The 922,746-nt window shown below is 55.5% G+C and carries 811 protein-coding genes, 7 tRNA genes, 1 other RNA gene and 4 pseudogenes (2 of these 823 cut by a window edge); 337 read left to right on the forward strand and 486 right to left on the reverse strand.

The features are described from left to right. From ACXADJ_RS10735 to ACXADJ_RS10755, 5 genes are all read left to right on the forward strand, one after another. Window positions 1-752, forward strand: partial view of a hypothetical protein gene (locus ACXADJ_RS10735; RefSeq protein ID WP_475065646.1) — the 3' portion only. 538 nt of this gene lie to the left of the window's left edge; 752 of the gene's 1,290 nt are visible here — the last part of the coding sequence; the start codon falls outside the window, past its left edge; it ends in the stop codon at window positions 750-752. Next, entirely contained in the window at window positions 752-1,240 is a 489-nt protein-coding gene (locus tag ACXADJ_RS10740) for a hypothetical protein (protein ID WP_475065649.1), read from the forward strand. Before ACXADJ_RS10735 ends, ACXADJ_RS10740 begins: the two co-directional genes overlap by 1 nt. Before the next feature lie 374 nt (window positions 1,241-1,614). Further along, on the forward strand, window positions 1,615-2,088 hold the full coding sequence (locus ACXADJ_RS10745) for a Dps family protein (RefSeq protein WP_051219547.1): 474 nt from the start codon (window positions 1,615-1,617) through the stop codon (window positions 2,086-2,088). A 679-nt stretch (window positions 2,089-2,767) separates the two neighbouring features. Next, on the forward strand, window positions 2,768-3,163 hold the full coding sequence (locus ACXADJ_RS10750; protein WP_475065654.1) for a globin: 396 nt from the start codon (window positions 2,768-2,770) through the stop codon (window positions 3,161-3,163). 114 nt (window positions 3,164-3,277) lie between these two features. Further along, window positions 3,278-3,619 carry a PilZ domain-containing protein gene (locus ACXADJ_RS10755; RefSeq protein ID WP_028294620.1) on the forward strand — a complete coding sequence of 114 codons (342 nt, stop codon included), beginning with the start codon at window positions 3,278-3,280 and terminating at the stop codon, window positions 3,617-3,619. Window positions 3,620-3,688: 69 nt separating this feature from the next. On the opposite strand, the gene ampE is transcribed toward ACXADJ_RS10755, so the two are convergent. Beyond that, on the reverse strand, window positions 3,689-4,756 hold the full coding sequence (gene ampE, locus ACXADJ_RS10760; protein WP_475065657.1) for a regulatory signaling modulator protein AmpE: 1,068 nt from the start codon (window positions 4,754-4,756) through the stop codon (window positions 3,689-3,691). Then, window positions 4,756-5,319 carry a 1,6-anhydro-N-acetylmuramyl-L-alanine amidase AmpD gene (gene ampD, locus ACXADJ_RS10765; RefSeq protein ID WP_475065659.1) on the reverse strand — a complete coding sequence of 188 codons (564 nt, stop codon included), beginning with the start codon at window positions 5,317-5,319 and terminating at the stop codon, window positions 4,756-4,758. The genes ampE and ampD overlap by 1 nt, the downstream gene beginning before the upstream one ends. Before the next feature lie 164 nt (window positions 5,320-5,483). Between ampD and nadC the strand changes: the two genes are divergently transcribed. From nadC to ACXADJ_RS10780, 3 genes are all read left to right on the forward strand, one after another. Next, entirely contained in the window at window positions 5,484-6,350 is an 867-nt protein-coding gene (gene nadC / locus ACXADJ_RS10770; protein WP_475065660.1) for a carboxylating nicotinate-nucleotide diphosphorylase, read from the forward strand. Window positions 6,351-6,419: 69 nt separating this feature from the next. Continuing rightward, the gene (locus ACXADJ_RS10775) at window positions 6,420-7,088 is read left to right on the forward strand and encodes a hypothetical protein (protein WP_475065663.1); all 669 of its coding nucleotides are present in this window, start codon (window positions 6,420-6,422) and stop codon (window positions 7,086-7,088) included. Between the two features lie 369 nt (window positions 7,089-7,457). Further along, on the forward strand, window positions 7,458-9,476 hold the full coding sequence (locus ACXADJ_RS10780) for a methyl-accepting chemotaxis protein (RefSeq protein ID WP_475065665.1): 2,019 nt from the start codon (window positions 7,458-7,460) through the stop codon (window positions 9,474-9,476). A 45-nt stretch (window positions 9,477-9,521) separates the two neighbouring features. On the opposite strand, the gene cmoB is transcribed toward ACXADJ_RS10780, so the two are convergent. From cmoB to ACXADJ_RS10800, 4 genes are all read right to left on the reverse strand, one after another. Beyond that, a complete protein-coding gene (gene cmoB, locus ACXADJ_RS10785; RefSeq protein WP_475065669.1) occupies window positions 9,522-10,565 on the reverse strand; it encodes a tRNA 5-methoxyuridine(34)/uridine 5-oxyacetic acid(34) synthase CmoB in 1,044 nt (347 codons plus the stop codon). Between the two features lie 55 nt (window positions 10,566-10,620). After that, window positions 10,621-11,361 (reverse strand): carboxy-S-adenosyl-L-methionine synthase CmoA, encoded by a 741-nt coding sequence (gene cmoA, locus ACXADJ_RS10790; RefSeq protein WP_475065682.1) that lies wholly within the window; start codon window positions 11,359-11,361, stop codon window positions 10,621-10,623. A gap of 93 nt (window positions 11,362-11,454) precedes the next feature. Next, on the reverse strand, window positions 11,455-11,883 hold the full coding sequence (locus ACXADJ_RS10795; protein ID WP_475065684.1) for a hypothetical protein: 429 nt from the start codon (window positions 11,881-11,883) through the stop codon (window positions 11,455-11,457). 106 nt (window positions 11,884-11,989) lie between these two features. Further along, entirely contained in the window at window positions 11,990-12,415 is a 426-nt protein-coding gene (locus ACXADJ_RS10800; protein WP_475065688.1) for a GlcG/HbpS family heme-binding protein, read from the reverse strand. 182 nt (window positions 12,416-12,597) lie between these two features. Between ACXADJ_RS10800 and ACXADJ_RS10805 the strand changes: the two genes are divergently transcribed. The 3 genes from ACXADJ_RS10805 (at window position 12,598) to ACXADJ_RS10815 (ending at window position 15,490) form a co-directional block, all read left to right on the forward strand. Further along, the gene (locus tag ACXADJ_RS10805; protein WP_475065691.1) at window positions 12,598-13,254 is read left to right on the forward strand and encodes a LysE family translocator; all 657 of its coding nucleotides are present in this window, start codon (window positions 12,598-12,600) and stop codon (window positions 13,252-13,254) included. An 81-nt stretch (window positions 13,255-13,335) separates the two neighbouring features. Then, window positions 13,336-14,322: a DUF808 domain-containing protein gene (locus tag ACXADJ_RS10810; protein WP_475065692.1), complete on the forward strand. Its 987-nt coding sequence runs from the start codon at window positions 13,336-13,338 to the stop codon at window positions 14,320-14,322. Between the two features lie 124 nt (window positions 14,323-14,446). Beyond that, window positions 14,447-15,490, forward strand: coding sequence for a CobW family GTP-binding protein (locus ACXADJ_RS10815; protein ID WP_475065696.1), 1,044 nt, complete (start codon window positions 14,447-14,449; stop codon window positions 15,488-15,490). A 95-nt stretch (window positions 15,491-15,585) separates the two neighbouring features. Here ACXADJ_RS10815 and ACXADJ_RS10820 read toward each other — a convergent pair whose 3' ends face one another. Next, window positions 15,586-16,230: a hypothetical protein gene (locus ACXADJ_RS10820; RefSeq protein WP_475065699.1), complete on the reverse strand. Its 645-nt coding sequence runs from the start codon at window positions 16,228-16,230 to the stop codon at window positions 15,586-15,588. A 491-nt stretch (window positions 16,231-16,721) separates the two neighbouring features. Here ACXADJ_RS10820 and ACXADJ_RS10825 point away from each other — a divergent pair, with 491 nt between their 5' ends. Beyond that, window positions 16,722-18,923 (forward strand): OsmC domain/YcaO domain-containing protein, encoded by a 2,202-nt coding sequence (locus ACXADJ_RS10825; protein WP_475065702.1) that lies wholly within the window; start codon window positions 16,722-16,724, stop codon window positions 18,921-18,923. Window positions 18,924-18,947: 24 nt separating this feature from the next. Continuing rightward, window positions 18,948-19,538 carry a hypothetical protein gene (locus tag ACXADJ_RS10830; RefSeq protein WP_475065705.1) on the forward strand — a complete coding sequence of 197 codons (591 nt, stop codon included), beginning with the start codon at window positions 18,948-18,950 and terminating at the stop codon, window positions 19,536-19,538. Here ACXADJ_RS10830 and ACXADJ_RS10835 read toward each other — a convergent pair. The 6 genes from ACXADJ_RS10835 to rpe form a co-directional block, all read right to left on the reverse strand. Continuing rightward, the gene (locus tag ACXADJ_RS10835; protein WP_475065707.1) at window positions 19,535-19,762 is read right to left on the reverse strand and encodes a DUF2256 domain-containing protein; all 228 of its coding nucleotides are present in this window, start codon (window positions 19,760-19,762) and stop codon (window positions 19,535-19,537) included. The genes ACXADJ_RS10830 and ACXADJ_RS10835 overlap by 4 nt on opposite strands. Before the next feature lie 12 nt (window positions 19,763-19,774). Further along, window positions 19,775-21,331, reverse strand: coding sequence for a cryptochrome/photolyase family protein (locus ACXADJ_RS10840; protein WP_475065709.1), 1,557 nt, complete (start codon window positions 21,329-21,331; stop codon window positions 19,775-19,777). 113 nt (window positions 21,332-21,444) lie between these two features. Beyond that, window positions 21,445-22,884, reverse strand: coding sequence for a DNA recombination protein RmuC (locus ACXADJ_RS10845; protein WP_475065711.1), 1,440 nt, complete (start codon window positions 22,882-22,884; stop codon window positions 21,445-21,447). Further along, window positions 22,884-23,558, reverse strand: coding sequence for a hypothetical protein (locus ACXADJ_RS10850; RefSeq protein WP_475065713.1), 675 nt, complete (start codon window positions 23,556-23,558; stop codon window positions 22,884-22,886). The genes ACXADJ_RS10845 and ACXADJ_RS10850 overlap by 1 nt, the downstream gene beginning before the upstream one ends. 49 nt (window positions 23,559-23,607) lie before the next feature. Next, complete coding sequence (locus ACXADJ_RS10855; RefSeq protein ID WP_475065715.1) at window positions 23,608-24,336, reverse strand: phosphoglycolate phosphatase; 729 nt, start codon at window positions 24,334-24,336, stop codon at window positions 23,608-23,610. Window positions 24,337-24,423: 87 nt separating this feature from the next. Continuing rightward, complete coding sequence (gene rpe, locus ACXADJ_RS10860) at window positions 24,424-25,107, reverse strand: ribulose-phosphate 3-epimerase (RefSeq protein ID WP_475065718.1); 684 nt, start codon at window positions 25,105-25,107, stop codon at window positions 24,424-24,426. A 273-nt stretch (window positions 25,108-25,380) separates the two neighbouring features. Between rpe and ACXADJ_RS10865 the strand changes: the two genes are divergently transcribed. The 5 genes from ACXADJ_RS10865 (at window position 25,381) to ACXADJ_RS10885 (ending at window position 30,920) form a co-directional block, all read left to right on the forward strand. Then, complete coding sequence (locus tag ACXADJ_RS10865; protein WP_475065721.1) at window positions 25,381-26,637, forward strand: DUF3530 family protein; 1,257 nt, start codon at window positions 25,381-25,383, stop codon at window positions 26,635-26,637. A gap of 397 nt (window positions 26,638-27,034) precedes the next feature. Then, entirely contained in the window at window positions 27,035-27,625 is a 591-nt protein-coding gene (locus tag ACXADJ_RS10870; RefSeq protein WP_028294603.1) for a hypothetical protein, read from the forward strand. 104 nt (window positions 27,626-27,729) lie between these two features. Further along, window positions 27,730-28,464: an oxygen-binding di-iron domain-containing protein gene (locus ACXADJ_RS10875; protein WP_475065725.1), complete on the forward strand. Its 735-nt coding sequence runs from the start codon at window positions 27,730-27,732 to the stop codon at window positions 28,462-28,464. A gap of 133 nt (window positions 28,465-28,597) precedes the next feature. After that, a complete protein-coding gene (locus ACXADJ_RS10880) occupies window positions 28,598-29,788 on the forward strand; it encodes an MFS transporter (protein WP_475065728.1) in 1,191 nt (396 codons plus the stop codon). Between the two features lie 235 nt (window positions 29,789-30,023). Beyond that, a complete protein-coding gene (locus tag ACXADJ_RS10885; RefSeq protein WP_475065730.1) occupies window positions 30,024-30,920 on the forward strand; it encodes a methylated-DNA--[protein]-cysteine S-methyltransferase in 897 nt (298 codons plus the stop codon). Here ACXADJ_RS10885 and ACXADJ_RS10890 read toward each other — a convergent pair. Together ACXADJ_RS10890 and ACXADJ_RS10895 are read right to left on the reverse strand one after the other, a co-directional pair. Continuing rightward, the gene (locus ACXADJ_RS10890) at window positions 30,909-31,457 is read right to left on the reverse strand and encodes a DUF924 family protein (RefSeq protein ID WP_475065732.1); all 549 of its coding nucleotides are present in this window, start codon (window positions 31,455-31,457) and stop codon (window positions 30,909-30,911) included. The genes ACXADJ_RS10885 and ACXADJ_RS10890 overlap by 12 nt on opposite strands. Further along, window positions 31,450-32,658, reverse strand: a complete 1,209-nt coding sequence (locus tag ACXADJ_RS10895) for a zinc-binding metallopeptidase family protein (RefSeq protein WP_475065734.1) — start codon at window positions 32,656-32,658, stop codon at window positions 31,450-31,452. The genes ACXADJ_RS10890 and ACXADJ_RS10895 overlap by 8 nt, the downstream gene beginning before the upstream one ends. Before the next feature lie 264 nt (window positions 32,659-32,922). Here ACXADJ_RS10895 and ACXADJ_RS10900 point away from each other — a divergent pair, with 264 nt between their 5' ends. After that, entirely contained in the window at window positions 32,923-33,546 is a 624-nt protein-coding gene (locus ACXADJ_RS10900; RefSeq protein WP_475065738.1) for a cyclic nucleotide-binding domain-containing protein, read from the forward strand. Between the two features lie 281 nt (window positions 33,547-33,827). Beyond that, complete coding sequence (nhaD, locus tag ACXADJ_RS10905) at window positions 33,828-35,084, forward strand: sodium:proton antiporter NhaD (RefSeq protein ID WP_475065742.1); 1,257 nt, start codon at window positions 33,828-33,830, stop codon at window positions 35,082-35,084. A 433-nt stretch (window positions 35,085-35,517) separates the two neighbouring features. Here nhaD and ACXADJ_RS10910 read toward each other — a convergent pair whose 3' ends face one another. The 4 genes from ACXADJ_RS10910 to ACXADJ_RS10925 all read right to left on the reverse strand — a co-directional run bounded on the left by ACXADJ_RS10910 (window position 35,518) and on the right by ACXADJ_RS10925 (window position 43,701). Further along, on the reverse strand, window positions 35,518-36,294 hold the full coding sequence (locus ACXADJ_RS10910; RefSeq protein ID WP_475065745.1) for a hypothetical protein: 777 nt from the start codon (window positions 36,292-36,294) through the stop codon (window positions 35,518-35,520). A gap of 180 nt (window positions 36,295-36,474) precedes the next feature. After that, entirely contained in the window at window positions 36,475-37,914 is a 1,440-nt protein-coding gene (tilS, locus tag ACXADJ_RS10915; protein ID WP_475065749.1) for a tRNA lysidine(34) synthetase TilS, read from the reverse strand. Next, window positions 37,914-41,426 (reverse strand): DNA polymerase III subunit alpha, encoded by a 3,513-nt coding sequence (gene dnaE, locus ACXADJ_RS10920; RefSeq protein ID WP_475065751.1) that lies wholly within the window; start codon window positions 41,424-41,426, stop codon window positions 37,914-37,916. Before dnaE ends, tilS begins: the two co-directional genes overlap by 1 nt. 112 nt (window positions 41,427-41,538) lie before the next feature. Next, window positions 41,539-43,701, reverse strand: coding sequence for a TonB-dependent receptor domain-containing protein (locus ACXADJ_RS10925; RefSeq protein WP_475065752.1), 2,163 nt, complete (start codon window positions 43,699-43,701; stop codon window positions 41,539-41,541). A gap of 256 nt (window positions 43,702-43,957) precedes the next feature. On the opposite strand from ACXADJ_RS10925, the gene ACXADJ_RS10930 reads away from it, so the two are divergent. From ACXADJ_RS10930 to ACXADJ_RS10950, 5 genes are all read left to right on the forward strand, one after another. Further along, a complete protein-coding gene (locus tag ACXADJ_RS10930) occupies window positions 43,958-44,482 on the forward strand; it encodes a lamin tail domain-containing protein (protein WP_475065754.1) in 525 nt (174 codons plus the stop codon). Between the two features lie 2 nt (window positions 44,483-44,484). After that, window positions 44,485-45,195 (forward strand): polyphosphate polymerase domain-containing protein, encoded by a 711-nt coding sequence (locus tag ACXADJ_RS10935; RefSeq protein WP_475065757.1) that lies wholly within the window; start codon window positions 44,485-44,487, stop codon window positions 45,193-45,195. Between the two features lie 67 nt (window positions 45,196-45,262). Next, window positions 45,263-45,952: a DUF4956 domain-containing protein gene (locus ACXADJ_RS10940; RefSeq protein ID WP_475065760.1), complete on the forward strand. Its 690-nt coding sequence runs from the start codon at window positions 45,263-45,265 to the stop codon at window positions 45,950-45,952. Further along, window positions 45,949-47,484, forward strand: coding sequence for a carbohydrate-binding domain-containing protein (locus ACXADJ_RS10945; protein WP_475065762.1), 1,536 nt, complete (start codon window positions 45,949-45,951; stop codon window positions 47,482-47,484). The genes ACXADJ_RS10940 and ACXADJ_RS10945 overlap by 4 nt, the downstream gene beginning before the upstream one ends. Window positions 47,485-47,607: 123 nt before the next feature. Further along, window positions 47,608-48,681, forward strand: a complete 1,074-nt coding sequence (locus tag ACXADJ_RS10950) for a hypothetical protein (RefSeq protein WP_475065764.1) — start codon at window positions 47,608-47,610, stop codon at window positions 48,679-48,681. Window positions 48,682-49,001: 320 nt separating this feature from the next. Here the strand turns inward: ACXADJ_RS10950 and ACXADJ_RS10955 are convergent, their stop codons facing one another. From ACXADJ_RS10955 to ACXADJ_RS10975, 5 genes are all read right to left on the reverse strand, one after another. After that, window positions 49,002-49,493: a DUF3106 domain-containing protein gene (locus ACXADJ_RS10955; RefSeq protein WP_475065766.1), complete on the reverse strand. Its 492-nt coding sequence runs from the start codon at window positions 49,491-49,493 to the stop codon at window positions 49,002-49,004. Continuing rightward, entirely contained in the window at window positions 49,483-49,773 is a 291-nt protein-coding gene (locus ACXADJ_RS10960; protein ID WP_475065768.1) for a hypothetical protein, read from the reverse strand. The genes ACXADJ_RS10955 and ACXADJ_RS10960 overlap by 11 nt, the downstream gene beginning before the upstream one ends. Next, a complete protein-coding gene (locus ACXADJ_RS10965) occupies window positions 49,739-50,266 on the reverse strand; it encodes a hypothetical protein (RefSeq protein WP_475065772.1) in 528 nt (175 codons plus the stop codon). Before ACXADJ_RS10965 ends, ACXADJ_RS10960 begins: the two co-directional genes overlap by 35 nt. Further along, window positions 50,256-50,810, reverse strand: coding sequence for an RNA polymerase sigma factor (locus ACXADJ_RS10970; protein ID WP_475065776.1), 555 nt, complete (start codon window positions 50,808-50,810; stop codon window positions 50,256-50,258). The genes ACXADJ_RS10965 and ACXADJ_RS10970 overlap by 11 nt, the downstream gene beginning before the upstream one ends. A 64-nt stretch (window positions 50,811-50,874) precedes the next feature. Continuing rightward, window positions 50,875-52,836: a DUF4382 domain-containing protein gene (locus ACXADJ_RS10975; RefSeq protein WP_475065780.1), complete on the reverse strand. Its 1,962-nt coding sequence runs from the start codon at window positions 52,834-52,836 to the stop codon at window positions 50,875-50,877. Window positions 52,837-53,429: 593 nt separating this feature from the next. Here ACXADJ_RS10975 and ACXADJ_RS10980 point away from each other — a divergent pair. The 3 genes from ACXADJ_RS10980 to ACXADJ_RS10990 all read left to right on the forward strand — a co-directional run bounded on the left by ACXADJ_RS10980 (window position 53,430) and on the right by ACXADJ_RS10990 (window position 55,669). Further along, window positions 53,430-54,482 carry a succinylglutamate desuccinylase/aspartoacylase family protein gene (locus ACXADJ_RS10980; protein ID WP_475065785.1) on the forward strand — a complete coding sequence of 351 codons (1,053 nt, stop codon included), beginning with the start codon at window positions 53,430-53,432 and terminating at the stop codon, window positions 54,480-54,482. A 69-nt stretch (window positions 54,483-54,551) separates the two neighbouring features. After that, window positions 54,552-55,109 (forward strand): mechanosensitive ion channel domain-containing protein, encoded by a 558-nt coding sequence (locus ACXADJ_RS10985; RefSeq protein ID WP_475065788.1) that lies wholly within the window; start codon window positions 54,552-54,554, stop codon window positions 55,107-55,109. Between the two features lie 125 nt (window positions 55,110-55,234). After that, window positions 55,235-55,669, forward strand: coding sequence for a hypothetical protein (locus tag ACXADJ_RS10990; protein WP_475065790.1), 435 nt, complete (start codon window positions 55,235-55,237; stop codon window positions 55,667-55,669). A gap of 11 nt (window positions 55,670-55,680) precedes the next feature. On the opposite strand, the gene ACXADJ_RS10995 is transcribed toward ACXADJ_RS10990, so the two are convergent. Beyond that, on the reverse strand, window positions 55,681-56,598 hold the full coding sequence (locus tag ACXADJ_RS10995) for a LysR family transcriptional regulator (protein ID WP_475065792.1): 918 nt from the start codon (window positions 56,596-56,598) through the stop codon (window positions 55,681-55,683). 177 nt (window positions 56,599-56,775) lie between these two features. Between ACXADJ_RS10995 and ACXADJ_RS11000 the strand changes: the two genes are divergently transcribed. Further along, complete coding sequence (locus ACXADJ_RS11000; RefSeq protein WP_475065794.1) at window positions 56,776-57,381, forward strand: nitroreductase family protein; 606 nt, start codon at window positions 56,776-56,778, stop codon at window positions 57,379-57,381. Window positions 57,382-57,451: 70 nt separating this feature from the next. On the opposite strand, the gene ACXADJ_RS11005 is transcribed toward ACXADJ_RS11000, so the two are convergent. The 3 genes from ACXADJ_RS11005 to ACXADJ_RS11015 form a co-directional block, all read right to left on the reverse strand. Continuing rightward, window positions 57,452-57,805, reverse strand: coding sequence for a DoxX family protein (locus tag ACXADJ_RS11005; protein ID WP_475065796.1), 354 nt, complete (start codon window positions 57,803-57,805; stop codon window positions 57,452-57,454). Between the two features lie 160 nt (window positions 57,806-57,965). After that, window positions 57,966-58,790: a DUF5718 family protein gene (locus ACXADJ_RS11010; protein ID WP_475065799.1), complete on the reverse strand. Its 825-nt coding sequence runs from the start codon at window positions 58,788-58,790 to the stop codon at window positions 57,966-57,968. A 303-nt stretch (window positions 58,791-59,093) separates the two neighbouring features. Further along, a complete protein-coding gene (locus ACXADJ_RS11015; RefSeq protein WP_475065801.1) occupies window positions 59,094-59,567 on the reverse strand; it encodes an NADAR family protein in 474 nt (157 codons plus the stop codon). Between the two features lie 287 nt (window positions 59,568-59,854). Between ACXADJ_RS11015 and ACXADJ_RS11020 the strand changes: the two genes are divergently transcribed. Then, window positions 59,855-62,413 carry a hypothetical protein gene (locus ACXADJ_RS11020; protein WP_475065802.1) on the forward strand — a complete coding sequence of 853 codons (2,559 nt, stop codon included), beginning with the start codon at window positions 59,855-59,857 and terminating at the stop codon, window positions 62,411-62,413. Between the two features lie 128 nt (window positions 62,414-62,541). Here the strand turns inward: ACXADJ_RS11020 and ACXADJ_RS11025 are convergent, their stop codons facing one another. Genes ACXADJ_RS11025 through ACXADJ_RS11035 form a run of 3 tightly spaced genes read right to left on the reverse strand, consistent with a single transcriptional unit; the run spans window position 62,542 to window position 64,014 of the window. Then, window positions 62,542-62,991 carry a GNAT family N-acetyltransferase gene (locus tag ACXADJ_RS11025; protein WP_475065803.1) on the reverse strand — a complete coding sequence of 150 codons (450 nt, stop codon included), beginning with the start codon at window positions 62,989-62,991 and terminating at the stop codon, window positions 62,542-62,544. Window positions 62,992-63,051: 60 nt separating this feature from the next. Next, on the reverse strand, window positions 63,052-63,645 hold the full coding sequence (locus tag ACXADJ_RS11030) for a Crp/Fnr family transcriptional regulator (RefSeq protein WP_475065804.1): 594 nt from the start codon (window positions 63,643-63,645) through the stop codon (window positions 63,052-63,054). After that, complete coding sequence (locus ACXADJ_RS11035) at window positions 63,646-64,014, reverse strand: hypothetical protein (RefSeq protein ID WP_475065807.1); 369 nt, start codon at window positions 64,012-64,014, stop codon at window positions 63,646-63,648. Window positions 64,015-64,449: 435 nt separating this feature from the next. On the opposite strand from ACXADJ_RS11035, the gene ACXADJ_RS11040 reads away from it, so the two are divergent. After that, a protein-coding gene (locus ACXADJ_RS11040) for an IS3 family transposase (RefSeq protein ID WP_475065810.1) occupies window positions 64,450-65,612 on the forward strand; the annotation gives its coding sequence in 2 pieces (ribosomal slippage) (window positions 64,450-64,705 and window positions 64,705-65,612; 1,164 coding nt in all). A gap of 250 nt (window positions 65,613-65,862) precedes the next feature. Here ACXADJ_RS11040 and ACXADJ_RS11045 read toward each other — a convergent pair. The 4 genes from ACXADJ_RS11045 to bktB form a co-directional block, all read right to left on the reverse strand. Then, entirely contained in the window at window positions 65,863-67,584 is a 1,722-nt protein-coding gene (locus ACXADJ_RS11045; RefSeq protein WP_475065812.1) for an electron transfer flavoprotein-ubiquinone oxidoreductase, read from the reverse strand. 371 nt (window positions 67,585-67,955) lie between these two features. After that, window positions 67,956-69,728 (reverse strand): acyl-CoA dehydrogenase, encoded by a 1,773-nt coding sequence (locus ACXADJ_RS11050; protein ID WP_475065814.1) that lies wholly within the window; start codon window positions 69,726-69,728, stop codon window positions 67,956-67,958. 66 nt (window positions 69,729-69,794) lie between these two features. Then, window positions 69,795-71,933 (reverse strand): fatty acid oxidation complex subunit alpha FadB, encoded by a 2,139-nt coding sequence (fadB, locus tag ACXADJ_RS11055; RefSeq protein ID WP_475065817.1) that lies wholly within the window; start codon window positions 71,931-71,933, stop codon window positions 69,795-69,797. 248 nt (window positions 71,934-72,181) lie between these two features. Next, window positions 72,182-73,360, reverse strand: coding sequence for a beta-ketothiolase BktB (gene bktB, locus ACXADJ_RS11060; RefSeq protein ID WP_475065820.1), 1,179 nt, complete (start codon window positions 73,358-73,360; stop codon window positions 72,182-72,184). Between the two features lie 442 nt (window positions 73,361-73,802). On the opposite strand from bktB, the gene ACXADJ_RS11065 reads away from it, so the two are divergent. Then, window positions 73,803-74,819, forward strand: coding sequence for an AraC family transcriptional regulator (locus ACXADJ_RS11065; RefSeq protein WP_475065823.1), 1,017 nt, complete (start codon window positions 73,803-73,805; stop codon window positions 74,817-74,819). Between the two features lie 280 nt (window positions 74,820-75,099). Here the strand turns inward: ACXADJ_RS11065 and ACXADJ_RS11070 are convergent, their stop codons facing one another. The 3 genes from ACXADJ_RS11070 to ACXADJ_RS11080 form a co-directional block, all read right to left on the reverse strand. Next, window positions 75,100-75,768 carry an outer membrane beta-barrel protein gene (locus ACXADJ_RS11070; RefSeq protein WP_475065825.1) on the reverse strand — a complete coding sequence of 223 codons (669 nt, stop codon included), beginning with the start codon at window positions 75,766-75,768 and terminating at the stop codon, window positions 75,100-75,102. After that, window positions 75,765-83,681: a beta strand repeat-containing protein gene (locus ACXADJ_RS11075; protein WP_475065828.1), complete on the reverse strand. Its 7,917-nt coding sequence runs from the start codon at window positions 83,679-83,681 to the stop codon at window positions 75,765-75,767. The genes ACXADJ_RS11070 and ACXADJ_RS11075 overlap by 4 nt, the downstream gene beginning before the upstream one ends. Window positions 83,682-83,970: 289 nt before the next feature. Beyond that, window positions 83,971-84,987, reverse strand: coding sequence for an OmpA family protein (locus ACXADJ_RS11080; protein ID WP_475065830.1), 1,017 nt, complete (start codon window positions 84,985-84,987; stop codon window positions 83,971-83,973). 196 nt (window positions 84,988-85,183) lie between these two features. Here ACXADJ_RS11080 and ACXADJ_RS11085 point away from each other — a divergent pair, with 196 nt between their 5' ends. Beyond that, window positions 85,184-86,443 (forward strand): uroporphyrinogen decarboxylase/cobalamine-independent methonine synthase family protein, encoded by a 1,260-nt coding sequence (locus ACXADJ_RS11085; RefSeq protein WP_475065832.1) that lies wholly within the window; start codon window positions 85,184-85,186, stop codon window positions 86,441-86,443. Window positions 86,444-86,501: 58 nt separating this feature from the next. Here ACXADJ_RS11085 and ACXADJ_RS11090 read toward each other — a convergent pair whose 3' ends face one another. Further along, on the reverse strand, window positions 86,502-87,362 hold the full coding sequence (locus tag ACXADJ_RS11090) for an LEA/WHy family protein (protein ID WP_475065834.1): 861 nt from the start codon (window positions 87,360-87,362) through the stop codon (window positions 86,502-86,504). Between the two features lie 448 nt (window positions 87,363-87,810). Then, window positions 87,811-88,437, reverse strand: coding sequence for a LysE family translocator (locus tag ACXADJ_RS11095; RefSeq protein WP_475065836.1), 627 nt, complete (start codon window positions 88,435-88,437; stop codon window positions 87,811-87,813). 287 nt (window positions 88,438-88,724) lie between these two features. On the opposite strand from ACXADJ_RS11095, the gene ACXADJ_RS11100 reads away from it, so the two are divergent. After that, window positions 88,725-89,303: a hypothetical protein gene (locus ACXADJ_RS11100; RefSeq protein WP_475065838.1), complete on the forward strand. Its 579-nt coding sequence runs from the start codon at window positions 88,725-88,727 to the stop codon at window positions 89,301-89,303. A 96-nt stretch (window positions 89,304-89,399) separates the two neighbouring features. Here ACXADJ_RS11100 and ACXADJ_RS11105 read toward each other — a convergent pair whose 3' ends face one another. The 5 genes from ACXADJ_RS11105 to ACXADJ_RS11125 form a co-directional block, all read right to left on the reverse strand. After that, on the reverse strand, window positions 89,400-91,514 hold the full coding sequence (locus tag ACXADJ_RS11105) for a PEP/pyruvate-binding domain-containing protein (RefSeq protein ID WP_475065840.1): 2,115 nt from the start codon (window positions 91,512-91,514) through the stop codon (window positions 89,400-89,402). A gap of 140 nt (window positions 91,515-91,654) precedes the next feature. Continuing rightward, window positions 91,655-93,802, reverse strand: a complete 2,148-nt coding sequence (locus ACXADJ_RS11110) for a TonB-dependent receptor domain-containing protein (protein WP_475065842.1) — start codon at window positions 93,800-93,802, stop codon at window positions 91,655-91,657. Window positions 93,803-93,991: 189 nt separating this feature from the next. Continuing rightward, window positions 93,992-94,786 carry a 2,5-didehydrogluconate reductase DkgB gene (dkgB, locus tag ACXADJ_RS11115; RefSeq protein WP_475065844.1) on the reverse strand — a complete coding sequence of 265 codons (795 nt, stop codon included), beginning with the start codon at window positions 94,784-94,786 and terminating at the stop codon, window positions 93,992-93,994. Between the two features lie 20 nt (window positions 94,787-94,806). Next, on the reverse strand, window positions 94,807-95,433 hold the full coding sequence (locus ACXADJ_RS11120) for a YigZ family protein (RefSeq protein WP_475065846.1): 627 nt from the start codon (window positions 95,431-95,433) through the stop codon (window positions 94,807-94,809). Window positions 95,434-95,503: 70 nt separating this feature from the next. Further along, window positions 95,504-96,226, reverse strand: coding sequence for a P-loop NTPase family protein (locus tag ACXADJ_RS11125; protein ID WP_475065847.1), 723 nt, complete (start codon window positions 96,224-96,226; stop codon window positions 95,504-95,506). Between the two features lie 197 nt (window positions 96,227-96,423). Here ACXADJ_RS11125 and ACXADJ_RS11130 point away from each other — a divergent pair, with 197 nt between their 5' ends. From ACXADJ_RS11130 to ACXADJ_RS11145, 4 genes are all read left to right on the forward strand, one after another. Beyond that, window positions 96,424-97,254, forward strand: coding sequence for a TatD family hydrolase (locus ACXADJ_RS11130; RefSeq protein WP_475065849.1), 831 nt, complete (start codon window positions 96,424-96,426; stop codon window positions 97,252-97,254). Window positions 97,255-97,301: 47 nt separating this feature from the next. Continuing rightward, window positions 97,302-98,327, forward strand: a complete 1,026-nt coding sequence (locus tag ACXADJ_RS11135) for a patatin-like phospholipase family protein (protein WP_475065851.1) — start codon at window positions 97,302-97,304, stop codon at window positions 98,325-98,327. Between the two features lie 139 nt (window positions 98,328-98,466). After that, a complete protein-coding gene (locus ACXADJ_RS11140) occupies window positions 98,467-98,796 on the forward strand; it encodes a hypothetical protein (protein ID WP_475065853.1) in 330 nt (109 codons plus the stop codon). 50 nt (window positions 98,797-98,846) lie between these two features. Then, complete coding sequence (locus ACXADJ_RS11145) at window positions 98,847-100,046, forward strand: cation:proton antiporter (RefSeq protein WP_475065855.1); 1,200 nt, start codon at window positions 98,847-98,849, stop codon at window positions 100,044-100,046. Between the two features lie 18 nt (window positions 100,047-100,064). Here the strand turns inward: ACXADJ_RS11145 and ACXADJ_RS11150 are convergent, their stop codons facing one another. From ACXADJ_RS11150 to carA, 7 genes are all read right to left on the reverse strand, one after another. Then, window positions 100,065-101,450, reverse strand: coding sequence for a glycosyltransferase (locus tag ACXADJ_RS11150; RefSeq protein WP_475065857.1), 1,386 nt, complete (start codon window positions 101,448-101,450; stop codon window positions 100,065-100,067). Between the two features lie 145 nt (window positions 101,451-101,595). Further along, window positions 101,596-103,302, reverse strand: coding sequence for a glycerol-3-phosphate dehydrogenase/oxidase (locus tag ACXADJ_RS11155; protein WP_475065859.1), 1,707 nt, complete (start codon window positions 103,300-103,302; stop codon window positions 101,596-101,598). Between the two features lie 48 nt (window positions 103,303-103,350). Next, a complete protein-coding gene (gene glpK / locus ACXADJ_RS11160; protein ID WP_475065861.1) occupies window positions 103,351-104,865 on the reverse strand; it encodes a glycerol kinase GlpK in 1,515 nt (504 codons plus the stop codon). A 563-nt stretch (window positions 104,866-105,428) separates the two neighbouring features. After that, on the reverse strand, window positions 105,429-105,908 hold the full coding sequence (locus ACXADJ_RS11165; RefSeq protein WP_028294837.1) for a DUF4124 domain-containing protein: 480 nt from the start codon (window positions 105,906-105,908) through the stop codon (window positions 105,429-105,431). A 193-nt stretch (window positions 105,909-106,101) separates the two neighbouring features. Further along, the gene (gene greA / locus ACXADJ_RS11170; RefSeq protein ID WP_028294838.1) at window positions 106,102-106,578 is read right to left on the reverse strand and encodes a transcription elongation factor GreA; all 477 of its coding nucleotides are present in this window, start codon (window positions 106,576-106,578) and stop codon (window positions 106,102-106,104) included. Window positions 106,579-106,617: 39 nt separating this feature from the next. After that, complete coding sequence (gene carB, locus ACXADJ_RS11175; protein ID WP_475065864.1) at window positions 106,618-109,833, reverse strand: carbamoyl-phosphate synthase large subunit; 3,216 nt, start codon at window positions 109,831-109,833, stop codon at window positions 106,618-106,620. A 17-nt stretch (window positions 109,834-109,850) separates the two neighbouring features. Beyond that, window positions 109,851-110,993 carry a glutamine-hydrolyzing carbamoyl-phosphate synthase small subunit gene (gene carA / locus ACXADJ_RS11180; protein WP_028294840.1) on the reverse strand — a complete coding sequence of 381 codons (1,143 nt, stop codon included), beginning with the start codon at window positions 110,991-110,993 and terminating at the stop codon, window positions 109,851-109,853. Between the two features lie 719 nt (window positions 110,994-111,712). On the opposite strand from carA, the gene ACXADJ_RS11185 reads away from it, so the two are divergent. Then, window positions 111,713-112,291 carry a TetR/AcrR family transcriptional regulator gene (locus ACXADJ_RS11185; protein WP_475065867.1) on the forward strand — a complete coding sequence of 193 codons (579 nt, stop codon included), beginning with the start codon at window positions 111,713-111,715 and terminating at the stop codon, window positions 112,289-112,291. Window positions 112,292-112,403: 112 nt separating this feature from the next. Here the strand turns inward: ACXADJ_RS11185 and dapB are convergent, their stop codons facing one another. The 4 genes from dapB to grpE form a co-directional block, all read right to left on the reverse strand. Then, the gene (gene dapB / locus ACXADJ_RS11190; protein WP_028294842.1) at window positions 112,404-113,207 is read right to left on the reverse strand and encodes a 4-hydroxy-tetrahydrodipicolinate reductase; all 804 of its coding nucleotides are present in this window, start codon (window positions 113,205-113,207) and stop codon (window positions 112,404-112,406) included. 76 nt (window positions 113,208-113,283) lie between these two features. Beyond that, window positions 113,284-114,408 (reverse strand): molecular chaperone DnaJ, encoded by a 1,125-nt coding sequence (dnaJ, locus tag ACXADJ_RS11195; RefSeq protein WP_475065870.1) that lies wholly within the window; start codon window positions 114,406-114,408, stop codon window positions 113,284-113,286. 130 nt (window positions 114,409-114,538) lie between these two features. After that, the gene (gene dnaK, locus ACXADJ_RS11200) at window positions 114,539-116,464 is read right to left on the reverse strand and encodes a molecular chaperone DnaK (protein WP_475065872.1); all 1,926 of its coding nucleotides are present in this window, start codon (window positions 116,462-116,464) and stop codon (window positions 114,539-114,541) included. 186 nt (window positions 116,465-116,650) lie between these two features. After that, window positions 116,651-117,238, reverse strand: a complete 588-nt coding sequence (grpE, locus tag ACXADJ_RS11205; RefSeq protein WP_475065874.1) for a nucleotide exchange factor GrpE — start codon at window positions 117,236-117,238, stop codon at window positions 116,651-116,653. Between the two features lie 167 nt (window positions 117,239-117,405). Here grpE and recN point away from each other — a divergent pair, with 167 nt between their 5' ends. After that, on the forward strand, window positions 117,406-119,094 hold the full coding sequence (gene recN / locus ACXADJ_RS11210; RefSeq protein WP_028294846.1) for a DNA repair protein RecN: 1,689 nt from the start codon (window positions 117,406-117,408) through the stop codon (window positions 119,092-119,094). Window positions 119,095-119,197: 103 nt separating this feature from the next. Here recN and fur read toward each other — a convergent pair whose 3' ends face one another. Continuing rightward, window positions 119,198-119,605: a ferric iron uptake transcriptional regulator gene (fur, locus tag ACXADJ_RS11215; RefSeq protein ID WP_028294847.1), complete on the reverse strand. Its 408-nt coding sequence runs from the start codon at window positions 119,603-119,605 to the stop codon at window positions 119,198-119,200. A 93-nt stretch (window positions 119,606-119,698) separates the two neighbouring features. Here fur and ACXADJ_RS11220 point away from each other — a divergent pair, with 93 nt between their 5' ends. Continuing rightward, on the forward strand, window positions 119,699-120,106 hold the full coding sequence (locus ACXADJ_RS11220; protein WP_475065877.1) for an outer membrane protein assembly factor BamE: 408 nt from the start codon (window positions 119,699-119,701) through the stop codon (window positions 120,104-120,106). A 148-nt stretch (window positions 120,107-120,254) separates the two neighbouring features. On the opposite strand, the gene ACXADJ_RS11225 is transcribed toward ACXADJ_RS11220, so the two are convergent. The 3 genes from ACXADJ_RS11225 to ACXADJ_RS11235 all read right to left on the reverse strand — a co-directional run bounded on the left by ACXADJ_RS11225 (window position 120,255) and on the right by ACXADJ_RS11235 (window position 122,408). Next, the gene (locus tag ACXADJ_RS11225; RefSeq protein ID WP_028294848.1) at window positions 120,255-120,545 is read right to left on the reverse strand and encodes an RnfH family protein; all 291 of its coding nucleotides are present in this window, start codon (window positions 120,543-120,545) and stop codon (window positions 120,255-120,257) included. Further along, complete coding sequence (locus ACXADJ_RS11230; protein WP_028294849.1) at window positions 120,538-120,969, reverse strand: type II toxin-antitoxin system RatA family toxin; 432 nt, start codon at window positions 120,967-120,969, stop codon at window positions 120,538-120,540. Before ACXADJ_RS11230 ends, ACXADJ_RS11225 begins: the two co-directional genes overlap by 8 nt. 80 nt (window positions 120,970-121,049) lie before the next feature. Continuing rightward, the gene (locus ACXADJ_RS11235; RefSeq protein WP_475065879.1) at window positions 121,050-122,408 is read right to left on the reverse strand and encodes a sodium-dependent transporter; all 1,359 of its coding nucleotides are present in this window, start codon (window positions 122,406-122,408) and stop codon (window positions 121,050-121,052) included. Window positions 122,409-122,561: 153 nt separating this feature from the next. Here ACXADJ_RS11235 and smpB point away from each other — a divergent pair, with 153 nt between their 5' ends. From smpB to ACXADJ_RS11265, 6 genes are all read left to right on the forward strand, one after another. Continuing rightward, window positions 122,562-123,044, forward strand: coding sequence for an SsrA-binding protein SmpB (smpB, locus tag ACXADJ_RS11240; RefSeq protein WP_028294851.1), 483 nt, complete (start codon window positions 122,562-122,564; stop codon window positions 123,042-123,044). Between the two features lie 179 nt (window positions 123,045-123,223). Next, window positions 123,224-123,583, forward strand: a transfer-messenger RNA (tmRNA) gene (gene ssrA / locus ACXADJ_RS11245). A 276-nt stretch (window positions 123,584-123,859) separates the two neighbouring features. Then, window positions 123,860-123,991 (forward strand): hypothetical protein, encoded by a 132-nt coding sequence (locus ACXADJ_RS11250; protein ID WP_475065880.1) that lies wholly within the window; start codon window positions 123,860-123,862, stop codon window positions 123,989-123,991. A 405-nt stretch (window positions 123,992-124,396) separates the two neighbouring features. Then, on the forward strand, window positions 124,397-125,065 hold the full coding sequence (locus ACXADJ_RS11255; protein ID WP_475065882.1) for a TetR/AcrR family transcriptional regulator: 669 nt from the start codon (window positions 124,397-124,399) through the stop codon (window positions 125,063-125,065). Window positions 125,066-125,211: 146 nt separating this feature from the next. Further along, window positions 125,212-126,123: an acrylyl-CoA reductase (NADPH) gene (acuI, locus tag ACXADJ_RS11260; protein ID WP_475065884.1), complete on the forward strand. Its 912-nt coding sequence runs from the start codon at window positions 125,212-125,214 to the stop codon at window positions 126,121-126,123. A gap of 227 nt (window positions 126,124-126,350) precedes the next feature. Further along, window positions 126,351-127,447, forward strand: a protein-coding gene (locus tag ACXADJ_RS11265; RefSeq protein WP_475065886.1) for an IS3 family transposase whose coding sequence is annotated in 2 segments (ribosomal slippage) — window positions 126,351-126,612 and window positions 126,612-127,447 — 1,098 coding nt in all. Because the reading frame shifts where the segments join, the coding sequence is not laid out codon by codon here. Window positions 127,448-127,591: 144 nt separating this feature from the next. Here ACXADJ_RS11265 and ACXADJ_RS11270 read toward each other — a convergent pair. From ACXADJ_RS11270 to ACXADJ_RS11290, 5 genes and pseudogenes are all read right to left on the reverse strand, one after another. After that, complete coding sequence (locus ACXADJ_RS11270; RefSeq protein WP_475065888.1) at window positions 127,592-128,017, reverse strand: SMI1/KNR4 family protein; 426 nt, start codon at window positions 128,015-128,017, stop codon at window positions 127,592-127,594. Window positions 128,018-128,020: 3 nt separating this feature from the next. Further along, window positions 128,021-129,853, reverse strand: coding sequence for an RHS repeat-associated core domain-containing protein (locus tag ACXADJ_RS11275; protein WP_475065890.1), 1,833 nt, complete (start codon window positions 129,851-129,853; stop codon window positions 128,021-128,023). Window positions 129,854-129,920: 67 nt separating this feature from the next. After that, a pseudogene (locus ACXADJ_RS11280) lies at window positions 129,921-130,775 on the reverse strand (RHS repeat-associated core domain-containing protein); the annotation flags it as partial. Window positions 130,776-130,850: 75 nt separating this feature from the next. Further along, window positions 130,851-131,234: a hypothetical protein gene (locus tag ACXADJ_RS11285; protein ID WP_475065892.1), complete on the reverse strand. Its 384-nt coding sequence runs from the start codon at window positions 131,232-131,234 to the stop codon at window positions 130,851-130,853. Then, window positions 131,234-132,937 carry a DNA/RNA non-specific endonuclease gene (locus ACXADJ_RS11290; RefSeq protein ID WP_475065894.1) on the reverse strand — a complete coding sequence of 568 codons (1,704 nt, stop codon included), beginning with the start codon at window positions 132,935-132,937 and terminating at the stop codon, window positions 131,234-131,236. The genes ACXADJ_RS11285 and ACXADJ_RS11290 overlap by 1 nt, the downstream gene beginning before the upstream one ends. 409 nt (window positions 132,938-133,346) lie before the next feature. Here ACXADJ_RS11290 and ACXADJ_RS11295 point away from each other — a divergent pair, with 409 nt between their 5' ends. The 4 genes from ACXADJ_RS11295 to ACXADJ_RS11310 are packed head-to-tail and all read left to right on the forward strand — an operon-like array spanning window position 133,347 to window position 136,769. Beyond that, window positions 133,347-135,194, forward strand: a complete 1,848-nt coding sequence (locus ACXADJ_RS11295) for a type VI secretion system Vgr family protein (protein WP_475065897.1) — start codon at window positions 133,347-133,349, stop codon at window positions 135,192-135,194. A gap of 15 nt (window positions 135,195-135,209) precedes the next feature. Then, window positions 135,210-135,503, forward strand: a complete 294-nt coding sequence (locus tag ACXADJ_RS11300) for a PAAR domain-containing protein (protein ID WP_475065900.1) — start codon at window positions 135,210-135,212, stop codon at window positions 135,501-135,503. Next, window positions 135,493-136,275 carry a hypothetical protein gene (locus ACXADJ_RS11305; RefSeq protein ID WP_475065902.1) on the forward strand — a complete coding sequence of 261 codons (783 nt, stop codon included), beginning with the start codon at window positions 135,493-135,495 and terminating at the stop codon, window positions 136,273-136,275. The genes ACXADJ_RS11300 and ACXADJ_RS11305 overlap by 11 nt, the downstream gene beginning before the upstream one ends. A 44-nt stretch (window positions 136,276-136,319) precedes the next feature. Further along, window positions 136,320-136,769 carry a hypothetical protein gene (locus tag ACXADJ_RS11310; RefSeq protein WP_475065904.1) on the forward strand — a complete coding sequence of 150 codons (450 nt, stop codon included), beginning with the start codon at window positions 136,320-136,322 and terminating at the stop codon, window positions 136,767-136,769. Window positions 136,770-136,811: 42 nt separating this feature from the next. Here the strand turns inward: ACXADJ_RS11310 and ACXADJ_RS11315 are convergent, their stop codons facing one another. From ACXADJ_RS11315 to ACXADJ_RS11385, 15 genes are all read right to left on the reverse strand, one after another. Then, entirely contained in the window at window positions 136,812-137,477 is a 666-nt protein-coding gene (locus ACXADJ_RS11315) for a PP2C family protein-serine/threonine phosphatase (RefSeq protein ID WP_036537469.1), read from the reverse strand. An 8-nt stretch (window positions 137,478-137,485) separates the two neighbouring features. After that, window positions 137,486-138,214, reverse strand: coding sequence for a type VI secretion system-associated protein TagF (gene tagF, locus ACXADJ_RS11320; protein WP_028294861.1), 729 nt, complete (start codon window positions 138,212-138,214; stop codon window positions 137,486-137,488). Further along, on the reverse strand, window positions 138,211-141,759 hold the full coding sequence (gene tssM, locus ACXADJ_RS11325; protein ID WP_475065906.1) for a type VI secretion system membrane subunit TssM: 3,549 nt from the start codon (window positions 141,757-141,759) through the stop codon (window positions 138,211-138,213). The genes tagF and tssM overlap by 4 nt, the downstream gene beginning before the upstream one ends. Next, on the reverse strand, window positions 141,756-143,228 hold the full coding sequence (gene tssL, locus ACXADJ_RS11330) for a type VI secretion system protein TssL, long form (RefSeq protein ID WP_028294863.1): 1,473 nt from the start codon (window positions 143,226-143,228) through the stop codon (window positions 141,756-141,758). Before tssL ends, tssM begins: the two co-directional genes overlap by 4 nt. Window positions 143,229-143,499: 271 nt before the next feature. Next, on the reverse strand, window positions 143,500-143,988 hold the full coding sequence (locus ACXADJ_RS11335; protein ID WP_028294864.1) for an Hcp family type VI secretion system effector: 489 nt from the start codon (window positions 143,986-143,988) through the stop codon (window positions 143,500-143,502). Window positions 143,989-144,136: 148 nt separating this feature from the next. Beyond that, window positions 144,137-146,815, reverse strand: coding sequence for a type VI secretion system ATPase TssH (tssH, locus tag ACXADJ_RS11340; RefSeq protein WP_475065909.1), 2,679 nt, complete (start codon window positions 146,813-146,815; stop codon window positions 144,137-144,139). A gap of 142 nt (window positions 146,816-146,957) precedes the next feature. Beyond that, complete coding sequence (gene tssG / locus ACXADJ_RS11345) at window positions 146,958-147,956, reverse strand: type VI secretion system baseplate subunit TssG (protein ID WP_475065911.1); 999 nt, start codon at window positions 147,954-147,956, stop codon at window positions 146,958-146,960. Further along, window positions 147,953-149,782 carry a type VI secretion system baseplate subunit TssF gene (gene tssF / locus ACXADJ_RS11350; protein WP_475065913.1) on the reverse strand — a complete coding sequence of 610 codons (1,830 nt, stop codon included), beginning with the start codon at window positions 149,780-149,782 and terminating at the stop codon, window positions 147,953-147,955. Before tssF ends, tssG begins: the two co-directional genes overlap by 4 nt. Continuing rightward, complete coding sequence (tssE, locus tag ACXADJ_RS11355) at window positions 149,775-150,272, reverse strand: type VI secretion system baseplate subunit TssE (protein ID WP_475065916.1); 498 nt, start codon at window positions 150,270-150,272, stop codon at window positions 149,775-149,777. The genes tssF and tssE overlap by 8 nt, the downstream gene beginning before the upstream one ends. Continuing rightward, window positions 150,272-151,117, reverse strand: coding sequence for a type VI secretion system accessory protein TagJ (locus ACXADJ_RS11360; RefSeq protein WP_475065918.1), 846 nt, complete (start codon window positions 151,115-151,117; stop codon window positions 150,272-150,274). Before ACXADJ_RS11360 ends, tssE begins: the two co-directional genes overlap by 1 nt. A gap of 102 nt (window positions 151,118-151,219) precedes the next feature. Next, complete coding sequence (tssC, locus tag ACXADJ_RS11365) at window positions 151,220-152,740, reverse strand: type VI secretion system contractile sheath large subunit (RefSeq protein WP_475065922.1); 1,521 nt, start codon at window positions 152,738-152,740, stop codon at window positions 151,220-151,222. 109 nt (window positions 152,741-152,849) lie between these two features. Next, on the reverse strand, window positions 152,850-154,319 hold the full coding sequence (gene tssC / locus ACXADJ_RS11370) for a type VI secretion system contractile sheath large subunit (protein ID WP_475065924.1): 1,470 nt from the start codon (window positions 154,317-154,319) through the stop codon (window positions 152,850-152,852). A 3-nt stretch (window positions 154,320-154,322) separates the two neighbouring features. After that, window positions 154,323-154,826: a type VI secretion system contractile sheath small subunit gene (gene tssB, locus ACXADJ_RS11375; RefSeq protein ID WP_028294870.1), complete on the reverse strand. Its 504-nt coding sequence runs from the start codon at window positions 154,824-154,826 to the stop codon at window positions 154,323-154,325. Between the two features lie 56 nt (window positions 154,827-154,882). Further along, window positions 154,883-156,004 carry a type VI secretion system protein TssA gene (gene tssA, locus ACXADJ_RS11380; protein ID WP_475065926.1) on the reverse strand — a complete coding sequence of 374 codons (1,122 nt, stop codon included), beginning with the start codon at window positions 156,002-156,004 and terminating at the stop codon, window positions 154,883-154,885. Next, window positions 156,004-158,001 (reverse strand): serine/threonine-protein kinase, encoded by a 1,998-nt coding sequence (locus ACXADJ_RS11385; protein WP_475065929.1) that lies wholly within the window; start codon window positions 157,999-158,001, stop codon window positions 156,004-156,006. Before ACXADJ_RS11385 ends, tssA begins: the two co-directional genes overlap by 1 nt. Before the next feature lie 392 nt (window positions 158,002-158,393). Between ACXADJ_RS11385 and ACXADJ_RS11390 the strand changes: the two genes are divergently transcribed. From ACXADJ_RS11390 to tssK, 3 genes are all read left to right on the forward strand, one after another. After that, window positions 158,394-159,758, forward strand: coding sequence for an FHA domain-containing protein (locus ACXADJ_RS11390; protein WP_475065931.1), 1,365 nt, complete (start codon window positions 158,394-158,396; stop codon window positions 159,756-159,758). Window positions 159,759-159,768: 10 nt separating this feature from the next. After that, entirely contained in the window at window positions 159,769-160,290 is a 522-nt protein-coding gene (gene tssJ, locus ACXADJ_RS11395; protein WP_475065933.1) for a type VI secretion system lipoprotein TssJ, read from the forward strand. Window positions 160,291-160,353: 63 nt separating this feature from the next. Next, window positions 160,354-161,691: a type VI secretion system baseplate subunit TssK gene (gene tssK, locus ACXADJ_RS11400; RefSeq protein ID WP_028294875.1), complete on the forward strand. Its 1,338-nt coding sequence runs from the start codon at window positions 160,354-160,356 to the stop codon at window positions 161,689-161,691. 77 nt (window positions 161,692-161,768) lie between these two features. On the opposite strand, the gene ACXADJ_RS11405 is transcribed toward tssK, so the two are convergent. Both ACXADJ_RS11405 and ACXADJ_RS11410 read right to left on the reverse strand, forming a co-directional pair. Continuing rightward, the gene (locus tag ACXADJ_RS11405; protein ID WP_475065936.1) at window positions 161,769-162,167 is read right to left on the reverse strand and encodes a hypothetical protein; all 399 of its coding nucleotides are present in this window, start codon (window positions 162,165-162,167) and stop codon (window positions 161,769-161,771) included. 12 nt (window positions 162,168-162,179) lie between these two features. Beyond that, window positions 162,180-162,866 carry a hypothetical protein gene (locus ACXADJ_RS11410; RefSeq protein WP_475065938.1) on the reverse strand — a complete coding sequence of 229 codons (687 nt, stop codon included), beginning with the start codon at window positions 162,864-162,866 and terminating at the stop codon, window positions 162,180-162,182. Between the two features lie 326 nt (window positions 162,867-163,192). Here ACXADJ_RS11410 and ACXADJ_RS11415 point away from each other — a divergent pair, with 326 nt between their 5' ends. Then, window positions 163,193-163,420 carry a DUF2798 domain-containing protein gene (locus ACXADJ_RS11415; protein ID WP_028294876.1) on the forward strand — a complete coding sequence of 76 codons (228 nt, stop codon included), beginning with the start codon at window positions 163,193-163,195 and terminating at the stop codon, window positions 163,418-163,420. Between the two features lie 42 nt (window positions 163,421-163,462). Here ACXADJ_RS11415 and ACXADJ_RS11420 read toward each other — a convergent pair whose 3' ends face one another. Beyond that, window positions 163,463-163,879, reverse strand: a complete 417-nt coding sequence (locus ACXADJ_RS11420; RefSeq protein WP_475065939.1) for a helix-turn-helix domain-containing protein — start codon at window positions 163,877-163,879, stop codon at window positions 163,463-163,465. 1 nt (window position 163,880) lies between these two features. Further along, window positions 163,881-164,864: a hypothetical protein gene (locus ACXADJ_RS11425; protein WP_475065941.1), complete on the reverse strand. Its 984-nt coding sequence runs from the start codon at window positions 164,862-164,864 to the stop codon at window positions 163,881-163,883. Between ACXADJ_RS11425 and ACXADJ_RS11430 the strand changes: the two genes are divergently transcribed. The 6 genes from ACXADJ_RS11430 to ACXADJ_RS11455 all read left to right on the forward strand — a co-directional run bounded on the left by ACXADJ_RS11430 (window position 164,863) and on the right by ACXADJ_RS11455 (window position 172,083). After that, a complete protein-coding gene (locus tag ACXADJ_RS11430) occupies window positions 164,863-165,204 on the forward strand; it encodes a hypothetical protein (protein ID WP_475065943.1) in 342 nt (113 codons plus the stop codon). The two genes, ACXADJ_RS11425 and ACXADJ_RS11430, sit on opposite strands and share 2 nt — an antisense overlap. 148 nt (window positions 165,205-165,352) lie before the next feature. Further along, the gene (potA, locus tag ACXADJ_RS11435) at window positions 165,353-166,450 is read left to right on the forward strand and encodes a spermidine/putrescine ABC transporter ATP-binding protein PotA (protein ID WP_475065945.1); all 1,098 of its coding nucleotides are present in this window, start codon (window positions 165,353-165,355) and stop codon (window positions 166,448-166,450) included. Window position 166,451: 1 nt separating this feature from the next. Next, window positions 166,452-167,330 (forward strand): spermidine/putrescine ABC transporter permease PotB, encoded by an 879-nt coding sequence (gene potB / locus ACXADJ_RS11440; protein ID WP_475065947.1) that lies wholly within the window; start codon window positions 166,452-166,454, stop codon window positions 167,328-167,330. Next, window positions 167,314-168,114: a spermidine/putrescine ABC transporter permease PotC gene (gene potC / locus ACXADJ_RS11445; protein WP_475065949.1), complete on the forward strand. Its 801-nt coding sequence runs from the start codon at window positions 167,314-167,316 to the stop codon at window positions 168,112-168,114. The genes potB and potC overlap by 17 nt, the downstream gene beginning before the upstream one ends. After that, window positions 168,111-169,160: an extracellular solute-binding protein gene (locus ACXADJ_RS11450; RefSeq protein ID WP_475065952.1), complete on the forward strand. Its 1,050-nt coding sequence runs from the start codon at window positions 168,111-168,113 to the stop codon at window positions 169,158-169,160. The genes potC and ACXADJ_RS11450 overlap by 4 nt, the downstream gene beginning before the upstream one ends. Window positions 169,161-169,746: 586 nt before the next feature. Next, window positions 169,747-172,083: a glucose/quinate/shikimate family membrane-bound PQQ-dependent dehydrogenase gene (locus ACXADJ_RS11455; protein ID WP_475065954.1), complete on the forward strand. Its 2,337-nt coding sequence runs from the start codon at window positions 169,747-169,749 to the stop codon at window positions 172,081-172,083. A 135-nt stretch (window positions 172,084-172,218) separates the two neighbouring features. On the opposite strand, the gene ACXADJ_RS11460 is transcribed toward ACXADJ_RS11455, so the two are convergent. Then, a complete protein-coding gene (locus tag ACXADJ_RS11460; RefSeq protein ID WP_028294885.1) occupies window positions 172,219-173,511 on the reverse strand; it encodes an NCS2 family permease in 1,293 nt (430 codons plus the stop codon). A 210-nt stretch (window positions 173,512-173,721) separates the two neighbouring features. On the opposite strand from ACXADJ_RS11460, the gene ACXADJ_RS11465 reads away from it, so the two are divergent. After that, entirely contained in the window at window positions 173,722-174,264 is a 543-nt protein-coding gene (locus tag ACXADJ_RS11465; RefSeq protein ID WP_028294886.1) for an adenine phosphoribosyltransferase, read from the forward strand. Window positions 174,265-174,346: 82 nt separating this feature from the next. Here ACXADJ_RS11465 and ACXADJ_RS11470 read toward each other — a convergent pair whose 3' ends face one another. The 13 genes from ACXADJ_RS11470 to ACXADJ_RS11530 form a co-directional block, all read right to left on the reverse strand. Next, window positions 174,347-174,616 carry a CPXCG motif-containing cysteine-rich protein gene (locus tag ACXADJ_RS11470; protein WP_475065958.1) on the reverse strand — a complete coding sequence of 90 codons (270 nt, stop codon included), beginning with the start codon at window positions 174,614-174,616 and terminating at the stop codon, window positions 174,347-174,349. 34 nt (window positions 174,617-174,650) lie between these two features. Continuing rightward, window positions 174,651-175,043, reverse strand: a complete 393-nt coding sequence (locus ACXADJ_RS11475; RefSeq protein WP_475065960.1) for a DUF6482 family protein — start codon at window positions 175,041-175,043, stop codon at window positions 174,651-174,653. 160 nt (window positions 175,044-175,203) lie between these two features. Then, on the reverse strand, window positions 175,204-176,085 hold the full coding sequence (locus ACXADJ_RS11480) for a transglutaminase family protein (RefSeq protein WP_475065963.1): 882 nt from the start codon (window positions 176,083-176,085) through the stop codon (window positions 175,204-175,206). Then, a complete protein-coding gene (locus ACXADJ_RS11485; protein ID WP_475065965.1) occupies window positions 176,085-178,628 on the reverse strand; it encodes a circularly permuted type 2 ATP-grasp protein in 2,544 nt (847 codons plus the stop codon). The genes ACXADJ_RS11480 and ACXADJ_RS11485 overlap by 1 nt, the downstream gene beginning before the upstream one ends. Before the next feature lie 245 nt (window positions 178,629-178,873). After that, complete coding sequence (locus ACXADJ_RS11490; protein ID WP_475065969.1) at window positions 178,874-182,284, reverse strand: transglutaminase family protein; 3,411 nt, start codon at window positions 182,282-182,284, stop codon at window positions 178,874-178,876. A gap of 129 nt (window positions 182,285-182,413) precedes the next feature. Then, window positions 182,414-183,349, reverse strand: coding sequence for an alpha-E domain-containing protein (locus ACXADJ_RS11495; RefSeq protein WP_475065970.1), 936 nt, complete (start codon window positions 183,347-183,349; stop codon window positions 182,414-182,416). Then, window positions 183,349-184,809: a circularly permuted type 2 ATP-grasp protein gene (locus ACXADJ_RS11500; protein WP_475065973.1), complete on the reverse strand. Its 1,461-nt coding sequence runs from the start codon at window positions 184,807-184,809 to the stop codon at window positions 183,349-183,351. Before ACXADJ_RS11500 ends, ACXADJ_RS11495 begins: the two co-directional genes overlap by 1 nt. A 317-nt stretch (window positions 184,810-185,126) precedes the next feature. Next, a complete protein-coding gene (locus ACXADJ_RS11505; protein WP_475065975.1) occupies window positions 185,127-187,352 on the reverse strand; it encodes a putative bifunctional diguanylate cyclase/phosphodiesterase in 2,226 nt (741 codons plus the stop codon). Window positions 187,353-187,367: 15 nt separating this feature from the next. Then, window positions 187,368-187,997, reverse strand: a complete 630-nt coding sequence (locus tag ACXADJ_RS11510; RefSeq protein ID WP_028294893.1) for a hypothetical protein — start codon at window positions 187,995-187,997, stop codon at window positions 187,368-187,370. Window positions 187,998-187,999: 2 nt separating this feature from the next. Beyond that, window positions 188,000-188,386: a response regulator transcription factor gene (locus ACXADJ_RS11515; protein ID WP_036537433.1), complete on the reverse strand. Its 387-nt coding sequence runs from the start codon at window positions 188,384-188,386 to the stop codon at window positions 188,000-188,002. Window positions 188,387-188,705: 319 nt separating this feature from the next. Continuing rightward, complete coding sequence (locus ACXADJ_RS11520; protein ID WP_475065979.1) at window positions 188,706-190,226, reverse strand: FMN-binding glutamate synthase family protein; 1,521 nt, start codon at window positions 190,224-190,226, stop codon at window positions 188,706-188,708. 272 nt (window positions 190,227-190,498) lie between these two features. Beyond that, window positions 190,499-190,828, reverse strand: a complete 330-nt coding sequence (locus ACXADJ_RS11525) for a hypothetical protein (protein WP_475065982.1) — start codon at window positions 190,826-190,828, stop codon at window positions 190,499-190,501. Window positions 190,829-191,099: 271 nt separating this feature from the next. Continuing rightward, complete coding sequence (locus ACXADJ_RS11530) at window positions 191,100-192,011, reverse strand: TIGR01777 family oxidoreductase (RefSeq protein ID WP_475065984.1); 912 nt, start codon at window positions 192,009-192,011, stop codon at window positions 191,100-191,102. Window positions 192,012-192,121: 110 nt separating this feature from the next. Between ACXADJ_RS11530 and ACXADJ_RS11535 the strand changes: the two genes are divergently transcribed. From ACXADJ_RS11535 to ACXADJ_RS11600, 14 genes are all read left to right on the forward strand, one after another. Next, window positions 192,122-193,138, forward strand: a complete 1,017-nt coding sequence (locus ACXADJ_RS11535; RefSeq protein WP_475065985.1) for an NAD(P)/FAD-dependent oxidoreductase — start codon at window positions 192,122-192,124, stop codon at window positions 193,136-193,138. 17 nt (window positions 193,139-193,155) lie between these two features. Beyond that, entirely contained in the window at window positions 193,156-193,554 is a 399-nt protein-coding gene (locus ACXADJ_RS11540) for a sirohydrochlorin chelatase (protein ID WP_475065987.1), read from the forward strand. Window positions 193,555-194,139: 585 nt separating this feature from the next. Then, window positions 194,140-195,114, forward strand: a complete 975-nt coding sequence (locus ACXADJ_RS11545) for a YbgA family protein (protein ID WP_475065990.1) — start codon at window positions 194,140-194,142, stop codon at window positions 195,112-195,114. Next, window positions 195,111-196,001, forward strand: coding sequence for a MerR family transcriptional regulator (locus ACXADJ_RS11550; protein ID WP_475065991.1), 891 nt, complete (start codon window positions 195,111-195,113; stop codon window positions 195,999-196,001). Before ACXADJ_RS11545 ends, ACXADJ_RS11550 begins: the two co-directional genes overlap by 4 nt. Continuing rightward, on the forward strand, window positions 195,991-197,445 hold the full coding sequence (gene phrB / locus ACXADJ_RS11555; RefSeq protein ID WP_475065994.1) for a deoxyribodipyrimidine photo-lyase: 1,455 nt from the start codon (window positions 195,991-195,993) through the stop codon (window positions 197,443-197,445). Before ACXADJ_RS11550 ends, phrB begins: the two co-directional genes overlap by 11 nt. A gap of 41 nt (window positions 197,446-197,486) precedes the next feature. Then, window positions 197,487-197,954 (forward strand): nuclear transport factor 2 family protein, encoded by a 468-nt coding sequence (locus ACXADJ_RS11560; protein WP_475065997.1) that lies wholly within the window; start codon window positions 197,487-197,489, stop codon window positions 197,952-197,954. Then, window positions 197,951-198,751 carry an SDR family NAD(P)-dependent oxidoreductase gene (locus ACXADJ_RS11565; protein WP_475065999.1) on the forward strand — a complete coding sequence of 267 codons (801 nt, stop codon included), beginning with the start codon at window positions 197,951-197,953 and terminating at the stop codon, window positions 198,749-198,751. The genes ACXADJ_RS11560 and ACXADJ_RS11565 overlap by 4 nt, the downstream gene beginning before the upstream one ends. Continuing rightward, window positions 198,741-200,006, forward strand: coding sequence for an NAD(P)/FAD-dependent oxidoreductase (locus ACXADJ_RS11570; protein WP_475066001.1), 1,266 nt, complete (start codon window positions 198,741-198,743; stop codon window positions 200,004-200,006). Before ACXADJ_RS11565 ends, ACXADJ_RS11570 begins: the two co-directional genes overlap by 11 nt. Further along, the gene (locus ACXADJ_RS11575) at window positions 200,006-200,488 is read left to right on the forward strand and encodes a DUF1365 family protein (RefSeq protein ID WP_475066003.1); all 483 of its coding nucleotides are present in this window, start codon (window positions 200,006-200,008) and stop codon (window positions 200,486-200,488) included. The genes ACXADJ_RS11570 and ACXADJ_RS11575 overlap by 1 nt, the downstream gene beginning before the upstream one ends. Then, window positions 200,488-201,072: a DUF1365 family protein gene (locus tag ACXADJ_RS11580; protein ID WP_475066005.1), complete on the forward strand. Its 585-nt coding sequence runs from the start codon at window positions 200,488-200,490 to the stop codon at window positions 201,070-201,072. The genes ACXADJ_RS11575 and ACXADJ_RS11580 overlap by 1 nt, the downstream gene beginning before the upstream one ends. Then, window positions 201,072-202,529 carry a class I SAM-dependent methyltransferase gene (locus ACXADJ_RS11585; RefSeq protein WP_475066007.1) on the forward strand — a complete coding sequence of 486 codons (1,458 nt, stop codon included), beginning with the start codon at window positions 201,072-201,074 and terminating at the stop codon, window positions 202,527-202,529. The genes ACXADJ_RS11580 and ACXADJ_RS11585 overlap by 1 nt, the downstream gene beginning before the upstream one ends. A 56-nt stretch (window positions 202,530-202,585) precedes the next feature. Beyond that, entirely contained in the window at window positions 202,586-203,116 is a 531-nt protein-coding gene (locus ACXADJ_RS11590) for a DUF2878 domain-containing protein (protein WP_475066009.1), read from the forward strand. 181 nt (window positions 203,117-203,297) lie between these two features. Next, window positions 203,298-205,355: a TonB-dependent receptor plug domain-containing protein gene (locus tag ACXADJ_RS11595; protein WP_475066012.1), complete on the forward strand. Its 2,058-nt coding sequence runs from the start codon at window positions 203,298-203,300 to the stop codon at window positions 205,353-205,355. A 273-nt stretch (window positions 205,356-205,628) separates the two neighbouring features. After that, window positions 205,629-206,588, forward strand: a complete 960-nt coding sequence (locus ACXADJ_RS11600; protein ID WP_475066015.1) for a LysR family transcriptional regulator — start codon at window positions 205,629-205,631, stop codon at window positions 206,586-206,588. Between the two features lie 82 nt (window positions 206,589-206,670). On the opposite strand, the gene ACXADJ_RS11605 is transcribed toward ACXADJ_RS11600, so the two are convergent. Both ACXADJ_RS11605 and ACXADJ_RS11610 read right to left on the reverse strand, forming a co-directional pair. Beyond that, window positions 206,671-207,864, reverse strand: a complete 1,194-nt coding sequence (locus ACXADJ_RS11605; RefSeq protein ID WP_475066017.1) for a response regulator — start codon at window positions 207,862-207,864, stop codon at window positions 206,671-206,673. A 128-nt stretch (window positions 207,865-207,992) separates the two neighbouring features. After that, window positions 207,993-210,590, reverse strand: coding sequence for a helix-turn-helix transcriptional regulator (locus tag ACXADJ_RS11610; protein WP_475066020.1), 2,598 nt, complete (start codon window positions 210,588-210,590; stop codon window positions 207,993-207,995). On the opposite strand from ACXADJ_RS11610, the gene ACXADJ_RS11615 reads away from it, so the two are divergent. Beyond that, complete coding sequence (locus tag ACXADJ_RS11615; RefSeq protein WP_475066022.1) at window positions 210,589-210,894, forward strand: hypothetical protein; 306 nt, start codon at window positions 210,589-210,591, stop codon at window positions 210,892-210,894. The two genes, ACXADJ_RS11610 and ACXADJ_RS11615, sit on opposite strands and share 2 nt — an antisense overlap. 8 nt (window positions 210,895-210,902) lie before the next feature. Here ACXADJ_RS11615 and grxD read toward each other — a convergent pair whose 3' ends face one another. The 3 genes from grxD to ACXADJ_RS11630 all read right to left on the reverse strand — a co-directional run bounded on the left by grxD (window position 210,903) and on the right by ACXADJ_RS11630 (window position 212,371). Further along, on the reverse strand, window positions 210,903-211,223 hold the full coding sequence (gene grxD, locus ACXADJ_RS11620) for a Grx4 family monothiol glutaredoxin (protein ID WP_475066024.1): 321 nt from the start codon (window positions 211,221-211,223) through the stop codon (window positions 210,903-210,905). A gap of 164 nt (window positions 211,224-211,387) precedes the next feature. After that, entirely contained in the window at window positions 211,388-211,597 is a 210-nt protein-coding gene (locus ACXADJ_RS11625) for a hypothetical protein (RefSeq protein WP_475066025.1), read from the reverse strand. A gap of 129 nt (window positions 211,598-211,726) precedes the next feature. Beyond that, on the reverse strand, window positions 211,727-212,371 hold the full coding sequence (locus tag ACXADJ_RS11630) for a c-type cytochrome (protein ID WP_475066027.1): 645 nt from the start codon (window positions 212,369-212,371) through the stop codon (window positions 211,727-211,729). A gap of 300 nt (window positions 212,372-212,671) precedes the next feature. Here ACXADJ_RS11630 and leuS point away from each other — a divergent pair, with 300 nt between their 5' ends. From leuS to ACXADJ_RS11650, 4 genes are all read left to right on the forward strand, one after another. Continuing rightward, window positions 212,672-215,251, forward strand: coding sequence for a leucine--tRNA ligase (gene leuS / locus ACXADJ_RS11635; RefSeq protein WP_475068192.1), 2,580 nt, complete (start codon window positions 212,672-212,674; stop codon window positions 215,249-215,251). A gap of 12 nt (window positions 215,252-215,263) precedes the next feature. Continuing rightward, window positions 215,264-215,773, forward strand: a complete 510-nt coding sequence (locus tag ACXADJ_RS11640; RefSeq protein ID WP_475066029.1) for an LPS-assembly lipoprotein LptE — start codon at window positions 215,264-215,266, stop codon at window positions 215,771-215,773. Between the two features lies 1 nt (window position 215,774). Further along, on the forward strand, window positions 215,775-216,809 hold the full coding sequence (gene holA, locus ACXADJ_RS11645) for a DNA polymerase III subunit delta (RefSeq protein ID WP_028294914.1): 1,035 nt from the start codon (window positions 215,775-215,777) through the stop codon (window positions 216,807-216,809). A gap of 217 nt (window positions 216,810-217,026) precedes the next feature. Further along, window positions 217,027-217,623: a hypothetical protein gene (locus ACXADJ_RS11650; RefSeq protein WP_028294915.1), complete on the forward strand. Its 597-nt coding sequence runs from the start codon at window positions 217,027-217,029 to the stop codon at window positions 217,621-217,623. 83 nt (window positions 217,624-217,706) lie between these two features. Here the strand turns inward: ACXADJ_RS11650 and ACXADJ_RS11655 are convergent, their stop codons facing one another. The 6 genes from ACXADJ_RS11655 to mpl form a co-directional block, all read right to left on the reverse strand. Beyond that, entirely contained in the window at window positions 217,707-218,531 is an 825-nt protein-coding gene (locus ACXADJ_RS11655) for a sugar nucleotide-binding protein (RefSeq protein ID WP_475066034.1), read from the reverse strand. A 21-nt stretch (window positions 218,532-218,552) separates the two neighbouring features. Next, window positions 218,553-218,930: a hypothetical protein gene (locus tag ACXADJ_RS11660; protein ID WP_475066037.1), complete on the reverse strand. Its 378-nt coding sequence runs from the start codon at window positions 218,928-218,930 to the stop codon at window positions 218,553-218,555. 70 nt (window positions 218,931-219,000) lie between these two features. Beyond that, window positions 219,001-219,297, reverse strand: a complete 297-nt coding sequence (locus tag ACXADJ_RS11665; RefSeq protein ID WP_475066041.1) for a DUF2175 domain-containing protein — start codon at window positions 219,295-219,297, stop codon at window positions 219,001-219,003. 56 nt (window positions 219,298-219,353) lie between these two features. Continuing rightward, on the reverse strand, window positions 219,354-219,719 hold the full coding sequence (locus ACXADJ_RS11670) for a hypothetical protein (RefSeq protein WP_475066044.1): 366 nt from the start codon (window positions 219,717-219,719) through the stop codon (window positions 219,354-219,356). After that, on the reverse strand, window positions 219,712-220,365 hold the full coding sequence (locus ACXADJ_RS11675; RefSeq protein WP_475068194.1) for a flavin prenyltransferase UbiX: 654 nt from the start codon (window positions 220,363-220,365) through the stop codon (window positions 219,712-219,714). Before ACXADJ_RS11675 ends, ACXADJ_RS11670 begins: the two co-directional genes overlap by 8 nt. Next, window positions 220,365-221,759, reverse strand: coding sequence for a UDP-N-acetylmuramate:L-alanyl-gamma-D-glutamyl-meso-diaminopimelate ligase (gene mpl / locus ACXADJ_RS11680; RefSeq protein WP_475066046.1), 1,395 nt, complete (start codon window positions 221,757-221,759; stop codon window positions 220,365-220,367). The genes ACXADJ_RS11675 and mpl overlap by 1 nt, the downstream gene beginning before the upstream one ends. A 175-nt stretch (window positions 221,760-221,934) precedes the next feature. Between mpl and ACXADJ_RS11685 the strand changes: the two genes are divergently transcribed. Beyond that, window positions 221,935-222,903: a class 1 fructose-bisphosphatase gene (locus ACXADJ_RS11685; protein ID WP_028294921.1), complete on the forward strand. Its 969-nt coding sequence runs from the start codon at window positions 221,935-221,937 to the stop codon at window positions 222,901-222,903. 83 nt (window positions 222,904-222,986) lie between these two features. Here ACXADJ_RS11685 and ACXADJ_RS11690 read toward each other — a convergent pair whose 3' ends face one another. Genes ACXADJ_RS11690 through ACXADJ_RS11700 form a run of 3 tightly spaced genes read right to left on the reverse strand, consistent with a single transcriptional unit; the run spans window position 222,987 to window position 227,990 of the window. After that, a complete protein-coding gene (locus tag ACXADJ_RS11690) occupies window positions 222,987-224,882 on the reverse strand; it encodes a response regulator (protein ID WP_475066049.1) in 1,896 nt (631 codons plus the stop codon). Then, a complete protein-coding gene (locus tag ACXADJ_RS11695; protein ID WP_475066051.1) occupies window positions 224,879-225,784 on the reverse strand; it encodes a hypothetical protein in 906 nt (301 codons plus the stop codon). Before ACXADJ_RS11695 ends, ACXADJ_RS11690 begins: the two co-directional genes overlap by 4 nt. 16 nt (window positions 225,785-225,800) lie before the next feature. Then, on the reverse strand, window positions 225,801-227,990 hold the full coding sequence (locus ACXADJ_RS11700) for a TonB-dependent receptor plug domain-containing protein (RefSeq protein ID WP_475066053.1): 2,190 nt from the start codon (window positions 227,988-227,990) through the stop codon (window positions 225,801-225,803). 237 nt (window positions 227,991-228,227) lie between these two features. Here ACXADJ_RS11700 and ppa point away from each other — a divergent pair, with 237 nt between their 5' ends. After that, the gene (ppa, locus tag ACXADJ_RS11705) at window positions 228,228-228,755 is read left to right on the forward strand and encodes an inorganic diphosphatase (RefSeq protein ID WP_028294925.1); all 528 of its coding nucleotides are present in this window, start codon (window positions 228,228-228,230) and stop codon (window positions 228,753-228,755) included. A 76-nt stretch (window positions 228,756-228,831) separates the two neighbouring features. Here the strand turns inward: ppa and ACXADJ_RS11710 are convergent, their stop codons facing one another. Next, window positions 228,832-229,275, reverse strand: coding sequence for a PAS domain-containing protein (locus tag ACXADJ_RS11710; protein ID WP_475066055.1), 444 nt, complete (start codon window positions 229,273-229,275; stop codon window positions 228,832-228,834). A 205-nt stretch (window positions 229,276-229,480) separates the two neighbouring features. On the opposite strand from ACXADJ_RS11710, the gene ACXADJ_RS11715 reads away from it, so the two are divergent. The 3 genes from ACXADJ_RS11715 (at window position 229,481) to ACXADJ_RS11725 (ending at window position 233,507) form a co-directional block, all read left to right on the forward strand. Next, complete coding sequence (locus ACXADJ_RS11715) at window positions 229,481-230,398, forward strand: MerR family transcriptional regulator (RefSeq protein ID WP_475066057.1); 918 nt, start codon at window positions 229,481-229,483, stop codon at window positions 230,396-230,398. Next, complete coding sequence (locus ACXADJ_RS11720; protein ID WP_475066059.1) at window positions 230,395-231,405, forward strand: methyltransferase; 1,011 nt, start codon at window positions 230,395-230,397, stop codon at window positions 231,403-231,405. Before ACXADJ_RS11715 ends, ACXADJ_RS11720 begins: the two co-directional genes overlap by 4 nt. 65 nt (window positions 231,406-231,470) lie before the next feature. Beyond that, a complete protein-coding gene (locus ACXADJ_RS11725) occupies window positions 231,471-233,507 on the forward strand; it encodes a TonB-dependent receptor plug domain-containing protein (RefSeq protein ID WP_475066062.1) in 2,037 nt (678 codons plus the stop codon). A 106-nt stretch (window positions 233,508-233,613) separates the two neighbouring features. On the opposite strand, the gene speD is transcribed toward ACXADJ_RS11725, so the two are convergent. Further along, window positions 233,614-234,408: an adenosylmethionine decarboxylase gene (gene speD / locus ACXADJ_RS11730; RefSeq protein WP_475066064.1), complete on the reverse strand. Its 795-nt coding sequence runs from the start codon at window positions 234,406-234,408 to the stop codon at window positions 233,614-233,616. A gap of 98 nt (window positions 234,409-234,506) precedes the next feature. Beyond that, window positions 234,507-234,926, reverse strand: a complete 420-nt coding sequence (locus ACXADJ_RS11735; protein WP_028294930.1) for an OsmC family protein — start codon at window positions 234,924-234,926, stop codon at window positions 234,507-234,509. Between the two features lie 391 nt (window positions 234,927-235,317). On the opposite strand from ACXADJ_RS11735, the gene crp reads away from it, so the two are divergent. Next, on the forward strand, window positions 235,318-235,956 hold the full coding sequence (crp, locus tag ACXADJ_RS11740; RefSeq protein ID WP_036537441.1) for a cAMP-activated global transcriptional regulator CRP: 639 nt from the start codon (window positions 235,318-235,320) through the stop codon (window positions 235,954-235,956). A gap of 131 nt (window positions 235,957-236,087) precedes the next feature. Here crp and trpC read toward each other — a convergent pair whose 3' ends face one another. From trpC to ACXADJ_RS11765, 5 genes are all read right to left on the reverse strand, one after another. Further along, complete coding sequence (gene trpC / locus ACXADJ_RS11745; RefSeq protein ID WP_475066070.1) at window positions 236,088-236,894, reverse strand: indole-3-glycerol phosphate synthase TrpC; 807 nt, start codon at window positions 236,892-236,894, stop codon at window positions 236,088-236,090. A 21-nt stretch (window positions 236,895-236,915) separates the two neighbouring features. Further along, complete coding sequence (gene trpD, locus ACXADJ_RS11750) at window positions 236,916-237,962, reverse strand: anthranilate phosphoribosyltransferase (RefSeq protein WP_475066074.1); 1,047 nt, start codon at window positions 237,960-237,962, stop codon at window positions 236,916-236,918. A gap of 13 nt (window positions 237,963-237,975) precedes the next feature. Beyond that, window positions 237,976-238,563 carry an anthranilate synthase component II gene (locus ACXADJ_RS11755; RefSeq protein WP_475066078.1) on the reverse strand — a complete coding sequence of 196 codons (588 nt, stop codon included), beginning with the start codon at window positions 238,561-238,563 and terminating at the stop codon, window positions 237,976-237,978. Window positions 238,564-238,637: 74 nt separating this feature from the next. Further along, entirely contained in the window at window positions 238,638-240,122 is a 1,485-nt protein-coding gene (trpE, locus tag ACXADJ_RS11760) for an anthranilate synthase component I (RefSeq protein ID WP_475066082.1), read from the reverse strand. A 247-nt stretch (window positions 240,123-240,369) separates the two neighbouring features. Further along, entirely contained in the window at window positions 240,370-241,038 is a 669-nt protein-coding gene (locus ACXADJ_RS11765; protein WP_475066084.1) for an HAD family hydrolase, read from the reverse strand. A gap of 754 nt (window positions 241,039-241,792) precedes the next feature. On the opposite strand from ACXADJ_RS11765, the gene ACXADJ_RS11770 reads away from it, so the two are divergent. Then, window positions 241,793-242,152, forward strand: coding sequence for an HPF/RaiA family ribosome-associated protein (locus tag ACXADJ_RS11770; RefSeq protein ID WP_036537444.1), 360 nt, complete (start codon window positions 241,793-241,795; stop codon window positions 242,150-242,152). A 225-nt stretch (window positions 242,153-242,377) separates the two neighbouring features. On the opposite strand, the gene ACXADJ_RS11775 is transcribed toward ACXADJ_RS11770, so the two are convergent. The 3 genes from ACXADJ_RS11775 to ACXADJ_RS11785 form a co-directional block, all read right to left on the reverse strand. Further along, on the reverse strand, window positions 242,378-244,189 hold the full coding sequence (locus ACXADJ_RS11775; RefSeq protein WP_475066090.1) for an acyl-CoA dehydrogenase C-terminal domain-containing protein: 1,812 nt from the start codon (window positions 244,187-244,189) through the stop codon (window positions 242,378-242,380). A 317-nt stretch (window positions 244,190-244,506) separates the two neighbouring features. Continuing rightward, complete coding sequence (locus ACXADJ_RS11780) at window positions 244,507-245,115, reverse strand: hypothetical protein (RefSeq protein ID WP_475066095.1); 609 nt, start codon at window positions 245,113-245,115, stop codon at window positions 244,507-244,509. Window positions 245,116-245,168: 53 nt separating this feature from the next. Continuing rightward, the gene (locus ACXADJ_RS11785; protein ID WP_028294939.1) at window positions 245,169-245,432 is read right to left on the reverse strand and encodes a hypothetical protein; all 264 of its coding nucleotides are present in this window, start codon (window positions 245,430-245,432) and stop codon (window positions 245,169-245,171) included. A 153-nt stretch (window positions 245,433-245,585) separates the two neighbouring features. Between ACXADJ_RS11785 and ACXADJ_RS11790 the strand changes: the two genes are divergently transcribed. The 3 genes from ACXADJ_RS11790 to ACXADJ_RS11800 are packed head-to-tail and all read left to right on the forward strand — an operon-like array spanning window position 245,586 to window position 248,031. Next, window positions 245,586-246,449 (forward strand): ComF family protein, encoded by an 864-nt coding sequence (locus ACXADJ_RS11790; protein WP_475066099.1) that lies wholly within the window; start codon window positions 245,586-245,588, stop codon window positions 246,447-246,449. 60 nt (window positions 246,450-246,509) lie between these two features. Beyond that, entirely contained in the window at window positions 246,510-247,496 is a 987-nt protein-coding gene (locus ACXADJ_RS11795) for a serine/threonine protein kinase (RefSeq protein ID WP_475066104.1), read from the forward strand. A 37-nt stretch (window positions 247,497-247,533) separates the two neighbouring features. Beyond that, the gene (locus tag ACXADJ_RS11800; protein WP_475066106.1) at window positions 247,534-248,031 is read left to right on the forward strand and encodes an outer membrane beta-barrel protein; all 498 of its coding nucleotides are present in this window, start codon (window positions 247,534-247,536) and stop codon (window positions 248,029-248,031) included. 131 nt (window positions 248,032-248,162) lie between these two features. Here the strand turns inward: ACXADJ_RS11800 and ACXADJ_RS11805 are convergent, their stop codons facing one another. The 3 genes from ACXADJ_RS11805 to ACXADJ_RS11815 are packed head-to-tail and all read right to left on the reverse strand — an operon-like array spanning window position 248,163 to window position 254,337. Beyond that, a complete protein-coding gene (locus ACXADJ_RS11805) occupies window positions 248,163-249,524 on the reverse strand; it encodes a DUF1329 domain-containing protein (protein WP_475066108.1) in 1,362 nt (453 codons plus the stop codon). 31 nt (window positions 249,525-249,555) lie between these two features. After that, the gene (locus ACXADJ_RS11810; RefSeq protein WP_475066111.1) at window positions 249,556-251,445 is read right to left on the reverse strand and encodes a DUF1302 domain-containing protein; all 1,890 of its coding nucleotides are present in this window, start codon (window positions 251,443-251,445) and stop codon (window positions 249,556-249,558) included. 21 nt (window positions 251,446-251,466) lie between these two features. Then, window positions 251,467-254,337: a hypothetical protein gene (locus tag ACXADJ_RS11815; RefSeq protein ID WP_475066114.1), complete on the reverse strand. Its 2,871-nt coding sequence runs from the start codon at window positions 254,335-254,337 to the stop codon at window positions 251,467-251,469. Between the two features lie 359 nt (window positions 254,338-254,696). On the opposite strand from ACXADJ_RS11815, the gene ACXADJ_RS11820 reads away from it, so the two are divergent. Then, window positions 254,697-255,380, forward strand: a complete 684-nt coding sequence (locus tag ACXADJ_RS11820; protein ID WP_475066116.1) for a CBS domain-containing protein — start codon at window positions 254,697-254,699, stop codon at window positions 255,378-255,380. Window positions 255,381-255,851: 471 nt separating this feature from the next. After that, complete coding sequence (ppnN, locus tag ACXADJ_RS11825) at window positions 255,852-257,213, forward strand: nucleotide 5'-monophosphate nucleosidase PpnN (RefSeq protein WP_475066119.1); 1,362 nt, start codon at window positions 255,852-255,854, stop codon at window positions 257,211-257,213. Window positions 257,214-257,394: 181 nt separating this feature from the next. Here ppnN and ACXADJ_RS11830 read toward each other — a convergent pair whose 3' ends face one another. From ACXADJ_RS11830 to ACXADJ_RS11840, 3 genes are all read right to left on the reverse strand, one after another. Next, window positions 257,395-258,177, reverse strand: a complete 783-nt coding sequence (locus ACXADJ_RS11830; protein ID WP_475066122.1) for a hypothetical protein — start codon at window positions 258,175-258,177, stop codon at window positions 257,395-257,397. A gap of 112 nt (window positions 258,178-258,289) precedes the next feature. Next, the gene (locus tag ACXADJ_RS11835) at window positions 258,290-260,170 is read right to left on the reverse strand and encodes an alkaline phosphatase (RefSeq protein ID WP_475066124.1); all 1,881 of its coding nucleotides are present in this window, start codon (window positions 260,168-260,170) and stop codon (window positions 258,290-258,292) included. A gap of 13 nt (window positions 260,171-260,183) precedes the next feature. Then, on the reverse strand, window positions 260,184-261,773 hold the full coding sequence (locus ACXADJ_RS11840; protein WP_475066126.1) for an alkaline phosphatase: 1,590 nt from the start codon (window positions 261,771-261,773) through the stop codon (window positions 260,184-260,186). Window positions 261,774-261,989: 216 nt separating this feature from the next. Here ACXADJ_RS11840 and ACXADJ_RS11845 point away from each other — a divergent pair, with 216 nt between their 5' ends. Continuing rightward, entirely contained in the window at window positions 261,990-262,160 is a 171-nt protein-coding gene (locus tag ACXADJ_RS11845) for a hypothetical protein (RefSeq protein WP_475066129.1), read from the forward strand. A 4-nt stretch (window positions 262,161-262,164) separates the two neighbouring features. On the opposite strand, the gene ACXADJ_RS11850 is transcribed toward ACXADJ_RS11845, so the two are convergent. From ACXADJ_RS11850 to ACXADJ_RS11865, 4 genes are all read right to left on the reverse strand, one after another. Beyond that, a complete protein-coding gene (locus ACXADJ_RS11850) occupies window positions 262,165-263,883 on the reverse strand; it encodes a hypothetical protein (RefSeq protein ID WP_475066132.1) in 1,719 nt (572 codons plus the stop codon). Between the two features lie 87 nt (window positions 263,884-263,970). Beyond that, window positions 263,971-265,863 carry an alkaline phosphatase PhoX gene (locus ACXADJ_RS11855; protein WP_475066135.1) on the reverse strand — a complete coding sequence of 631 codons (1,893 nt, stop codon included), beginning with the start codon at window positions 265,861-265,863 and terminating at the stop codon, window positions 263,971-263,973. A gap of 427 nt (window positions 265,864-266,290) precedes the next feature. Beyond that, window positions 266,291-267,805 (reverse strand): fumarate hydratase, encoded by a 1,515-nt coding sequence (locus ACXADJ_RS11860; RefSeq protein ID WP_475066140.1) that lies wholly within the window; start codon window positions 267,803-267,805, stop codon window positions 266,291-266,293. 335 nt (window positions 267,806-268,140) lie between these two features. Further along, window positions 268,141-268,968: a hypothetical protein gene (locus tag ACXADJ_RS11865; RefSeq protein ID WP_475066142.1), complete on the reverse strand. Its 828-nt coding sequence runs from the start codon at window positions 268,966-268,968 to the stop codon at window positions 268,141-268,143. Between the two features lie 357 nt (window positions 268,969-269,325). Here ACXADJ_RS11865 and ACXADJ_RS11870 point away from each other — a divergent pair, with 357 nt between their 5' ends. Further along, window positions 269,326-269,907 (forward strand): Fe-Mn family superoxide dismutase, encoded by a 582-nt coding sequence (locus tag ACXADJ_RS11870; RefSeq protein WP_475066145.1) that lies wholly within the window; start codon window positions 269,326-269,328, stop codon window positions 269,905-269,907. Window positions 269,908-270,343: 436 nt separating this feature from the next. Further along, window positions 270,344-271,324 carry an IS110 family RNA-guided transposase gene (locus ACXADJ_RS11875; RefSeq protein ID WP_475066147.1) on the forward strand — a complete coding sequence of 327 codons (981 nt, stop codon included), beginning with the start codon at window positions 270,344-270,346 and terminating at the stop codon, window positions 271,322-271,324. 53 nt (window positions 271,325-271,377) lie between these two features. Here ACXADJ_RS11875 and moeA read toward each other — a convergent pair whose 3' ends face one another. The 3 genes from moeA to ACXADJ_RS11890 form a co-directional block, all read right to left on the reverse strand. Further along, window positions 271,378-272,616 carry a molybdopterin molybdotransferase MoeA gene (gene moeA / locus ACXADJ_RS11880; RefSeq protein ID WP_475066152.1) on the reverse strand — a complete coding sequence of 413 codons (1,239 nt, stop codon included), beginning with the start codon at window positions 272,614-272,616 and terminating at the stop codon, window positions 271,378-271,380. A 9-nt stretch (window positions 272,617-272,625) separates the two neighbouring features. Further along, window positions 272,626-273,291: a fumarylacetoacetate hydrolase family protein gene (locus tag ACXADJ_RS11885; protein WP_475066155.1), complete on the reverse strand. Its 666-nt coding sequence runs from the start codon at window positions 273,289-273,291 to the stop codon at window positions 272,626-272,628. Between the two features lie 126 nt (window positions 273,292-273,417). After that, window positions 273,418-273,792, reverse strand: coding sequence for a PilZ domain-containing protein (locus ACXADJ_RS11890; protein ID WP_028294955.1), 375 nt, complete (start codon window positions 273,790-273,792; stop codon window positions 273,418-273,420). Window positions 273,793-274,004: 212 nt separating this feature from the next. On the opposite strand from ACXADJ_RS11890, the gene ACXADJ_RS11895 reads away from it, so the two are divergent. The 5 genes from ACXADJ_RS11895 to ACXADJ_RS11915 all read left to right on the forward strand — a co-directional run bounded on the left by ACXADJ_RS11895 (window position 274,005) and on the right by ACXADJ_RS11915 (window position 280,516). After that, window positions 274,005-276,101, forward strand: a complete 2,097-nt coding sequence (locus ACXADJ_RS11895) for a TonB-dependent receptor plug domain-containing protein (protein ID WP_475066162.1) — start codon at window positions 274,005-274,007, stop codon at window positions 276,099-276,101. Window positions 276,102-276,229: 128 nt separating this feature from the next. Then, window positions 276,230-277,294 carry a biotin synthase BioB gene (gene bioB, locus ACXADJ_RS11900; protein WP_475066167.1) on the forward strand — a complete coding sequence of 355 codons (1,065 nt, stop codon included), beginning with the start codon at window positions 276,230-276,232 and terminating at the stop codon, window positions 277,292-277,294. A 594-nt stretch (window positions 277,295-277,888) separates the two neighbouring features. Next, entirely contained in the window at window positions 277,889-278,404 is a 516-nt protein-coding gene (locus tag ACXADJ_RS11905; protein WP_475066170.1) for a Crp/Fnr family transcriptional regulator, read from the forward strand. Between the two features lie 220 nt (window positions 278,405-278,624). Next, a complete protein-coding gene (gene zigA / locus ACXADJ_RS11910; RefSeq protein WP_475066172.1) occupies window positions 278,625-279,836 on the forward strand; it encodes a zinc metallochaperone GTPase ZigA in 1,212 nt (403 codons plus the stop codon). 2 nt (window positions 279,837-279,838) lie between these two features. Next, the gene (locus tag ACXADJ_RS11915; RefSeq protein ID WP_475066174.1) at window positions 279,839-280,516 is read left to right on the forward strand and encodes a DUF1826 domain-containing protein; all 678 of its coding nucleotides are present in this window, start codon (window positions 279,839-279,841) and stop codon (window positions 280,514-280,516) included. Between the two features lie 121 nt (window positions 280,517-280,637). On the opposite strand, the gene ACXADJ_RS11920 is transcribed toward ACXADJ_RS11915, so the two are convergent. From ACXADJ_RS11920 to ACXADJ_RS11940, 5 genes are all read right to left on the reverse strand, one after another. Next, window positions 280,638-281,987 carry a hypothetical protein gene (locus ACXADJ_RS11920; RefSeq protein ID WP_475066177.1) on the reverse strand — a complete coding sequence of 450 codons (1,350 nt, stop codon included), beginning with the start codon at window positions 281,985-281,987 and terminating at the stop codon, window positions 280,638-280,640. After that, window positions 281,972-283,597, reverse strand: coding sequence for a VPA1262 family N-terminal domain-containing protein (locus ACXADJ_RS11925; protein WP_475066179.1), 1,626 nt, complete (start codon window positions 283,595-283,597; stop codon window positions 281,972-281,974). The genes ACXADJ_RS11920 and ACXADJ_RS11925 overlap by 16 nt, the downstream gene beginning before the upstream one ends. A gap of 119 nt (window positions 283,598-283,716) precedes the next feature. After that, the gene (locus ACXADJ_RS11930) at window positions 283,717-285,279 is read right to left on the reverse strand and encodes a transposase (RefSeq protein WP_475066181.1); all 1,563 of its coding nucleotides are present in this window, start codon (window positions 285,277-285,279) and stop codon (window positions 283,717-283,719) included. Between the two features lie 144 nt (window positions 285,280-285,423). Beyond that, window positions 285,424-285,981, reverse strand: coding sequence for a hypothetical protein (locus ACXADJ_RS11935; protein ID WP_027855621.1), 558 nt, complete (start codon window positions 285,979-285,981; stop codon window positions 285,424-285,426). 349 nt (window positions 285,982-286,330) lie between these two features. After that, a complete protein-coding gene (locus tag ACXADJ_RS11940; RefSeq protein WP_475066183.1) occupies window positions 286,331-287,251 on the reverse strand; it encodes a LysR family transcriptional regulator in 921 nt (306 codons plus the stop codon). A gap of 127 nt (window positions 287,252-287,378) precedes the next feature. Here ACXADJ_RS11940 and ACXADJ_RS11945 point away from each other — a divergent pair, with 127 nt between their 5' ends. Continuing rightward, the gene (locus ACXADJ_RS11945; protein WP_475066185.1) at window positions 287,379-288,227 is read left to right on the forward strand and encodes an SDR family oxidoreductase; all 849 of its coding nucleotides are present in this window, start codon (window positions 287,379-287,381) and stop codon (window positions 288,225-288,227) included. A 62-nt stretch (window positions 288,228-288,289) separates the two neighbouring features. On the opposite strand, the gene ACXADJ_RS11950 is transcribed toward ACXADJ_RS11945, so the two are convergent. Together ACXADJ_RS11950 and ettA are read right to left on the reverse strand one after the other, a co-directional pair. After that, window positions 288,290-288,505, reverse strand: coding sequence for a hypothetical protein (locus ACXADJ_RS11950; RefSeq protein ID WP_475066186.1), 216 nt, complete (start codon window positions 288,503-288,505; stop codon window positions 288,290-288,292). Between the two features lie 239 nt (window positions 288,506-288,744). Then, window positions 288,745-290,409 carry an energy-dependent translational throttle protein EttA gene (gene ettA, locus ACXADJ_RS11955; RefSeq protein ID WP_028293311.1) on the reverse strand — a complete coding sequence of 555 codons (1,665 nt, stop codon included), beginning with the start codon at window positions 290,407-290,409 and terminating at the stop codon, window positions 288,745-288,747. Window positions 290,410-290,954: 545 nt separating this feature from the next. Between ettA and ACXADJ_RS11960 the strand changes: the two genes are divergently transcribed. The 13 genes from ACXADJ_RS11960 to ybaK all read left to right on the forward strand — a co-directional run bounded on the left by ACXADJ_RS11960 (window position 290,955) and on the right by ybaK (window position 304,841). Next, entirely contained in the window at window positions 290,955-295,154 is a 4,200-nt protein-coding gene (locus ACXADJ_RS11960; RefSeq protein WP_475066188.1) for a sensor domain-containing protein, read from the forward strand. A gap of 118 nt (window positions 295,155-295,272) precedes the next feature. Then, complete coding sequence (gene glyA / locus ACXADJ_RS11965; RefSeq protein WP_475066190.1) at window positions 295,273-296,535, forward strand: serine hydroxymethyltransferase; 1,263 nt, start codon at window positions 295,273-295,275, stop codon at window positions 296,533-296,535. Between the two features lie 584 nt (window positions 296,536-297,119). Further along, window positions 297,120-297,479 (forward strand): hypothetical protein, encoded by a 360-nt coding sequence (locus tag ACXADJ_RS11970; RefSeq protein ID WP_475066192.1) that lies wholly within the window; start codon window positions 297,120-297,122, stop codon window positions 297,477-297,479. 74 nt (window positions 297,480-297,553) lie between these two features. Then, entirely contained in the window at window positions 297,554-298,078 is a 525-nt protein-coding gene (gene nrdR, locus ACXADJ_RS11975) for a transcriptional regulator NrdR (RefSeq protein WP_475066194.1), read from the forward strand. Continuing rightward, complete coding sequence (gene ribD / locus ACXADJ_RS11980) at window positions 298,075-299,229, forward strand: bifunctional diaminohydroxyphosphoribosylaminopyrimidine deaminase/5-amino-6-(5-phosphoribosylamino)uracil reductase RibD (protein ID WP_475066196.1); 1,155 nt, start codon at window positions 298,075-298,077, stop codon at window positions 299,227-299,229. Before nrdR ends, ribD begins: the two co-directional genes overlap by 4 nt. Beyond that, complete coding sequence (locus ACXADJ_RS11985; RefSeq protein WP_475066198.1) at window positions 299,229-299,891, forward strand: riboflavin synthase; 663 nt, start codon at window positions 299,229-299,231, stop codon at window positions 299,889-299,891. Before ribD ends, ACXADJ_RS11985 begins: the two co-directional genes overlap by 1 nt. A 131-nt stretch (window positions 299,892-300,022) precedes the next feature. Continuing rightward, window positions 300,023-301,141, forward strand: coding sequence for a bifunctional 3,4-dihydroxy-2-butanone-4-phosphate synthase/GTP cyclohydrolase II (gene ribBA / locus ACXADJ_RS11990; protein ID WP_475066199.1), 1,119 nt, complete (start codon window positions 300,023-300,025; stop codon window positions 301,139-301,141). Between the two features lie 30 nt (window positions 301,142-301,171). Beyond that, entirely contained in the window at window positions 301,172-301,648 is a 477-nt protein-coding gene (gene ribH / locus ACXADJ_RS11995) for a 6,7-dimethyl-8-ribityllumazine synthase (protein ID WP_475066201.1), read from the forward strand. Window positions 301,649-301,653: 5 nt separating this feature from the next. Continuing rightward, window positions 301,654-302,154: a transcription antitermination factor NusB gene (nusB, locus tag ACXADJ_RS12000; protein ID WP_051219109.1), complete on the forward strand. Its 501-nt coding sequence runs from the start codon at window positions 301,654-301,656 to the stop codon at window positions 302,152-302,154. A gap of 17 nt (window positions 302,155-302,171) precedes the next feature. Next, window positions 302,172-303,188: a thiamine-phosphate kinase gene (thiL, locus tag ACXADJ_RS12005; RefSeq protein ID WP_475066202.1), complete on the forward strand. Its 1,017-nt coding sequence runs from the start codon at window positions 302,172-302,174 to the stop codon at window positions 303,186-303,188. A gap of 103 nt (window positions 303,189-303,291) precedes the next feature. Next, window positions 303,292-304,023 carry an SIMPL domain-containing protein gene (locus ACXADJ_RS12010; RefSeq protein WP_475066204.1) on the forward strand — a complete coding sequence of 244 codons (732 nt, stop codon included), beginning with the start codon at window positions 303,292-303,294 and terminating at the stop codon, window positions 304,021-304,023. An 81-nt stretch (window positions 304,024-304,104) separates the two neighbouring features. Beyond that, entirely contained in the window at window positions 304,105-304,368 is a 264-nt protein-coding gene (locus ACXADJ_RS12015) for a DUF1653 domain-containing protein (RefSeq protein ID WP_475066206.1), read from the forward strand. Further along, window positions 304,368-304,841: a Cys-tRNA(Pro) deacylase gene (gene ybaK, locus ACXADJ_RS12020; RefSeq protein WP_475066207.1), complete on the forward strand. Its 474-nt coding sequence runs from the start codon at window positions 304,368-304,370 to the stop codon at window positions 304,839-304,841. The genes ACXADJ_RS12015 and ybaK overlap by 1 nt, the downstream gene beginning before the upstream one ends. A 29-nt stretch (window positions 304,842-304,870) precedes the next feature. Here the strand turns inward: ybaK and ACXADJ_RS12025 are convergent, their stop codons facing one another. The 7 genes from ACXADJ_RS12025 to ACXADJ_RS12055 form a co-directional block, all read right to left on the reverse strand. After that, entirely contained in the window at window positions 304,871-305,419 is a 549-nt protein-coding gene (locus tag ACXADJ_RS12025; RefSeq protein ID WP_475066209.1) for a BLUF domain-containing protein, read from the reverse strand. 132 nt (window positions 305,420-305,551) lie between these two features. Beyond that, a complete protein-coding gene (locus tag ACXADJ_RS12030; RefSeq protein WP_475066210.1) occupies window positions 305,552-305,842 on the reverse strand; it encodes a DUF3861 domain-containing protein in 291 nt (96 codons plus the stop codon). Continuing rightward, the gene (locus ACXADJ_RS12035) at window positions 305,839-306,165 is read right to left on the reverse strand and encodes a DUF190 domain-containing protein (protein WP_475066212.1); all 327 of its coding nucleotides are present in this window, start codon (window positions 306,163-306,165) and stop codon (window positions 305,839-305,841) included. The genes ACXADJ_RS12030 and ACXADJ_RS12035 overlap by 4 nt, the downstream gene beginning before the upstream one ends. Before the next feature lies 1 nt (window position 306,166). Continuing rightward, window positions 306,167-306,898: an SDR family oxidoreductase gene (locus ACXADJ_RS12040; protein ID WP_475066214.1), complete on the reverse strand. Its 732-nt coding sequence runs from the start codon at window positions 306,896-306,898 to the stop codon at window positions 306,167-306,169. Window positions 306,899-306,908: 10 nt separating this feature from the next. After that, window positions 306,909-307,433 carry a GlcG/HbpS family heme-binding protein gene (locus ACXADJ_RS12045; RefSeq protein WP_475066217.1) on the reverse strand — a complete coding sequence of 175 codons (525 nt, stop codon included), beginning with the start codon at window positions 307,431-307,433 and terminating at the stop codon, window positions 306,909-306,911. A 20-nt stretch (window positions 307,434-307,453) separates the two neighbouring features. Then, entirely contained in the window at window positions 307,454-308,509 is a 1,056-nt protein-coding gene (locus ACXADJ_RS12050; protein ID WP_475066218.1) for an HlyD family secretion protein, read from the reverse strand. 54 nt (window positions 308,510-308,563) lie between these two features. After that, window positions 308,564-310,189, reverse strand: coding sequence for an MFS transporter (locus ACXADJ_RS12055; RefSeq protein WP_475066220.1), 1,626 nt, complete (start codon window positions 310,187-310,189; stop codon window positions 308,564-308,566). A gap of 153 nt (window positions 310,190-310,342) precedes the next feature. Here ACXADJ_RS12055 and ACXADJ_RS12060 point away from each other — a divergent pair, with 153 nt between their 5' ends. Continuing rightward, window positions 310,343-310,984 carry a TetR/AcrR family transcriptional regulator gene (locus ACXADJ_RS12060; RefSeq protein ID WP_475066222.1) on the forward strand — a complete coding sequence of 214 codons (642 nt, stop codon included), beginning with the start codon at window positions 310,343-310,345 and terminating at the stop codon, window positions 310,982-310,984. A gap of 21 nt (window positions 310,985-311,005) precedes the next feature. Here the strand turns inward: ACXADJ_RS12060 and ACXADJ_RS12065 are convergent, their stop codons facing one another. The 3 genes from ACXADJ_RS12065 to ACXADJ_RS12075 form a co-directional block, all read right to left on the reverse strand. Beyond that, window positions 311,006-314,176: an efflux RND transporter permease subunit gene (locus ACXADJ_RS12065; RefSeq protein WP_475066224.1), complete on the reverse strand. Its 3,171-nt coding sequence runs from the start codon at window positions 314,174-314,176 to the stop codon at window positions 311,006-311,008. Beyond that, complete coding sequence (locus tag ACXADJ_RS12070) at window positions 314,176-315,327, reverse strand: efflux RND transporter periplasmic adaptor subunit (RefSeq protein WP_475066226.1); 1,152 nt, start codon at window positions 315,325-315,327, stop codon at window positions 314,176-314,178. The genes ACXADJ_RS12065 and ACXADJ_RS12070 overlap by 1 nt, the downstream gene beginning before the upstream one ends. An 80-nt stretch (window positions 315,328-315,407) precedes the next feature. Then, on the reverse strand, window positions 315,408-316,745 hold the full coding sequence (locus ACXADJ_RS12075) for a TolC family protein (RefSeq protein WP_475066228.1): 1,338 nt from the start codon (window positions 316,743-316,745) through the stop codon (window positions 315,408-315,410). 52 nt (window positions 316,746-316,797) lie between these two features. On the opposite strand from ACXADJ_RS12075, the gene ACXADJ_RS12080 reads away from it, so the two are divergent. Next, a complete protein-coding gene (locus ACXADJ_RS12080; RefSeq protein WP_475066229.1) occupies window positions 316,798-317,085 on the forward strand; it encodes a hypothetical protein in 288 nt (95 codons plus the stop codon). 315 nt (window positions 317,086-317,400) lie between these two features. On the opposite strand, the gene ACXADJ_RS12085 is transcribed toward ACXADJ_RS12080, so the two are convergent. Both ACXADJ_RS12085 and ACXADJ_RS12090 read right to left on the reverse strand, forming a co-directional pair. Then, on the reverse strand, window positions 317,401-318,729 hold the full coding sequence (locus ACXADJ_RS12085; protein WP_475066230.1) for an ATP-binding protein: 1,329 nt from the start codon (window positions 318,727-318,729) through the stop codon (window positions 317,401-317,403). 110 nt (window positions 318,730-318,839) lie between these two features. After that, on the reverse strand, window positions 318,840-319,685 hold the full coding sequence (locus ACXADJ_RS12090; protein ID WP_475066231.1) for a response regulator: 846 nt from the start codon (window positions 319,683-319,685) through the stop codon (window positions 318,840-318,842). Between the two features lie 222 nt (window positions 319,686-319,907). On the opposite strand from ACXADJ_RS12090, the gene ACXADJ_RS12095 reads away from it, so the two are divergent. Beyond that, the gene (locus ACXADJ_RS12095) at window positions 319,908-321,503 is read left to right on the forward strand and encodes a S41 family peptidase (protein ID WP_475066232.1); all 1,596 of its coding nucleotides are present in this window, start codon (window positions 319,908-319,910) and stop codon (window positions 321,501-321,503) included. Window positions 321,504-321,557: 54 nt separating this feature from the next. On the opposite strand, the gene ACXADJ_RS12100 is transcribed toward ACXADJ_RS12095, so the two are convergent. From ACXADJ_RS12100 to gtfA, 3 genes are all read right to left on the reverse strand, one after another. Continuing rightward, window positions 321,558-322,490 carry a bestrophin family protein gene (locus tag ACXADJ_RS12100; RefSeq protein ID WP_475066233.1) on the reverse strand — a complete coding sequence of 311 codons (933 nt, stop codon included), beginning with the start codon at window positions 322,488-322,490 and terminating at the stop codon, window positions 321,558-321,560. Window positions 322,491-322,606: 116 nt separating this feature from the next. Next, window positions 322,607-323,032: a secondary thiamine-phosphate synthase enzyme YjbQ gene (locus ACXADJ_RS12105; protein WP_475066235.1), complete on the reverse strand. Its 426-nt coding sequence runs from the start codon at window positions 323,030-323,032 to the stop codon at window positions 322,607-322,609. Between the two features lie 63 nt (window positions 323,033-323,095). After that, window positions 323,096-324,556 carry a sucrose phosphorylase gene (gene gtfA, locus ACXADJ_RS12110; RefSeq protein WP_475066236.1) on the reverse strand — a complete coding sequence of 487 codons (1,461 nt, stop codon included), beginning with the start codon at window positions 324,554-324,556 and terminating at the stop codon, window positions 323,096-323,098. A 493-nt stretch (window positions 324,557-325,049) separates the two neighbouring features. On the opposite strand from gtfA, the gene ACXADJ_RS12115 reads away from it, so the two are divergent. Further along, complete coding sequence (locus ACXADJ_RS12115) at window positions 325,050-325,793, forward strand: TrmH family RNA methyltransferase (protein WP_475066241.1); 744 nt, start codon at window positions 325,050-325,052, stop codon at window positions 325,791-325,793. Window positions 325,794-325,862: 69 nt separating this feature from the next. On the opposite strand, the gene ACXADJ_RS12120 is transcribed toward ACXADJ_RS12115, so the two are convergent. The 3 genes from ACXADJ_RS12120 to ACXADJ_RS12130 all read right to left on the reverse strand — a co-directional run bounded on the left by ACXADJ_RS12120 (window position 325,863) and on the right by ACXADJ_RS12130 (window position 329,157). Next, window positions 325,863-327,101: a serine hydrolase domain-containing protein gene (locus ACXADJ_RS12120; protein WP_475066243.1), complete on the reverse strand. Its 1,239-nt coding sequence runs from the start codon at window positions 327,099-327,101 to the stop codon at window positions 325,863-325,865. Window positions 327,102-327,285: 184 nt separating this feature from the next. Next, entirely contained in the window at window positions 327,286-328,410 is a 1,125-nt protein-coding gene (locus ACXADJ_RS12125) for a helix-turn-helix transcriptional regulator (RefSeq protein WP_475066245.1), read from the reverse strand. A gap of 39 nt (window positions 328,411-328,449) precedes the next feature. After that, window positions 328,450-329,157, reverse strand: a complete 708-nt coding sequence (locus tag ACXADJ_RS12130; protein WP_475066247.1) for a TetR/AcrR family transcriptional regulator — start codon at window positions 329,155-329,157, stop codon at window positions 328,450-328,452. Window positions 329,158-329,266: 109 nt separating this feature from the next. Here ACXADJ_RS12130 and ACXADJ_RS12135 point away from each other — a divergent pair, with 109 nt between their 5' ends. From ACXADJ_RS12135 to ACXADJ_RS12170, 8 genes are all read left to right on the forward strand, one after another. After that, on the forward strand, window positions 329,267-329,755 hold the full coding sequence (locus ACXADJ_RS12135; RefSeq protein WP_475066250.1) for a DUF3237 family protein: 489 nt from the start codon (window positions 329,267-329,269) through the stop codon (window positions 329,753-329,755). A 34-nt stretch (window positions 329,756-329,789) separates the two neighbouring features. Then, a complete protein-coding gene (locus ACXADJ_RS12140) occupies window positions 329,790-330,890 on the forward strand; it encodes an extracellular solute-binding protein (protein WP_475066253.1) in 1,101 nt (366 codons plus the stop codon). 152 nt (window positions 330,891-331,042) lie between these two features. Next, window positions 331,043-332,671: a carboxylesterase/lipase family protein gene (locus tag ACXADJ_RS12145; protein WP_475066255.1), complete on the forward strand. Its 1,629-nt coding sequence runs from the start codon at window positions 331,043-331,045 to the stop codon at window positions 332,669-332,671. Between the two features lie 287 nt (window positions 332,672-332,958). Next, complete coding sequence (locus ACXADJ_RS12150) at window positions 332,959-333,729, forward strand: TorF family putative porin (protein WP_475066256.1); 771 nt, start codon at window positions 332,959-332,961, stop codon at window positions 333,727-333,729. Window positions 333,730-334,298: 569 nt separating this feature from the next. Further along, on the forward strand, window positions 334,299-335,453 hold the full coding sequence (locus tag ACXADJ_RS12155) for an ABC transporter ATP-binding protein (protein WP_475066260.1): 1,155 nt from the start codon (window positions 334,299-334,301) through the stop codon (window positions 335,451-335,453). A gap of 13 nt (window positions 335,454-335,466) precedes the next feature. Beyond that, window positions 335,467-336,366, forward strand: a complete 900-nt coding sequence (locus tag ACXADJ_RS12160; protein WP_475066262.1) for an ABC transporter permease — start codon at window positions 335,467-335,469, stop codon at window positions 336,364-336,366. A gap of 1 nt (window position 336,367) precedes the next feature. Next, a complete protein-coding gene (locus ACXADJ_RS12165) occupies window positions 336,368-337,204 on the forward strand; it encodes an ABC transporter permease (protein WP_475066264.1) in 837 nt (278 codons plus the stop codon). Beyond that, complete coding sequence (locus tag ACXADJ_RS12170) at window positions 337,201-338,670, forward strand: MATE family efflux transporter (RefSeq protein ID WP_475066266.1); 1,470 nt, start codon at window positions 337,201-337,203, stop codon at window positions 338,668-338,670. The genes ACXADJ_RS12165 and ACXADJ_RS12170 overlap by 4 nt, the downstream gene beginning before the upstream one ends. A 17-nt stretch (window positions 338,671-338,687) precedes the next feature. On the opposite strand, the gene ACXADJ_RS12175 is transcribed toward ACXADJ_RS12170, so the two are convergent. Then, window positions 338,688-339,812, reverse strand: coding sequence for a PleD family two-component system response regulator (locus tag ACXADJ_RS12175; RefSeq protein ID WP_475066267.1), 1,125 nt, complete (start codon window positions 339,810-339,812; stop codon window positions 338,688-338,690). Next, a complete protein-coding gene (locus ACXADJ_RS12180; protein ID WP_475066270.1) occupies window positions 339,805-341,376 on the reverse strand; it encodes an ATP-binding protein in 1,572 nt (523 codons plus the stop codon). The genes ACXADJ_RS12175 and ACXADJ_RS12180 overlap by 8 nt, the downstream gene beginning before the upstream one ends. Before the next feature lie 345 nt (window positions 341,377-341,721). Between ACXADJ_RS12180 and tkt the strand changes: the two genes are divergently transcribed. From tkt to ACXADJ_RS12195, 3 genes are all read left to right on the forward strand, one after another. Then, the gene (gene tkt / locus ACXADJ_RS12185; RefSeq protein WP_475066274.1) at window positions 341,722-343,710 is read left to right on the forward strand and encodes a transketolase; all 1,989 of its coding nucleotides are present in this window, start codon (window positions 341,722-341,724) and stop codon (window positions 343,708-343,710) included. 710 nt (window positions 343,711-344,420) lie between these two features. After that, window positions 344,421-344,837 carry a hypothetical protein gene (locus ACXADJ_RS12190; RefSeq protein WP_475066276.1) on the forward strand — a complete coding sequence of 139 codons (417 nt, stop codon included), beginning with the start codon at window positions 344,421-344,423 and terminating at the stop codon, window positions 344,835-344,837. Window positions 344,838-345,307: 470 nt separating this feature from the next. Continuing rightward, the gene (locus ACXADJ_RS12195) at window positions 345,308-345,724 is read left to right on the forward strand and encodes a hypothetical protein (RefSeq protein ID WP_028293279.1); all 417 of its coding nucleotides are present in this window, start codon (window positions 345,308-345,310) and stop codon (window positions 345,722-345,724) included. A gap of 161 nt (window positions 345,725-345,885) precedes the next feature. Here the strand turns inward: ACXADJ_RS12195 and ACXADJ_RS12200 are convergent, their stop codons facing one another. Continuing rightward, window positions 345,886-346,458, reverse strand: coding sequence for a PaaI family thioesterase (locus tag ACXADJ_RS12200; RefSeq protein ID WP_475066278.1), 573 nt, complete (start codon window positions 346,456-346,458; stop codon window positions 345,886-345,888). Between the two features lie 214 nt (window positions 346,459-346,672). On the opposite strand from ACXADJ_RS12200, the gene ACXADJ_RS12205 reads away from it, so the two are divergent. Together ACXADJ_RS12205 and ACXADJ_RS12210 are read left to right on the forward strand one after the other, a co-directional pair. Continuing rightward, window positions 346,673-347,950, forward strand: a complete 1,278-nt coding sequence (locus ACXADJ_RS12205; RefSeq protein WP_475066280.1) for a DnaT-like ssDNA-binding domain-containing protein — start codon at window positions 346,673-346,675, stop codon at window positions 347,948-347,950. Continuing rightward, window positions 347,862-348,527, forward strand: coding sequence for a replication protein P (locus tag ACXADJ_RS12210; protein ID WP_475066282.1), 666 nt, complete (start codon window positions 347,862-347,864; stop codon window positions 348,525-348,527). Before ACXADJ_RS12205 ends, ACXADJ_RS12210 begins: the two co-directional genes overlap by 89 nt. A 55-nt stretch (window positions 348,528-348,582) precedes the next feature. Here ACXADJ_RS12210 and ACXADJ_RS12215 read toward each other — a convergent pair whose 3' ends face one another. The 19 genes from ACXADJ_RS12215 to ACXADJ_RS12305 form a co-directional block, all read right to left on the reverse strand. Continuing rightward, on the reverse strand, window positions 348,583-349,737 hold the full coding sequence (locus tag ACXADJ_RS12215) for a FecR family protein (protein ID WP_475066283.1): 1,155 nt from the start codon (window positions 349,735-349,737) through the stop codon (window positions 348,583-348,585). A gap of 39 nt (window positions 349,738-349,776) precedes the next feature. After that, on the reverse strand, window positions 349,777-350,334 hold the full coding sequence (locus tag ACXADJ_RS12220) for an RNA polymerase sigma factor (protein ID WP_475066284.1): 558 nt from the start codon (window positions 350,332-350,334) through the stop codon (window positions 349,777-349,779). Window positions 350,335-350,830: 496 nt separating this feature from the next. Beyond that, window positions 350,831-351,439: an HvfX family Cu-binding RiPP maturation protein gene (locus ACXADJ_RS12225; RefSeq protein ID WP_475066286.1), complete on the reverse strand. Its 609-nt coding sequence runs from the start codon at window positions 351,437-351,439 to the stop codon at window positions 350,831-350,833. Window positions 351,440-351,527: 88 nt separating this feature from the next. After that, a complete protein-coding gene (gene hypE, locus ACXADJ_RS12230) occupies window positions 351,528-352,559 on the reverse strand; it encodes a hydrogenase expression/formation protein HypE (RefSeq protein ID WP_475066289.1) in 1,032 nt (343 codons plus the stop codon). Window positions 352,560-353,127: 568 nt separating this feature from the next. Beyond that, entirely contained in the window at window positions 353,128-354,270 is a 1,143-nt protein-coding gene (gene hypD, locus ACXADJ_RS12235; RefSeq protein WP_475066291.1) for a hydrogenase formation protein HypD, read from the reverse strand. Next, the gene (locus ACXADJ_RS12240; RefSeq protein ID WP_475066293.1) at window positions 354,267-354,548 is read right to left on the reverse strand and encodes a HypC/HybG/HupF family hydrogenase formation chaperone; all 282 of its coding nucleotides are present in this window, start codon (window positions 354,546-354,548) and stop codon (window positions 354,267-354,269) included. Before ACXADJ_RS12240 ends, hypD begins: the two co-directional genes overlap by 4 nt. Before the next feature lie 53 nt (window positions 354,549-354,601). Further along, on the reverse strand, window positions 354,602-357,139 hold the full coding sequence (gene hypF, locus ACXADJ_RS12245) for a carbamoyltransferase HypF (protein ID WP_475066295.1): 2,538 nt from the start codon (window positions 357,137-357,139) through the stop codon (window positions 354,602-354,604). Further along, entirely contained in the window at window positions 357,139-358,614 is a 1,476-nt protein-coding gene (locus tag ACXADJ_RS12250) for a sigma-54-dependent transcriptional regulator (RefSeq protein ID WP_028293269.1), read from the reverse strand. Before ACXADJ_RS12250 ends, hypF begins: the two co-directional genes overlap by 1 nt. Continuing rightward, window positions 358,614-359,624 carry a hydrogenase nickel incorporation protein HypB gene (gene hypB / locus ACXADJ_RS12255; protein ID WP_475066299.1) on the reverse strand — a complete coding sequence of 337 codons (1,011 nt, stop codon included), beginning with the start codon at window positions 359,622-359,624 and terminating at the stop codon, window positions 358,614-358,616. The genes ACXADJ_RS12250 and hypB overlap by 1 nt, the downstream gene beginning before the upstream one ends. Beyond that, window positions 359,625-359,966, reverse strand: a complete 342-nt coding sequence (hypA, locus tag ACXADJ_RS12260) for a hydrogenase maturation nickel metallochaperone HypA (RefSeq protein ID WP_028293267.1) — start codon at window positions 359,964-359,966, stop codon at window positions 359,625-359,627. Then, entirely contained in the window at window positions 359,959-361,119 is a 1,161-nt protein-coding gene (locus ACXADJ_RS12265) for a hypothetical protein (RefSeq protein ID WP_475066301.1), read from the reverse strand. Before ACXADJ_RS12265 ends, hypA begins: the two co-directional genes overlap by 8 nt. A 62-nt stretch (window positions 361,120-361,181) precedes the next feature. Then, window positions 361,182-361,880, reverse strand: a complete 699-nt coding sequence (hybE, locus tag ACXADJ_RS12270; RefSeq protein WP_475066303.1) for a [NiFe]-hydrogenase assembly chaperone HybE — start codon at window positions 361,878-361,880, stop codon at window positions 361,182-361,184. 30 nt (window positions 361,881-361,910) lie between these two features. Continuing rightward, window positions 361,911-362,174, reverse strand: coding sequence for a rubredoxin (locus ACXADJ_RS12275; protein ID WP_475066305.1), 264 nt, complete (start codon window positions 362,172-362,174; stop codon window positions 361,911-361,913). Window positions 362,175-362,176: 2 nt separating this feature from the next. After that, window positions 362,177-363,208, reverse strand: a complete 1,032-nt coding sequence (locus tag ACXADJ_RS12280) for a hydrogenase expression/formation protein (RefSeq protein WP_475066308.1) — start codon at window positions 363,206-363,208, stop codon at window positions 362,177-362,179. A gap of 16 nt (window positions 363,209-363,224) precedes the next feature. Then, a complete protein-coding gene (locus ACXADJ_RS12285; protein ID WP_475066311.1) occupies window positions 363,225-363,629 on the reverse strand; it encodes a hypothetical protein in 405 nt (134 codons plus the stop codon). Further along, entirely contained in the window at window positions 363,629-363,985 is a 357-nt protein-coding gene (locus ACXADJ_RS12290) for a HypC/HybG/HupF family hydrogenase formation chaperone (RefSeq protein WP_475066313.1), read from the reverse strand. Before ACXADJ_RS12290 ends, ACXADJ_RS12285 begins: the two co-directional genes overlap by 1 nt. Beyond that, window positions 363,985-364,614 (reverse strand): HyaD/HybD family hydrogenase maturation endopeptidase, encoded by a 630-nt coding sequence (locus ACXADJ_RS12295; RefSeq protein WP_475066315.1) that lies wholly within the window; start codon window positions 364,612-364,614, stop codon window positions 363,985-363,987. Before ACXADJ_RS12295 ends, ACXADJ_RS12290 begins: the two co-directional genes overlap by 1 nt. 374 nt (window positions 364,615-364,988) lie before the next feature. Further along, the gene (locus ACXADJ_RS12300; protein ID WP_028293261.1) at window positions 364,989-365,504 is read right to left on the reverse strand and encodes a cytochrome b/b6 domain-containing protein; all 516 of its coding nucleotides are present in this window, start codon (window positions 365,502-365,504) and stop codon (window positions 364,989-364,991) included. Between the two features lie 2 nt (window positions 365,505-365,506). Then, window positions 365,507-365,788, reverse strand: coding sequence for a PepSY domain-containing protein (locus tag ACXADJ_RS12305; RefSeq protein ID WP_475066320.1), 282 nt, complete (start codon window positions 365,786-365,788; stop codon window positions 365,507-365,509). Window positions 365,789-366,278: 490 nt separating this feature from the next. Here ACXADJ_RS12305 and ACXADJ_RS12310 point away from each other — a divergent pair, with 490 nt between their 5' ends. From ACXADJ_RS12310 to ACXADJ_RS12320, 3 genes are all read left to right on the forward strand, one after another. Beyond that, entirely contained in the window at window positions 366,279-367,850 is a 1,572-nt protein-coding gene (locus ACXADJ_RS12310) for an AAA family ATPase (RefSeq protein ID WP_475066323.1), read from the forward strand. Continuing rightward, window positions 367,847-369,430: a VWA domain-containing protein gene (locus ACXADJ_RS12315; RefSeq protein WP_475066325.1), complete on the forward strand. Its 1,584-nt coding sequence runs from the start codon at window positions 367,847-367,849 to the stop codon at window positions 369,428-369,430. Before ACXADJ_RS12310 ends, ACXADJ_RS12315 begins: the two co-directional genes overlap by 4 nt. 203 nt (window positions 369,431-369,633) lie before the next feature. Beyond that, complete coding sequence (locus ACXADJ_RS12320) at window positions 369,634-370,245, forward strand: REP-associated tyrosine transposase (RefSeq protein WP_475066327.1); 612 nt, start codon at window positions 369,634-369,636, stop codon at window positions 370,243-370,245. An 83-nt stretch (window positions 370,246-370,328) separates the two neighbouring features. Here ACXADJ_RS12320 and ACXADJ_RS12325 read toward each other — a convergent pair whose 3' ends face one another. The 10 genes from ACXADJ_RS12325 to ACXADJ_RS12370 all read right to left on the reverse strand — a co-directional run bounded on the left by ACXADJ_RS12325 (window position 370,329) and on the right by ACXADJ_RS12370 (window position 382,047). Beyond that, on the reverse strand, window positions 370,329-371,057 hold the full coding sequence (locus ACXADJ_RS12325; RefSeq protein WP_475066330.1) for an ABC transporter ATP-binding protein: 729 nt from the start codon (window positions 371,055-371,057) through the stop codon (window positions 370,329-370,331). Then, window positions 371,044-371,823, reverse strand: a complete 780-nt coding sequence (locus ACXADJ_RS12330; RefSeq protein ID WP_475066333.1) for an ABC transporter permease — start codon at window positions 371,821-371,823, stop codon at window positions 371,044-371,046. The genes ACXADJ_RS12325 and ACXADJ_RS12330 overlap by 14 nt, the downstream gene beginning before the upstream one ends. After that, window positions 371,820-372,833, reverse strand: coding sequence for an ABC transporter substrate-binding protein (locus ACXADJ_RS12335; RefSeq protein WP_475066335.1), 1,014 nt, complete (start codon window positions 372,831-372,833; stop codon window positions 371,820-371,822). The genes ACXADJ_RS12330 and ACXADJ_RS12335 overlap by 4 nt, the downstream gene beginning before the upstream one ends. 566 nt (window positions 372,834-373,399) lie before the next feature. After that, a complete protein-coding gene (locus ACXADJ_RS12340; protein ID WP_475066337.1) occupies window positions 373,400-373,744 on the reverse strand; it encodes a HigA family addiction module antitoxin in 345 nt (114 codons plus the stop codon). Window positions 373,745-373,930: 186 nt separating this feature from the next. Beyond that, window positions 373,931-374,707, reverse strand: a complete 777-nt coding sequence (gene cybH / locus ACXADJ_RS12345; RefSeq protein WP_475066339.1) for a Ni/Fe-hydrogenase, b-type cytochrome subunit — start codon at window positions 374,705-374,707, stop codon at window positions 373,931-373,933. A gap of 64 nt (window positions 374,708-374,771) precedes the next feature. Further along, the gene (locus ACXADJ_RS12350) at window positions 374,772-376,583 is read right to left on the reverse strand and encodes a nickel-dependent hydrogenase large subunit (protein WP_475066341.1); all 1,812 of its coding nucleotides are present in this window, start codon (window positions 376,581-376,583) and stop codon (window positions 374,772-374,774) included. After that, the gene (locus ACXADJ_RS12355; protein ID WP_475066343.1) at window positions 376,580-377,692 is read right to left on the reverse strand and encodes a hydrogenase small subunit; all 1,113 of its coding nucleotides are present in this window, start codon (window positions 377,690-377,692) and stop codon (window positions 376,580-376,582) included. Before ACXADJ_RS12355 ends, ACXADJ_RS12350 begins: the two co-directional genes overlap by 4 nt. 446 nt (window positions 377,693-378,138) lie before the next feature. Next, a complete protein-coding gene (locus ACXADJ_RS12360; RefSeq protein ID WP_475066345.1) occupies window positions 378,139-379,674 on the reverse strand; it encodes a nickel-dependent hydrogenase large subunit in 1,536 nt (511 codons plus the stop codon). Then, complete coding sequence (locus ACXADJ_RS12365) at window positions 379,671-380,675, reverse strand: NADH-quinone oxidoreductase subunit B family protein (protein WP_475066348.1); 1,005 nt, start codon at window positions 380,673-380,675, stop codon at window positions 379,671-379,673. The genes ACXADJ_RS12360 and ACXADJ_RS12365 overlap by 4 nt, the downstream gene beginning before the upstream one ends. Next, entirely contained in the window at window positions 380,662-382,047 is a 1,386-nt protein-coding gene (locus tag ACXADJ_RS12370) for a PAS domain-containing sensor histidine kinase (RefSeq protein ID WP_475066350.1), read from the reverse strand. Before ACXADJ_RS12370 ends, ACXADJ_RS12365 begins: the two co-directional genes overlap by 14 nt. A 568-nt stretch (window positions 382,048-382,615) precedes the next feature. On the opposite strand from ACXADJ_RS12370, the gene ACXADJ_RS12375 reads away from it, so the two are divergent. Further along, window positions 382,616-383,188 carry a HupE/UreJ family protein gene (locus ACXADJ_RS12375; protein ID WP_475066353.1) on the forward strand — a complete coding sequence of 191 codons (573 nt, stop codon included), beginning with the start codon at window positions 382,616-382,618 and terminating at the stop codon, window positions 383,186-383,188. Window positions 383,189-383,315: 127 nt separating this feature from the next. Here the strand turns inward: ACXADJ_RS12375 and ACXADJ_RS12380 are convergent, their stop codons facing one another. The 3 genes from ACXADJ_RS12380 to ACXADJ_RS12390 all read right to left on the reverse strand — a co-directional run bounded on the left by ACXADJ_RS12380 (window position 383,316) and on the right by ACXADJ_RS12390 (window position 384,534). After that, entirely contained in the window at window positions 383,316-383,543 is a 228-nt protein-coding gene (locus ACXADJ_RS12380) for a zf-HC2 domain-containing protein (protein ID WP_028293250.1), read from the reverse strand. Next, window positions 383,540-384,169, reverse strand: a complete 630-nt coding sequence (locus tag ACXADJ_RS12385) for a sigma-70 family RNA polymerase sigma factor (protein WP_245582636.1) — start codon at window positions 384,167-384,169, stop codon at window positions 383,540-383,542. The genes ACXADJ_RS12380 and ACXADJ_RS12385 overlap by 4 nt, the downstream gene beginning before the upstream one ends. A 161-nt stretch (window positions 384,170-384,330) precedes the next feature. Further along, entirely contained in the window at window positions 384,331-384,534 is a 204-nt protein-coding gene (locus ACXADJ_RS12390; protein WP_475066356.1) for a hypothetical protein, read from the reverse strand. Between the two features lie 41 nt (window positions 384,535-384,575). On the opposite strand from ACXADJ_RS12390, the gene ACXADJ_RS12395 reads away from it, so the two are divergent. Next, a complete protein-coding gene (locus ACXADJ_RS12395; protein WP_028293247.1) occupies window positions 384,576-384,941 on the forward strand; it encodes a diacylglycerol kinase in 366 nt (121 codons plus the stop codon). Window positions 384,942-384,986: 45 nt separating this feature from the next. On the opposite strand, the gene ACXADJ_RS12400 is transcribed toward ACXADJ_RS12395, so the two are convergent. The 7 genes from ACXADJ_RS12400 to rpsF form a co-directional block, all read right to left on the reverse strand. Beyond that, window positions 384,987-385,532 (reverse strand): GNAT family N-acetyltransferase, encoded by a 546-nt coding sequence (locus ACXADJ_RS12400; protein WP_028293246.1) that lies wholly within the window; start codon window positions 385,530-385,532, stop codon window positions 384,987-384,989. Then, entirely contained in the window at window positions 385,529-386,095 is a 567-nt protein-coding gene (locus tag ACXADJ_RS12405; RefSeq protein WP_475066360.1) for a GNAT family N-acetyltransferase, read from the reverse strand. Before ACXADJ_RS12405 ends, ACXADJ_RS12400 begins: the two co-directional genes overlap by 4 nt. Before the next feature lie 141 nt (window positions 386,096-386,236). Next, window positions 386,237-387,619, reverse strand: coding sequence for a replicative DNA helicase (dnaB, locus tag ACXADJ_RS12410; protein WP_475066362.1), 1,383 nt, complete (start codon window positions 387,617-387,619; stop codon window positions 386,237-386,239). Window positions 387,620-387,767: 148 nt separating this feature from the next. After that, window positions 387,768-388,214, reverse strand: coding sequence for a 50S ribosomal protein L9 (gene rplI, locus ACXADJ_RS12415; protein ID WP_475066364.1), 447 nt, complete (start codon window positions 388,212-388,214; stop codon window positions 387,768-387,770). A gap of 25 nt (window positions 388,215-388,239) precedes the next feature. Beyond that, a complete protein-coding gene (locus ACXADJ_RS12420) occupies window positions 388,240-389,097 on the reverse strand; it encodes a hypothetical protein (protein WP_475066366.1) in 858 nt (285 codons plus the stop codon). A 57-nt stretch (window positions 389,098-389,154) separates the two neighbouring features. Then, a complete protein-coding gene (gene rpsR, locus ACXADJ_RS12425) occupies window positions 389,155-389,385 on the reverse strand; it encodes a 30S ribosomal protein S18 (RefSeq protein ID WP_028293241.1) in 231 nt (76 codons plus the stop codon). A 14-nt stretch (window positions 389,386-389,399) separates the two neighbouring features. Further along, on the reverse strand, window positions 389,400-389,828 hold the full coding sequence (gene rpsF / locus ACXADJ_RS12430; RefSeq protein WP_028293240.1) for a 30S ribosomal protein S6: 429 nt from the start codon (window positions 389,826-389,828) through the stop codon (window positions 389,400-389,402). Window positions 389,829-390,435: 607 nt separating this feature from the next. On the opposite strand from rpsF, the gene ACXADJ_RS12435 reads away from it, so the two are divergent. The 4 genes from ACXADJ_RS12435 to ACXADJ_RS12450 all read left to right on the forward strand — a co-directional run bounded on the left by ACXADJ_RS12435 (window position 390,436) and on the right by ACXADJ_RS12450 (window position 392,302). Next, on the forward strand, window positions 390,436-390,705 hold the full coding sequence (locus ACXADJ_RS12435; protein WP_036535289.1) for a hypothetical protein: 270 nt from the start codon (window positions 390,436-390,438) through the stop codon (window positions 390,703-390,705). Beyond that, window positions 390,695-391,063 carry a hypothetical protein gene (locus tag ACXADJ_RS12440; RefSeq protein ID WP_475066368.1) on the forward strand — a complete coding sequence of 123 codons (369 nt, stop codon included), beginning with the start codon at window positions 390,695-390,697 and terminating at the stop codon, window positions 391,061-391,063. The genes ACXADJ_RS12435 and ACXADJ_RS12440 overlap by 11 nt, the downstream gene beginning before the upstream one ends. A gap of 201 nt (window positions 391,064-391,264) precedes the next feature. Continuing rightward, the gene (locus tag ACXADJ_RS12445) at window positions 391,265-391,702 is read left to right on the forward strand and encodes a hypothetical protein (RefSeq protein WP_475066370.1); all 438 of its coding nucleotides are present in this window, start codon (window positions 391,265-391,267) and stop codon (window positions 391,700-391,702) included. Between the two features lie 15 nt (window positions 391,703-391,717). Then, window positions 391,718-392,302 carry a flavodoxin family protein gene (locus ACXADJ_RS12450; RefSeq protein WP_475066373.1) on the forward strand — a complete coding sequence of 195 codons (585 nt, stop codon included), beginning with the start codon at window positions 391,718-391,720 and terminating at the stop codon, window positions 392,300-392,302. Window positions 392,303-392,381: 79 nt separating this feature from the next. Here the strand turns inward: ACXADJ_RS12450 and ACXADJ_RS12455 are convergent, their stop codons facing one another. The 6 genes from ACXADJ_RS12455 to ACXADJ_RS12480 all read right to left on the reverse strand — a co-directional run bounded on the left by ACXADJ_RS12455 (window position 392,382) and on the right by ACXADJ_RS12480 (window position 399,014). Further along, window positions 392,382-394,556 (reverse strand): ExeM/NucH family extracellular endonuclease, encoded by a 2,175-nt coding sequence (locus ACXADJ_RS12455; RefSeq protein ID WP_475066375.1) that lies wholly within the window; start codon window positions 394,554-394,556, stop codon window positions 392,382-392,384. A 27-nt stretch (window positions 394,557-394,583) separates the two neighbouring features. Then, on the reverse strand, window positions 394,584-395,648 hold the full coding sequence (locus tag ACXADJ_RS12460; RefSeq protein ID WP_475066379.1) for a CobW family GTP-binding protein: 1,065 nt from the start codon (window positions 395,646-395,648) through the stop codon (window positions 394,584-394,586). 63 nt (window positions 395,649-395,711) lie between these two features. Continuing rightward, on the reverse strand, window positions 395,712-396,338 hold the full coding sequence (locus tag ACXADJ_RS12465) for a histidine phosphatase family protein (RefSeq protein WP_475066381.1): 627 nt from the start codon (window positions 396,336-396,338) through the stop codon (window positions 395,712-395,714). A gap of 38 nt (window positions 396,339-396,376) precedes the next feature. Then, window positions 396,377-397,438, reverse strand: a complete 1,062-nt coding sequence (locus tag ACXADJ_RS12470; protein WP_475066383.1) for a DUF2955 domain-containing protein — start codon at window positions 397,436-397,438, stop codon at window positions 396,377-396,379. Then, window positions 397,428-398,495, reverse strand: coding sequence for an HlyD family secretion protein (locus tag ACXADJ_RS12475; protein ID WP_475066387.1), 1,068 nt, complete (start codon window positions 398,493-398,495; stop codon window positions 397,428-397,430). The genes ACXADJ_RS12470 and ACXADJ_RS12475 overlap by 11 nt, the downstream gene beginning before the upstream one ends. Window positions 398,496-398,504: 9 nt before the next feature. Further along, entirely contained in the window at window positions 398,505-399,014 is a 510-nt protein-coding gene (locus ACXADJ_RS12480) for a MarR family transcriptional regulator (protein ID WP_475066389.1), read from the reverse strand. 452 nt (window positions 399,015-399,466) lie between these two features. Here ACXADJ_RS12480 and ACXADJ_RS12485 point away from each other — a divergent pair, with 452 nt between their 5' ends. From ACXADJ_RS12485 to ACXADJ_RS12500, 4 genes are all read left to right on the forward strand, one after another. Continuing rightward, window positions 399,467-399,874 (forward strand): DUF6795 domain-containing protein, encoded by a 408-nt coding sequence (locus ACXADJ_RS12485; protein WP_475066391.1) that lies wholly within the window; start codon window positions 399,467-399,469, stop codon window positions 399,872-399,874. Between the two features lie 31 nt (window positions 399,875-399,905). Continuing rightward, entirely contained in the window at window positions 399,906-401,030 is a 1,125-nt protein-coding gene (locus ACXADJ_RS12490) for a lipase family protein (RefSeq protein WP_475066394.1), read from the forward strand. A 354-nt stretch (window positions 401,031-401,384) separates the two neighbouring features. Further along, window positions 401,385-402,563: a DKNYY domain-containing protein gene (locus ACXADJ_RS12495; protein WP_475066397.1), complete on the forward strand. Its 1,179-nt coding sequence runs from the start codon at window positions 401,385-401,387 to the stop codon at window positions 402,561-402,563. Window positions 402,564-402,700: 137 nt separating this feature from the next. Then, the gene (locus ACXADJ_RS12500; protein WP_475066399.1) at window positions 402,701-403,477 is read left to right on the forward strand and encodes a hypothetical protein; all 777 of its coding nucleotides are present in this window, start codon (window positions 402,701-402,703) and stop codon (window positions 403,475-403,477) included. 194 nt (window positions 403,478-403,671) lie between these two features. Here the strand turns inward: ACXADJ_RS12500 and ACXADJ_RS12505 are convergent, their stop codons facing one another. Further along, window positions 403,672-406,206, reverse strand: a complete 2,535-nt coding sequence (locus tag ACXADJ_RS12505) for an ABC transporter permease (protein WP_475066401.1) — start codon at window positions 406,204-406,206, stop codon at window positions 403,672-403,674. Next, window positions 406,203-407,036 carry an ABC transporter ATP-binding protein gene (locus ACXADJ_RS12510; protein WP_475066405.1) on the reverse strand — a complete coding sequence of 278 codons (834 nt, stop codon included), beginning with the start codon at window positions 407,034-407,036 and terminating at the stop codon, window positions 406,203-406,205. Before ACXADJ_RS12510 ends, ACXADJ_RS12505 begins: the two co-directional genes overlap by 4 nt. On the opposite strand from ACXADJ_RS12510, the gene ACXADJ_RS12515 reads away from it, so the two are divergent. Together ACXADJ_RS12515 and ACXADJ_RS12520 are read left to right on the forward strand one after the other, a co-directional pair. Beyond that, complete coding sequence (locus ACXADJ_RS12515; protein ID WP_475066407.1) at window positions 407,035-407,682, forward strand: arylesterase; 648 nt, start codon at window positions 407,035-407,037, stop codon at window positions 407,680-407,682. The genes ACXADJ_RS12510 and ACXADJ_RS12515 overlap by 2 nt on opposite strands. 32 nt (window positions 407,683-407,714) lie before the next feature. Further along, on the forward strand, window positions 407,715-408,515 hold the full coding sequence (locus ACXADJ_RS12520; protein WP_475066409.1) for an inositol monophosphatase family protein: 801 nt from the start codon (window positions 407,715-407,717) through the stop codon (window positions 408,513-408,515). Window positions 408,516-408,536: 21 nt separating this feature from the next. On the opposite strand, the gene ACXADJ_RS12525 is transcribed toward ACXADJ_RS12520, so the two are convergent. After that, window positions 408,537-409,658, reverse strand: a complete 1,122-nt coding sequence (locus ACXADJ_RS12525) for a lipase secretion chaperone (RefSeq protein WP_475066411.1) — start codon at window positions 409,656-409,658, stop codon at window positions 408,537-408,539. Beyond that, complete coding sequence (locus tag ACXADJ_RS12530) at window positions 409,659-410,597, reverse strand: esterase/lipase family protein (RefSeq protein WP_475066413.1); 939 nt, start codon at window positions 410,595-410,597, stop codon at window positions 409,659-409,661. Between the two features lie 343 nt (window positions 410,598-410,940). Here ACXADJ_RS12530 and ACXADJ_RS12535 point away from each other — a divergent pair, with 343 nt between their 5' ends. Next, window positions 410,941-411,360, forward strand: a complete 420-nt coding sequence (locus tag ACXADJ_RS12535; RefSeq protein ID WP_051219067.1) for a CBS domain-containing protein — start codon at window positions 410,941-410,943, stop codon at window positions 411,358-411,360. A gap of 55 nt (window positions 411,361-411,415) precedes the next feature. Here the strand turns inward: ACXADJ_RS12535 and ACXADJ_RS12540 are convergent, their stop codons facing one another. Beyond that, window positions 411,416-411,925, reverse strand: coding sequence for a GAF domain-containing protein (locus ACXADJ_RS12540; RefSeq protein WP_475066417.1), 510 nt, complete (start codon window positions 411,923-411,925; stop codon window positions 411,416-411,418). Between the two features lie 424 nt (window positions 411,926-412,349). Here ACXADJ_RS12540 and ACXADJ_RS12545 point away from each other — a divergent pair, with 424 nt between their 5' ends. Then, complete coding sequence (locus tag ACXADJ_RS12545) at window positions 412,350-412,685, forward strand: TraR/DksA family transcriptional regulator (protein WP_475066418.1); 336 nt, start codon at window positions 412,350-412,352, stop codon at window positions 412,683-412,685. Between the two features lie 29 nt (window positions 412,686-412,714). Here ACXADJ_RS12545 and ACXADJ_RS12550 read toward each other — a convergent pair whose 3' ends face one another. From ACXADJ_RS12550 to ACXADJ_RS12580, 7 genes are all read right to left on the reverse strand, one after another. Then, window positions 412,715-413,161, reverse strand: coding sequence for an OsmC family protein (locus ACXADJ_RS12550; RefSeq protein ID WP_475066421.1), 447 nt, complete (start codon window positions 413,159-413,161; stop codon window positions 412,715-412,717). Window positions 413,162-413,187: 26 nt separating this feature from the next. Continuing rightward, window positions 413,188-413,568, reverse strand: coding sequence for a rhodanese-like domain-containing protein (locus ACXADJ_RS12555; protein WP_028293218.1), 381 nt, complete (start codon window positions 413,566-413,568; stop codon window positions 413,188-413,190). Between the two features lie 155 nt (window positions 413,569-413,723). Further along, the gene (locus ACXADJ_RS12560; protein WP_475066423.1) at window positions 413,724-414,872 is read right to left on the reverse strand and encodes a M48 family metallopeptidase; all 1,149 of its coding nucleotides are present in this window, start codon (window positions 414,870-414,872) and stop codon (window positions 413,724-413,726) included. After that, a complete protein-coding gene (locus tag ACXADJ_RS12565; protein WP_475066425.1) occupies window positions 414,872-415,960 on the reverse strand; it encodes a YjgN family protein in 1,089 nt (362 codons plus the stop codon). Before ACXADJ_RS12565 ends, ACXADJ_RS12560 begins: the two co-directional genes overlap by 1 nt. A gap of 175 nt (window positions 415,961-416,135) precedes the next feature. Further along, window positions 416,136-416,246 (reverse strand): cytochrome bd-I oxidase subunit CydX, encoded by a 111-nt coding sequence (gene cydX / locus ACXADJ_RS12570; protein ID WP_028293216.1) that lies wholly within the window; start codon window positions 416,244-416,246, stop codon window positions 416,136-416,138. A gap of 63 nt (window positions 416,247-416,309) precedes the next feature. Then, the gene (cydB, locus tag ACXADJ_RS12575) at window positions 416,310-417,449 is read right to left on the reverse strand and encodes a cytochrome d ubiquinol oxidase subunit II (protein ID WP_475066427.1); all 1,140 of its coding nucleotides are present in this window, start codon (window positions 417,447-417,449) and stop codon (window positions 416,310-416,312) included. 15 nt (window positions 417,450-417,464) lie between these two features. Then, window positions 417,465-419,093 (reverse strand): cytochrome ubiquinol oxidase subunit I, encoded by a 1,629-nt coding sequence (locus ACXADJ_RS12580; RefSeq protein WP_475066429.1) that lies wholly within the window; start codon window positions 419,091-419,093, stop codon window positions 417,465-417,467. A 468-nt stretch (window positions 419,094-419,561) separates the two neighbouring features. Here ACXADJ_RS12580 and ACXADJ_RS12585 point away from each other — a divergent pair, with 468 nt between their 5' ends. The 8 genes and pseudogenes from ACXADJ_RS12585 to ACXADJ_RS12620 form a co-directional block, all read left to right on the forward strand. After that, window positions 419,562-420,998: a sigma-54 interaction domain-containing protein gene (locus ACXADJ_RS12585; protein WP_475066431.1), complete on the forward strand. Its 1,437-nt coding sequence runs from the start codon at window positions 419,562-419,564 to the stop codon at window positions 420,996-420,998. Between the two features lie 385 nt (window positions 420,999-421,383). Next, a complete protein-coding gene (locus ACXADJ_RS12590; RefSeq protein WP_475066433.1) occupies window positions 421,384-422,217 on the forward strand; it encodes a TRAP transporter TatT component family protein in 834 nt (277 codons plus the stop codon). 30 nt (window positions 422,218-422,247) lie between these two features. Next, complete coding sequence (locus ACXADJ_RS12595; RefSeq protein ID WP_475066435.1) at window positions 422,248-423,243, forward strand: TRAP transporter substrate-binding protein; 996 nt, start codon at window positions 422,248-422,250, stop codon at window positions 423,241-423,243. Between the two features lie 68 nt (window positions 423,244-423,311). After that, window positions 423,312-423,842: a TRAP transporter small permease gene (locus ACXADJ_RS12600; RefSeq protein ID WP_475066437.1), complete on the forward strand. Its 531-nt coding sequence runs from the start codon at window positions 423,312-423,314 to the stop codon at window positions 423,840-423,842. Continuing rightward, a complete protein-coding gene (locus ACXADJ_RS12605; RefSeq protein WP_475066438.1) occupies window positions 423,839-425,128 on the forward strand; it encodes a TRAP transporter large permease in 1,290 nt (429 codons plus the stop codon). Before ACXADJ_RS12600 ends, ACXADJ_RS12605 begins: the two co-directional genes overlap by 4 nt. A gap of 891 nt (window positions 425,129-426,019) precedes the next feature. Further along, a complete protein-coding gene (katG, locus tag ACXADJ_RS12610) occupies window positions 426,020-428,212 on the forward strand; it encodes a catalase/peroxidase HPI (protein ID WP_475066441.1) in 2,193 nt (730 codons plus the stop codon). 1,002 nt (window positions 428,213-429,214) lie between these two features. After that, complete coding sequence (locus ACXADJ_RS12615) at window positions 429,215-430,774, forward strand: hypothetical protein (protein ID WP_475066443.1); 1,560 nt, start codon at window positions 429,215-429,217, stop codon at window positions 430,772-430,774. A gap of 151 nt (window positions 430,775-430,925) precedes the next feature. Beyond that, a pseudogene (locus ACXADJ_RS12620) lies at window positions 430,926-431,120 on the forward strand (hypothetical protein); the annotation flags it as partial. Window positions 431,121-431,465: 345 nt separating this feature from the next. Here the strand turns inward: ACXADJ_RS12620 and ACXADJ_RS12625 are convergent. Both ACXADJ_RS12625 and ACXADJ_RS12630 read right to left on the reverse strand, forming a co-directional pair. Continuing rightward, window positions 431,466-431,888, reverse strand: a complete 423-nt coding sequence (locus tag ACXADJ_RS12625) for a DUF6795 domain-containing protein (RefSeq protein WP_475066445.1) — start codon at window positions 431,886-431,888, stop codon at window positions 431,466-431,468. 381 nt (window positions 431,889-432,269) lie between these two features. Next, window positions 432,270-432,485 (reverse strand): PspC domain-containing protein, encoded by a 216-nt coding sequence (locus ACXADJ_RS12630; protein WP_475066446.1) that lies wholly within the window; start codon window positions 432,483-432,485, stop codon window positions 432,270-432,272. Window positions 432,486-432,959: 474 nt separating this feature from the next. Here ACXADJ_RS12630 and ACXADJ_RS12635 point away from each other — a divergent pair, with 474 nt between their 5' ends. The 4 genes from ACXADJ_RS12635 (at window position 432,960) to ACXADJ_RS12650 (ending at window position 438,124) form a co-directional block, all read left to right on the forward strand. After that, window positions 432,960-433,754 carry a TSUP family transporter gene (locus ACXADJ_RS12635; protein WP_475066448.1) on the forward strand — a complete coding sequence of 265 codons (795 nt, stop codon included), beginning with the start codon at window positions 432,960-432,962 and terminating at the stop codon, window positions 433,752-433,754. Window positions 433,755-434,018: 264 nt separating this feature from the next. Next, complete coding sequence (locus tag ACXADJ_RS12640; RefSeq protein WP_475066449.1) at window positions 434,019-435,272, forward strand: hypothetical protein; 1,254 nt, start codon at window positions 434,019-434,021, stop codon at window positions 435,270-435,272. 318 nt (window positions 435,273-435,590) lie between these two features. Further along, entirely contained in the window at window positions 435,591-437,606 is a 2,016-nt protein-coding gene (locus ACXADJ_RS12645; protein WP_475066451.1) for a TonB-dependent receptor, read from the forward strand. A 149-nt stretch (window positions 437,607-437,755) separates the two neighbouring features. Then, the gene (locus ACXADJ_RS12650) at window positions 437,756-438,124 is read left to right on the forward strand and encodes a cupin domain-containing protein (protein ID WP_475066453.1); all 369 of its coding nucleotides are present in this window, start codon (window positions 437,756-437,758) and stop codon (window positions 438,122-438,124) included. Window positions 438,125-438,255: 131 nt separating this feature from the next. Here ACXADJ_RS12650 and ACXADJ_RS12655 read toward each other — a convergent pair whose 3' ends face one another. From ACXADJ_RS12655 to ACXADJ_RS12700, 10 genes are all read right to left on the reverse strand, one after another. Next, the gene (locus ACXADJ_RS12655; protein WP_475066454.1) at window positions 438,256-438,591 is read right to left on the reverse strand and encodes a zinc ribbon domain-containing protein YjdM; all 336 of its coding nucleotides are present in this window, start codon (window positions 438,589-438,591) and stop codon (window positions 438,256-438,258) included. A 244-nt stretch (window positions 438,592-438,835) separates the two neighbouring features. After that, window positions 438,836-440,140 (reverse strand): histidinol dehydrogenase, encoded by a 1,305-nt coding sequence (gene hisD / locus ACXADJ_RS12660; RefSeq protein WP_475066456.1) that lies wholly within the window; start codon window positions 440,138-440,140, stop codon window positions 438,836-438,838. A 12-nt stretch (window positions 440,141-440,152) separates the two neighbouring features. Then, window positions 440,153-440,800, reverse strand: coding sequence for an ATP phosphoribosyltransferase (gene hisG, locus ACXADJ_RS12665; RefSeq protein WP_028293201.1), 648 nt, complete (start codon window positions 440,798-440,800; stop codon window positions 440,153-440,155). Between the two features lie 27 nt (window positions 440,801-440,827). Continuing rightward, complete coding sequence (murA, locus tag ACXADJ_RS12670) at window positions 440,828-442,090, reverse strand: UDP-N-acetylglucosamine 1-carboxyvinyltransferase (RefSeq protein WP_475066458.1); 1,263 nt, start codon at window positions 442,088-442,090, stop codon at window positions 440,828-440,830. 13 nt (window positions 442,091-442,103) lie between these two features. Continuing rightward, on the reverse strand, window positions 442,104-442,352 hold the full coding sequence (locus ACXADJ_RS12675) for a BolA family protein (protein WP_028293199.1): 249 nt from the start codon (window positions 442,350-442,352) through the stop codon (window positions 442,104-442,106). A gap of 125 nt (window positions 442,353-442,477) precedes the next feature. After that, window positions 442,478-442,786, reverse strand: coding sequence for an STAS domain-containing protein (locus ACXADJ_RS12680; RefSeq protein WP_475066460.1), 309 nt, complete (start codon window positions 442,784-442,786; stop codon window positions 442,478-442,480). 2 nt (window positions 442,787-442,788) lie between these two features. Next, window positions 442,789-443,466 carry an MlaC/ttg2D family ABC transporter substrate-binding protein gene (locus ACXADJ_RS12685; protein ID WP_475066461.1) on the reverse strand — a complete coding sequence of 226 codons (678 nt, stop codon included), beginning with the start codon at window positions 443,464-443,466 and terminating at the stop codon, window positions 442,789-442,791. A gap of 232 nt (window positions 443,467-443,698) precedes the next feature. After that, entirely contained in the window at window positions 443,699-444,160 is a 462-nt protein-coding gene (gene mlaD / locus ACXADJ_RS12690; RefSeq protein WP_028293197.1) for an outer membrane lipid asymmetry maintenance protein MlaD, read from the reverse strand. A gap of 2 nt (window positions 444,161-444,162) precedes the next feature. After that, entirely contained in the window at window positions 444,163-444,945 is a 783-nt protein-coding gene (mlaE, locus tag ACXADJ_RS12695) for a lipid asymmetry maintenance ABC transporter permease subunit MlaE (RefSeq protein ID WP_475066463.1), read from the reverse strand. Then, window positions 444,945-445,760 (reverse strand): ATP-binding cassette domain-containing protein, encoded by an 816-nt coding sequence (locus ACXADJ_RS12700; RefSeq protein ID WP_475066465.1) that lies wholly within the window; start codon window positions 445,758-445,760, stop codon window positions 444,945-444,947. Before ACXADJ_RS12700 ends, mlaE begins: the two co-directional genes overlap by 1 nt. Window positions 445,761-446,216: 456 nt before the next feature. On the opposite strand from ACXADJ_RS12700, the gene ACXADJ_RS12705 reads away from it, so the two are divergent. From ACXADJ_RS12705 to yjgA, 12 genes are all read left to right on the forward strand, one after another. Then, window positions 446,217-447,182, forward strand: coding sequence for a calcium/sodium antiporter (locus tag ACXADJ_RS12705; protein WP_475066467.1), 966 nt, complete (start codon window positions 446,217-446,219; stop codon window positions 447,180-447,182). 2 nt (window positions 447,183-447,184) lie between these two features. Next, window positions 447,185-448,156: a KpsF/GutQ family sugar-phosphate isomerase gene (locus tag ACXADJ_RS12710; protein ID WP_036535267.1), complete on the forward strand. Its 972-nt coding sequence runs from the start codon at window positions 447,185-447,187 to the stop codon at window positions 448,154-448,156. Beyond that, complete coding sequence (lptC, locus tag ACXADJ_RS12715) at window positions 448,156-448,710, forward strand: LPS export ABC transporter periplasmic protein LptC (RefSeq protein ID WP_475066468.1); 555 nt, start codon at window positions 448,156-448,158, stop codon at window positions 448,708-448,710. The genes ACXADJ_RS12710 and lptC overlap by 1 nt, the downstream gene beginning before the upstream one ends. Further along, complete coding sequence (gene lptA / locus ACXADJ_RS12720) at window positions 448,697-449,296, forward strand: lipopolysaccharide transport periplasmic protein LptA (RefSeq protein WP_475066470.1); 600 nt, start codon at window positions 448,697-448,699, stop codon at window positions 449,294-449,296. The genes lptC and lptA overlap by 14 nt, the downstream gene beginning before the upstream one ends. Continuing rightward, entirely contained in the window at window positions 449,293-450,018 is a 726-nt protein-coding gene (gene lptB / locus ACXADJ_RS12725) for an LPS export ABC transporter ATP-binding protein (RefSeq protein WP_028293191.1), read from the forward strand. Before lptA ends, lptB begins: the two co-directional genes overlap by 4 nt. A gap of 127 nt (window positions 450,019-450,145) precedes the next feature. Then, on the forward strand, window positions 450,146-451,633 hold the full coding sequence (locus tag ACXADJ_RS12730) for an RNA polymerase factor sigma-54 (protein WP_475066475.1): 1,488 nt from the start codon (window positions 450,146-450,148) through the stop codon (window positions 451,631-451,633). 53 nt (window positions 451,634-451,686) lie between these two features. After that, window positions 451,687-451,986 (forward strand): ribosome hibernation-promoting factor, HPF/YfiA family, encoded by a 300-nt coding sequence (gene hpf / locus ACXADJ_RS12735; protein WP_475066479.1) that lies wholly within the window; start codon window positions 451,687-451,689, stop codon window positions 451,984-451,986. Between the two features lie 3 nt (window positions 451,987-451,989). Continuing rightward, window positions 451,990-452,442: a PTS IIA-like nitrogen regulatory protein PtsN gene (ptsN, locus tag ACXADJ_RS12740; protein WP_475066483.1), complete on the forward strand. Its 453-nt coding sequence runs from the start codon at window positions 451,990-451,992 to the stop codon at window positions 452,440-452,442. 50 nt (window positions 452,443-452,492) lie between these two features. Beyond that, on the forward strand, window positions 452,493-453,359 hold the full coding sequence (gene rapZ / locus ACXADJ_RS12745; RefSeq protein WP_028293187.1) for an RNase adapter RapZ: 867 nt from the start codon (window positions 452,493-452,495) through the stop codon (window positions 453,357-453,359). A gap of 24 nt (window positions 453,360-453,383) precedes the next feature. Beyond that, window positions 453,384-453,653 carry an HPr family phosphocarrier protein gene (locus ACXADJ_RS12750; protein ID WP_028293186.1) on the forward strand — a complete coding sequence of 90 codons (270 nt, stop codon included), beginning with the start codon at window positions 453,384-453,386 and terminating at the stop codon, window positions 453,651-453,653. Between the two features lie 155 nt (window positions 453,654-453,808). Next, window positions 453,809-455,164, forward strand: coding sequence for a magnesium transporter (gene mgtE / locus ACXADJ_RS12755; RefSeq protein WP_475066489.1), 1,356 nt, complete (start codon window positions 453,809-453,811; stop codon window positions 455,162-455,164). Window positions 455,165-455,239: 75 nt separating this feature from the next. After that, window positions 455,240-455,764 carry a ribosome biogenesis factor YjgA gene (gene yjgA, locus ACXADJ_RS12760; protein WP_475066491.1) on the forward strand — a complete coding sequence of 175 codons (525 nt, stop codon included), beginning with the start codon at window positions 455,240-455,242 and terminating at the stop codon, window positions 455,762-455,764. Window positions 455,765-456,093: 329 nt separating this feature from the next. Here yjgA and ACXADJ_RS12765 read toward each other — a convergent pair whose 3' ends face one another. After that, a complete protein-coding gene (locus ACXADJ_RS12765; protein WP_475066493.1) occupies window positions 456,094-456,939 on the reverse strand; it encodes a class III extradiol dioxygenase family protein in 846 nt (281 codons plus the stop codon). Further along, complete coding sequence (locus ACXADJ_RS12770; RefSeq protein WP_475066494.1) at window positions 456,932-457,333, reverse strand: protocatechuate 3,4-dioxygenase; 402 nt, start codon at window positions 457,331-457,333, stop codon at window positions 456,932-456,934. Before ACXADJ_RS12770 ends, ACXADJ_RS12765 begins: the two co-directional genes overlap by 8 nt. 169 nt (window positions 457,334-457,502) lie before the next feature. On the opposite strand from ACXADJ_RS12770, the gene ACXADJ_RS12775 reads away from it, so the two are divergent. After that, window positions 457,503-458,399, forward strand: a complete 897-nt coding sequence (locus ACXADJ_RS12775) for a helix-turn-helix domain-containing protein (protein ID WP_475066498.1) — start codon at window positions 457,503-457,505, stop codon at window positions 458,397-458,399. Between the two features lie 137 nt (window positions 458,400-458,536). Here the strand turns inward: ACXADJ_RS12775 and ACXADJ_RS12780 are convergent, their stop codons facing one another. The 7 genes from ACXADJ_RS12780 to ACXADJ_RS12810 form a co-directional block, all read right to left on the reverse strand. Beyond that, window positions 458,537-459,337, reverse strand: a complete 801-nt coding sequence (locus ACXADJ_RS12780) for a carbon-nitrogen hydrolase family protein (RefSeq protein WP_475066500.1) — start codon at window positions 459,335-459,337, stop codon at window positions 458,537-458,539. Next, a complete protein-coding gene (locus tag ACXADJ_RS12785) occupies window positions 459,334-463,428 on the reverse strand; it encodes a YhdP family protein (RefSeq protein WP_475066501.1) in 4,095 nt (1,364 codons plus the stop codon). The genes ACXADJ_RS12780 and ACXADJ_RS12785 overlap by 4 nt, the downstream gene beginning before the upstream one ends. Before the next feature lie 9 nt (window positions 463,429-463,437). Beyond that, a complete protein-coding gene (gene rng / locus ACXADJ_RS12790) occupies window positions 463,438-464,889 on the reverse strand; it encodes a ribonuclease G (RefSeq protein ID WP_475066503.1) in 1,452 nt (483 codons plus the stop codon). 123 nt (window positions 464,890-465,012) lie between these two features. Further along, window positions 465,013-465,582 carry a Maf family protein gene (locus ACXADJ_RS12795; protein ID WP_475066504.1) on the reverse strand — a complete coding sequence of 190 codons (570 nt, stop codon included), beginning with the start codon at window positions 465,580-465,582 and terminating at the stop codon, window positions 465,013-465,015. Beyond that, window positions 465,579-466,055, reverse strand: a complete 477-nt coding sequence (gene mreD / locus ACXADJ_RS12800) for a rod shape-determining protein MreD (protein ID WP_475066506.1) — start codon at window positions 466,053-466,055, stop codon at window positions 465,579-465,581. The genes ACXADJ_RS12795 and mreD overlap by 4 nt, the downstream gene beginning before the upstream one ends. Beyond that, a complete protein-coding gene (gene mreC / locus ACXADJ_RS12805; protein WP_036535254.1) occupies window positions 466,055-466,900 on the reverse strand; it encodes a rod shape-determining protein MreC in 846 nt (281 codons plus the stop codon). Before mreC ends, mreD begins: the two co-directional genes overlap by 1 nt. Window positions 466,901-467,002: 102 nt before the next feature. After that, window positions 467,003-468,040, reverse strand: coding sequence for a rod shape-determining protein (locus ACXADJ_RS12810; RefSeq protein ID WP_475066508.1), 1,038 nt, complete (start codon window positions 468,038-468,040; stop codon window positions 467,003-467,005). Between the two features lie 130 nt (window positions 468,041-468,170). Here ACXADJ_RS12810 and gatC point away from each other — a divergent pair, with 130 nt between their 5' ends. The 4 genes from gatC (at window position 468,171) to ACXADJ_RS12830 (ending at window position 472,817) form a co-directional block, all read left to right on the forward strand. Further along, window positions 468,171-468,458 carry an Asp-tRNA(Asn)/Glu-tRNA(Gln) amidotransferase subunit GatC gene (gene gatC, locus ACXADJ_RS12815; RefSeq protein WP_028293174.1) on the forward strand — a complete coding sequence of 96 codons (288 nt, stop codon included), beginning with the start codon at window positions 468,171-468,173 and terminating at the stop codon, window positions 468,456-468,458. Between the two features lie 182 nt (window positions 468,459-468,640). After that, window positions 468,641-470,095, forward strand: a complete 1,455-nt coding sequence (gatA, locus tag ACXADJ_RS12820; protein WP_475066510.1) for an Asp-tRNA(Asn)/Glu-tRNA(Gln) amidotransferase subunit GatA — start codon at window positions 468,641-468,643, stop codon at window positions 470,093-470,095. An 11-nt stretch (window positions 470,096-470,106) separates the two neighbouring features. After that, window positions 470,107-471,570, forward strand: a complete 1,464-nt coding sequence (gene gatB / locus ACXADJ_RS12825; RefSeq protein WP_475066512.1) for an Asp-tRNA(Asn)/Glu-tRNA(Gln) amidotransferase subunit GatB — start codon at window positions 470,107-470,109, stop codon at window positions 471,568-471,570. Between the two features lie 236 nt (window positions 471,571-471,806). Beyond that, window positions 471,807-472,817: a hypothetical protein gene (locus tag ACXADJ_RS12830; RefSeq protein ID WP_475066514.1), complete on the forward strand. Its 1,011-nt coding sequence runs from the start codon at window positions 471,807-471,809 to the stop codon at window positions 472,815-472,817. 43 nt (window positions 472,818-472,860) lie between these two features. On the opposite strand, the pseudogene ACXADJ_RS12835 reads toward ACXADJ_RS12830, so the two are convergent. The 6 genes and pseudogenes from ACXADJ_RS12835 to ACXADJ_RS12860 form a co-directional block, all read right to left on the reverse strand. Beyond that, window positions 472,861-473,013 (reverse strand): annotated as a pseudogene (locus tag ACXADJ_RS12835) (type II toxin-antitoxin system RelE/ParE family toxin); the annotation flags it as partial. Between the two features lie 42 nt (window positions 473,014-473,055). Next, entirely contained in the window at window positions 473,056-473,571 is a 516-nt protein-coding gene (locus ACXADJ_RS12840; RefSeq protein ID WP_475066516.1) for a hypothetical protein, read from the reverse strand. Between the two features lie 154 nt (window positions 473,572-473,725). After that, complete coding sequence (locus tag ACXADJ_RS12845) at window positions 473,726-474,274, reverse strand: hypothetical protein (RefSeq protein ID WP_475066518.1); 549 nt, start codon at window positions 474,272-474,274, stop codon at window positions 473,726-473,728. Window positions 474,275-474,476: 202 nt separating this feature from the next. After that, the gene (locus ACXADJ_RS12850) at window positions 474,477-474,614 is read right to left on the reverse strand and encodes a ribbon-helix-helix domain-containing protein (protein ID WP_475066520.1); all 138 of its coding nucleotides are present in this window, start codon (window positions 474,612-474,614) and stop codon (window positions 474,477-474,479) included. Window positions 474,615-474,735: 121 nt separating this feature from the next. After that, window positions 474,736-475,056: a nucleotidyltransferase family protein gene (locus ACXADJ_RS12855; protein ID WP_475066522.1), complete on the reverse strand. Its 321-nt coding sequence runs from the start codon at window positions 475,054-475,056 to the stop codon at window positions 474,736-474,738. Window positions 475,057-475,075: 19 nt separating this feature from the next. Next, a complete protein-coding gene (locus tag ACXADJ_RS12860) occupies window positions 475,076-475,615 on the reverse strand; it encodes a nucleotidyltransferase substrate binding protein (RefSeq protein ID WP_475066523.1) in 540 nt (179 codons plus the stop codon). 161 nt (window positions 475,616-475,776) lie between these two features. Between ACXADJ_RS12860 and ACXADJ_RS12865 the strand changes: the two genes are divergently transcribed. Further along, entirely contained in the window at window positions 475,777-476,148 is a 372-nt protein-coding gene (locus tag ACXADJ_RS12865; protein WP_475066527.1) for an MbcA/ParS/Xre antitoxin family protein, read from the forward strand. A 2-nt stretch (window positions 476,149-476,150) separates the two neighbouring features. Next, complete coding sequence (locus ACXADJ_RS12870; RefSeq protein WP_475066529.1) at window positions 476,151-476,930, forward strand: RES family NAD+ phosphorylase; 780 nt, start codon at window positions 476,151-476,153, stop codon at window positions 476,928-476,930. A 40-nt stretch (window positions 476,931-476,970) separates the two neighbouring features. Here ACXADJ_RS12870 and ACXADJ_RS12875 read toward each other — a convergent pair whose 3' ends face one another. From ACXADJ_RS12875 to ACXADJ_RS12885, 3 genes are all read right to left on the reverse strand, one after another. After that, window positions 476,971-478,677: a SulP family inorganic anion transporter gene (locus ACXADJ_RS12875; protein ID WP_475066531.1), complete on the reverse strand. Its 1,707-nt coding sequence runs from the start codon at window positions 478,675-478,677 to the stop codon at window positions 476,971-476,973. Between the two features lie 163 nt (window positions 478,678-478,840). Further along, complete coding sequence (locus tag ACXADJ_RS12880; RefSeq protein WP_475066533.1) at window positions 478,841-480,574, reverse strand: bifunctional protein tyrosine phosphatase family protein/NAD(P)/FAD-dependent oxidoreductase; 1,734 nt, start codon at window positions 480,572-480,574, stop codon at window positions 478,841-478,843. Window positions 480,575-480,624: 50 nt separating this feature from the next. After that, window positions 480,625-481,488 carry an MBL fold metallo-hydrolase gene (locus ACXADJ_RS12885; protein WP_475066535.1) on the reverse strand — a complete coding sequence of 288 codons (864 nt, stop codon included), beginning with the start codon at window positions 481,486-481,488 and terminating at the stop codon, window positions 480,625-480,627. 521 nt (window positions 481,489-482,009) lie between these two features. On the opposite strand from ACXADJ_RS12885, the gene ACXADJ_RS12890 reads away from it, so the two are divergent. The 3 genes from ACXADJ_RS12890 to ACXADJ_RS12900 all read left to right on the forward strand — a co-directional run bounded on the left by ACXADJ_RS12890 (window position 482,010) and on the right by ACXADJ_RS12900 (window position 483,612). Next, window positions 482,010-482,246 carry a ParD-like family protein gene (locus tag ACXADJ_RS12890; protein ID WP_028293164.1) on the forward strand — a complete coding sequence of 79 codons (237 nt, stop codon included), beginning with the start codon at window positions 482,010-482,012 and terminating at the stop codon, window positions 482,244-482,246. Beyond that, window positions 482,246-483,037, forward strand: a complete 792-nt coding sequence (gene map, locus ACXADJ_RS12895) for a type I methionyl aminopeptidase (RefSeq protein ID WP_475066537.1) — start codon at window positions 482,246-482,248, stop codon at window positions 483,035-483,037. The genes ACXADJ_RS12890 and map overlap by 1 nt, the downstream gene beginning before the upstream one ends. Before the next feature lie 416 nt (window positions 483,038-483,453). Beyond that, window positions 483,454-483,612 carry a hypothetical protein gene (locus ACXADJ_RS12900; protein WP_475066538.1) on the forward strand — a complete coding sequence of 53 codons (159 nt, stop codon included), beginning with the start codon at window positions 483,454-483,456 and terminating at the stop codon, window positions 483,610-483,612. 20 nt (window positions 483,613-483,632) lie between these two features. Here the strand turns inward: ACXADJ_RS12900 and ACXADJ_RS12905 are convergent, their stop codons facing one another. Then, a complete protein-coding gene (locus tag ACXADJ_RS12905; protein WP_475066540.1) occupies window positions 483,633-483,989 on the reverse strand; it encodes a hypothetical protein in 357 nt (118 codons plus the stop codon). Between the two features lie 14 nt (window positions 483,990-484,003). After that, window positions 484,004-484,480, reverse strand: coding sequence for a Panacea domain-containing protein (locus tag ACXADJ_RS12910; RefSeq protein ID WP_475066543.1), 477 nt, complete (start codon window positions 484,478-484,480; stop codon window positions 484,004-484,006). A 583-nt stretch (window positions 484,481-485,063) separates the two neighbouring features. Here ACXADJ_RS12910 and ACXADJ_RS12915 point away from each other — a divergent pair. The 4 genes from ACXADJ_RS12915 (at window position 485,064) to ACXADJ_RS12930 (ending at window position 489,843) form a co-directional block, all read left to right on the forward strand. Continuing rightward, window positions 485,064-485,651 (forward strand): YrbL family protein, encoded by a 588-nt coding sequence (locus tag ACXADJ_RS12915; protein ID WP_475066545.1) that lies wholly within the window; start codon window positions 485,064-485,066, stop codon window positions 485,649-485,651. A gap of 530 nt (window positions 485,652-486,181) precedes the next feature. Next, window positions 486,182-487,036 carry a formate/nitrite transporter family protein gene (locus ACXADJ_RS12920; RefSeq protein ID WP_475066547.1) on the forward strand — a complete coding sequence of 285 codons (855 nt, stop codon included), beginning with the start codon at window positions 486,182-486,184 and terminating at the stop codon, window positions 487,034-487,036. 214 nt (window positions 487,037-487,250) lie between these two features. Beyond that, on the forward strand, window positions 487,251-488,987 hold the full coding sequence (locus ACXADJ_RS12925) for a bifunctional protein-serine/threonine kinase/phosphatase (RefSeq protein ID WP_475066551.1): 1,737 nt from the start codon (window positions 487,251-487,253) through the stop codon (window positions 488,985-488,987). A 367-nt stretch (window positions 488,988-489,354) separates the two neighbouring features. After that, window positions 489,355-489,843, forward strand: a complete 489-nt coding sequence (locus ACXADJ_RS12930; RefSeq protein ID WP_475066553.1) for a CreA family protein — start codon at window positions 489,355-489,357, stop codon at window positions 489,841-489,843. A 52-nt stretch (window positions 489,844-489,895) separates the two neighbouring features. On the opposite strand, the gene ACXADJ_RS12935 is transcribed toward ACXADJ_RS12930, so the two are convergent. From ACXADJ_RS12935 to ACXADJ_RS12955, 5 genes are all read right to left on the reverse strand, one after another. After that, window positions 489,896-490,075 (reverse strand): hypothetical protein, encoded by a 180-nt coding sequence (locus tag ACXADJ_RS12935; protein WP_475066555.1) that lies wholly within the window; start codon window positions 490,073-490,075, stop codon window positions 489,896-489,898. A gap of 190 nt (window positions 490,076-490,265) precedes the next feature. Beyond that, window positions 490,266-491,921 (reverse strand): PepSY-associated TM helix domain-containing protein, encoded by a 1,656-nt coding sequence (locus ACXADJ_RS12940; protein ID WP_475066557.1) that lies wholly within the window; start codon window positions 491,919-491,921, stop codon window positions 490,266-490,268. Then, window positions 491,921-492,232 (reverse strand): hypothetical protein, encoded by a 312-nt coding sequence (locus ACXADJ_RS12945; protein ID WP_028293157.1) that lies wholly within the window; start codon window positions 492,230-492,232, stop codon window positions 491,921-491,923. The genes ACXADJ_RS12940 and ACXADJ_RS12945 overlap by 1 nt, the downstream gene beginning before the upstream one ends. After that, a complete protein-coding gene (locus ACXADJ_RS12950; RefSeq protein WP_475066559.1) occupies window positions 492,229-492,399 on the reverse strand; it encodes a hypothetical protein in 171 nt (56 codons plus the stop codon). Before ACXADJ_RS12950 ends, ACXADJ_RS12945 begins: the two co-directional genes overlap by 4 nt. A gap of 193 nt (window positions 492,400-492,592) precedes the next feature. Then, window positions 492,593-494,596 (reverse strand): TonB-dependent receptor plug domain-containing protein, encoded by a 2,004-nt coding sequence (locus ACXADJ_RS12955; protein ID WP_475066561.1) that lies wholly within the window; start codon window positions 494,594-494,596, stop codon window positions 492,593-492,595. Window positions 494,597-494,868: 272 nt separating this feature from the next. Here ACXADJ_RS12955 and ACXADJ_RS12960 point away from each other — a divergent pair, with 272 nt between their 5' ends. The 4 genes from ACXADJ_RS12960 (at window position 494,869) to ACXADJ_RS12975 (ending at window position 499,115) form a co-directional block, all read left to right on the forward strand. Beyond that, window positions 494,869-496,239 carry a DASS family sodium-coupled anion symporter gene (locus ACXADJ_RS12960; RefSeq protein ID WP_475066563.1) on the forward strand — a complete coding sequence of 457 codons (1,371 nt, stop codon included), beginning with the start codon at window positions 494,869-494,871 and terminating at the stop codon, window positions 496,237-496,239. Window positions 496,240-496,414: 175 nt separating this feature from the next. Beyond that, complete coding sequence (locus ACXADJ_RS12965) at window positions 496,415-497,308, forward strand: Tim44 domain-containing protein (protein ID WP_475066565.1); 894 nt, start codon at window positions 496,415-496,417, stop codon at window positions 497,306-497,308. Between the two features lie 150 nt (window positions 497,309-497,458). Next, the gene (dapC, locus tag ACXADJ_RS12970) at window positions 497,459-498,673 is read left to right on the forward strand and encodes a succinyldiaminopimelate transaminase (protein WP_475066566.1); all 1,215 of its coding nucleotides are present in this window, start codon (window positions 497,459-497,461) and stop codon (window positions 498,671-498,673) included. A 10-nt stretch (window positions 498,674-498,683) separates the two neighbouring features. After that, complete coding sequence (locus ACXADJ_RS12975; protein ID WP_475066568.1) at window positions 498,684-499,115, forward strand: SufE family protein; 432 nt, start codon at window positions 498,684-498,686, stop codon at window positions 499,113-499,115. 82 nt (window positions 499,116-499,197) lie between these two features. Here the strand turns inward: ACXADJ_RS12975 and fba are convergent, their stop codons facing one another. After that, window positions 499,198-500,262, reverse strand: coding sequence for a class II fructose-bisphosphate aldolase (gene fba / locus ACXADJ_RS12980; RefSeq protein WP_028293150.1), 1,065 nt, complete (start codon window positions 500,260-500,262; stop codon window positions 499,198-499,200). A 265-nt stretch (window positions 500,263-500,527) separates the two neighbouring features. Here fba and ACXADJ_RS12985 point away from each other — a divergent pair, with 265 nt between their 5' ends. After that, on the forward strand, window positions 500,528-501,427 hold the full coding sequence (locus ACXADJ_RS12985) for a fructose bisphosphate aldolase (protein ID WP_475066569.1): 900 nt from the start codon (window positions 500,528-500,530) through the stop codon (window positions 501,425-501,427). A 96-nt stretch (window positions 501,428-501,523) separates the two neighbouring features. On the opposite strand, the gene ACXADJ_RS12990 is transcribed toward ACXADJ_RS12985, so the two are convergent. Together ACXADJ_RS12990 and ACXADJ_RS12995 are read right to left on the reverse strand one after the other, a co-directional pair. Beyond that, window positions 501,524-502,687: a phosphoglycerate kinase gene (locus ACXADJ_RS12990; protein WP_475066570.1), complete on the reverse strand. Its 1,164-nt coding sequence runs from the start codon at window positions 502,685-502,687 to the stop codon at window positions 501,524-501,526. Between the two features lie 155 nt (window positions 502,688-502,842). Further along, the gene (locus ACXADJ_RS12995) at window positions 502,843-503,871 is read right to left on the reverse strand and encodes a type I glyceraldehyde-3-phosphate dehydrogenase (RefSeq protein WP_475066572.1); all 1,029 of its coding nucleotides are present in this window, start codon (window positions 503,869-503,871) and stop codon (window positions 502,843-502,845) included. Between the two features lie 395 nt (window positions 503,872-504,266). Between ACXADJ_RS12995 and exaC the strand changes: the two genes are divergently transcribed. After that, window positions 504,267-505,790 (forward strand): acetaldehyde dehydrogenase ExaC, encoded by a 1,524-nt coding sequence (gene exaC / locus ACXADJ_RS13000; protein ID WP_028293146.1) that lies wholly within the window; start codon window positions 504,267-504,269, stop codon window positions 505,788-505,790. 373 nt (window positions 505,791-506,163) lie between these two features. Continuing rightward, window positions 506,164-507,153 (forward strand): glutathione S-transferase family protein, encoded by a 990-nt coding sequence (locus ACXADJ_RS13005; protein ID WP_475066575.1) that lies wholly within the window; start codon window positions 506,164-506,166, stop codon window positions 507,151-507,153. An 83-nt stretch (window positions 507,154-507,236) separates the two neighbouring features. Here the strand turns inward: ACXADJ_RS13005 and ACXADJ_RS13010 are convergent, their stop codons facing one another. From ACXADJ_RS13010 to ACXADJ_RS13025, 4 genes are all read right to left on the reverse strand, one after another. Then, window positions 507,237-508,058 (reverse strand): ComEA family DNA-binding protein, encoded by an 822-nt coding sequence (locus ACXADJ_RS13010; protein ID WP_475066577.1) that lies wholly within the window; start codon window positions 508,056-508,058, stop codon window positions 507,237-507,239. 114 nt (window positions 508,059-508,172) lie between these two features. Continuing rightward, window positions 508,173-509,186: an RluA family pseudouridine synthase gene (locus ACXADJ_RS13015; RefSeq protein WP_475066579.1), complete on the reverse strand. Its 1,014-nt coding sequence runs from the start codon at window positions 509,184-509,186 to the stop codon at window positions 508,173-508,175. Beyond that, window positions 509,176-509,634: an NfeD family protein gene (locus ACXADJ_RS13020; RefSeq protein ID WP_028293143.1), complete on the reverse strand. Its 459-nt coding sequence runs from the start codon at window positions 509,632-509,634 to the stop codon at window positions 509,176-509,178. Before ACXADJ_RS13020 ends, ACXADJ_RS13015 begins: the two co-directional genes overlap by 11 nt. Before the next feature lie 114 nt (window positions 509,635-509,748). Beyond that, complete coding sequence (locus tag ACXADJ_RS13025; RefSeq protein WP_475066582.1) at window positions 509,749-510,696, reverse strand: SPFH domain-containing protein; 948 nt, start codon at window positions 510,694-510,696, stop codon at window positions 509,749-509,751. A gap of 116 nt (window positions 510,697-510,812) precedes the next feature. Here ACXADJ_RS13025 and ACXADJ_RS13030 point away from each other — a divergent pair, with 116 nt between their 5' ends. Further along, a complete protein-coding gene (locus tag ACXADJ_RS13030) occupies window positions 510,813-511,775 on the forward strand; it encodes an alpha/beta fold hydrolase (RefSeq protein ID WP_475066584.1) in 963 nt (320 codons plus the stop codon). 296 nt (window positions 511,776-512,071) lie between these two features. On the opposite strand, the gene ACXADJ_RS13035 is transcribed toward ACXADJ_RS13030, so the two are convergent. From ACXADJ_RS13035 to ACXADJ_RS13045, 3 genes are all read right to left on the reverse strand, one after another. Next, complete coding sequence (locus ACXADJ_RS13035) at window positions 512,072-513,727, reverse strand: alkaline phosphatase D family protein (RefSeq protein WP_475066586.1); 1,656 nt, start codon at window positions 513,725-513,727, stop codon at window positions 512,072-512,074. 219 nt (window positions 513,728-513,946) lie between these two features. Beyond that, on the reverse strand, window positions 513,947-514,414 hold the full coding sequence (locus ACXADJ_RS13040; RefSeq protein WP_475066588.1) for a DUF6691 family protein: 468 nt from the start codon (window positions 514,412-514,414) through the stop codon (window positions 513,947-513,949). Then, window positions 514,411-514,845, reverse strand: coding sequence for a YeeE/YedE family protein (locus tag ACXADJ_RS13045; RefSeq protein ID WP_475066590.1), 435 nt, complete (start codon window positions 514,843-514,845; stop codon window positions 514,411-514,413). The genes ACXADJ_RS13040 and ACXADJ_RS13045 overlap by 4 nt, the downstream gene beginning before the upstream one ends. Before the next feature lie 253 nt (window positions 514,846-515,098). On the opposite strand from ACXADJ_RS13045, the gene ACXADJ_RS13050 reads away from it, so the two are divergent. Next, window positions 515,099-516,460 carry a leucyl aminopeptidase family protein gene (locus tag ACXADJ_RS13050; protein ID WP_475066592.1) on the forward strand — a complete coding sequence of 454 codons (1,362 nt, stop codon included), beginning with the start codon at window positions 515,099-515,101 and terminating at the stop codon, window positions 516,458-516,460. 319 nt (window positions 516,461-516,779) lie between these two features. Here ACXADJ_RS13050 and rplQ read toward each other — a convergent pair whose 3' ends face one another. The 41 genes from rplQ to ACXADJ_RS13255 form a co-directional block, all read right to left on the reverse strand. Then, window positions 516,780-517,190, reverse strand: coding sequence for a 50S ribosomal protein L17 (gene rplQ, locus ACXADJ_RS13055; protein ID WP_028293137.1), 411 nt, complete (start codon window positions 517,188-517,190; stop codon window positions 516,780-516,782). 32 nt (window positions 517,191-517,222) lie between these two features. Continuing rightward, on the reverse strand, window positions 517,223-518,224 hold the full coding sequence (locus ACXADJ_RS13060) for a DNA-directed RNA polymerase subunit alpha (RefSeq protein WP_028293136.1): 1,002 nt from the start codon (window positions 518,222-518,224) through the stop codon (window positions 517,223-517,225). A 21-nt stretch (window positions 518,225-518,245) separates the two neighbouring features. Beyond that, a complete protein-coding gene (rpsD, locus tag ACXADJ_RS13065) occupies window positions 518,246-518,866 on the reverse strand; it encodes a 30S ribosomal protein S4 (protein ID WP_028293135.1) in 621 nt (206 codons plus the stop codon). Between the two features lie 13 nt (window positions 518,867-518,879). Beyond that, window positions 518,880-519,269, reverse strand: coding sequence for a 30S ribosomal protein S11 (rpsK, locus tag ACXADJ_RS13070; protein ID WP_028293134.1), 390 nt, complete (start codon window positions 519,267-519,269; stop codon window positions 518,880-518,882). Window positions 519,270-519,340: 71 nt separating this feature from the next. Next, window positions 519,341-519,697: a 30S ribosomal protein S13 gene (gene rpsM / locus ACXADJ_RS13075; protein WP_028293133.1), complete on the reverse strand. Its 357-nt coding sequence runs from the start codon at window positions 519,695-519,697 to the stop codon at window positions 519,341-519,343. A gap of 102 nt (window positions 519,698-519,799) precedes the next feature. Then, window positions 519,800-519,913 (reverse strand): 50S ribosomal protein L36, encoded by a 114-nt coding sequence (gene rpmJ / locus ACXADJ_RS13080; RefSeq protein WP_084644941.1) that lies wholly within the window; start codon window positions 519,911-519,913, stop codon window positions 519,800-519,802. A 20-nt stretch (window positions 519,914-519,933) separates the two neighbouring features. Beyond that, window positions 519,934-521,259: a preprotein translocase subunit SecY gene (gene secY / locus ACXADJ_RS13085; protein WP_475066602.1), complete on the reverse strand. Its 1,326-nt coding sequence runs from the start codon at window positions 521,257-521,259 to the stop codon at window positions 519,934-519,936. Beyond that, entirely contained in the window at window positions 521,259-521,693 is a 435-nt protein-coding gene (rplO, locus tag ACXADJ_RS13090) for a 50S ribosomal protein L15 (protein ID WP_475066604.1), read from the reverse strand. Before rplO ends, secY begins: the two co-directional genes overlap by 1 nt. Before the next feature lies 1 nt (window position 521,694). Then, the gene (rpmD, locus tag ACXADJ_RS13095; protein WP_028293130.1) at window positions 521,695-521,880 is read right to left on the reverse strand and encodes a 50S ribosomal protein L30; all 186 of its coding nucleotides are present in this window, start codon (window positions 521,878-521,880) and stop codon (window positions 521,695-521,697) included. A 5-nt stretch (window positions 521,881-521,885) separates the two neighbouring features. After that, complete coding sequence (rpsE, locus tag ACXADJ_RS13100) at window positions 521,886-522,410, reverse strand: 30S ribosomal protein S5 (RefSeq protein WP_028293129.1); 525 nt, start codon at window positions 522,408-522,410, stop codon at window positions 521,886-521,888. 11 nt (window positions 522,411-522,421) lie between these two features. Then, window positions 522,422-522,772: a 50S ribosomal protein L18 gene (gene rplR, locus ACXADJ_RS13105; protein ID WP_028293128.1), complete on the reverse strand. Its 351-nt coding sequence runs from the start codon at window positions 522,770-522,772 to the stop codon at window positions 522,422-522,424. A gap of 10 nt (window positions 522,773-522,782) precedes the next feature. After that, window positions 522,783-523,319 carry a 50S ribosomal protein L6 gene (gene rplF / locus ACXADJ_RS13110; protein WP_475066608.1) on the reverse strand — a complete coding sequence of 179 codons (537 nt, stop codon included), beginning with the start codon at window positions 523,317-523,319 and terminating at the stop codon, window positions 522,783-522,785. A gap of 11 nt (window positions 523,320-523,330) precedes the next feature. Then, on the reverse strand, window positions 523,331-523,723 hold the full coding sequence (gene rpsH / locus ACXADJ_RS13115; RefSeq protein ID WP_028293126.1) for a 30S ribosomal protein S8: 393 nt from the start codon (window positions 523,721-523,723) through the stop codon (window positions 523,331-523,333). Between the two features lie 79 nt (window positions 523,724-523,802). Further along, window positions 523,803-524,108, reverse strand: a complete 306-nt coding sequence (gene rpsN, locus ACXADJ_RS13120) for a 30S ribosomal protein S14 (protein WP_028293125.1) — start codon at window positions 524,106-524,108, stop codon at window positions 523,803-523,805. 12 nt (window positions 524,109-524,120) lie between these two features. Continuing rightward, the gene (gene rplE / locus ACXADJ_RS13125; RefSeq protein ID WP_475066611.1) at window positions 524,121-524,657 is read right to left on the reverse strand and encodes a 50S ribosomal protein L5; all 537 of its coding nucleotides are present in this window, start codon (window positions 524,655-524,657) and stop codon (window positions 524,121-524,123) included. Window positions 524,658-524,675: 18 nt separating this feature from the next. Then, entirely contained in the window at window positions 524,676-524,990 is a 315-nt protein-coding gene (gene rplX, locus ACXADJ_RS13130; RefSeq protein WP_028293123.1) for a 50S ribosomal protein L24, read from the reverse strand. A 16-nt stretch (window positions 524,991-525,006) separates the two neighbouring features. Further along, complete coding sequence (rplN, locus tag ACXADJ_RS13135) at window positions 525,007-525,375, reverse strand: 50S ribosomal protein L14 (protein WP_028293122.1); 369 nt, start codon at window positions 525,373-525,375, stop codon at window positions 525,007-525,009. A gap of 31 nt (window positions 525,376-525,406) precedes the next feature. After that, on the reverse strand, window positions 525,407-525,673 hold the full coding sequence (gene rpsQ, locus ACXADJ_RS13140) for a 30S ribosomal protein S17 (protein WP_028293121.1): 267 nt from the start codon (window positions 525,671-525,673) through the stop codon (window positions 525,407-525,409). A 2-nt stretch (window positions 525,674-525,675) separates the two neighbouring features. Next, a complete protein-coding gene (gene rpmC, locus ACXADJ_RS13145; protein WP_028293120.1) occupies window positions 525,676-525,867 on the reverse strand; it encodes a 50S ribosomal protein L29 in 192 nt (63 codons plus the stop codon). Then, complete coding sequence (gene rplP / locus ACXADJ_RS13150) at window positions 525,867-526,280, reverse strand: 50S ribosomal protein L16 (protein WP_028293119.1); 414 nt, start codon at window positions 526,278-526,280, stop codon at window positions 525,867-525,869. Before rplP ends, rpmC begins: the two co-directional genes overlap by 1 nt. 12 nt (window positions 526,281-526,292) lie before the next feature. Continuing rightward, window positions 526,293-526,985, reverse strand: coding sequence for a 30S ribosomal protein S3 (gene rpsC / locus ACXADJ_RS13155; RefSeq protein ID WP_475066618.1), 693 nt, complete (start codon window positions 526,983-526,985; stop codon window positions 526,293-526,295). Between the two features lie 11 nt (window positions 526,986-526,996). Continuing rightward, window positions 526,997-527,335 carry a 50S ribosomal protein L22 gene (rplV, locus tag ACXADJ_RS13160; protein WP_456090130.1) on the reverse strand — a complete coding sequence of 113 codons (339 nt, stop codon included), beginning with the start codon at window positions 527,333-527,335 and terminating at the stop codon, window positions 526,997-526,999. An 11-nt stretch (window positions 527,336-527,346) separates the two neighbouring features. Continuing rightward, window positions 527,347-527,622 carry a 30S ribosomal protein S19 gene (gene rpsS, locus ACXADJ_RS13165; protein ID WP_028293116.1) on the reverse strand — a complete coding sequence of 92 codons (276 nt, stop codon included), beginning with the start codon at window positions 527,620-527,622 and terminating at the stop codon, window positions 527,347-527,349. Window positions 527,623-527,640: 18 nt separating this feature from the next. Then, window positions 527,641-528,468 (reverse strand): 50S ribosomal protein L2, encoded by an 828-nt coding sequence (rplB, locus tag ACXADJ_RS13170; RefSeq protein ID WP_028293115.1) that lies wholly within the window; start codon window positions 528,466-528,468, stop codon window positions 527,641-527,643. An 11-nt stretch (window positions 528,469-528,479) separates the two neighbouring features. After that, entirely contained in the window at window positions 528,480-528,776 is a 297-nt protein-coding gene (rplW, locus tag ACXADJ_RS13175; RefSeq protein ID WP_028293114.1) for a 50S ribosomal protein L23, read from the reverse strand. Next, a complete protein-coding gene (rplD, locus tag ACXADJ_RS13180; protein WP_028293113.1) occupies window positions 528,773-529,375 on the reverse strand; it encodes a 50S ribosomal protein L4 in 603 nt (200 codons plus the stop codon). The genes rplW and rplD overlap by 4 nt, the downstream gene beginning before the upstream one ends. A gap of 3 nt (window positions 529,376-529,378) precedes the next feature. Then, window positions 529,379-530,005: a 50S ribosomal protein L3 gene (rplC, locus tag ACXADJ_RS13185; protein WP_475066627.1), complete on the reverse strand. Its 627-nt coding sequence runs from the start codon at window positions 530,003-530,005 to the stop codon at window positions 529,379-529,381. A 100-nt stretch (window positions 530,006-530,105) separates the two neighbouring features. Next, window positions 530,106-530,414 (reverse strand): 30S ribosomal protein S10, encoded by a 309-nt coding sequence (rpsJ, locus tag ACXADJ_RS13190; protein ID WP_036535225.1) that lies wholly within the window; start codon window positions 530,412-530,414, stop codon window positions 530,106-530,108. Between the two features lie 220 nt (window positions 530,415-530,634). Further along, window positions 530,635-531,858, reverse strand: coding sequence for an elongation factor Tu (gene tuf, locus ACXADJ_RS13195; RefSeq protein WP_475066631.1), 1,224 nt, complete (start codon window positions 531,856-531,858; stop codon window positions 530,635-530,637). 29 nt (window positions 531,859-531,887) lie between these two features. Next, window positions 531,888-533,990, reverse strand: a complete 2,103-nt coding sequence (gene fusA, locus ACXADJ_RS13200; protein ID WP_475066634.1) for an elongation factor G — start codon at window positions 533,988-533,990, stop codon at window positions 531,888-531,890. A gap of 19 nt (window positions 533,991-534,009) precedes the next feature. Next, complete coding sequence (rpsG, locus tag ACXADJ_RS13205; protein WP_028293992.1) at window positions 534,010-534,480, reverse strand: 30S ribosomal protein S7; 471 nt, start codon at window positions 534,478-534,480, stop codon at window positions 534,010-534,012. 112 nt (window positions 534,481-534,592) lie between these two features. After that, entirely contained in the window at window positions 534,593-534,964 is a 372-nt protein-coding gene (gene rpsL / locus ACXADJ_RS13210) for a 30S ribosomal protein S12 (protein ID WP_028293993.1), read from the reverse strand. Window positions 534,965-535,136: 172 nt separating this feature from the next. Then, the gene (rpoC, locus tag ACXADJ_RS13215; RefSeq protein WP_475066637.1) at window positions 535,137-539,357 is read right to left on the reverse strand and encodes a DNA-directed RNA polymerase subunit beta'; all 4,221 of its coding nucleotides are present in this window, start codon (window positions 539,355-539,357) and stop codon (window positions 535,137-535,139) included. A gap of 76 nt (window positions 539,358-539,433) precedes the next feature. Then, complete coding sequence (rpoB, locus tag ACXADJ_RS13220; protein WP_475066639.1) at window positions 539,434-543,507, reverse strand: DNA-directed RNA polymerase subunit beta; 4,074 nt, start codon at window positions 543,505-543,507, stop codon at window positions 539,434-539,436. 195 nt (window positions 543,508-543,702) lie between these two features. After that, window positions 543,703-544,074 (reverse strand): 50S ribosomal protein L7/L12, encoded by a 372-nt coding sequence (gene rplL / locus ACXADJ_RS13225; protein WP_028293996.1) that lies wholly within the window; start codon window positions 544,072-544,074, stop codon window positions 543,703-543,705. Between the two features lie 67 nt (window positions 544,075-544,141). Beyond that, window positions 544,142-544,636: a 50S ribosomal protein L10 gene (gene rplJ, locus ACXADJ_RS13230; RefSeq protein ID WP_475066641.1), complete on the reverse strand. Its 495-nt coding sequence runs from the start codon at window positions 544,634-544,636 to the stop codon at window positions 544,142-544,144. A gap of 209 nt (window positions 544,637-544,845) precedes the next feature. Beyond that, window positions 544,846-545,541 carry a 50S ribosomal protein L1 gene (rplA, locus tag ACXADJ_RS13235; RefSeq protein WP_475066643.1) on the reverse strand — a complete coding sequence of 232 codons (696 nt, stop codon included), beginning with the start codon at window positions 545,539-545,541 and terminating at the stop codon, window positions 544,846-544,848. Then, complete coding sequence (gene rplK / locus ACXADJ_RS13240) at window positions 545,541-545,975, reverse strand: 50S ribosomal protein L11 (protein WP_028293999.1); 435 nt, start codon at window positions 545,973-545,975, stop codon at window positions 545,541-545,543. The genes rplA and rplK overlap by 1 nt, the downstream gene beginning before the upstream one ends. A gap of 70 nt (window positions 545,976-546,045) precedes the next feature. Further along, complete coding sequence (nusG, locus tag ACXADJ_RS13245; RefSeq protein WP_028294000.1) at window positions 546,046-546,582, reverse strand: transcription termination/antitermination protein NusG; 537 nt, start codon at window positions 546,580-546,582, stop codon at window positions 546,046-546,048. Window positions 546,583-546,590: 8 nt separating this feature from the next. Continuing rightward, on the reverse strand, window positions 546,591-546,959 hold the full coding sequence (gene secE / locus ACXADJ_RS13250) for a preprotein translocase subunit SecE (RefSeq protein ID WP_028294001.1): 369 nt from the start codon (window positions 546,957-546,959) through the stop codon (window positions 546,591-546,593). Window positions 546,960-547,011: 52 nt separating this feature from the next. After that, window positions 547,012-547,087, reverse strand: a tRNA-Trp gene (locus ACXADJ_RS13255). 356 nt (window positions 547,088-547,443) lie between these two features. Between ACXADJ_RS13255 and fusA (ACXADJ_RS13260) the strand changes: the two genes are divergently transcribed. Then, a complete protein-coding gene (gene fusA, locus ACXADJ_RS13260) occupies window positions 547,444-549,531 on the forward strand; it encodes an elongation factor G (RefSeq protein ID WP_475066654.1) in 2,088 nt (695 codons plus the stop codon). Between the two features lie 103 nt (window positions 549,532-549,634). On the opposite strand, the gene ACXADJ_RS13265 is transcribed toward fusA (ACXADJ_RS13260), so the two are convergent. From ACXADJ_RS13265 to ACXADJ_RS13310, 10 genes are all read right to left on the reverse strand, one after another. Continuing rightward, window positions 549,635-551,200 carry a lipid A-modifier LpxR family protein gene (locus ACXADJ_RS13265; protein ID WP_475066658.1) on the reverse strand — a complete coding sequence of 522 codons (1,566 nt, stop codon included), beginning with the start codon at window positions 551,198-551,200 and terminating at the stop codon, window positions 549,635-549,637. A 249-nt stretch (window positions 551,201-551,449) separates the two neighbouring features. Then, complete coding sequence (tuf, locus tag ACXADJ_RS13270) at window positions 551,450-552,673, reverse strand: elongation factor Tu (protein WP_475066631.1); 1,224 nt, start codon at window positions 552,671-552,673, stop codon at window positions 551,450-551,452. Window positions 552,674-552,763: 90 nt separating this feature from the next. Next, window positions 552,764-552,839, reverse strand: a tRNA-Thr gene (locus ACXADJ_RS13275). Between the two features lie 47 nt (window positions 552,840-552,886). After that, window positions 552,887-552,960, reverse strand: a tRNA-Gly gene (locus ACXADJ_RS13280). Window positions 552,961-553,037: 77 nt separating this feature from the next. Continuing rightward, window positions 553,038-553,121: transfer RNA gene (locus tag ACXADJ_RS13285), tRNA-Tyr, on the reverse strand. A gap of 215 nt (window positions 553,122-553,336) precedes the next feature. Beyond that, complete coding sequence (locus ACXADJ_RS13290; protein WP_475066661.1) at window positions 553,337-553,996, reverse strand: hypothetical protein; 660 nt, start codon at window positions 553,994-553,996, stop codon at window positions 553,337-553,339. Further along, window positions 553,969-554,682, reverse strand: coding sequence for a type III pantothenate kinase (locus tag ACXADJ_RS13295; RefSeq protein WP_475066665.1), 714 nt, complete (start codon window positions 554,680-554,682; stop codon window positions 553,969-553,971). The genes ACXADJ_RS13290 and ACXADJ_RS13295 overlap by 28 nt, the downstream gene beginning before the upstream one ends. Continuing rightward, on the reverse strand, window positions 554,663-555,619 hold the full coding sequence (gene birA / locus ACXADJ_RS13300; protein ID WP_475066667.1) for a bifunctional biotin--[acetyl-CoA-carboxylase] ligase/biotin operon repressor BirA: 957 nt from the start codon (window positions 555,617-555,619) through the stop codon (window positions 554,663-554,665). The genes ACXADJ_RS13295 and birA overlap by 20 nt, the downstream gene beginning before the upstream one ends. Window positions 555,620-555,780: 161 nt before the next feature. Next, entirely contained in the window at window positions 555,781-556,059 is a 279-nt protein-coding gene (locus ACXADJ_RS13305; protein ID WP_475066669.1) for a hypothetical protein, read from the reverse strand. Between the two features lie 50 nt (window positions 556,060-556,109). Further along, a complete protein-coding gene (locus ACXADJ_RS13310) occupies window positions 556,110-557,237 on the reverse strand; it encodes an ion channel (RefSeq protein WP_475066671.1) in 1,128 nt (375 codons plus the stop codon). A gap of 112 nt (window positions 557,238-557,349) precedes the next feature. On the opposite strand from ACXADJ_RS13310, the gene ACXADJ_RS13315 reads away from it, so the two are divergent. The 4 genes from ACXADJ_RS13315 (at window position 557,350) to ACXADJ_RS13330 (ending at window position 561,796) form a co-directional block, all read left to right on the forward strand. Beyond that, window positions 557,350-558,342: an adenosine kinase gene (locus tag ACXADJ_RS13315; protein WP_475066673.1), complete on the forward strand. Its 993-nt coding sequence runs from the start codon at window positions 557,350-557,352 to the stop codon at window positions 558,340-558,342. A 590-nt stretch (window positions 558,343-558,932) separates the two neighbouring features. Further along, window positions 558,933-559,802: a molybdate ABC transporter substrate-binding protein gene (gene modA, locus ACXADJ_RS13320; RefSeq protein ID WP_475066675.1), complete on the forward strand. Its 870-nt coding sequence runs from the start codon at window positions 558,933-558,935 to the stop codon at window positions 559,800-559,802. Window positions 559,803-559,955: 153 nt separating this feature from the next. Next, on the forward strand, window positions 559,956-560,654 hold the full coding sequence (gene modB, locus ACXADJ_RS13325) for a molybdate ABC transporter permease subunit (RefSeq protein WP_475066678.1): 699 nt from the start codon (window positions 559,956-559,958) through the stop codon (window positions 560,652-560,654). Then, the gene (locus ACXADJ_RS13330) at window positions 560,651-561,796 is read left to right on the forward strand and encodes a molybdenum ABC transporter ATP-binding protein (RefSeq protein WP_475066681.1); all 1,146 of its coding nucleotides are present in this window, start codon (window positions 560,651-560,653) and stop codon (window positions 561,794-561,796) included. Before modB ends, ACXADJ_RS13330 begins: the two co-directional genes overlap by 4 nt. Window positions 561,797-561,987: 191 nt before the next feature. On the opposite strand, the gene ACXADJ_RS13335 is transcribed toward ACXADJ_RS13330, so the two are convergent. Both ACXADJ_RS13335 and ACXADJ_RS13340 read right to left on the reverse strand, forming a co-directional pair. Further along, window positions 561,988-562,983, reverse strand: a complete 996-nt coding sequence (locus tag ACXADJ_RS13335; RefSeq protein ID WP_028295205.1) for a branched-chain amino acid aminotransferase — start codon at window positions 562,981-562,983, stop codon at window positions 561,988-561,990. A 173-nt stretch (window positions 562,984-563,156) separates the two neighbouring features. Further along, entirely contained in the window at window positions 563,157-563,750 is a 594-nt protein-coding gene (locus ACXADJ_RS13340; RefSeq protein WP_084645281.1) for a helix-turn-helix domain-containing protein, read from the reverse strand. A 319-nt stretch (window positions 563,751-564,069) separates the two neighbouring features. On the opposite strand from ACXADJ_RS13340, the gene glnT reads away from it, so the two are divergent. From glnT to ACXADJ_RS13390, 10 genes are all read left to right on the forward strand, one after another. Next, window positions 564,070-565,419, forward strand: a complete 1,350-nt coding sequence (glnT, locus tag ACXADJ_RS13345; RefSeq protein WP_475066687.1) for a type III glutamate--ammonia ligase — start codon at window positions 564,070-564,072, stop codon at window positions 565,417-565,419. Window positions 565,420-565,677: 258 nt separating this feature from the next. Then, complete coding sequence (locus tag ACXADJ_RS13350) at window positions 565,678-566,574, forward strand: class II glutamine amidotransferase (protein WP_475066689.1); 897 nt, start codon at window positions 565,678-565,680, stop codon at window positions 566,572-566,574. Window positions 566,575-566,599: 25 nt separating this feature from the next. Continuing rightward, complete coding sequence (locus ACXADJ_RS13355; RefSeq protein ID WP_475066692.1) at window positions 566,600-567,283, forward strand: protein glxC; 684 nt, start codon at window positions 566,600-566,602, stop codon at window positions 567,281-567,283. Between the two features lie 163 nt (window positions 567,284-567,446). Then, a complete protein-coding gene (locus ACXADJ_RS13360; RefSeq protein ID WP_028295199.1) occupies window positions 567,447-568,778 on the forward strand; it encodes an FMN-binding glutamate synthase family protein in 1,332 nt (443 codons plus the stop codon). 712 nt (window positions 568,779-569,490) lie between these two features. After that, window positions 569,491-570,357 (forward strand): formyltetrahydrofolate deformylase, encoded by an 867-nt coding sequence (gene purU / locus ACXADJ_RS13365; RefSeq protein ID WP_028295198.1) that lies wholly within the window; start codon window positions 569,491-569,493, stop codon window positions 570,355-570,357. Window positions 570,358-570,367: 10 nt separating this feature from the next. Then, on the forward strand, window positions 570,368-571,246 hold the full coding sequence (gene folD, locus ACXADJ_RS13370) for a bifunctional methylenetetrahydrofolate dehydrogenase/methenyltetrahydrofolate cyclohydrolase FolD (RefSeq protein WP_475066694.1): 879 nt from the start codon (window positions 570,368-570,370) through the stop codon (window positions 571,244-571,246). A 35-nt stretch (window positions 571,247-571,281) separates the two neighbouring features. Further along, window positions 571,282-572,538, forward strand: a complete 1,257-nt coding sequence (locus tag ACXADJ_RS13375; protein WP_475066696.1) for an FAD-dependent oxidoreductase — start codon at window positions 571,282-571,284, stop codon at window positions 572,536-572,538. A gap of 88 nt (window positions 572,539-572,626) precedes the next feature. Further along, window positions 572,627-573,007, forward strand: coding sequence for a sarcosine oxidase subunit delta (locus ACXADJ_RS13380; RefSeq protein WP_475066698.1), 381 nt, complete (start codon window positions 572,627-572,629; stop codon window positions 573,005-573,007). Continuing rightward, window positions 573,004-576,063 carry an FAD-dependent oxidoreductase gene (locus tag ACXADJ_RS13385; RefSeq protein WP_475066700.1) on the forward strand — a complete coding sequence of 1,020 codons (3,060 nt, stop codon included), beginning with the start codon at window positions 573,004-573,006 and terminating at the stop codon, window positions 576,061-576,063. Before ACXADJ_RS13380 ends, ACXADJ_RS13385 begins: the two co-directional genes overlap by 4 nt. Window positions 576,064-576,454: 391 nt before the next feature. Then, window positions 576,455-577,171 carry a sarcosine oxidase subunit gamma family protein gene (locus ACXADJ_RS13390; RefSeq protein ID WP_475066702.1) on the forward strand — a complete coding sequence of 239 codons (717 nt, stop codon included), beginning with the start codon at window positions 576,455-576,457 and terminating at the stop codon, window positions 577,169-577,171. A gap of 26 nt (window positions 577,172-577,197) precedes the next feature. On the opposite strand, the gene ACXADJ_RS13395 is transcribed toward ACXADJ_RS13390, so the two are convergent. Together ACXADJ_RS13395 and ACXADJ_RS13400 are read right to left on the reverse strand one after the other, a co-directional pair. Beyond that, the gene (locus tag ACXADJ_RS13395; RefSeq protein WP_475066704.1) at window positions 577,198-577,644 is read right to left on the reverse strand and encodes a response regulator; all 447 of its coding nucleotides are present in this window, start codon (window positions 577,642-577,644) and stop codon (window positions 577,198-577,200) included. A 34-nt stretch (window positions 577,645-577,678) separates the two neighbouring features. Further along, the gene (locus ACXADJ_RS13400; protein ID WP_475066705.1) at window positions 577,679-579,706 is read right to left on the reverse strand and encodes a sensor histidine kinase; all 2,028 of its coding nucleotides are present in this window, start codon (window positions 579,704-579,706) and stop codon (window positions 577,679-577,681) included. A 138-nt stretch (window positions 579,707-579,844) separates the two neighbouring features. Between ACXADJ_RS13400 and ACXADJ_RS13405 the strand changes: the two genes are divergently transcribed. Then, on the forward strand, window positions 579,845-580,786 hold the full coding sequence (locus tag ACXADJ_RS13405) for a phosphorothioated DNA-binding restriction endonuclease (protein ID WP_475066708.1): 942 nt from the start codon (window positions 579,845-579,847) through the stop codon (window positions 580,784-580,786). 331 nt (window positions 580,787-581,117) lie between these two features. Here ACXADJ_RS13405 and ACXADJ_RS13410 read toward each other — a convergent pair. Further along, window positions 581,118-581,194 (reverse strand) — tRNA-Arg (locus ACXADJ_RS13410). A gap of 345 nt (window positions 581,195-581,539) precedes the next feature. Here ACXADJ_RS13410 and ACXADJ_RS13415 point away from each other — a divergent pair. The 7 genes from ACXADJ_RS13415 (at window position 581,540) to ACXADJ_RS13445 (ending at window position 585,984) form a co-directional block, all read left to right on the forward strand. After that, complete coding sequence (locus ACXADJ_RS13415; RefSeq protein WP_475066710.1) at window positions 581,540-581,776, forward strand: alcohol dehydrogenase catalytic domain-containing protein; 237 nt, start codon at window positions 581,540-581,542, stop codon at window positions 581,774-581,776. 67 nt (window positions 581,777-581,843) lie between these two features. Continuing rightward, window positions 581,844-582,002 carry a hypothetical protein gene (locus ACXADJ_RS13420; RefSeq protein WP_475066712.1) on the forward strand — a complete coding sequence of 53 codons (159 nt, stop codon included), beginning with the start codon at window positions 581,844-581,846 and terminating at the stop codon, window positions 582,000-582,002. Between the two features lie 11 nt (window positions 582,003-582,013). Then, window positions 582,014-582,241, forward strand: coding sequence for a hypothetical protein (locus ACXADJ_RS13425; RefSeq protein WP_475066714.1), 228 nt, complete (start codon window positions 582,014-582,016; stop codon window positions 582,239-582,241). Window positions 582,242-582,284: 43 nt separating this feature from the next. Next, complete coding sequence (locus ACXADJ_RS13430) at window positions 582,285-582,800, forward strand: M48 metallopeptidase family protein (protein ID WP_475066716.1); 516 nt, start codon at window positions 582,285-582,287, stop codon at window positions 582,798-582,800. Window positions 582,801-582,917: 117 nt separating this feature from the next. Beyond that, complete coding sequence (locus tag ACXADJ_RS13435; protein ID WP_475066718.1) at window positions 582,918-584,216, forward strand: MFS transporter; 1,299 nt, start codon at window positions 582,918-582,920, stop codon at window positions 584,214-584,216. Between the two features lie 160 nt (window positions 584,217-584,376). Next, window positions 584,377-584,622 (forward strand): hypothetical protein, encoded by a 246-nt coding sequence (locus ACXADJ_RS13440; protein ID WP_475066720.1) that lies wholly within the window; start codon window positions 584,377-584,379, stop codon window positions 584,620-584,622. A 198-nt stretch (window positions 584,623-584,820) separates the two neighbouring features. Continuing rightward, window positions 584,821-585,984 carry an MBL fold metallo-hydrolase gene (locus ACXADJ_RS13445; RefSeq protein WP_475066722.1) on the forward strand — a complete coding sequence of 388 codons (1,164 nt, stop codon included), beginning with the start codon at window positions 584,821-584,823 and terminating at the stop codon, window positions 585,982-585,984. 68 nt (window positions 585,985-586,052) lie between these two features. Here ACXADJ_RS13445 and dmeF read toward each other — a convergent pair whose 3' ends face one another. Next, entirely contained in the window at window positions 586,053-587,096 is a 1,044-nt protein-coding gene (gene dmeF, locus ACXADJ_RS13450) for a CDF family Co(II)/Ni(II) efflux transporter DmeF (RefSeq protein WP_475066725.1), read from the reverse strand. A gap of 62 nt (window positions 587,097-587,158) precedes the next feature. On the opposite strand from dmeF, the gene ACXADJ_RS13455 reads away from it, so the two are divergent. After that, window positions 587,159-587,434, forward strand: a complete 276-nt coding sequence (locus ACXADJ_RS13455; protein ID WP_475066728.1) for a metal/formaldehyde-sensitive transcriptional repressor — start codon at window positions 587,159-587,161, stop codon at window positions 587,432-587,434. Window positions 587,435-587,526: 92 nt separating this feature from the next. Here ACXADJ_RS13455 and ACXADJ_RS13460 read toward each other — a convergent pair whose 3' ends face one another. The 9 genes from ACXADJ_RS13460 to ACXADJ_RS13500 all read right to left on the reverse strand — a co-directional run bounded on the left by ACXADJ_RS13460 (window position 587,527) and on the right by ACXADJ_RS13500 (window position 597,991). Beyond that, window positions 587,527-588,921, reverse strand: a complete 1,395-nt coding sequence (locus ACXADJ_RS13460) for an ABC transporter substrate-binding protein (protein ID WP_475066729.1) — start codon at window positions 588,919-588,921, stop codon at window positions 587,527-587,529. Between the two features lie 147 nt (window positions 588,922-589,068). Further along, window positions 589,069-589,827, reverse strand: a complete 759-nt coding sequence (locus tag ACXADJ_RS13465) for an SDR family oxidoreductase (protein ID WP_475066732.1) — start codon at window positions 589,825-589,827, stop codon at window positions 589,069-589,071. A gap of 89 nt (window positions 589,828-589,916) precedes the next feature. Then, window positions 589,917-591,110, reverse strand: coding sequence for a DUF748 domain-containing protein (locus ACXADJ_RS13470; RefSeq protein WP_475066735.1), 1,194 nt, complete (start codon window positions 591,108-591,110; stop codon window positions 589,917-589,919). Window positions 591,111-591,179: 69 nt separating this feature from the next. Continuing rightward, entirely contained in the window at window positions 591,180-591,755 is a 576-nt protein-coding gene (locus ACXADJ_RS13475) for a nucleoside 2-deoxyribosyltransferase (protein ID WP_475066736.1), read from the reverse strand. Window positions 591,756-591,815: 60 nt separating this feature from the next. Then, window positions 591,816-593,603: a diguanylate cyclase gene (locus ACXADJ_RS13480; RefSeq protein ID WP_475066738.1), complete on the reverse strand. Its 1,788-nt coding sequence runs from the start codon at window positions 593,601-593,603 to the stop codon at window positions 591,816-591,818. Window positions 593,604-594,230: 627 nt separating this feature from the next. After that, the gene (locus ACXADJ_RS13485) at window positions 594,231-594,662 is read right to left on the reverse strand and encodes a universal stress protein (RefSeq protein WP_475066739.1); all 432 of its coding nucleotides are present in this window, start codon (window positions 594,660-594,662) and stop codon (window positions 594,231-594,233) included. Between the two features lie 21 nt (window positions 594,663-594,683). Then, window positions 594,684-596,006, reverse strand: coding sequence for a TRAP transporter large permease (locus tag ACXADJ_RS13490; protein ID WP_475066741.1), 1,323 nt, complete (start codon window positions 596,004-596,006; stop codon window positions 594,684-594,686). A gap of 11 nt (window positions 596,007-596,017) precedes the next feature. Continuing rightward, complete coding sequence (locus ACXADJ_RS13495) at window positions 596,018-596,617, reverse strand: TRAP transporter small permease subunit (protein WP_475066743.1); 600 nt, start codon at window positions 596,615-596,617, stop codon at window positions 596,018-596,020. A gap of 399 nt (window positions 596,618-597,016) precedes the next feature. Next, the gene (locus tag ACXADJ_RS13500) at window positions 597,017-597,991 is read right to left on the reverse strand and encodes a TRAP transporter substrate-binding protein (RefSeq protein WP_475068197.1); all 975 of its coding nucleotides are present in this window, start codon (window positions 597,989-597,991) and stop codon (window positions 597,017-597,019) included. Between the two features lie 311 nt (window positions 597,992-598,302). Here ACXADJ_RS13500 and ACXADJ_RS13505 point away from each other — a divergent pair, with 311 nt between their 5' ends. Next, the gene (locus tag ACXADJ_RS13505) at window positions 598,303-599,244 is read left to right on the forward strand and encodes a LysR family transcriptional regulator (RefSeq protein ID WP_475066747.1); all 942 of its coding nucleotides are present in this window, start codon (window positions 598,303-598,305) and stop codon (window positions 599,242-599,244) included. A 348-nt stretch (window positions 599,245-599,592) separates the two neighbouring features. Then, a complete protein-coding gene (locus ACXADJ_RS13510) occupies window positions 599,593-601,092 on the forward strand; it encodes an aldehyde dehydrogenase (RefSeq protein WP_475066751.1) in 1,500 nt (499 codons plus the stop codon). Window positions 601,093-601,096: 4 nt separating this feature from the next. Here the strand turns inward: ACXADJ_RS13510 and ACXADJ_RS13515 are convergent, their stop codons facing one another. After that, complete coding sequence (locus tag ACXADJ_RS13515; RefSeq protein WP_475066756.1) at window positions 601,097-601,651, reverse strand: TetR/AcrR family transcriptional regulator; 555 nt, start codon at window positions 601,649-601,651, stop codon at window positions 601,097-601,099. A 125-nt stretch (window positions 601,652-601,776) separates the two neighbouring features. Between ACXADJ_RS13515 and ACXADJ_RS13520 the strand changes: the two genes are divergently transcribed. The 3 genes from ACXADJ_RS13520 (at window position 601,777) to ACXADJ_RS13530 (ending at window position 606,562) form a co-directional block, all read left to right on the forward strand. Continuing rightward, window positions 601,777-602,253 (forward strand): HPP family protein, encoded by a 477-nt coding sequence (locus tag ACXADJ_RS13520; RefSeq protein ID WP_475066758.1) that lies wholly within the window; start codon window positions 601,777-601,779, stop codon window positions 602,251-602,253. Window positions 602,254-602,336: 83 nt separating this feature from the next. Then, window positions 602,337-602,771, forward strand: a complete 435-nt coding sequence (locus ACXADJ_RS13525) for a hypothetical protein (RefSeq protein WP_475066759.1) — start codon at window positions 602,337-602,339, stop codon at window positions 602,769-602,771. Window positions 602,772-603,286: 515 nt separating this feature from the next. Further along, a complete protein-coding gene (locus tag ACXADJ_RS13530; RefSeq protein WP_475066761.1) occupies window positions 603,287-606,562 on the forward strand; it encodes an AAA family ATPase in 3,276 nt (1,091 codons plus the stop codon). A gap of 127 nt (window positions 606,563-606,689) precedes the next feature. On the opposite strand, the gene ACXADJ_RS13535 is transcribed toward ACXADJ_RS13530, so the two are convergent. From ACXADJ_RS13535 to ACXADJ_RS13550, 4 genes are all read right to left on the reverse strand, one after another. Continuing rightward, window positions 606,690-608,147 (reverse strand): hypothetical protein, encoded by a 1,458-nt coding sequence (locus tag ACXADJ_RS13535; protein WP_475066764.1) that lies wholly within the window; start codon window positions 608,145-608,147, stop codon window positions 606,690-606,692. Between the two features lie 225 nt (window positions 608,148-608,372). Continuing rightward, window positions 608,373-608,510, reverse strand: coding sequence for a hypothetical protein (locus ACXADJ_RS13540; RefSeq protein ID WP_475066766.1), 138 nt, complete (start codon window positions 608,508-608,510; stop codon window positions 608,373-608,375). 107 nt (window positions 608,511-608,617) lie between these two features. Continuing rightward, window positions 608,618-610,414, reverse strand: coding sequence for an alpha-keto acid decarboxylase family protein (locus ACXADJ_RS13545; protein WP_475066769.1), 1,797 nt, complete (start codon window positions 610,412-610,414; stop codon window positions 608,618-608,620). Continuing rightward, on the reverse strand, window positions 610,401-612,212 hold the full coding sequence (locus ACXADJ_RS13550; protein ID WP_475066772.1) for a flavin monoamine oxidase family protein: 1,812 nt from the start codon (window positions 612,210-612,212) through the stop codon (window positions 610,401-610,403). The genes ACXADJ_RS13545 and ACXADJ_RS13550 overlap by 14 nt, the downstream gene beginning before the upstream one ends. Before the next feature lie 193 nt (window positions 612,213-612,405). Between ACXADJ_RS13550 and ACXADJ_RS13555 the strand changes: the two genes are divergently transcribed. Beyond that, the gene (locus tag ACXADJ_RS13555) at window positions 612,406-614,211 is read left to right on the forward strand and encodes an FAD-binding oxidoreductase (protein ID WP_475066774.1); all 1,806 of its coding nucleotides are present in this window, start codon (window positions 612,406-612,408) and stop codon (window positions 614,209-614,211) included. A gap of 59 nt (window positions 614,212-614,270) precedes the next feature. On the opposite strand, the gene ACXADJ_RS13560 is transcribed toward ACXADJ_RS13555, so the two are convergent. The 7 genes from ACXADJ_RS13560 to ACXADJ_RS13590 all read right to left on the reverse strand — a co-directional run bounded on the left by ACXADJ_RS13560 (window position 614,271) and on the right by ACXADJ_RS13590 (window position 622,268). After that, complete coding sequence (locus ACXADJ_RS13560; RefSeq protein ID WP_475066776.1) at window positions 614,271-615,545, reverse strand: NAD(P)/FAD-dependent oxidoreductase; 1,275 nt, start codon at window positions 615,543-615,545, stop codon at window positions 614,271-614,273. A gap of 28 nt (window positions 615,546-615,573) precedes the next feature. Then, complete coding sequence (locus tag ACXADJ_RS13565) at window positions 615,574-616,290, reverse strand: type 1 glutamine amidotransferase (protein ID WP_475066779.1); 717 nt, start codon at window positions 616,288-616,290, stop codon at window positions 615,574-615,576. Window positions 616,291-616,351: 61 nt separating this feature from the next. Further along, window positions 616,352-617,158, reverse strand: coding sequence for an ABC transporter permease subunit (locus ACXADJ_RS13570; protein ID WP_475066783.1), 807 nt, complete (start codon window positions 617,156-617,158; stop codon window positions 616,352-616,354). Beyond that, window positions 617,155-618,069, reverse strand: a complete 915-nt coding sequence (locus ACXADJ_RS13575) for an ABC transporter permease subunit (RefSeq protein ID WP_475068199.1) — start codon at window positions 618,067-618,069, stop codon at window positions 617,155-617,157. Before ACXADJ_RS13575 ends, ACXADJ_RS13570 begins: the two co-directional genes overlap by 4 nt. 76 nt (window positions 618,070-618,145) lie before the next feature. Continuing rightward, entirely contained in the window at window positions 618,146-619,339 is a 1,194-nt protein-coding gene (locus ACXADJ_RS13580; protein ID WP_475066784.1) for an ABC transporter ATP-binding protein, read from the reverse strand. Window positions 619,340-619,454: 115 nt separating this feature from the next. Further along, the gene (locus ACXADJ_RS13585; protein ID WP_475066786.1) at window positions 619,455-620,564 is read right to left on the reverse strand and encodes a polyamine ABC transporter substrate-binding protein; all 1,110 of its coding nucleotides are present in this window, start codon (window positions 620,562-620,564) and stop codon (window positions 619,455-619,457) included. A gap of 378 nt (window positions 620,565-620,942) precedes the next feature. Beyond that, the gene (locus ACXADJ_RS13590; protein WP_475066787.1) at window positions 620,943-622,268 is read right to left on the reverse strand and encodes a glutamine synthetase family protein; all 1,326 of its coding nucleotides are present in this window, start codon (window positions 622,266-622,268) and stop codon (window positions 620,943-620,945) included. 180 nt (window positions 622,269-622,448) lie between these two features. Here ACXADJ_RS13590 and ACXADJ_RS13595 point away from each other — a divergent pair, with 180 nt between their 5' ends. The 3 genes from ACXADJ_RS13595 to ACXADJ_RS13605 all read left to right on the forward strand — a co-directional run bounded on the left by ACXADJ_RS13595 (window position 622,449) and on the right by ACXADJ_RS13605 (window position 625,721). Then, window positions 622,449-623,147 (forward strand): GntR family transcriptional regulator, encoded by a 699-nt coding sequence (locus ACXADJ_RS13595; protein ID WP_475066790.1) that lies wholly within the window; start codon window positions 622,449-622,451, stop codon window positions 623,145-623,147. Between the two features lie 406 nt (window positions 623,148-623,553). Beyond that, the gene (locus tag ACXADJ_RS13600) at window positions 623,554-624,924 is read left to right on the forward strand and encodes an aspartate aminotransferase family protein (protein WP_475066792.1); all 1,371 of its coding nucleotides are present in this window, start codon (window positions 623,554-623,556) and stop codon (window positions 624,922-624,924) included. Continuing rightward, window positions 624,921-625,721, forward strand: a complete 801-nt coding sequence (locus ACXADJ_RS13605) for a helix-turn-helix transcriptional regulator (protein WP_475066794.1) — start codon at window positions 624,921-624,923, stop codon at window positions 625,719-625,721. Before ACXADJ_RS13600 ends, ACXADJ_RS13605 begins: the two co-directional genes overlap by 4 nt. A gap of 90 nt (window positions 625,722-625,811) precedes the next feature. Here ACXADJ_RS13605 and ACXADJ_RS13610 read toward each other — a convergent pair whose 3' ends face one another. The 5 genes from ACXADJ_RS13610 to ACXADJ_RS13630 all read right to left on the reverse strand — a co-directional run bounded on the left by ACXADJ_RS13610 (window position 625,812) and on the right by ACXADJ_RS13630 (window position 630,600). Beyond that, window positions 625,812-626,882 (reverse strand): TRAP transporter substrate-binding protein, encoded by a 1,071-nt coding sequence (locus ACXADJ_RS13610; RefSeq protein WP_475066798.1) that lies wholly within the window; start codon window positions 626,880-626,882, stop codon window positions 625,812-625,814. 80 nt (window positions 626,883-626,962) lie between these two features. After that, entirely contained in the window at window positions 626,963-628,060 is a 1,098-nt protein-coding gene (locus tag ACXADJ_RS13615) for a Rieske 2Fe-2S domain-containing protein (protein WP_475066800.1), read from the reverse strand. A gap of 45 nt (window positions 628,061-628,105) precedes the next feature. Further along, the gene (locus ACXADJ_RS13620; RefSeq protein ID WP_475066802.1) at window positions 628,106-629,041 is read right to left on the reverse strand and encodes a PDR/VanB family oxidoreductase; all 936 of its coding nucleotides are present in this window, start codon (window positions 629,039-629,041) and stop codon (window positions 628,106-628,108) included. A 261-nt stretch (window positions 629,042-629,302) separates the two neighbouring features. Then, entirely contained in the window at window positions 629,303-629,782 is a 480-nt protein-coding gene (locus tag ACXADJ_RS13625) for a MarR family winged helix-turn-helix transcriptional regulator (protein ID WP_475066804.1), read from the reverse strand. A 281-nt stretch (window positions 629,783-630,063) separates the two neighbouring features. Then, complete coding sequence (locus ACXADJ_RS13630; RefSeq protein WP_475066806.1) at window positions 630,064-630,600, reverse strand: NADPH-dependent FMN reductase; 537 nt, start codon at window positions 630,598-630,600, stop codon at window positions 630,064-630,066. Between the two features lie 186 nt (window positions 630,601-630,786). Between ACXADJ_RS13630 and ACXADJ_RS13635 the strand changes: the two genes are divergently transcribed. Beyond that, a complete protein-coding gene (locus tag ACXADJ_RS13635) occupies window positions 630,787-631,692 on the forward strand; it encodes a LysR family transcriptional regulator (RefSeq protein WP_475066808.1) in 906 nt (301 codons plus the stop codon). Window positions 631,693-631,817: 125 nt separating this feature from the next. Here ACXADJ_RS13635 and speB read toward each other — a convergent pair whose 3' ends face one another. Continuing rightward, window positions 631,818-632,792, reverse strand: a complete 975-nt coding sequence (speB, locus tag ACXADJ_RS13640; RefSeq protein WP_475066810.1) for an agmatinase — start codon at window positions 632,790-632,792, stop codon at window positions 631,818-631,820. 130 nt (window positions 632,793-632,922) lie between these two features. On the opposite strand from speB, the gene ACXADJ_RS13645 reads away from it, so the two are divergent. The 3 genes from ACXADJ_RS13645 to ACXADJ_RS13655 all read left to right on the forward strand — a co-directional run bounded on the left by ACXADJ_RS13645 (window position 632,923) and on the right by ACXADJ_RS13655 (window position 635,730). Beyond that, window positions 632,923-633,855 carry a LysR family transcriptional regulator gene (locus tag ACXADJ_RS13645; RefSeq protein WP_475066813.1) on the forward strand — a complete coding sequence of 311 codons (933 nt, stop codon included), beginning with the start codon at window positions 632,923-632,925 and terminating at the stop codon, window positions 633,853-633,855. A 135-nt stretch (window positions 633,856-633,990) separates the two neighbouring features. Next, window positions 633,991-634,530, forward strand: coding sequence for a ferritin family protein (locus ACXADJ_RS13650; protein WP_028295126.1), 540 nt, complete (start codon window positions 633,991-633,993; stop codon window positions 634,528-634,530). A gap of 3 nt (window positions 634,531-634,533) precedes the next feature. Continuing rightward, window positions 634,534-635,730, forward strand: a complete 1,197-nt coding sequence (locus ACXADJ_RS13655; protein WP_475066816.1) for a putative manganese transporter — start codon at window positions 634,534-634,536, stop codon at window positions 635,728-635,730. A 612-nt stretch (window positions 635,731-636,342) separates the two neighbouring features. Here the strand turns inward: ACXADJ_RS13655 and ACXADJ_RS13660 are convergent. Then, window positions 636,343-637,677, reverse strand: coding sequence for an aminotransferase (locus ACXADJ_RS13660; RefSeq protein WP_475066820.1), 1,335 nt, complete (start codon window positions 637,675-637,677; stop codon window positions 636,343-636,345). 250 nt (window positions 637,678-637,927) lie between these two features. Further along, window positions 637,928-639,388 carry an NAD-dependent succinate-semialdehyde dehydrogenase gene (locus ACXADJ_RS13665; RefSeq protein WP_475066823.1) on the reverse strand — a complete coding sequence of 487 codons (1,461 nt, stop codon included), beginning with the start codon at window positions 639,386-639,388 and terminating at the stop codon, window positions 637,928-637,930. A 479-nt stretch (window positions 639,389-639,867) separates the two neighbouring features. On the opposite strand from ACXADJ_RS13665, the gene ACXADJ_RS13670 reads away from it, so the two are divergent. Beyond that, window positions 639,868-641,148: an NAD(P)/FAD-dependent oxidoreductase gene (locus tag ACXADJ_RS13670; protein ID WP_475066825.1), complete on the forward strand. Its 1,281-nt coding sequence runs from the start codon at window positions 639,868-639,870 to the stop codon at window positions 641,146-641,148. Window positions 641,149-641,479: 331 nt separating this feature from the next. On the opposite strand, the gene ACXADJ_RS13675 is transcribed toward ACXADJ_RS13670, so the two are convergent. Both ACXADJ_RS13675 and ACXADJ_RS13680 read right to left on the reverse strand, forming a co-directional pair. After that, complete coding sequence (locus ACXADJ_RS13675; RefSeq protein ID WP_475066827.1) at window positions 641,480-642,184, reverse strand: TetR/AcrR family transcriptional regulator; 705 nt, start codon at window positions 642,182-642,184, stop codon at window positions 641,480-641,482. A gap of 132 nt (window positions 642,185-642,316) precedes the next feature. Next, window positions 642,317-643,600 carry an NAD(P)/FAD-dependent oxidoreductase gene (locus ACXADJ_RS13680; protein WP_475066829.1) on the reverse strand — a complete coding sequence of 428 codons (1,284 nt, stop codon included), beginning with the start codon at window positions 643,598-643,600 and terminating at the stop codon, window positions 642,317-642,319. A 311-nt stretch (window positions 643,601-643,911) separates the two neighbouring features. Between ACXADJ_RS13680 and ACXADJ_RS13685 the strand changes: the two genes are divergently transcribed. Next, complete coding sequence (locus ACXADJ_RS13685; RefSeq protein ID WP_475066831.1) at window positions 643,912-645,258, forward strand: glutamine synthetase family protein; 1,347 nt, start codon at window positions 643,912-643,914, stop codon at window positions 645,256-645,258. 183 nt (window positions 645,259-645,441) lie between these two features. Continuing rightward, on the forward strand, window positions 645,442-646,560 hold the full coding sequence (locus ACXADJ_RS13690; protein WP_475066833.1) for a polyamine ABC transporter substrate-binding protein: 1,119 nt from the start codon (window positions 645,442-645,444) through the stop codon (window positions 646,558-646,560). A gap of 758 nt (window positions 646,561-647,318) precedes the next feature. Here the strand turns inward: ACXADJ_RS13690 and ACXADJ_RS13695 are convergent. The 4 genes from ACXADJ_RS13695 to ACXADJ_RS13710 form a co-directional block, all read right to left on the reverse strand. Next, on the reverse strand, window positions 647,319-648,449 hold the full coding sequence (locus ACXADJ_RS13695; RefSeq protein WP_475066836.1) for an extracellular solute-binding protein: 1,131 nt from the start codon (window positions 648,447-648,449) through the stop codon (window positions 647,319-647,321). Between the two features lie 322 nt (window positions 648,450-648,771). Next, window positions 648,772-649,155, reverse strand: a complete 384-nt coding sequence (locus ACXADJ_RS13700; RefSeq protein WP_028295116.1) for a RidA family protein — start codon at window positions 649,153-649,155, stop codon at window positions 648,772-648,774. Window positions 649,156-649,362: 207 nt separating this feature from the next. Beyond that, window positions 649,363-650,679, reverse strand: coding sequence for a D-amino acid dehydrogenase (locus ACXADJ_RS13705; protein ID WP_475066838.1), 1,317 nt, complete (start codon window positions 650,677-650,679; stop codon window positions 649,363-649,365). Window positions 650,680-651,070: 391 nt separating this feature from the next. Further along, window positions 651,071-651,790: a response regulator gene (locus ACXADJ_RS13710; RefSeq protein ID WP_475066840.1), complete on the reverse strand. Its 720-nt coding sequence runs from the start codon at window positions 651,788-651,790 to the stop codon at window positions 651,071-651,073. Window positions 651,791-651,949: 159 nt separating this feature from the next. Between ACXADJ_RS13710 and ACXADJ_RS13715 the strand changes: the two genes are divergently transcribed. Further along, the gene (locus ACXADJ_RS13715) at window positions 651,950-652,348 is read left to right on the forward strand and encodes a PKD domain-containing protein (RefSeq protein WP_475066842.1); all 399 of its coding nucleotides are present in this window, start codon (window positions 651,950-651,952) and stop codon (window positions 652,346-652,348) included. 46 nt (window positions 652,349-652,394) lie between these two features. Continuing rightward, entirely contained in the window at window positions 652,395-653,015 is a 621-nt protein-coding gene (locus ACXADJ_RS13720; RefSeq protein ID WP_475066844.1) for a hypothetical protein, read from the forward strand. A 77-nt stretch (window positions 653,016-653,092) separates the two neighbouring features. Here ACXADJ_RS13720 and ACXADJ_RS13725 read toward each other — a convergent pair whose 3' ends face one another. The 15 genes from ACXADJ_RS13725 to ACXADJ_RS13795 all read right to left on the reverse strand — a co-directional run bounded on the left by ACXADJ_RS13725 (window position 653,093) and on the right by ACXADJ_RS13795 (window position 685,578). Continuing rightward, entirely contained in the window at window positions 653,093-655,324 is a 2,232-nt protein-coding gene (locus ACXADJ_RS13725) for a FepA family TonB-dependent siderophore receptor (protein WP_475066847.1), read from the reverse strand. 286 nt (window positions 655,325-655,610) lie between these two features. Continuing rightward, entirely contained in the window at window positions 655,611-657,836 is a 2,226-nt protein-coding gene (locus ACXADJ_RS13730; RefSeq protein ID WP_475066851.1) for a FepA family TonB-dependent siderophore receptor, read from the reverse strand. 562 nt (window positions 657,837-658,398) lie between these two features. Next, the gene (locus tag ACXADJ_RS13735; RefSeq protein ID WP_475066853.1) at window positions 658,399-658,728 is read right to left on the reverse strand and encodes a DUF3325 domain-containing protein; all 330 of its coding nucleotides are present in this window, start codon (window positions 658,726-658,728) and stop codon (window positions 658,399-658,401) included. After that, window positions 658,725-660,665 carry a PepSY-associated TM helix domain-containing protein gene (locus ACXADJ_RS13740; protein ID WP_475066855.1) on the reverse strand — a complete coding sequence of 647 codons (1,941 nt, stop codon included), beginning with the start codon at window positions 660,663-660,665 and terminating at the stop codon, window positions 658,725-658,727. Before ACXADJ_RS13740 ends, ACXADJ_RS13735 begins: the two co-directional genes overlap by 4 nt. Beyond that, on the reverse strand, window positions 660,662-660,943 hold the full coding sequence (locus tag ACXADJ_RS13745; protein WP_475066857.1) for a hypothetical protein: 282 nt from the start codon (window positions 660,941-660,943) through the stop codon (window positions 660,662-660,664). The genes ACXADJ_RS13740 and ACXADJ_RS13745 overlap by 4 nt, the downstream gene beginning before the upstream one ends. Window positions 660,944-661,256: 313 nt before the next feature. After that, a complete protein-coding gene (locus ACXADJ_RS13750) occupies window positions 661,257-662,297 on the reverse strand; it encodes a tripartite tricarboxylate transporter substrate-binding protein (protein ID WP_475066859.1) in 1,041 nt (346 codons plus the stop codon). Window positions 662,298-662,301: 4 nt separating this feature from the next. Beyond that, window positions 662,302-664,428 carry a site-2 protease family protein gene (locus tag ACXADJ_RS13755; protein WP_475066861.1) on the reverse strand — a complete coding sequence of 709 codons (2,127 nt, stop codon included), beginning with the start codon at window positions 664,426-664,428 and terminating at the stop codon, window positions 662,302-662,304. A 3-nt stretch (window positions 664,429-664,431) separates the two neighbouring features. Beyond that, the gene (locus ACXADJ_RS13760; RefSeq protein ID WP_475066863.1) at window positions 664,432-665,835 is read right to left on the reverse strand and encodes an efflux RND transporter periplasmic adaptor subunit; all 1,404 of its coding nucleotides are present in this window, start codon (window positions 665,833-665,835) and stop codon (window positions 664,432-664,434) included. Between the two features lie 3 nt (window positions 665,836-665,838). Continuing rightward, entirely contained in the window at window positions 665,839-666,678 is an 840-nt protein-coding gene (locus ACXADJ_RS13765) for an efflux RND transporter periplasmic adaptor subunit (protein WP_475066865.1), read from the reverse strand. Further along, window positions 666,678-668,387: a TolC family protein gene (locus tag ACXADJ_RS13770; RefSeq protein ID WP_475066867.1), complete on the reverse strand. Its 1,710-nt coding sequence runs from the start codon at window positions 668,385-668,387 to the stop codon at window positions 666,678-666,680. Before ACXADJ_RS13770 ends, ACXADJ_RS13765 begins: the two co-directional genes overlap by 1 nt. 93 nt (window positions 668,388-668,480) lie before the next feature. After that, the gene (locus ACXADJ_RS13775; protein ID WP_475066869.1) at window positions 668,481-680,507 is read right to left on the reverse strand and encodes an Ig-like domain-containing protein; all 12,027 of its coding nucleotides are present in this window, start codon (window positions 680,505-680,507) and stop codon (window positions 668,481-668,483) included. A gap of 213 nt (window positions 680,508-680,720) precedes the next feature. Further along, window positions 680,721-682,391: a sensor histidine kinase gene (locus ACXADJ_RS13780; RefSeq protein WP_475066871.1), complete on the reverse strand. Its 1,671-nt coding sequence runs from the start codon at window positions 682,389-682,391 to the stop codon at window positions 680,721-680,723. Beyond that, window positions 682,384-682,983, reverse strand: coding sequence for a hypothetical protein (locus tag ACXADJ_RS13785; RefSeq protein WP_475066873.1), 600 nt, complete (start codon window positions 682,981-682,983; stop codon window positions 682,384-682,386). The genes ACXADJ_RS13780 and ACXADJ_RS13785 overlap by 8 nt, the downstream gene beginning before the upstream one ends. Before the next feature lie 18 nt (window positions 682,984-683,001). Next, entirely contained in the window at window positions 683,002-685,020 is a 2,019-nt protein-coding gene (locus tag ACXADJ_RS13790; RefSeq protein ID WP_475066875.1) for a TonB-dependent receptor plug domain-containing protein, read from the reverse strand. Window positions 685,021-685,179: 159 nt separating this feature from the next. Further along, complete coding sequence (locus ACXADJ_RS13795) at window positions 685,180-685,578, reverse strand: response regulator (RefSeq protein WP_475066878.1); 399 nt, start codon at window positions 685,576-685,578, stop codon at window positions 685,180-685,182. Between the two features lie 242 nt (window positions 685,579-685,820). Between ACXADJ_RS13795 and ACXADJ_RS13800 the strand changes: the two genes are divergently transcribed. After that, window positions 685,821-687,485, forward strand: a complete 1,665-nt coding sequence (locus ACXADJ_RS13800) for a sigma-54-dependent transcriptional regulator (protein ID WP_475066880.1) — start codon at window positions 685,821-685,823, stop codon at window positions 687,483-687,485. Window positions 687,486-687,496: 11 nt separating this feature from the next. Here the strand turns inward: ACXADJ_RS13800 and ACXADJ_RS13805 are convergent, their stop codons facing one another. Next, the gene (locus tag ACXADJ_RS13805) at window positions 687,497-689,506 is read right to left on the reverse strand and encodes a DNA topoisomerase III (RefSeq protein WP_475066882.1); all 2,010 of its coding nucleotides are present in this window, start codon (window positions 689,504-689,506) and stop codon (window positions 687,497-687,499) included. 225 nt (window positions 689,507-689,731) lie between these two features. Here ACXADJ_RS13805 and ACXADJ_RS13810 point away from each other — a divergent pair. The 3 genes from ACXADJ_RS13810 (at window position 689,732) to ACXADJ_RS13820 (ending at window position 691,469) form a co-directional block, all read left to right on the forward strand. Further along, window positions 689,732-689,806 (forward strand) — tRNA-Gln (locus ACXADJ_RS13810). 212 nt (window positions 689,807-690,018) lie between these two features. Further along, window positions 690,019-690,306 carry a hypothetical protein gene (locus ACXADJ_RS13815; protein WP_475066884.1) on the forward strand — a complete coding sequence of 96 codons (288 nt, stop codon included), beginning with the start codon at window positions 690,019-690,021 and terminating at the stop codon, window positions 690,304-690,306. 104 nt (window positions 690,307-690,410) lie between these two features. After that, window positions 690,411-691,469, forward strand: a complete 1,059-nt coding sequence (locus ACXADJ_RS13820; protein ID WP_475066888.1) for a helix-turn-helix transcriptional regulator — start codon at window positions 690,411-690,413, stop codon at window positions 691,467-691,469. Between the two features lie 349 nt (window positions 691,470-691,818). Here ACXADJ_RS13820 and ACXADJ_RS13825 read toward each other — a convergent pair whose 3' ends face one another. From ACXADJ_RS13825 to ACXADJ_RS13865, 9 genes are all read right to left on the reverse strand, one after another. Beyond that, the gene (locus tag ACXADJ_RS13825; protein ID WP_028293803.1) at window positions 691,819-692,379 is read right to left on the reverse strand and encodes a CBS domain-containing protein; all 561 of its coding nucleotides are present in this window, start codon (window positions 692,377-692,379) and stop codon (window positions 691,819-691,821) included. 106 nt (window positions 692,380-692,485) lie between these two features. Further along, window positions 692,486-692,764, reverse strand: a complete 279-nt coding sequence (locus ACXADJ_RS13830) for a hypothetical protein (RefSeq protein WP_156879026.1) — start codon at window positions 692,762-692,764, stop codon at window positions 692,486-692,488. A 251-nt stretch (window positions 692,765-693,015) separates the two neighbouring features. After that, a complete protein-coding gene (locus ACXADJ_RS13835; protein WP_475066896.1) occupies window positions 693,016-693,978 on the reverse strand; it encodes a glycine betaine ABC transporter substrate-binding protein in 963 nt (320 codons plus the stop codon). A gap of 359 nt (window positions 693,979-694,337) precedes the next feature. Then, the gene (gene choX / locus ACXADJ_RS13840; protein ID WP_475066898.1) at window positions 694,338-695,297 is read right to left on the reverse strand and encodes a choline ABC transporter substrate-binding protein; all 960 of its coding nucleotides are present in this window, start codon (window positions 695,295-695,297) and stop codon (window positions 694,338-694,340) included. Between the two features lie 109 nt (window positions 695,298-695,406). Then, complete coding sequence (locus tag ACXADJ_RS13845; RefSeq protein WP_245582662.1) at window positions 695,407-696,237, reverse strand: adenine nucleotide alpha hydrolase family protein; 831 nt, start codon at window positions 696,235-696,237, stop codon at window positions 695,407-695,409. Then, window positions 696,224-697,516: an electron transfer flavoprotein subunit alpha gene (etfA, locus tag ACXADJ_RS13850; protein WP_475066901.1), complete on the reverse strand. Its 1,293-nt coding sequence runs from the start codon at window positions 697,514-697,516 to the stop codon at window positions 696,224-696,226. Before etfA ends, ACXADJ_RS13845 begins: the two co-directional genes overlap by 14 nt. Continuing rightward, entirely contained in the window at window positions 697,516-699,474 is a 1,959-nt protein-coding gene (locus ACXADJ_RS13855; RefSeq protein ID WP_475066906.1) for a (Fe-S)-binding protein, read from the reverse strand. Before ACXADJ_RS13855 ends, etfA begins: the two co-directional genes overlap by 1 nt. Before the next feature lie 24 nt (window positions 699,475-699,498). After that, entirely contained in the window at window positions 699,499-701,571 is a 2,073-nt protein-coding gene (dgcA, locus tag ACXADJ_RS13860) for a dimethylglycine demethylation protein DgcA (RefSeq protein ID WP_028293811.1), read from the reverse strand. A gap of 176 nt (window positions 701,572-701,747) precedes the next feature. Then, the gene (locus ACXADJ_RS13865) at window positions 701,748-702,326 is read right to left on the reverse strand and encodes a DUF5943 domain-containing protein (protein WP_475066914.1); all 579 of its coding nucleotides are present in this window, start codon (window positions 702,324-702,326) and stop codon (window positions 701,748-701,750) included. 412 nt (window positions 702,327-702,738) lie between these two features. Between ACXADJ_RS13865 and ACXADJ_RS13870 the strand changes: the two genes are divergently transcribed. After that, window positions 702,739-704,022: an ABC transporter substrate-binding protein gene (locus ACXADJ_RS13870; RefSeq protein WP_475066916.1), complete on the forward strand. Its 1,284-nt coding sequence runs from the start codon at window positions 702,739-702,741 to the stop codon at window positions 704,020-704,022. Here the strand turns inward: ACXADJ_RS13870 and ACXADJ_RS13875 are convergent. Together ACXADJ_RS13875 and ACXADJ_RS13880 are read right to left on the reverse strand one after the other, a co-directional pair. Beyond that, window positions 704,013-704,519 (reverse strand): MaoC family dehydratase, encoded by a 507-nt coding sequence (locus ACXADJ_RS13875; protein WP_475066921.1) that lies wholly within the window; start codon window positions 704,517-704,519, stop codon window positions 704,013-704,015. The two genes, ACXADJ_RS13870 and ACXADJ_RS13875, sit on opposite strands and share 10 nt — an antisense overlap. A gap of 108 nt (window positions 704,520-704,627) precedes the next feature. Further along, the gene (locus ACXADJ_RS13880; protein WP_475066925.1) at window positions 704,628-705,452 is read right to left on the reverse strand and encodes a sulfite exporter TauE/SafE family protein; all 825 of its coding nucleotides are present in this window, start codon (window positions 705,450-705,452) and stop codon (window positions 704,628-704,630) included. Between the two features lie 502 nt (window positions 705,453-705,954). On the opposite strand from ACXADJ_RS13880, the gene ACXADJ_RS13885 reads away from it, so the two are divergent. The 8 genes from ACXADJ_RS13885 to ACXADJ_RS13920 all read left to right on the forward strand — a co-directional run bounded on the left by ACXADJ_RS13885 (window position 705,955) and on the right by ACXADJ_RS13920 (window position 715,612). Continuing rightward, window positions 705,955-706,857: a dihydrodipicolinate synthase family protein gene (locus ACXADJ_RS13885; protein ID WP_475066927.1), complete on the forward strand. Its 903-nt coding sequence runs from the start codon at window positions 705,955-705,957 to the stop codon at window positions 706,855-706,857. Window positions 706,858-706,999: 142 nt separating this feature from the next. After that, on the forward strand, window positions 707,000-708,496 hold the full coding sequence (locus ACXADJ_RS13890) for an aldehyde dehydrogenase (protein ID WP_475066930.1): 1,497 nt from the start codon (window positions 707,000-707,002) through the stop codon (window positions 708,494-708,496). A gap of 89 nt (window positions 708,497-708,585) precedes the next feature. Next, window positions 708,586-709,947: an NAD(P)/FAD-dependent oxidoreductase gene (locus ACXADJ_RS13895; RefSeq protein ID WP_475066933.1), complete on the forward strand. Its 1,362-nt coding sequence runs from the start codon at window positions 708,586-708,588 to the stop codon at window positions 709,945-709,947. A gap of 374 nt (window positions 709,948-710,321) precedes the next feature. Further along, on the forward strand, window positions 710,322-711,353 hold the full coding sequence (dctP, locus tag ACXADJ_RS13900; protein WP_475066935.1) for a TRAP transporter substrate-binding protein DctP: 1,032 nt from the start codon (window positions 710,322-710,324) through the stop codon (window positions 711,351-711,353). Between the two features lie 139 nt (window positions 711,354-711,492). Continuing rightward, a complete protein-coding gene (locus ACXADJ_RS13905) occupies window positions 711,493-712,044 on the forward strand; it encodes a TRAP transporter small permease (RefSeq protein WP_475066937.1) in 552 nt (183 codons plus the stop codon). Between the two features lie 3 nt (window positions 712,045-712,047). Continuing rightward, window positions 712,048-713,346: a TRAP transporter large permease gene (locus tag ACXADJ_RS13910; RefSeq protein WP_028293819.1), complete on the forward strand. Its 1,299-nt coding sequence runs from the start codon at window positions 712,048-712,050 to the stop codon at window positions 713,344-713,346. Window positions 713,347-713,474: 128 nt separating this feature from the next. Next, entirely contained in the window at window positions 713,475-714,548 is a 1,074-nt protein-coding gene (locus tag ACXADJ_RS13915; RefSeq protein WP_475066941.1) for a GlxA family transcriptional regulator, read from the forward strand. Further along, window positions 714,545-715,612 (forward strand): LysR family transcriptional regulator, encoded by a 1,068-nt coding sequence (locus ACXADJ_RS13920; protein ID WP_475066943.1) that lies wholly within the window; start codon window positions 714,545-714,547, stop codon window positions 715,610-715,612. Before ACXADJ_RS13915 ends, ACXADJ_RS13920 begins: the two co-directional genes overlap by 4 nt. 52 nt (window positions 715,613-715,664) lie before the next feature. On the opposite strand, the gene ACXADJ_RS13925 is transcribed toward ACXADJ_RS13920, so the two are convergent. Beyond that, the gene (locus tag ACXADJ_RS13925; protein WP_475066945.1) at window positions 715,665-716,597 is read right to left on the reverse strand and encodes a nucleoside recognition family protein; all 933 of its coding nucleotides are present in this window, start codon (window positions 716,595-716,597) and stop codon (window positions 715,665-715,667) included. A gap of 221 nt (window positions 716,598-716,818) precedes the next feature. Between ACXADJ_RS13925 and ACXADJ_RS13930 the strand changes: the two genes are divergently transcribed. Next, window positions 716,819-717,625, forward strand: a complete 807-nt coding sequence (locus ACXADJ_RS13930) for a substrate-binding periplasmic protein (RefSeq protein ID WP_475066947.1) — start codon at window positions 716,819-716,821, stop codon at window positions 717,623-717,625. 78 nt (window positions 717,626-717,703) lie between these two features. Here the strand turns inward: ACXADJ_RS13930 and ACXADJ_RS13935 are convergent, their stop codons facing one another. Further along, window positions 717,704-718,684, reverse strand: coding sequence for a dipeptidase (locus ACXADJ_RS13935; protein ID WP_475066948.1), 981 nt, complete (start codon window positions 718,682-718,684; stop codon window positions 717,704-717,706). Window positions 718,685-719,343: 659 nt separating this feature from the next. Further along, window positions 719,344-720,486, reverse strand: a complete 1,143-nt coding sequence (gbdR, locus tag ACXADJ_RS13940) for a choline metabolism transcriptional regulator GbdR (RefSeq protein ID WP_028293830.1) — start codon at window positions 720,484-720,486, stop codon at window positions 719,344-719,346. Between the two features lie 417 nt (window positions 720,487-720,903). Here gbdR and ACXADJ_RS13945 point away from each other — a divergent pair, with 417 nt between their 5' ends. Then, window positions 720,904-721,848 carry a homoserine kinase gene (locus ACXADJ_RS13945; RefSeq protein ID WP_028293831.1) on the forward strand — a complete coding sequence of 315 codons (945 nt, stop codon included), beginning with the start codon at window positions 720,904-720,906 and terminating at the stop codon, window positions 721,846-721,848. A gap of 392 nt (window positions 721,849-722,240) precedes the next feature. On the opposite strand, the gene choV is transcribed toward ACXADJ_RS13945, so the two are convergent. The 7 genes from choV to ACXADJ_RS13980 all read right to left on the reverse strand — a co-directional run bounded on the left by choV (window position 722,241) and on the right by ACXADJ_RS13980 (window position 731,141). After that, window positions 722,241-723,434 carry a choline ABC transporter ATP-binding protein gene (gene choV / locus ACXADJ_RS13950; RefSeq protein ID WP_475066952.1) on the reverse strand — a complete coding sequence of 398 codons (1,194 nt, stop codon included), beginning with the start codon at window positions 723,432-723,434 and terminating at the stop codon, window positions 722,241-722,243. Between the two features lie 2 nt (window positions 723,435-723,436). Further along, on the reverse strand, window positions 723,437-724,279 hold the full coding sequence (gene choW, locus ACXADJ_RS13955; protein WP_028293833.1) for a choline ABC transporter permease subunit: 843 nt from the start codon (window positions 724,277-724,279) through the stop codon (window positions 723,437-723,439). A gap of 167 nt (window positions 724,280-724,446) precedes the next feature. Next, the gene (locus tag ACXADJ_RS13960; protein WP_475066955.1) at window positions 724,447-725,379 is read right to left on the reverse strand and encodes a choline ABC transporter substrate-binding protein; all 933 of its coding nucleotides are present in this window, start codon (window positions 725,377-725,379) and stop codon (window positions 724,447-724,449) included. A 115-nt stretch (window positions 725,380-725,494) separates the two neighbouring features. Next, the gene (gene betA, locus ACXADJ_RS13965; protein ID WP_475066957.1) at window positions 725,495-727,234 is read right to left on the reverse strand and encodes a choline dehydrogenase; all 1,740 of its coding nucleotides are present in this window, start codon (window positions 727,232-727,234) and stop codon (window positions 725,495-725,497) included. Beyond that, window positions 727,231-728,691 (reverse strand): betaine-aldehyde dehydrogenase, encoded by a 1,461-nt coding sequence (gene betB / locus ACXADJ_RS13970; protein WP_475066959.1) that lies wholly within the window; start codon window positions 728,689-728,691, stop codon window positions 727,231-727,233. Before betB ends, betA begins: the two co-directional genes overlap by 4 nt. An 8-nt stretch (window positions 728,692-728,699) precedes the next feature. Beyond that, the gene (gene betI, locus ACXADJ_RS13975) at window positions 728,700-729,344 is read right to left on the reverse strand and encodes a transcriptional regulator BetI (protein ID WP_475066961.1); all 645 of its coding nucleotides are present in this window, start codon (window positions 729,342-729,344) and stop codon (window positions 728,700-728,702) included. A 597-nt stretch (window positions 729,345-729,941) separates the two neighbouring features. Continuing rightward, window positions 729,942-731,141 (reverse strand): multidrug effflux MFS transporter, encoded by a 1,200-nt coding sequence (locus ACXADJ_RS13980; protein WP_475066963.1) that lies wholly within the window; start codon window positions 731,139-731,141, stop codon window positions 729,942-729,944. Between the two features lie 538 nt (window positions 731,142-731,679). On the opposite strand from ACXADJ_RS13980, the gene ACXADJ_RS13985 reads away from it, so the two are divergent. Next, entirely contained in the window at window positions 731,680-733,884 is a 2,205-nt protein-coding gene (locus tag ACXADJ_RS13985; RefSeq protein WP_475066965.1) for a phosphatase PAP2 family protein, read from the forward strand. A 202-nt stretch (window positions 733,885-734,086) separates the two neighbouring features. On the opposite strand, the gene ACXADJ_RS13990 is transcribed toward ACXADJ_RS13985, so the two are convergent. The 3 genes from ACXADJ_RS13990 to ACXADJ_RS14000 form a co-directional block, all read right to left on the reverse strand. Then, window positions 734,087-735,055 carry a carbon-nitrogen hydrolase family protein gene (locus tag ACXADJ_RS13990; RefSeq protein ID WP_475066968.1) on the reverse strand — a complete coding sequence of 323 codons (969 nt, stop codon included), beginning with the start codon at window positions 735,053-735,055 and terminating at the stop codon, window positions 734,087-734,089. A 42-nt stretch (window positions 735,056-735,097) separates the two neighbouring features. Next, window positions 735,098-735,703 carry a GNAT family N-acetyltransferase gene (locus tag ACXADJ_RS13995; protein WP_475066971.1) on the reverse strand — a complete coding sequence of 202 codons (606 nt, stop codon included), beginning with the start codon at window positions 735,701-735,703 and terminating at the stop codon, window positions 735,098-735,100. A gap of 163 nt (window positions 735,704-735,866) precedes the next feature. After that, entirely contained in the window at window positions 735,867-737,138 is a 1,272-nt protein-coding gene (locus ACXADJ_RS14000; RefSeq protein WP_475066975.1) for an aromatic ring-hydroxylating oxygenase subunit alpha, read from the reverse strand. A gap of 427 nt (window positions 737,139-737,565) precedes the next feature. Here ACXADJ_RS14000 and ACXADJ_RS14005 point away from each other — a divergent pair, with 427 nt between their 5' ends. Continuing rightward, window positions 737,566-738,693 carry an FAD-binding oxidoreductase gene (locus ACXADJ_RS14005; protein WP_475066978.1) on the forward strand — a complete coding sequence of 376 codons (1,128 nt, stop codon included), beginning with the start codon at window positions 737,566-737,568 and terminating at the stop codon, window positions 738,691-738,693. 108 nt (window positions 738,694-738,801) lie between these two features. Here the strand turns inward: ACXADJ_RS14005 and ACXADJ_RS14010 are convergent, their stop codons facing one another. The 17 genes from ACXADJ_RS14010 to ACXADJ_RS14090 form a co-directional block, all read right to left on the reverse strand. Next, on the reverse strand, window positions 738,802-738,993 hold the full coding sequence (locus ACXADJ_RS14010; RefSeq protein ID WP_475066980.1) for a tautomerase family protein: 192 nt from the start codon (window positions 738,991-738,993) through the stop codon (window positions 738,802-738,804). 23 nt (window positions 738,994-739,016) lie between these two features. Beyond that, on the reverse strand, window positions 739,017-739,772 hold the full coding sequence (locus ACXADJ_RS14015; protein WP_475066984.1) for a VOC family protein: 756 nt from the start codon (window positions 739,770-739,772) through the stop codon (window positions 739,017-739,019). A 2-nt stretch (window positions 739,773-739,774) separates the two neighbouring features. Continuing rightward, entirely contained in the window at window positions 739,775-739,942 is a 168-nt protein-coding gene (locus ACXADJ_RS14020; protein WP_475066986.1) for a VOC family protein, read from the reverse strand. Window positions 739,943-740,206: 264 nt separating this feature from the next. Then, complete coding sequence (locus ACXADJ_RS14025; protein ID WP_475066987.1) at window positions 740,207-740,533, reverse strand: 2Fe-2S iron-sulfur cluster-binding protein; 327 nt, start codon at window positions 740,531-740,533, stop codon at window positions 740,207-740,209. A 147-nt stretch (window positions 740,534-740,680) separates the two neighbouring features. Next, on the reverse strand, window positions 740,681-741,637 hold the full coding sequence (locus ACXADJ_RS14030; RefSeq protein ID WP_475066990.1) for a ketopantoate reductase family protein: 957 nt from the start codon (window positions 741,635-741,637) through the stop codon (window positions 740,681-740,683). A gap of 31 nt (window positions 741,638-741,668) precedes the next feature. Beyond that, window positions 741,669-742,460, reverse strand: coding sequence for an SDR family NAD(P)-dependent oxidoreductase (locus ACXADJ_RS14035; RefSeq protein ID WP_475066992.1), 792 nt, complete (start codon window positions 742,458-742,460; stop codon window positions 741,669-741,671). 117 nt (window positions 742,461-742,577) lie between these two features. Next, on the reverse strand, window positions 742,578-743,381 hold the full coding sequence (gene dmpH / locus ACXADJ_RS14040) for a 2-oxo-3-hexenedioate decarboxylase (RefSeq protein ID WP_475066996.1): 804 nt from the start codon (window positions 743,379-743,381) through the stop codon (window positions 742,578-742,580). A 172-nt stretch (window positions 743,382-743,553) separates the two neighbouring features. Further along, window positions 743,554-744,576 (reverse strand): 4-hydroxy-2-oxovalerate aldolase, encoded by a 1,023-nt coding sequence (gene dmpG / locus ACXADJ_RS14045; protein WP_475066999.1) that lies wholly within the window; start codon window positions 744,574-744,576, stop codon window positions 743,554-743,556. A 97-nt stretch (window positions 744,577-744,673) separates the two neighbouring features. Beyond that, a complete protein-coding gene (locus ACXADJ_RS14050) occupies window positions 744,674-745,585 on the reverse strand; it encodes an acetaldehyde dehydrogenase (acetylating) (RefSeq protein ID WP_475067001.1) in 912 nt (303 codons plus the stop codon). Between the two features lie 28 nt (window positions 745,586-745,613). Then, entirely contained in the window at window positions 745,614-746,399 is a 786-nt protein-coding gene (gene dmpE, locus ACXADJ_RS14055; protein WP_475067003.1) for a 2-oxopent-4-enoate hydratase, read from the reverse strand. Window positions 746,400-746,600: 201 nt separating this feature from the next. Further along, window positions 746,601-747,503 (reverse strand): LysR family transcriptional regulator, encoded by a 903-nt coding sequence (locus ACXADJ_RS14060; RefSeq protein ID WP_475067005.1) that lies wholly within the window; start codon window positions 747,501-747,503, stop codon window positions 746,601-746,603. A gap of 26 nt (window positions 747,504-747,529) precedes the next feature. Beyond that, complete coding sequence (locus tag ACXADJ_RS14065; RefSeq protein ID WP_475067007.1) at window positions 747,530-748,552, reverse strand: branched-chain amino acid ABC transporter permease; 1,023 nt, start codon at window positions 748,550-748,552, stop codon at window positions 747,530-747,532. Window positions 748,553-748,584: 32 nt separating this feature from the next. Next, window positions 748,585-749,442, reverse strand: a complete 858-nt coding sequence (locus ACXADJ_RS14070) for a branched-chain amino acid ABC transporter permease (RefSeq protein ID WP_475067010.1) — start codon at window positions 749,440-749,442, stop codon at window positions 748,585-748,587. A gap of 2 nt (window positions 749,443-749,444) precedes the next feature. Next, window positions 749,445-750,245 carry an ABC transporter ATP-binding protein gene (locus ACXADJ_RS14075; protein ID WP_475067012.1) on the reverse strand — a complete coding sequence of 267 codons (801 nt, stop codon included), beginning with the start codon at window positions 750,243-750,245 and terminating at the stop codon, window positions 749,445-749,447. A 10-nt stretch (window positions 750,246-750,255) separates the two neighbouring features. Continuing rightward, complete coding sequence (locus tag ACXADJ_RS14080; RefSeq protein ID WP_475067015.1) at window positions 750,256-750,972, reverse strand: ABC transporter ATP-binding protein; 717 nt, start codon at window positions 750,970-750,972, stop codon at window positions 750,256-750,258. 13 nt (window positions 750,973-750,985) lie between these two features. Continuing rightward, window positions 750,986-751,876 carry a SphA family protein gene (locus ACXADJ_RS14085; protein ID WP_475067018.1) on the reverse strand — a complete coding sequence of 297 codons (891 nt, stop codon included), beginning with the start codon at window positions 751,874-751,876 and terminating at the stop codon, window positions 750,986-750,988. Between the two features lie 87 nt (window positions 751,877-751,963). Continuing rightward, complete coding sequence (locus tag ACXADJ_RS14090) at window positions 751,964-753,241, reverse strand: ABC transporter substrate-binding protein (RefSeq protein ID WP_475067020.1); 1,278 nt, start codon at window positions 753,239-753,241, stop codon at window positions 751,964-751,966. 140 nt (window positions 753,242-753,381) lie between these two features. Here ACXADJ_RS14090 and ACXADJ_RS14095 point away from each other — a divergent pair, with 140 nt between their 5' ends. From ACXADJ_RS14095 to ACXADJ_RS14160, 14 genes are all read left to right on the forward strand, one after another. Next, window positions 753,382-754,275 carry a LysR family transcriptional regulator gene (locus tag ACXADJ_RS14095; RefSeq protein ID WP_475067022.1) on the forward strand — a complete coding sequence of 298 codons (894 nt, stop codon included), beginning with the start codon at window positions 753,382-753,384 and terminating at the stop codon, window positions 754,273-754,275. Window positions 754,276-754,667: 392 nt separating this feature from the next. Further along, window positions 754,668-755,933, forward strand: a complete 1,266-nt coding sequence (glyA, locus tag ACXADJ_RS14100) for a serine hydroxymethyltransferase (RefSeq protein WP_475067024.1) — start codon at window positions 754,668-754,670, stop codon at window positions 755,931-755,933. Window positions 755,934-756,309: 376 nt separating this feature from the next. Further along, complete coding sequence (locus ACXADJ_RS14105; protein ID WP_475067026.1) at window positions 756,310-757,737, forward strand: L-serine ammonia-lyase; 1,428 nt, start codon at window positions 756,310-756,312, stop codon at window positions 757,735-757,737. 139 nt (window positions 757,738-757,876) lie between these two features. Next, window positions 757,877-758,800: a LysR substrate-binding domain-containing protein gene (locus tag ACXADJ_RS14110; protein WP_475067029.1), complete on the forward strand. Its 924-nt coding sequence runs from the start codon at window positions 757,877-757,879 to the stop codon at window positions 758,798-758,800. 464 nt (window positions 758,801-759,264) lie between these two features. Beyond that, window positions 759,265-760,056 (forward strand): class II aldolase/adducin family protein, encoded by a 792-nt coding sequence (locus ACXADJ_RS14115; RefSeq protein WP_475067031.1) that lies wholly within the window; start codon window positions 759,265-759,267, stop codon window positions 760,054-760,056. A 24-nt stretch (window positions 760,057-760,080) separates the two neighbouring features. After that, window positions 760,081-761,640 (forward strand): ABC transporter substrate-binding protein, encoded by a 1,560-nt coding sequence (locus tag ACXADJ_RS14120; protein ID WP_475067033.1) that lies wholly within the window; start codon window positions 760,081-760,083, stop codon window positions 761,638-761,640. A 62-nt stretch (window positions 761,641-761,702) separates the two neighbouring features. Next, window positions 761,703-762,686 carry an ABC transporter permease gene (locus ACXADJ_RS14125; protein WP_475067035.1) on the forward strand — a complete coding sequence of 328 codons (984 nt, stop codon included), beginning with the start codon at window positions 761,703-761,705 and terminating at the stop codon, window positions 762,684-762,686. Next, window positions 762,683-763,522 carry an ABC transporter permease gene (locus ACXADJ_RS14130; RefSeq protein ID WP_475067037.1) on the forward strand — a complete coding sequence of 280 codons (840 nt, stop codon included), beginning with the start codon at window positions 762,683-762,685 and terminating at the stop codon, window positions 763,520-763,522. Before ACXADJ_RS14125 ends, ACXADJ_RS14130 begins: the two co-directional genes overlap by 4 nt. Before the next feature lies 1 nt (window position 763,523). Further along, entirely contained in the window at window positions 763,524-765,167 is a 1,644-nt protein-coding gene (locus ACXADJ_RS14135) for an ABC transporter ATP-binding protein (RefSeq protein ID WP_475067039.1), read from the forward strand. Next, window positions 765,167-766,105: a 2-hydroxyacid dehydrogenase gene (locus ACXADJ_RS14140; RefSeq protein ID WP_475067041.1), complete on the forward strand. Its 939-nt coding sequence runs from the start codon at window positions 765,167-765,169 to the stop codon at window positions 766,103-766,105. Before ACXADJ_RS14135 ends, ACXADJ_RS14140 begins: the two co-directional genes overlap by 1 nt. A gap of 10 nt (window positions 766,106-766,115) precedes the next feature. Next, on the forward strand, window positions 766,116-767,378 hold the full coding sequence (locus tag ACXADJ_RS14145; protein WP_475067043.1) for an allantoate amidohydrolase: 1,263 nt from the start codon (window positions 766,116-766,118) through the stop codon (window positions 767,376-767,378). A 35-nt stretch (window positions 767,379-767,413) separates the two neighbouring features. Then, entirely contained in the window at window positions 767,414-768,433 is a 1,020-nt protein-coding gene (locus ACXADJ_RS14150; protein WP_475067046.1) for a histone deacetylase family protein, read from the forward strand. A gap of 167 nt (window positions 768,434-768,600) precedes the next feature. Then, a complete protein-coding gene (locus ACXADJ_RS14155; RefSeq protein WP_475067049.1) occupies window positions 768,601-768,900 on the forward strand; it encodes a cupin domain-containing protein in 300 nt (99 codons plus the stop codon). Between the two features lie 16 nt (window positions 768,901-768,916). After that, the gene (locus tag ACXADJ_RS14160) at window positions 768,917-770,329 is read left to right on the forward strand and encodes an amidase (protein ID WP_475067051.1); all 1,413 of its coding nucleotides are present in this window, start codon (window positions 768,917-768,919) and stop codon (window positions 770,327-770,329) included. Between the two features lie 23 nt (window positions 770,330-770,352). On the opposite strand, the gene ACXADJ_RS14165 is transcribed toward ACXADJ_RS14160, so the two are convergent. After that, the gene (locus ACXADJ_RS14165; RefSeq protein WP_475067053.1) at window positions 770,353-771,276 is read right to left on the reverse strand and encodes a LysR family transcriptional regulator; all 924 of its coding nucleotides are present in this window, start codon (window positions 771,274-771,276) and stop codon (window positions 770,353-770,355) included. Window positions 771,277-771,413: 137 nt separating this feature from the next. On the opposite strand from ACXADJ_RS14165, the gene ACXADJ_RS14170 reads away from it, so the two are divergent. Next, window positions 771,414-772,865: an NAD-dependent succinate-semialdehyde dehydrogenase gene (locus ACXADJ_RS14170; RefSeq protein WP_475067056.1), complete on the forward strand. Its 1,452-nt coding sequence runs from the start codon at window positions 771,414-771,416 to the stop codon at window positions 772,863-772,865. Between the two features lie 93 nt (window positions 772,866-772,958). After that, window positions 772,959-774,296, forward strand: coding sequence for an aminotransferase (locus tag ACXADJ_RS14175; protein ID WP_475067058.1), 1,338 nt, complete (start codon window positions 772,959-772,961; stop codon window positions 774,294-774,296). Window positions 774,297-774,426: 130 nt separating this feature from the next. On the opposite strand, the gene ACXADJ_RS14180 is transcribed toward ACXADJ_RS14175, so the two are convergent. Beyond that, window positions 774,427-774,792: a MerR family transcriptional regulator gene (locus ACXADJ_RS14180; protein WP_475067062.1), complete on the reverse strand. Its 366-nt coding sequence runs from the start codon at window positions 774,790-774,792 to the stop codon at window positions 774,427-774,429. A gap of 97 nt (window positions 774,793-774,889) precedes the next feature. Here ACXADJ_RS14180 and ACXADJ_RS14185 point away from each other — a divergent pair, with 97 nt between their 5' ends. Continuing rightward, a complete protein-coding gene (locus ACXADJ_RS14185) occupies window positions 774,890-775,789 on the forward strand; it encodes an alpha/beta hydrolase family protein (RefSeq protein ID WP_475067064.1) in 900 nt (299 codons plus the stop codon). A gap of 166 nt (window positions 775,790-775,955) precedes the next feature. On the opposite strand, the gene ACXADJ_RS14190 is transcribed toward ACXADJ_RS14185, so the two are convergent. After that, on the reverse strand, window positions 775,956-776,504 hold the full coding sequence (locus ACXADJ_RS14190) for a Spy/CpxP family protein refolding chaperone (RefSeq protein ID WP_475067067.1): 549 nt from the start codon (window positions 776,502-776,504) through the stop codon (window positions 775,956-775,958). A gap of 505 nt (window positions 776,505-777,009) precedes the next feature. On the opposite strand from ACXADJ_RS14190, the gene ACXADJ_RS14195 reads away from it, so the two are divergent. From ACXADJ_RS14195 to ACXADJ_RS14215, 5 genes are all read left to right on the forward strand, one after another. Beyond that, window positions 777,010-778,266 (forward strand): sarcosine oxidase subunit beta family protein, encoded by a 1,257-nt coding sequence (locus tag ACXADJ_RS14195; protein ID WP_028292380.1) that lies wholly within the window; start codon window positions 777,010-777,012, stop codon window positions 778,264-778,266. Between the two features lie 22 nt (window positions 778,267-778,288). Continuing rightward, window positions 778,289-778,594, forward strand: coding sequence for a sarcosine oxidase subunit delta (locus ACXADJ_RS14200; protein WP_028292379.1), 306 nt, complete (start codon window positions 778,289-778,291; stop codon window positions 778,592-778,594). After that, on the forward strand, window positions 778,594-781,632 hold the full coding sequence (locus tag ACXADJ_RS14205) for a sarcosine oxidase subunit alpha family protein (protein ID WP_475067074.1): 3,039 nt from the start codon (window positions 778,594-778,596) through the stop codon (window positions 781,630-781,632). The genes ACXADJ_RS14200 and ACXADJ_RS14205 overlap by 1 nt, the downstream gene beginning before the upstream one ends. After that, a complete protein-coding gene (locus ACXADJ_RS14210; RefSeq protein ID WP_475067076.1) occupies window positions 781,625-782,266 on the forward strand; it encodes a sarcosine oxidase subunit gamma in 642 nt (213 codons plus the stop codon). The genes ACXADJ_RS14205 and ACXADJ_RS14210 overlap by 8 nt, the downstream gene beginning before the upstream one ends. Window positions 782,267-782,425: 159 nt before the next feature. Then, window positions 782,426-783,952, forward strand: a complete 1,527-nt coding sequence (locus ACXADJ_RS14215) for a hypothetical protein (protein ID WP_475067078.1) — start codon at window positions 782,426-782,428, stop codon at window positions 783,950-783,952. Window positions 783,953-784,079: 127 nt separating this feature from the next. On the opposite strand, the gene ACXADJ_RS14220 is transcribed toward ACXADJ_RS14215, so the two are convergent. The 3 genes from ACXADJ_RS14220 to edd form a co-directional block, all read right to left on the reverse strand. Continuing rightward, a complete protein-coding gene (locus tag ACXADJ_RS14220) occupies window positions 784,080-784,484 on the reverse strand; it encodes a hypothetical protein (RefSeq protein WP_475067080.1) in 405 nt (134 codons plus the stop codon). A 527-nt stretch (window positions 784,485-785,011) separates the two neighbouring features. Beyond that, window positions 785,012-785,995 carry a glucokinase gene (locus tag ACXADJ_RS14225; RefSeq protein ID WP_051218855.1) on the reverse strand — a complete coding sequence of 328 codons (984 nt, stop codon included), beginning with the start codon at window positions 785,993-785,995 and terminating at the stop codon, window positions 785,012-785,014. Next, window positions 785,995-787,887: a phosphogluconate dehydratase gene (gene edd, locus ACXADJ_RS14230; protein ID WP_475067083.1), complete on the reverse strand. Its 1,893-nt coding sequence runs from the start codon at window positions 787,885-787,887 to the stop codon at window positions 785,995-785,997. The genes ACXADJ_RS14225 and edd overlap by 1 nt, the downstream gene beginning before the upstream one ends. Before the next feature lie 576 nt (window positions 787,888-788,463). On the opposite strand from edd, the gene gap reads away from it, so the two are divergent. The 10 genes from gap to ACXADJ_RS14280 all read left to right on the forward strand — a co-directional run bounded on the left by gap (window position 788,464) and on the right by ACXADJ_RS14280 (window position 801,020). Further along, window positions 788,464-789,465 carry a type I glyceraldehyde-3-phosphate dehydrogenase gene (gene gap / locus ACXADJ_RS14235; RefSeq protein WP_475067084.1) on the forward strand — a complete coding sequence of 334 codons (1,002 nt, stop codon included), beginning with the start codon at window positions 788,464-788,466 and terminating at the stop codon, window positions 789,463-789,465. 9 nt (window positions 789,466-789,474) lie between these two features. Continuing rightward, window positions 789,475-790,911, forward strand: coding sequence for a pyruvate kinase (gene pyk, locus ACXADJ_RS14240; protein WP_475067086.1), 1,437 nt, complete (start codon window positions 789,475-789,477; stop codon window positions 790,909-790,911). A 201-nt stretch (window positions 790,912-791,112) separates the two neighbouring features. After that, window positions 791,113-791,646: a heme NO-binding domain-containing protein gene (locus ACXADJ_RS14245; RefSeq protein WP_475067088.1), complete on the forward strand. Its 534-nt coding sequence runs from the start codon at window positions 791,113-791,115 to the stop codon at window positions 791,644-791,646. Continuing rightward, entirely contained in the window at window positions 791,633-794,038 is a 2,406-nt protein-coding gene (locus ACXADJ_RS14250) for a putative bifunctional diguanylate cyclase/phosphodiesterase (RefSeq protein ID WP_475067090.1), read from the forward strand. Before ACXADJ_RS14245 ends, ACXADJ_RS14250 begins: the two co-directional genes overlap by 14 nt. A 327-nt stretch (window positions 794,039-794,365) precedes the next feature. After that, entirely contained in the window at window positions 794,366-795,334 is a 969-nt protein-coding gene (locus ACXADJ_RS14255) for an ArsR/SmtB family transcription factor (protein ID WP_475067092.1), read from the forward strand. A 135-nt stretch (window positions 795,335-795,469) separates the two neighbouring features. Continuing rightward, window positions 795,470-796,681, forward strand: a complete 1,212-nt coding sequence (gene metK / locus ACXADJ_RS14260; protein ID WP_475067094.1) for a methionine adenosyltransferase — start codon at window positions 795,470-795,472, stop codon at window positions 796,679-796,681. 79 nt (window positions 796,682-796,760) lie between these two features. Then, window positions 796,761-797,120, forward strand: coding sequence for a four helix bundle protein (locus ACXADJ_RS14265; protein WP_475067098.1), 360 nt, complete (start codon window positions 796,761-796,763; stop codon window positions 797,118-797,120). Window positions 797,121-797,176: 56 nt separating this feature from the next. Then, window positions 797,177-798,556: an adenosylhomocysteinase gene (gene ahcY / locus ACXADJ_RS14270; protein WP_475067102.1), complete on the forward strand. Its 1,380-nt coding sequence runs from the start codon at window positions 797,177-797,179 to the stop codon at window positions 798,554-798,556. Between the two features lie 308 nt (window positions 798,557-798,864). Then, on the forward strand, window positions 798,865-800,016 hold the full coding sequence (locus ACXADJ_RS14275; protein ID WP_475067104.1) for a capsular polysaccharide export protein, LipB/KpsS family: 1,152 nt from the start codon (window positions 798,865-798,867) through the stop codon (window positions 800,014-800,016). After that, on the forward strand, window positions 800,016-801,020 hold the full coding sequence (locus ACXADJ_RS14280; RefSeq protein ID WP_475067107.1) for a polysialyltransferase family glycosyltransferase: 1,005 nt from the start codon (window positions 800,016-800,018) through the stop codon (window positions 801,018-801,020). The genes ACXADJ_RS14275 and ACXADJ_RS14280 overlap by 1 nt, the downstream gene beginning before the upstream one ends. Here the strand turns inward: ACXADJ_RS14280 and ACXADJ_RS14285 are convergent. Together ACXADJ_RS14285 and ACXADJ_RS14290 are read right to left on the reverse strand one after the other, a co-directional pair. Beyond that, on the reverse strand, window positions 801,001-801,999 hold the full coding sequence (locus ACXADJ_RS14285; protein ID WP_475067112.1) for a phosphotransferase: 999 nt from the start codon (window positions 801,997-801,999) through the stop codon (window positions 801,001-801,003). The genes ACXADJ_RS14280 and ACXADJ_RS14285 overlap by 20 nt on opposite strands. Continuing rightward, window positions 801,999-803,018: a polysaccharide pyruvyl transferase family protein gene (locus ACXADJ_RS14290; protein WP_475067116.1), complete on the reverse strand. Its 1,020-nt coding sequence runs from the start codon at window positions 803,016-803,018 to the stop codon at window positions 801,999-802,001. The genes ACXADJ_RS14285 and ACXADJ_RS14290 overlap by 1 nt, the downstream gene beginning before the upstream one ends. A 366-nt stretch (window positions 803,019-803,384) precedes the next feature. Here ACXADJ_RS14290 and ACXADJ_RS14295 point away from each other — a divergent pair, with 366 nt between their 5' ends. From ACXADJ_RS14295 to ACXADJ_RS14310, 4 genes are all read left to right on the forward strand, one after another. Beyond that, entirely contained in the window at window positions 803,385-804,227 is an 843-nt protein-coding gene (locus ACXADJ_RS14295) for a putative nucleotide-diphospho-sugar transferase (RefSeq protein ID WP_475067118.1), read from the forward strand. 13 nt (window positions 804,228-804,240) lie between these two features. After that, window positions 804,241-805,212, forward strand: coding sequence for an ATP-grasp fold amidoligase family protein (locus ACXADJ_RS14300; protein ID WP_475067121.1), 972 nt, complete (start codon window positions 804,241-804,243; stop codon window positions 805,210-805,212). Window positions 805,213-805,379: 167 nt separating this feature from the next. After that, window positions 805,380-806,522: a capsular polysaccharide export protein, LipB/KpsS family gene (locus ACXADJ_RS14305; protein ID WP_475067122.1), complete on the forward strand. Its 1,143-nt coding sequence runs from the start codon at window positions 805,380-805,382 to the stop codon at window positions 806,520-806,522. Beyond that, the gene (locus ACXADJ_RS14310) at window positions 806,519-807,616 is read left to right on the forward strand and encodes a polysialyltransferase family glycosyltransferase (protein ID WP_475067124.1); all 1,098 of its coding nucleotides are present in this window, start codon (window positions 806,519-806,521) and stop codon (window positions 807,614-807,616) included. Before ACXADJ_RS14305 ends, ACXADJ_RS14310 begins: the two co-directional genes overlap by 4 nt. A 281-nt stretch (window positions 807,617-807,897) precedes the next feature. Here ACXADJ_RS14310 and ACXADJ_RS14315 read toward each other — a convergent pair whose 3' ends face one another. The 8 genes from ACXADJ_RS14315 to pilG form a co-directional block, all read right to left on the reverse strand. Next, window positions 807,898-808,374: a chemotaxis protein CheW gene (locus ACXADJ_RS14315; RefSeq protein ID WP_475067126.1), complete on the reverse strand. Its 477-nt coding sequence runs from the start codon at window positions 808,372-808,374 to the stop codon at window positions 807,898-807,900. Continuing rightward, complete coding sequence (locus ACXADJ_RS14320; RefSeq protein WP_475067128.1) at window positions 808,349-809,401, reverse strand: chemotaxis protein CheB; 1,053 nt, start codon at window positions 809,399-809,401, stop codon at window positions 808,349-808,351. Before ACXADJ_RS14320 ends, ACXADJ_RS14315 begins: the two co-directional genes overlap by 26 nt. Next, a complete protein-coding gene (locus tag ACXADJ_RS14325; protein WP_475067130.1) occupies window positions 809,398-817,482 on the reverse strand; it encodes an Hpt domain-containing protein in 8,085 nt (2,694 codons plus the stop codon). Before ACXADJ_RS14325 ends, ACXADJ_RS14320 begins: the two co-directional genes overlap by 4 nt. Next, the gene (locus tag ACXADJ_RS14330) at window positions 817,479-818,369 is read right to left on the reverse strand and encodes a CheR family methyltransferase (protein WP_475067131.1); all 891 of its coding nucleotides are present in this window, start codon (window positions 818,367-818,369) and stop codon (window positions 817,479-817,481) included. Before ACXADJ_RS14330 ends, ACXADJ_RS14325 begins: the two co-directional genes overlap by 4 nt. A gap of 19 nt (window positions 818,370-818,388) precedes the next feature. Then, window positions 818,389-820,446 carry a methyl-accepting chemotaxis protein gene (locus tag ACXADJ_RS14335; RefSeq protein ID WP_475067132.1) on the reverse strand — a complete coding sequence of 686 codons (2,058 nt, stop codon included), beginning with the start codon at window positions 820,444-820,446 and terminating at the stop codon, window positions 818,389-818,391. Between the two features lie 63 nt (window positions 820,447-820,509). Then, a complete protein-coding gene (locus ACXADJ_RS14340) occupies window positions 820,510-821,034 on the reverse strand; it encodes a chemotaxis protein CheW (RefSeq protein WP_036533865.1) in 525 nt (174 codons plus the stop codon). A 5-nt stretch (window positions 821,035-821,039) separates the two neighbouring features. Next, complete coding sequence (gene pilH, locus ACXADJ_RS14345; protein WP_028292355.1) at window positions 821,040-821,405, reverse strand: twitching motility response regulator PilH; 366 nt, start codon at window positions 821,403-821,405, stop codon at window positions 821,040-821,042. A 33-nt stretch (window positions 821,406-821,438) separates the two neighbouring features. Beyond that, the gene (gene pilG / locus ACXADJ_RS14350; RefSeq protein WP_028292354.1) at window positions 821,439-821,822 is read right to left on the reverse strand and encodes a twitching motility response regulator PilG; all 384 of its coding nucleotides are present in this window, start codon (window positions 821,820-821,822) and stop codon (window positions 821,439-821,441) included. A 202-nt stretch (window positions 821,823-822,024) separates the two neighbouring features. Between pilG and gshB the strand changes: the two genes are divergently transcribed. The 13 genes from gshB to ACXADJ_RS14415 all read left to right on the forward strand — a co-directional run bounded on the left by gshB (window position 822,025) and on the right by ACXADJ_RS14415 (window position 834,624). Then, window positions 822,025-822,984 (forward strand): glutathione synthase, encoded by a 960-nt coding sequence (gshB, locus tag ACXADJ_RS14355; protein WP_475067133.1) that lies wholly within the window; start codon window positions 822,025-822,027, stop codon window positions 822,982-822,984. Window positions 822,985-823,159: 175 nt separating this feature from the next. After that, the gene (locus tag ACXADJ_RS14360) at window positions 823,160-824,038 is read left to right on the forward strand and encodes an energy transducer TonB (protein ID WP_475067134.1); all 879 of its coding nucleotides are present in this window, start codon (window positions 823,160-823,162) and stop codon (window positions 824,036-824,038) included. Then, window positions 824,038-824,595 carry a YqgE/AlgH family protein gene (locus tag ACXADJ_RS14365; protein WP_475067135.1) on the forward strand — a complete coding sequence of 186 codons (558 nt, stop codon included), beginning with the start codon at window positions 824,038-824,040 and terminating at the stop codon, window positions 824,593-824,595. Before ACXADJ_RS14360 ends, ACXADJ_RS14365 begins: the two co-directional genes overlap by 1 nt. Then, window positions 824,595-825,047: a Holliday junction resolvase RuvX gene (ruvX, locus tag ACXADJ_RS14370; protein ID WP_475067136.1), complete on the forward strand. Its 453-nt coding sequence runs from the start codon at window positions 824,595-824,597 to the stop codon at window positions 825,045-825,047. Before ACXADJ_RS14365 ends, ruvX begins: the two co-directional genes overlap by 1 nt. A 10-nt stretch (window positions 825,048-825,057) precedes the next feature. Next, on the forward strand, window positions 825,058-825,552 hold the full coding sequence (gene pyrR / locus ACXADJ_RS14375; RefSeq protein WP_028292349.1) for a bifunctional pyr operon transcriptional regulator/uracil phosphoribosyltransferase PyrR: 495 nt from the start codon (window positions 825,058-825,060) through the stop codon (window positions 825,550-825,552). Window positions 825,553-825,682: 130 nt separating this feature from the next. Next, window positions 825,683-826,693: an aspartate carbamoyltransferase catalytic subunit gene (locus ACXADJ_RS14380; protein WP_028292348.1), complete on the forward strand. Its 1,011-nt coding sequence runs from the start codon at window positions 825,683-825,685 to the stop codon at window positions 826,691-826,693. After that, complete coding sequence (locus ACXADJ_RS14385; protein WP_475067139.1) at window positions 826,690-827,910, forward strand: dihydroorotase; 1,221 nt, start codon at window positions 826,690-826,692, stop codon at window positions 827,908-827,910. Before ACXADJ_RS14380 ends, ACXADJ_RS14385 begins: the two co-directional genes overlap by 4 nt. A gap of 103 nt (window positions 827,911-828,013) precedes the next feature. Then, entirely contained in the window at window positions 828,014-830,803 is a 2,790-nt protein-coding gene (locus ACXADJ_RS14390; protein WP_475067141.1) for a class I adenylate cyclase, read from the forward strand. A gap of 153 nt (window positions 830,804-830,956) precedes the next feature. Then, complete coding sequence (gene lptM / locus ACXADJ_RS14395; protein WP_475067143.1) at window positions 830,957-831,088, forward strand: LPS translocon maturation chaperone LptM; 132 nt, start codon at window positions 830,957-830,959, stop codon at window positions 831,086-831,088. A gap of 1 nt (window position 831,089) precedes the next feature. After that, window positions 831,090-832,346: a diaminopimelate decarboxylase gene (gene lysA, locus ACXADJ_RS14400; protein ID WP_475067145.1), complete on the forward strand. Its 1,257-nt coding sequence runs from the start codon at window positions 831,090-831,092 to the stop codon at window positions 832,344-832,346. After that, window positions 832,343-833,173: a diaminopimelate epimerase gene (dapF, locus tag ACXADJ_RS14405; protein WP_028292345.1), complete on the forward strand. Its 831-nt coding sequence runs from the start codon at window positions 832,343-832,345 to the stop codon at window positions 833,171-833,173. Before lysA ends, dapF begins: the two co-directional genes overlap by 4 nt. A gap of 34 nt (window positions 833,174-833,207) precedes the next feature. Beyond that, window positions 833,208-833,882 carry a DUF484 family protein gene (locus ACXADJ_RS14410; RefSeq protein ID WP_028292344.1) on the forward strand — a complete coding sequence of 225 codons (675 nt, stop codon included), beginning with the start codon at window positions 833,208-833,210 and terminating at the stop codon, window positions 833,880-833,882. A 28-nt stretch (window positions 833,883-833,910) separates the two neighbouring features. Then, on the forward strand, window positions 833,911-834,624 hold the full coding sequence (locus ACXADJ_RS14415; RefSeq protein WP_475067147.1) for an HAD family hydrolase: 714 nt from the start codon (window positions 833,911-833,913) through the stop codon (window positions 834,622-834,624). A gap of 84 nt (window positions 834,625-834,708) precedes the next feature. On the opposite strand, the gene ACXADJ_RS14420 is transcribed toward ACXADJ_RS14415, so the two are convergent. Next, a complete protein-coding gene (locus tag ACXADJ_RS14420) occupies window positions 834,709-835,002 on the reverse strand; it encodes a hypothetical protein (protein WP_475067148.1) in 294 nt (97 codons plus the stop codon). Window positions 835,003-835,107: 105 nt separating this feature from the next. Next, window positions 835,108-837,090, reverse strand: coding sequence for a sigma-54-dependent Fis family transcriptional regulator (locus ACXADJ_RS14425; RefSeq protein ID WP_475067150.1), 1,983 nt, complete (start codon window positions 837,088-837,090; stop codon window positions 835,108-835,110). A 378-nt stretch (window positions 837,091-837,468) separates the two neighbouring features. Here ACXADJ_RS14425 and ACXADJ_RS14430 point away from each other — a divergent pair, with 378 nt between their 5' ends. Continuing rightward, window positions 837,469-839,274 (forward strand): flavin-containing monooxygenase, encoded by a 1,806-nt coding sequence (locus ACXADJ_RS14430; RefSeq protein WP_475067153.1) that lies wholly within the window; start codon window positions 837,469-837,471, stop codon window positions 839,272-839,274. Between the two features lie 74 nt (window positions 839,275-839,348). Here the strand turns inward: ACXADJ_RS14430 and speA are convergent, their stop codons facing one another. Continuing rightward, a complete protein-coding gene (gene speA / locus ACXADJ_RS14435) occupies window positions 839,349-841,250 on the reverse strand; it encodes a biosynthetic arginine decarboxylase (protein WP_475067156.1) in 1,902 nt (633 codons plus the stop codon). 157 nt (window positions 841,251-841,407) lie between these two features. Between speA and speE the strand changes: the two genes are divergently transcribed. After that, window positions 841,408-842,277: a polyamine aminopropyltransferase gene (gene speE, locus ACXADJ_RS14440; RefSeq protein ID WP_475067157.1), complete on the forward strand. Its 870-nt coding sequence runs from the start codon at window positions 841,408-841,410 to the stop codon at window positions 842,275-842,277. Between the two features lie 162 nt (window positions 842,278-842,439). Here the strand turns inward: speE and ACXADJ_RS14445 are convergent, their stop codons facing one another. Further along, a complete protein-coding gene (locus ACXADJ_RS14445) occupies window positions 842,440-842,847 on the reverse strand; it encodes a c-type cytochrome (RefSeq protein WP_475067160.1) in 408 nt (135 codons plus the stop codon). A gap of 386 nt (window positions 842,848-843,233) precedes the next feature. Here ACXADJ_RS14445 and ACXADJ_RS14450 point away from each other — a divergent pair, with 386 nt between their 5' ends. The 4 genes from ACXADJ_RS14450 (at window position 843,234) to ACXADJ_RS14465 (ending at window position 846,497) form a co-directional block, all read left to right on the forward strand. Beyond that, window positions 843,234-843,437 carry a YnbE family lipoprotein gene (locus ACXADJ_RS14450; RefSeq protein WP_051218848.1) on the forward strand — a complete coding sequence of 68 codons (204 nt, stop codon included), beginning with the start codon at window positions 843,234-843,236 and terminating at the stop codon, window positions 843,435-843,437. A gap of 16 nt (window positions 843,438-843,453) precedes the next feature. Beyond that, a complete protein-coding gene (locus tag ACXADJ_RS14455) occupies window positions 843,454-843,774 on the forward strand; it encodes a YdbL family probable chaperone protein (protein WP_475067162.1) in 321 nt (106 codons plus the stop codon). A 30-nt stretch (window positions 843,775-843,804) separates the two neighbouring features. Further along, entirely contained in the window at window positions 843,805-844,401 is a 597-nt protein-coding gene (locus ACXADJ_RS14460) for a LemA family protein (protein ID WP_028292334.1), read from the forward strand. Window positions 844,402-844,490: 89 nt separating this feature from the next. Continuing rightward, window positions 844,491-846,497 (forward strand): M48 family metallopeptidase, encoded by a 2,007-nt coding sequence (locus ACXADJ_RS14465; protein WP_475067164.1) that lies wholly within the window; start codon window positions 844,491-844,493, stop codon window positions 846,495-846,497. A gap of 40 nt (window positions 846,498-846,537) precedes the next feature. On the opposite strand, the gene ACXADJ_RS14470 is transcribed toward ACXADJ_RS14465, so the two are convergent. Beyond that, window positions 846,538-847,686, reverse strand: coding sequence for a DUF3080 family protein (locus tag ACXADJ_RS14470; protein ID WP_475067166.1), 1,149 nt, complete (start codon window positions 847,684-847,686; stop codon window positions 846,538-846,540). A gap of 119 nt (window positions 847,687-847,805) precedes the next feature. On the opposite strand from ACXADJ_RS14470, the gene coaD reads away from it, so the two are divergent. The 3 genes from coaD to ggt all read left to right on the forward strand — a co-directional run bounded on the left by coaD (window position 847,806) and on the right by ggt (window position 850,604). Further along, the gene (coaD, locus tag ACXADJ_RS14475; protein WP_028292331.1) at window positions 847,806-848,291 is read left to right on the forward strand and encodes a pantetheine-phosphate adenylyltransferase; all 486 of its coding nucleotides are present in this window, start codon (window positions 847,806-847,808) and stop codon (window positions 848,289-848,291) included. Window positions 848,292-848,447: 156 nt separating this feature from the next. Then, window positions 848,448-848,705, forward strand: a complete 258-nt coding sequence (locus ACXADJ_RS14480) for a YfhL family 4Fe-4S dicluster ferredoxin (RefSeq protein WP_475067168.1) — start codon at window positions 848,448-848,450, stop codon at window positions 848,703-848,705. Window positions 848,706-848,807: 102 nt separating this feature from the next. After that, window positions 848,808-850,604 carry a gamma-glutamyltransferase gene (gene ggt / locus ACXADJ_RS14485; RefSeq protein WP_475067170.1) on the forward strand — a complete coding sequence of 599 codons (1,797 nt, stop codon included), beginning with the start codon at window positions 848,808-848,810 and terminating at the stop codon, window positions 850,602-850,604. Window positions 850,605-850,673: 69 nt separating this feature from the next. Here ggt and mutM read toward each other — a convergent pair whose 3' ends face one another. The 5 genes from mutM to ACXADJ_RS14510 form a co-directional block, all read right to left on the reverse strand. Continuing rightward, window positions 850,674-851,498 carry a bifunctional DNA-formamidopyrimidine glycosylase/DNA-(apurinic or apyrimidinic site) lyase gene (mutM, locus tag ACXADJ_RS14490; RefSeq protein WP_475067172.1) on the reverse strand — a complete coding sequence of 275 codons (825 nt, stop codon included), beginning with the start codon at window positions 851,496-851,498 and terminating at the stop codon, window positions 850,674-850,676. 254 nt (window positions 851,499-851,752) lie between these two features. Beyond that, window positions 851,753-851,911: a 50S ribosomal protein L33 gene (rpmG, locus tag ACXADJ_RS14495; protein ID WP_036533854.1), complete on the reverse strand. Its 159-nt coding sequence runs from the start codon at window positions 851,909-851,911 to the stop codon at window positions 851,753-851,755. Between the two features lie 11 nt (window positions 851,912-851,922). Continuing rightward, window positions 851,923-852,159 carry a 50S ribosomal protein L28 gene (rpmB, locus tag ACXADJ_RS14500; RefSeq protein ID WP_028292326.1) on the reverse strand — a complete coding sequence of 79 codons (237 nt, stop codon included), beginning with the start codon at window positions 852,157-852,159 and terminating at the stop codon, window positions 851,923-851,925. A 215-nt stretch (window positions 852,160-852,374) separates the two neighbouring features. Continuing rightward, window positions 852,375-853,049 (reverse strand): RadC family protein, encoded by a 675-nt coding sequence (radC, locus tag ACXADJ_RS14505; protein WP_028292325.1) that lies wholly within the window; start codon window positions 853,047-853,049, stop codon window positions 852,375-852,377. A 71-nt stretch (window positions 853,050-853,120) separates the two neighbouring features. After that, on the reverse strand, window positions 853,121-853,246 hold the full coding sequence (locus tag ACXADJ_RS14510; RefSeq protein WP_475067174.1) for a hypothetical protein: 126 nt from the start codon (window positions 853,244-853,246) through the stop codon (window positions 853,121-853,123). Between ACXADJ_RS14510 and coaBC the strand changes: the two genes are divergently transcribed. The 4 genes from coaBC (at window position 853,245) to slmA (ending at window position 857,448) form a co-directional block, all read left to right on the forward strand. Further along, window positions 853,245-854,495: a bifunctional phosphopantothenoylcysteine decarboxylase/phosphopantothenate--cysteine ligase CoaBC gene (coaBC, locus tag ACXADJ_RS14515; protein ID WP_475067176.1), complete on the forward strand. Its 1,251-nt coding sequence runs from the start codon at window positions 853,245-853,247 to the stop codon at window positions 854,493-854,495. The genes ACXADJ_RS14510 and coaBC overlap by 2 nt on opposite strands. Before the next feature lie 32 nt (window positions 854,496-854,527). Beyond that, complete coding sequence (gene dut / locus ACXADJ_RS14520) at window positions 854,528-854,977, forward strand: dUTP diphosphatase (RefSeq protein ID WP_475068201.1); 450 nt, start codon at window positions 854,528-854,530, stop codon at window positions 854,975-854,977. 936 nt (window positions 854,978-855,913) lie between these two features. Further along, entirely contained in the window at window positions 855,914-856,816 is a 903-nt protein-coding gene (argB, locus tag ACXADJ_RS14525) for an acetylglutamate kinase (RefSeq protein WP_475067179.1), read from the forward strand. Between the two features lie 26 nt (window positions 856,817-856,842). Beyond that, window positions 856,843-857,448 carry a nucleoid occlusion factor SlmA gene (slmA, locus tag ACXADJ_RS14530; RefSeq protein WP_028292320.1) on the forward strand — a complete coding sequence of 202 codons (606 nt, stop codon included), beginning with the start codon at window positions 856,843-856,845 and terminating at the stop codon, window positions 857,446-857,448. A 111-nt stretch (window positions 857,449-857,559) separates the two neighbouring features. Here slmA and ACXADJ_RS14535 read toward each other — a convergent pair whose 3' ends face one another. Together ACXADJ_RS14535 and pyrE are read right to left on the reverse strand one after the other, a co-directional pair. Further along, a complete protein-coding gene (locus ACXADJ_RS14535; protein ID WP_475067184.1) occupies window positions 857,560-858,198 on the reverse strand; it encodes a hypothetical protein in 639 nt (212 codons plus the stop codon). A gap of 38 nt (window positions 858,199-858,236) precedes the next feature. Next, window positions 858,237-858,884: an orotate phosphoribosyltransferase gene (pyrE, locus tag ACXADJ_RS14540; protein WP_475067187.1), complete on the reverse strand. Its 648-nt coding sequence runs from the start codon at window positions 858,882-858,884 to the stop codon at window positions 858,237-858,239. Window positions 858,885-859,100: 216 nt separating this feature from the next. Between pyrE and ACXADJ_RS14545 the strand changes: the two genes are divergently transcribed. Continuing rightward, window positions 859,101-859,874, forward strand: coding sequence for an exodeoxyribonuclease III (locus tag ACXADJ_RS14545; protein WP_028292317.1), 774 nt, complete (start codon window positions 859,101-859,103; stop codon window positions 859,872-859,874). 109 nt (window positions 859,875-859,983) lie between these two features. On the opposite strand, the gene rph is transcribed toward ACXADJ_RS14545, so the two are convergent. After that, window positions 859,984-860,700, reverse strand: a complete 717-nt coding sequence (gene rph, locus ACXADJ_RS14550) for a ribonuclease PH (RefSeq protein WP_028292316.1) — start codon at window positions 860,698-860,700, stop codon at window positions 859,984-859,986. Between the two features lie 130 nt (window positions 860,701-860,830). Here rph and ACXADJ_RS14555 point away from each other — a divergent pair, with 130 nt between their 5' ends. Then, complete coding sequence (locus ACXADJ_RS14555; RefSeq protein WP_475067194.1) at window positions 860,831-861,697, forward strand: YicC/YloC family endoribonuclease; 867 nt, start codon at window positions 860,831-860,833, stop codon at window positions 861,695-861,697. A 19-nt stretch (window positions 861,698-861,716) separates the two neighbouring features. On the opposite strand, the gene ACXADJ_RS14560 is transcribed toward ACXADJ_RS14555, so the two are convergent. From ACXADJ_RS14560 to ACXADJ_RS14635, 16 genes are all read right to left on the reverse strand, one after another. Further along, entirely contained in the window at window positions 861,717-862,256 is a 540-nt protein-coding gene (locus ACXADJ_RS14560; protein ID WP_475067199.1) for an NADPH-dependent FMN reductase, read from the reverse strand. 100 nt (window positions 862,257-862,356) lie between these two features. Further along, complete coding sequence (locus ACXADJ_RS14565; protein ID WP_036533845.1) at window positions 862,357-862,563, reverse strand: HupE/UreJ family protein; 207 nt, start codon at window positions 862,561-862,563, stop codon at window positions 862,357-862,359. A 21-nt stretch (window positions 862,564-862,584) separates the two neighbouring features. Further along, on the reverse strand, window positions 862,585-863,232 hold the full coding sequence (gene ureG, locus ACXADJ_RS14570; protein ID WP_475067204.1) for an urease accessory protein UreG: 648 nt from the start codon (window positions 863,230-863,232) through the stop codon (window positions 862,585-862,587). A gap of 152 nt (window positions 863,233-863,384) precedes the next feature. Beyond that, window positions 863,385-864,119: an urease accessory protein UreF gene (locus tag ACXADJ_RS14575; protein ID WP_475067208.1), complete on the reverse strand. Its 735-nt coding sequence runs from the start codon at window positions 864,117-864,119 to the stop codon at window positions 863,385-863,387. After that, window positions 864,109-864,687, reverse strand: coding sequence for an urease accessory protein UreE (locus tag ACXADJ_RS14580; RefSeq protein WP_475067212.1), 579 nt, complete (start codon window positions 864,685-864,687; stop codon window positions 864,109-864,111). Before ACXADJ_RS14580 ends, ACXADJ_RS14575 begins: the two co-directional genes overlap by 11 nt. Before the next feature lie 356 nt (window positions 864,688-865,043). Continuing rightward, window positions 865,044-867,107, reverse strand: coding sequence for an urease subunit alpha (ureC, locus tag ACXADJ_RS14585; RefSeq protein WP_475067215.1), 2,064 nt, complete (start codon window positions 867,105-867,107; stop codon window positions 865,044-865,046). 245 nt (window positions 867,108-867,352) lie between these two features. Further along, window positions 867,353-867,655: an urease subunit gamma gene (locus ACXADJ_RS14590; RefSeq protein ID WP_475067216.1), complete on the reverse strand. Its 303-nt coding sequence runs from the start codon at window positions 867,653-867,655 to the stop codon at window positions 867,353-867,355. Window positions 867,656-867,755: 100 nt separating this feature from the next. Continuing rightward, window positions 867,756-868,700: an urease accessory protein UreD gene (locus ACXADJ_RS14595; RefSeq protein WP_475067218.1), complete on the reverse strand. Its 945-nt coding sequence runs from the start codon at window positions 868,698-868,700 to the stop codon at window positions 867,756-867,758. A 74-nt stretch (window positions 868,701-868,774) separates the two neighbouring features. Next, the gene (gene urtE, locus ACXADJ_RS14600) at window positions 868,775-869,497 is read right to left on the reverse strand and encodes an urea ABC transporter ATP-binding subunit UrtE (protein ID WP_475067223.1); all 723 of its coding nucleotides are present in this window, start codon (window positions 869,495-869,497) and stop codon (window positions 868,775-868,777) included. Further along, window positions 869,494-870,354 carry an urea ABC transporter ATP-binding protein UrtD gene (gene urtD, locus ACXADJ_RS14605; RefSeq protein WP_475067227.1) on the reverse strand — a complete coding sequence of 287 codons (861 nt, stop codon included), beginning with the start codon at window positions 870,352-870,354 and terminating at the stop codon, window positions 869,494-869,496. The genes urtE and urtD overlap by 4 nt, the downstream gene beginning before the upstream one ends. Further along, the gene (urtC, locus tag ACXADJ_RS14610) at window positions 870,351-871,544 is read right to left on the reverse strand and encodes an urea ABC transporter permease subunit UrtC (RefSeq protein ID WP_475067231.1); all 1,194 of its coding nucleotides are present in this window, start codon (window positions 871,542-871,544) and stop codon (window positions 870,351-870,353) included. The genes urtD and urtC overlap by 4 nt, the downstream gene beginning before the upstream one ends. Beyond that, on the reverse strand, window positions 871,541-873,169 hold the full coding sequence (gene urtB, locus ACXADJ_RS14615) for an urea ABC transporter permease subunit UrtB (protein WP_475068205.1): 1,629 nt from the start codon (window positions 873,167-873,169) through the stop codon (window positions 871,541-871,543). The genes urtC and urtB overlap by 4 nt, the downstream gene beginning before the upstream one ends. A gap of 310 nt (window positions 873,170-873,479) precedes the next feature. Next, entirely contained in the window at window positions 873,480-874,724 is a 1,245-nt protein-coding gene (urtA, locus tag ACXADJ_RS14620; protein WP_407635447.1) for an urea ABC transporter substrate-binding protein, read from the reverse strand. Window positions 874,725-875,122: 398 nt separating this feature from the next. Beyond that, complete coding sequence (locus tag ACXADJ_RS14625; RefSeq protein ID WP_028292303.1) at window positions 875,123-875,908, reverse strand: type IV pili methyl-accepting chemotaxis transducer N-terminal domain-containing protein; 786 nt, start codon at window positions 875,906-875,908, stop codon at window positions 875,123-875,125. A 311-nt stretch (window positions 875,909-876,219) separates the two neighbouring features. Next, window positions 876,220-877,164, reverse strand: a complete 945-nt coding sequence (locus tag ACXADJ_RS14630; protein ID WP_475067239.1) for a response regulator — start codon at window positions 877,162-877,164, stop codon at window positions 876,220-876,222. 142 nt (window positions 877,165-877,306) lie between these two features. Next, entirely contained in the window at window positions 877,307-880,894 is a 3,588-nt protein-coding gene (locus ACXADJ_RS14635) for a hybrid sensor histidine kinase/response regulator (RefSeq protein WP_475067242.1), read from the reverse strand. Window positions 880,895-881,253: 359 nt separating this feature from the next. On the opposite strand from ACXADJ_RS14635, the gene ACXADJ_RS14640 reads away from it, so the two are divergent. From ACXADJ_RS14640 to gmk, 4 genes are all read left to right on the forward strand, one after another. After that, entirely contained in the window at window positions 881,254-881,940 is a 687-nt protein-coding gene (locus ACXADJ_RS14640; protein WP_475067245.1) for a glutathione binding-like protein, read from the forward strand. Beyond that, a complete protein-coding gene (locus ACXADJ_RS14645; protein WP_475067249.1) occupies window positions 881,898-882,668 on the forward strand; it encodes a glutathione S-transferase family protein in 771 nt (256 codons plus the stop codon). Before ACXADJ_RS14640 ends, ACXADJ_RS14645 begins: the two co-directional genes overlap by 43 nt. A gap of 199 nt (window positions 882,669-882,867) precedes the next feature. Continuing rightward, window positions 882,868-883,755: an AEC family transporter gene (locus ACXADJ_RS14650; protein WP_475067253.1), complete on the forward strand. Its 888-nt coding sequence runs from the start codon at window positions 882,868-882,870 to the stop codon at window positions 883,753-883,755. Between the two features lie 77 nt (window positions 883,756-883,832). Next, a complete protein-coding gene (gene gmk, locus ACXADJ_RS14655) occupies window positions 883,833-884,447 on the forward strand; it encodes a guanylate kinase (protein WP_475067255.1) in 615 nt (204 codons plus the stop codon). Window positions 884,448-884,555: 108 nt separating this feature from the next. Here gmk and ACXADJ_RS14660 read toward each other — a convergent pair whose 3' ends face one another. The 7 genes from ACXADJ_RS14660 to ACXADJ_RS14690 form a co-directional block, all read right to left on the reverse strand. Beyond that, on the reverse strand, window positions 884,556-885,554 hold the full coding sequence (locus tag ACXADJ_RS14660; RefSeq protein ID WP_475067257.1) for a dioxygenase family protein: 999 nt from the start codon (window positions 885,552-885,554) through the stop codon (window positions 884,556-884,558). Between the two features lie 194 nt (window positions 885,555-885,748). Further along, entirely contained in the window at window positions 885,749-886,681 is a 933-nt protein-coding gene (locus ACXADJ_RS14665) for an FAD:protein FMN transferase (protein WP_475067259.1), read from the reverse strand. Between the two features lie 7 nt (window positions 886,682-886,688). After that, complete coding sequence (locus ACXADJ_RS14670) at window positions 886,689-887,882, reverse strand: DUF3570 domain-containing protein (protein WP_475067261.1); 1,194 nt, start codon at window positions 887,880-887,882, stop codon at window positions 886,689-886,691. After that, window positions 887,879-888,109, reverse strand: coding sequence for a DUF4266 domain-containing protein (locus tag ACXADJ_RS14675; RefSeq protein ID WP_475067263.1), 231 nt, complete (start codon window positions 888,107-888,109; stop codon window positions 887,879-887,881). The genes ACXADJ_RS14670 and ACXADJ_RS14675 overlap by 4 nt, the downstream gene beginning before the upstream one ends. Then, window positions 888,106-888,678, reverse strand: coding sequence for a TlpA family protein disulfide reductase (locus ACXADJ_RS14680; protein WP_475067264.1), 573 nt, complete (start codon window positions 888,676-888,678; stop codon window positions 888,106-888,108). Before ACXADJ_RS14680 ends, ACXADJ_RS14675 begins: the two co-directional genes overlap by 4 nt. Window positions 888,679-888,694: 16 nt before the next feature. Then, window positions 888,695-890,047 carry a DUF1501 domain-containing protein gene (locus tag ACXADJ_RS14685; RefSeq protein ID WP_475067265.1) on the reverse strand — a complete coding sequence of 451 codons (1,353 nt, stop codon included), beginning with the start codon at window positions 890,045-890,047 and terminating at the stop codon, window positions 888,695-888,697. An 11-nt stretch (window positions 890,048-890,058) separates the two neighbouring features. Then, entirely contained in the window at window positions 890,059-892,566 is a 2,508-nt protein-coding gene (locus tag ACXADJ_RS14690; RefSeq protein ID WP_475067267.1) for a c-type cytochrome, read from the reverse strand. A 449-nt stretch (window positions 892,567-893,015) separates the two neighbouring features. Here ACXADJ_RS14690 and rpoZ point away from each other — a divergent pair, with 449 nt between their 5' ends. Further along, window positions 893,016-893,249: a DNA-directed RNA polymerase subunit omega gene (gene rpoZ / locus ACXADJ_RS14695; RefSeq protein ID WP_028292293.1), complete on the forward strand. Its 234-nt coding sequence runs from the start codon at window positions 893,016-893,018 to the stop codon at window positions 893,247-893,249. Window positions 893,250-893,283: 34 nt separating this feature from the next. Continuing rightward, window positions 893,284-895,401 carry a bifunctional GTP diphosphokinase/guanosine-3',5'-bis pyrophosphate 3'-pyrophosphohydrolase gene (gene spoT / locus ACXADJ_RS14700; RefSeq protein WP_028292292.1) on the forward strand — a complete coding sequence of 706 codons (2,118 nt, stop codon included), beginning with the start codon at window positions 893,284-893,286 and terminating at the stop codon, window positions 895,399-895,401. 118 nt (window positions 895,402-895,519) lie between these two features. Here spoT and ACXADJ_RS14705 read toward each other — a convergent pair whose 3' ends face one another. Further along, complete coding sequence (locus ACXADJ_RS14705; protein WP_028292291.1) at window positions 895,520-896,374, reverse strand: NAD(P)H-binding protein; 855 nt, start codon at window positions 896,372-896,374, stop codon at window positions 895,520-895,522. A 178-nt stretch (window positions 896,375-896,552) separates the two neighbouring features. On the opposite strand from ACXADJ_RS14705, the gene ACXADJ_RS14710 reads away from it, so the two are divergent. From ACXADJ_RS14710 to ACXADJ_RS14720, 3 genes and pseudogenes are all read left to right on the forward strand, one after another. Next, window positions 896,553-897,452: a hydrogen peroxide-inducible genes activator gene (locus ACXADJ_RS14710; protein ID WP_475067272.1), complete on the forward strand. Its 900-nt coding sequence runs from the start codon at window positions 896,553-896,555 to the stop codon at window positions 897,450-897,452. Window positions 897,453-897,483: 31 nt separating this feature from the next. Beyond that, window positions 897,484-899,561: pseudogene (gene recG, locus ACXADJ_RS14715) on the forward strand (ATP-dependent DNA helicase RecG). A 256-nt stretch (window positions 899,562-899,817) separates the two neighbouring features. After that, on the forward strand, window positions 899,818-901,212 hold the full coding sequence (locus ACXADJ_RS14720; RefSeq protein WP_475067274.1) for an HDOD domain-containing protein: 1,395 nt from the start codon (window positions 899,818-899,820) through the stop codon (window positions 901,210-901,212). A 53-nt stretch (window positions 901,213-901,265) separates the two neighbouring features. Here the strand turns inward: ACXADJ_RS14720 and ACXADJ_RS14725 are convergent, their stop codons facing one another. Continuing rightward, complete coding sequence (locus tag ACXADJ_RS14725) at window positions 901,266-901,817, reverse strand: DUF1415 domain-containing protein (RefSeq protein WP_475067276.1); 552 nt, start codon at window positions 901,815-901,817, stop codon at window positions 901,266-901,268. 9 nt (window positions 901,818-901,826) lie between these two features. Next, window positions 901,827-902,099 carry an HU family DNA-binding protein gene (locus ACXADJ_RS14730; protein ID WP_028292287.1) on the reverse strand — a complete coding sequence of 91 codons (273 nt, stop codon included), beginning with the start codon at window positions 902,097-902,099 and terminating at the stop codon, window positions 901,827-901,829. A 382-nt stretch (window positions 902,100-902,481) separates the two neighbouring features. On the opposite strand from ACXADJ_RS14730, the gene ACXADJ_RS14735 reads away from it, so the two are divergent. The 4 genes from ACXADJ_RS14735 (at window position 902,482) to phoR (ending at window position 906,166) form a co-directional block, all read left to right on the forward strand. Then, window positions 902,482-903,057: a chorismate--pyruvate lyase family protein gene (locus tag ACXADJ_RS14735; RefSeq protein ID WP_475067278.1), complete on the forward strand. Its 576-nt coding sequence runs from the start codon at window positions 902,482-902,484 to the stop codon at window positions 903,055-903,057. Between the two features lie 50 nt (window positions 903,058-903,107). Then, on the forward strand, window positions 903,108-903,995 hold the full coding sequence (gene ubiA, locus ACXADJ_RS14740; RefSeq protein WP_475067280.1) for a 4-hydroxybenzoate octaprenyltransferase: 888 nt from the start codon (window positions 903,108-903,110) through the stop codon (window positions 903,993-903,995). 146 nt (window positions 903,996-904,141) lie between these two features. Continuing rightward, the gene (gene phoB / locus ACXADJ_RS14745) at window positions 904,142-904,840 is read left to right on the forward strand and encodes a phosphate regulon transcriptional regulator PhoB (RefSeq protein WP_028292285.1); all 699 of its coding nucleotides are present in this window, start codon (window positions 904,142-904,144) and stop codon (window positions 904,838-904,840) included. 6 nt (window positions 904,841-904,846) lie between these two features. Next, window positions 904,847-906,166: a phosphate regulon sensor histidine kinase PhoR gene (gene phoR / locus ACXADJ_RS14750; RefSeq protein WP_475067282.1), complete on the forward strand. Its 1,320-nt coding sequence runs from the start codon at window positions 904,847-904,849 to the stop codon at window positions 906,164-906,166. Here the strand turns inward: phoR and ACXADJ_RS14755 are convergent. Beyond that, window positions 906,147-907,031, reverse strand: a complete 885-nt coding sequence (locus ACXADJ_RS14755; protein WP_475067284.1) for a response regulator — start codon at window positions 907,029-907,031, stop codon at window positions 906,147-906,149. The genes phoR and ACXADJ_RS14755 overlap by 20 nt on opposite strands. Window positions 907,032-907,077: 46 nt before the next feature. Then, window positions 907,078-907,800, reverse strand: a complete 723-nt coding sequence (gene cysZ / locus ACXADJ_RS14760; protein ID WP_475067286.1) for a sulfate transporter CysZ — start codon at window positions 907,798-907,800, stop codon at window positions 907,078-907,080. A gap of 70 nt (window positions 907,801-907,870) precedes the next feature. Here cysZ and trmH point away from each other — a divergent pair, with 70 nt between their 5' ends. Continuing rightward, window positions 907,871-908,572, forward strand: a complete 702-nt coding sequence (gene trmH / locus ACXADJ_RS14765) for a tRNA (guanosine(18)-2'-O)-methyltransferase TrmH (protein ID WP_475067288.1) — start codon at window positions 907,871-907,873, stop codon at window positions 908,570-908,572. 304 nt (window positions 908,573-908,876) lie between these two features. Then, entirely contained in the window at window positions 908,877-908,999 is a 123-nt protein-coding gene (locus tag ACXADJ_RS14770) for a hypothetical protein (protein ID WP_475067291.1), read from the forward strand. A gap of 408 nt (window positions 909,000-909,407) precedes the next feature. Here ACXADJ_RS14770 and ACXADJ_RS14775 read toward each other — a convergent pair whose 3' ends face one another. The 7 genes from ACXADJ_RS14775 to ACXADJ_RS14805 form a co-directional block, all read right to left on the reverse strand. Beyond that, the gene (locus ACXADJ_RS14775) at window positions 909,408-909,731 is read right to left on the reverse strand and encodes a DUF3392 domain-containing protein (RefSeq protein WP_475067293.1); all 324 of its coding nucleotides are present in this window, start codon (window positions 909,729-909,731) and stop codon (window positions 909,408-909,410) included. Window positions 909,732-909,842: 111 nt separating this feature from the next. After that, a tRNA-Thr gene (locus ACXADJ_RS14780) sits at window positions 909,843-909,918 on the reverse strand. A gap of 81 nt (window positions 909,919-909,999) precedes the next feature. Next, window positions 910,000-910,755: a phosphate signaling complex protein PhoU gene (gene phoU / locus ACXADJ_RS14785; RefSeq protein WP_322785967.1), complete on the reverse strand. Its 756-nt coding sequence runs from the start codon at window positions 910,753-910,755 to the stop codon at window positions 910,000-910,002. Between the two features lie 12 nt (window positions 910,756-910,767). Further along, entirely contained in the window at window positions 910,768-911,571 is an 804-nt protein-coding gene (gene pstB / locus ACXADJ_RS14790; protein ID WP_028292278.1) for a phosphate ABC transporter ATP-binding protein PstB, read from the reverse strand. Between the two features lie 21 nt (window positions 911,572-911,592). Next, window positions 911,593-912,870, reverse strand: a complete 1,278-nt coding sequence (gene pstA, locus ACXADJ_RS14795; protein ID WP_475067296.1) for a phosphate ABC transporter permease PstA — start codon at window positions 912,868-912,870, stop codon at window positions 911,593-911,595. Further along, window positions 912,863-914,236: a phosphate ABC transporter permease subunit PstC gene (pstC, locus tag ACXADJ_RS14800; protein ID WP_028292276.1), complete on the reverse strand. Its 1,374-nt coding sequence runs from the start codon at window positions 914,234-914,236 to the stop codon at window positions 912,863-912,865. Before pstC ends, pstA begins: the two co-directional genes overlap by 8 nt. A gap of 99 nt (window positions 914,237-914,335) precedes the next feature. After that, complete coding sequence (locus tag ACXADJ_RS14805) at window positions 914,336-915,370, reverse strand: PstS family phosphate ABC transporter substrate-binding protein (RefSeq protein WP_028292275.1); 1,035 nt, start codon at window positions 915,368-915,370, stop codon at window positions 914,336-914,338. Between the two features lie 254 nt (window positions 915,371-915,624). Between ACXADJ_RS14805 and ACXADJ_RS14810 the strand changes: the two genes are divergently transcribed. Beyond that, window positions 915,625-916,032, forward strand: coding sequence for an acyl-CoA thioesterase (locus tag ACXADJ_RS14810; RefSeq protein WP_028292274.1), 408 nt, complete (start codon window positions 915,625-915,627; stop codon window positions 916,030-916,032). Between the two features lie 35 nt (window positions 916,033-916,067). On the opposite strand, the gene uvrD is transcribed toward ACXADJ_RS14810, so the two are convergent. Next, window positions 916,068-918,236 (reverse strand): DNA helicase II, encoded by a 2,169-nt coding sequence (gene uvrD / locus ACXADJ_RS14815; RefSeq protein ID WP_028292273.1) that lies wholly within the window; start codon window positions 918,234-918,236, stop codon window positions 916,068-916,070. Between the two features lie 146 nt (window positions 918,237-918,382). On the opposite strand from uvrD, the gene ACXADJ_RS14820 reads away from it, so the two are divergent. Further along, window positions 918,383-919,270 carry a MurR/RpiR family transcriptional regulator gene (locus tag ACXADJ_RS14820; protein WP_475067305.1) on the forward strand — a complete coding sequence of 296 codons (888 nt, stop codon included), beginning with the start codon at window positions 918,383-918,385 and terminating at the stop codon, window positions 919,268-919,270. 198 nt (window positions 919,271-919,468) lie between these two features. Next, window positions 919,469-919,657 carry a PA3496 family putative envelope integrity protein gene (locus ACXADJ_RS14825; protein WP_028292271.1) on the forward strand — a complete coding sequence of 63 codons (189 nt, stop codon included), beginning with the start codon at window positions 919,469-919,471 and terminating at the stop codon, window positions 919,655-919,657. Window positions 919,658-919,733: 76 nt separating this feature from the next. On the opposite strand, the gene ACXADJ_RS14830 is transcribed toward ACXADJ_RS14825, so the two are convergent. The 4 genes from ACXADJ_RS14830 to ACXADJ_RS14845 form a co-directional block, all read right to left on the reverse strand. Further along, on the reverse strand, window positions 919,734-920,210 hold the full coding sequence (locus tag ACXADJ_RS14830) for an Mpo1 family 2-hydroxy fatty acid dioxygenase (RefSeq protein WP_475067307.1): 477 nt from the start codon (window positions 920,208-920,210) through the stop codon (window positions 919,734-919,736). A 234-nt stretch (window positions 920,211-920,444) separates the two neighbouring features. Continuing rightward, window positions 920,445-921,722, reverse strand: coding sequence for an ammonium transporter (locus ACXADJ_RS14835; RefSeq protein ID WP_475067310.1), 1,278 nt, complete (start codon window positions 921,720-921,722; stop codon window positions 920,445-920,447). A 59-nt stretch (window positions 921,723-921,781) separates the two neighbouring features. Beyond that, window positions 921,782-922,120: a P-II family nitrogen regulator gene (glnK, locus tag ACXADJ_RS14840; RefSeq protein ID WP_028292268.1), complete on the reverse strand. Its 339-nt coding sequence runs from the start codon at window positions 922,118-922,120 to the stop codon at window positions 921,782-921,784. 69 nt (window positions 922,121-922,189) lie between these two features. After that, on the reverse strand, window positions 922,190-922,746 hold the 3' portion of the coding sequence (locus ACXADJ_RS14845) for a TorF family putative porin (protein ID WP_028292267.1). It continues 91 nt past the right edge of the window; 557 of the gene's 648 nt are visible here — the last part of the coding sequence; the start codon falls outside the window, past its right edge; the stop codon is at window positions 922,190-922,192.

The raw sequence follows: 922,746 nt of genomic DNA on the forward strand, positions 1-922,746 counted from the left end.
TTGCCGGTGAAAGCTTCGCCGTTCGCGTTGAGGGGCTATACGGTTACTACCACAGTGACAGCGTCATGATTGCAGGTTCGCGACTGGGCGCCGATGCCAAGGTCGACAACATGTATGGCGCCAACGCCGAATTACGCCGTGGACACTGGGGCTTGCGACTGGCTTACCACACCGGCGATTCTCAAACCCGGATGGAATTTTTAACGCCACTGATGACGGCGTTACAGCAAGCCGGATTTGACGATGCCTCGTCCACGCTCAAAGCAGAGGGGCCAGTGAACGTGTACAGCATTGGCGCCGACTACGAGGACTTCACCAGTTTTTACCGGGCCGAATGGGTTCGAACCGTTACCGATCTGGACTTCTCGCCGACGCAAACCAGTTATTACCTCAGCGCCGGGCGCTACATTCAGGACTGGACCCTGCACCTGACATTCGCCAGCTCCGCTAATACACGCACCGAGCCATCCAATGAGTTACAGCCGTTTCTGGCCGACCCGACCACCCCGCTGTATCCATTGGCAGCGGGCTATTACACCGCTTACCAGCGCATTCCTACCGGAGGCATGAACAGCGTTACCCTGGGAGCCCGTTGGGATTTCCGCCTGAATATGGCGTTAAAAACCGACATCAGCTACCTGAAAGAAACCAGCGCCTACAGCGGCTTTTTCGTCAACGAAGGGGATTCGTCCCAGGACGTTGAAGCCCAGACAGGCACTCTCTACCAAATCGGCTGGGAGTGGATTTTCTGATGAACGCATTGATGACCTGGGTATCGACCCTATCGACTCTTTTGAACCGCCGCATTGGCATTTGCCAACCACATTTACTGGCCACCGTGCTGATGATGTTCAGCCTAAGTGCTGCTGAGGCCAAGGCCGAGCATTCCCTGTTGGTGGTTGCCAACAATCAGGATGGCTCGATTCAGCTGACCCGTTCCCAGGTGCGCAACCTGTTTATGGGCGTATCCGTCGGCAAAGGCCTTGAGCCGGTTGCCCTGCAACCCGGCAACCAGCTGAGAACCCGCTTCAACACCGAAGTAATTGGCATGGCCGAAAACCGCATTCAGTCTTACTGGGCGCAAATGAAATTCACCGGCCGTCAAACGCCGCCGGAAGAGTTCAGCAGCGAGCAGGAATTGATTGAATACCTGTCCAAACACCCGGGCAGCGTCGGCTACGTTTCCAGCGAAGCAAGCCTGCCCGAAGGTTTGCAAGTGGTATACGCCGACGACCTGTAATCAAGCGCTCCTGAGCTAACCAAGCCCAAACCCAAGCCCAAGCCACTGGGCTTGGGCCAGGACCCTTGCCCCGCCAAGCCAGCCTCACCACGCTCCCTCGATCCCTTTGCAAACACGCTTTTGCCCGCCAACGGTCGCTCCTTGAGTTGCATCACAAAGCAGGACAGCTATGGGGATTTGAAACTCCATAGCTAAAAACTATAAAATCAATCCAGACAATCAGTTTCAAAAATAACATAGCCAATCGCTATTATTACTTCATCGACAGCGGCACAGAGACACAGCGCCGATCGCAACCGTATTTGGCTAAAAGCGGAACAAATTCGCTCACAGCCATCCAACATAAGCGTGAAACAACGCAACAGGAGATCATTATGAGCATTAACATTGGTATCAGTGACAGCCACCGCGAACAGATTTCCAACGGTCTTGGACGCCTGCTGGCAGACAGCTACACCCTCTACCTGACCACCCACAACTTCCACTGGAACGTGACAGGCCCGATGTTCAACAGCCTGCACACCATGTTTGAAGAGCAGTACACCGAGCTGTGGAACTCACTCGACACCATCGCTGAGCGTATTCGCTCGCTGGGCCACTACGCACCGGGTTCTTACGCCCAGTTTGTTGAGCTGACTTCGTTGCCAGATGTGCCAACCAAGCCACCGAAAGCGCTGGATATGGTAGCCACTCTGGCTCAAGGCCACGAAACCGCCGCTCGAACCGCTCGGGATTTGTTTGAACTGGCCGACGTCGCCAACGACGAAGCAACTGCCGACTTGCTGACCCAACGCCTGGCCGTCCACGAACAAACCGCCTGGATGCTGCGCGCTCTGCTGGAAGAGTAAGCACCAGCTAAAACACAAGTCCCCTGAGTAGCAAACAGCCGACTTAGTCGGCTGTTTGCCTTTGCGATCAGCCTGCAACCCAATCCTCTGGGGACGACATTCGTTCCTTCCGCTTCCCTCCTATTCCCTCAGCACCGCAACCGGAATGCTATGGAGTCACCGGTTTTCGTTCACAGAACACATATTTCTGCAATCCGACCTTTTATCTGACGTTTTGGATATCTTCTTCCCTGCAACATTTTGGTAATATCCGCGCGAATTTGCCATTTCCATACTGAACATATGGTTAATAAACGAACCAGCATGGAAAATTGTCTGGCAAACCTACAAAATACCCACTGAGCATATCGATTGGATTATGCCTGCCTTGGCGTCAGCCGCCAGCGCAGTCATCGAACTCGAAATGACACGCTCTTTTCAAATTTGCCATAACCACCCGTGCAGGCAGAAGCATCATTAAGGGAGCTGCCACGCAAGCATGCAGTCTCGGGCCACGCCCTGAGTTGCACCGCTCCGAATGCCCGGGAAGACAATGGATCGAATGGATGTGCTCTGAAGGAAACAGGGTCAATCGGGTAACCCGGTACGGCAAACAACCAGGCCACAGAGCCCAGGTTGCAACAACGACTCCAGAGAGAGCCGCGCCGACCAACACCCAGCGCAGAAATCAGGAGAGTTTATGAACAACGATGCCGACATCGTTTTCCAGAGTTATGGTCGTAGTTGCAACAACATCATCTTCTTTGAAGACTTCTACGATATCTTCATGTCCAAGTCGCAAGATGTGCGGGATATGTTCGTGAATACCAACATGGAAGCCCAGCGGGCACTGTTGCGTAGCGGTATTCTTTGGCTGGTGATGCGTGCTCGTGGCATGCCAGACACCAAAATCCGTGCCCTCGGCGAAAGCCACAGCCGTAGCAGAATGAACATCAACCCATCGTTTTATGGGTTGTGGCTGGATGCCCTGATAGAAACCCTGTACCGCCATGATCCCGAATTTTCCCCCGAAATGGAAAAGATCTGGCGACGCACCCTTAGCCCCAGCATCGACTTGATCAAAAGCATGTATTGATCAATTTGGCCAATTTAATGCCGAAAAAGTCTTATTGAGACAGTCATTGCCGATTGACCTCCTACACTGAAACAAAGCAGTCTGTTTAAAACGCATCCAGTGAAGGAGGTCGCCATGACCAAACAGCATGAACTGCGAGAAGAACCGCGTAATGAGCTGACGACCAACGTCAGTGTGTTTCGAGCCGATGATTTGTCGTACGTTGGCTTGCTGTTGAATTGCTCAGACAAGGGAATGATGTTTTCGAGCTACGAATCAATAGAACCCGGTACCGAACTGGGTTTGGAATTGGTCGACGTAAGACCTGCCAGTGAGCTGCACCGCACCGGCTTTTGCAAAATTGAAGTGGTCTGGAGCAAGCCTCTGACCCCAAGCCTGTACAGTGTTGGCTGCCGCCTGCACTCCCCTTGCCCGACCATGCACACCATGATTCGCAGCTACCGTCAGGCATCCTGATCCAGCGTGCTTATCGCCATAAAAAACGGGCCAACTCAGGCCCGTTTTTTATGCTCGGCTGATCAACCCTTAAATCAACCAACCGCCGATGGTCGCCACGGCAATCATCACCAGCCAGACAGACTCACTGCGTAAATGCAGCTGATGCCATTCGTCCAGCTCTGCGGACGCCGCTTCGGCATCGTCTGAGAAATCATGCCAGCTGCTGCCTTGGGGTTGTTTGCCCAGTGCCGCACGGGCAACGTCTCCCAGCACGTTTTGGCTGGACGCTCCGGTGTTCCATAACAACGAACGCCACACTGGCAGCGCCATCATCATATTACCTGCCAGGCAGTAGGTCAGACCCAGCAGCCGGGCTGGAGCCCATTCCAGCCAATACAAACAGGTCGTCGCCAGCCGGCTGGGGACGCCCTCACGGCTGCTGCCTGTTTCAGTTTCCGGGCTGGCTGATGCGTTATGTTCCGGTTCAGTCTGATCCGCCAACAAAGCGTCAGTTTCTTCAGGCTCTGCCACCGCACAATCGGATACCGTGTCCTGGCTTTGGTCACTAACAGAATCAGCGACCGCGTCATCCATGCAACGAAACTGCGGCAGATTTTGCTGGTAACGAGCCAGATTAAGCGTCAGCCACGCCAACACGACACCAGCGACATCCGCCAGCACGTACCAGAACACCATCAAAAAGAAGAACTCAAACCAGCGGTAAACCACCGCTTTCAGCACCTGCTGGTTCATGGTTTCGGCGTCAGACGTTGCTTCCAGCCCCGGCACCGTGATGGTTTGTCGGGCGCACAAATAAGCCGCTTCAAGGTCACCGTTGGCCAAACACTCGCGATAATGCCGCAACGGCCTGCCAATATTGGCCTGCGCCAACAGCAGCAATAACAACACGATTTCGGCCAGCAATGCGGGCAGCCCCCAGGCCACCGAATCCAGCCACCAGAACAAGGCACCGACCAGGATGGTCGGAATCACCACCACCAGCGCAAACTGCCCTACCGCACCCAAACGCTGAAACCCGCTCCAACGCTCAAACAGTCCGATAAAGCGGTCAAACCCCAACCGCTGGTTCAAGCGGCTGGCAGCAGGCACCTGCTGCTGCAACAGCACAGCGATGAACAACACCAGAAATTTCATCAACAAACCTCCTGAACAGACGCCGAATCAAGCTGGCGATGGTAACGGTCCCAATCAAAGCATGGGCCGGGGTCGGTCTTGCGGCCCGGGGCAATATGTTCGTGGCCGGTAATGCGTCGGCCAATCGCCGGGAAAGCCTGGGTAATGGCAAGACTCGCTTGCGCCAGTGCGGCGTATTGCGCATCGGTAAACAGCGTATGGTCGTCACCTTCCATTTCGATGCCGATGGAGTAGTCGTTGCAGTTATCGCGGCCTTCGTAGCAAGAAACTCCGGCGTGCCAGGCGCGGTCTCGCAAATCTACAAATTGGGTGATGGAACCATCACGCTCAATCAGCAAATGCGCCGATACCTGCAGCTGATGGATTTCTTCAAAGTAGGGATGTAACGACGGGTCGAGCTGATTGCTGAAAAACGCCTGCACATGGCCGCCACCAAACTGGCCGGGAGGCAAGCTGATGTTATGTATCACCAGCAGCGACACATCGGCGTTGTCTGGCCGAGGACCAAAATTGGGCGAGGGAAGCCAGTGGGCTGCATCCAGCTTGCCGTCAATCACTTTCATGTAGTACCTGCGATGCCTGACAGTTGTTAGCAGTATCACTGTAAGCCCGCGGGAATGCAAAATGCTGCCTGCTGGCAAACCTCGCAAAAAAAGCGCCGGTACCATGCGTTTCTGCCGCTCTGGGTGTACTATTCGGCCCCGGAATTTACTTGCAAAACGAGCCCATGATGAACCTGAACGCATTCCAGAACGATATCGCCCAAGCCGTTGCCTTTGCTCTTCAGGAAGACGTTGGCAGCGGCGACATTACTGCCATGCTGATTCCGGCAGAGCGCCAGTCGAAAGCCCGCGTGATCAGTCGTGACCGCGCCATTATTGCTGGCAAGGCATGGGTTAATGAAGTATTTCGTCAGGTAGACCCGTCAGTACAGGTGATCTGGAAAGTCAGCGAAGGCGAATGGGTGCGCCCGGATCAGGAGCTGTTTGAATTGGTTGGCCCGGCTCGCGCCCTGCTGACCGGCGAACGCTGTGCATTGAACTTCCTGCAAACCCTGTCTGGCACCGCAACCCGCTGTCGTTTTTATGCCGACAAAGTCGCCAGCACCCAGGTACAACTGCTGGATACCCGCAAAACCATCCCCGGCCTGCGCATTGCCCAGAAATATGCGGTCAGCGTTGGCGGTTGCTACAACCACCGCGTCGGTTTGTACGATGCCTTCCTGATCAAGGAAAACCACATCATGGCCTGTGGCGGCATTGCCGAAGCCATTGCCGAAGCCCATCGCATTGCCCCGGGCAAAGCCGTTGAAGTTGAAGTCGAAACCATGGCGCAGCTGGATGAAGCCATTGCCGCCGATGCCGATATCATCATGCTCGACAACTTCACGCCGGAAGAAATGGTGGTTGCCGTACAGCACACCCGCAGTAAAACCGCCAACCGCGCCAAGGGCCCAATCAAGCTGGAAGCGTCTGGTAACATTACCGACAAAACCCTGCTGCCTTACGCCCAGACCGGCGTCGATTACATTTCCATTGGCGCCTTGACCAAAGACTGCAAGGCCGTCGACCTGTCCATGCGCGTTTCCATGTAAAAAGACACTGGTCCATGTAAAAAGACTGTCGCTCAATGCCACCGCTACATTGTTGAAGGAGTAACCCAAATGCACTTGTCGTCCTGGAACCGTTATCAGGCCTTTGCCGCCCACTTTGGCATCAGTCTGGTGATATTTCTGGTATTGGTTCTGTTGGTGTTCACCGTCTGGTACCCCGGCCTGCTGATGCAAGCCGACAACAGTTGGGAACAGGCCCTGATGATGATTGCCGGGGTCGATCTGGTGCTCGGCCCCTTGCTGACCCTGATCGTCTTTAACCCGAAAAAGAAAAGCCTGAAAATGGACCTCAGCATCATCGCCTTGTGTCAGCTGGCGGCCCTGGTGGCAGGCTTGTACACCGTCAACAGCAGCCGTCCGGTGGGGCTGTATCTGGCCTTCCCGCCACAAGGTTTTGAGGTGCTGTATGCCAATACGGTTACCCCGGAACTGGCGGCCTTTGCCGAAGACGCGGATACCCCGCTGTTTTATTACACCGGCAAGGAGCTGTTTGGCCCAGCGACTCAAATGGACCTGACGCCGGAGATGCTGGCTCCGGTTGATAATCCGGATCTGAGTTATCAGGCGTTTATTGAAAGAAAGTCGCCCAAAGGCATGTTCGAGCTGGATGGCAAGCTACGTATGCAAATTGCCATGACCAACAACTGGGTCGTCACAAATCTGGATGGCTCAGAGCCAACGATTGTTCCCACTGAAGCGCTCAAAGCGGCGGAAAACTGATATTCAAAGCGGCCACTGAGTCATTTCAGGGCCCTAACACCAACCGCAGCAGGATCACCCTGTTTGCGGTTGATTTTCTACTTTTCTCTTATCCCCTGATTTTTACAACCTTTTCTGTTCAGCTCACATCTCATCACTACAACCCCACAACCCCACAACCCCACAACCCCACAACCCCACAACCCCACAACCCCATAACCCCACAACCCCACAACCCCAATCTCATCACCTCTAGTACCTGCTTAACAGGCACAGGACCAAACGCCAGGCTATACGCCGATATGCGCCGGTTTACCCATGCGCCAGCCAGAACGCCATGCGCCTGCTAGGCTGAATAAACAACTTTTCCTGTTTGTCTGGAGCACCCGGATGTTGAATGCGCTGATGTCACCCGCCATACGCCTGATGAGCAACCTCAGCTATGCCGCCAAGTTCGGCCTGATTATGGTCGCCTTTTTCGTTCCACTGGGCATTCTGGCATCGCTGGTATTCAAGCCAGCGCAACAGTCAATCGAGTCTACCCACGAGGCATTGGCGGCCGTCGACGATGTCGAAGCCCTGCTGCAACTGGTCGGTTTTGCTGGCCACAGCTTGGTATCCGGCTCGGTCAGCGCCTTTCACAGCAATGCTGAACTGACCCAGCAAGCCAGCGAAGACTTCACTCGTGTACAACAGCAAGCAGCCGAAACCCGTCAATCACTGGCCAACCCTGCTCTTTCGGAAGCGCTACAGCAGTGGATTGAAACCCAACTGCCTCGGCTATCGGCCAGCGGCGAACACCGCCAGGCCAACTTTCAGGACCAATTCGTTTATGGCGAGCTGGCCATCGACGGTCTGAACCAGCTGGTGACCCGTTCGGCTCAACAAAGCGGCCTGGCACTCGACAGCAATGCCCATGTACAGCTGGTGATGTCGTACATTCAACGGGACGTGCCAGCCCTTTCCTCCGTATTGGGGCAAATGCACAGCGCGGGCTTGTACGCCTTTGTCGAGCAATACCTGCGCTCGGCAACGTACGATGAAATCAATCGGGTATTCGACCAGTTACTGGCCAGCGAACCGACGTTGGAAACCATGCAAAGTGGTGCAGCAGAATTGGGGAATCGTCAGTTTGAAGAAGTGATCAGCAACCTGAAAGACCGTATCCACCAGCTGACGCTGGACGTGGAAGACCAGATTCTGGCCGCCAGCCAACTCAGCGGTGGCTGGCAACAATTCGATCAAACCATGCAACCAACCTGGAAAACCCTGCACCAGCTGGAACAACTGGCCCTGCCGATGATTCGCAACGAGCTGCAAGCCCGGCTGCAAACCCAGCAAGCCCGACTCAACAGCCTGATTCTGACTCTTGTTGCCGCCGTCGCCGTGATAGCTTACCTGTACCTGGCGTTCTACCTGTCAGTGCGCCACAGCATCAATCGGCTGAATTTGGCCTCCCGCCAACTGGCCGAGGGCGATCTTACCCATGAAATACGCTTTGCCGGTCGTGATGAGCTGGCCAGCCTTCGGGACACCTTCAATGGCATGGCGTCGAACATGCGCTCCACCCTGTCGACGGTGAAAGACAGCGCCAGCAAGGTCAACGACGAAGTCGGCAAGGTCGAAAGCATCGCCAACCAGAGCCGCAGCGCCGTTGAAACCCAGCAACAGCAAACGCTGGAGATCGCTCAGGTATTGGAAACCATGGTCAACCGTGCCGCTCAGGTAACCGAGTTTGCCCGCCAGGCGGAGCAATCGGCCTCGTCCGGTAAAAGCACAACGGCCGAAGCCAGCGTAGTGGTCGCACGGGTAATGGATGAGGTACGCCAGCTATCGGCAGACATGGAGTCATCGATGCAAGTGGTGAACAAGCTGGCCGAAAACTCGTCCAGCATCGCAAGCATTCTGGGCACCATCAAGGGCATTGCCGAGCAAACCAACCTGCTGGCGCTGAACGCCGCCATTGAAGCCGCGCGGGCGGGTGAGCAAGGTCGAGGTTTTGCCGTGGTGGCCGACGAAGTGCGCACTCTCGCCAGCCGCACCGCGGGTTCCGCCGATGAAATTGAAGGCCTGATCAAGGACGTTCAAACCAACATAGGCACGGCTGTAAACACCATGGAAGGCAATCGTGACAAGGCCAGCGCCACCGTAGACAGTTCTGAGCAGGTACGTAGCCAGCTGGACGACATTCTTGAAGCCATGGGCAATATTCAACAGCATGTTAACGGCATTGTATCGACCGCGGGAGAACAGCAAGGCAGCGCAGGTCAGCTGGAACGCAACCTTGAAGCCATTCGCTCGTCTGGCCAAAGCACATTGGCCAACGCTGAACGCACTGTAGAGTCGGTTGCCAACGCCCGCTCGCTAACCGCCGCGCTGGGCCAGCGGGTGCAGGCGTTTAAGGTCTGACGTCTGACGTCTGACGTCGGGTGTCGGGCGACTCAAACCAAGACATCAGGCCTCGGCAATGATCACGGCACGCAGTGGCGCCGGGTAACCTTCAGCGGTTTTGTTAACGTCTTCCGGGTCGAGGAAGTCTTTCAGCGAGTTGTAACGCATCCAGTCGGTGGCCCGTTGCTCTTCCAGAGAGGTCTGGTTCAGGTCGACCACCCGGGCGTTTTTGAACCCACAACGACGACACCACAGCAGCAGGGTTTCTAAGGTTGGAATAAACCAAACGTTACGCATCATGGCGTAGCGGTCCTCCGGCATGAGCACTTCACCTAACGCCCCTTCGATCACCAGGGTTTCCAGCACCAGCTCACCACCCGGCTTCAGTACCTGACGCAATTCGTCCAGATGCTCAATCGGCGACTTGCGGTGGTACAGCACGCCCATGGAAAACGCGGTATCAAAGGCTTTCAGATTACCTGGCACCTCTTCCATCTTGAATGGCAGCAAATCAGCCCGTGGCATCTGGCCAGTAGCAGCAGCGATATAGCGCTTGATGGCATTAAACTGCATCAGGAACAAACGGGAAGGATCAACACCCACCACCCGATGGGCCCCCGCTCCCAGCATGCGCCACATGTGATAACCGGAGCCACAGCCAACATCCAGCACGGTACGACCGTTCATATCACTCAGGTGCGGAGCAACCCGGTCCCACTTCCAGTCGCTGCGCCATTCGGTATCAATAAAACTATCGAACACCTGAAACGGCCCTTTACGCCATGGCATCAGGCCACGCAAACCCGCTTCAACATCGGCTTGCTGTTCGCTACTCAGGGCAGCCCCAATACCCAGATCATGGGCATTCAGGTCACAAGCAGCATTCTCTATCTGTGGCAACTGACACAAAGCTTCAACCCAACGCTGTTGGTCACCGTGTTCACGGGTCACCAGCAGGTCCTTCAGTTGCTCTGGCAATACGTCGGCCCAACGCTGCATCTTGCTGCCATCGGCACGCATGGTATCCAACAGCTCATCGAACAATGGCAGCAGGGTTTCGGCATCGGCCGGATCGAGATCGGCGAACAAACGGGAATCAGTGGTCATGAGACACTCAAAATCAGCAGAATTGGAAAGCAGAACAGAACGATAAAAACGATGATTATTTAATTGCCAAAAAAGAAGCAAAGTTAAAACACTGATGCCAGCGAACGACCTGGCTAAACCCGGCATCCAGCAAACGCTGCTTGTGTACGGCTGCGGTTTCCGGCACCAGATAATCTTCAATGGCAGTGCGCTTGCGAGCGATCTCCATCTCGCTGTAGCCATTGGCGCGTTTGAAGTCCCAGTGCAGCTCGGCCTGCAATTCCTGCTCGGGAGAATCAAACACAATCTTTTCCGACAGAATCAGAGCCCCACCCGGCAACATACCCTTGTTGATATTGGCCAACAGTGCCAGCCGCTCAGGCACAGGAATAAACTGCAGCACGTAATTCAGCGCAACGACAGAAGCCTTTTCCAGTTCCAGCTCGGTAATGTCATCACACCACAAGTCCACCGGCACCGGATTACCCGCCAGCGATTGATCATCAATGGCAATGTAGTGGCTGGCGCGCTCCAGCATCGACTCGGAATTATCCACGCCGATTACCTTGCAGCCATTGGCTTTAACCCCATGACGCATGGCCAATGTCACAGCGCCCAATGAGCAGCCCAGATCATAGAGGTTGGAATTATCCGTCGCGTAACGACCCGCAATCACCCCACACATAGCCACGGTTTCGGCATAGCCAGGCACTGAACGCTTGATCATGTCCGGAAATACCCGGGCAACGGCGTCGTCAAAACGGAAGCTGGCCACTTCGGTAGGCTGGTTCTGGAAAATATCGTCGCGATCGGTCATGGCAGGGCTGGTAGGTCAAAATGAAAACGACGGCAGTTTAGCACTTTGCGTGCATAACTGCCGATCATCTCAGTGAATGCTCTTCAGGGAAGGCTAGCGGATACTCTTGTTAATCCGCTCAAGACGATGCTCGTTGTGATAATAAACCACACCATCCGTAAACTTGTTCGGGTTATACCTCCAACGTGGCAAGGCTTCTCTCAATGCCTCGGCGTATTCCGGGTCATTGGTCGAGACAACCGTAACATCGTAAGGGCGACCTGGGCGACCTGTTTGGGTGTTCATTCGGAAAGAAAGCACCGCGCAGGAGTTAATCCAGGAAGCAGTTTCATAAGGTTGCTGGACAATGATGATCGGCAGCGGACCTTGTTCATACTCCTGACAGAGTTGCTCCGTCACTTCGGTCGGCTCTGGTTTGGCAGATAGAGCTGCACAACCAGTCAAGCCCGCGGTGACGGTCATAATGGAGGCTGACGCTAGCATGGCGGTAATGCGTTTGGAGTGACCAATGGCTCTGAACATCCCTGTTTCTCGTATTGACAATGAAGCCAGCAGGCTAGCAAACGAGTCCTATCACCTCAAACAAAAGCGCGCCCCAGCATAGACTCCCGAACCGAAGCAAAAACGCTCAGGCAATCGTGTTGTAGAATTCCGCCAATGCCCACTCGGCCACTTCCAGATCTTCCACCATGGTGCCACCTGCGATGCCCAAACCACCCACCACATGGCCTTCCAGTTCAATCGGCACACCACCCTTAAACAGCGCCAGACCGCCATTGAGGTTTTCAATACCAGTCAGCGGGCGAGCGCGCACAACATCACCAAAGGCACCGCTTTCGGCTTTGAACAATGCTGCGGTAACGGCCTTGCGCTGGCTGACTTCAATCGACCCGAGGGTCGCGCCGTCCATATGAGAGAACCCCAGCAAATGACCACCGGCGTCGACAACGGCGATGTTGAAGTTTACGCCCATGTTGGCGGCTTTGGTTTCGCAGGCACGAATCAGCAATTTGGCATCGGCATTGGACAGTAACGGTAAATATTGGCGACTCATAACAGGCTCCTTGGTCAACTCCCCCAAAGTGTGTCTCGCAAAGACCCGGATACCCAATCAGAATTCTGCAACGATGAATTCGTTTTTCTGTGTCGGTCGCAGGTCACACCTGTCGTAAGTCGCACAGACAGCGACTGCAAAGATTCATAAACTGCCGTCATTCACGTCCACTGGAGTTCACCATGCACGGTATTCACGACCTGACCCTGTTTCTGGTTTCCGTCATTCTACTGAATCTGACTCCCGGCCCGGACTCCCTGTTGGTGATGTCTCGCACCGCCATGCAGGGCATGAAAGGCGGTGTGCAGGCCAGTATTGGCGTGACGCTGGGTTCGTTTGTGCATGTGCTGGCGGCGACGTTCGGCTTGTCGGTGATCATTGCCAATTCCGCCACGGCGTTTACCGTGATCAAGCTGCTGGGGGCCGCCTATCTGATCTACATGGGCATCACGGCCCTGCTGGCAAAACCGGCAAATAACGTTCCCAAAAACGGCTCAAACACAGTCAACGGTAACGGCTGTTCGAGCCAGCGCAATCTGCTGCTGCAAGGCTTTCTGTCCAATGTATTGAACCCAAAGGTCGCGCTGTTTTTTCTGGCCTTTGTGCCGCAATTCATCGACAGCCAGGCCAGCGCTACAGACAAGACCCTCGGGTTTTTAATATTGGGCTGCCTGTTTTCCATACTAACCCTGATCAACGGCATTGGCCTGACCGCTGCCAGTCGTTGGGCCCAGCAACGCATTCGCCCAGGACAACGTCTGAGCATGTGGCTTAACAAAAGCATCGGGGCACTGTTTGTGGCTTTTGGGGTCAAATTAGCACTCACGTCCCGTAACTAGCGGGCGTGATCAACAACACCACAAGCACAACACCAGCACGGCAACATTACGACGCCAAGCACAACACATAAGGACACCACCGTGGCCGGAGCCAGCCTGTTAACCCTGATCGATGACATTGCCACCCTGCTGGACGATGTCGCCACCATGACCAAGGTAGCCGCGACCAAAACCGCCGGTGTACTCGGTGATGACCTGGCCCTCAACGCCCAGCAACTAACAGGCATTCGGGCCGAGCGTGAACTGCCGGTGGTGTACGCCGTCGCCATTGGCTCTCTGCGCAACAAAGCCATTCTGGTGCCGGCTGCACTATTGATCAGCGCCGTTGTGCCATGGCTGATCACACCCTTGCTGATGCTGGGTGGAGCCTTTTTGTGCTTTGAGGGTGCGGAAAAATTGCTGCACCTGATTCAGCACAAACTGCGTGCTCAGGCAGCAAAAAAAGTCGGTAACGAAGCGTCCAAAACGCATGCAAATACCGAAGCACTCAAAGCATTGGCCGACCCCGACTTTGATCTGGTGGCCTACGAAAAAAACAAGATCAAAGGCGCCATACGTACCGACTTTATTCTTTCTGCTGAAATCATTGTGATCACCCTCGGCACCGTGACCGACGCCACTTTGATGGAGCAACTGGTCGTACTGACGGGCATTTCCGTGTTGATGACCCTGTTCGTTTACGGTCTGGTCGGTGGCATCGTCAAACTCGACGACCTGGGTTTACTGCTAAAAGACAAAACCTCCAAAGCGCTGCAAAACATCGGCACAGCCTTATTGGCCGCTGCTCCATGGCTAATGAAGATGCTTTCAATTGTTGGTACCGCGGCGATGTTTATGGTCGGTGGCGGTATTCTGGTTCACGGACTACCGCTGCTGCACCATGCCATTGAACACTCTGCCGATGCAGCCACCCACGTGTCGCAACTACCGGCCGTTAGCAGCGTACTCGGCGGTACCGTCAGCGTATTGTTAAACGCGCTGACCGGCGTTGTTGCCGGAGGCCTGTTGGCCATCGCCATGATGGCATTCAAAAAGCTCAAAAAAGACACCGCTGATCAGGTGCACTGATTCTGGTATTTGAATCCAGCGATTGGGCAAAGCAAATTGCCCAATCGACTTGAGCGCCCTATCCTGCCTCGCTTATCAACATTTACCCGACTCAACAGCAGTCCGATTCAATAGCAGGCAGCGCATGAACCTCTCCGAACGCATTCCCGTCAACGTTCTCACCGGCTTTTTGGGCAGCGGCAAAACCACCCTGCTGAAGCATTGGCTGCAATCGCCGGAGCTGGCTAACACCGCGGTCATCATCAACGAGCTGGGTTCAGTCGGCCTTGACCACCTGCTGGTTGATAACGCTCAGGAGAGTTTGTTTCTGTTGGAAAATGGCTGTCTGTGCTGCGCCGTTCGGGAAGATCTGGTGACCTCACTGCAAGAGCTGCACGCCAAACGCGAGAGCGGAAAACTGCCGCCATTCGACCGTGTAGTCATTGAAACCACCGGCCTCGCCGATCCACTTCCAGTACTGCAAACCCTGATGATGGCCGACGGCGTGGCCCAGCACTTTAAAACCGATGCGGTGATTACCTGCGTCGACGGCGTCAATGGCTTGAACACCCTCAACAACCACCCGGAAGCGGTCAAGCAAGTGCAGATCGCGGACCTGTTATTGATCACCAAACAGGATGTGCCCCAATCGCAGGACGAAGCTATCAAGCAGCCTTTACTGGAACAGCTGCAAAGCCTGAACCCCAACGCCAAACAAACTGGCGTGAATGGCGGCCAGCTGAACGCCAGTGTGCTACTGGAATCACGAGCCACCATAACCAGAGATGATTTTGAAGATTTGAGTAACGGCTCAGGCCATAGCGGCAAAGTGAACAGCCTGGTGCTGCTAACCAACGACGAAGTGTGCGAGTTTGAATTACAGCACTGGCTCGACGTTGCCTGCATGGTCTACGGCGAACAGCTACTGCGGGTGAAAGGGCTGGTTAAAATCCGCAACAGCCCGGAAAAACCCGTGCTGCTGCACGCGGTTCAGCAACTGGTGTCGCCAATGGAACGCCTGCCAGTCTGGCCATCCAAAGACCAACGCAGCCGCATTGTATTAATTGGAGAGAACCTCGACGAAAGCGATATCCGTCGGGTGTTCGAAGGCTTCACTGGCGCCAAACTCATCGATACCAAAGCCAACCCGCTGGCTGGGCTGGGGTTTGGAAGTATCAAGCCGTTGTAAAACGATCAACAAAACACACAGCAACAGAAACGGCCAACCACAGACAGTTGGCCACAGAAAGTAGGCGGCAGGACCTCTGGAATAGAGGGGCTCTGTTAGCCCGCCAGAATAAGATCAAACACCTGCAGGGCTTCCTCAAGGGTATAGTTACCGTTCATCACATTCGGCCAGATACTGGCATCGCTGCGATACACAAAATGCGCGCCGTATTTGCCACGACTGGAAACCACAACCTGCTCTTCACCACTGGCCACCAACGCATTAAAACGGTGCTTGCCACCCAGGTTTACCCACACCCAATCCTGCTCGGCAATCAGAAACTCTCCGTGAATATGCTTGTAGGAATCCGGCTTGTAGCCCTTGCTCTGGATACTGGTATACACCGCCCACTGGCGCTTGAACTCCTGCTGAGCGACGCCGTCTGACACCGGCCCAAAATACTGCCAACCATAGTCCTTGCCCCAATGCGCCCCCAGCTTGATGGCTTCTTTGCCCAAAAAGCCTTGCGGCGTTTCTACTGCTACTTGTTGCAGGCGTTCTTCCGGCGTCATTCCCCACCACGGCATCACCGCCGCCATGGCGGGATCAGCAGCAATCGGGCTATCCGAGATACCGAGCAAATCGCCCACGGTTACAGGCTGGTTTGCTTTAAAGTAATTGGCCAGAGCGCTGTTCTCGTAATCGCGCTGGTCGCCACGAAGGGTTGCCACAAACGGATTATCCAACGCCCGATGCGCCATAAGATTCATCCGACAATGGCTGACAGGCACAGACGCGACGACCGACGTCGAACGCTGATAGGCCAGCTCAGAGGGAGAGGTAGTAAAATGAGACACCGGCTCCAACGCACGGCGTTTTCTGAATGCGGCTAGTCCAAACACTCAATAATTCCAACGGTATTCACAATCCAAGGAATATAGATCGAATTATTCTGGTTTCTAACCAGCAAAAGATGAACGAATTGTTCCCCATACGACATAATAAAAGCATTTCAGCAACAGTTATCAGAAAAACCAGTAAAAGGTTCTATTCGCAACACCAATGGCAACAGCCTGACAGATATAATCGTACACAGAGCCTTGTAGAATGGGCCCCGCCCATCAATCACCAACCGGGCGGATATACTCCCGCCACAACTCTACCCTCGCCCGCGACACCCGCCCTCAAAATCTGGATAATGTCGGCCAGTTTTTTCACGCCCTGCGTTCCACTTACCAACCCGGTGCCTCTCATGCAAATCAAGGTCAACTTTCTCGATAACCTGCGGCTGGATGCCAAATTCGATGACTTCACCGTCATTGCCGACCAGCCAATCCGTTACAAGGGAGATGGCTCGGCGCCGGGGCCGTTCGATTATTTTCTGGCGTCGTCGGCCATGTGTGCGGCCTATTTCGCCAAGATGTACTGCCAGTCGCGCGGTATTCCGACCGAAGACCTGCGTCTGGTACAGAACAACATCGTCGATCCGGAAGACCGCTACAAGCAGACCTTCCGCATCCAGCTGGAGCTGCCAGAAGGCATTTCCGAGAAAGACCGCTTGGGCATTCTGCGCTCGATGGAGCGTTGCACCGTTAAACGAGTGATCCAGAACGGCCTGGATTTTGATATTCAGGTGGTCAACGACCTCGACGACAGCACCGCGCTGCTGGAAGGTTTTAACAGCGAAAGCGAAACCTTTATTGAAGGCAAGGACGTGCCGCTGGAGCAGACCATTGCCAAAATGACCGGCTTGCTGGCTGATTTGGGCATGAAGATCGAAGTGGCGTCCTGGCGCAACATCGTGCCGAACGTCTGGTCGTTGCATATCCGCGATGCCGATTCGCAGATGTGTTTTACCAACGGCAAGGGCGCTACCAAAGAGAGCGCGTTGGCGTCGGCGCTGGGTGAGTTTCTGGAGCGCCTGAACTGCAACTTCTTCTACAACGACCAGTTCTTCGGTGAGGACATCGCCAACGCCGAGTTTGTGCATTACCCGAACGAGAAGTGGTTCCAGCCGGGTCCGAACGACGAGCTGCCAGAAGAAATTCTGGATGAATACTGCCTCGATATTTATAACCCGGACGACGAGCTGCAAGGCTCACACCTGTTCGATACCAATTCCGGTCGCACCGACCGTGGCATTGTATCGCTGCCGTTTGTGCGTCAGTCCGACGGCGAGACCGTCTACTTCCCGTCCAACCTGATCGAAAACCTGTTCCTCAGCAACGGCATGAGCGCCGGCAACACCCATGCTGAAGCTCAGGTGCAGTGCTTGTCGGAGATTTTCGAACGGGCGGTCAAACGCCAGATTCTGGAAGAAGAACTGACCCTGCCAGACGTTCCGCAGGAATACATCGACCGTTACCCGGGCATCGTTGCTGGCATTAAAGAGCTGGAAGAACAAGGTTTCCCGGTACTGGTAAAAGACGCCTCGCTCGGCGGTATGTACCCGGTGATGTGTGTGACCCTGATGAATCCGCGCACCGGCGGTGTGTTTGCCTCTTTTGGTGCTGCCCCAAGCTTCGAAGTGGCGATGGAGCGCTCGCTGACCGAACTGCTGCAAGGCCGCAGCTTTGAAGGTTTGAACGACCTGCCACAGCCGACCTTCGACAGCATGGCTGTAACCGAACCAAACAACTTCGTTGAGCACTTTATTGACTCCACCGGTCTGGTGAGCTGGAAGTTCTTCAGCGCCAAGGCGGATTTCGACTTCGTTGATTGGGACTACGCTTCGGAGCTCGAGGATCGTAAAGCCAAATCGGAAGAAGAAGCCGCCATCCTGTTTGGCATTCTGGAAGAAATGGGACTGGAAGCCTACATGGCTCAATACGAAGACCTTGGTGTTCCAGCTTGCCGGATTCTGGTGCCGGGTTATTCCGAAGTGTATCCGGTGGAAGACCTGATCTATGACAACACCAACAAGGCGCTGGCGTTCCGTGAAGACATTCTGAACCTGCACACGCTGAACGATCAGCAACTGACCGATCTGATTGAGCGCCTGGAAGACACCGACGTGGATGACTACACCAAGATCATCACCTTGATTGGCGTTGAATTTGACGACAACACCGTCTGGGGCCAGCTAACTATTCTGGAATTGAAGCTGCTGATTTTCCTGGCACTGGAACGTCACGACGACGCCAAGGAACTGCTGGAAATGTTCCTGCAGTTCAACGACAACACCGTCGACCGCGGGCTGTTCTATCAGGCACTGAACTGTGTACTGGAAGTGGTACTCGACGAGGAAGAAGACATCACCGACTACCTGCCGAACTTCCGCCGTATGTTTGGTGAAGAGCGCATGAACGCAGCGGTCGGTTCGGTGACTGGCGCGATTCGCTTCTTTGGCCTGGAGCCAACCAACATGCAGCTGGAAGGCCTCGACAAGCATCAGCGTTTGATCAACAGCTATAAGAAGCTGCACGCTGCACGGGCGAAAGCGGCGGGGCTTTAATCCGACGGCAGGAGCACATTAGCAATGAGAGAATTTGTCGTAGGCTTCGACCCTGGTGGTAAAAACAAATTTGGCTGGACAGCAGTCGAATACGGCAAGGAATTCGTCAATGAGATGGCAATTTCAGGCACCGCCAGTAGCGCTCAAACGGCAATTGCAGCCGTTAAAAGCGCTCTGGGAGCCGATATATCCATTGTTGCTGCAGGAATCGATGCTCCATTGTTTTGGTCGGCTGACAGCCACAGAAAAGCTGACATCACTGTACGTCAGTTGATTAAACAAGCAGGCTGCCAACACTCATCAGGGACTGTTCAACACATCAACTCTCTTCGGGGAGCATGTGTTGTTGAAGGTGTCATGTTGGGAAATCTTCTTCGGCAAGAATATCCAGAAACTCTCTTGGCGGAGAGTCACCCTAAAGCATTCCTCTGGCTAAGCCGCCAATTTGAAAGCTTTTCGGGTGAAAATGAACATGAGCGAGACTCAATGATAGCAGCCTATACGGCTTGGGCTCTTCGCTCAGGGCAACACGATTGGCGTGATCTGGCAAAGGAAGAGCCAACTCCTTTTTTCCCGATACCGGGGAATATTCATTACCCCATACCCACTAGTTAAAACTCATCCTCCACCTGCCCGGCCGCACAGGCATTGGCAGGTGGCTTATTGCTTCCCACAGCAGATTTTCTCTCCGCTTTTGCCAGCCGCTTGGCTTCGCCCTTACAGCGCTCCGAGCAGTATTTCACTTCTTCCCAGCAACGTAGCCATTTCTTGCGCCAGCTGAAAGGCCTCTGGCAATGACTGCAGGTTTTCTCTGGCAGGTTCGGTTTTTTGTGCGCCATAAACACTGCTACCTATAACTCGTCCAGGTTAGCTAACAACCATTCAGCTCGACCCCACAGTGCCTGTTTTTTCTCATCGCTTTGTTTGTCGAGATTACGGTAAATCATGCTCATCCGGTGGTTGCTCTGGAACTGTTCCTTGTGACGCATGATGAAATGCCAGTAGAGGCTGTTGAACGGGCAGCTGTTTGATTCAACGCTGGTTGTAACCTTGTAGCGGCAGGTTTTGCAGTAGTCAGACATCTTGTGTATGTAGTTGCCCGAGGCAGCGTAAGGCTTGCTGCCCAAATAACCGCCGTCTGCGTGCATCACCATGCCGAGGGTGTTGGGCAGCTCCACCCAGTCGTAGGCGTCGGCGTACACCGCCAGATACCATTCACAAAGCTGCTTGGGCTCAATGCCGGTTAGCAGCGCAAAGTTGCCAGTGACCATCAGCCGTTGAATATGGTGGGCATAGGCATGATCCAGCGTGTTGCGCAGTGCTTCGCTCATGCACTTCATGCCGGTGTTGCCATCCCAGTAATAGCGCGGCAAATCCTGTTTGTTGCCCAGCCGGTTTTGCTCGGCGTAGTCCGGCATGTGCAGCCAGTAGATGCCTCGCACATATTCGCGCCAACCAATAATCTGGCGGATAAAGCCTTCCACCGCGTTCAGCGGAATCTCCGGGCCATCCCCTTGTTTACCTTTCAGCCATGCCTGTTCTGCCGCAGTACATACCTGCATGGCAGTGAGCAGCCCGGCGTTAATGTACGGAGACAGCAGGCTGTGAAACATAAAGTCTTCGCCCGTTGTCATGGCGTCCTGATAATCGCCAAAGTAAGGCAGACGTTCGGAGGTAAAATGTTCTAACGCCTGCTTAGCCTGAACCGCAGTAGTACCCCAGCGGAAATCATCCAGATTGCCCATATGCTCGGGGAATTCCCGTTCAACCAGGCCAAGTACTTCGCGGTCGATGTCATCGCGCTCGAAATACAGTGGTTTTGGGAGCGGCACTTTGCCGTCGTAGCGTTTGCGGTTGTCGGCATCGTAGTTCCATTTACCACCCACTGGCTCATTGCCCTGTGGGCCTTCCATCAGCAAGCCGGTTTTACGGCGCATTTCACGGTAGAAATACTCCATTCGCAGCTGTTTTTTACCCTCCGCCCAACGGGAAAATTCGGCGCTGTCGCAGACAAAGCGGTCGTCGGCATAGACCTGCACCGGTATTCCAAGCTCAGCAGGCCATTGATTATCGATGGCGTGCTGTAAGCGGTATTCACCGCACTGGGTAATCACCAGCTCAGAGGCATGGTGTTGTTGAACATGCGCCTTGGCGACTGCCAGCAAACTGTTGAAATCGGACTCGGCATCGTAGCTGTGGTAATCAACCTGCCACCCCTGCTGACGCAGCTCTTCAGCAAAGTGACGCATGGCCGAAAACAGAAAGGCAATTTTCTGCTTGTGGTGACGGACATAGCCGGCTTCTTCCGCCACTTCGGCCATCACAATGCGGTCGGTGGCAGCATCCAACACCCTCAGGGTTGCCAGGTTTGCCGTTAGCTGGTCGCCCAGAATCAGGCCTATACGCATACTTACTCCAACCCGTTCGGGCCTGAAAAATGCTGGGCGCACACCATGGCACCCACTCAATGAACAAGTATTGTATAGGTTTTAATTAAAAGTTGAACAACAAGAGAAAATTGTCAGTACAGATCAGCCTGGTCGGTTTTTTGTGACGGCTCGTTTAGCGACTCATGAAGGTCGGCTTCGGCATTGGCTTCTTCGGTGAGGTTTTTGGCCAGCTCTTTCTTCACCCGTACACCCAGCTTGCGGAAGTTATCGGCCTGACTGAGCAGGTTGCCACGGCCACTTTTCATGGAATTCCAGGCGTCTTCGTAGCTGTTGTTTACCGTCTTGAGCTGGTTGCCAACCCGGTCGAATTTTTCCACCACCACCGCCAGCTTGTCGTACAGCTTGCTGGCCTGGTCCGCCAGTTTTTCGGTGCTTTGATTGCGTCGCTCAATGGCCCAGAGGCTGGCGACGGTTCTCAGTGTGGCCAGCAAGGTGGTCGGTGTTACCACCACAATCTTTTGCTCAAACGCAGTATTGAACAGGCTTTCGTCGTGCTGAAAAGCCAGCATAAAAGCCGGCTCAATGGGCATAAACAGGAACACAAAATCCGGTGAGTTGAGACCGTTCAGATTCTGGTAGGCCTTGTTGCTGAGGCCTTTGACGTGGCTGCGCACCGACTCCACATGGCGCTTCAGTGCGCTGGCCTGCGTCAGCTCGGTATCGGCATTCACATAGTCGGTGTAAGCCGTTAGCGACACCTTGGAATCGACCACAATGTGCTTGTGATCCGGTAGCCGGATGATGACGTCCGGGCGATAGCGCTGGCCGCTGTCGTCGCTGTGGCTTTCTTCGCGGACGTACTCTGCGCCTTTGCGTAAACCTGAGCTTTCCAGCACGGTTTCCAGCACCATTTCGCCCCAGTTACCCTGGGTTTTGTGCTCGCCACGCAAGGCGGTGGTCAGCGCATGGGCTTCCGAGGTCATTTGCTGGTTGAGTTTGTGCAGTTCGATGATTTGCGCCTTAAGAGAAGCGCGATCTTTGGCATCAGAGAGGTGAACGTCTTCGACTTTTTTGCGCAAGCCGTCCAGCTGCTCCCTGAAGGGCGTCAGCAAGGTATTCAGTCCCTGCTGGCTTTGCTGAGTAAATTGCTGCTGTTTCTGCTCGAAGATTTTCTGCGACAGGTGTTCAAACTCTGTCAGCAGTTGCTCCTTGTTTTGCTGCAACAAGGCCAGCTTTTCGTCTGCATGTTGCTGCTGTAGCTGGCGCGCCTGCTGTTCGCTGGCCAAACGGGTTTGCAATTGCAACTTTTGCTGCTGCAAACCATTCAACTGCTGTTCCTGTTGCTGAATCAGCCGTTGGGCGTTGTTGTCACGTTCTTGCAGCACCGCATTTTGGGTACGCAGTTGCTCCAGCAACTGCGCGTGTTCACCATCTGCCAATTGTTGCTGCAAGCGGCTACGTCGTACCAATAGCTGTTGGGTCAGGCCCGCACCAAGCAAGCCGCCCAGCGCCAACAATGCCAGCACCAGTTGTGGAGCTTCGGTAAACCAGCCAGACAGCGACGCCAGCATCAAAATGCTCCCCGCAAGCCAATGCTCAAACCATGCCCTTCAATACTGTGGAAGTTGGTGCGGCTGTACTCAATCTGAAAGGAACGGCTGTTCGACTGCAGCGGGAAGGCGAGCCCGGCACGAATCAGGGGCGAGCAGCCTGTCAGGCTGACGGTTTCGGAGTCGCTGTCGCCATCTTCCAGCTTCAGAGTGCCAAGCCAGCAGTGGTGACCGTAGTCGAAGTACGGCCAGATACGGCCGATAGGGATCTGCACTTTGGCATTCAATCCCAGACTGGCGGAGCGTATGTAGCGCAGCTCGCTGTCGTCTTCATCTGGGTCACTCAGCACGTGAACGCCAGCGCCCAGATAGAGCCAGGAACGATAGGAATAGCCGCTTTCAACACGGAAGGTCACGCTGCCAACGTAATCGCGTTCGTCATCGTACTGGCGACGCTGCTGACGTTGAAAATCGTTCGGGTCCCAGTTGAATACCGTGTAGCCAAACGACCCCTCCAGATAAGGGTACAAATCAGGCACCGGCTCGTTGAAGTAGTCGGCACTCAACTCCTGACCGAAGCTTTCCAGCGTCGGGGCCGGAATGTTGAGGCCAACCTGCGCCATCGCAGGCACGGCTCCGAGCGTTAGAGCCAGTACAGAAACCGTTTTCCGCAGTCGTTGGCATGGTGTCAGCATCGCGCTTCCCTATCTGGCTGAATCTGTTTTACCAATTCCGTGGGCTGAATCAGTTGGCCACCAGCAGTTCTTCCAACGACTGGATGATCCGGTTCGGCTGCGCCGTGGCAATGTTTTCACCGTGGTTGTAGCCATAAGGTACGGCGACCGTCATACAGCCGGCGGCTTTGCCAGCAAACATGTCGTTGCGGGAGTCCCCCACCATGATGCAATGAGCCGGTTCTGCGCCAAGGTGCTGACAGGCGTGCAGAATTTGGCCCGGGTCTGGCTTCTTCTGTTCGAGATCATCGCCACACACCACAAAATCAAACACGGTGCCCCACCCCAGTGAATCGATCAAAGGCTCGGTAAACTTACGCGGCTTGTTGGTCACCATGGCCATTTTCACGCCCATAAATGCCATGCGGGTGAGCGTTTTTTGCACGCCGGGATACACGCCCGTAGCAGTGCGCAGGTTATTCAGGTAGGTGTCATCGAACACCACGCGCGCAGCGGCCACCTGTTCGGCATCCAGCTCGGCGGCTTTCATGTCATTGCCATCTGCCAGCGCACGGCGTACCAGCATGTCAGCGCCATTGCCAACCCATTCGGCGACCAGTGCTTCACCGGCTGCGGGGCGATCCAGGCTGACCAACATGGCATCCACCGCACGGGCCAAATCCGGCACACTGTCGATCAGAGTGCCGTCCAGGTCGAACAAAACGGCCCCCGGGCGGTTGTCTTCACAACCTTCGACAGCGGCGAAATAGTCTTCGATGTGGGCGTTCCAGATCGACATGGCAGTTACCTTTCGGGATGGTAAAAAACAAACAGGCTACCGGATGGCAGCCTGTGGACTCAACTGATTGACGCCAAAGCGGCGCGATCAACGCTTGGCAGCAGCCAATTCAACACGCATGTCGTCGATCACGACCTTGTAGTCTGGTTTGCCGAAGATCGCAGAACCGGCCACGAACATATCGGCACCAGCCTCGGCGATTTCCTTGATGTTGTCGACTTTCACACCACCGTCGATTTCCAGACGAATATCAAAACCGGATTCATCAATGCGCTTGCGCGCTTCACGCAGCTTGTCGAGGGTTTGCGGAATAAACGACTGACCGCCAAAGCCCGGGTTAACAGACATCAGCAGAATCACATCCAGCTTGTCCATCACGTAATCCAGGTAGTGCAGCGGCGTTGCCGGATTGAATACCAGACCGGCTTTACAACCGTGGGATTTGATCAGCTGCAAGGTACGGTCAATGTGATCGGACGCCTCCGGGTGGAAGGTAATGTAAGTCGCACCGGCGGCGGCAAAGTCAGCCACCAGGCTGTCGACCGGTGAAACCATCAGGTGAACATCAATGGGAGCCGTGTAGCCATGGTCGTCCATGTACTTTTTCAGGGACTTGCAGACCATCGGACCAATGGTCAGGTTAGGCACGTAATGGTTGTCCATCACATCGAAGTGAACCACGTCAGCACCGGCGTCCAGCACAGCGGCAACGTCATCACCCAAACGAGCAAAGTCAGCGGAAAGAATGGAAGGAGCGATCAGATCAGACATGGTCAGGCACACGGTTGCAAATGAGCGGCTATTGTAAGGGGGAGCCGCTAATTATTAAACCGGCCAGCAAGCGGCAACGCGGTGATTTTATGGGGCTGTCCAATCCGGATATTTGAAGCGGAACGGCTTTTGCAACCTCCCCCCTGCGCGTCAATTTTCCGTAGCCACTGCATGAGTCCGATCGCCATGACACCAGACGTTTTGCCCTCGCGCTTTTATGCCAGCCAACTCTCCCCCGCATGTGGCCGAAGCGTCGCCCTCGTTTTTTCGACATTGTGCCTGCTGTTACTGACGCCAGCGCATGCAGAAGAGGCTGCTAGCAGTACCGATACTCAAACCGAAAACACGACCAACACTGACGAGATCACCGAGCAAGCCGACGGCGAAGCTACACAGATGATGCCCGAACGGGTTACCCCCAATAGCACCCGCCAACGCCACGGTGCCATTGCCGAACACCTGACCCTGTTTCAGCGCCAACAGGAAATGGTTTTGCTGGCCGAAGGCGAAACCCCGTTTTACGGTTTGTTTTTGCAAGAGCGCAGCGGCCGCCCGCAAGGGGCTGCGCTGATTCTGCATGCGCGCGGTGAACACGGGTTGTGGCCACGCTCTGCCGGACACATGCGCGAAAGCCTGCCGGATGTTGGCTGGAGCACACTGGCCATTGAACTGCCCGACCCGCCGGATTTGCCCATTCCGCCCACCGCTCTGTATGCACCAGCACAACCATTGGATTCAGCCTCGTCAGGCACCGCCGAAGGCGACCCGGACAACGTAGATTCCGCTTCGTCGACCGGTAACGACGGCACACCCAACACAACCTCAAACAACGCGGCAGCAGATGCGGCAGCAGCGTCTTCAACAGGAGCCACTGCGCAAGCCTCAGCTGACGCCGCTAATACCAACAATGCCCCCAGCAGCACTGAAGTAGACCCGGCCAGCACCGACATGACCGGTGAACCGCCGTTGCCAGAGCGACAATCCAATCCAACCGTCGCCTCCGAACCGGTCGACCCGGTGGTGCAAGAGCACAGCGCCCGGCTGACCAACTACGAAACCCTCAGTCAGCAATACCGCGATGCCATGGTCGCCCGCATCGAACAAGGGGTGGCTTACCTGAAGAGCCGCGGTCAACACAATCTGGTGGTGATTGCTTACGGTAACAGCGCGGGCTGGGCCGGTCAGTGGGTCACCGCCAATACCCGGGTCAACAAAAAAGGCCAGCCGGAACGAGGGCTGTCGCTGGTACTGATCAATGCCATGGAAGACCCGTCAGCGAAGATTCCAATGAACGATCATCTGGTCAAACTGGCCGTGCCGGTCTTCGATCTGGTCACGGCCAACCCCGGCGTCAGCGACTATGAAGTGCGTCAGCGCGCCGGCCTGATGCGGCACAAAAACCGTCGCACCTACCAACAGTTCCTGTTGGATGCGCCGATAACATCAGGAGAAGCCGATGCAGCCATTGTGCGACGCATTCGTGGCTGGTTACGAACCCATGCCGCAGGCACCCGGTTGATTCGGGGCTAGAAGCAGATCGAATCAAAACGCCGAGCAGCCAAAACACTCGGCGGCGCCAGCAAAATCCAAACGGGCTTCTATACTCAAGGGGACATCTATTTAATCCGGTGCTCACTCTGGGCTGCCGGATGGTTTCGAATCACGAAGCCGACTTGCAGGCCTGACGGGTCAAGTCAAAAGTCGGCGACACAGAGTCGAGATCATCCGGCAGCCCCCGCAGGGCGCGGGTTGCCGCTGCCCAGTGCGGTGTTGACGAACTTGGAAAGGACACGTCATTCCACTGCATTCGTCGCCTTGCACTGAACAACGGCAACACTCGCGCAGAGCCGTGCAGGATTAAATAGATGTCCCCTCAAGGGGCCGGTCGTTGGCCGGTTGTCCAATCAACGATTTCAAGGGTGTTTGAATGGCCACTCCAATTTTTGTCACCGCTGCCAGTATTGCCGCCGAATTGCATCAAGCCATGCTGGAGGCCAAAGGGCTGGCGCTCACGGCCAAGAACGCCCGCGCGTTGGCCGTCAGGGCTGGCTCCAAAACCGTTGGATTCAAGGCCATCACCCATTTCATCGACGAACTGGCTTCCGACATCATCCGCCAGAGCCAGTACATCAACGGCGTGTCGGAAAAGCTGTCGCAGCACGCCGTGTCGTTGTGGCGCTCGGACACCGCCGCGCGCAAGTTTGAATGGCTGGAGTCGCAGAAACTGCCTCACGGCGATTCGCTCTACGACGCCATGCACAACTGCTACAGCGAACGGGAAAAGCTGTCGCTGATGTTGAGCCGAGGGCTGCGCGAGCTGGAAGCGCAGCTGGAGGAAGGCGACAAGCACATTCGTACCGCCAATCTGATTGCTACTTCCAGCAAGGTGGAAGCGTCATCGGCCGGTGACTTTCGTGCCCAACTGGAGGTGATCGCCCAAAACATCACCACCACTGCCAACCAGATTCGCCAGCATCTGACCAACGCCAGACGCTTGCTGAACCAGAAACACAGTTAATGCCCGGGTGAGTTACCCAACTACGCCAAAAAACAGGCCAACCAATGGCCAGCAGCAAGCCAACCACAGACACAGAGCTTAGAGAAAACCGATCGGGGGATACCATGCAGGCAACAGTGATTTACGAGGACGGCGATCACCGCTGGATTATGTTCGGGCGCGACCCCAACAAGTCCGAGGGCATCATCGATACCAACCAGTATCTGATCCAAAGCGGCGACCAGGCCATTTTGCTGGACCCGGGCGGTATTGAGCTGTTCGCACCGATGCTGTCGGCGGTACTGAAATTTGTACCGACCGAGAAAATCACCCACCTGTTCGCCAGCCACCAGGACCCCGACATCATTTCGTCATTGGGGCTATGGGATCAGGCATTGCCTAACGCAAAGCTGTATTCGCCCTGGCTGTGGGAAAGTTTTATTCGTCATTTTGGCATGGAGCGCATCGAGTTCTGCGCCATCCCGGACGAAGGCCAGACCATTTCACTGGGGCGTATTCAGCTACAGTTTGTTCCGGCGCATTACCTGCACTCCTCTGGTAACTTCCACGTTTACGATCCAAAAGCCAAGATCCTGATGAGTGGCGACATTGGTGCTGCCATGGAAGACCATGATGCTCCGTTGTACGTCGATAATATGAGTAGCCATACCCAGAAGATGCGCAAATTCCACCAACGCTGGATGCCATCCAACGAAGCCAAACAAGACTGGATTCGACGGGTACGCCAGCTCGACATCGACCTGATGGTGCCACAGCACGGCCGTCTGTTTCAGAAACAGCAGGTAGCTGAATTCCTCAACTGGTTTGAAGAACTGCCCGTCGGTATCGCTGTTCGCTGACTTTTTCTTGTTATTCATTGGCCCGCTACCAGCAGTACGGTTATCGAAACGTACTGTTTATGGCGGGTCTTTTGCCTGCACTTCGCATACTGATTAGACTTCCCGGCTTTTGTACCCTGCGCCGGACGCCCCTTTGAATACATCCATTCGCCAACTCGTTATCCAGCTGTTTTTACCCGTGTATTTGCCCGGCATCCTTACCGCCATGGCCCAAACCTCGGTGCTGGTGCTGCTGCCCATGTACGTGCTGGAACTCGGATTCGATGCCTCAATTGCGGCATTGATGCTGGCTTCCCGTGGCGTCGGTCAGCTATTGGGGGATGTGCCTGCGGGCATTGTGGCATCGAAATTTGGCGATCGCGGCTGTCTGCTGTTGGGCAATATCGGCTATGTGATTGGTTACAGCCTGATGGCCTGTGGCAACAACCCCATCGTGTTGGGCATTGGCGGCATCATCGCCGGTCTTTCAATGTCGTTCGCCCTGCTTGGTCGCCAGGCCTATATCAGCCACCGATCATTGCCTAACCAGCGAGGCAGAGCCTTGTCTCTGGTGGCTGGCGGCATGCGCATCGGCTCTCTCATTGGCCCAGTGATCGGCGGTCTGGTGGCTTCCCATTACAGTTACCAGGCGGCCTTCCTGTGCATGGTGGCACTCAGTGTGGTGGCTTTGATTCTGGTGTTGATGACCGCAGAGAAAGGCCAACCGGAAGCCACCGATACTCCCCATTCCATGGGCGCAATTTTGCGGATTCTGGTCGACCACAAGCAGGCGTTTCTGAGTGCTGGGCTGGCCATGATCATGCTGCAATTTATGCGTGCAGGCCGAATCACCCTACTGCCATTGGCAGGCAGCTCGGTGGGACTGAATGTCGCCGAAGTCGGCTTTTTGGTGTCGGCAGCGGCCTTTATGGACAGCCTGATGTTTGTGCCCGCCGGCATCATCATGGATCGCTGGGGCCGCAAGGCCGCAGCAGCACCCAGCCTGATCATCTTCGCTCTGGGCCTGAGCCTGTTGGCCTGGGCAGACAGCTACGCCGCCTTGCTGGCCGGTGCACTGTTAATTGGTACGGGTAATGGCCTCAGCGCCGGCCTGGTGATGGTACTGGGCGTCGACTTTGCCCCCGAAAAAGGCCGGGCACGCTTTATTGGCGTATGGAAACTGGTGTCAGATTCCGGTCAGGCCGCCGCGCCGCTGGTGATCAGCGGCATGCTGACGGTCACCAGTCTGCTGGTAACCACTCAGGCCGTCGCCATGGCCGGTTTTTTTGGTTTCTACTGGCTGCGCACGCGGGTGCAGGAAACCCTTCAGAAAACCAATGATTGATGCAAATGCAGGCATCGGGCCGTAACACGGCTCAAATGAAATCTGTGTAAGAATTAATCAGACCTAAGGGTAAAAGCCATATACCAATTCGTGCTATTCCGACATTGTCGCTAGAGCAATGTCGGGGGCCTCAGTATATTCGACGGCCGCTTTGGAAAACCGCCCCGAAACGTGGACGTCGAACAACGATAAATCCTGACGAACACACGGTCACTGGTAAAAGGTCATTGATAGTATGGATGCAACGTATTCCCGTCGTATTGCAGCATTTGCTCAGTCTCTTTCGACCCCATCACGCTCTTCCTACCGTCAGCTCTCCCGTCAGTTGGGTCAGCTGGCCGATTCTGGTCAGTTGCCGGTCAAAGCCATCAAGGAGCCACACCGGTCCAGTCAGGTATTGCTGTCGTTATTCCGCAAAGAGTCCGTGGATGCTCAAGATACCCGAACCAAAGGTATTGCCAGCTTGCCACTACCGGCTCGCGCTGGCAGCCATCTGTCGTCAAATGTACTGAGCTGCCGTTTTATCAGCGGTGAGAACCACAGTATCGATACCATTCAGTACGGTACGGCACTGAGCATCTACGGCGAAACCTTTGTCGCCTGGTGCGACGAAGGGATTTGTCAGGTCAGTTTTCTGGACGCGGATTTTCTGGAGCCATCTCATGCTCTGGCGCATCAGGGACTGACCCTGTACGACGCTATTGAAGCGCTGTTACGGCGCTGGCCCAAAGCGACCATTGAGGAAAACAACAATCAGGCACACGCGCTGGTCGAATCCATCATCTGCCTGCAAACCGGCCGTGCCGATCACCTGAAAGCACCGCTACAGCTATTAATCAAAGGCAGCGATTTCCAGCTGGATGTATGGCGGCAACTGCTGCACATTGGTTATGGCGAGCTGACCACCTATGGCGCACTAGCCAAACGATTAGGACGCCCGAATGCCTCTCAGGCCGTTGGCAATGCCGTGGGCGCCAACCCAATCGCCGGACTGATTCCATGTCATAGGGTCATTCGTGCCGAAGGTGGCATGGGGGGCTACCGCTGGGGTATTCCACGCAAGGTCACCATGCTGCTGCACGAGCAAAGCACCTGTTATTTGGCCGACCAGCACGCCTTGTCAGAAGGATGAGCCCGGCTGCTTCAAGAACGCCAGCTCCTCATCCGTGGAGGTGCGGCCAAGAGCTGCATTGCGATGAGGGTAGCGACCAAACCGGGCAATGATATCGCGGTGCCGGATTTCAAATTCGAGGTTGTTCTCCAACCCCGGCTGGCCGAACAAACGCATTGCTTCCGTATGTACCACCAACGACTCGCTGTGCATAAAAGGCATGTACAAGAACGCTTGCTTGTTATGGCTATCCAGCTGCTGATCATAACCACCGCGCACCGCTTCCTGAGCCATTGCCAGAGCCATAGGATCGGCGGCAAACGCCGTTGCACTGTCACGAAACAGGTTCCGTGACAGCTGATCCAGCACAATGATCTCTGCCAGTCGTCCTTCGGCACTGTCGCGCCACCGCCACAACTCCCCTGCGACCGCTTGCTGATGCAGCTGCCCAAAACGCTGGCGCAGCTGTTCGTCAAAGTCAGCGGATTTACGAAACCACTGCGCGGGTTCTATTTCTGAGAACCAGAAATCAATCACGGTTTGATACGAATCACTCACTAATAGCTCCTGTTTGGCTAGCTTCTGGCTGTGCTTGCAACTCTGGTTGCTGTGGCTCCGGTGGCAAGGATTCTGGTTGCTGTGGTGCTGACGGCTGCGAAACAGGAGCAGGCGCTTCAAATCGCTGTTTCCATAGCAGTCGATGAATAAACGCCATTTTCTCAATCACCGCAGGCACCAGCACAAAGGGATAAAGATCGTTTTGCCCCATGCTGCGATTCAAGCTGTTGGCCGCGTAGATGACCGGCAAACAACCGTCGACCACCTCTTCAAAGTCAGCACAACGATATGGATCAAAAGCCGCTGAGCCATGCAGGCTGTCGTTGGCGTCCACCGGCTGGATCGACAAGCCGTAATGAAAAGCGGTTTCCAGGGTATCGCACAAGTGCAGATAATGAGCCCAGCTTTCCGCCCAGTCTTCCCATGGGTGCGAGCTGGCGTAAGCGCTGACAAAATGGTCCTTCCAATCCACTGGCGCGCCCTGGTTGTAGTGGGTTTCCAGACTCGCACCATAGTCAGCTCGCTCATCACCAAACCGCTGCCGAAACGCATCCAGCTCGGTCTCGGATGGCAACACCAGCACTTCCCAGAAATAATGACCCACTTCGTGACGCATGTGGCCCAACAGGGTTCGGTAGCGCTCCTCCATGCTTTCTTTGGCTTTCTCCCGCTCAACCGGATCGGCCTCGTCCAGATTGATGGTAATGCGTCCGCTGGCATGACCTGTAGTCGCTACCGCGTCCGGCGGCAATGGTTGATCCGGGCTGATGAAGTCGAACGACAAGCCGCTACGGGCGTCATCCACCTTCGAGATGACCGGCAACTCCAGTCGGTTGAGGCTGTAGATCAAGCGCCGCTTGGCGACTTCCAGCTTGCCCCAGGACTCCAGCAACTCCGGTTGGCTGGTGTCTGGTATATAGCGATTCAGCTGGCAGCTCTGGCATAAGTCTGAACTGCCATTTTCCGGGCTGCTTTCCAAACACTCTTCAGGCGTGTTTTCAGGGCCGGTTTCAGCGTTGTTTTCTGAGCCAAGCGCCCAGTTGCAGACACCAAACTTACGATTGGCGCAGCAGCTAACCTCACTGGCTGCCAGCATGGCATTCTGTTGTGGATCGTAGGCCAGTGCCGCACCACAGGATTCGCAGTTCTGGTTTTCAAAAAACACCGTGTGATCACAACACGGGCAACGGAACAGCTTCATTTCAAACTCCTTTGACAACCGCCGGCATCACAACACGTGCGGCCAAATGGGCACTCTTATACATTCTGGCAAACTTGGTCATAATCCGTTCAGAATCAAAAACTTATGTAATGTGTCATTTGTGATTCAGGTCTCAGAATTGTCTTTACGAATGACCTTTTCAACGCCATCCCCGATGTCAGTCATGAATAGACAATTTCCGTCATCCGCTGCGTGGTATAGTTCTGAAAGTCCAGTTACATTGTTGCAAGCTCAGGATTCTCTATGAGACGCATTACCCGAGAAGAATGCCCGCCCGAAACACTGCATCGCCTGTTGGCCGGTGTTACTTTTTACAAAGAGCTGATTGGCAGTGACCAGGCTCAGTTCGAACTGTTGATGTCGATGACACAATTTGGCATCGCAGATCAGGGAGATATCATTCTCCACAAGGGCGAGCCAGCCAACATCCTTTATTTTATGTTGCGCGGCGAGCTGGAAGTGCTTGGACCGGACAATGAAACTCCGATCAATGAAATCACCGCAGGAGAAATTCTTGGCGTCATGGCCATGGTCATGAACGACCGCCGCTCGGCCTCGCTGCGAGTAAAAAGCCGCAATGTGATTCTGGCCGGGGTCGACTTTGAACACTTCCGCGATCCAATGGATTTTTCCGTGTTCTCATTGGAAACCAAAATCCGTTTTTTCCGAATGATCAACGCCAACATTCGCTGGAACATCGAAAAGAATCGCTTCGCCAACCCGGAGCACCCACTGGTGTCCCGTTTGCGTACCGTGCCGCTGTTTAGTGGCCAGCGCAACACCGTTGAAGAGCTGCAATCCCTGCACGAGCAAGCCCACGTGCATGCTCAACTGTTGTGTGAGTGGAACGACGCATCCAAAAATTGAAGTAAGCGCAGGCGAAAAATGCGCTGTCCGGGCCAGCCTCGGACGGCGTCAGCCGTACCGCTCAGCCCGGCTTTGTTACGTTACCTTTCCCACCCCTTCAAAACCATTCGTACCATTATCAGCACCAAAGTATCAATAAGATCGATAATTGATAGCTAGGCTGACGACAATATCTGCATTAGAATGTCGCTCCCCCTACTTATGGTGATGAAGTCTCTTACCGCCACTATTCCAAAAACATAACGGCCGGAAGAAACCTTCATCGAATTCTGGAGTTCCTGATGTCAGAAGTTCTGAACTATCTGCTGATAGCGCTGGCTGTCCTCGGATTGCTTTCGGTCGTCCTCGAAGAAGTAATCCACGTCAACAAGGCGCAATCGGTACTGTTCTTTGGTGCCCTTTCCTGGGTACTGCTGTTTGTCTTTTCTACCGGTCATCCGGGTGAGCATGATGCCGTGATCTACGGCTTGCAGGAAAACATTGGCGAAATCGCCAGCCTCTGGTTGTTCTTGCTGGCAGCCATGACCTTTGTTGTTTATCTGAACAAGAAAGGCATGATTGAAAGCATGATCTACAAGGTACTGCCGTCGCAGATCAGTGAGCGCAAGCTGCTGTTTATGACGGGTATTTTTGCGTTTGTGTTCTCGTCTTTGGCCGACAATATCACCGCCACCCTGATTTCGATCGCGCTGATCCTGTCGCTCAATCTCTCAACCCGTAAAACCCTGCGTTTTGCCACCCTGGTGGTGTTTGCCGTGAACTCGGGCGGTGTTGCCATGATCACCGGTGACGTCACCACGTTGATGATCTTCCTTGAGGGCAAAGTCAGCATCACCAACCTGCTGCTGCTGTCGTTGCCGGCCCTGATCGCGGTCCTGCTGCTGGCCACGGTACTGTCATTGCCGCTGAAAGACACCGCCATCATCGAGCGCAAGGTGCACGAACTGAACACCATCGACTTTGCCGTCGCTGGTATTTTCATCAGCACCATTATTTCGACCATCGCCTTCAACGTGTTCTTTGATATTCCACCGGTGCTGACCTTCCTGACTGGCTTGTCAGTGATGTTCCTGGTCGCCCGTGCCTTTGGTGAAGACACCGAAAACGATCCAATCATGGACTACATTCGCCAGATCGAATTCGACACCCTGATGTTCTTCCTCGGTATCTTGCTGTTGGTAGGCGCACTGAAAGAAATCCACGCTCTGGATACCTTCGTTAGCCTCTACGAACATCTGCCAGCCTGGAGCGCCAACTACCTGATGGGCTTGCTGTCGTCACTGATCGACAACGTACCGTTGACCGCTGCCCTGCTGAAAGCCGACGTCACCATGAGCCTGGCCGAATGGCTGTCTCTGACCTACGCCGTGGGTGTAGGCGGTTCCTTGCTGATCATTGGTTCTGCCGCCGGCATCGTCGCCATGAGCAAGATCGAAGCCCTGACCTTCGGTTCATACCTGCGCTACATGCTGGCACTGCTGCTGGCCTACACGGTCGGTTACGGTGCGGTACTGGCACTGGGTGTCGCGATCAGCTGATGGCTGATGACTGTTAGCCCCAGGCTCTGACCGACGGCCAACAAAAAGCCCCTGTGATGCAAGATCACAGGGGCTTTTTAGGGACCCTCTGAATAACTCGGTGCCCGCTCTGGATGACAGGGCGAAGCTGAGTCCCGAAGCTGATTTGCAGGCCTGGCGGGTCAAGTCAAAAAGCAGCGACACAGAGTCAGCGATGCCCTGCCATCCCCTTCGGGCGCGGCCTTCAGCTCGCCAGAACGGCGTTGGCGAACTTGAAAAGGACCCGTCATTTCGCTGCGTTCGCCGCCTTGTTCTGACAACCTGCAGGACTCGCGCAGAGCTGTGCAGAGTTATTCAGAGTGTCCTTAGTATTCAAGGATTGATAAGACCTGCTCGTCGCCTTTGATCAGACCCAGGACCGAGGCAGTAGGACAGAGGCACTTGGGATGAGGGCTTACGGCAGCAGAATCTTCAGCTCCACTTCCCCGCCGGTGATGGTTTCTCGCAACGGCTTGGTTTCTGCTTCTTCCGACTCGTCCCAGTAAAGCTTGCCGGACATATCCATCGCCGATTGCTTCTCTTCGGTGATAAACACATTACCCAACAGGTGCGATGAGCTGGCGTCGTAGGCCAGCTGGTCACCCCATTCCATTTCGGGCAGGCTCAGGTCCAGTGGCTGCTTGATCGTCACTTCGCCGCTGGCTTCCCGTCGCGCTTGCTGACGCAGCTGTTGCTGCTGCTCAGACGGCAGGGTAAATGGCTGAGGGGCTTCGTCACTCTGGATATCCAATTCGGCGTTGGATGCGCTATCCGATACGGCTGCGCCTGAAAGCTCGGCTGCCCCCGCACCGGTGGCGAGCTCAACCGCTGCTGCTTCCGACTCGGGAAATTCCCGCGAAATGGCTTGCTGAATTTGCAGCTGGGTATTGGCTTCAGGGTCGGCATGGGCCTGATCTACCGTCATGGCAGTCAGTGCCACCTTGGTGGCTGACGATTCGGCATTTCCAGCAGACACAGCACCGCTGGGCGAATAACTTGCCTTGCTTATACCAGCATCACCCGCACCAGCCGTCATTGGATGCTGCGAGTCTGGGTTACCAGTCACTTGATTCAACAGGTGACTGATCAGTGGGAAATCTGCCACGGCCGCTGGCAGCTGATCTCGGTATTGAACACCGACACCCGCAGCACAGACCACCAACAGCAAAAGGATGGAAAGAAAACGCTTCATGCAACCTCGAAAAACGCTGAATCCGCCCTGCCAAAGAACAATCAGGACGGTAGAACACAGTCACTCAATAATGGTACCAATTTGTGTCCGCTTCGAGTCTGAAAATGTGAATCGGTTCAAAAGCGCCCACACGATTTCTACAGCATCGTGTTTTTGTACCATTCAGTTGTAACAGGCCCGTCAGGCACGACGATAGTTACCAAGCGTCAGGTCGAGGGTTAAGCCAGCCCTGTCATAAAGAGCTCCGTCCAGCAAAGCACCATCCAGCATCACACCCAACACACCGCTCAGCCGCCATTGGCCTTGCGGATGTTCAGACTCTTCCCAGCGCAGCAACAACGGCCAGCAGGGCCTTAACCAAGCCGGAATCTGCGCCTCCTGCCACACGTGTTTCAAGGTTTTGGAAGGACGCCCGACAGGCTTCAGACTGGCTTTATTGTTCAGCCCTGCCAATGGCTGGCAGCTGATGCGGTATCGTCCGGGCGGTAAACCCGGGAGCCCAACCGTTCCGCCCGCCCATTGGATATCGCTCAGGTTTTGCCCGGCCACCAGCTCGAACTCATGGGCAGCTTGAGGCACATCAACCGCCTTGCACAAATACAAAGTCTGCTGGAAACGACGCAGCTGCCAAGGGCCAATGGCCATCTGCATCTGGCGGTCGTCCGCACTGCGGGCCTGCATCAGCAACTGTTGCAGCCAATCTTCCGATGGCAGTTGCAGCCCGAGGCTCTTTAGCCAGTGGCGCAGCAGCAATGAATGCAACAAGGGAGCTTGCTGCTCCATGGCCACCAAGCTGAACGCGGTCTTAGCGGTTGACGGGTACCTTGATTCCAATACACAGCTGGCCAACACCGGTTCAAGCAACAGGTTCAGCGCCTGCTGCTCTTGCTGTAAGTGCTCAATGGTGCGTTGCAGTGATTGTTTGCGGCCGGGAAAGCGTTGCTCTATTGCGGGTAAGCACTGCTGTCGCCACCAGTTGCGTTCATAGCACGTGTCGGTATTGGAGGGGTCTTCGACCCAATGCAGCTGAAAATGCTCAGCCCATTGCTGCAATACCGTTCGCGGGGTACTTAGCAGAGGCCGAACAATGGTGACCGTGCTGCTGGCGGATAAGGGTCGTTTGGCCGGCATCGACAAGCCACCGAGGCCACTGCCGCGGCTTGCGCGGCTGAGGAAGGTTTCCAGTTGATCGTCGGCGTGGTGGCCCATCAGCAATACGGAATTTGGCTGACAATGCCGCTCGAACACCTTGTAACGAGCCTGACGTGCGGCTTGCTCAATACCGTCGCCGTGATTTTCGACAGTAACCCGCTCAGGGATAAAACCAAGTTGCAGCTGTGCCGCCAACTGCTCGCAGAACGCCAGCCACTGGTCTGCCTCGGCCATCAGAGCATGATGAACATGAATCGCGAAAAGCTCAGGAGAGCCGGAATGCTCAGACAAACGGGACTGCCGCCAGCAGGCCAACAAATGCGCCAGCACCACCGAATCCATACCGCCGCTAAGAGCAACATAAACCCGGGAATGGCCTGCCAGCTGCTGGTCGAAGTCGGCGAACAGCTGCTGTTGAACAGGCTGCAACGACGCAGTCAAAGAGTCCAACAGCAAGCTGACCGGCATCAGTTAAACACCAACTCCACCGCATCTTCGCCGTATTCATAGCGCAGTTGCAGCAACTGGTCATCGCTTGGGTCTACCCGCCACTCATCGCCCAAACGAATATCGCAGCGGGCGCTGTCGTTGCGGTAATCCAGCACAATCGGGCAGCCATCCTGCATCGGTTGCAGCAGCTTGCCTAACGACTGGCAGAACTTGTCATTGAGCTGCTCGCTGTCCATGCGAATACGGATGGCCTGGGCGAAGGCCAAACGAGCCTGACCAATTTCCATCGCACTGCGGCCGGTGGCTTTAAGGCCGCCGGAATAGGAATCGTGGGAAATCAGTGCTTCCACCACCAGCACCTTGTCCTTGGCGACCACTTCACGCACTTGCTCGTACACGTCCGAGAACAGCGCGACTTCCATGCGTCCCGAACGGTCGTCCAAGGTGACAAAGCACATATTGTCGCCACGCTTGTTTTTCATCACCCGCATGTCGACCACCAGCCCCGACAGCTTCTGGGGCTTTTTGCTTTCTTGCAGGTTCACCAGCTTGTGGGGAGCCAGCTGACGCACTTCCGCTTCATATTCGTCGAACGGGTGGCCGGTAACAAACAGGCCCAAAGTGTCTTTTTCGCCAGCCAGACGCTGCTTCAGCGGCCAATCGCGCTCACCACGGTGGCGCTCATAGGGGTCGGCAGTGGCGGCTGCTTCAGCTTCGACTTCACCAAACAGGTCGAACATGCCGGCGGCTTCGTTAGCGGCACTCTGGCCCGCGCTCTTGATGGCATCTTCAATACTGGCCATCAGTACCGCACGAGTGGCCTGCACTTCGAGGTTGTCGAACGCGCCACAACGCACCAGCGCTTCCAGTACCCGCTTGTTGAGTTTTTTCGCGTCCACTCGCTGACAGAAATCGAACAAATCGCGGAATGGGCCGCCTTCGTTGCGCGCGGCAATAATGGCTTCAATCGGGCCTTCACCCACGCCTTTCACGGCACCAAGGCCATAAACCACCGCACCGGCGTCGTTCACGGTAAAGCCGTAGACCGACTGGTTAACGTCTGGCAGTACGATGTCGAGGCCCATTTCCCGACATTCTTCAATAAAGATCACCACCTTGTCGGTGGTCTGCATATCCGAGGTCAGTACCGCCGCCATAAACGGCGCCGGATAATGGGTTTTCAGCCACAGGGTCTGGTACGACACCAGTGCGTAAGCCGCGGAGTGGGATTTGTTAAAACCGTAACCGGCGAATTTTTCCACCAGGTCGAAGATTTTCATGGCCAGATCGGGGTCGACGCCTTCACTGATGGCACCGGTGCGGAACAGGTCCCGCTGCTTGGCCATTTCCTCTGGCTTTTTCTTACCCATGGCTCGACGCAGCATGTCGGCGCCGCCAAGGCTGTAGCCCGCCAGCGCCTGACCAATCTGCATCACCTGTTCCTGATAAACGATAACCCCGTAGGTTGGCGTCAGCAGGTCTTTCAGGCGTTCGTGCTGGAAGTCCGGGTGCGGATAAGCGACTTCAGCACGGCCGTGCTTACGGTTAATAAAGTCGTCCACCATGCCGGATTCCAGCGGGCCCGGACGGAACAGCGCCACCAGGGCGATCATGTCTTCCAGGTTATCCGGCTGCAGGCGGCGGATCAGGTCTTTCATACCGCGTGATTCCAGCTGGAACACCGCGGTGGTTTTGGCTTCTTTCAGCAGCGTGTAGGACGGCTCGTCGTCGAGAGGAATTTCCTCGATTTTGACGTCGGGCAGACCCTCCTTTCGCTGCTTGGCGTTGATCATCTCCAACGCCCAGTCGATGATGGTGAGGGTCCGCAGGCCCAGGAAGTCGAACTTCACCAGACCGGCTTCTTCCACATCGTTCTTGTCGAACTGGGTCACCAGACCGGAACCGTCGTTTTCACTGGCGGTGGCCGAAAAGTCGGTCAGTTTAGTCGGCGCGATTACCACACCACCCGCGTGTTTACCGGTCTGACGGGCGATACCTTCAAGCTTGAGGGCCATTTCCCAGATTTCCTGGGCTTCCTCGTCGTCGTTCAGGAACTCTTGCAGCGGCTGCTCCTGGCCCAACGCCTTTTCCAACGTCATGCCCGGATCACCCGGGATCAACTTGGACAGCTTGTCGGCCAGACCAAAGGATTTCCCCTGCGCCCTCGCCACGTCGCGCACTACCGCTTTCGCGGCCATGGTGCCGAAGGTCACAATCTGCGATACCGCCTGACGACCGTAGTTATCGGCCACATAGGCGATCACCTTCTCACGGTCTTCCATACAGAAGTCGATATCGAAGTCGGGCATGGATACCCGTTCCGGGTTCAGGAATCGTTCGAACAGCAAGTCGTATTGCAGCGGGTCGAGGTCGGTAATTTTCTGCGCATAGGCCACCAGCGAGCCGGCACCGGAACCCCGCCCCGGGCCTACCGGAATGTCGTGATCCTTGGCCCACTGGATAAAGTCCATCACGATCAGGAAGTAGCCGGGGAATCCCATCTGGATAATGATATCCAGCTCAAACTTGAGGCGGTCGTCGTAGGGTTTGCGCTTTTCCGCGTATTCCGGCGAGTCTTTCGGAATGCCCGCCAGAATTACTTCAAGACGCTCTTCCAGGCCGACACTGGAAATCTTGCGGAAGAACTCGTCTTCGCCCATGCCTTCCGGAATCGGATAATCCGGCAGGAAGTATTTACCCAGCAGCACTTCCACCGAACAGCGTTTGGCAATTTCAACCGTGTTCTGAATGGCAGACGGAATATCGCGGAACAGCTCGGCCATTTCATCCGGTGAGCGCAAATACTGCTGTTCGCTGTATTCCCGCGGCCGACGCTTGTCTTCCAGCGCATAACCCTGACCGATGGATACCCGGGTTTCGTGGGCTTCGAAGTCGTCGGCTTTAATAAAGCGCACGTCGTTGGTGGCCACCACCGGCACGGTGTATTTGCCCGCCAGAGCCAGGCTGGCTTTTACCAGCGTCTCGTCACCGGGACGACCGGTTCGTTGCAGCTCCAGATAGAAGCGATCACCAAACACATCCTGGTACTGCTGCAACAGTGCTTCAGCGCCGTCGATTTTGCCTTTCAAAACCCGTTGGCCAATATCGCCGTCACGGCAGCCCGACAGAATGATCAGGCCGTCGTGCTGATCGAATAGCCATTCTTTCTTGATGATGGCCAGATCCTGATACTGGTTAACGTAGCCTTTGGAGACAATTTCCCGCAGGTTCAGATAGCCCGCTGGGGTTTGGCACAGCGCCGTCAGGCGGAAGGGTTTGTCGGGCTCAGCCTCGTTTTCCAACCACAGGTCAGCACCCAGAATCGGCTTGATGCCCTCGCCAAGGCAGCCCTTGTAGAACTTCACCAGCGCGTACATGTTCATCTGGTCGGTCAAAGCGACCGCGGGCATGTTCATGGCTTTGGTGGCACCAATGAGTTTTTTCACCCGAATGGTGCTGTCGTACAGGGAATATTCCGAGTGGACGCGCAAGTGAACAAAGGAAGCTGCTGGGGAAGAAGCTGCAGTCATGGAAGAGGAACCGCTGGAAAATAAATCGGGCTCCGATAATACAGCAATGACGCTGTCGTTTCAGGCCAATCCTCCCCGGAGAACGTGAGGAGAACTGACGTGAAACCTGAACTCAGAAGGTGTAGCTCATGGAAATACGGTAGTTACGACCAGCCGCAAAGGTCTTGTCGGCATCGGCTGTGGTCAGGGTGTAACCGCTCTTGCTGTACAGCTCGTTGGTGGCATTCAGTACCTTACCCTGCACCGTGAAGTTTTCAGTTACCTTGTAGTCGGCGTACAAGTCAAAGGTGCGGTAGCCTTCTTTCTTGTAAGCAGTAGTGCCCCCACGGCCACCCAGATAATTCAGGTCGGCACGGCTGCTCATATCCACACCCAGACGACCGTCCTGACCGGCAAAGTAAGCACCGATACCAGCACTGGTATTGCGTGGATTAACATCACTCAGACGGGCACCATCGGCGTAACCTTTCATGGCTGAGGTCGCATAGTCAGCGAACCAATGCTTGCTGTCGTAGCGCACAGAGACTTCCCAGCCATAGATATTGGCATCATCGACGTTCTGGTACTGGTAAACGTTGAACGCACCACCAGCAGACGTTGTACCCACAGAGGTATCCAGTGTGCCCAAAGAAACGTTGGTAATCTTGTCTTCCACATCGGCGTAGCTGTGAGTGACTTTCAGATTAAAGAAGTCACCTTCACTCAGCAGATTGTCGGTAACGTAATTGACTTCCAGTTCACGGGTCTTGCTGCGTTCACCTTTCAGATCTTCGTTTGGAATGGTGCAGTAGTAACCATTGCTGTCCAGACAGCCATCCGTGCTGTCAGAGGTGTATACGCCATCACCGTCTTCATCGGTACCAGTAAACACACCGGAGGTACCTGACTTGCCGTACATCTGAACAATGGTCGGGGCCAAATAACCATAAGCGTACATGGCACCGAAGCTCAGGCCCGCCGCGGCAGTGTTTTCAAATGGGCTCCAACGTGCGTTCACACCAGGGTTAAATGTGTCCTGACCATTGGCTTCATAACCATGACGCTCCATCTTGAAGCTGTCGTAACGAACACTGGCACCGACTTCAAACGTCTCGCCCAACAGAATGCTGTCGCTGACATACGCGCCCATCAGGGTGCGATAGCTTTTCAGCGGGCTGCCATCATCCATTTTGTAGGACATGTCGACGTCGTCGTAGGTGTAATCCAGACCAGCACGGATGGTGTGGTCGACGGAATCAGACTGCGTCCAGCGGGCAGTGTTGCCAAGTTCGATATAACGGGTTTTAACACCACCGGTGTTGGTTTTTGCCGCGCCGTCGGCCTGGCTGTCCTGATTGGTTTTACTGAGGGAAACACGAGCGGTCAGATCAACCCAATCGTTCCCCGGCGTCCAGCGATACAGGGCAGATGCCGTACGGTCCTGAACGTCGTAATTGGTGCCTGAGCGAGTGGTAGTGGTAGAGCCGTCATCGTTATCGGTGGTGGTGTCCGTGAACCGATCGTAGTCCATGACCTCATTCATCAGGCTCAATTCCAGGCGGTGCGCCTCTGACGGCGTGTACACACCTTTAACCAGGTACGTCAGGTCGTCGGATGCGGTACTTGGATAAATAGTGCCATCAGCGTCGGAATAGGTGTCGGTCTTGATTTTGGACACCGATACGTTGGCCGCGAATTCATCACTGAAGCGTTGTGCGTAGTCACCACTGAAGCGGTTCGCCATACCATTGGTATCGTGGCTGTAACGCAGCGCTGCGCCCCAATCACGACCTTCCTTGATCACGTCTTCCGGGTCTTTGGTTTCCAACAGCACCACACCTGCCGTGGAACCAGTACCGTAGGTGCTGGCGGCTGCCCCCGGAATCACCGTCACGGTGGAGAACATATCGGTGTTCAGCCAGGTGGTATCACGGTCGTTAGAGCTCTTGTGCATCACCAGACTGCGGTTCTTTGGAGCCCCTTCAACACGAACGCTGACGGCGTTGCCTGTCTGACCGCGAACAGAGATCTGTACGCCCTGAGCACCGTTCACTTCATCAATTTGAACGCTTGGGTTCTTTTTAAGTGCTTCTTCCAGATTGGTCGCCTGCGCTTTCTGAATATCGTCAGCAGTAACCTGCTGTGCCTTGCCCAGTGGCACGCCACGATTTTCTTCTGTTTCAGTCGTCGCCGCCTTGATCTCAGCAGTTTCAAGTGTTTCCAGACCCAGCGCCGTGCCCGCTGTCAGCATGCCCGCGCCGAACAATGCCCAAGCACCGATGTTGTTGATATTCATCACTTTCCTTTTTCTCAAAAAGTTCCTCCTCAAATCGTGTTTTGAGGAAATCGGCGCGAAATTATCAGAATCATCCCCTGCCGTTAATGATATTGATTGTTATTTACACTTGTTGGCACATTTCCTTACACTGACTTTTGTTGAGCTGGTTAACCTCGCCTTAACCAACGCTGTAACATGATCGCAACAAAGCCAATGATAATTATTCTTTTTTATAAAAAGCATTGGCGCTAACCCACTAACAGTCAGTCTGCCAATGTCCGTACACCCCTTCATTGCCTTCGTTGCTCTCCTTTCCGTCGCGACCCCAGTCGCCTGGTGGTACACAGAGTCAAAAGGCGCCAATCAGCTGTTTATTGCCGAAGCTTCGTTTGCCAACAACGACAAACAGGATTGGGTGGCGGTGTACAACCCGACGCTGAACAGCAAGTCGCTGAAGGGCTATTACCTGTCGGACGATCTTGATGATCCACTGAAATGGCAGGTCACCAGCGACTGGGTGGTGGCATCCCATGATGCCATTGTGTTTTACGGCAAGTCGGCCAAACAGGCCCCCTACGGAGCACCAAGGCTGAATTTCAACCTCAGCAATGGCGAAACCCTGGTACTCACAGCGCCCGATGGCAGCTCGCAACTGGACCGTATGACGCTGGTGTCACCGCCCAACTACGACGGCGCTTTTACCCTTGGCCGCAGCAGCACCGAAAACCCGACCGTCGAGGTGTTCTACCACGCCAACAGCAGTGGTAGCGCAACCACCGTCGCTGCTGACGGAGTGTAACCATGAGTCAGACGCTGTCGGTCAAACGCCACGAGGTGAAGTTTTTCATCAGTCACGCAGACTACGAATACGCTCGTAACCTGCTGGCCACGCTGATGGACCGTGACCCAAATCAGACCCACGACCGTGGCTACTTTATTCGTAGCTTGTATTTCGACGACATCCTCGATTCCAGCGTTGAAGACAAACTCGACGGCATTGAACTGCGCGACAAGTACCGCATTCGGGTGTACTCCCCCGACCAGCAGTGGGCCAAACTGGAACGCAAACGCAAGCACAACCAGTTTGTAGACAAGAGCTCAGTCACCATCAGCCGCGAACAGGCCTTGCAGATGATTGATGGCGATTACGACTTTCTGCTGGACATCGATTCCAACAGTGCCCGTTCGATCTTCTTCGACCTCAAGCGCAAGTACTTCCGCCCAACCGTCATGGTGGACTACGACCGCGAGGTGTACCTGATGGATTACAACGATATCCGCGTCACCTTCGACATGAACCTGCGAATCAACACCGAAGACTTCGACCTGTTTTCCGACCAGCTGCAAATGGAAACCCTGCAACGCTTCGACACCATCATCATGGAAGTGAAATTCAATCACTGCCTGCCGAGCTGGTTTCCGCAACTGTTCAACCTCAATGGCACCAACGCCCAGGCAATCAGCAAGTACTGCCTGGGCCGCATGCACATGCGCGAGTTTTACAGCGGCTGATCGCCAGCGAGATTCCGCCTGAGCCAATTTCAAAATACCCACTTCTGACACCAATAATCGAACCGATATGAACCCGACTGACCTGAGCCAACTATTCGATTCCAACCAGCTGCTGCTGGACTCCTCATTGGGATCGCTGCAAATCCTGATCTCATTGTCTGCCACCTTTGTGATGGCGATGTTTGTGTATTGGGTTTACAAAAAAACCTACAACGGCGTGCTGTACTCGAAGAACTTCAACATCACTCTGGTGATGGTGGCGATTGCCATCAACGCCATTGTGATTGGTATCAGCGGCAACCTGATGTTGTCGCTGGGCATGATTGGTGCGCTGTCTATCATCCGTTTCAGAACAGCGGTAAAAGACCCTCGCGATACCGCCTTTATTTTCTGGGCTATTACCATCGGTATTGCCAACGGCGTTGAGTATTACCAGCTGTCGCTGATTGCCAGTGGCTTTATTGCCATTGTGCTGTGGGGGCTGTCGCGCTCGTTCACCTTTGAACCGTCTTACATGCTGATTCTGAAGTATCAGAACAGCGATCAATGGCCAGCCGTCTTACAGCAGTTAGACGACAAACAGCTGGTGCAGAGTCACTTCATTCGTTCCGACACCCTTAAAAACGGCGTGATTGAAAAAGTGATCGAACTGCGTATCCAGCGCGGCCAACAGGAATCCCTGCTTACCCAGTTGCGAAGCCTGGACGGCATCGCAACCTGTACCTTGCTATCCAGTCATGGAGAATTTACCGAATGAGTGCTTTCCCTCAAAAAGGACTTGTGCGCGCTGTACGTGGTGCGTTTGCCAGCGCCGTGCTGATGTCTGCGCTGACCGCCACCACAGCAATGGCCGCCGATGCCACGCTGATTGATTTTGGCGCCAGCCCCAAAGCCAGTCAGGCGGTTACCGTCAACGGCAACACCGTGACCATCGTACAGGGTGGTATCTATCGCCTGTCCGGCAAAGCCGATGGCAGCCAACTGGTGGTGAACTGTGGCGACCAGCCACTGACGCTGATTTTCGACAACCTGCAACTGACCAGTGGCGCTGGTGCCGCCATTGATATTCGTGCTGCGGGCGATGTGGAAATCCAACTGGCCGCCGGTTCTGACAACCTGCTGGCCGATGTCAAAGGCAGTAACCTGCCAGCGGGCAGCGACGCCAACGCCACCCTGTACTCCAAAGCTGACCTGAAAATCACCGGTGCCGATAATGCCCGCCTGGCGGTAATCGGCGAACGTGAAGACGCCATTGTCAGCAAGGACGATCTTGACATTCGTGAGCTGGATTTGGCCATTGATGCCGCCGACGAAGGCATTCGCGGTAAAGACAGTGTCGATATTCGTGACTCCCGCGTCAGCATTCAGGCAGGTGGCGATGCCATCAAGTCCGACAATCTGGAACGGGAAGACAAGGGCTTTGTTCACATTGAAGGTTCGCGCCTGATGATCAAAGCCGGTGACGATGGCATTCAAGGGGTTCGTAACGTCGACATTGCCACCAGCATGATCCGTATCGAAGAATCCAATGAGGGCATCGAAGGTCGTTTTATCACACTGCACAGCGGTAAAATCTTCGTATCGTCCAAAGACGACGCTATCAACGTCTCGGAGAAGCAGGCCAGCGCTGCTGAGGGCCTGGGTAGCAAACTCAGTTCCATGTGGCAGGGTCGTGGCAAGGGTGGTGGCGGTCACGGCAAAGCCATCGATGGCAAAGTAACCGTGGTTGATGCCGATATCTACCTGAAGCCCGGTGGCGATGGCTTTGATTCCAATGGCCATGCCGAGATGCAAGGTGGCCGTCTGGTGATTGAAGGCCCATTGAGTCGCGGCGACGGTTACATCGACGTCGACGGCGACTTCAAACTGTCCGGCGGTTACCTGCTGGCCAGCGGCAGTGCTGGAATGGCAAGCACACCGTCTGACACGTCCACTCAGCCGATCATTCAGGTGAATCTGGATGAGCCGATGAGCATCGGCCAGCACTTCAAGGTAATCAATCCGGCTGGAGAAGCTGTGCTGGACTACGAAGCCCCGACCACGTTCCAGTCGCTGGTTCTGTCGAGCCCGGACCTGCAACTGAATGAAAGCTACAAGGTGATGATCGATGACACGCTGGTGACCGAGCTGGCGCTGAGCAGCATCATCACCCGTCATGGTGAAGGCGGACGTGGCGGCCCTCGCGGCGAGCGCGGCAAAAAGCCATGGTGGGACTTCAGCAGCAAGGACCGTCCACCTCGTGATGGCGAGCGTCCACCACACGATGACGACCACCACAAGGATTCCTGATCCGTTATCGGTGTCATTCAAGCACAGCAGCGTTACTTCGCTGCTGTGCTTTTTTATGTCTGGCTCAGGTATTCTGGTTCAGAAATCCACCACCCCGTTCACATCAACCAAAAGGTATTCCGCATGGCGACCAAGCCCCTCACTGGCCGCTTACGCAATCCATGTTTTCAACGCCGCAGCTCTGTCTTGCTTGGTCTGGCGGCCATCAGCGGTTGCTCGCTGGCCCATGCCGGCTCTCTGACGCTGGATCAGCGCTTTAACCATCAGGTATTTCACGAAAGCTGGGAAAGTTACTCCCTCGAAAGCCACTCCCTGAAACTGCGCTACACCGACACGCTATGGCAAAACTGGCGTTGGTCGGCAGCGTTGTCAAAAGGCAGCGGTCAAAACAGCCAGGTGGATTACAGCACACTGGGAGGCTCGGTCAGCGTCAGCTGGAGTGGCGACGTAAACTGGTTCAGCCTCAGTTACGGCAACCACCGCAACCTGCTGAAAGTGTCAGACCAGAACGGCACCGCCTCGGCGGGCATCGACCAGTACGCCAGTCGCAGCCACTTCCACAGTCAGTCGTTGACGGCCGAATTCGGTCAGGATTTCTGGCTTGGTGATGCCTGGCTGCTTAGCGGCTGGGTCAACGCGACCCAAAGCAAGGCGTACTCGGACTACAGCGCCACCAGCATTTCGACCACCACGGTGAGCACGGCTGAAGACGATGACAGCAGCAGTGATGATGACAGCAACAACAATGACAGCGACAACGATGACAGCGACAACGATGGCGACGGTGGAGATAGCAGCCGGGACGATCGCAACGACGATAATGACGATGACGGCGCCGAGACCAGCGAGCAAACCACCACCACGGTGCAGCGCAGCGACAATGAACAATCCGGTACCGACCTGGGCCTAGGACTCAGTTTGGCCTGGCTGGCCGAAGACAGTCGCGGCTGGCTGTGGAGCCCCGGCGTCAGCCTCGATTATCAGAAAACCGTAGTTGGCCAACTGCTGACCTCCAGCGGCGATGACTTCCAGCCCAACGAGCAGGAAGGCAGCAGCACGCTGGCCACCTCCTGGAGCTCCGCCAGCCTGTTCCTGAATGTGTTTGATGAGTATTGGAGCGCCAGCCTCAGCTACCATCAGGACCTCGACGACAGTGACTACTACAGCTGGGTATTGGGAGCCGGTATTAACTGGTAATGGACAACTGGTCTTGGGCAATTGGTAATGGTTAACGGCTCAAACCTGGTAACCACACGGAAGCCATAAAGAGCCGCACAGCTCAGAAACAGCTCAGAAACAGCTCAGAAACAGCTCAGAAACAGCTCAGAAACAGCTCAGAAACAGCTCAGAAACAGCTCAGAAACAGCTCAGAAACAGCTCAGAAACAGGGAAGAAACAGCTCAGAAACAGCTCAGAAACAGCTCAGAAACAGCTCAGAAACAGGCAGCGAAGAAACAGGCAGCGAAGAAATAAACAGGGAAGAGAAACAGGAAAAAGAACCAAAAGCGCCCCGACAATTACTTGTCGCGACGCCCTTTCATCTTGTCACGCAATTGATCGCGCTGACCTTTCGACATGGACTGATAACGCTCGCGCAAATTCTGGCGCTTTTCCGGCGACAACTTCTGGTAGCGCTGCCAAGCTTCGCGGGTTTGCTGGCGTTCCTTGTTGCTCATGTTGTTAAGCGTTTGCATACGGTCACGCAGCGCCTGACGTTCTTTGCCATCCAGCTGCTTCCACCGCTGAAAACGCTCACGAGCCTGACCTCGCTCTTCACCCGACAGCTGCTGCCAGCGTTCGGCACCGCGCACCAGCTGCTGTTGCTGCTGCTCGCTCAGGCCGTTCCATTTGGCTTTCGCCGACGACAACACATTACGGGTGCTTTCGGGCAGACTGTCCCAGTTTTGCGCTTGCGCCAGTGGCGTGAGCAAACACACCAGCAAGGAAAACAGCGTCAGCCTGAACAGTCGAGCGGCAGTCAACCAACCAGCAGGATAGTTATTCAGCATCCTGTTGCCCTCCCTTTGCTCGGGACGACAAAGCTGCTTGTTGAGCGGCCTCCTCGGAGAACTGACCGGACTCGGACGACTCCATCAGTTGCACCGGGTCAATCCACTCGCCGTTTACCTGCTTCTGTTCGCCCAGAAACAGCAAAAACTCCAGATCAGGCTGCTCGTCATTCGAGGCCAACCTTACAGGGTCTTCGGCATACACCAGTGGCACTGCTGCACCGGTAATCATCACTGGCAGCATATTAACCAGCCCCATCCGGAGCAGGATTCGACGCATCAGGTAACTCGCTCAACCAATAGGCAAATTCAAGATCCTGAAGCATACCCCATTCGCTCTCATCCAGCTCGGCCAATGCCATCGCCATATCGAGTTCCGTGAACTCGTCGGTTGTCGTAGTCATGGCAGCGGATTCCGCCTCTGCTACACCCGCGACTCCTGCCAATGAATCTGTCAGTGAACCAGCCGATGAACCGGGAACAGAATCTGACGAAGGCGCAGGGCCAGCCACCAGCCATACCGCCAACGCCACAGTCGCCAGCGCTGCCATGGATGCACCGGCCTGCCAACCGCTCAAGCCCAGCTGGCGCAACACACCAAAGCGACTGGTTTGCAGCGGTGACGCAGCCTCCCGAAACGCCTGCATGCGACGAGCCGCCAACTGCTGCGACAGTTCGTCGGGCATAGCATCGATGTCTTGCTCCAGCCACTGGCGAATGCGTTGTTCGTCGGCTGCCCGTTCAGACCCGTATTGATTACGACTATTGGTCATGGGCTTCTACCACCTCATTCAATTTTTGTCGTGCCCGGGACAGATGGGTTTTCACACTGCCCTCGGAAATACTCATGGCAGCGGCGGTTTCCCGCACGCTCATGCCTTCCCAGCAACGCAGCAAAAAACACTGCTGCTGTTGTACTGGCAACGCCGCAATGGTTTCCATCACGGCACCGCGTTGGCGTTCCTGGCCCAATAGCCGGCCGGGTTCCAACGCATCGGAGCTTGCTTCCGGGCCAAGCTCCGCTTCAGGGCTACCCTCCGGTTCCTGCTGGCCGTCCTGATCATGGTGCGCGAATTTGCGCCAGAAAAACAATTTCGAAAACCGCTGCTGCTGACGGTGATAGTCCATCAAGCAGTTTTCCAGAATGCGGAAAAACAGCGGTTGCCATTCATCCGGGCCACGATCCCGGTAACGGCTGATCAGCCGGGTCATGGCCTCCTGAACCACATCCAGCGCATCGTCATCACTGTGGGTTGAAAAACGGACAATACGAAACGCCCGTTTTTCAACCGAAGCCAGAAACTCATTCAGGTTCATAAGACGGCGCTGGAGCCTGCGTGCATCATGCGGGTGTAAGATCCTGTGGTTCGGTTATTCAAAATCAGCGGCGATTACCGCGGCCGCTGTTATTGCTACCGCTGCCAGAGCCGTTATCCGAGCTGCTGTCAGAAGACGAGCCACGGCCAACACTGGCCCCCCGGCTGCTCTCACCAAAACGCACCACAATGGTCGACGCTGTCAGAGCGGTAGCAGTTTGGTCGTACGTACCCAGCACACTGATTTTACTCACTGGTTCCGTACCTGCCAGTGCTTCCGCCAATGCCACCAGAAAATCGCTGTAGCTGGTGTATACAGATGCTGCGACACCCGACGTATGTACGGCGTAATGACCAGTATCTGCAGCGGCGACAATGTTGGTGACCGTCAGGCCATCCACCACGCTTTTGGATACCCCATGAATACGGAAACGTTCAGATGCTTCGCTGGTGTCCAGCACCAGAGCAGCATCCGTGATGGTTACCGGCGTCGTCGTCAATGTTGAGGTCGACCAGTGGGCGCTGTAGCTGGAGCTACCGGTCGACAGGCTGACTTCGTTGATGCTGGTTACGTCAAAGTCGCCGACGGCGGCACCAAAGTCGGTTGGATAACCGCTGACAGACACCCAGGCACCCACGGCCAGATTAGAAACATCCAGTGTTGAGGTTTGCAGCTCATAGGCCAGAGGGTCGGCATCGGTATCGGTGCTGGCACTGGTGCCGGTAAAATCAAACAGGCTAACGTCGCGGCTGTTCACCCGGGTCAAATCGATGGCCAATGGCGAGGTGGATACCACCGAGCCAGTCACGGTATTCAACTTCAGGCGCACGTACCCTTCAGATGCATCCATCACGGTGCTGTCAGTGGTCGACAAGGTGCCCGCCACCAGCACGGTTTGGCCAACGGAAATATCCGCCAGCGTGGAATCCCCTTCTTCAACACCGGTAACCACGGTGCTGTCGCCGAGGGTAATGGTCATGGTCGAGCTGAACGACGAACGACGTTGGTCGGCTTCGACAACGGCGCCCGACAGGGTAATCACGTTATCGGTACGGGCCGTTACCACGCCTTTCACCTGATCTTCACCGGTGCCGTCGACACTGGTGCCCGCCAGAATACTGGAGGCGGTGAACACACCACTGTCATCGAGACTGCCGTAGGCAATCACAGAGGTATCCGCAGCCATCTGCGCCAATGCCGCCAGACCTTCGCTGCCGCTGTATTCGACGGTGTCCAGCTCATAGCCGGTGTCGTCGGTTACCGTGATGGTCGACTGGCCGAAGTCACCACTGCGTTTGCGCATCGGGCGCACGTTCAGGGTTACGGTGGACAAACTCGTATCAACCGACACCAGACTGCCGCGGGCGCGATGTTCGCGGGTTTCGTCCTGGCTGGCTGTCACCATCAGCAATGGCGACACTTCAATTTCAGCCGGGTCGTAAGAAAGAATGGTGTTCGAAGCCGACAGGTCGAGGTCCAGCGTCAGGCCTGCCACTTCACGCGGTGAAATGGTCAAGGCACTGTCGGCAAGATCAATGCTGGCTTCCAGCGCCGTCAGTACATTGCCGTCGGTATCCAGTGCGGTCGCCGCATAACTGATGCCAGCATCGTCCTGAATCACGATATCGGCATCGGTGTAGTCCAGATACACCAGCACGCTGTTGTAGGTACCGCGCGGCAGTGACGCCACCAGAAACAGTTCACTGAGTGACTGATACTGCACAAAGTCCACTTCCGTGGTGGCTGGCAAAACATCGACCTCGGTGCCGTCTTCACGCGTCAGGGTGACGCCCGTCACATCCACCTGATAAGTCAGGAAGTCTTCTTCCGCGTCCGTCAGGGCAATTTGCAGGGTGCCGGTTTCGCCGGTCGAGGCTGTTTCAGTCGTCGTTTCTGTCGTCGACTCGGTGCTTGAAGATGTCGTTGACGTTGTTGTAGTACTGGTTGTGCTTTCCGTACCGTCCGAACCACCACAGGCCGCCAAACTGGCCGACACCACCGTCAGCCATAACCAATTCGCTTTCATTACCGTCTCCAGGTGAGTTTCCTTTGAAAATTGTCAGCGTGTTGTTTGTGCGCACATCACCTAAAACGTCATTGCCCGAGATTGGTTGACACAACCCGGCAATTTTCTGAAATTTCCAGAGGGTTCTCGCCACAGAGAAGACGGTTACGATCAATTTTGTTGCTTGTAACCAGCATCAAATTCAGTTGTCCCAAAGCGCAATACACCGCACACTTTCATGAGGGGATATCTACTTAATCCTGCACGGCTCTGCGCGAGTGTTGCCGTTGTTCAGGGCAAGGCGACGAATGCAGCGGAATGACTAGTCCTTCCCAAGTTCGTCAACACCGCACTGGGCAACGGCAACCCGTGCCCTGCGGGGGCTGCCGGATGATCTCGACTCTATGTCGCCGACTTTTGACTTGACCCGTCAGGCCTGCAACTCGGCTTCGTGATTCGAAACCATCCGGTAGCCCAGAGCCTGCACTGGATTGAATAGATGTCCCCTCGTCCAGTCTGTGATGCTGCCCCCCTAATCAGCACCGGGCTTACCTCGGAAGCCAGCTAACCGCTCGTCTGAAACACGGTAACTGGCCCCTACACGGAACCACTGCATGAATACCCGCGCTTCTCGCCTGCCTGCCATGACCATCGCTGGTGAAAACATTGAGCCCGGAAACAGCTACAAGCTGAACGTGCCCATCGGCAGCCTGTACACCAGCACCGACATGACCATGCCGGTGTACATCAAACGCAGCCGCAAGCCTGGCCCTACCCTGTTTATCAGTGCGGCCATTCATGGCGACGAGTTGAACGGCGTTGAGATCATCAACCGGCTGATCAATGGCTCGCGGCTGCGCAACCTGCGTGGCACCCTGATTTGTGTACCCGTGGTAAACCCCTTTGGCGTGGTGAACCAGAGCCGTTACCTGCCGGACCGTCGTGACCTCAACCGCTCGTTTCCGGGGTCGCCGAAAGGCTCACTGGCAGGCCGCATGGCCGACACTTTTCTTAACGAAATTGTCGCCCACTGCGACTACGGCATCGACCTGCACACAGGGGCGATTCACCGCTCTAACCTGCCGCAGATTCGCGCCAACCTGGACGACGAAGAAACCCGTTTGATGGCGATGGAATTTGGTGTACCCGTGGTACTGAACGCCAACTTGCGCGATGGCTCGCTGCGGGAATCCGCCAATGAAATGGGCGTTAAAATCCTGCTGTACGAAGCAGGCGAAGCGCTGCGCTACGACGAGCTGTGCATTCGTGCCGGCGAACGCGGCATCTTGCGAGTGATGCGGCTGCTGAATATGTTGCCACCAAGCCGCCAGAAGAAGTTTCCGATTGAGCCTCTGGTTGCCCGCAACAGCGGCTGGGTACGCGCCACCGACTCCGGTTTTGTGCGCGCTTTCCGCCAGCTGGGCGACAAGGTTGAAAAAGGCGACGTGCTGGCCAGCATTTGTGACCCGTTTGGTGATGAAGTCGACCGAGTTGTGGCCAGCAAAGATGGTATTGTTATCGGCAATCAGAACCTGCCGCTGGTACACGAAGGCGACGCCATGTTCCACATTGCCTACTTCAAGGAACCGGACGACGTGGTGGAAAGCATCGAAAACATGCAAGACAGCCTACTGCCAGACGACGCCGATCCGATCCAGGCCAACTGATACACCGCAGGCCAGCCCTATAAACAGAGAGCTGGCCAACACTCACCTGCAATACCCACAGCGAGACCCATGAAATTTCTGCTCGTACTGGCTGCCGTTATTGGCTACGCCTGGCTCAACAGCCTGTTGATGAACCTGATTGAACGCCAGGGCACCCGCCACGATGTTGGCCATTCCCGTATTTTCTACATCCAGAAGGCCGTACAGCTAACCCTGTTTGTGCTGTTGTTGTTCGTCGTTGGCTTTGTGCTGGGGTTTGGATATGGCGAATTCACCTTTGCGCTATCGTCCGCGTTTGCCTTGTTGGGTATCGCCCTGTTTGCGCAATGGTCGGTACTGAGCAACGTCACCGCCAGTGTGATCATCTTCTTCCTGTTTCCGTACCGCCCGGGCGACCGCATCCGGATTTTTGAAGAAGACTGCCCGGAAGGCGTGATCACCGAAATCACCCTGTTCCACATTCTGCTGCGCACCGACGAAGGCTACGAACTGAGCCTGCCCAACACGCTGGTGTTCCAGAAAGCCGTGGTCATGACCCGCAAAGGCGACCGCTGGTTGTCAATCGAGCCTGCCACACCCAAGGCCCACAGTGCCGTCACATTGGACTCCAACAAGCCGTCTTCCTGACGGCTTGGCCAACATGCCAACAATGGCCATCTAGCGTCAGCAAATCCCACCCGTCTTAACAAGGCTTTAACCGTATCGACTACACTTTATGAAGGGTCTGAACGCCACCTTTCGGGAGCTGCGGCATGAACCTCATTAAACCCCTTGGCATCGGCATTGCCGCCATAGCGCTGTTTTTTGTGATGATGGCTGCATTCACACACGGCAATCAGCCCAATCTGGAAGAGACTTTCGAGCCGCAAATTCCGGTAATGGTTAAGCGCATTGGCGAATGGGACATGACCACCTTTATGCTGATCATGACTGACGACGGCTACGCCAAACTGCCCGCCAGCAGCAAAACCCTGTTCGACCAGCTCAAGCAGAACTACGGTGCCGTAGTCAGCACCGGCCAACCGGAATTAATGAACCACCAGCACTACGCCGCTCTTATCGGTACTTCGTTCACCACCGCAACTTACCGGGTGCCCGTTACCTTCGAAATGCAGCAAGGCACACTCAGAATCACCCTGGTGGCCAAAAACGACAAAATCAAACTGCAAGGCATGCGGCTGTTGTGAAGATTCCAGCCTCAGACAAGCGCCTCGGTATTCCCTGAACGGGACAAGCGCTCAACCATCAGATCAATCATTCGACGCACCACCGGCGCATTGGCCGATGACTGCTTCCAAACCAGATAAATTTCCCGGTTGTCCTGTTCATTGGGTGACCCCTGCCAGTCCGCCAACACCTCCACCAGCGAGCCATCTTCAAGCGCCGATTCCGCAAACAGACGACTCACCAGCGCCAGCCCCATCCCCAGCTGGGCCCAGCGCAACAACGGGCTTCCCCCTTGCGATGACAGCGCGCTCTTGATGCGAATCTGACGGTAGTCCTGGCCCCGACGAAAATGCCAATAGGTATACTGCCGCTGGCGGTAAAAGGTTAAACAATCGTGGTAACGAAGATCATCGGGCTCAAGAATCGGCGGGTGGCGGTTCAGATAATCCGGGCTGGCCAGTAAAACATGATTCGCACGAATCAGCGGCCGATAAAGCAGACTGGAATCTTCCGGCAAACCGAAGCGCACGCCAATATCAAACGGGCTGTTGTGTAAATCGACCGTGCTATTCTCCAGGCTGATGGTAATGCGGCTCGCCGGATACTGGCGCTTGAACTCGGCAATCAAAGGCACCAAAAACTGCCGACCCATCGATTCAAACGCCGTGATTGCTACATGCCCGGTAACCGTCTCATTCGGCTGCAAGTAGCTATCCTTGAGCGACTCCACCTGCTGCAGTAGCTGCATCCCCTCCCGATACAAACGCTCGCCATCCGCGGTCAAGGCCAACCGCCGGGTTGACCGCACCAACAGCCGCACACCCAGCGTTTGCTCAAGCCGATCAATACGCCGGGTAACAGAGGATGGGTTAACGTCGACCAGCCGAGCCGCCGCGCTGAACGAACCAGCATCAACCACCTGTATAAGGTATTTAATATCATCCAGCATCGGGACTCCTTACCTTGAAAGGGGCACCTGTTTAAATCGATCTGGCCCCACCATCTTTGCTTTTTTTGCAAAGCCGAAAACCTATGGAGCACTATTTTTGCGTTCCCGTAAATCCCCCATAGTCTGCCTATACACAGACCGCCCAAACAAAGTCATAAATGATCCCGGAGAACTCCAATGAATGTGATTGATGCCATCCAGCAACGCCGCTCTATCAAGGCTTACCACGACACCCAAGGCCTGCCAGAAAAAGACTTTCAGCAATTGATCAGCGCTGCGATTCAGGCACCCACCTCGTTCAACATCCAGCACTGGCGTTTTGTGCGGGTACAAGATAGCGTCAAGCGACAGCAATTACGCCAGCTGGCATGGGGACAGGCACAAGTCACGGATGCCGCAGAGCTGGTGATCATCTGCGCCGATACCAAAGCCTGGCAAAAAGAGCCACAACGCTATTGGCGCAATGCCAATGCAGAAACGTCCGCGGTGTTGGTTGAAAGCCTGACCGGCTTCTACCGGGATCGAGATTGGTTACAGCGAGATGAAGCCATTCGTTCCGGCGCCATGGCCGCCCAAACGATGATGTTGGCAGCCACGGAATTGGGTTACACCACCAGCCCGATGATTGGCTTTGATATTGATGCCGCAGGCAAGGCTATTCAACTGCCCGACGACCACGTCATTGTTATGATGATTGCCATCGGCCACGGCACCGGAGAAGCCAAGCCCAGAGGTGGTCAGCTGACACTGGATGAAGTACTGGTAACCGATCAATTTGGATGATCCCATCCACCTGGTCGCAATATTCGTTGATAACAAACAGTCCGGCCTGCTTGTTATCAACGGACTGTCATCAATGGCGTTGTAACAAGGCTGAGATATCCGTCCTCCCCAGCCAGCCGCGCAGTAACGACAGTGCAAAAATCACCGACGCCGCCACCAGCATGCCCCACTCGGCATGAAGAACATGCGTAACCACTGCCCCCACCATCAGCAACGCCAGACACACACCAGCCAACGCCGACACTCGGTTCAGCAACAAGCCCACGCCACCGGCGACTTCCAGCGCGCCCGTCAGGTACATAAACCACAGCGGATAGCCCCAGCGTTCAAACGCTGCAACCTCAAATGCCAGCCCGGCCAACTTGGCTCCGCCAGACAGCAGAAAAATGAGTGCCAGCACCCAGCTTAGAATCGATATTTTCATGGTGTGTTTACCGCTAATTACTGCCAGTGAACCCTGAGTATCAAACGGTAAAACGGCGAGGACAAGCCAAGGAAGGAGGTCCGGGAGAGGAAAGGTCCGGGAGCGGAAAACTCAGAGAATAAAAACAAAGCTCTGCCGGGGGCAGAGCCTTGCCTTGGGCTTACTTCACATCCTGAATCAGCACCGACATATTGCTGTTGGAATACTCACCGCTTTCCAACACAGCAACGATCGACTCTGGCTGATACGCCGTACCGTCGTACACCACCACAACCGCCTGATCGCCTTTCTGCAAGAAATGGGTTTCACCAAACTCGGTGTAACGGGTCGCGCCCACGCTGATCAGGGTGTATTCCGGGTAATCTGCCAGCTTCAACTGATCTGGAATGCAGTCCATCGGGCCACTGTTTGGCTGGTTGTTCATGCAGTCAACAATCCAGTCCAGCAGCTTGGTGTGGAAGTAGCTGTACTCCACCACGGCGCTGTCGGCACCGTAGGCATGGTATTCACCGTCGCGCTTCATAAAGCAGGCAATGCGATATTGATCCAGAATGCCGCCTTCGGCAAAGGTATCGATGTCCAGCAGATTGGCCGACAAGCCTTTGGAACTTGCTCCCCAGTTCTTCTTCTCGCTGATCTTGTTAGCGTTCGGACGACGGATAGAACAGTCGTTATAGGCACCAAACTTCAGCGGCTCAAGACCCACCACTTTGGTACCGTCGTACTGCACTTTGCAGTAGATCGCCACTTCCGGCTCAATCTGCACATTGCCGTCGGTTTCAGGGGCTGAAACGGTGTTGCTGGATAACGGAAACTCAGACAAAAAACCCGCGTCTTTCGATGGTACATAAAACGGGAAAATGGCTTTCGGCTGAGTCTCTTCTTTCACATCAACGTCCATGAAATCGCTGGCTTCACCAGCTTGCTCCAAATGGCCTGCAAAGTTGCCGGCTACGCCAAAACCAATGATTTTTGTTAAATCCATAAGGCATCCAAAACGAATAACAACACAAACGACGCCAGCCATGGAGAAGACCAATGGCAACCAGCATGTTCCTGACCGAACAGCTGCCACAGCCCAAACGCACCACAACCAGCGAAATGAGAGTGAATTTTAACAGGATTATTATTCCAACGAGGCCGTTGGACTGTAAGGAATGGCTCAGTTTCTTTTAAAGACGGAATGATCGAGGGCTGATCTGCACCGGTGGCGGCGCAAGTTGACAGCCCGGAGAATAAGAGCCTTGCAGACTTACAGACTCACTGAACAAGGGACCCGCAAACAGGACTAACCGACCGTATCGGCCCGCTCTTGCAGCAACTTGTCACGCACCGACATCAGCAGCTTGCCGTAAATATTATGGCCCCGACCGTCGCGGCCACAGCCCCAGTAATAATCGAACATCGAGCTTTCCAGAATCTTGTCGGCACCGGTCTTCAGCAACACCCCGGCAACTTCTGGATGAGTACGACACTTGGTGTACACCGCCCGGGTCATCATCACCTGCTGAACGTCCTTCCAATCCTTTCGTATCTTACGCTTGTTCGACTTGGCCAGCTTTACCGCTTTATCGGGGGTTTCCGCAGCACGAATGACTTCACGAACCTCCCCTGCCTCAAACTGCATGCCCTGAAAATAATGCTCCACCGACGGCCACTCGGCGTCATCCAGCTCAAAACCAAAACGGGAATACGACGACAGCGGATCATTTACATCGGTACGGTCTACATAGTGTTTTTTGCCAGGATCAGGGAAGAACATCGCAACCTCCGGGGTAACAGGGACTGCGAGTGTAACAGTTAACGCCGGTTAGCAGACTGGACTATGTCCCTTGAAGATTTCGACGTCCTGCGGAATCAGCGACAACAAAGCACACGTATGAAATCGACCAGCCCATACTCATCACGGCTCCATGTTGTGAAAACATAGATCAGTTTATGTAATCGAATGTGTTTAATGATATTTTCAAAAATTAGAAAACAGGTTCTTTTGTAAACCAAATGAAGAAGACGATCACGGACGAAACCAGATCGATTTCAGGAGTACGAATGACGTTTTATCGATACAGCATGGCCGCTCTGTTAGCCGCCAGCCTTTCCGCTTGTGGCGGAGGCTCCGGCTCGTCAGAAAACGACAATACGCCGACCACGCCAGATACACCTCCCCCAGAGCAAGACACGACAGCAGAGTTGCCGCAATGGAAAGTTGAAGAAGGCGAGTCGATCCAGTTCACTGCAACAGAGACCTCGGTCTCGCTGATCACAGACAGTACGGATGCTTACACCATCAGCCTGCAGTCTGGTGGGCATTACTTCAATCTTTCAGAAGACGGATTCTTATCCCTTAATGGGCAGCAGCAGGTCTTTTTCCCTGAAGCCAATTACGAGGTTGAAGTCGAATTAAGTAACGATACCGAAACCCAGGTTCGTCGTTTCACCGCCTCCTTTGATGGCGCATCAGGAGACACGCAGATCTTCTCTCAATACGGTGGTGAGCAGAATGGCGAGCTATTTTTCATCGATATTGACAGAGATGGTAGTAACGAACTGGTTACCAGGGACGCCACCAACAGTATTTATATTTATGAAGTAGCCGATGACTATTCTTTGGAGCTGACCTATCAAAATATTTTTGATGTTTCCGGCAAAGGCTTTGATATTGAAAGTATCACTCCTGTGTACTCTTCAGCCAGTGATAGCTATCAGTTAATCATCGCTACCAACAACGCACTGTATAGCCTCGCGCCATACGAATCTCAGGCGCAAGAGCTCACCACTCTGCATGAACAAACCAGCACAGGGTGGCAAGTCGCCGAAAAAATTCAGGTCAAGGCTATCGATTCTGATGCCGATGGCGAAGAAGAAATAGCTTTTTTAATTCACGACGATACAAGTTCATTTTTCAGAATCCTGAATACTGAGTCACTCGCCCCCATGCTTGAGATCAGTAGCCTGAACCTGGGTAGCTCTTTTGACATAGCCAATGTCGATAACGATTCAGCAATCGAGTTGATATTCTCTGAAGGTTATGTGTACGACAGCGTCAGTGGTAATAATGAGTGGGCAACGTCTGCCTTCGGCGAAAGGTTTTACACACTCGATTCCGACGGTAGCGGAGTGTCCAGAATCTATTCACAGCCACAACAAAGGGACTTTGAAAATGGTATTGAAGTACGCATATCATCGGTAGTTACAAAATCCTATACCGAATGGGATATAGATTCCGATCCTTATGATTTCGACATAGGGACTCCACTAACATCACCAGAAGGAATTGATTATATCTTGCGCAAAGGGGATATTTATCAATTTGTTGATAACATTAGCGGATTTCAGGAGGTATCTGGCCACAACTTCCGGGTAAACTCATTGCAAAATGCAATCTGGCTGGCAAACCGCAATGACAGCCCGATACTAATGACATTTTGCAAATCCTGTGGTTATTCTGATTCAAGCAGATATTTCTATAATCGCTGGGTAACGCTTGACTTCGACAACGGTTCCTTAACTATACAAGACCCAGATGACAGGGCAGGGCTTATTATTTTCTCTGACACAACCATTATTGAAAGAAATGGTGAGAAATTTTTGGCATTAAACCCGGAGTCATACAGAAACCAGTATGAATACCCTCAAGTATTATTCAACGATGCACTGAACCACACTGAAACCTTAGCCATATCACCTAACACTTATAATACTTCAGGTATATACAAAGGCTATTGCAAAGGACCAGGTGTAACCTCATGGTTTGCAAGTACCATATCCAATGAAACGCGCTTGTACACTATGGAGTCTATCCTGAGCAGCGATCGACAATATTTAAGCCTACCAGCCTCTGACGCCTACTTTTGCAAAGATCTGAATAATGATGGCACAGAAGAATTCATTGGCCGCACTCCAGAAGCAATCATCATTTATGACTCTGTTGAGCAAACAATGGAACATATAGATACCTCCGACTATCTTAGCAACTTTGGATATCCGACAAGCTTTTCGAATCTGTACGTCGGCGATATCGATGGTGACACCAAGCAGGAAATTCTGGCTACCGACTCCGGACAGGTCATAAAAATTGACCTTAGCACCAACCTTAATTCGGAAGGTGTTACTGTATTTAATCCAACTGAATACTATGGACAGGAATATGACCGGATAAGTATTGAAGAATTTGACATCATTACAGCGGGCAGCAACCAACAGGTTCTCATTAGAACCTCCCCATCCTTTAGTAGCCCCGATGACGTAGATTCATTACTGATGCTTCTAAACAGTAACCTGGAGTTCATCAAAGAAATCGAAGTAACCAATATGAACTCGGTCAGGTCTCTGGCTTATGACCCCCTGTCCACCAACGAATTACTCATATTTGGATCAGATTATCGAGAGTTGGAAATTGATAGTTACTACATCCCCGCTGCCAGCGTGAGTTATGTGCAAGGCTACGATTTAGCGACAGGACAGAAGCTCTGGGAGTCACCTGCACTCCGCGAATCGAACACAATTGGAGAGATTTTTATTCAACCCATGCCATCAGGTTCGGTGCTAACAATCGGCACAAGGGAGAAGCAGTATCTGGTTCGCCGCTCAACGCTCGCACCAAACTGACCCGTTTCAGCCTGCTCTATCAGAGCCGCAGCCAACATGCCCTTTTGGGCATGTTGGCGTACTTTTTATTCCAGCATCGGGCTATAAATCCCGCCGCGACCAAAGCATCCAGCGAACCTCTGAAAAGCTCAACCCCGCTTCATATCCACGTGCAGGATATCGTCTTCCAGATAGGGCTCTGAAATCGGTTCAAACCCATGCTTTTTGTAGAAGGCTTCGAGGTACCGCTGGGCGCTGATTTCTATCGGCTGCTCAGGCCAAAGCTGCTGGCAGTGTTTGATGGCTTCACTCATTAACTGATGGCCCAGGCCGCCGCCACGGTAATCCTTGTGGGTCACTACCCTTCCGATGCTGACCGACGGAAACGTCAGCCCAGCAGGCAATAGCCGTACACTGGCAACCAGGATGTTGTCTTGCCAACCTAACAGGTGCAAGACACCCGACTGGATATCCTTGCCATCAATATCAGGATACGGACACGCCTGCTCAACAATAAACACATCCGATCTCAACTTCAGCAAGGCGTACAACTGCTGCTTGTCGAGCTGATCGAAAGACAGGCATTGCCACTGCACCATGGGATTTCCTCAACAAATTGATCAAAAGCCGGAAGCTACCACTGCCGCCCACACAAGCCATTAACAATGGTTAATAGATTTGCGTTTTTTAATACGACTAAGGCTGATGGGGGTGATGCCAAGGTAGGCAGCGACCTGATAGTCGCTAAGGCGGGCCAATAAATCAGGATAATCGTGGCAGAACTGTTGGTAACGCTGCTGCGGGGTATTCAGCAACATATAGCGCTCTTTCTGTTCCTTGTTGAGTAGTTGCCCTTCAACCAGCGAGAGGTAGATCGGGAGTCTTTCTTCTCTCCAGCTCCGTAGCACACTCATCGGCAGCGCCAGCAACTGGCAGGCAGTAACTGTCTCAAGACAGAACGGCGACGACTGACCTGTAACCAGACTCTCGTAACCGATGACCCAATCGCCTTCCCAGTAAAATTCCTTGCTGAACACCTTGCCCTGCTCGGTCAGATACCCGGCGTGGCAAACCCCATCCAGCAAAAAATAAAACTCGCTCGCCGTCTCACCTTGTGGCAGCAACACCGAGCGCGACGGTTGCTGAACAGCTCGTGTTTGGCTGATCAGCCCGGATATTTCAGCAGGTGAAAAGCCCTGCTCCGACAGCACTCGGCTAAACGCTTCATAGCGGCTGTCGGCAATATCCTTCATTCAACAGCTAACCGAAGTGCCACACTTGCCAGCCAGTGTCTGATTGTAAATGGTCTGCTTACCCAGCATCGGCACATCCACCGTGATGGTAATGTGCATGGCAACCGCATCCGCTTGCTTATCAAAGTTGCTGACCACCACATTCACTTCCGGGCTGTCGTTCACCTGCTTGGTGGTGTTTTTAGAAATCACCATAGGGCCACCGTTCACACGGCCGTCCTTGATGCCGCTAAACACAGCTTCGTACAGCACGCCAACCTGACCAGCTTCTATCTCGACCAGGGTCAAAGTGGTATCGACCTTGGCCTTCATAGTCAAAAAGCCAAAAGATGTTTTCTCGGATTTTTTATCAATTACTGCGTGGGACATTTCGTTTTCCTGACTAACGGCATGGAGCGGTGTGACTTGGTGAGCTGAAGCCTTGGCTGAGGTTTCGGTAACGCGGGCCCTGTCGAAAAACAGATCAGGCACTAACGAGAAACAGATGCAGCCGCCAGGGTTCAGCGACTGCAGAGTGTAGCAGGTAAAGAAGGCTAGCTGAGGAATGATGGCCGGGAGCTTGGGGTTAACGCCTTGCTCACCGGCACATACTGCGGAGAGCGTTTTTGTGTAAAAATGGAGCGCAGCGACAGACACAAAAACGAGCGTAGCAGTATGTGTCCGCGTGCAGCAAATTGTTAGGCTTTTGACCCATTAGAATATTTCCATAACTAAAGCCCCATCTTGGGGATGAAAATTAATGTAATGGTTCAATAATCTCGGACACCCAGATAGGTGGTAATCTTGCCGCCAAAGAGGTGTTCAATGAAAAGACAACGTCGTTCCTTCACTCCTGAGTTCAAACTCGAAGCAGCCAGCCTTGTTCTCGATCAGGGGTATTCCATTCCGCAGGCCAGTAAATCGCTGGACGTGGGTGAGACAGCCCTTCGCCGATGGGTTGATCAGCTTCGTGAAGAACGTGGTGGCAAAACGCCAAGCTCCAAGGCCATGACGGAAGAGCAAAAGCGCATTCAGGAGCTCGAAAAGCGCGTAAGAGAGCTCGAAACCGAGAAGCGAATATTAAAAAAGGCTACTGCTCTCTTAATGTCAGACGAATTCAAAAATATGTACTGATAGACCGGTTGGGAGAGCTGGAGCCAATCAAATGGGTCTGTCAGGCGTTCGGTATCAAGCGTTCCAGTTACTACGATTACTATCGTAACAAGCGTCGAATCAACCCCAGACGACTGGAGCTCAAGGCCCATGTAAAACGGGCATTCAATCTCAGTCGTCATGGCTTTGGTAGCCGCGGTATCCGTGACTTATTGAAAACCGAAGGCATTGTTATTGGACGTTATCTGGTGCGCAAACTGATGAAAGAATCGGGGCTGATCAGTAAGCAGCCGGGTGCCCACAAATACAAAAAAACTGGGATGGAACACGTTGAAATCAACAACCTTCTGAACCGTGAGTTCTCTGTTGAGCGGCCCAATCAGGTTTGGTGTGGTGACATCACCTACATTTGGACAGGAGAACGTTGGTCGTACCTTGCCGTGGTCATGGATTTATACGCTCGCAAGGTCGTGGGTTGGGCCATGTCCAACAGCCCTGACAGCGAGCTGACGACAAAGGCACTAGAGGATGCCTGGCTGCGTCGGGGCAAACCGGAAGGCGTGATGTTCCACTCGGATCAAGGAAGCCAGTACACCAGCCTGAAGTTCCGTCAGAGAATCTGGCGTTGTCGTATGGCTCAGAGCATGAGCCGACGTGGCAACTGCTGGGATAACGCACCGATGGAGCGACTGTTCCGCAGCCTGAAAAGCGAGTGGGTTCCGGATACCTGGTATCGATCACTGGCGGAGGCAAAAATGGATATCGGCCGTTATTTGATGGGCTTTTACAACCAGCAACGGCCACATACTGCGAACGGAGGAATCAGCCCTCGCGCCGCAGAAGAAAAACTTAAAACCGTGTCCGGAATCAGTTGACCACTACAGTCTATCCCACTATCGGGAATAAATTCCCTCCTACAAAACACCCAATCGCAGGCAAGCCTGCTCCTACGGAGATACGACGATGCGTGGTTCAGATAAAGATGCAAAGAGGCTGCTATTTACGGTGAAGCCGATTCATCGGGAATGAATTCCCTCCTACAGAGCAAGCTCCAGAAACAACAAAGCCCGCGGATGCGGGCTTTGTGTTGCAACGGCTACAGGCCAAGAACAGCCATCAAACTTTTTACATATTTGGATAGTTTGGACCACCGGCACCTTCCGGTACTACCCAGGTGATGTTCTGGGATGGGTCTTTGATATCGCAGGTTTTACAGTGGACGCAGTTCTGGCCGTTGATCTGGAACTTCGGTTGGCCGTCTTCGCCGTCGACCACTTCGTATACGCCAGCCGGGCAGAAGCGCTGGGCGGGTTCTGCGTATTTCGGCAGGTTAACGCTCAGCGGGATGCTGTTGTCTTTCAGTGTCAGGTGACACGGCTGGTCTTCTTCGTGGTAGGTGTTGGACAGGAACACGGAGTCCAGTTTGGCGAAGCTGAGTACGCCGTCCGGTTTCGGGTAGTCGATTTTGGTGGCCTGATCGACGGTTTGCATCTGGGCGTAGTCTTCGTGGTTGTCGCGCAGGGTGACTGGCAGTTTGCCACCGAAGATGTTCTGGTCGAGGAAGTTGAATGCGCCACCAATGAAAGTGCCGTATTTGTGGATCGCCGGACCAAAGTTACGGGTGCTGTACAGTTCTTCGTATACCCAGGAGTTTTTGAAGGAGTCTGCGTAGGATGCCAGGTCCTTGCCACCGGTCGTTTCTGCACCTTCTTCCAGGCTCTTGGCTTCTTCACCCAGTGCCTTGAAGATTTCTTCAGCAGCCAACATGCCGGTTTTCATGGCGGTGTGGGTGCCTTTGATTTTGGCGAAGTTCAGGGTGCCGGCGTTACAGCCGGTGATCAGGCCGCCCGGGAAGTGCATTTTTGGCAGGGCGTTGAAGCCGCCTTTGGTGATCGCACGGGCACCGTACGATACGCGCTTGCCGCCTTCCAGGGACTGGGCCAGTACCGGGTGGTGTTTGAGGGTCTGGAACTCGTCGTATGGGCTCAACCATGGGTTTTTGTAGTTGAGGTCGACAATCAGGCCAACCACCACCTGGTTGTTTTCGGTGTGGTACATAAAGAAGCCACCGCCGGTGCCGGATTTGGCTGAGCCGGTCAGTGGCCAGCCTGCGCCGTGCAGTACCAGACCTTCCTGATGTTTGGCTGGGTCGGTGTCCCACAGCTCTTTAATGCCAATGCCGTAGTGCTGGGCGTCGGCGTCTTTGGCGAGGTCAAACTTGCTGTACAGCTGTTTGCCCAGGTGGCCACGACAGCCTTCGGCGAAGATGGTGTATTTGCCCAGCAGGTTCATGCCCGGGGTGTACATGCCGTCTTTTGGGTTGCCTTCGGCGTCAACACCCATGTCGCCGGTGGCCACACCGGCAACAGAGCCGTCGTCGTTGTAGACGATTTCAGCAGCGGCGAAGCCCGGGTAGATTTCCACGCCCAGTTCTTCAGCTTGTTCCGCCAACCAGCGGCAGACGTTACCCAGGCTGACGATGTAGTTGGCATCGCCATGAGTAGTATGGCCCGGTGCGTTGTGCATGGTTTTTGGCACCGCGAAGTCTGGCAGCTTGGTGGCGGCTTTTTCGTCTTTCAGCAGGTACAGCTCATCGCGGATCACCGGGGTGTTCAGCGGTGCGCCTTTTTCTTTCCAGTCCGGGATCAGCTCGTCCAGCGCGCGAGATTCAATCACCGCACCTGAGAGGATGTGAGCGCCCACTTCGGAACCCTTTTCGACCAGACAGATGGTCAGTTCCTGACCGGCTTCCTGAGCCAGTTGGGCCAGACGGATGGATGCACAGAGGCCGGAAGGGCCAGCACCTACGATGACTACGTCGTAGGCCATGGATTCGCGTTCGGTCATGTTTTCCTCTCAGCTTGCTGAATCTGTTCGGGCTGCCGGTTCGATACGGTCAGGTCTCTGGTGCCTTCTTATGGGCTTGCCTGATGTCGATTTGGCGGTCAAAAACCGCGCTCTCGGACAACCATTAAAAATTTAAGGGCGCGCATTGTAACCGCAACGACGCCAATTTGATAAAAAACCCCACGACAGACACTGTTGAATGTCAGTCGCGGGGAAAAGCCGGTGCCGCAGAGGCATTGCGAGGTTCCTGATCATCTCCATCACTCCTGCCCGAGAAGAAGGAGTTTTGGGGTTCTGTCACCAACCCACCGACCCACTGACCAGCACAGGGTAAGGACCGGCCAGTGGAAACTTGCTGCATCTGGCGACGATCAGAACTGGTCGTTGCTGATCGCCATAATGCTGTCTGTGCCTGCCTTCAACGTAATGGCGTGCGACGCCTGACGTGGCAGCAGGTGTTCACAGAAGAACTGTGCCGTCGCCAGTTTGGCGTTGAGGAATTCCGGATCACCCTCACCGGCGTCCAGTTTTGCCTTGGCTTTGCCAGCGCTCTCTACCATCAACCAGGCACCAACGGTGTAACCCAGCTGCATCAGCATGTTCATGGCCACAGAACCTGCCAGCGCCTTGTTTTCCTTGGCGCCTGCCAGAATGTAGTCGCGGCATTCAAACGCGGTGGCAACTGCCGCTTCAAATTGGGCAATGGCTGCGGCTGGAATCGCTGCGGCGGCCTTGGCGGTTGCAACGGCGGTTTGCATTTCGGTCAGCAGACCGGTCAATACCTCACCACCGTTAGACAGCGTCTTACGGCCGATCAAATCCAGTGCCTGAATGGCGTTGGTGCCTTCGTAAATTGGCAGAATGCGGGAATCGCGGAAGTGCTGGGCCGCACCGGTTTCTTCAATAAAGCCCATACCGCCGTGAACCTGCACACCCAACGAGGTCATCTCGACCGACAGTTCGGTACACCAGCCTTTCACGATTGGGGTCAGCAGTTCGGCACGGGCCATGTGCGTGGCGGCGTTGTCGCCACCGACCATACGGGCGTAATCCAGTTCAGCAGAAGCCACCAGACACAAGGCACGCATGGCTTCGGAAGTGGACTTCATGGTCATCAGCATACGGCGTACGTCCGGGTGCTCGATGATGGCAATACGGCTGCCGTCACGCAGGGTGCCCTGAATACGGTCTTTGGCGTATTGCAGCGCGTGCTGGTAGGCACGTTCGGTGATCGACAGGCCCTGCACACCCACACCCTGACGGGCATCGTTCATCATGGTGAACATATGGCTGAGGCCGTTGTTGGCTTCACCCACCAGGTAACCAATGGCGTTGTCGAATTCCATCACACAGGTTGGGGAACCGTGAATGCCCAGCTTGTGCTCCAACGACAGTGCCACCGCGCCGTTACGCTGGTCGGTGGTTTCGCCGTTTTCGTCCAGCAGGAACTTCGGTACCACAAACAGCGAAATGCCTTTCACACCGGCCGGGGCATCCGGCAGACGCGCCAACACCAGATGGACGATGTTGTCGGTCATCTGATGATCACCCCAGGTGATGAAAATCTTGGTGCCGCTGATGCGGTAGGCATCGCCTTCCGGAATGGCCTTGGTTTTTACCGCCGCCAAATCAGAACCAGCGTCTGGCTCAGTCAGGTTCATGGTGCCGGTCCACTCGCCAGACACCAGCTTTGGCAAGTAAGTGGCTTTCAGCTCGTCACTACCATGATGGGCCAGGGCTTCGGTCGCGCCCTGACTCAGCAGCGGACAGAGGGCAAACGCCATATTGGAGGAGTGCCAGATTTCGTTAACCGCAGAGGCCAGCACTTTCGGCAGGCCCTGACCGCCAAATTCTTCCGGCGCATTGAGCGACAACCAGCCGCCTTCGACCATCTGGTCGTAGGCTTCCTTGAAGCCCGGCGTTTGTTGTACGCCCTGCTCGTTAATATGAGCGCCTTTCTGGTCGCCTTCCCAGTTCAGTGGGGCCAGTACACCCGCACCCAATTTGCCAGCCTCTTCTACCACGGTAGAGGCCAGTTCCATGTTGATGCCTTCCAGCTTGGCGGCTTCACACAGGGCATCAAAGCCGATCAGCTGGTCCAGCACGAATTCGGTGTCACGGTAAGGATGCTTGTAATCACTCATAGCCTGGCTCCTGTTAACTCCGGTTAGCTCTTGTAACGCTTGTCATATCGTTGAAAGCGGTATTTTTCAGTAAAAGGTTTTGCCGTTACGGGCGCGTTCTTTGATGCCGCTGGTCAGCTGGTACAGCGGACCCTGTTCAGCATGGGCTTCGACCTGAGCAACAAAGGTGCTGAGGCCAAGGGTGTCGATATAGCGCAGTACACCACCGCGGAAGCGCGGGAAGCCGAGGCCAAGAATCACGCCCATGTCGGCTTCGGTGGCCGTCGCCACGATGCCCTCTTCCAGACAGCGCACGGTTTCCATACACATCGGGATCATCATGCGTTCGATGATTTCAGCATCGCTGACGTCTTCTGTGCGGCTGACACGCTCGGCCAGAATCTCGTCCACCAGCGCAGAACGGCGCTTGTAGCGTTTGCCGTGCTCGTCCTTGCCGTACTCGTAGAAGCCAATGCCATTTTTCTGGCCCTGACCACCGCGGTCCAGCAGGGTTTCAATGATCGGGCGGTCGCTGTGGCCCATGCGTTCCGGGAAGCCTTCTTCCATCACCTGATCGGCGTGCACCATGGTGTACAAACCAATCACGTCGGCCAGATAGGCCGGGCCCATTGGCCAGCCGAAGTCTTCCATCACGCGGTCAATGCGCTCGAAGTCGACACCGTCCATCAACAAACGGTTAAAGCCGTTGAAGTATGGAAACAGCACCCGATTCACCAGAAAGCCCGGGCAGTTGTTCACCACAATCGGGGTTTTGCCCATCGCTGCCGCGAAGGCCACGGTGGTGGCAATGGTTTCGTCGCTGGTTTGCTCGCCGCGAATAATTTCCACCAACGCCATGGCGTGCACCGGGTTAAAGAAGTGCATGCCGCAGAACTGCTGCGGGCGCTTCAGTGCGGTGGCCAGTTCGTTGACGGAGATGGTCGAGGTGTTGGTGGCCAGAATGGCGTGCTCTGGCAGTTTGCTTTCGGTTTCTGCCAGTACCGACTTCTTGATGTCGGCACGCTCCACCACGGCTTCGACCACGTATGGCAACTCGTTAAAGCCTTCGTAGGTCAGGGTGGAGTGAATGTTGGCCATCACTGCCGCCTTGCCCTCTTCGGTCATGCGGCCTTTGCTGATGCTGCGGTCGAGGATGCTGCTGGCGGTCGCCACACCCAGATCCAGGGCTTCGTTGCTGATGTCTTTCATCAGCATCGGCACCTTGTTCAATGCCGCCTGGTAGGCAATGCCGCCGCCCATGATGCCTGCGCCCAGTACCGCGGCTTTGTCCACTGGCTGCGCCTGTTTGGCCCAGCGCTTGGTTTCGCGTTTGAGGAACTGGTCGTTGAGGAACAGACCAATGAGGTTTTTGGCCACCAAACCGGTCGCCAGCTCGCCGAAGGTTTTCGCTTCCATGGCCAGTGCTTCGTGAAAATCACGGCTCATGGCGTTGGTGACGGTATCCAGAATGGCCGGTGCCGCCGGGTAACGGCTGTCCAGGCCTTTACCAAACTGATCTCGCAACGCCTGCATGGCGGTTTCGGTTTGTTCGGAAGCAGGCAAAGCCAGTTGTTTGGCAGAGCGACGACTGAGGTAATCCTGTTCTTCACGAATCACGGTTTGCAGCATGGCGCGGGCTTCGTCCAGCAGGACGTCGGCTTCAAACACAGCGTCAATAGCGCCCTGCTGCAACGCTTTTTGCGCGTTGACTGGCTTGCCAGACAGCATCCAGCCCAAACCGTTTTCAGCGCCGATCAGGCGGTTCAGTCGTACGGTACCGCCCCACCCCGGGCAAATGCCCAAGGTGACTTCCGGCAAGCCGAGCTTACAGCGGCTGTCGGCAACGCGGTAATCGGTCGACAGCGCCAGTTCCATGCCGCCGCCCAGCGCCATACCGTTGATGGCGGTCATGGTTGGGTACGGCAGTTTTTCCATCAGGTTCAGCAGGCCATGCACCTTACTGGCCCAACGGGAAATCTCGGTGGCCTCGTGGGCAAACAGCCCGGAAAATTCGGTGATGTCGGCACCCAGCACAAACGCCGGTTTGGCACTGTGAATCAGCAAACCTTTAACATCAAAGCTGGTGCCCAGAGCCGCCAGGGCCTGACCCAGTTCGTCCTGCAATTGGCTGTTTAATACATTGACGGAAGCATCGGCGGTATCGAGTACCAGTTCGGCGATGCCGCCGGGGGTCATGGTGAGTGTGACGGATTGACCTGCGTACATATGAAAGCTCCCAAGAATGTCTGCTCTGCGGCGCGTTACCCGGTGGCTTCCGGACACGATGGTGTCCACTGCGGAAGGAAGAATTTCCATGATGCGCCTTTCATTATTGTTGTGTATTGAGACAAACCGGTTTTTTGACCAAATTTCACACAAACTTCATAAATTGTCTTACATTCCGGCCCCTTTAACCGGGGCCACCCAGCCGTGCTATACCTTTCCGGTTTGACGCGGCTTTTCCTTGATAAAACTCACACTCGTTCGAATAGCGCGGCAATCCCTTGGCCACCACCAATACACAGGCTGACCATGGCGAAGCGGCCTTCGATACGCTGCAATTCATAGAGGGCTTTCACCGTGATAATGGCACCGGTCGCGCCCACCGGGTGACCCAGCGCAATGCCGCTGCCGTTCGGGTTCAGGCGCTCTTCTGGCAGCTTCAGTTCACGGGCTACCGCCAATGCCTGAGCGGCAAAGGCTTCGTTGACTTCGTACACGTCGATGTCGTTGGCGCTGAGGCCCTGACGGTCCAGAATCTGCTGAATCACAGGCACCGGGCCAATGCCCATGATTTTTGGATCAACGCCGTGTACGGCGTAGTCGACCAGCTTGCCCAGTACCGGCGCGCCGCGTTTTTCGGCTTCTTCGCGTTCCATCATCACAATGGCCGCAGCGCCATCGTTAAGGCCAGAGGCGTTACCAGCCGTCACGGTGCCGTCTTTCTTGAATACCGGGCGCAGTTTTTCCATATCCGCTACCGAGCAGTTCATGCGGACGTGCTCGTCTTGCTTGAATTCAACAGTGCCTTTGCGGGATTTCAGCTCAATCGGCAGGATCTGGCTTTCGAAGTAGCCGTTTTCAATGGCCGACTGGGCGCGCTGATGGCCTTGGGCGGCGTAGGCGTCCTGATCGGCACGACTAACGTCGAATTTCTCAGCAACATTTTCGGCGGTCACGCCCATGTGATAGTGGTTAAACGGACAGGTCAGCGCGGAAACCATCGGGTCGATCATGGCACCATCACCCATCCGCTGACCAAAACGCGCGGTTGGCAAATGGTACGGCGCACGGCTCATGGATTCGGCACCGCCCGCCACCACAGTGATGGCCTGACCCAGCTGAATTTGCTGCGCGGCAGTGACAATGGCTTGCAGACCAGAGCCGCACAGACGGTTAACGGTTAACGCAGGGGCGGATTCACGTACACCGCCGTTAACGGCCGCCACACGGGAGATGTACATATCGCGCGGCTCGGAATGAATCACGTTGCCAAATACGGTGTGGTCGACGTCGTCGCCCGTGATACCGGCGCGTTTAATGGCTTCTGCCACAGTCGCACTGGCCATATCGCAGGCACTGGTGTCTTTCAGGCTCTGGCCGTAACTGCCAATTGCGGTACGTACACCACTCACAACCACCACGTCTTTCATTGCAACCTCCGAATCCGATTCCGCTTATCTTGTTTGGACTGCCTGCAGCCAACCCCTTCCTGTTCACTGCGGGCATGGGGGCATCTACTCAATCCTGCACAGCTCTGCGCGAGTGTTGTCGGTGTTCAGGGCAAGGCGGCGAATGCAGTAAAAGGGTGGGCCCTTTTCAAATTCGCCAACACCGCCATGAATGCCGACAACCCGCGCCCTACGGGGGCTGACGGATGATCTAGTTTAGGTATCGCCGACTTAGCGACTCGTAAACACCCGGAAGCCCAGAGCGGGCACCGGATTAAGTTGATGCCCCCTTATTAAGCGTTAAAGTCATAGCTGATCCCATGACAGCGGCAGTCGATTTCTTGATATTTTCGGACAGGCGACCCAATTTATGGCAGAGTTGTGTCCGGTTTCGTCGTCTCTCGTGGAAATAAAAAGAATTGCCATGACGTTTGAACGCTCCTCCATTTCGATGCATTACGCCCGTGAGCTGGCTCAAACGGCCCGCAGCAAAGGGCTCGATGACCATCAGCTGCTGCGCATGGCAGGCCTGTCGGCGGATGTGGTTACCCACACCAGCGACCAGCGTATGAGCCCGTTGCAGTTTGCCGACCTGCTGCAAAGCTATCGCCAATTGGCCAACGATGAGTTTTTGGGGCGGACGGAAAGGCCGTCGAAGAACGGCACCTTTGTGTTGATGGCGCGTCAGGCGGTGAACAACCGCAACCTGCGCGGGGTGTACCGGCACATCAGCCGCTTTTACGACCTGTTTACCGAAGACCTGCGCTTTCATTTGGTAGAAGAAGGCAATGAGGCCCGTTTTGAGCTGACGCTGGCACGGCCAGAGCTGGACCGCGCGCATTTTCTGACCGAGTTTTTATTGCTGATCTGGCATCGCTTTCCGGGTTGGTTGGTTGGCCAGTTCACGCCGCTGAAACGGGTTGAACTGAGCTATGCAGCACCGTCCCACGAAAAGGAATACCGGCTGATGTTCCCATGCGACGCCCGCTTTAACATGCCGGTGAACGCGCTGGTGTTTGACCGTTCGATTCTCGACCAGCCACTGGCGCAAACCGAAGACACCCTCAAGCAGCATCTGGATAACGCCCCGCTGGTGTGGGTAACCCGGCCCAACTTTCATGCCTTTACCGCCCGCAAGGTATCGAATTTTCTGGAAACCCATTTGCAGCAACATGGCTCGCTGACCAGCGCCAGCATGGAAGCCGCCGCCGACCATCTGCACATCACCAGCCGCACCTTGCGCCGCCGGTTAACCGCTGAGCGCACCTCGTTTCAGGCGTTGAAGGATGAATTAAGGCAGAAGCTGGCGGTCACCCTGCTTGGCCAGCCGGAGCTGACCATCAGTGAGATTTCCAGCCAGCTGGGCTTTTCCGACCCGGCGGCATTTTCGCGGGCGTTCAAGCAGTGGATGGGCAAGTCGCCGAAGGAATATCGGAAGTAGGGACCCTCTGAATAACTCTGCACAGCTCTGCGCGAGTCCTGCAGGTTGTCAGAACAAGGCGGCGAATGCAGCGGAATGGCTGGCCCTTTCCAAATTCGCCAACGCCGTTATGGCGGCCTGCAGGCCGCGCCCAACGGGGAAGACAGGGCATTGCTGACTCTGTGTCGCTGATTTTTGACTTGACCCGTCAGGCCTACAAATCAGCTTCGTGATTCAGCGTCGCCCTGTCATCCAGTGCGGGCACTGAGTTATTCAGAGGGTCCCTAGATAACGGCGCGCATCAAATACCGATATTACGCATCAACGAGATACCCAGGGATACCGCGTCCTTGTCGTAGCTGTCGAGCTTCAGCCGCAGCCCCCAGTCGTCGTCGGGGTTCCAGTTCAGACTGACCCCCAGCGTGTATTGATTCCGGGTTTGGGCTTCGTACGGAAGAATGGTGCTGGAGCTGTCGTTTTTCATGCGCGACATGCCTACCCGCAGGAAAATATCCCAGTCGTCGCCAACCAGCTCGCCATCCAGGCTTTTCATCACGTCGCTGGCGTACAGCCGATATTGCAACCACAAGGCCGGTACTTTGTAGTCGATGCGCTCGGTACTGGTGATCAGTGGGTTGAGGCTGTTAAGGCCTGCGGTCCCCAGATTGGCGTAGCTGCCTTCCAGATAAAAGTGGCGGCTCATGCGATAGCCAATGGCGAATTCCGCGCCGGTGTCGTATTCGTCGGTCACCCGCCAACTGCTGTTGCTGGCGTCCGGGTGCAGGTAGTTGTAGTTGAGGCCTGCGGCAAGGTACCAGCAGGCATCGTCGTTATTGAGGGTGTCATCGTCGCCGTAGCGTTGGCAATCTGCCTGAGCTGGGCTGGCCAGAGTGGCCGCCGCAAGGGCGACCACGGTCAGGCTGGTACGCCACAGCGGTGTTGATGTGCAGCTGGCGTTGGTTTGCTTCATTCTGATGTCCCTTTGTCTGAACCCTTCTGAATCTGGCTCTGTTTATTCTGGCTCTGACTGCTATGACCCTGATTGCCATGGTTTGGGCCGTGGCTCGAGCCGTGGCTACCCTTGTGATGTCCCTTGTGGTGTCCCTTGTGATTGCCTTTTGGATGGGTACGTCGGTATACACCTGCGACCACGGAGGCCAGTAACAGTAAGCCTAGTCCCTTGTAGCCCGCACCGCTGCCACTGAGGGCGGTTTCAATTTCACTTGGGCTTTGCTCGTTGTCCGGAATACCATCGCCGTCGTAGTCGCCCAGCTCAACGCCATCGGACAAGCCATCGCCGTCAGCATCCGAATCCAGATAGGCTGGCAAGCCGTCGCCGTCCAGGTCGCTGAGGTTCATCAGGGCATCGGCAATGCCATCGCCATTGAGGTCTTCACCGCCCACTTGATCCACGTCGATGGCATCATCAATGCCGTCACCATCGCTGTCGAAGCCGGTTGGTGCGAAGCCAAAGATTTCCTGCCAATCGTCAATGCCATCGCCGTCGCTGTCGGTATCCAGTGCATCCGGGATGCCGTCGCCGTCGGTATCGCGCAGGCTCAGAGCGTCGCTGATGCCATCACCGTCGAGGTCGTCACCGCCAATCAGGTCAACATCAATGGCGTCGTCGATGCCGTCGCCGTCACTGTCATTGCCGCTCAGGGTCAGGCCCGCTTCAACACTGTCCGGCACGCCGTCGCCATCGCTGTCGCGGTCGAGTCGGTCAACAATGCCGTCACCGTCGCTGTCGAGATTGCCTTCCAGCAAGTCGCTGATGCCGTCATTGTCGTCATCGCTGTCGATATGGTTGGCAATGCCATCCCCATCGCTATCAAGCGTGGTGCCACGGCTGGCCGGTTCGGCGTCGACCACGTCGGCAATGCCGTCACCGTCGAAGTCGGTGATCAGGTCGATGCGACCGTCGCCATCGCTGTCAGCGTTGCGATAAAGGCCATTCTGGATGTCAAAGCTACCGTCGTTATCACTGTCGAGGTCAATCCGGTCGGCCACACCATCGCCATCACTGTCGAGTGCAGAGGTCACCAGCGTGCCCGCTACGTCGGCCAGGCCATCGTTATCGGCGTCTTCCAGACCCGCTTCGACCACGTCGTTGATGCTGTCGTTATCGGAATCGAGATCGAGGTAGTCCGCCACGCCGTCGCCGTCACTGTCGGCCAGCGCTGCGAGGTCGTCGATGCCGTCGCCATTGGCGTCGCTGCCGAGGGTATTGTCGACGTCAATCACATCGGCAATGCCGTCGCCATCGCTGTCGATCAGTTCACCCGCCGCATTGGCAAAACCGGACTCCAGCAGATCAGGCACACCGTCGTTGTCGCTGTCGTTGTCGCGCACATCGGCAATGCCGTCACCGTCGCTGTCTGGCAGGCGACGCTGGTCGTCGATGCCATCGCCATTGGCGTCAACGCCACCGGTTTGATCGACGTCGTAGGCGTCATCAATGCCGTCGTTATCGCTGTCGAGGCCACTCAGACCGGCTTCCAGTGCATCCGGAATGCCGTCGTTGTCGCTGTCGGCGTCGATCAGGTCGATGATGCCGTCGTCGTCGCTGTCGAGCAGCAGGCTGTTGTTGGCCAGCGCGGTCGCAAAGGCGTCGTCGATGCCGTCACCGTTGCCGTCGAGGCCACCGGTCTGGTCCACATCGAAGGCGTCGATGATGCCGTCGTTATCGCTGTCGGTAGTGGCGAGGCCAGATTCCAGCGCATCCGGGATGCCGTCGTTGTCGACGTCAACGTCGAAGGCGTTGAGCTGGTTGTCGGCGTCGCTGTCGTTGCTGCCTTCAACAATGTCGGGAATGCCGTCAAAGTCTTCGTCCAGCAGCGAGTCGCGGTAATCGGCAACGCTGTCGTTGTCGCTGTCACCACTGCCTTCCAGGTCGTCGGTGATGCCATCGTTGTCGCTGTCGCTGTCACGCAGGTCGGCCAATGAATCGCCATCGGTATCAACCAGCGTGGTGTCAGCAATGCCATCGCCGTTGAGATCGTCCGCACCATTTCCTGAACCATTGCCTGAGCCACTTCCTGTACCGGAATCAACAAAGGCAGGGTTGTTGGCGCTGTCGAAGGCATCGTCGATACCGTCGTTATCGCTGTCGCTGCCGCTGGCGGCGCTGACATTGGCCTCAGTGCCATCGCTCAGACCGTCGTTGTCGCTGTCGGCATCCAGAACATCAATAGCACCGTCGTTGTCGCTGTCACGGCGGCTTTGAACGGCATCGTCAATGCCATCCGCAGCACCGGCATCATCTCCGGCACCGCCACCAATGGCACCTGTGCCTGCACCGCTATCTACTCCGCCGGTTTGGTCGATGTCGTAAGCGTCGTCGATGCCGTCAGCGTCGGTATCCGCACCGCTTGGTGCCACGCCAGAGGCTTCCTGCCAGTCCGGCAGGCCGTCGTTATCACTGTCGAGGTCGTTGTCATCGGTGATGCCATCGCCATCGCTGTCGATCAGGCTGGCAGCGCCGTTGCTCAGGGCACCTTCCTGAACGTCGCTGAGGCCGTCGTTGTCGTTGTCAGGATCAAGCGGGTTCGGAATACCGTCGCCGTCGTAATCACGATCCGTACCCAGCACACCCTGATCACCATCGGTGAGGTCAGGAATACCGTCGCCATCGGCGTCGGCATTGTCTGCTGCGGTGGCGTTGTCGATCACGCCGTCCTGGTCGGCATCCAGACGGGCGAAGCTGGTTGCTGCGATGTCATTGACGCCGTCGTTGTTGCTGTCGGTGTCAATGCGGTCGGCAATGCCATCGTCATCGCTGTCGCGCTCACTGAGGGTGGCCAGATCGCCGTCGTCCAGCAAGCCGTTGTGGTCGGTGTCATCAAGGCCCGCTTCCACAATGTCGTTGATGCTGTCGTTGTCGGAATCCAGGTCGAGATAGTCCGGCACGCCATCGTTGTCGGTATCCAGCGCCACGGCGCTGTCGTCGATGCCGTCGTTGTTGGCGTCGAGACCGCCGGTCTGGTCAACGTCGAAGCTGTCATCAATGCCATCGGCATCGCTGTCGAGGCCGGAGGCTGCCACTTCCAGCTGGTCGGCAACGCCGTCGCTGTCACTGTCGCCAGAGCGCAGGTTGGCAACGCCGTCAGCGTCCTGATCCGGCAAGCTGAAGGCGTCATCGATGCCGTCGTTGTTGGCATCCACCCCACCGGTTTGATCAACGTCGAACGTGTCGTCGATGCCATCGGCGTCGGTATCAACAAAGCTCAGCTGGGCTTCCAGCGGGTCTGGCAGGCCGTCGTTATCGGCGTCGGCATCGCGGTTGTCGGCGAGGCCATCACCGTCGGAGTCGACCACCACCACGCTGTCGTCAACGCCGTCGTTGTTGGCGTCTACGCCGCCGGTTTGGTCAACGTCGAAGCGGTCGTCAATGCCATCGCCATCGCTGTCGAGGTTACTGACAGCCGCTTCAATGCGATCCGGCACACCGTCGTTATCGCTGTCGGTATCACGGAAGTCGGCAATGCCGTCGCCGTCGGTATCGATGGCTGCGACGGCATCGTCCACGCCGTCACCGTTGGCGTCGGTGCCGCCGGTTTGGTCAACGTCAAAGCGGTCATCAATGCCGTCCGCGTCGCTGTCGCGAGACAGGATGCCAACTTCCACACCGTCCGGAATGCCGTCGTTGTCAGCATCGGCTTCCAGCGCATCGTTGATGCCGTCACCGTCGCTGTCCAGCGCGCCTTCGATGGCATCCGGCACGCCGTCACCATCTTCGTCGTTGCTGGTATCCAGGTAGTCCGGAATGCCATCGCCGTCGGTGTCACCGGTACCTTCGGTTTCGTCGTCAATGCCGTCGCCATCGGAGTCCAGCACCACCAGCACCGAGCTGGCGGCGGTGTTGCCATTGGCAGCCGCGTCCTGGGCGCTGTTGGCGGGCAGGTCGAGGGCAATATTGCCACCGCCATCCGGGGTGATTTCAACCGTCCAGGTCTGGTTGTCGCTGCTGCTGAAGCTGCTGACACTGCCGTTCTGTACCAGCAGGTCGCTGCTGGTGACGCCTTGCATCACTTCGCTGAAGGCCAGCGTCACCACGAATGGGTCGGTGTTGTTGACCACAGTTGGCGCACCGTTGATTTGCACTTGCGGTGCGGTGACATCGTAGTTGCCGCTGACCGTGGTTGCCGCCGTGTTGTCGTTACCGGACAGATCCTGGGCTACGCCTGCGGCAACCACCAGACTGAAGCTGCCTTCACTGTCCGGGGTTACGGTGGCGGTGTAGGTCGCTGCGTCGACCGCAGTGAAGTTACTCAAGCTGGCGTTGCTGGCGCTGATGTCGGTGATATCAAAGCCGGTCATGTCTTCGCTGAAGGCGAACGTCGCGGTAAAGGCAGCGTTGGTGTCGTCCGGCACATTCTGGATTTGCACAGACGGAATGGTCGGGTCGTAATTCACGCTGGCCTGCGCTGCCGCGGTGTTGCCGTTGCCGGCTGCATCTGTGGCGATGTTGGCATTAATGTCGAGCGTCACAGTGCCATTACCATCCGCAACCACCGATACCGTGTAGGTGTTGCCATCAACGGCCGTCACAGAGGCCACAGAGGCATTGGTGACCACAACATCTGCGGCGTTAAAGCCGGTGACGTCTTCACTGAACTCCACTGTCACGTCGAAGTTGCCGTTGGTCACCGTAGGTACATTGAGGAACGCAACGTCTGGAGGCGTGGTATCAAAATCACCACCAACTTGGGTGGCCGCGGTGTTGTTATTGCCCGCGGCGTCCTGGGCTCCGTTGGCTGGTACGTCCAGCGTGAAGGCCCCTTCTGAGGTTGGCGTTACAGTGGCGGTGTAGGTGTTGCCGTCTACTGCAGTGAAGTTCGACAGCGTGGCATTGCTGGCGCTGATATCACCGACCGCAAAGCCGGTGACGTCCTCGCTGAATTCAAAGGTCGCGGTGAATGGCGCATTGGCGTCCGCCGGAACGTTCTGAATGGCAACGGTCGGTGCGGTGGTATCAAAGTTACCGCCCGCCTGACTCGCTGCGGTGTTGTTATTGCCCGCTGCGTCCTGAGCGCCATTGGCCGGTACATCCAGCGTAAAGGCACCTTCGGAGGTTGGCGTTACCGTGGCGGTGTAGGTATTACCGTCAACGGCGGTGAAGTCTGACAGCGTGGCATTGCTGGCGGTGATATCACCCACCGCAAAGCCGGTCACGTCTTCGCTGAATTCAAAGGTTGCAGTAAACGCAGCGTTGGTATCGGCCGGTACGTTCTGAATGGCAACCGTTGGCACCGTAATGTCGTAGTTGCCCCCGGCCTGAGTCGCTGCGGTGTTGTTATTGCCCGCTGCGTCCTGAGCGCCGTTGGCCGGTACGTCCAGCGCAAAGGCACCTTCGGAGGTTGGCGTTACCGTGGCGGTGTAGGTGTTGCCGTCTACTGCGGTGAAGTCTGACAGCGTGGCATTGCTGGCAGTGATATCCCCCACAACAAAGCCGGTGACGTCTTCACTGAATTCAAAGGTCGCAGTGAATGGCGCATTGGCATCTGCCGGAACGTTCTGAATAGCAACGGTCGGTGCGGTGGTATCAAAGTTACCACCCGCCTGAGTGGCCGCCGTGTTGTTATTGCCCGCTGCGTCCTGAGCGCCATTCGCTGGTACGTCCAGCGTGAAGGCGCCTTCTGAGGTTGGCGTTACCAGCGCGGTGTAGGTGTTGCCGTCTACTGCGGTGAAGTTCGACAGCGTGGCATTGCTGGCGCTGATATCACCGACCGCAAAGCCGGTCACGTCTTCGCTGAATTCAAAGGTCGCGGTAAATGCCGCATTGGTATCGGCCGGTACGTTCTGAATGGCAACGGTCGGTGCGGTGGTATCAAAGTTACCACCCGCCTGCGTCGCAGCAGTGTTGTTGTTACCGGCAACGTCCTGAGCGCCGTTGGCTGGCACGTCCAGCGTAAAGGCCCCTTCGGAGTTTGGCGTTACCGTGGCGGTGTAGGTATTACCGTCAACGACGGTGAAGTCTGACAGCGTGGCATTGCTGGCGGTGATATCACCCACCGCAAAGCCGGTCACGTCTTCGCTGAATTCAAAGGTTGCAGTAAACGCAGCGTTGGTGTCTGCCGGTACGTTCTGAATCGCAACCGTTGGCGGTGTGGCATCGTATTCACTGCTGGCCTGAGTGGCGGCGGTGTTGTTATTGCCCGCGGCATCCTGGGCAACATTGGCCGGTACATCCAGAGTCACAGTACCATCAGCGGTTGGCGTAACCAGCGCGGTGTAGGTATTGCCATCGACGGCGGTAAAGCCAGACAGTGTGGCATTGCTTGCGGTGATGTCGCCCTGGGTGAAGTTGAATACGTCTTCACTGAACTCAAAGGTCGCAGTAAACGGCGCATTGGAGTTGGCGGGCACGTTCTGGATCGCCACCGTTGGCACCGTAATGTCGTAGTTGGTGACCGCCTGGCTGGCGGCAGTATTGGTATTGGTGGCCGCGTCTTGTGCAACATCGGCCGCGACGTCCAGCGTCACAGGCCCTTCAGACGTTGGCGTCACCGTTGCGGTATAGGTGTTGCCATCGACGGCGGTGAAGTTGGACAGCGTGGCGTTACCGGCGGTGATATCGCCCTGGGTAAAGCCGGTCACGTCTTCGGTGAATTCAAACGTCGCCGTGAAGGGCGCGTTGGTATCTGACGGCGCAGAAATACTCACGCCCGGCTTGGTGGCGTCGTAGGTGGTGGTTGCCTGAGTCGCCGCCGTATTGCCGTTACCAGCCGCGTCCTGGGCACCGTTGGCCGGAACGTCCAGCGTTACTGTGCCATCGGAAGTCGGCGTAACAGTGGCGGTGTAGGTGTTGGCGTCGACGGCGGTGAAGTCCGAAAGCGTGGCGTTGCCTGCGGTGATGTCACCAACCACAAAACCAGTGACGTCTTCACTGAATTCAAAGGTCACCGAATACGGCGCATTGGTCAGCGCCGGCTCGCCCTGAATATCCACTGTGGGGGCTGTTGTGTCGATTTCCAACTCGTTATTGCTGGTGTCGCTGCTGCTGTTACCAGCGGCATCGGTACTGCTGACCGCAACCTCGTTAAAGCCATTGGTATTGGGCGCAAAGGTGCCTGAGTCTGGCGTCACAGCGCCGGTATCGAGGCTCCAGGTGCCGTCGGGTTCAGCAATGACGGTGTAGGTGGCCCCCGCGACAACCACTGTCAGGGTGGTGGTAGCCTCAGCAGTACCGGTGATGACTGGCGTAGGATCATTGGTCAACTGACTGTCGACGGTTGGATTCACCGGCGGTGTGGTGTCAAACGCCGTTTTTTGTGGGTTGGAGAAGACCAGGTCAAGGTCACCGTCGAGGTCGAAGAAGCGATTGCCGCCGCTGCTGGCGTATACCACCCCGATTTTAGTACCGGCATTAAAGTCTATCTGTACCGCAAGGTCAGTATCAGCAGCCACACCATCCCGGGTTGAGGTGAAGTACAAATACCCGGAGGTTGAGCCAGGCACCAGGCTGGTGGGATTTTCCAACGTATAGGAAGCAATATCTGCTTCCAGTGCCGCCACCGCTTCTGTTTGCGTCTGGTCGATGTCCTTGAACACCGCCGACGGGATCAATTCAATAGGAACCGGACTGGCAGTGCCAAAGGTATTGGCTTCATAGAATTCGTAGTCAACAAAAGCATTCAGGTTGCCACTGGCAGAGCCATACAGCAGCTGTGCCTGAGCGTCATCATTGGAAGTGGCGAAATTGATCGTAGCCCCTGCACCAATCGAAATAATGCGCCCCACCACGTCAACAGATGTGCCATTGACGATGGCAACGTCTTCCCACAACGCCGTAGTCCCCGCAGTACCATCACCACTAACAATTGGCGCGTTGTTGAACACCATGGGGGTATTGGCCAATGCCATCGGCGAAGACAGGGCCAACGCGCAGCCTATACACCTTGGCAGGGAGGAGATTCGATTTATGCGGCTTGCTGCTCGTTTCATGAAGCACCACTGAGTAACTGAGTAAAATACTTGGGTATCTATCCAGCGTAGCGGGCCATCGAAAATTCATTGTCGGCATCTTGTAACAATCGACAAAACCGCCGCTGTCATAAGTGACATTCAAGAAATGAGAATTAGTTATAAGAAATTCCAGCAGGATGTGGCCACCGGGAAACGGATTTGAACACCCGGCGGGCCGTTCTTCAGACGTTAATTCAGGCGTATTTCAAGGCTGAACCCACAGCTCCACGCGGCGGTTGGCAGCGCGGCCTTGTGGGGTATCATTGGTAGCGATCGGGCGATTTTCACCAAAGCCCTTGGCCAGCAATCGATCGGCTGTAATACCGTGATCCACCAGGTACTGCTTTACCGACTGCGCCCGTCGCTTGCTCAGCCACAGGTTATAAGCATTCGAGCCCTGAGAGTCGGTATGAGCATGAATAGCTACCCGAATATCCAGGTCGGCCTTCAGCACACCCACCACTTCGTCCAGCACCACTTTTGACGTCGCGGTAAGCGCATCGGAGTTACTTTCAAAGCCCACGCCCTCCAGCGTCCAGCCCTGATCCATACAGGCTTCGACGCACGCTTCCGGACCTGCCTGTTCTGGTTCGGTAACCGACACAAAAGCACCAGCCAGCAAGGTTTTTGTCGGGTCTGGCAGCGATTTGTAAGACACTGATTCAGGTGCCATCAAGCCCTCTTTCAGACTGCCAAAACGGTAGCCAAACGACAGCTGGAAATGAGCATAACGTTCGTCGCTGGCCAACCCTTCTGAATGACGAATTTCAGCCCGGCCAAACCAGTGCGGAGAAAAGTGATATTGCCCACCCACACCGATGTCCATGGCCGTCAGCTTGCCCGACATCGTCATGCCCGGCTGCTGGTTATCCAGCTGGTTTTTCGACATACCTAACAGCAGATAGGGCTGAAAGCCGTCATCGTCCAACAGCCACAAGCCACTGAGGCGATAGCCTTTCAACTCCGGACGGTCCTCATCCTGGGTAATGGCTGGCAACGCCACCGCTCCTTCCAACGCCAGCGACGACGTTAGATACCATCCCGCCATGGCCTCGTACTGATAACCGTGGCGGAACTGCTCATCGTAAGAGATCGCCCCGCTGCGCATTCCCATATCGGTGTGATTAACACCCAGCGAGGCATAGCCATTGGCAAACACAGTTTGACTGGCAGCCAGAACGGCCAAGGCGAGTGACGTGCGAATCGGTTCTGCGGATTTCATGTCAGGTCTCTTGATCTATGTCTGCTTTCAGCCTAGACGCTGCAAACACACAGTGCCGAAAGAAGCCGCATTCTCTCGGGGAAGGACGTTCAAAATGAGTAATTTTCAAGCAATTCTGAAAAATGATCACTGGTGTTAATAATCACGCTCGGTAGCCTTTTGTTCCTGTAAACCGCACTGGAACCGAGAGCCCACTATGAACATCGCCATTAACACCCCATCTTCTGAAAACCACCACACCACCGCTCTGCAGGCGCCGTTTCGAGCCGATGTGGTGGGCAGCTACTTGCGCCCGAACGCTCTTAAACAAGCCCGGGCAGCCTTCAGCGCCGGCCTGATTGATCAGGACGAGCTGACCGCTGCCGAAGACAAGGCCATCATCGAACTGGTGGAAAAACAGAAAGCCGCAGGACTGCAAGTCATTACCGACGGCGAATTCCGTCGCAGCTGGTGGCACCTGGATTTTATGTGGGGTCTGGTCGGCGTCGAAAAGGTTAAAATTGAACAGGGCTACCAGTTTGCCAGCGTCGAAACCCGTGCAGAAAGCGCCCGCTTGAGCGGCAAAATCAGCGGCGAAAACCACCCGTTTATCGAACACTTCAAATTCCTGATCCACCTTGCTGACGACAGCGTGTTGCCACGCCTGACCATTCCGGCACCGGCGCAGTTCCTGAAAGAACTGCAACGCCCTTGCAATGCCGACAGCACCCGCGCCGTGTACCCGAACCAGGACGAACTGCTGGCCGACATTGCAGCCGCCTACCAAACCGTGATTGCCGACCTCTACGCCGCGGGATGCCGTAACCTGCAAATCGACGACTGCACCTGGGGCATGCTGACCGACCCCAAAGTCGCCAACCCGGCGGAACCGGGCAAACACGACAGCTGCGACTGTCATCCCGACCCAGCGCCCTTCGCCCCATCACCATTAGACCCATCACCATTCGACCATGCGGCCGCCATTGCGCCGTTAAAAGACACCCTGCTGAACGTAAACAACGCCGCCATCAGCCAGGCTCCAGCCGACCTGGTGATTACCACCCACGTATGCCGGGGTAACTACCGCTCTGTGTGGGCTGCCAGCGGTGGCTACGAGCCAGTAGCTGATGTGCTGTTGGGCAAGGAAAACGTTGCCGCCTACTACCTGGAGTTTGATACCGAACGGGCGGGCAACTTCGAGCCGCTGCGTCACCTGAGTGCCGGTAAAAAAGTGGTACTGGGACTGGTGTCGTCAAAACTGCCGGAACTGGAAGCCGTCGAGGCGCTGGAAGCCCGCATCCGCGAAGCCGCAGAATTTGTGCCGCTGGAAAACCTCTACCTCAGCACCCAGTGCGGCTTTGCATCAACGGAAGAAGGCAACGAACTGACCGACCAGCAGCAGTGGCAAAAAATTGCGCTGGTAAAACAAGTGGCCGACAAGGTGTGGGGAGAAAACTCACTGCGTGAGCTGGTGTAGTGGATTTTTGAGGGGCTGCCATGCTGGCAGCCGCTCTGATTCAATCTGCCTGTTTGGATTACTTACTCAAAGAACGATGAACATCAAAGGTCACTGGCGCGGGCTTCCAGATACTCAGTTCCGGGGTGAAATCGAGGTTGCCGGTGAGGCCAATATCCACCGGTTGACTGCCTTGCAACAGCCGAATCAGGCTGCTGCCCAGTTCCGCAAAGCCCAGCGACAATGGAATCGTCAGCTGCTGTTGCTCGCCATCGGCCAGCGTCGCTGCCGATACCTTACCCGCTGCTAACGACTTGCCGCCACTGACCACCTGATAGTTCAGGCTGTTGAGGTCGATGCCAAAGCTGTTGGGGTTCAGAACATCCACCACCAGCGCCATGCTGGCTCCCTGCCAACTGATGTCGGTCAGCGTTGCCGAGCGGAAGGTGATTTGCGGCATTTTCGGAATCGGCAAGGAATCGCTGAACTCGGCTGGAATGCGTACGTTTCCGATCACAGGCAGGTTCAGCAGAAAGCCTGCATCAATGCGGTAGTCGAAGGTATCTTTGCCCTGCAAACTGGTGAAGGTGTTGTAAACATCGGCAAACCGCAGCGACACCGGCAGCCCGGCACTGGCCGAGCCATTGGCGGGTAAGCTCAGGCCGCGATCCGCCTGATTAAGACTGACCAGCGAGGTGTCTTCCACCTTGAGCTCCATATCCACGCCAACGGCGTCCAATGCAAAGCGGTTAGGGTTGTGGATGGCCAGATTAACCACCAGATCGACACCGTCGGCCGTCAGTCCGGCGACCTGAACAGAGGTCACTTCGGCACTGGGGCGAACCACATCCAGGCTGTCTTTAAGCGTGGCACAACCACCCAGAAGCCCGACGGCCAGCGCCACCACGGTGGCAAACGTGAGTTTTACAGAAGAGAACATGCTGCGTGATACCTTTTAGCCGATGGCGTTTTGTTTTTGAGCGGGCTTTGACCCTGCCCTGAAGGGGACATCTATTTAATCCGGTGCAGGCTCTGGGCTACCGGATGGTTTCGAATCACGAAGCCGAATTGCAGGTCTGGCGGGTCAAGTCAAAAGTCGGCGACACAGAGTCGAGATCATCCGGCAGCCCCCGCAGGGCGCGGGTTGCCACCGCCCATTGCTGTGTTGACGAACTTGAAAAGACTCGACCGGACAGGTTCGTCATTCCGCTGCATTCGTCGCCTTGCACTGAACAACGGCAACACTCGCGCAGAGCCGTGCAGGATTAAATAGATGTCCCCTGAAGCCTTGATTCACACCCTTGAACCAGAAATCAGAGCCCTTAGCCCGAAAACGCCATGATACCCAGCAAAGGCACACTGACAACGTGTCTGGATTCACTCCTGAATCAGCGATCAGCCAGCGCCAGCTTGATCGCCAGCGCACCAAATACGGTACCGGCAATGCGGTTCAACACGGTTTGCGCAGCAACAGAGCGCTTCATGTAATCGCCAATTTTACCGGCACCCCAGGCGATGGCCGAGAACACCAGCAAGGTGGCGACAATCACCAAGGCACCCAGCATCAGGATTTGAAGCGCCAGCGAGCCATTCTCTGGTTTGGCGAACTGGGGCAAAAATGCCAGAAAGAAAATCGCCACCTTGGGGTTAGTGAGGTTCATCACCACACCGCGCAAAAACAGCGCCTTGGCACTGCGTTCCGATTCGGTTTGCGCGCTCATATCGGCGGGTTGTGCGGTAAAGGCCTGCCACGCCAACCAGCACAGGTACAGAGCGCCCACGGCTTTCAACAGGTTAAAGGCCAATTCCGATTGCTGGAAAATAGCCGCCACACCAAAAGCAACCATGGCAGTGTGGCCCATCAGGCCGGTACACAACCCCAGCAACACCAGAAACCCGGTGCGACGGCCATGAATGGCAGACTGGGTCAGTACAAACAGATTATCCGGGCCGGGAGCCATCGCCATCATCACTGAAATGGCAAAAAAGACGCTGATGGTTTCTAAAGAAATCATTGAATTTTCAAATTAAAATGAACGAACCTGAATTGTCGTTCAAATTGTCCACTTTGCCAATATGGCAAGTAACGCCAATCCCTTACGGAGCTGCAAAAGCACGACTGACAGCCCGATTTGCACTGCCTGACATTTCCGCGCAAAGCCTTTCAAAGGTCGGGCTGCACCGCCACCACCAGCACCTACTCTTTAGTCACCAATACGCAAAGAACCCTCTGATCACTTCAATACACGCTCTGGGATGACAGGCCTGAACAGAGCGATTCAGACAGTTCAAGGTGGCCACTATGAATACCATTACCTCATTGTTCAGCACCAACCTGAAAGCCAGCAGCGACGGCAGCACGGCTGCCTCAACGGCGACCTCAGACGTGCTGGAAGAAGAGTCCTCAGACGCCCAAACAGACAACGTCGTGAGCTATGGCAACCAGACCGCAGGCGAGATTGTAACCATCTCCCCGCAAGCGATTCAGGCGCTGAATCAGGCCGACATGGAAGCCAACCCGGATCAACGAGGCACCGACGCAGCCACGCTCACCAGCTCAGCAACGGAAGCAGAAAACAGCCCTGTGGCGAATACAGAGAACAGCACCGAGGATGAAACAGTAACAGACGAAGCCGAAGCTAATGAGGAATCCGGCCAAGCCGCTGCCGGAGGTGGTGCCTCCAGCGGTTCATCCAGCAGCATCGAAGAACAAATCGCCGACCTGCAAGAGCAGATCAGCGACGTTCAGCAAGAAGTCTCTGAATTAACCGCCAAAGCCCAGAACGACGAAGCCGCCGCCATGCAGCTGGAGGCCAAAATGAGCGAACTGAGCGAACTTCAAGGTCAGCTGCTGCAACTGATGCAGCAGCAGTTGAGCTAGGGAGACTCTGAAAAGCCCGGTGCCCGCTCTGGATACAGGAGGTAGGCGAAGCGGGAAGCCAGAGCCGAGAGCTGTGCAAAGTTATTCAAGGGGCCCCTAATAAATCCACGGCCGGGCTTGTTTGATCACCAACTCGCTGTCTTTGGTGATCTTGAATTCAATCTCCATCGCAAACGGTTGATCCTTGGCCGGGTGATACAGCTCGGCAAAGCCCTGGTGAATGCGTGCCATGTCCTGACGCAACAGCTCCAGCTCGGCATCTTCCAACACCACCCGGTTGTCTGACGCGGCTTCCAGCAAGCGGAATCCCTGCCCCTTCCGGCTGGCCAGCAGTAATTCTTCCGGGGTCGATTGCGCTTCCGGGTTGGTCACCAGGTCTTCACCGTGTTGGGCGTTAACGTAGTAGTTGTCATTGCTGCCATAAAGCACATCACGCGTTACCGCGACCCCGTTCGCCAATTCGCCTTTGAAGTTGGGATGAATCAGTACACCCATGGCAATTTGATGATGGTCAACGCCGTAACGCTCTCGGGCTTCAAAGGCGCGGAAGTTCCACAGGCTGGCGTACACCTGTTTGATCGACTTGGCCAGGTGGCCCTCGTGCGGGTGATGGGTGTACGAGTCGTACAAACCAGCACCGCTGAATTGCGGCAGGTCTTCATTGTTGGTACTGGAGCGGCAGCGCAAGCTGGTGCCCGCCGGGAAAGATTCATGCACCTGCTGCAACGCCGCCAGCATATCCGCGGGCACATCGGCCTTTTTGATGCGCTTGCGCAGTGCTTTCAGGGCAAGGTCCAATTCGGCCTTGTTGGCCACCAGCTCACGGTCACCCAGTAGCTCATCGACCGCCTTATAAAGCCCGTTCGAGCGCATAAACTCATCGTAGAAATAAAACGGCACCGCAAAGCCATCGGGCACCGTGCCTTCTGGCAGCCCGAGGTGTTTTAGCGCCGCAACGTTGGCAGCTTTGGCGCCAATCCGGGATGAATCGGCAAAACCAAGCTGCTGCAACGGCAGAATCTTTTCAAGGCTGAGGTCACGGGCCAATACCGGTGCCTGACCGGCTTGCGGCTGTTTCACCAGGCTTTGCACTTCCTGCTGGCTGGCCGCTCGCAATTCGTAGCCCTCGGTGCTGACGTTGAACACCACGTACTTCCCGATCAAATCCTGAATGACATCCTGTTCCAGCACATCGTCGATGTAGGCATTGGGAATCCGGTCTTGCACAGCACGCAGGTTAACGTGGGACAACGGCGTTTGGCGCACGGCGGTAATCACACCCGCGACTCTGGGCAGCTCGTTGGGCAGTGTTTTGGCGATCACAATGTCATTGGCGGCCGGCAGCCCCTCGGCGTTCAGGTAGCGCAGAACACCGATTGCTTTACCGGTGTTCAGGGCAATAAAGGTTTCGGCATCGGTGTACAGGTCAACGCCTTTCTGTGCGAAGGCCTGACGTTGCTGGCGATAACTGGACTCTCCCACCCGGTAAGCCAGCTTGCCGTTGGCAATGGGCAGGGTATTCAAAATGGCTTGATGCACCACAGCGGCTAATTCCGGGCTGACCCTTGGCTCCAGATTGTAGGTATAAAGCCCCTTGGAGCCATTGGGCGCGGTAACGTCTGCCAGATAGGACATATCCGCTCGCAGTGCCACACGGGTGCTGGCCGGATCGTAATCCGACAACACCTTGATATCGCGACCATTGCCACGTCCTTGCAACACCGGACTGCCGCGTTCCCCACGGCTGGCTTGTTGACGCTCGCCGTTTCGGCCTTCGCCTTTGCCACTGCGGCCTTCTTTGGCACCCCGTCCACTCTGCTTCTCACCATCAGCTCTGCCATTGTCCGATCTTCCAGAGTCGGCTGTGCGTCCGCCACGGCCTGCGCCCATTTCAAACGGTATGCCCACTTCCTTCATAAACATTGGATGCTTGTCGATGTGGTTGGTGTTGATCCAGTACACCAACGGCTGACTGCCGGGTTTTACATCGACCACAAATTTGATCAGTTCGACATCGCTGGAATTGCTGGAACCTCGTTCACGGCCAATATGCGCCAGCCGCAAAAAGCTTTGGCGACTTTCAATACGGGCTGCGCCCAGCTCGGCGGGCATTTGCTCAGGCAGGATTTGACTGGATGGTGCGGCCTGCACCGGAGTTACCAGCCAGCTTAACGACCACCAGCAGGCAGCAATAACAGGCAGTTTGTTCATGATGGTTCTCATCTGAATTATGCAGACGGGACAGGTCTGCTTGGAAGAATGTGGAAAAACAGCAACGGCGTTGGTTGCAAGACGCTGCCTCTGCAGCGCTGCCCCTGAAAAACAGGGCACAGCGCCAGAGGCATGGGTCATCAGAATCGGTAGGCCACGCTCAGCTTGGCGTTGCGACCCGCCTTGTAGGCTGTGGTGTCTTCACCAGTATCGGCGTCTACGGCTTTCGAGCTGTTACTGTAGGCAACGTCGGTAACGTTATCGATGCGGGCCTGTACACCGAGGTTTTCAGTAAATTGCCAGGAGGCGAACAGGTCGTACACGTAGTAGCTGCGGTACACGTACTCAGACGTTACGCCACGGCTGGTAGAGCTGTAGGAACGGCCCTGACGGTACTTGCCGTCGATGCCCACACGACCTTTCTGGTCGGCAAAGAAGGTGCCGATGCTGGTCGAGATAATGCGCGGCACCAGCGAGGTATCCTTGGTGTGCGAATCGTCATCGTTGACCGAGTAACCGGCAATATCCTGCATGCTGAAGTGGCCAAACACACCGCGGCTGTCGTATGAGGCTTCAATTTCCCAACCGAACACGGCGGCTTCGTCGCGGTTAACGGATTGGTTAACGTCGTAAGTGGTGCCGTCGTAGGTCACGGTACCGGCGGTTTCGGTGGTGATCTGATCTTTCAGGTCGGTGTGGAAATAGTTCACCCGAGTAGACAAACGGTCGCCGTCGACCACCAGGTCGTCACGGTCAAAGGTGAAACCGATCTCGCGGCTGAGAGAGGACTCCCCTTTCAAATCCGGGTTAGGCAGGAAACAGGTGCCGCTGCCCTTGTTGCTGGAGTCGGTATCCAGACATGGGCTGATGTCGTCGGTGGTGAAGGTGCCATCGCCATTGTCGGTCGCCTGGAATACCTTGACCTTGTGTTTGCCGTACAGGTCGAACAGTTGCGGTACCTTGTAGCCGGAACCAATCAGGGCAATAAAACCCAGTCCCTTGGCTGCGGTGCCTTCCAGCGGATGCCAAACTGCGCTCAGTTTGGAGTTGAACGACGACTTGCCATCCACATCGGCACCAAAGCCATCGGCAGAATACGTGTCGTAACGGAGGCTGCCGGAGACTTTCAGAGCGTCGCCAAAGCTGATGGTATCCGTCAGATAGCCACCAATCTGCTTGCGTGTGCTGGACAGCCGCACGCCGTTGAAGGTGTAACCCTTCTGGAAATCGACGTCATCCAGGGTGTAATCCGCACCATAACGCAGACGATGGGTCATGCTGCTTTCTGCGCCCAGTACCGTAGTGTTTTCAATTTCGGCGTAGGTGGTTTCCACGCTGCCGGTAGAGGTCCAGTCGCCGGTCTGCTCGTCGCTTTCCCGTTCGTTGTTGGCACGAGAAACACGGGCCTTGAAATCAACCCAGTCGTTGTCTTGCGGGTTGTAACCGTATTGAGCCGCAAAGGTGCGGTCTTCAACGCGGAATTTCTCCAGCGTGTCCGGGGTGTTGGCGGCGTACTCGGTTTTGTCGTTCATCACACTCAGCTCAATGCGCTGGCTTTGGGTCGGTGTGATCACGCCCTTGATCAGGTAGCTGAGGTCATCCGTGGTTTCGTCGTTATCCGTCAGCTGCTTGCCGTTGGCATCTTCCGCAGGCTCTACCGAGCTGGTCGACAGGGTGGCGTTGAGGGCAAAAACATCGCCAAACTGTTTCGCTACGTCACCGCTGATGCGGTTGCCCTGACCATTGGTGGTGTAGGTGTAACGCAGGTTGGCGGCAAAATCGTCGCCGCGCAGCACGGATTCCGGATCCTTGGTTTCCAGCAGTACCACACCACCGGTGGAGCCGGAACCGTAGGTGTTCGCCGCTGCACCGGGAATCACGGTGACCGATTCGTACATGTCCATGTTGAGCCATACGGTGTCACCGGCTGAGTCGGTGGTACGGTGAGAGGTCAGGCGGCGGTTGTTCGGTGCGCCTTCAACACGAACACTGACGTTGTCGGAGCTGAGGCCGCGAATGGTAATTTCGCTGCCACCGTTGGTGGTCTCCTCGATCACGACCCCGGCGTTACCAGCCAAGGCATCTTCCAGACTGGTGGCCTGACGTTGCTCGATGTCTTCGGCGGTAACAATGGAGGCACCTTCGTCTTCACTGACGCGCGCATCGGTGGTCGATTGGGCTTTCTTGTCGTTGCCATCAACGCTGGTGGTTTCGAGAGTTTGCAGTGCAAATGCGGATTGGGTAGCCATGGCGATCGCCACAGCCAGCAAGGAAGGCTTGATATTCACTTCATCTCCTTATGACTCAACTCGTATACAGAATGTAATGAAACTGAAACAACGGGCCGGAATCTTAAGGAAATGAATTTTATTTACTAGTGATAATCATTATTATTTATAGATAAAAACACAGCGTTTCTAAAATGCTTTTTATCAATAAAGCAGGTGAATTCACCACAAAAACAGGCGTTAAACAGACTAATCCCATGCTGGGGCGAAATCAGAATCGGCCAGTCTCTGGCCACGATCCAGCGCTGCAATATCGGCCATGTCGGCATCACTCAAGGTGATGTTCAGAGCGGCCAGGTTGGCTTGCTGATTGGCAACTTTGGTCGATGCAGGAATGGTAATGACCCCTAACTGATTCTCCCACGCCACCGCAATATCCGCCGGGCTGACGCCATGGCGCTGGGCAATACGACGCAGGGTGTCATCCTCGAACACCCGTCCACGAGCCAGTGGCATAAAGCCGGTAACCTGAATCCCCAGCTGAGCGCAATGGGCACGTACCCGGCTGTTTTGCAGAAACGGGTGTACCTCAATCTGGTTGGTGAGGATTTCTCCCTGCCCGAGGATATCCACCGCTTCATCAAGCAGTTTGATGGTGAAGTTGGAGACGCCAATATGTTTGGCCAGCCCTTGCTGTTTGGCCTTTGCCAGCTCACCCAGATATTCCGCCATCGGCACCTGCCCCGTTGGCTCAGGCCAATGGACGAGCAGTAGGTCGACGTAGTCCAGTTGCAGCTTTTCCAGACTCTCTTCCACGCTTGGCAGGAAATCCCGCTGATTAAGCCGGTCATGCCAGACCTTGGTGGTCACAAACAGCTGCCCCCTCGGGACAGCGCTGTCATTAACGGCCCGACCAACGATCTCTTCATTGAAGTAATACTGGGCGGTGTCCAGGTGGCGATAGCCCAACTCGATGGCTGATGAGATGGCATCGTAGGCATGATCGCCAAGTTTGTAGGTTCCGAATCCGGGTTGTGGAATCACAGGTCTATCTCCTTCGCGAGTTAGTGAGACGAATCGTCGATTGTGACCAGAACGCCACCGCCGCTTTTGTTGACCAATTCGCTGGTAAAAGCGTCTTTTTCGGCACTGGCAACCAGTACGGTCAGGGTTACCTGAGTGCCAAAGTCGCAGTTTTCTTGCTGGGTTGGGTACTGTTCTACCAAATGGCGTACGACCGATTCGTGCGGGTAGTCGTAGCTCAGGATCAGCCGGGTTTGCGGCACACGCTCTTCGGTCGGCAGGTCTTCCAGTGCCAGCGATACCGCATCCGAATAGGCTCGCTGCAAACCACCAGTACCGAGTTTGATGCCGCCAAAATAGCGCACCACCGCCACCACGATTTCACCCAGCCCACTGTGCTCCAGCACTTTCAGCATAGGCCGACCGGCGGTGCCCGAAGGTTCACCGTCGTCGCTCATCGACATCACCGTGGTATTCGGTGCCCCGGCAATATAGGCCCAGCACACATGGCGCGCCTGGGGGTGAATATCCCGCACCGAGCGAATAAACGCCTCGGCTTCGTCCCGATTACCGGCTCGGCCGACAAAGGTAATGAATTGGCTGCGCTTGATCTCAAACTCATGGAGGTGGGGTTCGGTAACGGCAGGAACGGGGTAAACGGACGACATGAACAGAACAGGACTTCGGCAACCAACAAGCCGCCTAGTGTGACGGCTTGCGGTCAGGCTGTCGACTGGCTCAGTCGATCAGGGTTTCAGCGTTGGTGCTGGTAACGCGGGAGAACACCTTGTCGAGCTCGCTGTAGGCCTTGCGTATCCAGACTTTGGTGCGTTGACGTTCCATCAGGCTCAAGCCGCCTTCGGTCTGATTGCCCGCAGCCCAGAACGACAATTCGTTCTTGTTGATCTTGAACATGGTTGGCGAGTGCAGCCCTGGCAGAACCATCGACTGAATACGGGTGAGCTCGTCGTTCTGATTGGCTTCGATCACGGCGTCGATATCGCTGAATACGCTGCCACGGCCTTCGTTTTTGACCACCACACAGTTGAGGTACAGCTTGTACTTGGCGAAGAACTTCTCCAGCAGTTGCAGCGAATCCGGGCTGTCATCAACCAGATACCAGTACACCAGCGGAATGTTCATTTCTTCACACAAATCGAGCACGCCGTTGTCGTCGATCCAGCGGTCCAGAAAACGCTGGCTTTGGGCAGGCATGTCGACCACCACTTGCTGGTCCTGTTGCAGCGCCAGCTCCATGATGCCATCCGAGCTTTCGAACTGATCCAGCTTCAGGCTGCGGGTGAAATCGCGGTAGTAACGGGTGGTGGTTGCGTGGGACTGGTCGCCGTCCAGGCCGACGTAGTGCATGCCCTTGTCGAGGCAATATTGCGACAACACCCGCGCCATTACCGATTTGCCCACACCGCCTTTTTCACCACCAACGAAATGAATCATGCTCATAATGCTTTCCTTTTCCTGCTCTGATACCAACGCCAGGTACGAACATGTCTACAGGCGTTGGCGGACTGTTTGGGTTGCATTCGACTTCCCTGCAACGGCACCCTTTGTAACACAGAGTTGTGGTCAACGGTTGTGCTGGAAACCGGTAAGGCAGAATTTTTATAATGCAGCGCAAATTAGTGATTAGCGGACCCACCATGAGCAAAAAGAAAAAGCGCGAGATTCCCCAGTATGGCCTGCCAATACTGGAAACCCACTTCCATCTGGATTACCTGAAGGAAGCACCGGCCGAAGACATTCTGGCCGCCGCGCGGGCCATTGGTGTTGACCGTTTTATGACCATCAGCGTGCAACCAGACAACATGCCGAAGGCAATGGAACTGGCACAGCAGTTTGATGACGTGTTCTGTACCCTGGGAGTTCACCCTCACGAAGCCGCGGAGTTCGACGACGCCACCGAAGCCTACATGCGTGAACACGCCGCCCAGGCGAATAACCAGGGCAAGGTGGTTGCAGTGGGTGAAATTGGCCTCGATTACTACTACGACCACTGCGACCGCGAGGTGCAGAAAAACGTATTCCGTCGCCAGCTGGAACTGGCCATCGAATTCGACCTGCCGGTGGTGATTCACACCCGTGAGGCCGACGAAGACACCGCCGCAATCCTGCAGGAATTTGCCCCGCGCATGAACCGCAAAGGCGTGATTCACAGTTTTACCTCCGGCATGGAGCTGGCCAAGTTGGGCGTTGAGTTGGGCTTTATGTTGGGCATCAACGGCATTGTGACCTTCAACAAAGCCGAGAATGTCAGGGAAATTGTGGCCGCAACGCCCATCGAGAGCCTGCTGCTTGAAACTGATTCGCCGTATCTGACTCCTATGCCCTATCGTGGTATTGAGAATGCGCCCAAATACCTGCCGTTTGTGGCCGAGAAAATCGCCGACGTCAAAGGGTTGGATGTTGAAACCGTGTTGCAACAGACCTGGCAAAACTCCCTGCTGACTTTCTTCCCCGCCGAAGCCGTATAACCGGAGCGGCGAATCAACAGGGCCTGCCAGCACCGCAAGGAGAACGCATGGCCCTGCTTAAACGCAAACGCAAGCCCATCAGCCTGGCCCTACAGGGCGGTGGCTCTCACGGTGCCTTCACCTGGGGCGTGTTGGACCGGCTGCTGCAAGAGCCCGGATTGCGGCTTAATGGCGTCAGTGGCACCAGCGCCGGAGCCATGAATGCCGTCGCGCTGGCTCAGGGGCTGATGGAAAACGGCAACGAAGGTGCCCGGCTGCAACTGGAAACCTTCTGGAACGCGGTAGCCGCCAGCGCCCCCTTCAAGATGACCTCCACCAGCGCCAGTGGCGACGTGTCCATGTCCCCCACCGTTGGCTGGATGATGGGGCTGACCCAGTATTTCTCGCCCTATCAGCTCAATCCCCTCGACATTAACCCGCTGCGCGACATCGTCGAGTCGCAGTTCGACTTCAAGGCATTGAAGAAAAACAGCCCGGTTAATTTGTTCATTGCCGCCACCAACGCCAACACCGGCCGTCTGAAGCTATTCCGCAACAACGACCTGTGCAGTGAAGCCCTGTTGGCTTCGGCCTGTTTGCCAACGGTACATCACACCATTCAGATCAAGGGCCAGCCATACTGGGACGGTGGCTATTCGGCCAACCCGGCAGTATTCCCGCTTTACCAGCACTGCGACGCCAGCGACATTCTGATGATTCTATTGGCCCCTATGGTGCACGGCGAGATGCCCACCAGTGTCGATGAAATCAAGGCCCGAGCGGTGGACATTTCCTTCAACGCCGGCTTCCTGCGCGAGATGCGCATCATTGCCCAAACCCGCGCTATGTGCGGCGGCGGCCGTTTTAAACTGTTTGGCCAGCTGGAGCACACCATGCGACGGCTGAACTTCCATTTGATCGACCCCGATGGCGAGCTGGAAAGACTGCCCAGTGCCACCCGGGTCACCCCGGATGCCGAGCTGTTGAACACCCTGAAAGAAATGGGCCAGCGCCAGGCCGACCGCTGGATCAAGAAACACCATCAGTCACTTGGCAAGCGCTCTACCGTCGACCTGGCCAAAACCTTTATGTAGACCCAATTAAATGCAGGCCCAACGAACACCACAGTACCGGGCAATAACTGAAAGACGCCTGATAGCGAGCATTTATTGAACTCCCACCGCCGCTCTGGCAAGCTGACTAATTGCTTGCAACTTCGCAGACAGATTGCCCATGAAACGTCCCACCAAAGCCGAAATACGACGCCAGCTGGACCAGCAGGTCGACCAGTATTTGCAGCATGGCGGCGAAGTAAAACAGGTACAACGCGGCGAATCCGGCCTTGATAACGGCCGTTACGACGAGCGTACTCTGGCGTTTGAAAAACCCCGCGAAGAACGCACCCCGGTCGACGAAGTATTGCAGGCCATCGACAAGCGCCGGCAAGAGCAAAAAGCGCCCAAAAAACCGGCCGGTTCCCGCACCCGCAGCAAGCGCCCCCGCAAGAAAATCATCTACGATGACTTTGGCGAACCCCTACGCGTGGTGTGGGTCGACGGGTAACCCTTTCCTGCGCTGCTTACGCAGTGCCATTTTGCCCAAGGCGATGCTTCATGGATGAAATCACCCTGCTGTTGATTCTTTCCACTACCCTGCTGTTTTACGGCCTGCTGGCCAAGCGCATTGACCAGACCGGCGTCAGCGCGCCAATGTTGATGACCGCCGTAGGCATTGTGGTGGGACCGCTGATGCTGGACCTGATCGACGGCAGCATTGACGGCGAGGGCCTCGAATATCTGTCGGAACTGGCGCTGGCGATCATTCTGTTCACCGACGCCAGTCAGGTGAACCGCCACCAGCTGATGAAGTACGGCGTACTGCCAATTCGCCTGTTGGCCATTGGTTTGCCACTGACCATTGTCGCTGGCTGGCTGCTGGCCGTGCCCTTGCTGGGGCTGTCGTGGTTGGCCGCTGCCTGGCTGGCGGTGATGCTGGCTCCGACCGATGCTGCGCTGGCGCAGTCGATCTTTTCTGACCGCCGTATCAGCCTCAAACTGCGCCACACCATTACGGTAGAAAGCGGCTTGAACGATGGCCTGGCCTTGCCAGTGCTGCTGATGATTCTGGCGCTGATGAGCGCCGGTGAGTACGGTTTCAAAAGCCACACCGAATGGCCGCTGTTTATGCTGCAACAGTTTGTGGTGGGCGGCTTGATCGGCATTGGCTGCGGCCGCTGGGGAGGCTTGCTGGTGCAGTGGGCTTCGGAGCGCAACAACATGTCGGAGGTGTACCAACGACTGTCGGCCATTTCATTAGCGCTGCTGGCATACTCCGCCGCCGAGCAGCTTGGCGGTAACGGCTTTATTGCGGCGTTTATGGCCGGTCTGTTTCTGGAGGCCAAACGCACCGTAGTGGTGGGACGTTTGCGGGAATTTGGCGAAGCTGAAGGAGCACTGCTGAGCCTGTTGGTATTTTTCCTGTTCGGGCTGATTTTTGTTAACGAGGCGCTCCCGCTGTGGAACTGGCAACAGCTGGTTTACGCGCTGCTGAGCCTGACGCTGATACGCATGATCCCGGTGATGCTGTGCATGGCAGGCTCTGGCCTGCCGTTTGGCCACAAGGCCTTTCTGGCCTGGTTCGGCCCCCGCGGCATCGCCAGTATTCTGTACCTGTTAATAGCCATTGAATCGATGGGCTACGCCGACCGTATCAGCGCCTACGACGACGTGTTTGGCACCACGGTGCTGACGGTTCTGCTGAGCATTGTGTTGCACGGCGTTTCTACCCATATCTGGAAACGCTGGCCGAAATAAGCCCGCCAGACGCCAGACTTAATGATCCGGCCTCTCCAACACTTCCGCCAGCCGGGTTTTGGCTTCAATCCACTGCGACATATAGCGGGTGCTTTTCATGCTGTGGTGACGCAGCATCATGCCGTAAAAACCTTGCATTCTATGGGCTTGCGGATCGGCCAGTACCGCTTCTGTACGGGCCAACAACTCAGCTTCATGAACATCGCGCTGGAATCGCTGCGAGATCAGTTGCAACGCTGCTGTCTGGCTTTGCGCCCATGACTGCGGCTGCTGATACAAGGCCACAGCGCCGGCCACCAGCGCCTCCATGGAATCCGCGACACAGGCAGCGGCTTCGGTCGCCGGGTTGTAGATCCCTTCGGCCCCCACCGAAGTGGTAACAACCGGTGTGCCAGTGATGGCCGCGTCAATCAGCTTGCCTTTGAGCCCCGCACCAAAACGCAGCGGTGCCAGCATCAACCGGCTGTTCCGCACCACCTCAAGGGCATCTTCGGCCCAGCCCTTGACCAGAAACCCGAGCTTTTCATTATGCAGCTGAGTGGCTTTCTTGGGCGGATAGGCACCGTAAATATGCAGTTCGGCGTTGGGCAGCTGTTGGCGAATGTGCGGCCACAGTTGCTCGCGCATCCAGCGAACGGCGTCCCAGTTGGGCTCGTGGCGGAAATTGCCAATACACACAAAGTGCTGGCGCTGCTCAAAGGTTTTTGGAGTGCTATCGACCTGTGCAGCGTCGAGCATAAAAGGGCAATACACCAGTTGTGCCGCGGGTACCTGATACTGCTGTTGCAGCCACTGCATTTCGTATTCAGAAATCACCAGCGTCAGGTCGCAACGCAATATGGCTGCAATTTCGCGGATTGCCAGTTCCGAGTGCACCAGCGTTTGTGGCAGCTCCTGAATAACGATGCTGGCAGTATGACTGTTTGAATCGTTGCTTTTTGACAGGCCCTTGCTGGCGTCCTGCTGTTTGATCGCCTGATGACGGGCGTGACGCAAGCTGTGAACGTCTTCCATATCGAGGATACGCACCGCCTGCGGGCAGGCAGACTCTACCCGCCATCCAAATTGCTCTTCCATCATAAAGCGGTCGAACATCACCACTGTCGGGTTCAGCTGGCGGGCGAAATCATCAAAGCTGCTGGAATTCAGCTCAATGCGTACCGGTTCAATGCCCTCGTCTTCCATCGCAACGGCGTGCGGGCTCCAGTCCGCCGGTGAGGCAAACACCACCCGATACTGCTGGCGCTGATAGGCCTGAATCAACTGCATCATGCGACTACCTGCCGCCGAAGAGTTCGGCTCTGGCCAAACGTAACCAATGATCAGCAGGGTATTGGCAGAATGAGATTCCGATAAACCCGGCAAAGAAGATGAAGAAACAGGAGAAGGAGAAGAGGATGTCATGGATGTCGTCAACAGGGGCAAAACAGGCGGCCAGTATAGCCTGATCACCATGGGTTAATCAGGCGGCTCTTCTTTAGGGGGTTATGGAGGGGATGGGCGGTTTATTGGAAGGCCCAGCCCCGTTCAAACAGCAGCGAAAAAACGCTTAGGAACAGGAAGCCTGGGAATCCACAGCCGAAGTTACCGAATGCCCATCGGCATAGGCCTGCAATTGCGCCTCTGCGTTGCTGCCAAACAGCTGTTCGGCAATGACCCTAAGCCCGTCAGACGCCAGCAAGGTCTGTTTGCCGATGGTCAGCTCCATCATGGTGCGCCTGCGGACAAAGTCTTCCAGCGTGGCGACCATTTCGTGGTCACGGGCATACACCAGCTCAACCAGCCGAATGTCATCCAAAGCGGCTTGTTCTGGCCCGGATGCTGCCGGAAATACCTTACCCAACAGCGCGGGCTGCTGCTGAACCCGCTCAAGCAACACAAAGGCATCCATACCGTAGCGACGCCACCAACGCTGCGTCAGCGGTTCGTTCAGGCATTCGCACCAGTCGTTGAGCCCAGCGTCTGCGGCGGTCTGATAAAACGCCTGACGTTGTTTTTCGTCGGCTTCGCCAAACCAGTCCGGGTTGTGATGCATGGCAAGGCCAAAGGCTTTGAGCTGGTCACACACTTCGTTGCCAACGTTGATGCAATCCGTCAGCTTGCCACCAAAGATGCTTAACCGCTTGCTGTGAGGGTCCGCCTCAATGATGTGGCGACGGGACATCGTCTGAACATTGCCTGCCTCACGGCTGGATGCCGCTCCACCACTGACCAGGGCCGTCCCACCGCTGACAGCTAAAGGCCGAACACCACAACGCTCAGACAGCACATCGCTCGCCTGCAACGGAGTCGACAGCTTCAGGCGCTGATTAACGTTATCCAGAACAAACTGGCGGTCTTCATCCGTGACCACCGCTTCCGGGCTTTCCACCCGGGTATCCGTGGTGCCAATACAGGTGCGGTTGCCCATCGGAATCACAAAGAACAGCCGGCCGTCGGAGGCGAAGAACGCCAACACCCGTTCCGCTTCGGTAATTTTAGGCACCACCAGATGAATGCCCTTGGAAAACACATGATGATGCTGGCTGGCCTGTTGGCTGTGACGGTGATAGCCATCCACCCAGGGGCCGGTCGCATTCACCAGCGCCCGGGAGCGCACAATGCGGCTGGTGCTCGACTGACCAGAAGCCAACTGATCGCAGATACGGGTATGCCACAGGCCATCCTGATACCAGGACTGTTCGGCACGGGTGTAATTAGCCACCAGCGCCCGGCGGCGCATGGCGCTTTTGATGAAGTCGAAAGTAAAACGAGCGTCGTTGTCGACCAGCCAGGCATCTGAATATTCCACTGCCCCGCGAGCGTGATCAGCATTCACCATGGTTTCGTTGGCGGTCAGTGTTTGTGGCCCCATCAACAACGGCATTTGAGTCTGGCCGCGGCCAAATAACCAGTACAGCCAGGCACCGGCGTACACCATCCAGGGCGGCTTGCGAAAGCCTGTCGGAATGGTCGCCAGAAAGCGCATCTCACGAATGCGCGAAGGGTACGTTTGCAGCAACTGATTGCGGCAACGGCACAGTTCGTTCACCAGCCTAACGTCGCCGTTTTCCAGATATTTGATGCCACCCCAAATCAGGTTGGAGCTGTTGGCGCTGGTTTGGCTGCCAACGTCCTTGCTGTCGACCAGAGCCACCTGTGCACCACCACCCGATGCCGCCGCCGCGGCAGCAGCACCGTTGATACCACCGCCGATGATCAGCACATCGTGAACCCGGCTTTCCAACTGTTCCAGAACCTGTTGTCGTTGCAGCACCTTGTCTCCTTCAATTCCCGAACACACAGACATAACCGAAACGCTGCCTCAGCACATCACCCGTTCAACAGCCTTGTGCCAGCCTGCCAGCAAAGCGCTTCTGTGAGTGTCTTCGATGTTGGGCCGGGTTTCTGTCGAACAACGCCACAGCGTGGCAAATTCGCTGGTCGATCCGTACAAACCGATCGCTCGTCCAGCCAGATAGGCCGCCCCCAGGGAAGTGGTTTCGAGCAACTCCGGCCGCTGAACCGGTACAGCCAGCACGTCGGCCAAAAACTGCAACATCCACTCGTTGGCGGTCATGCCACCATCCACTTTCAAATCGTTGGGGCGAACGCCGTCTTTTTCCATGGCATCGAACAGGTCGGCGGTTTGATAACAAACGGCTTCCAGCGCCGCACGGGCAATCGCGGCCTTGCCGCTACCACGTGTCAGGCCAACGATGGCACCACGGGCATCGGCACGCCACCAGGGCACACCAAGGCCGGTAAAGGCTGGCACCAGATACACACCTTGATTGGACGTTAAACTGCGTGCCAGAGTTTCGGTATCGGACGCCTGTTCGATAATGCCCAGCTCATCCCGCAGCCATTGCACTCCGGCACCGGCAATAAAAATCGACCCTTCAAGGGCAAACGTCCGCTGACCATCGAGCTGCAAGGCCACGGTACTGAGCAGTCGATTACTCGAGAATTTCAGCTCATCGCCAGTATTCAGCAACACAAAACAGCCCGTACCGTAGGTGCTTTTCACCTGACCACGCTCGAAGCAGCACTGCCCCACGCTGGCGGCTTGCTGGTCACCGGCGACACCAGTGATGGCAATCGCCGGGTCGCTTGCCGCAGCGTATCCCTGAATGCCTTCCAGCAGGGTTTTGTCAAGTTGGCCAAAGTCCCCGCTGCTGTCGCGAATATCCGGCAGCATGGCTCTGGGCACCCGAAACAGCGCCAACAGCTCATCGTCCCAATCACCGCTAGTGAGGTTGTAAAGATTCGTGCGGCAGGCGTTGGTGGCGTCCGTCAGATGGGCTTTGCCACCGGTAAGGTTCCAGATCAGCCAGCTGTCGACGGTACCGAACGCCAATTCGCCGTTTTCCGCTCGCGCACGTGCACCGTCCACATGATCCAGAATCCAGGCAATTTTGGTGGCGGAGAAATACGGGTCGAGCAATAGCCCAGAGCGCTGTTGAAGCCAGTCAGCGGACACCTGTTCGGCCAACTGTTCGCACTGCGTAGCGGTGCGGCGGTCTTGCCAGACGATGGCGCTATAAATCGGCTTCCCGGTGGTTTTATCCCACACCAGCGTGGTTTCCCGCTGGTTGGTAATGCCCAGCGCCTGAATGTGCAGCTGTTGTTCGTTCGCTTGCTGAAGGCAGTCTCTGATGACTGTTAGAGTAGTTTGCCAAAGATCGTCGGGCGCATGTTCTACCCAGCCATCGTCCGGGTAATGCTGCTTGAATTCCTGCTGTGCCGAGCCACAGGCACTGGCTTGTGCGTTGAAGATGACGGCTCGGGTACTCGTAGTGCCCTGATCGACGGCCAGAACGGCTGGCTGTTGGGTCATGGTGTCTCCCTTCTTATTCTGCTTTTGGCGTGTTGGAAAGCCAGCTGGCGCTCGGCTGGTCAGATAGCCAATCGGCGCACTGCCTTGTTATTCCGACCGATCCCACAGCAATGGTTCCTTGGCAGTCGTTTGTAGCGCTGCGCCACTTGTCGTTAGGTCGTTATCGTTAAAAACAGTATAGAAAGGGAAAGGCAGCCGCCAGTTTTGGCGGCTTTAGCAAGGGACTCTCTGAATGACTCGGTGCCCGCTCTGGATGACAGGGCGAAGCTGAGTCACGAAGCTGGTTTGCAGGCCTGACGGGTCAAGTCAAAAATCAGCGACACAGAGTCAGCAAGACCCTGCCATCCCCGCAGGGCGCGGCCTTCAACCCGCCAGAACAGCGTTGGCGAATTTGGATATGGTCAGCCATTCCGCAGCATTCGCCGCCTTGTTCTGACAATCTGCAGAACTCGCGCACGACTGCATGGATGCGGGAGGTCGGGCGAAGCAGGAAGCCAGAGCCGAGAGCTGTGCAGAGTTATTCAGAGAGTCCCTAGAAAAGATAGAGGAGATCAAACCTCGGCTTAGCCACAGCGTTTGCGGTATTCGTCCTGAATGCGCTGGCGTTCGATGTCGATTTGCTCGTCGTTCAGGAATTCACGCTCACCGGCTTCGTTGTAACGGTACATACGGCGACCGCCTGCTGCGGCTTCGGTGGCTTTGGCTTTCAGCTGGTTACACATGGAGGCCATGGTTTCTTCTTTCTGACGAGCTTCTTCGGCTTCCGCTTCCCTGGCGGCCTTTTCAGCACGGGTTTCGTCCAGTTGCTGTAGATATTGCTGTTGAGATTCAAGCCGCGAGGCAGAGCTACCGGAAGACACCGGAGCACGGCTGCCCTGGGAGATGTTCATGCTTTGGCTGTCGGCCGACTGGGGAGGCATATCACCGTAGTGCACCCGCCCCTGATCATCGGTCCATTTGTAAATCTGGGCCGAAACCGATGCCGAAAACGAAACACCGGCCAGACAAGCCAGTAAGGTGGCGACATGCATCAAGCGAGTCATTTCCTGATCCCTGAACGTGAGAAATAACCGCAAGATTAATGGAATTTGATGACGGCAGCGAGAAGCAATTCCACACAAACTGACATTGCTCTGCTGGCCCTGCTCTTCTGACACTGCCGTGCTGGCACTGTGGTAAAAGCCCAAAAACAAAAACGCCTCCCGAAGGAGGCGTTCAAGCGAATCCGCAAAGCGCTTAGATGTGCTTCACTTCGTCAATTTCATATTCCACGCTACCGCTTGGAATCTGAACAACCACAACGTCACCTTCGGACTTGCCAATCAGCGCACGGGCGATTGGAGAAGAAACTGAGATACGGTTGTTTTTGATGTCGGCTTCGTCGTCACCAACAATCTTGTATTCCACTTCTTCATCGGTATCCAGGTTGATGATGGCAACCGTAGTGCCAAAAATCACCTTACCGGTGTGTGGAATGCTGGTCACGTCGATGACCTGACAGTTGGACAGCTTGCCTTCGATGTCCTGAATACGGCCTTCGATAAAACCTTGCTGCTCACGGGCAGCGTGGTATTCGGCGTTTTCTTTCAGGTCACCGTGTTCACGAGCGTCGGCAATGGCCTCAATCACTTTCGGGCGTTCAACGCTCTTCAAGTGTTGCAGTTCTTCGCGCAATGCCTTTTCCCCTTCCAGAGTCATGGGAAACTTTTGCATGCTTGAACTCCTTATCTATTCAGTTGGCACGCGAGCGTATTAAACGCTCGCGTGCAGCTCTTGCAGGCGGTGTACTTCTGCCAGACCGTCAGACTGCAGGGCTTCAACAACGGCTTCTGCACCGGCCATGGTGGTGGTGTAGTAAACCTTGTGTTGCAGCGCGCTGCGACGGATATCAGCAGAGTCCTTGATTGCCTGCACACCATCAGTGGTGTTGATGATCAGATCGATCTCATCGTTCTTGATCATGTCGACAATGTGTGGACGGCCCTGGGTAACCTTGTTCACACGCTCAGCTTCAACACCCGCGGCTTCCAGTACCTTGTAGGAGCCTTCAGTACATACCAGTTTGAAACCGGACTTGATCAGGCCCTGACCAACGGCAACCAGGCTGCCCTTGTCGGCATCGCGTACAGACAGGAACGCAGTACCGCTTTCTGGCAGGTTGGCACCGGCCCCCAGCTGGGCTTTGTAGAAAGCTTCGCCGAAGGTTTTGCCAGCACCCATGACTTCACCGGTGGACTTCATTTCAGGGCCGAGGATCGGGTCAACTCCCTGGAACTTGTTGAACGGGAATACCGCTTCTTTCACAGAGAAGTATGGAGGTACGATCTCGGAAGTGAAGCCCAGTTCCGCCAGAGTCTTGCCAGCCATCACCTTGGCAGCAATGGCCGCCAGGGAAGTACCAATACACTTGGATACAAACGGCACAGTACGGGATGCACGAGGGTTCACCTCGATCACGTAGATTTCGCCGTCCTGGTAGGCCAGCTGGGTGTTCATCAGACCCACTACGCCCAGTTCCAGTGCCATCGCCGCAACCTGTTCACGCATTTTGTCCTGCAGGTCAGCCGGCAGGCTGTACGGAGGCAGGGAACATGCGGAGTCACCAGAGTGAATCCCGGCCTGTTCAATGTGCTGCATGATAGCGCCAATCACAACCTGTTCACCGTCACATACGGCGTCAATGTCGACTTCGATAGCGCGATCCAGGAAGTGATCCAGCAGTACCGGAGAATCGTTGGATACGGAAACCGCTTCGGTCATGTAACGACGCAGGGCTTCTTCGCTGTTAACGATTTCCATCGCACGACCACCCAGTACGTAGGATGGACGAACTACCAGTGGGTAACCGATTTCGTTGGCTTTGGTCACCGCTTCTTCAGTAGAAGTGACGGTAGCGTTCACAGGCTGCTTCAGACCCAGACGCTGGATCATCTGCTGGAAACGCTCACGGTCTTCAGCGCGGTCGATGGCTTCCGGAGAAGTACCGATGATAGGAACACCAGCGGCTTCCAGTTCGTTAGCCAGTTTCAGTGGCGTCTGACCACCGTACTGAACGATCACGCCTTTTGGCTTTTCTTTCTCAACGATTTCCAGCACGTCTTCCAGGGTGACTGGTTCGAAGTACAGACGGTCGGAGGTATCGTAGTCGGTAGAAACGGTCTCAGGGTTACAGTTAACCATGATGGCTTCGTAGCCCAGTTCTTTGGCAGCGAACGCCGCGTGAACACAGCAGTAGTCGAACTCGATGCCCTGACCAATACGGTTCGGGCCACCGCCCAGAACGATGATCTTGTCGCGATCGGTTGGTGCTGCTTCACACTCTTCTTCGTACGTGGAGTACATGTACGCAGTGTCGGTAGCGAATTCGGCAGCACAGGTATCAACACGCTTGTAAACCGGACGCACGTTCAGTTTCTGACGGTGCTTGCGGAAGGCTTTCTCGGAAATACCCATCAGCTTGGCCAGACGAGCGTCGGAGAAACCTTTGCGCTTTAGACGGTATACCGCGTCGAAGTCCAGTGCGGTCAGAGCGGTGGCAGCAACCTTCTGCTCTTCTTTCACCAGGTCTTCAATCTGCACCAGGAACCAGCGGTCGATCTTGGTGTAGTTGAATACGTCTTCAACCGTCATGCCCAGACGGAAAGCGTCGGCCACGTACCAGATACGTTCGGCTTGTGGGGTTACCAGCTGAGCGATCACGGTTTCACGAGCGTCTTCAGCGGCTGGATCAACCTTAGGATCGAAACCGGTCGCGCCTACTTCCAGACCACGCAGGGCTTTCTGCATGGATTCCTGCTGGGTACGGCCAATGGCCATCACTTCACCAACGGATTTCATCTGAGTGGTCAGACGGCCGTCAGCTTGCGGGAATTTCTCGAAGGTGAAACGAGGAATCTTGGTCACTACGTAGTCGATGGACGGCTCGAAAGACGCCGGGGTCGCACCTCCAGTGATGTCGTTTTGCAGTTCGTCCAGGGTGTAACCCACCGCCAGCTTGGCCGCTACTTTGGCGATCGGGAAACCGGTTGCCTTGGATGCCAGTGCGGAAGAACGGGAAACACGAGGGTTCATTTCGATCACGACCATACGGCCGGTGTTCGGGCAAATACCGAACTGAACGTTGGAACCACCAGTCTCAACACCGATTTCACGCAGTACCGCCAAAGAGGCGTCACGCATGATCTGGTATTCCTTGTCGGTCAGCGTCTGGGCAGGCGCAACCGTGATGGAGTCACCAGTGTGAACACCCATTGGGTCGAAGTTTTCAATCGAGCAGATGATGATGCAATTGTCGTTCTTGTCGCGAACAACTTCCATCTCGTACTCTTTCCAACCGATCAGGGATTCGTCAATCAGCAGTTCGTTGGTTGGCGACAGGTCCAGACCACGAGCACAGATTTCTTCGAATTCTTCCTTGTTGTAAGCGATACCGCCACCGGAACCACCCATGGTGAAGGATGGACGGATGATGCACGGGAAGCCCAGACCTTTCTGTACTTCACGAGCTTCGTCCATGCTGTGGGCGATACCCGCGCGTGGGCATTCCAGACCAATGGCCTTCATGGCCTTGTCGAAACGATCACGGTCTTCGGCCTTGTCGATGGTGTCGGCGTTTGCGCCGATCATTTCAACACCGAACTCTTTCAGTACGCCAGCGTCTTCCAGACCCAGTGCACAGTTCAAGGCAGTCTGACCACCCATGGTTGGCAGCAGCGCGTCTGGACGCTCTTTTTCGATGATCTTGGCAACCGCTTCAACCGTGATTGGCTCGATGTAAGTCGCGTCCGCCATGGCCGGGTCGGTCATGATGGTAGCCGGGTTGGAGTTCACCAGAATGACGCGGAACCCCTCTTCGCGCAGGGCTTTACAAGCCTGGGCGCCGGAGTAGTCAAATTCACACGCCTGGCCAATAACAATTGGGCCGGCGCCGATAATCAGAATGCTTTTAATGTCAGTACGTTTTGGCATGACTCAGTCCTGTTCTCTTACGCCTTGGCTTTTTCAATCAGTTCAATGAAGTGGTCAAACAGTGGCTGCACATCACGTGGGCCTGGGCTCGCTTCAGGGTGACCCTGGAAGCTGAACGCTGGCTTGTCGGTGCGGGCGATGCCCTGCAGCGTACCGTCGAACAGGGATTTGTGAGTGGCCTTGATGTTGGCAGGCAGGGATTCTTCATCAACCGCAAAACCGTGGTTCTGGGAAGTGATCATCACCTTGCCGGTTTCCAGATCCTGTACCGGGTGGTTGGCACCGTGGTGGCCGTGGCCCATCTTCACGGTCTTCGCACCGGAGGCCAGCGCCAGCAGCTGGTGACCCAGGCAAATACCAAATACCGGAATATCGGTTTCCAGAATTTCCTGAATCGCCTTGATGGCGTAGTCACATGGCTCCGGGTCACCAGGGCCGTTGGACAGGAACACGCCGTCCGGATTCATTGCCAGCACTTCGGAAGCCGGAGTCTGGGCTGGAACCACGGTCAGGTCGCAACCGCGCTCGGCCAGCAGACGCAGGATGTTGAATTTAACGCCGTAGTCGTAAGCAACAACCTTGTATTTTGGTGCTTCAACCTGACCGTAACCTTGACCCAGTTTCCAGTCGGTTTCTGTCCACTTGTAAGCTTCCTTAACGGTCACTTCCTTGGCCAGATCCATGCCTTTCAGGCCTGGGAAAGCACGAGCTTCTTCCAGTGCTTTCTGTTGGGATTCTTCAGACCAGGCATCGGCGCCCGCCAGCAGACAACCGTTGAGGGAGCCTTTTTCGCGCAGGATGCGAGTCAGTCGACGGGTGTCGATGTCAGCGATGCCCAGAATGTTCTGGCTGCGCAGGTACTCGTCCAGCGCTTGCTCGCTGCGGAAGTTGGATGCAATCAGTGGCAGGTCACGGATAACCAGACCCTTGGCTGCAATGCTGTTGGATTCCACATCTTCCGGGCTGATGCCGTAGTTACCGATGTGTGGGTAGGTCAGTGTCACGATCTGGTTGGTGTAGGAAGGGTCCGTAAGGATTTCCTGGTAACCGGTCATGGAGGTGTTAAACACAACTTCACCAACGGATACCCCTTCAGCACCAATACTGGTGCCTTTGAACAGGCTGCCGTCTTCAAGAGCAAGAATGGCTGGCGTAGACAAAACGTTATCCCCGAGCTAAGAAAATCAGGTGACGTGAGGCACAGGAGCGCTGTACCCCATGCGTAAAAAAGCGGAATGCTGATCAAACAATCGGCATCCCGCTATTTTTGGAATTCTGTTGGAGGTTGCTACCGGATGCTTTGGCATCTTTAACCCCGCTTAAATTAACCGCGAATTATACGCAAACTGAGCAATCCTGTCCACGCTACTTACTGCTGCTTTGCAGGGGTATTGCAGTGGAAATTCACCTTTCACCCTGTCTCAATGACAATATTCTCGGCAACTGCCCCTAAACCCCAAAGACTGATCAAAATTCATACCGATCATCAGGCATAGCACAATTTTTGAGACACGCATCACACGATTACATTCTGTAACATACAAAATTAAACCGTAAAAAACTTCACATCATCTCAGGTAACTCTTTACATAGTAGCCATGGAACAGCTCTGGATGACTTCAAGTGACCCAGCAGGCCGCCTATTGTTCGTTTGAGCTCATCAAAAGCACCGGTTTCAAACGCCGATTTCCGCTACACCAGGGCACTGGCGACATCAATGCCCTGATTTAACGGTCGTCAGCCTACCGGCCAAGCCAGACGTCAGAAGCCCTGCCGGAGCACCCGCGCGATCCGCGAGTCACCAACCCCAGAGCCCAGGCAAATCGACAAACCATAGATGAGGGACACTATGCCTGTAGCCGTAGAAGGAAGAAGGCGTTTGGCTCCGGAAGAACGCAAACGTCTGCTGATGATTTACGCGGTTGAGATTTTTTCCCGTCGGGGCATTGGCCGAGGTGGTCATACCGACATCGCAGAACTGGGTGGCGTTAGCGTCGCCACCGTATTCAACTACTTCAAGACTCGCGAAGCTCTGGTCAACGATGTATTGGCTGAAGTTGCCCAGTTCATGCTGAACATTGCGCAGTCATCTTTTGAAAATCAGGAGCTGTCGCCACTGGCCCGCATCCGCCTCTACTTCCACCGTTTTCTGCGCAGCTGCGAAGAAACGCCAGACTACATCAAGGTGTGGCTGGAATGGAGCGCCTCCCCGCGCGAGGAAGTGTGGCCACAGTACCTGAGCTTGCAATCCGAATTGCTGGCGATGCTGACCGAGCAGTTGCAAGCCGGTATCGACAGCGGCGAACTGAAAAGCGGCCTGCCTGCCGACGAGCGCGCTCGCTGGTTACTGGGCAACAGCCAGATGCTGACCGGCATGATGTTCGACCCGATGGGCAAACCAGACAACATGAACGAAATGCTCGACCGGGCGTTGGATCACCTGTTGATCGTCAAATAGCCTGGCTCGTGACGCCAAACAGCTGCCCTGAAAAGCAGCCATAAAAAAACCGGCATTTTCGCCGGTTTTTTTATGCGTTTTTACACGCTTACGATCGCTTTCCGCCTCGGCATCAGAAGCCCAGTACGTCCTGCATATCGAACAAGCCGCTGTCTTTACCGGTTACCCACAGCGCAGAGCGAACCGCGCCCTTGGCAAAGGTCATACGGCTTTGAGCCTTGTGCGTGATCTCAACGCGTTCGCCTTCGGTGGCAAACATCACAGTGTGGTCGCCGACGACGTCACCACCACGAATGGTTTCAAAACCAATCTGCTTGTGAGGGCGCGCACCGGTTTGACCTTCACGGCCGTAGCAAGCCACTTCGTTCAGATCCCAACCCATGGTTTCGGCAACCACTTCGCCCATGCGCAGCGCGGTACCGGATGGCGCATCCACTTTATGGCGGTGGTGCATTTCAATCACTTCAATATCGCTTTCATCGCCCATTACGGATGCCGCCATGCGCAGCAGGTTCAGGCACAGATTCACGCCCACGGAGTAGTTCGGAGCGAACACCACGCCAGTTTGCTCAGCACCGGCTTGCAACTCGACTTTCTGCGCCTCGTCCAAACCTGTGGTGCCGATGACGATTTTTTTACCGTGCTGGCCACAGATTTTCAGGTTCGCCAGCGTCGCCGCCGGAGAGGTGAAGTCGATCAGTACGTCAAAGTCGTCGACGACAGCTTCCAGGCTGGAAACCGCTTTCACGCCCAGGTCTTTACCCAGGCCGGCAATGGCACCCGCGTCCACGCCTTCCATTGCATCACCAGGTAATACAATAGCGGCGCCCAGCTCGGCACCTTCAGCCGCATCGACTGCCTGAATCAATACGCGTCCCATTCGACCGGCAGCACCGGTTACCGCAATACGTGTCATGGTTATTTTCCCAACAATAAAAAGCCCGTGACGGCAGTGTAACCGAGCACGGGCTGATGTTTTTCAAAAAATTGAATCAGATCTCTTCGAAGAACTTCTTCACGCCTTCGAACCAGCTCTTCTTCTGCGGTGAATGCTTCTCACCGGTCAGGGATTCCTGGAACTGACGCAGCAGATCTTTCTGCTGTTCGGTCAGGTTCACCGGCGTTTCGACCTGCACACGGCACATCAAGTCACCAGCACCACCGCCACGAACCGGGGTTACACCCTTGCCGCGCAGACGGAACATCTTGCCAGACTGGGTCTCGGCCGGAATCTTCAGCTTCACACGGCCATCCAGTGTTGGCACTTCCAGTTCGCCACCCAGTGCTGCATCAACAATGCTGATTGGCACATCACAATACAGGTTACGACCGTCACGGCTAAACAAGGCGTGGTCACGTACCGATACCTGCACATACAGGTCACCGGATGGGCCACCCATGGAGCCGGCTTCACCCTCACCTGCCAGACGAATGCGGTCGCCAGTATCCACACCAGCCGGAATCTTCACCGACAGGGTCTTGGTTTCTTCTTTTACGCCACGGCCATGACAGCTGGTACAAGGATCTTCAATTATGGTGCCCGAACCACGACAGGTCGGACAGGTTTGCTGTACAGAGAAGAAACCCTGCTGCATGCGTACCTGACCCATACCGTTACAGGTACCACAGGTTTTTGGATGCGTGCCCGGCTTGGCACCAGAACCGTCACAGGTTTCACAGCCAACCAGCGTCGGGATGCGAATTTTCTTCTCAACGCCACGAACGGCTTCTTCCAGGGTCAGGTCGAGGGTGTAGCGCAGGTCGGAACCACGCTGCGGGCCACCACGACCGCCACCACCACCGCCGCCGAAAATATCGCCGAACACATCGCCAAAAATGTCACTGAAACCACCAGCGCCTGCGCCACCGCCAAAACCACCAGCGGCGTTAGGATCAACACCCGCATGGCCGTACTGGTCATAAGCGGCACGTTTTTGTGGGTCACCGAGAATCTCGTAAGCTTCGGTGGCTTCCTTGAACTTGGCATCGGCGTCTTTATCGTCCGGGTTACGGTCCGGGTGATATTTCATCGCCAGTTTGCGGTAGGCCTTTTTCAGGTCTTTACCGTCTACATCCCGGGAAACACCCAGAATGTCGTAATAATCTCGTTGGGCCATTGTCTTAAACGCCTCAAATCAGAAATATTCTTCTGTGTTCTGAAGCAGACCTCCAGAAACAAAACCTCCAAAAACAAAACAAGGGAGTAGCCCGCCGGGGGCGAACTACTCCCTGTTTCAGGAAGCGACCTTACTTGTCCTTCACTTCTTCAAATTCAGCGTCAACAACGTCATCGTCGTTGTTTTTGCTGGAAGAGGAAGCACCGGCGTCAGCGCCGCCTGCCGCTTGCTCGGCCTGAGCCTGCTCAGCGTACAGTTTCTGGGCCAGAGTACCGGACGCTTCGGTCAGCGCGTTGGTCTTGGCTTCGATATCATCCTTGTCATCACCTTTCAGGGCTTCTTCCAGATCAGTGATGGCTTTTTCGATGGCTTCTTTTTCTTCAGCAGTGGCTTTGTCACCTGCTTCTTCCAGAGTCTTCTTGGTTGCGTGGATCATGCCGTCGGCAGTGTTACGCACCTGGATCATCTCTTCGAACTTCTTGTCCGCTTCAGCGTTGGCTTCAGCGTCCTGAACCATCTTCTCGATTTCGTCATCGCTCAGACCGGAAGAGGCCTTGATCACGATGGACTGTTCCTTGCCAGTCGCCTTGTCTTTGGCGCTAACGTTCAGAATACCGTTGGCGTCGATGTCAAAGGTAACTTCAATTTGTGGCACACCACGTGGTGCTGGCGGAATGTCGGCCAGGTCGAAACGACCCAGCGACTTGTTCTGTGCCGCTTGCTTACGCTCACCCTGAACAACGTGAATGGTCACGGCAGTCTGGTTGTCGTCAGCAGTAGAGAACACCTGAGACTTCTTGGTCGGGATGGTGGTGTTCTTCTCGATCAGAGGAGTCGCCACGCCACCCATGGTTTCAATACCCAGCGTCAGCGGGGTAACGTCCAGCAGCAGTACGTCTTTCACGTCACCGGACAGAACCGCACCTTGAATCGCAGCACCAACGGCAACGGCTTCGTCAGGGTTCACGTCTTTACGTGGCTCTTTGCCGAAGAAGTCAGCAACGCTCTTCTGTACCAGTGGCATACGGGTCTGACCACCCACCAGAATCACTTCGTCGATTTCAGAAGCAGACAGGCCAGCGTCTTTCAGAGCCATTTTGCATGGTTCCAGGGAACGGCTAACCAGCTCTTCTACCAGGCTTTCCAGCTTGGCGCGAGTTACTTTTACGTTCAGGTGCTTGGGACCGGTTGCGTCTGCAGTGATGTACGGCAGGTTCACGTCGGTCTGGCTGCTGGAAGACAGCTCAACCTTGGCTTTTTCAGCCGCTTCTTTCAGACGCTGCAGAGCCAGTGGGTCGTTGTGCAGATCGATGCCGGATTCTTTCTTGAATTCTTCCGCCAGGTATTCGATCAGACGCATGTCGAAGTCTTCACCACCCAGGAAGGTGTCACCGTTGGTGGCCAGAACTTCAAACTGCTTCTCGCCGTCAACGTCTGCCACTTCAATGATGGAGATATCGAACGTACCACCACCCAGGTCGTATACAGCAACAGTGCGGTCGCCGCCTTCTTTATCGATACCGTAGGCCAGTGCCGCAGCGGTTGGCTCGTTGATGATACGTTTTACGTCCAGACCAGCGATTTTACCGGCGTCTTTGGTGGCCTGACGCTGAGCATCGTTGAAGTAAGCAGGAACGGTAATAACCGCTTCAGTTACTTTTTCGCCCAGGTAGTCTTCAGCAGTCTTCTTCATTTTCTTCAGAATTTCTGCGGAAACCTGTGGCGGCGCCATCTTGTTGCCTTTCACTTCAACCCATGCATCGCCGTTGTCGGCTTTAACGATGTTGTAAGGCACCATTTTGATGTCTTTCTGAACCACGTCGTCTTCAAAACGACGGCCGATCAGACGCTTGACAGCAAACAGGGTGTTGGTTGGGTTGGTTACCGCCTGACGCTTGGCAGACTGACCTACCAGAGTTTCATCATCGGTGTAACCAATGATGGAAGGAGTAGTACGATCGCCTTCTGCGTTCTCGATAACCTTGGTTTTTTCACCGTCCAGGATGGCCACACAAGAGTTGGTGGTACCGAGGTCAATACCAATAATCTTACCCATGATAAATCTCTCCAAACTTGGGCAGCCCTTGCTGCCTGCATAATCTTGATTTCGGTGGCAACCCGTTCTGAATCACTCTGCCGGGTTGTCGTTGTCTCATGTCTTCTATCTGGGCCCGAAACATTTTGTTTCAAGAGCCGACGGTAAATTTTTTTAACAAATTTACCGTCTGTTCACGCCATCCAATCAGGCGTTTTCATCGATGGCCGGGCCACCTTTGCTGACCACAACCATGGCAGGACGCAGCAAACGACCGTGCAGGGTATAACCCTTCTGCATCACATCAATAACGGTGTTTGGCGCAGTGCCTGGTACTTCAATCATGGTCATTGCCTGATGCAATTCCGGATTGAAGGTTTCACCCTGTGGGTTAACGGTTTCAACACTGAACTTGGACAGTGCGCTGGTGAAACCGCTCAGGGTCATTTCAATGCCTTCACGAATCGCTTTGGTGGCGTCTTCTTCTGGCGCTGCGGCCAAACCGCGCTCCAAATTGTCGACCACGTTCAGCATTTCATTGGCAAATTTCTCAAGACCAAACTTGTGGGCTTTTTCAACGTCCATTTCGGCACGACGACGAACGTTCTGCATCTCTGCCTGAACACGCAACACCTGCTCTTTCAGCTCAGCGATTTCAGCCTGTGCCGCTTCCAGCTGGCTTTCCAGTTCATTGCCCTGCTCAACGACGTCTTCCTGGGTTTCTACCGTCGCTTCTGCTTGCTGCTCTTCCGCAGCCTGAACTGCTTCTTCCTGAACCTTTTGCTCTTCAGACATGAATGTTTCCTCTCTCGAAAATCTGCACTGGAGCCTATATGGGGCTGCCAAATCGGGATTCAAGGGCAAAATGGAACAGGTTTTTTCAAATTGATCATTTTTTGAGTTGACAGATCAAACCACTGTATATAAAAACACTGTATATCCATTCAGATACGGAGCCCGTTATGCTCGCTCATCTGTCAATTCATCAGTTCGCTCTGGTTGAACACCTGGAGCTGGAATTTTCCAAAGGCATGGCCGTGATCACCGGCGAAACCGGTGCAGGCAAATCCATTTTGCTGGATGCGCTTGGCCTCACCCTGGGGCAACGGGCCGAAGGCGGCATGGTGCGCAAAGGTGCAGATAAAGCCGAAGTATGCGCCAGCTTCCTGCCAACGCCGAATGCCCGTGCCTGGCTCAAGAGCCGCGACCTGCCCGATGAAGAAGACCAGATTCTGCTTCGCCGAGTGATCTCTGCCGAAGGACGCTCCCGTGGCTACATCAATGGCCGCCCGGCATCCGCCGCCGATCTGAAAGACGTGGCTCAGCATCTGATAGAAGTACATTCCCAGCACGCTCACCAGCGCCTGCTGGAAAAAGACACACCCCGACAAATTCTGGATGCCTACGCCGGTCTCAAGCCACTGGCCAAACAGGTAGCCGAGCTGTATTCCAACTGGCAAACGAGCCGCAAACGGCTGCTGCGCCTGCAGGAAGAAAGCAGTGAAATTCAGGCTCAGCGACAGCTATTAAGCTATCAGGTAGAAGAGCTGCGGGAACTGGCGCTGGGTGAGCAAGAACTGGATGAACTGGAGCTGGAGCACAAGCGACTGGCCAACGCCGAATCCATGTTGCTGGACGGCCAAAACGCCCTCGCCGCCACCAACGGTGGTGACCATAGCGACAACGGCGCAGCCCAGCTTGCCTACATGGCACTGCAACAGCTCGAACGCATCGACGATGAACACCCAAGCCTGGCCGAAGCCCGTGACCTGATGCAGCAAGCCAACATCCTGCTGGAAGAAGCTGGCAGTTCGTTGAACCGCTATCTGGAACAGGTCGATATCAACCCGCACCGACTGCAACAGGTGGAACAACGTCTGAGTGACATTTTCAGCATGGCGCGCAAGCACCAGATTCAGCCGGAGCGACTGTACGAGCACTGGCAAGAACAGGAAGCCGCATTGGCCGAACTGAATCTGTCAGACGATGACCTGGAACAGCTGGTCGCCGATGTAAAACAGCTGGAGCTGGACTACCGGGCTGAAGCCGAGCAACTGAGCCTGCAACGTCAGCACGCAGCACAGTCGATGGATGCCGACATCAGCAGTCATTTTGAAGCCATGTCGCTGGGGCGGGCGATTTTTGAAACTCGCGTAGAAACCTTGCCAGACAACGAGCACAACAAGCACGGCATCGATCACATTCAGTTCATGGTACAAACCAACCCCGGCATGCCATCAGGGCCGCTTGGCAAAGTCGCTTCTGGCGGTGAATTGTCACGCATCAGTTTGGCGATTCAGGTAGTTACAGCGGCAACCAGTGATATTTCCTGCATGATCTTTGACGAAGTGGATGTTGGTATTGGCGGTGGCACTGCCGAGCGCGTTGGACGCCTGATGCGCACACTGGGTGATCGAGGCCAAGTAATGTGTGTCACTCACCAGCCGCAAGTGGCATCCCAGGCCCACCAGCACTTTATGGTGAGCAAAATTGCTGGCGATGAGCACACCCACACCCGCATTCAGGAACTGAACGGCGACCAACGCATACGCGAAGTTGCTCGCATGCTGGGTGGTGTCGACATCACCCGCAGCACCCTTTCACACGCCAAGGAAATGCTCTCCCTGGCGAAACAACAGGCAGCGGTTTGAGCTTCACTCCCCCCGAAGCTTAAACCAACGCAGAAACAAAAACGGCGCCTTAACAGGCGCCGTTTTTGTTTGAGTCTGCAAGCAATGCCCCAGGGCAACCCACTTACTTCTTCTTACGGATGTACAGCACCAGCGAGTGGTCAACCAGCTCGTAGCCATGCTGCTCTGCAATTTCGTGTTGCAGACGCTCGATTTCCTGATTAGTGAACTCAATGACAGTACCGTCATCTACATCCACCATGTGGTCGTGGTGATCACCGCGGTCCAGTTCGAATACAGAGTGGCCGCCATCAAAGTTGTGACGGGTAACCAGACCTGCGCTTTCGAATTGGGTCAGAACCCGATAAACCGTAGCCAGACCAACGTCTTCGCCTGCGTCAATCAGGGAACGGTATACATCTTCCGCGCTCAGGTGGGCTTCCGGATTGTTCTCCAGAATGCTCAGGATTTTGATACGCGGCAGAGTGACCTTAAGTCCCGCCTTGCGCAGCTCTACGTTTTGATCGGACATTGCAACCCTCGAATATTTCACAGCAAGTTGATTCTTCAGTTATCATCCACCGCCACTGCCCAAAAGCAAACCACCGGACGAGACAACAGCTGAATGATACGTGCGACAATTCTGACTTTTTTACTAGGTATTGCAACCCTTTCAGGCTGCGTTTTCCCCGGCGTTTACAAGCTTGATGTTCAACAAGGTAACATCGTTACCCAGGACATGCTGGATAAGCTGCAACCCGGCATGACCCAGGACCAGGTTGAATTCGTGATGGGCACCCCGGTGCTGAAAAACAGCATGGAAGCCAACCGTTGGGACTACCTGTACACCCTGGAACAAGACGATGAGATAACCAACCGCTACCTCATCAAGGTGTATTTCGATGCCAACAATCGCTTCGACCATTACAGCGGCAGCTTGCCAACCAACGCGGTTGACGAAAAAGACGCGCTGGATGCCTTACCGAAAGAAGAAACCAACCTGAACACAGTGCCTGCCGACATGGTTGAATAACTCATTAAATCACCAGCATCGCTCACAGCAGTTGTCTGCTGTGAGCCTGATCGTGATGAATAGGCTCCGTGCTAAAAAAACACAAACAAAAAGCCCGTACTGTGAACAGTACGGGCTTTTTTGATACTGCGTTTCAGAACCTTCAGCGTCAATCCTTGGTTTTGGCCGCCCGGTTGGCACGAGCCTGCTTCGGATCGATCAGCAACGGACGGTAAATCTCAATGCGATCGCCATCGTTGACGGCATCGCCCAGATTACGCACCGCCTTACCGAAAATACCCATCTTGGCATTTTCAACATCCAGATCCGGAAATTCACGGGTGATTCCGGACAGCTTGGCCGCTTCCAGAATGGTCGTGCCTTCCGGCACCGTTACGCTGAGGATACGCTGCTTTTCCGGCAAGGCGTACGCCACTTCAACGGTAATCTGCTCAGCCATAAATTTCCTTCGCGCGTTTTACAAATGAATCAACCATCATATTGGCTACCTGCTTGAACACGGCACTGAGGGCCATGCCGGTTATCTTGTTCGCCACTTCAAATTCCATGTCCAGGGATACCTTGCATGCATCGTCAGACAGTTTTTGAAAGTGCCAAACGCCGTGAAAACGGGTAAACGGGCCGTCCAACAGCTCCATTTCCATCTTCTCGGGATGCACCAAACGGTTATGCGTACTAAAGCTCTGATTAATCCCGGCCTTCGAGATCGTCAGCGTGGCTTTGATAAAATCATCGCCCTCATCAATCACTTCCGTTTTCTTGCAGCCATCCAGAAACTCAGGATAGCGACGCACATCATTTACCAGATCAAACATTTGCTCGGCACTGTGCATTACCAGCGCACTGCGTGTAATGGTGGTCATGATACCTCGTTGCTTGGCCAAAACAGCACCAGCGCCCGAAGGCGCTGACGCATGCATCTAACGTTGGCTGATCACGCGGATCAGAAGATGCCCAGACCTTTAATGAAGATGTAACCCACAGCCAGTGGAGAAACAAACTTCAGCATGAAGATCCACAGGCTGAACAGTACAGGAGACTGCACACGGGCTTCATGAGCGATGGTTTCCTTGCGAACAAACCAGCCAACAAATACAGCAATCAGGATACCACCGAGCGGCAGCATGATGTTAGACGTCAGGAAGTCCAGGCTGTCAAAGAAGGTTTTGCCGAACAGGGTGAAGTCGCTTGCCACATTGAAAGAAACAACAGTACCCAGACCCAGCAGCCAGGAGAAACCACACACAGCAGTGGTTGCAACCAAACGGGAATGACCCTTTTCAACAGCCCAGGCAATGGCTGGCTCGGCGATGGAAATCGCAGAACTCCATGCGGCAATCGCTACCAGAACGAAGAACACAGTACCGATCAGATCACCCAGTGGCAGACCCGCGAAAGCAATTGGCAGAGTCTGGAACATCAGACCCGGACCAGCACCTGGCTCCAGACCGTTGGAGAACACCACCGAGAAAATCACGATACCGGCAACCAGAGCCACCAGCGTATCCAGGATCCCCACGGTCAGAACGGTTTTACCCAGAGAAGCCTGCTTCGGCATGTACGAGCCGTACGCCATGATGGCGCCCATGCCCAGAGACAGAGTAAAGAAGGAGTGACCCAAAGCCACCACCACGCTCTCGCCAGACAGCTTGCTGAAATCAACACTGAACAGGAACGACAGTGCTTCACCAAAGCCAGGAGTGGTCAGCGCGTAGCCCAACAGCAGAACCAGCATGATGAACAACAAAGGCATCAGCATACGCAAGCTGTTTTCCAGACCCTTGTGAACACCACGAACCAGCACCACGCCAACCAGCACAGTAAAGATGGTATGCAATACCGTCAGCTGAACCGGGTCGCCCAGCAGGCCACCAAATTGCTCACCCGCTACATCGGCATTGGCACCGTCAAAAACGCCAGTCGCCATTTTAACGATGTACGACAGAGTCCAACCGGCAATCACACTGTAGAAAGACAGAATAAAGAAACCTGCCAGTGCGCCCATCCAACCGATGGAACGGAAGAACACCGGAGCATTTTCAGACTGCGTAATGTTACGCATGGTATTGATTGGGCTCATGCGGCCCTTACGGCCCAACATGACTTCCGCCATCATCACCGGAATACCGGCACACAAAATACACGCCAGATACACCAGCACAAACGCTCCACCGCCATTTTCGCCGGTGATATAAGGGAACTTCCAGATGTTACCGAGTCCAACTGCCGAACCGGTAGCAGCCAATACAAAAGTCCAACGGCTTGCCCACACTCCATGCATACCGGTTTTGTCAGAATTCATGTTATTCTACTCCGCTTTACGAATCGCGCTATTGTCAAAGATTTGTCATTTAGCCTCAACCCAATGTCGACCCAGTTTTGAACCTTTTCGCGCTAACGCGGAAAGAAACTGTGCGATATCATGCCGGCAAGCCCGAATTTCAGTTAGTGCCCTATGAGTGCCAAGAAAAAACCAAAAGCATCCAGCCCGACCATCGCCCTCAACAAAAAGGCGCGACATGACTACTTCCTGGAAGACAAGCTGGAAGTCGGATTGGAGTTGCAAGGCTGGGAAGTAAAATCCATGCGTGAAGGCAAATGCCAGCTGGTTGACTCGTTTGTCGAGTTTCACCGTGGCGAAGCCTGGCTTCACGGAGCCCTGATCACACCATTGAATCAGGCATCGACCCATGTTGTGTGCGAACCTCGTCGAGAGCGCAAGCTGCTGATGCACCGCAAGGAAATCGAACGCCTGCAACAAAAAGTGCAAGCCAAAGGCTACACCTGCGTGTGCACCGCCATTTACTGGAAAGGCCACATGATCAAAGGCGAAATCGCCCTCGCCAAAGGTAAGCAGATGCACGACAAGCGCAACAGCAGCAAAGACCGCGACTGGGCGAAACAGAAAGAACGCATCATGAAGCACTCCGTGCGCTGATTCGTAACTCTTATTGTAAAAACAAATAAAAACAGGGGCTTGGCAAACGTACTGAATGTGCTTTACCATTCCCCTCTTGCTCGAGAAAGCCAAACTTTCTGGTTCCACAACAGGAACTTTTGCAGTAAAGCAGCCTCGTAGCATGACTGGCGTCAGTTAGCAGCCAGTAACACGGTTCTGGGGATGATCCGGATTCGACGTTGATTACAAAGCTAGCGGTGCATGTCGAGAGGGTAAGACGATCTCGTAAATAAACGTCCTACAAAGTTATAGTCGCAAACGACGAAAACTACGCACTGGCAGCCTAATAACCCTGCCTACCTCCGAACTCAGGTGCCTATGACTGGGGGACGAGGGCTGAGCCCCATAGGATCGCCTGGATGTTTCGCTCGGAACTGAACGGCTAAAACCTGATCGAGCTCGCTGGTCATGCCCTGTCACTCGGGTCGTGCCTGGCTAAATCAATAGAGATGACTAAGCATGTAGATCTTCTAGTGGAGGATTGGCGGACGCGGGTTCAACTCCCGCCATCTCCACCATATTCCACGAAAGCCCAGGTGATTCGTTCACTTGGGCTTTTTTGTGCCTGAGAGTTGAGGTTGCAGAAGTTGCAAGGCTTGTAGAGGGTAGGCTCACGGTACAAGACAACAAATATTAGGCTTTATTAAACCGTCCGTGAAAACGGGGTAGAACCCTATCTGGCGTTAGTCGATGAAACCGGGCGTATTATTCGCTCCAACAAACGCGGAGCGATTGACGACAAGCTCGCACTAATCCTGCGTCGCATCGGGCTGGACGACCAGCAATGGCTGAGCATGACCCAGCAGTTTGAAAGCTGTTTCAGCACCTTTGTGGGCAATGAAGCCGACGTTCGGCAGGTCTGTGAACAGCTGGGCTACAAGCGACCAACCGGAGTAACCCAAGCCAAACGCTTATTGGCTGGCTAGATCACTCCATTCCCTGCTCCGCCACATCATCAGATCTATCAGCTCAAAACCTGTGGCAAACACTCGCCCCTGTGGTAGCGATATCAGCTCAAAGCCGCCGTGAAACACGCTGTATCACCAGCCCTCAAACAACGACAACGAGCAATGCTGAAAGTCGAGCAAATTCCTCAGTGAGCACGAGGATGCTGAGTTTGGAGTGGGTGTCCTGTTTGGGAGTTCTGAACCTGACGGCGGGACGTACACACAGAAGGGCGCGAAGTTTTCCATTCAGTGGTTCAAAAAAACCCTGTATTCGACGGGGCTGCTGGATCGGATGTCAGAAAAGGAAGGGCCTCGAATTAACACTGTACAGGCTGACTGCCATTGGCGTATCCTTTAATTAAACCAAGTAGTTTAATTAATGCGATGGAAGACATTCTATTCAGTCAGTTTGATATTCAGCAGCGTCAGCAGCCACTCAAGCGCCGCCGTGGGCGTCCGTCGAAAGACAGTCAGAGCAGCGACGAAACCCGACGCTTATTGATATCCAGCGGTATCGACATTCTCACAGCACAAGGTTTTAGCGCCACCGGCCTCGAACAGCTGTTACAGCATGTGGGGATACCCAAAGGCTCTTTTTATCATCTGTTTAAAAGTAAGGAAGCCTACGTGTTGGCGGTCGTGGAAGCCTATGATCAGGCGTTCTGTCGATTGCTCGTCAGTTGTTTTGGTAGCGACGACCGTACACCGTTGCAACAGCTGGATCTGTTTGTTGAAAAAGCCGTGGCGTGGATTGATCACCACGAATATCGCCGCGGCTGCATCATTGGCAATCTCGGCCAGGAAGTCAGCCAGTTACCCGACAGCCTGCGCGCGCCCATACAACGGGCGTTCGAGGGCTGGGAAAAACAGTTTGCCGAATGCTTAGGCCGCGCCCGCGCTGCCGGGCAAATAAGCGCCAGCGAAACAGACGCCGAACTTGCCCACCTGTTCTGGATTGGCTGGGAAGGGGCGGTGATGCGCTCCCGGCTGGATCAGTCGAACAAGGCACTGCAGGACTGGTATCGCTGGTTTCGTAAAGGGCTGGGAGCCTGAAGTTCTGTGCCTGAAAAGCTCTTTGCCACAAGACCTTTCTTCCAGAAAAAATGAACACCAAACTCCGCCATGCGGAGTTTTTTTAACACTTTAATTACACGATCGGTCTAATAAAACCGAACCACAAAACGACCCGGAGACACCCCATGTTCAAAGCAATTCAAGTCAACAAAGACGACAGCGGCTACCACGCTGAACTGGTACAACTGAACGAAAGCGAGCTACCAGAAGGCGACGTACGTGTACGCGTGGAATACTCCACCCTCAACTACAAAGACGCCATGGCCCTCACCGGTCGGGTATTCCCGATTGTGCAGACATTCCCGCTGGTGCCGGGCATCGACCTCGCGGGAGTAGTGGAAGAAAGTAGCAGCGACCGTTTCAAAAAAGGCGATCGCGTACTACTCAACGGCTACGGCGTGGGTGAAGCCCACTGGGGCGGCATGGCCGAACTGGCACAGGTGAAAAGCGAATGGCTGGTGCCCGTGCCAGCCGCACTCAGCACCCACGACACCATGGTGATTGGTACTGCCGGATACACCGCCATGCTCAGCGTGCAGGCACTGCAGGATCAGGGCGTGACCCCGGATCAGGGCGACATTCTGGTCACCGGAGCCAACGGCGGCGTCGGCAGTTTTGCCATCAGCCTGCTCAGCAAACTCGGCTACCGCGTGGTCGCCTCCACCGGCCGCCCGCAAGAAAGCGGCTACCTCAAGCGTCTGGGGGCTGCCGACATCATTCACCGTGACGAACTGAGTCAGCCGGGCGAGCCGATGCAAGCCGAACGCTGGGCCGGTGCCGTAGACTGTGTAGGCTCCCACACCTTGATGAACGCACTGGCCAGCACCCGCTATGGCGGCGCTGTCACCGCCTGCGGACTGGCCCAGGGACTCGACCTGCCGGGCAACCTGATGCCGTTCATTCTGCGCAGCGTCAAACTGATTGGCATCGACTGCGTTACCCGTCCATACGCCGACCGCCTGCAAGCCTGGAGCCGTCTGGCCGAGCTGGTAACCCCGGATATGCTTGGCGAAATTAGCCGCGAAATCTCCCTCTAAAGCGCTGTTGATACTGCGAACGACCTACTCGACGGCAAAATTCGAGGTCGTGTGATCGTCAATCTGAACGGCTGACGGCAACAACACAGCCTCTACGGAGGCTGCCTTTGCTGAAGAAGGATTTGCAGGGGGGATTAGCCAAGGCCGTCATGTAACCCTCCCCAAAAACTGAGCCATTCATAACTGGAGATTTTCCGGGATAATCAACGCACTAAGGAGATCGTCTCATGCGTAAATCCCGCTTCACTGAAAGCCAGATCATCACCATCCTCAAAGCCGTCGAAGCCGGTCGAACCGTGAAGGACGTATGCCGTGAACACGGCGTATCCGAAGCCACGTATTACAACTGGAAAAGCAAATACAGCGGTATGGAAGCTTCCGACGTCAAGCGGATGAAAGACATGGAGTCCGAGCTTTCCCAGCTCAAACGCCTGTACGCTGACCTGGCCCTGGAAAACCGAGCGCTCAAGGATGTGATCGAAAAAAAGCTCTGACACCCGCAGAGAAGCGCTTATTGGTCGATGCCCTGAAAGGCGAGCATCAACTCAGCGAACGTCGCAGTTGCCGAGCGTTGAATATCGCCCGAAGCGCCTATCACTACAGTCCCGATCCGCATCGGGATGATGCTGTCATTGAGGCTTTGCAAAGTGTCTCGGAGAGGTACCCGAGATATGGCTTCCGCAAACTCTTCGTGAAGTTGCGAAAGCTCGGGCATCCGTGGAATCACAAACGGGTGTATCGGATCTATTGCCAGCTCAAGCTGAACCTGCGACGCAAAGGCAAGCAGCGGTTGCCGAACCGGTATCCGCAACCACTGGCTGTGCCTGAAGCCGAGAATCGTAGTTGGTCGATGGATTTTATGAGTGATGCGCTCAAATGCGGACGGCGATTCAGGACGTTCAACGTCGTCGATGACTTCAATCGTGAAATACTCGGGATTGAAATCGATTTGAATCTACCTTCCAGACGAGTCATCCGTACACTGGATAGAATCGCAGAATGGCGAGGCTATCCTGCTCAGATCCGTATGGATAATGGGCCTGAATTTACAGCACTGGTGTTAGCGGAATGGGCTGAAGAGCATGGCGTGAAATTGGAGTTTATCAAACCGGGGAAGCCGACCCAGAATGGCTACGTAGAACGGTTCAACCGAACTTACAGAACGGAAATACTGGATTATTATCTCTTCAGCGATCTGGACGAAGCCAGAGACATTACCAGTCGCTGGATGAGGGAGTACAACGAAGAACGACCACACGAATCACTCGGGGATCTGACACCAAGCGAGTATCGTGAACAAACAAACACCCCGGAAAACCTCTAATAAAGAGTGGTACTAATCAGGGGAGGGTTACACTGCGAACGGAGGAATCAGCCCTCGCGCCGCAGAAGAAAAACTTAAAACCGTGTCCGGAATCAGTTGACCACTACAGAACTTAAAGTGGGTGTCCTGTTTGTTGCCGTCCTGTCAGTGCTCCAAAATCACTTCAACGCGACTATCGCCATCATATTTCCAAGCCTTAATATTTCCCATAAAATCACTCAGGCTTTTCCACTCAGCAATAACCTCAGGCTCCCCCTCGATAACATAGAATATCAAAGAAACGTTACCATCATCATTTTTAAACGCAAAGTAATTACCACCTCGATCACAAGCAAATGGAATTAGGCTACTAGGATTAATATCATTTGGCACAGAGTATTTATCTAATTCTTCATGACTGGACAACACTTCATCAAAACTGAAGAATTCATGTATAACGACACGTCCTTCACCATTGTCAAAATCAACGCTATAGAAAACATCTTCTAACGAGTCAGAGAGATTCCAATCCCATGCAGGAAAATTCGTACCAAAACACGAACTAACATAATTTGCTATCTCTTCATTCATATATCACCAACTTTTGAACGTGTATGAATTACCAGTCGAAGATTTATACTGGGAAACACCACCATTGTGAGGTATACCTTTATGGGCCTCTCGTTTAACCAGCTGCATAGTGCCTTTATTGGTAGCAGGATCATAATCATCTAAATGATGCCAAACGTACCCACTAGGAGTAGACTTTTGATCTAGAGCTGCTCTACTAGCGTTTTCGAAATCAGTCAAATAGTCTCCAGAATACTCAATTTCAACGATAGGATTAACGCCTTCTTTTTCAAATAAGGCGTTACTATCGGAATAATCTAGACCACCGTTGTCTGTAACCTTAACACCAGAAAACCCTCGTTCTTTAAGCCTCTGAACAGAAACTGTATCTACGGTTTCTTTACACACCAACCCCCACGGATCAACCCATCCCACCGGGTTCGGCACATACAGGTAGTTGTTGTTGCCACCCAATAACCCAATCGGGTCCTGGTTGATAAACTGGCCGCACTCGGGATCGTAATAACGGAAGCGGTTGTAGTGCAAGCCGCTTTCTTCGTCGAAGTATTGGCCCTGGAACCTCAGGTTGTTTTCGACTTTTCGAATGGGTGCCAATGCCAACGAGCCGTAGGCCTTGTATTGGGCGGTCCAGACCAGTTCGCCGCTGGCGTTGGTGATTTCCTGTGGTGTGCCGAGGTGATCCAGATGGTAGTGATGGATTTCTTCGTGCTGAACAAAGGCTAATGGTTTGAAGCTGTTGGGTTCAAACACGTAGTAGCGGGTTGGCTGGAGGTCGCCTGATCTTCCCGACTCAACGGCGTTTGGATCTTCGGCCGATACATCCAACGCCTGTTCGGTCAGCAGGACGTCGTCGTTCCAGTAGAACTCGGTGCCGCCGGTGGTTTGGTCGTTGGCGTTTTTGTGGATTTTACGGATACGGCGGCCGAGGGCGTCGTATTGGTATTCGGTTCGAGTCAGGTGGTTGCGGTTTTCACTGGCATTTGGGCTGGCAGCGTTTTCCTGTTCGATTCCGATTAAGCGGTTCTGATGATCGTAGCGGTAACGGGTGATCTGCTTGCCGTCTTTGCCTCGGCGTTGTTCAACACGGTTGCCCTGGGCGTCGTAGGTGTAGTGTCGGTCGCCCTGGAAGTTTAGGCGGTTACCCGTGACCTGCGGGGTTTTATTGCCCGAGTTTGTTGTCGCTGTACTGGCATCTACATCGTCTTTTGTTCCCAGCAGGTTACCGGCCGGGTCGTGTACAAACTGCTCCGGCTGCGGGCCTTTTACCTGTACCAGTCGGTCGATGTTGTCGTAGTGGTACTGAGTGCTGCCGCGCAGTTGGTCGTCGATCTGGCTGATTTGGCCAGCGGCGTTGTAGTGGTATTTACGCTGGTTGATCACCCTGTCTTGTTGGCCACGGTGGTTGCTCAGCGTTTGTTCTAACAAGCGCCCTTGCGGGTCGAAGCTGTTCTGTTGCGACAGGCCGTTACCAAACAACCGTGCCTGTTCGCCGCCGGACTCATCGTGAACAAAGCCGGTAATCAGTTCGTTATTCCAGTGAACGGATTCGGTTTGTCCGGCTGGGTTGAAGCTGTGGCGGATTTCATCGCCACTTGGCAGTCGAGTGCTGCTGCGCATGCCTGCTGGAGTGTAGGCATGGGTCAGTTCGTGCTGATCTTGCAGCGCTTTGATGACCTGGCCCGCCGGGTTGTACTGCCAGCTGAGTTCCCGATGCGGGTTGTTGGCTTGCAGTAAACGACCGGCCGGGTCGTAGCGGTAGTTGGCGAGGTACTGGTAGCTTGACTGGCCGTTGTCGGTTTCGAGTTTTTTGCGACAGCAGTTTGCCTTCGGCGTCACGGCGGTAGCCGATGCGTTTTTGCACCATGCTATTGGTGCCGATTGGACCCAGCTCTTCACTGGCAACCAGATGACCGGCAGCGTTGTATTCATAACGCTGAACACGGCCGTCGAAACCGATTTCTTCGATCAGGCGTTCGTTGCCGTCGTACTTCAGCTGATATTGCTCACCGTTTTCGTTGGTGAGGCCAATCAGGTTGCGTTCGGCGTCGTAGTGGTAGTCGAACGACTGTCCGCTGGCGTCGGAGCGTTTTACCACCTGCGACAGCTTGTCGTACTGGTATCGGGTGGTGCGGCCGGTGTGGTCTGTTACTCCCGCCAGATGCCCCAGCGGGCTGTATTCATAACGGGCGCGACTGCCGTCGCTGTTCAGTACCGCGATGCACTGACCAGCGTCGTTGTATTCAAACGCCTGGTATTGCTGGTTGGGGTAACGAACACGGGTGAGCTGACCGCGTTCGTTGTAGGTGTAACGAGTATGGGAACCCAGTGGGTTGCGAACGGCCGTTACCCGGTGGTGATGGTCCCACAGGTAGCTGGTTTTGTTGCCGTTGGCGTCGGTGATGCCTGCCAGCAGTCCCGCAGGGTTGTAGTCGAACCGAGTGGTTGTGCCAGTGGGGGCGGTGGTACTGATCAAACGGCCAGAACGATCGTAACTACGCTTCCATACCGCACCGGTTGGGTCCGTCGCTTCCAGCATTTGGCCCGCGTCGTTGACCTTGAATTTCTGGCTATGCCCCAGTTTGTTGGTGTGACGAATCAGGTGGCCGTTGTGGTTGTACTGGAATAATTCAACATTGCCTGCTGGATCGATCAGTTTGATCAGGTTGCCGTCGCGGTCGTATTCGTAGAAGGTTTCATCGCCTTCTGGCTGTCGAATCCATACCGGCAAACCACTGTCGTTGAAACGGTAAGACAGTCGGCCACCACGGGAGTCGGTGGCGTGGCTGAGTCAGGCAGGCTCTATCAGATAGATAGAGCCTGGATAAGAAAATGCTTAGTCAAATTTTGGTCGTAAAGATTCGCGAATTTCTTTCAAGTTACCAGGGCCAATCGACCAGCGCGTTGGATCATCGAATTCGAAATCAATTTTTATACGACCTGATTCCTTCTCTACCTGAATTAGCATTTGCTTCACCAAACGCCCACTGTCTCTCGCTATAGATTCTTGCAATTTACGACAGTTATTTGAGAACTGCTTACGATTATTTGTTTTCACCGTACATGGCTCGTAGTCGGAAGCACGGTAGAGAAATCCGCTCTGAGCAAAATGCCCTTCACTAATATCAACAACCACCGAAACCAGATCCCAGTCTATAGAGGATAAATTACTCTCCTCAAGAACATCACGGCAGATATCCATGACAACTTCATTATTCATTACTTTCCCCTATATTTAGAAATATCGGCTTTGGGCATACGATCAAATTCCTGCCCTGCTATATTATCGAATTCATGAGAACGTTCAAAAACCTTTCGTCCAGAGCTTGGGTCATAAACTTCATAATCAGCGAATACTGTATCAGGTCGCGCAGCCCCTGGAGGGTCCAATTCGACTTTTAACCTCACTTCAAAACCTTCAGATGTCCAGTCCGCCCATTCGTTCTCCATTTTTTTGTAGGCGCTACGATTCAGGTTTGAGTTTTGAGGGAACAGGTTTTTCTCTCCCTGATCTGCCATAAATCGATGACCAACCATGTGCCCACCGTCATCATCGGACAGTCGGGCCTCTCCACCAACAGAGCCTTGAAGTTCTTTTTCTGCACTAGACCTGGCTACTGAAGATGTTTCTTTTAGCGTCGCTTCAACAGATATGGGAAGACCATTCTCATCAACGGTCCAAGTAGCTTCGTTGTTTCCAAAGTTTTCTTTGATAGTCCTATGACTAGGCCTGCTGTCTCTTACACCTTCTTTTTTATCTTTACGGCTCTCTGGATAAATCCTCACTTCTTCAACCACGTCATCCGCTTTCATCTCGGCCTTACGCATCAACCTCGCCATGTCGCACATAAGGTCGATCATTTCGAGCGTGAAAGGGCCGATTCGGGAAAGTTTCGCAGCTTTTACCGCACCAGCAGAGAATGCCTTGCCTGCTTTGGCTGATACCTTTGCTAACGTACTACCACCACCACTGGCCAATGCCAGAAGCACCTCAACACCCACCTCTAGCACCAATCGGGTTGGAACCGTTCGACTGTCACGGAACGGAAGGCTTTCGTAGCGTGCATCAAGGTAGTCGGTCAGAAGCTGACGGGTCAGCGGGTCGTTCATCATCAGATTGAAGAGATCCAGCCCCTGCTGAATTTTTGCGGCCACTGTTTCGGCACTCTTCATCCAGCCATCGACCTTGATACCAATAGCTTCGAGGTCTTTTCGAGCGGCTTCCTGATTGCCCTTGAGATAATTGGCAAACGCACGTTGAGCGAGCATCTTGACCTGTGCACGAGCCACAACAACTTCGGCCGTCACTTCTATGGCAAAGATCAATAAATCAAGGATTCCGACGATCGTATCGTAAGCAAAGTCGACAACCTCTGCCCCACTATCAACGGCTTCGACCAATTCACGATGAATTGCGTTCTTGTCCCAATGCAGCTTGTCGGCTTTGTCTTTGCCGATCCAGAATTCTTCCAGATCTTTTGCAAACTTATCGGCGAGTTGCGCTCTAAGCGCATTGACGGGTGAGCTTTCAGTAGATTCGTATCCTGTAGCATCGCTGAAAATAGTATCGTTCCGGTTAGACATACGACGCGCAGTCTGCTCATCCAACTTGAATGCCCGCAACTCTCCGGACATGATCAATTCACGCAGGTCATTCTGTGTGGAACCAAAAAGCCAATGGGTTTCTATTTCTCTGCCAGAGAGCCGATAGAGATCGAGAACCTGACCATCGTCGAGTTCTTCAAGCAACCAGTCCAGTTCTGTTGAAAAGCTGAAGATGGATGGGTCACCAGCAAAGCCCTGGCGCTTGAACAATAGAAACGTTGAAGGCTGAAAATCCTGTGCCGCAAAGATCCAGAACTCTTCCCCTAACTGAAACCCCAGCAAGGAAGGATGAGCGACAGGCACCACAGTGGCAGACATTACGCCACCTCCTGAAAATATTCAGAAGCCGGTACGACTGCGTTTTTCATAGATCTGGTTCTCATTTTGACATCCATATCGGCCACTGTTTTTCCTTTTTATGACGTAAAACACAAAAATATTATTTTTGTGAAACGCGCATAATCTCACCTTAAAATTTCGTATGGGGATTTTTGTTTCAGGTCATCTTCAAGTCAAACCGTAAATAGTGACTCCATTCTCGATTTCATAAATCCAGACAATAAAACAAAAATTAAATCGGTATTATTACGTCGTTAAAAATCCAGAATTATTTGACTTGGTTCACATATTCACCTGATCAGCGGTTTGGTTAACGAATGATTCCGAAAACCAAAAATCACCCTGAAGGCCCCATGGATACAGGGCCAATAAATAGAAAGGAGCCGACATGGCAAGCTTGCAAACCCAGGATAAACGCCTTTTCCGTATCGAAACCACCCTGGGGTCAGGGGTTTTGGTTGCCGATAACATGGAATGTCAGTTTTCCATGTCGCGAGGATTTACATTTAAGGTCAATGTATTTTCGGAACAAAATCACAGTTTAAAACCAGAAGACATAGTAGGTACGTCCGCCACTATTGAATTGATTAAAAGCGATGACAGCAAACGCTATTTCAATGGACTGGTTTCAGAATTATCAGCCAAAGGCACCAGTAATGCGGGCGAACGCAGCCTGTATCAACTGACCATTACTTCCTGGTTGGAATTGCTACTGGCTCACCGCTCCGATTGTCGTATTTTTCAGGACGAGCCGGTCGACAAGGTCATCAACACCATCTTTGCGGACTACGGCGACAACGCCAAATTCAAGGTCGATCTGGCCAACAGCCACAGCAACAAGCGCTTCTGGGTGCAGTACAACGAAACCGACCTGGAGTTTTTCAAGCGTATTTGCCAACAGTCGGGCCTGACCTTCTACTTCACCCACAAAAATGGCCAGCACACGTTGAACATCACCGACGATGCCAACTCATTGCCCGCCATGAGCCCGGCCAAGGTGCGAGTGCAGTCACACACCCCATCTGTCGACCATCTGACCTATTGGCAGAACAGCGGCCGTTTTGTGACCGGCAAGTACAGCGAAACCTCGTACAACTACATGACGCCGCAGCAAAAAGTAGAAGTGAAGTCCAATGCCGCTGGCAGCATGGCGGGCGCCACCGGCGTTATGGATCTGGAGTCGTACGTATACTCCGACACCATCGAAACCAAGGGCGATGGCAAGCTGCGTGTCAGTGCCCGTCGAGATAACGAAACCAATCGCTCGTCCATTTTCCATGGCGGCGGCGACTGCCGTGGCCTCGATCTTGGTCATCACTTCAGTGTCGAGCTGGCCCCAGTGGGCGGCATTATTGGTGCCTTTGAACAAAAGGACGAAGAGTTCACCCTCACCCGTATGGTGATCAGCGCCGACAACAACCGTGGCCTATTCAACTGCCGGGCAGAAGCCGTGCCACGCGGCACACTGATTTTCCCGGATGCTGCGGCACCCAAAATTCAGGGGTTGCAAACCGCCGTTGTCACCGGCCCCAAAGGTGAAGAAATCCACACAGACGAATACGGCCGTATCAAGGTGCAATTCCACTGGGACCGGCTGGGCAAATCTGATCAGGAAAGCACCTGCTGGCTGCGTGTCATGCAGGGCTTTGCTGGCAGCGAGTTCGGTGCCTATTTCTTGCCACGGGTAGGCCAGGAAGTGGTGGTCGCGTTTGAAAACGGCAACCCCGAACGCCCGTTCGCTTTGGGCTCGCTGTACCACACCGAACACAAACCACCTTACTCCGCCCAAATGGGCACCCGTTCGGGCATTCGTACCCGTTCGATGAAAGGCGGCGGTGTAGACAACTGCAACGAGCTGTACTTTGAAGACAAAAAGGGCGAGGAAGAGGTCTATTTTCAGGCTGAAAAAGACCACAACGGTCTGGTAAAGAACGATCAGACCTTCACCATTCAGCATGACCAAACCCTGACCATTCAGAACGATCAGAAAATCGATATTACCAACAAACACACCGAAACCGTGGGTGCGGATAGCTCACTGGATATCGGTGGCAATCAGTCGGTCAGTGTTGGTGGCGATGGCAAGCAAAAGTTTGGTGGCAACCTGCAACTGGAAGCCGGTGGTAGCATCACCATCAAGGCTGGCAGTAGCATCACACTGCAAGTGGGCGGTTCCAAAATCACCATCGACGGCGGCCAGGTAGCAATCAAGGCTGGCGCCATTATGCTGAACTGATCGGGAGGATCGAACATGGGAAAACCCGCTGCCCGACTGGGCGATATCGCTTCCAACCACGGGCCATGGCCGCCAACACCGATTTTGATGGGCAGTGGCAATGTGCTTATTAACAAACTGCCCGCCGCCCGACAGGGGGATATGGTGTTGCTGCACGTGATTCCTTTTAACCCACCACACCCGCGCAGCATTTCTGCAGGTTCCGGCTCTGTGATGATCAATGGAATGCCCGCGGCTCGTGTCGGCGATGCAATTTCATGTGGCGGCAAAGTCGCCATGGGCTCGGGGAACGTGATCATTGGCGGCTGATCATCACCATCATCATCACGATGAAGACGACAACGCGCCGCAAGCGCCGGGCACCATTGAAACCCTGCGCTACCTGGCCGTTCGCGATCACCTGAATCAGGCAATGGGCGAACAAATCGTCTTGCTCGCCGATCCGGATGCCGTCTGCAATCAGCTCAATGCCAAGGCCGACGAGTTGGAAAGCCTGCCCGAAGCAGAGCGGGAAGCGTTGGCACCTATTGCCATTGCGCAGGTATTTGCCCAGGCTGGTTTCGGCGAAGACCCACAGCGTGCCAACAGCAGTGATGGCCCCGTCGCACCAACCTCTGGTGCTGCCAATGTGCTACCACAGAATATTTCTCCCGAAGACGTTCCCGCCACACTGGAAGCCTCTCAAACCGGAGTCTACGGCTATGTGCCTGGCCCGGATTCCCGTTTTCACAGCAGCCGTTATCAAGTGGACTGGACCAATGCCCAGCAAGTCGAATGGGTACGTCACCAGCGCTTGCTGTATCTGCAAACGCTGGCATCGAGGCAGCAGTGGCTGGAGCAGCAGGGATTTGATTCAGAAGCAACGGGGGCAGATGTTGAGCAGGGCTACCTCAATATTGATCTAACGAGCGCTTCAGGCAGCGAATCGGATAACGAACATCCGAATTCACTGAGTCACTCGCTGCATCATCCAATAGCACCACGGAGTGCCCTGTACCCCACAGCGGCGGACTACCAGCAGTTTTTGCTACGACGGGATATCGAGCTGGATTTGCTGACTGGCTTGGCTGAAGTTGTCTGAAGCCCTTGTGAACAAGAAGCAGCCGTTTTGAAAAAGGACATCCAATGATTCTGGCCAGACCATTCAATCGTTGCGGCACTGGAGTCGAGTTCGACCCCATGACCGGGTTTTGGCAGCCCGTCGAGCAATCCCAATCCGCAACAGAAGCACAGCCAGACGTTAGCGGCTGCCTGTTTGCCTTACCCCATCAGATCTGCGCGATTTACCGACAAGACCAGCAACTGGTGTTGCAAATCAACCATCGTATCTGGCATTTGAACAGCAGCGACTGTGCGGTGAAGTATCTGCACTGCGTCAGCTCAGGCACCACCACTTTCACCATTGCAGACACTATCAGCAGCAAAGACATTACCTACACGGCCTGGTGGCAACAGTTCGGGTTGTCACGCCCGGGCCAACCAGAGGAAGACGAGCAAAACGACTTCTTCGCCTACGTAGCGGAAGTGGCCAACAACGCCGAGCTGCAACAGAGCTTACTGACTCATTGGAAATAAAGGCACTTGGCGGCATGTTATTCCGCTGCCGCCTAACGGCCGTCACACATCCACAATAATGCTGCTGAAGTTATCCGGCGCGCCCCGGCGCAAGGCATCGTAGACCAGTCGGTTGTTGATCTGGTCGATGTCTTCGTGCCATTGGCGCAGGGTGTTTTCCAACTGCTGGTCGGTTATGACCTTGTTGATGCCATCCGTGCATAAGTAGAAACGGTCGCCTTCGTAGAGGTAGCCGTTAACGTAATCAATAAAAGGCTCGGGGTCGATGCCAATGCCGTGCAGCAGGCCGCCTTCGTCAGCGTGGTCGCGGCTGAGCATTTGCAGGCGGTCGTCGCGCAGCAGGTAGCAGCGGCTGTCGCCGGTCCAGAAGCAGTGAAAGTGCTCCCCTTCCAACACCAGCGCCACGAAAGTGGTGCCGACGATGCCGTCTTCGCTTTGCCATTTCGAGAAGTCGTACACTTCGCGGTTGGCGCTTTCTACGGCGCTGGCCAAGTGCTCGACCAAACTGGCACCGCTGTGAGTTCGGGCCGCCTGCTGCAAGTGAGTAACCACACACTGGCTGGCATAGTCACCTGCTTCATGGCCACCCATGCCGTCGGCCACTACCCATAAGCCGGATTCCGGGGCCACCAGAATGCTGTCTTCGTTGCGCGCCCGTACCAGGCCTTCATGGGTCACACCCGTGGACGCAATGCCACCTTCGATCATCAACACGCTTACCTTTCACCGTCCATGGGAAGGTTCATTGGCCATCCCCAATGTTGCCAGCGGCCATCCAACAGTGCCGCAAACTGCCCGGCGTCCGGCATTTGCGCCGATACCGCCAGACAGGGTTCGATATGTTCCGAGCCTGCGGTCCACCACAGGCCAAACGGGCCGAACGCGCGTTCGGTCAGGCCCTGCATCAGTGTGTGCATCAAGCCGGAATGGCTATGACCACCCAGATTGCTCACCAGACCGGCGCGGGCCGATGAGTGACCTGCGTCCATCTGGTATTTATCCAGCAGTGCAAATCGCGGTTCCGGGATGCCTTCTACCTGACCAATCCAGTGGTTGTAGCTCATGTCTTCGTCGAGCACGTTCAGCAGCACCGACTCAGCACCATGAAACCATTGCTCGCCGTTCAAGTAGGCCGACCACGGATCGTGGTCAGCGGCGTGCATCATGGTCACAGGGAAATACCGCCCCACTTCGTCAACGCTGGGCATCAGTAACCCCACTACGCCATGAGGGCTGATCAACCCCGGCGACAAGGCAAAGTGCCAGATCGGGCTGGTGAGGTAATACTCAATCCATTGATCACCCAGCTGCTCCTTGCTGACGCTGATGCTGGCTTGCAGCCACTGGTGCCACAGCTCGGTCAGTTCCTTGTCGAGGAAGTGGTTGATGAACTCGGCCTGCTGGGGAACCTTCCCGAACAGGCCACAGTTGGCCGAGAAACTCACAGGCGCTCCGGCAGTTCGAAGTTGCGCACGTCGTTCTGGTCGAACGGGTTGTAGACGCTGCCCGGCAACACCAGGAAGCTGCTATCAATACCGGAGACTTCAAACGATAGCATCCAGTCGTCCTTGCCCTTGCGCTTCTTCAGTTTGCCTTCGCGGTCAATCAGTCGGAACCAGCCCCATTCGCCATCGGCACGGGTGCTGATTGGCGTGCCTTTGCTAACCAGTGTGTACGTCAGTCGGCTTTGTGGCTCGCCGCCCGGCCAGGTCATTTCCGTTGAGCGGATCGGGCCATGGCCGTAATCCATCGACTCGCCATCCATCACCAGCGTGACCTTGTTGACGCTGCTGTTCAGTTCGTCCGGTCGAATGGTCATCGGCACCTGCAAGGCATCACCGCCGTTAAACCACGACTGCTGAATCCGATGAGCGCGTTCAAACATGCGCAGGCTGGATACGCTCAGGCCAATGTTTTTCTTCCAGCGCCACGGAGTGCGGGTGGTGTCCACAAACGGCGCAATGTATTCACCAAAGTAGCTGTCCAGCGTGCCGCCCGGGCCAAAGAAGGTAGCGAAGTCGGCCAGTCGAATGTCCTGATCGCTGTTCGGATTGATCGGGTAGCGGCCTTCCAAAGCGACTTTGTAGAAGCCGACAACATCGGATTTCCAGGCATTGTTCAGGTGGCCTTTGGCAGCAACCACGGTCACTTGAGAGGTGTTCTGAGCAACGGATTCAAACCAGCCCTGAACGACCTGCGGCGATTCCGCCATGGCTTTCTTGACGGCATTGAGCGCCTGGCCACCAGACTGGGAGTTCAGGCCCGCTTCAAAGGCAGTAGCTTTTACGTCATCGGAATACGACAGCGACTGGAAGTATTCATACAACCCGTTGAACGACTCTTGCAGTTGATCCAGCTGGCGGCCCTTGCCTTCCGAGGTGTAATCGTTGATTTCGTAGAAGTGATCGCTAACTTCCTGCCCCGGCAGCTCAGCGCCATCGGCCAGATCAGACGGCACCAGACGCTTAAGGCGGTTCAGCTGATTAGGACCAAATTCTTGCGAGGCTTCTTTAAGCGACTCTTTCTGCTCTTCAGAAATACCCGGCAAGGTGCTCAGTGCGGTGTGCTTGCGAACCGCATCCAGCACTTTCACCAGCGGCTGGTCGGCACCGGCCAGCATACGCACCACGGCCTGACCACCATCGACGGTGCTGAACGAGCGAATGCGCAAATCGCCCAGGTAGTCGTCCCAACGCTGGTTGTATTCGGCGTAGTAGTACTCGGCAACGCGCTTGCTGATAGCGTCGATGTCGTCATCGCTCAGCTCGGCGTGCATGTCATCACCGTAAATCCATTGCTCATCGGCCAATCGTTGGGCCATGCGCTGACGCTGTACGTTGAAGTTGGTGTGGAAGCCGTTGTAGGTGAAAAACTCCGGAATACCTTCTGGCAGGGCTTTGCCACTGCGGCGGTAGAACAGGATCTCGGCTTTTTTGCCCAACACCGATTCGACGTCAAAACCTTCCTTGCCGGTTGCCAGTGCGTCCAGTTTCAGGCGACGGTACAAACGCTGATCCAACGGCGTGCGAGCCAGAATGTCGCGGGCGTCTTCCACCACTTCTTCGTTCATGGAACGAGGGTAACGTGCGTTAGCCAAGGCTTGCTGCAAGTGCATCGCCAGGTTGTCACGCAGTCCCTGATTGAACTCACCCGGAATGGTGCGCGCCCACAGCAAGCTGGCCCACACTTCAAAGCCTTCGGTGTCCATGTGCTCCGGGCTGAACAGCATCAGGTAATACTTGAGCGACTCGTACAGTAGCTCGTCATCGTCTTCGGCGTTGCGAATCTGCTCGGACATCATGCGAGCCACGTCACGCATAAAGTACACACTCAGGGCATCCAGATAGGTAGCGCGCAGCTGAACGCCAACCTTGTCACCCTGGTACAGACCAAAGCCTTCCGCCAATGCTGGTGATGCATCGGCATCGCTGTAGCCCGTCGGTGCATCGCGCAGGGTGTCCATGGAACGCGACAGGGTTAACCAGTCGGAAGTAGTGTCCAGCGAGCCACCGGATTCCTTCTCGAACGCCATAACGGTCTCGTCGACCTTGGCCAGATACTGCTCGTTCAAATCCATGCTGTTGTTCCACGCATACAGCATGCCGGCAAAGCCGGACAGTCCCAGCATCATGGCACCACGATACAACCATTGATTCCGTTGCCGCACACGGGCATTGAGCGATGCCAAATCAGCCTCCGCAAAGATCACATTTTTAAGCAGGTTTTGAACAAAGTAAGAGCGTGATTCACGTGCCGGACGCTCGGCCGGTGCGGTGCAGTATTCCGCCGGCAATACCCCACCCGCCCAACGCGACGGCATGGCGGCCTGGGTGCCACTGACGAAATACACCCCACGCAAGATAAACGGCTCTTCAAACTGGTTGGGGCTGAAGATGTTGCCAAGGAAACCGGCAATCGAGGCCTGCAACACGTGCATCTGACGTGGGAATTCAAAAACCAGATTACGTTTGCCCGGCGACGATTCGTCGTGCAGTCGGTTGCGCACCTGACCATTCATGCGCTGCACCAGATCGTCGTAATGGGACGGGAATTGCTCCAGAATCTGTCGTGCCTTGTTAGCACCCAGCTCTTCAAAGGTAATGCCCCACGGCTGTTTGCGGTCTTCATCACTCATGCTGGTGAAGAAGCTGTTGAAGCCGGTAATGCGGTCCATTTTGGTGAACATCACGTACACCGGCAGCTCCATATCCAGGTGCGCGTTAAGCTCCTGAATACGCTGCTTGATGGCAGTGGTTTGCAAGCTCAACTGGGTGTCGGTTTTGGTAATCAGGTCTTCAATGCTGACCGCCACCATAATGCCGCTGAGCGGCCGCTTCGGACGCGCCTTTTTCAAGCGGGTAAGAAACGACAGCCAGGCGTGGGATTCCACTTTCTTGGGGTTATCCTGGGTGGTGTAACGACCGGCGGTATCAATAAAAATGGCCTGATCGGTAAACCACCAGTCGCAGTACAGCGTGCCGCCCGCGCCCTGAATGGGCTCTTCGCCCATCTGGCTTTTGAGCGGGAAATCCAACCCGGAATTTTTCAGTGCGGTGGTTTTACCGGAACCCGGTGCGCCGATGATCATGTACCAGGGCAACGAGTAGAGCTTGTCCTTACCAAGCGAGAAGCCGGATTTGCGCCCCTGCATCAGGCCGATGGCTTCTTTCAGACGGCCGCCTAACACCTGCTCTTCATGGCTGCTTTCCGCCGATGGTGTTTCGCCGTTACGATTTTGAACCGGCTCATCAATGGCTTCTTCCAGCGCTTCACTGGACTTGCGGGCCGAGTGGTTGCTGCGCAGATTGTTCAGCCCCCACAGCACCAGCACCACAAAAATCACGCCCAGACGCACCACGTCGGACTCCAGCGGCTTGTAGTCGGCAATGGCGATCACCGGGCCGATGAACCACACCACCGCCGCCAGCAGAATGATGCCGATCAGGGCCAGAAACCATCCCTGGGTAATAAACTGAATCACTTTCTTCATGACTGGTTACTCTCCGCCGCTACTGCAACCGCGACATCGGTTGCAGCCGGGCTTTCCTTGGCTTGCGGATAAAGGCTGGACGCCTGATCTTCTGAGCTGGCGCGGGCACCGCTGTGGTACACATCAATCACCACCCGACGGTTTTGCGCACGGCCTTCGGCGCTGTCGTTACTGGCTACCGGCTCACGGTCGCCACGACCTTCCGGCAACAACCGGCCGGTCAGATCGCCCGAATGACCCAAATAGCGAGCCACGGCCGACGCGCGCGCCAGCGACAAATGCCAGTTGGATGGGTAACGGGTCGTACGAATCGCCTGGTTGTCGGTATGGCCGGTGACAACGATGCGGCCGGTGGTGGTTTCCAGCGCCTTGGCAATTTTGTCGAGCACCGGATTGAACATGCTGTTGAGTTCATCCGTGCCCGAGCCGAACAGCTCACCGCCTTGCAAGGTCAGCGAGGTGTGGGTCATGTAATGGTCAATTTTGATCAGACCACGTTCCACTTCCGGCGCCAGCAAGGTCATCAGGCGAATAGCTTCCGGGTGCGGCTCGTTGGTTTGCGCCATGGTGACGTTTTCATGGGGCACCAATGCGGCCACACGGCTGGCGGTGGCATCGGACTGCTTGTTGAGATCCATCAGCAGCCAGCTGTAAATACCAAAGCCGCCCAGCAGCAGCACCGCCCACAGCATCCATACCGGCAGGAAGGTGAAAATCTTGCCCTTCAGGCCAGCCGCCGGCTTGATCGACGGCGACAGCTCTTTCGGCGTGTCGTCATCACGGCTGCGAATCAGCAGCTCGTACATCTGGCTGCGAATCTGTTCAATCTTGAACGGGCCTTGCGGGTGTACCCGGTACTTGCCCATGAATCCCAGCGACAGCACCAGATACATAAGCTCAATCAGCTCCATGTGCTGACCCGGGGCAATCATCACCTGGTCCAGCAGGCTGAAGATTTTCTCGCCGCCGTAGGTTTCGTTGTGAATGGTGCTCAGCACGCTTTTTTGCGACCAGCTGCTGTGCTCACCCCAACTGGTGTTCAGTGCAGTTTCGTCCAGCAGTGAACACAAAATGTAGGACGCCTGGTGGCGCGTATCCGGGTCGATGGCCGCCGCCGACAAACGGTGTTCAAACTGCTTCACCAGAGACACCACCTCACGCTGCAGCGAAGCAACGTCAACCTGACCGTTCAGCTGCCGCAACTGCGGCACTAACGCCAACAGCGGGTCGGCGGCGGCCAGCAATTTGGCATTAGGCACATCCAGCGAGCCGGCTTCGGGGTCGAGGCTGATGTTTGGGTCGAGGGGTTTTTCGCGCCCGCGAATCACCGTACGGTCGTCTTCCAGCGGCATGGCTGCCGCCGAGCGTCCCGGTTTGGGTCTGGGCTTGATGATGGTTTGATCCGGATTTACAGGGGCCGAAGGCCTGCCTCCCGGACGAGGCTTGATAATAGTCTTGTCGCTATCCATACCGATTTCCATACTGCCAGCGCGCGATATTACGAAATAAATACCCGGCAAGACGCTGCCATATATCCCTGAGTGATATTAAATTCAATATTGCCTGAAGCGGCACTGGCGCACAAAAAATAAATCAAACCAACGTTAATTTATTGAATCCGATCACACTACTTATGTGAATAAATTCCGGCCAATACAAGATAAACACAATGCGTAAAACGCAAAATGCCCGCGCAAGGCGCAGGCATTTTTAACTGCATCAGAAGAGCTAAATTGAAACTTAGCGCTTGCTGTTGGTCGCAGTGTCGTAACCAACGGCGATAGCAGCTTCGGCGTTGCCATCTTCGTCGTATGGAGTGTACTTAACTTCAACGTCAACGAAGCTCACAGTGATGTGCTCGGAAGGACGCTCGTTGGACTGGGAAGACGCGTGAACAGAGTAGTTGCTGATCAGAGCGTTCTTCAGGGTGTACTCCATGTATACGTCGGAGCCAGAGCCAGTACCGGTTTTGGTCAGGTGGATAACCACGTCTTTACCAGTACCGCAGCAGGATTCGATGAACACTTTAGGGGTAGCGCTGTCCATGCGACGGGTCAGAACCAGGTCGGTAATTACCGCGTTGGAAGACTCACGGTCGCCCTGGGTAGAAGTAGAGGAAGTGATCTGACGAGCCACGCCCCACTGGATATCATCTACATCCATCCAGCCTTCGTGACCTGGATCGGAAGCTTCACCGGTAATACCATCGTAGTTAACAAAAATAGACATAAGAAATCCTCTCTATCGTCCTTTATAAATGAGTGAGAATTGCTGAAAGCGGGTGCATTCTATAACAACCAAATTGATTGAATTTGAGCAGTAGTCCCGCTTTTATAAATCCTGACAAAATTAATTTTATTCTCTGAAAGAGCGTTAATTATTTGATATCAACTTCAAATTCGCGGCTTTCAGATAATGAGAGATATATCTCACTAACGGAGTCATTTTTTGTGAGCCAGGCCAGAACTTTTTCAGCCAAAAACGGTAGCAGCGAATTGTTCAGCAAAATGGCAATTCGGCGCGCACCGGTATCCGACTGCTGGCACTGCTCGATGATGTAATCCACCACCTCGTCGCTGTAGTTCAGCTCGGCCTTGTAGTTCTCGCGTACCCGCTTGGCAATGGAAGCCAGCTGCATACGGGCAATCACTGCCAGGCTGTCTTCGTCCAACGGGAAGTACGGAATGATGTTGATACGACCCAGGAACGCCGGCTTGTAGGTTTCGCGCAGGGTTGGGCCAATGGCATCCAGCAGACCTTCCGGTGTTGGCCGGGTGTCCGGGTCCATACACAGCTGCTCGATCTGATCACTGGCGGTGTTGCTGGTCATCAGGATGACGGTGTTTTTGAAGTCGATGTCGCGGCCTTCACCGTCTTTCAGCATGCCCTTGTCGAACACCTGATAGAAAATATCCTGCACGCCCGGATGGGCTTTTTCCATTTCGTCCAGCAGCACCACGCTGTAAGGCTTGCGACGCACAGCTTCGGTCAGCACACCGCCTTCGCCGTACCCCACGTAGCCCGGAGGCGCACCCAGCAGCATGGACACCTTGTGCTCTTCCTTGAACTCGGACATGTTGATGACGGTAATATTTTGCTCCGAGCCATACACCTGCTCGGCCAGGGTCATGGCGGTTTCGGTTTTACCGACACCGCTTGGGCCCACCAGCATGAACACACCCAGTGGCCGTTTTGGATCGCTGAGGCCTGCACGGGCAATCTGCATCGACTTGGCAATGCGGGCGATGCCGTGAGACTGACCAATCACGCGCTCTTCCATCACTTGCTGCAGTTGCAGAATGCTGTTGATCTCATCGGCCTGCATGCGGCCTACCGGAATACCGGTCCAGTCAGAAATCACGCTGGCAATCACATTGGTATCAACGCACTCGTGAATCAGTGGCTGCTGTTCTTGCAAAGCCAACAACTCTTCGCGACGGGCCGCCAGTTGCTGCACCAGCCCTTGCAGCTCGCTGTTGTCGCGGAAGGCATCCGACAGGGTGTCAGCGGCGGCTCCGTTTTCTTGTGACTCGTCTGCGTTAGACGATTCAGACACCGCCAGACGAATGGCTTCGATTTGCTGGCGCAGTTCGATGATGGCGTCGATGACGGTGCGTTCCTTGTCGAACGCCGCTTGCAACGACAGCTGTTCATTGGCGTTTTTATCGAGCTTGGCGTTCAGCTCGGCAATCAGCTCCTGATGATCAAAGCCGTCGTGCTGTTCTTGCTCCAGGCGCTGGATTTCAAAGGTCAGGTTTTCAATCGCAACCTGGCATTGCTCCAGTCGGGCCGGAATCGTGCTTTGACTCAGGTTCACCCGAGCGCAGGCGGTATCCAGCAAGCTGACACACTTGTCGGGCAGCTGACGGCCTGGAATATAGCGATGCGACAGGGCCACGGCGCTGACGATGGCTTCGTCCAGAATCACCACGCCATGGTGTTGCTCCAGCGACGGCGCAATGCTGCGCAGCATCACGGTGGCCTGATCGACCGTTGGCTCTTCCACTTTCACCACCTGGAAACGGCGGGTCAGTGCAGCGTCGGATTCAAAGTATTTTTTGTATTCCGCCCACGTGGTTGCAGCAATGGTGCGCAGCTCGCCACGAGCCAATGCCGGTTTCAGCAGGTTGGCCGCATCGCCGGAACCGGCCTGATTGCCTGCACCAATCATGGTGTGGGCTTCGTCAATGAAGATCACTACCGGCTTCACCGACTGATTAACTTCCTTGATGACGTTTTTCAGACGGTTTTCAAACTCGCCTTTCACACCGGCACCGGCTTGCAGCAGGCCAATGTCCAACGAGTGAATTTCAACGTCCTTGAGGGCATCCGGCACGTCGCCGCGCACAATGCGCTCGGCCAGGCCTTCCACCACGGCGGTTTTACCCACACCGGCTTCACCGGTCAGGATCGGGTTGTTTTGCTTCTTGCGGGTGAGGATATCGACCATCTGGCGGATCTCGTGATCGCGGCCAATCACCCGCGGCAGTTTGCCGTCACGAGCCATGTCGTTGAGGTTGATGGTGAACTGATCCAGCGCCGGGGTTTTGGTCGGCACTTTTGGCTCGCCTTCGGCAGCCGCGGTTTGCGGTTCGCCGTGGGTCAGCAGGCCATGGCACTGCTCTCGGAAAGACTCGACATCAATGGCCAGCAAGCACGGCGCGGCGTTTTTCAAACGCAAACGCAGCACATCGCTTTCAACCACCGCCAGCAGAATGTGCACCGGGCGAATACTGAGGGATTCGTAACGGGTAGACGCCACCATCCAGGCTTCAAACAGCAAACGGATGATGTCTGGCGCGATTTTAGGGAAGCCCTCGCCGCTGGCGTTCAGTAGCTCCAGCGCTGCCAGCGATTCGCGGTGCAGTTTTTCCATGTCGATATCAAAGTGCTTCAGCACCAGGCGGATATCGTTAGGTTCGTGCTGGGCGACTTCCTGCAGCAGGTGTTCAACGTCTGCCGCCGCGTGGCCACGGGAAGCGGCCGTTTTGACTGCGCTTTCCAGCAGGCTACGGCTCTCGTCCGAGAGGTTTTTGATCAGCTTGTCCAGTTCCATAATGCTTCCTGTCTTGGCTCCCTGTGGCGCCCTGCCCGGTTTGCCGAGCGCCGGTGCTTCGGTGGTTTTGATTTATCGAGTGAAGGTTCGTAGTGCGAACCTTCGGATACGGTTTGGGGCTGGCTGGCCATTCAGGCGGCCATCAGCCAATTTTTACTTTTTCGACCATCAGGCCATGGTCACCAGATGGCTTCAGCCAGGTGGTTCGGCCCAGTTGCGCACCGCCGCCCAGTGTCGGCAGCGAGTCGCTGCGGTCGCGGAATTTCAGCAACACGTCGACGCTGATCTGGGTCGGTACGTACAGACGGATCAGCCGTTGTAACTCGTCGAAGGTGTCAGTGCCGCGGCGAATACGGGCATAGGTCGGGGTATCCATTTCGCCAACTTCCACCGAGATGCGGCTTTGCACATCCCAACAACGGCGACCCGGTAACACCCCGGCACCCAGTTGGTTGTTAGCCCCACGACCACGACTACCCAACTTCAGACGGTCGTGCTTTTGAATGGGCAGCCAGTGGCCAACAAAGCTGTTGACCTTTACCGGCAGCTCCAGAAAGTCCCGCAGTACGTCTTCCAGCGCCGATGCCGAACGAATCGAACGGCTGTACTGGCCGGAGTAATACAGGCTGGCTTCGCTGCCTTCGTCGGCATGTTGGCCAGACAAATTGCGCAAGGTGCGGCTGTACGGGTCCGGGGTTTTCAAACCAACGTGCAGGTCGTACTGACGCGGCAGCCGGTACTTGATCCAGCCGCGATAAAACAGCGAGATCAACCGGTGGTTAAAGATGTCGAAAAAGTCCGCCAGGGTGCTGTCACGACGGCGGCTGCGTTCCATCAGCAAGCGTGAATAGTGCTGCGGCAGCACGCCACTGGGGCCTGCCAGCCCCATAAAATTCACAAACAGTTCCTGCCGGCCACTGCGCGGTTTGTCGTTCTGACGCGCTGCCGCCTCGGCAAAGCCCAAACCAGTGGAGGCGCGAAATTTCACCACCTCGCGGTTAGGCGGGCCGTCCTGGCCCAACAAGACCCGGCGCTGATCGCTTTGATCGGCATCACTGGAACCGGCTTCGGCCTGACGTTCCAGCTCCCGCACCAGAGTGAAAAAATCGACCGCGTCGGTGGCCACCGGCATCTTGCTCATACCAGTACCTGCGAACCGTTACGCGGCGGCCATTCGATGTGTGGCTGGGTTTTATGCTGCAACTTGACCACCAGCTGGGTGAAGCTATTCATCGAACACATGTGAGAGAAGAATTCGCTCAGCAGCGCACTGAACAAATACAGGCTGTTACTGCTGTCGAACAGCGGGTCGAATTCCAGCGTGATACGGGTGCCCTGCACCAGTGCGGCACGCCCCTGCTGAATGATCCGGGCAGTGGTGATTTCGGTGCTGAGACCAGTAATGCCGTTAATGATGGCACCGGAGCTTTTGCTGCCTTGCAGGTCGTACAGGCGCAATACTTCGCGCAGAACTTCGACGCCGTCGTCCTCGCCAAAACATTGCAGCGAGATATGGTGAATCAGCTGCCAGCGAGTGGCTTCCTGCAAGCGCGGTTGTAACGACGGTGTGGGTGGCAACAAGCAGCTTTGGCGCAAGCCAGAACCGCCTTCGTAAAACGCCACCCGAGGCTCGCCTGGACCAAACGGCAGTTTTGACGGCAGGTCGCGGTTGGTGGCGACCACATCGGCTTCAATCACCCACTCCTTGCGGTCTTCTACCGGGCCAAAACGGTCGTCGACCAGCGCCAGCCAGGTGTCGGTGCCCCGGCTTGGCAGCCCGCTGTGCCAGTAGCTGTTTTCGCGTCGCACACACCAGTACATGTCGCTGGCATCTTGATGATGGCGACGTACCTTGTGGGAACCGTAAAACGGGCTGATTTCCAATCGCTCGCCGTGTGGCGGACGAGCGTTTACCTTCTTGATGGTGTGAATATCCGCCAGTTGGCCGTAGTTGGGCGCAATACGCAGTTTGAATTCGTCGCCAATCTTGGCCATGCGCACCGGTTCAGAGCGCTCGTCAAACAGGTTTACCACCGGTGTACAGCCCGGCTGCAAGGTGGTGCTGTCGACCGCCTGTACCAATTCCGGATCGGTATCGGAAAAATAGAAATACAGCTGGAAGCCTTCCGGCAGTTTTTGCCAGATATTGCGCAGGCCGCTCAGTTCGGCAAACAGGAACTTCTCGGGGAAGACAAAGAATTCCGACAACAACCGGTGGCCACGACTGCTGCGACCGTCGAACGGCACCAGCGATTCGTTATCGCCCAAACCAATTGGCTTGAGGCTGTCCGGCGTCAGGTACAGTACGTCGGTGGCCATCGGGTCCTTGGCCACGGCAACGCCCAACAGGTTGTTGAACAGGTATTCGTACAAACGGAACGCCACTTGTGGCTGGGCGTTGATGTAAAACTGCACGGAGTCGGCTTCGATACCGGCCAGATCGTTCAGTTTGATCGGCTCAATGCTGACCTTCATCACCGACTGCAAGCGGCCGTTGGCCATGTAACTTGGCAACGGTGGTGCTTTCACCGGTATCGGCGCAAAACTGGCATCGCCCACGCTCAGTGGCAGCACGGTGTTGTCCATGGTGGTGCGGAAGTGGCAGATGGTGTCGCCCCCCCCCAGCTCCATGCGGGTTTGGGCAGGCACTTGCGCAGTGTGGGCCATTTGCGGAATCACCCGCTGTTGAATCACCGAGCAGGACGGCACCGGCGCGTGATAGTCCGGGTACAACAGGCCCATCATGGCTTCGGTCAGCTCCGGAAAGCTGTCGTCGATGTTGCGACGAATGCGCGAGGTCAGAAAGGCGAAGGATTCAATCAGGCGCGAGACGTGCGGGTCTTCAACGATGTCCTTGTCGAGACGCAAACGACCGGCAATTTTCGGGTGCTGGTCGGCAAACTCGGCACCGGCCTTGCGAATGTAGGTCAGCTCACGGTTGTAATAGGAGAGCAGTTTCTCATCCATGATTCAGTTCCCTTAACCGCAGGGAGCGGTCGATCGTTTTTACCCGTGAATCGAGAATCATGTGGATGGGGTCGGGTTCGACCAGCAGCATCCCGGTGATCTTGATATACAGCGTGCGTTCGTAGTCTTCGCCCACCGGCACCATGTCAACCTGAACACGCGTTAGTCGCGGTTCGAACTGTTCAATCAGTTTGGCGATGGTCCAGCGGAATTTCTGGCGGTCGTCTTCGGAGTCGAACTGAATGTGGCTAAAATCGCGCAGGCCATAGTTAATGACCGACTCTTCCACTTCGCGGTGACGTTCCAGTTCGTATTGATGAGACAGACGGGTATTGAGCAGGTTCTCCAGGTCACGGCGAACCCCCTCTTTCATCTGTTGCAGCAACATGCTGTTGGTACGGTGCCCGTCGGACGGCGTTGACGGGTCCTCGTCGATCAAGCGATCGAGCAAGGAAGGCAATACCGGTTGATGTGCGGACACCCGTGCCATCAGGCTTCTCCTGCTTCAGCGGTTGCCGCTTCCGGGGTCAATTCGGTTTCCAGCCAGGTAACGTTTTCCAGCTCATTGATGCTCAGCACCGCTTCGCCCGCCAGCCAGTTGCGCAAGCCCTGGCCACGCATCACGTCGCCCTGTTCCTGCCAGTCGGTCGCCAGACCCAATTGCTGCTGGTCGTTGAGCTCATGGCCCGGCAGATTGGGGTAAATAGCCGGTACAAACACTTCGCCTTCGGTGCCGTTCGACAGCACCAGCGTGGCCTTGCGCCAGATCACATCCAGTGGGCGCTCCGGAGCGTGCAGTTGCAGTTCGCGGATGTCGTTGTAATCAACCCAGAAGTACTTGCCGTTGGCGCCCATCACTTCCAGGATGCCGGCGTTAACGTCGTCGAGGTCACGCAGCCACACACGTTCACCGTTAACGGTGAACGGGCTTTGATCGTCTTCCGGGGTATTAGCGTCGACCTTGGCCAAACACTCGCCAGTGGCCTCGGCGTTGTTTTCTTTCAGCGCCAGCAGCAGTGCCAGGGCGTTTTCAATGCGCGGGCTTGGTAGTTCGATCACATCCGGAATCGCGCTTTGTTCATAAACGTCCTTGCGAGACTGCGACGCACGAATCAGCTGGCGCCAGGTGTTCACCATCAGCAGGCTGGCCGGTTCCAGTGTTACCAGTGTATTGAGCTGGTTGTCGGCACGTTCAAAATCCCCCTGAATGCACAGCAACTCGGCCAGAAACGCGCGTGCAGCGGCGTCTCCCGGTTGCTCGCGCACTTCCTGCAACGCCTGTTCGATTGCTTCCTGCAATTTGCCTTCACGGTACAAAGTGTGGGCTGTGGCCATGTGGGTTCTCCTGATCATTCCGTGTTCGTTAATTCATTGTTGGCACTGACCTATCTGTTTTGGGTCTCAGCCGTTCTCTCGGTCTTAGCCGTTCTCTCGGTCTTAGCCGCTCTCGACATTGCCCACCGCCAGCTCGGTCACCAGCTTGATGCTGGATACCAACTGGTCGAGCTGGAAATGCGGTTTCAGATAGATCACACAGGTGAAATAGCCCTGCTTGCCCGGCGCTTCGCGTACTTCAACGCGGGATTCCGATAGCGGGTAACGGGCTTTCAGCGCCGGTGAAGAGCCTTCACTGGCGGTGGTGTACTGGTTCAGCCAGTTCTGCAAAATACGCTGGCAGTCGTCGGCACCGATGTAGCTGCCAACCTTGTCGCGGCCAATCATTTTGATGTAGTGGCCAAAGCGGGCGACACACATCATGTACTGGATCATCGCCGACATACGGGCGTTGGTATTGGCAATCTCGGTGTTCATGCGGGCTGGCATGTGCAGCGAACTGTTGCTGTAGAACACGCTCACGTCGTTGTCGTGGTAGCTGCACAGCGGAATAAAGCCCAATTCGCTGAGGTCACGCTCAAGGAAGTCGTCAATCTGCACGATGGTGGCCGGCTTGCTGGCGATGTCTTCGCGGCGTTCGCTGTAGTCGCCGTGCACCATGTTGCGGACGATGCCGCCTTCGCCAAATTCGTGGGTACCGCCACGAATGTCGGCAAACCAACCGTTGTTGGCAAACGCCCGAATCAGCACGCCACCCATGGCATAACAGGCGTTACCCCAGAGGTAATCGGCCACGCCGTTGTGCAGGCCTTCGTTGTACGGCAGCGGGTCTGGGCGGGTTTCGTCGGCGCGCCAGGGTTTGCGCATCAGCACATCCGGCAGCACCATGCCGACAAAACGGGTGGATTCCATCTGACGCAGACTGCGCCAGCGGGTGTATTCGGTCTGGTCGAACACATCGTGGTAGTCGGCCACGGTGGCCAGTTCGTCCATGGAATCGAGGCCAAACAGGCTGCTGTCGACCCCGACCAGGAATGGGCACAGGGCGGCGGTGGCCACCTGTGACATCTCCCGCAGCACATCCACGTCGGTCATCGAGTTGGAGGGACGCGCCTTGTGGGACATGCGGTAATCCCCCAGCAGTACGCCAAATGGCTCACCGCCCGGGGTATCAAATTCGTCGCTGTAAATGCGTTGGAACAGGTTGCTCTGGTCGAACTCGATCGCCTTGCCAAGATCGCGGGCCACTTCGGCCCAGCTGATGTCGAGCATCTTGATCTTGACCATCAACTCTTCGTCGTAGTCGGCTTCGGTTTCCACCAGATACAGCAGGCCACGCCAGGAAGCTTCCAGCGCCTTGAACTGTTCATGGTGGATGATTTCGTCGAGCTGGCGAGCAATGCGCTCTTCAATTTCAACAATGGCCCGGCGCAGCAGGTATTGCAGCTGGCCCGGTTCGCCGGCAGCGGTTCGCACGGCCAGTCGTTGCAGCCAGGCCGCATCGCCCGAGCGCGATGGCGCTTCTGGCTTGCGGGCCGACACGGCACTGTCGGTCGGTACATCCAATACCGTTTCCAGCAGCGTGCGGGTTGGCTGATTGTCCGGTTGTAGCAAGTTGCTCATCTTCCGTGTTTCCGGGCTCTTCCGTTAAGTCGCCAACAACAAGAGCCCTCGCGGGTGCGAAGGCTCTGCTGGCATCAGGTATGCGTTTGGTTATGGCGTCAGATCGGCATTAGCCGCCAATCTGTGGAATACGGGCCACCATGCGCAGGGAGGTGGTCAGTTCTTCCATTTGCAGCCATGGACGCAACCAGGCTACGGCGTTGTAGGAACCCGGCTTGCCCGGGATTGGCTTCACCTGGATCTTGGCTTCGCGCAGTGGGTAGCGGGCACGCATGTCCTGGCCACCTTCTTCGCTAGCGTTAACGTAGCCGTTCACCCAACGGTTCAGCCACACCTGCATGTCTTCCGCTTCCATGAAGGAGCCGACCTTGTCGCGCGCCATCACTTTCAGGTAATGGGCAATACGGGAGGTCGCCATCACGTATGGCAGACGGGAAGAAATCGCCGCGTTGGCTGTGGCATCCGGGTTGGCGTATACCGCTGGCTTCTGGGCCGTCTGACCACCGAAGAACACGGCGTAGTCGGTGTTCTTGTAATGCGACAGCGGCATAAAGCCAAGGCCGCTCAGCTCCGCTTCACGACGGTCGGTGATGCCGATTTCAGTCGGGCACTGCATATCAACGTCGCCGTCGTCGGTGGTGGTCAGGTGCACTGGCAGGTTGTCGACACGACCACCGCCTTCGGCACCACGAATGGCAGTACACCAGCCGTATTCAGAGAACGCCGCCGTCAGACGGGTCGCCAGTACGTAAGCGGCGTTGGACCAGCAGTAGTCTGCGCTGCTGGCTTTGTCTTCCGCACCGATTTCTTCGTAGGAGAATTCTTCAACCGGCTTGGTGTCTTCGCCGTATGGCAGACGCGACAGCACCCGTGGCATGGCCATGGTGACGAAGCGGGAATCGTCGGATTCACGGAAAGAACGCCATTTCACGTATTCAGCCGAGTCGAAGATTTTGGCCAGGTCACGCGGCTTGGACAGCTCGGTCCAGTTGTCGAAACCAAACAGGTTTGGATCGGCAGCGGTCAGGAACGGGCAGAAAGCCGCGGCTGCGACGTTGGACATGTTGCCAAGGAACTCAACGTCGTCCGGGTGGTTGGTGAATTCATAGTCGCCGATCAGGGCGCCATACGGTTCGCCACCTGGTGTACCAAATTCGTTTTCGTACAGCTTTTTGAAGGTCTGGCTCTGGTCGAATTCCACCGCCTTGGACAGGTCGCGGGCGACGTCTTTCTTGGTCGCGTTCATCACCTTCAGTTTCAGCGTGGTGCTGGTTTCGGTGTTCATCACGAAGTAGTTCAGACCGCGCCAGGTACCTTCCAGCTTCTGGAATTTCTCGTGGTGCATGATTTCACGCAGCTGTTCGCTGATGGCACCGTCGATGGCTTCGATGGCCTTGCGGAAGGTAACGGTCAGGTTCTTGTTCCAGCTGACGGTGCCTTTCATGGCTTCGTCGGTCAGTACCTTCAGCAGTTCCTTGGCGTCGTCGGCTTCGGTTTGCTTGGTGGCCTGCAACGCCTGTTCGAACAGGGTCAGGGTTTGTTCTTCCGCTTGTACGGCTTCCTGTACTGCATCAGTCATGGCTTAGCCCTCCTTACCTTCGCCCAGTGCTTCGGCCAGCTCGTTGAGGTCGGCCTGGTTGTTCAGCACACGTTCCAGAATGTCTTCCAGCTGCTCGGAGCGATCTGCCTTGGTGGACAGGTCGCGCAGCTTGTTGCGGGTTTCCATCAGTTTCTTCAGCGGCTCGACCTGGTTCACAATGGCGGCCGGCTCGAAGTCTTCCATGGAGTTGAATTTCAGATCGACGGCAAATTCGCTGCCATCGTTTTCCAGCGTGTTCTTGACCTTGAAGCTCAGACCCGGGGTCATGCTCTTCAAAACGTCGTTGAAGTTGTCGCGGTCGATCTGCACAAAACGACGGTCTTTCAGTGGCTTCAGTGGCTGGGTTGGATCACCGGAGAAATCCCCCATCACACCCACTACAAAGGGCAATTCCTTTTTCTCTACCGCATCTTCGGTTTCAACGTCATAGCTGATGTGAACGCGAGGCTTGCGCACCCGGTTCAGTTTCTTGTGAATGCTTTCCATGTTGGTTCCCCTAACAGTCGTTCTACAAGGTTGTTTTTGAGGTTGCCGGTTTCCGTTTACTGGCCGGTATCACCGGGTTGAATACCGGACAGAGTCTGAAATTTCTGGCGCGCGCCATCGTCCGGAATCAGCTGGGCAATCAGCTCCGGCAACGACAGTTCACTCCAGCGGATGATTTGTTCTATCGAATAGGAAATGGGCGAATGGGGCTCGGACTCACGGAAATAGTCCGCCACTCGCTGCAGGGTTTTAACGGCATCGCGACGGTTGCCAATAACGCTTGGCAGTGCCGCAGGCTGCGCCGTTACCACCACTTCTTCACCGGATTCAGCGTCCACGGTGACCACCTCCTCGACGGGTTCTTCTTCCTTCAGGCGATCGCCAGCGACGTACATCAGCATTTGCTGACAGGCCTTGAGGGTGTCGGCAATTTGCACGGTTGGCTGCGGATCGTCGTTGGCGTATTCATCGACGATTTGCTGGAACAGCTCGTAGGCGTCGATGGCTTCCTGCAACTGGTTGCGGGTCATTTTCAGGAACGGCACCGAGGTACCGGCAGAAATGGCTTCCAGTTCGGCTTTCGACAACACGCCTTCTTTCAGGCGGGCGTCTTTTTTCTTCTGGTCGACCATGCGGTCGGTTTCCAGCGCCTGTTCGTACTGCCACATGGCCACCGGGCCAGACATGTCGCTGTCAGCAATCGGGATCGACTTGATCGGTACAATCAAGGCACCTTCGTTGCCGTAGCCGTTGAGGCCAATCAGCGGTCCGAGCTGGGTCATCAGGCCGTCTTCGTCCGGCTTTGGATGCAGCTGTTCACCGAATTCCCGAATCAGTTTGGCGGCCAGCAAATAGCCGCGCGCCAACCCCTGAAACCCGTACTGACGAGTCAGAGCCTCGATGTACCAGGCAACCATTTCGATGTCTTTACTTTCGCCAGACAGCACACCGGGCACACGCTCCAGAATGACTTGCCAGTCGGAGGCATCAATAAAGTTCTGCTCGCCACTCTGGGAAGCCGAACGTTCGCCATTGCGCGCCAGCGTCCGGGCGTCGCGCAACAGCTGGTAGCTGGAATCCGGCGCGATGTTTTCGCGCAGGTCTTCGCCGGTCATGCCAAACGGCGACTCCAGCGGGTCCAGCAGGTCGTTAATCGCCTCAACTGAAATACAGCTCATCAGGAAGCATCTCCTTCAACGATGGTGTTGGTTACAGGGTTTTGCGCCGCCACAATCGACTGCTTGAGTTTGCTCATGGTGGCGTAGGAATCGCGGAAGCCGCGCTTCTTGTGGTATTCCAGCTTGCTGTCGAGTTTGCGAATGGCCGTACCGGTCATGTCCTGGAACAGCTTCGACTGCGGTGGCATGTTGTACTGCTGAATAATCTTGTCGAGACGCTGCCAACCGGCGCTGATTTCGCGGTCGAGCCAGGCATCCGACATGGCTTTCATGGCGCTTGGCAACTCGTTACCGACGAAATAACGCACGGCGTCGTCCGGGTATTCCGCTACAGACGGATCAGCTGCGGCTCCGGTCAGATAACGGGAGATAGCCAGACCCGCGTCAATCTCGTTCTGCGGATATTCGCCCCACACGGCCTTCACCTGTGGGTACTGCTGTTGCAGGGCTTCGGCAAAGTCGTACAGACCCGCCAGCGCATAAAAATCCTGCTGCTCGACGCTGCGGGAAACATCCGCCAGATAGCCTTCCAGATAGGCGTCATCCCAAGGGAACGAGGCTTTCAATTCATCCAGACGGGCCTGAGCCTGCAGAATGGTTTGTGCAGACTCGGCGCTGTAATCAATGCCCGACCAGGACTGTGCCATCTGATAGCTGTACAGATCGACCAACTGCTCATGGCGCTGGGTCACCTGACGACGTAATTGATCCAGCTGCAAGGAATCGGGGAAGTAGGCTGCCACTCGGTCGATCTCGTTGGTCAGCGCCTGAAAATCCGGAATTTCATCGCCTTCCGAGAACGACAACGCGGTATCAATCGAGGTTGCCAGTGGTGCCACAAACAAAGGCTTAACCTGCTGCAACAAGCCAGCATCGACACCGTCCAGTTCAGACACATGCTGCAATCGCTGAGCTGCCGCCATGGCTTCAAAACGGGCTACAAATTCGCCCGCGGCCAACTGCTGGCCCCAGGCACTTTCCAGGTGCGACTGATGAGTCAGGTGTTGATCTACATAGCCCTTAACCCAAACACCGCCAGCACCCAGCAATGCAACCACACAGATGCCCGCCGCCATGCCCGGCCAAACACGGCGCGAGGCATTCCACAAACGATGAAAACGAGCCACCGAGGCGATGCGCTTGTCGCGATCCACCTGCAAGGCGTTGCGCAGCACCATCCAGCTCCAGATGTTCATTCCAGCGGGACGAGAGGGCTTGTCGGCATCGGTCAATTCGTTCGAGGCCTTGCGGCCAAACGGGTGAGCGCCGGTGAGCATTTCGTAAAAGATACAGGCCAGCGAGAACACATCATCCGCCGGAGCTGCTTCGAGCGAGCGAGCAATATCCGGACTGGCGTAAGACAGGGTGTAACCGTACAGCGACGATTCTTCGCCAACATTGGATTTACCCACTGCAGCCACCTGAATAAACGAGCGCGCGGTGGCAAAATCGATCACCTTGACACTACCGTTCTCCAGAATCAGCACGTTACTGGGCTTGATGTCGGAATGAATCACGCCCTCAGCATGGGCATATTCCAGCGCCTGGCACATTTCGGTAAAAATTCGGCAGGCTTTCTGGCGACCAATACCGCCATCCGGCGAACGCTTCAGCAGTTCCGATAGCGGCTCACCTTCCAACAACTCCATGGACACATACGAAAGCTCATCTTCCTTATGAAAATCAAACACTCGCACGATATTAGGATGCGACAAATGGCGCGTTGTCAGGGTTTCATAAAATGTTAAATCTTCCGCATATCCAGCCATCTCTGGCTTAATGACCTTAATAGCAACATGACTTTGCTCGTCATTCGGACCGGTAATTGCGAGCATATCGCGGGCGCGATATATGAGACTGGTCCCACCTTCCGAAAGGCGTTTCATCAACAGGTAACGACGCCCCAGAACATCACCTTCCTGCGGTGTTTCACGAGTGTCGTCGGATTCAGGAGAAACCCCGAAAACCTTAGTATTTTCAATAGCTTCCGTACTCATATCAGTCTTCAGAAAGGTTTTTGAACATTGAAGAAACGTGCGTCCATCGCATTGCGTCCGCACTGGGACGAGGCCGTATTATTAGTACTACGACGAACAATTTCACGCCTTTAAATGTAAAAAGAATCGAATAATAGACGCACTTCTCAAAACGAAGGTTCAATATAAAACCAGCTAACACTTTCAATAAAAACCACGTCACACCCTGCTTGCCAACTGGATTCGACTTGCATATCGTCAGCGCACAATTTGATATAAATATGGCTATCGAGTCACATATTCGATGTGATTCAGGTCACAACCAGAAACCGTCCGATCCGGGTAATCAAAGAGCACCTGGGACGATGCAGATGGATATTGTTCAAGAACTGTAAGGGTATAGTCGGAAGCAAATGGAATTAAAACTTGTCGCCCAACGTACGGATAACGGATTCAGACAGGAAGTCCCACTGGGCACCAGCGACGTAAAAATCGGCCGCAACAGCGACTGTCAGCTGACCCTTCCTTGCGACCAGAAAATCGTTTCCCGGGTGCACGCCATTGTGCACTTCAACAACGGCCACCATGAGCTGGCCGATGCCGGTTCCGCCAATGGCGTTACCCTGGTCAGCAAAGGCACGCAACTGGACCCACAACGGCCACACCCTCTGTCTGAAGGTGAAGAGTTTGCGATTGGTCAGTTCCGCATTCGGGTAGAACGCGTACAAGCGGCTAAGTCATCTCCAACGGCTAACCCCGGCTCAACAGCCAGCGCCGGTCAGGCCATTGCCACTGCCAGCGAAGCGGTTGCCCGTCAGCAGCCACTGCCGCGTCCCGGCGGTGTATCCCGCACACTGGGTCGCCAACAGCCGGAACCCAAGCCAGCAGCACCGGCCGCTGACATACCGTCAGCCATTGCCGACACAAACACAGACAAACGGACCAGCACCGAAGCCAAACATGAGCCAATTGGCGACCCGTTTGCAGCCCCCAAGGAAGAGCCTGCGGTATTCACTGCCAACAGCTCCGATCATTTTGCGCCGCCATCAATCACCATTCCGGATGACTGGGATCTGGACGGCGTGGCTGAAACCGCCACCGCCAAACCCACCGAACAAACCCTGCAACTGCAACAGCAAGAGAAAAAACGTCAGGCAGACGTGCTGTCGTTCAACCAGCAACAGCATCGACTGGTGGCCTCGCTGCTGAAAGGTTTACATGCCGGCGACCAGTTTCAGGCCGCCGACATCAATGGCGAACAATTGGAAGTGGTTGGCCAGACCCTGCGGGTACTGGCAGATACCGCGCTGAAAGCCCTGCACGGCCACCGCGAAATCAAGTCACGCCTGTGCCTGGATGCACCCGCGGTAGAGCGGGAGCTCAGCAAGGACCCGATTTACAACATCAGCAACGGCGATGCCCTGCTGAACATCCTGCTGGATAACCGTCACCCGCAGCAGAAAGACATTCCGGCCATGTTGCTGGAAAGCATGGAAGCGCTGATCGAAGACGAACAGGTGCTGGAGCAAACCACCCTGCACGCCTTTGATCAGGCCATTGATGAACTGTCTCCGGCGCGTGTGCAGCAACTGATGGAAACCCAGTCCGAAGCCGACAGAACGTCCATCAGCTTCAAACACAAGCTGTCGCCGGGCGCTGCCAAATGGTCGTTCTTTGAAGACCACTGGCCGAAGGCCGGTGATCGCATTCGCCAGGACATTCACAAGACGTTTGAAAAACGCATCTTGCAACTCACCGCTCGTCGAGCCAAACGATAGTGCCGGAACTATGAAAACACTGCCCCATTATCTGCTGTTAAAGGCCCTGATTCTGATTAGCCTCGTGATGTCGGGCTGCACCGTGGTGAAAACCGTGTGGAAGCCCTACGACGAAATCGAGCTGATTGCCACGCAAGACGTCAATCCTGATGGCAATGATCGGGCATCTCCTATCCAGCTGCGCATTTACCAGCTGACGTCCCGTACTACCGTCGACAACCTTGAGTTCGACGAACTCTACTTCAACGGCGAAGCACTGTTGTCGGACGAACTGCTGAGCCTGGACGAAGTGATCCTGCAACCGGGCGAAAGCCTGTCACGCAAGATCGCCCTGCAAGACAGCGCGGGTTTTATTGCCGTGGTCGCTGCCTTCCGCAACCTCGACACCAGTAAATGGAAGTTTGTGTACGACGTTCACGACTACGGTCACTACCGTCATCCGGTCACCATCGAAGCCAACAGCATCCGCGCTGGCCGTCCGCATATCGATGAACCGGTTACCGAACAGGAATTGAGCAACGGCGCCAAATAAGCGCCGCTTTCAGGTCTTCGCACTCCGCAAGGATTCACCCGCTACACCGAATGGAATGAACCCATGAGCAACGACAACAAGGTCGCCTGGCTGGAAAGCCTGTATCTGTTTCCGCACCACTTCCAACAGCAGGAGCGCTATCTGGAAGCCCGCATTGAACAACGCTCCCGCGCCATCGCCCCGTTTATGTGGGGTTATCTGGATCTGATTCTGGACCTTGGCCTGCTGAACAACGGCCAGGTTGGTCTTTCCCGGGCCCGAGGCATCATGCCGGATGGCTGCCCGTTCGAGCTGCCGAAAGACGCCTCGCTGCCGCAACCGCTGGAAATTGACCGCGACGTGCGCAACCAGCTGGTGTACCTGACTTTGCCCATTTATCAGCCCGGTAACAAATACGTTGCCGGCCATGAAGAAAGCGACAGCATCACCCGCTACGGCATCCAAACTCGCGATGTATACGACTACAGCAGCGACAACAACGACAGCGAACCGCTCGACCTCGCCAGCCTGCAATTCCGACTGGCGCTGGAACGCGAAGAACTGGGCGGCTTTACCACCCTGCCAGTGGCGCGCATTCAGGAAGTCACCGCCGAAGGCGCGGTGATCATCGACAAGCACTACATCCCGCCAGTACTGGCGGTACGCTGTAACGGCCAGCTGCAACACTTCCTCACCAACACCATTGGACTGGTGAAACAACGTGCCGACGTGTTGTCGCATCGGTTCGCGGCCTCCAACCAGGAAGGTGGCTCATCGGCCATTGCCGACTTCATGCTGCTGCAAATGCTCAACCGCTACGAGCCACGCCTGCGCCACATGAGTCAGGTACCGCAATTCCACCCGGAAGCCATGTACCGCGAACTGCTGGGGCTGGCGGGCGAGCTGTCGACCTTCACCACCCTCGAGCGACGCCCCAAACTGGAACCGGACTACCAGCACGACAACCTGCAGGAATGTTTCCGACTGGTGATCGACCACCTCGGCAAATACCTCAGCACTGTGCTGGAACAAACCGCCATTCCGCAGAAGATCGAAAAGCACAAGTACGGCATCTACGTATCACGCATCGCCGACCACAGCCTCATCAACCAGGCGCGCTTTATCCTGGCCATCAAGGCCGATATGCCAACCGACAAACTGCGTGAATACATGCCGAAGCATGTGAAAGTGGGCTCGGTAGAAACCATCCGCAACCTGGTCAACAACCAGCTCAGCGGCATTGGCTTGTCGGTGATTCCGGTCGCGCCACGGGAAATCCCATACCACACCGGCTTTGTTTACTTCGAACTGGATAGCCAGGGCGAACAGTGGCAATCCCTCAAAACGGCCGGCGGCTTCGCCTTCCATATCGCGGCAGAACAGGAAGGTCTGGAAGTCGAATTCTGGGCGATCCGGCAGTAACCCACGCGCACTAATTGCTCCAGAGACCCTGCCCCTGACCTTTCACATAAGGTCAGGGACAGGCTTTGTCGAAGCAATCACTCCAGCTCAGCCTCGATTCTTGCTTTGGTTCTTTTAAGACGTTCAGTAACAGCAGGCATGATGTTTTCCTCAATCTGATGATTCAGGTACTGAACTGCATCGGGATAACTGACCAGCCGATAGTCCAACTGCTGCGCCGGAATCGTTTTGAACTTCTTTTGAAAAAGATCGCTGTCTCCTTCAAACACAACAACGCGAATATCAAACTCTTCATCCGGGCCAGATACAAAATCCTGCCACTGCCAGACCTGCATACCGATAAGCTCATAAGCCATCGCCTGTGGGCCGAAGTCCTCATATTCCAAAACAACATAATCAGGGTTGTGTTTTCCAGAATAAGCTGTACAGCCATTCAATAAAACCAGCAATATCAGAATGACAAATCTGCTAACCATAATCTATTACCTTCACCCACACTTTAAAGCGGATGTTTGCGACAGGTTAATCGCTTGGGCTGGCGGAATAATGATTGCTCCACTTAACCACGGAAAGTCGCGGAGATCGGTCGCTTCATATAGACCGGGTCCAACTTTATCCCAGTGCACCTCGTACACTTTTCCCAGAGAGAAAACCCATGTATGCATACCTCCTTTTGAAATTCCAAAGCCAAACTTAACTTTCTCCAAGCTACTGATATCTATAGAGTTTAATTTCGTGAGTGCTTTTCCAGCAGCATAGGGGTTATCAACGGGTGTTGGAGAGTAATTACGCACCGCATAGCTTAGGGGGATTTGGTAGTAGCGACACGTTTTGCTGGCAACATGACTAGTGTAAGGGTGTTCATTTAGCCCGTCGCTGGGAATTCGTGAATCAGGATTTATATATATCGCTTTCCAGTTTTTATCATTGACTAGGTACTTAGCCAAATCGACACCTTTACTACCATACTTCCAGACTGCTTTTGACGCATTCTGGTCTCCAGTTTTTTCGAATGCAAAGCTCAAAACTCTCAATGAGTATGTAATACAGTCTGTAGCAACATAGTCTTTATATTTTTCAGGTTCGACTCTTTTCAGCACACTTCCGACTTCATGGGAGTGATTTTGATAGAGGTCTTTCAGTTTTTCAAACGCGTAGTCAGAGTAATTTTTCATATCCAATTCCTATTGATATATAGAATTTAAGATATTGAAAAGTTTTGGAGTTTTCTGATAACCCAGTATCAATTCAATCATTCATCAGCCCCCCTATTGTAAGTATCAATTTGTTGAACCATGAAAACCAACCCTTGACCTCAAGTTAACTTGAACTCATAGAATCGTTTTCCTGTTCTTTCAGGAGAAAACACCATGAGATTTTTCAGGCTCAGCCTTTCACCCCACCATTCGACGGGCGCTTTCCTCTTTGCATCAAAGCAGTCACGACCTCAACCACAGTGCAATCCAATGCCATTGAGCACTATCAGAAAAGGAGTCGTACGATGATTCCCAAACGCTATGAGCAGGTTTTGTTTGTGCTGATTCTGTCTTGTTTGATGTCGTCGATTGTATCGGCGGTGAGTACGGTTCGGGCTGCGGGTATGACGGATCAGTTTCTGTGGTTATGGAGCAGCGCCTGGGGTGCGTCCTGGCTGGTGGCGTTTCCGATTGCCTTGCTGGTTGTGCCGGTCGCCAGGCGTCTGGTACAGCGTTTGGTTGCCAGTCACTGACCAGCTCTCACCTCGCTGCAAACATGGTAATACGGCCCGGGGTCAGGCCCCGGACTTGCGATTGCGGTTACGGCGAAACACCAGTTTCATCAAACGTTGGAAAACCGGACATTCGAAGTGATTCGGAGCCGGGCAAGCGGCCGCGTGCAACAGGCCGTCGCGCACTTCCGTCAGCTGTTGAATTTGCTCGTCCAGCTCTGCTGCACGGCGAATAAGGGTTTGCCGGTTGATATCAGGAAACCGTTGGTCGGCAAGCATGGCAGCGCTTTCGTCGAGGCTGAATCCGGCGGTGCTGCCCATGGAGATCAGAGCCAGGCGTTGCAGCACGTCGGGGTCGTACAGGCGTTTGATGCCTTTGCGGCCCACCGATTGAATCAACCCTTTTTCTTCGTAGTAGCGCAGCGTTGAGGCGGGCAGCCCGGATTGACGCGCTACCTCCCCGATTTCCATGCTGATCATGTTATTGCTCCTTCGCACAGTGGCTTTTGCAGGGCAGCGCATAGCGCTCCAGCCAGCCATCGACTTGCTGCTGTACCCGGCCTCCGGCGATGGCAGCACGCTCGCGCATTTGCTGATGCCAATCCGGGTCGTTGGTGGCAGCCGGAGCCAGTGGTGCATCCCGGTATTCCGGACCAAGGTAAAGGTAGGCGTCGGCAACGTCGTTCAACACATGGTGATTGCTGGCGTCGATTCGACGGGAATATTCCGTGAAAGGTTGTTGCCCCAGTGATGAATCCTTTAGTAGCAATAGCGCCGGTGACCGGGTTTTGCCAACCAGATTCTCGCTGTCATCCAGTTGCGGCAGCACCACAAAGAGGTTGTTCCGACCAATCCGGTCGCCCAGCAAGCTGACCAGTGATTCAAATGGCTGACCAGTAGGTTTTCCCATCAACTGAATCGGTTGTTTGAACATATGAAAGGTGCCAAACAGCAGGATGCCTTTGCGGTGTTTATCCACTATTTGTTGCTGAATGCGTTCGGCGTAGGCCGGTTCGCGGTCTTTGCCCCAGGCAACCCACTCATCATGCGTGAGGGTATTCCAGTCAAAAGCAGGTTCGGCCAACACCAGCCGAATTTTGTGGCTTCGTTGCTGGTTGAGCTGACGTAAACCGACCACAAAATCTTCGTACACCTGATACTGCCAGGCCATAAAGTAGAGCGTGTCGCGCCAGATTGCCCGCACCTCTTGCAGTGGAATATCGTCACCGTCCAGCAGGTAGCGGTCGGCCAACGCCTGATGCTTGGCATTGCCCATCTCGACGGCAATGTCGTCCACCTGATTCCATACCTGTGGGTCTTGCAGTGCAGCCAACAGATACGGCACAACCTGCTGACTGCCGTGCACATCGCCCAGCGCGACCAGCGAGTGATGTTGAAGAGCGTCACTGATCCATTCGGGATCAGGCTCGACGGCCACTGCCTCGTGATCGGCTGTGGCGGTCATGGCTGTATCGGTGGAGGTTGTAGGCGTGCTACAGGCAGATAGCACAGCCAACAGACTGGCTAGCAAGGCAAAGAGAGCGGGTGTTCGTATGGCAACAGGCATGGGGATGTCTTACTTATTGAAAATAATTCTCACTATAACCAAATTCGATTATCTTCGGCAGGCACAGAGCCCATTGCTGGCGGGAACATTCTGTCCACTAACCGTCTGCTATCAGCACCACCAGCAACGTGCGGCACAGATGCCTGCTGCCGTGATTGAGTTTTCTTGCATCACAAGTAACGGCTGTTATAGTCGCGCGCTCTTCGTTCCCGCCGATGCCGCACGCGAAGAAATTTGATGGAACTGATGTCCGCTTGTGTGTCAGAAGTTTGTCAAGAAGTCCGCCAGATCGGGCTTAAGATTCCGAGCCAATTACGCAGATTGTCAATGGTCGGTCTGCTAGAGTTGGCTGATAATTAACCTTTTTCGGCAGGGAGTGTGCTCGCGTGAGTTCCTCTTCGTTTTTATCACTGAAACAGGTCACCAAGCGGTTTGAATCCCAGGCGGTGCTGAACGACTTTGACCTGAACATCCGGGATGGTGAATTTTTTACCATTCTTGGTCCTTCCGGTTGTGGCAAGACCACGGCCCTGCGCCTGATTGCTGGCTTTGAAAGCCCGGACGAGGGCGACATCCTGCTGGATGGTCAAAACATCACTCATCTGGATGCCGAGAAGCGTCCGACCAATACGGTGTTCCAAAGCTACGCCCTGTTCCCCCACATGACGGTATTCGACAACGTGGCGTTTGGCCTGAAGATGTCGAAAGTGCCCAAGGCCGAAATGCGCAAGCGTGTGCAGGAAGCTTTGGCGGTGGTGCAGTTGTCGGACTTTGAACAGCGTAAACCGCATCAGTTGTCCGGCGGTCAGAAGCAACGGGTAGCCATTGCCCGTGCCATTGTGAACCGCCCCAAAGTGCTGCTGCTGGACGAGTCACTGTCGGCGCTGGACTACAAGCTGCGCAAGCAAATGCAGTACGAGCTGAAGCGCATTCAGCGCCAGCTTGGCATTACCTTTATCTATGTGACCCACGATCAGGAAGAAGCCCTGTCGATGTCGGACCGAGTATTGGTGATGCACGACGGCCAACCACAACAAGTAGGCACTCCACGGGAAATCTACGAGTCCCCTTGCAACCTGTTTGTGGCGCGCTTTATTGGCGAGATCAATGTCTTCGACGGCACCATTACCGAGTGTCTGGAGCCACAACGCTATCAGGCCACGATCCATGGCAAGCAATGGCCGCTGAACACTGCGCAAACCTTGCAGGTAGGCGACAAGGTACACGTGCTGCTGCGCCCGGAAGACCTGCGTATTGAGTACATGGAAGACGAAACCGACGGCCTTATTGGTGAAATTGTTGAAAGCAATTACACCGGCAAAACCCTCGATTCCATCATCCAGCTGGAAGACGGTACCCACCTGATGGCGAGTGAGTTCTTCAATGAAAACGACCCCGACTTCTCCTACAAGCTGAAACAGCGCGTTTGGGTGAACTGGGTGCATGGCTGGGAACACGTCATCAAAGCGGATGAGCAGTCCTGATATGAATGCGCTTCTGGCTCACATCAACTTCCGTAAGCTGGTCATCACCCTGACCATCAGCTGGCTGGGGATTTTTGTCCTGATGCCACATCTGATGGTGGTGGGCACCAGCTTCCTGACCCACGACAGCGATCACTTTTCCAGCATGCCGCTGACGCTGGAAAACTACCGTCAGGTGCTTGATGCCACCTACGCGGGGGTGTTCTGGAACAGCCTGGTGCTGTCGGGCATTACCACCGTGATTGCCTTGCTGATTGGCTATCCATTCGCCTACCTGCTGTCGCGCATGGGCCGCGTCAGCCGCACGGTATTGCTGTTTATGATGGTGATTCCGTTCTGGACCAACAGCCTGATTCGTATCTATGCCATCAAAATGCTGCTGGGCAAAAAGGGCCTGTTCAATACCGTGCTGGTGAGTACTGGCATCGTCGATAAACCCTTGCAGCTGCTCTACACCGACTTTGCGGTGATCTTCGGGCTGGTGTACATCCTGCTGCCGTTTATGGTGCTGCCATTGATGGCCAGCTTCGACAAGCTGGATCAGTCGCTGATCGAAGCCGGGCGGGATCTGGGTGCCAATGCCTTCCACCGCTTCAGCCAGATTATTCTGCCACTGACCATGCCAGGCATCGTTGCAGGCTGTCTGATTGTGTTCCTGCCAGCCATGGGCATGTTCTATGTGGCCGACCTGCTGGGCGGAGCCAAGAGCCTGCTGCTGGGCAACATCATCAAGAACCAGTTTCTGGTCGCCCGCGACTGGCCGTTTGGCTCGGCCTTCAGTGTGTTCCTGATTGTATTAATGGGCGCCTTGTTATGGGTTTACTACAAAGCCAACCAGTATGTGCAGAAAAAAGGAGGCATGGATGACCAGAACCTCTAAATCCCGCACATTCAGCAGCGTATTCCAGTGGCTGTTTATCGGTTTGGTGTTCCTGTACCTGTATTTGCCGATGGTCATTCTGGTGACCAACTCGTTCAACAAATCCAAGTACGGTCATAAATGGAGCGGCTTTTCGTGGAAATGGTACGAAAAGCTATGGGAAAACGATTCCATGATGCAGGCCTTTGGCCACTCGCTGCTGATTGCCGGACTGGCGGCCACCGCCGCCACTCTGATCGGCACGCTGATGGCACTGGCCATTCATCGTTACAAGTTTCCGCTGAAAAACACCGCCAGCTCGATGCTGTTTGTGCTGATGATGTCGCCGGACATCGTTCTGGCGATCACGTTTCTGATTATCTTTATTGCGCTGGGCATTCAGCTGGGCTTCTGGTCATTGCTGATTGCGCACATCACCTTCTGTTTGCCCTTTGTGGTGATCACCGTGTATGCGCAAATGAAGAATATGGACCCGAATGTGCTCGAAGCCGCCAAGGATCTCGGCGCCAGCGAGTCACAAATGTTCCGAATCATTATATTACCCATATTGGCGCCCGCCGTTCTTGCCGGCTGGCTGCTAAGCTTCACGTTATCGTTGGATGACGTAATCATCAGCTCGTTCGTCACCGGGCCGGGCTTTGAAATTCTCCCGATACGCGTGTTTTCCATGGTGAAAGTGGGTGTATCACCTGAAGTAAATGCATTGGCAACCATCCTGTTGGTGATGTCACTGACACTGATTGCCGTCACCACTTATCTGATCAAAAGGCAGAACCCACAATGACTTTGAACTCGCTGTTTCGTAATGCCACCGCAGCCGCCGCGCTGTTGGTTGCCGCTACCACCCAGGCGGCCAACGACAAGGTGGTGATCTATAACTGGAGCGAATACGTTCCGGAAGGCGTACTGGAAGAATTCACCGAAGAGACCGGCATCGAGGTGGAATACAACACCTACGAAAGCAACGAGGTAATGTACTCCAAGATCAAGATCCAGAATGCCAAGGGCTACGACGTGATTGTGCCGTCGTCCTACTACATCTCGAAAATGGCCCGTGAAGGCCTGCTGGCCAAGCTGGACCACAGCAAGCTGCCCAACATGGATCACCTGTATGGCACCCTGCTCGACAAGCCATACGATCCGGGCAACCAGTACTCCCTGCCGTACACCTGGGGCAGCACCGGCATTGGTATCAACACCGACGACATCGACAAAAACAGCATCACTGGCTGGAAAGACCTGTGGGACAGCAAGTGGGAAAACAGCCTGCTGCTGACCGACGATGTTCGTGAGGTGTTCCAGATGGCACTGGCGGTACAGGGTCACTCCGCCAACACCCGCGATCCACAAGAGATCAAGCAGGCATTTGAGCTGCTGAAAAAGCTGATGCCAAACGTACTGACCTTCAACTCCGACGCCCCACGCGAACCCTACATGGCGGGTGACGTTAGCCTGGGCATGATCTGGAATGGCGAGGTCATCATGGCGCAGGAAGAGATGCCAGAGATCCAGTACATCTACCCGAAAGAAGGTGTGATTCTGTGGGTCGACAGCTTTGCAATTCCGGCTAATGCCGAAAACAAGGACGCAGCACACCAGTTCATCAACTTTATGATGCGCCCGGACATTGCCGTTCGCACGGTTGAATACACCGGCTACGCCACCGCCAACAAAACGGCGATTCGTCAGCTCGACCCGGAAACCCGTGGTAACCCGACCATTTTCCCAACCTGGGAAGTGATCAACCGTGGTGAGTTCCAGGAAGACGTGGGCGATGAAGCAACCGCCCTGTTCAACCAGTACTGGGAAGAACTGAAAGCCGGCATGTAATTCCAGCTCCGGTCAAAATCCCGGCTTCATCACCGTGGATTCAGAACCCCCAAAAAGAGAAGTTCCGGCTTCTCTTTTTTGGGGTTCTCTTTCTCCAGTTTCTCTTTTTCTGGCTTATCTGTTTCCAGTTTCTCTTTTTCTGGCTTATCTGTTTCCAGTTCCTCTTTTACGGCTTCTGTTTTTCCAGTTTCTTTTTTGGGGGCTGCGCAACCATTCTGCAGGTCAGCAACGAAGCCGCCACAACCCGAAAACTCAGTAAGTTAACTACCTTTTCATCCTGCCAACCTCTCCCGCTATCCCAGCTAGTCGCTCCCACCGATCACTTCCTTCTATCAATCCAGACAGCCGATTCGTCACAGTAATTTTCATCTATTGTTGCAAAACCTTGCATCGTTGCTCCCATGGATCAGTGTGAAACACGCGCCCACGGGAACTCTGCTGTATAACGCCGGTTCTACCGGACGTACTACTGAAGATTCCAATAGTTCCCATTTTTTTGAAAATTTACCAAACAGGCGATCACTGACCCTGCGATGACTCTATGAATACGGTCACTCGGAACAGCGACGCCTTGAGAGGATTGCGCATGGTTATTTACTCAGCTTTGCTGTCCCTGGTGGGTTTGGCGTTGCTGCTTGGCGGCGGCTACCTGATCACACTGGGCGGCAGTTTCTTTTATGCACTTTCCGGTATCGCCTTGCTGGCGACCGGCTTACTGGTCAAGAAAAACCCACGATCCGCGCGCTTTGTGTACGCTGTACTGCTGGTTGCAACCCTTATCTGGTCGTTGTGGGAATCCGGCTACTACTGGTGGGCGCTGGCAACCCGTCTGGGCATGTTCCTGATTCTGGCCATCCCACTGCTGTTTGCAGCCAGCGACAAGCGCGGCAAACTGATTTTGCCAGTGTGGGCTTTGGTCGCCGTGATTTCACTGGGCTCAACCCTGCATGATCCCTATGCCGTCGACGGCAAAATGAGCACCGCCGAGAAGATCACCAACGCCGATACCGGCACCGCGGGTAACAACGACTGGTACGCCTACGGCCGCTCCAACTATGGCCAGCGCTACTCGCCACTGGCACAAATCACACCCGACAACGTAAACCAGCTGGAGCAAGCCTGGCAGTACCAGACCGGCGACCTGAAAGGACCAAAAGACGTGGGTGAAACCACCTACGAAGCCACACCAATCAAGGTCAACAACACCCTGTTTATCTGTACCCCACACAACTGGGTGGTGGCGCTGGACGCCGATACCGGCGAGAAAAAATGGCAGTACACCGCCGACATTGGCCCCGATATGTCACGCCAGCACCAGACCTGCCGTGGCGTTTCCTACCTGCCACCGGCATCCGGCATTGATCCTGTGATCCAGACCGTCAGCCAGGCCTCCGAGAAACTGCCAGCGGTTGAATGCGACGCACAGATCTTCCTGCCAACCTCCGATGCTCGCCTGCTGGCACTGGACCCGGCAACCGGTGCCCTGTGCAGTAACTTTGGTTCAGACAGCAACAAGCCTGGCAGCATCGACCTGACCCAGGGCATGCCGTTCAAACAATCCGGCTTCTACTACTCTACGTCGGCTCCGCTGGTCGCTGCTGGCAAGGTGATTGTGGCCGGTTCGGTGAACGACAACTACGCCGTCAATTCGCCATCCGGTGTGATTCGCGCCTTCGATGCCAAAACCGGTGAACTGGTCTGGAACTTCGACTCCGGCAACCCGGACGACACCGCGCCGCTGGGCGAAGGTGAAACCTACACCGCCAGTTCTCCAAACAGCTGGTCTACCGCATCAGCCGATGAAAAGCTGGGACTGGCCTACTTCCCGATGGGCAACCGCACCCCGGACCAACTGGGCATGTACCGTAGCCCGGCGGAAGAAAAGTACGCCACCTCGGTGGTGGCGCTGAACCTGCAAACCGGCCAGCCTGAATGGGTACAGCAGTTTATCCACCACGACCTGTGGGATATGGACACTCCGGCACAACCGTCGCTGCTGGATTTGAACACCAAAACCGGCAAGCAGCCGGCGCTGGTGATCCCGACCAAGCAAGGTGATGTGTACGTACTGAATCGTCAAACCGGTGAGCCGATCTTCCCGATCACCGAGCAGGCAGCACCGCAAGACACCACCATTCCGAATGAGCACACGGCGGCGACCCAGCCAAGCTCGGCACTGAACTTCAAACCAGCCAGGCTGCAGGAATCCGACATGTGGGGTGCAACGCCACTGGACCAGCTGGTGTGTCGTATTGAATTCAACAAGCTCAAGTACGACGGCCAGTACACCGCGCCATCAACTCAAGGCACACTGGTGTATCCGGGTAACTTCGGGGTATTCAACTGGGGCAGCATTGCCGTTGATCCCAACAAACAACAGATGTTCGGCATGCCCTTGTATCTGGCGTTTGTGTCGACTCTGGTCGACAAGGACGGCGCTGATCTGGGTGAAACCAACAAGGGCGAAAGCGGCCTCAATTCCAATGAAGGCGCTCCGTACGCGGTTAACATGCACCCCTTCCTGTCGCCACTGGGCGTTCCTTGCCAGCAGCCACCATGGGGCTATGTTGCCGGTGTCGATCTGACCACGGGTGAGAAAGTATGGCAGCACAAAAACGGCACCATTGAAGACCTGTCGCCACTGCCACTGCCTATCAAAATGGGGGTTCCAGGCATCGGAGGCCCGGTAATCACTGGCAGCGGTGTGGTGTTTATGTCGGCAGCGGTTGATAACTACCTGCGCGCCTACGACCTGTCGACCGGTGAACAACTGTGGCAGGCCCGCTTGCCAGCCGGTGGTCAGGCAACACCGATGACCTACCTGAACAGCAAGGGAGAGCAAATGGTGGTTCAGGTGGCCGGTGGCCATGGCTCGATTGGCACCACCATTGGCGACTACATTGTGGCTTACAAGCTCAAGTGATCATCGCCACGAGCCTGTCGGTTCACGGGGCATCATGCCCCTGAAGCCAAAACCATAAAACAGGCACAAAAAAGCGGCCTTGAGGTTCACTCAAGGCCGCTTTTTCGTATTAAGCCACAGTTTATTTATCAGTCATCAGTCGATAAACACCAGCTTGGCCAGCAGCAGTGCAGCAATCACCAGCACACTGACGTTCAGCTGAGAAGCTTTACCGCCCACCAGCTTGGCAATGGCGTAAGTGATAAAGCCCAGCGTCACACCGTGAGCAATCGAGAACGTCAGCGGCGTCATCAGTACCACCACGGCCACAGGCGCCGCTTCCGTCAGGTCTTCCCAATCAACGTCTTTGAGGGTGAACAGCATCAGCACCGATACATAGAAAATCGCACCTGCGGTGGCGTACGCCGGAACCATGCCAGCCAATGGCGCCAGGAAAATAGCCGCCAGGAACAGCACACCGGTGGTTACGGCTGTCAGACCAGTACGGCCGCCAGCAGCCACACCTGCCGCACTTTCAATGTAGCTGGTGGTCGTGGACGTACCCAGCGCAGCACCAGCAACGGTAGCCGAGCTGTCGGCCAGCAAGGCACGACCCAGGTTCGGCACTTTGCCGTCGGCCTTGGCCAGACCGGCACGTTGAGTCACGGCGATCAGGGTGCCAGAGGTATCGAACAGGTCGACGAACAGGAAGGCGAAAATCACGCTCAGCATTGCCACATCAAAGGCAGCACTCAGGTCCAGAGCCAGGAAAGTCGGCGCCAAAGACGGCGGCGCAGAAACAATACCACCGTACTGAACTTCGCCCGCCAGCAGGCTGATACCGGTTACCGCCAGCACTGCCAGCAGTACCGCCCCCGGTACATTGCGCTGCACAAAGGCAATAATCAGGAAGAAGCCCAGAATCGCCATCGCAGGGCCGAAGTCGTGCAGGTTACCCAAGCCCACCAGAGTGGCCGGGTTGTCGACAACGATGCCTGCGTTTTTCAGGGCGATCAGCGCCAGAAACGCACCAATACCCGCCGCAATGGCTTTCTTCAGGGTTTGCGGGATCGCATCAATGATCCATTCACGCACCTTGAACAGGCTCAGCAGGATAAACAGCACACCCGAGAAGAACACAGCACCCAGTGCGGTTTCCCAGTTGTGGCCCATGCCCAGCACCACGCCATAGGTGAAAAAGGCATTCAGGCCCATACCCGGCGCCAGCGCCACAGGCAGGTTGGCCCACAAACCCATGATGAAACAGCCAATCGCCGCAGCCACACAGGTGGCAACAAACACGGCGCCATGATCCATACCGGCATCCGCCAGCATCGCCGGGTTAACGAAGATGATGTACGCCATGGTCAGGAAGGTGGTGACACCGGCAAGAATTTCAGTGCGTGCGGTGGTACCGGTACGACTGAGCTGGAAAAGTCTTTCTAGCATGTGAGGCTCGTTTCTTTGAGTGAATGGAGTCGGATTCAGAAAGGGGCGCGATTATATTCGTAACAACAGCGTCACAAAAAGACTTCAGCGCACTAAAATTGACCACGTGGACAAAATAGTCCTGTCATTCCCTTTGTCCTACGTTAAACTGCGCCGTTTTTTGCGCCGCAATCGGCCAAAATACGATCAATGTCACCTCAGGAGTCATTCATGAGCCTTTATAGCCAGCAAATCAAAGACGCCATTCGTACCGTGCCGAACTGGCCTGAAGAAGGGGTTATGTTCCGCGACATCATGCCCTTGCTGGCTGACGCCACGGTATTTCGCAAACTGATCGACAGCTTTGTGCACCGTTATCAGAGCATGGAACTGGACGCCATTGCCGCCATCGACGCCCGTGGTTTTATCCTGGGTGCACCACTGGCCTACGAACTGGGCCTGAGCCTGGTGACCGTACGTAAGAAAGGCAAACTGCCGTTCGACACTGTGACCCAGGACTACGCGCTGGAATACGGCAAAGCCACCGTTGAAATCCACACCGACGCCTTCAAGGAAGGCGACCGCGTACTGGTGATGGACGATCTGATCGCCACCGGCGGCACCATGCTGGCGGCCTGTGAACTGGTTACCCGCCTGAAAGCTGAAGTGGTGGAAACCGCCGCCATCATCAACCTGCCGGACCTGAAAGGTGCCGACAAGCTGAAAGAAAAAGGCTTCGACGTGTACGCCATTTGTGAGTTTGACGGGCTGTAAGCTTCTCTAAAGACGTAAAACAGTGGCCTCTGGTGCGTTGCCAGCGGCCTGCAGTCGTTGCTGCTGCGTACAGACACTCATATCAAAACACATCATCCGATGTGTACACCGAGACCTCTGCGCCGCCCATGCCATCATCGTGGGTCACCATGGTGATCGGCCGACAGCAGACGCTGCAGTCTTCTATGTATTGCTGGTCAGGTACCGATGCATCGAGCAGAATTTCGATAGGCTCGCCGCAATAAGGACACCCCACCCGTCGTTGCTGAAGTTGCAAAGCAGTTTGCTGGCCTTCGTCATCAAAGGTCGGGAATTCATCTTCGAACGCCCGTTCGTCCCATTCATCAACCATGTTGGCTACCTGCTGAGATGTATTGCGACCGGCTTCAATGAACCGTTGGCGGGTTGGACCGGTATTGCCCCAGTTTGTCCCCCAGATTTTGAGGCGAACCCAACTTGTTGTCGCCCAAGGGCACTTCCATCACATTGGAACCTTCGCGCGAGGGTTGCCCAACCATTTCATCGTAGCAGCTCTGATGACGCAGCACTTGCTTGCCAATGGCCAGGCCTTCGAACACCGCCTGCAACGACACGATGTTATAGCTGCGCAGGTAGCGTCCCTGATGATCCAATATGAAATGCTCGGTGCCATCCACATGCACCGAGGCCTGATAGAGCGACAGGTCGATGGCGTGTATCACCAGTTTGTCTATGCGGGGAATCTGGCGCAGTTGTTTTACGGTCAGGGCTTTGCCCATTGGCAGGCTGTCTGTGCTCATGGTGTGCTCCGGCGGTAGTAGTGACTTCTTACGAACAACTACCGCCTGATGCTAGTCGCTAAATCCGCGCTTAACAACACTTTTGAATCGGTTTTGTATAAGTTTTTATAAACACCGTACAACTTATAAATGCAAAGCCTTGAATGCACAGCCCTGAGTCTCAGCCCATTCGGGTGACATCCACCGCTACCCGCAATACCGGGTTTTGCCCGCCGCCGTAAATCACCCCACACAGAGGGGTCACGTCGTAAAAGTCACGTCCCCACGCGGTAATAATATGCTGCTCGTGGGCCATGCAGTTATTGGTTGGGTCGTATTCAAACCAACCCTCCCCCGGTACATACACCGACAACCAGGCATGGGTCGCGTCTGCGCCCACCAGCTTCTCCTGTCCCGGCGGCGGCAGGGTTTCCAGATAACCGGATACGTAACGGGCAGCAAAACCTAACGACCGCAAGATCGCAATTTGCAGGTGGGCAAAGTCCTGACACACCCCTTTGCGGTTGGCCATCACTTCCTGCAAGGGCGTGGCAATGGTGGTTGAGGCTGGGGAATATTCAAAGTCGGTGAAAATACGACTGGTCAGCTCCATCACAGCACTTAACAGGGGCTTGTCGTCGGTGAACAGGTCACGGGCAAAGTCGGCCAGTTCCGGCGCGCTTTTGATCATCGCAGAGTCCATCAGGAACTCACGCGCCAGCAGTACCTCCGGGTCGCGGGAAGACTGCATCGCCAAGCGGGCATCACGACAGCTGATGCCCAGATCCAGGTCCGGCGCATAGGCCTGGGATTCGGTACGCACATCGCTGGTCGACGTGATCACCAGTTTTTTGTGCGGCTTCTGAATCTCGAAGTGGTAGGCCTGATTGCCAAAATAATCGGTACGCTGAGACGAAAAGTTTGCCGTCGGCAGCACATCAACCCGGCTCGACAAACATTGCTGTCGACGGCTGGTGCGTGGCGTCACGTGGGCCATGTTGTAGCAGTGGGATACCCGACTGGCATACACATATTCGGTGGTATGACGGATTCGGTACAGCATCAGAAAGCCTCCCAGTTATTACGAACCAACTGCTGGGACGCTTCACGGTGATCAAAGTATTTGTCGGTAATCAGATCGCTGAGGCCGGTGATCAGCTCGGCCAGTTTGCCCACTTGCTGATCCAGTGTCTGACGCTGAATATCGCCCTCTTCCACATGGGAAAGTTCGGCCAGGGTGGTCAGCTTGAGAATGGTCTCGCACTCCAGCACCCGCCGTTCTTCCAGTGGCAGCTCGCGATACTGGGTCGGTGTTTTTGGCAGCGCCCTCATGTGATTGGCCAGTTGTTCCAGCTGGTACGCCAACGAGCGCGGGTTGGAGCTGTCCATCATCACCAGGTCGAGGGTCGGGGTGACGCCCACCCGGGCACGATAACGACGACGGTAGCTGATCAGCGATTCCATCGACAGCAACAGCGCTTCGCAGACCTTGCTCTGGTCGGTTTCGTTCATCACCGGCACCAGCAGGCTGGTGACCGCGATGGAGGTTTGATAACCACGTTCCAGACGCCGTCCCATATCCATAAAGCGCCAGCCGAAGCCACGCATCATGCTTTCCTGAGTCAAACCGGAGAGCGCCATCAGCGCCGTTACCAGCGGGTCCAGCGCTTCTTCCGGCGCGGAGGCCAGACTGCCTGAGAACGTGGTGTCCAGGGTTGTCAGGGCATCGCGGATGTCATTGATGACGCGGAAGGTGTCCGACGATAACAACTCCTTGGTTTCGTTGGCGCAGAACAGCATGGCATTGAGGTTGCCGGAAATGCTGCTCATCACGGCACCGTTTTCGATGATGCCGCGCAGTGCGTCTTCAGCGGTTTGATCATCGGTTGGCCGCGATGGCGTGGCAGTGATCATCGACACCGAGTGCAGCAGTTGATGCTGGGTGGCTTCGCTGATGCGTTCTTCGCCGTTCAGCATCATAAAGGCGGTCCGCAGGATACGCAGCGAGGCTTCCGCTCGCTCGGCATAGCGCCCCATCCAGAACAGGTTTTCCACCACCCGGCTTGGCAAGCTGATCAGGTCCGCCTCACGGCTGACAACGTCATCGACCTGTTCGTCCAGAACGTCGACTTCCGGCTCTGAGGCAATAACCCAGGTGTCTTTCGATTTCGAGCCGGTCTGGTTCGAAATCATAAAATCACGTTCTTGCAAACCAATGCGGGTCAGACCACCCGGCATCACACTGTAGGAGGTGGCGTTGGCGACCGCAAAGCTGCGCAAAATCGTCGGTCGGGGTTTCAGTTCGCCATCCACCCAGGTTGGTACATGGGAAGCTTCAACAATGGCCTGGGCAACAAACCCGGCCGGATTGGCCTGAATACGCTCGGCCAGCTGTTGCAGTTCTTGTTCGGATTGCGATGGGCCATACACGCTGCTGCTTTCAGTACTGCGGTAGGTCGGTTTGATCACCAGCTCTGACAGGTGTTCGATAACATACTGACGGTCGTTGTCATCACCACACCACCAGGTTTGCACCGACGGCAAGCGCAGTTCGCGGCCGAGGAAATGACGGCTGATGTCTGGCAGGTAACGCAGCAATACCGGGTTTTCCAGAATGCCGGAGCCCAGCGGGTTGGCGATCACCAGATTGCCCGCCCGTACCACGTCCAGCAGGCTCGCCACTCCCAGACGGGAATCTCCACGCAGCTCTACCGGGTCGCAGAACCAGTCATCAACCCGACGCAACAGCACATCAACGCGACTCAAGCCATCCAGAGACTTCATCCACAGGAAGCCGTTGCGCACCACCAGGTCGTCGCTCTGGACCAGATGGTAGCCAAGGTAGTTGGCCAGATAGGCGTGTTCGAAATAGGTTTCGTTGTGCGCACCGGGCGTCAGTACCGCTACTCGCGGGTTGGACTGCTCAGCCAGAGAGTTGAGCTTGCTGCGCAGGCGCTGGAAGAAGGTCGACAGTCGGTGTACTTCGCTGTCGCGGAACAGGCTTGGGAATACCCGCGACATCACGTTGCGGTTTTCCAGTGCATAACCGGCGCCGCTCGGATTCTGGGTACGGTCGCCCAACACCACAATGTTGCCTTCGTGATCCCGCACCAGGTCGACGGAATGCACAATCAAATCGTGCTCGCCCGGCAGCTGAATACCATGACACGGGCGCAGGAATCCGCGATGCCCGAAAATGGCTTCCGGCGGAATAATGCCCTTTTGAATCAGGCTGCGTTCGCCGTAAATATCGCGCAGCAGCAGGTTCAGCAGTTCGGCTCGTTCCTGCAAACCGGACTCAATCTGTAGCCACTCATTGCTGCCAATAACATGCGGTACCAGATCCATGTTCCAGATACGGGTAGGACTGGTCGGGTCGCTGTAGATGTTATAGGTGGCACCGTCATCCCGCAGAATGCGCAAGGCCTTGGCTTCACGGTCGGCAAAGGCGTCTGGCCCCAACTCTCGCATGCGCTCCAGCAGGCTGGCCCAATGTGGGCGTAGGGCTCCGTTGCTGTCGACGGCTTCGTCGTGCAGCTGCGGATTCGCTTGGTAAATCAATCCGGGCTGATCGTCGGCGTCAGTCGGAAAGTCGGTGGATGACATGCGGGTACCTGAATGTTGTAAATAACGCGGGCTGCGCGCTTTGGCCGTTCAATAACAAAAGCCGATATCTGCGCCAGGTGCAAGTAGGATCTAGGTGGCACGCCTACCCGGTGGCCAACAGACAAGAACAAAAAATGGCCGCACCTGAACGGGGCGGCCATTATGTCAGATCACGTGCGATTGCTCAGCAATTATACCGAACGGGTATTCAGTCGTTGCTGATTAACGCTCTGGATCACAGCCGCTCAGTCAGGCTGACGACGCAGATCCAGCGTGAACGGATAATCCCCCGGAGATTCTTCCGCCGGCGGCGCCATTGGGCGAGGCTCGGTGTGCGGGAAGAATTCGCGCAGGGCATCCAGGTCCGGCCGTGGCGAGCTGGCTCCTTGAGTGTGCTCCGTGGTGGTAAAACGATTCACACGGCGGGACTCGGCCTCGAACGAGTTGACCGGGAAGGTATCGTAGCTGCGGCCGCCCGGATGCGACACATGGTAGGTACAACCGCCGATGGAGCGGCCAGTCCAGGTGTCGATCAAATCGAAGGTCAGCGGTGAATTCACCCCGATGGTCGGATGCAGGGCCGAGAACGGATTCCAGGCCTTGTAGCGCACACCGGCCACGTATTCACCATGACGGCTGGTTTTCGACAGCGGTACGCGACGGCCATTACAGGCCAGCACGTAGCGGTTGCCGGTCATGCCGTACACTTTGACCTGCAAACGCTCGACCGAGGAATCCACGTAGCGGGCGGTACCGAAGCTGGTGACTTCTTCACCCAGTACGTGCCATGGCTCGATGGCCCAACGCAGTTCCAGTTTCATCTCAGCCAGTTCTACCCGACCGTAATGCGGGAAGCGGAATTCCTCGAACGGCAGCAGCCATTCCGGTTTGAATTCCAGCCCATGGTCTTGCAGGTCCTGGGCAACTTCCTTGATGTCTTCCCAAATGAAGTGCGGCAGCATCCATTTGTCGTGCAGCTGGGTATTCCAACGTACCAGCTTGTGCTTGTACGGGTTTTTCCAGAAACGCATCACCAGCGCCCGGATCAGCAATGCCTGCACCAGCGCCATGCGACTGTGCGGCGGCATTTCAAAACCACGGAATTCCAGAATACCCAAGCGGCCTGATGGCGAGCCCGGCGCAAACAGTTTGTCGATACAGAACTCGGCGCGGTGGGTGTTGCCGGTAACGTCGATCAGCAGGTTGCGCATGATGCGGTCGACCAGCCACGGCAGTGCCGCTTCCCCTTCCGGCATTTGCTGGAAGGCAATTTCCAGTTCGTACAGGCCTTCGTCACGACCTTCATCCACACGAGGTGACTGACTGGTCGGGCCAATAAAGGCACCGGAGAACAGGTACGACAAGCTTGGGTGGTGCTGCCAGTAGGTCACGAAACTGCGCAGCAAATCCGGACGACGCAGCATCGGACTGTCGGCCGGTGATGCGCCGCCCAGCGTAATGTGGTTACCACCACCGGTGCCGGTGTGACGACCGTCCAGCATGAACTTTTCAGCGCCCAGACGGGACTGACGAGCGGCTTCATACAGCTCGGTCATGTTGCTGACCATGTCTTTCCAGTTGTTGGCCGGGTGAATGTTCACCTCGATCACGCCCGGGTCCGGCGTCACCAGCAGCTTTTGCAGACGCCAGTCTTTCGGTGGCTCATAACCTTCGATGATGACCGGCAGTTCCAGTTCGGCGGCGGTTTCTTCCACCAACGCCATCAGCTCAACGTAACTTTCCAGATACGGCAGCGGTGGCAGGAACAGGTGAATCTTGCCATCGCGTGGCTGGATACACATGGCGGTGCGCACCAGGTTCTGCCAATAGCCAGAGCCCTGATTGTCTTTTGGAGACTGCTCTTTGGAAGACTTGCCAGCCTTTTGCTTCACCTGTGGCTGGAAGGCCGCGGCAGGCGCGGGTTCCGGCTGACTGATGTGGTACTGGGAAGCATGGGCCAGAATGTCTGCACGGCTGTGCAATGGCTCATCCGTGCGCAGGGCATCGGCTTCCTGTGGCCAGCGGGTTTCTTCCGAATGCGGCAGGCTTTCCAGCGGCAAACGCAGACCCATCGGTGAGTCGCCCGGAATCAGCACCAGACGACCACGACGCACTTCCCATAAGCTGGATTTCCAGTTTTGGCCATACAGGTCCCACTCAACCGGCAAGACAAAACCACTTGGGGTATTCAGCCCCTGCTCCAGTACCTTGGCCAAACGGCGACGGGACAATTCGTCCTTGGCGTCGGCAATTTGGGCATCGAGGTTGGCTGGCAGGCTTTGTTCCTGCAAGAGGTAGTGCAAACCGTCCTCATAAGCCGGTTGTACGTAGTCGCCATGCAAGCCGAGTTTTTCACCCAGACGCTTACCAAAGCGTTCAGCGTCTTCAACGGTGTGGCCGTAATCCTTGTCGACCCGGGCCAGCAGCTCCGGACGCGTCCACATTGGCTCGTTGTCCTTACGCCAGAACACGCCCAGTGCCCAACGCGGTACTTCTTCACCCGGATACCACTTGCCCTGACCGTAGTGCAGCAAGCCTTGCGGTGCAAAATGGTCGCGCAGTTTCAGCAGCAGGGTTTTGGCCAGGCTGAGCTTGTCTTCACCCAGCGCTTCGGTGTTCCACTGCGCCGATTCCATGTCGTTGACGGACACAAAGGTCGGCTCGCCACCCATGGTCAGGCGTACGTCATTGGCTTCCAGCAGCGCATCGACCTTGTTACCCAGTGCAACAACGTCGGCCCATTCGGCTTCGTCGTACGGCTTGGTAACGCGTGGGTCTTCGTGGAAACGGGACACCTTGTTTTCGTAGCTGAATTCCACTTCGCACTTGTCGGTGTAACCCTGAATCGGTGCGGCAGACACCGGGTGCGGGGTACACGCCAGAGGAATATGGCCTTCGCCAGCAAACAGGCCCGAGGTTGGGTCCAGACCAACCCAGCCGGCGCCCGGCAGATAGGCTTCGCACCAGGCGTGCAGGTCGGTGAAATCTTCCGCCGGGCCGGATGGGCCATCGATGGATTTTTCATCCGGGGTCAGCTGCACCAGGTAACCGGAGGCAAAACGGGCAGCAACGCCCAGGTGACGCAGGGCCTGAACCATCAGCCAGGCGCTGTCACGACAGGAGCCTTTCGACAGTTCCAGCGTTTCTTCCGGCGCTTGAACACCCGGCTCCATGCGAATGCCGTATTCGATCAGCTGTTCCAGCTGCGAATTGACATCCACCAGAAAGTCGATGGTGCGGCGCTTTTTCAGCGAGATGCCATCGACAAATTTCTTAAACAGTGGCCCTTGCTCGTCCAGTTCAAGATACGGCTGCAGTTCCTTTTTGGTCTGCTTGTCGTAAGTGAACGGATACTCTTCGGCGCTTTCATCGAGGAAGAAGTCGAACGGGTTGATCACTGTCATATCAGCGATCACTTCCACTTCTACCGAGAATTTGGTGGTTTTTTCAGGGAAAACCAAACGGGCCAGGTAGTTGCCGTAAGCATCCTGCTGCCAGTTGATGAAGTGGTTTTCCGGTTCAACCTTGAGGCTATAGGCTTCAATGGGGGTACGGCTGTGAGGGGCCGGACGCAGTCGCACGACGTGCGGGGAAAGGTTGATGGGCCTGTCGAACTCGTAATAAGTGTTGTGCTCAATCGCAACACGGATAGTCATAACGGCTCCCGAATAAGGAATACGGAGAATGTCGAATAAGGTCGTATTTAAAAGTCGTGCAAAAAAGCCGGGCGCTTGAGAAAACCGCGCCCGGCTTGTGGTTATCAATCCCTGATCTGTCTGGTCGACTTATTGATCCGACAGGAACCAGGTTTTCTGAATCATGCTGTGCAATTCGCCCAGGGATACCTGCAATTCATTGAGGTCGTCACGGAACTCGGCACCAAACTCTTCTGCTTCAAGGTCACGATCAATTTCCTCTTTGATCGCCTTGGTACGCTCGATCACGTCCTTGCCTTTTGGCAGGTGAGCGCAGCGTGCCACGATTTGGTTCAAGCAGTATGAAATGGAACGAGGAAATTGCTCATCGCCCATCATAAAGGTCACCACCGGAGTGCCCTTGATGGACGAACGCATGGTGCGACGGAATTGCTGGTCAGCGTTCAGGGAACGTAGCATGTTGCCCCAGATGATCTGGCGGCTGTTGACCGAGTATTCGTCTTCTTCCACCTGCAACATGGCCGCCAGTGCGGCATCCAGGTTACGAGTGGTCATGTCAGCACGTTCGAGGTTCTGGCCCAGACGCATCATGTCCCAGCCTTCGTCACGCATCATGTTCACAAACAGCAGACCAACGATTTGCTGACAGGATTTGATGATGGTTTCGAGAAACTCATGGCGGTTGCTGCGGTTGATGCCTTGCGCCATGTTGTCCTGCACGAACATGCTCAGCTCGTTGACCATTTCCCAGGTATCCGCTGGCACCACGTCACGAGTGGTACGAATGTTTTCGCGGATAGCCTTGAGGGAATTCACAATCGAGCATGGGTTGGTGTCGTCGCCAACCAGAAACTTCACCACGTTGCGCTCATCGCGGTTGGAGTAGCGCTGGTTGAAATCGTCTTCGAGGCTGTTGATCACAATCAGGTTGTACCAACCGAGGTTGACCCGGCGAGGCAGGTCGAACAACAACTTGTCGTAGATGCTTACCAACCGTGCGATACTCTCAGCACGTTCCAGGTAACGGGCTGACCAATAAATTCGTTCTGCAACTTTGGAAAGCATCAGTCTTTTCCTGTTCCGGTATCGACAATCCAGGTGTCTTTACTGCCACCGCCCTGTGAGGAGTTCACCACCAGGGAGCCTTTTCTCATCGCCACACGGGTCAAACCACCGGTTGTGACGTAACTGTTGCGGGACTGCAACACAAATGGACGCAAGTCCAGATGGCGCGGTTCCACCTTGTTTTTACCCACCAGCGTCGGTGCCGTCGACAGCGCCAGAGTTGGCTGGGCGATGTAGTTACGAGGGTTAGCCTTGATCAGTTCAGCGAAGTGCTCACGCTCTTTTTTGGTCGAGTGCGGGCCAATCAACATGCCGTACCCACCGGACTCGTTGGCAGGTTTGACCACCAGTTTGTCGAGGTTGTCGAGTACATAAGCGCGCTGTTCGTCGTCGTAACACAGGTAGGTTTCAACATTAGGAATCAGCGGTTCTTCGTCGAGATAGTATTTGATCATTTGCGGCACGTAGGCGTAGACCACCTTGTCGTCAGCCACACCGGCACCCGGTGCGTTGGCCAGCGCCACATTGCCCGCTTTCCAGGCACGCATAAGACCCGGCACGCCCAGTACCGAATCCGGCTGGAACACTTCCGGGTCGAGGAACATGTCATCGATACGTCGATAGACAACGTCAACGCGCTCCAGACCAGCGATGGTCTTCATGTAAACGCATTCATCTTCACCTACTACCAGATCACTGCCTTCAACCAGTTCAGCACCCATACGCTGAGCCAGGAAAGAATGCTCGAAGTAGGCAGAGTTGAAGATACCCGGAGTCAGCACCACAACAACAGGCTTCTTGACGTCACGTGGCGACAGTTCAGCCAGCGTCTCGAACAGGTGTTCGGGGTAATCACCCACCGGAGCAATGTTCACTTTCTCGAACACTTCCGGGATAACCCGTTTCATGATGGAGCGGTTTTCCAGCATGTAAGACACACCGGATGGCACCCGCAGGTTGTCTTCCAGTACGTAGAACTGACCATCACCATCGCGCACCAGGTCAGTACCACAAATATGTGCCCAGACACCAAATGGCGGACTGAAACCCTCACATTCCTTGCGGTAATTGGTCGACTGCTTCAGCACAAACTCCGGAATGATGCCGTCTTTGATGATGTTCTGATCGTGGTACAGATCATCAATAAACATATTCAGCGCTTTCAGACGCTGTTTCAGACCGGCAGCGGTCTTATCCCACTGTTGTTTGGAAATAACCCGCGGCAGGATATCAAACGGCCAGGCGCGGTCGATATTTTCGCCTTCGGTATACACCGTAAAGGAAACACCCATTTCCTTAATGGTTGATTCGGCGGCGGTTTTACGTGAGTTGATATCTTCGTCAGAAAACGATTCCAGATAGGAAATCAAGGCTTTGGCGGGGTCTCGAGGGGTCCCCGGAGCACTGAAAAGTTCGTCGTAAAACTCTCCCGGTGCGTAGTCCTTCCATTCGATTGACATACTGCTCCCTGAATTTTGCCATCAGGTTGATTGTTAAGTCGCGGCACCTTGCGTGGCGGCGACTCGGATAAGGCAATGGCAAAATAAGACACCAGTATCATTGCTAATTCAAGCAAGCACAGGCGTCATTTTCTCTCAAATTTGATCGGCAACAGGGATATTTTTCAAAACGGGGAATTTCTTGAAATAAAATGTTACATGTAAATTAAAAACGCACCATAAAGGTGCGATTCATGATTAATTACTGACAAATCCATTTATATCTTTTCGGGCGAATATAACCCGCTCAGAAGCTATCCAAGGGCCTTCTGAATAACTCAATGCGCCGCCATGGTCTCACGATCAACGGCATACCAAAGCATCAGATCGTCCAGGCTCATGGGCTTGCCAATGTAGAATCCCTGAGCATGATCACAGCCTTTCATTTTCAGCAATTCCATCTGGGACAGGTGTTCGATTCCTTCTGCCACCACTTCCAGGCCAAGCGCATGGCCAAGATCGATAATGGCTGAAACAATACGAGCATCGGCGGCATTGTTGCTGGCATCCTGCAGGAAGTGGCGGTCGATCTTGATGATGTCGACCGGCAGATTGCGTAAATACGCCAGTGACGAATAGCCCATGCCAAAATCGTCGATGGCAATTTTGACCCCCAGCAATTTCAACTCGCGCAGCAACTGCAGGTTTTCGCCCTGGGTGTTCATCAGATGCCCTTCGGTGATTTCCAGCACAATGCGCTCGGCCGGAAACCCCACCGAGTTGAGCAAGCGCCTGACGCTGTATACCAGTCCATCGTCCATAAACTGCTTTGGCGACAGGTTGATCGACATCGACAGCGGGTCTCCCTCACGCTTGTACCAACGTGAGGCGGTTTCGAAGGCTTGCATCATCACCCACTCGCCCATCTGACAAATCAGCCCACAATCTTCTGCCACGCTGATGAATTCATCCGGGTAAATAATGCCGCGTTCCGGATGACGCCAACGCAGCAGGGCTTCCACACCAAGCAACTTGCCTGTGGCAACTTCAATTTGTGGTTGGTAATACAACTCGAACTGGTTTTCCGCCAATGCGACCCGCAGCTCACTTTCGGTTTTCAGCCGCGCTAGCGTGCGTTCATTCATCTCCGGGGTAAAAAACCTGAATACCCCTTTGCCATCGGCTTTGGCCTGATACATGGCCTGGTCAGCGCAAAAGATCAGTTTGTCGGCATCGCTGGCATCGTCCGGAAACTGGGCAATACCAATACTGCAATTAACAAACACCGGCATGTTAAACACTTCGAACGGCTGTGAGATGGCGTCGAGAATCTTTTCCGCCACCGTGATCGACGAGCGGCTGTGGTTTTGCTCGGGCAACAGAATCACAAATTCGTCACCAGCCCAGCGTGAGATGGTATCGGAATTACGGCAACAGCCACGCAGACGCTCCGCCACCTGCCGCAACAAATCATCACCGGCGTCATGGCCATAGTTGTCGTTGACGCCCTTGAAGCGATCTAGGTCGATAAAGAACACCGACAGGCTATTGCCGCTGCGCTGGTGGGCCTTGAGGGTGCTGGTGAGGATTTCGGTGAACGAAAAACGGTTATACAGACCGGTCAGGCCGTCTACCCGTGCCATTCGATTGAGCTGCGCTTCCGCCCGTTTTTTTTCGGTAATGTCGCGCACAAAAATAAAGAAGCGACTGTCGTCCTCGGCCATTGGAATGGCATTGGCCGAGACGCTGACCGGAAACTCGCTGTCGTCATTACGAACACAGTTCATTTCCCGCTCTTCGCCGGAAGCCGGTATCAGAGCCTGAATTTCCGCATCGCTTTTGTCCGAACCAAACTGGCTGGCGCTCAGTTCTTCAAAAAAGTCGTAAAGGTGTCGACCTTCCAACTGCCCTGCTCCAGCGGGTTCCGCCAACATGGCCTCAGGAGCCGCCAGCTCAAACAGTTCCTGCTGGTCGCTACCGGGCTCCAATGGCAGTGGCGCAAACATCTGCACCGCGGCCCGGTTGGCACTGTGAATCAGGCCTTTGCGATCAAAAATCAGGATGCCGTTTTGGGTGTTTTCAAACAGCGCCGTCAGCTCGTGTTCCTTTTCCTGCAAGCTGACCACCAGCTCGGTCAGTACCACTGACTGTGTACGCAAGGCGCGCTCGCGCATGTCGGATGAGCTGATATCAAACACCGAGATCACACAGTACTGGCCTTCTTCGTCGGTATAAAGTGGCTTGATCTGGATGGATTGCACCAGCCGCTCCGGCTGTTTGGCGGTGCTCAGCGGCTCACGGTACAAAGGAAAAGATACGTTCAGTAGCCTGGCTGACAGCACCGACGGGCAATTAAGCTCCAGCGCCTTGTAGATAGCGCGGTCGATACGGCTATTACTCAGCTCGGGAAACAGGTCCAGCAGCTTCTGGCCTTGCACCCTGGCTTCCTGTAAGCCCGAGTGACGTTCCATCCACTGGTTCCAGGTGACAATGCAGCCCTGACCATCCAGAACCACGATGCCGGTATCAACCAGTTCCACAATATGACGATAGAGTCTGTCCATGTTGGCGCCTCTGGTTCAGCCGAATGAAAGGCGCTTCTGGATACGGTCGTAGAGTTTTTCGAGCGTGTCCTTGGGCTGGAAAAACATCAGCTGGGCGCGGGAGTTTTTCTTCACCACGGTAAAACTGATGGTCAGGAACAGAATCATATCTTCGGCATTATCGAGCAACTGAGTACTGCCGCTGATGTCGTCAAAATGTCCGTATTCGCAACGCGGAAGTTCGGTATTTAGCCGAATCCCCAGCAGGTTAGAAAGCGCATAAATCACGCCGCACACCGCCACATTGGTGAGGTCGAGCATCATTTCCTCTTCCGTAGCAGCAAATTCTATCAACGCCTGCTCATTGTCTTGCAGTAAGCCGTTGAGCAAGTTGAGGCTTTCCTCTTCACTGAAAAACAGCAGTGCTTCACCGCTGATTTCGCCAGAAAATTGTTGTTGTACGAAAATGGCTTTGCCAGCGTCTCGTAAAGCCGACGTGAAGGAGAGTGCTTCAGTTTTGGGAAGCATGTTCACTTCCGGTACGTGCAGCTCAATCTTGCTGTTCGAAATTTCCGACAACTCTTCAATTACCTGACCAAGGCCAAGATTGAGAGATTCTGCCAACAGATCCAGGCTGATCGCCTGCGCTTCAGCGTCAATGGCCATGCTCAACCCCTACTGAAAAACGCCCGCAGTCGTTCCATGAATGGGTCTACATCTTCCGGACTGATGGCCTTGTTGATGTACTGAACCCCAAGCAGGTTGGCTTCGTCCATCAGGTTGAAGGAACGATTACCCGTGACCAGTGCAATTTTATTGGCTGGCACCCCTCGCTCCATCAGCATCTTGCTGGTTTCAACGCCGTCCGGCGGCGTCATGTTCACATCCAGAAGATACCAGTCAAATTCATAGCCGGTTCCTTCTGCCACGCTCAGCGTCTGTTCGCCAGAGCTGGCCTCATGGAATTCGGCGGCAGGGTAAATCCGACGTACAACGTCCTTGACCACCATTCTGGCGTAAAGGCTGTCATCCGCGATAAGACACTTTGGGGGCATGAGAGACACCTGTTCCTGTGGTTTAACTACTCTTTGAAAACTAGTTCAGAAAACAGGGAAAGCAAGAAAATGACGAAACCAATGATCCTGATTTAAACCGAAAAATCCGCCAATACGCGCCACAAGGCCGACGGTTGCGCTTTACCAAGCATCGACCTATTAATACATGGCGTGATATCAGCCATATCGCGTCCATCCGAAGCAAGGCGTCTGACATCGTCCGTTAAACCGCCCAGCCCAGAAGTGCTAGCTCAGAGGTTTTAGCCCACAGACGATTTGGCTGAAACGACTCAGCCAAACCGCATTGGGAGAAACAGCCTCAGTCATTCACCTCGGCGGCCATACGCTTGCGCGAGGCATTGTACAAATCAGAAATACGCGTACTGGTGCCATCAGGTTGAATAATACGGGCGTGTTCACGCTTCAGAGCCCGTGGCTCATCAACCCCACAGGAGTGCGCAATCACGCCCACTTCCTGTACCAGGGTTTCAACAAAGTGCTGTACCCGGGAGGCCTTGTCGGCTGGTACCAGACCCGCTTGCAGGTGTGGGTCATGGGTGGTGATGCCGGTCGGACAGGTGTTCTTGTTGCATTGCAGCGCCTGAATACAGCCCAGTGCAAACATAAACCCACGGGCGCTGACGACAAAGTCCGCACCCACACACAAGGCCCAGGCAACCCGGTCAGGTGTCAGCAGCTTGCCGGAGGCAATCACCCGGATACGAGGGCGCAGCTGGTACTCGTCCAGCATATCCACCAGCATTGGCAGCGACTGATTCAACGGCAGCCCCATGTAATCCATCAATGACTGTGGCGCGGCACCGGTACCGCCCTCTGCGCCGTCAAGCGTGATGAAATCCGGCGCGCTTTGCAGGCCGCGCTGCTGGATCGCCTTGCAGAGATCCCGAATCCAGTCGATGTCGCCCAGTACGGCCTTGAAGCCGGTTGGTTTGCCGGTCACTGCCCGCACGTGTTCAACCATGTCCAACAGGTCGTCTACCGAACGAATTTCCGGATGTCCGTTGGGGCTGATGGAATCCTGATGCAGGGGAATGTGACGAATACGGGCAATTTCTTCATTGACCTTGGCCGCAGGCAGAATCCCGCCCTTGCCCGGCTTGGCACCCTGACTGAGCTTGATCTCAATCATCTTCACCTGCTCATGCTCGGCCACCGCCTTGAGCTTGGCATCGTCCAACTTGCCGGTTTCATCCCGTACGCCGTATTTGGCCGTACCAATCTGGAAGACGATGTCGCAGCCACCTTCCAGATGATAAGGCGACAAGCCCCCTTCGCCGGTGTTCATCCAGCAGCCTGCTTTGCCCGCGCCGCGAGACAAGGCAGTAACCGCAGGTTGCGACAGGGCACCAAAGCTCATACCGGAAATATTCACCAGCGACGATGTGGTGTACGGCATACGGCAATGTTCACCAATGGTGATAGCACCAGATTCGGCAAAGTCTTTCTTCAGCGCGGGAAACGGGCTGTTCACAAAGATCACCGTGCCGGGCACATCCAGACGGCGGGTAGAACCGAAAGCAATGGTGGTGCTTTCGTTTTTGGCAGCGCGATACACCCAGCTACGTTCAGCGCGGTTAAACGGCATTTCCTCGCGGTCCATGGCGAAGAAGTACTGCCGGAAGAACTCCCCCATGTGTTCAAAGAAGTACCGGAAGCGGCCAATCACCGGAAAGTTTCGACGCACCGTGTGGCGGGTTTGCCGCACGTCGATGAAATACGCCCAGATGACCCAGCCGATCACCGCCAATGAACCGATGGCCAGAATAGCCAACAACACCAGCACGCCATAGGCGGCCAGTTCAAACACAGTATCCGTCACGATTGTTCCTCAAGCACGGTTGTACAAGGGCCGGATGGGGAGTTGTTGTTATAAAAGGCCCGATTTTCGGCCCTATCCTAATGGGGACAGGTTAGACATGAAAGTCAGGAAAATGGAGAGAGGTAACATGCACCGTTTCCAGGCCAGTACCCAGCGATTCAAACCGGATCAGGAACGCATAAAAAAAGCGGCCGTTTGGCCGCTTATGGGGTACTGCTTCGACTGCAAGTTGGGTGCTGCAGCGTCGGGTGACTGCCGATCGTCTTCCTGAGTCAGGCGGTCGGGGTAATGTTCTTCACGGTTCGAGCGGTGAAGTACACAAAATTTCCTTCACTGTCACCAACCTCTACGCGGTTGGGTGACAACGGCGAACTCTTGATGGTGGCAATGTACAGGCTTCGACACGCCACCAGATTCTTGTCGATGTCGTTGAACAACGGCTGCGAGAAGGCAAAGGTCTTGCGTTCGTTTCCACGTTCTAGCGTAAGTACCAATTGAGCATCCGTCAGGTCACTGGCACGGCTGAAGTTTACATAGCTCACCCGATATCCCTGGTCGAACTCGTACAAATAATGATCAAGGGCTTGGCGACTTATACTCATTGGTATTTCCTGCAGTCAATTCAACAACTTGTACAACAAGTTCTAGTTGAGAGCGGGACGGTCTGCCATCACTAATAACAGAAAGCTACAGTTCTTTTGCAAACGTCAGTTTTCAGTCCGTTTTCGATGACAAACAGCGCCTTCACGCAGGTTAGACAGGTCACCGGGGCGTCAAGTTTCCGGTCGTCAGGTTTTTGACCCGATCCATCGGCCCAACTTGCCTCCTGCTCAGCAACTCCTGCTCAGTAACTCCTGCTCAACCACAGACAGGTCACCAATGGTTGTGAATATCCCCCAGGGCGTCAGCCAGCTGTGGAAAATGAAATTCAAAACCATGCTGTTGCAAGGTCACGGGCTGCACTTTCTGCCCCTTCAACAGCAAGTCCGACATCTCACCTAACGCCAGCTTCAATGGACAACCGGGCACAGGCAGCAGTGCGGGACGTTTCAATGTTGCCGCCAGCGTACGACTGAACTGCGCATTGGTTTGAGCATAGGGCGAGGTCATGTTTACCGCTCCCTCTACTGGCTGATGCAGCAGAAAGTCGACGGCCCCAAGATAGTCATCCATATGAATCCACGACAAATACTGTTCACCAGAGCCAATTCGCCCTCCAAGGCCCAGTGAAAACGGCAGCCACAGCCGCTTCAACATGCCGCCGCCGGGGCCGAGCACCACCCCCGTACGCAACAGCACCAGCCGTTGGGTCAGAGGTTTCAGTGGGGCAGCGGCTTGTTCCCATTCGGCGCACAAACTGGCGGCAAAATCACTGCCATACGGACTTTGCTCATCCACTTGCTGCTGTTCGGCGGTGCCTTCCAACGCCCCATAGATGCCGATTGCCGATCCACTCAGAACCACCTCAAAGCGCTGGCCAGTATTAATGGCCCACTGGGCCAGAGTATCTGTCAACTCGATGCGGCTGTTACGCAATACCTGTTTACGAGCTTCCGACCAGCGCTGGTCGGCAATGCCCTCACCGGCCAGGTTCACCAACCAGTCAAACGGGCCATGAAAGTCGTCGAAGCGTGAGGCTGCCTGCTCCAGTTGCGGCCAACGTTGGCACACGGCGTCCGGGCGACGGGTATACACAGACACCTGATGGCCGTCAGCCAACCATTGCGACACCAGCCGGGAACCAATGAATCCGCTCCCTCCGGTAATCAGAATACGTTTGCTCATACAACCTCCAGCGAACCCGTTTATGACATTTATATATACAATACCTATACAAGATAATTCGCAATGCTAGAATGCAAAAACTTGTACAAACATCCTGTTGGAGACGCCCAGTGGCACATTACGCAATTATTGGCGCCGGCATGGCCGGATTGTCCGCCCTGAATCAACTCGCATCCCAGGGCCACAAGGTCACCGTTTTCGACAAAAGCCGTGGCAGTGGTGGCCGCATGGCCACCAAAAAAGTCGGCGCTGCCAGCTGGGACATGGGCGCACAGTTTTTCCGTGCCCATACCGAAGCGTTTCAACAGCAGCTGGAGCAATGGCAACAGGACGGCATCATCAGCGAGTGGCAGGCCAACATCTGGCAAATTGCCAACAATCAGGCCAGCCCTTCACCCGACACTGTTAAACGCTACGTCGCCACCCCGCGCATGACGGGCCTGAGCCGCTACATGCTGCGTTGTGCCAGTGCCTTTGAAACCGAGAGCCGCATTGTACGGCTGCTCAAACGTCCGGCTGGATGGCACCTGTTCAGTGATGACAACCGTGAGTTTGGCCCCTTTGACAAATTGATCGTGGCGATTCCACCGGAACAAGCCAACGCCTTACTGAAAACCGCCGACGACCTGGCCAGCCTGCGCGATGCCACCCATGTGGACATGAACCCATGCTGGACCCTGCTGCTGTCGTTTAATCAACCACTCGCCACCGACATCGACGCAGCCTTTGTAAAAGACGGCCCCATTGGCTGGATCAGCCGCAACAACAGCAAACCCGGCCGCGACGCAGGTGAAAGCTGGGTAATCCAGGCCAACCACCACTGGAGTAAAGTCCACTGCAATGGCGAGCGCCACAGCTTGATGGAGACCTTACAAAACGCCTTCTGGCAAGCCTTGCAGTTGCCACCTCAGCCACACGCCGAAATCTGGCTGCATCGCTGGCTGTTTTCAATACCAAATGTAGTGGAACAACCCGGCACCGTGGTGTCCAATGATGGTAGCGTCGCCCTGTGCGGCGACTGGTTGCAAGCGCCCAACATAGAGGGAGCCTGGTTGAGCGGTGATCTGGCAGCGCGTCGACTCAGTGGAAAGCCTCTTATCCAGCCGAACACGCTGAAAGCCTCATAATGAATCAGGAGATGACCATGCCCTCACCGAATCTGCGTCAAGCCACTGTATTGCTGGCCCATGGCAGCAGCGACGCCAATTGGCTCAAGCCGTTTGAGCAATTGACCAGCAGCATTCGCCAGTCTGTGGGCGCTACCGCCCGCATTGAGCTGGCCTACATGGAACTGGCCGAGCCATCGCTGGAAAGCGTCACCGCCCAGTTATCAGATGAAGGTTACGGCGTGATTGAAGTGCTGCCGCTGTTCTTTGCCGCCGGAAGACATCTGCGCAAGGACGTGCCAATGCAGCTGGACGCGTTGTCGCAACAACATAAGGTTCGTATGACTCTGAAGCAGCCGGTCGGACTGGAGCCTGAAGTAGCTGGCGCTATCAGCAACGTAGTGCTGCGTTCGTTGCAGGAAAGTAGCGAAAGCTGAGTTTTTTAGTCTCTACCAGAGCCTCCGTGCTGCATCACACGGGGCTCTGAAGCCAAGACCTATTCACCATCGCAGGCAAGCCTGCCCCGCCACATTTCTTCATGGTATAGGGGACATCTATTTAATCCGGTGCTCACTCTGGGCTGCCGGATGGTTTCGAATCACGAAGCCGACTTGCAGGCCTGACGGGTCAAGTCAAAAGTCGGCGACACAGAGTCGAGATCATCCGGCAGTCCCCGTAGGGCGCGGGTTGCCGCCGCCCAGTGCTGTGTTGACGAATTTGAAAAGGACTCGTCATTTCGCTGCATTCGTCGCCTTGCACTGAACAACGGCAACACTCGCGCAGAGCCGTGCAGGATTAAATAGATGTCCCCTATAGCCCCCTTTTCCACCAGGAACCCAAAGCCCATTCCCCGGACAATCATTTCCTATCTTGTGCGCAATTCTCCGCTAAAGAACTAAACTTGGACAAAGAAACTACTACTTATACAAAATTGTATTTTTTGTACAAGAAAGGCTTGACCAACAACCGCATCAAGGACCACACTAAAACCTATACAAAGCACACCTAAAGGTTATACATCGATGAAGGAATCCATAGAGTCCAACATCAAGATCGGTATCAGCGCCTGCCTGATGGGACAGCCCGTGCGTTTTAACGGTGGCCACAAGCGTTCCCGCTTTTGTACAGACGTGCTGTCAAAGTACTTTGAATTTGTTGGCATTTGCCCGGAAGTGGGTATTGGCATGAGCACACCTCGCCAAGCCATTCGCCTGATGAGCGCGAATGCCGACGACACGGACATTCGCGCTGTCGGCTCCGACGACGCCAGCCTCGACGTGACCGAACAGCTGGTTGACTACGCCGAGCAGAAAGCCTCGGAGATGAACGACTTGTGCGGCTTCATTTTTATGCAAAAAAGCCCCAGCTGCGGGGTCTTTGGCGTCAAGCGTTACCTGGCCAACGGTCATCCGGAAGGCACGACCAGCGGTATTTTTGCCCGCGAATTTACTGCCCGTCATCCGCTGCTGCCGGTTGAAGAGGCGGGCCGCCTCAACGACGACGCTCTGCGGGAAAACTTCATGGTACGGGTGTACACCTACCACGAATGGACCAGCTTCCGGCAGCAAGGCCTGACCCCTGCGGCACTGATCGACTTTCACAGCCGCTACAAGTACCTGGTGATGGCCCACAGTCTGGTGCACTACAAAAGTATGGGACAGTTGCTGGCCAACCTCACCCGCGACACCCTTGAGCACATCGCCGACGAATACTTCGAGCAACTGATGACAGCCCTGGCCAAACCAGCCAGTCGCAAGATGCACACCAATACCCTGATGCACTTGCAGGGTTACCTGAAGAACCTGGTATCACCGCAAGACAAACAAGAACTGACCGGCATTATCGAGCAGTACCGAACCGGCATTGTGCCCTTAATCGTACCGCTGACGCTGTTGAAGCATCACCTCAACCACCACGAGGAAGCCAACGCCTATGCGCGCCAGCAGGTGTACCTGAATCCGCATCCATACGAACTGGGATTGAGGAACAGCCTGTGAGCAGCGTTATTCCGGAAGGCAGCTACCCGATTCGGGACTTTGCTCGCATGACCGGTGTTAATCCGGCCACCTTGCGGGCATGGGAGCGTCGTTACGGCATCATCAAGCCATTGCGCACGCCGAAGGGTCATCGCTACTACACCAAGGACCATATTCAGCGGGTAAACCACATTCTGCACTGGCTCGAGCAGGGCTACCCGATCCGTCACGTCGAACTGCTGATGTCCGAAGCCGAAATCGACCAGCAGCAAGACAACAGCGCCGCGCTGGATGAATGGAAACAGGAACAGCAGCAACTGCTGGCCGCGCTGCGGTCGTTGAACCCGCGCCGCTTGTTCGACCTATGGAGCCATGCCTTTTCCAACTACCCATTCGCGGTCTATTACCAGCATTGCCTGCTGCCCCTGATGGACTCCCTGCGAGGTCAACCAAGTCACCCGATGCTGCTGAAAACCCTGACGTTCTTGTTGCATCAGCGGCTTACCTGTCTGATGGCCCAGCAACAACAACACACCGCTGACCCGGTGCTGTTATTGGCCACCAACCATCCGGATGGTGAACTCGACGTATTGATACGCGCCTGTTCCATCGGTGCGGCCGGGCTCAAGGTCGAATATCTGGGGCCGCACCTGACCCCCGCCGAGCTGTCGATTGCGGCCGAGTCCCTCAATGCCGCTGCCGTCTGGGTGCATTTCATGCCCCACGACAAAACCGAAGACAGCGCATGGCAGCGTCAACTGGACAACACCGAACTGCCCCACTGGCTGTCAGGTACCGCTCCGTTGCACAGCGGCGGCCGACCTCACATCAAGACCCTGACCAGCCCACTAAACCAACAAATACACACTTACATTCTCGGCTGTGGAGGCCGTCTGGATGAACTCTGATTTGAACCTGGTTTGGTTTCGCACCGACCTGCGCTGCTACGACAACCCGGCCTTGTTCCACGCCTGTGCTCAGGGACATCCGGTGATCGCGGTGTATTGCCACACCGCCAGCCAATGGCGGCAGCACGGTCTTGGCAAGCGCAAGGTTCGCTGGATGGAAAACGCCGTCGCCGCCTTGCAAAACAAGCTGCGCGTACTCGGTGTTCCGCTGCTGGTGCTGGAAGCTGACACCTTCGACAACAGCGAATCCTTGCTGCAAACCCTGATCAGTGAACTGGGTGTTTCGCGTTTGTTGTTCAACAACGAATACGAAGTGAATGAACGCAAGCGCGACATCAACCTGTGTCGTTGGGCCAAGGATCAGGGTGTTGAAATCAGCCGTTACCATGACCAGTGTCTGGTGCCGCCGGGTGAGGTGCTGACCAAATCCGAACAGCCGTTCAAGGTCTACAGTCCATTCCGTAAGGCTTGGCTACCAAAAGCCGAGCAACGGCTGACAGCGCCTTTAGGGCTGCCACAACCATCGGCCGAGCAACAAGCATTGGCCGATCAGCGAATGCAACAATTGCCATCGCGCTTGCGAACGCTGGAGTTGCAGCTGTCCATCGAAACCGATGATCGTTGGAGCCACTGCGAAACCGAATTGCACGAGCAACTGCAACGCTTCGTGGATGAACACGGCCCTGACTACGACCAGCAGCGCGACCTGCCCGCCAAGCCCGGCACCAGCACCCTGTCGCCGGCGCTATCCATTGGCCTGATTTCAGCGCGGCAGTGCATTCACACCGCGGTACAGGCCAACGAAGGCCGTCTGATTGGCGGCAACAAAGGGCTCGACAGCTGGATCAACGAGCTGACCTGGCGTGATTTCTACCGCCATCTGATGGTCGCCTTTCCGCAGCTGTGCAAGCACAAGTCGTTCAAGCCGGAATACGAAGGTGTGCGCTGGCGCAACAGCGAAGAAGACTTTCAGGCCTGGTGCGAAGGCCGCACCGGTTATCCGATTGTCGACGCCGCCCAGCGCCAACTGGTGCAAACCGGTTGGATGCACAACCGCCTGCGAATGATCACCGCCATGTTCCTGACCAAGCACCTGTTGATCGACTGGCGACGCGGCGAAGCGTTTTTCAACCAGCACCTGATGGACGCCGACCTGGCATCCAACAACGGCGGGTGGCAGTGGAGTGCGTCTACCGGTGCCGACGGAGCGCCCTACTTCCGTATTTTCAATCCCATTGCGCAGTCGGAAAAATTTGATGCCGACGGTGAGTTCATCGGTCGCTACGTACCGGAACTTGGCAAGTTGCCAGGCAAGCACCGCCACGACCCTAACGCCTTTGAACGCCAGACCTGCGGCTACCCACAGCCGGTGGTTGAACACAAATACGGTCGCCAACGCGCCCTCGACGCCTTCAAGGCGCTGAAAGACGCAACCCCAGCCTGAGCAAGGCTGATAACCAAGGTTGATAACGAAGGAACACCGCCATGACTGCCAAGCCGCTATCACCCACAGACCGACACGCCCTGGTCACCGGCATCTACGACCGACTGGATGCCGACTCGGTCAACAACGGCCTGCTGGCGCAGCTGTACCACCCGGATGCGGTGTTCCACGACCCTTTTCACCGTGTCGAGGGCCTGCAACAGATTCAACAGTACTTCAGTGCTCTGTATCAGTCGGTCGAGTCCATCGTGTTTGAATACGATCAGTTCTGGCCCGGCAGCAGTGACGACAGTGACGAAAGCGCCGACATGCTGCGCTGGACCATGACGTTCAGTCACCCGGCCATAGCCTCCGGCAAACAAATTAGCGTTGAAGGCTGTACCGAACTGCACTGGCAGGATGGCAAGGTGATTCATCACCGCGACCTGTTCGATGGCGCCGACATGCTCTACAACCATCTACCGCTGATCGGCTGGGCACTGCGCAAAGTGCGGGAGCGCATGGCATGACTCACAAAGCGGCCAAGCCGCCACTGGAACAACAAGTCATCTGGCTGATTGGCGCCAGCTCCGGCATTGGCGAAGCACTGGTTCACCAGCTTGCCGACAGTTGCTTGCAACTGGTAATTACCGCCCGCAACGAAGAAAAACTGCATCAGCTCAGCTGCAAATACCAGCGTATTTCATCGATCGTCGCCGACGTCACTGATCTGTCTTCCATGCAGCAAGCGTCCCGCTATATAGAAGAGGGCTTTGGCCGCATCGACACCGTCATCATCAACGCTGGCACCTGCGAATACGTCGACGTTCAGGCGTTTGATTCTGCCTTGTTCCAGCGAGTGCTGGACACCAACCTGATGGGCACCGTACACAGCATCGAAGTGGCCTTGCCACTACTCAGAAACAGCCAACGTGGTTATCTGGTTGGCGTTGCCAGCAGCGTGACCTATCTGGCCTTGCCAAGAGCGCAAGCCTACGGAGCGAGCAAGGCCGGTATGCGCTACTTGCTGGAATCCATGCGAGCCGATCTGGCCTCTGAACAGATCGATGTGTCGGTGGTGTCACCGGGCTTTGTCAAAACCCCACTCACCGACCGCAACGATTTTCCAATGCCCATGCGCATCAGCGCCGACGAGGCCGCCGTTGCCATCGTTAAGGGGCTGCAACGTCGACCGTGGGACATCCATTTTCCGAAACGCTTTACTAGGCTGATGCAATGGCTGGCAGCACTTCCTGCCTGCGCCCGTCTGGCCATCAGCCGCAAGACGTCAACCAATTCTGTAAAGGAAGCCTCTGATGAGCGATAAACCGTCCATTGCCGTTGTTGGTGCCGGGATTTCCGGTCTGACCAGTGCCTGGCTGCTGCGGGAGCGTTACGACGTCCACCTGTTTGAAGCCAACGACTATTTTGGTGGCCACACCCAAACCACCGACGTCGAGCTGGATGGCCAGGTGTGGCCGGTCAACACCGGTTTTATTGTTTACAACGACTGGACGTACCCAAACTTCATCAAGCTGATGGACACCCTTGGTGTTCAAACCGAAGCCTCTGACATGAGCTTCAGCGTGTCGTGTGCGCAAACCGGTATGGAGTACAACGGTGCCAACCTCGACAGCCTGCTGGCCAAGCGCTCGAACATTTTTAATCCGTCGTTCTGGCGCATGGTGAAAGACATCTTGCGCTTCAACAAGGAAACCCGTGCCCAGCTGGATGCCGAGTCCCTTGACCCCAAACAGACGTTAGGTGAATACCTGACCGAACACGGCTACGGCGACTACTTCCGCCGTTACTACGTCATTCCGATGGGCGCTGCGATCTGGTCGGCCAGTGAAGCCATGATGATGGACTTCCCGGTGTACTTCTTCTTGCGCTTCTTCAACAACCACGGCTTGTTAAGCGTCAACGACCGGCCGCAGTGGCGGGTGATTTCCGGCGGCTCGCGCGCTTACGTAAGCCGTATTCTGGAAGACCTGCCGTCGAGCCAGATTCATACCAATGCCGCCATTGAACGCATCGAACGAGACAGCGACGGCGTCGAACTCGTGATCAACGGCCAGCGCCACCGCTTTGATCAGGTGATTCTGGCCTGCCACAGCGACCAGGCTCTGCAACTGCTGGTACAGCCAACAGATGCCGAGCGAGCTATTTTGGGGGCAATTCCGTATCAGGATAACGACGTGGTGCTGCACACTGACGTCAACATGCTGCCGAAGCGCCAGAAAGCCTGGGCCAGCTGGAACTACCACATCGACAGCGAACAACGCAGCACGGTCGCCGTGACCTATCACATGAATCGCTTGCAGAATTATCAGGCCGCGCCGGAAGAGTTTTGCGTCACGCTGAACAAAACCGACGCCATTGATCCAGACAAAATCATCCGCAAGTTCAATTACGCCCACCCGGTGTTCACCCTCGAGGGCATGGCCGCGCAGCAACGCCATCATGAAATCAGCGGCGCTAACCACACCCACTTCGCCGGTGCCTACTGGTTTAATGGCTTCCACGAAGACGGTGTGAACTCGGCCTTGCGAGTTTGCAAGGCATTGGGAGTCACCTTCTGATGGTGCGCCACAGTGGTCAGGGCTTCGAGGGCAACAGCGCCATTTATGAAGGCTGGGTGCGGCATCGGCGCTTCAAGGGCAAGCCCAACGATCTCCATCACAAGGTGTTTATGATGCTGCTGGACCTCGACGAGATAGACGAGGTCATGCAACAGCACCCGCTCTGGCGCAGTCAGCCTGCGTCCGGCTGGAAAGCCCGTTTTATCCCGGCCTGCTTCACCCCAGCCCGTTTTGATGCCGCTGACTATTACGGCCAGCACGGCGATGCCCGCGCCCTCAAGCGCAGTTTGCTGCGCACTTTCGAGCAGGAGTTTGGCCTTGCCGTCGAACGCATCGAAATGCTCACCAACTTGCGTTACTACGGCTTCATCATCAATCCGCTGACGCTCTACTTTGGTTATGACGCCAATGGCCGTTGTGTCGGCACTCTGGGCGAAGTGACCAACACCCCTGGAAACAACGCTTTCACTACAACCTGTTGATGCCAACAGATGATGCTCAACGCCAGCCTCATCCACCCAGAGCCATCAAGCCGCAGCGGCTGATTGGTAAAAACCGCTACCAGTATCAGTTCAGCAAGTCGTTCCATGTATCGCCGTTCAACAGCCTGGACATGCAGTACCGCTGGACCCTGAATCCCCCCGAAGCGCAAACCGGCAGCCGTCTGGCAAGCCAGATGGACGTGATACAGGACGGCGAAAAGGTCATGGACGCCACCATGAAACTGCAACGCCAGCCAATCAGCCGGGCCGCCATGAGTCGCATTCTGTGGCGCTACCCCATGATGACGGTGCAGGTGGGACTGGGAATCTACTGGAACGCCGCCAAACTGTGGCTGAAAGGCAACCCGTATGTGCCGCATCCGCACAACGAACCAGAGCAGGATCATGCAGAGCAGCTGCGCAGCAGCGAGCCCAGTACCAAGAAAAGTACCGAAAACAGCAACCCGCCAGACAACCGCCATAAAAACAACGACCCGAACGCTATCAGCGATCGCCCAACGGCAACCGAATCGACTTCAGACGCTGCCAAGGCAGCCCAGCCGTCTTCCACAGGAGCACGATAATGAAAAGCCTGACGACCTCGTCCACCGACATCGCCTGGATTGACCGCCTCTGCCGCAACGCGCTGTGCACCCGACTGAGCCAGCTGCGCCGAGCCCACCTGACCATTCGTGAGCAAGGCCAGACGCTGACCTTTGGTGATGCCAGCAGCGACCTCCACGCTACCGTCACCCTGCACGACTCCGAAGCCTGGCGCACCATCGCCCTGTACGGCAGCGTGGGAGCTGGCGACGCCTACATGACCGGCGATTTCAGTGTCGACGACCTGCCTGCTCTGATTCGAATCCTGTGCCGCAACAAGGACGTACTCGACACCATCGACAGTGGCTGGGCCAACGCCGGTAAATGGGCGCTGAAGCTGTGGAACCATTTCCAGCGTAACACCGAGAAAGGCTCCCGCCGCAACATCGCCGCTCACTACGATCTCGGCAATGAGATGTTCAAGCTGTTCCTCGACCCGACGCTGATGTACTCCAGCGCCATTTTTCCAAGCCGCGAGGCCAGCCTTGAAGAGGCCTCCCTGTTCAAGCTCGACCGCCTGTGCCAAAAGCTGCAACTGACCCCCGACGATCACCTGATTGAAATCGGCACCGGCTGGGGCAGCATGGCGATTCATGCCGCCAAGCACTACGGCTGCCGGGTAACCACCACCACCATTTCGGAAGAGCAGTACAAGCTGGCGCAACAACGGGTCGAGCAAGAAGGCTTGCAGGGTCGCATCACATTGCTGAAAGAAGACTACCGCCAGCTGCAAGGCACTTTCGACAAGCTGGTATCGGTGGAGATGATCGAAGCCGTTGGTCACCAGTACCTGAATACCTACTTCCAGACCATCAGCAAGCTGCTGAAACCCGATGGCATTGCGGTGATTCAGGCCATCACCATCGACGACTGGCGCTACGAAAAAGCCAAGAACAGCGTCGACTTCATCAAGCGTTATATTTTCCCCGGTGGCTTCCTGCCATCCGTGACGGCTATCCAGAACGCCATGGTGACCGCTGGAGACCTGAAAACCGTGCACCTGGAAGACATCGGCACCCACTACGCCGAAACCCTGCGCCGCTGGCGAGCCGACTTTCTGGCCAACCGCGACGCCCTGCGCCAACAAGGCTACGACGATACTTTTTATCGACTGTGGGACTTCTACTTCAGCTACTGCGAAGGGGGGTTCGACGAGCGCGTAATCAGCACTGTGCAGATGGTGTTCGCCAAGCCGGACAACCAGCGCGACATGCTGCTGGGAAGTTTGCAGGCACCCGCTATCGCGCCCTCTATCACACAAGCGATCACACAAGTTATCAGCCCGGAGGCAACGACCACGGTAACGGAAACCGTCGAAGCGACTATGCAAGACCCTATGCAAGACCCGATGGAAGCGCCTGTGAAAGAAGAAACGGTGGAGGAAACAAAAACCACAGCAAACGAAAGCAAAATCAACGGGCTTTCCCGGGCGTCCTGAAATCTGCTCGGGAATAAAAGACAAGACAGAACAATAAAAAACACAGAGGCCCGGCCATGAACAAGCAGCCGCTTCGGTTAAAACGCAGCCACCAGCTGATACTCAACATCGCCATGTTTCAGCTGGTTTGGTTTGCCTGCATTCTCGGCGGCAACCTCTGGGCCTTGGCCGTCACGCCGCTGCTGGTGTTGTGGCATCGCACCCTGTTGCAGCCCGGAGAATGGCAGTTGATTGCCGCCTATCTGTTGGCGGGTGCCGTGCTCGACACCCTGCTGATTGGCTCGGGTCAGCTGCAACTGGCCAATCATCAAGGGCCGTTGCTGCCGTATTGGCTGTGGCTGTTGTGGGGCGCGTTCGCCACCACCTTGCTGCATTCACTGCACTGGCTGGTATTGCGACGTAATGCCCTGATCGTGGCGGGTGGCCTACTGGCTCCGCTCAGTTACTACACCGGAGCCCAACTTCAACAAGCCACGCTGACCACGTTGGGCCTGCTGGTGATTGGCTTGCAGTGGGCCATGCTGATGGCATTGACCCACATTGTCGTCATTCGACGAACAGCACAGCAGGCCGAGGGTGAATCATGATCCAATGGCGGTTTGAAATGCCCCGGCAAAATTGCCAGACTGCGAACCCTTACGATTCAGCGAACACGGAAGCTCAAGGATGACCCCACTCGCTTATACACTTCGGCCTACCAAATCATCTGGGCCTGCGACAGCTCGAACTACCAAGACCCGGCCAACCAAAGCCCGGCCTATTTGGGCAATGGCGATACTTGCCGTCGGTATGCTGCCTGTATCGGCGTTCGCCAACACCGATTCCTCCGACATTGCCAACACTAACTCAGACCCGGACCTCACCTATCAGGATGCCGAAGTGGTTGAAGTGCTGGGCATCAAGGAGCCACTGACCACGGTAAAAACCGAACGGCTGCTGAAAGTTCCCGGTGCCGGTAACGACCCATTACGAGCCATCGGCAGTTTGCCCGGCGTAGTGTTCAGCTCCGCGCAAAGCTCCGAACCGGCGGTGCGTGGCTCATCGCCGGACGACAACGCCTTTTACATCGATTTCTTTCCGGTGGGTTATATCTTCCACACCGATGCCTCCAGCATCCTCAGCGACAACGTGATTGGCGATTTTGCACTGCTGCCAGCGGCCTTTGGCCCGGCGTATAACGGCTCCACCGGTGCCGTCATTGACGCCCAGTCGCGCCGCCCGGATTTTGGTAACCGTCAGGCCGTAATCGACTTCAGCTTGCTGAAAGCCGGGATCTTTTTCGAGCAACCCACCGGCGACAATCAGGGCTTTTACCTGTCTGCCCGCCAGAGCTTGTTCCAGTACTACATCGAAAACCTGCTCGACGATGAAGAGTTCGAATTCACCACCGTGCCGGAATACTACGACTATCAGGGCAAGTACGAGTACGCCGTCAGCACCACCGAATCCATCACCTTTAACGTCATTGGTGCTCGCGACAAAGCCGGCTTGCTGTTCGACGAAGACTCCGACCAGGTGCAGCAAGACCCCGGCCTGGATGGCGGCATTGGCTTTGAACAGTACTTCAACAGCCAGGCCTTGCTGTGGGAAAAGATTTACCCTTCCGGGCTGCAACAAAAGCTGGGCCTGGCCCAACTGGAGCAGAAGCTGCAATTCAGCATTGGCAACAGCAACCGCATTGACGTGAAGGTGAACGACTACACCGTCAAAAGCCAGTTCAGCCAATTTGTGAACCTCGACCACGAACTCAGCTGGGGACTGGAGTTTGGCCAGGCGCATATCGGCGGCAGCGGCCGTTACGCCGGTCCCCCTTGCGACGAGTTTCAACCAGACTGCCGACTGGTAGACGGCACCGAGACCATCGACAGCCGCTTTGATGAGGTGGTCAACAGTCTGGACCTCAGCCTCGCCGACCGCTGGCAGGTGAACGAAGACTGGGAGCTGACTCCGGGCGTACTGGTGTCCGTTGAGGACTACACCGAAGAGTGGTTTATCGAACCCAAACTGCAAAGCCGCTGGCGCTTTGCGCCGTTCTGGAACCTCACCAGCGGTTACGGCCAATACCACGACTTCCCGGACAACTTTGGCCAGTACGCTGAGGATTTCGGCAACCCCGACCTGAAACTGCCCACCGCCAACCATTGGGTACTAGGGCTAGAGCACGAATGGCGAGACGACCTGCTGGTCAAGGTGGAAACCTATTACAAAACCATGGATCGGCTGGTGATCGCTCGCCAGTCAGCGGACAACTACCCCGATCTCAGCAGCCAGCAATACAGCGAATTGCCCCGTTACAGCAACGATGCCCACGGCAAGGCTTGGGGCGTGGAGTTGTTTATCAACAAGGATCTGACCGATCAATGGTACGGCTGGGCTTCATTGGCCTGGTCTCATACAGAACGCACCAACGACATTACCGGCGAAGACTTTCGCTACGCCTACGACCAGCCGGTGGTCATTAATAGCGTCATTGGCTACGAACTCAGCGACCGCACCACGCTGGGCCTGAAATGGCGCTATCAGAGCGGCCAGCTGGTCACCCCATTGCTGGGAGCTGAGCAGGACAGCGACAACCCCGAGCTGTACAACCCGATCTACGGCGACATCAATTCCGAGCGCTTGCCCGCCTATCACAGCCTCGACGTTCGCATGGATCGGCTGTACCTGTTCGAGGGTTGGGAAATGACACTGTACGGAGAGATTCTGAATCTGTATGGCCGCGATAACGTGATCGACTATGAATACAAAAATGCCGATTACAGCGAGCGGGAAGAAGTCACCGACTTGCCCACCATTGTTTCTTTGGGCGTAAAAATCGAGCTGTAGCCGCACTCTTTCGATTGACGCATTCATGTCACCAATCGGAATTTTTCGGCCACTCAGTCAGGATTTAATGCACTAATCAGCGATATATAGATAAATTCGAAGATACCTATCAGAACAATAGCTACAATTTACCTTCTATTGTTCCAGTTATTATGGCAAATTAGTTAAATACTAAATGCCACCTGTTTTAGCGATTGTTGCACTGCTTAGCCTGACTCAACGGTAAGAGCTGTCAGAAGCGACATTCGGCTCACTGCTCAGCGGGAGACCCACATGCAGATCGGAAAAAGAGAGGAATTTGACCTGAACGAAATGGCCATTTTCGTTCATGTTGTCGAAGCTGGTAGCTTCACCGGTGCCGCGCGCAATCTGGGTCTGCCAAAGTCGACCGTCAGTCGCAAAATCACCCAGCTGGAAGAGCGTCTGGGCGTGCGTCTGATTCAACGTACCACCCGTTCCTTGCGCCTGACCGATACCGGCAACGCTTATTACGGCCACTGTTCCCGCATCCTCAGCGAAATCGAGGAAGCCAACATTGCCGTCACCCAGATGCAAACCACGCCGACCGGTACCCTGCGCATCACCGCCCCTGTACTGTTTGGCTCCACGGTGCTGTCGAGCCTGATTTCAGAATTCATGGATTTGCATCCACAGCTGAACATCGATCTGGTGCTGTCTGACCAAATGCTGGATCTGGTGCAGGAAGGCATCGACATTGCCTTCCGTATTGGCCAGCTGGAAGACTCCTCCCTGATTGGTCGCTACCTGGGCGACGTCCGTGCAGTGATGTGCGCAAGCCCGGAATATCTGCGCCGCTTTGGTACGCCACACCACCCTGACGACCTGTCGAACCACCGCCTGATCACCGCCTCCCGCTGGTTGCAGTGGAACATCGAAGGCCCGGCTGGCGAGGAAATCAACATTCCGGTGAAACCGAAACTGCAAGCCAACGACTTTGCTTCACTGTATGCACTGGCTCTGTCTGGTTCCGGTGTGACGCCACTGCCAGCCCTGATTGCTGCCCCAGCCATTCAGGCCGGTGAACTGGTACCGGTACTGGCCGACTACCCGTTTGAAGCCAGCCCGATTCACGCGCTCTACCCAAGCAACCGCCACCTGTCCGCCAAGGTACGCAGCTTTGTTGAGTTCGTGATTGATAACATTCGTCCAAACCCACCCTGGGAAGTGGACCTGCCAAGCGATGAAGTGAGCGAGGCAACGGTGCTTAACTGATTAAGCCCAACAAAAAGAAAAGCCCGCGCTACTGACGAAGCGCGGGCTTTTTGTTAAGCGAGTATGTCCAGTGTCTTAAGTCTTAAGCCATCGACTTGCGAGTGGTTTCTTCCAACAACTCCAGCAGTTGGTTCAATTCGCGGGTGTCACCGTGCTCACTCGACATGGCCGAGTCGATCTTTTCCAGCAACTGGGTAAGGCCATTATCGATCCGAACGCCCTGATTAAACACCCGGGTGGTTTCCGAGATACCGGTTTCCATGATCTCCTGAATCGATTTTTCCTGATACTCATCCATCCCCAAAAACTGCACCGTGTGCTCTACCCCCGCCGCCATGGTTTCCACCACCCCGGCAATGTCCTGCATGACGTGCTGGTACGAATCATCCACCGTGCGCATCAGTCCACGCATGGATTCCGCCAACTGCATCACCACTTTGCTTTCCAGCTGCATGGTGTAGATGTTGTCCAGCGCTTCTATGCGCGCATGAGCCCCCTGCAACAGCGAGAACACGTTGTCCTTGATGGCACCGTACTTTTTTGAATCGTTCATTGGCATGTTTTTCACCAACAGCGACACCTTGCCGTAGTTCATGATGGAACGCTTGCCAAAGTCGACGTAACGCCCCTGATCCCGACATTCCATCAACAGTGCCGATTCCAGCTCCTTGGCCATGCCGTTGGCTTCCATGTTCTTGACCGCGTAGCGACCACGCATTTGCAGGCTGCAATTCAGGCCGTAGTTTTTCAGCGCCTGAAACAGCCTCATGCCCAGTTCATCCAGGTTGTCACAGTTGTTCACGTCCAGCAGAAACTGGATGTTAACCCCCAGGTCGGAGGTATCAGACATGGCGATAAACGCCATTTCGTTGGCTTGCTTGAGCTGCACTTTCAGCTGGTCGCTGGCAACCTTGTTGAACATTACCCGGTCAACACGTGCCCGTAGCTCCTGCATGTCGGTGTCGGTTACATAGTCATCACAACCGGCTTCATAGGCATCCATACGGGAATCCAGACTGGCACCCGCGCCCATCAGGACCACTGGAATATCGGCCCCCTGCTCGGCTTCCTTGATGTGTTTGCAGGCCTCAACGCTGCCCACGGCACCAAAACTGGCAATATCGATCAGTATCATCCTGACCTGGGCCAGCTCACGATGCTGTAAAGCGGCTTCTGCTGCGTCGCAATATTCGACCTGATAACCGCCCTCCAGGGCAGTTTCTACTTGCTCCAGAGAATGGGAGGCCAGAATCAGGGCGCTGTAGGGTGTCCTCATGCGTCACGTCCATTTTGGTGTTGGTAACTCTCCCTTAGGTTTAGACGATAGCTTTACAACTTGCCAATCTGGTTGCTGTTCAAAATACGAGCAAAAGTGCTCTGTTTTTCTCAGGCAAATACTGACAATTACAACAGCAACAACTCCTTTGCCTTGCGGATCGCCTGGGTGCGGTTCTTGACCCCCAGCTTCATGTTGATTTTGCGGGCATGGCTTTTGACCGTATGAATCGAGATAAACAACTGGGCGGCAATTTCCTGATTTGAAGCCCCCTCGGCAATCTTGCGCAACACATCGTGTTCACGGTCACTCAGCTGCACCCGCACCGTGACACTGGCCGGAGTTTCCGATGAGGCAGTCGAGTTGTACAACTCCGGCAACCAGGCACGGAAGCTCATGCCAATGCCTTCATGACGCATGTGATGACCCAGCTGATTAAACATGTGCTGGCTTTCGGCAATCTGGTTTTTACCGCGTAGGGCTGCGGCCCGCATCATTTGAATCAACAGCTTGATCAGCGGGCTGGAATTACAGCGCAGCCACTCGTCGACTTCGGTGAGGCAGTCGTCGTAACGACCGCACAGCAAATACAAACGGGCTCGGGTAGCGGCAACAAAATCCGGCAGCATCGGGAAAATCTCCGGCCGCTGCACGTGCGACAGGTGACGACTGCCCAGCACTTGTTCAATGCCTTCTTCAGCACGGTGATATTTGCCCTGAAAGATCCACACATTGGCTTTCACCAGCATCAGCCAGAGATATACCTCGGTATCGACACCCCAGCGTTGCATCAGCCGCTCGGCATCGTCCAGACAGTCCAGCGCCTTGCTGGCCTGACCGTGGGCTGCCAGCTCCATCGCTTGCAGGCCGTAACCGTAAGTCACCAGCACATCACCGGATTTACAGCAGTGGCTGATGCCCTGCTCCAGCAGAGTCAGCAAGTGTTTGGGGTCTTCCCCTGTCACCCACTGCAAAAACGCCTTGTACAACAGCAAGCGCCCCATCGGCATCGCCGACAGGTGTTCGGGCAGGCTTTGCAAACGTTGAATGCCGCCATCCACCAGGCTCTTGCTGAACGGGAAATGGCCGCGATGCAGTTCAATACGGGCCTGATCAAACAGCGCCAGGGCTTCCAGCGTCAGACTGCCATACTGGCGGGAAATACTGACAGCCGTGCGGTTGCAGGCCCGTGCAGCGTCGAGGTCGGTTTCAGCCAACGCCTGATAAGTCAGCGTGCTGGCCATCAAAAAGCGCACGCTGTAGCGCTCCGGGGGTAACTCTTGCAGCGCCTCGGAGCACAGGCTGCTGGCCGATTTGCTGTTGCCTTTCAGCCGCGCCATATAGCCTTGCAGTGATTTCAGCTCGGCGGGTTCCAGCTGCTGCCCCTGAGCCAGATGGCGCAGCAACGACTCGGCCCGTCGCAGTCGATAAGTCAGCATCCAGGCCCAACAGGCCAGCTGCATCAAGCGTGGCGATTGACGTAGAACGATCTCGCCGGCACGGTCGCACCAGTCCACCAGCCCGGCAATATCCAGACTGGCCAGCAAGGCTTCAGCACGGGTTTCTACCCACACTGCCAAGCCACCGTGAATGGCCGAACGCTGACCGTGCTCCAGTGCCTGCACAGGCTGCTGGTGTTTGTCGTACCACTCAAAAGCCCGTTGATGCCAGATCTCCTGATCTCGTTCGGTCACAGCGGCAGCCGCGACCTCTACAAAAGCAGGCTCCAGCTCGGCCCAATTGACCCGCTCCTGTGCCACCAGAAAACCACTGCGCACCATGGATTGCATCAGGTCCCGACAGGCATAGCCGTTGACATGCGACAGCAGCCCTTCGCACACAGGCCCCAGCACCGCCGCCTGTTGCAACAAGCGGCGTTCTTCGCGACTGATGCCAGCCAGAGTGTCGGTCAGCCAGTAATCCTGCAATTCAAAATTGGCCAACCCCACCGACACCGTGGCCAGATTCCCCGAGGCACGTAAACACGCCGCCCAGATAGCAATCGCGGCGGGCCAGCCATGAAAACGTTGATCCAGCAGTCGTTGGTCGTCGCTGTCCAGCACCAGCTGCTGCCCTTGTAACCAATGCTCGGTATCGACCCGACTCCAGCGCAGCTGCTGAATACCAATATGGGTAACGTCTTCGGCCATCAAAATTGCCGTGGCCGACGGCGGCAACGCCCGTGAGGCCACCACCAACGACAATGCCGCAGGCTGCAACCGAATCAGTTCGCACAGCAGCCGCCATCCGCTGACATCCATCAGATGAGCGTCGTCGAGACAGAGACAGTATTCCAGTGGTTTACGAGCGCTGTCCGAGGCTTGTTGCAATAACGCCGTCCAGCAGCCCAACAGTCCAAGGGTGCCTGAACGAGGCTGCCAGCTTTGGCGGGCTTGTTGCGCCAGTTGCAGAGCCTGCTCGGAGCCGTCCAGGTGCATTAACAGCGGCAGCAGTTCGTTGTCAGAATCGCCAAACTCACAGTTGATCCAGACCGCCTTGCGGCCACTGCTCTGACGGTCCCGATAATAGCGCCGCAGCCATTCCGATTTACCAAATCCAGCAGGGGCCTGAACCCACACCAGTGCAGCAGACGTTGCGATATTCGCGTCCGGTTCGGCACGCTGAAGCGGTACCCGTGGCGCATTGGCGGGGCGATGACGAGCGGGCAAGTTCAATGCGCCCGTCGCAGAAGCGAGCGGTTCTTGGTCGGAGGGTGATGCGTACATGGCTGCCGTGCCTGACGTTATTATTGTTCGCCAAGAGTATCACCACAGCCACTGGCGCGTGTCATGTCGTGCAGAAGATGAATGGCAGTTACGGGTAAATTTGTTCGCTCTGGTGGTTGTTTGGTTCGATGAGGTAAAGCCCTATATCAATCAGCAGTGCCGGCCAGAAACAAGAAAAGGAAAAAAGGGAAAGGTAGAGGAGCAGAGCAGAAGAAAAAGAAGCAGGGGAGAAACAAGCAGAGGGGGAAGAGGAAAAGAGGGAGAGAAACAGAAACGGAAACCACCGGAGCCGGTGGTTCCCTGAATCAGCGATCAGGCTTCTGGAGCCGCTTCTTCCAGCAGGGTTTTCAGTTCACCCTTTTCGAACATTTCGGTCACGATGTCACAACCGCCAACCAGCTCACCCTTTACCCACAGCTGCGGGAAGGTTGGCCAGTTTGCATATACCGGCAAATTGGTGCGAATTTCCGGGTTGGACAGCACGTCAACGTAAGCGAACTTCTGACCACATTCCATCACCGCCTGCACAGTGCGAGCAGAGAAACCACACATAGGCTGGTTAGGAGAACCTTTCATGTACAGCAGGATGGTGTTGTTCTCAATCTGGTCTTTGATGACGTCCATAATTTCCATGGTGATGTCTCTCTTTTAGCAAGGCATTAATCGATTCTTGTGGAATATGGGGATGATGCCCGGTGTTTCAAGCGACCGCCCCCGCACACATTCCGGATTGGTTCTGAGAATACCACAGAGTCGAATATTCCCGACAGTTGCGCTTGGGCTTTCAGTGTTAGCCGTCAGTCCCACCCCTGAATCAGCAAACTGTCGTCAGCATCCAATAAAATCCCATGCTCAACATCCGGCGAAATCCTATGCTCAACACCCGGCAAGATCCGCTCATCGGCTTCCAGAATCATGTCGTTGGCGTGGGCCAGAGGCGCAACGCTGCCACGCAGGCCGTAGCTGGTGATCCAGACATTAACGGTAGGGATTGGCGAAGCGGTCATGAGGTGATGCACCCAAGGAACATGTATCCAGAAAACATTTATCTAAAAAACATCTATCCAAAAAACATGGGCACACTGTAACAAAGAGCGATGGCCAAAGCTCCAGCGCCTGGCCATCGCAGGCTGGCATCAAGGCATATGCGCAACGTAAGAGGCGACTTCTTTCAGTTGTTGCTCGGTCAGGTTCTGCACCACCGCGACCATCGGAGATTGGGCACGCTTCGAGTTTTTGGAGAGGAAGTTCAACAGCGTGGTTTCCAGATATTCGTAGGGCTGACCGGCAATGCGCGGGTATTCGCGGGAGCCATGGGCAGACTGTCCATGACAGGCGAAACACATGGAGTCGTACAGCTGTTTGCCCTTCTCGGAAGGCGCAACCGGTTGCTGGCGGGGTTTCACTTCCTTGTCGGCAAAATACAGCGCAATCGCCACCCGTTCCTTGTCGGTCAATTGCTTGGCCAGTTTGCTCATCACGTAGTCCTTGCGAATACCGTTGGCAAAGTGCTCGAACTGGGTAAACAGGTAGGCGGCGTTCTGGCTGGCCAGATTGGGAATGTAATCACGTTTGCTGTTGCCATCCCGGCCGTGACAGGAAAAACACAGGATGCCGCGCTCTTCCCCTTGCATGATGGCTGCCTGATGGGCTTGCTCGTTTTGTTCAATATGGATCATGTCACGAATCAGCTCGTCGACCGTCTCATCTGCGACGACCCGGGCGCTGAAAATACTTACCAACAAACCAGTAAACAGAAAGATCGCACAGCGGTTCTTCATTGATCATCAGACTCCTTTATCCAGGAGGCTAACTTAACGACACAGCCGCCACCGACCAAGAGAAAACCCGCCCTTCACGGCCATTAGTTGAACACTGAATGACCTGTATCAAAATTCGTCAGACCAATTGTCATGATGTCCCGTAATCGCCCGGCCAGCAGCCCGCCAATACACGACAGCCTTCGCCCTGAAGGCCCGCAACACAGAGTATTTACCGGATTCGAGTGTCGCCTTTGAAAGTGATCGGGTAGACTGTCCGCCTTCTTTTATTCACGCACTGATTGTTTACAAGCCGACATGATGCAAGAAACCTACGTACCCCATGAGATTGAACCTGCTGTCCAGCAACAGTGGGACGAAAACCAGGTGTTTAAAGCCGTTGTCGACAGCAACAAAGAGAAGTTCTACTGCCTGTCGATGTTCCCGTACCCAAGCGGCCGACTACACATGGGTCACGTACGTAACTACACCATCGGTGACGTGATCTCCCGCTACCAGCGCATGCTGGGCAAAAACGTGATGCAGCCAATGGGCTGGGACGCATTCGGTATGCCTGCCGAAAATGCCGCCATCAAGAACAACACGGCCCCAGCGAAGTGGACCAAGGAAAACGTTGGTTACATGAAAAACCAGCTCAAATCGCTGGGCTTTGGCTACGACTGGGATCGTGAAATCGCCACCTGCGACCCGGAGTATTACCGCTGGGAGCAATGGTTCTTCACCAAGCTGATCGACAAGGGTTTGGCCTACAAAAAAACCGCTGCGGTAAACTGGGACCCGGTTGACCAGACCGTCTTGGCCAATGAACAGGTGATCGATGGCTGCGGTTGGCGTTCTGGCGCACCGGTTGTGCGCAAGGAAATCCCGCAGTGGTTCATCAAGATTACCGACTACGCCGAAGAACTGCTCGAAGACCTCGACCAACTGGACGGCTGGCCGGAAAAAGTAAAGGCCATGCAGCGCAACTGGATTGGCAAATCCCGCGGTGTCGAATTCAGCTTTGACCTGGCTGGTCGTGACGATCAACTGGAAGTCTACACCACCCGTCCAGACACCCTGATGGGCGTTAGCTATGTGGCTGTGGCTGCCGGTCACCCGTTGGCAAAAGAAGCCGCCGCCAACAACGCAGAACTGGCTGCCTTTGTAGAAGAATGCCAGCAATCCGGCACCGCCGAGGCTGATGTTGCTACCAAAGAAAAGAAAGGCATGAAAACCGGCTTCAAAGCCATTCATCCTTTGAATGGCAAAGAAGTGGACGTCTGGGTTGCCAACTTCGTACTGATGGAGTTTGGTACTGGCGCCGTGATGGCTGTTCCTGCCCACGACCAGCGTGACTGGGAATTCGCCCAGCAGTACGGCATTGAAATCCAACAGGTGATTGAACCAGCGGCGGGTGAAGAGATTGATCTGACCGCAGCCGCCTTCACCGAGAAAGGCAAACTGGTAAATTCCGGCGAATTTGACGGTCTGGAATTCGAAGCCGCGTTTGACGCCATCGCTGCCAAACTGGCTGAGATGGGTAAAGGTGAGATCAAGGTTAACTACCGCCTGCGTGACTGGGGTGTCAGCCGCCAGCGCTACTGGGGCGCTCCAATCCCGGTAATCCGCACCGAAAGCGGTGACATGGTTCCAACACCAGACGATATGCTGCCGGTTGAATTGCCAACCGATGTTGTCATGGACGGCGTTAACTCACCGATCAAGAACAACCCTGAATTCGAAAACATCGAACTGAACGGTGCACCGGCTTTCCGCGAAACCGATACCTTCGACACCTTTATGGAGTCGTCCTGGGACTTCGCCCGGTACTGTTCGCCAAAAGCCGATCAGATGCTGGACCCGGCTGAAGCTAACTACTGGCTGCCGGTGGACCAATACATCGGTGGTATCGAACACGCGATCCTGCACCTGCTGTACTCGCGCTTCTTCCACAAACTGCTGCGGGATGCCGGTCTGGTTGAAAGTGATGAACCGTTCAAGTCGCTGCTGTGTCAGGGTATGGTTCTGGCCGATGCCTTCTACTACACCGACGAAAATGGCGGTAAAGAGTGGGTCAATCCGAATGACGTCGAAATCGAGCGCAACGATAAAGGTGGCCTGGCTGCCGCCAAGCGCAAGTCCGACGGTCTGGAGCTGAAGTACGACGGCATGAGCAAAATGTCGAAGTCAAAAAACAACGGCATTGACCCACAGGAAGCCATCAACCAATACGGTGCCGACACAGTACGTGTTTACACCATGTTTGCAGCGCCACCAGAGCAAACCCTGGAATGGGCAGACTCCGGCGTTCAGGGCGTACAGAAGTTCCTGCAGCGCGTTTGGCGCCTGGCCTTTGAACTGAAGCAGCACGACGCAGTCACCGTTGCTGCCGACCAGCTGCCAAAAGCCGACAAGGATGCCCGTCGCAAGCTGCACGAAACCATTGCCAAGGTATCTGACGACGTAGGCCGTCGCTACAACTTCAACACTGGCATCGCTGCCATCATGGAGTTGCTGAAAACCCTGACCAAGCTGGACCTGAGCGTAGAGAGCAGCCGTTCTGTTGCCCAGGAAGGTATCGATGCTGTCATTCGTATGCTGAGCCCAATGGCACCGCACATGACCCAGCAACTGTGGACTGAATTCGGCAACGAAGGTCTGGTGGTTGATGCCGCCTGGCCAGCGGTCGATGAGTCCGCCCTGGTGGCCGACAGCATTCAGCTGATCGTTCAGGTCAACGGCAAGCTGCGCGCCAAACTGGAAGTCCCGGCCTCTGCTGGTAAGGATGAGCTGGAAGCCATGGCCATGTCCGACGAAGCGGTACAACGCCAGATCGAAGGCAAGACCGTTCGCAAGGTCATCGTGGTGCCGGGCAAACTGGTCAACATCGTGGCCAACTGATCGGGATATTCCGTGAGCTTTCTGACATCACGTTTGAAAAATGCCACCGCCCTGCTGCTGACACTGTGCCTTGCCACCGTGCTCAGCAGCTGTGGCTGGCAGCTGCGGGGGCAACACCAGCCTCCGGCGGCCTACAAGGTACTGACCCTGAACAGCAGCCTTTCCGATGCCAACCAGCTGCAACTGAGCTACCGGCTCAATGAAGGTGGCTGGATCGTCAAAGACACTCCTGCCGACAGCCAGGCCTTGTTGAACCTCGACAAGCTCAACATCCGGCAGCGTACCCAAACCATCAACAGTGCCGGTGAAGTGGCCGAGTACGAACTGGTGGGCCAACTGACCGGACAACTGGTCTCCCAACATGGCGACGTGACGCCCATCAGCATCACCACTCAGGTGTGGTACGACAACGACGTGACGCGTGTTGCCGCCACCCAGTTGGGAAAAGAAGCCCGCACCCGCGAACTGGTCGACAAGCTGTTCAATCTGTTGATCCTGCGTCTGCAAAGCGTCGACAACTGATATGAAACTGCGCCTCGACCAACTCGATGGCCAACTGGGTAAATCGCTGGCCGGTATCTATCTGGTCACTGGCGATGAGCCATTGTTGGTAATGGAAGCCTGTGACCGAATTCGAGCCAAAGCCCGTACGGCGGGCTTTGACGAACGCCAGCTGTTTCATGCCGAAGCCGGTTTCGACTGGAACCAGCTACGCGATGAAGCCGAGGCCATGTCGTTGTTTGCCAGCCAGCGCTTGCTGGAAGTGCGGATTCCCAACGGCAAACCCTCCGACAAGGGCGAAACCCTCAAATCCCTGGCCAAATCCAACAACCCGGACAACCTGGTGTTGGTGATGTGCCCTCGCCTCGACAGCAAAACCCAGAACACCGCCTGGTTCAAAGCCATCGAAAAAGACGGTGTGGTGGTGCAAATCTGGCCGATCGAGCGTAACCAATACCCCGGCTGGCTGAAAAACCGGCTGCAACAGGCGGGTCTGCAAGCCGATCCGGCCGCCGTCGCCATGCTGGCTCACCATACCGAAGGCAACTTGCTGGCAGCGGTTCAGGAAATCGAAAAGCTGCGCATCAGCGGCGTACAGGTGGTCACCGAAGAAATGCTGTCCGGCATACTTGGTGACAACTCCCGCTTCGACGCTTTTGGTTACGCCGACGCCTGCATGGTCGGTAACATCAAGGACGCCAGCCGGATGTTGTCTCACCTGAAATCGGAAGGCGTGGACGCCTTGTCCATTCTCGGCGCATTGGTGCATAAACTGAGACAATTACTCGCCTTGCACGGTAAAACCGGTCAGCAGCTCAGTGAGGCGTTCAAGCAGTCCCGTATCTGGCCACGACAGCAAAATGGTTACAAATCGGCCATCTCCCGACTGACCCGACAGCAACTTCATGAAGCCATGATGATGGCCGAAAAAGTCGATGCGGCAGCCAAGGGAATGGGCGGCGACCCTTGGTTATTACTGGGTGAACTGACGGTTCTGATCACCGGGACACAACTGTATCGTTCCTCCCATTCAGGCCATTCCTTTGGCTCTTATTGAGCAATAGCTCACAATTGGATAAAAACGATTGTGACACAATGAACGGAACAGAAAGTTTATTGTCTCTGGTCTGAACCCTTACAGATTTGTAAGGATATGCGGTATCTTTGTTTGCACTCCGTTCATAATGGAGTAAAGTTCATAAGGTTAAATAGAGATAACCAGCAAGAATATCCATACTCCTGCAGGGGAACCTATCACTGGGAAGGTAATCGGGATGTACTCTGTAAAGCAGCAACGTAACGCAGACCTGGTCTGGGATCTTCAGAAGATCCACCAGCACAAGCGTGCCGTTAATTTCGTCAAACAGTTCGAAAACCACTTTTGCGTTTTCTCGGCTTCCGTACGCCAGTTGTACACCAACTACAGCGTATTCTTCCCGGAAGAAGCCAACCGTCAGTTGGTGATCCTGCCAGATCCCTACGCGTTTCATGATACGTTCAGCCACCTGTCACCAGAGGCTGTTCAATCAACCGGTTTGCACGTTATTCCGGGCAACCTGATCGGTAAAAGCGGCTTGTACCTGATCATCTCTCACCGTGACAAGAACGTTCGTTCGGTACCAATTCCCTTCCAGGAAGGTATCCGTCAGATTCTGCGCCGTTCCAACAGCGAAGATCCGTTCCTGCCGGTGCTGATGAAAGGTGACTTGCGTGAGTTCAACGAACAGCTGCCGTGCTTGCATCTGCATCGTTTGCGCCTGAAAGAGCTGCGTGCCATGTCATCACTGGATCGTGAGAGCATTCGCTCTGTGATCACCGACAAACTGATGACTCTGTATCAGGAATCCGGTGCTTTGAATCTGAAAGCCTGATTCAGCACCAGACATAAAAAAACGAGCCTTGAGCTCGTTTTTTTATGTCTGCTATTTGCCGTGACCGATTTGATTTGTACCGATTAATCAGCGGCCCTGAAGTACCCTCGAACCAAACGGCTAAGACCGGTACGCCATGGCTTTTTCTTGATGCCAAAGGTATGAAACAGGTGCTCTACCTCGCTGTTGGCCGTCATCAAGGCCGGTCGGATGCCCTCTTCTGCAACGATTTCCAGACGAACTTCGGTGAAGTCCTCATACTGGCTGGCTTCAGACAGCAGCGCCTCAGCAAAAGCGTACGACGTCACTGGCTCAACACCATTGAAGTGATAGGTTCCCCACAAATCGTCCGAGCAATCCGCCTGCTTCAGCATCGCCAACAGCACACTGGCAATGTCGTCTTCCGGGGTTGGACTGAATGGCAGTTGATCATCCAGCGACAGTGACTGATCCTGGCGTAACTGCGTCAGCAAAGCGTGGGCAAAGTCGCCGCTGCTGACTGAAAACTGCTGGCCAACCCTCAAGATCAGATGCCGACGGGTCTGTCGCACTCGGGCTTCGGCAGCCAGCAGACCTTTGGCAATCGCCTGCTCGCTGAACACCTCGGTTGCTTCGCTGATACGACCGTCTTTCTCGTAGGGATACACCGCCGTAGAGGAAACAAACACCACCGCGGCATCGTTTTCCTCAGCCAATTCCAGCCAGTTTTCCAGCTCATTGAGATCGGCGGCGGCAAACAGTGAAGGGGTGATAATGAAAAACGGCTGGCCGCTGGATTGCAGGGTTACCCGCTCCTGGCTTTCAATCGCCAGTCCCTTATAGAGGTAGTTCTCCGCTGCCAGCGCCTTGATCAGGTGTTGGCCAATCGGACGGTCGGCACCAATTACATAGCTGTAAAACGAATTCACAGAAAAAGTCTCGTCAGGTGATCAGTGTTGCAGCGACATGCGAAGCTGTTCGTTGGCGTTGCGTAGCGCATCGGCCTTATTGGAAAACATACGAACATCATTGAGGCCAATCAGCAATACCTGTTCGTCCGCCAGCCCAACATAGCCAGCCCGGGTTTCACGTATCAACGGAAAGTCCCCTTCAATACGCAGTCCTTCCGGGAAAGGTTGCAGGCGAATCAGGCCGTTACCCAGAGCGTCAGAGAGCTGGTCTTTCTGGCGGTACAGGGCAATGGCATCACGGCCAATCACCAGAACCGTACCATTCACCAGCTCCGCCGCGGTCACATCGGTGCCGGATGCCAGTTGATCGTCCCAGACGGTATTAATCAGATCGGATGATCCTGCTGCAAGAACCATAGCGGGCTTCCACAATCGAAAACGCCTAGTTTACGGCATCGCGCTGCAATATCCGATAGTGACAAGGCGATCAGAACAGCTCGATGTCGTCGTTGCTGGGGGCCGACTTTCGCCGTCGATCATTTTCTTCGGCCAGCACCAGGTCTTTGAGATCGGAGAGTTCGTTGTCCGTCAGTTCGGTGATGTCGATGGAGCGGAAGGTACGGCGCATGGTTCGATAGGCTTCATAGCAATTTTTATGTGCAGGGCCCATCGACGGAACGGTGACACCACCGACGCCAAACACGGGCTGCTTACAAAAAACGCATTTGAGGGACATATGAACCACAACCGGTAAATTCACTGATGAAATCAGTTTAGGCAGCAATCCGGATGTTCTCCAGCAAGGCTGCCTTTTCTTTGCCAATTGTGAGCCACATCAGCTCAGTTTTCTGGCAGCCGATTGGTATCTGAAGGGACGAATCCAATCTCACATTCAACCGGGCGGTTCTTGTCATCCACCAGAATGCCTGCCACCGCAACGCCGTTGGTCGGTCGCATCAGCAGGTAGCCATCAACACAGAACGATTCCTTACCAGAGCTTTTCGGCGATACCTTGACGTTGTAGCCCGGGTCCAGCGACAGCAGCTGGAATTCATCGATCAGCGCCTTGTCGGCTTTGGACGGGTGATTGACGAAGCCGTAATACTCCATCGCCAGCACTGCGATCACCACACCGGCTATGAAACCGATGCCCGTGGCACGCGCGGTATCCGGGCGTTCTGGCTGCTTGCTTGATTGATCACTCACCCTGCTGCTCTCCTGTTGAATCCGGTCCGCCCCATTTGGGCATTAATGATTGCGGTACACCAAGCTGGTTAAGAATGCGCGCCACCACAAAATCGATGATGTCCTGCAAGGACTGCGGCCGATTATAAAACCCCGGACTGGCGGGAATAATGACCGCGCCCATGCGTTTGAGCGATAACATGTTATTCAGGTGAATTTCCGAATACGGACTCTCGCGCGGTACCAGAATCATTTTGCGACCTTCCTTCAGAGCCACATCTGCCGCCCGTTCGATCAGGTTGTCGCTGGCACCCACCGCAATCGCCGAAAGAGTACCGGTGCTGCATGGGCAAATGACCAGCGGCCCCGGCTGGCCAGAACCAGATGCCCATGGAGCCATCCAGTCGTCGCGGCCAAACACCCGAATCAACTGGGAGTCGGCTTCGAGTTTGAGGTACTGCTGCAAAGCCAGTAGCTGCCCTTGGGGTTTGCCTGGCAAGGTCAGATCGGTTTCGGTAGCAGTTACCAGCAAAGCCGCTTTGGAGAAAATCACATCCACCGGACGCCCTGCGGCCACCAGCACTTCAATCAGCCGCAGCGCATAAGGGGCTCCCGAGGCGCCGGTCACCGCCACACAAATACGTTCTGCCGGATTTGGAGTTGTCATCACCGCGGTGCTCCTTCGTTTGCCCAGTCGCCATTTACCCAGTTGCCATTTACCCAATCAGCAAAGCGATGAGGCAAACCGCTAAAGCCGCCGTTCGACATAAACACCACCCGATCACCCGGCTGCACCAGCGCCTGTAACGCCTGATAGAGCGTTTCAGCATCGTGGTAACAGCGACCAGAGTCATCCAGCTGCGGCTCGATGGTCCAACCCAGATTCGGCGCTTCCAACCACAGGGTTTGATCCGCCACGGCCGCAGAGGCCACCAGCGAATCCTTGTGGACGCCCATTTTCATGGTGTTGGAGCGCGGTTCCAGCACGGCGATCAAGCGCTGCCTCTCGGCCAGACCCGCGCGCGCACCGGCCAATGTGGTTTCAATTGCGGTCGGGTGATGGGCGAAATCATCAAACACCTCAATCTGGCACCCGGCATCCCGATGCAGGGCTTCCATACGTCGTTTGGGTAAACGGAATTGCGCCAGTGCTTCGGCCGCTGTCGAGATTGAAACGCCGACATGATGCGCCGCCAATACTGCTGCACAGGCATTGTTGATGTTGTGCTGCCCGGTAAGGCCCCAATTTACCGTTGCTTTGGTTTCGCTTCCCAGACACAGCTCAAAGGCACTGCCGTCGGCTTGCAGCGGCTTGCCATGCAGCTGGCTGCTGCCGCCAAAGGCTTCGCTGTCTGACCAGCAGCCACGTTCCAATACTCGCGTCAGTGCGGTTTCTGATTGCGGGTAAATGATCTTGCCGGATGCCGGAACCAGTCGCACCAAATGATGGAATTGGGTTTCGATGGCGGCCAGGTCGGCGAAGATATCGGCGTGGTCAAATTCAAGATTGTTGAGCACCAGCGTACGCGGTTTGTAATGAACGAATTTGGAACGCTTGTCGAAGAAGGCAGTGTCGTACTCGTCCGCTTCGATCACAAAAAATGGCGTCTCGCCAAGCCGTGCAGACACCTCAAAGTTACCCGGCACACCGCCAATAAGAAATCCCGGTGCCATACCGGCGTAATCCAGAATCCAGGCCAGCATGGAAGAGGTAGAGGTTTTGCCGTGAGTACCAGCCACCGCACACACCCAGCGTTGGCCCAGCACGTGGTCGTGCAGCCACTGCGGCCCCGAGCAATAAGGCAGGTTGCGCTCCAGCACATACTCCACCGACGGGTTGCCGCGGGACATGGCATTGCCAATCACCACCAGCTCGACATCGGCAGGAATGTCAGCGGGATCAAAGCCGCTGATCAGTTCAATCCCGGCCGCACTCAGCTGGTCGCTCATTGGCGGGTAAACCCCTTGGTCACTGCCCGACACCTGATGCCCCAGAGCCTTGGCCAGCTGTGCCAGCGAGCCCATAAACGTGCCGCAAATACCAAGAAAATGTAACTTCATATTCCGTCTCATCGCTGGGCTGTTAACGCCCCAAAGCGGATAGTTTATCGCCTATAACCTGCGAACCCTACCCCTGTCATGCAGACTGCCACGCAACAATTCCACTGAAATCCGCCCCCCAATCCGGTACTATCCGGCCTATCACGAATCTGACCAAATCGAGGGCGAGCACATAATGCTTAGACTAAGGAGCTTTTTACAGCAGCACTGTAACGACATGGAGCTGGTTGATGTTATTGATCAACTGGGTGTCACCTGCAAGGACATTGCACATCAGCTGACGCTGGGTGATCTGGCGGGCATTTTGGGCAGCGCTGAACAGGAAAATGTTCAGGGCGAATGCCAGAAGAAGCTGGACGTCATCGCCAACGATTTGCTGAAAGACGCCCTCGCCGCCATGCCAAGCGTGAAAGGCATCGCCAGCGAAGAAGAACCGGACCCGGTTGCTTGCAACGACAACGGCAAATTCCTGGTGCTGTTCGATCCACTGGATGGCTCTTCCAACATCGACATCAATGTGTCGGTTGGCACCATTTTCTCCATTCTGAAAGCACCAGCCGACAAATCCGGTGGCGACGAGCAAGCCTACCTGCAATGCGGCCGTGAACAAGTGGCGGCTGGTTACGTGCTGTATGGCCCATCCACCATCATGATGCTGACGACCGGTAACGGCGTTTACTCGTTCACGCTGGATAGCCGTCAGGGCGAATACCTGCTGATGAAAGAGAATATCCAGGTATCCCCGGACACCAAGGAATTTGCCATCAACATGTCGAACCAGCGCTTCTGGCTGGAGAGCATGCAAAACTACGTGGCGGATCTGCTGCAAGGCGAAGAAGGCCCACTGGGCAAACGCTACAACATGCGCTGGGTTGCAGCGATGGTGGCTGAAATTCACCGCATCCTGACCCGAGGCGGTATTTTCATGTACCCATTCGACAACCGCGATCCGTCCAAGCCAGGCAAGCTGCGTCTGATGTACGAAGCCAACCCGATGAGCATGCTGATGGAACAGGCTGGCGGCAAATGCAGCACCGCATTTGAATCCATCATGGACATTCAGCCGGAAGGCATTCACCAGCGGGTTTCCGTGGTGATGGGTTCGGCCAACGAAGTCGCTGCCGCTGAGAAATACCACGCCTGATTCAGGACGGTAAATTCAGCACAAAAAAGCCAGCATCCGGGCACTGATGCTGGCTTTTTGCGTTTCAGGGGACCTGTTTTCCGTCAGGAGACGATTTCCTGCTCGCCACAGGCGTTCCAGCGAGACACCATCTTTTGCATTTGCGCCAGCGACACCGGCTTGCTGATGAAGTCGTCCATCCCCACCGCCAGACAGCGCTGCCTCACCTCATCGGAACTGTTGGCTGTACAGGCAATAATCGGACATCTGATTCCTCGTTGACGTAACGCTTCGGTGGTTTCAAAGCCATCCAGACCCGGCATTTGGCAATCCATCAGGATCAGATCAAAGGTGTGCGCTTCGATCAACTGTAAGCAACGCTCGCCACTTTCGGCGATGGTGATGTCGGCATCGGGGCAGACCCGATTCAACATCTTCTGAGCCACTTTCAGGTTCACCTGATTATCTTCCACCACCAGAATCCGCCCACGCTGCTCAGATGCCTGGCCTGAATGCTCGGTCTCTTGTTCCCCTGCCAGTTTGAGCGGCAGATTCACCACCACATGAGTGCCCTGACCGTGGTTGTCATTCAACTGAATGCCGCCCCCCAGTACATGGCAAATATGATGGGAAATGGTCAACCCCAGACCCATGCCGTCGTACTGGCGGTTGAACGATGACGATACCTGGGCAAACGCCTGGGTTACCTTATGGCGTTGATCGGCAGGAATACCAATGCCGCTGTCGATGACATCCACCACCAGCCAGTGATGCTCCAACTGCGGGTACAACGAAAACTTGATCAGCACATAGCCGTCGTCGGTGAATTTAACGGCATTATCAATCAGGTGTCGCAGCGCCTGACGAATCAGGGAAGGGTCCATCAGCAGCGATTGCTGACACAATTGCGGGTCAAATTCGACCACAAAAGAGAGCTCTTTCTCCATCGCTTTATGGCGAAACTCTTCCATCAGCGGGTCAAGCTCTTGCGGCAAACAATGCGCCTCGAACGCAATCGGCATGTTGATCTTGTCGGTATCAACGACGATCAGGATGTCTTCCAGAATTTGCGACAAACCCGCCAGCGACTTCGCTGCCATACTCCGATACTCGTCAAATTCGGACGCTGACACGTCCTGGCGAATCAGCTGCAAGGCCCCGCTGATGCCGTTCAGCGGGGTTCTTACTTCGTGGCTGATCATGGACAAAAATTCGCTTTTGGCCCGCAAAGCCTGTTCGGTCTTGAGCTTTTCCGAACGCAGCTGGGCGGTGTAGCGACTCTGGTTTTGGCGGGCGCTTTCCAACGACTCCACCAAACGGTTGGCACTGAGTTGGAGCTCACCTATTTCTGCACCGTTATCGACATCAATGCTGCCATCGGTCTTGCCATTGGCCAGCAAGCGAATAAACGACGTCAGTTTTTCCAGCGGTGGAATCATGGTGGTGGAGATCGCCCCAGCGACCATCATGGATACCAGAATCACCCCGATGCCTGTCATCAGCGACTGAACCAGAATGGCGTCCTGGCGCTGAAGGTTGAAGGTGTCGGTAATTTCCAGCCGCACCCGACCAATGGTTTCCAGCAGCATGTCGCCTTCGCCCATGTCGTTGAAGGCATCAAACGCCGGGATTTCCTGGGTGATCGGTTGCTCTACAAAGCGCATGTCAGCGAGAGGAATTTCGGCGTATCGATCAATCTGGCGATAGAACACCCGCTCGTCGTCGAGGTTACGAATCTCAACCGAGGCAATCGCTGGCTGCTTCAATACACTGCCAACCACAGGTTCCAGCATGGCGTAATTGCCAGAGAACAGCGGGTATTCCGCCGAGGCGGCGAGGTTTTCCAGTGCGATTTCCGTCAGCACCCGGGTTTCGCGCTGCATTTCTTCCCAGCGCTTGAACATGTGGTAACTGGTAATCAGCAACGCCGCCACCAACACGGGTACGGTGCCTACCAACAGCACACGCATCCGGATCGGCCAACGGCGCACCGAAATCATGGTTGCTCCTGTTGCCGCAGAGTCTCGGCCAGTTGCTCTGCATCTGGCAAAATCAGGTTCAACGAGCGAGCAACCTGCTCGTTATAACGCACCTTGAAGTACGGGTTGTATCCCGCCGTGGGCCAATCGCCCTGTTGCCCTGCCGTTACCAGCTCAGCCAACCGGCGGGCAGTGTCACCAAGGTCACTGTAGGTCGACGCCAGCGCACCGGCCCGAATGTAGGCGCTCGAAGGGCCAATCAGAGGTCGACTCTGGCGATAGGCGGTAATCAGGATGTTCTTGATATTGGCGGCGCTGTAGAGCGTCGTATCGTAAATACCGATCAGCGCCTGGCTGTTTTGCAACAGATCGACCAAAGCACGATTCAGGCTGTCGTAGTCGTCGAGGTAATAGGCCTGAAGACGCTTGCTGTTCAGACTGTCTTCGCAGTCGCACAATGTCAGCAGCGACTGCTGGTTGGTCGCCAGTACGCCCAACGGCTGATCATCACCGATCAGGGCCTGCGCCAGTGCAATTTGACGTGCAAACGGGGGTTCCAGATAGATGGCGCTTTGCAGTGCCAGTGCGGGGACTTGCTGAGCCGGTATCAGCACCGCCAGAGTCGGGATATTGGCCGGAATACGGTCACGGGCAGTCAGTGCTTGCTGGCCGACCAGTACCACCACATCGGCTTGCTGAACACGGTCTTCAAAGCGAGGGCTGCTGGTCAACACCACGGTTGCCTGGGCGTTGGCCAGCTCGGCGGTATTGGCCGCCAGACGGGATACAGAATCGGCCTTCTTGTGGCTGACAAATGCCAGTTCAAGGGCGCAGGAGGCGTTGAACACCAACAGCAACGCCAGGGTCAGCAGCGCTGTGGTCCAACTCCTCCTGTTTTCGTCACTGAAACACCTTGCATCCATGCAATCTGTCTTCCTGTTAGAAATTGATACCAGCCTGAACGTAGAACAGGTTACTGGTATTGTACCTCTGATTACTGTAGATCAGCGGGTTGCGATCAATCACATGATGCACGAAGAACCCGAGTGACGGTTGGTATTTACCAATCCGATCAAACACCTTGAAGTTCACTTCGGCACGACGATAGCTGTTGTCGTTACTTTTGGCGTACTGGTTGTAAGCGTCATACCAGAAGTAGGAACCGGTCAGGCTCCAGTTTTCTTCACGGTGACTCCAGCTTGCAACCAGGCTGTTCTGGGCACTCAGCCGGGTATCCGTCAGGTAAGAGCGGTACACATCGCCATCCGGCTCAATGGTGTCCTCGCCTTCCACATCCACATTGATGTAGGCAGCCGTTAACCACAACCAGTCTTTCGCCGTCGCTTCCCAATTGAGTTGCATCTCAACACCTTCGATGTCCATGTGGGTGTTAGCGTTCAACTCCAGCGTCTGGATATTGATCGGATCTGTGATCAAATTCTCCATATGCTCGCGGAAAACCTTCACGTCCAGTTCGATGCCCGGCTCATTGAAGCGACCATAATACCCCAATTCCAGGCTGGTGATGCGTTCGTGATCAAGATCCCGTGCGCCCGGCCATTGATGCAGATAGAAGGTTCCTTCATCGGCATTGAGGTAATTGTCGCTCAACCCGGTAACGTCAATCTGGAAGTTCGGGTTCTGTTCCAGCAGGTCCGGCGAACGGGTCGCGCGTGAATGAATCAAACGCACACTCTGCTGCGGGGTAATCAGGTAATTCAGGCCGATACGCGGTGAGAACACGCTGTCGTTGGCGTCTTCCTTCTCCCAGGTACCGCCAGCGTTCAGCAGCAGGTCGTCCAACAGCCAGTATTCCAGATTACCGAACAAGCGATAGGTATCGTTTTTCACCGTGCCGTCAAAGTAGGTGCGGGAATACACCTGATCGCGGCGCAGGTTCAGGCCCATCACGGTCCGCAGGGACTCGGTCCAGCGGCGGGTGTCCTGAATTTCGATATCAAAACGCTCGTCACGGCTGGTGTTCTCAATGGTGCCTTCGGTGCGTTGGGTCAGCAACGACAAGTCGCCACCGCTATTGGCCAGAATCTGGCCAATGTAGCCCATGCCTGTTGTGTCCAGACCATAGCCCATCAAGCGCTGCATCAGCTCACTCTGCGCGTTGGAAGCCGCTACCGTACCAGCATAGACTTCACCAATCAGATTTTGCAGTTCATACACAAAACCGTCCGCCAAAGTGTTGTTGTAACGGTACAAATCGAACAACGCCGGATCGATCATCAGCGTATACGGATTCACCGTTGCCGAACTCTCACGCACTTCGCGCTGCCAGTAACCACGCACATAGGCGGAATGGTCGACGTCAAAGTCTTTCGACAACTTCGCCAGCACCATGCCCTGACGGGAATCCACATCCGGGGCTGAGGTATAGAGATCGTTCTGACGAATATCGGTGTGACCGGCCTTGTAGGACGCCTGGGTCTGCAGTACCCAACCGCTGTCGAAGGTCTGGTTACGCGCCAGCGACACAAAGCCATGACGTACGCCGTCGCGGTACTGGTCACTGTGGCTGTTGCGGTCAGAACCATCAAAGCCATCGCTGGCGGATACTTGTCCGGTCACCCGCCAGGCTGCGCCACCGGCAAGCCAGGAATGACTCAAATAGCCGTCATCGACGCCGTTGTTGCCATTGCGATAACGCAACTGGGTTCCCAGCGAATCACCCGGGTGCTTGGTGATGATGTTGATCACGCCCTGGAAGGAGTTCGAGCCATAGGTGGCTGAACTGGGGCCGCGGGTCACTTCGATGCGCTGAATGTCTTCCAACGCCACCGGGATGTCGTTCCAGGTGACCGAGGCAATCGCTGCCCGGTAAACCGAGCGACCATCCACCAGCACCTGCAAGCGCCGCGACACGCTGGGAGCCCCTGCGTGATACGCCACCGACGCGTTGTTTTCGTCATCGCCATGACCAATAAACATGCCAGGCACAAACCGCATCAAATCCGGCAAGGTACGGACACCCCATGCCTCGATCTGTTGTGCCTCAATAATGGTTACACTGGCTGGTACTTCTGCCCGAGGTTGACGTAATCGCGTGGCGGTCAGTACCACCGGCAATTCGTGATCCTCGAAAATTCCTTCTTCACCTAACTCGTCCGTGAGCAGCATCTCGTCCAGTTCATCAGCTATAACCTGATTTGCTCCCGCCAGGCCGGCGCAAAGCAAAATTGAACTCGCCAAAAATTTCATAGGGTGTTTTGTAATTTCGCTGCTCTTTTCCCGCCGCCCTCTGTCAAGAGTGTCAACGGGTTCTACTAACGGCTTTATACTGATGTAGGCCTGACAGAACAAGTATCAGGCGGCTATAATCCGGCCCAAACCAAACACTGACCAAGGGAAAACAACATGAGCTACAACTCAGTGTCCGCAGGCAAAGACCTTCCAAACGACGTTTACGTGGTAATTGAAATTCCTGCTAACCATGCGCCGATCAAGTACGAAATTGACAAGGACATGGACTGCCTGATGGTTGACCGTTTTATGGCAACCCCGATGTTCTACCCAGCCAACTACGGCTACATCAACGATACTCTGGCGGGTGATGGTGACCCTCTGGACGTTCTGGTTGTGACTCCTTACCCAGTACAGCCAGGCTCCGTGATCCGCGCTCGTCCAGTGGGTGTTCTTAACATGGAAGACGAGGGTGGCGAAGACGTCAAGCTGTTGGCCGTTCCTCACACCAAGCTGACCAAGATCTACGACGACGTTCAGGACATCAACGATGTTCCTCAACTGCTGCGTGACCAGATTGCTCACTTCTTCGAGAACTACAAAGATCTGGAAGCTGGCAAGTGGGTTAAAGTCCGCGACTGGGGCAATGCCGACGACGCTCGCAAGCTGATCGAAGAATCTGCCGCTGCCTACAAGGGCTAAGCGACGGTTGTTCAAACAGCACGCACAAAAAAGCCGGGTTACCCCGGCTTTTTTGTGGCTGTCAGCTTTGTAGCTGTCAGCTTTGCTTGGCCTGCAGCGCCTCGAACTGGCGTTTCAGCTCGACAAATTCCGATACATCTTTTTGTACACCAATGTAATACATCAACTGTTCATCTTCGCTGTACACAGGTGACAAACTCAACTCGTTCCAGAACATCGAGCCATCCTTGCGGTAGTTGCGCAGGGTCACCCGGGCCGGCTTGCCTTCCTTGATGGCCTGACGAATCTCTTCAATGCCCTGTTGCTCACGGTCACCAGCCTGCAGGAAACGGCAGTCCTGGTAGAGAATTTCATCCGCGCTGTAGCCGGTGAGCCGCTCAAATGCCTTATTCACATAGATCAGGATGTTGTCTTCGCCTTCCTGTTCCGCAATGACGATGCCATCATTGGAAGCGTCGACGGCTTTTTTAAGCAGATCGAGGTTGATTGGGCCCTGCGGGTCTGTTGGCTGGTCAAACATGAAATATCTCCGCGTATGATGCTGGAAAAGTAATCAGCATGGCGCGTCGGGTCAAGTATTGACGCGCCAAAGTCGCGGCGGGTTTTTACATTAGCGATAGCAACGAATAGAATCTGTACAACCTTGTATATTGGTTGTTTACCTTGTTTGATCTTTTCCACGTCCGCAAGCACCTGTCCCGCTTGCCAAGCACGAGCGCCCTATCATGACTGGCAGTAGTTCCGAGTCGACTGCGGCTTATTACCCAATCCGCGTCGTAGCATCCGAAACCGGCATCAATGCAATCACACTGCGCGCCTGGGAGCGTCGCTATGGATTGATCGAACCCAAACGCACCGCCAAAGGCCACCGCCTCTACACCGAGCAGGACATCAAGCTGATCAAGCAGATTGTTTCCTTGCTGAACCGCGGCATTCCTATTTCCCAGGCTCAGGCTATGGTCGCCAACGGCGAAACCCTGCCCGACTCCGGCACTGGCGTCAGTAAACCATCGCAGTGGCAGGTGTACCGTGAACAACTGGCCAACGCCTGCCAGCAATTTGATGAGCGAGCACTGGCGAAGACCTTCGACGAAGTGTGCCAGTTCTTCCCGGTCGAAATGGCGCTGCGGTTTCTGTTTATCCCCTTTGCCCAGCAGCTGCGTGAGCAGTCCACCCATTCTCTTGGCCCTGCCCGCATCAGCTTGTACGAGTCGTTTCTCTATTCGCGACTGGCGTGGCGTCTGTCTGACAACAGCCAACCCGCAGATACCCGGGTATTGATCGCCAACTGCACCCGCGATTCTGAAATTGATCTGCTGTTTGTGGGCTTGCTGGTGCGTCAGTTTGGTCTGGGCATTACCCACTTGTCCCACCTCACCACCGCCGAGCAAATCATTCAGCTGATCAAGGAATGCAAGCAGTGGCCAGTGATGGTGCTGCAGGTTGAACGCATGCCCGACAGCAACCACGTGCAGCAATACCGTAAGGTCGCCATCGAAACCGGCATGCCGGTGTTTGTGATTGGCGCTGCCATGGACGCCCACCCGCGCCTGAAAGAAGCCGGTTTGATTCCGCTGATGTCGGACGATTTACAAAATGCGGCCCTCACGGTTCGCGATATTATTGAAGGAATGACGGCATGAGCCAGGCCCCGTATCAACTACTGTGCCGCCACGAAGATTTACACACCGACCGCACGCTGGTGATCAGCGCCGAAGCCAACCTCGACCCCGACTGGGTAAAACTGGCTCGCGACACCGGTGTCAGCCTGCAAAGCTGGAACTGGACCACCTACCAGAATGCCAAACGCCAACTGGGCGAAAACAAGGTCAGCTTTGGGGTGCCGGATAACGAGCTGCCGGACAACACCGAACGAGTGATTCTGCTGTGGCCAAAGTCCAAGGTATTGGCACAAGCTCTGGTTGAGCAACTGGCCAAAACACCGGACCACCGCTACCTGCCTGAACTCTGGATCGTTGGTGCCAATGACGCTGGCGGCAAGAGCATCAACAACGCGTTGAAATCATTGGCTGACTGCGAAAAACAGGACAGCGCCCGTCGCTGTTCGCTGTGGTCGGCCCTGCTGAAACCACAGGAAGGCAGCTTCAACTGGTTGCGACTGGCCAAACCGACCCCGTATAAAGACGATTCTTTCCTGTCGTTGCCCGGCGTCTTCAGCCAGGGCAGCCTCGACGCTGGCACCGAGTTGTTGCTGGAAACCCTGCCGCCACTGCATGGCAATGCTCTGGATCTTGGCTGTGGTAGCGGCATCATCGGTTTGACCACTGTGAACGACAAAACCACCATGACCCTGTCAGACGTCGACGCCATGGCACTGCGCAGCGCCGCACTGAACAGCGCCCGCAAGGGGCTGGAAGTGACCATTGTGCCAAGCGACGGTTTGGCCGACATCAGCGGTCGTTTCAACTATATTTTATCCAATCCGCCGTTCCACAGCGGCAAGGAAACGGATTACAGCATTGTTGAAACCCTGTTCCGTCAGGCCCGTGATCACCTGACTGTGAACGGCGAAGTCTGGCTGGTGGCCAACCGTCACCTGCCATACGAAGAGTTGGCCAAGGGGCACTTTTCCCAAATAGAGGAAATGGCTAGCGGCCGTGGCTTCAAGGTGATTCGCCTGCGCCGCTGACCCAGCTCATCGCCGCTAATTAGCTTCATTACCACTATCTGGCTCCGCTGTTTAAGGAAGGCCCTATGGATGTTACGCCGACCACTGCCGCCTTCCGTTCAAGTAGGCTCACCTGCTTTCGGCTACCTCGGCTTGCTGCACTGCTGCTGATTATCTTTGGCAGCAGTGCGCCACAAGCTGCCGAACGCCTGTATCAGGCCAGCTGGTTTGAAACCAGCCACCCTGATACCGCCATGGACATGCTGACCCGCATTGCCGGCGCCGGGCGGGTCAAAACCGCACTGGCCACTGACGATCTGCTGATCGACGGCCTTAATTCCGACTACCAGCAAGTTGAGATTAACGGCATCACGGTGCAGTCCAGCGCCAACAGTCTGCATCGACTACTCGACCGCATTCCCTTCAGCGAAGTACAAGCCATTGAAGTGCGTCGCAACCCCGGTTACGACAGCGACTTTGGCGGCGGCGCTGCGGCCACCATCAACGTTATTCTGAAACAATCAGAACGCCAGCAACTGGACGTGAGCTGGTTACCGGCCACCAGCGACCAGCGCAGCAATCACAGTGGCTCCCTGCATCTGGCCAGCGGTGCTGACGAACACTGGCAATTAGCGGCCTCAAAAACCCAGCTCAGCGACACCGTCAGTGGCTACTTTACCGATGACAGTCGTCGCCGCTGGCAACAGCAACGGGAACAACAGGATCTGTTTCTGCGCGCCGGTTATCGCGGCATGCGCAACGCCCGCGCCAGCTGGGCGGCCAACCTGCTGTACTTGCAGGGCCGCCGTCAGTTTCAGCAAAACGCCCTGCCGCTGTCGCTGCGTTTCAACGTCCACGAGCCAGACCTCGGCGCCAGTGACTACGACAGTCACAACGCCATGCTACTGTGGAATCTGCAAACCAGCATCAACTGGGACACCATCAAAAGTCGGCTGATGCTGTCAGGCCAGCAAACCACCGAAGACGTGAACTCCGACTTTTTTGACGACAGCAATCGCCAGCACAGATACAAACTGGAATGGCGTATTCGTGAAACCTGGGATGAGCACCGCTGGTCCGGCAGTGCTTCCTGGCTGATTCGCAAGATGTCGTCACGGCTGTCCAACCCGCAACAACCGGACAGTCAGGTGCAATCCTTGTCGCTGTTGGAAAACCGTCTCTCAGGCCATCTGGCCGACCACTGGCAGGTTACCCCGGATACCCGCCTGACGGTTGGCTTGCGCGTCGACAGCTACGAGCTGAAACAGCAAAACCAGAGTGGCAGCGACAGCGACATTGCCACCGGCACCGCCTGGCTGCCGAACAGCACACTGGAATATCAACTGGATGATCGCGAGAGCATTGCCTTGTCGATCGGCCAGTCCGTCAAGCCGATTCCAGCGGTCGACCGCATTGAACACCAGGTGCGTGGCTCGGGTAGCACCACCTGGCTCGGCAATCCGGATCTGGATGACGAAATCACCACCCAAAGCCGTATTGAATACCGCCGCCGCTTTCAGCCCGACCAGCCCGCTCACCACTACGGCTTTACCCTTGCCGTCAGTCAGCGTTTGATCAGTCGAGCGCTGTACTACGAGTTTGAACGCAGCAGCCAAAACAGCACCGGCATGACCACCATCACGCCCAATAACAGTGACCAACCGACGGTAATACGCGCGATTTCGGCCAGCTATGAAAGCCGCCCGGAAGTGTTCGGTGTGCCCTTTACACTGGCGCTTTCAGGCAGCCTGTTCAAAACCGAAGTCCAGCACGACAGCGAGATCAATGGCAGCAACCGCTCACGCATCAGCCAGACCCCCGACAGCCAATGGAAGCTGTCGTTGTCGCATTGGTTTAACCGTCGACTGAACGCTGGCGTCAGCTGGCAACATCAGGGGCAGTCACGGCAAATTGCCAACGGTGACGACGGCGAAGTCAGCATTCATACCTCGCGCACTGGTCGGTTTCAGGGGCACTTGCACTGGGGCCAGGAGCGCGGTTGGTACAGCGCGCTGAAGTTTACCTATCAGCGTGGTGAGCGTTACCAGTCTGACGAAGCCAACTTCACCGTTGACGCCAACCCCGGCTGGCACTGGAGCCTCAATGGCGGCTGGCAGTACTAATCTGCCAGCCCTGCCTCAGAGCCAAGCCAGAAACAAAAACGGCAGCCCAAAGGCTGCCGTTTTGCAAACTACCTACCTAGCTACCTGGCTAGCAACCTACCAGCACTTACTCTGGCATATTGCGGGAGTAGAAGATTTCCAGCATCTCACGACGCAGCTTGCCTTCAATTTCCGTACGCTCTTCGGCTGACAGGTTTTGTGCCGCTTCACCAAACAGGTAGTTGTCCAGCTCGAAGTCCTTCAACAGCATCTTGGTGTGGAAGGTGTTCTCCTGATACACGTTCACGTCGATCATCTGATAGGCGTTCTGGGTATCTTCGGTCAGGTAGTTCTGGATCGAGTTGATGTCGTGATCAATGTAGTGCTTCACGCCGTCCACATCGCGGGTAAAACCACGCACCCGGTAGTCACAGGTCACGATGTCGGAGTCGAACGAGTGAATCAGGTAGTTCAGCGCTTTCAGCGGTGAAATCAGACCACAAGTAGACACGTCGATGTCGGCTCGGAAGGTACTGATACCACCATGCGGGTGACTTTCAGGATAGGTATGAACAGTCACGTGACTCTTGTCCAGGTGCCCCACCACAGAATCACGCAGCGGACCTGGCTTTTCTTCCATCAGGTCTTCGCTGGGTGGTACTTCGTGTTCTGCGATCAGAATCGTTACGCTTGCGCCTTCCGGTTCATAATCCTGACGGGCCACATTCAGAATGTTGGCACCGATAATATCCACTACATCCCCAAGAATCTGGGTCAGACGGTCTGCGTTATATAATTCGTCGATGTATTTGATGTACTCCTGACGTTCTTTCTCGTTTTGCGTATAGCAAATATCGTAGATGTTGAAGCTCAGGGATTTGGTCAGGTTGTTGAAGCCGTGAAGGCGCAACTTGTTGTTCAATAGAGTGTCCTCAATTACCCCGCAAAGCGGTGGAGTCAGGTTTTAAACGGTTGCCAGGCAGCCCCGGCAGCCTATATCGATCAGATGTTGTCGATCTGTCAGTCTTCGATCACTTCATGGCTGTGGGTAATTTCCACGCCCGCTTGTTCCAGCATGATGGATGCTGAGCAGTATTTTTCGGCCGACAGCTTCACCGCACGCTCGACGCTTGCGGCTTTCAGGTCCTTGCCTTTCACCTTGAAGTGAACATGAATTTTGGTGAATACCGACGGTACGCTGTCAGCGCGTTCTGCTTCGATGGAGGCCACACAATCGGTCACCTGCTGACGTTGCTTGGTCAGAATGCTCATCACATCAAAGCTGGTGCAGCCGCCCAGACCCAGCAGCAACATTTCCATCGGCCGTACGCCCATGTTGCGACCGCCGTGATCTTCCGGTCCATCCATGACAACGGAATGACCGCTGCCGGATTCGCCCAGGAACATGGCACCATCTACCCATTTGATTTCTGCTTTCATATGTCCTTCCCGACCAGTCACCATCGCCACAACGCATGACGATTCAAGGTTGCGGAGGGTATCACATAGAAGGAAGTCAGTTAAAACAAAGGTCCCTCTACAACGCGGCTGCGGCCCGGCTTTTTGGGCCATGGTGATTGCAAAAAAATTGTGCTGTTTTGGCAATGACAGGGAACCGGTCATGACTGACGCAGTCGGAACAGGCGCTTGAATCGCAGCCACAGTTACAGATATGGTTTCAAGCTGCTACTTAACAAACTGCACCGATTGTTTGTGACAGGCGTCACCGCCTGAAGCAAAATCGCTAACAGAACGAGCGATAGAGTGAGATACTGAAGCGCTTCTTTAGCTTGATTGTTTCATCATTTCGCAAATGGATTGGAAGCCCGATATGAGCCTGGTTAAACCGCCGCAAAAGGACCCTTACCTGGAAGACTTCCTGAGCCAATGTCATCGTCGTCGTTACCCTGCACGTAGTACGCTGATTTACGCTGGCGAGGAAAGCAACACTCTTTATTATCTGGTCAAAGGATCGGTCAGTGTCATCATCGAAGATGAAGACGGCCGCGATATGATCATGGCCTACCTCAACCCGGGGGATTTCTTCGGTGAAATGGGCCTGTTTGAAGAAGAACAGTCGCCACGCACCGCCTGGGTGAAAGCCAAAACCGAATGTGAAGTGGCTGAAATCAGCTACGCCAAGTTCGAAGAAATGGTCAAACTGAACCCGTCACTGATGTTCAAGCTGTTCCGTCAAATGGCCAACCGCCTGAGCCACACCACCCGCAAAGCCGGTGACCTGGTGTTTATGGACGTGACTGGCCGCGTCGCCCGCACGCTGCTGGAGCTGAGCAAGCAGCCAGATGCCATGACCCACCCGGACGGTATGCAGATCAAGATTACCCGTCAGGAAATTGGCCGCATCGTGGGTTGTTCCCGCGAAATGGTTGGTCGGGTTCTGAAAGATCTGGAAGACGGTGGACTGGTGTCTGTGAAAGGCAAAACCATGGTGGTTTACGGCACTCGTTAATCCCTGCCTTCATACCGCCGATGCTCATCGAGCAGATACAAAAAAGCGCTGACATATCAGCGCTTTTTTCGTTTTGGGCAGGGCTTCAGGGCCGCTTTTCAAACGGCCCTTCAATCCATTCAGAAACCCATTCAGAAGAACAGCTTCTGCAACTCTTCGCCTGGCTCTTCAGCACGCATAAAGGCTTCACCAACGAGGAAACCGTGAACGTTGTGCTGACGCATTTCAGCCACTTCATCGCGGCCAAAGATACCGCTCTCGGTTACCAGCAATTTGCCCTGTGGCACCATGTCCAGCAAGCCGTAGGTGGTTTGCAGGGTCACGTCGAAAGTGTGCAGGTTGCGGTTGTTAATGCCCAGCAATGGCGTTTGCAGCTTCAGTGCGGATTCCATCTCCTTGGCATCGTGCACTTCAACCAGCACATCCAGCCCCAGCTCCAGTGCCAGACCTTCAAGGTCCTGCAGCTGCATGTCGGACAACGCCGATACAATCAGCAGTACACAGTCAGCACCGATCTGACGGGCTTCATAAATCTGATAAGGGTCAACCAGAAAATCCTTGCGGATTACCGGCAGCGAGCAGGCTGCACGGGCTTCTTTCAGGTAGTCCTCATGGCCCTGGAAGTACTCGGCATCGGTCAGCACCGACAAACAGGCAGCACCGCCCTTCTCATAGGACTCGGCGATTTGACCCGGGACAAAGTTCTCGCGGATCACGCCTTTTGATGGCGAGGCTTTTTTGATTTCAGCAATCACCGCTGGCAAACCGGCGTCGACCTTGGCTTTCATCGCCGCGTGAAAACCACGCAGCGCGTCCGGGTCCATATCCAGTGCCTGAGCCTTCAGCTCGCTCAATGGCAGGCTTTTGCTGCGCAAGGCAATTTCTTCCTGCTTGGTCAGCAGGATTTTTTTCAGAATGGTTGGCGTATCGTTGTTCACTGTCAGTTACCTTGCTGGCTATCAGCTTTGCGCGTCTTCAGCGAGGTATTCAGAGAAACTCGCCAGTTCTTTCATTTTTTCCAGTGCCAGACCCGAGTAAATCGCGTCCTGCGCCATGCTGACACCGTCTTTCAGGTTCATCGCCAAACCGGCAACGTAGATCGCCGCACCGGCGTTCAGCGCCAGCATGTCGGCGGCTTTTTCACCCGCCGGGGTTTTGCGTTTGCCCAGTGCGTCACGGATCAGCTCCAGACTTTGCTCGGCGCCATCAACGCTCAGGCCTTCCAGACTCTGGCGCTCAATGCCGAGGTCTTCCGGGGTGATGGTCAGCTCACGCAGCTCGCCCATGTAGAGTTCACAGGCGTGAGTTGGACCCGCCAGGCTGATCTCATCCAGTCCTTCGTCGGAATGCACCACCAGCACGTGGCCAGCGTTCAGACGTTGCAGGGTTTCTGCAATCGGCTTGATCAGGTCTTTTGAGTACACACCAATCACCTGATTCGGCACACCGGCCGGGTTGGTCATTGGGCCCAGAATGTTGAATACGGTGCGCATGCCCAGCGACTTGCGCACACCAATGGCGTGCTTCATGGCGCTGTGGTGCATTGGCGCAAACATAAAGCCGACACCCAGTTCTTCGATGCAACGGGCAACCTGTTCGCTGTTCAGTTGCAGGTTCACACCGGCCGCTTCCAGCAAATCGGCACTGCCGGATTTGGAAGACACACCACGGTTGCCGTGTTTGGCCACCTTGCCACCGGCCGCTGCCACCACAAAGGAAGACGCGGTAGAGACGTTGAACATGTTAGCACCGTCACCGCCAGTGCCGACGATGTCGACGGCGTGCAGCGGGTGTACTTCAACCCCACTGGCCAGTTCGCGCATGACTTTCACGGCACCGACGATTTCGTCGATGGTTTCGCCTTTCATGCGCAGGGCGACCAGAAAACCACCCACCTGGGCAGGATCGGCCTGGCCGGTCATGATCTGGTTCATCACGTCGATCATTTCTTCGGTGGTCAGGTCTTCACGCTCGACCACTTTGGACAAGGCTTCACGAATTTCCATTTTGGTCTCCTGTTCAATCCAGTCGCATTTGCAGAAAGTTATTCAGCAAATCGTGGCCGTGTTGGGTAAGAATTGATTCCGGGTGGAACTGCACGCCTTCAATCGGCAGTTCCTTGTGACGTACGCCCATGATTTCTTCCATCGAGCCATCTTCGTTTTCCGTCCAGGCGGTAATTTCCAGGCAGTCCGGAATGGTGTCCTTGTCGATCACCAGCGAATGGTAACGGGTGGCCTGATACGGATTGGTCAGCCCGGCAAACACACCCTTGTCGCTGTGGTGAATGGCCGACAGCTTGCCGTGCATCACTTGCCCGGCGCGAACGATGTCACCGCCAAACACCTGACCAATGGACTGGTGACCCAGGCAAATGCCCAGAATCGGCAGTTTGCCGGCGAAATAACGAATGGCCTCCATCGAGATACCGGCTTCGTTGGGCGTGCATGGCCCCGGTGAAATCACCAGGTGATCCGGGTTCATGGCTTCGATTTCTTCAATGGTGATTTCGTCATTGCGAAACACCCGCACATCGGCACCCAGTTCCGCAAAATACTGTACGACGTTGTAGGTAAAAGAGTCGTAGTTATCAATCATTACCAGCATGTTGTGCTCCATCGCGGCCAGCCTGTGCGGCCGCGCTAAAATTCGGTTGAACGGCTATTCGGGAAACTGACGGATCACTGATCCAGTCCGGCTTCGGCCAGAGCCACGGCTCTGAACATCGCACGGCCCTTGTTCAGGGTTTCCTGCCATTCCATCTCAGGTACCGAATCGGCCACCAGACCGGCACCGGCCTGAATGTTCAACACACCGTCCTTGATCACCGCAGTACGAATGGCGATAGCGGTATCCATGTTGCCGTTCCAGCTCAAATACCCCACGGCACCGCCGTAAACGCCACGCTTGGTGTGTTCAAACTCGTCGATGATTTCCATTGCACGGATTTTTGGAGCACCGCTCAAGGTGCCAGCCGGATGCACTGCACGCAGCACGTCCATGGCCGTAATGCCTTCTTTTACCTGACCCGTGACGTTGGACACAATGTGCATCACGTGGCTGTAACGCTCGACCACCATCTGTTCGGTGAGGTTAACCTCGCCGGTTTGCGCCACCCGACCGACATCGTTACGGCCAAGGTCGATCAGCATCAGGTGTTCGGCGATTTCTTTCGGATCGGCCAGCAGCTCTTCTTCCAGCGCCTTGTCTTTTTCCGGGGTATCGCCACGCTTGCGGGTACCGGCAATCGGACGCACGGTGACTTCGCCGTCTTCCAGACGCGCCAGAATTTCCGGCGAAGAACCCACTACGTGGAAGTCGTCGAGGTGCAAACAATACATGTAAGGCGACGGATTCAGGGTGCGCAGGGCGCGGTAGATATTGACCGGATCACCACTGAATGGCACCTGCATGCGCTGCGACAGCACACACTGCATGATGTCACCGGACAGCACGTATTCCTTGACCGATTCCACCGCCGACTTGAACTCATCCGCACCGTACACCGACTGGAAATCTTCCTCGGCAACAGTACGGGATTCCGCCAAAGGCTGGCCGATTGGGCCGGAATACGGCGTCCGCAGGGTTTCGCGCAGCTGCTCCAGACGTTGCTGGGCCTTGTTGTAAGCGTCGTCCTGTTCTGGATCGGCCAGTACAATCAGGTTGAGCTTGCCGCTGAGGTTATCGAACACCACCACTTCTTCTGACACCATCAAGAGGATGTCCGGGGTGCCGATTTCATCCGGCGGGCAGGTTTTCATCAAGCGCGGCTCAATGTAACGCACGGTGTCGTAACCAAAGTAGCCGACCAGACCACCCTGGAAACGTGGCAGACCTTCAAGGTCGGGCACCTTGTAGCTTTGTTGCAATTCGGAGACGTATTCCAACGGGTCTTTTACGTCCAGCTCGCTGACGATTTGGCCGTTTTCAAGGCGCGTCACACGATGGCCAGAGACCTTGATCACTTCGCGGGCAGGCAAGCCAATAATCGAATAACGGCCCCACTTTTCGCCGCCCTGGACAGACTCAAACAGGTAGGAATACGGCGCATTGGCCAGTTTCAGGTAAGTGCTCAGTGGCGTGTCGATATCAGCCAACACCTGGCGTGCAACAGGAATACGGTTATAGCCCTGCTCAACCAGTGAGTTAAATTCTTGCAGTGTCATATGGGTAGGAACCTGATAGAAGTTGTAAACGCAATTAGAGATGCCCACGCGGGCAGATAGGCGATGCGTTTACCACCATCGACGGACGAGCAGTTGACCTTTTTGCAGAGGGCAGTTGAGTGGGTAAAACACCACGAGCTCCCGGATAATTATTTTGACAAGACCTGCATCATAACAGATGACCGAAACACGGCAAGCAAGCCAGCAAGCCGTTTCTGGCACAGCGGCCAGCCCAACAAAACGCCGCTCAGTTACGCCAGTCCAGCGACGGCCAACCGTTCAATTCCGCAGCTTCACGCAACCGATTGTTGGGATTCAAAACCACCGGCTGACCAACCCGTTCCAGTAACGGCAAATCGGCGTGACTGTCGGTGTAGAAAGCGGCATCACTGAAGCGAAGGCCCCGCTCGCGCAGAAACGCTCGCGCCAGCCCCACCTTGCCATTGCCGTAACACAGCGGTCGTTGTAAACCGGTGATTTTGTTATCGACCACCCGCAGACGGTTACTGATAACGTGCTGAATGCCCAGCGCGTCGGCGTAGGCCCGGGCAACGTACTCGTCGGCACCGGTAATCATCACCGGCTCAATGCCCTGACGCTGGTAGCCGTACAGCAAGGAAGCCGCCTGGGGATAGATATGCAGATGGCCACGCTCCAGAAAAAACTCGTCCACCCGTTGTTGGTAATCGGTCAGAGCCATGCCGCGAGCGCGGGTTTTGTAATAGTGCGACAGGCGCCAGTGAGTCACCCGGCCTTTCTTGTAGGCACGGTACAACGACGCCAGAGCCAGCGTGGCTTCAACCAGCGCCCAGCGTTCGCGGCGAACCCGCCACTTGATCCAGAGGCTATTAGCATCCTTGTTAATCAAAGAGTCGTCGAGATCAAAAAAAACGACCTTGACTGGATATACCTGCATGACCTGAATTCCTGTCAGTTAAGGACCCTCTGAGCAACCCTGCACAGCTCTGCGCAAGCCCTCCAGGGTGTCAGAACAAGGCAGCGGATACAGCGGAATGGCTGGCCCTTTCCGATTCGCCAATACCGGTATGACAGCCTGCTGGCCGCGCCCGAAGGGGATGGCAGGGCCTTGCTGACTCTGTGTCGCTGATTTTTGACTTGACCCGTCAGGCCTGCAAATCAGCTTCGTGACTCAGCGTCGCCCTGTCATCCAGAGCGGGCACCGGGTTATTCAGAGGGTCCTGAACCGCCAGACTAACACGCATCCAACCCGCGCCGTAGCTTGAAACACTCTAGTCAACAGACTTATGAACAAAGCCACATTTCATTTGGCTGAGCCACAAACCCACATCAATTTGGCTCGTTTATTCACACAAATATGACAACCAGACGATTGACGTGATGACAACTTGATGTAATCTGAAGGTGAAGTCGCGGAACAAATCGACTTCCGAATGATCACAAAATCAGGCTTTGGCAAAAACAGAATTTAGCTATCAAGCCTATGATTTTTAAGGTTTTTACACTCTACAACTTTGGCTACCAAAGAGGAGGACGCAATCCGAACAGGGCATGCGGTAAAGACTGAGGCCATCGTCAACAAGGCCCGGCCATTCGTATGCCAGCAAATAAACCGCGGGCGACAGGTCAACACGCCGTCACCCACCGCCGAATATCCGGCATCGCCTTATGCTTGTTACTAAGGAGCGTTTATGAAAGGTCTGGCAATCAGTTTTCGTGACATCGAACATTCAGATGCGATTGAGAACACCATTCGCGAAAAAGCCGACAAACTCACCTCCACCTATGACGACATCACCGGCATTCGCGCCGTCGTCGCCATGCCACACAACCACAGTTACAAGGGCCGACTGGCGCATGTATCTCTGGAAGTCGGTTTACCCGGCGAGACCGTGGCAATTACCCACGACAGTCACGACAGCCCAGAGCATGAGGATATGTATTTTGCCGTGCGCAATGCCTTCGACAAGGCCCAGCGCAAGATTCGCAAAATCCACGAGCGTCGCGTCGACAGCAAGCGTCGCTCCGGGCCAACCGCCCACACCGCCTGAACCGGCGCGTTAACTCACCGACTTGAAAGCCAGCCTCGCGCTGGCTTTTTTGTGCCCAGCCGTTTTGTCGGATGGCGCAAGCTTATCCGACCGACATAACGGTTCAGTCTTGCAGGTGCGATGAGACCCGCAGCGACTGCCATCGGACGAGCCACAAAAAAGCCGCTCGGGTGAGCGGCTTTGATGTGGTGTATGAAGGCAGCAATGCCTTACAGAAAGACCTGCTTACAGGAAAGCAAAGTCGTCTTCTTGCAGGGACATCAGGCTGGCAGAGCCAGCTGTCATGGCAACTGCATGGGCCTTGGTGCGCGGCAGAATACGGTCGAAGTAGAACTGGGCCGTTTGCAGCTTGGCCTTGTAGTAGGCTTCTTCCGTGGTACCTGCATCCAGTTTCTGCTGCGCCACTTCGGCCATACGTGCCCAGAAGTAACCCAGTACGATGTAACCGGAGTACATCAGGTAATCCACTGCTGCTGCACCCACTTCGTCACGGTTTTTCATCGCGCCCATACCAATTTTCATGGTCAGGTCGCCCCACTCTTTGTTCACTTCAGCCAGTGCTTTTTGCAGCTTGGTCACCTGCTTGCTGGAACCGCCAGCTTTGCAGAACTTGTGAACGATCTTGGTGAAACGACGCAGGCTGGCACCCTGGGTCATCAGCACCTTACGACCCAACAGGTCGAGGGCCTGAATACCGGTGGTACCTTCGTAGATGGTGGCAATACGAGTATCACGCACCAGCTGTTCCATGCCCCACTCGGCGATAAAGCCGTGACCGCCGTAAACCTGCATGCCCAGGTTGGTGGCTTCGCAGCCCGCTTCTGTCAGGAAGGCTTTGGCGATTGGCGTCAGGAAGCTCAGCAGTTCTTCAGCTTCTTTACGCTCGTCTTCGTTTTCTGCTTTCTTGACGATGTCGTTCTGCTGGGAAGCGAAGTACACCAGCGCACGGCTGGCTTCGTTCAGCGCTTTCTGGGTCAGCAGCATACGACGCACGTCCGGGTGAACAATAATCGGGTCAGCGGCTTTTTCCGGTGCTTTCGGGCCAGTCAGGGAACGCATGGCCAGACGTTCTTTAGCGTAAGCCAGTGCGCCCTGGAAAGACGCTTCCATCGCAGAAGAACCTTGCAGTGCAGTACCGATACGGGCGGTGTTCATAAAGGTGAACATGCAGTTCAGACCTTTGTTCTCAGGGCCAATCAGCCAACCTTTGGCACCGTCGAAGTTCATCACGCAGGTGGCGTTACCGTGGATGCCCATCTTATGCTCCAGCGAGCCACAGCTCACGGCGTTGCGGTCACCCGGCGTGCCGTCTTCGTTTGGCAGCTGCTTTGGAACGATGAACAGGGAAATGCCCTTGGTGCCTTCCGGAGCACCCGGCAGACGCGCCAGTACGATATGGACGATGTTCTCGGCCATGTCGTGTTCACCAGCGGAAATAAAGATTTTGGTACCAGTAATGCTGTAGCTGCCGTCGGCATTTGGCTCAGCTTTGGTTTTCAGAATACCCAGGTCAGAACCGCAGTGAGGTTCGGTCAGACACATGGTGCCGGTCCACTCACCAGATACCAGTTTGGTCAGGTAGGTTTCTTTCTGTTCCTGGGTGCCGTGCAGGTCGATGGTGTTCATCGCACCGTGAGACAGACCCGGGTACATGCCCCATGACCAGTTGGAAGAACCGACCATTTCAGAAATAACAATGCCAAGGGACTCCGGCAGGCCCTGACCGCCCCACTCTTCTTCGTGGGCCAGCGAAGGCCAACCGCCTTCAACGAATTTGGCGTAGGCTTCCTTGAAGCCAGTCGGGGTTTTCACCGAGCCGTCTTCTTCATTGCGCACACAACCTTCGGTGTCGCCAACACGGTTCAGTGGCGCCAACTCCTGCTCACAAAAACGGGCACCTTCAGCAATGATGGCATCAACCATTTCCGGCGTTGCGGTTTCCGCATAGGCTGGAATGCTGGCGTAGTGCGACGGCATATCCAGCAGTTCATCCATTACGAATTTAATTTCACGCAGGGGAGCTTTGTAATCTGGCATCTCGTTTACCTCGTCGCCTTACTCGTTGTTTGGCCGGTTTGGGAGTTCCGACTCAAATTCAGTTATCAGTGTAGCTGTTTGTTTTTATATCTGATGGTCGTTAGCAGAGGACCATCTTAACCTTTGATAATTTCAAACAAGTGTTTGAAACATACGTTCGCTTCATGGCGAAGTCAAGCGTTTGCTGTGCGAAAGTCAGACAAGTGTTTGAATCAGAATATCCACCCGGGCAAGCGGCGGCGAGAAATATTGCGTAGCAAAATTGTGTCGGGATGCTTCAGAGGATCATCAGGGAGGATGACAGTGGCAGATGTGTCTTACACGTGTTCGTCGAGCAAGGCTTCAATGTTCACAGGGCCGCCCAGCTGGCTTACCTGCAACAGGGTTTCGGTGGCCTGACGCAGTCGGGCATTGGTTTCGGCAAAGCGTTCAGCGGCGGTTGGTTTGTCTTGTTGCTCTGCTCGTTCTTCTTCCGCTCTGGAGTCAGATTGGCTTTCATCGATTGAACGGGCCTCGGCGATAGCATCATTGGCGGCGTCGTTGGCAGCATCGCTAGTCAGTCCAAAGGCTTCGGCCGCATCAACGATAAAAACCCGACCGTCCATTGCCGCTTGTTCCATTTGGCTCAGGGGCAGCTCGGGTGCCGCGGACTGTGTGACGATGTCCATGTCTGTGTCAGAAAACATGCCCATGCTGACCGAGCCAACATCAACAATCGGGGGCGCTGACAACGCGGCAGCACCTGCACCCGCAATACCGGAATTATTTGCAGGCAGCAGCGTTCCCGTGCCGGATTCAGCCGCGAGGACAGCGCCAGAGGAACTGCCAAGGGAAGCCGACGACAAGTCAGCCGCTTCCCTCAGTTCGTCTTCGCGCTGTTGGCGATACTGATCCACACGTTGTTGTTGCTGGAGCTCCTCCAGCATCTTCTGTAGGGATTCTTGATCCCGGGCGGAGTCGGTCGTCTCGTCAGGAGACGTCAGGCTTGGGTATCCAACAAACTGCCCAGCTGAGTATTCTGAGCTTCGATTAGCTTCCCGGCTGCGCCCACCAGTTGCTTTCCCTCTTGCATGTCCACAACCGCTTCGGAAATGGATGAGGTTTCGTCAACGGGCCTCTGGGTCGTCGAATCGGCCACTTGTTGCGCGGCGACCGTCAGCTTGTTGTCCGCCTGGCCAAATGCCTGGCTGGCCTGGGAATAGCCGTTGGTCATTACCGAGCCGCTGGTAGAACCAATATTCATGGCGTGCTCCTGTGTTGAACGGGTGAATAAATACATGTGTTCTGAATCAACACTACGCTTTGTTCAAAAAACAACCACAGAGTTTGGTAACAGCCCTGTACAAAATGTAAGCTGAGTTCAGATAGTCAGTCAGATTTGTACAAGGATGTACTTATGGCCCCCTCAAGTTTTCTAAACAGCGTCAGACAGCGCTGGCAACAAACACAAGCGAACGTTTTTCAATCCAACGCCCAGTTGAATCCGGCTCGCGGTAGTTGTAACCCACTGAGTTTGAATGCCTTCGCGCTGTGCGAAATCTGTTTATCGTCACTGCAAGGCTGCGCCGGATTTATCTGCAACGAATGCGAACACTGGTTACTGCAAGTCGCACCGGCAGCGCAATCCAGCTGTAGCCAATGCGGCGAAATCAATCTGCAACAAGCGACGCCATCGAACGGTTTCTGGCGCTGCCGCCCTTGCCAACGGCAGCCTCCTGCGTTTGACTACAGCCATCACACCGCACTCTACGCAGGTCCCGTCATGCACTGGGTTCAGCAAGCCAAGGACAAGCACAACAGCCAATGGATGCTAAAGCTGGCGCGCTGGATGGCCCGTTACCCACCACCACAGCTACGTACTGTAGACCGCCTGATTCCGGTGCCGTCCAACCGTTGGCGTCGCTGGCAGCGCGGCTTTGACCCGGCCGGAGTGCTGGCCGACGAGCTCGCCCGGGTTCATCAACTGACCATCGACAAGCAGCGCTTGGAACGACTCCCCGGCCATGGCCAACGAGGCCTGAATCGAGCCGAACGACTCGACAACATCCGCAACAGTTACCGCCTGACCAACGTCGAATCCGACAGTAGCCAGCCCCTGGCAGGCCAGCATGTCATGATCGTCGACGATGTGATGACCACCGGTGCCACGGCCGATGGGCTGGCGCAACTGCTGAAACAACAGGGCGCTGCCATTGTTGGTGTCTGGACGCTGGCCCGAACCCCACCTCCCGGTTGGTTTGTGCGCACACGCCGGGAATGATCAAAGCAAGCGGGCCGCGTGCTTGTCAGGCATAATCCGGCCATTATTGCGGAGAACCTCATGACCACAGACAGCCACCCTTATTCCCGATTGTCCCAGGAAGACGTTATGGACGCCGTGGAGGTATTGGGCCTTTACACCGACGCTCGCGTATTTCCCCTCAACAGTTACGAAAACAGGGTGTACCAGGTGGGCATCGAAGACGATAACCCGGTGATTGCGAAGTTTTACCGCCCCGGCCGTTGGTCGCGTGAGTGCATTCTGGAAGAACATCAGTTCATGCTGGAGTTGCAACAGGAGGACATTCCCGTGGTCGCACCGCTAGAGTTCGACGAGCGCAGCCTGTTTGATCACAAGGAATTTATGTTCACCCTGTTTCCCCGCCGTGGTGGCCATGCACCAGAGCTGTCATCCAAACAAGATCTGGAGCTGCTGGGCCGCTGGCTGGCGCGTATTCATCAGGTCGGTGGCTGGCAGGCATTTCAGCATCGCCCTCGCATTGCCGGAGCTGACGATATTCGCTGGGCTGCGGAAACCGTGCTGAACTCTGGCATGATGCCGGAAGACTACCGCGCGGTGTACGAAAGCCTGTGGCCACAACTGCAAACGCTGGTGCAACAGCAGTTTGATGGCTGCGATTTCCGCTCCATTCGCCTGCACGGCGATTTGCACACCGGCAACCTGCTGCTGCGTGACGAACAACTGTGGTTGGTCGACTTCGACGACTGCCTGCAAGGGCCCGCCATGCAGGACATCTGGATGCTGCTGAGCGGCTCCCGCGAAGAGCAACTGGAACAGCTGCAGGCCATTCGCCAGGGCTATGAAATGTTCCGCCCATTCCCCTACCACGAGCTGCGTCTGGTCGAAGCCTTGCGCACCTTGCGGGTGATGAAATACGCGGCCTGGTTGAGCCAGCGTTGGGACGACCCAGCCTTCCCGATTGCTTTCCCGTGGTTTGAAGGACACCGCTTCTGGTCAGAGCATTTGCTGACCCTGCGCGAACAGGTTGCGGCTCTTTATGAGGAACCTTTGGCCCTGTTTGGCTGACACATAGGGACATTCAGTAATACAGGACTCGTCATTTATGGCATCCACGTTGAATAAGACCCTGATCGCCGCCGCCATAACAGCGGCATCTGCTACCGCTCTGGCCGATGACCACACCGACCGTTTGTATCTGGGCGGCAGCTTCAGCTACAACACCATCGACTCCCCGTTTGATGGTGGTGACAGCATTGATGCAACGGGTATTCAGGGTTTTGGTGGCTACCAGCTGGGGCAGTATTCCGGCGGTCTGTCGACCAAGGTGGAGCTGGGCTTCAGCCAAACCGATGACTTCGATAACACCAACGAAGACATTACCGGTGTCTGGGTCGCCATGGTGGGTGAAAAAGAACTGCCGGAAGTCGATCCCAACCTGTCACTGATTGGTCGCGTCGGCCTCGACTTTGGTGATGACGATGGCCTGCTGACCGGTTTTGGCGTTGGCTATGACATCAGCGACCGTCTGGAAGTGCGTGGGGAGTTTGTTAACAAGGATGCTTCCAACCAGTATCTGGCGAGCTTGCTGGTTCACCTGTAACAGTCTGCCAAGCCTATTCCTGGCTGACGTCTCGCTGGCCGGCGTCTTATTAAACAGCCCAGCAAGACGCAAAATCCAGGCACAAAAAAACCGGCAAGTTAGCCGGTTTTTTTGTGCCTGAAAGTCGACGTTTAGCGACGACCAGAGCGACGCAGTGCCGAGGTGGTGTAGTCACGGGAAGAACGCTCGATACCAAACTTGTAGGTACCGTCTTCCTCGTTATCCAGCCCCAGCGCCAGATAACGGCCAGAGGTCAGATCGTACAGCACTTCCAGACCGGTCCACGGCACGTTAGCCTGGTAGTAGCTCACCTCGTGACCTTCAGCCACACGCCACAACACACCACGACCGTCGTAATGGTCGATGATGCCGGCTTGCCAGGTGTCTTCATCCAGATAGAAGGTACGCTTGGCGTAAATATGGCGGTTGCCGTCTTTCAGAGTGGCTTCCACTTTCCACACCCTGTGCAGTTCATAGCGGGCATGATCCTGATTGATGTGACCTGCCTTGACGATGTCATCGTACTTCAAGTCGCCGGATTCCAGCTTGTAGGCGTTGTACGGAATGTACATTTCCTGCTTGCCCACCAGTTTCCAGTCGTAGCGATCAGGCGCACCGTTGTAGAGGTCGAAGTTATCCGAGGTACGCATACCGTCGGAGGCCGTTCCCGGAGAGTCGTAGGCAATGGTCGGTGCGCGACGAACCTTACGAGAGCCGGCGTTGTAGATCCACGCCTTACGCGGTTCCTTCACCTGATCCAGAGTTTCGTGCACCAGCAGTACGTTACCGGCCAGACGCGCTGGCGACAGTACATCCTGCTTGAAGTAGAACAGCACGTTGTCGTCTTTGCCCGGTTTGTAGTCGGTCAGTTCTTCACGGAAGGTAAATTCCTCACCGAACTGCACCAGCGTGTAGTCGCCGTTGGCCTGCGGTGTTACCTGACCCACAGTACGCTCAACGCTACCACCACGGTAACGAACGATATGGTTCCAGATGGCTTCCAGACCGTTTTGTGGAATCGGGAATGGCGTGCCCATCACGTAGTTCTTGAGGCCGTTACCGCCATCTACCAGCTCGGTTTTGCTGGCGTTTTCAACGCTGGCATCGTAGATGGCCTGTGGGTAAGCCGCTGTACGATGGGTTGGGTACACCGGCATACGATAGGTATCCGGGTACTTCTTGAACATCGCCTTTTGGCCTTCGGACAGCTTGTCGGCGTACTGCATGTAGTTTTCAGCAGTGATCACAAACAGCGGTGTTTCGTCGGCAAATGGGTCCACCAGCTTGCCGCCTTCCTTGTAGCCTGCTGGCGGGGTTTGCAGACCGCCGTTCCAGGCTGGAATATCACCAGCGGCGGCCTTTTGCGCGCCTACCGGGGTCAATTCACCGCCCAGTTTGGCGGCTTCTTCCGCAGACACAGCGGCATTTGCCGATGCGCCCAACAAGGACAGCAACACGGCACCGCTCAGGGTTCGAATCGATGTTTTCAACATTCTTATATCCTCACTAGGTCGCCTGAGCCAATCAGAAAGAGTACTTCGCAGACAGGGTGATATTGTCGCGATCTTTCATCTGGTTGTATTCGCCACCAGTATAGTTGGTGTAGCTCAGGTCGATGGACGTCTGGTTCATGTATACAAAGCGCAAGGTACCGCCGGTGGTCAGACGGTTGTTAATGAACTGAGCACCCGGCTCAGGACCATTACCCTTGTCGTAGGCCAGTGACAGAATCGGTGTGATGTTCACCCCTGCAAAGGCGTTGTTGTAATCCAGTGCCGCACGCAGGCGAATACCACCGGACCACTTTGTGACATAGCCATCGTCGGTACAGTTCGCCAGATGGGCGTTTTGGCCGGAATTATCAGCACCAGTTGGTGTGGTATCCGCAGTACAGTAGTTGGTGTCGCCGAACACGCCGCCGTTGTTACCGACACCCCAGGCACCGGAACGGCCATAACGGGCGTCGTCGGTGGATGGCAGGTCTGGAATGTAAGCCACACCGGCCTCACCCACCAGCGCCATACGGTCTGCACCGAACACACGGTCGAAGATGGTGATATAAGTGGTCTGGAACTGCCACATATCGTACTCGTCGTAGCCTTTGGCCAGCTCACCGCTCAATGCGGTTGGATCGCCACCCACTTCTTCCAGACGACGCTGGTACATACGGCTGTATGGCGCCGCGTTACCTGCCAGCAGCAGCTCGAACGCGTTCCACTGCAACGGCATATCCGGCTTGTAGCTCAGCTCACCGGAAACCGATGCACCGCTTTCGGTTGCCGTGGCAAAGCTCAGACCCATGATCTTCAGATCTTCCGGGTAGGAAATCTGATACATCGGATATTTGCTCTGATAGGTCGCGTTGGCGTTGTAAGCCGCATGTTCTTCGTAATTCACCACCACGCCGTTGATGTACGGCAGACGGCTGTGAATATTCATGTAGTAGGCACCGAATTCGGTGTCGCCCAGTGCTTCGGAATACCAGCGGAAAGCCAGACCGTACTGGCCCTGGTTATCCGGCGTATCGTCTTTCATGCGTTCGGCAACCGGAGCAACCCGGTCGGTCATGGCAACGCCATTGGCAATTTCGTTATCACGGAATGCAATGATGTCACGCTCGTCAGCAACACCGGCCAGAATTACCGGTCCACATCCGTCTGCAACAAAGTCAGCGGTAGAGAAGAAGGTACCGCAAGCGTCGGTACGGGTCTTTTCCCACTGCAGTTGATAGAAGGCTTCAAACGACAGATCTGGCGTCAGGCCAACGGAGGTGTACAGCATATTGACCGGCAGCAGTGCTTCTTTCAGCTCAGCACCCGGCTTACGGAATGCCGAAGCATCAACCGGGTTAATGCTGTTCACACCACCCTGAATAAAGGTGCTTTCACCCCAGCTCAGAACCTGACGACCGGCACGTACCAGCACCGGGGTGTAACCAATTTCGAAATCGGCCCAGACGTAGGCGTCCAGCAAGTCCCAGCCGCTGCCGGCAGCGTCTTTGGTCTCGTCACTGTATTCCTTGAACTGCGGATCGCCGTTCATGATGGCATCGTCATAGAAAGCCCGGGCACGGAAGAAACCGCCGTAGTTTTCGTAACTGATGTCGAGGTCACCGCTCCACTTGATGGTGCGGGTGTACATATCGCCCTTGTTGTAGTTCAGGGTGCCATCATCGTAGTTGTACGAGGAGCCGGAGCCGCCGTTACCCGTCGCCGTGCCGTTGGCAGGCATGATCTGGTAAGCACCCGGGTCCTGGGTTCGCCAACCAACACCCGCACTGATGGTGTTGTCGATGCGTACATCGGCACCGGCCAGTTCAAATTCCAGGGCGTTAGCGGATGCCATGGTCACCGCCGTTACAGCCAACGCCAGCGGGGCTTTTTTGAAGACGATATTCATCGCTTTGCTTTTCATATTGTTCTTCTCCGCAAAGGCTTAGTTGGATTCAAGTACTGAAGTATTAACCGTACCAAAGGCACCGTTAATCATCAGAACCGACTCGGTAACCATTTCGGCAAAGGCCGTCAGGCTGTCCGCGTTGGCAAAGGTTGCGTGGGTGCCAGTCGCAAAGCGGGTTTGGGCACGCAGCGGCGTCGACAAGCTGGTGGTGTCTGTCGAGGCATCAACGGTTTCCAGACCCAGCAACGCGGCCAGACCATCGGTACCCGCCATCGGCGCACGGTAGCCTGCCAGACCACTGGTCAAACCCAGAGCAGGTGCATAGGCCGCATAAGGGTTAGTGTCATTATCGTAGAAGTAGTCAAAGTTCGGCACTGTATGATCCGGCAGAAACATGCCAGCCAGTTTGAAGCCATCCGGCAGGGAAATACCGGATGCGTCCGTTGGCAGTGCATTACCACCCACCATATTGAACAGCAGTACCGGCGTATCGGTGGCTGCCAAGGTCGCTGCCGCGTTGGCCGGGTCGATCACGTCCACCGCTGACTGGAAGACATACATGTATTTTTCATAATTGGACGTACCCACGGCAATACCAGACGCTGCCAGCGCGCCGGAAATGGTCGGACCAAAGGCCGGTGAATTATCCAGCAGTTTGGTCAGGTGGGCACCACCGTTGGCCAGAATCACACCCTGCAGTTCAGACAGGTTGTCGTTGGCCGCCAAAACAGCAGCGTCGTTGTTCACCGCAGCATAAGTCGTTGCCACAATCGCACCCAGGGAGTGACCCGCCAGGTAAACGCGATCCAGATCGAAGCCAACGCCGGTAGGCTGTGCTGCAACCGCATCGCTGATGTTGCCAAGGCTGGCGTTCACATTCAGCAGGTCGGCCACGGCCTGACGCACATTGTCGCGGGTGCGGGTGAAGTTGGACAGGTTAATAAAGGTGGAACCCGACGTGCCGCTGGCTACGTCGCCATCGGTGCCTGCCGTATCGACCGTGCCATCAAAGTCCATTTCCCAACGGATACCGTTGCTATCCTGCCAGATGTTGCCGTGGCGCTCGGTCGCGCCGGTGGCCGCAGAAGCACCGCCGGAAAGCGCGATCGCAGCCGCCCATGGAGAGCCGGTGTAGGAAGCCTGACCGGCATCCATGCTGAAACGGATGGTGCTGTTATCGACTGCGTTACCGTTGGAATCTGACGTAATCGGCGCAATACCGTGAACCGGCAAGTCGATGGCGACCGTGGCCACACACTGGTCTGCAAGCGCCGCAGAGTACGCAACGCTGTTAGCGCGGCTGCCTGTAATGCCGTGAACGTAGATCACCACTGGCACTTCGGTAGCGCCACCACAAGCTGTGCTGTCTGGCACCGTCACCAACAATGGCGCCTGGTTCATGCCACTGCTTTCTTCAGAAGCTGCCGGGAATGGATAACGCCATGTGACGTTGGTAGAGCCATCGGCGTCCGTCGGTGGCGTGGTGCCAGCTTCGTTACCCAAAGCAGAGTCCAGCACAGCGCCGACATTGGCGTTGGCTGACCAATCGGCATCCGCAGCCATTGCCGCAGAAATGCCAGCGGCGGTGTATTCAGTGGTCAACTCAGGTAAATCGAGGAAGTTTGGCAGCGCAATCTTGCCTTGGTAATAACGGGTTGTGGTACTGGTGCCCGTGCCCAGCGTGGCTGGAGAAGCCCCGGTAGTGGCACCCAACGCCTGATAGATCACACCATCAACCGTTGCACCATCAACCAGACCGACATCGCGAGAAGCCGGCGCATAGCTGAGGTCTTTCAACGAAATTTCGATATCAGAACCCAGCAAGCTGCTGATATCTGCCGAAGCGATGGCGTCATAAACGTAGCCTGGGTAGGCATCCAGCGATTTCACATAGGCAATGGTGGTCTCGTCAACAGCTGCCAATTGAGCCGGATTGCTTGAATCACCACCTGCCCCGGCCACAGCGACTGAACGAGCCACAATGTCTTCGAGCTGGCCGCCGGCAAATTGATCGGTCAGTGCCTCAGCCGCAGCCAAAGACAGGTTATCCGCCACAAACAGTGCCGGAGCCGCATAAGACTTCAGCGAACCCAGGCTGCCATCTGTGGTAAAGGCCTGAGTGAAAATCACGCTGTCCTGATTCAAAGCACCACCACTGGCAGCGGTCAGGAAGGCACCAGCCAGACCTTCCCAGGCCTGAACAGCAGTACGCACCGGTGCCAGAGCATCGGAAGGCAATTCCAGATCACCGGCCAACAAATCGTATTCCGCCGAAGGCGCAACAGAAACACCAGCGGTATCGGTAACACCACTGGTTACAGCAACGATGTACTTGGTTTTTTCATCCAGCGGTTTTAGCGGCGTCACCTGAATAGTATGGGAACCGTCTTCCAGCTCAACATAACTGGCAGCGTAGTCCGCCGCGGTCAGCTGATCGGAGCCTTCCGCAAACGGGTTGGTCGGATTGGCGGCAACGATGCTGCTGACGTCAAGCGAGTCGATGCTGCTGTCGTCTTCATTGCTTTTAAGTTCAATCAGGAAAACCGTCTGTCCAGCTACCACAGAGTCGGCGTCCAGGGCACCGTTAAACGGCAAGTAGAAAGAAGCAGTGGTAGAGAAACCCGTCAACTTACTGATGGCAGTGGTGACAGGCGGCGTGGTGTCGTCTGTTTCAGCTGTGCCGTCGGTTGTCGACGCTTGAGCAAACAACAGGTCGCTGTTAACGGGAACGTCGCTGTTACCAGCGGAGAAAATGGAAGCGACCTGACTTGGCGTTGCGTCTGCTGCACCAGAGTCAATCGGGGCTTGGTTTACGTCACTGTTACCGCTGGTGCTGCTGATATTACAACCAGCCAGTCCCAGGCTGGCAGCCGCAATTGCCAGTCCAAGAATCTTCTTGTTCACCATAATGCTACCTGTCTGTTTGTTGTTATTTTTGCTGTTAATAGGTTTGAAGCGTCCATATTCGCAGCATTGAAAGAAATATAATCTGCATAAGGTTGCATCCTAATCCCCTGAAAGTATGAAACCCACCGATTACTGCGTTGCTTTTGTTACATTTTGTTAACAAAACATCGCCCTGCTCGACACACGTTGATTTTCCACCCAGAGAACTGTGATTTCCTTCACACGCCATTACACAGGGTAGTACAAAAACCACCATATGAAGCCTGCCAGCCGCGGCCACCGCATCCGCAGATTGTTCCGCAGATGCAACGCCTGTGGCATAACAGCAGCTGGCAAATCAGAGATGCAGGGTGACTCAGATGAGTTTGATCGTTTTTGATATGGGGCAACGGATTGCGACACCCGAGCACAGCCCCAGACGCCGCATCAGCCGGGCGCAGGCCGCCAGTCATACTGGTGCATTGGGAGAACACGCTGAATTTTCGTCGCCAGATGAGCAGGCCCATGATTTACAGACCCACACGTCACAGTCAGAGCAGCCACAGAAGCGCCAACCCCGCCCTGCTTCCCAACCATCCCGAGGCCATAACGCTGGCATCGAGCAATACCAGCACGTTGAAGATGCCCTGCCCAAGCCGATGACGCTCACCGCCGCCGACCTCATGACCAGCGGCGTGGTATCACTGGCGGTAGACGCCACGCTTTTGCAAGCCTGGCAGCTGTTTAGCCAGCACCGGTTCCGTTACCTGCCATTGCTGAGTGATCAGCGAATTCAGGCGTTGTTGTCCATGCGGGATTTACTCGACAGCGCCGTTAGCCTGACGGCCGCAGAGCTTGAGCAAACTCCGGTGCTGCCACTGGCCAGCCGCCCGGTCTTTTGTGTGGAACCGGACACACCGCTGAGCGGGGTGATTGAACTGATGGTCGAACATGGCTGGGGCTGTTTACCCGTCGTTCACGACGAACAGCTGGCTGGCATTATTTGCCGATCCGATTTACTGCGTGCGGTTGCCGGACAAATCGAACTTGATCTGACAACCTGACGTCAAAGAGACAAATCGCTCTTACACCCGTTACATTGATCGTGTGATCCCTCTCAGGGTCCACTAAACTGAAAGGGGACATCTATTTAATCCGGTGCTCACTCTGGGCTGCCGGATGGTTTCGAATCACGAAGCCGACTTGTAGGCCTGACGGGTCAAGTCAAAAGTCGGCGACACAGAGTCGAGATCATCCGGCAGCCCCCGCAGGGCGCGGGTTGCCGCTGCCCAGTACTGTGTTGACGAACTTGGAAAGGACACGTCATTTCACTGCGTTCGTCGCCTTGCCCTGAACAACGGCAACGCTCGCGCAGAGTCGTGCAGGATTAAATAGATGTCCCCGAAAGCATTGGAGTGCGGTTTACGTAACACCGTCATCGCCCGGCCATGTCAGCACTTGGTATGGAATTGCGGGTTTTACATCGTCCGACTGACATGGGCAGGGCCTGACGGCTGCAACAGAGAGGATGTTTTATGAAGCAATACGAACTGATTCACCCGAAAACCCATATGCGGGTACTGTCCCGCTACGAAATTCAGCAACTGCGCGATGTCAGCAGCGAAGCTCACGATCTGGTACGCCGCTGCTGCTATGCGGTGCTGAGCGCCGGCAGCATGCAAGACAGCTATGTTGAAATTGAAAAGGAATACCAGCAGTTTGATGTTCAGTTTGAACAGGAAGATCGCGGTCTGGTACTGAAACTGGTCAACCCACCCGCCAGCGCCTTTGTCGACGACGAAATCATTCGCGGCGTGCGCGAGCAGCTGTTCTCGGTGCTGCGCGACGTGCTCTACGCCCGCGACTCCATCATCAAGGCGCACCGCTTCAATCTGGACAACAGCGACGACATTACCAACGCCATTTTTCATTTGCTGCGCAATGCCGATGTGCTGAAACCCGAACGACTGCCCAATCTGGTGGTGTGCTGGGGCGGTCACTCGATTCCCCGCAACGAATACGAATACACCAAGGAAGTTGGTTACCAACTGGGCCTGCGCGGTCTGGACGTTGGCACCGGTTGTGGCCCGGGTGCCATGAAAGGCCCAATGAAAGGCGCCATGATTGGCCATGCCAAGCAGCACAAACAGGACGGCCGTTATGTGGGTATTACCGAGCCCGGTATCATTGCCACCGAAGCCCCCAACCCGATTGTTAACGAGCTGGTGATCCTGCCCGATATTGAAAAACGTCTGGAAGCCTTTGTGCGCATGGCTCACGGCATTGTGATTTTCCCGGGTGGCCCGGGCACTGCCGAAGAGCTGCTGTACCTGCTGGGCATTCTGTCCCACCCGGACAACCAGGACATCCCGTACCCGGTGGTGATTACCGGACCGAAGGAAACCGAAGATTACCTGCGTGCCATCGACCGCTTTATTGGCATGACGCTGGGCAACGACGCCTGTCGCCGCTATGAACTCATCATTGATGATCCGGCTCGGGTCGCCAAAACCATGAAAGCCGGTGTGGCCCGCGTTAAAGCCCATCGCCAGCAAGGCGACGATGCCTACTTCTACAACTGGTCGTTGCACATCGACGCCGATTTCCAACAGCCGTTCGACCCTACCCATGAGTCCATGGCGGCGCTGAACCTGTCATTGTCTGCCCCCAAACACGAGCTGGCCGCGGACCTGCGGCGGGCGTTTTCCGGCATTGTCGCTGGTAACGTCAAGGCTGAGGGGATTGAGCGGGTTAAACAGAACGGGCCTTACTTGCTGAACGGCGACCCACAAATCATGCAGGAAATGGATCAGCTGTTAGGCAGTATGGTTGCCCACGGTAGAATGAAGATTACCGGCAACTACGTGCCGTGCTATCGGATTGAGGCGCAGCAATAACAATATAAAAACAGCCCCGCGGGGCTGTTTTGCAGTTTTTCGCAATACATCTGCTGATTCATCAACCGACCTCTCAACCGACCTCTCAACCGACCTCTCAACCGACCTCTCAACCGACCTCTCAACCGACCTCTCAACCGACCTCTCAACCGACCTATTAACCGACCTACCAAACGTCCTATCAGTGACGATGACCTGCACCAATGTCCTGGCCGTCAGCGTTATAGAAACCGGAAGCACCGTGGGAAACAAATCCCAGGTTAATCAGGTTACGGAAGAATGGGTCCGTTTCGTTATCTCCGATGTCAGCATAGTCGGTTGACAGATAACGCTCACGGGACTCGAACACCTGTTCAACCGCTTGCGGGTCGTTGACCACCTTGTTCAGCGTCCAGCGGGTTTCACGCTTGCCCAGTACGCTGTCGAACGACTGCGGCAATTTCAGCTCCGGCATCCATACCAGCGTGGTCTCGCCCTTGTCATCTTTCTGCTGGTAAGTCACCGTGCGCTCACAGCCACTGCCCTGCTCGCTGACTTTTTCGAGCGAAGCAATATAGGCATCGGTGAACAACTGATTCTTGCCCTGCCAGTCGTGATCTCCCTTGCCGCGATTCACATCTTCCGGCGCGTATTCAATCGCACGCTGGTCGGCATCGAAGTAGCGGATTGGTCGAACCCGGCCATCCCGGACCTGATTCCATATTTCGGCAATATTGTCTGTCGGATGCACATGAGCCACCAGGCCGTTGTGTCGCCAGATTTCCAGCTCCACATTACGCTCAGTAACATCGTCCATATAGCTGTACAGCTGACTGACAGAATGGTCGAACTTGCGAATTTTGGTTTCAATGGTATAGCTCGCGCCCAGCTCAGCGGCCTGTTGCTTGCATTGCTCTGCGCCCACCGCCCAACCGGACACACTCAGGGAAACCGCAACCACTGCGGTACCAATCAGGTTTTTCATACACTTCTCCAAATACACAAAAAACACAGGGCAGACGGGCTCCCCTGTGTTTCAGGCCGCAAGGCACATCACGGATCAGTCATCAGCGATGCACCATGCCAGCCCGTTTTGCTCAGTCTTCTGCAACCGCATCTGCCAGACCACTGAGGTCAGCGGCATAATCCATTACGTGGAAAATGATGCTTTGCTCGTTGGTACCGGATACCAGGTGTGCCCCCGGACCATTGGCGTAAATACCGACGTCTTCACCAGAGTGAGTCTCTGAACCCAGAGGAATCAGAGCTTCCTGATGGTAACCGGCAGCGGTGGTATCTACGTCGGTCAGATCCATACGGCCAGTGTTGGCGGCATAGCTGTAGATAGCATCGGAGTTGGTTTCGTCACCCAGGTCCTGATAACCCAGACCGTTCATGTAACCCACGGTGGTGTAAGGCAGGCCGTCGGAAGCGGTCGCCGCTTCTTCAGAACCAACAGCAACCACTTTGCCCAGAATCGGGTTACCACGCTTTGGATAACCGGCGATGGTGAACACATGACCGTGGTCGGCCGTGACGATGATCAGGGTATCTTCAGCATCGGTCGCATCTACCGCCGCCTGAATCGCATTGGAGAACTCAATGGTATCGGTCAGGGCACCGTGCGCGTTGCCGGCGTGGTGGGCGTGGTCAATACGACCGGATTCCACCATCAGGAAGAAGCCATCGTCGTTGTTGTCCAGAATGCCAATGGCTTTCTCGGTCATCTGGGACAGCGAAGGCTCGCCCAGAATGTCGTTGCCACGGTCCGCTTCGTACTGCATGTGGGATTCATTGAACAGACCGAACACTCGTTCGGTAGTTTCAGTATCGATGGCGTCGAAATCAGTACCGGCAGGGGTATTACCCGCAGCGGCAGTCGCTTCGGTGCCGAAAGTCACAACGCCGCTGGTGTAGGCCGAGGCCCATTCGTTGATCAGGTTGCGGCCATCGGTACGGTCACCTTCGGTGCTGGATACGGCGTCAACGGTGTTATCGGCAGCATCGTTTGGCAGGAAGTGGCGACGGCCACCACCAAATACCACTTCAATACCGTCTACGTCGTAGCCGCTGTAACGGGTTTCCAGGTTGGTTTCAAAGTTCACCAACTGGGAGGCGATGTCTTCACAGGTACCCTGAGCTTCCGCAGGCTGGTCGGAATAGTCTTCCCAGTTACGGTCAGCCGACTTGGCATAAGTCGCTGCTGGTGTGGCGTGGGTGATACGAGCGGTGGATACCACACCGGTCGACTTACCCGCCAGCTCGGCCAGTTCCAGTGCGGTAACCAGCTCGTTGCCGCTGACAGTGCTGCAGTCGCTACGCGTGATGTCTTCATCCACACCAATTACGCCAACGTCGGTTTTAACACCAGACATCATCGCAGTCATGGTACCGGCAGAGTCCGGCGTCTGGGCATCAACGTTGTAGGTTTTGGCCAGCCCCGTGAATGGGAACTCACCAAAGCTCAGAGTGTTGTCCTCACCCATGCCACCTTCATTCTGGCCTTCCAGAATACGGGATGCCGTCACTGTGGACATACCCATACCGTCGCCGACGAACAGAATCACGTTTTTGGCAGCGCCACGCGCATTTTTGATGGCACTAACAGCCGCTTCAGTAGAATCCAGCTTGGCAGCAGACTGAATGTACCAGTCGTTAGTCAGGGTGGTCGCCAGTTCGCCGTTGGTCAGATCGCTACGGCCCGCGTTACATACGTATTCGGTCGCTGTCACTTCAGACTCGGACAGCACGCCATCGGCGTCGGTATCCACACCGGAATCAATCTGAACACCACCATTAGTACAGTTGCTATCGCCAGCCTCCAGAGCAGTCTGGGTAATCAGGCTGTTGTAACCATTGGTGCCATCAGTACCGGCAGTGCCATTAGTGCCTGCGGTGCCGTTGTCACCGTCGGAGCCACAGCCGGTCATCAGCACGGAGCCAGCCATTACGGCCAGGAAAAGCTTGTTGAATGTCATTGTTCTGATCTCCTTATTCACTTACCAGACCCAGCGCACGGCTGATGATGTGGAATACAACGCTCTGCTCTACTTCGCCACGGGCAAGCTGGCTGCCTGGACCTTTGGCGTGAATGGTGATGTCTTCACCAGCGTGAGTTTCAGAGCCCAGCGGAATCAGTGCTTCCTGGTGGTAACCGGCAGTGGTGGTGTCTACACCAGAGATATCCATACGACCAGCATTGGCGTCGTAGCTGTAGATGGCATCGGAGTTGGTTTCTGCACCCAGGTCCTGGTAGCCCAAACCGTTCATGTAGCCGACCGTGGTGTACGGCATGCCATCTGATGCGGTCGCCGCTTCTTCAGAGCCCACGGAAACCACTTTGCCCAGAATCGGGTTACCACGCTTTGGATAACCGGCGATGGTGAATACGTGGCTGTGGTCAGCGGTGACCAGAATCAGGGTTTCGCTTGGGTCGGTGGCATCCACAGCGGCTTGCACGGCTTCGGCAAAGGCGATGGTTTCGTTCAGAGCACCGGCAGCGTTACCAGCATGGTGAGCGTGGTCAATACGACCGGATTCCACCATCAGGAAGAAACCCTTGTCGTTGTTGTCCAGCACCTCAATGGCTTTGCTGGTCATCTCGGCAATCGATGGCTCGCCGGCAATGTCGTTGCCACGGTCAGCTTCGTATTGCATATGGGATTCGTTGAACAGGCCTAACACACGTTCGACACTGTCAGTATCCAGCGCATCAAAGCCGGACTGGTCGATGATGTAGTTGCCGTTCGGGTACATTTCCTGCCATTCAGCGGTCAGGTCACGTCCGTCAGTACGGTCACCTTCAACGGAGCTAACTGCATCAGCGGAGTTGTAGGCCGCCTCTTTTGGCAGGAAGTGACGACGACCGCCGCCAAACGCGACTTCGATACCGTCAACATCCACGCCTTCAAAACGCGCTTCCAGATTGGCTTCCAGATTCACCAGCTGTGAGGCGATGTCTTCGCAAGTGCCCTGGGCGGCTTCCGGCATATCGGAATAGTCTTCCCAGTTGCGATCGGCAGCATGAGCATAGGTTGCCGCTGGTGTAGCGTGGGTGATACGGGCGGTAGATACCACGCCGGTCGACAAGCCCTTGATTTCGGCCAGCTCCAGCGCGGTGACTACTTCGTTACCTGCTACGGTAGAGCAGTCACTGCGAACGATGTCTTCGTCCACACCAATCACACCAACGTCGGTTTTCAGGCCGGACATCATCGCGGTCATGGTGCCTGCGGAATCCGGCGTTTGCGCATCGACGTTATAGGTTTTTACCAGTGCGGTGTAAGGGAATTCTTCAAACGACAGGTAACCTTCTTCACCAGAGTTACCCTCACGCTGGCCTTCGAGAATACGGGAGGCAGTCAGGGTGGAAATGCCCATGCCATCCCCAACGAACAGGATGACGTTTTTAGCGGACGTGCCAGCAGCCGCATTGGCAGCAGCCACTTTGGCTTCAAGACGGGTTTGAGCATCGGTGTACCAGGCATTTTCACTCTGGTCGGTACCCACAACAGCAGCATTGGCAGCAGCGGACACAGACAGCGCGATAGCCATGGAGAGCTTAACGCGAAGCAGTTTCATAGTAGTCCCTCGTGATTATTGAGCGGTGCCCGAAGGCACCTCTTTTTTGGTAACGAGGGCACGCTAGTCAGCAAAAATGACAGTGCCGGTTAACTTAGATGACACATCCCTTTCAAAAAGATGACAACCATTATCATTTGATTTGAAAACCCGCTTAACGCCTACATTAACAAAACCTAAGCAACAGTCTGTTCCAGTTATTTTACTTGAACTTTTATGACCACCTACAAGTTATTGTTATGTAATAACTTTTTTATTTTAGTTAAACCTCCTCCACCCAATAACTGGCCGACCAAAAACAAAAACGCCGCCGAAAATGCTTCCGGCGGCGTTTTAAAACAGGCTTCACAAACCAATAACTCAACCGCAGGGAATCTGCTCCTGTGAGGTATTAATAGCGGGTCAGATCCTGCTGGATGCCGGTTTCCTGATCCATTTCAACCGCGTCGTGAACGTTGTTGTGTGGATCAAGAATGGCATCACGGCCGAGCTTGAAGCTTTGCTCTTCCACCACCGCCTTGTAGGCCTTGTTCAGCTGCATGGCCCGTTGCGGGCTTGGCATCAACAAGTAGCTGATGTCGTTTTCCAGTTTGGCAAACGCCGCTTCTTTGGGGCTACCGTCCTGATTGAAGAACTTGTTGTAGACCTCCATGTTGGTGCGGTATTCATTCCCGGTCGGGTTGTTCTGCAAGTAGTAGGCGTATTGGCCGGTGCCGTCTTCCCGTTTCGGGTCGGCAACCCCTTGCAGGCTCTTCTCCATCCAGTGGTACCAGCCTTGTTGGTGGCTGTCGGCACCGAACTTGCGGGCAAACGACAAGGTGGTGTCGGTCTGGGCACCAATGTTGCCGTGACAGCCCATGCAGAACAGGGTTTCTTCGTAGTTTTGAGGTCGCAGTGTGCCCTCGGCGTCTTCAATAAAGCCCTGATAACGCCAGCCGTACTGCGCCACCATGCCTTCTTCCATATTGCCAAATACGGTTTTCTGGCGATCCGGGAAATCGTGACGCTCCTTGATTTCCTTGTTCACAATCTGACGCAGCTTGTAGTAGTTGCGCCAGGATTGCTTCTGGCTGTAGCGCAGTTCTTTCATGCGTTTGGCCATGGTGACCTGGCCGTCTTGTACATCAAGGTAACGCACCGAATGCACAAACTCGGTGCCTTCCGGGTACAGGCCCTTGGCAAGGTGAACGTCACCTTGTTGCAGCTGCTGGCGAGCAAGGCCAACGTAGCTCATAAAGCGTTTTTCCAGCGGTGCCCAGTCGTAGGTTACCTGACGGGCTTCACCCAGCTTGCCGTCCTTGTCGAGGTCAACCCCAAAGCGGTTTTCGTCGACGGCGCTGATGGCAATGCTTTCCGCCTTCACCATGGCTTCGACGATGGCGAGGTTCACCTTGTAGGTGGCCAGGTCGAATTTGCCCTCTTCGGTTTGCTGGAACGCCGGTGCCAAACGGATCATCACATCATCCGTGGAGCCGTTGGTGGGGAAAAAGGTGCCCTCGAACGGGTAATAGGCAAACACCCGCCAGCCGCTGTAATCGCCTGCAGGTGTGCGGTCGAAGCCTTCACTGTCGAAGTTGAACCACACATCCGGGGTGTAACCATCCCACTGGCCATTGCTGTTGCGGTCCCACTGCTGGGGCGGCTTGGCCAAGGTTTCGGCCAGTTGAATACGGCCTTTTTCGTCAAAGTAGTTGTCTTCCCGAACGTAGTTCAGCATCGAGGCATCGGAGGTTTTTTCGATGAACTCCGAGCGGTCGGCGAACATGTTCAACCAGCGATTGGTGGTGGCGTTTTCCGGGAAAGCGTAGGCCAGCTGAACATCAATATCGTTAAAGAAATTCGGGGTTTTGCTCATGGTGTGACAGGCGTAGCACGGGTTCTTCACCGAACCGTCTGTGTCCACCGGATCGGTGAAACATTGCGGCGGAATATAGGCAAAGGTGTTATCGCTGATGTCTGCGGCAAAGCTACCCACCGCTGGCACCGAGTGCGCTGAAGCGGTGTCTGTGGGGGCAGTACTGGCAATGTTGGTGGCCGCCAGGCTGTGATGGGCAGAGGCGATCAGACTCGCTGCCGCCACTGCGGTCCAAAGGGTCTTGTGTGTTGTCATTCCGGCTACTCTTCTCTGTCTGAGCTGGGTAATTCGAGGTGGGAAAACCACCGGCAGAGCCTGCCGGTGGTCGTGCTTCCGTCGGACTTACTCGGCAGCAATGCCAGGGAAAGGACCGATGTAGCCGGTGTAGGCACGTGCTTCGCCTGCGCCGGTGTCCTTGTCGGTATCGGATTCACCGTAAGGGTGCTGTACCACAGACATCATGTAAGACCAGCCGTTGATGTTCGGGTACCAGTACGGAGAAGTGGTTTCAGAACCGTACGGGGTGGTCTGGATACGGGTCAGCTCTTCAGAGTCGAAGTCGTAAGCCCAGATCACGTCGTTCTGGTGGCCGGAGCCGGTGTCTTCACCCACGATCAGGTAGTCGTAGCCAGACATGTAGGTCACGTTGTCCGGAGAGGCAATGCCGTCGATGTGACAGGCGTTCACGCTGACTTCAAAACCGTCAACCTGCGGGTCCTCGTCACTGACCGGGCGACCGGCAATCAGACCGCTCATGTTGCTGGCAACGTAGTCGGAACCCATGTCGGCATTGGCCGCTACATCCAGCTGATAAACACCGCCACAAGAATTGTGGTTGGCCAGACGGATGTCGTTGTTGCCACCCAGGTCGTAGGAGTTGGAAGCTGAGCCGTTCTTGGCAAAGTCTTCCATGCCACGAGCTACTTCAGAAATGGCCAGGTACAGCTTGCCGCGAGTCTCGTCGAAGGTGATGCCTTCTTCCTTACGCAGTTCGGTGGTACCGCCCAGCATGGCCGCATAGCGACGGGTTTCCAGACGGGAAGCCGCGACTTCCATGCCGTCTTTCACCGCCAGACATTCCTGACCAACACCGTTGGCGTTGATGGAGGTATAACCGTCGGCACATTCGCCGTCAGTTGGATCAACAGAATCGAAGATATCGGCAAACGTGGTGCCGTTGTCGACGTAGGTTTTAACGTCGTCGTTGGTGGCGTGACCCAGGCTGATCCAGCTCAGGTTGAATTCACCCAGACCTTCTGCGGACTGCTGGTCGAACTTGGCCACATAGGTGGTACCGGCGCTGAGGTCGCCCGCTTCGTCAGCCACAAACATGTACAGACCCACGTTGGTGCCGTCGTCGGTCATGTAAACGGTTTTGGAATCTGGCATCACGTACGACAGTTCGAACGCCAAACGCGCCATGGCGTAGTGCTTGGTCAGTTCGGTGGAGCTGTCTTCGTTCACTTCGATTTCGATGTTCCAGCCGTAGAAGTACGGGTTCCACTGATTCTCGACGGTGTAGTAATCCAGCATGCCAGCCGAGTAGCTGTCAGCCGCTGCGTCGGTTGCGGTTACCAGCTCACGAGCGTCTGGCTCGTATTCTTCGGAAGCCAGGTGAGTGGTCCATGGGGTTACAGAAGCCGCACAGTGAACCCAACCACCGTTAACGCTGGACTGGTCGATCTGGCTCATGTTCTTGACGGTCAGTTCGCCGTTGGTTTCGTTCTGGTTCAGTTCCATCAGGAACATGGCACCCGGACGGGATTCCATTTGCGATACAGAGAACAGCTTGTCGCCCACAGGCAGCAAGGAGGTGTGCTCGTTGGAGTCGGTAACACGAATACTGCCGTCTTCTTCTTGCAGCACAGTGCCGCTTTCATCCACCAGCTGACCGAAGGTAACGCCGTTGTAGTCGGTACCGGAGCGAGCCAGCAGGTTGAAGGAACCACCGAAGGTCTCACCGTTAATGGTCGCGTTGGAAGCGAAAATGGCGCGCTTGTCGGCGTCGGTTTGTGGCGCTGGCACACCAACAAAGGTCAGCTCGGTGCCGTAGGTTGCGGTGGTGGTGTCTTTGGCCGTCAGATCCTGACCGTCTGCACCATCGTTACCGGCCTGGCCTTGTTCACCCTGAGCGCCCTGAGCACCGTCATCACCGTCTGAACCACAAGCGGCCAGACCGGTTGCCAGAGCTGCAACCAGCATGGCTTGCAGCAGTTGGTTTTTCTTGAATTCCATATCACTCTCTCTCATCAGATGTATGGTTTTTTTGGAGAGCGCGACCTTAGACGTCAAAAATGACAGGTTGAGTTATCTTATGTGGCGTAAAAAAGTCAGACCGATGACCACTGTCAGGTTTTGTAAAAACTCGACTATTCAACCATTTATGTAGATTGTGAGTGATTTATAACCAGCTCACACCCCCCAACCCTTGAAGCCACGGCTTTCCTGCCATTTTTACCCCTGACTTTGCGTTCAATCAGCCCCATTTAAATGAGAATCATCATTGGTCGATTATTCAAGTATCTGGCACAAACCTTCCTACCGATAGTTATAAAGTAACATCATGTGCAGCAGGTACAAAAAAACCGGTGCTGTTGCCAGCACCGGTTTTCAGGATAGACCAGCGGGTTGGCCAATGGCCGACCGCTGACGATTCAATCCATTACTGCACTTCTTTCGCCGCAATACGGGCAGACCACTCGATTGGACCAGTGATGTGTACGGATTCACCTTTGGTGTCTACCGCAACGGTTACCGGCATATCGACTACGTCGAACTCGTAGATGGCTTCCATACCCAGGTCGGCAAAGGCCAGCACCTTGGAGTCTTTAATGGCCTGGGATACCAGGTAAGCAGCACCACCCACAGCCATCAGGTAAACGGCTTCGTTGTCCTTAATGGCTTCGATCGCCGCAGGACCACGCTCGGACTTACCGATCATGCCCAGCAGACCGGTTTCTTCGATCACGGTACGGGTGAACTTGTCCATACGGGTAGCAGTCGTCGGGCCAGCTGGGCCAACCACTTCGTCACGCACTGGATCAACCGGGCCTACGTAGTAGATGAAGCGACCTTTCAGATCCACTGGCAGTTCTTCACCTTTGGACAGCATGTCGACGATGCGCTTGTGAGCGGCGTCACGGCCGGTCAGCATCTTGCCGGACAGCAGGATGGTTTCGCCGGTTTTCCAGTCTTTAACGTCTTCCGGAGTTACGGTATCCAGGTTCACACGACGAACGCTGTCGCCCACTTCCCAGCTGATTTCCGGCCAGTCTTCCAGGCTCGGAGCTTCCAGCTTGGCTGGGCCAGAACCGTCCAGTACAAAGTGAGTGTGACGGGTCGCAGCACAGTTCGGGATGATGGCAACCGGCTTGTTAGCGGCATGAGTCGGGTAATCCGCAACCTTCACGTCCAGCACGGTGGTCAGACCACCCAGACCCTGAGCACCAATGCCCAGCTTGTTCACTTTCTCGTACAGTTCCAGACGCAGTTCTTCGGAACGGGTTTCCGCGCCTTTTTCCTGCAACTCGTGGATGTTGATCGGGTCCAGCAGGGCTTCCTTGGCAATCTGCATGGCTTTCTCGGCAGTACCACCGATACCAATACCCAGCATGCCTGGCGGACACCAGCCAGCACCCATGGTCGGAATCTGCTTCAGAACCCACTCCACCACGTCATCAGACGGGTTCAGCATGGCGAACTTGGACTTGGCTTCAGAACCACCGCCCTTGGCTGCCACATGAACGTCAACGGTGTTACCCGGAACCAGTTTCATGTGAATAACCGCTGGGGTGTTGTCCTTGGTGTTGGCACGCTTGCCATCAGGATCGGCCAATACAGAGGCACGCAGTACGTTGTCCGGGTGCAGGTAAGCACGACGAACACCTTCGTTGGCCATGTCTTCAACGGACATATCGCCTTCGAATTTGACGTCCATACCAATGGTCAGGAATACGGTCACGATACCGGTGTCCTGACACAGTGGGCGCTTGCCCATGGCACACATACGGGAGTTGATCAGAATCTGCGCCATGGCGTCCTTGGCCGCCTTGGATTCTTCGCGCTGGTAGGCTTCGTGTACCGCGTCAATGAAGTCTTTCGGGTGGTAGTAGGAAATGTACTGCAGGGCGTCAGCAACGCTCTCGATCAGATCTTCTTGCTTGATCACGGTTGTCATGGCGAGTTCTCTCTCTGTGCTCTTTGTATGCCAGCAAGCGGCTTTTTTCGCGGCTGTTCGACGTTTTATTGTTCAACAGCATGGAATTCTTATGCCCCGGGGCCGGACCGGTTGAATCCGACCAAGGGAACTGCGTCAGTCTGAGGCTGACGCGAACGGAGCAGGATTGTACCCCAAGGGCACGACGGCGGAAATGTATTGCGTGTAGGGCTTTGGTAGGCAAAGCCAATCACTGAGGCTCTGTTAGCCGTTGTTCGCCACTGTCAGCCAGATTAGAGACCGACGTGGAAATCAGGCTTGAGAAATCAGACAGTGCGCGCCCTACACCATTCTGGTTACGGCGTTGTGGTGGCTGGTGCGTACAGCGTGTTGACCCGCTCTTCCAGCATTTTCAAACGCTTGGTGAGGGAATCGATCTCCTGATCCTTGCTGGCCAGCTGCTTCTTCAGGGTCGCCATCGTCTTGCTGTTCATTTCCAGCGATTCGGTGTTCTGGGCAATGCGCAGTTCGGATTCCGGCAACGACAGCACTGAGGCTTCGGTGGACGACACCCGGTCGGTCAGGGCAGACACATCCAGCTGCTGCTGATCCAGCACCAGTTTCTGGTCAGCCAGCGCGGTCTGTTGGGTTTTCAGACCGCTTTCCAGTGTGGTGGTGTCTTTCTTCACCGCCGCAATGGCATTCTTGTTGTTGGCCACACCAGTGGTGTTGGCCGCGATGTTCTTCTTGTTGCGCTTGTTCGACACATCCCACAGCTTGCGGATCTCGGAGTCGTGCTCCTTGATCAGCACCTTGAGAGCATCCAGCGACAGGCTGGCGCTCTCGCCCGTGGTCGACAGTCGCTCGTTCAGGGTATCGATGCTTTTCTTTTGCTCGGCCAATACCGCATTGGCGTCGGTCAGTTGCTGTTGCAGTTGCTGGGATTGCAGATACAAATAACCACAACCGCCGACCGCCAGTAGCGCCACCAGCGTTGCGACGACCGCCATGCCCTTGCCGCCACCGGAACCTGTGTTGGCCTCGGCCGCCGGTTTGCTGTTGGGCTGCTTGGGAGATTTGGGTGTAGAGGCGGAGCGACGGGACTTCATTTGACGCTGACGGATTTCAATGTCGTCCTGGGAAGGCGTCATGTTCGGAACGATCGGGTCTTTTGCATTGTCCATGGAAATACCGGTTGGGATAAATCAACTGCTTATCCGGTCGAGTATACAGACAAGCGCCTGAAATACTCAGGGCCCCTCTGAAAAACTCTGCACACACCGGACAGCGTCTGCGTCAGATGCCAGGTTTGCTTTTGCGTTCCCTGTTCTGTTACCCGGCTACTGTTCCATCAGCGACACTCAGTTTCTGACCATAGCGCATGACTATCGCAGCGAAACCACAGCCGGTGTTATGATTCAATGAGATAAAACAAGAGACGACATCATCCGCTTGCGGCTACTGCTACGATCTCTTGAAAAATAACGCAACGGCCCTCATAAAAGGCCGACAACCACTAGCTTGATAAATGGAGACGTCACATGGCTTTTGAACTGCCAGCACTGCCGTACGAGAAAAATGCCCTGGAACCACACATGTCCCAGGAAACTCTGGAATTCCACCACGGTAAGCACCACAACACCTACGTAACCAAGCTGAAAGGCCTGGTTCCTGGTACCGAATTTGAAGGCAAGTCCCTGGAAGACATCATCAAGTCCTCTTCCGGTGGCGTATTCAACAACGCTGCTCAAATCTGGAACCACACCTTCTTCTGGAACAGCCTGTCTCCAAACGGTGGCGGCGCTCCAACTGGCGCTATTGCTGACGCCATCAACGCTTCCTTCGGTTCTTTCGAAGAGTTCCAGGCCAAATTCAATGACATGGCTGTGAACAACTTCGGTTCTTCCTGGACCTGGCTGGTTAAGAAAGCCGACGGTTCCCTGGACATCGTTAACACCTCCAACGCCGGCACTCCGCTGACTGAAGAAGGCCTGACGCCAGTACTGACCGTTGACCTGTGGGAACACGCCTACTACATCGACTACCGCAACGTACGTCCAGACTACCTGAAAGGTTTCTGGGCACTGGTTAACTGGGAATTCGCTAACGCCAACATCGCGTAAGCTACCGGTTAACGTCGGGCGGCTTTATCGCTGCCCAGCGGCCAATAAAAAAGCGGATGGTTTTGCCATCCGCTTTTTTTGTGTCTGGGGTCTGGCCCATATTGTGGGAGAGAGCTTGCTCTCGATAAACATAATCCCTCGGCAGCAAGCTACCTCCTACAGCTGTCCTGTAGGTCGGATAAGCTTGCGCCATCCGACAAAGGCCGGCCCAAAAACGTCAGATGGCAGCCGCTTCGCGTCTTTATCGGACCTTGTATCTCTCCAGGGATCTTTGGTTAGCTACCAAAGGTTCCACAGAACCCGGTGAAGTTGAATCGGACCTTGGCACTTTGATGCCGCTTTGTAGATTGACTCCCGGGTTCTGATTTCTCTACACATTGAATGGTATCCAAGCGCCTGCTCGACAGTGACGCTGAATGGACAAGGGTAATGAGAGATGCACTACGTCGGTATTGATGTCAGCAAAGCCAAGTTGGATTGCACCTGGTTGCGTGATCCCGCGACAGGAAAAATCAAAAGCAAGAAACACGACAACACCAGCTCAGGTCATAAAGCACTAGTTCAGTGGTTGAGCAAGAATGTCAGCACTGATCCCAGCGAAATTTTAGTTGTGATGGAAGCCACCGGCATCTATCACGAAGTCGTGGCCTACGCACTTTTTGAAGCAGGTGCTCGGGTCTGCGTGGCAAATCCCGCCCGCACCAAAGAGTTTGCCAACAGCCTTGGCAACACCCATAAAACCGACGCCAAAGACAGCGTCGTATTAGCGAAGTACGGCTATCTTATTAAGCCTGATCCGTGGCAGCCAGAACCTCCAGAGGCCAGAGAACTCAAGGCTTTGAATGGTCACATTGAAGCTCTGGAGAAAGATATTCAGCGCTCACAGAACCGTCTTGAAAAAGCCGAGTTCAACCGCGCTTCAGAGCGAGTCATCAAGTCACTTCATATCCTGATCGAACAGTTACAGGCTGAGAAAAAACGCCTGGAAAGTGATATCGATGACCACATCGACCGCCACCCACAGCTGAAAAAAGACCGGGCTTTGATGGAGAGCATCCCGGGAGTAGGAAAGGTTGTCTCGCGGACGATGCTCAGTGTGATACATAGCCGATCGTTCCAGCAGGCAGGTCAGTTAGCGGCTTATATTGGCTTGATCCCCCGAATCCAGGAGTCTGGAACGTGGAGAGGAAAAAGCCGCTTGAGCAAACAGGGCTCGCCGAAAACGCGAGCCAAGCTGTATATGCCTGCAGTGGTATCAATCAAGCACAATCCGGACATTAGGGCGCAATACGAACGCTTGTTGAAGAACGGAAAAAGCAAAATGCAGGCAATAGGTGCTGCGATGCGCAAGTTGGTCCAGATTTGTTTTGGTGTTGTGAAACATCAAAGCGAATACCGTCCTCAGGTGGCAATTTAGCCTCTTGAGGACGGTTGGGAGAGATGGTATCTACTTGAATACAAGCGCGCTAATCAGCTCAACAAGCCATCAAACAGCTCGACTTTCACCATCTCGCCTTCTTCAAACCCGGCCACATCGGCGTCGACCACCAGATAGGCATTGGCCCGCGACATGGTGCTCAGCAAGGCCGAGCCCTGACGCCCCAGCGGCGTCACTTCCAGATGGCCGTCGGCATTGGTAGCCACCACAGCGCGCTGGAATTCCAGCCGTCCCGGGCGGCGTTTTACCGAACGGGTAATGCGTGCTTTCAGCTGCACCCGGCCACGATCCCCGCTGACACCGGCCAACTGACGCAAGACAGGCACCACCAGCTGGTCGAAGGTCACCACGGTTGATACCGGGTTACCCGGCAAGCCGGTGAACAGGCTGTTTGGCAAGCGTCCGAACGCAAAGGGTTTGCCCGGTTTCAGGGCCAATTTCCAAAGGCCGACTTCGCCCATCTCATCCAGAATCTGTTTGCTGAAATCGGCTTCTCCCACCGATACACCGCCAGAAGCGATCACCAGATCAGCCTGGGTATCCGCTTGCTGGTAGGCATCCCGCAGCGCCTGAGGGTCATCCGGAATAATCCCCATCGGGATCACGTCGCAGCCCATGCGATGCAGCAGCGCACACAGCACCTGACTATTGGATTCGTAAATCTGACCACTTTGCAGCGGCTGTCCCGGTGGCACCAGTTCGCTACCGGTGGCCATCACGGCGACTTTTAACGGCCGTTTTACCCTAACCGTTGCCACGCCCAGGCTGGCCAGCAAGCCGATGTCAGCAGCGCGCAGCACGCGGCCTTCGTCGAGCACGGTTTCACCGCTGGCAATTTCCTCACCCTGACGACGAACGTTGGCACCTTCATTCACCGCCGCAATAAAACGCACACTGCCGTCGTCGGCCACTTCAGCGTCTTCCTGCATGATGACCGTGTTGGCTCCTGGCGGAATCATGGCTCCGGTCATAATCCGTGCACATTCACCGGCGTTCAGCGGTTGGGTTGTGGCATCGCCCGCCAGAATCCGCTGATTCACCGTCAGGCGATCAAATTCGGTCAGGTCTTCAACTCGCACCGCGTAGCCGTCCATGGCGGAGTTGTCCGCTGGAGGCAGGTCGATGGGGCTTTCTATGCGTTGCGCCAGCACCTTGCCATCGGCCTGATACAGGGGCACGTCGAGCGTGTCACTTACCGGCTCAATACCGGCCAGAATCCGTTGCAGGGCATCGGCCAGCGAGATCAATCCCGGGGCATCACATGACGACATGGTGTCTCCTCAAAGCGTTTTCACAGTGGCCTGGCTAACCACCCAGTCCTGATTCAGGCAAGCCTTCAAACGGTCACCGTCCTGTAATTGGCCAACCCCTTCCGGGGTGCCCGTCAGCACGATATCGCCCGGGTTCAGGCTGAAGCAGTGGCTCATTTCTGCCAGCAATTGCGGAATCGGAAACAACATATTGGTGCTGTTGCCGTCCTGACGCGACTGCTCGTTAATATCCAGCGACAACCCCAGATTCGCCCATTCCTGTACCCGGCTGGCGGCGACAAAATCGGACACCGGACAACTGCCGTCGAAGGCCTTGGCGCGTTCCCACGGGTGAGCCTTGGCTTTCAGGCCCGACTGCACCTCACGCAAGGTCAAGTCCAGCGCTACGCCGACACCGGCAACCGCCGCCAGCGCCTGCTCCGGGGTCGCCTTGCTGATGCGCTCGCCAATCAACAGGGCGATTTCCAGTTCGTAATGCACAGCGCCCTGGTCCGACGGAATTTCCACCGTGCCCTGCAAAGGCACGACGGCATCGGCGGGTTTGATAAACAGCAAGGGTTGCTCAGGAATCGGGTTGTTTAACTCGGCGGCATGGGCGGCGTAATTGCGGCCTACACACACGGCTTTACCAACACCATAAGAAAAGGGAGCGTCATCCAGTTTGGGCGTGAACATAGGGCGTCTCTGTGATGATGAAGCCCTTAATATACCCGTGAGTCCGTTCAGGCCCAACCAGCCTGAACGTGTTTGGGCCCACGTCTGGCCGCACACTCTGTTGCGCGACCAGGCCAGCAAGCTGTATCAGGAGGCCTGATGCAGGCGTTCTTCCCGAATCAATTCAGCCAGTTCGCGCTGAATCTGCGATGGGTCGGCAGAATTCAACTCCAGCACCCGCCGCAAGGTGATCATGCTTTCCAACGCCAGCGAATCACAGGCACAGCCGACCACATCGTCGTCGATGTGCGCCACAGAACAGTCCATCACAATTTGCTCGCGCTCGCCCAGCGTTAACGTAAAGCGGATGTGCTGCTCCAGCGACCACTGTTCCTCCGCGGGGCGAACCAGCAGCACACCGCGCAGACTGAGGTCCATGCACTGTACCTCAAAGGTCTGACCGCGAGTTTCTATCTGTGCCCGGCGCAAAAACGGCACCCGACTGTAACGACGATTATTCATCCAGCAACCCTGATCATAACGGCCACAACAGCGTGACCATCCTTTAGTTTTAGCAGCCGTGGCGGTATTCGCCAGCCTGTAACCCGCATAGAGTCACGGGTGACGTGTCTGTCATTACATTCCATAACATTTGCCGCCAGATCCATCACGGGCCGGCGCACGAACTTGCGGCGGCTGTCGCGCACACTTCCTGAAAATTATCAGGAGGTTGTATGAAGCCATTGTCACCCAAAAAGTTGCTGCGCGGTTGCCGTCAGGGAATGCTGTTGAGCGGGTTGGTCTGCCACACTCTGACCGCCCATTCCGAGAGCATTTCAGACCAAAACAGCCAAAGCCAGAACAGCCCGCAGCCTGTCATCGAAGAAATCATGGTGCATGGCGTGCAGGAAGACCTGCAAGTGGTGAAGCCGGAACGGCTGCTGAAAGTAGCCGGTGCCAGTAACGACCCAATGAAAGCCATCGGCTCTTTGCCGGGGGTGACGTTTTCCGGCAGTGCCGGGGCAGCACCGGCGGTGCGAGGCTCCTCACCACAGGAAAACCTCTACCTGATCGACTTCCTGCCGGTCGGCTACATCTTTCACGTCGATGGCAGCTCGATCATGAGCGACAACACCATTGGCGACTTCAAGCTCGACAGCTCGGCCTTCAGTGCCCGTTACAACAACTCTAACGCAGCAGTGATCGAAGCCAATTCGCGGGATGTGTACGACACCAGTCAGGCCATTGTGGATGTCAGCTTTCTACGCGCCGGGGTATTTCTGGAGCACGGCGAACAAACCGGGTACGGCAGCCATGGCGGCTATTTTTCTGCCCGCCAGTCGCTGTTCCAGTACTACCTGGAACAGACCATGGAAGAAGACGACCTTGAGCTGATTACCATGCCGCAGTTTTACGACTATCAGGGCCGCTATCAATGGCGCTGGGGCAACAACGACGTCAGCCTGCAATGGATCGGCGCCCGCGACAAAGCCGGACTAGAATACGATGAAGACTCTGACGAAGTGCAGCAAGACCCGGAGCTTCTGGGCGGCGTCGAAATGTACCAGCGCTTCAACAGCCTCGGACTAGTGTGGGACAAGGTCTACGACTCCGGCCTGATCCAGCGCATTGGCGCCTACCGGTTAGGGCAGATGATTCGCTTCGAGCTGGGAGCCAACAACGACCTCGACATCGACTTCGTCGACAAGGGCCTGCGCAGCGAATTCAGCCAGAGCCTCAACGCCAATCACACCCTCAGTTGGGGCCTGCACTACGTTCATCGCACCATGACCGCTGCAGGCCAGCTTACCTACCCACCCTGTGACGAATTTGAACCGGACTGCCGCGCCAGCGCCGGTAATGAAACCCTGCTGATCGACGAAGATCATCCGTTCAACAACTGGGACCTGTTTGTTGAAGACGAATGGCAAATCAACGACCAGTGGCGTGTGACGGCTGGTTTGCTGGGCAGCTACGACGATTACACCGAACAACAGTTTGTCGAGCCCAAACTCAGCACCGACTATCACTTCAACGATCAATGGTCGATCAACGCTGCCTGGGGCAAGTACCACAAACTGCCGGAAGACTTCTTTGCCTACACTCCGGACTTCGGCAACCGCGACCTCAAACAGCCGCAGTCGACCCACTACGAATTTGGCATCGCCAACCACGTCAGCGACACCCTGCTGGTGAAACTGGACACCTACTACAAAACCATGAGCAATCTGGTGGTCGGGCGTCCGGATGCCGACAACTACCCCGACCTGACCGAAGAACAGTATCTGGCGCTGCCAAGCTACAGCAACGATGCCGAAGGCCGTGCCTGGGGAGCGGAGCTCTTTATCAACAAAGACCTGTCGGAACACTGGTACGGCTGGATGTCGGTGGCCTGGTCACGCACCCTGCGCCACAACCAACTGACGGATGAACACTTCACCTACGCCTACGACCAGCCAGTGGTGGTCAATCTGGTGGCCAGCTATGCGCCCAACGACAACTGGACCTTCGGCCTGAAGTGGCGCGCTCGCAGCGGCCAGCTGATTACCCCGATTGAAGGCGCTAGCTACAACGACGAGCAAGGTGCCTATGAACCCCAATACGGCAGTCTCAACTCGGAACGCATGCCCATGCAGCACAACCTCGACCTGCGCGCCGATCGCAGCATAGAAAGCTTTGGTCAGCCGGTGGATCTCTACTTTGAAATCATCAACCTGTACGGCAGCAAAAACGTCGACGGCTACGAATACAACGGCGACTACAGCGAGCGAGATGAAATCAACGGCTTGCCCACCATGTTTTCAATCGGGGCAAAAATTCATCTGATTTAGCAGGTTTTGGAATCAAGCTGGTCAATAAACAACCAGAAGTTAGCACCCATCCCCAGAGCAAATTGCGCTTGGCAGCCAGGCTGGCCACTATCTACCGCATCATAGAATCAGGATAACGGGGTTTTGCCATGTCGAGCACGGCAAGCACAGTCAGTCAATTGGACCGCAACATTCGTCACGACTGGACACTGGATGAAGTACAGGCACTGCTGAACAAGCCAATGAACGATCTGCTGTTTGAAGCGCAGACCATTCACCGCCAGTACTTCGACCCTAATCAGGTACAGGTCAGCACACTGCTGTCGATCAAAACCGGTGCCTGCCCGGAAGACTGCGCTTACTGCCCGCAAAGCGCCCGTTACGACACCGGCCTTGAAAAAGAACGTCTGATGGAAGTTCAGGCGGTGATTGAAAAAGCCAAGGCCGCCAAGGCCGCTGGCTCTGACCGTTTCTGCATGGGTGCCGCCTGGCGTTCCCCGCGTGAAAAAGACATGCCATACGTTGAAGCCATGGTGCGCGGCGTAAAAGAGCTGGGTCTGGAAACCTGCATGACCCTCGGCATGCTCGACGCCGGCAAAGCCGAACGTCTGGCCGATGCCGGTCTGGACTACTACAACCACAACCTCGATACCTCACCGGAATACTACGGCGAGATCATCACCACCCGTACCTACAGCGACCGTCTGGATACGCTGGATAACGTGCGTAAAGCCGGTATGAAGGTATGTTCTGGCGGTATTCTGGGCATGGGAGAAAGCCAGCGTGACCGCGCAGGCCTGCTGCGTCAGCTGGCCAACCTGCCACAACATCCGGATTCCGTGCCAATCAACCAGTTGGTAAAAGTATCCGGTACGCCACTGGAAAAAGAAGACGACGTTGACCCGCTCGACTTCGTTCGTGCCATCGCCGTGGCTCGCATCCTGATGCCGAAATCCCACGTGCGTCTGAGTGCCGGTCGTGAAGAAATGACCGACGAAATGCAGTCCATGTGTTTCTTTGCCGGTGCCAACTCCATCTTCTACGGTGAATGCCTTCTGACCACGCCAAACCCGGCGGCCAACAAGGACGTCGAGCTGTTCAAGCGTCTGGGCATCAACTCCCGTCACAAGGTGACCGAAGCGCCAGAAGAACTGGATGACCTGATTCCAGAGCCAAAAGACGAAAGCGAACAATACGCTCGTCTGGGTGCCTGATCGCACTTGGCACTAACTCTAAAGCCCGCCGATTCTGAAATCTGCGGGCTTTTTTGTAGTCGTTCGCTTTTTCTGGCCGTTCGTTTTTTCAATCACGCTCGCTTTTTTCATCGTGGTCACCCACCATAGGGCAGCCTCCTTCCCCACGCCCAAAACGGATACCAAGGACCCTCTGAATAACTCGGTGCCCGCTCTGGATGACAGGGTGAAGCTGAATCACGAAGCTGATTTGCAGGCCTGACGGGTCAAGTCAAAAATCAGCGACACAGAGTCAGCAAGGCCCTGCCATACCCGTAGGGCGCGGCCTGCAGACTGCCAGAACGGTGTTGGCGAATTTGGAAAGACTCGACCGGACAGGTTCGTCATTCCACTGCATTCGCCGCCTTGTTCTGACAACCTGCAGAACTCGCGCACGACTGCATGGATGCAGGAGGTAGGGCGAAGCAGGAAGCCAGAGCCGAGAGCTGTGCAGAGTTGTTCAGAGGGTCCTTATCAACTGACTATCTATCAGAGGCTGACAAAACCCTTCGTACTATTCCCATTTTGGCGTAGCTGGTATTAACATAATCAGTTAGACCCATTCGAGATACCCGCATGCTGTCAAACGTCGAGGGCGAGCAACGTCATTGCACCAGCCCGAGCCGGATCGAACTGCTCAAGGACATGCCGATATTCGGCGCACTTTCCACGGAAGCCATTGCGTTTCTGGAACAGCGTTGTGTGCAAATTCACCTCAAGTCCGACGACTACTTCTTCCACGAAGGCGACCCCGCCAGCTCCTTGTTCATCATGGAACGCGGCTACGCCGAAGTGATCAAACAATGTGGCTCGGAAATGCGCACCTTGCGCAGTCTGGTGTGCGGCGACAGCTTTGGTGAAATGGCCATTGTGGATATGAACCCGCGCGGCGCATCGGTCAAAGCCGTTACCGAATGCGACGCCCTCGAACTGCCCGCTGCGGCACTGTACGAGCTGTACCAGTTCGACCTTGAACAGTTCACCCTGATTCAGATGAACATGCTGCGGGAAATCAGCCGCCGCCTGCGCTACCTGAACGACAAACTGGCGCACAGCCAACCTGAAATTCTGGAAAAAGCGTCGCGGGTTTAGCGGCGCTTTTCAATTCAACGCTCCCCTGACTGCAATCCCCCGCTTCCTTCGCTGACGTCCTCTCAACCCGCTCAATAAACAAAACTCAGCATTCCAACCACTCCTGAGCGTTTTTCATGGCTTGTTTTTGCGTGTCTCTTTGATTATTTTGTTATGTCATAACATTTAATAAGAAGTCAGAACCGCAACCCGAACCCGAACGCTTTTGATGGACATCGCCATGAACGCTTTAACACACCGCCTCCCTGTCACCGTCCTGTCCGGTTTTTTGGGCGCGGGTAAAACCACCGTACTGAGCCACCTGCTGAATAACCGTGATGGCCTGAAAATCGCCGTCATCGTTAACGACATGAGCGAAATCAACATCGACGGCGCCACCATTCAGCAAGAAGTGGAGCTCAACCGAGCGGAAGAAAAGCTGGTTGAAATGAGCAACGGCTGCATCTGCTGCACCCTGCGTGAAGACCTGCTGATTGAAGTCTCGCGACTGGCCCGCGAAGGTCGCTTTGACTATCTGGTGATTGAATCCACCGGCATCTCCGAGCCACTGCCTGTTGCCGAAACCTTTACCTTCGAAGACGAAAACGGCGAGTCGCTGTCTCAAGTCGCCAAGCTCGACACCATGGTCACCGTGGTCGACGGCGTGAACTTCCTGAAAGACTACGACGAAGCCAAATACCTTCAGGAAACCGGTGAATCCCTCGGCGAAGAAGATGAACGCAGCGTCGCTGACCTGCTGATTGATCAGGTCGAATTCTCCGACGTCATCCTGATCAGCAAAACCGACCTGGCCCAGCCAGAAGACCTTCAACGGCTGCAATCCATCCTTAAAACACTCAACCCCGAAGCCAGGGTCATCCCGATCGCCGAAGGCGCAGTGCCTGCCAACGAAATCCTCAACACCGGCCGCTTCGACTTCGACCGCGCCGCCGCCGCCCCCGGCTGGCTGAAAGAACTGCGTGGCGAACACACACCGGAAACCGAAGAGTATGGCATCGGCAGCTTCGCCTATCGCGCCCGCAAGCCCTTCCACCCAGCGCGCTTTTACGACTTCCTCCACAATACAAAGAGCCACGGCAAACTGATCCGCTCGAAGGGCTACTTCTGGCTGGCATCGCGCCCTGAATTTGCCGGTCAATGGAGTCAGGCAGGCGGCATCGCCCGCTACGGCTTTGCTGGCATGTTCTGGAAAGCGATTCCGCAAGAACGTTGGCCAACCGACGAGGAATACCTGCAATCCATCAAGGAAGTGTGGCAAGAACCGTTCGGCGACATGCGTCAGGAACTGGTATTTATTGGCCAGGGGCTGGATCAACAACAAATCATCGCCGCCCTCGACGACTGCCTGCTGAACGACGACGAACTGCTGCGCGGCAAGGAATACTGGCTAACACTGGAAGACCCGTTTCCAGCCTGGCAGCCAGGAGCGTAATTATGGGAGTTAACCAGCCTGTTTCCGGTGGCGTCGCTGCCCTGATGAACGCCCATCTGACATCGCCAACAGCGATCAGTAGCAGCAACGCCAACGAAGTGCTGGCCGACATTTACAACCCGGCAGTGAACCTGGCCATCTGGCAGCGCTCGCTGCCGGGTGCCGTGCATGCCGAAGTCAATGCCCTGCTGAACAGCCAGCCAACCTTGAAGCTGTCGCGGGAAGTCACCGCCGACAACTGCATCGAGCGCTTGACTGCCGAACTCGGTCCCTTGGCACCCGAGCTGTACCGCGACATTCAAACACTGGTAGACATGTACAGCTGCCTGTTCGAACTCGACGCCGTTGGCCTGCGCCTCACCGCCCTCGACCGCGCCATGTGCCCGCGCTTTCACGTTGACAAGGTACCGTGCCGACTGGTCACCACCTACACAGGCCCAGCCAGCGAATTTCTGGATAATCGCGACGTCGACCGCAGCAAACTCGGCCCCGGCCCAATTCAGGACTTTGCCGGTGGCTTGTTCGAAACCGAAGACGCCATCATCAAAACCCGAGCAGGCGACGTTTGTTTGTTGAAAGGCGAACGCTGGATCGATAACGAAGGCAACGGCATCGTCCACCGCTCACCACAAGTGCCCGAGGGCGAAAGACGATTGGTGATGACGCTGGATATGGGGTGATGCTGCTGTAACTTAGAGAGGGATCAAACCAGGAACAGAGTAGATTCCTCTCTGCCGTCAGAGGCAGAGAGGTGGAGGTATTAACGCCTTGCTGAATTAGCCGTCAATGTTGAGCAATTTGTTAGATTATACACTCTTCAAATAGCTGTAAAGCTGTCTTGTTTTGAAAGATTTTTTCATTTTTCAATACAGAATTTCCACTACAAATAAAATCAATTTTTTCTTTTAAGTTATACAGATTGTGTTTTTTCATAGCAAACCCATAGACGAACAATTTCGTCATCAGTTTGTAAAAATAGCTTGAATATTCCGACATATCAACAAACCATTTATTATCTATTTCATCTAGGCTATATAAAATTATTTCAATCTCTTGAACAACTACCTTTTTATCCTGAAAATCTCTTATGTAAACGACAACTAAATCTATGATATCGGTCAAAATTATACTTCCGAAATAGTCACTGGAACTATCTATGAAATTTAGCCATCTTAGAGATAGAGTCTCCAAACAATATTTTTTCATCTCATCTTTTTGAATATTTAAGAAACAACTGCTTAGTGCTTCTTTACTCTCACTTGATATGAATTTAGTTATTCTGATACCATTAAGTAGTAAATCTATGCTTTTTTCATCTAATTGAATGATTATTTTTGAGAGCAGTTTAAAGAGTTGAGGATAACGTGATGGATACTCTAAATAGAAACTTATAAATTGCTGCCACAACTCCGATTTCATAGAAAAATCTATTATAGTTTTACAAATAAATTCGTCATTATCACCATGCAGCAATATGTCTCCTAGTAATTTTATTTGCAGCAGAGTTTTATTATTACTAATATTATCAAATATTTTTAGTCTTTTATCAAATCCCTCTATCTGACCATACTCCAAGCCGCTTAAGAAAACTAAAAATGTGAAACCATCTTTTTTATCTAAAGCTTGGCAATATTCATCAAAGAAAAATCTATTTGCAACCAAATAAATGAAATTATTATATTGATAATTACCCATATTTGGATTCGTGTTAAAATCAGATATTGTTTTAAATTCTTTTTTTTCAATCCGATTTATTGTGTCTTGCTGATCTTCATAAGCATGAGAAAATCCATTAATTTTACTAAAGTCAATTTTAAAAGATAATGATTTAAAATCATCTAACAAAGTTAAACATATGTCATCAAAAAAATTCATTTCCATAAAATTTTTCCAATACTCTTCACCGAGAAACAATATCAGAGGAATTAGTTTAATTTTTAACTTTAAATCTTTTATTTCTACAATGATTTTCTCAAACTCTTCGTTGATCGTATGTTGATTTAGTAATTCACCCTCATCATATTTATATATTTTGCACTCAATAAAATGACCAAATATTGAACCATATGAAAATTCATAAAATTTTTCTTGGTAGTTCTTATCTTCATATAATTTAAAGTATTTATCTAAAATGCTCAATTGCTCTTCCACACCAAGCACTCCTCACTATTTAACTCATTCCATAGCTTATTAAAGGCATTCAAAATATGCTGAGCATTTTTTACTTCGTGTAAAATATGATGTGAAGCTCCTAATTGATTTACTGAAATACCAAGAGACCAAACTTTTGGTTTTTCCAAAGGAAATATTAAAAACCTATCGTGGAAATCATAGCCATTAGCTCCAATCTTTCCTCTGACTTCCAGATTTAAGAATAAGAATTCTTTTTTATCTTTTTCAAACTCTCCTATCATATCGCTTTTAGCTTGCTCTTTTCTATTATGCTGTTTCAATGCACTAATGGCCTTCATCTGTACATATTTAGCACTGCAATAATACAACGTATTTTTAATATCAATCGCACTTAAATATGGATCCCAAAGATAGACACCTTTTCCACCATGTTTATTAATAAGCTCTCTTACATCATTGAAAGCTTTTTCTTCCTCATTACCAAAATATTGAATAAATGACTTAGTTGTTTCTAAGTTTTTTAGCTCCTGCTCGTACTTTCTATTTCTTATCCATTCGTCAAAAGATTTACTCTTTTCATTGCCAATAACAGAGTTATTTGCATTTGTAGATACTTGAAGTCTATGTGCATTCCCATTAATTTGAAAAACTCGTTTTTGATTTTCAACAATGTTCATAGACGTGTGCAATAGTTTTGGAATAGAAAATTTATATTTACACAGAATTAGCGAAGTATTTTTATCAATTAGTTCAACATGAGTTCCGAAACAATCATCAAAATCGATATTTGTAATAGCACCATCAATATTTATAAGCCTTTGTCTTCCAATAAGTTTGTCGCCATCTTCTTCATACAATCTAGCTACTAACTTTTGGATATCAAAAGTCTCTGATTGTGGAATAATTTCAAGCTTAATCCCTTTGTATCTTCTTGGATTATTTCCCAAGATAGATTCTTGATTAATCTTAAAGTTATTTATAGGAAGTTGAAAAATAATATTACCCAATCTATCCGATGTAGTTCCAATTTTCATGGGTAATATACTACTGACATCTTCACTAAACCGATTCAATAACAACGGAGAATCTAATAAATATTTAACATTATTTTTTTCTTCATCAAAAAACTCAATAATATATGAGCCATTTTTAAAATTATTTTTCAATATGTTATTCAGCTGTACTTCATGGTGCATATCTTCTCTTGAAGGAACATATTGCTCTTGTAATAATTTGACTTCTCCAATTTTTAACGATTCATCAATTCTAAATTGATTGTTTTGTAAAAGCTGAAGATAAAGTTCTTGGGCTACCTCAATATCAACGATTCTTCTTTTAATGCCCCAAGATAGATTATTATGACCTTTAAATATCCGTAGCTTTTCGGTCATTAATTCTTCAATGTCTAATTGTTTTGTATTTTCAAAAACAACTAAGGTGTAAATATTGAATGCTTCTTTTTTTTCTTTATCAAAACCAAATATCTCAACAATTTCACACTTATTATAGTTTCCAATATCCGCCTGATTTAATAAAAAATCTAATTTAGAATGGATAACAACCTCCTTTGAACCATGGTAATCTAACGAGACTGTAGAAAAAGTATTTTCGAAGCTGACATTGTACAAATATTAGGAAACCATCGAAAATCAGAGCCCACCGTCTTTCTTAACATTTCAAAACAACTGGAGATGAATAAAACACGATATCGTTGCATATTTAACCTCCTTTTCTTTTGACTTCCCTGCTATTGCCCCAAACGCGGTATCAACTTCTCAATATTGTGTGCCGTGGCATATAACTGCCATTGGGCTTGTACCTTCTTTTTACCCCGCAGGCTGAACCGCTTCAAGCCTTTATTGTGTTCCAGGTTGGCAAACACTGGCTCTACTGTCGACATTCGGTGGCTGTAAATTCGTTTGCCTTCGTCACTGTCGATTCTGGCCTTCATCCAGTCCGTATACGTCGGTGTCGCACTGTAAACCCGGAACGATACCTGTCTACCAGAACCTTTTCTGTGATCCGCTGATTCCGGGTTCGTCATGCATTGAGCCTTGATTGGACAGACCCGACACCCCAGTAACCTGCCTGTAAAATAGGCGGTTTGGTTCCCTTCGTTATCTTCACGAATACCATTAAACGTCAGGGCTTTTTCCTGCGGACAAATGCAGGTGTTTTTCGTTGGGTCAAAGTCAAATTCGCTCGCCGGGATTTGCTTGTAGCGAGTGCTTTTACGGTTCTCTTCGTGGCGGTGGCCGTACTTGTCTTTCTGATCATCGAAGCGTTCATCCCTGCTACGAAAGCGGTAATCCGAGATGTAGGCGTTGATCTTGTTGCTGTACAGATAGTCGTTGTTGGCAGCGCTGGCAAAGCCGGTATCTGCCGTGATGATCACGCCATCCTTGAGGATATTCTCCCGGATGCGCAGTCGCTGAAAACGCTCCCGAACCTCTGCCAGAATGGGCTTTAGCGTGTGCTGCTCCTGACCGTGACCAAAGGCCTGGGCATCAACGATGATCTGGTGTTTTTTATCGACGGTGGCGATGCCATTGAAGCCCTGAATCGTTCTTTTCGAAGTTTTCATCTTCGCCGACTCGTTGTCGGTAATGTTGCTTTTAACTTCAGCCCCTCGTTTATTGACGCCCGTCCATGGGCTTTGCGTCTTTAGGAACTGGTCGATTTTATCGAAAGCGTTATTCAGGGTGCTGACCGTTTTTTCGATGCGTTCCTGACGGCTATTGTCGTCAGATTCCTTGTCTATTTTCTCGTGCTCCGACATCCAGTAACGAATTTGACGCTGGATTTTATCTCGCTTCTCAGCCAGTTCCTTGAAGGTGCCCGACCACTCTTTGGAAGCGTTTGAGGGCAACTTGCAGCCATCGATGGCAAAGAGTTCTTTGCCCAACAGGCCTTCCTGATCACAGACCAGCAGCACCTGTTCGAACAAGTGTTCGATCTCCAATGGATAGCTGCTAACGAAGGCAGCAATGGTGGTGAAATGCGGGACGGAATCGCAGGATAGCGCCTTAAAAATAATGTTGTGCTCACAACACCATTGGATCTCTCTGCTTGACGTGATGCCTTTGGAATACGCGAACAGGATGATCTTCAATAGAATCGCAGGATCATAAGCAGGACGCCCACCGGCCTTACCATCGTTGCAGTACAAGTCGTCGAACGGGGTTAAATCCAGCCGATCCGTGATCAAGTGATGCAAAGCATATTCGAACGTACCAGGCTGAATCTGCTCTTCGAAGTTGATTACTACCATCGACGTCTGGCTGTAATCGTAGTGCTTGTACCTTGGCATATCACTTCCTCGCTGCTGCCAGGAATTTTACCGCAGAGACGCGGTTTGGAGGGGTTTTTCTACAGCTTCAACGCTCAATTAAGGGGCCGAAAAAGCGTAGCTTTTGAGGTCCCAGCCCGCTTGCGGGCAAACTTTAATTTCTTGTTATGCTCTGACACCAAAACCCATACCTTTCATAAGCCATTTGGTGGTTCTATTGTCGAGAGAGTCTGCCCTTCCTTTAAATCCTTTCATATTCCCAAAAGGTTTAAAGCTAGCTACTGAAGAAACCTCATCATTAAGTAACTCGGCGTATTCTAGTACATCGGCTATGGCTTCGCGTAACTCAGCATCTGATACTTGTTTACCATGAATAACCTTGTCTCTGACAACTTCCGCCTCACTTAATTTATTAGTTGTTATATCTCTTATCGACTGCCCAAAAACATTTCTATAAATTTCTTTAAAACCATCTCTGGTTAAATGTTGAAAATTCATAACTCTAGAGACAAAAGCACTTTTACCTCGATGAATTTTTACAACCCCACCATAAAGGGCTCGATTTTGAGCCTGTTCAGTCTTTAAGAAAACATATGCAAGACCAATATCATAAGGTAAGTTGGCCTCTAACAGTGGAAGAAGGTGCTCAAAATAAATTTTTACTTCTTCTGAACGTTCTTGGTAAAATTTTTTCAGTGCTATCCGTGTTGGAATTCTCGCCACGTTCATTCCTTATGCATAACAGTTTATTAGTGCGCATGCGCGGTTTCTCAGTCAGGCTGTTTTGAATAACCTTCCACAACCTGTTGATTTTGAAGGCCATTCCATTCAATACCGACAATTCCATCACCAGGTTAATGCGCATGCGCACTAACTCCACTCTTCTGTGCGCATTAACTTGTAAACCTTGCTTAACAAGGTCTCTAAAATCAGCCACTTACGCTATCAGCTGGATGCAAAACGAGCAAACATTTCTGGCTAAATGCGCATGAATGTTTGATGCAGGTATGGGCATCGCTCCAATCGAGGGCTGTTCATCTTCGTCTGTTTGGTTCTCTATCCGGCTTCGACTTTAGCTCATGTGCTGTTGCAGGTAGTCGATTAAGGCGGTGGTTTTGGCGGGTACAAACCGCTTCGATGGGTATAACAGCCACACGGCGGTGTCAAAATCGGCGGCGGCGATCTGCCACTCTGGCAGCAGCTTGGTCAGTTGTTGTTGCTTCAGTTCATTTTCAACGATCCAGTCGGGTAACAGGGCGATTCCCATCCCACTGGTAACGCAGCGTTTAATGGTGGAGGCGGTGGTGGTTGTTAATGCCGGTTCTATAACAACGCTCTGCTCGTCTATGCTGCTGGAGGCGGCGGGCGAGTTGTTGGAAGCGCGGCGGAATTTCCATACCTTGTCGAAGGGGCTGTATTCAAAGCTGATGATGGTGTGGTGACTGATGTCTTGGGGTTGCTTGATCGCGGGATTGCCCGCAAGGTAATCCGGGCTGGCCACCAGCCGATAGCGAACGTCTCTGAGTTTGCGAGCAATCAGGTTGCTGTCTTGCAGGCGGCCGTGACGGATGGCGATATCACACTGTTCTTCCACCAGGTTGATTTGATGGTCGGTAAGCCGCAGCTGCAAACGGATCTTCGGGTATTGTAGATAGAAGTCTTTCAGCAATGGCGCCAGCACGGCCTCGCCAAACGAGGTTGAGGCAGACACCCTTAAGGTACCAAAGGGCTCAGCTTGCTGACTAACCACTTCCTGACCGGCCAATTCCAGTTCTTCCAGCAGGGCTTCAACGCGGTGAAAATATTGCTCACCCAGTTGGGTTGGCGACAGGTTTCTGGTGGTGCGCTGAAACAGCCGAGCCTGCAGTTGATCTTCCAGCGCTGCCACCGCCCGCGAGACCGATGACGGCGCCATATCCAGCTCGCGGGCAACGGCAGCAAAACTGCGGCTTCGGTATACGGCAACAAAAAGTCTGATCTGATCCAGCGTCATTGTCCCTCCCCTTCGTGCGTATTACGCACGAATCCAATTCATCCATTCTGATTTATTGCACTGCCACTGCCAAATATTCTGCTTCTGAACCATTCACGGACTTTTCAAACCGTAAAGGAGCATGTCTATGTCAGACCCAACGAACCAGACTCATGCACACACTTGGCCATCGAATGTTACTAACGGCAGTGGCCTGCCTGAGCTGAATTTCAACCGCAAAACCGCGCTGGTGATGGGCGCCAGCCGAGGCATTGGCCGCGCCATCGCGGAATTACTGGCAGAGCTGGGCGCGACTGTGGTAATCACCGCACGTTCTCAAGCCGCCCTGGAAGATGTTGTCGAAAGCATCAAGAAGGCGGGGGGAAATGCGTTGGCCATGTGTTGCGATGTCAGTGATTACGCATCGGTTCAACGAGCGGTTGATCGTAGCCTTGAACAGTGCTCTCGCATCGATTTTTTGATCAACAACGCCGGGCTGATTGATCCGCTGGCGCATCTTGCCGACAGCGATCCCGAACAGTGGGCATTGGCCGCCGATGTCAATTTCAAGGGCGTGTATTTCTGCATGCGAGCGGCGCTGCCGCACATGCTGGAAGCGGGCGAAGGCGTGATTGTCAATATGAGTTCGGGGGCCGCCAACAGCGCTCTGCCGGGCTGGAGTCATTATTGCTCGACCAAGGCTGCCGCGAAAAAACTGACTGAAGTAGCTCAGCGCGAATTGCAGGGCAGGAATATCCGCGTGGTCGGATTATCACCGGGCACCGTGGCAACCGATATGATGGCCAAAATACGCGACTCGAAAATCAACGTCGTCAGTGAACTGGACTGGTCGGCCCATATACCTCCCGAATGGGTGGCAAGAGCGGTGGCTTTTTTATGTGGGCCAGAAGGTGAGGCGTTTGCCGGTAGCGATTTTTCGATCAAGACCGACGAGGGCCGCCGCCGCGTGGGATTACCGCTGACAACAAACGCTTGATCATTTTGGCCAGACTGACGTCAGTGCCAGAACCGCTGCCCACACGCTGATGTCACCGAACGTCAGTCGTCGTCTTGCATGGGAATGCTGTAGATCCCGGCATCCAGTCCTGTCAGGCGTTTGTTGACTTCCGCCTGTTCGACCTCGCTCAAGGTTTTGACCTCGGCATCCTGCTGAAACCGATGTTTACCGGTATCGGCATTGAATCGGATGCGGCCAATGATGCGGCCGTCGTCGCTGATGCAGTCGAGTTCTTGCTGGATGGGGAAAAACAGCACGGTGTGGTCCTTGGTTAATTATTGTTGGGGCGCGATGATGGTTCGGATTTTCTCACGTTCAAGCGCAGCCGTCCTCTTTGAAAAGCCACCCCGCAAGCCATAAAAAAGCCGCTCTACCTTGCGGTTGAGCGGCTTTTTATCCATTACCAATCATCAGTTACCGGTCATCTGTCGCCAGTTACCTGCCGCCAGAAACCGATAACGAGCTTGCGCAGCAGTCAAAACCGCTGCGCTGGTGATCACTGGGCCAGTCGCTTGTACTTCACGCGCTTAGGCGCAGCATCGGCACCCAGACGCTTCTTACGGTCGGCTTCGTACTCGGTGTAGTTGCCTTCGAAGAAGTTGACCTTGGAGTCGCCTTCGTAAGCCAGAATATGGGTGGCAATACGGTCCAGGAACCAACGGTCGTGGGATACCACCATCACGGTGCCCGGGAAGGCGTCGACCGCTTCTTCCAACGCACGCAGGGTTTCTACGTCGAGGTCGTTGGACGGTTCATCCAGCAGCAGTACGTTGGCGCCCTGCTTCAGGGTGTAGGCCAGTTGCAGACGGCCGCGCTCACCACCGGACAGCTCACCCACGCGCTTCTGCTGGTCACCGCCCTTGAAGTTAAAGCGACCAATGTAGGAGCGGCTTGGGTATTCCTTGCCGTTGATGTTGAGCATGTCCTGACCGTCGGAAATGGATTCCCATACGGTTTTGCTGTCGTCCAGTTCGTCGCGCAGCTGTTCTACGAAGGCCAGCTTGACGGTTTCACCCGTCACCACTTCACCGGAATCCGGCTGTTCTGTGCCAGCAATCATGCGGAACAGGGTGGACTTACCGGCACCGTTACCACCGATGATGCCAACAATGGCACCGGCCGGAACGGTGAAGCTCAGGTCGTCGATCAAGACGCGGTCGCCGAAGGACTTGGTGACGTTGTGGAATTCAATCACCTTGTCGCCCAGGCGTGGACCAGGCGGGATGTAGATTTCGTTGGTTTCGTTACGGGTCTGGAATTCGCGGGAGTTCATTTCCTCGAAGCGAGCCAGACGGGCCTTGGACTTGGACTGACGACCCTTGGCACCTTTACGAACCCATTCCAGTTCGTGCTTGATGGCCTTGGCGTGGGCATCTTCGGCTTTCTTTTCTTGCTCCAGACGCTTCTCTTTGGCTTCCAGCCAGGTGGTGTAGTTGCCCTGGTAAGGAATACCGTGGCCGCGGTCCAGTTCCAGAATCCACTCGGCACAGTTATCCAGGAAGTAACGGTCGTGGGTAATGGCCACTACGGTGCCCGGATATTCTTCGAGGAATTTTTCCAGCCAGCCTACGGAGTCAGCATCCAGGTGGTTGGTAGGTTCGTCCAGCAGCAGCATGTCTGGCTTGGACATCAGCAGGCGGCACAGGGCCACACGGCGACGCTCACCGCCGGACAGTTTGGTCACGTCGGCATCCCATGGCGGCAGACGCAGGGCGTCGGCGGCAATTTCCATCTGGCGGTCGAGGTCGTGACCACCAGCGGCTTCAATGATGGCTTCCAGACGACCCTGCTTCTTGGCCAGTTCGTCGAAGTCGGCATCCGGTTCGGCGTAGGCAGCGTATACCAGGTCCAGTTCAGCTTTGGCGTTCACCAGCTCGCTCAAACCGTCTTCAACGTTGCCTTTAACGTCTTTGGCCGGGTCCAGTTCCGGCTCCTGTGGCAGGTAGCCAATGTTCAGCTCTGGCTGTGGACGGGCTTCACCAATGAAGTCCTGGTCGACACCGGCCATGATCTTCAGCAGAGTGGATTTACCGGAACCGTTCAAACCCAGCACACCAATCTTGGCGCCAGGAAAGAAAGAAAGTGAAATATCGCGCAGAATCTGACGCTTGGGCGGAACAATCTTGCCCAGACGATTCATCGTGAAGACATACTGTGCCATGGTGAACCTCATAACTTGATAAACCGCGCCAAACTACTCAAAAGCACGGTCATTGGCAAACAAAGGGTGGCCTGTCTCGCAATTCCTCTGCATACCGCTATCTTCTGAAGGGCCGAGTCTTCTGAAGGGCAGAGTAAACACCAGCAGCCAAGGTTACGGTAAGAGAAACCGGGATAGTCAGGTTTGATCTGATCGACAAATGATCAAACAGTTGCCATTCTAGGGACCCTCTGAATAACTCTGCACAGCTCTGCGCGTGTCCTGCAAGCTGTCAGAACAAGGCGGCGAATGCAGTGGAATGACGAGTCCTTTCCAAATTCGCCAACACCGTTCTGGCGGCCTGCAGGCCGCGCCCTACGGGGATGGCAGGGCATTGCTGACTCTGTGTCGCTGATTTTTGACTTGACCCGTCAGGCCTGCAAATCAGCTTCGTGACTCAGCTGCACCCTGTCATCCAGAGCAGGCTCCGAGTTTTTCAGAGGGTCCCTGGTTGGCTTCCGGGTCTTTCCAAGTAGAATCAGCAGGCTCAGGACAGGGAAAGTTTTATGTCGAGTGAACCACACACCGGAAATGGCCAATATCAATGGCCAAGCCAAAAGCGCCTGCTTACCATCTCCTGGTTGATTATGGCGGCGCTGTCGCTGATCAACCTGTACAGCATTTATGTCGACGAACAACGCTATCTTTTAACCCAGGCGGAAAACAGCACCCGCGACCACGCCCGTCAGGTCACCGCGATCTTGCAGGCCTATTACGCCGTTCAATGCGACGACACCCCACAAACCGGCCTGCTGCCAGACGACCCCACCCCAGCCGCACTGTTGATTGAGACCGCTGCCAACGCCGTCTTCCTGGATCGTTACGGAGCTATTTACCACCGCCGTGGCGACTTCATGCCCGACATCCTCAGCTTCGAGCAATTGCAGCGCGAACTTGGGCTGATTGCGCCCAGCATGAGCAGCCCGGTGATTGTTGGTGACGCCACGTATATGGTCAGCCACTGTGTCAGTGGCGAAAGCAACTGGGCCATCAGCCAGGTGCCCACCGGCATCCTGCAAGACGCCCTGCTGGAAACGGCCCAGCCCGCTATGGTGTTCGCATTGGAAGACAGCAGAGGGCAGCGCTTGCCGCCGAAAATTCGCGGCCACGCCGAGCTGGCGCGGCTGCCGATTCCCAACAGCAGCTGGCAGCTGTTGGCTTGTGAAGTGGAAGGCTACATCGCCGGGCAAATTGCCGAGCGCCTGATGAGCCCACTGATTCTGATTCTGGTGATGAGTTTGGTGGTACTGACGTCTATCCGACTGCAAAAGCAAACCGAGCAAACCGCCCGACAGGCAGAAATTGCCAGACTTCACGCCGAAGCCCGTGCCGATCTGGTGTTGCAGTCGATTGAAGACGCGTTGGTATCGACCGATTCAAAAGGCAACATCACCTATTACAACCCGCGCGCGGCCACCTTGTTTGGCATGTACTCTGCCTCTTCTCAAAACAGGCCTGCAAACGCGTCTCCAGTAACCGATCCGGGCTCGACCGCTGCTGCAGCCTATTTAAATGGCAGCGACGGCCGCTGGCTGAACCAGCCACTGGAACAGGTTTGGCCGCACCCACGCGCACTGTGGACCCACGGTTTGAGCATTCGGGAACTGGAAGCCTTGCAGGATCAGGGGCGTACGCTGTCTGTGGTGGTCGGTGAAGAAGCCCGCGTGCTGGAGCAGAACTACCACCCGCTGTACCGCGACAACCAGATCGACGGCATCGTCTGGATTCTGCGTGATATCAGCACCTCGGTGCGAACCCGTCAGGAGCTGGAGCGCAGCCGCCAGCGCTATATGTCGTTGTTTGAAGAAGCGGGGGTCGCGCACTGGGTGCTCGACCTGTCTGGCTTTCACAAAAGCCTCGACTCCATCGCTCTAGTCAACGCCAACAACGCCGCCGTTGAACTGGCTGGCGCGGGCAGCAAACCGCAAATGCAATTGCAGTTTGCCGAGCTGTTCCAACTGGGCTGCGACAAGCTCATGGAATGCTTGCAACAAATGCAGCAGTCGCCCCATCGCCTTGTCGAAGCCGAGTTGCAATTAAAGCGGCTGGATGGCCCGGTACGGGTGTTGTCGGCGCACTTCAGCAGCGGCATCGACCAGCAGGTGATGGTTAGCCTGATCGACATTACCGAGAAAAAGCGCGCCAACGAATTAACCCGCGAGCAGGAAGCCTTCTGGGGCGCGGTGATGGCCGCCATGCCGGACACTGTGCGTGTCGCCAACCTTGATGACGAACTGCTGCCAAGCATCGTCTACAGCAACCGCAGTGCCGCCGAAACCCTTGGTTACCTGCCCGACAGCAGCGTGGACGCCTACGACTGGCCACAGTATTGCGCCACCCCGGAATGCAAACAGGGCATGCAGGAAACCCTGCGCCAGCTGCGCAATTGCGGCAGCAACGAGCCGCTGCTGTTTCGGGGCAAGTTCCTCGATGCTAACGGCACTCACCGGGTCATTCAGCTGGAATACACCCCTTTCAGGCGCGACATTGAAGGCCAGGTCGACCGCTATATCTGTACCTCACGAGACATCACCGAAGAGGTCACCAAGCAGCAACAGATTGTCGATAGCGAAGCGCGCTACCGTCTGGTGGCTGAAAACATGACCGATATTGTCTGGTCCACCGACACCCATCTGAATTTCACCTTCGTCAGTGCCTCCATCGAACGGCTGCTGGGGTACACCTCGGCCGACCTGTTTGAGCTGGGTATCGGCACGATTTTCGACAAGCGCGATATTCGTCGGCTGTTCAAGGAATTCCGGTCGCGCTTGCGGGTTGTGCTGAAAGCCGGTGAAGAAGAGCACCACAAGGTGCTGATTCAACGGGACATCACCGCCCGCGCCCGCAATGGCGAACGCTACATTCTGGAGTTACAGGCCACCCTGCTATGGAATTCCAATGGGGTGATGGAAGGCATTCTCGGGGTTTGCCGGGACGTGACCGAAGCCCGTCAGAACCAGCGCGAGCTGATGCTGGCGTCCGACGTATTTGAAAACTCCAACGAAGCCATTCTGGTTACCGACGACAAATTCCGCATCGTCAAAACCAACCGGGCATTCTCGCTGATTACCGGCTTTGACAGCAGCGAGGTGCTGGGCAAAACACCGGAAACCCTGCTTGGCCCGGAGCACAACAACCACGACTTCCTGTCGGAAATGATGGAAAGCCTGCTGCACGACAGTTACTGGCAAGGGGAGCTGAAATTCCTCTGCCAGAACGGCGCTGTGCGCACCTCCTGGACCGGGGTCAGCATCATTCGTGATGATGAAAATAACATCCAGAGCCTGACCATCATTATGTCGGACATCACCGACCGCAAAGTAATTGAAGAACGTATTCACAGGCTGGCTTACTTCGACCCGCTGACCGGGCTGGCCAACCGCACCCAGATGCACGAACGCCTCGACCTGATGATGCACCGCGGCGACGGCAAAAACCGTACAGCACTGCTGTTCATCGACCTCGACCGCTTCAAGCCCATCAACGACTCGTTCGGCCACCCGGCCGGGGACAAGATTCTGGTGCAAGTGGCCGGGCGTTTGCGCCAGTGCGTCAAATCGACCGACATTGTGTCGCGGATGGGCGGCGACGAATTCACCGTTTGTCTGAACTTCAGCGCCGGGGATAAGGACATCGCTACCCTCTGCCAACAGGTTGCCGAACGCATTCTGAAAGAGCTTAACAAGCCCTACTACATCGACAAACACCAGCTGTTCCTCAGTGCCTCGGTCGGCATCGCTATCTACCCGAACGACGCCCTGACGGTGATTGAACTTCTGAAAAACGCCGACATGGCGATGTACCACGCCAAGGAATCCGGCCGCAACAACCTGCAATTTTTCAACGCCGACATGAACCGCCGAGCGGTCGAACGCATGCAGCTGGAAAACGACCTGCATCAGGTGATTCAGCGCAACGAGCTGTACATGATGTTCCAGCCGCAGTTCGACTCCCGTTCCTTGCGTCCGGTGGGGGTCGAAACCCTGCTGCGCTGGCATCACCCGGATCGCGGCGACATTCCACCACAACTGTTTGTCGACATTCTGGAAGACACCGGTCTGATCGTGCCGATTGGCCGCTGGGTGATCGAACAGTCCTGCATGCAATTGGCGCAGTGGCTGGAACAGGGCATCGACCTCGACCTGATCGCCGTCAACGTCTCAGCCCGGCAGTTCAACCACCCGGATTTCGTCTCCGAAGTGAAAAACGCCATTCTGCGCTCGGGCATTCATCCCCATCAGTTGGAGCTGGAGCTGACCGAATCCATCCTGATCGACGACATCGACTACACCCTTACCCTACTGCACGAGCTGCGTGAGCTGGGTGTACGCATTGCCATCGACGATTTTGGCACCGGCTACTCCTCGCTCAACTACCTCAAGCAGTTCCCGGTCGACATGCTCAAGATCGACAAGAGCTTCATTCAGAACTTGCCGTCCAACCGCAACGACGCCCAGATCACCCGCACCATCATCGCCATGGCGCACAATCTGGGGCTGGCAGTGATTGCCGAAGGGGTAGAAAACAACGACCAGCTCGATTTTCTGGTGCGCTCTCGCTGCGAGAAAATCCAGGGCTTCCTGCTGTCGCGGCCAGTGCACGCAGAACAGCTGGTCGACTATCTTAAAACCGGTGCACCGGAAGACATCACGCTGGCAGACGCCGAGGCTGAAGTGAATTCAACTCACCCCGCAGATGAAGAATGATCACGTGCCAGTGGCGGGCATTTTGCGGTAGAATGCCCGCCCTTTTTCTTTAATCTGGCGCAAATCGGCATTTCCTTGCCGTTTTCATGCCCCCATTAACTCTATTGAGGATGCCCGGATGTTTAGCCGCGATATGAACATTGCCGACTTCGATCCTGAACTGTGGACTGCCATGCAGGCAGAAGATGCCCGTCAGGAACACCACATCGAACTGATTGCTTCCGAGAACTACACTAGCCCACGCGTGATGGAAGCACAGGGCTCCCAGCTGACCAACAAGTACGCCGAAGGCTACCCGGGCAAGCGTTACTACGGTGGTTGTGAACACGTTGACGTGATCGAACAACTGGCCATCGACCGCGCCAAGGAACTGTTTGGTGCCGGTTACGCCAACGTTCAGCCTCACTCCGGCTCCCAGGCCAACGCCGCTGTATTCATGGCGCTGGTCAAGCCAGGCGACACCGTACTGGGCATGAGCCTGGCACACGGTGGTCACCTGACTCACGGTGCATCCGTATCCTTCTCTGGCCGTATCTACAACGCCGTTCAGTACGGTCTGAACGCCGAAACTGGCGAGATCGACTACGAAGAAGTTGAGCGTCTGGCCAAAGAACACAAGCCAAAAATGATCATCGCAGGCTTCTCTGCATACTCTCGCGTGGTTGACTGGGCTCGTTTCCGCACCATCGCTGACGAAGTAGGCGCTTACCTGTTCGTTGACATGGCCCACATCGCTGGTCTGGTTGCAGCAGGCGTTTACCCGTCTCCAGTTGGCATCGCTGACGTTGTCACCACCACCACTCACAAAACCCTGCGTGGTCCACGTGGTGGTCTGATCCTGGCCAACGAAGACGAAGAGCTGAACAAGAAGCTGAACTTCGCTGTATTCCCTGAATCCCAGGGCGGCCCATTGATGCACGTGATCGCCGCCAAGGCCGTGTGTTTCAAGGAAGCGCTGAGCGAAGAATACAAAGCCTACCAGGCCCAGGTGGTTAAAAACGCCCAGGCCATGGCCGAAACCTTCATCAGTCGTGGTATCAACATTGTTTCCGGCGGTACTGACGACCACCTGTTCCTGGTTGACCTGATTGGTAAGGAATACTCCGGTAAAGACGCTGACGCAGCCCTGGGCCGCGCCAACATCACCGTGAACAAGAACTCCGTACCAAACGACCCACGCTCCCCGTTCGTGACCTCCGGTATCCGTATCGGTAGCCCGGCTGTGACTTCCCGTGGCTTCAAGGAAGAACAGTGCGCGCAACTGGCTGGCTGGATCTGTGACGTGTTCGAAGGTCTGGAAAACGGCAACTCCGACGCCGTTGAAGCCGACGTTAAAGCCAAGGTTGTTGCCCTGTGTGAAGAATTCCCGGTTTACCGTTAATTCAACACACAGCGTGTAATGCGCTGTGGCAAGACCAACAAACGCCCCGTAAGCGCCGCTTACGGGGCGTTTGTGTTTCTGGGGTCTGGCGTCTGGCGTCTGGCGTCTGGCGTCTGGCGTCTGGCGTCTGGCGTCTGGCCAACATTGTGGGAGAGAGCTTGCTCTCGATAAATACAAACCATCGGCAGCAAGCTGCCTCCCACAACTTTCCTGTAGGTCGGATAAGCCTGCGCCATCCGACAAAGGGACAGCCCAGGCACGTCAGATGGCAGCCGCTTCGCGTCTTTATCTGACCTACAACCCAACTCCCGACACCCGATTTCAAACAAGGTATTTTGCGCCACAGTAGACAATTTAAGACACCCAATTTTAGTGCCAGTTTTTATCAACAGATCCTGACAAAGCCTGTGCCTTCAAGGCCAAACCAGATAACTATCAACAACTTGCAGACACCGCTGTCACACGCTCGCAACAATTGAGTAACACCTTTCCATCAGGGGGCGTTTTTTTGGTTGCCCCTTCAAGCATTTTTCATAGAATTGCGAGCAATTTCCTTTCTGTCAGTCACCCACAAAGGAGGCGTCATGGACACTGTTTTTGGCAAAGCCCAAACCCAATGGACACCGATCAATGAAACTGGCCTGCAACAACGCATCAAAGCCGCGGTTGCTCGTATTCCGGAACGCCAGAAAGCCCTGTGGGAATTGATTCGATTGCCGTCGCCGGAAATCTGGCAGCAGCATCCCTGGGCCGATGAAGGCTGTGGTTTCTGGGTTGTCGCCACCTACGGCCGTTGCTGTGTGTATTTCAACGACGTCACCCACGGTTTCGCCGTTAGCCGTTTCAAACGCTGGGGCAATATCGACCACTTTGAAACCAAACCCGACGGGCTGGACGACATTCTTTCTGAACTGGTGCAGAACGACGCTGAAGTCGTTGCCTGAACCCGGTCGCAGGAGTAGAATTGCGCGCTTTGGCCAAAGCGCCTCCATTCGCTCTTTAGATCACCGTTCAGCTTATGCACTGTCCATTCTGCTCACATTCAGAAACCAAGGTGGTCGATTCCCGCTTGATGGCCGACGGAACTCAAATCCGTCGCCGTCGCGAGTGCTGTGACTGTAGCCAGCGCTTCACCACCTTTGAAACCATCGAGCTCAATCTGCCGCTTGTCGTCAAGCAAAGCGGCGAACGCGAAACCTTCCTCGAAAACAAACTCCGCAGTGGCGTATTGCGTGCCCTCGAAAAGCGTCCGATTGCTGCCGACGCAACCGACGCCATGATTAACCGGGTACTGCAAACCCTGCGCAACCTGCACGAAAAAGAAGTCAGCAGCCGTCATATTGGCGAGCTGGTGATGGCCGAACTGCGTCAACTCGACGAGGTAGCGTTTGTGCGCTTTGCCTCGGTGTACCGCAGCTTTCAGGACATTGAAGAATTCCGCGCCGAAATCGAACAGCTGTCGCAGCAGGTTCCGGCCAACCAGCCAATCGGCGAATTCAACACCGACATCAAACCGGCGGTTTCCGGAGAGCCACTGCCATGAGCACGCTGTCTTGCGAAACCCCGGATCAGGTATGGATGGCCCGTGCGCTCAAGCTGGCCGCCAAAGGCCTCTACTCCACCAGCCCCAACCCTCGGGTTGGCTGCGTGATTGTCGGCAGTGACTCAGACGGCAATGAGGTTGTGGTAGGAGAAGGCTGGCATCAAAAAGCCGGTGAGCCCCACGCCGAAGTCAACGCCCTGCGCGCGGCTGGTGAACGTGCCCGTGGTGCCACCGCCTACGTCACGCTGGAACCGTGCAGCCACTACGGCCGCACGCCGCCGTGCGCCAAAGGCCTGATTGAAGCAGGCGTAACCCGTGTTGTCGCCGCCTGCGCCGACCCCAACCCTCAGGTTGCCGGCCGTGGCTTTGGCATGTTGCGCGATGCCGGTATCGACGTCACAGAAGCCTGTCTGGCGGCAGAAGCCGAACAGCTTAACGTTGGCTTTATGAAGCGCATGCGCACTGGCTTGCCGTACGTGCGCATCAAGCTGGCCCAGAGCCTTGACGGCCGCACCGCCATGCAAAGCGGCGAAAGTCAGTGGATTACAGGACCACAGGCCCGTAGCGATGTGCAACGACTGCGAGCCCGCAGCTGTGCTGTGATTACCGGCGCGGACTCGGTATTGATCGACAACCCGTCGATGACTGTCCGACCGTCTGAGACCGGCATTGAACAAGCCGAATACTTGTGGCGTCAACCTCTGCGAGTGCTGGTCGACAGCCGTCAACGAGTGACGCCTGAGGCTAAACTGTTCAGCCTCGCCGGGGATATTCTGATTGCCTGCCACAACGAACCAGGTGCCGACTTCAGTGCCTGTGAAGCCCGGGTCAGTCACTGGCAAGCCGCTGCCAGCAGCGACAAGGTCGACCTCGAAGCCCTGCTGCGCCATTTGGCGACGCAAGGTTGCAACGAAGTTTTAGTCGAAAGCGGCGCTCAACTGGCGGGCGCCTTTGTCGCCGCCGGTCTGGTCGACGAACTGGTGGTGTACACCGCTCCGACGCTGTTGGGCAGCAACGCCCGACCGCTATTGAATTTGCCGTTCGACCGCATGCAACAGCAAGTGCGCTGGCAGTGGCAGGATGTCCGTATGGTTGGCAACGACCTGCGTCTGACCCTGACTCCGGCGGCCACCGAACAAGAGGAACACTGATGTTTACCGGTATTATTGAAGCCGTAGGCACCATCAGCCAGGCCCAACAGGTTTCTGGCGATATCCGGCTGGTGATCAACACTGGCGCGCTCGATCTGGCCGACGTGCAATTGGGCGACAGCATCGCCACCAACGGCGTCTGCCTGACGGTGGTGGAGCTGACCGGCTCAGGCTTTGCCGCCGATGTATCACGCGAATCGCTGGCTCATACCCGCATTGGCGAGTGGGCCGCGGGCACCAAAGTGAATCTGGAAAAGGCCTTGCTGCCGACCACCCGCCTTGGCGGTCATCTGGTCAGCGGTCATGTTGATGGCGTTGGTATTGTGCGCAGCCGCGAAGCAGACGCCCGTTCGATCCGTTTCAGCATCGAAGCACCGGCGCAGCTGCGTAAGTACATCGCTGCCAAAGGCTCCATTACCGTGGATGGTGTCAGCCTGACGGCCAATGACCTGACCGCCGACGGCTTCACTCTCAACATCGTGCCGCATACAGCCGCTGAGACAACCCTGATTTCCATTCAGGCGGGTGATCAGGTACACCTCGAAGTTGATATGATTGCCCGCTATCTGGAGCAGCTGCTGAAACCGGAAACGGCGACACCGCAATCCCGCCTGACCGAGGGATTTCTGGCCGAACACGGCTTTATGAAACGCGGCTATTAGTCAGAGCACGTGCCCCTTACACGGACACGTAGATCCGGCAAAGAAAAAGTCGGCACCAGACCGACTGCGTAATGCAAATGGCTGTAACATCAGCCAGACTTGAACGTTGGAACCAGCAAACAGGCTAGAGCATGGCACTGAACAGCATTGAAGACATTATTGCCGACATTCGCGACGGCAAAATGGTCATCCTGATGGATGACGAAGACCGCGAAAACGAAGGCGATATCATTGTCGCAGCCGAAAAAGTAACGCCAGAAATCATCAACTTCATGGCCACCGAAGCCCGTGGTCTGCTGTGTTTGACCCTTACCGGCGAACGCTGTGATTTCCTTGGCCTGCCATCCATGGTAGCCAGCAACGGCGCCAGCTTCTCGACCCCGTTCACCGTGTCGATTGAAGCCGCCGAAGGTGTCACCACCGGTATTTCGGCTGCCGACCGCGCCAAGACCATTCTGGCCGCAGTCAACCCGATGGGTAAACCGGAAGACATCGTTCAGCCGGGTCACATTTTCCCGTTGCGTGCGCGTCCGGGCGGTGTACTGAGCCGCGCTGGTCATACGGAAGCCGGTTGCGACCTGTCGCGTCTGGCAGGTCTGATTCCGGCGGCGGCTATTATTGAAGTCATGAACCCGGACGGCACCATGGCCCGTCGTCCGGAACTGGAAGTGTTTGCCGAAAAACACAACATCAAGATCGGCACCATCGCCGACCTGATCCACTACCGCATCAACAACGAAAAAACCGTTGAGCTGGTTAGTGCAGACGATGTTGAAACCGAATTCGGCACTTTCAAACTGCACACCTTCCGCGACACCATCGAAGGCAACACCCACCTGGCACTGACCATGGGTGAGATCAACGCCGACGACCCTACCGTGGTGCGTGTGCAAACCAACAACTACCTGCGCGACGTGCTGGGCATGCGTCCGCAACAGGGTTCCAGCTGGTCTTCCCAGGCGGCCCTGAAGCGCATTGCCGATGAAGGCAAGGGTGTACTGGTGGTGTTGTCTGCGGGCCAATGCGAAACCATCGACGCCAGCCTGGACGATTTTTTCGGCCGCGCCCGTCCGGTACGCAGCCCCAACAAGGACAGCTCCGGCGCCTTCCTGACCATTGGTACCGGTTCGCAGATTTTGTGCGAACTGGGGGTTCAGAAAATGCGCCTGCTCAGCTCTGAAATGAAGTACAGCGGTATCTCCGGTTTCGGTCTGGAAATTACCGAATACCTGCCGTTTGATGCCGACTAACGAACGTTATACGAATTATTGGAAGCTCACATGAAAGACATTCAAGTAATCGAAGGAAACCTGACCCCGAACGATGGCAAGTACGCCATTGTCGTGGGTCGCTGGAACGCATTTGTTGTTGAAAGCCTGCTGGAAGGCGCAGTCGACAGCCTGCTGCGTCACGGTGTTGAAAAAGACAACATCACCATCATCCGTGCACCGGGTGCTTTTGAAATTCCGGTTGTTGTACAGCGCGTTGCTGCTTCCGAGAAATACGACGCCATCATCGCCCTGGGTGCGGTAATCCGTGGCGGTACGCCACACTTTGAATACGTTGCTGGCGAATGCACCAAAGGTCTGGCCTCCGTGTCACTGGAATACGGCCTCCCGGTTTCCTTCGGCGTACTGACCGTAGACAGCATCGAACAAGCGATCGAACGTTCCGGCACCAAAGCCGGTAACAAGGGTGAAGAAGCAGCGATGTCTGCCTTCGAAATGGTTTCCCTGCTGAACGCTCTGGAGGACTGATTCGAATGTCCCGTGCTTCCGGCAACCACAAACCAAGCCCTGCTGCGCGTCGCAAGGCGCGTCGCTTCGCGGTACAGGCACTGTATCAATGGCAACTGTCTGGCGCCAACCTGGGCCAGATCGAAGCTGAGTTCCGTGCCGACAACGACATGAGCAAAGTCGACCTGGAATACTTCCACGACATTCTTCATGGCGTGCCAAAGGATTGCGCAACACTGGACGAGAAAATCACCCCACTGCTGGACCGTCGTCTCGACGAGATGACTCCGGTTGAAATGGCCATCCTGCGTCTGGGTGCATTTGAAATGCTGCACCGCATCGACGTGCCATACAAAGTGGTGATTAACGAATCGGTAGAACTGGCCAAAACCTTCGGCGCCACCGACGGACACAAGTTCGTTAACGGCGTACTGGACAAACTGGCCCAGCGTACCCGCAGTGTCGAAATTCGCGGTGGCAACAAGCCTGCCTCTTCCGGCAAGCCGTCCCGCCCAAGCGAACGCTGATCATCAGCACTGCGTCGATGAGTTCCGAATTTGAACTGATCAAACGCTGCTTCAGCGAAGGGTATCCTCACAGCGAGGATACCCTTTTTGCGATTGGTGACGACGCCAGCCTGGTGCGCCCACCGGCCGACGCCATTCTGGTGCAAAGCCTCGACACCCAGGTCGCCGACGTCCACTTTCCGGCCAACGCCCCCGCCAACCTGATTGCCCAACGTGCCTTGCGTTGCGCCGTCAGTGATCTGGCCGCCATGGGCGCGCGCCCACAAGCCTTCCTGCTGGGCCTGACCCTGCCCCACAACCAACCCGACTGGCTCGATGATTTTGCCAATGGCCTACGTGCCGGTGCCCACCAGTGCGGTATCGCCCTGATTGGCGGCGACACCACCAAGGGCAAACAACTGGTGGTCAGTGTGTCGGTACAAGGCTGGATTGATAGCGAACACGCCAATGCCCGTAGCCTGCGCCGCAACAACGCCCAACCAGACGACGACGTTTGGGTCAGTGGTGTGATTGGAGAATCGGCACTGGCGCTGCCACAAATTCTGAAACGACCGGACTGGCAAGACGGCCTCGCCGAGGCCTATTACTACCCTCAGCCCAGATTAGCGCTTGGCCAGGCACTGCATGGACTGGCCCATGCCGCCATGGATATTTCCGATGGCCTGCTACAGGACGCCCGCCACATTGCCGCAGCCTCTGGCGTTGCAATACAGCTCGACGGCGAACAGATCCCAACCGCAGCGCCATTGGGCCACCCGGAATGGATGACCTGCCTCAGCGGCGGCGACGATTACGAGCTGCTTTTTACCGCGCCTGCATCGGCACGGGCAGCACTTCAGCAGCTGTCCCACACGCTGGATTTACCGCTTAGCCGCATTGGTGTTTGTTCAGATGTTGGTTCGGCTGGTTCTTCAGAGACTGGCTCAGCTAAGCCTGACCTGAGTAAACCCCTGACAAATAAGCCAGAACCCGTCACCTTACTGCTGAACGGGCAGCCGGTGGTTGCCCGACAAGGCGGTTATCAGCACTTCTGATCCGCGTCGCCGTTTGTTGAAATCGGTCAAGGATTCAACAGGAACCAAATCTGTAAAGTGCGGGTCAGTGCTTCTCAGAACAACGACTCCCGGATGCCCGACCATGAAATTTCTGACCCCAGTGTACGCACTGATGCTCGCCAGCAGCTCGCTTTACATCAGCACCAGCCACGCCGACACCTCCGTGACGCCGTCTTCCGCCATGGTGCAAGCAGCCACCGTGCAGGTATCGGCCAGCTCGGAAGTCAAATCCATGCCCGACTACGTGCTGGTTAACCTGCAACTGAACGACACCCAGCCAACGCTGGAAGAAGCCAAAACCAGTGTCGACAAAGCCTTCGGTCAGCTGCTGAACATCACCAATGAGCTGAACATTCCACAAGGCATGGTGCGGGCTGAACAAATCCGCAACTACCCGCGCTATCAATGGAACCGCGGCGACCGTCGCTACACCGGTGAAGAAGTCTCCCGCAGCGTGCAAATCAGCCTCTATGACCTCGACCAATACACCAGCCTGATCGACCACCTGCTGCAACTGCCACTGGCGCAAATCCAGAACAGCAGCTTCCTGTTTGAAGACCCGACCAAGCTGGAAAACGAGGCCCTGAAAACCGCCCTGCTGAAAGCCCGCGACAAAGCCGAGCTGATGGCCGCCACCATGAAACGTGAACTCGGCGGTGTCATTTCAATGGCCGAAAACGGCAACCACGCGCCATCACCCATGGTATTCCGCTCGGCCTTTGCCAAGGCAGAGTCAGCCGACACCTCCTCCAACATGATGGTGCAGGAACAAAGCGTCAGCACCTCGGTGACGGTGCAGTTCGAACTGAAATAATCCGGTGGCTCACCGGCGCTTGCATCGCAGCGGGCTTAAGGCGCACCATTAGCGGCTTTGATGTACCAACAGGAACACCGAATGACCGCCAACACCAACACTCCGAGCATTCAGCCAGGCCACTACCGCCATTATAAAGGCGCCGACTACGAGGTATTTGGTCTGGTGCGTCACAGCGAAACCGAAGAATGGCTGGTGCATTACCGCACCCTGTACGGCGACTACAGCCACTGGGTGCGACCGTATGAGATGTTCGTCGAGCAAGTGGTGGTTGATGGTGAATCCGTTGACCGCTTCGCCTATCAGGGCCCGGCCACAAACAAAAACGATAGCGAGAACGCCTGATGACACCGGCCATCAAGCTCGCTCAGAAGCAGAAAATTGCCCACGCCGTGCATGAATACAACCACGACCCAAGGGCGGAGTCCTACGGGTTGGAAGCGGCTGAGGCGTTAGGCATCGCCGCCGAGCAAGTGTTCAAAACCCTGCTGGTCGCCCTCACCGGCCACAAAAGCCCATTGGCCGTTGCCATTGTGCCGGTGAACAAACAGCTGAGCCTGAAATTGATCGCCAAAGCGCTGGGAGCCAAAAAAGCCGATATGGCTGATCCCAAAGTCGCGGAAAAAACCACCGGCTACGTAGTCGGAGGCATCAGCCCGCTGGGGCAGAAGAAAGCGCTGCCAACCGTACTCGACAGCAGCGCCGACGCCCTCGCTACCATCCATGTATCGGCTGGCAAACGCGGTTTGGAAATTGAACTCAGCCCCGCCGATTTACTACGCCTGACCCGAGGCAGCAGCGCCGCCATTGCGGCCTGATGTTCCAGCACAGCATCTGGTTTTATCCCCTAGCGTCCAAACAAACGCCCCAACCAGCCGCTTTGCTGCACTGGTGGGTGGCCAGGCGGCTGGGAAAGCGGCTGATTGCTGGCTATGGAAGCAACCGCTGCAGCCGGGTCAATCACTGTCGAAGCATTAACAGCATCATGGAAGAACAGCAGTAACTCATCGATCAGCTGCTCCTCAAACAGGTAGGGGTTAAACACATCCATACCGTGTCCTTTCAAAAACTGCTGAACATCCTGCTGCGCTGGTACGTACTTCATCGACCAGTTTGAGAACATGCGAGTCATGGTCACATGGGTACGAATCACCCGCGCATTATAATGGCGGCTATCCGCCTGGATTCTGGCATAGGTCGACTCAACCGCTTCTCGCTCCCCTTCCAGACACTGAAAGAAAAACCCATCGCCGTAATACAACACACCACCGATATGATCGCGGCTGTTGTTGCGACGACTTTGGGTAAGAATACCTCCAATTGCCGGATTCACCGTCGCGCCCTCAGCCGCGTCTCTTGCCTGACTGGCGTACACCAGCCGAATCATGTCGCTCATATCCACTCCGAATGCCCAATGTGATACAAATGCTATACAAAAGCGATTCAGAATATGATTAATTCACCCTATCAGCCAGATAAAGGGCTCAATGCGCTGATTGCGGAACGCCCGAGCCAAACACGGAATAACTCAGCCCTTGCCTTTCAGCTTTTTCATAAACTGCATAAAGTGCGGCCCCATTTCTTCAAACAACGGATGGCTCTTGTTCTCCAGAATGGTTTCGCCAAACAGCTTCAGGCCCAGCGCAAACGGTACCGCTTTGTCTTCTGGTAACCCGGACAGTTTTTTGACCTTCTCGACCACGGCGAAAATGTCATCGTGATTGCCCACTTCAAATACCAGCGGTTCTTCGTAGCTGGAGGGATTCCCCTTGGCGTCCGCCAGGTGTTCAACCTGAACTCGATATTGATGTTGTTTCATACCTTCTCCTTCTTGCCCGAAAGCCCGAACTCAACCGCGGTAATGGTGTAAAAAATGGAAACTGGCTGCTGCGCCAGATGCTCCATCAAACGTTGTTTATCTGTCTCATTCACCACCACCATGATTTGCAGCGGTTGCTCGGCACTGTCGAACATGGTGATGGCATGCAACTGGCCGTCGTGACCGATACCTTCGATGGACCCGTTCATGGTGGCCCCCTTCAATCCAAGCGATGCTGCCTGTTGCAACAACCACGCCGCTTCAGACTGCTGACCTACGGTGCGTTGCTGCAAGGTATAAAACGTAATCTGGTAACCTTTCATGTCATCTTCCCAGCATAATGCCGCCATCCACTGCGATGGCCTGGCCGGTAATAAAGCCATTGGTGATCAGAAACAGGTAAGCCTGTGAAATCTCATCCACTTCGGCAGTGCGCTTCATCGGAATACTGTCGGCGAAGTGTTGGCGAATCTGCTCTTTTTGCTCCGGGTTCATATCGCGCCAGAAGGTGGTGACCGTCCAGGTCGGCGACACCGCATTCACGCGGGCTTTGGGTGCCAGCTCAACCGCCAGCCCTTCTACCAGAGCATTGATTCCCAGATTGCCAATGTAGCTCGCGCAAGCATCCTGGGCCCGGCCTCCGGTGCCGGACGTAAACACCAGGCTGCCGCCCTCTTTCACCTTGCTGGCAGCCAGTTGGCCGATCCGAACGTTAGTAAAAAATTTCGACTCCATCACCCGGCGGATTTCGGCCATATCGGCCGCCAGAAACCCACCGCCCATCACGTCGCCAATCATGGACACCAAGTGGTCAAACGGTTGCAGGTCGGCAAACCACTGCGCCAACGCTTCATGGTCATGGGCATCCAGTTTTTGGGTGGTAATCTCAGTGCCAAATTGCAGCAAGGATTCCCGCGCCTCTGCCAGGCGGTCGTCATGACGGCCAACAATCAGTACGTCGGCCCCCTGTTCTGCCACCAGTTCTGCCGTTCGCAAACCAAAGCCGGAACTGCCGCCAATGATCACAACCTGCTTGTGCTTGAGTGATTGAGTCATGGATTGCCCCTTACTGGTCTGCCAGCGCTTTGGCCGCGACTTCTGCAACCTGCGAATCGTTTGGACCATGGGCACCGCTAACACCCACAGCACCGATGAATGAACCGTCCTTCAGGAACAGCGGCACGCCGCCTTCAAGCGGCGTCACACCGGGAGTGGCCAGAAAGCTCGGCTTGTTATGGTCATTGATGTAATCCTCAAACGCCTTCGACGGCTTACGCAGCAAGGCGGCGGTTTTGGCTTTGCCGATGGCAACCGATGGCGAAATCGCAATGGCATTATCATCACGGGCCAGCGCCACCAACTCGCCGCTGTTATCAACCACGGCAACCGTAATCACCCAGCCGTTTTCTCGGGCTTCGGCCAGCGCCGCGTTAACAACCAGTTCCGCTCCCGCCAGTGAGACTGTTTGCTGTGGCAGTGCCAGTGTTGCCGGTTCCGTTGCGGCCATGGTATCTGCCCCAAACGTCAGGGCTGCAGCCATCGACAAGGCCGCCGTACCATTTTTCAGTTGCTGTGCTGTTTGCTTGAGCATGATCGAAGTTCCTTTTGTATTTAATGAAGAGAAGCCAGTACGTCGGCACTCACCTGCGAGTTCACATCGACAGAAGTCTCTACTGACATCCCCACTTTCAGGGCTGCCAGATTGGCGCTGTCGTCCAGCAAGCGAATGCGAACCGGCAGACGCTGAACCACCTTGGTGAAATTACCCGTGGCGTTATGTGCTGGTACCGCCGACAGGCTGACGCCACTGGCCGGGCCAAGGCGCTCGACAACACCACTGAATGTCCGGCCCGGTAAAGCATCGACCCGAATCAGCACCGTTTGACCGTTCGACATTTGCGCCAGCTGCGTTTCCCGATAGTTAGCTTCAATGTAGAGGCTGTTATCCGGCACCAGCGTCAGCAGTTCCGAGCCGGTTTGCACATAACCACCGCTGCGAGCGGTGCGGCGTGCAACCACGCCATCCACTGGTGCAACGATGCGCATGTAGGACAGCTGCAGTTCAGCCTGCTGCTGTAATGCCACTGCTTTAGCCAGACCGGCTTCGGCCTGCAAAATATTGGCTTTCAGTACCTTGATCTGTTGCTCGGCGGCAGCCAGTAATGCCCGATCTTTCTCGAGTGTGGCCAACTCAATCTGGTATTCCGCGTGGGATTTTTGTTTGTTCTGGCTGGAACCGGCACCGGTCATGGCCAAATTGTCGAAGCGGTCCATTTCCAACTTGGCCAATGCCAAACGAGCCTTGTCCATTTTCAGTGAAGCCCGGGTCTGATTAATCGTTTGCAGCTGCATATCCACGCCCGCCAGTAGTGAACTCAACGCGGCTTCGGCGGCTTTGACATCGGCGCGCGCCTGCTCAACCGCATTGCGCGCCAGATCGTCGTCCAGCTGCACCAGCACATCACCGGCTTTCACCTGCTGGTATTCCTCAACCAGCACCTGTTCAATGACGCCATTGATTCTTGGCGCAACACGCACCAGATCGGCCTGTACATAAGCATCGTTGGTTTGCTGAATTGCGGCTTCAGACTCATGCTGATTCAGCACTACCGCCGCAACGGCAATCACAATGACTGCCGCCGTAGCAATCGGGTATTTCATGTTCATGATGGTTATTCCTCACCCGGAGATTTCGGTTATTCGTTATCAGGCCAGCGGTTATCAAGCCGGAATTGGTTTGGAGCCGCCCCTTGTCTCTGTATCAACAGGGGCATTGACGGTTGGAGGCCTGGGAATCACCGGCGCCGGAATTTTTTGCAGACACAGCACCAGTGGAATCAGCAGCAACGCGGTCCAACCAAACAGGTAAAAGACGTCGGCAATCGCCAGCACCGCCGACTGCCCCGGCAATACCGACGCCAGAGTGGCATCGGCGCTGTGCAAGAACACAGCGGCATCGGCTAACAGGCGGTCAAAGTGATAGGCCGATCGCTGCTGGATCAATTCGCTGATCAAGGCACCACTTACGACCGTACCGAACGCTCGTAAGGCATTGATGATGCCCGCCACAAACGGCCCCTCCATAGGGGCCACCACGCTGGTGCCCAGAAACAGCATCGACACCACCGCCAGCGGCTGGCCAACCATTTGCAGCAACAAGGGGGTTCGGAATTGAAGGACTTCCCACTCCGGTGTCAGACCCGCCGAATAGAAACAGGCTGCCGCAATACACAGCAGGCCCAGGGCAAACAAATAGCGGGCATCGATCCATCGCTGGTACAGCAGAATGGCGACCAAAGACCCCAACACAAGCTGTGGCATACCGACCAGCAAACCGATGCTGTAAAGCTGTTCCATGGTGAAACCGTGCATTTGTTCAAGCGCCTGTACCGGCAGTACGACCCCGGTCGATAGCGTCAGTAGCAACACAAAAAAGACACTGAATCCGAGGCCCAGATTACGGCGTCCCAGCATCTGCAGCTTCATGAATGGCGCCGGATGGAACCACTCGGTAATCAGGTACAACACCACCAGCCCGCCACCAGCCAACAGCAATGCCGAGATCAGCGGCGACACCAACCAGTCCAGCCGAACAGCCTCGCCCAACCCCAGCGCCAGCAGCACCAGACCCGGCATCCCCAATGCCATGCCCAGCCAGTTGGCCTGTTTCAGACGAGGCAAAATCACTGGCAGCTTCGGAATGCCGTATCCCACCAGTGCGGCGGCCAGCAAACCGATCGGGATGATTTGCCAGAAAGCCCAACGCCAGTCCTGCATGATGTCGATACTCCAGCTCGCCAGCCATAAGGCTACATTGGGCGCCAATGTCGCGGTCATGGCGTACAGCGCCAGACCATGCAGTCGAACTGGCAGCGGCAGGAATCGCAGCGCCGCCATCATCAGCAGTGGAATCAATGCACCCGCTGACAGCCCTTGCAGTAATCGCACAACCATCAGGACTTCCAGACTGTGGATAAAGGGGACCAACAACCCCAGTGCCAAGGTGCTGAACAACATGACGAGATGAAAACGTCGTAATGAGAAAGTAATCGCAAACCAGCTGGCAAATGGCATGGCGGCCAGCTCGCCTGCGGCATAAATACTATGCAGCCAGGACGCCGCATCAGCAGAAATGCCCAAATGGCCTTGAATATCCGCTTCCAGCAACCCTGGCACCCGGTTACTCAAGCCCGCGACCATGGCTGCCAGCAATACGCCCAACAAACCCATCGCCAATCGAGGGCCAAAGGTCGGTCCTGCTGGCGGCCCACCTGCCGGTTTGCCCGGGGCAGCAGCAGGTACTAGGGTGTCCGAGCGATGATCTGAAGAAGCGGATGCTGCGGTCATGACGAGACAAGTCCGGTTATCTGGGTTCGAGATAAAGTATACCGATCGGTACACCATCAAAATACAAAGTAAACCGATCGGTACATCTTGAGTCAAGCATCCTGATGGCGATATAGTCTGAAACAATCCTTATTGAAAAAAGACACTATCAAGATGAGCACCAGTAATCACTCTGGCGACGTATCAGAGCAGCCGTTGACTGCAAAGGCAAAAACGGTTCTTGAAGCTGCAACCAAGGTATTTCTTGAGCATGGCTTCAGTGCTTCAACAACCGATATGATTCAGCAACAGGCAGGGGTTTCGAAAGCCACCGTCTATAAGCATTTCGGCAGCAAGGAGGGGTTGTTCAGCGCTATGGTTAAACATGAATGCGACAGCTTTACCGGCAGCCTTCAGAGTATTTTCGGAAGCGGAAGTGAACTTAGTAGTACACTTGAAACACTGGGGCAACGGTATTTACAAATCCTGCTGTCGCCTCGCCGCCTGGCACTCTACCGGGTGGTGGTATCCGAGGCACCGCGATTCCCGGAACTGGGCAAGAACTTCTACCAAACCGGTCCCATGGTAACCCGCACTCTGCTGGCGGAGTACCTGGGCCTGGCCGCCAGAAAAGGCGAAATCGACATCCAGCAAGTGGGTGCCGATGGGGCTGCTGGCATGCTGTTAAGCATGTTGCGTGGTGAAACCCAGCAGGAATGCCTGACGCATCCGGACAGCCATCCGTCTGAGGTGTTTATCCAGCAGCACAGCCATCGGGCGGTTGATGCATTTTTGAAAGCATTCCGGCCCGCTTGAGCCAGAATGCTTAAGGCGTAATCAGACCGAGCGCTTTTCTGACTCAACTGGCATCTGGCTGGCAGCACTTCCCGCCGCCCGGTACAACCAGCGTTGCACGCTATCCAGTCCCACATAAGCCGCTGGCAGTACCAGCAGGCAGATGAAGGTGGTGAACAGGATGCCAAAGCCCAACGACACTGCCATCGGCATGATAAAGCGCGCCTGACGGGAGTTTTCGAACAGCATGGGGGCCAGCCCAAGGAAGGTCGTCAGGGTGGTCAGCAGGATCGGTCGAAAACGTCGAACACCCGCTTCAATGGCCGCCTGACTGGCGGTCAGCCCCGGCCGCAACAAACGCTGACGGTTGGCATAATCCACCAGAATCAGGCTGTCGTTCACCACCACCCCCGACAGCGCCACAATGCCCATGATGCTGATGATCGACAGGCCATAACCCATTGCCATATGGCCGAGTACCGCGCCAACGGTGCCAAACGGAATCACCAGCATAATCAGCAATGGCTGGCTGTAACTGCGGAATGGCAAGGCCAGTAGCACATACACCAGTGCGACGGCCAAACCACCATAAATGGTCATGGCACCGACGCTTTCGCGGGTGTCGGCCTGACTGCCGTCAAAGCCAAAGCTGATGCCAGGGTAACGGGCTTCCAGTACCAGAAACTGGTTGGTTTCCAGCTGGCTCATCAGTGCCGGAATCTGCTCGCGTGGCTCCACATTGGCTTCGACGGTGACAATCTGCTGGCCGTTGCGACGGGAAATACGCGCCGGTGCGAAGGTCTTGTGCAGGGTCGACACTTCGGCCAGTGGCACGTAATCACCTGCAGGGGTCCGAATCTGTAGCCGCTCGATATCGGCGCTGTAACGCCGCTCGTGCTGCGGCAGACGCACCAGTACCGTCACTTCGTTGCTTAAACGCTGCTGACGCAACGCCCGTGCGCCATACAACGCGGCACGAATCTGGCTCGCCACTTCATCGGCTTGCAGCCCCAGACTGCGGCCCAGGGCGTTCAGCTCAACATCCCACATGGGTTTGCCGCTGGTAAAACTGTTGGCCACGTCGCTGACGCCACCCAGCTCTTCCAGCATGTTCGCCATATCCGCGCTGGCAGCAGCCAGAGTACGGGTGTCGGAGCCACGCAGTTCAATGGTCAGGTCGGCACCACCGGATGGACCGCCGCCGCGCTCGGATTCAAAGGTCAGGCTGCGGATACCAGGAATATCGCCAATGGCTTCCCGCCACAACGCCGTGACCTGATAGGACGACACGGTGCGTACTTCTGATGGCATCAGCAGGGCTTCAACTTCCACGGAAGACCCTTCAACATCGCCTTCCATGCTGACCACCACCTGAGTGCCATCGGCTTCCAGCGGTGCGATGGCCTGACGTAGTTTGTCTTCCAGAATCTGGCGAACCTGTTCGGCCTGCTCAAACGGTGCATTACTGGCCAGTTCAACATTGGCGACGGCGTAATCGCCCTCTACCCGAGGGAACATGCTAAAGCCCATACGACCGCTCATCGGCCACGCCATTACCGCTACACCAAAGGCTACGGCCACCGCAACGGTCAGGGTTGGCTGTGCCACACAGGCTTTTAATGCCGGCTGGTAAAGTCGTTCAATAAACCGGCTCAGGCCGCCGTCGACCTTTTGCTGAACGGCGTCCATTTTGCGGCCAATACGGCTGTTGGATTCCTTGTCCAGGCTGGCCAAGTGCGTCGGCATGATAAACAGGGCTTCAATCCAGGAAATGATGAAGCAGCAAATCACCACAATCGGAATGGCGGCAAACATATCGCCCATACGGCCGGGTAAGGTCAGCAGCGGCATAAAGGCAACGATGTTGGTCAGAATGGCGAACGCCAGTGGCACAGCGACTTCCCGCGCGCCTTCAATGGCGGCTTTCGGGAACGACATGCCTTTTTGCATGTGCTCGTATATGTTTTCGCCGGCAATGATGGCGTCGTCGACAACGATGCCCAGCGCGATAATGAACGCGAACATCGAGAACATATTGATCGATACATCGAAGATCGGCAGTAGCAGTATCGCCCCCATAAACGCCGTCGGAATCCCCATGGTGACCCAGAACGCCAGCCGGTACTCCAGAAACAGACTCAGCAGCACAATCACCAGAATCAGACCCACAATGGCGTTATTCAGCAGCAGGCCGACTCGGTCGGAATAGGTTTTGCCATCGTCGTCGGTAATGACAATTTGCACTCCCGGCGGCAGCAGCTCGGCCTTGACGTAATCGAGCCGTTCATAGGCAGCCGCCACGACGGTGGTTGGCGTTTGGTCTTCCGAGCGATACACCCGCAGCCGCACGGCTTCCTGACCGTTGTAAGTCACCCGTTCATTGGTATCTTCAAACCCTTCCACCACGCTGGCAATGTCGCCCAGCCGTAGTTGTACACCCTGGGCATCCTGCACCACGGGCAAGTCGAGGTATTCCTCGGCCCAGTAACGGCGCTCATCCAGTGTGACCAGAATATCGCCACCCGGCGTACGCACGGTGCCCGCGCTTTGTTCCACCGCGTTGCCACCCACCAGCTCGGCAATATCGGACAGCGTCAGGCCGTAGCGTTGCAGCTGTTGCTGCGACAGCTCGATGTGAATCTGTTCGTCGGGCAAGCCACGCATCACCACCTGAGAAATTTCCGGTGCCTGCAACAGCTCGGCCTTGATGCGCTCACCGAGGCGCTTCATTGAAAACGCATCCACCGGGCCGAACACCGCAATTTCCAGCACGTCGATGGTACGGCCTTCAATGCTGACCCGCGGCTGTTCCATGCCACCGGGAAACGTGCCAATGCGGCCGACCGCCTGCTGGATGTCGAGATACAGCTGCTGCAAATCGGCGCCTTTTTCGGCTTCTGCCGAGACTTCCGCCATACCCTGCGACGCCGTTGAGGTCAGCTCCTTGATGCCGTTGATCGACGCCAGCTCGTTCTCAATCGGCAGCACAATGCCTTGCTCGATTTCCAGCGGTGTGGCACCGGGATAACTGGCTTCAACGTTGATGACCTGCTCTTCAAACGGCGGAATGTATTCCTTGCGGATCAGCAGTGACATAACAAAACCACCGATGATCAAAAACGCCATCAGCAGGTTGGGGGCCACGCCATGGCGCGACATCCAGGCAACCGGGCCCTTGTAGCCCGCCACTTCCGGGGTATCTGCGCGCGCCATTACTGGCCTCCCTCACTGCTGGCCAGACTGCTGTCGTTATCAGCAGCGGCTTGCGGATGCTGGGCAACCCGTACAGGCATGCCAGCGGTAATGGCATCAAGCTGGCTCATCAGTAACTGATCCTGCTGTTGCAGTCCCTCGGTGACCCAGGCATGGGTACGGCCGCGCCAGACGACTTGCAGCTGGCGTTGCTGCAAGGCGTTGTTATCCACCACCCAGACACGGTCGAGTTCATCCAGCTGTGCCAACGGAATACGGATGGCACCGGCAATCGCTTTGCCCGGCAGTACCACATCCAGATAGTCGTTCAGCAGCACCGCAGGCTGTTGCTGGTCCTGACTGGCCAGCGGGTCTGACAGCTCCAGCACCACCCGCGCCAGGCGGTCGGCCGCGTTCACGGCTGGTACCACATCCAGTACCGCCGCGCGGCGATGATGCAGCCCCCATGCAGGGTGCGACACCAGCGCCTCGCCGTCGCCATCCAGAAACGGCAGGAATTGCCTTGGCACTTTCACTTCAATCCAGAAGGCGTCGGTATTCACCACCTCGAACAGTGCGGTACTGCTGCTGGCTTGCATGCCGACGGCAATATCACGGCTGATCAGCTGGCCATCGAACGGCATGGTGATGCGGGTGCGTTGCAGGTTCAGCTCGGCTTGCTGCACTGCTGCCTCGGCGCGAGCAACCTGTGCCCGGGCGGATTGCAGCTGTGGTTCACGCAGTACCAGGGCTTTGTCGGCCCCTTGCAGCGAACGACCGGCCAGTTCGTACTCTTCCTGCGCCAGCGACACTTCGCCCTGCTCAATTGTTAGCGCCGCTTTGGCCTGGGCCAGATCCGCCCGCGCTTGTTGCAGCGCCAGTTGATAGTCGGCCGGGTCCAGTTGTGCCAGCACCGTGCCCTTGCTAAAACGAGCTCCCGGGCGGGCATTGGCGTTAATCGACACAATCTGACCGCTAACCCGAGGAGTCAGGCTGACCTGTTCTACCGCCGTTGCCTGACCGCCTGTCGGCCACTGCGGATGCGCTTCGGACGATACCAGCGGCATGGCCTCGACCAACCGGGCCACCGGCTGTTTGGCAACCTTTTTCGGCTCTGGCGTGGTGCTGAATACGGCCCAGGCAATCAGGCCACCAACAGCCAAGACTGCCACTGAAAGCACCAGCGGCAACCGGCTTTGACCCCGTTGGCAGATCAGCCCTGAGCGCTGACTGAGAGAGTAAGAAACAGAAGTCATAGCGGGTTACTCCCTGCTGCTACTGAGGTAGAAGGTGCTGAAGTAGAAAGTGCAGATTGCGAGGACTCGAAGCGTCCATGGCTGACCGAGCGATAAAGTTCGATGCGGTTATTCAGACGCTGCCATTGCAGCGCCAGCAGACTTTGCTCCATCGACAGTACGTCCTGATTGGCGCTTAGCGTCGCCAGAAAATCACCGACGCCACGACGATAGCGGGCTTGCTGATATTCGAAGGTGCGACGGGCCAGGTCGAGCTGTTTTTGCAGGCTCTGCTGCTGTTGCTGCAAGCGTTGTTGCTCAACCAGCAGCCCCTGTACTTGCTGCGCTGCTGCCAACAGGGTTTGACGATAGTCCGCCAGCGCCGCCTGACGGTTGGCTTGCTGACGTTCAACCTCGGCATTGCGGCTGCCGCCGTCCAGTAAAGGCGCGACCAGCCCGGCGGCGAGGTTTGCCGCCCAGTTATCCAGTGCCGATGTCAGCGAAGTGCCACTGCCCTCCAGCCCGGCCGACAGCGTCAGCCGTGGATAGCGATTGGCAGCGGCTGCCGCCAATGCCGCATCGCTGGCCTGCAAGGCATACCAGCTTTGTTGCACATCCGGTCGTGCTTGCAGCTGCTGGACGCCAATGGCAGGCACAGCGTTCTTGTTCAACGTCGTAGCCACCAACACGTCGGCCAGATTCAGTTCAGCCCCTTGCTGCTGCGCGCGATTCAGCCAACGACTGTCGGCCAGCCACAATGCCAGCTGCTGCTGATACAAACGCAAATCGGCCTCGGCAGCGAGAGTATCGGCATTAAGGCTTTCCAGCAGTTGCTGCTGTTGCCAAACGTCCGACACGTCCACCAGCCCCCGTTCAAAACGGGCGTTGGTGATTTTCAGTGACGATTGCAGGCGTTCACGCTGCTGTTCAATCAACCCTAACAGCTGTTGCTGATAGGCACTGCCAAACCAGGCCAGGCTGATTTCCGCGGCAACGCTGTTGGCGACCGTGTTCATGGCTGCACGCTGCGCCTGCGCCGACAACTCGGCTTCGCGGCTAAGGCCGTCCAGACGGCCCCAGAAGTCCAGTTCATAACTGGCCGCAGCCCCCAGCGACCAGCGGTTGCTGTGGTCTGGCTGCCATTGTTGGGTGTTTTTGAGGGAGGCTTCAGCCGTCAGCGACTGATCGGCCCGGGCACTGGCCAACACTGCGCGGCTGGCCTGCCAGCTGGCGTGGGCCGAGTCCAGGCTGTAATTGTTGCTCAGGCCTTGCTGCACCAGCTGGTTCAGCTCGGCGGAATGAAATTGGGTCCACCAATTGGGCACTTCGGTGCCATCGTCGCCCTGCGACGTCATCAGCGTTTCCAGATTGAGTGGCGCTGCCGGGTCTTCAGGCAGCGGAGTAACCGTGCTACATGCGCTGAGCGCGCTTAAAAACAAGGCTACCAAGGGCGCTGCCATTGGCTTGCAGGTAAGGACCGACAACGACGGGCGGCCAGTGTTGTTGCTCGCCATCAGGCGTGGAAGCCGCGTCCCATGGGGCTTCGGCTGGCAATTCGACATGGTTGAATGCTCGATGCGTATGGTGGCTGACAGTAATCCATCAGGAGTAAGCGTTGAATCGAAAAAGATTACTATTCAATTTTTCAAGGAAGGTATAGACAGTCAAGTTAAGGCAAAGTTAAGGACTCTCTGAAAAACTCGGTGCCCGCTCTGGATGACAGGGCGAAGCTGAGTCACGAAGCTGGTTTGCAGGCCTGGCGGGTCAAGTCAAAAATCAGCGACACAGAGTCAGCAATGCCCTGCCATCCCCTTCGGGCGCGGCCTGCAGCCCGCCAGAACGGTGTTGGCGAATTTGGAAAGGACTGGTCATTCCGCTGCATTCGCCGCCTTGTTCTGACAACCTGCAGGACTCGCGCAGAGCTGTGCAGAGTTCTTCAGAGGGTCCTTACGCATGGGAACACGCTCGGTTTTTACAATACGGAGTTGCTGCCACTTGCCTGTTGAAGGATCAGCGCTGGGCAGGCCAACGCATCACAAAGCGGGCGCCACCCAGCGGACTGTCTTCAATATGAACGCTGCCCTGATGGCGTTCGAGGATTTGTTTGACGATGGCCAGTCCCAGTCCATGACCACCGGTTTCACGGGTACGGCTTTTATCACCACGTACAAATGGGTCGAACAACTGCTGACGCTGGGCCAGCGGTATGCCGGGGCCGTCGTCATCCACCATCAGCACACAGCAGTGCGGCTGACCATTCTCTAACAGGTATTGCGCTGTAACCAGCACTCGGCTTTTGGCGTAACGGCAGGCATTGCCGATCAGATTATCCAGCGCCCGCTGCATGGCTTCCGGATTAAAAGCGACGATATCGGCGTGGCTTTCCGGGGCCGCAGACGACGACGGCAACACCAGTTCAGCAGCCAAATCCACAGCAACGGCCGGTTCTGCCAGACGTAACTCCTGGTGCCATTGCTGCAGCCATGCCGTCAGCGACTGGTGCGTCATTGGCAGTTGCAAATGATCACGCTCATAGCGAGCGTACAACAGCAGTTCGCTGACCATTTTTTCCAGCTCGGCGGTGTCTTCGGCAATGCTGTCGAAGCTTATTTTCATATCATCCGGCCCTTCCAGATAACCGGCGTGGTCGAGCTCAAAGCGAATGCGGGCAATCGGCGTACGCAGCTCGTGGGACACCGCATTGACCAGCATTTTATGGCTTTCGATCAGCTGCTGAATTTGCTCGGCCATGGCGTTGAAGTCCCGATTCAAATGCCCCAGCTGATGCAATCCATCGACCTTGGCGCGAACGTCAAAACGGCCTTCTCCAAAAGCCCGATTGGCGTTCTGCAAATGGCGGATACGGCGAAAAACATCCCATGCCCACAAGCCCATCAGCAGGATCAGAATCAGAAAATACGCCAGCACAGCGGTACTGCGAGCGCTGTCCAATTCTTCAATGGTCGAGACCGGGCCAAAGCTGATCACGTCGTCGCTGCCCGGCATTTTGCGCAGCAATTCGTCATCGCCCAGTATCACCAGGGTGTCGCCCCGAAGCAGGGTCTGGCGCTGGTCTTCCGTCAGCTTCAGCGACGCCAGCGGCCTCACCTGAAAGGGAATGTTGCGGCTCGACATCCTTTCGGCTTGCTGCGGCCACTGCGCTCTTGGGGTATTCAACAGCAGTTGCTCGGCCATATAGAAGCCGCCTTCAAAGTCGGCAATGGCATCGTCTTCAAATGCTCCGGTCGATACCGAGTCCACCACCTCCGTTATAAAGGTATCGAAGGTGAACAGCGGTAAGATCAGCAGCAAATAGAGCGGCGCAAAGAGTTTCAGCATGAAGCGGCTTCCGGATGTGTCAGAGCCAGTTTAGTGGCAAGCCGTTGAGCCACTCAGCAGGATGCGCTGAGGGCATATGTTATCGATTGTTATGGCCCAATTGTCTGAGATCAGCCCCAGGCATCGGGGATAAACAGGTAACCACGGGCCCGCACGGTAATAAACCGACGCGGCTGGCTGGTGCTGTCGCCCAGCTTTTTGCGCAATGATGCTACTTTCACATCCACCGAGCGGTCAAAACCGTCGTACTCAATGCCCCGCAAGGATTTGAGGATATCGTCCCGGCTGACCACTTCTTCGGCCCGCTGAGCCAACAGCAGTAATACATCGAATTCAGATGGCGTCAGCACCACGTCGTCGCTGGCCAGCGTCACCCGGCGTTGCAGTGGATAGATGCTCAGGCTGCCAAACACCAACGGCGCATTACCGCTACCATTGTGACCATCGCTCTTATCAATAACAGCTTGTAGACCCGTTTCCTTAGCACCTGCGTCAATAGATTCAGACCCGGCACCAGACTCAGCCCCTACAGCCATAGTCACATTGGCAACCGCCGTCACACTGGCAACAGCAGCCAACTGCCGTTGCAACAAACGTACATGGGCCAGCAGCACTCGCGGATGCACCGGCTTCACCATGTAGTCGTCAGCCCCCAGCTCCAGGGCCGCCACATGATCCATATCGTCTTCACTGGCCGTCAGCATCAGCACCTTGCCATGAAAATGCGCGCGAATGTCCCGACACACATCAAAGCCATCGGCCCCTGGCAGCATCAAATCAAGCACCACCACATCCGGCTGCCATTGCAGAATGCGCTCACTGGCGGCATCGCCACGGTGCTCGATCAACACCTCGTAGTGATAACGCTGCAACATGCGTTCTATCTGGCTGGCCAGTTTGACGTCGTCTTCCACCACCAGAATGCGACCGGCACTTTCCATTGTTTGAGGCTCCATGTTGGCGGGTTTTCCCCCGATTTGTCCGCGGCGGGCAGCCGTTGAAAGCAGCGCCCATAACATTCCATAACCGTCGCGAATATATCACTAACGCATGCACGGCAGAACGCGCAGCGCTCTCTGAAGACAATGGCGTCAGCACTCGGAAAACAATGGCGTCAGTACTCGGCGATTCCACCAGCCGAACTTGCGCTGCTTATATCAAGAAACAAGGACTGCCCGATGACGATTACTCCCTCTCATATGTCAAACACCTGCCGCTTGCGCCAGACACGTAATGCGTTCAAAAAAAACCTGTCTTGCGCCCTGCCCTTCACGCTGACCGCCTTGCTGTCTGCGGCCCTGATGGGCTGCGGTTCCGATTCTGATTCCAACACCACCGACAGCAACCAGAATCAAAGCCAGCGCAACGTCAACGACCAATCGCTGCAAGGTATCTGGTTGGCAGCGGCCTATGGCGATGCCATGGTGGTTAGCGCCAATCGCGTCGAGCAATATCAATATGTAGATGGCTTTTGCCAGCTGACCGACACCCTCAGCGGCAGTGAGGCCGACCTCAGCGCCAAAGGCTATGTATTGCTGGACGACACAAGCACGCCTCAGCTGACCCAGCAGTTCAATATCCCCGGACTGATGACCGTATGGCAGCGATTTCAACAAACCGATGTTTTGCCCAACGATTGCCAGCCTGAACAGCGACTGCTGAGCGCCGATGACGACCGCTACCTGTTTGACGCCAGCCAGGAGCTGGAGGTGTTTATTGCCACCTTTGAACAGCTGTACCCGTCGTTCCAGCGTCGTCAGGTCGACTGGCAAGCACTGGCCGAAGCTGCTCGCACAGACGTCGCCACCAACCCCGATGTTGCCACTCTGTTTGGTGCCATGGCTGCCATGATCACGCCATTGCAGGACAGTCATGTGGAAGTGCGCATACCGGAAGACGACGAAGCACTCAGCTACAACGTGATGGCAGGTCTGCCGTTCGAGTATCGGCTGCTGAACGAATTTATCGACACTCATGGCGAGATCAGCACCGAACAGCAACAAACCGCCGCCATGGACTATCTGGAACAACAAACCGAGCTGATGAACGCACTCCGGTTTGGTTACGCCAGCAATGAGCCCGTGATCACCGCCAACGACTCCATTGGCTGGTATCAGATAGATGCCGACGGCCAGCGCATCGGTGTGCTGGTGATTGATTCCATGGAAGCCTTTGCCAGTAACATTGAGCGTTCATCCGAGCCAACGCTGGCCGACGTACAGGCAGACTTTGCCGAACTGGAAAGCATCATCGCCAGCGCTATTTATGCGCTGGCCAACAGCGACGCCATGATTGTGGATATCCGCCACAACAATGGCGGATACGACGAAGCCAGCCAGTTGATCGCCCGCCATTTTATGGACACCGAACGACTGCTTTACAGCAAGCAAGCGCGTCTGGGCAATGACCGCACCGAGCTGATCGAGGTACGGCTAAGCCCGGCTGAACCGTCTTATCTGAAGCCGGTTGTACTGCTGACCAGCAACAGCACCGAAAGCGCCGCCGAAGTCTTTACGTTGGCGATGTCGGCACTGCCCCAAGTCACCCAAGTCGGCGAAACCACGCAAGGGGCATTGGCCGACGTGGTCAGTAAACAGCTGCCGTCCGGCATTGAGTTTGATCTGGTAACGGAATACTACCTGAACAGCGAAGGAGCATGGTTGGAGGGCAGCGGCATTGCACCAGCGGTCGAGGTGCCGTTCAGCACCCTAGAGCAACGCCAGCAGCAGCGCGACAGCGCCATTGAGCACGCTTGGCAGCTGCTGACTCAATAAGCAGAGAAGAGCGCCGCAAAGAAAACGACAAGAACAGACGAGTAGCAATACTCGTCAGTTCAGAATGTGCCCTTCCGGCTGCAGCAGTTCCGGTGCCGATACCCCTTGTGCCTGTGCCAGTGAGCGGTCGTTTACGCGGCACAGGGCTTCCAATGGCAAGGCATTGGGACTGCCGGAAAACGGACTTTCCAGCTCTTCCCCCAAAGCATCCAGGCCCAGAAAGGCATACGCCACAATCAGGCTGAACAGCGGCGTCATCCAGCCCATGCTGCCCACCAGCCCCAATGGCAGCAGAAAGCAGTACAGGTAGGCGGTGCGATGGGTCAGCAAGGAATAAGCGAATGGCAACGGCGTGGTCGCCAGCCGTTCAGACGAGGCTTGCACGGCGGTCAGCCGGGCGATGTGTTCATCCAGAATCCGCACACTCAGGGTGTCCAGCCGTTTCTGGTGTAACTCATTGCGGATGATCAGCGCCATTTGCTGTAACGCCGCATCGGCCGGGTTGGGCGCAATCAGCACACGGTCGAGTTGGTCCGGGTGAATGCGTTGGGTACACCAGGGCGGCAGTTCTTTCATTACCGTTGTGGACTCCAGCTTGCCATTACGTAGTTGCAGACGCAGGCAGTGGTAATACACGCAGCACCACTTCATCAGCCCTTGCGCGGCGTAAGCCGACATCAGGATTTTGGCCGAACGCGATAGCGAACGAACATCAGATACCATGTTGCCCCACTGCTTGCGGCCTTCCCACCAACGCTCATAGCAGGCGTTGTTGCGAAACCCCAAAAACAGCGACAACGCCACCCCCAACAAGGTAAACGGCGCCACACTGTAATGCGACAGGTCGGCCAGATGGTCGTTGTGCAGCAACACCACCAGCGACGAAAACACCAGCAGTGCCCCCAGCGACGGCGTAATTTTGGGCAAAACCGATCCCCGCCAGGCAAACAACAAGGCGAAAGCGTTGGGGCGTTCTCGAATAATCATCAGTCACCTTTTGATTGGGTGGAGTGCGTCACGATGGTTGGTTAGCGCGATCTGGTGCCGCTTTGTCTGGAGTCACCTTATCTGGAGTCCCTTGTCTGGAATCCCTGGAGGCTCTGTTACCAGCCCTGTCCTTGCAGGGTGGCCACGATGCGGCGGGAACCGCCATGGTCGCGGTGCTCGCCCAGATAGATTCCCTGCCAGGTGCCCATATTCAGCATGCCGTCGGTGATCGGAATCTGCACACTGTGGCCCAGCAAGCTGGCCTTGATGTGGGCTGGCATGTCGTCACTCCCCTCGTAGTTATGAAGGTAGTATGGCTCGTCTTCCTTTACCGCGCGGTTAAACCAGGATTCAAAGTCCTGCCGTACAGTACGGTCGGCGTTTTCGTTGATGGTTAACGACGCCGAAGTGTGCTGGATAAACAGTTGCAGCATACCAATACGAATATCAGAAAGCTCGGGCAAGCCCGCTTCAATGTCGCGGGTTATCAAATGAAAACCCCGGCTGCGGGGTTTGAGTTGCAAGGTTTTCTGAATCCACATAACAAGTCTCCGGCTGAGCCCGCAGTGTACCCTGCGGGTTCAGCCAGTCCAGCTGTTGTAGTATCAGGCTCGGAGTTCTGCCATCTCACCAGCAACAAACTCCCCCTGCTCATCAAATCGGGTGTGACTGATACGAGCCGTGTTAAATTGCAAATCCACAAACGCCCGACAGTAATGCTCGCCGTGCCGCCACGCCATATCCACACTGGCGTCGTTGGAATAATTCAGCTCAAAGTGACCATCAAAAGCCGGATGGCTATTGCGTAACTGCATTAACTTCAACAGACGCTGCACCACCGGTTTTTGCACAGACTCTTCAATTTCATCAAAGCTGTAATAATGGCGGTTAATGTCACGTAGCTCGCCGGTTTGCTCCATCAGTTCGTGATCATTCTCACCGGCCAGCAGACCAACGTAATACACCTGTGGAATGCCCGGGGTGAAGAACTGGATGGCGCGGGCGGCAATATAGGCATCGTCGTTCTGCATCAGGGCGTCGTAGAAGGTACAGGTCAGCTGATAAATCGCACCCACACTGTGAATATTGGCCGCCGAACGCCGCAAAATCGGGTCAGCGGCACGGTCGTTGATGTTGTCGATCAGGATGCGGATTTTCTCGTCCGGCAGCACCCCTTCTACATCCGGAATGCAGATGCCATCGTGGGTATCCAGCACGGTGATCATGTTGCGTGGGCACATCCGCAGCCAGTGCTTCAGATACACGCTATTACCATCCAGCAAGGAGTACAGCATCAAGGGCGGCAAGGCGAAGCCATACGGGTGCATATTGCGGCGGCCGATGGCGTACTGATACGACGAATGATCATGGACTTCCGGCAGAATCTCCGCACCCAGACTATGAGCAACTTCGTTGCACCAGTCGAGGGTTTGGTATACCTCTGGCTCAACCAGAAAACAGCTGGTACCAATGCGCTTGGTGGTGTAGCCAAAGGCGTCCAGCCGGAACAGCTTGACGCCCTTGCTGGCCAAAAACCGAAAGGTGTTGGCAACGTAGTCATAGGTCTTTTGGGATTCGTAATTCAGGTCGATCTGGTGTTCAGTGAAAGTGCACCACACCCGGCCCTTACTGCCGTCCTCGAAGGTGATCTCCCGAAATGGCTCTTTCTCCTTGCGGATATGAATCTTCATCAGGTCGTCGTGACTGATCTCGCCCATGGCATCCACGTCGACGAACAGGCTGGCGAACTCCGATTTTTTACCGTGCTTCAGGTAGTCCTGAAATTCTTTCGACTCGTCAGAAATATGGTTCACCGTAACATCGGCACAGAGGTCGTAGTCGCGGGAAATGGCTTCGATGTCGGCCCAGTTGCCATAGGCGCTATCGACCTGCTTGTGGGTCAACGGAGAAAAACCGGCATCGGCGTTGGATGGGTAAAACGGCAGGATGTGGACACCACCAACAGCATCAGCGAAGTGAGTATCAAGCACCTGTTTCAGGTCTTTGAGGTTATTGCCCATGCGATCAGGGTAACAAATCAGTTGGACGGCATTGCGAAGAGCCATATCAATCCTCTCGGCGGTTGCAGTCCGATCCAGAGCCGTTACTACCAGCCCGTTTTTTACAGGCAATAACAACGACCCATTCACGAACGGGTGTTACGGAATGGATAGGGGACATCTATCTAATCCGGTGCTCACTCTGGGCTGCCGGATGGTTTCGAATCACGAAGCCGACTTGCAGGCCTGACGGGGCAAGTCAAAAGTCGGCGACACAGAGTCGAGATCATCCGGCAGTCCCCGCAGGGCGCGGGTTGCCGCCGCCCAGTGCGGTGTTGACGAACTTGAAAAGGACATGTCATTCCGCTGCGTTCGTTGCCTTGCCCTGTACAACGGCAACACTCGCGCAGAGCCGTGCAGGATTAATTAGACGTCCCCTCTGGGGCAATAGATTAGCCACAAAATTCCGTCAGTCTTTGTTTGGAAGGGCCTATTTGTGGCTTTGAGCTAACAATCCCGACACGTACAATGGCGGCTTGAAAACCAGCCGGACACCTGCATGAAAGTCGATCTCGCCAAAAAGCTGAACCAGAAAAAATACCGCACCGAAACCGGCTGTTATCTGGTCGAAGGCGAACACCTGTTACTGGAATTGGAAAAAACCGCCATCAGCCAGGCGGAAATCTTTGTTACTGAAGCCAACCAGAACTGGGACACCCGCTTTCGCAAAACCGTGATTGGCGAGCGCCAGATGGCACAGCTGTCTGACACCAAATCGCCGCAAGGCATGGTGGCGGTGGTACCAATGGCAGAAACCCGCAAACTGGCACAGCAGCAAGCGCAAAAACAGGCCCGCAGCAAAACCGATCAAAAACTGAAAAGCCTGTACCTTTTCGAAGTACAGGACCCGGGCAACCTGGGCACCATTTTGCGCACATTGGCATGGTTTGGTGGCTGGCAACTGGTAATGAGCCCGGAGTCGGTCGACCCTTTCAACGCCAAGGTGGTGCGTTCCAGCATGGGCGCCATCTTCCATGTACCGATGGAGCTCGACGTGCCGCTGGACGACTTTATGCAACGTCACGACCGCGTCGCCACCCTCGACATGAACGGCGACGCCCTCAGCTCGCCGGTATTCCAACGCTTTGACGCCTACCTGTTTGGCAACGAAGCCCGCGGTGTGCCCCGCGAACAGCTGCAAGACTACAACGTCAGTCCGTTCACCATTGCCGGTAGTGGCGCGATTGAATCGCTCAACCTGGCATCGGCGGTGAATATGGCGGTGTATGAAGTGAACCGTTAAGACATAAAAACACCCGCCCCGGACGGAGAAGCCGGAGCGGGTGTTTCACCTATCGCCTGTCAGCGATGCTTATTTGGCCGGTTTCCAGTGGGAAGCCGCCATAAAGAAGCCGAAGGTTTCGCCCATCAGCATGTCTTCATCCACATCCAGCGGGAAGTAGCTCAGCTTGACGATCACGGTATTGGTGGATGGATCAACAAACACGAACTGACCCTGCAAACCAATGGCCGAGTAAGCCGGTGTGTGGGATACCGTCCAGAACTGGTAGCCGTAATCCACCACTTCATGTTCGTCACCCGCTGGCTTGGATGCCGCTTTTACCCATTCTTCAGACACGATACGACGACCGTCGATCTCACCGCCGTGAAGCATCATTTTGCCGAAGCGGGCGAAGTCACGCAGGGTAGCGTTGAAACCGGCACCGCTGAATTCACGACCAACACCTGGTTCACCGTCCATGATGAAGAAGCCATCGTGCTCGGCGCCTAATGGTTCCCACAGGTTTTCGGCCATAAAGTGCGCCAGTTTCTGGCCGGTTACGCGTTCCAGCAGCAAGCCCAGCACGGCGGTATCAATGGTTTTGTAGGCAAACACTTCACCCGGCTTGTGGGCACGTTTGATGGTTTTGGCCACATCGACAAAGCGCACCACGTTCTTGACCAACGCTTCTATGTGGTTGGTGGCTGCGATGCCCGGCTTGGCGAAGTCGTAGCTTTCCTCGTAATCGACGCCAGAACGCATTTCCAGCACCTGACGGATGGTCACGCCCTTGTAGGCGCCTTTCTTCAGTTCTGGCAGGTAGCTGGTAACGTCGGCGTCGATGTCCTTGATCAGACCCTTGTCTACCGCAATACCGACCAGAATGGCGACCACGGATTTGGTCATCGACCACCCCATAAAGGTGGTATCCGGCTTGCTGTAGTTAAGGTAGTTCTCGTAGACGATCTTGTCGTCTTTCATGATCAGCATGGCGTTGGTGTAGGTACGGTCGAGGAAATCGGCCGGGTCCAGCTGCTGACCATTGAACTCGTATTTGAAGTCCAGCGGCTGTTCGTTTTTCCCAAGTGGCGTAACCTGGCCGGATCGAGCCACTTTACGGGTAGAGAACAGGGTATCCATGGAACGGAACGTCAGGGTATTTACGCCCTTGTCGTTCATGTGCCAGCGAGCATTCTGGATCGCGACAGGCACTGAGGATTCAGCGCCGATGCTGGCCACAATCGGGTTCAGTTCAACGCCGTAAACCGGCAGGGACAAGGCAACTGCGGCGGCAGCGCCGAGCAGAGGTTTGCTATTGATGATCGGCATGGGAAGCTCCATACGTGCCGCCTTCAGAGGCAGCGGGTTAACGTTGGAACTGATGTTAGAAAGCCGCTATCGCAAGCTCTTATCCCAAATGGGATATGCGCACAGCGCTGGCTTAAAACGACCTGACGGCCAGTTGCCAAAGTCGGACAAAGAGAAAAAACGGCCGTTAGATTCAGACAGCCAATTAACCCAGTGCTGTCACCGTGCGGGTAATCAGGCTGACCAGATCGGCCTGCCGGTTGATGCCCAGTTTGAAGAAAATGCTTTTCAGCTGGATCCGGCAGGTACCCACACTGACCTGATACAAATCGGCATGATCCTGCAGGCTGAAGCCATGGCAGAGCGACGCGGTCAAGCGGGCCTCGGCAGGGGTCAGACCAAACACACTGCAAATAACCTCTTGCTGGATGCCCGACTGGTTCAGCGCCAGATCATCACCACCATCACTCAGATTCAGCAGCAATACCGGTTCATTACCGGTGCAGGTTAATGGCGCTTGGGGCAGTCGCCGCACCCGTACATATAAAGGGTCGCCGCCACCGCCATCCAGACGACTGAAGTTGTCTTTGTCTGACGCTACTCGTTCAAGCAGTTGCTGCAAACGCTGTTGGTCGCTGTTGTAACGGCAGCGCAGCCGACCATGTTGCAGTTGCAATAACGGCGATTGTTCGAGCAACTGGCGAGCCGCCTGATTGAACCACTCCACCCGGCCATTCGAGGCCAGCAAAATGGTGTTGGATTTCATGCTATTGAGTGTGCCTGTCAGCAGTTGTTGCTGTTGCTGCAACTGCCCCAGCTGCTGTTGCAGGCTGACGGTCTGGCGCAGATGCGGGGCCAGCCGGGTTAACAGTTCTGCGGTGTCGGTATCGAAGCAAATGTTTCGCTGCAGCGGTCGATGCAGAATCATACTGAGGTAACTGTCGGCACCAAGATTCATGGTGACACTGATTGAACGCCCCAGCCCAATCATCGCCAGCCGCTCGCGCAGCAAGCGGAAGTCTTCCGGTTCGTGAGGGCTACTGTCCGGTTCGTGATACACCATCACCGGCGGCAGGTCGACCAGATAGCTGGCATCAAGACGAGGGTTATCGGCGTTGTTGACCACCTGATCGTGCCACTCCGACATGTCGGTCGAGGCGCTATCACGGGCGGTCCAGGTTTCGGTCAGACGATCGCCATTACGCTGGAATAACTGCACCGCCACATTGGCGGCACCGGCTTGCTGTTTGAGCTGATCCAGCACTGGTAGCCATTGCTGTGGCTGCTGGGCAGCTCCATAGAGATCCGGCAGCAGGGATTCCATAAACATCAACAACTCCCTTCTTATATAGCCAGAATATTTCTAACGCTATTTGATGAGCCAGGGACCGATCAGGGTTTCCAACATCGAGCGCAAGTGCCCTTCCAGCGTCAAACTGCCTTCGTACTGGCCGCTGACGTATTCCTGAAACTCGTGAGCGGTAATACAGAACAGGATGTCAGCGATCTTGTCGAGCGGACACTCTGCCTTGAGGCTGCCGCTGTCTATCAGTCGTTGCATGGCGACCACCGTCTGCTGGCTGTAAAAGGCCCGTTCGGAACCCAGCCCCTCTACCCGTTCTTCGTCGTTCTGTAACAGTAACGACGCCGCCAGGATTTCCCGCCACAGTACTTTATCCAGCGTCTCATCGGCGGGCTGCAATGCCGCCAGAATGATGCTGAGCATGAAGTCGACCGGGTCCTCGATGTCGGCCTGGGTAGCACTGGCCACGGCTTCTACCGAGTTCTGTTGCTCATCGTCGAGCAAGCCGAGCAGCACCGACTGCTTGGATTCGAAGTAATTATAGAAAGTCGCGATCGACACCCCGGCTTGCTTGCGAATGCGGGTAATGGTCGCCGCTTCGTAGCCTTCTCCTGAAATCAGCTCACGGGCTGCATCCAGAATCTTGCGACGAATCGCCAGCGCATTGGCTTCGCGTTTACCCATTTTTGGGTTGGCTGCGGCGGATTTTGCCGAATTGCTGCTTTCTTGACCTGCTTTGTCAGCTTTGGCCACCTTGCCTGGTGCTGCCGTCATATTTTGTCCCGCTTTGCCGCCTTGTTACGAAAAAAAGAATGTGTTCTACTTTTTTAAAATCAGAACAGGTTCTACTTTTTAATTTTAATCGATCGTGGAAGATTATCAAATGACCCCGGATATCGAAAAACGTCTGACTGCCGCGGACGACTCCCAACGCTATGAAGTGGAGTTGTCATTTCGCTTGTACGTGGAAATTGGCGACGAAGAAGTCATTGGCGAAACCCACGATGGTTTCCGCCGCAATTATCCCATTATTGGCGGCCGTTTTATTGGTCCCAACGGCCTCACTGGTCGGGTAATTCCGAGCGGTGCCGATATTTCACTGGAACGCAGCGATGGTGTTCATGAATTGCACGCGCTGTATCGCCTGGAAACCGACGACGGCGTGGTCATCGCCATCGACAACCGCGGTATCTGGCGTAAGGCAGAAGCCAACGACCACTCCGCCGACGATCACTACCTGCGCACCACGCCACGCTTTTTTGCCCCCAAGGGCAAGTACGCATGGCTCAACAACAACGTTTTCATCGGCACCGTTGATGACTACGACGAGCACAACCTGATTATTTCCATTCACCGTGTTTTTGGTGCCTGAGACGGCAACTCTGTAACGAAGGAACGAGGCTGATATGAACGTACTGAACACCGCGACATCCTCCCTGCTGCTGGCATCCGCGCTGGTTGCCGCCACCACAGTCAACGCAGCGGAGCAGGAACTGCACCTTTATACCTGGGCAGGCATTTTCGACAGCAAGGTCCTCGGTGACTTCACTGAAAAAACCGGCTATCAGGTGCGGGAAGACAACTACGATTCCGACGAAATGCTGGAAACCAAGTTGCTGGCCGGGGCCAAGGGCTACGACATTGCTATCCCGACGGCGGTGCCTTTCCTGCAACGCGAGATCAAGGTTGGCGCCATGCAGAAGTACGACCCCAAGCAGGTTCCGAACATGAGCAAGGTCGACCCTGACGTTCTGAAGCTGCTGCAAGTAGCCGATCCAACGCTGGAATATGCCTCCATTGCCGCCTGGGGCACCACCGGCATGGGTCTCAACAAGGCCATGATCAGCCAGCAAATGGATAATGCCCCGCTCAACAGCTGGGATCTGTTCTTCAAGCCGGAATACGCCAGCAAGCTGTCACAGTGCGGCTTCTATATGGTCGATTCCGCCACCGACGTCGTGCCTGTGGTGGCCAACTATCTGGGCCTCGACCCAACCAACCTCGACAAGCAAACCGTCGATACCGTGATGGAAACCCTCTACAAGATCCGTCCGTATGTGTTCCTCGACGCCGGTAAATACGGCTCTGAACTGGCCAACGGTGCGATCTGTGCAGCACTGGGCTGGTCCGGTGATGTGATCCGCGCCCAGATGAACGCCGACCGCGTCAACAACGGCGTACAACTGGATTACGTGATTCCGCAAGAAGGCTCGATGGCCTGGCTGACCACCATCGCCATTCCGAAAGGCAGCGCTAACCCGCAAGCCGCCAATGCCTTTATGAACTATATGCTGGAGCCGGAAGTGGCTGCCTATATGTCGAAGCAAACCGGCTTCCCAACCCCGGTGATGGGTGCGCGTGAGTTGCTACCAGACGAAATGGCCAACAGCGACATCCTGTATCCACCCGCCGAGGTGATGGCCAAGCTGTTCTCCGGTTCGGCCCAGACCGACCGCAACAGCCGCTACCTGAACCGTAAATGGGCGCAATTCCGCAGCGCCGAATAACCTGAAACCTGACCGCGGGGGTTAGCCCCGCTCGCAGATAACGGCAACGCCGCGCGCCGTCCTCCGCCAGTGACCATCACTGTAACTGCCACCGTGCCAGTAACCAGCTGGCCTGACGGGGGGAGCGGCTTGCCCTGTGAATTGAGGAACGTATGTCTGAAATACAATATGCCGACGTAGTGAACACCACGTCCGGCCCTGTCGTTGGCCGCGTACTGCAGGACGAGGATTTGTCTGCTTACCTGGGCATTCCCTATGCCCAGCCACCGATTGGTGAATTACGCTTCAAACCCACCGTGCCAGTAGAACCATGGACCGAAACCCGCGAAGCCATCCGCTTCAGCCCGGCGTCCATGCAGGTGACCTGGCCGGATATTCCGGTGAACGACTTCATCGATGAGCCGCTGCCCAAAGGCCAGTGCTATCTGGGTTCGGAAGACAGCCTGACCGTCAACGTCTGGAAGCCGAACCAGCCAATGATCGGCAAGCGCCCGCTGTTCATCTGGATTCATGGTGGCGCCAACCACCTGGAAGGCAGCCGCAGCGGCATGTACAACGGTGCAGCGCTGGCGGCCAAAGGCAATCTGGTGTTTGCCTCGCTGAATTACCGCCTTGGTCCACTGGGCTTTATGGACGTCAGCGAACTGGGTGGCGATGAATACCGGGGCTCTTCCTGTAATGGTCTGCGCGACCAGCTGATGGCGGTGGAATGGATCATCAACAACGCCGACGCCTTTGGTGCCGACCCGGATAACATCACCCTGGCCGGCGAATCTGCTGGTGGCATGGACATCAGCTGGCTGCTGGCCAGTGGCAAGCTGAAAGGCCGCATCAAGCGCGCCATCATCATGAGTAACGTCAAAGGGCCATGTGGCTTTGGCGAGAACGTGGATCGCATGTCCCGTCACGACAAACGCTACTCCCAGCGTATTGCCCGAGAACTGCTCGAGCGGCTGGATTACCCGGATTTCGCTGCGCTGCGCGACGCCCCGGCCAACGAGCTGTTCAAGCGCCTGAGTGAAAACAGCGCCGATGCCGACCTGATTTTCGACCTCGACGGCATGTTCTACCCCTGTGACGACGGCAGCTTTGCGCCCCACGAACCGTTCCGCGCCATTCGCAACGGCATGGTCGACGGCATCGACGTGATGATTGGCTACACCAACTACGAAGCCGGTCTGTGGTTGATCATGGAAGAAGACATGCTCAACTGGCCAGCGCAGAAAATGGTCGACAATTTCGGCAACCTTGGCGACAAGCCAAAAGCCGAAATGGTCGAGGCCTATCGCAGTTTCCACCCGGATATGAGCGAAGGCGAACTGGCCGTCACCATCATGAGCGACTGTGGCTTTGTGTTCCCGCAAATCTGGTTCGCCGAAGAACTGGTCAGGCGCGGTAACAAGGTATGGATGTACCGCTTCGACTGGGAAGTGAACGATACCCTCAAGGCCATGCACTCGGCGGAGCTGCCGTTCTTCTTTGGCCGCCCTAACGACAAGGCCGCAACGGACTCCATTGGCGCCGCCGACAGCGAGGAAAAACGTATTGAGCGCGAACGTCTGTCCAACGAGTTCTGCTCACGGGTGATCAACTTCATCCACTACGGAACCCCTGCACCTGGCCCGAATAACTCCGCGCTACGGTGGCCACTCTATAACGAAGGCATGCGCCCCATGCTGCGACTGGATAGCGAGACGTCACTGATCTTCGATCCCGACGCCAACAAGCGCCAGTGGTGGACCCGTATGGTCTACAACCCGGTCATGAATCCACAAAAATAGGCAACAACCGCACGATATCGATGACGATATATAGCGTCATCGATATCCCGGCTCAAAACGACCAATACCTGACAATAAAAAATATCGATATCCATCGACATATAAAAACGAATAGCGAGTTATTCAGCAGTACTGAGAAAGGCACGATCGGCTGATATTACGGCCATCACAGGAAGTCCGATTACGGCATGCAGATATGGCAAGCACGCTATTGCCGTGCCTGTTTGGCGCATAACCGGGCATATAACACGCCATATCCCAGCGGATTTGGCCATTGGAGAGATGTCATGAAAGACCTGAAAAAACTGATGTTCGCTGCCTCACTGGCAACCCTGGCCTGCCAGCCTGTGTTTGCAGAGGAAATGCCACCGGCCGACGGTGAAGCACCACAATTCGGTATGCCACCGGAAGGCCTGCTGATTGCCGGTGTCACTGCCGCCAGTAACTATATGATTGGTGGTATCAGCCTCAGTGGCAACCAGTCGTCACTGCAACCTTTTATTGAATACAACTTCCCGTTTGGTCTGTACGTCGGTGGCTGGGCTGCCAGTGGCATCGTTGATGTTGACGGCAACAAATGGGAATACGACTACTTCATGGGTTACCGCGGCATGCTGCTGGACGGCCTGCATCTGGACACCAGCTACTGGGTCTACAACTACGACAAGACCGCTTACTTTGGCGAAGCAGCGTTCGTAAATCTGGATTACGACGTCTCCCGCAAGCTCAGCATGGGTCTGGGCGTTAAGCATGACACCTTCTTCGACAACCAGATTTTCACAGCGCGCTTTAAATACGACCTGGGTAACGGCTGGAGCGTGTCCGGCAAGGAAGAAGCCGTCAACAAGCGCAGTACCCTCGACGTTGGCGGTGGCTACGAAGTGGAACTGCAATCCGGCACCGAGCTGAACTGGGACCTGGGCCTGACCCACCAGTTTGACCGTATCTGGTCGGTTGACCTGCGTGCCTTTGACTCCAACTTTGAAGATCCGAATACCGGCGATACCGGCAGTCGTTTCGTGCTGGCGATCAACGCCTATACCGACTTGCTGCACTAGGAGCATGGGGCCTTTGAAAACTGCCGGTAGCCAGAGGGAGCCGGTGGATTTCAAAGCGTCAGTCACTGGAGCCATGCACCGGCTCCAGCCATTCTCCTGGTCACAAGAATGCCGGTATAAGAGCCCTCAACGCATTGCACACTACCGCACTGCTACCACGGACTCTTTATAGTGCATTCCGGCATTGTCCGTTGTGAAACGGATGTTCTTCGTGCTTTGGGGTCCATTTGGGCCCCCTTTTTTGATCCCTGTTTTCGGGTTTCAAATAACAAGGGACCCTCTGAATAACTCGGTGCCCGCTTGCCTTAATCACCACAAAATACCCCCGGTTTTTATGTGGCCAGGAGTCGGATTACAGGGATTCTGCTCGGGCAATGATTACAAATCTTTTGCTCTCTATACCCCAATAGGTATTCAAAAAAATACAGAATGTATTCTACTATTGATTATCAGATGTAATTCCGGAATAGCAGGAAATATTCCGCTATTAAAAAAACCAGACCGGAATACAGGGAATAAATACAGCGGTTTCCAACCGCATTCATAACAAACATGGCGAGGGCCTCCGAATGTTGGCTTTATCAGAAGCACCCGCAGTCGGGTCAGAAACATCCACACCGTGGACCAATGCACAGGCGACCCCATTGGTTGAAATCCGCTCGGTATCCAAGCAATACGGTGATTTCACAGCCATTGGCGATTTGTCCCTGAAAATCTATCCGGGTGAATTTTTCGCCCTGCTGGGCCCTTCCGGCTGCGGCAAGAGTACCTTGCTGCGTATGCTGGCCGGGTTCGAAACCCCGACCTCCGGCGAGATTCTGCTGAACGGCGAGGACATGGTGCCAATGCCGCCGGAAAAGCGCCCTGTGAATATGATGTTCCAGTCCTACGCGCTGTTTCCGCACCTGACCCTGGAACAGAACATTGCCTTTGGGCTGAAACGTATGAAGCTGCCGAAGGGTGAGATCGACAGTCGCGTGGAAGAAATGCTGCAGCTGGTGCAAATGACCAGTCAGGCGAAGCGCAAGCCGCACCAGATATCCGGTGGCCAGCGTCAGCGTATCGCGCTGGCCCGTTCGCTGGCCCGCCGCCCGAAAATGCTGTTGCTGGACGAACCCATGGGCGCGCTCGACAAGAAACTGCGCCGCGAAACCCAACTCGAACTGATGGACATCCAGCACCGTCTGGGCACCACCTTTGTGATTGTGACTCACGATCAGGAAGAAGCCATGACCGTCGCCAGCCGCATTGCCATCATGGATCACGGCAAGTTGATGCAGGTGGCACCACCGATCGACACCTACGAGACTCCAGCCAGTCGTTATGTCGCTGAATTTGTCGGCGACACCAATATCTTCACCGGCGCCGTTACTGCCGCAGGTTCCAGCGCACTGGACTTCACCCTCGAAGTCTCCGGCCAGAAACTCAACGCCATACCGCAAACCGGTATTGCCGCCGCCGATGCCAGATACCTTAACGTGCGGCCCGAAAAAATGGCGGTCAGCAAGGATCGGGTCGACGACGGCTCCAACTACCTGCGCGGCCGCATCGACGAAGTTGCTTATCTGGGCAACCTGTCGACCTACTACGTCGATGTCGGTCTGGATCAACGGGTGCTGGTGCAGATGACCAACAGCCAGCGTTTTGGCAGCGAACGGTTTGCCGAAGGCGATAACGTCTGGGTGTCCTGGTATCCGCAAGACGGCCAGTTGCTGGATTGCTAAGCGGAGACCTGTTATGAACTTACCCATCTCCCGACGCAACCTGCTGATCAGCATTCCCTACACCTGGCTGCTGCTGTTTTTTCTGATTCCGTTCGTGATCGTGATGAGCATCTCGCTGTCCGATCCGGCCACCGCCATCCCGCCTTACAGCCCGGTGCTGAAGACCGATGACGGCTTCGCAGGGCTATGGCATTACCTGACCCAGCTCGACTTTGAAAACTTCGCCATTGTGCTGGAAGACGACGTTTACCTGTCGTCCTACCTCAACAGCGTGCAAATGGCACTGACCACCACGCTGCTGTGTTTGCTACTGGGATACCCGATCGCCTACGCCATTGCAGCGTCACCGACGCACTGGAAAACGCGCTTTATCATGGCCATCAACCTGACCTTCTGGTGCTCGTTCCTGATTCGTATCTACGCCTGGATCGTACTGCTGAGTAATCAAGGGGTGATCAACCACATACTGTTGTCGCTGGGCATCATCGATACTCCGATTCGCATGCTCAACACCACCTTTGCGGTGTATCTGGGACTGGTATACGCCTACTTGCCGCTGATGATTTTCCCTGTCTACGCCACGTTAGAGAAACTCGATAACAGTGTTTACGAGGCCTCCCGGGACCTGGGCTGCAGCCACATTGAATCCTTTTTCCGCGTCACCCTGCCACTCAGCAGGCCGGGCATGCTGGCTGGCGCCTTTCTGGTGTTTGTGCCAGTGACCGGTGAATACATAGTGCCGAGCCTGCTGGGCAACTCCTCGACTCCGGTGATAGGACGGGTGTTATGGAACGAGTTTTTCTCCAACGGCGACTGGCCGCTGGCGGCCTCCATTTCAGTACTGCTGATGCTGGTACTGGTGTTACCGATTGTGCTTTACCAGTTCTTCAGCAACCGCAACGAGGAGAAATAACATGAACCGACATCTGAGCTGGTTTGGCATCACCTCGCTGACTCTGGGGCTGGCCTTTATGTACCTGCCGATTCTGGTACTGGTGGTTTACAGCTTCAACGATTCCGAGATGATCACCCTGTGGTCACACCCGTCGCTGCGCTGGTACGAAAAGCTGTTTACCGACGGCAACTACTGGGGCCCGGCCTGGACCACCTTGCGCATCTCGCTGGTGTCATCGGTGCTGGCCACCGTTCTGGGCGTGATGATCAGCCTGGTGGTGACCCGCATGCGCAAGTTCAAAGGTCGCTCGCTGTTTGTCGGTATGACCATCGCACCGCTGGTACTGCCGGAGGTCATTACCGGTCTGGCGCTGCTACTGCTGTTTATCGCCATCGGCGTTGAGCGGGGCTTTATGACCGTGATCATTGCCCACACCACCTTCGCCATGTGTTTTGTGTCGGTGATTGTGACGGCCCGTATGGCCGAGTTTGATATGTCCACCGAAGAGGCTGCCCGTGATCTTGGCTGCGGCCCGATCATGGCCTTTTTCCACGCCACCCTGCCGGCAATTCTGCCTGCCATTGTGGCGGCCTTCCTGCTCGCCTTTGCGCTGTCGCTAGACAATCTGGTGGTCACCACCTTCACCACCGGACCCGGCATTACCACCTTGCCGATGCGGGTGTTCTCGGAGATTCGAACGGGCGTTAAACCGGAAATCAACGCGCTGTCGACCATGGTGATTTTGCTGGTGACCTGCGTTGCGATCACCAGCTCGCTGCTGACCAAGCGTTCGGCTGCAAAACGAACAGCGGAAACCGACTCGCCACCAGCGACCTCGCAGTTGGCCAGCGCATGACGCCACCGACCCATTTAAATCAACACACCGCAACCAGCAGCGCCGTTGACCCCGTCAGCGACGCTGCTGTGTACGGCGCTGGCACAGAAAATAGCGCTGAGCATGAACAACATCACCTCGGCGAACACCATCATCCGGGCGAACATCACCCTGGTGCAGGCGCCAGTGATGCCGAGCTGCGGCGGGAATTCTGGCGTTATACCATTCCGTCCATCGGCGCCTTGCTGGTCAATGGCGTTAACGAGCTGGTCGACGCCGCTTTTGTTGGCAGCCACGTCGGCTATCAAGGGCTGGCGGCCATCACACTGACCTGGCCGGTGATCTGTCTGGTAATTGGTATTGGTCTGATGATTGGCGCTGCCGGTGGCAGTCTGATGTCGATTGCCCGTGGTCGCCGCGACTGGCAGCAATGCAACCGTGTCCTCAACCACAGCGCCGGGCTGGCGCTGTTGCTGGGGCCATTGTGCGGCGTGCTGGTCATCGCCATTGACCAGACCGTGCTGCAATGGCAAGGGGCCAGTGGTGCAGTGGCTGATATGGCGTTGCTGTACTCTGAGGTGTTTGCCGCCGGTTGTGTCATCAACCTGATTGCCATTGCGCTGGCCATGATGGTGCGCAACGACAACAGCCCGATGATCTCGACACTGATCATGGCCATCAGTGCATTAGTGAACCTGCTGTTCGACTGGCTGTTTGTTGCGGTGCTCGACCAGGGCGTTGCCGGTGCCGCGCTGGCCAGCATTTTCGCCAAAGCCGCTGCATTGGCGGGCGCCGGGTATTACTTTTTACGTCACAGCCAGCGGCTGCAATTGCAGCTGTCATTAATGAAACCCGACCTCGCATTCAGCCGCCGCATCTGCGCCCTGGGAGCCTCAACCTTTGTGATGTACATCTACGCCGGTGTCGACATCAGCGTACATAACGCCCTGCTGATGCATTACGGCAGCGCCATCGACGTCGCCGCCCTGGCGATTGCCGGTTACATCATGATGCTGTTCTATTTTCTTTCGGAAGGCGTCGCCAACGGCATGCAGCCACTGGTGAGCTACTACCATGGCAGCCGTTTGCTGCAGTTGCAGAACCGCATGCGTGATATGGCAATTCGGGTGCTGGTGATTTGCGGTATTGGCTGGACGACTCTGGTGTACGCCGCGCCGGAATGGCTGATCAGCCTGTTTTCCGAACACAACCCGGAGTTGACCGACGTTGCTCGCAACGGCATGCACCTGCACCTGTTCGCGATGTTGTTTGATGGCCTGTTGGTGCTGGCTTCGGTGTACTTTCAGGCGGTAGACCAGGGCCGTCGCTCGCTGCTGATTTCGGTGGGTAACATCGCCGTGCAAATCCCCTTCTTTCTGGTGTTGCCACAATGGCTGGGGGTCACCGGCGTCTGGCTGGTGTTGCCAGTGTCGACCACACTGCTGTTTCTGGTGGTGCTGGCAGTGATAGTACGGAGCCACAGATAACAGCTTCTGCGCCAGAGTTAAAACGACCGCGTCAGCTCGTCGAGGTTGCTGGTGATTCGGCCCAGCTGCTGGTCCAGGTTGAGACCGCTTTCGGCCAGTTCCAGCGCCTCATTAAGCTTGCGTTGAACGATTTCGGTCAGAGCGGCTTCCTGCTCCTGGGTCAGGTCCTGACGATTGAATTCTTCTTCAATTTCATGCACCAGCGTGTTCATCAATTGCATGCTGTCGTTTTTGTATTTTTCCTGATATTTCTGAATATCGCCCATGGCTTTCTGGCCATCTTTCAAGGCATCCATCACCAGGCATAAACGCTGTTCGGCGATGGCGAGGTCATCACGGATTTTCTGGATCAGGTCGTTGGCATTTTCGGCCAGAATCGTTAAATAGTCGCGCAGTTCCCCTTCCCGGCCCGGGTTACTGATGGGCTGATTTTTCACGAAGATAGTGACGTAGTCGTAATTGATGATCATGCGGGATTCCAGCTGGATGATGCGCTGCTCCATCATGTGCACTCGTTCCAACAGCTGTTCTTCCATGGGTGCCAGCTGCTCGCTGGTTGAGGCATTCCAACACTCGCCACCAGAGCGCACCTGGGCCATGCCACTGAGGCCATATTGGGCGATGGTTTTGGTCATGCGTTCCACCAGCACTTGCTGGTTGGGCGCTTTCACGCCTTCCCGTACAAAGTTCAGAATGATGCCGATATCTGCCGCGTTGCTGAGTGCCGACATCGCCATTTGCGAGACTTCCTGATAGCCGGTGCGCAGGTTTTTCAGTTCTGATGCTTGCTGGCGAGTGGTATCCAGCCGTTTGGCCAGCAGCGCTTTTTCAACGGGTAACTTGATAAAGTCCTGACCGCCAGCGTCGTAGCCTTGCAGTATGTCGTCGGTGCTGCAGTGGTTGGACATAAACACCACCGGCACATCGGCCTGTTCCGTTTTCACCTCACGACATTTGGCAAAGCCACTTTCCGGGGCTGGGTCGAGGGCGATCACCACCAGATCGGCGTCGGCCAATTGAGGCTGCAACGGCGCATCCGGCTGGCACAACTGCAAGGAAAATCGGTCGTCAGGCAGGTGGGATAGCAGCCGTTGAATATCGCTGCTGTCGCCGATCATGAGTAGCCGGGTGATGTCAGTCATGGGTTCTTCCTGTTTGTAACTTGCGGGTCAATTCCAGCTCCAGCCCATCAAGGTCAAAGTCGAGTGCCAGTTCGCAGATAGTTGTGACGTCCTTGCGCTCGGACTCAGGTACCCTAGCCTTCTGCAACTGACGGGCAATGTCTTCCACTCTTAATAAATCCTTGCCCAACCATTGCAGCATGGCGGTGAGCTGCTGGTTGATCTGGGCGGATGTCATGGTGTCTGTTGAGTCTAGCGGTGGCGTCGGAGCGGCAGGATCGGTAATCAGGAAGTCACGCAGGATACTCCCCAAACGATCAAGTTTGATTGGCTTGGATATGTGCTCGTCCATGCCTTGCTCCATGCTTTCCTGGCGGTGCTCGTCGGTGGCATGGGCGGTCATGGCAATGATTGGCAGGTCTTCAAATTCCGGACTGATCTGGCGGATTCGGTGGGTGGTTTCATAGCCGTTCATGCCGGGCATTTGTAAATCCATCAGAATCAGATCGACGATGACGCCATCGTTGACCAGGGCGGTAATCGCCTGCTGACCACCGCTGCACACAAAGGTTTTTACACCCAGCTTTTCCAGCATGTGACGGGCAATAACCTGATTGACCTCGTTGTCTTCCACCAGCATCACCCGAAAACCTTTCAGGCTGGCGTTGCTATGAGGGCTGCCTTTATTGGACTGTCGGGCGATGGCTTCCTCGATCGGCAGCGACACGGTAAAGGTTGAACCGCTCCCCATTTCGCTACGAACCGTCACAGTGCCGCCCATCATGCGCACCAGTTTATGGGTAATGCTGAGGCCCAGACCGGTGCCACCAAAACGTCGGCTGATGGTCGAATCAGCCTGATTGAAGGCATCAAAAATGCTGTCCTTGACGGCGTCCGGTATGCCCATGCCGGTGTCGGCAACCTCAATATCCAGCCATTGTTTGCGACGGCTGGCGTGCAGCCTGACCGCCCCTCGTTGGGTAAACTTGATGGCGTTGGAAATCAGGTTCAGCAGCACCTGTCTAACCCGCAGGGCATCCAGCATCAGTGCAGTTGGTAAATCAGCCTCAATGTTGAGCGTCAGCGCCAGCTGTTTCTGATCGGCCATGCCTTTCATTGAAGAGACAATGTCTTCCAACATGCCGCGTAGCGGCACCGCCGTTTGCTCCAGTGTCATCATGCCCGCTTCGATTTTGCTGAAATCGAGGATGTCGTTAATGATGCCCAGCAGGTGCTCGCCCGATTGCGAGGCGGTCATTAATAGTTGCTGCTGTTGACTGTCCAGACGGGTTTCCGACAGCATGGTTAACATGCCCAGAACGCCGTTCAGAGGGGTACGGATTTCATGACTCATATGAGCCAGAAAATCGGCTTTGGCGCGTGCGGCTCGCAGGGCTTCATCCCGCGCGATGGAGAGTTCGGTGGTACGTTCAACGACTTTTTCTTCCAGGTTCACCGTAAGCTTGCGCAACTCTTCCGAGCGGTCGTAAAGCTCACGGCTTTTCTCCGCCAGAATAGATTCTGCTTTTAATCGCGCAGATTTTTCACGCTCGTAGCGCTTCAGCAAGCTGTCGTAATCGGGCACAGCGTCTCCGGTATTGGAAATTAGGCAGCGTTTATCACACAGAACCGGTGGCGGTACGGAATTTACCTGCGAGGTGTTGCCGCTTTGTGATTTGAGTATAGAAGATCTGCGCCATTGCATCGGCGCGGCAGTGCACAGTGCGCTAGCATGTATGCAAAACAATCAGAACACGCAGGAAATACAGGTTAGCTGGGCGGTACTTTGGGCATTGCCCTGAGTGCGGCTCTGAGCGACAATGCGCAGCCTTTCAGGCAGTGCAATGTGCTCCGGCCAAAAGCCCGCATTCCACTACCCCGTCTACTACTCTGAAGCCTGCTTAAATAATCCGACATTCAGGAGTCAAAAATGACCTCTCGTACCGAACTGGCGAACGCTATCCGCGCCTTGAGCATGGACGCTGTCCAGAAAGCAAAATCCGGCCACCCAGGCGCCCCAATGGGCATGGCAGATATTGCCGAGGTGCTGTGGAACGACTTTCTGAAGCACAACCCGAACAACCCGGAATGGGCCGACCGCGACCGCTTCATCCTGTCCAACGGTCACGGCTCCATGCTGATTTACTCGCTGCTGCACCTGAGCGGCTACGAGCTGTCCATCGACGACCTGAAAAACTTCCGTCAGCTGCACAGCAAGACGCCGGGTCACCCTGAATACGGTTACGCGCCAGGCGTTGAAACCACTACCGGTCCTCTGGGTCAGGGCATTGCCAACGGCGTGGGTATGGCGGCGGCTGAAAAAGTACTGGCTGCCCAGTTCAACCGCGACGGTCACGACATCGTTGATCACTACACCTACGTATTCATGGGCGACGGCTGCATGATGGAAGGTGTTTCCCACGAAGCTTGTTCTCTGGCCGGTACCCTGGGTCTGGGTAAACTGGTTGCGTTCTACGATGACAACGGAATTTCCATCGACGGTGAAGTAGAAGGCTGGTTCACCGACGATACCCCGGCACGTTTTGAATCCTACGGCTGGCAGGTTATCCGCAATGTGAATGGTCACGACTCTGAAGAGATCAAGATGGCCATCGAAACCGCCCGTGAAAACACCACTCAGCCAACCCTGATTTGCTGCAAGACCATTATTGGTTTTGGCTCTCCGAACAAGGAAGGCAAGGAAGACTGTCACGGTGCGCCACTGGGTGACGACGAAATCAAACTGACCCGCGAGCGTCTGGGTTGGGAACACGGTCCATTCGAAGTACCTGCCAACGTTTACGAAGGCTGGAGCGCGAAGGACAAGGGTGCCGCTGCCGAACAGAGCTGGAACGACAAGTTCGCCGCCTACACTACCGCCTACCCTGAACTGGCTGCTGAATTCGAACGTCGTATGAAAGGCGACCTGCCTGCTGACTTCGCCGCCAAGGCACAAGCTTACATCGAAGAGTGTCAGGCCAAGGGCGACGTGGTGGCTTCCCGTAAGGCATCCCAGAACACCCTGAATACTTTCGGCCCGCTGCTGCCAGAATTCCTTGGCGGCTCTGCCGACCTGGCTGGCTCCAACCTGACCCTGTGGTCCGGTGCCAAGGGCGTTAGCGCTGACGACGCATCCGGCAACTACCTGTTCTACGGCGTACGTGAATTCGGCATGAGCGCCATGATGAACGGTATTGCCCTGCACAAGGGCTTCGTACCTTACGGCGCAACCTTCCTGATGTTCATGGAATACGCCCGTAACGCCGTACGTATGGCCTCCCTGATGAAGCAGCGTGCTATCTTCGTTTACACCCACGACTCTATCGGTCTGGGCGAAGACGGTCCGACTCACCAGCCGGTTGAGCAAGTAGCGAGCCTGCGCAACACCCCTAACCTGGAAACCTGGCGTCCATGTGACACCGTGGAATCTGCGGTGGCGTGGAAATCTTCCGTTGAACGTGCCGATGGCCCGTCTGCGCTGATCTTCTCCCGTCAGGGTCTGCCTCACCAGGCACGTGACGCCGAACAGCTGGCCAACGTTGCCAAGGGTGCTTACATCCTGAAAGACTGTGAAGGTACTCCGGACGCGATCATCATTGCTACTGGTTCCGAAGTGGGTCTGGCAATGGACGCCGCTGCGGCCATCACCGACAAGCAAGTGCGCGTGGTTTCCATGCCGTGTGCCGAAGTGTTCTGCAAGCAGGACGCCGCTTACATCGAATCCGTACTGCCAGCTTCCGTAACGGCCCGTGTTGCGGTTGAAGCCCTGCACAAGGACTACTGGTACAAGTTCGTTGGCCTGAACGGCGCCATCGTGGGTATGGAAACCTTTGGTGAGTCTGCACCTGCCGCTGACCTGTTCAAGGAATTCGGCTTCACCGTTGAAAACGTGGTTGCCGCAGTCAACAGCGTAGCCTGATCATTCAGGGCTATGTCCTTCACAGGCCTGTATTACACGGATCTGTGCGGGAAAGACACATGACAGCAGCCGCTGCTGTCAGCGTGATATAAAAGAACCGGGCAATTCGCCCGGTTTTTTTGTGCCTCTGAAAAGCCCTGCGTCTAACCCTCTCGCGGCCTGCGCCTTCTACCCAATCTCTCGCTAATTGTTATCTCACCGCCTGCTATTTGTGTTCTCGTGAACCTTTGCCCTGTCCGATTCCCCCTACCCCAGGCTTGAAACACCATCACTTTGGAGCCGCAACTTAAGCCATCACAATGGTGACAATCCACCACTTTGAAGCCTGATTGCCCCACTGACATACAAAATAAAATTCGGCCCAAAAAATGACAAATTTTGCCAGCCATAAATTAAACGGGTGATCGTTAAGGAGGGTGCACCAATACGACTGCATGTCATTTAAAAACAGCCGAAAAAACCCGCTATTTGCCATTTTCAGCGCTCAGAAAACCCGCCTTTTTAACGAAATTTATTTCGTCAGACAAAACAGTAAATGATTCTATTCAGGTCCGTTACATCGGCTTTGCGAAAAACCTAGAATATTTTTCATCGCTTCAGGAGACGCTCAATCCCGGCCTCGAAAGACGTTCCTGAAGCCCGTCACAGCCAGCCCGACTGGTTATTCAGAAACATGGGGAACACGATTAAAAACAGCAAGGAGCGCAGCAATGAACTCACCTCAAGCGCTGGAACAACCACACCAGCATGTGTTGGTTTTCAATCGATTCAGTATTCGTGGGGCTATCCACCACCACACCGACCTGACACTTCACCCGGACGGCCAATGGCAGGTTGAAAGTCACATCACATCCGTCGTGCGTTCTTTCAAACCGCGCATCTCCGTTCATGTGGAGTTTATGGACGAATTTAATATGGGCCCGCTGGAATTTGGCTGCGATGACATTGAGTGGCACCCCAAGTGTCTGTGGTCTTCTGCTTTCCGCAAGTTTCAGGATCGCACCATCAAGATGTCGGGCTGCAGCGACTTTATTCGCGACCACTTTGATGAACTGAGCCAACGCTCAACCGGAAAACTGAAGCTGAAGCTCGCAAAGCAGCCCAGTCTGCTGGCCCGCCTGTTCTAAACCCTCTGAAGACCCCTGGTTCGACCCAACGCTGATACTGCTTTCCCCTCCTCTCAGAGCAGTATCAGCGTTCCTGCCAGACTCCGTTCGAGAGCCCCCGTTCAAGAACCAACCATACTTCTGTTTGACGATCTGAAAAATTTCAACCTGACAGATCCGTCATTCCCTACACTCGCTACCTTCCTGTTGCACCCGCACGGCGCTATTCTTTCAGAGTGATTCTCAATAACTTGGCGCTTGCCTCGACTAACTGGTCACTTATGAATCAGAAAGTTGTTTTCGGGCCTGACGGGGCACAGAAACCAGATAACGGGTTCGTGACAATCGGCGCAGTTTTACAGATCATTAAGAAAACAGTCCGAATTTGAGACGTGGTTCGAAAGCTGGCTGAAACCAATCGGGGTTTAATCCCGTCTATTCTCACAGGAACATCCGCCATCAGCGGACGACAGGCAAGCAGGAGCGCAGCAATGAATTCACCCCAGGCTTTGGTGCAACCGCACCAACACGTTTTCGTATTCGAACAATTCAGCATTCGTGGTGCCATTCACCACCATACCGATCTGACCATTCACGACGACGGCCACTGGCAAGTAGAAAGCCGGGTGAGCTCGGTGGTGAATTCGTTCAAGCCACGCATTTCATTGCACATCGAATTTATGGACGAAGCCAACATGGGGCCGTTGAGCTTTGGTGAAGAAGACACCGAATGGCATCCCAAGTGTTTGTGGTCGGCGTCGTTCCGTAGCTTGCAGGAACGCACCATCAAAATGTCCGGCAGCAGCGACTTTATTCGCGACCACTTTGACGAGCTGAGCCACCACTCCACCGGCAAACTGAAGTTGCAACTGAAGAAACAAACCAGCCTGCTGGGCCGCTTGTTCTGATTGTTCTGATTATTCTGGCAGCTCTGACTGTTTTTATTAGTGGACAGTCTCCAAACAGCCAGCCGATTTGAACACTCGCCGGTCCTGGCCTGGGCTTACCTTACTGGACTTCTCTTATTGGGGTTGCCTCATAAGACCGAGACCGGCGGTGCTGTCTGAAATCAGCCAGGCATGCCAGGGGCCGCCCCCGAGAACATGGCCGTCAGCTGGTCAAGATCGGCTTGTGGTACCAGATCCATGGTGGCGAACTGCTCTGGCGTAAAAGGCGCAAAATCCCCGGTTGCAGTCGCTACCAACTCATCCTTCTGATTAAACAGCTGCCCCTGAATGATCAATTTGCGGCGGCGTTCATCCAGACTTTCCAGCGTGGTAATGGCATACAACTCGTCACCCACGTATACCGGCTTTTTAAAGCGCACCTGAATGTCCCGCGTCAGTGGGAACTGATGCAGGAAGTAGATACAGGCCCAGGCCATGGTTTCATCCAGAATGGTGGTGGTCACACCACCGTGGGCCAGATTGCTCCAGCCGCGTACATGCTCCGGAATAACCACTTGCGAACGTATTTGTTTGCCATTGGTGGCGAAGGTCATGTGCAGGCCCTGATCGTTATGGGCACCGCAAGCAAAACAATGAGGATCAACCGTCGGCAAGGCTTGCCACAACTCTGTTAGCTGCCCGGTTGGGTTCTCGGCCAAAGCCCCGGTCAAGGAATGAGACACATCAGTCGACATATATGCTCCGCTATCGTCGAATCAAACAATCCCCCGACTATACCGCGGTCAGCGTCACAAACCGTGCAAGGGTCCAACAACAGCCTGACTCACAGAATGAACAATGCATTCAGCGATGCCACCGGCACTGTGTTCGGGTTACACTTTGGGGTTTCCACTTTTCTATTCAGCCGTCCTGACATCCTGTGCGTCGGCGGCGGTTTTGGCAGGCAGTATGAGTAATCACCCGTTGTTTACAGACACCACCATTCCCTTGTCGGTGACGCTGGCGGCCACCATTGGGTTGGAGGAAGCCTTGCTGCTGACCATTTTCAATCAGGCAGCGCAACTGCAACCTCAGAGCCAGCGCAATGGCATCCGCATCAGCCGCGAATGCTTGCGTCAGCAATTGCCTTTCTGGGATGACGTGACCATTCGCCGTACCCTCGCCAGCCTGATCGAGAAAGGCATGGTGCAATTGCATGGCCCCATGTATCCGGAAAGTGCCGAAATGCTGTTGGGCTTTGACAGCCAGAACACCAGCAGCCAGCCGTTGCCCAGCGATGTGCGTGCGGCTTATCCGCCACAAGGTAATGGTCAGAACCATCACAGTGGCCAACCAGTTGCTCACAGCCCCCAACACGGCAGTCCTCAACCAGGCAGCCCTCAACATGGTAGCCAACAGCCAAGCCAGCACAATACGCCGCGTTATTCATCCATTGGCGCCGACTGGAAACCGTCGCAAGACACCCTCACGCGACTGCAACAGCGCGGTATTGGCCAGAGTTTTGTGTGGGCCCAGCTCGACAGTTTTATCCTCCACGCACAGGAAGCCGGCCCCAATCGTAACGACTGGAACGCGCGCTTTTTCAATCACGTGAAAAATCAGTGGGTGTACGCCCAGAACGATGCCGAGCGGCAAAAGCAGTTCCAACAGGAGCGCGAAGAACAGCAGCTGAATCGCAGTGGTTTCAAGGTCGCTCAGGACGAAGCAGCTCCTATCCAGCCAAGCTGGCGTCCCAGCGCCGATGCCCTGCAAATTTTGCAACGTGCCGACATCGACCAGCAGTTTATTGAAGACGCCATTCCGGAATTTGTACTCTACTGGAGCGAACGCGGCGACGCGGTGAAAACCTGGAACACCAAGTTCCTGCAACACGTGCGCTCCCAGTGGGCTCGCTACTCGGCATCGATGGAGCACTCCAACGTGCCGATGCCTATTGATCGTAACTGGCAACCGTCCAGCGACTGCTACGATATTCTGGCAATGGCCCATATCGACACCCAGTTCGCCCGTGAACGGGTGGCGGAATTTGTGCTCTACTGGCGCGATTCCGGCCAGGTGCACAACAGCTGGAACAGCCGCTTTCTGCAATACGTAAAACAGCAATGGGGCAAACGTTTGGCCCAGTCAGGAGATGCTCATGGAACCGCAAGCAACCAATCAGCTGCTCAACCGGGTTACACAACAGCTGAAGCCAGCGTCCAGCGACTCAACGACACCAGTTGGTAGTACCGAGGCCCAGAAGCAGGCGACGGTGGAACAGAAAGAAGCCATCAACCAGATTTTCGAGCTGTTCCGTTTCAACTACCACAACCAGTTTCTGAAAGCCTTTCCGGATCACGACACCCTGATCATGGCCAAACGGCTGTGGTCACGGCTGCTGGTGGATTACCGTGGCGACGTCATCATGCGTGCTGCGGAACAGGCGGTAAAAGAAAACGGCTGGCTGCCAAACGTGCACGAAGTGGTATCGCGCTGTGATATTGCCGGCACCCTCGGTGTGCCGGGTACTCACCGCGCCTACATGGAAGCCTGCCGGGCACCGTCGCCGAAGAAAGACTTCAACTGGAGCCACCCGATTGTGTACTACGCCGGGCGCGCCAGTGACTGGTTCTATCTGGCCAACACACCGGAAGAGCAGGCCTTCCCGGTGTTTAAACACAACTACGAACTGCTGCTGCAACGACTGCAAGCAGGCGAAGATATTCAGATGGAAATCCAGAAGGCGCTGCCGGAAGAAGTGATCACGCCGCTGCCTCGCAAAGAACAGCAGCAGCGCTTACAGGATTTGAAGTCGTTGTTATAAACAGCCGACTTTCATGCATTCGACAAGCGAGCGAACGAACCAAAGAGCCTCTGATTTATCGGCCTGCAGATATCACAATCTGCTGTTCGCTCACCTGCATATCCAACCCGAACAGGTCCGTCACCAGCTCCAGCGTCCCTTCCACATCCTGCTGCCGGTATTTGCCGGAAAACGTCTGCGTCCCATCAATATCGCGCAACTGAATCTGCTTTTGGGTGTGGCTTTGCAAATGAGCCACCAGATCGCTTAACGGCTCGCCACTGACCTTACGCCAGCCGGTTCGCCAACTGCCCGCTTGCTGATCCTTGAAGGGCTGAGCCTGATCACCGTCCAGTCGCACACCCTCGCCAGCGAACAAGCGCCAGCTCTGGCCCTCGTGAGTGACTTCCACAATGCCGTGCTCAACGCTCACCACCAGCCCGTCGCCGGATGTATCGACGTTAAACGCCGTGCCCAATACCCGGATTTGACCGCGCTCCGTACTGATAACAAACGGCCGCTGGGTATCTCTGGCCACTGAGAAAAACACTTCCCCCTGCTGCAGCTGCACCCGGCGTTCGGTGTCGGACAGTGCCACCGACAACTGGCTGTTGGCGTTGATCGCCAGGTCGGAACCGTCAGCCAGGGTCAGTTGTTGCTGCTCTGCAGTATCGGTTGCGTAATCGACGGCCACAGTTTGGCTGACCTCATTCGAGGCGGAACCGTTAAGGCCAGTACCCAACACGAACCACAGCAGCGGCGCCAGCAACAGCAGACTGGCAGCGGTTGCCAAACCAAGACCCCAATCAAAGCGGTTGGATGTACTGGTCTCACGTTTAGCCCCGGTTTCTGTATCTGGCTCTAGCCCCCCGACAGAAGCAGAACCCACAGCCGTATCTGAACCGTCGGCCAACAGCCGCTGACGGGCCGTCCGAATATCCGTGACCTTTCTATCCGTGACCTTTCTATCCAGGACTTTTCTATCCGTGACTGTGCTATCCGATTCATTGCTATCTGAGCGGGTGTCGCAGCGCGGTTGTGCCAGCGCCAACAGCAAGGCTTCGCTGTCGCCAAAATAATGCGCAATGTATTCCGCCGCCGCCCGATGGCGCTCGTCTTCGGCCAGCCAATGATGGTAGTCACTGCGCTGGACATCATTCAGCTCATCCAGCCGGTCGTACCAGTCGGCGGCCTGCTCCAGGATTTCATCTGAAAAGAACTTCAGGTTCATAGGCCGTTACTGCGCCTCCGCTTGATGGCAGCGCATGACTCAATCGTCACGTTCATGTTTTTCCACCGTGCGGGCGATATCCAGCATCGCCCGGGTAATGTGTTTTTTCACCGATGCCTCACTGAGGCCCAACTGTGCAGCAATGGCATCACGGGACAGGCCATCCATTCGACGCATTAAAAACACCTGTCGTCGCAGCGGCGGCATCGCTGTCAGGGTCGCCGACAGTGCTTCCAGCTTGCGTCGCTCCATGTGCTGTTGGTCCAGCGGCATGCTCTCCTGCTCTGGCAGCTCAGCCACGTAATCCGGCTGACGCTTGCTGCAACGCCAGTGGTCCAAAACCACCGAGCGAGCCACTTGCAGGCCATAGGCCAACGGGTTGCTGACTCGTTCCCGTGCAGTCGTTTGCAGTGACCGCACCATGGTGTCTTGCAGCAGGTCTTCAACGTCGCTGGGGTTGGAAATCTGACTGCGGATGTAGCCACGAATGCGCGGTATCTCACTGGTCAGTTGTTGCTCGTAATGGCTATCCGGACCATCAGGCGTTAGCGCCGGGTCGTCCAGCTGGCGATCACAAGACTGGCGGATCATTTTCATTGCCATTCCGGTTTTCACAGACGAGTGGTCGCCATGAGAACACGTCAAAGTGACAGTTTATTGAAGCTAAAAACACGCATGCACAGCGCTTTCAAGATAAGACGTGCCGAAGAGCTAAAAGGGGACAGGGTAATTTGGCGAGAATAGCTTAAAGGGGACATCTATTTAATCCGGTGCTCACTCTGGGCTGCCGGATGGTTTCGAATCACGAAGCCGACTTGTAGGCCTGACGGGTCAAGTCAAAAGTCGGCGACACAGAGTCGAGATCATCCGGCAGCCCCCGCAGGGCGCGGGTTGCCGCCGCCCAGTGCGGTGTTGACGAACTTGAAAAGGACTCGTCATTTCGCTGCATTCGTCGCCTTGCACTGAACAACGGCAACACTCGCGCAGAGCCGTGCAGGATTAAATAGATGTCCCCTAAAGGTGTCGAAGAGGAAGGAGAAAGAGCAATAGGCTGATCTTTCTCCTCTGGTGCTTTTGGGACGACACCTATTGATCAGTCCGCTTTGATAAAGCGACGCGCCAGCCAGTAATCCACACTCACGTAACGGCCAGCGCCGGTGAAGAACAGACTCAGCAACATCACAAAATAGGTCGCGGCAAACTCAATGCCGTTGTTCAGAATCACAAATGAACCACGGCCAGTCAGCCAGTCGTAATGGCCATGTTGCTGCAACAGACTGCGTCCTGCCTGCAAGCGATCCGCCGCTTCCATCACACGGTCGTTAGCCAGCCAGCTGGAGGCATCGGCAATCGCCAGCCAGCCGTTTTGCCAATGCACCGTCAACGCCGCCACCAGCATGGTGATCATCAGCGGGATGCTGATCCAGCGCACCGCCAAACCAAACACCAGCAACCAGGCGCCGATAAACTCGGTGCCCGCCGCCAGCGCCACCATCAGCTCGGGGAAGAGCAACCCCAGTCCCCAGTCCGGATTCCCAAACCAGGCCACCGTATCGTCAAAGGCTACCAGCTTGTTCCAGCCAGCCTGCATCAGCACCGGTGCCAGATACAGACGTAACAGCAAGGGAGCCAGGCCGTCGGCAAAGCGGGTGGAATTCAGTGCCTGATGGGCAGGACGGTATAAATCAATCAGGGATTTCATGGCTGGCTCCGCAAACCTGTGTCTTGTTTTCTACACAGTCGCTGGAGCAGCCTGATTCTTACAAAGTATTTTGCCTGAGCAGAAAACATCAACAAATACGCGGCAGCTGCTCGCCATTGAGCCAATCCACCATACGACGACCACCGAACTTGGTGGTCATCTGCACAAAGTGGTTCGGGTCTTCGGTGATCTCACCCACGATGGCAGCATCTGCGCCTTTTGGATGTGTGCGCATCACGACTAACAGCTGTTCGGCGTGTTCAGCCGAACAAATCGCCAACAGCTTACCCTCATTGGCAACGTACAGCGGATCAAGCCCCAGAAACTCACAAGCCGACGCCACCACGGGTTTGACCGGAATCTGCGCTTCCTGCAAATGCACACCCACGCCGCTTTGATGGGCAATTTCGTTGAGGGTGTTAGCCAGACCGCCACGAGTGGGATCTCGAAGGCATTTGATGGTTGGCACCGCTTCCAACATAGCGGCAGTCAGCTCGTGTAGCGCCTGGGTATCAGACTGCAGCTCGGATTCAAAACCGAGGCTCTCACGCATCGACAGAATCGTCACACCATGGTCCCCCATCGAACCCGACACCAGAATTTTGTCGCCCGGCTTGGCATTGGCACCCGAAAGCTCAATGCCCTCCGCCACATACCCCACGCCGGTGGTGGTAATAAACACACCGTCGCCCTTGCCCTGCTCGACCACTTTGGTATCACCGGTGACAATCGCCACACCAGTGTCTTTGGCAGCGCCCGCCATCGATTGCACGATGCGCTTCAGATCAGCCAGTGGATAACCTTCCTCCAACACAAACGCCGCCGACAGATACAGCGGCACCGCGCCGTTCATGGCCACGTCGTTGACTGTGCCGTGCACCGACAAACAGCCGATATCCCCGCCCGGGAAAAACAGCGGCGAAATCACATGGGCATCGGTCGCCATCACCAACCGACTGTTGGCAGGCGGCTGCGGCAGCACCGCACCGTCGTTTCCCTGATTGAGATAATCGTTACTGAACTCGGCGGCAAACAACTCCGAGATCAACTGCTGCATGGCACGACCACCGCTGCCATGCACCATCTCAACCTTGCCTTTATTCCAGTCTATACGTGCCATGGTTTATTCATCCGTCGAACGTCCGGGCAAAAGCCAGACGCAGTGTTTATTCAAAAAGCCGCCATCGTTGGGCAACGCCCAACCTACCCTCTGTAGGAGCGAATTTATTCGCGAAACCCGTAGACTGGGCCCCGCCCAGCAAGTGTTGGTAAATACTGTGGGAGCGAGCTTGCTCGCGAAAAAGCCGCTAAAACCATCGGCAGCAAGCTACCCCCCACATGAACGCTTCCCTGTAGGAGCGAATTTATTCGCGAAGCAACATCAGCCCGTAGGTCCGATAAAGACGCGCAGCGGCTGCCATCTGACGCCACCGCTGTTGGATGGCTTTCGCTTCGCACATTTATCCAACCTACAGGAGAATGCCTGAGCCCAGTCAGGGGATGCAGTGCAAGGCGTCCCGCAGCGAGTACCCAAGACATACCGCACATTCAGCCACTCTGAAGCGCTACGAGCGATGGTAAGACAAGGCATAAAATGGCCGGAACGACGGAGTTTATAAGTTATAAATGAGTAAGTTCCGGCCATTTTTAACGCAGTATTAACGAGCGCAGTAGCTTCAGCTTCGCGTTCAGGCCTCCAACGCCCGGCCATACTGGTAATACGCCGCACACGCCCCTTCACTCGACACCATGCACGATCCCAGCGGGTTGTCCGGAGTGCAGGGTTTGTCGAACAGCTTGCAGTCACGAGGATTTTTCAGGCCCCGCAAAACCTGAGGGCATTCGCAGGCCTTGTTGTCTTTCGGCACCAGTTTGATCTTTTCAGCGTGGGCTTTTAATCGCTCGGCAAAGCGTACTTCGGCGTCGAACGTTCGGTACTGCTCACGAATTTGCAGGGCGCTGCTGGGGACAAAACCAAGGCCACGCCATTCAAAGGTATCGCGCAGTTCCAGCACCTGGTCGGTGATGCGTTTGGCTTTTTCGTTGCCCGTTGAGGTCACCGCTCGGGTGAACTGGTTTTCCACCACACAGCGGCCTTCGTTGAGTTGTTTCACCAGCATCAGGATGGCTTGCAGCACGTCCAGTGGTTCAAACCCGGCAATCACCACCGGTTTGCCGTAGTGCTTCGGGAAGGGTTCATACGGTTGTGAGCCAATCACGGTGCTGACGTGAGCCGGGCCGATAAAACCGTCCAGCTCGACGCCCTGCTCGCCTTCTTCGGTGTGCAAAATGCCATGCATGGCGGCCGGGGTCAGGACGTGGTTGCAGAACACCGAGAGGTTTTGCAGCCCGAGCCTGGACGCCTGTTCGATAACAACGGCCGTTGGCGGTGTGGTGGTTTCAAAACCGATGGCAAAAAACACCACCTGCTTGTCCGGGTTTTGCTGAGCCAGCGCAATGGTATCGGCCGGTGAATAGACCATGCGAACATCGTTACCTTCGGCTCGGATTTTCAGCAAACTGGTACGACCAGAGCCTGGCACCCGCAGCATGTCGCCATAGGTACACAGAATCACATCCGGCTGTTTGGCCAGCGCCATCGCCATATCCAGACGAGCAATCGGCAGTACGCACACCGGGCAGCCGGGGCCGTGAATCAGCTTGATGTTGTTTGGCAACAGATCCGGCAGGCCGTAACGGAAAATCGCGTGGGTATGGCCGCCGCAGAACTCCATCAAGCGGTACTCTCGGCCCGCCTGCACTTCGTTTTTGATGGCATCGGCCAACTGTCGGGCCAGCTCACCGTCGCGGAATTCGTCAACGTATTTCATTCGCTGGCTCCTGCTAATGCGTTTTCAGAATCGACCAGATCACTTTCCAGCTCTTCGGTGACGTCGATGCCCATTTCGGCAAACATCGCGAGGGTTTTCAGCGCCTCGGCTTCGTCGAGTTTCTTGAGCGCAAAGCCGACGTGCAGGATCACGTAGTCACCCACTTGCAGGTCGTCCACCAGCGAGATGTTGATCGACTTTTTCAGGCCGCCAATGTTGGCGACGGCGTTGAAGTCGTCGGTGATGGATGCAATTTGTACCGGTATGGCGAGGCACATGGAGATCTCCTGATAGCAAATCGGTTGCTTGCAGTCACAGCGTTCTGCAGTTCTTATTGGTTGTTATTGATGGTGTTGGCAGCACTATGGTGGTCATCGTCAAAGCAGTTGCTCAACTGCCGGGTTGCCAGCCAAAGCTGCCCCAGCGACAAACCGGCATCGTTCAACGGCACCCGGGTGGGCAGCAATACCTTGATGCCCTGCTGCTCCAACAAGCCCTGCAAACGATGGCGCAGCAAGGCGTTCTGAAAACAGCCACCCGACAACACCACCGCCCGCGGCAACTCCGCACCCATGGCCCGCTGTGTATCCAGCTGCTGCGCCAGCCAGTCTGCCAACATGGCCGCCAGTTGCAGGTGAAACTGAGCCGCCAATTGGGCACGGCAAGCGCCTGTTTTCAGGCCATCCAGCAATTGGCTGAACAGTGGGTAGAGGTTCAGCTCGACGGTGTTGGAGGGCGACAAAACAGCGTCGGGATGTTCATATTCAGAAGCGGTTTCCAGTCCTTGCTGACCCCACGCTTCCAGTCCTTCCCGGGCCAGAGCCTCCAGTCGCATCGCGGCTTCGCCTTCGTAACTCTGACGCAGCGGGTTGCCGTCGCGGTCAATCAGCTCCGCGCCAATACCCAGCAGCCCGGCCACGGCATCAAACCAGCGTCCGGCACTGGTAGTGCGTGGGCAATTGATGTTCTTCTGCATTTGCAGCTTCAGCATGGCCAGCGCCTGCTCTGACGGTACATTCAGACCGGTTGCCAGTACCTCTTCAGTGCTCAAACCCAGCTCAAACAGTACAGCTGCGGTTAACCGCCACGGCTCGCGGCTGGCAGCATCGCCACCCGGCAGTGCCAACGCGGACAAAGAGCCCAGATGCTGGAATTCAGCGCCGTTGATCAGCAAACATTCACCCCCACGGGCTTGCCCGTCCCAGCCCAGCCCAAAGCCATCCAGCGCCAGCCCCATGATCGGTTGTTCTGGTCGCCAGCCACGGTCAGCCAACACCGAGGCGATATGGGCCTGATGGTGAGGAATTTCCAGCAGTGGTATATCCAGTTCAGCAGCCAGCTTGCGGCCCAGTACTGCCCCGAAGCCTTCTGGATGCAGATCACAGGCAATGGCTTGCGGTGTCACCTTCATCAGTTGTAACCAGCGCCGTGCCGTGTGTTCCAGCAAGGCGCAGTTATCCGGGTGGTCGAGGTCGCCAATGTGCTGGGAAATCGCCACCTGCTGCTGGCTGTTCAAGGCGATGGTGTTTTTCAGAAAACAGCCCAGCGCCAGCACCGACGGCAACGGTCTCTCTTCGCCTGCTGTATTGCGAGCCGGCAGCAGCGACAACGACAGCGGCGCAAAGCCCCGACCAATGCGTTGTACCAGCGGCGCACGCTCGGTCAGGCAAGCCACCACACTGTCGTCGTTGCGGGTTTCTATATCGCGGTTGTGCAGCAGCCAGACATCAGCAATACCGGCCAGCTGATCCAGTGCTTGCTGGTTGTCGGTAATCAAAGGTTCACCCGACAGGTTGGCACTGGTCATCACTAACGCCAGTTCAGGGCAATCCAACTCGGTTCGGGCAATTTCAAACAACAGCCAATGCAGCGGGCTTTGCGGCAGCATCAGGCCAATGGCATCCAGCCCCGGGGCCAACTGTTGCAGGCTGTCGTTATGGAAAGTTCGGGCTGCGCCGCCTTGCGGTACCAGTACCACCGGAGCCCCCGGTGCCATCAGCTGTTTGCCGGCGTAGCCACTGAGCTTACCCCACACCCGCGCCTGATCATGATTGGCGACCATCACCGCAAACGGCTTCGACGGCCGATGTTTGCGCTGGCGTAAATTGGCAATGGCTCCGGCATTAGTGGCATCACACACCAGATGGAAACCACCAACGCCTTTGATCGCAACGATATCGCCCTGCCACAAGCGGTGAATAACTTGCGCCAAAAGCTCACTGTCTGAACCCGTCAGTTGACGTTGTTCGCCGCCCGGTTCAGTCACAACCAGTGACAACGACGGTCCGCATACCGAGCAAGCGTTAGGCTGGGCGTGAAAACGTCGATCGCTCGGATCCTGATACTCAGCACCGCAGGCATCACACAGCTGGAATTCCGCCATCGAGGTATTCGGGCGGTCGTACGGCAGCTGCCGAATCAGGGTGTATCTGGGGCCGCACTGGGTGCAGTTGGTAAAAGGATAGTGATAGCGGCGATTGTGGCGGTCGGCCATTTCCGCCAGGCAGTCGGCACACGGCGCGGTGTCGACTGTGATCGACAAACCGGCATCGTCCGAGCGGTCACTGTGGTCGATAAAGAATTCGCTGATTTCCGTCAGCTGCGACGGCTCGAACGACTGACTGTCGAAGCGCTGAATGTGCGACAACGATGGCGCTTGCTGCTGTAGGCGCTGCTCGAATTGCTGCAAGGCCGTCCAGCTGCCCCCGGCTTCGATAATCACATCTGCGCCACGGTTGAACACCCGTCCAACCAGCTCCAGCTCGATGGCCATGCGATAAACGAACGGTCGAAAGCCAACGCCTTGCACCTGCCCCTGAATATGAATCCGGTGGGCATGGGCTGGCAGCGAGGTTGCAGCCGTTGCCATCAGGCCAGCGGCTCCAGGCCGTAGCGGTCCAGCTTGGCGCGCAGGCCAACGCGAGACAGTCCCAGCTCATCGGCGGCGCGGCTCTTGTTCCATTTGTGGCGGATCATGGTTTCACGCAGCAGTTGTTTTTCCAGCAGCTCGGTTTTGTCCTTCAGAGTACTGCCTTCGCTCCAGCCTTCCTGACGACGCAGCACGGCTTCCAGAATTGGTTCCGGCTCGGTGTGTTCAGGCAGGTTGCGCAGCAGCCTTGGACTGATCAGCTCAGCCCCCAACACGTCGCCTTCGGCCAGTACCAGCATACGGCGAATCTCGTTTTGCATCTCACGGACGTTACCCGGCCAATGCCATTGGCTGAGGGCTTCTATCGCACCGTCACTGAAGCCAGCGGCGGGTTTGTCGTAATCACGGCTGGCCTGACGCAGGAAGTGATTGGCCAGCGTCGGCACGTCCATTCGACGGGCTGCCAACGCCGGTAACAGCAGCGTCATTTCTGCCAGTCGGTAATAGAGGTCTTCCCGGAATCGTCCAGCGGCCACTTCGGCTTCCAAATCGCGATTGGTGGCGGCGATGATGCGCACATCCACCGGGCGGCGTTTGTTGTCGCCAACACGGCGCACTTCGCGCTCTTGCAATACCCGCAACAGCATCACCTGAAAGGCCGGTGACACATCGCCAATTTCGTCCAGAAACAGGGTGCCGCCATCGGCCTGTTCAAACAGACCGGCGTGGTCGGTCATGGCACCGGTAAAAGCGCCCTTGCGGTGGCCAAACAGCTCGGAGGCCAGCAGGTCGTCGGGCATGGCACCACAGTTTTCCACCACAAACGGTTGGTCCGCACGCAGGCTGTTGTAGTGCAGTGCCCGCGCAAACAGCTCCTTACCGGTACCGGACGGGCCGCTGATCAGCACCGAAATATCGTAAGGGGCAATTTGCTGTACTCGCTCACATATGTTGTTCAGCGGACTGGATTCGGAGCGCACGATTTCGTCCAGTGCAAACTGCTGACGCAAACGGGCTTTCTTCTCTTCAATACGGGTTTCGGCCTGATTGGCCGTGAGCCGAATTTCAGTGGCCAGCAGGGCATTTTCGCTTTCCAGCGACACCAGCCGACAGGCATTGCGCAACGACAGCAGCAAATGATCCGGGTGCCACGGCTTGGTGATGTACTGGAAAATTCCGGCCTCGTTAAGGCCGCGGATAATGTCTTCGGAATCGGTATAGCCGGACAGAATCAGCCGGGCGGTGTTGGGCCATTGCGCCCGTACCTGAATCAGCAGCTCAACCCCGGTGGTACCGGGCATACGCTGGTCACACACCACCGCAGAGACCGGCTGGCGCTCGAGGATTTGCAACGCCTGTTCGGCGCTGTTGGCGGTAATGACGTCGAACTCTTCGTCCAGCGTCCGCTCCAGGGTTTCCAGCGAGCGCAGTTCGTCATCGACGCACAACACGGTATGACGACGCATGGCATTCATCAGAGCAAAGCCTCCAGCTGATTCATCTGACTTTTGAGTGCCTGAATCCGTTGTTGAATACGCTCGGCGCGACGCTCGGCGATCCAGCCCAGCCATTGATCCATGCCTTCGCCGCTGCGGGCAGAGCACTGGATCACCTGGATGTTTGGATTTACACGGCGGGCCGCAGCGATACAGGCTTCGACATCAAAATCCAGATAAGGCAGCAGATCAACCTTGTTGAGAATCATCAGATCAGCGGCGTGGAACATGTCCGGGTATTTCAGTGGCTTGTCTTCGCCTTCGGTGACCGACAGGATCGCTACTTTATGGGCTTCGCCCAGATCAAACGCCGCCGGGCACACCAGATTGCCAACGTTTTCGATGAACAGTGCGCCGCCTTGCAGTTCGTGTAAACCTTCCAGCGCATGACCGACCATATGGGCATCCAGATGACAGCCCTTGCCGGTATTGACCTGAATGGCTTGAACACCCGTTGCACGGATACGGTCAGCGTCGTTGCTGGTTTGCTGATCCCCTTCAATCACTGCCATCGGCCATGGCGATTGAGCCTGACCCAAGCGCGTGATGGTTTCAGTCAGCAAGGTGGTTTTACCGGAGCCCGGGCTCGATACCAGATTCAGTGCCAGCAGATTCAGCTGCTCGAAGCGAATGCGGTTAACGGCGGCGTAGCGGTCGTTCTTGCCAAGAATATCCTGCTCGATTTGCACCATGCGCGCCTGGGTCAGACCCGGCGCATGGGCATGGGCAGCGCCTTTGCCATAATGCAGGTCGCCATTGCTGGCGGTCTCGACCACGCTTTCCTGCTCGTGACTGTGTTGATGATCACGGCTGTGAGCGTGCGAGTGGCTGTGGCCATGGTCGTGATGGTTATCATGGCTGTGATCGTGTTGATGATCATGAGAATGACCATGAGAATGACCATGAGAGTGGCTATGTGAGTGATCATGAGCATGTGCGTGTCCTTCAATTTGGACTTCGCCTTCACTGCAACCGCATACCGTACACATTCAAACCACCTCCAATTCTTTGATTCGTAACTCGTCACCCGAAGTGACCTGTAGCTGATAGCTGCCGCAATGCGGGCACTGATCGTAACGCTGATTGATTTCGACCGTTTGGGCACACCCCAAACACCAGGCCTGACCGGGCAAACGGATGATTTCGAGTGTCGCCCCTTCGGCCAGAGTCGAGCGGGTCACGGCGTCGAAACAAAACACCAGCGCATCCTGCTCGATGGCGGCCAGCGGGCCGATTTCCAGCCACACGGCTTTCACCCGTTGAAAATCCTGGGCTTTGGCCTGATCTTCAATCACCTGAATAATGCCTTCGGCGATCGACATTTCATGCATTGTGTTTGGCTCCTGAATCGACGCTGACGTTTGCCTGCGCCAATGTGGTTGGCTTATCCGTTTCGGGCTCTCTGATTTCGAGCTCACGGATTTCAATATCAAAGCCGACGCAAGGGTCCAACGCCCGCACGATCCAGCGTAAGGCCTTGTCGACCGTACCGTTGGGTACGCTCATCCCCATCAGGCATTGCGTCACCAGCGGGCCATGAAAATTCACATCCGTAGGAGCCTGAATCATCCAGCCTGCATTATCCGTGACTACGCCTTCCGCCACTCCATGCTGCTGCACCTGATGCAACAGCCAGCCCCGCGCCGTACGCACCCAGCCCTGCTGAACGGGCTTGCCATCAGCATCCTGAGTGCGATGGCAGCGTACCCAATCATGGGGATTGGCGGCCTGCATCAGGGCTTCCATCACTCGCAGAGTTGCCTGCCATTGCTGCTGCGCCACGGCCAACAGGGCCTGCGCCAGCGGCTGGCCAGCATGATGCAACAGGGCGTCGGCTCCGGCACCACTGAACACCCGTCCGGATTCCGGCATAAGCCCCGGCTGGCGGGCTTGCCAGCTATCCGCTTCGGTGTCTGGCAACACCACCCCAGCCAGTTGCTGTTGCAAGCTGTCTTGCAGCTGCGGCAGCCATTGTTGCTGGTGGATATTGCGCTCCAACTGTATCAGCAAGGCTTCCACCGCCAGCGAGCGGGCAACGTCGTCGCCGCGTTCCATGGCAAAACTGATTTCTTTCATGGCCTCGGCAAAGACCTGGGTCGGCAATGGCAAATGCCAGAACTGCCGCATCTGCATCAGATGCTCGCGCAGATTTTCTCGCAGTACGCCTGCTAACGCCCGTTGCATAGCAGGGTTCCGCCGGGATGATCCTTCCGGCGTACCACTGTTACCACACCCATCAATAGCTGCATCGTCTTCAAACAGACCGCAGGCCAACTTGCCTGCCAGCGCGTGGGCTTCACCACACACCGCGAACAACAACGGCAGCATTTGGCAGGCTTGGGCAGGGCCTTGCTTGAGCAACAGTCGCTGCATGCTTTGCAACGGTCGGGTCAGCTCGCAGGATGCTGCAACCACCTGTTGCTGATCGACCTGAACCTGAATATTCAAGGCACCGGCAGCGCGATTTTCCGTCGAGTTCAACATACTGCGTACTCCTGCTCTGATTGACCGCCCGGGTTGCTGCTTTTTCTGGTTCTGGTGCTGTTTCAGCGACCAGCCAGAGAGCGCAGTAACCCGCGTCGGCTCAGCGTTTTTTGTTGTGTATTGCTACGGTCTTCTGCGTTCGATGGTGGCGCTTCTGTTTGGGTTTCTTTTGCCGGTTGTTTTTCTGTTTTCGGTTTTTCTGCTTGCTGTTTTTCTGCTTCAAGCCGTTCAGCTTCAAGCGCTTCCAATCGCTGTCGCTCGGCAGCCAGCTGCTCCAGCTCGCTTGGGCCAGTGTCTGGCAACTCGATACCGGTGCTATGAATCAGCAACAGCACCTCGTTAGCAAACCCCCGGGCGGCTTCCATGCTGTCGAACTGCTGCATTAGTGACAGCAGCGAACCAGAAGCATAATGGCCCAGAGCTTCACTGTGGGCCCGGGTCAGTTCAAAGCTGTGGTCGTTAACTTCCAGCAACCACTGGCTGCCGGGTTCACCAGCGGCCATGCCACTGGCCATCAGGTTCATGCACCAGGGCGTAATCAGCACCCCGGCCCACTCCGGCCGGTCGTCTGCCACGGGCTGCCACCCCAGCAACTCCACCGTTAATGGCGGGTGATACAGCGGCAACGACTGCATGGAGCTGGCGGCCTGTTGGTATACGGCTTCAATTTTTTCCCGACTGAGCTGTTCCTGACCCAGCTCTTCCTGCCCCAGCTCTATTCGGCTTGGCTCTTTGCCGCCGGTCTGATTCCCACCAACCACGTGCTGTCGCCCCCTGACCCTGCTGGTGACCTACAGATCGACCACCATAAATTGGTCCTTGTCGCCGTCACATTGTGGGCAACGCCAGTCACCCGGCAATTGGCTGAAGGGCGTATTGGCGGCAATCTGGCGGTATTCATCGCCTTCGCTTGGTTGGTACTGATACCAGCAAATCTTGCATTCCAGCACGGTGCTGTCGTCCAACTGGCTTTCGTCGCCGAGGTAACTGCCTTCAAAACCCTTGGTTTTTTGAGCCTGGGTCTGGGTCTGGGAGCCGATCGTATTGTCCGTCATGGTCAGGCTTCCTCAGCAGGCATCAGGGCATCGAAGATTTCGCGCAGACGTTCAGCGGAATCTTCCAGGTCTTCACGGGCTGCGCAGGCAACTTGCGGCACCGCAATCACTTCCAGGGTGTCCAGAATCAACTGGTCGGTGCTGTTGAAGTACTGCACGCTCCAGACCCCGGCCACGGCGGTGCTGTGGATGCGGCAGTTACCGTAACCACGCGACAGAATGGCCACCCGACCGCCACCCAAACGCTGATGCAGGAAGCTCTGATCTTCCGGGGAAAACGGCAGCAAACTGAGGTTCACCACATGGGGCTGCTGCAACGGTGTACGCGCATGCTCGGCGGCTTTTTCCAGCAGCTCCAGCACCACAGAGGCCCCGTTCAGCAAGTTACCCGGCAAAGGCCCAAGCTCGAACGTGCTGGGTGTTTGAGGCGGGAAAGCTTCATCCAGCACGGCTTCCGGAATGGCGCCCACTTCCAGCCATTGGGATTGCAGCTGTTGCTGGTCGTCCAGTTGCTGAATCCACCACACCCCGGCCAGTACCGTTTCCTGCACCCGCAAACGGGTCGTCAGCTGGTCGTTCAGAACCATCAAGGCCACTTCGCCTTCGCCAAGGGTTTGGTACAGCAACGAGCAAGCGCCCGGCTCAATGCCATCGAGCGACAGCTTTTGGGTGCCTTCTGTTAGGGCTCCCCCTTCCGTCGCACCGTCTTGCGCAACCGCCATACGATCGGCAGTCACGTCGAGCAACAGCTGCAATTGTTGCAGCGCAGCGGCCGCTTGCGGATGCTCGCTGAGCTCATCGGATTCTGGCAGCACCGGAATGTCGAAGGTGTCCATTTCCTTCGGCATTTCCATATAGTTCAGAACCAGCTCTTCCTGATGGGAACCCGGGCCAACCAGCCCTGCCCCCGACAGCGGATTGGCAAAACTGGACATGCCGGAATTAATGCCCAACGCATCGGCTTCGTTGGTTTTCGAGCCGATGTCCGTGCCAAGACTGGTGCCCAGATCAAACAGTGGAATATCACCTTTCATAATGTCACTCCGGAAATCAGGCGTCGGTGCTGGCCAGCGGTTCCACTGGCTGCGGCTGGCGGTTCAGGATTTGGGGAATCTGCTGCATGTAGTCGTCCCAATTCTGGATTTTGATCATGCTGCCGAGAAATTCACCGTGCTTAAGAAACACCAGCGCCGGCCAGGTCACAAAGTGATAGCGGCCCTGTAGCTGTTTCTCGTGCTGGCGGTCAATCACAGCCGCGTGCAGCTGTGGAAAAGCCGCCACCAGTTCGGGCAACACCACCGCCACGTCCAATGCTTCTTTCACCTTGCTGGGGTCTTCACTGAAAAACAGCACGCTGTATTCATGGCCGTCGGCAAAGGCATCAACGGATTCGGTGGTCAGCATGGGGTAACCGAATTCATCGGTCAGTCGCTGGATCAGGGGATGAACAGACATCAGGCGTTTTCCTTGGAATTATTCTTTAACTGCGCTTGCAGGTGTGGCGGTAGCTGTGGCTCTCGGTCGAGGTCGGCAAACAGTTCGTCAAAACCATCCAGCTCGCCGAGTTCGGCTTGCTGCAAGGCCCGCAAAGCCAGCCCGATCTGTTCAGCCCGCTGTGGCGTCAGGCATTCACGGGCAGCACCCAAAAACACCAGCAACCACTGGCCAACGGCCACCTCGCCCACCAGGGCGATATCCACCATCGCAGGGGTTTGTCCGGGCATTGCCCCCCACGGCAGGCATTCGGCACGCTCCAGCGTGGTGCCATCGCCGTGCAGGCGAGTCACCTGCATTGGAATGCCAATACACATCAGTGGCTGGCCTCGGTTTTGGGCATAAAGCGGCTATCGCCAATGCGGCAGGCATCGTCCTCGTCCGGGCGGCCGGATTCGTATACGTGAATGGCTAATTGGTTGGGGGACAGGTCTTCGGCAACCGAAGCTTGAGCTTGCGGGCGCGGTACCAGCAAAGTGTCGCGTTCGGCGAGGTAATCCACGGCGATTTGAACCGCCGGTGCAATCTGGTCTTTCACCACATCACGCAGGCTGCCGCCGAAGTCTTCCAGCGCTTCCGGCTGCACGCCCAACAGCAGCAGTTCATCGGGGTAGCCACCAGCAAATTCCGCCAGCGCCAACACTTCCTGAAAACCGGTCTGGTGCAGGCTCATCTTCTTGGCGCCCATGAATTTGGGCACCTCGTCGCCTTCCACGATTTTCAGCGAACCGGGTTCAAGGCCGTAATCGACGGCATCAAACACCACCAGAATGTCGCAGTTTTGGACGTGCTGAACCAGATACAGCCCCTGGGTACCACCGTCCAGAATCTCGACGTTGTCGGGAAGTTCAAAGTGTTGATTGATGTGTTCGACGCAACGCACACCAAAGCCTTCGTCGGCCCACAGCACGTTGCCAATGCCCAAAATCAGAATGTGTTGCTTCACGGTTAGCCTCGATCTCTCACTCGGGCAGGTTCGGACAAACACGGCCGGTGAGTTTTTTTATGTTATCGAGTGTTAATCAAGAGCTGTGCCAAACGGAAAAAACCGCGTAAACGCCGCTGTAACGGCAGGGGTTACAGGCTTGGAGAAAGGGTGATGGAAAGTTAAATTGCATTACCTAGCAAAATTGGAATATTAACTACCACCAAATATAAACAGTAAATCGATAGAAGCGTTTATCGAACTGGACGGGCTGAACTGCCCGGAAAACAGATAACCACCTGCGGGTGGTTATCTGCGGCTTCGCGTTTAAGGAACCCACCAAGTAATCAGCGGAGCTTTTAACGAAGCTTTTAACGAAGCTTTTAACGAAGCTTTTAACGAATCATTGACCGCACCAGCGGCAAGCGGAACTTGTGCTGAATCCACAACACCGCCGACACATGCACGACCACAGCAGCCATCACCAGATTGGCGCTCCACTCATGCAACAGCTGCACCCACTGTTCGCCCCAATAGCGGTCGGTTTCCTGCAACCAGCCCGAGAAACCCACCAGCGCCAACCCCAGCCAAAGCCCGACCACCATCACACCCGCCAATGGCGTATGGTGAGGACGATAGCCTTGCGGCTGATGTTCAGCGTCGAAGTGGCGAATGCTGTGGCGCACCCGCGCTGGCGTCGGAAAAAAATCCCGCCAGCGGGCATTGGCAGGGCCAACAAAGCCCCAACCCCAACGAATCACCAGCACCGCCAACAAGCTGTAGCCCAGCCACTGGTGCCAATCGTCACCGTCGTCTGGCCAAAGGTAATTCCACAGGAAAACGGCGGCGACCCACCAATGGGTGAGTCGCACCAGCAAATCCCAGCGGCTGGCGTGGGAGTTAGCTGCCATGATCAGTCGATTTCTTTCTTCACAATGGCACCGGTTTTGGTATCGAAGTACACCTCAATACGCTCAAACTTGCTGCCATCGTCGCTCAATCCCCAGCCGTAGATTTCATAGCAATCGCCGGAGCGCAGGAACTTCTTGATCGCAAAACCGTATTCATTAACGATTTTTTTCTGCATATCCAGAATGTGCATTTGCTCGGCTTCCGGGTGTTCCTGACAGTCTGCCCCAGCCATTGCTACGGACGACGCTGCCATCATCGCTGCCGTCATCAAAATCTTACGCATGTTTCATCCCCTTTTTTTGATTTTCAATGGTGGGGACATCTATTTAATCCGGTGCTCGCTCTGGGCTACCGGATGGGTTCGAATCACGAAGCCGATTTGTAGGCCTGACGGGTCAAGTCAAAAGTCGGCGACACAGAGTCGAGATCATCCGGCAGCCCCCGCAGGGTGCGGGTTGCCGTCGCCCAGTGCGGTGTTGACGAACTTGAAAAGACTCGACCGGACAGGTTCGTCATTCCGCTGCATTCGTCGCCTTGCCCTGAACAACGGCAACGCTCGCACAGAGTCGTGCAGGATTAAATAGATGTCCCCTAGTGATTGGGCGAATTCCTCTGCGTCGAACCGCCCAGGTGGAATGTGATAAAGATTATCAAGCGCAAATATAAGAGATTCGTTTCCCTAATAAAACGATCAAGAGACGCTCATCGAAACCCGCAGCGGGTCAGGCTATGATGGCAAAGCCCGTTTTTGCCCATCACCGCACGGAGTCCGCGTGAGCCAGTCACAGTCAGCCCAGCCACAATCAAACTCTAGCCAGCCCGATCTTCAAAGCCGCATTCAATCTCTGGTTGAACACATCAGCGCTGGCATGTTCGAGCGTGAAGAAGTCATCGCCGTTGCCCTGCTGAGCGCCCTGTGTGGGCAGAACTGTTTTCTGTTTGGCCCACCGGGTACCGCCAAGAGCCTGATCTCCCGCCGAATTGCCTCAGCGTTCGCTGAACCAAGCTACTTTGAATACCTGATGAACCGCTTCAGCACGCCGGAGGAAGTGTTTGGGCCGGTGTCGATCAAGGCGCTGAAACAGGACCAGTACCTGCGCAAGACCGAGCACTACCTGCCGAAAGCCGAGTTCGCCTTCCTGGACGAAATCTGGAAATCCAGCCCGGCAATTCTGAATACCTTGCTGACGCTGATGAACGAGCGGGTGTTCCGCAACGGCGAACGGCTGGAACAGGCACCGTTGAAAGCCCTGATCGCCGCTTCCAACGAAACACCACAGCCAGATCAGGGCCTCGAAGCGCTTTACGACCGCTTTATCGTACGCCTGTTAGTGTCACCGATTCTGCACAACCACCACTTCGACGCCCTGCTCAACAGTGCTCCGTCTGCCGATAAGGTCGACATACCCGATGGACTGGCCGTCAGCTCAGATGAGTGGCAGCAGTGGCAAAGCGAGATTGATCAGGTTGCTATCAGCAACGACTGCTTCACCATCATTCACCTGATTCGCAGCCAGCTGGAGCAACAACGTGAAGAATTGGGCGTGTATGTGTCCGACCGCCGCTGGCAGCGCGCGGCACGAATGATGAAAGCCTCGGCGTTTTTCCATGGCCGCAACAACACCAACCACAGTGACGCCCTGCTGCTGCGCCACTGCCTCTGGACCCAGGAAAACAATCGCGATGGCGTTGGCCTGATTGTGCTGGAGGCCGTGCAATCGGTCGGTTTTGAAGCCGGAATGCAACTCTCTACGCTGGATCAGGCCAAGGATCGCCTCGACCGGGAAATCAACGACGAGCTGTTTTACTCCCAGGACGTCTACAAAACCGAACGCATCGAAGACCGCGAATTCTTCTTCCTCGACGCCCAGTTCGAGCTGGTGAACTACCGCGACGTGAAAGAAGTCGAGCTCTATATTCCGGTGGAAAAACTGCGCACCCGCGATGTCTTCTCGCCACTGGACGACCGCGGTAATGAAATCAGCGAAGTGACTGCCCAGTTCGAAGGTCAGGGCAGCTGCCGAATGGAATACCGCGACTATTCCTATCGCTACGAAGAACTGATTTTCCAGCCGGAAGTGCTGTTCTACCGCGGCGACCGTAAGCCGGATGTGAACCGCCGACTGGTCAACTCACTGGCGCAATCGGTACGGGAATTAAAAGCCGAGCTCAGCGAACTGGTGGCCCGTGCTGAAGCCAGTCAGGCCGAATACCGCCAACAACTGCGCTCGCTGTTTGTACCCGGCGAATTGACCGACCAGGCGTTAGTCGGCGTTGAACAGCAGATGAACAGCCTACGTTTGCGCATCAAGGACTGCGAACGACTGGAAGCACTCTGTCGATGAAAAATCTTGCGTCGATGACAAATTCTGGCTTTCAATCCAGCCAGTCGGACGCCGACAAGGTTCGTATCGCCGGCCACAGTATCAAACAGCAGCTAAGCCAGCAGCACGACCACTGGCTGCGCTCCAATCCGCAAGCGGAAGACCTGATCAAACGCAAGCTGCAACGCTGGGACGAAGACACCCGCGTCATCATGATGCGCGAATTTCCGTTCAAGCCACAGCTACAACGTTTGCGCCGCTGGGAAGGCCGGGTATTTACACTGGGCGCTGATTTAGGGACTGGACAGAAACAAACCACCGACCAAACCACGATCCGCAAGCTGTTCGAACAGATCTTCAAGGAATTCCGCCAGTTCTGTCAGGTACTCAGCCGTCCGCTCGACGAAGACTACTGGCTGCACCTGGACGAAGACATCGTAGTCGATTCCGGTGAAGTCGTCGAAGTCGATGAAAACCCGATTTTCCACCTCGAAATGCTGCTGGCCGAATGGCAGAAAACCCTCGACCACGCCCGCAGCGAATGGGAACTGCAACGCATCAGCGAATGCCGGCAGCAGTTCCTTGCCGACATCGACGAACTGCTGTCGTTACTGGGCCAACTGCACCACCAGCTGGAGCCACTGGGCATGAGCAGCGGCCTGCTGTTCGACCTCTCCGCCACCGACATCAAAGCCGACGACCTGCGCGAACTGCAACGCTGGAGCCACTACCTCGATAACGACGACGGCGTAAAAAGCATCAGCGAACTGCTGGGTAAACTGCGCCAGCTGGAATTGTCTCAGCAGCTGGAGCAGGTGAATGCCCGCGACCTCAACAACGGTAACTGGTACGACAACCACGCCCGCGACGAACTGGTCGGCCTGCGGCTGGGACGCGACCTCGAACACGTGTTACCCAGCGAGCTGGCACTGCTGTCCGATCCCACCACCGAGCTGTTGTTTGACCTGAAATTTATTGAATCGCGACTGATGTGCTTCGACGTGCAAAGCCTCGATCATCAGCCCGAAGAAGACGACGACGGCGACCCGACCGACATCAGCCGAGCCGTGCGCGGCCCGATGATCATCTGCGTCGACACCAGTGGCTCCATGAGCGGCCCACCGATGACCGTCGCCAAAGCTGTCACCCTCTATCTGGCCAGCCAGGCCCGCGAAGAAAACCGCCCCTGCCTGCTGATCAGCTACTCCACCAGCGTCGAAGAATTGTCACTGTCGGACGAGCACGACCCTGAACAAAACCGCCACAACCTGATGGCCTTCCTGACTCGCAGCTTCGAAGGCGGCACCGACATCACCCCAGCGCTCGAACGCTCGCTGGAGCTAATGCAAACCGACCAATATCGCCGCGCCGACCTGCTGGTGATCTCTGATTTTTTAATGGCAGAACTGCCGGAGCCACTACTGGAAAAAATCGAAACCACCAAACAACGCGGCAACCACTTCCACTCGCTGGTGATTGGCGAAACCTACATGCTCGACCGCATGAAACACCTGTTCGATCAGGAATGGGTCTACGACCCGCACAGAAGCGAAATCAAGGAACTGGTGACGTTTAAAAAGCGGATGGTTGAGGACGTTTAAGCCGGGAAGGCTTGTCCGGGAACACGGCCCTTCACATTTGAGTAACGAGTCTTCCAGGAAGCGCGGGCCTCGTATATTTGAATAAAAGCACCCTCTGGGAGCGCGGGCGGCCCGCCCGCATTGTTGCCACACAAGGCTATGGCTTCACGACATGAACATAAAGATTCATCATAAAACCCCACATACATTCAAGGCAGGAAGCCATGAATACTCTTCCCAAAGGACTGCATAGCCGCGGCTACCTTCCCCACGTCGATGGTGCCGAATACCAGACGATCACTTACCGCCTCGGCGACGCCCTGCCTCAAAACGTATTGGAAAGCCTCAAAGAACTACCCGAAAAACAGCGCCGCATTCAAACCGAAACCATCATGGATTCAGGCCTCGGCAGCTGCCTGCTCGCCAAGCCGGAAATTGCTTCCATGGTGATCGACAACTGGCGCTACTTCGACAACAACAGATACCAGCTCATCGCCTGGATCATCATGCCCAACCACGTGCACATTCTGATTCGGGTGTTCGAAAACCAGTCACTGTCCAACATCGTTCAAAGCTGGAAGTCCTATACCAGCAAACAAATCCTCAAGCATTTGCATCATGCGGGCGGGCCGCCCGCGCTCCCGGAAAAAACAATTGCGACCTATGCAGAAAATGAGACCCGCAAAATCTGGCAAGCGGATTACTGGGATAGATACATTCGTGATGAAAAGCATTACCGACAAGCGATTGACTACATCCATCAAAACCCGGTGAAAGCCGGGTTGGCAAACTCCCCGGAAGAGTGGCGTTGGAGCAGTGCCCATTGCGGGAAATGAAATTAACGGCTCGCGTTTAACTCAAACAACATTTCCGGGAGCGCGGGCCGCTGGCCCGCATCAAGCGGCAAAAATACGTACAATTATCGACCCGCCAGAACGTCCGGATGCTCCGCCAGCAGCCCTTGTTTCCAGGCACCCACTTCAATCGCTCCCCGCGGCCTCGGCAGTTCAACCGCAGTATCAAGAATCAAGCGCCCCGGCGCTGCCGATAAAAACAGCACGCGGTCGGCCAGTTGTATGGCTTCGTCGAGGTCGTGGGTAACGAAAATAACGGTGGGCTTTTGCTGCTGCCAAAGATTCTCCAGCATGCCCCGCAGGTGCTGGGCGGTTGGTTGATCAAGGGATACAAACGGCTCGTCGAGCAATAACAAATCCGGTTTGGCCAAAAACGCGCGGGCAATACTCACCCGCTTTTGCATACCGCCAGATAGCTTGCGTGGGTATTCAGCGCCCTTTCCTTGCAGGCCAACGACATCCAGCATGGCATAGATGTCGGTACGAGCGATCTCCGGAGCCGTCAATCGCAGATTTTCCTCAACCGTCATCCAGGACAACAACCGTGGCTGTTGGAAGATGTAGCCCAGCTGGCAGGGAGTTTGAGCCTGGCTTTGGCCGTTCACCTTGATACTACCCGCTTCGCTGGGCTCCAGCCCGGCGATCATATTCAGCAGTGTGGTTTTCCCCGTACCAGAGGGGCCGACCAGCGCAACAAACTGGCCTTCCGGTATGCTGGCTTTGATTTCCCCGAGCGCCGCCTGCCGGGCATTGGCGTAGTATTTTTGTTTCAGATCGAAATCAAGCCTGACCATAACCACCCCGCGCAATATAACGGTCGATAGGCCGCATGATGACGGCTTCGATCAGCAAGATCACAATGGCAAACGCCAGGGTGTAAGCGAGGATGCTGGCAATATCGAAGAAGTGGAAAAAGGTACCCAGCTGGAAGCCAACGCCGTCGCTGCGACCAAGCAATTCCACCACCAGCACAATCTTCCAGATTAACGACAGCCCAGAGCGCGCCGCCGCCATAATAAATGGGTATAACTGCGGCAAATACACATGGAAGAAAGTCTTCCAGCGCGATACCTGATACACCTGCGCTACCTCCAGCAGCTGACGATCCACAATGCGTGCACCTTCTCGCACCATCACCACCACAGTTGGAATCTTGTTGACCGCAACCGCAGTCACCGCCGCGGCTTCGGTCAGACCAAACCAGATGTAGCACAGCAGAATCGTCACCAGCGCAGGTACGTTCAAGGCGATCACCAGCAAGGCATCGCCCGCCAGATTTAGCCGCCGATAAGCGCCCATCACAATGCCAATCAACACGCCCAACAGCATGGCAATGGCAAAACTCACCGCGACACGCAATAGCGTTACTGTCAGATGGTGCAGCATGTCTCCTTCGAACAGGTGTTCGTACAAACTTCCAAGCACGGCAAACAGGCCCGGTAAATTGCTGCTGTCGAGGATTCTGGCAGCCACTTCCCAGCCAGCCAGCACCAGCAGCAGTGGCACCGATGACCACAGCAGGGATGACCAAACACCGGGAGGATTACCCTGCTGACTCATGGAGAAACCCGTTGAACCTCACAACGGCTTGCTGGCTGACACTCAACCGGCATCAGAAACATGCTGTTGTCCAGGGAATTGGCACCGCCGGTCAGTTGCTTGCCACCTTCACGAGCAAAAATGTCGTAGAGTTTGTTCAAGGCCTGAACGTTGTCGGCGTTGAAATCCTTCAATACCCCTTTACGGTACTCATCGCGCAGAGTGATAAAAATGGCGTCGTCCTCACTTTTGGTCAGTGGCTTGATGCGTTGCCATTCGGCGTCGGAGGTCAGCAGAATCTGACGGGCTTCGCTGGAGGCTAGCAGAAACCGGTTCAGCAGCGCACTGTTGTCTTGCGCCCAATCATCACTCACCACCCAGCCCACCAGGGGCACCTGCACAGCTCCCTGGGAAGTAATACCCAAACTTTCCAGCGCCTGCTGAACAGTGATCAGGGGCCGGTAACCACGGGCCTTCAGACGGGCACTGTAGTGCCAGAAATTCAGCGACGCTTCGAGCTTGTTGTCGAACATCAGCTTATTGAGCAACGGCGGTGCGGCAAATACCGGCTGCACTGTTTTCTGCAAGTCCACGCCATTTTGTTTGGCATAGGCTTGCAGCAGCAGCCAGCTTTTATCCACAGCGCCACCGGCGATGCCCAACCGCTGGCCATCAAAATCCTTCAGCGAACCGACGTTCAGATCAGGCTGCAAGTACACCCCACCCGCAGCGGCCGACACCGGCGAAAAGCTGTACATACGACGGGCGTGACGCTGACGGTTCACCCACACCCAATCGCTGTAAATCAGATCTACGGCGCCGCTTTGAAGTGCCACCGAGCTGGCGTTTTTACCGCCGACGGGCGTCACATCCAGTTGGAAGCCGTGCTTGCGATCCAACTGGTGCTGGCGAATAACGTCCATTTCCCAATTCAGCGTGCCGAATTGCAGCACAGCCACTTTAACTGCTGGTAACGTGGACTGGGCGTTCGCAGCAGAAAAGGTCAGCAGCAAGCTCGTAAGCAGTGCCACAAGAAGCAAAGCCTGCGAAAACAAAGGCGAGCTGGGAGGCCGGACCGAAGATGGAGAAAAACGTGATGTAACCATAGGCGCTTCGTTGTTGTTATTGGCTGCATTGGTTGTATGGGCAAGGGCTCGCCACTGACGCGCCCCGTCAGTTGAGTATAGCCAGCGGTAACAAGCCGCTCCTATGCCACCATCGTTGCTGATAAAACGCTGGAATGTGTACCAAAGCAGTATTGGCGCTGTGTTACTAGGGACCCTCTGAATAACTCTGCACAGCTCTCGGCTCTGGCCTCCTGCTTCGCCCTACCTCCTGCATCCATGCAGTCGTGCGCGAGTCCTGCAGGTTGTCAGAACAAGGCGGCGAATGCAGCGGAATGGCTGGCCCTTTCCAAATTCGCCAACGCTGTTCTGGCGGCATGCAGGCCGCGCCCCACGGGGATGGCAGGGCATTGCTGACTCTGTGTCGCTGATTTTTGACTTGACCCGTCAGGCCTGCAAATCAGCTTCGTGATTCAGCGTCGCCCTGTCATCCAGAGCGGGCACCGGGTTATTCAGAGGGTCCCTAGCACAGATTAACAGGCGGATTCCGAATGCAACGCCCGGTACAGCTCCCACAACTGCTGTTTTTCCAGCCAGAACATTGGCGTGGTGTTGAAGTGGGCGGTAAGTTTGAGGGCGGTGTCGGCGCTGATGGCGCGCTGGCCGTTGACGATTTCGTTCACCCGTCGACGGGATACGCCGAGGATGCGGGCGAGATCGGATTGGGAAATACCCAGCGGGGTCAGGTAACAACGCTGCAGAAAGACGCCGGGATGCTCGGGTTTACGCATCGGGAAAGCGGCAGGTTTGCGAATGGCGGAAGTCAGCGGTTTGATGGCCGTTGCGGTATTGATGGCTGTTACCTTGTTGGTTGTCACGAGAGCACCGTGTGCATTCGAGAATGCGGGCCAGCGGCCCGCGCTCCCGGCAGGAGTTACATCAAGATGTTTTATTCGGTGTGCACCGCGCACCAAAAAACTGTCGCTCCAGTGTACTTTGCCCGTAGGAGCGAATTCATTCGCGAATAAATTCGCTCCTACAAGACAAGCAGTAGCCATGAATGCTCAGTCTGGCTTGTCGTCCTTGAACATTCTCCAGCCACCTACCATGGTGGAAATCAGCGACTGGCGCGACATGATGTCTTCCCGAATGGCCACGTACACGTGGGTCATGACGAAGACGATGATGTACCACATGCCCAGGTGGTGCCATGTGTGCACGTCCTGGCTCTGGCCCATCAGCGGGATCACCCAGCCAAACCAGCGGTCGGCCCAGCTGCCTACCCCCAGACCTTCACCGTACAGCGCAAAGCCGGTAACGATCATAAAGATGGTGCCCAGCACGAAGAAGCTGAACATCGCCAGCTGCCCCATCGGGTTGTGGCCAATGTATTTCTTCGGGGTTTTCTCGATGAACAGGTACCAGCGCAGTTCGTGCAGCAGTTCGCTCCACCACTTCTTCTTGTGGATCGGCACAATAAACAGCTCACGGGCGTGGTGATTACCCACAAAAGCCCAATACACCCGGCCAACGAAGGCAATAGCAAAGACGTAGCCAGCGGCAAAATGGGCAAAACGGATGTAGCCCATCAGAAAGTTATCAATCGCTTCACCCGGCATGGTAGGCAGTGGCGAGCCGATAAAATAACCGGTAACACACAAGACGATGATGCACAGCACCGTCACCCAGTGCCACAAACGCAGCGGCCATTCGTAAACGAAAACCGCGGTCTGACGGCGTACCTGTTCTCCCTGAACCGTGGTGTCTTCCACCTGAGTAACAGTGGAAGCGGACACTGCTGCAGCCGGTACGTCGTTAGTTTTTATGCTTTGTTCAGACATAACCTTTCTCCTGTCAGTGGTACACCCGCAAGCTCAAGACTAACAGGTGTTACCGACTCCGGTTTCAGCGGATTTTCACCTTGCTCAGCTCCTGACCATCCGGTGCCATCACGTGGGTAGAACACGCCAGGCATGGATCAAAGCTGTGCAGGGTACGGAGGATTTCGACCGGCTCGTCCGGGCGTTCCATCGGGGTGTTCAGCAGCGACGCTTCGAACGCACCAATGTTGCCTTCGGAATCACGAGGAGAACCGTTCCAGGTGGTTGGCACCACGGCCTGATAGTTCTCGATCTTGCCGTCCTTGATCTTGATCCAATGGCCCAGCGCACCACGCGGCGCTTCGTTGATACCCACACCTTTGGCTTCTTTTGGCCAGGTGGATGGGTCCCACTTCTCAACGTTGGCAGTGGAAGAATCACCGGCCTTGATGTTCTGCACCAGCTGGTTCCAGTCATCAATCATGGAGTCGGCACACAGCTCTGCGTCCAACGCGCGGGCCAGGGTGCGACCCAGCGTGGTCGGCAGGAACTGCTTCAGATTCAGATCCAGACCATTGTTCTGGTTGAAGGCAGACAGCGAGCGATCCACCTGATCACGGACATATTCCTTACCAGACAAGTAGGCAATGATGTAACGCGGCAGCGGCCCCACTTCCATCGCGTGGCCTTTCCAGCGTGGTGCCTTGATCCAGCTGTACTTGTGGGCTTCGTCCAGTTCCTTGATGTTGGTCTTGGTACCCTTGGTGTTTGGCCCCAGCTCGAAGGTTGGCTGGTCGGTTTGACCGTCCCATGGGTGCAGGCCCTTGGCGCCATCGGCGTAGGTGTACCAGGAGTGATCAACGAACTCCTGTACCTGGGATGGATCGCGCACATCGACTTCGTGAATCTCGTTCCAGTTGCCACCAATGATGGCACCAGCTGGCAGCAAGTCAGTGGATTTATCGCCCGGCACCACAGTGTGAGTGCCGTAGGACATCACGTTTTCAGCCGCCAGACCACCACCGTACAGCCAGTCCTTGTAGATACCGGCAATGGCCATCACGTCGGGGATGTAGACGTTCTTGATAAATTCCTGGGCTTCCTGAATACGGGCCAGCACGAAGTTCAGGCTCACCATATTCACTGGCGCACCGGCAGCGCCAACGTCATCCAGGTTAATAGCACAGGCCACACCGCCCACCAGATAGTTCGGGTGTGGGTTTTTACCGCCAAAGATGGTGTGGATCTTGACGATCTCTTTCTGCATGTCCAGCGCTTCAAGATAATGCGCCACCGCCATCAAATCGGCTTCTGGTGGACACTTGTACGCAGGGTTATCCCAGTAGCCGTTGGCGAACAGGCCCAGCTGACCAGACTGCACAAACTTCTTGATGCGATTCTGAATGTCACGGAAGTAGCCCGGCGATGACTTGGCGTGGGCCGGAGAGACCATTTTTTGCAGCTCAGACGTGGCTTTGGGGTCAGCCTTGAGGGCGTTTACCGGGTTGATCCAGTCGAGCGCGTGCAGGTGATAGAAATGCACCACGTGATCGTGGATGTTCAGCGCCTTGTCCATCAGGTGACGGATAATGTGAGCGTTGAGCGGAATGTCGATGCCCAATGCATCTTCTACCGCGCGTACGGACGTCAGCGCGTGACAACCGGTACAAACGCCACAGATACGTTCAACAAACGCCCAGGCATCGCGTGGGTCACGGCCTTTCAGAATCACTTCCAGACCACGCCACATGGTGCCGGTAGAAACGGCGTTACGAATGATGTTGTTCTCGTCAACGTTCACTTCGCAACGCATGTGACCTTCAATACGGGTCACCGGATCGACCACCACCCGGCGGCCGCTGTTATCCAGCTGACTGGCGTTCAGTGGTGTGTTCATGCGTGATCCTCATGTTCTTTCTTGCTGGAGTCTTGTGGCTTGTTGTCTTTGCGAGTGGCTTGCTTCAGCGCGCTGACAGCCGCGTGGGCAGCAATCGCAGCGCCCACGCCACCAGCAACGGCAGTACCGATTTCATCGGCATTCTTCTCGATACCGAATTGCGGAATATTGCTCAGACGATCGTAGAAGGAGCCCTTATCCCAGAAACCGTCTTCAGAACAACCGATACAGCCATGACCGGCCTGAATCGGGAAGGACACGCCTTCGTTCCAACGAATGGTCGAACAAGCGTTATAGGTGGTTGGGCCTTTACAGCCGACTTTGTACAGGCAGTAGCCCTTGCGAGCGGCTTCGTCGTCCCACTGCTCAACAAACTGACCAGCATCGAAGTGTGGGCGGCGATAGCATTTGTCGTGAATACGTTGGCCGTAGAACATCTTCGGACGGCCCTGACGGTCGAGTTCCGGCAGCTTGCCGAAGGTCAGCATGTAAGTGATGACGCCAGTCATGACTTCAGCGATGGGCGGACACCCTGGTACCTTGATGATGGGCTTGTCTGTGATCACCTTGTGAATCGGCACCGCCTGTGTCGGGTTTGGACGCGCAGCTTGCACACAACCCCAGCTGGCACAGGAGCCCCAGGCAATGATCGCCTTGGCGTCTTTGGCGGCGTGCTTGAGCTGATCGAGGAATGGCTTACCGCCAACGATGCAGAACATGCCGTCTTCGTTCAGCGGCGGGTTACCTTCCACCGCCAGAATGTATTCGCCCTTGTACTTTTTCATGGTTTCTTCGAGGGCGGCTTCAGCCTGATGACCGGCAGCCGCCATCAGGGTGTCGTCGTAATCCAGCGAGATCATCGACAGCACCACGTCTTTAACTAACGGGTGTGCGGATCGAATAAAGGACTCTGAACAGCAGGTACATTCCAGTCCATGCAACCACAGCACCGGTGTACGCGGTTTGTTTTCCATGGCGTTGGCAATCTGCGGAACAAAGCTTGGGCCAAGGCCCAGAGCAGCAGCGGTGAGGCTGCAATACTTGAGAAAGCTGCGTCGGGTAATCCCCTGTCGCCGCATTACTTCATAGAAGGTTTCAATCTGAGACATGCGGTGTCCTCTGGCGTCCGAACCACTCACGGTAAGAAGGGCTGAAAAGAAACCTTCCAGGGTGGTTGTTATCGTTATATGCGTTGCACCGCTTGCCTCAGCAAGAACCGAACCAAGACTATTTATTGAATAAAATCAGATGGTTACAGGGTTTATAGAAAATAGAAGCGGGGATAATTCAAAAACAAAAAGACAGTTAAGACACAAACCGGAAAGTTGATTTGCAGTAGCAGAAGTAATCAGACAAGCATGGAATTACGACCCGGAACGGCATGTGGATAGCCGCTTTCCAGAGCGGCCCAAAAAACGAAGCTTTCCAGAGCAGTCCTCGAGATGAGTGATATAGATGAGTCACGTAGGTCAGATAAACCCGCGAAGCGGGTGCCATCTGACGCCGCGCCTCAATACAGCATGCCTCGATACACCATGCCTCAGTTCACCGCACCTCAATGCACCGTACACACCATGCACGGGTCGAAGCTGCGGACGATGTGCTGAACGGCAATCGGGTCTTTTTCAGCGGCCATCACAGGGGCACCTTCTAACGCCTGTTCCAGCGGGCCGGGTTGGCCTTGTTCATCGCGAGGGGAGAAATTCCAGGTGGTGGGCGCGACGATCTGGTAGTGGCTGATACGACCGTTTTTAAGCCGAATCCAATGGCCTAGTGAGCCTCGGGCGGCTTCCATCATGGCCGCGCCTTCACCCTCTTTGGCCAGAGGTGCGTTGTTGCAGTACGGCTGATCGACTTGCAGGTCTTTGGCCCACTGCTGCATTTGGGGCAGCATCCACGCCAGCTCCAGCAAACGCGCCAGCATGCGGGTGTGTACGGTCGCGCCTTGTTGCTGCATCAGTTCGGTCATCAGCGGTCGCTCACTGACCACCGCCCGGGCCAGTGCGCCGGTTTCCACGACCTCGCCATTCAAACGCGGCGCCTTGCACCAGCTGTAGGCATGGGGCTTTTCACTGGAGGCCAGTGACACTTCGGTATGGCCCTGGGCCGGATGCTGGGCACCGCTACCGTCTTCCACCCAGCTGTGGGATACATCTTCCTTAATCGCTTCGGTATTAAGCGGCTGCAATCCTGCCGTCGGCAGCCATAGGCCCCGACTCACCTGTATGGACGGGCTGCTACCGGCAAGATCTGGCTGTGGATAATTACCCATGCTCATCAGTTTATCGGTGGCGTGCCCCAGCTGGCTGAAGGCCAGCTGGTCCGACAGGTGCAGGAAGGTTCTCAGGTCGGAAGACTGCCAGCTGTCTTGCGCCGCCCAGTTGCTCAGTGCCGATACCGAGTCCAACTCGTTGATGTCATCGAGGTCGGCACCAAACAAAGTGGTTTCCAGAAAGCGGCGAAACTCCGCCAGAATCGAGATCACCCGCAGGCGTTCCTGACGCGTCACGGCCTTGCTGCTGCCACCGGGCTGAATGGCCATGGAATGCGGCCAGTGTCCGGCCATCAACCCCATCAAGTGCAGAAATTGAGCGCGAGCGGGTAACACCTGTTTGGTGGCGTTGCCCTTGATGGCCTGAAATCGCTCGGCCACTGGTTCATACCAGCTCTGCTGCTGATAAACCGGCCGCGCCATATCGGGCATAAAAAACAGGTAGAAGTGGGTCAGCAAATCGGTCAGGGATTCATTGGCCAGCAACAGGTTTTGGCTACGAATGCCGTTGGCTGTTGGCTGCACGCCGCCTGCGTTGGCCAGTGCATTGGCACAGGCAACGGACTGCGCCACCGAGCAGATTCCGCAAATACGCGGGGTGTACACCAGCGCATCCATGGCGGGTTTGCCCACCAGCATTTGTTCAAAACCCCGAAACAGGGTCGAGTTCACCCGGGCGCTGCTTACCCTTCCCTTTTCCTTGCCTTTGCCCTTGCCACTGGCATCGCTGGTGTCTGTAGCGATATCCAACCGAATATCGAGGTCACCTTCAACCCGGTTGAACGGGCCGACCTGTAAGCGGCGAGTGTTGTCGCTCATTTGTGATTCTTCTTATGCAAAGTGGGCGGATAAATCAGGTGGTCGGAGCGGGCATTTTCTTTCAGACGCTCTGGGGTAGCGGCTTTCGACAGCGACGCCAACGCCACAAACCAGGCCTTGGGCATATCGGTCGGCAAGCCCACCGGAATACCGGCGATTTTCGGGGTTTCGACAAACGACTGCCGTGGCTCCTCAAACTCCGGTGCAGTGCAATTGATGCAGGCGTGCCCGGCCCGGGTACAGGAACCTCCGCCATTCCACAGTCGGCTGTTGCAGTCGGCATGGGCCTGAGTACCAAGGCAGCCCATGTGTTCCATCATGCAGCCCAAGTCCCCCGGCTCTTCGGCACTGGCCTTGTATTCGTAATATTCGTTGCGATTGCAGCCGTGGTGCACCAGTTGGTCGGTGTATAAGCGCGGCCGGAAGAAGGCATCAAAGTCGTCTTCATGGCCTTCATCCAGAGCCAACTGCATCAGGGTTTCGGTGACCCAATCCGGGTGCGTTGGGCAGCCCGATACGTTCACCACCGGCAAGCCGCCGCTGGCCTTGTAGTCACTGCCCAACAAACCACCGCGCAGCTCGCCTTCAAACTGCAAGCCGGTGGCGTCGGTGATGTTGTCGGAGGAGGAGCTGATGCCACCAAAGGCCGCACAGGAGCCAATGGCCAGGGTGTAGCGGGCCTTTTCGGCCAGTTTGCTGACCCACTGAATCATTGGAATGCCGGTGCCACCCAGCAGGTGAAAACGGCCGGTACCGGCTGGGCCACGCAGCATCGAACCTTCAATGCAGAGAAAATCCAACGGGGTTTCGCCGGCAATGACGCTTTCCAGCAAGGCCTGCACTTCGGCACCGGTTTGCTCGCTGAGCGACGGGTGCCAGAGGATATCAATACCGGCGTTTTCCAGCGTCGACACCAGATCCGGACGTTCGGCGTTCAGCAACGACATGGTACAGCCGCCGCAACCACCGGATTGCAGCCACAGTAAATTAGCTCTGGCCATAAATACCTCCTGATTCTGCGTCGCTGGCAACCGGCTGCACCGGCAGTTCCAGGCGGGCAATTGCACCGCCCTGCTCACCGTTTTGGATGGTCAGGTTGCCGCCGTGCTCGCGCACTATGCCGTAGCTGATCGACAGCCCCAGACCAGTTCCCTGCCCCGGCGGCTTGGTGGTAAAGAAGGGATCAAAAACATGGGCCTGATCCTGTTCAGAAATACCCGCGCCGTTGTCGGCCACTTCCAGCCAGAGCCTATCGCACTGCTCCGGTGAGGCCGCCGAGGCAGGCAAGCTGCCCGCCCGAATCGTCAGCCGTGCATCGTCCTGATAGCGAATGGCGTCGACCGCATTTTGCACCAGGTTCACCACCACCTGATGAATCTGACCGGCGTGGCCCTGCCCCATTAACTGATCGGGGAAGTCGCGCTTTACTTGTACCTTGGGGTGTTCTTTCAGAATCCAGTGCAACGCTGACTGCGCTACATGCACCAGATCATAGGGCAGTTTTTCGCTGCGCTGGGTCGAAGAAAACTGCTTCAGGTCGTTGACGATTTCCCGCACCCGATCCGCGCCTTCCAGCGTGCCTTCTACCAAAGAGTCGAGATCGGCAATGGCCTTGTCGATGCGCAGCTCTTCGCGCATTTGCCGCAAGGCATCACGGCTAGCGCCGCTTTGTACCGTGTCGAAATACTGCACCAGTCGGCGGGTGTAGCGTTGCAGGGCGTGCATATTGCCGTACACAAAGCTGATCGGGTTGTTGAGTTCATGGGCAACCCCCGCCACCAGTCGACCCAGCGATGCCATTTTTTCGGCCTGCACCAGACGCTCCTGTGCGACCTTGAGCTCAGCGTGGGCTTCGTTCAGTTCCTTGAAGGCTTTTTGCAGTTCACCTAACGGTCGTCCGGCAACCACAACGCCGATCAGTCGACCGCGCTTGTTAAAACGGGGCGAGCAATTCAATGCCATCGGCACAGGGCCATCGGCGCCGGTCAGCATCAGCTCCTGATCCCGAATGGCTTCGTGGCGAACCCGGTTCATGCAGTCTTTCAGCACCGGTCGGCTTGCTTCCGCAACCAGCGTAACAATCGACTCTCCGGCCAGCATGGCGCCGGTTTTACCGGTCAGCTCTTCACAGGCCCGGTTTACTTGCTGGATACGACCTTCGTGGTCACAGGCAATCAAAACGTCGCTCATGGCCGCCAGCACACCGTCGAAGAAGGTGCGCGACTCTTCCAGCTCAACGTTCTGTTCTTCCACCTGCACCTGGTAGTCCACCAGGTCGGCGTAGGCTTCGTCCATTTTCTGGATCACACTGAGCCAGGCATCCTCACCGGTACGAGGAAGCGCAGCGTCTGTCACCTGATCTGTTTTCGTCATAACGTCTGTGCTCAATCGAGCCATAACCATTCCGATCCATTGCTATGCCAGTGTGGGGCCAACTTCTGCCAAACCGGAGCAGAACCGACGACATGCCCGCCAATGTCGGCCATTGAGTCGGCCATTGAGTCGGCCACTGGCGAGTGTGTGAGTCATGGCTGTGGAAATCAACTTTTCAGTTAACGGACGTACCAGCAAGGCTACTTTCCACTGAGCTTCTGGCCCGTATCGAACTGCGACGCACCCCTGCTACGTGTGTGGTTACCTGTTGATACATAAGCCATTTGTCTGAACACCTACCTGAACAGCGGCCGTAACACGGTCAGACACGCAGCCAGTCTCGTCACTGGCCTGCCTTCAACCTCCCTCAGGCTACTGAATCCAACGGGCGAACAACAAAGCTGGCATTGGCCTTGCTAATACCCTGATCAGGAGCACGGCCCAAACGTTCTCGCCATGAGTCCAGAGCCTCGACTCAAAGTCTCAAATATAAAAGTCTCAAATATAAAAGGCGCCTGCCTTGATCGTTACGGTCGGCGGCCCACACAACAATAATGAAGGAATTACCATGTCTCGCACTGTGTTTATCGCTGGCGCTTTGTTGCTGGCCTCGCCAATGGCGATGGCGCACCCTGCGCACGGTTCCGGCATCGGCGCCGGTTTGCTGCACGCCCTGACCGGCATCGACCACATGATCGCCATGCTGGCGATTGGTTTGTGGAGCACCAACATGACCAACGCCAATCGTCAGCGCCTGATTACCGGCCTGCCACTGGTACTGGCCGCCGGTTTTGCCCTTGGTGCCCTGACCGGGCTGGGCAATCTGGTGGCGACCGCCGACCAGGCCATCGCCCTGTCGCTGGTATTGCTGGGCGGTCTGATTGCTACCCATAAACTGGGTTTGGGACAGATTCCGGCATTGCTGCTGGCAGCCGCGTTCGTCACGGTACACGGCATTGCCCACACCGAAGCGCAAATAGGCCACGCCGTTGGCTTTGTAGTGGGTTTGATGGTGACGTCGACCCTGCTGGTGGCACTGGGCGCCAACATCGGCCAATGGCTGAAATCGGAAGCCAAGCCTGCCATGACGGCGCTGGGCTTGCTGGTATCGGTATCCGGACTGGTGTTTATTCGCGGCTGATTAACCACGTTTTGATCGGAGTGCATCGACTCGATGTGATGCGCTCACCTTGCCTCGGCCGGTACCTGTTCCGGCCACCCTTTCTCCCGGGCTGGGGCTGACCGAACTCAGCTCGGGAGCTTTTACCCTAGCGCTCTGACTTGTCAGCGTCCGGATCGGACGGCTTACGCAGATCGTCCTGCTCAGGACGGGCATAGTCCGACATAAACGAGCGCAACGACGACATCTGTTTGCCGAAGTTTCGACAACCACTGCACATCATGGTGTGAAACTTGAGCTCGACGTTTTCCGCCAGGGTTAATTTTCGATCCTGCGCTTCTGACAGCAGCCGGGTCGCTTCGCGACAATTCATCATGACGACGCTCCCATCGGTCCGGTGAACCAGTTATTTTCCAGACATTCGCGCAACTGCACACGAGCCCGGTACAAGAGCACGTGCAGGTTGCTGACCGTCAGTGAGGCTGCATCGCAGATTTCTTCCGACGTCAGTTCCAGAAATTCCCGCATCATGAATACCCTCGCTTGTTTGGCTGGCAAATGATTCAAACAGGCATCGAACACCGCCCAGAACTGGCGCTCGTGCACCAGTCGCGTGGGCGCATTCCATTCCACGGGCCGCTCTTCAGCGTGCCAATGGCCGGTTTGATTAAAGAGTTGGTCGTCCAACTCCTCGCCATTCTTACAAGCATCTGCTTCGGCCAGCATGTGTTCTTGCTCGCGGTACTTGCTGCGCAGGCTATCGGTAATCTTGTTCTTCAGGATTGAGAAGACCCAGGTCTTCAACGCCGCCTGACGGTTAAACGACGCCGCGTTCTTGAGCGCGCCAGCCAGCGCCTCCTGTACCGCGTCTTCGGCTTGCTGGTCATCGTTCAGTTGCAAGCGTGCAAACGACAGCATCTGGCTGCGCAGGGATTTGAGGAACTCAGGGTCCAGCAAGGCAGCGGCTGCCGTCGTCGAGGATGTGGGTTCAACGGTGGTCACGATCGTTATCCATAATGAGTAGTTATTGCTGGTATTGACTGTCGGCCACGCACTTCGTTTCTTACCCACTGGCTGAATTTTGGTCAAAAATCCGGGCCAGCAACGTAAACGCTACAGACAGAGCACAACAGAAAGAACACCAGCATCAGCTGCCGACGGTGCTACTGCGCCGGAAAACTGACGATCCAGTGTGCCATAGCGATGTTGTTGGCTCCTATGGCAAATGTCTCAAATAGCAGCACCAGATACGTCGTTTGTGCAACCCGACCAAAGCCCCAGAGCAGCCTAGCAGGCGTGGGCACAAACAACATCAAAAGCTCTACACAAGTCACTGCAAAAAATCTGACAAGCTTTTCCAATAGCATGGATGTCCCCTGAATCTTTCCTGACTCTGGAACCGCGCACCATGCAAACGAAAACCACCGGGTTTAAACGCTTTTACTACGCCTCTCGGTATTCCTGGCAAGGTATTAAAGCCGCCTACTGCAATGAACCGGCGTTTCGCTACGAAGTCTGGGCAGGGGCGGTGCTGCTGCCAGCCAGCTTTGTGGTGGCCACCAGTGCCAGCCAATGGGCGCTGCTGCTGTGCAGCTATTTGTTGATTCTGGTGATGGAGTTGGTCAACACCGCGATTGAAGCCGTGGTGGACCGAGGTGGGCTGGAATACAACCCGATGGCGGGATTGGCGAAAGATCTGGGATCGGCAGCGGTCACTGTAACCATCGCCATTTGCACCCTTTGCTGGCTGGCGACCCTGATTGATAACGCCTGACAGGGCTGACTCACACGCAGTGAGCCAGCTGCGGCATATAGTCGTTCAGTCTGACGACAGGCGCGAATAAAGCACCTGATCAATCCAGTTGCCTTCAAACTCCAGCTGGGCTGGCAAGACGCCTTCGCGCTGGTAACCCAGTGCTTCGGCCAGTTCGGTGTGCTTGGTGGCGCTCGGCAACATGCGCAGTTCAATACGGTGCAGTTCCAACTCGCTGAAGCAGAACTGTTCAATGGCACCAATAAACTCCGCCAGCTGTTCGGCGTTGACGGAATCGTCCAGCTCCCACTGTAAACGAGCTGAAGCCTGCATCCAGTTGATGTCCTTGATCACCACCCGGGCAGCCAGCTTGGCGCGTTCTTCCAGGGTGCCGGTCAGGCGTTCAACCACCCAGGTCGCCGCTTCACGGGCCTGAAAAGTCATGGTGGCACGGCGCAGTTCATCCAGCACCTGCACGTTGGCGTACAGCTTGGATTTCGGCAGGTGCGCCCCAACCGTCGGGTTTTGCAGCAGGCCGTAGAGCGATTCTTCGTCCTGATCGGTGATCGGCAATCGAATCAGGAAGTTGTCGGTTTCAAAATTCCAGTTCATGCCTGATCCCCTTCTGCCTGTTCGGTTGCCAGCAATACCTTGTGATACTGGCTGACATCCAGCCATTCGTTCTGGCCAATGCGCCAGCCTCCCCGCAGCGTGGCTGCCAGCTCAAAACCGGCGTCGCTCAGCATGGTTTTTATGGACTCGTTCTGGCCGGCAATCCACTGATAACCAAAGTTACGCAGGTGGTATTTCTCGGCCATAAACGCCATGCACTGTTGCAAGGCTACGGCCCGGATTGCCATGGTGGCGGCTGGCAGGGCATCCACACGCAGCATGACTTTCAGGTGGGATGGCTGCCAGTCGAAGGCACTGACCTGACCAACCAGCTGGTAGCCGTCGCTATCGTTGCCAATTTCCAGCGCCCACATCATGCCACGCTGGGTGGCTGCCATTTGCACGCTCAGTTCGATCATGCGGTCAAGCTGCTCCGGCTTTTCCAGAGGGCGTTGACCCGGCAGTTCCGGTTGTTGATATACCTGAAACAGGGCATCGCGGTCGTCGGCCTCTAACGGCCGTACACGGCCACCGTCAAAGGACAATGCTGGCGTAAACTTCATGCTTTTCCTCGGTCGTTAAACTCAAAGCGCGCAAGAGATGATCCGGAGCCAACCTATTGGGGAGAACTTCCCTCCCCGCAGGGTGCTCATCTGCTCGACGCTTGAGGTGGTCAAATCAATCGCTCATCAGCATCACAGCGGTTACTCGTCGTCGTAATCGCCGTAGCCATGGGCCAGATTTTCAAAGCGGGTGTGCTTGCCGATAAACGCCAGTCGGTCGGTACCAATTGGACCGTTACGGTGTTTACCGGTGATGATTTCGGCGACGCCTTTTTCCGGGCTGTCTTCGTTATACACTTCGTCGCGGTAGATAAACTGAATGATATCGGCGTCCTGCTCGATGGCACCGGATTCACGCAGGTCGGAGTTCACCGGACGCTTGTTAGGACGTTGCTCCAACGAGCGGTTAAGCTGCGACAGCGCGATCATCGGGCATTCAAATTCTTTCGCAATGACCTTCAGGGTCCGGGAGATTTCGGAAATCTCCTGGGTACGGCCTTCAGACTTGCCAGTCACCCGCATCAGCTGCAAATAGTCGACCATGATCAAACCGAGATCACCGGCTTCGCGGTATACCTGACGGGCACGGGCCCGCATTTCCTGAGGGGTAATGGCGGGGGTGTCGTCGATGTAAAGCGGCAGGTCTTTCAGCATGGTCACCGCCGCAGATAATTTTGGCCAGTCTTCGTCAATCAGCTTGCCGCTACGAATGCGGCTCTGGTCGATCTTGCCGAGCGACGACAGCATACGCATCACAATGGATTCGGACGGCATTTCCAGCGAGAACACCAGACACGGCCGCTTGGTGGCCAGCAGCGCGTTTTCAATCAGGTTCATCGCGTAGGTGGTCTTACCCATGGAAGGACGGGCGGCGATGATCACCAGGTCGGCCTTCTGCCAACCAGAGGTGCGCTGGTCGATGTTGTCGAAACCGGAAGTCACACCGGTCAGACCTTCTGGCTGGTTGAACATCTGGTCAAGCTGGTCCAGCGTCTTCTTCAGAATCGGTGCCACTTGCACCGGGCCACCGTCCTTACGGTTACCCTCGGCAATTTCGGCAATGGCCTTTTCGGCGTCGGATACCAGCGTCAGGGCGTCGTCGCCGCCTGGCTCATAGGCCTTTTCCATGATTTCGGTGGCGGCTTCAATCAGGCGACGCTGCTGCGAACGCTCACGCACGATTTCGGCGTAGGCGGTGCAGTTGTCGATCGATGGCGTCATGTCGACCAGACGGGCCAGGTACGAAGCCCCACCGGCCTTGTCCAGCTGGCCACGCTCTTCCAGCTCTTCCGCCACGGTAACCACGTCGATGGCTTGTTCTACCGATGACAAATGGCCGATGGCGCGGAAAATCAGTCGGTGGTCCTGACGGTAGAAGTCGGTGTCGAGCAAGGACTCACTGACGGTTTCCCAAGCTCGTTCGTCCAGCATCAGCGCACCCAGCACCGACTGTTCGGCTTCAACCGAATGTGGCGGCGTACGCGAACTGGAAGGCTGATCATCGGACTGATAGTCGTCGTTCATGAAGTCGGTCCCGAAAACTGGAAAGCAGGCGCCGTGAAAAACAGCAGCCATAAAAAAAGCACTACAGGATAACCAATAGTGCTTTTTTCTTAAATGTCGATGTCTGCAATTCAGACATCGACACCTGCGTTAAGAACGTCAGTTGCGATTATTCAGCAACAACGTGCAGTTTCAGAACTGCTTCAACTTCAGCGTGCAGGTGGATGGCAACGTCGAATTCGCCAACTACGCGGATAGGACCGGTAGGCAGACGAACTTCAGACTTGGCCAGTTCAACGCCAGCCTGGGTAGCCAGTTCAGCGATGTCACGGTTGCCCAGAGAACCGAACAGTTTGCCTTCGTCGCCAGCGCGAACAGCAACAGACAGTTCGATTTCTTCGATTTTCTCTTTACGGGACTGAGCTTCAGCCAGCTTGGCATCAGCAGCAGCTTGCAGTTCAGCGCGACGGGTTTCGAAGTGCTCAACGTTAGCCTTGGTCGCAGGAACAGCTTTGCCCTGTGGTACCAGGAAGTTACGAGCGTAACCTGGCTTAACGTTTACCTGATCACCCAGTTCGCCCAGGTTTGCTACTTTTTCCAGCAGAATAACTTGCATCTTGAATTCCTCATTACAGGGCGGGTTATTTGTCCGCCGTGTCTTTTAGTCGCGACCGGATGTCCAACAGGCTATCCAGAGCCGCTACGAAAATTAGTAATGTGTACATGTAAGGACCGAACATCAGCAGTGCCATATAGACAGGCATCAACCAGTTCGGACTGGCGTTGGTGTTGAACACCACACCATGAAACACCGCAAGACCCGCCAGCACCATGACCACGGTTAATACCGGAGCCATGCCTGCAATGGCCGGACTCAGCTGGGCCGCAACAAACACGGCCAGCAAGGCAGGCGCCGCGTATGCCAGAGGCAATCGCAACTGCCGGAATTCCTTGCCAAACCCACCAGGGTTGTACAAGGCTCCTTGCCAATAGCGTCCCAATAACAGACACAAACAAATTACCAGCGTATGCAAAGCCGCCAACACACCATGAATCATGGGGCCAACCAGAGGTTGGAGCCGGGCCTGAGCCTCAGGACTGGCTTTAAGCGCCTCGCTTACAAGGTTTTCGCCCTGCTCGACCACCGTTGGCAATAGATCCGCCAACAGCAACGGCAAACAGAGATAAATGATTTCGCCCAGCACCACCGCTGCCAGCAAGGCCCATGAGAGCCGAACACTAGAGCGCAGTACCAGAGCCACCAGCACCGTGCTGGTTGCTACCAGGAATGGTGTCGGGTCACCCGCGGCCAGCCAGGCCAGCGCCGGTAACACCGCCCACATCACAACGGATGTGGCATCCCTGCGTTGCTGGCGCAGGATAACCAGTGCCAGCAATGCCGATCCCACCCAAAACAGCAGTGGAACCGCCAGAAACGCAGCGGCTGCAAGGGTTACTTGCAGCCGACTTTGCATGGCCCATTGAGCCAAAGACTTCATGATTCAACTCCGGAACAGTAACCGTTCGGCAAGGCCGGGGTTAGCGTTCCGAACCGATCAATTGTCGTGTGCGTCAGAGTACGGCAGCAGTGCAATGTAGCGCGCGCGCTTGATTGCAGTAGACAGCTGACGCTGATACTTGGCGCGGGTACCAGTGATACGGCTTGGTACGATTTTGCCAGTTTCAGTGATGTAGCCTTTCAGAGTGTCCAGATCTTTGTAATCGATCTCGGATACGCCTTCAGCAGTGAAACGGCAGAACTTGCGACGACGGAAAAAACGTGCCATTGGAAAGCTCCCTATTACTCTTCTTCTGCTGCAGCTGCTTCTTCAGCAGGTGCTTCAGTAGTTGCTTCTTCGTTCTGAGGCTTACGCTCTTCACGATTGTCGGAACGACGACGATCTTCACGGCTTTCAGCCGCTTTGATCGGGGACATTTCAGTCACAGCTTCGTCGCGACGGATCACCAGGTTACGCAGAACAGCGTCGTTGTAACGGAAGTTGGTGGTCAGTTCTTCCAGAGCTTCCTGGGAACATTCAACGTTCATCAGGATGTAGTGAGCTTTGTGAACATCGTTGATTGGGTATGCCAGGTGGCGACGACCCCAATCTTCAAAACGGTGGATAGCACCGCCGGTACCTTCGATGGTAGAGGTGTAACGCTCAACCATGGCAGGAACCTGTTCGCTTTGATCTGGGTGTACCAGAAAAACGATTTCGTAGTGACGCATTGTCAGCTCCTTATGGGTTTCAAAGCCTTCCGGCCCATCCGGTAAGGCAAGGAGTCCGCATTGTTCCGGGCTGGGGTGCAGGCACCTTTGCCAGGAACACGGATAAAAAGGAGCGCGGACTATACCCGAAGGTTGCTCATCATTCAACCAGCGACCCATCTCGGATGTGGTTTGGTCTATTGACGGCAGAATGAACACCGCAAAACCGAACATTCCCGGCCTATCAATTCTTTACACAATTACTCAGGTATTGCGGCAACTTGCCACATGGTTTGGCGTCATAGCCGGGCGTAAGGTGAAAACATGGACCATGAGGGTGGTTCTTTCACCTACCCAGCGAAGGATTCCACGTTGGGTGCAGAGCGATTAGCCCGCTGTTTGCCAGTCCCCGTCAGAGATTGGCCAACAGCGGGTATTTTTTTGCCTGCGATAAAGCCAATCTTTCATCCAGCCAGTCGTACCCAGCCACTCATACCCAACCAGATAATGTCAGATAGCAGCCGCTGCGCGTCTTTATCTGACCTACGAATATCCATCTGGACATGAGCACCAGACACCAGAATTCTGAACTAGACTTAATCCATTCAAGCGACCCTGGGGTTAGGCAATGTGGCGACGATTCTATTTCTGGATACTGAAGCGTGCAGAGGACGACCGCGGTAATCTGGGCTTGTTTGTCGCCGGAGCAGTGGTGTTTTTTGCCGGTGGTGGTTTGATCTACGTTGCCAATTTGCGCATGTCGCCATCGCTGTTACAGGAACTGGTGGCACTGACCGGCTTGCTGACCGCGATAGGCGGAGCAATCACCGCGGCCATGGGGTATATTGCGCTGAGCGTTTTCCGAATCATAAGGCACAGCCGCAAACATGACCTCTAGCTCATCCGATATTGAAATCTACCTGCTCAAAGCCGAGCCAAGCGCCATTCTGGAATGGCTGGCCAACGAGCTGGGCGATGTCGAGCAACAACAGCAGAAAGGCGACAGCCATCTGTGGACCATCAACGGCATGAACATCGTGTTCACCCCTAATGCCGAAGCCAACTTTGGCTGCCTCTGGATCAAACAGAACAACACCGATTGGGCAACCGACCTCGACTGCGCCCGCTCTGCTCACGCCGCGCTTGAACGCGAAGTACGTTGCGCCGCCAGCGAATGGAGCGAATCCAGGGCCGATGAACAGCCAGGCTGGGTGAAAATCACCCGTGGCGTCGAAAAGCCTTTCGACTGGGACTAAGGACCCTCAGAACAACTCGGTGCCCGCTCCTCTATATGCCCCGTGCACTCATGCCACGGGGCGCAAATTTCTTTCTGTAACACCTTATTTGCAAATCATGACCTGAATCTCACGAAAAGCGGGATTCAAATCAATTCCGACTATTGCAAATGAGAATAATTATTATTAATGTGGTCTTGACGTTTATCGGAGGCCACCATTATGTCCGCCACCCTGCTGAAGTTTCCTACTCCCCAAACCAGTGCCCAGGACGCTGCTGGCCCACTTGCCTGCGCCCGCTTTGAAGCCGAAACCTGCCGCCTGGAGCTGCTGGAGCACCGCATCCGCAGCGAGCAAAATGAAACCCGGCTGGCCATGTGGATCGACAGTTATCTGGACATGGGGCTGGAGCTGGCATCCCACGCCGCGCTGAACAAGCTGCCCTGCTTGCAGGAAAGCTGGCTGCGACGCATGTACAACCTGCTGCGCGATGCCGCCTTTCTCAATCACAGCCGTGCCGTTAACCGCACCCTGTGCCTCGAAAACCTTTACCAGCCGTATTTTGCCCTGCGTCATTTATACAGTGCCCAACCGGACCGTCGGGCCTGTTTGAAGAACTTGTCTAGGGATATGGCGGTCACTGCCCAATACCTGTTCTGATCGCGAGTAATCACCATGCCTGAAGTCGCCATTCTTTATGACAGCAGCTGTCGTTGCTCTACCGCAACGGCGTGTGCTCTGGAACATTATCTGGACTGGACCGATGTGGCACTGTGCAATCTGTTGAGCTGCCTGCCGGAAGACATCCAGCCCTATAACACCCTGATTCTGGCGCTGCCGATCCATGCTTTCGGCACCCCGGAGCAGCCATGGGCGGATGCCTGGCCGATTCTGGAAGACGTCAGTTATCAGGGCAAACGGGTGGTGTTGTGTGGCACCGGCAGTGACTTTTGTTTCGATGACGACCGGCTGGCAGCTCTGGCGGCGCTGAGCCTGACCCTGCAAGGCTACGGTGCCGAACTGGTCGAAGGATTGGCCGATATGCCGATGCCGCTGTTGAATGAATGGATGCAAAAAGGCAATCGCTGCCGCTGGCAGCAAACCCGGCTGATCTATTCCGAAAACCAACAACACGCCTGCTCTACCCGCCAGCAGCCCATGAACGATGGCGAACTGCGCCAGTTGAGCGAGCGAATTCGACTTGCCCATCAGGGTACTGGCGCGTTGGTCGAGCAAGCCAAACAGCCCGGCTTACATTAACAAACCGGGCAAGTCAGTCATGCTGCTTGCCCGGCAAAGTTTGAACATAGGGGTTAGATAGAAGAACTAACTCCTGCGATCAAGCACGACGACGGGTACGCAGAGCCGCTGCGGCCAACAACAGCAATCCCCAGCCAGACGCCCCCGCCGAAGAATCCGAATCACTGACTTGTTCAGCAACGCTGTCATCAGCCGCCGTATCCTCTGTCACATCGGCTTCCACATCATCTACCGAACCATCAGAACCCGTGTCTGAATCGTCTTCATCCACCGGAATTTCAACCGCAGCGGCTTCAATACGCAGACCAATCACCACTGGGTCGTGGTCGGAAGAACGGTACGGGTCAACATTGGCATAGTTGTCTACCGAGCGGTAGCTTTGGCCGTTGGCTTCGGTTTCATAATCCATCAGCGAATCTTCCACCGAGTTGATGTGCCAGGCTCCGACACTGACCACCCAATCCGCCAGGGTTTGCGTTGCCAACGCATGGTCCAGTGAACCCAGCAAACCGCTGTAGCTGTAGGAATACGGCTGTGCTTCGGTCGCCGCTTGCGAGGTTTTCAGGTTCACATAGCCGCCATCCAGCAACGTCTGCACTGGATCTTCCATACGATAGGCATTGAGGTCGCCCATGATCAGGTTGGCATCGGATTCAACCCCGGTCGGGCGCTGTTGCAGGTATTGCAGCAAGCCGCTGGCGGCGCGGGTGCGGGTCTGGTTGCAATTGCCCTGACCGTCTTCGCCTTCGTTGGCTTCATCACAGGCCGAACCTTTCGACTTCAGATGATTGACCGACACCGTGAAGGTCTGGTCGTTGAAACTGAACGACTGAATCAGCGACGGCCGGTTCTTGTCATCCCGAAACAGCACGCCATCGTCATCGGTTGGCGAATTGCTGCTATCCAGTACCACAGCGGTCCCCGTGGCCGTTACCACTGCCGGACGATACAGCAGCCCCACCGCAATGGCGTCGGTGCCGATCATGCCGCTGGCGGTTTGCGGATTCACAAACTGATACTCATCGCCTTCGGCTTGCAGCGCGTTCAGCTCATCCACCAGATACTGAATGGCACTGTTGGCGGTAAAGCCGTCGTTCTCGATTTCCATCAGGCCAATCACGTCGGCGTCCATGGCGTCGATGGCCGCGACAATCTTGTCGCTTTGCATCTGGAAGGCGGCCTGCGTTTTGGCCCCCCGAGCCGTCGGGAAACCGCCCCCTTCGCCATCCCCATTGAAGTAATTCAGAACGTTCATGCTGGCGATGCGCAGATTGGCGTCTTCGCTCACGCTTGGCTCACTGCTGCGCGGATGCGTTGCCGTAATGGTGTAAGTGGCAGGAATCACGGCGTAATGGCGTCCCAGCACGTGCATTACGCCACTGAGGTCATCGACGGTGTCGCCAATGCGTACCGGGTTATCCACACCGTAGCCGTTCACGGCATCCGGGAAAGGAATAAACGCCGGGTAAGCCTCGGCGCTGCCGTCATCCACCAGCAAGCGGTCAAACGCATAACTTGCGCTCAGGGCTGCGGCTTGATCACTGCCCGGAGCCGCCAATTCGGTTGGTTGGAACTGCAAGGCAGACGACACCACCAGCTGGCCGTAGTTACCAAAGCCGTAGCCGGTGCCATAGAAGTCGGATACCAGCAGCGACTGCGAGGCAACAATGCGCATGCCTTCGAGGGCTTCAAACGCCAGTTCCTCACTGACTGGTAGCACCAGTGGTTGCGCTTCGGGCAGCTCGTTGCCAGTGCTGCACACCGTCATGTCGGTGACGGTTTTCAGTTCCGTCAGGGTGTTGTACTCCGCCACGGTGGCGGCCAACCGAACCTGATCGCCCACCGCCACTTCAAGATTGCGGTCGTATACAAAGATGCCTTCCGAGGTGCTGGCGTCGTTGTCTGAATCGGCGCTTTGTTCCTGCAACCAGAAACCGTCAAAAGCGCTGTCAGAGCCGTCATTGGACACCCGGGTGACAATGGCATCCACCACCACGCTATTGCCGGTCATCAGACTGGCACTGCCGCTGCCTTGTATCGAGCTGATCAGGTTGATGCCGCTGCTGTCGCTACACGCCGCCACGTCGGCATTGCTGGCCGCGTGACAGGCATTGACCACAACGGCCATACCGAGAACAGACATGATCATGCGCATGTTGGATACCTGCTGAGTCGTCAGAATGAACGCTGACGGTCTTCCCCAAAAGCGGGTCATCAGCGCGGAACGCAGCAGTGTGGATAGTGAGTGTGGCATTTCTGTAAGGATTCGATGACAGATTGATCAAGAAGCCGGAGACTGCGAACCCGTTCCGACACACGCCTGCCATGCCTGTAACAAGCTGGCTTCGTCCAGTGCCTTGAGGTCGATCAGCTCAAGTCGGTTTTCCCAGACGATGGCATCGACCTGACCAAGATATTGTTCACTCAGCGCGCCTTCGCGGAAGTTAAACGCCAGCACGCCTTCGTCGGTGGCCAACACCGCCTTGGCGCGTTCAACATCGAGACCGTACAGCCAGTCCCGCACCTTGCTGGCGGAAAAGCGCCAGCGGTCAGTGATCAGCCAGCCAACGGCAAAGAAACCGTCGGCCTGCTGGTGCAAGGCCCGGTACGATTCATCGTTTTTCAGCGTCAATGGCTGGGTTAAATCCAATACCGGCGGCAGCTTGGCCGCGCCAGAAGAAGCCTCACCAGAGTCCTCAACAGAAGCTCCGAAAGAAGTCGCAACAGAAGCCCTGCCGGTCACAGACAACAAGGCAGTGTCGAGCTCGCCGTTCACGATCTGACTGGTTTGCAAGGCGGGCTTACTGGCTTTAAGCGATTCGGCCAACTTGGCAAACGCCGCCATATCCTCGTCATTACAAAGATCGGTTTTGTTGGCAACCAACACATCCGCCACCGCCAACTGATCCTGATAGATATCGTGTTCGCGGTAACGCGACTGTGACAAATGGCGCGGGTCGACCAGAGTAACGGTCGCGCCGGCATGCAAAACGTCGGCGTAACCATCCTGTCGCAGGATATCGAGAATTTGCTTCGGGTGACCCAGACCGGTGGGTTCAATCAGCAGCACGTCTGGCCGCTCGCGGGCAATCAGGCTGTTCATGCCAATCTGGAACGGCAAGCCGGACACACAGCACAGGCAGCCGCCAGGCACTTCACGTACCGCCACACCGTCCCCCAGCGACTTCAGAATGGTGCCATCCACTCCGACTTCGCCAAATTCATTCACCAGCACCGCCCACTTTTCATTGGCAGGCTTGTGCTTCAGCAAATGCAAAATCGTGGTGGTCTTGCCGGTTCCGAGAAAGCCGGTAATCAGGTGCACACGAACGGAAGAATCAGACATAAAAAACCCACCACAAATAAACCGTTACAGGGTAACAAATGCGGCGGGGTCAGAGAATGCGGTTCAGGAAATCAGAGATGCCATCTGATCGGCCGACAGCTCGGCCAGCGGCGTAATGCGCCAGTGACTGTCGTCGTCCGTATCCCCCACCGGTTCAATCAATACCGGCGTGGCGTTGGGAAAGGCTTCGCACTCGGTGGTGTTGTAGAAAATATCGTAGATACAACGGTAGACCGCGCCGTGGGCAACAAACAGCGGCAACGTGTATTGATCAAGAATGGCGTTCAGGCCGTCGGCGACGCGGTTGCGAAAATCTGCCCAGGGTTCGCCTTCTGGTGGCGTTGCCAGATGGTTGATCGGCCGTTGAATCGGCTGGCCTTCGTCGGCGCCAAAATGGCGTTCATTGAAGCGCGTGTCGATCAGCAGATCGGTATTCGGCACCGCCAGTTGCGCGGTACGCTGGGCGCGCTGCAAGCCGCTGGCCACCACCACCGACCAGTCGCGATTCAGCAGCGCTGCCGCGTTGCGGGCCTGCTCTTCCCCTTCCGGGGTCAGCACCGCTTCGCTGCTGCCGCAGTACCAATCGTTAACGTTGTAGTTGGTCTGGCCGTGACGCATGTACACAAATGGTCGCCGCAAAATCATGCCGTACTCCTCAGAATCCATACGGCTATCTTGCCTTATCAGCATGACGATTCCAAAACGCCGGGATGAAAATCCCCGCCGCTTCACTCGTTGCGGGTAGCGGCAAAGCCGTTCAGCAGTCGATCCAGCAAGTGGGCGCAGATCATCAGAATCACCAGCGCAAAGATCACCGAAGTAACGCGATAAACGCTGGAATACAGAATATCGCCGCCGGGCTGCATGTATTGGCCAAACAGAATGCCAATGGTGGTCAGCGCACCAAAGCCCGTTGCCGAGCCTGCGCGCTCGGCCAGATGCAGTCGTGCCGCCACCAGAATGGTCATGAACATCGCCAGTACCACCAGCGCCAGATGATCAATCAGGTCGTACATCAGCACCTGTACCAGCATGGCCATGGCGCAGCCATACAGCACACCGCGAGCCCGGTTCCAGGCGCTCAGCAGAGTGCCTTGCAAGGTCATCGGGAACAGCACCAGCACCGTCGCCACTTGCGCCGACAGCGAGTCCTGCAAGTCAAACACCTGAAACACCACGTAAGAGCCCGTACAGAGGATCGCGCCCATCAACATGCGGTGGTTGATCTGGGCCTTGCTCAAGTGCTGCTCTGGCGGCCGCCCTGGACTGTCCGGTTCAGGAATCAGCCAGAACATCAGCGCAGCCGCCACCACCGAAATGATGCTGGCAAGAGCGGTTGCAATCATCATGTTGTGAATGCTCTCGGGCTGGTAGCTGCCCAGATTCAGCACCGTGGTGGTGGTGACCAGACTCGAGGCCCACAACAGCAAATACGGCGTGGTGATCATCCAGCGAAAGTGGCAACCAAAGAAAAACGCCACCACCATCAGCATCAGCACCGGGTACGGCACCAACAGGGTTTGCAGCAGCCACACTTCCAGCGCCGACACCACCACCCCACCAAGGAACTGGGCTGCGATCATGGCGTTGAACACCGGCACCATGCCCATCAGCAACATGGGAAACACGGCAAAGAACACCCCATAGGGCCAGCCCATGATCTTGCAAATGGCAAACCCGGCAACACCGCTAAAGGCAATGCGCAGCAAGCGCCGTTGTTCAAAGTCCGACAACGCCAGCGTGTTGGCCGTAGTGCTGGTCAGAGCAGGCTGGGCTGTCTCAGTAGACATAACGCAGCCAGCTGATGATGTGCATCTGGGCCGCCGCCAACCCGGCCAGCAGTCCGCTGTCTGACGCCGACATCATTACCGTCGCCCGTGAACCACTCACCAGCGCATTCGGCAGAGCACCGCCATCGGCTTGTAAATACACCCGTACTCGCTGGGCATCACGAACCCAGCGGTCGCTGTCGTCCGGTTGCGCCAATTGACCATTAGCGAGTAACTGCCCTTTGGCAACACCCATATCACGGCTGTCCAGATGGGCGTGGACGACCTCACCCGGCAAGGCATCAAACACCACCCAGGCTGCCGCGTCCGGGTCGATGTTCAGCAAACTCTTTTCACGATAATCCGCAGCAATACGGCCATTACCGGTAGCGACAAGGGAAATCAGCGACTGGCCAGCATTGGCCTGGGTACCCGGCAACAGTTGCAAGTTGGACACCACACCGGCCTCTGGTGCCACCACCGTGGTTCTCGACAGGTTCAGTTGCGCTTGTGCCAACGCATTGCGTGCCTGACGCACCCGCAGGTTATCTTCACCGTCGTCCCCCAGCTGCACGCGGGTGGCGTTACGGTTCTCCAGTGCCGCCTGATAATGGGCTTTGGCAGAATCCAGTCGGGTCTGGGACTGATCCAGTGCTTGCTGGCTCGATAGTTTGCGCTGGTGCAACGACTCGGCCCGTTGCAGCTCGCGCTGCGCTTCGGTAACCGCCACATCGGCCTCCTGTACCGCCGCCTCGGCTTGCGCCAGTTGCGCCTTCAGCGCGGCATTGGTCTGGCTCACCTGCGACAGCGCCAGCTCGGCTTTTTCCAGCGCAATGCGGTAATCACGGGCATCGATACGAAACAGCACATCGCCCTTGTTTACCTGAGCGTTGTTTTCTACCAGCACTTCGGTCACGACACCCGACACCTGGGGTGCGACGGTAACCACCGGCCGCTGCACCATGGCATAAGACGTCAGCGGCAAGGCAATATCAATAAACAGCAGGTAAGCCAAAACCAGTAGAAACAGGATCGCCGCCCGCTTCATCCAGCGGTTAAAGTGAATATCAGGTGTCATGTGAACTCGTTAATTGCGTGTATCAGGAAGATCGCTGGCAGTCGTCGCCACAGGTAGCGACTGACGACGCGGACAGCAAAGAGAGCCTGGCCGCTGCGTTGCCCCATGGGCGTTTTCAAGTAATTGCTGCAACACTGCCCGGAACGCCAGCCGTTGATCCGGACTCAGCCCATCGAGCAAATGACTGCGGCCTTCGACAGCGCGGGCCTCGACCTTTTCGAGCAAGGCCGTGCCTGCTGCGGTAAACCACAAGGTGCGACGACGGGCATCCTGCTGGTCGGCGCGACGCTCAATCAGGCCGCTGTCTTCCAGCTGATTGAGGGTGCGCAGCATCGACGGTTGTTCGATGCCGATATCCGCCGCCAGCTGGCTCTGGGTGACGCCTTGGCCCATCCGCTTCAGGTGCAACAAGGCGATCCAACGCGACTGGGTCAGCCCCAGATCCTGCATCCACACATCCACCACTGTTTTCCAGCTGTGGGCAGCACGCCCCAGCAACCAGCCGATATCACTGTCCATGTTTGCGATCCCCGTTACCAACACAGCAACTGATCCGACGCTGTTCAGTGCCTGCAGGTTAAATTACTTGAATAGTTAACTAATACACACAGAGTAAATTAGTTAGCCTGCTAACAAAATATCGACCTATCGAACGGACTATTCCCATTTACGGCAACAATTTACACATAAATACGTTCGTTGTTTCTTCAGAAGCAAGAAAAACTACTTAGGGACCCTCTGTTCCAAACTGTGAGCCAGTTCGTTAATTGACGCATTGATCGTTACAACTCGACAAATTGGAACCACGTTCCCGTTTGTCACTGGCCCTGGCAGGTAAGCTGCCCGCCAATTAACACAAGGATGTCGATCAGGGCATCTGAAACAAGGCACTCCAAAAAGAAGGCTCGGGAATGAAATTGTGCGCCGTCATTTTGTGTCTCATCAGCCTGAGTGCATGCGGAGAAAACACAGTGGGACTCTTTAACGCAGACAAGGTCTGCCTGTTTTCAGCCTTTGAAGGCCAGCTTTTCAACGATGGCAAAGCGCTTGCCAACGTCACCATCACCCGTACCGCCGACTACGGCGGCAAAACCTACACAGACACAGCCACCACCAACAGCGACGGCGTGTTCCGGTTTGACGCTCGCTGGAGCGAAAACCGACTCGGCGATCTGGTCCAGTTTGTTTCCCATCAGGCCATGTTTGTTGAATACCAGGGCGACAGGCAACAGATCTGGGGCGGTGGTAAATCCAGCCCGGAAGAATATGCCGAGTTTGGCGGCAAGCCAGACAACCTCACCTGCGACCTGCAAAACCCACTGCAACGTTCCGACAAAACCGACAGCATGATCGGCGGTTTGTGTCGCTGGGATATCTGACATTTCACCTTTCACAGGGAAGAACCGCACGATGCAAGCATCTGAAATCGCCCGCATGGCAAAAGAGGTCTACGACGTACAGTCGGACTTCGACATGCAAATCTTTGGTCAAAGCTTTGGTCTGGCCGAGCAAAGCGGTCGGGTTGTACAAGCCCAAACCGGCTTCCGTCTGATCAATGCCCAATCGGCATTTGCCATTTGTGCGCGAGGTAAAAACGCCAACAACGGCGATGTGTTTATTGTTTTTCGCGGTACGACGAGCAGCAACTATGGTGCCGACTGGATCACCGACGCGCGCATGGGACTGAATATTTCTTCCACTGGCGAATTTGTTCACTCTGGCTTCAACCATACGTTCAACACCTTGAGAGAACAGCTGGTCGAATACCTTGCCAGCCAGAAAGACGTTCGCACGGTTCACTGCATTGGCCATAGCCTTGGCGGTGCCGTTGCCAACCTGGCGGCGGACTGGATTGCCAGCAATTATCAGGTCAAGGTGAAATTGTATTCCTTCGGGGCGCCAAGGGTTGGTTACGGCGAGATGGGCTTTGCCCGCAACATCACCACCAAGCTCAGCCCTGATAATATTTTGCGGGTCTACCACAGCGCCGACCCGGTCCCGATGGTGCCACTGTTTCCCTACGCTCATGCGCCCGCCTGGGGGCTGCCGTGCTACATGCCGAATGCCGGACAGGTATTCAGCTTTTCCCAGCACAAAATGGGCAACTACCTGAACTCTGTTGGCAGCAAGGCCTGGAAGGAATTACGCCGCGCAGAACCCCAATTCTCATTCAGCGCGATCAAACAATGGCTCGACAGCGACGCCATCGACTCCACTGCCAACTCTACGGTATGGCACAAACTAAACGCCGCAGCCTTCTATCTGGTGAAAGCGGTATTGGCTGTTGTGGCGGTGCCATTGGTCGCTGGCATGACGGTGGCAGACTACCTCGCTATGGTACTGAGCAAGGGACTGGAGCTGGCGGTGGATATTTCCGGCTGGATTCTGAAGTTCATCCAGAAGCTGATGCGAATGGTCGGCTACACCGTCGTCAAGGCCAAGGAAGAAGTCACCACCCAAATCCTGCAATCCCTGCTGTATCGGGTTAGCGAGACGATTTATCGCGAAGTACGCAAGGCGATGAAGTCGCTCTAGGGCCACGCGGAGCCCTGGACTCCGGCAAACATCGCAACGCTTGCCAGCCCCCTCACCAAGGGGCACTCTGAATAACTCGGTGCCCGCTCTGGATGACAGGGCGACGCTGAATCACGAAGCTGATTTGCAGGCCTGGCGGGTCAAGTCAAAGCAGCAATGCACTGCCATCCCCGTAGGGCGCGGCCTGCAGGCCGCCAGAACGGTGTTGGCGAACTTGGAAAGGGCCAGCCATTCCGCTGCATTCGCCGCCTTGTTCTGACAACCTGCAGGACTCGCGCAGAGCTGTGCAGAGTTATCCAGAGTGTCCCAGGGGGCTTTCTGTCATTTTCCTTTTACGTTCCGGTACATCAAACCATGAGTCTGATTCTGAACCTGTTCATCACCATGCTGGTCACGCCCTGGGGCAGTGCTGTGATGATGTCGCCGATGATGTTTGCCGCACCGGGGAGCCATGACAGCCTGCGTGGGCTCATCACCGGCATGGTGTTTTTGGGCTACCCATTACCGATCTTCCTGATTGCAGGACTGTTCGGCGTAAATTTTTGGGGATTCAACAGCTTCAAGGTCGCCGGGGCTGTTGCCGTTGTCTGGGTGCTGGCCATCCTCTTTCTGGGCATACCAGGCGCACTGATCAACCTCGCTCGAGGCATTGCCAACGAAGGCTATTCCGTGGTGGATAACGTTGCTTACTACAACGCACGCCCCATCGCAGAAAGCGATGCCGCCACCTTTACCAGCTTCAATACGATTGAAGAGTTCCACCTCCGCTACTTTGCCCTCGACAAGCACCACCTGTACAAATTTGGACGCCCGGTAGAAGGCGTCGATGCCAACAACCTGCATCTGGTGGAGCGTCGGGGGCAGGATTACTGGATGAACGACCACCAGGTGGTGTATGGCACCGACATCGTCAAAAACGCCAACCCAGCTACGTTCCAGCTGTTTGAAGAAAACAACTGGGCCCACTCGGAAACCGACGGTGCCTACACCCTCTACTACCAGCACGAACCCATCGCCAACGCAGACTTTGCGACCTTTGAGCCCATCGATTATTGGTTTGCCAGAGACAAGCAGCAGGTTTACTACCGAGGTGAGAAAGCTCCGGTCGACCTCAATCCTGCCACTCTTGTCGTTATGGAAAACCGCCTGGTCAGAGATCATCGCAACCTGTACGCCTTCGAGGACATGAATTTCACCCCATTCCCAAACATCGACATCAGCACGCTTGAGCAAGTAGACAGCCTGTTTGTCAGGGAGAAGGAGCAGTTGTTCTTTCATCAGGATGCTCATGTTGAACGCCTCGAAGACATCGACCCCGACCACTTCAAACCGCTGGGCCGACAATACTACCGCGCCGGCAATCGCATCTTTTTTGCCAGCCATAGTGACGGCCTGATCGAGCTGACCAGTGCGGATGCGAACAGCTTTGAAGTACAGCCAGACGACTCAGACACCCGCTTCGATGCCCAGGACAAACAGCAAACCTACCGCTTTGGGGAAGTTCACGAGGCAGAAGCACAGCCCGGCAACTGATTTCCGCCGCCAGACTCCACCCACACAACCTGACAATATTGATGGACAATCCTACAAATTGACGCTGAATTTCCATTGAAGCGTGCCCGTTCAGGTTTAGGATTAACCGTACGAAAAATGTGTAAAAGGAGTTTGGTATGCGCAAGTCTCAAATGCTGTGCACTCTGCTGGCAGCAGGTTTTTCCTCTACCGTCCTGGCCGAGACGATTTCCGACGTGGAAGCCGATTACCTGTCAGGCCACTTGTGTGCGTTATCGCAACGCATCACCAAGGATTACCTCGCCATTGGCGCCGGTATTCGCCCGCAAGCCATGCAAGCCGATATGCAGGAAAGCATGGCGGTGTTCAGTGATGAGCTGGCCCAATTGCAACAGTACGCAGTCAAGCACCAACTGGAGCAACCGTTAGCTGAACTCAGCCAAAACTGGCAGGCCTTCAGCCAGCGCATCGCCGCAGAGCCAGAGCTCGAATACGCCAACGCCATGTCGGTCATCAACGACAGCAACGCGTTGCTGGCCAAATGCAACAACACGGTGGACGCCATTAATCATCAGTCCAGCTCGGCCAATGCCGACCTGATTGATATGTCAGAACGGGAAGCAGCGCTTACGCAACGAATCGCCCGGGACTACATTGCCTATTACTGGAAAGTACCATCCGAGCGGGTGGAACAGGATTTGATGGCGTCAATTTCGCAGTTTGACGAAACCCTGACGGCGCTGAACAACCGCGGTAATACCTCGGCAGAATCGCGGGAGTTGTTGGGCCAAATACAGGCACAGTGGAATTTTTCGCGCCGCGGTTTAACGTTGGAAGAAAACGCGCAACTGGTGCCGGTGGTGATCAACTCAACCACCAACTCCATTTACACAAAAATGACAGCGCTATCAAAGGCCTACACCAAAGAGAGCTAAGCGGTGGTCTGGAGTCTGGAGTCTGGAGTCTGGAGTCTGGAGTCTGGAGTCTGGAGTCTGGAAGCAGAGCTGTAAAAGTCGCTTGCCGTCGATCATCCATCGGCAGCAAGCTACCTCCTGCAACCACACCGGTTCCGTAGCAGGTCGGATGAGCTTGCGCCATCCGACACACCACAAACGGCTGCATCCGCCGATCAGCCCAATTCGCGAATAACCCGCAGCGGTGCCACCCGTACGGTTTTGCGCAGCAAGCCACTGCCGAGCAGTGCCAGTGCCAATGCCGCGACCACTGGCAACCACAGCCAGATAAGGCCCAAACCGTTGTACGGAATATTGAGCGCAAAGGTGTACAGCGACCAACACAGCAGCTCCGCCGACACCAGCGCCATGACCGAAGCGACCAGTCCCAGCAAACCAAATTCAGTCAGTTGCGCCTTGCGAATCACATCGGTACTGGCGCCCAGCGTTCGCAGTAATGCGCCTTCCTGCAAGCGTTCACGCAGACTGGCCACCAGCGCCGATACCATCACCAGCACCGCGGCAACCAACACCACCACCAGAATCAGCTCAACCGCCAGGGTAATTTGCTGCAACAGGGTATGCAGCTGGGTCAGCAGTGCCTGCATATCCAGAATATTCACCGCCGGGAATTCCCGAATCAGGCTGGTCAACTCGGCTTGCTCGCCATCTGGCACGTTAAAGCTGGTGATATAGCTCGGTGGCAGTTTTTCCATAATGTCCGGCGAGAACATCATAAAGAAGTTGGGGCTCAGCGAGGTCCAGTCCACTTCGCGGAAGCTGCTGACTTCGGCGTCAAAATCGACCCCGGCCGCACGGAACGCCAGCGTATCGCCCAGTTTCACACCCAGGCGCTCGGCCAGTTCGACTTCCATCGACAACTGTCCGGGCTCGGACATACTCCAGTCCCCCGCCACCACGCGGTTGGAGTCCGGCAGCTGATCATCTGCGGTGAGTGCCAGATCGCGGTCAATGGCGCCAACACGGTCGAGTTTGAGTTCCTGAATGCTGGTGCCGTTAATTTCCAGCAACCGCCCCGGCACCATTGGATAGAGAGTTTTCGACACAAAACCACGGGACTCCAGTGCCTGTTCAAAGCCGTCCTTGTCGTAGCTCTGAATGTTCAGCGCGAATACGTTGGGAGCGTCCTGCGGCAGGCTGTTTTGCCAGTCGGCCAAGAGGTCATTACGCAACATGGCAATCACAATCATCACCTGCAAGGTCAGCGAGAAGGCCAGAATCTGGCCGGCGGTCTGGCGGCTATTGCGGCTCAGATGCTGCCAGGCGAAGCGCAGGTTGAGCGGTAAATCGCGATTGGCCAGACGCTTGCGCAACAGCACAATCACCCCTTGCAGCCCGGCCAGCAACACCAGCACCAGTGCCGTGCCACCGCCCATCACCAGTAATGTCAGTAACAGGTCACCGGTGAACACCCACAGCAGCAGCGCCAACGACACAATGGCCACGGCAGTGATCATCCAACCCGCCAGCGGCACCGGCGTCAGGTCCCGACGCAGCACCCGTAACGGCGCAACGTTGGCCAACGGCAGCAGATGAGGCACACCAAAGCCCAACAGAGTAACCAGCCCGGAGCTGAGACCCAGCAGCCAGGCCAGCGCCGGAGCAGCAGGCAGTTGTTCTGGCAGCACCTCTGCCAACAGCGAAATAATCGCCGCCTGAAATCCCAGTGCCAGCAACGCACCAATGGCAGCGGCGGCCAGTCCCAGCATCAGCAATTGCCACAAATACAGCTTGAGCACGTCGTTACGCTTGAGGCCAAAGGTGCGCATCAGGGCACTGATGTCGAAATGGCGCTGGGCATAGCGCTGGGCCGAAATTGCCACCGCAATACTGGCCAGAACCACCGCCAGCAGCGATGCCAACGCCAGATATTCCCGCGCACGATCCAGCGAGCGCGACATCCGCCGGTTACCTTCTTCGAGGGTTTCAATACGCTGCTTGTCGGTCAGCGGGAAGCTGTCTTCAAACTGCTGTAATTGCGCTGGCGAACCTTCCAGCAGCAGTCGATAACGCAGACGGCTACCGGGGCCCAATAGTGGGCTGTTTTGCACGTCGTCCCAGTGCACCATCATGCGTGGCGACAAGCTGTAAAAACCGCCGCCGCGATCGGATTCTTCGGTGATTTCCCCGGTTACCCGGAACACGCTGTCGCCCAGTTCAATGTCATCCCCCACGCTGGCGTTCAGCAGCGCCAACAAGCGTGGTTCCACCCAGGCTTCGCCCTGTGATGGGCCATGGTTTTGCAGTTGCGGCTGTTGGTTGCCCGCGGTAATCACGTTCAGACGCGCTTGCATCGGGTAGTTGTCATCGACGGCCTTGATCGCCGCCAGCGTCATATCGTCGCCATGCAGCACCACACTTGGAAACGTCAGTGCCTGTGCTTGTTTGAGGCCCAGCTCAGCCGGTATCGCCAGCTGCTCGTCACTGAACGCCTTGCTGGAGCGCACCCGCATATCAGCACCAAGCCAGGCCGAGGATTTGTCGTCCAGCGCCAGTTCCAGCCGTGAACTGAACAGCGAAATCGCGGTGGTAGAAGTTACCGCAATCAACAGTGCCAGAAGGATCAGCGTCAGCTCGCCACTGCGGGCTTCGCGCCACAGCAGTCGCCAGGCCAGCGCCCACTGTCGCAACAATGGCATGGAGCGGCTTGCGGGTGTTGCTGAAGCGTTGCCAGAGTAAGTCGTGTTCATGACCCCTCCTGCACAGTGTCCACGGGGCTAACGTCTTCCAGATGGCCATCGGTCATACGCACCTGACGCTGACAACGATCCGCCAGTTGCGGGTCGTGAGTGACCAGCACCAGCGTGGTGCCGCGTTCACGGTTCATGGCGAACAGCAGATCTTCTACCTGCTTGCCGGTATTGCGGTCTAGGTTGCCGGTCGGTTCATCGGCAAAGAGGATTTTGGGTTCACCGGCAAAGGCCCGGGCCAAAGCGACCCGCTGCTGTTCACCGCCAGACAGCTGGCTGGGGTAATGGTCCAGACGATGGCTGAGGCCAACGCTCTCCAACAGCGCTCGGGCTTCTGCCCGGGCATTGCCAGCCTGGGCACGGATTTCCAGCGGCAGCATGACGTTTTCCAACGCGGTCAAACCCGGCAGCAGCTGGAAGTTCTGGAACACAAAGCTGACGCCTTCCGCACGTACCGCGGCACGCTGGTCTTCGTCCAGCTGTTGCAGTGGATAACCCAGCAGCTGAATGGCACCGGAAGTCGGCAAATCCAGCCCGGCCATGATTCCCAGCAAGGTCGATTTACCACTACCGGAGGCACCCACAATGGCCAAACTGGTGCCTTGTGCCACTTGCAGCGACACCTGATTCAACAGTGTCAACGAATCGCCACTGGCGGCTTGCACGGTTTTGCCAACCGCGGTTAACTCAAGCACATTCACGGCTGCCGAGGCGGCGATGGAATCTGTTGCAGCCGCTGCTGTCCCAGTCTGGTTGCCCTCTGATGGCTGTGAACCTTCTGAAATCGAAAAGGAATCCCGTGTGCTGGCGTCATTTTCTACTTTACTCATGAATCGTTCCCAATCCGTGCGGTTATTGGTGCTGACGTGCTTGTTGGCGCTGGCTTCAGGCCCGGCTCGTGCGGCGTCAGATCACCCGGTTATTCTGATCGTCGGAGACAGTATTAGTGCGGGTTTTGGCGTCCCGGTTCAACAGGGCTACGCCTCCCTGCTGGAACAGCAATTACAGGAACACATGGCGGGTATACAAGTGGTTAACGCCAGTGTCAGTGGTGATACTACCCAAGGTGGCGTGGCGCGATTACCGCAACTGCTGGAACAGCACCATCCAGATCTGCTGTTGATTGAACTGGGCGGCAATGATGGCCTGCGCGGCACACCGCTGAAACTGATCCGCCAGAACATCGAGCGAATGATCCGCATGGCTGAAGAGCGCGGCACCATGGTGATGTTGCTGGGCATGCAGATTCCGCCAAACTATGGCCAGCGTTACACCAAGGGCTTTGCCGATATTTATCCACAACTGGCTGAGCAGTACGACACTCTGCTGGTGCCGTTTTTACTGGAAGGCGTTGCCACTAACCCTGAGCTGATGCAAGGCGACGGCATTCATCCCACCGCCGAAGCCCAACCGATATTGCAGCAGCTGGTCATGGATGAACTGCAACTGTGGCTGGAGCTGCATCAAGGCAAATAACCCGAATTTTCATCACGTTTTAGAGATAACCCATGAGCCAATACCAACCCATGATGGATCTGGCGCTCACGCTGGCACGTGATGCCGGTGACGAGATCGCCCGCCAGCGCAGTGCACTGGAAATCAACTTCAAATACGACGGTGCCGAGCTGGTAACCCAGGCCGATGTTGCCGCCGACAAACTGATTAACGAAGGCATCAAAGCGGCCTTTCCGGATCACGATATTCTGTCGGAAGAATTGGGGCCGGATAACGAAACCGACTGCGAGCACCTGTGGATCATCGACCCCATCGACGGCACCGTGAACTACGCCCACGGCCACGCACAGGTGGCGGTATCCATTGCTTACTACCATAACGGCGACTGCAAGGCAGCGGTGGTTCATAACCCGTTTGCGGAAGAAACCTTTGAAGCCATGACGGGTAAAGGCGCGTTCCTGAACGACCAGCCGATTGAAGTGTCTGGCAAGCAGGACATGCGTCGAGCCATTGTTGGCACCGGCTTCCCCTACCAGAAGGACGGAATCGACGAGCTGATGAAGCGCGTTACTGCGGTGCTGAAACACTGTGGTGATATTCGTCGGCTCGGTGCGGCGTCACTGGATATTTGCTGGGTCGCCTGTGGCCGTCTGGATGCCTATTACGAAACCGTCAAACCGTGGGACTTTGCTGCCGCGCAGTTGATTGCCCGCGAAGCAGGCGCTCAATTTGGCCATATCTACCCCATTCCGCAGGGGCTGAACCCACAGATTTACAGCCACAACATTATGGTTGCCACACCGGATCTGTTTGAACCGATGCAGCAGCTGTTGATCGATGCGGATCGCTCTTGATCGTTCAGCTTTCGGCAGCACTTAATCATCCGATGTCGAAAGCGTCAGCCACTGCAACGCCGCCGTCAGACGGCGTTGCTCTGCCGCACTGAAATTGGTTTGGCGGTAGCTTTGTAACTGACGTTCGCGGGCTTCTGTGGTTTGTTCACTGGCTAACGACTGCTCGAATTGTTGATAGGCCTGCAATCGTTGTTGCCACTGCTGCTGATGGCTGTCCAGTTGCGCCAGCCGCTGAGCGGCAGCCTCGCCATATTGCCGGGCTCTCTCCTGATAAACCCGTTCCTGATCAACCTGATCCTGAGCGACCTGCCCCTGAACAACTTCGCCCTGGGTTGCATCACTGCCATCAGCGGTCTGATCACGGTAAGCATTCCCCGACAGCAGCGGATTATCCAACAACAGCTGACTTTGCTGGCGGGCGTGCTGCAAGGCCTCCGGCATTTGCGCCAACGCCTGTTGAACCTGCTCGTCAGAGGCTTGCCCCAACTGCTGCTGACGACGGGCCAGCAAGTAGCGATCAAGCGCTTCGTCGTCGGCAAAAAACGCACGAACCACATCAGCCTCGAAATACTGACGGCGCAAACGTTCCACCCAGTCCAGCCGCTGTTGCAGATCGGTCAGGGTCATTTGCGACAAACTGCGGGCCGAGCGCTCGTCGTAGTCGGCCAGCGCCCGTCGGTAATCCATCCACTGGCTCATCAGCGACAAGGCCTGATCCCGCCCCGGCTGTGGCAGCTGGTTAATCTGCCGAATCATTTCAGCCGTCACCTGCTCCAGCGACCATTCCCCCTGCACCGACAACCAGCCATCCAACCAGTGACGCAATTGCCGATCAATAATCAGCTGGCTACGAGCATCCACTCGCAAACGACCATCGGGCGAGGCCCCACGAAATGTGTTCAGTTGCAGCGCCTGCTCTGACGGTATGGCCTCCCGACGCCCGGCCAACAAGGCCAGTTGATCGCCAGCATTAATTGAGGACGTTCCGTTGGAAGACGGCTGCGCCAGAGTATGCACCGGCACCGGCTGCCAAAGCGTCAGTACCAGCCAATACGCCCCCAGGCACAGCAGGGTAGAAACCAGCAACAGCACCAGCAAGCGCAACCGGCTTGCTGGTGTGTGGTTCAGCACAGAAGCGGGCATTTACAGACCGGCCTGCTGCAAACGATTGGCATGGGTACGGAATACCGCCAGCGGATCGGTTTCGGTGAGGTGATGAATACCAAAGGTCTGGTTGATTTCATCCAGATGGTTCATGCGGAAATCGTTGCGCACCACCATGCCCAAATTGGCATCACAGGCGCCGACCAAACCGTCGTTAGGGGTGTTGCTGTCAAAGAAAACAGACGCCACCACGGTAACGCTTTCGAGCGGATCAAGAATATTGGTCAGTGGCTCAGCGCCTGCCCAGGAGTAGTAACGCACGCCGTTGTATTCATAGTCGCCCTCGCCACAGGCGGAGGCCGGAATGCCACCCGGATGCTGCTGGTTGAACGCCATCGCATCGGCGGTGGTCATGGACGCCAATGAAGCGATCACATCCTGCTCATAGCCGCCACCCGAGAGGAAATCGATGGCCGTTGCCAGCGCCGTGGCCAGCCCCTCCACCGCACCAGTCAATGGCGAGCCGCCCTGATACCAGTCGTAGACGCCATCCGCCACCGGGGTGCCTTTGTTAACACCCGATACTGAAGTCACCGAAGCAATGATGTCCGGGCGGACCGATGCCGCATAACGGGTGGTCGGGCCACCGTGGCTGTGGCCAATCAGGTTGACCTTGTCGGCACCGGTAATGGCCAACACCTGTTCGATTTCCAGAATCAGCTGTTCTCCCCTCACCTCGGGTGAATTGGAGTTGGCCACCGAGGTAATAAATACCTGGGCGCCGTCGGCTTGCAGGGTTTCCGGCACCTTGTACCAGTAGTCCACCCCAAGAATGGCATCAAAGCCAAACAGGCCGTGGGCCAGCACAATGGGATAACGGGTAGCGGTATAACCGCCATCTGACTGGTCAGACATGGCATGGGTCCAGGCCGGCAGGCACACCAGTGCCAGCAGCAGTGCTCGTGTTGCTCGGGTCATGAGGTCGTCTCCTGTGAGCTTCTCTGGCAAGCGAGCCGATACCCGCTTGCAGAAATTCCCTGAATTATTTTTATTAGTGAGTTTTTCTCAACATGGTATTGAGATTTGAGAACATCTAACAAAGCCCCGAGCAGGACATAGGACAGACTGGGCCAGCGCCAACGGATTCTGACGGCGAACCGGTGCTTGTCTTATTGCAGCACAAAAAATGATCAAAACGGGACAACCAGTCAGATGACACTGAGCGCCTTTTTCAACCCACTCGCCCGCGTTCTGACAAAGACCTGCGTTCTGGCAAATACCTGCTTTACTTAAGACAGGCTCCCAATCACAGATACTCGCCATGAAACACGTTCACGAATTGATGAAAACCGAACTGCTGACGCATACCCCGGATGAGACCCTGCGCGATGCGGAACAGACCATGGGTGAACACAAGATTCGCCACCTGCCGATCGTCGATGGCGACGGCCATTTGGTGGGTTTGATGAGTCAGAAAGAGTTTCTGGCAGAAGCGTTTAAAATCACCGATAAATTCGGTGCGCATCATTTGCAGGAATATCTGGCCAAAACGACCATCGACAAGTGCATGCAGACTGAGCTGCACACGGTCAAAGCCGACAGCCTGCTGAAAGACGCTGCCGAGCTGATTCGCACCAATCGCCATCAAGGCTGCGCTCTGGTAGTCGATGACAGCAACAAATTGGTAGGGCTTTTGACCTCACAGGACTTCGTCAAACTGGCCGCTGAACTGCTGGGATAGATCCCTCAGATCAGAGCAGGTATAGGTCCCACAGATCGGAGCTGGACCAGATCCCTCAGATCGGAATATCTTCACGAAAACGGGCCAGCACCTGCTCCACCAGGTGGCCCCACAACGAGCAATACACCACCATGGTGTCGTCGAAATAATCGATCTGATGGGAATTCAGAAACAACACCCCCATCAGTTGCTCGTTTTCAAACAAGGGCATGGTGAAGCTGGCCCGATACCCCTGCCCCAACAACTGTTCCGTGTGTTCACTGGAATCAACCGAGCGGAAGTTGCGCATGTCGTTCACCACTCGAATGCCGCGGTCATCCACCAGCTCCTGCAATGACGGAACTGCCGCCAACGGTGCGCTGTAGCCCGCCAACACCTGACGGCTTTCGCCATCGCAACTGAACGCTGACAACACGCCATTAGCAGAGTCGTACAGGGCAATGGAGAACCGGTCCAGCCCGGAATATTGCAGTCGCAGCGCCCAATACAAATGTTGCAGTCGCTCGGTCATGGAGCCAGCAATGCCGGAATACTGGTCGCGGTAACGTTGTTCTGAGAGTTTCATAAGGCGTCTCCGGAGTCAGCTTGAGCGGAACGGCGTACCACATCACTCTATCCGAGCCATGCAGCCCAACGCCTGACGCACATCAAGATGCGCCGGCGCAAACAGGCAGATTCTGGAATCGACAACAACAGCGGTTAACGCTACAGGGGACATCTATTTAATCCGGTGCTCACTCTGGGCTACCGGCTGGTTTCGAATCACGAAGCCGACTTGCAGGCCTGACGGGTCAAGTCAAAAGTCGGCGACACAGAGTCGAGATCATCCGGCAGCCCCCGCAGGGCGCGGGTTGCCGCTGCCCAGTGCGGTGTTGACGAACTTGAAAAGGACTCGTCATTTCGCTGCATTCGTCGCCTTGCACTGAACAACGGCAACACTCGCGCAGAGCCGTGCAGGATTAAATAGATGTCCCCTACAGGAGGCGATCATGGATCAGGATGTATTGCGCAAACGACTGGAATTGGAACTGTACGAACTCACGGAGCGTTCACAGCGGGCAGAATCGCACGCTCTGCACACCGATGCCGCGGTACCGGGAGACTTCGCCGAGCAAGCCACCGAACGGGAAAACGACGATGTCTTGCTGGAAATCAGCCACGAGGCGCAGACCAAGGCCCAACAGATTCGTCAGGCCATTCAGCGCGTTGATCAGGGCGTCTACGGAGAATGTTTTGAATGCGGCGAAGCCATCAGCGATGCCCGGTTGGCGGCTGTGCCTTACGCCTTGCGTTGTTATCAGTGTGAGTCCATTCAGAAGGCTTGAGCCTGCATCGGCTCAAGCCTTCCGTGCGACTAAAAAACCGGTTCCACCACCACATCACAGAGAATGGAATTGGCAATAAAGCAGTGTTCATGGGCTTTGTGGTGCATAGCCACGACCGCTGCCTCGTCCGGCTGCTTATCGCCGCTGAACACCACTGCGGGTCGTAGCCGAATGGTAGCAACGGCAAATTTGCCGTCATCACGCTTGACCAGTTCAGCGACGGGCTGGTCATCATAGGATTCAACGATCAGGCGCTTTTTCGCCGCCAGCGCCAGAAACGTCAACATGTGACAGCTGGCCAGTGAGGCCGCCAACAGCTTTTCCGGGTCGGTGCCCATGTCGTTGTTGGCCGCCGCTGCCGGAATCACCACGTCATTACCGACGTCGAGCTGATGACCCTTGTTGTAGCCTGTGTGGCTGAAGTGGCCGTCGGAGCGCCAGCTCAAACGGGTGCTATGGATTGATACGGTTTCCATCATCTTCACCTGTGTTTGCGAGCACGTTACTGATACTGGCCCGGATCAATTTCGACCTGATGCACGTCCCCTTGCCAGCCATCAAAGCCCCCCACCAGCATACGGACCTTGTCGAATCCCATCTGCTTCAATGTGTGTGCCGCCAGCGTACTACGACCACCGTTCTTGCAGTACAGCAAGATCGGCTGCTGAGGATCGGTCAATGCAGGGTGAGCCCCCACCCGGAATTCCAGTACACCGCGCGGCACATTCACCGCCGTGGGCAAATGGCCCATGTCGAACTCGGCGGCCTCACGGACGTCCAGCACCACCACGCCCTGTTGCAGCCATTGCTCGGCCTCATCCCCCGTGATGGGAGTTACTGAGGCCTGCGCCTGTTGCAGCATGTCTTCTTTGGTTATTGCCATGTCACCTCTCCTGTTAGGGCCAGAGCCAACTGTCCCGCTGTACGATGTACCAACAGAATACAACACCAGATAAACATAAAGGAATATAGATTGTAAAAAAACAGCCCGGGCGCAAGTAAAGTAAGGCCCGGGCTTATTCTGCCTGCGCTACCAGCCTATTGAGCCTGCTGGTAACACTGTCGCCAGCTGCCGCCTTCTTGCTGACAATGGGCAATGCTTCTGGCCAGCTCGATGCGTTCATTGGTCATCGGATGGGTGCTGAGGTATTCCATCAGTTGCTGACGATTGGATTCTTCCAGCCAGCCGCTGCTGTCCGTGTCTTCCGAGGCAGCCGTTGCTTCCAGCTCACGGTTATTCCCTTGCAACAACAGCATGGCGCGGGCAAAGTCATTGGCATCGCGGCCACTGTCGGCCAACTTGCGGAAGGCATACAAGTCGGCTTCGCGTTCCATATCCCGCGAAAAGCCGTTCTGCACCAACCCCACACCAGCACCCAGCATCACGTCCGCAATCCCATCCACCGAGCCCAACATCATGGCAATGGCCAGCGACATGGTCGCACTCTGGGCCATCATTTCGATGCCGTGGCGATGATGCACATGGCCAACCTCATGCAGCAGCACCGCGTTCAGGGCATCAGGGTCATCCTGCATCAGGTGTACCAGCCGGTCGGTGAGCACCAGCGTGCCGTCCGGCAAGGCAAAGGCATTGGCAACCGCATCGTCATCGCCCCACTGACGGAAGGTCAGCTGATAGCGTTGCGGTTCCAGCCCAGCCCGGTCTGCCAGTTGCAGCCATTGCTGATTCACCGCCAGGCGCTGTTGCTTGCTCAGTGTCGAGGGAGAAAACAGCGTTGCATCGAGGGTATCCAGCGTCCCGCTACTGCTGCTTTTGATGACCACTTCAGGAACGTGATCGGCCACCACCACCGACAGCATGGGAACCCCTTTCACCAGCGTCCAGGCGGTGACGACAGGCACCAGCAAGGCTGCGGCAAGAATCGCCAGCCAATGGTTTTCCAACCACTCCAGCCAGCGCGAACGCAAGGCCGCCGATGGCCAGCGCCAATCAGGATCATCGGGGATAAAGCGCGAACCGTCGGCAAACAGCACTTCCTGCGGCAAACCGGGAATGGCAGCCGCCAGATCGAATTGCTCTGGGCTGGCGTAATGCAAACCGGCGTTGTCCTGCTGTTGCAGCACCTGAATCGCACCGGTGTCATCAGAACGTGCAACGGCGGCCGTTGAACGGGCCGCCGCTGCAAATTGAAACACGCCGCGAACGGCAGTCAGACCATCGGACATTAGCCCAGCACTGCCGTACCAACGTCCAGCAGATCGGCGGCTTCTTCACCGAAGGCACTGTCACGGCTTTCAACGCGGTTTACTACGGCGTCAGCAGCCACCGGATCGACGGCGATTTCAGTGTGCTGACTCAGCAAACGCGCCATGCGAATACGAGTTACCGGGAACGCCAGACCCAGTGTAAAGACCAGCATCAGCAAGTTGGTCAGCATCATCAGTGCGGTGGCGCCAGCAGGCACATCGCTTTTGAAGCTTGCCACATGGCCAACCGTCAGGTTGTTCATCACGTGGTTGCGAATACGCGCTACCCAGATACCACGAATCAACTCCATGCCGGCAATGAACACCAGATATACACCAATAGCACCCAAAATCACGCTGGCACTTGGGGCATCGGCTACCGCGATGGCAAAGAAGGCAGCGCCACCAGCGGCAAAGATCACCGCGTACAAGACCACCATGAACGCACCACAAATCAGGGCGGTGATGTAGTACTCACCAGTGCGGTTGTTCAGCTCAAACGCCTGATCGCCCCACTTGACGTGGTTATGAAGGTAATTGTCGATTTCCCTGGTCACCCATGGCATCGCCAAAAACAGGGTAAATACGCTCAGCATCGGAAACACAAAGAAGCGCAGCAGCATGCCGCCATACGTGCCGGTGAAGTCAAAGCGAACATTGCGGTAAGAGGTCATACGCAGCGCAAAACGGACGCCTTGCAGGATCAGCCACGGCAGCGCGCCGATAAACACCAGCGAAATAACCAGTTGGATCGCCGGGTGAATGGCACCAATAAAACTCGCCACAACAATCACCGCCAACGCGATCAAACGGCCTTTCAGAATCTGGATAGGTGTTGCCAGAAAAGCAAAGCGATGGCTATCTACCGAGGTATGACCGTACAGGTATTGGGTGTTGCGTACTTTCGCCCATGGGCTGTACAGCCCCAGGGTAACCAGTGTCAGCAAGGCGTTCACGATCCACAGACGGAAATATTCGCCGCCTTTGCCACTGAATTGAATGCGAGAAACCCGAGCGTTCGCCGGGGATGAAGACGCTGCCGCGGCAGCCGGTGAGTTCGCTTCCATACGATGCTCCAGGAAATCCGTTGAATGGTGTTCAGGCTATATTCAGCCAACACGACGCGTTATAAGCAGCGCCGTTTTCCTGAACAAGCCGTCATCATTCTGTTTGAGAACCAGTGCCAGCTTCCTTGCTCACAACGGTTACTGGTTCTCGTTTTCAGATGGAACCAACGCCCAATCAGGCGTCGGCATCGCGGTCCATGTCTTCGTAAAATTCCAGCCACATGGCATTCATGATGCCAAATGAACAGGCCAGTAATACACCAAGAATCCAGGCAAAGTACCACATCGTATTTTCCTCTCTCAGGTGTCTCACAGGCCCATCCAACCAGACCTGCAAGACCAGTCAGTATCAGTAAGTGCTGTATTTGTTGGCTTCAATAAAGTCAGTGGTCAGACGGCCCCACATTTTGTAGTAGCCCCACACGGTGTAAGCCAGAATGATGGGCACAAACACCATCGCTACCCAGAACATAATGGTCAGCGTCATCTCGCTGGACACCACGTCCCACATGGTCAGGCTGTGGTTGGCGTTCAGACTGGATGGCATCAGGAACGGGAACATCGAGAAGCCCGCTGTCAGGATGATGCCAGCCACCGCCACAGAGCTGGAGATAAACGCCAGCGTGGACTTGTTGGACGCCGAGAACAAAGCCGTTGCCGCCAGCCCCAGGAAGCCCAGCAGCGGCGCTGCAATCATCCATGGGTAGAGGCCGTAGTTATTCAACCAGCCACCGGTTTCAGTGATCACGGTTTTATCCAGCGGTGTGATCACACCGGCGGTGTCTTTGGTGGTGGCCACAATGCTGTAACCATCAATGCCCATCCAGATCCAGATGCCCGCCAGCGCAAACAGCGCTGCCACCAGCACCGCCAAAGCGGCACCCCAACGACGGGCACGGTTATGCAACTCGCCCACAGTACGCATTTGCAACCAGGTCGCCCCGTGCATCATCAGCATGCCCAGCGATACCAGTCCACACACCAGCGCAAACGGGTTCAGCAGCGCCCAGAACGAACCGGTATAGAAAGAACGCATGTACTCATCAAAGTGGAACGGAACCCCCAACAGCAGGTTGCCAAACGCCACACCAAACACCAGCGAAGGCACCGCGCCGCCAATCGACAGGCCGGTATCCCACAGTAAGCGCCAGAGGTCGTCGTCGACCTTGGCGCGGTATTCAAAGCCTACCGGACGAAAAAACAGGCTGAACAACACCAGCAGCAAGGCCCAGTAAAAGCCGGAAAACGCCACCGCATAGACCACTGGCCAAGCCGCAAAAATCGCCCCACCGGCGGTGATAAACCACACCTGGTTCCCGTCCCAGTGCGGGCCGACGGTATTGAGCATGACCCGGCGCTCGTTATCGGTGCGACCAATGATGCGCAGCAGGGCTGTGACACCCATATCGAACCCGTCGGTAACGGCAAAGCCGATCAGCAACACGCCAATCAGAACCCACCAAACGACTTTTAATACTTCGTATTCCATTGTTGGCTCTCCTGATCAGGCGTTGTCTTTGCGAGACAGCATGGGTTGAGTGGCTGGGGTAGCAGCGCCGGTCAGGCCGCTGTCTGGCTGTTCAGCACCGGTTTCGTGGTGGTAACGGCCAGTGTGCAGTGCCGACGGTCCCAGACGAGCGTACTTGAACATCAGGTACACCTCGGCAATCAGGAAGCCGGTGTACAGCAGCACAAAGAAGGCGATGCTCAGAATCAGATCCAGCTCGGAACGGGTAGACGCTGACAGGAAGGTTGGCAGCACTTCGCCAATCGACCATGGCTGGCGGCCAAACTCGGCCACGAACCAGCCCATTTCACAAGCAATCCAGGGCACAGGAATCGCCCACAGCAGGGCTTTTTGCAGCCAGGTTTGCTGATCGATGGTCTGGCGGGCGGAGTGCCAGAACGCCAGCGCCACCAGAATCAACATCAGGAAGCCCATCGCCACCATGATGCGGAAGGTGAAGAACATAGGCGCTACCGGAGGAATGGAATCCCGTGCCGCCGCCTTGATTTGCTCGTCGGTAGCGTCCACGACGTTGTCGGTGTAACGCTTCAACAGCAGGCCGTAACCCAGGTCGTCTTTCACGTCGTCAAAAGCAGCAATGTTGGCTTCCGATTTGTCTCCGGCTTTCAGGTCATTGAACAGCTGATAGGCATCCATGCCGTTGCGAATGCGGCCTTCGTGCTCTACCAGCAAATCGGAAATACCGGTCACTTCCTCGGTGGTCGAACGGGTGGCAATCAGGCCCAGCACGTAAGGAATCTTGATGGCGTAATCGGTTTCCATGGTGTCTTCGTTGGGCAGACCAATCAGCGTAAACGCCGCTGGTGCCTCGTGGGTGTGCCACTCGGCTTCAATGGCCGCCAACTTGGTTTTCTGAACGTCGCCAATTTCATAGCCGGATTCGTCACCCAGCAGAATCACACTCAGAATCGCTGCCATACCAAAGCTGGATGCAATGGCAAACGAGCGACGGGCAAACGGCAGATCACGCTTTTTCAGCATGTAGTACGAAGAAATCCCCAACACAAACATGGCACCGGTGATGTAACCGGCTGACACGGTATGAACAAACTTCACCTGCGCCACCGGATTAAACAGCACGTCGGTAAAGCTGGTCATTTCCATACGCATGGTGTCAATGTTGAACTCGGCACCCACCGGGTTTTGCATCCAGCCGTTGGCAATCAGAATCCACAGCGCCGAAAAGTTGGAGCCCAGCGCCACCAGCCAGGTGGTCGCCAGATGCTGCAACTTGCTCATGCGGTCCCAGCCAAAGAAGAACAGGCCCACAAAGGTGCTTTTCAGGAAAAACGCCATCAGACCTTCAATCGCCAGCGGCGCACCGAAGATGTCTCCAACATAGTGAGAGTAGTAAGCCCAGTTGGTACCAAACTGGAATTCCATGGTCAGACCTGTGGTAACGCCCAGCGCAAAGTTGATACCGAACAACTTGCCCCAGAACTTCACCATGTCCTTATAAACCTGCTTACCCGTCATCACGTAAGCAGATTCCATAATGGCCAGAATGAACGACAACCCCAGGGTCAGGGGTACAAACAGAAAGTGATACAGCGCAGTAATCGCAAACTGCCACCGCGACAGCTCCACCATGGTTTCACTGATCATGGCTATCCTCCAAAGGCAACGCCCCAGAACGTTGATGATTAAGATGTGAGTGAATGTCACTGAATAACCGGCGCGTCACTCGCCACGCCGGGTCTGAACGATGATCGATGGGTGCTCAGCTGCCGCCGCAGCTTACCCGCCGCCCCTCACGGGACCGATGCGACCGGAAGTCGCAGCCATGAGAGATGTCAACCAACGGGTCCCTGTTTCTGAGAGGAGTAGCAAGCCGAGTGCCAGACTTTGAAATGGATCACAGGAAAGTGGTCAGTCCAATTTTTCATTGAGACACATCAATAAGCCGACTGGATTTGGACATTACGAGCCAGATAAATCGACTCACAAAAGATAACTTTGAAGGAAAATTAACTGGCCAATAAAAGCTGGTCTAGAAGATTTGTGGAAAGCTACTTGCCAATATGTCAAACCTGTCGCACCATCAGGACAAATTTGTCATAAGATTTGCCAACTATGTCAGACAACGCCTACCCAACCATTCCGGCTATTTCGTCCCTGCTGGACGCTTTTGCCTCACCGGCGATTCTGATGGACCGCAACTACGTGATTCGGGCCGCCAACCGCGCCTACCGGGAAGCTTACTCTGGCAGCACGGCATTGCTGGGCCGACACTGTTATGAAGTCTCCCATGGCTACGAAGCACCTTGCGACCGCGCTGGCGAAGACTGCCCGCTGCAAGGCTGTCTGCGCACCAATCAGCGCCAGCGGGTACTGCACATTCACAACACCCCCAATGGCAAAGAGCACATTGATGTAGAACTGACCCCGGTGCACAACAGCGCTGGCGAGATCGAATACTTCGTTGAAATCATGCATCAGGTGCATGCCCCGGACCGGTTTGAGAAAAACCGCATGGTTGGCTTCAGTCCGGCCTTTAATCAGATGCTGGAATTATTAAGCCGCGCCGCGCCGTCAGACATCAGTGTGTTGCTGCTGGGCGAATCCGGCACCGGCAAGGAACTGGCTGCCCAATACCTGCATGAACACAGCGACCGTGCCAAACGGCCGTTCGTGACCGTGGAATGCTCTGGCCTTAGCGAAAGCCTGTTTGAAAGCGAGCTATTCGGCCACGAAAAAGGCGCCTTTACCGGTGCCAGCCAGCGCAAACAAGGGCTGGTTTCGTCCGCCGAAGGCGGCACCCTGTTTCTTGACGAAGTGGGCGACATTCCACTGCCTATGCAGGTCAAACTGCTGCGTCTGATCGAAACCGGCACCTATCGCCCGGTAGGCAGCGTGACCGAACGCAAAGCCAACTTCCGACTCATTTGCGCCACCCACCGCAACCTGCTGGAAATGGTCGCCGAAGGGCGCTTCCGCCAGGACCTGTACTACCGTATATCGCCGTTCCCTATCTTGCTGCCGTCCCTTCACGAACGCCGTCAGGACATCGTGCCGATCGCCGAACGGATACTGAAACAACTGAAACACGATCGGCCGATCCAGCTGTCCGACAGCGCCCGCCGCTGGCTTGGCCAACAACACTTTGCCGGCAACATCCGCGAACTGCGCAACCGCATCGAGCGGGCAATATTGCTGTGCGACAGCGACCGCATTGAACCGCAACATCTGCAACTACCCGCCATACTGGCCTCAACCAGCCGCAGCGCTGTCCCGCTCGAAACCCGGCTCAATACAGCGGAAACCTCAATGCAGGATGGCATCGACGGCCATATCAACAACCCGACCGACGCCATTACAGACGACATTACAGACGCCTTTGCTGAAGCCTTCGCCGACCTCCCCGCCGTGCCGCTGGAAGAACTGGAAATGCACTACCTGAATGGTCTGTTGGAGAGCTACAACGGTGACAATGCCGAACTGGCTGCCGCACTCAACATCAGCGAACGCACCCTCTATCGCAAACTCGCCAAAGCCAAACAGCAGGGCTGAGGCGTCGGGCATCGGGCATCGGGCATCGGGCATCGGGCGTCTGGATTCCGGGAGCGCGGGCGGCCCGCCCGCATGGCCACATCCGCCTACTTTCCATCATGTTCTCCAGTTCACCCCACGCTGACATTCCTGTATTCACCCGGCAAATTTGCTTGCAGAGTCCAGACTTAAAATCAGGCATTCGCCCCCGGCTGCCTACCCTAATGTCAATTACTGTCACCAGCAAAACAGTGATTTACAGCCCCTGCTGACGAACCGTCAGGGCCCTTGTGAGTCAGGGTCATTAAACGGCCGCATTAAGGTGTGTACAATGGCGCGCAATTTTGAGCATTCCTGTCCGGTTATAAAGTTAATCTCGATGAGAACGTGTGAAGCGAAGTCTGTGATGAAGAAACTGATTCTCTGCCTGGCGGCCCTGTCGCTGGCTGCCTGTTCGGTTGGCAACCTGCCGAAGAACCTGTCCCGTTCGATGATGAACAACCCCAACCCGGAAGTGGTTGCCGCCGGCGCCCCAGCCTACCTGCTGCTGCTGGACGCACTGGTCCTGACCTACCCGGAAAACGAAGACTTCCTGATCTCGGCCGCCAAACTCTACGGCGCCTACTCCGGCGTATTCTCCAAAGACCCACAGCAAGCCAAAAACATGGCCGACCGCGCACTGGAGTACTCCACTCGCGCCTTGTGTGAATACGACGACGATGCCTGCGAAGCCGTCAAACAGCCACAGGACAAAATGCTGGCGGCGCTGAACGAAGACTTTGACGAAGATGACATTGAAGTCTTTTACGCCTACGCAACCGCCAAAGCCGGCTGGATTCAGGCCAACAGCGACGACTGGGGTGCCATTGCCGAACTGGGCAAAACCAAGGCCCTGATGCAATGGGTTGCGCAATACGATCCGGGTTACGACCACGGCACCTTGCAGGTGTACCTGGGCGTGATGGAAACCCAGCTGCCGCCATCACTGGGCGGCAAGCCAGAGGTTGGCAAAGCCCACTTTGAACAAGCGCAACAATACAGCAACGGCAAACACCTGATGGCCAAGGTACTGTACGCCAAGCAGTACGCCCGTCTGATGTTTGATCAGGAACTTCACGACCGCCTGCTGAACGAAGTCATCAATGCCGACCCCGAAGCCGAGGGTCTGACCCTGATTAATCGACTGGCCCAGGAAGAAGCCAAGGTGCTGCTGGCCGGTTCTGCTGAATATTTTGAATAACAATTTCAAGCAACTACTGAGAGTCCATTCATGAAGACCAAACTGATTGCCCTGGGTCTGATGTTGATCAGCTGCTGTAGCCTGACCCAGGCTGCAACCCTGAAAATCGCCACCCTGGCACCGGACGGCACCGGCTGGATGAAAGCCATGCGCGCTGCCGCCAGCCAGATCAAGACCGAAACCGACGGTCGCGTAAAAATGAAGTTCTTCCCGGGTGGCGTACAAGGCAGCGACAAAACCGTACTGCGCAAAATGCGCATTGGTCAGCTGAGCGGCGGCGCAGTATCCGCTGGAGCCCTGACCGACGTTGCCAACGAAGTGCAGCTGTACAGCCTGCCATTCACCTTCCAGACACCGGAAGAACTGTCGCAAGTTCGCGCCGAGTTCGACCCATTCATTATCAAAGCCGTTGAAGACAAGGGTTATGTGGTACTGGGCCTGACCGAAGGTGGCTTCGCCTACCTGATGGGCAACAAGCCACTGCGCACCCAGGCTGATTTCAGCGGCACCAAGGTATGGGCACCAGAAGGCGATGTGGTCAGCGCCACGGTGTTCCAGAACGCCGGTATCGACCCGATCCTGCTGCCGATCTCTGATGTGTACACCAGCCTGCAAACCGGCCTGATCGACACCGTTGGCGTCAACATGACGGCTTCCATTGCGCTGCAATGGCACACCAAACTGAGCCACACCACCGACCTGCCACTGCTGTCTTTGACGGGCATGATGGTGGTCAGCGAGAAAGCCTTCAAAAAGCTGTCCGCTGAAGACCAGGCTACTGTTCGCCGCATCATGAAAGACACCTACGCGGCCATGGACAAACAAAATGCCAAGGACGAAGCCGGTGCTCGCAAGGCACTGGAAAACAGCGGCATGACCTTCGTACAACTGACCGACGACGAAAAAGCCACCTGGCAGTCGCTGGCCGACCGCGCTCTGAAACAACTGGCCACCGAAGGTGTTTACCCGGTTGAACTTTACCAGCAACTGCAAGCCCGTCTGACCGAGCTGCGCAGCGTGCAATAATCGCTAAACCACCGGCTCCGACTGCGCCGTTCGCCGTTGGAGCCACGCCCTGATTTGAGTGATTCCCTGTGAATAAATCCCCCCTACAACGGCTGTTAGCCGCGATCCACACGCTGGAAGACAGCCTGCTGGTGATCGTGCTGGCGGTGATGGTGGTACTGGCCGCCACCGATATTCTGTCGCGCACCTTCTTTGGTGGCGGTGTGCTCTGGATCTCTCCGGCCCTGCGGGTGATGGTGCTGTGGTTGGGTCTGCTGGGCGGCATGGTGGCCACCCGCTCCCGTGAGCATATTTCGATTGATCTGGTAAACCGACTGGCCCCTGCCAAAGTCGCCCAGATGCTGTCCATCGTGACCAACGCCTTTGCGGCGTTTATTTGTGCGCTGGTCGCCTGGCACGCCAACGCCTACGTTGAAATGGCGCAAGAATTTGGCGACATCGCCTTTGGCGATATTCCAGCCTGGCCTCTGCAAGCCATTATTCCGTTCAGCTTTGGCATCATGGCGCTGCGGTTTGCCATTCAAACCCTGCAAGCCCTGTTCAATACCCTGACTGGCCGCCTGCCTGACAGCGAGCACAAGCAGGAGGCCGACGCATGAGCATTCTGGTTCCACTGATCTTGTTGCTGCTGGCGCTGTCCGGCACCCCGCTGTTTGTGGTGATTGCTGCCTCTGCCATTTGGGGCTTCTACCAGACCGACGTCGACCTGATGGTAATGGCGGTAGAAATATGGCGCATCGCCGAAATGCCGGTGCTGATTGCCATTCCCTTGTTCACCTTTGCCGGTTACCTGTTGGGTGAAAGCAAGGCCCCACAGCGTCTGGTGCGCATTACGGATGCGTTCCTCGGCTGGATGCCGGGCGGTCTGGCCATTGTCGCACTGGTCACCTGTGCGCTGTTTACCGCTTTCACCGGCGCTTCGGGTGTCACCATTGTGGCGCTGGGCGCACTGCTGGTTCCGGCGCTACAGAAGTCCGGTTATCCGGAACGATTTAACCTGGGTTTGGTCACCACATCGGGGTCATTGGGCCTGCTGTTTGCGCCGTCACTGCCGCTGATTCTGTATGGCGTTGTGGCCCAGCAAATGTCGCTGGACGTGCCTGTATCCATCGACGACCTGTTCATCGCCGGTTTGCTGCCGGGTGCCCTGATGCTGGTTGCCCTGTCGCTGTACAGCGGCTGGGTGTCTCGTAACGCCGAGCGCGACCACCAGCCATTCGACAAAGCCGAAGCCTGGGCTGCCCTGAAAGACGTACGCTGGGAAATGCCACTGCCATTTTTGGTCTTGGGCGGCATCTACGGTGGCTGGTTTGCAGTTTCTGAAGCGGCGGCCATTACGGCACTGTATGTGTTCGTGGTGAGTGTGCTGATTCGCCGTGAAATTCCATTCGGCCAGCTGTTTGGCGTGATGCGGGATTCCATGAAACTGGTGGGTGCGATCCTGTTGATTCTGGCAGTGTCCATGGCCTCCACCAATTACATGATTGATGCCGGTGTGCCAGAGCAAATCTTCGGATTTATTCAGCAACACGTATCCGACGGCTTCACTTTCCTGCTGCTGCTGACTGTGTTCCTGCTGATTCTGGGTATGATGCTGGATATCTTCTCCGCCATCGTCATTATGATTCCGATCATTCTGCCGATTGCGCTGGAGTACGGCATTCACCCAATCCACCTCGGCATCCTGTTCCTGGCTAATATGCAGCTGGGTTACTTTACCCCGCCGGTAGGCATGAACCTGTTTATTGCCAGCTTCCGCTTCAATAAACCGGTGATGGAACTGTACCGGGCAACCTTGCCGTTCTTCTTTATTCTGCTGGTGACCGTGCTGATCATCACCTTCTGGCCGGCACTGAGCCTGGGACTGCTGGGGATTGAGTCCTGAGTAACGCGGGGTCTTCGGCACCAACCAGCAGACCCCACAGGTCAAATACGACGAGAGGCGGGCTCAGTTCATCACCATGGGACTGGGCCCGTTTTCGTTTCAGTCGCGTGATACCTGCTGCTTCCGTCTGGCTTCACGATCGGCCCGATTAAAACGCATCACGTTTGCCCCCAACCAGGCAACCGCCATACATCCTATACACGCCATAAATACCATTGCGGGCTCCATAACAGTTACCTCCCTGATGACTGCTAATGAACGGGTGTGTTATTGATCGTTTTATTCTTAACAAATGCTCAAATTTCAACCAGTTTTACCACTACTGGCACTGTCTGTAAAAGCATACAGCCCATATTCCCCATCTTTGTGCACAACACTTCAGCAGACCTTCCATTGCTCTATGTCGTCATAGCGTCACAAACACGTTTTATTTGGTAACTGTGGCCAAGCAAGGCCTGAAAAGCCCTGTACGCTGTCATTATCCGATTGCATGGTTTCTGGCATGAGGCCAGGTTCACAAGGCTCGCTCGGAAGGAATTACCAAGTTATTTATCACTATGATAATTCCCGCACATTTTGTATTGGATTCGCCAATCGACGCTATAGCGAGAACCATCAACAAAGATGCGGAACTGAACCGATAATAGCCTTTCCGACTGTGCAGTTTCGCGGAAGGTAGAGAACCCAATAACGATAAATTCACATTAACTATCAGTTTTATGATTTTAATTAAATTTATCAAATAAAGCTTACCCCATAGAGTAAGCACATAGCCGTCAGATACTGATCGCACAGTCACTGACATCAGCAGGAAATGCGGTAACAACCGTAAGACAAGCATCGGAGCTGGCTTAGCCAGACGCTCTAACCAAAACAATGAGGAGCATCACCATGTCGAACACCACACCATCCACAGGCAAGTGCCCGGTCATGCACGGCAGTAACACCAACGCCAGTCAATCTGCAACCGACTGGTGGCCGAATGCCCTGAACCTCGACATCCTTCACCAGAACGACACCAAAACCGACCCGATGGGTGAAGACTTCGATTACCACGAAGAACTGAAAAAACTCGACGTTGAAGCCCTGAAACAGGATCTCCGCGAGCTGATGACTTCCAGCCAGGACTGGTGGCCAGCCGACTGGGGCAGCTACGTCGGTATGTTTGCCCGCGTGGCATGGCACACTGCCGGTTCCTACCGTCAGCAGGATGGCCGTGGTGGCGGTAACACCGGTAACCAGCGCTTTGCACCACTGAACAGCTGGCCAGATAACGTCAACACCGACAAAGGCCGTCGTTTGCTGTGGCCTATCAAGAAAAAGTACGGCAACAAGATTTCCTGGGCCGACCTGATTTTGCTGTCGGGTACCATTGCCTACGAAGTGGCTGGTCTGAAGACCTTCGGTTTTGCCTTCGGTCGTAAAGACATCTGGGCACCAGAAAAAGACGTGAACTGGGGTTCCGAACGCGAATGGCTGGCCGCCTCTGACAACCGTTATGAAGAAGTGTCCAAGCCAGACACCATGGAAAACCCACTGTCTGCGGTACAGATGGGCTTGATCTACGTGAACCCGGAAGGTGTGAACGGCAACCCGGATCCACAACAGACCGCCTACCACATTCGTGAAACCTTCGCCCGTATGGCGATGAATGACGAAGAAACTGCCGCGCTGACCGCCGGTGGCCACACCATTGGCAAGTCTCACGGTAACGGCAATGCCGAAGACCTGAGCGCCGAACCGGAAGCCGCCGACATCGAAGCGCAAGGCATGGGCTGGATGAACACCAAAGGCCGTGGCATTGGTCGCGACACCGTGGTGAGTGGTATTGAAGGTGCCTGGACCAAAGAGCCTACCAAGTGGGACATGGGCTACTTCGAAATGCTGTTTGGCCACGAATGGGAACTGACCAAATCACCTGCCGGTGCCCACCAGTACAAGCCGGTGGATATCAAAGAAGAAGACATGCCGGTCGACGTGGAAGACCCGTCCATCCGCGTGATGCCAATGATGACCGACGCCGACATGGCCATGAAGGTTGACCCGATCTACAACGAGATCTGTCAGAAATTCATGAAAGATCCGGCTTACTTCGACGACTGCTTCGCTCGCGCCTGGTTCAAACTGACCCACCGCGACCTTGGCCCGAAAGCCCGTTACATGGGCCCGGACGTACCGGCAGAAGACCTGATCTGGCAAGACCCGATTCCGGCTGGCAACACCCAGTACGACATCGGTGGTCTGAAAACTGCCATTGCCAAACTGGTTGAAAGCGGCGACATGAGCATCGACGAACTGGTGTCTACCGCCTGGGACAGCGCTCGTACTTTCCGTGGCTCTGACTACCGTGGTGGTGCCAACGGTGCCCGTATTCGTTTGGCTCCTCAGAAAGACTGGGAAGGCAACGAACCAGAACGTCTGGCCAAGGTACTCAACGTACTGGAACCGCTGGCTGAAAAGGCAGGTGCCTCCATCGCCGACACCATCGTACTGGCCGGTAACGTGGGTATCGAACTGGCCGCCAAAGCCGGTGGCGTAGAAGTGAGCGTGCCGTTCACACCGGGCCGCGGCGACGCTACCGACGAGATGACCGACGCCGATTCATTCGACGTACTGGAACCATTGGCCGATGGCTTCCGCAACTTTATGAAAGGCGGCTACGTACCAGCGTCTGAAGAAATGATGCTCGACCGCGCACAACTGCTGGGCCTCACCGCCCCTGAAATGACCGTACTGGTCGGCGGTATGCGGGTGTTGGGAACAAACTATGACGATGGCGACAAGAACGCCAAGCACGGCGTGTTTACCGAACAGGCTGGCGTACTCAACAACGCCTTCTTCGACGTCCTCACCGACATGAAGTATAAGTGGGAACCGGCCAGCAAGAAGCACTACAACATTGTTGACCGCACCACCGGCGAGACCAAATACACCGCCACCCGCGTGGACCTGGTATTTGGCTCCAATTCCATCCTGCGCGCCTACGCCGAGGTGTACGCACAGGACGACAACAACGCGAAGTTCGTAAACGACTTCGTCAAAGCCTGGACCAAAGTGATGAACAACGATCGCTTTGACGTTTGAACCGACGGACGCTGGAAGTCTGAAGTCGGACGCTAGTTCGATAAACCCGCTCATTCCCACGCTCTACGTGGGAATGTTGCTGACCAATAAAAAAGCAGCTTCGGCTGCTTTTTTATTATCTGACTTAAACCAGGCCAGAATCGACCGGGCCCGGCGTTAAAGCCAATGGCATCAGACAGATTCCCAGTCAACCCGTTACCAAATTTCACGACCAAAATCGTTGGGCAACACTTTGTATAGTCATAAGGGGACATCTATTTAATCCGGTGCTCACTCTGGGCTACTGGGTGGTTTCGAATCTCGAAGCCGACTTGCAGGCCTGACGGGTCAAGTCAAAAGTCGGCGACACTGAGTCGATATCATCCGGCAGCCCCCGCAGGGCGCGGGTTGCCGCTGCCCAGTACTGTGTTGACGAACTTGGAAAGACTCGGCCGGACAGGTACGTTATTCCACTGCGTTCGTCGCATTGCACTGAACAACGGCAACACTCGCACACGACTGCATGGATGCAGGAGGTAGGGCGAAGCAGGAGGCCCGAGCCGAGAGCCGTGCAGGATTAAATAGATGTCCCCATAAGCTGCAGACAGGGAATGAAGAAGGTGTGGCAAAGACTCAAAAAGTACCTGCCATTAATTGCCATTGTCATGGCAAAAATATACACAAATAACAAGTATTATCATTTGTATTTATGAGGCTTCGTTTTATTCTCTGTAAAAGAGCCCAGCATATAAGTTTTGAGTTTCATATCTACATTTTCCGTGGGTCTTCGTAAGTATTAGCAGGAGTAACACCATGAAGAAGTTAGTCGCCATACTGGCTATGGCAACGATCACCATATCCGGTTGCAGCAACAAGCCGGAGAACAATAGCGCATCCGCTCAACCAGCTGATGATTCAAACGCAAGTAGCTCGCAAAGAGAACACAAAGGGCCACAGTCTGGCAGAGAGGGCCGCGGCCGTGGTCCCGAGCTGAATAAAAGCGCCGACAAACAGTTAGCCGAAATGATTAAAACTGTACCTCAGCGGTTTCAGAGCTTCAGCTTCACTGACCCGGATAACGGCAACGTTATGCAGTACAACCTGTTTATCCCGGACAACTACGATGGCAGCCAGAGCTATCCATTGGTACTGTTTATGCCGGATGCCAGCACCGTTGGCCGCGGCACAGAATTCGCTCTGACCCAGGGCTGGGGTGGCATGATCTGGGCAACAGAAGCCAGCCAGAAAGAGCACCCGGCTTTTGTTCTGGTGCCTGCGTTTAACGGACCAGAATGGGCTGTCAGTGGTAAAAACCACACCACCAGTGAAGTCGACACGGCTTTCCGTCTGCTAACCAAAGTTGTCGATGAATATCAGGTCGATAAACACCGCATCTACACGACCGGCCAGTCCATGGGCGGCATGATTTCTTTCTATTTCAACTCCATTCACCCCGATCTGTTTGCGGCCAGCCTGTTCGTTGGCAGCCAGTGGGATATCGATGTTCTCAAACCACTGGAGCAAATGAATTTCTTCTACATCGTCAGCGGTGGTGATGAAAGTGCCTCAGGAGGCATGAAAGAAGTCGGAACCATGCTCGATAAAGATCAGGTCGATTATGGCAAGGTGCAGTTCTCTGCAAAGCTACCGGACGCAGAACAGGAAGCCAAAGTCCAGTCACTGATTGATCAGGGCCACAAGATTAACTTTGTGATGTTTGATTCGGGCAGTGTCCTCCCGGAAGGCGTAAGCGGTGGCCGTGCGGGCGACCACATGTACTCGTTCGACTACGCCTACAAACTCGACAACGTCCGCGACTGGCTGTTTGCCCAGTCAAAGGAGGATGCCGTAAAAAAGCCCCGTAACGGCACTCCGGGCCGGCGCCACAGCCAGCGTCCGGTTGCCGAACTTCTACCACTCGCCAACGCCGGTGACAGCCGTGCTGCCAGCCAGCTCGGCGATGCCTATGCTCACGGAGAAGGTGGCGTGGAGCAGGATGACAGCCGGGCTTTTCGCTGGTATCGGCAAGCAGCCAAAGCGGGTGAACCCCGCGCGCTGTTGAATCTGGCTCTGGCTTACTATCAGGGGCAGGTGGTTGAACAAGATTATGCCCGCGCCTTTACCCTGTTCCAGCAAGCCGCAGAGGCCGGGGATTTCAAAGCCCCTCGCTATCTGGGCATGCTCTATGAGCAAGGGCTTGGCGTGGCACAGGATAACAGCTACGCGATGGCCATGTACCTGCAGGCTGCCAACCATGGCGACATCACCGCCGCCGCAAGAGTGGGCTGGATGTACGAGCGAGGTATAGGCATCAAGCAAAGCGATAGCACCGCCTTGCAGTGGTATCGCAAAGCCGTTCCGAGTGAAGCCGAAGCCAGGCAAAACATCCACCCTCGGGTGCTGGCGCTGCTGCGCATGGGCTATCTGTACGAACATGGGCTGGGCACCAGCAAAGATCTGGCTCAGGCCAGGCGCTACTATACCCTGGCGGCACAGGACACCAAGGCAGAAAACGGCGAAGCTGAACAGGCTCGGCAAGCATTGGAGCGTCTGGCATCCGAACAGGATGATCAGGAACGATAACCTCGTTCCTGATGCATGCCTTTCGGCAGCAAGGTGTGATGCTGCCGTTTTCTACCTGCCGATACGATTTATTCCTCATTACCGCCCAATCCTTTACTCACAGAACACCTGAACGTCCTCACCGACATAAAGTACAAGTAGGAACCCGCCATACAACATTGTTGATCGCACCACCGGCGAGACCAAATACACCGCCACCCGCGTGGACCTGGTATTTGGCTCCAATTCCATCCTGCGCGCCTACGCCGAGGTGTACGCACAGGACGACAACAACGCGAAGTTCGTAAACGACTTCGTCAAAGCCTGGGTAAAAGTCATGGACGCCAACCGCTTTGATGTGAAGTAAAAGTCGGGAGCGTCAGCAGTCTGAAGACGGACGTCTGACGCTTTCCGGGAGCGCGGGCCGCTGGCCCGCAATTCTGACTTAAAAAGCAGCTTCAGCTGCTTTTTTATTGCTTATAAAACAGGCTACAACGTCCTCCAGAGAGGAATGACTCACTACAGGAGTAAACACCAATAGACGATCAAGCTGCTGTAGCAATGCGCTATCCAGACTCAATCAACTGCCTTTCAAGCTATTAGGCTTGTCCTGAAGGCGAGCGCACACAATAAATCAAACTTCGAAAAACCGGATAAATAAGATAATCAATTGTCAATTAAGCTGATTGAGCAAAATCAGCAAATTCCACGCTCAAAGACACTTGTCTTGAATCTTACAAACGGAAACTACGACATCATTTGTTTTCGCAGCAACGCCTAGCGGCTTCATCTCATCATGTACATCGAAAACAGCGCCTTCTAATTTGCCACCCAGCTCTGAAAACTCGCCTTCCCCTAATTTCCCAGCAGTCCAGAGATGGATATCATTTCCTTCAAAGTCTGCATAGATATCTTGAAATGATACAAACTGGGTCAAATCGTCAAGCAATGGGCGAACCCACATACTTTTAAATCTGAAAGTACCATCTTCACCCGTAACAACCCTGTCTTCATAAAGCTTTTCTCGGTATTCAACTATACGGTGTAGCTCTACATTTGCTAAAGGAGAGCCCCTGCTCACCAACCTTCCCGACATGCTTGAAAACAAGCATTTTTTATTCAGAAAAATCCCCATATTTTTCCTTGCTCTTGGTATTTTGGGCGTGATATTCCAAACAAACATCAAGATGAATCTGGCTCTATCTTTACGGACAACCCGTCCTTAACTTTTAATCGAACCAATGTTAATACGGGGCAACTGTCTCGCAGCAACGGGGGCTTAAAATTGAGAGATACGTTTCGCCACACCAGAAAAGAATGATGTTTATTTGAAGTTGAACACAAAATCTCAGAGGCCCATCTGCGATGGCAGGCTCTTTGACAGCTTTGATCACACTCAAAGCAACCTGGCTTAACAGCCCTACTGACCTACCAACCAGGCATTAGCAATTTCGTTCCTAATAAATTGGATGCTACAACAGAAGCCAACGCATCTATTCAGCAATTTTTTACAAGCTCAATAGTCCCTGTAGTCATTGATATCAAAGCCTTCGTCCAATGGGATAACAAAAGCGAGAATCACGTAGGCAATAAAGGCGTAACCACCACTAATAAGAAAAGCCAAAACCCACATCGCACGAATTTGCCGCGGCAACATTTTTTGTTTTTCCGCAATGCCTGCAGCGACGCCTGCGAAGACCGAGTTTCTGGATCTCTTGAATTTAAAGTCCATTTAATATCCTCTTTCCGGGAATCATTCCTATATAACACATCTCACACTGCGGGTGCTGCTGCAAAATACTCGCAGCTGCCAAAGCAACGACCACAGCAACCGCTACAGCAATGGCCACAGCAACTTGCCTAGAACCGGGACGACAGTTTGGCATTCCGCAGCATGAGCTGGCGTACTTCCAGACCTCTTTCATTTCTTACAAGGCGTACCACTCTTGGCGAGGTCTCATTCCTTCACACAGGGCCACATCCAAATGCCCTGATTGCTGAATTATTCAGGCCATCGTCTCTGCTTTCCTGTTTTCAGCCTACCTGATTACTTGACGGTTACCGTATCGAGTTATGCAATAGCCGCCTTTGACATTATTGCTATTACTGTTGTTTTTCGTTCTGCATCCGAGCACTGTTGGTTAGCCATGGCTGCGCGTTCCAGAGCCCTTGTTTTCTCGGAGTCCTTGTGGAGCTTTTCAGTTTTTTGTCCGATCTCGTTGCTTCCGGCCAATTCCCGGCAGACGTCCTCGCCTTTTTATTTGTTACCGCACTGGTCGCCGGTTTGCTGGATACCCTTGCCGGTGGTGGAGGCTTGATTGTGGTACCCGCGTTGATGATGAGTGGTGTACCACCGTTGGCGGCGCTGGGTACCAATAAGCTGCAAGGCAGTGTTGGCACGGCAACGTCGTCATTAATGATGCTGCGTAAAAAGCGGGTGCAATGGCCGGAAATCAAGCCGTTGATGATGGCGGCGTTTACGGGCTCGGTGGGCGGTACGATTGCGGTTCAGTTTATCGATACCGACGCGCTGGCATTTGTGATTCCGGTCGTGCTGCTGATGATTGCGGTGTATTTCCTGATTTCCCCAACCCCGGTGGCCAGCAGTGAAGCCCAGGTATCAGCCGCCAGTTATCGGCGTTATATCGTCCCGGGCATTGGCTGTTACGACGGCATGTTTGGTCCCGGCACTGGCTCGTTTTTCACACTGGCCGGAGTGTCGTGCAAGGGACTCGAGATGATTGCCGCCACCGCCATGGCCAAGCCGCTGAACTTTGCCACCAACATTGCTTCCTTGATGGTGTTCTTGCTGGCAGGTCATGTGGTGTGGTCAATCGGCTTGTTGATGATGCTTGGCCAAGCCATCGGTGCCTGGTGCGGCGCGCACTGTCTTGTTCGCATTAACCCTGCCTGGCTACGTGGCATTGTGGTGATTATGTCGCTGGGAATGTTGCTGAAGTACGCCAGCTCGATGGGTTGGATTGGTTGGCAACCTGTCTGACCCAAGGCCGACCCGCTTACCATTACTCACACGAAAATTAATTTTTTATGAAAGCACTCTCCTCCTGAATTTTGAAGTGAGCACACGCTCACTTTATAGCCCTTTTCACCGTTACACCTAAGCTCATCCCATTCCGAATAACCAATATTCCTGCACTGTTCCGCCCCATGCCTTTTCTGACAAACACTTGCCTTTCCCCCGGGTAGTTATGATACAACATTACAGTTGTTACGTAATAACAAACCTGACTCCCGGATTGCCACCATGCCAAAACATCTTCACTTACTCTTGCTCGCCGCTGCTGTTTCTTCCCTTACCGCCTGTGGTGGTTCCAGCAGTGATTCATCTGACGACACCACGGAAGAAGAACACGAGCACGCTCAGCGCCTCTTGTATTCCGATAGCAACGCTTCTGACCTGATGGTATTCGACCATGCAGAAGAAGCCTTTGAATTGGTGGGCCAGGCCAGTGAGGTTGCTACTCAACTGATCAAATCTGACGATGGCCTGACCGCGGCAGTGATCAGCAGCACGGGCGTCCAGTTTGTGGATGGTGGCGTGGAAGAGCACGACGAGTCCGAAACAACCACCGAAGAAGAGCACGAAGAAGCCAGCCTGCTGGATCTGGCCATTACGCGCGACAACCCACAGGTGGTGATGACCGCCAACCACTACGCGGTACTGAACAACGGCAATACCGACTTCTACCCAGCCAGCACCTTAGCCGACGCCACTGATGCCGAGGAAGACATCAGCATCGAGGGTTACACCCAAACTGCTCCGGCACTGATTCTGGACGAAGAACACGGTTTGTACGCGCTGTTTGATGGCGATTCCGTTGACGTATATGAAGGTACCGAAGAGACTGGCGTATACGAAGCCACTGGCGACAGTTTCGACTGTGCCGACCTTGGCAGCGTGGTTCACTCCGGCAGCCTGGCGCTGGTTCAATGCGGTAGCACCGTGAACTACTTGCTGCTGCAAGAAGACGAAACCAGCGGTGAAGCCACCGTCAACACTGGCGACAGCGGCGTAACTGGCACGGTACTGGGCATGCAAGCCGCTGGCGGTCTGGGTCTGGTCTATACCAGCGAGATGGCTTATGTGGTTCATGGCCACGATGACCACGTTCATGCGGAAGATTCTGGTCTGAGCCTGGAAGACGGCCAGCAAATTTGCCTGGCAAGCATTAACCCAACTGGAGGCTACCTGCTGGCCATTCGTGATGATGCCACAGGTGCCGTGATTGATCTGGCTGAAGAAGACGCAACTGCGACCGTCAGCATCACTCTGAGCGATGCCACGGCCAACTTCAACTGTGACAGCCTGACCGTAGGCGCTGCCGACGAAGCCTTTATGGTTGCCGATAGCGACAGCGGCAGCCTGTACGTCATCGACGCCCACGATGGCGGTGCCTTCCACCTGCACGGTGTTGAAGCACTGCCAGCCAATACTAGTATCAGCAGTGCTGTTTTGTTGTCAGCAACGGAAGCCGAAACTGATCACGTTCACGAGTAAACTGTTGTTTTTCACAGACAGTTGACAAAGGCCGCATCTATGCGGCCTTTCGTCGTTTTGAATCTCGGCCATTTATGGCCTGAATGCCGATGCTAACTTATGACTAACCTGACACCCGTTACCCGTTCCTCCCAGCGAAAGCCTTTTCATCTGAAGTCTTTGCAATTGCAGCCCTTGATCATACAGCCACTGTTACTTCTGCCACTGGTTGTCGTTTCTGTCCATGCTGAAGACGTTGAGCACAACCAAGCACACAGCCATACACATAACCATGCAGAAACTCATTCAACCGATGGCGAACAGCCGTTAGAAGAGGTCGTGGTTAAGCAAGCCGCGCCATCGTCTTCAGAGCTGACCAGTGAATGGATGGGGGCCGAGGAGCTAGCTGGCAACCGCAACAAGGCGTTGGGCGAAGTAATGGAGGCCATTCCCGGCGTCAGTAACGCCTCGTTTGGTCAGGGCGTGGCCCGCCCGATGGTGCGGGGATTGTCGGGAAATCGAGTGGAAATTCTGAATGGCGGCTCCGATGCTGCGGATTTGTCGTCACTGAGCGCGGATCACGCGCCTATGATTGACCTGGCGGCTGCCGACGGTGTGGAGTTACTGCGCGGCCCGCTGGCACTGCGTCAAGGCAATTCCAGCCTGGGTGGTGTGGTCAATGTGCTAAGCGGTCGCATTCACGACGTCGAGTTTGATGGGGTGGCCGGCTCGGCAACCGCAGGCTACAGCACCAACAATAATGGCAAAACCCTGATCGCCCGGATGGACGCAGGCAATGGCCGCAACGTGCTGCACATCGACGGTTTTACCCGTACCACTGACAACTATCACGCTGGTACGGGCGGAGCTCGCTCTGGCGAAGTCATCAACAGCGACGCGGATGCTGCGGGTGCTGCCGTCGCCTATAGCCATATTTTCAATTACAGCGACTACGTTGGCATCAGCGCCAGCCGCCTAACCAGCGACTATGCCATTCCCAATGAAGACAACGACGATATTCGGGTAAAGCCCGAGCAAAACCGCTACGACTTCAAGGGCAATATCGGCCTCAGCGGCGGGCTGTTCGCTGATGTTTTCACAGACTTCAGCTGGCACGCCAGCTACGCCGATTATGAACATGGCGAGCTGGAGGGCGATACCGTCGCCGGTTTGTTCCTGCAAGACTTTGCCGACCTGCAAACCGAACTGGCCTGGAGCGGTCTGGCTGGCTGGTTAAGCGGCTGGGAAGGCCATCTTGGCTTGGGCGCGAACTGGCGTGAATTGCAGCTGTGCCACGACCATTCCGGCTGTGACGACGTACCAGACTTCAGCGATGCTGAATGGGATGGCACCGAAGGCAGCGACTTCTACAGTTATGAAGGCGGCTCCTTTGCCCACGACACCCCCATGCCAATTACCCAATCGCGGGACATCATTACCTACGTAACCGCCTCTGGCGAACTGGAGTTGAACGGTCGTTATATAGGCCAACTGGATCTGGCTGCCAGATATCAGCCTCGCCACATTGAAGCTGACCCAACCAATATTCGGGTGAACTACCGTCGCTCCGCCAGTTACTACGACGACCGCGATTTTCACCCGCTAACCCTGTCTGCTGCGCTGACCACGGACGTGACCGACAGCAGCACGCTGACCACCACATTGTCACGGGTACAGCGAGCCCCCGTCGCCGATGAGATTTACTGGAATGGCGACCATCATGCGATTTTTGCGTTTCAGCTGGATAACCCAAACCTGAAAACCGAAACCGCCTACGCCATCGACCTCAGCTGGCAGGGCCAAACCGACCGCAGCGACTGGCGCATTGCTACCTATCTGTACGAATACGACGGCTATATCTACAACGAGCTGCAAAGCTATCGAGATCCATTCCACGGCCGCCATGTGTATAAACACGTGCAAGCGGATGCCCGCCTGGCTGGTTTGGAAGCCAGCTGGCTCTATCAGCTGTCAGATAACTGGGAAGCCCACCTGAAAGCAGCGACCAGCCGCGGTTGGCTCACCGACGGCGGAGACCCGTTGCCACGCCTGCCAGCAGACAACGTCAGCCAGTCTGTTCAATACCGCTACGACGGTGGCTCATTGAATGCCGAGTGGCAGCTGCATCTGCGTCAAACCCGATTGGCCGATGCCGAGACCGAAACCCCATCCTGGTATCAGCTGAATCTGAGTTGGAGCCAGCAATTGGGCAGCGACCTGGACGCACCACAGTTGATGCTGAAAGCCACCAACATCACCGACCAGTACGGCAAGCAGCACACCACCACGCTGAAAGACTACGCCCCGGTAATGGGCCGAAATGTCTCACTGGAGCTGACCGTACCCTTTGGCTAAGACCGCCCCCCAACATCTGTAGGAACAGGCTTGCCTGCAATGTTTAGCAGGTGGTAGCAGAAGGAATAGATACCCACCGCTGGGTATCTATTCCTTGCTCAAAGACTTTTAGACTCGTGTGGATTATTTACTGCAGCAGCGAATATCCCATGAGCAAAAACCTCTCCGACCTGATCTCTTTCGCCACCAGCAACGCCGAACGTGAAACCTACCCCACGCCGCCCGACCGTTTGGTAAAAGGCCAGCCGCAACAAAACAACCAACTGCACTATGCCGCCGAAGATCGCTTTTTTGCTGGTGAATGGGGCGCAGAGGTTGGCTGCTGGCAGGTCGAATACACCGAGCATGAGTACTTCCACATTCTTAGTGGCAAGTCGATTATCCGTGATACCGAAGGCAACGAACTGGAGCTTAACCCTGGCGACAAGGTATGCGTACCGGCAGGTTTCAAGGGCGAGTGGGAAGTCATTGAACCAACGCAGAAAATCTACGTGGTGTATGAAGAGCCGCAGGGCTGATTGTCAGAGTCCGGTACTGCGATAGCCCGGACGGTGCGCAATGCGCACCCTACTTCACAAAATATCCGTAGGAGCTGGCTTGCCTGCAATAAACAGACAAGCATGGCTCCTATTCTGGCTAATACCAGGAATCAGGCTTTCTTGACGAACGCCGCAGTTACCATCATTTCGCCATAACCATCGACCTTACAGTCCAGCTCGTGGTCCTTGGCATCAACAATGCGACGAATGGTCGCCTTGGTGCCGACCTTGATCACGGTAGAGCTGCCTTTCACTTTCAGGTCTTTGGCGGCGGTTACCTTGTCGCCGGCTTCCAGCTTGGTGCCGTTGGCGTCTTTTGCGGTTGGCTCATCGTCTTCAACCACTTCGTTCGGGTTCCACTCGTGGGCACATTCCGGGCAGATCAACAGCGCCTGATCTTCGTAAACGTATTCAGAGTTGCACTGTGGGCATGGAGGCAAGGACATGGTCACTCTCTCGTCGTGGTTGAAAACTGAGGCGCGGATAGTAGTCGGTATGGCGGGATTTGGCGAGAGTTGGCTTACAAAATGTGTGGGATTTCTAACAAGAACGTCCTGATGAATGCCGGATAGAAACCGTGCAAGCCAACACTACCGTCAGGCACCCACAAAAAAGCAGCCCTAAGGCTGCTTTCTGTGTCACTACTAACACCTGTTCAAGAACCAAAGAATCAGTCCTTGATGCGGCTGCTTAGTCCTTGATTCGATACTCGGCAGAACGCGCGTGCGCAGTCAGGAATTCACCACGAGCCAGTGTCGACGCGGTTTTACCCAGTTCAGAAGCACCGTCAGCAGAGCACATGATCAGTGAAGAACGCTTCTGGAAGTCGTATACGCCCAGCGGTGACGAGAAACGCGCAGTGCCGGAAGTCGGCAGTACGTGGTTCGGTCCAGCGCAGTAGTCGCCCAGTGCTTCGGCGGTGTAACGTCCCATAAAGATAGCGCCAGCGTGGCGTACGTTTGGCAGCCATGCTTCCGGATCTTCCACCGACAGCTCCAGGTGCTCTGGTGCAATGCGATTGATGATGGCGATGGCGTCTTCGTCGGAGCTGGCGTGAATCAGCGCGCCACGATCGGTCAGGGACGTCTTGATGATTTCCTGACGCTCCATGGTTGGCAGCAGCTTGTTGATGCTGGCTTCAACCTGATCAAGGAAGTCGCTGTCGGTCGATACCAGAATCGACTGGGCGTCTTCGTCGTGCTCGGCCTGGGAGAACAGGTCCATGGCAATCCAGTCCGGATCGGTCTTGCCGTCACACACCACCAGAATTTCGGATGGGCCAGCAATCATGTCGATGCCGACCTGACCGAACACCATACGCTTGGCAGTAGCAACGAAGATGTTGCCCGGACCAACGATTTTATCCACACCCGGTACGGTGTCCGTGCCGTAAGCCAGCGCAGCAACAGCCTGTGCACCACCGATGGTGAATACACGGCTAACACCTGCGGCAGCGGCGGCAGCCAATACCAGCTGGTTCAGTTCACCACCCGGGGTTGGCACTACCATGATGATTTCCTGCACGCCAGCAACGTGGGCTGGAATCGCGTTCATCAGTACGGAAGACGGGTACGCCGCTTTACCACCCGGTACGTAAATACCAACGCGGTCCATCGGGGTAATTTTCTGCCCCAGTACGGTGCCGTCGGCTTCGGTGTAGCGCCAGGAATCCTGAGTCTGGTGTTCGTGGTAGGCACGCACACGGTCAGCGGCCTTGATCAGCGCTTCACGCTGGGTTTCCGGCAAGGTGTCCAGTGCTTCCTGCAGCTGCTGCTGGTTCAGTTCCAGCTCAGCCATGGATTCAACGGACATGCGGTCGAACTTGTTGGTGTATTCGATCACCGCGGCATCGCCACGGCTACGCACGTTGTTAACGATGTCGGTTACCGCTTGCTGTACGCCAGCGTCAGACACGGCTTCCCATGCCAGCAGAGTATCCATCTGGCTGGCGAAGTCGTCCTGGGCAGAACTGAATCGACGAATGCTGATAGTCATATCCACGTCCCCTTATTTGGCTTGCTGCTGACGCTCAACCGCGGCAGCAATCTGATCGATGATGGGCTGAATCTGGGCGTGCTTCACCTTCATGGAAGCGCGGCTGGCAACAAGGCGAGAGCTGATGTCGCCAATGTGCTCCAGCGGCTCAAGGCCGTTGGCCTTGAGGGTATTGCCGGTATCAACGATATCCACAATCAGGTCGGCCAGACCCATGATCGGCGCCAGTTCCATACCACCGTACAGCTTGATGATGTCGACCTGACGGCCTTGTTCAGCAAAGTACTGCTTGGCAACGTTGACGAACTTGGTGGCCACTTTCAGACGACCTTCCGGCAGCTGATAGCCTTTTACACCAGCAGTCATCAGTCGACAGGTGGCAATCTTGAGATCCAGTGGCTCGCACAGGTTGCTGCTGTTGTATTCCATCAGCACGTCCTTGCCAGACACGCCCAGGTCCGCTGCACCGTACTCTACATAGGTTGGCACGTCGGTCGCACGAATCACGACCAGCTTGATATGCTCATGGTTGGTATCAAAAATCAGCTTGCGGCTTTTCTTGATATCTTCCGCCGGATGGATGCCCGCTTCCGCCAGCAGTGGCAGGGTATCATCCAGAATGCGGCCCTTGGATAGAGCAATGGTCAACGGTTGGGTCATGGTGTCCTCAATATTCCAGGGTGCCCGTCAGGAGATCCGACGAATGTTGGCACCCAGCTGCTGAAATTTTTCTTCAATGCATTCGTAACCACGGTCGATGTGGTAAATGCGGTTCACGTCGGTGGTGCCTTCGGCGACCATGGCGGCAATCACCAGTGACGCCGAAGCGCGCAAATCGGTTGCCATCACCGGAGCACCATTCAGTTTTGAACGGCCGGTAACAATGGCAGTGTTGCCTTCAACGTGAATGTCAGCGCCCATGCGCACCAGTTCCTGGGCGTGCATAAAGCGGTTTTCAAATACGGTTTCGATCACAGTACCAACGCCTTCGGCAACGGCATTCAGCACCACAAACTGGGCCTGCATATCGGTCGGGAATGCCGGGTGCGGTGCGGTGCGAATGTTCACGGCCTTCGGACGACGGCCAGTCATATCCAGCTCAATCCAGTCGTCACCACAGGTGATTTCGGCACCGGCTTCGCGCAGTTTTACCAATACGGCGTCCATGATCTCCGGGTCGGTATCACGACAGCGTACCTTGCCACCGGTGACCGCAGCGGCCACCAGGTAGGTGCCGGTTTCGATGCGGTCTGGCAGTACTTCGTAAGAGCAGCCGCGCAGTTCTTCAACGCCTTCAACGGTGAGGGTGTCCGAACCAATACCGGAGATTTTCGCGCCCATGGCGTTCAGGCAGTTGGCCAGATCCACCACTTCCGGTTCACGGGCGGCGTTTTCAATCACACTGGTGCCGTCGGCCAATGCCGCCGCCATCAGGATGTTTTCGGTGCCGGTTACGGTCGGTGTATCCAGGAAGATACGCGCACCTTTTAAGCGACCACCCGGCACATGAGCCTTGATGTAGCCTTCCAGCACTTCCACTTCAGCACCCATGGCTTCCATACCGCGCAAGTGCAGATCCACCGGGCGGGAGCCAATGGCGCAACCGCCTGGCAGGGATACTTCGGCTTCGCCGTAGCGAGCCAACAGCGGGCCCAGTACCAGAATCGAGGCACGCATGGTGCGCACCAGATCGTACGGAGCAACGCAGCTGTTGACGTTGCGGCAGTCAGTTTCAACCGCCATGTCTTCGGTAATAGCAACTTCAACACCCATGCAGCCGAGCAGTTCGAGCATGGTGGTGATGTCGTGCAAGTGCGGCAGGTTGCCCACTCGCATCACGCCTTTGGCCAACAGGGTGGCCGCCAGAATCGGCAAGGCAGAGTTTTTTGCGCCCGAGATACGAACATCGCCGGCCAGACGATTACCGCCGACAATCTGTAGCTTTTCCATTAAAGGGTCCTGATCAGAGGGCAGCGAATTCTGCTTCGGTGTAGGTTTTGATGGTAATCGCGTGCAGGGAGCCGCTGGCAATCATCGGGTTCAGCACCTTGTATACCGCTTGCTGACGCTTGACGGCATTAAGGCCGTCGAACATGTCGCCAACACCCTGCACCTGATATTGATAACCGTCACCACCGACAGTCCATGTTACGTCAGGCAGTTCGGATTCCAGCAGAGTCTGGATTTCGCTTGTAGAAGGGGGTGTGGTCATGTAGCTCCACCGGGTTGGAAAATTTTGGAGCTACGAATGATACCGGAATTAATGAAACAGAATAAGTATGGATCTGATTGAGTGATGTAATAGTGAACCCGTTTTGAGCCACTGAGCACTGCTTGTCAGCTTTTAAGCAACACACCGGCAAACACCGGCTCCAGTTCACTGACCTGAATGATTGGCAACAGCGACTCCGGCACGTTGCTCACGGTCATCGCCACATCAGCAGCCTGAGCCGCTCGCAGCCACTCCAACAACAGCGCAACAGCGGCACTGGAAACCTGCTCAACGGCTGCCATATCGAGGTTCCAGTTGCTGCCAGCGTTGGCGATCAACTGTTTACCTTCATCCACCAGAGCCACCACCGAGGTGGCATTCAGGGTGCCGTTAAGGGCGGCGCTTTGTGCCGACAGGGATTCCAGTGACGTCACGTTCAGGTTCCTTGAATCACAGCCCGCTGGCGCAGCTCGCGTCCCTGCTCTTGCAGGTTTTCGATCCACTGCTCAATGGCGGCACCAATGTTGCCGTCGTTGTCATTCACCAGCTGGGCGAATTGTTCATTAAATAGTTGGCCCACGTTAATGCCGTTGACCACCACGTTCTGGGCTTTCCAGGAGTAGGACGACAGATCGTAGTACATGCTCTGGGTAATCGGGAATACCTTGCCACTGGGGGTAATCACCTCCAGATCGACCAGGGTGTTGCTGGACGTGTGCTCAAAATCATCACGCGGTGGCAACATCCGTACTTCGTAGTCAGTGAATTCAATCAGGCCGGTGGCATAAGAACTCAGCAAGCTGCGTTTGAAGGCGCGAGCAAAGCGGATGCGCTGCTGCTTGGTGGCCTTGAAGTAGTGCTTGCCCATGATCTTGCGGGTCAGCCGACGGAAGTCGACCATCGGGCCCAATACGTCTTCCAGCTCCCAGTAAAAACGGGCCTTATCGCTTTCGTACAGATGGCGATTGGTATCAATGCGTTCCATCACCTGCGTCGTCACGCGACGTACGACTTCATGGGCGTGTTCGCCCAATTCTTCCGATTCGAGGGCCTGACTGACAGGGGCCAACCACGACAGCATCAGTGCCATCGCCAATGTGATAATCCGGATCATCATGTCTCCTTGTTGTGAATGGCGCGGTTGCTTGCAGGGACACACGTCCCACCACAAGCTCCCCCAGGCACACGTTGACGAATGCCTCGGTCCATGCGCGCTTTGCCTATTCCGGTGAGTAAAGGAATGTAGGCAAAGTTTATTACAAAAAGATACAAACTGCGTAATCTGACAATAGCAATAGCGCCAGATTTCGCCTAAAGAATCAGAAGTGGCCCATTCAAAACAAGGCTTAGCCTTCTTCCGCCTTATTGAACAGGAAGCGACCAATCAGCTCTTCCAGCACAATGGCAGACTGGGTGTCTTCAATCCAGTCGCCGTCCTTGAGGAAATCGGTTTCTGCCCCCACCGTCAGGCCAATGTATTTTTCGCCCAACAGGCCTGCGGTCAGGATCGCGGCGGAGGTATCAATCGACAGGTTGTCGACGTCCTTGTTGATCTCCATTTCAACCACGGCGCTGTACCAGTCCTTATCGAGGTAAATATTGGTCACCCGACCAATAGTGACGCCCGCCATCGACACCTTGGCACGATCATTCAGACCACCAAGGTTTTCAAAATGCGCTTTCACGGTGTAGGTATCACCGGCATCACTGACCGACAGCCCGCTGACGCGGAATGCCATCAGCACCAAAGCCACAATCCCCATGACCATAAAGATACCAACGGTAAATTCCAACGAACGCTTTTGCATAATCACACGCCTCCAAACATGACTGCAGTCAGTACAAAATCCAGTCCCAATACCGCCAGTGATGCAATCACAACGGTCTGGGTGGTTGCCTTGCCAATGCCTTCCGAAGTCGGCATGGAGGCGTATCCCTGATAAACAGCAATCCAGGTGACCACCCACCCGAATGCCAATGATTTGATGATGCCTTTCACAACATCGTTATAAAAAGTGACCGACGCCTGCATGTTGCCCCAGTAGGCGCCATCATCAATGCCGAGCATATCGACGGCCACAAACGCGCCGCCCCAGATGCCGACAGTGCTGAAAATCAGCGCCAGTATCGGCATCGAAATCATGCCCGCCCACAGTCGTGGCGTAATCACCCGTTTAAGTGGGTCAACGCCCATCATTTCCATCGCCGACAGTTGCTCGGTGGCTTTCATCAGGCCAATTTCAGCCGTCAGCGCCGACCCTGCCCGACCAGCAAACAGCAAGGCGGTTACTACCGGGCCCAGCTCACGCAGCAGCGTCAGAGAAACCAGCGTGCCCAGGGCCGCTTCGGAGCCGAAGTCGACCAGAATGGTGTAACCCTGCAAGCCCAGCACCATGCCGACAAAGAAACCGGCAACGGCAATAATGCTGAGTGAGCGCACCCCCACCGAAAACAGCTGTTTGACCAGATCGCCAAACCCGGCGCTGCCAGGGCCGCCCCACATCAGCGAGTTCCACAACAGCATGCTGGAGGCACCCAGCGATTCGATCATGCCAATGCCGGTGCGGCCGAGGGCGCGAATACGATCCATCATCAGCCCTCTCCTCCGGCCAGAATATCGTTACGGTAGTCGTCTGCCGGGTAGTGGAACGGCACAGGGCCGTCAGGTTCGCCCCGCAAGAACTGGCGAACCTCGTCGTTGCCGTCGTGCATCAACTCGTTGGGCGTACCAAAACCGATCACCTTGCCACCGGACACCAGACAGAGGTAGTCCGCGATTGAGCAGGATTCCTCTACATCGTGGGACACCAGCAGGCTGGTCAGCCCCAGCGCCTTGTTAAGACCGCGAATCAGCTTGACGATCATGCCCATGGAAATCGGGTCGAGGCCGGTGAACGGCTCGTCGTACATGATCAGTTCCGGGTCCATCGCGATCGAGCGAGCCAGTGCAACCCGCCGCGCCATACCACCGGACAATTCGGCCGGGTTCAGATCACGGGCACCACGCAGGCCAACGGCTTCAAGCTTCATCAGCACCAGATCACGGATCATGGATTCCGGCAGGTCGGTGTGAGTTCGCAATGGAAAGGCAACGTTGTCGAAGACGTTGAGGTCGGTAAACAGAGCACCGGTCTGGAACAGCATGCCCATTTTCTGCTTACGCAGTTCAAACAGTTGCTGACGCTTGAGCTTGGGAACTTCCTGACCAGCCACCACGATGGAGCCGGAATCCGGCAGCAGTTGTCCACCAATCAGGCGCAGCAGCGTTGTTTTACCTGTACCACTGGGGCCCATGATGGCGGTGATTTTTCCTTTCGGAAAATCCACCGACAGGCCGTCGTAAATAAGGCGTTCGCCGCGTGAGAATGTCAGGTCGCGAATCGACACATAGGCTTGTTCAGCCGCCATGGAAGGTTCCTTTCCTGGGCGTTTGGGAATGATCGACAGAATAGCGGATTGTTTTGGCTTAACCAACGATACATGGGACATCTATTTAATCCGGTGCCCGCTCTGGGCTACCGAATGGTTTCGAATCACGAAGCCGACTTACAGGCCTGACGGGGCAAGTCAAAAGTCGGCGACACAGAGTCGAGATCATCCGGACGCCCCCGAAGGGCGCGGGTTGCCGCCGCCCAGTGCGGTGTTGACGAATTTGGAAAGGACGCATCATTCCGCTGCATTCGTGGCCTTGCACTGAACAACGGCAACACTCGCGCAGAGCCGTGCAGGATTAAACAGATGTCCCCGACCCTTATGGAACTGTCACAAAACGCTTTATTCCAATTGCTTGTGCCTACCCCTTCGGTACAATGCTGCGTCTTCAATTCTGCCGCAGATTTTTTCTGACTTTTCGACAGGAGTTCTATGATTCTTCCTCTTATAGCCGTTGTGATTGGCCTGGTGGTACTGGTCTGGAGTGCAGACAAGTTCGTACTGGGGGCTGCGGCGACTGCCCGCCGTCTGGGCATGTCTCCTTTGCTGGTTGGCTTAACGATCGTTTCCATCGGCACATCTGCGCCTGAATTATTCGTTTCTGCGGTAGCGACCCTCGATGGCGCCGGCAACCTCGCCATTGGTAACGCCATTGGCTCCAACATTGCCAATATCGGCCTGGTGCTGGGTATTACCGCCCTGGTAAGCCCCATTCCGCTACGCAAGAAGTTGCTCAAAAAAGAACTGCCGTTACTTCTGCTGGTGAGCATTCTGGCCGGCCTGACACTGGTTAACCTGGAGTTGGGACTGATTGACTCACTGCTGTTGCTGGCTGGCCTGGTGGTGGCCATGTACATCATGTTCCAGGACTCCGATGACGCTGGCGAATCACTGGTCGACGACGAAGAAGCCGAAGCCATTGAGTCCATCTCGACCAAAATGGCGGTGTTCTGGCTGGTAACCGGTCTGGTTGCCCTGATGGCCAGCTCCAAGTCGCTGGTGTGGGGCGCGTCTGAAATTGCGATGTCGTTTGGCGTCAGTGAGCTGGTGATTGGCCTGACCATCGTCGCCATTGGCACCAGTTTGCCAGAACTGGCTGCCTCGGTTGCCAGTGCTCTCAAAGGCCACCACGACATTGCCATCGGTAACGTTATTGGCTCCAACATTTTCAATTTGCTGGCGGTGATGCCAGTACCAGGCCTGATCGCCAAGGTTGCCGTTGAGCCGGATGCGCTCTACCGCGATCTGCCGGTGATGCTGGGCCTCACTTTCGCACTGCTGGTGCTGTTCCTGATCAACCGCAAAAGCGGTGTGATGGGTCGCTTCAGCGGCATTGCGCTGACACTCAGCTACCTTGGGTATATGGGTGTCCTGTTTGCTACGGGTACGAATGGATAACAATGAATACTGAATTTAATTACCTCGAATCTGCCAAGCGTTCTATTGGACTGGAACGCGACGCCATCAACGATCTGATCGGCCGCCTGACTGACGATTTCAGCAAGGCCTGCCGCCTGATCATGGACTGCAAGGGCCGTGTTGTGATCACCGGCATGGGCAAGTCCGGTCATATTGGTAACAAGCTGGCCGCCACGCTGGCCAGTACCGGTACCCCTGCGTTTTTCGTTCACCCGGGCGAAGCCAGCCATGGCGATATGGGCATGATCACCCGCGAAGACGTGGTGATTGCCCTGAGTAACTCCGGCGAAACCTCCGAAGTCACCAGCCTGCTGCCACTGCTGAAGCGCCTGTCTGTGCCGCTGATCAGCATGACCGGCAATGCCGCATCGACGCTGTCCTCTGCTGCCGATGCCCACCTAGACACCGGTGTTGAACAGGAAGCCTGTCCGCTCAACCTGGCCCCAACCTCTTCCACCACCACAGCACTGGTGATGGGAGACGCACTGGCCATTGCCCTGCTGGAAGCCCGTGGCTTCACCGCTGAAGATTTTGCTTTCTCCCACCCGGGCGGCAGCCTCGGCCGTCGCCTGCTGCTGAAAGTTGAAGATATCATGCACAAGGGTGACGAAATCCCGGTGGTTGCACCGGCCGATAGCGTATCCCGTTCTTTGCTGCAAATGACCTCCAAGGGCATGGGCATGACCACCATTCAGGACGCCAACGGCGAACTGTTGGGTATCTTCACCGACGGTGACTTGCGTCGTGCCATCGACCAGGGAGTTAACATCCAGACCGCCACCATTTCCGACGTGATGACCCGCAACGCCAAGAGCGTTCCGGCCAACATGCTGGCGGCCGAAGCCCTGAAGATCATGGAAGACGTGAAAATCAGTGCATTGGTTGTGGCTGAAGAAGGCAAGATTCTGGGGGTACTGACCACTCACGACATGTTGCGCGCCGGAGTTATCTGATGCGTAAGCGTTACCTGCTGCTGGTTCTGGCCGTCTTTTTTGGCATGTCGTTGCTGGCAGTGGAACGCTATACCAACGAACTGGTGATTGAAGAAGTTCACCAGTCCGTTGATGAACCTGATTACTACGGTGAAAACCTGCGTCACCGTCGCTTCAACGACGCCGGTGAACTGGAACAGTCACTGCGCGCGGAAGCCTCACGTCACTTCGACCAGAGCGGCGAAAGCATTCTCGACCAGCCAGTGGTGGAAACCACTGATGCCAATCAGCAACGCTGGCAGGCCTCTGCCGACCGTGGCCTGATTGCCGACTCCGATGCCGAAATCCGCCTGCAAGGCAATGTGTTGCTGGAATCCCGCGACCAAAGCAAGCCGATGACCATCACCACCGAATCGCTGATCTACAATCCGGATCAATCCCGGGCGTCGACCGACGACTGGGTTATCATCACCGACGGCACAAGTGAAACACGCTCCCAGGGTCTGAGCGTGGATACCAACCGCCAACGAATAGAACTCAAGCAACACGTGAGTACCCGTTATGTTCAAGAATAAGCTGGCCATGCTGTTAATGGCAGTGAGCCTGTTGCCGTTGACCGCCCAAGCCCTCGAAAGCGACTGGCAGCAGGAAATGGTCATCCAGTCCGACCGCGCCGAGCTTGACCGCAAAACCGGCATGGTGGTGTACGAAGGTGACGTTGAGCTGACCCAGGGCACCCTCAAGATTCAATCCGACCGTCTGGTGCTGATTCTGGAAGGCAAAAGCCTCAAGCAAGCCATTGCCGAAGGCGAGCCAGCCCGCTACGAGCAGCAAGTCAGTGCCGATAAGCCGGTGACCAACGCCAGTGCTGAACGCATCGACTACTTTGCTGCCGACAAGCTGATCAACTTCAGCGGCAACGCCGAACTGACCCAGGAAAACAACAGCTTCAGTGGCCAGCAGATTCGTTACGACATCACCGCCGAAACCGTCTCTGCCAGTGGTCAAACGCCAGCCTCCGACCAGTCGGACGCCAGCGGCGAATCCGATAGCCAGCGTATTCGCGTGATCATCCAGCCGCAGCAAACCGGCCAGGCTGACAGCGCCAACAACAACCTGGTGGACACGGACGAGGAGACAGCTGCGGAGACCAGTGAATGAAGACCCTCAAGGCGCAGCACCTGGCCAAAAGCTACGGCGGCCGGGAAGTGGTAAAGGACGTATCGCTGGCAGTTTCCAGCGGTCAAATCGTCGGTTTGCTGGGCCCCAACGGCGCCGGCAAAACCACCTGTTTCTACATGATTGTGAACCTGGTGCAGGCCGACAAGGGCCGTGTCAGCATCGACGATGAAGACATCTCCCACTTGCCGATGCACGGCCGCGCCAAGAAAGGCATTGGCTACCTGCCACAGGAAGCCTCGATCTTCCGCAAGCTCAGCGTTGAAGATAACATTCTGGCCATTCTGGAAACCCGCGACGACCTCAACAAGGCCGGCAGGCAGCAGCAACTGGAGCAATTATTGGACGAATTTCACATCCAGCACATTCGCAAAAGTGCCGGTATGGCCCTCTCCGGGGGCGAGCGCCGACGGGTCGAAATTGCCCGCGCACTGGCCGCTGAACCGTCCTTTGTGTTGCTCGATGAGCCTTTCGCAGGGGTTGACCCGATTTCTGTCGCTGACATCATGGACATCATTCGCCAGCTCAAAAACCGCGGTATCGGCGTGTTGATTACCGACCATAACGTGCGGGAAACATTGGCAATTTGCGAAAAAGCCTACATTGTAGGCGGCGGCCACATCATTGCCGAAGGCACCGCCGACGAAGTGTTGGCCAACGAACAGGTACGGGCTGTGTATCTGGGACAGGATTTCCGTCTCTGATCCGCAACGCTGCCAGAGATTCCGGTATTTCGCTGTTTGCAAAGCGAAACCATACAGGCATAGGCAGGGCGCAAAGCTTGCGTATAATGCACAGAACATGCCGATCATTGATGAACAGTAGCGCAGTATGAAAGCATCGCTTCAGTTAAAAATGGGTCAGTCGCTGACCATGACGCCACAGCTGCAACAGGCCATCCGCTTGCTGCAACTGTCGACTCTGGATCTGCAACAGGAAATCCAGGAAGCCCTGGACTCCAATCCCATGCTGGAACATGACGAGTCCGAGAACGAAGACTTCTCCTCCGAAGCCAGCAGCAACAACGACAATAACGAAACCGAAGTCACTGCCAGCACGCCGGAACCGGAAACCCAGGAACTGGGCGACCAATGGTCTGACGACAAAATGCCGGACGACCTGCCGGTTGACAGCGACTGGGACGACACCTTCCAGACCACCGCCAGCATTGCCGCAGGCCCAGGTCCTTCCGGTGACGATGATTTCGACTATGACTCCCGTCATGCCACCACCGACGACCTGCAAGGTCATCTGGAATGGCAGCTGAACCTGACGCCCATGAGCGACGTCGACCGCGAAATCGCCACTATGCTGATCGACGGTGTCGACGAAGACGGCTACCTGCACACCACCATCGAAGACGTGCTCGAAGCCATGGACCCGGAATCCGAGGTGGAACAGGAAGAAGTCGTTGCGGTACTGAAACGCCTGCAACAGTTCGACCCGGCCGGGGTGTTCGCTCGCGACCTGCGCGAATGCCTGTTGCTGCAACTGGCGCAACTGCCAAAAGACACCCCCTGGTTGACCGAGGCGCAACTGGTGATCAGCGATTTCATCAATCTGCTGGGCAGCCGCGACTACCCGACCCTGATGCGCAAAACCAAATTGAAGGAAGACAACCTCAAGGCGGTACTGCGACTGATCAAGGAGCTCAACCCGAAACCGGGGGCAGGCATCAGCGGCGAACAGTCCGAATACGTTGTCCCCGACGTCATCGTGCGTAACATCCGCGATGAATGGCGCGTCGAACTGAACCCCGACATTGCGCCGAAACTGCGCGTCAACGCCGACTACGCCTCGCTGGTGCGTCGCTCTGACAGCAGCTCCGACAACACCTTCCTGAAAGACCACCTGCAAGAGGCTCGCTGGTTCATCAAGAGCCTGCAAAGCCGCAACGACACCTTGCTGAAAGTGGCGACCAAAATTGTTGAATACCAGATCGAATTCTTCGAAGAAGGCGAAGAAAAGATGAAACCACTGGTATTGCACGACATTGCCGAAGCCGTTGGCATGCATGAATCCACCATTTCACGGGTCACCACCCAGAAATTCATGCACACCCCACGAGGCATTTTCGAGCTCAAGTATTTCTTCTCCAGCCACGTCAGCACCGACACCGGCGGAGAGTGCTCCTCGACCGCTATTCGCGCCATGATCAAGAAACTGATCAGCGAAGAAAACGCGCGTAAGCCACTGAGTGACAACAAAATTGCCACCATGCTGAGCGAAAAAGGCATTCAGGTGGCGCGACGCACCGTCGCCAAATACCGTGAAGCCATGATGATTCCACCATCAAACGAACGTAAACAGTTGATCTGATGTCAACAACAGGTCTAGTCTCAGTATTGGATCTGTAAAGGAGGAGCCGTTTTATGAGCATCACTATTAGTGGCCAACACGTTGAAGTAACGGAAGCCATGGAAGCCTATGTGAAAGAAAAACTGGTGCGCCTGGAGCGCCACGCCGACATCACGTCGGGTCAGTTTATTCTCAAGCTCGAGAAGGATCGCAAGATTGCCGAAGGCACCCTGCACGTAGCAGGTGCCGACATCAACGCAACGGCGACTCACGACGACATGTACGCAGCCATCGACCTGATGGCCGACAAACTGGATCGTCAGGTGCTTAAACACAAAGAGAAACTGGTTGCACGACAGCACGGACAAGGCTAACGCATGACCCTCCAAATCGCCGATATCCTGACCCCGGAACGCACCATCAATGACGTGACGGTTTCAAGCAAAAAGAAGTTGCTGGAGTTCATCTCCAGTCTGGTTGCGGAAGAACTGAGCGATAGCTCATCGGATGAAGTGTTCGAACGACTGCTAGGGCGCGAGCGCCTTGGCAGTACAGGTATCGGCGAGGGCATCGCTATCCCCCACTGCCGTTTGCCTCAATGTAACGAAGCCGTTGGCGTGCTGCTGCACCTGAACAACGCCATCGACTTCGACTCGATCGACCGCCAGCCGGTCGACCTGGTGTTTGCCCTGCTGGTGCCGGAAGAAGCCACCGACGAACACCTGCAAATTCTGGCCACGCTGGCGCAAAACTTCAGCCAGGCCGATTACCGTCAGAAGCTGCGAGATGCCTCTGGCAATCGCCCCCTGTTCGACGCTGCCCTGTCCTGACGGGTAGCCGAACCAGTCACTCAGCCACCGACAACCACTGGAGACAGGTTATGCGTCTGGTCGTCATTAGCGGTCGCTCCGGTTCCGGTAAATCCAGCGCCCTGGCCGTGCTGGAAGACCTGGGTTTCTACTGCATCGACAACCTCCCCGTCGACCTGCTGCCAGCCCTGGCAGAATTGCCATGCAGCGCCGAAAAGCGTTCATCGGTCGCGGTCAGCGTTGACGTTCGTAACCTGCCGGACGACATTGAGCACCTCACTGAAGTACTGACTGAGCTGCCACAACACTACCGCCAGCTCGACATCGTCTTCCTCGACGCCACCGAAGAAGTGCTATTGCAGCGCTTCAGCTCGACCCGTCGCAAACACCCGCTGACCGACAACAATATTTCGTTGGCTGAAGCCATCGACCGCGAAACCGAACTACTGGGTCCGGTGGCCAACATGGCCGACCTGACGCTGGATACCACCAGCATGTCGGTGCATGACCTGCGTGGGCTGATCAAAATGCGCGTTGCCGGTAAAAGCACACCGGACATGGCGGTGCTATTCCAGTCATTTGGCTTCAAGCAAGGCATCCCGCTGGACGCCGATTTTGTGTTCGACGTACGCTGCCTGCCCAACCCTTACTGGCAACCGGAACTGCGACCGTTTACTGGCCAGGATGAACAGATTCGCACCTTTCTGTCCGGCAAGGACGAGGTCAACGAAATGTTCACCGACATTGAAAGTTATCTGCTACGCTGGCTGCCTCGATTTGAACAAAATAACCGTAGCTACCTCACCGTCGCCATTGGCTGTACCGGTGGCCAACACCGCTCGGTATACCTGTCCGAACGCCTGACCGAAGCCTTCCGCGAACGCTTCAGTAACGTTCAGGTTCGCCACCGCGAACTGAACCGCCTCGGTCACAGCTAACCCGCACTATCAGGAGTTTCATGGATGGTCTCGACCACGATCACCATTATTAACCGCCTTGGCCTGCACGCCCGCGCTGCTGCCAAACTGGTGTCCACCGCCGCCGCCTACGGCAGCACCGTGAAAGTGGGCTACCCCGACCGCATGGTGGATGCCAAAAGCATCATGGCCGTCATGATGCTGGCAGCCAGCAAAGGCACCGATGTCCAGATCATCGCTGAAGGCGATGACGAGCAAGCCGCACTGGATGCCCTGTGCGATCTGATCAACCGCAAATTCGATGAGGGCGAGTGAACTTTCGCCCTTTTTCTGCTCTAACTCTCTTCTGAAATAATTCTTTTATTTCAATCTGATAGCGACTATTTCGGTAGTAATTTCCAACTCTTGTACATGGCAAGGCCTGAGCTTTCAGGCTAAAATCATGCCATCCCTACTGGCGGTGAATCCTCATGGCAGAACTCAGCGAAAAGGCAAAAGCAAAACTCCATAGCCTTAATGAAGCGCTGGAATCCGGTGCCATGGCCAAGGTGCGTCGAATCATCAACTCTGGCCTGGCGCCGGTCGACGTCGCCCACCTGATCGAATCCTCTCCACCGAAGGCCCGTGCAGTCATTTGGGAGATGGTCGACAAGGAGATCGAAGGTGATGTCATCCAGCATCTGTCGATCGACATCCAGAGCCAATTCCTCAGCGACATGAGCGCCGAAGAGGTTGTTGACGTTACGTCCGACCTTGAAACGGATGATGTTGCCGACATTCTGCAGCAGCTGCCTGAGCGTGTGACTCAGGAAGTGCTGGACTCCATGGACCACCAGGACCGCGCCCGAGTAGAAGCCATTCTTGGCTACCCGGAAGACAGCGCCGGTGGTCTGATGAACACGGATACCATCACCATCCGTGCCGACATTACCCTCGATGTAGTACTGCGTTACCTGCGCCGTCACCAGTCGCTGCCGGACATGACCGATAACCTGTTGGTGGTTAACCGTCAGAACGAATACATCGGCATGCTGCCAATCCGCAAGCTGCTGGTCAGCGACCCGCAACAAAACGTACGGGAAGTAATGTCTACCGGTGGCCACGTGATTCAGGCCACCCAGCATGAAACCGAAGTGGCGAAACTGTTTGAACGTCACGATCTGGTATCCGCCCCGGTGGTGGACTCCAACGGCATGCTGCTTGGCCGTATCACCATCGATGACGTGGTTGACGTAATCCGTGAAACCGCCGACCACTCGTTAATGAGTATGGCCGGTCTGGACGACGAGGAAGATACCTTTGCGCCGGTGATGAAAACCACCAAGCGCCGGGCCGTGTGGTTGGGGATCAACCTGATTACCGCATTTATTGCTTCCGCTGTGATTGGCCTGTTCGACAAAACCATCGAAGCGGTAGTGGCACTGGCGGTCTTGATGCCAATCGTTGCCAGCATGGGCGGTATCGCTGGCAGCCAGGTACTGACGCTGGTGATTCGTGGCCAGGCCACTGGCCACCTGAGCGGCGCCAACTTCAAATGGCTGTTCAACCGGGAACTCGCTGTGGCCGCTCTTAACGGCGTGTTGTGGGCGGTGGTGATTGCCTTGCTGGCTTACGTCTGGTTCCGCGATGCCGGTATCTCGGTGATTATGGCGGCGGCCATCCTGATCAACCTGCTGGCGGCTGCCATGAGCGGCGCAGCGCTGCCGATGATCCTCAAGGCCCGAGGCATCGATCCGGCCCTTGCCGGTGGTGTTATTCTGACCACAGTGACAGATGTGGTAGGATTCATGTCTTTCCTGGGTCTGGCGACCCTCTTCTATCTTTAATACCGTCAAACCCGATTGTGGTTTTTCGAGGTGCAGCCATCGCTGCACCAACCCCTATGACCTTGCGAGACCTGTATGAGCGACTTTGATTACGATGCCTTTGACGAACAGCCAGAAGAATACGAGCTGGTCAGCAAATCGGAAATGAAGCGTGAAATGGAGCGCTGGCAGGCACTGGGCGAAAAACTGACCCAACTGCCGGAGTCGCTCTGGAAGCAGCTACCAATCAGCGACACCCTGCTGGCAGCCCTGAACGAAAGCAAACGCATCAAACAGTTTGGTGCCCGCAAACGTCACCTGAACTACATCGGCAAAGTCATGCGTGACGAAGACGTCGATGCCATTCAGCAGTTTGTCGATATGCAAGACCCGTCCAGCGAAGCCTATGGCCGCCGTCAGGGACAACTGGAAATGTGGCGCAACCGCCTGCTGGCCGACGGCAAGGCACTGAACGAATTCATCGAACAATACCCACAGGTAGACCGCCAACAACTGCGTAACCTGGTCCGCAACGCCCAGAAAGAAATTCAGGGCGAAAACGGCAAACCGGGTAAAAGCTACAAGGCGCTGTTCCAGCTGATCAAATCCGAGACGGAATAATTTAGTCTGAAGTCTGAAGTCTGAAGTCTGAAGTCTGAAGTCAGGTGTCTGGTGTCTGGTGTCTGGTGTCTGGTGTCTGGACAGTAGTGTGGGAGAGAGCTTGCTCTCGATAAGCTTATTCGAGAATGACTTATCTCCAACACCGCACTTGTCAGATGACAGCCGCTGCGCGTCTTTATCTGACCAACAAAACTCATCAAAGTCTGCCGTTGTAGGGTGCGCACTGCGCACCAAACGGACTCCTGACAATAAAAAACCCGCGAATGCCTCTGTGACTACCACAGCAACAAACGCGGGTTTGAGCCCAAACGCTTATCCCCAAGCGGGAATCAATCTTCCTCTGGCGTCAGCAGCAACACCCCGGCACCGGTATTGGATATCGGTGCATGGTAGTGCTTGTGCAGCACATTCACGTTGTCTGGCAGCGCGCCGCGCATCACCATCCACATGATCACTTCAATGCCTTCGGTACCGGCTTTTTCCATGATTTCGCTGTTGGACTGATTGCACAGCCACTCCGGGTTTTCGATCACAGAGTTGATGCACTCAATGTCGTATTCAACGTCAATCAGGCCTGAGCGTTCACCTTGCAGCTGGTGCGACAGACCGCCAGTGCCGATGATCACCACCTTCATATCTTCCGGATAGCTCTCGACCGCTGTCCGCAACGCCTGCCCCACTTCATAACAGCGACGGGCACTTGGCAGCGGATGCTGAACGGTATTCACTGCAAACGGCAGGGTTTTCAGCGGATAGTCACCATGATGACGCCAGAACAGCTGCATCGGTACGGTAAAACCGTGGTCTACTTTCATTTCCTGGCAGGTGCACATATCCACACCCTGATTAATCAGCTTTTCCGCCACGTGCCATGAGAAAGCCGCATCGCCCTGAAATGGCTTCAGTACCGGAATACCCCAGCCTTCATCGGCGTTCTGGTACTGATCGGCACAGCCCATTGCAAAGGTTGGTACCTGATTGAGGAAGAAATTCAGGCCATGGTCGTTGTACACCACGATGGCCAGGTCCGGCTTGACCTCATCCAGCCACTTTTTAACCGGCTCGTAGCCGTCGAAAAAGCGCTTCCAGTATTCGTCCTGCTCCAGCCCTCCGGCAATGGCGTTGCCAATGGCCGGGATATGAGATGTGGTCAAACCCGCAATGATCTTAGCCATGCCAGAATCCTCCTTCCTGCTTCAACTTGTCTTCAAAACCTTCGGCGTTGTTGGCCAGCATCTGAATAAACTGGTCGCGGGTAATGCCATGAAACGCGGCACCGGCATCCTGTACGTTCAGGCCATGGAAAACGGCGATTTTAGCGAGGTAATACACATTGCCGCCGAGGTGCATCAGCTTGAGGAAATCTCCGGCCAGCACCGCTTCGCGCTGCTCGTCACTGAGCTGGTACTTGCGGCAGTAGGCATCCATATCCGCTTCAAATTCGTCGCGGTTGTGCTTGTGGATAAAGGAATACGCCATGCGATTGAGGTTGTAGCCTGAGTGGGAACGTTGGCCGTCAAAGACGTAAGTCCCCGGAATACTGTCGTAATCGTGCTCTTGCCAGCTCATGGATTACCTCCGGTCAGTTTCTTATTCGTGGTGGTGATTGCTCGATATCAGGATTGCAGTTTTCATCATAAAACCGGCTAAAAACATGGATCTTTCGATGCCATATTTGTACATTTCGCATATCTGATATCAGACCACCAGCCAAAACTGACGTGTATCAAGGTTCGATATGACAGCTCCCGAAATCACCTCTGCGATCCAGATCCCCGTCGTTCACTATTATGGCGAAGCCGCCAGTGGCTTTTCCGCCGACCTGATGCACTGCGAGCCACTCAGCATTCGCAGCCGTGAACACCAGTTCACCATCAAGCCCCACCGCCACCACGGCCTGACCCAATTGTTCTGCCTGACCCGTGGCAGCGGCGATGCCAACATCGACGGCGAAAGCCTGGAAATCAGCGCCCCGGCGGTGATGGTGATTACCGAACTGTGCGTGCACGACTTTCTGTGGAGTCACGACGTCGAAGGTTATGTGCTGTCGCTCAGCCACTCGCTGCTGGCACAACTGGACGACCAGCAACGGGTTTTGCAACACACGCAAATCATTGAAGACGAACCCGGCTGCCTGCTGCTCGCTGGCTACTTTCAGGGCTTGTGTGAGGAGTACCAGAACACCGCCGATCCACAGCGGGCGCTGGCGTTGGGAAGCTGGTTAAACCTGCTGCTACTGACCCTGCAACGCCAGCAGCTGAACCATAATCAGCGCCACAGCGGTGTACACGGCCAACCACAGCAGTACCGCGCCAGCCAATATCTGCAACGGTTTAACCAATTGGTGAATCGGGATTATGCCCGTCAACGGACGGTAGAAAGCTACGCCAACGAGCTCGGGGTCAGCGCCCCGCATTTGAACAGTCTCTGCAAGCAGCAGCTGGGGAAAAATGCCCTGGCGCTGGTGCATGAGCGGCTGACACTGGAAGCCAGCCGACGGCTGAGCTACACCATTCAGCCCATCAGCGTGATTGCCGATCAATTGGGGTTTGCCGACCCGGCCTATTTCACGCGTTTTTTCAAACGCCAGACAGGGCTATCGCCGAAGCAATTCCGGCAGCAATCCGAGGCGTGATCAAGAGGTCGTGTGGGAAGAAAGAAATGCAGAACAGGTGTTTTGGATAAAAACCATGGAAATACCAATGGTGCGCGGTGCACACCCTACAGTATCACCTGTAGGGTGCGCACTGCGCACCTTGGTTAACTACAGACTCAAACCCGCCGGTGGCCAAGCACCGGCATACTGTCACGGACGGTCTGGATGTGATCGTGGTTGATGTCCACCACCACCACGCCGGGTTCGTGTTCGAGGCTGTGTTGCACCTTACCCCAGGCATCGATTACGCAGGAATGGCCCCAGGTTTGGCGTTTGTCGTCGTGCCAGCCACACTGGTTGGCAGCTACAACGTAAACCTGTTCTTCAATGGCGCGGGCGCGCAGCAGCGGCTCCCAGTGGGCTTCGCCGGTTTTGTAGGTAAATGCCGCAGGCACCGAGATAATATCAGCGCCTTTTTCACGCAGCTGGCGGTGCAGCTCCGGAAAACGCAGGTCATAACAAATGCTCAGGCCGAGCTTGCCGACCGGGGTGTCGACCACCACGACCTCATCGCCGGGACAAAAGCGTTCGGACTCGCGATAGCTGCCCTGGGCATCGCCGACGGCGACGTCGAACAGGTGAATCTTGTCGTAGCGAGCCACCAGCTCACCGCTGTCATCGAACACCAGGGAGGCAGAGCGTACGCGGGTTTCCGCCGGGTCGGGATCACGTTGCGGTACAGCACCGGCAACAATCCACATACCCAGCTCCTTGGCGGTATTGCCCAAGGTGTCGAGCCAGGCCAGATCTCCGGCCAGTTCCTGATAACATTTGCCGTCCATCGACAGAAACATTTCCGGCAGTAGCGCAAGTTCAGCCCCCTGTTCTTTGGCTTGCTTCAGTAGCGTCAGGGCCTGCTCGAAGTTCTGTTGTGGGTCTGACTGACTGCTCATCTGAATGGCAGCAACACGGCTCATTTTGATTCCTCCAGTCCGAAGATGCTCAGGAAACGATCCTTGAATGAGCGCACTCGCTTGCCTTCAACCTCGTTATCGAAGGCTTCACGAATTTTCATATTCGGCTTGCCCCAGGTGCCGGTCACGTCATAACTGGCACTGGTGAAGCGTTCCAGCTCATCGCCGATCAGCTTTTCCGTCACGTAGATGGCACCGGCCACCGGGGCGGCAAAGCCCGCCAATACGGCAACAAGTGGTAGTGATCCTGTGACAGGAAAGGTCACCGCCAGTTTCATATCCAGCGTCTCGGTGCTGAGGTTTGAGGAGCCGGAAGCCAGCACCTTGGCACCAGGGCCGTCGACCACCAGAGGCTCGGTGAAGGTCATCATGCCGTTCTCGACCTTGGCTTTGGCTTTGGTCACGTCAAAGGCGATACCAGATTGGTACAGGTCTGAGAAATCCAGCTGCAAACGCCGCGAAATGGAATTCACATTCAGTGCGCCAAAGGCTTTCAACGCCCCTGCGCCTTCGGTTTTCCAGCTGCCGTCTTCAATCCGTACCGATACCAGGCCGTTAAGGCTTTGTGGATTAAACGCCATCGGCGAGCCGCGCCAACTGAGGCTGGCGGTGGACTTCAGGCGCTTGCCTTCGATCATCGGGTCTTGTCGGAAAGCCCGCTGAATCTTGCCTATGTCGCTGCCGTTAATTTGCATCAGATCGAGGCTGGTCAGGTGTCCGTTGGAATCCACCAGCCAGCGGGCATCACCGGTAATGTGCAGCCCCTTGAGATTGGAGTCATTGACGGTAATGGCCGCGCCCTGATCAATCGGGCGGCTGCTGAGGTTCCAGGAACCAAAATTCCAGCCCCCCAGCATGATTTCCTTCAGATCAATGTCCATTGGCAGCAAGTCAGACGGCAGCAAATCCTTGAGGGTATCGTCAGCCAGCACTTGCGCCAGCGGCACGACCTGTTTGGGCCTACCAGCGTCCTGATTTGCTTGTGCCGAGGAGCTGACATCCATCTCTTGCTCGGACTGGGGAATATGGATGTAGTCCATGGCGATTAGCACCGGGCTGTCATCGGCAGGCATAACCACAGCGCCCTTAGCCAGCTTACTGTCGATGCTGACGTTCCATTCGCCCCATTGCTGGCTCGCGACCAGATGGGCGTTGCCGGTTGGCAACGTCCAGGCGTCGATGTTGCTGAACTGCAAGTCCACCAGTCGGAGCGGATTTTCAGAATGCGCCGCCTGACGGGCTTCTGCGCTGTCCTGATCCGAGTTTGTTGCGGATGAATCAGACCTATCAGGCGACGTTACCGGGGCATTTTGGCTCGACTCCGCTTCCGCCAACGGCAACAGCCGCTGCCACATGGCCCACCAGTCTTCGGCAACCACCGGCTTGTCGATCTGACCCCGAACCTCAATGCCGCTGTCGCTCGGCAGGAACGGCTTGCTGCCGCCCAGATACACCTGACCACGATCCACACCGTCATCGTCGAGGGCAAACACACCGCGAATGCGGTTGTCATAGTTCAGCGAGATACGCGTTTCCCGCCCTGGCCGTACTTCAACATTAAGGCTGTGGTCAGCATCATCGGCAGCCTTGCCCAGCGGCGCCGGATAATCAATTTGGGTACCCGCCAGATTGCTGTCGAGGCGGAATACCACGTCACCAGAGCCGGTGTTGATGTCGAGGGCGGCCTCGTAGTTCAGGGTGCCAGACAGTGGGTCGAGCAGAAACATCGGCATCCACTGTTTAAAAGCTGCCACGCTGGCATCACCGCGGCCGTGCAAGTTGGCTTTGAAAGCACCGTCGGCACCGGTCATTGCCGATTCCAGTCGCGCATACACATCGCCGCCCATCACCGAGGCGGTGAATTCCGGTGACTGAATACCGCTGTTGGAATCGTATTCAAACGGCCCCGTCACCCGGGTCAGCGTCAGATTCAGATCGTTAAGCACAATGCGGTTGTTTTCCAGATCGGCTTCCAGATGCACATCCGGTGCGGCATCTTCTGACCCCAATGGCATATCCAGTTGCAACGACGCCGTCAGCGGCCCTTGTGCCTGCCACTCGTCAAAAGTGTGGTTCAGCATTTGCTGCAACGGCGTGTCGGTGAAATAACGAATGGCTTCACGGCTGTCACCCACCAGCTTGCCAGCAACTTTCAGTTGGGTTGGCTGGCCAGTTTGGTTACGAATACGAATGCGGGTGCTGTTGGGCTGCAAATTACCGCCCAGCGTTCGGCCGCGCTCAACCCAGGCATCCACCGATGGCGCATTCACAAGCACCCGGCCCTTGAGGTTGTAGATGATTGGCCAGTCTTGCAGGTACTCCAGCTCGCCGTGGTCGACATCAACGTACAGTTGCGTGGTGAGGCTATTGGCTGGACGATCGGCTTCCAGCTCGCCGTTCAAAACCAGTGAACCGTTCTTGAGGTCCCCTGCCAGCAAGGCAGTGCCAAGCCAGTTGCTCAGATCGGGTTCCAGCAAATCCGGCAACAAGCGGCTGCGGTCGTGAATGCTGGCGTCCGGCAGACCCAGCAGCAGGCTCAGGGTTTGCGGCTTGCCAGAGGCCCGCGACGGCAAGAACAGGCTCAGTTCGCTGCGCAGGTGCAAATGATTCCAGCGGGCTTTGATGTCGCTGAGCCAAACCTTGGAAGCATCCGGCTCAATCTGCCAGCTGAACACCCCGGAGAGGTCATCCATATCCCATGGCTGGTCGTACACCCCCTTGAGGTCAACCACCACGTCTTCGTCGTTAAAGCGAATCTTGCCGCGCCGGGGCTGCAAATGCAGGCTGCCGTTCAGCCCCTGTATGCCGGGAATGCCACGGTAACTGAGGCCATGCACATCTCGAATCTCTGCACGAACATCCAGTTGCTCCAGCTCGCCGGGCAGCACCGACACCCGAATGTCCTGCGCCACACCGCCGGGCTGAATATTCCCCAGATACTGATCGAACGGTGCCGGCAATAAACCGTGCTCGAGCAAGTAATCGACGGCATCGCCCAGTTGCAGCTCAGCCAGCCCCAACTGCCAGCCACGCGGGTGTGGGGAGGACTCATCCAACTGAATCAGGCTGATGGTGAAGTCATCCAGCGGCACGGAATCGCCCAATTGGGGCTTAACCCGCATGTGCCAATCGTTGCCATCCAGTTCGCCGCCAATCTGAATGCGGCCGCTATCCAGCTCCAACGGTTCTTCATTGGTCACCAGATTCAGGTGGCTTAAGGAAAGGTCGGCGTACACTTTCTGCAAGGCACCTTCACGCACGGTCAGCCACACTTCGGCACCGGCATCCAGTTCCTTGAACTGCAAGCCCATGGGCAAGTCGTCCGGAATCCAGCGGGTCCAGCTTTGTGGCTCAACATAGGCAACCACTTCGCCGTTTTGCGACTGCCACGGCCATACCTGCCCGGTAAGCGCTGCATTGATGGAAATATCCGCCAGTTCCTGACGGCCCCAGGAAATATGGCCACGCACCGACTGGCTGTTGCCCTGATGCCGCCACAGCCACTGGTTGATGTTCAGGTGATCGAGTTTACCGTCAGGGTTGGTGACGCTGATCTGCCAGTTCTCCAGCTCCACCATTTGCTGCAATTCCAGCAATCTGGCCCACAGCGGACGGCTGTCTGGCTTGGCTTCGGCGGAGCTGCGGCTGTCACGGGAAACGCTATCCTGAGCGTTGCCCTCAGGCAGTGGCAGTAACTGCCAGTCTCCGGAAAACCATTGATGGTCGTCGGTGCGGCGGACGTCGGCTTGCAAGCCGTCCACCTCAATGCGCTTGAAGACCGGTAGCTGATAGAAGGCCGAGGCACTGACGTCGAGTTCGGCTTCCAACCGTTGCAGTCGCACCGGGTGATCCAGCGGGCCAACTTCGATGTCTGTTACCCGGATCACCGGCGACAAATAGCGCCAGTCGCCTTCCAGCTGACCGATGGACACAGGTTGTCCCAACAGCTGCGATAGCTGTTGCTCAACGTCCGGCCGCCAGGTTTCTACCAGCGGGATCAACTGGCGACCAATGCTGGTGTACAGAGCCAGTAATACCAGCCCGACCACCAGCGTGATCCAGATTTGCGTCCAAACGGCCGCCAGAAACCTCATTACCGGGTCCTATTGAAGGATGATGTCGTAGTAGTCCTGGGCGTACAGGCCTTCGACCTGCAACTTGATGCTCTTGCCGATAAAGGCTTCCAGATCGGCAAGGCCATCACTGTCTTCATCCTGAAGGCGGTCCACCACCAGCTGGCTGGCCAGTACCAGATAATTGCCAGCACCGTAGGCCCGATCCTCACGGAGGATTTCACGGAAGATTTCGTAGCATACGGTTTCCGGGGTTTTCACCGAACCGCGGCCATCACAGGCCTTGCACGGCTCCATCAGCATTTGCTCAAGGGATTCACGGGTACGCTTACGGGTCATTTCCACCAACCCAAGCTCCGACACACCGCTGATCTTGGTTTTGGCGTGGTCTTTTTCCAGCACTTTTTCCAGCATGCGGTGGACCTGACGCTGATGTTCGGTGTCCATCATGTCGATGAAATCGAGAATGATGATGCCACCCAGATTGCGCAAGCGTAGCTGACGGCCAATGGCGGTGGCCGCTTCCAGGTTGGTTTTGAAAATGGTTTCTTCCAGATTGCGACGGCCGACAAAACCACCGGTGTTCACATCGATGGTGGTCATGGCTTCGGTCTGGTCAATCACCAGATAACCGCCGCTTTTCAGCGGTACCTTGCGCTCCAGAGCGCGTTGGATTTCATCTTCAACGCTGTACAGCTCGAAGATTGGACGCGGGCCCGGGTAGTAACCCAGACGCTCTTCCACTTCCGGCACGTACTGATGAGCAAACTGCTGGATTTTCTCGAAGGTTTCGCGGGAGTCGACCAGAATCTTGTCGACCTCCGGGCGGGCGTAATCACGCAGGGTGCGCAGCGGCAGCGGCAGCTCGTCGTAGATAACCGATGGCGGATTAAAGTCCTTGATGCGCTCTTCCAGCTTGCGCCACAAACGGCGCAGGTAGCGGGTGTCGGCCAGAATTTCTTCCTCGCCGACGCCGTCTGCAGCGGTGCGCAAAATAAACCCGGCTTCGCCAGTCAGGCCTTCCGCTTCCATGCAGTTTTGCACCATCTGCTTGAGGCGGTCACGCTCTTCGTCATCGTCGATGCGCTGGGAAACCCCGACGTGGTCGGCCCCCGGCATGTACACCAGGTAACGGGAAGGAATGGTCAGCTGGGTCGTCAGGCGTGCACCCTTGGTGCCAATCGGGTCCTTGGTGACCTGCACCACCAGCGACTGACCTTCGTGCAGCAGCTGATTAATGGGCGTTTGCGGATCATGTGAACCCAGCTCCGCAGCGTGAATAAACGCCGCGCGCTCCAGACCAATATCCACAAACGCGGCTTGCATGCCTGGCAGCACCCGCACCACTTTGCCCTTGTAGATATTGCCGACCAAACCACGATGATTGGTACGTTCAATGATGATTTCTTGCAGTACACCGTTTTCGACCACACCCACGCGGGTTTCGGTGGGGGTCACGTTCATCAGAATTTCTGCGTTCACAGCGAGGTCCCTTTAATTCTTAATATGGGGGCACTGCCATCCTCAGCGTAGCAAGCACGCGGAGTGTGCACGGGCACAGGCGCTGACATCCGGGTCTCTGCCTGACAACAGGTTCAGAGTCGCTCAGGACTGCCAGTAGGCGATGCCATGTTGTTCCAACAAGCTGGCGGTTTCTGCCAGCGGCAAGCCCACCACATTGGTGTAGCTGCCTGAAATTTTCTCGACCAGCACGGCGCCACGACCCTGAATGCCATAGCCACCGGCCTTGTCGTCTCCTTCTCCGGTAGCAACATAGCGGGCAATCAGCTCGTCATCCAATTGGCGAAAGGTCACATCCGTAACCACCAATTCACAACTTTCCCGTTCAGCCGACACCACAGCCACCGCAGTCAGTACCTGCTGAGTATGCCCTGATAACTGCTGCAACATAAGCGTGTGATCGGCGCGATCTTGCGGTTTACCAAGAATCGCATCGTTGATGATCACACTGGTATCCGATGCCAGTACCACATCGTCCGGGTTCATTGCCAATACTGTGCGAGCCTTGGTCAGCGCCATGCGCACAACGTAATCCCGCGGCGGCTCATCCGGCTGTGGCGTTTCATCAATGTCGGCCGGTTGAATACGGTGAGGGACGCCAATCTGATCCAGCAGCTCACGCCGACGGGGAGATTGGGAAGCAAGAATCATCATCGGCCAAACCTGTGCATTACTAATCGGGTCAGCGCAAACAGCCATGGCCATACAAACGCCGAACTCAGCGCCGGGCCCCAGATGTCTACCGGATGGGCGAAATCAAACAACACCCGCGCCAGCCAGAAGCGCAATAACTGATGCAGTAACGCCAATACCAGCACCACCGCCAACTGCTGAAACACATTGAAGATTTCCATGCGACGGAAAAACAACTGCACCAGAAAGATATGAATGGCGAGGGTAAAAACATGGGTGCCCAACACGGTCCCCTGCTCGGCATCCATCAGTAGCCCCAATGGTACGGCAAGCCACAAGCCAAAGGTGCTGGGCGCCTGGAACACCAACAGGGTAATGATCACCAGCACCCACAACGGCTGGAACCAGATAATCAGATCCGGCACCGGCAGGTGCTCCATCACAAAGCCGAAGAATATGGCCACCAGGCCGATCAACAAAGCCGCAACAGACATCAGCGCGGAATCCTCCAAAGGTCTTCTGGTGGAACCTGTCCGGCACCCTGACTGAAAATCAGCAACAGCATGCGGCTACGATCCAGATGCGCACTTGGGGTTGCCGTCACGGTGGCAAACATTTCACCGGCGTTGTGCTCTACCTTGTCGACCACTGCGACCGGGTAACCCCGTGGGTAGCGGCCGCCAAGGCCAGAACTCACCAGCAAGTCGCCTTCCTGAATATCGGCGGTGTTGGGCACGTAAATCAGTTCCAGTCGATCCAGCGAGCCAGTACCCGTGGCAATGGCGCGCACACCGTTACGATTAATCTGCACCGGCATGGCGTGGTTGGAGTCGGCAATCATCATCACCCGCGAGGTATGCGGCAGCACATCCACGACCTGCCCCAGCAGGCCGTAGGCATCCAGCACCGGCTGGCCAATAAAGACGCCGTCTTCGCCGCCCTTGTTGATCAGGATTTGCTTGGTGAAAGGGTCCGGGTCAACCGCCACTACGGTGGTGACCAATACCTTGTCGTCGACTTGCTCAGACGCACTGAGCAGCTCGCGCAGCTCGATATTTTCAGCTTCCAACGACGCCAGCCGCTGGGCTTTCAGTTCCAGCACCAGATTACGGGCCGACAGCTGTTTGTTTTCGTCCAGCAGGTCACGACGGGACGTGGTCGACTCGCCCATCCATTCCGCCAATGACGACGGCAACAGCGACAGCTGCTGGGCAGGGTACAGGACATAACCGGACAGGTAGCGGAGTGACTGAACAAAAGGATAGCGTTGGTCAGCCCACATCAGGGCCAACGCCAACAGGCAGATCAGCAAGGTTCGCTGACCCTGATAGGGAGGCATCTGAAATTGCGGTTTGATAACCCAACTCCCACGTTACAGAAGGCAGAGATTAAAAACAGAAAAGCCCTGCCTCGGCAGAAGCAGGGCTGAATACAGTGCGTGTTATTCCAGAGCCAGGATTTCCAGCGATTTTTCAGAGGCTGTTTCGAGGAATTTACCACCACCACGGGCCACACAGGTCAGCGGATCTTCAGCAACCAATACCGGCAAACCGGTTTCTTCGCTCAGCAGCTTGTCGAGATCACGCAGCAGTGCGCCACCACCGGTCAGTACCATGCCGCGCTCGGCAACGTCGGACGCCAGTTCCGGTGGGGATTGCTCCAGCGCGCTCTTGACCGCCTGAACAATCGCCGCCAGAGACTCTTGCAGGGCTTCCAGAATCTCGTTGGAGTTCAGGGTAAAGCTGCGTGGAATACCTTCCGCCAGGTTACGACCACGAACGTCGATCTCGCGAACCTCAGCACCCGGATACGCGGTACCGATTTCCTGCTTGATGCGTTCTGCTGTGGATTCACCGATCAGGCTGCCGTAGTGACGACGAACGTAGGCAACGATGGCCTCGTCGAAACGGTCACCACCCACCTTGATGGATTCGGCGTATACCACACCGCTGAGAGAGATAATGGCGATTTCAGTGGTACCACCACCGATATCCACCACCATGGACCCCCGGGCTTCGTCGACTGGCAGGCCAGCGCCAATAGCCGCCGCCATTGGTTCATGAATCAGGTACGCCTTGCTGGCACCCGCGCCCAGTACGGAATCACGAATGGCCTTACGCTCCACCTTGGTGGCCTGATACGGCACACATACCACCACGCGTGGGCTTGGCGTCAGGAAGCTGGATTCGTGAACCCGCTTGATGAATTCCTGCAACATTTTTTCGGTGACTTCGAAGTCGGCAATCACACCGTCTTTCATTGGGCGGATGGCCTGGATGTTGGCCGGAGTACGACCCAACATACGCTTGGCTTCCATACCAACGGCGGCAACGCTGCGCTGATGTCCCTGAAGTCGAATAGCAACCACCGAAGGCTCGTTGAGGACGATACCCTTTTCTTTCATATAGACCAGGGTATTTGCGGTTCCCAGGTCGATCGATAAATCGCTGGAGAACATGCCTCGAAGTGCTTTGAACATCCTGCCGTATCCTGTGTATATCTGGCGCAAAAAATTGCGCTAACTCTAGCAATGGCAGGGATTTAGAGCAAGGCGCATTTGTGCTAGGCTCGGCTGCTTTGCAACCAAGTCAAAACACTGGAGAACCTGCATGGCTCTGGATCAAGATCAGGTACGGAACATCGCCGAACTGTGCCGTCTGCAAATCGACGAAACCCAAATCGCCGACTATCAGAAGAACCTCAGCAGCATCCTGGATCTGGTCGATCAGCTGTCTGCCGCCGACACCGACGGCGTTGAACCCATGGCTCACCCGCTGGACGCCGTTCAGCGTCTGCGCGCCGATGTGGTTACCGAAGAAAATCAGCGCGAGCATTTCCAGCAGATCGCCCCTGCCACCGACCGCGGCCACTATCTGGTTCCGAGAGTGGTCGAATAAGGCCGGACTGTTAGCGCAGCTAACACTACCAGCGAAAAACAACTGGTGAGCTTATTGGGTTAGCGGCACAGGCAAGAGTTCCCGCCTGTGTAAAGATTTTCACAAAGCGTCCAATTAGCCCCGAATTACTACAGGATTCACGTTGTGATCGCCGCGCGACACAACGAACAGGACTGGCTCCCATGCACAACAAAACCATTGCCGAAATTTCGAGCGATCTGGCTGCTGGCAAATACACCAGCGTTGAGATCACCGAATACCTGCTCGACCGCATCGAACAACTCGATAGCACCTACAACAGCTTCATCACCGTGACCCGTGACGAAGCACTGGCACAAGCCAAAGCCGCCGACGAAGCCCGCGCTGCTGGCAACGCAGGCCCATGGACTGGCGTGCCGATTGCACACAAAGACGTGTTCTGCACCAACGGCGTGCTGACCACTTGTGGCTCGAAAATGCTCAGCAACTTCGTTGCCCCGTATGACTCCACCGTTGCCGCCAACTTCAAGGCCGCCGGTGCGGTGTCACTCGGTAAGCTGAACATGGACGAATTTGCCATGGGCTCGTCCAACGAAAAATCCTTCTACGGCCCAGTGAAAAACCCGTGGGCGCAAGACCACGTACCGGGCGGTTCTTCCGGTGGTTCTGCCGCTGCCGTTGCCGCACGTCTGGTTCCGGGTGCTACCGGCACGGATACCGGTGGCTCTATCCGTCAGCCAGCCTCGTTCTGTGGCGTGACCGGCATCAAGCCGACCTACGGCCGTGTATCCCGCTGGGGCATGATTGCCTACGCTTCCTCGCTGGATCAGGGTGGTCCAATCGCCAAAACCGCCGAAGACGCCGCCATGATGCTTAACGTGATGGCCAGCTTCGACGCCAAGGACTCCACCTGCGTTGACCACGAAATCCCGGACTACACCGCCACCCTGAACAACTCCGTTGAAGGCCTGACCATTGGCCTGCCAAAAGAGTATTTCAGTGACGACGTCAGCGCCGAAATGAAAGACCACATTCGTGCCGCCGTAGCCGAATACGAAAAAATGGGCGCCACCGTTAAAGAGATCAGCCTGCCGAACACTCACCTGGCGATCCCTTCCTACTACGTAATTGCCCCGGCCGAATGTTCCGCCAACCTGTCCCGTATGGACGGCGTGCGCTTTGGCTACCGCTGCGAAGACCCGCAAGACGTGGCCGACCTGTTCAAGCGCTCCCGTGGCGAAGGCTTCGGTGAAGAAGTGAAGCGCCGCATCATGGTCGGTGCCTACACCCTGTCTGCCGGTTTCTACGACGCCTACTACAAGCAAGCCCAGCAGGTACGTCGTCTGGTGAAAAACGACTTCGTTGAAGCCTTCAAGGAAGTTGACGTCATCATGGGCCCAACCGCCCCGACTCCAGCCTTCAAGGCCGGTGAAAAGACCGACGACCCGGTGGCCATGTACCTCGAAGACATCTTCACCATCGCTCTAAACCTGGCCGGTTTGCCGGGCATGTCCATTCCATGTGGCCAGATCGACGGCCTGCCGGTTGGTCTGCAAATCATCGGCAACTACTTCGACGAAGCCCGTCTGCTAAACCTGGGCCATCAATTCCAACAAGTAACCGACTGGCACCAGCAAACGCCAGCGGATCTGGCATAAGGAGCGCAATCATGGAATGGGAAGTTGTAATTGGCCTTGAGATTCACGCTCAGCTGGCCACCAAATCCAAAATTTTCTCTGGCGCTTCCACCCAATACGGTGCCGACGCCAACACCCAGGCCTGCGCCGTCGACCTCGGCCTGCCGGGCGTATTGCCAGTGTTCAACGAAGAAGCCCTGCGCATGGCAGTCAAATTCGGCCTCGCCATCGACGCCGACATTGGCAAGCGCAGCGTGTTCGACCGCAAGAACTACTTCTACCCGGATTCACCGAAGGGCTACCAGACCACCCAGCTGCACTACCCGACCGTTGGCATGGGCCACATCGACATCGAGCTGGACAACGGTGAGACCAAGCGCATCAACGTAACCCGTGCGCACCTGGAAGAAGATGCTGGTAAATCCGTGCACGAAGGCTTTGACGGCATGTCCGGCATCGACCTGAACCGTGCCGGTACCCCGCTGGTAGAAATCGTCTCCGAACCGGAACTGCGTACCGCCAAGGAAGCCGCCGCCTACTTCAAGAAGATGCACAGCATCGTCACCTATCTGGGCATTTGTGACGGCGACCTGTCCCAGGGCTCCATGCGCTGCGACTGTAACGTTTCCCTGCGTCCGAAAGGCCAGGAAGAATTCGGTACCCGTACCGAAATCAAGAACGTGAACTCCTTCCGTAACGTTGAGCGTGCCATCGAATCCGAAATCGAGCGTCAAATGGACATCCTCGAAGACGGCGGCAAAATCACTCAGGAAACCCGCCTGTACGACGCCGACAAAAACGAAACCCGCTCCATGCGCTCCAAGGAAGTAGAAAACGACTACCGCTACTTCCCGTGCCCGGACCTGCTGCCAGTGATCATCGACGACGACTACATTGAAGCCGTACGTCAGACCCTGCCAGAACTGCCAGACGCCAAACGCGCTCGCTTCGTCGCCGACCACGGCCTCAGCGCCGTCGACGCTGGCGTACTGTCTGCCGACCGCGCGTTAGCTGACTACTTTGAAACCGCCGCCGAACTGGCAGGCGACTACAAACTGGCCGCCAACTGGGTACAAGGCGACGTCTCCGCCACCCTCAACCGTCTGGAAATCAGCATCAGCGAACTGCCAGTGACCGCCGAACAACTCGGCCGCCTGCTGACCCTGATTAAAGACAGCACCCTCAACAACGGCGGCGCCAAGGAAGTCTTCAATGCATTGGTTGAAGGTAAGGGCGACAGCACAGTTGAGTGTGTGGACGCACTGGTCGACAGCATGGGCCTGAAACAGGTGTCCGATACCGGCGCTATCGAAGCCATCGTTGCTGAAGTACTGGCCAACAACCCGAAACTGGTTGAAGGCTATCTCAACACCCCGGTTGAAAAACGTGGCAAAGCCATGGGCCCATTCATCGGCCTCACCCGTAAAGCCGCTGCTGGGGTAAACCCGCAAGTGGTGATGGAAGTACTGAAGAAGAAGCTGGAAGAGTTGGGGTAAGCTTTTAGCTTGTCGGACGTCTGAAGCCAGACGTCCGACGCTTTCAGGCTTTGTCGGCCTTAGAGCGAATCGAAACGCGTAACGTCATTCGCGAATAAATTCGCTCCTACAACGAGCTTCTACCGCGAAGCCGTAGGGTGTAATAGCCGGAGGCGTATTACACCGCTACATTTGATGTATTACGCGTTCCGTTAATACATCCTACGGCACTGAGATACACAACCAAGGGACTGCCTATGATTCAGAAAATTCCTGAAATTTTATTGCCTCAAGACCCGACAATAAAATCCAAGCTCTACACACCTTTCACAACCTTCACTATTTTCTTCGCCATCTACTTCAATGCCGAAACATTGGGAGATATATTTTTATCAGGTGACTGGGAGACCCAAAAGTCAGCATTATCAAATTTAAAAACACGCAGCATCATAGACTGGCTAGAATTCTTCTTAAAAGTAATATCATTTTCCTTAGGAATGCTAACTCTATATGGAGCAGGCCAAGCATTATCCGCCTTAATATGGGGAGGAGCAAATAGAGCTAACATTGCACTAGCCAGAATAACAAATCTAAAAGGCTTTGTGTCTATCGACGAGTACAACAAGCTAGCCAAAAGAGAGAGTGAAACAGCATCAAGAGAAAGAGAATTAACAGAATTAGTTTCGAATTATCACAACTGGTCACCTTTCAAAATAAAACAGCTTAACGAAGAATTAGAAGAACTGAGAGAGTATAAAATTCAAAACAATGACGAAACAATTAGAGTAAATGAAATATCAAATGAGGCCAACTTCCTCAGAGAGAAGCTTAACCTAGCCGAGGAATCACAAAAATCAGCCCAACAAGCATCAGAATTAAACATAAAGTCTTTAACCCATAAACTAACAATAGAACAAGCTAAATCAAAGTACTTCCTATCCGCCAGTCGTACAAACTCCAAGTTAATAAAACAACCTTCAAAAGATTTAAAGTCACTGATTTATCGAGAGAACGCCGTACAAGAACTCTTTGACTTCACCGACAAAAGACCAAACAAAATAACCAGTAACGAAGTAACTGATCAAACAGGTGCGCTAATATCAATCCTGGAAAACTGCAACCTAATAGAAAACGTTTCCTTTCAAACCCAAGACACATTCTTCATATCATTCAAAATATCACCAGGAAAGTGGCACAAAATCAGAACAATTAGAAATGAAATCTCCAATGAACAGATCAGTGAAAAATATAATAGTATTGAAAAATAAATTATTGTGGTTTTCTATTCAGTATCACAGCAAGTAGAACGCATCACCGCTGCCCGGGCAATCGCCTCGAGGTATGGAACACCCGCAAGATTTCAATTTGCTGCAATCCGGAGTTAAGCCGATAAGGAATGATGTAGCGGGTATTGGGAACCACCAGTTCACGAGTGCCATCAATACGGCCGGGGTGGCCAAGGTTCGGGGTGGAGTGTTCATTTTCTGCGTCGTTTCCCTCCCCCCATCATTGAGGAAGTATTTCACAACGGTCAATAAATAAAGATGAAAGCCTTTCCAGTTTCTCAAGTGACAACCCAGAACTCGCTGTAGAATCCACGACTTTACCTACAACTACATTCGGTCCGAGTTTCCTCACCGAGAGGCCGATCATAATACCACCTATACTTTCACTCCAACCACGGAATTTAAAAGCCGCCGAGCTCTCCGAGTTAGTTACTTTCTTCTCAAGAATATAGGGATAGCTACTTTCAAAGGAAATGACATAGCCAGAAAGTAGCTGAGATGTACCTTGACATTTACCGTTAAAGGCCTGACCACATAGCTTACTATCCAAAACATCTGCCCCCATCCGGAAGCTCTCGCCCTGAAAAACCACGTTGTAATAAGCAGCATTATTGAGCAAATCAATATCCGTCACACGGATTTCTTCTTGCCCAGAAAAGTCACACAATACATCACCAGCCAAAGCAGCGTGAAAAAATAACATTTGAGCCAATACAAGCCCAAAAAATTTAATCATTTCCTCATCCTCCTCAAAACCTCAAAAACAGGCTCACGAAAGACCATCATAAAAAGAACAATAAAAAAAATAACTGTCCTTCGTTCCGGCGGAGACTCCAAATAGAAGAATGATATCGCCGCCGCAACAAAAACCAAATAGCCAAAAGCCAGAATCATCTATAGAGTTCCGAACTTTTAATTGAGGATCTTCTCGCAATCTCCTCATTACTTTTATCCAGTTCTGTGTGATTGAAATAAAAAGCCCCCCAAATGGCAACCATCGCCAACCCACCCTTTGTCATCTTCTTGCTTTTCACTACTTTTTTAAACTGATCCAATATACCCAAGCCACTAGCAGTCAGCCCAATAAAGCCTGCATATGAATCGACCATCGAATGAAATCGCTGATCACTTAGTAGCTCTTCAGTTGTTAGAGACCAAATCCCCCACTGAGGGTTTACCTTAGCATCAATAATTAAACCAACAAGAGACTGGGTCAATTTGGGATTTCCAAGGCCGTAAATATTTTCCATTGCCTTGTGCTGATCAATTCGATCCAAATGCCGATACATGATAACGCTTGCCATAGCGCTTACTTCTTTGTCACCGGGATTTCTTCCCAATAGAGTTTTTGGCAATTTTAGAATTTCTGCCAACTGAAATGCTTGTGCTTGTAGATTGCCTTCAAGATGGTATGGCAAAGCGTTATAAGATTTTTGCACAGATCACTCCTTAATCAATGTTTACGGAGCGGCAGATTAATCTATAGATAACCAACGGACCGTGACACCGTTCACTTTGGCGCAATCAGATGCTCACACTTCTCTTTCTAGCAGCCTACTTCCCAAGCGCTTCCTTCACTTGAGCTGCTGTGGCAAATTCGCCGCGATCGGCTTCCTTGATCGCGTCTTGCAGTTCCTGCGACTAACATTCATTCAATTCAACAAAGTCTTTCAACACATTGGACGCCAGCGCATCGCTGGATTGCTGATTGGCAGCAGCCAGCCGATCAAGGCGCTGCTTGAGATCAGAGTCGAGTTGAATGGTCATGGTGGTGGTCATAATGAGCCCTCGCGCAGGAATTGTTCAAAAATAGCACAGTGCCGTAGGGTGTAATAGCCGAAGGCGTATTACACCGCACCAGAGCCAAGATAGGCTACGTATGGCAATGAGTGGATCACACTCAAGCGGCGATGCTTTCCAATGGAATCCCGTTACGAGCCGTTTCCAGAAAGGATTCAGGAGCTGAATTGATGTCGAGGATATCAACTTTCCAGGGCAGTTCGGATTCATCAAACGCCATTGCCAGCTGGGCAAGCAGGCCAAGGTCGAGCGTTTTTCCACCTTCCAGTTCGATGGCCAGATCAAGGTCTGAAAATCGTTTGGCATTGCCGTTGGCACGGCTGCCGTATACCCAAACATGAGCCGCTGCTGGCAGGTGTTGCTTCAGAATCTGCTTGACGGTTTGAAGCTCGGACGAACTGATAGCGAGTTGCTTTTCCATACACCCACTCTTCACAGATCTAGTCCTCAAAGCTGCTGGCGTTCAGGCGGGCCAACAAATGTTCAGACTCTTTCAGAAAGTCCGGAATTTGCTGGAAGACTTCCAAGGCCTTGGCTTCGTTGTAGCTATGACTGGTGATGTTTCTGGCCAGCCGGTATTTGGCCCAGCAGTCCCAACTATTCAACAACAAACCTCGTTCAGCGCCAGTACGAATCAGCTCCTGAAAGCTGTAACCATCAACAGCCGCCGGGTTTGCAGAGGTCATCTCAAGGTGGCGTTTCAGCATTTTGTGAGAAAGATCGTAGGTATATTCAAACCGCTGAATACAGGCATCGCGCACAAATTCATTGGCCGTGCGCTCATACTCATCCATTGCACGTTGCAACGAGGAAATGGCATTGGCAAAGGATTCTGTTTGCAGCATTGGGGTGCCCTTTTGAGTAGTTCGCTTCAGGTTAACCCAGAACACGCTGATATCGCTATAAAACCACGGCATCACTACCTTGAGCGCAGCACCGCCCCAATGTAGGTCGAATAAGCCGAAGGTGCCATCCGACACATGCAACACGTCGGATGGCAGCCGCTTCGCGGCTTTATTCGACCTACCATGGATTATTTTCTCAGCCTAGGAAGAACATAATGAACATTTACAATTCACAATGTGCAAATTGAACACAAAAGCCTAAAATAAGGTGTGTTTAATCACCGCTTGGAGTCGTTATGTCTGCTCAGTCACAGCTTCAACCAGATCCTGCTGCCGTGCTCTGCAAGGCGTTATTTCGGGCTTCCGAGCAGCTGACGCTAAAGCAAGCGGAGTTGGGTCAGGTGATCGGTATCAATCGCAGCAGTGTATCGCGCCTGAAGGATAAAGGGGTGCTGGACCCGGCTTCGAAGCAAGGCGAGCTGGCATTGCTGTTGATTCGGGCTGCCCGTGCCTTGTATGCGCTGGCCGGTGGCGATGGTGCCTGGATCAAGCATTTCATGCGCTCCCCCAACACGGCCACTGGCGGTATTCCAGCGGAACAAATGCAATCCGTACAAGGGTTGATGACGGTGGTCACCTATTTGGATGCCATGCGAGGCAAGATCTGAGCATGACTCACACAGATACGGATATCTGGGCGCAATGTCAGGGTGAAGTGCATATTCGCTCCATCGAAGGACGGTTGTGGCGCTTGGTAGAAAGCCAGGAGCAAGTTGCTACGCTGAACTATGTCGATTCGCTCGACGAGCAAGCGGTACTGGAAGACTTGCTGGAGTCCGCCAAACCACCCGCCCCGCACCAGTACCACCCACTGACCAACGAACCACTGCATTATTTGCTGAAAACCCCATTCCGCTACCCGCCGTTGAAGTGGGGATCGCGATTTGGCCAACAGCACGAGCCCAGCTTGTTTTATGGCGGCTGTTCGGTTGAAGCCACGCTGACAGAATCGGCGTACTACCGTCTGGTGTTTCTGCATGCGATGCCACTGCCGGGGCCATCGGACCGTTTAACCACCGAACACACGCTGTTTTCTGTGTCTTACCGCACCACGGCTGGCGTGTGCTTACAGCAAGTGCCGTTCGATCAATTTCAGGCAGTGCTAACTCACCCCAGCGACTATCGCGCGTCACAGCACACCGGCAGCAGCATGCGCGCTGCTGGGGTTGAGGCATTCGAGTATTTGTCTGCTCGCAGTGCAGCGCCACTGACATGCGTCGCCTTGTTTACCCCTCGGCCGTTTGCTGACAGCAGTCCAGAGTCGATGGAACGCTGGCTGTGTGAAGTCAGCCGCGACAAGGTCACCTTCAAAGCGGTAGGAAACCCTGAGACCGTTCACTTTCCGCTGACGTCCTTTCTGGTTGACGGCATGCTGCCGCAACCGGCTTAGCCAACACACGTAGCCCGTCGGGCTGTGCAACGAAAGAAAATCAATGCCCTCTAAGGGTTTCCCACGCCAGGTTCTGGCTTAGGAACACTTGGCCGCTGAGTTCTTCCAGGAAATGGCTGCGGCGCAGTTGGTCCATCACCGGGCCTTTTACTTCAGTGAGGTGCAGTTTTACGCCGCCGTCTTTCAAGCGTACGTTGATGGCTTCAAGGCTTTCCAGAGCCGAGGCGTCGATGCCGTTAATGGCCGGGCACATCAGAATCAGGTGTTCGGCTTGCTGGTTTTTGGCAACCAGATTGTAGACACAGTCTTCCAGGTAACGGGCGTTAGCAAAGTAGAGGCTTTCGTCGATACGCACGGTGAGTATTTTCGGGTCGGTTTCTACGTCAAAGCGTTCAACGTTGCGGAAGTGTTCAGTACCCGGTACGCGGCCCACTACGGCGCTGTGTGGTGTGGAGGTGCGGTACAGGTGCAGCAAAATCGACAAGCTAACGCCCGCTATGATGCCTGCTTCTACCCCTTCTACCAGTGTCAGAATGATGGTCGCGGCCATGGCGGCGAAGTCGCTGCGTGAGAATTCCCAGGTGCGTTTCAGTGCGCCCAGATCCACCAGCGACAGCACGGCAACAATAATGGTGGCAGCCAGCGTGGCTTTTGGCAGGAAGAAGATCAGTGGTGTCAGCACCAGTGTGGCAATGGCAATACCGACGGCGGTAAAGGCCCCTGCGGCTGGGGTTTCAGCACCGGCATCAAAGTTGACGACGGAACGAGAAAAGCCTCCTGTTACCGGGAAACCGCCGGAAATTGCACTGCCGATATTGGCGCTGCCGAGGCCAATCAATTCCTGATTCGGGTCGATACGCTGACGGCGTTTGGCGGCCAGGGTTTGCGCCACCGACACCGATTCCACAAAGCCCACCACGCTGATCAACAAGGCTGACATCGCTACCTGCTGCCACAGTTCCAAATCAAACCCCGGTAATGTGAGCCCCGGCAAACCAGTCGGAATATCCCCCACCACTTTTACGCCAGATTCCGTCAGTCCCATCAGGTAGGTAACGCCGGTAGTAACCGCAACCGCCAGCACCGGTCCGGCCTTGGCGACGATGTCGGCGCTGCGTGGACCAAGTCCGGCTTTGACCAGTAGCGGTTTCAACTGCTTGCGTACCCAGAACAGGAACACGGTCGCCGTGACGCCAATAATAAGGGTTGGGTAGTTCACCTCTGACAGGTGTTCGAACAGCGAAGAAACAATCTCGACCAGATTATGGCCATGGGCGCTGACGCCCAGAATGTGCTTCAGCTGGGATGCCGCAATGATGATGCCGGAAGCAGTAATGAAGCCCGAGATCACCGGATGGCTAAGGAAGTTGGCCAACATGCCGAGCTTCAAAAATCCCATCAAGATCAGCATCAGGCCGGAAATAAACGCCAGTGCAATGGCGGCGGTGATGTATTCAGGAGTCCCTTGAGCAGCCAGGTTCCCCGCTGCCGCAGCGGTCATTAACGACACCACCGCTACCGGGCCAACTGCCAGTGTGCGGCTGGTACCAAAAACGGTGTAAAACAGCAGCGGCAGAATGCTGGCGTAAAGGCCAATTTCCGGCGGTAACCCGGCCAACAATGCGTAGGCAAGGGATTGTGGAATCAGCATGATGGTCACGATCACAGCCGCTACCAGATCACTGGTCAGCGTCTGTTGGTTGTATTGTCGTGCCCACTGCAGCATGGGTAGATAGCGTTCCAGCATCTACAGGCTCCTGATGAAAAATCCGGGACAGACTGCTCGCTTGTTCCCGCTTGTTCCCGCTTGAAACCCGCCTAACGACTGTCAGATCTATTGAGCTGTCGTTTGGCGGGCCGTTGTTACTATTGCTGTTACTGTCGCTGTTGTAGCTATACGAACAACAAGGTTATTTTTTGCCGCTGAAGTCGCAGGCTGGCAGCGCTTCGTGATCCGCCGGGCGATGGGCCAGAATATTTGGCTCGGCCAGCCATTCGTGGCCTTTCAGCATGCCGTTCCAGTAAATCCACGGCAGTGCCTTTTCTTTCAGCAACCAGGCCAGCCGGGTGGCTTCGGTGCCTTTTAGCAACCAGCTTGGGAAGGTCGGGCTGACCTTGCCGCCGTAACAGAATTCAGCCAGTACGATCTTGCCGCGCTCAACGGTTAGCGGGCAGGAACCGTAACCGTCGTACACCGCTCTCGGGGCCTCACCGTTCAGTACCATCAGTACGTTTTCGGCGACGGTAGGCGCTTGCTTGCGCACTGCTGCCGCGGTTTTGGCGTTGGGTGTATTACCGCCGTCACCCAGCCCAAATACGTCACCGTATTTCTTGTGCTGAAGGGTTTCCGGGTTCACATCAATCCAGCCACCGGCGTCGGCAAGCGGACTGTCGGCGATAAATTTGGGCGATTTCTGCGGCGGGCAGATGTGCATCATGTCAAACTGTTTTTCGACCTGACTGACGTTGCCTTCGCCATCGGTAACGTCGAACACTGCAGTTTTGCTGTTGCCGTCCACCCGCGTCAGGTTGTGCATAAAGTTGAGCTGTATGCCGTACTTTTTGACGTACTCCATCAAGGCCGGGACGTAGTCAGCAACGCCAAACAGCGCACCACCCGCATTGCAGAATTCGACATCGATGTTGTTCAACGCACCGCTTCGGCTCCAGGCATCACACGACAGATACATGGCTTTTTGCGGTGCACCGGCACACTTGATAGGCATTGGCGGCTGGGTAAACAGCGCCTTGCCCTTGCGGGTGCTCTGCACCAGCTCCCAGGTATACGGCGCCAGATCAAACTTGTAGTTGGAGGTCACGCCATTTTTACCCAGGGTGTCGCTGACGCCTTCAATCGCATCCCAGTTGAGCGACAAGCCCGGTGACACAATCAGCACCCGATACTGCAATACTTCGCCATCTTCCAGCGTGACCTGTTGGTGCTCTGGCTGGAACGTCGCGGCGGCGGCGTTATACCAGCGGGCTTTGTCTGGCATCACTTCGGCCATGTGACGCGCGGTATCACTGCGCTTGAATACGCCACCGCCTACCAGGGTCCAGCCGGGCTGGTAGTAGTGCTCGGAGCGCGGTTCCACGATGGCGATATCAAGGTCTGGCTGGCGTTTCAGCAAACTGGCGGCCACGGCCTGGCCACCAGCACCACCGCCAACAATCACAACTTCATGGCGCTTTCCGGCAACTTTTGGTGCAGCACCAGACTGTTGTTGGCGAATGGCCGTTAGACGATCACGCTGGGCACCGAGGTCATACCCTGCGTTGCTTGTGGCCTGCAAAATGGCATCAGCATCCAGATGTGCGGCTTCAGACAATGCCCACAAGGTGGCGCAGCGAGTACCGGTACGACAGAACGCCAACACTGGACCTTGCATCGCTTCTAACGCCTGCTTGAATTCAGCCGCGTTTTCATCGGTCACCTTGCCGGAGATGACCGGCATATAACGAAATTCCATGCCGTGGCTTTCAGCCGCCTGACGGATTTCATCGGTGGCCGGCTGGTCAGTCGATTCCTTCTCCGGTCGATTACAAATGATCGACTTGAAGCCCATGGAAGCCGCTATTCCTACATCACCGGCGGTAATTTGCGGGCTGACACTGATAAAAGGTGAAAGTGAACGTACTTCCATATTGAACTCCTGCTGCTGAGTAAGTTGTTGTTATTGTTTTGGTTGGCCGATCAAAACAGGTTAATCGGTACTTTCAGGTATACCTGGCCATTTTCCTCTGGCTCCGGCATGTCACCGGCACGCATATTTACCTGCACCGACGGCAGAATCAGCCTTGGCATTCCCAGAGTGGCGTCACGCTCGGAACGCATTTTCACGAAGTCCGCTTCACTGATGCCATCTTTTACATGGACGTTGCTTTCACGTTCGGCGGCCACGCTGGTTTCGCAAACGTATTCATCACGACCCGGCGCCTTGTAGTCGTGACACAGGAACAGACGGGTATCGCCCGGCAAGGCGAACAGGCGTTTGATAGAACGGAACAGGGTTGTGGCATCGCCACCGGGAAAATCACAACGAGCCGTGCCGTAATCCGGCATAAACAGGGTGTCGCCCACAAATGCGGCATCGCCAAATACGTAGGTCATACAGGCTGGGGTGTGACCCGGGGTGTGCATGGCCTGACCTTTCAGGTTACCCACTTCAATGGTGTCACCGTCGTTGAACAGCTGATCGAACTGGCTGCCGTCACGGGCAAATTCGGTACCAGCGTTAAACGCCTTACCGAAGGTTTCCTGCACTGTGGTGATATGGGCACCAATGCCGATTTTGGCACCGGTTTTTTCGGCCAGATAAGGCGCTGCCGACAGGTGATCGGCATGCACGTGGGTTTCCAGAATCCAGTCGACGGTCAGTTTGTTGGCTTCAATAAACGCCAGAATCGCGTCAGCAGATTCGGTATTGGTGCTGCCGGATGCGTAGTCAAAATCCAGCACTGAGTCGACAATCGCACAGTGGTTGGTGTCTGGGCACTGCACCACGTAGCTATAGGTAAAGGTAGGTTCGTCGAAAAAGTGAGTAACGATCGGTTGCATCCATCAGCCCTCTTAGAGTTATTTCGTTTTGGAATAACGATAGATCAATAAGAAATATACTAGACCGATGAATCTGAAATTGCCAATAGCGTTTGGTCGGATAAACAAGCATTTTTATGAGCTTTTGAAGTAAACAGTTGTCGTGATGAACATAAGATAATGCCTCCAGAACCTTGCCATTCGATCCATGGAATGCCGCAAAGCCCAGTAATAATCGGGACTTCCGATCGATTGGCCTGGGGTAAAAACGGCGCTGGCTTTTGAAGTCTGCGGCCGGGATTTTCAGACAGCTATTGCGGCTTGTGGCAGATTGCCACAGCCCCTGATTTTCAGCGTAGTACCGTAGGGTGTGACCCGAGCACCATCCTATGCCCCGCTCGAGCACAGCACCCGATCGTTACCAAACCCCAAAACGCTCTGTCCCTGCTATCAGCACAATGTTGGAGGATGTTTAAATATACAATTCGTATATGTTTTGTATTTCGAAGCAGGCACTGCTTCCATCCTTAAAGGTAGACACCATGGGAATCGTCAAAATCTCTGACGAACTGCATGAAGAGATTCGCGACGCCAGCGCCGTGATGGCGCGGTCGATCAATTCGCAGGCAGAGTACTGGATCAAGATTGGTATGTTGGCGGAGTTTTATCCACAGCTGAGTTATGCCGAATTAACCCGCAAGCTGTTGATGAATGAGGCTTTGCCGTTGGCGTCATTGCGCTCTGAGCACCATCAGGCACGAACGCAAGAGGCCAGCTGATGAATGCGGTTGTGAAAAACCCTGAAGAACTGGAGTTGATGCGTGAATCCGGTCGTTTGCTGGCGCAGGTGTTTGCGATGCTGGACGACTTTGTGCAAGCGGGTGTCAGTACCATGGACATCAATCTGGCGGTGGAAGACTTCATTGAAAACGAGTTGAACGCCCGTCCAGCCAGCCGAGGCCAGTACGATTTCCCGTATTGTTTGAACACCTCGGTGAACCATGTGGTGTGCCACGGCATGCCGAAGGCGAGTCAGATTCTACGCAACGGCGATATCATCAACTGCGATATTACGCTGGAGAAGAACGGTTTTATTGCCGATTCCAGCAAGATGTATTGCGTAGGCAAGATCACGCCAGTGGCCCGTCGTCTGGTGGATAAAACCTACGAGGCCATGTGGGCCGGTATCAAAACGGTGAAGCCGGGGGCGACACTGGGCGATATCGGTTTTGCGGTGCAGCAGGTGGCTCAGCAAGCCGGTTACAGCGTGGTACGTGAATACTGTGGCCATGGTATTGGCCGCGAAATGCACGAAGACCCGCAGGTGTTACACTACGGCGCGCCGGGCACTGGCATGAAGCTGGAAGAAGGCATGACCTTCACCATCGAGCCGATGATCAACCAGGGCGACCGCAAGCTGAAGCATATGAAAGACGGCTGGACGGTCATCACCCGTGACAAGAAGCTGTCGGCTCAGTGGGAGCACACCATTGCGGTCACCAGGGACGGCTACGAGGTACTGACCTTGCGCGAAGAGGAAACCGAGGCCCGCTTCGGCCGGGTCGAATAAAACTTTTCGGCCGGGCTGCTCTCCAAGTAATCATATCTATCAACTGGTGTGTGTATGTCTGGCCTAGGGCCCCCCTGAATAACTCGGTGCCCGCTCTGGATAACAGGGCGACGCTGAATCACGAAGCTGATTTGCAGGCCTGACGGGTCAAGTCAAAAATCAGCGACACAGAGTCAGCAAGCCCTGCCATCCCCGTAGGGCGCGGCCTGCAGGCCGCCAGAACAGCGTTGGCGAATTTGGAAAGGACCCGTCATTCCGCTGCATTCGCCGCCTTGTTCTGACAACCTGCAGGACTCGCGCACGACTGCATGGATGCAGGAGGTAGGGCGAAGCAGGAAGCCAGAGCCGAGAGCTGTGCAAAGTTATTCAGAGGGTCCCTGGGTTCTGACGGCAATGTCCTTGCCGCATTATGTAGTGTGTTTATTCCCGGTTTGGGGCAGCTGCTGCAAGGCCGTTTGATCATGGCCATTTTGATGTTTGTGCTGGCAGGGGCTCTGTGGACCATCATGCTGGGCTGGATCATTCACCTCTGGTCCATCATTGATGCGGCCAAATTCCGGCCTTCCGCGTTTTAAACCAGCGAGGGCACAGCAACTCAATTGCTTTTGAACAAGCCTTTGAGGATGTAGCCCATCAGGGCAATCACGCCGGAGCCTGCGCCAATAATGCCCAGCATCACGCTGCTGGGCACAGGCTCTGCCAATGTCTGCATCTGGCTGAAATAGCTGCCAATAAACCAGAACAGTCCCACAAACCAGCCGACTATTAATAGGCAAATAAACATCGACAGGCCAATCTTGAGGTTGGTATTGGCTTTCACATCTCCGGTCAAAGCCCGACTATGGGCCAACTTGACCAGTTGTTCGTCTTTTTTAAGGGAGTAATCCACCTGCTCCTGGGTTTCCTTGACGGTCGCAGGACGGCTGGGTACGGCTTTGGTAAACGGGTCCATGTCTGCGATTCCTTTCAAAGTCCGGATACGTTGTCAGGGCAGCTGATCACCTTGCGGTAGTGATCCTTGATCATGTCATTCGGTATGCGGGCAAACAGGTCGCGCTTGCCATCTTCTTCTTCATACACGCTATACCAGGGTGTGTTGGGCTGATGGGTGAGGTTCACCAGGTCCATCGGATCGCGGTCGCCGTAGAGTTTCAGGGTGCCTTCCAGTGCTTCGACTACGTCATGGTCGTCGACTCCCGCTTCCACCGCACCGACCGGAATTTTCTCGGCTCCAAATTCCCGAAACTGGTTGTACACCCCCAGAATCACCGGGCCGTATTTCCAGGCGCTGATGTCGTCCTTGAACATGGGTTTGTTTTTCCACGCCAACAAATAGCCGTGGGCAATATAGAGCAGCTTTTGCAGCTGTAAGTTGGATAGCGCCAGCTGACGTTGCTGGGCCAGTTCGAGCATTTTGTAGGCTACGTCGACGGCGCGATACATGCTGCGTTCCTGCAGTCTGAATTTGGCCACCAGTGTAGTTAGGGTTAGCGTGCTTGTTCAAGAGCCCTTAAACCAGTGACGCCTCCCCCCTAGCCACGGTCTATTTATTGACATAAATCAACAAAATATAGGGGCCCTCTGAATGACTCGGTGCCCGCTCTGGATGACAGGGCGAAGCTGAGTCACGAAGCTGGTTTGAAGGCCTGACGGGTCAAGTCAAAAATCAGCGACACAGAGTCAGCAATGCCCTGCCATCCCCGTAGGGCGCGGCCTGCAGGTTGCCAGAACGGTGTTGTCGAATTTGGAAAGGACTGGTCATTCCGCTGCATTCGCCGCCTTGTTCTGACAACCTGCAGGACCCGCGCACGACTGCATGGATGCAGGAGGTAGGGCGAAGCAGGAAGCCAGAGCCGAGAGCTGTGCAGAGTTATTCAGAGGGTCCCTAGGCTTGTACACAGTTGCATACTTCAAATATCCATATTTGTGAAACAATTCGTACTAGATAGACGGATTTATCCCATAATTGCCCAGCTTTAACATGGAAGTCATATTAATAGAACAACCGTTTTAAACGGGCACTGCAATGACGCAAACGATTAGTATTAACCCTGAATTATTGATAGGCCGTGGCAGGGACAGAGCTTGCTACCGCCATCCTGATGATCCCGACTTTTGCATCAAGGTCGGCACCAAGCCGGAAAAACAAACCCGCCGCGAAAAACGCTATTTCCTGTACTTGCTGCGCAAAGGCGTGGATATGCGTTTCATCGCTCCTTATATGGGAGACATCAAAACCTCCCAGGGCACGGGCGCGCTGTTTCCGCTGATTCACGATGACAATGGCGAGGTGTCGTTGACGCTGACCCAGACCATCAAAGCCAATCAGATTGACCGCGGCACCCTCAACCGCAAACTCGATCAGTTGTATCGGTATCTGGTCGACAACCATATTTGTACCCGGGATGTCAGCCCGAACAACATTATGGTGCGCCGTCGCGCCGGACAGATCGATTTCATTCTGATTGATGGCGTTAGCCGCCCTAACCTGAATCCGTTGTCGATTCGTTTGCCAGCACTGGCCAAACGCAGCGTCGACAAGTGCTGGGTTAGCCTGATGCAGAAGGTCAACAAGCTGACGACTGCCACTGTTGTGCCACTGCACGCTGCTTGAGCAGGTTTTGCTCCTCCCGTCTGCTATCTACAACAAGATATAACCACCAGCTCGCACTGCACCAGGCTGGTGCTGTTATAAGGCAAATATGCCTGCCACCGCGCTTTAAACGCTCCTGAATATCCTTCCCTACTTATCGACTGCGAAACACCTGACTGGCTGCATCCTCTCAAGAAAGGCAATTGTCCACATCCGCCGTAAGGCATAGATGACAATGCTATCCAAAAGTGTGATCAGGCCGACCTTCGGTCAGTTGGAGCCAGACAATAGCCGATATTTGGCACGGCTGTTGCTATGTTCAGTCAGGTTCGGGCCAACGGCGGCCCAACCATAGATCGCGTTCAAGATCGTTTAATGCATGTATCTGGATAACGGTGTCCAGCGACTGTCAGTGTGTCTGACGGCCGCGGGATACCGTTTTTTTATGCCTGAAGAAAAAGCCGGCCCGGCAAACAGGGCGCGACAGCCAGGTCGTCGCACAGAAGAAACAGAACCGCCTGCGGGCAAACCATGATCAAGAGGAACTGACAATGTCCTATCTCGCGCCTTCCGAATTTGCCACCAAGATGGTGGATGCTGGTGAAGAAAAAATCTTTATGTCCACCAAGGACACCCTGATCCGCGCCTTTATGGCCGGTGCTATCCTGGCTCTGGCAGCCGTATTCGCCATTACCGTTGCCATGAAGAGCGGCTCCCCGATTCTGGGTGCCTGTTTGTTCCCGGTTGGCTTCATCATGCTGTATCTGATGAAGTTCGACCTGCTGACCGGTGTGTTCACTCTGGTACCGCTGGCGCTGATCGACAAGCGTCCAGGCTGCAACATGCAGCAGCTGCTGCGTAACTGGGGTCTGGTGTTCTGCGGCAACCTGGCTGGCGCATTGTCCGTAGCCATCATGATTTCTTTCATTCTGACCTACGGTTACAACACCGACGGCGGCGCACTGGCGGCAAAGGTCTCTACCATTGGTGAATCCCGTACCGTTGGTTACGCCGCTCACGGCATCGATGGCTGGTTCACTATTTTCATCCGCGGCATGCTGTGCAACTGGATGGTATCCATGGGTGTGGTTGGCGCCATGATCTCTACCTCTGCTACCGGCAAAATGGCTGCCATGTGGATGCCGATCATGCTGTTCTTCTTCATGGGCTTCGAGCATTCCATTGTGAACATGTTCCTGTTCCCATTCTCCATGATCATGGGTGGTGACTTCACGGTAATGGACTACATCATCTGGAACGAACTGCCGACGGCTCTGGGTAATCTGGTGGGTGGCTTCCTGTTTGTCGCCTTGCCGCTGTACTACACCCACGTTCGCCAGGATGCCAAGCGCACACTGGGCGGCGGTGCTGGCAGCATGACCGCTCCGGCTGACAAGGCCAAATAAGGGCTTTTGCCAACATGGATCGTGGCTCTGGATATTGAAGCTTTGGGTATTGAAGCTCTGGATAAAGAAAAACACGCTCACAAGTCCCATCCACAGCCATCATCATGACATAAGCCTCAACACTGGCCCCTGCGGATACCCGTCGGGGCCAGTGCTGTGTTTGGCCTGAACAACCATGCCTGAACAACCTGCCCCACTCACTTCAGGAGCATTGATGACCAGCCAGTTGCAGGTCCGCTATGGCCACTATTCCGACAAGGGCCGCAAAGCACACAATCAGGATTTCCACGATGGCAAGCTGCCTCAAGGGAATGAACGCACGCTAAAGGGCCTTGCGTTTGCCATCGCCGATGGCATCAGCAGCAGCGAGGTCAGCCGTCAGGCGGCCGAAACCGCGGTTGGCAACTTTCTTAGCGACTATTACTGCACCCCGGAAAGCTGGTCGGTGAAGCAATCGGCCAACAAGGTCATCTCCGCCACCAATGCCTGGCTGCATTCCCAAACCTTGCAAAGCCCCTTTCGCAACGACTTCAACCGCGGTTATGTCTGCACTCTCTCTGTGCTGATTCTGCGCCAGCGCAGTGGCCACCTGTTCCACCTGGGCGACAGCCGTATCTATCGGTTGCGTAATGGCTCGATGGAACAACTGACCCGCGACCACCGGCTGTGGGAGCACAACCGCAAGAGCTATCTGGCCAATGCCATGGGCATGCGGCCGCTGGCAGACATCGATGAGCACAGTGTCGAGCTGGAGTGCGGCGATGTGTTTTTGTTAACCACAGACGGTATCCATGACTTTGCCGACCCGTCATTCATCGACCAGACCTTGCAGCTGCACAGCGATAACCTCGACGATGCCGCCCGCCAGATTGCCGAAGACGCGCTGGAACGAGGCAGTGACGACAACCTCACCTTGCAGGTGATTCAGGTAACGGGGTTGCCGCCAGTTCGAGGTAATAGCCCGGTGGCTGAATTGCAACAGCTGCCATTGCCACCGTCACTGGATGCCCGCATGGAGTTCGACGGTTATCGGATACTGCGCAATCTGCATACCTCAAGCCGCAGCCACGTGTGGTTGGCGGAAGATCTCGACAGCGGCAAACAAGTAGCCTTGAAAGTCCCTTCCGGGGAGTTACAGCAAGACGCCGACTATCTGGATCGTTTTCTGATGGAAGAATGGATCAGCCGTCGCATCAATAGCCCCCATGTGCTGCAACCCCAGCTGCCCAATCGGCCCCGCAACTATTTGTACACCACCACCGAATACGTCGACGGTCAGACTCTGACGCAGTGGTTGGAAGACAACCCCAAGCCGTCACTGGAGGTGGTTCGAGGAATCATTGAGCAAGTTGCCCGAGGGTTGCGCGCCTTTCACCGCTTGGAAATGCTGCATCAGGATCTCAAGCCCGGTAATGTGCTGATCGACCACACAGGCACCGTACGAATCATCGATTTTGGTTCGACGGCGGTACGTGGTTTGATGGAAGCCGGGATGCAAACAGAAGAACCACTGCCCGGTACTGCGCTGTACATGGCGCCGGAGTATTTTATTGGCTTGGGCGGCTCGACCGAATCGGATCAGTTTTCGCTGGCGGTGCTCACCTATCACATGCTCACCGGCCAGTATCCGTATGGTACTCGGGTGGCTCACTGCCGTTCGCAGTCGGCGCAACGCAGGTTGGAATATCGCAGCATTCTGATTGACGAACACACCGAAGTGCCCGCCTGGGTCGACAGCGCCATTCAACGGGCCTGCCAGATCGATCCGCTGAAGCGCTACGATGATCTGGCCGAATTCGTCTACGACCTGCGCCACCCCAATCAACAGTATCTGAAACACACCCGACCACCGCTGGTACAGCGCAACCCGGTAGCCTTCTGGCAAGCTATCGCCGCACTCGAACTGCTATTACTGCTGGCGCTCTGCTATCTGATGGGGACATCTATTTAATCCTGCACGGCTCTGCGCGAGTGTTGCCGTTGTTCAGTGCAAGGCGACGGATGCAGCGAAATGACGAGTCCTTTTCAAATCGGGCCGCGTAGGTTCGTCAACACAGCACTGGGCGGCGGCAACCCGCGCCCTGCGGGGGCTGCCGGATGATCTCGACTCTGTGTCGCCGACTTTTGACTTGACCCGTCAGGCCTGCAAGTCGGCTTCGTGATTCGAAACCACCCGGTAGCCCAGAGTGAGCACCGGATTAAATAGATGTCCCCTGATGCTCAACTGACGGAACCCGGTTATGCTGTTGGCGCTCCAAGGACTGGTTGGGTTAACCAGCCAGCGTCAGGATCAAGGATATGCAACAACAGGACTTTCCATGAAAACCCCGTTACTGGATGGCATCAAAGCTGCGGCTGTTGGCATCGCGGCGTCAGTGATCGCTATTGCCGCCACCTTCACCAGTGCCAACGCCGAAGTGATTGGCGAGGTCGATACTGCGTTCAAATTGATCGGCAAAAACCACCGCATTGTGATTGAAGCCTTTGACGACCCCAAAGTAGAGGGTGTGGCGTGCCATTTAAGCCGCGCTCGCAAAGGTGGAATTTCCGGCTCGCTGGGATTGGCTGAAGATACCTCGGATGCGGCCATTGCCTGCCGTCAGATAGGCCCGATTCGCATTGTTGATGAACTGGAAGACGGCGAGAAAGTGTTCAACGCTCGTACCTCTATTTTGTTCAAAACCATGCAGGTGGTGCGTTTCCTCGACAAGAAACGCAACACGTTGGTGTATCTGGTGTATTCCGACAAACTGGTGGACGGCTCGCCGAAGAACAGCATTTCGACGGTGCCTATTCAGCCGTGGTAATCAGCCTTGGTAGTCAGGCCTGATAACCAGCTCGGCTGGTCATACCAAGCGGTCAGCCTTTGAAATCGACCTTACAGCTCTGGCACACCTGATCACCGTAGTAGTTGTTGTCGTAGTTGCACGGACTCTCGTCACGACGACGGGTAGCCGGTTGGGCAGAGGCTGACACTTGGTTGTTGCTGGCAGAAATACCAGTGGAAGCGGCAGCGAGGTAACGGAACACATTGCTCATGGGATTTCTCCTGACTCTTGGATAGTCTTTTAAATAGCTATTGGGAATCGATTTGATTAATTTGAAAGCCTCAATCAATCGATAGAGTCAGATTAGTCCCCTGATGTGTGTTTCGGAAATCACTTTTTTCTCTGCCTTAAATAGCTACTGGCAATCAGTATTAGAATTACGATAGTCAAAGATAAAAATCTTATCCAGCAGCCAACACAGTGTCAGCAGCGTCCACTTGCTTGCGACGCAATACCCACGCCCAGAACATCAGCCCGGCTCCGCCAACCAATGCGGTCGTTTCAACCGCCAACGACAACATCGACACCTGTGTGTGCCCAAGCAGCAGCCATAACAACCCACAGGTCGGAATCAGCCAGATAACCAGCGCCGTGGCCACCAGCATTTCGATGGCATTGCGGGCTGGCGACATCCGTCGTAGCCAGGCCCACAACAGCCAGCCCAGAAACACCGCATAGTAAGTATTCACCAACCATTGGTTCACCGCGCCCTGCCCGGCTGAGCCTGTGGACAACAGCTCACTGGAAACGGCCGCAAACAGGCCTGCCGATTTGGCCACCACCATGGCGGCAGCCACCGCTGCTATCACGCCCAGACACACGCCGTTTGTGAGTGCTCGCATCACGGTGACGGAATGAAACCGACGCCGATGGGGCTGCGCCTGTTGCAGCTTTTTGCGGCGGCTTTCGGTCCACAGTAAGTTGCCGCTGTAGAACACAAAGGCACCGCTGATGCCCAACAGGAAGTACAGCCACTTCATGGTCAGGCCACCAAAACTGCCAAAGTGAATGCCAAAGAAAGTCGCAACCAATCCACTCCAGACATCTTCCTGCCCCGGCACAATGTTGCGGTTGGTCACTTCCCCGGTGTACGGATTCAGCACCAGATAGCCCTCGCGGGCACCACGGGTAACGAAGTCGTCAGTACTCAGCGCCACTCGCGCAACCGGACGGGCCGACTCCAGGTTAAACAAATCCACCGACTTGATGCCAAAGCCCGGTGCTTCGGCCTCAATGTTCTGCAATATCTCGTTGAACGGTGGCAAGGCTTCTATAGAGTAACTGCTCGCGGGTGCGCCGCCACGGCCGCCAAACATCGGCTGTTCGCCGTACACCAGTTCGGCCATGGAGTCGTAGAACACATCGTGAAAGGCAAACACCACCACCGTCAGCGCAATCACCAGATGAAACGGCAGACTGGTAATGCCAATCAGGTTATGGGCATCGAGCCAGAAGCGCTTGTTGCTTTTCTCTGGCCGCAACACCAGAAAGTCCCGCACGATGGCAGGCAACACCAGCACCAGACCGGACACCAGCGCCAGACTGTACAAGAACGCCGCAATGCCCATCAGGTAAACGCCTAACACATCGTGGCCAACATCACCGGGAATCCCGGCGCTGCGATGCAGCTGGTCGATCAACTCCGCCAGTTGGCCCGGTACGTACTGACGCGCCTGCAGTTGCCCCTGTGCATCCAGCGATGCCTGAAACTCGCTGGCCTGCAAATCAATATCGCGGCTGAACGGCCCTTCGTGCCACACCACCGGTGCCGGGCTACCGTCTTGCAGGTGCACGGTCATGTCCTTGCGCGCAGCGGGGTGCTGTTGCAGCACGGTATCCACCAGCTGGCCCAGTTCTGCGGTCGTCATCTCACTGGCCGGGCGCAGGTTATCCTGCGGAGGATTGGCCCAGCGTTGCAGTGGTTCCTCGAACATGGTCAAGGCACCGGCAAAGAAGCCCACAAACAGCAGCAACCCCGAGCAAATGCCCACCCAGGTATGCAGGGTTTTGTACATTTTCAGCCATTCGCCACGTACCTTGATACCTGCTTTGGCCATCACTGAATCCCCCATTGCGTGCGGCTGAAGTAGAGTAAAATCTGCGTCAGCAAGGCCAGCCCACCAATCCAGCCCAGTGCTTGCCAGCCTGACCGCATCGGGTAAACCAGATTCAGCACCACCAGCCACACCAGCGGCACCATCCACATATTGAATTGCACCTTGTTCGGGGCGTCGATGCCGCCCGGCCCCCACCAGGCAAACAGGCCCACCAGTCCAATCGACAAGGCAAAGCCCGGCCCCAGAGCAACAAGGGTTTTCAGCCACCAGTGGTTTCGGAATACGGCTTTGGATTCGGAAGTCTGTTTCATTGTGCTTTTCCTTTATCCGCTTTGCCTTTATCCGCTGTTCCTTTCACCTTTTTATTCACTTTCTCAACCGCCGTGCGGTGACTCTGGCTGGCAGGTCCCGCCTCGAGTGTCGGCCGAACAAGTGCCAGCGCAGGAAACAATGACAGCGACAGCATCACGGTGGTCAACCAGCTCAGCACAGCCGCCAGTATTTCAATACGCCAGCACCAGACAATCAGCAGCAGCGCCAGACACAGTAAAGCCCCGCTCTGCCACCGGGCAGATAGGGGCTGATGTCGCCATCGCTGACCCGGCAACGTCAGGCAGAACGCCGACGTTGCCAGGGCCGTGGCCAATACAAGCAATAAGTGGGTCATAGAATCAGAACTGGTAGCGGGCACCCAGATACACACTGCGTCCCATCACACTGCCGTTGTAGTTATCGTTGATGTTATCCAGACGGGTATTGCTGAGGTTCTTCACCCCGTAGGTCAGTTTCAGGTCATCGCCGATATCGCTGGCCATGCCCAGATTCCAGACGTAGTAGCCCGGCAGTTTGTTGTACACCTGCACCCAGCTGCCGCTGGCGTTACTCCAGGCGGAGTACTGCATACCCGCCTTGTAGGCCACATCGAGGTTAACGTTGAAACGATCCAGCGGTTGCCAGTTCAACTTCACGCCGGCCTCATGTTCCGGGCGATGCTCCAGTACCACCTTGTTGCCATCGGCGTCTTCGTACGACGTCATCAAACGGGTGTAGTTGGCGCTCAGAACCATGCTGTCGGTCAGATCATAGGAACCCTGGGCTTCGTAGCCTTTGGTGGTGGCCTTGGCGACGTTGATCCACTCAGCAGAGATCGGGTTGCCATCGGTGTCGTAACCGACTTCGCGCTCAATCAGATCCTTGATGCGGTTGTTGAAGTACGCCATGGTCAGATCAAAGCGGCTCAGGTTCAGCTCGAAACCGGCTTCGTAGTTGATGCTGGTTTCCGGTTCCAGATCCGGGTTGCCCGCCAGCGTGCAATCACCGCCACAGGAAATAATGGCGTATTCGGCGCTCAGTTTGCTGCCGTCCGGGGCTTTGAAGGCTTTCGAAACACCGCCTTTCAGGGTCAGCGCTTCGGATAGCTGGTACACCGCGTAGGCTTTTGGCGAGAAGTTCTGGCCAAATAATTCGTGGTCATCCAGACGACCACCCAGAGTGACGCTGAAATCATCGGTCAGGAAGGCTTCACCCTGGGCAAACCAGGCATTGGTGGTCACATCGTACTCACCGGTGTCCAGATAGGTCGCGGTGTCCTTGATGGTCTGGGTGCGACGGTCAAAACCGGCCAGCCAGTCAACAAAGCCGATCGACCCCGACAGCCAGGCCTTGGTGTAGAGGTTGTCTTCTTCCAGATTGCGCGACTGCGGATCATCGTAAGAGCTGTTGTAGTCGTGAATATCGGAGTGCTCGCTTTTGATGTAAGCCTGCGCTTGCAGATTCTCCCACTGACCCGTCCAGTTAAGGCCGATGTCGGTACGGGTAATGTCCTGTTCACGGCTGGCCGAGCCACCGGAATACAGTGCGTACGGACGTTCATCGCGGTTACGCGCCAGTTCCAGCTGCAGCCCGTGATTTGGATTCACCTGCCAGCTGATCGTACTGTTGAGGTTCAGGGCTTTCTTTTCTTCACGATCCGGCGCGTCCGTTGAAGTACTGGCATCGCCATCTGCGTACCAGGCATCCTGCCCCAGCTTTTCCGCTCCCAGCGCCAGGTCCACCGAATCACTCAAGGCACCGGAGATCGAGGCGTTGGCACGGTACTGGTCACCTCCCTTGCCGGAGGTTACGGCACGGTATTCCGCGCCCAGCTGACCACTCCACTCATCGGTCGGCTGCTTGGTAATGATGTTCACCACACCACCGATGGCATCGGCACCGTACAACGACGACATTGGGCCACGAATGATCTCAATACGCTCGATATCACCCAATGGCACCGAGTTGAGGTCAAAGTCGCCGCCACGCCACATGGCGCCGGCCGAAGATACCCGCTTGCCATTCACCAGAATCACGGTGTATTCGCCACCCAAACCGCGAATTTGCAGTTCGTCGCGGCCGGAGGCATCGGCCAGATTACTGATACCCACGGCCGAATCGAGAAAGTCAGACAGACTGTTCACCGGTGCTTCGGCCAGATCTTCTGCGGTAAACACCGACGAAAATGCTGGTGCCGACGCCACGCTACGAGCCTTCATGGTCGCAGTGACCACCACTTCTTCCAGCACGTCCTCACTGTCGGACTGCTCGGCCAATGCCGGATTGATCGCCAGAAAACTGATCAAGCCCAAGGAAACGGGCAGGGTTTTGAGTTCAGAATAGGGAAAACGTGACGTGCTCATGGGAAAGCTGTGCTCCTTGGAAACGGTCTGTCCATCGAATGGAACACATGCTATTTGATAATAAATCCCATTAACAACAATGATTGAACTTTTTTACATTTCACAAAATAAAAAGTCAGATTTAATAAGTCCATAAAAAGTCAATGGGTACCTTGAGCCAACAGACAAGCCTGCGCCCAACCAATAACATTCTGTTACCTGGGGACACTCTGAATAACGCAGCACCGTTTTGAACGAGATCCCAAGCCAACGACTGTGAGGAAACCATAACAATGATCGCTGTTGTCAAAGCGTTCCAGCATTGGCTGCTGAACCGTAATAGCCTGATTTTTATCGCCAACGTCATTCTGATGCTGGTACTGCTGAACACCCTGCCCTACAAGCACGATGTGGTGGTCGGCCTCAGCATTCTGACGTTCTGCGCCATTTTGTGGCTTACCGAAGCCGTGCATGTGTCCATCACCGCGCTGATGGTGCCGATTCTGGCGGTGTTCCTTGGGGTCTTCGATACCCCCAAGGCGCTCAGCAATTTCGCCAACCCGATTATTTTCCTGTTTCTGGGTGGTTTTGCCCTGGCAGCCGCCTTGCAGGTACAAAAGCTGGATCAGGCCATCGCCGATAAGGTCATGGTGCTGGCACGAGGCCGTATGACCATTGCCGTGCTGCTGATCTTTGCCGTTACCGCCGGCCTGTCGATGTGGATCAGCAACACCGCCACTGCCGCCATGATGCTGCCACTGGCGATGGGCCTGCTGAACCAGATCAACAACGATGACGACCACGGCACCTACCTGTTTGTGCTGCTGGGCATTGCCTACTGCGCCAGCATTGGCGGTATCGGTACGCTGGTGGGGAGCCCGCCGAACGCCATTGCCGCCGCCGAAGCCAAACTCAGCTTTGCTGACTGGATGGAAGCGGCCATGCCGATTGCGCTGATTCTACTGCCGCTGTGTGTGGGTCTGCTGTACATCATCACCAAACCGAACCTGAGCCATAAATTCGAAATTGACCATGAGCCGCTGGAGTGGACCCACAGCCGCATTCTGACCCTGTGCATTTTTATGGCAGCGGTGGTGTGCTGGATTTTCAGTGGCCAGATCAACGCCATGCTGGGCGGTTTGGCCAAGTTCGATACCATTGTTGCTCTGTGTGCCATTCTGGCACTGGGCGTGACCCGGGTAGTGCAATGGAAAGATATTGAACGAACCGCCGACTGGGGTGTGTTGTTGCTGTTTGGTGGCGGTCTGACCCTCAGTGCGGTGCTGAAAACCACCGGTACCAGTGTGTTTCTGGCCGAATCCATCGGCGACATGCTCGGCGGTGTCGGCGGCATCCTGACTCTGGCTGGCATCATCACCTTTGTGGTGTTCCTGACCGAATTTGCCAGTAACACCGCCAGTGCCGCCTTGCTGGTGCCGGTATTCGCGGGCATTGCCGACGCCATGGGCATCGACCCTGTGATCATGAGCATCATGATTGGTGTTTCTGCGTCCTGCGCCTTTATGCTGCCGGTCGCCACGCCGCCGAATGCCATCGTCTTTGGCACCGGCTTTGTGCCTCAAAAAGACATGATGCGCATTGGTATGTGGCTGAATCTGGTTTGCATCCTGTTTCTGGCCCTCTACAGCTGGCTGTTCTGGTAAGGGCCCCTCTGAATAAGCCTTTTCTGGTTAGCCGCAAGTTGTTCTGCCATCCCTGAATTCTGTTAAACTGCGACTTACCCGAGCTTAATACTCGGGTAAGTCAAAGCTGACAAACGTATTCCAATAACGCCGACAGGCGGATCAGCACTCAAGAATTCAATCGCTAGAGGTTTGTATGAAGTCCTTCTGGTCACTGTTCGCAGCCGTTTTCATGGTCATCGCCATGGTCTCCCCTCAGCCAGCTGAAGCCAAAAAGCGCTTTGGCAGCGGCGGCTTTGGCAAAAGTTACTCCACCGCTCCGGCCCAGAAAAAGTCTACGCCGGACAGTACTCAACAAAATCAATCCGCTGCCCAAACCGGGCAAACCAGCAAAAGCGGCATGGGCAAAGGCCTGATGGGCGGCATGCTGGGTGGTTTGCTGGCCGGTGGTCTGTTCGCCTACCTGCTGGGCAGCGGTGCCTTTGAAGGCATCCAGTTCATGGACATCCTGCTGTTGGCATTGGTGGCCTTTGTGCTGTTCAAACTGTTGCGAGGCTCCCGACCGCAACAGCAAGGCCATGCCTATCAGGGCTCAGCCCCTCATTCACAAGCACGGTCACCGTTCCCGAATGGTGCCAACACCCAGCAACGCACCAGCTCGGCCACCAGCCTGGGCGGTATGATGGATGCGGCCCGTCAGGCACCACCCATGAATCTGCCTGCCGACTTCGACCACGTTGGTTTTATCGGCGGTGCACTGGATCATTACCGCAAGGTGCAGCAAGCCTGGAACGATGGCGACCTGGAAACCATTCGCGAGTACGTATCGGCCGACCTGTACGAAGCGCTGGCCCAGCAACGTGCAGCCATGAACGATGCACCGCCGCAAACCGAAGTGCTGGATCTGGCGGCAGACATCGTCCGAGCTGACGAAGTCGGTAGCGTCCGTCAAATCAGCGTGCTGTTCCGTGGCCGTAGCCGCGATCTGGGTGACAACTCCGAAGACGGTATCTTCGATACCTGGCATCTGGAGCGTGACACCAGCAACAGTGCCAACCCATGGTTGGTGGTTGGTATCGAAGCCGAATAAGTCCTTCTGATAGAACCAAACAAAGCCGCTGATTCAGCGGCTTTGTTGTTTGTGCCGCACGGTTTTTATCTTGCAGTTGCAACAGCTATAATCGGCGCAAATTTGTCCGTCCACAGCCCGGCTGTGAGTTTTACAAGCAATTGGTGCGACATGAATCCGGATCTGAGCAAGCTGCAACCCTACCCGTTCGAGAAACTGGCCAAACTGAAGGCCGCAGTCACCCCGAACGCGGCGCTGGAACACATTTCCCTGTCTATTGGTGAACCCAAACATCCGGCTCCGGCGTTTGTTCAGCAAGCCATGATCGACAACATCCAGAGTCTGGAAAACTATCCGACCACCAAGGGCATGCCAGAGCTGAGCCAGGCCTGTGCCGAGTGGCTGGAAAAGCGTTTCAAACTGAACGCGGTCGATCCGGTATCCCAGGTGATTCCGGTTAACGGTACCCGCGAAGCCATTTTTGCCTTCACCCAGGCGGTGGTGGATCGCAGCAAAACCAACCCGCTGGTGCTGAGCCCGAACCCGTTCTACCAGATTTACGAAGGTGCCGCCTATTTGGCCGGCGCCACGCCGTACTTCCTGCCATGTCTGGAAGACACCGGTTTTAATGCCGACTTCGATTCCGTTTCCGACGAAGTCTGGAACGACTGTCAGGTGCTGTTCGTATGTACGCCGGGCAACCCGACCGGTTCTACCCTGACCACCGACGACTTCAAGAAGCTGATCGCGCTGGCCGACAAACACGACTTCGTGATTGCCTCTGACGAGTGTTATTCCGAGCTGTGGGTCGACGGTAAGGAAGCACCTGCGGGCCTGCTGCAAGCCTGTGCCGAGCTGGGCCGTGATGACTACGACAAGTGTGTGGTATTCCAATCGCTGTCGAAGCGTTCCAATTTGCCGGGACTGCGTTCCGGCTTTATTGCTGGCGATGCCAAGATCATGAAGCCGTTCCTGCTGTACCGCACCTACCACGGTTGCGCCCAGCCGATTCAGACCCAGCTGGCTGCCATCGCTGCCTGGAACGACGAAGCCCACGTGGAAGAAAACCGTCGTCTGTACACCGAGAAGTTCCAGACCTTCCTGGAAATCCTGCAACCGGTGATGGACATCGAACAGACCGACGCCAGCTTCTATTTATGGCCAAAAACCCCGATTGCCGACGACCTGTTTGCCCAGCGTCTGTTTGAAGAACAGCACATCACGGTACTGCCGGGCTCTTATGTTTCCCGCACCGTCAATGGCGTGAATCCGGGTGCTGGCCGTGTGCGTATGGCTTTGGTCGCCAGCGTCGATGAGTGCCGCGAAGCCGCCCTGCGTATTCGTGCCTTTGTTGAAAAACTGAACTCAGAAGCCGAACAGGCGTAAGGAGAAGCCCATGAGCCTGACACCGAACCCGTTTGGTACCGACATCACCGTTGAAGACGTGCTGGATACCCTCGGCTTCTTCGACGACTGGGAAGAGCGCTACAAGTACATCATCGACCTCGGCAAGCAGCTGCCCGCCATGGCCGACGACAAGAAAACCGACGAGCATCTGATTCGTGGTTGCCAGAGCCAGGTGTGGATTGATTCCGCCATCGTTGACGGCAAGCTGATGCTGGAAGCCGACTCCGACGCCCAGATCGTCAAAGGCCTGCTGGGCATGGTGCTGACCGCCTACAACGGCAAGACCCCGGCTGACGCTTTGGCGTTTGATATCGAAGGCTACTTTGCCGAAATCGATCTGATCAAACACCTGAGTCCGACCCGCGGCAACGGCATTCGTGCCATGGTGCAGCGTATCCGCGAAATCGCTGCCAACGCCTGATCTGACGCTCACCGCAAGCACAAAAAAACCGCCCGGGTGTTCACACCGAGGCGGTTTTTTTATGGGCGGTCAAAAATGGCGATTAGCCGATTTTTGGGTCCAGCTCACCGGTCAGGTAACGCTCGAACATGTTGTCCAGAGAGATCGGCTTGATCTTGCTGGCGTTGCCCGCGGTACCAAAGGCTTCGTAACGCGCCACACAAATGTCCATCATGGCATCAACGGTTTTGGCCATGAATTTACGTGGGTCGAACTCGCTTGGGTTCTGGGCCAGGAAGCGGCGGGTCGCACCGGTAGAAGCCAGACGCAGGTCGGTATCGATGTTCACTTTACGAACGCCGTACTTGATGCCTTCAACGATCTGCTCAACAGGCACACCGTAGGTTTCCGGGATTTCACCACCGAATTCGTTGATCACCGCCAGCCACTCTTGTGGCACAGAGGACGAACCGTGCATCACCAGGTGAGTGTCTGGAATGCGCTTGTGGATTTCCTTGATGCGGTCGATCGCCAGGATGTCGCCTGTTGGTGGACGAGTGAACTTGTAAGCACCGTGAGAAGTACCACAGGCGATTGCCAAAGCATCAACACCGGTTTTCTTGACGAAGTCAGCGGCTTCTTCCGGGTCGGTCAGCATCTGGTCGTGAGACAGAATGCCTTCCGCGCCAATGCCGTCTTCTTCGCCGGCCTGACCGGTTTCCAGGGAACCCAGACAACCCAGTTCGCCTTCTACAGAAACACCACAGGCGTGAGCCATTTGAACGGTGCGCTTGGTCACGTCCACGTTGTACTCGTAGGAAGTCGGGGTTTTGCCGTCTTCACCCAGAGAACCGTCCATCATCACAGAGCTGAAACCCAGCTGGATAGAACGCTGACACACGTCTGGAGAGGTGCCATGATCCTGGTGCATACATACCGGGATGTGCGGGAATTCTTCAATGGCAGCCAGGATCAAGTGACGCAGGAAAGGGGCACCCGCGTACTTGCGCGCACCGGCAGAAGCCTGCACGATAACCGGAGAATCGGTCTTGTCTGCGGCCATCATAATGGCGCGCATCTGTTCCAGGTTGTTGACGTTAAACGCCGGTACGCCGTAACCAACTTCGGCGGCGTGATCCAGCATCTGGCGCATGCTAATCAGGGCCATGGGGTTTCCTTTGCATTATAAGATATTGTGGTCGCATGATTGTATCACTCACGCCGCCGCTTTCAGACCCTGTTAATGCATGCTTGTCAGGAAAATCTTCAACCAAAACAAAAAGATAACAATTATCATTTTTACTTTAATGGTATAAATAGCCAAAACTGGCGACCAACGCGGAGACCACACGTCCTATCGACCTGCCGCGGCCAGCCCGAACGAGCACACCACTCACAACCGACCAACAACACGAGAACAGGGAGTAGTCACCATGGTTTCACCCGCCCAACTTGCCATGCTGGACAAAGTCACCCAACAGAAAGGCTTCGTTGCCGCCCTTGACCAGAGCGGTGGTAGCACCCCCAAGGCGCTGAAGCTGTACGGTGTAGAAGAAAACGAATACGACGGCGATGAGGCCATGTTCACCAAGGTGCACGAAATGCGCACCCGCATCGTCACCAATGACGCGTTTGACGGCCAGCGCGTGCTGGGTGCCATCCTGTTTGAAAACACCCTCGACCGCGAAATCAACGGCAAGCCGTCTTCCCACTACCTGTGGCAAGACAAGCAGGTGGTGCCGTTCCTGAAAGTCGACAAGGGCCTGGCCGACGAAGCCAATGGCGTGCAACTGATGAAGCCAATGCCACAACTGGATGAGCTGCTGGCCAAAGCCAACGCCAAGGACGTGTTTGGCACCAAGATGCGCTCGGTGATCAAGCAAGCCAATGCCGACGGCATTGCTGCCGTGGTTGCCCAGCAGTTTGAGATTGGACGCCAGATTCTGGCCGCCGGTCTGGTGCCGATCATTGAGCCAGAGGTGGATATTCACTGCGCCGACAAAGCCGATGCCGAAGGGCTGCTGAAAGCCGCGTTGCTGAGTCAGCTGGACCAACTGGCCGACGACCAGAACGTGATGCTGAAGGTGACCCTGCCAGAACAGGACAACTTCTACGCCGAGTGCATCGCTCACCCACGGGTAATTCAGGTAGTTGCTCTTTCTGGTGGTTACAGCCGTGAAGAATCCAACCGTCGTCTGACCAATAATGAAGGCATGATTGCGAGCTTCTCCCGAGCCCTTACTGAAGGTTTGTCTGCACGTCAGAGCGATGGTGACTTCACTGGTACGCTGAACCGCACCATCGAGTCGATTTATCAGGCGTCGATTACTTGATAGCTAATACCTGATAACAACTACCTGAAAGCCAATTCTGTCAGGCACAAAAAAGCCGCTCAATTCGAGCGGCTTTTTGCTTTCCGGGTGTCCGGATTAACCCTTGGCGCGTTCTTCCAGAACCGCTACCGCAGGCAAGGTCTTGCCTTCCACAAACTCCAGGAAAGCACCGCCACCAGTGGAGATGTAGGACACCTTGTCGGCAATGTCGTACTTGTCGACAGCGGCCAGGGTGTCGCCGCCACCGGCAATGGAGAAGCCGTCAGACTCGGCAATCGCCAGCGACAGGGCTTTGGTGCCTTCGCCGAACTGGTCGAATTCGAATACGCCTACCGGGCCGTTCCAGATGATGGTTTTGGCTTCTTTCAGCTGTTCAGCCAGAGCTGCGGCAGAATCCGGACCGATATCGAAGATCATATCGTCTTCAGCCACATCGTCGGCAGACTTCAGGGTCGCTTCGGCAGACTCGGAGAATTCCTTGCCACATACCACGTCGGTTGGTACCGGGATGGAAACCTTTTCCATCAGCGCCTTGGCAGAATCAATCAGGTCCGCTTCGTACAGCGACTTGCCCACAGGCTTGCCAGCGGCGGCCAGGAAGGTGTTGGCGATACCACCACCAACGATGATCTGGTCGCAGATGTCAGACAGGCTGTTAAGCACTTCCAGCTTGGTAGACACCTTGGAACCGCCAACGATGGCCACCAGCGGACGGGCTGGCTTGTCCAGCGCCTTACCCAGCGCGTCCAGTTCAGCAGCCAGCAATGGGCCGGCAGCAGCAACCGGAGCAAATTTGGCAACGCCATGAGTAGAAGCCTGAGCGCGGTGCGCGGTACCGAACGCGTCCATTACGAATACGTCACACAGGGCCGCGTAGGCTTTTGACAGTGCTTCTTCGTCTTTCTTTTCGCCTTTGTTAAAGCGCACGTTTTCCAGCAGCACCAGTTCGCCTTCGGCTACTTCAACACCCGCTTCGAAGTCTTTAACCACCTTCACTTCGCGGTTCAGCAGGCCGCCCAGGTGGTTTGCTACTGGCTGCATGGAGAATTCATCAGCGTATTCGCCTTCGGTCGGACGACCCAGGTGAGACATCACAATGACTTTGGCACCGGCTTCCAGCGCGTGCTGGATGGTTGGCAGGGAGGCGCGAATACGCGCATCAGAGGTTACCTTGCCGTCTTTTACCGGTACGTTCAGATCTTCACGGATCAGGACGCGTTTTCCTTTCAAATCCAGATCGGTCATTTTGATCACAGACATTGTGCTTTCCTCAGTAGTTGTGTTGCTGGCCAAAGCCAAGCCTTTTATTGTGAGATTGCATGGCAACAGTCGCTAGCCTCTTATTGCTAGCCAGTGTCGCCAGAATGACAACGCTTGCCCACCGGGTGCTCGTCCGTCGAGGCAAGCGCCTTGAATCAGTCGTTCGAGCCGTACAGCTGGCCCATCCGTACGGCGGTATCCAGCATGCGGTTGGCAAAGCCCCATTCGTTATCAAACCAGACGAACAGCTTCAGCATCGAACCGGCGCTGACCCGGGTCTGGGTGGCGTCGATGATGGCGGAACGCGGATCGTGGTTAAAGTCGGTCGATGCATGAGGTTCATAGCTGATACCCACCAGCCCTTTGAAACGGTCGTTCGCGGCCTGCTGCAATAACTGGTTCACCGCCTCGACCGTGGTGTCACAGCCAAGTTGCAAGCTGACATCCAGCACCGAAACGTTAATGGTCGGCACTCGCACGTGCAGGCTTTCCAGCTTGCCATCCAGCTCTGGCATCAAGCGGGCAATGCCCTTCGGCAAGCCGGTATCGACCGGAATGATGCTCTGTACAGCCGAGCGGGTTCGACGCAGGTCGCTGGAATAGGCATCGATCACCGGCTGGTCGTTCATTGCCGAGTGAATGGTGGTGGTCACCCCACGCTCAATGCCAAAGGCCTCGTTCAATACCGTCAGCAGTGGCACCAGACAGTTAGTCGAGCAAGAGCCGTTGGAGACAATCTGCTGCTCGGCGGTCAGGCTGTCCTGATTGATGCCGTAGATAATGGTGTTATCAACGGCGCTGTCGGCCGGGTTGGAAATCAGTACCCGCGCGGCACCGGCCTGCAAGTGGGCCTCGGCATCGTCACGGTTGCGGATCTGACCGCTGCATTCCAGTACCAGGTCGACCTGATCTTCGGCCCAGTTCAACTGCTCGGGTTCGGCTTCGTGATAGCAACGGATCAGGTCGTTGTTAATGCGTAACAACCCCGGGCCTTCAACCACCACTTCGCCGGGAAAGCGCCCATGGGTGCTGTCGTAGCGCAGCATGTAGCTGAGTGAGTCGATATCGGCGAGTTCGTTAATAGCCACAATTTGCAGCTGCTCGCGGTAACGGTTTTCATACAGCGCGCGTAATACCGAACGTCCTATCCGGCCAAAACCGTTAATGGCAATGCGAGTGGTCATATCGTCAGGCGATCCTGAAATGGGGTCTGTCGTCAGGGGCGGCTATTGTCCGGCAATTGGCCAGGTGTGGCAAATGTAACCAGCCATCAAAATCGTCCATCGAAATCGTCCAAAGCCTGACTGCCCTGCTTTGAACGCGGTTCGCTGCGACTTTCTGCTACGACCTGATTTGCCAAAAAACACCCCACTGACGCACTCCGTTTGATGCAAGTCACACAAAGGGCAATTTCTACTCCTTTGGAACTACGACCAAGGTTCCGTCGAATTAAACAAGGATGCCAAATGACCGGGTCGCAAACCATCCAGCAAACTGGTCGGACTCGCATTGACGCGGACCTGACGTCCGAGCCATCAAAACTCTGTTTGCGATAACAATAATTACCCGGAGAACCAACATGACCATCTATGCAAATCCTGGCCAAGAAGGCTCAGTCGTAACCTTCAAAGAACGCTACGGCAACTTCATCGGCGGTGAGTGGGTTGAACCAGTAAACGGCAACTACATGGACAACATCAGCCCGGTAAACGGTCAGGTGTTCTGTCAGGTTCCTCGCTCTGATGCAGCGGATATTGAAAAAGCACTGGACGCAGCACACGCGGCCAAAGACGCCTGGGGCAAAACCTCTGTTACCGAACGCGCCAACATCCTGCTGAAGATTGCTGACCGTATCGAAGCCAACCTGGAAAAACTGGCAGTAGCCGAAACCTGGGACAACGGTAAAGCCGTTCGTGAAACCCTGGCTGCTGACGTACCACTGTCTGCTGACCACTTCCGTTACTTCGCTGGCTGTGTACGCGCTCAGGAAGGCACCATCGGTGACATCGACGAAAACACCGTTGCTTACCACTTCCACGAGCCTCTGGGTGTTGTTGGTCAGATCATCCCTTGGAACTTCCCACTGCTGATGGCAGCGTGGAAACTGGCTCCAGCACTGGCCGCCGGTAACTGTATCGTTATGAAGCCTGCCGAGCAGACTCCTGTTTCCATCCTGATCCTGATGGAATGCATCGGCGACCTGCTGCCAGCGGGCGTACTGAACATCGTAAACGGCGTTGGTGCTGAAGCCGGTCAGGCGCTGGCGACTTCTACCCGTATCGCCAAGATCGCCTTCACCGGCTCTACCCCGGTTGGCGCGCACATCATGAAGTGTGCTGCTGAAAACATCATTCCTTCCACTGTAGAGCTGGGCGGCAAGTCCCCTAACATCTACTTCGAAGACGTCATGGATTGCGAAGACAGCTTCATCAGCAAGTGTGTTGAAGGTGCGGTACTGGCCTTCTTCAACCAGGGTGAAGTATGTACCTGTCCTTCCCGTCTGTTGATTCAGGAAAGCATCTACGAGAAGTTCATCGCCAAGGTGGTTGAGCGTATCGGTCAGATCAAGCGTGGTAACCCACTGGATACCGACACCATGGTGGGTGCTCAGGCTTCCCAGCAGCAGTTCGAGAAGATCATGGGCTACCTGCAGATTGGTCGTGACGAAGGCGCTGAAGTACTGACCGGTGGTGACGCTGAAGCGCTGAACGGTGACCTGGGCACTGGCTACTACATCCAGCCTACCCTGCTGAAAGGCACCAACGACATGCGCGTATTCCAGGAAGAAATCTTTGGCCCTGTGGTAGCGGTAACTACCTTTAAGGACGAAGCTGAAGCTCTGGCAATCGCCAACGACACCGAGTTCGGTCTGGGTGCTGGTGTATGGTCCCGCGACATGAACCGTGCTTACCGCATGGGTCGTGGTATCGAAGCTGGCCGTGTATGGACCAACTGCTACCACGCTTACCCGGCACACGCTGCCTTCGGTGGTTACAAGAAGTCCGGTGTTGGTCGTGAGACCCACAAGATGATGCTGGATCACTACCAGCAGACCAAGAACCTGCTGGTTAGCTACAGCACTGATCCACTGGGTTTCTTCTAATCGAAGCCTGATTGCCCGCACTGCGTGCGGGCAACACCCAGTTGTGAAGTGAATCGCAACAGGAGCTTCGGCTCCTGTTTGTGTTTGTGGAGTGGTGCCCTGCTCACCACTTCCCATACTTCTATTTTTTTCCTTTTCCTTTTTCTTTTTCTTCTGCCCCTACTTCTACTCTGGCCTTATGACTCTCTGGCTTTTTCGCTATCTATCACCCAGTCTCCATCACCCAATCCCTGTGTCTAACAGCCAATAGCTAAATCCCAAGAACCCGATGATCTTTCATATTTCTCGAACGGTTTTTCGTATTTATTGAGCTTTTTTCGTTTAATTGATTGCCTACACTGTCAGCACTTTCAACGAATGACGGGAGCTTCCAATGGGATTGCTGGTTAATGGCGAATGGCACGATCAATGGTACGACACCAAAGCCTCTGACGGCGCCTTTCAACGCGAAGACGCCCAGCTACGCAACTGGGTAACCACCAATGGCGAACCCGGCCCCACTGGCAAGGGTGGCTTTGCCGCAGAATCCGGTCGCTACCACCTGTATGTGTCACTGGCTTGTCCGTGGGCACACCGCACGCTGATTTTCCGCAAACTGAAACAGCTGGAAGCCCACATCGATGTATCCGTTGTGTCTCCGGACATGCTGTCCAACGGATGGGAATTCGACACCGAACACGAACAAGAACGCTTTCGCTCCAGCGGCGATGCGCTGTTCAACTCGGACTACATGCACCAGGTGTACACCCGCAACAAGGCCGATTACAGCGGCCGCGTGACCGTGCCGGTACTGTGGGACAAACAGCAAAACTGCATTGTCAGCAACGAGTCGTCCGAGATTATCCGGATGTTCAATTCAGCATTTAACGAGCTGACGGGCAACCACGACGATTACTACCCCGAGTCCCTGCGTGAACGCATTGATACAGTGAACGAGTGGGTGTACCACGACATCAACAACGGTGTGTACAAATCCGGTTTTGCGACTCAGGCGGATAAATACGAAGCCAATGTAGCGCGGGTATTTGAAGCCCTGAACGAAGCCGAGACCATTCTGCAGCAGCAGGATTTTCTGGTAGCGGATGACGATGGCAACGCCGTGCTGACAGAGGCCGACTGGCGTCTGTTTACCACTCTGGTACGTTTTGATGCCGTCTACGTTGGTCACTTCAAATGCAACTTCCGCCGCATCGAGGACTACCCGGCGCTGTCGGCGTACCTGAAGCGTTTATACGACCACCCGGGCATTGCTGAGACGGTCAATATGGATCACATCAAGCGTCACTATTACTACAGTCACGACATGATCAACCCGACCCGCATTGTGCCGGTCGGCCCAGAGCTGTCGTTTATGAAACGCTGATCAAGCGCCTGTTTTTGCAAATAAAAACGGCAGGCCCGGATAGTCAGGCCTGCCGTTTGACGTTTTAAGGACTTAAAACGGACTCAGAAGCTCAGTTGAGACAGGATTTTTTCGAGGGTTTTCTTACCCAGACCTTTCACTTCCAGCAGGTCTTTGGCCTTGTAGTAAGGACGACCTTCCACCAGCGCCTCGGCCAGCTTGCGCGATACGCCCGCCAGCGACTGTAACTGGGTCAGACTGGCGCTGTTCACATTAACGCTGGTCGTTGCACTGCTTGTTTCAGACACTTCGGCCTTAGCCGCTGACGCTTGGTTTTTAGCCGCCGGCGCTTTTATAGCAACCGTTTTTTGGGTAACAGACGCTTTTTTAGCAGCAGGCTTTTTGGCAACAGGCGCTTGTTTCACCGCAATTTTCTCTGGCTCTGTCGCTTTGGACGCAGGTTCCTTCACTTCCTCAGGCGCAGCAGCACTACCAAACGCTACTTCAATCACATTTTTGCCGTTCAGCACATCCAGCTCGGGCTCAACCACGTAGTCACAGGCAAAGGTCATGCTGTCGACCAGCTGGTATTCCACACCGTCCCATTCACGCAGTTGCAACGACAGTTGCCACTGGCCGACCGGTGGCTCTTCAAACGGCAGCAGGTGTTGGCACTGCGGGAAGAAACACTGGCCAGCCAGTGCCCCCAGTACCGTGTGCGTCAGCACGTGCTGTTGACGATCGCCCGTTCGGGACGCACGCAGTTCCAGCAACAATGTGCCACTCAGATTGCCTTCCGAGCGGTCGTTGTTAATAGCTTCGATGTTGAGGGTAATGGTGTTGCCGTCAATGGCGTAACCGCAGTCACCTGACAGGTATACCGAAGGGTGTGCGGCGAATGAATTGGGTTGGTTGTCAGCGAACATGTCTTTTCTCCCGTATAAAGACACGTCCAATATAGACCCTGTTTCCAATCGGCGGCGAGAAGTTTTGATTAATTTCCGCACAACTGAGAAAAGCTTCAATAATTGCCTGAGTTTTTACCGATCAGCTGTTAGAAAATCGGCACTGCGAACGGCTTTATGCACCCACTCCGGCCACTGATCCGACAAGTTAGTATCCGTCACCGAGTACGCTTCACCGTACAGGTTCAACTGCAGTTGCCAGGCATGCAGCAGATGATGGTTTGCACCCAGTGTCTGGTAATCCGCATCGTCCAGATCACGCTCCAACCGTTGCAAATAAAACGCGCCATCATGGGAGTAGATTTTATCCCCCACAATCGGGTGGCCAAGCCAGGCCAGCTGGGTTCGTATCTGATGTCTGCGCCCACTGTACAAGCGGCATTCAATCAGGCTTTGGCCGTTGTTTGAAGCCAGCACGGTAAAGCCAGTGCGAGCCCACTTGGGCTTGATCCATTGCGTCCCGTCGGGTGGCTGATCCGCCTGTCCGGCAATGCAATGCACCCGGGATCGAATTGCGCTGTCGCCGCGTTCTGCCAGCCAGCATTCCAACTCTTGCTTTTGCCACGACGGCACGCCATCAACCAGCGCCAGATAGCGCTTGGACGTCATCAGGCGGTCGAGTTTTTTCTTCCACTTGCGGTCGTAATGGCTTTCCAACGCCAGCAAGGTGATGCCAGAGGTTTCGGCGTCCAGCCGGTGCAACAAGTGCGCATCATCGTAGGGGCTTTCGCGCCGAACCCGGCCAATGAGGGTATCGAACAAATTGCGGGTGGTGCGACTGACCGGCAGATTGGCCGGCTTGTGAACCGCCATGACTTCATGGTGCTGCCAGAGGGTTTGCCACCGGGAAGACACCGGTCCTTCCTGATGGTCAGGCAGCCAGAAGCGCCATTGCTGGCCAATGGCCAGCGGGCTGTCGGCATGCAGCTCAATCGTCTTGCCCTGTCCCGTGACCTCGATCCAGCCGCATTCTAACGCCTGATCGAAGCCGTAATGCTCAACCTTTTGATGCCAGTGCGCCCACAGCTGCGCTAATGGCTGTTCAACAAATACCTCGCCCGTCAGCCAGTAACCCGACTCATTGCTCAAGCGGTACCACCCACATCACGCCCACTTCGGTTCGGTCTACCCGAACCCGGGTACCGGCAGCCAACGGTTGCTCGCTTTTCAGTTTCCATTCAATGCCAGAATATTTGCGCGTTACGTTGTCGTTCAAATGCACGTCTTCGTTCAACACAAAGGCATCACGGGCAAAGTCGGAATTGAGTTTGTCCGGTGCCCGGTTGTCTTGCAGTCGTTTGAACGGCTTCCACAGCAGTACCGCCAGTACCGTGATCAGGATGGCGTTGCTCCAGAGCGCCGCTGTCAGGGTTTCTGGCAGCACACCGAACATCATCAGCAGGCCATTCACACACAGTGAGATACCGGCAAAAAACAGCACTATCGAACTGAAGCCCAGCAGCCCAACCTCAATGATCAGCGCCACAATCCCCAGCACCAGCAGGCTTTGCGACATGTGTGACGAAATAAACTCCATAATGACCTCCTGATAATCCGTTAGACAAAAACAACCTGGGCCTTAAACAAGGCTCCAAACAAGCAAGCCGCCAGCATACACCAGCAACGCCAGTGCATGCCGACCCGATCAGGCTCAAACGCCTGTTTTTTGCTTGTTCAACGACTGAATAATGGTTGTGGCGCTGGCCACCATGCTGCTGGCGTCGGTGCCGTTGTCGGGAAGCAATACCACGGAAGATTCCCTGGCAATGGCTTGCTTGGCTTCGATGGCCTTGGTCGCCAGCTCCAGCTGCACCGCGCTCTGACCGTCCGGGGTATTGGCAGACTCACCCACCATACGCAGGGCGTCGGCCTGGGCCTGAGCTACGGCTACGATCGCCTGGGCTTCACCTTCGGCCTTCAGAACCTGCTCGGCTTTTTCCGCTTCAGCCGCCAGTACCCGCGCTTGCTTTTCGCCTTCTGCAACGTTAATGGCCGACTGGCGGTCACCTTCGGATTCCAGAATCTGCGCACGTTTAACCCGCTCGGCCTTCATTTGCGCTTCCATCGACTGCATCACGGACTGCGGCGGCACAATGTCCTTGATCTCGTATCGCATCACCTGAATGCCCCATGGCTCGGCGGCTTCGTTAATGGAGGACACAATATTGGTGTTGAGCTGGTTACGTTCCTCGAAGGTTTTATCCAGCTCCATTTTACCCAGCTCGGAACGCATGGTGGTTTGCGCCAACTGGGTTACCGCGAACACGTAGTTATCAACGCCATAGGTGGCTTTGTACGGGTCCAGCACCCGGAAGTAGAGCACGCCATCAACGCTGAGGGTAATGTTGTCCTTGGTGATGGCAGACTGGCTTGGAACATCAACCGCCTGCTCTTTCAGCGAGCGGTCAGCCGCCACCTTGTCGATGAAAGGCACAATGAAATTCAGACCGGCTTCCTTGGTTGAGTTGTATTTACCAAAACGCTCAATCAACCAGGCACGGTTCTGCGGTACAAACTTGATCGAACTGCGCAGCAGCACAATCACAAACACCAGTGCTACAAATTGCACTGACAACACCATTGATAAAATCTGATCCATGGGAAAACGTCCTCTTTTGTCCTTTCTACTGGTTCCGGCCAAGCCGGAGGTCTATGGTGATACGGTTGGTATTCAAACGCCTGAGCGGTCATTACAGATCGTCGCTGGAGCACCTTATGTGGAACCCTTGGCTGGACAACCCCTTGCTTAACACTTCCTGGCTGCAACCCGATTACTGGATGCAGGAAACCGGTGCGCTGCCGCTGGAGCAGGTGCAACAGCGCTGGCAACTGCCCGACAGCCGCTATCTGGAGGTCGACGGTATGCAGGTGCACTACCGCGATAGCGCCGACCAGCAAGATTCAGACAAGCCGGTGCTGCTGTTGTTGCATGGGCTGTTTGCCTCCTTGCATACATGGATGCCCTGGACCGAACGGCTGGCCGACGACTTCCGCGTCATCAGTCTCGACTTGCCCAATTTTGGCCTTACCGGGCCACACCCGAGAGGGATGGTAAAGTATCTGTACAGCGACTTCCTTGCGCAATTTATCAATCAGTTAAATCTTTCTCATTGCCATGTGGCAGGGAATTCACTGGGCGGCTGGATGGCGTGGGAGTTTGCCGCTCGTTATCCCCAACACGTGGATAAACTGGTACTGGTCGACAGTGCCGGCTTCTTCTTTGTACCACCGGCTTTCATGTTGAATCTGTCGATGCCTGGCGGTGGCTGGCTGTATTCCCGCAGCAAGATTGATCCTGCGGTGATTGGCGACCTGCTGGAGCAGGTGTTTCATAACCCGGAGCTGGTGACTCAGGAACAGAAGTCCCGTTACTACGACATGATGATGCGAGAAGGCAACCGCGTCGCCGCAGCGCGGGTGATGCGCTTTATCCGTGACCAAATGGGTTTTGATACCACGCTGCTGGATATGGTGACGCAACCCACCCTGATTTTGTGGGGACAAGACGATCCCTGGATGCCGGTCGATCATGCCAAGCAATTCCAACAAAAACTGCCCCATAGCCAGCTGTTGCTGTACCCGGAATGTGGCCATTTGCCGATGGAAGAAAACCCGGACGTCAGCGCCGACGACTGCCGCCGCTTTTTGCTGTCAGAGGCCCAGGTGTCCAAACCTTAGAGATACGGGGACATCTATTTAATCCTGCACGGCTCTGCGCGAGTGTTGTCGTTGTTCAGTGCAAGGCGACGAATGCAGCGAAATGACGAACCTGTCCGGTCGAGTCTTTTCAAGTTCGTCAACACAGCACTGGGCGGCGGCAACCCGCGCCCTGCGGGGGCTGCCGGATGATCTCGACTCTGTGTCGCCGACTTTTGACTTGACCCGTCAGGCCTGCAAGTCGGCTTCGTGATTCGAAACCATCCAGCAGCCCAGAGTGAGCACCGGATTAAATAGATGTCCCCATACAGTGATATCTAATAAACAGCTTCGGAATGGACAGCAAGCATCTGCTCGCTGCTGTCCTGAGTGGCTGGCTGCCAGCGCCTCAGGAACGCCAGATCGTTGGCAAAGGCCGGTGCCAGTGGCGCACTGGCCTTCGCCTTCGACAAATTGACCGCATCCTCTAGTTGGGCCGAACCTGCCTCCACCGTCACGGCTCGCAAGCAATCACTGCTGTAACGGTGAGAAGCGACGTTATCGACCACCCACCACTCGGCCTGCAAACGTTCATGGGTGATATCCAGCAGCACGTAACCGCGATAGAAAAAATCGACAAAGTGCAGGTGTGGTAACAGTGCCTGAACCGAACTGGCGGCCAGACTGGCGCGGGTCTGGTTGGCAATGCCCTCTGACGTAACCGCCGGAGTCACGAACTCGACGCCAAGCGGTGTGGCTTCGCCCTCTGCGAAGGGGTCATCGTACAGCTCCAACGCCCACGATGAATGAATGTCGCCGGTAAGCACCACGAAGTTATCCACCTGGCTTTGCCGCACGCACTCGAACAGGCGCTGTCGCGCTGCCGGATAGCCATCCCACTGGTCGTAATTAATCGGCATAGTGTTGGTGCCCAGCTGCGCCACCATCACCTGCTGCCCCATCAGTTTCCAGGTAATCTGTTGCTGTTGGGCATTCACCAGTTGACTGTAAAACCAGCTTTCCTGTTCAAACCCCAGCAAGGTACGGTCGTTACGATCACGCTCTGCCAACGTGTCAGCCTGTCGGTCGCGGCCGGCCAAGCGGGTATCCAGCATGCTGAGGTCCACCAGATCGCCAAACCGGAAACTGCGATAAATGCCCATGGTGCTGCGATCCGGCTCACGAATCGGCATCCATTCCAGGTACGCCCGCACTGCGCCATTCAACCGCTGACGCCAGTCTCCAGAGTTGGCATCGCTGTGCTGTTCGGCACCGCCGACCCAGGCGTTGTTCGCCACCTCATGGTCATCCCAGATCACCATAAAGGGATGCTGACGATGGACCTCTTGTAAGTCCTTGTCGCGCTTGTAACAGGCGTGGCGGGTGCGGTATTCATCCAGGGTCCGAACTTCCTTCAGAGGCTCATTCACACGGCCTGTGCGTACGCAATCTTCCAGCTCGGCGTATTCGTAGATGTAGTCACCAAGATGCAGCACCACATCGAGGTCAGCACGCTTGGCCAACTCCTTGTAAACGTTGAAAAAACCCTTGGCGAAATTCGAGCATGAGGTGTAAGCAATGCGCAGGTGATCCACTCTTCCACTGGGCAAGGTGCGGGTACGGCCGACGTCGGACCAGTGGCCATCAACTTCGAACGCGTAATAGTAGCTTCGCCCGGGCGACAGGCCGTCAACATCCACCTTGGCGGTGAAATCCCGCTGCGCGGAGGTTTGCCCCTGACCGGAGCGCACCACCTGCGTTAACGCCACATCGGAGGCCATCAACCAGCGGTAGCGAAGTGTCAGTTCGGAATCCGTGGTTTCAAGCGCGGGAGTGATCCGGGTCCAGAGAATGACCCGGTCGGTCAGTGGGTCGCCACTGGCAATGCCATGGCGAAATGGATAGTTACTGCGCTGTTTGCGTTGCGGGCCTGCGGAGGCAAACAACGTGGTTCCTGCGCTGTCGAGCAGAAACTCCCGGCGAGTCAGAGGCATGGCGCGTTCGACGTAAATCCCTAGTGCGTCGATTAAGCATCTGGCCGATGACAGTCGGGTTGCGGCTGGTTGACGTTCCGGTGGCGATTTGGTGTCACTGATGTGACATTACGACTCTCCTGTCAGCCGCCAGTCTATTGACCTACTGCAAACCCGAACTCTTGCTCGCCTTTGGTTTCCAGCCTCGATCGTTTGTCGTTGCCAATACTGCCGGGGTAATCAACGCGCCGGACCGATCAACCAGTGCGCCAACCGATTACCAACCAGCAGGGCCAGCACAAACAACAATACATCGCCGTTCATGGTAGCGATATCAACCAACGCAGGCCCCGGGCACAGTCCAACCATGCCCCAGCCAATGCCAAACATCGCTGCTCCGGCCATTAACCGCACGTCGATGCGGGTCATGGTCGGCGTATGGAACTGGCGTTCAAACAGCGGTTGCCGCCGTTTACCGATCAGCCGCCAGCCAATCGCAAACACCAGCACGGCAGCGCCCATGACAGCCATCAACGCAGGTTGCCAGGCACCAAAGATATCCAGAAAGCCACGTACCTTGGCCGGGTTATTCATACCAGACAGCAGCAAGCCAATGCCAAACAGCAAGCCCGCCAACAATGCACTGACCAATGAGCCGATGTAACCCGCGCTGATCGATGGGTTGCTTTCAGATACCGATCTACTCATAAGCCGGCCTCCATCAATCGTTGCAATTGCGCCATAACCGCCACCGTGAGAATTGCAAACCCCATAAACACCAGGGTTGCAACCACCGAGCGCAGTGACAAACGCCCCATACCACAGACACCGTGACCGCTGGTACAGCCGTTGGCCACATAGGTGCCCACACCAACCAACAGTCCCCCTGCGATGATCAACCCCTTGTGGCTGGTCATGTCGACGGCTTCCGGCATGTATCCCAGCAACAACAATACCGGCATGGATAACACCAACCCGAAGGCAAAACATACCGCCCACAAGCGATTGGGCTCGCCGTGGCCAATCCAGCTGAAGCAACTGGAGATCACCCCGGTCATGCCGCTGATGCGGCCATTGGCCAGCCAGAGCCAGATCGCCGCCAGGCCGATCAAGGCGCCACCTATGAATTCTGCAATCACTCTGTCCCCACATGCACTACGGATTCAAACGCCGCAAAGTCTATCACTGAACGCTGATTCTCCAGAGTCTGATCATCGTCTGGAACGCGTAAGCCGCTACCCCGAGGAAAATAGAGCCTACAGACGTTCCACACCGTCGAGCCTACGGGCGTTCCACAGCATGGACGCTGTTGCCGGCGTGCAGGACAGCGGGAGGCTCGAATTAAAGCGCCGAACCGGCTAGTCTGAACTCACTTATTGAGTGGATATTGTTATGGACATTATTGATCAGCTGCAAAACGGCAGCGAAACCCGCCCAATCACCTTCCTGACCTGTGCTGAATACCCACAATGGAAGGCCGAACACAGCCATGCCGAAAGCTGGCTTGACGCCAACGGCTATGAGGGCAAAGGCCTGATTCTGATTCCTGGCGAGCACTGCCTGGAAGCCCTGTTTGTGGCCGAGCAATACGATCAATCCTTCGTCTGCGGTGACCTTGCCAACCAGCTGCCGGCAGGCCACTACACCGTTGAAGGCGACCGCAGCGACGACGAGCTGTTTAACATCGCCTTTGGATGGGGTGCTGGCGCCTATCGTTTCACTCGCTACAAGGAAAACACCAAGCCGCAGGCCCATTTGCTGTTAACCGACGAAGCGCTGCTGACCCGTGTGAACAATACCCTGACGGCCGTTTGCCTGACCCGTGACCTGATCAACACCCCGGCCCAGGACATGATGCCCCAACACTTGGCGGACGCCGCCAGCAAACTGGCCGAGCAGCATGGTGCTGAATTCCACGAAATCATTGGCGACGATCTGCTGGAGCTGAACTACCCGATGATCCACGCCGTTGGCCGCGCCAGTATTCACGAACCGCGTTTGCTGGATCTGAGCTGGGGTAACCCGAACGCGCCCAAAGTCACCCTGGTGGGTAAAGGCGTCTGCTTTGACTCCGGTGGTCTGAACCTCAAGCCCGGCAATTTCATGCGTCAGATGAAAAAGGACATGGGCGGCTCTGCCCATGTACTGGGACTGGCCAGCCTGATCATGGCCAGCAAGCTGAATGTACGCTTGCGGGTACTGGTGCCGGCGGTTGAAAACGCCGTCAGTGGCAACGCCTTCCGTCCTGGGGATGTACTGCCAACCCGCAAGGGGCTGACAGTAGAAATCGACAATACCGACGCAGAAGGCCGTCTGGTGCTGTGCGACGCGCTGGCAGAAGCCATTGAAGACAAGCCTGAAATCATCATCGATTTCGCCACTCTCACAGGGGCCTGTCGTGTGGCCCTGGGCACAGAGCTACCGGGCTTCTTCTGTAACAACAAAACCGTCGCACAGGCTCTCTCTGACGCAGGTGAACGAGTCACCGACCCGGTATGGCAACTGCCATTGCACCAGCCCTACGCGGATATGATGAAAAGCGACATTGCCGATCTGGTAAACAGTGCCGCCAGCCCATTTGGCGGAGCTATTACCGCAGCCCTGTATTTGCAGGAGTTTATTGATGACACCCCTTGGGTGCACTTCGATGTGATGGCGTGGAACAACCGCAAACTGCCGGGTCGTCCAACCGGTGGTGAAGCCATGGGACTGCGCGCGGTGTTTGAATACCTCAATAGCCGCTTTGCGGACTGATTAAGCTTGAATATTCAAGCAATGACGATTCCTTACAAGCTCCGCCTGTAACTTACAGGCGTTTCACATACATTGGTGAGGTGTGGTTAACACCACATCATGATCGTCACTCACGGATGAGTACCTTCCTTTGATGCGAACCCCGGTTCGCATTTTTTATGCCTGCCTTTTGCCACTAGCATATAACGCTCCGACTTCCGACTTCCGACTTCCGACTTCCGACTTCCGACTTCCGACAAGAGATTATCGACGCTCAAGTAACAGGCACAAAAAAACCCGCCGAAGCGGGTTTTTCTGTTGGCGAGCCAGTCAAATGAGCTTATTCAGCTGCATCGTCCTGAACTTCAACCACGTCTTCTTCAGCAACGTTCACTGGACGGTCAACCAGCTCAACGTAGGCCATAGGAGCCGCATCACCAGCACGGAAACCGCACTTCAGGATACGAATATAGCCGCCTGGACGCGCTTTGTAGCGTGGGCCCAGTTCGTTGAACAGTTTACCAACAGCTTCTTTGCTGCGAGTACGGGAGAACGCCAGACGACGGTTCGCAACTGAATCCTCTTTAGCCAGAGTGATCAGCGGCTCAGCGACGCGACGCAGTTCTTTTGCCTTAGGCAAAGTCGTCTTGATTACTTCGTGTTCGAACAGGCTCACCGCCATGTTTTTGAACATGGCTTGACGGTGTGCGCTGGTACGATTGAAGTGACGACCACTTTTACGATGACGCATGGTTTAAATTCCTTACTAACTGAACGTTCTGATCAAGCCAGTACTTTGTCGTCGTTACGCAGGCTGGCTGGTGGCCAGTTTTCCAAGTGCATACCCAATGACAAACCACGGGAGGCCAGAACGTCTTTGATTTCAGTCAGAGACTTCTTACCCAGATTAGGTGTCTTCAGCAGCTCAACTTCAGTACGCTGGATCAGATCACCAATGTAGTAAATGTTTTCTGCTTTCAGACAGTTGGCGGAACGAACGGTCAGTTCCAGATCGTCTACAGGACGCAGCAGAATCGGATCAATTTCCTCTTCTTCACGTACCTGCTCAACCACTTCGTCATTCTCAAGATTGACGAAGATTGCCAACTGCTGCTGCAAGATGGTCGCGGAACGACGGATCGCTTCTTCCGGATCAATAGTGCCGTTGGTCTCCAGATCAATCACCAACTTGTCCAGGTCAGTACGCTGTTCTACACGTGCAGAATCTACACTGTAGGAAACGCGCTTGACCGGGCTGTAAGTGGCGTCCAGCTGGAGCTTGCCAATTGCCTTGGTCTCTTCGTCGCTCTGGTAACGCGCTTCAACGGTTTCATAACCGCGGCCGGAGGCAACTTTCAAAGTCATCTTCAGCTCAGCGCCTTCACCCAGTTCAGCGATGAAGTGATCAGGGTTGGCGATATCAACACCGTGATCCAGTTGAATATCAGCAGCTGTAACCGTAGCCGGACCGACTTTGGTAACGGTCAGGCTGGCTTCATCACGCTCATGCAGTTTGACTGCAACACCCTTAAGATTCAGCAGGATTTCAATAACATCCTGTTGAACGCCCTCGATTGCACTGTATTCGTGCAATACGCCATCGATTTCACATTCAACCACTGCCGCACCCGGCATGGAAGAAAGCAAAATGCGACGCAGGGCCGCACCCAGAGTGTGACCGAAGCCGCGCTCCAGAGGCTCAAGGGTGACCTTGGCGTGGGTAGCGCTAACTTCGTCTACCTGGATGTTTCGAGGTGTCAAAAATTCGTTCACTGCACGCTGCATAGCTGCCCCTAAGCTCCTCTATTACTTGGAGTAAAGTTCCACGATCAGGTTTTCGTTGATCTCTGCAGGGAGATCAGCGCGTTCCGGAACGTTGGTGTAAGTTCCTTCCATCTTGCTGGAATCCACATTGATCCAGCCACAATCAGGACGTTGACCAGCCAGCTCAAGAGCGGACTTGATACGAGCCTGGTTTTTGGCTTTTTCGCGGATACCAATCACATCACCAGCATTAACCTGGAAAGACGGAATGTTTACAGTGCGACCGTTAACGGTGACTGCCTTGTGAGAAACCAGCTGACGGGATTCTGCACGAGTGGAACCGAAGCCCATGCGATAAACAACGTTATCCAGGCGGGATTCCAGCAGTTGCAGCAGGTTTTCACCGGTAGCACCCTTGCGGCGTGCTGCTTCCTTGTAGTAGCTACGGAATTGCTTTTCCAGAACGCCGTACAGACGACGAACTTTTTGCTTTTCACGCAGCTGCAGACCGTAGTCTGACAGACGACCACGACCAGCGCCATGAACGCCAGGTTTGGTTTCTGCTTTACATTTTGAGTCAAGTGCGCGAATACCGCTCTTCAGGAACAGATCAGTTCCTTCACGACGGGACAGTTTACACTTAGGACCAATATAACGTGCCATTTATTCTGCCTCCTTATACGCGACGCTTCTTAGGTGGACGACAGCCGTTATGAGGAATCGGAGTCACGTCAGTGATGTTTGTGATTTTGTAACCACAAGCATTCAATGCGCGAACTGCAGATTCACGGCCAGGACCAGGACCTTTTACTTCAACGTCCAGGTTCTTCAAGCCATACTCTTTAGCAGCTTCACCAGCACGCTCTGCAGCCACCTGAGCGGCGAAAGGAGTGCTCTTACGGGAACCACGGAAACCAGAACCACCGGCAGTTGCCCAGGACAGAGCATTGCCTTGACGGTCAGTAATGGTCACGATGGTGTTGTTAAAAGAGGCATGGATGTGGGCGATGCCGTCCACTACCTGCTTTTTAACCTTCTTCTTGGTTGTTCGTTGTGGCTTAGCCATTCTTTAAATCCTGCTTTTAATATCAACACTGCAACAAGTGAATGCAGCTACACTAAAAGACCAACTCGTAATTACTTACGGATTGGCTTGCGCGGACCCTTACGGGTACGAGCATTTGTTTTAGTACGCTGACCGCGAAGTGGCAGGCTACGGCGATGACGGATACCGCGGAAGCAACCCATGTCCATCAAACGCTTGATGTTCATTTGTACTTCGCGACGCAGGTCACCTTCAACCGTGAACTTGGCAACTTCATTACGGATAAGGTCAAGCTGATCTTCGCTCAGAGTACCAATCTTGGTGTCTTCTGCGATGCCAGTAGCGGCACAGATCTGCTTGGCAGTAGTCTTACCAACGCCAAAAACGTAGGTCAGGGAAATTACTGCATGCTTGTTGTCAGGAATGTTGACACCGGCAATACGGGCCATGTCTAACTCCGTTACACTTTACTTGATGAAAGGGCGCGAGATACTACAAGCTGATCAACTAAAAAGCAAGCAACTTGTTCTCGCACCCGCCTCGACAGGAAATTAACCCTGACGTTGTTTGTGCTTTGGATCTGTACAGATCACGCGCACACTGCCGTTACGACGAATGATTTTACATTCACGGCACATTTTTTTAACAGACGCACGTACTTTCATGACTGTCTCCTAAAATGGGCTCAGCGAGCTGAACCCACATTCTTGAGGTTTGCTTTCTTCATCAGGGACTCATACTGATGAGACATCAGATGAGATTGCACCTGTGCCATGAAATCCATGACCACCACAACAACAATCAGCAAGGAAGTACCACCGAAGTAGAAAGGCACGTCGGCAGCAACCACCAGGAATTGTGGCAGCAGACATACGGCAGCGATATAGATCGATCCGAACAGAGTCAGTCGACCCAGCACACCGTCAATGTATTTGGCAGTCTGGATACCAGGACGAATCCCAGGGATGAAAGCACCGGATTTTTTCAGGTTCTCAGCAACATCTTTCGGGTTGAACATCAACGCCGTGTAGAAGTAGCAGAAGAAGATGATACCGGCAGCAAACAATACGATATAAAGCGGCTGGCTAGGCGCCAACGCCAGGCTGACGTCTTGCAGCCATTCCATGCCCACACCCTTGCCGAACCACTGACCCAAAGAGGCAGGGAACAACAACAGGGACGAAGCAAAGATGGCCGGGATAACGCCCGCCATGTTCAGTTTCAGCGGCAGATGGCTCGACTGCTGTTGAGCCATTTGACGATTGCCCATCTGGCGCTTGGCGTAGTTGATGGTAATGCGACGCTGTCCACGTTCAACGAAGACAACAAACGCAACCACAGCTACAGCCAGAGCAGCGATGACCAGCAACAACAGGATATTCAGATCACCCTGGCGGGCAGATTCGAACGCCTGACCAATTGCGCTTGGCAACCCGGCAACAATACCGGCGAAGATCAGGATAGAGATACCGTTACCGATACCCCGTTCAGTTACCTGCTCACCCAACCACATCATGAATACCGCACCGGCCACGAAGGACGGTACAGCAGCGATGTAGAAGTCGAGGCCGGAGGAGAAGGTAACACCCTGGCCAGCCAGACCCGCAGACACACCGAACGCCTGCACCGTAGCCAGAAGCACGGTGCCGTAACGGGTGTACTGGGTAATCTTGCGACGACCGGATTCACCTTCTTTCTTCAACTGCTCGAGCTGCGGGCTCACTGCCGTAAGCAACTGCATGATAATGGATGCAGAGATGTACGGCATGATACCGAGCGCAAGAATACTCATACGCTCAAGTGCACCACCGGAAAACATGTTGAACATTTCAAGGATGGTTCCCTGATTTTGTTCAAACAACCGAGCAAGTGCATCCGGGTTAATCCCTGGTACCGGAATATGGGTACCAATCCTGTATACAACAATTGCCAGGAGCACGAACCGGATCCGAGCGAATAATTCGCTCAGACCCTTGTTCATTCCTTGTGGCAGTGAGCCTTGGGTAGCCATTAGTCTTCGACCTTACCGCCTGCTGCTTCGATGGCAGCTTTCGCGCCTTTAGTGACTTTCAGACCTTTTACGGTCACAGCCTTGGTGATTTCACCAGACAGGATCACACGACCAGACTTGAACTGTTCGCCGATCACGTCTGCGGCTTTCAGAGCTGCCAGATCAACTACATCGCCTTCAACCAGGGCCAATTCGTTCAGACGGATTTCCGCCACGAAACGAGCCTTGCGAGAAGTGAAGCCAAACTTTGGCAGACGACGGTGGATAGGCATCTGACCACCTTCGAAACCAGGAGCAACGCTACCACCGGAACGGGATTTCAGACCTTTGTGACCACGGCCACCAGTCTTACCCAAACCAGAACCGATACCACGGCCAACGCGCTTGCGGTTTGTCTTGGAGCCAGGAGCTGGGCTCAATTCATTGAGACGCATATTACTCCCCTTCTACCTTAACCATGTATTGAACTTGGTTGATCATGCCGCGAACGGAAGGAGTATCTTCCAGTTCAACGGTGTGACCAATGCGACGCAGGCCCAGACCTTTCATGGTTTCGCGGTGCTTTGGCAGTTTGCCAATAGTGCTGCGAGTCTGGGTAACTTTGATAGTTTTATCAGCCATTTCAATTACCCCAGAATGTCTTCTACGGACTTACCGCGCTTGGCAGCTACCTGTTCAGGAGACTGCATCTGCGCCAGACCGTTGAAAGTTGCACGAACCACGTTGTTCGGGTTGGTAGAACCGTAGCACTTGGCCAGAACGTTCTTGATACCAACCATCTCCAGTACGGCACGCATTGCGCCACCGGCAATAATACCGGTACCTTCAGATGCAGGCTGCATGTAGATGCGGGAACCGGAGTGGCGAGCCTTTACAGGGTACTGCAAAGTGTTGCCGTCCAGCTGAACGTTAATCATGTTGCGCTTGGCCTGTTCCATTGCTTTTTGAATAGCAGTTGGAACTTCACGGGATTTACCGCGACCGAAGCCAACACGGCCATTGCCGTCACCAACAACAGTCAGAGCAGTGAACGCGAAGATACGACCACCCTTAACTACTTTGGCTACACGGTTAACCTGAACCAGCTTTTCCTGGAATTCGCTTTCGTTACGATCGTTATTGCGATCGTTATTACGTTCGTTATTTGCCATGATCAATACCCTTAGAATTCGAGGCCGTTTTCACGAGCCGCGTCAGCCAGAGCTTTAACACGACCATGGTATTTAAAACCGGAGCGATCGAAAGCGACCTTGGTAATGCCAGCAGCTTTAGCACGCTCAGCAATCAGCTGGCCTACTTTGGTAGCTGCACTTACGTTACCGGTTGTATCGTTACGCAGATCCGCTTCTACGGTAGAAGCCGTTGCCAGGACGCTAGCGCCATTGGCAGAGATGATCTGAGCATAAATGTGTCGTGGTGTACGGTGTACACACAGACGGACCGCGCTTTTTTCACGGATGTTAATCCGGGTTTTCTGGGCACGGCGCAGACGAGCTTTTTTCTTCTCATTCATGGCCTAGACCTTACTTTTTCTTGGCTTCTTTACGACGAACAGTTTCGTCAGCGTAGCGAACACCCTTGCCTTTGTATGGCTCAGGCGGACGGTAACCGCGGATTTCTGCAGCAACCTGACCAACCGCTTGCTTGTCCGCACCTTTGATCACGATTTCAGTCTGGCTAGGAGTTTCAACAGAAACGCCTTCTGGCAGAACGTAATCGATTGGGTGGGAGAAGCCCAGGTTCAAATTCAGAGTGTTACCAGCGGCTTTGGCACGATAACCAACACCTTGCAGAATCAGTTTCTTTTCGAAACCAACGCTTACACCAGTAACCATGTTGTTAACCAGGGAACGGAAAGTACCAGCCATAGCGGTAGCTTTCTTATCGTTTTCCTTGGTAGCAGCAAACGTCAGGGCGCTTTCTTCCTGGTTGATGGCCACGTAAGAGTGGACAGCCAGTTCCAGAGTGCCTTGTTTGCCTTTAACGGAGATTGTTCCTTCACCCAGCTTGACTTCAACGCCAGCAGGGATTTGTACAGGAGCCTTAGCGACGCGAGACATGGTATCCCCCCTTAGAATACAGTGGCGATAACTTCACCGCCGACACCCGCAGCACGGGCAGCGCGATCAGTCATGACGCCTTTGGAGGTGGATACGATGGCTACGCCCAGACCTGCTTCAACTTTAGGCAGTTCTGCAGCACCCTTGTACTGACGCAGACCAGGACGTGAAACACGTTGGATGCGCTCAATAACAGGCTTGCCTTCGTAGTATTTCAGTTCGATAGACAGAGTCGGCTTGGCCGCTTCGTCTACTGAAAAACCACTGATGTAGCCTTCTGCTTCCAATACTTTGGCAACAGATGCTTTGATTTTGGAAGACGGCATGTTCACAGTCGTATGTCCAGCTTGCTGGGCATTACGAATGCGGGTGAACATATCCGCCAACGTATCTTGCATACTCATTTAATATTTACCTCTGTTGTACAGCGGCCACGACGACAAAACCGGGGCTCTTAACCCCGGTAATGCGAAGCGGGAGTGCTTACCAACTAGCTTTTTTCAGGCCGGGTACGTTACCTTTCATGCCTTCTTCACGCAACTTAATACGTGACAGCTTGAACTTACGGTAAACGCCATGTGGACGGCCAGTCATTTGACAGCGACGCTGCAGGCGGCTCGCGGAAGAATCGCGAGGCAGCTTTTGCAGTGCCATCTGTGCATTCCAACGTTCTTCATCAGAAGATTCTGGATTCTTGATGATTGCCTTCAGCTCAGCGCGCTTGGCAGCAAACTTGTCTACCAGTTTCTCACGCTTGGCTTCACGCTGCTTCATGCTAATTTTAGCCATGACTAACTCCTATTAACGGAACGGGAACTGCAGCGCTTTCAGCAAAGCACGGCCTTCTTCGTTCGTTTTGGCTGTCGTAGTGATGGTCACATCCATACCGCGAACCTTGTCTACTTTGTCGTAGTCAATTTCCGGGAAGATGATCTGTTCCTTCACACCCATGCTGTAGTTACCGCGACCGTCGAAGGACTTACCGTTAATACCACGGAAGTCACGTACACGAGGCAGTGCGATATCGACCAGACGGTCCATAAATTCCCACATACGATCGCGACGCAGAGTCACTTTACAGCCGATAGGCCAACCTTCACGAACCTTGAAGCCCGCTACTGATTTACGTGCCTTGGTGATAACAACTTTCTGGCCAGCGATCGCTTCCATATCGGCAACGGCGTTGTCCAGCAGTTTCTTATCGCCCAGAGCTTCACCAACACCCATGTTCAGGGTGATTTTGGTGATTTTAGGCACTTCCATAATGTTTTTGTAACCAAACTCTTCTTTCAGCTTGGCTACTACTTCTTCTTTGTACAGGTTTTCTAAACGTGACATAGCAGTATCCAGCTCCTATCAGGCGTCGATGACGTCGCCAGTGGATTTGAAGATACGTACCTTTTTGTCGCCTTCAACTTTGAAGCCAACACGGTCAGCTTTTTCAGTTTTAGGGTTCCAGATGGCTACGTTGGAAGCCTGAATACCGGCTTCCTTCTCAATGATACCACCTGGCTGCTGCAGGTACGGGTTTGGCTTCTGGTGTTTTTTCACCATGTTAACACCGGTTACGATCAGACGACCGTCAGCCAGTACTTTTTGTACTGAACCGCGCTTGCCTTTGTCTTTACCAGCGATAACTACCACTTCGTCTTTACTACGAATTTTCAACATATTCTGTCCCCTCCCCTTAAAGCACTTCTGGTGCCAGGGAAATGATCTTCATGAACTTTTCAGAACGCAGTTCACGAGTCACAGGGCCAAAGATACGAGTACCGATTGGCGCCAGAGATGCGTTCAGCAGAACTGCAGAGTTGACGTCAAAGCGGATAATAGAACCATCCGGGCGACGGATACCTTTACGGGTACGTACAACCACGGCGTTCATTACCTGGCCTTTTTTCACTTTACCGCGAGGAATTGCTTCCTTAACGGATACCTTGATCAGATCACCGATGCCGGCATAACGACGATGAGAGCCGCCCAGTACCTTGATGCACTGAACACGCTTCGCGCCGCTGTTGTCGGCAACGTCCAGCATGGATTGTGTTTGGATCATGCTATTCGCTCCTAACTAGCTCCGCCAGGTCTTAAACCTTGGCGGCGCGCTCGTCGATTGATACCAGCGCCCATGTCTTGTTCTTGGACAAAGGACGCGACTCTTTAACTGTAACAGTGTCACCGATCTGACATTCGTTTGCTTCGTCGTGAGCCATCACCTTGGTGGACTTCTTAACGAACTTCTTGTAAATCGGGTGCTTAACAAAGCGCTCAACACGCACAGTGATGGACTTGTCCATCTTGTTGCTCACGACCTTACCACTCAGGGTACGAACGGTCTGTGTGTTCTCAGTCATGATTATTCACCTGCCTTCTGTGCCAACAGAGTCTTAACTCGAGCGATGTCGCGACGAGTCTGACCGATCAGGTGAGTCTGACCCAGCTGGCCAGTGGCCTTCTGCATACGCAACTTGAATTGTTCGCTCAACAGTTCATTCAGCTGAGATTTCAGCTCAGCCACTGACTTTTCTTTCAGTTCACTTGCTTTCATCACAGCACCGTCCGCTTAACAAACGTGGTATCGAAAGGCAGTTTTGCAGCAGCCAGTGCGAATGCTTCGCGAGCCAGCTCTTCAGAAACGCCTTCCATTTCATACAGAACCTTGCCTGGCTGAATCTGGCATACCCAGTATTCAACGTTACCCTTACCTTTACCCATACGAACCTCAAGAGGTTTTTCGGTGATCGGCTTGTCAGGGAAGACACGGATCCAGATTTTACCGCCACGCTTGATCTTACGAGTCATAGCACGACGAGCTGCTTCAATTTGACGCGAAGTCAGACGGCCGCGGCCAGTTGCTTTCAGAGCGTATTCGCCGAAAGAAACCTTGGAGCCACGAATGGCCAGGCCACGGTTACGACCAGTCTGGACTTTGCGGAATTTGGTACGTTTTGGTAACAACATAACTCAATCCCCTTATGAACGGCCGCCAGACTTCTTCTTACCAGTATTCTTGGCGCGTTCACGAACTTCCTGAATACCACCCAGGATTTCGCCTTTGAAGATCCAAACCTTCACGCCAATAACACCGTAAGTCGTGTGTGCTTCGTAGGTTGCGTAATCGATATCGGCACGCAGAGTGTGCAGAGGCACACGACCTTCGCGGTACCATTCGGCACGCGCAATTTCAGCACCACCCAGACGACCACTCACCTGGATCTTGATACCTTCAGCACCGCCACGCATAGCGTTTTGTACCGCACGCTTCATAGCGCGACGGAACATAACACGACGTTCCAGCTGAGAGGCAACGCTCTGGGCTACCAGTTTGGCATCCAGATCCGGCTTGCGAACTTCTTCGATGTTGATGTGTACTGGAATACCCATCACTTCGCTCAGGTCCTTACGCAGAACCTCAACGTCTTCGCCTTTCTTACCGATCACGATGCCTGGACGGGCAGTGTGAATGGTAACTTTGGCGTTTTGAGCAGGACGCTCAATTACAACTTTGCTTACTGAAGCCTTTTCCAGGCGCTTTTCGATCAGGGAACGAACAGCAATATCAGTCAGCAGGTTGTCTGCATACTTGTCCTTACCGGCATACCACACAGAGTTGTGGTCCTTGGTAATACCAAGACGGATACCGGTTGGATGAACTTTCTGACCCATCTGACCAACTCCTATTTTTCTGAAACTTTCACAGTGATGTGACAAGTGCGCTTGAAGATACGATCGGCGCGACCTTTCGCACGAGGGCGAATACGCTTCATCGTCAAACCTTCATCGGCGTATACGGTGCTGACAATCAGCTCGTCTACGTCGGCGCCATCATTGTGTTCAGCGTTGGCGATGGCAGATTCCAGAACTTTCTTGACCAGGTCAGCGCCTTTCTTGGTGCTGAAGGACAGAATTTCCAGAGCGTCATCCACTTTCTTGCCGCGGATCTGGTCAGCAACCAGGCGAGCTTTCTGAGCGGACAAGCGTGCACCACGCAATACAGCGGCTACTTCAGACATGATTCACCCCTTACTTATCGCTTGGCTTTCTTATCCGCTACGTGACCCTTGTAGGTACGGGTCAGCGCGAATTCGCCGAGTTTATGTCCAACCATGTCTTCGGTTACGAAAACAGGCACGTGTTGTTTGCCGTTATGAACAGCGATGGTCAGCCCCACGAAATCCGGGAAGATAGTGGAGCGGCGAGACCAAGTCTTGATCGGACGCTTGTCGTTCTTCTCAAGAGCGGTCTCTACCTTCTTCATCAAGTGATGGTCGATAAACGGACCTTTTTTCAATGAACGTGGCACAGTTCAATCCTCTCTTAGTTATTTCGCAGAACGACGACGTACGATCAGCTTATCGGTACGCTTATTCTTACGAGTCTTGTAACCCTTGGTTGGAACGCCCCATGGAGTAACAGGGTGACGACCACCAGAGGTACGACCTTCACCACCACCGTGTGGGTGGTCAACCGGGTTCATTACCACACCGCGAACGGTAGGACGAACACCGCGCCAGCGAGAAGCACCAGCTTTACCCAGTTCACGCAGACCGTGCTCAGAGTTGCCTACTTCGCCCAGGGTAGCGCGACAGTCAACCAGGACCTTACGCATTTCACCAGAACGCAGACGCAGAGTCGCGTAAGCACCTTCACGAGCAACCAGCTGAGCAGAAGTACCCGCGGAACGAGCAATCTGGCCGCCCTTGCCTGGCTTCAGTTCAACGTTGTGGACTACAGAACCCACTGGAACGTTACGCAGTGACATCGCTGAGCCTACTTTGATAGGCGCGTGATCACCGGAAACAACTTCGTCACCAGCATGCAGGCCTTTAGGAGCCAGAATGTAACGACGTTCACCGTCAGCGTATTTCAGCAGAGCGATGTTCGCAGAGCGGTTTGGATCGTATTCCAGGCGTTCAACAACGGCTGGGATGCCATCCTTGTTACGCTTGAAGTCAACGATACGGTAGTGATGCTTGTGACCACCGCCAATGTGGCGAGTGGTGATACGACCGTTGTTGTTACGACCACCAGACTTGCTGTTCTTTTCCAACAGAGCTGCGTGAGGCTTGCCTTTGTGCAGTTCGTTGTTTACGACTTTAACCAGGTGACGACGGCCAGCTGAAGTCGGTTTAGTTTTAACCAATGCCATAACTCAGCTCCTTATTCCGCGTCTGCAAAGTCGATGTCCTGACCGTCGACCAAGCGAACGTATGCTTTGCGAACATCGTTGCGCTTGCCCATGCCGCGGGCAGTGCGTTTGGTTTTGCCTTTGATGTTTACAGTCTGTACGGAGCGAACTTTCACTTCGAACAGAGCTTCAACGGCGGCTTTGATCTCTGGCTTGGTAGCGTCAGCAGCAACACGGAATACGTATTGGCCGTGCTTCTCTGCTACCCAGGTAGCTTTCTCAGAGATCTGAGGTGCCAACAGCACCTTGTAAAGACGTTCACGGATCATGCGTAAGCCTCCTCAAGCTGCTTCAGGGCCGGCACAGTCACCAAAACCTTCTCAAACGCGATCAGGCTTACAGGATCGATAGAAGTCGCTTCAGCAACACCAACGTGAGGAACGTTGCGAGCAGCCAGGTACAGCTTCTCGTCGATCTCTTCAGAGATGATCAGAACGTTGTCCAGTTCCAGTTCGTTCAGCTTGGCAACGAATTCCTTGGTCTTGTGGCTTTCTACAGCGAAGGAATCAGCAACAACCAGGCGTTCCTGACGAACCAGTTCAGACAAGATGGACTGCATCGCAGCGCGGTACATCTTCTTGTTAACTTTCTGTTCGAAGTTACGTGGCTTGGCTGCGAAAGTTACACCACCAGAGCGCCAGATTGGGCTGCTGGATGTACCAGAACGAGCACGGCCAGTACCTTTCTGACGCCATGGCTTGATGCCACCGCCAGCAACTTCGGAACGGGTCTTTTGAGCTTTGGTACCCTGACGGCCACCGGCCATATAGGCGGTAACAACCTGGTGAACCAGAGACTCATTGAATTCACGGCCAAAAGTAGCGTCGGAAACCGCTACCGCAGCACCTGCGTTAGTTTTCAGTTCCATCGCTTACCCCTTGACTGCTGGCTTAACAACTACGTCAGAACCTGGAGCACCAGGAACCGCGCCTTTGATCAGCAACAGTTTGTTTTCCGCATCAACGCGTACAATTTCCAGGCTTTGGGTAGTCTGCTGTTCAGAACCCATGTGACCGGCCATTTTCTTGCCTTTCCAGACACGGCCTGGAGTTTGACACTGACCAATAGAACCTGGTGCGCGATGAGACAGGGAGTTACCGTGAGTAGCATCCTGAGTACGGAAGTTCCAGCGCTTAACGCCACCCTGGAAGCCCTTACCTTTGGTGGTACCGGTAACATCAACTTTCTGACCAGCTTCAAACTGTTCAATAGACAGTTCTTGGCCAGCTTCAAAAGCTTCTTCAGTACGGAACTCGATCAAGCCACTGCCCGCTTCAACATTCGCCTTGGCGAAGTGACCGGCTTCCGGCTTGGAAACGCGAGACGCTTTCTTAGCGCCATAAGCAACCTGAATTGCACTGTAACCGTCAGTTTCAACGGTCTTTACCTGGCTAACACGGTTAGGTGTAACTTCCAGGACAGTAACAGCAACAGATTGACCTTCTTCGGTAAATACGCGAGTCATGCCCGCTTTTTTACCGACAATACCAATTGCCATTTTATATACCTCTCGTGTACGGGGCTAAAACCCACTATGGCCGCCCAATCTTCTAAATACGGGCGTTACACAGAGCACTGTGTAAGGTTAAACGGTTCGATTAACCCAGACTGATCTGAACTTCCACACCGGCAGCCAGATCCAGCTTCATCAGCGCATCAACAGTTTTTTCAGTTGGCTCAACAATGTCGAGCATGCGCTTGTGCGTACGGATTTCGTACTGGTCGCGCGCGTCTTTATTGACGTGCGGAGAAACCAGAACGGTAAAACGCTCTTTACGAGTAGGCAGTGGGATAGGACCACGTACCTGAGCGCCCGTACGTTTAGCAGTATCGACAATTTCCTGAGTCGAAGTATCGATCAGGCGATGGTCGAACGCTTTCAAACGGATACGGATTCGTTGGTTCATTACCAAACTCCAAATTTATGTGCCAGAGCTCGTTCTCCCCCAATTCAAGGGGACGCGAATTGTATGCGGCTGTACAAAAAGTGTCAACCTAGAAAAATAAAAATGCCACAAAGGCGAGGTAAGGCAGGAATCTCGCGGGGAGAAAACAAAACCCCGATGCGAATGATCGGGGCTTTGATGAGGACCAATCAAAGAATGATCGGTCCGTGGGCATCATTGATTACTCAACGATTTTGGCTACAACGCCAGCACCAACAGTACGGCCACCTTCACGGATCGCGAAGCGCAGACCTTCGTCCATGGCGATAGGAGCAATCAGGGTTACACCCAGCTGCACGTTATCACCTGGCATTACCATCTCAACGCCTTCTGGCAGCTCAACAGCACCAGTTACGTCAGTGGTACGGAAGTAGAACTGTGGACGGTAACCTTTGAAGAATGGAGTGTGACGACCACCTTCATCTTTGCCCAGTACGTATACTTCGGATTCGAACTTGGTGTGCGGAGTGATGGAACCTGGCTTGGCCAGTACCTGACCACGCTCAACTTCGTCACGCTTGGTACCACGCAGCAGTACACCTACGTTCTCACCTGCACGGCCTTCGTCCAGGATCTTACGGAACATTTCAACACCAGTACAAGTGGTCTTGGTAGTTTCCTTGATACCGATGATTTCAACTTCTTCACCAGTACGTACGATACCGCGCTCAACACGACCGGTAACAACGGTACCACGACCCTGAATGGAGAATACGTCTTCGATAGGCATAATGAATGCACCGTCGATCGCACGCTCTGGTTCTGGGATGTAGGAATCCAGGGCTTCAACCAGCTTCTTAACAGCGGTAGTACCCATTTCGTTGTCGTCCTGGCCGTTCAGAGCCATCAGAGCAGAACCCGGGATGATTGGAGTGTCGTCGCCTGGGAAGTCGTATTCGGACAGCAGGTCACGCAGTTCCATTTCAACCAGTTCCAGCATCTCTGCGTATTCTTCAGAGTCTGCGCCACCGCAGTCTTCAGCCAGCAGGTCAGCTTTGTTCAGGAATACTACGATGTAAGGTACACCAACCTGACGGGACAGCAGGATGTGCTCACGAGTCTGAGGCATTGGGCCGTCAGTAGAACCACATACCAGGATCGCGCCGTCCATCTGAGCGGCACCGGTGATCATGTTTTTAACATAGTCAGCGTGTCCCGGGCAGTCTACGTGCGCGTAGTGACGGTCAGTGGATTCGTACTCTACGTGGGAAGTAGAGATGGTGATACCACGCTCACGCTCTTCTGGAGCGTTATCGATACCGTCAAAAGCAACGGCTTGGCCGCCGAATACTTCTGCACATACGCGAGTCAGCGCAGCAGTCAGAGTAGTTTTACCATGGTCAACGTGACCGATAGTACCTACGTTTACGTGGGGTTTGGAACGCTCAAACGTTTCCTTAGCCATAGAACACCTCGTTCAATATCTTTAACTGATTAAGCTTTTCTGATTACTGCTTCGGCAACACTTGCAGGCGCTTCCGCATATTTCTCAAATTCCATGGAATATGTCGCGCGCCCTTGGGTTGCGGAACGCAGGTCAGTTGCGTAACCAAACATTTCCGCGAGCGGCACAGACGCATTCACCACCTTGCCAGACGGTGTGTCGTCCATTCCTGAAATCAGACCTCGGCGACGATTCAGGTCGCCTACCACATCACCCATATAATCTTCGGGTGTTACAACTTCAACCTTCATCATCGGCTCGAGCAATACTGCATCGCCTTTTTCTGAAAGCTGTTTGGTTGCCTGTGAGGCGGCAATTTTAAACGCCATCTCGTTAGAGTCAACGTCATGGAAGGAGCCATCAAACAAGGTTGCCTTCAAGCCCAACAACGGGTAGCCAGCCACCACACCGTTCTTCATCTGTTCCTCAATACCCTTCTGCACAGCAGGGATATATTCACGAGGAATAGCGCCACCTACAATTTCGTTCACAAATTCCAGCTCGTCAGCATTCTCGTCCTCTGCAGGCTCGAAACGCACCACCACGTGACCGTATTGACCACGACCACCGGACTGCTTGGCGTATTTGTGATTGATCTCGACATTGGCCGTGATCTTTTCGCGGTAAGCCACCTGAGGCTTACCAACGTTGCATTCCACCTTGAACTCACGACGCATACGGTCAACGATAATATTCAGGTGCAGTTCGCCCATACCGGAAATAATCGTCTGACCAGACTCTTCGTCGGTTTCAACGCGGAACGACGGGTCTTCCTGGGCCAGTTTGCCCAATGCGACACCCATCTTCTCCTGGTCCGCTTTGGACTTCGGCTCAACAGCAACGGAAATTACCGGATCCGGGAACTCCATACGTTCCAGGGTAATGACTTCTTTCAGGTCACACAGAGTGTCACCGGTGGTGACGTCTTTCAGACCAATCAGAGCAACAATGTCACCCGCACGAACCTCGTTCAGTTCTTCGCGGCTGTTGGCGTGCATTTGCACCATACGACCAACACGCTCACGACGACCCTTGACCGGGTTGTAAACACCATCACCGGAATTCAACACACCGGAATACACACGCACAAAGGTCAGCGTGCCCACAAATGGGTCGGTGGCGATTTTGAAGGCCAGACCAGCGAAGGGCTCATCATCAGAGGAGTGACGTTCAGCAACGGTTTCGTTGGCGTCGTCCAGATGACCTTCAATGGCTTTTACTTCAGTCGGCGATGGCAAGAATTCAATAACGGCATCCAGAACCGCCTGCACACCCTTGTTCTTGAACGCAGAACCACAGGTGACCAGTACAACTTCATTGGCCAGAGTACGAGCGCGCAGGCCCGCCTTGATATCTTCCTCGGAAAGCTCGCCTTCCTCGAGGTACTTATCCATCAACTCTTCGTTGGCTTCTGCTGCTGCTTCAACCATTTGCTCGCGCATGGCATCGGCTTTGTCTTGCAGTTCGGCCGGAATGTCTTCCAGTTCAAACGTCATGCCCTGATCTGCCTCATTCCACATAATGGCTTTCATCTTGATCAGGTCGACCACGCCTTTGAATTGATCTTCGGCGCCGATATTAAACTGGATAGGTACTGCATTGGCTCCCAAACGGGCCTTCAGCTGAGAGACCACCATATCGTAGTCAGCGCCAGTACGGTCCATCTTGTTGACGAACACCATACGAGGCACTTCATACTTGTTGGCTTGACGCCATACGGTTTCGGTCTGGGGCTGAACACCCGAGGAACCACAAAGGACGACGACAGCGCCATCCAGAACACGCAACGAACGCTCCACCTCAATGGTGAAGTCTACGTGTCCAGGAGTGTCAATGATGTTAATACGGTGCTGTTCAAACTGCTGCGCCATACCCGACCAGAAACAAGTAGTCGCTGCGGAGGTAATGGTAATACCACGCTCCTGCTCCTGCTCCATCCAGTCCATCGTTGCTGCACCGTCGTGTACCTCACCAATTTTGTGAGACACGCCGGTGTAGAAAAGCACACGCTCGGTCGTTGTCGTTTTACCGGCATCTACGTGAGCGCAGATACCAATGTTACGGTAACGTTCGATAGGTGTAGTGCGTGCCACTGCGTCGTCCTCAGGTCAATTAAAAGCGATAGTGAGAGAATGCTTTGTTGGCTTCTGCCATACGGTGCACGTCTTCACGCTTCTTGACCGCTGCGCCTTTACCTTCGGCGGCGTCCATCATTTCGTTCGCCAGACGCTGAGCCATGGATTTTTCACCACGACCACGTGCTGCGTCTACCAACCAGCGCATGGCCAGTGCGGTACGACGGGATGGACGAACTTCTACTGGCACCTGGTAAGTGGCACCACCCACACGACGGCTCTTAACTTCAACCATTGGCTGAATAGCTTCCAGAGCAGCATCGAACAGTTCGATTGGATCACCGCCCTGTTTGCTTGCCATCTGGTCCAGTGCACCGTAAACGATTTTTTCGGCTACGGATTTCTTACCGGAAACCATCACGTGGTTCATAAATTTGGCCAGAGTTACGTTTCCGAATTTCGGATCTGGCAGAATCTCGCGTTTCGCTGCGACGCGTCTTCTTGGCATGATAAGCCCTCTTAGGTCTTCAGGTGAGTCTGAGCATCTATCAACAGAACAGGGAGCCCAGCCTTACTCTTATCTAAAACGATAGAGCGTTCCCTTGATTAATCCGTAAGGATTACTTAGGACGCTTGGCACCGTACTTAGAACGTGCTTGTTTACGGTTCGCAACGCCGGACGTATCCAGGGAACCACGAACGGTGTGATAACGCACACCTGGCAAATCCTTTACACGACCGCCACGGATCAGAACAACGCTGTGCTCTTGCAGGTTGTGACCTTCACCACCAATGTAGGAAGTTACTTCGAAACCATTGGTAAGACGCACACGACATACTTTACGCAGTGCCGAGTTAGGCTTTTTAGGGGTAGTGGTGTATACACGGGTGCACACGCCACGACGCTGAGGACAAGCCTGCAATGCAGGTACGTCGCTCTTAGCCACTTTGCGCTTACGAGGCTTACGAACCAACTGGTTGATTGTAGCCATATAGCAAACTCCAACTATTACTAACAACATGCCCATACAACATGGGCACAATAAAAGGGGCGGAGATAATAATCCCCGAAACAGGTCAGATCAAGTATTAATCAGCCCTGCCGCCCCACCAGACAAACAAAAAGGAGGCCGGGGCCTCCTTTTTGCGCTAAAAGCCCGACAATTACTTGTCGCTGAACGCTTCGCTCAGCTTGGCTTCCATATCTTCTGCAGACACGCTCATTACCTCAGGCATTGAACGGTTACGTTCTGCATCGCGGTTCTGACGCTTACGCTTACGCTCAGCGTGGTAAGCCAGACCGGTACCCGCAGGAATCAGTCGACCTACAACCACGTTTTCTTTCAGACCACGCAGGGTATCTACCTTGCCGGTTACCGCACCTTCGGTCAGTACTCGTGTGGTTTCCTGGAAGGAAGCCGCAGAGATGAAGGATTCGGTCGCCAACGAGGCTTTGGTGATACCCAGCAGCACGCGCTCACCTTTGGCCGGGATCTTGCCAGCCGCTTCGATGCGCTCGTTCTCGTTCAGGAACGCCGCGTATTCAACCTGATCGCCTGGAATGAAGGTGGTATCACCGGCATCCAGAATCAGTACCTTACGCAGCATCTGACGAACGATCACTTCGATGTGCTTGTCATCGATGCCTACGCCTTGCAGTCGGTAAACTTCCTGTACTTCGTTAGTGATGTACATGGCCAGATCACCAACGCCTTTCAGACGCAGGATATCGTGTGGGTTCAACGGGCCGTCGGAGATGATCTCACCACGCTCCACGTTTTCACCTTCAAACACGTTCAGGTGACGCCACTTGTGGATCAGCTCTTCGTACTGATCGGCGCCATCGTTTGGCGTGATCACCAGACGCTTCTTACCCTTGGTCTCCTTACCGAAACCAACGGTACCGGAAGTTTCTGCCAGGATGGCAGGCTCTTTCGGCTTACGCGCTTCGAACAAGTCAGCAACCCGTGGCAGACCACCGGTAATATCCTTGTTACCAGACGACTCCTGAGGAATACGGGCGATAATGTCACCCACCTCAACTTCGATGCCGTTTTCCTGGTTCACCAGAGCGTTGGCTGGCAGCAAGTACTGTGCTGGCGCATTGGTACCCGCCAGGAATACATCATTGCCTGCCGCATCAACCAGCTTCACCATCGGACGGATGTCCTTACCGGCCGCTGGGCGATCTTTAGGATCGATCACTTCGATGTTGGACAGACCCGTCAGCTCGTCGGTGGTACGCTTGATGGTGATGCCTTCATCCATACCCACGAATTCGATGCGACCCGCTACTTCGGTCACGATCGGGTGAGTGTGTGGGTCCCAGCTTGCCACTTTCTGACCAGCTTCAACCTTGGCACCGTCTTTCACGCTGATCACAGCACCGTAAGGCAGCTTGTACAGCTCACGCTCACGACCGGCGTCATCAGCAATGGCGATGGAACCGGAACGGGATACTGCTACCAGATCACCGTTGGTGCGCTCAACCGTCTTCATGTTGTGCAGACGAACAGTACCGGCGTTCTTAACTTGAACGCTGTCAGCCGCGGAAGCACGGGATGCCGCACCACCAATGTGGAACGTACGCATGGTCAGCTGTGTACCCGGCTCACCAATGGACTGTGCAGCGATAACACCCACAGCTTCACCACGGTTAACCAGATGACCGCGACCCAGGTCACGACCGTAACACTTGGCACAGATACCGGCGCGGGATTCACAGGTAATCGCAGAGCGAACCTTAACTTCATCCACACCTTCCGCTTCGATGTGCTTGACCCAACGCTCGTCAACCAGAGTGCCAGCCGGCGCTACCAGTTCCTGAGTGTTAGGCTGGTAAACGTCTTCTGCGATCACACGACCCAGAATACGGTCACCCAGACCAACCACAACATCACCACCTTCAATCAGCGGTGTCATTACCAGACCCTTGGCGGTGCCACAGTCGTCTTCGGTAACCACCAGATCCTGGGCAACGTCAACCAGACGACGCGTCAGGTAACCGGAGTTCGCGGTTTTCAGTGCGGTATCCGCCAGACCCTTACGAGCACCGTGAGTGGAGGTGAAGTACTGCAGTACGTTCAGACCTTCACGGAAGTTCGCCACAATTGGCGTCTCGATGATGGAGCCGTCTGGCTTGGCCATCAGACCACGCATACCCGCCAACTGACGGATCTGAGCCGGGCTACCACGAGCGCCGGAGTCGGCCATCATGTAAACGGAGTTAAAGGATTCCTGTTCAACATCGTTACCATCACGGTCGATCACAGGCTCTTTACCCAGATTCTCCATCATCGCCTTCGCTACCAATTCGTTAGCGCGGGACCAGATGTCGATTACCTTGTTGTATTTCTCGCCGTGAGTTACCAGACCGGAAGCAAACTGGCTTTCGATCTCTTTTACTTCGGCGTCAGCGTTGGCAATGATTTCAGCCTTCGCATCCGGAATTTCAAAGTCGTTCACACCAATGGAAGAACCAGACTTGGTGGCATACTTGAAGCCGGTGTACATGATCTGGTCAGCAAAGATAACGGTATCCTTCAGACCCACACGGCGGTAAGCGGTGTTGATCAGACGGGAAATCGCCTTCTTCTTCATTGGCTGGTTAACCAGATCGAAAGACAGACCACGTGGCACGATGCGGAACAGCAAGGCACGACCAACGGTGGTTTCGATCAGGCTGATGGACTCTTCGGAGTTACCCTCTTCGTCGATCACCATCTGGTCGATACGGACTTTCACACGAGCCTGCAGGTGAGCACGGCCAGTCTGGTAAGCGCGTTCCACTTCGTCCAGATCAGCAAACACCATGCCTTCACCAGTGGCGTTTACACGCTCACGGGTCATCCAGTACAGACCCAGTACAACGTCCTGGGACGGTACGATGATCGGTTCACCGTTAGCAGGCGCCAGTACGTTGTTGGTTGCCATCATCAGGGCACGGGCTTCCAACTGGGCTTCAATGGTCAGCGGCACGTGAACGGCCATCTGGTCACCATCGAAGTCAGCGTTATAGGCCGCACACACCAGTGGGTGCAGCTGGATCGCCTTACCTTCAATCAGCTGTGGTTCGAACGCCTGGATACCCAAACGGTGCAGGGTTGGTGCACGGTTCAGCATCACCGGGTGTTCACGAATCACGTCAGCCAGGATGTCCCATACTTCCGGAGTTTCGCGCTCTACCATCTTCTTCGCAGCTTTGATGGTAGTGGCCAGACCACGGTGTTCCAGCTTGGAGAAGATGAACGGCTTGAACAGTTCCAGAGCCATTTTCTTCGGCAGACCACACTGGTGCAGACGCAGCTGAGGACCAACGGTAATTACGGAACGGCCGGAGTAGTCAACACGCTTACCCAACAGGTTCTGACGGAAACGACCCTGCTTACCCTTGATCATGTCGGCCAGGGATTTCAGAGGACGCTTGTTGGAACCGGTGATGGCACGACCGCGACGGCCGTTATCCAGCAAGGCATCGACCGCTTCCTGCAACATACGCTTTTCGTTGCGCACGATGATGTCAGGGGCGTTCAGCTCAAGCAGACGCTTCAGACGGTTGTTACGGTTGATCACACGACGGTACAGGTCATTCAGGTCGGAAGTCGCGAAACGACCGCCATCCAGTGGAACCAAAGGACGCAGATCTGGCGGCAGCACTGGCAGCACAGACATGATCATCCACTTTGGATCGTTACCGGACTGGAAGAAGGCCTCCAGAATCTTCAGACGCTTGGACAGCTTCTTGATCTTGGTTTCGGAGTTGGTCGCCGGAATTTCTTCACGCAGGCGGTTAACTTCGTCTTCCAGATCGATGTGACCCAGCAGAGCCTGGATGGCTTCAGCACCCATCTTGGCTTCAAACTCGTCACCGAATTCTTCAATGGCTTCGTAGTACTGTTCATCAGACAGCAACTGGCCTTCTTCCAGCGTGGTCATGCCCGGCTCGGTCACTACGAAGGACTCGTAGTACAGAATGCGTTCAATATCACGCAGGGTCATGTCCAGCATCAGACCGATACGGGATGGCAGTGACTTCAGGAACCAGATGTGAGCAACCGGAGAGGCCAGCTCAATGTGACCCATGCGCTCACGACGCACTTTGGCCTGGGTTACTTCAACGCCACACTTTTCACAGATTACACCGCGGTGCTTCAGGCGCTTGTACTTACCACACAGACATTCGTAGTCTTTGATAGGACCAAAGATGCGAGCACAGAACAGACCATCGCGTTCTGGCTTGAATGTACGGTAGTTGATGGTCTCTGGCTTTTTAACTTCACCATAAGACCAGGAGCGAATCATGTCCGGCGAGGCAAGACCGATACGGATCGCATCGAACTCGTCGGCATTATTCTGGCTACGCAGAAAATTGACTAAGTCTTTCATAGAGAAATGGCTCCACTTGGCGTGAGCGGGAGAGCGACCAGGGAACTACCCCTGCCCGCTTCCACAGCTAGACCGATTATTCGTTTTCCAGTTCGATGTCGATACCCAGGGAACGGATTTCCTTCACCAATACGTTGAAGGATTCCGGCATGCCTGCTTCCATACGGTGGTCGCCATCCACGATGTTCTTGTACATCTTGGTACGGCCGGCCACGTCGTCGGACTTCACAGTCAGCATTTCCTGCAGGGTGTAAGCGGCACCGTATGCTTCCAGTGCCCACACTTCCATCTCACCGAAGCGCTGACCACCGAACTGCGCCTTACCACCCAGCGGCTGCTGGGTAACCAGGCTGTAGGAACCGGTAGAACGGGCGTGCATCTTGTCGTCTACCAGGTGGTTCAGTTTCAGCATGTACATGTAGCCCACAGTCACCTTGCGGTCGAAGGCTTCACCGGTACGACCGTCGTACAGGGTAACCTGACCAGACTCAGGGATATCGGCCAGCTTCAGCATGCGCTTGATTTCGGTTTCCTTGGCACCGTCGAACGCAGGGGTTGCCATAGGCACACCGCCACGCAGGTTACGAGCCAGTTCCAGAATCTCGTCATCGCTGTAGCTGTCGAGGTCTTCAATACGGCCATCGCCACCATTGTAGATCTCATCCAGCAGTTCACGCAGTTTGGCCACTTCGCGCTGCTGCTGCAGCATTTCGTTGATCTTGTCACCAAGACCCTTGGCAGCCATACCCAGGTGAATCTCCATGATCTGACCCACGTTCATACGGGACGGTACACCCAGCGGGTTCAAACAGATATCAACCGGCACACCTTTCTCATCGTAAGGCATGTCTTCGATTGGCTTGATCGCAGAGATAACACCCTTGTTACCGTGACGACCCGCCATCTTGTCACCAGGCTGGATCTTACGCTTGATAGCCAGGTAGACCTTGACGATTTTCAGTACGCCCGGAGCCAGGTCGTCGCCAGTCTGCAACTTGCGCTTCTTGTCTTCGAACTTCTCGTCCAGCTGCTTCTGACGGTCGATCAGGGACTGCTCGGCTTTTTCCAGCATTTCAGCCAGAGCTTCATCCTGAGGGATGATGCGCCACCAGTCGTCTTCACTCAGACCTGCCAGGTAGTCTTCAGACAGCACGTCGCCTTTCTTCAGACCTGGAGCCACGTTAACGGCCTGACCAGACAGAGCACGAGTCAGACGCTCGAAGGTTGCGCCACGAACGATGCGCATTTCTTCGTTCAGGTCCTTACGGATCTGATCCAGCTGCTGACGTTCGATGTCTTTGGCACGCTGATCTTTCTCAACGCCGTCACGGGTGAACACCTGCACGTCGATAACGGTACCGGTGGTGCCGGTCTTGACGCGCAGAGAGGTGTCTTTCACGTCAGAGGCTTTTTCACCGAAGATCGCACGCAGCAGTTTTTCTTCCGGAGTCAGCTGGGTTTCGCCTTTCGGAGTCACCTTACCAACCAGGATGTCGCCCGGCTTCACTTCAGCACCGATGTAAACGATACCGGATTCGTCCAGTTTACCCAGCGCGGCTTCACCAACGTTTGGAATATCGGAAGTGATTTCTTCCGCACCCAGCTTGGTGTCACGCGCCACACAGGTCAGTTCCTGAATGTGGATAGTGGTCAGACGATCTTCCTGGGCTACACGTTCGGACAACAGAATGGAGTCCTCGAAGTTGTAACCATTCCACGGCATGAAGGCAATACGGAAGTTCTGACCCAGAGCCAGTTCACCCAGATCCACAGAAGGACCATCAGCCATCACGTCACCGCGGGTAACCATGTCACCAGCTTTTACCAGCGGACGCTGGTTGATGCAGGTGTTCTGGTTGGAACGGGTGTACTTGGTCAGGTTGTAGATATCCACGCCCGCTTCACCAGCCAGGGTTTCTTCGTCGTTCACCTTAACCACGATACGACCAGCATCTACGGAGTCGATCACACCGCCACGCTTGGCAACCACACACACACCGGAGTCTTGTGCTACTGCACGCTCAATACCGGTACCAACCAGCGGCTTCTCGGCGCGCAGGGTTGGAACGGCCTGACGCTGCATGTTGGAACCCATCAATGCACGGTTAGCATCATCGTGTTCCAGGAACGGAATCAGGGATGCGGCGATGGACACAACCTGCTGCGGGGATACGTCCTGCAGGGTTACGTTGTCCGGCGACATCATGGTGAATTCGTTCTTGTGACGTACGGAGATCAGGTCGCCTTGCAGACGGCCAGCTTCGTCAGTCGGCACAGAAGCCTGTGCAATTACGTAGTCCGCTTCTTCAATGGCTGATACGTAGATGATTTCCTCGGTCACGATACCGTCTTTAACGATACGGTACGGGGATTCCAGGAAACCGTATTCGTTGGTACGGGCGTAGGAAGCCAACGAGTTGATCAGACCAATGTTTGGACCTTCAGGCGTTTCAATAGGACATACACGGCCGTAGTGAGTGGCGTGAACGTCTCGAACCTCAAAGCCAGCGCGCTCACGAGTCAGACCACCTGGGCCCAACGCAGAGATACGACGCTTGTGAGTCACTTCGGACAGCGGGTTGTTCTGGTCCATGAACTGGGACAGCTGGGAAGAGCCAAAGAACTCTTTAACCGCGGCTGCAACCGGCTTGGCGTTGATCAGATCCTGCGGCATCAGGCCTTCGGATTCCGCCATGGACAGACGCTCACGTACTGCACGCTCAACACGTACCAGACCCACACGGAACTGGTTCTCGGCCATTTCGCCAACAGAACGGATACGACGGTTACCCAGGTGGTCGATGTCATCAACGATGCCTTTACCGTTACGGATATCGATCAGGGTACGCAGTACCTCAACGATGTCGCCACGATCCAGTACACCGGAACCCAGAATCTCTTCACGACCGATACGACGGTTGAACTTCATGCGGCCAACCGCAGACAGGTCGTAACGTTCTTCGGTGAAGAACAGGTTTTCGAACAGGGCTTCTGCAGATTCCTTGGTTGGCGGCTCGCCAGGACGCATCATGCGGTAGATTTCTACCAGAGCTTCCAGCTGGTTGCTGGTTGGGTCGATGCGCAGGGTATCGGACAGGAATGGTCCACAGTCGATCTCGTTGGTGTAGATCGTCTGGAAAGAATCGATACCGGCTTCGCCGAAGCTGGCCAGGATTTCTGCGGTAATTTCAGTGTTGGCAGGAGCCAGAACTTCACCGGTACGGGTATCGATGATGTCGGAAGCAACGGCTTTACTCAGCAGGTATTCGGCCGGTACGTCCAGTTCCTGAACGTTGGCTTTTTCCAGCTGACGGATGTGACGTGCAGTCACACGACGACCGGCTTCAACGATCACGTTGCCGTCGTTGTCCATGATGTCGAACTGAGCGGTTTCACCACGCAGACGGGATGGAATCAACTTCAGCTTGGCGTTGCCAGCAACGATACGGAACTCGTCGTTATCGTAGAAGGTTTCCAGAATCTCGCCAGTGCCCATACCCAAGGCGCGCAGCAGGATGGAAGCAGGCAGCTTACGACGACGGTCGATACGTACGTATACCAGATCCTTCGGATCGAATTCGAAGTCCAGCCAGGAGCCACGGTAAGGGATAACGCGAGCGTTATACAGCAGCTTACCGGAAGAGTGGGTCTTACCTTTGTCGTGGTCGAAGAAGACACCTGGGGAGCGGTGCAGCTGAGACACAATCACACGCTCGGTACCGTTGACGATAAAGGTACCGTTGTCGGTCATCAGAGGCATTTCGCCCATGTAGACTTCTTGTTCCTTGATGTCTTTGATCGCTTTGGTTGACGATTCTTTATCGTAAACGATCAGGCGCACCTTAACCCGGAGCGGCGCGGCATAGGTAACGCCACGCAGCATGCATTCTTTTTCATCAAAGGTCGGGGTACCCAGGCGATAGCTCACGTATTCCAGAGCTGCATTGCCGGAATAACTTACGATTGGGAATACAGACTTGAATGCAGCATGAAGACCGACATCGAGTCTGTCGTCGGCATTGCTACCCTGTTGCAGGAATTTTTGGTAAGAATCGATTTGAATGGCCAACAAATAAGGCACATCCATTACGCTCGGCAATTTGCCGAAATCCTTACGGATACGTTTTTTCTCAGTATATGAGTAAGCCATCAGTTATCCCCGGACTGTTTCGTAGACGAGATCGTTTTGATCTGTCATTCAAGGGCTAGCCTTGCAGTGAACCTGGCGCGGTTGCCAGTTTTGCCACGTTTTCCATAACGCGAAAAAGGCCGACGGAATTACTTCCGTCAGCCCTGTGCCGAAACCATAGACAATTTCGGCAGCAGCGTATAGCAGAGATCCAGATTACTTGATCTCGACGATAGCGCCAGCTTCTTCCAGTTTGGCTTTAGCTTCTTCAGCTTCTTCCTTGGAAACGCCTTCTTTGATAGTTGCAGGAGCACCATCAACCATGCCTTTGGCGTCTTTCAGACCCAGACCAGTGATTTCACGTACGGCCTTGATCACGTTTACTTTCTTGTCGCCAGCGCCAGACAGAATTACGTCGAATTCAGTCTGAGCTTCAGCAGCAGCTTCGCCGCCAGCAGCTGGACCAGCAACTACTGCTGCAGCAGCAGAAACGCCGAATTTTTCTTCCATCGCAGAAACCAGTTCTACAACGTCCATTACAGACATTTCAGCGATAGCGTTGATGATATCTTCTTTAGTCAGAGACATGAGAATTTTCCTGAATTTTGAGAGCCAGTATTTAGCTCGTTAAATCGATGTCGATGCCAACCTGAAATCAGGCAGCTTCTTGTTCTTTCTGATCGCGTACTGCAGCAAGAGTACGAACCAGTTTGCCAGCGGCAGCTTCTTTCATGACGCTCATCAGCTTCGCGATTGCTTCGTCTTGTGTTGGCAGTGTTGCCAGCATGTCAACGGAAACCACGTTGCCTTCGAAGGCACCACCCTTGATCTCGAACTTATCGTTGCTCTTGGCGAACTCCTTGAAGATGCGGGCAGCCGCACCTGGGTGTTCGGTAGAGAACGCGATCAGGGTAGGACCAACCATAACGTCGTTCAGACATTCATAGTCGGAGCCTTCAACAGCGCGTTTGGCCAGAGTGTTACGGACAACTTTCATCCAAACACCAGCTTCACGTGCTTCTTTACGCAGAGCGGTCATGGCACCTACTGTTACGCCGCGGGAATCCGCAACAACAGCAGACAGAGCATTTTGAGCTGCTTCCTGGACTTCAGCGACAATCGCTTTTTTATCTTCGAGTCCTAAGGCCACGATTAACTCCTAACAAGTTAAGTTATGCTCGCTAGAGCCAGTCTCGGTGTGACAATTCAGAAAACTGAAGGGGCCACACACTATCTACGCAGGAAATTAAGCATTGATAACCAAGTCATCGCCGCACCTGCGGTCTTTGACAGCTACCGTCTTGCAACGGCAACCCCAAAGATGGTGTCGGGGTGCAAGCACCCCGGCTCTCTTCCGGATCAGAAGTCCAGAGAAGAGTGATCTACGATCAAGCCAGGACCCATAGTGGTGCTGACTGTAACCTTTTTCATGTATACGCCTTTGGCGGAGCTTGGCTTGGCCTTTTTCAGGTCAGCCAGCAGTGCAGTCAGGTTGCCCTTGATTGCGTCTGCGGAGAAATCCAGCTTACCAATAGTGGTATGGATGATACCGTTCTTGTCGTTACGGTAACGAACCTGACCCGCTTTTGCGTTCTTAACCGCAGTAGCAACGTCTGGAGTTACAGTACCAACTTTCGGGTTTGGCATCAGACCACGTGGGCCCAGAACCTGACCCAGCTGACCAACAACGCGCATTGCGTCTGGAGAAGCGATTACAACGTCAAACGCCAGATCGCCACCCTTGATCTTTTCAGCCAGATCTTCCATACCAACTTCATCAGCGCCAGCTTCTTTAGCCGCTTCAGCGTTAGCACCCTGAGTGAACACAGCAACACGCATGGTCTTACCAGTACCGTTTGGCAGTACAGTAGAGCTACGTACGTTCTGGTCAGATTTACGAGCATCGATACCCAGGTTCACTGCAACGTCTACAGACTCAACGAACTTGGATGCTGGCAGAGAAGCCAGAACAGCAACGGCTTCTTCTACAGAGTAAACCTTGCCAGCTTCTACTTTTTCAGCGATCAGCTTCTGACGCTTGGTCAACTTGGCCATTATTCAACTCCTTCCACGTTCAGACCCATGGCACGAGCAGAGCCCGCGATGGTACGTACCGCTGCGTCCATATCGGCAGCAGTCAGGTCAGGAGCCTTGGCAGTTGCAATCTCTTCCAGCTGCGCACGAGTCACAGTACCCACTTTCTGGGTGTTTGGACGAGAGGAACCAGAAGTGATACCAGCCGCTTTCTTCAGCAGGAAGGAAGCTGGCGGGGTTTTCATTTCAAAAGTGAAAGAACGGTCGTTGTAAGCAGTGATTACAACTGGCACTGGAGCGCCTGGCTCCAGATGGGAAGTCTGGGCGTTGAACGCTTTACAGAATTCCATGATGTTCAGACCTTTCTGACCCAGAGCCGGACCAACTGGCGGACTTGGGTTTGCTTTACCAGCCGCAACCTGCAGCTTGATATAGCCTTCGACTTTCTTAGCCATGATTTACTCCAAATGGGTAACTAGCGCCCTTACGGGCTCCCCGCCCCGAACGAGCCGGGGCAACCAAATATCAGCCCGCTTTTTCGACCTGGGTAAATTCCAGTTCGACTGGTGTCGAGCGACCAAAAATCGTAACTGCAACCTGCAGACGGGATTTCTCGTAATCCACATTTTCCACAGTGCCGTTGAAATCTGCAAACGGACCATCAGTAACACGAACCACTTCACCTGGCTCGTATACGGTCTTGTGAGTCGGACGATCAACGCCTTCTTCAACACGACGCAGAATGGCATCCGCTTCTTTTTCAGTAATAGGAGCCGGCTTATCGGCAGTACCACCAATAAAGCCCATCACGCGATCGGTTTGCTTGACCAGATGCCAGGAGTCGTCATTCATCTCCATTTGCACCAGCACATAACCAGGATAGAAGCGACGCTGACTCTTGCGCTTCTTACCATCACGTACTTCTACTACTTCTTCTGTAGGAACCAGCACATCACCGAAGTAATCCTGCATTCCCAGACGCTCAATACGCTCTTTCAGAGCAGACTGGACACGCTTCTCGTAGCCGGAGTAGGCGTGTACCACATACCAACGCATTGCCATACTCAACCTCAACCAATCAGCGAAGAAACAGCCCAACCCAACAGGGAATCAAGGCCCCACAAAACCAACGACATCACAACCACAACAACCAGGATCATCAGCGTGGTCTGCTGGGTTTCCTGACGGGTTGGCCATACAACCTTGCGACGCTCAATATTGGCTTCTTTCAGCAAGACCAAGAATGCCTTACCTTGAGTACTGGTCAGCGCTACTGCCGCACCGGCACCCATCAAAGCCACAACCGCCAGAATGCGGTAGATGAACGCCATGTCGCTGTACATGTAGTTACCAACCACTGCCGCCGCCAAAAAGGCGATAGCGAGCAGCCACTTGATAACGTCCAGCGGCGAACCAGCTGTTTTGCTTTCGGAGCTCATTTGTATTTTCCCTGAAGCCGAAAATGGCAGCCGAAGCTGCCATCAGGATGTTTGGCAGGCCAGGAGGGACTCGAACCCCCAACTTTCGGTTTTGGAGACCGACGCTCTACCAATTGAACTACTGGCCTATAACTCTACAATAAGGGCGCTGCACTATACAGCATTCAGAACGCATTTCAACTGCTTCGTTGAGATTCTGCCCTTTTTCTTGAAAACCCAGGACGGGCTTTCAGAAGTGTGCTCATCAAAGCGAGACGAATAGTACACACAACGAATTCAAAATGCCAAGAGATTTTAAAAAACATTTTTGTAATGCCTTTTTCACTACTTTCTAACGGCCGTTTTCCTCGCTTTTCGGGCTTCTTTTGAAAAAAACCCACTATTTTTCAATATTTCTTCAGTTTTCTTCCGTCAGGGTGATCAAAAGTGACGGAAAAACCTGTAAATTGGCGGCCGTTTTTTCACTTAGCTGATTGAGTGCGATATGACTGACTTATCCAAATACCGCAATATCGGTATCTTCGCTCACGTAGATGCCGGTAAGACCACCACCACCGAACGTATCCTGAAACTGACCGGTAAAATTCACAAGACCGGTGAGGTTCACGACGGTGAGTCCACTACCGACTTCATGGAGCAGGAAGCTGAGCGTGGTATTACCATTCAGTCTGCGGCTGTTACCTGTGAGTGGAAAAAGCACCGCCTGAACGTTATTGACACCCCTGGACACGTTGACTTCACCGTCGAAGTATACCGCTCCCTGAAAGTACTGGACGGTGGTATCGGTGTATTCTGTGGTTCCGGTGGTGTTGAGCCTCAGTCCGAGACCAACTGGCGTTACGCCAACGAGTCTGAAGTTGCTCGTGTTATTTTCGTAAACAAGCTGGACCGTCTGGGTGCTGACTTCTACCGCGTTGTTGACCAGGTGAAGAACGTTCTGGCCGCCAACCCGCTGGTTATGGTTCTGCCAATCGGTACTGAAGACGAATTCGTTGGTGTTGTTGATCTGCTGAGCCGCAAGGCTTACGTGTGGGATGATTCCGGCCTGCCAGAAAACTACGAAGTACTGGACGTTCCAGCTGACATGGCTGATGACGTTGAAATGTACCGCGAGCAGCTGATCGAAACCGCTCTGGAAGTAGACGAAGACCTGATGATGGCTTACCTGGAAGAAGGCGAAGAGCCATCCATGGAAGACATCAAGCGCTGTATCCGTGAAGGTACCCGCACCCTGCAGTTCTTCCCAACCTACTGTGGTTCCGCGTTCAAGAACAAAGGTGTTCAGCTGGTACTGGACGCGGTGGTTGACTACCTGCCAAGCCCAACCGAAGTTGATCCTCAGGAATTGACTGACGAAGAAGGCAACCCGACTGGTGAAGTTGCTACCGTTTCTGCCGATGAGCCGCTGCGCGCACTGGCGTTCAAGATCATGGACGACCGTTTCGGCGCCCTGACCTTTATCCGTATCTACTCCGGTGTAATGAAGAAGGGTGACACCATCCTGAACTCTGCCACCGGCAAGACCGAGCGTATCGGCCGTATGGTTGAGATGCAGGCTGACGACCGTAACGAAATCAGCGAAGCACAAGCTGGTGACATTCTGGCCGTTGTTGGTATGAAGAACGTTCAGACCGGTCACACCCTGTGTGATGTGAAGCACCCATGCACTCTGGAAGCCATGGTGTTCCCAGAGCCAGTAATCTCCATCGCCGTTGCTCCTAAGGACAAAGGCGCTGTAGACAAGATGGGTATCGCGATCGGTAAGATGGTTGCAGAAGATCCATCCTTCCGCGTTGAAACCGACGAAGATTCCGGTGAAACCATCCTGAAAGGTATGGGCGAACTGCACCTGGACATTAAAGTCGACATCCTGAAGCGTACCTACGGCGTTGAACTGATTGTTGGTGAACCTCAGGTGGCATACCGTGAAACCATCACCATGCCAGTTGAAGACAGCTACACCCACAAGAAGCAGTCTGGTGGTTCCGGTCAGTACGGTAAGATTGACTACAAGATCCGTCCTGCTGAGCCAGGTACCGGTTTCGCGTTCAGCTCTTCCGTTGTTGGCGGTAACGTTCCTAAGGAATTCTGGCCTGCAGTAGAAAAAGGCTTCCAGGCCATGATGAACGAAGGTGTTCTGGCTGGCTTCCCGGTACTGGACGTTGAAGTAGAACTGGTTGACGGTGCATACCACGCAGTTGACTCCTCTGCTATCGCGTTCGAAATCGCTGCCAAAGGCGCTTTCCGTCAGTCCATGCCAAAAGCTGGCGCCCAGCTGCTGGAACCTACCATGAAGGTTGACGTGTTCTCTCCAGAGGACAACGTAGGTGACGTAATTGGTGACCTGAACCGTCGTCGCGGCATGATCAAGGACCAGGAAGCTGGCGCTACTGGCGTTCGCATCAAGGCCGACGTTCCACTGTCCGAAATGTTCGGTTACATTGGCCACCTGCGTACCATCACTTCCGGTCGTGGTCAGTTCTCCATGGAATTCAGCCACTACACTCCTTGCCCACAGCAAGTAGCTGAGAAAGTGATCGCTGAAGCCAAAGCCCGTAAAGAAGCCAAGTAATTGGTGAATCTACCGGCGGGGCTTCGGCCCCAATAAAAAAACCGCCTTCGGGCGGTTTTTTTATGTCCAGAACTTGCTGCACAGAGCCCCAGGCTCGCACGCTTCAGTCTGGCCAGTTTTCCCGATTATTCAGACTTGCCACCAGTAGCAAACCCGGGATAAACAACGCCGCCCAATCCGACTTTCCCTCTACCACCAGTTCAGCCCAAGCGTGCTGATCATGCTGCTCACGAGTTTCCTCGCTACGGAAATGGTAATTGAGCCCGATCCCCCAACTGTCTTTCCAACCGGTTTTCACCCCAATCGTCGCCGAGGCAATCAATGGATTACGGTGCACATGGCGGGTACCACCGGTCTTCATGATGCCTGCAGCTGCCGGATCAGCATTGGCTGGAATATGGATACCATTGTCGATCAGATAGTTGTACGCCACGTAATGGCCCGTGGCATTACCAAACACCTCGGCGTACATCCCACCGGGATGACAGGATCGCAACGCCAGATTGCGTAGCTCATCGTTCAGAGCCGCCACCTCGTGCTGCAAACGCTGCAAGAAGCGAAAGCCATCTGTCGCCGATGCATCCGCCGCAAGGAAGGCATCGATGCCCTCTTCCAGCGCCAGCAATTTATTGCGCTGCACATCCGGGATGTAAGCCGCAGCAGAAAGGTAGTGCTGCAAATCCTCCCGGAAACGCCATACGCGCTGCTCCACCGTTAAATCCGGCAGCGCCAGGGTATCTACGAACATCACCTCAGAAGCCCGGTACACATCACAGGAGGCCGATTCCGGCCATTTGGCGGATAACTCCAGACCATAACCAATGCGGTCAATCACGGTGCCCAGCTCCAGCCGGGCAAAATGGGATACCTTTACCCGCCCCGCCAGCATTGGCTGCTGCAACAGATGCCAGGCCAGCTTTCCGCTGTACTGAATCGCCAGCCGGTTGTGAACCTGACTGCGCCAGCCCTGAATCGGCATGGCACCGGTGAACGGATAGGAATGAGCGCTTTCCTGCACCCAACGACCAGCCGCCGCCGGGCCAACCATGCCAATCGACACCTCGTGCTCACTGTAGCTATCGAGGTCCTCAAGGGTCAGGTTACGGGACAAGTACAACCAGGCCGCATAAGGTCGGTCGTAATGAAGGGCATTTTCAAGGTATTGATAGCCAGCCGGCGTACGAAACCCTCGCCCGGCATGCTGGTAAGGGGTATACATTTTGTGGCCAAAACCAAAGCCATAGGTGACCAGCTTCAGATCGCGGGTCTGCACACCCCGCCGGGGTGCTTCTACGCATTCGGCGTATTCCTCAGCGTCCAGAGCCGTTGACTCAGGATTGCTCTTCAGGGCTTCAGGACCGCACAGATAGCCATACAAGCGGCCATTTTCATACAGGAAGGCACCATCGACACTGACGTACGAACGTACATTCAGGGCGTTGGTGTAGTACTGATCGGTGATGTTACTGCCCGTCAGGGCATCATTTTCAATCTGGCTGCGCCAAATGCGCTCCGACTCATCAACATAACGGTGTTCAAAGTCGCTGTCGTTGGTGAGCAAATCAAACAGCAAGTAGCTGTCACCAGCCCCCTTAGCCATCACAGCCGATGCGCAAGAACCCAATACCAGCGCCAACAAGCTCATACAACTGCGGGTAGAAACAGACATACAACCAATCCCTGTTGCTCATCTTCAAATCCTTTGGATGAATAATAACCAAACGTTCTTGAATAGTTCAGGGGTATTCCGGGCCGATACTGACTTGTCTCAAATTAGCACCTTTGTGCAGCCGTTATTGCGGCCAGGTCCGAGCAGAAGCCTGTCAGGGCAAGCCCAAATTACAGCCACAAAAAAACCCGCCGAAGCGGGTTTTTTCTGATGCAATCATCGGTATCGAGCAGGTTAACCTGCTACAGATTACTCAACGATTTTGGCTACAACGCCAGCACCAACAGTACGGCCACCTTCACGGATCGCGAAGCGCAGACCTTCGTCCATGGCGATAGGAGCAATCAGGGTTACACCCAGCTGCACGTTATCACCTGGCATTACCATCTCAACGCCTTCTGGCAGCTCAACAGCACCAGTTACGTCAGTGGTACGGAAGTAGAACTGTGGACGGTAACCTTTGAAGAATGGAGTGTGACGACCACCTTCATCTTTGCCCAGTACGTATACTTCGGATTCGAACTTGGTGTGCGGAGTGATGGAACCTGGCTTGGCCAGTACCTGACCACGCTCAACTTCGTCACGCTTGGTACCACGCAGCAGTACACCTACGTTCTCACCTGCACGGCCTTCGTCCAGGATCTTACGGAACATTTCAACACCAGTACAAGTGGTCTTGGTAGTTTCCTTGATACCGATGATTTCAACTTCTTCACCAGTACGTACGATACCGCGCTCAACACGACCGGTAACAACGGTACCACGACCCTGAATGGAGAATACGTCTTCGATAGGCATAATGAATGCACCGTCGATCGCACGCTCTGGTTCTGGGATGTAGGAATCCAGGGCTTCAACCAGCTTCTTAACAGCGGTAGTACCCATTTCGTTGTCGTCCTGGCCGTTCAGAGCCATCAGAGCAGAACCCGGGATGATTGGAGTGTCGTCGCCTGGGAAGTCGTATTCGGACAGCAGGTCACGCAGTTCCATTTCAACCAGTTCCAGCATCTCTGCGTATTCTTCAGAGTCTGCGCCACCGCAGTCTTCAGCCAGCAGGTCAGCTTTGTTCAGGAATACTACGATGTAAGGTACACCAACCTGACGGGACAGCAGGATGTGCTCACGAGTCTGAGGCATTGGGCCGTCAGTAGAACCACATACCAGGATCGCGCCGTCCATCTGAGCGGCACCGGTGATCATGTTTTTAACATAGTCAGCGTGTCCCGGGCAGTCTACGTGCGCGTAGTGACGGTCAGTGGATTCGTACTCTACGTGGGAAGTAGAGATGGTGATACCACGCTCACGCTCTTCTGGAGCGTTATCGATACCGTCAAAAGCAACGGCTTGGCCGCCGAATACTTCTGCACATACGCGAGTCAGCGCAGCAGTCAGAGTAGTTTTACCATGGTCAACGTGACCGATAGTACCTACGTTTACGTGGGGTTTGGAACGCTCAAACGTTTCCTTAGCCATGACCTTCTCTCTCTTACGTGGTGGTAGATTTCAGACCGACACATACACAAAAAGGCAGGCCTATGGCCTACCTTTTTGGTGTTTAAATAATGGTGCTGATGGGCAGAATCGAACTGCCGACCTCATCCTTACCAAGGATGCGCTCTACCGACTGAGCTACATCAGCGAAACTTCTTGTTCCGACTGCCTGACAACTGGTCAGGTCAGTAATACTGGAGCGGGTAGCGGGAATCGAACCCGCATCATCAGCTTGGAAGGCTGAGGTTCTACCATTGAACTATACCCGCGAACCTTTAGGCCTCAAGCCAGGAACCGCAGGCTCCTGCCTCGCTCCGAAGCACTGCCTTGGCAATGCTTTAAAATATGGTGGTGGGGGCTGGATTCGAACCAGCGAAGCTTTCGCGTCAGATTTACAGTCTGATCCCTTTGGCCACTCGGGAACCCCACCTAATTGTTATCAAAGAAGCTTCAATAGCTGCTGGCCGTTGCCGCTGCGTCTTTGATGGCGCGTACTATATGTATGGAGCCTTGGGTCGTCAACACTTTTTTAAAATTTTTCTTATTTTTTATCAACTTAGCCGCTTTCGAGGGAGAATTGAGCAGTTAATAATCAATCAAGGCCAATTTTGTTCAAGGTTTAATCAGAAAACGGCTTGCTCGCTATTATTCCTGGCAATCGGTCATTTGCCAGGCCACATCGCGGTCATCCGCGAGGATACGTTGACGCAAACGCTCGCCGAATTCCGGGCTGGCGTTCACTTCCAGCCAGTGTTCTTCCTTTATGTCGTTCTTGATGCGTACTTCAACCGGAATGTTGTAGGTCTTCACCTTATCGGCAACTTGCTGGGCCGACTCTTCCTTACGGAACAAGCCGAGGGAAATCCCTTCTGCCAATTCACCGGCATTAATAATGTAGGAGTCGACTTTGCGTTGCTGCAATTCACGCAGCACTTTGCGGGCTTCTTCGCGGCTGGCGCGAGGCGGAACAAAGACCCAGAACTCCTTGGCTTCCTGGGTCGGCAACTGCGTGGTCTGAGTACTACCGGCAACGCCCAGTGCTTCTGCACGGGCGCGGGCGTAATTGGCATCAACAATGTCCTGATATGGCCCCAGCAGGAAACAACGTTGCTGAGCCACTGCCTGCGCTTCCGGCTGGCGGGTAATACGAGGCAATGCCACCGTTGCTTCCGAGGTCAGCGTCAGACGTTGGCCCGAGGCCATAACCACCGGCTCATTATTGGCCTGTGGTTGCTGCTGCTTGCCCCAGTACAAGGTCAGTACGGCAATGTTCAGTATTACCAGACAGAAGAATATCCAGCGCATAAAGCATCCAATCCATCGAAAATCAGTTCAGGGGAATAGGTCTGATCCAGGCTGAGTGCCAGCCACTCACCGTCACCGCCGGTAAAGAATGGCGTGTGATGACGATATTCCTGCATCAGTTGATGCACCAACGCCACTTGCTGACGACGTACACCAGCGCTGACACACCCCACGGTATCGGTTCCGGGTTGCAGTTTGTCGCTCATCTGCTCATCGGTATAAGGCCGCACCCGCTCGGTGTTCTGCCACAGCGACTGCTGCGCCAGCGTCAAACCCGGTACGATATAGCCGCCCAAATGGTGATTGTCGGCATCCATCAGGTCCAGCGTCAGCGCCGTTCCCGAGTCGACCACCAGCACCGGTCCATCACAATGTTGACGCGCGCCCAGCATGGCCAGCCAGCGGTCCACCCCCAAACGCTCCGGGTTAGGGTAACAATGTTTGAAATCAGGGTAGTCAGCCAGCGCTCGCGACAGCCACACAAGACTGGCGCCAAATTGCTGTTCCAACTGGTGGCGCAACCACGGATTGTCGTGAACGCTGGACACCAGCACCCGGGCAACCTTCGGCCAGGCCTGATCCATCACATCCGCATGATCACAGCCGCCGCGCACCATAACGCCGTCGTCGGCCTGATAACGCCATTTGATTCGGCTGTTACCAGCGTCAATTAACAGGACGGACACTTAATTCTCCAGCGACAATCACTTCCATACCACGGTCGGTGTGCAACAGCAGTTCACCCTTACGGTTAACGCCTTTGGCGACACCAATGCGCGGCTCACTTCCGCCGGACAAGATAACATCCTTCTTATAGTAGATGTCGCGCTCGGCCCAGTGGTTGATCCAGGGGCCAAAACCTTCCCGTTTGAATTCATCCAGAATACTGCCCAGCTGGTCCAGCAGAACACTGGCCACCTGATTGCGGGACACGCCCGGCAAGTACTGTTTCAATGCCGCCCATGGCTGCTCGATGCGCTCGGCATCGCGGTCACTGAGTGCCACGTTAAGGCCAATACCAATCACAATCTGGCAGAAATCCGGCTGGGTTTGACGACCTTCCAGCAGAATGCCAGCCACTTTGCGGCCATCCAGATAGACATCGTTGGGCCACTTCAAGCCGACACCATCCATTCCCAGTCGGGCTAACGCTCGCTCCACAGCAATGGCGATCATCAGGCTAAGACCTTCCTGATCGTTGAGACCGCCCGGCAAGGTCACCAGATACGACAGGTAGATGTTTTTGCCAAAGGGGCTGACCCAATGACGGCCACGGCGGCCACGACCACTGTTCTGCTTTTCTGCCAGTACGGCGTAACGCTTGCCCAGATGATCGGGAGCACGCTCAAACAGCCAGGTATTGGTGGAATCCACATCCAGTAGAATATCGAGGCAATCCAGACGTTGCGTCATGGATTCCTGAATGTCTTCTTTATCCAACAGTTCAATGGCATCGTGCAAACGATAACCTTTGCCTTTCACCGAAGAATAAGGGATGTCCAGCTCGTCGAGCTTTTTCATGTGCTTCCAAACCGCAGCGCGGCTAACGCCAAGGGCTTCACCCAACTCATCGCCGGAATGGAAACGACCGTCTGACAGTAATGCCAGCAACTGACCCAGCATTGTGGAACTCCGAAACCGTAATCTGGCGACTATAACAGAAGGTGTGCGGGGTCAGAATGGTCTGCCGGATTTGAAAAGAAACGAAATCTGAAAGGAAACGAAGCGACGCCGGAGAACTGTTGAACAACAAGCCCGCAGGACAAAGGCGGCAAGCCAATCGTTTAACGTTCGCGCGCGTCTTCAGGGCGCGGTTGCGAGATTGGTTGTACTGACCCAATGCCAGCGGGCGCCAGCACAGCAGGCTGTAAATCCAGAATCAGCGCCGACAAGGACACGACCAGCGGTGGCAGATGACCATCCACTCGCGACAGAGCACAACCATCACAAGAGCCGTTGCGGGCTCCACTCAGCTGCTTGGCGATGCTGTTGACACTGGCAATCATAATAACGGCCACGGCCAGCACCAATGCGGCGGTTGAATGTCGGCGTTTGCGGTTCATGGCAGGCAGATCGCTCGGCGGTTAAGAGTGATCCGACAGACTACCCTGCTTCAATCGAGATTAGCGAGGCGCTTATTGAAGTGGATCTCAATAGCGCTCTGAATGTCACGAACGGACGGTACTTTTTCAGTGTGCACCAGCACAATCAGCGATTGCGCCACCACTTTATCGTCACCATCCGGATGGGTGTTCACTTCCCCTTCCTTGGTCACAAACGCCAGAGGAGTGCCCAGATTACTCTGCACCACGGCATTCACCACATCTGCCCAGCGCTCGCCTTCCAGCCACACCGGAAAGCGCACCGCGTGGTCGTTAGCGTGGGTGAACATATCCTCAATGATCAGCTCGACCCCGGGTGCCACCATCGCCCGCACCACCATTTCCGGGTAGGAGCGGATCGGCCGCAGCATGGTTTTGATCTTCAGCTTCTTGAGTCGCTCGCGGTTTTCGTCCTCAACCACTTCAGCAATTACCCGGTGCCCAAGATGCAGTTCGAACAGGCGGTGACACACATCGAAGGTAAAGCTGTCGCTGTCCGAGGAATACTCATCCCGCGCCAGCACCACAATATGTGTGGCCCGTTCCGCTGCCGCCCGTTTGAGGTCTTCCGGCCGACTGGCCGAGCCCGTGACGTGCACCACCCCCAACCGGCGCAAGCTGTCAGGCAGACCGTCAGCAAAGTCTTCGTTCAATAGCATGATGGGGGTTTCGCGGTATTCATCGCTCTGACGAATCTGGCTGATCATGCGCCAGAAATAGGCTTCCAGATTATTTTTCGGGGCGTTGATAATCAGAATGTGATCGGCCATGTTCCAGTCCCAATGTCCTGTGCGTATGCGTTCCCGACGGGCAATGCGAAAATCGACGTAATCACTGACCAAAAAGGTCATCAGTGTGATGCCGGCGAAGAAGATCAACACCACCGTAGCGATTTGCCCGGCCACGGTGCTGGCCGACAGGTCGCCATAGCCCACCGTCGTCAGCGTCGTCAGCGTCAGCCACAGGGCTTGCCAGAGCGTCATACCCTCCAGCCAGATCATCGCCAATGCGTGCAACCCCACCAGGGCTGACAAGGTCAGACCGGTGCGCTTCAGTGAACGAATGATACCGAACTCGGTTTGATAGACCGCGTGGCGAACACGTTGATGGTGTTGGATAAATCGGGATACAGAATTCATCGCTGCATCATAAACCCAAACATTGGCTTACGGGCAGGGGCACATGCAAGCGGCTGTGATTTGTTACACTTGGCCCAACAGCTAACACAGCGTCATCAAGGTAGATAAAAATATGGGTTATCACATTTTCGGTATCGGCAACGCACTGGTCGATAAAGAGTTTGAAGTAGACGATGCCTTCTTTGAACAGGCGGGCATCGAAAAGGGCCTGATGACCCTGATCGACGAAGACAAGCAACACGAACTGCTGGCGCTGCTGAGCGAGCAGTACGGCTTGAAGAAACGCGCCTGCGGTGGCAGTGCCGCCAACACCATTATTGGTGCCAGCTACTTTGGTGCCAACACCTACTACACCTGCAACGTTGCCAACGACGAAGCTGGTGACTTCTACGTTAACGACCTCAAGGCCGCAGGTGTAGACACCAACCTCGGTGACGACCGCGAAGAAGGCGTGACCGGCAAATGCCTGGTGATGGTGACTCCGGATGCCGAACGCACCATGAACACCTTCCTTGGCATTACCTCCGACCTACACAGCCGTCACATCAACGAAGACGCCATTGCCCATTCTGAATACGTCTATATTGAAGGCTATTTGGTCACCGGCGACACTTCCCGTGCAGCGGCAGTTGAAGTGCGCGAGCTGGCCCGCAAGCACAATGTGAAGGTTGCCATGACCTGTTCCGACCCAGCCATGGTGCAATACTTCCGCGATGGCATTCTGGAAGTACTGGGCGACGGCGTCGACCTGCTGTTCTGTAACGAGCAAGAAGCCATGCTGCTGACCGAAACCGACACGTTGGAAGCCGCCACCGAAGCCCTGAAGAGCAAGGCCAAAAGCTTTGCCATTACCTGTGGCGCTGACGGTGCACTGGCCTGGGACGGTTCACAGCTGCACACCATTACCGGCCATGTCGTTACCGCCAAAGACACCAACGGCGCAGGTGACATGTTTGCTGGTGCCTTTATGTACGCCATTACCCATGGCCACGACTTCGCTGCCGCCGGTCGTCTGGCCTCCGCAGCATCGGCACAGGTTGTCAGCCAGTTCGGTCCCCGACTGGACGCAGAACAGCATGCACCTTTGAAAGACCACTTGGGCTGATTTAACGATCTTCCAAACCGAGGCCCGCGATAACCGGGCCTCATCCCTGCTCACAATTCACTCGCCCTTCGCCACCCTGTTCATTTTTTAAACAATCCAACAACAAACGCCAAGCCTACTGCCACCCCCGCCGTTGTCTTCAACTTACCACCAATCTTATCCACAGAATCTGTGGATACCTTGCAACCCTTTCTTCATAAAACCTGCACAAATAACAATCAAAGTTTGAAATACCGTTTGGAAATAAGAGACCAGCAATGAACTCAACCACAACAACGCCCACCACCTCTCCGTTCCAAAAGTCACAAGAGGCTGATTTTTAAGGCTATTTTCCGAGCACTCAGATCGTCTCAAAAACGATCAACAATCGTTCAATAAAATAAAATCGTGCCACGCCGGGCTGTGTACAAACGGGACAGCTTCTTGCACTTATTCACACACTACTGTGGATATCCACTGACTAAGCTGAGGAGCAGATATGCGCAACCTGACTGTGGACGAATTTCAGCGTTTCATCGGTGTGCCCTTGGCGGATATGGGTTTGTTGTTATTGCAGCGGTATGCTGGCGGTTTTTGACGGGAAGTTACCCATGCTGAATGTCATCCGTCGCTTGCTCCTTAAGCGCGCGCCCAAAGCAATTCTCGCCAGTGTGTTGCTGCTCCTGGCTCTGCCAAGCGCAGCAGCCAGCAATAACGGCCATGAAAACCACAACAACGCTGGCGCTGAACACATCAACATTGCCGTAGCCTCCAACTTTGCCGCGCCCATCAAGCAGCTGGTAAAGCAGTACGAGCAACAGCACGACATCGACATCAAGGTTTCTCTGGGGTCCTCGGGCAAATTACTGGCCCAGATTCAACACGGCGCGCCCTTTCAGTTATTCCTGTCCGCCGACCAGCAAAAGCCCCAACGACTGATTGCCAGCGGCGATGCCGACGGTGCCTCACGGGTGACCTACGCGCGTGGCCAGCTGGCGCTCTGGAGTCCTTCACCGAGGCCCGAGCAACAGCGATCTGGCGCTCCACTGCAAGCCCGGCTAAAACAGGGTGACTTTAACAAGCTGGCCATCGCCAACCCACGACTGGCTCCCTACGGGCTGGCGGCTCAGCAGGTGCTGCAATCCATGAGCTTATGGGACAGCACGCGGGACAAACGGGTGATGGGAGAAAACATTGGCCAGACCTGGCAATTTGTCGCCAGTGGCAATGCCCAACTGGGCTTTGTGGCACTGTCGCAAATCCAGCAGCCGGGCAAGCCGTCTTCAGACAGTGTATGGGTCGTACCGCCAGCGCTCTACTCGCCGATTCTGCAAGATGCCGTGGTGCTCAGCCGTCAGGGCACAGACGCCCAACGGCAGGCCGCCCGGGACTTTCTGGGGTTTCTGATGTCTGCCGACGTCCAACAGCAACTGGCGCAGTACGGTTACTTACCCGCTGGCGATGTACCTGCCCGCAAATAACCTGACAACCACTGATGCAGCACGGCGACCCCTGTGGCCGGTTTACCAACCCGTCCGGCCACCTTACTATGACGTTCAACCCGGTTTATTAACGATGCCATAAGCAAGCGCCTGAATGCCGGAGCCTTTCGTTGACCACTACCGAGTATCACCATGGGCCTGTCCGCCGCTGATATTGATGCCCTTTGGCTGACCCTGAAACTGGCCACCACGGTGACCCTGCTGTTGCTGCTGTTATCAACGCCTCTGGCCTTGTGGCTAAGCAGCGGCCACAGCCGCAGCCGTTCGGTGGTTCAGGCGGTGGTAGCCCTGCCGCTGGTGTTACCGCCCAGTGTACTGGGGTTCTATATGTTGATCGCCATGGGGCCGAACGGTCCACTGGGCTGGCTCACCCAGCAGCTGAACCTGCCGACGCTGGCGTTCAGCTTCACCGGGCTGGTACTGGCTTCCTTACTCTATTCCCTGCCCTTTGTGGTGCAGCCATTGTGCAATGCCTTCCGCGCTTTGGGACAACGCCCGCTGGAAGTGGCCGCCACACTCGGAGCAGGCCCATTCGACCGCTTTTTCAGTGTGATTCTGCCGCTGTCCAAACCCGGCTATCTGACCGCAGCGGTGCTGGGATTTGCTCACACCGTCGGTGAGTTTGGTGTGGTACTGATGATTGGCGGCAATATCGAAGGAGAAACCCGGGTTGCGTCGGTGCAGATCTACGATCATGTGGAAGCACTCGACTACGCCAGTGCCCATACCTTATCGCTGCTGCTGCTGGGCTTTTCGTTCGTGGTGCTACTGTTTTTATATGCCCGTCCGGCATCAGGAAAACACCAGGCTCAAAAGGATAACTGGCTATGAGTCTGCAACTGGATCTGTCGATTGTCCGAAGCGGCTTCGAGCTGGCGGTTAATACCTGCTTGCCGGGCGATGGCACCACGGTGATTTTTGGCCCCTCCGGCTCTGGTAAAACCAGCCTGTTACGCTGCATTGCCGGGCTCGAAAACGCCAGCGGCAGCATCTGTTTTAACGACCAGCCATGGCAAGGCCCAGGACAAAAAACGCTGGCGGTACACAAGCGTCCCATCGGCTATGTGTTTCAGGAGGCCAGCCTGTTTGAGCACCTGAGCGTTCAGGGCAATCTCGATTTCGCTCGAAAGCGGGCCACGGTCACACCAGCCACCTCACTAGCCACCTCACCATCCACCAGCGCCACACCAACAACTGCGGGCAACAACACTCACCACCTGGCCGAAGGCGACATTATTGTCATGCTGGGCATTGAGCCATTGTTACAGCGCGCGCCGCAGCAATTGTCCGGCGGTGAACGCCAGCGGGTAGCCATTGCCCGCGCGTTACTGAACCAGCCACAGCTGCTGCTATTGGACGAACCACTGGCGGCACTGGACGACGCCCGTAAGGAAGAAATTTTGCCGTATCTGGAGCGACTTAAACGCCATCAGATTCCAATGCTGTACGTGACGCATTCCAAGGCCGAATTAAGCCGACTGGCAGATCACCTGCTGTGTCTGGATGGCGGCAAGGTGGTGCTGCAAGGGCCGATGTCAGCGGTGTGCGATGCCCCGGAATTTCCGCTCAACAGCGGCGAAGATGCCGGCGTGGTGTTGGATGCTCGTATAGACAACGTGGATGAACACTGGCAGCTGGCCAGCGCCCGAATCCAAACGGCCAACAGCACCGACTGCATTGCACTACGCAGTATGCACTACCAGCCACAGCAGGCCGTGCGGCTGCGTATCATGGCCTCCGACGTTAGCCTGGCGGCAGATAATCCCAGCCAAAGCTCCAGTGTGAATAACTGTCTGCCCTGCACCATCGCCATGGAGTTGGCCGACAGCCACCCGGCCACCGTGCTGTTTGAATTACACAGCCAGGCCGGAAACCGGCTGCTGGCTCGCGTAACCCGCAAATCCGCTCATCAACTGGCGCTTAAACCCGGCAGCCAGGTCTGGGCCATGATCAAATCCGTTGCGGTGCTGTGAGCAGGTCGGGTGTCGGGTATCGGGTATCGGGTATCGGGTATCGGGTATCGGAACAAGATTGTGGGAGAGAGCTCGCTCTCGATATAGCTTGTTCTCAATAGTCTGAAACAAAACCTCGAACTCACTCCCCACAAACAAAAACCGGCGCTCGAAGCGCCGGTTTTTTTATTTGCAGTCTACTGTCTGGCAGATCAAACGTAGGTCAGCCAGCCATGACGGTCTTCGGTTTTACCCCACTGAATGTTGTTCAGTTCTTCACGCAGGGACTGAACTACAGGGCCTGGCTCGCCGGAGCCAATGGTGTGTTCTTCACCGTCGATGATCAGGGTGCCTACAGACGTCAGTACCGCCGCAGTACCAGACAGTGCTGCTTCACAGCCCGGCTTGCTGGCGCGTTCCACCAGTTCAGCCACAGTCAGTTCACGCTCGGATACGGTCATGCCGCGATCGCGTGCCAGCGTCAGGATGGAGCTGCGGGTCACACCGTGCAGGAAGCTGGAGTCCAGTGCCTTGGTGATGATTTCATTGCCGTCGATCAGCAGGAAGTTGGCCGCGCCGGTTTCCTGAACATCGCCACCCGGTGCAAACAGCACCTGGTCGGCATTGAACTGCTTACGTGCTTCCATGGTTGGGTGCATGGCCGAGGCGTAGTTACCACCGGATTTCACCATGCCCATGTGTGGCGCACAGCGAGCAGCGCTTTGTTCAACCAGCAAGCGCAGTGCCTTGGCACCACCGGCAAAGTAGTCACCCACCGGCGACAGCAGCACAAACAGCAGCGATTGCAGGGATGGCGCAGCGGCCTTGCCAATACAAGGTTCGGTGCCCATGTGGGTTGGACGAATGTAGAGGGATTCCGGCGGTGTCGGAATTTCATCGGCGTAGCGAGATACAGCGGTGGTGATCATGTCGGCCAGCGCCTGCGGCTCAAACTCCGGCAGGTAGAGCAGGTGCGAGCTTTGCGCCATACGGGCAATGTTCTGATCCATGCGGAAGATGGCAATGCGGCCATCTGGCTGGCGGAAGGCCTTCAAACCTTCAAAACAGGTGCTGGAGTAGTGCAGCACATGGGCGCCCGGGTGCAGGGTCAGGCGGTCACTTGGGACCCACTCTGGCGCTTGCCATTCAGAGCCATCAAAAACGGCGGAAATCATTTCCGGTAGAAAAACAGAACCAAAACTCGACATGAACGGAGTCCCAACACAAAGCCAAATAAAGAACCTGTTGCCGTAACCCTGTTACGCAACGGCCATCAGTTTATAGTTTTTTGACGCCGACGGCACGATCCCCATTGGTATTACGCCCATTGTTGCTCTAAAAATTTGGGAAAAACCGTTGCAGTCAGCGTTCAATCACAGCCTCACGACTCTTCCGAATAGTTGATGATCGACAGTAGCTGCAACGGCACTTCAATCAGCTTCTCGGGGCCGTGCGGGGTTTCGGCATCAAAGGTGAGGCTGTCGCCGGGGCCCATTTCGTACAAATGGTTGCCGTGGCGATAGACGATGCGGCCTTTCAATATATAGATGAACTCTTCCCCCGGATGCGAGAAGGTCGGGAACACTTCCGACAAATCGTCCATGGTGATCAGGAAGGGTTCAAAATTACGCTTGCCGCCGCGCTGGTACGTCAGCAGCTGGTAGGTGTGGCCCTTGTCGGTGCCACGACGCACCACTTCCAGCCCTTCTCCGGACGGCGTGAAATGGGCGCCACCGTCTGGCCGATCGTAATCATTGAACAGTTTGGAGATGGGTAAACCAATGGCGGTACACAACCGCGACAGAGTCTCCAGACTGGTCGACACCTGCGCATTTTCGATCTTGCTGACCATGCCCTGACTGATACCGGAGATCCGCGCCACATCGGTAATTTTCAGCCCTTCTTCCAATCTGGCCTTTTTGACCTTCATGGCAATGTATTGGTCGAGATTAAAGCGCTCGCCGTTTTCGCTCATCACTACTACTCCTCATCCTCACCAACCCCTGCTCATGCCAGAAAACCGTGCTCAGTCGTGGTGCTTTTGCGTGCACTCTGATTTTTTTTGGGGCGCAAAATCCATCCATTCTGGCCCACCAGGCACTGAAATCGGTTTTCTTAAGGGGAAAATTTCTTAACTAACTATAGGTATACCAAGGGCTGCAGAGCAATTTGAAAAAAATATTCCTGACAGGAAATAAGGTGGCACAGGCTATGCATTCACTTAAGGGAAAATAAATTTCCTATTGAGAAAACTTGATCGGTAGCTACACTGGTCAGCACTTGAGGAGCAAGACATGGCAAGTTCGAGTATGTCACTGAGCGAAGCGCAACAGTTTCTGGAAGACAACGAGATCAAGTACGTACTGGCTCAGTTCGTCGACATTCACGGTGTCGCCAAAACCAAGTCGGTTCCGGCTGCGCACCTGAAAAGCGTGGTGGAAAGCGGTGCCGGTTTTGCGGGCTTTGCCGTGTGGGGTCTGGGTATGGAACCACACGGCCCGGACTTCCTGGCGCGCGGCGACCTCAGCAGCATAAGCATCGTGCCATGGCAGCCTGGCTACGCTCGCATTGCCTGTGATGGCCACGTTAACGACAAGCCATACGGCTACGACAGCCGTGTGGTGCTGAAGAATCAGCTGGGTCGTCTGGAAGATCGTGGCTGGACCCTGAACACCGGTCTGGAACCAGAATTCTACGTATTCAAACGCAACGACGATGGTTCACTGGCCACCGTTGACGATACCGACGTGCTCGACAAACCTTGTTACGACTACAAGGGCCTGTCCCGCTCCCGCGCTTTCCTGGAAAAATTCGTGGAAAGCCTGCAAGCGGTGGACATGGACGTGTACCAAATTGACCACGAAGACGCCAACGGCCAGTTCGAGATCAACTACACCTACTCCGACGCGCTGACCTCTGCCGACCGTTTCACCTTTGTACGTATGGCCGCTGGTGAGATTGCCAACGAAATGGGCATGGTGTGCTCGTTCATGCCGAAGCCAATGTCTGACCGTACCGGTAACGGCATGCACTTCCACCTGTCGATTGCGGATGAAAACGGCAACAACCTGTTTGGTGACGACAGCGACAGCAACGGTATGGGCCTGTCGAAACTGGCTTACCACTTCTGTGCCGGTTTGCTGCATCACGCCAAGGCGCTGTGTGCCATCGCCGCACCGACCGTGAATTCCTACAAGCGTCTGGTAGTGGGTGGTTCTGCTTCCGGTGCAACCTGGGCGCCAGCCTACATTTGCTACGGCGACAACAACCGTTCCGCCATGGTGCGCGTACCGTACGGTCGTCTGGAATTCCGTCTGCCAGATTCCGGTTGTAACCCGTATCTGGTTCACGCTGCCATCATCGCCGCCGGTATGGACGGTGTAGAACGCCAGTTAGATGCTGGTGCGCCAATCAACGAAAACCTCTACACCATGCCAACCGCCCAACGCGAGGAGCTGGGTGTGGAAATTCTGCCGCAGAACCTCGGTGAAGCGATTGAAGCACTGGCCGCCGACAAGATTCTGACCGAAGCCATCGGCCAGCCAGTGATGGACGAGTTCATCAAGCTGAAGCGCGATGAGTGGATTGATTACTGTCGTCATGTGTCGGACTGGGAAGTGAAGCGTTACGCCGAGTTCTTTTAATTTGCTGGGAGCGCGGACGGCTCGTCCGCATTAAAAGCGGGCCAGCGGCCCGCGCTCCCGGAAAACGCAATATCAAAAATTAAACAGGCTGTTTTTGCTTTGGCAAATACAGTACGGCTTCGTGCGGCCTGAATCTGCATATCGAAGCCAAACGATGCGTCAGACGTCCGACTTGCGGCGTCCGACAAAAGAATTAACCCGGCGCCAGACTCCCGACCACTGACGCCCGACTTTTTGCGAATTAACGAGGAAAACGCCATGTGTGGAATCGTTGGTCTTTACCTGAAAAATCCGGCTCTGGAGAGCCAGATCGGCGCCTTGTTCGAGCCGATGCTGATTGCCATGACCGACCGTGGTCCCGACAGTGCAGGCTTTGCCATCTATGGCGATGAAGTAGAAAACGGCACCAAGCTGACCTTGCGTCACGAAGACATGAACTACGACTGGGCGGCATTGGCCGAGTCGGTGAAAGCCGGTCTGGATACCTCGGTTGATTTCTTCCAGAACGCCACCGTAGCGGTGTTCAAACTGGGTTGTGACGCGGCTGCTGCAACGGCTTTTATTGAAGAAAAAGCGCCGGACGTACTGATTCTGAGTGCGGGTCACTCCATCGAGATTCTGAAAGAAGTGGGCTTGCCTGAGCACATCGCCGAGACCTTCAACCTGAAGGGCATGAAAGGCTCCCACATCATTGGTCACACCCGTATGGCGACGGAATCTGCGGTGACCATGGCGGGTTCCCACCCGTTCTCTACCGGTGAAGATCTGTGTCTGGTGCACAACGGTTCGCTGTCCAACCACAACCGTTTGCGTTTGGAGCTGAAGCGTCAGGGCATTCACTTCGAAACCGAAAACGATTCTGAAGTAGGCGCCGGTTACCTGATGCATCGTTTGCAGCAGGGCGACACCCTGACTGAAGCGCTGGAAAACGCGCTGAAAGAACTGGATGGCTTCTTCACTTTCACCATTGGCACCCGCAACGGTTTCGCTGTGGTGCGTGATCCGATCGCCTGTAAGCCAGCGGTGCTGGCCGAAACCGACGACTACGTCGCCATGGCATCTGAATATCAAGCGCTGACCACCCTGCCGGGCATCGAAAACGCCAAGGTATGGGAACCGGAAGCAGCAAAAATCTACGTTTGGGAACGCAGCTAAGCGCGCGGATAGAGAGGAAATCACGATGAAAACTCTGGATTTGGCAAACACCTCGCTGCGCGAGATCAACCAGGCCCTGCACGATCAGGCCGGTGAATGCACCGAGCGTGAATGGAAAATCACCGGTGCCAAAGGCGATCACAACATTGCTTGTGGTCTGGACGCCGCGCTGAGTGTCGATATTGAAGGCCATGCTGGCTACTACTGCGCGGGCATGAACAAGAAAGCCCATGTGGTTGTGCACGGCAATGCCGGTCAGGGCGTGGCAGAAAACATGATGTCCGGCACCGTGCGTGTGAAAGGTCAGGCATCCCAGTCTGCTGGCGCCACTGCTCACGGCGGTCTGCTGGTGATTGAAGGTGACGCTGGTGCTCGCTGCGGTATTTCCATGAAAGGCGTTGAGATTGTGGTGGGCGGCAACGTTGGCCATATGAGCTGCTTCATGGGCCAGGCCGGTGCGTTGGTAGTGTGTGGTGACGCTGGCGATGCGCTGGGCGATTCCCTCTATGAGACCAAAATCTTTGTCAAAGGCAGCGTGGCTTCGCTGGGTGCGGATTGCATCGAGAAGGAAATGCGCGACGAGCACATCGAGTACCTGACCGACCTGCTGAACCGCGCTGGCATGGATGAAGATCCAAAAAGCTTCAAGCGTTATGGCTCCGCTCGCAACCTGTACAACTTCAAGGTGGACAACGCATCCGCTTACTGACCGGATGAAAAACCTATCTGCGTTGCCATAGCGGCGTTAAAAGTGAACTCAAGATGCTCATTTAGCATTTGTAAACTCCGCTCTTTCGTTCACTTTATGCCTTGCTCTGGCGGCCTCGAAAACGATTTTTCAACCGGTCAGGTACCGGTAAGAGGATTCTGAAATGTCTGATAAAGAAAAAGCCCAAACTGCTCTGCGTGAATCGGCCACTTTCGACCACGCCACCATGGCTGAAATCCGTCGTGCTGCCGAAACCGGCATCTACGACATCCGCGGCTTCGGCGCCAAGCGCAAGGTTCCGCACTTCGACGACCTGCTGTTCCTCGGTGCGTCCATGTCACGCTACCCGCTGGAAGGCTACCGCGAGAAGTGCAACACCCAGGTGACTCTGGGCACCCGCTTCGCCAAGAAACCAATCGTCATTGAAACGCCCGTTACCATCGCCGGTATGAGTTTTGGTGCGCTGTCTGCCAACGCCAAGGAAGCACTGGGTCGCGGTGCTTCTGAAGTGGGTACTTCCACTACCACCGGTGACGGCGGTATGACCCCGGAAGAGCGTGGTCAATCCACCAAGCTGGTGTACCAGTACCTGCCATCCCGTTACGGCATGAACCCGGACGACCTTCGCAAGGCCGACGCCATCGAAGTGGTGCTGGGTCAGGGTGCCAAGCCAGGCGGCGGCGGCATGCTGCTGGGCCAGAAGATCACAGACCGTGTTGCCAAAATGCGTACCCTGCCAATGGGCGTCGATCAGCGTTCCGCCTGTCGTCACCCGGACTGGACTGGCCCGGACGATCTGGCCATCAAGATTCAGGAACTGCGTGAAATCACCGACTGGCAAGTGCCGATCTACATCAAAGTGGGCGCTACCCGTACTTACTACGACGTCAAACTGGCAGTAAAAGCCGGCGCTGACGTGATTGTGGTCGACGGTATGCAAGGTGGTACTGCGGCGACTCAGGAAGTGTTTATCGAACACGTCGGTATCCCGACCATGGCTGCCATTCCACAAGCCGTACAGGCGTTGCAGGAAATGGGGATGCACCGCAAGGTTCAACTGATTGTTTCCGGTGGTATCCGTAACGGTGCCGACGTTGCCAAGTGCATGGCACTGGGTGCTGACGCCGTTGCCATCGGTACTGCTGCCTTGGTGGCTCTGGGCTGTAACCACCCGCAGTGGGACGACGAGTTCAAGAAAATTGGCTCCGCCGCTGGTTACTACGACGACTACCACGAAGGCAAAGACCCGGCTGGTATCTCCACCCAGGACCCGGAACTGATGAAGCGTCTGGACCCGGTAGCCGCCGGTCACCGTCTGGCCAACTACCTGCGCGTGCTGACCATGGAAGCCCAGACGCTGGCGCGTGCTTGCGGCAAGAACGACCTCCGTAACCTTGAGCCGGAAGACCTGGTGGCCCTCAACGTAGAAGCCGCTGCCATGGCACGAGTGCCGCTGGCCGGTACCAGCTGGATTCCGGGTCAGGGCGGTTATTGATAAAGGGGCTATCCGCGGTGAATAGGATGGGCACTCGTGCCCATCAACGGCTGAGCAGATTCGCGATTGAAATCGCTCCTACAAGATAAATGTAGGAGGGAATTCATTCCCGATCAGCTGTGAATAAACAAGGAGCCGGAATGTTGATTCAATTTTGCGTTTTCATTCCGCGCCTTGAGGTTCGCCCTCTGGCACAAGATTGAGCAGGACCGACCGGCATGGATGCCGGAGAGCCGACTCTGGACATGGATGTCCAGTGAAGGCGGGTCCGTCGCGATATCGCAGAGACAGAGGAATTAGCGAAACGGAAGCGCAAAGCGGGGGCTTGCCCGTCTGGCCTGGGGGTAAGACCCCCAAAGAAGACAACGGACTGCCTTCAATCTGGTTCTCAAACCAAGGCATGAGAAACGGAACAAACAGAACAGCGGATCGCTCATCCCCGATTCAACCCGGCAGCCGCCGCTACCGGCTGCCGATAAAAGCTATAAGCGGGTCGTCTGAAGCCATGCAGTAAACCAACAACCCGCTAGCGTCCCAAGAGCGGAGCCATCCGCCAGGACGTCGGCTGAAGCACACAGTAAGCGCAGTACAGACCGACATTTTTTACACGATATAGCAGGGAGCCATCTCTGCGGGTGACGCTCGGCCGCAATCCACAAATCGGCGGTGTCATTCGGGGATTACTCCAATTGATTAATGCAAGGTGAACAAGATGCCACACCAGAACGAGAAGACCGAATACGTACTCAAAACCACCTGCCCGGCGGGCAGCGGCATTGTTGCAGCCGTGTCCGGCTTTCTGGCTGACAAGGGCGCTTATATCAGCGAGCAATCGCAGTTCGACGATCAGGACAGCGGCAACTTCTTTATGCGTACCCGCTTTCATTTTGAAGCGGCTACCGATATCGACAATATCCGCGCCGGTTTTGAAGACGTCGCCGCCAAATTCAGCATGAGCTGGAGCCTGCATAACGCCTGTTCGCCAGTGAAGACCCTGATCATGGTGTCCAAGGCCGATCACTGTCTGGCCGATTTGCTGTACCGCAAGAACAAGGGCGACCTGAACATGGAAATCACCGCTGTGGTATCCAACCACCAGGACCTGCGCCCAATGGCCGAGCGCGAAGGCATTCGCTTTGTGCACCTGCCGATCACCAAGGAAAACAAGCTGGATCAGGAGCGTGTACTGCTGGATATCGTCGAGGAAACCGGCTCCGAGCTGGTGGTTCTCGCCCGCTACATGCAGATTCTCTCCAACGGCTTGTGTGTGGAACTGGCGGGCCGCGCCATCAACATCCACCACTCCTTCCTGCCAGGCTTTAAGGGCGCTCGCCCTTACTACCAGGCCCATGATCGCGGCGTAAAACTGATTGGTGCCACCGCCCACTATGTAACCGCTGACCTCGACGAAGGCCCGATCATCGAACAGTCGGTACAGACCGTTGATCACACCATGGACCCGGAACAGCTGACCACCGCAGGCCGCGATACCGAAACCGTAGCACTGGCTCGCGCGGTGAAACTGCATACCCAGCACCGGGTGTTTATCGACGGCAACAAGACCGTGGTCTTCAAATAAGGAGACCATCATGGCTATTCGAATTGACGGAAAAACCGTCGCCGCCCAGGTACTGGATAACGTCGCCACCGCCGCCACCCTGTTCGAGAAAGACTTCGGTCTGAAGCCCGGACTGGCCGTGATACTGGTCGGCGAAGACCCGGCCAGTCAGGTGTACGTGCGCAACAAGATTGCCCGCGCTACCGAATCCGGTCTCAACTCGATCGAACACCGACTGGCTGCCGACACCGACCAGCAAACGTTGGATCAACTGGTGGCCGACCTAAACGCCGACCCTGAAGTGCACGGCATTCTGGTGCAGCTGCCCTTGCCGGATCACCTCGACGAAGACCGCATCATCCGCGCCATCGACCCGGCCAAGGATGTGGACGGTTTCCATCCGGTCAACGTTGGTGCCCTGCACATTGGCGAAGAATCACTGGAACCCTGCACCCCGCAGGGCTGCATGATCATGCTGGAACAAATTCATGGCGACCTCAGCGGCAAACACGCCGTCATCGTCGGTCGGTCCAACATCGTCGGAAAACCCATGGCCGCCATGCTGCTGCGGGCCAACTGCACCGTCACCATTGTGCACTCCCGCACACCCAACGCCGCCGAACTGGCCCGCCAGGCCGATATTGTGGTGGCCGCTGTGGGTCGTGCCGAAATGATCGACGCCAGCTGGATCAAGCCCGGTGCCACCGTGATCGACGTTGGCATCAACGTGGTCGAGCGTCCGTCTGGTAAAGGCGAAGCCCAACGCAAACTGGTGGGCGACGTGAACTACGCCGACGTAGAACCACACGCCTATGCCATCACCCCGGTACCCGGTGGTGTTGGCCCCATGACCATTGCTTGCTTGATGAAAAACACACTGATTGCTGCTCGTCGTTTACAGCGCAAGTAACGCCTGTTCGACGACACATCCTTTAGGAGAAGGCCATGCCTTTTGCACTCTTGAAATACGGGCTCAGCAATAACTACCCGTTCGAGAAAGACGCCGACTTGCCACCGCCAACAGCGCTGAAGAAGCGCTACGACGTGGTCATTATTGGCGGCGGCGGTCACGGTGTGGCCACCGCATACTACCTGGCCAAGTACCACGGCATTACCAATGTCGCGGTACTGGAAAAAGGGTATCTGGGCGGTGGCAACACCGCTCGTAACACCGCGGTTATTCGCTCCAACTACCTCACCTCGGACGGGGTGAAGTTCTATTCCGAATCCGTGAAGTTGTTCAAGGAGCTGTCGAACGAGTTCGACTTCAACATCATGTATTCCCAGCGCGGCCAGCTGACACTGGCGCATACGGATTCTGCCATTCGGGCTTTCCGTCAGCGGACCGAAGTGAACACCCACTTTGGCGGCAACACCGAGCTGATTGATCCGCAGCAAATCCGCGAATTGGTGCCAACCCTGAACATGAACCCCGGCCACCAGCCAGTACTGGCCGGCCTCTGGCACAAGGACGGTGCGACCGCCCGTCACGATGCCGTGGCCTGGGGTTACGCCAAGGGTGCAACCCAGCGCGGCGTGGAACTGCACCAGCTCACCGAAGTGACCAACATCGTAGTGGAAGGCGGCAAGGTGACGGCGGTGAAAGCCAAACAAGGCAGCGCCGAACACACCATTGAATGCGGCATTGCCGTGCAGGCGGTCGCAGGCCACAGCACCCTACTGGCCGAAAAAGCCGGTTTCCGTTTGCCAATTACCACCTATCCGCTGCAAGCCATGGTGACCCAACCAGTGAAGCCATTCCTCGACCCACTGGTCAGCTCGCCGGCGTTCCACTGCTACGTGCAGCAAACCGGTCGTGGCGAACTGGTGTTCGGTGGTGGCTCCGACCCTTACCCGCTCTATAACAGCCGTTCGACACTGGAACTGAAAGAACAGCTGCTGGCCCACGCGGTCGAGCTGTTCCCGTTTGTGGCCAACCTCAAACTGATGCGTCAGTGGACCGGCCTGACCGACATGACCTCGGACTACTCACCGATCATGGGCCTGAGCCCGGTCGAGAACTACTACCTCGACGCCGGTTGGGGCACCTGGGGCTTCAAGTCGACGCCAATTTGCGGCCAGACCATGGCCGAACTGGTCGCCACCGGCAAAGTGCCGGAATTGATCAAACCGTTTGGCGCCGACCGCTTCAGCGAATTCCGTCAGGTTAACGAGATGGGGGCCACCGCGGCGTCGCATTGATGGCTCAGCAATTTAGCGCCGGGAGCGCGGGCCGCTGGCCCGCTTTGAGGGTGGATGCGCCATCCGCGCTCCCAGCTGGAGGATCACTATGAAAATCATGAATTGCCCGCTTAACGGGCCACGCAACATCAGCGAATTCGTTTACGGCGGCGAAGTCACCGAACTGCCGGATGTGGATAACGCCCCCGACAAGGAGTGGGCCGAACACACGTTTTACGCCTACAACGGCACCGGTGTGGCCAAGGAATGGTGGTATCACGTGGCTTCCGGCTACTGGTTTATTGCCGAGCGTCACCGGGTAACCGACAAGATTCTGGCCACCTACGACCCGTCGGAAGATCCGGCGTTTTCAGTAACACCGGCCACTGCCAACACTGAAACCAACACCGGCACCACAACCCCAGCGGAAACCGTCAGCGCCAGCAACAGCGCTGCAGCCAAACCCGAGTCCGAAGGAGTCACCGAATGAGTACCGCTTCCGCCTCCAGCGTGCCTTACGCCACCGCCGGCCACATGAGCCAGCAGCGCCTGCCAGAACCCATGGGACTGATGCTGGACCGCAAACACACGGTGGAATTCCAGTTTGAAGGCCAGAGCATTCGTGGCTACCAGGGCGACACCATTGGCAGCGCCTTACTGGCCAACAATTTCTGGATGTGGTCCCGTTCGTTCAAATACCACCGCCCGCGTGGTCCGCTGACCATGGCTGGCCACGATGCCAACTCACTGGTGCAATTGCCGAGCGAACCCAACGTGCTGGCCGACCGCATCAGCGCCACCAGCGACATGGTAGTAACCGCCCAGAACGTCAACGGCTCGCTGGCGAAAGACAAGGACGCCATCCTTAATCACTTTGGCCGCTTTATGCCGGTGGGCTTCTACTACAAGGCCTTTTACAAGCCGAAGGGCATCTGGGAATGGTGGGAAAAGAAAATCCGTGAAAAAGCCGGCCTTGGCATCGCCGACCTCGACTTCAAACCGGAATACTACGACAAGCAATTCCTTCATCACGACCTGGTGGTGGTTGGTGCGGGCCCAGCGGGCATGAGCGCCGCCTTGAAAGCCGCTGACGGCGGTGCTGACGTGCTGCTGCTGGAAGAAAACCCGATTCTGGGCGGCGCCCTCGCCTACGCCGATTTTGACGACGTATCCGACCCCGAAGCCCTGCGTCGGGAGCTGATCCACCGGATTCAGTCGCATGCCAATATCAGCGTGATGACCAACGCCGTGTGCAACGCCTGGTTTGCCGATAACTGGCTGCCCGTGCTGCAAGGCAAGCGCCTGTTCAAGGTACGCTCGAAGCAGTGCATCATGGCCACCGGCAGCTACGAACAACACGTGGTATTCCGCGGTAACGACATTCCCGGTGTGGTGATGTCATCCGCCGCCATGCGCATGATGAAACTGTACGCCGTCAAACCTGGCAACAACGCCGTGGTACTGACCGGCAACGACGACGGCTACCTGACCGCGCTGGCGCTGCATGCCCAGGGCGTCAAGGTAAAAGCTCTGCTCGACATGCGCGAAAGCCGCGCTTCCCGCGCTAACAGCCCGCTGGCGAAACAGGTCGAACAAGCCGGTATTCCAATCCGCACCGGCTACACCGTATACGAGGCCTTGGGGCACCAGCATCTGGAAGGCGTTGATGTACGCCTGATTACCGGCAAGGGCGAAGTGGCTCCAGTGGGCGACACCATCCGCTGCGACCTGCTGTGCATGAGCGCAGGCTACATGCCCGCCTATCAGCTGCTGTGTCAGGCGGGTGGCCAGTTGTCGTACGACGACCAGCGCGCCGAATTCAACATCAGCAACCTGCCAGACAACCTGCACATTGCCGGTTCAGTAAATGCCAAGCACGGCCTGAAACAGGTTGTCGCCGATGGTGAACAAGCCGCCATCAAGGCCCTGCGTTTGCTGGGCCTGAGCGATGCCATCGAACAGCCGGTAGAGTGCGGCAAGTTGGTCAACTTCGAGTGGCCAATCTTCAAGCATCCCAAGGGCAAGGATTTCGTTGATTTCGACGAAGACCTGCAAGCCAAGGACATCATCAACGCCACCCGCATGGGCTACCGTGATGTGCAGCTGGTAAAGCGTTTCTCGACCGTCGGTATGGGGCCAAGCCAGGGCCGTCACTCGGCACTGCCGACTGCCCGTCTGGTCGCCAAGGCAACCGACCGCAATGTCACTGAAACGGGTGTTACCACCGCGCGACCACCCTTTACCCCGGAGAAACTGGCGTATATGGCGGGTCGTAATTTTGATCCGTACCGTCAGACCGCCATGCACCACCGCCATGTTGGGCTGGGTGCCAAAATGATTCCTGCCGGTGCATGGGCACGTCCGGGCTTTTATCCACCAGCCGGACAACTGCTGACAGGGCCAGAAGGCAGCCCACTGAACCCGAAAGCCAAGGCCATTCGCAACGCCTGCATTGAAGCCGAGTCCCTCCATGTGCGCTCGAAAGTCGGCCTGATCGACGTATCGACCCTGGGCGGCATTGAAGTGCGTGGCCCGGATGCCGCCGAGCTGATGAACCGCATCTACACCTTCGGTTTCCTCAAACAGCCGGTTGGCAAAACCCGTTACGCCATTCTGACCAGCGATCAGGGCGTGGTGGTCGACGACGGTGTCGCCTGTCGCTTTGCCGACGACCACTACTACGTCACCGCCACCACCTCCGGCGTGGATGCGGTGTACCGCCTGATGACCTTCTGGAATACCCAGTGGCGTTTGCAGGTCGACATTGCCAACGTCAGCGCCGCCTTTGCCGCAGTCAACCTGGCAGGCCCAGACTCCCGCAAGGTGCTGGAACAGCTGACCGACCTGGACCTCAGCCCGGAAGGCTTCCCGTATCTGGCCTGTCATGAAGGCAGCATCAAGGTGCCTGCGAAAAACGGCCAGCCTGAACGCAGCATTCCAGCTCGCCTGCTGCGGGTTGGTTTTGTTGGCGAGTTGGGCTACGAAATTCACGTACCGACACGCTACGGCGAAGCCCTGTGGGACCTGCTGATGAATGCCGGACAGGCGTTCGATATCAAACCCTTTGGGGTCGAAACCCAGCGTCTGCTGCGACTGGAAAAAGGCCACATCATCATCAGCCAGGACACCGACGGCATGAGCCATCCGGGCGAACTGGACCTGGGCTGGGCGGTGAGCAATAAAAAGCCGTACTTCAACGGCAAACGTGCCGTCGACATCGTGATGAAGCGGCCACAAAGCCGCAAACTGGTGGGCTTCAAACTGCCATCCAGCGTTGTTGGCAAAGGCACCAAACCGGAAGAAGGCCACATTGTGCTGGCGGAAAACCTCGCAGGTGCCGACATCACCGGCAACGTCACCTCCTGTGAATACTCCCCCACCGTCGACGCCGTGATTGGCATGGCGTACGTGGGCTATGGCGTCAAAGGCGACCAATCGCAACCGGGCAGCCTGATACCGATACGGGTTGATGGCGGCCAGATGGTGATGGCCGAAGTGGTTGAATTGCCGTTCTTCGATAAGGAACAGAAGCGGCAGGAGATGTGAGGAGCGCCGTGTCTACACGACATGACTACGCGATTACCGTTTGCCTCTTGGGAGGTCTTACCTCCCAAGAGGCAAGGCCCCCCTCCGCTTTGCGCTACCGGTTCGCTATCTCCAATGTCGCTGCTGTTTTGCGACGGGCCGCCTCCACTGGACATCCATGTCCAGAGTCGGCTCTCCCGGCATCCATGCCGGTCGGCCCTGCAAAACAGCAGAGCCATTGGGCGAACCTCAAGGCGCGGTGAAGAGGGCGCAAAGTCCGTGTGTAAAACATCCTACAGGTTTCTTGTAGGAGGGAATTCATTCCCGAAACCCGCATGCAACCGGCGTCGCCAACCCAATAACGTAGGTTGGGCCCCGCCCAACAGCAACATTTAACAAGCAGGAGACACCCATGTCTGAACTGTACAAAACCGAACAACCGGCCCACGTAGACTGGGCGGAGCAAGACATCGCCCGCAGCGCCAACTACCGCCGCCTGGCGCAAGCACAAACGGTCACCACCGCTTCCGGTGCTACGGTGGTCAGCCGCGTTGATCACAACGATGAAGAACGAGCCCGCAACGGCGGCGTACTGGAGCTCAGCATGCTGCCCCACACCGGTTTCCGTGGTGCAGGCACAGCCGACTGGCTGTCGTCGATGGAATACCCGATTCCGCTGAAGCCCAACATGGCGACCGCCTGTTCAGAAGGTAACTGGGTACTGCGCCTCAGCAAAACCGAGTACTGGCTGCTGGCAAACCCCAACGATCTGGGCAAGGCCATCGAGAGCTTGCCAACCGATATGGCCGACACTCCAAACGCCTGCTACCCGCTGTTCTGCAAGGACTCCCACGCCTGGCTGATGCTGACAGGCGTAAACACTGGCGAGATTCTGTCCAAGCTCAGTGCCGTTGACATGCGCGAGTCAGTATTTCCGGTGGGTAGCATTGCCCAGACCTCGATCGCCCGTATCAATGCCATTCTGGTTCGTCAGGAAATTAACGGGCTGGCTGCGGTGTCGATTTTGTGTGATATCGCGTCCAGCGACTATTTATGGACGGTGTTGATGGATGCCGTGCAAGAATTTGACGGCGGTGCCGTTGGCCTGGATGTATTAACTAACGGCTGAACCCGGCTATTGAACTCAATTACGGGTCAGGCATCCGGTTTGTCTGGCCAGGCAACATTGCTGGTGTAACTGGACACCAGTTCGGCAAGGCGGCTGTCATCCGACAGTACGTCTTGTTTCAACAAATAGCCGGCAACCAGATGATCGTAGGCAGCGGCCATATCGCAAGCGTTATCAGACGTACTCAGCACAAACACCGGCGCTCGCTTTAGCGCCACGTCTTCACGCAACGCCTGTAAGAATTCCAGGCCGTTCATCCGTGGCATGTTGATGTCCAACAGGATCAGCGCAGGCCAAACACCTTCGTCCGCCTGCAGATGCTCCAACGCCTCAACGCCATCGCGGGCTTCAATCAGACTGTTTTCCAACGCCACCTTACGCAAGCAACGACGTACCGCCAGTCGATCGATATCGTCATCGTCGACCAGCAAAATCGCTGGAGAAGATCGTGTTTCCATCTGACGTACAGCCATCTTTGGCGGCTACCTTGGCGAAAGCACCTGCCATTTAGACAGGCGCGTGATTAGGGTACTGCAAACAGAACGTAGTGCCTGATTGCTCGGAGTTTTCCTGTGAATCTGATCCATTGTGAACCGATTCAACCTGCGACACCATCGAAAATGGACATAACTTGTCCACAACCTCTACAGAGCCACCGGCCAGTTGCATCGACTTGGCCACCAGAGCCAATCCCATGCCGCTGCCCTCCACTTCATCACGTGGTTTCAGGGTGGTGAATATTTCGAATACTTTCTGACGGAACTTCGGCTCAATGCCAGGACCGTCATCGGCGACATACACACAAGTCACATCGTCCGCCGGTTCCACCCACACCCGGATATGACCGACATCGAGATGGTGGTGCTTGACCGAGTTCATCAACAAATTACGCGCCACCAGCTCAAACTGAGGCCGGGCCGCGAACACCTGACGGGTGTTACCCAGCACCTCGATGGTAAAGCGGTTGTCGGGCAAATACAGCTGTCGCAAGCCATCAATGACATCGTCCAGATCCAGCCATTCCGGCTTGGATGCCATACGCCCAACACGGGAATATTCCAGCAGATCATTCAGCAACATATCCATACGCTGGACCCGACCTTTCAGCAAGCTGAAATGCTCGGCGGTTTCGCCTTGCAAGTGGTCTCCCAGGTCTTCCTCAATAAAGCGAGCCAGGCTGGTGATTGCCCGCAACGGCGCCCGCAAATCGTGAGAAGCAATATAGGCAAACTGATCCAGCTCCTTGTTACTGCGTTCAAGCCCATCGAGATGGTACTGAACCTCGGTGCGGTCGCTGATCGCCAACAGGGTTTGCTGGCCATCCAGGGTATCGATGGGCGTATGGCTTACCTCAACCGGAATTTGCGTCCCGCTGCGCGCCGTTGCCACCAGTCGCTGCTGGCTCTTATGGCTGTTCGTCTGATCATTATCAGGATCAGAATCGTGGCCGGAATCAGATTCTGCCTGCTGCTCGCTGGAAGCGGCATCACGAATGAACGGCTTGCCATCAGGCACCAGGCTGTCGACCGACATGTTGTGCAGTTCGTCACGCGGGGTATCGAACAGCTTTTCCGCTTCCTGGTTCGACGACACCACCCGGTTTTTCTTATCCAACAACAAAGTGGCAACGGGCGAACATTCAAACAGATCCCGAAACTGCGACTCGCTGACCCCCAACTGCTGGATAGTGCTGTTCAGATCATCTTCGAAACGCCGTAAACGCAACATGGAATAGGAAGTCAGCGTTACGCTAAACCACATAAACGCCACCATTACGATAGCAAACAAACTTGATACGTCTCGGGTTTGGGAGAACAACACGCCATACCCCACCACCAACGGGAACAACAAACTGGCTATTAACTGAATCTGCCCGACCCGCGACACACTGGTGTTGCCCAGCAGCACATTCATCACCCAACTATCGGCTGTTAGAAATAAGCAGGCCAGACCCATCCACAACGTCAGCAAACACGTGATGGGAGACATTTCGCCATAAAAACCCTGCAAGCCGTAGGAATACCCCGCCAGTGACGTCACCGGAAAAAACAACGACCCGAACGCCCACAACTGGGACATCCGCGCATGGCCGAATGAACGCATCAATAACGACGCAGCTACCAGCATCATGGTGATCGCCGTATTGGCCCCCATCGCATTCGACTTACCCGCCGCCAGCTCATCATCCACCAGCTGCTGAAACGGCGTAATGGCATGCAGAATAACGGTGCCGGAAACATCCTCGAGCAAGCGCACCAGCGCCACCAGCAAGGCCGCAAACGCCAGTCCCCGCGCCGCTGCAAGACTCAATGCTTGCTTGTCCGAAACCGTCGAACGAGCTACCGGAACACACTCCAACAACACCGCCACACCACAGCCCAACAGCGTCAACGCCGTTAGAGGATGCGTCGCCACCCCGTCAGCCAGCGGCCGATACAAGGCCTCAATACCGACGACATAGCCAACCAGACTCAGCAACACCAGCACACACACGCCCAGCGCCAGGGCAACGGCGATCAATAAGATTTTTGGCATAAGAAAGCGTCTTGGCTAAGGAGGGATGGCTCAACGCTAAAGGGCAACACCGGAAAAATCCAGCCGCAAAGCGCATCCCCATGATTTAATATGCCCGCCAGTCAGCAACGCAAACAACACAGGGAAGTGACGTACCGGATGACAGACCACAGTAGTACCATCCTGCACCGCATCAAACAGCTTAAAACCGCTCAGGTTGGCGGTAAGCGTGCACCGCACAAGCCGCTACTGATCTTGCTGGCGCTGGCTCAATATCAGCAAGGTCGACACATCGTTCGTTTTGCTGACATTGAACAACCCCTGACTCAGTTGTTGCGATGCTGGGCACCGCCGATAAAAAGCGCTCCCAACCCGACCAAGCCGTGGTGGCACCTGAAGTCGGACGGCTTTTGGGATATTCACGACCTTGAGAAACTGGGCTCTGAACACACCATCAAAGCTTATCGCCAGTCCACTGCCAGCTTCAGCTCCGATGTGCTTCATTGGCTGGATACCGACGACAGTGCGCTCACCAGCATCGCCTGGCTGGTGTTAGAGGAACACTTTTTTGAATCGACCTGGGACGATGTACTGACCCAATGCGAACTGGATATCCCCGCACCATTTGCACTGAGTAGCTCACCGTCGAACACCGCCGCAGGAGTACAAGACTCCACCAGCGCCGCCAAACGCTACCGCGCAAGCCACTTCCGCCGCGATGTATTGAAAGCCTACGACTACCGCTGCGCCGTCAGCGACTTCCAACTAAGCATCGGCGGTGTTGCCATTGGGTGTGAGGCCGCACACGTCAGAGCTCACAGCTTTGAAGGCCCTGACAGCGTCGACAACGGCCTGGCGCTGGAGCCAACCCTGCATCAACTTTACGACCGCGGCATTTGGACGTTAACCGACGACTGCCGGGTACTGGTATCGCAGGAATTCAGCGGCTCTGGCAGCGCCCTTGATCGCATCAGAGCCCTACATGGAAAGCCGATTCGAAGCCCAATGCCCGGCCAACCGAAGCCTAATATCGAGCATATTCGCTGGCACCGCGAATCCAGGCTTGGTGGTGTGTTTAGGGGGCCTGCGTTGCCGTTGTGATTTTTGAATATTTCCGAGAAGGAGAATAAAGGTCAAACCCACGCCTACCAACAAATCAGTCACGAAAACCGTGGACACGGGATGGTCACTGCTTGGTCACCGAGAGATGTATGTTAGTGGATACTATCGCCAGAGCGGCCGTAGAAATGGCCCGCCCGAGAGGATTACTTTCGCCCTTCGGGCCATCGTCGCAAGCTCCGATGTTTTTTCCACTCGCAAGCTCGTTACGAATCGAACCTGGCAGAGGCTCTCGTCCATCTCGGGCTAAACGGTGTGTTCAAATTCAGAGGAGAGGTATTTGAAGCAGGACGCTTCGGACACATCAAAGAAATGGCCCGCCCGAGAGGATTCGAACCTCTGACCTTCGCCTCCGGAGGGCGACGCTCTATCCAGCTGAGCTACGGGCGGATGCTTTCGCAAGGCGCGCATTGTACCCACGTTACCGGGCGTTGACTAGTGATGTAACGTGGTAAAAGCTCACAATTGAAACCGATAGCGATGATCAACCGAACCTCGCCTCCGGAGGACAGCGCCCTGTTCCCTCCCTGTAACCGGGTCGCTCCTCAGGGTTTCATGAATTTTCCTCACCAGCCCTGCCGAATTACCCCAGCTAATCAATAAACCACTTCAGGCGTACGGTCTTTTCATCACCCTCATGCAGACAGTTGCTGTTCTGCTTTGAGTCCTGTTCTGGAGGAAATTTGAATACCATTTGAAATCAAAGCCATTGGCACGGTTAACAGCGCTGAACCCATGCACCTGCTGAACATCCGACGCCGCGATTTGCAGTCTGACGATGTGCAGTTCGATATTTTGTATTGCGGTATCTGCCACTCGGATTTGCATCAGGTAAAGAATGACTTTGGGTTTTACAACTACCCGATGGGGCCGGGCCATGAGATTGTCGGCCGGGTAACGGCGGTTGGTAGTGATGTCACCCGATTCAAAGTCGGTTATTTGGCTGGCGTTTATCCCATAAGCGCAACATGATGCCACGCCCCAGCAACGCCCACTGCAGTACGTTCTCGCCACTGTTAGACGACAGCGGCCCGCTACCTTGCTGAAGAATCCGCCAATCGTCAGCATGGTGATTGCCCTGACCTTATTGGCACTGGATCTGAAACTGCCAAAACCGGCACTGGATACACTGTCGACGCTGGGGCAGATCACGCTGCCCTTGATGCTGATGCAACAGGGAGTTGGCAGCGGCCGCTGAGATTGGCGCTGTTGCGTACCATCGCCGGCGCTATGATCGCAGCGTTGGTGTTTTCTGGCTGGCCGATGGCCTATCGGGATTATCTGATTTTTGTGATTCTGGCGGCGATGCCGGTGGCCGTCATCAGCCACGCCATGGCGCAGTATCACCAAGGGCCTGCCGACGACATTGCGCTGACCATTTTGCTGTCGTTACCGCTGTCGCTGTTCAGCATTGGGGCGATTCAACAGTTGCTGTAACCTTGAACCTGTTTGCCATTTTGCCCGGACCCTCTGTGATCTCATGAACTCCACCCGCCTGCTCTCTTACCTCAAGGGCTACAGCCCGGAACTGCAACGCCAGGCGCTGGCGTTGCTGCAAGCCAACAAGACCGGCGAGCTGCTATTGAAGAAGTACCCTCGCCCGCACGATCTGGCCTCCGAAAAAGCCCTGTATGTGTACGCGCAGGATCTCAAGAATGAATTCATGCGCAGCTCGGCGCCGATCAGCAAGGTGATTTACGACGACAAGATTCACGTCATCAACAACGCGCTGGGGCTGCATAGCTATGTGTCGCGGGTGCAGGGCAACAAGCTGAAAGCCAAGAATGAGGTGAGGATTTCGTCGATGTTCCGACGAGTGCCGGAACCCCTGTTACGCATGATTCTGGTACATGAACTGGCGCATCTTCGCGAGAAAGAACACAACAAGGCTTTCTACAAGCTGTGCACGTATATGGAGCCGGATTACTTCCAGCTGGAGTTCGATTTGCGACTCTACCTGTGCCACAAGGACGAATACGGCGAGCTGTGGGGATAAGCCGAAGTTCTACCTACTCATGCAAACTATTCATTATGAGAAGAAACGGCAGCTGGTTTTTCCATGAATGACAGCTCCGTAAAGTGATGCCATTACGTTCTCTTTCAAGGATTCTGAATGGCCAAAGCTTCTCATCACCCAGCTTCTCATCACCCAGCGTCGTCCGGCACCACTTCTCCGGAGCCTTCTCCCCTTACCCCCACAAGAGCACCCACAGATAAAGCACCAAATAGCACCGAGACAGCGCCCGCCTGGAGCGCGGTCATTGCCATGTCGATGTGTGTGGCCTTGCTGATTGCCTCGGAGTTTATGCCTGTCAGTTTGCTCACCCCGATGGCTGCCGGTCTGAACGCTTCGGAAGGGCAAACCGGCCAGGCCATTTCTGTCAGTGGTTTGTTTGCTGTGATCTCCAGCTTGCTGATGTCCACCGTTGCCGGGTGCTTGAACCGCAAAGGCGTATTGCTGGCCATGAGTGCGTGTTTGCTGGTGTCGCTGGTTATGGTGGCAACGGCGTCCAACTTTGCCTTGCTGATGGCCGCTCGGGCACTACTGGGGGTGTGCGTTGGTGGTTTTTGGGCCTTGGGCACCGCGGTGATTATGCGTTTGGTGCCAGCCAACCGGGTATCGAAGGCACTGGCGGTGATGTTTACCGGGCAGTCCGTTGCGGCGGCGTTTGCCGCGCCGCTAGGAAGCTATTTTGGCGACATCATCGGCTGGCGCGGTGTGTTCTGGGGGCTGGTGCCACTGACATTGGTGAACCTGCTGTGGTTGTCGTACGCGCTGCCATCAATGCCCACGGAGCAAAAGCAATCGTTCGCCAGCCTGTGGGCGCTGATGCGCGAACGCTGGTTTGGCCGGGGAATTCTGGCGGTGATTCTGGCATTTGCCTCGGCGTTTTCGATGTTCACTTACCTACGGCCATTTCTGGAGCAACACGCCCATACCACGGCGAACCAGTTGTCGGTATTGCTGCTGGTGCTCGGCTGTTGTGGGTTTATCGGCACCTGGCTTGGCGGCAAGCTGTCGCAAACCCGCTTGATCGGACTGCTGCGGGCACTGCCTGTGGTGATGGCGCTGGTGACTCTGGGCCTGCTGGTCAAACCGGACATACTGCCACTGACGGCCATGCTGCTCGCGGTGTGGGGCATTTGTAATACCGCGCTGTCGATCGCCTGGATGGCCTGGTTGTCGCGCCATGCCCAACACATGCCGGAAGCCGCCGGCAGCATCATGGTGGCCTCCATTCAGGCGGCCATTCTGGTCGGTGCGGCATTGGGCGGTGTGCTGGTTGACCATTTCAGCGTGCAAACCAGCTTTACCACCAGCGCTCTGCTGGGCGCTCTGGCGTGGCTGGCGATCGGCTTTCGTCGGGCCATTGAAAACCCACAGTATGCAAGCGTGGCTATTACTCGATAGCAAACGATAGGCTCGCTAGCCGGCAGTCAGCTCAATAACCCGGAAAAGCAGATTTCGCAAAGGGAACGCCAGCGGTCGCTTTTGGCAGCGCAGTGGCGTTGTCTTTATGGTTTCTTCGTTTACTCGTTTCTTTTCCTGATGCACCGCCGAGGTAATGCCCATGATGATTGTCGACCTGCTGGATCTGGACGACCTGATCAGTCAACTGATTGACCAAGGGCTGAATCTGCCTGCCACCGCGGACGCCGACGCGGTATTGGCCGCCGTGACGACGCGGCAACAACAAGCCAACGCTGCCCAGCAGGCTGAGCTGTGTCGTTGGGCTGAACAGCTACTGGTTCAACACGAAGGCATGGTGCTGCCCGATGCCAAACGGGTGCTGCTGGCCTGTTCTGTCAAAGAGTAATCACCGCTGCATCACCTGTCGCATCACCTTATGAATGCGGCTCATCAATGGCGGTATTACGCTCCTACCCAGACGGAATAAGGCCCAAGGCACGGTTAGCAATAGAGCAACAATATGATCCGACGGTGGCACTCTACGGAACAATCGCTGTTGCTAAGATGGTTGGCTTGAGAATACTTATTTTTCGGAGCCTTCGCCTTGCTGAATCTTGTGCTTAAAACCCTGCTGGTACTGGTCGGACTGGCCGCTGTGCTGGCCATTGCTATCTGGCTGTATCTGCAACAAGCCCAATTTGCCGATCCCAAGGTGGATACCGAACGCCTGTCAGGCGAGGATTCCGCCACCGGCACCACGCGCTACCAAGACGGTAAGTTCGAGAACCTCGAAACCACCGAAGTGATGGTAGAGCAGCCACAAGACCCCGCACAACCTCGCTCCCAGAGCGGCTTGTTCCGCACCCTCTACAAGTTCCTGTTTGAAGAAATCCCCGGTGCCGTGCCCGCTGAGCCGTTGCCTTCGGTGAAAACCGATTTGGCCAGCCTCGATCGCAACGACAACCTGGTGGTGTGGATGGGTCATTCCAGCTATTACATCCAGCTGGATGGCAAACGCATTCTGATTGATCCGGTGTTCAGCAGTTATGCCTCACCAGTGCCGGGCACCAATGTGGCGTTCAAGGGTTCCAACATCTACACCGCTGACGATATTCCCGAACTGGACTTCCTGCTGATCAGCCATGACCACTGGGACCACCTGGACTACCCCACCATCAAGGGGCTGGAAAACAAGGTGAAACAAGTGGTCGCGCCGTTGGGCGTCGGTTCTTACTTCACCCAGTGGGGCTGGCCAAAAGAGAAGGTATTTGAAGGTGAATGGGGTTCCGTCTTCGACGACAACAACGGCATGCAGGTGCACATTCTGCCGTCCCGTCACTTTTCTGGACGCTTGTTAGATCGTAACCGGACCCTGTGGGCATCGTTCGCCCTGATTACGCCGCAACACCGCTATTACCTCAGCGGCGATACCGGCTACGGCGAGCATTTCCGCAACATTGGCGAAGCGCTGGGGCCGTTTGATCTGGCGGTGCTGGAATGCGGCCAATACAACGTGCAGTGGGCCAATATTCACATGATGCCCGAGCAAACCGCGCAAGCTGGTGTGGACTTAAAAGCCAAAGCCGTAATGGCGGCGCACAACAGCAAGTTCAAACTGGCCTACCACCCCTGGAAAGAACCACTGGATCGGGTCAGTAAGGCCAGTGAGGGCAAGCCTTATCGGCTGCTGACGCCATTGATCGGCGAACGGGTCGATACCGACAATCCAAACCAGAGCTTTGGGAAATGGTGGCTGAACGTTAAGTAAGAGCTGACGAACCCTGCTCAACGGCGCTGATGAGCATCCAGACATCAGCGCACCTTATTTACCTCCACTCAGTTCACCTCCTCCCTGTTTACTTCCACCGTGGTATGGGCCAGCTCGTGAATGCCAGCCAGCGCCTGCTTGATGGCGTCCGGGGTAACGCTTGTAGCAGCGGCGTCGCTGGCAACGGATACCGCAATCACGCAGGAGTAATGCTGTTTGCCCACCCGCCAGATGTGCAAGTCGGTCAGGGTGGTGTCTTCCAATGTTGCCAAGGCGTGGCTGACCCGCTCGACCACCGGGCGGTCCATTTCGGCATCCAGCAACACCCCGCCGGTTTCTTTCAGAAGCCCGACTGCCCAAACAGCCACCACCACAGAACCAACAATGCCCATCACCGGATCAAGCCAGTCAGCACCCCACCATTTGCCGCCAAACAAGGCCACAATGGCCAGCACCGACGTCAAGGCATCGGTGAGTACGTGGATATAAGCAGCACGCAAGTTCAGGTCGTGGTGTTCATTGCTGTGATGATCATGGCTGTGATGATCATGACCGAAGTGGGAATGATCGTGCCCAGGGGCGTCGTGATCTGAATGGGCCTGATGTGAATGGTCATGGTGTGAGTGGTCATGGTGTGAATGACCGTGATGGTGGTGATGATCGTCTTTCAGTAACCAGGCGCAGGCCAGATTCACCAGCAGGCCCAGCACCGCGACGGAGATGGCCTGATCGTATTCAATGGTTTCCGGAGCGAATAACCGCTCGACCGACTGAAACAGCATCAAACCGGCAATCGCCATCAGGAACAAGGCACTGGAATAGCCCCCCAGAATTTCAATTTTCCAGGTCCCGAAGGCAAAGCGCGGGTGATTGGCAAAACGTCGCGCAGCGGCATAAGCAGCCACCGCCAATCCAAGGGCCAGTGCGTGTGAACTCATGTGCCAGCCATCAGCCAGCAGCGCCATGGAATTAAACACCAGGCCGCCGGCAATCTCGGCCACCATCATCACTACCGTCAGCAACACCGCCCAGCGGGTCTTGCGTTCGGCCATCGGATTGCCTTCATCAAAGGCGCGATTGTGCTGACAAGGAGCCATTGTTTGACTGGACATAATGCCATTTCCTGTGGAATTTTTTATACTATACCCCAGTATACCTATTACGAGAATATTCAATGGCTCACATCTCTCACGATCGCGACAAACTGCTGACCCGAGTGCGTAAAATTCGTGGTCAGGCGGACGGTCTGGAAAAACTGCTGAACAACGAAACCGAGTGCACCCGCGTACTGCAACAAATTGCGGCCTTGCGTGGTGCTGTTAACGGTTTGATGTCGGAAGTACTGGAAGGCCACCTGCGTGAACATCTGGGCGACAACGATTTGACCCCGGAGCAACGGGCGGAAGAAGTGGACGATGTGGTTAAAATTCTGCGTTCTTACATGAAATAAACCCACACACCCAACAAGCCCGGCGGACCGGGCTTGTTGGTTTATTTAGGAGGTTGTTCAGGAATTGCTGCGTTGTTTGAATTGAGCAGCAATCAGAGCTTCTTCACTTCCTCGTTGATGCTGGCTGCCAGCTCATCCATACGCTGCTGTACATCAGCATCACGCACGATGATGTCTTGCAGGGCTTCAGCCCACTCGGTGGTGGTGTGGAAGAACTTGCTCTGCGGGGTGAATTTGATGCTGGTGTTCTGAATCACCGCACCAAAGGTCCGGGCATAACCAGTGTGGCGACGAATGCGCTGTTTCCATTCGCGGGAGCGCCACACGGAACGACGTACCGGGTTAACCACGTCGGCTTCAATGGCTGCCCACTGCATGTGCTCACGATTGGTGAAGAACTGCATAAATAACCACGCCGCGTTTTTCTGCTCGGAAGCGTTGTTCATGGCAATGGACCACACCCATTCATTGGCTCCCATCACACCACCGTCGGTAATCGGCATTGGTGCCCAGGCGAGGTTACCCGCCTCGTTGGACGCCCCGGCAACGTTCTGGAAAAAGCCAATGATGTCAGCATCCAGTGCCATCGCCGCTTTGCCATCGCCAAGGTCTTTGGACACCTGATACCAGGTGTAATCGGTCCAGTCGTGCGGGCCAGCCTCACGCACCATATCGGCAAACTGGCGGGTGATATCCACGGCTTTTTCGCTGTTAACCACCGAGTTAAGTTTGCCATTGCGCATTTCGAAGTCTTTGGCGCCAGCATTACTGAACAGAGTCATGTAGCCCGGGTGAATGGTGGCCCAGGACTTGGTGCCGCGAACGGCTACCCCATAACTGCCCGGGCCATTCCAGTTGTTCAACTGCTTGGCCGTTTCCACCAGCTGCGCCAGCGTGGTCGGTACTGGCAACCCCTTTTGCTCCAGCGCGCGCTTGTTGTACATCAGCACATTGGCCTCAAAACCCAACGGCAGCGCCCACAAACGGCCGGTGCCCACCAGGTCACCTTGTTGCAGGCTCCAACGGTTAGCTCCCAGCACACCACGGAACATGTCGTTAAGATCGTAATCCGGCGCGGTGAAGCGGTCAGAGTCCAGGTAGCTATCCAGTGCCTGAACGTGCCCTGCAGAGGCATAATCCCACAGCTGATACGCACCGGTCATAAAGACATCCGGACCTTTGGCGCCCTGTTTCAGCCCTTTGGAGACGCCATCAAAGTAGGTTTCTTCGCTGGTAACGGTGTAACGCACCTTGATGCCGGTTTGCTGCTCGAACAGCGGCAGACGCTGGATGATGGCATCGGCGTAAGGGTGCTTGTTCAGCATCACGTTGATGGTTTTACCCTGCTGGGATGCCCAGTTATAACCATCGGCTGCCTGTGCCGAAAATCCGGCAAAGGCCAGCAGGCAAGTTATAATGACGCCCTTCCAGAATTGGAAAAGCGTTCGTTGTTGGGGTTCGGTCTGCTCTGGCGTGCTCAAGAACATACTTCTTCTCCGGCATTATTCTTTTGTAGGATTGTCGGACAATTACGAAGTGTATATTAGTTCTCAAACCTTCAAACCGGAAGCACAAGCCAGCTGACTTTCCAGCGCCTTACGACAATACCGTGCATCCTGCCGCTCGAGTTCAGGTTAGAAGTCAAAACCGCTTGGCACGATCACCATATCGCGAATGGTCATGCCCCGTGGCCGCGTCAGCATAAACAGAATGGTTTCGGCAATTTCCTCGGCGGCGATCAAGGTGCCCTTTTCCTTCGCCTGTTGCAGTTTTTCCTCCGGCCAGTCGGCCAACAATGCGGTTTCGACCGGCCCCGGAGAAATCGTGCCCATCCGCAAACCGTGTTGCAGCACCTGCCGACGGGTGGCCTGAACAAAACAGTCCACCGCCCATTTCGACGGTGAGTACACGGGTTCCCACTCCACCGCCTTGGTAGCCGCCGCTGAGCTGGTGACAATGATGTCGCCTGTTTGGCGCTCGATCATATGGGGCAGCAGGTCGTGGACATTTTTCATCACCACATTGACGTTGAGGTTCAACATTCGATCGATGGCATCGCTGCTGTTGTCGATCAGATCGCCGCCCAGATACATACCGGCATTGGCGTGAAAGATGTTGATATGAGGAACCCGTTGCAAGGTTTGTGGAATCAGCTGGCGACACTGCTCAACGTCCAGCAGATCGACTTCCAGCGGAATCACTGCCTCACCGAGGGACTGCTGTGCCGCAGCCAGCGCAGCGGCGTCACGGTCGGCCATCACCACGGTGGCACCAGCGGCCACCATGGCGCGGGTACTGGCCAGACCAATGCCGGACGCGGCACCGGTGATCAAGGCGTATTGATGTTGCAGGGGCAAGTTGGCGGCCAGTGAGCCGGTCAGGGAAGCTGTCATTATTATTGTCTCCGCTTGGCGGTGGAAAACCTCCACTGTCGCAGAGCCAATCAGCGACCGCTAAACCGCTGTTGCGCAATCTTGATACTCTATTTCTCTTTACTTGCTTTGGTTTCTGCTTTGGTTTCTGCCCGTTCCTCTGAACGGGTTTTGGGCGTATTGTCCGGATGAGCCGGTTGCGGAGTGTCTTCCACCAGCGGCTGCTCGTCGGTGGCGCGTTCAAACAGCCCCTCGAAGCGGTCGCTGTAGGCTTCAACAAAGGCATTTTGCAAGGCATTTACCACCGCATCCCAGGTGCTGATTTGCGGGTCGTCTAGAGTGCCTTCAACGTCAATCTGGGTGGCGATCTGATCGGTTTCACCGTCGGTGAACAGCGCGGCCAAACCGCCATCCAACCCTTCCCAGGCCAGTTGAAACGGGCCGTCGCCCTGTTCTTTCACGTCTTGATCCCAATTCAGGATGTCGACGTTTTTCAATAACGGCCGCACATACCCCGTCAGCTTGCCATCGCGGGCTTGCAGCTCGCTGACCAGCTCCCCCGTGCCCGCAGCGAAGTCGAGCGATGCATAGGCCTGTGCCAGCGGGTTGAGCATCGGCAACGAGAAACGGTTGAATTTCAGCGCCACCACAAAGTCCTTTTCCTTGAACGGATCAAACTCGGCTTTTAACGACAAGTCGGCGTGATTCAACACCAGCCCGGTGGCCTCCAGGCTGGCCACCCGATTACCATGAATACCGTTGACGTTGGTCAAATTGGTGGCCGACGCGTTCAGCTCGGTCAGCTGCACATTCACCGGAGGCTCGGATTCAAAATTACGGAAAGCGACAACACCGTCGACGATATCGACCCGGTTAATGGTCACCGGCACCAGTTCATTCAAGACTTGTCGCCAGTCAGTGCCCTGACCGGCCTGATCCCCTTGTTCAGAGGCGCTGTCGACAAAGTTGAGTTCGGGGCGGTCGAAGCGTAAATCGGCCAGCACATAGCCATGCCACAGGGCACGCCAGCTGACGGCAATGTCGATGCTTTCGGTTCGAAAAAAGGGCACCGGTTGTTGATGGTCGGCTATTCTGGCAATGCGTAAATCGCGGATTTGATAGGCGCCCCGGTACAGCGCAATGCCAACGTCTTCAACATGGCCGGTGTAATCCCCCATGTCTTCTAGCTGACTGTTAAGAACCCGCTTCACCACCACAGGCAGTATCAGTTGCGCCACCAGCAGTGTCGCCAGCAGCAATAACACCAGTGCTATGCCCCAGCGTCGTTTGTGCGTTCGAGCCATGAATCCTCCCACCCCGATTGCTTTCCGTTTCAAGGAATGGGAGTGGATTCAGGCGGTTTCGTTCCTTGTTTAGCCCGCCGCCAGCCACTGCAGCAGCGCTTCAAAGCCGCTCAGATCGGTCAGTCGCTCGGCAGCGCTGGATTCGTGCGTCATAAAGCGGCCTTTGGCCAGCTGGATGCCACCTTCAATCATCAGGTTGTCGCTGAGGCTGAAGTCTTCAATGCTGTTGCCATCGCGGTCGATCATGGCCAACTCGCCAGAGGCACTGTACACCGCCTCGGCCGGGCCAAACATGGCATAGGAACGCTCGGCAAACGGTCGAACGTCGTTGCTGTAGGCCAACAGGGTTTTGCCCAACCCTCGCGCCAGACCCAGTTCGTACACGGTGCCCACATCGGCACTGACGCCCCGAAATGGCGTCAGGTTGGCAATGATGACGTCTGCCTGCTGAATCAACTGTTCATTGCCACGGCTAATGGCAAACGCCATCGCCTGCAAGCTGTCGTAGGCATCCGGGTCCAGCTCGGCATCCAGTGGATACAGGCCAGTAAAACCGTACTGCTCGCACAGGGCTTTTTTCGCTGCCCCTTGCTCCACGGCGTTGGGCAAAAAGACCTCTGGCCCAGCGAGATAAATCAATGTCATAACACACCTTTTGTGAACCCAGAAAAGTATCAGATTGCAACGACAGTCCGCTGTTCCGGATCAAGACACGTTCAATGAGGAATAACACACCACCCGATTACGCCCCTGATGTTTGGCTTCGTACAGTGCCGCGTCCACCTGCTTCAACAGCAAGGAAGGATCAGACGAGCACTGCACTTGCAGCACCCCGAACGACATACTGGTGCGAATAGCGACGCCATCATAAAAGCACGGCCGCACCTCAATGGCATGACGAATACGCTCCGCCAGCTGCAATGCCTGTGGCTGTTCACAGGCGGGCAAAATGGCAATCAATTCCTCGCCGCCAAAGCGCGCCACAATGCCATCTTCCGGTGCCAGAATGTCGCGCCACAGACTGGCTACCATCATCAGGCAAGCGTCGCCAGCAATGTGGCCATAGTTATCGTTAAGCTGCTTGAAGTGGTCGATATCGCCCATGATCAGGCACAGTGGTTCGTCGGACTGCTGCGCCATCACCACCTCCCGCACCAGCATGGTGTCGAAATAGCGGCGATTGGCCAAGCCAGTCAGACCGTCCATTTTGCTGCGCGAATCCAGTTCGGCGTTCACCGCCTCCAGTTCCGACACCGCCATGCGTAATTCACGGGTACGACGGTCAACCTGATCTTCCAGCTGGCTTTTGGCCTGCCGCTCGACTTCCAACGCCCGAATACGGGCCTCGTCGGCCTTGCGGTAATACAGCAACGACATTTCCTGCGCCTGCTGCCGCTGCTTGCGCTCGCGGTTAATTTGCTCCGCCAGCGCCAACGACAGCAGCATGGTTTCCAGCACAATGCCGATATTCTGGAACGGCTGGAACCAGCCCTGCATCGGAATCAGCCCACTGAGCCCGGCCATCAGCAAAAACGTCGCCGCAATCAGAATCGACCAGGCAATGGTGACGTACTTGGCCGACACATTGCCCTTACGCCACACCGCAATCCCGGTGGCAATGGCAATAAAGCAACTGGCAATGGCACCGATGTCTTCCAGCACCATCAGCCAGGCGGTGGGTTCAATCAGGTAGCCCAGCACCATCAAGCCCCAGAACAGCGCCAGACTGACGCTACACACAATCAGCCAGCCACCGTAATGCCACAAATTCAGAAACCGTTGGATAAACAGCGTGGCACACAAAAACGCCAGACTACTGCTGACGCCGTAGACATGCTCGTCGAGCCAATAAGAGCCGCTCCAGACGTAGGTTTGCCCCACTCCCGTGACCCCCAGCGTGTAAAACAGCATCGACAGTACATACAGCCCATAAAAGCCGTAGCTGGAGTCACGCACAAACACCGTCAGCGAAAAGTTATAGACCGCCATCGCCAACAGCACGCCGAAGAACATCCCAAGCCATAAAGTGCGGGTGTTGTCCCAACTTTCGTAGGCGTGACTTTTCCAGATTTTCAACGGCACGATCAGCTTGGCGGGCGACTCCACCCGCAAAAACAGCTCAACGTCCTGAAAGCCATCGTCGACCAACGGCACCACGTGGGGCAGGTAATTATGCTCACCAGCCCAATGCGACTTGGCCGACGCCATCGACACCCACTCGTTACTGCGGAGATCACGAACGTGCGTTTCTACCCAAGTCAAATACGGCCAGGCAACCTGCAGCCAGCGCGCGTCCTGTAACGGCTGCCGCCACTGCAAACGCACATACAGCCATACCGGCTGATCCAGATGATTCACCAGCGATTCACTGACCAGCGGCTGCCAGCCGGGGTCTTCCAAGGCCAGTAACTGAGGTAAATCCAGCCAGCCAGCGTCACCGGCAACAACATGCGTAGCACGAATCGAAATCGCGTCCTGCTGGTTATCCAGCAAAGCAGGCGAAGCAGGGGCTGTATAATCAGCGAGAGTATGAGTCGTGAGAGACTGATTAGCGGCAGCTTGATCAGAAAATGCAGGATGAATAGAGATTGGATCAGTCGCTTGATCAACCGAAGACTGTCGTAACGACAACAACCACGCAGGCACCGAGGATTCAGATGGTACATCTACCGGCGCTGAAACAGGCGCCGATACAGACAAGGGAGCAGCCTGCATAGAAGCAGTGGTTAAACGCGCCACTTCGGCAAAAGCGACCTCGTAAGCAGTCATCCAAAAGGCAACGACCAACCAGAGAGAGTTGTTCACAAGCACCTCACGAATGCGTGGATTACTGTAAACATAAGTCAGTCACTGGTAACAAACAACGCACTTAACGTTACGACTGGAAGCTAACAGACCACATAACAGCCGTTAGATAAAAAACAGTACTCTGGTAGTAGAAACTGGCCAAATACCTCTATGCCGTGGTGCCTGCGCAAAGCGGACACAGAGGAACCATAGGACTATTTGGGCCACAGAATGAAGTGAGGTCACGGAATCCCCTAAAACAAAAAACGGCCCTGAAGGTTTTCCTTCAGGGCCGCTTTTTACCGTCTCAGGGTCAGTAATAGCTAACTACCGTTAGTCTCGTACCACCATCACGCTGCATTTGGCATGACGCACTACCCGTTCGGCATTGGAGCCAACGAAGTAGGCACTCAGTCCCGGCTTTTGCGCCAGCATGATAATGGCGTCGGCCTGGATCTTTTTGGCTTCTTCCAGAATCTGCTCGTGAATGGTGCCACGGCGTACATGGCAAAAGCTGTGCAGGTTGTCTGGCATCAGGTTTCGCACCAGTGCCAGCAGCTTGTCTTTAACGTCCTGGCGGCGTTCTTTTTCCTTGTGGGGATCAATGTAAGGCGAACCGGCTTTGTGGACGCCGCTTTCATCCACGTACAGGAAGTTGAAGTCGGCGTGCGGGCTGTCGCTGGTCAGGTGACGGGCGGCATCGACCAACTTTGGCAGCTCGGTTTTATGGGCCAGATCGACCGGAATCAGAATTTTGTAGTACATGTCCAGCTCCTAATCAGCCTGTTAATCCATTACTTTGTTTGGCAGCCACAACACAATGTCCGGGAACACCATGCAGAGTATGAGCACAAACAGGTTCACCAGAATAAACGGCGTTACCGAACGGTAGATTTCACCCATGCCCACATCCGACGGCGCGATGCCCTTGAGGTAGAACAAAGCGAAGCCATACGGCGGCGTTTGTACCGCAATCAGGATGTTGATGATCATCAACACACCAAACCAGATCGGGTCGTAGCCCAGTGACACAGCAATTGGCGTAAACAGCGGCGCGCACATCAGTACGATGATGAATTCGTCGATGATGAAGCCCAGCAGCAACATGATCAGCTGGAACATGATGATGATCATGATCGGCGGCAGATCGAGACTGTTGGTAAAGTCGGCCACCATGGACTGCACGCCCATCAGCAGGTGGAAGTTACTGAACACCGAAGCACCCAGAATAATCCACATCGCCACGCTCACCAGAATGCCGGTCTGCAGGCCCGCGAAGCGGAACATATCGACTTTAAAGCGTTTGAAGATGATCGCCAGGATCACCGCACCCACTACGCCCAGCGCACCGGATTCGGTTGGTGTAGCAATACCGGTAATGATGGAACCCAGTACCAGTACGATCAGCAGCATCGACAGAATGCCGTCACGGGCAATCTTGATTTTCTGCGGTACTGGCAGCTGCAGGTTTTCTTCGTCAGCAGCGGTCTTTGGTGCCTTTTCCGGGTTCAGCTTGCAGCTGATGACCACGTAGGCAATCAGACAGGCAACGGTGACCAACGCCGGAATCATGGCACCGAGGAACATACGGCCAACCGAGTTCTGGGTGGCAGCAGCAAACATAATCATTGGAATGGATGGCGGAATCAGGATACCCAGCGCACCACCGGCCATGATCACACCCAGCGCCATACGGCGGTCGTAACCACGCTCCAGCATCGGCTTCAGAGCAATGGAGCCGGAGGTCATGATGCCAGCACCAATGATGCCCACCATGGCGCCAATCATGGAGCACACGCCAATCACCGAGATCGCCAGTGAGCCACGAACCTTACCAATCATCATCTGGCTGGCGTTGAACATGGCGTCGCCAATACCGGATTTGGTCAGCAGCTGACCCATATAGATGTACAGCGGAATCGCCAGCAGAATAAAGCTGAAGAAGGTCGATTCAATGGTGCTTGGCACCAGGTTGAAAATGCCGTCACCCCAGGTCAGGTAGCCAACCGCCATGGCGATACCGCCCAGCGCCAGACCCACCTGTGCACCCAGTGCAAAGGCCACAAGAATACAGCCGAGCAGAACGGCAGTGAGCAATTCAATTCCCATTGCGGATCTCCTCAGGAAGTCTTCTGGGCTGACTCGGACGAGTCAGAGGTGTTGTCGGAAAAGTCGTCGTCGCTGTCGTCGGCTTCGTCGGCGGCCATCAGAGGCTGGCCGGTAACCAGACGGTAGACGTTGGCAATGAAGTCACGGATCAGCTGCATCAGGAACAAACCGGCAGCAATCACAATCATCACCCAGAAGTGCCACATCGGCGCCGACCACTCGCTTTGGGTGCGGTAGTCAAACTCAATGGCTTCTTCGTATTTGCCCAGCGCCATGATGATCATCACGTAGAGGAAGAACATTGCCAGCGCGCCGGTGAGCAAATCAAAAATACGGCGTGAGGTACCCGATACCTTCAGGTACAGGATGTCGACGTTGATGTGAGCGCGTTTTTGCTGGGCGTAGGCACCGCCAAGGGCGGCAATGTAACCAAACAAGAACAGGGCTGTGTCGTAGCCCCAAATGGTTGGTGCATCGAGGACGTAGCGCGAGAACACCTCAAACGCTACCACACCGGCAAGAACCGGCATCAGCATGGCGGCAATGTGTCCGGCCACCATCACGATTGCATCGCTGGCGCGACACAGGAATTTCAGGATTGGAGTCACCATAAAGGGGTCACCAGGGAGTTAAATAACGATCTTCAGAGCGAACGACGCTTGTGGCATCGGGGTTTGGGGCTCCCGTACGCGCTGCGCTGACGATTCGCCATTTTGGTTTGCACGGCAAAATCACGGACTGAGGCCATGGAATCCCTGCCACAGCTGGCCTGTTCGACTGGCATCCTTACCAGCGTGTCCGGGTCTTTCTTGTTTGACTGACGCATCGGCGGCATCGCTGCTGCTCGTGGCCATTTGTTATTTACTTCAGTGGCGTTTTGAAACTCGTGTTGGGGACCCCGGGCTTCAGTGCTGTTTACGCCTCTAACGGCTGTACGATATTTCGTGCAGCCAGAAACAACAACGCCGCAGAGCATTCCTGCCCCTGCGGCGTTGTCGTCACATCAGTGATCAGGAATCTTTTTTCAGAATCTCGATCAGCTGCTTGCTGTACTTGTCTTTGGCAGCGTACTCGTCGTACAGGCCAGCACCAGCGGCTTTCCAGGCAGCCTTGTCAGCTTCGCTTGGCTCTGGAGACCACTTCAGACCTTTGGCTTCCATTTCAGCCACGGCTTCAGCTTCCCACTTCTTGGAGTTTTCCAGCTGCTCTTTAGCGTGGATTTCAGTGGCCTTGCGTACGGCAGCTTTCTGATCCTCGTCCAGCTTCTTCCAGGCGTTGCGGTTAACAACGATTGGCAGTACCTGAGCGCCAGCCAGAGGCAGCTTGTACATGTACTTGGCGACTTCAACGTGGTTACCGTCGCGGTGGTCGATCATGTTGGAACCGATGGAACCGTCGATCACGCCAGTGGCCAGGGAGGTGTAGATTTCAGACCAGGCCAGGGAAACCGGGGAAGCACCCAGGTTACGCAGGAACTTGCCGTAAGCGCCTGGCGCACGGATCTTCATGCCCTTGAAGTCTTCAACAGAGTTGATTGGCTTCTTGGTGATGATGTAAACCGGTGGCTGAATGTATGGTTCCAGCCATACCATGCCCTGGGAACCGTAGGCTTTTTCCAGCACCTTGTCCCAACCCTTGTTGTGGAACAGGTCATACAGTTCGTCGGTGTCAGCGGTGCCGCCTGGCAGACCGATTTCAACCACACCGGCAGGCAGTTCACCAGCGTGCATGGACTGGAATGGAGCACCCATGGTGATCAGACCGGTTTTAACCGCACCCAGCAGACCTTGGGTACCAACGCCTTCACCAGAGTACAGAACCTGTACCTTGATCTCGCCGTCAGACAGCTCTTCGATGTTTTTGCCCAGGTTTTCGTACAGCTCACCGAACGCAGTGCCACGGCCGTACAGGTTGCTGAAGCGCCAGTTGTGCTCAGCAGCAGCGGCAGTTTCAGCGACCAGGCTTGCGCCCGCAGCCAACATCATGGCAGAGCCCGCCAAAGCGGAGCGAATGCTCTTTTTTATTTTCAACATAACAGCAGTCCCATTTTTGTGGTTGCCAGCCTCGATCGTCGAAACCGGTCTGAATGTTTGGACACAGGCCATTTTTCCCAAACGGCTGATCTCTGTGTGGAATTCATATTTTCAAAAGCCAGAATCTGGTTAAATCCAGTGCGGTTTACGTAAAGGTTGATGAAGCTTTACGTAAGTACAAAAATTAACCACCCCGCAAAACCCGATTTAAACGTAAACTGGCATCTTTTGCCCCGAATTTGCACTAAATTGAGGCGTGCACCATGAACCGCAAATATTCGCTTGGCCAACTCGGTGATTACGAAATCAAGCAGCTGAAAATTTTCAAAACCATTGTCGAATGCGGTGGCTTCAGCGCAGCCGAGGCGCAGCTTAACATCAGTCGGCCAACGATCAGTATCCACATTGCCAACCTGGAATCGCGGCTCAACCTCACACTGTGCAAACGGGGGCGTGGTGGTTTCTCGCTGACCGAAGAAGGCAAGGTCATCTACGAACAAACCCACCATCTGCTGGATGCGCTGGAAGGGTTTCGTAACACCATCAACAACCTGTCGTCGTCCCCTTCCGGCCAATTGAAAGTGGCGTTAAGTGATACATTTTCCACCGACAGCCGCTGCCAGCTGACCGACATCATCCGTAATTTCAACGCCGAAGCGCCGGATGTGGAGCTGAAAATCACCGTCGAACACATGGTCGATATGGAACGCAAGGTGCTCAGCGACGAGCTGGATATCGCCTTCATCCCCTACCACCGCAAGCTTGAGGGGCTGGAATACATCCACCTGTTCAGCGACCGCTGCTACCTCTACTGCGGCCCCGGCAACGCCATGTTTGACCTCGACGACGCCGACATCAGCGACCAGCTGATCAACAGCATTCCGCTGATCCACGCCGGCCTCAAACCCCACGAAGAGGTATACGCCCAGATTGCTGAAATGAACCTGATGGCGGTGTCCTACCACTACGAAGCCCGCATGGCCTTGCTGCTGTCTGGCATCTACGCCTCGTTCCTGCCAGAAACCTACGCCCAGCCTTTTGTTGAGCGCGGGGAACTGCGCCGGGTTGCACCAGACAAACGCTTCTACACATTGGGGGCTGCGGCCATCAGCAAGAAGAGCGCACAGCCAAACAGAGCCCGAACCCTGTTCCTCAACACGGTTCGTGGCATCCACCCGGACGGTGGAAAGTTGGCTCCATATTGATCAAAGTACAGAGTATTTACCCATATACCCATAAAATCTGTAGTGAATTCAGCCGATCAAAAATCAAGCACCAGAATGAAACACAAGGCGTTTTTCTGGTGCAATTTACCCTCTGAAAGCGGTTGAACAAACCGTAACCAACACGAGACAAAGTCGACAAAAACGTTGAATCATTCAACCTAAGCACCGATGCCAAAGTAGTAATTTACGTTGTAAAAACCGCGGGCTGCCATCCAGATCACCAGAAATACCCATCAGGGCATATACAAGCGGCCAAATGAAACGCGGCACAATGCCTTAATCTGAAAACCATCGCACCAGTTACGCACGACTGAAACGGGGAGCAACATGAGCAACAACACGCTTGAGTACTGGCAAACCAAAGCCGCACAAACCGCCATACCGGCTAACGCCTGGATCAACGGCAAACCGGCACCGGCCCTGTCTGGCAAAACCCGCTCCTGCATCAACCCGGCCACTGGCAAGGTGCTGGCCGAAGTCGCCGAATGCCAGCCGGAAGACGGCGATCTGGCCGTCAACATCGCCCGCGACACCTTCAACAGCGGCGTGTGGTCTAACATGGCACCAGGCGAACGCAAAAAGATTCTGGTGCGCTGGGCTGAATTGATCGAAGCCAATCTGGAAGAAATCGCCATTCTGGAAACCCTTGATGCCGGGAAGCCGATCTCAGACACCACCAGCGTCGACGTTCCCAGCGCCATCAACACCATTCGCTGGACCGCTGAAGCCATCGACAAGGTATACGGTGAAATCGCCCCCACCGCACCGGGCACTCTGGCACTGATCGAACGCCTGCCATTGGGCGTGGTGCTGGCGATTGTGCCGTGGAACTTTCCGCTGTCGACCACCGCCTGGAAACTGGCGCCGTCACTGGCGGCCGGTAACTCCGTGATTCTGAAGCCTGACCCGAAAACCCCATTAACCGCCCTCAAGCTGGCCGAACTGGCTACCGAAGCCGGGCTGCCAGATGGCGTCCTGAACGTACTGCCGGGCGACGGCCTGCCACTGGGCCAGCACCTGAGCCTGCATCCGGACATCGACGGTCAGACCTTCACCGGCTCTACCGCTGTTGGCAAACTGCTGATGCAATACTCAGGTCAAAGCAACCTAAAACGCACCTTCCTCGAACTGGGTGGCAAGAGCGCCAACATCGTCTTTGCCGACGCCGACCTCGATAAAGCCGCCCTGTGGGCCGCCGTTGCGGGCTTCTATAACTGCGGCCAAACCTGCACCGCTGGTACTCGCCTACTGGTGCAAGACAGCATTTACGATGAATTCCTCGAAAAAGTTGCCGAGTACGCCAAAGGCTGGCAACCGGGCAACCCACTGGACCCTAACACCAGCATGGGTGCAGTGATCGACCAACGTCAGATCGACACCATTCAGAAATATATTGGTATTGGTAAGGAAGAAGGCGCTGAACTGCTGTTTGGTGGCGAAGCTGTTGATGGACTGGGTGGTGAACTGGCAGGCTGCTACCACCAGCCAACCCTGTTCAAAGGCGCCTGCAACGACATGACTATTGCTCAGGAAGAAATCTTCGGGCCGGTAGTGTCTGCCATTCCATTCAGCGACGCCGATGACGCCATTCGTATCGCCAATGACAGCAAATACGGTCTGGCTGGCGGCGTCTGGAGCCAGAACATCAGCACCGCCTTAAAAGTCGCCAACGGCGTACGCACCGGCACCATGGGTGTGAACAACTACTTCGGTGGCGACATCACCGTACCGTTCGGCGGCTTTGGTGAATCCGGCAACGGCCGCGACAAATCACTGCATGCACTGAATGACTACACCGAACTGAAAACCACCTGGATTGAGTACTGAGCAGTTATAACAGCTGATCCAGCAGTCGGCGCGCCTTCAGCGCCGACTGCAAATCTCCCCCGACATAGGCCTGCACAATCGCTCCCTCTTTTAGCAGCGCCACATGATTGGCAACCGATTCATCGCCCCCGGCCAACACCACCTGCTCACGAATTTTCTCCAATATCGCTTGCTTATGTTCAGCACATTGCTGGTGTATGGGGTGCTTCAGGTCAGAAAACTCGGCACTGACGTTAATAAAGTAGCAGCCATGAAATTCCGGCATCACAGCGACGCGTCCATTAAACCAGTCATCCAAAGCCATAAAGGCTTCCATCAGCGCCGGCTTGCCTGCCGCAACCGTATCCATTCGACCAAATAGCCACTGTCGGAACAGAGAGTCGCGATAACTGACCGTCGCAGCCACCAGCGCTTCCTTGCTGGCGAAATGGTTATAGAGCGTTTTCTTGGCAATACCCGACTCGTCCAGCACCTTATTGATGCCTACCGCGCACACCCCTTGCCGATAAAAAAGCCGGAATGCCTGCTCAACCAACTGCTCTCGTTTATCCAATGCCAAGGCCCTGTTGTCTGTGAATGAAAAGGATATTGACAGAGGTAGACCACTCTGTCTACCTTGAAAGAAGACCGATCGGTCTACCTGACTATAAAGACTCGAAAGCTGTCTCACTACAAGGAGCAAACATGACTGCACTCACACGAACAAAATTCCACACGGCGGCATTGGCCGGACTGGGCGCGTTTGCCTGCATATTCATGCTGGCCGCACTGGGAAAACTGCAACACGGCCTGTGGCTGATGGCACCGTTTGGCGCCACCATGGTGATCCTGTTCGGCTTACCCGCAAGCCCATTAGCTCAACCCAAAAACATCGTTGTTGGCCATTTACTGACTACGGCCATCGGCATCGCCTGTGCTGGCATTTTCGGAGTCAACGAATGGAGTCTGGGACTGGCCGTTGGCATTGCCGTCATGGCCATGATGATGACCCAAACCGTTCACCCACCAGCGGGAGCCAACCCACTTCTGGTCATGTTGACCGGGGCCGACTGGCACTTCCTCGTGTCGCCGGTAGCGATTGGTGTCGCCATGATTATCCTGTTTGGCTTTGGCTATCACCGCTGGGTATCAAAACAACGCTGGCCACAGCAGTGGTTTTAACACTATTGGCAGCAAAACCTTCAATCTCTGCTATCTATTAATAGACCTGCCTGTTTTTTAGCCACCCCAGTCGGGAGGTCTGTATGAGCCGCTTGGGCGAACCCTACATCACTGCGCTGCTGATTCTCGTTGCTATCCTGACGTTCAGCTCCATTAACCAGAGCCACAGCTCGACCACCGATTGCAGTCAGATGCCCGGTGTCTGGTCGGGCAAACGCACCTGGACCGGGGGCGATGTCAGTCATTGGGTGGCGCGCTCGCAGCCGGATGGCCGCTACTATCTGGACGTGATGAAAACCGACGGCTCGGTAGACTACCGCCTGCAAGGCAGCTGGGTGTGCGACCCGTTCACCCAAACCCTGCAAACCAGCACCACCGACATGCTCGGCCAGCAGCACATCGACCAGTATCGACTCCTGACCCTGAATGAAGATCAGCTGGTGTACCAGCAGCTGAACGAGGACGGTGTGGGGCTGGTGTTCAAAAGCTGGCGGGTGATGGGCACGCAGGATTTCTAGAGGGGACATCTATTTAATCCGGTGCTCACTCTGGGCTGCCGGATGGTTTCGAATCACGAAGCCGACTTGTAGGCCTGACGGGTCAAGTCAAAAGTCGGCGACACAGAGTCGAGATCATCCGGCAGCCCCCGCAGGGCGCGGGTTGCCGCCGCCCAGTGCGGTGTTGACGAACTTGAAAAGACTCGACCGGACAGGTTCGTCATTTCGCTGCATTCGTCGCCTTGAACTGAACAACGGCAACACTCGCGCACGACTGCATGGATGCAGGAGGTAGGGCGAAGCAGGAGGCCCGAGCCGAGAGCCGTGCAGGATTAAATAGATGTCCCCTAAAGGCCCGCGTTCGCCGAAGATATCAGGGGGATGTGGACTGATTCAGTCACCCTGCCAACAAACCCGCGGATTGTTGCTCAATGGCAGCGACGAACCAGCATTTTTATACGATTTTTCCATTGACCAATAGGTCAATATTACCCGTTAATGAGTCGCATGGACTTTTGTAATCGATGGAGAGAATCATGCTTCTCAAGGACGGTCGCCTGCCGCTGAATACCCGCGAACTGAAACAACAACGCAAGCGCCTTGGGCTAAGTCAGGACAAACTGGCCGAAGCCTGTTTTGAACAAGGTTTTGTTGTTTCCATCTCCTCCATCAAACGGGCCGAATCCGGTGCCAACGTGCTTTACCGTACCGCGAAGAACCTGGCCGAGTTCTATGGCATAGCAGTCGAACGCCTGCTGTTAAATACGTCGCAGCCTGACGATGCAGAAACACTCGCCCCTGCCACGCTCGCACAGCAGGAACGACAACCAGAGCGTCTTTCCGACGGGCAAGCCAGCGCCATTAACAGCCTTCCCCATCTGTCTCTGAAGCTGCAATATCACTCCTCGGTCAATCCCCATGTGTTGCTGTCGCTACTGTCGAACCAGCGTGTTGTAACCCCACCAGAGTCCGGCTTTATGTGCATACACTGGCAGCCGGATGACGAAGATGAATACATTTTTGAGCGCATTCGCAGCCAATGCGACATGCTCTTGCGCACCTTTCCAAACCAGCTGAAGCTGGTTCTGGAAGCCTTGGCCCCTGCCAACCATGCCGAATCTCCGGTGTTTCCATGTCTTGATTGGGGCGACATCGCTGCCTGTTCTGTGTTTGTGTCATCGGATGACTTCACCCCCGTTGCCCGAATGGAATCGGCGCAATACAAGGACATGTACAGGGTGTCGCTGCTGAAGACAGAGCAGGAGGATTTTGTCGGCAGAAAGAATGAAACGTCCCAACTGGAAGCTGCCATCAATCATTTGGTGATTCAGCAACAAGGACAGGCAATCTGCCTGTCCGGCATGGCCGGTATTGGCAAGACCCGTTTGCTCAAGGAAAGTCTTCGTCACGCCCATCGGCTCTCATGCCACATCAGCCAATTGCAGCTGCTGAATCGGGGCGTGGTCGACAACCATGCTCCCATTAATGCACTGGTACGAGCGCTGCACGAGTTTGACCTCGACGACGAGGATCACTTTATTCGCAATCAGATGCTGCTGTCTGCCGTCCCCTCCCAGTCCCATCTGATACTGCTCTGGTTGATGGGGGTGGAGCTGAATCTGACCGAAAAGCGCCTGCTTGAACTGATGGACTTCCAGACTCAGCAATCCGCCATTGCTCATGCTATTGAGCACATTATGGCTGAACGCACCTCCTATCCTCCGCGCATTATTTGTCTGGAAGACATGCACTGGGCCGACGACCGATTACTGACGGCCATCAAAGCCATGCTGCCTGAGCTTCAGTCCTCCAATATTCTGTTGCTGATGACCTTTCGTCAGCAACATCAGCTGTCCCAGCATCAGGACTGGTTTCATCACGTCGATCTGATTGAACTGACGCCGCTTTCCGATTCAGAAGCCGAGCAACTGGCCCACCAACTTTGTCAGCAGCAGTCCCATGCAATCAACGCCAGCGCCACGGACAGCACCCATATCCGGCACTGCCTTGCCATGGCAAAGGGGCATCCACTGTATCTGCGGCAGTCGTTGCTGTGTGCGCAAACACAGCAAGTCGTGCCCGACTCGATGGAACACCTGGTCGCCGCCCAACTCAGCCGACTGACCAGTGCCGACCTCAGAGCCATTCAGGTGGCCTCGGTACTGGGGCAATGCTTCCAGCTCGAGCAACTGCGTGCCATCACAAAAAATCCGGGGTTTGTGCCCGACCAACTGCTTACCCTCGGCCTGATCAAACGCCAGGGCAGTCAATTTATGTTTCATCACGACCTGATCTGCAGTGCGGTCATTGCCCAGATACCGGCCGCTGAATTCAAAACCATCCATCAACACTGTGCACTCTGGTTCAGCGATAAGGATCGCTACGAATACGCGGTACATTACCTCCGCGCGGGCGCACCAGATGCAGCCGTCGTGGTGCTGGAAACGACCCGGCAATTAATGGAGAGCTTCCAGCCACAAAAAGCGCTATCGCTACTGGAAGCGGTACTCGACAAGGACAATGGCCACTCCACCAGCAGGGAGCAAAAAGCACAGGCACTGAACCTGAAAGGTCTGTGTCTGTTCGCCATGGGCAGGGTGAATGACTGTATTCCTGCGCTGGAAAGTGCCATCAAAAAGTCTTCCGGCCATACAGCATCCACGAGCCATTCACCGTTACCCACCTACCTGCTGGACCTGGCCACCACGTACCGCATGACGGACCGCAATGAAGAAGCCATGAGGGTACTGGACGAGTCCCAGCAGCTGGCGCAACAGCAGCACCAGTTTGCGGTGTTGGCCGACATCCACAGCATGCGCGGCAATATGTTGTTCCCGACCGGTGACCTTGGTGGCTGTGAACGTGAGCACCAGCAGTCACTGGCTTACGCAGAACGACTGAAAGACCCGGCGGCCATGGCTCAGGCAAAAGCGAAGGCCCTTGGCGGCCTGGGGGACTGCGCTTATGCACAGGCCAAAATGACCACCGCCTACCAGGCTCTGCAAGCCTGCCTCGACCTGTGTAATGAACATCAACTACTGAAAGTGGAAGCCTCCAACCGCTATATGTTGGGCACCGTTTTGATCTACCAGCTGAAATTTACCGACGCCTTGCAGGAGCTTCAGTTAGCCTCCAATCTGGCGCGCCTGACCGCTAACCGCCGTGCCGAAATTGTTTCCCGACTGACCACCGGCTGGATACTGCTGGACCTTGGTGCATTGGCGCAGGCAGAACAGGAAATTCAGACCGCCATGACGCTGGCCGAGCAATTACAAGCCAGCCGATTTGTCGCCTTTTTACTGGAATCCAAAGCCCGCTTGTTGTGGCAGCAAGGTAAACAGCAAGAAGCACAAAGTGCCATCAGCAAGGGCATGACGCTGGTGAAAGACAATGGCATGGAGCGCTTTATAGGCCCGTGGCTGTGCGCAACACAGGCTTTGGTCGGCAACCAACGAGAAGCCATAGAAGCGGCATTGGAACAAGGAGAGGTCTGGCTGCAACAGCCCTGCGTCGGCCACAACTACCTGCGCTTTTATCAGCAAAGCCTGCAAACGGCCTGGCGACTCCAACAACCCGATCGCATCAAACGCTACCGCGACCGGCTGGAAGAATTTACCCGTGCTGAACCAAACCCCTGGGCCAATCTGTACATGGAACAGGCCGACCTGATGTTGCGACTGATCCACCAAACGGCTTTTGCACATGAACTGCTGGCGTTCAATCAGAAGCTGGAAACCATGGGCATCGAAACCGCCAAGGTGGATATTCGAATGATGCAGGTTGAGAGCGGTACTGCCAATCAGGGCCACTGAACACACGCTACTCAGCTAAAAACAGGCAGCCCTAACAGGAACAATAATTCAGGAACAATAAAAGGAGTGATAAAAGGAACCACATACAAGCGTGGCTCCTTATTGACTGGCTCAATCGCACTGTCGATCAATCGCAAAGCGTCGAGCCAGGGTGTGACTTGAGGCAAGAGTTTGCATTCAGAATTCCCCACACAAAGTCGGTCTGAACAGCACTGAATTCATTGGTGCCCGCTTCAAAGAACCAGGACGGGTCCGGGCTGCCGTTGAATACATTGTTGTAACCGATTTCGCTCAGGAACCAGGCCTGACCAACCCCCGGGTTAGCGGGCTCTCCGGATGCCTGTACCGATGCCTGAACATGACAGGTCATACACGAGGAGGTATTCACAAAACCACCTTCCGTCACCGACTGCCCCACCACCGTTGGAATCCCGTAGTTGGTGGTGAACGTGGTTTGGGAACCCTTCAAGCGGTAGTTCAGCCAGGCGGATTGCTGCGGTGCAGGCTTGTTACCAAAGCCGACTTCGCCATGGCCAATACCCACGCTTGCAAGTAGTGCAACAAGATCATCTGCCAGAGGCTCAGCCTTGTAGACCTTGCCAAGATCGAAGATCACATCCCTCAGCCCATCAGGCATGGTGTGCGGGCTGATGAAGTTCGCCGGATCAGACCCACTGTTGGTGTTCAAATAGCCAAAGGAATCGTTACAACCAATAAAGTCACAACGCCCCTTGTTGTTAACGTGCTCAAACGCATACCAGTGCCAGGTTGGAATGGCCTTGGAAGACGCCGTCACAGAAACCAGATAATAAGGTGTTAACGGGCCACCCGCGTCGCCATTCTTTTGATACGGCATCAGTGTGGTGATGTAGGGGTTCTGTTTGGGCTGCGGAATAGGCCGACCTTTTTTCCAGCTGCCTTCCGCAATCAGCCCCTGCTGTTGCATCACCGGCAGTGGAATCCAGTCGACCTTGAACATCACCGAATCCACTGGAAACTGCACGCTATTGCCCCACCGCCTGCGCGTTGGCGAGGAGTCCGATTCCCCGGACGCTTTACTGAACGCATTCGCCAGACCTTCGGTGTAATACAGGCCGTTGTCTTTTATGTAATCGAACATGGGTTTGTTCCGATACACAATTTCCGACTCTTGCTGACGGATAACCCGACCGGCATCCACGCTCGACAGCGGGCCATTGGGATGGCCAGCGGTTTCATCCAGTTTGTAATTGGCAAGCGGTCGCTCCGACGTGCCCTGATAAAAATCGGCCGGATAGTATGGGCATTCGCTGGCTTGCTCGATGAATTGGCCGGGCGTTGTGGGTTGGCCAGTTCGACTGCCGCCCCAGCCTACCGTCTGGCAGTTGAGGAAAGACACCGGGTCGGTTGGCCAAATGGTTTCGTCTGTCGCCCAGTTGACCCAGAATTCACCTTTCACGGCTTCGATAAAGCCTTTCCAGGCCCAGGCATCAGGGCAAGAAATGGCGGGCGCTGACGTTGCTTTGGGAAACGTCAGCTGGCCATCCGAGTAAGTCATCTCACACGCGCCACAACCGGCATCTTTAATCTGGCTATGAAAGAACATAGCCGACTCGATACGGTTTGGACCTTGCTCATCACGAGGGACCCTCTGAACAACTCTGCACAGCTCTGCGTGAGTCCTGCAGGTTGGTAGAACAAGGCGGCGAATGCAGCGGAATGGCTTGCCCTTTCCAAATTCGCCAACACCGTTCTGGCGGCCTGCAGGCCGCGCCCTACGGGGATAGCAGGGCATTGCTGACTCTGTGTCGCTGATTTTTGACTTGACCCGTCAGGCCTGCAAATCAGCTTCGTGACTCAGCTTCGCCCTGTCATCCAGAGCGGGCACCGGGTTTTTCAGAGGGTCCCTAGATACATACGGTGCAATCATGATCAATGAAAACACCATCCATACGTTGCTTAATTTCATGATATTCATTCCTGCTGATTGATAGTTATTATTGAAGGGACTCTCTGAATAATCTGATGCTCGAGGGGGTGGCAATGCGGGTTACCTGGAGAGTCCTGAAATTACAATTAACCGTCATCACCTCCTCTTTTGATTTTACAAACGCAATCCCTGAAGGGTTTTTCGTTAATGGAATCGGCCAGATCCAGAACCGCCGGCGCAAGGTCTTTTTTATTGAGCCGGACTTCAACCAAATAGGGCTTGTCCGGGTTGGCCTGAATTGCGCTCAATGATTTCGACAGATCTGCGTTGTACTCAACAGCGCGATATTCGATATCCCAGGTCGATGCCAGCTGTTGATAATTCCACTTTGGTAGCTCATCAAACAGCGCAAAGTCCCCCGCTGGGCTGAACGCGCAGATGTTCACAAAGGATTGCTCAATGGCGTAAACGCCATTGCTCATGACAAACACCACGCTGTTCAGACGATTGCGTTTAATGGTCGATAGCGCCTGACTCATCATCATGAAACCGCCATCACCGGCAATCACCACCGAGCGTTTCGACGTGCCATCCACATCCGTCAGCCCCGCCATATCAACGCCAATGGCGCAGCCGGTTTCGTGGCCCAACGATCCCCAGGCGGCGTCGCTGACAAAGCTTCCTTGCGGCATTCCGTTCATACGAATCGCCATATACAGGGACGAACTTTCGCCCAACAGGGTCGTGATACCGTGCTTTGGCGCACGACTGTCAGGCGTGTGTTCTGGTGCCGTGTTCACGAACTGATTCCAGATATTGAAAAAGCTCTCGTACGACACCGCCTCGGCTGGTGACTGTTCTGCTTGATAGCTATCAGTGGCAGGCAAGCTACCGGGATCAATGGGAAATTGGCTGCTGGTTTCAAACTGTGCCAGCAGACCTGCAATCGCACTTTGCAGCGAGACCGGTTTCATCGGCGTGTTGCCAACACGAGTGCCACTGTCCGCTACGGCGATCATGTCGTCGTATTGGTTGTTCAGCAGGTCCAGATAGTCGTCGGTGAAAATCGCCCCAAGGCACAGAATCGCATCACATTGGGCAACATAGTCTGCGGTTTCCTGCAGTGATGCCGCGCCCGCATAGGTGCCAATAAACCCAACGTCAGTTGCGTTCTCGTCCAATACCGTCTTCGCCAACGAGGTGGTGGTGTACGGAATACCAGAGGCTTTGAGCAGGGCAGTCACGTCATCCTCTAGACCGTAGCGGGAAACCTCAATACCCAAAATCACCAAAGGCTGGCGTGCCGAGCTCAGCTTGCTAAATGCAGGATTCACAAACTCAGCCAGATCGGTTTCGCTCGTATCCTGCAGCGCTTTATCCAACAAGCCAACAGGCTCATCGCAAGGATCAGACCAAACGTTACTCCAGGCCTCCAAATAAATGGGCCGCTTGTTCTGTATCGCCAGTGTCAGCGCCCGGTCGATTTGTGCCGGTGCACCGGTGGCACTGACGAGCACTTCCGAATACACAGTGACCGCTTCAAAGACGGTTCGATCGGCGTCCAGATTGCCTGTTGAGTGGTGAAACAGCGCACCGGTTTTGGCGATGATTTCGCGTTCAGAGGCGGATGGACTGGCAGAAATCACCACCACCGGATTACGTTCAACGTAGGACCCGGCAATGGCGTTGAGCACACTGAAGGTGCCGACGCCATACTGAACGGACACCGCCCCCAAACCACGATAGCGGGCGTAACCATCAGCGGCGTAACCGGCTTCCAGTTCATTGACCGTACCCACCGCATCAATGCCATCGAAGTTGTCCAGCGCCGTCATAAAGCCGGTGACGTAGTCGCCCGGAACCTGAAAGACCTTTGCCAGTCCCTGCTGCTGCATACGGACCAGAAGATAATCCGCAACGGTGAATGGGTTACTGTTGGGCATGATTGATCCCCTCGTACGCAAAGGTAGTCACTTCATTCAGGGTTGCCCGAATGGCCGCGTTGGCCTTGGTGGCAGAGTCGTTCTCAGGAACGGGGTACGGCTCTGTCAGCAACTGAGGCACCCAACGGCTTAACGATGGCAAGAAGGTATGTGACGCGTCGCTGACCTTGAGCCAGGATGGCGCATCCAAACCGTAAAACTCCTCCAGCATGGATTCCGCCACCACCAGCGCGCCTTCAACCCAGCCCTGATCGTAGGAATAGGCTTCTCCCACGATGTAGATGTCTTCACTCTCAACCGGGTGACGCATCTTTTGCATCACCTTGTCGAGTTCAAAGCCGGCCTTCCACTCGTGCCAGCCACCACCATAAGGCTCATGGCCCCACTCCTGATAAACGGCGGAATACGGCTGCGGCAGCTGCTTCTGATTGTGCACCGCTTCAAGCTGGCGCTGCGCCGCTTGCACCATGGCGTCGGAAATCTGGAATTCGTGATTGGGCACAATGCTTTCACCGGCGGCCAGCGTCACACCGGCTGGGGTATAGCCTCTGAAGGGCTGACCAGCTTCAAGACCTTTCCAGTAAGGCACGGTGCCAATGTCGTTATAGGAAGCCATCAACAAGGAATTGGTGCTGACTGAAACGTCGCTGGCGTCACATTCGGTGCCCATGTAATAAGTCTGACGAATCGGCAAGTCAGTCACCGAGCGACCGTATACCAGCCCGAGGCTACGCCACCACGGCGATTCATAGGCCATGAACATTTTGAAGGCTTTCTGGATCAGCACCGACGGGATGTTGCTTTGCAGCCATTCGTCCTCGAAGTAATCCGATTTGATCAACTCCAGCGAACGACGAGGCATGGCCAGGATGACTTTCTTTGCCTGCACTTCGACACAAGCGTCATCGGTGTCGATGGTTTTGCCGGAATCGTCGGTACTGGTGGGCTGGAAAATCAGCGTATAACGGGTATCTGAGCCAGGGTCTATGCGGATTTCAGCCAAGCGCATATCCATATGCACCGCACCACCCAGCTTCTCGAAACAATCGCACAAGGTCAGAGGAAGCGTCTGGAAACCCTGTTTCAGCCCCAGGAATTGGGTATCGTCCTTGTATTCGGTGGCAGGTAACTGAGTCACCGCGTTGGCATTGGCGACGTTGGCCTCGTAGCCACCGGCGTCTTTCATAAACTGATAGGCTTCGTTGCTGAGTACACTCTCCAGCAAATTCCAAAAGCCGTATTGCCACATTGGCTTGCCGTTCACCTCAACGGCCATTTGTTCTGCCAGACTCATATCGGCAAAGCCCGGGCAAATCAGGTTCATCACCTTCACTTGCATGTCTTCCGGGCCATAGCCCCGTTCCGACCAACCGAGGTTGTAGGGAATACGGTTCGGGCATTCGGTAAAGTCGCGATAACGGAAGTACTGGCCGCGCAAATAGAAGAGATTGTTTTCAGTGCCTGCTTTGGGCGAGTCCTTCACCTTCGGGTCCAGTGGCAATGACGACCCCATTGGAAACTCTTTGATTGCCAGTTTCAGTTCATGGACCAGGCTATTCACCATTGGGTGATCTTCGGCAATCCAGCGCATGCCACCCAGCTCGGCCACCACATTGTCCAGCCCCGGGATTTTGCGACTGTAAAGCCGCCCACCAATACGGTTGCTGTATTCGAACAAGGCAATGCTCTGTTCAGCGCCACTTTGCTGCTGCAACCGCCAGGCGCTGTATACGCCCGACACACCGCCACCAATGATTGCCTGATCCAGCACCTGCGGTGATTGATTGTTTGAGTCCATCCGTTTGCTCCAGTCACTTGGGGTCTACCGGAAAAAACTGTAGCAACCACCAGCACCGGACTCGGTATCAGCTTGGTATCAATAGCAGCCGTTGTTGCAAATCTGCAGTCGCACGCTGCGGGGGCAACTGATACTGCGGGCGGTCACAAAATTCGTTATCAATAGCGGCACACTCCAACAAACGGATTTTGGTATGCCTTCCGAAAAACTGACCGCCCTGTCTCAAGCTCTCACCAACTACACCCCGGAATTACAGCGCCTCGGTGTATTGGAAACCTATGCCCTGAACATCCATGAATCCCGTCGCTTCCGGGATCAAATGATCGAAGCGGGCTTTCCACCAGCCCGACTGCTGATGCAAGGCGACCCCAAAGCCGGACTGATTCCGGGCCTTAGCGCCTATCAGGCCGAGTGCCTGGTGTTCAATACCCGTTATCAGTACCAACCCTTTGCCATCGTCATGTGCGAGACCACCCGCGAAGTGCAACAGGCCTATCAGTTGGCCAGCCAGCTCAACCTGCCGATTCGTTTGCGGGCCGGTGGCCACGACCATGCCGGTGAAAGCAGCGGCGACAATGTCATCCTGATTGATGTCACCGGTATCCGGGATTTCACAATGGAAGGCGATGAAGCCCAAATCGGCGCTGGCTACCGCTTCTACCAACTGACCCCTGAGCTGGCCAAAGTCGATCGCATGATCGCCCACGGCACCTGCGCAACCGTAGGACTGACAGGGTTTATTCAGGGGGGTGGCTGGGGTCCATGGACACGTAAATACGGCATGTGCTGCGAGCATCTGATGGGTGCCATACTGGTGCTCGGCGACGGCTCGGTGGTCAAGGTTCACGAAGATGGCGGCGAGATCATTGAGCATTTCGACAACCAGGGTCAGCCTATCCTTCTGGGAGAAAAAGGCACGCAACTGGACGCCACAGAAAACAGCGACCTACTGTGGGCATTGCGTGGCGGCGGCGGCATGAGTTACGGCATTCTGACCCGTCTCTTTATCAAAACCTTCCCGCTGCCAGCCACCATTCGCCGCTTTCAGATTTACTGGAACAACGAGCCAGACAGCAAGACCCCGTCTGCCGATTGCACCACTCTTGAAGTACTGCAAACCTGGGAAAACGTCATCAACAGCAACGCCACACCGGGCCTGCTGGGAACCAACCTGCAAATCAATGCCATGAACAACACAGGTTGCGGCGATGACTATGCCAACTGGAAACATACCTGTCTGATGTATGGCTACTGGGAAGGAACCGAAGACGCGTTAAAAGCATTCGTCGATGCGCATTTTGGGAAAACCGGCGTCAACGTCGATACCGACCTGCAAATTGGTGCCGCCAGCGGGGCCGACCACGAAAGCAATAAATACGAACACCGCCTGATGAGCGACTGGGGTCGTGACTCCCTCTACGACAGAATGCTCGACAAAGGGCTGGATAACCTTCCCTTGCTGCAAGGCACACCCTTCAAGCCCGACTACGATGCGCCGGCACCGCATAAAATCACATCGCGCTTTGTCACCGCCGACGGCCTCAAAACAGGCAACGGCTACCAACAATTTCTGCAGTCGCTGACCTCACCGCTGGTGCTCAAAGACAGCCGCGATCATGGCTTGAACAGCTACGTTACACTGGGCGCGATTCAGGGAGATTTCTACATTGAACAGCAACAAAGCCTGGATGTGGCCTTCCCCTACCGGGACTGCCAATACACCATCCAGTATCAAACCTGGTGGAATACCCTACTGCTTGAAAAGCTGGCCCAACAAGACAGCCCGGTATTCGTCGACACCAACCGCGCCATGGACTGGATTGATGAGGGCCGAATGGCAGACATCGACGGCACCAAAGGCGCATTCATTAGCTTCAAAGACCCGGCAGTACCCACCGAACAGTACTTCGACAGCAGCTACGAACGGCTGGTATCGGTGAAGCAGAACTGCGTCAAAGACACCTTCAACCACCTGAGAACCCGCAAAACCATCGTCTAATTGGGCTTTAACGTCAAGCTCAGCCACTGGATGGCGTTAATCGTCATCCGGTTCGCTGCTCACCCCAACGCATCACGCAGACTGAAGTACAACATCGCCGCCGCCAGGCCGGCGTTGTGAAGGACGCCGTTGTTCGGCAGCGGCGCGCAGGGAATTTTCGACAGCACATCCAGCTGTTCAGCCTGTCCGCGAATCGCGCTGGCCAGCGTAACGCCACCGACGGCGGCCATCACCATGCCATGGCCGGAATAACCATGGGCGTAGAGCACATTGCCTTGTGGTTTGCCCTGTACCACCAGCTTGCCAATGCTTGGTGTTCGATGGCGGGTCACGGATACAAAGCCGCCCCACTCGCGGGTGAAAGGGGTTTCTTTTAGCTGTGGATAAACCGCTGCCATGCGGCGGTGCAGTTTGGTTTTCAGGTTCACCGGTGGCTTGTTGGTAAGACCTACCCGGCCACCCCACACCAGCCGACCAGCGGCGTCCTTGCGGAAGTAATTGAACAGATTGCGGGTATCAAACACCGCGCAGTTGGCAGGCAGTACAGAATCCGGCACCGGCTCAGTGGAGCAAATATAGCTGCCCACCGGCATCGCCTGTTTGCCAAGTTCCGGCACCAGTTTGTCGAGGTAGGCATTGGCGGCGATCACCAGCCAGCGGCTGCGAACTTCCGCCGTCGCGGTTTTTACCACTACGGTTGCACCGTATTGAATCGCCGTTACCCGGCTGTGGCCGAATATTTTAGCGCCAGCTTGCTGGGCAGCACGGGTTAAACCGAGGGTGTAATTGAGAGGGTGCAGATGACCGCCATTGGGGTCATACAAACTGCCAGCAAAGGCCGTTGAGCCGGTTTTGCTGGCGGTGTCGGCGGCATTGAGTAACTGCACCGGGTAACCAAACCGGTCCAGCTGTTCGGCGCTGTGCTGCAAGTGTTCGAGATGGGATGGGCGAATGGCGGCTTCCATTTGTCCGGCCTGAAAGTCGCATTGGATCTGGTGCTGCTGAATGCGCTGGCGCAGCCATTGGATGCCCACCACCGAAGTATCGAACACCTGTTTGGCCAATTGAGTCCCCAGCTGACGTTGCAGAGCAGCGCCGTTTTCTCCGGCACCAACAATGATCTGACCACCAGAGCGACCGGAAGCGCCCCAACCGGGTTGTTCGGCTTCCAACAGCACGACGGAATAGCCTTGCTCGGCCAGTTCCAGTGCCGCGCTGATGCCCGTCAGTCCACCACCAATAATGGTGACATCGGCGTCCAGCGAGTCATTCAGCTCAGGGAAGTCCGGCAGCTCGTTGGCAGTTGCCCGATGCAGACTGTGCTCAGCGTTCACGCCCAGACTCCCTGTGTTTATTGATGGGTCAGTACTGTTTTTGCAGTACGTCGGCCAGCCATTCGGCAATCACTGGCGAATCGATGCAGGCATCGCTGGCGGTGGCAGTCACCACACCGGCTTTGGCGTCGTCGGCCGGAATGCCGTCACCACCACGGAACGTCAGCAGGTCGGCTTCAAAACGCAGGGTAAATTCCGGGTGTGGCTGCAAGCTGACCATACGGCCGTTGTCGTAGCTCAAACCGGCGTATTGGCAGAACTCGGAGCTGGCGATCACTTCCGCGCCTTGTGGCAGTACCGTTACCTGATCCTGATGCACTGCGTTGACGCGAATGCGATCCGACAGGCGATTGGCCAGCACGCCGTGAACGCGGTACTTGTGAACACCCACGCCCCAGCCGCCCTGGTATTTTTCGACCTTGCCGCCAAAGGCTTCGGCCATTAGCTGGTGACCAAAACAGATGCCGACCAGCGGCTTGCGAGACGCCTGAATCTGGCGAGCGACATCTTTCAGGTTGCGAATCCAATCGAGGTCTTCGTACACACTGAATTTTGAGCCGGTGATGATCCAGCCATCGCACTCGTCTGCCGACATCGGCAGCTCGCCCAGTCGGGCTTCGTAAATGCGGTATTCAAAGTCGGTTTCCAGCGGCTCGAACAGGCGTACGAACATGTCGGCGTAGGTGCCGTATTCAGGAATCATTTCATCCGGTGTGATACCGGTGGCGAGAATACCAATTTTCATAACGTGCTCTTGGGGTCGTTCTTACAAAACAGAAAACGGGGGCTGCTGCCCCCGCACACACTTATTCAGGCTGCGGCCGCTTGCGCATCTGGAACATGGCCACCAGCACACCGACGGCCACAATCAGGATCATCAGGGTCGCCAGCGCGTTCACTTCCGGGGTCACGCCCAAACGTACCTTGGAGAAGATCACCATCGGCAAGGTGCTGTTACCCGGCCCGGACACGAAGCTGGCAATCACCAGATCGTCCAGCGACATGGTGAACGACAGCAACCAACCGGCCAGAATGGCAGGCATGATCAGCGGCAGCGTCACCAGAAAGAACAGCGACGACGGCTTGGCACCGAGGTCCATGGCCGCTTCTTCCAGCGTTTCATCAAAACCCGCCAGACGCGACTGCACAATCACCGCCACATAGGCCATACAGAACGTGGTGTGAGCAATAATGATGGTCAGCGTGCCACGGCCGGCAGGCCAGCCAAACAGGCTTTCCAGCGCCACAAACAACAGCAGCAAGGACAAACCGGTAATCACTTCCGGCATCACCAGCGGGGCGGAAATCCAGCCCGAGAAGATCAGTTTGCCCTTGAATTTGCCCATCCGTTGCAAGGCAAATCCAGCCATGGTGCCCAGCACCACCGCCAGGGTGGCGCTGATAAACGCCACCTTGAAACTCAGTGCCGCAGCGTTAAGAATCTGCTCGTTGCGGAACAGCTCGCCGTACCATTTCAGCGACCAACCTCCCCACACCGTCACCAGCTTGGATTCGTTAAAGCTGTAGATCACCAGCGACAAAATGGGCAGGTACAGGAACAGGAAGCCCAGAGCGGCACTGCCCCATAAAATCCAGGAACCTTGCTTCTTCATGCGTGGCCCTCCTGATCTTCTGAACGGTTACGCACCAGCATGATTGGCAGCACCAACAACACCAGCATCACAGTGGCAACGGCGGAAGCCATCGGCCAGTCGCGGTTGATCGAGAACTCGTCCCACAATACGCGGCCAATCATCAGGGTGTCGGAACCACCCAGCAGCGCCGGAATCACGTACTCGCCCACCACCGGAATAAATACCAGCAAGCAACCAGCAACGATGCCCGGCAGAGCCAATGGCACGATCACCGCAAAGAAGCTTTGTACCGGCCGATAGCCCAAATCCGCAGCCGCTTCGACCAGCGTCATATCGAGTTTTTCCAGCGCTGTGTACAGCGGCAGAATCATGAACGGCAAGTAGGTATAAACAATGCCGATGTAAACGGCGAAATCGGTTTGCAGCATCTGGATTGGTTGGTCGATCAAACCCGCCGCCATCAGAATGTCGTTAATCGGACCGCTCTTTTTCAGCAGCGCCATCCAGGCGTAAACGCGCAGCAGGAAAGAGGTCCAGAACGGCAGAATCACCAGCGCCAGCAGTATGGTACGGGTGGTGCCTTCGCTACGGGCAATCAGCCAGGCGATCGGGAAGCCCACCACCAGTGTCAGCAGGGTGGAAATCACCGCGATCTTGATGGAGCTTAAATAGGCATCCAGATAAAAGCTGTCTTCCCACAGGAACAGGTAGTTACCCAGATTGATTTTGATGTTGAGATAAGCTTCTTCCAGATCCCAGTCCAGCAGGCTGCTGTACGGCGGCACCGCAATGGCACTCTCGGCCAGCGAGATTTTGAACACCACCACAAATGGAATAAAGAAGAACAGCGCCAGCCAGAAATAAGGCACCGCGATCACCATCAGACGACCCCAGTTAACCCGTCCCAGACCGATAAACTGCCACAGCATCGAAAACAGCTGTGCCAGACGAGCCAGGCCGATGGCTGGCTCTTGATGTGAAGTAGATTGCGTCATCCTCGCCCCCTCAGCTGGTCAGAACCACGGCGCTGTCCACATCCCAATACATGTGAACACGGTCATTCCAGGTGAAACGGGCACCCATGTCGCGGGCGATGTTGGGTTGGGTCACGCGGATTTCCTTGCCGCTGTCGAGGCGGATACGGAAGATCGACATGCTGCCCATGTAGGCGATGTCTTCGATGATACCTTCGCAGCGGTTGTCGGTTTGTTCTGGCAATTCGCGGCTGAGCATGATTTTTTCCGGACGAATGGCCACGTTCACCTCCTGACCCGGCGCACAGCTGATGCCGTGGTTCAGGTACAGCGGTGCGTCCATGTCCTGACTTTTCACTCGCACGCTGTCGACTTCGTCTTCAACAATACGCCCCGGCAGCAGGTTCACCGAACCAATGAAGCGCGCTACAAAGGCGGAGTTCGGGTATTCGTAAATATCGTGCGGCTCGCCAATTTGCACGATGTTGCCGGTGTTCATCACGCCGATACGGGTTGCCAGCGTCATGGCTTCTTCCTGATCGTGCGTCACCACCACGAAGGTCACACCGGTGTCTTCCTGAATGTTCATCAGCTCGAACTGGGTTTCTTCACGCAGCTTTTTGTCCAGCGCCCCCAGCGGCTCATCCAGCAACAGCAACTTCGGTTTCTTCACCAGCGACCGCGCCAACGCCACACGCTGACGCTGACCACCGGACAACTGATGCGGCTTGCGCTTGCCCAGATGACCCAGCTGCACCATGTCGAGCATATCGGCAACGCGCTTCTTGATGTCGCCGTCGGCCAGACCTTCACGCTTGAGGCCGAAGGCGATGTTCTTTTCGACACTCAAGTGTGGGAACAAGGCGTACGACTGGAACATCATGTTGACCGGACGGTTCCATGGCTTGATGCCTGCCATATCGACACCATCAATCAAAATACGACCCGATGTTGGCTGTTCAAAACCGGCCAGCATACGCAGCAGGGTACTTTTACCGGAACCCGAGCCTCCCAACAGGCAGAACAGCTCACGCCGATAGATATTCAGGCTGATATTATCGACCGCGGTGAAGTCATCAAACTTCTTGGTGACATTATCAAACACCACAAAAGGCTTGGCATTGGGGTCGCGCCAGAGATCCGGTGCCGGAGCGGTCAGCGGGTTCTTGGCAGCTGCCTTGTTGGTGTCTTTCTGTTGCTCGGGGGAAAGTTCTGCAGTTGTCATAGCCTTGCTTCCACAGACTGATACTCAGTCAGTTGGTAGAGACCGGGCTCGGTCTCTGTTTTTAGTTATGTTCTTTGCGCCGCTAACGGTCGTTACCGTCAGCGGCATACCGGGATCAGCGACCGGTTTTAACGTTCGACCAGGCGCGGTTCAGCAAACGGTCAAATTTGGCAGTGTGGGCCTGCTGTGGGAACAGCTTGGCTTTTACAGCGTCGGTTGGGTAGATGCCCGGATCATTGATCACTTCGTCAATAATCAGCGGCTCAGCAGCCTTGTTGGGTACCGCGTAGTAGACGTAGTTGGAGATACCGGCAGCCACTTTGGGCGACAGGATGTAGTTGATGAACTGGTAGGCTGCTTCCTTGTGCGGCGCATCCTTCGGGATAGCCATCAGGTCAAACCACACCAGCGTGCCTTCTTTCGGGATGGTGTAGGACACCTTCACACCCTGACCGGCTTCATCGGCACGACCAACAGACTGCATGATGTCGCCGTTGTAACCCACTGCCACACAGATTTCGCCATTGGCCAGATCACCGATGTACTGGCTGGAGTGGAAGTAACGGATGTTGTCGCGGGTACCTTTAAGCAGCTCTTCCGCTTTCTTCAGATCAGCCTTGCTTTCAGAGTTAGGATCCAGCCCCAGGTAGTTCAGCGCGATGGCCATGACCTCGGCCGGAGAATCCAGCACGCCAATGCCACAGTCTTTCAGTTTGGCCGCCACTTTTGGATCAAACAGCAGATCCCAGCTGTCGGTTGGCATATCACCCAGACGCTCGGACACCTGTTCGGTATTCAGGCCCAGACCAATGGTGCCCCAGGCGTAGGGTACGCTGTGGGCATTATCGGCATCATGACGAGCAACCTTGGCCAGCAGTTCCTTGTCGAGGTTGCCATAGTTGGACAGCTTGCTCTTGTCGATTTCGGTGTACACACCCGCCTGAATCTGACGTTCCAGGAAGGAACCGGTTGGGACTACAAGGTCATAGCCTGTATTACCCGCCATGATCTTGCTTTCCAGCATCTCGTTGGAGTCGTAAACGTCATAGTTCACATGAATACCGGTCTCGGCTTCAAAGCGTTTGACGTCTTCCATGTCGATGTAGTCAGACCAGTTGTAGATATTCAGCTGTTTGCTGTCGGCAAATGCCGCCGCAGACAGGCCGAGGGAAGTCGTTGCAAGTGCCGCGGCGGTCATTGCCGCCAACCAGTTTTTCTTCTTCATGCGTTCGTTCTCCGGATCTCGTGTAGTGATAGGCAGGTCTTGGCCCGATGGTCTTGATGCCATTTTGATTAACGCTACTGATGGGCGGGTGCTGTTCCCATACCCCCTGGGGGTTAGGTACGTTCGTTCACCCGAGGATCAATGCCCAAGCCCCATGTTTACTGGCTTTGGCAGATTGGCAGCGCCGCGGGACCGCGACGGTTTTGTGACAAACAACTGACAATGTCTTCAATTGGCACATCCTGTTGCACTTTTACTGAGTTGCTGAAGGTAAGGTTTTTGGCCCATTGGCCTATATCGAAAAACGCGCTTTGCAACCAAAAACGGGAAGCCTGAAGGCTTCCCGTTTTGCTGTAGCAACCATCTTCCTGACAAGCGTCAGAGTAAGCCCAGATAGGCTTCGTACTCAATATCAGAAATGCGGCTGCACAAATCTTTATATTCGGCGCTCTTCACCGCACCGTACACCCGTACGAACTCTTCGGTCAGGTAGTGCGGCACCTGCTCGCTGCCTTCCAGCGTTTTGATGGCGTCTTCCCAGCGGCTTGGCAAGCGGGTCGATTCGTCGGCTGCGGCATAGGCATCCCCCACCATTGGCTCTGGGGCTTCAAGCTCGTTTTCAATGCCATACAAACCACCAGCCAGTACCGACGCCAGCACCAGATACGGGTTGGCATCTGCACCCGCCACACGATGCTCAATACGACGAGCGACCGGCTCACTCTCTGGAATACGGAGCGACACAGTACGGTTTTCATAGCCCCAGCTGGCAAATACCGGCGCGTGGGAGCCTTCCATAAAGCGGCGGTAGGAGTTCAGGTGCGGCGCAAACATCAGCATGCACTGCGGCATCATTGCCAGCATGCCAGCGACCGCATGACGCAGCATTGGCGTGCCGTCTTCACCGCCGTCGTCAAACAGGTTGTTGCCGTCAGCATCCACCAGCGAGTAGTGCACGTGGAACCCGTTGCCGGACTCTTCAGCGTATGGCTTGGCCATAAAGGTGGCGCTGTAACCATGCTTACGTGCAATGCCTTTCACCAGACGCTTGAACCAGATCGCCTGGTCACCCGCCGCCAGTGGGTCTTGCACGTGCTTGAGGTTAATCTCGAACTGGCCTGGGCCCAATTCGGAAATAATGGTGTCGGCCAGTACGCCCTGCTGTTCACAGGTGTCGCGTACTTCGGCAAAGAAAGATTCCAGACCGTCCACATCTTCGATGGAATAAGCATCAGTGGTATTCAGGCGACGACCATGGCCACGGTCCAGCACTGGCGGTTGTGGGCGCTGAATTTCTTCCGACGAACCGTCCATCAGATAGAATTCCAGCTCGGTGGCCATTACCGGATACCAGCCGCGGTCGTGGTATTGCTTGACGATATGAGACAGACACTGGCGCGGGTCGGCCGTAAATTCGGTGCCGTCCGGGTTCCACATCATGGCGTGCAGCTGATGACGGTCCTTTTCCGCCCACGGCACAGGCACTGGCTTGTCCTGAACGGGCATGCAAACACCGTCGTTGTCGCCGGTTTCGAACACCAGACCGTTCTCAGGAACGTCGCCGCCCCAGAAATCCAGACCGGACACCGAGCGAGGCAATTTGACGCCTTCCTCATACACCTTGTCGAGGGAGCTGCCGAGCAAACGCTTGCCGCGCAAATTGCCGTTCAGGTCCACAATAAAAAGATCGAAATCGTTTTGCATAACCACACCAGTAGTGTTTTTGTCTGTTGGGCCAAGCATAATTGGATAAAGTGATTTCAGAAATTCTTCATCTGACAATTGCACAAGGCCTTTGAATTGTGATCACATTAATGACCAGTAGCAAGATCTGCTGCCCGAAGTAACGAAAAATCCGATGCGGTAACCACAAAAGACACCGGTATGGACAAGCACTCGCCGATACAGATCACCCTAGAGCAGCGCGACGACGCTGTAACTATCACCCAGTGGGTATACAGCACCTTGCGTCAGGCCGTGATGCTGGGCCAACTGCCACCGGGTCGGGCCGTCACCATCCGTGAAATGGCTGCCCTGCTGAACGTTTCACCGATGCCGGTACGCGAGGCCTTGCGCCAGCTGGCTGCCGAAGGCGCACTGGAAATCCAGGGCAACCGACGGGTCATGGTGCCACGTATGACAGCGATGAAATTCAGCGAACTGGTGGAAGCCCGAATCGCGCTGGAAAGCCACGCCGCTGGGCAAGCACTGCCCTACATAGACGCCCAACGGTTGGCGCAAATGCGCACACTCGACGAGCAGATTGATGCCGCCGAAGCTGCAGGCGACGCCGAAACCGTGATGCGGGTGAATCAGGATTTTCACCGCCTGATCTACACCGCCAACCCCCATCAGGTCACCATGCCCCTGATCGAAAGCCTGTGGCTGCAACTGGCGCCGTTCATGCGCGTGGCAGCCGCCTACCTTGATGAGTACTACCAGGTAGACCGCCACCACGAAGCCATGGATGCCATCACCCGTCAGGACCCCGTTGCCCTGAAACTGGCCGTCGCCGCCGACATCCGTGATGGCTGTGCCTTTGCTTCATCGCCGGAAACCCTGCAACAGCTGCTGAGCGCCTGATTTGTCGGGTGTCTGGCGTCTGGCGTCTGGCGTCTGGCGTCTGGCGTCTGGCGAAATTGTGCGATGCCCATCATCGGCAGCAAGCTGCCTCCCACATTTCCAACATTGCTTGTCCGATTATTGTGGGAGAGAGCTTGCTCTCGAAATCCAGCTGCATGTTCAACAGAGCGTTGAAGAACACACCGCAATGTCAGATGGCAGCCGCTTCGCGTCTCTAACAGACCAGCACAATCAGATCTGTACACCCGCACCATGTAGGGTGCGCACTGCGCACCGTCCTCCCCTCTTCAAATTAACAATGATGACAATTTGAGCCAGTTGACGTTTTTCCCATTGCACTTTGAATTTTGTGATCACAATATTGTGATCACAAAATAACGACACTCACTCAGCGTCAGGAGGACCCATGGCCTCACCACTGCAACAACTGGATGCCAAACACCATCTGCATCCTTTCACCAATACCGGCAGCCTTAACAACAAAGGCGCCCGTGTTATCACCAAAGCCGACGGCGTGTACCTGTGGGACGAACAGGGCAACAAGATCATCGACGGCATGGCGGGTTTGTGGTGTGTGAATCTTGGCTATGGCCGTAAGGAACTGGCGGACGTTGCGTATCAGCAAATGAATGAGCTGCCGTACTACAACACCTTTTTCCAGACCACCCACGGGCCGGCGGCAAAACTGGCAGAAGCCATTGCCTCGGTAACACCGGGTGATCTGAACCGCATTTTCTTTGCAGGCTCCGGCTCCGAAGCCATCGACACTTTGATGCGTCTGGCTCGTCATTACTGGGCTATTAAGGGCAAGCCGTACCGCAATATTCTGATTGCCCGCGAAAACGCCTATCACGGCAGCACCATCGGTGGCACCAGCCTGGGTGGTATGAGCGGCATGCACAAGCAAGGCGGCCCACTGGTTCCGCACATCGCTCACATTCGCCAGCCATACTGGTACGGCGAAGGTGGTGACCTCAGCGAAGAAGAATTTGGCCTGCAGGCAGCACAAGCGTTGGAAGAAAAGATTCTCGAAGTTGGCCCCGACAACGTCGCCGCCTTCTTTGGCGAGCCGATTCAGGGCGCTGGCGGCGTCATCGTGCCGCCAGCCAGTTACTGGCCAGAAATCCAGCGCATCTGCCGCAAGTACGACATCCTGCTGGTTGCCGATGAAGTGATTTGTGGCTTCGGCCGCACCGGCAACTGGTTTGGCAGCCAGACCTACGGCATCCAGCCAGACATGATGTCCATGGCAAAAGGCCTGTCATCCGGCTACGTACCGATTGCCGCCGTTGCCGTTGGCGACCGCGTTGCCAACGCCTTGGCTGCCCACGACGAAGACTTCAACCACGGCTACACCTACTCCGGTCACCCGGTGGCTGCTGCCGTGGCACTGAAAACCATCGACGTCATGAAAGACGAAGGCATCGTCGAGCGAGTTGGCAACGACATTGGCCCTTACTTCCAGAAAACCCTGCGCGAATCCCTGGCCGATCATCCGTTGGTTGGCCACATCGACGGCATTGGCTTGGTGGCAGGTGTTGCCCTGATGATGGACAAGGCCTCAAAAACGCCTTTCCCGAGCGATATCGATATCGGCACCATTTGCCGCGATCACTGCTTCAACAACGGCCTGATCATGCGCGCCACTGGCACCCGCATGTTGCTGTCGCCGCCGCTGGTGATCAGCCATGAAGAAGTGAACGAAATGTGCGAAAAAGCTCGCCATTGTTTCGACCTGACGCTGGAAAGCGTGCGCAAGCTGGGAGTAGAGATATGACCGACAGCATCGATAGCAAACTGAGCCGCCAGCTGGCGGCGCTGATCGACCACGTGCGTCTGGCCGGCTTTCCCAACCAACTGGCCGCCTATCTGGAAGACGTGTGCCTGTTCGACACCTGCCTGATGACCATTTATCACGCTGAACGTCGCCCGGTATTGCTGTACACCGAAACCGATGACGTCAGCGACACGCTGGAACAGTACCTGACCAACTGCTACCTGCTGGACCCGCTGTTCAACGCCATCCAGAAAGACGGCTTCAGCGGTGTTGCCCGCCTCGACAGCATGGCACCGGACTCCTTTACCCAAAGCGAGTACTACCACACCTGTTACCAGGATTTTGGTCTGGCCGATGAAATCAATATGGTGGTCGCCCTCGACGACGGCTACAGCTTTGCCATCTCACTGGGCCGTAAGCACGGTATTGGCAGTATTACTCGCGCCGAACTGAACCGCCTGCAGGAACAATACATAGTATTAGCCGCCCTGATTCGTCAGTTCTGGCTATCAAACGCTGATGAATTCCGCCCGGTAGACAAAAGCCGCAGCACCCTGACCCATGCCTTACGTACGTTCGGCCAGGGCGTACTGACCCGCCGCGAACAGGAAATCACCGCGCTGATCCTGCAAGGCCACAGCTCCCAGTCGATTGCAGAGCAACTGAACATCAGCGTCGGCACCGTGAAAGTACACCGTAAGAACATTCACGGCCGCCTCAACACCTCGACCCAGAGCGACATTTTTACTCTGTTCCTCAGTCACCTGAGCGAAATGGATATGCGCATCGTTGCCTGATTCCAGCCAACGAAAAAAGGCCAGCATAGCGCTGGCCTTTTCCCTTTGAAGGCGGGTGCAATCGCCCTCCCCCCCCCACTCCTGACACACTCAGAAATTCGATTCAGATGCCGTTTTTACGGAATTGGCGTACTGGTCAATCAGCGCATTGGCCCGTTCATACAAATACTTCCCCTTGTGGCCATCGTCGCTCATGTCTTCAATCCAGGCATCAGTGACCGGCTGGATCAGCTGCTGGATCGCCCGGGTCTCTTCCGCGGATATGGTATAGATTGGGTTATTGGTCGCAACGGCCAGCGCCTTGCCGCGTTCACCCATTTCATCCAACAGGCGGCCAGCCTCGCGAGCCAGTGGCAATCCGGAATGACGGTCAATCAAGGCTTTCAGATCGTCCGGCAGTGACTGATAGCTTTTCTTGTTCATGGCAAACAGGAACACCTGAGCATACAAACCACGGTCTCCGCTCAACTCGGAATGAGAGCTCACCAGTTCATGCACCTTCATGGGCCCCAAAATGTCGTATGACAGCGAAGCCACATCAATCACACCCTTGGACAACGCCGATGCCAGCTGTGGCGCAGGCATAAACACCGGCATGGCGCCCATCTCGCTGTAGGCTTCGGCGATCGGTTTGTTTGGCGCCCGTACCTTGATGTCCTTGAAGTCGTGCAAGGTACGAATCGGATTATCGCGGGAGTGCAGGACACCAGTAGCATTGGTATGAATCGTCAGCAGCTTTACATCCCGGAAAGCCTCTGCCATTTCTTCATCCGCAAATTGCTGAATCGCCTGACTGGTGGCTTCAGCACGAGCGGCCATAAACGGCAGTTCAAACACCTCGGCCTTACGGAAACGACCCGGCGTATAACCGGCAACGGTCCAGACGATATCGGCGGTGCCACGACGAGCCTGGTCAAACAGCTGTTGTGGCTTGCCGCCCAGTTGCATAGCCGGATACACATCGATCTTTATACGGCCGTTGGATTCCTGCTCAATGGTTTTGGCCCAGGGTTCCAGAATCAGCGTATGTACCTCAGATGCCGGTGGCAGCTGATGGGACATACGAAAATGGTATTCCGCTTCAGCATTGGCAATACCGGGTATGGCCAATAGCGAAACCCATGGCAAAACAGCGCGTTTGAGTACCTTGAAAGAAAGCATAATCACCTCGAATTTTTATTGTTTGAGCGGGTGTTTTTGATCTGTTGTTACAGCATATTTTTACTGAAATGAAGTGGACGTCAGACGGCCACCTCCGGGCTTGCCTTCATTTGCTCGATAATACGACGAGCACGGTTAGGGCCAACGTCCACATGAATATCGATCATGGGGGTGCCGGCGAACCGCTTCATGTTGGCGTACTGGGCTTCGATAACGACCTTGTCTTCATCGAACGTCAGTTCGGTTTGCTCCACTACCTTGGCTTTGATTTCCTCGACGTTTTGAGTCGGATTGGTCGCCATGGTCCAGAAGTAGTGAGCAGAGGTGGATGTCTCTGGTGTAATGCCGTGGAATCCACGCATATGGAAGCCACCACGGTTCGGGTCACTGATGTCATCGGTGCCGTGATCCACCGCACCGGTCCAGATTTCCAGATGTGACGGCTTAAACAGGATTTCCTGCCAGCGGTCGATTTTGCCCTTGAACGGGTAGGCTTCAAGATACGTTGGCGGCGCATCGGAATTGGGCATATGGCGCACCACGAGGACCGAGCGTTCGTCACTTTCGACCTTCATTTCGGCGTTCATATGCAGCTTGGCATTGCCACCAATGGTCTTCAGATGCACATAGCCCAGATGACTTAGGTCCAGCAGGTTGTCGTGAATAAGCTGATACGGTGCGTCGTAGTGATATACATCGCCGTCAAAGACGTATTGAGGGTCGTCATGAACCGGATATACCGGCGGCTCACAATTCGGCGCACTATCGACCTCACTGCCAAACCAGATCCATACCAGGTGATTCTGTTCACGCACATGGTAAGCATGTACACGGGCCTTACGCGGTACCTTGGCCTGGCCCGGAATTTCCAGACACTGGCCCGCTTCATCAAACAGCAAGCCGTGGTAACCACAACGGATTCCCTGATCTTCGATGATGCCGTTGGACAATGGCAAATGCCGATGGCAGCAGCGATCTTCCACCGCCGCAACCTGGCCATCGCCCTTGCGGAAAAGCACCACCGCTTCGTTCAGCAAGGTGCGAGCAACCGGTTGGTCTTTCAGCTCCTTGCTGTGGGCAGCGACGTACCACATATCCAGTGGGTAAGCGCCCTGCTGGCGACCGCTGTCGTTTTTCACTTCGGCACTGACACCGGGAATGTAAATGGATACAGACATATCAACTCCTGCTTGTTGTTATTGGAGGGTGAGTCGGAACCCGGCTCAGAGATCCAGCACCAATCGGTTGCCTTTGGCCCTTGAGCAGCAAGGGGTAAACAACTGATTGGATGCCCGTTCGGTTGCGGTAAGAAAGCTGTCCCTGTGATCGGGAATACCATCGGCCAGGCGCGTGACACAGGAGCCACAAACGCCCTGCTCGCACGACGACGGGATATCGAAGCCTGCGTCTTCCAGTACCTCCAAAGCACTGTATTGCTCGCTCACTTCAAGTACCTGTCCGGTGCTGGCGATCACCAGTTCAAAAGCACGATCGCCGTTTTCCGACACTATTTCAGGGGCTGCAAAAAATTCGCGATGCAGGCGCTCTTCAGTCCAGCCCAGTTGACGGGCTGTACCAAAAATATGCTCGATGTATCCGGCCGGACCGCAGACGTACAAATGGCTGCCCGCCGGTGCCCGGGTCAGAACCGTCATGGAATCCAGAGAGCTGTCTTCATCGTTGAAATAGCAAAAGCAATCAGCCTGCGACGACAGTTGATCAGCAAAGGCGGCTGACTTGCGGCTGCGAGCGGAGTAATGAAGTTCGAAAGATTTGCCATCCGCACCCAGGCTGGAAGCCATGGCAACAATGGGCGTAATGCCAATGCCGCCGGCAAACAGCAACGCGTGTGGCGCATCGACATCCAGAGCAAACAGATTGCGCGGCTCACTGATCTTCAGCGCATGCCCCACTTCCAGTTGATGCACTTCGGCTGAGCCACCCCGGGACTGCGGGTCCAGCAGCACACCAATCTGGTACTGGTCATCACGGGATGGATCAATCAGCGAGTACTGGCGCACCAGCCCTGACGGCAGCTGGATATCGATATGAGCACCGGCCTCAAAAGCAGGTAAGCAACTGCCATTGACCGATTTCAGCGTCAAACCACAGATTCCCTGCGCCAGCGGTTGCGTGTTTGTGATGATGACATCAAGCATGACGATCACCTTTCGTTGTTATTGTTGATATATCAACAATATTTTTAGTTTAGTTGTCATGTCAACGATAACCGCAAAATAAAACACAACCGATGACTCAGAAAATAAGCCACACTGACAACATAAAATTTGATAAAAAATACGTTAAAACAATCGCTTGGGTGATTTCAGTCGCACTGAAACCGAGCGTCACGCAGGAGGAAAAAGCAGAACGACTGGCCCGAATTGTCCCAGCCAGAAAATCGGTTTTGATTACCCGGATCAGAGATCCGGCTGATAAGCGTTCACCACAGCGACTCTGCGATTAAGGTGATTCAGAATACGGATAAGCGCTTCTTTGTCTTCAACTGCCAGTTCTTCCAACAACAGTTGCTCACGCTTGATCGCTACTTCAAAAACCTGATCATGCAGCTGCTGACCACTGTCAGTCAGCTCCACCAGAGACTTGCGCGCATCGGTGGGATCTTCCAAAACGGTGACCAGCTGTTGCTGCTGCATCTGCTTGATCGATCGGCTCACAGCAGCCTTATCAAGCCCAATCACCTGGCACATGCGATTAGGGGAGATGCAAGGCTCAACCTTTAACAGCGCCAGCAAACGCCACTCCACAATCCCCACACCAAACTTCTCACGGTACAAGCGCGAGGCTCCCGCAGACAGCTTGTTCGCCAGAAAGGTAATCAGGGCTGGTACGTAATTATCGAGTTCGAGCGTGTGTCCGTTTTCAGGGGAGTCTTTCATGGTGTCCGTTATTACTGATCGGCCAGCGGGAGGGACAGGTTACATCACTGCTCGAAGAAGCTGTAAATAAAAGAAGCCAGAAACAAAAAAGGCCAGCACCGCGTTGCGGTCTGGCCAATGGGGGTTTGGAAAATCAGAACTCTCAAATCCGTGCTGCGGACTAAGCGGTTAACGTACCCACTTCAAGTGTCGCGCGCAGCGTCCGGGCCTTCAGCTCGGCCCGGTGAGCATGGGCAGGTCTCTCACCCCCTGCCCGGTTTTTCAAGCTAACCGTTTTCAGATCAGGCAGTCAGTGTCGCCAGTGCGTCTTTCAGCTGAGCGGCCAGATCGGCATTGGTCAGCTCACCTTTTTCAGCGTCAAAATTGTCGCCGAAGTTTGGCACAGACAGCTGGGCTTTCACGTCCATGGCGAAGTAAGGCGCGGAACCGGCAGCGATGCCCAAAACGCTTTGTGCACCGCCAGGGCCTGGGGAAGTCGCCAGCAATACGGCTGGTTTGTTCTGGTAAACCTTCTGGTCGATACGGGAAGCCCAGTCGAATACGTTCTTGTAAGCCACGCTGTAGTTACCGTTGTATTCGCCGAAACCAATCACAACCGCGTCGGCTTCGCCAATCTTGCTGAAGAACGCTTTGGCTGGCTCAGGGATGCCGTCGGCCACTTCGCGGTCAATGCTGTAGATCGGCATTTCGAAATCGTTCAGGTCCAGAATCTCAACCTCAGCACCAGCGTTGGCGGCCAGCAAATCAGTTGCGTGGGTAACCAGCTGCTTGTTGATGGAAGCCTTGTGGTTGGATGCTGCAAAAGCCAGTACTTTCATGGTCAATCTCCTTCGGCGTGTGCCAGAAAATGGTTGTCGGCAGGCTGCTTGGCAGGCCTTGCCGAACCGATAAGCAACACTATAGATTCGCCCCAATAAAAGATTAATATCAAAATCGTGTAGTTATTGTTTCCATTTGACTTTGAATCACACATTATCAAACGAGCAACCTGACTGGACCACTCCATGAGTTACAACGCCGACCTGCTCGATGGCATGGTGATCTTCGCCGAAGTCATCAACGCTGGCAGCTTCACCAAAGCCGCCGACAACACCGGCCATTCGACCTCCTACATCAGCAAGGAAATCAACCGGCTGGAAGCGCGTTTGGGGGTACGGCTGATGAACCGCACCACCCGTACCCAGCACCTGACCGCCGAAGGCGAGCTGTTTTACCAGCAATGTCAGCAAATCATTGCCGAGGCCAACGAAGTGCAGAACGCGCTGATGGGTCACCAGCTGCAACCCACCGGTACCTTGCGCATCAGCTGTCCGCCCAGTCTGGCGGTGGCGCGTTTGCGGCACATATTTGCGGGCTTTCTGGTCGAGTACCCACAGGTCGACCTGGAACTGGATATGAACAACCGCAAGGTCGATGTGGTGGCCGATGGTTTTGATGTGGTGGTGCGAGCCACCCCGCAACTGGAAGACTCCAGCCTGATCAGCCGCAAGATCATGTGCTCACGGGCGGTGACCATCGCCTCGCCCGCCTATCTGGAAAAATACGGTACTCCGGAAAAGCCGGAAGACCTCAAGCACCACCACTGCATCACCTACAGCAACCTCAAACACCCGCGCCTGTGGCAATACAAAAACCAATACGGCATGGACATTGAGGTGGAAGTAAACAGCCGCGTCAGCCAGAACAGCTCGGAAATGGAGTTGGCACTGTGCAGCGCCGGTATTGGCATCGCCCGGGTGCCCGACTTTTTATTCACCGATGAATTCGACACCGGCGAACTGGTAGAGCTGTTCTCCGACTACCAACGCAGCCCGATTGATATTTACCTGATATACCCCAGCCGCAAACACATGTCGGCCAAGGTACGCAGTTTTATTGATTACGTGGTGGGCGTATTGGAGCAGGGCTAAGAGAATAATCAGCCGCCATCTGACAGCGCCGTGTCAGATGGCGTCAGATTGGGACAATAAGACATGCCCCAAAGCGGAGTTGCAGGAGCGGATTTATCCGCGATTCAGTGCGGCAATACAGCCACTCAGGATTTGCCCGCCGCCACGGCGTACATAAATTCCAGCGCGATGGTCGCTGCGGCCAGCGCCGTAACGTCGGCGTGGTCGTATGCCGGAGCCACTTCCACCACGTCGACACCACGAATATCCATGCCCGCCATGCCACGAGCGATTTTCAGCGCGCAGTCGGTGGTCATGCCGCCGGATACCGGTGTGCCAGTGCCCGGCGCGAAGGCTGGGTCGAGCGCGTCGATATCAAAGCTGACGTATACCGGTTTGTCGCCGACACGGGCCTTGATGCGTTCCAGTACGCCTTTGGCACCGAGGTCGTTGGTTTCTGCGGCATCCAGCACTTCGAACGGGTGGCCGTCACGATCCCAGTTGGTACGGATGCCAATCTGGATGCTGTGTTCGGTATCGATCAGGCCTTCCTGCACAGCATGATGAAACAGGGTGCCGTGGTCGTAGGCACTGCCACCATCGTAGGTGTCGGTGTGGGCATCAAAGTGCACCAGCGCCAGCGGGCCATGCACTTTGGCTACCTCACGGATCACCGGCAGAGCGATAAAATGATCACCACCAAACACCAGGCTTTTCTTGCCGCTTTCAGCAATTTCACGCACCAGTGCCTGCAGGTTATCCACCATGGTTTGTGGCTCACCATGCTTGAACGCCACGTTACCGGCATCGGCCATTTTCAGGCGTTCATCCAGAGCGAAATTCCACGGCCAGCGAGCACCTTCCCACAACAAATTGGCCGACGCCTGACGTACCGCAGTCGGGCCAAGGCGCGCGCCAGGGCGGCCGGAAGTGGCCATATCAAACGGTACACCGGCAACAATCACATCGGCGTCGCTTTGGCGGATCTCTTCAGCGTTGCGCAGAATTGGGCTGTTCATAAAGCCCATGCCCATCATGCCGTAAAGGGCCAGATCGGCATTGGCGGAACCGCCAGTCGGAGCAGAAGGAGCGAGCATGGTGTGAACAGCAGCCTGAGACATGATGAATCCTGTTTGGCATTGGCCAGAAATAAGTGACTGGGTGCAGATTAGTCGCTGTTCTTTAATTCTTGAAATGCATAATATTCCTGAAGACATGCACAGTATTAATAGTTTTTTACAGGAAGGTCCCATGCCAGCGTCGTTCCATCAGTTTGACCTGAACCTGCTACGCGTCTTCGAGGCGCTGGTATCCGAAGCCCACGTTACCCGTGCGGCAGAGAAAGTCTTCCTCAGCCAGTCGGCCACCAGCCACGCCCTCAACCGTCTGCGCAGCCAACTTGATGATCCGATTCTGGTGCGCTGCGGCAATGGTTTGCAGCCTACCCCCAGAGCCTTGGCAATGTTGGGTGAAGTACGCGAGGTATTACGGAAACTGGAACAGACGCTGGCACCGCCGAAGGTATTTAACCCGGCCACCAGCAAGCGTGTGTTTACCCTGGCGGTGACCGACTACTTTGAAGCCGTGGTGCTGCCCGACCTGATGCCTGTTTTAAATGAACAAGCACCAGGACTGGTATTCAATCTTGAAATGATCGGCCCACAGGCCTCGCTGGAGCGACTGGAAAATGGTGATGTCGATCTGGTGGTTGGCCTCGACGACAGCTTCAAAATTCCCTCGCATCTGTTAATAACCAACTGGCGTGATGAGGAGCCCGTGTGCCTTGTCGGCGAGCAGTTTGACGACATACCAGACCAGCTCGATCTGGACGGCTACCTCGCCCTGCCCCATGTGGTGATGGTTGATCAAACCGACGCCGACTCCATCAGCATCGACAGCGTTGACCGCTGGCTATCAAGCCGCAAACTGAAGCGTCAGGTGGTGGTGCAAATGATCAACTACCTGGCCGCCGCCCGCATGGTCGCCAACCGCAAAACCGTGCTGACACTGCCACGTCAGATGGCGGAAATGTTCAGCAGCTGGCTGCCGGTGCGCGTGGTCGAAGCCCCGGACGAATTGCCCAACTGGAGCATGAAACTGATCCAACACCCGTTATATCAACAGGACACCGGCATTCAGTGGTTATTGCAGCAGCTGCAACCCCACCTGAAATACCAGACTTAACGGATCACACAGCAACGGCTCGATTGCCGATGCTCTGAAAGAATTCACAAAACATTGCAGCCTTTCACTTTACATGAGCACAACCATGAACGAGAATTATTATCGTTTATGGTATTCTCAAACGGAAGGCTGGCTATGCTGTCGCACCACACATTGACCAACCCGTCATCGGGCCGTTACTCACTGACTGAATCCGCTCAGGGTTTGAGTCAGTCTTCGTTGGCGTTGCTGGTGCATATGATTCGTCATGAACAAAGCACCCGCTTTTTGTACGCAGCCCTGCTGTGTCACCCGGAGATTGCCCAAAGTCCACAGCGGGATTACTTCAAGCAGGCACTGGAAGAAGACGCCGCCCATGTCGATGAGCTGACCGACCAGCTTGATCCCAAGGTACGTCAGCAGCTGATGAGCAACAGCGAGCACATTCAGTACACTGCGCTGCCGGCTACTTCCACCACCGACCTGTGTCAGCCGTTAGCGGCCTCGGGCAACGAAGATATCCTGCAACAGCTGTATCAGAGCGAACTGGCCGCCGTGGGCGCTTGCCGTCGTTTGTGCACCCTGACGCTGGAGCAGGACTATCGACTGTTTGATCTGGCCTACCGTCATTTGCAGGAAAACCTGCTGCACCTTGAAACCGCCGCCGATCTGTTGGCACAGCAGCGGAGCATCTGATCCATGGCTGCCAGCCTGAACCTGTTGCTACGCATGGTCGGCAGCAAGCTAAGACCCTTCCACATGCGCCAATACCAGTTCCAAATCCCGCTGTTGATGGCATCGTTGTTGGCGGTTCAGCTGTTGAACCCGGCGCTGTTCCAGCTGGTTGTCAGCACCATGGCCGATGCCTGGTATGGCGTCAGTGTGTTTGTGGCGGTCACGTTGGCGGGCTTTTATGCCATGGACCGCTATTTCAAGCAGGGTCTGAGCCAACTGCTGGCCCATCACCAGAACTGGCAGGTGCCGGTGGCAGCCATTCTGGGAGCCTTGCCCGGCTGTGGCACCGCCATCATCGTGGTGACCCGCTTTGTGAATGGCCATATGAGTTTTGGCTCGCTGGTGGCGGTGCTGATCTCGACCATGGGTGACGCCGCGTTTCTGCTGTTGGCACGGGAGCCGCAAACCGCCCTGCTGGTATACGCCATCAGCCTGGTGGCTGGTATTGTGACCGGCTATCTGGTCGACGCCTGTCATGGCCGTGATTACCTGCGCCACAGTAACGTCAGTACGGATCAATGCAAACACCCGATTCCTCCGCTGCCCCGAGGCCTGGTGTGGGCCTTTATGGCGTTGCTGGCTCCGGGGGCGGTAATTGGTCTGGCGAGTGCCATGCAATGGGACACTGCCATGTGGCTGACGCCCTGGATGAACCACGCCCATGCCGAAAGCCTGATTGAATGGATGGGGTTTCTTGGGGCCGTGTGCTGCTTGCTGTTGTGGACCAGCCAGCCGCTGGATTCCTGGTCGTCGCGCTTTGCCCAAAGTGGCCGCAGCACCTGTTTGAACAACTCGGTGGTGGCCGAAACCAGCTTTATCACCGTGTGGGTGATCGTCGGCTTTCTGGCCTATGAGCTGCTGGCGTTTTACACCGGCCTCGATTTCCACAACCTGTTTGCCAGCATGGGCGCCTACGCCGTACTGCTGGCGATTGTGATTGGTTTTGTGCCCGGCTGCGGGCCACAGATTCTGGTCACCACCCTGTATCTGAATGGCGTTATTCCGTTCGCGGCGCTGCTGGCCAATGCCATCAGCAACGATGGCGACGCCCTGTTCCCAGCCTTGGCGCTAACGCCCAAAGCGGCCGCCAAAGCGACGCTGTACAGCGCGATTCCGGCTTTTGTGGTGGGCTTTGGCGCCTGGTGGTGGCTGGCGGTTTGATCGACGGCCTGAGGCAGTAGGTTAGATGCAGGCTTGAGGTAGGTCAGATAAAGACGCGAAGCGGCTGCCATCTGACACTGCGCTGTTAGATGGCGCTCACTGCGTTCGCTTATCTAACCTACAGGGGACATCTATTTAATCCTGCACGACTCTGCGCGAGCGTTACCGTTGTTCAGGGCAAGGCGACGAATGCAGCGGAATGACGCGTCCTTTCCAAGTTCGTCAACACAGCACTGGGCGACGGCAACCCGCGCCCTGCGGGGGCTGCCGGATTAAATAGATGTCCCCTGCATTCTTTTTTTGCCAGAAATCCCAGCCCCAGAACGAAAAAAACCCGCGTTCAAACGAACGCAGGTGAGGGCCTTTGTAGGCAAGGTGAGAGCTATACACAGGGTTGCATAGCTCAACAGGATGAAACTGAAAAACGAGCCTGACCGGGCTTGATCCGGGGAGAACAGGAACCCCAACCTCAGGCAGTCTGAACAGCAATCAGAGGCCTGCCTGCACAGCTGTGATTCACCACAGCCAGACTCAAAAAAGTCGTCGCTCTCTTAGCTGCGGCGCTTGCCTGAAAGCCAGCGCCGCCCAACTTGACGACTGCGAGGAACGCGTTTACTTGCTAACGAACGCTTGCGTGTCGTCCAGCGCTTTACCCATTTTCTCAACGATTTCGTCGATCTGGGCCTTGGTAGTGATCAGCGGAGGACACAGCGCCAATGAGGCACCCGCTACCGGACGGCTGATCAGACCGTGGTTCTGACAGGCGTTAGCGGCGAAGCCACCAACCGCACCGGCGTTTTCAAACGCAGCACCGGTTTCCTTGTTGGCGACCATTTCAACGGCGGCAATCATGCCTGCGCCACGTACTTCGCCCACCAGTGGGTGGTCGCGGAATTCGGCCAGACGGGTTTGCAGGTAGTCACCGGTTTCAGCGGCCTTGGCGAACAGGTTTTCACGCTCGTAGATTTCCAGGGTCTTCAGTGCTACTGCCGCGGCAACCGGGTGCGCAGAGTAGGTGTAACCGTGGCCGAAGACGCCGTTTTTGGCGGTTTCTTCAATCATGGCGTCGTACATCTTGCCCGGAATCACAGAGGCAGAGATCGGCACGTAGGAAGAAGACAGCTGCTTGGCGAAGCTCATCAGGTCCGGCTTGATGCCCATAGTGGTAACACCAAAGTCGTTACCGGTACGGCCAAAGCCGGTGATCACTTCGTCGGCCCAGAACAGGATGTCGTACTTGGCCAGAATCGCCTGCACTTTCTCGTAGTAACCGGCTGGCGGCACGATCACACCGGAGGCACCGGTAATTGGCTCGGCAATGAAAGCAGCGATGGTTTCAGGGCCTTCGCGCAAGATCATGGCTTCCAGGTTGCCGGTGATGCGGTCAACAAACTGGGCTTCGGTTTCGCCTTCCAGACGACCACGGTAATAATGTGGCGCGTCGGTACGCAGCACGCCGATGGCGTCGATTGGCAGGTCAAAACCGGTCTGGTTCACTGGCAGGCCAGTCAGACAGGCGGCCGCGACGGTCACACCGTGGTAAGAACGCTCACGGGCGATGATCTTGCGCTTCTCTGGCTTGCCGATGGCGCTGAAGTAGTAGCGCAGCATCTTGATGTGGGAGTCGTTGGCGTCGGAACCGGAGCTACCCATGAAAATATGGGCGTTATCCACAGGCACCATGGCGGCCAGCTTATCGGCCAGCTGCATGCCCGGCTCGTGTACCTTGCCACCGAACATGTGGGCGTAAGACAGCTTTTCCATCTGCTTGGTGGCTGCTTCGATCAACTCGGCATTGTTGAAACCGAGGGACGCACACCACAAACCAGACATACCTTCGAGGTACTGGTTGCCGTTGTTGTCGTAAACGTAAACGCCATCGCCACGTTCAATTGTCAGTTGCTCAACCGCCTTGAAGTTGGTGGTTGGATAAACCATGTGAGACATACGCTGCTCCAATCGCACAGCTGCCATCAGCTGTGAATCATAAATACCCCGTTGGCGGTGTTCGGTATGAAGGCCACCGGAGAGTTGTTGCTGTACTGGCGTTTGCCCGCTGGACAACCGCCGAAATTCTTTTGCTGCAGGAGCGGATTCATCCGCGAATCAGATCAGGATGACCACTCCGGTTTCTGAACACAGTCAGGCAAATGCAAGGCGTCCCGCAGCAATGCGCCGCTGCAAACGCTTCAAAAAATTACAGGCCGCCCAGACAGATGTATTTGGTTTCCATGTAATCGTCCAAACCGTACTTGGAACCTTCACGGCCCTGGCCAGATTCCTTCACACCACCAAACGGAATCACTTCGGAGCTGATGGCGGTTTCGTTAACGCCAACCATGCCGTATTCCAGTGCTTCGGATACCTTCCAGATGCGCTTCAGGTTGTTGGTGTACATGTACGCCGCCAGACCAAACTCGGTGTCGTTGGCCATGGCGATGGCTTGTTCGTCGGTTTCAAACTTGAAGATCGGTGCTACCGGGCCAAAGATCTCTTCCTTGAACACGCGCATGGCAGGAGTCGCTTCCGCCAGAATCGTCGGCTGGAAGAAACAGGCACCCTGCTCGCCACGAGCACCACCGGTTACCACGCGAGCGCCGTCTTCAATGGCAGACTCGACCAGTTCAGCCACACCGTTGACGGCTTTCTCGCTAACCAGCGGGCCATGAGTGGTGTTGGCATCGGAACCGTCACCCACCTGGAACTTGTTCACTTCCTCGGCCAGACGCTCGATGAACTTGTCGTAAATGCCCGCCTGAACCATCACACGGTTGGAACAGATACAGGTCTGACCGGAGTTACGGAATTTGGAGATCAGTGCACCGTTGATGGCAGCATCCAGATCGGCGTCATCAAAGATGATGATTGGCGCGTTGCCACCCAGCTCCATGGAAGTACGCTTCACAGTGTCAGCACACTGCTTCATCAGGATCTTGCCCACCGGGGTAGAACCGGTGAACGTCAGCTTCTGCACGATCGGGTTAGAGGTCATTTCGCCACCGATATCACGGGAGCTGGAACCCACAATCACGTTGATTACGCCAGCAGGCACACCGGCTTCTTCGGCCAGCAGGGCGATAGACAGAGCAGACAACGGAGTTTCAGTCGCTGGTTTGCAAACGATGGTGCAGCCAGCCGCCAGTGCCGGCGCGATCTTGCGAGCCAGCATGGCAGACGGGAAGTTCCACGGCGTAATGGCCGCAACCACACCCACAGGCTGTTTGATCACCAGATTACGACGACCCGGCTGGGCAGCTGAAATGATGTCGCCATAAACACGGCGGGCTTCTTCAGCGAACCATTTGATATAGGACGCACCGTAGGCGATTTCGCCCTTGGCTTCGAACAGTGGCTTGCCCTGTTCGGCGGTCAGAATGGCAGCCAGGTCATCCTGGTTGGCCATCACCAGGTCGTACCACTTTTCCAGAATGTCGCTACGTTCCTTGGCGGTCTTGCCAGACCACGCCGGGAAGGCATCTTTTGCAGCTTCAATCGCACGCTTGGTTTCAGCGGCGCCCATGTTAACCACGTCGGCAACCAGCTCGCCGTTGGCCGGGTTTTTTACCGGTACGGTGGTGCTGTTGTCAGCGTCGACCCACTGGCCGTTAATGAGGCCTTTGGTTACCAGCAGCTGGCTGTTCTGAAGTGCAAATGCCATAGCGCTAATCCTGTTGTTGAATTCGATTTACGTTGTTATAGCTGGCCGAAAAGGGCCGTTAAATAAGTCCATTCCACCGCTTACGTTGAAAAGGCTTAACGCAACGATGGAGAACGCCCGCAATGGCCCGAAATTCAGGCCCTTACTGGCAACAATCATGGCGGCGGTATTACAGCGCGCCTGCGGCTAAAAATTTCCACCGTCGGAAACATACGCCAAAGCCGCCAATTCCGTCGTATAAAGCGCCTTGTTATGGCCCTATATATCCACTCTCTGGCAAGGATTCTCGCAACCCTGTTGAGACCCCTGAGGTAGTGGCAGGAACGGCCGTCATGACAACCACCCGTTACCCCACAAATAAAAGCATCGACCAACACCCAGCGATATATCCCTGGGTAGGTATGGTGCAGACAGGCCCGTATTCACTATCTTTGATGACAGATGCCCTCACTGGGGCTGCAACCATTTGAGAGAACAAAATGACCACAACCTATCCGGATTCCTATTACGCTGCCTCGATCAACGAAGCCGACCAGCGTGAGCCTCTGGTCGGTGACACCCGAGCAGACGTCTGTGTGATTGGCGCTGGCTTTACCGGCCTGTCGACCGCCCTGCATCTGGCCGAACGTGGCTTCAAGGTGGTGGTATTGGAAGCTGGCCGCGTGGGCTTTGGTGCCTCCGGCCGCAACGGTGGCCAGATTGTCCACAGCTACAGCCGCGACATGGACTTTATTGAACGTAACTACGGCAAGGACATGGCCGTTGAAATGGGCAAAATGGCCTTTGAAGGCGGCCGCATCATTCGCCGCTTTGTCGACCAGTACAAGATCGACTGCGATCTGAAAGACGGCGGTATTTTTGCAGCCTGCAACCGCAAGCAAATGAAAGAACTGGAAGGCAAAAAAGCGCTGTGGGAAAAACACGGCAACACCAGCCTGGAGTTGCTGGATGCCAAACAGACCCAGAATTACGTCGGCACCGAACGCTACGAAGGCGCTCTGCTGGACAACAGCGGCGGCCACCTGCACCCATTAAACCTGGCCCGTGGCGAAGCCAAGGCCTTTGAAAGCCTCGGCGGCAAGATTTACGAACAGTCCTCCGTGACGGAAATCCAGAAAGGCGAACCGGCGGTGGTGAAAACCGCCAGCGGCCAAGTGACCTGTGATTTTGTTATGGTGGCTGGTAACGCTTATCTGACTGGCTTGCTGCCACAGCAGGAACAGAAGTCGATGCCGTGCGGCACCCAGATCATCACCACCGAACCGCTGAGCAAAGACCTGCAAGAACAGCTGCTGCCCAAAGACAACTGCGTTGAAGACTGCAACTACCTGCTGGATTACTTCCGCCTCAGCGGCGACGGCCGCCTGATTTACGGCGGTGGCGTGACCTACGGCGCTCGAGAGCCAGACAAGATTGAAGCGCTGATCAAGCCGAAGATGCTGAAGACCTTCCCGCAGCTGAAAAACGTGAAAGTGGATTACGCCTGGACCGGTAACTTCCTGCTGACGCTGATGCGCTTGCCGCAGTTTGGTCGGATCGGCAGCAATGTGTACTACGCCCAGGGCTACTCCGGTCACGGCGTGACGTCGACGCATTTGGCCGGTGAGCTGATTGCCAGCGCGATTCAGGGTCAAGCACAGCGTTTCGACATCATGGCCAGCCTGCCACAGCATCCGTTCCCGGGAGGCCGCATGATGCGGGTGCCGTACACCGCCATGGGTGCGTTTTATTACGATATGCGCGATAAGCTGGGGATTTGATTTATCCGCGAAGCCGCGCTTGCAAACACCTAATCGGGAATAAATTCCCTCCTACAGCAATCTGCATGTAGGAGCGGATTTATCCGCGAAGCCACGCTTGCAAACACCTAATCGGGAATGAGACTGCGCGTCCCGATTTCTCCTACAGCAATCTGCATGTAGGAGCGGATTTATCCGCGAAGCCACGCTTGCAAACACCTAATCGGGAATGAGACTGCGCGTCCCGATTTCTCCTACAGCAATCTGCATGCAGGAGCGGATTTATCCGCGAAACCGTCAGGGCCAAAACCGCATAGGATGGGCGCTCGCGCCCATCAGTAGGTGGGGTGAATCAATCCACATCCTGCAAATGCCGCTGCAAGGTGTTTACCAGCGTAAAGCGTAAATCTTCCAACGTCCGTGCCGCCCGGTTGGGGTTCTGGTTCACAATCACCAGATACACCGCGTGGCTGACTTCCAGCACAAAACGACCAATCCGTTCGCGTTCCTTCACGTGGCGGTTGATGCCCAACCGTTTGAACACCCGTGCCAGGCTCTGGATCACCTGGTCGTCGTGGCGTTCGTCCAGCTCATGCAATTCCGGAATCGAGAACATCGCCTGCACCAGTGCCAGTACGGCTTTCTGGCGTTTGTACACACGCAGATTACGGGTGGTTAGCTGTTCAACCAGCTGTTCAACGCTGAGGGTTTCTACCGGCAGGGCTTCGACGTCCGCCAGCATCGCGGTGATGTCTTCCAGCCAGCGTTGGCCCATGGCGTAGAGGATGGCGTGTTTGTTGGGAAAGTAGTGGTACAGCGAGCCCACGGAAATGCCGACTTCGCGGGCAATCACATTGGTAGTGAGGTCGTGCATACCTACCCGCTCCAGCAGTTCGCCAGTAACATCCAGAATCTCTTTCGAGCGCTTGATGGAACGGCCCTGAACCGGTGCGCTGCGCGGTTTCAGGTTGTCGCGCTTGCGGGATTTTTGCGGTTCTCCGCTAACAGTATTAGCGTCGTCGATGGCATCGGAAGCGGGACTGCGGGTGTCGCTCATGGAAGTAAAAATCCGGAAATATCAGACCCACAAGCGTCGGGCCGCAACGCTTGTGTGTCAAATATTATTGCCCACCGGAAGCAGGAAAAATTCCTTTAAACACATCCCGAAACCAAACCGGACCTGGCGCTTTCAGAAAAAACGGTCACGCATCGAGTAGTACAACATACCCGCCACCAGCCCCGGCCAGCGCAAAAGGGTCCCGCCCGGGAAAGTCGGTGTAGGCACCTTGGCAAAGGCATCGAAACGTTCAGCCGAACCGGCAATGGCTTCGGCCATCAGCTTGCCCCCCAGCGTTGCCAGTGCCACACCGTGGCCAGAGTAGCCATGGGCCACAAACAGGGTTTGATCGAGTCGTTCAAAATGCGGCATGCGATTCAGCGTAATCGCCAGCGTGCCGCCCCAGCCATAGTCGATGCGGGTGTTCTCCAGCTGTGGATAAAACGCCAGCATGTACTTGCGCACAAACGAGCGAATATCGGCCGGAAAGTTGGGGCTGTAGTTTTCCCCACCGCCCCACAGCAGGCGGTTGTCGCCAGAGATACGGAAGTAGTTGATCACAAAGCGCGAATCCGCCACCGCATAGTCGTTGGCGTTGATCTGTTTTACCACCTCATCCGACAACGGCTCTGTCGCCAGAATAAAGTTATTGATCGGCATGATCTTGCCTGCCACACGAGGCTCCAGCTTGCCCAGGTAGCCATTGGTGGCCAGCAAGATGTACTTGCAGTTGATCGCCCCGGTAGCGGTTTCAACCCGCGGTTTGGCACCGGACTGATAACCCGTCACCCGGCTGTGCTCGAACAAACGCACGCCAGCTTGCTGAGCCGCTTTCGCCAACCCCAGCGCGTAGTTCAGCGGATGCAAGTGAATCGCCTTGGTGTACAGCTCGCCCGCGAAGTACCTGTCAGTACCTAACATCTGTTGCACATCGGCAGGGGCGACGTATTCCATGTGTTCGTAACCCAGCACCTTATGAGCGTATTCCACCGCTTCTTCAATATGATGACTGTGGCCCGGTTTGGCCGCCACATGCATCACACCGTCCTTCTTGTCGCACTGGATGTCGTGCTTGTTGATCAGCTCGCGTACCAGCTCAACCGACTCCAACGACATCTGCCACAGCAGGTCAGCGGCGTCCTTGCCAACCTTTTTCACCAGAGTAGCGTGGTCCATGTTGTGGCCCGGCGCGACCTGACCACCATTACGACCGGAAGCACCATGGCCGATGGTTTCGGCTTCCAGCAACACCACCGAATAGCCCTGTTCGGCCAGATGCAAGGCCGCCGACAGACCGGTGTAACCACCACCAATCACACAGACATCCGCCTGAACCTCACTATCCAGCGTTTCACATTGCAGCTGCAGGTTGGCACTGGCCTCGTAATAACTGCCATTGGGTTGCGCTGTTGTCATTGCCGCTTGCTCCTGCCTGAATCCTCAAAAACCGAATAATAGTTCGGTTTTAGACTAACAACAAGATGGTCATTTTGAGCAATCCTGTGAATAACAAATTGACTCTGACCAGTCTCAATAATATTTTAAAAACCGAATGATATTTCGGTTTTTACCCATCAGGGGGTAGCGACTTGTTCAGGAATCAATCGTAACTTCCCGAACAACCGGGTGAGAAAACCGGGATTACTTTTGAGCAACAAAGGCGCAAGCTGACCCTGCTCAACCCCATCCGCGCCAGGGGCGCACAACAAACGTCAGACAGGTGATTTATGGAAGCCGTCAAACGCTTTCTCGAAGAAAATGGCATCAGTGAAGTCGAATCCACATTCCCGGACATGACCGGTAATGCCCGTGGCAAGTTTTACCCGACCCAGAAGTTTCTGGCCGAACAGGGTGGCAAGATTCCTGAGACCCTGCTGGTACAAACCGTCACCGGCGATTGGGCCGACAACCACTACGATCTGGTCGACTCCAGCGACCGCGACATGAATCTGGTGCCCGACGCCAGCACCATGCGCATTGTGCCCTGGGCCGACGAGCCAACGGCGCTGGTTATTAACGACTGCTTCGCGCCCAGTGGTGCGCCACACCCGCTGTCGAGCCGTGCGGTACTGCGCCGTATTCTGAAGTTGTACGAAGACGAGGGTCTGAAACCCATCATTGCTCCGGAAGTTGAGTTTTATCTGGTGCAGAAAAACATCGACCCCGACTACGAGCTTAAGCCAGCCACTGGTCGCTCTGGCCGTCGCGAAAACGCCCGTCAGTCCTACAGCATTGACGCCGCCAACGAATTCAACCCGGTGATCGACACCCTCTACAGCTACTGCGATGTGCTGGGTCTGGACGTCGATACCCTGATTCACGAATCCGGCGCCGCCCAAATGGAAATCAACTTCCTTCATGGTGATGCCCTGAGCCTGGCCGATCAGGTGTTCGTGTTCAAACGTGCGCTGCGTGAAACCGCTCTGAAGCACAATATGTACGCCACCTTCATGGCCAAGCCAATGAAGAACGAGCCGGGCAGCTCAATGCACCTGCACCAGAGCCTGGTCGATATCAAAACCGGCAAGAACATTTTTGCTGGCGACCAGGAAGGTGAATTCTCGGAAGCCTTCTACCACTACATGGGCGGGTTGCAGCGCTTTACCCCGGCAGCGATTCCGTTCTTTGCGCCCAACGTGAACTCCTATCGCCGCTTTGTGCCGGAAAACGCCGCGCCAGTGAACTTCAAATGGGGTATCGACAACCGTACTGCCGGTCTGCGGGCACCCCATGCTCCACTCAATGCCACACGGGTAGAAAACCGTTTCCCGGGCGCTGACTGCAATCCGTACCTTGCCATTGCTGCCAGTCTCGCTTGCGGCTATCTGGGTATGAAGATGAACATCAAGCCGTCCGCCCCAACCGAAGGTATGGCGGCAGAAGAAGGCGATACCGTAGAAGTGTCCCGTACGCTGGAAGAAGCCTTGCGTCAGCTGGAAGACTGTCCGGAACTGCAGGACGTCATTGGCTCACACTTCGTCAAAGCCTACGTGGGTGTGAAACGCGCCGAGTTCGAAACCTTTAACCGTGTCATCAGTTCCTGGGAACGGGAATACCTGCTGATGAACGTGTAAAACCTGACGCCTATTAGAGAGCCTGCCAGCATTCATCCACATGATTGCTGCCCTGCAGCAGCGGCAGCGCTCGCTCTGAATATGCGTCAAGGGAGCTTATGGATCATTGATCAACAATGGCCAAACAAGGACGGCCGGATAAACCGGCCGCACATGCCCAATGAAGAAAAGAGGCAACATCGCATGAAGAAGAGTTATTCCACGCGCACGACCCTCCTCTCCTCGGTCCTGTTGGCGGCCGCGACCCTGTCACCTGTTAGCCAGGCGGAAGAGGTGCTGAACTTCTACAACTGGTCCGACTACATTGGCGAAGACACCATCGCCAACTTTGAGAAAGAGTTCGGCATCAAGGTCAACTACGACGTCTACGACAGCAACGAAGCGCTGGAAGGCAAACTGCTGGCCGGTAATACAGGCTATGACCTGGTCGTGCCGACCTCCAACTTCATGGCATTGCAGATCAAGGCAGGCATTTTCCAGAAACTCGACAAGAGCAAGCTGCCAAACCTGAAGAACCTTGATACCGAGCTGATGGATCGCCTCAAGAAGAAAGACCCAGGCAACCAGTACGGCGTGCCTTACCTGTGGGGCACCACCGGCATTGGCGTGAACTACGAGCAAGTCCAGAAGGTATTGGGTGACGACGTTGAGATCGACAGCTGGGCTTACGTGTTCGAACCGGAAAACATGAAGAAGCTGGCCGAGTGTGGTGTAACCTTCCTCGATTCTTCCGACGAAATGTTCCCGCTGGCGATGCTGTATAACAACATCGATCCAAACACCAAGAGCATGAAAGACTTCAAGGGCGACAGCGTAACCGCCAAAACCCTCGCATCCGTACGTCCTTACCTGAAGCAATTCACGTCATCCGGCTATATCTCTGACCTTGCCAACGGCGACATCTGTGTGGCGGTGGGTTACTCCGGCGACATCTTCCAGGCCGCCTGGAACGCGGAAGAAGCTGAAAATGGCGTTGAGGTTTCCTACATCATTCCGAAAGAAGGCTCGGAAGTCTGGTTCGATATGATGATGATCCCGGCCGATGCCAAGAACGCCGAGAACGCCCACAAGTTCATCAACTACCTGCTGCGCCCGGACGTGATTGCCGAGGTAACCAACTACGTGTGGTACGCCAACCCGACGCCGTCTTCACTGCCAATGGTGGATGAAGAGATTTCCTCTGACCCGGCGATTTATCCGACCGACGAAGTCATGGCCAAACTGTTTATCAGTGAAGAGGAAGACCCGAAAATCGCTCGCGTACGTAACCGTACCTGGTCGAACATCAAAACCGGTCGTTAATCCGATCGGGTGTTGTTGGGTGCTGCCGCTTATTGCGACAGCACCAACCCTATTCCGGTTACCACATCGGAATCTCGTGTTGCCACCCCAAGGGGTGGCTTTTTTGTGGCTGACGGACGGTCATAAAAGAGCCCGAAACGAGGCCCAGTGCGCACCCTGCAACGAGCGCGAAAATGGCTTGTAGCAAAGCCGTAGGAGGGAATTTATTCCCGAATCTTGTATCCGCAAACGGGGCGCAGTGCGTACCCTACAACGAGCGAAAAAATCACGTGTAACAACGTCTGTAGGAGGGAATTTATTCCCGAACCTTGTACCCGGAAACGGGGCGCAGTGCGCACCCTGCAACGAGCGCGAAAATAACTTGTAGCAAAGCCGTAGGAGGGAATTTATTCCCGAACCTTGTACCCGGAAACGGTGCGCAGTGCGCACCCTACAGCGAAACCCAAGATGTGTAATTCGTAGGGCGGATAAGCTTGCGCCATCCGACAAGGACACGGCGATGAACACGCCAGCAGAAAAGTAGATTCGGGGAACAGCCAAAATCGGGGCGCAGTGCGCACCCTGCAACGAGCGCGAAAATGACTTGTAGCAAAGCCGTAGGAGGGAATTTATTCCCGAACCTTGTACCCGGAAACGGTGCGCAGTGCGCACCCTGCAACGAGCGCGAAAATGACTTGTAGCAAAGCCTGTAGGAGGGAATTTATTCCCGAATCCTGTATCCGCAAACGGGGCGCAGTGCGCCCTGGATACAGACAAACCTAAAACATCGACATCATGGGCACGGAACACCAGCCGCCGCGGTTACACAGCGCACCAACCCACAGTTTGTGCATCATGCGGGTGGTTTTGCGGTCCCGTGGCGCCAGCGCTTCCATATGGTGAAGCGCCGTCATCGCCGGATAGATGGTTTCGTTGTTGAGAATTTCCGGGTCCACATACGGCGCCGAGCTGGCCATCGGGTTCGGATACTCCAGATAGTTGGAATTTTCTGCCGCCACTTCGGCTTGCATCAGAAAATTCATAAACTGATAGGCGCGATCCGGCGACGGTGAGTTGGTCGGGATGGCCATGGCGTCAATCCACAGGGCGTTGCCTTCACGGGGAATAAAATACGCCAGCTCCGGGTCATCCCCTGCGGCGACCAGCAAGTCACCGGAATAGCCCACGGCCACACAGATTTTCTTGTCGGTCAGGTCCTGACGAAACTGCACTGTGTGCAGGTAGGTCACGTCGGCGGCAGTGGCTTTCAGCAACTCCCCTGCTTGCTGCAATTCGTCCTTGTTCATAGTGTTCACTGAATAGCCCAGGTAGGCCAGAGCACCAGCAAACAGCTCATCACGTTCGTTCAGCAGGCCAATACCACACTGCTTCGCTTTGGCGCGCACTTCCGGGTCAAACACCAGCGCCCATGAATCGATGTAATCACCCAGCCCCAACGCCTGCAATTTGGCGGTGTTGACACCCAAGCCAGTGGTGCCCCACATATAAGGCACGGCAGAGCGGGCACCTTCGTCGAGCATGTCGTATTCATTGGTGATGTCGGCCCGAATGGCCCCCAGTTCCGGCAGACGCTCACTATCAAGGTCACGAATCAGCTTTTTCTCGGCCAGTTTATTAACCACATGGGACGGCGGGAAAATCAGGTCAAACTGTTTCTCGGGGTCCAGAAACTGCTCCACAAAACCGTCCAGGTTGGCGTAGTAGCTGTACTCCACCTGCACGCCGTATTGCTGCTCGTAGGCGGTGATCACTTCCGGGGCAATGTAGTCATCCCAATTGAGGATTTTTAATACCGGTTGATCGTTGCTGGTATCGGCAACACTGTGGGACGGCAATGCGCATGCCGCCACCAGGCCTGCCACGAGGGCAAGCGGTCGAAAAGGGTTCATCTTGATGTTCTCCGGCTCGGCCACTCGTTGGAATGGTCACAGGGCGTGACCGGCACGCGGTATGGGCCCGGTGCGGATGGTAGCCGTTATGATTGTTTGCACTGCTTTGATTGCTTACAAATTGTTTAATTTACAAGCACGCTGGATATATACCCCCAGGGGGTAATTGGGGCTTGCAAAGGCGACGGTGATCGCGTTTTTCTACTTTGATGGCTTTGTCATCACCACTATTCATCACCAGCCATTCCTCACGGCCAGCAATACCCGGGAAACAAAAAAACCGGAGCCTGCGAACAGGGTCCGGTTTTCTCTGCACGGGCGATTACAGCGCCAGTACGGCTTCCACTTCGATGTCGGCATCTTTTGGCAGCGCTTTTACAGCAAACGCAGCACGGGCCGGGTATGGCTCGTCGAAGTAGCGCGCCATCACTTCGTTCACCTGTGGGAAGAAGCTCATGTCAGACAGCAGGATGGTCAGCTTGGCGGCGTCGGCCAGAGAACCACCAGACGCTTCGGCGATGGCTTTCAGGTTTTCGAACACGCGTACGGCCTGAGCTTCGAAAGACTCGGTAACCATTTCCATGGTTTCAGGGTTCAGCGGGATCTGACCGGAAACGAATACCATGTCGCCAACCTTAACGGCCTGGGAGTAAGTGCCGATCGCGGCTGGTGCGTTTTCGGTGCTGATGATGGTCTTGTTGCTCATAATAACCTCAGTTAATAGATCCATTCGTGGTCCAGTGTGGTGACGACTGGACAATGTGGGTTCGGAGTTTATATCGAAACCGACGGCCCTTGGGATACTCAGGGCCGTCGGTTTGTTGATTAATCAGGCATCTGATCTGAAGAACTTTGCCTCTTTGGGGAGGGGTTAACCCGGAGCGCCGTATCGCCCCACGCCGGCGGGCTGCAATCAGATATAACGATCCACCGACAGGCCTTCGGTAGACACTTCGGTTTCCTGCTCGTTGATGATATCAGCCAGCAGCTTGGCGGAGCCTTGCGACATGGTCCAGCCGAGGGTGCCATGGCCAGTGTTCATGTACAGTTTCTTGATTGGGGACTTGCCAATCACCGGCACAGAGTCCGGTGTCATCGGCCGCAGGCCACACCAGAACTCGGCGTTTTCAATGTCACCAGCGCCCGGGAACAGGTCGTTCACGACGAATTCGGTCGGCTTGCGGCGTTCCGGTTTCAGGCTCAGGTCGAAGGAAGCAATTTCGGCGGTGCCGCCGACCCGAATACGATCGTCAAAGCGCGTTACCGCCACCTTGAAGGCTTCGTCCATCACAGTGGATTGCGGTGCCTTGTCGGCATCGATGATCGGCAGCGTCAGCGAGTAGCCTTTCATCGGGTAGATTGGCAACTTGATGCCTAACGGACGTACCAGCATCGGCGAGTAGCTACCCAGACACAGTACATAGGCATCCGCACGGCGCTTGCCACGGGAGGTAATCACCGACTGGATTTCGTCGTCTTCCGACTCCAGCGCCATCACCTTGGTATTGAACTCAAACTTCACGCCCAGCTTCTTGCACTCTTCCGCCAGACCGATGGTGAATTTGTGACAGTCGCCAGTCGCGTCTTTCGGGAACAGCAGGCCACCGACGAACTTCTCGGACACATTGGCCAGTGCCGGCTCGTGCTTGATACAGGTATCATGATCAATCACGGCGTGCTCAACGCCACATTCACGCAGGGATTCAAGGTCAGCACCGATGGAGTCCATCTTTTCCTGATCGCGGAACAGCTCGATGGTGCCCTGGTTACGATGATCAAAATCCAGCGCGGTTTCCGCTGTCAGACGGTCCATGCACACACGGCTGTATTCGGAAATACGCAGCATGCGGTTCTTGTTGGTACGGTACGCCTCGCCGGTGCACTCGTGCAGCATTTTCATCATCCAGCCTGCAGTGTGGCCGTTCATGGCAGAGGAGCTGACCAGAATGGGCGCCAGGTCCTGCATCATCCATTTCATCGCCTTGAATGGCACACCAGGAGCAGCCCATGGGTTGGTATAGCCATAGGAGAGCATGCCCGCGTTGCCATAGCTGGTTTCGTCCGCGACACCGGTTTGACGCTCAATCACGGTCACTTCATGGCCAGACTTTGCCAGATACCAGGCAGACGACACGCCCAGCACACCACCACCCAATACCAGAATTTTCATCTTGTCTTTCTCGCTAAAAGAATCGTTGACCTGAAATTTTTTGAACACCCAAGTGCTCATCCATGTTTTAAATTCTAGTAACAAACACACAGTAAAAGACTGCGTTTTTAAAACTTTTGCAGATGAAATAACCTTTATTTAAAAAATATCCAGTTCATAAAACCAGATACTCAAAGAGCTGGACATTATTGACCAATTCACTGACAAGGGTCATGGGTTGGCATATTTCCAGCTAGATGATGAATCCAACCAGCCGACACCGGCACCCTTTATGCACAGCCTTATATATCAAACGTCTTCCCCCGAACGCATCATCAGCCAGGGTAGGCCAGGCTTTACACCTGGGAAGGGTCGCCAACGCGATCTGGCTAAAGGTTAGTACTGACTGACACCACAGTAATTGCGGATGGGTTGGCTGTAGTAGTGAGGCTACCGCTTTTGCTGTGGCCATTCAGTAGCTGCGAACTTCGGCCACCAGTTTGTAGCCGGAGCCCCACTCGGTTTTGATCAGTCTGGGATTGGCCGGGTCGGCTTCCATCTTGCGCCGCAAACGACTGATGGTGTTATCTATCCCCCGTTCGAATGGCAGGCTGTCGCGGCCGCGAACCAGGTTCATCAGCTGGGCACGACTGAGCGCCTGGTTGGGGAACGCCAACAACACTTCCAGTAAGCGCGCTTCGCCGGTCGACAACTTCACCAGCTGCTCCTTGCGCCGGTGACTCAACTCGCCGTGGCGAACATCCATCTGCCAATCGTCAAACTCATAGCGGTTGGCCAGTGGCGCTACACCTGCGGGCTCTATGCCCCGTCGCAATACCGCACGAATACGCGCCAGCATTTCACGAGGGTGAAAGGGTTTGGCAACGTAGTCATCGGCGCCCATTTCAAGACCAATGATACGGTCCATTTCAGTGGCCATCGCCGACACGATAATCACCGGCAGCTGACGGCTGGAACACAGGTGACGGCATACCCCCATCCCGTCTTCTCCGGCCAGCATCACGTCCATCACCACCAGATCCGTTTGATGCTGATCCAACAGTTGTCGCGCTTGTTCGGCCGTGTCGGCCAGCAGGATATCGAAGCCGTTAATCACCAGTTGATCTGCCAGAAGATCCCGGGTGGCTTCGTCGTTATCCAGTACCAGAATGCGCGTTGCTGAAGTCGCCATTAAAACTCCACTCGCCGGTTCAAATGTCGCAATTTGTCGCAAGCATGCCACAAATAACCACACTTTGCGCGTGGGTCGTCGCAAGAGCAGTCATTAATCTAAGGGGACATCATTACCAGTGGGCTAATCCAGAAGAGGCTGCTTCATGCATAAGGTGTTTTGCGCGTTGGACTGACAACGTCAGCCAGTCAGGCAGCCGAACCCGAAAACCAGCAGGCAGCTCTGGTTAAGCCCTCCGGGACTGTTTTCACGGAAGATCATGGACGCAAGGGGCGTCGTGCAATCACGGTGGATGCCGGTTACGACAAGGTGGTTGTTACCGGCACTACCGTGATTCTCAGCGGCACCAGCAATGCTGGTTCCTTGTATTGGCATCAGGTTGGTGGGGCGACGGTGACGCTGTTGCAGTTCAGTGGCCAGGTACGGTTTGTCGCACCCGCAAACAACCAGACGATTGTGTTTGAGTTAACTGCCACGGATGGCGGTAACACTGGTTCCGACCAAGTGGCGATTACCGTTCGCCGGCCTGACGAACCGCAAACGTTCAATCCCGCCTGACCCGTGACTCTTCCATCACCTGATTTATCGCTGAAGAGTTTGCCGTATGTCACATCCACTCACTATATGGGCGCTGGTTGGTTTCTTTCGCAGCTTGCCGTTTCTGTTGGCCACCTTGTTGTGGTTGCTGTCAGGCATCGTAATGGCTGATACCAGAATAGAGATGGCCGATATCCGGGGTCCCGACCAACGCTTGAACGTTCTGGTCAACGGCCGCACGGTAACCGTTACCACCACCCTTGATCATGTGCAGTTACGCCATTTCGACGACGACCAGAACGGCCGTTTGAGCAAGGCGGAATTTGAGCAGCACATTGAAGACATCAACGATTATCTGGATTTTCACTTACGGCTGATCTCGCGTTTTGGCCAGCATGTCAAAAGCCATTTTCGGGACCTTGCGGTGGCCGGTTTTGAACAGCTAACCCCCGACGACGATATCAATCGGGTGCTGCTTTTGCGCCGCTATCAGCTCGATCCCAGCGATGCTCCACGGGCCTTGATCGTTGCTCTGTTCCCTGGTGGCTTGGGAGATTTGGCCTATCGGGTGCGCAACAATCACGAGTCGTTCAAAGGGGTATTGCACAAACGGGATGCACGCATCATTGCCCTGCAATCGTCGTTGATGCACCACGCTCCACCCGGTCATCGCCGCGACCGTCTTTGATTTGGGGTTGGCTAACAGGCATAAAAAAGGCCACCCGATTGGGTGGCCAATTCATAATGAAAACATCCGAACAGGGATCAGAACTTCTTGGTGAAGCCCACCAGGAAGCTGCGGCCCGGTTCGTTGTAGGTGTTGGCACCGGCGTTCAGAGAAGTACCTTCACGCTTGATCTCGGTCTTGAACAGGTTCTTGATGGAGAACGTCACGTCCAGATCGTTTGGAGCCATCCAGGTCGCTGCCAGGTTGGTAATGGTGTACGGCATGCGGTCGTCCTGGTTCGCCACTTCGCCACCACCAGTGGTGTAGGTCGGGCTTGGCGTACGGCCGTAGTGAACCGCGCTCAGGGTGGACTCAATGCTGTCGGTCAACTGTGCAGTGATGCTGGAGTTGATGGTGTAGTCCGGTACCAGAGACAGCGGCTCGCCGTTGCTCTTGTTCTCGGAGTTCAGCATCACAGTCGCGTTCAGGCTGAAGTCGACGGTGTCACCGAATGGCACCAACAGGTTACCTTCCATACCTTCGATCACGGCTTCCGGAATATTGCCCCATACGAAGACCTGGGTGTAATCCATCACGCCGTCGTCGCCTTCGCCGATATCAACAACCCACAATGGTGATTCGCCTTCGGTGCTTACCTTGTTCTTGTAGTCGTTGTGGAAGTAGGTCAGACCCACGTTAAAGCCGGACGCTGCCAGGTAGTTGAAACCAATTTCCTTGTTGATCGAGGTTTCGTTTTCCAGATCCGGGTTACCCAGAATGGAACAACCGCCACCGCCGCTTGGGTAATCGGTAGGACAACCACGACCACGGGTGGTGTATACGTAGTTCGGGTTCAGCTGGTACAGGTTAGGGGCTTTGAACGCCTTCGACACACCGGCCTGGAAGGTCAGTTCGTCAGAAGCGGCAAACGCCAGGTTCAAGCTTGGAGACCAGTTGTTACCTGTGATGTCGTGGTGGTCAAAACGCAGACCCAGCGTTGCAGTCAGCATGCTGCCCAACTGCAGGTTGTCTTCCAGGTACACGCCCAGCAGAGTGGCTTCGGTGGCTGGATCACGCTCGGAAGCGTCCAGTGTGTTGTCACCCAGCTCTGTGCCTTCAGGAACGTTAATGCCGTTCTGGTTGTTAATACCATCGTTGAGGATTTCGTAACGGGCTTCAGCACCCAGAGTCAGGGTGTGGGTATCAAACGCCAGATCCCACTCGGATTTGGCGCTGATGTTGTTCATCGCCACGGTGGTCCACTCGTCACTGTTGATCAGACCTTCGCCACCCCCAGCGTTACCTTCACCCAGACGGGTATTAACAGTACGCTCGAACTGGATGTAGCTGAAGGTTTTACCGAAGTCGTAGCTGCCATGGTGAGTCACACCGGCGGTGGCGCGCTGCATCTTGTTGGTAGTACCACCAATGTTATTGATGGTGTAGTCGTTGCGCTCAACACCCTGGAAGGAGTTATCGCCAGCGTAAATGTTGTTCTGCTTGCTGACACCGACTTCCACGTCCCAGTTGTTGCGCTCGTCTTGCTGGTAGCTCAGGGAGGAGTTGATATCGATGTTTTTCACACCTTCACGACCAGCAGCGATATTGCTGCCTTCGACGGTATCTTCGGCGTTGACGTACTGATCATCACCGTCGGTCTTGTTGTAGTTCATGTAGGTGCGCAGGGAGGCTTTCTCACTGACCGGGCCAGCCACCAACACGTTGAAACGACGGGAACCGCCTTCCAGTTTGTTTTGCGGACGTTCCAGCTGGGCAGAAATCTGCGCCATGGATTCGCTTGGTTTCTTGGTGATGATGTTCACCACACCACCGGATGCACCGGAACCGTAACGGGCCGCTGCAGGACCACGGATAACTTCGATGCTTTCGATCATTTCAACCGGCACCCAGTTACTGTCGCCACGGGTGTTACGCTCGCCGGAACGACCCATCTTGACGGAGTTACGGGACATCACCGGCTTACCGTCGATCAGGATCAGGGTGTTTTCCGGGCCCATGCCACGAATATCAATCTGACGGTTGTTACCGTACTGACCGGTGCTGGAGTTACCGGTCAGGTTAACGCCCGGCATGGTACGAACGATTTCAGAAATGTCGTTGGAAACAGGACGACGACGCAGCTCTTCTTCGGTCACTACCGACACACCCTGTGCTTGCTTCAGCTTCTCGGAAGCCGCTTCCACTTTCAGGGTATCCAGCATGATCGGATCTTCAAATCCGTCATCTGCTGCATGTGCATTGATTGCCGTGATTGCGGCGGCCAGGGGAAGCAGTGTTGCAAACACTACAGAACTGCGAGAGCGTGCCATCCAGGACTCCTTTTGAAGTGCTGTAGGTCACATTTTGTCAACTTACAGCAACGAGTGTCATAAAAGTTGGCGCATCTTAACACTCATGTGAAGTATTATGTAAATCATTATCATTTGTATATTTTCTTTCATTATGAAACGGTCAGTTTCCAGTATTGGAGCTAGCCTTTGGGAGTGATTTTTGCTAGTCATTTTCAGTGATTCAGGCAAAAAAAAGGCCACTCGCAAGGAGTGGCCAATCATCATGAAACACAGCGCTGTGGCTGAGTGTTGATCCCGAAGCAGATCAGAACTTCTTGGTGAAACCCGCCAGGAAACTGCGACCCGGTTCATTGTAGGTATTGGCGCCGGCGTTCAGCGAGGTGCCTTCACGTTTTACTGAGGTATTCAGCAGGTTTTTCACAGAGAAGGTGACGTCAAAATCGTTCGGTGCCATCCAGGTCATCGCCAGGTTGGTGATGGTGTACGGCGCGCGATCTTCCTGATTTTCAACTTCATCACCAGTGGTGGTAGTGGTCGCACTTGGGGTACGGCCGTAGTGCACCGCGCTCAGAGTAGATTCAACACTGTCGCTCAGCTGGGCAGTGATGCTGCTGTTGATGGTGTAATCCGGTACCAGAGACAGCGGCTCGCCGGTGGTTTTGTTTTCGGAATCCAGCATCACGGTGGCATTCAGACTGAAGTCGATGGTTTCACCCACTGGCACCATCAGGTTGCCTTCCATACCTTCAATCACGGCTTCCGGAATGTTGTCCCATCGGAACACCTGGGTGCTGTCAGCAGCATCACCGGTTGAGGCTGCAACCGTGTACACCGGATCAGTACCTTCGGTGCTGACCTTGTTTTTGTAGTCGTTGTGGAAGTACGTCAGGCCGGCATTGAAGCCAGACGCCGCCAGGTAGTTGAAACCGATTTCCTTGTTGATGGAGGTTTCGTTTTGCAGGTCCGGGTTGCCCAGAATCGAACAACCGCCACCCAGGCTTGGGTAATCGCTTGGACAACCATTACCACGGGTTGTGTAGACGTAGTTCGGGTTCAGTTGGTACAGGTTAGGCGCTTTGAAGGCCTTCGATACACCCGCCTGAATAGTCAGCTGCTCGGTAGTGGCCCAGGACAGGTTCAGGCTTGGGGACCAGTTATTACCGGTGATGTCATGGTGGTCATAGCGTAAACCGGCGGTGGCGGTCAGGCTATCCAGCAGTTGCAGGTTATCTTCCACATATACCGCCAGTAGCAGTGCTTCGGTTTCCGGATCACGGTCTTCGACGTTCACCTCGGTATCACCCAGATCCACATCGTCCGCTACTCGGGTTGAGGCCTGGTTATTCACGTCGTCGTACATGTTCTCGTAGCGAACTTCCGCACCCAGCGTCAGCGTATGGCTTTCATAAGCCAAGTCCCACTCGGACTTGGCGCTGATGTTTTTCATCTCAACCGTGGTCCACTCGTCGCTGTTGATGGCACCTTCACCGCCACCAGCAGAGCCTTCACCCAAACGCTGGTTAACCGTGCGTTCGTACTGGATGTAGCTGAAGGATTTACCAAAATCGTAGCTGCCATGATGGGTCACCGCGGCGGTGCTGCGGTCCATCTTGTTGGTAGTGCTGCCAATGTTGCTGGTGGTGTAATCGCTGTTTTCCACCCCCTGGAAGGAGTTGTCACCGGCGTAGATGTTGTCTTGTTTGCTCAGGGCCACATCAAAGTCGACGCTGTTTTCGTCGTTAACGTGGTAGGTCAGAGTCGATTTCCAGTCGAGGTTGATCACCCCTTCGCTACCAGCGGCGATGCTGCTGCCTTCAACGGTATCATCGGCATTGATGTACTGATCATCGCCATCGGTCTTGTTGTAGTTGAAGTAGGTGCGCAAGGAAGCGTTGTCGCCCATTGGCGCTGCCATCAGAATGTTCAGACGCTTGTTGGCACCTTCGTCAGAGTTCTGCGGCATTTCGTACTGAGCAGAGATTTGCGCCATGCCGGTGTCTGGCTTTTTGGTGATGATGTTGACCACACCACCGGATGCACCTGAACCGTAACGGGCCGCTGCCGGGCCACGAATCACTTCAATGCTTTCGATCATTTCGACCGGCACCCAGTTACTGTCACCACGGGTATTACGTTCACCGGAACGGCCCATCTTGACGGAGTTACGCGACAATACCGGCTTGCCGTCGATAAGAATCAGGGTGTTTTCCGGGCCCATGCCACGAATATCAATCTGACGGTTGTTACCGTACTGACCAGTGCTGGAGTTACCGGTCAAGTTAACGCCCGGCATAGTACGAACGATCTCAGAAATATCGTTCGATACCGGCCGGCGCTTCATGTCTTCTTCAGTGACGACCGACACCCCCTGGGCTTGTTTCAGCTTTTCGGACGCTGCTTCTACTTTCAGGGTATCCAGCATGATGGGGTCGTCATAACCGTCATCTGCCGCATGAGCATTAACCGCTGTAATTGCCGCAGCCAATGGCAACAGGGTTGCCAGAAATACTGAGTGTCGGGAAGGGGCCATTCAAAACTCCTTTATATAATGCAGAGCAAATTAATTCGTCAGATATATGAGCAAAGGCTCAAAAAAGGAGTCGCAGCGTACCACCAAGAAACATCGAAATAAAAACAATTCGCATTAGTTATTATACTGTTTATTTGCAACATTCCGTTGCTATTAACACGTCATGTACTTACAAAACAAAAATTAATAAATATTTGAATTTTCAGATCTTACAATGCATAAAAACGTCAGGCACCGTAAGGGTTTGTGAGAAAAACCCACACAAAAACGCTGCTTATCCGTTTTAAAAAACGGCCTAAAAATATAAAAAGACAAAATCCCCAATACCCTTATAGAAAACAGTGAATAAACAGCTAAAAAAGACCCACCTGACTCTTGGAAATTCGACATTTAATGACACCGGGATACATATAAAACACAACAACCACCCGCGCCCCCTGCTTATTTAATCCAGACCGACAACCAGAAGAAGAACAATCACTTATAAACGCTCTAAATTCCGGACATAAAAAAACCGGCAAATTTGCCGGTTTTATTTAGGTACGAGTTCATCGCTATTGCGTTACGCCAACCACTTCTGCCCCAAACGCCCGAGGCAGCCAAAGCGCCAGCTCTGTTTGAACAGGACCGGAGCGTAAGTCAGCATCATGGCGACCAGAACAGCCGCCAGATGCAGCAAGCCAACCCAGATCAGAATCGCCACATGGTCCTGGCGGAACTGATAGCAAAGCCACAGCCCCAGTGCCAGATAACCGTACCCCACCAAATGCAGCCAATTACGAGCTGCCTTGCTCGGGAAGCCTTTGCCAAACACCACTTTGTAGAACGAACGGGTCGATACCGCGAAGTGCACAAAACCCAGCACCAGCACCAAAATCGTCAGCACAATCATGCCTGGCCCTCCTTCAGTTGTGGTTTCGCAGGTTTGCTGTCCTTGCGCTTGCCACGTTGTGGCTGTTTGGCTTTTTTGCGTTGGTGCAGCACCGCCGTGGTCAGGCCCGCCGCCGTAAACCAGGCCACAAGGTCAAAGCTCAGGCGCATCCAGTCACCACCGCCAACGGCTCCAATCAGGCCTACCGGCGAGGTCATAAAGTCGAGCACTGGCAGCAACAGGAACATGGCTGCGGCAATCGACAACTGGATCAACCAGCCCTGCTTCTGACGCAGGACCGCAGCGTGCAGCAAGCACAGGCCCCAGGCCGCAAAGAAGCAGTAGATTTCGGCATCGCGGCGCTCGGCCATTTCGACCGGTAGCAAGCGGTTGGCCCAGAAGTAAGTTGCCAGCGCTACAAACAAACCGGCAACACCCGCCAGGTTCAGGGCACTGACCAGCTCAAAGCCCTTGTTCCCGGCTTGCTGACGCTCACGTTTGATGCTCCACAACAGCGCACCACTACCCACCATCACAGTGCCCAGCACGCCCGAGAAAAAGAACATCCAGCGTACAAAAATGTCGGCAAACTTGGCTTCGTGCAGAATCTTGAACATGCCGCGCAAGGCACCCAGCACCGAGTCCGCTTCCGGAGTCGCGGTTTCTTCAACCACGTTGCCGCTGGCATCAAAGGTCATCGATGGCACACCCCATTTACCATTGTTCAGCTTGGTACGATGGGCTGGCTGCAAGGTAACCTGAGCGGCCTCGGTCATCGGCTTGCTGATGGAAATGTTGTAGCTTGGTTGTTGCCAACGTTGTTCAGCAACCGCCAGCATGGCTCGCAGGTTGAGTTCAACCGCTTCACGCTGAACCGCCTGACGACGCTGGCCGCGCTCTCCACGAGGGCCTTCACCTTCTACACGGGCACCACGTCCTGCGCGAGTACCGTCAGCGGAAACACCGTTAGCAGCGGCTTCACCTCGGCCAACGCGTTGCTGACCACGTTCGCCGACACCGTCAGCCATTGGTTGGCGACCCTGACGACCCGTGCTGGCCACTTCGTTGAGTGCTGCCATATCGGCATGGCCACCTTGATGGCCACCTTGCTTGCCACGTCCTTCGGGGTTTTGAGCGTTCTCTGCGTTTTCGCGCATGGCCATCGCACCACGTTCAGCACCACGTTCAGCACCACGTTCAGCACCACGTTCAGCACCACGCTCGCCACCCGGTTGTTCCATCGGTGCACGGCCCTGGCCTCCTTGACCGCCTTGTCCACCGCCGCCACCACCACCGTGACCGCCGCCCTGCCAGAACAGTAAAGTGCCCGCCAGCAGGATCAGTCCAGAGAAGGTAATCATGATGTGGAATGGCAGCGCCAGAACACTGCCCACCACGTGCGCGTCGACCCAGGAAGCGGTTTTCTTGCCTGGACGGAAAGTGAAGAAATCAGCAAAAATCTTACGATGCATAATGATGCCGCTGATGATGGCGATAAACATCAGCATACTGGCGCTACCGACAATCCAGCGTGCGACATCGCGTGGCATGCCCCACAGTTCAAAGTGGAAGCGGTAGAGAAAGTCGCCGCCAGCGGTTTCCCGGCCTTCAATAGGCTGACCTGTACCGGCGTCCAGCTCCTCACGCGGCCCACGACGACGCTGCTGTTCTTCGCCTTCGCCCAGCCAGCTCAGGCCCAGGGTGCGGCTACGATCGTCCGGCAGGTTGATGCTCCAGTTTTGGGCAAAAGGTGCCACGCTTTGCAGCCGTTCGACCGCCACATCCAGCGTGTGCTCGGACGGTACCGAGGCGTGTTCTTCCGGTGTCATCCAGTGGGTGATTTCATCTTTGAAAAACGCCGTGGTGCCGGTCAGGAAGATGGCAAACAGCAACCAGATAACAATCAGACTGCTCCAGGTGTGGAGCCAGGTCATGGATTTGCGCAGGCCACCTTTCATAGCGAACCTCCCAGCGCGTACCAGATTTCCCAAACCACGCCATTAGCGATGATCATTCCGAGAATGGCTTTTTTATGGGAAGCAATGGAAAACATCACAATCACCAGCACCAGATACACCAGAAAAAATACCATGCTGTTAAAGGTCTGTGCTTCGCGGTCGGTCAGCTCCATGGCTTGACCCAACAGCAAGCAAATCACCACCGACAGGGCATAGCCCCCTACCGCGGCCGCCAGTACCCGTCCGCTTAACAGCACCTTGTCCATTGCCAAGGTCATAACCATCCCCTTTCCTGTTCAACACGTCCGGCAGCGGCCGGAAAGCGCGCAAAAATAAAACACAATACAAGTAAGAACAATTCACATTCAGTGAATGTCAGGCGTTTTTATCCATAGAAACACAGGGTTTCCTGATTGATCCTGACGCTTGAATAACAAAGCGGGCCCCCAGACCCAGCTTGGTACGGTCAAGAATGGCAAGACACAGGTAAAGAAAGAGTTAAAGAGAAGATTAAAATGCGAAGAATCCGCGTGAAAAATCAAGCAATGCGCTATGCCGCAGCGCGGCATAGCACGGTGGAAGTGCGGACTTCTACACCTTACCCAGCCGGAAAGACTGAGCCAGTGCCCGATATTTTTCGGCCTCTTCTTCCAGCCGGAAGAAGAGCTCAAGGTCGGTGTCGTATGAGGGTTGCAGGGCATTCTCGCCGAGCAGCTTTGAATAGTCGCGCGCAGACACCGCGAATTCCACTGCGGTTTTCAGCTCGCTGTAAATCGCGTCGGGGAGCTGTTGGTGTACAAACCAGCCGTACCAACCACCAACGTCCATGTCATCGATGCCTTGCTCACGGCATGTCGGAACATGATCCCAATCACCGTAGCGGACCCGAGAAGTCGTCGCCAATACCCGCAAGGTATCGTTTTCATACAAATCCAGACGACTACCACCAATCACCATGCCGGCAGCCAATACCCCGTCAAGCATGTCGTCGATCATCATGGCGGTTTCACGGTACGGCTGTGGCCGAATGGCCGGTTGTTTGGCGCGGGCAAAAATCAACTGGGCAAAGTGTCCGGGAGAACCGTACTGGGTGAAACCCATAGAGGCGTATTCCGGGTTGTCTCTCACCCAATTGATGAAATCATCAATGGTTTCAACCGAGTCGTCCACCACCGGGCCTACGGTGAAAAACAGTGTATATTCAGCCATGATCGCCAACGGTTTAAAGTCGGCTTGCACGTAAGGCAACTCGCGATACAGCGCCGGAAATGAACTAAAAGTTGGGGAGTGAGCCTCCAGTATGGTGGTGCCGTCCGCTGGTGCGTATTTGGCATTGAGCGTCGCCCGAATGGTGTTATCCCCCGGCATGCTGACGTGCTGATATTCGATCGGAGTATAAAACTTCTGCATCTGCTCAGCCCCCGCATGAGCCAGCCGCGATGCCAGACTTTCTTCGCCAAAGCCGGTCAAAATGCGGCCAGAAGGTTTGCCGCTGGGTGCCACACCAAACTTGCGCTCCCAGCCAGGCTGCAGTACCTGACTGCCCTCCTCGGCATAACTCCAAAGCGGCAGACTGGCTGCTGCCAGACCACCCAGCCCCTGTTTGAGCAAACGTCGACGACTGATCGTCATAGGATTATCCCTCCAGATCCGTCAGCAGGATGCTCCACACGTGGCGGGCCACTCGCTGCCACACAGATACCGCATCTACCTGAATGTTTATTTTTCCGGTCAGCGACAAATCCGCTGGCCAGTCACTGCCGGCCGCCGTCAAGCGGCCAATGTGTAACGCCTGCACCGGTACCTGGGCACCGTCGGCGTTTTGGTAGGCCGCAACCGGGCCACCAAAATTGGAGCTGAGTTGCAGCTCCGCAAGGGATTCCACCGCAGAGGCATCCACCTGCTGCAGACTGGCTGCCAGCGGCGGCAGCTCAGGGTCGTTGGCAATAAACAGCCCTTCGACGCCGTCGCGCAGCCGACTCATGTAGTTTTCCGGCACATAGGCCAGCACTTCCACCACCGCCGGGTTCTTGATTTCCAGTAGTTCGCTGTCTTTTGCCAGCCAGTCGCCCGGCTTCAGTTGCAATGGCAGGTTTTCAACCCGTCCCGCCGCCGTGGCAACCACCCGCAAGGCCCGCATCTGGTTCTGGATGGCCTCAATCTCGACACTGGCCTGCTGGATTTGCTCGTTCAGTACCTGCCACTCGACCCGGTCCAGATCAGTTGCAGAGGCCCGGTGCATGCGCCGACGAATCAACTCGCCGTCCAGCCGAGCAGTTCTGAGCTGGTGCTCAAGCTCCGGCGACTCCAGCGTCAGCAACAGCTGACCGGCTTCTACCCACTCGCCATTGGCGACCCGCAACGACGTAATCCGACTGTCGTGGGGCACCAGAAAACGCTGCTGCAACTCGTAGCGTGCAACGGCCGGCGCCACCAGCCGATCGTCCAGCGGCATAAAAATGCCCACCAGAAAGGCCCCAAACAGCCCAAGCAGTATCACTTTGCGGCGAATCAACATGGCTCGGCGCTGCTGCCAACCGGCCCCTGTAAGACGAGCCAGCGGCATGATCAAAAATTTCACAGCAATCGCTCCCCAGGCCAACAGGCCCAACCAAACCGCAATAAATTCATAAATCAGGTACCCCAGACTCGACATCACCAGCATCAGGTAAAGCCAAACACCACAGCCGTACAGCAACATCCAGCGCTTGTCCGGATCGTCAGCGGCCTCGGGCACACTGGCCATGGCCTTGTGGCCCAAAAACAGACTGGCGACGCGCCAGCGCAACAGTTCCAGAGAGCGGGTTTGCAGGTTTTCCTTGCCCCACCAATCGGCCAAAAAGTAGTAGCCGTCAAAACGCGACAAGGGGTTCATATTGATCAGTAAAGAAGTCGCCAAACTGGTGGTGGCCAACACAAACGCCAGACTGCGCATCACGCCGTCCGGCAGCACAGCCCAGGCCAGCAAGGCCATGCCTGCCACCATGGTTTCGGCGTACACGCCACCGGCGGCCACCATCATGCGCTTGCGGCGGCTGCGAATTCGGGCCACACCATCCAGCTCGGTGTAGGCCATCGGGAAGCCGAAGATAAACGCCACCCCGATCTTGCCGGGCGGAGCCCCGCTGCGCATGGCGGCCAGCGCATGACCCATTTCGTGCACCAGCTTCAGCACAACCAGAGCCAACAAATACGCCAGCAGGCCCAACCAATTGAAAAAGTAGGAGAAGGTGTCGAGAAACTCCTGCCACTGTTCAGAAATCAACAGCAGTGCGACCAGTGTGAGAATCTTCCAACCCAGCATGTACACTCGCCACTGGCGCTTGTGCCAGCTGGCAAACGGCGCCAAAAACGGTTTCGGGTTCCACAGCGGGATGTACACCGCAGGGGACACCGGTGTTGGCTCCGCGGGGCGGTGATCCACCAGCAAGCCGTTATCGACCAGGAACTCTTCCAGGCTTTGCAAGCGGTTGCGGGCATCGTCGTAGCCCTCGTTTTCCAGCGCCCGAATGACGGAATCACGGGTCATATCGCCGAAATAACGCAATAACTGCACATCGAGTTCAGAGACGATGAAAAAGCGATTATTCAGTGGATCGAACAAGTGCCAGCGTCGATTGCCGTCACGAGCGGCCGGAGCAGCTTCCAGACGTAGCTCCTGGCGCAGTGGCGGCAAGGGTTCAAAGTCACGCGGGTCCTGTTGCGACGCGGCTTGCCGGGTAGCCCCCTGCAAGCCTTCGGTCAGGCTGAAGCTGGTTGCCATGGCTCACCACCCGATCTGCTGACGCAGCAGTTGCAGAGGGTGCCGCACTAACTGATAAATCAGAGGTACCCGCTCGCCGGTTAAATGCGCGGTTCCCTGACTACCCAGTCGCGGCAAGGGAGCGTCGGCCTGCAAACGCGATTGATCCAGTTCAGCCATCAGCCGATACACCATACCGCCAGCGTCCGACACCACCGGGCTGTAGCTGATGACTGTCAGCTTGGCGGGTAAGCCGCCATTGAGGCTGTCGTTCAACAACACCCGCACCGACTGTCCGGTACTGACCTGCACCGCAGACGACGTTGGCAGGTCAATGGCGAAGCGAATCTTTTTGCCGGTGGCAACCTGCAGGATTTCTTCCCCAACCATCACGCTTTTGCCTTCCCAATCCCGACGAGAGGAGTACATCACCATGCCGTCCATCGGCGCGTAGATGCGGGCTTGTTTGAACTTGGCTTCGGTATATCGCGCCTTTTCTTCCGCCAGCAGGTACTCGGCCTGTCGAATCGGCAACAGGTAAGCAGCGTCCTGACTGGAGAACGCCTCAACGTTCACTTGCTCGGCCCGGGCCTTGGCAATGGCCCGCTCCTGCCGCGCCAGACTGGCGCTACTGCGCAGCTCCAGGTCTTCAAATTCCAGCAACAGGTCACCGGCCTTTACCGTCTCGTTGGGGGCGACGTTCATACGGCGGATAACCCCATTGAGCGGCGACTTCAACTGCCAGCCATCGGCGGGTAACACGGTGACCGGAGCCAGCACTGACAGATGCACCGGGATGCAGGCAACCGCGATGGCAAACAGCAGCAAACCACGTCGCCACCAACGGCGCGAACTGCTACCACTGCCAAAATGACGACGGCCGGACACCGCCGCCAGCGCGTGTCCGTAGACGTCAGACAGTCGTTCGATAAGGGCTTTCTGCTGCTCATTGAATGGGGTTTCCCGCATAAACAGCACCAGCATGGTGTTGGGGTTCTCGGCGTCGCCCAGACAGGTCAGGCAGCCATAGGGAAAGGGATATTCAGAGACGCCCTTCTGGTCACCTTCGAGGGTAAATTCAAGCCGGGTTTCATCGGTTCCCCGGAGGTCCCAGCTCTCTTTCACCAGATGTTCTACTGTGCTGATCAACTCTGAACTGGAGTCTACGCTACGCACATCCGAGACGCGTTCCACATGCCAGCCGCGACCGGACGGCCGCAGCAGCATCACCTGATTGCAGTCCAGCACCGAGCGCGACTGGTTCAATAAATGCCCCAACAGATCGTCACGTGTATCTTGCTGGCGTACATCGGCTTCAAAAGCCAGCAGTTTCATCGCGGACATCGCGGCCTGATTAGCGGCCTGATTGGGCACAGAAGGGCCTGAGCGAGCGCTGTTATTGTTAGCACCTGTATTCATGTTTCCCATGCCTCACTTCTCCGCCGCTGGTGGTTGCCTTAAAGCAGCGGTTTCCTGTAAGTCGAAGGTTGCCGTACCGCTCATGCCCGGCAATTCCGTGCTGGCAAATGCTCCCTGAATACGGCCAATGACCTTGACGGTTTTACTGATGGGATCGACTTCCGGCAGGCTGCGCACCACCTTGCCTTTAAGCACCGTACCGGTTTCATCGACGGTGAACTCAAACTCAGGCGACTTCAGCACATCGGGCAGTCGTACCGAGTCGATGATGAGTTCAATTTCCATCCGGCGAGTATCAACGATTTCAATCAATGGCTGGTTTGGAGCCGCCAGTTCATAGGGAGTAATCAGCCATTTTTGCACCCGCCCGGAGAATGGCGCTTTCACTTCACAGTGATTGGCCTGGATTTGCAGCGCTTCCTGTTCGGCGACTCCCTGACGGTAGGCAGACTCCGCTTCCAGCAACTCGTATGAGCCAATCGACTGGAAATTGGCCAGTTCCTGCGAGATCAGCATGCGGTTGCGCAGCACTTCGGCGGCTTCGGTTGCCGCCTTCAGGCGGGCTTCCGGCAAGGCGCAGTCAAACACCACCAGTAAGTCGCCTTTGGCGAAGGGTTTGCCTTCTCGGTACGGCACATTCAGCACCTGGCTGTTGATTTGCGCCGACAGGGTCGACGAACGGGTGGAGCGCAGCACGCCCCGAGTGACGTTGCCCACAAATGGATTTCGTTGCTGTTCGAAGTCGTACAGATAGGGCCGCAATGGCTCTACCAGACCACCATCTTGCAGTACCCGATCGGCCTGCACAGCCATCGGCATCAGCAACATCAGTAGCACTAACACGTGTTTCATCAGTTGTCTCCATTCAGGAATTGCAGTCGACGGCGATCAAATGACACGTCACTGCCGTTACCTTGCTTGAGCGATTCATCACGAGCCGCGTCATCGCCGGTCTCATCTTCTCTATTGGCATCCGGGTCAGTAACTGAATCCGGTTGTTCGGCGTTTTCGCCCAGGAAAGCCCGTAACCGCTTCTGGAATTCCGCATCGCTGAGGTTGCCCTGCCCGCCGACGGCGCTCAGGGAGGCGCTTTTTTCCGCTTCTACCTGTTCATCCAGCTGCGGGATGCGTTTGGGAGGCTCAGGCAGGGTGATGGCCTGCTCGGTCCAGTGGTCTTCCAGCCGCGCAGCCAGATCAGCGACGCTTTCACCGCTGTTTGGGTCAAAGGCAAAATTATCCAGGCCCATGGAGGCATAGAGGTTGGCGTAGGCGTTTTGCAGGTCGGCGAAGGCGGCGTCGTATTCCACTTCGGTCAGGATGCTGGTCATGTATTCCTTCACCAGATCCTGTTGTCCCAGAAAACCGACATTGGCCTGGGATTGGCTCAATTGCAGGATGCGCGACTGCACTTCGTGCTTCAGGCGAATGGTGCGCAGCTCGTGACTCATGCGAATGAACCGGGCCCGCGCCACATGAATCTGGGTCATGATGGCCATTACCAATGAGTTCTCACGGGCCAGCAGCAAATTGCCCTCGCCCTTGGCTGCATCGCGTTCCGATGGGTAGCGGAACAGCGACATCAGATCCCAGGACACACGCGCGCTGTAGCTTTGCCACTGGTTGTTGTACAGGAACGGGTTGCTGTCGTAGTTCAGGCCGAATACAGAGGTGAAGCTGGGCAAGGCTTTCACCAAGGCCAGCTGCTGTTCTTTTTCGTTGATTCGACGGCGCAGGAAGGATTCGGCCAGCTCTGAGCGGTATCTGAGGCCAATCAGCACCATTTGGGTGGCAGAACCGGGTAGGTCGGGGGCCACTTCGCTGCGGCTTGGCAATTCCAGTGAAAAGCGTTCGTTGGGAGACAGGTTCATCAGAGCCGCCAGCTGACGCTTGGACAGCAGCAGTTCCCGTTGCAATTTTTGTACGTTGGCCTGGATTTGCAGCAATTCACGTTGATACGCCAGCACCACCAGCGGTGACACCCGTCCGCGCTGTTCCAGCTCCTGGGCTTTACCCAGAGCCTGAATGGCATCGGCTTCCAGTTCCAGTAAACGTTGTTGGGTACGCTCGGCCGAGACCGCACGCCAGTATGACGTACGGACATCTTCCAAAATGCGGTTAATCACCTTGCGGCGCTGCTGACGGGCAATGGTGAGTTCGTCTTCTGCTTGCTGGGATTGAATGTAGGCAAAGCCAAAATCCAGCAAACTCCAGCTGGCCGTCAGATCGGCAGTGTAGCCTTGCTGTGGGCTGGAAAACGAGGGTTCGAGCGATTCCGTACCGGTGCGCAGGGATTCCGAGCTGGACGCCGCCTTGTTGCTACGGCCACCCCACTGGGCATTACCCTGAATAATTGGCAGCATGCCAAGCCGTACCGACTCCATTTGCTCGGTTCGATACAGCATGGATGCTTCTTCGATCTTTTCATCGAGGTTGTATTTAAGCGCCCGCGCCATGGCTTCGTACAAGCCAATGGCGCCTTCGACCGGTTCCTGTTTGGCAATGATTGCATCAACCCGGTCGTAGGCTTCCAATGCCTGCTGACCGTAGTCGATCTCAGGCATTTTGGTTGCACAGCCCGCCAGCATCAGGACTGATGTGGTAAGCAGTATTCCAGTAGTCGGCCGCAAAGCAGCACCCCTTCCCCGTGACAGGGGTTAACTCAGAATTTTATAGATTCGTTCCATAGCCTCTCGGGTTTGGTTATCGGCGGTTTCCAACTGGCGCCCCAGTGGCGCTTTAGCCAACTGTTCTGCTGGTGTACCGCGCTGCTCAATGGTTTCTGCGGCATCCGTATCACTGATGCCTGCAACGTCTTCCGTGACATCCAGCGGCGTACGGGCACTTTCATTCAAGTCGCCCACGGCCTGCTGCATGATGTTGTTGTCTGTGGCTCCCAGCTCAACCGTTTGAGTATCACCATTCCCCAGGCTGGCCACCAAAGCGGCAGTCGGAGAACCACTGCTGAGGTCGGCCAAACCGTTCAGACGTTTCACGCCGTCAACGGCCTGTAGTAATACTTCAGAATAGTCGTCCAGTTGCAGTTCAACCTGTTCTGCCGCTTCCGGGACAGGAATGTCACTGTCTGAATCTTGAGCCTCTGTGACAAACGCTGGACCATCAATGTCGACCGGAATCGTGCCGGTAACGGTGGTTTCGCCATCGGTCACGGTGAACTCAATGGTGCCTTCACCGCTGCTGTCAGGATCGGGGGTGAAAATGATGGTGTTGTCGTCGGTAATCTCGACGGTACCCTGGTCAGACGTGGCCGATTCGAGCGTCAATTCGTCGCCATCCGGGTCGGATACAATCGCGACTGGATCGATCTCAATCGGTTCGGCAGCCACCACTTCCACCACGTCCGGATTATTGTCGACAACCGGTGCATCGTTGACCGGAGTGACATCCACCACGATGGTGGTGGTTGTCTGGCCACCTTCATCATCGGTGATTACCAGCTCGATGGTATCAGTGCCAGTGAAGTCCTCAGGTGGTGTGTAGGTGATGGTGCCGTCTTCAGACACCTCTGCGGTTCCGGCACCTGCGCTGACTTCCTCAATACGCGGAGTGGTGCCGTCCGGATCAGAGATTTGCTCGGTAATGTCGATCTCAACCTGGGTGTCTTCTTCCACCGACACAGTATCGAGATCCGCAACAACCGGGTTGTCGTTTACGCCTTCCACAATCACAGTGATGGTTTCGGTAATGGTGCCCCCATTGCCGTCATCAACGGTGTAAGTGATGGTGTCTTCACCAACAAAGTCCGGATTTGGCGTGTACGTGGCTACGCCGTTGTCATCTACCGTGACCGTGCCGTTCAGGGCATCTGCCGCGTCTACGGTCAGAACATCGCCGTCGGCATCCGCAATGCCATCTAGCAGATCAATAGCCGCCGGCGTGTCTTCCGTTACAGTTTCCGTACGGCCACTGGTGCTGTTGGTTGGCGCATCGTTTCCAGCGGTGACGGTAACCGTGATGGTTTCAGTAGTAGTACCGCCGTTCCCGTCACTCACGGTGTAGGTGATGGTATCGGTGCCGTTGAAGTCCGGGTTCGGCGTGTACGTGGCTACGCCATTGTCATCCACCGTGACCGTACCGTTCAGGGCATCCGCAGTGTCTACGGTCAGAACATCGCCGTCGGCATCCGTAATGCCATCCAACAGGTCGATAGACGCCGGCGTGTCTTCCGTCACGGTTTCCGTACGGCCACTGGTGCTGTTGGTTGGGGCATCGTTTTCAGCGGTGACGGTAACCGTGATGGTTTCCGTCGTGGTACCGCCATTACCGTCACTCACGGTGTAAGTGATGGTATCGGTGCCGTTGAAGTCCGGGTTCGGCGTGTACGTGGCTACGCCATTGTCATCCACCGTGACCGTACCGTTCAGGGCATCCGCAGTGTCTACGGTCAGAACATCGCCGTCGGCATCCGCAATGCCATCCAGCAGATCAATAGCCGCCGGCGTGTCTTCCGTTACAGTTTCCGTACGGCCACTGGTGCTGTTGGTTGGCGCATCGTTTCCAGCGGTGACGGTAACCGTGATGGTTTCAGTAGTAGTACCGCCGTTCCCGTCACTCACGGTGTAGGTGATGGTATCGGTGCCGTTGAAGTCCGGGTTCGGCGTGTACGTGGCTACGCCATTGTCATCCACCGTGACCGTACCGTTCAGGGCATCCGCAGTGTCTACGGTCAGAACATCGCCGTCGGCATCCGTAATGCCATCCAACAGGTCGATAGACGCCGGAGTGTCTTCCGTCACGGTTTCGGTGCGGCCGCTGGTGCTGTTGGTCGGCGCATCGTTTTCAGCCGTAACCGTTACCGTGATGGTTTCCGTCGTGGTACCGCCATTACCGTCACTCACGGTGTAAGTGATGGTATCGGTGCCGTTGAAGTCCGGGTTCGGCGTGTACGTGGCTACGCCGTTGTCATCTACCGTGACCGTGCCGTTAAGGGCATCCGCAGCATCTACAGTCAGGGCATCACCGTCGGCATCCGTAATGCCATCCAGCAGATCAATGGCCGCCGGAGTGTCTTCCGTCACGGTTTCCGTACGGCCACTGGTGCTGTTGGTTGGGGCATCGTTTTCAGCGGTGACGGTGACGGTGATCGTCTCAGTTACCGTGCCGTCGTTACCGTCACTTAAGGTGTAGGTAATGGTGTCCGTGCCGTTGAAATCGGCGTTAGGCGTGTAGGTTGCTACGCCGTTAGCGTCGACGGATACCGTGCCGTTAAGGGCGGATGCTGAGTCTACGGTGACGGTATCGCCGTCTACGTCAGCGGAACCGGCCAACAAGTCGATAGACGCTGGAGTATCTTCGGCGGTGGTTTCAGTCCGGCCACTAGGAGTGGTAGGTGCTTCGTTATCACCAGTAACCGTTACCGTAATGGTTTCAGTTACCGTGCCGCCGTTACCGTCACTTAAGGTGTAGGTAATGGTGTCCGTGCCGTTAAAATCCGCATTCGGTGTGTAAGTCGCTACGCCGTTGGCGTCGACAGTGATCGTACCGTTCAGCGCGCTGGCGCTATCTACAACCACTGTGTCTCCGTCTACATCACCGGAACCGGCCAACAAGTCGATAGACGCTGGAGTATCTTCAGCCGTAGTTTCCGTACGGCCACTTGGAGTGGTCGGTGTGTCGTTTTCAGCAGTTACAGTGACTGTAATCGTCTCGGTCACGGTGCCGCCGTTACCGTCACTCAGGGTGTAGGTGATGGTATCGGTGCCGTTGAAATCCGGGTTTGGTGTGTAGGTTGCCACGCCGTTGGCGTCGACGGAGATAGTGCCGTTCAGAGCGGATGCTGAGTCTACGGTGACGGTATCGCCGTCAACGTCGGAAGAGCCTGCCAGCAGATCAATGCTCGCCGGAGTGTCTTCGGCGGTGGTTTCAGTACGACCAGACGGTGTAGTCGGAGCGTCGTTCTCAGCAGTGACGGTTACCGTGATGGTTTCAGTGACGGTGCCGCCGTTCCCGTCACTCAGGGTGTAAGTGATGGTATCGGTGCCATTGAAGTCCTGGTTCGGGGTGTAAGTGGCAACGCCGTTAGCGTCAACGGTAACAGTACCGTTCAACGCACTGGCGCTATCCACAACAACCGTATCGCCATCCGCATCATTGCTGCCTGCCAGCAGATCAATGCTCGCAGGAGTATCTTCAACAGTTGTTTCAGTACGGCCGCTTGAAGTCGTTGGCGCGTCGTTTTCAGCAGTAACCGTGACTGAAATGGTTTCAGTCACGCTGCCGCCGTTACCGTCACTCAGGGTGTAGGTAATGGTGTCCGTGCCGTTGAAATCGGCGTTAGGCGTGTAGGTTGCTACGCCGTTAGCGTCGACAGATACCGTACCGTTGAGGGCACTGGCGCTGTCCACAACCACGGTGTCACCGTCTACGTCAGCAGAGCCTGCCAGCAGATCAATGCTCGCTGGAGTGTCTTCGGCGGTGGTTTCAGTGCGGCCGTTTGGCGTAGTTGGTGCATCGTTTTCAGCAGTAACGGTTACCGTAATGGTTTCAGTCACGGTGCCGCCATTACCGTCACTCAAGGTGTAGGTGATGGTATCGGTGCCATTGAAGTCCTGGTTCGGTGTGTAGGTGGCAACGCCGTTGGCGTCGACGGAGATAGTACCGTTCAGAGCGGATGCTGAGTCTACGGTGACGGTATCGCCGTCTACATCATTGCTGCCTGCCAGCAAATCAATAGATGCTGGGGTATCTTCCGCCGTAGTTTCAGTACGGCCACTTGGAGTTGTCGGTGCGTCGTTTTCGGCTGTAACGGTGACTGTAATGGTTTCAGTTACCGTGCCACCGTTACCGTCACTCAGTGTGTAGGTGATGGTATCGGTGCCGTTGAAATCGGCGTTAGGCGTGTAGGTTGCTACGCCGTTGGCGTCGACGGAGATAGTGCCGTTCAGAGCGGATGCTGAGTCTACGGTGACGGTATCGCCGTCTACATCATTGCTGCCTGCCAGCAAATCAATAGATGCTGGGGTATCTTCCGCCGTAGTTTCAGCACGCCCACTTGGAGTCGTTGGTGCGTCGTGTTCAGCAGTAACCGTTACCGTAATGGTTTCAGTTACCGTGCCACCGTTACTGTCACTCAGGGTGTAGGTAATGGTGTCCGTGCCGTTGAAGTCAGCATTCGGTGTGTAAGTCGCTACGCCGTTGGCGTCGACAGTGATCGTACCGTTCAGCGCTGACGCGGAGTCGACAGTAACCGTATCGCCATCAACATCAGCGGAACCGGCCAACAAGTCGATAGACGCTGGAGTGTCTTCGGCGGTGGTTTCAGTGCGACCGCTTGGCGTGGTTGGTACATCGTTTTCAGCGGTGACAGTGACTGTAATCGTCTCGGTCACGGTGCCGCCGTTACCGTCACTCAGGGTGTAGGTGATGGTATCGGTGCCGTTGAAATCCGGGTTTGGTGTGTAGGTTGCCACGCCGTTGGCGTCGACGGAGATAGTGCCGTTCAGAGCGGATGCTGAGTCTACGGTGACGGTATCGCCGTCTACATCATTGCTGCCTGCCAGCAAATCAATAGATGCTGGGGTATCTTCCGCCGTAGTTTCCGTACGGCCACTTGGAGTGGTTGGTGCATCATTTTCAGCAGTGACGGTTACCGTGATGGTTTCAGTTACCGTGCCACCGTTACCGTCGCTCAGGGTGTAGGTAATGGTATCAGTGCCGTTGAAATCGGCATTCGGTGTGTAAGTCGCTACGCCGTTGGCGTCAACAGAGACAGTACCGTTCAAGGCACTGGCGGTGTCCACAACAACCGTGTCGCCATCGATATCATTGCTACCCGCCAGCAGATCAATGCTCGCCGGAGTATCTTCAGCGGTGGTTTCAGTACGGCCACTTGGAGTCGTTGGCGCATCGTTCTCAGCAGTAACGGTTACTGTGATGGTTTCGGTTGTAGAACCGCCATTGCCATCGCTAACGGTGAACGTAATGGTGTCGGTGCCGTTAAAGTCCGGGTTGGGTGTGTAAGTGGCGATGCCATTTGCATCAACAACAACCGAACCATTGTTAGCCGATGCACTATCAACTGTTAGAGGGTCTCCATCCGGGTCTGCCATGCTTGCTAGCAAATCAATATTTGTCTGACCATCCTCAGCAACGGTTTCAGGCTGGGCACCGGTTGAATAAGGGTTACTGTTCGAGCCTGCTGGATCGACAGACACGCTGACAGATCCTGTTGCCGTAGCACCATTACCATCTGCAATGTCGTAGGTAATGGTGTCGCTGCCGGTAAATCCATTGTTTGGCGTGTAGGTAAGAGAGCCATCAGGTTCAACAACAACCGTGCCGTTCGCTGCGGTTGCCGATGTGACCGAAATAGCATCACCGTCAACATCATTGGCTTGAGACAGCACATCGATATTGATCGCTATATCTTCCTTCGTAGATGCAGACTGTGATCCTGCTGTTGGTGCATCGTTTTCAGCAGTAACGGTTACCGTAATGGTTTCAGTTACCGTGCCACCGTTACCATCGCGCAATGTGTAGGTAATGGTGTCGGTGCCGTTGAAATCAGCATTCGGGGTGTAAGTCGCTACGCCGTTAGCGTCGACAGATACCGTACCATTCAGCGCACTGGCGCTGTCCACAACCGCGGTATCGCCGTCTACATCATTGCTGCCTGCCAGCAAATCAATAGATGCTGGGGTATCTTCCGCCGTAGTTTCCGTACGGCCACTTGGAGTGGTTGGTGCATCATTTTCAGCAGTGACGGTTACCGTGATGGTTTCAGTGACCGTACCGCCGTTACCGTCACTCAAGGTGTAGGTAATGGTGTCCGTGCCGTTGAAGTCCTGGTTCGGGGTGTAGGTTGCGACGCCGTTAGCGTCGACAGTTACCGTACCATTCAGCGCACTGGCGCTATCCACAACTACGGTGTCGCCATCAACGTCGGCAGAACCTGCCAGCAGATCAATGCTTGCCGGGGTGTCTTCCGCTGTGGTTTCAGTTCGACCACTTGGGGTGGTTGGTACGTCATTTTCAGCAGTAACAGTGACAGTAATCGTCTCGGTCACGGTGCCGCCGTTACCGTCACTCAAGGTGTAAGTGATGGTGTCGGTGCCGTTGAAGTCGGCGTTAGGGGTGTAGGTTGCTACGCCGTTGGCGTCGACGGAGATAGTGCCGTTCAGAGCGGATGCAGAATCAACGGTGACAGTGTCGCCATCAACGTCGGCAGAACCTGCCAACAAATCAATGCTCGCCGGAGTGTCTTCAACAGTGGTTTCAGTGCGGCCACCTGGCGTAGTTGGTGCGTCATTTTCAGCAGTAACGGTTACCGTGATGGTTTCGGTTACCGTACCGCCGTTACCGTCACTCAACGTATAAGTGATGGTGTCGGTGCCATTGAAATCCGCATTCGGCGTATAGGTCGCAACGCCGTTAGCATCGACAGATACCGTACCGTTCAGCGCACTGGCGCTGTCCACAACCACAGCGTCACCATCTGCGTCAGCAGAGCCCGCCAACAGGTCGATAGACGCTGGAGTATCTTCGGCGGTGGTTTCCGTACGGCCAGACGGTGTCGTTGGTGCATCGTTTTCAGCCGTAACAGTGACTGTGATGGTTTCAGTGACGGTGCCGCCGTTACCGTCACTCAGCGTGTAGGTGATGGTGTCGGTGCCGTTGAAGTCGGCGTTAGGGGTGTAGGTAGCAACGCCGTTAGCGTCGACAGATACCGTACCGTTCAGCGCACTGGCGCTGTCCACAACCACAGCGTCACCATCTGCGTCAGCAGAGCCCGCCAACAGGTCGATAGACGCTGGAGTATCTTCGGCGGTGGTTTCCGTACGGCCAGACGGTGTCGTTGGTGCATCGTTTTCAGCCGTAACAGTGACTGTGATGGTTTCAGTTACCGTACCGCCGTTACCGTCACTCAAGGTATAGGTGATGGTGTCGGTGCCGTTGAAGTCCTGGTTCGGGGTGTAGGTTGCGACGCCGTTAGCGTCGACAGTGATCGTACCGTTCAGCGCTGACGCGGAGTCGACAGTAACCGTATCGCCATCAACATCACCGGAACCGGCCAACAGGTCGATGGACGCTGGAGTGTCTTCAGCGGTGGTTTCAGTTCGACCACTTGGGGTGGTTGGTACATCGTTTTCAGCAGTAACGGTGACTGTGATGGTTTCAGTCACGGTGCCGCCGTTACCGTCACTCAGCGTATAAGTGATGGTATCCGTGCCGTTGAAATCAGCATTCGGTGTGTAAGTTGCTACGCCGTTGGCATCCACGGATACCGTGCCGTTCAACGCAGATGCGGAGTCCACGGTAACCGTATCACCATCCGCATCAGCGGAACCGGCCAGCAGATCAATGCTTGCTGGAGTGTCTTCGGCGGTGGTTTCAGTACGACCAGACGGCGTGGTTGGTGCGTCGTTTTCAGCGGTGACAGTGACTGTGATGGTTTCAGTCACGGTGCCGCCGTTACCGTCACTCAGCGTATAAGTGATGGTGTCCGTGCCGTTAAAATCAGCATTCGGTGTGTAAGTCGCTACGCCGTTGGCGTCGACAGTGATCGTGCCGTTCAACGCGCTGGCGCTATCTACAACCACTGTGTCTCCGTCTACATCACCGGAACCGGCCAACAAGTCGATAGACGCTGGAGTATCTTCAGCCGTAGTTTCCGTACGGCCACTTGGAGTCGTTGGCGCATCGTTCTCAGCAGTTACAGTGACTGTAATCGTCTCGGTCACAGTGCCGCCGTTACCGTCACTCAGGGTGTAGGTGATGGTATCGGTGCCGTTGAAATCAGCATTCGGTGTGTAAGTCGCTACGCCGTTGGCGTCGACAGTGATCGTACCGTTCAGCGCTGACGCGGAGTCGACAGTGACCGTATCTCCATCAACGTCGGAAGAGCCTGCCAGCAGATCAATGCTCGCCGGAGTGTCTTCGGCAGTGGTTTCCGTACGGCCAGACGGTGTCGTTGGTGCATCGTTTTCAGCAGTGACGGTGACGGTGATCGTCTCAGTTACCGTGCCGCCGTTACCGTCACTCAGGGTGTAAGTGATGGTATCGGTGCCGTTGAAGTCGGCGTTAGGCGTGTAGGTAGCAACGCCGTTAGCGTCGACAGTGATCGTACCGTTCAACGCGCTGGCGCTATCTACAACCACTGTGTCTCCGTCTACATCAGCGGAACCGGCCAACAAGTCGATAGACGCTGGGGTATCTTCCGCCGTAGTTTCAGTACGGCCACTTGGAGTCGTTGGTGCGTCGTTTTCGGCGGTTACGGTGACTGCAATGGTTTCAGTTACGGTTCCACCATTACCGTCACTCAAGGTGTAAGTGATGGTGTCCGTGCCGTTAAAATCAGCATTCGGTGTGTAAGTCGCTACGCCGTTAGCGTCGACAGTGATCGTACCGTTCAGCGCTGACGCGGAGTCGACAGTAACCGTATCGCCATCAACATCACCGGAACCGGCCAACAGGTCGATGGACGCTGGAGTGTCTTCCGCCGTAGTTTCAGTTCGGCCGGACGGTGTCGTTGGTGCGTCGTTTTCAGCAGTAACGGTGACGGTGATCGTCTCAGTTACCGTGCCGCCATTACCGTCACTCAAGGTATAGGTGATGGTATCGGTGCCGTTGAAGTTCTGGTTCGGTGTGTAGGTGGCAACGCCGTTAGCGTCGACAGATACCGTACCATTCAGCGCACTGGCGCTATCCACAACTACAGTGTCGCCATCAACGTCGGCAGAACCTGCCAGCAGATCAATGGAAGCTGGGGTGTCTTCGGCTGTAGTTTCAGTACGGCCGCTTGGAGTCGTTGGCGCGTCGTTTTCAGCAGTTACAGTGACTGTAATCGTCTCGGTCACGGTTCCACCATTACCGTCACTCAAGGTGTAAGTGATGGTGTCGGTGCCGTTGAAGTCCTGGTTAGGTGTGTAAGTTGCTACGCCGTTGGCGTCGACGGAGATAGTGCCGTTCAGAGCGGATGCTGAGTCTACGGTGACGGTATCGCCGTCTACATCATTGCTGCCTGCCAGCAAATCAATAGATGCTGGGGTATCTTCCGCCGTAGTTTCAGTACGGCCGCTTGGCGTGGTAGGCGCATCGTTTTCAGCGGTGACAGTGACTGTAATCGTCTCGGTCACGGTGCCGCCGTTACCGTCACTCAAGGTGTAGGTAATGGTGTCGGTGCCGTTGAAGTCCTGATTAGGTGTGTAGGTGGCAACGCCGTTAGCATCCACGGATACCGTGCCGTTCAGGGCGCTGGCGCTATCCACAACCACTGTGTCACCGTCTACGTCAGCAGAGCCTGCCAGCAGATCAATTGAGGCTGAAGTATCTTCGGCGGTGGTTTCAGTACGGCCGCTTGGTGTTGTCGGCGCGTCGTTGACGTTGTTCACCGTCAGGGTAACGGTGGCTGTTGAGGTGCCGCCATCCGAGTCGGTTACTTCGTAAACGAAGGAGTCGGTTCCGGCAAAGTCAGCATTTGGGGTGTAAACGAAGCCACCATCGGGTTGCAGCACCACGCTGCCGTTGGCTGGGCCGGTTACCGGTGTGGTGTTCACCGACAGGGTGTCGCCATCCGGGTCTGAATCGTTGGTCAGTACGTTGCCGCTGATACTGGTGTCTTCATTACCACTGGCACTGTCGTCCACCGCGGTTGGCGCCGGGTTCAGAACCGTCATGGTGAAGCTGGCCGCTACGGAGGCACCTTCGGTGTCTGTTGCGGTGACAGTAATGTTGTATTCACCGTTGGCCAGTTGGGTGGATGCATCGGCATCCAGGGTGCCGCTGATCACGCCGGTATTGGGATCAATACTCAGGCCGTTCGGCAACCCGGTTGCTGAGAATGTCAGGCTGGCGGAATCACTGTCGGCAAATTGGCCACTGACATCCAGCGATACCGTACCGCTGTCCTGTGCGTTGAGGTCTGGAATGCCGGTGGTCGTAGGTACCGCGTTAACGTTCACCGTAACGGTGGTGGTTTCGGTGGTGCCGCTGGATGTGACCGTATAGGTGAAGGTATCGCTGCCGCTGAAGCCGTTGTTAGCCTGATAGGTCGCGTTGCCGTTGGCATCAATCGTAACCGTGCCGTTGGCTGGCTGGGTGTATGAAGTCACCGCCGCTGCCGGGTTTTCAAAGGTGTCGTTGGCCATCACGTTGAAGCCGACCGGATCACTGCCGTTGGTGTACACCGTATCGGCCTCAATATCGACCACAGGTGTGATAGTAATCGGCAGTTCCAGGCTCACCAGAGGCAAACCAAGCAGGCTGTCAGTTAATGCCAGATCGATGGTTACCGGGCCGTTGTAATCCGCTCCCGGGGTGTACACCAGACTTTGCAGCGCCAGATTAATATCGGCAACGTTGCCGCTGAGCGTGACGGTGCCGGGTTCGGTTTGCGACAGCGACACACCGGCGGTTTGATCCACAGACAGCGCACCCAAAGGTACATCCAACGTCACATCAACCAGGCTGGCGTTGATGTTGCCCGCTTGCAGTTCAATCAGGCCCACATCAGCAAAAATCAGCGATTGGTCTTCCGCCAGAAGAGGGATCGTTGGCAGGTTCACCAGCGCCGACACACTCAGGTCGACGTTGAGGTCGAAGCTGCTGGAAATCTGAGCGCCTTGTGGATCGGTGGCGGTGATCGTCAGCGGGAAGGTGCCATCTGCGGAGGCTTGCAGTTCAGCCTCTGCCACGGTGCCGGACAAAATGCCGGTGTTCGGGTCCAGCGACAGGCCATCTGGCAAATCAACGCAAGTGTAAATCAGCGGATCGCCATCCGGGTCACTGAAAGCGCCACTCAGATCAATCAGAACGGCTTCGCCACGGGTGGTATTGCTGTCGGAGATACCGGTAGTTTCCGGAACACCATTGGTGTTAACGGTCACCGTGGTGGTTTCTGTGGTGCTATTCGACAGCACGGTGTAGGTGAAACTGTCACTACCGGTATAGCCGTTATTGGCCTGGTACACCGCATTGCCGTTGGCATCGATGGTCACGGAACCGTTGGTTGGCTGAGTGTAGCTGTCGATGGCTGCACCGCTGTTCTCAAAGGTGTCGTTGGCCATGACGTTAAAGGCCACCGGGTCGGTGCCATTGACGTTGACGGTGTCAGCGACGATATCCTCCACCGGAACAATGGTCAGTGGCAACTCCAGGCTCACCAGCGGCAAACCAAGCAGGCTGTCAGTTAAAGCAAGATTAATCGTAGTGGGGCCGTTGTAATCGTCACCGGGGACATACACCAGGCTTTCCAGTACCGCGTTGATATTCAGAGGGCTGCCCGTCAGAGTGATCGTGCCTGGTGCTGTTTCAGACAATGACACATCAGCCGACTGATCCAGTTCAAACGACCCAACCGGAACGTCCAGGGTCAAGTCCACCAGGCTGGCGTTGATGTTGAGTAAATCCAACTCGATCAAGCCCACATCCAGAAACACCAGTGACTGATCTTCCGCCAGCAAAGGCAGCTCTGGTATCGACAACAGGCTATTAACAACATTATTGGTGGTTTCCAGAACGCCACCGACGGTGTCCGTAACGGCACCGATCAACCCACCCAGCAGCTGCGGTTGTACCAGCGGGCCGCTGTTTTTGTCAGCCATCGGCTCGGCTGGCTCACCACTGCCACTCAACGCATCCAGCGATGTAATCAGCCCAGCGCCGTCAAACATGCGACGACGTTCAAGAGCCAAACGAGGGGTGTTTTTGTGAATTTTGCGAGCCATCAGAAACCTCTACACGGTAATTCATACCTTTTAAGTCAGGTAATAGCGTAGGTTCCCGAGCGCAATAATGATGTGAGTGTTAGGTAACCGGCGGTTGCGCTTTTGTACAATCTATCAACAAAACGACGGAGAAATGGCGGCATTTTGCCGGAAAATGATCACCCCCAGGCATGCGCGTTTCCGTTCCAGGAGGCTGTGAGTGATAGCGTCGGTTCAGGCATCTGACAGCGAAGCCAACCACTCCCCCAGCGCCTTGAAACGGTACTGCCCCACCAGCTCCTGAGCCTGATCGCAGAACACCTGATAGTCAGGCTCGGATTCCAGCTCGGTGAGCAGTTGCCGCACCCGCAGAATGTTGTGCTGCATGGCCGCCTCTTTCAGCTCCATCAGCAATTCATCCGGCGGCAACACCAGCTCGGCAGCGGCAGTATCAGTCTCGTCGGCTTGTGTCTCTGGCATGGGTTTGATGGTGGAGGTCATTTCCTGGCTCAGCAGCGGCAAGGTCAGGTCGAACCAGAATTCCGAGCCTTTACCAACCTCACTGTCCACATGCAGCCGTGAGCCCATTTGTTGCAGGATGCGCTGGCAAATACTGAGCCCCAGGCCCGAGCCTTCAGCGCGGGTAATTTCGTTATCCAACTGCTGAAATGGCACAAAGATTTTCTTCATATCCTGTTGGGCGATGCCGATACCGGTATCGACCACCCGCCAGCGGAAGGTTGCCGTTTTGTCGTTCTGTTTGAGCACTTCCATGAACACGGTAACGCCGCCTTCAGAAGTAAACTTCAGCGCATTGCTACACAGGTTGAGGGCAACCTGACGCAAGCGTTTTTCGTCCACCAGCACGTAGCTGGGTATCTTTTCCGGACCAATAAACGCCAGCTTCAGACCTTTTTCACGGGCCCGAACTTCGGTCATTTGCATGATGGTGAGCAGGAAAGATGGCAGGTGCAGTTCACCGGGATGAAGCACCAGCTTTTCTTCATCGGCTTTTGAAAAGTCGAGAATATCGTTAATCAGCAACAGCAAGTGACGGGCACAGCGGTCAATGGTTTTGATGCCTTTGCCATGCTGCGCTGCCAGCGACTCATCGGCTTTCATCAGCTGGCTGTAGCCCAGAATGCCGTTCAATGGCGTGCGCAGTTCATGGGTTACATTGGCCATAAAGCGGGTTTTGGCACGGTCGGATTCTTCGATCTGGCGTTTGGCCAGATGCAGCCGGTGAAACACCGCCAGCATCAACATCCACACCACCACCAGCAATGCCACGACCAGGGCCGATTCCCGAAACAGTCGCTCGCGCATGTCTGCGGCTAACTGCTGGTAGTTGGCGTCACTGAGGTTAAAGTCGACCAAGCCGAGCAGCACGCCGGCTTCGTTGATCAACGGCAGGGAGGCCTTGAAACATTCGCCACACACCAGGTCTCCTTCGGCCATGTCGAGGGTTCCAACCGGTACGCCAAGGGTGTCGTAGTCAACCAGTAAGCCTACGCCCTTGACCATGGCAGCGCCCGTCGCCGGGTCTTCCACCACCAGCATTTCCTGCACTGCATCGTACAACTGCCGGGCCATGGTATCGGGGTTGCCGTGCTCGAGAATCTCGACCAACACCGAAGTTTGCGACTGCGCAATAATGTTGGCCTGAGCGCCCGTGGTACTGCGCAAGCGTGGCTCGAGGGTGTTTTTCCAGTAGCTGTCGAGAGAATTGAATTGCGCTGCCACCAGCCCCACAAAGACGGCGGTAATCAGCAGGTGCTGCCGCAGCTCACGGAACCGCCGTTTGGCGCAGTCGACGCAATTGAACAACCGGTTCAGGCAACGCTGCCAGATGGATTGGCCGTTGTTCCCTATATCCCCGCTATTCCCTTTATCCCCTCTATTCATAGGTACGCGCCACACTCAGGTAAAACGATTTGATCGACAGCTTGCTGAGCTGCAAGGTGGTCAGATTGACGGTGGGTTTCACGCTCGACGTAACCGACAGCCCCCCAAGAATGCCGGCCTCCACATCCCCTTCAAACGGCGAGAATACCGCCACCTGATGTTTGATGGTCAGCTCGACCAGCTGCTGACGCTCCTGCACATTGAGTCGTTCTGTCACAAACACAGCCGCAGGCATGTTTGCATTCGGTTGTGCCAACAGCTGCTGCAACGACACCACCTGAATCTCCGTTTGATAGCCCTGCACCGACGGCCAGGTTTGCTCCAGCTGGTCGCGGAATTCACGTGCCTGAAGGTTGGAGGTCAGATACAGCATGGCCACCGGAATGCGGTTGTTTTGCGCATGGCTGTCGAGGGTCAGATCGGCATTAACGAAGGTACGAAACAAATTGAGGCCAACACGAGCCCGGCGGTCGCTTGCAGCGTCCGCAAACAGGCTGTGTGTGGGCGTGGACATCAGCAGTGTGACTAGCATCAAACGGCTGACCCAGCGCAGGCAGGCATCCATGCCCGGCCGCAGCGTCAGGGGGTTCATTAACAATAAATGCTCTGATCAGAATTCATATTTAACGCCAACTCCCAGTTGGCGGTAGCCGTTGTTCAACCCTTCCGGATACTGACTTGGGGAAGGTACCGAGCGATACTGCCGGTCGGTCAGGTTCTGACAGCTAGCCAGCATGTAGAGGTCATCGATGGCAAAGGCATGACGCCATTCCAGCGACACATCGAACAACCAGTAAGCCGGGAAACGACGTTCATGGGGCACTCGACGACCCACTTCCCAACCTTCCTGCTGGCCAATGTAACGTACGTTCAGGTTAGTGCTGACGCCATCACTGAGATACCAGCGGCCTTTGATGTTCGCCATCCAGTCGACAGCTCCCAACAAGCGCTGATCCGGATCGAAGTAATCCTTGGCATTGGCGTAACTGAGGTTACCACTCCACTCCAGTGAACGACTGACCTGCTGTTGCCACTCCAGTTCAGCGCCCACCGTCATGATATCTCCGCGGTTGCGCCACACAGGTGGACGTCCGGGATTGATATAGAACTCGATCAGATCCTGCACTTTGGTGCGGAACACCGTCGCCGACAGGCGTTCGTCATCGCCACGGTACACCCAGGCCGCTTCCCAGGATTTGATGATTTCTTCATTCAGGGAGCCGCTGCCCGCAAGGTTGGAATCCGGCCCGGGATTCGCCTCTTCCAACGATGGCGGCCGGAACGCTTCGGCGTATTGCAGCTTGAGAATGTGGCCGCCGTCCAGTTGCCATACCGCCGCCAGACGTGGCGAAACATGGTTGCCCCAGTCGGTGTACTGGTCGACACGCACACCGGTGGTAATGGCCAGAGCTTCCGTCACTTGCCACTGGTCTTGCAGGCCAAACGCATTAACGTAGCGGCTGCTGCCTTCAATCACCGGGTCACCGCCGTCGGCAATATACTCATGGTTCTCGCCATTCACCGATCGCAAGGTGTAGGAAGAATCGACTTTCAGGTGTTGGCTGGATAGCCCCCCATGCAACAAATGAGCATCCGACCATTGCCAGGTCAAATCCGTGCGCAAGGCGTAAGCGTGATCCTGACTGCCCGAAGAACGGAATACGTCATTACGAAGTGGCTGAGTAAGGCCCGGCGGCGTAATGCCCGCTGGCAACGGCAACGACAGTGCCTTGTTCAAGCCGGTATTGAGATAGCTGAACTCGCTGTTGAGGATTACACCTTCAGCTAACCGCCACTGCTTGCCCAGTCTGGCCGCTACCGATTGTTCAATTCGAGGATCAGATTCATACGGCAACGCGGCGGATTCACCATGACCCGGGCCTCGCTCGGTCGACACCATGCTGATGTCAAAACGATAGCCCTGCCAGTCGATACCGGCCACCATCATGGCACCCTGCTCATGGTCATAAACACGCCCCGGCGAATGCGTTGCCGACGGCCGGAAATTATCCGGGCCGGTTTCAAGACCAGAGTTGCCCTTGCGCCAGAACGAAGCTAACAGACGGGTGTTCACGCCAGCGTCGGTCGATTCACTGAGGTTCAGAGCCAACCGGCGCTGCTGTTGGCTGCCGCTGAAGGCACCAACGGAATTTTCGGTTCGCGGGATCACGTTCACCACGCCGGAAAAGGCAAAACCGCCATGTACCGACGAACCCGGCCCACGAATCACTTCCACCCGATCGACCATGGTCAACGGCATGCGGAATAGCCAGTCGGCAGAGCCATCGGTTGGCCGATTGACCGCCACTCCATCCAGCATCAGCTTCAGGTTACTGGCGTTCTGGGTCGCGCCGACACCACGCACAATCACGCGCTTGTCGCCGCTATTGGTTTCATTAACCATAAACCCGGCCACATCCGACAACACATCCGCCACCGTATGCTTGCCGGAAACCAGCGCATCCTCGGCGTACAACACCGACACCATGCCCGGCACGTAGTCAGCGTTCATGCGAGTTTGGGTTGCCAGCTCGGTTTCCTGTTGCAGCAAGGCCATCAACTCACCCAGCTCATCCTGGCTGGCTAATTCGTCCGCCATCGCCGCGGTTGCCATGGTTATTGTCGCCATGGTTGTTGTCGCCAGCATCAATCCACGGCACAGGCCATGCAATGGAGTTGGTAAAAGAAGTGATCGTCGTGCAGGTGTGTTGGAGTTATTTCCTGAACGACCTGGGTCGCCGCCATCAAAAGCCATCATGGTGGTGGTGTTTCCGGTGTTGAGGGTGGATTAGGCTACGGCCAGATTATTCCAGACACTGCTTTTCAATTCTTCTGCCACGAACGGCTTTTGCAGATAATCGGCCCCACCAACCCGGAAACCGTGATCACGCCGTACCTGTTCGCCCAGCGCCGAAAGGAACACCACCGGAATATTGGCCAACTGAGGATCTCGCTTGATGCGACGACACACCTCATAACCGTTCATATCCGGCATCAGCACATCCAGCAGGATCAAATCCGGCTCCAGAAAACGCGCCAGTTCCAGCCCTTCCATACCGGATGTTGCCGCACGAACATCAATGGCTTCTTTGCCCAGGTGCTCGATGACCACATCCAGGTTGGTCGGGTTGTCGTCGATCACCAGTACCATAGGCAAGGATTCGTTGTAATTTTGCGCCAGCATCATAAGTAACCCCCAAATCGTTTTTATCTTCGTTACAGCTGACATAGCAGGTTACGGGCCAAAAAATAATTTCATTTAAAATCAATGATTTATAAAAATACTCATGATTTTATAAGCAAAAAACCTTATAGAATTTCATACTGACGCTTATAGAAACCTCATAGATTCGCGATAGAATCGACAGGATTTTCTTATAAAACTCTTATAGATTGCTGACGTTCCCTGGCTAGCAGACACCCGACCCCATGACCCAACTGCCCAAATTGCTGATCGTTGACGACCAGCCCGATAACCTTGATGTGCTGGTCAGCTATCTGGCCGAAGCCAACCTGCAACTGTCAGTAGCCACCTGCGGCGAAGATGCTCTGCAACTGGCCAGCCAGCACCAACCAGACCTGATTCTGCTGGATGTGATGATGCCGGGCATCGACGGCTACGAAACCTGCCGTCGTCTGAAGCAACTGCCACAAGGCAGCAAAACCCCGGTGATTTTCATGAGCGCGTTGTCTGACCCGCAACATCGGGTCAAAGGCTTTGAAGCTGGTGCTATCGACTATGTCACCAAACCGCTGCATCGACAGGAAGTACTGGCGCGCATTCAGGCCCAGCTGACCATTCAGCAACAGCAACAGGAACTGCTGCAACGTAACCAGCAGCTGCAAGCACTGAATCAGGAGTTGCAGGCCCAGATCGACAAGCGCCAGCAAGCAGAAGCAGCCCTTAACACCAGCCAGAACACCTTGTCGGCCCTGACCCGTCAGGAGGCAGAACGCTGGGGACTGGATGCGTTTGTCGGCCAAAGCCAACGCATGCTGGAGCTGCTGGAACAGCTCAGAAGCCTGCAACAGGCACCAGATACCAACGTGTTGGTACTGGGCGAAAGCGGCACCGGCAAAGAGCTGGTGTCGCGGGCCATTCACTACGGCAGCCAGCGTTCGGCGAAACCTTTTATTGCAGTGAACTGCGCCGCGATTCCGGCCGAATTGGCCGACGCCGAGTTTTTTGGCCACACCCGTGGCGCCTTCACTGGCGCCATCAACGACCGTACCGGCTATTTCGAACAAGCCAACGGCGGCACCCTGTTTCTGGATGAAATTGGCGACATGCCATTAGGGCTGCAAACCAAGCTGCTGCGCGTGCTGGAAGATGGTTTGCTGACGCCGATTGGCAGCAACAAACAAAAGCAGGTAAACGTTCGGGTGGTGGCAGCCACCAACGTCAACCTGCAACAGCGGGTCAACCGTCAGGAATTCCGTCAGGACCTGTACTTCCGACTGGCAGGCTACCGCATGGAATTACCGCCCCTGCGCGAACGCATGAACGACATTCCATTGCTGGTGAACCACTTTATCAGCACTCTGAGCCGTCAAATGGGCCGCCAGCGAGAACAGGCCGACGCCCCGTCATCGGCAATTAGCCCTGAGGCCATGCAGGCTATCCAGAGCTACGGTTTTCCGGGCAACGTGCGTGAGCTGCGCAATATGATTGAATTTGCGCTGATCGCCAGTCGCGGTCAGTGCATCACTCGCCGCCATCTGAACTTTGTCGAAGCGCCAACCGAAGCCGCTGTTCAGGGAATAGCGGTTGAGGAAAGTAATGTTGAAGAAAGTACTGCTCAGGAACGAGCCTCTCAAACAGCGGCATCGACCCACAGAACCCACCCGGTCTCAGGCCAAGGCCCGGGTTCTGGCTTTGCTTTTGCCCCGCCGGGGACACAAGTGGATAACGACGAGGCTATGCTGCTGGACTTTGTTCGTCACAACGACCGCATCAACAACGCCACCGCACAGCAACTGTTGGACGTTGACCACGGCCGCGCCTCATACCTGCTGAAAAAACTGCATAAAGAAGGCAAGTTGAGCAAACAGGGCGAACGCCGATGGAGCTATTACGTACTGCCAGAAGTCTGACTCGTTGGAGCCTATGACTTACGCCGGCCAGTACCAGAGTGGCTGCCGGAGCTTTTACTGGTACTGCTGCGGGAACGGGTGCTGCCGCTTGAACCCGCACGACGGCCGCGTCGATACGGCGTTTGGGCCGGTGCAGGAAGCCCCTGAAACGCCCCGATATCCAACTTGCCAGCTTGGCCCACCAGCAACCCCAACTCGTTCAGCATCGGCTGCATAAAGCCGTCGTAATTTAACGTCCGCTCACTGATGTCGTTCAGCTGCCGCTCCCAATGGGCGGTCATGTCCGGCACCGTGGTTTGTTCTGGCAAGGCATTGATCAACGCTCGCCCCAACGGCGTCGACTTGATTTGTTTGCCCTGACGTTGCAAGAACTGCCGTTTGAACAGCAGTTCGATGATGGATGCACGGGTCGCTTCAGTCCCCAGGCCATCGGTGTCCTTGAGGATTTTTTTCAGCTCCTTGCTTTGCACATAGCGGTTGATGCCCGTCATCGCCGCCAACAGGGTGGCGTCGGTAAAGAACTCCGGCGGCTGGGTATGCTTTTCGTCAATTTTGGGGTCGCCGCTGAACAGCAGCTGCCCGGCACTGACATCAGGCAACGGCGGACGCTGCTCGTCGGACGGTTCTTCGCCAGCAGCAGGTTTGCGCACCGGCATGATGGCTTTCCAGCCCAAATCCAGAGCGCTGCGCTGGCTGGCAACAAACAGCCCACCGGCAATATCGAGTTCGATTTTATGGTCCGCATAACGATAGGGCGGATAAAACTGCAATAGGTACTGACGCGCGACCAGCCCGTAAATTTGTTGTTCGGCGCGCCCCAGTTTACTGATATCGCTGCGCTTTTCGGTCGGAATAATGGCGTGGTGTGCACCCACCTTGCTGTCATTCCAGGCTTTCGATTTCAGGCTCAGATTCACCTCAGCCACGGCCTTGCCAAGGCCGGCATCGGCAACGTTATTGCCAATCGCCGCCACCACCGACTGGCGCTGGCCAAAATGCTCCATCGGCAAGTAACGACAGTCAGAACGCGGATAAGTAATCAGCTGATGCTTCTCGTACAGGTTCTGACAGGCGTCCAGTGCCACCTTGGCACTCAGGCCAAAGGCCTTGGCCGCATCAATTTGCAGGGCTGACAGGTTGTAGGGCAAAGGCGCAGCTTGCTGCTTTTCCTTCTTGTTGCAGGACAGCACTCTGGCGGCCTGATGGCGTATACGCTCGGCAACATTATGCGCCAGCCTGGGGTTCAGCACCCGGCCGTCTTCATCCTGATGAGCGGCACAGGCTTCACTGGGCTGCCATTTGGCATAGAACGCCAACGGTTGCCCTTCGGCCATATGAATGGCAGCACGCACTTCGTAAAAAGGCCGAGAGACAAATTGCTCGATGGCCTGATCCCGCTTAACAACAAGGCCCAGCACAGGGGTTTGCACCCGCCCCACCGACAGCACCTGCTTCAAGCCGCCTTGCTGCCCTTTGATGGTACAGGCACGGGTCAGGTTAATGCCGTACAGCCAGTCGGCCCGACTGCGCGCCAATGCCGAGACCGACAGCGGCACAAACTCGCTGTTGGGTCGTAACTGGTTCAGCGCTTTTTTCACTGCCGCCGGGTTCAGGTCACTGACCAACAAACGCTGCATGGCCTGCTTCTTGTTGGCCGGGGTCTTCAGATAGCTGATCACCTCATCGACCAATAACTGCCCTTCGCGGTCGGGGTCGCCGGCATGCACCAGCTGACTGGCTTCTTTTACCAGTTTGCGCAGCACCGACAGCTGCTTGCGGGTTTTAGGCTTCGGCTGCAATTGCCACTGTTCCGGCACAATCGGCAGGTGATCCAGCTTCCACTGTTTGAAAACCGGGTTGTAGGCATCCGGCTCGGCCTGCTCCAGCAAGTGACCAATGCACCAGCTGACCACATCGCCGTTGGCCGCCCGTACAAATCCTTCCCCTTTTTGATGGGGTTTTGGCAATACCGCGGCAATGGCCCGGCCAAGTGATGGCTTTTCAGCGATGATCAATCGCATGGAAGAATTCCAGATACTGTTCAAACATCCAGTTAATTTACCGATTTTGCTGCAAAAACAAAACCTTATGACTAAAAAACCACCAAATCGGAAAAAATTTCAGATTTTTTTAAATTTTCTAAGCTTTTGATGTTGCAGGAATTTTTTCTCCTGATAATATGCGCGTCCTGAAGTTGAGGCACAGCTTGAACTTCTTCGAGAAAGCTTTCTTGCTTTTTCATCTGCTGGGGTGTCGCCAAGTGGTAAGGCAACGGGTTTTGATCCCGTCATTCGCAGGTTCGAGTCCTGCCACCTCAGCCATTAACTATTCCTTGTTTTTATCTTCCCAAGTCACATAAGCAGCCTTTGGTTAGTCGCGTCTATTCCGGAGCTCTACTCCCGTTTCAGCTCATCTGCTGCCTGACATTCTGCCGTTTAAAAAACGGTTATGTTTTTTGTGAATTGCGACACGTTTTGACGCTTCAACCCCGCAAGATGCCCTCATTGTTTCCTGAAGGATGATGGAGAAAGCGATGAAAGTATCTCAGCCTGCATTTGTTTACCATGCCCAGTGTTCCATCTGTAACTGGAACTATGTCTACTCGGAGCTGAGCGCTTTGCCCGATTGCTGCCCCATGTGCCAGGCAATCGCGTTGCATGTGGACATGATCGACCCATCAACCCAACCTCCTGTGACCGATCCCGAGGAAGTGGACTTACACGACACGTTCGGTGCATCCAATGACCCTGTGTTCTTCGCTCAACGGGCAGCGCCTGCATCGATGCTGATAAATACTCAAGCACGACTGCCGGGCATTTAAGGTTCATTTATCAATCAATTCAGATTCAAATGTGATAGAAATCACATTTCATCTACTTATAATCAGGCCTCGAAACCCGTCCCAAGCATAAGGAGTTGCTTAGCATGGCCAATGATTACCTGACATTCGCACGACGAATGGAAATGTTGCGCCTGATTCCCGAAAAGCCATCCGACCCAATCAGCACCACGTTGCTGCACCAAAAGCTGGAGCGGGATTACCGCTGCACCAAACGCACGGTGGAACGGGATCTGGAATCCCTTTCTGTTGCTTACCAGCTCTATACCGAGACCAACGGCCGCAGTAACTCGTGGGGGTTTGTCGCCGGAGGTAAGCAGCTTCTGCATCGTTCCAACTCAGCCGCCGCATTGTCTTTCATTTTGGCAGAGCCGTATCTGAAACAGGTTCTACCGGCCTATGCTTTCCAGCAAATTCAGCCCCAATTTGAAGAAGCCAAAAGCAGCCTGAACAGCTTCAAAGGCAAGGCATCTGTGTGGCCAGATCGCATTAGGGTTCTACCGGAAACCAAACAGCTGCTGCCACCCGAACCGTGCGAAGCCACCTGGGAGAACATTACCGAAGCCTTGTTGCAGAACAAACAACTGGCGGTGTCCTACGCCAGCCGTAGCCATCAGGACACCAAACAGCTGAATCTGACGCCGCTGGCTCTGGTTGCAAAAGGCGCCACCCACTATCTGGTCGCCACTGCCAACGACTACACCACCCCTTACATCTATGCCTTACACCGCATCGCCGATGCGCGCTTGACCGACGCCCTTTGCCCGGACAACAGCAACTTTGATATTGATGATTTCCTGCGTAATTTTGGCTGGGGACACAGCGGTGATATCGAGCTGATCGCCGATATTTCAGAGAGTATTGCCTCACGCTTGCAGGAAACGCCAATCAGTCATCAGCAGGAAATTCACGGGCCAGCCGACAATGGCCGCTACCGCCTGACAGCGATAGTGCCTGACGATCAGGAAACCCGTTGGTGGGTTTATGGGCTCAATGAACACATTCGGGTTGAAGCCCCAGAGCACTGGGTAGAAGAATTCGCCAGCAAGGCGCAAACCATGGCGAAACTGTACGGCGTGATACCTGATGATTCAGAAACAGCCGGCAGCCAAAGTAATAACAACGCAGAAAGCCTTATCAAATAACCCGTCGAGTAACCTTGTCGAATCACCAATCAAGGGCCTGACCAGGCGTCGGGCCGCTCCTGCATCGCTGGAGTGATGAACGCAGGCGTTTAAAACGAGAGCAGCTTCCTTGCTGCTCAACTTCTTCCTGAATCCCGCCTCCCTGGCGTGGTCCATCACAAGAGCGTCTTGCTCTTATCGTCCTTGTTCCTGTGAGTCATCCTGACTCAGACGGCATAGTGACAAGCCAATGCGACAAGTAACGTCGCTTGATTCAAGCGAATCCTTATTCTGCTATTACAGTCACAAAAAAGCCGGGACATGCCCGGCTTGTGTTATTGCCAATTGCAACGCTATCGATTCAGCTGACTCAGGACACCGCGCTGAAGACTCGCGCAAAGCTGGATTGCTCCTGAATATTCAGCGGCAGGCGCAGCTTGCGGGAAATATCACTGGCGGAGAAGATACCGCGAATCTGGTGATTCTCGGCGTCCAGCACCAGGCAGTGTTGCTGGTGCACTTCGCGCAGGAAGTTAACCACATCACCGATGGTGGATTTTTCGACTTCGCTGATGTCGAAGGCACTCAGATCACTCTTACGGGTCATCAGATCAGACACCAGCACATCGCTGCGCAGGCTGCCGTTGTTGACGGCTTTTTGAATCACGTTTTGCTCGGCCAAATCTTCCGCTGTAATCACACCGGCAAAGCGGTTGTCGTTGTCGAGCACCAGCTTCAGACGGACATGGGTACGAATCATGATGCGGCGGGCGTTATCCGCGGTCACAGACGATTCGATCACCAGCGGCTCGTTGTCGAGGAAGTCAGTAAAGAACGCCAGCGCTGGGCTACGCAGGGAAATATGGATCGGTTTTGCTGGTTGAACCAATTCGTCGATGCTGGATACGGTGTGCAATTTCAGCTTGTGCATAGGGAGTACTCCTCACAGAACTGCTGTCGGCCAAAGTCAGTAAAGGGCCTACGACAACAGTTAAATTTTTGATGGTTTGATTGTGTTAAAAACGAAGCAGAGCGAATCAAACCAGCGGAGGACTACGGGCTCGTCGGGCTTCTGGACGGGTGTCCAGTACCTGAGTGTTGCTGACCAGCGCAGGCTGCCAGTGCTGTGGGATAACCAGAGGCACAAACGCATCATCAGGAACAATCCCTTGTACCTTGTCGGCCTCGCCGGTGGCCAGGTCGATCGGGTAGTCGGAAAGATCCAGTGTGGATGCGGAGTTGAAGCCTGCGGGGCTGGTATCAGGAAGCAGCATGAAGCCCAGTAACAAACTGAGCATTAGAATCACTCGAGTCATGGGCGCCTCCTGACGTTGGGGCTGTTGGCAGACGGGTTTCTGTGATTCAGATTCCGACATTCAACAGCAAGGGATTTTTAATCTGTGTAACTGATATGAGTCACGTTACTCCTGAATAGTTTCACTGACCAGAGTGCAATTGCCGATTTAATAACGCGCAACAGAATTGTTCACTATTCAAATAAATTCCAGCAAAGAAAAAGCCGCAATCGAGTGCGGCTTTTTGTGAATTAGCGTTAACTGTTGGCTCATCAGTCCGTCAGTCTTCCCCAGCCCACTTCCAGGTCTGCCACAATCTGGCGGCTGTCTGGCTGACCTCCGGTGCGAGTAGCCACACCTTGCAGCCAGCCGGTCACGGTGGCTTCGTTGTCGTGCATCCAGATACGCACCGCCCGTAGCGGTGGCACAAAGCCATTTTCAATTTCATCCATCAGCTGCTCTTCCATTTCCTGACTGAACACCATGTTTTTCATCAGCCGAGCAGCATTTGGGCAACGTTGGGAAAAGCCATCCTGTGCCACGGTACGCACGTAGGACGCACCTTTGTTGGGGCCAAAATAGTCATCCGCACCATCCAGATACTGCAATTCCAGATTACGATTCATTGGGTGTGGAACCCAGCCCAGAAAAGCCACCCACTGCCCTTTGCGAATCCGGCCTTTTGCCTGTGCCAGCATCAGCCGCTCTGAAGTCGGGATCAGCTTGAAGTCACCCATGCCTATTGACGGGTCTGCAATCATCTTCTTGACCTGAGCATTACCGGTATTGCCTTTTTCAAGGCCATACACCCGACCGTCAAATTGCTCTGCATACTTGCCCAGATCCTGCACCCGGGTGACGCCCTGGTCGTACACGTACTGTGGCACCACCAGAGTGTAAATGCCGCGTTTGAGGTTGGTTTGCAAAACCTCCAGCTGGCCCTGTTCCAGATACGGCGTGATCATGTCGGTGTTGGCGGGCATCCAATTCCCCATGAACAAATCGTTTTCGTCATTGGCCAGTGATTCATACACTTCGCCAATACTGGGCCTGACATCCATCTCAACCTGATAGCCGAGTTTTTCCAGCAACACCCGGGAGGCCGTTGACGTTACTTTCAGATCCGCCCAGTCCAGCATGGCAAAGCGGATGGTGTTACAACTGACATCGTCTTGCGCCTGACTGGCATTCGCCAGAAGCAGTGCGCACAACAACGCCCAAACCCGAATTTTCATAGGCATACCTCAGACAGCAGAGTTTTTTATCCAGCCTATGGGGATTGCAGCAACGTCGTATTCATACAACGACGTGATTTATCACTTACGCGCAACGCAACGGACATATTGCGCCCAGCTTCGTCGCAGTAAGGCAGCCGCCGGTTTTTACGAGCTTAAACAGCCAGAAACCGGCCTGCAGAAAACGGCGCAAAAAGAGCAAGATGAAGAACAGGACGTTAAGAAACGACGTTAAAGAGAAGGGAATAAGAGAAAACGGATAGAGAGACAGAAGGAAAAGAGTAAAAGCGGTGGACACCAAGAGCCCTCTGGAAAACCCGCGCAGAGTTATTCAGAGGGTCTCTGACCACCGCACAGGATCAATCTTTTAAACGACCCCAGCCAACGGCCAGCGCCTCCGCCATTTCGGTGCCGTTTGGCGTTTGACCATCAAAGGTTTTCACACCATCCAGCCAACGAGTCAGCGTTGCCGCGTTGTCGTTCATCCAGATACGGACCGCACGCTTGGTCGGCACAAAGCCGTTCATCACCTGATCCATTACCTTCTGCTCCATTTCGAGAGAGAAGGTCATGTTTTCAAGCAACTTATTCACGTTCGGGCACTGCTCGACATAACCACTACGAACGACCGTGCGAACGTGGGCTGCGCCCTTGTCCGGGCCAAAGTACGCATCGGCACCGTCGAGGTATTCAATGTCGTAATTCACATTCATCGGGTGTGGCGCCCAGGCCAGAAACGCAATCCACTGGCCTTTCTTGGTTTTGCCTTTCACCTGAGCCAGCATCAGTCGCTCGGAGGTTTCCAGCACGCTGAACTTACCGAGGCCAAAGTCGTTCTTGTCGATCATGTCCTGAATCAACAGGTTACCGCCGTTGCCCTTTTCCAGACCGTAGATACGGTAGCCAAACTCATCCGCGTGTTTGGCAATATCGGCAACCGTGGTCACGCCCTGATCGTATACGTATTTGGGCACCGCCAGGGTGTACAGGGCACCGTTCAGATTGGTGTCCAACACTTCCAGCTTGCCGGATTCCAGATACGGGCCAATCACCCCGGCGTTGGCTGGCATCCAGTTCCCCAAAAACGCATCCACGTTATTCTGGGCCATTTCTTCATACACACCGCCCACACTGCCGGTGGTGATGGTGACGTCGTAGCCCAGGGTTTCCAGCATGACCTGCGCGGTTGTGGTGGTTACTTCAAGGTCAGTCCATTCAACCATGCCCATGCGTACGGTCTTGCAACTGGCCGGATCAGCACTGGCCAGCCAACTGACCGGCAACAAGCACAACCCCAACAGCAATGACTTCAATCTCATCTGTGATAACTCCCGATATCAATGATCGTTTGGTGGACTCCTCCATCTTTTAAACCGTGACTTCCATGTTGATAAATCGCACATTTTCTATGAAGAGGTTCACGGAGCACTATTTCTTCTTGTTGATAACTCCCTGACTTACGAGTAGATCATAAATAACCTGCGCTTTTTCTTCTGCACTCTCCTTCACCAAAATCGCGCCCCCCTTGGAGGCCGACTTGGCCGTTGCCGCCTTGAAGCGATCGGCTGCAGTTTTGGCCTTTTTCGCGGAGGCGATACGTTTAGGACGCTTGCGGGCTGGCTCAACCGTAACCTGACTCATCACCTCATCGGGATTGCTGCCAATGGCCATTTCCTGCAACTGGCCACGCTGACCGCTGGCCCAGGCGGTTTGGCGCGATTCCGCTGCGGCACTATCAACACTGGCAACAAAAGGCGCACGCACCTTTAACAGCCGACGCTGACCTCGCGGCAACGCCTGCAGAATTTCAAACTCACCATCGCCAGCCGCGGTAACCTCCACAGCGGCAGGCACCATTGGCCAACCTAACGCCTGTGCAATCAGGTACGGCACCATGCCGGAGCCTTCGCCGGATTCTGCCCGACTCCCCGTCAGCACCACATCGGCTTGGAGCATCTTGAGCCGCTCCACCAGCGCCGGTACCGCATCGCTGTTGGCGTTTTGACGGGTCACATCAATACGCTCCAGCCCCATGCCCAGATATTCACGCAGAACCGACTGACGCAGCGGGTCGCTGCTGTCACCGGCATGAATCACATGCACCGAACGGTTGTCCATATTGAGCGCCAGTTCGAGCGCTTTGCTGTCCTGATCAGAGCGCCGTGGACGGCCGGACTTCGGGTGCTTACCAACCGACACCAGGGTCGCCACGGTGTAGTTTTTGGCAGGGTTACTACTCAGCTTGCTATGCAACATCATGCTTGCCCTCATCACCGTCGGCAGCGACTTCAGTGCTGTCAGCCTGTACCTTGGCCATCAACGCCGCCAGAATTTCCTGACTGTCGCCTATCACGCTCAGGTCCGCCCGTTTCACCATGTCACAACCAGCATCGGTGTTAATGGCGATGACTTTTTCACAGCTACCAATACCTTGCAGGTGCTGTACCGCACCGGAGATGCCCACCGCAATGTACACTCTGGCAGTTACCCAGGTACCGGTAGCACCCACCTGACGGAAGCGCGGCATAAAGCCATCGTCTACCGCCACACGGCTGGCGCCTTCGGTAGCCCCTAACACCCGTGCTGCCTGATGGAACTGATCCCAGTCGTGAATGCCGTTACCCGCCGACAGAATAAACTCGGCTTCGCCCAGACTGATCTGATTTGGGTCAACGGCAACCGCTCCTGCATCCTTGATGCGCGTTAACACATCAGGCACCGCAGGCGAGGCTATAACACGCGCTTCATAGCGGGCTTCGTCAACCGGCATGGCGCATTCAGACGCCAGGGCCAGAATGCGGGCTGAAGCCAGTTCGCGAGTAATGTCGGTCAGCTCACTGCCGCCCCGACTGGTGACTTTGCCGTTCTTGATCTGCCAGGCGTGCATGGTCGGACGTTCACCCAGACGTGCTGCCAAACGCAGAGCACGGTCGTTGCCACTCAAATGCGTATCCGGGAACAGCCATTGAGCCGGTTCCAGTGTGCGTTCTACTGCCAGCATGGCTTCCAGTTGCTGCTCTGGTGCGAAGCCCTGATAAGCCTCGCTGTCGAACAACATAACGCGGTCGACACCGGCCAGACCCAATGGGTGATCCGGGTTGGCTTCTGTACCCAGCGCCGCTTTCACGGTGCCGAACACCACCGCCAATACCGCTGTGTCCTCTGCCGCATCGGCCAGTGCCCGGGCCTGACCAAGCACGTCTTTATCGTGGGCAGACAGTTCGCCGTTAGCCATATCGACCACCACCGCCACGTAGGACTGTGGTTGTTCGATGGCCACGATTGGCAGTTGCTGTTCCTGTTTTTCACGCTTGGCACCGGCAGCGGCTGCAGCGGAACCGCCGAGGCGGTCGATGCGTTTGATGCCGTTCGGGCCAATAAAACCAACCGCATGGGGGTTGCGACGGATCAGACCCGATGGCCCACGCACTTCAGCAGCGGGGCCATTCATTTCAGCAGCAACCTGTTCGTGCAGCGGGTGCAGACGGTTACGCAGAATCCAGTCCTTACGTGGGTCCTTTCTGATCAAATCAGACATCAGGCCACCTCCTTCGCTATCGATTCGGACGGCTGTTCGATTTCAATCAGCTGAGCCGCCACGATTTCGGCGATGTCTTGCACCTCTGGGCGAGGCTCAACCACACCTTCCAGCATCGCAGTACACTGCTGACAGCCAACCGCCACCAGATCGGCACCGGTTTCGCGAATGTCGTCCATCCGCATGTCGGCGATACGACGTTCACCCGGAATATCCGTGATCGGAGCCGCACCACCACCACCGCAGCAACGGGAGCGGAAGCCGGAGCGTTCCATTTCAGCCAGTTCAATGCCCATGGCTTTCAGCACGTCACGCGGGGCGTCGTATTCGCCGTTGTAACGGCCCAGATAGCACGGATCGTGATAGGTCACGGTGCCTGCTGAAGTGAGAGCGTCGAGCTGGATCTTGCCTTCGGCCACCAGTTCGTTGATCAAACGGGTGTGGTGCAGGACTTCCCAGCCGTTTTTAAGCAGCCCGCCGTCCTCCATCAAGTCCGGATACTCGTTTTTCAGGCAGTGGAACGCGTGCGGGTCGGTGGTCACAATGCGCTTGAACTTGTACTGGCTCAGGGTCGCAATGTTGCGCTTGGCCAGGCTCTGGAACGTCGCGTCATCACCCAGGCGACGGGCAACGTCACCGCAGTCGCGCTCTTCATCACCGAGGAAAGCGAAGTCGACGTTGGCGGCTTTAAGGATTTTCACGAACGAACGCAGAATGCGCTGGCTACGCATGTCGAAAGCACCGTCGGATACCCAGAACAGTACATCGGCTTCTTTCTTTTCAGACATCAGCGGAATGTTCTGGTCGGCTGCCCACCAGCCACGAGCCTGCGGATCGTTGCCGTTCGGGTTGTCGGTGGCGATCAGATTTTGCAGGGTTTCGGAACCCTTGCCCGGGGTAGAGCCTTGTTCCAGCGTCAGGAAACGACGCATGTCGACGATGGCATCAACGTGTTCGATCATCATCGGACACTCTTCCACACAGGCGCGACAGGTGGTGCAGGACCACAAGGTTTCCTGGCTCACCAGACCTTCGGTAATGACTTCTACCGGTGAGCCCTTGGCATTACCTGTTTCAGTTCCGGGATAAGGAGAGCCGGCGTATTCGGCATCCGTGCCGCCAGCCAGACCAACAACCATATCCTGAATCAGTTTTTTCGGGTTCAGCGGCTGGCCGGCAGCAAAGGCCGGACACATGGCTTCACAACGACCGCACTGTACACAGGCGTCGAAACCCAGCAGCTGGTTCCATTTGAAGTCTGCAGGCTTGGCGACACCCAGGGTCTGACCTTTGGAAATATCCAGATCCAGCAGTTTCAGGCCCGTAGAACGGCCACCGCCGAAACGTTCGGAACGACGGTGAAACGCCAGATGCAGCGCACCGGCGAACGCGTGTTTCATTGGGCCAGCCCAACCCATGCCGAACAGCATTTCACCCAAGCCAGCGACGATGCCCGCCAGCAGGATGAACGCCAGAACGCCGGAACCAAAGCCGTCAGGCAGCACACCAGCAGCAGGCAGGGTCACAATGAAGAAGGTCGCTGCAAAGGTCAGCAGACTCTTTGGCAGGCGCATCCACGGTCCTTTCGACAGTCGGGATGGCGGGTTAACACGACGACGGTACACAAAGGTGGCACCGACAAACATCATTGCAGTGGTGGCCAACAGTGCCCACGCCAGAATGGTGCTGTCGAGGCCAAAACCGTGCACCAGAATGATGAGGATCATCGAGGCCACGAAGCCACCAGCGGTGGCAACGTGGGTGTTGGACATGACCTTGTCGCGCTCTACCACATGGTGCAGATCGACAAGGTAGCGGCGTGGCATGGCCATCAGGCCCGCCACCAGATCGACTTTTTCCGGCTGGCCAGCGCGCCACAAACTAATGCGACGCAGCATGCCTGCCAGCAGTACGGCTATGAACCCGGCCAACAGCCAGGGGATGACAGACTCCAGCATCCTGAGATCCTCGCTGTTATCGGCTTACAGGTGCATGCACAGACGCAGGGCGTCGTAGATGGCTGCGTGGGTATTGCGCTGGGAAACACAGTCCCCCAGACGCCACAGCACCATGCCTTTGCCGTCGGACGTATCTTCAGCAAGCACTGGCTGAGGCTGAATCGCGAACAGGGTTTCGTTATCAATCTGGCCCTTGTTGCGGGATTCGGCTTTCAGTTCGTAGTACAGGGCTTCGTTTGGACGAGTGCCGTTTTCAACCACAATCTGGTCTACCACGCGCTCTTCCTGCTGACCGGTGTATTCGTTTTCCAGCACGGCGATGTACTTGTCGCCTTCCTTGTACACCTTCTCCAGCATCAGGTCGGAGGTCATGATGACTTCCTTCTCGTACAGGGAGCGGTAGTAAGTCGGGAAGGTAGTACCACCAATGCCAACACCTGGCTTGATGTCGTCAGTGACCAGCTCAACCATGGAGCCTTTCGACAACAGGTAATCCGCGGCAGACATACCGGAGAATTCACAAATGGTGTCGTAGATCAGCACGTTTTTGCCCGGCTCAACGGTGCCGTTGAGGATGTCCCAGCTCGATACCACCATGCCGTCTTTGGCACCCCAGTGCGGGTTCTGCTCAATAAACGGCGTGCCACCAGTGGCCAGAATGCAAACGTCCGGATTCAGGCTACGAATCAGTTCAGCATCCGCTGCGGTGCCCAAACGCACATCAACACCCAGACGATCCAGCTCCATCGCCAGCCAGCGGGTGATACCCGCCATCTGGTCACGCTGAGGCGCTTTGGCAGCAATGGTCACCTGACCACCCAGCTCGTCGGCTTTTTCCAGCAAGGTCACCTTGTGGCCACGTTCCGCCGCAACCCGAGCCGACTCAAGGCCTGCCGGGCCACCGCCAACAATCACCACGTTCCGCACCGGGCCGGAGGTCTTTTCAATGATGTGCGGCAGTCCCATGTATTCACGGGAAGTCGCCGCGTTCTGGATGCACAGCACGTCCAGACCCATGTACTGACGGTCGATGCAGTAGTTGGCACCCACGCACTGACGAATCTGATCCACCTGATCCATCTTGATCTTGGCGATCAGGTGCGGGTCGGCAATGTGAGCACGGGTCATACCGACGAAATCGACGTAACCTTCTTCCAGAATCCGCTTGGCCTGGTTCGGGTCCTTGATGTTCTGGGCGTGAATCACCGGCACCGACACCACTTCCTTGATGCCAGCGGCCAGATGCAGGAACGGCTCTGGCGGGAAGCTCATGTTCGGAATCACGTTGGCCAGGGTGTTGTGGGTGTCACAACCGGAGCCGACCACGCCGAAGTAATCCACCATGCCAGTGGCATCGTAGTAGGCGGCGATCTTCTTCATTTCTTCGTGGTTCAGACCGTCCGGGTGGAATTCGTCACCGGTGATACGCATACCGACAACGAAATCAGGACCAACGGCTTCACGCACGGCTTTCAGCACTTCCATACCAAACTTCATGCGGCCTTCAAACGAGCCACCCCATTCGTCAGTACGCTTGTTCACACGCGGGGACCAGAACTGGTCGATCATGTGCTGGTGAACCGCAGACAGTTCCACACCGTCCAGGCCGCCTTCTTTGGCGCGTACCGCCGCCTTGGCGAAGTCGCCAATGATGCGCCAGATTTCTTCCACTTCGATGGTCTTACAGGTCGCACGGTGAACCGGCTCACGAATGCCGGATGGCGACATCAGGTTGGGCCAGTCACCACCGTCCCAACGGGAACGACGACCCATGTGGGTAATCTGGATCATGATCTTGCCGCCGTGCTTGTGCACAGCGTCGGCCAGATTCTGAAAATGCGGAATGATACGGTCGGTAGACAGGTTGACCGAGCTCCACCAGCTTTGTGGGCTATCGATCGACACAACAGACGAACCACCACAAATACACAAGCCACAGCCACCCTTGGCTTTTTCTTCGTAATACTTCACGTAACGGTCGGTGGTCATACCGCCATCGGTGGCATACACCTCGGCATGAGCGGTTGATACCACACGGTTACGGATGGTCAGCTTATTAATGTTCAGCGGCTGGAACAAAATATCAAACTGGGACATGGGTTCGTCTCTCTCGTCTGACCCCGGCCATCACGGTTAATAACGCCGGGGGTTTTAAATTCTTTTATCTCCGCTGTACTCACCGCGGAGAGGGTAGGATGGGCTTTTGCCCATCACTGTTGGGCAAAGCCCAACCTACCTTGTCTTGTGGGCCGGGTGGTTAACCCGGCGCGTTATCAGAAGCCAGGTTGCAGGAATTCCCACAGGGCGGCATCTTCTTCAGTCACCAACGGACGGCTCTCGAAGTAACCCACCTCGAAACCTTCCTGGGCGCCACACTGGGTTTGCGCAGACAGGGTTTTAACGTCCAGGCCCTGAGCCTTGGCAATCTGGTCGATGGCCCCGGAGAACCAGCCGGTGAACATGTAATCGACCATGCGATTCACCTTGCCGTACTGGTATACAAAGGCAGAATTTTCCAGACGCACCTTGCAGGTACCGGCTTCGATATCCAGCTCTTCGGTAATGAACAGGCCCCAACCGCGCTGGGACAGACGCTTCATGTAATGCTCGAATACCGCATCGCCGCTCAGGCCATGGCATTCGGCTTCTTTCTCACACCAGTAATAGGCCGACTTGTAACCGGCGCGGTACAGAACCTCGGCGTACTTCTCAGCACCCAACTCGGCTTCAATCGCCATGTGGTTGTTAACGAAGAAATGACGTGGCACGTACAGCATCGGCAACGCGTCGGTCGTCCATACACCGGTTTCGTCGTCTACCTGGATCGGCATTTCTGGGGCGTGATAGCTCATGTTCGGTACTCGCATTTGCATCAATGAGTAAGCAATGACCAACCCCACAGCATCGTGCCGGGGGAATGGGGTATGCGAGCAGTCTAAGAAGGGGCGGATTTTTGGAAGTTACCAAAAACGACAGCGCCGGAACCGGAAGCGAATTGGCAGCAAAGGCAACATGCAAGCAAGCATCAGGCGGTGCCGTCGTCGTACTGTTTCCAGCCATGGATACACAACATCCCGTGACAGCCTGACGGTGATGCACAACGGCTGATGACAGGCACACCAAGGGCTCCCTGAACAACATACCCGGAAGGTATCGCAGCCAACGAATTGGGTATTAGACCGCCATGGCAGGTAAGAGATAGTAAGCCTCGTACTCCGGCAGTCAGCCTGACCGCCCCGAATAATAAGAACAGGAGACGCTATCATGGTCGATAATCAGCGCCGCAAGTTTATCCGCTCCTCCCTCCTTGGAGGCTCAGCCCTGGCTCTTGGCAGCCTTGCACCACAGGTGTGGGCAAGCCGGCAATCCACCTTCCGAATCGGTTTCATCAGCCCCCAGAGCGGCCCGCTGCAGGCCTTTGCGGCAACCGATGAGTTTGTGACCGGGCAGTTCCTCAAAGCCGTCAGTGGCGGTGTACGCTCACTGGGGAAACACTTTAACGTCGAACTGATTGTGCGTGACAGCCAATCCAGCCCGAGGAAAGCGGCCGCCGCCGCCCGCGAACTGATAGAACAGCACCAGATCGACCTGATGCTGACCAATTCCACACCGGCAACGACAGTTCCGGTCGCCAACGTCTGCGAGGCACTCGGTGTGCCTTGCATCAGCAACGATACGCCGTGGCAAGCGTATTTTCTTGGCCGTAATGGCGATTACCGCCAAGGCTTCAAATACACCTGGCACTTTTGCTGGGGAGTCGAAGACGTTATCGATACCTACACACGCTTATGGCAACTGCTGCCCGGTGGCGAAACCCGCCGTATCGGCGCCTTGTGGCCGAATGATGAAGATGGCAGAGCCTGGGGAGATCCTCTTCAGGGCTTCCCGTCAGCGCTGGACCGACACGGCTTTGAAATCGTCGACCATGGCCGTTTCGAAAGCCCCAAAGATGATTTCCATCAAACCATCAGGGATTTCACCAAACAGCAGGTGGATATTGTGACCGGTGTTATATCCCCCGTTGAGTTTGCCAATTTCTGGCAACAGTCACGCCGCATAGGTTTTCAACCTGAGGTTGTCACCGTCGCCAAAGCCACTGAGTTCCCACAGGCGGTTCACGCCCTTGGTGATCGTGCCGAGGGGTTGTCAGTCGAGATGATGTGGAGCCCGTCCTTTCCATTTACGTCATCGATGACGGCTCAGAACGCCGCCGAACTGGCAACCGCCTACGAAGCCTACAGCGGCCAACGATGGGACGTGACTCTGGGGATGAAACACTCATTATTCGAAGTCGCCTATAACGTCATACGCCGGGCTGGAAGCCGTAATCCGCGCAATATCCTGCGCGCCATCAAATCCATCAATGTTGGTACCGTACTCGGTAATATCAACTTCCAGCGCAGCCACATTCCGAATCTGGCCAAAACCCCATTGGTCGCCGGGCAATGGCAGCGACGAGGCAGCAATCTGGAACTGGTCGTGGTAGAAAACAGTGGTGCAATCAACGTCCCCATCGAGTCTGAGTTGCAGCCGATACGTTATGGCTGAGAAGGACTCAGCGGGACGTCACCGCCACGACTTTGCGCCATGATATTGCCGACAAATTCCTGCACCACCTCGCCACGCTGATTACGGGTAATGGTGCGGGTTTTGAGAATGCCACGTGATGGATTCGACCTTGAACGACGCTTGTCGAGAATTTCGACTTCCACCGTCAGGGTATCCCCTGCCCGTACCGGCATGGCCCAACGGATTTCTTCTACCCCTGCCCCAATCAAACCACCTTTGGGGCTGAACGGCCCTTTCACCATAAGCTTCATGGTCAGTGCAGCCGTGTGCCAGCCACTGGCTGCCAGGCCCTGAAACAGGGTGTCTGCTGCGGCATCGTTATCCAGATGGAAAGGCTGTGGATCAAATTCACCGGCAAAGCGTTTGATGTCCGCTTCGGTGAGTTCGTAGGCCTGCGCTTCATCTTTGAAGATCTGGCCGATGGTGAAATCTTCGAGGTAGTAGTCGGTCATGCGGGTCCCGGGTCGATATGACATAAATTTGCCTGAAACCATGCCAGCAGACGCCCTGAAAGAACATAACTGCCGTTGCGACAGCCTGTTCAGTAACCTGGCCAGTCGTGATTGCCGAATAGCAACCGACGATTACAGAGCCAGCTGCGCCAGCATTCGCACGCCGGTAATCAGCAGCACCACGGCAAACACTTTTTTCAGTTTGGCGGCGTCCAGCCTGGCCGCCAGTGAGGCGCCCACCGGCGCAAACAAGGTGGTCAGCGGCACGATGCAAACAAAGCCAATCAGATTAACCAGGCCGAAGGTACCAGCCGGTGCGTCGTCAGGCGTCGTGCCGACGGCCAGCATGGTCAAAGCGCCCGGCAAGGAAATAATCAAACCAATGGCTGCCGCTGTGCCCACTGCACGGTGCGCTGGGTAGTTGTACAAGGTCAGCAAAGGCACCGAAATGGTACCGCCACCAATGCCCACCATGGAGCTGAAGAAACCAATACAGGTGCCCATCACACCCTGTCCAATACGACCCGGCAGTTGCTGAAACAGCGCCGCCTTACCGGTACGAAACAACATATTCAGCGCCGACAGCGTGGCAATTACACCAAACAGCAGCGTGAACCAGTGACCATCGACCCGGGTAACCAGCCAGCTGCCCACCAGTACCCCCACCAGAATCAGCGGTGCCCAACGCTTCAACAGATCAAAATCGACATTGCCCTTTTTATGATGCGAGCGGATCGAGCTGACCGAGGTCGGAACAATGGTGGCCAACGAGGTAGCAGTAGCAATCACCATGGCAGACTCTGGCGACACCCCGAATCCCTGAAACAGGAAAAACAGCACCGGGACGATGACAATGCCGCCCCCCACGCCCAGTAAACCGGCCAAAATGCCAGCGAAGATACCCGTTGCGATCAGGGCCAGAAGAGTTGGAAGGTTCTGCGTTATCAGTTCAATCATGCTTGGTCGTATTGTTGTGAAGTATCAACACCGGGTGTACAGCGGTGCCCGGTAACTGGCGTACGTTATATACGTACCGCTTGTTGAAGAAAATTGATTTAATTTCAAACGCAGCTGAGGTCAGCTAATACAGCCGCCAGCGCCTTCCGGTATGTAACTCAATGAGCGCCCTGACCGATAACGCCGATTTTTACTGCTCTCTTTGAAACGCCTCATCGAAACGCACTCATGGATTGGCAACATTGATAGTCCCAACTGGGGCAATTCAAGCCAAAACAGGCCAAACAGCCATGAATATCCGCCGTTCAAAACCCACACCCGGCCCGCTAACCACGCGGTTTTTCGGGGTTTTTCACGCCGCCCAACAATTCATAACCTGAGGTTGTCATTTCCACGAATAAAAAGTTGTTTGTCGCGATCATTTGCTCGTAATTAACATGCCAGAACAAATACCGGCATATCGATATGCCTTATTAATTCGAATAAAACCAAGGTAGCCAGCATGTTATTCAAAGGCATTTATACTCCTGTTATTACTCCTTTCGCCGACGATTTGTCCATTGATATGGACGCTTACGCAGCGAACGTTGCCTACCTGAAAGAATCCGGTGTACACGGTCTGATGATTGGCGGCACCACTGGTGAATACTACGTTGAAAGCCATGAAGAACGCGTTGAACTGCTGAAAGTCGCCCGCGCAACCGTTGGCCCGGATATGCAAATCATCTTTGGTACCGGTTCCATGGACCCACGTGCGTCCATCAAGCTGGCCGAAGCTGGCGCTGCCAATGGTGCAGACTGCTTGCTGGTTGGTACACCGCCGTACTCCTTGCCGACCCAACAGGAGCTGGCAGACGTTGCCCTCAGCATTGATAACGCCGGCGGCCTGCCAATCATGCTGTACAACTACCCGGACCGCATGGGCGTAAACATGGAAGCCGAATTCTTCGAACGTGTGCTCGAGAAGTCCGACAATTTCCAGGGCATCAAGGAAAGCTCCGGTGACATCAACCGCATGCACATGCTGCTGAACGACTACCCACAACTGCAAACCGCATGTGGCATGGACGATCAGGCACTGGAATTCTTCGCCTGGGGCGCACAGAGCTGGGTTTGTGCCGGTTCCAACTTCCTGCCAAAAGAGCACGTGGCCCTGTATCAGGCTTGTGTGGTTGAAAACGACTTCAACAAGGGCCGCAAAATCATGGCTGCCATGATGCCGCTGATGCACGTACTGGAGCAGGGTGGCAAGTTCATCCAGAGCGTCAAGTGTGGCGTCACCATCGATGGCCGCAACGGCGGTGCCGTCCGCGCGCCTCTGCAAGGCCTGCAAGACAGTGAAAAGCAAGTAATGGCCGAAGTTATCAAGCAGCTCAAGGCTGAAGTCGCCAAAATCACTGGCTGATCCGCACTCCCCTGCAACCGGCCTGAAATCCCCGCCTGCCAGCAGGCTCAGGCCGGCTTTTTTGCCGACACACCAAAACACTCACGTTATGCACGATCGCGCCGGTGCAGGCGCTTACTCGCACTGAAAAAGGATAACTCCCATGTCTGATATGCTGACGTACGACGAATACAAGGCGCTGGCCGCCGACATCCAACTGCCATCACTGGCTTACATCAATGGCGAATTCCGCCCGGCTGCCAGTGGCAAAACCTTTGCCAGCACCAACCCTTCGACCGGTGCTCACCTGGCCGACATCGCCGCCTGTAACGGCGACGACGTCAACGTCGCCGTTAGCGCCGCCCGCGAAGCATTTGAAGACGGTCGCTGGAGCAAGCTGCACCCGAACGAGCGTAAGGCCATTTTGCTGAAGCTGTGCGATCTGGTTGAAGCCAACGCCCACGAACTGGCTGTAATGGAGAGCCTGGATTCCGGTAAGCCGATTACCGACTGCGAAACCATCGACATTCCAGAATTTGTTCACACCCTGAAATGGCACGCCGAACTGGTCGACAAAATCTACGACCAGATTGCTCCGGTTGGCTCCGACGCCATGTCCATGATCGTCCGTGAACCGATCGGCGTAGTTGGCGCAGTACTGCCATGGAACTTCCCGCTGCTGATGCTGGCCTGGAAAATGGCTCCGTGTCTGGCTGCTGGCTGTACCCTGGTACTGAAACCTGCCGCTCAAACCACCCTGACCACCCTGAAAATTGCCGAGCTGGCTGCTGAAGCTGGCGTACCTGCGGGCGTATTCAACGTCGTCAGCGGTAGCGGCCGTGAAGTGGGTGAGCCTATCGGTCTGCACATGGACGTCGACATGGTGACCTTCACCGGTTCTACCGCCACCGGCCGTCGTTTCCTGAACTACGCCGCTGAATCCAACCTCAAGAAAGTAGTACTGGAGCTGGGTGGTAAAAACCCATGCATCGTACTGGACGACGCCGAGCGTCTGGACGAAGTGGCCGAGCAAGTGTGTGCCGCCGCCTTCTGGAACATGGGCGAAAACTGCTCTGCCGGTTCCCGTCTGATCGTTCAGGAAGGCATCAAGGACGAACTGCTGGAGCGCATCAAACACTTCGCCAAAGACTGGACTGTTGGCGACCCACTGAACCCGAAAAACGCACTGGGTGCGATGGTCGACAAAGGCCACTTCACCAAGGTTGCCAGCTACCTGGATCTGGCCCGCGAAGAAGGCTATGACATCGTTCTGGGTGGTGACACTTCCGAAGGCTGCTACATCCAGCCGACCGTGGTGGCTGGCGTAAACAACAGCGACAAGATTGCCCAGGAAGAAATCTTTGGCCCGATCCTGTCCGTTATTACCGTCAAGGACTACGACGAAGCCATCGCTGTCGCCAACGACACCGAATACGGTCTGGCGGCTTCTGTATTTACCGCTAACGCCCGTAAGTCGCTGCGTGCCGCCCAGGCCGTACGCGCTGGTACCGTAACCGTTAACTGCTTCGGCGAAGGTGACATCACCACGCCATTCGGCGGTTACAAGCAGTCCGGTTTTGGTGGTCGTGACAACTCCATTCACGCCCACGACCAATACACCGAGCTGAAAACCATCTGGGTGGATCTGAGCGAGGGCTAAGCCCGCCGCTGATTGAATAAACCACTCTGAACCGCGGTTTGTTGCTACCGAACAAGTGTTCGGTAGCAACCCTTTCTGGCCAACTGAAGATGAAGAAAACAACAATCAAGGCCCGCCGCCTGCCAAAAGATCCCGGCCCAGCCGCCTGGGAGAGCCTGCTACCGGAACGCACCCCCTACCCACAACTGGAGGGCGACCTCACCGTTGACTGGGTGATTGTCGGCGCTGGTTTTGCTGGCATGGCAGCCGCTCATCGTCTGCGCCAACTGGTGAACGACGACTCCATTGTGATGCTTGAAGCTTCCGAATTGGCCAAAGGGCCTTCCGGACGCAACAGCGGCTTTATGATCGACCTTCCTCATGAGCTGACTGCCGAAAGCTACACCGGTGGCCACGACGAAGACATGAAGAATATTCGCCTCAATCATATGGCCATCAAGTTTGCCTGCGACATGGCCAAAGAGTTCGACTTTGCCCCCGGCACCGTCGCCCCAACCGGTAAAGTCACTGCGGCATCCACCGAAAAGGGTGAGCGCCATGTGATGAATTACAAGCAGCATCTGGAAGCCATTGGCGAAACCTTCGAGCTGATGGATCACAAACAGATGCACAGCTACACCGGCACCAATTTCTACCACACCGGCTTGTTTACCCCAGGTGCTGTCATGATCCAGCCAGCCGCATTTATTCGTCAGGCAGGTGCAGGACTGGTCAACAAAAAGAACATCCGTATTTTCGAAAATACACCTGTGGTACAGCTCGACCTGGGGACCAGCACTCACGTATTGAAAACACCCAAAGGACGCGTGAGGGCACGTAACGTCATTATGACAGTGAACGGCCACATCGAATCGTTCGGCTTTTTCAAAAGCAAACTGATGCATGTATTCACCTACGCCTCCATGACTCGCAAGCTGACACAGGATGAATTGCATCGACTGGGTGGCAGCGCTGACTGGGGCATTTTGCCCGCCGATCCAATTGGCACCACGGTGCGCAAGATTTCAGACTTTCAGGGCAGTGGTGACCGCCTGATTATCAGAAACCACGCCACGCTGAATCAATCATTGGAAGCCAGCTCAGGCAACATGGCACGCGCCAAACGTTTGCAGCAAAAGTCCTTTGATGCCCGCTTCCCAATGCTGGAAGGGGTTGAGATGGAATACCTGTGGGGTGGCCGACTGTGCTTGTCGCTCAATTCTGTGCCTGCATTTGGCGAAATACGAGAGCGACTGTGGTCGGCCTGCTGCCAGAACGGCTTGGGCACCGTAAAAGGTACCCTTGCTGGCATGATGGCCGCCGAACTGGCATCGGGTCAGCCGAATTCCGATGATTTACGCGACTTTATGCAAGTAGAACAGCCAGCCCGGTTGCCTCCACAGCCCTTCCTGTCTATTGGCGCCAACAGCGTTATGCGCTTCAAGGAATGGCAAGCCGGGCTGGAGTTGTAACCGTTCATTTGCCAGCAGTCCTGCCAGTGCTCAGGTATGAGGTAGACGGCAGGCTACTGGCAAGCCACGGCAACAACCGACATTCAGGACAATACGAGACATGAAACAACAACCGATCAATAAATGACCGTCCTGAAATGCGCGTATTATCTGGCCCGAACAGAAGGATAACCTCAGGTTATCAATTGCCTGAAATAAAGGTTATTAGATGTTCAACGGGCAGATTCATATACTCGAAAAACATTAAAGAAGAACTACAAGAATAATTAATTCCTGAAGCACGATATAAAAATCGAAACCCGTATTTAAACGTCTTAATAGGGCTTTTAAAGACAGCACCCTCGATAATAAATCACCAGATGGTAGGTAAGCAGATGAATATCGTTAAACATTCAATGACTAAAAAAGCTGGCATTATCGCACTCGCCGCCATGGCCGGTTTCAGCGTTTCCTTCAACGCTCAGGCCAGTGATGACAAGCATAAATTCACCCTGGCGCTGGAGTCCGGTGACCGCGATTCCGCCTCTGGCAAGTCCATGCAAATGTGGGCCGACCTGATCAAGGAAGCTTCTGATGGCCGTATGAAGGTCAATATTTTCTATCAGGGCGAACTGGGTGGTCAGCAAGAACTGTTCGACCAGCTGGTGAAGGGCAACATCGACATGATGCTGACCTGGCCACAAACGTCCTACGACGAGCGCCTGGCAGTTAACTATATTCCTTATCTGACCCTGGGCTGGAAAGACGCTTTGGCGGCTTACACCGACGGCGGCTGGCTGAAGAATATCCTCGGTCCGGTTTACGAAGACATCGGTCTGAAGTACTTCGGCCCATACCCGGAAGGTTTTGGTGGTGTTGCTACCAAGGGCAAGTACGCCCTCAGCTACGAAGAAGCTCAGGGCATGAAAGTCCGCTCCCAGCCAGTATTCCCACTGCCACAAACCATGAACGCCATGGGTTTCCAGGCAGTGCCGATCGACTGGGCTGAGGTATACACCTCCATTCAGACGGGTGTGGTTGATGGTGACTCTTCCAACGTTATTTACTGGGACTACGAGTACTTCCGCGACCAACTGGACTACTTTGTACAAACCTCCCACAACTTCTCGTCCTACGCTTTGCTGATGAACTGGGATCAGTGGGAAGAACTGGATGACGAAGATCGCAAGATCATCTCTGACGCAGCGTCTCAAGTGATTGAAACCCAATTCCGTAACGCCAAGGCAGAAGACGACAAGTGGATCGCTGCGGCCCAGAAAGAAGGCATGGAGTACATCGTGCCAAGCAACGAACAGCTGCGAGCCTGGGTTGACCGCGTACGTACCGACGTTTGGCCACAAGCGGAAGAAAAACTGGGCAAGGAGCTGATGGATAAAATCCGCGCCAATGCCTCTGTACCCGAGTAACCGGTTATTCACGGTGCCTGGCCTGTCCCCGGTAATTGCCGGGTAACACCAACAGGCGGGAGTTTGATATCCGGCTGACGTTTCATCAGTCGTTTTCCGTCAGCCGGATATCCTTTTTAATCCACAACAGGAGCTTTACATGTCAGCTTTACTGACCCTGTTATCCGCCATCGACCGGATTTTATATGCTGTTATATATCCACTGGTGGTGTTATTCAGTCTGTTGATTGCCACCATGGTGTCATGGGGCGTATTCAGCCGTACCGTGCTCGACCAGCCAGTTTTCGGCCTTGAAGAATTGGTACTGCTGGCCGCCGTATGGCTGTATATGCTGGGGGCTGTACTGGCATCCCGTGAGCGTTCACACCTGTCGGCGGACTTCACTCAAATCATTTTCAGCAACCCGAAAGTCATTCACGGTTTTCACCTGCTGGCGGTGGTTATTTCCCTCACCATGGCGGTGTTCTTTGCCACCTGGGCGTGGGACCTGCTGGCCTGGGGCCTGAAAAAAGGTCAAGCCACAACCGTATTCCAGATTCCCCTTTACCTCTCGCAAGCAAGCCTGTTTGTCGGCAGCCTGATGTTCATTCTGTACCTGCTGCGCGACCTGCTGACCGAGCTGCTGGAGTTTTTCCAGGGCAATCACCAACAACACAGCCCTGCGGCTGACGACGTACAGAACGAAGGTTAAGTTATGGGTGCCTTACTCGCGATTGCGGCGGTTGTATTGCTGATGATGATCGGCGTTCCCGTTGTATTTTCTTTTGCGGCAATGACGCTGATTTTGTCATTTGTCTACGATGTGGACGTATCGTCCCTGATGACCACCGGTTTCTGGTCCATCAACTCGCTGATTCTGCTGGCCTTGCCACTGTTCGTAATGACCGGCTACCTGATGCAAGCGGGTGGCATGGCCGCCCGCCTGGTGAACTTCGTTGAAGCACTGGTGGGCCGTTCCAAAGCTGGTATGGGTTCCTCCATGGTTGTCGCCTGTGGTGTGTTTGGAGCCATTTCCGGTACCGCGTCTGCGGCGGTTGCCTCCGTCGGTACCATCATGATCAAACCGATGGAAAAACACGGTTACCCACGTGAATACACCAGTGCTCTGCTGGGTATTTCGTCGCTGCTGGGACTGCTGATTCCACCCAGCATCACCATGATTCTGTACGCCGTGGTTACCCGTCAGTCGGTGGCTGCCTGCTTCCTGGCCACCATTGGCCCGGGTATTTTGCTGATCATCATGCTGTGCCTGCTGAACTGGCTGAAAATCCGCAAGCAGGAAGACACTGCCGTGGTGAAGCTGTCGCTGACCGAACGTCTTAACGACATTGGCCAAACCGGCTGGAAAGCCCTGCCAGCGCTGATGCTGCCTTTCATTATTCTGGGCGGTATTTATGGCGGTGTGTTCACCCCAACCGAAGCGGCTGCGATTGCTGTGGTGTATGCCATCCCGGTGGGCTTTTTTGTGTACCGTGAGCTGGACTGGAAAACCACCGTGCGCTGCTTGCTGCAAGCCGCAGCCACCACCGGTGTGATCATGGTGATTCTGGTGTTCTCGTTCGTCGCCAGCCGCATCTTCACATTGGAGCGCGTACCGCAGGAACTGACCGAAATCCTGATGGAAACCTTCCACAGCCCGCTGCTGATTCTGTTGATTGTGAACGTGTTCCTGATCCTGCTGGGCATGTTTATGGACGACGTATCCGTCGTTGCCATCATCAGCCCACTGCTGCTGCCAGTGATGGTCGACATCGGTATTCACCCGGTGCAGTTCGCTGCCATTGTTGGTACCAGCGTGGTGATTGGCTGCAACAGCCCGCCGATGGCACCGATTCTGTTCATGACCTGCCGGGTGGGTGAAGTGGGTATTTCCAAAGTCATGCGCCCCGCCATGTTCTTTATGATCTGGGCTGCACTGCCAGTGATGTTGGTAACCACTTACTGGTCACCAATGGCACTGTACCTGCCGCGCCTGTTTGGCTACATCGACTGAGAACCGCTGCCAGGCCATCAACAACACCTGCAACTGACAGGGGCGGCAGTAGCCGCCCCTTTTTTGTGGGCTGACCAATAACCGCTACTCACAACAGGTCAGCCCGTTAACCGCGGATGGGATTTGCTATGATGAACCGACCACCATTCACCACCAGCCCAACACAAGTACCGGTACAAACACAGGGACAGGTACCCGTGTCATTCAACCGTGCAACGGCCATGGCACCGCCGCTGAACACCAAAGCCGACGTGCCAGCGCGAGCTGTGTTTGTGCTGTTGGATAATTTTTCCATGGTCTCTTTCACCGGCGCCGCCGACGTGCTGGTCACCGCCAACCTGACCCGTACCCGGGAACTGTTCAAGGTAGAAACCTGTAGCCTCAACGGCCAGAAAGTATGCAGCGACCTGGGCGTCGAACTGGCCGTTGATCGCAGCATCTACGGCCTCGACCTGAACAACGTCGATCTGTTGGTGGTGTGCGGTGGCTACCGTACGCCGATGCGCAGCCACGAAGGCTTGCGCAAACTGCTACAGCAATGTCAGCTGGAAGGTATCTGGACCGGCGGTCTCTGGAACGGCGCGTTTCACCTTGCCGATGCCGGGGTATTCGGTGACCAGCCCTTTGCCATTCATCCCGACAGCCGGGTGCTGCTGCAAGAACAGCTGCCAGCCTGCCAGCTGTCGCAAAAATCCTTCACCGTCGCCGATCGCAGCTTCAGCTGCATCAGCCCGGACGCAGCGATCCACGCTACTCTGGAGTTGCTGGAACAGCTGCACAGCCGACCACTGAAACACGCGGTGAATGAGATCTTGCTGTCCAACATCGAACACAACGATCTGCCATTGCGCGGTGCTCGTGGGGTACTGCCACAAGCGCTGATTCAGGTGATCGAACTGATGGAAAACAACATTGAAGAAGTGCTGGAGCTGACTGAAATCAGCCGTTATACCGGCATGTCCCGTCGTCAGGTCGAACGCCTGTTCAACCGTTACCTGAACACCAGTCCGGCCAAATATTATCTGGAACTGCGATTGGCACGGGCTCGCCAACTGCTGACCAAAACCAATTACAGCGTCAGTGAAATTGCCGTTGCCAGTGGCTTCAGCAGCACCACACACTTCAGCCGCAGCTTCAAACTGCACTTTGGTGTCGCCCCCAGCCACCTGCGTTGGCCAAGCCACAGGAACCTGTCGGCATGACAGAAAAGTTGACGCCCAAGGCCGCCAGCACTAGCGTACAGGGAAATTCTCCCTTTTATGGCAGTGTTACTGACTCTCAGGCGGCTATGTCACGTCACGTTGAACCCGATCAGGTTTTCCTGAAAATGCCGTCGCTGCGCGCGATCAAGTCCTTTACCGCAGCGGCCAAATACCAGAGCTTCACCCGTGCGGCGGAAGCCCTGTGCGTGACGCAAGCGGCAATAAGCAGGCAAATTCGGGAGCTGGAAGGTCAACTGGGCGTGCAACTGTTCAAACGCGAAGGCCGCACAGTGCAGCTGACCAAAGCCGGTCGGCTGTTCTACGACGCCGCCTATCTGTCGTTTGTGAATATTGCCCAGGCGGCAGAACGGATTCAGAACGTCGATGAGAAAAAACAGCTGCTGACCATTTGCTGCAGTCCGGCGTTTGCCAACTTCTGGCTGGCACCCCGCTTGCCCGATTTCTTCGAGCAACACCCCGACATCGACATCAGCGTGGTGGCCACCGAAGACTTCCTGCAACTGGAACCCGGCGTGTACCCGGACGTGTTTATCTACAAGTCTGCCGACCCGCGCGACGGCTACCAGTCGGTACCGCTGTTTCACGACCTGATCTATCCGGTGTGTACCCCACTGTACCTTGAACTGCACCCACAGATTGCCGAACTGGAAGGACTCTACAAAGCCGCCCGCTTGAACCTCAGTCCTTATGGCCGGGCGCAAGTGGCCGAGCACCTCGACTGGGATTTGTGGTTCTCGTTTTTCGAAATGCCGTCCAGTATCAACAGCAGCCAGCCGCATCTGTTCCACGTGAACGACTACAGCACCCTGATGAACATGGTGCTACAGCATCAAGGCATTGGCATTGGCTGGCACCATTTGGTGGCCCCAAAAATCGCCAGTGGCGAACTGGTTCGCCCGGTGCCCCATGAAGTCGTGCTGAAGCAAAAGCGCCACTACATGAGTCACCTGAGCAGCAAGGCCAACGACGACACCTTCAAGCGTTTCCGCGATTGGCTGATGACTCACATAGAAAGCGAACAAACCACCATTCACGACCGCTAATAATTCTCTTCTGCTCGTTGTGGGGTCAGTTAACTGACCCCATAACATCCCCTCACAAGTACAGATAGAAATGGCAAACGCTGCGGAAAATCACCCCCATCAAGGCGCCAAGCACGGCAATTTTCATGACCTTGGCCACTTCCTTGCCCGCCGTGGCAAAGATGGCGACACCGGCCAGGTCCAGCGGCGAAATCATCAAACCCGCCAGCAGATTCACGTCGCGGGCGCTCAACACACCGGCCTGCACTTGTTCAATCATCAGACCCATCATGGCAGTACCACCCGCAACAAAGCGGGTAATGGCCAGCAGCAAGGTTTCGCGGGGAAAGCCAATGGCTTCAAACAGAAAGGCGGTTTGGCCCTCAAGCCAGTCGATGGCACCGGTGGCACGAAACAGATTCACCGCCACCAGCGTGACGATCAACAAAGGCATGGCGCCCATGGTGATTTGCCAGGCGTCCTGACCGGCACGACGAATCAGCGCCATCAGGTTCTGCTCCTGTGGTTCAGTTACCTCGGGCAAAGGCGCGGCTTCGGCATTACTCAAATGCCGACCTAACAAGTGATAGGTCACCATCGCAGCCACCACACCACCACTGATCGACAGCGCCATGGTGACACCCAAATCCAGACCAATGGCCGCCAGCGGGAACACCACATTGGCCTGCGCCAACGCCATCACCATCGCCGTAGTAGCCGCCAGATAACGTGGCGCAACGCCACTGCGGGCCATCAAGGCCAGTGTCGCCAACGGTGCCGCTGAACTGACCAGCACCTCCTGAATCAGGGCAAACAGCGCCAGTCCGGTAATCCCCAGTGGCAACAACAACGGCGACACCCAACGCACCACCAGCGCAACCACACCGAGCCTTTCCAGCCACAGCATCAGACTCAGCATCACCACCATAATCGGCAGCAAAATAAACAACGAGACTTCCACCGCCGACTGGCCGGAGGCAATCAGAATTCCGGCAAGATCTTCCATCCGCATTCTCCCAGGGTATCTGACTAGCAAATACTAAATGTCCGACCCGCGTACGAACCCCAGCGACGGGTTTTATACAAAGGGCGTCTACACTCAAAACAGGCACCATTGTCACAGATCGGATGTATATCCCTGTTTGCGCTGGATAAAGCCGTTTATATTAATGATTGAACTATCACGTATTTTTCCAGCAGGTACAGAACGCCGAAGAGGACGTCATCATGCGGTTAACACGTAACACCCGATCAATTCTGCTGCCCCTGGCAGCGCTATGGCTAACACTGTTGTGTGCAGCAACCAGTCAGGCCGATACACCCAAGGACGTGTTCAGTCGGGAGAACGTCAAGCTGTTTACCGTGGTGGCACCGGAATGGCCCGACTACACCAACGCCGATGGCAGCGGGCTGTATTGGCAGGTGCTGAAGGCGATTTACGAACCGCTGGATATCCGCGTGAAAGACACCAATGTGCCGTGGAACCGGGCCATGAAGATGGTGACCCAATACAACATGTACAACGCCATTGTTGGCGAGTATCGGGATACCGAAGAGGACCTGCTGTTCCCGGACTACCCCATTGATGTGGAATACATGTGGGTGCTCAGCAAGAACCCGTCACTGCCCGGGTTCAACGGCCGCGTCAGTCTGACCGGCCACCGGGTTGGCTGGATCAAGGATTACGAGGTGATCCCCATTGAAGACCGCGACTTCGAGCTGATTGAGTTCCGTACCACAGCACAAGGGCTGGAATACCTGAACGAGGGCAAGATCGATTACCTGATCGACGAGTGGGATGAAATTGAACTGGCGTTAGAAGAAACCGGTTTTGCCGAGGATGACTACGACGCCAATGAAATGCCGGAAGGTACTGATGTGTATGTGGCCTTCGCCAACAGCGAACTGTCGAAGACCCTGATTGAAGTCTATAACGAGCGTATGAAAGCGCTGCTGGCCAGCGGCGAACTGTCCGCCATCTACCAGCAATGGGAATCTGAGGTGCCTGCAACGGCCCTCAATGCCGGCAAGTAGTTGGCACCCAACACCAACCAAAACGGGCCGCTCATCAGCGGCCCGTTTTGTTTTGGGTTCAGGTGTATGGCAGCGATTTTACTCGCCCCACACGTCCTTCAATACACGCACCCAGTTGCCGCCCATGATTTTCGACACATCATTGGCGCTGAAACCGCGCTTCAGCAGGGTTTCGGTCAGGTTCGGGAATTCACCCACGGTACGGATACCTTCCGGGTTGATGATCTTGCCGAAGTTGATCAGACGACGGGCGTAGCCCTTGTCGTGAGTCAGCCATTCAAAGAACTGCTGGTCATGGCCTTGAGTGAAGTCGGTACCAATACCCACAGAGTCGATGCCGCAAATATTAACAATGTATTCGATCGCTTCGGCGTAATCGTCGACGGTGGATTCGATGCCTTTTTTCAGGAACGGCGCAAACATGGTGACGCCGACAAAACCGCCGTGGTCGGCGATGAACTTCAGTTCTTCATCCGACTTGTTGCGCGGGTGTTCTTTCAGGCCGGACGGCAGGCAGTGGGAGTAGCAAACCGGCTTTTTGGATTCCAGAATCACTTCTTCCGAAGTCTTTGAACCCACGTGGGAAAGGTCACACATCACACCCACACGGTTCATTTCGGCGACGATTTCTCGACCGAAGTCGGACAGACCACCGTCACGCTCGTAACAACCGGTACCCACCAGGTTCTGGGTGTTGTAGCACATCTGCACCACACCAACGCCGAGATCCTTGAACACCTGCACGTAACCAATCTGGTCTTCGTAGGCATGGGCGTTCTGGAAACCCATCATGATGCCGGTTTTGCCCAGCTCCTTGGCCTTGAGGATGTCGTCGGTGGTTTTTACCTTCATCACCAGATCGCTGTTGGCTTCGATCAGGTTGTTCATATCAACGATGTTATCGACGGTTTTCTGGAAATTCTCCCACACCGACACCGTGCAGTTGGCCGCGGTGAGGCCGCCTTTTTTGAAATCTTCAAACAGGTCGCGATTCCATTTGGCGATGATCAGGCCGTCAATAATGATGGATTCCTGGTGGAGCTTTTGGGCTTCGTTCATGATGATTTCCCTCTGAACCGGTCGTTTACCGGCAGATCGCGGTACAAGATACCGTGCCAGTCTACGGAGCCGTCACCAGCACCAACTGCCTGTTTACGACTCGCAGCATTCCGGCTCCGCCAACCGTCTTCAGAGTGTCGAGGGTATAAAAGAAAAGCATAAAAAAAGGGGCTCCCACAGGGAGCCCCAAACAGACAAGATGAACTCTTACGAGTCAACTGCCAACCGGCAAGAGCCGCCGGAAGGCAGGATTGGTTCTCTGGAGAACCGGGTCTGGTGACCACCACCAGACCAACCGCTACAACATCCATTCTGGACCATTGGCCGCACCCGGTATGACTGATAACGACCCGTCTCTTACCCTCTGCGCCGCGTGTTCCGGAGGTCTGGGGTCTGAGCGGGGCGCTTAGCCTCTGGGGTCTGGGCAATATTGTGGGAGAGAGCTTGCTCTCGATGGACTTCTTCAGGAATGAGCTCTTTTAATACCGCAACATCACAACACCAGCATTGCAACGTCAGATGGCAGCCGCTTCGCGTCTTTATCTGCCCGACTCAGAGCTCATGGGACACAACGCCCCCACACAAAAAGCCCAGACACAAAAAAGCCCCCTGACCAGAGGCCAGGGGGCAAGCCGTGATTGTGTCAGAATCGAATTCGATCAGTTCAACGATGGCTCCAGTTTCACGGAACCAAAGCTGGGTTCAAAACGTGCGGCCATCAGTGAATTGCGGCCCTGGTTGTCGTCCAATACGCCAAATGGTTGTTGGTCCATGGCAGCAGCGGCAAAGCGGTTGTCGGCGTTGTCGTTCCAGGTGCCCATGCGTTCTTCACGCGGGGAAACCCCCATGTATTTGCGGTAGCAACGGCTGAAGTGCGGCGTGGATACAAAGCCACAGGCGGTGGAGATTTCAATCACCGGCATGGTGGTTTGCTTCAGCAGCTGCTTGGCACGCTCCAGACGCAGTTTCAGGTAGTAGCGCGACGGAGTGCAGTCCAGATAGTTGTGGAACAAGCGCTCCAGCTGGCGGCGGGAGATACCGGCAAACGAGGCCAGGTCTTCCAGTTCAATCGGTTCTTCAATGTTGGCTTCCATCAGCTCAACAATTTCCACCAGTTTTGGCTGCGCCGAACTCAGCAGGTGACGCAGCGGGATGCGCTGCTGGTCGGCCTGGTTACGCATGCGGTCGTAAACAAACATCTCGGAGATGGCGTTCGACAACGCGGCACCATGCTGGGCAGAAATCAGGTACAGCATCATGTCCAGCGGAGCGGTGCCACCGGATGCAGTAATGCGGTCGCGGTCGACGGTGAACAGGCGGGTGTTGCAATTCACATTCGGGTAACGCTCTTTCATGGAAGCAATACATTCCCAGTGGGCGCTGACGCTGTAACCGTCCAGCTGACGAGCAGCAGCCAATGCCAGAGCACCGGTACAGATGCCACCCAGCACCATGTCCTTACGCGCCAATGAGGCCACGTAGTCCACTTCTGCTTTGCGGCAGCTTTGTACAATGTTCACGCCACCCACCACAATCAGGGTGTCGAATTGCGGCGCGTTCTGGGTAGAGAATTCAGGTACCACCGGAATGCCATCGCTGGCCTGAACGGCGCGGCCGGTGGCGCTCACCAGATGCCACTCATACAGTTCCCTGCCACTCAGCTGATTAGCCATACGCAGAGGCTCCACCGCGGTGGCCAACGCCATCATGGTGAAGTTTTCCAACAGCAGGAAACCGATACGGGTTGGGCCTGCGGCTACCTTGAAGGCCGGACGGCCCAGATCAGCAGAGAACGATTGCATAGTGTCACCCTCTTGGCGGGGAAATTTATGGTATTTGCGGTATTTTTTTGGTCATAGCAATCAGCAGGCCAGAAACATCGGCTGGCGTTTTCAATTCCGTCAATTGTCTGAAAACGACACGCTTTTTGAGCAATGCATTCGTTTTTGGACTGCTCTTTCGTTAAATGGTCATTTAATAAAAAACCGCTACCCCACTTTTATTTGTTCAAAAAACCATCAAAAACACACTCGCCGCACCAAAATGATCCTTAAATGCTCAAATAGCGCCCCCTAATGTTTCACTTGGTAACAGAAGTTTCCGTTTCAACGAACTCACGCCGCGGAAGAGTACAAAGTTGTCGTGAAACGGCAGGCAAGCCGCCCGGAACGTGGCATTATGCCCGGTTGACTCAATCCTTCAGCCGGAGCCGTAACACGATGGCGGTGTACACCCATCTGGACCCAACCACTCTGAACCAGTATTTCCAGCCGTTTGGCTTTGGAGACATTACCGAAGTCCATGGCATTCAGGGCGGTGTGGAAAACACCAACTACCGCATTCACACCGCAACCGGTGCCTGGGTGCTGACGTTGTTTGAACACCATCAGGCCCACGAAGTGCGTGAGTTTGTGCGTTTGGCTCGCCACCTCAACAGTGCCGGTTTTGTGGTACCTGCGCCGCTGGCCGACCAGAACGGCGAATGGCTGCACGAGCTGGCGGGCAAGCCGGCGATTCTGTGTGAAATGCTGAAGGGCCATCACATTGAGCGACCAACGCCATCGCAATGCCGCGAAATCGGTGAATTGCTGGCGCGTCTGCACTTGGGCTCAGCGGTACTGGAGCAGCCGCGCGCCAACAGCCGGGGTTTTGGTTGGTGGGCCAATATGCACAGCAACGCCAAAGCCTTGCTGGACGATGCCGACTATCAGCTGCTGGATGACGAATACCAGTTCCAGATGAGCCAGCGCGATGTCTGGAAATCCCTGCCTCGGGGCTGGATTCATGGCGACCTGTTCACAGACAACGTGTTGTTTGAAGGCAGCGGTGATGACCTGAAAGTCGGCGCAGTACTGGACTGGTACAACGCCTGTGAAGGGGTGTGGCTGTACGATCTGGCGATCGTTGCCAACGACTGGTGCAGCGAGAAGAACGGCGACTGGATTGTGGATAACCGCGATGCGTTGCTGGCCGGTTATCAGTCCGTTCGTCCTTTTACCGCCGCCGAAGAACACAACTGGAATACCTTGCTGCGCGGTGCTGCCACCCGTTTCTGGCTCAGCCGTTTGGAAACCGTTCAGCATCAGCAGTCGGTGGAAGGCATGAACGCCAATATCAAGGACCCCAACGAGTACCGCGATAAGTTGCTGGCTCGTCGGGGCTAACTGTCTGGCGTCTGGCCAATATGGTGGGAGAGAGCTTGCTCTCGATAAACCATCGGCAGCAAGCTGCCTCCCACAGAAGAACCTGGTGGGCCCTGCCCAGCAGGTTCGCGAATACATTCGCTCCTAAAGCAGCTTGTTTTAACAACATTCGCTCCTGCATACACTGCCCTTCTGATCCTGGGCCCTTCTGAACGACAGCGACAAAAAAGGCGGCTGAGCCATGCTCATGCCGCCAATTCGTACTACTTTATCGTGCTTTTCGCCTGCTGACTTTCACTGACGCTTTCGCTTGGTACCGCCGGGGATCATTCGGGGAGAGGCGGTAATTAGGGGCTGGTCGGGAGATTGTCAGACGGCTGGGGAGCAACCGCCTTAGCCAAATTTCAGGCCTGTCAGCTCGCCATTTCAGCTTCGCCGCAGCTGAAGTGTTTGCCCAGCATGGCGTGGTAGAAATTGTGGTCGGTCAGCACACCCACCAACTGGTTGTTTTCCATCAGCAGTACCGGCTGTTCGGTGGCGTAGCGGATTTCAATTGCCCGACGCATGGAGATGTCCGGAGAGGTTACCGCCATGGTGCCGGTGGCCGGAATCGCACCGCCGCGCGCTTCGCAGTTTTGCAGTGGGATGTTTTTGCCCGCCATGTGCGCGGTTTTGCCATCTTCTGACAACCAGATACCTTTCTCGCCACAGATCTGGCTTTCGCCGTTGTTCTTTTTCAGCTCCGTCGCTGGGGTCATCAGCGAGCGACCGGCCAGTACGTTCAGCGGATTGGTGTGGGCCACAAAGTCTTCCACGTACGGGGTGGCCGGGTTCATCACGATGTCTTCCGGTTTGCCGTGCTGAATGATGCGAGCCGATTCCATAATGGCGATGTTGGTGCCGATCTTCAGAGCTTCATCGAGGTCGTGGGATACGAACAGGATGGTTTTATTCACCTTCCGTTGCAGCTCCAGCAGTTCGTCTTGCAACTGCGCACGAATCAGCGGGTCCAGCGCCGAGAACGGCTCGTCCATCAGCAGGATGTCGGTGTCCATGGCAAAGGCACGGGCCAGACCCACACGCTGCTGCATACCGCCAGACAGGCCGGATGGCAGGGTGTCTTTCCAGTCGGCCAGGCCAACCATTTCCAGTTGTTCCATCGCTTTGGCCTGACGTTCAGCCTTGCCCATGCCCATCATTTCGAGGCCGTAAGCAACGTTATCCAGCACCGACAACCAAGGCATCAGGGCGAATTTCTGGAACACCATGGAAACACGCTGGGCACGCATACGGCGCAGGGTGTTGGCATCACAGGAGCCGATATCGACATGGCCGTCGCCATCCTTCACCAGCACCTGACCGCGGGAAATCGGGTTGAGGCCGTTCACCGCACGCAGCAGCGAAGACTTGCCGGAACCGGACAGGCCCATCAGCACGCAGATTTCACCTTGCTGAACATCGATGCTGGCGTTGTGCACACCAACTACGCTGCCGCTGGCTTCAATGATTTCCTGACGGGTTTTGCCCTGATCCAGCAGCGCCAGCGCCGGATCTACCTTGTCACCGAAGACAACGTCGAGATTACGAACAGAGATTGCAGCAGTCATGATTATGCCTCCGATTTGCCAGGTGCTTTGAAGATACGGTCGAGAATAATGGCCACCAGTACGATGGTGATGCCGGCTTCAAAACCTTGCGAGATGTTCACGGTGTTCAGTGCCCGCACTACCGGTTTACCCAGACCGTCGGCACCTACCAGAGCAGCAACCACCACCATCGACAGCGACAGCATGATGCACTGGGTAACACCTGCCATGATGCTTGGCATGGCGGCTGGCAGTTCCACTTTCCACAGCAGCTGGCGTGGGGTGGCACCAAAGGCTTTACCCGCTTCAACCAGTTCTTCCGGCACGTTACGAATGCCCAGATAGGTCAGACGAATCGGCGAGGCGATGGCAAAAATGATGGTAGAAATCAGACCCGGTACCACACCCAGACCAAACAGCACCAAGGTTGGAATCAGGTACACAAAGGTTGGCACGGTTTGCATCAGGTCGAGCACCGGGCGCATGTAGCTGTACACCCACGGCTTGTGGGCCGCAAAGATGCCCAGCGGCACACCCAGCAGAATACAAATCACGGTGGCGGTCACCACCAGCACAAAGGTTTCGATCATTTCCGGCCAGTAACCGAGGTTAATGATCAGCAGCATAGCAGCCACCACAAAGGCCACCAGTGGCACGCTCTTGTGGATAAACCAGGCAATCGCCGCGGTGGCCAGAATCGGCACACCCGGGTGGAACCACTGGAACAGGTCTACCAGACCGGTAATGACCCACTCGAGAGAAATAGCGATCATGTCGAAGAACCACGCACCGTGGTCAGTCAGCCAGTCAACGAATGTTTCCATCCATTGGCCCAGCGGGAGTTTGTTGTCAGCAAGCCAGTTCATAGTCAGCCTCTAGTCGTCATTCTTGTCGACGCCACCCCAATGGGATGACGGGGAATCTCCGGAGAAGTCTGCGCACTCCAGCGCGCTGGCCACAGACTTGTCAGAAGACTCCCGAACGGGCGTTACCTACGCCCGTCGGGAAGGGATTTCAAAGCGAAATCCGTGGATCAGATGTCCAGGAATTTCTTCACGGCAGGCAGCGCAGGCTGGCCGTTTTTGGTGGTTACGCCGTCCAGCCAGGCATCCAGTACTTCCGGGTTAGCCTTCAGCCAGGCTTCCGCCGCCATCGGTGGCTTTTTGCCATCGTTGAGGATCGCGCCCATGATTTCGTTCTCCATTGGCAGCGAGAACTTCAGGTTGGAAACGAATTTGCCAACGTTCGGGCATTCGCTGATCAGGTCTTTACGGATGTTGGTGTGTACGTTGGCACCGCCGTAGTTAGGACCAAAGAAGTCGTCACCACCGTCGAGGTATTCCATCTCGATGTTGGCGTTCATCGGGTGCGGTGCCCAACCCAGGAAAACTACCCATTTGTCACGACGCACAGCGCGCTGCACCTGGGACAACATGCCGGCTTCGGAGGATTCCACCAGAGTGAACTCTTCCAGACCAAAGGCGTTGTCATCGATCATGCTCTGGATCAGACGGTTACCGTCGTTACCTGGCTCGATGCCGTAGATTTTTTCGTCGAACTTGTCGGCATTCTTGGCGATGTCGGCAAAGCTCTTCACACCGGCATCAAAGGCGTACTTGGGTACCGCCAGAGTGTATTTGGCACCAGTCAGGTTCGGGCCCAGATCAACCACGCTGCCGTCTTTGAGGTAAGGCTCGATGTCGGCCTGCATGGTTGGCATCCAGTTGCCAAGGAATACGTCAATGTCGTTGTTGGCCAGTGACTTGTAGGTCACTGGTACGGACAGCAGCTGGGTACGGGTGTCGTAGCCCATGCCTTCCAATACCACGGAAGTTGCGGCGGTGGTCGCGGTGATGTCAGTCCAGCCTACATCTGCAAAGCGCACCAGATCACAGTCGGCGGCCATAGCGGTGCCAGACACAGCGAGGGTCAGTGCGGCGGTCGTAAGGGTCTTTCCTGCTTTCATTGTTTTCTCCCGGATGGTTGGCGGTTTCTTCGCAATCATTTGCGGATAACCGGGCATCACTCCCGCCATGAAGCGGCCCGGTGTGGCTCCTGCTGAGCCACCATGTGTTTGCTCGTCAGGCGCTTTGCAGCGGGCTGGTCGAGCCAGAACCTGGTTCAGCAGTGGTCGCCGCCAGTGGACGCTTGGCTTCGCCCTGGCGTTGACGGGTTTGCCATTCGCTGTCGATCCATACCGGAACGCCAGCGGCTGGCTGCAAGGTTTTGCCCAGAATCATGTCAGCAGCACGCTCCGCCACCATGATGGTCGGGGCGTTCAGGTTGCCGTTGGTGATGGTCGGGAAGATCGATGAGTCGACCACCCGCAGGCTGTCGATGCCACGCACCTGACATTGATTGTTCAGCACCGCCATCGGGTCGTCGTCGGCACCCATCTTGTTGGTACAGGACGGGTGATAGGCAGACTCCACGTTGTCACGTACCCAGGCGTCGATTTCTTCGTCGGTCTGGACGCTCATGCCCGGCTGGATTTCTTCACCACGCAGCTCGTCGAAAGCTGGCTGGTTGATGATTTCGCGGGTCAGGCGGATGGTGTCGCGCCAGTCCTGCACATCCTGCTCGGTGCTGATGTAGTTGAATTTGATGGATGGCTTCTGGTGCGGATCAGCAGAGTTGATCCATACCTTGCCGCGGCTTTCCGGCTTGTTCGGGCCGACGTGCACCTGGAAACCGTGGCCATCGAAGGCCGCACGGCCGTCGTAACGCATCGCCGCTGGCAGGAAGTGATACTGGATGTTCGGTGATTCCAGACCGGCACGGGAGCGAATAAAGGCACAGCTTTCAAAGTGGTTGGTCGCGCCCAGACCGTCCTTGAACAGAATCCAGCGAGTACCAATCATGCCCTTGCTGATCAGGTCCAGCTTGCCGTTGAGGGTAATCGGCTTGTTGCAGTAGAACTGGAAGTACACTTCGAGGTGATCCTGCAGGTTTTCACCCACCCCTGGCAGCTCCTGCACCACGTCCACACCGGCATTTTCCAGTACGTCTTTGGGGCCAATACCAGACAGCTGCAGCAGCATTGGCGAGCCAATGGAACCGGCCGACAGCACCACTTCACGGCTGGCTGTGGCCTGTACCACCTTGCCGCCTTTTTCGTACTGGATACCGACCGCCTGTTTGCCTTCCAGCAGCACCTTGTGGGCCACCACACCGGTAATCAGGGTCAGATTCGGACGCTTCATGGCATCACGCAGGTACGCATTGGAGGTCGACGCCCGCACACCGCCGTCCACGGTCATGTGCATGGTGCCGAAGCCTTCCTGCTGGTAACCGTTGTAGTCTTCGGTCACCGGGTAACCCGCGTCTTTACCGGCATCGATAAAGGTTTGATAAAGCGGGTTCAGGCTCATGTTGTTGCCGTTATTGGTACCGACTGGGCCGTTGCCACCGCGGTACTGGTCTTCACCCTGGAACCAGGTTTCGGCTTTCTTGAAATACGGCAGCACGTTCTGGTAATCCCAGCCTTCGGCGCCTTCATCCTGCCACTGGTCGAAGTCCTTGGCGTGGCCACGGACGTACACCATGCCGTTGATGGACGAACCACCACCCAGCACCTTGCCACGAGGGCAATGCAGTACGCGGTTGTCGATGCCTTCTTCTTTCAGGCTTTCGTACTGCCAGGCGTACTTTTCGGTGTTCATCGGGTACGACAACGCCGTTGGCATCTGGATAAAAATACTCTTGTCGCTGCCACCGGCTTCCAGCAGCAGCACCTTGTGCTCGCCGCTTTCAGTCAGTCGGTTGGCCAGCACACAACCGGCGCTACCCGCGCCGACAATGATGTAATCGTATTGGCTCATTCGTAAGGGCTCTCCAGTTCGCCCAGCTCAACAAACACACTCTTGATCTGGGTGTAGTGGTGCAGGGTTTCGATGCCGTTCTCACGACCGATACCGGACAGCTTGTAACCGCCAACCGGCATTTCTGCTGGCGATGCGCCCCAGGTATTGATCCAGCAAATGCCCGCTTCCATCGCTGCAATCACACGGTGAGCGCGGGAGAAGTCCTTGGTGAATACACCAGCCGCCAGGCCGAACTTGGTGTCGTTGGCACGGGCAATCACTTCGTCTTCAGAGCTGAACTTCAGTACCGACATCACCGGGCCAAAGATTTCGTCCTTGACGTTCGGCATGTCGTCGCTGCAATCGGCAAACACGGTTGGCTGCACGAAGGCACCCTTGGCACACTCGCCGGCCATTTCACGTTCGCCACCAATCAACAGACGGGCACCGGCGGCTTTGGCGGCATCGATGTAACCCAGTACCTTGCCCATGTGGTCTTCGCTGATCAGCGCGCCGATTTGGGTATCCGGGTTGGTCGGGTCACCGATGGTCAGCTTGGCGGTGCGTTCTGCCAGCTGCTCCAGGAAGGCGTCGTAGATGGATTCGTGTACAAACACGCGAGTACCGTTGGTGCACACTTCGCCCTGGGTGTAGAAGTTGGCGATCATGGCGCCGGATACGGCGGTTTTCAGATCAGCATCGTCGAACACGATCAGCGGCGACTTGCCGCCCAGTTCCATGGTCACGTCTTTCAGCGAGGAAGCAGACGCCGCCATCACTTTCTGGCCGGTGCCGCATTCGCCGGTGAAGGAGATTTTTTCAATTTCAGGATGGTGAGTCAGGGCTTCGCCGACGCGGTAGTCACCCTGTACCACGTTGAACACACCATCCGGCAGACCGGCTTCGGTGAAGATTTCAGCCAGCTTCAGTGCCGTCAGCGGGGTTTCTTCCGAAGGCTTGAAGATCATCGCGTTTCCAGCTGCCAGCGCCGGGCCGGATTTCCACATGGCAATCTGGATCGGGTAGTTCCAGGCACCGATACCGGCCACCACGCCCAGTGGCTCGCGGCGGGTGTAGAAGAAGTTGGTGCCGCCCAGATCCTGCTGGTCGCCCTGAATGGTTGGCGCCAGACCGGCGTAGTATTCAATCACGTCGGCACCGGTGACGATGTCGACACAGTCGGCTTCCTGAATCGGCTTACCGGTATCCAGCACTTCCAGCATGGCCAGTTCGTCGTTGCGTTCACGGAGGATCTCAACCGCCTTGCGCAAGATGCGGGAACGTTCCATACCGGTCATGGCAGACCAGACCTTGAAGCCTTCTTTGGCAGACGCCACGGCTTTGTCGACGTCAGCGGCGGAGGCCTGCTGCACCTGGGCAATCACCTCACCGGTTGCCGGGTTCACGCTGGCGAAGGTTTCGCCGGAAGTCGCGTCCTGGTACTGGCCGTGAATGTATAGAGCTTGGGTTTCCATCGTGTCTGTTACCTGTTTGATTCGGTGTATTGCGACGCTACATTCGCGCTGGCCACGGCACTGTGGCACTTGCATTCCAGCTGCTCGCGGATGTAGTCGTTAATCAGTTTTTTCGCCAGCGGCACATCAATGCCTTCCGGCTTCAGTGCCCCGCGCAGCCAGATGCCATCGATCAGGGCGGCGATGGTTTGCGCCACCTGAACGGCCTGATCTTGCGGCATCACCTGTTTCAGCTCGTAGCGCAGGTAGGACAGCAAACGCTGCTCGTTTACGCGCTGCAGGCGATACAAGGCCTTGTCGTGCATCGACTGGGTCCAGAACGCCAACCAGGTTTTCACCACCCGGGATTCGGTCTGGGTGTCGTCAAAGTTACCGCTGACGATGGCATTCAGTCGGCCGACCACGTCACGGCGATCAACCTGCTTCAGTCGTTCGGTCACGCTCTGCGACAGATGCTTCAGCACCGTTCGCATGGTCGCTTCCAGCAAATTGTCCTTGCCGCCAAAGTGGTGGTTGATGATGGCCGGGGACACCCCCGCCTTACCGCTGATCATCACCACACTGGCCTTGTGCAAACCCACCTCATTGATGGAGTCCATGGTGGCCTCGATCAGTTGTGGTCTACGTATTTCTGCAACTCCCAATTTGGGCATAGGGCAACCTGCTGACACGCTCATTCGTGTCCGAAATGTTTTTTCTTAAATGAACGTTTAATAAAAAAACATGGACGTGAAAGCGCTGTCAACCGGGCAGTCGGCTTTGAACAAGCGTGTCGAGGGCAGACAAGAGGGGGTCGCAAAGAGGCCGACCGGGGGAGCAGCCCAGTAACCATGGGCACTGTAGAGATTAAAAATCCATTAGATGTCTAAATATTTTCAACCCGAAATAAATTGCAGAAAAAATGCCATTTCTGTAACGCTTTGCTCACTCTGTCACGTATAGCCCAAATTCGAAGGATGATTCGGGCCTGTACAAAGAACATTCAAGCGCCAATTCGGGCATTTGTTACACACCATGCCAAAGGGTCAGAAAAACGCTCAATCGGCAGCGAAATATCAGCGGGGAAGAAAAATGACGGGAATAGGCAAGTAGTGGGGTCTGGAGTCTGGGTCTGGGTCTGGGTCTGGCTGTCGGCTGTCCGCTGTCCGCTGTCCGCTGTCGGGCAAGATCGTAGGAGCGAATCGGGACACGCAGTCTTATTCGCGAATGAGACTGCGCGTCCCGATTCCTCCTACAGCAGCTACTGACGCTTAAACCGATTCCGCCGCCACCGGCTTGCCCGGTAACAAGGTACGGCGCACCAGAAAAGCAGTGGTTACCGCACAGAACATCATCAACGCCATCGCCAATGGCGTGCCGTCCGACATCAAACTCACCAGACCACCGGCCAAACCACCACTGAGGAAGCCAATGGCACCGGTCAGCGCCGCTGCCGTACCGGCCAGATGCGGATAGTATTCAATGATGGAAGCGTTGGAGTTGGCCACCACAAAGCCGTGACAGCCAATATAGAACATCACCATCAAAGTCAGCGCCCACACCGGCAACTGCGGATACACCAACAGCGACACCAGTAACAGGCCCGAAGCCGTCATTTGCAGCTTCTGGCCCAGGGCAATCAAATACGGTGGCAGGTGCTTTTTCAGCATTTTCAGGTTCACTTTGGTCATCGCCACCATGGTCAGCACCACACAGGCAAAGGTGAACGGATACAGCTCTTCGCTCATGCCGTAGTGACCCATGAAAATCCCCGGCGAGGCGGTAATAAACGACAGCATGGCGGCATACGCACCCATCACACTGATCAGATATCCCCAGATACGGCGGTCGGACAGGATCGTCCAGTAATTACGGAACGGGTTACCACCGGTGGCCTGGGCGCGGGTTTCCGGCAAACGACGCCAGAACAGCAGAATCAGCAACAGGGCATAGACCATCAGGAAGCCGAACACCGTGTGCCAGTTTGACACCTTCAGAATCACCAAACCGATCACCGGCGCAATCAAGGGCGCAATCATCATCACCTGAATCACCCGGATCATAGCCGCCGCCCCTTCCCGACCGCTGGCCAAATCCCGAATGATGGCCTGACTGTTCACCACCGCCAGACCACCACCCAGTGCCTGCACAAACCGCAGCACCAGCATGGCTTCCAGATCCGGTGCCAGCATGATGCCCAAACTGCCCAGCGCGAACACCGACAAGCCCCACAACACCATGGTGCGACGACCAAAGCGGTCGGACAGCGGCCCACCGCCAATTTGACCGGCAGCAAAGCCCAGCAGGAACACACTGACGGCCAGTTCAACGTCGTGCAGGCTGCGGCCAAAATCTTCCGCAATGGTGGGCACCGCCACCAGATAAATATCCGTCGCCAGCGGTACCAGCGCCGTCAGGGCAGACAACATCAACAACAGGCCAGCGGTCAGTTTTTCAGGTTTCGAGGGCATAACACTCCAGTTGGGTACAGGCTTCAAACGCTTTTACCGAAGGCTGATTCACCCGTTTGAAAAGACGCTTCGCTCTCTAAGAGCAGCCATCCAGCAAATAGGGTTGCAACGCTTCGGTAAGTAACAGAAAAGTGAAATCAGGGCTGAACAGACAGGCCGACTCGCGGCCAGCAACCCTTTGGATAGTGGTTATAGGCTAGTGATTGTTTTGCCCACCAACAAGTGGCGCGCAATGGTTTTATTGTTCCGTTAAAAGAACAGTAAGAAAGAATTCTGCCATAAAAGTCTTAAATTGAGCCAAATGCTTTCCAGTCGCGAATCAACCTGTCCAATCGACTTGCCCTGTTGATGCCCAGCCGACTTGTCCACAGCCTGCGCCGCCGCTTTGCCCGAAGGCTCATATCCTGTGGAAAAAACTTCACCAAATTGTCATGTCCCCAAACGCGGTCACCGTACGTCTTTTCCGTTGATGAACACAGCCACGCACGCATGCGGGCAAACGACACAACCTTTATCAGACACACACGGAACGAACACCATGAAAGCCGAATACTCCCGCGTTCGCCGCGGCGCACTCTACACCGCCATGATGGCCGCCACTGCCCTGATGCTGACCGCCTGTGGCAGCGACGACGACAACAACAGCAGCAACAGCAACGAACAGGTCAGCCCGGATACCTCGGTATCGGTTGCAAAACCAGCCGCGCCTGCTGGTTTGGGCTACGAAGACTACGCCCACGTACCGAGCGTCGACTACCCATTCCCGATTGTTGAAAACGCTGACCACAACGCCGATGGCAGCTACCGCTACACGCTGTCGCAAAACGCCGTTGCCTACGCTCTGCGTGGCATCAACAGCATCTGGAAAGGCACCAGCGATGCCTATCAGGAAGCTGCTTCTGGTAACGGTCCGGACGAGTATCTGGAAGACCCGATTCTGAACGCCACCGCCTGGCAGGAAAACATCGACTACGTGATCGACGTCACCAACAACCGCAGCGACGACGAAGCGATTCTGGCCTTCCTGGATGACCGCCGTTCCAAAAACTACTCGGTAATCGACGGTTTTGGCCCATTGACCGAAGCCTACGTTGAAGCCTCCGGTGCCTACGTTGAGCTGGATGGCATCACCAAAGCCGAAGTGCTGGAAGACGCCCACTACAACCCGGCCGACAACGACAACTCAAAGTACATGGGCGCGGCGACCGCCTACGTAAACTCCGGTGATTCTGCCGAGCAAATGCCACTGACCAAGGTGGCCGATCTGGTGTACCGCTTCCGCCAGGCGTCGCCGGCCTCCACCAGCGCCTCCAAGTATATTTTTTCCACCCCACGCCCATGGCGCATGGACGACAGCGGTGCCATCGCGTTCCAGGGCACCACCGGCTACAGCTATTCCTGTGTTGACGAAGACGGCACCGAAACCCTGAAAAACTACGACATCTACACCACCAGCGTTGCCGTCGTGCCAGGCCTGATGTGTGCCCGTCGCGCCCACAGCGCATCGAAAGAGACCGGCGACAACCCACTGTACTCCGAAACCACTGAAAACCGTCGCAAGGACGGTGGCTACCCATCCGGCCACACCAACGCTGCAACACTGGCATCACTGGCCTACGCCTACGCCCTGCCAGAACGCTTTGCTGAAATGGTTGCCCGTGGTGCTGAACTGGGCGAAAGCCGCATCGTTGCCGGTATGCACTCCCCAGCTGACGTTATCGGTGGCCGTATGCACGCCCTTACTGTGGCCGCCTATGCACTGAACAACGGCGACGGCGCTACCGTGGCAGAAGAAGCCCTGCAAACCGCCCAAAGCTACTTCGGTGAACTGGCCTCCGAAGCGGGCATGAGCCTGTACGACTACGCCCACCAGACGGTTGAAAGCGAAACCGGCTACACCTTCACCGACAACGGCACTGAATACGTTAACGTCGAAGTGTTCGACAACAACATCTACGACGACTTCGACGTCATCCGTGATGAATACCGCTTCCGTCTGACCTACGGCATGACCCAGGACGCCGACGCCGCAGGCGCCGACCCTATCGTTCCACAAGGTGCCGAAGCGCTGCTGAAATCCCGCCTGCCATACCTGAGCGACGAACAACGTCGCGTAGTACTGGCCAGCACTGAAATCGACTCTGGCTACCCGTTCCTGGATGATGCCAATGGCTGGGGCCGCATCGATCTGGTCAGCGCTTCTGCCGGGTACGGTGCTTTTGATGGCGACGTAAATGTTTACATGGAAGCAGGCAAAGGCGGCTTTAACGCCAACGACATGTGGCGCAACGACATCACAGGCGCGGGCAAGCTGACCAAGTCAGGCACCGGTGCTCTGACGTTGACCGGCGACAATAGCTACAGCGGTGGCACCATGGTGGAAGGCGGCGTATTGGCGGCAGCATCCACCACCGCATTTGGTACTGGTACTGTGTTCGTAGCCGGTGGCGACCTGCAAATCGATGCCGAAGGCGCAGTCGCCATCACCGACCTGACCGTTGAAGCCGCTGGCACACTGGCCGTTGAAATGGATGCTGACAGCACTCAGATTGCCGTATCTGGTACTGCCTACGTTGAAGGAGCGGCGCTGGAACTGAGCTTCGACTCTGCTCCGGAAGCAGGCAGCCAGTACACCATCCTGACCGCTGAACAGATCGGTGGTGAATTTGACTCCGTGTACGCAGGCGACGTATCCGTCAGCCTGACCTACAACGCAGACAGCATCATTGCCACCGTAAACTGATGCCGTAAAACCCAAAACCTTCGCCTTGCCCGCCCGGAGAACCCGCGCGGGCTTTTTTGAGCTTTGAAAACAGAAGCAGGCTTGCCTGCGACAGATAACCCAATCATCTCCTAGGAGCATTTGGCAGCATCGCGGCTCGGATTGAAAATCACTCCTCAGGAGCACGGGCGGCCCGCCCGCATTACCAAGGGCTCTAGCCCGGTTATTTCACAAACCCCAACTGCTTGTCCCAATCCCGGTAGTTAAACACCTGACCTTCGGTGCGCACCCGCGCCAGCTCAGCCAGATCCAGGTCGGCATAGACCCAACCGCCTTTGCCTGCCTCACCCTGAACAACTTCACCCTGAACAACTTCACCCTGAACAACTTCACCCTGAACCTCCTCACCCCGAACCATCTCTCCCTGGGCAACCTCTCCCAGAACAACAACGCCATCATCCGGAAAGCCATAATCTACCGGCGCAAACACACCTGCTGCACCGGTGTTCTCATCAATCGCCGGAGACCATTCCGCCAGGCCCACGGTTGGCGATTGCGCCACAAAGCACTGGTTTTCCAGCGCCCGGGCACGACAGCCCAGTTGCACTCTATGGTACCCGGCAAGCGTGTCGGTACAGGACGGCACCAGAATCAAATCAGCCCCCTGTTCCACCTGCTGGCGAGCGAACAGCGGAAATTCGGAGTCGTAGCAAATGTTGATGCCAAGCTTGCCGAATGGGGTGTCGAACACCTTGAGTTCATCGCCCGAGGCAATGCCCCACTGCTCGTTTTCAAAGCGGGTCATTTGCAGTTTGTCCTGAAACTCCACCGAACCGTCTGGCAGCAGCAAATAGCTGCGATTAACGTAACGGCTGCCAGCCTCAGATTCCACCCGCACCGGGAACGTCCCGGCACAAATCACCACCTGATGCTGCTGCGCCAGCGATTGAAACACCCGTACAAAGTCATCATGCAGGGTTTGCAGTTCCACCAGCTGCTGACTTAACGACTGATAGATAGATGCTTCAAACAGCGACGCCAGCTCCATTGAAAAGTACTCCGGCAGAAGCAGTACATTGGCTTGCTGCTGAACCGCTTCTTCGATGCGGCCGGTGACTTTCTGCAGCCACTGCTGCCAGCTGTTTACAAAGCCCACTTCATAGGCGCAGGTGGCTACTCGAACCAAAGACATGATTTCTCCTGAAGACAAAGGGTGGCTATTGGGGACAACGATTCACAGGGCTTTGAGCCAGAACATCATGGGGTGGTCGGTTTCGGCGTCTTCATCGATGTCCTTCCACGGATAAGACGTCATCAAGTCCGGCCGTGGTTGATAACCAAAGTGACGCCACACCGGGTCAAGCGGTTCAAAACCGGCGGGCCGCAGCGGGTGATTGTCTGGCCGCACCACGCCGCAAAAACAGCTGTGGTCAAAGCCGCCCAGCTGGCGCACGTACTGTTCGCGCCCAGCAAAAAAGCCCTTGTACAGGCCGTGGCCGCGATACTCCGGCAGTAGCACCGATTCACCGCAGTAGAACAGCCGTTCGGTGTCGATTCCTGCCTGCTCGAACGGCGCCCGAAACTCGTCGTTTTCGTCCGCCATAGGTACCCCGGTTGACGCCCCGACCACCCGCTGCTGTGCAGGCAATTCATTATCGATAGCCAACACCGCCATGGCATTGCCAGACGCCAGATAGGTTTGCAGGTACTGCTGTTCATAGACTTCGCTGCCGTCATACAGATACGGGTATTCACGGAATACCTGAATTCGCAGGCGCGCCAGATCCTCTGTGTGGTTAGCCAGCTCATCGCCTGTCACCGTTACCAGCTCAATCGACATGGGTTCCCCTGATGGACGACCAAAACCTGAAAATTCTCAAAGCTGGGATTAACAGACAAGAGCTGACGACTGAAAAAGACATTTTTCATATTCGTGTGCGATGAACATAAAAAAGCGCGGCAGTGATTCACTGCCGCGCTTTTTCGCTTTATCCCTTACAGATTCAGCCCTTCATGTTCTTCTGCACCGTCTCGCTGTAGTACTGCAGGAAGTTGATGACGCCAAACTCGTAGGTTTCGGAGTACGGACCCGGCTGGTAGCCAATGGAGTTGATGCCCTGCTGGTTTTGCTCGCCCAGAATACGGTCCTGGTCGTTGGTGGCGTCCCACACCAGACGCAGACGCTCCGGATCGTAATCCACTCCTTCTACCGCGTCCTTGTGCACAAACCACTTGGTGGTAACCATGGTCTCCTGCGCGGAAATCGGCAATACACGGAAAACGATGAAGTGGTCGGACTGCATGTGGTTCCAGCTGTTTGGCAGGTGCAGGATACGCATGGAGCCCAGCTGGCGGTTCTTGATACGGCCCAGCAGTTTTTCACAGCCTTTGGCACCATCCAGCGTCATCACATCAACGCCTTTTTTCAGTGGCATACGTACAATGCGGTTACGCAAGCCCGGGCCAAAGCTCTTGTGCTCATGAGGGATACCTTCGGCGTCCCAGGCTGCGGCTTGCTCGGCGTAGTGGTCGAGGAAGTCCTGCGGTGCCCGTGGGTCGTTGGTGTCGTCCCATTCCAGCAGGGTGTTCAGCAGTTCCGGGTGGGAACCGGCACAGTGATAACACTCACGGTTGTTCTCGATCACCAGCTTCCAGTTGGCTTTCTCGTACATGTGGGATTCGGCAGCCAGCTTGGTGTTTTCGACATCGTACGGTTCCATGTACTCGTCCAGCGTCGTCAGGAATTCATCGAAGTCGGATTCCGGCGCGTCTTTGGCCAGACACACGAAGATGAAACCACCGGCGGTTTTGGTGTGGGCTTTTTTCAGGCCGTGGCCTTTCATGTCGAACTCGTCGCCCATTTCCGTACCAGCGTACAGCAGGTTGCCTTTCAGGTCGTAGGTCCACTGGTGGTATGGGCACACCAGGTTGGCCGCTTTACCACGGTGTTTGGTGCAGATCACCGAACCACGGTGACGACATACGTTGTGGAATACTTGCACACCGCCGTCGCCATCACGCACAACCAGTACCGGGTTCTGGCCCACTTCCAGCGTGAAGTAATCACCCTTGGCCGGAATCTCGGAAGTCATACCAACGAACAACCATTCCTTCAGGAACACTTCTTCCATGTCGGCACGGAAGTAGTTCGGATCGTTGTACATTGGCTGAGCCAGGGAATAGTTTTCATCACGACCTTCCAGCTCGGCGCACATCTGCTGACGAGCATCAGCATAGCTATTGGAAGTAATGTTCAGCAGATCAAACTCTTTCATGTCCGCGTTCCTCAATCATCAATTTTTTTGCGCTCAAATGAACAATGCAGAGCGCATGGCCTGATATAAATCCATTGCCGGAGCTGGGGTCAGTCACGGTTGGCTCGTAGGTTCAGAAGCAATCGCACGGTTGCTTCAGGTTGCAGGGCGATACTGGGTCAAAAGCAGCAGCCCGAATTGACCGATTACGACCTCGCAAAAGTCAAAACTCGACGCATTAAAACCCATAAAAGCCCGATCCAGACTTGGATCAATTTCGGTTGGCGCGGGTGGAACAGAGTGATGTCGTTAATGGTTAATTTTGAAAAATTGACCCAAGGCACTATTCGCTTCATACGCCAGAGCCCAGGGTTGTAGCTTCCAGCCAGACACCGCAAGCCGAAGGCAGACCAACCGCAGTTGTCCGTAACCGGCGACGTCAGGAGTGATGAATATGAATAGCGCGGCTACCCTGGCTACACAGGGTCTTTCGGAAATTACCACCAATACCTGGGTGAATGGTCGTCACATGGTGCGTTGCGCCCGGGTGATCAATGAAACCCACGACGTCAAAACCTTTTGCTTTCTGGCCGAACAGCCGGTGCTGTTCTTCTTCAAGCCAGGCCAGTTTGTGACGCTGGAACTGGAGATTGAAAGCCAGCCGGTGATGCGTTCCTACACCATCTCCAGCTCCCCTTCCACGCCTTACAGCTTCAGCATTACCGTCAAGCGTGTACCGGGCGGTCTGGTGTCGAACTGGCTGCACGACAACATCAAGGAAGGCGACCTGCTGCCAGTGCACGGCCCGGTCGGCAACTTCAACTGCATCGACTTCCCGGCAGAAAAAGTCCTGCTGCTGTCCGGTGGTGTTGGTATTACCCCGGTGATGTCGATGGCACGCTGGTTCTACGACACCAACACCGATACTGACATGGTGTTTATCCACAGCGCCCGCTCCCCCGTGGATGTGGTGTATCAGGGCGAACTGATCAACATGTGCTCGCGGGTGCCGAACTTTCACCTGCACCTGATTTGTGAACGCGAAGCGTTGGGCTTCCCGTGGAGCGGCTATCGCGGCTACCTGGATCAGGCCAAGCTCGACATGATGGTGCCCGACCTGCACGAACGCGAAGTGTTCTGCTGTGGCCCGGAACCCTACATGGCGGCAGTGCGCAACCTGCTGAAAGCCAACGGCTTCAACATGGAGCAGTACCACGAGGAATCCTTCGGCTCGACCCCGACCGAAGTGAAACAGGACGCTGTGGATCAGGCGGAAGAAGCCGAAGAAGCGATGGAAGCCTTCGACAGCGACGACCTGATCACCGTCGAGTTCACCGAATCCGGCAAGAGCATTGGCGTGATGCCAGGGGAAACCGTACACACCGCGGCAGCCAACCTTGGCATGTACATTCCAAAAGCCTGCGGCATGGGGATTTGCGGCACCTGTAAGGTGAAGAAAGTATCCGGCGAAGTGGAAATGAACCACAACGGCGGTATTACCGATGAAGACGTCGCCGAAGGCTACATCCTGTCGTGCTGCTCGGTGCCGAAAGGCAAGGTAGTGATTGAGCAGTAAGCCCGATACCAAAGCCGTCCTGCTGGGCATAAAAAAACGCCATCCAGCCGGATGGCGTTTTTGTTTGGGCCATGACTTTTAATGACCAAGTACCTGGTTTTCGATGAGTCAGCGACCCAGGTCTTTTGCCATCGTCCCGGCCTTACCCCAGTTGGTGCTTGGCACTTCCTGCAGGATGATTCGAATGGCTTCTTTCGGAGAATCAGACGCATCGGCAAGGGTTTCCGTAACCCGCTCAATAATTGCCCGCTTGGTATCTTCCGAGCGGCCTTCCATCATTTGAATCGTTACAATCGGCATACTCAGCCTCCATCAATCACTAATCAGGTAACAACTGTCAAAAAGCGCTCGTTCAGCTCACGAGTGTGATAGAACACAGCGGCACCCATCTGGTCATGGGTCCATACCAACGGTTTCATATCCGGATAAAAGTCATAACCACCACTGAAGGTTTCGAAGCGATTACCAGAAGGGTCAAAGGCATAAATCGTCTTGCCCTTGGTAATGCCATGACGCAACGGACCGATGTCCAGTGCCACTCCTTTTGCCGACATCACATCACCGGCATGTAGCACACGCTCCCAGCTTTCCAGCAAGTACGCAGCATGATGCAGAGTGTTATCACGTGAATCCCTTACAAAGGCGATATCGTGGGCCTTGGTTGAACAAGTCAGCCAAACCGCCAAATCCGTTTCGCCATCGTCACCCTTGATGCGCTCAACCACACTGAAGCCCAGCACATTACAAAACAGGTCACGACTACCATCCAGGTCGGCACCATGGATCTGCCAGTGATCAAGGCGTACCGGACAGATACCCCCCGGCCCATCAACCCGAATACCAGGGTTCTCATAACCGAGGCCATCACCTACCTCGGTACGCTCCCAATAGAGTTCGAACACGTGTTTGGTCGGGGCAACAAAACGAACCCGATCACCGGTTTCTAGCATTTCACCGGCAGCGATACGCTCAGTGCGGATACCATACTCGTTGAGGTCCGCTTCCAACCGATCAAGGGTTTCCTTGTTCAGCACCTTGAAGCCATAAAAGTCCATGCCGGCCTGATCCGCTTCTCGCAAAATCAGACTGTGATGGTCACGTTCATCGGCAGCCTTAAAGTAGGCCCGCCCTGGTTATCCCTACCCATATCGATCAGCCCCATCACGCGGGTATAGAAGTCGATTGATTCTTCCATATCCAGTACACGCAGCTGACAGTGGCCGGGACGCAAAACGCCTGTCATAGCCATAAAAGATCCTCTTATTTTTATTTGCGGGAACGATAATCTCCCCCTTCAGGAGGACTGTCTAATATGGAATTAGTCCAATAAAATACCTTCAGGGTATAGCGGGGATTTTTAATTCTGCATGGTGCCGTTTCTGCACAGCGCTGCTTCTGCGCCCTGTTGCAACGCCAGCAAAGGCTTCAGACACAGCAAATCAACACTTGCCAGGTTGGCAGGCGGCAATATCGTCAGCTGCCAGTAAAAATTTTTACGGCAGCGAAAGCGGTCTCAGCAATCCAGCGGGATCAGCCGAATGTCACTGCACGGAGTAATCCGGCAAGCCAGCACTATGCTCTGTTCTTCATCACGGGGACTGATATGAGCACGGCTCATCTTCTTGCTGATATAACGCCCTTCGGTCACCTTGACCCGGCACTTGCCACAGCCGCCACGCTTGCAGCCAACCAATACCGGCGAGATGCCAGACTGACCCATCTGCATCAGCAGATTATCGGGTGCAGTGGGCCTGAAGAGGCACTGACCAGTATTCTGTATAACGATTTTATGGCAGCCCGGCTGGCTACCGATGGAGGTAGTTTGATCATTCATGGCCATACTTCTTTTTATTGTTATGGCCCATCTGCAATTCCCAAGGGCTACAGCAGCAGAGGGTCCGCTGTGGATTTGATGTTGTATGAATAATAAGCAGAACAATATTGGCGACACCACAACCAGCAGTCGCCATAAACGGAAATACGATATTCAGTTCTTGCAACCGTCAACCTGTAACGCCAACTGCAACAAACGCTGCACTCGTTCTGTTGTTTGCGCAGCTTGCCCTGCTTCACTACAACCACGAATCACTGGCTGGCAAATCTGCTGCAACTCCAGCGGCCGCCCTTTTTCACGGTCCACCAGCATAGAGGTTTTAATATCGTCAAAACCGGAAATAAGCTCAAACATGGCAGTGGCATCTTCGGTCTGCAAGCCAATTCCCTGCTGTCTTGCCGCACGCACTGTTTCCGTCATCATTTCCCGCACCATCGGTGCCAATACAGCATCCGACGTTAGCTGGCGAGTGGTCAGCGATGTTAATGCAGACAGTGGATTGACGCCGTTATTGATCACTAACTTGCGCCAGAGGGCAAGCTGGATATCAGCATCAATAACACAAGGAATCGCTGCGTTCTCAAATGCCCGCTGATGCTGATGTAACTGCGTTTCAGAATCAGGCTGCTCGCGAAAGTTGGGCCAGGCACCCATTTCAATGCGAGCGATTCCGGTTGCACCCACCTGCCCTGGAGTCAGGATATGGCCACCGATCTTCACCGCCAATCCTCCCCAGGTCCGCTGCCTGCCGACCACTGCTGCAATTTCAGCTTCATTATCAACGCCATTCTGAAGCGACAGGATTGGCGTTGTTGCTGACTGGAGCCAGCCTGCCAGGGACTCCATCAAGGGCTGTGTCGCAGTTGCCTTCGCGGCAACGATGATGAGATCAAAATCCTCGCATTGCCATTGTTGCTGCAACGCCTCCGAATCGGCCGCCTTTACCGGCTGGTCAAATACAAACTCCGGGTGCTCGACCCTTAAACCCTGTCTCTGCATCGCCTGCAAATGTTCGTTGCGAGCATGAAATACAACATCATGGCCCGCAGCCTGCAAGCGGGCTCCGTAGTAGCAACCAATGCCCCCCGCACCCAAAATCAGATAACGCATAACATCCACTCAATGACCGCAATCCATGCCATTAAACCGCAGCACGCACCACCCCGCCATCTACCCGCAATGCTGCTCCAGTGGTCGCCGATGCCAGAGGGCTACAGATATAAGCCACCATCGAGGCGACTTCTTTCGGATCGGCAAAACGTTTGATCAGGGAAGAAGGGCGTACTTTTTCAAAGAACTCCTGCTCAAATTGCTCGAAGGTCTTACCTTCGTCACGGGCCAGCTGGCCTACGAAATCAACCACACCACGGGAACCGGTTGGCCCTGGCAGTACGCTGTTGACGGTAATGCCACTACCCGCTACGGCTTCCGCCAAACCGCGACTGACTGCCAGTTGTGCCGTTTTGGTCGTGCCGTAGTGAATCATCTCAGCGGGAATCTGAATGGCACTCTCACTGGAGATGAAGACAATGCGCCCCCAGTTATTCTGCTTCATACCTGGAAGGTATAAACGGCTCAAACGTACACCGCTCATAACATTGGTTTCGAAGAAGCGAGTCCAGTCTGCGTCGCTGATATCCTCAAACGCTGCAGGCTCAAAAATTCCCAAACTGTTCACCAGAATATCGACCTGAGGATACTGTTCTGCCAGTGCGACCACCGCATCCGCAGTAGCCAGATCACCCGCAAAGCCGAACACCTGACCAGTGGCCTTATCCGCCAGCGCTGCCATGGCTCGCTCAACGGCGTCTTTGGTTCGCCCATTGATGATCACATCGGCACCTTCAGTTGCCAGCAGTTCGGCAATGGCAAAGCCTATCCCTGCGGTACTACCAGACACCAGCGCCCGCTTACCTTTCAATTGCAAATCCATCCGCTAATCCTCTTGGGTAATGAAATACAGCACACCATCCATACACTGGACGACAAAAAAGGGCTCCATAAAGGAGCCCGAAAACCAGTCAACTGACTGAAGCACACACAGAAAAACTCAGGAAAAACGGCCGGTAATATTGCCCAGCCCCTGATAACGGACGCTGAAGTTGTCACCTTTCTTGCACTGGAAGGCCGCAGTGACTGCACCCACCATCACAAAGGAGCCCGCCGGTATTTCCTCGTCGCGTTCACCAAACATATTGGCGAGCATGGCAACGGAGGCTGCTGGATGACCCAGCACTGCGGCGCCAGCGCCGGTGGCGATCACGTCGCCGTTCACTTCCATCACCACGCCGAAGTGCTTGAGGTCGATGTCTTCTACGCGTTTCATTTGGCCACCAGTAATGAAACGGCTGGAAGAGGAGTTGTCGGCAATCACACTCTTGATATCGAATTTGAAGTCGCGGTAACGGGAGTCAATGATCTCTACGGCCGGGACGATGAAGTCGGTCGCCGCCAGAACGTCAGCAATGGTCACCCCTGGGCCTTTCAGGGCTTTTTTGGTAACAAAAGCAATCTCGGCTTCGATCTTCGGGTGAATCAGCTCGTCGGTTTTGATCTCACCGCCGTCCGGCACGGTGAAGTAGTCAGCCAGGAAGCCATAGCATGGGTTTTCGACGCCCATTTGCGCCATCTTGGCCCAGCTGGTCAGGCCCATTTTCAGACCAACGATTTTGGTACCACGGGCTTCCTTGCGACGACGGATCTCCCATTGAATGTCAAAGGCATCCTTGTAGGTCATTTCCGGATAATCATCGGTCAGCTTGGTGACTTCATAAGCCTCCAATTCGGCCTTTTCGAGGTGCGCTGCCGCAGCTTCAATTTGCTCGCGATTGAGGTTGTTTTCTTTTTCGTTCATGGTTCAGTTCCCGAATTTTTTCGTCCGACGTCTGAGGCCAGACGTCGGAAGCAATAAGGTGAGTTTGCTGGCTTTTCTCGTTGTCACGCTCCGCGTGGGAATGCCCGCCACGTTGACTCCCACGCAGAGCGTGGGAGCCAGATCGGCGCCCGACGCCCGACGCCCGACCGTTTTACGCCTTGGCTTTGGCCATGGTCAGTGCCAGGTCTTCGATCATGTCTTCCTGACCGCCGACGGTGCCGCGTTTGCCCAGTTCCACCAGAATGTCACGGGCGGAGACGCCGTATTTCTTTTCGGCGCGCTGGGCGAACAACAGGAACGAGCTGTAGACACCGGCGTAGCCCAGGGTCAGGGCGTCGCGGTCTACGCGGATTGGCTGGTCCATCATTGGGGTGATGAGGTCTTCGGCGACATCCATGATCTTGTACAGGTCGATGCCGGTGGCGCAGCCCATGCGATCGAGCACGGCGCACAACACTTCCAGCGGGGTGTTACCGGCACCGGCACCCAGGCCAGCAACGGAGCCGTCGATGCGGGCACAACCGGCTTCGATGGCGGCCAGTGAGTTGGCCACGCCCATGGCCATGTTGTGGTGGCCGTGGAAGCCCAGTTCGATCTCGGCTGGCAGTTCGTTGCGCAGTGCGGTGATCTTTTCGGTCACTTCGCCCGGCAGCATGTAACCGGCGGAGTCGGTGCAGTAGATGCAGTTGGCGCCGTAGCTGACCATCAGTTTGGCCTGTTCGACGATTTTCTCGGCCGAGGCCATGTGCGCCATCATCAGGAAGCCAACGGTGTCCATGCCCATTTCGCGGGCGATGGTGATGTGCTGCTGGGATACGTCGGCTTCGGTGCAGTGGGTCGCCACACGAATGGTGCTGACGCCCAGTTCACGGGCCATTTTCAGGTGGTCGACGGTGCCGATGCCAGGCAGCAGCAGTGCGGAGACCTTGGCTTGTTTCATTTTCGGAATCACGGCACCGAGGTATTCCTCGTCGCTGTGGGCCGGGAAGCCGTAGTTCACCGAGGAGCCACCCAGACCGTCACCGTGGGTGACCTCGATCAGTGGCATACCAGCGTCGTCCATCGCGCAGGCGATAGAGACCATTTCGTCCACAGAAATCTGGTGGCGCTTGGCATGCATGCCGTCGCGCAGGGACATATCGTGGAGTTTTACTGTTTTTCCGTTCAGGTTCATTTTGTTCTCCCGAAGCGCTGTTTTGGTAGGAGCGAATTTATTCGCGAATAAATTCGCTCCTACAGCGTGTAAAAATTGTGATTAGCCTTGATGAAAATTAACCACGCTCAGGGAGCGAGATGCTTCCATTCGCCACTTCTTCGGCGAACATTTCCGCGGTACGCAGACCGGCGGCGGTCATGATGTCGAGGTTACCGGCGTATTTCGGCAGGAAGTCTCCCAGACCTTCCACTTCCATAAACATGGAAACGCGGTTGCCGTCGAACACCGGGCCGTTGACCAGCTTGTAGCCCGGCACGTATTTCTGTACCTCGGCGACCATCTGGTGAACCGATTCGGTGATGGCGTCACGGTTTGGCTCGCCTTCGGTCAGGCAGTGCACTGTGTCACGCATCATCAGTGGCGGCTCGGCCGGGTTGATGATGATGATGGCCTTGCCCTTTTTGGAGCCGCCAACCTTTTCAACCGCACCGGCGGTAGTGCGGGTAAATTCATCGATGTTCTGACGGGTACCTGGGCCAACCGATTTGGACGACACGGTGGCGATGATTTCGCCGTATTCGACCGGCTGCACGCGTGATACTGCGGCCACCATCGGGATGGTCGCCTGACCACCACAAGTCACCATGTTGACGTTCATTTCCAGGTTCTTGGCATGATCCGCCAGGTTCACCGGTGGAATGCAGAACGGGCCAATCGCCGCTGGCGTGAGGTCAATCATGATCACCCCCAGCTCGTTGAGCTTGCGGGAGTTCTCGGCATGAACGTAGGCTGAGGTGGCATCGAAGGCGACGCGAATATCATCGGCTTCGATGTGTTCGAGAATGCCGTCAACACCGGTAGAACAGGTCTTGATGCCCATTTCTGCAGCGCGCTTGAGGCCCGCAGATTCCGGGTCGATACCCACCATCCATACCGGCTCAACCCACTCGGAGCGTTGCATTTTCATCAGCAGGTCGGTGCCGATGTTGCCTGGGCCAATGATGACCGCCTTGAGTTTCTTGCTCATATTTGTTGTCTCCAGAACGTCGGGGTAATCAAACGAAACGCACAGAGGCAGAACCGATGCCACCGATGGTTACAGACATGTAGTCACCGGCTTTTACCGGCTCCAACGGCACCAGAGAGCCAGACAAAATGACTTCGCCAGCCTTCAGTGGAACTCCCAGCTCACCAAGGGTATTAGCCAACCAGGTGACGCAGTTAACCGGTGAGCCCAGTGCCGCGGCACCGGCGCCAGTGCTGATGATTTCGCCGTTTTTCTCGACCACCATGCCGCAGGTAGTGAGATCAATATCGCGAGGACTGATGGCGGTATCGCCAAGAATAAACAGACCACAGGAGGCGTTATCTGCAACGGTGTCCTGAATTTTGATTTTCCAGTCTTCAATGCGGGAATCGACCACTTCAAAACACGGAATCACAAAGTCGGTGGCGGCCAGTACATCGGCGTTGGTAACACCCGGACCAACCAAATCCTTCTTCAATACAAAAGCGATCTCGCCTTCGGCTTTTGGTGCAATCAGCTGGTCACTGATCGGCATTTCCTGGCCCTGACTGAAGGCCATCTTGTCGGTCAGGTAGCCGAAATCCGGCTGATGAACATTGAGCATGTTCTGTACGGCCTTGGAGGTAACGCCAATTTTCTTGCCGATGATGCGCTCACCGGCTTCAACACGACGCTCCACCATTCGCAGGGAAACGTGATAAGCGTCTTCGATGCTGATGTCCTCGAACCGCTCGGTCAGTGGCTTGATCGGGGTTCGACTAACGAGCGCTTCGTATAATTCGTCGCCCGCCTGCTGAATTTGATCCTGATTCATATTATTAGTGTCCTCTATACGTATTTTCGGCAAGCCGAACCCCCGGCCACATAGCGACCGTTGTATTAAACTGGCTCACACCAATTCGTTTTCTATGTACTGCTGGTTAATCTACTACTACCGTCAACAAGCTCAATATTCAGTTGCTGAAATTCAAGATACCGTTTTTGAGATCCTGTTTTTGCAACCTCATATCCATAATCAGGCAACATCACGAATATTCTCCAATTCGTGTTTGGGTGAATGCTCAATGACAAAATCAATAAAGGCCCGGGTTCTGGCGGGCAGGCTGCTACGGTGTGGATAAATCATATGCACATCCTTATGGCCAGCGTCCCAGCCTGGTAGAACCCGCTTCAACTCACCGTTGGCGAGATACGGATCTGCCATGTAACAAGGCAGATAACCAATGCCCATGCCATCCAGCACCATGTCCAGCGCCAGCCTTGCTTCATTGGTACTAAAGACTGCTCGCGGCACTAGCGAAACGCTGTCATCGCCTTTCTGAAAACGCCACACCGGCGTGCCCCGTGTAGCCACCAATGGCCAATGACCGAGATCTCCGGGGGATTCCAGTGGCTCGTCAGAAGCCAGCAGCATCGGGCTCGCACACAATATAGAACGGGTTTCAAATAATGGCCGTGACACCCATTCATTCAACGTAATCACCCCCATACGGAAGGCGATATCGATACTGTTTTTTACAAGATCGGAATTATCGTTAGATAATTGTAAATCGACCGAGACACGTGGGTTTTCTTTCATAAACTCACGTACCATCGGGCGAATAAAATGATGCCCCAGAGCAATCGGCGCAGTGATTTTCAATACACCACTCAAGGACGATAATTCGCTATTGATATTTTCTACCTGCAACTCCAATTCATGAATCATCGGATTTACGCCGTCATATAACCGCATACCGGATTCGGTCAGTCCAAAATGCTTGGCGGTACGGTGAATCAATTTGTACCCCAGCCGATCTTCAAATCCCTGAATCCGCCGACTGAGAGTAGACAGAGGAATGTTGAGATAACGGGCAGCCCCGACCAGGCTACCTTTTTCCACTACGATCACGAAGAAGTACAAATCCTGATAATTCATTCTGAGGTTCCTGCGGCGTTATCAGATCAGGCCTGTGAGGGCTTGGTAGTGGCCAGTTCGGTATGAGCATCCGCTTGCGCCAGTGACTTGCCAGGAACAAACACCCGTTTGGTGGACAGCACATCAATACCGAAGCTTTTGCTCAGCAATCCGGCAAAACCGCCTGGTGCAAATAACGTCACGGTAATCGCCAGCGTCCCCAGCCCAATCAGATACCAGGTGCCGTAATCACTCAGATAAGTGTCCACCAGCCAATAGACCAGAGTACCAATGATCGGACCTTCAATTCGGCCGATACCACCAATCATGACGATGAATATTCCAAATGCAGTCCAGTTAACACTGAATGCGGCATCCGGGCTGATGCGCAGGTTACTGACAAAGTAGAGGCTACCGGCAAGACCGCAGCCCGCCGCTGCCAGTACGTATACCGCCAGCTTCATGCGACCGACATTAATCCCCTGACTTTCGGCCGCCACTTCGCTGTCACGAATGGCTTGCAAGGCAAGCCCTTGCTTGGAACGAAGAAACAGGTACATGCCTGTCAGCACCACGGCCACCGAGCCCAGCGCCATCCAATAGGTCATGCTTTCACGGAAATCCCGTGGTACCCCACGGAACGCCGTCAGGCTGGTACCGGAACCGCCGCCCACCAGATCAATATTGGCCACCGTCAGGCGTACGACTTCAGCAATCACCCAGGTACCAATGGCGAAGTAACCACCTTGCAAACGAAAGGCAATTTTCGACAACGGCAACGCCAGCAAACCTGCCAATATCGCCGCCAACGGAATCGCAACAAACGGATTCACACCGCCCATATTGGCAAGCGACACCATGAAATAGCCGCCCAGTCCAAAGAAGGCTTGTTGACCGACCGATACCATGCCGCCATAACCAGCCAGCAGGTTCCACATCATCGCGAAAATAAACAAGCAGGCGATGTTCACAAATTCAAACATCCAATATGGGTCACCCCAGACAGGCATGGTGCCGCCAACGATCAGGAAGGCCACCAGACACAACAACAGAGTCACAGACTTGTTCATCGTTTACTCCTTTTTTGTTTTTGTTTGTTGGCTTATTTGGTTTTCGGGAACAAGCCGTTGGGTTTGAAGGCCAGAATCAGAATGAACACCAAATGGCCAAACCAGATGCCCCAGCCGGGATCGAAGTAAAAGCCTATCTGCTGGGCCAGCCCCAGTGTCATGGCACCCAGCAAGGTGCCCCAGAATGAACCCATGCCACCAATAATTACCGACTCAAAGGCGAACAGCAGTAACGACGGACCATCCGTTGGTGAAACCGTAGTACGCATGGCCTGGAACATCCCCGCCATGGCGACCAGAGCAAAAGCGATTGCGGTTGCCATCGAGAACACTTTGGCGCTGTTGAGCCCCATCAACTCGGCGATCTGACGGTCGTCAGATACAGCCCGAAACGCCCGTCCCAATTTGGTATGGCCAAACATCCATTGCAGTCCGAAGGTGGCCGCAATCGCACAAGCCAGAATAATCAGCGGCAGCACGCCGATAACAATGTCTCCCCCCATATCCATGCTCATGGTATTGAGGCCGCCGGTATCCAGCGCCCGGGGGTTAGCGGAAAAGATCTCCTGCAGCAGGTTCTGGGCAATGATGGCCAGACCAAAGGTGATCACCAGTGACGGCAGCGGGTCTTTACTGACCGTGCGATTCAACACCAGATACTGGAACGCATAGCCACTGACCAGCGCACAAGGCACCAGAAAAAGAATCAGTAAAAACGGGTTCACATCCACCACTGATGCGATAGCAATACCCATAAACCCGGAAATAACAATCTGGTCACCGTGGGCAATATTGGTCAGCCGCATGACCCCGAACATCAACGACAAGCCCAGTGCAAACAGGCTGTAGAGGCCGCCCAGCAGCACTCCATGAATAATGACTTCCAACATAATCAAATCCCGAAGTAGGCCTCACTGATCTGGTCACGGGTCAGCTCAGCGCTATAACCCTCAAGTGCGACCCGACCTTCCTGAAAGCAGTAGAGGCGTTGTGAACATTCCTTCGCCAGCCCCACATCCTGCTCGACCACCACTACGGTCATACCGTCAGCAATGATGGATGGCAGCGAATCATAAATTTCACGAATCACAATTGGCGCCAGCCCCAGAGATATTTCGTCGCACAGCAAGATGTCAGGGTTACTCATCAGCGCCCGGCCGATCGCAACCTGTTGCTGCTGACCGCCGGACAACGAGGTCGATGGTTGCTGGCGTTTTTCTTTCAGAATCGGAAACAGCTTGTAGACTTCCTCCAGATTCCACTTGCCTGGCCGTTTGGCGAACGCCCCCATCAACAGGTTTTCTTCCACACTCATGCTTGGAAACAGCCGACGGCCCTCTGGCACCATGGCAATGCCCTTGCGAACGATATCGCCGGGGGCCATGCCACCAATCGGTTCGCCGCGCAGGCTGATGGCCTGTTGGTCAACCTTCAGTAAGCCAGTAAGCGCTTTCATAAACGTACTTTTACCTGCGCCATTGGCGCCCAGTACCCCAACGACTTCGCCTTCGTAGAGCTTGAAATTCAGGTCAAACAGCACCTGGGCATCACCGTAGAAAGCATTCAGACGGTTTACTTCGATGCTCGTGGCGCGGGTTTGCCCAGCACTTTGCGGTGCACTCGCATCCCCCTCGGACAACTGTTCCGGAGCGAAGGTACGAGAGTTCTCTACGGCGGTTGCGACTGAATTCATCAGTTACTCCTCAGGCCTCAATGCCCATATAAACCCGACGTACTTCCGGGTCATTCATCACCTCATCCGGCAAACCATGAGCCAACCGGGCACCGAAGTTGATCACCAACAGCTTGTCGGCAATCGATAACAACGCATGTACCACATGCTCGATCCAGATCATGGTGGTGCCCTGAGCCTTGATGCGCTTCAGCTCATCCACCAATTGCCTGGCTTCCGGCTCCGTCAGGCCTCCGGCAATCTCGTCCAGCAACAACAGCCGGGGACGGGTAGCCAACGCCCGCGCCAGTTCCAGGCGTTTGCGATTCAGTAAGGTCAAACCACCAGCAGGCTGGTTGGCGTACTCCGTCAGGCCGGTGGTTTGCAAGACTTCCTCAGCGATTTGCCAGGCCTCCTGCTCGGAAACCTGGGCACCGAAACACGCTGCGGTGACCAGATTTTCAAACACCGACATGTTGCCGAAGGGATGCGGTACCTGATAACTGCGGCCGATACCTGTCCGGCAGCGTTCATGGGGGTGATAGCGGGTGATTTCCTTGCCATCGAAATAAACCGCTCCCTGATCCAGCCCGGCATCGCCGGAAATCAGGTTGAACAGTGTGGTTTTGCCCGCACCGTTCGGCCCAAGGATGCCGAGTGTTTCCCCTTCCGCCACCTCAAATGACACGTCTTTTGTCACCTGCAGAGCGCCGTAGCTCTTGCAGGCACCTTCCACCTTCAACAACATTGCCTCACTCCCTTCAGAACAGTGGGAAAACCGTCTTCACCCACAGAGCATTGCCCTCGGCGCGGTTTTTCACGTTGGTTTCCATCTGGTACTTGAAGGTCGCGAACCAGCCCTTGCCGCTGTCGTATTTCACCGATGGACCAAACGCCATGGCCTGGCCCTTGGCATCGGCGACGGTATCGCCATCCAGAGTATCGTCAGTCACCTGCTTGTAGAGATAACCACCCATCCCCGCGGTCCAGCCATTACCCAACCCCCACCCGAGGGCGTAATCGAATATCAGTTCCTGACCATCCTGATAACCGGTCGCATCGTTTTCGAGGTTGTAGGTCCACATGCCCTTGAGGTCGTAATTCAGACCGTCCGGATTGATTTTGCTAACGCCGTAGACTGGCTGAATGGCGAAGTGGTTACGGCCCGGATTAGCAATTTCATCCTTGTCGTAGCTACCGGTAGGCACAATGATGTCGAGTGCTGCGACCGTATGAAGAGACTGGCTGTGATGCCAACCTAACGCCAGTCCGAGGGTGCCATCCCCCAATCCGGTAGTGGCATCTTCGACGCCATCCATCACAGTGACATCGAGATCCACGATTGGCTGAATGTAGTGCAAGGCAACGGAAGCGCCCTGGAACGTTTTATCGGTTACCCATACAACCCGTGGCACTACCGCATTGGCCGTGACCTGAAAATCACCGGATGGACTGACGTCATTGCCATCGTTATCGCGAACGGTGTCGGCACTGTAGTTCTGGTACCAGACCATGCCGTAGGTACCCGGTGGCGGTAGTGCACAACAGGTGTAGTTTTCTGCACCTACCGGATAGCTGGAACCGCCACCTTCGGTGGCCACAGAGATATTGGCCGCCAGCAATCCAGCTGACAGCAGGACCAGTTTGGTCATTGGCTTCATAAGATCATCCACTTGTTATTGTTATCTTGGTCTTGTGTAAACAACGTGGCCGGATGCCCTCCGGCCGAGGGAATATCATTAGCCGTATTTAATCGGCTGCAGCTCGGCCTGCAGTGGGATCATGTTGGCCTGGCTGTTCTCGACGATCACCAGATCAAGGCCATCGCCACGCTTCTGCCACTGGCCCGACACCAGCGGTGTCTTACCCACGTTAGGTACAGGACCGCCCTTGAACGACACTGGACCAACGATGGTGCCCAGGTTGGTATTGGCAATAGCGTCGCGGATGTCCATCGGGTCCTTGCTACCAGCACGCTTGAGCACATCGATAGCAACTTCAAACAGCGAGTGTTTGAGTCCCAGAGGCATGGTCCATGGCTTGCCGGAGCTGATCATGTAGCGGTCAGCCAGCTCTTTGGCTGACTGGCCAGTAAGACTGGAATTAAACGGGTGTGCGGGGCTCCACATCAGCTCGACGGTCAGGCCCTCTGCACGTGGGCCAAAAGCAGAAATTGCCTGTGGAAATTCTGTCGCCTTGGCGCAGGTCACGATTTTCGGCTGGAAGCCTTGTTGACCGGCCTGGTTCCAGAAGTTGGCGAAGTCTGGCGGTGGAATCACACCCGTAACGATATCGACATCGTTCTTGCGGAATTCGGAAATAAACGAAGAGAAGTCATTGATCGGTGTCTGGAAACGACCCCGGTCGATGGTATTGAAACCGTTGGCCTGCAATGCTGACGGGAAGCCCAGTGACTTGTCGCCCCAGGCATTACCATCTTCGTCATTGGGCCACAGCGCGCCGACGTTTTTGCTGTTTGGCAACAGCTGCCAAAGATTGGTGAACGAGCCGATCACGTCTTCCAGCCCCCAGAAGAAGTGATAAGTCCAATCGAACCCGACTTTTGGATCGCCTTTACGACCGAAGAAATGTGCCTGCCATGGCGTATCGTTGGTGATGCACGGCACACCGTTCACCTCGCATTGGTCCGCCACCGGGTTAGTCGTTGCTGGTGTCGCCGACGCCACCACAAGATCGACGCGATCACGAAGGATCAGCTCGGAGGTCACGTTACCGGCCTGATTCGGATTGGATTGGCTGTCCTTGTAGATGATCTCGACGTTGTATTTCTTGCCACCGGACATGATGCCGTCTGCGACCAGCTTACGAACTTCTTCCAGAATAAAATGATCCGGTTCGGCGAACGCTGCCAGTGGGCCGGTTTGTGGGCTTACAAACCCAATTTTGAAGGTATTACGACTACTGGCATTGACCACCGGAATATTCCCCATGGCCGCCACAGCAGATGACGCAATCAACGAACTTTTCAAAAACGAACGGCGTGTAATCTCAGCCATTTCAGACACCTCGATTTTTATTCTTGGTATTGGGTAGCGCTTGGCATCATGGCGTGCCAACGATGACAGCTATGTTTGACCACAAATCAGTAAGGCGTCTAATATGGTTTTTATCTTCGATTATACCTTAAAGGTATTCTATGGAATTACGTCAGCTAAGATATTTCGAGTCCGTTGGACGGCTGCTGAATTTCAGCAAAGCAGCGGAAGAGCTGCATATGGCCCAACCACCGCTGTCACGACAAATCCAGAACCTGGAAGAGGAACTTGGAGTGACCCTGATCGACCGCTCCAGTCGGCCGCTGAAAATGACCAACGCCGGCCAGTTTTTTTACGATCAAAGCGTGCAGGTATTGGCCCGAATTGCCGAAGTGAAGCGGGCTACCCAGCAGCTGGGTGCTGAACAGAAGCGCTGGATGGGCATTGGCTTTACACCGTCGGTGTTGTACAGCCATATCCCGAAAGCGATTCAGCAATTTGGCAGCCACTTTCCCAACGTGCATATCTCGTTGTCAGAGCTAACGTCGGTACAGCAAGCCGATGCCCTGAAAAGTGGCCGTATTGATGTTGGTTTCGGGCGTCTTGCAATCAACTCGGAAGGTATTGAGAACATTATTCTGACAGAAGATGCACTGATGTTGGCGGTACCTGCCAACCATCCGATAGCAAGTCTGACATCGGTCACCATGGAGGCCATTGCCGCTGAAAAACTGATTCTCTATCCGGCCAGTCCGCGCCCCAGTCTGGCTGACCAGATCATCAGTCACTTTAACGTTCGTGGACTGGAGCTGTCGGACACCTTCGAAACCAACAGTTTGCAAACCGCCATGGGCCTGGTGGCAGCAAGCATGGGCGTGACCATATTGCCGCAATCGGTCCAGCTGATGCAGCGTCCGGATCTGGTGTACGTAGCGATTGATGCCGCAGATATGCATTCCCCGCTGATTATGTCGGTGCGAGCCAATGATGAATCCGACCATCTGCAGGCATTTCGTCGACATGCCATGACCGAGCCTGCGGAAAAGGATTGTTGATTCTTTATAGTAAGCCCCCCACAAGCTCCCCAACACTACTCACCCAGCCATACACCAACAAACGGTGCGTACCGCGCACCGGTATCCGCCAGTAAGCATGACACCCCCAACAGGCAGATTTACCAGTTTGCAAAACTGATTTACCGGCTCAAAGCGCCGTTTTGCCGCATTCCGACACGTCTGTGTCGCTCCCATTCAAAAGCACCTGCACAGCATTGAAAAGCGCCAAAGCGATCACTTTTTGTACCGTCGCTTTTTGTCATACCCCGGCCGCAAGCAGACATTCTGGCCCACGAGGCCGGACTTACTATCCCTCCGACATACAAGCGCAACGTACAAGCGCCGACGCAATAAACACGGTCATCTCGACCCATACGTTTCAGGATAAGCCCATGTTCAACAAGCAAGATCGTATTGCGGATTTCGATCCGGCCCTGTGGGAAGCCATGCAAAATGAAGTGGCTCGTCAGGAAGATCATATCGAGCTGATCGCCTCCGAAAACTACACTAGCCCAATGGTGATGGAAGCCCAGGGCTCCCAGCTGACCAACAAGTACGCCGAAGGTTACCCGGGTAAGCGTTACTACGGTGGTTGTGAATACGTCGACGTGGTTGAACAGCTGGCCATCGACCGAGCCAAGGAACTGTTTGGCGCCGATTACGCCAACGTTCAGCCACACTCCGGCTCCCAGGCCAACGCCGCTGTTTTCATGGCGCTGCTGCAACCAGGCGATACCGTACTGGGCATGAGCCTGGCTCACGGTGGTCACCTGACTCACGGCGCCAAGGTGTCTTTCTCTGGCAAGATCTACAACTCCGTCCAGTACGGTCTGAACGCTGAAACCGGCGAGATCGACTACGTTGAAATGGAAAACCTGGCCAAAGAACACAAGCCGAAAATGATCATCGGTGGCTTCTCGGCCTACTCCCAGATCGTTGACTGGGCTCGCATGCGCGAAATCGCCGACTCCGTGGGCGCTTACCTGTTCGTCGACATGGCACACGTTGCCGGTCTGGTAGCGGCTGGCGTTTACCCGAACCCGATGCAGTACGCCGACGTGTGTACCACCACCACTCACAAGACCCTGCGCGGTCCTCGTGGCGGTCTGATTGTTGCCAAATCCAACCCGGAGCTGGAAAAGAAACTGAACTCCGCGGTCTTCCCGGCCGGTCAGGGTGGCCCACTGATGCACGTGATCGCCGCCAAGGCGGTTGCCTTCAAGGAAGCGCTGTCTCCTGAGTTCAAGGAATACCAGCAGCAAGTGGTTAAAAACGCCGACGCCATGGCGCGTGTATTTGTTGAACGCGGCTACGACGTAGTATCCGGCGGCACCAAAAACCACCTGTTCCTGCTGTCCCTGATCAAGCAAGGTCTGACCGGCAAAGACGCTGACGCTGCTCTGGGCGCCGCTTCTATTACTGTGAACAAAAACGCTGTTCCTAACGACCCACAGTCGCCATTCGTGACTTCCGGTCTACGTATCGGCACACCGGTAATCACCACCCGTGGTTTCAAGGAAGAACAGTGCAAGGAACTGGCTGGCTGGATCTCCGACATCCTGTCCGTACTGGGCACGTCTGAAGAAGCCCGCATCATCGGTATGGTGAAAGAGAAAGTTCACGACCTGTGCAAGCAGTTCCCTGCTTACGGCGAGTGATCTTGCAGCGTCTGAAGTCGACCTGTAGGAGGGAATTTATTCCCGATCCCTGCGTGTTGCGCTCGTAGGCTGGACCTCGCCCAGCGAAAGTTGGGCAGGGCCCAACCTACCCAAAACTCGCAGCAACGTATGGGCGCTCGCGCGAATAAATTCGCTCTTTCACAGGCAAAACTGGCGTCTGGCGTCAGCCTGTAGGAGGGAATTTATTCCCGATCCTGGCCCGCTCAGACGGCTACAAAACCGCCGACACCCCGACAGCACAAACCACAGAAGATGGGCGCTTGCGCCCATCTTCTGCTATTGATTTAAAGATTATTGAAGATCACGCTGGTTGTATGAACAACAGCGGGGTCTGATGTCACCCGAGGAGCCGATCATGGCTATCAGTCTGTTCGACATGTTGAAAATCGGTATTGGCCCGTCCAGCTCTCACACCGTTGGTCCCATGAAAGCCGCCTGGATGTTTTCATCGGCGCTGGCCAAAGAAGGCCTGCTGACGCAGGTTAACCGGGTGCAATGCCAGCTTTACGGTTCCCTCGGCGCAACGGGCAAAGGCCACGGTTCTGGCCCAGCGGTACTGCTGGGACTGGAAGGCGAACTACCAGAAAAAATCGACCCGGACCGCGTGGTGCCACGTACTGCCGACATCGAAGAAACCGGCCAGTTAACGTTGTTGGACGTCACCGACTACCTCGAAGACGGCGTTCAGGCCGAGCCAAAAACCATTCCGTTCAATATGAACGAAGACCTGATCTACCACCGCATTGAAGCCCTCGACTTCCACGCCAACGGTATGACCTTCTGCGCCTGGGATGCCGACGGCAACGAACTCAAGTTCTCCACCTACTACTCGGTCGGCGGTGGCTTTGTGGTCGACGACAGCGTGCACTCCAGCGACAAGATTGGTGCCATCGTCGAAGACGCCACCAGCGTGAAATACCCGTTCAAGACCGGCGAAGACCTGCTGCGCATCTGCAAGGAAACCGGCCTGTCCATCTCGGAAATCATGATGGAGAACGAAAAAGCCTGGCGCACCGAAGAACAGATCCGCGAAGACATTCTCGAGCTGTGGGGCGTAATGAAAGACTGCGTCAAAAAAGGCATGTCTTCCGAAGGCATCCTGCCCGGCGGCCTGAAAGTGAAACGCCGCGCCAAAGCTCTGCATGAAAGCCTCAAAAACCGCACCCGCATGGACATGATCACCCCCTCGCTGGGCGCCATGGACTGGGTCAACCTGTACGCGCTGGCCGTGAACGAAGAAAACGCCGGCGGCGGTCGTATGGTCACCGCTCCCACCAACGGCGCGGCGGGCATTATTCCGGCAGTACTGCACTACTACATCCACTTCTGCCCCAACTCCGATGAAGAAGGCGTCATCCGCTTCCTGCTGTCAGCCGCCGCAATTGGCATCCTGTTCAAGGAAAACGCCTCTATCTCGGGTGCAGAAGTCGGCTGTCAGGGCGAAGTAGGCTCAGCCTGCGCCATGGCCGCTGCGGGCCTGGCCGAAGCCACTGGCGGTTCGCCGTTGCAGGTAGAAAACGCCGCGGAAATCGGCATGGAACACAACCTAGGCCTGACCTGCGATCCGATTGGCGGACTGGTTCAGGTGCCGTGTATCGAACGCAACGCCATGGCCGCCATGAAAGCCATCAACGCCGCAGCAATGGCCCTGCGAGGCGACGGCGAGCACTTTGTCTCGCTGGATAAAGTGATCAAAACCATGCGCGACACCGGCAAGGACATGCTCGATAAATACAAGGAAACCTCACGCGGCGGCCTGGCCGTGAACGTGATTGAGTGTTGATCGGACGACACAACCGGATCACCCCACACAGAATCCCGGCCTGCGAAAGCAGCCCGGGATTTTTTTGCTTTCGGCTCTGTTACAGTAGTTGAATGCCCGAATGGACGGGCAAATCATCCATGCGCCAGGAAGCTGATTGATGCAAAGCTACCCATCCATTACCGCACTCAGAGCATTTGAAGCCGTTGCTCGACTTGGCAGCGTAACCAGTGCCGCCAGAGAAATGCACCTGACCCGCAGTGCCATCAGCCGTCAGATTGCGGTGCTGGAGGACACTCTTGGCTTCACCCTGACCTATCGCAGTGGCCGCAGCATCGAACTCACAGCCCAAGGCCAGCGTTATGCCAGTGAAGCACGTCGCTCACTGCAAATATTGCTTGCTGCGGCGCGTTGGGAGAACGGTCCGGATATCACAGGAAGGCTGATTGTCAGCTGTATTCCGGGGCTGGCCACCTATTGGCTCTGCCGCCATATCGGCGAGTTTCAACGGCTGTATCCCAAACTGGAACTGGATCTAAGATCCCCGCGCACTCCGGACGACACCACCAACGCAGAAGTAGACCTTTATATTTCCTACGGTGATGGCCACTGGCCAGAAATGAACGTACAAAGGCTGATGGCGCTGCAACTGTTCCCGGTCTGTAGCCCTGGCTATCTTAACCGTAGCGCAGGCTTAAAAAGCCCCGCCGACCTTCCTTCCCACACGCTGCTGCACCTGTCGAGCCAAACCAATTGGCGAGTTTGGCTTGGTGCCAATGGCGTCCAAAACGCCCAGTTAGGAGCAGGGATTACCTTTTCCGATGCTCACTTTGTCCAGTCTGCCGCTTTGGCAGGGCAAGGCATTGCACTGGGTGACAATATGCTCAGTGGCGACGCTCTGGCACGAGGCCAGCTGGTGATGCCATTTGATATCAGTATTGACGCCCCGAAGGCCTATTACTTTGTGACGTCCCCTGAAAAGACCGACCGGCCGGATGTGCAAGCCTTTATTCAGTGGCTGGAAGATAAATTCACGGCAGAGAAGAGAAACTGGCGCAAGCAAGGGGTTGGCATTACCGGATAACAAATCAGCCACTCACTTTTAACATGGCGACAATGGGCAAAAGCCATATGACAGCGCTATCCAAAGAGATACGCCCCGTTTTTGTGCAGCACTGATAGTGCTAACAACACCACTCGCCCTCCCATATCCCAGTCCTTAAAAAGCCGGTGCGCTGGCATTCTCACTGTCGTGTACACGTTAGAAATTTGCCCTCAGCCGCACAAACTCCCGGCTGGCCTTTTACTTGCATATTCATGTAAGAGGTTGCCATAACACCCCAAATAACCGCCTTCCTCCTCGCCGTATCGGATGCCGTTTGATTAAAGAATGCACCGTTTTTGCGCCCAAAATGTCCAGTTTTTGGAAACAATTGCGTCTAAAAATATCGATTGTCGACGCGTTTAAATTGACAAAAAATAATTTCAAGCCAGCTCCCAAGCCCAACAAAAGGATCAGGAGCGCCACCAACACATCAAGGAGCCATCATGGAGCGTGTTGCCAGTTCGGATTTTGTTAACGATGTTTATCCGTCATTAGGTGAAGAACAGCGGATGCGGATCGATCTGGCCGCAACCTACAACTTGCTCGAACATTTCGGCATGAGCGACAGCATCTACACACACATTTCTGCACGCTTGCCCGGTGTTCATGACCGCTTCCTGATCAACCCCTACGGCACCCGCTTCGGCGAAGTCACAGCCAGTAATCTGGTCACCATCGACCTGAACGGCAAGGTACTGGAAGACCCCTTCGGCATGGGTGCCAACCCGGCTGGTTTTACCATCCATTCTGCTGTTCATGCCGCGCGCCCGGATGTGCAGTGTGCATTGCATACCCACACGGTAGCCGGTGTTGCCATCTCCTCGACTCAGGAAGGCATTCTGCCGATCAACCAATGGGCACTGCAGTTCTATCAGGATGTCACCCGTCACAAGTACGAGGGCATCGCACTGGACCTGGAAGAGCGTGAACGGTTGGTGAAAGACCTTGGCCCGGTGAGCAAGGTGATGATTCTTGAAAACCACGGCCTGATGACCCTTGGCGACACCATCGGTGAATCCTTCACCCTGATGTACAACCTCGAACGCACCTGCCAGACCCAACTGGCGGTGCTGTCCAGTGGTTTGACCATCACCCCGATTGTAGACGATGTCTGCAAGCGCACCTACGGACAGTACAAGCAATTCAGCGAGCTGAGTCAGCGCAATGGCTTCCACGCCGAATGGCTCGCCTACCTCCGCTTATTGGAAAAAGTCGCTCCGCACTATCGCACCTGAACCCTCATCATCGAGACCCAGCATATGAAGAAACGACTATTACAAGCAGTACTCGCAGCCGCTATTCCACTGACAGCCATCAACGCTCAAGCCGCTGATCCCCTATACGGCGGTACCATGGACGTAGTGGTACAGCCGGAACCCCCAAGCCTGATGATCGGTATGTACTCCAACGCGCCGACGCAGCAGGTAGCCGGTAACATTTACGAAGGCCTGCTGCGTTACGACAAGGACCTGAATCCACAGCCGCTGCTGGCAACTTCGTGGGACACCAGCGAAGACGGCAAGACCTGGACGTTCCATCTGAAAGAAGGCGTTAGCTGGCATGACGGCAAGCCGTTTACCTCCGCCGACGTGGTGTTTTCGGTCGACAAGTTCCTGCGTCAAACCAACGCCCGTCTGCGTCAGTCGCTGAAGTATGTTGACTCAATCACCGCCCCTGACGACTACACCGTGGTATTCCAATTGAAAGAGCCGTTCGGCCCCTTCATTGGCTTGTTTGAAACCGGCACCATGCCGATGATTCCGAAACACATCTACGAAGGCACCGATTACAAGACCAATCCGGCCAACCACACGCCGATTGGTACCGGCCCATTCAAATTTGATGAGTGGAAGAAAGGCTCCTACATCCACGCAGTGAAGAACGAGAACTACCACGTCAAAGGTCTGCCGTATCTGGACGAGATTTACTGGCACGTGATTCCGGACGCCGCTTCCCGCTCCGTCGCCTATGAAACCGGCAAGATCGACGTGTTGCCCGGTGGTTCAGTGGAAAACTTCGATATCCCACGTCTGACGGCGCTGGATAACTCCTGCTCCACCTCCGACGGTTGGGAATATTTCTCGCCACACGCCTGGCTGTGGATCAACAACCGTACCTACCCGATGTCCGACAAGCGCTTCCGTCAGGCCATCATGTACGCCATGGACCGCGAGTTTGCCAAGAACGCACTATGGAACGGCTACGGTACCATCGCCAAGGGTCCTATCGGCTCGAAGACCAACTTTTTCGACGAGAACCTGCCGGATTACGAATACAACCCGAAAAAAGCCAAGGCACTGCTGAAGGAGATGGGCTACGACGGTACGCCAGTGCGGCTGCTGCCAATGCCTTACGGCGAAACCTGGCAACGCTGGGCCGAAGCCATCCGTCAGAACCTGGCTGAAGTAGGCATCAAGACCGACATGGTGTCTTCCGACGTCGCAGGCTGGAACCAGAAGATCTCCGACTGGGACTTCGACCTGTCCTTCACCTACCTGTACCAGTACGGCGACCCGGCGCTGGGGGTATCGCGCTCCTACGTGTCCAGCAATATCGCCAAGGGCTCACCGTGGAACAACGCCGAAGGCTACAGCGACCCTGAAGTGGACAAGCTGTTTGCTGAAGCGGCCACCGCCTACCCCGACAGCAAACGTCAGCAACTCTACAACGAAGTGCAGGCAAAACTGGTGGAAGACGTGCCGGTGGCCTGGTTGCTCGAACTGGAATTCCCGACCATCTACAACTGCAACGTGCACAACCTGATCGACTCCGCCATCGGCGTTAACGATGCCTTTGGCACCGCCTGGATCGAGAAGTAACCCCTTGCGTCAATCGGGCGGGCCGTCGCTGACGGTCTGCCCCCGATCTACGGAAACTAGCTATGAGTATCCAGACCCTCTTCTACATTGGTGGGCGCCTGATCAAGGGCCTGCTGGTACTGTTCGTCATCGCAATCTTCAACTTCTTCCTGATTCGTGCTGCTCCCGGTGACCCTGCCAAAGTGATGGCTGGTGAAGCCGGTGCCACCGATGAAATCTTCCTGCAACAGCTGCGTGAACAGTTCGGCCTTGACCAACCGCTTTACTACCAGTTGTGGGTCTACATCAGCAATCTGGTGCAGTTCGACATGGGTGAAACCTACCGTCAGCAAATGCCGGTATTTGACCTCATCATGGACCGTCTGCCAGCCACCCTGCTGCTAACCGGCACCGCCTTTGTATTATCACTGGTGCTTGGGGTTCTGGTTGGCGTTATCGCTGCCTCCAACCATCGTAAATGGATTGATTCTGCCATTTCTGTCGCCGCACTGGTGTTCTACGCCACGCCATTGTTCTGGCTGGCACTGATGGCCGTGCTGCTGTTCTCGGTCTTCCTCGGCTGGTTGCCTGCCTTTGGCATGGAAACCGTCGGTGCCAACTTCACCGGCTGGGATCGCTTTGTTGATATCGCCGAACATCTGGTTCTGCCGGCGCTGACCCTGGGGCTGTTCTTTACCGCGGTGTATGCCCGCATGGCCCGTACCTCGATGATCGAAACCAGCCGCGCCGACTTCGTCAAAACCGCCAAGGCCAAGGGCATGAAGCCGTCCCGCGTGACCTTCCGCCACACCTTGCGTAATGCACTGCTGCCAGTAGTGACCCTGGCCGGCCTGCAAGCCGGTCAGATGATTGGTGGTGCCGTACTGACCGAAACCGTATTTGCCTGGCCCGGCATTGGCCGCCTGATGTTCGAGGCGCTGTTCCAGCGTGACTACAACCTACTGCTGGGCGTGTTCTTTATCTCCTCTGCCATGGTGGTGCTGTTCAACCTCGCAACCGACCTCATCTACTGCATCGTGGATCCACGAATCGAGTTAGCCAAATGAGTATTCTGAGAAAACTATCAAGCAACAAGGTAGCGCTGTTCGGACTGATCGTGCTGGCGTTACTCATACTGGTCGCCATCTTTGGCCCCTACCTTTACGAAACCTCGCCATGGCGCATGGTGAACCGGCCATTCCTGCCGCCACTGGAGAACGGCAGCCTGATGTTAGGCACCGACACCATGGGCCGCGACGTACTGGCCGGACTGGTGTACGGCACCCGTATCTCACTGCTGGTTGGTCTGATCTCCACCATGATCGCGCTGTTGATCGGCATTCCACTGGGCGCCAGCGCCGGTTACTTCGGTGGCTGGATCGACGAAGCCCTGATGCGCTTCACCGAAATCTTCCAGACCGTACCGAGCTTTGCGCTGGCGATTGTGATCGTCGCCATTTTCGAGCCTTCGGTGTACTCCATCACGCTGGCGATTGCGCTGGTGAGCTGGCCACCAGTGGCGCGTCTGGTACGCGGTGAATTCATGGCCCTGCGTAATCAGGAATACGTGCTGGCGGCGCGCCTGAATGGCCAGACCGACCGCAATATCATCCTGCGCGAGATTCTGCCTAACACCATTTCGCCAATCATCGTTATGGCCTCGCTGATGGTGGCTACCGCCATTCTGCTGGAATCGTCACTGTCGTTCCTTGGCCTTGGCGACCCGGAAATCATGTCCTGGGGCTACATGATCGGTGCCTCCCGTACCGTGGTCCGTCAGGCCTGGTGGCTGAGCTTCTTCCCCGGCATTGCCATCGCCCTGACCGTACTTGCACTGAATCTGGTCGGTGAAGGACTCAACGAAGCACTAAACCCGAAACTGTCCGGTAGCCGGGAGAGCTGATATGAAACCGCTTTTGAAAGTAGAAGATCTGTCGATCCGACTGCCCGCAGGTGCCGACCGCCCGTACGCCGTGCAGAACCTCAGTTATGCACTCAATGCTGGCGAAATCCTCTGTGTGGTGGGTGAATCCGGTTCCGGTAAATCCATGACCGCCAACGCCATCATGGGCTTGCTGCCGAAGGCGATTCAGGCCGAACGCGGCGCGATCACCTTTGATGGCCACGATCTGGTATCACTGGAAGAACGCCGTGCCCGCAAGATGCGCGGTAACCGCATCAGCATGATCTTTCAGGAACCAATGACGGCGCTGAATCCGTTAATGCGCATCGAAGACCAGATTGGCGAAGTGTTCCTGATCCACAGCGATATGAGCAAACAGCAGCGTCAGACCCGCACGCTGGGGCTGCTCAAGGACGTCGGCCTGCCCGACCCCGAAAAGGCCATGAAGGTGTATCCGCACCAGCTCTCTGGTGGTCAGCGCCAGCGGGTAATGATCGCCATGGCGTTGGCATTGGAGCCATCAATACTGATTGCCGATGAGCCAACCACCGCCCTCGACGTAACAACACAGGCGCAGATCCTGCACCTGATCAAGGAGCTGCAGCGCAAGCACGGCACCGCGGTGATGTTCATTACCCACGACTTTGGCGTAGTGGCCGAAATCGCCGACCGCGTGGTGGTGATGCAATACGGCAACATGGTTGAAATCGGTGACGCCAAGCAGGTGCTCAATAATCCACAGCATGATTACACCAAAAAGCTGATTGCCGCCGTGCCACCGCTGGTAGCGCCTGAGCGTGAAGTTCAGGACCGCAGCAACCAGAGCCCAGCGTTGTCAGTGAAGTCGCTGTGCAAAACCTACGTGTCGCCAGGCAGCTGGTTCAAGCCCGGCCGCACCGTTCACGCCGCCCGCGATGTGAATTTTGATCTGTACCGTGGCGAAACCCTCGGTCTGGTGGGTGAATCCGGTTCCGGCAAGTCCACTGTCAGCCGCTGCATTGTACGACTGTTAGAGTCCGACAGCGGTGAAATCCTGCTCGATGGTGATGCCATTCAGGATCTCGACAACAAGGCGCTGGCGCCCTATCGCAAAAAGATCCAGATGGTGTTCCAGGACCCGTATGCCTCGCTGAACCCGCGCAAGACAGTCGGCCGCATCATCGCCGATGGCCCGATTGCCCAAGGCGTACCGGTGGCTGAAGCCATGCAGAGGGCGAAAGAGCTGTTGGCGTTGGTAGAGCTGCCAGAAACCGCACTGGACCGCTACCCTCATGAATTCTCCGGCGGTCAACGTCAGCGTGTCGGTATTGCTCGCGCGCTGGCTCACAACCCGCAAGTTCTGGTGGCAGACGAAGCGATTTCGGCCCTCGACGTATCAGTACAGGCGCAAATTCTGGAGCTGATCGACACCCTCAAGCAGAAGCTCAATCTGGCGGTGCTGTTTGTTGTGCACGACCTGCGTGTTGCTGCTCAGGTGTGTGATCGCATCATCGTTATGAAACACGGCCAGATCGTTGAAGCCGGTGATACCAAGGCCGTCTTCGAACACCCGCAACACGACTATACCCGCAACCTGATCGAATCGATTCCGGGTGCCGACTGGCGCAGCGGCCAACCTTCAGCAGCTGTGGAGAAAATCGCCTGATGCACAAGGGAATCGTACAAATCCGTGTGGTGAGCCAGCAGCCGTACCTGGAGAGCTTTGGCCGCTATGCCGACAACTTTAAAGTCGTAAGCACCGACATGCCGCACAACCCGGAGGAAATCACCTTCGCGCTGCTGTGGCACCCGGATGCCGATTTTTTTGATCGCTATCCCAACGTCAAACTGGTGGCATCCACCGCCGCCGGTGTGGATAACATTCTTGCCTGCCCGAGTCTGCGCGACGATGTCATTGTTTGCCGCAACCGCGACCCGGAACAGGCCTCGATCATGAGCACCTTTGCGCTCTGGCACATCATCGGCCACCAGCGCAATTTCGAACGCTACCGTCAGCAGCAAATTGAACACCAGTGGATTCGTCACCCGATGCGCGCACCAGCCGACATCAGTGTTGGCATTCTCGGCATGGGCTTTATGGGCGAGAAATTGGCTAACGACTGTTATGCACTGGGTTATGACGTCGCCGGCTGGCGCAAAAGCGACAAGCCGCTGGGCAACCCGGATATCCGGTTTTTTTCCGGCACAGAACAATTCGATGCCTTCCTTGAACGCACCGAAGTGCTGATTTGCGTGCTGCCGTTGACCGACGAAACCTGGGGCATTCTCAACCGCGACACCTTCGCCAAAATGAAGTCTGGCGGCTACCTGGTTCATATCGGTCGTGGTCATCATCTGGTGCCCGAAGACCTGTTCGAAGCCCTCGAAAATGGCCAGCTGGCCGGGGCTTCACTGGACGTATTTGCCCCGGAACCCCTGCCGGTCGACAACAAAATCTGGGATCACCCGAAAATCTTCGTTACCCCCCACGACGCCAGTGACGTACGGCCATCGGCAGCGGTCGACAACATCGTCAACGAAGTGGAGCGCTTTGCTCTGGATAAACCACCTGCCAATCAAGTGCTGAAAGACATTGGCTACTGAAGGAGTCTCCATGAATGCGTTAAAGAGCAACGGCGAACGCCTGTGGCAATCGCTGATGGCGATCGGTGAAATTGGCCACGTCGACGTCGAAGGCAGCAAGGTCGGTGGTTGCCATCGACTGGCGCTGTCCGAGAAAGACCTGCGTGGCCGTCAGTTGTTTATCGACTGGTGCCAGGCCGAAGGCTGCACACTGCGCGTTGATGCTATCGGTAACCTGTTCCTGCGTCGTCCGGGCCGCGATAACAAGCTGGCGCCAGTGGTGACTGGCAGTCATCTGGACACCCAGCCGACCGGTGGCAAATTCGACGGCATCTATGGGGTGCTGTCCGGCCTCGAAGCCATTCGCACCCTGAATGAACACAAGATCGAAACCGAACGACCGATCGAAGTCGCGGTATGGACCAACGAAGAAGGTGCCCGCTTCAAACCGGCGATGCTGGGCTCCGGCGTATTTGCTGGAGTCTTCACCCTCGAAGAAGCGCTGGCGCAAACCGATGCCGATGGCATCACCGTCGCAGAAGCACTGGCGCAATCAAACTACACCATCGACAACACAGCAGACAGCCAGACCCGCACGCCGATTCATCGCTACTTCGAGTTGCACATTGAGCAAGGCCCGGTACTGGAAGCCAACAAGATCGACCTTGGCATTGTCTCTGGCGTGTTGGGCATGCGCTGGTATCGGGTACGTGTCAGTGGTCAGTCCTGCCATGCAGGCCCCAGCCCAATGGAAATGCGCAACGACGCTCTGGTAGGCAGCGCCAAAATGATATCGGAGCTGACCGAAATGGCCGCCGCAGGCAGTGCATCTACCCGTTGCACCATTGGCGAACTGGATATGCCATCGGCGTCAGTGAACGTTTCGCCGGGCGAAGTGGTGTTCTCACTGGACCTGCGTGAAGCCAGCGACGATGCCCTCGAAGCCCTTGAGCAAAAGGCCAGGGCACTGATTCATGCCCTCGCTGATGCCCGCAACCTCAGTATCAGCATCGAACAATTCTGGGGCTTGCCAGCCTCGCCCTTCGATACCGACGCCATAGCTGAAATCACCGCCGCAGCCGCCGAGTGCCTGCCAGCGGAGAAAGCCATGACGCTGGTGAGTGGTGCCGGACACGACGCCGTGTACATCAACCGCATTGCGCCAACCGCCATGATCTTTGTGCCTTCCGAAAATGGCCTGAGCCACAACGAGAAGGAATACACCGCACCTGAACAGCTGGCCAAAGGCTGTGACCTGTTGCTGAACACCTTGCTGAAAGCCGCAAACAGCTGACTGTGTCTTTTCGGAGACTATCTCGGAGATTACCAATGAAAGCGTTCTACAGTGCAGAGCAAAGCCTGCATCATCCGAAGTTTTACATGAAAAACGGCAAGGCCATCGCAGCGCGGGAATTGCCGGAGCGTGGTGAGATTTTCCTGACCTCGCTGTCGGGGTTGGAAATACCGGTAGGCGAAGCGAAAGATTTCGGGCCGGGTATCCTGTCGCGAGTGCATTCGCCGGACTACCTCAATTTTCTTGAACACGCCTACAGCGAATGGCAGCAGCTGCCTGACGCCAGCGAAGAAATCATTCCGAAAAGTAACCCGTCACGCTACGACTCCTCTTATCCGGCCGATATCATCGGGCGGGTTGGCTGGCACCTGATGGACACTTCTTGTCCAATGGGTCCGGGCACCTGGCAAGGAGCCTATGCATCCGCCCAGACCGCACAAACCGCGGCCGATTACGTTGCCAACGGTGAGTCACGCTATGCCTACGCACTGTGTCGTCCGCCGGGTCATCATGCCTACCCTGACGGTGCCGGTGGCTTCTGCTTCCTCAACAACTCCGCCGTTGCCGCCGAGCGGCTGCGCGAAACCTGTGACCGCGTTGCCATCATTGATATCGACCTGCACCACGGCAACGGCACTCAGGCCATTTTCTGGAATCGTCGCGATGTCATGACGGTATCACTGCACGCTGACCCGAACGGCTGTTACCCACATTACTGGGGCTACAGTCACGAACGCGGCGAAAGTGACGGCTATGGCTACAACCTTAATCTGCCGCTGCCTGCCGGTACGGGTGATGATGTGTATCTGCAAGCACTGGAAAGTGCACTGCAACAGGTCGCCTCGTTTGCACCGGATGCCATTGTGATTGCCCAGGGGCTGGACGCCTCGGAACAGGATCCGTTTGGTGTGCTGGCCATTACCACCGAAGGCTACGAACGAATCGGTGCGCGTCTGCGTCAGCTCGACAAGCCAACCGTGATTGTTCAGGAAGGGGGTTATATCTCGCCGATTCTGGGCGATAACCTCGCCGCCATTCTGAAGAACTTTATGTAACGCACGTTCAAAAAGTCCCGGTAAGCCATTCCGAAGCACTGCTTGCCACCCTTCAATCACCGGATTCAGCACTCGCAAGGTCTGTCGCGAGCGATAGCGGCCGTTCTGAATCCGCTCCAAAGCGGCAAAATCCCGTTTTGGGCAATCTTTATTAAAGGATAAATCTCATGTGTGAAGTTAGCTCATCTACAACTGCGGTTCCCCATTGCGACGTTGATAACGACGACGTCCGCGTTACCCGCTGGAGCTTCGAGCCCAGCGCTGAAACCGGTCATCATCGCCACGAGTATGACTACGTGATCACGCCAATCACCAAAAGCACCATGAAGATTGAAGACGCCAATGGTACCCGCCTGTTCGACATCGAACCGGGCGTCAGCTACTACCGCAAGGCCGGTGTTGAGCACAACGTTACTAACGCCACCGATGCGCCGATGATCTTTGTAGAGACAGAAATGAAGCGCTAAAACAGGAGCAGCCGTTATGAGCCACAATTACGAAGAAATCGCCGGGTTGGACGCCGTCACCCTGCTGCAGCTGTTCAGGAAAGGGGACCTGTCGCCGGTCGATGCCACCAGAGCGTCGCTGGCCCGCATCGACGCCTGTAACGAGGACGTCAATGCCTACTGCCACGTGGCAGAAGAATCAGCACTGGCGGCAGCGGCCGAATCTGAGCAGCGCTGGCTCAAAAAATCACCGCTAAGCATGATCGACGGCGTGCCATCCTCGATCAAGGATTTGACCAAAACCAAAGGCATGCCCATGCGCAGTGGTTCGCTGACCAGCCCGGACACCTTGCAGACCGAAGACGCTCCTTTCGCCGCCCGCATGCGTGAAGCCGGCGCCGTGATTCTCGGCAAGACCACCTCACCGGAGTTTGGCTGGAAAGGCGTCACCGACAGCCGCGTCAGCGGCATCACCCGCAACCCGTGGGATACCTCCAAAACCGCAGGTGGTTCTTCCGGCGGTGCGGCGGCAGCGGCTTCGCTGAATATGGGCGTACTGCATCAGGGCAGCGATGCCGGTGGTTCCATTCGTATTCCCGGCGGTTTTTGTGGCGTGTTCGGTATCAAACCAACCTTTGGTTACATTCCCCAGTGGCCCGCCAGTGCCATGACCACCCTGTCGCATCTGGGGCCGATGACTCGTACGGTAGCGGATAGCCTGCTGATGATGGACGTAGTTGCCCAACCCGACCCACGCGACTGGTATTCGGACCGCCGTTTCAACGGCAACTGGTTTGAGATACCAGGCAATCCGTTGCGAGGGTTGAAAGTGGCTTACAGCCCTACGCTGGGTTATGTCGATGTTGATCCGGAAGTACGCCTGTGCACCGATGAAGCGGTGGCCAAACTGGTCGAGCTGGGTGTCCAGGTCGAAGAGGTCGATCCAGGCTTCAGCGACCCACTGGAGATGTTTTCGACGCTGTGGTTTGCCGGTGCTGGCAAGGTAATTTCGACCATGAGTGAGGCCCAGCGTGAGCTGCTTGATCCGGGCTTCCGGGCCATTGCCGAACAGGGAGAAAAGATTGCCATTACTAACTACATGAAAGCCGTCGATGCCCGCGCTGCGCTCGGCTCCCACATGGAGCACTTTCACCAGCAATACGATCTGTTGATTACGCCAACACTGCCGATCACCGCCTTCGAAGCAGGTCGTGATACCACCAGCCCGGATCAGCGCTACTGGATGGAATGGACGCCGTTTTCCTACCCGTTCAATCTCACCCAGCAGCCAGCAGCAACCCTGCCCTGTGGCTTGGCGAACAACATGCCCGTCGGTCTACATCTGGTAGCAGCGAAAGGAAAAGACGCGCAGCTACTCAATACCTGTCGCCAGCTTGAGCCGCTGATGGCGTCTGGGCACCCGAGTCGTCCAAAGCAGGTAAATCCGTAAGCTCTTCGACCAGTAGCAGTACGTCAGTCAATGACGTACTGCTCCAGACACTGTCGAAACAATGCGACCGCCTCGGCATGGCGAGTGCGGCGACGATGGATGGCGGTGTAACGGTTGCGATACGAATAACGTTCAGGCAATAACGCCTGTAAGCGGCTTTCATAGCCCCAACCCTGCACCATGTGCTGCGGCAAAATGCCCAGATAATGGCCACCCAGAATCAATGCCGCGCGGGCTTCCTGATGATGGGCACGGGCATGGATATTCCAGTGCCTCACATCCGGCGACATTTCCTTGCCGGGCATCAGTCGGGGCGATTCCACAAACCGATGTGGCAGCAGATCCTTGGGGCCAATGTCCGTCTTGCCATAGAGCGGATGACCGGCTCCGCAGTACAACAGCATCTGCTCGTCAAATAATTCCAGCGTTTGCAGCTCCGGGTAGTTTTGCAGCAGCACCGACACCCCAAGATCGGCCTTGCCGTCCAGCACCACACTGGTAACGTCATCGGACGACAGCGTAATAATTTCTACCCGCACGTCCGGTGCCAGTTCACTGAAGCGGCTGAGTGCCCGCACGATGATCGAGTCCGGCCCGCCCGGCAGATGTTCCGACAACGCCAGTTGCAACTCGCCTGTCAGTCGTTGATGGGACTGATTGACCTTGCTGCGAAAAATATCCACCGCATCAAACAGCTCATGACTGGCGTCGTACACCACCCGGCCGTGTTCAGTCAGTTGGAAACCCGCCCGACCCCGTTCACACAAACGCATATCCAGCCGCTTTTCCAGATCGCTGATGTAGTTCGAAATGGTCGAGTTGGCCAGATTCAGCCGCAGCTCGGCGGCACTGATACCACCGCTTTCAGCGACGGCCCGAAATACCCGCAGCAATCTGATGTCGAGGTCAGACAGCTGTCCCGGCAAGGCGGCTTTTTTACGTCCCATGGTGCGCTCCTGACTGTTAAGGGCCCGGATATCAAGGGTCAGAATACTTTTGTATATCCAATTGTAATTCAATCTAAACAATCATATTAGCCATGGTTTTGCACGGGTATCTTGCAATCAAGACCAAGGAGATTCCCATGCAACTGAACGACACTGGCTTGCTGCAAACCCAGGGCTACATCAACGGCCAATGGCACGCTGGCAACAGCAACACCCACTTTGATGTGATCAACCCGGCCAACGGCGAACGTCTGGCACAGGTTGCTGAAATGGGTGCAGAAGAAACCCGTCAGGCCATTGCTGCCGCTGAACAGGCGTTACCGGTATGGCGTTCAAAAACCGCCAAAGAACGCAGTGCCATTCTGGAAAAATGGTACGCGCTGATGATGGCTGCACAGGAAGATCTCGCGGTACTGATGACCGCCGAGCAAGGCAAGCCACTGTTCGAATCCCGTGGCGAAGTCGCCTACGGAGCCTCTTTCCTGAAGTGGTTCGCCGAAGAAGGCAAGCGGGTTTACGGCGGCATTATTCCGCAAACCAACGACCGTCGTGGGCTGGTACTGAAGCAACCAGTGGGGGTGGTAGCCGCCATTACACCGTGGAATTTCCCCAACGCCATGATCACCCGCAAGGTCGCCCCAGCGCTGGCAGTTGGCTGCACCGTGGTGCTGAAACCCGCAGCAGAAACGCCGCTGTCGGCGCTGGCGATTGTCGAACTGGGCCGTCGTGCCGGTTTGCCTGCGGGTGTGTTCAATGTCGTCACCGGTACCGATGCCCCGGCCATTGGTGGCGAGATGACCAGCAGTCCGATTGTTCGCAAGCTGACCTTCACCGGCTCAACGCCGGTCGGCAAGTTGCTGATGAAACAGTGTGCCGATACCGTCAAACGCACTTCGATGGAACTGGGCGGTAACGCACCTGTGATTGTCTTTGACGACGCCGACCTTGAACGGGCGGTAGATGGCGCGATTCTGGCGAAGTACCGCAACTCCGGCCAGACCTGTATTTGTTCCAACCGCATGCTGGTGCAAGCCGGTATCTACGATACCTTCGTCGAGAAATTTGCTGCCAAAGTGCGTGAGTTCCGGGTCGGCGATGGCCTTGATACCAGCACCACCCAGGGCCCCCTGAATACCACCAAAGCGGTTCAGGGCGTACACGACAAAGTCCAGCAAGCCGTTGCCGAAGGCGCGACTGTGTTGGTTGGTGGCCAGCCGGGTTCTCAGGGCGAGCATTTCTACGAGCCAACCATCCTCACCAACGTGAACAGCTCCATGCGGGTGTTCCGCGAAGAGATTTTTGGCCCGGTAGCGCCGGTATTCCGCTTTGAAACCGAGCAAGAAGCCATTGCCATGGCCAACGATACCGAGTTCGGTCTGGCTGCTTACGTCTACACCAACGACCTCGGCCGCATTTTCCGCGTTAGCGAAGCCATTGAATACGGCATGGTCGGAGTCAATGAAGCCGCGCTCAGTTCCGAAGTGATTCCGTTCGGCGGCGTGAAAGAGTCCGGCCAGGGTCGTGAAGGTTCCAAATACGGCCTCGATGACTTCCTCGAAACCAAATACATCTGCTTGGGTGGCATGTAGTACGGCCCTGAAGAATCCAAGAGAAAACCCCAGAGAAATACCCACCAGCATTCAAGACCGGGTTGTCATAAACCCGGTACAGCGGAGACTTCCATGTCCAGAATCATCTACCCAACCACCAACTTCAAAGCCACCGAAGCACTTGTTCTTGAGAAGGCCGATGGCATTTACATCCAGGACGACCAAGGCAAGCAGTACCTCGAAGGCATGTCCGGCCTCTGGTGTACCTCGCTGGGCTACAACAATCAGGAACTGATCGACGCGGCGACCCAACAACTGCACGATCTGGCCTACTCGCACATGTTCAGCGGCAAGACCCACAAGGTCGGCATGCAGTTGTCCGAAGCACTGGCCGAGATGGTGCCTGTGGATAACGCCCGCATTTTCTTTGGCCATTCCGGCAGCGACGCCAACGACAGCCAGATCAAGTTGCTGCGTTACTACTTCAACGCCATTGGCAAACCGGAAAAACGCAAGATCATTGCCCGTCAGCGTTCCTATCACGGCGTCACTATCGGTGCTGCTTGCCTGACTGGCCTGCCGATCAACCACGCCAACTTCGACCTGCCGGTGGATGCGCTGGGCATCATTCGCACCGATGCGCCTTACTACCTGCGCGACAAGCTCGATGGCGAAACCGAGAGCCAGTTCGTCGACCGTATTGTGGGTAATCTGGAGCAGCAAATTCTGGCTGAGGGGCCGGAAACCATCGCCGCCTTTATCGCCGAGCCAATCACCGGGGCCAGCGGCGTGATCATTGCGCCGGATGGCTATTACGCCAAGGTGCAGGCACTGCTGAACAAGTACGATATTTTCTTCTGGGCCGATGAAGTGATCACCGGTTTTGGCCGTACCGGTAATGACTTTGGCTCTACGACCATGGGCATCAAGCCGGACATGATGAGTCTGGCCAAGCAACTGTCGTCTGCCTACCAGCCGATCAGTGCCGCGGTCATTCGTGGAGATATGTACGACGCCATGGTTGAGCCATGCGCTGAGCTGGGCGTGTTTGGTCACGGCTACACCTACTCGGCCCACCCGGTTGCCAGTGCGGTGGCGCTGAAGACGCTGGAAATTTATCAGCGCGATGAAATCTTCGCCCGCGCCGCGGATACCGGAGCTTACCTGCAACATCAGCTGCAGCAATTCGCCAGCAGCCCGATTGTAGGTGAAGTTCGTGGCCGTGGCCTGATTGCCGCCGTCGACTTGCATAACACCGCCACCAATCAGGCATTCCCGGCCAGCGTGTCCTACTTCCTGCAGCAAGCCTGTCAGGACAATGGCCTTATTCTGCGTGCTGTGGGCGGCACCGCGATTGCCTTCTGCCCACCATTGATCATTACCCGTGCCCAAATCGACGAGTTGATCAGCAAGTTTGCAGCAGCGCTTAAAACCACCGAAGAGCACATGATGGCTAACGGCTTGATGTAACCCCGCCAGGCTCTGTTTACAACCACATTGCCAGCCACAAAATTGGCCATGAACTCAACCGGAGCAGCGTCCCCCCTGCTGCGGCTGGGTTCTCATAACCAGCTAGCCACTCTTCACTATCAATCATCAACTACCCATTCAAACTCTCCCGCTGCTCACACATCCCTGCCAGCGCCAGGTCGATCTCACGCTGGATGTTCTGGAGTTGTTCAATCTTGTCGCTGACTTCGGCGCGTTTTTCGCGCAGGTGTTTGGCCAGTTCTTTAGGCGTTAGCGAGCGTTGGTACAACAGCGCGTTGAGACTTTTGATTTCTTTCAGGGTAAAGCCCAGGTGTTTGGCGCGGATGATCAGTTTGAGTTGTTTCACCACGCCATCGTCGTAGTGGCGGTAGCCGTTCTGGCCTCGTACCGGGGCGGCCAGCAGGACTTCTTTTTCATAGAAACGAATGGTGTCGCGGCTGAGGTTGGTGGCAGCCATCACGTCTTTCATCTGCATGGCAGGCAAACCCTTGACTATGGAGTAAGCTCCATAGTTTAGGCTCTGACATTTATTGAACACAACGTCAAACTGATAACAACAACAGGACGGATGCATGCAGATTGAATTCAAGGCGGCCGACGGTACGCCATTGGCGGGTTACTGGTTTGATGCCCAGACAACCGACTTGGCGTCAGCACCCGAGCAGACCAAAGGCACCGTGCTGGTGAACCCAGGAACGGCCACCAAAACCCTGTTTTATCGTCGTTTTTGTGAGTATTTGCAGGTCAACGGCTACCAGGTTTTGTTGTGGAATTACCGGGTATTCTGCGAGTCCCGCCAGCTACCGTTGCAACAGTCGGATTATCGCTTTTCGGACATTGGCCGGTTGGATATTCCAGCCGCCATTGCCGAGGCCAAGCGTCGTACCCCAGCGGGGCTGCCGTTGTTCTGTGTCGGCCACAGTGCCGGAGGTCAGCAGTTTGGTTTTGCCAGCAATGTCGATCAGGTGCAGGGCCTGGTTGCGGTGGCGTCCTCGGCGGGTCATTTCGCCAATATGCCGTTGGGGTATCGGCTGAAGGCGCATTTTTTCTTCAAGCTGTTTGGGCCTTTGTCAGCTCGCATTAGCGGTTATGTGGTCGCTGGTCGTTTTGGCTTTATGGAGGATTTGCCAACCTCGCTGGCGTCCGAGTGGCACGACTGGTGTAAGGAGCCGGATCTGTTTTTTGCTCTCAGCTATTACGGCAAAACCGTTGCTGAGGGGGCTTACAAGGCGATGCCAATGCCGGTGCATGTGATCCATGCCAGCGATGATGAAATTGCTTCTGCCGCCAATGTGGCTAATTTCTGGCGTCATATTGAGGGCGTTAAAGGCATCAGCTTTCAGCAGTACCCGGCAGCGGATAGCCCTAACCGCAAGATCGGCCATTTTGGCTATTTCCATTCAGCCAATCGGTTTATCTGGGAGGACATCCTGCAACAGCTGGAGCAATGGCGGCTTGGGCTGGACGCTTGAAGTGAAGGCTTGAAATGGAGGCTTAGAGTGTAGGTCTGAATAACTCTGTCAGTCACCCATAAGAAAGGGCCTGCTGTTACCAGCAGACCCTTGTGGAGAATCTCAACGCCAATTGGAAACTCCAACGGAGTCAGCGCATAAAAAACGCAGGCTCACACCTATGAGGTTAGATCATCGCTCGTTGTTCGGGTGTCAGAACGTCATAAATGCGGGTTTGGGCATCGCTGCGCACGTTGACCATTTTTTCATGCACTGCCGCCAGTGTGTGATTGGCTTTCATAATGGCATGGGCATCAAAATCGTCATCTGCTCGCAAGTCGCGCAGGTTTATTTGCGCTTCCATTTCGGCACCTTTCAGACGCCACATCTCTTTGCGGGCCTGATCGTTGATTTCCGTGATCTTGTTGACCTGTTGGTCAGTCAAGCCCAAACCGGCAGTCGGGTTGCCCGACACTGGGCCAAAGGTTTCGGTTTCGACCACCAGCACATTTTTCGGAGCCATCTTGTCAGACGCCTGGTTCTGATCCTGTTGAGCAACCTTGGGGACGTAGTCGTGATGTTGCGGCTCTACTTCACCCGCTGTTGCCAATGCCGGAGCTGCCGCCAAGGCCGCAGCCATCATTCCTATCAGTAATGTTTTCTTACCAGCAGAGGCCTGATGGATTGTGCTGCTGGCGCTATGGCCGTTTGTTACCGGGCTGTTTGAAGTGTTCATAACAGACTCCTTATACGCGTGTCGCGTTTTGCGAATGTGAGCTTTCAGGATGGGCGGTGTTGCCCGCTCATGGTTGCTTTGAGAGCCTCTTTCGCCAGTTACTGCACCCAACCATTCAGGTTTTACGCTTTGTGACCATGACCCACAGCGACTTTGCAGTCATGACGAATGCCAACATCCCTGGCGGAACTTGTGTGCCTTTACGTTGACCCAAGCGACACGCCAAACAGCCGTTCAGAACACAGGCCCACTGCGGCTCCATCGCGTTTTTGTTTTATCCCCTCGCCAGTCCCTTGATGACAGCAACGGTCACTTGTCGCAGTGGTGACAATTCCAGTCATTGCCCAAAAAGGCATATCCATGTCGCGTTTTGAAAAACGCCCTCTCCGCAAAGGCGGCTAAATACGCCCATGGCAGTAAAGGGAAAAATCCCCGAGCGCCCCTCACAGCAACCGGGTTGCGGCCCACGCAGCGTTATTTACCACCTATTGAGGAAACCAGAGCGATGGAAAAATATTCCGGCTTGTCGCTGGTGAAACATTCACTCAGCCACCACGAAAACTGGGAGCGACAGTGGGCCAATCCAACGCCGAACAAAAAGTACGACATTATTATTGTTGGTGCTGGCGGCCATGGTCTGGCGACTGCTTATTACCTGGCCAAGGTTCACGGCATCACTAACGTTGCGGTACTGGAAAAGAACCATCTGGCAGGCGGTAACATCGCTCGTAACACCACGATTGTTCGTTCCAACTACCTGTGGGATGAATCCGCAGCCCTGTACGAGCACAGCATGAAACTGTGGGAAGGCCTGTCGCAGGACCTGAACTACAACGTCATGTTCTCCCAGCGTGGTGTTTACCACACCTGTCACACTCTGGGTGACATGCGCGCCAATGAGCGTCTGGTTCACGCCAACCAGATCCAGGGCGTCGACAACGAAATGCTGACGGCCGAACAGCTGCAAAAAGAAATCCCGACGCTGGACTGCTCCGCCGGGGCCCGCTACCCGATCATGGGCGCATCCGTTCAGCGCCGTGCCGGTAACGCCCGTCACGATGCCGTTGCCTGGGGTTACGCTCGTGCCGCTTCTGCGCTGGGTGTCCACCTGATCCAGAACTGCGAAGTAACCGGAATGATCATCGACGGTTCCAACACCATTCGCGGTGTGAAAACCAAGCAATACGGTGAAATCCGTGCCGATCGCGTTGGTTGTGTTGCTGCCGGTAACTCCGGTGAGATGGCTCGTATGGCAGGTTTCGAAATGCCGGTTGAATCTCACCCGCTGCAGGCGCTGGTTTCCGAGCCTATCAAGCCATTCCTGGACACCGTTGTCATGTCCAACCACGTACACGGCTACATGTCCCAGTCTGACAAGGGTGACCTTGTTATTGGTGCCGGTATCGACGGCTGGGTTGGCTACGGTCAGCGCGGTTCCTACCCGATTATTGAGCACACAATTCAGGCCATCGTTGAGATGTTCCCGTGCACCAGCCGTGTTCGCATGAACCGCCAGTGGGGCGGCATCGTGGATACCACCCCTGACGCCTGTCCAATCATTGGCACCACGCCAGTGAAGAACATGTTCATGAACTGTGGCTGGGGTACTGGCGGCTTCAAAGGGACTCCGGGTTCCGGCTGGGCCTTCGCTGAAACGCTGGCACAGGGCAAACCGGGTGATCTGGCTGCTCCATTCAGCATGGACCGCTTTGTTACCGGCGCTCTGATCGATGAACACGGCGCCGCCGGTGTTGCTCACTAATCCAGTCTGAGAGGAAATCATCATGTTGCATATTTATTGTCCTCACTGCTGCGAATACCGCGAAGAGGAAGAGTTCCACTGCAAGGGCCAGGCACACATTGCCCGCCCTCTGGATCCGGATAACTGTTCCGAGCAGGAATGGGCCAACTTTATCTTTTTCCGCAAGAACACCAAGGGTCAGCACCAGGAGCTTTGGCATCACTCTGCGGGCTGCGGCAAGTTCTTTAACGTCAGCCGTAACACCATTACCTACAAGATCGAGCAGAGCTACCTGTTGGGCACCGCACCACAGCCTGTGCTGGATGTGAACAAAGAAGGAAAAGCGTGATGGCACAAGTTAACCGTACCCAGGCTGGCGGTCGCATCAATCGCGGCAAGCCGCTGTCCTTCACCTACAACGGCAAGCAGTTCACAGGTTACGAGGGTGATACCCTGGCCTCTGCACTGCTGGCCAACGGCGTCGACATCATTGGTCGAAGCTTCAAATACAGCCGTCCTCGCGGCATCGTGGCTGCTGGCGCAGAAGAACCAAACGCAGTAATGCAGGTTGGTGCCACTGAAGCCACCCAGGTGCCTAACGTCCGTGCGACCCAACAAGCGTTGTTCAACGGTCTGACTTGTTCTGCTGTGGCTGGTTGGCCAAATGTGGACTTCGACCTGATGTCCTACGTTGGCAAGATCGGCGGCAAGATGATGCCTCCGGGCTTCTACTACAAGACCTTCATGGGTCCTGCCGGCATGTGGCCAATCTACGAAAAATACATTCGTAAAGCGGCGGGTCTGGGCAAGGCACCAAAAGAGAAGGACGTCGACATCTATGACGCCATGAACCGTCACGCCGACGTCGTGGTTGTGGGTTCCGGCCCTGCGGGTCTGGCGGCGGCGCGTGCGGCAGCAAGCTCCGGTGCTCGCGTGATTCTGGCCGACGAACAGGAAGAGTTCGGTGGTTCACTGCTGCACAGCGCAGAAACCATCAACGGCAAGCCTGCGGCTGAGTGGGTGACCGAAGTGGTTGCGGAACTGGCGGGCAACAACAACGTGGTACTGCTGCCACGCGCTACTGTAAACGGCCTGCACGATCACAACTTCCTGACCATTCATGAGCGTCTGACCGACCACCTGGGCGACCGTGCTCCGACCGTCGATGGCGTCCAGATGGCACGTCACCGTATGCACAAGGTTCGCGCGCACTGCGTGATTCTGGCTACCGGTGCGCAAGAGCGTCCAATCGTATTCGCCAACAACGATGTTCCGGGCGTAATGGGTGCTTCTGCTGTAGCAACCTACATCAACCGCTACGGTGTGGTGCCAGGCAAGACTCTGGTGGTTGGTACCGCCAACGACGACGGCTACGAAGCCGCCATCGCGTGGAAGAAAGCCGGTCGCGACGTGGCTGCAATTGTGGATTCCCGTCCGGGTGCCGATGGCGACCGTGTTGAAGAAGCACGCCAGCTGGGCATCAAGATCATCTTTGGCTCCGTGGTATACGACGCCAAAGGCCAGACCCGTGTGAAAGCGGCCAAGGTTGGCGCAGTCAGCCCTGACGGCAAGAAACTGATCGGCGACAAGCTCGACATCAGCTGTGACACCATCGCCACTTCCGGCGGTTGGAGCCCGGTAGTTCACCTGTCCTGTCACTCTGGCACCCGTCCACAGTGGGACGACAAGATCATCGGTTTCGTACCGGGCGACTGCTACGAAAACCGTCTGTATGTGGGTGGTATTTCCGGCAACTACGAGCTGGGTGCGTGTCTGACCGACGGTCAGGCGGCCGGTGAAAACGCCGCCAGGTCTGCCGGTTTCACGCCAGACACCCCACGCGCCAGCTACCAGACCAACGCGGTCAAGGTATCTGCGCCAATGGCACTGTTTGTGGCTCCTCACGAGAAGCCATTCAGCCGTGCGCCAAAGCAGTTTGTTGACTACCAGAACGACGTAACCGCAGGTGGTATCGAGCTAGCCGTACGTGAAGGCTTCGAGTCCATCGAACACGTCAAGCGTTACACCGCGCTGGGCTTCGGTACCGATCAGGGCAAACTGGGTAACATCAACGGTATGGCCATTGCCGCTCAGGTTCGTGGTGCCACCATTCCTGAAGTCGGTACGACCGTATTCCGTCCGAACTACACCCCAATCGCGTTCGGCGCCATTGCTGGCCGTAACGCCGGTGAGCTGTTCGATCCGAAGCGCTACACCGCCATGCAATCCTGGCACGAAGCCAACGGCGCACTGTTTGAAGACGTGGGCCAGTGGAAGCGTCCGTGGTACTACCCTAAGCCGGGTGAAACCATGCAACAGGCACTGGATCGTGAATGTCTGGCGACCCGTGAAAGCGTGGGTATTCTGGACGCATCTACTCTGGGCAAGATCGACATTCAGGGTAAGGATGCACGTGAATTCCTCGGTCGTGTGTACACCAACGCCTGGGCCAAGCTGGCGGTAGGCAAGTGCCGTTACGGCCTGATGTGTGGCGAAGACGGCATGGTATTTGACGACGGTGTGACTTCCTGTCTGGCCGAAAACCACTTCCTGATGACCACCACTTCCGGCGGTGCCGCGCACGTACTGGAATGGCTGGAGCTGTACCATCAGACCGAATGGCCAGAACTGGAAGTCTTCATGACCTCCGTGACTGACCACTGGGCCACCATGACCATCTCTGGTCCTAACAGCCGTAAGCTGCTGGAACAGGTGAGCGAAGGTATCGATCTCGATAAAGAAGCCTTCAAGTTCATGGACTGGCGTCAGGGCAAGGTTGACGGTATCCCGGCTCGTGTATTCCGTATCTCTTTCACCGGCGAACTGAGCTACGAGATCAACGTACCGGCCAACTACGGTTTGCAGGTATGGAAGAAGCTGATGGAAGTGGGTGCGCAGTACAACATCACGCCATACGGAACCGAAACCATGCACGTACTGCGTGCTGAAAAAGGCTTCATCATTGCCGGTCAGGATACTGACGGCTCTGTGACGCCGCAGGATCTGGGCATGAGCTGGGCAGTTTCCATGAACAAGCCATTCAGCTTCATCGGTAAGCGCGGTATGAACCGTACCGACCCAACCCGTGCCAACCGCAAGGAACTGGTCGGTATCAAGACCAAGGACCCTAAAGTGGTTCTGGTTGAGGGTGCTGCCGCGGTTAACGAGCGCAACTACAAGCAAGGCTCCAACGTGGTTCAGGGACACATTACGTCCAGCTACTACAGTGCCGTGCTGGGCCGCAGCATCGCGCTGGGCATGATCAAGGACGGCTTCAACCGCATGGGCGAAACCGTGTACTACCCAACAATGGACGGCTCAGTGATCGAAGCAGAGATCTGCAGCCCGGTATTCTACGATCCAAAAGGAGACCGCCAGAATGTCTGATATCACTCAAGTCATCGTGATGAACGACTGCGCCGTCATGAACCAGTTCGCCTCCGACAACAGCAAGGCTGAAAGTCCGATGGTGAACGTCAAACGCGTCAACAGCAACAACGCTACCGTGTTTGCCAAAGAGCTGGCCTTCATGGGTCATATCATTCTGCGCGGCAAGCCAACCGACGACGCCTTCCTGTCTGGTGCCGCCAAGGTGCTGGGCACGGAACTGCCGGGTAAGCTGAGCAGCGCGGAAAGCGGTGAGTACGTGGTGCGCTGGTTGTCTCCGGACACCTGGCTGATCACCATGCCAGGTGCAGCTGCGTTCGCACTGGAAACCAGCCTGCGAGAAACCCTGACAGGTCACTATCAGGTAGTGAACGAGTCTGGCGGCCAGACCCTGCTGGTGCTGAGCGGTGAAAATGCGGAAAACGTACTGCACAAGTCCGTGCACTACGATATCCACATCAGCAACTTCCCGGTTGGCAAGGTGGTTAACACCAACTTCGCCAAAACCGGCTGTACCCTGCGTCGTCTGGGTGAGCAGGAGTTTGAACTGGTGGTGCGTCGTTCTTTCGCCGACTACGTAGCCGCCTGGATTCAGGACGCAGCGGCGGAATACGGCTTTGCCTGGCAGGGCTAACCGCATTACCGCACCCTCGATGGCCAGTCTTTGACTGGCCATTTTTTTGCCTGCGGTTTGCAGCAGGAGTCTGACACCTGACGGGCCAGCGTTGTGCCCCAATCACAGTTCTGAGCAGCGGTTTTGTTATGCTGTGCAAAACTCAACGGATGGGTCGTCATGCAAAAAGCCATTATTCGCCAGCTCGTCATTGTCGCCAGTCTGGTGATCTTCCTGATTGTCAGCGGGATGCTCGATCCTCTGCTGCCCATGCTGAACAGCCTGGACCCAAGCGACAGCCGCGACTTGCCATTCATCGGATTTGCCGTGGTGTTTATAGGCCTGTTTTTACTGGGACCAGTGCTGAAGATAGCCAAGGCAAGCAAACAGTCTGGCAAGCAGCAAACGCCACTGGAGCAGGCTTTGGCGCAGGAAAAGTGGCGCGATAACCGCATCAAAAGTAACGTCAGCCCCGGTCTTCTGGGGATATTCGGCGGCGGCTTTTTGCTGTTATTCACCGGGACTTTCAGTGCCGCAACCGTGGCACCCACAGACATAGCCAATACCCTGCAACAGGGCGAGGTCGCCCATCTGCTGGTGTACCTGTTGCCAGCAGCAGCGTTGGTGATCCTGCTTCGAGGCATTCGAGCCCAGTACCGCTACCGCACTACCCCACAGGACAGTGTGCAACTGTCACCCTTCCCCGGCCAGATTGGCGGCTTGGTGGCTGGCACACTGGACATCCTGGCCGCTCAGGGCTCGCCATCTGAGCTGATGAGCCGTCGTTATCAGGCCTCGTTGCAGTTAATGAAAACCACCACCTCCGGCTCCGGCAAAGACCGCCGCACCCATACCGCCTTGGTGTCTGAACAACAGGTAGATGCCAGCACCGAGCTAAGTGCGGTGGGCCAAAAGGTGGGGTTCAGCTTCAAGGTGCCACAGGGCTTTCCGCAATCCCGTCATGGCTCGCGCAACGGATATTGGTACCAGCTGAAAATCACCAGTACCGATGGCGACTATAGCAATACCTTTGAAATCCCGGTGTTCAAACCCACCGAGCCCCTTGAGGACATTCAACCGAGTGATCCAACGGCCAATAGCAGCCCTCAGCGAGAAGCCGTCATGGACAGCGAATTGGGCCTGGATACAGAGTTCATCAGCGAACATCCGCCTGTCACCCATCCCTTCAACGCCCATGCTTTGCCCATCAAGCTGGACAGCGGTTTGCCGAAACTGAGCTGGGTGTTTGGGTTGGTCGGCTTCGTGTTCGCCATCATTGGCGTGGTGATGATGTTTGTTGACGACGCACCAGCGATCTTCCCGCTGGTATTTACCCCGGTTGGCGCGTTGATTGCTGTCTTTGGATTGCGTTCAGCGGTCACTCGCTACCACACCGAAATCAACGCCGATACCGTCACCCACACCCGAGTAGTGATCGGCAAGCCTAAAACTCCGACCGTCTGGCAGCGTCAGCAGCTGGATCGTCTGCATCTGGTTAGCGGTGGCAGCAGTACCACCAACGGCCGCATGACCGAGTACTATCAGTTGGCCCTGCGCACACGCAGCGGCAAGGATTTGAGTCTGGAATTTGCCATCAAAGGCCGTGAGCAGGCGCTCAATCGAATGACCCAGCTAAGCGAACAAACCGGGCTGCCACTGTCTTACGATCCCCTGCCTGCCGCGCACAGTCTGGGTGGAAGCCAATAAACGCAAATTGGTATGGAGTAATAAACAGGGTGGAAAAGGAATACAGCGGAACAGAAAGAGGAAAAACGAGAACGAGCAAACGCTGAAGCCCACCGCGCCGTGGTGGGCTTCAGTGCCCGGGTTTGAACTACACGCGGATGCGGTGCAGCTCGTTACGGAAGATCAGGGAAGCGATGATCATAGCGACCACCCCAGTCCAACCAATCACCGCAAAGATTTGCCCCGTGGTGCTGCCTTCTACCCAGCCCACCAACGACGAGCCAACGGCACAGCCGAACAGCACACTGGCCAAGCCAGCAGCAATATGGGATGCAGACAGGAACATTTCACGAGTGAATCGGTTCAATCGCAAGTGGTGAACCACACGCTTGCGACGCGCCCACCAGGTGGTTGCCAGCACGGCCGCCAGAATAGCGCCCGCAGTGCTGACCGACACCTGTAGTAGCGGTACCGACCACCAGTCGATACCAAAAGCTTCTGCAAACGTAACCAGCAAACCGGCTACGGCGAAGAACATCAGTTGTTTTTTCATGTTTGCCCCCTCGACAAACGCCTATACAAAATGCCCAACCGAGAAATCCATTGCCCGACGATCGCATTCACAAGGATGTGTCGTTAGGGATTGCCAAAAAGACTCACACTGACTGCAGGACTATTAATAAGGCTAGTCCTTCCACTGGCACAGAAGCGAGATTCTGTTCACAAATTGAACAGCAAAGTCGCATTTGCCAGTTACCAAATGGCCAGCATGACCTGCTTTTGAACATCGCTAAAAGCAGACAGACTCATCGGGCGGCGCATTATGCATATTCGTAATGACCGACCCAATGCCTCTTTTGAACAAATGTGCATCAATTCCGCATTTCAGCGCTGTTTATTGCCCACACGTCATTGCCAGCTCACGCTCGCCTTGTGGCAGATGATTCCAAGGAGCCTTGAGGAGTATGGAAAGAAATTCAGACAGGAAGTTCGATACGTTATGTAAAACACAGGCTGTTCCGGTGGAACAACCTGTTCGATGACACAGCAAGGCTGTGTCATCGTCGGCTGGTCTGGCGTTTACCAGACTTCCTGATTATCAATCGCCGCCGCAGCGCCAACCAGACCCGGGTTTTCTGCCACACACAGCCACACAGGCACGGCGTTCAGGTAGCTGAAGAAACGCCCCTTGTTGGTCATATGGGCAGAGAATTCACTGCTCAGCAGCAGTTCGCGTACCCGTGGCAAAATGCCACCACAGAGGTAAACGCCACCACGGGCACCCAGTGTCAGCACCTGATCGCCAACCACGGAAGCCAGAATCCGGAAGAAACGATCCAGCGCCGCATAACCCAGCGAATTCGGGTCCTCCAGCGCCTGTGCGCTGACGTCTGCTGGCGATTCACACACCGGCTTCTCGCCACGCAATTCCGCCAGCACCTGATACAGCTCCAGCAAACCGCCACCAGACAAAATGCGCTCAACCGAAACCCGCTTATAGCGCTTGAAGAAGCCGGTCAGAATGGCCATTTCTTCTTCGCCGTTCGGCGCAAAGCTGACGTGGCCACCTTCACTGGACAGTGGGTACCAGTCTTTTTCGGCTGGAATCAGACCGCCAACACCCAGACCGGTGCCCGGACCAATCACCAAACGCGGTGCGTGTTCCATACAGGTACCGGCGTGAACTTCCACCAGCTCGTCGTCTTTCAGGTTCAACATGCCCAGCGCCATGGCGGTGAAGTCGTTCACCAGCTTGAGCTGATCCAGCTCCAGCGTGTTGATCAACTCCTGACGGTTAAACTGCCAGTGGTTATTGGTCATGTTGATGGTGTCGCCTTCCACCGGACAGGCCAACGCCAGACAGGCACGCTTGACCTTTTCGGCACCGGTTTCTTCCAGATAACAGCGAATAGCGGCATCGATGTTGGGGAAATCGGCAGTGGCCAGCGTAAGGACATTGGTCAGCTCAACGGAGCCCGGTTTAACCAATGCAAAGCGGGCGTTGGTGCCGCCGATATCGCCTACCAGTACGCGTTCACTGGTGATGTGTTGCTGCGGGCTCATCAGGCTTCAATCTCCTTGTTACGACCTGCTTCAGATGGATTACCGTGTACCTCATCGCACACGGGGGCTACGTCCTGAAAGAAATTGAATACCGTGGCACCTTGTTCCGCTTCGTTCACCTGCTGGCGCATGGGCGCAAACAGTTCGCGGCCCATGCCCATACCGTGTTGTTTGACCACCGCGGGCTCGGACGCCGGGCGTTGCAGCCAGCTGTCGTCGTCGCTAACGAGTGTCAGTTCACCGGTATTGCCGTTCAAACGGATGATGTCGCCGTCTTGCACGTGCGCCAACGGGCCACCCAAACGGGCTTCCGGACAAACGTGAATGGCGGCAGGCACTTTGCCGGAGGCACCGGACATACGGCCGTCGGTTACCAGCGCCACCTTGAATCCCTTGTCCTGCAAGGAACCCAGATACGGCGTCAGCTTATGCAGCTCTGGCATACCAAGGGCATTCGGGCCCTGATAGCGCACCACGGCAATGAAATCTTTTTCCAGCTCACCACGTTTGAAGGCATCGGCAACGTCGTCCTGGTCTTCAAAGACGATGGCCGGGGCTTCCACAATGCGGTTTGCTTCGGCAACCGCAGACACCTTGATCACACCACGGCCAAGGTTGCCTTTCATCAGTTTCAGGCCACCGTTGGGGGAAAACGGATCAGCGGCTGGACGTAGAATTTTGTCGTCGAGAGAGGTTTCGGTGCCTTCGCGCCATACCAGTTTGCCATCTTCAATGAATGGCTCCTGGGTGTAGCGGGACAGGCCATGACCCATGATGGTCATCACGTCGTTGTGCAGGTAACCGGCGCCCAACAGTTCGCGCACCACATAACCCACTCCACCGGCAGCGTGGAAGTGGTTAATGTCGGCTTCACCGTTTGGATAAACACGGGCCAGCAGTGGCACCACATCGGACAGGTCAGAGAAGTCCTGCCAGTTGATGATGACGCCCGCCGAAGCAGCAATGGCGATGATGTGCATGGTGTGGTTGGTGGAGCCACCGGTTGCCAGCAAAGCGACAATGGCGTTCACCAGGGATTTTTCATCGACGATTTCGTACAGCGGCGTGAAGCGGCCGTTTTGAGCCGTCAGACGAACCGCTTGCTGGGAAGCGTATTTGGTCAGCTCGTCACGCAGCTCGGTGCCCGGATTCACAAACGAAGAACCCGGCAGATGCAGCCCCATCATCTCCACCATCATCTGGTTGGAGTTGGCGGTGCCGTAGAAAGTACAGGTACCGGCACTGTGGTAAGAGTCGGACTCACATTGCAGCAGCTCGTCGCGGCCAACCTTGCCTTGGGCGTATTCCTGACGGATACGGGCCTTTTCCTTGTTCGGCAAACCGGACTGCATTGGTCCTGCCGGTACAAACACGGTTGGCAAATGACCGAAGCGCAAGGCGCCCATCAACAAGCCCGGTACGATCTTGTCGCACACACCCAGATACAGGGCGGAGTCAAACATATTGTGAGACAGCGATACCGCCGTCGCCATGGCAATCACATCACGGCTGAACAGCGACAATTCCATGCCAGGCTGACCCTGGGTCACACCGTCACACATGGCCGGGACGCCACCAGCAAACTGGGCCACCGAGCCCATTTCACGAACCGCAGCACGAATCAAATCCGGGTAGGTTTCAAACGGCTGATGGGCAGATAGCATGTCGTTGTAGGCAGACACCATGGCCACGTTGACCTGGTTGACCATTTTCAACACGTCTTTGTCTTCGGCATTACAGGCGGCAAAACCATGAGCCAGATTGCCACAGGACAGGGTCGCACGGTGAACCCCCTGCTCTTCTGCTGCGCGCATTTGAGCGAGATACGCTGAACGAGTGGCCTTGCTGCGCTCAATGATGCGCTGAGTGACCTGGTCGACGACGGGATGCATGGAGCCTCCTCACTTTTCGGATTTTCAGATTTTTGTAGTTGTCGGTGTTCACGGTTGCCTGCGGCAGGCCCGTTTCGATTAAAGCATGGCTCCGGCAATGGAACATCCCGCTTCAATCGGCTCGGCACAGCAGCAGCCTTTTACTTCCAACAACGAGCAACAGCATTGATTTCATTGTCGCTCAGGCTTGGGAGTTCGGCTTCTGCGATGCCTTCAAATTCCGGTATTTAGCTCTTCATTCACGAACGAGTTGTACAAATTCGACTATGACAACGCTGTCATTTTCCCGAATTTATTCGAAACTTTCACCCAAAAAAATGTTTCCGAATCTGACAAGTACGCTCTGACATGGTGAATTCCCGGCTTTTCTACCGATGTTTTTATGTAAGTTTACAAACAAAACGTGCCATATCCTAGCTAATCATCTTGACACAACCAAGATCGAGTGTAATTTTTACGAAAAATAACGAAGCGATAATTTCCTTCGGCAAGCACTGATCACGACCCGATAGCAGCGCTTGTGTTGGTCATTTCCTTCATCAATAAGAATCAAATATAAGAATCTCGAGGCACACTATGACTATTCGCGTAGCCATCAACGGTTTTGGACGCATCGGCCGCAACGTTTTGCGCGCCCTGTACGAAAACAACTACCGTGACCGCATCGAAGTGGTTGCCATCAACGACCTGGCCCCCCCTGCCACCAACGCCCACCTGTTCCAGTACGACAGTGTGCATGGCCGCTTTAACGGCGACGTCAGCGCCGACGACCACAGCATCACCATCAATGGCGACCGCATTGCCGTCAGCGCCGTTCGTGACCCGGCAGAACTGCCATGGGCCGACAACAAGGTCGATGTGGTGTACGAATGCACCGGTATTTTCACCAGTCGTGACAGCGCTGCCAAACACCTCACCGCCGGCGCCAAAAAGGTCATCATCTCGGCGCCTGGTAAAGAGGTAGACGCCACCGTGGTGTACGGCGTCAACGACGATGTATTGACCCGCGACCACCAGATCATTTCCAACGCCTCCTGCACCACCAACTGTTTGTCACCGGTGGCCCAGGTACTGCAACGCGAAGTGGGCATTGAGAGCGGTCTGATGACCACCATTCACGCCTACACCAACGACCAGAACCTGTCCGACGTGTACCACTCCGACCTGTACCGTGCCCGTTCTGCTACCCAGTCCATGATCCCGACCAAAACCGGTGCTGCTGCCGCCGTCGGTCTGGTACTGCCGGAACTGGCAGGTAAATTCGACGGCATGGCCGTGCGTGTACCGACCATCAATGTGTCACTGGTCGACCTGAGCTTTATTGCCGAGCGCCCAACCACGGTGGAAGAAGTCAACGCCATGATGAAAGCTGCGGCAGCGCAGTCACCTGTATTGGGCTATAACGAAGCGCCGCTGGTATCGATCGACTTCAACCACGACCCTCGCTCGTCCATCTTCGACGGCAGCCAGACCAAGGTGTCCGGCCGACTCGTAAAAGTAATGGCCTGGTACGACAACGAATGGGGTTTCTCGAACCGAATGCTGGACAATACGCTGGCACTGATTAACGCCAAGTAAGAGGCTTCCATGCTCCGCAGAACCAAAATTGTTGCCACTCTGGGCCCGGCCACCAACACTCCGGAAAAACTGGAAGCGTTGATTGCCGCCGGTGCCGACGTGGTGCGCCTGAACTTCTCCCACGGCGAAGCTGACGACCACCGTCAGCGCGCCGACATGGTGCGTGAAGCGGCTCGTAAGCAAGGCCGTTTTGTTGCCATTCTGGGCGATCTGCAAGGCCCGAAAATTCGCATCGCCCGCTTTGCCGACAAAAAAGTCCATCTGGATATTGGCCAGGCTTTCGCCCTTGACGCCACATTAGGCAACGAAGCCGGCGACAAGGATCAGGTCGGCATCGACTACAAGCAGCTGATTGAAGACGCCAGCGTTGGCGACATTCTGCTGCTGGACGATGGGCGCGTGGTATTGGAAGTCACCGCTACGCACCCGCAAAAACTCGATACCGTGGTGAAAGTGGGTGGCTGGCTGTCCAATAACAAGGGCATCAACCGTCAGGGCGGCGGCCTGTCAGCCAAGGCGCTGACCGATAAGGACAAGCAGGACATCAAGCTGGCGGCGTCACTTGGTGTAGATTATCTGGCGGTGTCCTTCCCTCGTGATGCAGCCGACATGAACGAAGCCCGCGAGCTGCTGCAGGCGGCTGGCGGTCATGCGCATCTGGTGTCGAAAATTGAACGTGCTGAATGCGTTGCCGATGACGACACCCTCGACGGCATCATTCTGGCGTCCGACGCCGTGATGGTTGCCCGTGGCGATCTGGCCGTGGAAATTGGCGATGCCGAACTGGTCGGCGTGCAGAAGAAGATCATCAAGCGCTCACGTCAACTCAACCGTACCGTGATCACCGCCACCCAGATGATGGAGTCGATGATTTCCAGCCCAATGCCAACCCGCGCTGAAGTGTCCGACGTTGCCAACGCGGTACTGGACTGCACCGACGCGGTGATGCTGTCCGCGGAAACCGCCGCCGGTGACTACCCGGTAGAAGCAGTGGAAGCCATGAGCCGGGTGATCATTGGTGCCGAGAAGCAGCCGATCAACAAGCGCTCCCATCACCGCCTGCACAAGGACTTCCACGACATCGATGAAACCATTGCGATGTCGGCCATGTACGCTGCCAACCACCTGGTTGGTGTGAAGGCGGTGATCTGCCTGACCGAAAGCGGTGCCACGCCACGGCTGATGTCGCGCTTGCGCTCGCATTTGCCGATTTACGCCTACTGTCGCAATGAAGCCACCCAGAACCGTGTGGCCTTGTACCGCGGTGTGCAAACCATCCCGTTCTACTCCGACCAACTGCCACCGGAACAGGTGAACCCAAAAGCCATTGAGCTTTTGAAAGAAGTTGGCGAAGTCAGCAGCGGCGATCTGGTGGTGATGACCAAAGGCGATTTCCACGATGCCCAGGGCGGCACCGACATGCTCAAGATTGTGCGTGTGCGCTGATACTCATTCGTCTGTTTGACGTTTCACGGCTGCCCTTCGGGGCATTTAGGGAGAGCATGGCTCTCCCTTTTTTTGGCCAAAAAAGCAGCAACACCCGCCGTTCAATACCGCCTTTGGGCTGGCATCCAGGCCTGACTGTTCTATAGTGGAAGGATAAAAAGTCGACCGATAACACCGGGCCCGAACCGAGGGAGCTTGTTGATGCTGGGAATGATTTTTACCGAAATGGTCGAAATGATCGAAGAGACATTTTCGCCCGATATGGCCGATGAAATTCTCGACGAAGCCAACCTCGAACACGGTGGCGCCTACACCGCCGTCGGTTACTACCCGTTCGAGGAAGTGGTGACACTGGTCACCTTGCTGTCGCAAAAAACCGGCATGCCGGTGCCCGACCTGATTGAAGCCTTCGGCAGTTACCTGTTCAACTCCTTCACCAAAAGCCACGCGCAGTTACTGGTGAACAAGCACTCCTTATTCGACCTGCTCGATACCCTCGACGGTGATATCCACAAGGAAGTCTACAAACTCTACCCCGATGCAGCGCTGCCGAAATTCAATGTCGTCAGCAAAACCGACCACTCGCTGGAAATGGAATACCGTTCCGAGCGCAACCTTCAGCCACTGGCGCTGGGCCTGATGAAAGGTGCCGCCGACTACTTTGGCCACCAGCAGGTGCAAATAGAACAACAGCCACTGGACGATGGAGCGACGCTGTTCCGTGTCAGCATCTGACGACCTGTTCATGACCGACCTCACCAAGGACATACAGCGCTTGCAGCGCAAAGCCGAACGGGAACGCGCAGCCCGCAAGGCCGCAGAGCAACTGCTGAACGTCAAATCGCTGGAGCTGTATGACGCTCTGGAGCTTGGCAAGAAAGACCGCAACAAACTGGAATTGGCCATCTGGGCTGGCAACGAATCCATCTGGGATTGGAACGCCGACGAGCAAATCTACGAGCTGATGAGCTATCCCAGTGGGGCCTCGGAAGTGGTCCGCACCTGGGGCAACACCGCTCAGGTCGTAAAACGCATCCACCCGGACGACCGCCAGGAATTCATCACCAATTGGCAGCTGTTCCTGTCGGACATGCTCGACTCGTTTGACCTGCTGCTGCGCTATCGCCTGCCCCGCGATCCGAACCGCACCCAAAGCAAGGAAGACGCCCTTGCCCAACGGGAAAATCACGAGCTGCAACTGACCGCGCCGCGTCAGCCGACCAGTCCGGACGACTTACAGGCAAATCATTCACCGACAGACGCCTCTCGGGCTTACTCCCCCCAACCAGATACCGCCAAGCCAGATACAGCACAACCGGACACAACCCAGCCAGACCTGCAACAGTGGCGCTGGCTGCATTGGCGCGGCCGCATTGTCGAACGGGACAAACAAGGCACGCCGACCCGGGCGGTTGGCACCGTCAAGGACATCACCAATTACCGCCGCACCCAGGAATCCTACCGGCTGATGGCCCGCGCCTTCGCCAGCAGCCGCGATGCCATGGTGATTACCGACCAGCACGGCCATATTCAAGAAGCCAACCAGGGCTTCCAGGATTTATTCAAACTGACCCCGGCTCGCTATCACGGCCGCAGTCTGGATGAATTCGTCGACATGGTCGACGTTGCCAAGCGCACCCTTAATGAGCACGGCAGCATTTCCTTTGAAACCAGCAGCACCCGCGCTACCAATGACAGCCCGAATACCGACCCAAAAACCGATGCGGGCATACCACTGGAAGTCTCGCTGAATCACTTCCAGCCCGACGACGCCAGTCACTTCTACAGCATCATCACCCTTCGAGACCTCAGCGAACGCAACAAGGCACAGCAGGCGCTGGAACACATGGCCAGTCACGACGGCCTGACCAACCTGCCCAATCGCGGCACCCTGCACGAACAACTGGAGCGAATGCTTGGCTCGGCCAGCGAGCAGCGACCATTAGCCGTGATGTTTGTCGACCTCGATGGCTTCAAGGCCGTTAACGATGAGTTTGGTCATATTGCCGCCGACTTGCTGCTGGTATCGCAGGCCCGCCGACTCAAACGCATCACCCCCAAAGACGGCCTGGTGGCACGTTGGGGTGGCGATGAATTTGTGGTTGCCTGGTGGCCGGAGCGCCATCCCATCGACGCCGACCCGATTCCCTCAGCGGTACTCAAAACCATCCGAGAACCCATGGGGCTGCATGGTGCCAGCATCCGCCTGTCGGCCAGCATTGGCATTGTTGAAACCACCGACGCCGAAGTAGGCGCCACCCAGCTGATCCGCGAAGCCGACACTGCCATGTACGAAGCCAAGGCGCAGGGGCGCAACCGCATTCAGGCGTTCTGCAAGGGCATGGGCAAAGCCGCAATGCACCGCGCCAGTCTGGTATCCGAACTGGCGCAAGCCATTGAGCAAGACCAAATCAGCTTTCACGTACAACCCAAGTTCGACCAAAACCAACGCATCGTCGGCGGCGAAATGCTGGCCCGCTGGACCTCACAGAGCAGTGGCTTTGTGTCACCGGCTGAGTTCATTCCAATGATTGAACAAAACGGCCTCAACGCCGCGTTCGCAGAAGCCGTGATGCGCAACGGCTGTCGTTATGCCCGCCAGATTGTTGCCGTTGACCCAGCCGCCCACCTGGCCATCAACCTGTCTGGCTGGCAATTGCTGGATACGTCTCTGCCCGAGAAACTCAAAACCCACTGCAACAACGAACAGATCGACTGCAAGGCACTGGAATTGGAAATCACCGAATCCGTGTTCCTGCAACCCGACAGCGACCCGGTATCCATCATGAACCGGCTGCGCAAAAAGGGCTTCCGTATCGCCATTGACGACTTCGGCACCGGCTACTCCTCACTGAGCTACCTGCGCGACATGCCATTGGACACCGTCAAAATCGACCGCAGTTTTGTGATCGACGCCGACGCCAATGAGCGCGCCCACAAAATCCTCTCGGCCATCATCACCATGAGCCACCAGCTGGACATGAAAGTGGTGGCCGAAGGCGTTGAAACTGACGGCCAATGGCAACTGTTGCGCGACCTCGACGTAGAAATCTACCAGGGCTTCCTGTTCGGCAGACCCATGCCCTTCGACGACTTCCTGCAATTGCTGAAGCAGCAGAGCGACTGAAGTCTGAAGTCTGAAGTCTGAAGTCTGAAGTCTGAAGTCTGAAGTCTGAAGTCTGAAGTCTGAAGTCTGAAGTCTGAAGTCTGAAGTCTGAAGTCTGAAGTCTGAAGTCTGAAGTCTGAAGTCTGAAGTCTGAAGTCTGAAGTCTGGTGTCGGATGTCGGATGTCGGATGTCGGATGTCGGATGTCGGATGTCGGGCGAAGCTTAACCTTCCCGCAACACTCAGCAACCCTTGCTTACACACCTATATCAAAAAATATTGATATAGATTTTTTCACTGTTATCATGAGCCACCTTGAAGATGACCGTGTAACCGACGGACGGTGGCCATGCCCCACACATTGCTTTCTCCAGACCAACTTGCCGCAGCGGCCAAAGCCATTGGCGACCCGCTGCGACTGGCCATTGTGCAAGTACTGGGCAAGGGGTCATTTGGCGTATTGGAGTTGTGCGAGCTGTTCGACATCAAGCAATCGAGCATGAGTCATCACCTGAAGATCCTGTCCAAAGCCGGCGTTGTCAGTAATCAGCGCGAAGGCAACAGCATCTTCTACCGTCGGCCGCTGCTGACCGGCCAGAACGACTGGCACAGCTGGCTGCGAAGCACCTATTCGGCGCTCGACCGCAACCCGCTGGCCAACGACGTACAGCAACGTTTGCAACAGCTGCTGAACGACCGGGCGGAAGTGTGCGAAGAGTTTTTCGCCCGCAACGCCGAGGCCTTCCAGCAGCAACAGGATTTGATTGCGTCTTACGAGCAGTACGGCGAGACGCTGGAAAAGCTGGTGCAGGATTACAGCGGCAACACCGCCACGGCACTGGAAATCGGCCCTGGTGAAGGCGCTTTTCTGGCACCACTGGCGCAGCGCTTTGAACAGGTTATGGCGCTGGATATTTCCGAGCCCATGCTGAATCGGGCCAAACAGCAGGTAAATCAGCAACAGTTGGCTAACGTTAACTGTGTGCTGGGCGAGACCACCGCGCTGGATCAGGAATTTAATGGTTCAGTCGACCTGATGGTCGCCAACATGGTGCTGCACCACGTGCCCGCACCGCAGAATATTTTTGCTGACGTCGCCCGCTTACTGGCGCCCGGCGGCTGTTTTCTGGTCACTGATTTGTGCCGCCACGAACAAACCTGGGCACGCGAAAGCTGCGGCGATTTGTGGCTTGGCTTCGAGCCGGAAGATTTAACCGCCTGGGCTGAAGAGGCCGGGCTGAGCGAAGGCCAGAGCCAGTTTCTGGGCCTGCGCAACGGATTCCAGATTCAGTTCCGGTTGTTTTACCAACAACAGTAAAGCAACAAAGATAAGAACCATTATCATCAAGTCCGTTATCCATCAGGCTTGATGAGCTTCGTACTATCGAGACGAACACTAAACGAACTACGGCTCCCCTACCCAGGGAGCACCACCAAACATAGAGGGTTACACATGAGCGAATATTCGATTTTTACTTCAGAGTCTGTATCTGAAGGCCACCCGGACAAGGTTGCTGACCAGATCTCCGATGCAGTACTGGATGCGATCATTGCCCGCGATCCATACGCCCGTGTGGCGGTAGAAACTCTGGTAAAAACCGGTATGGCTGTGGTTGCTGGTGAGGTTACTACTTCTTGCTACGTTGACCTGGAAGACATCGTTCGTGATGTGATCACCGGTATTGGCTACAACTCTTCCGATGTTGGCTTCGACGGTGCTACCTGTGCCGTTCTGAACGGCATCGGCAAGCAGTCTGTCGACATCAACCAGGGTGTTGACCGCGCCAAGCCTGAAGATCAGGGCGCGGGTGACCAGGGTCTGATGTTCGGTTACGCCACCAACGAAACCCCGAACCTGATGCCAGCTCCTGTGTTCTACGCCCACCGCATGGTTGAGCGTCAGTCCGAGCTGCGTCGTAACGGCACCCTGCCGTGGCTGCGTCCGGATGCCAAGTCCCAGGTAACCATCAACTGGGAAGGCGACAGCCCGAAAGTTGACGCTGTGGTTCTGTCCACCCAGCACGATCCTTCCATTTCCCTGGAAGACCTGCGTGCTGAGGTTCTGGAACACATCATCAAGCCGGTTCTGCCTGCTGAATGGCTGCACGAAGGTACCCTGTACCACATCAACCCAACCGGCAACTTCGTTATCGGTGGCCCGGTGGGCGACGCCGGCCTGACAGGCCGCAAGATCATCGTTGATACCTACGGCGGCATGGCTCGTCACGGTGGTGGCGCCTTCTCCGGCAAGGATCCATCCAAGGTTGACCGTTCCGCTGCCTACATGGGCCGCTACGTTGCCAAGAACATCGTTGCTGCCGGTCTGGCCGACAAGTGTGAAATCCAGGTGTCCTACGCCATCGGTGTTGCTGAACCGACTTCCGTATCCGTCAATAGCTTCGGCACTGGCAAGATCAGCGACCAGCAACTGGCCAAGGTAATCCGTGACGTATTCGACCTGCGTCCATACGCCATCCAGAACCAGCTGGAACTGCTGAACCCGATGTACCAGGCCACTGCTGCCTACGGTCACTTCGGTCGTGAGCCATTCGAAATGACTTACGAATACACCGATAACGGCGAGAAGAAGAGCAAGACCTTCACTGCGTTCACCTGGGAACGTACTGACAAGGTTGATGCCCTGAAGGCAGCTGCAGGCCTGTAAGGCCTGTAAGGCCTGCGTCGGATGTCTGAGGTCGGACGTCTGACGCTTTAAAAGAACAAACACCACAGGGAGGTGGTGTATGGAACGCAAATATCAGCGTTTACAGGTATGGCAGGACGCCATTGAGCTGGTTACCGACGTTTATCGCCTGACCAGCCAGTTTCCGGATTCCGAGAAATTTGGACTGGTAAGTCAAATGCGACGTGCTGCGGTCAGCATTCCGTCCAACATTGCGGAAGGCGCTGGACGCGGTAGTGACAAGGAATTCAGGCGTTTCCTGCTGATTGCCAGAGGTTCTCTGCAGGAGCTAGAAACGCAACTCATCATTTCAGGCAGGCTCGGATTTCCCGGCCCGCATGATCTGATGCAAGAAAGACACAATCGAATCTTCGCCATGCTCAATCGTTTGATTGGCAGGCTGGATGATTCAAAACGTTAAAGCCATAGAGCGTCCGACTTCCGACGTCAGACGTCCGACATCCTGAGGAAACACTCATGAGCTTCTCCGACTACAAAGTTGCCGACATCAATCTGGCCGATTGGGGCCGCAAGGAAATCCAGATCGCCGAAGGCGAAATGCCAGCCCTGATGGCGCTGCGTCGCAAGTACAAGGAAGCCCAGCCGCTGGCCGGTGCCAAGATCATGGGTTGTATCCACATGACCATCCAGACCGCCGTACTGATCGAAACCCTGGTTGACCTGGGTGCCGACGTTCGCTGGTCTTCCTGCAACATCTTCTCCACCCAGGACCACGCTGCTGCGGCCATCGCTGCTGCCGGCATTCCTGTGTTCGCCTGGAAAGGTGAAACTGAAGAAGAATTCCTGTGGTGCATCAAGCAGACCATCCTGTCTGAAAAAGATGGCGATCAGGTATGGGATGCCAACATCATCCTGGACGACGGCGGCGACCTGACCGAGATGGTTCACAAGGACTTCCCGGCCATGCTGGACAGCATCCATGGTATCTCCGAAGAAACCACCACTGGCGTACACCGCCTGCTGGAAATGATGGAAAAAGGCGAACTGAAAGTGCCTGCCATCAACGTGAACGATGCAGTAACCAAGTCCAAGAACGACAACAAGTACGGCTGTCGTCACTCCCTGAACGACGCCATCAAGCGTGGTACCGACCACCTGCTGAGCGGCAAGAAAGCGCTGGTTGTTGGCTACGGTGATGTAGGTAAAGGCTCCGCTGCTTCCCTGCGTCAGGAAGGTATGATCGTTAAGGTCACCGAGGTTGATCCAATCTGTGCCATGCAGGCTTGCATGGACGGTTTCGAAGTGGTTTCCCCATACATCAATGGTGTAAACACTGGCGAACTGGACTGCGTTGACGCTGACCTGCTGGGCAAGACCGATCTGATCGTGACCACCACTGGTAACGTCAACGTCTGTGACAAGAACATGCTGCAGAAGCTGAAGAGCGGCGCTGTGGTGTGTAACATCGGTCACTTCGACAACGAAATCGACACCGCTTACATGCGAGCCAACTGGGAATGGGACGAAGTGAAGCCACAGGTTCACAAAGTGGTTCGTGACGCGGCTTCCGACGATCACCTGATCCTGCTGTCTGAAGGCCGTCTGGTGAACCTGGGCAACGCTACCGGTCACCCATCCCGCATCATGGACGGCTCTTTCGCCAACCAGGTACTGGCTCAAATGTACCTGTACGAAGCCAAATTCGCCGACTTGAGTGCTGAAGAAAAAGCCGCTGGTATCTACGTCAAGGTTCTGCCTAAGAAACTGGACGAAGAAGTGGCCAAGGACATGGTTGAAGGTTTCGGTGGCGTCATCACCAAACTGACCCAGCAACAGGCTGACTACATCCACGTGGATGTTGACGGTCCTTACAAGCCTGAAGCTTACAAGTACTGATCATCGTCAGATGCCAGACGTCGGAGGTCTGACGCCAGCTGGCGCAACTCCGATGTCTGGCACAGTCTCTGTGTCCATAATCCGCTTCCATCAACCGAAGCGGATTTGGAACAGACCCCATTCATCAACGCCACGCACACCTATCTCACAATAGAACGTCGACAGCTTCAGCCTGTCATCAGCAAATGTTTGTGAGGCAATCGCCCGCGCTCTGTCCAACGAGCACCTCTCAGTCCCAATATAACGCCTGTCCGACGCGCCAAAGCAGGTATACTCAGGCGACTCCAAAGCTACCTTGTTATTGATTCATGATGTTGCAGAACAGGATAGGTATTTTTGCCGCCCGCAAGGCGCAGCGGCGATACGCAGACAAGCTGGGTACAGAGCTGCAAAAATCCGGCTTTCAGTGCCAGACACTCTGGTACAAGGACGTCTCGCTCTTCCGTGGCATGAGCGCAATCAACAGCAGCTATCCGGAAGAAGAGGCTATCCTGGATGCGACTCGCAACACCCTCAAAAACAGCCCTGCGGGGCTGAAAAGCTGTTCGTCCTATGCCATGAAAATGGCATTAAAACGGCTTGAGGGACGGATATTGTTCCGCTGTTATCGAGCCTGTTTGCAGCAGCAGAATATTCAACAGCTGGTGTTGTGGAATGGTTTGAAGTTCCGTCAGTGGATCATGGCCAGCGCTGCCCGCAGCCTCGGTATTCCTTGTTATTTCATTGAACGTGGACCGTTTCCGGGCACCACCACACTGGACCCCAACGGCATTAACTTTCTGAACTCGGTGCCACGGGAACCCGAATTCTATCAGCAGCTAGCGGCCACTTCGGCTCTGCAAAGCAAAGCCAAGCCGCTCTCCGCAGCCACAGAAAGTCGGCCAGAGCAGTTGCCCGAACACTATATTTTTGTCCCCTTGCAGGTAAATACCGATACTCAAACGGTGCTGTTTTCTCCCTGGGTTCGCAATATGTTCGAGTTGCTGGAGGCCACCAGCAAGGCCGCCGAGCAATGCACTCCCAAGCCCAATCTGGTCTTCAAGGCGCACCCTTCCTGCCCGCAATGTTACAAGGACGCCTTTGCCAGGCTCTGCCAGCAACCCAATGTTCATGTTGTCACAGACATCCCAGCCAGCACCCTGATCCAGCATGCCGACGCCGTTGTCACCATTAATTCGTCAATCGGTATGGAATCCTTGCTGCTGCGCAAAAAGCTGCTGGTACTGGGACAGGCGTTTTATGGCTTACCCGGCCTGGTGCTGAATTGTCCGGATCAGCAAAGTCTTAACCAGGCCATGCAAAACGTCGGACAGTGGCAGTTCGATCACGATTTGCTGGAGGCGTTTCTGAGCCATGTCGACACCGAACACGCCGTCACCGGCGTATGGCAGCAATCGCAGCCCGAGCATTTGACCGCAATGGCTGAACGACTGGCTCGACTGATGGAGAACGCTGCCTGATGCAAAGCCATCTGTTCCTCGCGTCCACTCCATTTAACGTCCTGACCGCCACCATGGTGGCCTTGGCTTTGCCTGACTCCGACGACAAGCAACTGTGGCTGATTGATCAGCCCGCCTCATTGTCGCCATTTATGCAGGCTGCCTTGGCCTGGGCATCCAGTCCGTTTACGTCAGTCCGTCTAGCCAGCAACAAGGCTCGTGGCCTGCAACAAAAACTGCGCCGTAAAGCATTACTGGAAACCCTCGGGCGGCAAGCCTGCGAGCTGGCCCCAAGCCACGTCTACACCGCCAATGATCGACGCATTGAATTTCAGGGCATCATGGCGGCCCTGAGTCATCAAGGACATCCCGCCGTCGGTCATTATCTTGACGACGGCACCTATACCTACACCGGGCGAAAAACCCATTGGTTGCTGGATAAAATCATCGATCGCCAGCTGAAGCGCTGGCTTTATGGAGGTTGGTGGCAACAACCGGATGACATTGGCTGTTCTGGCTGGATACAGGATGCCCATGTGGCTTTTCCGTCATTAGCTCATCCGGGATTACAGCAAAAGCACTTGCTACCCTTGCCTGCCAGCACCGACCACCCGGCTCTGAAGCAGTTGGCACAGGCTCTGGTCGATAAGCCGCAATGGCTGGAGCAGGCATCACTGGTTGTCGTTCTTCCCCACGACAGTGTGCGTGACGCCCAAACCGAGGCCGCCATGCTGCAATTGGCCACCACAGCCGGCGGCAATGTCGTGATCAAGAATCATCCCCGCAATGCACCCTTTGCCAACGACTCGCCATGGGCAGATTATCAGTTGCTGCCATCGAGTATTCCGATGGAGATGCTGTTCCCCTTACTGCCCGAAGGGGCACAGCTCTGTGGTGATGTGTCCAGCGCGCTGCTGACCAGTCGCTGGTTGCGACCGGATATTGAGGTCACCAGCATCTGCAAGCAAACATCCGAGCTGGCCGAAGTGATGGAGAAAGTGGGGGTCAGGCTGCTGTATTGCTAAACGCCTGCTGCAACCAATCGGCGGCGGGTTCAATCCGGGTCGCCAACTGCTGCGGTTCGCGCTTTTGCTTGTAGTGCGACAGGCTGGCAATCAGGTAGCAGCACACCAGTACGTTCGCCAACTCACCGCTGTAGCCGGTGTGCTGTAACATATCGGCAACCGTGTAATTGCCACGGGAATAGAAAAACGCCAGATCCCACACCCGCAAGCCATGGCAGTAGTACTCCAGATCGATCCCCAGATAGGTGCCGCTGTAGCCATCCTGCAATATGTTCTGGCGCTTGAAATCGCCATGCACCAGCCCCCAGTGAGGCGCGGCCTGAAGCGTTGGCCAGTAGGCCACCAGCCACGCCATGGCAGGCTCAATGCTGGGCCGAATTGCCGCGCGCTCGCCGTATGACAGCTGCTGTGACAAGTACTTATCCAGAAACTGCGCCATGCGGGTCTGGTCTGTCTCGGTGACAAAGCCGCACAGCAATGCCTTGATCGGCGTCGTTGGCTGCAACTCCCTGTTTACACCCGACCAGTCAGTGTTGGCTGGGGCGTGAAAACTACCCAGTCGTTGATGCAACCGCAGCATGTGCTCAACCTCAAACGGCACAGGCGTTTCAGCAAAGCGTGTCGTCAAGACACTCACGTCCTCTGACAGCTCACGGCAATCAACAACAGCAGGCGCAATATCAGCCGCATCGACGCTCGATTGCCACTGCAACAGACGGTACTCACGCTGCGCCATGGAGCGATCCATCAGCTTGGAAATAGCCAACGGCTTGGCGCTGTGGCCCAGATGCAGAAACATACCAAGGTTGTTTTTACCGCCCAAGTTACGGAAACACAGTGACACTGACGGTTCATCCAACAATGGATGAACCCGGTACAAGGCTTCCTTGAGCTCGTCTACCGGCATCCCCAGACGGGCAGCAATAACCCGCAATTTGAATACCGTGTAGGCTCGCTGCCACCAGCTGATGTTCGCCATCAGTATTGGTACTCACCTTGGGCTTGCTGACGAATATCCGCTGCAATAGCACGAATCATGGTTTCAGACTCTCGGTTAGCCATGGCCAGAAAGGTATCAATGGCAGCCAGCTCTTGCTCGGAAAAAGGTTCTACCGGCTGATCGCCGTTTGCAGCAATGTCTTCCAACGTACGCTGGCGATGATCGTCGCCAAAAACATCATTCAGCAGGAAAAACACTTTCGGCGTGTTGGACGCCAGCGCATAAAAGGGAACCCGTTGCTTCAGGCACATGGTCAGGGTGTGATAACGCCCCGTGATCACGCCCGAATAGGTCGCCAGTTGCTGAAGGTAAACATCCACATCGGTGCTGACCAAGCGGTCTTCCCGCAGCCACTTCCAGATGTTTTTGACCCACGGACGTGGGCTGCGCAAAAAGCGGGCGTTGCCGGGGCGAGCAACAATCATCGAGCGGAAGTCGTGATCATGTCGCTCGGCCAACTCACGTAATAACGCCGTGTCAGTCTTGATGGCACTATCAATGACAAGAGTTCCCTGCCGCCCAGTCGTATCCTGGGTCATGGTTTCCGGAGAACCGGCCATCGTCAGGTCAGGAACATAACTGCCTGGCACGTCGTGATCGTTCAGCTCCTGCAAACTGCCACGATCACGAACATAAATTGCCCGCGCCAGTGCCAGCTTCTGATACGCATCCGAACTGTTTTGATTCAGCGTGGCATTGACCACATACACCGGCTTCTTCATTACCTGACTGGCGTATTCACAGAAGTCGATCAAGGCCTGGGAAAACTTGCGCTGCCGATTATGATGAATGGTGCCTTCCCCATTGATGATGATGGCGTCCACCTCAGGCATCGAACGAATCTTGCGCTTGTGCTTACGCCAATCGACGCTGACAGGCCAGCTCCAGGCCACCTCCATTTGCTGTTGCTGTAGCAAATGAAACAAATTTTTCATTACCAGCAAGCAACCAAAATGATGAGTCGGGCGAGTGTCGTTAATCACGGCAACCTTGAGCAAGGATATCTCCAAAACGTCTGTCAAATTGAACACACCAGTGCCTTCCCAAAAATCTCAGTAGGCCCTGATGTTCAGGCGAGGATTTACAGGCATCAAAGCGTTATGATTTCACACTTTTGACACAAAACCATCACGCAATCGCAGCATATCCAGCGCTTTGCGGGACAAATACAGAACATCCGTTTACTTTTTTCAACACAGGCGAGCTCGGTAACGTTTTCCGCTGACGATGATCGCAAGCCGGTTTTTGTCACGGTCAAAGGATGTCAGGCAATGCGCTCAGTGTAAGAAAACCGTAAAGTAGCGCACTTAAACACGATCCGCTCAGCGGAGACATCCAACGATGTCGTAAGGGTAAGACAGGACATGGACAACAAAAGCCCCTCGCGGGGTGTGGTATATGCCGCCACAGGCGATCAGGCATACATAGATCTGGCGATTCGCTCAGCCAAATCCCTCAAGGCCCAGTGCCCGGAGCTGGCGATTGATCTATACACCGACAGGGATGTACAAACGGAGGTCTTTGACCGCATCGTGACGCCAGAGCATAGCTGGTTTCGAACCAAGATTGATGCACTGGCACAATCCCGCTTCGATCAGACGCTCTATATCGATGCCGATACCTATGTCATCGGCGACATCGCCGACATATTCTGCCTGTTCGACAAATACGACGTCTGTGCCTGCCACGATCCCGGTCGTAATTCGGAACACGGTTCGGCCATTCTCAAGCAGCATTTCCCGCAATCCTTCCCGACCCTGAACGGCGGCCTGATTGGTATCCGACGCTCTGAGGCAAGCCAGCAGTTTCTGCAACGCTGGAAAGAGGTTATTCAGTCCCATCAACAAACCAAGGATCAACCATCTTTTCGGGAGTTGTTGTGGCAATCGGACCTCAATCTGGCCATCCTGCCGCCCGAATACAACGTCATGTTCCTGCGCTGGCTCGACGTTCTTGGTTTCAAGCAAGGCATTCCCAAAGTAATCCACAGCCCAAGGCTGCACCAGCACAAGGGCACCAGCACTCCGGCCATCGATGGTTTGGTTGAGCTGCTTGGCGCCCGCCGTACTTTCCGACTGCTGAAAATCCTGTGCCGGGGCGGCGTGTCATTGCCGCCGGACTGGGTTGTCTACGGCGAGGGAACCAATGCCCGTCAATGGAAACAACGCATAACCCGCTATTTTGCAAACCGCACCTTTGGTGACTGAGACAGTGACGAATATGACCCATTCCTTGCAGGCCAAAAGCCAGCATTTGCAAAACAAGTCCCAAAAGACCATGGCTGACGGCAGTATTCGCCGTAAGGCCTTTCAGAACTTCATCCGAAACCACGGCTATCACGCGAACCTTACGCAGCCAAAAACGTTCAGCGAAAAGCTGCTGTATCGCAAACTGCAACAGCACCGCTGGCTTGAACAACAAGCATCGCTGGTCGACAAGCACACAGTGCGCGAATACATCCGCCAAACCCTGGGGGAGGCGTTTCTGATTCCACAGCTTGGCTACCTGCAACATGCCAGTGACTTTGACTTTGAGCGCTTTCCTCCGCCCATTATTCTCAAGGCGACGCATGGCAGTGGCTGGAACCTGATTATCCGCACCGCCGACGAGTATTCTCTGGCAGATGTAAGAGCCCTGATCAGTGCCTGGCTTGGCTGTAACTACGCCGATAACTTTACCGGTGAGGCCCAGTACCGTTTGGTTACTCCCGGTGTCGTCATCGAACCGCTACTCACCGATGCCCATGGCAAGGTGCCCGTTGACTACAAGTTCCATTGTTTCGACCATGGTAAACGCCTGATCGTACAGACCGATATGGACCGCTTTGGCGACCATTCACGGGACTTCTTTGACGAGCAGTGGCAAAACCTAGACCTGCAATTGAAGTACAACCGCAGCGAAGCACCGGCTTCCCGGCCGGACAACCTGGCCGCTATGTTGAAAGCAGCTCGCGAACTGTCACAAGCCTTTGATTACGTCCGCATCGATCTTTACTCCTTTGAAGGCAAGGTGCTGTTTGGCGAGATAACCTTTGTGCCTGGCAATGCCTGTGAAAAATTCACACCGGCTCAACAAGACCAACAGCTTGGTGACGCCTGGCCGTTGCAATTCTTTACTGATGATGAGCGCGGATTGACCAACCGCTGGATGAATCGCGTATATGCTCTGCGGGCTCGACTCTTTCCGGGATAACTGTTCCCGGGCCGGATGACGCGCACAGCTGACATCCCACCCGGTGCCTGCAAGGAACCCGCAGCATCAACAGATTGTCACTGAAGTAGTTTATCAATGCACACCCGCTTGCTGCTGTCGTCGAGAGTAGCCTGGCGGCTTATTGTGTTTATTTTCCAGGACTCTTAATGAACGTTCTGTTTTTTGCTGTTCGTAATCATCACAAACAGTATTTCAGTCAACTTGGCCAAACTGCCGACTACCAGACCACTCAGGTTCGCCATCGCCAATGGTGGCTAAAGCGTTTGTGGCCGCTGTTCAAATTCCATCCGGGTCTGGATGACGCCGTGGCGGTTGAATTGCGCCAGTATCAACAGGCCAGTCCGAACGGCCAGCGTTCATTACCAGCGCTGTGGATTAGAAAACTCTGGCTCGCACTCAGCGGACGCTTTCTGTATCGGGCCTACTACGCCGGATTAAAACACACCGCACCGGACGCCATGGTGTGCTGGAATGGCATTGTCTGGCATCAACGGCTGTGCGCTCTGGCCGCTGATCAGCTCGGGATCAAGACCCTATACATGGAAAATGGCTGCCTGCCAGCAACCACCACGGTGGATGCCCGAGGCATCAATTATGAAAACAGCACACTGCGTACACTCGAGCAGCTGCCAAATGCCGATCAAGGGCCAGACACGCCGCATCAGCGCTTGCCAACCCAGCTGAGCCAACGTCAGGCGCACAAAAGCAAACAGGGTCTGCAACAAAGCAACCAGCAACCCTTACCTGAACACTATATTTTCGTGCCATTCCAGGTAGATACCGATAGTCAGATCATTTGCTTTTCGCCCTGGATTCGAGATATGCGAGCGCTGTATCAGGTATTGGTAGACCACATTGAGGCCTTGCCAGAGCCTTATGTCATCCTGTTGAAAGAACACCCGTCCTGTCCCAAACAGTACGATGACCTGCATACAAAGCACCCCCGACTGCAATTCGCCAACGACCACAATACCCAGCAGCTGATTGAAAATGCGGCGCTGGTTATGACCATCAACAGCAGTGTTGGCCTTGAAGCCATGCTGCTGGAAAGGCCGGTGGCGGTGCTTGGGCAAGCATTTTACAGTCTGCCGGAGCTGTGTTTGTCAGCACAAAACCCACACGATCTTTGCGGCATAATGGCGACCCCATCGCAATGGCAATGCTCGGATGCAACGCCACGCTACCTGAACTACCTGTACAACGATTATCTGGTTCAGGGCAGCTGGAAAGAGGCCTCTCCAGACCATCTTCAGGCGATGAATCTACGAGTTAAGGAACTGACACAATGACCATCTCCGCCTACCTTGCATCGACTCCGCTGCATATATTGAACAGCATTGCACTGGCGTCAAAACAGCCCGGAGAGCATCACCTGCTGATACTGGATCAGGCCAATGTCGACGACAATCTGTACTTCAAGTCGCTGATGGACTGGCCAGGATCGCCCTTTCGCAGTATCGATATTTACCCGGGTCGAATCCGCAAGGCCCGCGCTCGATTGAAGCAGCGCAAACAGATCTTCCAGCGTATTGATGCATTTGTTGAGCGCCACCAGCCCCGTCATATCTACACCGGCAATGACCGTCGCATCGAGTTCCAGTATTTGATGCACCAATGCGAGCGCTCAGGCTGGCAGCCCCATGGCAGTTATATGGATGAAGGCACCTTCACCTACGTTGGCCGCAAGGCATCCTCCGGTTTTGGCGACAAGTACGTCGACAATTTACTGAAAAAGCTGGCCTACGGATTCTGGTGGCGCAATCCACCAACAGTAGGGGGGTCCGGTTGGATTCAGACCGTCTACGCGGCCTATCCGGAATTGGTGGTGCCTGAGTTGAAGCGCAAGGAACGCATCAGCTTGCCGGATTACTACCGCAACAACAAAGTCATTGCTGACTTTTCGTGCCACTTTCTGAAGCCGTTCAACGTCGACGTCGAGCAACTGGCAACGACGGATTTACTGATCACAACGCCGCATGAATCGCTGATTGCCAAACTTCCGGGTTATGTCGAGATGATTCATGGCTGTATCGAGCAGGCACTTGAACAAGGTAAGTCGGTGGCGGTCAAATACCACCCGAGGGATGCAAGCCCGGATGCCCTTGGCATTGCCGCTTTCCCGCAAGTCGAGGTTCTGCCGGCCGCCATTCCATTTGAGCTGCTGTGCCCGATGATGCACAACGTTGTACTGGTTGGCGATGTATCCTCAACACTGATCAACGCCTCCTGGCTGACGCCGGACATCACCAGCTACGCGCTGGAAGTGAATAGCGGCAACCAGCGCTTCGATCAGTTGTTTTCAAATCTGGGAATCAAGGTGATCCCACACAACACTCTGGGCCAGTACATCGGCACTGCCAGCTGGCAGGCGACACAGGCCTGAACCCGGGCTGACGGCTAGGGACCCTCTAAATAACTCTGCACAGCTCTGCGCGTGTCCTGCAGATTGTTAGAACAAGGCGGCGAATGCAGCGAAATGACGAGTCCTTTTCAAGTTCGCCAACACTGTTCTGGCGGTCTGCAGGCCGCGCCCTAAGGGGATGGCAGGGCATTTCTGACTCTGTGTCGCTGCTTTTTGACTTGACCCGTCAGGCCTGCAAATCAGCTTCGTGACTCAGCCTCGCCCTGTCATCCAGAGCGGGCACCGAGTTATTCAGAGGGTCCCTAGCGTGCCGTCAGCATTTGGGCTTCCAGCGCATCCAGGTCCGGAATAAACGCTGCTTCACCTTCTACCGATACCGACATGCGGTCCATGTTGCCTTTTGGCAGCATGGAGTCGACTTCCTGAATGTTCTTCTCATCGACTTTCTTCAGCTTCGGAATACCCTGCACCAGCATGGCGTAAAACGGCATGTCAGCGTGGTTACCCACGCCGTTGATCACTGCAAAGCGGGCGTTGGGGCTTGGCCGAGGTGCGGCCAGGCCGTTGAGCATTTCATAGCAAACAACCGGAATCTGTACCCCACGCCATTGCAGGCTACCCAGAATCCAGTCAACGCTGGAATTGGTTGTCATCAACTGCGAGAACGGGATGATTTCTGCCACGGTGACGTTCGGCAGCAGCAGTTGGCGGTCGTTCAATGGCACCATCAGGCAATCAACCTGACCGGCGTGTTCAATCTTGGCTGGTGTCTGACTCATGCACTCTGACCCGTTGGTTCTTCAATCGATTGACCAGCTGGTTGGCCAGCTGGAAAGGGGTTCCATGGAAGGATACTTTGCCGGTATCCAGTGCGCTTTGCGGCATCGAATCACTGGCGCAGCAACCGGGGGTCTGTACCCAGACCGGTACCTCAGAGGCTGCGATGGTGCTGATGGCATCGGAGCCATCGTTGCCCATGCCGCTGAACAGCATCACGCCCATCCGATGCGGGAAGCGCTGATGCACGTTCAGAATCACCTGATCAATCGAAGGGCCATAAGGACCCGGCCATGGCTGGCCCTTGTCGATCATTTCAAAGGTGGGCGCAAATTCAAATTCGTTGGTGATCGGGGCGACCAGCACGTCGCCATTATGCAGTTTGTAGCCCGCTTCAAAGCCTGCGAAACGCAGCGCCGAATGGCGGCCAACCGTGTTGGCCAGCGTCCCTTCAAAGCGAGCGTCGATGTGCTGGGCATACACAAAGCCGACGGGTAACCCCCCAGGCAAAGCATCCAGAAAGGCTTTCACCGCCCCCGGGCCACCCAGGGATGCCCCCAGAACCCAAACCTCTGTGGCCAGCCCCGCAGAGCTGTCCTGCAAGCAGTGTGGCAGTGGAATCTTGCCCTGTGCGACCGATATCGACTCAACCGCGCTCAGCTGGCGCAAATTGTCGGCGGTCTCCGATACCCGAACCGGTGTACGCACCAGCTCGTGCAGTTTTTGGTAGAGGCGTTTTTGCCAGCGGGGGAAGGTCGCTGATTCCCGCGCGGGCGCTTTTTCCAGCCCCACCAGAACCGGCACATCGCCACCCAGCAGGTCGTCCCACCAGGCCGGACATTCCTCATCCGACTCCTGTTTGACGTCGACCAGCCAGGCGTCGAGGTTAACCGCAGACTCCCGGATCAGCTCGAAGCGATCCGGGCTGGTTGCCAGCGCCACCTCGTAACCGAGGTGGCTGATGGTCTGTTTCAGCAGGTGTTGTTGCAGCGAGTCATCGGCAAGAATGCCGACCCTGGGTGTGCTCACTGAGCGTCCCCGTCCAACAGCCCTTGCATGGTGCCCAACAGGCCTTCTTCCTGGAACGGTTTACCCATGTACTCGTTTACCCCAATCGACAGCGCCCGTTCACGGTGTTTGTCACCGGTACGCGAGGTAATCATGATGATTGGAATGTGCTTCAGGCGCGAGTCATGACGAATAATCGACGCCAGCTCGAAGCCATCCATACGTGGCATTTCGATATCCAGCAGCATCAGGTCCGGCATGTGGTCCTGCAGCATCGCCATGGCGTCCACACCATCCTGGGCGGTCAGCACTTCCATGCCATTACGCTCCAGCAAACGAGTGGTTACCTTACGTACCGTCACCGAGTCATCGACCACCAAAATGCGTGGTGGACGCTTTTCCTGCTCGATGCGCTGTTCGGCCAACTGGTTATCCAGCAAGCGAGCTTGCTGATACTCCAGCGATGCCTGGGTACGAATCAGGGCTGGCAAGTCGAGAATGATCACCACGTTACCATCCCCAAGGATGGTACCGCCGGAAACCCCCATGACGGACGCAAACTGTGGCCCAAGGGTTTTTACCACGATCTCACGGGAACCCAGCAGGGTGTCCACTTGCAGTGCGTACGGTACCGGACCATTCACCAGCAGCACCGGCAATGGCAGGTTCTGGTTAACCACTTTCGGCTGGCTTTCGTTTTCCAGCATCACGCCGAGGTATTCCAGCGCGTACTTTTCGCTGCCGTATTCGTAGAAGCGTTCACCGGAAGGTAACTGGTAGTAGCCCTGCAGTTCTTTGGCGGACGCCCGCACAATACCGCGAATGTTGTTCAGTGGTACCGCGAACAGGTCATCGCCAACCCGTACCATCAAGGCACGGTTAACCGATACAGTGAACGGCAGACGCACGACAAACTGCGTGCCCTGACCTTCTTCGGAGTGAATTTCGACCGAACCACCAATCTGTTTGATCTCGGTGCTCACCACGTCCAGACCAACACCACGGCCGGAAATCTGGGTAACGCTCTTGGCGGTGGAGAAACCGGCTTGCAGGATGAACTGCAGCAGGTCGTGATCCGACACCTTGGCATCGGCGGTCATCAGGCCACGTTCGATGGCTTTGGCACGCACCGCGTCACGGTTTACGCCCTTGCCATCATCGCGCAGGGTCAGTACTACGTCGCCGCCTTCGCGGCTGACGTCCAGTTGCACCTGACCGACGTCCGGCTTGCCAGCCGCACGACGTTCTTCAATGGTTTCAATACCGTGATCGACGGCGTTACGAACCATGTGCTCCAGCGGCGAGATCATCCGTTCCAGAATGGTACGGTCCAATTCACCGTCGGCATTCAGAACGCGGAAGTCGACCTGTTTGCCCAGCTCCTGGGATACCTGACGCACGATACGACGCAAACGCGGCACCAGACGCTGGAACTGCACCATGCGGGTCTTCATCAGACCCTCTTGCAGTTCGGTGTTTACCCGGCTCTGTTGCAGCAGCAGGGTTTCAGCGTCACGGGTTTTATCGGCCAGGGTTTCCTTCAGATCGAGCAAGTCGGATGCCGATTCAACCAGTGCACGGGACAGCTGCTGAATGGTTGAGTAGCGGTCCATTTCCAGTGGATCGAAGTCTTCGTAGTCCGGGCCCTGGCGTTCCTGACGGAACAGCACCTGGGCTTCGGTTTCCATATCCAGACGACGCAGCTGGTCACGCAGACGATCCAGCGTGTTTTCCATTTCTTCCAGGCTGTAGGAGAAGTCGGAAACCTGCTGTTCCAGACGACCACGGCCAATCGAGGTTTCACCAGCCAGGTTCACCAGGTCATCCAGCAGGTCTGCGGATACCTTCACCAGTTCCTGCGGCGCACGACGGGCAGCCACTTGCTGTGCGGCAGTGGCCACATCCACCAGTGGTGTGCCAGACAGTTTCGGGGTGGTCGTCAGTTGGCTTTCGTCAGACGTTTCCGGCTCTTCTGGCTCAACAACCGCAGGCACAGACGGATGCAGCTGCACCACATTGGATGGCTGTTCCGTTTGGGCATCGGCGGATTCGTCCGCTTCAACCGGCTCAAAGGCTACGCTGTCGGTCGCTTCGTCGATGGATTCCACCGCAAAGCCGGAATCCGGTTCGATCTCTGACGGCTGCTCTTCGTTAACAAATTCAACGCCACTTTCGCTTTCAAAAGCGAACCCATCACCGTCAGGGGTATCGTCAGACAGTTCATCTGCGGACAGAGCGTCGAGTTTGACGTCATCGGCAACCGCATCCGTAGTCAGCTCAGCTGACTCATCAGAGGCAACGTCCTCAGAGTCGAAATCTTCAGAAGCCGGTTCGTCAAACGCGTTGTCTGCAGTATCTGGCTCGGCGTCAGGTGCAGGCATATCCAGCGTTGGCTGCACAAAGTCGTCAGACGCCGTTTCAATTCGGTCTTCACCCAGAATGATCGGCGCACCCGACTCCATCAGTGCCGCAATGTCGTCGATTTTCTGAACCAGCTCATCCTGAGTCAGATGAGCCTGACGGAAGAAGTCGGCGTCTGCATTCAGGTAGCCCTGCTGCACTCGTACAATCCGGCTTTCAAACTCATGAGCCTGATCACCAATATCCAGCAAGCCCGCCAGACGCGCACCACCCTTCAGGGTATGCAGTACCCGCTGGGCTTCTTCGGCAGCGGCCATATTGGATGGATCTTGCTCCCAGTCGTGAATGGCTTGATCCAGGCCTTCATGCAACTCGGAAGACTCATCGATGAAGATTTCGAGAATTTCACGGTCCGACTCGTCCATCGCTACCGGCGTAATGCTGGCAGGAGCGTCGGCCATCAACGGCGGCTCATCGTAGTCCGCGGTTGCAGCAGACTCAGCCTGATCCAGGCTGGTCTCGCTGGACATCGGTGCCGCATAGTCAGCAATGTCATCGTCCTGATCCGCATCAGGGTCGATCACCACTTCACCTTGCAGATAACCACGCAGGTCCATCAACAGGCCAGTGGCTGCTGCCAATGGTATGCCAGCCTTGATGTCGTCCACCTGCGCATGCAGTTTGTCATGGGCTCGCTGCAGCAAGTCGAACATACCGTCACGGATGCCCAAACGACCGTTGTTAACGCGCTCGTAAATGGTTTCCAGCTCGTGGCACACATCGGCCACATCGCCCAGTTCGGCCATGCGCGCACCGCCTTTGACGGTGTGCAGGTCGCGCTGCAAACGCGCAACGCTAACCAAATTGTCCGGGTCGGCACGCCATTCATCCAACGCTTCGTCGATGGACTCCAGCAGTTCTTCACATTCTTCCAGGAAGATTTCGACCACTTCGTCCTGACCGTCTTCGGCCAGATCCATCATTGGCGGCGCGGCGTATTCCATTGGCGACAGAGAAGACACAGCCTCATTCAGCGTGTCGTTTTCAGTGCTCTCAGCGCCGGAGTCAGAGCCTTCAGCGGTAAGGTCAAAGCCCTCAGATTCAAGAACAATCCCGGCGTTGTCTTCAGCATCAATATCCAGAGACAAGTCGGAATCAAGCGGCAAGTCAGATTCCAGAGAAACTTCTTCAGAGAGCTCTTCGGAAGCAAAGACATCGCCCTCAAGGACATCAGGCACTGAAATATCGGTTTCCAGCTCAAAGCCGGAATCCAGTTCAGCTGTCAGGGCATCGGCTGGAGCATCGTCGAGGGCGTCAATGACGGGTTCGACCTGCAACGGATCATCAGCGCCTTCTAGCAAGGACTCAAGCGCATCGTCTGTTTCCAGAACCATGCCATCCAGCACCAAGCCATCCAGACCGCTTTCCGTAGTGTCAGCATCTTCTTCGATGCTAAAGCCATCCAGCGAGCTGTCGACTGAACTGTCTATGGACAAGGTCAGCTCGTCGTCAGCATCCAGTGAGGCTTCGTCGAGTTCCTGCTCTTCTTCCAGAACCAGCTCTTCGCCCAGCGTCAGGCTGTCATCCAGAACGAGTTCTTCGTCCTGAATGAGCGATTGCTCCAGCACAGGCTCTTCGGTCTCGGAGGCGTCCAATTCCAACGCACTGTCCAGATCAATGGACTCTTCGAAGCCAGCGCTGTCTTCAAGGCCAGTCGGACCGTCCAGTTCAACATCGAGAGTGATTTCCGGCTCGAGTGCTTCGCTCAACCCAAGCCCGTCGGCAAGTTCAAGCGCAGGCTCTGATTCAACAGTATCGACTGCCTCGACCACATCATCAGACTCAGCGGCTTCATCCAACAGCTCAGCATCAGCGGTCTGCAAGGAATCGGTCAGTGCCTGAATATCGTTTTGAATGGCAGGAGACTGCAGCGCCTGACCGGCGGCCAGACAGTCCATCATGTTCAGCAATTCTTCCTGGCCATCCAGGGCCAGAGTGCTCCAGGCTTTCAGATTCTCTGCACGCTGGGACTCAGGTGCCCGGCTGACGTGCTGATAGAAGCTGTGCAGCGTCAGCGCCAGCTCGGTGATAGTGCCCTGATCGGCTTTTTCAGCACCCTCAGCGACTTCCGACAAATCACTGCACAAGGCATCCAGCACAGACAAATCGCCACTTTGCTGCCATTGCATCAACAGTTGGTCGGCATCCAGCAAGGAGTCCATACCACTGGCGAGGAAGCTGGAAATGGCTTGTGGATCAACGGTGCGAGCACCGGTTTCCTGCTCGGCTCCCAGGGAAGCCATCAGATCGGTTTCGAACCTTGTCAGGCGGCTCAGGAAGGCGTCGGTTCCTTCAACCGGATCACTGCCGAGCACGTCGATGCTGTCGAGTCCGCTGCGAATCAGTTGGCAACCGCTATCCAGCAAGTCGATCAATTCGGAGCTGTTGCGGAAGCTGTAGGCACGCATTTCCTTCAACAGGCGTTCCATCGGGCCTGCCAAACCGGCAATGCCTGAAATACCTGCCATGTGTGCACTGCCCTTCAAGGTATGCAGCGCACGCTGGGCCTGATCAGATACTTCGTTGTCGAACAGCTGGTCACGAGACTCGTAAATAAAGCCTTCGACGGTGTCCAGGTGGTTGTTGGCTTCCTGAGTGAAGACTTCCAGCAAAGCGCTGTCGTCGTCATCTTCTTCAAAAGCTGCTTCTTCTTCGGCCAGCGACTCAATCGATGCATCGGTCACATCAAGATCAACGACGTCGAATGCATCGTCTTCCGACACGGCTGCCGGATCATTTTCCAATGTCAGGCTATCGTTGCTTTCTTTCGGTTCAACACCGGATTCAAACGAGTCGAGCGTGTCTGTAGCTGCGGTTTCTGGATCAACCAGTTCATCAGATTCAGGCTCACCAACTTCAGCCTCAGCGACCTCAGTTTCAACAGCCCCAGAATCAACACTCTCGGATTCAAGAACGTCAGTTTCAGGCGCCTCAATCTCAGAGACATCAGACTCATCAACTTCGGATTCAAGAACAGAAGACCCCTCGTTGCTGGTATCTGGCTCGGCCAATACGTCGGCCAGTGACGGCAACTCAGTCCCTGCGGCTAGCGCAAAGGCGTAATCCATCAGAGGTTGGGTATCGATGGATGGCTCTTGCTGTTCGCGGAAATCGTTGATCAATGTCGGCAAGCAAGCAATCACATGCTCAACCAGCTCGAACAGCTGCGGAGAAGTGTGAACGGTCTTGTCGATGATGCGGTTGAACAGGTTCTCGACCGACCAGGCCAGCTCGCCAATGATCAGCGCCTGAACCATACGGCCACTGCCCTTGAGGGTGTGGAACGCTCGGCGTACGGTGCTGAGCGCTTCCGCGTCGGAGGTTTTGTGACGGTAGATCGGCCACCATTCATCCAGTGTTTGAGTGACCTCGGCCGCTTCTTCCAGGAAGATTTCGATGATGTCGTCGTCGATCAGGTCGTTGTCGACCGCCGCTTTAAGGTCGGCCACGGTTACCGGACCTGCCGGTACCTGCTGACGCGCTGCAGACTGACTGCTTGCGCTCAGCTGTTCTTCTGTGGCGTCGTCTGCGACTGCTTCAGTAACCGCTTCTTCAGTGGCAGTTTCATCCGCAGCAGTTTCTTCTTCCGTGGCAAATTCGTCGGTGACAGCTTCTTCCGTCGCAGCTTCGTCGACAGCAATCTCTGCCGTCAGGGTTTCGGCAAGGTTGTTTGCTTCGCTGACAGGCTCGACGGCTTCTACAGTCTGCTCTTCGTCAGAAACAGCGTCCGTCTCTTCGGTAGCTGGATCGTCAACAACAATGCCGGCAGCAGCCAGGCTGTCGACGGTAAAGCTGTCGTCCGTTGCTTGATCGAATTGCTGCTCAGCAACTTGTTCTGTTGGCTGTTCGGAGTCGATGGTTTCGCTAACGGCGTCAGTTTCAGCTCCGGCTTCAATCTCAACGTCGGGCTCGAGTTCAGCCTCTGCTTCAACCGTCTCGGCTTCAACAGCTTCTACGGCCTCAGGAGCGACAGTTGCAGCCTCGGCAGCAGCTGGTGATTCAGCTTCAGCATCGCCGTTTTCTACTGGACGTGTCGCGCCAGTCAGAGCTTGCAGCGATTCCCACACGCGGTCCATGATCTGGTCACCCGGATCGTCCGGGTTGCCCGCGTAGCGTTCAATAAAGTATTCAACACCGGACAAAACGTCGGCGAAAGCGTCCAGCGTTGCCCAGTCACACCGTTCGCCAGAGTCAATCAGTCCCTCAACGAACGGAGCACCAGCGGTCAGCGCTTCTGCCACATCGGCCAGAGGCAACATCCGCAGTGAACCGGCGATGGTGTACAGCAAGCCAGGTACATCTCGCAGCTCATCAACGTTCCACTGATTACCAACGTAGGCAATGATGGCGTCCTTGACTTGTTCCAGCACGTTGCGCGCTTCGCGCAGCACGGCTTTCTGGGCGTCGGTCAGGGCACTGGTTTCACCACTGGCTTCCAGATTGCCTTCGCGAATCATGCCGGCCAACGTGGCTTCAACAAACAGCAAGGCACCGGCAACATCAAACAGGCGCGACTGGTCTGCGTGACCGCTGTCCTGCATCGATTCAATCACGGCCAGCTGTTCCTGTACCGTGCGGCGTGGAGAGCCAAGACCCAGCATGCCCATGGTATCGGACACCTGTTTCATGGCAGGTGCTACCTGATTGAGGGTATCGCTGCCGTTGTTACCATCGCGCATGGCCAGGTCGAGCCGATCCTTGATGGTGGCAATTTCTTCTGCCAACGCGCTCAGAACCTGACCAATGGTGTCGCGGTCCGGGCCCGACAGCGCATCCCGTTCTTTCTGGATTTCGTCGTCGGTCGGCAAGGAGTCGGCCAGGTGATAAAGCTTCTGGGCTTGCTTGATAGCCTCGCCTTCAACGGCGGTGCGGGCAATGTAGAACAGCAGGTTTTTAACCAGATCGTCAGAGGCCGCGTGGTTAAGAACCCGGGCGCCATCCTGAATCAGTTCTTTCTGCATGGCATCCAGCTCGCGCAGCAACAGCTTGGCGCTGGCCGGGACACTGGCTTGTGCTTGCAACCACTCGGTGAATGCCATAGCAGGCAGCCAGACAACCCCGTTTGGCGTGTGGCCAAGGGCATTGTTCAGACGGCCGAATACCTTCAGCAGGTACTCCATCGCCACATCGGGTTGTTTGTTTTGCAGCAGCTGCGCTGACGCCGCCTGGAACATCTGGCGGACCTTACGAATCCACTGCAGGAAATCCGGCTGGCTGTAGCGTTTCAGCTGGGCAGGTGTCAGTACCGCACGGCGAACCATGCGAGGGCTGAACAGGGCAGTTTCGGATAGCAGATTTTCACCGCGGGCCGAACGCAGCTCGTTCAGAATCGGCAGCAACACCACGGGCAAATCGCGGTTGCCGACCTTGATGTGATCAAGATAGTGTGGCAGCTGGATAATGGCTTGCATCAGTACCGAAAGACCATCGCGTTCGTTGGTCAGGGTACCGTCGGCCAGTGCCGATGCCACTGCTTCCATTTCTTCAGCCAGCAAGGCAGCGCCATAGAACTCAACCATCTGGAGGGTGCCATGAACCTGGTGCAGGTAGCTGAAGCAGAATTTCAGTCTGCTCTTGTCCTGAGGATTTTCCCCGTAAGCCTCCAGAGATTGCTGGGCTTGCTGGAGTGTATCCTGAATCTCGCCTTTCACCCATTCCAGGGCGATGTAGTCCTGACTCATCGCCGTTCGGTCTCCATATTTGTATCGTTATGCTTACGGATAAAAGCCGTCAGCTTTCCACCGCGAATCGGTTCCAGCAGCGGGTTGTGCCAATCCACAATTTCTCCCAGACCAATCACCAGAATGCCTCCCGGGAGCAGTCGTGCTGCCAATTCGTTGAGAATTTCCTTACGACGCCAGCGACGGAAGTAAATCAACACGTTCTGGCAATAAATGATGTGCTGCGATTGCAACGGAAAAGCAGACAGGTTCAACATGTTCACCTGGGTAAAACAGCTACGCTGACGAATGGCATCGGACAAACGGAATTTTCCGTTGTCGGCTTCCACACAGTAACGGCGCTGGTACTCTTCCGGAATCCAGTGTCGTGCTGACGCCGGATAAGTACCGGCACGCGCCTTTTTCAATACGAAGGTCGATATGTCGGTGCCGGTCACGGCAAAGTGACGACCGTTAGAACCCCATACATCATCGGCTACCATGGAGAGACTGTAGGCTTCTTCACCAGAAGAGCAGCCTACACTCCACATTTCCAGGGTTTCATCGTTGGGGAAGCGTTCCAGTGCTTCCTCCATAAACTGCTGAACGCATTCAATGGCATCAGGGTCGCGGAAAAAACGCGTTTCCTGCACCGTCAAACGGTCAACCAGGGTGTTCCATTCAATGGCACCAGAAGGGCCACTGACTACCTTGCTGTAGTATTCGGAGTAGTCCTTGCAATCAATCTCACGCATGCGCATGCCAAGACTGGTTTGCAAGAAGGTCCGCCGCTGAACCGGCATGCGATTACCGGTTCGCTCTTCCAACAGGGCCTGCCAGCGTACAAATTGCTCGTCAGACAGCTCGGGAAGCGAGCTGCCTGACGAATGACGGATCTGGTGATTCATGTCTGGAACTCACCGGGTCTTAAAACACCTGCTGAACGTCAACGTCTGCTTCTTCGTTTTCAGGCAGTTTGAAGCCCGCTACCGATTCACGCAGTTTGTTGGCCATTTCAGCGAGGTTACCAATGGACTTCGCTGTTGCAGTGGTACCTGCGGAAGTCTGCGACGTAATCTCCTGAATAACGTTCATCGTGTTGGAGATGTGACCAGCAGAAGAAGCCTGCTGACGTGCCGCGTTGGAAATGTTCTGAATCAGTTCCGCCAGGTTTTTCGATACGTTCTCAATCTCTTCCAGGGCAACACCCGCGTCCTGGGCCAGACGAGCACCACGTACCACCTCGGTGGTGGTCTGTTCCATCGAGATTACCGCCTCGTTGGTATCGTTCTGAATCGTTTTAACCAGGGCTTCAATCTGCTTGGTTGCAGCGGCTGAACGTTCTGCCAGTCGCTGTACCTCATCCGCAACTACCGCGAAGCCTCGACCGGCGTCACCGGCCATGGATGCCTGGATCGCCGCGTTAAGTGACAGAATGTTGGTTTGGTCAGCAATGTCCGTAATCAGGGAGATGATGTCACCAATCTCCTGCGAGGATTCACCCAGACGTTTAATACGCTTGGAGGTTTCCTGAATCTGCTCACGGATGTTATCCATGCCGTTAATGGTCGCCTGTACCACTTCCGCGCCCTTGTTGGCGATCGCTACCGATCGCTCCGCAACCGCAGAGGATTCCGAGGCGTTGGCAGATACCTGGTCAATGGACACCGCCATTTCGTTAATCGCCGCAGAAGCACCGGCAATTTCCTGCGCCTGGTGTTCGGATGCCTCGGCCAGGTGCATTGCCGTAGCCTGGGTTTCCTGGGCCGCCGACGATACCTGTACCGCCGTTTCGTTAATCGCCGATACCAACGAGCGCATCTGGTCGATCGCGTAGTTGATGGAGTCAGCAATCGCACCCGTAAAGTCTTCGGTTACCGTTGCAGAGGCCGTCAGGTCACCGTCTGCAAGGTCAGCAATTTCGTCTAGCAGTCGCAGAATCGCCATCTGGTTCTGTTGGTTCTGGCTTTCTGTGTCTTCCAGGTCACGACGGGTACCCTGATAGAGGGAAACACCCAGCAAGGCCAGCATCAGTACCGCCAGACCAGCCGCTACGAAGCCGATGGCCTGCATCAGGGAACGATCTTCCGCCTGTTTCAGAATGGCGTCAGTCAGTTCAGAGGTCTGGGTCAGCAGTACCTGGGAATTTACAAAGATGGAGTCGGATGCTTCACGCACCTGGAACAGTTCAGGGGAAGTTTCCAGAATTTCATCTACGGAACCGGATACGAAGGCAAACAGTTCAGCAACTTCAGACAGTGCCAGTTCGGCTTCTTCGTCTTCTACCTTGGAGATGTTCATCGCCACGTTGCCCTGCAACATGCCGTTCAATACACGACCGAACAAGGAAGCATCGCGACCGAAGGCGTCGGCCGCCATTACCGCGTCTTCACCACCAGCCAGTACCTTGTTAACGGAACGTACGATACGCTCTGCCAGCCAGGACTGACGCTGGGCAACCGCCACCTGGTCAGCCGGGGCATCGTTATCAAGCAGAATTTCTACAATCTCGTCATATTCCACCTGCAGCTGTGGAATCGTTTCAGACAGGGTCGCGGCTACTTCGTGCAGCGACAGAATGATGTCCTGGGCGCGGGTGATCTGGTCCGCGTTCTGGCTCACGCTATCCCATACCTGCTGTACGTTGGTCATGGACGCTACTTCCGCAGGTGCCAGACCGTTGGCGACGTCACCGTTTTTCAGGTAACCCCAGCGTTGTTCAAAGTTGTTACGGGCGATGCGCAGCTGATCAAAGGCCTCGCTGTTACCCGCCGCCGATTCCACGGCGTTGGTGGCCATCTGCTGGGACAGCACCCGCAACTCACCCGCGTGTTCAATGTATTGTTCATCTCGCGCCTGATCCTCACTCACCAGGTAGGTGAGGGCGATGAACACGCCGAGGAAAATGAACAGAAAAACCGCGAGACCGACGTTCACGCCGTTTTTCAAAAACGTCGAGGCGACGCTACCAGTCTTCGAACTCATGCTTATGTCTCCAAACTCACTGCATGCCAGTTGGGGGCGCCCCTTGAGAAGCCCTTGTCACAGTTACACTGCGATTTGTAAAAACCCGGAAGATTGAACCAGCTCGTCGATTCGGAAGATCGACCAGACTTTTTCGTTCTTTTCAAAGCCGTAATGCACGTATTGCTCGAGGCTCTTTTCCACCTCGGTCACCGTACGCATTGTATCGACAGGAAACTGCTGCATACCCAGAACGGCGTCCACCAACAACCCTGTCAGAAGGTCCCCCTGCTCCACCACCAGAACCCGGCGCGAACGCCAGCTGGCACGAGAGGACAAACCCAGCATACCTGCCAAATCCATCACCGGAACGAGTCGACCACGAACGTTGGCCACACCCAGCACCCAGCTCTTCACGCCAGGTACCTTAGTCATACGGGGCGGTTGCAGAATTTCTGAAATCTGCCCCATATCAGCCACAAACTGCTGCCCTGCCAGCATAAAACCGACACCACGCCAGTAACTGACAGCCTCAAGTTGTTGAGGCAGAGCAGATGCGTTGGATTTTCCACGATTTGCGATATCAACCAGCAGGGCAAAAGGCGTCATATTGCTCAGCCAGCCATCACAGAATTGATTTCAGACAACAGGATGTTCTCAGCCACAGGCTTGACCAGATAACCACTGGCACCCTGGCGTTTGCCCCAAACCCGGTCGGTTTCCTGATCTTTGGTGGTCACAATAACCACTGGAATATGAGCGGTTTCCGCATCCTTGGTCAGCTGACGGGTTGCCTGAAAGCCGTTCAGGCCTGGCATCACGATATCCATCAGAACCACATCTGGCTTTTCCTGCTTGGCCAGTGCCACACCGTCTGCACCATTTTCTGCGGTGAGGACTTCATGACCGTTTTTCTCCAACATGGAACGAAACACCTCGGTTTCTGTCGGAGAATCATCTACTACCAGAATGCGAGCCATGCTTAATACCCCTTAAATGCTGCGCGAACTTGCTTAGGATTTTACGTACTGTCGGATAGAGCCCAACAGCTCATCCTTACTGAATGGTTTGGTGAGATACTCATCCGAACCAACAATGCGACCCTTGGCCTTGTCGAACAAACCATCCTTACTGGAGAGCATGATGACAGGAGTGGATTTGAACTTGGAATTGTTCTTGATAAGGGCGCAGGTTTGATAGCCGTCGAGACGCGGCATCATGATGTCGACGAAAATGATATTGGGATTGCTATCCGCAATTTTCGCCAGGGCGTCGAACCCGTCTGTTGCAGTGATGACCTCGCAGCCTACTTTTTTAAGCAGGGTCTCCGCGGTGCGACGAATGGTTTTGCTGTCGTCAATAACCATCACTTTAATGTTTTGAAAGTTGTCGTCCATAGATAGACCTTAACCATCCGATCTCAATTGGTGTTGCCGGCCGCGACCGCAAACAGGGAGTCGTTACGGTGAATGTTTGTATCACACATTAATGTACCAAGCTAGGACGGAACCATGTCAAAACTGTTTCACTGTTCCTGAACTTAAATGCGTTAGAATCCGGCCCTGAATCAATATTTTCAATAACTTGCAGGACACAGGTATGACCAGGAAACTCGGGGTCGTGATGGACCCGATCGCTGATATCACGTTCAAGAAAGATACTTCCCTGGCACTGTTGAACGCCGCCTGGGAAGCCGGTTTCGAGCTGTATTATATGGAACAGGACGATCTATATATTACATTCGGTAACGCAATGGCCCGAATGGCCCCTCTTTCTGTACAAATGGACCCCGAACACTGGTTCGATCTGGGTGAATTCGAGCACCGTCCACTGGCCGATCTCGATGTCATCCTGATGCGCAAGGACCCGCCGTTCGACAGCGAGTTTATTTACAGTACCTACATTCTTGAGCTGGCTGAACAGCAAGGCGTGCTGGTTGCCAACAAACCGGCCAGTTTGCGCGACTGCAACGAAAAAGTATTCGCCACCCATTTCCCGGAACTGATGACCCCCACTCTGGTGGCGCGCAAGAGCGAGCTGCTGAAGCAGTTCCACAAGGAACACGGCGATGTCATTTTCAAACCACTGGATGGCATGGGCGGTTCATCCATCTTCCGCCTGAAACAGGACGACCCCAACGTCAGCGTCATCATTGAAACCCTGACCAACCACGGCCAGCAACAGATCATGGCGCAAAAATTCCTGCCGGAAATCGCCGAAGGTGACAAACGCATCCTGATGATCGACGGCGAACCGGTGCCTTACTGTCTCGCCCGCATTCCAGCCAGTGGCGAAACACGTGGCAACCTGGCCGCCGGTGGTCGTGGCGAAACCCGCGAGCTGAGCGATGCCGACCGTCGCATTGCTGCCGCCGTTGGCCCGGAGCTGAAGAAACGCGGTTTGTACTTTGTTGGCCTCGACGTGATCGGCAGCAGCCTCACCGAAATCAACGTCACCAGCCCTACCTGTGTGCGCGAAATCAGCCGCGACAGCGGCATTGACGTCGCCAAGCTGTTGATCGACTGCCTCAGCGCCAAGCTGGATCAGCAAGCCGGCTAAGCCAATTGCCCTGCTTTCGGTATCAGATGGCTTGTCCGATGTGTTGGACAGGCCCATCTGGTGCGGGTAGCAGGTCATCATTCCCCACCAAAGCGGTAGACAAATATTCCACTTCAGGCCAGACTCCGGGCAACCGGAATAAATCAAAATCATTGAGTCTCACGCGAACTATCCAATGTCCTCCGCCGCTGTTTCCAGCTCAGACCGCCTTACCTTTGCCCTGTTTCTGGCCCTGCTGGTGCACGCCCTGATTGTTCTCGGCATCAGTTTTTCTGCCGAAGACAGAACCAAAGCCAGCACCACGCTGGAAGTGACCCTGGCCAGCTACAAAAGTGAACAAGCCCCTGAAGAAGCGGATTTTCTGGCTCAGGAAAACCAGCAAGGCAGCGGTACCGAAGACGAAGCGCGGATGCTGACCACCGATGTTGAAGCACCGTTCCAGAACAACGAAATCAAACAGGCGTCAGTGCAGGAACAACAAGTCTCAGCACCAAAGCCGGATACCCACCAGCCCGACAAACTGACGACCCAGGCTGACAGCCGCTTCAAGGCCCAGAACATCAAAAAGCCGACCCCGACCGAAGCGCAGGACGTACCGGAAGGTGAACAGAAGATGTTGCTGCAACGCAGCCTCGAAATGGCCAGTCTGGAAGCCAAGCTCGACACCATGCGTCAGGCTTATGCCAAGCGCCCCCGGGTACAACGCCTGACGGCAGCGTCAACCATGAAAGCCAGCGACGCCTATTATGTGAATAACTGGCGCCGCAAAATTGAAAAAATGGGCACGCTCAATTACCCACGCGAAGCAGAAGACTGCTTCGACGATTGTCGCCTGCGTGTACTGGTTGCCATCAAGCCCGACGGCACCATCAACAACCTGGAAATTCTGGAGTCCTCCGGCCGCAAGGTGCTGGATGACGCCGCATTGCGTATCGTAAGAATGTCGGCTCCTTTTGCGCCATTTACCAAAGACATGCGCAAGGACACCGACATCCTTGAAATCATTCGTACCTGGCGATTCAAAGGCAATCGCTACCTCTCTGACGGTTCATAATGAAACAACTCACCAGCCTGCGTAACCAGCTGCTGATCGCCATGCCCCAGCTGCATGACAGTTTTTTTGAAGACACAGTCATCTACTTGTGTGACCACGATGCTGAAGGCGCCATGGGTTTGGTGCTCAACAAGGCCCTCGACATCGACTTCGCCCGGGTCTGTGAACAACTGGAAATCTTCCGCCACGACCACATCAATCCCATCATGATGGCGGGCGGCCCGGTTGGCAGCGAACAGGGATTCATCCTGCATCGCGAACCCGGTCGTTGGCAGGCCACCCGGGTGTTTGACTCCTTTGCCCACCTGACCACCTCCAAGGACATCCTTGAAGCCATTGGCAAGGGCGAAGGCCCAACCGAGTACCTGCTGGCACTGGGCTATTCCGGCTGGAGCGCAGGTCAACTGGACGAAGAGATTCTGGCCAACAGCTGGCTCAACGTCGAACCCGACGCCGAACTGCTTTACCGCACCGCGCCGCAAGACCTGTATCAGGCGGCGTTGGCGAAACTGGGCGTCAGCCCGATGACCCTGTCCGACCAGAGTGGCCACGCCTGATGAGTACCGTCCCCGACCGTATTGTCCACGTGATGGCCTTCGACTTTGGCACCAAGCGCATTGGCATCGCTATTGGCCAGCGTCTGACCGGCAGCAGCCGCGCACTGGAGCCCATCAAGGCCAACAATGGCGCACCCAACTGGGAACAGCTGGAAGCCATCGTCAAAGAGTGGCAACCGGATGCCTTTGTCACCGGCTTGCCGCTGAACATGGATGGCAGCCAGAGCGATATGAGCCTGCGCGCCGCCAAGTTTTCCCGTCGCCTGGAAGGCCGCCTGCACAAGCCGAGCTACACCCAGGACGAGCGCCTGACCAGCTACGAAGCCAAGGGCATGGTGATCTCCGACAGCGGCGAACGTGATTTTGGTAAACATTCCGTCGATGGTTTGGCGGCACAATTGATTCTGGAAAGCTGGATGAACGAAAACCCCCGTTCGTCTGAATCGCAGTAAGGGAGAACCCATGCAGTTACCTGATATTGAGCAAACCTGCCAACAACTGGCCACCGACCTGCAAGCCAACCTGGCCAGCCGTGGCATTGAACAGCCGTTGATCGTTGGTATTCGTACCGGTGGCGTCTGGATTGCCGAAAAACTGCATTCGCTGATGCAACAGCAGGAAGCCGTTTACAGTGTCGACATCAGCTTCTACCGCGACGACTTTACCCGCCACGGCCTGCACCCTCAGGTCAAAGGCTCCGAACTACCGGACACCATCGAAGACCGTCACATTGTGCTGGTCGACGACGTGGTGATGAGCGGTCGTACCGTGCGTGCTGCCATCAACGAGCTGTTCGACTATGGTCGTCCGGCTTCCATCACTCTGGTGGCCTTGTTTGATATTGGTCGCCGCGAGTTGCCAGTGCAGCCAGACGTATGCGGTGCCACACTGGATCTGGCCGATGGCCAGCTGGTGAAACTGAGCGGCCCTCAACCGCTGACTGTCAGCCTGCTGTAAGTCACAGCCCGAACATGCAGGATTGGCCAGAGCGGCGGCTGGCCAATTGATTTCCCGCCAGAGTGCCCCTAGTATTCGCGCCGCTTCACCCCGCCCAGACAACTTGCACGGTTCTGCCAGGAATTCAGCCATGAATACAGATCCCAGCCAGATTCAGCTCACCGCCGACGGTCGACTGAAACACTTCCTGACCACAGAAGGTCTCAGCAAGGACTTGCTTACCGAAATTCTCGATACCGCCGACTCCTTCATTTCCACTCAGGAGCGCTCGGTAAAAAAAGTCCCCTTGCTGCGGGGTAAAACCGTCGCCAACCTGTTCTTCGAGAACAGTACCCGTACTCGCTCCACCTTCGAGTTGGCGGCCAAGCGCCTGTCGGCCGACATTCTCAATCTGGATATCCAGCGTTCCGCCACATCCAAGGGCGAAACCCTGATGGATACCCTGTGGAACCTCGAGGCCATGTACAGCGACATGTTCGTGGTCCGTCACGCCGACTCCGGTGCCGCCCACTTTATTGCCGAGCACGTCACTCCCAACGTTGCCATCATCAACGCCGGTGACGGTCGCCACGCGCACCCGACCCAGGCCATGCTCGACATGCTGACCATTCGTCGCCACAAGGGCTCGATTGAAGGCAAGGTAGTCGCCATCGTTGGCGACATTCTCCACAGCCGTGTTGCCCGCTCGCAGATTCACGCACTGAACACCCTTGGTGCGGCGGAAGTTCGTGTGGTCGGCCCTGCTACGTTGCTGCCAAGAGACATCGAAGCACTGGGCTGCAAGGCCTATTACGACTTCAACCTGGCACTGCGCGATTGCGACGTGGTGATCATGCTGCGGCTGCAAAAAGAGCGTATGCAGAACGCCCTGCTGCCAAGTGAAAGCGAGTTCTTCAAACTCTACGGTCTGACCACCGAAAAACTGGCACTGGCTAACCCGGACGCCATCGTGATGCACCCGGGACCGATCAACCGTGGTGTTGAAATTGAATCCGCCGTGGCTGATGGCCCACAGTCGGTGATTCTGAATCAGGTCAGCTACGGCATCGCCGTCCGTATGGCGGTCATGGCCATGGCGATGAGCGGCCAGCAGTCTGAACAACAAGCCGAGCAGCAAGCCAAAGGGGAGACAGAGGCATGAAATACCTGCACATTCGTGACGCCCGTGTGATCGCTCCTGCTCAGCAACTGGATCAAGTGTGCGACATCTACCTCAGTGAAGGTCGCATTCGCGCCATCGGCCAGAAGCCAGCTGGCGGCACCATTGAATCCACCCTGGATGCCAACGGCCTGTGGCTGGTACCGGGCTTTATTGATCTCAGCGCCCACCTGAACGAACCAGGTTTCACCCAGCGCGGCACTATTGCCAGTGAAACCAAAGCCGCCGCCAACGCCGGTTTTACTCATGTGTGCGCCCAGCCGCTGACCAAGCCCGTCGCCGACAGCCCGGCGGTCGTTCAGCTGATGCTGGAAAAATCCGCCAGTGCCGGTCAGGCGCAGGTACTGCCACTGGGTGCACTGACCCAGGGTTTGGCCGGTGAGCAAATCGCCAACATGGTCGGCCTGACCAGCGCCGGTTGTGTGGCGCTGTCGAACGCCCGTAAGCCCGTCAAGGACGCCTACGTACTGCGTCGTTTGATGGAATACGCCGCCACCTACGATATTCGCCTGTTCCTCGACGCCAACGATGCTGCCTTGTCCGCCGGTGGCGTGATGCACGAAGGCCCGACCGCGACCCGCATGGGTCTGGCAGGCATTCCGGAAACCGCCGAAACCATCGCGCTGGCACAAATCATCCTGCTGGCCGAACAGACCGGCGCGCGGGTTCACATCAGCCAGATCAGCTGTGCCCGCAGTGCCGCCATGCTGCGTGACGCGCGCCAGCGGGGCCTCAACATCAGCGCCGACGTCGCCATGGCCAACCTGTGCTACACCGACGCCAAGGTGCAAGGCTTTGATGGCCGTTTCCATGTGCAGCCACCGCTGCGCAGCGAATCCGACCGTCAGGCCTTGCTGGCTGCCGTTAATGCCGGTGAATTGGCCATTTGTTCCAACCACCAGCGTCACGAAAGTGCGGCCAAGAAAGCGCCGTTCGCAGAAGCCGCCGTTGGCATCGCCATGTACGATGACTTCATTGGCTTGTTGCTACAGCTGGTCGACGCCGGTGAGCTGACGCTGACCTCTGCCCTCAACGCCCTTAGCAAACTGCCAGCCGACGCCCTGCAAATGGCCGTCGGTTTTGAAGAAGGCAAAGTATTTAATGCTGCCTTGATCGACCCGGCCAGCACCAACGGGCATGGCGTCAACGGCAAGGTGGTCGCGACCTTTGTGGACGGTTTCCGCACTCTTAAAGCCTGATTGATCAACCACTGTTCAGGCAAATGCCCGACAAACCGTTCAAACCCGTCAGAAACTTTGCTGACTGACGGGTAGCCTCACAAATGCCTCCTATACTGGAGGCATGACCCTCACTCTCGATCGCTCCCGCTTCCGACAAATCAGCCAATGGCAAGACCAGTTTCTGCAACTGAATCAGCAGCGACTGGGGTTAGCGCGCGGCCTGTTGTCCGCCCGCCATCAACACCTGCTGACCTTGCTGCCGTCGATGCTGCACTTCAACCACCCGCAGCTGCCGGGGTTTGTCGATTTTCATACCCCACAGGGCATTGATCATTTCCGCAGCGATGCGCCGGTTGAGCAAGCCATGCGCTACCTGCTGAAAATGATCCCCAGGCTCGACGCCCACCAGCGTCTGCAAGGAGTCATCGGCGGCCTGTACCTGATGGGCAGCATGGGCACGCTGGCGCAGAACCAGCACAGCGATCTTGATATCTGGGTGTGCCTCAACCAGCCGCTGGCCGCCAAACAGCGCCAGCAACTGCAAACCAAGTGCGACCGGATTGAAAAATGGGCTGAAGAACAAGGGGTCGAGCTGCATCTCTTTATCATGGATCTGGACGAATTTCGCAGCGGCCAACAGAAAGCCGCCGAGGGCGAAGACTGTGGCACCAGCCAGCACCTGTTACTGCTCGATGAGTTTTACCGCAGCGCCATCTGGCTGGCCGGGCGCTGGCCCTCCTGGTGGCTGATTCCGGTGCGGCTCGGCATGCAAAGCGCCGAGGAATACTGGAGCGAGCTGCTGCAACAAGATCTGGTGCAGCCGGATCGCTGGCTCGACTTTGGCCATATCGGCTCGATCCCGGTCAACGAGTTCATGGGCGCGGCCATGTGGCAGCTCAACAAGAGCCTTCACAGCCCCTATAAATCCCTGCTGAAATTGATGCTGTACCGCTCCTACGCCAGCACCTACCCCAATGCCCAACCGCTGTGTCAGGACCTCAAAACCCTGGTGCACGCCGGTGTCACCATCGCCAGTCAGTGCGACGCCTATTTGCTGATGGTGCAACGACTGTCGTCGTTGCCGGGACTGAATCAACAGCGGCTGGAACTGATTCGGCGGGCGTTTTACTACAAGACCGGACTGCGGCTCAGCAAATTCAGCGAGAAGGAACTGAAAAACAACTGGCGAGCCAGTGGCATGATGTTCCTGGCCCAGCAATGGCAGTGGAGTGAAGAGCAGCTGCAAGAACTCGACAGCAACCGCCAGTGGACACCGCAACAGGTGTTCCGGGAACGCAATGAGCTGGTCAATGAGCTGATGGGCAGTTACCGCCAGCTGCGGCAATTCAGCGACCGCCATGCCCGCGAAGTGCATATCAGCCCGGGGGATATCCAGCGCCTTGGCAATCAGATGCACGCCGCCTACGACGCTCGCCCCGGTAAAATCGTCCCCATCAATCCGGGCATTTCTCCCGATCTGGTGCAGCACCACATCACACTGGTGCACTTTCCCGGCGTCTGGCAACTGGTACCCGGTTTCTGGCAGGAGGTTCCCCCCGACCGGCATATCCTGCGCCAAAGTCCGAGCCTGACGGAATTACTCGTGTTTGCCGAACTGAACGGCATGCTGGGACGCGATACCCGCATCAGCAGTTTTCCTGCCGAAGCCGTCAGTCAGCATGAACTGAAGCTGACGCTGGGCAATATCCGCGAGTTGATGTCACGTGAGTTCAACAGCCCCGACTGGCTCGAACAGCCTCACATCACTCATGTACGGGTCTTCATTAACGCCGCCGACGACCCCATGGCGGAATTCACCCGTCAGGGCATCCACAAGATCACCGATCACGACGACGTGCTGAATTTCACCGGCGCCAGTGTCAATCTGGTGCGCACCATCGAAATTCTCACCCGCAACCAGTGGGGCGAATGGCAGGTCGAACACTGCCGTGGCCAGCAAGCCCTCAACCACTGTCTGCAAATGCTGATGCCCTGGCTAACCCACAGCGAACAGCGGCCGGACTTTGGCCTCAACTGTTACAGCACCACCCGCTCGGCGCAGATTCGCCAGCGTCTGCTGAGGCTGATGTCGAATGCCATCGACCAGTACCAGCACCACCATGGCGCCTGTATTTACCGGCTCGGCAATCGCCGCTACGGCCTGCACCCGCAGCAAACCAACGACCTCGATGAGCCACAACAATGGCTAACGGCTGACATCACCGATGATGACCAGCTAATGCGCTACCTGGCCCAGCCCAGAGGCCGCTATTCGGCCACCTTCAGCGATGCCTATTGTCCGATGCCAATGCCGCTGAACGACATCATGGCTCACTGCCAACCCAACCGCTGGCAGCTGTTCTTTCAGCAGCGCGGAGCCACCATCGACTTTTATCTGGTCGACGAATTTGCCGCCCTGGTGCGCTACCGCCTGCAACGCACCGAGCTGAAATACTGGCTGCTACCAACCTTGCGTTTTCTGCTGCAACTGCAAAGTCGCTGGTACGGCAACCAATCCGACTTTGCCGGACTGAAACTGTTTGAACTGGTGGAGCACCAGCACCTGCACCCGATCTACAAATCGGTGGAATACGACTGGCAAGTGCACCCACGGGACATTCCCGAAGCCGCCAATGAGCCACCGGCCATTGAGCTCACCGCCCGCTACGACAACGACCGCCAGCCCACCCTGTACTGCAATTACGAGGAGTTCAGCGTCTGGCAGTACGGTCCGACGTTGTACCAGACCGTCTGCAATCGCATCATCGAATTGCGTACCCAGCACGGCCAGTACCCCTGCTACCTCAGCGACCTCGAAATGGAAGACAGCAGCAACCGCGATCTGCTACTGCACTGGCATCGCAAACAGGAGCAGGAACTGCACATCAACGCCGAACTGAAGCCTTCCTGAAGCGTCAACCAAGACAGCCCTGCCGCGGTGTGTATAATGCTGGGTAACCAAAGATACAGGCCCAACGCACACTGAAGCCGAGGCCTGCGAGTGAACGCTTGCAGGGGTTCGAAGCCGGTGTGTCGTCAACGGCCACAGCACAAGAGTTTTAGCATGAAGCACCTTCGGCGCACCCGCACCCTGTGGCTGGCCACGCTGGCTGTCAGCGCCCTGTTGCTGGGCGGCTGTGGACAAAAAGGCCCCCTGTATCTGCCTGATCAACCGGATACGGAACAGACCTCCTGATATGTCAGTATTTACTTACCAGCAGGGCAGCCTGCACGCTGAAAACGTCGATCTGGCAGCCCTGGCTGCACAACACGGCACCCCACTGTACGTCTACTCCCGCAAGGAACTGGAAAGCCAGTATCTGGCCTACGACAAGGCACTGGGCGACTGGCCTCATCAGGTCTGCTTTGCGGTGAAATCCAACTCCAACCTGGGCGTGCTGAACGTACTTGCACGACTGGGCGCCGGTTTCGACATCGTCTCATTGGGCGAACTGGAACGCGTACTGGCCGCCGGTGGCGATCCTGCCAAGGTGATCTTCTCGGGCGTTGGCAAGCAAGCGGCCGAAATGCAGCGCGCGCTGGAAGTCGGCATCGGTTGCTTCAACCTCGAATCCGAAGCCGAACTGGAACGTCTCAACGACGTGGCTGTAGCCTGTGGCAAAGTAGCCAACATCTCCGTGCGGGTTAACCCGGACGTCGACGCCCAGACCCACCCGTACATTTCCACCGGTCTGAAAGACAACAAGTTTGGTATCGCCATTGAGCGGGCACCGGCCGTGTACGAACGTGCTGCCAGCCTGCCGGGCATTAACGTGGTCGGTGTCGACTGCCACATTGGCAGCCAGCTCACTTCCATTACCCCATTCCTCGACGCACTGGATCGTCTGCTGTTGCTTGTCGACGACCTGGCTGGCAAGGGCATCAGCATTGAACACCTGGATCTGGGCGGCGGCCTCGGCGTTTGCTACAACGACGAGCAACCGGCGTCTCCGGCCGAGTACATCGGCGCGGTGAAAGAAAAACTGGGCGACCGCAAGTTCACCCTGGTGTTCGAGCCGGGTCGTTCTATTTCTGCCAACGCCGGTGTATTCCTGAGCCAGGTTGAATTCCTCAAGCTCAACGAACACAAGAACTTCGCCATCATCGACGGCGCCATGAACGACCTAATTCGCCCGTCGCTGTACTCCGCCTGGCAGGACATCAAAACCGTCAAGCAAACCAGCGACGCGCCAGTCCGTACCTTCGACCTGGTTGGCCCTGTGTGTGAAACCGGCGACTTCCTTGGCAAGGACCGTGATCTGGCACTGGAACAAGGCGACCTGATTGCAGTGATGTCCGCCGGAGCCTACGGCTTTGTGATGGCTTCCAACTACAACACCCGTGGCCGTGCTGCGGAAATCATGGTCGACGGCGAGCAATCCTACGTGGTGCGCGAACGCGAAACCGTAACCGACTTGTTCAAGGGCGAGCACCTGCTGCCGGAGAACGCATGAGAGTCAAATTCAGCAAGATGCACGGCATCGGCAACGACTTTGTGGTGATCGATCTGGTCACCCAAACCGGTCGTATTCGCCCGCAACGTGTTAAAGAGCTGTCGGACCGCAACTTTGGCATCGGCTTCGACCAGATGCTGATTGTCGAACGGCCGTCACGGCCGGACGTCGACTTCCGCTACCGCATTTTCAATGCCGATGGCAGCGAAGTCGAAAACTGTGGCAATGGCGCACGTTGCTTTGCCCGTTTTGTCTACGACAATCACCTCACAGGCAAGCGCGACATCAAGGTTGAAACCGCCAACGGCATCATGGAACTGCACCTCACCGACGATGGTCAGGTGGTGGTCGACATGGGCCCGGCGATTCTGGAACCGGCACAGATTCCACTGGTCGCCGAGCAGTTCATGCCGGAATACCAGCGCATGATGCCCGAGATCGGCGACGTAAAATTCGGCGCCGTTTCCATGGGTAATCCCCACGCTGTGATTCGCGTCAACGACGTCGACAACGCCCCGGTTGAACATTGGGGCCCGATTGTCGAAGCCTGTGAATACTTTCCCAACAAGGTCAACGTCGGCTTCATGCAGATTGTGAACCCGAACGAAATCCGCCTGCGGGTGTTCGAACGCGGCAGTGGCGAAACCCTCGCCTGCGGCACCGGCGCCTGTGCCGCCGTGGTATCCGGTCAGTTGCGAGGCTGGTTGCAGCCCGGCGTACTGGTACACTTGCCTGGCGGTGATCTGAAAATTGACTGGGACGGCAAACACAGCGTCCGTATGACAGGCCCGGCCGAAACCGTCTTTGAAGGACGTGTAAACATCTGAATGGCAACAGCAATATGCAGCAGCAGGTAACAGCATGAGCCAACAACCGAGACTGACCGAAGCCGATGTTGTGCAGTTTCTGGAAGACCACCCGGACTTCTTCGTGGGCAAGGACGACCTGCTGTCGCAGCTTCGTATTCCCCACCAGACCAGTGGTGCCACCAGTCTGATTGAACGTCAGGTGCAGGTGCATCGCGACCGCAATATCGAATTGCGCCAGCGACTGTCCGACCTGCTGGAAAATGCCCGTCGTAACGACCACCTGTTTGAAAAGACCCGCCGTCTGGTACTGGCCCTGATTGAAGCCAACAGCTGGCTGGCGCTGCATACCGCCCTTGATGACGCCCTGCGCAACGACTTTGCGGTTGATTCCTGGGCCATGCTGCACTTCACCGAACGTCAGCTGGAACGCCCGCTGATTGCCATTCGCAGTCAGGAGCAACAGCGCAACATCCACCGTATGTTCAAGGGTCACCGTGCCATTTGTGGGCAACTGCCGCGCAACGACATGGCAGCCCTGCTGAACCTCGACACCACCGACATGGGCTCGATTGCCGCCGCCCAGATTCGCGGTCAGGACAACCACGGCGTACTGGTACTGGCCAGCCACAACGAAAGCCACTACCGCACCTCGATGGACACCCTGTTCCTCGACTACCTCTGTGACGTACTGGCCCTGCGCCTGCAACAAACTCCGGTAACGCGCTAAGCGCGTTACCGCCGATCGGGAATTTGCCTTGGCTATCAAGCTGGTCACCTTCGACCTCGACGACACCCTCTGGAATCCAGCCGACGCCCTCGTGCGTGCCGAACAGGCCTGCTACGACTGGATCACCGAACGCTGCTCCGGCATCGCCGACCTCTACTCACTCAGCGGCCTGCGTCAGTACCGCATTGAGCTGGGCGAATGTTATCCACAGCTGGCCCAGCAGGTATCCAAATTGCGCGAGGAAAGCCTGCGCCGGGTTGCCATGCAAGCGGGATTGAACCGCGATGACGCGGCAGAACTGGCCCAGCAAGCCTTTGACGTGTTTTACCGCGAGCGCAGTCGGCTCGACCTGTTTGACGCCACCCTGCCGTTGCTGAACAGCCTCAAACAGCGACTGCCGGTGATTGCCGTGACCAATGGCAATGCCGACCTCGAACTGATTGGCGTCGATCACCTGTTCGATGCCTGCATCACCGCCGATGCCGTTGGCATCGCCAAACCGGCCCCGGATATGTTCCACGCGGCGCTGCAACACGCCGGTGTTGAAGCCCACGAGTGCATTCACATTGGCGACCACCCACACAACGATGTGGATGCCGCTCGCCAACTGGGGATTCACGCCATCTGGACGCCGCTGTACCAACAAACATGGCCGCAAGACCTGGCAGCGCCGCAATACCAGATCAGCGCGCTGGAACAGCTCGACGAGCTGATTCAACAGATTGAACAGGCCCACGCCTGAGCTGCTGAATCACAGCGCCAACAAAAACGGGGAGCCAATGGCTCCCCGTTTTTGTTCTGCATTCGTCACCAGCACGCCGTCGCCTCAGATCGGGCGACTGCCGTAGTTCGACTGTGGCTTACGTGGTGGATCAGCCATCACGTTATCGTCCACCTTCTGAATGCTGCCACCCCGAGCCAAAAACGCGGCGACATCGTCTTCCAGCGCTTTACGGGCTTCGTTGTGAGCAGTCATGGATTTGGCATCTTCCTCCTTTGGCTCAGCGGGCTTGGCCGCCTTGGCCGGTTTGCCATTCTCTGAATCGACGCCAGAGTCATCACTGACGCCTGCTTCATCGTGCAGGTCTTCGTCATGCAGTTCAAAGTCCTCGTCAGACATGGAATGTCCCTCCTGTTGGTGCAAGCCCATTAGATATAGACAATCCTGCCGTTACTGCCGCGCCCTGAAACAATTCATAACAAAAAAACCGCCGAGCCAGACCCGTCACTGGATACAAGTCTGGCGAGCAATGCCAAAGCGACGAATGCGTCGGTACAAGGTTGGTCTGGAGATATTCAGCTGGCGGGCAACGGCACTGAGATTCCATTGCTGTTGCTCCAGCAACTGCGCCAGCTGTCGCGCTTGCGGGTCCGTATCGACAGCACCGGGGACTTCAACCTGCTGGGACCTGATGTCAGCCTGCTGGGGCCTGATGATCGACTCCGGCAACTGCGCCACCGTAATCACATCCGTTTCGGCGTTGGCTTCGGCATAACCCAGCACATTCACCAGCTCCCGCACGTTGCCCGGCCAGCGCCATGCCAACAGCGCGCTGACGGCGTCAGCACGCAGACGCAATGAGGGCCGTCCAACCCGTGCCTTGAGAGCGTTCAGCAAGCTGCGCATCAGAAACTCTCTGTCGGCACGCTGCCGAAGTGGCGGCAAGGTCAGCGTCGCGCCGTTAAGGCGGTAGTAAAGATCAGCCCGGAACGTCCCATTGGCAACGCGCTCGGGCAGATTCTGATGCGTCGCGGCGATCACCCGGCAATCGACCACCACCGGTTTGTCAGCCCCCAGTGGTGTGACCTGCTGTTCGGCCAGCACCCGCAACAGGCGGGTTTGCAACGCCAATGGCATGTCGCCAATTTCATCCAGAAACAAGGTGCCGCCATGGGCTTGTTGAATCAGTCCTTTGGCGCCTTTGGAACGGCCGCCGGTAAACGCGCCAGGACTATAGCCAAACAGCTCGCTTTCGATCAGCGACTCAGGAATGGCCGCACAATTGACGGCAATAAACGGGCCTTTACCCCGTTCACTGCTGCGATGAATGGCGTTGGCCAACACGTCCTTGCCACTGCCGGTTTCACCCAGAATCAGCAAGCTGACCTGACGATTTCGGAAGCGTTTGGCCTGCTGCAAGGTCTTGCGCATGGCCGCGTCGTCGCCAGCCAGTGCATCCAACTCGGCGACTCGTTCACTGAGATCGCTGCGACGCAGCGGCTCTTGTTCCTGCACCGGTTCAATCAGGCTGCCATAGAGGGTTTGCTGGGCAATGCGAAACGCCCGCACACCATCCGGGCAGTCGTGGTTGATCGACAGGACGTCGTCCAGCGGGCAACCCAAAAGATCAGCCAGAGAAATCAGCGAAGGGGATGGTTGACGCCCCGCAGCAGAGCTAGCACCGGAGGCAGAAAAGGCCCGGGAATCGAGCAAACGACGGCCGGCGGTGTTGGCCGCGACAATATCGCCGTGGTGGTCCAACGCCAGCAAAATACGGCCATTCAGGGCCACCAGCTCACGGCTTTCGTCGGCCCTGAAAATCAGCTGACGACGATAGCAACGCAAGAAGTAGGCATCTTCGATCATGCGGGCGTAAAGCTGGGTCAGGTGCAGGGCAAAGGTCTGGCTGGCCCTCACATCCGGTGCGTTCAACGCCGATATATCCAGCACCGCCAGCAACTTGCCAAACGGGTCGAAGATGGGGGCGGCGGTGCAAGTGAGACCGATATGCGCACCATCGAAGTGATCGCCCCGGTGACAAGTCAGTGCTGCTTGTTCCTGAATGCAGGTGCCTACCGCACAGGTACCGGCATAGGCTTCGCTCCAGTCGGATCCCAGATACAACCCCGCCCTTCGCAGCGCGTCATGCTGATCCTGCCGACCATGAAACTGCACCGTAATGCCACGGCTGTCGGTCAACAACAGCACATAACCCAGCGCCTGAATGCTGCGATACAACTGGTCCACACCGGCACGGGCCACAGCCAACAGCTCATCGGCGGCATCCTGATGTTCACGCAGCGCGCTTTGAGTCAGGATACGGGCCGGTTGCTGGCGGCCCGGCTCTAACCCGTAGTCCTGCAAGCAACGCCACCAGGAGCGGCCAATCAGGTCGGCCGCTTCGGGCATACCTCGGGTGCTACGGGCAAACTGCAACAGTTGGTCGGTATGGCGGCGATGATCCAGCGTCGTCGAGAAAGCAGTCATGCAAGGCATCCTTGTCTACCACGGCGGCAGACGAATTATTGTTATCGGACGTTTGAACCCAGATTACCCGCTTTGTTTGATCGCTGTCGTAGGGCTATTCGTTCCACACCCAACGGGCGTTACACCTGTAACGTCACCGCAACAGCTGTAAATCCGTTGTCGTTACAGCTGTATCGAGAGCGTGAGCTGAATCGTAAAGCGCAGTTTTGAAACATGCTCTTCAAGAAAAAAATACTCAAATAAAATCAATCACTTAATAATTTCAGAATGACAAAAATCCGGGCTGGCACAACGGCTGCAATAGCCATCACAGGGATTGTCAGATGACCCCCACTCACTTGCAGCAACAAAAACAACAAGCCTGCTCAGGAGCTTCACATGACCCAGCACAGCCTTTCCCCCGCCAGTGCCAGCGCACAACAATGGCTCGACCAGTTCAATCAGGCCTTACGCAGCGATGGCCCCCAAGCCGCCGCCCAACTGTTTGAAAGCGACGGTTTCTGGCGCGATCTGGTGGCCTTTACCTGGAACATCAAAACCATGGAAGGCCAACAGCAAATTGCCGACATGCTGGCCGCCACGTTGGATAACGTGCGGCCGTCCAACTGGCAGCTGGAAGAAGATGCCAGCGACAACGACGGAACTATTGAAGCCTGGATTACCTTCGATACCGCCGTGGCCCATGGCCGTGGTCACTTGCGACTGCGCAACGGCAAAGCCTGGACACTACTGACCACCATGGTGGAGCTGAAAGGCCACCCCGAACCACGCGGTTTCAACCGCCCCCGCGGCGCTGAACATGGCATCAACAAGCACCGCCAGACCTGGCAGGAGAAACGTCAGCACGAAGCCGAAACCCTGGGCTACAGCGAACAACCCTATTGCCTGATCATCGGCGGTGGTCAGGGTGGCATTGGCCTCGGTGCACGGCTGAAGCAGCTGAATGTACCGACCCTGATCATCGACAAACTGGAAAAGCCCGGCGATGCCTGGCGTCGCCGTTACAAGTCCCTGTGCCTGCACGACCCGGTGTGGTACGACCACCTGCCGTACATGCCCTTCCCGGACAACTGGCCGGTGTTTGCGCCGAAGGACAAGATTGGCGACTGGCTGGAGATGTACACCAACATCATGGAACTGAACTACTGGGGCTCCACCGAATGCACCTCGGCTCGCTACGACGAACAGGCGCAAGAGTGGATTGTGCACGTCAAACGCGACGGTGCTGAGCTGGTACTGCGTCCAAAACAGCTGGTGCTGGCAACGGGTATGTCGGGCATTCCGAATATTCCATCACTGCCCGGTCAGGATGTGTTTGAAGGCGAACAGCATCACTCCAGTCAACACCCCGGCGGCGAAGCCTATGCCGGTAAGAAAGTGGTGGTGCTGGGCGCAAATAACTCGGCTCACGACATTTGCGCCGCGCTGTGGGAGCACGGCGCCGACGTCACCATGATCCAGCGGTCGTCGACCCACATCATCAAATCCAACAGCCTGATGGAAAACGTGCTCGGCGGGCTGTACTCGGAAGAAGCCGTTCAGAACGGCATGACCACCTACAAGGCCGACCTGACCTTCGCCTCGATTCCGTTCAGAATCATGCCGGAGTTCCACATTCCGCTGTATCAACAGGTGGCCGAGCAGGACAAGGAGTTCTACCTGGGCCTTGAGAAAGCCGGCTTTATGCTCGACTTCGGCGACGACGGCTCCGGTCTGTTTATGAAATACCTGCGCCGGGCGTCGGGCTATTACATCGATGTGGGTGCCTCCGAGTTGATCGCCAGCGGCGACATCAAACTGAAAAGCCACACCACCATTGAGCGCCTGACTCGCAACTCGGTGATTCTGACTGACGGTTCGGAGCTGGAGGCCGATCTGGTGGTGTACGCCACCGGCTTTGGCTCCATGAACGGCTGGGCCGCCAAAATCATTTCGCAAGAGGTCGCCGACAAGGTCGGCAAATGTTGGGGAATGGGGTCAGACACCACCAAGGACCCGGGCCCCTGGGAAGGCGAGCTGCGCAATATGTGGAAACCCACACGCCAGCAAGCGCTGTGGTTCCACGGTGGCAACCTGCATCAGTCACGGCACTATTCGCAGTATCTGTCGTTGCAGCTGAAAGCTCGTATGGAGGGCATCGCCACGCCAGTGTACGGCATGGAAGATGTGCATCATCTGGCCTGACGGCTGTTTGAGTCAGCAAACCAAAAGCAACCGGCAGGGATATTTGTCCCTGCCGGTTTTCAGGTTTGTGGAGTTTACAGCTGCAGGTAGGTGTATGCCTGCAAGGATTCTGACAATTCACGCTGGAACAGCGCCTTGTCTTCGCTGGTCAGCTGGCTTTGTGCCACCTGACTCATCAAGCGATGACGAATGTCGTCGGCATCAAAGTTCACGTAACCCAGCACCTTGGCAATGTGGTCACCCCACACCGGGTTGCGCAGCTGTGGCTCGCCGTTGCTGTCCATCACCACGTCGACCGAGTCGGTATCACCAAACAGGTTGTGCAGGTCGCCCAGAATCTCCTGATATGCCCCCACCATAAAGAACGCCATCAGGTCACCGCGCTGAATCGAAGGCATCGGCAGACTGGTGCTGAGGCCTTCGCTTTCCACGTAGGTATCAATGCGGCCATCGGAGTCACAAGTGATGTCTTGTAGCACGCCACGGAAGTTCATCGGCTGGTCGTGACCGCTGACCGGCAAGATCGGGAAAATCTGCTCAATACCCCAGATGTCCGGCAAGGACTGGAACAGCGAGAAGTTGACGAACACCTTGTCGGCCAGCTTTTCCTGCAACTCGTCGATCAACGGACGGTGGGAGCGGTTGGCCGGGGTCAGTTTGTCCATCAACAACTGGCAACAACGGGTGTACAGGGTCTCGGTACTGGCCCGCTGCGGCAGGCTCAAAAGCCCCAGACTGAACGCCGTATTGGCTTCAGCCACCCAGTGCTGAACGTCGTGGAACTGCTCTACCAGGCCACTGGATGAGCGGCTTTCGAGCAGGATTTCATAAGCCCGATGCAAACCTTTCAGACACGCCGGATCGTCATCTTCCAGCGCCGCCAGCTCGCCGTCGGAGGATCGCTCGTGGTCGATGATTTCGGTCAGCAGCACCGCGTGGTGGGCGGTCATGGCACGGCCGGATTCGGTAATGATGTTGGGCTCAGTCGCGCCCAGCTCGGTGCAGATTTCCTTCATGGCTTCGACGACCTTACGGGCGTATTCGTCCATGGAGTAGTTCATCGAGCAGTAGCTACGTGAATGCGTGCCTTCGTAGTCAACGCCCAGACCGCCGCCTACGTCGAGCCACTGCACCGGCACATCCAACTTCACCAGTTCGGCAAAAATACGGGTGCACTCGCGCAGGCCGGTGTGAATGTCGTGAATATTGGCCAGCTGCGACCCAAGATGGAAGTGCAGCAGTTGCAGGGTATCGAGCTGATCGTTTTCTTTCAAAAGCTCGATCACTTGCAGAATCTGCAAGGCCGACAGACCAAACTTGGATTTCTCGCCGCCGGTGTTCTGCCAGTTGCCCTTGCCGATGGTTGCCAGTCGAGCCCGCACCCCCAGGCGCGGCTTGACGCCCACGCGCTCGGCTTCGCGCAAGATCAGCGGCAGCTCGGACATTTTCTCGATCACCAGAAAGACGTTGTGGCCCATTTTCTCGGCCATCAGCGCCAAACGGATAAAGTGGGCGTCCTTGTAGCCGTTGCAGACGATGTTGGCCTTGATGTTACGGGCCTGTGCCAGCACCGCGATCAGCTCCGGCTTGCTACCAGCCTCAAGACCAATGCGCTCCAGCCCCGCCTGTTGCTGACCGGCGACAATCTGTGCAACCACCGGCTGCTGCTGGTTCACCTTGATCGGGTACACCGGGGTGAACCCGCCCTGATAGCCAAATTCCTCACGGGCCTTACTGAAGGCGGTTACCAGACTCTGAACGCGGTGATGCAGGATGCCGGGAAAACGCACCAGCACGGGCAGTCGCAAGCCTTCCTGCTTTACCCGTTCGGCCAGATTCTGCAAATCAATACCGGCGTCAACGGCCGGGTCCGGGTGCATACTGACACGGCCTTGCTCATTGATGCGGGCGTAGCCCTCGCTCCAGTGCGGCAGGTTGTAGACGTCACGGTGATATTGCGGAGTCTGACTGGTCATTGGCGGTCCTGAGTGCAGATTCGCTTGGCGCGAATCAAGGGTTAAGGTATCTTGCGGCGCTCTGGGCCGCCCCGGTTATTATCGGGTTGCTGCCGTCTTCGCTGGCGCTCGCAAGGCGACCGATTTTAAAGAACATCGATTCATTTGAGTATCTGATATGACACATCCACTGGCAGACGGCTGGTTTACTGAAGTATTCGATCAGGAAGGTTCCGCGTTTTCACTGAAAGTGAAGGCCAAAATCGACTCCGCCCAAAGCGAATTCCAGACCATCGACATCTACGACACCGAAACCTTCGGCAAACTGATGGTGATCGACGGTTGCACCATGGTGTCGACCCGCGAAAACTTCGTTTACCACGAAATGATGTCTCACGTGGCGCTGTTCACCCACCCGAACCCAAAACGCGTGGCCATCATTGGTGGCGGCGACTGCGGCACCTTGCGCGAAGTGCTGAAGCACCCGGGCGTTGAACAGGCGACTCAAGTCGACATCGACGAGCTGGTGACCCGCATGTCCGAGAAACACTTCCCGGAGCTGTGTGAATCCAACGACGACCCACGTGCCAATATCCTGTTTGCCGATGGCATCCAGTGGGTGAAGGACTGCGAGCCGGAATCCCTCGACATCATTATCATCGACAGCACCGACCCGGTCGGCCCGGCCGAAGGCCTGTTCGCTGTCGATTTCTACAAGGATTGCTTCAAGGCGCTGGCGCCAAACGGCATCGTTGTACAGCAGTCTGAGTCACCGCTGTTCCACACCGAGTCGATCATAAAGAAAATCCACGAAGACATGGCCGTTGCCGGCGCGTCCAGCAGCCATACCGTGCCGTTCCCTCAGGTGATCTACCCGTCCGGTTGGTGGAGCTGCACACTGGCCAGCAAAGGCGGCGATGCCACCAGCTTCCGCATTGAAGACGCAGCCAACAAGGCGTTCCGCACCGAATACTACAACGCTGAAATTCACGCTGCCGGTCTGGCACTGCCTGAATTCATGCGTCGTGCATTAGGCATCAGCGACTGATGCTCTGACTGGCGCTGACCAGCCAGGTTACAGGCAGCCACAAAAAAACCGCCGGGGTTCACACCCGGGCGGTTTTTTTGTACGTGTTGCTGTCGTGCGGCCGCTTAGTGGGCCTGCTGCCAGGGTCCGGGTAACGGTTGCGGGTACCCGGCCACGGACATGTTATTCACGACCTGCCATAAACTTGATGGCGGCGAGGATCTCGTCGTCCGAGCAGTCCAGACAGTTGCCCTTCGGTGGCATGGCGTTGATGCCCTTGATGGCGTTTTTCAGGGTGATGTTCATGCCTTTTTCCAGACGCGCATCCCAGGCAGCGACGTCACCTTTCATCGGTGCACCCAACACACCCGCTGCGTGACAGGCAGTACAGGCGGCGTTGTACACGTCTTCGCCTGAACGGGGACCGGAGCTGGCAACTGCGACGGCACCGCCACACTCAGCACCCACACATACCTCGCCTACTGGCGCGATACGGGCTTTGATCTTTTCTTCACTGGACGCAACAGCAGCGAAGGTTTGCGCTGCAATCAAGGTTGCAGCAGCTACAACGAGTGCTTTCAAATGGTTCACAGGGATCCCCTTCCAGGCTAATACGGCATTTATAGAATTAGAATGCGCAAATTATAGCGACTTTTTATTGGGCGGTGGAATCGCACACAATGATCGAGGGCAAGGGAAATTGGTATTAATTCTGTAATCGGTCGAAAACCGGCCCTGCAGCTTCTGAATCCATCTGACGCCCGTTAGCAAGAGTCTTTCCGGCGTTTAACAAGTGTAAAGTCAGCACCCTTAAACCCATCAGAGCAAAACAAGATCTCGATTATTCGTCAAAGCGCGATCAAGACGATGCCCCGCCGTTGCAATGCAACACCGCCAAGGTAGAGTGAGCCACAGGATACCCTCATCACGGTGCCGGTGTGCCCGGGAGTATCACCAAACCGCCAAGGAGCGCATGCATGACCCATCCCTCTATTCGTCTGGTAACCACAGGTTGCCTGCTGAGTTTGCTTACCCTGTTGCTGCCAGCCTGTACGGTCAAACTGGCCGCGCCGGAAGAACCCATCACCATCAACCTCAACGTCAAGATCGAACACGAAGTGCGGGTCAAGGTAGAGAAAGACCTCGACAACCTGTTTGAACAAAACGACGCCCTGTTCTGATTGTGGAGATTTCCGAATGAAAACCCTGATGACCTTCTGTGCCCTGATGCTGATGAGTCTGGGCGCTGCCGCCATGGACCTCGACACCGCCCGTGAAACCGGTCTGGTCGGTGAGCGGCTGGACGGCTACGTCGGCGTAGTGAACGCCAGTGGCCCGGTGGACGCACTGGTGGCTGAGATCAATCAACAGCGCAAGCAGCACTACCAGCAAATCGCCAACAAGCAAAATACCCCGCTGGCCAACATTGAAAAGATTGCCGGTGAAAAACTGGTCGGTAAAGCCAAACAACAAGGCTTCTTTTATCAGTCGGCCAACGGCGACTGGGCTCAGGACTGAGTCTGACCTTCTGCTATCAAGGAGTTATTCATGGGTACAAGTACCATTGTCACACTGGTCGTCATCGCGCTTTTGCTGGTGTATCTGGTGTCGATCTACAACACGCTGGTGAGCTACAAAAACCGCTACGAAAATGCCTTTGCGCAAATCGAAGTACAGCTCAAACGCCGCTATGACCTGATTCCCAATCTGGTGGAAACCGCCAAGGCCTACATGAGCCATGAGCGCGAAACCCTGGAAGCGGTAACCGCCGCCCGTAACGAAGCCGTAGCCGGTTTGAAAGCCGCCGCCAGCATGCCGGGCGCGGCCGATGCCATGGCCAAACTGGCCAGCAGCGAAACCGCTCTGGGCGGTGCCCTCAGTCGTCTCAGCGTGACCATGGAAGCCTACCCGGACCTGAAGGCCAACCAGCAAATGATGCAGCTGTCGGAAGAACTGACCAGCACCGAAAACAAGGTGTCGTTTGCGCGTCAGGCGTTCAACGACGCCGTCACCAGTTACAACAGCTACCGTCAGTCGTTCCCACCGGTGTTCTTCGCCAATATGTTTGGCCACCGTGACAATGCCAAACTGCTGGAATTTGCCGACAGCGCCGCGATCCAGGCAGCGCCGAAAGTCTCGTTCTGATCAGGGTGAACACACCCTGACGGGCAGCGGAGCCACAGGCCCCGTTGCCTGAAACATCATAACGCCTGTCGTACTAACCGGACCCTTCCATGGATTTTTTCAATCAACAGGACATTGCCCGCAAGCGTACCCGTCGCTTGCTGGTGCTGTTTGTCGCCGCTGTGGCCACACTGGTCGGCGCTCTGAATCTGGTGGCAGCCGCGCTGGTCTGGTACGGCGCCGACAAATCGGTTAACACCCCCCAAACCGCCAACAACCTGAGCCTGAGCGGCATCTGGACAGACCCTTATAACTGGCAACACGCCGGTTGGGTGACACTGGGCACGCTGGCCGTGATTATTAGCGGTAGCCTGATTAAATGGCTCAGTTTGCAAGGCGGTGGCAAGGTCGTCGCCAGTTCATTGGGCGGCCGCCTGCTGATTCCCAACAGTAATGATTTCTACGAACGGCGATTACTGAATGTGGTGGAAGAAATGGCCATTGCCTCGGGCATGCCGGTACCGCCGGTGTACGTCTTGCCCGACAGTTCCATCAACGCCTTTGCGGCGGGCTATCAAGCCTCCGATGCCGTCATTGGCGTGACCGAAGGCTGTATGAAAAAGCTCACCCGTGATCAACTTCAGGGGGTCATTGGCCACGAGTTCAGCCACATTGCCAACGGCGACATGCGCCTCAATATTCGCTTGATGGCGTTGCTGTACGGCATTCTGTTTATCGCTCTGATCGGCCGCTTTTTGCTGGAATCCGGCGCCCATGGCAGTCGTATACGCAGCCGCGACCAGAAAAACGGCCTGCCGCTGTGGGCGATTGGACTGGCGATGACCGCACTGGGCTATCTGGGCGTGCTGTTTGGCAACCTGATCAAAGCCGGTGTCTCGCGCCAGCGGGAATTCCTGGCCGACGCTTCCGCGGTGCAATACACCCGCAACCCGCAGTCCATTGCCGACGCTCTCAAAGTGATTGGCCATGGCGCTGGCAGCCGCATCCGCAGCCCCGAGCGGGAAGAAACCGCCCATCTGTTTTTTGGCAGCGCCATGAACTTTCGTTTTTCAGGGTTTGCCACTCATCCGCCGCTGGAAGACCGTATCCGTCGGATTCAACCCAACTGGGATGGTCGCTATCTGGCACCACAAACATTGCAGCAGGCCAAACAGGAATCGCCTGAGTTGGTGGCTACGGATAACAGCAGCCAGGGCCCATCTGCGGCGTCGACGCTGGTTGGCGTCAGCTCTGAGCTGAACTCTGATCTGAACCCTGAGCTGAGCGCGGCGTTGCTCGCCGCCGAAGCCCATGTGGCAAAGGCAAGTGTAGAAAATGACACGAGGGCTGACAGCCTGCAGCGGTTGGCAGACCTGCAGGCCATGGCGCGGGAGCCATTCTCGGCCCAGACCCTGATTCTGTGCCTGTTGATGGCACCGGCTGAGCGTTTTATTCACAGCCAGCAGCAGGACATCGTCCTGAGATCCCTCGGCCAGGGCCTCTACAAGGAAGTGCTGCGCTGCAGCGCCAATGTGCGACAGCTGCCCGCCAGCCAGCGCTTGCCGTTGGTCGAACGGGCGATCCCTGCACTGAAACAACTGTCAGACAGCCAGTACCGCAGTTTCCACACCGCGCTGGTTGCCATCATCAAGTCGGACGGTCAGATTGATTTGTTCGAGTGGTGCCTGTTCCGCTTGCTGAACCAGTATCTGGACAACCATTTCAATCAGGCCAGGCCCGTGAAGGAGTCGGTCAAGAAGCCGGAGCAGGTGAAACAGGACATCGCCGTGCTGCTGTCGTACATGGCGCACCATGGCCACGACGATGACGGCCAGGCAGCCAGTGCGTTTAACGGCTGTTTGGCCGACGGTGCCTTTGGCTCGTTGGGCATTCAATATCAGCCGGTTGATCATCGCCTCAAGCCGCTGAACCAGAGCCTCACGCGCCTGACCGGCCTCTATCCGCATGTAAAAGGACGGCTGATCAAGTCACTGGTCGCCTGTGCCCGCTACGACGGCGAGCTGCGTACCGTTGAGCGCGACCTGATTCAGGCCATCGCAGCGATTCTGGAATCGCCGGTGCCCGCTGGCGTGCTGGATTCCCCTGACGCTCGCTAACCGCGGTACTCATCATCGACCAGCAACTTGCCTGCTAGCGTCAGCTCGCAGGCATCAGGCCGCAGGATTGCAGTGTTTTGGACATCATGGCCACATGACGCTGACTGGCGGCCTGAAAGGCATCGCGGTTGAGGTGCAAGGCTTGCAGCCAGTGTTGATAGGTCTGCAAGGCCCCGTTCGCCACGTCCGTTAAGGGAATAGTAGAAGTCTGCAAACGTTGCTCGATAGCATCCAGACGCTGCAATAACGCTCCGCCCAAGCGGTCATTACGGCTCATATACGGCTGTAGTCCTGTCAGATAGAACTTGTGCAGCACGTTTTGAACAATGTCGGCATCCGGGGTTTTCCGGCCTGTCGGACACAATGGCCGCTGCGTCAGTCGATACTCCAGCAGGTCTGCGACCCGATTCAGACGATGGGTCAGTTGTTGCTGGGTTCTCGCCCAACGGCCGATGCTTTCCCCCAGCAGCAAGCTCTGCAGCTGTTGCTCGAACACATCGGCATCGTACTCGATGTGTGCGGTTTTCCAGTCGGGCTCACTGGCCATGCGCTCTCCGAGAGCAAGGGCGTAGTCGAGCGCTGCCAACGTGGCACTGATATGGCCGTCATTGTCTTGCTGCCAATCCAGCAAGGGCGCCGAGCGCGCCGTCAGTGCCTGCCATTCCTCACCACCGAGCCAGGCATTCCACCACAACGCCAACCGCTGCTGATGCTTCAGTTGCAATGCCGACGCCAACGCCTGTGCCAGTTCCGGCTTGTCTTCGCGCAGTTGCTCGACGCACTCCGGCCCCCAGTTGATAAAGTCACGTTGCTGATGCAATACCTGACTCGGAGCCGCGACCTTGCCCAGTACGCTATTGCCCTGCGCTACGACAGCGCCCAAACGGCACTGATTCAGGCTCAGAAAATCGAGCAAGTCGATGTCCGGCGCTGGCAAATCAATGCGCAGCGCCCGCGCCGATGGTCGCTCAGGCACGGCGTACTCGCTGGTTGGCCCGGCCTCCTGATCCTCCAGCGACAAGGCCCGTGCCATGCGCTCGGGATACTCGTCCAGCTGATCTTCCGCAGTGCTGACACAGCCGCTCAACAGTAGCCACACAGCCACTGTCAGCGCATGAAAAAAGGGCGCTTTCAGGCACGCCAGTGACACTTTGGAATCCCTTCCGGAAAGCGTATGGTGGTTGGACATAACCCCTCCAGACGGTTGATGGACCGGCCTGTAACCGGTCAGAGAATGACCGCTTTTATTGTGACCCGTGCGGGATTTGTTTACTATGCGCCCGTTCTGAACCCCAGAGGCCCACAACCATGAACACCGTCGTATACCCTGGTACCTTCGATCCCATTACCAATGGTCATACGGATCTGGTGGAGCGTGCATCGCGTATGTTCGACCACATCATCGTTGCCGTCGCGGACAATCCAAAGAAACGTCCGATGCTGGATCTGGAAACCCGGGTCGACCTGGCGCAAAGCGTACTCGCCCACCTTCCCAATGTAGAAGTTGCCGGTTTCAACAACCTGCTGGCCGAGTTTGCCCGCAAACGGGGTGCTAACATTATTCTACGCGGCCTGCGGGCTGTGTCTGACTTCGAATACGAATTCCAGCTGGCCAACATGAACCGTGTTCTGGCACCCAGCGTGGAAAGCATGTTCCTGACACCGGCAGAGAAATACTCCTTTATTTCCTCCACGCTGGTGCGTGAAATCGCATCCCTGCAGGGCGATGTCAGCAACTTTGTCCACCCAGCGGTGGAAAAGGCCCTGAAACAACACGTGAACAAGATCGGATAAATCCGGCATCACGACCCTGAAAGACCGGACTTACCACCCGGCACCGCGTGAAACAGATCGGACCAATCCGGCATCGCGCATCAGCACCGGGCCATCTACCCGGTTCTATCCAGTGATTAGTTAGAGCGGGCACTGCTGCCCGAATTGGAGATAAACATGGCATTGATCATTACCGACGAGTGCATTAACTGCGACGTGTGCGAGCCTGAGTGCCCGAACGAAGCGATTTCTGCCGGTGAAGAAATTTACGAAATCGAACCATCCAAGTGCACCGAGTGTGTGGGTCACTACGATGAGCCACAGTGCCAGCTGGTATGCCCGGTGGACTGTATCCCTCAGGATGACAACAACATGGAAACCCAGGAAGAACTGGAGGCCAAATACGAGCGCCTGACCGGTAAATCCATTTCCTGAGAACGCTTTGTTCTGATCCAATCGAAGCCCGCCGCTTGCAGGGCTTCGATGGGTTATCCACACTGCCTGTCATGATGACAACAAGGCACCCAAGGATAGCCCATGCTCCTCTCCTCAAGGCTGCATCAGCCAACCCGAAAGCCCCTATCCCGTATCGCCCGACTGGGCACCGCACTGCTCCTTGGCAGCAGCCTGCTCGGCCTGTTGAATGCCTGCAGTAGCGAGGCCGTTCAAACGGCTCCAGCAACGCCCGATACGCTGTCAACCATCACTGCTGCTGCCGCAACCGGCAAGCAAGCCATCGCCAGTGCCCACCCATTAGCCACTCAAGCCGGCATGGACGTGCTCAACGCGGGCGGTAATGCCTTTGATGCTGCCATTGCCGTGGCAGCCAGCCTTGGCGTGGTCGAGCCTTACAGCGCCGGTATCGGTGGTGGTGGTTTCTGGCTGCTGTATCAGGCCGACAGCAAGCAATACCGCTTTGTTGATGCCCGCGAAACCGCACCCGTAGCCGCCGGCCGCGATTACTATCTGGATGCCAATGGAGAGGTCGTCCGCGATCGCGCCATCAACGGCCCGACCGCCGCCGGCATTCCGGGTCAGGCAGCCGCGTTTGCCTGGCTGGCCGAGCACTACGGCAAGTTGCCATTGAGCCAATCGTTGGCACCAGCCATCCAACAAGCCAACGATGGCTTTCCTGTCTATGAACATTACCGTCGCCTGATGGGCTGGCGCCAGAGCGCCATCCAGCGATATCCGGAAAGCAGCCGTCTGTTTCTCGATAACGGTGAGATACCTGCCGTGGGTTATATGGTCAAACAGCCTGAACTGGCGCTGACACTAAAAGCACTGGCCCAGCAAGGTCATAATGGCTTCTACAAGGGTAAAACAGCTCAGATGCTGGTAGACGGCGTTCAGCAGGCAGGTGGCGACTGGAGCTTGCAGGATTTACAGAATTACAAGGTGGTTGAGCGTGCGCCAATCCGGATCAGCGCCGGCCACGGCCAGTTTGAATTGATCAGCGCGCCGCCGCCGTCTTCCGGCGGTGTGGCACTGGGTCAGATGCTAACCATGCTGGACCAGTTCGACTGGCAAAATATGAACACGGTACAGCAGGATCATCTGTTGGCCGAAGTGATGCGTCGGGCCTATCACGACCGCGCCAAATACCTGGGCGATCCGGATTTCGTCGACGTGCCTGTGGATAACTTGCTGTCCAGAGATCACAACATTGAGTGGGCCAGCTCAATCGACCTTGACAAGGCGACCCCAAGCATCACGCTGCAAGGCCCGAAAAACATCGAAGAAGGTTTTCACACTACCCATCTTTCAGTGCTGGATGCCGACGGCAATATGGTTTCCGCCACGCTGAGCATCAATTTGCCCTTTGGGTCGGCATTCACCGTACCTGGCACTGGTGTGCTGCTGAACAACGAAATGGACGACTTTTCCGCCAAGCCCGGCGAACCTAATGCCTATGGTTTGGTCGGCGCCGAAGCCAATGCCATTGCCCCGGGCAAGCGCCCACTGTCGAGCATGAGCCCCAGCTTTCTGGTGTCCAAAGATCAAACCGCCATACTCGGCACACCGGGCGGCAGCCGCATCATCACCATGGTGTTACTGGGCAGCCTCGAAGCCATGCAAGGTAAGCCGGTCGAAGACTGGGTATCGCGCCCACGCATTCATCACCAATATTTGCCGGACGTAATCCAGTACGAAAGCGGAGCCTTGTCTGACGAGGAAATGGCAGGCTTGCGCGCGCTGGGTCACCAGCTCAAGGACGTTGGCCGTAAGTACGGCAATATGCAGGCGATCAAGGTAGATAACAACACTGGCGCAGTCAGCGCAGCAGCCGACCCACGTGGGTTGGGGCAAGCGAAGGTTGAGCAGAGAAATTAACAACCTGCAACACCAACAAAAACGCCAGCATCATGCTGGCGTTTTTTATGTTTTGCTCGGCAGCACAAATCAATACTTCTGGCAGCGAGAGCAATACACCGTCGCCCGCTGACCCAGACGAATCTCTTTAAGCGGTTCTTCACACACTCGGCAAGGTTTACCGCCACGACCGTACACTTGCAGCTCCTGCGCAAAATAACCGGGCTGGCCATCGCTGTTCACAAAGTCGCGCAGCGTAGTGCCGCCTTGCTCGATCGCCTTGCCCAACACCTCACGAATGCAGGCCAGTAGCTTTTCGTAGCGCGGCTTGCTGATCTTGCCCGCCTGCGCGGTCGGCCGAATACCCGCCATAAACAGGCTTTCATTGGCGTAGATGTTCCCCACCCCCACCATGGTGGCGTTGTCCATGATGAAGAGTTTCACGGCCTGCTTCTTGCCACGGCTCTTGTGGTACAGGCTCTGGGCGGTCAGACCGGTTTGCTCGGCGGGCAACAGCGGCTCAGGCCCCAACACAGCAATCTGATCCAGCGTGGCATCGTTCGGTTGCCACAGCAGCGCGCCAAAGCGACGAGGATCGTGATAACGCAGCACCCAGCCGTTCGACAGCACCCAGTCGATGTGGTCGTGCAAGCGGGCGTCTTCTTCCGGCTTGACCATTCGCAGCGAACCTGACATCCCCAAATGCCATACCGCCGAACCATGATCGAAGGTCACCAGCAAATACTTGCCACGGCGATCCAGTGACACAATGGTCTTGCCAACCAGCTCAGCGATTTCATCCGCCACTGGCCAGCGCAGCTTCGGCTGGCGAATGATTACCTTTTCAATGGTCTGACCTTTGGTCCACGGCTCGATACCGCGTTTGGTGGTTTCTACTTCGGGTAATTCAGGCATAGGCGGTCTTGGGTCTGATGTGAAGTTGAATCGCGCATAGCGTCGGACGTCGGACCGATTATTGTAAAGCCGAGTAGATCATAAGCAACGCCTCAGACCTCAGACCTCAGACCTCAGACCTCAGACCTCAGACCTCAGACCTCAGACCTCAGACCTCAGACCTCAGACCTCAGACAAACAAGCATAAAAAAACCCGGAAAGCCGAAGCTTTCCGGGTTTTTCAAGCGTCTCTGCGAGACAGGGAGCAAGACCAATTACTTGATCTTGGCTTCCTTGTACATCACGTGCTTGCGAACAACAGGATCAAATTTTTTGATCTCCATTTTCTCAGGCATGGTGCGCTTGTTTTTGTCAGTCGTGTAGAAGTGACCAGTGCCAGCACTGGAAACCAGACGGATCTTATCGCGTGGCATGTTAGTACTCCTTAGAATTTCTCACCGCGAGCACGCAGCTCAGCCAGCACCGTGTCGATGCCTTTCTTATCGATGATGCGCATGCCCTTAGCGGATACACGCAGACGAACAAAACGCTTTTCGCTCTCTACCCAGAAGCGGTGGTATTGCAGGTTAGGCAGAAAACGGCGCTTGGTTTTGATGTTTGAGTGGGAAACGTTATTCCCGGTAACAGGACCTTTACCTGTAACCTGACAAACCTTAGACATGGATCTAGCCCCGATTCTTAACTGTATCTATCTATACTTGAATTCGTTAGCAACCGTGGGCTCGGGGAGCGATATTTCGCACCACCAGAAAGGCCCTGGCTGAAAAGAGTTGCGCTTTATACCAAACCCAATTCAGCCCCGCAAGCAGAAGTGTATTTTTTGATCGAAAAAAGCGCTTCTGGTGTGAATATTGGCCCAAACCCGATTTTTTCGCCTTATATCCAACCCCTTTCGGCAAACGACACGGTTTCGCCGTCACCAATCACCAGATGATCCAGAACCCGAATATCCACCAACCCCAACGCCTGCTGCAAACGGTCGGTAATATGGCGATCGGCCCGACTGGGTTCCGACACCCCGGACGGATGATTGTGGCCAAAAATAACGGCAGCCGCGCCACAGGCCAGCGACTGCTTGACCACTTCCCGGGGATACACCGCCGCCCCGTCGATGGTGCCACGAAACAATTCCTCGGATTTGATCACCCGGTTCTGATTATCCAGATACAACACCACAAACACTTCGTGGCCGAGATCACGGATACAGGACGACAGATACTGGCGGGTTAAATCCGGGCTGGTGAGGGCATTACCGCGTTGCAGTTGTTCAGCCAGATGCCGACGGGCCATTTCCAGCACCGCCTGCAACTGGGCGAATTTGGCGTTGCCAAGCCCCATGGGTTCACAGAACCGTTCCTGGCTGGCGGTTAGCAGTGGCCGCAGGCCACCAAAGTCCTGCAACAGCTCGCGGGCCAGGTCGACGGCACTTTTACCTTTCACCCCGGTACGCAGAAAAATCGCCAACAGTTCGGCGTCAGTGAGTGCCTCGGCCCCGCGGGCCAACAGTTTTTCGCGCGGCCGTTCCTGTTCTGGCCAATCGGTAATTGCCATCCTGCCTCCTTGCATTATTGGCGCGGCCTGCTGCCATCCATGGCATGCCCGTGGCTGTCAGCGAGCCGGTTTCAGGTGCCGTTCATAGTGCCATATTTTTTCGCCGCAACAGCCAGCGCAATGGTTACATTTGGGCTGAAGCCGTCGGGCTGGGTATACTGCCGCGGTTTTTTCTTTGCTGCGGTGAATCTGGCCATGCAACAACTTGCTAACAAACGCATCCTGCTGGGCGTCAGTGGCGGCATCGCTGCTTACAAATCGGCAGAACTGGTGCGCATCCTGACCAAAGCCGGTGCTGAAGTACGCGTGGTGATGACCCAGGGCGCGCTGGAGTTTATTACGCCACTGACACTGCAAGCCCTGTCCGGCAATCCGGTGCACCACACCTTGCTGGACGAAGAAGCCGAAGCCGGCATGGGCCATATTGAACTGGCCCGCTGGGCCGATGTGATACTGATTGCCCCGGCCACCGCCGATCTGATTGCCCGTCTGGCAGCCGGTATGGGCGACGAACTGCTGACCACCCTGGTACTGGCCAGCAAGGCACCGGTGTTTCTGGCACCGGCCATGAACCAGCAAATGTGGGCAGCCCCCACCACTCAGGCCAATCTGCAAACCCTCGCCGACCTCAAAGGCGACGACTTTGGATTGTTTGGCCCGGACGCCGGTGTACAAGCCTGCGGCGACGTTGGCCCCGGCCGCATGCTGGAACCGGTAGACATTGCCGCTCTGCTGGCCAAACGCTTTCAGGCTGGCGTGTTAACCGGCAAAAAAGTGGTTATTACCGCCGGACCTACTCGCGAAGCCCTCGACCCGGTGCGCTACATCAGCAACCACAGTTCCGGCAAAATGGGCTACGCACTGGCACAGGCCGCACTGGACGCCGAAGCCCAGGTAACGCTGATTTCCGGCCCGGTGCGCATTGCCGCACCGGATCGTGTCACTCTGGTGAATACCGTTTCCGCCCAGGACATGCTGGAAGCCTCGATGGCCTGCATGGGTGAATGCGATCTGTTTATCGCCAGTGCCGCCGTGGCCGACTACCGCCCTGCGGACGTGGCCAAACACAAGATCAAGAAAGCCGGTGACGACATTCAGATCACCCTGACCAAAAACCCCGACATCGTCGCTACCGTGGCCAGGCATGAACAGCGCCCGACAACCGTGATTGGCTTCGCTGCCGAAACCAACGACGTCGACGGCTACGCCCGCGGCAAACTGGCCAGCAAGCGCCTCGACATGATCGTTGCCAACGACGTCTCACGCTCGGACATCGGCTTTAACTCCGACGACAACGCCGTCACCCTGTACAGCCGCGACGGCCATCAGGACTTTGAGCGCATGAGCAAATCACTGCTCGCAACCAAACTGATTCAGGCATTTGCCGAACGACTGGCCAACAGCCAAGCGCTGGCCGGTTTGGATTCTGACAACGCCTCCCACTGATTTTCGACACAGGAATATTCATCGTGCATACCATGCAATTCAAGATTCTCGACGACCGTCTGGGCAACAGCATCCCACTACCGGAATACGCAACGCCGGGCTCCGCGGGTCTGGACCTGCGTGCCTGCATCGAAGAAGACAGCATCACCATTGAGCCGGGTCAGACCGTACTGATCCCCACCGGTATGGCGATCTACATTGAAGATCCGGGTCTGGCAGCGATGATCCTGCCGCGCTCAGGTCTGGGCCACAAACACGGCATCGTATTGGGCAATCTGGTGGGCCTGATTGACTCTGATTACCAGGGCCAGCTGATGGTGTCCTGCTGGAACCGTGGCTCCGAAGCCTTCACCCTCAACTTCGGCGAGCGTCTTGCGCAACTGGTGCTGGTACCTGTGGTACAAGCGCAATTCCAGCAGGTGGATGAATTCACCGCCACCGAACGTGGCGAAGGCGGCTTTGGCCACTCAGGCCGGAGTTAACAGCGCCTGCCTATGACCTCTTTGGAGGTCTTACCTCCCGCCGGTCGGCATCCCGCTGCTTCGCGCTACCGGCTCGCTGATTCTGCTGTCACTTCGAATATACAGCTGACTGGGAGAAAACCTGTAGGGTCCTTGACCTCTTGGGAGGTCTTACCTCCCGCCGGTCGGCATCCCTCCGCCTCGCGCTACCGGTTCGCTGATTCTGCTCTCGCTTCGAATGAACAACGGGCCGGCTCAACCGGGCATCCCTGCCCGGAATCGCCTGCCGGGCCATCCATGGCCCTCCTCCCTGTTCATTCTTGCTCAAGCAGAGCTCACCTTGATGCGCATTGATGGTTAACGCCAAATCGCATTTCAAAGGATCTCGCGACTGAAAGTCACCAATGTCAGTTGCTTAAAGATACGACCGTTCGTCCCCATCCAATGCGCCTTGAGGTGAGCCGAATGAAAACAAGACGGGAAAAACAGACGGCCATGGATGGCCGGATAGCCCGGTTAAGGCATGGATGCCGCATCCGGGCGTGTTTTTCAGGAGTCGCCGTTTGAAGTCGAGCAGCGAACCGGTAGCGCAAAGCGGGGTTTGCCCGTCCGGCACAGGGGTAAGACCCCTGAAGAGGACAGAGGCTTACCGCAACAACGTATTTCAGGCCAGAGAAATCCCGAGCCTTCGCTTCTTTGAAAAGCGGCGTAGCCGGGCCAAGGGATAAGATCCCTTAAGAGGACAGAGGCTTTGAATCAAACTAGCTGCCAGTAGAGATAACAGCGAACCAGCAACCCAAACCAGGGCTTTGATAAAATCCACTCCCCTTCACGAACAACGCATCCCATTAGCAGTAACCACTAACCTCGCGCTATACTCCGCCCCCAAGAATTCGAATAACCCCGCCGAGAGGGCCGTTCCCGTCCTCTTGCCCGGCATCCAATGGAGCTTTCACCATGCCTCTGAACGGCAAAGACGCCATGAACACCGTAAACGTACTGAGCCAGGCCCTGCCTTACCTGCAGCGCTTTGTTGGCAAGACTGTGGTCGTTAAATACGGCGGTAACGCCATGATCGACGAGGAGCTGAAGAACAGCTTCGCCCGCGACATGGTGATGCTGAAACTGGTTGGTATTAACCCGATCGTGGTTCACGGCGGCGGCCCTCAGATTGGTCAGTTGCTGGAAAAGCTCAACATCGAAAGCCATTTTGTGAACGGCATGCGTGTCACCACCGAAGAAACCATGGATGTGGTGGAAATGGTGCTGGGTGGTCTGGTGAACAAGGACATCGTTAACCTGATCAACCAAAATGGCGGTAATGCCATCGGTCTGACCGGTAAGGATGGCCAGTTGCTGCGTGCTCGCAAGCTGCATGTCACCAAGCGTTCTCCGGATCTGGAAAAAGACGAGATCATCGACATCGGTCACGTCGGCGAAGTGGCCAGCATCAACGTCAAGGTGCTGAACATGCTGACCAACAGCGACTTCATCCCGGTGATTGCCCCGATTGGTGTCGGTGAAGACGGCCATTCCTACAACATCAACGCCGATCTGGTGGCTGGCAAGGTGGCCGAGGTACTGCGTGCCGAGAAGCTGATCCTGCTGACCAACATTGCCGGCCTGATGGACAAGGAAGGCAAGGTAATGACTGGCCTGACCACCACTCAGGTGGACGAGCTGATCGAAGACGGTACGATTTACGGCGGTATGCTGCCAAAAATTCGCTGTGCACTGGACGCGGTTCACGCAGGTGTAACAAGCTCGCATATCATTGACGGTCGCGTTGCCCACTCCACCCTGCTGGAGCTGTTCACCGATGAAGGTGTGGGCACCCTGATTACCAACCGCAAAAGCTGATAGCACACGCGCTTAAAGGAGGCACGATGGCGGAGGATAAGCTGTCCCGCAGAGATCAGATTTTACAGGCTCTGGTGCATATGCTGGAAACCCAACCGGGTGCGCGTATCACCACCGCCAACCTGGCCAAGGAGGTCGGTGTTTCTGAAGCCGCCCTGTACCGTCATTTTCCCAGCAAAGCGAAAATGTTTGAGGGCCTGATCAGCTTTATTGAAGAGACTATTTTCAGCCGTATCAACCGTATCCTGCAGGATGTTGATGCGGCCGAAGATCGCTGTGAACACACCCTGATGCTGGTGCTGACGTTTGCCGAGCGCAACCCCGGCATGTGCCGGTTGTTGTCGGGTGACGCCCTGGCAGGTGAAACCGAACGCCTGAGAGATCGTATCCAACAGCTGTTCGAACGACTGGAAACCCAGTTCAAGCAGATTCTGCGCGAAGCAGAGATGCGCGAAGACAAGTTGCCAGCCCAAACCGCCAGTTCACTGGCGAACTTGCTGACTGCGGTGCTGGAAGGTCGTATTCGTCAGTATGTGCGTACCGGTTTCAAGCAGAAGCCAACCACGTACTGGGACGAACAATGGCCGCTGCTGAAAAGCCAGCTGCTGCGCGAAAAGCGCATTCCGGCCTGATCGGCTGACCAGCGACCAAAAACAAAAAAGCAGCCGTTTCAGGCTGCTTTTTTGTTTTTGACGCGTTGATATCTTGGGACTTGGCAAGCCTGGCAATACCTGCCCAAGGCATCAGCGGGTCTGAAAGGCGCGATCTACGCGGTCAAAATCCACGTCTTCGTACAAGGTGCCCGCCGGGTACACTTGCAGAATGCGCAACCGCTCGTACTGCTCGGCGTATTCACGGGTGATGCGGCCAAATTCGGACTGACGGTCGCGGATGTCACGACGGAACTCATTCTGGGCCGAGACAATCTCGTCGACTTCCCCCTGAATGTCTTCCGGAACCGGCAGGTTGTCCTTGGTGTAACGACCCGCGGTTGCCTGAGCCGAGCGCAGCTTTTCCTCCAGACCATCAATCCGACGACGCAACAAGGCGATGTAGGTGTTGATCTCTTCGGTCTTGCGCTGGCGCGCCCGCTCGACGTCAGCCGGCTTCTCGTACAGTCTCAGCAATTTCAGGTCTTCCGCCTGCTGCTGCTCCATACGGGTCTTGCGGGCCGCGGCTGCGGACTCATTGGCCTTGATCTCGGCCAACTCTTCCGGCGTTGGCGCCGGCGGCACCGACTCCAGCAGTATGCCGCTGGAATTCAGCACGTCGTAGCCCATGCCGGTGTACTCCACCGGAATATGATCTTTCAGGATGATCCGGCCATCCACTTCAAAGCGGTACAGCCGGGCGGCCTCCGCTGGAAGCACCCAAATGGACATTGCTATCAGGCACACACACCAGCGGACTGGCTTCATCGTTACTTCACTCCATACTGAGCCCGGTAGGCTTCGATCGCATCAGCGTATTGTTTCAGTGAATCCTGCCCTGAAACGAAGTCCAGAACCTGGTTCAGGTTCACAATACTGACGACTTCAATACCGAAATCGCGTTCGACCTCCTGAATCGCACTCAGTTCACCCTGACCTTTTTCCTGACGGTCCAGCGCAATCAGAGCAGCCGCAGCGTTGGCTTCAGGAGCCGCTTCGATCATGGCCATCACTTCGCGAATGGCCGTACCAGCGGTGATCACGTCATCGACGATCACCACGCGGCCTTCCAAAGCAGCACCCACCAGATTACCGCCTTCGCCGTGGGTCTTGGCTTCCTTGCGGTTGAAAACGTACGGTACGTCTTTGCCATAGTCGTTGGACAGCGCCACCGTCATGGTCGCGGCCAAAGGAATACCCTTGTAAGCCGGGCCAAACACCACGTCGTATTCAACACCGGAGTCTTCCAGTGCGGCTGCATAAAAACGACCCAGTTTGGCCAGTGCACCACCGGTTTTGAACATGCCGGCGTTGAAGAAATAAGGGCTGGTTCGGCCGGACTTGAGGGTGAATTCACCAAATTTAAGCACGCCTTGCTGAATGGCAAACTCAATAAATTCTTGCTGATACGCTTTCATAAATTATCCTGAACCAGTACAAACGAGCGGGCTGGCCACTCAAGAGAAAAACAAGACACAACACCGGAAGCCTGTACTGACCAATGCTGCCATTCGCAGTAGTATCAACGACTTGTAACCTTTGGTCATGGCTATCATGACACTGTGGCAAAGTCTGGCATACCTGCGTTCGAGATGATGCGGTATGATACACGCTTCACTAGCTGGGAACCACGTATGCGAGTTATCACTTTACAGGTAGACGGATTACAACAGGCGGTCGACAAGGGCCTGTACACCTGGTTGGCCATGGCCGATGCGGATGTTGTCACCATCCAGAATCTGCGCGCCAAGGAATACCAACTCTCGGATGACGTGGTCTACCCAAAAGACTTCAACGCATACTTTTTTGATGCGGAAGCCGATGAGTACTCCGGTGTTGCCATCCTCACCAAAGACGTACCCAAAGCCATCATGACCGGGCTGGCGTTTCCGCAGTGCGATATTCAGGGCCGTTATATTCAGGCCGATTTCCCGCACGTCAGCGTTGGCTCGATTCTGTTCCCGACGGTCGATGCCCACAACAGCCTGGAAGACAAGCTGGCGTTCCAGAAGTCGTTCCTTGAGCATTTGCAAAAAAGCCGTCGCAAGCGTCGTGAATTCATCATTTGTGGCAACTTCGAAGCGGCCCACAAGACCATCGACCTGGCCGACTGGCAAGCCAATCAGGAAACTCCTGGCTTCCTACCGGAAGAACGCGCCTGGTTCGACCAGATCTTCGGCCCGGTGGGTTATGTAGACGCCTTCCGTGAAGCCAACTTCGGTGAAAACCAGTTCACCTGGTGGCCGGACGAAGAAAGCGCCCGTCGCAACCAGAATGGCTGGCGCAAGGACTACCAGATTTGCAGCCCGAACATCCGTCAGTACGTGGTGGACGCAAAAATCGACACCAACCTGCAATTCGGTGACCACGCTGCCGTGATGGTGGAATACGAGTTCGACGAAGAATAATCCGGCTTCCCAGCCCGGATTGTTACTGCTAACGAACTCCCACAAAAAAGCCCGCGAACATCGCGGGCTTTTTTGGTTTTCACAGCGCTGAATAGCCCTGAAACATGAATCAACCGTTCAGAGCCGCAATCTGCAAATCGGAAATTTCGTTGATGCCTTTTTCCGCCAGCTCCAGCATGGCGTTCAGCTCAGCACGGGTGAAGGTATCGCCTTCGGCCGTACCCTGAACTTCCACAAAACCGCCATTGGCGTCCATGATCACGTTCATATCGGTTTCGGCGTCGGAGTCTTCCGGATAATCCAGATCCAGCACCGGCTCACCCTTGTAGATACCCACAGACACCGCTGCAATCATCTTCTTCAGCGGCTCGCCTTTCACCTTGCCGTTTTTCTTCAGCCACTCAATCGCATCCACCAACGCCACACAGGCACCGGTGATGGACGCCGTGCGGGTGCCGCCATCGGCCTGAATCACGTCACAGTCGATGGTGATGGTGTTTTCACCCAAAGCCTTGAGGTCGACCGCCGCACGCAAGGAACGGCCAATCAGGCGGGAGATTTCCACCGTACGGCCCTGTTGTTTGCCCTTGGCTGCCTCGCGGATCATGCGAGAACCGGTTGAACGCGGCAGCATGCCGTATTCCGCGGTAACCCAACCCTGACCCTTGCCACGCAGGAACGGCGGCACATTGGTGTCGGCACTGGCGGTACAAATCACCTTGGTATCACCGAATTCCACCAGCACAGAACCTTCCGCATGCTTGGTGTAGTTGCGGGTAATCTTCACTTCGCGAAGTTGATCGAGAGCGCGACCGCTGGGTCTCATAGGGAATCCTCTTTCTGTGCCAATAGTTTTCAGGCGGGCATTATAACGACATAGCCGTGGGGTCTGGCCACCGTTACAATCAGGGAAAACGAATGCCAATCAATAAACGGGGAACACGATGGTTCACAGCATGACCGCTTTCGCACGCCAGCAGGCTGAAACACCCGCCGGACAAGTGATCTGGGAGATTCGCTCGGTCAACCATCGTTATCTGGAGCCTCATTTCCGCTTGCCGGACAGTTTCCGCGAACTGGAAACCCACCTGCGCGACGCCATCAAGAAGCACCTGAACCGTGGCAAGGTGGAGTGCACCCTGCGCCTGCAAGGCGTACAGCAACAAGACGAATTGAAGCTGAACCAGGCGCTGCTGGGACAACTCAACACCGTATTGGCCAACGCCGCTGAGCAAGTCCCCACTGCCGCTCCGGCCAACCTGCTGGAAATTCTGAAATGGCCCGGCGTACTGGAAACGGACCAGCCGGATACCAAAGCCGTGCAACAAGCCACCTTGCACGCGTTCAACGCGGCACTGCAAGCGCTTGCCGAAGTGCGTGCTAATGAAGGTGCCAGCCTCGCCGACATGATCCAGAGCCGTCTGGACAGCATGAGCGAACTGGTGAATCAAGCCGACCAGCACATGCCGGAAGCCCTTGCCGCCCAACGCCAGCAACTACAAACCCGACTGGCCGACATGCTGGATAATCTGGAGCAGAATCCCGCCGCCAGCGAACGACTGGAGCAGGAAATGGTAATCCTGGCCCAGAAAGCCGACGTTGCCGAAGAAATCGACCGCCTGCGCACCCACATCAAGGAAGTGAACGCCATCCTCAAACGCAAGGAACCGATTGGCCGCCGCCTCGACTTTATGATGCAGGAGCTCAATCGCGAGGCGAATACGCTGTCGTCGAAATCACTGACCAGCACCATGACCGGCATTGCGGTGGAGCTGAAGGTGCTGATCGAACAGATGCGCGAGCAAGTGCAGAATATTGAGTAACCTGAATATGCCCTGACACTCAGTCGGGGCTCCTTCGCTCTGCCAGCGCAGCCAGAAACGTCTCGACAGCGCCATCCAGCAGAGTCAGGCTTTCCGACGACACCAATACGTCATCCAGCTTGCCACCCCCCTTGCCTAGCAGCGCCAGCTCAACGCAAGCATCGTCAATGATATTGGCCGACATGGTGGTGAGGATTTCGCGAGTGCTATCCAACGCATGATGGGCACGTGGCGAGGTGTTAATCATCATGACGGGCTTTTGATAAAACGCCGGACTGCTGACCATCCAGTCGAGGGCATTTTTCAGCACGCCACTGATGCCGTGGGCGTATTCCGGTGAAGCGATCACCAAGCCATCGACCGCCTCTACCTGTTCAAGCAATCGGGCGACCGCTTCTGGCAGGTCGTGCTCAAGGTCGGGGTTAAACAACGGCAATGCGGCCAATCTGGCCCACTGAAACCCGACGTGCGGCGCTGCAAGTGATTCAAACGCCTGTAACGCGGCGCGGTTCAGTGAATGCCTGCGCAGGCTGCCACACAAAGCCAACAGTTCCGCCATTCAATCCTCCTTGTCGAACAGACAGCAAACAAAAAGCCCCGCATGCATATCACGGGGCTGTGTCTCTGACTCGGTATTCCGAAGTGGTCTATTTCAAGGCTTACTCAGAGTCAGACTGGCCGATTTTGCGCATCACGTAACCCGCGGCGGCTGCGACCACAACGATGGTCAGCAGGTGATCCGGGCTGGAAATAAAATGCACCAGACCGGCCAACAGGTTAGTGCTTTCATGGCCGTCGTGGGCCATCGCCATCACAGGGGTAACTGCCGCTGCCGCAACAACGGCCTTTTTGATCAGGTGTTTCATGGTCTGTCCTTATAAAAGAAATTAAACAACCGCTTTGGCTGGCGGAATCTGTTTGGACTCCAGCATACCTTCGCTGATGATGAAATTGATGATGTCGTCCAGACCTTCGGCTTTCTTCAGGTTAGAGAATACGAACGGGCGCTCGCCGCGCATCTTTTTGGCATCACGGTCCATCACTTCCAGCGAAGCACCCACGATTGGCGCCAGGTCGGTCTTGTTGATGATCAGCAAGTCGGACTTGGTGATACCAGGGCCGCCCTTACGTGGAATCTTGTCGCCAGCCGACACATCAATCACATAGATGGTCAGGTCGGATAACTCAGGGCTAAAGGTCGCACTGAGGTTGTCGCCGCCGCTTTCAACAAACACCACGTCCAGCTCACCATGACGCTTGCGCAGCTCATCAATGGCCGCCAGGTTCATGGAAGCATCTTCACGAATCGCCGTATGCGGACAGCCACCGGTTTCCACGCCCATGATGCGGTCAGCACTCAGGGCTTCATTACGGGTCAGGAACTCGGCGTCTTCCTTGGTGTAAATATCGTTGGTCACCACGGCAATATCGTAGTGCTCGCGCAGCGCCGCACAGAGTGAACGCAACAGAGCAGTTTTACCGGAGCCCACCGGGCCGCCGACACCAACACGCAAGGTTTGTTTTGGTTTGGTCATTCTTTTCCCCATCCAATCATATTTGGGATACCTGAGAGCGTTATGAGCGATGTAAGTACAAGGCAAAAACGGAGAGAAACGCGGAGTTTACAAGTCGTAAATGAGCAGTTTCGATTCCGTTTTTAACGCAGTAATTACGAGCGCAATAGCTCTCAGCTTCGAAATAGTCGTGTGTACATATGCTCGTGCTTACTACTGGCAATCGCCAGACCCGGCAAACCAGCACCAATATCGTCTTCTTCTACCAACGCAGCTTCAGCAATGGCGGTGGATAACTCCGGCTGCAGCTCAACCAGTAACTGCTGCGCCTGGGTCTGACCCAGCGGCACCAGCTTGGTCGCTGCCGCAATCTGGTTTTCCAGCCAGGACCATAAAAAGCCATTGGCTGCCGATGGGTAATCAATTCCCCAACGACTGGCCGCCACACCAAACAGCACCACAAAACTGACGTCTTCGCTCGATTCGAACGGCTGTTCAAGCCCAAGGCTGTTCATCAGTCGAATCAGGGCTTCGCCCATGGCGGTGTCGGTCAGACGCAGCTCGCGGGTTTCACGACAGGCCAGAATCAGGTCATTCAGCTCGCGCAGTCGGGCTTCTTCATGTTCTGAACCGCAAGCCGCCATAACTCGTTCAAGTACCGGTACATCAGTATTGCTGAGGCCAAGATGCAACTGTTCACGCACCCAGTCAGCCACTTGAAGGGGCTTGCGAATCCAACCGGTTTCGATGGCATATTCGAGACCATGGGAAAATGCAAAACCGCCAACCGGTAGGCTCACCGATGAGAGGTGCATCAGCCGAACCAGTTGTAACCCCGCCGCAGGCACTGGCTCAGGAGCTATCTGCGTTGGTTCAGCAGTGTTGTCCATCACAGTATCAGTGCTCATGATTGTGAGAGTGGCTGTGCGAATGGCTGTGATCATAGGAGTGATCGTGAGAGTGGCTATGACCATGGCTGTGCGAATGGCCATCATCATGGTCATGACCATGGGAGTGGGAATGCCCACCCAGTCCCTTGAAGTAAGCACCATTCTCGGGAACAAACACCGCTTCCTTGTGAGTAACAGTCAGCTCCAGTAATTCCAGCATTTGCTCTAACACATGGTCAGGCGTGATTCGCAGCCACTTGTCGCCCACCTGCAATTTCACATGGCGGTTACCCAGGTGATAACAGGCACGGGCAAAGGTGTGCCAGTCTTCACAAGTCGCTTCAGTGACCGGCTCCGGTGCACCTTCGACTTTAACGATCTTGCCACAGTGGGACTTCAGGTATTCCCCCACCAGCAGTGCCTTGCCCCGCTCCAGAAATACCCGCACTTCTTCGCCGTCGGTACTGGTCAGCTTCAGCCGACCGCGATCACGCTGTTCATGGGTCAGGCAAACAGTGGCATACACAGGACCTGCAGGGTCCCCTTCTTTTTCCGGAACGCCGAGGCGTTCATAAATTTCCAGCATGGATTTCTCCGTATCGGAGGCAAGCCTCCTACAACGATGGGTAGGAGCTGGCTTGCCTGCGATTTGACTTCCGCAGTCGTCAAACACACTTCAACGACGATGATTTATCTGTTCGGGAGGTTCGCCTCTTGGGGAGAACTTCTCTCCCCGGCGGTTGCCATCCCCTCTGCTCCGCGCTTCCGATTCGCCTTTCAATTTGAATTTCAAGCGAACTACGAGCCGCCCTGATTCGACATCCCTGTCTCAACAGGGCTATCCGGCCATCCGTGGCCGGATACTCTGTCCGCTTTTATTCAAATCTGCTCATCTCGATGCGCACTCATCCAACCGCAACGCCACTTATTAACTCAGAGCAATCAAAACAGGTTATACAACTGGGCTAACGGCAGTTCGGTTGCGGGTTCACAGGTCAGCAACTCGCCGTCGGCGCGCACTTCATAGGTTTGCGGGTCGACGGTGATGGTTGGCTGCCAGTCGTTCAGCACCATGTCTTTCTTGCCGATGTTACGAGTGTTCTTACACGCCACCAGATTACGGTTCAGGCCCAATGTTTCCTTGATGCCATTATCCAGTGCAGCCTGGCTCACGACGGTGAACGAGGTTTTCGCGGCGGCTTTGCCATGGGCACCAAACATCGGTCGGTAATGCACTGGCTGTGGTGTCGGAATAGAGGCATTCGGGTCACCCATTGGCGCTGCTGCAATCATGCCACCCTTAATGATCATGGATGGCTTCACCGCAAAGAAAGCCGGTTTCCACAGCACCAGGTCGGCCAGTTTGCCCGGCTCAATGGAGCCGACTTCGTGGCTTACACCATGGGCAATGGCCGGGTTAATGGTGTATTTGGCAACATACCGGCGGGCACGGAAGTTGTCGGTACCGCACTCTTCGTCTTCCGGTAAAAGACCAAACTGGGTTTTCATCTTGTGGGCGGTTTGCCAGGTACGAGTCACCACTTCACCCACGCGTCCCATCGCCTGGGAGTCCGAAGAGATCATCGAAAACGCACCGCGGTCGTGGAAGATGTCTTCGGCGGCAATGGTTTCCTTACGAATACGAGAGTCGGCAAACGCGACGTCTTCCGGAATGGTGCTGTCGAGGTGGTGACAAACCATCAGCATATCGAGGTGCTCATCCACCGTGTTGACCGTATAAGGACGGGTCGGATTGGTCGATGACGGCAACACGTTCGGGTAGGCGCAGGCGCGGATAATATCCGGCGCATGGCCGCCACCTGCCCCTTCGGTATGGTAGGTGTGGATAACCCGATCCTTGAAGGCACCAATAGTATCGTCGACAAAGCCGGACTCATTGAGAGTGTCGGTATGGATCGCCACCTGCACATCGTACTTTTCCGCCACACTCAGGCAGCAGTCGATAGCAGCAGGTGTGGTACCCCAGTCTTCATGCAACTTGAGGCCACAGGCACCGGCTTCCAGCTGTTCAGCCAAGGCGTCTGGCTGGGAAGCATTGCCCTTGCCCAGAAAACCAAAGTTCATTGGCAAGTCATCGGTGCTTTGCAGCATCTTGCCGATGTACCAAGGGCCAGACGTACACGTGGTGGCGTTGGTGCCGGTGGCCGGGCCGGTACCGCCACCAATCATGGTGGTTACGCCACTCATCAAGGCTTCTTCAATTTGCTGTGGGCAAATAAAGTGAATGTGAGCGTCGATGCCGCCAGCGGTCAGAATAGAACCCTCGCCAGCAATCACTTCGGTACCCGGGCCAACGATGATATCGACATTGGCCTGCACATCCGGGTTACCGGCCTTGCCGATACGAACGATGCGGCCTTCCTTGATGCCTACATCACCCTTGACCACGCCCCAGTGATCCAGAATCACGGCATTGGTGATCACCAGATCCATCGCACCTTCCGAGCCGTCTGACGGGTGATTCATTACCTGACTCTGGCCCATACCATCGCGAATCACCTTGCCGCCACCAAACTTCACTTCATCGCCATAGACGGTGAAATCTTTTTCAACCTGAACCCACAGTTCGGTATCGCCCAGACGCACCTTGTCGCCCACGGTTGGGCCAAACATCTGGGCGTAGGCCGTGCGATCCATTTTGGCAGTAACGGTCGATTCATCAGCGCCTTCAGCGGCACCAACCGCCCCCATCACATCGCCACGGAAACCGTAGATCTCACGCTTACCGGCAAACTCCACCAGCTCAACTTCACGGCCCTGACCCGGCTCAAAACGCACTGCGGTACCAGAGGCGATGTTGAGGTGAAAGCCTTTGGCAGCCTCGCGGTCAAAGCTCAGTGCCGGATTGGTTTCAGCAAAGTGATAGTGGGAGCCGACCTGAATCGGACGGTCGCCGGTGTTTTCAACACGTAGCTTGAGGGTCTTGCGACCGGCGTTTAATTCAATCTCGCCGTTGGCGGCTTGTACTTCACCTGGAATAAACATCAATGTCTCCCTGTGGTGTTTTCGGGTCGGATGTCAGAGGTCTGACGTCGGACGCGTATGTGGGTCGGACGTCCGAAGTCAGACGCCTCGGTGCGCAATAGCACCCTGCATTTTTTGGTTGGCCTTGGGTCGGCAAAGCGCGATGCCTTACTGCATCGACCTCGTCGGATGGCATTCGCTTCGCTCACTTATCCGACCTACAACTGCGTCAGACGTCTGGCTTCAGACATCCGACGTCCAGCGAGTTAACAAATTGGCTCGTGGACCGTCACCAGCTTGGTCCCATCCGGGAACGTCGCTTCCACCTGCACTTCATGGATCAACTCAGGAACGCCTTCCATCACCTGATCGGCGCTCAACAGGGTTTTGCCATAGCTCATCAGTTCTGCCACGGTTTTACCGTCACGGGCACCTTCGATGATTTCCATGGTGATATAGGCCACCGCTTCCGGATAATTCAGCTTGAGACCACGGTTAAGACGACGTTCAGCCAGCAAGGCTGCGGTGAAAATCAGCAGCTTGTCTTTCTCTCTTGGCAACAGTTCCATAGAGCCCTCATTTGGTTATCTTGCAGCTGCCGGTCGACCGACTGGCTGCTTGTATTCAATCGCGTCTGACGTCTGACGTCTGACGTCAAGCCATGTGGTTTTACGTCGCCCAAATCCTCGGCGGACAGGCGTTTCTATTCAGCAATAAAGGCCGTAACCGCGCCCAGCATTCGACGAACAGGTTGCGCGCCTGTTCGGAGCAGGAGCCCAGATAGCGAACAATCAGAAAATCGTGGTTCAGGGTGATGCCCGCTAACGCCTGTGAGTCTCGTGCATTCCAGCCATCACACAGGTCGCGTAACTCATCCAGCAGCAACTCGGATACCTGTTCAGAGCTGAATGGCCCTGCCACCATGGTGCCGCAAATCGGTCGTTGCTTGAGTCCACTGCTGGCATCCAACATCGACTGCTGATCCAGTCGATCTCCTTCCACAACCAGTCGCTCGCGCAAACAAAGCTTGCCATCACGGTAGATGTTCAGGGTTTGATTCAGGGCACTGTCGGCGTTGAACAGTTCGCCACGAGCAGGCAACCCTAGACTGGTCACATCCCAGCCAATATAACGAGCGTTACCCTGAAGGTTCACACGAGTATCCAGTCGGGTTACCGCACCAGGATAGATAATGGCTTCCAATGGCAGCCATTCCAGTGAAGCATCGCTGGCAACGTTAAATTCGATGATCTGATGCTGCAGAGTCCTGTCACCACGGGCACGGTATACTCGCCCTGCGCCAGGGGTTGTGATCAGCGCCTGCGCCTGCTGGCCCAGGTTAGCGCCGATGGCAAGGGTATCGCCAGACACCATGCCACCCGGCGGGTGCAACAAGTAAAGGTGTGCGAGCTCACGACCTTCCGGATAGAAAGGCTTTTGAATATACAGAGGCCCTTGATGGGACTTGCTTTTCAGTACCGAGCCACGGGAAGTAGACTCAATACCCAGAGTCAAAGAGGCATCCCAGCGGGATGCCAGCGCGTTTGCCTGGTTGCTGTCCTTCTGATTGTCTTCAGGCTGGGCCTGCGTCGTCGATGAGACGGCGAGGTTCATGCAAATCGCTCCTTGTTACTGCTGGACTGATGGATCAAGCCACGCAATGACCATTCGGTCAGGTTTTGCCAGCATCATACCGCCAGATACTGCCGAATCAGCTCATCGGACAGATTGTCCATTTTGTCACTAGCGACAACCCGACCCTTTTCCATCAGCCGGAATTCACGGCCAACACGACGGGCGAAACCCAGTTTCTGCTCGACCAGAATAACGGTTAATCCCTCTTCGGCGTTCAGCTTCAGGATCACATCGCCAATTTGTTTGACGATGTTAGGCTGAATGCCTTCGTTGGGTTCGTCAAGGATCAGTACCTCAGGCTCAATAACTAACGCTCGTCCTATAGCCAATTGCTGTTGCTGACCGCCAGATAAATCGCCACCACGACGATGCATCATTTCCTTCAGCACCGGAAACAGCTCGAAGATTTTTTCCGGAATATCGTGGGTTTCGTCTTCTCTACCCAACATTTTCAGACGCTGTTTGCGAATTGGCAGACCAATACGCAAGTTTTCTTCCACCGTCAGCATCGGGAAAATATCGCGGCCCTGTGGCACATAGCCAATGCCCGCCAAAGCTCGGGATTCGGCGCTTTGTTTGTGCAGGGCTTTGCCGTTCAACAGAATTTCGCCGTTGGACACTGGCAGTAAGCCCATCAGGCATTTCAACAGCGTGGTTTTGCCGACACCATTGCGGCCCATGATGCAGGTGCAAGAGCCTTTTTCGATATTGAGGTTCAGATCCCACAGAATCTGAGTGCCGCCGTAAAGCTGGTTTACCTGATTAATGGCAATCATGCGTCTTCTCCCAGATACACTTCAATCACATCTTTGTTAGCCTGAATCTGGTCCATCGTGCCCTCGGCCAGCACAGACCCCTGATGCAGCACCGTCACTGTACGGGCGATAGAACGAACAAACTCCATATCGTGTTCCACAACAATCACAGTGCGCTCACCGGCCAGTGATTGCAGCAGCTCTGCCGTGCGTTCGGTTTCCTGTGGTGTCATGCCTGCGACCGGTTCATCCACCAGCAGCAAACGCGGATCGGCCATCAGCAACATGCCGATTTCCAGCCACTGTTTCTGGCCATGGGACAGAGCACCCGCCAGCATAAAGCGCTGCTCCTGCAACCCAATGATGTTCAACACTTCGTCGATGCGCTGAATCTCGGTCGGCGACAGCCGCGCCAGCAGGGTCGGGATCACACCCTTGTTGGATTTCAGCGACAGCTCCAGGTTGTCGAATACCGTCTGGGCTTCGAACACGGTTGGCTTCTGGAATTTACGGCCAATGCCGAGCTGGGCAATTTCATCTTCGCTACGATCCAGCAAGTTAATGTTGGAGCCAAAGTATACGGTACCGGAGTCCGGCTGGGTCTTGCCGGTAATCACGTCCATCAGGGTGGTTTTACCAGCACCATTGGCACCAATCAGGCAACGCAGCTCGCCATCGTTGATGTAAAGATTCAGGTCGTTCAGTGCCTTGAAGCCATCAAAACTCAGATTCAGACCTTCAACATACAGCAGCACCTGTTTGGAAACGTCCACTTTCTGGGGCTGGTCCGGCACCAGAAATGGCCAGACCTGATCCGGCCGGAAAAATTCACGGGCCTGCTCACTGGCCTTACTGACGCGCTCTTCAATCATGTTCATGCGCTGGCTCCCTGAGTGGATTCGGTTGTCTTACTGTCGTTAGCCGACGAGCCGCCAGCCCCATTTGAAGGCCCCGCAGGCGTGGAAAACTTCTGCTTCAGCTGACCAAACAAGCCCATCAGGCCTTTTGGCAGGTACAGGGTGACCAGCACAAACAGCGCGCCCAGCATAAACAACCAGCCTTCTGGCAGAATGGCGGTAAAACGGGTCTTGGCGTAGTTCACCAGCAGCGCGCCGACGACAGCGCCAATAAGGGTTCCACGGCCACCCACAGCGACCCAGATCACCACTTCAATGGAGTTGATTGGAGAAAACTCGCCCGGGTTGATGATGCCGACTTGAGGCACGTACAAGGCACCGGCCACTGCCGCAATCACAGCTGAATACACAAACAGCCAAACCTTGTAGGTTTCGGTTTTGTAGCCAATAAAGCGGGCGCGGGATTCGCTGTCGCGTACCGCCAGAATCACCTTGCCCATGCGTGAGTTCATGATCCAGTGGCTGGTGACCAGCGCCACACTCAACAGAGCCGCGGTAATCAGGAACAGCACAATACGAGTGGTATCGGATTGCAGGTCAAAGCCCAAAATGTCCTTGAAGTCGGTCAGGCCGTTGTTGCCACCAAAGCCCATTTCGTTGCGGAAGAAGGCCAACATCAGCGCGTAGGTCAACGCCTGGGTCATGATCGACAGGTAAACGCCGGTAACCCGTGAGCGGAAGGCCAGAAAACCGAATACATAAGCCAGAATGCCCGGCACCAGAATCACCATGATCATGGCGAACCAGAACTGATCCACACCAAGCCAGAACCATGGCAACTCCTGCCAGTCGAGGAACACCATAAAGTCCGGCAGGATCGGGTTGCCATACACACCACGATCACCAATCTGACGCATCAGGTACATGCCCATGGCATAGCCACCCAGCGCAAAGAAGGCGCCGTGGCCGAGGCTCAAAATACCGCAGTAACCCCAGATAACGTCGACAGCAAGCGCCAACATGGCGTAACACAGATACTTGCCTAACAGGGTGATGGTGTAGGTGCTGACGTGCAGCGCCGAACCTTCCGGCGTGAACAGATTCAGCCCGGATGCCAGTACCGTGGCCACCAGCAGAATCATCACAAACGGCATCACCCGGCCACCCGGTTGACCACGATTGGCGAAGATAGAAGAAATCAGGGAGCTCATTCGGCCGCCCTCCCTTTTTGAGGAAACAGGCCTTTCGGACGTTTCTGAATGAACAGGATGATGAACACCAGCACCAGAATGCTGGCCAAGACTGCACCGGTGACCGGCTCCAGGAACTTGTTGGCAATGCCCAGCGAGAAAGCCGCCACCAGAGTGCCCCACAAATTACCGACGCCACCGAATACCACCACCATAAAGGAGTCGATGATGTAGCTTTGGCCGAGGTTAGGACCAACGTTTGTCAGCTGGCTCAGAGCCACCCCAGCGATACCGGCAATACCGGAACCCAGACCAAAGGTCAGCGCATCAACACGATCCGAGCGCACGCCCATGGCGCGGGCCATGGCACGGTTCTGCGATACCGCCCGCACGTTCAGGCCGAGATTGGTTTTCTTGAGGATGATCAGCAGTGCGAAGAACACCAGCAGCGCAAATGCCAGGATGTACAGACGGTTCAGCGTCAGCGACAGCACCGGGTTGATGTCCAGCGTGCCGGACATCCAGCTTGGGGTGGATACCGGTACGTTCTGCGGTGAGATCACGGTACGTACCAGCTGTTGCAGGAACAGGCTGATACCAAAAGTCGCCAGCAAGGTTTCTAACGGGCGTCCATGAAGGTGGCGGATGACACCACGCTCAATGGCGACACCCACCAGACCAGACACAATGAAGGCCGCCGGAATCGCAATCCAGATAGACAAGTCGATGTGATTCGGCAGCAGCATCTGAATGATGTAGGTGGTGTAAGCGCCCAGCATGATCATTTCGCCGTGGGCCATGTTGATCACGCCCATCACACCAAAGGTGATGGCCAGACCAATGGCTGCCAGCAGCAGTACCGAGCCGAGGCTCAGGCCAAAAAACAGCTGGTCGACAAAGCCGTAGAACTCGACTTTCTCCTGAATCTTGCTCAAAGCCTTACTGGCAGCAGCGGATACCTTGGCGTTGTAGTCGCTGTGATCCGGCTCCATTTCCGCATACTGGCGCAGCAGGTTACGCACATCCTGTTCCAGACTGCCTGACAGCTGTTCGATAGCGTCCAGTTTTTCAACATCCGAGTTACCTTCGGCCAGGGCGTACATCGCCAGCGCCAGATCCATGGTCGCCATAACATCCGCATCGGTTTCATTTTCACGAGCTTCGCTGATGGCCAGCACCGTGCTGTCATCGAGGTCAGACAGTAGGCTGCGAACCGCTGTGCCACGCTTGGCAGGGTCTTCGGAAGACAATTGAATGCGCGAGATAGCGTCACGCAGAAAGCCGCGTAACTTGTTGTTTACACGAATTTTTTTGGTATCGCGCTTGCCAAGGCCAATGATGGGTTCAGCGGTCAGGATGTCCTTGTAGGAAGTCTCGCCGTCGACTTCCTGCTGGCCAACCACCTGCCCTGTTGCTTTTACGTAGTAGAGGTCGCCATTCAGCATGGTACGGAACAACGGCAACATGGTTTCACCGCCTTCACGTGCCAGTGCTTCCAGCACAGGAATGGCTTTGGTCAGCGACTTTTCTGTCAGCTGTTGCACCAGTTTCGGAATGGTTTCAGAGTCGGAATAGCCGGTCTGAATGGTAGCTTCAGCGGCGTCAGGCTCGGCGCCATGGGAAAGCGCGGGCAGCAAACACCCCATCAGCCAGAAACTGATGCACATTAGTTTTTTCACGTTGATCTCCGCTTCGGTTGTAACACCCCGCAGTGGCGGGTGAAGCTGTGGATAAATGGGTGGTGCGAGGTTTTTTTAATTTGAAGGTACAGAAGGTTATCCGTTAAGTGACATTCCTTACTGCACCCGCAAATGTAGCTATCGTCTCGGAGGAGTTGGACGACGGTAGGTCAAGGCAAAAATTGCGAGGCGAGCGCAGTGTATAAGTCATACATGAGAATCGCCGAGCGATTTTTAACGCAGAGATACCGAGCTCCAGTTCCTCCGAAAATGAGCCTTACTCGGCAGTGGCCATGCTACCACCACACGACTTGGTCTTGACGTTGTAGTTGCCGCACTCGGTAGGCGCAGTCCAGTCCGCGATCAGGTCCTTGGAACCTGGCAGGAAGTCGGACCACGCGTCACCAGCAACAACACCGTCGGTTTCCCAAACCACTTCAAACTGGCCGTCGTCCTGAATTTCGCCAATCAGAACCGGTTTGCTCAGGTGGTGGTTTTTGTTCATCACCGCCACACCGCCAGTCAGGTTCTTCACTTCCTGACCGATCATGGCCTTTTCAACCGCGTCTACGTCGGTAGTACCGGCTTTCTCAACCGCTTGTGCCCACATTTTGAAGCCAATGTAAGTCGCTTCCATCGGGTCGTTGGTGACGCGGTCTTCGTTCTTGATGAAGGTTTTCCAGGTATCGATGAACTGTTCGTTTTCAGCGGTATCCACGGACTGGAAGTAGTTCCAGGCGGCCAGGTGGCCTACCAATGGTTTGGTGTCGATACCGGACAGTTCTTCTTCACCTACCGAGAAGGCAACCACCGGGATGTCTTCGGCAGAGATGCCCTGGTTACCCAGTTCCTTGTAGAAAGGTACGTTGGCGTCGCCGTTGATGGTAGAAACCACGGCAGTCTTCTTGCCCTTGCTGCCGAACTTCTTGATGTCGGAAACGATGGACTGCCAATCGGAATGACCGAATGGGGTGTAGTTCACCATGATGTCCTTGGCGTCCACACCTTTGGACTTCAGGTAGGCTTCCAGAATCTTGTTGGTGGTACGTGGGTACACGTAGTCGGTGCCAGCCAGTACCCAACGTTCAACGTCGAGGTCGTTCATCAGGTAGTCAACCGCTGGAATGGCCTGCTGGTTCGGCGCCGCACCGGTGTAGAACACGTTTTTGGAAGACTCTTCACCTTCGTACTGAACCGGGTAGAACATCAGGCCGTTCAGTTCTTCAATGACTGGCAGTACCGATTTACGGGACACGGAGGTCCAGCAACCAAAGATCACGTCTACGTCTTTTTCGGTCAGCAGCTCACGGGTTTTTTCCGCAAACAGAGGCCAGTTGGAAGCCGGATCAACGACCACAGGCTCGAGCTTTTTGCCCAACAAACCGCCTGCCTTGTTCTGCTCTTCCACCATCATCAGTACGGTGTCTTTCAGCGTGGTTTCGGAGATCGCCATGGTGCCGGACAGAGAGTGCAGCACACCTACCTTGATGGTGTCTTCTGCGGTCGCGGTAAAGGTAACCATGGACGTACCCAGTGCCAGAGTGACACCTGCAAACAGCTTGTTGAATTTCATATCGAGTTCCTGTGCTCGTTATCGTGTGTGGCCAGATGGCCTTCCCCAGAACAGTTTCAGTATTCGATATTCTTGTAACGGCAGGTATTGGCCGATTAACGCAAGCCCGTGCGTTGTTTTACGTAGCGGGGTACGTCATTTGACGTAGATAGTCTGGCGTCTGACCAGCATTGTGGGAGAGAGCTTGCTCTCGATAAACCATCGCCAGCAAAGCAAAAACAGCAGGCACAAAAAAGCCGCTCAAAGAGCGGCACAAGGGTATCCAACCAGCATGATCAAGGGAGCTAAGACCATGGTTATCTGGCTGAGGGGCAACGACTGCGCCCACTCCAACGACGGAGAGCCGATCAGGAGTTGCGCGCAGCCATAATCTGTTCGTACATCTTGGTGATGTCGTTCATTTTCCAGAGGATGGATTCGGTGGTCACTGAGATAACGGTCGGCACATAACGGCCGGATTCATCCAGTTTGAAGCCGCTTTGCGAGAAGGCCCATTGGCTGCCTACCCGTTGCAGGGCTTGCTCGACTTCCGGGGTGTTCATGCCAGAGGCTTGCAGCTTTTGCAGGGATTTTTCGAACAGCGCGATGGAGTCGGAGAATTCCTGACGTACCTCATCGGAATCAATGCGCCAGTACATCGCCAGATAGGCCTTGGCAATGCGCTGCGACAGCATCCGCTGACGGCCGGAAATATTGACCAGCTCGGCGCTTGGGACGTTGGCGAATTTGGCAATCTCCACCACCACATCGTTACAGGCCGTCAGCAGCTGACGGTTTTCTTCCATGAACCCGAGGATTTGTTCTTTGTTGGGTTTCTTCAGCAAGCCACCACGATGCTGGTTCCAGATGCCTTGCACCTTGTTCAGGCGGGCCTTGATCTGGTCGGTGGGGGCGTAGTTCATCAGGGCTTCCAGGCGCTCTTCGAACAGCCCCATGGATTCGTCCAGCTGCTGCTGGGCAACGTCGGTTTTAACGTCGGCACCAATCATCAAATAGCTTTTCATCATGCGCTGGGACAGCATGCGCTGGCTGCCGGAAACGTTGATGGCCTCGGCGTCGTTCATGGCAAATGAGGGAACGCTGAAGCCCAGCAGGCTGGCAAGTACCAGCAAGGAAGTGATCAGGTTTTTCATTCGATCCTCCACTCTCTATAGTCGGGTAACTGTGATACCACAGCGATCTCCCGAAGAGCGGACAAAAAAATAGCCAACCTCACAGGAGATCAGCTTTGATCTGCGATCAAATGACGGCTGGAGGGGATATCCCCAGCCTGCATCGGAGTCTTGCAAGTGCTCCGCCGTTGGAACACTGTTACTAAACTACCCGAAGAGTTGAGTGGTGAACAGAATTGTAGGACAACTCACTTTGCCAATACCGACAATTGAATGCCCGTTTAGCTATTTTGACCTTGAACACTGTTACAAAAGCTGTCAGTAGCGACGCCTTACTCGACAGCCAGCAATCGCAGTGCTACGCCCGCCGCCGCGGTGCGGTTTTCCACCCCCAGTTTCACAAACACCTGCTCCAGATGCTTGTTCACAGTACGTGGGCTCATACCCAGAATTTCAGCGGCATCGCGGTTGGCCTTGCCATTGGCAATCCAGTACAAGACTTCCGACTCCCGCTCGGTCAGGCCGAGCTGCTGACGTAGCATGGCGGCCCCAGTGGGGCGTTCGCCGTCAATCAGCTTCAACAGCGCCTGACCATTGCTCTGGGTTTCGACAAAGCGTACCGACAAGGGGTAGGAAATATCGTTAAACACCAGTGTCTGCCCGGCGGAAAGAGGCTGACTCAGCCACTGCTGTAACTGCGGTGCCAGCACCGCTTTCAGTGTCAGGTCATCGACCCGGGCTTTGGACAGCAAAGCATGCACCTGCGGGGTCGCCCAGCTGGGCAGACCATCGATAGCCACCGTGAGCAGGTGCTGCCCGGTGGAGTCCAGTGCCGTGTGTGCACTGTGGGTCAGACGGGCATTCTTCAGATGCACCCGCATGCGGGCCAGCAATTCCTGCGGCTTGATTGGCTTGGTGAGGTAGTCGACGCCGCCAGCATCCAGACCTTTCACCACATGCTCGGTTTCGGTCAGGCCGGTCATAAAGATCACCGGAATGGCGGCCAGCTCCGGATCGCTTTTCAGCAACCGACAGGCTTCAAAGCCGTCCATGTTCGGCATGATGGCATCCATCAGAATCATGTCCGGCTTCATTTTGCGGGCAATGTTGAGCGCCTGGCGGCCTTCCAGTGCCACCAGCACCTCGACCCCGGCGGCTTCCAGCGCGTCGTTGATCAGGCTCAGTGAATCGGGTGAGTCGTCCACCACCAACACCATGTCCGCCCGGCTTTCGGGAGCGGTGGTACTGGCAAAACCGGATTCCGTTGTGGACATCATGACGAGAGCATTCCTGCTTCTGAAAACTGCAAAGGAGTTTGATTCTCGTCGATAAGCTTCACCAAACACAAGCACCATGGTCCGATTTGCCCAGTCAATCCCGTGCCCTGGTGGGCCATTTGGCGGGCCGGTGAGGTCAGAATCATGATTGTGTGCTGTCCGGTTGAGTATCCGCCAGCAGCTGCTCGCAGGCGTGCTGCAGTCCCTGATACTGATACCCTGCCGCTAACTGTTGCAATGACGTCAGCCAACCCGGCTTAGCAATAGCGATGTCGGTAGCAATAGTGATGTCAGTAGCCGTAACACTGTCAGTCAGCGCTTCCAGACACTGCTGGACGCCCTTGCGATAGCCCATTTCCGCATACGCAATCAGCTCGCGCAGCTGTAGCTGCTGATGTTCATTCGGCTGTTCTGACGTTGCGCTTTCCAAGGCCGTTGCGGCGGCGGACGGCTGCGCCCAGGACCATTGCAAATGCAGCTGTTCGGCCAGTACGCTCAACAGCCGCCGGTTAGCCACCGGTTTGACCAGATAGTCGTTGTAAATCGCCTGTTCATCGGCACTGCGATCCTGCTCCTGAGCATCCGCCGATAGCATCACCAAAGGCACATCCAGCCCTTGCTGACGCAACAGCGCCGCCAGTTGTAAACCGCTCATGCCTGGCATGGAAATATCCAGTAAAAACAGATCCGGCACCTTGCCCATCAGCTCATCCAGCAAGCCCAGGCACTGCTCGGCACTGCTGGCTTCCAGCACCTGAAAGCCCAACGGCCGTAGCAAATCAGCCAACAATCCCCGTACTACCGGGTCATCGTCGACCAACATCAGCGTACGTTGATAACCCTGGTAACCAACCAGATGACGGGTATCAGCCAGCTCGTCTTCAGAGCGGGCGCTGTCGGTTTGGTCGCTCAGCCACGGCAGCATCAGCGACACCCGGAAGCAACTGCCCTTGCCTGGCTCGCTGTCGACTTGCAAATCGCCACCCATGATGTCGACCAGCAGTCGCACAATGGTCAGTCCGAGGCCGGTGCCCGGCAGGCTGGCGGTGGCCTGATCACGGACACGCTCGAACGGGTCAAAAATCCGCTTGAGTGCCTCACCGTCAATGCCCGGCCCGGTGTCCCGAATAGAAAACTCCGCCACCTGATTGCGGTAGCGAATGTCGAAATGCACTTCGCCCGCGGGGGTGTATTTCACCGCGTTCGACAACAGGTTGATCAGAATCTGGCGCAGGCGTTTTTCGTCGGTCATGGTCCACTGCGGCAACTTGCCCTGCACCGAGCTTTCAAACCGAATGCCCTTTTTGCTGGCTTCCATGGCGAACATGGCTTGCAGCTGGTCAATCACGGCAGGCAGCTCAACCCGCTCGCGGAACAGTTCCAGCCGCCCGGCTTCAATGCGGGAAATATCCAGTAGACCGTCGATCAGGTCGGTCAGGTACTGGCCCGAACGTTGGATAATTTGCAGGCCATTGCGATGAAAATCCGGGGTATCGGTGCGATTATCCAGCAGGTGGGCGTAACCGATTACCGATTGCAGTGGTGTTCTCAGCTCGTGACTGATGCCCGTCAGATAACGGCTCTTGGCGGCGTTGGCGCGCTCAGCCAGCTCCTTGGCCTGTTGCAGCTCGCGGTCGGTTTCCTCGTGGGCCTCGATTTCGGTCATCAGCTTGCGGGTCTGGCGGTTGGATTCCTTTTGCGCCACCACGCGGCTTTCGTGGGCCAGTAGGAACAACCAGGACACCACCCCGGAAACAATCAGCAGGGTGAAAAACAAGGTCCAAAGGGTTTGCTGCAACAGCTCAATCTCAGCCGCCGATTGCGGTGCCATCTGCCGGTAAATCAACGCCAGTAAGGCGGCGTTGAGCAGGTTCACCACCAGCAACAAACCCACAAACTGCCCCAACCGGGAGTTCACCAGTCTGACGGTGGCGGTGGAGACAAACTTCGACAGGAAATGGGTAATCTGCCGCGACACCCGGCCGTAGGGTTTGCAGGCATCCATGCAGCGCACATCGAGGCTGCAACACAAGGAGCAGATGGGCAGTGCGTAGGCCGGGCACCAACTCATGTCTTCCGGCTCAAAATGGTTTTCACACACACCGCACTTATGGGTACCGCTGTGGCTGTGCTGCAAGGCATCGGGCAACGGTCGCCCCTGCGTTGCCGCATCCACCGGTGCCGGAGTCAGTGTCAGTTCGTCCAGCTCTGGCGAGGTACGCGCCAGATAGTATTTGCCGCCGGTCATCCAGGCGATAAAAGGCACCGCGATAAAACACACCAACAGACTGACAAAGTGACTCAGGGTCGCCAGCACATCGCCAAATACCCCTAAATACGACAACACTCCCAGCGTCGTCGCCAGCAGCATGGAGCCAACCCCAACCGGGTTGATGTCGTACAGGTGCGCCCGTTTGAACTCGAGGGTTTTCGGGCTCAGCCCCAGCGGTTTGTTGATCAACAGATCAGCCGCCAGCGAACCCAACCAGCTGACCGCCAGAATCGCAAACACCCCCAGTACCGCTTCCAGCGCCTGATAAATGCCCAATTCCATCAACAGCAAAGCAATGGTGACGTTGAACACCAGCCACACCACCCGGCCCGGGTGGGAGTGGGTCAGCCGCGAGAAAAAATTCGACCAGGCAATCGAACCCGCATAGGCGTTGGTGACGTTAATTTTCATCTGCGAAATGATCACCATCAACGCCGCCAGCAGCAGTGCCGTCCCCTCGGACTGGGTCAGGTAAAAATACACCCGCTGATACATATGAGTCGGGTCGGTGGCTTCGGCGTAACTCATGCCCTGGGTGATGGCCAGATAGGCCAGAAACGAGCCCAGCAGCATTTTGATCATGCCAATCAACACCCAGCCCGGCCCCGCCAGAATCAGCCAGAACCACCAGCGTTTGCGGTTGTTGTCGTTTTTCGGCGGCATAAACCGCAAATAATCCACCTGCTCGCCGATTTGTGGCACCAGTGCAAAAAACACCGAGGCAGCCGCCCCGAACAGCAGGATGTTGAAGCTGCCGGCAGCGCTGTTGACGGCACCGGCGGCAACATCCGCTTCTGGCAAGCTGTCCGCCGCTGGCAAGGCCTGCCCAAGGCCACTGAAACCGGTCCAGGCGGCCAAATGCTCCGACTCGTTAATGATCACCACCGCCAGTGCCGCAAGCTGCAAGGCCACCCACAACAACTGGGTGCCTGACTGGAATTTACTGATGGTCTTGATGCCGTGGGTCACAATCGGAATCACCGCCACCGCACAAAGGAAGTAACCAATCGCTAACGGCACACCCAGCAGAGCATGCAGGGCGCCGGCCAGAATCACCGCCTCAATGGCAAAGAAAATAAACGTGAAGGTGGCGTAAATCAGCGAGGTCAGGGTCGAGCCCAGATAGCCAAAGCCTGCTCCGCGGGTCAGCAAATCGATATCGAGACCATGACGGGCGGAATAGTAGGTGATCGGGAAACCGGTGATAAAAAACAACAAACACACCACCAGCATGGCAGCGACGGTGTTGGTAAAGCCGTAATTCAGGGTAACCGCTGCGGCAATGCCCTCCAACGCCAGAAACGCCGTGGCACCCAGCGCCGTTTGCGCCACCCGTTCGATCGACATCCGGCGACCGCTACGAGCGGTAAAGCGCAGCGCAAAGTCTTCCAGCGTCTGCTCGGTGACCCATTTGTTGTAGTGGCGGCGAACCTTGAATATTCGTTGAGACGCAGACATGCAAAGACAACACGCAAATCAGCGAGCATAACCACTTGCTGACGGATTACGAGCGACGAATGTGGCCAGCCCTGCAATTGGCAATTTTGTCTTGGGCAGCTGGAACACGCTCTCAGCAGGCCCGCTGCAACAATCCGTTCTGGTTAAGGAACGTACAAAACCGAACCTGAGGCTTAAGCAAGTGCCTTATAAACAGCGCCTGCCGTTCAGTGCCTGAAACCTGATATAGCAGCTTGATCTCGCAGTTTGGTCTCGCAGCTTGTTCTCGGCACCGGACAGCAGGCTCAAACAACAAATACACGCCATTCCGGGGCTGGGCTACGCCTATCCCACAGTAGAGGGATGCGCAGGAGGCAATCATGTTCAAGCCATACACCATTACGGAACGCTGGCCCGCCACCAACCCGGACATTATCCAGCTCTACAGCGTCGATACCCCCAACGGTCTGAAAGTCTCTGCCATGCTGGAAGAATGCGGTCTGGCGTATGAAAAACACCTCGTCAGCTTCAGCGACGACGAGCAACACTCGGCGGAATTCCAGTCGCTGAACCCGAACGGCAAGATCCCCGCCATCATTGATCCGCATGGCATGGACGGCAACCCGCTGGGACTGTGGGAGAGCGGTGCCATCCTGATCTACCTGGCGGAAAAAACCGGCCGTTTTATTCCCAGCGATCACCACGCGCGCTACCGCACCATTCAATGGCTGATGTTCCAGATGGGCGGCATCGGCCCGATGTTCGGGCAATTTGGCCACTTCCACTCCTACGGCGGCGCCAACATTGAAGACCCCTACGCACTGGAGCGTTATAAGGGCGAAACCCAGCGCCTGCTGACGGTACTCAATGAGCGACTGCAAAACCGCACCTGGATCATGGGCAACGACTACACCATTGCCGACATCGCCAGCTGGCCATGGGTGCGCGCCTTGACGGTGCACTACGAAGCTCGCGAGACGCTGGCATTGAGCAATTACCCGAACGTCACCCGCTGGCTGAATCTGTGTCTGGAACGCAGCGCCAGTGTGGCGGTACTGAACGCCTGATACTGCCCTTGACGGGACGAGCCACCGGCATCACGCTGGTGGCTCATTCAGGACCCTCCGCAAACAAGGACAGTCCGAATGCCCCGGAGCCCGCTCTGGAAGACAGAGCGTTGATGGCGATCGAATATGGACTATGGAAACTGGAATCCGCTATGACCATGACCCTTTATGGTACGACCCCTTCGCCGTTCGTGCGTCGCATCCGCTTGCTGCTGGATGGCGTCGATTACCACTTTGAAGATGTTCCGCTATACGACGACGCAGGCCGCCAGCAATACGGCAGGATCTCTCCGGTGCGCAAAGTGCCTGCACTGGAGGATAACGGTGAACACATTTTCGATTCCCACGTCATTCATCACTACCTGCAACGCAAACTGGCTTTGCCAGAATTAACGATTACCCAATACAACCAGATCAGTGTGATTGATGCCGTCACCGATTCCTGCGTAGTTATGGTGCTTGGAAGACTCTCGGAACTGCCGGTGCAGGAAGATCTTCTGCTGTTCAAACTGCAGCGGGAACGTATTGAAGACTCTCTGCAATGGCTGGAACAACAAGCCATAGGCGGTGCCTTCAATGATTGGCAATACCCCACCATGTGCCTGCTGACCATGATTGAATGGCTGCAATTCCGCCAGTTGCACACCTTTGAGGCCTATCCTGCCTTGCTGGCCGTACAAGCCCAGTACAACACCTTGCCCATTGTTGACGCCACGCGTCCGGGCTGAGCCACTCATCTCTGAACCACTCAACCGGGCTCCATACCGGTATTAGTTAACCGGGCTGGAGCTCTGGCTCGTATCAATTAAATTGATACATAACGGCCGTTACCGAATTAGTCAGCCATAGAAGTACCCCGTAAACTCCGGCGCCTATCCTGACGATTCTGGCACCTCCCAAGCCATCTGGTGCCTGCTGGAGCCCTTCATGTTGCATGCCCTCGCCACGGCACTGACCCCCATCTTCAGCCTGATGCTGCTGGGTATTCTGTTAAGCCGCAAAACCGACTATCTGGACAGCCCCCAGCTGGGCAGCCTGGTATCCAATGTCGGGATTCCTGCCTTGCTGCTGCACTCGGTGCTGGTGATGGAAATGGACGTCGAAGCCATGGGCAGCCTGATTCTGTCGACGGTGGTGATTCTGGCTTTGGTCGCCATGATCAACTGGGGGCTGCTGAAGTTACTGAAGCTGAGCCCGGCGTTTTATGTCTCGCCATTGACCAACCCCAACACCGGCAACCTCGGCTTGCCGGTCTGCTTCGCCTTCTTTGGACAAGCGGGCCTGGCGGCCGGAATCGTGATTTCATCGGTGGTGCAGATCAGCCACTTCACCCTCGGTACCGGCACCATGTCAGGCAGCTACCACCCCAAAGCACTGCTGAAAAACGGCCCGGTAATGGCATTGCTGCTGGGCGCGCTGCTGTTGTTACTGGATTGGCAACTGCCGACCCCGGTCATGAACACTCTCGATATGTTGGGCTCCATCACCCTGCCAGTGATGCTGTTACTGCTGGGCCGCTCGGTGTCGCAACTGAAGCTGTCCGACAAGGGCGCATTAGGGCGGGTGCTGCTGTTTTCGGCTTGGCGACCGCTGGTCGGTGTCGCTGTGGCGTTTGTGGTGACCCGCTTTATGCCCCTCAGCAGTACCGAACAGCTCACCATGATGGTGCAGATGGCCATGCCTATGGCGGTCATCAGCTACCTGCTCAGCGTCAAGTACGGCGGTCCGAAAGACGAAATTGCGCTGATGATTTTGCTGTCGATGCCCTTTTCGTTTCTTACCGCCAGCGCGGTCTGGTGGTTTGGCCTGCATTAATCCCCGGGGCCGCCATCGCCTGCCAATTCGGGTTATACTGGATAGCTATTCACGCACATGTTCGGATCTCTGAGACAATGATTGGCACCCTGTTTATTTTTTCGGCCCCATCCGGTGCCGGCAAAACCAGTCTGGTAAACGCCCTGCTGAAAACCACCAAGCACATTGGTGTGTCGGTATCCCACACCACCCGCGCGCCGCGTCCGGGTGAGGAAAACGGCGTGGCTTATCACTTTGTGTCCGTCGACGAATTCAAAACCATGATCGGCAACGCTGCCTTTCTGGAACACGCTCAGGTGTTCGACAACTTCTACGGTACTTCCCAGCCATGGGTGGAAAGCGAGTTGGCGGCCGGCCGCGACGTGATTCTGGAAATTGATTGGCAGGGTGCCGAGCAGGTGCGCAAGCTGATGCCGGAAGCTGTGTCAGTATTTATTGCGCCGCCGTCCATCGAAGCCCTGCGTGAGCGCCTGACCAAGCGTGGTCAGGACGACGAAACCACCATTGAACGCCGCATGCGCGACGCCCAGTCTGAAATGAGCCACTACGGCGAATACGACTACCTGATCATCAACGACAACTTCGACAACACCCTCGAAGAGTTGCGCTCCATTGTGATCGCCCGTCGTCACCGTCTGGAAGCCCAGCGTGAACGCCACGCCGATACCCTGCAAGGCCTGTTAAACGGCTAACTCCGTTTAACCGCAAGAATACAAAACGCCCGTCAGGAGTGATCCCGACGGGCGTTTTTTTATGGCCGATTTTTATGGCCAACAGAGCGGCCGCAGGGGTGGTCAGAATCAGAAACCACCCGGCGGTGTGTCGCCCATTTCTCCATCCGGTGGTGTCCCGCCCATGCCACCGCCACTCATGTCATCACTGCTGTCAGAGCGGCTATAACCATTGCTGCTGTCGATCATCAGCTCTTTCCAAGCCAACAGGGAGCCGTCCGACATTTTGTGGGTATCCAGCAGATACTCTTCGTAGCCGGTGCTTGGAAACACGGTGTCGTCGTAGTTGTAGGTATCCGGCAAACCGCGACCGGTGTCGCTGTAATCGGTGCAGTTGGTGATGATGTCGTCGACCAGCGTGTCGGCAAAACCCACCTGGGAGGTTACGTAGGTCAAGTCGTCGATGATCACCATAAAGTGAATGTGCACCGCCCGGCTCGAGTACCAGCTTGGCCAGCAGGTGCTGAACCAGACATAGCCATCGTCGTCGGTGGTTTGGGTGCCGCGAAAGAAATCGTTGCTGGTGTATTCCTCATCGCCGCCGGTGCAGAAATCTACCGCGGTCATGCCATCGCCGGAGTAGACCCCGTAGCGGTCGCAATGCCAGATATCGACCACCGCGCCAGCCACCGGATCGCAGTTTTCGTCCACCACCCTGAAGCACAGCCGGGTTGGCAAACCGTCGAGCCCTTCGGAAATATCTTCCCGCTCAACAGAATCCGAATAACAGGGGCCTTCGGTGGTTTCGGTGGTGAGAGTGCAAGTGGAATAACTGCCCTCCTCGAAGGGATTGGGGTACTCCACCGTGGCGTTGCTGGTACCCCCCGTCGCCCAGTCAACATCGCTGTTGTCCTGACTCAGGGATTCCGTGCTGCTGGAATCATCCGTCGAGCTATCAGAAGAGCTATCCGAAGTGCTGTCATCGGTCGTTGTGCTGCCCGCGGTTGCGCTGTCTGAACTGCTGCCACAGCCCACCAGACCACTGACCGGAATAGCAACGGCCAATGACGCCGAGCTGAGCAAGAGTTTGCGACGGCTGATTACGTCCATCGAAGGCGTATTTTTCATAAGAAAGTCCTCATCCATGCCATGAACAGAAACTGCTGATGGTGCTAATACCGCTGATGAGGGTAGCCCGAGAAACACTGTGTTTTTTTAAGAAAACGGCCAGCCAGACAAAGCCATACCCTTCTTTACCGCCATGCCAACGTTTTCATACCGCCAACGGCATTTTGCTCACAGAGCGCCACAGAATGCCGACGTTATTCCACACTTGGCTGGTCTGGCCAGCGATGCTGACGACCGTCCGTGGTGACCGCCAGAAAGGCTTGTTGCTGCTGTTGCAGCCACTCCAGTGCAGTTGCCTGTTTGAGCATGGCAATGGTCGACAAACAACCAGCCAACAGCGCACTGCCAGACACCACAGTGACCGACGCCCAGTAGTCCATCGGATAGCCCGTACGCGGGTTAAGAATATGGCAATAACGACGGCCCTCCAGATCAAAGCCCCGTTCGTAATTGCCACTGCTGGCAACGCCGCCCTGATACACCGGCAGCCCGGCCAAAGGCGTATCTGGTTGCGCGGGGTTACGCACCGCCACGTGCCAGGGTGAGCCGTCGGCCTTGGGGCCCAGCACCTGAATATCGCCGCCAAAGTCGATCAGACCGGAGCGAATGCCCAGTTGCTGGCACACCGCCGCCGCCCGATCAACGGCGTATTCCTTGCCAAGGCCACCGAGGTCCAGCTCCATATCGGCGGGGATCTGAACCTGATCCGGTTGCAGCTGCATACGCTCCAGTCCAATCCGCCGCAACAAGGGTTGCAGGGTCTGAGGTTCGGGAAGCCGCGGCTGACGAAAGTCCCACGCCTGTCGCAGTACCCCCGAGCTGATATCAAACAGTCCGTCGCTCTGCTGAAAGCACAGCCAGGCAAAATTCAGCAACTGATGAGTCTCAGCATCAATCGGGCAAGGCACACCGGCGCGGGCATTCAGCTGCGACAGCACACTGTCCGGCTGATAGCGGGAATATTTGGCTTCGATACGGCGGGTTTCAGCTTCCACCGCCGCTGCTGCTTGCTGCGCCAGACGGCGGTCGTCGCAACCAAGATGCAACTCGCAGGGGCCGCCCAGCGCCGCGAAACGACAGCGCCAGAGCCCCGGTGCAACCTCGTGGATCACCTCTCGAGTAACCATTGCGGCATCAGTACTGATAAGACACTCCCAGACTGAACAGCTGATAGTCCACCAGCCCCGGAGTTTCCTTGTCGGTATCCCCCACCAGCGCCAGACCTTCCGAGGCATCGTAGGTCTGGTAGTCCAGCGACAGCGACCAGGCCTTCCAGCCCAACTCGGAACTGAGCCCCAGCGCCAAAGCACCATAGGTCGACAAACGGGCATCCGAGCTGTGCGGGCTATTGGCATCCGGCGTTTGTTCAAGGCCATAGAACGCCGCCTGACTCTGGCGGTAGTAACGCAGCATCGGTGTCAGCTCAAAGCGCCAGTGAACACCGGTCCAGCGGCTGACCAGCCGGGTCGTCAGGGTCTGCGAACGCACGGACCAGTCGTCCTGATACCATCGCGCATCCAGATGCCAGCCGTTTTCCTGTCCTGGCCCCCAGCTGAGGTAGTGGCGGTAACGACTGCTCAATGCCAGCATGGCGCGGCTGTCGGGGCGGCGATCGTCGGTTTTGTAGGGGTCGGACAGATAACCACTGCTATGGGTAGCAACCAGTCCCAGATTCAGCGCCGAATCCTTGCTCAGCACCAGCGATACGCCCTGAAACAGCGACACCGTGGTTTTGGTTGCGCCATCGGCCTGCTGACGGGCTGTGGATAACTCAGGATCAGTTGGCGACAGGGTGTCATGAGCCAGACTCACCCCGCCCTGCAAGGTCGCCATGTCGTTAAACAGAGCCAGCGAGCCATTCACCCCAGCCGCTAACGACTGATAGTCGTTTTCGCTGGAAATCGCCACCGAGCCACCCACCGTGCCTTGCTCGAAATAGCGGGTTGGCGCCAGCTTCAGGTCGATGCGGGTGTCGTCGATGCTGGCACCGCTCATCACCAGCACGCTTTGGCCGTCGCTGTTTTCGTAGGTCTGCATCGGTGATGCACCGGACATGGTTTCGTATTGCAACTCAGAGGTCAGGTACCAGTCGTCGGCAATCGGCGTATCGAACCCCACTTGGTGCACATTGACGCTATAGCGGTCGGTAACGCCGTTGAAGGTCCGCGAGGCCGGAGCATCGTCTTCCTGATACTGGCTGGTGCGGTAACTGATGATGCGTTCGTCGGGACGCGCTTCTGCCTGTGTATCCGCCACCGGCAACGCCATACTGGCAGCCGCTGCCGACAACACCGCAAAGGCGGTTAACGGCTTCTGTTGCTGACTCATCCGTTGCACCCGCAACCACCACCAGCGGCCCCAAAACCGCCCGAGCTGGCTTCCTTGCTGCTGTGAATATGATCATCGAGGCTGCGCTTGAGGGCATTGCCGTCCCAGCTCATGACATCAGAGCCCAAATGGCCTCGCTGCCAGGGGGCCACCTGGGCACACCCCGATGCCAGTAACAGGCTGCCGCACAGTAGCCCGGCAGCAACACGAGTGATTCCCTTGTTCATGACGGGTCCGCCAATACCGCTTCAATTTGCTGACGAATCTCGGCCTCGTCCTTGCTGCTGAAGCCTGCATGCACCCAGCGCACCACGCCTTTGCGGTCGATCAGGACCGCCGTTGGCATGCCCATGACCTTGTACTTCTCTGGAAGGGTCGCCATGCCGTCGAACAGGTTGGTGTAGGTGACGCCGTAACGTTCAATAAACTTCAGTGCCGGGGCTTGTTCGTCGTCGAGATTGACCGCCAGAATCCGCAAGCCCTCTGACGCCAGCTCCTGATGCAGGGCTTCCATAAACGGCATCGACTTGCGGCACGGTGCACACCAGGATGCCCAGAAATCCAGATACACCACCTGACCACGGTGATCCTGCAGGGATTGTTCGGCTTTCGTGCCCAGAACAGGTAAACGGAAGTCCGGTGCCGGATCACCCGCACTGACGGCCATCGCACTGGCAGGAAGCAGCCCCATTGCCACCACCGCCAGTAACGTCAAAGCCGGTTTTTTCACCATACCCTGCGCCTGACGGGCCGCCGTGGCAGCACCAGCACACAATGTTGATAATTTGATACGCATTCGAAAACTCCGATGATCAGGCAAAAATCCGGAACGGATTGGAACCCAGAGAATAGGATTGCACCACTGCGCTGTTGTCGATTCCCAGCAAGGCACGCAGCGAGGCATTCACATGGGCTGGCGTCAGCCGCTGGCCGTTGGCACTGTCGATCAGGCCGGTTTCGGTATTGATCGACTGCGCTTCAAAGCCTGGCCCACTGGCACCAAACACCCGACCGCCGGTGGCTTGAGGGTGCAGCACCATCATACTGGTTACCGGCCAGTGATCCTTGCCATTGCCGGAGTTGTAGTATGGCGTGCGGCCAAAGTCAGAGCCAATCACGATGGTGGTTCGGTCGGCCACGCCCGCATAGGTCAGCGCCTGCACCAGAAAGTGTACCCCTTCCAGCAGGTCGCCCAGCCGAGGGTAGGCGCTGGCGTCGTGATTGCCGTGGGTGTCAAAACCGCCGTAGTTCAACGTTGCGCCAGCACAGAGGTTGGACGCAAACGCCGCCGCCACCACTTCGGCCTGGCTTTTCAGGTCATTGGCGCGGTTGCTGTTCCAGTTCAGGTCACGACTGACGTTGGCCTGAATGCTTTCCAGCGTTGGCACCATCAGGGCCAGGTTGTTATCGGCCCCCCGGATGTTGGCCAGCGCCTGCAATTGTTGGCGACGTTGCAGCAGCTCGGCATTGTCCAGCTGACGCTGCAAACGGGCGTTACGCGCAGCGATCACCGGATCGTACAAATCAACCGACGCATCGGCGCTGCGATAGATAAAACCGCGCTGGTCGTAATACAGGTTCGGGTCGGCCAGCTGGGCAATGAAATCGGCATTGCTGGCCCGCGCTCGTGCCACCAGCGAGTCGGTGAAGTCGTAACCGCCATTGCTGATGAACGCCAGCGGCAAGGTCGGCGCAACCGCCGCCGCGTACAGCGCCGCAATGTTGGGATAACCGGTTTCTTCGTTGCCGGACCACACCACCCGTGAGCCGGTATCGTGGTTGTTGGTTTCGGTATCGATGCCGTTGATCACCGTCAGCTGGTTGCCGTACTGGGTGAAGAAGGTGTCGAACTGGTTTTCGATCCGCGCCCGCACCTCCACGTCGTTTGATACCCCTTCCGGAATGGCGCTCCATTGAATCTGGTTAAAACGCTTGCTGTCGTCCAGCGCCACGGAATTGGTTGAGCCTTCGTAGCGGTCGCTGTTTTCGCTGTACAAACCGTTCAGCCCTTTGGGATCACACAGGCTGGTTGGGTCCCAGCCGCCGCTGGCGTTCACGGCAACGATGAATTGCGGCACGCTGGCAGCGTGCACACGGGATGCCGCAAACGGCGTCGCCAGCAGACCGGTGACGGCCATCATTTGCAGAAAATTGCGTCGTTTCATGTCTGGCCTCCTTATTCGTAGACGAAGCGGTAGTCGGTCATCAGGTAGGTAATCACGGCAATCCAGGCACGGATGACGTAATCCGGATCATCGTCAATCCGTTGCTCCTCGGGCAGGTTGCCATCACTGCGCCCTTCGGCGTTGCGCTGCCAACGGGCGCGGCATTCCCACTCCAACCAGTTACCCATCGACGGCTCCATTTGCTCATCGCTTGCAAGCAAGGCCCGACCCTGTAGCCAGGTGGCTTCGAACAGCTGATAGGCTGCTTCCACTTCGGCATGGTCTGCGCTGACCTCTTCACCAAAGAAGGTCCAGAACAGGTAGGCGATGTTTTCACGAATGCGCTGGGCCGAGGAGTCGATGGCATTGCCGTCCATATCCTGCGGCATGGTATCGACCGCCACATTGGGGAACAGCACTCGCTCGGCAACGGTTTTGGTAAAGTCGTAAGCCACTGCCCGACAGGCCATTTCAGAGGCCATGCGGTCCTGAATGGCAATCATCAGGCCGCTCGGCTCACGGATCATTTCAACGATGCTGTCGGAGTCCATGCCGCCGTACATGATGCGGTTGCTCTCGTTACGGAATTCATCCCAGCCAAAGCCAATCACGGCATTGAGCTTGTTCTGCATCTGCTCCGGACTGAGGAAACGACTGGCACCAAACTGGCTGCTGGTGGCGTGAATGCTTTGGTCAACAGCGGCGGCACGGAAATACGGCGACATCAGAATGCCCTTCACCGCGGTCTTGATGCGCCAGCCGTCGTTCACCATGTTGGTAGCAATGGTGTTGATCACCTTACGCTGGTCGTTGTACGCCTTGAGGTCTGCGTCACTGCCTTCGCTGCCGGGTGCGGCCAGCAGGTTGGTGGCCATCATGCCCTGATAGAGGGTGCGTACCGTAGCCCAGGCAAAGTTGGGATCAGCGGCGGTTTCTTGCCCCAGCCATTGCAGCATGTTGCGGAAATAGCCACCGGAGCCGGAAATCGGCATCGTTTTTCCATTAAACCCCGGCGCTTCGATGTCGGAACTGTCCCAGCTGTTGCGCGATGACGGCCCGGTGACGATATAACGACCGTTGTCGGTCCAGTGCTGAAACGCCGAGGCCACCGGGTCCATCACCTGATGACAACCGTAACAGGCCGGGTCCAGCAAAGTCGGATTGGCAATGCCGCTGCCGACGCCGTCTTCCGGACGATCACCTTCGATGGCCAGAATATCGATATCGAGGAAGTAGTCGTAAAAGATCCGCGAGCGGTGACGGTTGCGGTTGGTGTAGGTTGTCGGGTAGCGGTTCAGGAACATCGGTGACGTCAGCACCCCTGCGTGTGGATAACCGCCAATGGCGTACTCGGTGTCGTGGGTAATGCGTGCTGGCTTGAAGTCGGTTGGATCGTAATAAATACGCTCACCGCTGGCTGGCACCAGCACACCGTCTTCCTCATAGGCTTCCACTTCGGCACAGACTGGCTCGTCCAGCTGGCGGAAACTGGCCGCACCGTCGACCAATTCGGCGTCGTATACCTGCTGGCTGTACCAATTGACCATCATGTAGTCGGCGGTCACAAACAGCGTATGGGGCTGCTCGGTCATGGCGGCGTAACGCACCAGTTCCAGCGGCTCGCGGGCAACGGCATCGTTGGCTTCGGTTCGCAGACAGCTGCGCAGACTGCTTTGCTCATCGTTCGGATACTGGTCGTTGTACCACTTGCGATTGGGGAAATCGTCGGCGTCGAGCAGGTTAATGCCACCCTGAGTCAGGTTGGACGACAGGTACTTATCGGTCAGGAACTGCTCGTTGAAGACCGTCATCAGGTACTCGTAAAAGGCGTCTTCGTTCATCACCTCGTCCAGCACCGCCGACAGCCCGTCTTCACCTTCCAGACGCACCCGGTTCAGCTCGCTCTGGCTGGGTAAACGACCCAACATCAACAAGGTAGCGCGTCGCAAAGTGGCGCTGTACGGCTCGGCCGTAACACCTTCAATCGACAGCGCCGACACCGTTGCACTGCCGCCATTAAAGGCCTGCATAATGTACTCGGCGACGTTACTGGCACAGTCGCCCACACAGGAAGACACATTGGCCACCGGCATGGTGCGGCTGATCTCATCGGCCAAAACGTCAACGGATGAGCAGGTTGCACAGGCCACCAGCGATGACCCGACCGATGTGCCATTACCTTCCAGACCATGACAGGAAGCGCAGCTGCTTTGGTAAATAGCACGGCCCTGTTCGTTGACTACCACCGCAGCATCACCGGATTCCGTGACGCTGCCGTCGTAACCATCGTCCATACAGCCAGACAGCAAAACCAACGCCGACAGTGCCAACAGCGTGCGCACCGCCCGGCCGATAGCGTCACCGGCACTCCGTGCCAAGCTATGGGAGTCGGTATTGGTTTGGGTTTGACCAGTAAACGGCCGTCGCCACGCCGCCGGGGTCAGCCAGCGGGCATAACGCTGCCGGACTCCCGCCAGGCGCCACCCGCTCGGCCACTGGTGATCAACAAGGGATCTCATCAAGGTTTCCTCAATAGGGTCACGGTGTATCAATGTTTTTTGGGTAGTCGTTTTTGGTATTCGTTATCAGTATCCGCCGTCGCCATTGCGACCGGGATTGGGGCACTGCGCCTGACCACCCGAGAGTTGCCTTACATTACCCGACACTCCATGAAGCTTTGCTAACAAAAAACACTGGTTCTGTGATCCGGTTGGCAAGGCAAATCCCGCCAATAGCCGCGCGCTGACAGAAAATGTCAGTTAGCGCCGCTGGCCGCTACTCCTGTGCTATTCACCCTGGGACTCTCCACGGCTTTTCAACAAGACCCCAAGCGCCCGGGGCAGACGGCGGTTGGGATGCTCCGCCAGCTGGCTGCTAATGACCAATCGACATCACAACCCCCTTCCATCGTTCAAAAATTCAGCTACAATGTTCGGTCCTATCGATTTAAAACCATGACGGAAACCCTATGGCCCGCGTAACTGTTGAAGATTGCCTGACTAACGTTGATAACCGCTTTGAACTGGTCATGTTGGCTACCAAGCGTGCCCGCCAGATCGCCGTTGAGGGTTCTGAGCCGCTGGTTGCAGAAGAAAACGACAAGCCAACCGTTCTGGCGCTGCGCGAAATTGCTGAAGGCCTGGTAACCCCAGCGTCTGTTGCCGCACAGGAAGAAGCAGCTGCACAAGCTGACGAATACTGATCCAAAGACAGCGCATCAATCGCCGGAGATCTGAATGCCCACTCTTGATGCCCTGTCCGAGCGCCTTTCCCATTACCTGAGCCGCCAGCAAATCCAGCAGGTGCGCCGGGCGTACTACTACGCCGAACAAGCCCACGACGGACAACGTCGGCGTAGTGGTGAACCTTACATCATCCATCCGTTAGCCGTTGCCAGCATTCTGGCCGACATGCATCTGGACCATCACTCGCTGATGGCAGCCATGCTACACGACGTGATTGAAGATACCGGGATTCCGCGTTCCGCACTGGATCAACAGTTTGGTGAAACCGTCAGCTACCTGGTAGATGGCGTATCCAAGCTGACCCATATCCATTTCGAAGACAAAGAGCAGCAACAAGCCGAAAACTTCCAGAAAATGGCGATGGCCATGGCACGGGACATCCGTGTGATTCTGGTGAAGCTGGCTGACCGTCTGCACAACATGCGCACGCTGGGCTCCTTGCGGCCTGAAAAGCGTCGTCGCATTGCTCGCGAAACCCTGGATATCTATGCCCCGATTGCCCACCGCCTGGGCCTGAACAGCATTCGGGTAGAGATGGAAGATCTCTGCTTTGAAGCCATGCACCCGATGCGTTCCGACCTGATTCGCAAAGCGGTGAAAAAGCATCGTGGCAGCCACGCTGAAATCATCAGCAACATCGCCAACACCATTCGTAATCGCCTCAGCGAAGCCAATATTTCGGCCCGAGTGGTAGGACGCGAAAAGCACCTGTTCAGCATCTATTCGAAGATGGCGAAGTCCAAGAAAAAGGACATCGACGAAATCATGGATGTGTACGGTTTCCGCATCATCACCGATGAAGTGGACAGCTGTTACCGCATCCTTGGTATGGTCCACAGCCTCTTCAAACCGCTGCCGGGCCGCTTCAAGGATTACATCGCCATTCCCAAGGCCAATGGCTATCAGTCGTTGCACACCACCCTGTTCAACGCTGGTGAAGTGCCGATTGAAATCCAAATTCGTACCGAAGAAATGGACGCCATGGCCAACTACGGCATTGCCGCCCACTGGCTGTACAAGTCGGAAAGCGATCAGGCCAGTGGCTCCCAGCGCGCCCGTCAATGGGTGCAAAACCTGCTGGAACTGCAAAAGAACGCCGGCAGCCCGCTGGAATTTGTCGAGCACGTGAAGTTCGACCTGTTCCCGGAAGAAATCTACGTGTTCACGCCAAAAGGCAAGATCATGACGCTGCCCGCCGGGGCAACGCCCATCGACTTTGCCTACGCCGTGCACACCGACATTGGCAACCAGTGCATTGCCTGTCGTATCGACCGTCAGTTGTCGCCGCTCAGCGCCAAGCTCAGCAGCGGCCAGACGGTACAGGTGGTCACCGCCCCTAACGCTCAGCCGAACCCGGCCTGGCTCAATTTTGTGGTGTCTGGCAAAGCCCGTTCCGGTATTCGCAGCTACCTCAAGAGCCAACGTCGTTCCGAATCCGTGGTGCTGGGTGAGCGGCTGTTGAACAAGGCCCTGGCGGCGTTCGACAAGTCACTCAACGACATCGCTCTGGAACAGATCGACCTGGTGCTGAAGGAAACCAACAACAAGGAACTGGAAGACCTGTTGGAGGAAATCGGCTCCGGTAACCGCATGGCACCGCTGATTGCCCGCCGCTTCCTGGCCGCCACCCGTGACGCCGACATTAACCTCGAATCGACCCCGGAAACCCCGTTGTCGATCAAGGGTACCGAAGGCTTGTTGGTGAGTTTTGCCAAGTGCTGCAGCCCGATTCCTGGCGATCCGATTGTTGGTCACGTCAGCTCTGGCAAAGGCATCGTGGTACACACCGAAACCTGCCGTAACATCGGTGATATCCGCAGCAATCCGGAAAAGTGCGTGGCCCTGAGCTGGGACAAGGACATCGACAGCGACTTCACCGTCAGCCTCAAGGTGTACATGGAAACCCGCCGTGGCCTGATCGTGGCTCTGGCGTCTGCCATCAACATGGCCGATGCCACCATTGAGAACATCAATGTCGAAGAGCGTGATGCCCGCCTCAGCGTCACCAACCTGAAGGTCAACATCACCGGCCGTAAGCACCTTGCCCGGGTGATGCGCAAGCTGCGTAACATTGCCGGGGTCAACAAGATCGTGCGGTTGAAAAACTGATCATCGGTCTGTGATCAGCCCGTGAAAAAGAAACAAAAAAGCCGCTGACGAATCAGCGGCTTTTTTGTTGTTGGCGATGCGGTTATTGCTGTCAGTTTGAAGCCATCCAGCTGAACACTCAGGAGTATCCCAATTCGGTCAGAATCTCATCGTAGCCCTGACGGAAGCCCTGATACCTGAATTCATACCCCAGCGCTTTCAGGCGGTCATTGCGACAGCGGCGGTTGGCCCGTCGGCTGGCTTCCGGCATGTCGTGATCCGGGTCGACATCGTCGATGCGCTCCTTGATCCACTCCAACACATCAAACAGCGGCGCAGGCTCATCATCGGTGGCCAGATAGAGGGTATCGAGTGCTTCGTCCGCCAGTGCCTTCTCGGCCAGAAATTTCAGCACCCCGATGCAATCATCGCGGTGAATGCGATTGGTCCAGATCGGCGGCTCAGGGTCACAATGATTGCCCCGGCGGGCCTGCTCGATCATGCGATTACGGCCCGGGCCATAAATCCCGGTAAAGCGCACAACCGTGGCGGGAAAACGGCTATCCAGTAACGCCTGTTCGGCCAGCAGATGCTCTTTACCGGCAAACGCTGCCGGTTGGGTTTCTGACTGCTCGTCGACCCACTCGCCATTCATCTGATGGTAAACACTGGTACTGGAGACAAACAGGAAGCGTTTGAGCGCTTGCTGCGGCAATGCCTGAATCACGTTTTTCAGGCCATTAACGTAAAACTCATGATACGACTCGCGGGAGAACACCGGCGAGGCAATGCTGTAAACCACCAGATCGAGATCGTCCGGCAGCGCCAGCAGGGTTTCGGGGTCGGTCACATCGGCCTGAATCCATTGCACGCCGGGAATCTCGTTGCGCTCGGCAGCACTGCGACGCAGCGCCCAGACATCATGCTGAGCCACCATGGCCGCTGCCAAACCACCACCGATGTCTCCTGCCCCAATAATCAGAATACGAGCCATCTGTTTCTCCTTACACTCACCGTTTGCACGTTCAGGGCTTGCCGCCCATAAAAACAGTTTAGGTGCTGACGTTCAGGTTCGTAAGACTGAATAAAACGATTCTGTCGTCAGCTATTTACTTGAGGCCAATGATAGGTAAACTAAATCAAATTCTTCATCGCTATGAAGGCAACCAATTATGACCTTGACCGAACTGAAATACATCGTAACCCTGTCTCAGGAAAAGCATTTTGGCCGCGCGGCGGAAAAGTGCTTTGTCAGCCAGCCTACCCTGAGTGTTGCCATCAAGAAACTCGAAAATGAGCTGGATATTGCGATTTTCGAGCGCAGCAAAAGTTCGGTGTCGGTGACCCCATTGGGCGAACGCATCGTCGCCCAGGCCCAACGGGTACTGGAAGAAGCCCGCTCCATCCGCGAGCTGGCCAGTGCCGGCAAGGACCAGCTCAGCTCACCGCTGAAAATTGGTGCTATTTTCACCATCGGGCCGTACCTGTTCCCGCATCTGGTGCCACAAATCCACCAGCGCGCGCCATCCATGCCGCTGTACCTGAAAGAGAACTACACCGGCACCCTGCGCCGCCAACTGCGCGACGGCGACCTCGATGCCATCATTGTGGCACTGCCGTTCAACGAACCCGATGTACTGACACGGCCGCTGTACGATGAAAACTTTGTGGTGGTGCTGCCAAAGAACCACCCGTGGAAGAATCAGGAAACCATCGAGCCCGAACAACTGGCCGATGAAGACCTGCTGATGCTGGGTGAAGGCCACTGTTTCCGCGATCAGGTGTTCGAGCACTGCCCGGCCCTGAGCCGCAAGCACCACACCCGCTTGGGCAGCGTGCTGGAAGGCAGCTCGCTGGAAACCCTCAAGCACATGGTGGCGTCCGGTTTGGGCATTACCGTGCTGCCGGAATCCGCCATCAGCAATCTGGATCGCAATCTGGTGATCACCCGTCCGTTCACCAATCCACAGCCATTCCGTACCGTGGCTCTGGCGTGGCGCGCCAGCTTCCCACGCGGTCAGGCGGTCGACCTGCTGATCGAAACTGCCCGTCAGTGCAGCATCAGCCGCTAAGCGGCCAACGCCCCGGGAACGCCGTATCGCCATGGACCCGCAACTGGATCTGACCCGCCTCAAGGGCGTCGGGCCCAAGCTCAAGGAGCAGCTCCAGCGCCTCAATATTGAGTCGCTGGCGGAGCTGCTGTTTCACCTGCCATTTCGCTATGAAGACCGCAGCCGCATTCAGATGATCGGCAGCCTGCAACACCAGCAGCCCGCGGTGATTCAGGGCGAAGTGCGCAGCGCCGACGTGCTGTTTGGCAAGCGTCGCTCGATGCTGGTGAAACTGGCCGACCACAGCGGTGTAATCAGCCTTCGTTTCTATCATTTCAACGCCAAACAGAAAAACCAGTTCCGCAAAGGCGCGTTGGTGCGCTGCTATGGCGAAGCCCGTCGGGGTGCCAGCGGGCTGGAGCTGTACCACCCGGAATACCAGCTACTGGACGATGCGTCGGAAGAACTGCCCGAAGCGCGCCTGACGCCGGTCTATCCCGCCACCGAAGGCATCAGCCAACAGCGACTGCGGCTGCTAATGGAACAGGCGCTGGAGTTTCTGCGCGACGACAGCGTACCGCTCAACGACCTGCTGCCGCCTCAATGGCTGGCCGAATGGCACTTGCCGACGCTCAAGCAAGCACTGCTGTTTTTGCATCAGCCACCCGCCGACGTGCAATTGGAACAACTGTTGAACGGCAGCCACACCGCCCAACGCCGATTGATTCTGGAAGAGCTGCTGGCTCATCAGCTGTCGATGCATCGGCTGCGCTCGAAGGCACAACAAGACGGCGCCCCCGTGATGACCCCCTCAGGCACACTGAAACAACAGCTGGTCGCCGCACTGCCATTTACCCCCACCAACGCCCAGCAGCGGGTCACCGGAGAGATTCTCAACGATCTCAGCAAGCCAGTGCCCATGTTGCGGCTGGTGCAAGGGGACGTCGGCTCCGGTAAAACCCTGGTCGCCGCCATGGCCGCTTGCCAGGCGCTGGAAAGCGGTTTTCAGGTAGCCTTGATGGCACCCACCGAAATTCTTGCCGAGCAGCACTTTATCAATATGACCCGCTGGTTCGAGCCACTGGGCATCAAAACCGGCTGGCTGGGGGGCAAGACCCGCGGCAAAGCCCGTAATGAATCCTTACAGGCCATCGCCAGCGGCGATGCCCAACTGGTGATTGGCACCCATGCGCTGTTTCAGGACGAAGTAAAGTTCCAGCAGCTGGGGCTGGTGATCATCGACGAGCAACACCGTTTTGGCGTCCACCAGCGACTGTCGCTGAAGGAAAAGGGCAACCTCAATGGCCAGTCACCCCACCAGCTGATTATGACTGCTACGCCGATTCCACGGACGCTGGCGATGAGCGCCTACGCCGACCTTGATACCTCCATCATTGATGAGCTCCCCCCGGACGCAGCCCGATCCAGACCGTCGCAGTATCGGACAACCGCCGCGAAGAAGTGATCTACCGGGTGGCCAGTGCCTGTCAGGGCGGCGCCCAGGCGTACTGGGTGTGTACCCTGATTGAAGAAAGCGAAGCACTGCAATGCCAGGCCGCTGAAAACACCGCTGCCGAACTCACCGAACAACTGCCGAACTTGCGGATTGGTCTGGTCCATGGCCGCCTCAAGGCACAGGAAAAAGCCGCCATCATGGCGCAATTCAAGGCCCACGAACTCGATTTACTGGTGGCCACCACCGTGATTGAAGTAGGCGTTGATGTACCTAACGCCAGTTTGATGGTGATTGAAAACCCGGAGCGACTGGGATTGGCACAGCTGCACCAACTGCGCGGCCGCGTTGGCCGGGGCTCGGTCGCCAGCCATTGCGTGCTGTTGTACAAAACACCGCTATCAATGACCGGCAAACAGCGCCTGCAAGTGATGCGCGACAGCCAGGACGGTTTCTACATTGCCGAACAGGACTTGATGATTCGAGGCCCCGGCGAGGTACTGGGCACTCGCCAGACCGGCCTGCAAACCTTGCGGGTGGCCGATTTACAACGGGATGGCGAGCTGCTGCCAGCGGTACGCGAAATGGCGACACACCTGTGGAATAACCATCCATCGGTGGTCGATCCACTGATCGATCGCTGGCTTGGCGAAGCCGAACGCTTCGCCGGGGTGTAATCCGGTTCTCTCCCGACACCCGACACCCGACACCCGAGGCTGCGCGCCCCGCTCACTCCCGACTCCCAGCCTGACAGAACAAGCCAGTTTCGCCGCATCGGCGCAAAATTTTCCGCCAGCCTTGCCACGCTGAACTATATTTTTTTAATAGCCTGAGTATTCCGGAAGCCTGACGCCGCAGCCGTTGCTGCCAATCAGCACGCCTCCACGGACTCAGCGCCTCACCAAACGACAATTTGAGATGTTGGAGTAGGTAATGGCAATACCGGCCTCTGTGCAAAAGGTTCTGGACGAATGGAACGTCAAATACTCGATATCTGATGGTTTTCAAAACGAGCGGACGATGATCGAAACCGGATTCGGCACTACCCCAGGCAATTACGCCAAGGTTATTTTTCTCAAGGACAGCGCGAGCAAGGTACAGGTGGTGATTCCTGCCAACCGCATGCTCGACCTCAACCTGATTTCCCACCAGACCGGCCGTCAGTTCAGCGCCGTACCACCAGAAGAACTGGCACAGCTGAAACGCCAGTTAGGGCTGGATGATTTTCCGGCACTGCCGCAGCTGACCCGACTCGACAGCCTGGTAGACCGCAGCTTGCTGGAGTATTCCGAGCTGTTTATCCAAACCGGCCATGGCGACCAGCACCTGAGCATGCCAACCGACCAGTTCCGGGCACTGACCGCCAGCTCACAAATTGGCAACTACACCGCCGCCCTGCAAATCGATGTGCTGCACAACGACACCAGCGCCGATCAAGAAGATGTCCACGCGGCGGTGGAGCAATTTACCCCACTGCGTATTCAGCAGCGCCTGCAAGACACCCTCGACCTGCCACCGCTGCCGGAAACCGCCCGCAAGATCATTGAATTGCGGGTCGACCCCGACGCCGATACCGTCACTCTGGCGCGCACCATTGAAGTCGACCCATCGATTGCCGCCCAGGTGATGAGCTGGGCCCGCTCGCCCTACTACCGTTCACGCGGCAACATCAACACGGTGGAAGAAGCCGTGCTGCGAGTGCTGGGGTTTGATCTGGTGATGAACCTGTCACTGGGGCTTGCTCTGGGCCGCACGCTGAGCGTGCCAAGAGAAGGCCCACACGGCTACACGCCATTCTGGCAACAAGCGGTGATGGGCGCGGCACTGGCCAGCGAATTGACCCGCAAGATCAAGGGCAAGAAAAAGCCGGACAGCGGCTTGGCCTACCTGTGCGGCTTGCTGCACAACTTTGGCTATCTGGTGTTAGGTCAGGTATTTCCGCCGCAGTTTTCGCTGATCAACCGTCATATTGAAGCCAACCCCCACATCAACCGTTTCTACATTGAACGGCATTTGTTGGGGCTGTGCCGGGAACAGATGGCCAGCCTGCTGCTGGGCCAGTGGAATTTGCCCGCGGAGGCCGTAATGGCCATTCGTCAGCAACACAACCCGTTCTACTGTGGCGACCACGACAACTATGCCCAGCTGCTGTACGTCACCACCCGGGCACTGCGCCAGCGTGGCTACGGCGACGGCCCGATCGAGGCGCTTGATCCCAACGTACTGGACGCACTGGGTTTAACGCAGGAAACCGTCGACGAAGTCGCCGATGAGCTGATTGAACACGTGGGAGAGTTGGCTGATATGGTCACGGCGCTGTCTTCCTGACAGCCCGACCATCCGCGGTATCAGAGCGCTGTCTTCAAACGCCCTGACGGCCGTCAGGGACGAAAGATGTCCGAGTGCTTCAGCTCGGGAATCAGTTCCAGCAAGCCGTCCAGGCCCATCCGCCGCAAGTGGCGTTGGTTACGCTCGGGAATCCGCTCCGGGTGGCTTACCGACGCCAGAGCCTGCTCCATGTCGTCTTCCCGAATCAGGTGCAACATAGGGTAAGGAGAACGATTGGTGAAATTGCTCGGATCTTCCGGCGCTTCGCCTTCAAAGCAATATTGCGGATGAAAGGTCGCCAGCTGAATCACCCCTTCGTGGCCCATTTGCTGCAACAACTCGTCGCAAATCATGGCCCAGTTCCAGTACTCGTCAAAGTCCTGTAAGGCATGAGGTACCACAAACAAGGCGGTCGGAAGTTCGGCGGGATCGGCATCGACCACTTCGGCCAACAGATCCATGAATTCTTTGGTGATCTGGTTCAGATCGGAAGAGTCACTGACCCGAATGGCCAGTTGCGGCATAACCGGATGGGCGAAAGGACAGAGTCCCTCGCCCACCACCAGCCGGGAAACCCAAAGATGGGTTAATGCTTCGGCTGTCATCACTGTTGCTTATTGAACAGCGTCTTTCAGACCTTTACCTGGCTTGAAAGCAGGTACTTTGGCAGCAGGAATGGTGATAGCAGCACCAGTCTGTGGGTTTTTACCCTGACGCTCAGCGCGGTTACGTACTTCGAAAGTACCGAAACCGATCAGGCTTACGTTGTCGCCTTCAGCCAGAGCCTGAGCGATGCGGTCAGTGATCACAGTGATCACTTCAGACGCTTTTTCCTTGCTCAGGTCAGTTTTCTCTGCAATGGCCGCTGCCAATTCTGGTTTACGCATGAAATATCCTCTCTATGAAAGATACGGGTTATACCAACCCGATTTTAAAAATAAAGGCACACCTGTGAGCCCCGACCGTCCACAAGGTTCTGTAGAAATCACAAAAGCTCGTAAATGCCGTCGGATCTGATCCCGACAAAACCGATCAACCCGTGGCAAAAGCCGGTCGATGACGCTGACCGGGTCAACAGGGCTACACCATATCCTCGCCCAGCGGCTGAATAAAACAAATTGCCGTTTCAAGCCAGCATTGCCCAAATTGTAGCCTGAGCCGCATGGTTACTGGGACCGGCCGCCTAAGCTACTGTCGAAATCGGCGAAAATCAATGGAAGAAAGCCCGACTCTTGCCAGTATTTGTGATTTGGCGCATGCTCCGCCGCCATGATTTCCCCGATTGCCTGCCAAGCGCGCCCCTTTTTCACACCCGCTCCGCCGTGGAGCGGCCTGCACCGCAGCGCCGCGCTGCCATTACCGGCATCCCAGCGGCGCTGGCTGACCGACACCGGATCACTGACCTTGAGACTGTCCCGAATGGATCAACGCCAGTTCAGCGTCACACTCGTCAGCGAGCGTCAGGGACGTGCCAGTCCGATCGAAAGCCGCGACCTGGGCTTACCCACCAGAGCCCCTGTGTGGATTCGGGAGGTGCTGTTGCTGCTTGATGACGACTTGCAGGTTGAGGCACGTACCGTTATTCCGATGCGCTATTTGCGCCAATTGGGCAACCCGGTACGCCGTCTGGGTAACCGCTCACTGGGCAGCTTCCTGTTTCGCCATCCACAGCTGCAACGCCAGCCGATGCGGTTTTGCTGCCTGCCGAAGCACAAAAGCGCCAGCGGCCGCCTGCAAGACCTGATCACCAGCCCCTGGTGCCGCCGTTCGGTGTTTCACATTGGCACCAGCAAACTGTTGGTCAGCGAGGCATTTGCCAGTAACCTGCTCAGCGGCCAGCCCTGAAGGCCGCGCGCCAACCCGATTTCGACCCGCACCACAGTAAGGACCCCGATATGAAGCCGTTGACCCAAACCCTCGATCGAGTCTGGCCAGACTGGCACCAATGGGTTCAGATCACACGGTTCGACAAACCGGTGGGCTCCTATCTGCTGCTGTGGCCTACCTTTTGGGCCTTGTGGATTGCCGCTGAAGGGGTGCCAACGCTGGCCAACCTGATTATTTTCACGCTGGGCGTGTTCCTGATGCGCTCCGCCGGCTGTGTGATCAACGACTACGCCGACCGTGAAATAGACCGCCACGTCAAACGCACCAAAGACCGGCCACTGACCCAGGGCCGACTGACTGAAAAACAGGCGCTGATCGGCTTTGCTGTACTCTGTCTGACGTCGTTTGTACTGGTGTTGTTCACCAACAGCCTGACCATCTGGCTGTCATTTGGTGGCGTGGCGCTGGCGGCCCTGTATCCGTTTATGAAACGTCACACCTACCTGCCACAGGTGTTTCTGGGAGCGGCATTTTCGTGGGCGATTCCGATGGCGTTTGCCGCCGAAGCCAATCAACTGACCACCATCTGCTGGTTAATCTTTATTGCCAAACTGAGCTGGACGGTGGGCTACGACACCATCTATGCCATGGTCGACCGTGATGACGACTTGAAGATTGGCGTTAAAAGCACCGCCATCCTGTTTGGCGACATGGATGTGACGATTATCGCCACCCTCTACGCCGTGGCGCACTTATGCCTGTTTTCCGTTGGCAGCCAACTGCAACTACACTGGAGCTACTGGCTTTGCTGGCTGGCCGCTGGCGGCTTCATGGCCTGGCAAATCATCAACATCCGCAGCCGCGATCGCATGGGCTGTTTCCGTCAGTTTCGACTGGCGCATTGGTATGGCGTGATGATGTTGGCAGGATTGATTGCGGGCTATGCCCTGCGCTAAGCCCGGGCTTTGGCCAGGCCGCCCGCGAATGGCGCTGTCGACCGGCTTTTGACGAGTCGCTGACAATGTCACACCGCTGTAACACAAGGCCAGTGTAATACAAGCCGCCTATTAATATTGTGTGACAATTTTGTGACGAGCAACCTATGACTAAAGCTGGCAAAAGCGTCTTGATCGTAGACGATGAAGCACCGATTCGTGAAATGATCGCCGTGGCCCTTGAAATGGCCGGTTACGAATGCATGGAAGCGGCTAACGCTCAGGAAGCCCATGCACAAATTATCGACCGCAAACCCGACCTGATTCTGCTCGACTGGATGCTGCCTGGCACCAGCGGAGTAGAATTTGCCCGTCGTCTGAAGCGTGAAGATCGCACCGCCGAGTTGCCGATCATCATGCTGACCGCCAAAGGCGAGGAAGACAACAAGGTTCAGGGGCTGGAAGCCGGTGCCGACGATTACATCACCAAACCTTTCTCCCCTCGTGAACTGGTTGCGCGCCTGAAAGCCGTACTTCGCCGTTCAACCCCACAGGGTATCGAAGAACCGATTGAAGTCAGCGGCCTGCTGCTGGACCCGGTTTGCCACCGCGTGACCTCGTTCGACAAGCCGCTCGACATCGGCCCGACCGAATACCGCCTGTTGCAATTCTTTATGACCCACCAGGAACGTGCCTATTCACGTGCACAGTTGCTTGATCAGGTCTGGGGCGGTAACGTTTACGTCGAAGAGCGCACCGTGGATGTTCATATTCGTCGACTGCGCAAGGCGCTGGGTGAAGCCCATGAACATATGATTCAAACCGTTCGTGGCACCGGCTATCGTTTCTCTACAAAAGTTGCCTGATATTCAATGAATCCAATTTGGCGCAGGGAGTTGCGTCGCGTGTTTTACCTGTTGGTAATGGGCGTGGCGCTGGGTTACTACCTCGACAACCCCTTCATCGGCATTTGCGCCGTACTGGCTGGCTATATTGGCTGGCACTGGTTACAGCTCTACCGCCTTAACCAATGGCTTGAAGATGGACAAAGCTCCTTATTGCCCCGAACCCTCGGGATCTGGGGCTCCGTCTTTACCCAGACCCAGCGTTTGCAGCAACGCAGCATTAAAAACCAGCAGCAACTGCAAGGCGTGATCAACCGTATTCAGGACTCTACGGCGGCCTTAAAAGACGCCGTGATGATGGTCGACTCCACCGGGGCGCTGGAATTCTGGAATCAGGCCGCTGAAGGCTATCTGGGCTTGCGCCATCCGGTCGACCTCGGCCAGCCGATCACCAACCTGATCCGTACGCCGGAATTCAAATCCTACTTTGAACAAGCCGACTACCGCGAACCGCTGGTGATCAAATCGCCGGTAAACCCGCAACTGTCGTTGCAGTTCAACATCACCCTGTTTGGCCGCCGTGACCGCTTGATTCTGGTACACGACATCACCCGCCTGAAACAGCTGGAACAAATGCGCAAGGACTTCGTTGCCAACGTCAGCCACGAACTGCGCACCCCACTGACGGTGATTTCCGGCTATGTCGAAACCATGCAAATGGGCGCCGACATGCTGCCTCCGCGCTGGGCCCGCATGCTGCAACAGATGAACAGCCAGAGTCACCGTATGGGCAACCTGATCAAGGATTTGCTGATGCTGTCGCAGCTGGAAACCAGCCAGGCCAAGGATGAACAAAGCATCGACGTCGAAGCCATGCTGCAATCGATCGAAACCGATGCCCGAGCGCTCAGCAATGGTCGCCATCAGGTCAATCTGGTGCATGCCGACAAGCAGCGCTTGACCGGCAACTACAACGAGATTCGCAGTGCCTTCTCAAATCTGGTGTTCAACGCGGTGAAATACACCCCGGACGGTGGCTCCATCAACATTGAATGGCGCCAAACCCGACATGGCGGCTGTATGAGCGTAAAAGACAACGGTATTGGCATTGCCGCACACCACGTGCCGCGCCTGACCGAACGTTTTTACCGCGCCGACCCCAGCCGTAGCATTGAAACCGGCGGTACCGGTCTTGGACTGGCCATCGTCAAACACGTGCTGCTGCACCACCAGGGCGAGCTGAAGATCGAAAGTGAGGAAGGCAAAGGCAGTACCTTCAGCTGTGTGTTCCCGCTGAAGCGTATGACCGACGGCGTCGCTGACGCGACTAGCGACAACGAGCAATAAAGCGCGACAGGGCGTCCATTTTTTCGGGGTCGTCATCGACAATCCGGATGCGGATCTGAATGGTTTCGGCATCCGGATGCGGCTCCTGTGCTTGCAACATCCGCACAAAGCCGTTAATCCGTGCAATCACCTCTTGCTGGTCATCGGTGATATCAATCACCACCTGTTCCAACAACCCCGGCACCTCACCGCTGCGCTTGAAGACCCCCAGCAGCTCAATCAGGTTCATGTCCTTGATCACCAGCTTGGCTTCGCCACCGGACGCAAACCGCACCACTGCAAGTCCCATCGCCTTGCCACCACCCTTGGGCTTTTTCTCTGCCGCCGCAGCCGGTTGTCCGGCCAGCAGCGGCGACCCGGCAGCAGGCTGAGCCTTGGCAGGCGCTGAAGGTTTAGCCGGGCTGGCACTACCGCCCATCAAGACCGACGCACCGCCCATGTCCCCGGCAACCTTCTGTTCAGAGGTTTTCACCGGCCGTACTTTCAGGTGCCGAAACACCATCCGGGTCAGCTTGTCGACGAAAGCATCGCGGGTAAATGGCTTGCCGATGTAATCCGACACCCCCGCTTCCACCGCCTTGACCACATGATCCTTGTCGCCCCGGCTGGTGATCATCATAAACGGCGTTTTTTCGTGCTGGCTTTGCGAACGCATCCATTGCAGCACTTCCAGCCCCGACATTTCAGGCATCTCCCAGTCGCACAGCACCACATCCACCTTGTGGCTATTGAGCATGGCCACCGCTTTCTTGCCATTAATGGCTTCCACCAACTGGCAATTCGGGTAGGTTTGCTTGACGGCTTTTTTCACCAGATCGCGAATAAACGCCGCATCATCTACCAACAGAAAGGTTAACTCGGCCATGCCTTGTGCTCCGCACCAGAAAACGCAGGTCCCCCTGCCTGATTCCTCAGCGTAGACGAGGTTGACGCTGCTCGCGCTCCATCTGCCACATGGTGGCACCAATGACCGCCGCCGGTGGCACCAGACAATTGAGTACCGGCACAGCCATCAGCAAGGATACCGATGCACCAAAGCCATAGGCCGTCCAACGCGTCTCGGCAACAATCTTGCGGCTGCTGCGGAAATCTTTCTGATGGTTATCGAGGGTGTAGTCACTGTATTGCAACGACATCACCCAGCTACCAAAGGCAAACCAGACAAACGGCATCACCGGAATCAGCAACGGCAGCAACAAGGGAATCACAAACAGCAGCAGATAGCGCGGCATGTAATAGGCCATTTTCACCAGTTCGCGGCCAAGCGTACGGGGAATCAGGCTGGCCAGACTCTCCTCCGGCGCGACAATGCCGTAACGCTCTTCAATCTTGCCCGCCAGCAAGCCGTAAAACGGGCTCGCCAGCAGCAACAAAATGGCCGAAAAGAAGTAGCCCGACACCATCACCGACAGCAACACCGCAACCGGCACAATCAACCACGCCAGCCAGGCCCACCAGCCTTCGTGCAGCCAGTCCATGCCGGTGACATAACCCACCGCCCAATACACCCCGGCGGTCAGAATCACCAGGTTCATCAGAATAGGCAGCCATACATAACGGCGAATGCCCGGTTCATTCAGCAGCGCAAAGCCTTTCAGCAGATACCCTGCCCCACTTACGAGGTTGTCTTTCATTTCCAGTCCGTGCAACAAATTGACAGTTTTTATACAATGCGCGCCCCATTGCGCAAGAGACACACCCACCATGACGCCTGATCGTCTTGACCGAGTGGTATCCACCCTCAATCGTCGGCAACCCGACCTCACCGTGATTACCGACGAAGTCTACAAGTCCCACAACCAGGCGGCCATTGCCCGTACCTGCGATGCCTTCGCAGTACAGGACCTTCACGTGGTGTGGCCAAGCCGTGGCAGTGGTGATTTCCGCATGAGCAACGCCACCGCAGCAGGCTCCGGCAGCTGGGTAACGGTCAACACCCACGACAACATCGAAAGTGCCATCACCGGCTTGCAGCAACAGGGCTTCCGCGTGTGCGCTGCGCACCTGACCGACCGTGCGACCGACTTCCGCGACTACGATTTCACCCAGCCAACGGCGCTGCTTATGGGCACCGAAAAGGAAGGCGTCAGCGATACCGCCGCCGAACTGGCCGACGAACACCTGATCATTCCGATGTACGGTATGGTACAGTCGTTTAACGTTTCCGTCGCAGCGGCTATTATCCTTCATGAAGCCAGCCGTCAGCGGGAAGCCGCCGGCATGTTCGACCAGCGCCGCATGAGCGACGAGCGTTTCGAGCAGCTGCTGTTTGAATGGTGCCAGCCTTCGGCCACCAAACTGTGTCACAAGTACAAATTGCCGTATCCGGCACTGCGTGAAGACGGCGAAATCGCCGATCCACAGGCATTTTCACAACTGATCAATGAACAGGCGCACAGCCGCTGATTACCGCCATTTTCTGTTGTAGCGACATTGCCCATAAAGCTTGTGCGATATATCGCACAAGCTCGTGCGACATACCGAATTCCTCCCTCCAGACTATCCACAAAATCCAACGAAGAAATATCCAAGCCTTTGTTTTTAAAGGTTTTTTATAAATCACCCAAGCCTTGGATTCCCAATTGTCGGGTTTGGTTCACATAACGAAAGTTCTTCCTTTGCTACATTTCTATCCGCAGGCAGCACTTGATCAGGACGATCACCAGACAGCAGGACGTTGATCTGGTTGTAACGGACGACATTACTCAGGATGAGTGAGACGGATCTCAACACGGAGTGTTTGCAGGACAAGGTCTGGATGACCTCGACGATTCAGGATGAATCGGCATGGAAAGCAGGACAAGGTCTGGACGACCTCAACGATTCAGGATGAATCGGGCACGGACAGCAGGACGCCTCGGGATGAGGTTATGGAACACGGATGATTATGCTGGGATGGCATCGCAAGGATTTGCGCAGGGAAGATTGGCCAGGATGCTTACCAGGACGGTAAAGGGACAATCAGCGATGGATTCGCGCAGGGATGACCAACACGATGGATTGTGGCAAGGATGAACGTGGAATCATGGAAAGTTCCAGGGTGCTGTGGCGGCCGGTACAGGATGTACTGCCGCCCATTTAACACCTGACACTCGGCGTTCAGGCACGCCTTACTCTTCTTTTTTACGCCCCAAAACACGCACGCTCAATACATCAAGTGAAACCAATCTACGCTCGCGCGCACTTGCCGTGGTGTTTGGCCGTGTTGTCTTGTGATGTAGCACCAAACGTTATGCCCGGCTCAGCTTTTGCGATGGAATCGCTCGGCCATTAACCCCAGCGCTGTAAACGCCACCACGACTGAAACGCCGTAGTATTGCGCTGACACACTCATCAGCAATGTTGCCAGCACCGGCACCACCCAAACAGTGATCGCCCCATAGCCGAACGTACACAGCGCGATAAAGACAGCCACCCGAACCACCATCCAGTGTTTCCTGACCGCACGACGCACCATGCCGTTAATCGTATCGCCAAAGATCACCAGCAAAGTGGCAACCAGGGCCAATGCAATATCGTGATTGTAGGGTCTGATCCAACCCGAAAGACTGACAAGAAGATCCATTCTGATTCCACAACTGCGGTAGCCAACAAGTGGTCGTTCAGGGCGAACGTCCGTTTCAGAATGAAGAATAGCAGGCATAAAAAAACCCGCGTAAACGCGGGTTTTTTAATATGGTGCCGGCACCAAGAGTCGAACTCGGGACCTACTGATTACAAGTCAGTTGCTCTACCGACTGAGCTATACCGGCTAAGTGGGCGTGAATATTACTGATGAGATTTCACTGCGTCAACAGAAAAATCTCGTAATATTCTGAAAAACCGAAGTTTTTTTATTCGCCGCTGTGGTCCTGTTCGTCCTGCTGGGCACGCTCTTCCATCTCGCTGATGGAGCTGTGACGAACGTCTGCACCACTGACCACGTAGATCACCTGCTCGGAGATGTTACGGGCGTGGTCACCAATACGTTCTACCGCACGCAGAATCCAGAGGATGTTGATCGCCTGGGAAATGGAACGTGGATCTTCCATCATGTAGGTGATCAGCTCGCGCAGGGCCGCGGAGTACTGCTGGTCAACCAGCTTGTCGTTACGTACCACGTCCAGTGCACCTTGCACGTCACAACGGGCAAAGGCGTTCAGCGCACCAGAGATCATTTTGCAGACCTCGGCACCCATGTAACGAATGGACTGCTGGGAGAAGCCATTGGCGGCGTTGCCACCGACTTCACGAGCATGTACGGCAATTTTGCTGGCTTCGTCACCAATACGTTCAAGGTCACGTACCACGCGGGATACGGCCAGAACCATACGCAGGTCGGAGGCTGCAGGCTGACGGCGCACCAGAATCTGGGTGCATTCGCGGTCAATCTCAACTTCCATCTGATCCACCTCGTCTTCACGACGAATGATGTCGTCGGCAGGCGTTGAATCGCCAGACGTGATGGCCTCGATGGCATTGGCAACCTGACGTTCAACCAGGCCGCCCATTTCCATCATCTGGCTGCGGATGGCTTCAAGGTCAGCGTTGAACTGACCTGAAATGTGTTGGTTAAAACCAATCTCCATGGAGGAACCTGAGTTAGGCACTGAAATGCTCCTTTAGCCGAATCGGCCGGTAATATAGGCTTCGGTCAGGGCGTGCTGTGGCGTGGTGAAGACCATGTCGGTCGGATTCACTTCGATCAGCTGACCCAGATGGAAGTAGGCTGTACGTTGGGAAACACGAGCTGCCTGCTGCATCGAGTGCGTTACGATGGCAATCGTGTAGTTCTCACGCAGTTCGTCAATCAGTTCTTCAATCTTAGCAGTTGCAATCGGGTCCAGTGCGGAACACGGTTCATCCATCAGGATCACTTCCGGGTCTACCGCAATGGTACGGGCGATACACAGACGCTGCTGCTGACCACCTGACAGACCGGTACCCGGCGCGTGCAGACGGTCTTTCACCTCGTTCCACAGACCAGCGCGCTGCAAGCTGCGCTCCACCACTTCGTCCAGCTCGTCACGGTGGTTTACCAGACCGTGGATGCGTGGACCATAGGCGATGTTGTCATAAATGGATTTCGGGAACGGGTTTGGCTTCTGGAATACCATGCCAACCCGCGCACGCAAAGGTACAACATCCACCTTTGGAGCATAGATATTTTCGTCGTCCAGCAGAATGTCGCCAGTGATGTTGCAGATATCAATGGTGTCATTCATGCGGTTGAGGCAGCGCAGGAAGGTCGACTTGCCGCAACCGGAAGGGCCAATCAATGCAATCACTTCGTTGGCGCCGATGTCCAGACTGACGTCGAAGATGGCCTGTTTTTCCCCATAGAACACGCATACGTCACGTGCTTTCAGCTTGGGATTGTCGCAGAACGGTTCGCCATCGGTTTTGTGGTTTTCAATGATGCTCATAACTAAATCCTGAGAAAAAACTTACCAACGACGCTCAAGACGGCGACGCAGCATTACGGCTACTGTATTCATCGCGATCAGGAAGCCCAGCAGCACAATGATGGCGCCTGATGTACGTTCGGTGAAAGCGGCTTCCGGGCTGTCTGACCAGAGGAAAATCTGAACAGGCAGAACCGTCGCCGGGTCGGTAATGAAGCCAGGTACGTCCACCACGAAGGCAATCATACCAATCATCAAAAGCGGTGCAGTCTCACCCAGAGCCTGCGCCATACCAATGATGGTACCGGTCAACATGCCCGGCAGTGCCAGTGGCAGTACGTGGTGGAACACCACCTGCATTTTTGAGGCACCCAGACCAAAGGCGGCTTCACGAATCGACGGTGGTACTGCCTTGATGGCAGCACGACCGGAAATAATGATGGTTGGCAACGTCATCAGGGTCAGTACCAGACCACCCACCAGCGGCGTGGAACGGGCAACACCAAAAATGTTGATGAAGATCGCCAGGCCCAGCAAACCAAAGGTGATACTCGGCACCGCCGCAAGGTTGTTGATGTTGATTTCAACGATTTCGGTGATGCGGTTCTTCGGTGCAAACTCCTCCAGGTAAATGGCGGCGGCCACACCAATCGGGAACGACAGCAGGAAAGTCACCAGCAAGGTCAGCAAGGTACCTTTGATGGCGCCATGCACACCGGCCAGTTCTGGCTCACGGGAATCACCGTTGGTGAAGAAGCTGGTGTTGAAGCGGGTTTCCAGACGACCGGATTCGACCCACTGCATGGCCCACTGGTACTGAACATCGCTCAGGCGACCCTGAATGCCCTGTGGGTAGTCATGCTTGAACCACTGGTCGACTTCGTCGTCCATGATCAGGTCAACCTTGATGGTGTCGCCAATCAGATCCGGGTTGCCGAGTACCAGCCCCTGCAATTGCCAGTGTGCGCCAACGCTGACCATGCTGTACAGGTCACGACGCTGACTGCGCTTGGTGACGTTCATTTCGTCACGCAGCTGCTGCTTGATCAGACCCTCGTAGTTACCGTTCATCAGCTCTTTTTCAGACGACTGACGAGTCAGACCCAAATAGTCCTTGTCGAGGTGCACTTCGGTGTGCAGCACGGTCTGGGCGAAGGCTGAGGTGCCTTTCGACAGAATGTTGCCAAACAGCACCACCAGGCACAGCAGACCAAATGCGATAGACAGCATACCGTAGGTGCGGAAGCGGGACTCCGCACGACGGCGGCGTCCCATACTGCGCTCAACTTTGGCGCGAGTTGTCATGGTTTGATTAGTCATATTGTTCCCGATACTTCTGTACCACTTTCAGTGCGACATAGTTCAGCGTCAGGGTCACCAGGAACAGAACCAGTCCCAGTGCAAACGCGGCCAACGTCTTGGCGGAGTCGAATTCCTGGTCACCGACCAGCAGGGTCACGATCTGTACCGTCACCGTGGTCACGCTTTCCAGCGGGTTAGCGGTCAGGTTGGCTGCCAGACCAGCGGCCATGGCGACGATCATGGTTTCACCAATAGCGCGGGACACCGCCAGCATCACAGCGCCGACAATACCCGGCAGGGCCGCTGGCAAAACCACCTGACGTACGGTTTCGCTGCGAGTCGCACCCAAACCATAGCTGCCGTCACGCAAGGACTGTGGCACCGCATTGATCACATCGTCAGACAGCGACGATACGAACGGAATAATCATCACACCCATCACCAGACCAGCAGCAAGGGCGCTTTCAGAGGAAACGGTCAGACCCAGATGGGTGCCGAACTCTTTCAAAATCGGAGCAACCGTCAGAGCGGCAAAGAAGCCGTATACAACAGTTGGAATACCGGCCAGTACTTCCAGCGCTGGCTTGGCGAAGCTACGCACACGCGGGCTGGCGTATTCGGACAGGTAAATGGCCGACATCAAACCAATCGGTACCGCGATCAGCATGGCAATAAAGGAAATCAGCAGGGTACCGGTGAACAGCGGTACCGCACCAAAGCTGCCGGAGGAGCCAGACTGGTCGGCTCGCAGGGCAACCTGTGGTGACCAGGTAGTGCCAAACAGGAATTCAATCGGGCTGACCTTGCCGAAGAACATCCAGGCTTCAAACAACACACTGGCCAGAATGCCAACGGTGGTCAGTACGGCAATACCGGAGCTGGCGAACAGCATGCCACGGATAATGCCTTCCATTTCATTACGAGCATTGCGGCTCGGCACCAGGCGACGCAAGGTCAGGGCAAAGCCCGCCAGCGCCAGCGCCAGAATAACGCCCGTACTCAGCAGTTCGTTGCGCGACTGCAACTCAACCAGGTGCAGAATGGCAGGGGACAGTGATGCATCAGCTTCCACGTTGGCACCGTTGGCGAGGTTATGAACCTTGCTCAGCGCCAGTTGCACACTGGTTCCGCCCTGCTCCTGCACTGCCTGAGGCAGTTGGGCAACCAACAAATGATCAATAACCGGCTCGTCCATAATGCCCCACAGGAGCATCAGTAACAGCGGTGGCAAACAGGTCCACAAGGACAGCAGGGAACCGTAATGGCCTGGCAGGGAGGAAAGTGGCGTATCGGCCGAAGCCAGTGACTTGGCGCGCCGGGTGCCTACCAGATATGCGATAACGCATAGAATCGCGATGGTGATGAGCAGGAAGCTGAACGTCATGAGACAGGCCTGAAATTAAACGAAATTACCGGCCTAAGCCGGATTTGTATCGGAGGTAGTCCATCAACCCGGCAGGCCGGGTTGATGGTAGCAACAAACTTACAGGGTCTTCAGAGCCTTAACGTTTGCTTCTACTTCCTTGCGGGCGGATTCAAGCATAGGAATCATGCCTTTGTCAGCAAGATAACCGTCTTCGCCCATGGCGCGAGGGGAAGTGAACTCGGCCAGGTATTCCTGAATGCCAGGGATCACGCCGATGTGAGCCTTCTTGACGTAGAAGAACAGGGAACGGCTGATTGGGTAAGAACCTTCAGCGATGTTGTCGAAAGTTGGCTTCACACCGTCAACAATGGCACCTTGAACCTTGTCTTCGTTCTGCTCCAGGAAGCTGTAACCGAAGATACCGAAGGACTCAGGGCTGGCGTCCAGCTTCTGAACGATCAGGTTGTCGTTTTCGCCAGCTTCAACGTAGGCGCCGTCTTCACGCAGACCGTGACATACGGCCTTGTACTTGTTCTTGTCGGACTTCTTCATGTCCTTGATGAACGGGAACTGCTTACAGCCACCTTCCATCGCCAGCTCAACGAAAGCATCACGGGTACCGGACGTTGGTGGTGGACCCAGAACCTTGATTGGGGTGTTTGGCAGCGCCGGGTTAACGTCTTTCCAGGTTTTGTACGGGTTTTCGATCAGGGTGTCGGAACCGTCAGTGGCTGGAACGTTCTTGGCCAGAGCCAGGAAAATGTCCTTACGGGTCAGTTCAACGTTATCAACCTTGCTGGAATGAGCGAACACAATGCCGTCGAAACCGATGGTTACTTCAACGATGTCTTTTACGCCGTTTTTGGCACACAGCTCGATTTCAGACTGCTTGATCTGACGGGAAGCGTTGGTAATGTCCGGGGTCGCATCGCCCACACCGGAACAGAACAGCTTCAGACCGCCGCCGGAACCAGTAGATTCAACTTTTGGGGTTTTGAAGTCAGTAGACTTACCAAAGCGCTCGGCCACAACAGTGGAGAATGGGTATACGGTAGAAGAACCGACGACGCTGATGTAGTTACGCTCTGCAAAAGCAGAGGAGCTGAAAGCAGTTGCCAGCAACAGAGCACCGGCTGCGATAGTACGTTTCATGATGTTTCCTTCGTTGCGACATTACGACCTGCACTCAACCACAGGTAAGACACCTGTTTTGCAAAGGCTGCTCTGCAAATCTGACCGCCGCCATACTGTTACTGTTTTGTGACATTAAAGTTACAGGCTAGACGGAATCGTGAAGAATTTTCGATTTTTTCACTCGCAGGCGCAGACAGCCCTGTCAGCAGGTGTAGCGATGAACCGAAAAGCAGTACACTGCTCACTAATAATTTCAAATAATGAGTGTGGCGATGAAACCAGTATCAAAGGACGACTCTGTGCCGTCTCCCAGTGGCGAACTGGCTCTGCGGCTGATCCCGACCCGAGGTGATACCAATGTGCATGGCGATATCAGCGGTGGCTGGGTGGTAGCACAGATGGACCACGCTGCCGAAACTGTTGCAGCCAGGGTCGCTAAGGGTCGTATTGCCAATGTGGCACTGGAGTCGGTGGTATTTATGTCGCCCATTCGGGTCGGTGCAGCGGTGTGTTTTTACACCCGCCTGTTGGATATCGGCTCATCGTCCATTCGCATTGCTATTGAAGTCTGGACCCAGAATCCGAATGAAGATGAACGCCGCAAGGTGGTAGATGCTGTGTTTGTGTACGTCGCCATCGACGACACCGGCCGCATTCGCCGGGTACCCAAGGCGAAATAAACCGACGCCAGCACAGACGTCGGTATTGTCAGGGGCTACAGCACCGTCAGTTTGGCAAAGCTGACCACCAGCCATTTGCTGCCAGCATCGTCAAAGTTCACCTGCACGCGCAGCCCTGGCCCCTGGCCTTCAAACTGCAAGACGGTGCCTTCGCCGAACATCTCATGAAAGACCCTCTGACCCAGCCCAAAGGGCAGGTCTGCGCCCTTGGTGAACATGGCTCGACGGGGCTGACTGTCACGGGCCGTGACTGGCCGGGTGACGCTGTTTTTCAGTCGTACTTCCTCGATCAGCTCGGACGGCACTTCGCGAATAAAGCGTGATGGCGTACTGAAATTTTCCTGACCATGCAGACGACGGCTTTCAGCATGGGTCATCACCAACTGCTCCATCGCCCGGGTGATGCCAACGTAGGCCAGACGGCGCTCTTCTTCGAGGCCATCACCGTCATCCATCGACATTTTGTGCGGGAACAGGCCTTCTTCCATGCCCGCCAGCACAACCTGCGGAAATTCCAGACCCTTGGCTGAGTGCAGCGTCATCATCTGCACCGCGTCGTCGTATTCTTCGGCCTGGCCTTCGCCCGCATCCAGCGCCGCACTGTCGAGGAATTGCGCCAGCTGTGGCACCTCTTCGTCTTCGCCCTCAAACAGCTTGGCCGCGTTGACCAGCTCCTCGAGGTTTTCGATGCGGGCCTGACCTTTCTCGCCTTTTTCTTTCTGATGGTGAGCGATCAGACCGGATTGCTGGATCACGTTATCGACGATCTCGTGCAACTCCAGCTCTTCAATGCCCACGCTCAGCTCATCAACCAGCTCCATAAAGCCGTCCACCGCGGTACTGGCGCGTTTGGGCAAAGCCCCCTGCTGGACCACCATGGAACAGGCTTGCCACAACGAACAGCCCTGATCCCGCGCCACTGAACGCAGGACGTCGAGGGTTTTCTCACCAATCGCCCGCGACGGCACATTGATTACCCGCTCCATCGCAGCATCGTCATCGCGGTTCATCAGCAACCGCAGGTAAGCAATGGCGTTCTTGATTTCAAGCCGTTCGTAGAATCGCTGACCGCCATAAATGCGGTACGGAATGCCCGCTCGCAGCATGGCTTCTTCAAGCGTGCGGGACTGGGCATTGGAACGATACAGGATGGCCATTTCGGTGCGCTGACGACCCTGTCGGGTCCAGTCTTCCACCAGATCGGCGATGTAGCGGGCTTCGTCCTGCTCGTTAAAAGCGCGGTACAAACGCAACGGCGAGCCATCCTCACCATCGGTGATCAGGTTTTTGCCCAAACGGCCGCTGTTGTTCTGAATCACGGCGTTGGCTGCCGCCAGGATGTTGGCCGTTGAGCGGTAATTTTGCTCCAGTTTGATCAGCTCGGCACCGGGGAAATCGGACTGGAAATTGCGGATATTGCCAATATTGGCGCCCCGCCAGCCGTAGATGGACTGGTCATCGTCCCCAACCGCCATGACGGATACCGACTGCCCTGCCAGGTTCCGAATCCAGGCGTACTGGATGTTGTTGGTGTCCTGAAACTCGTCCACCAAAATGTGGCTGAAACGCTGCTGGTAGTGCTGCAACAGGTCGGGATTCTGCAGCCAAAGTTCATGGGCTCGCAGCAGGATTTCGCCAAAATCGACCATGCCATTTTGCTGGCAGTGTTCTTCGTAGATAAAGTAGAAATCCCGCAGGGTGCGGGCAAACGGGTCGGCCGACGGCAGTACATGAGCGGCCCGGCGGCCCTCGTCTTTTTGCTCGTTGATAAACCACTGCAACTGCTTCGGCGGATAACGGCTCTCGTCGACGTTATTGGCTTTCATCAAGCGCTTCACCAGCCGCAGCTGGTCATCGCTGTCGAGAATCTGGAAATACTGCGGCAGCTTGGCTTCGCGCCAGTGATGCTTCAGCAGTCGATGCGCCAGACCGTGAAAGGTGCCCACCCACATGCCGTTGGCAGGCACTTCCAGCAATTGCTCCAGACGCCCTTTCATCTCGCGGGCAGCCTTGTTGGTAAAGGTCACCGCCATCACAGCAAACGGCGACACCTGCTCTACCTGCAACAGCCAGGCGATGCGATGTACCAGCACCCGGGTCTTGCCCGAACCGGCCCCCGCAAGCACAAGCTGATGGGGTGAGTTGGCCGCCACGGCGTTGCGCTGGGCGTCGTTCAATTGGTCTACGAGTAATGAAATATCCATGCGGCGAGTGTATCAGATGGCTGCTTTTCAGGGTCGATAATCACAATGTACCTGTTTTTTTGTACAGCACCTAGAAGTATGGCGACGAAAGCCCGCCGAGCGGCGTATAATCTTTTCCATAATTTCAAGAATGCAGACCCATTATCGTGACAAACAGCCCTATTCTGGCTCAGATTTCCAGATCCATTCCCGATCTCCGCAAGTCCGAAGTCAAGGTTGCCGAGTTCGTCCTCAAGTCGCCGCAACAGGTTGTGCACATGCGCATTGTTGATCTGGCCCAGGAGGCTCATGTCAGCGAACCCACCATCGTGCGATTCTGCCGCGCCATTGGCTGTAACAGCTTTCAGGAGTTCAAGGTTCGTATTGCCCAGGAAGTGGCCATCAGCAACAACATCGGTCAGTTCGCCATCGGCGACAACGACAGCATTGATGAGCTGTGCAGCAAGATTGCCGACACCACCATCCAACGGCTGCATCAGGTCAAATCCCAACTGGTGGCGGAACAGGTCGGCGAAGCTGCCAAGGTCATCAGTCTGGCAACCCGGGTCGAGTTTTATGGCTATGGTGCGTCTGGCGCGGTTGCCACCGACGCCCAGCACAAGTTTTTCCGCCTTAACGTTGCCACCGCTGCCTACAGTGATCCGCACATGCAGGCAATGTCGGCGGTGACCCTCGGACCCAACGACGTCGCCGTTGCCATCTCCCAGAGTGGCCGCACCAAGGACCTGCTGAATTCCATTGCCCTGGCCCAGCAACACGGTGCCAAAATCATCAGCCTGGCACCGGCCAATACGCCGGTCAGTCAGGCCGCAGACCTGCCGATTCATATCAATATCGAGGAAGACACCGATCAGTTCACGCCGATGACCTCGCGCATCGCGCACCTGATGATCATCGACATGCTGGCGGTCGCGGTAACCCAGCAGCGCGGGCCGGAATTTGCCCTCCATCTGGGCAATATCAAACGCAGCATCAAGTCGTTGCGACTGGATCAGCACGAAGAACACACGCTGCCGAATATCGAACAGCCCTGAGCGGAATGCGGTAATGAAAACGGCAGCCAGCAGGCTGCCAACACGCCAAACAGGCCAGCACAAAGCTCGCCGTACAAAAAGTGGCCAATCAGGACGAAATCCCAAAATGTGACATGACACGCCATTTATGTCATGTCAGTGCAACCATAAACCGGCAAAATAGACACAGTATTCCTAACTATAACAAGGAGCTGGGCTATGGACGCTGCTGTAAAACTGGATACGCACGAAGAAGTGGTTTCGATCGACACGGATGGCAATGTGGTGGTCAACAAGGAGAGCCATATGTCTCCGAAGCTGGTCGCCCGCCGCGCCATTGAGGCGCATCTGGAGCGTAAACGTCTGGAAAAGGATTTGGACAACTACTACGACTTCGACGACCTGTAAGCAGTTAACACAGGCCAACACCTTTAAAGCCCGCAATTGCGGGCTTTTTTATGGTTCACGTTTACCGAGAAATAACTCAATAACGAACCCCAAATCGGCGGAAGATATGGCCGATTAACCAGGCAGGGCCGATCAGCAGAAACTGCACATCCTTCAAAAAAGACGGGCGCTTGCCTTCAATGTGGTGGCCGACAAACTGCAAAATCCACAGCACCACAAACAGGCCGATGTAAAACCACCACACCGCTGCCAGCTGGCTGCTTAGCCATTCATGCGCCAACAGGCACACGCCGGTCACTAACAACATCACCGCCGCAATCGGTGCGGACAAACGCCAGTAGAACAACATCGCAGGCACCGCCGCCAACACCGCCCAGTTCAGCCCCCACTGACGTCCCGCATCAGGGAACGGCAAGGATGCCAGTAATCCAACCACAATCCAGTAGATCAAAGGCACACAGAGCCAATGAATCGCCTTGTTGGTGGGATTACGGTGACTGACCGCGTAAAGGTCGAACCAGTCCTGCATGGTCAACGCGTTGTTATTGTTCATGGTCGCTCCTGACCGGTGCTCCGGCTGTCGGCTAATAATCAAACGTTTGTCTAAATCTGGCATGCCGAACAGCAGCAGGCAATCGGCGCAATGGCAAACGACCCGAGTTGTCCTTTTGAGCGGTCAGTTGGACGTTCCTCCTGAGGCCTCCGACTCCCGACCCCATAAACGCAAAAACCCGGCCGAAGCCGGGTTTTCAAGCAGAGATGGAATCTCTCAGGAGTTACTCAGTGATCACTTACCAGTGAACTCTGGGTAAGCTTCCATACCACATTCGGAGATATCCACACCTTCGTATTCTGCTTCTTCGCTAACACGCAGACCCATAACCGCCTTGATGATGCCCCAGGTGATCAGGGAAGCTACGAATACCCATACGAAGATAGTCAGAGCGCCAACCAGCTGGCCGCCGAAGGTTGCGTCGGAGTCGGACAGCAGTACCGCGAAGATACCCCACAGACCAACAACACCGTGTACAGAGATCGCACCCACTGGATCGTCGATTTTCATCTTGTCCAGAGTCAGGATGGATACCACTACGATCACACCACCGATGAAGCCAATAACAGTCGCCAGGAAAGGTGATGGATCAGCAGGTTCTGCAGTGATCGCAACCAGACCCGCCAGCGCGCCGTTCAGACACATGGTCAGGTCAGCCTTACGGAACAGGATGAAGGCCAACAGCAGAGCGCCGATCAGACCACCTGCCGCAGCAGCGTTGGTGTTAACAAATACAGAAGCAACTTCGTTGGCAACGCCTACGCCAGACAGCTGCAGGGTAGAACCACCGTTGAAACCGAACCAGCCCATCCACAGGATGAAAGTACCCAGGGTAGCCAGTGGCAGGTTTGCACCTGGAATCGCACGGATTTCGCCGTTCGCGCCGTACTTGCCCTTACGAGCACCCAGCAGAATCACACCCGCCAGAGCAGCAGCAGCACCAGCCATGTGAACGATACCGGAACCGGCGTAGTCGGAGTAGCTCAGTTCGTACATGCCGAATACAGAAGCACCACCCCAGGTCCAGGCGCCTTCCATTGGGTAGATGAAACCAGTCATCACTACCGCGAAAGCCAGAAAAGCCCACAGCTTCATACGCTCGGCAACGGCACCGGATACGATGGACATGGCAGTTGCAACGAACACAACCTGGAAGAAGAAGTCAGAAGCGCCAGAGTAAGGCAGAGAAGCGTCTTCAACACCGTTACGGAAGTCAGCCTGACCGGCCAGAACTTCAGCGATAGCAGCGTCGGTCATGGAAGATACGTTATCGGTACCGGACAGGAAGTAGCCGCCACCGTACATGATTTCGTAGCCGCAGATCAGGTACATGGTACAAGCGATCGCGAACAGCGCTACGTTTTTGGTCAGAATTTCAGTTGTGTTCTTGGAGCGAACCAGGCCCGCTTCCAGCATGGCGAAACCTGCCGCCATCCACATTACCAGTGCGCCACACACCAGGAAATAAAAGGTATCCATGGCGTACTGAAGTTCAAATACTTGGTTTTCCATTCTAAGCCCCCCGCATCAGGCTTGATTGAATTTTTTTGTTGGCTGTTTAGGCCGTTTAATTACAGTGCGTCAGCGCCGGTTTCACCGGTACGGATGCGTACAACCTGTTCCAGCGCAGTGACGAAGATTTTGCCGTCGCCGATCTTGCCAGTGTTGGCTGCTTTGGTGATGGCTTCGATAACCTGTTCGGACAGGTCGTCGGCAACCGCTACTTCAATTTTTACTTTTGGCAGAAAATCCACCACGTACTCTGCACCGCGGTACAGTTCGGTGTGGCCCTTCTGACGACCGAAGCCTTTAACTTCAGTCACGGTAATACCCTGAACGCCGATCTCAGACAGCGCTTCACGTACGTCGTCCAGCTTGAATGGCTTGACTACTGCAGTGATGAGTTTCATATGAAAACTCCTTGTTTCTCTAAGGGATGAATAATGGCCTGTGCGGAGGCACCGACCATTGTATGCGTTTTACATCTCGATAGGCAGGCTGTAAGACACAACGTAACGAGTGGATTTATCCATGGAGTCATCAACTTCTTCGTCGATGATCTTGGAAGCCGTGAAAGAAATCTGGTCGTTGTAGGCGTAGCTCACGTCGATGTGGGTGTAGTCTGCGCCGGTGTCGAAGTTGGAACCCAGAGCCACAGAGAAGGCAGTATCAGGAATCGCAACGTCCACAACGCCGTACAGGCCGTCTACGTCGAAATCGCTGTTCTTGTACAGAGTCAGGCCAGCGATGTCGTAAGACAGACCCAGGTAGAATTCAGCCGCATCATCAAATTCATCATCGGCAGTTTCGGTGTAGATGTAGGTTACGTAGCCCAGGTCGTAGCCCAGGTCACCGGCTTCACCGGCAAAACCTACGTAGAAGTCAGTCTCGGTACCCAGCTCGGAATCACCGGAAGAAGTCCATGCACCCAGGTACAGACCAGACTCGTGGCTGTAATCCAGGGAACCAGCAACAACAGCAGAACCTGCGCTCAGGTTCTGACCACGCCACAGGTAGGAGCTTGCAACGTCAACGG

The sequence above is a fragment of the Oceanobacter sp. ABM4_470 genome (assembly GCF_056158645.1).

Bases quoted from the DNA above. Each gene is read 5' to 3' on its own strand.
- ACXADJ_RS13290 (WP_475066661.1), bottom strand. From the start codon at position 553,996: ATGCGCTGGATATTCTTCTGTCTGGTAATACTGAACATTGCCGTACTG.
- ACXADJ_RS13535 (WP_475066764.1), bottom strand. From the start codon at position 608,147: ATGTTCTTTCATAGCCAGATTAAAGATGCCGGTTGTGGCGCGTGTGAG.
- ACXADJ_RS12515 (WP_475066407.1), top strand. From the start codon at position 407,035: ATGAATCGTTCCCAATCCGTGCGGTTATTGGTGCTGACGTGCTTGTTG.
- ACXADJ_RS13430 (WP_475066716.1), top strand. From the start codon at position 582,285: ATGAACTCCACCCGCCTGCTCTCTTACCTCAAGGGCTACAGCCCGGAA.
- ACXADJ_RS12960 (WP_475066563.1), top strand. From the start codon at position 494,869: ATGATCGCTGTTGTCAAAGCGTTCCAGCATTGGCTGCTGAACCGTAAT.
- ACXADJ_RS13765 (WP_475066865.1), bottom strand. From the start codon at position 666,678: ATGAAACACGTGTTAGTGCTACTGATGTTGCTGATGCCGATGGCTGTG.
- ACXADJ_RS11455 (WP_475065954.1), top strand. From the start codon at position 169,747: ATGGTTATTTACTCAGCTTTGCTGTCCCTGGTGGGTTTGGCGTTGCTG.
- rpoB (WP_475066639.1), bottom strand. From the start codon at position 543,507: ATGGCTTACTCATATACTGAGAAAAAACGTATCCGTAAGGATTTCGGC.
- ACXADJ_RS12100 (WP_475066233.1), bottom strand. From the start codon at position 322,490: ATGATTATTCGAGAACGCCCCAACGCTTTCGCCTTGTTGTTTGCCTGG.
- ACXADJ_RS11660 (WP_475066037.1), bottom strand. From the start codon at position 218,930: ATGGTTCTTGCAGCAGGATCATCCGATCTGATTAATACCGTCTGGGAC.
- ACXADJ_RS14455 (WP_475067162.1), top strand. From the start codon at position 843,454: ATGAAAACCCTGATGACCTTCTGTGCCCTGATGCTGATGAGTCTGGGC.
- ACXADJ_RS11070 (WP_475065825.1), bottom strand. From the start codon at position 75,768: ATGAAGCAAACCAACGCCAGCTGCACATCAACACCGCTGTGGCGTACC.
- ACXADJ_RS13465 (WP_475066732.1), bottom strand. From the start codon at position 589,827: ATGACAGCTTCCCTGACCGGCTCACTGGCCGCCAACTTGCCCCTGCAA.
- ACXADJ_RS14060 (WP_475067005.1), bottom strand. From the start codon at position 747,503: ATGAATTATCAGGATTTGTACTTCTTCGTGATCGTAGTGGAAAAAGGT.
- ACXADJ_RS12490 (WP_475066394.1), top strand. From the start codon at position 399,906: ATGCAAGCATCTGAAATCGCCCGCATGGCAAAAGAGGTCTACGACGTA.
- grxD (WP_475066024.1), bottom strand. From the start codon at position 211,223: ATGGAAATTATGGACGTCATCAAAGACCAGATTGAGAACAACACCATC.
- urtC (WP_475067231.1), bottom strand. From the start codon at position 871,544: ATGAGCTCCCTGATTTCTTCTATCTTCGCCAATCGTGGTCAACCGGGT.
- nusG (WP_028294000.1), bottom strand. From the start codon at position 546,582: ATGGCAATGCGTTGGTATGTGGTACACGCCTACTCCGGCTACGAGAAG.
- ACXADJ_RS14665 (WP_475067259.1), bottom strand. From the start codon at position 886,681: ATGGTTACTCGAGAGGTGATCCACGAGGTTGCACCGGGGCTCTGGCGC.
- ACXADJ_RS14730 (WP_028292287.1), bottom strand. From the start codon at position 902,099: ATGCGTAAACCAGAATTGGCAGCGGCCATTGCAGAGAAAACTGACCTG.
- ACXADJ_RS13835 (WP_475066896.1), bottom strand. From the start codon at position 693,978: ATGAAAATTCGGGTTTGGGCGTTGTTGTGCGCACTGCTTCTGGCGAAT.
- lysA (WP_475067145.1), top strand. From the start codon at position 831,090: ATGTCAGTATTTACTTACCAGCAGGGCAGCCTGCACGCTGAAAACGTC.
- ACXADJ_RS14125 (WP_475067035.1), top strand. From the start codon at position 761,703: ATGAGTATCCAGACCCTCTTCTACATTGGTGGGCGCCTGATCAAGGGC.
- ACXADJ_RS14385 (WP_475067139.1), top strand. From the start codon at position 826,690: ATGAAATACCTGCACATTCGTGACGCCCGTGTGATCGCTCCTGCTCAG.
- ACXADJ_RS11420 (WP_475065939.1), bottom strand. From the start codon at position 163,879: ATGATCAGCATGGAAATCGGGGAGGTAGCGCGTCAATCCGGGCTGCCC.
- ACXADJ_RS14000 (WP_475066975.1), bottom strand. From the start codon at position 737,138: ATGAAAGAGTTTGATCTGCTGAACATTACTTCCAATAGCTATGCTGAT.
- dctP (WP_475066935.1), top strand. From the start codon at position 710,322: ATGAATATCGTTAAACATTCAATGACTAAAAAAGCTGGCATTATCGCA.
- ACXADJ_RS10950 (WP_475065764.1), top strand. From the start codon at position 47,608: ATGGCGACCAAGCCCCTCACTGGCCGCTTACGCAATCCATGTTTTCAA.
- ACXADJ_RS11385 (WP_475065929.1), bottom strand. From the start codon at position 158,001: ATGAGTACGGAAGCTATTGAAAATACTAAGGTTTTCGGGGTTTCTCCT.
- ACXADJ_RS14675 (WP_475067263.1), bottom strand. From the start codon at position 888,109: ATGAACAAGGGAATCACTCGTGTTGCTGCCGGGCTACTGTGCGGCAGC.
- ACXADJ_RS12985 (WP_475066569.1), top strand. From the start codon at position 500,528: ATGGTTTCACCCGCCCAACTTGCCATGCTGGACAAAGTCACCCAACAG.
- ACXADJ_RS13475 (WP_475066736.1), bottom strand. From the start codon at position 591,755: ATGACATTGATTTATCTCGCTGGGCCAGAGGTCTTTTTGCCCAACGCC.
- ACXADJ_RS11630 (WP_475066027.1), bottom strand. From the start codon at position 212,371: ATGAAGAACCGCTGTGCGATCTTTCTGTTTACTGGTTTGTTGGTAAGT.
- ACXADJ_RS13625 (WP_475066804.1), bottom strand. From the start codon at position 629,782: ATGAAAGACTCCCCTGAAAACGGACACACGCTCGAACTCGATAATTAC.
- ACXADJ_RS14480 (WP_475067168.1), top strand. From the start codon at position 848,448: ATGGCATTGATCATTACCGACGAGTGCATTAACTGCGACGTGTGCGAG.
- ACXADJ_RS12130 (WP_475066247.1), bottom strand. From the start codon at position 329,157: ATGACGGCAGCACCAGGCAAGGTGGCCAAAGCTGACAAAGCAGGTCAA.
- tssK (WP_028294875.1), top strand. From the start codon at position 160,354: ATGAGCAACGACAACAAGGTCGCCTGGCTGGAAAGCCTGTATCTGTTT.
- ACXADJ_RS13510 (WP_475066751.1), top strand. From the start codon at position 599,593: ATGAGCAACAACACGCTTGAGTACTGGCAAACCAAAGCCGCACAAACC.
- ACXADJ_RS11405 (WP_475065936.1), bottom strand. From the start codon at position 162,167: ATGGTTAGCAGATTTGTCATTCTGATATTGCTGGTTTTATTGAATGGC.
- ACXADJ_RS12700 (WP_475066465.1), bottom strand. From the start codon at position 445,760: ATGGCGGCTGAACAAGCCTATGTGTCGATTCGCGACCTGACATTCTCA.
- ACXADJ_RS12850 (WP_475066520.1), bottom strand. From the start codon at position 474,614: ATGACCACCACCATGACCATTCAACTCGACTCTGATCTCAAGCAGCGC.
- ACXADJ_RS12905 (WP_475066540.1), bottom strand. From the start codon at position 483,989: ATGGACCCGTTTACCAAAGCCGTACCCAGCCGTCCTGCGACCGTCAAG.
- ACXADJ_RS11675 (WP_475068194.1), bottom strand. From the start codon at position 220,365: ATGACAACTCCAAATCCGGCAGAACGTATTTGTGTGGCGGTGACCGGC.
- mutM (WP_475067172.1), bottom strand. From the start codon at position 851,498: ATGCCTGAATTACCCGAAGTAGAAACCACCAAACGCGGTATCGAGCCG.
- ACXADJ_RS13580 (WP_475066784.1), bottom strand. From the start codon at position 619,339: ATGACAACTGCAGAACTTTCCCCCGAGCAACAGAAAGACACCAACAAG.
- ACXADJ_RS14805 (WP_028292275.1), bottom strand. From the start codon at position 915,370: ATGAAACGTACTATCGCAGCCGGTGCTCTGTTGCTGGCAACTGCTTTC.
- ACXADJ_RS13740 (WP_475066855.1), bottom strand. From the start codon at position 660,665: ATGAAAGGTGGCCTGCGCAAATCCATGACCTGGCTCCACACCTGGAGC.
- ACXADJ_RS11080 (WP_475065830.1), bottom strand. From the start codon at position 84,987: ATGAAATCCGCAGAACCGATTCGCACGTCACTCGCCTTGGCCGTTCTG.
- gbdR (WP_028293830.1), bottom strand. From the start codon at position 720,486: ATGCAATCGTTCTCTGCTGATCTGGGCCGTCCGGCCTTCAAGGTAGCC.
- ACXADJ_RS11065 (WP_475065823.1), top strand. From the start codon at position 73,803: ATGACGTTTGAACGCTCCTCCATTTCGATGCATTACGCCCGTGAGCTG.
- ACXADJ_RS13555 (WP_475066774.1), top strand. From the start codon at position 612,406: ATGCCTTCCGAAAAACTGACCGCCCTGTCTCAAGCTCTCACCAACTAC.
- tssF (WP_475065913.1), bottom strand. From the start codon at position 149,782: ATGGATGAGAAACTGCTCTCCTATTACAACCGTGAGCTGACCTACATT.
- ACXADJ_RS11615 (WP_475066022.1), top strand. From the start codon at position 210,589: ATGGCTGCCGTGCCTGACGTTATTATTGTTCGCCAAGAGTATCACCAC.
- ACXADJ_RS10800 (WP_475065688.1), bottom strand. From the start codon at position 12,415: ATGAGTCGCCAATATTTACCGTTACTGTCCAATGCCGATGCCAAATTG.
- ACXADJ_RS12840 (WP_475066516.1), bottom strand. From the start codon at position 473,571: ATGATTAAATTTTTTGGGCTTGTATTGGCTCAAATGTTATTTTTTCAC.
- dapF (WP_028292345.1), top strand. From the start codon at position 832,343: ATGAGAGTCAAATTCAGCAAGATGCACGGCATCGGCAACGACTTTGTG.
- tssE (WP_475065916.1), bottom strand. From the start codon at position 150,272: ATGGCACGGGTGTCCGCACATCAACCGGTATTGCCTTCCTTGCTCGAT.
- ACXADJ_RS14635 (WP_475067242.1), bottom strand. From the start codon at position 880,894: ATGTCTGCGTCTCAACGAATATTCAAGGTTCGCCGCCACTACAACAAA.
- tssJ (WP_475065933.1), top strand. From the start codon at position 159,769: ATGAAAACACTGCCCCATTATCTGCTGTTAAAGGCCCTGATTCTGATT.
- ACXADJ_RS14595 (WP_475067218.1), bottom strand. From the start codon at position 868,700: ATGAACCTCGCCGTCTCATCGACGACGCAGGCCCAGCCTGAAGACAAT.
- ACXADJ_RS11625 (WP_475066025.1), bottom strand. From the start codon at position 211,597: ATGACCGCTTCGCCAATCCCTACCGTTAATGTCTGGATCACCAGCTAC.
- ACXADJ_RS12195 (WP_028293279.1), top strand. From the start codon at position 345,308: ATGAATTCACCCCAGGCTTTGGTGCAACCGCACCAACACGTTTTCGTA.
- ACXADJ_RS12210 (WP_475066282.1), top strand. From the start codon at position 347,862: ATGGAACCGCAAGCAACCAATCAGCTGCTCAACCGGGTTACACAACAG.
- ACXADJ_RS14755 (WP_475067284.1), bottom strand. From the start codon at position 907,031: ATGGCCGAGTTAACCTTTCTGTTGGTAGATGATGCGGCGTTTATTCGC.
- ACXADJ_RS12915 (WP_475066545.1), top strand. From the start codon at position 485,064: ATGACGCAAACGATTAGTATTAACCCTGAATTATTGATAGGCCGTGGC.
- dapB (WP_028294842.1), bottom strand. From the start codon at position 113,207: ATGACACGTATTGCGGTAACCGGTGCTGCCGGTCGAATGGGACGCGTA.
- ACXADJ_RS13870 (WP_475066916.1), top strand. From the start codon at position 702,739: ATGGTCGATAATCAGCGCCGCAAGTTTATCCGCTCCTCCCTCCTTGGA.
- ACXADJ_RS13855 (WP_475066906.1), bottom strand. From the start codon at position 699,474: ATGCTGGAGTCTGTCATCCCCTGGCTGTTGGCCGGGTTCATAGCCGTA.
- ACXADJ_RS13910 (WP_028293819.1), top strand. From the start codon at position 712,048: ATGGGTGCCTTACTCGCGATTGCGGCGGTTGTATTGCTGATGATGATC.
- ACXADJ_RS13030 (WP_475066584.1), top strand. From the start codon at position 510,813: ATGTGGAACCCTTGGCTGGACAACCCCTTGCTTAACACTTCCTGGCTG.
- tkt (WP_475066274.1), top strand. From the start codon at position 341,722: ATGACCTCTCGTACCGAACTGGCGAACGCTATCCGCGCCTTGAGCATG.
- ACXADJ_RS10980 (WP_475065785.1), top strand. From the start codon at position 53,430: ATGAATACCCGCGCTTCTCGCCTGCCTGCCATGACCATCGCTGGTGAA.
- ACXADJ_RS10795 (WP_475065684.1), bottom strand. From the start codon at position 11,883: ATGTTCAGAGCCATTGGTCACTCCAAACGCATTACCGCCATGCTAGCG.
- slmA (WP_028292320.1), top strand. From the start codon at position 856,843: ATGGCGGAGGATAAGCTGTCCCGCAGAGATCAGATTTTACAGGCTCTG.
- potB (WP_475065947.1), top strand. From the start codon at position 166,452: ATGAATGCGCTTCTGGCTCACATCAACTTCCGTAAGCTGGTCATCACC.
- ACXADJ_RS12355 (WP_475066343.1), bottom strand. From the start codon at position 377,692: ATGTCTCAGATTGAAACCTTCTATGAAGTAATGCGGCGACAGGGGATT.
- ACXADJ_RS12445 (WP_475066370.1), top strand. From the start codon at position 391,265: ATGTCCGCCACCCTGCTGAAGTTTCCTACTCCCCAAACCAGTGCCCAG.
- ACXADJ_RS11525 (WP_475065982.1), bottom strand. From the start codon at position 190,828: ATGAGTATAAGTCGCCAAGCCCTTGATCATTATTTGTACGAGTTCGAC.
- ACXADJ_RS14710 (WP_475067272.1), top strand. From the start codon at position 896,553: ATGACCTTGACCGAACTGAAATACATCGTAACCCTGTCTCAGGAAAAG.
- ACXADJ_RS12545 (WP_475066418.1), top strand. From the start codon at position 412,350: ATGGATCAGGATGTATTGCGCAAACGACTGGAATTGGAACTGTACGAA.
- ACXADJ_RS10750 (WP_475065654.1), top strand. From the start codon at position 2,768: ATGAACAACGATGCCGACATCGTTTTCCAGAGTTATGGTCGTAGTTGC.
- ACXADJ_RS10850 (WP_475065713.1), bottom strand. From the start codon at position 23,558: ATGCTGACACCATGCCAACGACTGCGGAAAACGGTTTCTGTACTGGCT.
- ACXADJ_RS12975 (WP_475066568.1), top strand. From the start codon at position 498,684: ATGAGCCTGACACCGAACCCGTTTGGTACCGACATCACCGTTGAAGAC.
- ACXADJ_RS12120 (WP_475066243.1), bottom strand. From the start codon at position 327,101: ATGCCGATCATCAATAGCAAACCTCTGCTCGGCGCTGCCGCCGCAGTT.
- ACXADJ_RS12685 (WP_475066461.1), bottom strand. From the start codon at position 443,466: ATGATCCGGATTATCACATTGGCGATGGCACTGATGCTGTCGTGGTTG.
- ACXADJ_RS13635 (WP_475066808.1), top strand. From the start codon at position 630,787: ATGAGTTACAACGCCGACCTGCTCGATGGCATGGTGATCTTCGCCGAA.
- ACXADJ_RS12775 (WP_475066498.1), top strand. From the start codon at position 457,503: ATGACAGCTCCCGAAATCACCTCTGCGATCCAGATCCCCGTCGTTCAC.
- ACXADJ_RS13020 (WP_028293143.1), bottom strand. From the start codon at position 509,634: ATGGAGTTTATTTCGTCACACATGTCGCAAAGCCTGCTGGTGCTGGGG.
- lptC (WP_475066468.1), top strand. From the start codon at position 448,156: ATGCGTAAGCGTTACCTGCTGCTGGTTCTGGCCGTCTTTTTTGGCATG.
- glpK (WP_475065861.1), bottom strand. From the start codon at position 104,865: ATGACCCAACAGCCAGCCGTTCTGGCCGTCGATCAGGGCACTACGAGT.
- ACXADJ_RS12495 (WP_475066397.1), top strand. From the start codon at position 401,385: ATGAGTCTGATTCTGAACCTGTTCATCACCATGCTGGTCACGCCCTGG.
- zigA (WP_475066172.1), top strand. From the start codon at position 278,625: ATGAACGCTTTAACACACCGCCTCCCTGTCACCGTCCTGTCCGGTTTT.
- ACXADJ_RS11430 (WP_475065943.1), top strand. From the start codon at position 164,863: ATGGCTGTATCGGTGGAGGTTGTAGGCGTGCTACAGGCAGATAGCACA.
- ACXADJ_RS13615 (WP_475066800.1), bottom strand. From the start codon at position 628,060: ATGTCTGTATCCATTTACATTCCCGGTGTCAGTGCCGAAGTGAAAAAC.
- ACXADJ_RS11805 (WP_475066108.1), bottom strand. From the start codon at position 249,524: ATGTTGAAAACATCGATTCGAACCCTGAGCGGTGCCGTGTTGCTGTCC.
- ACXADJ_RS13485 (WP_475066739.1), bottom strand. From the start codon at position 594,662: ATGTACTACAAAATTCTGATTCCGGTCGATCTGGCCCATAAAACCGAG.
- ACXADJ_RS14110 (WP_475067029.1), top strand. From the start codon at position 757,877: ATGCAAAGCTACCCATCCATTACCGCACTCAGAGCATTTGAAGCCGTT.
- ACXADJ_RS13520 (WP_475066758.1), top strand. From the start codon at position 601,777: ATGACTGCACTCACACGAACAAAATTCCACACGGCGGCATTGGCCGGA.
- ACXADJ_RS12305 (WP_475066320.1), bottom strand. From the start codon at position 365,788: ATGCGTAAGATTTTGATGACGGCAGCGATGATGGCAGCGTCGTCCGTA.
- ACXADJ_RS13385 (WP_475066700.1), top strand. From the start codon at position 573,004: ATGAGTACCGCTTCCGCCTCCAGCGTGCCTTACGCCACCGCCGGCCAC.
- ACXADJ_RS13670 (WP_475066825.1), top strand. From the start codon at position 639,868: ATGACCACAACCTATCCGGATTCCTATTACGCTGCCTCGATCAACGAA.
- ACXADJ_RS14070 (WP_475067010.1), bottom strand. From the start codon at position 749,442: ATGTTGGAAGTCATTATTCATGGAGTGCTGCTGGGCGGCCTCTACAGC.
- ACXADJ_RS11605 (WP_475066017.1), bottom strand. From the start codon at position 207,864: ATGAGGACACCCTACAGCGCCCTGATTCTGGCCTCCCATTCTCTGGAG.
- ACXADJ_RS14335 (WP_475067132.1), bottom strand. From the start codon at position 820,446: ATGAGTTCGAAGACTGGTAGCGTCGCCTCGACGTTTTTGAAAAACGGC.
- cybH (WP_475066339.1), bottom strand. From the start codon at position 374,707: ATGTCTGAACAAAGCATAAAAACTAACGACGTACCGGCTGCAGCAGTG.
- gshB (WP_475067133.1), top strand. From the start codon at position 822,025: ATGACCAGGAAACTCGGGGTCGTGATGGACCCGATCGCTGATATCACG.
- ACXADJ_RS13545 (WP_475066769.1), bottom strand. From the start codon at position 610,414: ATGCCCAACAGTAACCCATTCACCGTTGCGGATTATCTTCTGGTCCGT.
- ACXADJ_RS11585 (WP_475066007.1), top strand. From the start codon at position 201,072: ATGAAAAGCCTGACGACCTCGTCCACCGACATCGCCTGGATTGACCGC.
- ACXADJ_RS12285 (WP_475066311.1), bottom strand. From the start codon at position 363,629: ATGTCTGTTCATCCCCTGATCCAGCGACTGACCGATGAATTCGGTTAC.
- ACXADJ_RS14725 (WP_475067276.1), bottom strand. From the start codon at position 901,817: ATGACAGCCGAAGCATTAACCCATCTTTGGGTTTCCCGGCTGGTGGTG.
- ACXADJ_RS11945 (WP_475066185.1), top strand. From the start codon at position 287,379: ATGTCAGACCCAACGAACCAGACTCATGCACACACTTGGCCATCGAAT.
- ACXADJ_RS14705 (WP_028292291.1), bottom strand. From the start codon at position 896,374: ATGGCTCGTATTCTGATTATTGGGGCAGGAGACATCGGTGGTGGTTTG.
- ACXADJ_RS11970 (WP_475066192.1), top strand. From the start codon at position 297,120: ATGGACACTGTTTTTGGCAAAGCCCAAACCCAATGGACACCGATCAAT.
- dmpE (WP_475067003.1), bottom strand. From the start codon at position 746,399: ATGAATCAGGATCAAATTCAGCAGGCGGGCGACGAATTATACGAAGCG.
- ACXADJ_RS12105 (WP_475066235.1), bottom strand. From the start codon at position 323,032: ATGTGGATTCAGAAAACCTTGCAACTCAAACCCCGCAGCCGGGGTTTT.
- rpmD (WP_028293130.1), bottom strand. From the start codon at position 521,880: ATGGCTGATAAAACTATCAAAGTTACCCAGACTCGCAGCACTATTGGC.
- rpsM (WP_028293133.1), bottom strand. From the start codon at position 519,697: ATGGCCCGTATTGCCGGTGTCAACATTCCTGACAACAAGCATGCAGTA.
- ACXADJ_RS13820 (WP_475066888.1), top strand. From the start codon at position 690,411: ATGGCCAATGATTACCTGACATTCGCACGACGAATGGAAATGTTGCGC.
- birA (WP_475066667.1), bottom strand. From the start codon at position 555,619: ATGCTGGGTCAGTTGCTGGCATTACTGTCAGACGGTCGTTTCCATTCC.
- pyrR (WP_028292349.1), top strand. From the start codon at position 825,058: ATGCAGTTACCTGATATTGAGCAAACCTGCCAACAACTGGCCACCGAC.
- secE (WP_028294001.1), bottom strand. From the start codon at position 546,959: ATGAGCTCCGAAAGCAAAACAGCTGGTTCGCCGCTGGACGTTATCAAG.
- argB (WP_475067179.1), top strand. From the start codon at position 855,914: ATGCCTCTGAACGGCAAAGACGCCATGAACACCGTAAACGTACTGAGC.
- ACXADJ_RS14180 (WP_475067062.1), bottom strand. From the start codon at position 774,792: ATGCAGATGAAAGACGTGATGGCTGCCACCAACCTCAGCCGCGACACC.
- ACXADJ_RS11710 (WP_475066055.1), bottom strand. From the start codon at position 229,275: ATGTTTGACCAGCCAACAGACCCGCAGGGCCCAATCAACCTCGATCTG.
- ACXADJ_RS12165 (WP_475066264.1), top strand. From the start codon at position 336,368: ATGAACCGACATCTGAGCTGGTTTGGCATCACCTCGCTGACTCTGGGG.
- ACXADJ_RS14175 (WP_475067058.1), top strand. From the start codon at position 772,959: ATGTCCAGAATCATCTACCCAACCACCAACTTCAAAGCCACCGAAGCA.
- betI (WP_475066961.1), bottom strand. From the start codon at position 729,344: ATGCCCAAATTGGGAGTTGCAGAAATACGTAGACCACAACTGATCGAG.
- rplW (WP_028293114.1), bottom strand. From the start codon at position 528,776: ATGATCCGTGAACGTCTTTACAAGGTGCTGTTGGCACCTCAGATCTCT.
- tssC (WP_475065924.1), bottom strand. From the start codon at position 154,319: ATGACTGATGCAGTACAGGAAGCCGTACAAGCGGAAGAACAAACCCTG.
- ACXADJ_RS11685 (WP_028294921.1), top strand. From the start codon at position 221,935: ATGCTTAGACTAAGGAGCTTTTTACAGCAGCACTGTAACGACATGGAG.
- betB (WP_475066959.1), bottom strand. From the start codon at position 728,691: ATGGAAACCCAAGCTCTATACATTCACGGCCAGTACCAGGACGCGACT.
- rplI (WP_475066364.1), bottom strand. From the start codon at position 388,214: ATGCAAGTTATTCTGCTGGAAAAAGTAGCAAACCTGGGCGAACTGGGT.
- ACXADJ_RS13815 (WP_475066884.1), top strand. From the start codon at position 690,019: ATGAAAGTATCTCAGCCTGCATTTGTTTACCATGCCCAGTGTTCCATC.
- ACXADJ_RS11565 (WP_475065999.1), top strand. From the start codon at position 197,951: ATGACTCACAAAGCGGCCAAGCCGCCACTGGAACAACAAGTCATCTGG.
- ACXADJ_RS12750 (WP_028293186.1), top strand. From the start codon at position 453,384: ATGGTCTCGACCACGATCACCATTATTAACCGCCTTGGCCTGCACGCC.
- ACXADJ_RS13310 (WP_475066671.1), bottom strand. From the start codon at position 557,237: ATGAATTCTGTATCCCGATTTATCCAACACCATCAACGTGTTCGCCAC.
- ACXADJ_RS12500 (WP_475066399.1), top strand. From the start codon at position 402,701: ATGCGCAAGTCTCAAATGCTGTGCACTCTGCTGGCAGCAGGTTTTTCC.
- ACXADJ_RS12920 (WP_475066547.1), top strand. From the start codon at position 486,182: ATGTCCTATCTCGCGCCTTCCGAATTTGCCACCAAGATGGTGGATGCT.
- ACXADJ_RS13360 (WP_028295199.1), top strand. From the start codon at position 567,447: ATGTCTGATAAAGAAAAAGCCCAAACTGCTCTGCGTGAATCGGCCACT.
- ribD (WP_475066196.1), top strand. From the start codon at position 298,075: ATGAGCACGCTGTCTTGCGAAACCCCGGATCAGGTATGGATGGCCCGT.
- ACXADJ_RS11695 (WP_475066051.1), bottom strand. From the start codon at position 225,784: ATGGATGCAAGGTGTTTCAGTGACGAAAACAGGAGGAGTTGGACCACA.
- ACXADJ_RS12885 (WP_475066535.1), bottom strand. From the start codon at position 481,488: ATGCAACCGATCGTTACTCACTTTTTCGACGAACCTACCTTTACCTAT.
- ACXADJ_RS11570 (WP_475066001.1), top strand. From the start codon at position 198,741: ATGAGCGATAAACCGTCCATTGCCGTTGTTGGTGCCGGGATTTCCGGT.
- glyA (WP_475067024.1), top strand. From the start codon at position 754,668: ATGTTCAACAAGCAAGATCGTATTGCGGATTTCGATCCGGCCCTGTGG.
- ACXADJ_RS12010 (WP_475066204.1), top strand. From the start codon at position 303,292: ATGAAATTTCTGACCCCAGTGTACGCACTGATGCTCGCCAGCAGCTCG.
- ACXADJ_RS11015 (WP_475065801.1), bottom strand. From the start codon at position 59,567: ATGTTCTTCCCTGATCCTGGCAAAAAACACTATGTAGACCGTACCGAT.
- ACXADJ_RS11510 (WP_028294893.1), bottom strand. From the start codon at position 187,997: ATGGCCATTGACGCTGAAGCGCAGGCGATCAGCCTGGATCTGTTGGCA.
- ACXADJ_RS11580 (WP_475066005.1), top strand. From the start codon at position 200,488: ATGCCAACAGATGATGCTCAACGCCAGCCTCATCCACCCAGAGCCATC.
- ACXADJ_RS12125 (WP_475066245.1), bottom strand. From the start codon at position 328,410: ATGTTTATGGAATCCCTGCTGCCGGATCTCTATGGAGCTGCCCAGCAG.
- ACXADJ_RS13060 (WP_028293136.1), bottom strand. From the start codon at position 518,224: ATGCAGCGTGCAGTGAACGAATTTTTGACACCTCGAAACATCCAGGTA.
- rpsN (WP_028293125.1), bottom strand. From the start codon at position 524,108: ATGGCTAAAATTAGCATGAAGCAGCGTGAAGCCAAGCGTGAGAAACTG.
- ACXADJ_RS13005 (WP_475066575.1), top strand. From the start codon at position 506,164: ATGGGATTGCTGGTTAATGGCGAATGGCACGATCAATGGTACGACACC.
- ACXADJ_RS14295 (WP_475067118.1), top strand. From the start codon at position 803,385: ATGGACAACAAAAGCCCCTCGCGGGGTGTGGTATATGCCGCCACAGGC.
- ACXADJ_RS13040 (WP_475066588.1), bottom strand. From the start codon at position 514,414: ATGAGTAGATCGGTATCTGAAAGCAACCCATCGATCAGCGCGGGTTAC.
- ACXADJ_RS14200 (WP_028292379.1), top strand. From the start codon at position 778,289: ATGTTGCATATTTATTGTCCTCACTGCTGCGAATACCGCGAAGAGGAA.
- ACXADJ_RS11725 (WP_475066062.1), top strand. From the start codon at position 231,471: ATGGATGTTACGCCGACCACTGCCGCCTTCCGTTCAAGTAGGCTCACC.
- ACXADJ_RS11845 (WP_475066129.1), top strand. From the start codon at position 261,990: ATGACCACCTACAAGTTATTGTTATGTAATAACTTTTTTATTTTAGTT.
- ACXADJ_RS11770 (WP_036537444.1), top strand. From the start codon at position 241,793: ATGAAAGGTCTGGCAATCAGTTTTCGTGACATCGAACATTCAGATGCG.
- ACXADJ_RS12940 (WP_475066557.1), bottom strand. From the start codon at position 491,921: ATGGCCAAAGCAGGTATCAAGGTACGTGGCGAATGGCTGAAAATGTAC.
- ACXADJ_RS13600 (WP_475066792.1), top strand. From the start codon at position 623,554: ATGGCCTCACCACTGCAACAACTGGATGCCAAACACCATCTGCATCCT.
- modA (WP_475066675.1), top strand. From the start codon at position 558,933: ATGCTGAATGTCATCCGTCGCTTGCTCCTTAAGCGCGCGCCCAAAGCA.
- ACXADJ_RS11915 (WP_475066174.1), top strand. From the start codon at position 279,839: ATGGGAGTTAACCAGCCTGTTTCCGGTGGCGTCGCTGCCCTGATGAAC.
- pilH (WP_028292355.1), bottom strand. From the start codon at position 821,405: ATGGCTCGCATTCTGGTAGTAGATGATTCTCCGACAGAAACCGAGGTG.
- ACXADJ_RS11930 (WP_475066181.1), bottom strand. From the start codon at position 285,279: ATGCCAAGGTACAAGCACTACGATTACAGCCAGACGTCGATGGTAGTA.
- ACXADJ_RS11425 (WP_475065941.1), bottom strand. From the start codon at position 164,864: ATGACCGCCACAGCCGATCACGAGGCAGTGGCCGTCGAGCCTGATCCC.
- ACXADJ_RS10935 (WP_475065757.1), top strand. From the start codon at position 44,485: ATGAGTCAGACGCTGTCGGTCAAACGCCACGAGGTGAAGTTTTTCATC.
- ACXADJ_RS12930 (WP_475066553.1), top strand. From the start codon at position 489,355: ATGAAAACCCCGTTACTGGATGGCATCAAAGCTGCGGCTGTTGGCATC.
- ACXADJ_RS10745 (WP_051219547.1), top strand. From the start codon at position 1,615: ATGAGCATTAACATTGGTATCAGTGACAGCCACCGCGAACAGATTTCC.
- ACXADJ_RS10930 (WP_475065754.1), top strand. From the start codon at position 43,958: ATGTCCGTACACCCCTTCATTGCCTTCGTTGCTCTCCTTTCCGTCGCG.
- ACXADJ_RS12475 (WP_475066387.1), bottom strand. From the start codon at position 398,495: ATGACACCTGATATTCACTTTAACCGCTGGATGAAGCGGGCGGCGATC.
- mlaD (WP_028293197.1), bottom strand. From the start codon at position 444,160: ATGCAAAAGCGTTCGTTGGAATTTACCGTTGGTATCTTTATGGTCATG.
- ACXADJ_RS12465 (WP_475066381.1), bottom strand. From the start codon at position 396,338: ATGCTGATAAGGCAAGATAGCCGTATGGATTCTGAGGAGTACGGCATG.
- ACXADJ_RS11755 (WP_475066078.1), bottom strand. From the start codon at position 238,563: ATGCTGGTAATGATTGATAACTACGACTCTTTTACCTACAACGTCGTA.
- ACXADJ_RS13680 (WP_475066829.1), bottom strand. From the start codon at position 643,600: ATGACAACAGCGCAACCCAATGGCAGTTATTACGAGGCCAGTGCCAAC.
- ACXADJ_RS12520 (WP_475066409.1), top strand. From the start codon at position 407,715: ATGAGCCAATACCAACCCATGATGGATCTGGCGCTCACGCTGGCACGT.
- ACXADJ_RS13925 (WP_475066945.1), bottom strand. From the start codon at position 716,597: ATGGAAGATCTTGCCGGAATTCTGATTGCCTCCGGCCAGTCGGCGGTG.
- coaBC (WP_475067176.1), top strand. From the start codon at position 853,245: ATGCAACAACTTGCTAACAAACGCATCCTGCTGGGCGTCAGTGGCGGC.
- ACXADJ_RS14115 (WP_475067031.1), top strand. From the start codon at position 759,265: ATGGAGCGTGTTGCCAGTTCGGATTTTGTTAACGATGTTTATCCGTCA.
- ACXADJ_RS14425 (WP_475067150.1), bottom strand. From the start codon at position 837,090: ATGACTGCTTTCTCGACGACGCTGGATCATCGCCGCCATACCGACCAA.
- ACXADJ_RS11030 (WP_475065804.1), bottom strand. From the start codon at position 63,645: ATGAAGGATATTGCCGACAGCCGCTATGAAGCGTTTAGCCGAGTGCTG.
- ACXADJ_RS13960 (WP_475066955.1), bottom strand. From the start codon at position 725,379: ATGAAAGCAGGAAAGACCCTTACGACCGCCGCACTGACCCTCGCTGTG.
- ACXADJ_RS12560 (WP_475066423.1), bottom strand. From the start codon at position 414,872: ATGTCCGATGGTCTGACTGCCGTTCGCGGCGTGTTTCAATTTGCAGCG.
- ACXADJ_RS11130 (WP_475065849.1), top strand. From the start codon at position 96,424: ATGAGCAAAAAGAAAAAGCGCGAGATTCCCCAGTATGGCCTGCCAATA.
- ACXADJ_RS13750 (WP_475066859.1), bottom strand. From the start codon at position 662,297: ATGACGATCAGTCGTCGACGTTTGCTCAAACAGGGGCTGGGTGGTCTG.
- ACXADJ_RS12265 (WP_475066301.1), bottom strand. From the start codon at position 361,119: ATGTTGAACTCGACGGAAAATCGCGCTGCCGGTGCCTTGAATATTCAG.
- ACXADJ_RS12175 (WP_475066267.1), bottom strand. From the start codon at position 339,812: ATGACTGACATCACCCGGCTACTCATGATCGGCGACAGCAGCGATATT.
- pstA (WP_475067296.1), bottom strand. From the start codon at position 912,870: ATGACTAATCAAACCATGACAACTCGCGCCAAAGTTGAGCGCAGTATG.
- ACXADJ_RS14310 (WP_475067124.1), top strand. From the start codon at position 806,519: ATGACCATCTCCGCCTACCTTGCATCGACTCCGCTGCATATATTGAAC.
- ACXADJ_RS13985 (WP_475066965.1), top strand. From the start codon at position 731,680: ATGAAAGCCGAATACTCCCGCGTTCGCCGCGGCGCACTCTACACCGCC.
- dmpH (WP_475066996.1), bottom strand. From the start codon at position 743,381: ATGAACGAAAAAGAAAACAACCTCAATCGCGAGCAAATTGAAGCTGCG.
- ACXADJ_RS11850 (WP_475066132.1), bottom strand. From the start codon at position 263,883: ATGACAACACACAAGACCCTTTGGACCGCAGTGGCGGCAGCGAGTCTG.
- ahcY (WP_475067102.1), top strand. From the start codon at position 797,177: ATGAGCTTCTCCGACTACAAAGTTGCCGACATCAATCTGGCCGATTGG.
- ACXADJ_RS12875 (WP_475066531.1), bottom strand. From the start codon at position 478,677: ATGCTGGAACGCTATCTACCCATGCTGCAGTGGGCACGACAATACAAC.
- ACXADJ_RS13590 (WP_475066787.1), bottom strand. From the start codon at position 622,268: ATGCAAAACGATTTCGATCTTTTTATTGTGGACCTGAACGGCAATTTG.
- ACXADJ_RS12140 (WP_475066253.1), top strand. From the start codon at position 329,790: ATGAACGTACTGAACACCGCGACATCCTCCCTGCTGCTGGCATCCGCG.
- ACXADJ_RS13675 (WP_475066827.1), bottom strand. From the start codon at position 642,184: ATGAGCGACACCCGCAGTCCCGCTTCCGATGCCATCGACGACGCTAAT.
- ACXADJ_RS13905 (WP_475066937.1), top strand. From the start codon at position 711,493: ATGTCAGCTTTACTGACCCTGTTATCCGCCATCGACCGGATTTTATAT.
- ACXADJ_RS14775 (WP_475067293.1), bottom strand. From the start codon at position 909,731: ATGGATCTTCTTGTCAGTCTTTCGGGTTGGATCAGACCCTACAATCAC.
- folD (WP_475066694.1), top strand. From the start codon at position 570,368: ATGGCTATTCGAATTGACGGAAAAACCGTCGCCGCCCAGGTACTGGAT.
- ACXADJ_RS10805 (WP_475065691.1), top strand. From the start codon at position 12,598: ATGCACGGTATTCACGACCTGACCCTGTTTCTGGTTTCCGTCATTCTA.
- ACXADJ_RS11540 (WP_475065987.1), top strand. From the start codon at position 193,156: ATGCCCTCACCGAATCTGCGTCAAGCCACTGTATTGCTGGCCCATGGC.
- fba (WP_028293150.1), bottom strand. From the start codon at position 500,262: ATGGCCCTGATTAGCATGCGCCAGATGCTGGATCACGCCGCCGAAGTT.
- rpsD (WP_028293135.1), bottom strand. From the start codon at position 518,866: ATGGCACGTTATATTGGTCCTAAGTGTAAACTGTCCCGTCGTGAAGGA.
- ACXADJ_RS13565 (WP_475066779.1), bottom strand. From the start codon at position 616,290: ATGAAAATTGGTATTCTCGCCACCGGTATCACACCGGATGAAATGATT.
- ACXADJ_RS12955 (WP_475066561.1), bottom strand. From the start codon at position 494,596: ATGAGCACGTCACGTTTTCCCTATTCTGAACTCAAAACCCTGCCCGTT.
- ACXADJ_RS13945 (WP_028293831.1), top strand. From the start codon at position 720,904: ATGGCGGTGTACACCCATCTGGACCCAACCACTCTGAACCAGTATTTC.
- ACXADJ_RS11335 (WP_028294864.1), bottom strand. From the start codon at position 143,988: ATGTCTATTTTTGTTAACTACGATGGTATTACCGGTGAAGCTTCCGAT.
- ACXADJ_RS13710 (WP_475066840.1), bottom strand. From the start codon at position 651,790: ATGGCGACTTCAGCAACGCGCATTCTGGTACTGGATAACGACGAAGCC.
- ACXADJ_RS11840 (WP_475066126.1), bottom strand. From the start codon at position 261,773: ATGAAACTGCTTCGCGTTAAGCTCTCCATGGCTATCGCGCTGTCTGTG.
- gatB (WP_475066512.1), top strand. From the start codon at position 470,107: ATGGAATGGGAAGTTGTAATTGGCCTTGAGATTCACGCTCAGCTGGCC.
- ACXADJ_RS12995 (WP_475066572.1), bottom strand. From the start codon at position 503,871: ATGACCACTCGCATTGCCATTAACGGTTTTGGCCGGATAGGACGTTCG.
- ACXADJ_RS13010 (WP_475066577.1), bottom strand. From the start codon at position 508,058: ATGTTCGCTGACAACCAACCCAATTCATTCGCCGCACACCCTTCGGTA.
- ACXADJ_RS11100 (WP_475065838.1), top strand. From the start codon at position 88,725: ATGAATACCATTACCTCATTGTTCAGCACCAACCTGAAAGCCAGCAGC.
- ACXADJ_RS10885 (WP_475065730.1), top strand. From the start codon at position 30,024: ATGGATGCAACGTATTCCCGTCGTATTGCAGCATTTGCTCAGTCTCTT.
- ACXADJ_RS14450 (WP_051218848.1), top strand. From the start codon at position 843,234: ATGACCCATCCCTCTATTCGTCTGGTAACCACAGGTTGCCTGCTGAGT.
- ACXADJ_RS13730 (WP_475066851.1), bottom strand. From the start codon at position 657,836: ATGGCCCCTTCCCGACACTCAGTATTTCTGGCAACCCTGTTGCCATTG.
- ACXADJ_RS11530 (WP_475065984.1), bottom strand. From the start codon at position 192,011: ATGAGCAAACGTATTCTGATTACCGGAGGGAGCGGATTCATTGGTTCC.
- ACXADJ_RS10775 (WP_475065663.1), top strand. From the start codon at position 6,420: ATGCACTTGTCGTCCTGGAACCGTTATCAGGCCTTTGCCGCCCACTTT.
- ubiA (WP_475067280.1), top strand. From the start codon at position 903,108: ATGAAGCCGTTGACCCAAACCCTCGATCGAGTCTGGCCAGACTGGCAC.
- ACXADJ_RS12380 (WP_028293250.1), bottom strand. From the start codon at position 383,543: ATGATGAATTGTCGCGAAGCGACCCGGCTGCTGTCAGAAGCGCAGGAT.
- ACXADJ_RS12550 (WP_475066421.1), bottom strand. From the start codon at position 413,161: ATGGAAACCGTATCAATCCATAGCACCCGTTTGAGCTGGCGCTCCGAC.
- ACXADJ_RS14545 (WP_028292317.1), top strand. From the start codon at position 859,101: ATGCGAGTTATCACTTTACAGGTAGACGGATTACAACAGGCGGTCGAC.
- ACXADJ_RS14210 (WP_475067076.1), top strand. From the start codon at position 781,625: ATGTCTGATATCACTCAAGTCATCGTGATGAACGACTGCGCCGTCATG.
- trpE (WP_475066082.1), bottom strand. From the start codon at position 240,122: ATGACACTGCAAGAATTTAACTCACTGGTTGAGCAGGGCTATAACCGT.
- ACXADJ_RS11310 (WP_475065904.1), top strand. From the start codon at position 136,320: ATGATTCTGGCCAGACCATTCAATCGTTGCGGCACTGGAGTCGAGTTC.
- ACXADJ_RS12060 (WP_475066222.1), top strand. From the start codon at position 310,343: ATGAGCACCAGTAATCACTCTGGCGACGTATCAGAGCAGCCGTTGACT.
- coaD (WP_028292331.1), top strand. From the start codon at position 847,806: ATGAACACCGTCGTATACCCTGGTACCTTCGATCCCATTACCAATGGT.
- speA (WP_475067156.1), bottom strand. From the start codon at position 841,250: ATGACCAGTCAGACTCCGCAATATCACCGTGACGTCTACAACCTGCCG.
- ACXADJ_RS14580 (WP_475067212.1), bottom strand. From the start codon at position 864,687: ATGCTGGAAATTTATGAACGCCTCGGCGTTCCGGAAAAAGAAGGGGAC.
- ACXADJ_RS11505 (WP_475065975.1), bottom strand. From the start codon at position 187,352: ATGGACAGACTCTATCGTCATATTGTGGAACTGGTTGATACCGGCATC.
- ACXADJ_RS12450 (WP_475066373.1), top strand. From the start codon at position 391,718: ATGCCTGAAGTCGCCATTCTTTATGACAGCAGCTGTCGTTGCTCTACC.
- ACXADJ_RS13435 (WP_475066718.1), top strand. From the start codon at position 582,918: ATGGCCAAAGCTTCTCATCACCCAGCTTCTCATCACCCAGCGTCGTCC.
- ACXADJ_RS12400 (WP_028293246.1), bottom strand. From the start codon at position 385,532: ATGAACTGGAATTTTGAAACCGACAACTTCCTGATTCGATTGCCGATC.
- ACXADJ_RS12565 (WP_475066425.1), bottom strand. From the start codon at position 415,960: ATGGAAGCGAACTCACCGGCTGCCGCGGCAGCGTCTTCATCCCCGGCG.
- ACXADJ_RS11450 (WP_475065952.1), top strand. From the start codon at position 168,111: ATGACTTTGAACTCGCTGTTTCGTAATGCCACCGCAGCCGCCGCGCTG.
- rplQ (WP_028293137.1), bottom strand. From the start codon at position 517,190: ATGCGTCATCGTAAAAGTGGTCGTCACTTCAATCGTACCAGCGCACAC.
- ACXADJ_RS10955 (WP_475065766.1), bottom strand. From the start codon at position 49,493: ATGCTGAATAACTATCCTGCTGGTTGGTTGACTGCCGCTCGACTGTTC.
- ACXADJ_RS12025 (WP_475066209.1), bottom strand. From the start codon at position 305,419: ATGAGCGACATGATTCGGCTGGTGTACGCCAGTCAGGCAAGAGACGCG.
- edd (WP_475067083.1), bottom strand. From the start codon at position 787,887: ATGCATCCCGTCGTCGACCAGGTCACTCAGCGCATCATTGAGCGCAGC.
- tssC (WP_475065922.1), bottom strand. From the start codon at position 152,740: ATGAGCAACTTGCTACAACCGGACAATCAGCCAACCCGCACGCTGCTG.
- ACXADJ_RS11020 (WP_475065802.1), top strand. From the start codon at position 59,855: ATGACGTTTTATCGATACAGCATGGCCGCTCTGTTAGCCGCCAGCCTT.
- ACXADJ_RS13665 (WP_475066823.1), bottom strand. From the start codon at position 639,388: ATGGCATTTGCACTTCAGAACAGCCAGCTGCTGGTAACCAAAGGCCTC.
- ACXADJ_RS12215 (WP_475066283.1), bottom strand. From the start codon at position 349,737: ATGAACCTGAAGTTCTTTTCAGATGAAATCCTGGAGCAGGCCGCCGAC.
- ACXADJ_RS14025 (WP_475066987.1), bottom strand. From the start codon at position 740,533: ATGGCCATGAATGATCAAACTACCTCCATCGGTAGCCAGCCGGGCTGC.
- ACXADJ_RS11830 (WP_475066122.1), bottom strand. From the start codon at position 258,177: ATGAAAAACCTGATTGGTACCGCAGTGGTTGCGGTTTCCCTGAGTGTG.
- ACXADJ_RS14300 (WP_475067121.1), top strand. From the start codon at position 804,241: ATGACCCATTCCTTGCAGGCCAAAAGCCAGCATTTGCAAAACAAGTCC.
- ACXADJ_RS12785 (WP_475066501.1), bottom strand. From the start codon at position 463,428: ATGAGGTTTCTGGCGGCCGTTTGGACGCAAATCTGGATCACGCTGGTG.
- ACXADJ_RS12155 (WP_475066260.1), top strand. From the start codon at position 334,299: ATGTTGGCTTTATCAGAAGCACCCGCAGTCGGGTCAGAAACATCCACA.
- ACXADJ_RS12365 (WP_475066348.1), bottom strand. From the start codon at position 380,675: ATGGCCAGAGCTAATTTACTGTGGCTGCAATCCGGTGGTTGCGGCGGC.
- ACXADJ_RS12135 (WP_475066250.1), top strand. From the start codon at position 329,267: ATGACCCCGGATATCGAAAAACGTCTGACTGCCGCGGACGACTCCCAA.
- ACXADJ_RS14315 (WP_475067126.1), bottom strand. From the start codon at position 808,374: ATGAGTCAGACACCAGCCAAGATTGAACACGCCGGTCAGGTTGATTGC.
- ACXADJ_RS12095 (WP_475066232.1), top strand. From the start codon at position 319,908: ATGACGATTACTCCCTCTCATATGTCAAACACCTGCCGCTTGCGCCAG.
- mreD (WP_475066506.1), bottom strand. From the start codon at position 466,055: ATGTCTGTTGCGGCTTTGTTGATCGGCCTGGTGGCCATATTCTTCGGC.
- rpe (WP_475065718.1), bottom strand. From the start codon at position 25,107: ATGTCTGATCTGATCGCTCCTTCCATTCTTTCCGCTGACTTTGCTCGT.
- ACXADJ_RS14670 (WP_475067261.1), bottom strand. From the start codon at position 887,882: ATGAGTCAGCAACAGAAGCCGTTAACCGCCTTTGCGGTGTTGTCGGCA.
- ACXADJ_RS14140 (WP_475067041.1), top strand. From the start codon at position 765,167: ATGCACAAGGGAATCGTACAAATCCGTGTGGTGAGCCAGCAGCCGTAC.
- ACXADJ_RS14555 (WP_475067194.1), top strand. From the start codon at position 860,831: ATGACCGCTTTCGCACGCCAGCAGGCTGAAACACCCGCCGGACAAGTG.
- ACXADJ_RS13990 (WP_475066968.1), bottom strand. From the start codon at position 735,055: ATGTCTTTGGTTCGAGTAGCCACCTGCGCCTATGAAGTGGGCTTTGTA.
- rplR (WP_028293128.1), bottom strand. From the start codon at position 522,772: ATGAATGAGAAGAAAAAAGCTCGTCTGCGCCGTGCCCAGAAAACCCGG.
- ACXADJ_RS12765 (WP_475066493.1), bottom strand. From the start codon at position 456,939: ATGGCTAAGATCATTGCGGGTTTGACCACATCTCATATCCCGGCCATT.
- ACXADJ_RS12375 (WP_475066353.1), top strand. From the start codon at position 382,616: ATGTCTCGCACTGTGTTTATCGCTGGCGCTTTGTTGCTGGCCTCGCCA.
- ACXADJ_RS11905 (WP_475066170.1), top strand. From the start codon at position 277,889: ATGCTGTCAAACGTCGAGGGCGAGCAACGTCATTGCACCAGCCCGAGC.
- ACXADJ_RS14085 (WP_475067018.1), bottom strand. From the start codon at position 751,876: ATGACCAAACTGGTCCTGCTGTCAGCTGGATTGCTGGCGGCCAATATC.
- dgcA (WP_028293811.1), bottom strand. From the start codon at position 701,571: ATGTCCCAGTTTGATATTTTGTTCCAGCCGCTGAACATTAATAAGCTG.
- ACXADJ_RS14720 (WP_475067274.1), top strand. From the start codon at position 899,818: ATGGCAATACCGGCCTCTGTGCAAAAGGTTCTGGACGAATGGAACGTC.
- ACXADJ_RS12580 (WP_475066429.1), bottom strand. From the start codon at position 419,093: ATGATCAGTGAAACCATGGTGGAGCTGTCGCGGTGGCAGTTTGCGATT.
- rpsE (WP_028293129.1), bottom strand. From the start codon at position 522,410: ATGGCAAATAACGAACGTAATAACGATCGCAATAACGATCGTAACGAA.
- ACXADJ_RS14030 (WP_475066990.1), bottom strand. From the start codon at position 741,637: ATGCGTTATCTGATTTTGGGTGCGGGGGGCATTGGTTGCTACTACGGA.
- ACXADJ_RS13890 (WP_475066930.1), top strand. From the start codon at position 707,000: ATGTCTGATATGCTGACGTACGACGAATACAAGGCGCTGGCCGCCGAC.
- ACXADJ_RS11595 (WP_475066012.1), top strand. From the start codon at position 203,298: ATGGCGATACTTGCCGTCGGTATGCTGCCTGTATCGGCGTTCGCCAAC.
- ACXADJ_RS10940 (WP_475065760.1), top strand. From the start codon at position 45,263: ATGAACCCGACTGACCTGAGCCAACTATTCGATTCCAACCAGCTGCTG.
- ACXADJ_RS11230 (WP_028294849.1), bottom strand. From the start codon at position 120,969: ATGACCACCATTACACGCAGTGCGCTGGTAATGCACAGTGCCGAGCAA.
- ACXADJ_RS14510 (WP_475067174.1), bottom strand. From the start codon at position 853,246: ATGGCCAGATTCACCGCAGCAAAGAAAAAACCGCGGCAGTATACCCAG.
- urtA (WP_407635447.1), bottom strand. From the start codon at position 874,724: ATGGTTACCTTTACCGCGACCGCAGAAGACACCATCAAGGTAGGTGTG.
- ACXADJ_RS14830 (WP_475067307.1), bottom strand. From the start codon at position 920,210: ATGAACAATAACAACGCGTTGACCATGCAGGACTGGTTCGACCTTTAC.
- hypD (WP_475066291.1), bottom strand. From the start codon at position 354,270: ATGAAATACGTTGACGAATTCCGCGACGGTGAGCTGGCCCGACAGTTG.
- ACXADJ_RS11465 (WP_028294886.1), top strand. From the start codon at position 173,722: ATGAGCCTTTATAGCCAGCAAATCAAAGACGCCATTCGTACCGTGCCG.
- ACXADJ_RS14565 (WP_036533845.1), bottom strand. From the start codon at position 862,563: ATGAAACACCTGATCAAAAAGGCCGTTGTTGCGGCAGCGGCAGTTACC.
- ACXADJ_RS11855 (WP_475066135.1), bottom strand. From the start codon at position 265,863: ATGGAATTCAAGAAAAACCAACTGCTGCAAGCCATGCTGGTTGCAGCT.
- ACXADJ_RS10965 (WP_475065772.1), bottom strand. From the start codon at position 50,266: ATGACCAATAGTCGTAATCAATACGGGTCTGAACGGGCAGCCGACGAA.
- carB (WP_475065864.1), bottom strand. From the start codon at position 109,833: ATGCCAAAACGTACTGACATTAAAAGCATTCTGATTATCGGCGCCGGC.
- ACXADJ_RS13440 (WP_475066720.1), top strand. From the start codon at position 584,377: ATGATGATTGTCGACCTGCTGGATCTGGACGACCTGATCAGTCAACTG.
- ACXADJ_RS13775 (WP_475066869.1), bottom strand. From the start codon at position 680,507: ATGGCTCGCAAAATTCACAAAAACACCCCTCGTTTGGCTCTTGAACGT.
- ACXADJ_RS14130 (WP_475067037.1), top strand. From the start codon at position 762,683: ATGAGTATTCTGAGAAAACTATCAAGCAACAAGGTAGCGCTGTTCGGA.
- ACXADJ_RS14145 (WP_475067043.1), top strand. From the start codon at position 766,116: ATGAATGCGTTAAAGAGCAACGGCGAACGCCTGTGGCAATCGCTGATG.
- ACXADJ_RS12910 (WP_475066543.1), bottom strand. From the start codon at position 484,480: ATGTATCGCGCCGTCGACGTAGCCTACAAAATGCTCGAACTGGCCCAG.
- ACXADJ_RS11010 (WP_475065799.1), bottom strand. From the start codon at position 58,790: ATGGATTTAACAAAAATCATTGGTTTTGGCGTAGCCGGCAACTTTGCA.
- ACXADJ_RS13800 (WP_475066880.1), top strand. From the start codon at position 685,821: ATGACCCAACTGCCCAAATTGCTGATCGTTGACGACCAGCCCGATAAC.
- ACXADJ_RS13405 (WP_475066708.1), top strand. From the start codon at position 579,845: ATGACAGACCACAGTAGTACCATCCTGCACCGCATCAAACAGCTTAAA.
- ACXADJ_RS12830 (WP_475066514.1), top strand. From the start codon at position 471,807: ATGATTCAGAAAATTCCTGAAATTTTATTGCCTCAAGACCCGACAATA.
- ACXADJ_RS12220 (WP_475066284.1), bottom strand. From the start codon at position 350,334: ATGAAAATGATCCGCCAGTCTTGTGATCGCCAGCTGGACGACCCGGCG.
- ACXADJ_RS12505 (WP_475066401.1), bottom strand. From the start codon at position 406,206: ATGAACACGACTTACTCTGGCAACGCTTCAGCAACACCCGCAAGCCGC.
- ACXADJ_RS11775 (WP_475066090.1), bottom strand. From the start codon at position 244,189: ATGCCAGATTACAAAGCTCCCCTGCGTGAAATTAAATTCGTAATGGAT.
- ACXADJ_RS12035 (WP_475066212.1), bottom strand. From the start codon at position 306,165: ATGAAAGGTTACCAGATTACGTTTTATACCTTGCAGCAACGCACCGTA.
- fusA (WP_475066654.1), top strand. From the start codon at position 547,444: ATGACTGACTTATCCAAATACCGCAATATCGGTATCTTCGCTCACGTA.
- ACXADJ_RS14825 (WP_028292271.1), top strand. From the start codon at position 919,469: ATGGACGCTGCTGTAAAACTGGATACGCACGAAGAAGTGGTTTCGATC.
- ACXADJ_RS11490 (WP_475065969.1), bottom strand. From the start codon at position 182,284: ATGACTATCCGTGTTGCGATTGAGCACAACACTTATTACGAGTTCGAC.
- rpsF (WP_028293240.1), bottom strand. From the start codon at position 389,828: ATGCGTCACTACGAAATCGTTTTTCTGGTACACCCAGATCAAAGCGAA.
- ACXADJ_RS14135 (WP_475067039.1), top strand. From the start codon at position 763,524: ATGAAACCGCTTTTGAAAGTAGAAGATCTGTCGATCCGACTGCCCGCA.
- ACXADJ_RS13505 (WP_475066747.1), top strand. From the start codon at position 598,303: ATGAACCGCAAATATTCGCTTGGCCAACTCGGTGATTACGAAATCAAG.
- ACXADJ_RS11815 (WP_475066114.1), bottom strand. From the start codon at position 254,337: ATGGTGAACAAGAAGATTCTTGGACTGGCAATTGCGGCTGCCAGCCTG.
- ACXADJ_RS11000 (WP_475065794.1), top strand. From the start codon at position 56,776: ATGAATGTGATTGATGCCATCCAGCAACGCCGCTCTATCAAGGCTTAC.
- ureG (WP_475067204.1), bottom strand. From the start codon at position 863,232: ATGACCAAACCAAAACAAACCTTGCGTGTTGGTGTCGGCGGCCCGGTG.
- ACXADJ_RS10975 (WP_475065780.1), bottom strand. From the start codon at position 52,836: ATGAAAGCGAATTGGTTATGGCTGACGGTGGTGTCGGCCAGTTTGGCG.
- ACXADJ_RS13935 (WP_475066948.1), bottom strand. From the start codon at position 718,684: ATGAACGAAGCCCAAAAGCTCCACCAGGAATCCATCATTATTGACGGC.
- etfA (WP_475066901.1), bottom strand. From the start codon at position 697,516: ATGTCTGATTTGATCAGAAAGGACCCACGTAAGGACTGGATTCTGCGT.
- ACXADJ_RS11045 (WP_475065812.1), bottom strand. From the start codon at position 67,584: ATGACCGAACGCGAATCCATGGCCTACGACGTAGTCATCGTAGGTGCT.
- rpmC (WP_028293120.1), bottom strand. From the start codon at position 525,867: ATGAAAGCAAGTGAACTGAAAGAAAAGTCAGTGGCTGAGCTGAAATCT.
- ACXADJ_RS13830 (WP_156879026.1), bottom strand. From the start codon at position 692,764: ATGACTCGAGTGATTCTAATGCTCAGTTTGTTACTGGGCTTCATGCTG.
- ACXADJ_RS12625 (WP_475066445.1), bottom strand. From the start codon at position 431,888: ATGGGGATTTTTCTGAATAAAAAATGCTTGTTTTCAAGCATGTCGGGA.
- ACXADJ_RS11865 (WP_475066142.1), bottom strand. From the start codon at position 268,968: ATGGACAATGCAAAAGACCCGATCGTTCCGAACATGACGCCTTCCCAG.
- rplO (WP_475066604.1), bottom strand. From the start codon at position 521,693: ATGCGTCTCAATGAATTGAGCCCAGCTCCTGGCTCCAAGACAAACCGC.
- ACXADJ_RS14325 (WP_475067130.1), bottom strand. From the start codon at position 817,482: ATGAGTCAGGACTACATCGCCCTGGAATGGGTGAAAGGCGAGATTCAG.
- ACXADJ_RS14105 (WP_475067026.1), top strand. From the start codon at position 756,310: ATGGCTATCAGTCTGTTCGACATGTTGAAAATCGGTATTGGCCCGTCC.
- ACXADJ_RS12555 (WP_028293218.1), bottom strand. From the start codon at position 413,568: ATGGCAATAACCAAAGAAGACATGCTGCAACAGGCGCAGGCCTCAGTA.
- spoT (WP_028292292.1), top strand. From the start codon at position 893,284: ATGCCCACTCTTGATGCCCTGTCCGAGCGCCTTTCCCATTACCTGAGC.
- ACXADJ_RS12855 (WP_475066522.1), bottom strand. From the start codon at position 475,056: ATGGAAAAGCAACTCGCTATCAGTTCGTCCGAGCTTCAAACCGTCAAG.
- rpsL (WP_028293993.1), bottom strand. From the start codon at position 534,964: ATGGCTACAATCAACCAGTTGGTTCGTAAGCCTCGTAAGCGCAAAGTG.
- ACXADJ_RS11270 (WP_475065888.1), bottom strand. From the start codon at position 128,017: ATGAATGAAGAGATAGCAAATTATGTTAGTTCGTGTTTTGGTACGAAT.
- ACXADJ_RS11470 (WP_475065958.1), bottom strand. From the start codon at position 174,616: ATGGTTGATGAATGGGACGAACGGGCGTTCGAAGATGAATTCCCGACC.
- ACXADJ_RS12780 (WP_475066500.1), bottom strand. From the start codon at position 459,337: ATGAGCCGTGTTGCTGCCATTCAGATGAGCAGTCAGTCAGACCCACAA.
- ACXADJ_RS10985 (WP_475065788.1), top strand. From the start codon at position 54,552: ATGAAATTTCTGCTCGTACTGGCTGCCGTTATTGGCTACGCCTGGCTC.
- ACXADJ_RS12040 (WP_475066214.1), bottom strand. From the start codon at position 306,898: ATGACTCAATCACTCAAGCACAAGCAGGTTGTGATCATTGGCGGCAGT.
- ACXADJ_RS13760 (WP_475066863.1), bottom strand. From the start codon at position 665,835: ATGGGAAACATGAATACAGGTGCTAACAATAACAGCGCTCGCTCAGGC.
- ACXADJ_RS10895 (WP_475065734.1), bottom strand. From the start codon at position 32,658: ATGAAGCTGTTCCGTTGCCCGTGTTGTGATCACACGGTGTTTTTTGAA.
- ACXADJ_RS10825 (WP_475065702.1), top strand. From the start codon at position 16,722: ATGCAAATCAAGGTCAACTTTCTCGATAACCTGCGGCTGGATGCCAAA.
- ACXADJ_RS11050 (WP_475065814.1), bottom strand. From the start codon at position 69,728: ATGAGTGATTACAAGCATCCTTACCGTGACACCGAATTCGTGCTGGAC.
- metK (WP_475067094.1), top strand. From the start codon at position 795,470: ATGAGCGAATATTCGATTTTTACTTCAGAGTCTGTATCTGAAGGCCAC.
- ACXADJ_RS11150 (WP_475065857.1), bottom strand. From the start codon at position 101,450: ATGACATCCTCTTCTCCTTCTCCTGTTTCTTCATCTTCTTTGCCGGGT.
- ACXADJ_RS14685 (WP_475067265.1), bottom strand. From the start codon at position 890,047: ATGAAACGACGCAATTTTCTGCAAATGATGGCCGTCACCGGTCTGCTG.
- ACXADJ_RS10755 (WP_028294620.1), top strand. From the start codon at position 3,278: ATGACCAAACAGCATGAACTGCGAGAAGAACCGCGTAATGAGCTGACG.
- ACXADJ_RS13575 (WP_475068199.1), bottom strand. From the start codon at position 618,069: ATGCTGTGGCAGTTTATCGGTCTGGGACGGGTTAACTGGGGTCGTCTG.
- ACXADJ_RS13460 (WP_475066729.1), bottom strand. From the start codon at position 588,921: ATGTTCTTGAGCACGCCAGAGCAGACCGAACCCCAACAACGAACGCTT.
- ACXADJ_RS11315 (WP_036537469.1), bottom strand. From the start codon at position 137,477: ATGATCGAAGGTGGCATTGCGTCCACGGGTGTGACCCATGAAGGCCTG.
- nhaD (WP_475065742.1), top strand. From the start codon at position 33,828: ATGTCAGAAGTTCTGAACTATCTGCTGATAGCGCTGGCTGTCCTCGGA.
- ACXADJ_RS12150 (WP_475066256.1), top strand. From the start codon at position 332,959: ATGAAAGACCTGAAAAAACTGATGTTCGCTGCCTCACTGGCAACCCTG.
- ACXADJ_RS12205 (WP_475066280.1), top strand. From the start codon at position 346,673: ATGAGTAATCACCCGTTGTTTACAGACACCACCATTCCCTTGTCGGTG.
- ACXADJ_RS11360 (WP_475065918.1), bottom strand. From the start codon at position 151,117: ATGGCCACAGCCCACACTTTGTACCGTGAAGGCAAATTGCAGGAAGCA.
- rplA (WP_475066643.1), bottom strand. From the start codon at position 545,541: ATGGCCAAGTTGACCAAGCGTCAGAAGCTGATCGCTGAAAAAGTAGAA.
- ACXADJ_RS11225 (WP_028294848.1), bottom strand. From the start codon at position 120,545: ATGGCTGAGCAGATTACCGTTGAAGTGGCGTACGCCTTGCCGGAAAAG.
- ACXADJ_RS14410 (WP_028292344.1), top strand. From the start codon at position 833,208: ATGAGCCAACAACCGAGACTGACCGAAGCCGATGTTGTGCAGTTTCTG.
- ACXADJ_RS12925 (WP_475066551.1), top strand. From the start codon at position 487,251: ATGACCAGCCAGTTGCAGGTCCGCTATGGCCACTATTCCGACAAGGGC.
- mpl (WP_475066046.1), bottom strand. From the start codon at position 221,759: ATGAAGTTACATTTTCTTGGTATTTGCGGCACGTTTATGGGCTCGCTG.
- ACXADJ_RS12390 (WP_475066356.1), bottom strand. From the start codon at position 384,534: ATGCTATTGGAAAAGCTTGTCAGATTTTTTGCAGTGACTTGTGTAGAG.
- hpf (WP_475066479.1), top strand. From the start codon at position 451,687: ATGAGCATCACTATTAGTGGCCAACACGTTGAAGTAACGGAAGCCATG.
- ACXADJ_RS11125 (WP_475065847.1), bottom strand. From the start codon at position 96,226: ATGAGCATGATTCATTTCGTTGGTGGTGAAAAAGGCGGTGTGGGCAAA.
- ACXADJ_RS14360 (WP_475067134.1), top strand. From the start codon at position 823,160: ATGTCCTCCGCCGCTGTTTCCAGCTCAGACCGCCTTACCTTTGCCCTG.
- ACXADJ_RS13610 (WP_475066798.1), bottom strand. From the start codon at position 626,882: ATGCTTTCTTTCAAGGTACTCAAACGCGCTGTTTTGCCATGGGTTTCG.
- ACXADJ_RS11105 (WP_475065840.1), bottom strand. From the start codon at position 91,514: ATGAACAAACTGCCTGTTATTGCTGCCTGCTGGTGGTCGTTAAGCTGG.
- betA (WP_475066957.1), bottom strand. From the start codon at position 727,234: ATGAGCCAATACGATTACATCATTGTCGGCGCGGGTAGCGCCGGTTGT.
- ACXADJ_RS11085 (WP_475065832.1), top strand. From the start codon at position 85,184: ATGAACATCGCCATTAACACCCCATCTTCTGAAAACCACCACACCACC.
- ribBA (WP_475066199.1), top strand. From the start codon at position 300,023: ATGGCACTGAACAGCATTGAAGACATTATTGCCGACATTCGCGACGGC.
- ACXADJ_RS10740 (WP_475065649.1), top strand. From the start codon at position 752: ATGAACGCATTGATGACCTGGGTATCGACCCTATCGACTCTTTTGAAC.
- ACXADJ_RS11145 (WP_475065855.1), top strand. From the start codon at position 98,847: ATGGATGAAATCACCCTGCTGTTGATTCTTTCCACTACCCTGCTGTTT.
- ACXADJ_RS12615 (WP_475066443.1), top strand. From the start codon at position 429,215: ATGATTAAAACTGTACCTCAGCGGTTTCAGAGCTTCAGCTTCACTGAC.
- ACXADJ_RS10875 (WP_475065725.1), top strand. From the start codon at position 27,730: ATGCAGGCAACAGTGATTTACGAGGACGGCGATCACCGCTGGATTATG.
- ACXADJ_RS13035 (WP_475066586.1), bottom strand. From the start codon at position 513,727: ATGCCTCTGACTCGCCGGGAGTTTCTGCTCGACAGCGCAGGAACCACG.
- lptB (WP_028293191.1), top strand. From the start codon at position 449,293: ATGAAGACCCTCAAGGCGCAGCACCTGGCCAAAAGCTACGGCGGCCGG.
- nusB (WP_051219109.1), top strand. From the start codon at position 301,654: ATGTCCCGTGCTTCCGGCAACCACAAACCAAGCCCTGCTGCGCGTCGC.
- ACXADJ_RS12460 (WP_475066379.1), bottom strand. From the start codon at position 395,648: ATGTCTGATTCTTCCGTTCGTGTGCACCTGATTACCGGCTTTCTCGGA.
- hypB (WP_475066299.1), bottom strand. From the start codon at position 359,624: ATGTGTACGGTATGCGGTTGCAGTGAAGGCGAAGTCCAAATTGAAGGA.
- ACXADJ_RS14465 (WP_475067164.1), top strand. From the start codon at position 844,491: ATGGATTTTTTCAATCAACAGGACATTGCCCGCAAGCGTACCCGTCGC.
- ACXADJ_RS12480 (WP_475066389.1), bottom strand. From the start codon at position 399,014: ATGGACAGTGATATCGGCTGGTTGCTGGGGCGTGCTGCCCACAGCTGG.
- ACXADJ_RS14590 (WP_475067216.1), bottom strand. From the start codon at position 867,655: ATGGAACTGTTGCCAAGAGAGAAAGACAAGCTGCTGATTTTCACCGCA.
- mlaE (WP_475066463.1), bottom strand. From the start codon at position 444,945: ATGATGGATCGTATTCGCGCCCTCGGCCGCACCGGCATTGGCATGATC.
- ACXADJ_RS11485 (WP_475065965.1), bottom strand. From the start codon at position 178,628: ATGTCATCCACCGACTTTCCGACTGACGCCGACGATCAGCCCGGATTG.
- ACXADJ_RS12455 (WP_475066375.1), bottom strand. From the start codon at position 394,556: ATGCCACACTCACTATCCACACTGCTGCGTTCCGCGCTGATGACCCGC.
- ACXADJ_RS11820 (WP_475066116.1), top strand. From the start codon at position 254,697: ATGAGTTTGATCGTTTTTGATATGGGGCAACGGATTGCGACACCCGAG.
- ACXADJ_RS13845 (WP_245582662.1), bottom strand. From the start codon at position 696,237: ATGATGTTGCATAGCAAGCTGAGTAGTAACCCTGCCAAAAACTACACC.
- ACXADJ_RS14470 (WP_475067166.1), bottom strand. From the start codon at position 847,686: ATGTCCAACCACCATACGCTTTCCGGAAGGGATTCCAAAGTGTCACTG.
- ACXADJ_RS12420 (WP_475066366.1), bottom strand. From the start codon at position 389,097: ATGAAGTCTTTGGCTCAATGGGCCATGCAAAGTCGGCTGCAAGTAACC.
- ACXADJ_RS12300 (WP_028293261.1), bottom strand. From the start codon at position 365,504: ATGGCAGCTAACTCCCACGCCAGCCGCTGGGATTTGCTGGTGCGACTC.
- ACXADJ_RS10900 (WP_475065738.1), top strand. From the start codon at position 32,923: ATGAGACGCATTACCCGAGAAGAATGCCCGCCCGAAACACTGCATCGC.
- ACXADJ_RS12595 (WP_475066435.1), top strand. From the start codon at position 422,248: ATGAAGACCAAACTGATTGCCCTGGGTCTGATGTTGATCAGCTGCTGT.
- rph (WP_028292316.1), bottom strand. From the start codon at position 860,700: ATGAGACCCAGCGGTCGCGCTCTCGATCAACTTCGCGAAGTGAAGATT.
- ACXADJ_RS14560 (WP_475067199.1), bottom strand. From the start codon at position 862,256: ATGGCGGAACTGTTGGCTTTGTGTGGCAGCCTGCGCAGGCATTCACTG.
- gatC (WP_028293174.1), top strand. From the start codon at position 468,171: ATGGCTCTGGATCAAGATCAGGTACGGAACATCGCCGAACTGTGCCGT.
- ACXADJ_RS11790 (WP_475066099.1), top strand. From the start codon at position 245,586: ATGGCCCCCTCAAGTTTTCTAAACAGCGTCAGACAGCGCTGGCAACAA.
- fadB (WP_475065817.1), bottom strand. From the start codon at position 71,933: ATGTACGCAGGTCAATCCGTCACACTCACCATGACCCCCGGCGGCATC.
- ACXADJ_RS12325 (WP_475066330.1), bottom strand. From the start codon at position 371,057: ATGGTCAGGCTTGATTTCGATCTGAAACAAAAATACTACGCCAATGCC.
- tuf (WP_475066631.1), bottom strand. From the start codon at position 552,673: ATGGCTAAGGAAACGTTTGAGCGTTCCAAACCCCACGTAAACGTAGGT.
- ACXADJ_RS13920 (WP_475066943.1), top strand. From the start codon at position 714,545: ATGACAGAAAAGTTGACGCCCAAGGCCGCCAGCACTAGCGTACAGGGA.
- ACXADJ_RS12655 (WP_475066454.1), bottom strand. From the start codon at position 438,591: ATGTCCTTGCCTCCATGCCCACAGTGCAACTCTGAATACGTTTACGAA.
- ACXADJ_RS12360 (WP_475066345.1), bottom strand. From the start codon at position 379,674: ATGAGCGACAACACTCGCCGCTTACAGGTCGGCCCGTTCAACCGGGTT.
- ACXADJ_RS11875 (WP_475066147.1), top strand. From the start codon at position 270,344: ATGCACTACGTCGGTATTGATGTCAGCAAAGCCAAGTTGGATTGCACC.
- ACXADJ_RS13645 (WP_475066813.1), top strand. From the start codon at position 632,923: ATGCCAGCGTCGTTCCATCAGTTTGACCTGAACCTGCTACGCGTCTTC.
- ACXADJ_RS13685 (WP_475066831.1), top strand. From the start codon at position 643,912: ATGGAAGCCGTCAAACGCTTTCTCGAAGAAAATGGCATCAGTGAAGTC.
- ACXADJ_RS14185 (WP_475067064.1), top strand. From the start codon at position 774,890: ATGCAGATTGAATTCAAGGCGGCCGACGGTACGCCATTGGCGGGTTAC.
- tilS (WP_475065749.1), bottom strand. From the start codon at position 37,914: ATGCCGGTCAGCTTGCTGTTGGACTCTTTGACTGCGTCGTTGCAGCCT.
- ACXADJ_RS10990 (WP_475065790.1), top strand. From the start codon at position 55,235: ATGAACCTCATTAAACCCCTTGGCATCGGCATTGCCGCCATAGCGCTG.
- grpE (WP_475065874.1), bottom strand. From the start codon at position 117,238: ATGTCTGAAGAGCAAAAGGTTCAGGAAGAAGCAGTTCAGGCTGCGGAA.
- ACXADJ_RS11035 (WP_475065807.1), bottom strand. From the start codon at position 64,014: ATGTCCCACGCAGTAATTGATAAAAAATCCGAGAAAACATCTTTTGGC.
- ACXADJ_RS14190 (WP_475067067.1), bottom strand. From the start codon at position 776,504: ATGAACACTTCAAACAGCCCGGTAACAAACGGCCATAGCGCCAGCAGC.
- modB (WP_475066678.1), top strand. From the start codon at position 559,956: ATGGGCCTGTCCGCCGCTGATATTGATGCCCTTTGGCTGACCCTGAAA.
- ACXADJ_RS11890 (WP_028294955.1), bottom strand. From the start codon at position 273,792: ATGAATAATCGTCGTTACAGTCGGGTGCCGTTTTTGCGCCGGGCACAG.
- ACXADJ_RS12870 (WP_475066529.1), top strand. From the start codon at position 476,151: ATGACTCACACAGATACGGATATCTGGGCGCAATGTCAGGGTGAAGTG.
- ACXADJ_RS13305 (WP_475066669.1), bottom strand. From the start codon at position 556,059: ATGAACCGCAAACGCCGACATTCAACCGCCGCATTGGTGCTGGCCGTG.
- ACXADJ_RS12585 (WP_475066431.1), top strand. From the start codon at position 419,562: ATGTCAGACAACGCCTACCCAACCATTCCGGCTATTTCGTCCCTGCTG.
- ACXADJ_RS11700 (WP_475066053.1), bottom strand. From the start codon at position 227,990: ATGCTGCTCACGGACGAGTTAGGTGAAGAAGGAATTTTCGAGGATCAC.
- ACXADJ_RS14460 (WP_028292334.1), top strand. From the start codon at position 843,805: ATGGGTACAAGTACCATTGTCACACTGGTCGTCATCGCGCTTTTGCTG.
- ACXADJ_RS14255 (WP_475067092.1), top strand. From the start codon at position 794,366: ATGCCCCACACATTGCTTTCTCCAGACCAACTTGCCGCAGCGGCCAAA.
- ACXADJ_RS11785 (WP_028294939.1), bottom strand. From the start codon at position 245,432: ATGAATATTGGTTCTACCAGCGGCTCGGTAATGACCAACGGCTATTCC.
- pyk (WP_475067086.1), top strand. From the start codon at position 789,475: ATGCTCCGCAGAACCAAAATTGTTGCCACTCTGGGCCCGGCCACCAAC.
- ACXADJ_RS11795 (WP_475066104.1), top strand. From the start codon at position 246,510: ATGACCACAGACAGCCACCCTTATTCCCGATTGTCCCAGGAAGACGTT.
- hypA (WP_028293267.1), bottom strand. From the start codon at position 359,966: ATGCATGAAATGTCGATCGCCGAAGGCATTATTCAGGTGATTGAAGAT.
- hypE (WP_475066289.1), bottom strand. From the start codon at position 352,559: ATGGCACGTATAGACTGGAATAAAGGCAAGGTTGAGATGGTGCATGGC.
- ACXADJ_RS11885 (WP_475066155.1), bottom strand. From the start codon at position 273,291: ATGTTCACGCCCAAACTGGATGACGCTCCCTTTTCTTATGGTGTTGGT.
- cydX (WP_028293216.1), bottom strand. From the start codon at position 416,246: ATGTGGTACTTTGCCTGGATTCTTGGTGTATTACTGGCCTGTTCATTT.
- pstC (WP_028292276.1), bottom strand. From the start codon at position 914,236: ATGACGTTCAGCTTCCTGCTCATCACCATCGCGATTCTATGCGTTATC.
- ACXADJ_RS12115 (WP_475066241.1), top strand. From the start codon at position 325,050: ATGAAAGTCGATCTCGCCAAAAAGCTGAACCAGAAAAAATACCGCACC.
- tssA (WP_475065926.1), bottom strand. From the start codon at position 156,004: ATGAGCTGTATTTCAGTTGAGGCGATTAACGACCTGCTGGACCCGCTG.
- ACXADJ_RS13265 (WP_475066658.1), bottom strand. From the start codon at position 551,200: ATGTCTGTTTCTACCCGCAGTTGTATGAGCTTGTTGGCGCTGGTATTG.
- ACXADJ_RS13865 (WP_475066914.1), bottom strand. From the start codon at position 702,326: ATGAGCTATCACGCCCCAGAAATGCCGATCCAGGTAGACGACGAAACC.
- leuS (WP_475068192.1), top strand. From the start codon at position 212,672: ATGCAAGAAACCTACGTACCCCATGAGATTGAACCTGCTGTCCAGCAA.
- ACXADJ_RS12590 (WP_475066433.1), top strand. From the start codon at position 421,384: ATGAAGAAACTGATTCTCTGCCTGGCGGCCCTGTCGCTGGCTGCCTGT.
- ACXADJ_RS12250 (WP_028293269.1), bottom strand. From the start codon at position 358,614: ATGAATGCCATGCGTCGTCATACCGTGTTGTGCGTCGATGACGAACTG.
- ACXADJ_RS11095 (WP_475065836.1), bottom strand. From the start codon at position 88,437: ATGATTTCTTTAGAAACCATCAGCGTCTTTTTTGCCATTTCAGTGATG.
- ACXADJ_RS12640 (WP_475066449.1), top strand. From the start codon at position 434,019: ATGCCAAAACATCTTCACTTACTCTTGCTCGCCGCTGCTGTTTCTTCC.
- ACXADJ_RS14120 (WP_475067033.1), top strand. From the start codon at position 760,081: ATGAAGAAACGACTATTACAAGCAGTACTCGCAGCCGCTATTCCACTG.
- ACXADJ_RS14365 (WP_475067135.1), top strand. From the start codon at position 824,038: ATGAAACAACTCACCAGCCTGCGTAACCAGCTGCTGATCGCCATGCCC.
- ptsN (WP_475066483.1), top strand. From the start codon at position 451,990: ATGACCCTCCAAATCGCCGATATCCTGACCCCGGAACGCACCATCAAT.
- ACXADJ_RS12370 (WP_475066350.1), bottom strand. From the start codon at position 382,047: ATGACGAAAACAGATCAGGTGACAGACGCTGCGCTTCCTCGTACCGGT.
- ACXADJ_RS11500 (WP_475065973.1), bottom strand. From the start codon at position 184,809: ATGTCAATCGAATGGAAGGACTACGCACCGGGAGAGTTTTACGACGAA.
- ACXADJ_RS11120 (WP_475065846.1), bottom strand. From the start codon at position 95,433: ATGTCGTCCGTTTACCCCGTTCCTGCCGTTACCGAACCCCACCTCCAT.
- acuI (WP_475065884.1), top strand. From the start codon at position 125,212: ATGTTCAAAGCAATTCAAGTCAACAAAGACGACAGCGGCTACCACGCT.
- ACXADJ_RS10995 (WP_475065792.1), bottom strand. From the start codon at position 56,598: ATGCTGGATGATATTAAATACCTTATACAGGTGGTTGATGCTGGTTCG.
- ACXADJ_RS13400 (WP_475066705.1), bottom strand. From the start codon at position 579,706: ATGCCAAAAATCTTATTGATCGCCGTTGCCCTGGCGCTGGGCGTGTGT.
- ACXADJ_RS13025 (WP_475066582.1), bottom strand. From the start codon at position 510,696: ATGGATCAGATTTTATCAATGGTGTTGTCAGTGCAATTTGTAGCACTG.
- ACXADJ_RS11600 (WP_475066015.1), top strand. From the start codon at position 205,629: ATGCAGATCGGAAAAAGAGAGGAATTTGACCTGAACGAAATGGCCATT.
- ACXADJ_RS13745 (WP_475066857.1), bottom strand. From the start codon at position 660,943: ATGACCTTGGCAATGGACAAGGTGCTGTTAAGCGGACGGGTACTGGCG.
- dnaK (WP_475065872.1), bottom strand. From the start codon at position 116,464: ATGGGTAAGATTATTGGTATTGACCTCGGTACCACCAACTCTTGTGTG.
- dnaB (WP_475066362.1), bottom strand. From the start codon at position 387,619: ATGAACGACGACTATCAGTCCGATGATCAGCCTTCCAGTTCGCGTACG.
- ACXADJ_RS13700 (WP_028295116.1), bottom strand. From the start codon at position 649,155: ATGAGCAACAAGACCATCATCAGCACCGAAAACGCACCAGCCGCGATC.
- ACXADJ_RS14770 (WP_475067291.1), top strand. From the start codon at position 908,877: ATGAGTGAGACGGATCTCAACACGGAGTGTTTGCAGGACAAGGTCTGG.
- ACXADJ_RS13455 (WP_475066728.1), top strand. From the start codon at position 587,159: ATGGCTCACATCTCTCACGATCGCGACAAACTGCTGACCCGAGTGCGT.
- purU (WP_028295198.1), top strand. From the start codon at position 569,491: ATGCCACACCAGAACGAGAAGACCGAATACGTACTCAAAACCACCTGC.
- ACXADJ_RS10780 (WP_475065665.1), top strand. From the start codon at position 7,458: ATGTTGAATGCGCTGATGTCACCCGCCATACGCCTGATGAGCAACCTC.
- ACXADJ_RS14020 (WP_475066986.1), bottom strand. From the start codon at position 739,942: ATGGCTATGACAGGCGTTTTGCGTCCCGGCCACTGTCAGCTGCGTGTA.
- choV (WP_475066952.1), bottom strand. From the start codon at position 723,434: ATGACTGCTGCAATCTCTGTTCGTAATCTCGACGTTGTCTTCGGTGAC.
- ACXADJ_RS12320 (WP_475066327.1), top strand. From the start codon at position 369,634: ATGAATACTCTTCCCAAAGGACTGCATAGCCGCGGCTACCTTCCCCAC.
- ACXADJ_RS14735 (WP_475067278.1), top strand. From the start codon at position 902,482: ATGATTTCCCCGATTGCCTGCCAAGCGCGCCCCTTTTTCACACCCGCT.
- ACXADJ_RS11650 (WP_028294915.1), top strand. From the start codon at position 217,027: ATGTACTCTGTAAAGCAGCAACGTAACGCAGACCTGGTCTGGGATCTT.
- ACXADJ_RS14340 (WP_036533865.1), bottom strand. From the start codon at position 821,034: ATGACGCCTTTTGCCCTGCTGGTTGATATCGCAAATCGTGGAAAATCC.
- rpsQ (WP_028293121.1), bottom strand. From the start codon at position 525,673: ATGACTGAGAACACACAGACCGTTCGTACCCTGAGTGGTAAGGTCGTG.
- ACXADJ_RS14220 (WP_475067080.1), bottom strand. From the start codon at position 784,484: ATGAAAAAACAACTGATGTTCTTCGCCGTAGCCGGTTTGCTGGTTACG.
- ACXADJ_RS13415 (WP_475066710.1), top strand. From the start codon at position 581,540: ATGCACCTGCTGAACATCCGACGCCGCGATTTGCAGTCTGACGATGTG.
- ACXADJ_RS14075 (WP_475067012.1), bottom strand. From the start codon at position 750,245: ATGAATTCAGTCGCAACCGCCGTAGAGAACTCTCGTACCTTCGCTCCG.
- ACXADJ_RS11005 (WP_475065796.1), bottom strand. From the start codon at position 57,805: ATGAAAATATCGATTCTAAGCTGGGTGCTGGCACTCATTTTTCTGCTG.
- ppnN (WP_475066119.1), top strand. From the start codon at position 255,852: ATGAAGCAATACGAACTGATTCACCCGAAAACCCATATGCGGGTACTG.
- ACXADJ_RS14205 (WP_475067074.1), top strand. From the start codon at position 778,594: ATGGCACAAGTTAACCGTACCCAGGCTGGCGGTCGCATCAATCGCGGC.
- ACXADJ_RS13550 (WP_475066772.1), bottom strand. From the start codon at position 612,212: ATGGACTCAAACAATCAATCACCGCAGGTGCTGGATCAGGCAATCATT.
- potC (WP_475065949.1), top strand. From the start codon at position 167,314: ATGACCAGAACCTCTAAATCCCGCACATTCAGCAGCGTATTCCAGTGG.
- ACXADJ_RS14005 (WP_475066978.1), top strand. From the start codon at position 737,566: ATGAATATGAATAGCGCGGCTACCCTGGCTACACAGGGTCTTTCGGAA.
- secY (WP_475066602.1), bottom strand. From the start codon at position 521,259: ATGGCTACCCAAGGCTCACTGCCACAAGGAATGAACAAGGGTCTGAGC.
- urtE (WP_475067223.1), bottom strand. From the start codon at position 869,497: ATGATTGCCATTAATCAGGTAAACCAGCTTTACGGCGGCACTCAGATT.
- ACXADJ_RS13315 (WP_475066673.1), top strand. From the start codon at position 557,350: ATGGGTTATCACATTTTCGGTATCGGCAACGCACTGGTCGATAAAGAG.
- rplD (WP_028293113.1), bottom strand. From the start codon at position 529,375: ATGGAACTGAAAACTAACGCAGGTGCTGCGGTAGCGGTTTCCGACGCT.
- ACXADJ_RS12530 (WP_475066413.1), bottom strand. From the start codon at position 410,597: ATGACCCGAGCAACACGAGCACTGCTGCTGGCACTGGTGTGCCTGCCG.
- ACXADJ_RS12075 (WP_475066228.1), bottom strand. From the start codon at position 316,745: ATGACGTCGCAGGGCGACGATGGCACCGAAGTGCCCAATTGGTGGACC.
- bktB (WP_475065820.1), bottom strand. From the start codon at position 73,360: ATGAAAGACGTGGTGGTTGTGAGTGGTGTACGTACCGCAATTGGCAGT.
- ACXADJ_RS12440 (WP_475066368.1), top strand. From the start codon at position 390,695: ATGACCTCTAGCTCATCCGATATTGAAATCTACCTGCTCAAAGCCGAG.
- trpD (WP_475066074.1), bottom strand. From the start codon at position 237,962: ATGGAAATTCGTGAAGCCTTGTCCAAAGTGGTCGAGCGTGAAGACCTG.
- rpsC (WP_475066618.1), bottom strand. From the start codon at position 526,985: ATGGGTCAGAAAGTTCATCCAACCGGTATCCGTCTTGGTATTACCAAG.
- tssL (WP_028294863.1), bottom strand. From the start codon at position 143,228: ATGGATAGCGACAAGACTATTATCAAGCCTCGTCCGGGAGGCAGGCCT.
- ACXADJ_RS11300 (WP_475065900.1), top strand. From the start codon at position 135,210: ATGGGAAAACCCGCTGCCCGACTGGGCGATATCGCTTCCAACCACGGG.
- ACXADJ_RS10820 (WP_475065699.1), bottom strand. From the start codon at position 16,230: ATGGCGCATCGGGCGTTGGATAATCCGTTTGTGGCAACCCTTCGTGGC.
- ACXADJ_RS12770 (WP_475066494.1), bottom strand. From the start codon at position 457,333: ATGAGCTGGCAAGAGCACGATTACGACAGTATTCCGGGGACTTACGTC.
- ACXADJ_RS13705 (WP_475066838.1), bottom strand. From the start codon at position 650,679: ATGAGCACTTGGGTGTTCAAAAAATTTCAGGTCAACGATTCTTTTAGC.
- ACXADJ_RS13785 (WP_475066873.1), bottom strand. From the start codon at position 682,983: ATGAACCCCCTGACGCTGCGGCCGGGCATGGATGCCTGCCTGCGCTGG.
- ACXADJ_RS14285 (WP_475067112.1), bottom strand. From the start codon at position 801,999: ATGGCGAACATCAGCTGGTGGCAGCGAGCCTACACGGTATTCAAATTG.
- ACXADJ_RS12710 (WP_036535267.1), top strand. From the start codon at position 447,185: ATGAATACTGAATTTAATTACCTCGAATCTGCCAAGCGTTCTATTGGA.
- ACXADJ_RS13780 (WP_475066871.1), bottom strand. From the start codon at position 682,391: ATGAATAGAGGGGATAAAGGGAATAGCGGGGATATAGGGAACAACGGC.
- ACXADJ_RS11780 (WP_475066095.1), bottom strand. From the start codon at position 245,115: ATGCTGGAGGAGCTCCAGCAACAACAACGTGTGGATCAGTATCGCCAA.
- rplL (WP_028293996.1), bottom strand. From the start codon at position 544,074: ATGTCTCTGACTAAAGAAGATATCATCAACGCTATCGCTGAAATGTCT.
- ACXADJ_RS12065 (WP_475066224.1), bottom strand. From the start codon at position 314,176: ATGGCGCGCGCAGATACCCCGGAAGTGGCGGGCTACAAGGGCCCGGTT.
- ACXADJ_RS11960 (WP_475066188.1), top strand. From the start codon at position 290,955: ATGTCGAGTGAACCACACACCGGAAATGGCCAATATCAATGGCCAAGC.
- ACXADJ_RS12030 (WP_475066210.1), bottom strand. From the start codon at position 305,842: ATGAAACAACATCAATATCGAGTTCAGGTTGAACACCTGGCGGACGCC.
- ACXADJ_RS11285 (WP_475065892.1), bottom strand. From the start codon at position 131,234: ATGAATAATGAAGTTGTCATGGATATCTGCCGTGATGTTCTTGAGGAG.
- ACXADJ_RS11250 (WP_475065880.1), top strand. From the start codon at position 123,860: ATGACCCAGCAGTTTGAAAGCTGTTTCAGCACCTTTGTGGGCAATGAA.
- ACXADJ_RS14160 (WP_475067051.1), top strand. From the start codon at position 768,917: ATGAGCCACAATTACGAAGAAATCGCCGGGTTGGACGCCGTCACCCTG.
- ACXADJ_RS14650 (WP_475067253.1), top strand. From the start codon at position 882,868: ATGTTGCATGCCCTCGCCACGGCACTGACCCCCATCTTCAGCCTGATG.
- ACXADJ_RS14080 (WP_475067015.1), bottom strand. From the start codon at position 750,972: ATGTTGTTGAAGGTGGAAGGTGCCTGCAAGAGCTACGGCGCTCTGCAG.
- nadC (WP_475065660.1), top strand. From the start codon at position 5,484: ATGATGAACCTGAACGCATTCCAGAACGATATCGCCCAAGCCGTTGCC.
- ACXADJ_RS12240 (WP_475066293.1), bottom strand. From the start codon at position 354,548: ATGTGCCTCGCCATACCGGTACAAATTGCATCCATCACCGACGACTTC.
- urtD (WP_475067227.1), bottom strand. From the start codon at position 870,354: ATGAACATGATTGAAGAGCGCGTCAGTAAGGCCAGTGAGCAGGCCCGT.
- ACXADJ_RS12890 (WP_028293164.1), top strand. From the start codon at position 482,010: ATGGGAATCGTCAAAATCTCTGACGAACTGCATGAAGAGATTCGCGAC.
- radC (WP_028292325.1), bottom strand. From the start codon at position 853,049: ATGGCAATTACCGATTGGCCAGAACAGGAACGGCCGCGCGAAAAACTG.
- ACXADJ_RS10830 (WP_475065705.1), top strand. From the start codon at position 18,948: ATGAGAGAATTTGTCGTAGGCTTCGACCCTGGTGGTAAAAACAAATTT.
- ACXADJ_RS13770 (WP_475066867.1), bottom strand. From the start codon at position 668,387: ATGCCTGAGATCGACTACGGTCAGCAGGCATTGGAAGCCTACGACCGG.
- ACXADJ_RS10840 (WP_475065709.1), bottom strand. From the start codon at position 21,331: ATGCGTATAGGCCTGATTCTGGGCGACCAGCTAACGGCAAACCTGGCA.
- ruvX (WP_475067136.1), top strand. From the start codon at position 824,595: ATGAGTACCGTCCCCGACCGTATTGTCCACGTGATGGCCTTCGACTTT.
- ACXADJ_RS12675 (WP_028293199.1), bottom strand. From the start codon at position 442,352: ATGACCACACCCCCTTCTACAAGCGAAATCCAGACTCTGCTGGAATCC.
- ampE (WP_475065657.1), bottom strand. From the start codon at position 4,756: ATGAAATTTCTGGTGTTGTTCATCGCTGTGCTGTTGCAGCAGCAGGTG.
- ACXADJ_RS13540 (WP_475066766.1), bottom strand. From the start codon at position 608,510: ATGAAATTAAGCAACGTATGGATGGTGTTTTCATTGATCATGATTGCA.
- ACXADJ_RS10870 (WP_028294603.1), top strand. From the start codon at position 27,035: ATGGCCACTCCAATTTTTGTCACCGCTGCCAGTATTGCCGCCGAATTG.
- ACXADJ_RS11515 (WP_036537433.1), bottom strand. From the start codon at position 188,386: ATGCCCCCAAAGTGTCTTATCGCGGATGACAGCCTTTACGCCAGAATG.
- ACXADJ_RS12865 (WP_475066527.1), top strand. From the start codon at position 475,777: ATGTCTGCTCAGTCACAGCTTCAACCAGATCCTGCTGCCGTGCTCTGC.
- ACXADJ_RS11480 (WP_475065963.1), bottom strand. From the start codon at position 176,085: ATGCTGTACCGAATCCGTCATACCACCGAATATGTGTATGCCAGTCGG.
- ACXADJ_RS11495 (WP_475065970.1), bottom strand. From the start codon at position 183,349: ATGCTTTCCAAAGTTGCAGAACGAATTTATTGGTCAGCCCGTTACCTG.
- ACXADJ_RS13350 (WP_475066689.1), top strand. From the start codon at position 565,678: ATGTGTGGAATCGTTGGTCTTTACCTGAAAAATCCGGCTCTGGAGAGC.
- gtfA (WP_475066236.1), bottom strand. From the start codon at position 324,556: ATGGCTCTTCGCAATGCCGTCCAACTGATTTGTTACCCTGATCGCATG.
- ACXADJ_RS11415 (WP_028294876.1), top strand. From the start codon at position 163,193: ATGATTCCCAAACGCTATGAGCAGGTTTTGTTTGTGCTGATTCTGTCT.
- ACXADJ_RS14660 (WP_475067257.1), bottom strand. From the start codon at position 885,554: ATGAAAAATACGCCTTCGATGGACGTAATCAGCCGTCGCAAACTCTTG.
- glnT (WP_475066687.1), top strand. From the start codon at position 564,070: ATGGCAAGTTCGAGTATGTCACTGAGCGAAGCGCAACAGTTTCTGGAA.
- rplF (WP_475066608.1), bottom strand. From the start codon at position 523,319: ATGTCTCGCGTCGCTAAGGCTCCTGTACAAATCCCTGCTGGCGTTGAA.
- dapC (WP_475066566.1), top strand. From the start codon at position 497,459: ATGAATCCGGATCTGAGCAAGCTGCAACCCTACCCGTTCGAGAAACTG.
- ACXADJ_RS13895 (WP_475066933.1), top strand. From the start codon at position 708,586: ATGAAGAAAACAACAATCAAGGCCCGCCGCCTGCCAAAAGATCCCGGC.
- ACXADJ_RS13330 (WP_475066681.1), top strand. From the start codon at position 560,651: ATGAGTCTGCAACTGGATCTGTCGATTGTCCGAAGCGGCTTCGAGCTG.
- ACXADJ_RS14390 (WP_475067141.1), top strand. From the start codon at position 828,014: ATGACCCTCACTCTCGATCGCTCCCGCTTCCGACAAATCAGCCAATGG.
- holA (WP_028294914.1), top strand. From the start codon at position 215,775: ATGAAACTGCGCCTCGACCAACTCGATGGCCAACTGGGTAAATCGCTG.
- ACXADJ_RS11290 (WP_475065894.1), bottom strand. From the start codon at position 132,937: ATGTCTGCCACTGTGGTGCCTGTCGCTCATCCTTCCTTGCTGGGGTTT.
- nrdR (WP_475066194.1), top strand. From the start codon at position 297,554: ATGCACTGTCCATTCTGCTCACATTCAGAAACCAAGGTGGTCGATTCC.
- ACXADJ_RS12945 (WP_028293157.1), bottom strand. From the start codon at position 492,232: ATGAAACAGACTTCCGAATCCAAAGCCGTATTCCGAAACCACTGGTGG.
- hisD (WP_475066456.1), bottom strand. From the start codon at position 440,140: ATGACTATCAGCATTCGTCGATTCAGTTCTGCCCAGGACGACTTCGCC.
- ACXADJ_RS11475 (WP_475065960.1), bottom strand. From the start codon at position 175,043: ATGAGCACAGACAGCCTGCCAATGGGCAAAGCCCTGACCGTAAAACAA.
- cydB (WP_475066427.1), bottom strand. From the start codon at position 417,449: ATGGAATACGAAGTATTAAAAGTCGTTTGGTGGGTTCTGATTGGCGTG.
- ACXADJ_RS12405 (WP_475066360.1), bottom strand. From the start codon at position 386,095: ATGAAGTTTACGCCAGCATTGTCCTTTGACGGTGGCCGTGTACGGCCG.
- ACXADJ_RS12605 (WP_475066438.1), top strand. From the start codon at position 423,839: ATGAGCATTCTGGTTCCACTGATCTTGTTGCTGCTGGCGCTGTCCGGC.
- ACXADJ_RS13395 (WP_475066704.1), bottom strand. From the start codon at position 577,644: ATGGCTGTACGTCAGATGGAAACACGATCTTCTCCAGCGATTTTGCTG.
- ACXADJ_RS14625 (WP_028292303.1), bottom strand. From the start codon at position 875,908: ATGAAAAACCTGATCACTTCCTTGCTGGTACTTGCCAGCCTGCTGGGC.
- rpsG (WP_028293992.1), bottom strand. From the start codon at position 534,480: ATGCCAAGAAGACGCGTCGCAGCGAAACGCGAGATTCTGCCAGATCCG.
- rpoZ (WP_028292293.1), top strand. From the start codon at position 893,016: ATGGCCCGCGTAACTGTTGAAGATTGCCTGACTAACGTTGATAACCGC.
- ACXADJ_RS14305 (WP_475067122.1), top strand. From the start codon at position 805,380: ATGAACGTTCTGTTTTTTGCTGTTCGTAATCATCACAAACAGTATTTC.
- ACXADJ_RS10970 (WP_475065776.1), bottom strand. From the start codon at position 50,810: ATGAACCTGAATGAGTTTCTGGCTTCGGTTGAAAAACGGGCGTTTCGT.
- ACXADJ_RS12160 (WP_475066262.1), top strand. From the start codon at position 335,467: ATGAACTTACCCATCTCCCGACGCAACCTGCTGATCAGCATTCCCTAC.
- phoR (WP_475067282.1), top strand. From the start codon at position 904,847: ATGAATCCAATTTGGCGCAGGGAGTTGCGTCGCGTGTTTTACCTGTTG.
- ACXADJ_RS12510 (WP_475066405.1), bottom strand. From the start codon at position 407,036: ATGAGTAAAGTAGAAAATGACGCCAGCACACGGGATTCCTTTTCGATT.
- ACXADJ_RS14275 (WP_475067104.1), top strand. From the start codon at position 798,865: ATGATGTTGCAGAACAGGATAGGTATTTTTGCCGCCCGCAAGGCGCAG.
- crp (WP_036537441.1), top strand. From the start codon at position 235,318: ATGAGCCTGGTTAAACCGCCGCAAAAGGACCCTTACCTGGAAGACTTC.
- ACXADJ_RS14420 (WP_475067148.1), bottom strand. From the start codon at position 835,002: ATGTCTGACGAGGACTTTGAACTGCATGACGAAGACCTGCACGATGAA.
- ACXADJ_RS13930 (WP_475066947.1), top strand. From the start codon at position 716,819: ATGCGGTTAACACGTAACACCCGATCAATTCTGCTGCCCCTGGCAGCG.
- ACXADJ_RS13470 (WP_475066735.1), bottom strand. From the start codon at position 591,110: ATGGCTCGAACGCACAAACGACGCTGGGGCATAGCACTGGTGTTATTG.
- ACXADJ_RS11870 (WP_475066145.1), top strand. From the start codon at position 269,326: ATGGCTTTTGAACTGCCAGCACTGCCGTACGAGAAAAATGCCCTGGAA.
- ACXADJ_RS13595 (WP_475066790.1), top strand. From the start codon at position 622,449: ATGGACAAGCACTCGCCGATACAGATCACCCTAGAGCAGCGCGACGAC.
- hisG (WP_028293201.1), bottom strand. From the start codon at position 440,800: ATGACCCAACCGTTGACCATTGCTCTATCCAAGGGCCGCATTCTGGAT.
- greA (WP_028294838.1), bottom strand. From the start codon at position 106,578: ATGCAAAAGTTTCCCATGACTCTGGAAGGGGAAAAGGCATTGCGCGAA.
- glnK (WP_028292268.1), bottom strand. From the start codon at position 922,120: ATGAAACTCATCACTGCAGTAGTCAAGCCATTCAAGCTGGACGACGTA.
- ACXADJ_RS13050 (WP_475066592.1), top strand. From the start codon at position 515,099: ATGGACATTATTGATCAGCTGCAAAACGGCAGCGAAACCCGCCCAATC.
- ACXADJ_RS13380 (WP_475066698.1), top strand. From the start codon at position 572,627: ATGAAAATCATGAATTGCCCGCTTAACGGGCCACGCAACATCAGCGAA.
- ACXADJ_RS14330 (WP_475067131.1), bottom strand. From the start codon at position 818,369: ATGAATCACCAGATCCGTCATTCGTCAGGCAGCTCGCTTCCCGAGCTG.
- mgtE (WP_475066489.1), top strand. From the start codon at position 453,809: ATGGCAGAACTCAGCGAAAAGGCAAAAGCAAAACTCCATAGCCTTAAT.
- ACXADJ_RS13790 (WP_475066875.1), bottom strand. From the start codon at position 685,020: ATGGCGACAATAACCATGGCAACCGCGGCGATGGCGGACGAATTAGCC.
- gatA (WP_475066510.1), top strand. From the start codon at position 468,641: ATGCACAACAAAACCATTGCCGAAATTTCGAGCGATCTGGCTGCTGGC.
- ACXADJ_RS13375 (WP_475066696.1), top strand. From the start codon at position 571,282: ATGCCTTTTGCACTCTTGAAATACGGGCTCAGCAATAACTACCCGTTC.
- ACXADJ_RS13630 (WP_475066806.1), bottom strand. From the start codon at position 630,600: ATGAAAGTACTGGCTTTTGCAGCATCCAACCACAAGGCTTCCATCAAC.
- ACXADJ_RS12435 (WP_036535289.1), top strand. From the start codon at position 390,436: ATGTGGCGACGATTCTATTTCTGGATACTGAAGCGTGCAGAGGACGAC.
- ACXADJ_RS12330 (WP_475066333.1), bottom strand. From the start codon at position 371,823: ATGAGTCAGCAGGGTAATCCTCCCGGTGTTTGGTCATCCCTGCTGTGG.
- ACXADJ_RS13650 (WP_028295126.1), top strand. From the start codon at position 633,991: ATGCTGTCGCACCACACATTGACCAACCCGTCATCGGGCCGTTACTCA.
- rplB (WP_028293115.1), bottom strand. From the start codon at position 528,468: ATGGCATTGGTTAAAACTAAACCGACTTCAGCTGGCCGTCGTCACCTG.
- ACXADJ_RS11255 (WP_475065882.1), top strand. From the start codon at position 124,397: ATGGAAGACATTCTATTCAGTCAGTTTGATATTCAGCAGCGTCAGCAG.
- ACXADJ_RS11575 (WP_475066003.1), top strand. From the start codon at position 200,006: ATGGTGCGCCACAGTGGTCAGGGCTTCGAGGGCAACAGCGCCATTTAT.
- ACXADJ_RS11390 (WP_475065931.1), top strand. From the start codon at position 158,394: ATGGAATTAAAACTTGTCGCCCAACGTACGGATAACGGATTCAGACAG.
- rpsR (WP_028293241.1), bottom strand. From the start codon at position 389,385: ATGGCACGTTTTTTCCGTCGTCGCAAGTTCTGCCGTTTCACTGCTGAA.
- ACXADJ_RS13390 (WP_475066702.1), top strand. From the start codon at position 576,455: ATGTCTGAACTGTACAAAACCGAACAACCGGCCCACGTAGACTGGGCG.
- rplC (WP_475066627.1), bottom strand. From the start codon at position 530,005: ATGGCAATTGGTATTGTCGGTAAAAAAGCGGGCATGACTCGCGTATTT.
- ACXADJ_RS12145 (WP_475066255.1), top strand. From the start codon at position 331,043: ATGTCTGAAATACAATATGCCGACGTAGTGAACACCACGTCCGGCCCT.
- cysZ (WP_475067286.1), bottom strand. From the start codon at position 907,800: ATGAAAGACAACCTCGTAAGTGGGGCAGGGTATCTGCTGAAAGGCTTT.
- ACXADJ_RS12050 (WP_475066218.1), bottom strand. From the start codon at position 308,509: ATGAACATGAAATACCCGATTGCTACGGCGGCAGTCATTGTGATTGCC.
- ACXADJ_RS12810 (WP_475066508.1), bottom strand. From the start codon at position 468,040: ATGTTCAAAGCACTTCGAGGCATGTTCTCCAGCGATTTATCGATCGAC.
- gmk (WP_475067255.1), top strand. From the start codon at position 883,833: ATGATTGGCACCCTGTTTATTTTTTCGGCCCCATCCGGTGCCGGCAAA.
- rplK (WP_028293999.1), bottom strand. From the start codon at position 545,975: ATGGCTAAGAAAGTCGAAGGCTATATCAAGCTGCAGGTTGCGGCTGGT.
- rpmB (WP_028292326.1), bottom strand. From the start codon at position 852,159: ATGTCTAAGGTTTGTCAGGTTACAGGTAAAGGTCCTGTTACCGGGAAT.
- phoB (WP_028292285.1), top strand. From the start codon at position 904,142: ATGACTAAAGCTGGCAAAAGCGTCTTGATCGTAGACGATGAAGCACCG.
- ACXADJ_RS11135 (WP_475065851.1), top strand. From the start codon at position 97,302: ATGGCCCTGCTTAAACGCAAACGCAAGCCCATCAGCCTGGCCCTACAG.
- ACXADJ_RS11025 (WP_475065803.1), bottom strand. From the start codon at position 62,991: ATGGTGCAGTGGCAATGCCTGTCTTTCGATCAGCTCGACAAGCAGCAG.
- urtB (WP_475068205.1), bottom strand. From the start codon at position 873,169: ATGGGGTGTTTGCTGCCCGCGCTTTCCCATGGCGCCGAGCCTGACGCC.
- ACXADJ_RS14215 (WP_475067078.1), top strand. From the start codon at position 782,426: ATGCAAAAAGCCATTATTCGCCAGCTCGTCATTGTCGCCAGTCTGGTG.
- ACXADJ_RS13795 (WP_475066878.1), bottom strand. From the start codon at position 685,578: ATGATGCTGGCGCAAAATTACAACGAATCCTTGCCTATGGTACTGGTG.
- ACXADJ_RS14155 (WP_475067049.1), top strand. From the start codon at position 768,601: ATGTGTGAAGTTAGCTCATCTACAACTGCGGTTCCCCATTGCGACGTT.
- ACXADJ_RS12540 (WP_475066417.1), bottom strand. From the start codon at position 411,925: ATGAAACTCTCAGAACAACGTTACCGCGACCAGTATTCCGGCATTGCT.
- ACXADJ_RS12045 (WP_475066217.1), bottom strand. From the start codon at position 307,433: ATGCTCAAGCAAACAGCACAGCAACTGAAAAATGGTACGGCGGCCTTG.
- ACXADJ_RS14680 (WP_475067264.1), bottom strand. From the start codon at position 888,678: ATGCGTATCAAATTATCAACATTGTGTGCTGGTGCTGCCACGGCGGCC.
- tssM (WP_475065906.1), bottom strand. From the start codon at position 141,759: ATGAAGAAAGTGATTCAGTTTATTACCCAGGGATGGTTTCTGGCCCTG.
- ACXADJ_RS13655 (WP_475066816.1), top strand. From the start codon at position 634,534: ATGGCTGCCAGCCTGAACCTGTTGCTACGCATGGTCGGCAGCAAGCTA.
- ACXADJ_RS13995 (WP_475066971.1), bottom strand. From the start codon at position 735,703: ATGTCGATTGAGCTGGTAACGGTGACAGGCGATGAGCTGGCTAACCAC.
- ACXADJ_RS12350 (WP_475066341.1), bottom strand. From the start codon at position 376,583: ATGAACACACCACTGAACGCCAGTCAGCTGGATAACAGCGGCCGCCGG.
- ACXADJ_RS11835 (WP_475066124.1), bottom strand. From the start codon at position 260,170: ATGACATTCAACAAGCTTTTCCTGGCCGTAATGGCTGGCTCCGTGCTG.
- rplX (WP_028293123.1), bottom strand. From the start codon at position 524,990: ATGTTGAAAATTCGTAGTAAAGACGAAGTGGTAGTTATCGCTGGTAAA.
- ACXADJ_RS12535 (WP_051219067.1), top strand. From the start codon at position 410,941: ATGAAACACGTTCACGAATTGATGAAAACCGAACTGCTGACGCATACC.
- ACXADJ_RS10815 (WP_475065696.1), top strand. From the start codon at position 14,447: ATGAACCTCTCCGAACGCATTCCCGTCAACGTTCTCACCGGCTTTTTG.
- ACXADJ_RS13355 (WP_475066692.1), top strand. From the start codon at position 566,600: ATGAAAACTCTGGATTTGGCAAACACCTCGCTGCGCGAGATCAACCAG.
- ACXADJ_RS11410 (WP_475065938.1), bottom strand. From the start codon at position 162,866: ATGAAAAATTACTCTGACTACGCGTTTGAAAAACTGAAAGACCTCTAT.
- ACXADJ_RS13880 (WP_475066925.1), bottom strand. From the start codon at position 705,452: ATGATTGAACTGATAACGCAGAACCTTCCAACTCTTCTGGCCCTGATC.
- ACXADJ_RS12650 (WP_475066453.1), top strand. From the start codon at position 437,756: ATGAGCAAAAACCTCTCCGACCTGATCTCTTTCGCCACCAGCAACGCC.
- ACXADJ_RS11860 (WP_475066140.1), bottom strand. From the start codon at position 267,805: ATGACAACCGTGATCAAGCAAGAAGATCTGATCGAGAGCGTTGCTGAC.
- ACXADJ_RS12200 (WP_475066278.1), bottom strand. From the start codon at position 346,458: ATGTCGACTGATGTGTCTCATTCCTTGACCGGGGCTTTGGCCGAGAAC.
- ACXADJ_RS12055 (WP_475066220.1), bottom strand. From the start codon at position 310,189: ATGACCGCAGCATCCGCTTCTTCAGATCATCGCTCGGACACCCTAGTA.
- ACXADJ_RS14050 (WP_475067001.1), bottom strand. From the start codon at position 745,585: ATGAGCAAGAAACTCAAGGCGGTCATCATTGGCCCAGGCAACATCGGC.
- ACXADJ_RS11735 (WP_028294930.1), bottom strand. From the start codon at position 234,926: ATGAAAGCAGAAATCAAATGGGTAGATGGTGCCATGTTCCTGGGCGAA.
- dnaE (WP_475065751.1), bottom strand. From the start codon at position 41,426: ATGACTGCAGCTTCTTCCCCAGCAGCTTCCTTTGTTCACTTGCGCGTC.
- ACXADJ_RS11590 (WP_475066009.1), top strand. From the start codon at position 202,586: ATGAACAAGCAGCCGCTTCGGTTAAAACGCAGCCACCAGCTGATACTC.
- ACXADJ_RS14010 (WP_475066980.1), bottom strand. From the start codon at position 738,993: ATGCCGATTGTAACGATTCAAATGATGGAAGGCCGCTCGGAAGATACC.
- ACXADJ_RS12965 (WP_475066565.1), top strand. From the start codon at position 496,415: ATGAAGTCCTTCTGGTCACTGTTCGCAGCCGTTTTCATGGTCATCGCC.
- ACXADJ_RS13735 (WP_475066853.1), bottom strand. From the start codon at position 658,728: ATGATTGTGCTGACGATTTTGGTGCTGGTGCTGGGTTTTGTGCACTTC.
- pyrE (WP_475067187.1), bottom strand. From the start codon at position 858,884: ATGAAAGCGTATCAGCAAGAATTTATTGAGTTTGCCATTCAGCAAGGC.
- ACXADJ_RS14065 (WP_475067007.1), bottom strand. From the start codon at position 748,552: ATGAACAAGTCTGTGACTCTGTTGTTGTGTCTGGTGGCCTTCCTGATC.
- ACXADJ_RS13755 (WP_475066861.1), bottom strand. From the start codon at position 664,428: ATGGCAACCAGCTTCAGCCTGACCGAAGGCTTGCAGGGGGCTACCCGG.
- ACXADJ_RS13585 (WP_475066786.1), bottom strand. From the start codon at position 620,564: ATGAAGAAGAAAAACTGGTTGGCGGCAATGACCGCCGCGGCACTTGCA.
- hypF (WP_475066295.1), bottom strand. From the start codon at position 357,139: ATGGCAACGGCTGCAACCTCGCTGCCAGCCCATGCCCACCGGATTCAT.
- ACXADJ_RS14280 (WP_475067107.1), top strand. From the start codon at position 800,016: ATGCAAAGCCATCTGTTCCTCGCGTCCACTCCATTTAACGTCCTGACC.
- ACXADJ_RS14150 (WP_475067046.1), top strand. From the start codon at position 767,414: ATGAAAGCGTTCTACAGTGCAGAGCAAAGCCTGCATCATCCGAAGTTT.
- ACXADJ_RS13695 (WP_475066836.1), bottom strand. From the start codon at position 648,449: ATGAACCCTTTTCGACCGCTTGCCCTCGTGGCAGGCCTGGTGGCGGCA.
- gap (WP_475067084.1), top strand. From the start codon at position 788,464: ATGACTATTCGCGTAGCCATCAACGGTTTTGGACGCATCGGCCGCAAC.
- rplP (WP_028293119.1), bottom strand. From the start codon at position 526,280: ATGTTGTTACCAAAACGTACCAAATTCCGCAAAGTCCAGACTGGTCGT.
- tuf (WP_475066631.1), bottom strand. From the start codon at position 531,858: ATGGCTAAGGAAACGTTTGAGCGTTCCAAACCCCACGTAAACGTAGGT.
- ACXADJ_RS13570 (WP_475066783.1), bottom strand. From the start codon at position 617,158: ATGAAGAAGCAAGGTTCCTGGATTTTATGGGGCAGTGCCGCTCTGGGC.
- ACXADJ_RS13500 (WP_475068197.1), bottom strand. From the start codon at position 597,991: ATGATGTTGGCTGCGGGCGCAAGCCTGGTCGCTGAAACTGCCGCTGCT.
- ACXADJ_RS10910 (WP_475065745.1), bottom strand. From the start codon at position 36,294: ATGAAGCGTTTTCTTTCCATCCTTTTGCTGTTGGTGGTCTGTGCTGCG.
- ACXADJ_RS14630 (WP_475067239.1), bottom strand. From the start codon at position 877,164: ATGATGTCCACAACGGAATCCGGTTTTGCCAGTACCACCGCTCCCGAA.
- ACXADJ_RS11560 (WP_475065997.1), top strand. From the start codon at position 197,487: ATGACTGCCAAGCCGCTATCACCCACAGACCGACACGCCCTGGTCACC.
- ACXADJ_RS11165 (WP_028294837.1), bottom strand. From the start codon at position 105,908: ATGACTCGCTTGATGCATGTCGCCACCTTACTGGCTTGTCTGGCCGGT.
- ACXADJ_RS14225 (WP_051218855.1), bottom strand. From the start codon at position 785,995: ATGAGCCCGCAGCAACACATCACCAGTGAACGCGTACTGGTAGGCGAT.
- tssH (WP_475065909.1), bottom strand. From the start codon at position 146,815: ATGGAACTGGACAAGCTGATCAAAAACCTCTCGGACGAGAGCCGTAGC.
- ppa (WP_028294925.1), top strand. From the start codon at position 228,228: ATGAGCTACAACTCAGTGTCCGCAGGCAAAGACCTTCCAAACGACGTT.
- rpoC (WP_475066637.1), bottom strand. From the start codon at position 539,357: ATGAAAGACTTAGTCAATTTTCTGCGTAGCCAGAATAATGCCGACGAG.
- ACXADJ_RS13340 (WP_084645281.1), bottom strand. From the start codon at position 563,750: ATGAGCGAAAACGGCGAGCGCTTTAATCTCGACCAATACATTGCCATG.
- choX (WP_475066898.1), bottom strand. From the start codon at position 695,297: ATGAGATTGAAGTCATTGCTGTTGGGGTTGTGCTTGTTGCCGGTCAGT.
- rplN (WP_028293122.1), bottom strand. From the start codon at position 525,375: ATGATCCAAACACAATCCATGCTGGACGTTGCCGACAACAGCGGCGCG.
- tssG (WP_475065911.1), bottom strand. From the start codon at position 147,956: ATGAGCAAGATGCCGGTGGCCACCGACGCGGTCGATTTTTTCACTCTG.
- ureC (WP_475067215.1), bottom strand. From the start codon at position 867,107: ATGTTTATTCCAGGTGAAGTACAAGCCGCCAACGGCGAGATTGAATTA.
- ACXADJ_RS12085 (WP_475066230.1), bottom strand. From the start codon at position 318,729: ATGCTGAAACTCTTTGCGCCGCTCTATTTGCTGCTGATCTTACCGCTG.
- ACXADJ_RS12525 (WP_475066411.1), bottom strand. From the start codon at position 409,658: ATGCCCGCTTCTGTGCTGAACCACACACCAGCAAGCCGGTTGCGCTTG.
- rapZ (WP_028293187.1), top strand. From the start codon at position 452,493: ATGCGTCTGGTCGTCATTAGCGGTCGCTCCGGTTCCGGTAAATCCAGC.
- lptA (WP_475066470.1), top strand. From the start codon at position 448,697: ATGTTCAAGAATAAGCTGGCCATGCTGTTAATGGCAGTGAGCCTGTTG.
- ACXADJ_RS11295 (WP_475065897.1), top strand. From the start codon at position 133,347: ATGGCAAGCTTGCAAACCCAGGATAAACGCCTTTTCCGTATCGAAACC.
- ACXADJ_RS11545 (WP_475065990.1), top strand. From the start codon at position 194,140: ATGAAGGAATCCATAGAGTCCAACATCAAGATCGGTATCAGCGCCTGC.
- ACXADJ_RS14265 (WP_475067098.1), top strand. From the start codon at position 796,761: ATGGAACGCAAATATCAGCGTTTACAGGTATGGCAGGACGCCATTGAG.
- ACXADJ_RS14165 (WP_475067053.1), bottom strand. From the start codon at position 771,276: ATGGGACGTAAAAAAGCCGCCTTGCCGGGACAGCTGTCTGACCTCGAC.
- ACXADJ_RS10835 (WP_475065707.1), bottom strand. From the start codon at position 19,762: ATGGCGCACAAAAAACCGAACCTGCCAGAGAAAACCTGCAGTCATTGC.
- ACXADJ_RS11610 (WP_475066020.1), bottom strand. From the start codon at position 210,590: ATGTACGCATCACCCTCCGACCAAGAACCGCTCGCTTCTGCGACGGGC.
- ACXADJ_RS14690 (WP_475067267.1), bottom strand. From the start codon at position 892,566: ATGAGATCCCTTGTTGATCACCAGTGGCCGAGCGGGTGGCGCCTGGCG.
- rplE (WP_475066611.1), bottom strand. From the start codon at position 524,657: ATGTCACGTTTAGAAAACCTGTACAAAGAAGAAGTAGTAGCCAAGCTG.
- dmeF (WP_475066725.1), bottom strand. From the start codon at position 587,096: ATGTCCAGTCAAACAATGGCTCCTTGTCAGCACAATCGCGCCTTTGAT.
- ACXADJ_RS14380 (WP_028292348.1), top strand. From the start codon at position 825,683: ATGAATACAGATCCCAGCCAGATTCAGCTCACCGCCGACGGTCGACTG.
- trmH (WP_475067288.1), top strand. From the start codon at position 907,871: ATGACGCCTGATCGTCTTGACCGAGTGGTATCCACCCTCAATCGTCGG.
- exaC (WP_028293146.1), top strand. From the start codon at position 504,267: ATGACCATCTATGCAAATCCTGGCCAAGAAGGCTCAGTCGTAACCTTC.
- ACXADJ_RS12170 (WP_475066266.1), top strand. From the start codon at position 337,201: ATGACGCCACCGACCCATTTAAATCAACACACCGCAACCAGCAGCGCC.
- ACXADJ_RS11765 (WP_475066084.1), bottom strand. From the start codon at position 241,038: ATGCAGGTATATCCAGTCAAGGTCGTTTTTTTTGATCTCGACGACTCT.
- ACXADJ_RS12315 (WP_475066325.1), top strand. From the start codon at position 367,847: ATGAAAAATCTTGCGTCGATGACAAATTCTGGCTTTCAATCCAGCCAG.
- tssB (WP_028294870.1), bottom strand. From the start codon at position 154,826: ATGGAAAGCATTCACAAGAAACTGAACCGGGTGCGCAAGCCTCGCGTT.
- pstB (WP_028292278.1), bottom strand. From the start codon at position 911,571: ATGAGCATCATTGAAAACCACAAAACCGATGGCGAACCGTTCTGCGAC.
- ACXADJ_RS13825 (WP_028293803.1), bottom strand. From the start codon at position 692,379: ATGCACAAGCTGAAATTGCACACCGTATCCAGCATCGACGAATTGGTT.
- mreC (WP_036535254.1), bottom strand. From the start codon at position 466,900: ATGCCTCCCTATCAGGGTCAGCGAACCTTGCTGATCTGCCTGTTGGCG.
- ACXADJ_RS11720 (WP_475066059.1), top strand. From the start codon at position 230,395: ATGAGCCAGGCCCCGTATCAACTACTGTGCCGCCACGAAGATTTACAC.
- moeA (WP_475066152.1), bottom strand. From the start codon at position 272,616: ATGTCGTCATGTGATGCCCCGGGATTGATCTCGCTGGCCGATGCCCTG.
- ACXADJ_RS14535 (WP_475067184.1), bottom strand. From the start codon at position 858,198: ATGTCCATTTGGGTGCTTCCAGCGGAGGCCGCCCGGCTGTACCGCTTT.
- ACXADJ_RS12395 (WP_028293247.1), top strand. From the start codon at position 384,576: ATGCAAACGAAAACCACCGGGTTTAAACGCTTTTACTACGCCTCTCGG.
- ACXADJ_RS13720 (WP_475066844.1), top strand. From the start codon at position 652,395: ATGTCACATCCACTCACTATATGGGCGCTGGTTGGTTTCTTTCGCAGC.
- ACXADJ_RS12015 (WP_475066206.1), top strand. From the start codon at position 304,105: ATGACCGCCAACACCAACACTCCGAGCATTCAGCCAGGCCACTACCGC.
- recN (WP_028294846.1), top strand. From the start codon at position 117,406: ATGCTCGCTCATCTGTCAATTCATCAGTTCGCTCTGGTTGAACACCTG.
- ACXADJ_RS11800 (WP_475066106.1), top strand. From the start codon at position 247,534: ATGGCATCCACGTTGAATAAGACCCTGATCGCCGCCGCCATAACAGCG.
- ACXADJ_RS13725 (WP_475066847.1), bottom strand. From the start codon at position 655,324: ATGGCACGCTCTCGCAGTTCTGTAGTGTTTGCAACACTGCTTCCCCTG.
- ACXADJ_RS12280 (WP_475066308.1), bottom strand. From the start codon at position 363,208: ATGAAAGGTGATATTCCACTGTTTGATCTGGGCACCAGTCTTGGCACG.
- ACXADJ_RS11090 (WP_475065834.1), bottom strand. From the start codon at position 87,362: ATGTTCTCTTCTGTAAAACTCACGTTTGCCACCGTGGTGGCGCTGGCC.
- ACXADJ_RS12630 (WP_475066446.1), bottom strand. From the start codon at position 432,485: ATGGACTTTAAATTCAAGAGATCCAGAAACTCGGTCTTCGCAGGCGTC.
- ACXADJ_RS12090 (WP_475066231.1), bottom strand. From the start codon at position 319,685: ATGGAGCCTCAAACAATGGAAAGTGCCGGTCGCATTCTGGTGGTGGAA.
- ACXADJ_RS13490 (WP_475066741.1), bottom strand. From the start codon at position 596,006: ATGGGAATTGAATTGCTCACTGCCGTTCTGCTCGGCTGTATTCTTGTG.
- ACXADJ_RS14170 (WP_475067056.1), top strand. From the start codon at position 771,414: ATGCAACTGAACGACACTGGCTTGCTGCAAACCCAGGGCTACATCAAC.
- map (WP_475066537.1), top strand. From the start codon at position 482,246: ATGAATGCGGTTGTGAAAAACCCTGAAGAACTGGAGTTGATGCGTGAA.
- dnaJ (WP_475065870.1), bottom strand. From the start codon at position 114,408: ATGGCCCAACGAGATTATTACGACATTCTGGGTGTTTCCCGGGATGTA.
- ACXADJ_RS14035 (WP_475066992.1), bottom strand. From the start codon at position 742,460: ATGGATTTGCAATTGAAAGGTAAGCGGGCGCTGGTGTCTGGTAGTACC.
- ACXADJ_RS12275 (WP_475066305.1), bottom strand. From the start codon at position 362,174: ATGACGGACAATACGATCGGCTCCCAGACCCAGACCCAGGCTCAAAAA.
- ACXADJ_RS12470 (WP_475066383.1), bottom strand. From the start codon at position 397,438: ATGTCTACTGAGACAGCCCAGCCTGCTCTGACCAGCACTACGGCCAAC.
- ACXADJ_RS12935 (WP_475066555.1), bottom strand. From the start codon at position 490,075: ATGAGCAATGTGTTCCGTTACCTCGCTGCCGCTTCCACTGGTATTTCT.
- cmoA (WP_475065682.1), bottom strand. From the start codon at position 11,361: ATGACCGATCGCGACGATATTTTCCAGAACCAGCCTACCGAAGTGGCC.
- ACXADJ_RS11810 (WP_475066111.1), bottom strand. From the start codon at position 251,445: ATGAAAAGCAAAGCGATGAATATCGTCTTCAAAAAAGCCCCGCTGGCG.
- speE (WP_475067157.1), top strand. From the start codon at position 841,408: ATGACACATCCACTGGCAGACGGCTGGTTTACTGAAGTATTCGATCAG.
- ACXADJ_RS13690 (WP_475066833.1), top strand. From the start codon at position 645,442: ATGAAGAAGAGTTATTCCACGCGCACGACCCTCCTCTCCTCGGTCCTG.
- dut (WP_475068201.1), top strand. From the start codon at position 854,528: ATGCAATTCAAGATTCTCGACGACCGTCTGGGCAACAGCATCCCACTA.
- dmpG (WP_475066999.1), bottom strand. From the start codon at position 744,576: ATGAACCTGAACGGAAAAACAGTAAAACTCCACGATATGTCCCTGCGC.
- yjgA (WP_475066491.1), top strand. From the start codon at position 455,240: ATGAGCGACTTTGATTACGATGCCTTTGACGAACAGCCAGAAGAATAC.
- ACXADJ_RS11140 (WP_475065853.1), top strand. From the start codon at position 98,467: ATGAAACGTCCCACCAAAGCCGAAATACGACGCCAGCTGGACCAGCAG.
- ACXADJ_RS11985 (WP_475066198.1), top strand. From the start codon at position 299,229: ATGTTTACCGGTATTATTGAAGCCGTAGGCACCATCAGCCAGGCCCAA.
- ACXADJ_RS12705 (WP_475066467.1), top strand. From the start codon at position 446,217: ATGATTCTTCCTCTTATAGCCGTTGTGATTGGCCTGGTGGTACTGGTC.
- glyA (WP_475066190.1), top strand. From the start codon at position 295,273: ATGTTTAGCCGCGATATGAACATTGCCGACTTCGATCCTGAACTGTGG.
- smpB (WP_028294851.1), top strand. From the start codon at position 122,562: ATGAGTGCCAAGAAAAAACCAAAAGCATCCAGCCCGACCATCGCCCTC.
- ACXADJ_RS12190 (WP_475066276.1), top strand. From the start codon at position 344,421: ATGAACTCACCTCAAGCGCTGGAACAACCACACCAGCATGTGTTGGTT.
- ACXADJ_RS14430 (WP_475067153.1), top strand. From the start codon at position 837,469: ATGACCCAGCACAGCCTTTCCCCCGCCAGTGCCAGCGCACAACAATGG.
- ACXADJ_RS11235 (WP_475065879.1), bottom strand. From the start codon at position 122,408: ATGAATTCTGACAAAACCGGTATGCATGGAGTGTGGGCAAGCCGTTGG.
- ACXADJ_RS11690 (WP_475066049.1), bottom strand. From the start codon at position 224,882: ATGATTTCGGTGCGCCGTTGGCCGATCCGGATGCGTGTGCTGTTGGTA.
- ybaK (WP_475066207.1), top strand. From the start codon at position 304,368: ATGACACCGGCCATCAAGCTCGCTCAGAAGCAGAAAATTGCCCACGCC.
- ACXADJ_RS12880 (WP_475066533.1), bottom strand. From the start codon at position 480,574: ATGGAAGTACGTTCACTTTCACCTTTTATCAGTGTCAGCCCGCAAATT.
- ettA (WP_028293311.1), bottom strand. From the start codon at position 290,409: ATGGCACAGTATGTCTTCACGATGAATCGTCTGGGCAAGATTGTTCCG.
- ACXADJ_RS14835 (WP_475067310.1), bottom strand. From the start codon at position 921,722: ATGGAAAACCAAGTATTTGAACTTCAGTACGCCATGGATACCTTTTAT.
- uvrD (WP_028292273.1), bottom strand. From the start codon at position 918,236: ATGGATATTTCATTACTCGTAGACCAATTGAACGACGCCCAGCGCAAC.
- fur (WP_028294847.1), bottom strand. From the start codon at position 119,605: ATGTCCGATCAAAACGTAGAGCTGCGCAAGGCGGGACTTAAGGTCACT.
- katG (WP_475066441.1), top strand. From the start codon at position 426,020: ATGTCGAACACCACACCATCCACAGGCAAGTGCCCGGTCATGCACGGC.
- thiL (WP_475066202.1), top strand. From the start codon at position 302,172: ATGAGTTCCGAATTTGAACTGATCAAACGCTGCTTCAGCGAAGGGTAT.
- ampD (WP_475065659.1), bottom strand. From the start codon at position 5,319: ATGAAAGTGATTGACGGCAAGCTGGATGCAGCCCACTGGCTTCCCTCG.
- rpmG (WP_036533854.1), bottom strand. From the start codon at position 851,911: ATGCCACGCGATAAGATCCGTCTGGTTTCCAGTGCTGGCACTGGTCAC.
- ACXADJ_RS11220 (WP_475065877.1), top strand. From the start codon at position 119,699: ATGATACGTGCGACAATTCTGACTTTTTTACTAGGTATTGCAACCCTT.
- ACXADJ_RS13805 (WP_475066882.1), bottom strand. From the start codon at position 689,506: ATGCGATTGATCATCGCTGAAAAGCCATCACTTGGCCGGGCCATTGCC.
- ACXADJ_RS13980 (WP_475066963.1), bottom strand. From the start codon at position 731,141: ATGCCCTCGAAACCTGAAAAACTGACCGCTGGCCTGTTGTTGATGTTG.
- ACXADJ_RS13660 (WP_475066820.1), bottom strand. From the start codon at position 637,677: ATGTCTCACATGGTTTATCCAACCACCAACTTCAAGGCGGTTGAGCAA.
- ACXADJ_RS14575 (WP_475067208.1), bottom strand. From the start codon at position 864,119: ATGAGCACTGATACTGTGATGGACAACACTGCTGAACCAACGCAGATA.
- ACXADJ_RS13530 (WP_475066761.1), top strand. From the start codon at position 603,287: ATGCTTCTCAAGGACGGTCGCCTGCCGCTGAATACCCGCGAACTGAAA.
- ACXADJ_RS13335 (WP_028295205.1), bottom strand. From the start codon at position 562,983: ATGTCGAGTTTTGGTTCTGTTTTTCTACCGGAAATGATTTCCGCCGTT.
- rpsH (WP_028293126.1), bottom strand. From the start codon at position 523,723: ATGAGTATGCAAGATACGTTGGCGGATATGTTCACCCGCATTCGTAAT.
- ACXADJ_RS10945 (WP_475065762.1), top strand. From the start codon at position 45,949: ATGAGTGCTTTCCCTCAAAAAGGACTTGTGCGCGCTGTACGTGGTGCG.
- ACXADJ_RS12290 (WP_475066313.1), bottom strand. From the start codon at position 363,985: ATGTGTATTGGCATTCCAATGCAGGTGACTCGCCTGCACGGCGATGGC.
- ACXADJ_RS13605 (WP_475066794.1), top strand. From the start codon at position 624,921: ATGACCGACAGCATCGATAGCAAACTGAGCCGCCAGCTGGCGGCGCTG.
- choW (WP_028293833.1), bottom strand. From the start codon at position 724,279: ATGAACTGGCTTGCTGACAACAAACTCCCGCTGGGCCAATGGATGGAA.
- ACXADJ_RS12990 (WP_475066570.1), bottom strand. From the start codon at position 502,687: ATGTCTGTGATCAAAATGACCGATCTGGATTTGAAAGGAAAACGCGTC.
- ACXADJ_RS11460 (WP_028294885.1), bottom strand. From the start codon at position 173,511: ATGCTAGAAAGACTTTTCCAGCTCAGTCGTACCGGTACCACCGCACGC.
- ACXADJ_RS14095 (WP_475067022.1), top strand. From the start codon at position 753,382: ATGGAATTACGTCAGCTAAGATATTTCGAGTCCGTTGGACGGCTGCTG.
- ACXADJ_RS13915 (WP_475066941.1), top strand. From the start codon at position 713,475: ATGATGAACCGACCACCATTCACCACCAGCCCAACACAAGTACCGGTA.
- murA (WP_475066458.1), bottom strand. From the start codon at position 442,090: ATGGAAAAGCTACAGATTGTCGGCGGTAATCGTCTGGCCGGCGATGTT.
- ACXADJ_RS10925 (WP_475065752.1), bottom strand. From the start codon at position 43,701: ATGAATATCAACAACATCGGTGCTTGGGCATTGTTCGGCGCGGGCATG.
- ACXADJ_RS12730 (WP_475066475.1), top strand. From the start codon at position 450,146: ATGAAAGCATCGCTTCAGTTAAAAATGGGTCAGTCGCTGACCATGACG.
- ACXADJ_RS14090 (WP_475067020.1), bottom strand. From the start codon at position 753,241: ATGGCTGAGATTACACGCCGTTCGTTTTTGAAAAGTTCGTTGATTGCG.
- ACXADJ_RS10845 (WP_475065711.1), bottom strand. From the start codon at position 22,884: ATGCTGGCGTCGCTGTCTGGCTGGTTTACCGAAGCTCCACAACTGGTG.
- rpsK (WP_028293134.1), bottom strand. From the start codon at position 519,269: ATGGCTAAGCCACAACGAACAACCAAGAAGAAGGTTAAAAAGCAGGTA.
- ACXADJ_RS14195 (WP_028292380.1), top strand. From the start codon at position 777,010: ATGGAAAAATATTCCGGCTTGTCGCTGGTGAAACATTCACTCAGCCAC.
- ribH (WP_475066201.1), top strand. From the start codon at position 301,172: ATGAAAGACATTCAAGTAATCGAAGGAAACCTGACCCCGAACGATGGC.
- ACXADJ_RS11895 (WP_475066162.1), top strand. From the start codon at position 274,005: ATGAAGCCATTGTCACCCAAAAAGTTGCTGCGCGGTTGCCGTCAGGGA.
- ACXADJ_RS12795 (WP_475066504.1), bottom strand. From the start codon at position 465,582: ATGATGATTCTTGCTTCCCAATCTCCCCGTCGGCGTGAGCTGCTGGAT.
- pilG (WP_028292354.1), bottom strand. From the start codon at position 821,822: ATGGACGACAACTTTCAAAACATTAAAGTGATGGTTATTGACGACAGC.
- ACXADJ_RS13875 (WP_475066921.1), bottom strand. From the start codon at position 704,519: ATGTCATATCGACCCGGGACCCGCATGACCGACTACTACCTCGAAGAT.
- bioB (WP_475066167.1), top strand. From the start codon at position 276,230: ATGTCGAGCACGGCAAGCACAGTCAGTCAATTGGACCGCAACATTCGT.
- ACXADJ_RS14640 (WP_475067245.1), top strand. From the start codon at position 881,254: ATGTTCAAGCCATACACCATTACGGAACGCTGGCCCGCCACCAACCCG.
- rpsJ (WP_036535225.1), bottom strand. From the start codon at position 530,414: ATGAACCAACGAATCCGTATCCGTTTGAAAGCGTTCGACCATCGCCTG.
- ACXADJ_RS13620 (WP_475066802.1), bottom strand. From the start codon at position 629,041: ATGCTTGATGTCATCATCACAAACACGCAACCGCTGGCGCAGGGAATC.
- ACXADJ_RS13885 (WP_475066927.1), top strand. From the start codon at position 705,955: ATGTTATTCAAAGGCATTTATACTCCTGTTATTACTCCTTTCGCCGAC.
- ACXADJ_RS13495 (WP_475066743.1), bottom strand. From the start codon at position 596,617: ATGGTGACTCCAATCCTGAAATTCCTGTGTCGCGCCAGCGATGCAATC.
- ACXADJ_RS11940 (WP_475066183.1), bottom strand. From the start codon at position 287,251: ATGACGCTGGATCAGATCAGACTTTTTGTTGCCGTATACCGAAGCCGC.
- ACXADJ_RS11715 (WP_475066057.1), top strand. From the start codon at position 229,481: ATGACTGGCAGTAGTTCCGAGTCGACTGCGGCTTATTACCCAATCCGC.
- phrB (WP_475065994.1), top strand. From the start codon at position 195,991: ATGAACTCTGATTTGAACCTGGTTTGGTTTCGCACCGACCTGCGCTGC.
- ACXADJ_RS10855 (WP_475065715.1), bottom strand. From the start codon at position 24,336: ATGTCGATCTGGAACGCCCACATCGAAGACTATTTCGCCGCTGTCGAA.
- ACXADJ_RS13525 (WP_475066759.1), top strand. From the start codon at position 602,337: ATGAGCCGCTTGGGCGAACCCTACATCACTGCGCTGCTGATTCTCGTT.
- speB (WP_475066810.1), bottom strand. From the start codon at position 632,792: ATGTCTCAGGCTGCTGTTCACACCATGCTCGCTCCTTCTGCTCCGACT.
- rpmJ (WP_084644941.1), bottom strand. From the start codon at position 519,913: ATGAAAGTACGTGCGTCTGTTAAAAAAATGTGCCGTGAATGTAAAATC.
- ACXADJ_RS10960 (WP_475065768.1), bottom strand. From the start codon at position 49,773: ATGCGTCGAATCCTGCTCCGGATGGGGCTGGTTAATATGCTGCCAGTG.
- lptM (WP_475067143.1), top strand. From the start codon at position 830,957: ATGAAGCACCTTCGGCGCACCCGCACCCTGTGGCTGGCCACGCTGGCT.
- ACXADJ_RS14245 (WP_475067088.1), top strand. From the start codon at position 791,113: ATGCTGGGAATGATTTTTACCGAAATGGTCGAAATGATCGAAGAGACA.
- ACXADJ_RS14810 (WP_028292274.1), top strand. From the start codon at position 915,625: ATGAAACCAGTATCAAAGGACGACTCTGTGCCGTCTCCCAGTGGCGAA.
- ggt (WP_475067170.1), top strand. From the start codon at position 848,808: ATGCTCCTCTCCTCAAGGCTGCATCAGCCAACCCGAAAGCCCCTATCC.
- ACXADJ_RS12225 (WP_475066286.1), bottom strand. From the start codon at position 351,439: ATGAAATCCCTGATTGATTTATACCGTCCTGCCCATCAGGCACTGAAT.
- cmoB (WP_475065669.1), bottom strand. From the start codon at position 10,565: ATGACCACTGATTCCCGTTTGTTCGCCGATCTCGATCCGGCCGATGCC.